This window comes from Mesorhizobium sp. NBSH29, from assembly GCF_015500055.1.
Taxonomy (GTDB): domain Bacteria; phylum Pseudomonadota; class Alphaproteobacteria; order Rhizobiales; family Rhizobiaceae; genus Neomesorhizobium.
This window is the reverse complement of sequence record NZ_CP045492.1, coordinates 1852719-2767905: the sequence shown is the minus strand read 5'-3', so window position 1 is coordinate 2767905 and position 915187 is coordinate 1852719. Positions and strand designations below refer to the sequence as shown.

General features: G+C 58.3%; 923 protein-coding genes, 19 tRNA genes, 3 pseudogenes and 2 riboswitches (1 of these 947 running past the window's edge). Of the genes and pseudogenes, 384 read left to right on the top strand and 561 right to left on the bottom strand.

Annotated features, from left to right (window positions below; genetic code table 11):
• The 23 genes from glpD to GA830_RS13690 all read right to left on the bottom strand — a co-directional run.
• On the bottom strand, positions 1-263 hold the 5' end (the start) of the coding sequence (gene glpD / locus GA830_RS13800) for a glycerol-3-phosphate dehydrogenase (protein ID WP_195162397.1). The gene continues 1264 nt to the left of window position 1, outside the view; 263 of the gene's 1527 nt are visible here — the first part of the coding sequence; the start codon lies at positions 261-263; its stop codon lies off the left edge, out of view.
• A gap of 119 nt (positions 264-382) precedes the next feature.
• Positions 383-1147, bottom strand: coding sequence for a DeoR/GlpR family DNA-binding transcription regulator (locus GA830_RS13795; protein WP_195162396.1), 765 nt, complete (start codon positions 1145-1147; stop codon positions 383-385).
• Positions 1148-1239: 92 nt separating this feature from the next.
• Positions 1240-1974 (bottom strand): proteasome-type protease, encoded by a 735-nt coding sequence (locus GA830_RS13790; RefSeq protein WP_195162395.1) that lies wholly within the window; start codon positions 1972-1974, stop codon positions 1240-1242.
• Positions 1975-2001: 27 nt separating this feature from the next.
• A complete protein-coding gene (locus GA830_RS13785) occupies positions 2002-2796 on the bottom strand; it encodes a transglutaminase family protein (RefSeq protein ID WP_195162394.1) in 795 nt (264 codons plus the stop codon).
• 24 nt (positions 2797-2820) lie between these two features.
• Positions 2821-3762, bottom strand: a complete 942-nt coding sequence (locus GA830_RS13780) for an alpha-E domain-containing protein (protein ID WP_195162393.1) — start codon at positions 3760-3762, stop codon at positions 2821-2823.
• Between the two features lie 62 nt (positions 3763-3824).
• Positions 3825-5237, bottom strand: coding sequence for a circularly permuted type 2 ATP-grasp protein (locus GA830_RS13775; protein ID WP_258045435.1), 1413 nt, complete (start codon positions 5235-5237; stop codon positions 3825-3827).
• A 361-nt stretch (positions 5238-5598) separates the two neighbouring features.
• Entirely contained in the window at positions 5599-7161 is a 1563-nt protein-coding gene (gene guaA, locus GA830_RS13770; RefSeq protein WP_195162392.1) for a glutamine-hydrolyzing GMP synthase, read from the bottom strand.
• Positions 7162-7223: 62 nt separating this feature from the next.
• Entirely contained in the window at positions 7224-8447 is a 1224-nt protein-coding gene (gene lpxB, locus GA830_RS13765; RefSeq protein WP_195162391.1) for a lipid-A-disaccharide synthase, read from the bottom strand.
• Entirely contained in the window at positions 8444-9331 is an 888-nt protein-coding gene (locus GA830_RS13760; RefSeq protein ID WP_195162390.1) for an LpxI family protein, read from the bottom strand. The genes lpxB and GA830_RS13760 overlap by 4 nt, the downstream gene beginning before the upstream one ends.
• Positions 9321-10160: an acyl-ACP--UDP-N-acetylglucosamine O-acyltransferase gene (gene lpxA, locus GA830_RS13755; protein WP_195162389.1), complete on the bottom strand. Its 840-nt coding sequence runs from the start codon at positions 10158-10160 to the stop codon at positions 9321-9323. Before lpxA ends, GA830_RS13760 begins: the two co-directional genes overlap by 11 nt.
• Before the next feature lie 11 nt (positions 10161-10171).
• Positions 10172-10645, bottom strand: a complete 474-nt coding sequence (gene fabZ, locus GA830_RS13750; protein WP_195164953.1) for a 3-hydroxyacyl-ACP dehydratase FabZ — start codon at positions 10643-10645, stop codon at positions 10172-10174.
• Entirely contained in the window at positions 10638-11690 is a 1053-nt protein-coding gene (lpxD, locus tag GA830_RS13745) for a UDP-3-O-(3-hydroxymyristoyl)glucosamine N-acyltransferase (RefSeq protein ID WP_195162388.1), read from the bottom strand. The genes fabZ and lpxD overlap by 8 nt, the downstream gene beginning before the upstream one ends.
• A 50-nt stretch (positions 11691-11740) precedes the next feature.
• On the bottom strand, positions 11741-14104 hold the full coding sequence (gene bamA / locus GA830_RS13740) for an outer membrane protein assembly factor BamA (RefSeq protein ID WP_195162387.1): 2364 nt from the start codon (positions 14102-14104) through the stop codon (positions 11741-11743).
• Positions 14105-14323: 219 nt separating this feature from the next.
• Positions 14324-15463, bottom strand: a complete 1140-nt coding sequence (gene rseP, locus GA830_RS13735; RefSeq protein WP_195162386.1) for an RIP metalloprotease RseP — start codon at positions 15461-15463, stop codon at positions 14324-14326.
• Positions 15464-15559: 96 nt separating this feature from the next.
• Entirely contained in the window at positions 15560-16375 is an 816-nt protein-coding gene (locus tag GA830_RS13730) for a phosphatidate cytidylyltransferase (RefSeq protein WP_195164952.1), read from the bottom strand.
• Between the two features lie 23 nt (positions 16376-16398).
• Positions 16399-17124: an isoprenyl transferase gene (locus GA830_RS13725; protein ID WP_195162385.1), complete on the bottom strand. Its 726-nt coding sequence runs from the start codon at positions 17122-17124 to the stop codon at positions 16399-16401.
• A gap of 38 nt (positions 17125-17162) precedes the next feature.
• The gene (gene frr, locus GA830_RS13720; RefSeq protein WP_195162384.1) at positions 17163-17723 is read right to left on the bottom strand and encodes a ribosome recycling factor; all 561 of its coding nucleotides are present in this window, start codon (positions 17721-17723) and stop codon (positions 17163-17165) included.
• Between the two features lie 46 nt (positions 17724-17769).
• A complete protein-coding gene (pyrH, locus tag GA830_RS13715; RefSeq protein ID WP_195162383.1) occupies positions 17770-18495 on the bottom strand; it encodes a UMP kinase in 726 nt (241 codons plus the stop codon).
• A gap of 144 nt (positions 18496-18639) precedes the next feature.
• Entirely contained in the window at positions 18640-19560 is a 921-nt protein-coding gene (gene tsf / locus GA830_RS13710; RefSeq protein ID WP_195162382.1) for a translation elongation factor Ts, read from the bottom strand.
• Positions 19561-19688: 128 nt separating this feature from the next.
• Positions 19689-20528: a 30S ribosomal protein S2 gene (rpsB, locus tag GA830_RS13705; protein WP_195162381.1), complete on the bottom strand. Its 840-nt coding sequence runs from the start codon at positions 20526-20528 to the stop codon at positions 19689-19691.
• A 179-nt stretch (positions 20529-20707) separates the two neighbouring features.
• Positions 20708-21094, bottom strand: a complete 387-nt coding sequence (locus tag GA830_RS13700) for a type II toxin-antitoxin system VapC family toxin (protein ID WP_195162380.1) — start codon at positions 21092-21094, stop codon at positions 20708-20710.
• On the bottom strand, positions 21091-21330 hold the full coding sequence (locus tag GA830_RS13695) for a type II toxin-antitoxin system Phd/YefM family antitoxin (RefSeq protein ID WP_195162379.1): 240 nt from the start codon (positions 21328-21330) through the stop codon (positions 21091-21093). The genes GA830_RS13700 and GA830_RS13695 overlap by 4 nt, the downstream gene beginning before the upstream one ends.
• Before the next feature lie 63 nt (positions 21331-21393).
• Positions 21394-22797, bottom strand: coding sequence for an aminotransferase-like domain-containing protein (locus tag GA830_RS13690; RefSeq protein WP_195162378.1), 1404 nt, complete (start codon positions 22795-22797; stop codon positions 21394-21396).
• 105 nt (positions 22798-22902) lie between these two features.
• On the opposite strand from GA830_RS13690, the gene GA830_RS13685 reads away from it, so the two are divergent.
• A complete protein-coding gene (locus tag GA830_RS13685) occupies positions 22903-23766 on the top strand; it encodes a DMT family transporter (protein WP_195162377.1) in 864 nt (287 codons plus the stop codon).
• A 10-nt stretch (positions 23767-23776) separates the two neighbouring features.
• Here GA830_RS13685 and GA830_RS13680 read toward each other — a convergent pair whose 3' ends face one another.
• Together GA830_RS13680 and GA830_RS13675 are read right to left on the bottom strand one after the other, a co-directional pair.
• The gene (locus GA830_RS13680) at positions 23777-24103 is read right to left on the bottom strand and encodes a DUF4031 domain-containing protein (RefSeq protein ID WP_195162376.1); all 327 of its coding nucleotides are present in this window, start codon (positions 24101-24103) and stop codon (positions 23777-23779) included.
• A gap of 22 nt (positions 24104-24125) precedes the next feature.
• The gene (locus GA830_RS13675; protein ID WP_195162375.1) at positions 24126-24944 is read right to left on the bottom strand and encodes a cell envelope integrity EipB family protein; all 819 of its coding nucleotides are present in this window, start codon (positions 24942-24944) and stop codon (positions 24126-24128) included.
• 140 nt (positions 24945-25084) lie between these two features.
• On the opposite strand from GA830_RS13675, the gene GA830_RS13670 reads away from it, so the two are divergent.
• The 5 genes from GA830_RS13670 (at position 25085) to GA830_RS13650 (ending at position 29249) form a co-directional block, all read left to right on the top strand.
• Positions 25085-25549, top strand: coding sequence for a RidA family protein (locus tag GA830_RS13670; RefSeq protein ID WP_195162374.1), 465 nt, complete (start codon positions 25085-25087; stop codon positions 25547-25549).
• 19 nt (positions 25550-25568) lie between these two features.
• A complete protein-coding gene (locus GA830_RS13665; RefSeq protein WP_195162373.1) occupies positions 25569-26303 on the top strand; it encodes a glycerophosphodiester phosphodiesterase in 735 nt (244 codons plus the stop codon).
• A 66-nt stretch (positions 26304-26369) separates the two neighbouring features.
• Complete coding sequence (locus tag GA830_RS13660; protein WP_195162372.1) at positions 26370-27581, top strand: GNAT family N-acetyltransferase; 1212 nt, start codon at positions 26370-26372, stop codon at positions 27579-27581.
• A gap of 101 nt (positions 27582-27682) precedes the next feature.
• Complete coding sequence (locus tag GA830_RS13655) at positions 27683-28120, top strand: HIT family protein (RefSeq protein ID WP_195162371.1); 438 nt, start codon at positions 27683-27685, stop codon at positions 28118-28120.
• A gap of 196 nt (positions 28121-28316) precedes the next feature.
• Complete coding sequence (locus tag GA830_RS13650) at positions 28317-29249, top strand: Gfo/Idh/MocA family protein (protein WP_195162370.1); 933 nt, start codon at positions 28317-28319, stop codon at positions 29247-29249.
• Here GA830_RS13650 and GA830_RS13645 read toward each other — a convergent pair.
• From GA830_RS13645 to tuf, 11 genes are all read right to left on the bottom strand, one after another.
• Positions 29246-30109 carry an RHS repeat-associated core domain-containing protein gene (locus GA830_RS13645; protein WP_195162369.1) on the bottom strand — a complete coding sequence of 288 codons (864 nt, stop codon included), beginning with the start codon at positions 30107-30109 and terminating at the stop codon, positions 29246-29248. The genes GA830_RS13650 and GA830_RS13645 overlap by 4 nt on opposite strands.
• 169 nt (positions 30110-30278) lie before the next feature.
• Positions 30279-34475, bottom strand: a complete 4197-nt coding sequence (gene rpoC, locus GA830_RS13640; protein ID WP_195162368.1) for a DNA-directed RNA polymerase subunit beta' — start codon at positions 34473-34475, stop codon at positions 30279-30281.
• A gap of 200 nt (positions 34476-34675) precedes the next feature.
• Positions 34676-38815 (bottom strand): DNA-directed RNA polymerase subunit beta, encoded by a 4140-nt coding sequence (gene rpoB / locus GA830_RS13635; RefSeq protein ID WP_195162367.1) that lies wholly within the window; start codon positions 38813-38815, stop codon positions 34676-34678.
• Positions 38816-39060: 245 nt separating this feature from the next.
• Positions 39061-39435 carry a 50S ribosomal protein L7/L12 gene (gene rplL / locus GA830_RS13630; protein WP_195162366.1) on the bottom strand — a complete coding sequence of 125 codons (375 nt, stop codon included), beginning with the start codon at positions 39433-39435 and terminating at the stop codon, positions 39061-39063.
• Between the two features lie 54 nt (positions 39436-39489).
• Positions 39490-40008: a 50S ribosomal protein L10 gene (gene rplJ, locus GA830_RS13625; RefSeq protein ID WP_195162365.1), complete on the bottom strand. Its 519-nt coding sequence runs from the start codon at positions 40006-40008 to the stop codon at positions 39490-39492.
• A 351-nt stretch (positions 40009-40359) separates the two neighbouring features.
• Positions 40360-41058: a 50S ribosomal protein L1 gene (gene rplA / locus GA830_RS13620; protein WP_195162364.1), complete on the bottom strand. Its 699-nt coding sequence runs from the start codon at positions 41056-41058 to the stop codon at positions 40360-40362.
• A 4-nt stretch (positions 41059-41062) separates the two neighbouring features.
• Positions 41063-41491, bottom strand: coding sequence for a 50S ribosomal protein L11 (rplK, locus tag GA830_RS13615; RefSeq protein ID WP_195162363.1), 429 nt, complete (start codon positions 41489-41491; stop codon positions 41063-41065).
• A 176-nt stretch (positions 41492-41667) separates the two neighbouring features.
• Positions 41668-42207: a transcription termination/antitermination protein NusG gene (gene nusG / locus GA830_RS13610; RefSeq protein WP_195162362.1), complete on the bottom strand. Its 540-nt coding sequence runs from the start codon at positions 42205-42207 to the stop codon at positions 41668-41670.
• Positions 42208-42231: 24 nt separating this feature from the next.
• Positions 42232-42435, bottom strand: a complete 204-nt coding sequence (gene secE / locus GA830_RS13605) for a preprotein translocase subunit SecE (protein ID WP_195162361.1) — start codon at positions 42433-42435, stop codon at positions 42232-42234.
• 508 nt (positions 42436-42943) lie between these two features.
• Positions 42944-43019 (bottom strand) — tRNA-Trp (locus GA830_RS13600).
• Positions 43020-43264: 245 nt separating this feature from the next.
• Positions 43265-44440 carry an elongation factor Tu gene (gene tuf / locus GA830_RS13595; protein ID WP_195162360.1) on the bottom strand — a complete coding sequence of 392 codons (1176 nt, stop codon included), beginning with the start codon at positions 44438-44440 and terminating at the stop codon, positions 43265-43267.
• Between the two features lie 618 nt (positions 44441-45058).
• On the opposite strand from tuf, the gene GA830_RS13590 reads away from it, so the two are divergent.
• Complete coding sequence (locus GA830_RS13590) at positions 45059-45721, top strand: peptidoglycan recognition protein family protein (protein ID WP_210330833.1); 663 nt, start codon at positions 45059-45061, stop codon at positions 45719-45721.
• 4 nt (positions 45722-45725) lie between these two features.
• On the opposite strand, the gene GA830_RS13585 is transcribed toward GA830_RS13590, so the two are convergent.
• The 4 genes from GA830_RS13585 to GA830_RS13570 form a co-directional block, all read right to left on the bottom strand.
• Positions 45726-46772 (bottom strand): PAS domain S-box protein, encoded by a 1047-nt coding sequence (locus GA830_RS13585; protein WP_195162359.1) that lies wholly within the window; start codon positions 46770-46772, stop codon positions 45726-45728.
• A gap of 332 nt (positions 46773-47104) precedes the next feature.
• A complete protein-coding gene (locus GA830_RS13580; RefSeq protein WP_258045434.1) occupies positions 47105-47377 on the bottom strand; it encodes a hypothetical protein in 273 nt (90 codons plus the stop codon).
• Between the two features lie 151 nt (positions 47378-47528).
• Positions 47529-47602: transfer RNA gene (locus GA830_RS13575), tRNA-Gly, on the bottom strand.
• A gap of 75 nt (positions 47603-47677) precedes the next feature.
• A tRNA-Tyr gene (locus tag GA830_RS13570) sits at positions 47678-47762 on the bottom strand.
• A gap of 276 nt (positions 47763-48038) precedes the next feature.
• Here GA830_RS13570 and GA830_RS13565 point away from each other — a divergent pair.
• A complete protein-coding gene (locus GA830_RS13565; protein ID WP_195162358.1) occupies positions 48039-48908 on the top strand; it encodes a TrmH family RNA methyltransferase in 870 nt (289 codons plus the stop codon).
• A 29-nt stretch (positions 48909-48937) separates the two neighbouring features.
• On the opposite strand, the gene GA830_RS13560 is transcribed toward GA830_RS13565, so the two are convergent.
• From GA830_RS13560 to gcl, 4 genes are all read right to left on the bottom strand, one after another.
• Complete coding sequence (locus GA830_RS13560; RefSeq protein ID WP_195162357.1) at positions 48938-49465, bottom strand: NADPH-dependent FMN reductase; 528 nt, start codon at positions 49463-49465, stop codon at positions 48938-48940.
• 313 nt (positions 49466-49778) lie between these two features.
• A complete protein-coding gene (locus tag GA830_RS13555; protein WP_195162356.1) occupies positions 49779-50675 on the bottom strand; it encodes a 2-hydroxy-3-oxopropionate reductase in 897 nt (298 codons plus the stop codon).
• Positions 50676-50684: 9 nt separating this feature from the next.
• A complete protein-coding gene (hyi, locus tag GA830_RS13550; RefSeq protein ID WP_195162355.1) occupies positions 50685-51470 on the bottom strand; it encodes a hydroxypyruvate isomerase in 786 nt (261 codons plus the stop codon).
• Between the two features lie 46 nt (positions 51471-51516).
• The gene (gene gcl / locus GA830_RS13545; protein WP_195162354.1) at positions 51517-53298 is read right to left on the bottom strand and encodes a glyoxylate carboligase; all 1782 of its coding nucleotides are present in this window, start codon (positions 53296-53298) and stop codon (positions 51517-51519) included.
• A gap of 200 nt (positions 53299-53498) precedes the next feature.
• On the opposite strand from gcl, the gene bhcR reads away from it, so the two are divergent.
• Positions 53499-54314, top strand: a complete 816-nt coding sequence (bhcR, locus tag GA830_RS13540; protein ID WP_195162353.1) for an HTH-type transcriptional regulator BhcR — start codon at positions 53499-53501, stop codon at positions 54312-54314.
• A gap of 123 nt (positions 54315-54437) precedes the next feature.
• Here bhcR and GA830_RS13535 read toward each other — a convergent pair whose 3' ends face one another.
• The 3 genes from GA830_RS13535 to GA830_RS13525 all read right to left on the bottom strand — a co-directional run bounded on the left by GA830_RS13535 (position 54438) and on the right by GA830_RS13525 (position 55491).
• Positions 54438-54767 (bottom strand): BA14K family protein, encoded by a 330-nt coding sequence (locus GA830_RS13535; protein WP_195162352.1) that lies wholly within the window; start codon positions 54765-54767, stop codon positions 54438-54440.
• 140 nt (positions 54768-54907) lie between these two features.
• Positions 54908-54983: transfer RNA gene (locus GA830_RS13530), tRNA-Thr, on the bottom strand.
• A 97-nt stretch (positions 54984-55080) separates the two neighbouring features.
• The gene (locus GA830_RS13525) at positions 55081-55491 is read right to left on the bottom strand and encodes a GFA family protein (RefSeq protein ID WP_195162351.1); all 411 of its coding nucleotides are present in this window, start codon (positions 55489-55491) and stop codon (positions 55081-55083) included.
• Positions 55492-55610: 119 nt separating this feature from the next.
• Here GA830_RS13525 and GA830_RS13520 point away from each other — a divergent pair, with 119 nt between their 5' ends.
• Together GA830_RS13520 and GA830_RS13515 are read left to right on the top strand one after the other, a co-directional pair.
• Entirely contained in the window at positions 55611-56369 is a 759-nt protein-coding gene (locus GA830_RS13520) for an NAD kinase (RefSeq protein WP_374939269.1), read from the top strand.
• Positions 56370-56564: 195 nt separating this feature from the next.
• Positions 56565-58178, top strand: coding sequence for a DEAD/DEAH box helicase (locus tag GA830_RS13515; protein ID WP_195162349.1), 1614 nt, complete (start codon positions 56565-56567; stop codon positions 58176-58178).
• Positions 58179-58202: 24 nt separating this feature from the next.
• On the opposite strand, the gene GA830_RS13510 is transcribed toward GA830_RS13515, so the two are convergent.
• From GA830_RS13510 to GA830_RS13475, 8 genes are all read right to left on the bottom strand, one after another.
• Entirely contained in the window at positions 58203-58526 is a 324-nt protein-coding gene (locus GA830_RS13510; protein ID WP_195162348.1) for a TfoX/Sxy family protein, read from the bottom strand.
• 18 nt (positions 58527-58544) lie between these two features.
• Positions 58545-58931: a Fe-S cluster assembly scaffold SufA gene (gene sufA / locus GA830_RS13505; protein ID WP_195162347.1), complete on the bottom strand. Its 387-nt coding sequence runs from the start codon at positions 58929-58931 to the stop codon at positions 58545-58547.
• A gap of 94 nt (positions 58932-59025) precedes the next feature.
• Positions 59026-59448: an SUF system Fe-S cluster assembly protein gene (locus GA830_RS13500; RefSeq protein WP_195162346.1), complete on the bottom strand. Its 423-nt coding sequence runs from the start codon at positions 59446-59448 to the stop codon at positions 59026-59028.
• Entirely contained in the window at positions 59445-60680 is a 1236-nt protein-coding gene (locus GA830_RS13495; RefSeq protein ID WP_195162345.1) for a cysteine desulfurase, read from the bottom strand. The genes GA830_RS13500 and GA830_RS13495 overlap by 4 nt, the downstream gene beginning before the upstream one ends.
• Before the next feature lie 83 nt (positions 60681-60763).
• Complete coding sequence (sufD, locus tag GA830_RS13490; RefSeq protein WP_195162344.1) at positions 60764-62038, bottom strand: Fe-S cluster assembly protein SufD; 1275 nt, start codon at positions 62036-62038, stop codon at positions 60764-60766.
• 9 nt (positions 62039-62047) lie between these two features.
• Entirely contained in the window at positions 62048-62803 is a 756-nt protein-coding gene (sufC, locus tag GA830_RS13485; protein WP_195162343.1) for a Fe-S cluster assembly ATPase SufC, read from the bottom strand.
• A 30-nt stretch (positions 62804-62833) separates the two neighbouring features.
• Complete coding sequence (gene sufB / locus GA830_RS13480; protein ID WP_195162342.1) at positions 62834-64369, bottom strand: Fe-S cluster assembly protein SufB; 1536 nt, start codon at positions 64367-64369, stop codon at positions 62834-62836.
• Positions 64370-64522: 153 nt separating this feature from the next.
• Positions 64523-65686, bottom strand: coding sequence for a cysteine desulfurase family protein (locus tag GA830_RS13475; protein WP_195162341.1), 1164 nt, complete (start codon positions 65684-65686; stop codon positions 64523-64525).
• A 229-nt stretch (positions 65687-65915) separates the two neighbouring features.
• Between GA830_RS13475 and GA830_RS13470 the strand changes: the two genes are divergently transcribed.
• The 3 genes and pseudogenes from GA830_RS13470 (at position 65916) to tyrS (ending at position 68615) form a co-directional block, all read left to right on the top strand.
• A complete protein-coding gene (locus GA830_RS13470) occupies positions 65916-66590 on the top strand; it encodes an alpha/beta hydrolase (protein WP_195162340.1) in 675 nt (224 codons plus the stop codon).
• A gap of 17 nt (positions 66591-66607) precedes the next feature.
• Positions 66608-67259, top strand: a pseudogene (locus tag GA830_RS13465) (FMN-binding negative transcriptional regulator).
• Between the two features lie 102 nt (positions 67260-67361).
• On the top strand, positions 67362-68615 hold the full coding sequence (gene tyrS / locus GA830_RS13460; protein ID WP_195162339.1) for a tyrosine--tRNA ligase: 1254 nt from the start codon (positions 67362-67364) through the stop codon (positions 68613-68615).
• On the opposite strand, the gene GA830_RS13455 is transcribed toward tyrS, so the two are convergent.
• Positions 68612-72052: a YhdP family protein gene (locus tag GA830_RS13455; protein WP_195162338.1), complete on the bottom strand. Its 3441-nt coding sequence runs from the start codon at positions 72050-72052 to the stop codon at positions 68612-68614. The genes tyrS and GA830_RS13455 overlap by 4 nt on opposite strands.
• A 91-nt stretch (positions 72053-72143) precedes the next feature.
• Between GA830_RS13455 and GA830_RS13450 the strand changes: the two genes are divergently transcribed.
• Together GA830_RS13450 and GA830_RS13445 are read left to right on the top strand one after the other, a co-directional pair.
• On the top strand, positions 72144-72608 hold the full coding sequence (locus tag GA830_RS13450; RefSeq protein WP_195162337.1) for a peroxiredoxin: 465 nt from the start codon (positions 72144-72146) through the stop codon (positions 72606-72608).
• 127 nt (positions 72609-72735) lie between these two features.
• The gene (locus tag GA830_RS13445; RefSeq protein ID WP_258045433.1) at positions 72736-74022 is read left to right on the top strand and encodes a M23 family metallopeptidase; all 1287 of its coding nucleotides are present in this window, start codon (positions 72736-72738) and stop codon (positions 74020-74022) included.
• 1 nt (position 74023) lies between these two features.
• Here GA830_RS13445 and GA830_RS13440 read toward each other — a convergent pair whose 3' ends face one another.
• From GA830_RS13440 to clpS, 4 genes are all read right to left on the bottom strand, one after another.
• On the bottom strand, positions 74024-74374 hold the full coding sequence (locus tag GA830_RS13440) for an AzlD domain-containing protein (RefSeq protein ID WP_195162336.1): 351 nt from the start codon (positions 74372-74374) through the stop codon (positions 74024-74026).
• Positions 74371-75123, bottom strand: coding sequence for an AzlC family ABC transporter permease (locus GA830_RS13435; protein ID WP_195162335.1), 753 nt, complete (start codon positions 75121-75123; stop codon positions 74371-74373). The genes GA830_RS13440 and GA830_RS13435 overlap by 4 nt, the downstream gene beginning before the upstream one ends.
• Before the next feature lie 114 nt (positions 75124-75237).
• A complete protein-coding gene (clpA, locus tag GA830_RS13430; RefSeq protein WP_195162334.1) occupies positions 75238-77706 on the bottom strand; it encodes an ATP-dependent Clp protease ATP-binding subunit ClpA in 2469 nt (822 codons plus the stop codon).
• Positions 77707-77712: 6 nt separating this feature from the next.
• Positions 77713-78039 (bottom strand): ATP-dependent Clp protease adapter ClpS, encoded by a 327-nt coding sequence (gene clpS, locus GA830_RS13425; protein WP_195164948.1) that lies wholly within the window; start codon positions 78037-78039, stop codon positions 77713-77715.
• Between the two features lie 623 nt (positions 78040-78662).
• Here clpS and GA830_RS13420 point away from each other — a divergent pair.
• Positions 78663-80072: a D-alanyl-D-alanine carboxypeptidase gene (locus tag GA830_RS13420; RefSeq protein ID WP_374939268.1), complete on the top strand. Its 1410-nt coding sequence runs from the start codon at positions 78663-78665 to the stop codon at positions 80070-80072.
• 40 nt (positions 80073-80112) lie between these two features.
• Here the strand turns inward: GA830_RS13420 and GA830_RS13415 are convergent, their stop codons facing one another.
• The 4 genes from GA830_RS13415 to GA830_RS13400 all read right to left on the bottom strand — a co-directional run bounded on the left by GA830_RS13415 (position 80113) and on the right by GA830_RS13400 (position 83505).
• A complete protein-coding gene (locus GA830_RS13415) occupies positions 80113-80808 on the bottom strand; it encodes a DnaJ domain-containing protein (RefSeq protein WP_195162333.1) in 696 nt (231 codons plus the stop codon).
• On the bottom strand, positions 80805-81542 hold the full coding sequence (locus GA830_RS13410) for a VWA domain-containing protein (RefSeq protein WP_195162332.1): 738 nt from the start codon (positions 81540-81542) through the stop codon (positions 80805-80807). The genes GA830_RS13415 and GA830_RS13410 overlap by 4 nt, the downstream gene beginning before the upstream one ends.
• A gap of 58 nt (positions 81543-81600) precedes the next feature.
• The gene (locus GA830_RS13405; protein WP_195164946.1) at positions 81601-82038 is read right to left on the bottom strand and encodes a DUF1489 family protein; all 438 of its coding nucleotides are present in this window, start codon (positions 82036-82038) and stop codon (positions 81601-81603) included.
• Between the two features lie 63 nt (positions 82039-82101).
• Positions 82102-83505, bottom strand: a complete 1404-nt coding sequence (locus GA830_RS13400; RefSeq protein WP_195162331.1) for an L-serine ammonia-lyase — start codon at positions 83503-83505, stop codon at positions 82102-82104.
• 173 nt (positions 83506-83678) lie between these two features.
• Here GA830_RS13400 and GA830_RS13395 point away from each other — a divergent pair, with 173 nt between their 5' ends.
• Both GA830_RS13395 and GA830_RS13390 read left to right on the top strand, forming a co-directional pair.
• Positions 83679-84374, top strand: coding sequence for a DUF599 domain-containing protein (locus tag GA830_RS13395; RefSeq protein WP_195162330.1), 696 nt, complete (start codon positions 83679-83681; stop codon positions 84372-84374).
• A gap of 320 nt (positions 84375-84694) precedes the next feature.
• On the top strand, positions 84695-86476 hold the full coding sequence (locus GA830_RS13390; RefSeq protein ID WP_195162329.1) for a M66 family metalloprotease: 1782 nt from the start codon (positions 84695-84697) through the stop codon (positions 86474-86476).
• A gap of 49 nt (positions 86477-86525) precedes the next feature.
• On the opposite strand, the gene gatA is transcribed toward GA830_RS13390, so the two are convergent.
• The 3 genes from gatA to GA830_RS13375 form a co-directional block, all read right to left on the bottom strand.
• Complete coding sequence (gatA, locus tag GA830_RS13385; protein WP_195162328.1) at positions 86526-88007, bottom strand: Asp-tRNA(Asn)/Glu-tRNA(Gln) amidotransferase subunit GatA; 1482 nt, start codon at positions 88005-88007, stop codon at positions 86526-86528.
• A 56-nt stretch (positions 88008-88063) separates the two neighbouring features.
• Positions 88064-88351, bottom strand: coding sequence for an Asp-tRNA(Asn)/Glu-tRNA(Gln) amidotransferase subunit GatC (gene gatC / locus GA830_RS13380; protein WP_195162327.1), 288 nt, complete (start codon positions 88349-88351; stop codon positions 88064-88066).
• A gap of 82 nt (positions 88352-88433) precedes the next feature.
• A complete protein-coding gene (locus GA830_RS13375) occupies positions 88434-89135 on the bottom strand; it encodes a metal-dependent hydrolase (RefSeq protein WP_195162326.1) in 702 nt (233 codons plus the stop codon).
• 75 nt (positions 89136-89210) lie between these two features.
• Between GA830_RS13375 and ruvX the strand changes: the two genes are divergently transcribed.
• Complete coding sequence (gene ruvX / locus GA830_RS13370) at positions 89211-89696, top strand: Holliday junction resolvase RuvX (protein WP_195162325.1); 486 nt, start codon at positions 89211-89213, stop codon at positions 89694-89696.
• On the opposite strand, the gene GA830_RS13365 is transcribed toward ruvX, so the two are convergent.
• Both GA830_RS13365 and GA830_RS13360 read right to left on the bottom strand, forming a co-directional pair.
• On the bottom strand, positions 89663-89977 hold the full coding sequence (locus GA830_RS13365; protein WP_195162324.1) for a DUF6105 family protein: 315 nt from the start codon (positions 89975-89977) through the stop codon (positions 89663-89665). The genes ruvX and GA830_RS13365 overlap by 34 nt on opposite strands.
• Positions 89977-90528, bottom strand: coding sequence for a hypothetical protein (locus tag GA830_RS13360; protein WP_195162323.1), 552 nt, complete (start codon positions 90526-90528; stop codon positions 89977-89979). Before GA830_RS13360 ends, GA830_RS13365 begins: the two co-directional genes overlap by 1 nt.
• Positions 90529-90720: 192 nt before the next feature.
• Between GA830_RS13360 and GA830_RS13355 the strand changes: the two genes are divergently transcribed.
• Complete coding sequence (locus GA830_RS13355) at positions 90721-91659, top strand: AEC family transporter (RefSeq protein WP_195162322.1); 939 nt, start codon at positions 90721-90723, stop codon at positions 91657-91659.
• Here GA830_RS13355 and GA830_RS13350 read toward each other — a convergent pair.
• Complete coding sequence (locus GA830_RS13350) at positions 91641-93269, bottom strand: acyl-CoA dehydrogenase family protein (protein WP_195162321.1); 1629 nt, start codon at positions 93267-93269, stop codon at positions 91641-91643. The genes GA830_RS13355 and GA830_RS13350 overlap by 19 nt on opposite strands.
• Before the next feature lie 162 nt (positions 93270-93431).
• Here GA830_RS13350 and GA830_RS13345 point away from each other — a divergent pair, with 162 nt between their 5' ends.
• From GA830_RS13345 to rpmG, 10 genes are all read left to right on the top strand, one after another.
• On the top strand, positions 93432-94394 hold the full coding sequence (locus GA830_RS13345; RefSeq protein ID WP_195162320.1) for an aspartate carbamoyltransferase catalytic subunit: 963 nt from the start codon (positions 93432-93434) through the stop codon (positions 94392-94394).
• Positions 94391-95677 carry a dihydroorotase gene (locus tag GA830_RS13340; protein WP_195162319.1) on the top strand — a complete coding sequence of 429 codons (1287 nt, stop codon included), beginning with the start codon at positions 94391-94393 and terminating at the stop codon, positions 95675-95677. Before GA830_RS13345 ends, GA830_RS13340 begins: the two co-directional genes overlap by 4 nt.
• A gap of 13 nt (positions 95678-95690) precedes the next feature.
• Positions 95691-96272, top strand: a complete 582-nt coding sequence (gene plsY / locus GA830_RS13335) for a glycerol-3-phosphate 1-O-acyltransferase PlsY (protein ID WP_195162318.1) — start codon at positions 95691-95693, stop codon at positions 96270-96272.
• On the top strand, positions 96269-97411 hold the full coding sequence (gene dprA / locus GA830_RS13330; protein WP_195162317.1) for a DNA-processing protein DprA: 1143 nt from the start codon (positions 96269-96271) through the stop codon (positions 97409-97411). The genes plsY and dprA overlap by 4 nt, the downstream gene beginning before the upstream one ends.
• Before the next feature lie 437 nt (positions 97412-97848).
• Positions 97849-100407 (top strand): type I DNA topoisomerase, encoded by a 2559-nt coding sequence (gene topA, locus GA830_RS13325; protein ID WP_195162316.1) that lies wholly within the window; start codon positions 97849-97851, stop codon positions 100405-100407.
• Between the two features lie 6 nt (positions 100408-100413).
• Complete coding sequence (rnr, locus tag GA830_RS13320; RefSeq protein ID WP_195162315.1) at positions 100414-102747, top strand: ribonuclease R; 2334 nt, start codon at positions 100414-100416, stop codon at positions 102745-102747.
• Positions 102747-103172 carry a DUF983 domain-containing protein gene (locus GA830_RS13315; protein WP_195162314.1) on the top strand — a complete coding sequence of 142 codons (426 nt, stop codon included), beginning with the start codon at positions 102747-102749 and terminating at the stop codon, positions 103170-103172. Before rnr ends, GA830_RS13315 begins: the two co-directional genes overlap by 1 nt.
• 7 nt (positions 103173-103179) lie before the next feature.
• Positions 103180-103920 carry an NUDIX hydrolase gene (locus GA830_RS13310; protein ID WP_195164945.1) on the top strand — a complete coding sequence of 247 codons (741 nt, stop codon included), beginning with the start codon at positions 103180-103182 and terminating at the stop codon, positions 103918-103920.
• An 8-nt stretch (positions 103921-103928) separates the two neighbouring features.
• On the top strand, positions 103929-105119 hold the full coding sequence (locus GA830_RS13305; protein ID WP_195162313.1) for an MFS transporter: 1191 nt from the start codon (positions 103929-103931) through the stop codon (positions 105117-105119).
• A 105-nt stretch (positions 105120-105224) separates the two neighbouring features.
• A complete protein-coding gene (rpmG, locus tag GA830_RS13300; protein ID WP_195162312.1) occupies positions 105225-105392 on the top strand; it encodes a 50S ribosomal protein L33 in 168 nt (55 codons plus the stop codon).
• Positions 105393-105733: 341 nt separating this feature from the next.
• Here rpmG and GA830_RS13295 read toward each other — a convergent pair whose 3' ends face one another.
• Positions 105734-107107 carry a PleD family two-component system response regulator gene (locus tag GA830_RS13295; RefSeq protein ID WP_195162311.1) on the bottom strand — a complete coding sequence of 458 codons (1374 nt, stop codon included), beginning with the start codon at positions 107105-107107 and terminating at the stop codon, positions 105734-105736.
• Positions 107108-107135: 28 nt separating this feature from the next.
• Positions 107136-107507: a response regulator gene (locus GA830_RS13290; protein WP_195162310.1), complete on the bottom strand. Its 372-nt coding sequence runs from the start codon at positions 107505-107507 to the stop codon at positions 107136-107138.
• Between the two features lie 211 nt (positions 107508-107718).
• Between GA830_RS13290 and GA830_RS13285 the strand changes: the two genes are divergently transcribed.
• The 4 genes from GA830_RS13285 to GA830_RS13270 all read left to right on the top strand — a co-directional run bounded on the left by GA830_RS13285 (position 107719) and on the right by GA830_RS13270 (position 111074).
• Positions 107719-108018, top strand: coding sequence for a DUF3572 domain-containing protein (locus GA830_RS13285; RefSeq protein WP_195162309.1), 300 nt, complete (start codon positions 107719-107721; stop codon positions 108016-108018).
• 9 nt (positions 108019-108027) lie between these two features.
• Positions 108028-108702 (top strand): hypothetical protein, encoded by a 675-nt coding sequence (locus GA830_RS13280; protein WP_195162308.1) that lies wholly within the window; start codon positions 108028-108030, stop codon positions 108700-108702.
• Between the two features lie 93 nt (positions 108703-108795).
• The gene (locus GA830_RS13275; RefSeq protein ID WP_441338657.1) at positions 108796-110112 is read left to right on the top strand and encodes a DNA polymerase IV; all 1317 of its coding nucleotides are present in this window, start codon (positions 108796-108798) and stop codon (positions 110110-110112) included.
• An 80-nt stretch (positions 110113-110192) separates the two neighbouring features.
• On the top strand, positions 110193-111074 hold the full coding sequence (locus tag GA830_RS13270; protein WP_195162307.1) for a DMT family transporter: 882 nt from the start codon (positions 110193-110195) through the stop codon (positions 111072-111074).
• Between the two features lie 7 nt (positions 111075-111081).
• Here GA830_RS13270 and dnaE read toward each other — a convergent pair whose 3' ends face one another.
• The 3 genes from dnaE to GA830_RS13255 all read right to left on the bottom strand — a co-directional run bounded on the left by dnaE (position 111082) and on the right by GA830_RS13255 (position 117177).
• A complete protein-coding gene (dnaE, locus tag GA830_RS13265; RefSeq protein WP_195162306.1) occupies positions 111082-114609 on the bottom strand; it encodes a DNA polymerase III subunit alpha in 3528 nt (1175 codons plus the stop codon).
• Positions 114610-114705: 96 nt separating this feature from the next.
• The gene (locus tag GA830_RS13260) at positions 114706-116718 is read right to left on the bottom strand and encodes an acetyl-CoA carboxylase biotin carboxylase subunit (RefSeq protein WP_195164943.1); all 2013 of its coding nucleotides are present in this window, start codon (positions 116716-116718) and stop codon (positions 114706-114708) included.
• A gap of 75 nt (positions 116719-116793) precedes the next feature.
• Positions 116794-117177 (bottom strand): potassium channel family protein, encoded by a 384-nt coding sequence (locus GA830_RS13255; RefSeq protein ID WP_258045432.1) that lies wholly within the window; start codon positions 117175-117177, stop codon positions 116794-116796.
• A 158-nt stretch (positions 117178-117335) separates the two neighbouring features.
• Here GA830_RS13255 and GA830_RS13250 point away from each other — a divergent pair, with 158 nt between their 5' ends.
• From GA830_RS13250 to gcvP, 6 genes are all read left to right on the top strand, one after another.
• On the top strand, positions 117336-118463 hold the full coding sequence (locus GA830_RS13250) for an S-(hydroxymethyl)glutathione dehydrogenase/class III alcohol dehydrogenase (protein WP_195162304.1): 1128 nt from the start codon (positions 117336-117338) through the stop codon (positions 118461-118463).
• Positions 118460-118948 (top strand): YaiI/YqxD family protein, encoded by a 489-nt coding sequence (locus GA830_RS13245; RefSeq protein WP_258045431.1) that lies wholly within the window; start codon positions 118460-118462, stop codon positions 118946-118948. Before GA830_RS13250 ends, GA830_RS13245 begins: the two co-directional genes overlap by 4 nt.
• A gap of 181 nt (positions 118949-119129) precedes the next feature.
• The gene (locus GA830_RS13240; RefSeq protein ID WP_195162303.1) at positions 119130-119510 is read left to right on the top strand and encodes a helix-turn-helix domain-containing protein; all 381 of its coding nucleotides are present in this window, start codon (positions 119130-119132) and stop codon (positions 119508-119510) included.
• 109 nt (positions 119511-119619) lie between these two features.
• Positions 119620-119706, top strand: a riboswitch (glycine riboswitch).
• Between the two features lie 152 nt (positions 119707-119858).
• Positions 119859-120959 carry a glycine cleavage system aminomethyltransferase GcvT gene (gene gcvT / locus GA830_RS13235; protein ID WP_195162302.1) on the top strand — a complete coding sequence of 367 codons (1101 nt, stop codon included), beginning with the start codon at positions 119859-119861 and terminating at the stop codon, positions 120957-120959.
• Positions 120960-120965: 6 nt separating this feature from the next.
• A complete protein-coding gene (gene gcvH, locus GA830_RS13230) occupies positions 120966-121334 on the top strand; it encodes a glycine cleavage system protein GcvH (RefSeq protein WP_195162301.1) in 369 nt (122 codons plus the stop codon).
• 13 nt (positions 121335-121347) lie between these two features.
• Complete coding sequence (gene gcvP / locus GA830_RS13225; RefSeq protein WP_195162300.1) at positions 121348-124155, top strand: aminomethyl-transferring glycine dehydrogenase; 2808 nt, start codon at positions 121348-121350, stop codon at positions 124153-124155.
• Between the two features lie 163 nt (positions 124156-124318).
• Here the strand turns inward: gcvP and GA830_RS13220 are convergent, their stop codons facing one another.
• Positions 124319-124753 carry an Lrp/AsnC family transcriptional regulator gene (locus GA830_RS13220; protein WP_195162299.1) on the bottom strand — a complete coding sequence of 145 codons (435 nt, stop codon included), beginning with the start codon at positions 124751-124753 and terminating at the stop codon, positions 124319-124321.
• 114 nt (positions 124754-124867) lie between these two features.
• Between GA830_RS13220 and GA830_RS13215 the strand changes: the two genes are divergently transcribed.
• The 3 genes from GA830_RS13215 (at position 124868) to parE (ending at position 131495) form a co-directional block, all read left to right on the top strand.
• On the top strand, positions 124868-127918 hold the full coding sequence (locus GA830_RS13215) for an aminotransferase class III-fold pyridoxal phosphate-dependent enzyme (RefSeq protein ID WP_195162298.1): 3051 nt from the start codon (positions 124868-124870) through the stop codon (positions 127916-127918).
• A 202-nt stretch (positions 127919-128120) separates the two neighbouring features.
• The gene (locus GA830_RS13210) at positions 128121-129131 is read left to right on the top strand and encodes an amino acid ABC transporter substrate-binding protein (protein WP_195162297.1); all 1011 of its coding nucleotides are present in this window, start codon (positions 128121-128123) and stop codon (positions 129129-129131) included.
• Between the two features lie 300 nt (positions 129132-129431).
• Positions 129432-131495, top strand: coding sequence for a DNA topoisomerase IV subunit B (parE, locus tag GA830_RS13205; RefSeq protein ID WP_195162296.1), 2064 nt, complete (start codon positions 129432-129434; stop codon positions 131493-131495).
• Positions 131496-131504: 9 nt separating this feature from the next.
• Here the strand turns inward: parE and GA830_RS13200 are convergent, their stop codons facing one another.
• Positions 131505-132626 (bottom strand): DUF2336 domain-containing protein, encoded by a 1122-nt coding sequence (locus tag GA830_RS13200; protein WP_195162295.1) that lies wholly within the window; start codon positions 132624-132626, stop codon positions 131505-131507.
• A gap of 171 nt (positions 132627-132797) precedes the next feature.
• On the opposite strand from GA830_RS13200, the gene GA830_RS13195 reads away from it, so the two are divergent.
• Both GA830_RS13195 and GA830_RS13190 read left to right on the top strand, forming a co-directional pair.
• On the top strand, positions 132798-133253 hold the full coding sequence (locus GA830_RS13195) for a MaoC family dehydratase (protein WP_195162294.1): 456 nt from the start codon (positions 132798-132800) through the stop codon (positions 133251-133253).
• The gene (locus tag GA830_RS13190) at positions 133253-134131 is read left to right on the top strand and encodes an HpcH/HpaI aldolase/citrate lyase family protein (protein WP_195164941.1); all 879 of its coding nucleotides are present in this window, start codon (positions 133253-133255) and stop codon (positions 134129-134131) included. Before GA830_RS13195 ends, GA830_RS13190 begins: the two co-directional genes overlap by 1 nt.
• Here GA830_RS13190 and GA830_RS13185 read toward each other — a convergent pair.
• Both GA830_RS13185 and GA830_RS13180 read right to left on the bottom strand, forming a co-directional pair.
• Positions 134128-134739 carry a flavin reductase family protein gene (locus GA830_RS13185; RefSeq protein WP_195162293.1) on the bottom strand — a complete coding sequence of 204 codons (612 nt, stop codon included), beginning with the start codon at positions 134737-134739 and terminating at the stop codon, positions 134128-134130. The two genes, GA830_RS13190 and GA830_RS13185, sit on opposite strands and share 4 nt — an antisense overlap.
• A gap of 7 nt (positions 134740-134746) precedes the next feature.
• Positions 134747-135331, bottom strand: coding sequence for a nitroreductase family protein (locus tag GA830_RS13180; RefSeq protein ID WP_195162292.1), 585 nt, complete (start codon positions 135329-135331; stop codon positions 134747-134749).
• A 129-nt stretch (positions 135332-135460) separates the two neighbouring features.
• Between GA830_RS13180 and GA830_RS13175 the strand changes: the two genes are divergently transcribed.
• On the top strand, positions 135461-136438 hold the full coding sequence (locus GA830_RS13175; RefSeq protein WP_374939323.1) for a hypothetical protein: 978 nt from the start codon (positions 135461-135463) through the stop codon (positions 136436-136438).
• 54 nt (positions 136439-136492) lie between these two features.
• Here the strand turns inward: GA830_RS13175 and thrS are convergent, their stop codons facing one another.
• From thrS to GA830_RS13160, 3 genes are all read right to left on the bottom strand, one after another.
• The gene (gene thrS, locus GA830_RS13170; RefSeq protein WP_195162290.1) at positions 136493-138466 is read right to left on the bottom strand and encodes a threonine--tRNA ligase; all 1974 of its coding nucleotides are present in this window, start codon (positions 138464-138466) and stop codon (positions 136493-136495) included.
• A gap of 113 nt (positions 138467-138579) precedes the next feature.
• Entirely contained in the window at positions 138580-138924 is a 345-nt protein-coding gene (gene yidD, locus GA830_RS13165) for a membrane protein insertion efficiency factor YidD (protein ID WP_195162289.1), read from the bottom strand.
• A gap of 12 nt (positions 138925-138936) precedes the next feature.
• Positions 138937-139386: an iron-sulfur cluster assembly scaffold protein gene (locus GA830_RS13160; protein ID WP_195162288.1), complete on the bottom strand. Its 450-nt coding sequence runs from the start codon at positions 139384-139386 to the stop codon at positions 138937-138939.
• Between the two features lie 209 nt (positions 139387-139595).
• Here GA830_RS13160 and folE point away from each other — a divergent pair, with 209 nt between their 5' ends.
• The 3 genes from folE (at position 139596) to GA830_RS13145 (ending at position 141766) form a co-directional block, all read left to right on the top strand.
• Positions 139596-140231, top strand: a complete 636-nt coding sequence (gene folE / locus GA830_RS13155; protein ID WP_195162287.1) for a GTP cyclohydrolase I FolE — start codon at positions 139596-139598, stop codon at positions 140229-140231.
• A gap of 31 nt (positions 140232-140262) precedes the next feature.
• The gene (hisI, locus tag GA830_RS13150) at positions 140263-140718 is read left to right on the top strand and encodes a phosphoribosyl-AMP cyclohydrolase (protein ID WP_195162286.1); all 456 of its coding nucleotides are present in this window, start codon (positions 140263-140265) and stop codon (positions 140716-140718) included.
• An 85-nt stretch (positions 140719-140803) separates the two neighbouring features.
• Positions 140804-141766, top strand: coding sequence for a patatin family protein (locus GA830_RS13145; RefSeq protein ID WP_195162285.1), 963 nt, complete (start codon positions 140804-140806; stop codon positions 141764-141766).
• A 5-nt stretch (positions 141767-141771) separates the two neighbouring features.
• Here GA830_RS13145 and recJ read toward each other — a convergent pair whose 3' ends face one another.
• The 5 genes from recJ to GA830_RS13120 all read right to left on the bottom strand — a co-directional run bounded on the left by recJ (position 141772) and on the right by GA830_RS13120 (position 147791).
• Positions 141772-143556: a single-stranded-DNA-specific exonuclease RecJ gene (gene recJ / locus GA830_RS13140; RefSeq protein ID WP_195162284.1), complete on the bottom strand. Its 1785-nt coding sequence runs from the start codon at positions 143554-143556 to the stop codon at positions 141772-141774.
• 54 nt (positions 143557-143610) lie between these two features.
• Positions 143611-144588, bottom strand: coding sequence for a class II fructose-bisphosphatase (gene glpX / locus GA830_RS13135; protein ID WP_374939267.1), 978 nt, complete (start codon positions 144586-144588; stop codon positions 143611-143613).
• 172 nt (positions 144589-144760) lie between these two features.
• The gene (locus GA830_RS13130) at positions 144761-146074 is read right to left on the bottom strand and encodes a homoserine dehydrogenase (RefSeq protein WP_195162282.1); all 1314 of its coding nucleotides are present in this window, start codon (positions 146072-146074) and stop codon (positions 144761-144763) included.
• A 41-nt stretch (positions 146075-146115) separates the two neighbouring features.
• The gene (locus tag GA830_RS13125; protein ID WP_195162281.1) at positions 146116-147333 is read right to left on the bottom strand and encodes an LL-diaminopimelate aminotransferase; all 1218 of its coding nucleotides are present in this window, start codon (positions 147331-147333) and stop codon (positions 146116-146118) included.
• Between the two features lie 101 nt (positions 147334-147434).
• The gene (locus GA830_RS13120) at positions 147435-147791 is read right to left on the bottom strand and encodes a hypothetical protein (RefSeq protein WP_195162280.1); all 357 of its coding nucleotides are present in this window, start codon (positions 147789-147791) and stop codon (positions 147435-147437) included.
• A 105-nt stretch (positions 147792-147896) separates the two neighbouring features.
• Between GA830_RS13120 and GA830_RS13115 the strand changes: the two genes are divergently transcribed.
• The 3 genes from GA830_RS13115 (at position 147897) to GA830_RS13105 (ending at position 151522) form a co-directional block, all read left to right on the top strand.
• Positions 147897-149756, top strand: coding sequence for a PHA/PHB synthase family protein (locus tag GA830_RS13115; RefSeq protein WP_195162279.1), 1860 nt, complete (start codon positions 147897-147899; stop codon positions 149754-149756).
• A gap of 218 nt (positions 149757-149974) precedes the next feature.
• Positions 149975-151252, top strand: coding sequence for a D-Ala-D-Ala carboxypeptidase family metallohydrolase (locus GA830_RS13110; protein WP_258045430.1), 1278 nt, complete (start codon positions 149975-149977; stop codon positions 151250-151252).
• Positions 151253-151447: 195 nt separating this feature from the next.
• Positions 151448-151522: transfer RNA gene (locus GA830_RS13105), tRNA-Glu, on the top strand.
• Positions 151523-151989: 467 nt separating this feature from the next.
• Here the strand turns inward: GA830_RS13105 and GA830_RS13100 are convergent.
• Positions 151990-154077 carry a putative bifunctional diguanylate cyclase/phosphodiesterase gene (locus GA830_RS13100; protein WP_195162278.1) on the bottom strand — a complete coding sequence of 696 codons (2088 nt, stop codon included), beginning with the start codon at positions 154075-154077 and terminating at the stop codon, positions 151990-151992.
• A 342-nt stretch (positions 154078-154419) separates the two neighbouring features.
• Here GA830_RS13100 and GA830_RS13095 point away from each other — a divergent pair, with 342 nt between their 5' ends.
• From GA830_RS13095 to radC, 6 genes are all read left to right on the top strand, one after another.
• On the top strand, positions 154420-155193 hold the full coding sequence (locus tag GA830_RS13095; RefSeq protein ID WP_195162277.1) for an amino acid ABC transporter substrate-binding protein: 774 nt from the start codon (positions 154420-154422) through the stop codon (positions 155191-155193).
• Between the two features lie 112 nt (positions 155194-155305).
• Positions 155306-155986: an amino acid ABC transporter permease gene (locus tag GA830_RS13090; RefSeq protein ID WP_195164939.1), complete on the top strand. Its 681-nt coding sequence runs from the start codon at positions 155306-155308 to the stop codon at positions 155984-155986.
• On the top strand, positions 155983-156729 hold the full coding sequence (locus tag GA830_RS13085) for an amino acid ABC transporter ATP-binding protein (protein WP_195162276.1): 747 nt from the start codon (positions 155983-155985) through the stop codon (positions 156727-156729). The genes GA830_RS13090 and GA830_RS13085 overlap by 4 nt, the downstream gene beginning before the upstream one ends.
• A gap of 55 nt (positions 156730-156784) precedes the next feature.
• Positions 156785-157525 carry an SH3 domain-containing protein gene (locus GA830_RS20295; RefSeq protein WP_308460447.1) on the top strand — a complete coding sequence of 247 codons (741 nt, stop codon included), beginning with the start codon at positions 156785-156787 and terminating at the stop codon, positions 157523-157525.
• A 104-nt stretch (positions 157526-157629) separates the two neighbouring features.
• Positions 157630-158457 (top strand): type I methionyl aminopeptidase, encoded by an 828-nt coding sequence (gene map / locus GA830_RS13075; protein ID WP_195162274.1) that lies wholly within the window; start codon positions 157630-157632, stop codon positions 158455-158457.
• A gap of 51 nt (positions 158458-158508) precedes the next feature.
• A complete protein-coding gene (gene radC, locus GA830_RS13070; protein ID WP_195162273.1) occupies positions 158509-159264 on the top strand; it encodes a RadC family protein in 756 nt (251 codons plus the stop codon).
• On the opposite strand, the gene GA830_RS13065 is transcribed toward radC, so the two are convergent.
• Both GA830_RS13065 and tig read right to left on the bottom strand, forming a co-directional pair.
• Positions 159261-159632 carry a hypothetical protein gene (locus tag GA830_RS13065; protein WP_195162272.1) on the bottom strand — a complete coding sequence of 124 codons (372 nt, stop codon included), beginning with the start codon at positions 159630-159632 and terminating at the stop codon, positions 159261-159263. The genes radC and GA830_RS13065 overlap by 4 nt on opposite strands.
• Positions 159633-159839: 207 nt before the next feature.
• On the bottom strand, positions 159840-161318 hold the full coding sequence (tig, locus tag GA830_RS13060; protein WP_195162271.1) for a trigger factor: 1479 nt from the start codon (positions 161316-161318) through the stop codon (positions 159840-159842).
• 344 nt (positions 161319-161662) lie between these two features.
• Here tig and GA830_RS13055 point away from each other — a divergent pair.
• From GA830_RS13055 to trmFO, 4 genes are all read left to right on the top strand, one after another.
• A tRNA-Leu gene (locus GA830_RS13055) sits at positions 161663-161747 on the top strand.
• Positions 161748-162033: 286 nt separating this feature from the next.
• The gene (locus GA830_RS13050; protein ID WP_195162270.1) at positions 162034-162174 is read left to right on the top strand and encodes a DUF1127 domain-containing protein; all 141 of its coding nucleotides are present in this window, start codon (positions 162034-162036) and stop codon (positions 162172-162174) included.
• Between the two features lie 23 nt (positions 162175-162197).
• Positions 162198-162338 carry a DUF1127 domain-containing protein gene (locus GA830_RS13045; RefSeq protein ID WP_195162269.1) on the top strand — a complete coding sequence of 47 codons (141 nt, stop codon included), beginning with the start codon at positions 162198-162200 and terminating at the stop codon, positions 162336-162338.
• A 353-nt stretch (positions 162339-162691) separates the two neighbouring features.
• Positions 162692-164095 carry a methylenetetrahydrofolate--tRNA-(uracil(54)-C(5))-methyltransferase (FADH(2)-oxidizing) TrmFO gene (gene trmFO, locus GA830_RS13040; protein ID WP_195162268.1) on the top strand — a complete coding sequence of 468 codons (1404 nt, stop codon included), beginning with the start codon at positions 162692-162694 and terminating at the stop codon, positions 164093-164095.
• A 15-nt stretch (positions 164096-164110) separates the two neighbouring features.
• Here the strand turns inward: trmFO and GA830_RS13035 are convergent, their stop codons facing one another.
• The 4 genes from GA830_RS13035 to yajC are packed head-to-tail and all read right to left on the bottom strand — an operon-like array spanning position 164111 to position 168278.
• A complete protein-coding gene (locus tag GA830_RS13035; RefSeq protein ID WP_374939322.1) occupies positions 164111-164941 on the bottom strand; it encodes a phytoene/squalene synthase family protein in 831 nt (276 codons plus the stop codon).
• Complete coding sequence (locus GA830_RS13030; protein WP_195162267.1) at positions 164937-165326, bottom strand: Mth938-like domain-containing protein; 390 nt, start codon at positions 165324-165326, stop codon at positions 164937-164939. The genes GA830_RS13035 and GA830_RS13030 overlap by 5 nt, the downstream gene beginning before the upstream one ends.
• A gap of 11 nt (positions 165327-165337) precedes the next feature.
• On the bottom strand, positions 165338-167893 hold the full coding sequence (secDF, locus tag GA830_RS13025) for a protein translocase subunit SecDF (RefSeq protein WP_195162266.1): 2556 nt from the start codon (positions 167891-167893) through the stop codon (positions 165338-165340).
• Positions 167894-167942: 49 nt separating this feature from the next.
• Positions 167943-168278, bottom strand: coding sequence for a preprotein translocase subunit YajC (gene yajC, locus GA830_RS13020; protein ID WP_195162265.1), 336 nt, complete (start codon positions 168276-168278; stop codon positions 167943-167945).
• Between the two features lie 182 nt (positions 168279-168460).
• Here yajC and GA830_RS13015 point away from each other — a divergent pair, with 182 nt between their 5' ends.
• Complete coding sequence (locus tag GA830_RS13015; RefSeq protein WP_195162264.1) at positions 168461-169336, top strand: ATP-binding protein; 876 nt, start codon at positions 168461-168463, stop codon at positions 169334-169336.
• Between the two features lie 12 nt (positions 169337-169348).
• Here the strand turns inward: GA830_RS13015 and GA830_RS13010 are convergent, their stop codons facing one another.
• The 4 genes from GA830_RS13010 to serS all read right to left on the bottom strand — a co-directional run bounded on the left by GA830_RS13010 (position 169349) and on the right by serS (position 173750).
• Entirely contained in the window at positions 169349-170878 is a 1530-nt protein-coding gene (locus GA830_RS13010) for a LysM peptidoglycan-binding domain-containing M23 family metallopeptidase (RefSeq protein WP_195162263.1), read from the bottom strand.
• Positions 170879-170995: 117 nt separating this feature from the next.
• Positions 170996-171649 (bottom strand): protein-L-isoaspartate(D-aspartate) O-methyltransferase, encoded by a 654-nt coding sequence (locus GA830_RS13005; protein ID WP_195162262.1) that lies wholly within the window; start codon positions 171647-171649, stop codon positions 170996-170998.
• Positions 171646-172404, bottom strand: a complete 759-nt coding sequence (gene surE, locus GA830_RS13000) for a 5'/3'-nucleotidase SurE (RefSeq protein ID WP_195162261.1) — start codon at positions 172402-172404, stop codon at positions 171646-171648. The genes GA830_RS13005 and surE overlap by 4 nt, the downstream gene beginning before the upstream one ends.
• Positions 172405-172427: 23 nt before the next feature.
• On the bottom strand, positions 172428-173750 hold the full coding sequence (gene serS / locus GA830_RS12995) for a serine--tRNA ligase (protein WP_195162260.1): 1323 nt from the start codon (positions 173748-173750) through the stop codon (positions 172428-172430).
• A 733-nt stretch (positions 173751-174483) separates the two neighbouring features.
• Between serS and GA830_RS12990 the strand changes: the two genes are divergently transcribed.
• On the top strand, positions 174484-175221 hold the full coding sequence (locus tag GA830_RS12990; RefSeq protein ID WP_195162259.1) for a hypothetical protein: 738 nt from the start codon (positions 174484-174486) through the stop codon (positions 175219-175221).
• A gap of 113 nt (positions 175222-175334) precedes the next feature.
• Here GA830_RS12990 and tatC read toward each other — a convergent pair whose 3' ends face one another.
• From tatC to GA830_RS12940, 10 genes are all read right to left on the bottom strand, one after another.
• Complete coding sequence (tatC, locus tag GA830_RS12985) at positions 175335-176165, bottom strand: twin-arginine translocase subunit TatC (protein ID WP_195162258.1); 831 nt, start codon at positions 176163-176165, stop codon at positions 175335-175337.
• On the bottom strand, positions 176162-176773 hold the full coding sequence (gene tatB, locus GA830_RS12980; RefSeq protein ID WP_195162257.1) for a Sec-independent protein translocase protein TatB: 612 nt from the start codon (positions 176771-176773) through the stop codon (positions 176162-176164). Before tatB ends, tatC begins: the two co-directional genes overlap by 4 nt.
• Positions 176774-176806: 33 nt before the next feature.
• On the bottom strand, positions 176807-177049 hold the full coding sequence (locus GA830_RS12975) for a twin-arginine translocase TatA/TatE family subunit (RefSeq protein ID WP_195162256.1): 243 nt from the start codon (positions 177047-177049) through the stop codon (positions 176807-176809).
• 35 nt (positions 177050-177084) lie between these two features.
• Complete coding sequence (locus tag GA830_RS12970; protein ID WP_195162255.1) at positions 177085-178191, bottom strand: ABC transporter ATP-binding protein; 1107 nt, start codon at positions 178189-178191, stop codon at positions 177085-177087.
• 51 nt (positions 178192-178242) lie between these two features.
• A complete protein-coding gene (scpB, locus tag GA830_RS12965; RefSeq protein ID WP_195162254.1) occupies positions 178243-178968 on the bottom strand; it encodes an SMC-Scp complex subunit ScpB in 726 nt (241 codons plus the stop codon).
• The gene (locus GA830_RS12960; RefSeq protein WP_195164937.1) at positions 178965-179765 is read right to left on the bottom strand and encodes a segregation and condensation protein A; all 801 of its coding nucleotides are present in this window, start codon (positions 179763-179765) and stop codon (positions 178965-178967) included. The genes scpB and GA830_RS12960 overlap by 4 nt, the downstream gene beginning before the upstream one ends.
• A gap of 67 nt (positions 179766-179832) precedes the next feature.
• A complete protein-coding gene (gene nagZ, locus GA830_RS12955) occupies positions 179833-180852 on the bottom strand; it encodes a beta-N-acetylhexosaminidase (RefSeq protein ID WP_195162253.1) in 1020 nt (339 codons plus the stop codon).
• A gap of 106 nt (positions 180853-180958) precedes the next feature.
• Entirely contained in the window at positions 180959-183832 is a 2874-nt protein-coding gene (locus GA830_RS12950) for an SPOR domain-containing protein (RefSeq protein WP_195162252.1), read from the bottom strand.
• Positions 183833-183935: 103 nt separating this feature from the next.
• Positions 183936-185693: an arginine--tRNA ligase gene (argS, locus tag GA830_RS12945; RefSeq protein ID WP_195162251.1), complete on the bottom strand. Its 1758-nt coding sequence runs from the start codon at positions 185691-185693 to the stop codon at positions 183936-183938.
• 61 nt (positions 185694-185754) lie between these two features.
• Positions 185755-186972 carry a deoxyguanosinetriphosphate triphosphohydrolase gene (locus GA830_RS12940; protein ID WP_195162250.1) on the bottom strand — a complete coding sequence of 406 codons (1218 nt, stop codon included), beginning with the start codon at positions 186970-186972 and terminating at the stop codon, positions 185755-185757.
• A gap of 78 nt (positions 186973-187050) precedes the next feature.
• On the opposite strand from GA830_RS12940, the gene erpA reads away from it, so the two are divergent.
• From erpA to GA830_RS12925, 3 genes are all read left to right on the top strand, one after another.
• Positions 187051-187398, top strand: a complete 348-nt coding sequence (gene erpA, locus GA830_RS12935) for an iron-sulfur cluster insertion protein ErpA (RefSeq protein WP_195162249.1) — start codon at positions 187051-187053, stop codon at positions 187396-187398.
• 143 nt (positions 187399-187541) lie between these two features.
• Positions 187542-188333, top strand: a complete 792-nt coding sequence (gene xth, locus GA830_RS12930) for an exodeoxyribonuclease III (RefSeq protein ID WP_195162248.1) — start codon at positions 187542-187544, stop codon at positions 188331-188333.
• Positions 188334-188372: 39 nt separating this feature from the next.
• Positions 188373-188666: a hypothetical protein gene (locus GA830_RS12925; RefSeq protein ID WP_195162247.1), complete on the top strand. Its 294-nt coding sequence runs from the start codon at positions 188373-188375 to the stop codon at positions 188664-188666.
• A gap of 6 nt (positions 188667-188672) precedes the next feature.
• Here GA830_RS12925 and GA830_RS12920 read toward each other — a convergent pair whose 3' ends face one another.
• The 7 genes from GA830_RS12920 to GA830_RS12890 all read right to left on the bottom strand — a co-directional run bounded on the left by GA830_RS12920 (position 188673) and on the right by GA830_RS12890 (position 198133).
• Positions 188673-189512 carry a tetratricopeptide repeat protein gene (locus GA830_RS12920; RefSeq protein ID WP_195162246.1) on the bottom strand — a complete coding sequence of 280 codons (840 nt, stop codon included), beginning with the start codon at positions 189510-189512 and terminating at the stop codon, positions 188673-188675.
• 489 nt (positions 189513-190001) lie between these two features.
• Positions 190002-191270, bottom strand: a complete 1269-nt coding sequence (locus tag GA830_RS12915) for an OmpP1/FadL family transporter (RefSeq protein WP_195162245.1) — start codon at positions 191268-191270, stop codon at positions 190002-190004.
• A gap of 368 nt (positions 191271-191638) precedes the next feature.
• The gene (locus GA830_RS12910; protein WP_195162244.1) at positions 191639-194512 is read right to left on the bottom strand and encodes a valine--tRNA ligase; all 2874 of its coding nucleotides are present in this window, start codon (positions 194510-194512) and stop codon (positions 191639-191641) included.
• Between the two features lie 138 nt (positions 194513-194650).
• A complete protein-coding gene (locus tag GA830_RS12905) occupies positions 194651-195394 on the bottom strand; it encodes a PopZ family protein (RefSeq protein WP_195162243.1) in 744 nt (247 codons plus the stop codon).
• Between the two features lie 157 nt (positions 195395-195551).
• Entirely contained in the window at positions 195552-196958 is a 1407-nt protein-coding gene (locus GA830_RS12900; protein WP_195162242.1) for a TolC family outer membrane protein, read from the bottom strand.
• A 149-nt stretch (positions 196959-197107) separates the two neighbouring features.
• On the bottom strand, positions 197108-197758 hold the full coding sequence (locus GA830_RS12895; RefSeq protein ID WP_195162241.1) for a protein-L-isoaspartate O-methyltransferase family protein: 651 nt from the start codon (positions 197756-197758) through the stop codon (positions 197108-197110).
• A gap of 299 nt (positions 197759-198057) precedes the next feature.
• Positions 198058-198133, bottom strand: a tRNA-Asn gene (locus tag GA830_RS12890).
• A 176-nt stretch (positions 198134-198309) separates the two neighbouring features.
• Here GA830_RS12890 and GA830_RS12885 point away from each other — a divergent pair.
• The 4 genes from GA830_RS12885 to GA830_RS12870 all read left to right on the top strand — a co-directional run bounded on the left by GA830_RS12885 (position 198310) and on the right by GA830_RS12870 (position 200302).
• Positions 198310-198588, top strand: coding sequence for a hypothetical protein (locus GA830_RS12885; protein ID WP_195162240.1), 279 nt, complete (start codon positions 198310-198312; stop codon positions 198586-198588).
• Between the two features lie 72 nt (positions 198589-198660).
• Positions 198661-198734, top strand: a tRNA-Cys gene (locus tag GA830_RS12880).
• 189 nt (positions 198735-198923) lie between these two features.
• Complete coding sequence (locus tag GA830_RS12875; RefSeq protein ID WP_195162239.1) at positions 198924-199739, top strand: YadA-like family protein; 816 nt, start codon at positions 198924-198926, stop codon at positions 199737-199739.
• Complete coding sequence (locus GA830_RS12870; protein WP_195162238.1) at positions 199739-200302, top strand: invasion associated locus B family protein; 564 nt, start codon at positions 199739-199741, stop codon at positions 200300-200302. Before GA830_RS12875 ends, GA830_RS12870 begins: the two co-directional genes overlap by 1 nt.
• Here GA830_RS12870 and GA830_RS12865 read toward each other — a convergent pair.
• The 3 genes from GA830_RS12865 to GA830_RS20005 form a co-directional block, all read right to left on the bottom strand.
• On the bottom strand, positions 200299-200613 hold the full coding sequence (locus GA830_RS12865) for a hypothetical protein (protein ID WP_195162237.1): 315 nt from the start codon (positions 200611-200613) through the stop codon (positions 200299-200301). The genes GA830_RS12870 and GA830_RS12865 overlap by 4 nt on opposite strands.
• Before the next feature lie 214 nt (positions 200614-200827).
• Positions 200828-201115, bottom strand: a complete 288-nt coding sequence (locus GA830_RS12860; protein WP_195162236.1) for a Dabb family protein — start codon at positions 201113-201115, stop codon at positions 200828-200830.
• 10 nt (positions 201116-201125) lie between these two features.
• Positions 201126-201251, bottom strand: coding sequence for a hypothetical protein (locus tag GA830_RS20005; protein ID WP_258045428.1), 126 nt, complete (start codon positions 201249-201251; stop codon positions 201126-201128).
• A 257-nt stretch (positions 201252-201508) separates the two neighbouring features.
• Here GA830_RS20005 and GA830_RS12855 point away from each other — a divergent pair, with 257 nt between their 5' ends.
• Positions 201509-202762 carry an SAM-dependent methyltransferase gene (locus GA830_RS12855; protein ID WP_195162235.1) on the top strand — a complete coding sequence of 418 codons (1254 nt, stop codon included), beginning with the start codon at positions 201509-201511 and terminating at the stop codon, positions 202760-202762.
• 85 nt (positions 202763-202847) lie between these two features.
• Complete coding sequence (locus GA830_RS12850; protein ID WP_195162234.1) at positions 202848-203594, top strand: DUF2066 domain-containing protein; 747 nt, start codon at positions 202848-202850, stop codon at positions 203592-203594.
• A gap of 73 nt (positions 203595-203667) precedes the next feature.
• On the opposite strand, the gene GA830_RS12845 is transcribed toward GA830_RS12850, so the two are convergent.
• Positions 203668-206088 (bottom strand): putative bifunctional diguanylate cyclase/phosphodiesterase, encoded by a 2421-nt coding sequence (locus tag GA830_RS12845; RefSeq protein ID WP_195162233.1) that lies wholly within the window; start codon positions 206086-206088, stop codon positions 203668-203670.
• 91 nt (positions 206089-206179) lie between these two features.
• Positions 206180-206653: an Lrp/AsnC family transcriptional regulator gene (locus tag GA830_RS12840; protein ID WP_195162232.1), complete on the bottom strand. Its 474-nt coding sequence runs from the start codon at positions 206651-206653 to the stop codon at positions 206180-206182.
• A 145-nt stretch (positions 206654-206798) separates the two neighbouring features.
• On the opposite strand from GA830_RS12840, the gene ald reads away from it, so the two are divergent.
• Positions 206799-207914 (top strand): alanine dehydrogenase, encoded by a 1116-nt coding sequence (gene ald / locus GA830_RS12835; protein ID WP_195162231.1) that lies wholly within the window; start codon positions 206799-206801, stop codon positions 207912-207914.
• Positions 207915-207943: 29 nt separating this feature from the next.
• Here ald and GA830_RS12830 read toward each other — a convergent pair whose 3' ends face one another.
• From GA830_RS12830 to GA830_RS12790, 9 genes are all read right to left on the bottom strand, one after another.
• On the bottom strand, positions 207944-208414 hold the full coding sequence (locus GA830_RS12830; protein ID WP_195162230.1) for a DUF1203 domain-containing protein: 471 nt from the start codon (positions 208412-208414) through the stop codon (positions 207944-207946).
• A 91-nt stretch (positions 208415-208505) separates the two neighbouring features.
• Entirely contained in the window at positions 208506-209312 is an 807-nt protein-coding gene (gene dapB, locus GA830_RS12825; protein ID WP_195162229.1) for a 4-hydroxy-tetrahydrodipicolinate reductase, read from the bottom strand.
• Positions 209313-209399: 87 nt separating this feature from the next.
• Positions 209400-209966 (bottom strand): OmpA family protein, encoded by a 567-nt coding sequence (locus GA830_RS12820; protein ID WP_195162228.1) that lies wholly within the window; start codon positions 209964-209966, stop codon positions 209400-209402.
• A 93-nt stretch (positions 209967-210059) separates the two neighbouring features.
• Complete coding sequence (locus tag GA830_RS12815; RefSeq protein WP_195162227.1) at positions 210060-210626, bottom strand: GNAT family N-acetyltransferase; 567 nt, start codon at positions 210624-210626, stop codon at positions 210060-210062.
• 3 nt (positions 210627-210629) lie between these two features.
• Complete coding sequence (sseA, locus tag GA830_RS12810) at positions 210630-211484, bottom strand: 3-mercaptopyruvate sulfurtransferase (protein WP_195162226.1); 855 nt, start codon at positions 211482-211484, stop codon at positions 210630-210632.
• A 100-nt stretch (positions 211485-211584) separates the two neighbouring features.
• Positions 211585-212322 (bottom strand): alanyl-tRNA editing protein, encoded by a 738-nt coding sequence (locus GA830_RS12805; protein WP_195162225.1) that lies wholly within the window; start codon positions 212320-212322, stop codon positions 211585-211587.
• On the bottom strand, positions 212322-213356 hold the full coding sequence (locus GA830_RS12800) for a cysteine synthase A (protein WP_195162224.1): 1035 nt from the start codon (positions 213354-213356) through the stop codon (positions 212322-212324). The genes GA830_RS12805 and GA830_RS12800 overlap by 1 nt, the downstream gene beginning before the upstream one ends.
• A gap of 196 nt (positions 213357-213552) precedes the next feature.
• Complete coding sequence (locus GA830_RS12795; protein WP_195162223.1) at positions 213553-214908, bottom strand: DEAD/DEAH box helicase; 1356 nt, start codon at positions 214906-214908, stop codon at positions 213553-213555.
• A gap of 294 nt (positions 214909-215202) precedes the next feature.
• On the bottom strand, positions 215203-215745 hold the full coding sequence (locus GA830_RS12790; protein ID WP_195162222.1) for a DUF1697 domain-containing protein: 543 nt from the start codon (positions 215743-215745) through the stop codon (positions 215203-215205).
• Positions 215746-215874: 129 nt separating this feature from the next.
• Between GA830_RS12790 and GA830_RS12785 the strand changes: the two genes are divergently transcribed.
• Entirely contained in the window at positions 215875-217044 is a 1170-nt protein-coding gene (locus GA830_RS12785) for an alpha/beta hydrolase (protein ID WP_195162221.1), read from the top strand.
• 15 nt (positions 217045-217059) lie between these two features.
• Here GA830_RS12785 and ade read toward each other — a convergent pair whose 3' ends face one another.
• A complete protein-coding gene (gene ade / locus GA830_RS12780; RefSeq protein ID WP_195162220.1) occupies positions 217060-218877 on the bottom strand; it encodes an adenine deaminase in 1818 nt (605 codons plus the stop codon).
• Positions 218878-219042: 165 nt separating this feature from the next.
• Between ade and GA830_RS12775 the strand changes: the two genes are divergently transcribed.
• The 5 genes from GA830_RS12775 (at position 219043) to GA830_RS12755 (ending at position 225527) form a co-directional block, all read left to right on the top strand.
• The gene (locus GA830_RS12775) at positions 219043-220893 is read left to right on the top strand and encodes a sensor histidine kinase (protein ID WP_195162219.1); all 1851 of its coding nucleotides are present in this window, start codon (positions 219043-219045) and stop codon (positions 220891-220893) included.
• Positions 220890-222236, top strand: coding sequence for a sigma-54-dependent transcriptional regulator (locus tag GA830_RS12770; RefSeq protein WP_195162218.1), 1347 nt, complete (start codon positions 220890-220892; stop codon positions 222234-222236). The genes GA830_RS12775 and GA830_RS12770 overlap by 4 nt, the downstream gene beginning before the upstream one ends.
• Before the next feature lie 224 nt (positions 222237-222460).
• The gene (locus GA830_RS12765) at positions 222461-223438 is read left to right on the top strand and encodes a tripartite tricarboxylate transporter substrate binding protein BugD (protein ID WP_195162217.1); all 978 of its coding nucleotides are present in this window, start codon (positions 222461-222463) and stop codon (positions 223436-223438) included.
• A 104-nt stretch (positions 223439-223542) separates the two neighbouring features.
• A complete protein-coding gene (locus GA830_RS12760) occupies positions 223543-224004 on the top strand; it encodes a tripartite tricarboxylate transporter TctB family protein (protein ID WP_195162216.1) in 462 nt (153 codons plus the stop codon).
• Positions 224005-224018: 14 nt separating this feature from the next.
• A complete protein-coding gene (locus tag GA830_RS12755) occupies positions 224019-225527 on the top strand; it encodes a tripartite tricarboxylate transporter permease (RefSeq protein WP_195162215.1) in 1509 nt (502 codons plus the stop codon).
• 1 nt (position 225528) lies between these two features.
• On the opposite strand, the gene GA830_RS12750 is transcribed toward GA830_RS12755, so the two are convergent.
• Positions 225529-226275: a hypothetical protein gene (locus GA830_RS12750; RefSeq protein WP_258045427.1), complete on the bottom strand. Its 747-nt coding sequence runs from the start codon at positions 226273-226275 to the stop codon at positions 225529-225531.
• Positions 226276-226513: 238 nt separating this feature from the next.
• On the opposite strand from GA830_RS12750, the gene GA830_RS12745 reads away from it, so the two are divergent.
• The 8 genes from GA830_RS12745 to GA830_RS12710 all read left to right on the top strand — a co-directional run bounded on the left by GA830_RS12745 (position 226514) and on the right by GA830_RS12710 (position 236184).
• Complete coding sequence (locus GA830_RS12745; protein ID WP_195162214.1) at positions 226514-227833, top strand: glycosyltransferase family 4 protein; 1320 nt, start codon at positions 226514-226516, stop codon at positions 227831-227833.
• 5 nt (positions 227834-227838) lie between these two features.
• Positions 227839-228546: a Stf0 family sulfotransferase gene (locus GA830_RS12740; RefSeq protein ID WP_195162213.1), complete on the top strand. Its 708-nt coding sequence runs from the start codon at positions 227839-227841 to the stop codon at positions 228544-228546.
• A gap of 115 nt (positions 228547-228661) precedes the next feature.
• On the top strand, positions 228662-230464 hold the full coding sequence (gene recQ / locus GA830_RS12735) for a DNA helicase RecQ (RefSeq protein ID WP_195162212.1): 1803 nt from the start codon (positions 228662-228664) through the stop codon (positions 230462-230464).
• 210 nt (positions 230465-230674) lie between these two features.
• The gene (locus tag GA830_RS12730; RefSeq protein WP_195162211.1) at positions 230675-231817 is read left to right on the top strand and encodes a tyrosine-type recombinase/integrase; all 1143 of its coding nucleotides are present in this window, start codon (positions 230675-230677) and stop codon (positions 231815-231817) included.
• Between the two features lie 99 nt (positions 231818-231916).
• Positions 231917-232165: a helix-turn-helix transcriptional regulator gene (locus GA830_RS12725; RefSeq protein ID WP_195162210.1), complete on the top strand. Its 249-nt coding sequence runs from the start codon at positions 231917-231919 to the stop codon at positions 232163-232165.
• The gene (locus GA830_RS12720; RefSeq protein ID WP_195162209.1) at positions 232162-234480 is read left to right on the top strand and encodes a bifunctional DNA primase/polymerase; all 2319 of its coding nucleotides are present in this window, start codon (positions 232162-232164) and stop codon (positions 234478-234480) included. The genes GA830_RS12725 and GA830_RS12720 overlap by 4 nt, the downstream gene beginning before the upstream one ends.
• A gap of 962 nt (positions 234481-235442) precedes the next feature.
• Positions 235443-235964 carry a hypothetical protein gene (locus GA830_RS12715; protein WP_195162208.1) on the top strand — a complete coding sequence of 174 codons (522 nt, stop codon included), beginning with the start codon at positions 235443-235445 and terminating at the stop codon, positions 235962-235964.
• Positions 235921-236184, top strand: coding sequence for a hypothetical protein (locus tag GA830_RS12710; protein WP_195162207.1), 264 nt, complete (start codon positions 235921-235923; stop codon positions 236182-236184). Before GA830_RS12715 ends, GA830_RS12710 begins: the two co-directional genes overlap by 44 nt.
• Here the strand turns inward: GA830_RS12710 and GA830_RS12705 are convergent.
• Positions 236181-236570, bottom strand: a complete 390-nt coding sequence (locus tag GA830_RS12705; protein ID WP_195162206.1) for a hypothetical protein — start codon at positions 236568-236570, stop codon at positions 236181-236183. The two genes, GA830_RS12710 and GA830_RS12705, sit on opposite strands and share 4 nt — an antisense overlap.
• Before the next feature lie 123 nt (positions 236571-236693).
• Between GA830_RS12705 and GA830_RS12700 the strand changes: the two genes are divergently transcribed.
• From GA830_RS12700 to GA830_RS12675, 6 genes are all read left to right on the top strand, one after another.
• Positions 236694-237134 (top strand): hypothetical protein, encoded by a 441-nt coding sequence (locus GA830_RS12700; RefSeq protein ID WP_195162205.1) that lies wholly within the window; start codon positions 236694-236696, stop codon positions 237132-237134.
• Between the two features lie 47 nt (positions 237135-237181).
• Positions 237182-237415 (top strand): hypothetical protein, encoded by a 234-nt coding sequence (locus tag GA830_RS12695; RefSeq protein ID WP_195162204.1) that lies wholly within the window; start codon positions 237182-237184, stop codon positions 237413-237415.
• Positions 237416-237585: 170 nt separating this feature from the next.
• Positions 237586-238326 carry a hypothetical protein gene (locus GA830_RS12690; protein WP_195162203.1) on the top strand — a complete coding sequence of 247 codons (741 nt, stop codon included), beginning with the start codon at positions 237586-237588 and terminating at the stop codon, positions 238324-238326.
• Positions 238327-238328: 2 nt separating this feature from the next.
• Positions 238329-238595 (top strand): hypothetical protein, encoded by a 267-nt coding sequence (locus GA830_RS12685; protein ID WP_195162202.1) that lies wholly within the window; start codon positions 238329-238331, stop codon positions 238593-238595.
• A 2-nt stretch (positions 238596-238597) separates the two neighbouring features.
• On the top strand, positions 238598-238915 hold the full coding sequence (locus tag GA830_RS12680) for a hypothetical protein (RefSeq protein ID WP_195162201.1): 318 nt from the start codon (positions 238598-238600) through the stop codon (positions 238913-238915).
• Between the two features lie 141 nt (positions 238916-239056).
• On the top strand, positions 239057-239497 hold the full coding sequence (locus GA830_RS12675; RefSeq protein ID WP_195162200.1) for an HK97 gp10 family phage protein: 441 nt from the start codon (positions 239057-239059) through the stop codon (positions 239495-239497).
• Between the two features lie 3 nt (positions 239498-239500).
• Here GA830_RS12675 and GA830_RS12670 read toward each other — a convergent pair whose 3' ends face one another.
• The gene (locus GA830_RS12670) at positions 239501-239698 is read right to left on the bottom strand and encodes a helix-turn-helix domain-containing protein (RefSeq protein WP_308460444.1); all 198 of its coding nucleotides are present in this window, start codon (positions 239696-239698) and stop codon (positions 239501-239503) included.
• A 171-nt stretch (positions 239699-239869) separates the two neighbouring features.
• On the opposite strand from GA830_RS12670, the gene GA830_RS12665 reads away from it, so the two are divergent.
• The gene (locus GA830_RS12665) at positions 239870-240187 is read left to right on the top strand and encodes a hypothetical protein (protein ID WP_258045426.1); all 318 of its coding nucleotides are present in this window, start codon (positions 239870-239872) and stop codon (positions 240185-240187) included.
• On the opposite strand, the gene GA830_RS12660 is transcribed toward GA830_RS12665, so the two are convergent.
• The 3 genes from GA830_RS12660 to GA830_RS12650 form a co-directional block, all read right to left on the bottom strand.
• The gene (locus tag GA830_RS12660; RefSeq protein ID WP_195162198.1) at positions 240152-242746 is read right to left on the bottom strand and encodes a DEAD/DEAH box helicase; all 2595 of its coding nucleotides are present in this window, start codon (positions 242744-242746) and stop codon (positions 240152-240154) included. The genes GA830_RS12665 and GA830_RS12660 overlap by 36 nt on opposite strands.
• Positions 242747-242748: 2 nt before the next feature.
• Positions 242749-244761 carry an ATP-binding protein gene (locus GA830_RS12655; RefSeq protein WP_195162197.1) on the bottom strand — a complete coding sequence of 671 codons (2013 nt, stop codon included), beginning with the start codon at positions 244759-244761 and terminating at the stop codon, positions 242749-242751.
• A 94-nt stretch (positions 244762-244855) separates the two neighbouring features.
• A tRNA-Leu gene (locus GA830_RS12650) sits at positions 244856-244941 on the bottom strand.
• A gap of 392 nt (positions 244942-245333) precedes the next feature.
• Here GA830_RS12650 and GA830_RS12645 point away from each other — a divergent pair.
• Positions 245334-245552, top strand: a complete 219-nt coding sequence (locus GA830_RS12645; protein ID WP_195162196.1) for a hypothetical protein — start codon at positions 245334-245336, stop codon at positions 245550-245552.
• A gap of 9 nt (positions 245553-245561) precedes the next feature.
• Here the strand turns inward: GA830_RS12645 and GA830_RS12640 are convergent, their stop codons facing one another.
• From GA830_RS12640 to GA830_RS12630, 3 genes are all read right to left on the bottom strand, one after another.
• Entirely contained in the window at positions 245562-245801 is a 240-nt protein-coding gene (locus GA830_RS12640) for a hypothetical protein (protein ID WP_195162195.1), read from the bottom strand.
• Positions 245802-246006: 205 nt separating this feature from the next.
• Positions 246007-246999 carry an alpha/beta fold hydrolase gene (locus tag GA830_RS12635; protein ID WP_195162194.1) on the bottom strand — a complete coding sequence of 331 codons (993 nt, stop codon included), beginning with the start codon at positions 246997-246999 and terminating at the stop codon, positions 246007-246009.
• A gap of 35 nt (positions 247000-247034) precedes the next feature.
• Positions 247035-248678 carry an MFS transporter gene (locus GA830_RS12630; RefSeq protein WP_195162193.1) on the bottom strand — a complete coding sequence of 548 codons (1644 nt, stop codon included), beginning with the start codon at positions 248676-248678 and terminating at the stop codon, positions 247035-247037.
• Between the two features lie 173 nt (positions 248679-248851).
• Here GA830_RS12630 and GA830_RS12625 point away from each other — a divergent pair, with 173 nt between their 5' ends.
• Positions 248852-249658: a copper homeostasis protein CutC gene (locus tag GA830_RS12625; protein ID WP_258045425.1), complete on the top strand. Its 807-nt coding sequence runs from the start codon at positions 248852-248854 to the stop codon at positions 249656-249658.
• Here GA830_RS12625 and GA830_RS12620 read toward each other — a convergent pair.
• From GA830_RS12620 to GA830_RS12610, 3 genes are all read right to left on the bottom strand, one after another.
• Entirely contained in the window at positions 249642-250439 is a 798-nt protein-coding gene (locus tag GA830_RS12620; RefSeq protein ID WP_195162192.1) for an FAD binding domain-containing protein, read from the bottom strand. The two genes, GA830_RS12625 and GA830_RS12620, sit on opposite strands and share 17 nt — an antisense overlap.
• Positions 250440-250566: 127 nt before the next feature.
• The gene (locus tag GA830_RS12615) at positions 250567-252921 is read right to left on the bottom strand and encodes a xanthine dehydrogenase family protein molybdopterin-binding subunit (protein WP_195162191.1); all 2355 of its coding nucleotides are present in this window, start codon (positions 252919-252921) and stop codon (positions 250567-250569) included.
• 97 nt (positions 252922-253018) lie between these two features.
• Positions 253019-253507, bottom strand: coding sequence for a (2Fe-2S)-binding protein (locus GA830_RS12610; RefSeq protein WP_195162190.1), 489 nt, complete (start codon positions 253505-253507; stop codon positions 253019-253021).
• Here GA830_RS12610 and GA830_RS20000 point away from each other — a divergent pair.
• Entirely contained in the window at positions 253506-253640 is a 135-nt protein-coding gene (locus GA830_RS20000) for a hypothetical protein (protein WP_258045424.1), read from the top strand. The genes GA830_RS12610 and GA830_RS20000 overlap by 2 nt on opposite strands.
• Positions 253641-253785: 145 nt before the next feature.
• Here the strand turns inward: GA830_RS20000 and GA830_RS12605 are convergent, their stop codons facing one another.
• The 4 genes from GA830_RS12605 to GA830_RS12590 all read right to left on the bottom strand — a co-directional run bounded on the left by GA830_RS12605 (position 253786) and on the right by GA830_RS12590 (position 256066).
• A complete protein-coding gene (locus GA830_RS12605) occupies positions 253786-253971 on the bottom strand; it encodes a hypothetical protein (protein ID WP_258045423.1) in 186 nt (61 codons plus the stop codon).
• 199 nt (positions 253972-254170) lie between these two features.
• Complete coding sequence (locus GA830_RS12600) at positions 254171-255223, bottom strand: aldo/keto reductase (protein WP_195162189.1); 1053 nt, start codon at positions 255221-255223, stop codon at positions 254171-254173.
• Between the two features lie 54 nt (positions 255224-255277).
• Positions 255278-255526 (bottom strand): hypothetical protein, encoded by a 249-nt coding sequence (locus GA830_RS12595; protein ID WP_195164933.1) that lies wholly within the window; start codon positions 255524-255526, stop codon positions 255278-255280.
• 204 nt (positions 255527-255730) lie between these two features.
• The gene (locus tag GA830_RS12590; protein WP_195162188.1) at positions 255731-256066 is read right to left on the bottom strand and encodes a hypothetical protein; all 336 of its coding nucleotides are present in this window, start codon (positions 256064-256066) and stop codon (positions 255731-255733) included.
• A gap of 226 nt (positions 256067-256292) precedes the next feature.
• On the opposite strand from GA830_RS12590, the gene GA830_RS12585 reads away from it, so the two are divergent.
• Positions 256293-256628, top strand: coding sequence for a YARHG domain-containing protein (locus tag GA830_RS12585; RefSeq protein ID WP_195162187.1), 336 nt, complete (start codon positions 256293-256295; stop codon positions 256626-256628).
• Between the two features lie 8 nt (positions 256629-256636).
• Here GA830_RS12585 and GA830_RS12580 read toward each other — a convergent pair whose 3' ends face one another.
• Both GA830_RS12580 and GA830_RS12575 read right to left on the bottom strand, forming a co-directional pair.
• Positions 256637-257839, bottom strand: a complete 1203-nt coding sequence (locus tag GA830_RS12580; RefSeq protein WP_195162186.1) for an MFS transporter — start codon at positions 257837-257839, stop codon at positions 256637-256639.
• Positions 257840-257982: 143 nt separating this feature from the next.
• A complete protein-coding gene (locus GA830_RS12575; RefSeq protein ID WP_195162185.1) occupies positions 257983-258807 on the bottom strand; it encodes an aldo/keto reductase in 825 nt (274 codons plus the stop codon).
• 77 nt (positions 258808-258884) lie between these two features.
• On the opposite strand from GA830_RS12575, the gene GA830_RS12570 reads away from it, so the two are divergent.
• Both GA830_RS12570 and GA830_RS12565 read left to right on the top strand, forming a co-directional pair.
• Entirely contained in the window at positions 258885-259877 is a 993-nt protein-coding gene (locus tag GA830_RS12570; protein WP_195162184.1) for a DUF1624 domain-containing protein, read from the top strand.
• The gene (locus tag GA830_RS12565; protein WP_195162183.1) at positions 259874-260350 is read left to right on the top strand and encodes a methyltransferase family protein; all 477 of its coding nucleotides are present in this window, start codon (positions 259874-259876) and stop codon (positions 260348-260350) included. Before GA830_RS12570 ends, GA830_RS12565 begins: the two co-directional genes overlap by 4 nt.
• A 15-nt stretch (positions 260351-260365) precedes the next feature.
• Here GA830_RS12565 and GA830_RS12560 read toward each other — a convergent pair whose 3' ends face one another.
• The 4 genes from GA830_RS12560 to GA830_RS12545 form a co-directional block, all read right to left on the bottom strand.
• Positions 260366-260752, bottom strand: coding sequence for a MerR family transcriptional regulator (locus GA830_RS12560; RefSeq protein WP_195162182.1), 387 nt, complete (start codon positions 260750-260752; stop codon positions 260366-260368).
• A 98-nt stretch (positions 260753-260850) separates the two neighbouring features.
• Positions 260851-262266: a magnesium transporter gene (gene mgtE / locus GA830_RS12555; RefSeq protein WP_195162181.1), complete on the bottom strand. Its 1416-nt coding sequence runs from the start codon at positions 262264-262266 to the stop codon at positions 260851-260853.
• 256 nt (positions 262267-262522) lie between these two features.
• Positions 262523-262723, bottom strand: a complete 201-nt coding sequence (locus GA830_RS12550) for a hypothetical protein (protein ID WP_195162180.1) — start codon at positions 262721-262723, stop codon at positions 262523-262525.
• Between the two features lie 162 nt (positions 262724-262885).
• Positions 262886-262970, bottom strand: a tRNA-Leu gene (locus tag GA830_RS12545).
• Positions 262971-263159: 189 nt separating this feature from the next.
• Between GA830_RS12545 and lipB the strand changes: the two genes are divergently transcribed.
• On the top strand, positions 263160-263873 hold the full coding sequence (lipB, locus tag GA830_RS12540) for a lipoyl(octanoyl) transferase LipB (RefSeq protein ID WP_195162179.1): 714 nt from the start codon (positions 263160-263162) through the stop codon (positions 263871-263873).
• 224 nt (positions 263874-264097) lie between these two features.
• On the opposite strand, the gene GA830_RS12535 is transcribed toward lipB, so the two are convergent.
• The 22 genes from GA830_RS12535 to GA830_RS12430 form a co-directional block, all read right to left on the bottom strand.
• Entirely contained in the window at positions 264098-264778 is a 681-nt protein-coding gene (locus GA830_RS12535) for an ABC transporter ATP-binding protein (RefSeq protein ID WP_195162178.1), read from the bottom strand.
• Positions 264779-266005, bottom strand: coding sequence for a lipoprotein-releasing ABC transporter permease subunit (locus GA830_RS12530; RefSeq protein ID WP_195164932.1), 1227 nt, complete (start codon positions 266003-266005; stop codon positions 264779-264781).
• A 74-nt stretch (positions 266006-266079) separates the two neighbouring features.
• Positions 266080-267408: a proline--tRNA ligase gene (gene proS, locus GA830_RS12525; protein ID WP_195162177.1), complete on the bottom strand. Its 1329-nt coding sequence runs from the start codon at positions 267406-267408 to the stop codon at positions 266080-266082.
• 448 nt (positions 267409-267856) lie between these two features.
• Complete coding sequence (locus tag GA830_RS12520) at positions 267857-268129, bottom strand: DUF1467 family protein (RefSeq protein WP_195162176.1); 273 nt, start codon at positions 268127-268129, stop codon at positions 267857-267859.
• A gap of 30 nt (positions 268130-268159) precedes the next feature.
• Positions 268160-268564 (bottom strand): methylmalonyl-CoA epimerase, encoded by a 405-nt coding sequence (gene mce / locus GA830_RS12515; protein WP_195162175.1) that lies wholly within the window; start codon positions 268562-268564, stop codon positions 268160-268162.
• Between the two features lie 146 nt (positions 268565-268710).
• A complete protein-coding gene (locus GA830_RS12510; protein WP_195162174.1) occupies positions 268711-270381 on the bottom strand; it encodes a ribonuclease J in 1671 nt (556 codons plus the stop codon).
• A gap of 23 nt (positions 270382-270404) precedes the next feature.
• The gene (locus GA830_RS12505; protein ID WP_195162173.1) at positions 270405-271244 is read right to left on the bottom strand and encodes a biotin--[acetyl-CoA-carboxylase] ligase; all 840 of its coding nucleotides are present in this window, start codon (positions 271242-271244) and stop codon (positions 270405-270407) included.
• On the bottom strand, positions 271245-272675 hold the full coding sequence (gene nuoN / locus GA830_RS12500; protein ID WP_195162172.1) for an NADH-quinone oxidoreductase subunit NuoN: 1431 nt from the start codon (positions 272673-272675) through the stop codon (positions 271245-271247).
• Positions 272676-272690: 15 nt separating this feature from the next.
• Entirely contained in the window at positions 272691-274196 is a 1506-nt protein-coding gene (locus GA830_RS12495) for an NADH-quinone oxidoreductase subunit M (RefSeq protein WP_195162171.1), read from the bottom strand.
• A complete protein-coding gene (gene nuoL / locus GA830_RS12490; protein ID WP_195162170.1) occupies positions 274196-276202 on the bottom strand; it encodes an NADH-quinone oxidoreductase subunit L in 2007 nt (668 codons plus the stop codon). Before nuoL ends, GA830_RS12495 begins: the two co-directional genes overlap by 1 nt.
• Positions 276203-276206: 4 nt before the next feature.
• Complete coding sequence (gene nuoK, locus GA830_RS12485; protein WP_195162169.1) at positions 276207-276515, bottom strand: NADH-quinone oxidoreductase subunit NuoK; 309 nt, start codon at positions 276513-276515, stop codon at positions 276207-276209.
• A gap of 2 nt (positions 276516-276517) precedes the next feature.
• Positions 276518-277138, bottom strand: coding sequence for an NADH-quinone oxidoreductase subunit J (locus tag GA830_RS12480; protein WP_195162168.1), 621 nt, complete (start codon positions 277136-277138; stop codon positions 276518-276520).
• Positions 277139-277274: 136 nt separating this feature from the next.
• Positions 277275-277766 (bottom strand): NADH-quinone oxidoreductase subunit NuoI, encoded by a 492-nt coding sequence (nuoI, locus tag GA830_RS12475; RefSeq protein ID WP_195162167.1) that lies wholly within the window; start codon positions 277764-277766, stop codon positions 277275-277277.
• 46 nt (positions 277767-277812) lie between these two features.
• Positions 277813-278856 (bottom strand): NADH-quinone oxidoreductase subunit NuoH, encoded by a 1044-nt coding sequence (gene nuoH / locus GA830_RS12470; RefSeq protein ID WP_195162166.1) that lies wholly within the window; start codon positions 278854-278856, stop codon positions 277813-277815.
• An 8-nt stretch (positions 278857-278864) separates the two neighbouring features.
• Positions 278865-280946: an NADH-quinone oxidoreductase subunit NuoG gene (gene nuoG / locus GA830_RS12465; RefSeq protein WP_195162165.1), complete on the bottom strand. Its 2082-nt coding sequence runs from the start codon at positions 280944-280946 to the stop codon at positions 278865-278867.
• 6 nt (positions 280947-280952) lie between these two features.
• Positions 280953-282257 (bottom strand): NADH-quinone oxidoreductase subunit NuoF, encoded by a 1305-nt coding sequence (gene nuoF / locus GA830_RS12460; RefSeq protein ID WP_195162164.1) that lies wholly within the window; start codon positions 282255-282257, stop codon positions 280953-280955.
• A gap of 11 nt (positions 282258-282268) precedes the next feature.
• Entirely contained in the window at positions 282269-283552 is a 1284-nt protein-coding gene (locus GA830_RS12455; RefSeq protein WP_195162163.1) for an NADH-quinone oxidoreductase subunit E, read from the bottom strand.
• Positions 283553-284743 (bottom strand): NADH-quinone oxidoreductase subunit D, encoded by a 1191-nt coding sequence (locus GA830_RS12450; protein WP_195162162.1) that lies wholly within the window; start codon positions 284741-284743, stop codon positions 283553-283555.
• A 9-nt stretch (positions 284744-284752) separates the two neighbouring features.
• On the bottom strand, positions 284753-285355 hold the full coding sequence (locus GA830_RS12445; protein WP_195162161.1) for an NADH-quinone oxidoreductase subunit C: 603 nt from the start codon (positions 285353-285355) through the stop codon (positions 284753-284755).
• 3 nt (positions 285356-285358) lie between these two features.
• Positions 285359-285934, bottom strand: coding sequence for a NuoB/complex I 20 kDa subunit family protein (locus GA830_RS12440; protein WP_195162160.1), 576 nt, complete (start codon positions 285932-285934; stop codon positions 285359-285361).
• The gene (locus GA830_RS12435) at positions 285925-286290 is read right to left on the bottom strand and encodes an NADH-quinone oxidoreductase subunit A (protein ID WP_195162159.1); all 366 of its coding nucleotides are present in this window, start codon (positions 286288-286290) and stop codon (positions 285925-285927) included. The genes GA830_RS12440 and GA830_RS12435 overlap by 10 nt, the downstream gene beginning before the upstream one ends.
• Before the next feature lie 260 nt (positions 286291-286550).
• Positions 286551-286627: transfer RNA gene (locus GA830_RS12430), tRNA-Asp, on the bottom strand.
• 204 nt (positions 286628-286831) lie between these two features.
• Between GA830_RS12430 and GA830_RS12425 the strand changes: the two genes are divergently transcribed.
• Positions 286832-286907 (top strand) — tRNA-Val (locus GA830_RS12425).
• Between the two features lie 374 nt (positions 286908-287281).
• Positions 287282-288112, top strand: a complete 831-nt coding sequence (locus GA830_RS12420) for a methyltransferase domain-containing protein (protein WP_195162158.1) — start codon at positions 287282-287284, stop codon at positions 288110-288112.
• A 59-nt stretch (positions 288113-288171) separates the two neighbouring features.
• On the opposite strand, the gene GA830_RS12415 is transcribed toward GA830_RS12420, so the two are convergent.
• The 4 genes from GA830_RS12415 to GA830_RS12400 form a co-directional block, all read right to left on the bottom strand.
• Positions 288172-288444, bottom strand: coding sequence for an HU family DNA-binding protein (locus GA830_RS12415; RefSeq protein WP_195162157.1), 273 nt, complete (start codon positions 288442-288444; stop codon positions 288172-288174).
• Between the two features lie 191 nt (positions 288445-288635).
• The gene (gene lon, locus GA830_RS12410; RefSeq protein ID WP_195164931.1) at positions 288636-291053 is read right to left on the bottom strand and encodes an endopeptidase La; all 2418 of its coding nucleotides are present in this window, start codon (positions 291051-291053) and stop codon (positions 288636-288638) included.
• A gap of 256 nt (positions 291054-291309) precedes the next feature.
• A complete protein-coding gene (gene clpX, locus GA830_RS12405) occupies positions 291310-292578 on the bottom strand; it encodes an ATP-dependent Clp protease ATP-binding subunit ClpX (RefSeq protein WP_195162156.1) in 1269 nt (422 codons plus the stop codon).
• 290 nt (positions 292579-292868) lie between these two features.
• Positions 292869-293501 (bottom strand): ATP-dependent Clp protease proteolytic subunit, encoded by a 633-nt coding sequence (locus GA830_RS12400; protein ID WP_195162155.1) that lies wholly within the window; start codon positions 293499-293501, stop codon positions 292869-292871.
• Positions 293502-293722: 221 nt separating this feature from the next.
• Between GA830_RS12400 and GA830_RS12395 the strand changes: the two genes are divergently transcribed.
• Both GA830_RS12395 and GA830_RS12390 read left to right on the top strand, forming a co-directional pair.
• Positions 293723-294307, top strand: a complete 585-nt coding sequence (locus GA830_RS12395) for a hypothetical protein (protein WP_195162154.1) — start codon at positions 293723-293725, stop codon at positions 294305-294307.
• A gap of 85 nt (positions 294308-294392) precedes the next feature.
• Entirely contained in the window at positions 294393-295637 is a 1245-nt protein-coding gene (locus GA830_RS12390) for a cytochrome P450 (protein WP_195162153.1), read from the top strand.
• A gap of 3 nt (positions 295638-295640) precedes the next feature.
• Here the strand turns inward: GA830_RS12390 and GA830_RS12385 are convergent, their stop codons facing one another.
• The 4 genes from GA830_RS12385 to GA830_RS12370 all read right to left on the bottom strand — a co-directional run bounded on the left by GA830_RS12385 (position 295641) and on the right by GA830_RS12370 (position 298761).
• Entirely contained in the window at positions 295641-295988 is a 348-nt protein-coding gene (locus GA830_RS12385) for a cupin domain-containing protein (protein WP_195162152.1), read from the bottom strand.
• 7 nt (positions 295989-295995) lie between these two features.
• On the bottom strand, positions 295996-297279 hold the full coding sequence (locus GA830_RS12380) for an O-acetylhomoserine aminocarboxypropyltransferase (RefSeq protein WP_195162151.1): 1284 nt from the start codon (positions 297277-297279) through the stop codon (positions 295996-295998).
• 133 nt (positions 297280-297412) lie between these two features.
• A complete protein-coding gene (locus tag GA830_RS12375) occupies positions 297413-297934 on the bottom strand; it encodes a CoA-binding protein (protein WP_195162150.1) in 522 nt (173 codons plus the stop codon).
• Positions 297935-297939: 5 nt separating this feature from the next.
• On the bottom strand, positions 297940-298761 hold the full coding sequence (locus GA830_RS12370) for an enoyl-CoA hydratase (RefSeq protein WP_195162149.1): 822 nt from the start codon (positions 298759-298761) through the stop codon (positions 297940-297942).
• A 143-nt stretch (positions 298762-298904) separates the two neighbouring features.
• On the opposite strand from GA830_RS12370, the gene GA830_RS12365 reads away from it, so the two are divergent.
• The 5 genes from GA830_RS12365 (at position 298905) to argC (ending at position 302720) form a co-directional block, all read left to right on the top strand.
• On the top strand, positions 298905-299342 hold the full coding sequence (locus GA830_RS12365) for a PaaI family thioesterase (protein WP_195162148.1): 438 nt from the start codon (positions 298905-298907) through the stop codon (positions 299340-299342).
• A 301-nt stretch (positions 299343-299643) separates the two neighbouring features.
• Positions 299644-300108: a 50S ribosomal protein L13 gene (gene rplM / locus GA830_RS12360; RefSeq protein WP_195162147.1), complete on the top strand. Its 465-nt coding sequence runs from the start codon at positions 299644-299646 to the stop codon at positions 300106-300108.
• A 2-nt stretch (positions 300109-300110) separates the two neighbouring features.
• Entirely contained in the window at positions 300111-300587 is a 477-nt protein-coding gene (gene rpsI / locus GA830_RS12355) for a 30S ribosomal protein S9 (RefSeq protein ID WP_195162146.1), read from the top strand.
• 166 nt (positions 300588-300753) lie between these two features.
• On the top strand, positions 300754-301719 hold the full coding sequence (gene speB / locus GA830_RS12350) for an agmatinase (RefSeq protein ID WP_195162145.1): 966 nt from the start codon (positions 300754-300756) through the stop codon (positions 301717-301719).
• Positions 301720-301793: 74 nt separating this feature from the next.
• Positions 301794-302720 carry an N-acetyl-gamma-glutamyl-phosphate reductase gene (gene argC, locus GA830_RS12345; protein WP_195162144.1) on the top strand — a complete coding sequence of 309 codons (927 nt, stop codon included), beginning with the start codon at positions 301794-301796 and terminating at the stop codon, positions 302718-302720.
• 128 nt (positions 302721-302848) lie between these two features.
• Here argC and GA830_RS12340 read toward each other — a convergent pair whose 3' ends face one another.
• Positions 302849-303928 carry a COX15/CtaA family protein gene (locus GA830_RS12340; RefSeq protein WP_195162143.1) on the bottom strand — a complete coding sequence of 360 codons (1080 nt, stop codon included), beginning with the start codon at positions 303926-303928 and terminating at the stop codon, positions 302849-302851.
• Positions 303929-304086: 158 nt separating this feature from the next.
• On the opposite strand from GA830_RS12340, the gene GA830_RS12335 reads away from it, so the two are divergent.
• Together GA830_RS12335 and GA830_RS12330 are read left to right on the top strand one after the other, a co-directional pair.
• Positions 304087-304311: a DUF2842 domain-containing protein gene (locus tag GA830_RS12335; protein WP_195162142.1), complete on the top strand. Its 225-nt coding sequence runs from the start codon at positions 304087-304089 to the stop codon at positions 304309-304311.
• A 107-nt stretch (positions 304312-304418) separates the two neighbouring features.
• Positions 304419-305603: a GNAT family N-acetyltransferase gene (locus GA830_RS12330; protein ID WP_258045422.1), complete on the top strand. Its 1185-nt coding sequence runs from the start codon at positions 304419-304421 to the stop codon at positions 305601-305603.
• A 3-nt stretch (positions 305604-305606) separates the two neighbouring features.
• Here GA830_RS12330 and GA830_RS12325 read toward each other — a convergent pair whose 3' ends face one another.
• On the bottom strand, positions 305607-307790 hold the full coding sequence (locus GA830_RS12325; protein ID WP_195162141.1) for a GumC family protein: 2184 nt from the start codon (positions 307788-307790) through the stop codon (positions 305607-305609).
• Positions 307791-307997: 207 nt separating this feature from the next.
• Between GA830_RS12325 and GA830_RS12320 the strand changes: the two genes are divergently transcribed.
• From GA830_RS12320 to GA830_RS12295, 6 genes are all read left to right on the top strand, one after another.
• Entirely contained in the window at positions 307998-308561 is a 564-nt protein-coding gene (locus GA830_RS12320) for a polysaccharide biosynthesis/export family protein (protein WP_195162140.1), read from the top strand.
• Positions 308562-308596: 35 nt separating this feature from the next.
• Positions 308597-309736 (top strand): glycosyltransferase family 4 protein, encoded by a 1140-nt coding sequence (locus GA830_RS12315; RefSeq protein ID WP_195162139.1) that lies wholly within the window; start codon positions 308597-308599, stop codon positions 309734-309736.
• Between the two features lie 93 nt (positions 309737-309829).
• Positions 309830-311371: an undecaprenyl-phosphate glucose phosphotransferase gene (locus GA830_RS12310; protein ID WP_195162138.1), complete on the top strand. Its 1542-nt coding sequence runs from the start codon at positions 309830-309832 to the stop codon at positions 311369-311371.
• On the top strand, positions 311368-312627 hold the full coding sequence (locus tag GA830_RS12305; RefSeq protein ID WP_195162137.1) for an O-antigen ligase family protein: 1260 nt from the start codon (positions 311368-311370) through the stop codon (positions 312625-312627). The genes GA830_RS12310 and GA830_RS12305 overlap by 4 nt, the downstream gene beginning before the upstream one ends.
• 675 nt (positions 312628-313302) lie before the next feature.
• On the top strand, positions 313303-314259 hold the full coding sequence (locus tag GA830_RS12300) for an NAD-dependent epimerase/dehydratase family protein (protein ID WP_195162136.1): 957 nt from the start codon (positions 313303-313305) through the stop codon (positions 314257-314259).
• Positions 314246-317134 (top strand): glycosyltransferase, encoded by a 2889-nt coding sequence (locus GA830_RS12295; protein ID WP_195162135.1) that lies wholly within the window; start codon positions 314246-314248, stop codon positions 317132-317134. Before GA830_RS12300 ends, GA830_RS12295 begins: the two co-directional genes overlap by 14 nt.
• A gap of 394 nt (positions 317135-317528) precedes the next feature.
• Here the strand turns inward: GA830_RS12295 and GA830_RS12290 are convergent, their stop codons facing one another.
• The 8 genes from GA830_RS12290 to GA830_RS12255 form a co-directional block, all read right to left on the bottom strand.
• A complete protein-coding gene (locus tag GA830_RS12290; RefSeq protein WP_195162134.1) occupies positions 317529-317840 on the bottom strand; it encodes a hypothetical protein in 312 nt (103 codons plus the stop codon).
• Complete coding sequence (locus GA830_RS12285; protein ID WP_195162133.1) at positions 317837-318037, bottom strand: hypothetical protein; 201 nt, start codon at positions 318035-318037, stop codon at positions 317837-317839. The genes GA830_RS12290 and GA830_RS12285 overlap by 4 nt, the downstream gene beginning before the upstream one ends.
• Positions 318019-318255, bottom strand: coding sequence for a hypothetical protein (locus GA830_RS12280; protein ID WP_195162132.1), 237 nt, complete (start codon positions 318253-318255; stop codon positions 318019-318021). Before GA830_RS12280 ends, GA830_RS12285 begins: the two co-directional genes overlap by 19 nt.
• Positions 318252-318464 (bottom strand): hypothetical protein, encoded by a 213-nt coding sequence (locus GA830_RS12275; protein ID WP_195162131.1) that lies wholly within the window; start codon positions 318462-318464, stop codon positions 318252-318254. The genes GA830_RS12280 and GA830_RS12275 overlap by 4 nt, the downstream gene beginning before the upstream one ends.
• Positions 318464-319144 carry a hypothetical protein gene (locus GA830_RS12270; protein ID WP_195162130.1) on the bottom strand — a complete coding sequence of 227 codons (681 nt, stop codon included), beginning with the start codon at positions 319142-319144 and terminating at the stop codon, positions 318464-318466. The genes GA830_RS12275 and GA830_RS12270 overlap by 1 nt, the downstream gene beginning before the upstream one ends.
• Positions 319145-319262: 118 nt before the next feature.
• On the bottom strand, positions 319263-319646 hold the full coding sequence (locus GA830_RS12265; RefSeq protein WP_195162129.1) for a GtrA family protein: 384 nt from the start codon (positions 319644-319646) through the stop codon (positions 319263-319265).
• On the bottom strand, positions 319643-320347 hold the full coding sequence (locus tag GA830_RS12260; protein WP_195162128.1) for a class I SAM-dependent methyltransferase: 705 nt from the start codon (positions 320345-320347) through the stop codon (positions 319643-319645). Before GA830_RS12260 ends, GA830_RS12265 begins: the two co-directional genes overlap by 4 nt.
• Positions 320337-321344, bottom strand: coding sequence for a glycosyltransferase (locus GA830_RS12255; RefSeq protein ID WP_195162127.1), 1008 nt, complete (start codon positions 321342-321344; stop codon positions 320337-320339). The genes GA830_RS12260 and GA830_RS12255 overlap by 11 nt, the downstream gene beginning before the upstream one ends.
• A 146-nt stretch (positions 321345-321490) precedes the next feature.
• On the opposite strand from GA830_RS12255, the gene GA830_RS12250 reads away from it, so the two are divergent.
• Entirely contained in the window at positions 321491-322939 is a 1449-nt protein-coding gene (locus GA830_RS12250; protein ID WP_195162126.1) for a hypothetical protein, read from the top strand.
• A gap of 207 nt (positions 322940-323146) precedes the next feature.
• Here GA830_RS12250 and GA830_RS12245 read toward each other — a convergent pair whose 3' ends face one another.
• The 11 genes from GA830_RS12245 to GA830_RS12195 all read right to left on the bottom strand — a co-directional run bounded on the left by GA830_RS12245 (position 323147) and on the right by GA830_RS12195 (position 331703).
• Complete coding sequence (locus tag GA830_RS12245; RefSeq protein WP_195162125.1) at positions 323147-323545, bottom strand: hypothetical protein; 399 nt, start codon at positions 323543-323545, stop codon at positions 323147-323149.
• Position 323546: 1 nt separating this feature from the next.
• Complete coding sequence (locus GA830_RS12240; RefSeq protein ID WP_195162124.1) at positions 323547-325079, bottom strand: hypothetical protein; 1533 nt, start codon at positions 325077-325079, stop codon at positions 323547-323549.
• Complete coding sequence (locus GA830_RS12235) at positions 325072-325293, bottom strand: hypothetical protein (RefSeq protein WP_195162123.1); 222 nt, start codon at positions 325291-325293, stop codon at positions 325072-325074. Before GA830_RS12235 ends, GA830_RS12240 begins: the two co-directional genes overlap by 8 nt.
• Complete coding sequence (locus GA830_RS12230; protein WP_195162122.1) at positions 325286-325660, bottom strand: hypothetical protein; 375 nt, start codon at positions 325658-325660, stop codon at positions 325286-325288. Before GA830_RS12230 ends, GA830_RS12235 begins: the two co-directional genes overlap by 8 nt.
• A complete protein-coding gene (locus GA830_RS12225; RefSeq protein ID WP_195162121.1) occupies positions 325657-326082 on the bottom strand; it encodes a hypothetical protein in 426 nt (141 codons plus the stop codon). Before GA830_RS12225 ends, GA830_RS12230 begins: the two co-directional genes overlap by 4 nt.
• A gap of 1 nt (position 326083) precedes the next feature.
• The gene (locus GA830_RS12220) at positions 326084-326449 is read right to left on the bottom strand and encodes a hypothetical protein (RefSeq protein ID WP_195162120.1); all 366 of its coding nucleotides are present in this window, start codon (positions 326447-326449) and stop codon (positions 326084-326086) included.
• A gap of 366 nt (positions 326450-326815) precedes the next feature.
• The gene (locus tag GA830_RS12215) at positions 326816-327226 is read right to left on the bottom strand and encodes a hypothetical protein (RefSeq protein WP_195162119.1); all 411 of its coding nucleotides are present in this window, start codon (positions 327224-327226) and stop codon (positions 326816-326818) included.
• A 3-nt stretch (positions 327227-327229) separates the two neighbouring features.
• Complete coding sequence (locus tag GA830_RS12210) at positions 327230-330001, bottom strand: phage tail protein (protein ID WP_195162118.1); 2772 nt, start codon at positions 329999-330001, stop codon at positions 327230-327232.
• A gap of 2 nt (positions 330002-330003) precedes the next feature.
• A complete protein-coding gene (locus GA830_RS12205) occupies positions 330004-330414 on the bottom strand; it encodes a DUF6950 family protein (protein WP_195162117.1) in 411 nt (136 codons plus the stop codon).
• Complete coding sequence (locus GA830_RS12200) at positions 330411-331043, bottom strand: hypothetical protein (protein ID WP_195162116.1); 633 nt, start codon at positions 331041-331043, stop codon at positions 330411-330413. The genes GA830_RS12205 and GA830_RS12200 overlap by 4 nt, the downstream gene beginning before the upstream one ends.
• 3 nt (positions 331044-331046) lie before the next feature.
• Positions 331047-331703 (bottom strand): hypothetical protein, encoded by a 657-nt coding sequence (locus GA830_RS12195; protein WP_195162115.1) that lies wholly within the window; start codon positions 331701-331703, stop codon positions 331047-331049.
• Positions 331704-331808: 105 nt separating this feature from the next.
• Here GA830_RS12195 and GA830_RS12190 point away from each other — a divergent pair, with 105 nt between their 5' ends.
• A complete protein-coding gene (locus GA830_RS12190) occupies positions 331809-332204 on the top strand; it encodes a hypothetical protein (RefSeq protein WP_195162114.1) in 396 nt (131 codons plus the stop codon).
• A 3-nt stretch (positions 332205-332207) separates the two neighbouring features.
• Here GA830_RS12190 and GA830_RS12185 read toward each other — a convergent pair whose 3' ends face one another.
• The 31 genes from GA830_RS12185 to GA830_RS20410 form a co-directional block, all read right to left on the bottom strand.
• Positions 332208-334331, bottom strand: coding sequence for a hypothetical protein (locus tag GA830_RS12185; protein WP_195162113.1), 2124 nt, complete (start codon positions 334329-334331; stop codon positions 332208-332210).
• A 2-nt stretch (positions 334332-334333) separates the two neighbouring features.
• The gene (locus GA830_RS12180) at positions 334334-334504 is read right to left on the bottom strand and encodes a hypothetical protein (protein WP_195162112.1); all 171 of its coding nucleotides are present in this window, start codon (positions 334502-334504) and stop codon (positions 334334-334336) included.
• A 140-nt stretch (positions 334505-334644) separates the two neighbouring features.
• Positions 334645-334995: a hypothetical protein gene (locus GA830_RS12175; RefSeq protein WP_195162111.1), complete on the bottom strand. Its 351-nt coding sequence runs from the start codon at positions 334993-334995 to the stop codon at positions 334645-334647.
• Positions 334995-335684 (bottom strand): phage tail tube protein, encoded by a 690-nt coding sequence (locus GA830_RS12170; protein ID WP_195162110.1) that lies wholly within the window; start codon positions 335682-335684, stop codon positions 334995-334997. The genes GA830_RS12175 and GA830_RS12170 overlap by 1 nt, the downstream gene beginning before the upstream one ends.
• A gap of 2 nt (positions 335685-335686) precedes the next feature.
• On the bottom strand, positions 335687-336055 hold the full coding sequence (gene gp17, locus GA830_RS12165; protein ID WP_195162109.1) for a tail completion protein gp17: 369 nt from the start codon (positions 336053-336055) through the stop codon (positions 335687-335689).
• A gap of 1 nt (position 336056) precedes the next feature.
• Positions 336057-336596: an HK97-gp10 family putative phage morphogenesis protein gene (locus GA830_RS12160; RefSeq protein WP_258045421.1), complete on the bottom strand. Its 540-nt coding sequence runs from the start codon at positions 336594-336596 to the stop codon at positions 336057-336059.
• Entirely contained in the window at positions 336583-336921 is a 339-nt protein-coding gene (locus tag GA830_RS12155; protein ID WP_195162107.1) for a phage head closure protein, read from the bottom strand. Before GA830_RS12155 ends, GA830_RS12160 begins: the two co-directional genes overlap by 14 nt.
• The gene (locus tag GA830_RS12150) at positions 336921-337472 is read right to left on the bottom strand and encodes a head-tail connector protein (protein WP_195162106.1); all 552 of its coding nucleotides are present in this window, start codon (positions 337470-337472) and stop codon (positions 336921-336923) included. Before GA830_RS12150 ends, GA830_RS12155 begins: the two co-directional genes overlap by 1 nt.
• A complete protein-coding gene (locus GA830_RS12145) occupies positions 337472-337666 on the bottom strand; it encodes a hypothetical protein (protein ID WP_195162105.1) in 195 nt (64 codons plus the stop codon). The genes GA830_RS12150 and GA830_RS12145 overlap by 1 nt, the downstream gene beginning before the upstream one ends.
• Positions 337667-337730: 64 nt before the next feature.
• On the bottom strand, positions 337731-338942 hold the full coding sequence (locus tag GA830_RS12140) for a phage major capsid protein (RefSeq protein ID WP_195162104.1): 1212 nt from the start codon (positions 338940-338942) through the stop codon (positions 337731-337733).
• 15 nt (positions 338943-338957) lie between these two features.
• Entirely contained in the window at positions 338958-339812 is an 855-nt protein-coding gene (locus GA830_RS12135; RefSeq protein WP_195162103.1) for a head maturation protease, ClpP-related, read from the bottom strand.
• A complete protein-coding gene (locus GA830_RS12130; RefSeq protein WP_195162102.1) occupies positions 339809-341005 on the bottom strand; it encodes a phage portal protein in 1197 nt (398 codons plus the stop codon). Before GA830_RS12130 ends, GA830_RS12135 begins: the two co-directional genes overlap by 4 nt.
• Positions 341005-342636 (bottom strand): terminase TerL endonuclease subunit, encoded by a 1632-nt coding sequence (locus GA830_RS12125; RefSeq protein WP_258045420.1) that lies wholly within the window; start codon positions 342634-342636, stop codon positions 341005-341007. Before GA830_RS12125 ends, GA830_RS12130 begins: the two co-directional genes overlap by 1 nt.
• A gap of 61 nt (positions 342637-342697) precedes the next feature.
• Positions 342698-343192 carry a hypothetical protein gene (locus GA830_RS12120; RefSeq protein ID WP_195162100.1) on the bottom strand — a complete coding sequence of 165 codons (495 nt, stop codon included), beginning with the start codon at positions 343190-343192 and terminating at the stop codon, positions 342698-342700.
• A gap of 87 nt (positions 343193-343279) precedes the next feature.
• A complete protein-coding gene (locus tag GA830_RS12115; protein WP_210330832.1) occupies positions 343280-343594 on the bottom strand; it encodes an HNH endonuclease in 315 nt (104 codons plus the stop codon).
• Between the two features lie 159 nt (positions 343595-343753).
• Positions 343754-344431, bottom strand: coding sequence for a transcription termination/antitermination protein NusG (gene nusG / locus GA830_RS12110; protein WP_195162098.1), 678 nt, complete (start codon positions 344429-344431; stop codon positions 343754-343756).
• Positions 344400-345629 (bottom strand): hypothetical protein, encoded by a 1230-nt coding sequence (locus GA830_RS12105; RefSeq protein WP_195162097.1) that lies wholly within the window; start codon positions 345627-345629, stop codon positions 344400-344402. Before GA830_RS12105 ends, nusG (GA830_RS12110) begins: the two co-directional genes overlap by 32 nt.
• Positions 345626-347491 (bottom strand): DNA cytosine methyltransferase, encoded by a 1866-nt coding sequence (locus GA830_RS12100; RefSeq protein WP_195162096.1) that lies wholly within the window; start codon positions 347489-347491, stop codon positions 345626-345628. Before GA830_RS12100 ends, GA830_RS12105 begins: the two co-directional genes overlap by 4 nt.
• Complete coding sequence (locus GA830_RS12095; protein ID WP_195162095.1) at positions 347488-347625, bottom strand: hypothetical protein; 138 nt, start codon at positions 347623-347625, stop codon at positions 347488-347490. Before GA830_RS12095 ends, GA830_RS12100 begins: the two co-directional genes overlap by 4 nt.
• Before the next feature lie 2 nt (positions 347626-347627).
• A complete protein-coding gene (dnaN, locus tag GA830_RS12090; protein ID WP_195162094.1) occupies positions 347628-348713 on the bottom strand; it encodes a DNA polymerase III subunit beta in 1086 nt (361 codons plus the stop codon).
• Positions 348710-349075 (bottom strand): hypothetical protein, encoded by a 366-nt coding sequence (locus tag GA830_RS12085; protein ID WP_195162093.1) that lies wholly within the window; start codon positions 349073-349075, stop codon positions 348710-348712. Before GA830_RS12085 ends, dnaN (GA830_RS12090) begins: the two co-directional genes overlap by 4 nt.
• Positions 349072-349356, bottom strand: a complete 285-nt coding sequence (locus GA830_RS12080; RefSeq protein WP_195162092.1) for a hypothetical protein — start codon at positions 349354-349356, stop codon at positions 349072-349074. Before GA830_RS12080 ends, GA830_RS12085 begins: the two co-directional genes overlap by 4 nt.
• Complete coding sequence (locus tag GA830_RS12075) at positions 349353-349661, bottom strand: hypothetical protein (RefSeq protein ID WP_195162091.1); 309 nt, start codon at positions 349659-349661, stop codon at positions 349353-349355. The genes GA830_RS12080 and GA830_RS12075 overlap by 4 nt, the downstream gene beginning before the upstream one ends.
• Positions 349654-349956, bottom strand: coding sequence for a hypothetical protein (locus GA830_RS12070; protein ID WP_258045419.1), 303 nt, complete (start codon positions 349954-349956; stop codon positions 349654-349656). The genes GA830_RS12075 and GA830_RS12070 overlap by 8 nt, the downstream gene beginning before the upstream one ends.
• Positions 349953-350297, bottom strand: coding sequence for an HNH endonuclease signature motif containing protein (locus GA830_RS12065; RefSeq protein WP_195162090.1), 345 nt, complete (start codon positions 350295-350297; stop codon positions 349953-349955). The genes GA830_RS12070 and GA830_RS12065 overlap by 4 nt, the downstream gene beginning before the upstream one ends.
• A complete protein-coding gene (locus tag GA830_RS12060; protein WP_195162089.1) occupies positions 350294-351442 on the bottom strand; it encodes an MT-A70 family methyltransferase in 1149 nt (382 codons plus the stop codon). The genes GA830_RS12065 and GA830_RS12060 overlap by 4 nt, the downstream gene beginning before the upstream one ends.
• Complete coding sequence (locus GA830_RS12055; protein WP_195162088.1) at positions 351442-351771, bottom strand: DUF2312 domain-containing protein; 330 nt, start codon at positions 351769-351771, stop codon at positions 351442-351444. The genes GA830_RS12060 and GA830_RS12055 overlap by 1 nt, the downstream gene beginning before the upstream one ends.
• Entirely contained in the window at positions 351768-352190 is a 423-nt protein-coding gene (locus tag GA830_RS12050) for a hypothetical protein (RefSeq protein WP_195162087.1), read from the bottom strand. The genes GA830_RS12055 and GA830_RS12050 overlap by 4 nt, the downstream gene beginning before the upstream one ends.
• 5 nt (positions 352191-352195) lie before the next feature.
• Positions 352196-352687 carry a phage regulatory CII family protein gene (locus GA830_RS12045; RefSeq protein ID WP_195162086.1) on the bottom strand — a complete coding sequence of 164 codons (492 nt, stop codon included), beginning with the start codon at positions 352685-352687 and terminating at the stop codon, positions 352196-352198.
• A gap of 133 nt (positions 352688-352820) precedes the next feature.
• Positions 352821-353207, bottom strand: a complete 387-nt coding sequence (locus GA830_RS12040) for a hypothetical protein (RefSeq protein WP_195162085.1) — start codon at positions 353205-353207, stop codon at positions 352821-352823.
• Positions 353204-353395: a helix-turn-helix domain-containing protein gene (locus GA830_RS20410; RefSeq protein ID WP_195162084.1), complete on the bottom strand. Its 192-nt coding sequence runs from the start codon at positions 353393-353395 to the stop codon at positions 353204-353206. The genes GA830_RS12040 and GA830_RS20410 overlap by 4 nt, the downstream gene beginning before the upstream one ends.
• A gap of 11 nt (positions 353396-353406) precedes the next feature.
• Between GA830_RS20410 and GA830_RS12030 the strand changes: the two genes are divergently transcribed.
• From GA830_RS12030 to GA830_RS12000, 8 genes are all read left to right on the top strand, one after another.
• A complete protein-coding gene (locus tag GA830_RS12030) occupies positions 353407-354144 on the top strand; it encodes an XRE family transcriptional regulator (protein ID WP_195162083.1) in 738 nt (245 codons plus the stop codon).
• 132 nt (positions 354145-354276) lie between these two features.
• Complete coding sequence (locus tag GA830_RS12025; protein WP_195162082.1) at positions 354277-354537, top strand: hypothetical protein; 261 nt, start codon at positions 354277-354279, stop codon at positions 354535-354537.
• A gap of 85 nt (positions 354538-354622) precedes the next feature.
• The gene (locus GA830_RS12020) at positions 354623-354847 is read left to right on the top strand and encodes a hypothetical protein (protein WP_195162081.1); all 225 of its coding nucleotides are present in this window, start codon (positions 354623-354625) and stop codon (positions 354845-354847) included.
• Positions 354840-355487, top strand: coding sequence for a hypothetical protein (locus tag GA830_RS12015; protein ID WP_195162080.1), 648 nt, complete (start codon positions 354840-354842; stop codon positions 355485-355487). The genes GA830_RS12020 and GA830_RS12015 overlap by 8 nt, the downstream gene beginning before the upstream one ends.
• Complete coding sequence (locus GA830_RS12010) at positions 355484-355762, top strand: hypothetical protein (protein WP_195162079.1); 279 nt, start codon at positions 355484-355486, stop codon at positions 355760-355762. The genes GA830_RS12015 and GA830_RS12010 overlap by 4 nt, the downstream gene beginning before the upstream one ends.
• Positions 355717-356082, top strand: a complete 366-nt coding sequence (locus GA830_RS20405) for a helix-turn-helix domain-containing protein (protein ID WP_374939266.1) — start codon at positions 355717-355719, stop codon at positions 356080-356082. Before GA830_RS12010 ends, GA830_RS20405 begins: the two co-directional genes overlap by 46 nt.
• The gene (locus GA830_RS12005; RefSeq protein ID WP_374939321.1) at positions 355968-357116 is read left to right on the top strand and encodes a tyrosine-type recombinase/integrase; all 1149 of its coding nucleotides are present in this window, start codon (positions 355968-355970) and stop codon (positions 357114-357116) included. The genes GA830_RS20405 and GA830_RS12005 overlap by 115 nt, the downstream gene beginning before the upstream one ends.
• Positions 357117-357249: 133 nt before the next feature.
• Positions 357250-357326, top strand: a tRNA-Pro gene (locus GA830_RS12000).
• A gap of 47 nt (positions 357327-357373) precedes the next feature.
• Here the strand turns inward: GA830_RS12000 and GA830_RS11995 are convergent.
• The 6 genes from GA830_RS11995 to GA830_RS11970 form a co-directional block, all read right to left on the bottom strand.
• Positions 357374-357922: a MerR family transcriptional regulator gene (locus GA830_RS11995; RefSeq protein WP_195162077.1), complete on the bottom strand. Its 549-nt coding sequence runs from the start codon at positions 357920-357922 to the stop codon at positions 357374-357376.
• A gap of 107 nt (positions 357923-358029) precedes the next feature.
• Positions 358030-358362: an integration host factor subunit alpha gene (locus GA830_RS11990; RefSeq protein WP_195162076.1), complete on the bottom strand. Its 333-nt coding sequence runs from the start codon at positions 358360-358362 to the stop codon at positions 358030-358032.
• 107 nt (positions 358363-358469) lie between these two features.
• The gene (locus GA830_RS11985) at positions 358470-359441 is read right to left on the bottom strand and encodes a beta-ketoacyl-ACP synthase III (protein ID WP_195162075.1); all 972 of its coding nucleotides are present in this window, start codon (positions 359439-359441) and stop codon (positions 358470-358472) included.
• A gap of 6 nt (positions 359442-359447) precedes the next feature.
• Positions 359448-360509 carry a phosphate acyltransferase PlsX gene (gene plsX, locus GA830_RS11980; RefSeq protein ID WP_195162074.1) on the bottom strand — a complete coding sequence of 354 codons (1062 nt, stop codon included), beginning with the start codon at positions 360507-360509 and terminating at the stop codon, positions 359448-359450.
• Positions 360510-360697: 188 nt separating this feature from the next.
• Entirely contained in the window at positions 360698-361249 is a 552-nt protein-coding gene (locus tag GA830_RS11975) for a YceD family protein (RefSeq protein ID WP_195162073.1), read from the bottom strand.
• A 16-nt stretch (positions 361250-361265) separates the two neighbouring features.
• The gene (locus tag GA830_RS11970; RefSeq protein ID WP_195162072.1) at positions 361266-361811 is read right to left on the bottom strand and encodes a ubiquinol-cytochrome C chaperone family protein; all 546 of its coding nucleotides are present in this window, start codon (positions 361809-361811) and stop codon (positions 361266-361268) included.
• A 105-nt stretch (positions 361812-361916) separates the two neighbouring features.
• Here GA830_RS11970 and GA830_RS11965 point away from each other — a divergent pair, with 105 nt between their 5' ends.
• Positions 361917-362435 carry an outer membrane protein assembly factor BamE gene (locus GA830_RS11965; protein WP_195162071.1) on the top strand — a complete coding sequence of 173 codons (519 nt, stop codon included), beginning with the start codon at positions 361917-361919 and terminating at the stop codon, positions 362433-362435.
• Between the two features lie 69 nt (positions 362436-362504).
• On the opposite strand, the gene GA830_RS11960 is transcribed toward GA830_RS11965, so the two are convergent.
• From GA830_RS11960 to GA830_RS11905, 12 genes are all read right to left on the bottom strand, one after another.
• Positions 362505-364649 carry a sodium-translocating pyrophosphatase gene (locus GA830_RS11960; protein WP_195162070.1) on the bottom strand — a complete coding sequence of 715 codons (2145 nt, stop codon included), beginning with the start codon at positions 364647-364649 and terminating at the stop codon, positions 362505-362507.
• Positions 364650-364824: 175 nt separating this feature from the next.
• Entirely contained in the window at positions 364825-366036 is a 1212-nt protein-coding gene (locus tag GA830_RS11955) for an MFS transporter (RefSeq protein ID WP_374939320.1), read from the bottom strand.
• A gap of 2 nt (positions 366037-366038) precedes the next feature.
• Positions 366039-366545 (bottom strand): transcription antitermination factor NusB, encoded by a 507-nt coding sequence (nusB, locus tag GA830_RS11950; RefSeq protein WP_258045418.1) that lies wholly within the window; start codon positions 366543-366545, stop codon positions 366039-366041.
• A 2-nt stretch (positions 366546-366547) separates the two neighbouring features.
• Entirely contained in the window at positions 366548-367012 is a 465-nt protein-coding gene (gene ribH, locus GA830_RS11945) for a 6,7-dimethyl-8-ribityllumazine synthase (RefSeq protein ID WP_195162068.1), read from the bottom strand.
• A 119-nt stretch (positions 367013-367131) separates the two neighbouring features.
• Complete coding sequence (locus GA830_RS11940) at positions 367132-367749, bottom strand: riboflavin synthase (protein ID WP_195162067.1); 618 nt, start codon at positions 367747-367749, stop codon at positions 367132-367134.
• Positions 367749-368864 (bottom strand): bifunctional diaminohydroxyphosphoribosylaminopyrimidine deaminase/5-amino-6-(5-phosphoribosylamino)uracil reductase RibD, encoded by a 1116-nt coding sequence (ribD, locus tag GA830_RS11935; RefSeq protein ID WP_258045417.1) that lies wholly within the window; start codon positions 368862-368864, stop codon positions 367749-367751. The genes GA830_RS11940 and ribD overlap by 1 nt, the downstream gene beginning before the upstream one ends.
• A complete protein-coding gene (gene nrdR, locus GA830_RS11930) occupies positions 368861-369379 on the bottom strand; it encodes a transcriptional regulator NrdR (RefSeq protein ID WP_195162066.1) in 519 nt (172 codons plus the stop codon). The genes ribD and nrdR overlap by 4 nt, the downstream gene beginning before the upstream one ends.
• An 87-nt stretch (positions 369380-369466) precedes the next feature.
• The gene (glyA, locus tag GA830_RS11925) at positions 369467-370780 is read right to left on the bottom strand and encodes a serine hydroxymethyltransferase (RefSeq protein WP_195162065.1); all 1314 of its coding nucleotides are present in this window, start codon (positions 370778-370780) and stop codon (positions 369467-369469) included.
• 170 nt (positions 370781-370950) lie between these two features.
• Entirely contained in the window at positions 370951-372204 is a 1254-nt protein-coding gene (locus tag GA830_RS11920) for a L,D-transpeptidase family protein (protein WP_195162064.1), read from the bottom strand.
• A 293-nt stretch (positions 372205-372497) separates the two neighbouring features.
• On the bottom strand, positions 372498-373013 hold the full coding sequence (gene ldtR / locus GA830_RS11915) for a transcriptional regulator LdtR (protein WP_195162063.1): 516 nt from the start codon (positions 373011-373013) through the stop codon (positions 372498-372500).
• 179 nt (positions 373014-373192) lie between these two features.
• Positions 373193-373597: a DUF6163 family protein gene (locus tag GA830_RS11910; protein ID WP_195164926.1), complete on the bottom strand. Its 405-nt coding sequence runs from the start codon at positions 373595-373597 to the stop codon at positions 373193-373195.
• Positions 373598-373620: 23 nt separating this feature from the next.
• A complete protein-coding gene (locus GA830_RS11905) occupies positions 373621-374658 on the bottom strand; it encodes an enoyl-CoA hydratase/isomerase family protein (protein ID WP_195164925.1) in 1038 nt (345 codons plus the stop codon).
• Between the two features lie 134 nt (positions 374659-374792).
• Between GA830_RS11905 and hemB the strand changes: the two genes are divergently transcribed.
• Positions 374793-375824 carry a porphobilinogen synthase gene (gene hemB / locus GA830_RS11900; RefSeq protein WP_195162062.1) on the top strand — a complete coding sequence of 344 codons (1032 nt, stop codon included), beginning with the start codon at positions 374793-374795 and terminating at the stop codon, positions 375822-375824.
• Between the two features lie 86 nt (positions 375825-375910).
• Complete coding sequence (locus tag GA830_RS11895; RefSeq protein ID WP_195162061.1) at positions 375911-376066, top strand: hypothetical protein; 156 nt, start codon at positions 375911-375913, stop codon at positions 376064-376066.
• A 20-nt stretch (positions 376067-376086) separates the two neighbouring features.
• Here the strand turns inward: GA830_RS11895 and GA830_RS11890 are convergent, their stop codons facing one another.
• Positions 376087-376347 (bottom strand): DUF982 domain-containing protein, encoded by a 261-nt coding sequence (locus tag GA830_RS11890; protein WP_195162060.1) that lies wholly within the window; start codon positions 376345-376347, stop codon positions 376087-376089.
• Between the two features lie 239 nt (positions 376348-376586).
• Here GA830_RS11890 and GA830_RS11885 point away from each other — a divergent pair, with 239 nt between their 5' ends.
• Positions 376587-377057: an RDD family protein gene (locus GA830_RS11885; protein ID WP_195162059.1), complete on the top strand. Its 471-nt coding sequence runs from the start codon at positions 376587-376589 to the stop codon at positions 377055-377057.
• 118 nt (positions 377058-377175) lie between these two features.
• A complete protein-coding gene (locus GA830_RS11880; protein ID WP_195162058.1) occupies positions 377176-377934 on the top strand; it encodes an arginyltransferase in 759 nt (252 codons plus the stop codon).
• Positions 377935-378014: 80 nt separating this feature from the next.
• On the opposite strand, the gene GA830_RS11875 is transcribed toward GA830_RS11880, so the two are convergent.
• Positions 378015-378287, bottom strand: coding sequence for a hypothetical protein (locus tag GA830_RS11875; protein ID WP_195162057.1), 273 nt, complete (start codon positions 378285-378287; stop codon positions 378015-378017).
• Between the two features lie 281 nt (positions 378288-378568).
• A complete protein-coding gene (gene parC, locus GA830_RS11870; RefSeq protein WP_195162056.1) occupies positions 378569-380842 on the bottom strand; it encodes a DNA topoisomerase IV subunit A in 2274 nt (757 codons plus the stop codon).
• 158 nt (positions 380843-381000) lie between these two features.
• Here parC and GA830_RS11865 point away from each other — a divergent pair, with 158 nt between their 5' ends.
• A complete protein-coding gene (locus GA830_RS11865) occupies positions 381001-382197 on the top strand; it encodes a hypothetical protein (protein ID WP_195162055.1) in 1197 nt (398 codons plus the stop codon).
• A gap of 80 nt (positions 382198-382277) precedes the next feature.
• Here the strand turns inward: GA830_RS11865 and aspS are convergent, their stop codons facing one another.
• The gene (aspS, locus tag GA830_RS11860; RefSeq protein WP_195164924.1) at positions 382278-384065 is read right to left on the bottom strand and encodes an aspartate--tRNA ligase; all 1788 of its coding nucleotides are present in this window, start codon (positions 384063-384065) and stop codon (positions 382278-382280) included.
• Positions 384066-384294: 229 nt separating this feature from the next.
• On the opposite strand from aspS, the gene GA830_RS11855 reads away from it, so the two are divergent.
• Both GA830_RS11855 and rnd read left to right on the top strand, forming a co-directional pair.
• Complete coding sequence (locus tag GA830_RS11855) at positions 384295-385530, top strand: MFS transporter (RefSeq protein ID WP_195162054.1); 1236 nt, start codon at positions 384295-384297, stop codon at positions 385528-385530.
• Positions 385531-385604: 74 nt separating this feature from the next.
• A complete protein-coding gene (rnd, locus tag GA830_RS11850) occupies positions 385605-386756 on the top strand; it encodes a ribonuclease D (RefSeq protein WP_195162053.1) in 1152 nt (383 codons plus the stop codon).
• Between the two features lie 34 nt (positions 386757-386790).
• Here rnd and ppx read toward each other — a convergent pair whose 3' ends face one another.
• Positions 386791-388305: an exopolyphosphatase gene (gene ppx, locus GA830_RS11845; protein ID WP_195162052.1), complete on the bottom strand. Its 1515-nt coding sequence runs from the start codon at positions 388303-388305 to the stop codon at positions 386791-386793.
• The gene (locus GA830_RS11840) at positions 388302-390506 is read right to left on the bottom strand and encodes an RNA degradosome polyphosphate kinase (RefSeq protein ID WP_195162051.1); all 2205 of its coding nucleotides are present in this window, start codon (positions 390504-390506) and stop codon (positions 388302-388304) included. Before GA830_RS11840 ends, ppx begins: the two co-directional genes overlap by 4 nt.
• 173 nt (positions 390507-390679) lie before the next feature.
• On the opposite strand from GA830_RS11840, the gene GA830_RS11835 reads away from it, so the two are divergent.
• Positions 390680-390925 (top strand): zinc-finger domain-containing protein, encoded by a 246-nt coding sequence (locus GA830_RS11835; protein ID WP_195164923.1) that lies wholly within the window; start codon positions 390680-390682, stop codon positions 390923-390925.
• Positions 390926-390947: 22 nt separating this feature from the next.
• A complete protein-coding gene (locus tag GA830_RS11830; protein WP_195162050.1) occupies positions 390948-392156 on the top strand; it encodes an FAD-dependent monooxygenase in 1209 nt (402 codons plus the stop codon).
• On the opposite strand, the gene GA830_RS11825 is transcribed toward GA830_RS11830, so the two are convergent.
• The 5 genes from GA830_RS11825 to GA830_RS11805 form a co-directional block, all read right to left on the bottom strand.
• The gene (locus tag GA830_RS11825; protein ID WP_308460477.1) at positions 392132-392791 is read right to left on the bottom strand and encodes a TIGR02117 family protein; all 660 of its coding nucleotides are present in this window, start codon (positions 392789-392791) and stop codon (positions 392132-392134) included. The two genes, GA830_RS11830 and GA830_RS11825, sit on opposite strands and share 25 nt — an antisense overlap.
• A 74-nt stretch (positions 392792-392865) precedes the next feature.
• A complete protein-coding gene (locus tag GA830_RS11820; RefSeq protein WP_308460443.1) occupies positions 392866-393669 on the bottom strand; it encodes an amino acid ABC transporter ATP-binding protein in 804 nt (267 codons plus the stop codon).
• 27 nt (positions 393670-393696) lie between these two features.
• Positions 393697-394854 carry an amino acid ABC transporter permease gene (locus tag GA830_RS11815; RefSeq protein WP_195162048.1) on the bottom strand — a complete coding sequence of 386 codons (1158 nt, stop codon included), beginning with the start codon at positions 394852-394854 and terminating at the stop codon, positions 393697-393699.
• A gap of 3 nt (positions 394855-394857) precedes the next feature.
• Positions 394858-396048: an amino acid ABC transporter permease gene (locus GA830_RS11810; protein WP_195162047.1), complete on the bottom strand. Its 1191-nt coding sequence runs from the start codon at positions 396046-396048 to the stop codon at positions 394858-394860.
• 67 nt (positions 396049-396115) lie between these two features.
• Complete coding sequence (locus GA830_RS11805; RefSeq protein ID WP_195162046.1) at positions 396116-397144, bottom strand: amino acid ABC transporter substrate-binding protein; 1029 nt, start codon at positions 397142-397144, stop codon at positions 396116-396118.
• Positions 397145-397519: 375 nt separating this feature from the next.
• Between GA830_RS11805 and GA830_RS11800 the strand changes: the two genes are divergently transcribed.
• The 4 genes from GA830_RS11800 to GA830_RS11785 all read left to right on the top strand — a co-directional run bounded on the left by GA830_RS11800 (position 397520) and on the right by GA830_RS11785 (position 399333).
• Positions 397520-398695, top strand: coding sequence for a cystathionine beta-lyase (locus GA830_RS11800; RefSeq protein ID WP_195162045.1), 1176 nt, complete (start codon positions 397520-397522; stop codon positions 398693-398695).
• 85 nt (positions 398696-398780) lie between these two features.
• A tRNA-Pro gene (locus GA830_RS11795) sits at positions 398781-398857 on the top strand.
• Between the two features lie 48 nt (positions 398858-398905).
• Entirely contained in the window at positions 398906-399211 is a 306-nt protein-coding gene (locus GA830_RS11790; protein WP_195162044.1) for an ETC complex I subunit, read from the top strand.
• A 45-nt stretch (positions 399212-399256) separates the two neighbouring features.
• Positions 399257-399333, top strand: a tRNA-Arg gene (locus tag GA830_RS11785).
• Between the two features lie 75 nt (positions 399334-399408).
• Here the strand turns inward: GA830_RS11785 and hdaA are convergent.
• Genes hdaA through GA830_RS11770 form a run of 3 tightly spaced genes read right to left on the bottom strand, consistent with a single transcriptional unit; the run spans position 399409 to position 401791 of the window.
• On the bottom strand, positions 399409-400089 hold the full coding sequence (gene hdaA / locus GA830_RS11780) for a DnaA regulatory inactivator HdaA (RefSeq protein ID WP_195162043.1): 681 nt from the start codon (positions 400087-400089) through the stop codon (positions 399409-399411).
• A gap of 3 nt (positions 400090-400092) precedes the next feature.
• The gene (locus tag GA830_RS11775; protein WP_195162042.1) at positions 400093-401262 is read right to left on the bottom strand and encodes an AI-2E family transporter; all 1170 of its coding nucleotides are present in this window, start codon (positions 401260-401262) and stop codon (positions 400093-400095) included.
• On the bottom strand, positions 401234-401791 hold the full coding sequence (locus tag GA830_RS11770) for a CDP-alcohol phosphatidyltransferase family protein (protein ID WP_195162041.1): 558 nt from the start codon (positions 401789-401791) through the stop codon (positions 401234-401236). The genes GA830_RS11775 and GA830_RS11770 overlap by 29 nt, the downstream gene beginning before the upstream one ends.
• 201 nt (positions 401792-401992) lie before the next feature.
• Here GA830_RS11770 and purM point away from each other — a divergent pair, with 201 nt between their 5' ends.
• A complete protein-coding gene (gene purM, locus GA830_RS11765) occupies positions 401993-403057 on the top strand; it encodes a phosphoribosylformylglycinamidine cyclo-ligase (protein ID WP_195162040.1) in 1065 nt (354 codons plus the stop codon).
• A 53-nt stretch (positions 403058-403110) separates the two neighbouring features.
• Entirely contained in the window at positions 403111-403764 is a 654-nt protein-coding gene (gene purN / locus GA830_RS11760) for a phosphoribosylglycinamide formyltransferase (RefSeq protein WP_374939265.1), read from the top strand.
• A 531-nt stretch (positions 403765-404295) separates the two neighbouring features.
• On the opposite strand, the gene GA830_RS11755 is transcribed toward purN, so the two are convergent.
• The gene (locus tag GA830_RS11755) at positions 404296-406404 is read right to left on the bottom strand and encodes a molybdopterin-containing oxidoreductase family protein (protein ID WP_195162038.1); all 2109 of its coding nucleotides are present in this window, start codon (positions 406402-406404) and stop codon (positions 404296-404298) included.
• Between the two features lie 89 nt (positions 406405-406493).
• Here GA830_RS11755 and GA830_RS11750 point away from each other — a divergent pair, with 89 nt between their 5' ends.
• From GA830_RS11750 to GA830_RS11735, 4 genes are all read left to right on the top strand, one after another.
• Complete coding sequence (locus GA830_RS11750; protein ID WP_195162037.1) at positions 406494-407372, top strand: 23S rRNA (adenine(2030)-N(6))-methyltransferase RlmJ; 879 nt, start codon at positions 406494-406496, stop codon at positions 407370-407372.
• 94 nt (positions 407373-407466) lie between these two features.
• A complete protein-coding gene (locus GA830_RS11745) occupies positions 407467-407907 on the top strand; it encodes a hypothetical protein (RefSeq protein ID WP_195162036.1) in 441 nt (146 codons plus the stop codon).
• 15 nt (positions 407908-407922) lie between these two features.
• Positions 407923-408651: a ribonuclease T2 family protein gene (locus tag GA830_RS11740; RefSeq protein ID WP_195162035.1), complete on the top strand. Its 729-nt coding sequence runs from the start codon at positions 407923-407925 to the stop codon at positions 408649-408651.
• Between the two features lie 91 nt (positions 408652-408742).
• Positions 408743-409339, top strand: coding sequence for a glutathione S-transferase family protein (locus GA830_RS11735; RefSeq protein WP_195162034.1), 597 nt, complete (start codon positions 408743-408745; stop codon positions 409337-409339).
• Positions 409340-409406: 67 nt separating this feature from the next.
• Here GA830_RS11735 and GA830_RS11730 read toward each other — a convergent pair whose 3' ends face one another.
• A complete protein-coding gene (locus GA830_RS11730; protein ID WP_195162033.1) occupies positions 409407-410078 on the bottom strand; it encodes an outer membrane protein in 672 nt (223 codons plus the stop codon).
• 392 nt (positions 410079-410470) lie between these two features.
• Between GA830_RS11730 and GA830_RS11725 the strand changes: the two genes are divergently transcribed.
• The 5 genes from GA830_RS11725 (at position 410471) to GA830_RS11705 (ending at position 414763) form a co-directional block, all read left to right on the top strand.
• Positions 410471-411235 carry an SDR family oxidoreductase gene (locus GA830_RS11725; protein WP_195162032.1) on the top strand — a complete coding sequence of 255 codons (765 nt, stop codon included), beginning with the start codon at positions 410471-410473 and terminating at the stop codon, positions 411233-411235.
• Positions 411236-411318: 83 nt separating this feature from the next.
• Positions 411319-413325, top strand: a complete 2007-nt coding sequence (uvrC, locus tag GA830_RS11720; protein ID WP_195164921.1) for an excinuclease ABC subunit UvrC — start codon at positions 411319-411321, stop codon at positions 413323-413325.
• 118 nt (positions 413326-413443) lie between these two features.
• The gene (pgsA, locus tag GA830_RS11715) at positions 413444-414034 is read left to right on the top strand and encodes a CDP-diacylglycerol--glycerol-3-phosphate 3-phosphatidyltransferase (RefSeq protein ID WP_195162031.1); all 591 of its coding nucleotides are present in this window, start codon (positions 413444-413446) and stop codon (positions 414032-414034) included.
• Positions 414035-414036: 2 nt separating this feature from the next.
• On the top strand, positions 414037-414288 hold the full coding sequence (gene moaD / locus GA830_RS11710) for a molybdopterin converting factor subunit 1 (RefSeq protein ID WP_195162030.1): 252 nt from the start codon (positions 414037-414039) through the stop codon (positions 414286-414288).
• Positions 414289-414292: 4 nt separating this feature from the next.
• Positions 414293-414763: a molybdenum cofactor biosynthesis protein MoaE gene (locus GA830_RS11705; protein ID WP_195162029.1), complete on the top strand. Its 471-nt coding sequence runs from the start codon at positions 414293-414295 to the stop codon at positions 414761-414763.
• 114 nt (positions 414764-414877) lie between these two features.
• On the opposite strand, the gene ndk is transcribed toward GA830_RS11705, so the two are convergent.
• Both ndk and GA830_RS11695 read right to left on the bottom strand, forming a co-directional pair.
• Positions 414878-415300, bottom strand: coding sequence for a nucleoside-diphosphate kinase (gene ndk / locus GA830_RS11700; protein ID WP_195164920.1), 423 nt, complete (start codon positions 415298-415300; stop codon positions 414878-414880).
• A 94-nt stretch (positions 415301-415394) separates the two neighbouring features.
• On the bottom strand, positions 415395-416096 hold the full coding sequence (locus tag GA830_RS11695; protein ID WP_195162028.1) for a glutathione S-transferase family protein: 702 nt from the start codon (positions 416094-416096) through the stop codon (positions 415395-415397).
• A gap of 66 nt (positions 416097-416162) precedes the next feature.
• Between GA830_RS11695 and GA830_RS11690 the strand changes: the two genes are divergently transcribed.
• The 3 genes from GA830_RS11690 to GA830_RS11680 all read left to right on the top strand — a co-directional run bounded on the left by GA830_RS11690 (position 416163) and on the right by GA830_RS11680 (position 420074).
• A complete protein-coding gene (locus GA830_RS11690) occupies positions 416163-416675 on the top strand; it encodes a DinB family protein (RefSeq protein ID WP_195162027.1) in 513 nt (170 codons plus the stop codon).
• A gap of 703 nt (positions 416676-417378) precedes the next feature.
• The gene (locus GA830_RS11685; RefSeq protein WP_195162026.1) at positions 417379-418083 is read left to right on the top strand and encodes a hypothetical protein; all 705 of its coding nucleotides are present in this window, start codon (positions 417379-417381) and stop codon (positions 418081-418083) included.
• Positions 418084-418196: 113 nt separating this feature from the next.
• Positions 418197-420074 carry an ABC-F family ATP-binding cassette domain-containing protein gene (locus GA830_RS11680; protein WP_195164919.1) on the top strand — a complete coding sequence of 626 codons (1878 nt, stop codon included), beginning with the start codon at positions 418197-418199 and terminating at the stop codon, positions 420072-420074.
• A gap of 1 nt (position 420075) precedes the next feature.
• Here GA830_RS11680 and GA830_RS11675 read toward each other — a convergent pair whose 3' ends face one another.
• The 3 genes from GA830_RS11675 to GA830_RS11665 are packed head-to-tail and all read right to left on the bottom strand — an operon-like array spanning position 420076 to position 422668.
• A complete protein-coding gene (locus GA830_RS11675; RefSeq protein ID WP_195162025.1) occupies positions 420076-420678 on the bottom strand; it encodes a hypothetical protein in 603 nt (200 codons plus the stop codon).
• A 39-nt stretch (positions 420679-420717) separates the two neighbouring features.
• Entirely contained in the window at positions 420718-421167 is a 450-nt protein-coding gene (locus tag GA830_RS11670; protein WP_195162024.1) for a DNA polymerase III subunit chi, read from the bottom strand.
• Positions 421168-421177: 10 nt separating this feature from the next.
• Positions 421178-422668 carry a leucyl aminopeptidase gene (locus GA830_RS11665; protein ID WP_195162023.1) on the bottom strand — a complete coding sequence of 497 codons (1491 nt, stop codon included), beginning with the start codon at positions 422666-422668 and terminating at the stop codon, positions 421178-421180.
• Positions 422669-423007: 339 nt separating this feature from the next.
• On the opposite strand from GA830_RS11665, the gene lptF reads away from it, so the two are divergent.
• The 6 genes from lptF to rsmA all read left to right on the top strand — a co-directional run bounded on the left by lptF (position 423008) and on the right by rsmA (position 430556).
• Positions 423008-424213, top strand: a complete 1206-nt coding sequence (gene lptF, locus GA830_RS11660) for an LPS export ABC transporter permease LptF (protein WP_195162022.1) — start codon at positions 423008-423010, stop codon at positions 424211-424213.
• On the top strand, positions 424210-425295 hold the full coding sequence (lptG, locus tag GA830_RS11655) for an LPS export ABC transporter permease LptG (RefSeq protein WP_195164918.1): 1086 nt from the start codon (positions 424210-424212) through the stop codon (positions 425293-425295). The genes lptF and lptG overlap by 4 nt, the downstream gene beginning before the upstream one ends.
• Before the next feature lie 148 nt (positions 425296-425443).
• Positions 425444-427708: an LPS-assembly protein LptD gene (locus tag GA830_RS11650; RefSeq protein ID WP_374939319.1), complete on the top strand. Its 2265-nt coding sequence runs from the start codon at positions 425444-425446 to the stop codon at positions 427706-427708.
• Between the two features lie 83 nt (positions 427709-427791).
• On the top strand, positions 427792-428715 hold the full coding sequence (locus GA830_RS11645) for a SurA N-terminal domain-containing protein (RefSeq protein ID WP_195162021.1): 924 nt from the start codon (positions 427792-427794) through the stop codon (positions 428713-428715).
• Between the two features lie 9 nt (positions 428716-428724).
• Positions 428725-429735, top strand: a complete 1011-nt coding sequence (gene pdxA, locus GA830_RS11640) for a 4-hydroxythreonine-4-phosphate dehydrogenase PdxA (RefSeq protein WP_195162020.1) — start codon at positions 428725-428727, stop codon at positions 429733-429735.
• Positions 429732-430556 carry a 16S rRNA (adenine(1518)-N(6)/adenine(1519)-N(6))-dimethyltransferase RsmA gene (gene rsmA, locus GA830_RS11635; protein WP_195162019.1) on the top strand — a complete coding sequence of 275 codons (825 nt, stop codon included), beginning with the start codon at positions 429732-429734 and terminating at the stop codon, positions 430554-430556. The genes pdxA and rsmA overlap by 4 nt, the downstream gene beginning before the upstream one ends.
• Positions 430557-430576: 20 nt before the next feature.
• Here the strand turns inward: rsmA and GA830_RS11630 are convergent, their stop codons facing one another.
• The 4 genes from GA830_RS11630 to GA830_RS11615 all read right to left on the bottom strand — a co-directional run bounded on the left by GA830_RS11630 (position 430577) and on the right by GA830_RS11615 (position 433108).
• Positions 430577-431002, bottom strand: a complete 426-nt coding sequence (locus GA830_RS11630) for a DoxX family protein (RefSeq protein WP_258045416.1) — start codon at positions 431000-431002, stop codon at positions 430577-430579.
• A 66-nt stretch (positions 431003-431068) separates the two neighbouring features.
• The gene (locus GA830_RS11625) at positions 431069-431848 is read right to left on the bottom strand and encodes an HvfC/BufC N-terminal domain-containing protein (RefSeq protein WP_195162017.1); all 780 of its coding nucleotides are present in this window, start codon (positions 431846-431848) and stop codon (positions 431069-431071) included.
• Complete coding sequence (gene bufB, locus GA830_RS11620; RefSeq protein ID WP_195162016.1) at positions 431835-432755, bottom strand: MNIO family bufferin maturase; 921 nt, start codon at positions 432753-432755, stop codon at positions 431835-431837. The genes GA830_RS11625 and bufB overlap by 14 nt, the downstream gene beginning before the upstream one ends.
• A 29-nt stretch (positions 432756-432784) precedes the next feature.
• Complete coding sequence (locus GA830_RS11615; protein WP_195162015.1) at positions 432785-433108, bottom strand: BufA1 family periplasmic bufferin-type metallophore; 324 nt, start codon at positions 433106-433108, stop codon at positions 432785-432787.
• Positions 433109-433278: 170 nt separating this feature from the next.
• Here GA830_RS11615 and GA830_RS11610 point away from each other — a divergent pair, with 170 nt between their 5' ends.
• The gene (locus GA830_RS11610) at positions 433279-433830 is read left to right on the top strand and encodes a sigma-70 family RNA polymerase sigma factor (protein ID WP_374939264.1); all 552 of its coding nucleotides are present in this window, start codon (positions 433279-433281) and stop codon (positions 433828-433830) included.
• Between the two features lies 1 nt (position 433831).
• Positions 433832-434470: an NrsF family protein gene (locus tag GA830_RS11605; protein ID WP_195162014.1), complete on the top strand. Its 639-nt coding sequence runs from the start codon at positions 433832-433834 to the stop codon at positions 434468-434470.
• A gap of 5 nt (positions 434471-434475) precedes the next feature.
• Here GA830_RS11605 and gmk read toward each other — a convergent pair whose 3' ends face one another.
• The 7 genes from gmk to fabD all read right to left on the bottom strand — a co-directional run bounded on the left by gmk (position 434476) and on the right by fabD (position 440793).
• Positions 434476-435135, bottom strand: a complete 660-nt coding sequence (gene gmk / locus GA830_RS11600) for a guanylate kinase (RefSeq protein ID WP_195162013.1) — start codon at positions 435133-435135, stop codon at positions 434476-434478.
• Between the two features lie 3 nt (positions 435136-435138).
• Positions 435139-436026: a YicC/YloC family endoribonuclease gene (locus tag GA830_RS11595; RefSeq protein ID WP_195162012.1), complete on the bottom strand. Its 888-nt coding sequence runs from the start codon at positions 436024-436026 to the stop codon at positions 435139-435141.
• Positions 436027-436058: 32 nt separating this feature from the next.
• Positions 436059-437246, bottom strand: coding sequence for an endolytic transglycosylase MltG (gene mltG, locus GA830_RS11590; RefSeq protein ID WP_195162011.1), 1188 nt, complete (start codon positions 437244-437246; stop codon positions 436059-436061).
• Between the two features lie 94 nt (positions 437247-437340).
• Positions 437341-438603 (bottom strand): beta-ketoacyl-ACP synthase II, encoded by a 1263-nt coding sequence (gene fabF / locus GA830_RS11585; protein WP_195162010.1) that lies wholly within the window; start codon positions 438601-438603, stop codon positions 437341-437343.
• Positions 438604-438640: 37 nt separating this feature from the next.
• Positions 438641-438880, bottom strand: a complete 240-nt coding sequence (locus GA830_RS11580) for an acyl carrier protein (RefSeq protein WP_195162009.1) — start codon at positions 438878-438880, stop codon at positions 438641-438643.
• Between the two features lie 185 nt (positions 438881-439065).
• Positions 439066-439803 carry a 3-oxoacyl-[acyl-carrier-protein] reductase gene (gene fabG, locus GA830_RS11575; RefSeq protein ID WP_195162008.1) on the bottom strand — a complete coding sequence of 246 codons (738 nt, stop codon included), beginning with the start codon at positions 439801-439803 and terminating at the stop codon, positions 439066-439068.
• 48 nt (positions 439804-439851) lie between these two features.
• Positions 439852-440793 carry an ACP S-malonyltransferase gene (gene fabD, locus GA830_RS11570; RefSeq protein ID WP_195162007.1) on the bottom strand — a complete coding sequence of 314 codons (942 nt, stop codon included), beginning with the start codon at positions 440791-440793 and terminating at the stop codon, positions 439852-439854.
• Positions 440794-441028: 235 nt separating this feature from the next.
• Here fabD and ilvD point away from each other — a divergent pair, with 235 nt between their 5' ends.
• From ilvD to GA830_RS11505, 13 genes are all read left to right on the top strand, one after another.
• Positions 441029-442870, top strand: a complete 1842-nt coding sequence (gene ilvD / locus GA830_RS11565) for a dihydroxy-acid dehydratase (RefSeq protein ID WP_195162006.1) — start codon at positions 441029-441031, stop codon at positions 442868-442870.
• A 282-nt stretch (positions 442871-443152) separates the two neighbouring features.
• The gene (rpsF, locus tag GA830_RS11560; protein ID WP_195162005.1) at positions 443153-443626 is read left to right on the top strand and encodes a 30S ribosomal protein S6; all 474 of its coding nucleotides are present in this window, start codon (positions 443153-443155) and stop codon (positions 443624-443626) included.
• A complete protein-coding gene (gene rpsR, locus GA830_RS11555) occupies positions 443626-443874 on the top strand; it encodes a 30S ribosomal protein S18 (RefSeq protein WP_195162004.1) in 249 nt (82 codons plus the stop codon). Before rpsF ends, rpsR begins: the two co-directional genes overlap by 1 nt.
• Before the next feature lie 233 nt (positions 443875-444107).
• A complete protein-coding gene (gene rplI / locus GA830_RS11550) occupies positions 444108-444695 on the top strand; it encodes a 50S ribosomal protein L9 (protein WP_195162003.1) in 588 nt (195 codons plus the stop codon).
• Between the two features lie 372 nt (positions 444696-445067).
• On the top strand, positions 445068-446558 hold the full coding sequence (locus GA830_RS11545) for a replicative DNA helicase (protein WP_195162002.1): 1491 nt from the start codon (positions 445068-445070) through the stop codon (positions 446556-446558).
• 5 nt (positions 446559-446563) lie between these two features.
• A complete protein-coding gene (gene radA, locus GA830_RS11540; protein ID WP_195162001.1) occupies positions 446564-447964 on the top strand; it encodes a DNA repair protein RadA in 1401 nt (466 codons plus the stop codon).
• A 50-nt stretch (positions 447965-448014) separates the two neighbouring features.
• Positions 448015-448668: a CvpA family protein gene (locus GA830_RS11535; RefSeq protein WP_195162000.1), complete on the top strand. Its 654-nt coding sequence runs from the start codon at positions 448015-448017 to the stop codon at positions 448666-448668.
• 139 nt (positions 448669-448807) lie between these two features.
• Positions 448808-449314, top strand: a complete 507-nt coding sequence (locus GA830_RS11530; RefSeq protein ID WP_195161999.1) for a DUF1993 domain-containing protein — start codon at positions 448808-448810, stop codon at positions 449312-449314.
• 113 nt (positions 449315-449427) lie between these two features.
• Entirely contained in the window at positions 449428-450897 is a 1470-nt protein-coding gene (gene purF / locus GA830_RS11525) for an amidophosphoribosyltransferase (RefSeq protein WP_195161998.1), read from the top strand.
• A 42-nt stretch (positions 450898-450939) separates the two neighbouring features.
• Positions 450940-451722 carry an SDR family NAD(P)-dependent oxidoreductase gene (locus GA830_RS11520; protein ID WP_195161997.1) on the top strand — a complete coding sequence of 261 codons (783 nt, stop codon included), beginning with the start codon at positions 450940-450942 and terminating at the stop codon, positions 451720-451722.
• 77 nt (positions 451723-451799) lie between these two features.
• Positions 451800-453569 (top strand): SLC13 family permease, encoded by a 1770-nt coding sequence (locus GA830_RS11515; protein WP_195161996.1) that lies wholly within the window; start codon positions 451800-451802, stop codon positions 453567-453569.
• Between the two features lie 101 nt (positions 453570-453670).
• A complete protein-coding gene (locus GA830_RS11510; RefSeq protein ID WP_195161995.1) occupies positions 453671-454303 on the top strand; it encodes a hypothetical protein in 633 nt (210 codons plus the stop codon).
• Positions 454304-454466: 163 nt separating this feature from the next.
• Positions 454467-456695, top strand: a complete 2229-nt coding sequence (locus tag GA830_RS11505; protein ID WP_258045415.1) for an AMP-binding protein — start codon at positions 454467-454469, stop codon at positions 456693-456695.
• Here GA830_RS11505 and pssA read toward each other — a convergent pair.
• The gene (gene pssA / locus GA830_RS11500; protein ID WP_195161994.1) at positions 456692-457519 is read right to left on the bottom strand and encodes a CDP-diacylglycerol--serine O-phosphatidyltransferase; all 828 of its coding nucleotides are present in this window, start codon (positions 457517-457519) and stop codon (positions 456692-456694) included. The genes GA830_RS11505 and pssA overlap by 4 nt on opposite strands.
• A 7-nt stretch (positions 457520-457526) precedes the next feature.
• The gene (locus tag GA830_RS11495; RefSeq protein WP_195161993.1) at positions 457527-458225 is read right to left on the bottom strand and encodes a phosphatidylserine decarboxylase; all 699 of its coding nucleotides are present in this window, start codon (positions 458223-458225) and stop codon (positions 457527-457529) included.
• Between the two features lie 168 nt (positions 458226-458393).
• Here GA830_RS11495 and GA830_RS11490 point away from each other — a divergent pair, with 168 nt between their 5' ends.
• Complete coding sequence (locus GA830_RS11490; RefSeq protein WP_195161992.1) at positions 458394-459257, top strand: SMP-30/gluconolactonase/LRE family protein; 864 nt, start codon at positions 458394-458396, stop codon at positions 459255-459257.
• 16 nt (positions 459258-459273) lie between these two features.
• On the opposite strand, the gene GA830_RS11485 is transcribed toward GA830_RS11490, so the two are convergent.
• The 3 genes from GA830_RS11485 to GA830_RS11475 are packed head-to-tail and all read right to left on the bottom strand — an operon-like array spanning position 459274 to position 463012.
• The gene (locus GA830_RS11485) at positions 459274-461157 is read right to left on the bottom strand and encodes an ABCB family ABC transporter ATP-binding protein/permease (protein ID WP_195161991.1); all 1884 of its coding nucleotides are present in this window, start codon (positions 461155-461157) and stop codon (positions 459274-459276) included.
• A gap of 22 nt (positions 461158-461179) precedes the next feature.
• Positions 461180-461509, bottom strand: a complete 330-nt coding sequence (locus tag GA830_RS11480) for an ArsR/SmtB family transcription factor (RefSeq protein WP_258045414.1) — start codon at positions 461507-461509, stop codon at positions 461180-461182.
• Between the two features lie 45 nt (positions 461510-461554).
• On the bottom strand, positions 461555-463012 hold the full coding sequence (locus GA830_RS11475) for an Ig-like domain-containing protein (protein WP_308460442.1): 1458 nt from the start codon (positions 463010-463012) through the stop codon (positions 461555-461557).
• 112 nt (positions 463013-463124) lie between these two features.
• Between GA830_RS11475 and GA830_RS11470 the strand changes: the two genes are divergently transcribed.
• Positions 463125-463733: a TIGR00730 family Rossman fold protein gene (locus GA830_RS11470; protein ID WP_195161988.1), complete on the top strand. Its 609-nt coding sequence runs from the start codon at positions 463125-463127 to the stop codon at positions 463731-463733.
• 3 nt (positions 463734-463736) lie between these two features.
• Here the strand turns inward: GA830_RS11470 and GA830_RS11465 are convergent, their stop codons facing one another.
• The 6 genes from GA830_RS11465 to cysS form a co-directional block, all read right to left on the bottom strand.
• The gene (locus GA830_RS11465) at positions 463737-464429 is read right to left on the bottom strand and encodes a glutathione S-transferase family protein (RefSeq protein WP_195164914.1); all 693 of its coding nucleotides are present in this window, start codon (positions 464427-464429) and stop codon (positions 463737-463739) included.
• Positions 464430-464443: 14 nt separating this feature from the next.
• A complete protein-coding gene (gene rarD / locus GA830_RS11460) occupies positions 464444-465382 on the bottom strand; it encodes an EamA family transporter RarD (RefSeq protein WP_195164913.1) in 939 nt (312 codons plus the stop codon).
• Between the two features lie 84 nt (positions 465383-465466).
• On the bottom strand, positions 465467-467080 hold the full coding sequence (gene cimA, locus GA830_RS11455; protein ID WP_195161987.1) for a citramalate synthase: 1614 nt from the start codon (positions 467078-467080) through the stop codon (positions 465467-465469).
• Positions 467077-468048 (bottom strand): prolyl aminopeptidase, encoded by a 972-nt coding sequence (gene pip / locus GA830_RS11450; RefSeq protein ID WP_195161986.1) that lies wholly within the window; start codon positions 468046-468048, stop codon positions 467077-467079. Before pip ends, cimA begins: the two co-directional genes overlap by 4 nt.
• Entirely contained in the window at positions 468041-468538 is a 498-nt protein-coding gene (locus GA830_RS11445) for a GFA family protein (protein ID WP_195161985.1), read from the bottom strand. The genes pip and GA830_RS11445 overlap by 8 nt, the downstream gene beginning before the upstream one ends.
• A gap of 15 nt (positions 468539-468553) precedes the next feature.
• On the bottom strand, positions 468554-469990 hold the full coding sequence (gene cysS / locus GA830_RS11440) for a cysteine--tRNA ligase (RefSeq protein ID WP_195161984.1): 1437 nt from the start codon (positions 469988-469990) through the stop codon (positions 468554-468556).
• Between the two features lie 302 nt (positions 469991-470292).
• Between cysS and GA830_RS11435 the strand changes: the two genes are divergently transcribed.
• Positions 470293-470433, top strand: a complete 141-nt coding sequence (locus tag GA830_RS11435; protein ID WP_195165038.1) for a hypothetical protein — start codon at positions 470293-470295, stop codon at positions 470431-470433.
• Positions 470434-470435: 2 nt separating this feature from the next.
• Here the strand turns inward: GA830_RS11435 and GA830_RS11430 are convergent, their stop codons facing one another.
• A complete protein-coding gene (locus GA830_RS11430) occupies positions 470436-471044 on the bottom strand; it encodes a LysE/ArgO family amino acid transporter (RefSeq protein WP_195164912.1) in 609 nt (202 codons plus the stop codon).
• 68 nt (positions 471045-471112) lie between these two features.
• Complete coding sequence (locus GA830_RS11425; protein WP_195161983.1) at positions 471113-471862, bottom strand: SOS response-associated peptidase; 750 nt, start codon at positions 471860-471862, stop codon at positions 471113-471115.
• Between the two features lie 103 nt (positions 471863-471965).
• Here GA830_RS11425 and GA830_RS11420 point away from each other — a divergent pair, with 103 nt between their 5' ends.
• From GA830_RS11420 to GA830_RS11405, 4 genes are all read left to right on the top strand, one after another.
• Positions 471966-472379, top strand: a complete 414-nt coding sequence (locus GA830_RS11420) for an NUDIX hydrolase (protein ID WP_258045413.1) — start codon at positions 471966-471968, stop codon at positions 472377-472379.
• Positions 472380-472452: 73 nt separating this feature from the next.
• Entirely contained in the window at positions 472453-472830 is a 378-nt protein-coding gene (locus tag GA830_RS11415; protein WP_195161981.1) for a TIGR02301 family protein, read from the top strand.
• 148 nt (positions 472831-472978) lie between these two features.
• Positions 472979-473236, top strand: a complete 258-nt coding sequence (locus GA830_RS11410) for a hypothetical protein (protein WP_195161980.1) — start codon at positions 472979-472981, stop codon at positions 473234-473236.
• Between the two features lie 199 nt (positions 473237-473435).
• Complete coding sequence (locus GA830_RS11405; protein ID WP_258045672.1) at positions 473436-474158, top strand: alanine and proline-rich secreted protein Apa; 723 nt, start codon at positions 473436-473438, stop codon at positions 474156-474158.
• Positions 474159-474164: 6 nt separating this feature from the next.
• On the opposite strand, the gene GA830_RS11400 is transcribed toward GA830_RS11405, so the two are convergent.
• Positions 474165-475496: a dihydroorotase gene (locus GA830_RS11400; RefSeq protein WP_195161979.1), complete on the bottom strand. Its 1332-nt coding sequence runs from the start codon at positions 475494-475496 to the stop codon at positions 474165-474167.
• Between the two features lie 78 nt (positions 475497-475574).
• Between GA830_RS11400 and ygfZ the strand changes: the two genes are divergently transcribed.
• Together ygfZ and GA830_RS11390 are read left to right on the top strand one after the other, a co-directional pair.
• Positions 475575-476429 (top strand): CAF17-like 4Fe-4S cluster assembly/insertion protein YgfZ, encoded by an 855-nt coding sequence (gene ygfZ, locus GA830_RS11395; protein WP_195164910.1) that lies wholly within the window; start codon positions 475575-475577, stop codon positions 476427-476429.
• Positions 476422-477033, top strand: a complete 612-nt coding sequence (locus GA830_RS11390) for an HD family hydrolase (RefSeq protein WP_195161978.1) — start codon at positions 476422-476424, stop codon at positions 477031-477033. The genes ygfZ and GA830_RS11390 overlap by 8 nt, the downstream gene beginning before the upstream one ends.
• Before the next feature lie 33 nt (positions 477034-477066).
• Here GA830_RS11390 and GA830_RS11385 read toward each other — a convergent pair whose 3' ends face one another.
• Positions 477067-477687, bottom strand: coding sequence for an antifreeze protein (locus GA830_RS11385; protein ID WP_195161977.1), 621 nt, complete (start codon positions 477685-477687; stop codon positions 477067-477069).
• A gap of 569 nt (positions 477688-478256) precedes the next feature.
• Here GA830_RS11385 and GA830_RS11380 point away from each other — a divergent pair.
• Entirely contained in the window at positions 478257-479495 is a 1239-nt protein-coding gene (locus tag GA830_RS11380; protein ID WP_195161976.1) for an MFS transporter, read from the top strand.
• On the opposite strand, the gene GA830_RS11375 is transcribed toward GA830_RS11380, so the two are convergent.
• The 9 genes from GA830_RS11375 to rpoZ form a co-directional block, all read right to left on the bottom strand.
• Positions 479496-482180 carry a DUF2339 domain-containing protein gene (locus GA830_RS11375; RefSeq protein ID WP_195161975.1) on the bottom strand — a complete coding sequence of 895 codons (2685 nt, stop codon included), beginning with the start codon at positions 482178-482180 and terminating at the stop codon, positions 479496-479498.
• A gap of 41 nt (positions 482181-482221) precedes the next feature.
• On the bottom strand, positions 482222-483013 hold the full coding sequence (gene recO / locus GA830_RS11370) for a DNA repair protein RecO (RefSeq protein ID WP_195161974.1): 792 nt from the start codon (positions 483011-483013) through the stop codon (positions 482222-482224).
• Between the two features lie 67 nt (positions 483014-483080).
• Positions 483081-484019, bottom strand: coding sequence for a GTPase Era (gene era, locus GA830_RS11365; protein ID WP_195161973.1), 939 nt, complete (start codon positions 484017-484019; stop codon positions 483081-483083).
• The gene (gene rnc, locus GA830_RS11360; protein WP_195161972.1) at positions 484016-484732 is read right to left on the bottom strand and encodes a ribonuclease III; all 717 of its coding nucleotides are present in this window, start codon (positions 484730-484732) and stop codon (positions 484016-484018) included. Before rnc ends, era begins: the two co-directional genes overlap by 4 nt.
• A 16-nt stretch (positions 484733-484748) precedes the next feature.
• Positions 484749-485510 (bottom strand): signal peptidase I, encoded by a 762-nt coding sequence (gene lepB, locus GA830_RS11355; protein WP_195161971.1) that lies wholly within the window; start codon positions 485508-485510, stop codon positions 484749-484751.
• Positions 485511-485605: 95 nt separating this feature from the next.
• On the bottom strand, positions 485606-486007 hold the full coding sequence (gene acpS / locus GA830_RS11350; protein ID WP_195161970.1) for a holo-ACP synthase: 402 nt from the start codon (positions 486005-486007) through the stop codon (positions 485606-485608).
• A gap of 13 nt (positions 486008-486020) precedes the next feature.
• A complete protein-coding gene (gene pyrE, locus GA830_RS11345; RefSeq protein WP_195164909.1) occupies positions 486021-486599 on the bottom strand; it encodes an orotate phosphoribosyltransferase in 579 nt (192 codons plus the stop codon).
• A 22-nt stretch (positions 486600-486621) separates the two neighbouring features.
• Entirely contained in the window at positions 486622-488871 is a 2250-nt protein-coding gene (locus GA830_RS11340; protein WP_195161969.1) for a RelA/SpoT family protein, read from the bottom strand.
• Positions 488872-488981: 110 nt separating this feature from the next.
• Positions 488982-489377 carry a DNA-directed RNA polymerase subunit omega gene (gene rpoZ, locus GA830_RS11335; RefSeq protein ID WP_195161968.1) on the bottom strand — a complete coding sequence of 132 codons (396 nt, stop codon included), beginning with the start codon at positions 489375-489377 and terminating at the stop codon, positions 488982-488984.
• Positions 489378-489641: 264 nt separating this feature from the next.
• On the opposite strand from rpoZ, the gene GA830_RS11330 reads away from it, so the two are divergent.
• Positions 489642-490223, top strand: a complete 582-nt coding sequence (locus GA830_RS11330) for a LabA-like NYN domain-containing protein (protein WP_195161967.1) — start codon at positions 489642-489644, stop codon at positions 490221-490223.
• Complete coding sequence (locus GA830_RS11325) at positions 490223-490882, top strand: uracil-DNA glycosylase (RefSeq protein WP_195161966.1); 660 nt, start codon at positions 490223-490225, stop codon at positions 490880-490882. Before GA830_RS11330 ends, GA830_RS11325 begins: the two co-directional genes overlap by 1 nt.
• 15 nt (positions 490883-490897) lie before the next feature.
• On the opposite strand, the gene smpB is transcribed toward GA830_RS11325, so the two are convergent.
• On the bottom strand, positions 490898-491377 hold the full coding sequence (smpB, locus tag GA830_RS11320; protein ID WP_195161965.1) for an SsrA-binding protein SmpB: 480 nt from the start codon (positions 491375-491377) through the stop codon (positions 490898-490900).
• 23 nt (positions 491378-491400) lie between these two features.
• Positions 491401-492282 carry a 4-hydroxy-tetrahydrodipicolinate synthase gene (gene dapA, locus GA830_RS11315; protein WP_195161964.1) on the bottom strand — a complete coding sequence of 294 codons (882 nt, stop codon included), beginning with the start codon at positions 492280-492282 and terminating at the stop codon, positions 491401-491403.
• A 240-nt stretch (positions 492283-492522) separates the two neighbouring features.
• Here dapA and GA830_RS11310 point away from each other — a divergent pair, with 240 nt between their 5' ends.
• Entirely contained in the window at positions 492523-494553 is a 2031-nt protein-coding gene (locus GA830_RS11310; RefSeq protein WP_195164908.1) for a lytic transglycosylase domain-containing protein, read from the top strand.
• Positions 494554-494647: 94 nt separating this feature from the next.
• Positions 494648-495529, top strand: coding sequence for an alpha/beta fold hydrolase (locus GA830_RS11305; RefSeq protein WP_195161963.1), 882 nt, complete (start codon positions 494648-494650; stop codon positions 495527-495529).
• A gap of 128 nt (positions 495530-495657) precedes the next feature.
• Here the strand turns inward: GA830_RS11305 and GA830_RS11300 are convergent, their stop codons facing one another.
• Positions 495658-496755, bottom strand: coding sequence for a porin (locus GA830_RS11300; protein ID WP_195161962.1), 1098 nt, complete (start codon positions 496753-496755; stop codon positions 495658-495660).
• Positions 496756-497226: 471 nt separating this feature from the next.
• Here GA830_RS11300 and GA830_RS11295 point away from each other — a divergent pair.
• Positions 497227-497316 (top strand) — tRNA-Ser (locus tag GA830_RS11295).
• A 62-nt stretch (positions 497317-497378) separates the two neighbouring features.
• Here GA830_RS11295 and GA830_RS11290 read toward each other — a convergent pair.
• Both GA830_RS11290 and GA830_RS11285 read right to left on the bottom strand, forming a co-directional pair.
• Positions 497379-498827: a UdgX family uracil-DNA binding protein gene (locus GA830_RS11290; RefSeq protein ID WP_195161961.1), complete on the bottom strand. Its 1449-nt coding sequence runs from the start codon at positions 498825-498827 to the stop codon at positions 497379-497381.
• A gap of 1 nt (position 498828) precedes the next feature.
• Positions 498829-500061 carry a putative DNA modification/repair radical SAM protein gene (locus GA830_RS11285; protein ID WP_195161960.1) on the bottom strand — a complete coding sequence of 411 codons (1233 nt, stop codon included), beginning with the start codon at positions 500059-500061 and terminating at the stop codon, positions 498829-498831.
• 137 nt (positions 500062-500198) lie between these two features.
• On the opposite strand from GA830_RS11285, the gene GA830_RS11280 reads away from it, so the two are divergent.
• The 10 genes from GA830_RS11280 (at position 500199) to GA830_RS11235 (ending at position 511174) form a co-directional block, all read left to right on the top strand.
• Positions 500199-500963, top strand: coding sequence for an SDR family NAD(P)-dependent oxidoreductase (locus GA830_RS11280; RefSeq protein WP_195161959.1), 765 nt, complete (start codon positions 500199-500201; stop codon positions 500961-500963).
• Between the two features lie 98 nt (positions 500964-501061).
• Positions 501062-501367, top strand: a complete 306-nt coding sequence (locus tag GA830_RS11275; RefSeq protein ID WP_195161958.1) for a hypothetical protein — start codon at positions 501062-501064, stop codon at positions 501365-501367.
• A 131-nt stretch (positions 501368-501498) separates the two neighbouring features.
• Positions 501499-502659: a serine hydrolase domain-containing protein gene (locus GA830_RS11270; RefSeq protein WP_195161957.1), complete on the top strand. Its 1161-nt coding sequence runs from the start codon at positions 501499-501501 to the stop codon at positions 502657-502659.
• 75 nt (positions 502660-502734) lie between these two features.
• On the top strand, positions 502735-503844 hold the full coding sequence (locus GA830_RS11265; RefSeq protein WP_195161956.1) for a pyridoxal phosphate-dependent aminotransferase: 1110 nt from the start codon (positions 502735-502737) through the stop codon (positions 503842-503844).
• A 268-nt stretch (positions 503845-504112) separates the two neighbouring features.
• On the top strand, positions 504113-504718 hold the full coding sequence (locus GA830_RS11260) for a TetR/AcrR family transcriptional regulator (RefSeq protein WP_195161955.1): 606 nt from the start codon (positions 504113-504115) through the stop codon (positions 504716-504718).
• A 10-nt stretch (positions 504719-504728) separates the two neighbouring features.
• The gene (locus GA830_RS11255) at positions 504729-505889 is read left to right on the top strand and encodes an isovaleryl-CoA dehydrogenase (protein WP_195161954.1); all 1161 of its coding nucleotides are present in this window, start codon (positions 504729-504731) and stop codon (positions 505887-505889) included.
• Between the two features lie 177 nt (positions 505890-506066).
• Positions 506067-507206: a Fic family protein gene (locus tag GA830_RS11250; protein WP_195161953.1), complete on the top strand. Its 1140-nt coding sequence runs from the start codon at positions 506067-506069 to the stop codon at positions 507204-507206.
• Between the two features lie 14 nt (positions 507207-507220).
• Complete coding sequence (locus tag GA830_RS11245; RefSeq protein WP_195161952.1) at positions 507221-508828, top strand: carboxyl transferase domain-containing protein; 1608 nt, start codon at positions 507221-507223, stop codon at positions 508826-508828.
• A gap of 40 nt (positions 508829-508868) precedes the next feature.
• Positions 508869-509171, top strand: a complete 303-nt coding sequence (locus GA830_RS11240; protein ID WP_195161951.1) for a hypothetical protein — start codon at positions 508869-508871, stop codon at positions 509169-509171.
• Between the two features lie 47 nt (positions 509172-509218).
• A complete protein-coding gene (locus tag GA830_RS11235; protein WP_195161950.1) occupies positions 509219-511174 on the top strand; it encodes an acetyl/propionyl/methylcrotonyl-CoA carboxylase subunit alpha in 1956 nt (651 codons plus the stop codon).
• A 62-nt stretch (positions 511175-511236) separates the two neighbouring features.
• On the opposite strand, the gene GA830_RS11230 is transcribed toward GA830_RS11235, so the two are convergent.
• Positions 511237-512316, bottom strand: coding sequence for an ABC transporter substrate-binding protein (locus GA830_RS11230; RefSeq protein ID WP_374939318.1), 1080 nt, complete (start codon positions 512314-512316; stop codon positions 511237-511239).
• Positions 512317-512645: 329 nt separating this feature from the next.
• Positions 512646-512912 (bottom strand): sel1 repeat family protein, encoded by a 267-nt coding sequence (locus GA830_RS11225; RefSeq protein ID WP_195161948.1) that lies wholly within the window; start codon positions 512910-512912, stop codon positions 512646-512648.
• A 436-nt stretch (positions 512913-513348) separates the two neighbouring features.
• Between GA830_RS11225 and GA830_RS11220 the strand changes: the two genes are divergently transcribed.
• On the top strand, positions 513349-513693 hold the full coding sequence (locus GA830_RS11220; protein WP_195161947.1) for a DUF2147 domain-containing protein: 345 nt from the start codon (positions 513349-513351) through the stop codon (positions 513691-513693).
• Positions 513694-513752: 59 nt separating this feature from the next.
• Here the strand turns inward: GA830_RS11220 and GA830_RS11215 are convergent, their stop codons facing one another.
• Complete coding sequence (locus GA830_RS11215; RefSeq protein WP_195161946.1) at positions 513753-514454, bottom strand: glutathione S-transferase N-terminal domain-containing protein; 702 nt, start codon at positions 514452-514454, stop codon at positions 513753-513755.
• Between the two features lie 59 nt (positions 514455-514513).
• Positions 514514-514735, bottom strand: a complete 222-nt coding sequence (locus GA830_RS11210) for a hypothetical protein (protein WP_195161945.1) — start codon at positions 514733-514735, stop codon at positions 514514-514516.
• Between the two features lie 29 nt (positions 514736-514764).
• Between GA830_RS11210 and GA830_RS11205 the strand changes: the two genes are divergently transcribed.
• Entirely contained in the window at positions 514765-514962 is a 198-nt protein-coding gene (locus GA830_RS11205) for a hypothetical protein (RefSeq protein ID WP_195161944.1), read from the top strand.
• Positions 514963-515039: 77 nt separating this feature from the next.
• The gene (locus GA830_RS11200; protein ID WP_195161943.1) at positions 515040-516542 is read left to right on the top strand and encodes an AMP nucleosidase; all 1503 of its coding nucleotides are present in this window, start codon (positions 515040-515042) and stop codon (positions 516540-516542) included.
• Between the two features lie 21 nt (positions 516543-516563).
• On the opposite strand, the gene GA830_RS11195 is transcribed toward GA830_RS11200, so the two are convergent.
• The gene (locus tag GA830_RS11195) at positions 516564-517187 is read right to left on the bottom strand and encodes a DUF922 domain-containing Zn-dependent protease (protein ID WP_258045411.1); all 624 of its coding nucleotides are present in this window, start codon (positions 517185-517187) and stop codon (positions 516564-516566) included.
• 99 nt (positions 517188-517286) lie between these two features.
• Here GA830_RS11195 and GA830_RS11190 point away from each other — a divergent pair, with 99 nt between their 5' ends.
• Positions 517287-518306, top strand: a complete 1020-nt coding sequence (locus GA830_RS11190) for an endonuclease/exonuclease/phosphatase family protein (RefSeq protein WP_195161942.1) — start codon at positions 517287-517289, stop codon at positions 518304-518306.
• A gap of 3 nt (positions 518307-518309) precedes the next feature.
• On the opposite strand, the gene GA830_RS11185 is transcribed toward GA830_RS11190, so the two are convergent.
• Positions 518310-518903 carry a DUF922 domain-containing protein gene (locus tag GA830_RS11185; RefSeq protein ID WP_258045410.1) on the bottom strand — a complete coding sequence of 198 codons (594 nt, stop codon included), beginning with the start codon at positions 518901-518903 and terminating at the stop codon, positions 518310-518312.
• A gap of 110 nt (positions 518904-519013) precedes the next feature.
• A complete protein-coding gene (locus tag GA830_RS11180; RefSeq protein WP_195161941.1) occupies positions 519014-520696 on the bottom strand; it encodes an electron transfer flavoprotein-ubiquinone oxidoreductase in 1683 nt (560 codons plus the stop codon).
• Positions 520697-520916: 220 nt separating this feature from the next.
• On the opposite strand from GA830_RS11180, the gene GA830_RS11175 reads away from it, so the two are divergent.
• Positions 520917-521498 (top strand): hypothetical protein, encoded by a 582-nt coding sequence (locus GA830_RS11175; protein ID WP_374939263.1) that lies wholly within the window; start codon positions 520917-520919, stop codon positions 521496-521498.
• A 45-nt stretch (positions 521499-521543) separates the two neighbouring features.
• Positions 521544-522398: a uracil-DNA glycosylase gene (locus tag GA830_RS11170; RefSeq protein WP_195161940.1), complete on the top strand. Its 855-nt coding sequence runs from the start codon at positions 521544-521546 to the stop codon at positions 522396-522398.
• Positions 522399-522444: 46 nt separating this feature from the next.
• Here GA830_RS11170 and GA830_RS11165 read toward each other — a convergent pair whose 3' ends face one another.
• Positions 522445-522843, bottom strand: a complete 399-nt coding sequence (locus GA830_RS11165) for a hypothetical protein (protein WP_195161939.1) — start codon at positions 522841-522843, stop codon at positions 522445-522447.
• A gap of 119 nt (positions 522844-522962) precedes the next feature.
• Between GA830_RS11165 and GA830_RS11160 the strand changes: the two genes are divergently transcribed.
• Entirely contained in the window at positions 522963-523790 is an 828-nt protein-coding gene (locus tag GA830_RS11160) for a helix-turn-helix domain-containing protein (protein WP_195161938.1), read from the top strand.
• 36 nt (positions 523791-523826) lie between these two features.
• Here the strand turns inward: GA830_RS11160 and GA830_RS11155 are convergent, their stop codons facing one another.
• From GA830_RS11155 to GA830_RS11145, 3 genes are all read right to left on the bottom strand, one after another.
• On the bottom strand, positions 523827-525710 hold the full coding sequence (locus tag GA830_RS11155; RefSeq protein WP_195161937.1) for an ABC transporter ATP-binding protein/permease: 1884 nt from the start codon (positions 525708-525710) through the stop codon (positions 523827-523829).
• Between the two features lie 191 nt (positions 525711-525901).
• The gene (locus GA830_RS11150) at positions 525902-526876 is read right to left on the bottom strand and encodes a DMT family transporter (protein WP_195161936.1); all 975 of its coding nucleotides are present in this window, start codon (positions 526874-526876) and stop codon (positions 525902-525904) included.
• Between the two features lie 42 nt (positions 526877-526918).
• Positions 526919-529228 carry a xanthine dehydrogenase family protein molybdopterin-binding subunit gene (locus GA830_RS11145; protein ID WP_195161935.1) on the bottom strand — a complete coding sequence of 770 codons (2310 nt, stop codon included), beginning with the start codon at positions 529226-529228 and terminating at the stop codon, positions 526919-526921.
• Positions 529229-529392: 164 nt separating this feature from the next.
• Here GA830_RS11145 and pepN point away from each other — a divergent pair, with 164 nt between their 5' ends.
• Together pepN and GA830_RS11135 are read left to right on the top strand one after the other, a co-directional pair.
• Positions 529393-532038 (top strand): aminopeptidase N, encoded by a 2646-nt coding sequence (gene pepN, locus GA830_RS11140; RefSeq protein ID WP_195161934.1) that lies wholly within the window; start codon positions 529393-529395, stop codon positions 532036-532038.
• Between the two features lie 163 nt (positions 532039-532201).
• The gene (locus tag GA830_RS11135; protein ID WP_195161933.1) at positions 532202-534544 is read left to right on the top strand and encodes a PAS domain-containing sensor histidine kinase; all 2343 of its coding nucleotides are present in this window, start codon (positions 532202-532204) and stop codon (positions 534542-534544) included.
• Between the two features lie 50 nt (positions 534545-534594).
• On the opposite strand, the gene GA830_RS11130 is transcribed toward GA830_RS11135, so the two are convergent.
• The 26 genes from GA830_RS11130 to GA830_RS11005 all read right to left on the bottom strand — a co-directional run bounded on the left by GA830_RS11130 (position 534595) and on the right by GA830_RS11005 (position 558444).
• A complete protein-coding gene (locus GA830_RS11130) occupies positions 534595-535038 on the bottom strand; it encodes an EF-hand domain-containing protein (protein ID WP_195161932.1) in 444 nt (147 codons plus the stop codon).
• Between the two features lie 67 nt (positions 535039-535105).
• A complete protein-coding gene (locus GA830_RS11125) occupies positions 535106-538066 on the bottom strand; it encodes a bifunctional [glutamine synthetase] adenylyltransferase/[glutamine synthetase]-adenylyl-L-tyrosine phosphorylase (protein ID WP_195161931.1) in 2961 nt (986 codons plus the stop codon).
• Positions 538063-539508 carry a sensor histidine kinase gene (locus tag GA830_RS11120; protein WP_258045409.1) on the bottom strand — a complete coding sequence of 482 codons (1446 nt, stop codon included), beginning with the start codon at positions 539506-539508 and terminating at the stop codon, positions 538063-538065. The genes GA830_RS11125 and GA830_RS11120 overlap by 4 nt, the downstream gene beginning before the upstream one ends.
• The gene (locus GA830_RS11115; protein ID WP_195164903.1) at positions 539508-540182 is read right to left on the bottom strand and encodes a response regulator transcription factor; all 675 of its coding nucleotides are present in this window, start codon (positions 540180-540182) and stop codon (positions 539508-539510) included. Before GA830_RS11115 ends, GA830_RS11120 begins: the two co-directional genes overlap by 1 nt.
• 180 nt (positions 540183-540362) lie before the next feature.
• On the bottom strand, positions 540363-541919 hold the full coding sequence (locus GA830_RS11110) for a Do family serine endopeptidase (protein ID WP_195161930.1): 1557 nt from the start codon (positions 541917-541919) through the stop codon (positions 540363-540365).
• Between the two features lie 149 nt (positions 541920-542068).
• A complete protein-coding gene (locus GA830_RS11105) occupies positions 542069-542536 on the bottom strand; it encodes a cytochrome c-type biogenesis protein (protein WP_195161929.1) in 468 nt (155 codons plus the stop codon).
• Complete coding sequence (locus GA830_RS11100) at positions 542533-544515, bottom strand: heme lyase CcmF/NrfE family subunit (RefSeq protein ID WP_195164902.1); 1983 nt, start codon at positions 544513-544515, stop codon at positions 542533-542535. The genes GA830_RS11105 and GA830_RS11100 overlap by 4 nt, the downstream gene beginning before the upstream one ends.
• Positions 544515-544955 (bottom strand): cytochrome c maturation protein CcmE, encoded by a 441-nt coding sequence (gene ccmE, locus GA830_RS11095; protein ID WP_195161928.1) that lies wholly within the window; start codon positions 544953-544955, stop codon positions 544515-544517. The genes GA830_RS11100 and ccmE overlap by 1 nt, the downstream gene beginning before the upstream one ends.
• On the bottom strand, positions 544952-546079 hold the full coding sequence (ccmI, locus tag GA830_RS11090; protein ID WP_195161927.1) for a c-type cytochrome biogenesis protein CcmI: 1128 nt from the start codon (positions 546077-546079) through the stop codon (positions 544952-544954). The genes ccmE and ccmI overlap by 4 nt, the downstream gene beginning before the upstream one ends.
• Before the next feature lie 62 nt (positions 546080-546141).
• Positions 546142-546597 (bottom strand): hypothetical protein, encoded by a 456-nt coding sequence (locus GA830_RS11085; protein ID WP_195161926.1) that lies wholly within the window; start codon positions 546595-546597, stop codon positions 546142-546144.
• Positions 546598-546696: 99 nt separating this feature from the next.
• Positions 546697-548109, bottom strand: a complete 1413-nt coding sequence (locus GA830_RS11080) for an ATP-binding protein (protein ID WP_308460441.1) — start codon at positions 548107-548109, stop codon at positions 546697-546699.
• On the bottom strand, positions 548106-548771 hold the full coding sequence (locus GA830_RS11075) for a response regulator transcription factor (RefSeq protein ID WP_195161925.1): 666 nt from the start codon (positions 548769-548771) through the stop codon (positions 548106-548108). Before GA830_RS11075 ends, GA830_RS11080 begins: the two co-directional genes overlap by 4 nt.
• 73 nt (positions 548772-548844) lie before the next feature.
• Positions 548845-549144, bottom strand: coding sequence for a hypothetical protein (locus GA830_RS11070; RefSeq protein WP_195161924.1), 300 nt, complete (start codon positions 549142-549144; stop codon positions 548845-548847).
• An 84-nt stretch (positions 549145-549228) separates the two neighbouring features.
• Positions 549229-549435 (bottom strand): hypothetical protein, encoded by a 207-nt coding sequence (locus tag GA830_RS11065; RefSeq protein WP_195161923.1) that lies wholly within the window; start codon positions 549433-549435, stop codon positions 549229-549231.
• A 28-nt stretch (positions 549436-549463) separates the two neighbouring features.
• Positions 549464-553360, bottom strand: coding sequence for a baseplate multidomain protein megatron (locus GA830_RS11060; RefSeq protein ID WP_195161922.1), 3897 nt, complete (start codon positions 553358-553360; stop codon positions 549464-549466).
• Positions 553361-553372: 12 nt separating this feature from the next.
• Positions 553373-553819 carry an NlpC/P60 family protein gene (locus GA830_RS11055; protein WP_195161921.1) on the bottom strand — a complete coding sequence of 149 codons (447 nt, stop codon included), beginning with the start codon at positions 553817-553819 and terminating at the stop codon, positions 553373-553375.
• Positions 553816-554700 carry a DUF2163 domain-containing protein gene (locus GA830_RS11050; RefSeq protein ID WP_195161920.1) on the bottom strand — a complete coding sequence of 295 codons (885 nt, stop codon included), beginning with the start codon at positions 554698-554700 and terminating at the stop codon, positions 553816-553818. The genes GA830_RS11055 and GA830_RS11050 overlap by 4 nt, the downstream gene beginning before the upstream one ends.
• A complete protein-coding gene (locus tag GA830_RS11045; RefSeq protein WP_195161919.1) occupies positions 554697-555347 on the bottom strand; it encodes a DUF2460 domain-containing protein in 651 nt (216 codons plus the stop codon). Before GA830_RS11045 ends, GA830_RS11050 begins: the two co-directional genes overlap by 4 nt.
• 27 nt (positions 555348-555374) lie before the next feature.
• Positions 555375-555950, bottom strand: coding sequence for a phage tail tape measure protein (locus GA830_RS11040; protein ID WP_195161918.1), 576 nt, complete (start codon positions 555948-555950; stop codon positions 555375-555377).
• The gene (locus GA830_RS11035) at positions 555935-556171 is read right to left on the bottom strand and encodes a rcc01693 family protein (RefSeq protein ID WP_258045408.1); all 237 of its coding nucleotides are present in this window, start codon (positions 556169-556171) and stop codon (positions 555935-555937) included. The genes GA830_RS11040 and GA830_RS11035 overlap by 16 nt, the downstream gene beginning before the upstream one ends.
• Entirely contained in the window at positions 556168-556512 is a 345-nt protein-coding gene (locus tag GA830_RS11030; RefSeq protein WP_195161917.1) for a gene transfer agent family protein, read from the bottom strand. The genes GA830_RS11035 and GA830_RS11030 overlap by 4 nt, the downstream gene beginning before the upstream one ends.
• Complete coding sequence (locus GA830_RS11025; RefSeq protein WP_195161916.1) at positions 556509-556925, bottom strand: phage major tail protein, TP901-1 family; 417 nt, start codon at positions 556923-556925, stop codon at positions 556509-556511. The genes GA830_RS11030 and GA830_RS11025 overlap by 4 nt, the downstream gene beginning before the upstream one ends.
• A 44-nt stretch (positions 556926-556969) precedes the next feature.
• Positions 556970-557377, bottom strand: coding sequence for a DUF3168 domain-containing protein (locus tag GA830_RS11020; RefSeq protein ID WP_195161915.1), 408 nt, complete (start codon positions 557375-557377; stop codon positions 556970-556972).
• Positions 557358-557543 (bottom strand): hypothetical protein, encoded by a 186-nt coding sequence (locus tag GA830_RS11015; RefSeq protein WP_195161914.1) that lies wholly within the window; start codon positions 557541-557543, stop codon positions 557358-557360. The genes GA830_RS11020 and GA830_RS11015 overlap by 20 nt, the downstream gene beginning before the upstream one ends.
• Positions 557540-557875 carry a phage head closure protein gene (locus GA830_RS11010; protein ID WP_195161913.1) on the bottom strand — a complete coding sequence of 112 codons (336 nt, stop codon included), beginning with the start codon at positions 557873-557875 and terminating at the stop codon, positions 557540-557542. The genes GA830_RS11015 and GA830_RS11010 overlap by 4 nt, the downstream gene beginning before the upstream one ends.
• Positions 557875-558444, bottom strand: a complete 570-nt coding sequence (locus tag GA830_RS11005) for a head-tail connector protein (RefSeq protein WP_195161912.1) — start codon at positions 558442-558444, stop codon at positions 557875-557877. Before GA830_RS11005 ends, GA830_RS11010 begins: the two co-directional genes overlap by 1 nt.
• A 93-nt stretch (positions 558445-558537) precedes the next feature.
• Between GA830_RS11005 and GA830_RS11000 the strand changes: the two genes are divergently transcribed.
• The gene (locus tag GA830_RS11000) at positions 558538-558951 is read left to right on the top strand and encodes a GFA family protein (protein ID WP_195161911.1); all 414 of its coding nucleotides are present in this window, start codon (positions 558538-558540) and stop codon (positions 558949-558951) included.
• A gap of 50 nt (positions 558952-559001) precedes the next feature.
• On the opposite strand, the gene GA830_RS10995 is transcribed toward GA830_RS11000, so the two are convergent.
• The 7 genes from GA830_RS10995 to GA830_RS10965 all read right to left on the bottom strand — a co-directional run bounded on the left by GA830_RS10995 (position 559002) and on the right by GA830_RS10965 (position 565246).
• Positions 559002-560252, bottom strand: coding sequence for a phage major capsid protein (locus GA830_RS10995; RefSeq protein ID WP_195161910.1), 1251 nt, complete (start codon positions 560250-560252; stop codon positions 559002-559004).
• A gap of 16 nt (positions 560253-560268) precedes the next feature.
• A complete protein-coding gene (locus GA830_RS10990; RefSeq protein ID WP_195161909.1) occupies positions 560269-560946 on the bottom strand; it encodes an HK97 family phage prohead protease in 678 nt (225 codons plus the stop codon).
• Positions 560943-561272 (bottom strand): DUF6107 family protein, encoded by a 330-nt coding sequence (locus tag GA830_RS10985; RefSeq protein WP_195161908.1) that lies wholly within the window; start codon positions 561270-561272, stop codon positions 560943-560945. Before GA830_RS10985 ends, GA830_RS10990 begins: the two co-directional genes overlap by 4 nt.
• A gap of 25 nt (positions 561273-561297) precedes the next feature.
• Positions 561298-562470, bottom strand: a complete 1173-nt coding sequence (locus GA830_RS10980) for a phage portal protein (RefSeq protein ID WP_195161907.1) — start codon at positions 562468-562470, stop codon at positions 561298-561300.
• A gap of 210 nt (positions 562471-562680) precedes the next feature.
• A complete protein-coding gene (locus tag GA830_RS10975; protein WP_195161906.1) occupies positions 562681-563169 on the bottom strand; it encodes a helix-turn-helix transcriptional regulator in 489 nt (162 codons plus the stop codon).
• Positions 563170-563532: 363 nt separating this feature from the next.
• The gene (locus GA830_RS10970) at positions 563533-564852 is read right to left on the bottom strand and encodes a DNA-packaging protein (protein WP_195161905.1); all 1320 of its coding nucleotides are present in this window, start codon (positions 564850-564852) and stop codon (positions 563533-563535) included.
• Positions 564773-565246, bottom strand: coding sequence for a hypothetical protein (locus GA830_RS10965; protein ID WP_195161904.1), 474 nt, complete (start codon positions 565244-565246; stop codon positions 564773-564775). The genes GA830_RS10970 and GA830_RS10965 overlap by 80 nt, the downstream gene beginning before the upstream one ends.
• Before the next feature lie 317 nt (positions 565247-565563).
• Here GA830_RS10965 and GA830_RS19855 point away from each other — a divergent pair, with 317 nt between their 5' ends.
• Positions 565564-565890 carry a hypothetical protein gene (locus GA830_RS19855; protein WP_210330831.1) on the top strand — a complete coding sequence of 109 codons (327 nt, stop codon included), beginning with the start codon at positions 565564-565566 and terminating at the stop codon, positions 565888-565890.
• A 208-nt stretch (positions 565891-566098) separates the two neighbouring features.
• Here the strand turns inward: GA830_RS19855 and GA830_RS10960 are convergent, their stop codons facing one another.
• Positions 566099-566371 carry a hypothetical protein gene (locus GA830_RS10960; RefSeq protein WP_195161903.1) on the bottom strand — a complete coding sequence of 91 codons (273 nt, stop codon included), beginning with the start codon at positions 566369-566371 and terminating at the stop codon, positions 566099-566101.
• 119 nt (positions 566372-566490) lie between these two features.
• Here GA830_RS10960 and GA830_RS10955 point away from each other — a divergent pair, with 119 nt between their 5' ends.
• The 3 genes from GA830_RS10955 to GA830_RS10945 are packed head-to-tail and all read left to right on the top strand — an operon-like array spanning position 566491 to position 569861.
• Positions 566491-568668, top strand: coding sequence for a transglycosylase domain-containing protein (locus GA830_RS10955; protein ID WP_195161902.1), 2178 nt, complete (start codon positions 566491-566493; stop codon positions 568666-568668).
• A gap of 40 nt (positions 568669-568708) precedes the next feature.
• Positions 568709-569329 carry a DUF1214 domain-containing protein gene (locus GA830_RS10950; RefSeq protein WP_258045407.1) on the top strand — a complete coding sequence of 207 codons (621 nt, stop codon included), beginning with the start codon at positions 568709-568711 and terminating at the stop codon, positions 569327-569329.
• Complete coding sequence (locus GA830_RS10945) at positions 569322-569861, top strand: DUF1254 domain-containing protein (protein WP_195161901.1); 540 nt, start codon at positions 569322-569324, stop codon at positions 569859-569861. Before GA830_RS10950 ends, GA830_RS10945 begins: the two co-directional genes overlap by 8 nt.
• Before the next feature lie 32 nt (positions 569862-569893).
• Here GA830_RS10945 and GA830_RS10940 read toward each other — a convergent pair whose 3' ends face one another.
• Entirely contained in the window at positions 569894-570364 is a 471-nt protein-coding gene (locus GA830_RS10940; protein ID WP_195161900.1) for an Lrp/AsnC family transcriptional regulator, read from the bottom strand.
• Positions 570365-570458: 94 nt separating this feature from the next.
• Between GA830_RS10940 and GA830_RS10935 the strand changes: the two genes are divergently transcribed.
• The 4 genes from GA830_RS10935 to GA830_RS10920 all read left to right on the top strand — a co-directional run bounded on the left by GA830_RS10935 (position 570459) and on the right by GA830_RS10920 (position 574674).
• Complete coding sequence (locus tag GA830_RS10935) at positions 570459-571478, top strand: pyridoxal-phosphate dependent enzyme (protein ID WP_258045406.1); 1020 nt, start codon at positions 570459-570461, stop codon at positions 571476-571478.
• A gap of 41 nt (positions 571479-571519) precedes the next feature.
• Complete coding sequence (locus tag GA830_RS10930; RefSeq protein WP_195161899.1) at positions 571520-572344, top strand: transporter substrate-binding domain-containing protein; 825 nt, start codon at positions 571520-571522, stop codon at positions 572342-572344.
• A gap of 69 nt (positions 572345-572413) precedes the next feature.
• Positions 572414-573712 (top strand): NAD(P)/FAD-dependent oxidoreductase, encoded by a 1299-nt coding sequence (locus GA830_RS10925; RefSeq protein WP_195164897.1) that lies wholly within the window; start codon positions 572414-572416, stop codon positions 573710-573712.
• Positions 573709-574674, top strand: a complete 966-nt coding sequence (locus GA830_RS10920; protein ID WP_195161898.1) for an amino acid ABC transporter permease — start codon at positions 573709-573711, stop codon at positions 574672-574674. Before GA830_RS10925 ends, GA830_RS10920 begins: the two co-directional genes overlap by 4 nt.
• A 59-nt stretch (positions 574675-574733) precedes the next feature.
• Here GA830_RS10920 and GA830_RS10915 read toward each other — a convergent pair whose 3' ends face one another.
• The 4 genes from GA830_RS10915 to GA830_RS10900 form a co-directional block, all read right to left on the bottom strand.
• Positions 574734-575786 carry a D-alanine:D-lactate ligase-like protein gene (locus tag GA830_RS10915; RefSeq protein ID WP_195161897.1) on the bottom strand — a complete coding sequence of 351 codons (1053 nt, stop codon included), beginning with the start codon at positions 575784-575786 and terminating at the stop codon, positions 574734-574736.
• A gap of 106 nt (positions 575787-575892) precedes the next feature.
• Entirely contained in the window at positions 575893-576531 is a 639-nt protein-coding gene (locus tag GA830_RS10910) for a 2-dehydro-3-deoxy-6-phosphogalactonate aldolase (RefSeq protein WP_195161896.1), read from the bottom strand.
• Complete coding sequence (locus GA830_RS10905) at positions 576528-577469, bottom strand: 2-dehydro-3-deoxygalactonokinase (RefSeq protein ID WP_195161895.1); 942 nt, start codon at positions 577467-577469, stop codon at positions 576528-576530. The genes GA830_RS10910 and GA830_RS10905 overlap by 4 nt, the downstream gene beginning before the upstream one ends.
• Positions 577469-578236, bottom strand: a complete 768-nt coding sequence (locus GA830_RS10900) for an SDR family NAD(P)-dependent oxidoreductase (protein ID WP_195161894.1) — start codon at positions 578234-578236, stop codon at positions 577469-577471. The genes GA830_RS10905 and GA830_RS10900 overlap by 1 nt, the downstream gene beginning before the upstream one ends.
• A 493-nt stretch (positions 578237-578729) precedes the next feature.
• Between GA830_RS10900 and GA830_RS10895 the strand changes: the two genes are divergently transcribed.
• On the top strand, positions 578730-579623 hold the full coding sequence (locus tag GA830_RS10895; protein WP_195161893.1) for a hypothetical protein: 894 nt from the start codon (positions 578730-578732) through the stop codon (positions 579621-579623).
• A 9-nt stretch (positions 579624-579632) separates the two neighbouring features.
• Here GA830_RS10895 and GA830_RS10890 read toward each other — a convergent pair whose 3' ends face one another.
• From GA830_RS10890 to GA830_RS10880, 3 genes are all read right to left on the bottom strand, one after another.
• Complete coding sequence (locus GA830_RS10890; RefSeq protein ID WP_195161892.1) at positions 579633-579980, bottom strand: DUF1491 family protein; 348 nt, start codon at positions 579978-579980, stop codon at positions 579633-579635.
• A 61-nt stretch (positions 579981-580041) separates the two neighbouring features.
• Positions 580042-580809 carry a peptidoglycan-binding domain-containing protein gene (locus GA830_RS10885; protein ID WP_195161891.1) on the bottom strand — a complete coding sequence of 256 codons (768 nt, stop codon included), beginning with the start codon at positions 580807-580809 and terminating at the stop codon, positions 580042-580044.
• Positions 580784-582589, bottom strand: a complete 1806-nt coding sequence (locus GA830_RS10880) for a sensor histidine kinase (protein ID WP_374939262.1) — start codon at positions 582587-582589, stop codon at positions 580784-580786. Before GA830_RS10880 ends, GA830_RS10885 begins: the two co-directional genes overlap by 26 nt.
• Positions 582590-583048: 459 nt before the next feature.
• On the opposite strand from GA830_RS10880, the gene GA830_RS10875 reads away from it, so the two are divergent.
• The gene (locus GA830_RS10875; protein ID WP_195161889.1) at positions 583049-583462 is read left to right on the top strand and encodes a DUF5330 domain-containing protein; all 414 of its coding nucleotides are present in this window, start codon (positions 583049-583051) and stop codon (positions 583460-583462) included.
• Positions 583463-583645: 183 nt separating this feature from the next.
• Positions 583646-584074, top strand: a complete 429-nt coding sequence (locus tag GA830_RS10870) for a SufE family protein (protein WP_195161888.1) — start codon at positions 583646-583648, stop codon at positions 584072-584074.
• Positions 584075-584078: 4 nt separating this feature from the next.
• Here the strand turns inward: GA830_RS10870 and GA830_RS10865 are convergent, their stop codons facing one another.
• Together GA830_RS10865 and GA830_RS10860 are read right to left on the bottom strand one after the other, a co-directional pair.
• Entirely contained in the window at positions 584079-584894 is an 816-nt protein-coding gene (locus GA830_RS10865) for a DUF6456 domain-containing protein (protein WP_195161887.1), read from the bottom strand.
• 1 nt (position 584895) lies between these two features.
• Positions 584896-585207, bottom strand: coding sequence for a helix-turn-helix domain-containing protein (locus GA830_RS10860; RefSeq protein ID WP_258045405.1), 312 nt, complete (start codon positions 585205-585207; stop codon positions 584896-584898).
• 320 nt (positions 585208-585527) lie between these two features.
• Here GA830_RS10860 and GA830_RS10855 point away from each other — a divergent pair, with 320 nt between their 5' ends.
• A complete protein-coding gene (locus GA830_RS10855; protein ID WP_195161885.1) occupies positions 585528-585863 on the top strand; it encodes a cytoplasmic protein in 336 nt (111 codons plus the stop codon).
• A gap of 18 nt (positions 585864-585881) precedes the next feature.
• On the opposite strand, the gene GA830_RS10850 is transcribed toward GA830_RS10855, so the two are convergent.
• From GA830_RS10850 to GA830_RS10815, 8 genes are all read right to left on the bottom strand, one after another.
• Positions 585882-586313: a MucR family transcriptional regulator gene (locus tag GA830_RS10850; protein ID WP_195161884.1), complete on the bottom strand. Its 432-nt coding sequence runs from the start codon at positions 586311-586313 to the stop codon at positions 585882-585884.
• A 283-nt stretch (positions 586314-586596) separates the two neighbouring features.
• Complete coding sequence (mnhG, locus tag GA830_RS10845) at positions 586597-586968, bottom strand: monovalent cation/H(+) antiporter subunit G (RefSeq protein ID WP_195161883.1); 372 nt, start codon at positions 586966-586968, stop codon at positions 586597-586599.
• Positions 586965-587297, bottom strand: coding sequence for a cation:proton antiporter (locus tag GA830_RS10840; protein ID WP_195161882.1), 333 nt, complete (start codon positions 587295-587297; stop codon positions 586965-586967). Before GA830_RS10840 ends, mnhG begins: the two co-directional genes overlap by 4 nt.
• Positions 587294-587767: a Na+/H+ antiporter subunit E gene (locus GA830_RS10835; RefSeq protein ID WP_195161881.1), complete on the bottom strand. Its 474-nt coding sequence runs from the start codon at positions 587765-587767 to the stop codon at positions 587294-587296. The genes GA830_RS10840 and GA830_RS10835 overlap by 4 nt, the downstream gene beginning before the upstream one ends.
• Positions 587764-589317: a Na+/H+ antiporter subunit D gene (locus GA830_RS10830; RefSeq protein WP_195161880.1), complete on the bottom strand. Its 1554-nt coding sequence runs from the start codon at positions 589315-589317 to the stop codon at positions 587764-587766. Before GA830_RS10830 ends, GA830_RS10835 begins: the two co-directional genes overlap by 4 nt.
• 2 nt (positions 589318-589319) lie before the next feature.
• Entirely contained in the window at positions 589320-589697 is a 378-nt protein-coding gene (locus tag GA830_RS10825) for a Na+/H+ antiporter subunit C (protein WP_195161879.1), read from the bottom strand.
• Complete coding sequence (locus tag GA830_RS10820) at positions 589697-590116, bottom strand: Na+/H+ antiporter subunit B (RefSeq protein ID WP_195161878.1); 420 nt, start codon at positions 590114-590116, stop codon at positions 589697-589699. Before GA830_RS10820 ends, GA830_RS10825 begins: the two co-directional genes overlap by 1 nt.
• Positions 590113-592461, bottom strand: a complete 2349-nt coding sequence (locus GA830_RS10815) for a putative monovalent cation/H+ antiporter subunit A (RefSeq protein WP_195161877.1) — start codon at positions 592459-592461, stop codon at positions 590113-590115. The genes GA830_RS10820 and GA830_RS10815 overlap by 4 nt, the downstream gene beginning before the upstream one ends.
• Before the next feature lie 187 nt (positions 592462-592648).
• Here GA830_RS10815 and msrB point away from each other — a divergent pair, with 187 nt between their 5' ends.
• Positions 592649-593056, top strand: a complete 408-nt coding sequence (gene msrB, locus GA830_RS10810; RefSeq protein ID WP_195161876.1) for a peptide-methionine (R)-S-oxide reductase MsrB — start codon at positions 592649-592651, stop codon at positions 593054-593056.
• A 4-nt stretch (positions 593057-593060) separates the two neighbouring features.
• Here msrB and GA830_RS10805 read toward each other — a convergent pair whose 3' ends face one another.
• Positions 593061-593429, bottom strand: a complete 369-nt coding sequence (locus GA830_RS10805; RefSeq protein WP_195161875.1) for an SH3 domain-containing protein — start codon at positions 593427-593429, stop codon at positions 593061-593063.
• A gap of 124 nt (positions 593430-593553) precedes the next feature.
• Here GA830_RS10805 and GA830_RS10800 point away from each other — a divergent pair, with 124 nt between their 5' ends.
• Complete coding sequence (locus GA830_RS10800) at positions 593554-595665, top strand: S9 family peptidase (RefSeq protein WP_195161874.1); 2112 nt, start codon at positions 593554-593556, stop codon at positions 595663-595665.
• Between the two features lie 76 nt (positions 595666-595741).
• Here the strand turns inward: GA830_RS10800 and GA830_RS10795 are convergent, their stop codons facing one another.
• From GA830_RS10795 to GA830_RS10780, 4 genes are all read right to left on the bottom strand, one after another.
• Complete coding sequence (locus GA830_RS10795; protein WP_195161873.1) at positions 595742-596686, bottom strand: c-type cytochrome; 945 nt, start codon at positions 596684-596686, stop codon at positions 595742-595744.
• 10 nt (positions 596687-596696) lie between these two features.
• On the bottom strand, positions 596697-597137 hold the full coding sequence (locus tag GA830_RS10790; protein ID WP_195161872.1) for a c-type cytochrome: 441 nt from the start codon (positions 597135-597137) through the stop codon (positions 596697-596699).
• Between the two features lie 145 nt (positions 597138-597282).
• Positions 597283-597882, bottom strand: a complete 600-nt coding sequence (locus GA830_RS10785; protein WP_195161871.1) for a superoxide dismutase — start codon at positions 597880-597882, stop codon at positions 597283-597285.
• 106 nt (positions 597883-597988) lie between these two features.
• Positions 597989-598867, bottom strand: a complete 879-nt coding sequence (locus GA830_RS10780; protein WP_195161870.1) for a branched-chain amino acid aminotransferase — start codon at positions 598865-598867, stop codon at positions 597989-597991.
• Between the two features lie 155 nt (positions 598868-599022).
• Here GA830_RS10780 and GA830_RS10775 point away from each other — a divergent pair, with 155 nt between their 5' ends.
• Together GA830_RS10775 and GA830_RS10770 are read left to right on the top strand one after the other, a co-directional pair.
• Positions 599023-599685, top strand: a complete 663-nt coding sequence (locus GA830_RS10775; protein ID WP_195161869.1) for a haloacid dehalogenase type II — start codon at positions 599023-599025, stop codon at positions 599683-599685.
• A 174-nt stretch (positions 599686-599859) separates the two neighbouring features.
• Positions 599860-600573, top strand: coding sequence for a L,D-transpeptidase (locus tag GA830_RS10770; protein WP_195161868.1), 714 nt, complete (start codon positions 599860-599862; stop codon positions 600571-600573).
• 47 nt (positions 600574-600620) lie between these two features.
• Here the strand turns inward: GA830_RS10770 and GA830_RS10765 are convergent, their stop codons facing one another.
• The gene (locus GA830_RS10765) at positions 600621-602162 is read right to left on the bottom strand and encodes a helicase HerA-like C-terminal domain-containing protein (protein WP_195161867.1); all 1542 of its coding nucleotides are present in this window, start codon (positions 602160-602162) and stop codon (positions 600621-600623) included.
• Positions 602163-602407: 245 nt separating this feature from the next.
• Here GA830_RS10765 and GA830_RS10760 point away from each other — a divergent pair, with 245 nt between their 5' ends.
• The 4 genes from GA830_RS10760 (at position 602408) to GA830_RS10745 (ending at position 606625) form a co-directional block, all read left to right on the top strand.
• Positions 602408-603832 carry a methylmalonyl-CoA mutase family protein gene (locus GA830_RS10760; protein ID WP_195164896.1) on the top strand — a complete coding sequence of 475 codons (1425 nt, stop codon included), beginning with the start codon at positions 602408-602410 and terminating at the stop codon, positions 603830-603832.
• Positions 603829-605958, top strand: a complete 2130-nt coding sequence (scpA, locus tag GA830_RS10755; RefSeq protein WP_195161866.1) for a methylmalonyl-CoA mutase — start codon at positions 603829-603831, stop codon at positions 605956-605958. Before GA830_RS10760 ends, scpA begins: the two co-directional genes overlap by 4 nt.
• A 62-nt stretch (positions 605959-606020) precedes the next feature.
• Complete coding sequence (locus GA830_RS10750; protein WP_195161865.1) at positions 606021-606248, top strand: AbrB/MazE/SpoVT family DNA-binding domain-containing protein; 228 nt, start codon at positions 606021-606023, stop codon at positions 606246-606248.
• Entirely contained in the window at positions 606245-606625 is a 381-nt protein-coding gene (locus GA830_RS10745; protein ID WP_195161864.1) for a type II toxin-antitoxin system death-on-curing family toxin, read from the top strand. The genes GA830_RS10750 and GA830_RS10745 overlap by 4 nt, the downstream gene beginning before the upstream one ends.
• Before the next feature lie 29 nt (positions 606626-606654).
• Here the strand turns inward: GA830_RS10745 and GA830_RS10740 are convergent, their stop codons facing one another.
• Positions 606655-607134 carry a GreA/GreB family elongation factor gene (locus tag GA830_RS10740; RefSeq protein WP_195161863.1) on the bottom strand — a complete coding sequence of 160 codons (480 nt, stop codon included), beginning with the start codon at positions 607132-607134 and terminating at the stop codon, positions 606655-606657.
• Between the two features lie 188 nt (positions 607135-607322).
• Here GA830_RS10740 and GA830_RS10735 point away from each other — a divergent pair, with 188 nt between their 5' ends.
• On the top strand, positions 607323-608591 hold the full coding sequence (locus GA830_RS10735; RefSeq protein WP_258045404.1) for a TIGR03808 family TAT-translocated repetitive protein: 1269 nt from the start codon (positions 607323-607325) through the stop codon (positions 608589-608591).
• Here the strand turns inward: GA830_RS10735 and GA830_RS10730 are convergent.
• Positions 608579-608920 (bottom strand): hypothetical protein, encoded by a 342-nt coding sequence (locus GA830_RS10730; protein ID WP_195161862.1) that lies wholly within the window; start codon positions 608918-608920, stop codon positions 608579-608581. The genes GA830_RS10735 and GA830_RS10730 overlap by 13 nt on opposite strands.
• 198 nt (positions 608921-609118) lie before the next feature.
• On the opposite strand from GA830_RS10730, the gene GA830_RS10725 reads away from it, so the two are divergent.
• Positions 609119-610567, top strand: a complete 1449-nt coding sequence (locus tag GA830_RS10725) for an MFS transporter (RefSeq protein WP_195161861.1) — start codon at positions 609119-609121, stop codon at positions 610565-610567.
• A 49-nt stretch (positions 610568-610616) separates the two neighbouring features.
• Here GA830_RS10725 and GA830_RS10720 read toward each other — a convergent pair whose 3' ends face one another.
• Both GA830_RS10720 and GA830_RS10715 read right to left on the bottom strand, forming a co-directional pair.
• Positions 610617-611624, bottom strand: a complete 1008-nt coding sequence (locus GA830_RS10720; RefSeq protein WP_195161860.1) for an asparaginase — start codon at positions 611622-611624, stop codon at positions 610617-610619.
• 251 nt (positions 611625-611875) lie between these two features.
• A complete protein-coding gene (locus GA830_RS10715) occupies positions 611876-613042 on the bottom strand; it encodes an acetyl-CoA acetyltransferase (RefSeq protein WP_195164895.1) in 1167 nt (388 codons plus the stop codon).
• Positions 613043-613216: 174 nt separating this feature from the next.
• Between GA830_RS10715 and betI the strand changes: the two genes are divergently transcribed.
• From betI to betB, 4 genes are all read left to right on the top strand, one after another.
• Positions 613217-613810: a transcriptional regulator BetI gene (betI, locus tag GA830_RS10710; RefSeq protein WP_195161859.1), complete on the top strand. Its 594-nt coding sequence runs from the start codon at positions 613217-613219 to the stop codon at positions 613808-613810.
• The gene (gene betC / locus GA830_RS10705) at positions 613807-615330 is read left to right on the top strand and encodes a choline-sulfatase (RefSeq protein ID WP_195161858.1); all 1524 of its coding nucleotides are present in this window, start codon (positions 613807-613809) and stop codon (positions 615328-615330) included. The genes betI and betC overlap by 4 nt, the downstream gene beginning before the upstream one ends.
• Positions 615331-615332: 2 nt before the next feature.
• Complete coding sequence (betA, locus tag GA830_RS10700; protein ID WP_195161857.1) at positions 615333-616988, top strand: choline dehydrogenase; 1656 nt, start codon at positions 615333-615335, stop codon at positions 616986-616988.
• A gap of 92 nt (positions 616989-617080) precedes the next feature.
• Complete coding sequence (gene betB, locus GA830_RS10695; RefSeq protein WP_195161856.1) at positions 617081-618544, top strand: betaine-aldehyde dehydrogenase; 1464 nt, start codon at positions 617081-617083, stop codon at positions 618542-618544.
• Positions 618545-618722: 178 nt separating this feature from the next.
• Here betB and GA830_RS10690 read toward each other — a convergent pair whose 3' ends face one another.
• Together GA830_RS10690 and GA830_RS10685 are read right to left on the bottom strand one after the other, a co-directional pair.
• The gene (locus tag GA830_RS10690) at positions 618723-620957 is read right to left on the bottom strand and encodes a mannose-1-phosphate guanylyltransferase/mannose-6-phosphate isomerase (RefSeq protein ID WP_195161855.1); all 2235 of its coding nucleotides are present in this window, start codon (positions 620955-620957) and stop codon (positions 618723-618725) included.
• Positions 620958-620973: 16 nt separating this feature from the next.
• Positions 620974-622491 carry a phosphomannomutase/phosphoglucomutase gene (locus tag GA830_RS10685; protein ID WP_195164894.1) on the bottom strand — a complete coding sequence of 506 codons (1518 nt, stop codon included), beginning with the start codon at positions 622489-622491 and terminating at the stop codon, positions 620974-620976.
• A gap of 194 nt (positions 622492-622685) precedes the next feature.
• Between GA830_RS10685 and GA830_RS10680 the strand changes: the two genes are divergently transcribed.
• Positions 622686-622762, top strand: a tRNA-Pro gene (locus GA830_RS10680).
• A 172-nt stretch (positions 622763-622934) separates the two neighbouring features.
• On the opposite strand, the gene GA830_RS10675 is transcribed toward GA830_RS10680, so the two are convergent.
• From GA830_RS10675 to GA830_RS10535, 29 genes are all read right to left on the bottom strand, one after another.
• Positions 622935-623423, bottom strand: coding sequence for a hypothetical protein (locus GA830_RS10675; protein ID WP_195161854.1), 489 nt, complete (start codon positions 623421-623423; stop codon positions 622935-622937).
• A 1-nt stretch (position 623424) separates the two neighbouring features.
• Positions 623425-623754, bottom strand: a complete 330-nt coding sequence (locus GA830_RS10670) for a hypothetical protein (protein WP_195161853.1) — start codon at positions 623752-623754, stop codon at positions 623425-623427.
• A gap of 195 nt (positions 623755-623949) precedes the next feature.
• Positions 623950-624348 carry a hypothetical protein gene (locus GA830_RS10665; RefSeq protein WP_195161852.1) on the bottom strand — a complete coding sequence of 133 codons (399 nt, stop codon included), beginning with the start codon at positions 624346-624348 and terminating at the stop codon, positions 623950-623952.
• The gene (locus tag GA830_RS10660; RefSeq protein ID WP_195161851.1) at positions 624348-625163 is read right to left on the bottom strand and encodes a M15 family metallopeptidase; all 816 of its coding nucleotides are present in this window, start codon (positions 625161-625163) and stop codon (positions 624348-624350) included. Before GA830_RS10660 ends, GA830_RS10665 begins: the two co-directional genes overlap by 1 nt.
• A 55-nt stretch (positions 625164-625218) precedes the next feature.
• Positions 625219-625452 carry a tail protein X gene (locus GA830_RS10655; protein ID WP_195161850.1) on the bottom strand — a complete coding sequence of 78 codons (234 nt, stop codon included), beginning with the start codon at positions 625450-625452 and terminating at the stop codon, positions 625219-625221.
• Positions 625449-626438: a phage late control D family protein gene (locus GA830_RS10650; RefSeq protein ID WP_195161849.1), complete on the bottom strand. Its 990-nt coding sequence runs from the start codon at positions 626436-626438 to the stop codon at positions 625449-625451. The genes GA830_RS10655 and GA830_RS10650 overlap by 4 nt, the downstream gene beginning before the upstream one ends.
• Positions 626438-626851: a phage tail protein gene (locus GA830_RS10645; protein ID WP_258045669.1), complete on the bottom strand. Its 414-nt coding sequence runs from the start codon at positions 626849-626851 to the stop codon at positions 626438-626440. Before GA830_RS10645 ends, GA830_RS10650 begins: the two co-directional genes overlap by 1 nt.
• A gap of 23 nt (positions 626852-626874) precedes the next feature.
• The gene (locus GA830_RS10640) at positions 626875-629151 is read right to left on the bottom strand and encodes a phage tail tape measure protein (protein ID WP_195161847.1); all 2277 of its coding nucleotides are present in this window, start codon (positions 629149-629151) and stop codon (positions 626875-626877) included.
• A gap of 279 nt (positions 629152-629430) precedes the next feature.
• Positions 629431-629829 (bottom strand): phage tail assembly protein, encoded by a 399-nt coding sequence (locus tag GA830_RS10635; protein ID WP_195161846.1) that lies wholly within the window; start codon positions 629827-629829, stop codon positions 629431-629433.
• A 37-nt stretch (positions 629830-629866) separates the two neighbouring features.
• Positions 629867-630376 carry a phage major tail tube protein gene (locus tag GA830_RS10630; RefSeq protein WP_195161845.1) on the bottom strand — a complete coding sequence of 170 codons (510 nt, stop codon included), beginning with the start codon at positions 630374-630376 and terminating at the stop codon, positions 629867-629869.
• A gap of 56 nt (positions 630377-630432) precedes the next feature.
• The gene (locus tag GA830_RS10625) at positions 630433-631896 is read right to left on the bottom strand and encodes a phage tail sheath subtilisin-like domain-containing protein (protein ID WP_195161844.1); all 1464 of its coding nucleotides are present in this window, start codon (positions 631894-631896) and stop codon (positions 630433-630435) included.
• A gap of 145 nt (positions 631897-632041) precedes the next feature.
• On the bottom strand, positions 632042-632671 hold the full coding sequence (locus tag GA830_RS10620; protein WP_195161843.1) for a DUF4376 domain-containing protein: 630 nt from the start codon (positions 632669-632671) through the stop codon (positions 632042-632044).
• A 12-nt stretch (positions 632672-632683) separates the two neighbouring features.
• Positions 632684-633970 carry a hypothetical protein gene (locus tag GA830_RS19850; protein ID WP_210330830.1) on the bottom strand — a complete coding sequence of 429 codons (1287 nt, stop codon included), beginning with the start codon at positions 633968-633970 and terminating at the stop codon, positions 632684-632686.
• Positions 633971-633972: 2 nt separating this feature from the next.
• Positions 633973-637302 carry a DUF4815 domain-containing protein gene (locus tag GA830_RS10610; RefSeq protein ID WP_195161842.1) on the bottom strand — a complete coding sequence of 1110 codons (3330 nt, stop codon included), beginning with the start codon at positions 637300-637302 and terminating at the stop codon, positions 633973-633975.
• Positions 637303-637309: 7 nt separating this feature from the next.
• Entirely contained in the window at positions 637310-637795 is a 486-nt protein-coding gene (locus tag GA830_RS10605) for a hypothetical protein (RefSeq protein WP_195161841.1), read from the bottom strand.
• A gap of 3 nt (positions 637796-637798) precedes the next feature.
• Positions 637799-638593: a phage tail protein gene (locus tag GA830_RS10600; protein ID WP_258045403.1), complete on the bottom strand. Its 795-nt coding sequence runs from the start codon at positions 638591-638593 to the stop codon at positions 637799-637801.
• Positions 638593-639447 (bottom strand): baseplate J/gp47 family protein, encoded by an 855-nt coding sequence (locus tag GA830_RS10595; protein ID WP_195161840.1) that lies wholly within the window; start codon positions 639445-639447, stop codon positions 638593-638595. Before GA830_RS10595 ends, GA830_RS10600 begins: the two co-directional genes overlap by 1 nt.
• Positions 639447-639848: a GPW/gp25 family protein gene (locus tag GA830_RS10590; protein WP_210330829.1), complete on the bottom strand. Its 402-nt coding sequence runs from the start codon at positions 639846-639848 to the stop codon at positions 639447-639449. The genes GA830_RS10595 and GA830_RS10590 overlap by 1 nt, the downstream gene beginning before the upstream one ends.
• A 250-nt stretch (positions 639849-640098) precedes the next feature.
• Positions 640099-640620 carry a phage baseplate assembly protein V gene (locus tag GA830_RS10585; RefSeq protein ID WP_195161839.1) on the bottom strand — a complete coding sequence of 174 codons (522 nt, stop codon included), beginning with the start codon at positions 640618-640620 and terminating at the stop codon, positions 640099-640101.
• Positions 640617-641372, bottom strand: coding sequence for a hypothetical protein (locus GA830_RS10580; RefSeq protein WP_195161838.1), 756 nt, complete (start codon positions 641370-641372; stop codon positions 640617-640619). The genes GA830_RS10585 and GA830_RS10580 overlap by 4 nt, the downstream gene beginning before the upstream one ends.
• Complete coding sequence (locus tag GA830_RS10575; protein ID WP_195161837.1) at positions 641369-641791, bottom strand: hypothetical protein; 423 nt, start codon at positions 641789-641791, stop codon at positions 641369-641371. The genes GA830_RS10580 and GA830_RS10575 overlap by 4 nt, the downstream gene beginning before the upstream one ends.
• A 75-nt stretch (positions 641792-641866) precedes the next feature.
• Positions 641867-642196 carry a DUF2190 family protein gene (locus tag GA830_RS10570; RefSeq protein WP_195161836.1) on the bottom strand — a complete coding sequence of 110 codons (330 nt, stop codon included), beginning with the start codon at positions 642194-642196 and terminating at the stop codon, positions 641867-641869.
• A gap of 93 nt (positions 642197-642289) precedes the next feature.
• Positions 642290-644497 (bottom strand): prohead protease/major capsid protein fusion protein, encoded by a 2208-nt coding sequence (locus GA830_RS10565; RefSeq protein WP_195161835.1) that lies wholly within the window; start codon positions 644495-644497, stop codon positions 642290-642292.
• Positions 644481-646058, bottom strand: a complete 1578-nt coding sequence (locus tag GA830_RS10560; protein WP_195161834.1) for a phage portal protein — start codon at positions 646056-646058, stop codon at positions 644481-644483. Before GA830_RS10560 ends, GA830_RS10565 begins: the two co-directional genes overlap by 17 nt.
• A 51-nt stretch (positions 646059-646109) precedes the next feature.
• Entirely contained in the window at positions 646110-646325 is a 216-nt protein-coding gene (locus GA830_RS10555; protein WP_195161833.1) for a phage head-tail joining protein, read from the bottom strand.
• A complete protein-coding gene (locus GA830_RS10550; protein ID WP_258045668.1) occupies positions 646325-648400 on the bottom strand; it encodes a phage terminase large subunit family protein in 2076 nt (691 codons plus the stop codon). Before GA830_RS10550 ends, GA830_RS10555 begins: the two co-directional genes overlap by 1 nt.
• The gene (locus GA830_RS10545) at positions 648285-648815 is read right to left on the bottom strand and encodes a hypothetical protein (protein WP_195161832.1); all 531 of its coding nucleotides are present in this window, start codon (positions 648813-648815) and stop codon (positions 648285-648287) included. Before GA830_RS10545 ends, GA830_RS10550 begins: the two co-directional genes overlap by 116 nt.
• Positions 648815-649498 carry a hypothetical protein gene (locus GA830_RS10540; RefSeq protein ID WP_195161831.1) on the bottom strand — a complete coding sequence of 228 codons (684 nt, stop codon included), beginning with the start codon at positions 649496-649498 and terminating at the stop codon, positions 648815-648817. Before GA830_RS10540 ends, GA830_RS10545 begins: the two co-directional genes overlap by 1 nt.
• A gap of 14 nt (positions 649499-649512) precedes the next feature.
• Positions 649513-649698, bottom strand: coding sequence for a hypothetical protein (locus GA830_RS10535; protein WP_195161830.1), 186 nt, complete (start codon positions 649696-649698; stop codon positions 649513-649515).
• 1994 nt (positions 649699-651692) lie between these two features.
• Between GA830_RS10535 and GA830_RS10530 the strand changes: the two genes are divergently transcribed.
• The 35 genes from GA830_RS10530 (at position 651693) to GA830_RS10365 (ending at position 672532) form a co-directional block, all read left to right on the top strand.
• Positions 651693-652268, top strand: coding sequence for a hypothetical protein (locus tag GA830_RS10530; RefSeq protein WP_195161829.1), 576 nt, complete (start codon positions 651693-651695; stop codon positions 652266-652268).
• Positions 652269-652503: 235 nt separating this feature from the next.
• Positions 652504-652689 (top strand): hypothetical protein, encoded by a 186-nt coding sequence (locus GA830_RS10525; RefSeq protein WP_195161828.1) that lies wholly within the window; start codon positions 652504-652506, stop codon positions 652687-652689.
• Complete coding sequence (locus GA830_RS10520) at positions 652686-652952, top strand: hypothetical protein (protein WP_195161827.1); 267 nt, start codon at positions 652686-652688, stop codon at positions 652950-652952. The genes GA830_RS10525 and GA830_RS10520 overlap by 4 nt, the downstream gene beginning before the upstream one ends.
• A 93-nt stretch (positions 652953-653045) precedes the next feature.
• Positions 653046-653582, top strand: a complete 537-nt coding sequence (locus tag GA830_RS10515; RefSeq protein WP_195161826.1) for a hypothetical protein — start codon at positions 653046-653048, stop codon at positions 653580-653582.
• A 3-nt stretch (positions 653583-653585) separates the two neighbouring features.
• Positions 653586-653738: a hypothetical protein gene (locus GA830_RS10510; protein ID WP_195161825.1), complete on the top strand. Its 153-nt coding sequence runs from the start codon at positions 653586-653588 to the stop codon at positions 653736-653738.
• Between the two features lie 92 nt (positions 653739-653830).
• Positions 653831-654118 carry a hypothetical protein gene (locus GA830_RS10505; protein ID WP_195161824.1) on the top strand — a complete coding sequence of 96 codons (288 nt, stop codon included), beginning with the start codon at positions 653831-653833 and terminating at the stop codon, positions 654116-654118.
• 240 nt (positions 654119-654358) lie between these two features.
• Positions 654359-654682 (top strand): hypothetical protein, encoded by a 324-nt coding sequence (locus GA830_RS10500; RefSeq protein WP_195161823.1) that lies wholly within the window; start codon positions 654359-654361, stop codon positions 654680-654682.
• The gene (locus GA830_RS10495) at positions 654679-655065 is read left to right on the top strand and encodes a hypothetical protein (protein WP_195161822.1); all 387 of its coding nucleotides are present in this window, start codon (positions 654679-654681) and stop codon (positions 655063-655065) included. The genes GA830_RS10500 and GA830_RS10495 overlap by 4 nt, the downstream gene beginning before the upstream one ends.
• 4 nt (positions 655066-655069) lie before the next feature.
• A complete protein-coding gene (locus GA830_RS10490; protein WP_195161821.1) occupies positions 655070-655297 on the top strand; it encodes a hypothetical protein in 228 nt (75 codons plus the stop codon).
• Positions 655254-656015 carry a hypothetical protein gene (locus GA830_RS10485; protein ID WP_195161820.1) on the top strand — a complete coding sequence of 254 codons (762 nt, stop codon included), beginning with the start codon at positions 655254-655256 and terminating at the stop codon, positions 656013-656015. The genes GA830_RS10490 and GA830_RS10485 overlap by 44 nt, the downstream gene beginning before the upstream one ends.
• An 87-nt stretch (positions 656016-656102) precedes the next feature.
• Positions 656103-657017 (top strand): hypothetical protein, encoded by a 915-nt coding sequence (locus GA830_RS10480; protein ID WP_195161819.1) that lies wholly within the window; start codon positions 656103-656105, stop codon positions 657015-657017.
• Positions 657018-657347: 330 nt separating this feature from the next.
• Positions 657348-657524: a hypothetical protein gene (locus GA830_RS10475; RefSeq protein ID WP_195161818.1), complete on the top strand. Its 177-nt coding sequence runs from the start codon at positions 657348-657350 to the stop codon at positions 657522-657524.
• A gap of 10 nt (positions 657525-657534) precedes the next feature.
• Positions 657535-658029, top strand: coding sequence for a hypothetical protein (locus GA830_RS10470; protein ID WP_195161817.1), 495 nt, complete (start codon positions 657535-657537; stop codon positions 658027-658029).
• The gene (locus GA830_RS10465; protein ID WP_195161816.1) at positions 658022-658534 is read left to right on the top strand and encodes a hypothetical protein; all 513 of its coding nucleotides are present in this window, start codon (positions 658022-658024) and stop codon (positions 658532-658534) included. The genes GA830_RS10470 and GA830_RS10465 overlap by 8 nt, the downstream gene beginning before the upstream one ends.
• Positions 658535-658579: 45 nt before the next feature.
• The gene (locus GA830_RS10460) at positions 658580-659572 is read left to right on the top strand and encodes an AAA family ATPase (RefSeq protein ID WP_195161815.1); all 993 of its coding nucleotides are present in this window, start codon (positions 658580-658582) and stop codon (positions 659570-659572) included.
• A complete protein-coding gene (locus GA830_RS10455) occupies positions 659565-659936 on the top strand; it encodes a hypothetical protein (protein ID WP_195161814.1) in 372 nt (123 codons plus the stop codon). The genes GA830_RS10460 and GA830_RS10455 overlap by 8 nt, the downstream gene beginning before the upstream one ends.
• Positions 659933-660244: a hypothetical protein gene (locus GA830_RS10450; RefSeq protein ID WP_195161813.1), complete on the top strand. Its 312-nt coding sequence runs from the start codon at positions 659933-659935 to the stop codon at positions 660242-660244. Before GA830_RS10455 ends, GA830_RS10450 begins: the two co-directional genes overlap by 4 nt.
• Positions 660241-661410 (top strand): vWA domain-containing protein, encoded by a 1170-nt coding sequence (locus GA830_RS10445; protein ID WP_195161812.1) that lies wholly within the window; start codon positions 660241-660243, stop codon positions 661408-661410. The genes GA830_RS10450 and GA830_RS10445 overlap by 4 nt, the downstream gene beginning before the upstream one ends.
• A complete protein-coding gene (locus tag GA830_RS10440; RefSeq protein WP_195161811.1) occupies positions 661407-661886 on the top strand; it encodes a hypothetical protein in 480 nt (159 codons plus the stop codon). Before GA830_RS10445 ends, GA830_RS10440 begins: the two co-directional genes overlap by 4 nt.
• 4 nt (positions 661887-661890) lie before the next feature.
• Positions 661891-662328, top strand: a complete 438-nt coding sequence (locus GA830_RS10435; RefSeq protein ID WP_195161810.1) for a hypothetical protein — start codon at positions 661891-661893, stop codon at positions 662326-662328.
• Positions 662329-662365: 37 nt separating this feature from the next.
• Complete coding sequence (locus GA830_RS10430; RefSeq protein ID WP_195161809.1) at positions 662366-662638, top strand: hypothetical protein; 273 nt, start codon at positions 662366-662368, stop codon at positions 662636-662638.
• A 56-nt stretch (positions 662639-662694) separates the two neighbouring features.
• The gene (locus GA830_RS10425) at positions 662695-663459 is read left to right on the top strand and encodes an HNH endonuclease (protein WP_210330828.1); all 765 of its coding nucleotides are present in this window, start codon (positions 662695-662697) and stop codon (positions 663457-663459) included.
• Between the two features lie 44 nt (positions 663460-663503).
• On the top strand, positions 663504-663986 hold the full coding sequence (locus tag GA830_RS10420) for a hypothetical protein (RefSeq protein ID WP_195161808.1): 483 nt from the start codon (positions 663504-663506) through the stop codon (positions 663984-663986).
• Positions 663979-664335, top strand: coding sequence for a hypothetical protein (locus GA830_RS10415; RefSeq protein ID WP_195161807.1), 357 nt, complete (start codon positions 663979-663981; stop codon positions 664333-664335). Before GA830_RS10420 ends, GA830_RS10415 begins: the two co-directional genes overlap by 8 nt.
• A 1-nt stretch (position 664336) precedes the next feature.
• The gene (locus tag GA830_RS10410) at positions 664337-664690 is read left to right on the top strand and encodes a hypothetical protein (RefSeq protein WP_195161806.1); all 354 of its coding nucleotides are present in this window, start codon (positions 664337-664339) and stop codon (positions 664688-664690) included.
• Between the two features lie 3 nt (positions 664691-664693).
• Positions 664694-664951, top strand: a complete 258-nt coding sequence (locus GA830_RS10405; protein ID WP_195161805.1) for a hypothetical protein — start codon at positions 664694-664696, stop codon at positions 664949-664951.
• Positions 664952-664996: 45 nt separating this feature from the next.
• Positions 664997-665641, top strand: a complete 645-nt coding sequence (locus GA830_RS10400) for a hypothetical protein (RefSeq protein WP_210330827.1) — start codon at positions 664997-664999, stop codon at positions 665639-665641.
• A gap of 1 nt (position 665642) precedes the next feature.
• On the top strand, positions 665643-665900 hold the full coding sequence (locus GA830_RS19845) for a hypothetical protein (RefSeq protein ID WP_210330826.1): 258 nt from the start codon (positions 665643-665645) through the stop codon (positions 665898-665900).
• A complete protein-coding gene (locus GA830_RS10395; protein ID WP_195161803.1) occupies positions 665897-666235 on the top strand; it encodes a hypothetical protein in 339 nt (112 codons plus the stop codon). Before GA830_RS19845 ends, GA830_RS10395 begins: the two co-directional genes overlap by 4 nt.
• A gap of 41 nt (positions 666236-666276) precedes the next feature.
• Positions 666277-666753 carry a hypothetical protein gene (locus GA830_RS10390; protein WP_195161802.1) on the top strand — a complete coding sequence of 159 codons (477 nt, stop codon included), beginning with the start codon at positions 666277-666279 and terminating at the stop codon, positions 666751-666753.
• Positions 666754-666822: 69 nt separating this feature from the next.
• Positions 666823-668610 carry a ParB/RepB/Spo0J family partition protein gene (locus GA830_RS10385; protein WP_195161801.1) on the top strand — a complete coding sequence of 596 codons (1788 nt, stop codon included), beginning with the start codon at positions 666823-666825 and terminating at the stop codon, positions 668608-668610.
• A gap of 99 nt (positions 668611-668709) precedes the next feature.
• Entirely contained in the window at positions 668710-669942 is a 1233-nt protein-coding gene (dnaN, locus tag GA830_RS10380) for a DNA polymerase III subunit beta (RefSeq protein WP_195161800.1), read from the top strand.
• A gap of 107 nt (positions 669943-670049) precedes the next feature.
• A complete protein-coding gene (locus GA830_RS10375) occupies positions 670050-671600 on the top strand; it encodes a DUF4942 domain-containing protein (RefSeq protein ID WP_195161799.1) in 1551 nt (516 codons plus the stop codon).
• On the top strand, positions 671600-672121 hold the full coding sequence (locus tag GA830_RS10370) for a hypothetical protein (RefSeq protein WP_195161798.1): 522 nt from the start codon (positions 671600-671602) through the stop codon (positions 672119-672121). The genes GA830_RS10375 and GA830_RS10370 overlap by 1 nt, the downstream gene beginning before the upstream one ends.
• Positions 672122-672229: 108 nt before the next feature.
• Positions 672230-672532: a hypothetical protein gene (locus GA830_RS10365; RefSeq protein WP_195161797.1), complete on the top strand. Its 303-nt coding sequence runs from the start codon at positions 672230-672232 to the stop codon at positions 672530-672532.
• An 828-nt stretch (positions 672533-673360) separates the two neighbouring features.
• Here GA830_RS10365 and GA830_RS10360 read toward each other — a convergent pair.
• The 10 genes from GA830_RS10360 to GA830_RS10315 form a co-directional block, all read right to left on the bottom strand.
• On the bottom strand, positions 673361-673705 hold the full coding sequence (locus GA830_RS10360) for a hypothetical protein (protein WP_195161796.1): 345 nt from the start codon (positions 673703-673705) through the stop codon (positions 673361-673363).
• Positions 673702-675924, bottom strand: coding sequence for an AAA family ATPase (locus GA830_RS10355; RefSeq protein ID WP_195161795.1), 2223 nt, complete (start codon positions 675922-675924; stop codon positions 673702-673704). The genes GA830_RS10360 and GA830_RS10355 overlap by 4 nt, the downstream gene beginning before the upstream one ends.
• Positions 675917-676210: a hypothetical protein gene (locus tag GA830_RS10350; protein ID WP_195161794.1), complete on the bottom strand. Its 294-nt coding sequence runs from the start codon at positions 676208-676210 to the stop codon at positions 675917-675919. Before GA830_RS10350 ends, GA830_RS10355 begins: the two co-directional genes overlap by 8 nt.
• Entirely contained in the window at positions 676207-676680 is a 474-nt protein-coding gene (locus tag GA830_RS10345; protein WP_195161793.1) for a hypothetical protein, read from the bottom strand. The genes GA830_RS10350 and GA830_RS10345 overlap by 4 nt, the downstream gene beginning before the upstream one ends.
• A complete protein-coding gene (locus GA830_RS10340) occupies positions 676677-677252 on the bottom strand; it encodes a hypothetical protein (RefSeq protein ID WP_195161792.1) in 576 nt (191 codons plus the stop codon). Before GA830_RS10340 ends, GA830_RS10345 begins: the two co-directional genes overlap by 4 nt.
• Entirely contained in the window at positions 677253-677969 is a 717-nt protein-coding gene (locus GA830_RS20290; protein WP_308460440.1) for a winged helix-turn-helix domain-containing protein, read from the bottom strand.
• Positions 677970-678093: 124 nt separating this feature from the next.
• Complete coding sequence (locus GA830_RS10330; protein WP_195161791.1) at positions 678094-678717, bottom strand: hypothetical protein; 624 nt, start codon at positions 678715-678717, stop codon at positions 678094-678096.
• A 170-nt stretch (positions 678718-678887) separates the two neighbouring features.
• Positions 678888-679328 carry a GapR family DNA-binding domain-containing protein gene (locus GA830_RS10325; RefSeq protein WP_195161790.1) on the bottom strand — a complete coding sequence of 147 codons (441 nt, stop codon included), beginning with the start codon at positions 679326-679328 and terminating at the stop codon, positions 678888-678890.
• Positions 679329-679386: 58 nt separating this feature from the next.
• Complete coding sequence (locus GA830_RS10320; protein ID WP_195161789.1) at positions 679387-680019, bottom strand: hypothetical protein; 633 nt, start codon at positions 680017-680019, stop codon at positions 679387-679389.
• The gene (locus GA830_RS10315; RefSeq protein WP_195161788.1) at positions 680016-680324 is read right to left on the bottom strand and encodes a hypothetical protein; all 309 of its coding nucleotides are present in this window, start codon (positions 680322-680324) and stop codon (positions 680016-680018) included. The genes GA830_RS10320 and GA830_RS10315 overlap by 4 nt, the downstream gene beginning before the upstream one ends.
• Before the next feature lie 121 nt (positions 680325-680445).
• On the opposite strand from GA830_RS10315, the gene GA830_RS10310 reads away from it, so the two are divergent.
• From GA830_RS10310 to GA830_RS10210, 22 genes are all read left to right on the top strand, one after another.
• Positions 680446-681135 (top strand): S24 family peptidase, encoded by a 690-nt coding sequence (locus GA830_RS10310; protein WP_195161787.1) that lies wholly within the window; start codon positions 680446-680448, stop codon positions 681133-681135.
• Positions 681132-681443: a hypothetical protein gene (locus GA830_RS10305; RefSeq protein ID WP_195161786.1), complete on the top strand. Its 312-nt coding sequence runs from the start codon at positions 681132-681134 to the stop codon at positions 681441-681443. The genes GA830_RS10310 and GA830_RS10305 overlap by 4 nt, the downstream gene beginning before the upstream one ends.
• Before the next feature lie 434 nt (positions 681444-681877).
• Entirely contained in the window at positions 681878-682063 is a 186-nt protein-coding gene (locus GA830_RS10300; RefSeq protein ID WP_195161785.1) for a hypothetical protein, read from the top strand.
• Positions 682060-683022 (top strand): YqaJ viral recombinase family nuclease, encoded by a 963-nt coding sequence (locus GA830_RS10295; RefSeq protein ID WP_195161784.1) that lies wholly within the window; start codon positions 682060-682062, stop codon positions 683020-683022. Before GA830_RS10300 ends, GA830_RS10295 begins: the two co-directional genes overlap by 4 nt.
• A 163-nt stretch (positions 683023-683185) precedes the next feature.
• Positions 683186-683824 (top strand): hypothetical protein, encoded by a 639-nt coding sequence (locus GA830_RS10290; RefSeq protein ID WP_210330825.1) that lies wholly within the window; start codon positions 683186-683188, stop codon positions 683822-683824.
• A 36-nt stretch (positions 683825-683860) separates the two neighbouring features.
• Complete coding sequence (locus GA830_RS10285) at positions 683861-685015, top strand: RecT family recombinase (protein ID WP_195161782.1); 1155 nt, start codon at positions 683861-683863, stop codon at positions 685013-685015.
• A 142-nt stretch (positions 685016-685157) separates the two neighbouring features.
• Positions 685158-685433: a hypothetical protein gene (locus GA830_RS10280; RefSeq protein ID WP_195161781.1), complete on the top strand. Its 276-nt coding sequence runs from the start codon at positions 685158-685160 to the stop codon at positions 685431-685433.
• On the top strand, positions 685430-686137 hold the full coding sequence (locus GA830_RS10275) for an exodeoxyribonuclease X (RefSeq protein ID WP_195161780.1): 708 nt from the start codon (positions 685430-685432) through the stop codon (positions 686135-686137). Before GA830_RS10280 ends, GA830_RS10275 begins: the two co-directional genes overlap by 4 nt.
• Positions 686134-686412: a hypothetical protein gene (locus tag GA830_RS10270; protein WP_195161779.1), complete on the top strand. Its 279-nt coding sequence runs from the start codon at positions 686134-686136 to the stop codon at positions 686410-686412. The genes GA830_RS10275 and GA830_RS10270 overlap by 4 nt, the downstream gene beginning before the upstream one ends.
• Positions 686409-687533: an ATP-dependent DNA helicase gene (locus tag GA830_RS10265; RefSeq protein WP_195161778.1), complete on the top strand. Its 1125-nt coding sequence runs from the start codon at positions 686409-686411 to the stop codon at positions 687531-687533. Before GA830_RS10270 ends, GA830_RS10265 begins: the two co-directional genes overlap by 4 nt.
• Before the next feature lie 34 nt (positions 687534-687567).
• Complete coding sequence (gene ssb, locus GA830_RS10260; protein WP_195161777.1) at positions 687568-688029, top strand: single-stranded DNA-binding protein; 462 nt, start codon at positions 687568-687570, stop codon at positions 688027-688029.
• Positions 688029-688163: a hypothetical protein gene (locus tag GA830_RS19990; RefSeq protein WP_258045402.1), complete on the top strand. Its 135-nt coding sequence runs from the start codon at positions 688029-688031 to the stop codon at positions 688161-688163. The genes ssb and GA830_RS19990 overlap by 1 nt, the downstream gene beginning before the upstream one ends.
• Positions 688160-688474: a hypothetical protein gene (locus tag GA830_RS10255; protein ID WP_195161776.1), complete on the top strand. Its 315-nt coding sequence runs from the start codon at positions 688160-688162 to the stop codon at positions 688472-688474. The genes GA830_RS19990 and GA830_RS10255 overlap by 4 nt, the downstream gene beginning before the upstream one ends.
• Complete coding sequence (locus tag GA830_RS10250) at positions 688471-688704, top strand: hypothetical protein (protein WP_195161775.1); 234 nt, start codon at positions 688471-688473, stop codon at positions 688702-688704. Before GA830_RS10255 ends, GA830_RS10250 begins: the two co-directional genes overlap by 4 nt.
• Complete coding sequence (locus tag GA830_RS10245) at positions 688701-689087, top strand: DUF1653 domain-containing protein (RefSeq protein ID WP_195161774.1); 387 nt, start codon at positions 688701-688703, stop codon at positions 689085-689087. Before GA830_RS10250 ends, GA830_RS10245 begins: the two co-directional genes overlap by 4 nt.
• Positions 689087-689392 carry a hypothetical protein gene (locus tag GA830_RS10240; RefSeq protein WP_195161773.1) on the top strand — a complete coding sequence of 102 codons (306 nt, stop codon included), beginning with the start codon at positions 689087-689089 and terminating at the stop codon, positions 689390-689392. The genes GA830_RS10245 and GA830_RS10240 overlap by 1 nt, the downstream gene beginning before the upstream one ends.
• On the top strand, positions 689389-689685 hold the full coding sequence (locus GA830_RS10235) for a DUF3850 domain-containing protein (RefSeq protein WP_195161772.1): 297 nt from the start codon (positions 689389-689391) through the stop codon (positions 689683-689685). Before GA830_RS10240 ends, GA830_RS10235 begins: the two co-directional genes overlap by 4 nt.
• 84 nt (positions 689686-689769) lie before the next feature.
• Positions 689770-690057 carry a hypothetical protein gene (locus GA830_RS10230; RefSeq protein ID WP_195161771.1) on the top strand — a complete coding sequence of 96 codons (288 nt, stop codon included), beginning with the start codon at positions 689770-689772 and terminating at the stop codon, positions 690055-690057.
• A complete protein-coding gene (locus tag GA830_RS10225) occupies positions 690054-691751 on the top strand; it encodes a helicase HerA domain-containing protein (RefSeq protein WP_195161770.1) in 1698 nt (565 codons plus the stop codon). The genes GA830_RS10230 and GA830_RS10225 overlap by 4 nt, the downstream gene beginning before the upstream one ends.
• Positions 691744-692025, top strand: a complete 282-nt coding sequence (locus GA830_RS10220) for a hypothetical protein (protein WP_195161769.1) — start codon at positions 691744-691746, stop codon at positions 692023-692025. The genes GA830_RS10225 and GA830_RS10220 overlap by 8 nt, the downstream gene beginning before the upstream one ends.
• A gap of 97 nt (positions 692026-692122) precedes the next feature.
• The gene (locus GA830_RS10215; RefSeq protein ID WP_195161768.1) at positions 692123-692605 is read left to right on the top strand and encodes a hypothetical protein; all 483 of its coding nucleotides are present in this window, start codon (positions 692123-692125) and stop codon (positions 692603-692605) included.
• Positions 692606-692804: 199 nt separating this feature from the next.
• Positions 692805-693923 carry a tyrosine-type recombinase/integrase gene (locus tag GA830_RS10210; RefSeq protein ID WP_195161767.1) on the top strand — a complete coding sequence of 373 codons (1119 nt, stop codon included), beginning with the start codon at positions 692805-692807 and terminating at the stop codon, positions 693921-693923.
• A gap of 223 nt (positions 693924-694146) precedes the next feature.
• Here the strand turns inward: GA830_RS10210 and GA830_RS10205 are convergent, their stop codons facing one another.
• The 5 genes from GA830_RS10205 to GA830_RS10185 form a co-directional block, all read right to left on the bottom strand.
• Entirely contained in the window at positions 694147-695766 is a 1620-nt protein-coding gene (locus GA830_RS10205) for an ABC transporter ATP-binding protein (protein ID WP_195161766.1), read from the bottom strand.
• Between the two features lies 1 nt (position 695767).
• Positions 695768-696898: an ABC transporter permease gene (locus GA830_RS10200; protein WP_195161765.1), complete on the bottom strand. Its 1131-nt coding sequence runs from the start codon at positions 696896-696898 to the stop codon at positions 695768-695770.
• Complete coding sequence (locus GA830_RS10195) at positions 696891-697814, bottom strand: ABC transporter permease subunit (protein WP_195161764.1); 924 nt, start codon at positions 697812-697814, stop codon at positions 696891-696893. Before GA830_RS10195 ends, GA830_RS10200 begins: the two co-directional genes overlap by 8 nt.
• Before the next feature lie 68 nt (positions 697815-697882).
• Positions 697883-699472 carry a peptide ABC transporter substrate-binding protein gene (locus GA830_RS10190; protein ID WP_195161763.1) on the bottom strand — a complete coding sequence of 530 codons (1590 nt, stop codon included), beginning with the start codon at positions 699470-699472 and terminating at the stop codon, positions 697883-697885.
• Between the two features lie 558 nt (positions 699473-700030).
• The gene (locus tag GA830_RS10185) at positions 700031-701659 is read right to left on the bottom strand and encodes an alpha-D-glucose phosphate-specific phosphoglucomutase (protein ID WP_195164888.1); all 1629 of its coding nucleotides are present in this window, start codon (positions 701657-701659) and stop codon (positions 700031-700033) included.
• A 348-nt stretch (positions 701660-702007) separates the two neighbouring features.
• Here GA830_RS10185 and GA830_RS10180 point away from each other — a divergent pair, with 348 nt between their 5' ends.
• The gene (locus GA830_RS10180) at positions 702008-702400 is read left to right on the top strand and encodes a hypothetical protein (RefSeq protein WP_195161762.1); all 393 of its coding nucleotides are present in this window, start codon (positions 702008-702010) and stop codon (positions 702398-702400) included.
• A gap of 366 nt (positions 702401-702766) precedes the next feature.
• Here GA830_RS10180 and GA830_RS10175 read toward each other — a convergent pair whose 3' ends face one another.
• The 3 genes from GA830_RS10175 to GA830_RS10165 all read right to left on the bottom strand — a co-directional run bounded on the left by GA830_RS10175 (position 702767) and on the right by GA830_RS10165 (position 705738).
• Entirely contained in the window at positions 702767-703573 is an 807-nt protein-coding gene (locus GA830_RS10175; protein ID WP_195161761.1) for an ATP-binding cassette domain-containing protein, read from the bottom strand.
• On the bottom strand, positions 703549-704631 hold the full coding sequence (locus GA830_RS10170; protein WP_195161760.1) for an ABC transporter permease: 1083 nt from the start codon (positions 704629-704631) through the stop codon (positions 703549-703551). Before GA830_RS10170 ends, GA830_RS10175 begins: the two co-directional genes overlap by 25 nt.
• 84 nt (positions 704632-704715) lie before the next feature.
• Complete coding sequence (locus GA830_RS10165) at positions 704716-705738, bottom strand: sugar ABC transporter substrate-binding protein (RefSeq protein WP_195164887.1); 1023 nt, start codon at positions 705736-705738, stop codon at positions 704716-704718.
• Between the two features lie 280 nt (positions 705739-706018).
• Between GA830_RS10165 and GA830_RS10160 the strand changes: the two genes are divergently transcribed.
• The 3 genes from GA830_RS10160 to GA830_RS10150 all read left to right on the top strand — a co-directional run bounded on the left by GA830_RS10160 (position 706019) and on the right by GA830_RS10150 (position 709500).
• Complete coding sequence (locus GA830_RS10160) at positions 706019-707164, top strand: ROK family transcriptional regulator (RefSeq protein ID WP_195164886.1); 1146 nt, start codon at positions 706019-706021, stop codon at positions 707162-707164.
• Between the two features lie 38 nt (positions 707165-707202).
• On the top strand, positions 707203-708126 hold the full coding sequence (locus tag GA830_RS10155) for a carbohydrate kinase family protein (protein ID WP_195161759.1): 924 nt from the start codon (positions 707203-707205) through the stop codon (positions 708124-708126).
• Positions 708127-708360: 234 nt separating this feature from the next.
• The gene (locus GA830_RS10150; RefSeq protein WP_195161758.1) at positions 708361-709500 is read left to right on the top strand and encodes a DegT/DnrJ/EryC1/StrS family aminotransferase; all 1140 of its coding nucleotides are present in this window, start codon (positions 708361-708363) and stop codon (positions 709498-709500) included.
• A gap of 178 nt (positions 709501-709678) precedes the next feature.
• Here the strand turns inward: GA830_RS10150 and cysQ are convergent, their stop codons facing one another.
• From cysQ to GA830_RS10130, 4 genes are all read right to left on the bottom strand, one after another.
• Positions 709679-710521, bottom strand: coding sequence for a 3'(2'),5'-bisphosphate nucleotidase CysQ (gene cysQ, locus GA830_RS10145; RefSeq protein ID WP_195161757.1), 843 nt, complete (start codon positions 710519-710521; stop codon positions 709679-709681).
• A complete protein-coding gene (cysN, locus tag GA830_RS10140; RefSeq protein WP_195161756.1) occupies positions 710484-712424 on the bottom strand; it encodes a sulfate adenylyltransferase subunit CysN in 1941 nt (646 codons plus the stop codon). Before cysN ends, cysQ begins: the two co-directional genes overlap by 38 nt.
• Positions 712425-712426: 2 nt before the next feature.
• Positions 712427-713332, bottom strand: coding sequence for a sulfate adenylyltransferase subunit CysD (gene cysD / locus GA830_RS10135; RefSeq protein WP_195161755.1), 906 nt, complete (start codon positions 713330-713332; stop codon positions 712427-712429).
• A 198-nt stretch (positions 713333-713530) separates the two neighbouring features.
• On the bottom strand, positions 713531-714868 hold the full coding sequence (locus GA830_RS10130) for a DUF2793 domain-containing protein (RefSeq protein WP_195161754.1): 1338 nt from the start codon (positions 714866-714868) through the stop codon (positions 713531-713533).
• Positions 714869-715032: 164 nt separating this feature from the next.
• Here GA830_RS10130 and GA830_RS10125 point away from each other — a divergent pair, with 164 nt between their 5' ends.
• A complete protein-coding gene (locus GA830_RS10125) occupies positions 715033-716388 on the top strand; it encodes a nucleotide sugar dehydrogenase (RefSeq protein WP_195161753.1) in 1356 nt (451 codons plus the stop codon).
• Positions 716389-716399: 11 nt separating this feature from the next.
• On the opposite strand, the gene GA830_RS10120 is transcribed toward GA830_RS10125, so the two are convergent.
• The 4 genes from GA830_RS10120 to GA830_RS10105 form a co-directional block, all read right to left on the bottom strand.
• Positions 716400-716954 (bottom strand): sugar transferase, encoded by a 555-nt coding sequence (locus GA830_RS10120; protein WP_195161752.1) that lies wholly within the window; start codon positions 716952-716954, stop codon positions 716400-716402.
• Positions 716951-717913, bottom strand: coding sequence for an NAD-dependent epimerase/dehydratase family protein (locus GA830_RS10115; protein ID WP_195161751.1), 963 nt, complete (start codon positions 717911-717913; stop codon positions 716951-716953). Before GA830_RS10115 ends, GA830_RS10120 begins: the two co-directional genes overlap by 4 nt.
• Positions 717903-719864, bottom strand: a complete 1962-nt coding sequence (locus GA830_RS10110) for a polysaccharide biosynthesis protein (RefSeq protein WP_258045401.1) — start codon at positions 719862-719864, stop codon at positions 717903-717905. The genes GA830_RS10115 and GA830_RS10110 overlap by 11 nt, the downstream gene beginning before the upstream one ends.
• A 186-nt stretch (positions 719865-720050) precedes the next feature.
• Positions 720051-720629, bottom strand: coding sequence for a biotin transporter BioY (locus GA830_RS10105; RefSeq protein WP_195161750.1), 579 nt, complete (start codon positions 720627-720629; stop codon positions 720051-720053).
• Between the two features lie 108 nt (positions 720630-720737).
• Between GA830_RS10105 and GA830_RS10100 the strand changes: the two genes are divergently transcribed.
• Positions 720738-721643: an MBL fold metallo-hydrolase gene (locus GA830_RS10100; RefSeq protein ID WP_195161749.1), complete on the top strand. Its 906-nt coding sequence runs from the start codon at positions 720738-720740 to the stop codon at positions 721641-721643.
• A 63-nt stretch (positions 721644-721706) separates the two neighbouring features.
• Positions 721707-722237, top strand: a complete 531-nt coding sequence (locus GA830_RS10095) for a dihydrofolate reductase family protein (RefSeq protein WP_195161748.1) — start codon at positions 721707-721709, stop codon at positions 722235-722237.
• 13 nt (positions 722238-722250) lie between these two features.
• On the opposite strand, the gene GA830_RS10090 is transcribed toward GA830_RS10095, so the two are convergent.
• Both GA830_RS10090 and GA830_RS10085 read right to left on the bottom strand, forming a co-directional pair.
• The gene (locus GA830_RS10090; protein ID WP_195161747.1) at positions 722251-723030 is read right to left on the bottom strand and encodes a DUF1499 domain-containing protein; all 780 of its coding nucleotides are present in this window, start codon (positions 723028-723030) and stop codon (positions 722251-722253) included.
• 28 nt (positions 723031-723058) lie between these two features.
• Positions 723059-724696, bottom strand: coding sequence for a fatty-acid--CoA ligase (locus tag GA830_RS10085; protein ID WP_195161746.1), 1638 nt, complete (start codon positions 724694-724696; stop codon positions 723059-723061).
• Positions 724697-724858: 162 nt separating this feature from the next.
• Between GA830_RS10085 and GA830_RS10080 the strand changes: the two genes are divergently transcribed.
• Both GA830_RS10080 and GA830_RS10075 read left to right on the top strand, forming a co-directional pair.
• Complete coding sequence (locus GA830_RS10080; RefSeq protein WP_195161745.1) at positions 724859-726256, top strand: aminotransferase; 1398 nt, start codon at positions 724859-724861, stop codon at positions 726254-726256.
• A 55-nt stretch (positions 726257-726311) separates the two neighbouring features.
• Positions 726312-726704 (top strand): DUF427 domain-containing protein, encoded by a 393-nt coding sequence (locus GA830_RS10075; RefSeq protein ID WP_195161744.1) that lies wholly within the window; start codon positions 726312-726314, stop codon positions 726702-726704.
• Between the two features lie 6 nt (positions 726705-726710).
• On the opposite strand, the gene GA830_RS10070 is transcribed toward GA830_RS10075, so the two are convergent.
• The 3 genes from GA830_RS10070 to ppdK form a co-directional block, all read right to left on the bottom strand.
• Positions 726711-727457 (bottom strand): polysaccharide deacetylase family protein, encoded by a 747-nt coding sequence (locus GA830_RS10070; RefSeq protein ID WP_258045399.1) that lies wholly within the window; start codon positions 727455-727457, stop codon positions 726711-726713.
• A gap of 62 nt (positions 727458-727519) precedes the next feature.
• The gene (locus tag GA830_RS10065; protein ID WP_195161742.1) at positions 727520-728668 is read right to left on the bottom strand and encodes a hypothetical protein; all 1149 of its coding nucleotides are present in this window, start codon (positions 728666-728668) and stop codon (positions 727520-727522) included.
• Positions 728669-728976: 308 nt separating this feature from the next.
• Positions 728977-731646, bottom strand: coding sequence for a pyruvate, phosphate dikinase (gene ppdK, locus GA830_RS10060; protein WP_195161741.1), 2670 nt, complete (start codon positions 731644-731646; stop codon positions 728977-728979).
• 186 nt (positions 731647-731832) lie between these two features.
• Between ppdK and GA830_RS10055 the strand changes: the two genes are divergently transcribed.
• Together GA830_RS10055 and GA830_RS10050 are read left to right on the top strand one after the other, a co-directional pair.
• Positions 731833-732177 carry a VOC family protein gene (locus GA830_RS10055; protein ID WP_195161740.1) on the top strand — a complete coding sequence of 115 codons (345 nt, stop codon included), beginning with the start codon at positions 731833-731835 and terminating at the stop codon, positions 732175-732177.
• 90 nt (positions 732178-732267) lie between these two features.
• Positions 732268-732342, top strand: a tRNA-Gln gene (locus tag GA830_RS10050).
• A gap of 14 nt (positions 732343-732356) precedes the next feature.
• Here the strand turns inward: GA830_RS10050 and GA830_RS10045 are convergent.
• The 5 genes from GA830_RS10045 to GA830_RS10025 form a co-directional block, all read right to left on the bottom strand.
• Positions 732357-733343: a glycosyltransferase family 2 protein gene (locus GA830_RS10045; RefSeq protein WP_195161739.1), complete on the bottom strand. Its 987-nt coding sequence runs from the start codon at positions 733341-733343 to the stop codon at positions 732357-732359.
• A 15-nt stretch (positions 733344-733358) separates the two neighbouring features.
• The gene (locus tag GA830_RS10040) at positions 733359-734753 is read right to left on the bottom strand and encodes an O-antigen ligase family protein (protein ID WP_195161738.1); all 1395 of its coding nucleotides are present in this window, start codon (positions 734751-734753) and stop codon (positions 733359-733361) included.
• Positions 734754-734932: 179 nt separating this feature from the next.
• Positions 734933-738394 carry a chromosome segregation protein SMC gene (gene smc, locus GA830_RS10035; protein ID WP_195161737.1) on the bottom strand — a complete coding sequence of 1154 codons (3462 nt, stop codon included), beginning with the start codon at positions 738392-738394 and terminating at the stop codon, positions 734933-734935.
• A 66-nt stretch (positions 738395-738460) separates the two neighbouring features.
• Positions 738461-739195 (bottom strand): DsbA family protein, encoded by a 735-nt coding sequence (locus tag GA830_RS10030; protein WP_195161736.1) that lies wholly within the window; start codon positions 739193-739195, stop codon positions 738461-738463.
• Positions 739196-739380: 185 nt separating this feature from the next.
• Positions 739381-739887: a DUF721 domain-containing protein gene (locus GA830_RS10025; RefSeq protein WP_195161735.1), complete on the bottom strand. Its 507-nt coding sequence runs from the start codon at positions 739885-739887 to the stop codon at positions 739381-739383.
• 71 nt (positions 739888-739958) lie between these two features.
• Here GA830_RS10025 and mutY point away from each other — a divergent pair, with 71 nt between their 5' ends.
• Both mutY and GA830_RS10015 read left to right on the top strand, forming a co-directional pair.
• Positions 739959-741086, top strand: coding sequence for an A/G-specific adenine glycosylase (gene mutY / locus GA830_RS10020; protein WP_195161734.1), 1128 nt, complete (start codon positions 739959-739961; stop codon positions 741084-741086).
• Entirely contained in the window at positions 741083-741694 is a 612-nt protein-coding gene (locus tag GA830_RS10015; RefSeq protein ID WP_195161733.1) for an HAD family hydrolase, read from the top strand. Before mutY ends, GA830_RS10015 begins: the two co-directional genes overlap by 4 nt.
• 36 nt (positions 741695-741730) lie before the next feature.
• On the opposite strand, the gene GA830_RS10010 is transcribed toward GA830_RS10015, so the two are convergent.
• Positions 741731-742855: a site-specific DNA-methyltransferase gene (locus GA830_RS10010; RefSeq protein ID WP_374939316.1), complete on the bottom strand. Its 1125-nt coding sequence runs from the start codon at positions 742853-742855 to the stop codon at positions 741731-741733.
• Positions 742856-743025: 170 nt separating this feature from the next.
• On the opposite strand from GA830_RS10010, the gene GA830_RS10005 reads away from it, so the two are divergent.
• Positions 743026-743715: an HAD family hydrolase gene (locus GA830_RS10005; protein ID WP_195161731.1), complete on the top strand. Its 690-nt coding sequence runs from the start codon at positions 743026-743028 to the stop codon at positions 743713-743715.
• A gap of 15 nt (positions 743716-743730) precedes the next feature.
• On the opposite strand, the gene gcvA is transcribed toward GA830_RS10005, so the two are convergent.
• Positions 743731-744612, bottom strand: coding sequence for a transcriptional regulator GcvA (gcvA, locus tag GA830_RS10000; RefSeq protein ID WP_195161730.1), 882 nt, complete (start codon positions 744610-744612; stop codon positions 743731-743733).
• 117 nt (positions 744613-744729) lie between these two features.
• Here gcvA and GA830_RS09995 point away from each other — a divergent pair, with 117 nt between their 5' ends.
• A complete protein-coding gene (locus tag GA830_RS09995) occupies positions 744730-745419 on the top strand; it encodes an FMN-dependent NADH-azoreductase (RefSeq protein WP_195161729.1) in 690 nt (229 codons plus the stop codon).
• 3 nt (positions 745420-745422) lie between these two features.
• On the opposite strand, the gene GA830_RS09990 is transcribed toward GA830_RS09995, so the two are convergent.
• Positions 745423-745992, bottom strand: a complete 570-nt coding sequence (locus tag GA830_RS09990) for a hypothetical protein (RefSeq protein ID WP_195161728.1) — start codon at positions 745990-745992, stop codon at positions 745423-745425.
• 119 nt (positions 745993-746111) lie between these two features.
• Here GA830_RS09990 and thrC point away from each other — a divergent pair, with 119 nt between their 5' ends.
• The 4 genes from thrC to GA830_RS09970 are packed head-to-tail and all read left to right on the top strand — an operon-like array spanning position 746112 to position 752312.
• Entirely contained in the window at positions 746112-747509 is a 1398-nt protein-coding gene (gene thrC / locus GA830_RS09985) for a threonine synthase (protein ID WP_195161727.1), read from the top strand.
• Between the two features lie 14 nt (positions 747510-747523).
• Positions 747524-748816, top strand: a complete 1293-nt coding sequence (locus GA830_RS09980) for a M16 family metallopeptidase (protein WP_195161726.1) — start codon at positions 747524-747526, stop codon at positions 748814-748816.
• A gap of 10 nt (positions 748817-748826) precedes the next feature.
• Positions 748827-749420, top strand: coding sequence for a GNAT family N-acetyltransferase (locus GA830_RS09975; RefSeq protein ID WP_195161725.1), 594 nt, complete (start codon positions 748827-748829; stop codon positions 749418-749420).
• A gap of 3 nt (positions 749421-749423) precedes the next feature.
• On the top strand, positions 749424-752312 hold the full coding sequence (locus GA830_RS09970) for an EAL domain-containing protein (protein ID WP_195161724.1): 2889 nt from the start codon (positions 749424-749426) through the stop codon (positions 752310-752312).
• On the opposite strand, the gene GA830_RS09965 is transcribed toward GA830_RS09970, so the two are convergent.
• Complete coding sequence (locus GA830_RS09965) at positions 752303-752908, bottom strand: YqgE/AlgH family protein (RefSeq protein WP_195161723.1); 606 nt, start codon at positions 752906-752908, stop codon at positions 752303-752305. The two genes, GA830_RS09970 and GA830_RS09965, sit on opposite strands and share 10 nt — an antisense overlap.
• A 124-nt stretch (positions 752909-753032) precedes the next feature.
• On the opposite strand from GA830_RS09965, the gene GA830_RS09960 reads away from it, so the two are divergent.
• From GA830_RS09960 to GA830_RS09950, 3 genes are all read left to right on the top strand, one after another.
• Positions 753033-753833 (top strand): protein-disulfide reductase DsbD domain-containing protein, encoded by an 801-nt coding sequence (locus GA830_RS09960; RefSeq protein WP_195161722.1) that lies wholly within the window; start codon positions 753033-753035, stop codon positions 753831-753833.
• A gap of 78 nt (positions 753834-753911) precedes the next feature.
• Positions 753912-754412: a peroxiredoxin gene (locus GA830_RS09955; RefSeq protein ID WP_195161721.1), complete on the top strand. Its 501-nt coding sequence runs from the start codon at positions 753912-753914 to the stop codon at positions 754410-754412.
• A gap of 24 nt (positions 754413-754436) precedes the next feature.
• Entirely contained in the window at positions 754437-754916 is a 480-nt protein-coding gene (locus tag GA830_RS09950; RefSeq protein WP_195161720.1) for a DUF2938 domain-containing protein, read from the top strand.
• A 5-nt stretch (positions 754917-754921) separates the two neighbouring features.
• Here GA830_RS09950 and rnhA read toward each other — a convergent pair whose 3' ends face one another.
• The 11 genes from rnhA to coxB form a co-directional block, all read right to left on the bottom strand.
• A complete protein-coding gene (gene rnhA / locus GA830_RS09945) occupies positions 754922-755446 on the bottom strand; it encodes a ribonuclease HI (RefSeq protein ID WP_195161719.1) in 525 nt (174 codons plus the stop codon).
• Complete coding sequence (locus GA830_RS09940) at positions 755443-756423, bottom strand: homoserine kinase (protein ID WP_195161718.1); 981 nt, start codon at positions 756421-756423, stop codon at positions 755443-755445. The genes rnhA and GA830_RS09940 overlap by 4 nt, the downstream gene beginning before the upstream one ends.
• 2 nt (positions 756424-756425) lie before the next feature.
• The gene (gene ispH / locus GA830_RS09935) at positions 756426-757436 is read right to left on the bottom strand and encodes a 4-hydroxy-3-methylbut-2-enyl diphosphate reductase (protein ID WP_195161717.1); all 1011 of its coding nucleotides are present in this window, start codon (positions 757434-757436) and stop codon (positions 756426-756428) included.
• Between the two features lie 68 nt (positions 757437-757504).
• Positions 757505-758251 carry an SURF1 family protein gene (locus GA830_RS09930; protein ID WP_195161716.1) on the bottom strand — a complete coding sequence of 249 codons (747 nt, stop codon included), beginning with the start codon at positions 758249-758251 and terminating at the stop codon, positions 757505-757507.
• Complete coding sequence (locus GA830_RS09925; protein WP_195161715.1) at positions 758251-758634, bottom strand: DUF983 domain-containing protein; 384 nt, start codon at positions 758632-758634, stop codon at positions 758251-758253. Before GA830_RS09925 ends, GA830_RS09930 begins: the two co-directional genes overlap by 1 nt.
• Positions 758635-758710: 76 nt before the next feature.
• The gene (locus tag GA830_RS09920) at positions 758711-759595 is read right to left on the bottom strand and encodes a cytochrome c oxidase subunit 3 (RefSeq protein ID WP_195161714.1); all 885 of its coding nucleotides are present in this window, start codon (positions 759593-759595) and stop codon (positions 758711-758713) included.
• A 1-nt stretch (position 759596) separates the two neighbouring features.
• A complete protein-coding gene (locus tag GA830_RS09915) occupies positions 759597-760223 on the bottom strand; it encodes a cytochrome c oxidase assembly protein (protein WP_195161713.1) in 627 nt (208 codons plus the stop codon).
• Positions 760224-760229: 6 nt separating this feature from the next.
• Positions 760230-760394, bottom strand: a complete 165-nt coding sequence (locus GA830_RS09910; protein ID WP_195165037.1) for a hypothetical protein — start codon at positions 760392-760394, stop codon at positions 760230-760232.
• Entirely contained in the window at positions 760391-761329 is a 939-nt protein-coding gene (locus GA830_RS09905) for a heme o synthase (protein ID WP_195161712.1), read from the bottom strand. The genes GA830_RS09910 and GA830_RS09905 overlap by 4 nt, the downstream gene beginning before the upstream one ends.
• Before the next feature lie 68 nt (positions 761330-761397).
• Complete coding sequence (gene ctaD / locus GA830_RS09900; RefSeq protein WP_195161711.1) at positions 761398-763050, bottom strand: cytochrome c oxidase subunit I; 1653 nt, start codon at positions 763048-763050, stop codon at positions 761398-761400.
• A 39-nt stretch (positions 763051-763089) separates the two neighbouring features.
• Positions 763090-763956, bottom strand: a complete 867-nt coding sequence (coxB, locus tag GA830_RS09895; protein WP_195161710.1) for a cytochrome c oxidase subunit II — start codon at positions 763954-763956, stop codon at positions 763090-763092.
• Positions 763957-764307: 351 nt separating this feature from the next.
• On the opposite strand from coxB, the gene GA830_RS09890 reads away from it, so the two are divergent.
• From GA830_RS09890 to GA830_RS09880, 3 genes are all read left to right on the top strand, one after another.
• Positions 764308-764829, top strand: a complete 522-nt coding sequence (locus tag GA830_RS09890; RefSeq protein ID WP_195161709.1) for an invasion associated locus B family protein — start codon at positions 764308-764310, stop codon at positions 764827-764829.
• A 79-nt stretch (positions 764830-764908) separates the two neighbouring features.
• Positions 764909-766321: a metalloprotease TldD gene (gene tldD, locus GA830_RS09885; protein ID WP_195161708.1), complete on the top strand. Its 1413-nt coding sequence runs from the start codon at positions 764909-764911 to the stop codon at positions 766319-766321.
• Positions 766302-766766 carry a hypothetical protein gene (locus GA830_RS09880; protein ID WP_195161707.1) on the top strand — a complete coding sequence of 155 codons (465 nt, stop codon included), beginning with the start codon at positions 766302-766304 and terminating at the stop codon, positions 766764-766766. The genes tldD and GA830_RS09880 overlap by 20 nt, the downstream gene beginning before the upstream one ends.
• 22 nt (positions 766767-766788) lie before the next feature.
• Here the strand turns inward: GA830_RS09880 and GA830_RS09875 are convergent, their stop codons facing one another.
• From GA830_RS09875 to GA830_RS09845, 7 genes are all read right to left on the bottom strand, one after another.
• Positions 766789-768030: a class I SAM-dependent RNA methyltransferase gene (locus tag GA830_RS09875; protein WP_195161706.1), complete on the bottom strand. Its 1242-nt coding sequence runs from the start codon at positions 768028-768030 to the stop codon at positions 766789-766791.
• Positions 768027-768791 (bottom strand): TlyA family RNA methyltransferase, encoded by a 765-nt coding sequence (locus GA830_RS09870; RefSeq protein WP_195161705.1) that lies wholly within the window; start codon positions 768789-768791, stop codon positions 768027-768029. Before GA830_RS09870 ends, GA830_RS09875 begins: the two co-directional genes overlap by 4 nt.
• Before the next feature lie 46 nt (positions 768792-768837).
• Positions 768838-769149: a hypothetical protein gene (locus GA830_RS09865; protein WP_195161704.1), complete on the bottom strand. Its 312-nt coding sequence runs from the start codon at positions 769147-769149 to the stop codon at positions 768838-768840.
• Between the two features lie 120 nt (positions 769150-769269).
• Positions 769270-771180, bottom strand: coding sequence for a 1-deoxy-D-xylulose-5-phosphate synthase (gene dxs, locus GA830_RS09860; protein WP_195161703.1), 1911 nt, complete (start codon positions 771178-771180; stop codon positions 769270-769272).
• 123 nt (positions 771181-771303) lie between these two features.
• The gene (locus tag GA830_RS09855; RefSeq protein WP_195161702.1) at positions 771304-771570 is read right to left on the bottom strand and encodes a DUF2277 domain-containing protein; all 267 of its coding nucleotides are present in this window, start codon (positions 771568-771570) and stop codon (positions 771304-771306) included.
• Positions 771571-771614: 44 nt separating this feature from the next.
• On the bottom strand, positions 771615-771866 hold the full coding sequence (locus GA830_RS09850) for an exodeoxyribonuclease VII small subunit (RefSeq protein WP_195161701.1): 252 nt from the start codon (positions 771864-771866) through the stop codon (positions 771615-771617).
• 3 nt (positions 771867-771869) lie between these two features.
• On the bottom strand, positions 771870-772796 hold the full coding sequence (locus tag GA830_RS09845) for a histone deacetylase family protein (RefSeq protein ID WP_195161700.1): 927 nt from the start codon (positions 772794-772796) through the stop codon (positions 771870-771872).
• A gap of 148 nt (positions 772797-772944) precedes the next feature.
• A riboswitch (cobalamin riboswitch) is annotated at positions 772945-773128 on the top strand.
• A gap of 51 nt (positions 773129-773179) precedes the next feature.
• Between GA830_RS09845 and bluB the strand changes: the two genes are divergently transcribed.
• Complete coding sequence (bluB, locus tag GA830_RS09840) at positions 773180-773899, top strand: 5,6-dimethylbenzimidazole synthase (RefSeq protein ID WP_195161699.1); 720 nt, start codon at positions 773180-773182, stop codon at positions 773897-773899.
• A 319-nt stretch (positions 773900-774218) separates the two neighbouring features.
• Here the strand turns inward: bluB and ribB are convergent, their stop codons facing one another.
• Both ribB and aroC read right to left on the bottom strand, forming a co-directional pair.
• Positions 774219-775316, bottom strand: coding sequence for a 3,4-dihydroxy-2-butanone-4-phosphate synthase (gene ribB, locus GA830_RS09835; RefSeq protein ID WP_195161698.1), 1098 nt, complete (start codon positions 775314-775316; stop codon positions 774219-774221).
• A 64-nt stretch (positions 775317-775380) separates the two neighbouring features.
• Positions 775381-776493 (bottom strand): chorismate synthase, encoded by a 1113-nt coding sequence (gene aroC / locus GA830_RS09830; RefSeq protein WP_195161697.1) that lies wholly within the window; start codon positions 776491-776493, stop codon positions 775381-775383.
• Between the two features lie 175 nt (positions 776494-776668).
• On the opposite strand from aroC, the gene GA830_RS09825 reads away from it, so the two are divergent.
• Positions 776669-776920 carry a DUF1344 domain-containing protein gene (locus GA830_RS09825; RefSeq protein WP_195161696.1) on the top strand — a complete coding sequence of 84 codons (252 nt, stop codon included), beginning with the start codon at positions 776669-776671 and terminating at the stop codon, positions 776918-776920.
• A gap of 16 nt (positions 776921-776936) precedes the next feature.
• Here the strand turns inward: GA830_RS09825 and GA830_RS09820 are convergent, their stop codons facing one another.
• From GA830_RS09820 to GA830_RS09805, 4 genes are all read right to left on the bottom strand, one after another.
• Positions 776937-777524, bottom strand: coding sequence for a histidine phosphatase family protein (locus GA830_RS09820; protein WP_195161695.1), 588 nt, complete (start codon positions 777522-777524; stop codon positions 776937-776939).
• A 22-nt stretch (positions 777525-777546) separates the two neighbouring features.
• A complete protein-coding gene (fabI, locus tag GA830_RS09815) occupies positions 777547-778365 on the bottom strand; it encodes an enoyl-ACP reductase FabI (protein ID WP_195161694.1) in 819 nt (272 codons plus the stop codon).
• 83 nt (positions 778366-778448) lie between these two features.
• On the bottom strand, positions 778449-779366 hold the full coding sequence (locus tag GA830_RS09810; RefSeq protein ID WP_195161693.1) for a DnaJ C-terminal domain-containing protein: 918 nt from the start codon (positions 779364-779366) through the stop codon (positions 778449-778451).
• A 97-nt stretch (positions 779367-779463) separates the two neighbouring features.
• Positions 779464-779841 carry an RT0821/Lpp0805 family surface protein gene (locus tag GA830_RS09805; protein ID WP_258045398.1) on the bottom strand — a complete coding sequence of 126 codons (378 nt, stop codon included), beginning with the start codon at positions 779839-779841 and terminating at the stop codon, positions 779464-779466.
• A 117-nt stretch (positions 779842-779958) separates the two neighbouring features.
• Here GA830_RS09805 and pdxH point away from each other — a divergent pair, with 117 nt between their 5' ends.
• Positions 779959-780576 (top strand): pyridoxamine 5'-phosphate oxidase, encoded by a 618-nt coding sequence (pdxH, locus tag GA830_RS09800; protein WP_195161691.1) that lies wholly within the window; start codon positions 779959-779961, stop codon positions 780574-780576.
• 138 nt (positions 780577-780714) lie between these two features.
• Positions 780715-781158 carry a BA14K family protein gene (locus GA830_RS20285; RefSeq protein ID WP_195161690.1) on the top strand — a complete coding sequence of 148 codons (444 nt, stop codon included), beginning with the start codon at positions 780715-780717 and terminating at the stop codon, positions 781156-781158.
• A gap of 150 nt (positions 781159-781308) precedes the next feature.
• On the opposite strand, the gene GA830_RS09790 is transcribed toward GA830_RS20285, so the two are convergent.
• Together GA830_RS09790 and GA830_RS09785 are read right to left on the bottom strand one after the other, a co-directional pair.
• Positions 781309-782061: a crotonase/enoyl-CoA hydratase family protein gene (locus tag GA830_RS09790; RefSeq protein WP_195161689.1), complete on the bottom strand. Its 753-nt coding sequence runs from the start codon at positions 782059-782061 to the stop codon at positions 781309-781311.
• A gap of 15 nt (positions 782062-782076) precedes the next feature.
• Positions 782077-783852: an acyl-CoA dehydrogenase gene (locus tag GA830_RS09785; RefSeq protein WP_195161688.1), complete on the bottom strand. Its 1776-nt coding sequence runs from the start codon at positions 783850-783852 to the stop codon at positions 782077-782079.
• Between the two features lie 82 nt (positions 783853-783934).
• Here GA830_RS09785 and GA830_RS09780 point away from each other — a divergent pair, with 82 nt between their 5' ends.
• A complete protein-coding gene (locus GA830_RS09780) occupies positions 783935-785239 on the top strand; it encodes a glycoside hydrolase family 25 protein (protein ID WP_195161687.1) in 1305 nt (434 codons plus the stop codon).
• Position 785240: 1 nt separating this feature from the next.
• On the opposite strand, the gene purD is transcribed toward GA830_RS09780, so the two are convergent.
• On the bottom strand, positions 785241-786521 hold the full coding sequence (purD, locus tag GA830_RS09775) for a phosphoribosylamine--glycine ligase (protein ID WP_195161686.1): 1281 nt from the start codon (positions 786519-786521) through the stop codon (positions 785241-785243).
• 138 nt (positions 786522-786659) lie between these two features.
• Here purD and ubiA point away from each other — a divergent pair, with 138 nt between their 5' ends.
• Positions 786660-787643, top strand: coding sequence for a 4-hydroxybenzoate octaprenyltransferase (gene ubiA, locus GA830_RS09770; protein WP_195161685.1), 984 nt, complete (start codon positions 786660-786662; stop codon positions 787641-787643).
• Between the two features lie 26 nt (positions 787644-787669).
• Here ubiA and GA830_RS09765 read toward each other — a convergent pair whose 3' ends face one another.
• The 4 genes from GA830_RS09765 to GA830_RS09750 form a co-directional block, all read right to left on the bottom strand.
• Positions 787670-788236 (bottom strand): DUF6101 family protein, encoded by a 567-nt coding sequence (locus GA830_RS09765; protein WP_195161684.1) that lies wholly within the window; start codon positions 788234-788236, stop codon positions 787670-787672.
• A 218-nt stretch (positions 788237-788454) separates the two neighbouring features.
• Entirely contained in the window at positions 788455-789879 is a 1425-nt protein-coding gene (locus GA830_RS09760; RefSeq protein WP_195161683.1) for an FAD-binding oxidoreductase, read from the bottom strand.
• 9 nt (positions 789880-789888) lie between these two features.
• Positions 789889-790857 carry an L-threonylcarbamoyladenylate synthase gene (locus tag GA830_RS09755; protein WP_195161682.1) on the bottom strand — a complete coding sequence of 323 codons (969 nt, stop codon included), beginning with the start codon at positions 790855-790857 and terminating at the stop codon, positions 789889-789891.
• 134 nt (positions 790858-790991) lie between these two features.
• Positions 790992-791360, bottom strand: coding sequence for a hypothetical protein (locus GA830_RS09750; RefSeq protein ID WP_210330823.1), 369 nt, complete (start codon positions 791358-791360; stop codon positions 790992-790994).
• Between the two features lie 108 nt (positions 791361-791468).
• Here GA830_RS09750 and GA830_RS09745 point away from each other — a divergent pair, with 108 nt between their 5' ends.
• Complete coding sequence (locus GA830_RS09745; RefSeq protein ID WP_195161680.1) at positions 791469-791882, top strand: hypothetical protein; 414 nt, start codon at positions 791469-791471, stop codon at positions 791880-791882.
• 10 nt (positions 791883-791892) lie between these two features.
• Here GA830_RS09745 and glyS read toward each other — a convergent pair whose 3' ends face one another.
• Positions 791893-794046, bottom strand: coding sequence for a glycine--tRNA ligase subunit beta (glyS, locus tag GA830_RS09740; RefSeq protein ID WP_195161679.1), 2154 nt, complete (start codon positions 794044-794046; stop codon positions 791893-791895).
• A 170-nt stretch (positions 794047-794216) separates the two neighbouring features.
• On the opposite strand from glyS, the gene GA830_RS09735 reads away from it, so the two are divergent.
• Positions 794217-794399: a hypothetical protein gene (locus tag GA830_RS09735; protein WP_195161678.1), complete on the top strand. Its 183-nt coding sequence runs from the start codon at positions 794217-794219 to the stop codon at positions 794397-794399.
• Between the two features lie 3 nt (positions 794400-794402).
• Here the strand turns inward: GA830_RS09735 and GA830_RS09730 are convergent, their stop codons facing one another.
• From GA830_RS09730 to GA830_RS09720, 3 genes are all read right to left on the bottom strand, one after another.
• Entirely contained in the window at positions 794403-795347 is a 945-nt protein-coding gene (locus GA830_RS09730) for a glycine--tRNA ligase subunit alpha (protein ID WP_195164884.1), read from the bottom strand.
• A gap of 86 nt (positions 795348-795433) precedes the next feature.
• Entirely contained in the window at positions 795434-797428 is a 1995-nt protein-coding gene (locus GA830_RS09725; RefSeq protein ID WP_258045397.1) for a tetratricopeptide repeat protein, read from the bottom strand.
• A 155-nt stretch (positions 797429-797583) separates the two neighbouring features.
• A complete protein-coding gene (locus GA830_RS09720; RefSeq protein WP_195161677.1) occupies positions 797584-798600 on the bottom strand; it encodes a polyprenyl synthetase family protein in 1017 nt (338 codons plus the stop codon).
• A 156-nt stretch (positions 798601-798756) separates the two neighbouring features.
• Here GA830_RS09720 and GA830_RS09715 point away from each other — a divergent pair, with 156 nt between their 5' ends.
• From GA830_RS09715 to moaB, 7 genes are all read left to right on the top strand, one after another.
• Positions 798757-799548 carry an inositol monophosphatase family protein gene (locus GA830_RS09715; RefSeq protein ID WP_195161676.1) on the top strand — a complete coding sequence of 264 codons (792 nt, stop codon included), beginning with the start codon at positions 798757-798759 and terminating at the stop codon, positions 799546-799548.
• A gap of 48 nt (positions 799549-799596) precedes the next feature.
• Positions 799597-799821, top strand: a complete 225-nt coding sequence (locus tag GA830_RS09710; RefSeq protein WP_195161675.1) for a putative signal transducing protein — start codon at positions 799597-799599, stop codon at positions 799819-799821.
• Between the two features lie 9 nt (positions 799822-799830).
• Positions 799831-800601 (top strand): tRNA1(Val) (adenine(37)-N6)-methyltransferase, encoded by a 771-nt coding sequence (locus GA830_RS09705; protein WP_195161674.1) that lies wholly within the window; start codon positions 799831-799833, stop codon positions 800599-800601.
• A gap of 41 nt (positions 800602-800642) precedes the next feature.
• Positions 800643-801539, top strand: a complete 897-nt coding sequence (locus GA830_RS09700) for a S49 family peptidase (protein WP_374939315.1) — start codon at positions 800643-800645, stop codon at positions 801537-801539.
• Between the two features lie 80 nt (positions 801540-801619).
• Positions 801620-801805: a hypothetical protein gene (locus GA830_RS09695; protein ID WP_195161673.1), complete on the top strand. Its 186-nt coding sequence runs from the start codon at positions 801620-801622 to the stop codon at positions 801803-801805.
• 16 nt (positions 801806-801821) lie between these two features.
• Entirely contained in the window at positions 801822-802712 is an 891-nt protein-coding gene (locus GA830_RS09690) for a 4-(cytidine 5'-diphospho)-2-C-methyl-D-erythritol kinase (protein WP_195164881.1), read from the top strand.
• Complete coding sequence (moaB, locus tag GA830_RS09685) at positions 802702-803265, top strand: molybdenum cofactor biosynthesis protein B (RefSeq protein ID WP_195161672.1); 564 nt, start codon at positions 802702-802704, stop codon at positions 803263-803265. The genes GA830_RS09690 and moaB overlap by 11 nt, the downstream gene beginning before the upstream one ends.
• On the opposite strand, the gene GA830_RS09680 is transcribed toward moaB, so the two are convergent.
• Both GA830_RS09680 and GA830_RS20400 read right to left on the bottom strand, forming a co-directional pair.
• Complete coding sequence (locus GA830_RS09680) at positions 803259-804509, bottom strand: DUF2865 domain-containing protein (RefSeq protein ID WP_195161671.1); 1251 nt, start codon at positions 804507-804509, stop codon at positions 803259-803261. The genes moaB and GA830_RS09680 overlap by 7 nt on opposite strands.
• A gap of 194 nt (positions 804510-804703) precedes the next feature.
• Positions 804704-805213, bottom strand: coding sequence for a glycosyltransferase (locus tag GA830_RS20400; RefSeq protein ID WP_258045396.1), 510 nt, complete (start codon positions 805211-805213; stop codon positions 804704-804706).
• 148 nt (positions 805214-805361) lie between these two features.
• Here GA830_RS20400 and GA830_RS09675 point away from each other — a divergent pair, with 148 nt between their 5' ends.
• Both GA830_RS09675 and GA830_RS09670 read left to right on the top strand, forming a co-directional pair.
• Entirely contained in the window at positions 805362-806516 is a 1155-nt protein-coding gene (locus GA830_RS09675; protein WP_195164880.1) for a PA0069 family radical SAM protein, read from the top strand.
• Between the two features lie 123 nt (positions 806517-806639).
• A complete protein-coding gene (locus tag GA830_RS09670; RefSeq protein ID WP_195161670.1) occupies positions 806640-807302 on the top strand; it encodes a ribonuclease HII in 663 nt (220 codons plus the stop codon).
• A gap of 70 nt (positions 807303-807372) precedes the next feature.
• Here GA830_RS09670 and GA830_RS09665 read toward each other — a convergent pair whose 3' ends face one another.
• From GA830_RS09665 to GA830_RS09630, 8 genes are all read right to left on the bottom strand, one after another.
• A complete protein-coding gene (locus tag GA830_RS09665) occupies positions 807373-807852 on the bottom strand; it encodes a F0F1 ATP synthase subunit B (protein WP_195164879.1) in 480 nt (159 codons plus the stop codon).
• Between the two features lie 14 nt (positions 807853-807866).
• Positions 807867-808439, bottom strand: a complete 573-nt coding sequence (locus GA830_RS09660; protein ID WP_195161669.1) for a F0F1 ATP synthase subunit B — start codon at positions 808437-808439, stop codon at positions 807867-807869.
• 70 nt (positions 808440-808509) lie between these two features.
• Positions 808510-808734 (bottom strand): F0F1 ATP synthase subunit C, encoded by a 225-nt coding sequence (locus GA830_RS09655; protein ID WP_195161668.1) that lies wholly within the window; start codon positions 808732-808734, stop codon positions 808510-808512.
• A gap of 72 nt (positions 808735-808806) precedes the next feature.
• The gene (locus tag GA830_RS09650) at positions 808807-809556 is read right to left on the bottom strand and encodes a F0F1 ATP synthase subunit A (protein WP_195161667.1); all 750 of its coding nucleotides are present in this window, start codon (positions 809554-809556) and stop codon (positions 808807-808809) included.
• Between the two features lie 57 nt (positions 809557-809613).
• Positions 809614-810009 carry an AtpZ/AtpI family protein gene (locus GA830_RS09645; protein WP_195161666.1) on the bottom strand — a complete coding sequence of 132 codons (396 nt, stop codon included), beginning with the start codon at positions 810007-810009 and terminating at the stop codon, positions 809614-809616.
• 224 nt (positions 810010-810233) lie between these two features.
• Positions 810234-811424: a cell wall hydrolase gene (locus tag GA830_RS09640; RefSeq protein WP_195161665.1), complete on the bottom strand. Its 1191-nt coding sequence runs from the start codon at positions 811422-811424 to the stop codon at positions 810234-810236.
• 135 nt (positions 811425-811559) lie between these two features.
• A complete protein-coding gene (der, locus tag GA830_RS09635) occupies positions 811560-812993 on the bottom strand; it encodes a ribosome biogenesis GTPase Der (RefSeq protein WP_195161664.1) in 1434 nt (477 codons plus the stop codon).
• Positions 812994-812999: 6 nt separating this feature from the next.
• Positions 813000-813665: a tetratricopeptide repeat protein gene (locus tag GA830_RS09630; RefSeq protein WP_195161663.1), complete on the bottom strand. Its 666-nt coding sequence runs from the start codon at positions 813663-813665 to the stop codon at positions 813000-813002.
• A gap of 182 nt (positions 813666-813847) precedes the next feature.
• On the opposite strand from GA830_RS09630, the gene GA830_RS09625 reads away from it, so the two are divergent.
• A complete protein-coding gene (locus GA830_RS09625; RefSeq protein WP_374939261.1) occupies positions 813848-814831 on the top strand; it encodes a polysaccharide deacetylase in 984 nt (327 codons plus the stop codon).
• Here GA830_RS09625 and sbmA read toward each other — a convergent pair whose 3' ends face one another.
• Both sbmA and GA830_RS09615 read right to left on the bottom strand, forming a co-directional pair.
• A complete protein-coding gene (sbmA, locus tag GA830_RS09620; RefSeq protein ID WP_195161662.1) occupies positions 814832-816106 on the bottom strand; it encodes a peptide antibiotic transporter SbmA in 1275 nt (424 codons plus the stop codon).
• Positions 816107-816184: 78 nt separating this feature from the next.
• Positions 816185-817339: a YbfB/YjiJ family MFS transporter gene (locus tag GA830_RS09615; RefSeq protein WP_258045394.1), complete on the bottom strand. Its 1155-nt coding sequence runs from the start codon at positions 817337-817339 to the stop codon at positions 816185-816187.
• Positions 817340-817449: 110 nt separating this feature from the next.
• On the opposite strand from GA830_RS09615, the pseudogene GA830_RS20395 reads away from it, so the two are divergent.
• The 3 genes and pseudogenes from GA830_RS20395 to GA830_RS09605 form a co-directional block, all read left to right on the top strand.
• A pseudogene (locus GA830_RS20395) lies at positions 817450-817698 on the top strand (transposase); the annotation flags it as partial.
• A gap of 38 nt (positions 817699-817736) precedes the next feature.
• Complete coding sequence (locus GA830_RS20390; protein ID WP_195164712.1) at positions 817737-818261, top strand: IS5 family transposase; 525 nt, start codon at positions 817737-817739, stop codon at positions 818259-818261.
• A gap of 137 nt (positions 818262-818398) precedes the next feature.
• Positions 818399-819646 carry an aminopeptidase gene (locus tag GA830_RS09605; protein ID WP_195161661.1) on the top strand — a complete coding sequence of 416 codons (1248 nt, stop codon included), beginning with the start codon at positions 818399-818401 and terminating at the stop codon, positions 819644-819646.
• Positions 819647-819698: 52 nt separating this feature from the next.
• On the opposite strand, the gene GA830_RS09600 is transcribed toward GA830_RS09605, so the two are convergent.
• Entirely contained in the window at positions 819699-820046 is a 348-nt protein-coding gene (locus GA830_RS09600) for an arsenate reductase (RefSeq protein WP_195161660.1), read from the bottom strand.
• A 300-nt stretch (positions 820047-820346) separates the two neighbouring features.
• Between GA830_RS09600 and GA830_RS09595 the strand changes: the two genes are divergently transcribed.
• The 3 genes from GA830_RS09595 (at position 820347) to GA830_RS09585 (ending at position 823512) form a co-directional block, all read left to right on the top strand.
• The gene (locus GA830_RS09595) at positions 820347-821240 is read left to right on the top strand and encodes a sensor histidine kinase (RefSeq protein WP_195161659.1); all 894 of its coding nucleotides are present in this window, start codon (positions 820347-820349) and stop codon (positions 821238-821240) included.
• A 96-nt stretch (positions 821241-821336) separates the two neighbouring features.
• Complete coding sequence (locus tag GA830_RS09590; RefSeq protein ID WP_195161658.1) at positions 821337-823136, top strand: sensor histidine kinase; 1800 nt, start codon at positions 821337-821339, stop codon at positions 823134-823136.
• Positions 823129-823512: a response regulator gene (locus tag GA830_RS09585; protein ID WP_195161657.1), complete on the top strand. Its 384-nt coding sequence runs from the start codon at positions 823129-823131 to the stop codon at positions 823510-823512. Before GA830_RS09590 ends, GA830_RS09585 begins: the two co-directional genes overlap by 8 nt.
• A gap of 35 nt (positions 823513-823547) precedes the next feature.
• On the opposite strand, the gene GA830_RS09580 is transcribed toward GA830_RS09585, so the two are convergent.
• Positions 823548-824042, bottom strand: a complete 495-nt coding sequence (locus GA830_RS09580; protein WP_195161656.1) for a YciE/YciF ferroxidase family protein — start codon at positions 824040-824042, stop codon at positions 823548-823550.
• 239 nt (positions 824043-824281) lie between these two features.
• Here GA830_RS09580 and GA830_RS09575 point away from each other — a divergent pair, with 239 nt between their 5' ends.
• From GA830_RS09575 to GA830_RS20380, 4 genes are all read left to right on the top strand, one after another.
• Positions 824282-825184 (top strand): hypothetical protein, encoded by a 903-nt coding sequence (locus tag GA830_RS09575; protein WP_374939260.1) that lies wholly within the window; start codon positions 824282-824284, stop codon positions 825182-825184.
• A 113-nt stretch (positions 825185-825297) separates the two neighbouring features.
• Positions 825298-826107 (top strand): alpha/beta fold hydrolase, encoded by an 810-nt coding sequence (locus GA830_RS09570; RefSeq protein ID WP_195161655.1) that lies wholly within the window; start codon positions 825298-825300, stop codon positions 826105-826107.
• A 9-nt stretch (positions 826108-826116) separates the two neighbouring features.
• Positions 826117-826902 carry a PAS domain-containing sensor histidine kinase gene (locus GA830_RS20385; protein WP_374939259.1) on the top strand — a complete coding sequence of 262 codons (786 nt, stop codon included), beginning with the start codon at positions 826117-826119 and terminating at the stop codon, positions 826900-826902.
• The gene (locus tag GA830_RS20380; RefSeq protein WP_374939258.1) at positions 826895-827764 is read left to right on the top strand and encodes an ATP-binding protein; all 870 of its coding nucleotides are present in this window, start codon (positions 826895-826897) and stop codon (positions 827762-827764) included. Before GA830_RS20385 ends, GA830_RS20380 begins: the two co-directional genes overlap by 8 nt.
• Positions 827765-827894: 130 nt before the next feature.
• Here the strand turns inward: GA830_RS20380 and GA830_RS09560 are convergent, their stop codons facing one another.
• The 7 genes from GA830_RS09560 to GA830_RS09530 form a co-directional block, all read right to left on the bottom strand.
• On the bottom strand, positions 827895-831899 hold the full coding sequence (locus GA830_RS09560; protein ID WP_195161654.1) for an autotransporter domain-containing protein: 4005 nt from the start codon (positions 831897-831899) through the stop codon (positions 827895-827897).
• A gap of 405 nt (positions 831900-832304) precedes the next feature.
• On the bottom strand, positions 832305-833159 hold the full coding sequence (locus GA830_RS09555) for an AraC family transcriptional regulator (RefSeq protein ID WP_258045392.1): 855 nt from the start codon (positions 833157-833159) through the stop codon (positions 832305-832307).
• Positions 833160-833290: 131 nt separating this feature from the next.
• Positions 833291-834253, bottom strand: a complete 963-nt coding sequence (locus tag GA830_RS09550; protein ID WP_195161652.1) for an AraC family transcriptional regulator — start codon at positions 834251-834253, stop codon at positions 833291-833293.
• A 300-nt stretch (positions 834254-834553) separates the two neighbouring features.
• Positions 834554-835198, bottom strand: coding sequence for a 5'-methylthioadenosine/S-adenosylhomocysteine nucleosidase (locus tag GA830_RS09545; protein ID WP_195161651.1), 645 nt, complete (start codon positions 835196-835198; stop codon positions 834554-834556).
• A gap of 5 nt (positions 835199-835203) precedes the next feature.
• Positions 835204-835590 (bottom strand): PaaI family thioesterase, encoded by a 387-nt coding sequence (locus GA830_RS09540; protein WP_195164875.1) that lies wholly within the window; start codon positions 835588-835590, stop codon positions 835204-835206.
• 163 nt (positions 835591-835753) lie between these two features.
• Entirely contained in the window at positions 835754-837043 is a 1290-nt protein-coding gene (locus GA830_RS09535) for an RsmB/NOP family class I SAM-dependent RNA methyltransferase (protein WP_195161650.1), read from the bottom strand.
• Positions 837044-837189: 146 nt separating this feature from the next.
• A complete protein-coding gene (locus tag GA830_RS09530) occupies positions 837190-838692 on the bottom strand; it encodes a catalase (RefSeq protein ID WP_195161649.1) in 1503 nt (500 codons plus the stop codon).
• A 145-nt stretch (positions 838693-838837) separates the two neighbouring features.
• Between GA830_RS09530 and GA830_RS09525 the strand changes: the two genes are divergently transcribed.
• Positions 838838-839764, top strand: a complete 927-nt coding sequence (locus tag GA830_RS09525) for a hydrogen peroxide-inducible genes activator (protein ID WP_195161648.1) — start codon at positions 838838-838840, stop codon at positions 839762-839764.
• On the opposite strand, the gene guaB is transcribed toward GA830_RS09525, so the two are convergent.
• The 3 genes from guaB to GA830_RS09510 all read right to left on the bottom strand — a co-directional run bounded on the left by guaB (position 839749) and on the right by GA830_RS09510 (position 843404).
• Positions 839749-841248: an IMP dehydrogenase gene (guaB, locus tag GA830_RS09520; protein WP_195161647.1), complete on the bottom strand. Its 1500-nt coding sequence runs from the start codon at positions 841246-841248 to the stop codon at positions 839749-839751. The genes GA830_RS09525 and guaB overlap by 16 nt on opposite strands.
• A 120-nt stretch (positions 841249-841368) precedes the next feature.
• The gene (locus tag GA830_RS09515) at positions 841369-842085 is read right to left on the bottom strand and encodes an RlmE family RNA methyltransferase (RefSeq protein WP_195161646.1); all 717 of its coding nucleotides are present in this window, start codon (positions 842083-842085) and stop codon (positions 841369-841371) included.
• On the bottom strand, positions 842082-843404 hold the full coding sequence (locus tag GA830_RS09510) for a Ppx/GppA phosphatase family protein (protein ID WP_195161645.1): 1323 nt from the start codon (positions 843402-843404) through the stop codon (positions 842082-842084). The genes GA830_RS09515 and GA830_RS09510 overlap by 4 nt, the downstream gene beginning before the upstream one ends.
• A gap of 226 nt (positions 843405-843630) precedes the next feature.
• Between GA830_RS09510 and GA830_RS09505 the strand changes: the two genes are divergently transcribed.
• Positions 843631-844584: a lysylphosphatidylglycerol synthase domain-containing protein gene (locus tag GA830_RS09505; protein WP_195161644.1), complete on the top strand. Its 954-nt coding sequence runs from the start codon at positions 843631-843633 to the stop codon at positions 844582-844584.
• A 152-nt stretch (positions 844585-844736) separates the two neighbouring features.
• A tRNA-Gln gene (locus GA830_RS09500) sits at positions 844737-844810 on the top strand.
• A 31-nt stretch (positions 844811-844841) separates the two neighbouring features.
• On the opposite strand, the gene GA830_RS09495 is transcribed toward GA830_RS09500, so the two are convergent.
• The 6 genes from GA830_RS09495 to GA830_RS09470 are packed head-to-tail and all read right to left on the bottom strand — an operon-like array spanning position 844842 to position 850918.
• Positions 844842-845498: a hypothetical protein gene (locus GA830_RS09495; RefSeq protein WP_195161643.1), complete on the bottom strand. Its 657-nt coding sequence runs from the start codon at positions 845496-845498 to the stop codon at positions 844842-844844.
• 7 nt (positions 845499-845505) lie between these two features.
• Positions 845506-847089 (bottom strand): glycosyltransferase family 39 protein, encoded by a 1584-nt coding sequence (locus GA830_RS09490; RefSeq protein WP_195161642.1) that lies wholly within the window; start codon positions 847087-847089, stop codon positions 845506-845508.
• A gap of 12 nt (positions 847090-847101) precedes the next feature.
• Positions 847102-848010 (bottom strand): lysylphosphatidylglycerol synthase transmembrane domain-containing protein, encoded by a 909-nt coding sequence (locus GA830_RS09485; protein ID WP_195161641.1) that lies wholly within the window; start codon positions 848008-848010, stop codon positions 847102-847104.
• A 43-nt stretch (positions 848011-848053) separates the two neighbouring features.
• Entirely contained in the window at positions 848054-848677 is a 624-nt protein-coding gene (locus tag GA830_RS09480) for a class I SAM-dependent methyltransferase (protein ID WP_195161640.1), read from the bottom strand.
• Positions 848674-849825: a glycosyltransferase family 2 protein gene (locus GA830_RS09475; RefSeq protein WP_308460439.1), complete on the bottom strand. Its 1152-nt coding sequence runs from the start codon at positions 849823-849825 to the stop codon at positions 848674-848676. Before GA830_RS09475 ends, GA830_RS09480 begins: the two co-directional genes overlap by 4 nt.
• The gene (locus GA830_RS09470) at positions 849809-850918 is read right to left on the bottom strand and encodes a flavin-containing monooxygenase (RefSeq protein WP_195161639.1); all 1110 of its coding nucleotides are present in this window, start codon (positions 850916-850918) and stop codon (positions 849809-849811) included. Before GA830_RS09470 ends, GA830_RS09475 begins: the two co-directional genes overlap by 17 nt.
• Positions 850919-851088: 170 nt before the next feature.
• Between GA830_RS09470 and GA830_RS09465 the strand changes: the two genes are divergently transcribed.
• The 6 genes and pseudogenes from GA830_RS09465 (at position 851089) to GA830_RS09435 (ending at position 856808) form a co-directional block, all read left to right on the top strand.
• Positions 851089-852129, top strand: a complete 1041-nt coding sequence (locus GA830_RS09465; protein ID WP_195161638.1) for a phosphatidylglycerol lysyltransferase domain-containing protein — start codon at positions 851089-851091, stop codon at positions 852127-852129.
• Between the two features lie 371 nt (positions 852130-852500).
• A pseudogene (blh, locus tag GA830_RS09455) lies at positions 852501-853846 on the top strand (bifunctional sulfur transferase/dioxygenase Blh).
• Positions 853837-854196: an ArsR/SmtB family transcription factor gene (locus GA830_RS09450; RefSeq protein WP_195161635.1), complete on the top strand. Its 360-nt coding sequence runs from the start codon at positions 853837-853839 to the stop codon at positions 854194-854196. The pseudogene blh and the gene GA830_RS09450 overlap by 10 nt, the downstream one beginning before the upstream one ends.
• Positions 854193-854621: a YeeE/YedE family protein gene (locus tag GA830_RS09445; protein ID WP_195161634.1), complete on the top strand. Its 429-nt coding sequence runs from the start codon at positions 854193-854195 to the stop codon at positions 854619-854621. The genes GA830_RS09450 and GA830_RS09445 overlap by 4 nt, the downstream gene beginning before the upstream one ends.
• Positions 854622-854624: 3 nt before the next feature.
• On the top strand, positions 854625-855056 hold the full coding sequence (locus GA830_RS09440) for a YeeE/YedE family protein (RefSeq protein WP_195161633.1): 432 nt from the start codon (positions 854625-854627) through the stop codon (positions 855054-855056).
• Positions 855057-855080: 24 nt separating this feature from the next.
• Complete coding sequence (locus tag GA830_RS09435; RefSeq protein ID WP_195161632.1) at positions 855081-856808, top strand: SulP family inorganic anion transporter; 1728 nt, start codon at positions 855081-855083, stop codon at positions 856806-856808.
• 11 nt (positions 856809-856819) lie between these two features.
• Here GA830_RS09435 and GA830_RS09430 read toward each other — a convergent pair whose 3' ends face one another.
• Genes GA830_RS09430 through uxaC form a run of 8 tightly spaced genes read right to left on the bottom strand, consistent with a single transcriptional unit; the run spans position 856820 to position 863937 of the window.
• On the bottom strand, positions 856820-857155 hold the full coding sequence (locus GA830_RS09430) for a cupin domain-containing protein (RefSeq protein ID WP_195161631.1): 336 nt from the start codon (positions 857153-857155) through the stop codon (positions 856820-856822).
• Positions 857156-857169: 14 nt separating this feature from the next.
• Positions 857170-857934 (bottom strand): 2-dehydro-3-deoxy-D-gluconate 5-dehydrogenase KduD, encoded by a 765-nt coding sequence (gene kduD, locus GA830_RS09425; protein ID WP_195161630.1) that lies wholly within the window; start codon positions 857932-857934, stop codon positions 857170-857172.
• The gene (gene kduI / locus GA830_RS09420; protein ID WP_195161629.1) at positions 857931-858782 is read right to left on the bottom strand and encodes a 5-dehydro-4-deoxy-D-glucuronate isomerase; all 852 of its coding nucleotides are present in this window, start codon (positions 858780-858782) and stop codon (positions 857931-857933) included. The genes kduD and kduI overlap by 4 nt, the downstream gene beginning before the upstream one ends.
• A 29-nt stretch (positions 858783-858811) precedes the next feature.
• On the bottom strand, positions 858812-859573 hold the full coding sequence (locus GA830_RS09415) for a FadR/GntR family transcriptional regulator (protein ID WP_195161628.1): 762 nt from the start codon (positions 859571-859573) through the stop codon (positions 858812-858814).
• Between the two features lie 9 nt (positions 859574-859582).
• Positions 859583-860863 carry a TRAP transporter large permease gene (locus tag GA830_RS09410; protein ID WP_195161627.1) on the bottom strand — a complete coding sequence of 427 codons (1281 nt, stop codon included), beginning with the start codon at positions 860861-860863 and terminating at the stop codon, positions 859583-859585.
• Between the two features lie 3 nt (positions 860864-860866).
• Positions 860867-861454, bottom strand: coding sequence for a TRAP transporter small permease (locus GA830_RS09405; protein ID WP_195161626.1), 588 nt, complete (start codon positions 861452-861454; stop codon positions 860867-860869).
• A 60-nt stretch (positions 861455-861514) separates the two neighbouring features.
• Entirely contained in the window at positions 861515-862492 is a 978-nt protein-coding gene (locus GA830_RS09400) for a TRAP transporter substrate-binding protein (RefSeq protein ID WP_195161625.1), read from the bottom strand.
• A 35-nt stretch (positions 862493-862527) separates the two neighbouring features.
• Positions 862528-863937, bottom strand: coding sequence for a glucuronate isomerase (gene uxaC, locus GA830_RS09395; RefSeq protein WP_195161624.1), 1410 nt, complete (start codon positions 863935-863937; stop codon positions 862528-862530).
• A gap of 83 nt (positions 863938-864020) precedes the next feature.
• Here uxaC and GA830_RS09390 point away from each other — a divergent pair, with 83 nt between their 5' ends.
• The 3 genes from GA830_RS09390 to GA830_RS09380 are packed head-to-tail and all read left to right on the top strand — an operon-like array spanning position 864021 to position 867810.
• Positions 864021-865601, top strand: a complete 1581-nt coding sequence (locus GA830_RS09390; protein ID WP_258045391.1) for a mannitol dehydrogenase family protein — start codon at positions 864021-864023, stop codon at positions 865599-865601.
• 2 nt (positions 865602-865603) lie between these two features.
• A complete protein-coding gene (gene uxuA / locus GA830_RS09385; protein WP_195161623.1) occupies positions 865604-866788 on the top strand; it encodes a mannonate dehydratase in 1185 nt (394 codons plus the stop codon).
• Positions 866785-867810: a Gfo/Idh/MocA family protein gene (locus GA830_RS09380; protein WP_195161622.1), complete on the top strand. Its 1026-nt coding sequence runs from the start codon at positions 866785-866787 to the stop codon at positions 867808-867810. The genes uxuA and GA830_RS09380 overlap by 4 nt, the downstream gene beginning before the upstream one ends.
• Here the strand turns inward: GA830_RS09380 and GA830_RS09375 are convergent.
• Positions 867807-868268, bottom strand: coding sequence for an RbsD/FucU family protein (locus tag GA830_RS09375; protein ID WP_195161621.1), 462 nt, complete (start codon positions 868266-868268; stop codon positions 867807-867809). The two genes, GA830_RS09380 and GA830_RS09375, sit on opposite strands and share 4 nt — an antisense overlap.
• A 130-nt stretch (positions 868269-868398) precedes the next feature.
• Here GA830_RS09375 and GA830_RS09370 point away from each other — a divergent pair, with 130 nt between their 5' ends.
• Entirely contained in the window at positions 868399-869427 is a 1029-nt protein-coding gene (locus GA830_RS09370; protein ID WP_195161620.1) for an aldo/keto reductase, read from the top strand.
• A 2-nt stretch (positions 869428-869429) separates the two neighbouring features.
• The gene (locus tag GA830_RS09365) at positions 869430-870281 is read left to right on the top strand and encodes an amidohydrolase family protein (protein WP_195161619.1); all 852 of its coding nucleotides are present in this window, start codon (positions 869430-869432) and stop codon (positions 870279-870281) included.
• A gap of 1 nt (position 870282) precedes the next feature.
• Here GA830_RS09365 and GA830_RS09360 read toward each other — a convergent pair whose 3' ends face one another.
• The 6 genes from GA830_RS09360 to GA830_RS09335 form a co-directional block, all read right to left on the bottom strand.
• The gene (locus GA830_RS09360) at positions 870283-871821 is read right to left on the bottom strand and encodes a UxaA family hydrolase (protein WP_258045390.1); all 1539 of its coding nucleotides are present in this window, start codon (positions 871819-871821) and stop codon (positions 870283-870285) included.
• A gap of 108 nt (positions 871822-871929) precedes the next feature.
• Entirely contained in the window at positions 871930-872247 is a 318-nt protein-coding gene (locus tag GA830_RS09355) for a hypothetical protein (protein WP_195161618.1), read from the bottom strand.
• Positions 872248-872324: 77 nt separating this feature from the next.
• Positions 872325-873068: a DUF899 domain-containing protein gene (locus GA830_RS09350; protein WP_195161617.1), complete on the bottom strand. Its 744-nt coding sequence runs from the start codon at positions 873066-873068 to the stop codon at positions 872325-872327.
• A complete protein-coding gene (locus GA830_RS09345) occupies positions 873065-873436 on the bottom strand; it encodes a YciI family protein (RefSeq protein ID WP_195161616.1) in 372 nt (123 codons plus the stop codon). Before GA830_RS09345 ends, GA830_RS09350 begins: the two co-directional genes overlap by 4 nt.
• Positions 873437-873585: 149 nt before the next feature.
• Entirely contained in the window at positions 873586-874845 is a 1260-nt protein-coding gene (locus GA830_RS09340; RefSeq protein ID WP_195161615.1) for an RNA polymerase sigma factor, read from the bottom strand.
• Positions 874842-875216 (bottom strand): YciI family protein, encoded by a 375-nt coding sequence (locus tag GA830_RS09335; RefSeq protein WP_195161614.1) that lies wholly within the window; start codon positions 875214-875216, stop codon positions 874842-874844. Before GA830_RS09335 ends, GA830_RS09340 begins: the two co-directional genes overlap by 4 nt.
• A gap of 259 nt (positions 875217-875475) precedes the next feature.
• Between GA830_RS09335 and GA830_RS09330 the strand changes: the two genes are divergently transcribed.
• The 3 genes from GA830_RS09330 to GA830_RS09320 are packed head-to-tail and all read left to right on the top strand — an operon-like array spanning position 875476 to position 878220.
• Entirely contained in the window at positions 875476-876459 is a 984-nt protein-coding gene (locus tag GA830_RS09330; protein WP_195161613.1) for an ABC transporter substrate-binding protein, read from the top strand.
• Positions 876460-876515: 56 nt separating this feature from the next.
• Positions 876516-877295, top strand: a complete 780-nt coding sequence (locus GA830_RS09325) for an ABC transporter ATP-binding protein (protein WP_195161612.1) — start codon at positions 876516-876518, stop codon at positions 877293-877295.
• Positions 877296-877299: 4 nt separating this feature from the next.
• On the top strand, positions 877300-878220 hold the full coding sequence (locus tag GA830_RS09320; protein WP_195161611.1) for an ABC transporter permease: 921 nt from the start codon (positions 877300-877302) through the stop codon (positions 878218-878220).
• Between the two features lie 90 nt (positions 878221-878310).
• On the opposite strand, the gene GA830_RS09315 is transcribed toward GA830_RS09320, so the two are convergent.
• From GA830_RS09315 to hutI, 6 genes are read right to left on the bottom strand one after another with little or no spacing between them, the layout of a single operon-like run.
• Positions 878311-878889, bottom strand: a complete 579-nt coding sequence (locus tag GA830_RS09315; RefSeq protein ID WP_195161610.1) for a HutD/Ves family protein — start codon at positions 878887-878889, stop codon at positions 878311-878313.
• A complete protein-coding gene (locus tag GA830_RS09310; RefSeq protein ID WP_195161609.1) occupies positions 878889-880214 on the bottom strand; it encodes a YjiH family protein in 1326 nt (441 codons plus the stop codon). Before GA830_RS09310 ends, GA830_RS09315 begins: the two co-directional genes overlap by 1 nt.
• Before the next feature lie 28 nt (positions 880215-880242).
• Positions 880243-881913 (bottom strand): urocanate hydratase, encoded by a 1671-nt coding sequence (hutU, locus tag GA830_RS09305; protein WP_195161608.1) that lies wholly within the window; start codon positions 881911-881913, stop codon positions 880243-880245.
• A gap of 19 nt (positions 881914-881932) precedes the next feature.
• Positions 881933-882757 (bottom strand): N-formylglutamate deformylase, encoded by an 825-nt coding sequence (gene hutG / locus GA830_RS09300; RefSeq protein ID WP_195161607.1) that lies wholly within the window; start codon positions 882755-882757, stop codon positions 881933-881935.
• The gene (gene hutH / locus GA830_RS09295) at positions 882754-884289 is read right to left on the bottom strand and encodes a histidine ammonia-lyase (RefSeq protein WP_195161606.1); all 1536 of its coding nucleotides are present in this window, start codon (positions 884287-884289) and stop codon (positions 882754-882756) included. Before hutH ends, hutG begins: the two co-directional genes overlap by 4 nt.
• A complete protein-coding gene (hutI, locus tag GA830_RS09290) occupies positions 884286-885518 on the bottom strand; it encodes an imidazolonepropionase (protein WP_374939257.1) in 1233 nt (410 codons plus the stop codon). Before hutI ends, hutH begins: the two co-directional genes overlap by 4 nt.
• 85 nt (positions 885519-885603) lie before the next feature.
• Here hutI and GA830_RS09285 point away from each other — a divergent pair, with 85 nt between their 5' ends.
• Together GA830_RS09285 and hutC are read left to right on the top strand one after the other, a co-directional pair.
• Complete coding sequence (locus GA830_RS09285; protein ID WP_195161605.1) at positions 885604-886959, top strand: formimidoylglutamate deiminase; 1356 nt, start codon at positions 885604-885606, stop codon at positions 886957-886959.
• A complete protein-coding gene (gene hutC, locus GA830_RS09280; protein ID WP_195161604.1) occupies positions 886956-887699 on the top strand; it encodes a histidine utilization repressor in 744 nt (247 codons plus the stop codon). Before GA830_RS09285 ends, hutC begins: the two co-directional genes overlap by 4 nt.
• A gap of 191 nt (positions 887700-887890) precedes the next feature.
• Here the strand turns inward: hutC and GA830_RS09275 are convergent, their stop codons facing one another.
• The gene (locus GA830_RS09275) at positions 887891-888235 is read right to left on the bottom strand and encodes a RidA family protein (protein WP_195161603.1); all 345 of its coding nucleotides are present in this window, start codon (positions 888233-888235) and stop codon (positions 887891-887893) included.
• 31 nt (positions 888236-888266) lie between these two features.
• Complete coding sequence (locus GA830_RS09270; protein ID WP_195161602.1) at positions 888267-889379, bottom strand: NAD(P)/FAD-dependent oxidoreductase; 1113 nt, start codon at positions 889377-889379, stop codon at positions 888267-888269.
• A gap of 291 nt (positions 889380-889670) precedes the next feature.
• Between GA830_RS09270 and GA830_RS09265 the strand changes: the two genes are divergently transcribed.
• The gene (locus GA830_RS09265; protein WP_195161601.1) at positions 889671-889880 is read left to right on the top strand and encodes a ParD-like family protein; all 210 of its coding nucleotides are present in this window, start codon (positions 889671-889673) and stop codon (positions 889878-889880) included.
• Positions 889877-890650, top strand: a complete 774-nt coding sequence (gene map, locus GA830_RS09260; RefSeq protein WP_195161600.1) for a type I methionyl aminopeptidase — start codon at positions 889877-889879, stop codon at positions 890648-890650. Before GA830_RS09265 ends, map (GA830_RS09260) begins: the two co-directional genes overlap by 4 nt.
• A 129-nt stretch (positions 890651-890779) precedes the next feature.
• Here map (GA830_RS09260) and GA830_RS09255 read toward each other — a convergent pair whose 3' ends face one another.
• A complete protein-coding gene (locus GA830_RS09255) occupies positions 890780-891169 on the bottom strand; it encodes a Fur family transcriptional regulator (RefSeq protein ID WP_258045389.1) in 390 nt (129 codons plus the stop codon).
• Positions 891170-891317: 148 nt separating this feature from the next.
• Between GA830_RS09255 and aztA the strand changes: the two genes are divergently transcribed.
• From aztA to GA830_RS09225, 6 genes are all read left to right on the top strand, one after another.
• Positions 891318-892148 carry a zinc ABC transporter ATP-binding protein AztA gene (gene aztA / locus GA830_RS09250; protein ID WP_195161599.1) on the top strand — a complete coding sequence of 277 codons (831 nt, stop codon included), beginning with the start codon at positions 891318-891320 and terminating at the stop codon, positions 892146-892148.
• A complete protein-coding gene (gene aztB, locus GA830_RS09245; RefSeq protein ID WP_195164869.1) occupies positions 892141-893007 on the top strand; it encodes a zinc ABC transporter permease AztB in 867 nt (288 codons plus the stop codon). Before aztA ends, aztB begins: the two co-directional genes overlap by 8 nt.
• 27 nt (positions 893008-893034) lie before the next feature.
• Positions 893035-893973, top strand: a complete 939-nt coding sequence (gene aztC, locus GA830_RS09240) for a zinc ABC transporter substrate-binding protein AztC (RefSeq protein ID WP_195161598.1) — start codon at positions 893035-893037, stop codon at positions 893971-893973.
• A gap of 77 nt (positions 893974-894050) precedes the next feature.
• Positions 894051-894842 carry a 3-oxoadipate enol-lactonase gene (gene pcaD / locus GA830_RS09235; RefSeq protein ID WP_195161597.1) on the top strand — a complete coding sequence of 264 codons (792 nt, stop codon included), beginning with the start codon at positions 894051-894053 and terminating at the stop codon, positions 894840-894842.
• Between the two features lie 10 nt (positions 894843-894852).
• Positions 894853-896934, top strand: coding sequence for a 3-hydroxyacyl-CoA dehydrogenase NAD-binding domain-containing protein (locus tag GA830_RS09230; protein WP_195161596.1), 2082 nt, complete (start codon positions 894853-894855; stop codon positions 896932-896934).
• A 113-nt stretch (positions 896935-897047) separates the two neighbouring features.
• Positions 897048-897383 (top strand): TIGR01244 family sulfur transferase, encoded by a 336-nt coding sequence (locus GA830_RS09225; protein ID WP_195161595.1) that lies wholly within the window; start codon positions 897048-897050, stop codon positions 897381-897383.
• A 47-nt stretch (positions 897384-897430) separates the two neighbouring features.
• Here GA830_RS09225 and GA830_RS09220 read toward each other — a convergent pair whose 3' ends face one another.
• From GA830_RS09220 to GA830_RS09200, 5 genes are all read right to left on the bottom strand, one after another.
• Positions 897431-897880, bottom strand: coding sequence for a DUF302 domain-containing protein (locus GA830_RS09220; protein ID WP_195161594.1), 450 nt, complete (start codon positions 897878-897880; stop codon positions 897431-897433).
• 155 nt (positions 897881-898035) lie between these two features.
• Entirely contained in the window at positions 898036-899358 is a 1323-nt protein-coding gene (locus tag GA830_RS09215; protein ID WP_195161593.1) for a TRAP transporter large permease, read from the bottom strand.
• Positions 899355-899879, bottom strand: coding sequence for a TRAP transporter small permease (locus GA830_RS09210; protein WP_195161592.1), 525 nt, complete (start codon positions 899877-899879; stop codon positions 899355-899357). Before GA830_RS09210 ends, GA830_RS09215 begins: the two co-directional genes overlap by 4 nt.
• 162 nt (positions 899880-900041) lie before the next feature.
• Positions 900042-901088, bottom strand: coding sequence for a TRAP transporter substrate-binding protein (locus tag GA830_RS09205; RefSeq protein WP_195161591.1), 1047 nt, complete (start codon positions 901086-901088; stop codon positions 900042-900044).
• 132 nt (positions 901089-901220) lie between these two features.
• The gene (locus GA830_RS09200; protein ID WP_195161590.1) at positions 901221-901688 is read right to left on the bottom strand and encodes an Lrp/AsnC family transcriptional regulator; all 468 of its coding nucleotides are present in this window, start codon (positions 901686-901688) and stop codon (positions 901221-901223) included.
• A gap of 116 nt (positions 901689-901804) precedes the next feature.
• Here GA830_RS09200 and hppD point away from each other — a divergent pair, with 116 nt between their 5' ends.
• Positions 901805-902911 carry a 4-hydroxyphenylpyruvate dioxygenase gene (gene hppD / locus GA830_RS09195; RefSeq protein WP_195161589.1) on the top strand — a complete coding sequence of 369 codons (1107 nt, stop codon included), beginning with the start codon at positions 901805-901807 and terminating at the stop codon, positions 902909-902911.
• A 128-nt stretch (positions 902912-903039) separates the two neighbouring features.
• On the opposite strand, the gene GA830_RS09190 is transcribed toward hppD, so the two are convergent.
• Both GA830_RS09190 and GA830_RS09185 read right to left on the bottom strand, forming a co-directional pair.
• Complete coding sequence (locus GA830_RS09190; protein ID WP_195161588.1) at positions 903040-903348, bottom strand: BrnA antitoxin family protein; 309 nt, start codon at positions 903346-903348, stop codon at positions 903040-903042.
• A complete protein-coding gene (locus GA830_RS09185; protein ID WP_195161587.1) occupies positions 903345-903593 on the bottom strand; it encodes a BrnT family toxin in 249 nt (82 codons plus the stop codon). Before GA830_RS09185 ends, GA830_RS09190 begins: the two co-directional genes overlap by 4 nt.
• A 133-nt stretch (positions 903594-903726) precedes the next feature.
• Between GA830_RS09185 and GA830_RS09180 the strand changes: the two genes are divergently transcribed.
• Positions 903727-904071, top strand: a complete 345-nt coding sequence (locus GA830_RS09180; RefSeq protein WP_258045387.1) for an ASCH domain-containing protein — start codon at positions 903727-903729, stop codon at positions 904069-904071.
• An 11-nt stretch (positions 904072-904082) separates the two neighbouring features.
• Here the strand turns inward: GA830_RS09180 and GA830_RS09175 are convergent, their stop codons facing one another.
• Positions 904083-904277, bottom strand: a complete 195-nt coding sequence (locus GA830_RS09175) for a DUF2783 domain-containing protein (protein ID WP_195161586.1) — start codon at positions 904275-904277, stop codon at positions 904083-904085.
• Positions 904274-905884, bottom strand: a complete 1611-nt coding sequence (locus GA830_RS09170; protein WP_195161585.1) for an FAD-dependent oxidoreductase — start codon at positions 905882-905884, stop codon at positions 904274-904276. The genes GA830_RS09175 and GA830_RS09170 overlap by 4 nt, the downstream gene beginning before the upstream one ends.
• 459 nt (positions 905885-906343) lie before the next feature.
• Between GA830_RS09170 and GA830_RS09165 the strand changes: the two genes are divergently transcribed.
• The 3 genes from GA830_RS09165 to GA830_RS09155 all read left to right on the top strand — a co-directional run bounded on the left by GA830_RS09165 (position 906344) and on the right by GA830_RS09155 (position 908283).
• Positions 906344-907540 carry a glycosyltransferase gene (locus GA830_RS09165; protein ID WP_195161584.1) on the top strand — a complete coding sequence of 399 codons (1197 nt, stop codon included), beginning with the start codon at positions 906344-906346 and terminating at the stop codon, positions 907538-907540.
• A 111-nt stretch (positions 907541-907651) separates the two neighbouring features.
• Positions 907652-907912, top strand: a complete 261-nt coding sequence (locus GA830_RS09160) for a type II toxin-antitoxin system Phd/YefM family antitoxin (RefSeq protein ID WP_195161583.1) — start codon at positions 907652-907654, stop codon at positions 907910-907912.
• Complete coding sequence (locus GA830_RS09155) at positions 907909-908283, top strand: type II toxin-antitoxin system VapC family toxin (RefSeq protein ID WP_195161582.1); 375 nt, start codon at positions 907909-907911, stop codon at positions 908281-908283. Before GA830_RS09160 ends, GA830_RS09155 begins: the two co-directional genes overlap by 4 nt.
• Positions 908284-908293: 10 nt before the next feature.
• Here GA830_RS09155 and GA830_RS09150 read toward each other — a convergent pair whose 3' ends face one another.
• From GA830_RS09150 to hmgA, 4 genes are all read right to left on the bottom strand, one after another.
• A complete protein-coding gene (locus GA830_RS09150; protein WP_195161581.1) occupies positions 908294-908830 on the bottom strand; it encodes a DinB family protein in 537 nt (178 codons plus the stop codon).
• Positions 908831-908855: 25 nt separating this feature from the next.
• Positions 908856-909806, bottom strand: coding sequence for an MBL fold metallo-hydrolase (locus tag GA830_RS09145; RefSeq protein ID WP_195161580.1), 951 nt, complete (start codon positions 909804-909806; stop codon positions 908856-908858).
• On the bottom strand, positions 909806-910831 hold the full coding sequence (locus GA830_RS09140) for a fumarylacetoacetate hydrolase family protein (RefSeq protein WP_195161579.1): 1026 nt from the start codon (positions 910829-910831) through the stop codon (positions 909806-909808). Before GA830_RS09140 ends, GA830_RS09145 begins: the two co-directional genes overlap by 1 nt.
• Positions 910832-910925: 94 nt before the next feature.
• On the bottom strand, positions 910926-912239 hold the full coding sequence (hmgA, locus tag GA830_RS09135) for a homogentisate 1,2-dioxygenase (protein WP_195161578.1): 1314 nt from the start codon (positions 912237-912239) through the stop codon (positions 910926-910928).
• An 87-nt stretch (positions 912240-912326) separates the two neighbouring features.
• Here hmgA and GA830_RS09130 point away from each other — a divergent pair, with 87 nt between their 5' ends.
• Positions 912327-912791, top strand: coding sequence for a MarR family winged helix-turn-helix transcriptional regulator (locus tag GA830_RS09130; protein ID WP_195161577.1), 465 nt, complete (start codon positions 912327-912329; stop codon positions 912789-912791).
• Between the two features lie 8 nt (positions 912792-912799).
• Here the strand turns inward: GA830_RS09130 and GA830_RS09125 are convergent, their stop codons facing one another.
• Positions 912800-913303 (bottom strand): HPP family protein, encoded by a 504-nt coding sequence (locus GA830_RS09125; protein ID WP_195161576.1) that lies wholly within the window; start codon positions 913301-913303, stop codon positions 912800-912802.
• Positions 913304-913687: 384 nt separating this feature from the next.
• Positions 913688-915175, bottom strand: coding sequence for a sodium/proline symporter PutP (gene putP / locus GA830_RS09120; RefSeq protein ID WP_195161575.1), 1488 nt, complete (start codon positions 915173-915175; stop codon positions 913688-913690).
• Positions 915176-915187: the final 12 nt, after the last annotated feature.

Sequence of the window (915187 nt, the reverse complement as noted above, 5' to 3'; positions counted from 1 at the left end):
ATCGGCCAGATGATGTGCGGCGCGTTCTTCCAGAGAACCTCGCGCTCCATCAGGGATTCGCGCACCAGCCGGAACTCATAATGTTCGAGGTAACGCAGGCCGCCATGAATGAGCTTGGTTGATCCCGAAGACGTGCCGCTGGCAAGATCATTCATCTCGCACAGATAGACAGAATACCCTCTGCCAACAGCGTCGCGGGCGATGCCGCATCCGTTGATGCCGCCGCCGATGACAAAGATGTCATGGATCGGATTTTCTTCCACATATCCTCCCACACTTTCGCAGTGCAGCATTATTTGCCGTTGCGAAAGCATAAGAGAATATTTTCGAACTCAGAACGAATGTCAAACGAAATCTCGTGAAGCGAACAAGATGCGCCTGCTCAGCGACGCGTTTCCAGCAGTTCCACCTCATTTTCACGACAGATTGCGCGCACCGATTCAATGTCGCATCGGTCGGTAATGAAGGTATCGACCTGAGACAAATGCCCGATGCGGACAGGTGCGGTTCGCTCCAGTTTCGTCGCATCCGAAACCAGGATGACATGACGGGCGTTGGCGATGATGGCCTGCGCCACCTTTACCTCGCGAAAATCGAAATCCAGAAGAGCCCCGTCATGGTCAATCGCCGAAGCGCCGATCACCGCGTAATCCACCTTGAACTGCTTGATGAAATCAACCGCGGCCTCGCCGACAATGCCCCCGTCGGCGCCGCGAACCACACCACCTGCGATCACCACCTCGATCTCCGGATAAATCCGCATTCTATTGGCAACATTGATGTTATTTGTAATAACCATCAGTCCGCGGTGATCGAGCAATGCCTTGCTTACCGCTTCCGTAGTGGTGCCAATATTGATGAACAACGAAGCCTTGTCCGGGATCAGCCGTGCGGCGGCCTTGCCGATGGCATCCTTTTCGTCGGCGGCAATCTTGCGCCGCTCTTCATACTCCATGTTTTCGATACCGGACGGAAAAAGCGCCCCGCCATGGACACGACTGAGCAGGCGCTGATCGCATAAATCATTGAGATCTTTGCGTATCGTCTGAGGCGTCACTGAAAAATGGGCTGCAAGGTCATCGACCAGCACCCTGCCCTGGTCTTTTGCCATCTGCACAATTTCTGAATGGCGTGGTGTCAAGAACATAGAAAGCCTCCCACTTTCGTTTCTTTCACCATCATAGTGAAAACGAAAGCAGCCGGAAGTCAATGCTATTCAGGCGACTTGCCGTTCTGGCGCTATTCCTCGACGAAATCCGGAAGGCTTTTGAATGCGTTCTTCAATGCATCCGACCAGCCTTCAGAGATCTTGCGGTAGTAGGGGTCGTCGAGCGCAATGCGCTTGGTAAAGCCCACTTCCAGCGCATCCTTCTCGTAAAACATCATGTCGAGTGGCAGGCCGACTGAAAGGTTGGATTTGAGTGTCGAGTCAAACGACACCATCAGTAACTTGGCGGTTTCGGCAAAACTCATATCGCTGTCATAGGCGCGAACAATGATCGGTTTTCCATATTTGGTTTCACCGATCTGAAAGAAGGGCGTGTCCTCGCTGCATTCGATGAAATTGCCTTCCGGATAGATCTGGAACAGCCTTGTATCGGAGCCGGCGATCTGCCCGCCCAGAACAAAAGACGCGTTGAAATAGGAATCGGCGCGCTCACCCTCGTCGGCATGTGTAGCAATCACTTCCTTGACCGTATCCCCGACAAGCCGCGCGGTCTGATACATTGACGGCGCTTCCATGATGGTGGGCGCGCGCTCGGCCATCGCTTTCGACCGCTCCTCCAGCAGGCTGACGACAGCCTGCGTGGTGGCGAGATTGCCGGCCGCCATCAGAACGATCACGCGATCGCCCTTCTTTTCCCACACATGCATTTTTCGGAACGTGGAAATTGCGTCAATTCCGGCGTTGGTTCTGGTGTCCGACATGAACACTAGGCCGCGGTCGATCTTGAGGCCGACGCAATAGGTCATCGAATCCCTCCAGGTTATTTCGGGAAGTTACTGCTCTACGGTGATGTGAACCGCAAGCCGTTCGCTGGCCTGGCCGAGTCTTATTCCCGAAACAGGCATGGCATCCCGATAGTCCCGGCCTGTAGCGATCCGCAGATAGCGCTCGTCGGCCGAGATGCCGTTGGCGACATCAAAGGCGACCCAGCCGAGGTTGGGCACATTCACTTCCGTCCAGGCATGGGTAGCGGTCTGCTCAACCGTGTGATCCATCATAAGATAGCCGCTGATATAGCGGGCCGGGAAGCCGAGCAGGCGGGCAGCGGTGATGAATATATGGCTGTGGTCCTGGCAAACACCGCTACCCTGTTGCAGGGCTTCCTCGGCATTCGTGTCAGAGTCAGTGACACCTGGAATGAACTCGACACGCGTATGGATGGCGCCCATCAGCCGGTGCAGCCGTTCCAGTTCGGTGCCATCCCCCGCCTCGCCGGTCAATGCGCGGATGCCCTCACCCGCTGTCGTCAGCGCCGTTTCTGAACGAAACAGCCAAAGTGGCGCAAAGCCAAGATGCGCGCCCATCACACCGGCGGTGTTGTAGGTTTCGACCTCGCCGGTAGCCTCGACGCTGATCCGGTTCGGCGCGCCTTCAACACTGAGCAGACGCGTATCATTGCCGAACTGGTCGGTGTACCGCACCTCCTCGCGGGCACCCTCGATGTTGAGGGCCCATGATTTTACAGTCTGGGTGGTGCCGCTATAGGGCACCAGCCGCACCCGCTGCAGCGCATATAGCACCGGCGCGTCGTAGTGATACTCGGTGCGGTGGGAAACCTTCAACAACATGTCGGTGTCGTTTCTGCTCTCTGGTCAGTTGAAACGGTAGCTCTGCGCTACCTCGGCGCCGAGGCGGTTATTGTCCTGGATAAACCCGGTCAGAAATTCGTGCAGTCCAGTGTCGAACACGTCCTTGATCGAGACTTCCGTCAGTGTAGCCATCGTCCGGTCCAGGGTATCGTGGCACACATGGCGGGTGCCGTAATCCTTTTCCAGGAACGCCAGACTGTGCGCGATGTTCTGGTAGCAATAGGCGAGCGAGCGCGGCATCCGTCCGTTGAGGATCAAATAGTCGGCAATGTTGGTCGGTCGGTAATCCGCATCATAGACCCAGCGGTATGAACGGTGCGCTGCCACCGAGCGCAGAATCGATTCCCACTGATAATTGTCGAGTGTCGAACCCACCCAGGCAATCGAGGGCAACAACACATAATATTTGACGTCGAGAATACGTGCGGTGTTGTCGGCGCGCTCGATAAAGGTGCCAATCTGGGCAAAATCGAAGTTTTCGTTGCGCAGCGCGGTGCCGTGGAACGAACCACGGATCAGCGCGGTTTCGCGTTTGATTGCGTCGAGAACTGTTGGCAGCTCGGTCTGGTCAACCGGTTGCGCCAACATGCGCTTCAGCGCCATCCAGGCTTCGTTGATGCTTTCCCAGGTCTCCCGGGTCAGAGCCGTGCGCACCATGCGGGCATTGATGCGCGCCGTCTCGATGGCGGACACCACACTTGAGGGATTGGCAGGGTCGCGCAACAGAAAATCAGCGACCGCCTCGCCACTCACCTCGCCATACCGGCTGCGAAATGTTTCTTCAGCACCAGCGCTGAGGAGGACGGAATTCCATTCTTCGGAAGGATTGGCAGAACGGGTCAATGCCATTCGAAGGCCGGCATCCAGCAGCCGTGCCATGTTTTCGGTACGCTCGATGTAGCGGCCCATCCAGTACAGCCCATTGGCGGTGCGACCGAGCAGCATCCTAGTATCCCTTGCCAGTGCGAAGCGGAGCGGTCGGGAGGAACGCGGGGGCGCGGGCGATCTCAGTCATCGAGTACCCACGTATCTTTGGTGCCGCCGCCCTGGGATGAATTCACCACCAGAGAGCCTTGCTTCAGCGCCACACGTGTCAGCCCGCCCGGAACGATCTGGATGCGGTCAGACACCAATACAAAGGGTCTGAGGTCGACATGGCGCGGCGCCAGACCCTTCGCGGTCAAGATAGGGCACGTTGAGAGGGAGAGTGTCGGCTGGGCGATGTAATTTGACGGGCGCGCTGCCAGTTTTTTCGAAAAGTCCTCGCGCTCCTTGCGCGTCGATGTCGGTCCGATGAGCATTCCATAGCCGCCGGAGCCATGCACTTCCTTCACCACCAGATCAGCGAGATTCTCCTGGACATATTTCAGGCTGTCCGATTCCGAGCAACGCCAGGTCGGGATGTTGCCGAGTATCGCCTTGCGTCCGGTATAAAACTCGATGATTTCAGGCATGTAGGAGTAGATCGCCTTGTCATCGGCAATACCGGTTCCTGGCGCATTGGCAATCGTAATATTGCCGGCGCGGTAGACATCCATGATCCCCGGCACACCGAGCGTTGAGTGGGGATTGAAGCTCAGGGGATCGAGGTAGGCGTCGTCGATACGGCGGTAGAGCACGTCGATCTGCTTGTAGCCCTCCGTGGTGCGCATCGCGACATGACCGTCGATGACGCGCAGATCCTGGGCTTCGACCAGTTCCACACCCATCTGGTCGGCAAGGAATGCGTGCTCGAAATAGGCTGAATTGTAGCTGCCAGGCGTCAGGACGGCGACACACGGCGCATCACGCACGGAATCGGGCTTGGTTGCGGCGAGCGACTGGCGCAGAAGCTGCGGGTAGTTTTCGACGGGCCGCACCTTGATGCGTTGGAACAGCTCGGGGAACAGCTGCATCATCGTCTCGCGGTTTTCCAGCATGTAGGAAACGCCCGACGGCGTGCGTGCATTGTCTTCCAGAACGTAGAATTCATCTTCGCTAATGCGCACGATGTCGACGCCGATAATGTGGGTATAAACGCCTTTTGGCGGGCGCATTCCGATCATTTCTGGCAAAAATGCCGCGTTGGATTCGATCAGCGATTTCGGAATCCGGCCCGACTTGATGATTTCCTGGCGGTGGTAGATATCGTCGAGAAAGGCATTGAGAGCCTGCACCCGCTGTTCGATGCCCTGGGTAACGCGCCGCCACTCCGACCCCGAAATGATACGGGGAACGATATCGAATGGAATCAGCCGTTCAGCCGCTTCCTCCTCACCATAGACAGCAAAGGTAATGCCGGTTTTGCGAAAGACGCGCTCGGCATCGATCATCTTTTCGGACAGGCGCTTCGGGTCCTGCACCTGGAACCAGCGATCGTATGCGGTATACGCCCCCCGCAGCCCGCTTCCGTCGGGGTGCATCTCATCGAATGCTGTCACTCACATCTCCCCTATGAAGCCATTTCAATGGCGCGGTGCCCGAAAAGCAAGCGCAATCGCTAAAATGACCCTCCGGAAGGGTGAGATAGAGCGCCAGTGCCCAAAATGAAGGCACGCTGCCCGGGAACTGGCGGCAAAGGTGGGTAAAAAGCGCTCAGTCGAAGCGGCCTCATGTCAAACCTACCGCTGACTCAGTATCGAAGTCTTCTAACCACAGACAAATACGTCGATAATCCTGTCCTGCACGCCGTGAACGTCCAGGAAGCGGCATGGGCAGTGCATTTAAGCGTATGAGGAACACGCCCACTACGGGATGCCATCGTTTTGTTTAGATATCCTGCGTGCGATCCGACGTTCGAAATCATTCCCACTCTATTGTCCCGGGTGGCTTTGATGTCACGTCATAGACCACGCGATTGATCCCCTTCACCTCGTTGATGATGCGGGTGGCGGCGCGGCCGAGGAATTCCATGTCGTAGGGGTAGAAATCTGCGGTCATGCCGTCGATGGAGGTGACGGCGCGCAGTGCGCAGACGAATTCGTAGGTGCGGCCATCGCCCATAACGCCGACGGTTTGGACTGGCAACAGCACGGCAAAGGCTTGCCAGATGGCGTCGTAGAGACCGGCTTTTCGAATTTCGTCGAGGTAGATGGCGTCTGCTTCGCGCAGGATTTCGAGTTTTTCGCGCGACAGGCCACCGGGGCAGCGGATAGCGAGGCCCGGGCCCGGGAATGGATGGCGGCCGATGAAGCTATCGGGCAGGCCCAGCTCCTTGCCAAGCACCCTCACCTCGTCCTTGAACAGCTCGCGCAGCGGTTCCACCAGCTTCATGTTCATGCGTTCGGGCAGGCCACCAACATTGTGGTGCGACTTGATCGTGACGGAGGGGCCACCCGTGAAGGACACGCTTTCGATGACATCAGGATAGAGCGTGCCCTGGGCCAGAAAATCTGCGCCGCCCAGTTTCTCGGCTTCTTCTTCGAACACTTCGATGAAAAGGCGGCCGATGGTCTTGCGTTTCTTTTCCGGATCGACCTCGCCTTCCAGCGCGTCGATGAAGCGGTCTGCGGCGTCGACCCGGATCAGCGGCAGATTGTAGTGCTCGTTGAACATGGCGACGACGTCAGAAGCCTCATTCTTGCGCATCAGGCCGTGGTCGACCAAGATGCACGTCAGCTGGTCTCCCACTGCTTCGTGGATCAACAATGCGGCAACGGACGAGTCCACACCGCCTGAAAGGGCGCAGATAACCTTGCCGGAACCCACCTGGCTGCGGATGGCTTCCACCGCATGTTCGCGATAGGCATGCATCGACCAGTCACCCTTGATGCCGGCAACTTTGTGGACGAAATTCTGCAGAAGCCGCGCGCCGTCCGGCGTGTGCACCACTTCTGGATGGAACATCAAGCCATACATCTTGCGGGCTGCATCGCCGAAGATCGCAAAGGGAGAGCCTTCCGACTTGGCATAGACCTCAAAGCCTTTCGGCAATGAAATGACGCGGTCGCCATGGCTCATCCACACCTGGTGGCGCTGGCCGGTTGTCCACATGCCATCAAATAGCGGGCAGTCTTTTTGCACTTCCACAAAGGCACGGCCGAATTCGCGATGGCTGGATGCTTCGGCAACGCCGCCCATCTGGACGCACAGCGCCATCTGGCCATAGCAGATGCCGAGAACAGGAATGCCTGACTCGAAAATGATCTGCGGCGCACGCGGGCTGCCGATGTCGTTGGTAGAAGCCGGACCGCCCGAAAGGATCACCGCTTTGGGTTTGATCCGCGCGAACGCGTCCTCGGCCAACTGGAAGGGAACGATCTCGCAAAACACACCCGCTTCGCGGATACGCCGGGCAATCAGCTGGGTTACCTGGCTGCCAAAATCGATGATGAGGATGGTGTCGGAATGGGTGGTGGTCTTCATGGCGGGCCTTTAGAGAAAGAAACGAGTCGGTGCAATGGTTTTGGCTGCGTGGGCCTGAATTGTCACTGCTGACCCGGGCTTGGCGGTGGGGTCCAGCGGTCAGTGCTAGGTTTTCCCCTACCCCTTATATAGCGGAGCACGATTTCTGCGGCAGCAGTGCCGGGCCTGCGTTTGGTCGCCATGCGGCGGGCCACATCGGCAAAGCCATTGAGTTGGAGCATGCGCGCGTCACTGTCTGGCGTCATCAGCTGTTCCATCTGGCGGGCGAGCAGGCCGGGGCGGATGGTGGTGTCATAATACTCCGGCACCAGCGCCCGGTCGGCGATGAGGTTTGGCAAGGCACCGGACCAGGTGGTGATGAGGTGCGTCATCAATCGCATCAACCGGTCACTGCGATAGCACGAAACCAGCGGCACGCGGCAGAGCGCCAGTTCCAGCGATACGGTGCCGGATGCTGCCAGAGCTGCGTCTGCCTCCCCAAACGCTTGCCATTTGCGCGCCGGATCAAGGATGATCTCGGGTGCAGCCGGCCATTTGGCGGTGGCCTTCTCGACCATTTCCGCAACATGCGGCACGGTCGGTATCAAGACCCGCAGCGTCCGGCCGCGCTCGTACAGGATGTCGACAGTCTCGCCAAAGGTTTTGATCAGTCCGCTGACCTCGCTGCGGCGCGATCCCGGCAACACCAGCAATGTCTTGTCCTCCACCGGCGAGGGTTTGCGGCGGTTGGCCTGGTGGCGGGCCGCGTGCAGCACGCCAGGCTCATAGACCAGCCGGTGGCCGACATAGGTGCCAGGCGGTCCATCCAGCCGCTTCAGCGCTGCTGCCTCAAAGGGCAGGATGCACAAAACATGATCGACACAAGCGCGCATTGCCGGCGCGCGCTCAGGCCGCCAGGCCCAGACGCTCGGACAGACATAGTGGATGATTGGGATATCGGGATTTCTGGCGCGTACTTTTTTAGCCACGCGCAGCGTGAATTCCGGGCTGTCGATGGTGATCAGACAATCGGGCTTGGCTGCAACAATGGCTTTTGCCGTGGTGCTGATCCTGACCAGAAGCCGCGGCAGGTCCTTTATCACGGCGGTTGCACCCATTAGTGCGATGGCGGAGGGATCGAACATTGTGTCGAGGCCAAGTGTCGCCAGATGCCTGCCTCCGACGCCGAAAAGCTCGATGGGACCGCCGCTCGAAGCCTCCAGTGCGCGGCAGAGATCGGCGCCCAGAAGGTCACCGGACTCCTCGCCGGCGATCACCGCTACACGCAGCGGACGGCTCGCGCTCATGGCCGCTTGTCCTTAAGCCCGACAATGAAAAGCCCAAGACTGTCGGCAAGCTCTATTGTCTTGCCAAATTCAAGCACAAATGCCCGTCCGGCCTCGACCGCAACGCCAGAAAGGCCTGCCTTGTGCGCATCTTCTATGGTTCGTGGTCCGATGGTGGGCAAGTCGGCGCGCAACTCCTGGCCGGGCTTTGTGCATTTGACCAGCACGCCGCGCTTTTTCGCAGCTATGCGGCCATTGTTGCGCAAGCCGATGGTGCGTTCCAGAAGGCCGTCGGTTCCCTCCACCCCTTCCAGCGCCACGGCACGACCGCCAATGGCGATGGCAGCCTGGCCAATATCGAGCCGCCCGATGGCCAGGGCAGCCTCATGGGCGGCTGCGATATCGCGCTGGTCTGAGGTTTTTGGTTTTGTCCGAGTCATGACACCGGGCTGAGCCAAAAGATCGGGCAAAATCGTATGAGCGCCCACTACCTTCAGCCCCCTCTGTTCCAGATGGCGCACCAAAGTGCTTAGCAGCGCATTATCGCCGGTCATCAGGGCAAAAAATAGTTTTGGCAGGAACGCAAGCAGCCCGACGCGCCATTTGATCTTGCGAATTTCAGGGCGGCCGGCAATGCCACCCGCCATGACAACATGGGTGACACCACGGCTCTTTAGAAAGGCGACCAGATCACCGATCTCTTCCAGTGTGCGGGTCTGGTGTTCATAGGCTGCGTAGGCTTCAGGATCGACGCCCTGCCCGCCAACTATCAGCACGAAGGGCGGAGTTCCGGCTTTTGCAAGCCCTTCTGCGACGCTAAGCGGCAATCGTCCGCTTCCCGCGATCAGCGCGAAGCGATCACCCGGTCCTAGCCGGTGCGCACCATCAGATTGTTCAATCGTCATCGTCACTGCCGTCATCGGCAAGGCCGCCAACGGGAGGAACGGTGAACTGCCGCTTTTCCTTGCTGTTCATGAAGGAGATGATCTGCCAGGCAATGGAGTCCGCTTCAAACTGGGTTTTGGCGGCCTCAAGGTTTTCAGCGAGCGGTCGCGTGCGGTCAAAAATCACCCGATAAGCCGCGCGCAGCGCATGGATGTCAGGTCGGCTCATGCCCGAGCGCTTCATGCCGACAATGTTGAGCCCGCGCAATTTAGCGCGGCTGCCCGATACGATGCCATAAGGGATGACGTCGCCGACAATGCCTGAAAATCCGCCGACGAAAGCACGGTCGCCGACGCGCACGAATTGATGGATAGCCGTAAGCCCGCCAATGTTGACGAAATTGCCGATCTCGCAATGGCCGCCCAGCGTCGCGCCATTGGCGAAGGTGACGTTGTCGCCAACGATGCAGTCATGCGCGATGTGGGTGTAGGCAAGGAAATTGCCATTGTCGCCCACGCGGGTTTCTGCCCGGCTGGAATCGGTGCCGGCATGCATCGTCGCGCCTTCGCGGATGGTGCAGTTCGCGCCGATGATCAGCCGTGAAGGTCCGCCTGTATGCTTGGCATTTTGTGGCGGCGCACCAAGCACTGCCTGCGGGAAGACTTTTGTTCCCGCGCCGATGATCGTGGTGCCGAGGATCGCCACATGGCTTGCCAAGTCGACATTGTCGCCCAGTTGCGCGCCGGCGCTGACGTGGCAGAATGGACCGATGTGGACGCCTGCGCCAAGCTCGGCGCCGCGTTCGACCACTGCCATGGGGTGGATAAAGGCTTGCTTGCTGTCAGTCATGGGATGGGCCGTCATTTGGCGAGCTTTGGCGTCATCATCGCCGAAATTTCGGCTTCGGCGACTTTTACACCGTCAACTTTCGCTTCACAGGCAAAGCGCCAGATACCGCTGCGCTGCTTAAGCTTGCGTACATGGATCTCAAGCCGGTCTCCCGGCACCACCGGGCGGCGGAACTTGGCTTTGTCGATGGTCATGAAATAGACCAGCGTCGGGCCGTCTCCACTGGCGTTTTTCTTGATGCAGATCGCGCCGGCGGTCTGCGCCATCGCCTCGACAATCAGGACGCCGGGCATCACCGGATGGCCGGGGAAATGACCTTCGAAATGCGGCTCGTTGATGGTGACGTTCTTGATGCCGACGGCCGATTCGTCGCCATTAATGTCGATCACCCTGTCGATCAGCAGAAACGGATAGCGATGCGGCAGCAGCTGCATCAGCTCATTGATGTCGACCGTCTCCAAAACGGTATCGGCCGGATCAGCCATCATCGTTTGCCTTCCTGGGTTTGGTCAGCCCGCGAAGGGCGGCAACTTCTTTGAAAAATTCACGCATGGGCCGGGCCGGTGATCCGGCCCAACGTTCGCCCTGCGGGATGTCATGCATCAAGCCGGACGAGGCTGCAACCTGTGCGAACGAGCCAATGGAAATATGATCGGCGATGCCAACCCTGCCACCCAGCATGACGAAATCGCCCAGTGTGACAGAACCTGAAAGTCCGCAATGGCCTGCAATGATGCAGCCGCGGCCGATTTTCACGTTGTGGGCGATCTGTACGAGATTGTCGATCTTGGTGCCCTCGCCAATCACCGTATCCGACATGGCGCCCCGGTCGATGGTGGTGTTGGCGCCGATCTCGACATCGTCCTGGATCACAACGCGGCCGATCTGGGGGATGCGCTCAGGGCCGGTTGGACCACCGACGAAGCCAAATCCGTCCTGACCGATCTGGGCGCCGCCGTGAATGATGACGCGGTTGCCCAGAAGGGCGAACTGGACGCTAACCCCGGGGCCGATAAAGCCATCGCGACCGATCTGAACACCTGCACCGATCACCGCGTTTGGCGCAATGACGGTGCCACTGCCGATGGCAGCGCCGGGGCCGATACTGGCTCCCGCTTCCACGATAGCACCGGGCTCGATCTTGGCCTTCGATGAAATATTGGCCTTCTTGGACACTCCGGTCTCGCCGGTCAGCGGCAACGGCGTCGCAGCGCCCGGATGCATCAATCGTCCAATTTTGGCGAAAGCCTGCTGTGGTTTTTGAGACACCAGGATGGCAATGCCTGCTGGTACCAGCTTGACGCAATCAGCGCTACACAGAATGGCAGCGGCTGTACGGCCCTGGAGCAGCGCTGCATTGCGCTTTCCATCGACGTAGATGAGCATGCCTGCACCGCCGACAGAAGCGGGGGCAATGTTGGAAACCATTACATCGGCATGGCTGGCGTCGAGCAATTCGGCATTGGTCAGCGTCGCTATCTCAGCGGCGGAATACCGGCGCGACGGCGCGAAAAAGACCGGGTCTGTCATAAATACCTTTTCTTCCGGGCCAAATAAGCCCGGAAGCACAGTCCGACCGTTTAGAACTTGGTCGAGATGCCGAAATTGAAATTCTGCTCTTCGTCGCCTTCGACCTTTTTCAGCGGAATTGCGTAATCTACACGCAACGGGCCGAATGGCGAGGCCCAGATCAGGCCGGCACCGGCGGAAGCACGCCATTCCATGGCCGTACCGGAAAGCTCCGCGAAGTTCAGGTCGCTGCCATAGAGCGTGGCGGCATCAGCAAATATCGCGCCCTTGACGCCAAAGCTCTCTGGAATGAGCGGCAGCGGGAACTGCGCTTCCGCCGAGGCATGGAAGTAGGTCGTGCCGCCAAGGTGATCCTTGGTTGCGCTGTCGTAAGGTCCGATGCCGTTGAACTCGAAACCGCGAATGATGCGATCATTGCTCTTGAAGTGATCAAAGATGCGCAGTTCGCCATCTCCGGTCGGCGCAATATGGCCAGCACCACCGCTCAACAGACCGACAATGTTCATCTCTTCCGAGATCGTATGATAGTAGGTCGCACGGCCCGTCAGCTTCAGGAATTCGGCATCGCCACCCAGACCAGCAAATTCGGTCGTAAAGGTTGCGTAGAGGCCGGAATGCGGGTCCTTCATGTTGTCGATATTGTTGAAGAGCAGCGTGCCGCTGACCGACGACTTTACCCATGGGCTGTTCTGCACGCCATTAACAATAGCCGATGAAATGCTGCAACCTGCGTCAGGAAACCCGTCCCCGTTCTCGTCGCAACGATCGCGCAGATTGTATTTTTCCTGCGACAGATTGTAGGCGAACTGAGTCGACAGTGTTTCGGTGATCGGCAGACCGATGCGTACCGTGCCACCCGTCGTTTCGCTCTCATAGTTCGTGTAGCGGCGGGTCTGCCGGAACACATCAAAGCCAGCCGCAACACGGCGGCCGAGGAAGTAAGGCTCGGTGAACGACACCGTGAAATCGCGCGAGTTTTCGCCGCCACCGGCCGAAACCTTGATGTACTGACCGCGACCCAAAAAGTTCTTTTCGGTGATCGAGGCTTCCACGGAAGGCCCAGATGATTCGCCACCGGTGGTGTAGCCGGCGCCGATGGAGAACTCACCGGTCGACTGCTCGACAAGATCAACCACCAGAACAACCTGGTCAGGCTCTGAGCCCGGCGTGGTCGAAATTTCGACCGACTGGAAGTAGCCCAGACGCTCAAGGCGCTTCTTGGCGCGCTGGATCAGAACCTGGTTGAAAGCGTCACCTTCGGAGACATCAAACTCGCGGCGCACGACATAGTCACGTGTACGGGCATTGCCCCGGATCTCGATGCGCTCAACATAGGTGCGGGCACCCTGGTCGATCGTGTAGGCGACGGAAATCGTGTTGTTTTCAAAGTTGCGGTCGCCGCGCGGGGTGACCTGCGCAAAGGCATAACCAAGGCCGGCCACATGCTCGGTAATTCCGATCAACGTGTCCTCGACCTTCTTGGCGCTGTAGACGGCGCCTGCATTGGTCTGCAGCTGACCGCGCAGCGATTCGCCGTCAACGCCCTCGATCGTGCTTTCGACGGTGATGTCGCCAAACGTGTAGCGCGCGCCTTCATCGACGGTGATCGAAACGACATATTCGTTGGTCGCCTCATCCAGCACGCCGTTTGCGGAGATAACCTGGAAGTCGGCATAGCCGCGGTTGAAGTAGAAGCGGCGCAGCGCTTCCTCGTCGGCGCGGATGCGGTTTTCGTCATAGACGTCGTCGCGCATCAGGAACGAGAGGACATTGGAGCGCTTTGTCGAAATGACTTCGGCCAGGCGGCGGTTGGAGAACGCGCTGTTTCCCGAAAAATCGATGCGGGCGATCTTGGTGCGGTCGCCCTCGGCGATCTCGAACACCACGTTGACGCGGCCCTCACCCAGATCCATCACCTGCGTGGTGACCGTGGCGTCGTCACGACCGATGCGGCTGTAAGCCTGGCGCACGGCGTCGGCGTCGGCTTCAAGCGCTGCATTGGAGAAAGCAGCGCGCGGCTTCAGCTGGACGGCCTGTGCCAGCTGAACATCTTTAATCTTCTTGTTGCCCTGGAACAGCACCTGATTGACGATCGACAGTTCGTCGACCTGAACAACAAGCGTGGAACCAGACTGGTTGATGCGCACGTCCGAGAACATGCCGGTGGCGAACAGGCGCTTTACCGCTTCATCAATGTCGGCGTTGGAGAAATTCTTGCCTGGCGTGATGCCGAGGTAGCTGCGCACCGTCTCAGAATCGACGCGCTTGTTTCCCTGCACATCAATACTGCGCACCACAGCGGCTTGAGCAACAGACAGCGTCGCCATTTGAACGGCAACTGCGCCTGGTACCACCAGTGCGGCGGACAAAGCTGCCGCTGATACGGCGCTTGTGAATCTGGATGCTGGCTTCATTTACTTCCCAAAACCCTATGCTCTCGTAGTCCCCACGGCGAGAAACCCGGCGTAGCGGTAAATTCAGAATACCGTATTAGCCAGATTCTTCCTACACGCAAGGCTTCTGGTTAATTTGAATTTACTAAAGCGCGTGGCGTTGCATTAGGGTCACGCATATCCGCCGCGATGGTAAACACCGTCTCAATTCGGGTCATAGTCGGACCATTTTTCAACAATTCAGCATCCAAAGAGGTCATTCCAGAAAACGAACCCCATGAAACCGAGCACCAGTGCAAAGCCTATCCGATAGACCATTTCCATGGCCCGTTCGGAAACCGGCCTGCCTATCACTGCCTCAACGGCGTAGAAAACAAGGTGACCGCCGTCAAGCGGTGGAATGGGCAGAAGGTTCAGAAATCCTATACCGAGCGAAAGGGCTGCGATCAGCTGAACGACGACTTCAAAACCTACTTTGGCCGCCTGTCCCGACATCTGGGCGATCTTGACCGGCCCGCCTAGCTGGCATTTGTCTTCGCGTCCGCTGGCAAAGCGGGCGAGGAAACTCCAGGTCCGCTCGAGCTGGTATCCGGTCTGGACAACAGCCTCACCCAGCGCGCCTGGAACGGAGTATTCAATGACCCGCGGCTGGCCAAGCTCGGCGCTGTTGACGACACCGATGACGCCCACCTTGATCTTGTTGCCGAGCGCGTCTTCCTGCTCCATCAACTCAGGCGTGGCGTGCAGTTCAACCTCGCGATCATCGCGCAGCATTTTGAAGGTCAGCGGGTCGCCGGTGCGGCCTGACACCAGGCGCTGCACGTCCGAAAACGTCTCGACGCGGTTGCCGTTGACGCTGACGAATCGGTCGCCCGGCTCGAATCCGGCAGCAGCGGCCGGACTGTCGGCACGAACTTCTGCCACCATGGGCTCGGCAACCATCCGACCGTAAACGGCAAAGAAGACTGCAAAGACTGCAATCGTCAGCATAAAATTGAACATCGGCCCGGCAAGCACGGTGAGCGCACGCTTCCAGACGGGCTGGGTGTGGAAGGCGACGCGTTGTTCCTGAACCGAAAGTTTGTCGATTTCCTCTGCCACCGGCGTCGAGGTGGCATTCATGTCGCCGACAAATTTGACGTAGCCGCCAAGCGGAATGGCGCACAGTTTCCAGCGCGTGCCATGGCGGTCGTTGAAACCGATCAGTTCAGGCCCAAAGCCAATGGAAAACGCATTGACGCCGATGCCGCACCAGCGCCCGACCAGATAATGCCCCATCTCGTGCACAAAGACGACGACGGTCAAAACAATCAGGAAGGGGATGAGCGTACCGACGATCAGGCTATCCGTGCCGAGGATCGGGGTTAAAAAGTCCAACAATCAATATCCTCGCTCAACCATATTCGGCGCGCTGCGCCAGATAGACTGTCAATGCCGGCAAATCCAAGGCAAACCGGCGGATGCGGTGCCCTGCCCTCAAAGCCCAAAAAGCGCTTTGGCCGGAGAGCCAAAGCCACTAAGTGCGCCGCCGATGACGTACAGGGCAAATGCAGCTGCGACAAGCCCGTCGACCCGGTCCATGACGCCGCCATGGCCGGGAATGAGATGGCCGGAATCTTTGACGCCATTGCGCCGCTTGACCCAGGATTCGAACAAATCACCGGCTTGGGATACCGCGGAGAGCAACAGCGCAAGGCCCGCCATACCCACAGTCGGTGCCTGGCCCATGGCCCCGAGCGCAAGCATCGCGACAGCGACAGCGCCGACCGTCCCGCCAAACGCGCCTGACCAGGTTTTTCCAGGCGAGATTTTGGGAGCGAGTTTCGGGCCACCGATCGCGCGCCCCGTGAAGTAAGCAAGAATATCGGTCGCCCAGACGACGGCAAAAAGAAAGAGTATTGCAGTCAGTCCGGCCTGATCATCATTGCGCAAAAACGCCAGTGTGATGCCCGATGCCGCAGCATAAAACAGCCCTGCCGCATGCCATCGCCCATCCAGCCGCGTTGCGCCTGCTGCCAGCAGAATTGCGGCCATCACGCCTGTCAGAACCCATAACAGCCAAAAAGGTGTTGGCAGAACGAGGGCAAGACAGATCGCGGCTATGGTCATGTCCGCCGGCACTGTCTGGAAGGTGCTGCCGGTCGGGCGAACCATGCGTGTCCACTCGTAAAACACCGCACCGGCGATGAAGGCAGCGACGATGCGAAACGGTGTGCCCCCCAGCCAGGTGACTGCGAGGATGACCGACGCCAGGATGACCCCGGAGATTATGCGCAGCTGGAGATTGCTCAGCCGCGTGCGAGGTGTTTGATCAGTCAAGAAGCGACGCCCTGCTTTGTAGCATCGACGCCACCATAGCGCCGTTCACGCGCGGCAAACGCCTGCAGCGCATCTTCCAGTTCCGTCCGGCCAAAATCCGGCCAGAAGCACGGCTGGAAGACGAATTCGCTGTACGCTGCCTGCCACAGCAGAAAATTGGAAAGGCGCTGCTCGCCACTGGTGCGGATGACAAGATCGGGATCGGGAATGCCGGCTGTATCGAGATGAGCGCCCACAGTTTCGGAACTGATCGCATCGGCCGTAATCTCACCTTTTGCGATAGCTTCGGCAAGCTTGCGGGCGGCACGCACTATCTCGTCGCGCGCGCCGTAATTGAAGGCTATGACCAGAGTAAGCGCGCGGTTGTTTCGCGTCAGCGTCTCGGCTTCCGTCAGCAGCGCCCTGATATCGGGCTGCAGGCCGTCGCGGTCGCCGATGATGCGAATTTTCACGCCGCTGTGGTGAAGTTCCGCCAGATCGCGGCGGATAAAAATCTTCAGCAGACCCATGAGATCACTGATCTCGGTCTTTGGCCGCGACCAGTTTTCCGACGAGAAGGCATAGACCGTCAGCCAGGTAATGCCGAGTTCGCCCGCTGCCCGCACAGTTTTGCGCAATGCCTCGACACCGGCACGGTGGCCGGCAAGACGCGGCAAGCCTCGCGCCTTGGCCCAGCGGCCATTGCCATCCATGATGATTGCGACATGCGCAGGCGTGGTCATCAAATTGTCTTCAGCCCCTCTGAAACGTCGTCCGCGTCTCAGACTTGCATGATTTCCGCTTCTTTTTCGCTAAGCAAGCTGTCTATGGCCGAAATCGTGTCATCCGTCATTTTTTGCACTTTGTCGGATTGAACGCGGTGCTCGTCCTCGCCAATGACACTGTCTTTTTCAGCTTTTTTCAGGCCGTCCATGCCATCGCGGCGGACGTGGCGGGCAGCAACGCGGGCATTTTCCGCGTATGTGTGGGCGATCTTGACCAGTTCCTTGCGGCGCTGCTCGTTCAGCTCGGGAAGTGGAATGCGCAGCGTGGTACCATCCATAATGGGATTGAAACCGAGGTTACTTTCGCGAATCGCACGGTCGACGGCGCCGACCATCGATTTGTCCCACACAGAAACCGCGATCATGCGCGATTCAGGAACCGTCACGTTCGCCACCTGGTTCAGCGGCATCATAGTGCCGTAGGCCGAGACCAGAACCGGGTCGAGCAGATTGCTCGAGGCACGACCGGTCCGCAGCGAGGCGAGATCGTTCTTGTATGCCGCAATCGCGCCTTCCATGCGCCGTTGCACGTCCTTGAAGTCTACGCCGTCCGCCATCTTTGGTTCTCCTTGAAAGTGCTTTGTCGATTTGTCGACGCGCGACCTAATTCTCGGTCACGACCGTGCAGCGACCATTGCCCCGCAAAATATCGCCAAAGCCGCCTTTTTCATGAATCGAGTATACGATTATCGGAATGTGGTTTTCGCGCGCAAGGGCGATTGCCGCTGTATCCATAATGGAAAGGCCTTGTTTGAGCACATCCGCATGGGTGATGCGCTCATAGCGGGTCGCATCCTTGTGTTTCTTGGGGTCGGCCGTATAGACGCCATCGACCTGGGTGCCCTTGAACAGCGCATCCGCGCCTATTTCAGCTGCGCGCAAAGCCGCTGCCGAATCGGTTGTGAAAAATGGATTGCCGGTACCGCCGGCGAAGATCACCACTTTACCGGCGCCCATGTAGGCGGTTGCCTTGAGCTGCGAAAAGCTCTCGCATATCTCGGGCATGGCGATGGCTGAAAGCACGACGGCATCGACGCCAAGCTTGACCAGCGACGTGCGTAGCGCAAGCGAGTTGATGACCGTGGCTAACATGCCCATATGGTCGCCGGTTACCCGGTCGCCACCCTTGGAAGCGACTGCGACGCCGCGGAAGATGTTGCCGCCGCCGATCACCACGCCCACTTCGACGCCCATCGCGCGCGCTTCGGCGATATCGCTGGCAATGCGGTCGACGACAGACACGTCGATGCCGAAATGCTGCTCGCCCATCAGCGCTTCGCCGGATGCTTTGAGCAGGACACGGCGATAGAGAGGGTTGCTTGCCGTCATGAGGTCCCCAAGAAATTCTTATAAGCGACAGAAGTGGGCGCCGCGCATCGCGGAATATTGGCCCGCTGCAATTCGTGTTCCGATACACGAAGGGCGCCACGATGTCACGTGGCGCCCCTGTGTTGTATCCGGTGTTTTAAGAACTTAGTTCTTCACGGCCGCAGCGACTTCAGCGGCAAAATCGCTCTCTTCCTTCTCGATCCCCTCGCCGAGCGCAAAGCGGACGAAAGCGGTGATCTTGGCAGGTGCGCCGATAGCCTTTTCGGCCTCGGCCAGCGCCTTTTCGACCGTCAGGTCGGGGTTGATCACGAAAGCCTGCTTCAACAGCACGACTTCCTCGTAGAACTTGCGCATACGGCCTTCGACCATCTTTTCGATGATGGCTTCTGGCTTGCCTGACTGGCGAGCCTGATCGGCGAAGATCTCCTTTTCGCGCTCGACGGCTGCCGGATCAACTTCCTCGGCGTTGAGCGCGAGCGGGTTGGTGGCGGCGACGTGCATGGCAACCTGACGGGCAAACGCGCTGGCGGCTTGCGCATCACCATCGGTTTCGATGGCGACGAGGACGCCCAGCTTGCCGAGGTTTTCGGAAACAGCGTTGTGGACATAGCTGGCGACCGCGCCCTTGGCGACGGTCAGCTTTGCCGCGCGACGGAAGCTCATGTTTTCACCGATGGTGCCGACCGCGTCCTTGATGGTGTCAGTCACCGTCTTGTCTGATCCGGGATATTTCGCAGCCGCAATCGCATCGGTTTCGCCATAAGCGAGCGCGACCTTGGAGACGTTGCGGACGATCTCCTGGAAGGCATCGTTGCGGGCGACAAAATCGGTCTCCGAGTTCACTTCGACGATGGAAGCCTCGCGAACGCCGGCATCAACCCCGACAAGTCCTTCAGCGGCCGTGCGGCCAGCCTTCTTGTCGGCTTTGGAAATACCCTTCTTGCGCAGCCAGTCGACCGCTTCTTCGATATTGCCGCCGGTTTCGCCCAGTGCCACCTTGCAGTCCATCATGCCGGCGCCGGTCAGTTCGCGGAGTTCTTTCACCTGTGCTGCGGTAATTGTCATGGTCGCCTCTTTGTTCGATCTGAAATGCGAGGGCGCACCACCCTCGTGGGTGATGCGCCTGGTCGCCGGCGCGTTGGTCGCGCCATGGTCAAAATATCCAAAGGCCAGAGCGGCCTTCAGGGTAGAAATCAGGCGCCGGTCGAATCGGCTGCCGGAGTTTCTTCGGCTGCAGCCGCTGGCGCTTCTGCGGCTGGTGCTTCGGCAGCAGGTGCTGCTTCGAGTTCCGGCTCAACCGGGGTCTCAATCGAGGCACCAATGTCGACGCCCATGGCGCCGTGCTGACGGGCGATGCCGTCGAGAGCTGCCTTGGCTACCAGATCGCAATAGAACGAGATTGCGCGCTGCGCATCGTCGTTGCCTGGGATCGGGAAGTCGATCTTGTCCGGATCGCAGTTGGAATCGATGACGGCCACGACCGGGATACCCAGACGCTTGGCTTCGAGGATCGCAATCGCTTCCTTGTTGGTGTCGATCACGAACATCAGGTCAGGCGTCGAGCCCATGTCCTTGATGCCGCCGAGCGCCTTGTCGAGCTTTTCGCGCTCACGGTCGAGGTTCAGGCGCTCCTTCTTGGTGAAGCCGTGTGCTTCGCCGCCCGAAAGGATCTCATCCAGCTTGCGCAGACGTGCGATCGAGTTGGAGATCGTCTTCCAGTTGGTGAGCATGCCGCCCAACCAACGCGAGTTGACATAATACTGAGCCGAACGCTGTGCAGCGTCAGCCACGATGTCTGATGCCTGGCGCTTGGTGCCGACGAACAGAACGCGGCCGCCCTTGGCGACAGTGTCGGAAACCTGCTTCAGCGCCTGGTGCAGCAAAGGCACCGTCTGCGAGAGGTCGATGACGTGGATGTTGTTGCGTGCGCCATAGATGTAAGGCGCCATTTTCGGGTTCCAGCGGTGGGTCTGGTGGCCGAAGTGAACGCCAGCTTCAAGAAGCTGGCGCATGCTGAAATCAGGCAATGCCATTCTTTAGGTCCTTTTCCGGTTAGCCTCCACGGACACTTGACGAGACAGGAAACCCTGAAACGCCACCGGAGGTCTCAACCGGATTTCTCCCGGCAGACACCAAAGTCCGTGTGTGGAATGACCGCGCCTATAAAGGGGATGGGTGCGAAAGGCAAGAGTTAGACGTTCGAGCGCCTTGCTCAGACTTTTCGCACGGAGATCGGATAGCTGGCGAGAACTGAGTCCGCTGTCAGAAGGGTGACCCCCTCAGAAAGCACCTGAGCAACGAGCATGCGGTCGAAGGGATCTTTGTGAATGGGTGGCAAAGCCGCGACCGCAACTGCATGGGTGCTGGTCACCGGCACTTCGACATAGCCATTTTCGAGAAGGCCGCGTTTAAGGGTTCTGGGGTCTGCCGTAAAGTCAGGCCGCCCAAGACTGCGCTTTATGGCAACCTCCCAGAGACTTACTGGACTGAACAGAAGGATGTTGCCCGCGTCGGCCAGAAAGCGCCGCGCAATTGGCGACAGATTCCACGGCGCCGCCGCAGCCCACAACAAAAGATGGGTGTCTACGAGCAGCTTCATACGCCAAAGAGCACGTTGATTTCTTCCGAGCCCATCGTGTCGAAATCGTCGGGTACCGAAAATTCGCCCTCCATAAATCCAAGGCGCTGCATCTGGTCAGCCGAGGGCTGGTCAATTGCCACGACCTTGACCATCGGTCTGCCCGCCTTTGCGATGACGAATGGTTCACCATTTGCCGCTTGCTCGACGAGCCGCGACAGATTGGTTTTTGCCTCGTGGATGTTGATCGTTTGCATAATGAGACCTCAGCTAGTTTAGTTCACTGAACTTAGTTCAATTGACGCTAGAATCAAGTGCCTTCACCTCATCGCGCTCGACAGCGCGGGCCAGATACGCGCATCCTCCATCTGCGCCACGTTGAACCGCATGAAGCTTTTGGCCGATTGTGATTGGCTGAATACGTTGCCGGGAGCCAGCACCAAATTGTCCTTGTTCAGCGCATGGCGGGCCATGGCAGCCGCATCAACGCCTTCCGGCAGGCGGCACCACAAAAACATGCCAGCGGACGGTTGCAGCCATGGCTCGATACCGATGCTTTTCAGTTCGGCAGATGTTTCCTGCATGACGCGGGCAAGCCGATCACGCAGCGCCTCCATGTGCTTTCGATAGCTGCCGTCCACCAACAGCGCCAATACAAGTTCGGCGGAAAAATTGGCTCCGGCAAAACTGGTGGCGATTTTCAGGTCGGTCAGACCCTCAATCCAGTCAGGACGCGCGACGATGAAACCGCAGCGCACAGAGGCCGACAGCGTTTTTGAAAAGCTTCCAATCTGGATGACCCGTTGCAGCCCGTCGAATGCGGCCAGTCGCGGCGCGGGCGCGGTTTCAAAATCGGCAAAGATGTCGTCCTCCACAATTGTGAGGTCGAACTGGTCGGCGAGTTTTAGCACGCGGTGTGCCATCACCGGCGAAAGCACCGCTCCGGTGGGATTATGGACGCCGGAATTGGTGATGTAGAGGCGCGGCCTGTGCGCGGACAGAACCTGTTCCAGCTGCGCGATGTCAGGCCCCGACGGGGTGTAGGCGACACTGACAATGTTGGCGCGGTGAGCTCTCAGAAGGGCGTGGAAATTGAAATAGCAAGGGTCGTCGACCAGCACCGTGTCGCCCGGCTCGATCAAGAAGCGGCAGATCAGGTCAATCGCCTGCGTGCCCGATTCGGTGAGGACGATCTGCGCAAGAGCAGCTTCCACGCCATGGCCGGCAAGGCGACGCGCCAGAACCTGGCGCAGCGCCGGGAGACCGAGCGGCGTGCCGTAATCGGAAAGCGTCGAATTATCACGCCGGGCGAGTGAACGCAGGGCGCGTCGCATGGCATCATGCGGCATCCATGATGGCGGAAGCCAGCCACAGCCGGGCTTTAGCAGATCATCGCCCTGCTCCAGCGACTGGCGGGAAATCCACAGTGGATCCACCGCCCGATCAAGCTTTGGACCGATGTCGGCCAGCGAGAGCGGCGCAAGCGGTGCGGCGACAAAATAGCCGGAACCCGGACGCGACCTGATGACCCCTTCGGCGGAAAGCCGCTCATAGGCTTCGACCACCGTTGATTTGGAGATGTGCATCGTGGTGGCCAACCCACGGATCGACGGCAGCTTTGCCCCGGGCGTGAGGCTGCGCCCGGCGATCCGTTGACGGATCGACTGCATCACAAAGGCGATCCTGGTATCGCCCTGTACCATTTTCACGCCTGCATCATCCATCTGTACTGCACCGGAAACCAATACGGTTTATAGATATTGTACCGCACTGTCTCTGGCCGCGCCATCTCCTTTTCGCCACTACGGATGGCCACGAGGGAGAATAACATGGACAAGACGACCGGCGGATGGATCAGCGGGTTTCTGGGTGTGCTGATCTTCAGCGGCTCCTTGCCGGCCACGCGCATCGCCGTGATGGACTTTGACCCGGTGTTTCTGACCGTTGCACGGGCAGCCGTCGCTGGTGCACTCGGTGTCTGCCTGCTGTTGCTGTTTCGAGAGAAACGACCGGCACGCAGCGATCTCTTTCCTCTCATCATTGTGGCGCTCGGCGTGGTTGTCGGATTTCCATTGCTTACGGCGCTTGCGCTGAAACACATCACCGCCGCACACTCCATCGTTTTCATCGGGCTGCTGCCCCTGGCAACCGCAATATTCGGCGTGCTGCGCGGTGGCGAGCGCCCTCGCCCGGTATTTTGGGTGTTCTCTTGCCTTGGCAGTGCGCTGGTCGCGGGCTTCGCCCTGTCGCAGGGCATCACGGCTGCACCGCTTGGCGATCTTCTCATGGTCGCTGCCGTCATTGCCTGCGGGCTGGGCTACGCCGAAGGCGCGAAACTGTCGCGCCGGCTGGGCGGCTGGCAGGTGATTTCCTGGGCGCTGGTCGTGTCGCTGCCGCTGATGCTTGCGCTGGCGCTTTACACGATGCCGTCGACGCTTTCAGGCATCAGCGGCCCGGCATGGGCAAGCTTTGCCTATGTGTCTGTCTTTTCGATGCTGATCGGCTTTGTGTTCTGGTATCGCGGGTTGGCTCTGGGCGGCATTGCCGCTGTCGGGCAATTGCAGTTGCTGCAACCCTTTTTCGGGCTGGCCCTTGCGGGGCTGCTGCTTCGCGAAGAAGTTAGTCCGATGATGTTTCTGGTGACATTGGCAGTGGTCTGCTGCGTGGCCGGGGCGAAGAAATTCGCCAGCTGACAGCTTTGCTTCAGCGCGGATTGCCCGCCAATCCACTGGTAAGCGGGTCTGGCCGCTTCGGCCGCGCCACCTTGCCGTTCTTCACACGCACACGGCGGAAAACCGCAACAATCTCCTCGCGTGTGCACGCTTTGGCGCCAAGCAGAATCGCGCGGCTGCGCTCATAGGCGGTGATGTCGTAATGCGGCGCAGAAGTGCGCGGCGGGCCCTGGTAGACCAGACGGTTGACGCCAAGGCGGGCGGCAAACCGATGCAGTTCCGCCACATCGTCGGCCATCAGATGGCACCAGTTGCGACCGGCCCATTTCCAGATTGCCGCGTCTACATAGACGGCCATCGGCACAGCCGCTTGTCAGGCATCATTTCTTGCAGGGCTTTGGCCTGTCGAACAGCAACAGATTGACCAGCTTGCCCTTCATCGAGAAGTCGCCGTAGTCCATCATCAGGTCGCGGGTCAGGCCATTCTTATACATCTTGAAGCTGATCCGGTATTGCGGCAGTTCCTCGCCACCGGTTTTCGATTCATCGAAATAGGCGATATCGACCGGCCAGAATTTGTCCTTTGCAAGCGGCGTGAGCGCCGGCATTTCAGGATCGTCTTTCCCTGTCTCAACCGGCTTGCCGATCACCACGGTGGTGGTCATGACCTTGTCAGCATCTTCCGACCCGTCGAACAGACTGGTCTCGTAAAAGTTCTCCCCCGCTTCCGCCTTGCCAAGAAGTTCGATCAAATGCTGGGTGGGAAACTGGGTGGCACGCAGGTCGATCGTGTCTTGGTCCGGTTTTTCCATTTCGACAGTCAGCTTTGACGCTTCACGCGTGGCGGTGCCCCGCACTTCGCGATCAAGCGCCTGATCGACGAAGCTTTTCGTCACAAACGAAAAATTCTTGCCCTCGGCATCTTCAAAGGTCGTCGTCTGCTGATCGGTCAGGCGCGTTGATTCGCCGGTATCGATGCGGGTGACAAATCGGAAGTTGACCGTGTAACCCTCACAGGCCGACCCATTGAACTCGTAAACCATCCGACCGGTGAGCCCGGTGATGCCGGAACGGTCCGACGCATTGTCGAGCGCCAGATCATAAACCGCGCGGTGCGGGGCCAGAAGCGGCGCGGACAATGCCGGAGCTGAAACCGAAGCAATCAGAAGGGAAAGGGCAAAAAGGCGCGATGCGCGCATGAAGGAGACTCCAGTCGGCACGGTTCCAAACGAGCGTGCCCACATCAGGTACAATAAAAAAAGTCATGGCGGAAGCGAGGCAAACATTGCACCTTCGACGCCGGTGCCCCGACGGCCAGCATGAAACAGGAATTTTGGACATGACAGACACAATCGAAAGCCGCCTTGCGGAACTCGGCGTGACCCTCCCCGCGGCTGCTGCGCCAGCGGCAAACTACCTGCCCTTCATGCAAAGCGGCAACCTTCTGTTCACGTCCGGCCAGTTGCCGATGAAAGACGGCAAACTTTCCGCAACCGGCCAGCTCGGCCGTGATGTCGATGTCGCCGCCGGGCAGGAAGCAGCGAAATATTGCGCCATCAACATTCTGGCGCAGGCAAAGGCCGCACTCGGCGATTTGGGCAAAATAAAGCGGGTGGTGCGGATCACTGTCTTCGTGGCGTCATCTGCCGACTTTACCGAGCAGCATCTGGTCGCCAATGGCGCATCCGATTTTCTTGCCGCAGTGCTGGGCGATGCCGGACGGCACGCGCGCGCAGCGGTTGGCGTTGCCGCACTGCCGCTCAACGCAGCGGTGGAAATCGACGCCATCATTGAAACTGCCTGAACCGGAAGGCCTGCCGCCAATGCGTAACGAACAGCTGTCCTGGCTTGTGCGCCAGCCGATTGCCCATCGCGGCCTGCATGACATGAACAAGACGCGGTGGGAGAACACGCTGGCCGCGTTCGAGGCGGCAGCCGTGCACGGTTATGCTATCGAATGCGACGTCCACCTGACCTCCGACGGCGTGCCGGTGGTTTTTCACGACCGCAACCTCAAACGGCTGACCGGGACCGAAGGCGAGGTATGGCAGCGCAGCGCCGGCGAGTTGACGTCTCTTGCCATTGGCGGCACGGATGAGCGCGTGCCGACGCTCGACCAGATGCTGGCGCTGGTTGCCGGGCGGGTGCCGATTGTGGTCGAGCTGAAGGGAGTTCCGGGCCATGATGACGGGCTGGTCGAGCGCGTGTGCGAGAAACTCCGCGGCTATGGCGGCGAGGCAGCCATCATGTCATTTGATCATTGGCTGATCCGCCAGTTCCCCGCCCATTCCGGCGACATTCCGGCTGGCCTGACGGCGTGCGGAGCGCTGCCGCACGAAATCGAGCAGCATTTTTCCATGCTGGCGAACGGCATTTCATTCGTGTCCTATGGCGTGTTCGATCTACCTAACCCGTTCATCTCATTCGTGCGCGAGCGCCTTTCCATGCCGGTAATCTCATGGACGGTGCGCGACAAGGCAGCCGTGACCAAAACCTTTGATCACGTCGACCAGATGACGTTTGAGGGTTTTATGCCGGAGGCCGCGCCGGTCGCATAAGGGTGGCGCGCCTTTCGATGGTGAAGAACCCCTTGCGGCGGGCGTGCTGCGGAATATCTAAGACAGATGAAAACAAGCGGGGGCAACGATCTGACGGATCACGATGGGGGCAGTTTCATCATCCGTCCCGTCAGTTCCATCGGCGCATTTCCCCGCAGCGAATGGGGCAGCCTTTCCGGTACCGGGCGCGGTGACGGGGCCTACAATCCCTTTGTCTCTTATGACTTTTTGACCATTGTCGAGGAATCCGGCTGCGCGTCTCCGGCCACCGGCTGGCAGGGCCATCATCTGCGTCTGGAAGCACCGGATGGCAGCCTGCTCGGCGCCCTGCCCTGCTACGCCAAAAACCACAGCCAGGGCGAATATGTGTTTGACCATGGTTGGGCCGACGCGTTTGAACGTGCTGGCGGGCGCTATTATCCAAAACTCCAGGCATCGGTCCCGTTCACACCGGTAACAGGGCCACGGCTTCTGACACGCCGCGACGGGGTGGACCCGTCGGCGGTGCGGGCAGCGCTCGCATCAGGGCTGAGACAGATGACGGACCGGCTGGGTGTGTCCTCTGCCCACGTCACTTTCGGGCAAGACGGCGATATCAGCGCGCTGGAGGGCGCAGGCTTTCTGCATCGCACCGACCAGCAGTTTCATTTTCACAATGCGGGCTATGGCACCTATGACGATTTTCTCGGCTGCCTCGCCTCGCGCAAGCGCAAGGCGCTGAAAAAGGAACGCCGCGCAGCGCTTGAGGGCGGCATCACCATCGAGTGGCTGACCGGCGCGGATTTGACCGAACGCGTGTGGGACGATTTCTACGCCTTCTACATGGATACCGGCGAGCGCAAATGGGGCCGGCCTTATCTCAACCGCCGTTTCTTTTCGCTCCTTGGCGAACGTATGGCTGATGACGTGCTTCTGGTGATGGCCAAACGGGACAATCGCTACATTGCCGGCGCGATCAATTTCATCGGCTCAGACGCGCTCTATGGGCGCAACTGGGGATGCATCGAGGAACACCCGTACCTGCATTTCGAGGTCTGCTATCATCAGGCCATCGATTTCGCGATCGCCAGAGGGCTGAAAGTGGTGGAAGCGGGCGCGCAGGGCGAGCACAAGCTGGCGCGTGGCTACCTGCCCGTCACCGTTCATTCGGCTCACTACATCTCCCACCCCGGCCTGCGCCGTGCCGTCTCCGACTATCTCGAGCATGAACGGCGCGAGGTGACCCAGATTGGTGATTATCTCGGCGCTCATGCGCCATTCAGGAAAACCAGCGGCTGATCACCATCGCCGTTGACAACGAGCGCACACCTGCCACCTTCCATTCACCATTCACCATTCACCATTCACCATTCACCATTCACCATTCACCACGAGCCGCCATGACCGCCCCTCTCTACGATCCGCAAAACATCTTCGCCAAAATCCTGCGCGGCGAAATCCCGTCGCACAAGATCTTCGAGGATGCCGACACTCTGGCGATCATGGATGTGATGCCGCAGGGCGAAGGCCATTGTCTGGTGCTGCCAAAGGCGCCGGCCCGCAATCTGCTCGACGCGTCGCCGGAGAGCCTGTCAGCTGTCATGGCGACTGCGCAGAAGCTTGCCCGCGCTGTGAAGAGCGCGTTTGCGGCTGATGGTGTCACCGTAATGCAGTTCAACGAGGCCGCCGGCGGGCAGAGCATGTTTCACTTGCATGTCCATGTGATCCCACGCTTCGAGGGCATTGCCTTGAAACCGCATACCGGCAGCATGGAAAAGCCTGAAATTCTGGCAACCAACGCCGAGAAGATCAGGGCGGCGCTGGCCAGCCTTGGCTGAAAAAAGTCCACCCGGAAGGGGCTCTTACCGGGTGGCAAAGGCTGCGTGTGACGGTCGAGACCGTCCCGGCTCTAAACCGCTGGCCGCATGAACGGTGTCTTCACATCCACTCCATGGCGTTCTGCAGAGCTTGCTTGCCGTCTTCCCGCACCGGCTGTAGATCGGAAGTAACGCTTCCCCAGTCGAGAGCCAACCCATGCCACAATCCCCTGAGCCGATCCGCATAGCCGTTGTTGGTGTCGGCAAGATTGCACGCGACCAGCATCTGCCGGCGCTGGCTTCCAACGATGATTTCCGTTTGATTGCGGCAGCGAGCCGCCACGGCACAGTCGAGGGCGTCCCCAACTTTGGAACCATTGAGGCTCTGCTGGCGGACATAGGCGAGATTGACGCGGTATCGCTGTGCATGCCGCCCAAATTCCGGTTTGACGCGGCGCGGGCAGCGCTGGAGGCCGGCAAGCATGTGTTCATGGAAAAGCCGCCCGGCGCGACGGTCAGCGAAGTGGAAGAGCTGAAGCGCATTGCCGAACGGCAGGGCGTCACGCTGTTTGCCAGCTGGCATTCGCGCTATGCGCCGGCAGTGGAGGCCGCGCGGGCGTTTCTGCAGGCATCAACTCTTACATCAGCACAAATCATCTGGAAGGAGGATGTCCGTCGATGGCATCCGGACCAGGACTGGATCTGGCAGCCGGGCGGATTTGGCGTGTTCGATCCGGGCATCAATGCCCTGTCGATTATGACGCATATTTTTCCAGCGATGTTCATCACTGACGCTTCGCTTGATTTCCCGGCGAACCGCGATGCCCCGGTGGCTGCAAAAGTGTTATTTCGCACGTCGTCGGGTGCACCCGTCGTGATGGACCTCGACTGGCTGCAGACCGGGCCACAAAGCTGGGACATTCACGCCGAGACCGACCGCGGCACCATGCTGTTGTCAGGCGGCGGTGCAAAGCTCGCCATTGATGGCGTCGTGGTACACGACGAACCGGAGACCGAATACCCGATGCTTTACAAGCGCTTCAGTGACCTTGTTCGCAGCCACACGTCAGACGTTGACCTCGCGCCACTGCAGCATGTCGCCGACGCTTTCATGCTGGGCAAGCGCAATGTGGTGGACGAATTTCGCTAGGAAATAAATCGCTTTCGGAAGTTCCACAGCGCTCTTCTGTCACCTTGTCGAATGAGTAGGGCTTGCTGGCGAAGCCGCAACGGATAGTGCAAATCCTCCGTCAGCCGCTGCACACCCGCGTAGACTGTGCTTGCCGCTCTTGATAATGGAAACATTTTTCCTCGCCGCTGGGCGGTGATTTCGGGAGACTGATAATAGGGGCCCAAAGCCGCCTGAAGATCTGTCTGCAAGGCCTTCTGCGACATTCCAGTATTATGCTGCATACCCAGCTGCGAATTGGGTAATTCAGCCCTGATTTGCCCCGGAAGGACACCTTCCTGAATGCCAAGCTCGATGCGTCTGCGGGCGTTCACCTGCGCAACTCCGGTACCTCTGGCAAGGTACGTCGAGAAGCCAATCTGTGCCCCCGGAAGACGGCCGATATCCATTTTGCCGATCCGATAGGTGGCACTGTTCACCCTGAAATTCATCGTCGTTGACGTCGATGCGAGGTCTACTGCGGCGTGCCCTGGCAAATACCGAACAACCTCCCGCATCGCGACAAACGGCAATCGCTCCAGCCGACTTGCGCCGATTAAGGCGCTGTTCCGCAACCTGATAACATTCAAAACAGTGTGGGCCAGGGCTCGGAACGTAATATGCCCGCTCGGATCGTGATTGTTGACGGGGTCCCCCATGCAGTAGCCATACGCATTGATGCCACCTTGCTTAAACGGCGAAAGATTGTCTGGCGCGGTGAAGCGCATTAACGCTGGGCTGTATGCGCGGTATCCGTTTCCCAGCATCTGAACGCCGGTTTCATCCTCATGGATCTGGCCGGCAAAGCCAATATTGCCCGGTTTTCTCGTCGTGCTGCTCATAGCTACGCTCACTTTACCTGATCGGGCTCACGCTAACCGGCCACGTATTCTAGGAACAGCTCTGATGCGCTCTCTATGGTTGTATTTCGTTTGATTTTCGCCAAATTCTAACAGATAAAAAAAGCCGCCGGGTTGCCCCGACGGCTTTTTTCGTGATGTGGGTTGGCTGCTATTCGGCCGCGTTGGTCATATCGACCAGCATGGCGTCGGCAGTTTCTGCGCCGGAGTTCTTGCGGCGCTCGTCGAGGATCAGTTCGTCGCGTGCGGTTGCAATGCGACGGATCTGGCTCATCGTGCCACCGGTACCAGCTGGGATCAGACGGCCCACAATGACGTTTTCCTTCAGGCCCTGAAGCATGTCGGTCTTGCCGGCCACAGCCGCTTCGGTCAACACGCGGGTCGTTTCCTGGAAGGAAGCGGCCGAGATGAAGCTTGGCGTCTGCAGCGATGCCTTGGTGATACCAAGCAGAACCGGCAGGCCTTCAGCTGGCTTCTTGCCATCTTCGACCAGGCGCTCATTGACCTCATCCAGCTCGATCACATCGACATGATCGCCCGGAATGTAGGTTGAATCGCCCTGAACCGTGATTTCGACCTTTTGCAGCATCTGACGAACAATCACTTCGATGTGCTTGTCGTTGATCAGAACGCCCTGCAGACGATAGACTTCCTGGATCTCGTTCACGAGGTAGGAAGCCAGAGCCTCCACGCCCTTGATCGCCAGAATGTCGTGCGGTGCCGGGTTGCCATCGAGGATGTAATCGCCCTTTTCGATCGCGTCGCCATCCTGAAGATGGAACGGCTTGCCCTTGGGGATCAGATACTCAACAGGCTCCATGGCCGAGTCATGCGGCTCGATGATGATGCGGCGCTTGTTCTTGTAGTCGCGACCGAAGCGGATCGTACCATCGATCTCTGCGATGATGGCATGGTCCTTCGGACGACGTGCTTCGAACAATTCAGCAACACGTGGCAGACCACCGGTGATGTCCTTGGTCTTGGCGCTTTCCATCGGGATACGCGCCAGAACGTCGCCGGGACGCACCTTTGAGCCTGGCTCGACCGAGAGAATGGCTTCAACCGAGAGCTGGAAGCGTGCTTCGCCGCCCTTGGCCAATTTACCGATCTTGCCCTTTTCGTCGAGAATGACGATCGAAGGCTTGAGGTCCGTACCGCGTGGCGTTGAACGCCAGTCGATGACTTCGCGCTTGGTGATACCGGTGGATTCGTCGGCGGTTTCCTGAACGGAAATACCATCGACCAGATCCTCGTAGGACACGGTGCCCTCGATTTCGGTCATCATCGGGCGGGTGTATGGATCCCATTCGGCAACGCGCTGGCCGCGCTTCACGGTGTCCTTGTCGTCCACGAAGATACGCGAACCGTAGGTGACGCGGTGCGATGCACGTTCCTTGCCGGCTTCGTCGAGGATCAGGATGGCCATGTTACGGCCCATCACCACGAGGTTGCCGTCAGAGTTGCGAACCACATTGCGGTTACGGATCTCGACCTTGCCTTTATAAGACGCTTCGAGGAACGAGCTATCAACAACCTGTGCGGTACCGCCCATGTGGAAGGTACGCATGGTGAGCTGAGTGCCCGGCTCGCCGATCGACTGCGCCGCGATGACGCCGACAGCTTCACCCTGGTTGACCGGGGTACCGCGTGCCAGATCGCGTCCGTAGCAGATCGCGCAAACGCCGGTGCGGATTTCGCAAGTCAGCGCCGAACGGATGCGGATGGTCTGAACACTCGCATTTTCGATCAGCTCAACATCACGCTCGTCCATCAACGTGCCTGCCTTGACGATCAGGTCACCCGTTACCGGATGGTTGATGTCATCAAGTGCAGTACGTCCAAGAACGCGCTGGCCGAGAGAAGCCACAACCTGACCAGCATCAACAATTGGCTGCATTGTCAGGCCCTTATCGGTGCCGCAATCCAGTGAATTGACGATGCAATCCTGTGCGACGTCAACAAGACGACGCGTCAGGTAGCCGGAGTTAGCTGTCTTCAACGCGGTATCGGCAAGACCCTTACGGGCACCGTGGGTGGAGTTGAAGTATTCAAGAACGGTCAGACCTTCCTTGAAGTTCGAGATGATCGGCGTTTCGATGATTTCGCCCGAAGGCTTTGCCATCAGACCGCGCATACCAGCAAGCTGACGCATCTGGGTTGGCGAACCACGCGCACCGGAATGCGACATCATGTAGATCGAGTTCATTGGCTTTTGACGGCCATCTTCGTTGAACTCAACCGCCTTAATGCGCTCCATCATCTTGTCGGCAACGATTTCCGAGCACTTTGCCCAGGCATCAACCACCTTGTTGTACTTTTCGCCCTGAGTGATCAGGCCGTCATTGTACTGCTGCTCATATTCCTTGGCCAATGCTTCTGTCTTGGAAACAAGTTCGGCCTTGGCGTCTGGAATGATCATGTCATCCTTGCCGAAGGAAATACCGGCGCGGCATGCGTGACCGAAGCCAAGCGACATGATGCGATCGCAGAAAATGACCGTCTCTTTCTGACCGCAGTGGCGGTAGACCGTGTCGATCATCTTGGAGATGTTCTTCTTGGTCATCTCCTGGTTTGCGGTCTCGTAGGGCACATTGTGGTTCTTCGGCAAAAGTTCGCCGATGATCATGCGTCCTGGTGTCGTGTCATGGACTTTCGAAACCGGCTTGCCTTCGGCATCGACGGTCTTGAAGCGGCCACGGATCTTGGTGTGGAGCGTCACAGCCTTTGTTTCAAGCGCGTGCTGGAGTTCGCCCATATCGGCAAACACCATGCCTTCGCCTGGTTCGTTCTGGTTGACGATCGACAGGTAATAAAGACCCAGAACCATGTCCTGTGACGGCACGATGATTGGTGCGCCGGAGGCAGGGTGCAGGATGTTGTTGGTCGACATCATCAGAACGCGTGCTTCAAGCTGAGCTTCCAGCGAAAGCGGCACGTGAACAGCCATCTGATCGCCGTCAAAGTCGGCGTTGAAAGCGGTACAGACCAGCGGATGAAGCTGGATTGCCTTGCCTTCAATCAGAATGGGCTCAAACGCCTGAATTCCAAGACGGTGAAGCGTTGGCGCGCGGTTGAGCAGAACTGGATGCTCGCGGATAACCTCGTCCAGAATATCCCAGACTTCCGGCTTTTCCTTTTCAACCAGCTTCTTTGCCTGCTTGACGGTCGAGGAATATCCCTTCGCGTCGAGACGGGCATAGATGAACGGCTTGAACAGTTCGAGCGCCATCTTCTTTGGCAGACCGCACTGGTGCAGCTTCAATTCTGGACCGGTCACGATAACCGAACGGCCAGAGTAATCGACGCGCTTGCCGAGCAGGTTCTGACGGAAGCGGCCCTGCTTGCCCTTGAGCATGTCGGACAGCGACTTCAAAGGACGCTTGTTGGCACCGGTGATGACGCGGCCACGGCGACCATTGTCGAACAAAGCGTCGACGGCCTCCTGAAGCATGCGCTTCTCGTTACGGATAATGATGCCGGGCGCACGCAGTTCAATCAGGCGCTTCAGGCGGTTGTTACGGTTGATAACACGGCGGTACAGATCGTTGAGATCCGACGTCGCGAAACGACCACCATCCAGTGGCACCAGCGGACGCAGGTCCGGTGGAATGACGGGGACGATCTTCATGATCATCCACTCAGGACGGTTGCCTGATTCCATGAAGTTCTCGACGACCTTCAGGCGCTTCAGCAGTTTCTTCTGCTTCAGTTCCGAAGTGGTCGTGGCAAGATCGGAACGCAGGTTTCCTGCGATCTTTTCAAGGTCCATGCTGGCCAAAAGATCGTGAATTGCCTCAGCACCGATCATGGCGGTGAAGCTGTCTTCACCGAACTCATCAACAGCGATCTGGAACTCTTCTTCGGAAAGAAGCTGGTTTTCCTTCAACGAGGTCAAGCCAGGTTCGGTCACGATGTAGTTCTCGAAATAGAGAACGCGCTCAATGTCCTTCAAGGTCATGTCGAGCAGCGTGCCGATGCGCGAAGGCAGCGACTTCAAGAACCAGATATGCGCAACAGGAGCTGCAAGTTCAATGTGGCCCATGCGTTCACGGCGAACACGTGACAGCGTCACTTCTACGCCGCACTTTTCGCAGATGACGCCCTTGTACTTCATGCGCTTGTATTTGCCGCACAGGCATTCGTAATCCTTGATAGGACCGAAAATGCGCGCGCAGAACAGACCGTCACGTTCTGGCTTGAACGTACGATAGTTGATGGTCTCGGGCTTTTTGATCTCACCGAACGACCACGACAGGATCTTCTCGGGGCTTGCCAGAGAAATCCGGATGGAATCAAACACCTGGGCCGGAGCCTGAGGGTTGAAGAGATTCATGACCTCTTGGTTCATGCCGTTCTCCTTTGCGGGGCTGGGGTGAGCCCCTTCTCGAACATTTCTTTGGCAGTCATCGACCGCCCTTCTTGACCTGGAGACACGCAGCGCCGAAGCGCGCAACAATTTCCAGGTCCGTGACCGGCCGCAACGCGACCGTTAGAGTATCAACACCGCCGCGCGACCCATTTAATATGGTCGCGCGGCGGTGACGTTGCTTACTCGGCCGCGTCAGACAGGCGTGCCTGCTCGTCAGCCTTGGTATTCTCGAGCTCGACATTGAGACCCAGCGACCGCATTTCCTTGACGAGAACGTTGAAGCTCTCTGGAATGCCGGCCTCGAAGGTATCGTCGCCACGGACGATTGCCTCATAGACCTTGGTACGCCCTGCCACGTCGTCCGACTTCACGGTCAGCATTTCCTGCAGCGTGTAGGCGGCGCCGTAAGCCTCAAGTGCCCAGACCTCCATCTCGCCGAAGCGCTGGCCACCGAACTGCGCCTTACCACCCAGCGGCTGCTGGGTAACAAGCGAGTACGGTCCGATCGAACGCGCGTGGATTTTGTCATCCACGAGGTGGTGAAGCTTGAGCATATAGATATAGCCCATGGTCACCTTGCGATCGAACGGCTCGCCTGTGCGGCCATCATAAAGCTGCGACTGGCCGCTGGTGTGTAGACCAGCCTGCTCCAGCATCTCGTTGATGTCGGCCTCATGCGCACCGTCGAACACCGGCGTTGCGATGGAGACACCGCGACGCATCTGCTCGCCGAGCCTGACAATGCTCTCATCGTCGAACTTGCGAACCGGCTCATTGCGGTCGTTGTCCGGGATCAGATGCTCAAGCGTGGCACGCAGCGGCTTGATGTCGCTGTTACCGGCAGCCCTGTAGGCATCGATCAGCTCGCCGATCTTCTTGCCCATTCCAGCACATGCCCAGCCCAGATGCGTTTCCAGGATCTGGCCGACATTCATACGCGACGGCACGCCCAACGGGTTGAGCACGATATCGGCATGAGTACCGTCCTCGAGGAACGGCATGTCCTCGACTGGAACGATCTTGGAGACGACGCCCTTGTTGCCATGACGGCCGGCCATCTTGTCGCCGGGCTGCATTTTGCGCTTCACGGCCACAAAGACTTTTACCATCTTCATGACGCCCGGAGGCATCTCGTCGCCGCGCTGCACCTTTTCGACCTTGTCCATAAATCGCTGCTCGAGCGCCTTCTTGGAATCGTCGTACTGGCCGCGCAAAGCTTCGAGCTCGCTCTGCATCTTCTCGTCTTCGACGGCAAACTGCCACCACTGCGAACGCGGATAGTCGTCCAGAACTTCCTTGGAGAGCTTAGAGCCCTTCTTGAAGCCTTTTGGACCGGCAATCGCATCTTTGCCGTTCAGCGTATCGCTGAGGCGCGAATACACGTTGCGGTCGAGAATCGACTGCTCATCGTCGCGATCCTTTGCGAGACGTTCAATTTCCTCGCGCTCGATGGCCATTGCGCGTTCGTCTTTTTCCACGCCGTGGCGGTTAAAGACGCGCACTTCGACGATGGTGCCGAACGTTCCGGGCGGCATGCGCATCGAGGTGTCGCGTACATCGGACGCCTTTTCACCAAAGATGGCGCGCAGAAGCTTTTCTTCCGGCGTCATCGGGCTTTCACCCTTTGGTGTGATCTTGCCAACCAGAATGTCGCCCGGCGCCACTTCCGCGCCAATGTAGACGATACCGGCTTCGTCGAGGTTCTTCAGCGCTTCTTCCGAGACGTTTGGAATGTCGCGTGTGATTTCCTCAGGCCCAAGCTTGGTGTCACGCGCCATGACTTCGAATTCCTCGATGTGGATCGAGGTGAAGACGTCATCGGCAACGATGCGCTCGGAGAGGAGGATGGAATCCTCGTAGTTGTAGCCATTCCAGGGCATGAACGCGACGAGCACGTTACGGCCCAGAGCCAGATCACCGAGGTCGGTCGACGGACCGTCAGCAATGATATCGCCCTTGTTGACCAGATCGCCCATACGCACCAGCGGGCGCTGGTTGATGCAGGTGTTCTGGTTTGAACGCTGGAACTTCATCAGGCGGTAGATATCAACGCCGGACTTGCCCGGATCGAGATCTTCCGTGGCACGCACGACGATACGGGTCGCATCGACCTGGTCGACGATACCGCCGCGGCGGGCACCAATGGCTGCGCCCGAGTCACGGGCAACGATCGGCTCCATGCCGGTGCCAACGAACGGCGCTTCCGCACGTACCAGAGGCACGGCCTGACGCTGCATGTTGGAACCCATCAGTGCGCGGTTGGCGTCATCGTTTTCCAGGAACGGGATCAGAGCTGCCGCAACCGACACCATCTGCTTGGGCGAAACGTCCATCAGATCGACGTTTTCACGCGGTGCCATCATGACTTCGCCAGCATGGCGGCAAATCACGAATTCTTCGGTGAAGGACCCTGCCTTGTCGAGCTCGGCGTTGGCCTGTGCCACATAGTGCTTGGCCTCTTCCATAGCCGACAGATAGACGACATCCATCGTCACCTTGCCGTCGATGATCTTACGGTACGGGCTTTCGATGAAGCCGTATTTGTTGACCCGCGCGAAGGTTGCCAGCGAGTTGATCAGGCCGATGTTCGGGCCTTCTGGCGTTTCAATCGGGCAGATACGGCCGTAATGCGTGACGTGAACGTCGCGCACTTCAAAGCCGGCACGCTCGCGGGTCAGACCACCGGGTCCAAGCGCCGAAAGACGACGCTTGTGGGTGATCTCCGAAAGCGGGTTGGTCTGATCCATAAACTGCGACAGCTGCGAGGAACCGAAGAACTCGCGAACGGCAGCAGCAGCTGGTTTGGCGTTGATCAGATCCTGCGGCATGACCGTGTCGATCTCGATCGACGACATGCGTTCCTTGATGGCGCGCTCCATGCGCAGCAGGCCGACACGGTACTGGTTTTCCATCAACTCGCCGACCGAACGCACACGGCGGTTGCCGAGGTTGTCAATGTCGTCGATTTCGCCCTTGCCATCACGCAGATCAACCAGCGTGCGCACAACGGCAAGGATATCGTCCTTGCGCAGAACGCGAACGGTGTCTTCTGCATCAAGCTCAAGACGCATGTTCATCTTGACGCGGCCAACGGCCGACAGATCGTAGCGCTCGCTATCAAAGAACAGCGAGTTGAACATGGCTTCAGCCGTATCAATGGTCGGCGGCTCACCTGGACGCATGACGCGGTAGATATCGAACAGAGCTTCCTGGCGGCTCTCGTTCTTGTCTACTGCCAGCGTGTTGCGGATGTAGGCGCCGACATTGACGTGATCGATGTCAAGAATCAGGATGTCGCCTTCGCCAGCGGCGAGCAGAACCTTGATGGTCTTTTCGTCGATCTCGTCGCCAGCTTCGAGGAAGATTTCGCCGGTTGCGTAGTTGACGATGTCTTCCGCAAGGAAATTGCCGAGCAGGTCTTCTTCCGTTGCCTTGATGGCCTTGAGGCCTTTTTCAGCAAGCAGCTTGGCCTGACGCGCGGTGATCTTCTTGCCGGTTTCGACAACCACTTCGCCGGTGTCAGCGTCGATCAGATCGCCGACAGCCTTGAGGCCGCGGAAACGCTCGACATTGAACGGGATGCGCCAGTGATCACCGGTGCGCTTGTACGTGATCTTGTTGTAGAAGGTCGACAGGATCTCTTCCGGATCCATGCCAAGCGCCATCAGCAACGAGGTCGCAGGAATCTTGCGGCGACGATCGATACGCGCATGGACCACATCCTTGGCATCGAACTCAATATCAAGCCATGAACCGCGATAAGGGATGACGCGGGCTGCGAAAAGCAATTTACCCGACGAGTGCGACTTGCCCTTGTCGTGATCGAAGAACACGCCTGGCGAACGGTGCATCTGGGAAACGATGACGCGTTCCGTGCCGTTGACGATGAAGGTGCCGTTGTTCGTCATGAGCGGCATATCGCCCATGTAAACGTCCTGCTCCTTGATGTCCTTGATCGACTTGGCGCCGGTATCCTCGTCGATATCGAACACGATGAGGCGCAGCGTCACCTTGAGAGGTGCAGCATAGGTCAGGTCGCGCTGACGGCATTCGTCAGTATCGAATTTCGGCGGTTCAAACTCGTATTTGACAAATTCCAGCATCGAAGAGCCGGAAAAATCCTGGATCGGAAATACCGACTTGAAAACAGCCTGCAGGCCTTCGTCGCCGCGGCCGCCTTTCGGCTCCTCAACCATCAGGAACTGATCATACGATGCCTTTTGAACCTCGATGAGGTTTGGCATCGCCGCAACTTCGGGAATGTGCCCGAAATATTTGCGTACGCGTCTGCGGCCATTGAATATCTGGGTCTGGGCCATCGTCGCTCCTTGGCTTGCTCGCTTGGGGCATCGACCTCACCCGGTCGCGCCTTGCAATTCTTGACTGCCTCCGGCGGCAGTCCGTCCTTCAGATTTTCCCGTACGTGCCCGACAGGTGGGCCAGAACGGGAGAAAACCCGTTTCCTGAACGCCGGTCTTGCGGCCCTCAGGAAAGAGGTTTTCGACTACTCCACCGCGATGGTTCGGCGGACGGAAATCCGCCCGCCGAAACCCGCGATAAACGCTTACTTCAGTTCAACCTTGGCGCCGGCTGCTTCCAGCTGGGCCTTGAACTTGTCGGCATCTGCCTTCGAAACGGCTTCCTTGACAGGCTTCGGAGCGGCTTCCACCAGATCCTTGGCTTCTTTCAGGCCGAGACCGGTGATCGCGCGAACTTCCTTGATCACGTTGATCTTCTGTGCGCCGGCGTCGGTGAGGACGACGTCGAATTCGGTCTTCTCTTCAACCGGAGCAGCAACGGCACCGCCGCCAGCAGCAGCTGCTGCAACAGGAGCAGCAGCCGAAACGCCCCACTTCTCTTCCAGCATCTTGGAGAGCTCAGCCGCCTCGAGGACGGTCAGGCTCGACAGGTCGTCTACGATCTTTGCAAGATCAGCCATGATTGTATTCCTTGTTTGGGTTCGAACGTGTGTTGTTGATAGCGAAGAACGGCCTCATGCCGCCTCGTCCTTCCGGGCATAAGCGCCAATGACGCGCGCAACCGAAGCTGCGGGTGCATTGACGACCTGGGCGATCCGGGTTGCTGGGGTGACGATCATGCCAACCAGCTTGGCGCGCAACTCATCGAGCGACGGGAGCATGGCAAGAGCCTTTACCCCATCGGCGTTGAGCGTAGTTGTTCCCATCGAACCACCGATAATGACCAGACGGTCATTGATCTTGGCGAAATCGGCTGCAACTTTCGGCGCCGCAATCGGATCCTCCGAATAAGCAATCAGCGTCTGTCCCTTGAACAGCTCGATGATGTTTTCGGATTCCGTGCCCTGAAGAGCGATTTTGGCGAGACGGTTCTTCGCGACTTTGACGGTTCCACCGGCTGCACGCATTTTCGACCGAAGGTCGTTCATTTGTGCGACGGTGATGCCGGCATAGTGGGCCACGACGACTGAACCTGCGCCCTTGAACGCATCATTCAGGCCCGTGACGAGTTCGCGTTTTTCCGCTCTGTCCACTGCCTATCTCCAGTTAACAGTCTTATAAGAAGAAGACTGTCGGGTTGCCTTTTGCCGGGCGGGCCATCTACGAAGAGATCACCCGAACAGCGCTCGAGGATCCTGCCCCCTTTGGCCAGACCGGAACCCCGGTCGCAGACAAAAGGCATACACGGTTCGAACCATTCATCGGGGCTTGCGCCCTCTTGTCTGGTCTTCACCCGTCTCATGCAGGCCCATATGAATTAAGGCGAGCCGCCTGCAATCTCGGACAGGATTTCCACAAACCGTTTCCGGTCTGCGGCTCCGAACCCCTTTATCCGGGGGTCCGGAATTCTTTGCCGAAGCGGACTGTTGCCCGCTTCGAAATTCTTACGCCTCAGCCAGCGACGAAACGTCGACCTTGAGGCCGGGGCCCATCGTTGTGGTGACGGACACGCGCTTCAGGTAAATGCCCTTGGCGCCAGCTGGCTTTGCCTTGACGACCGCATCGGTGAAGGCGCGAACGTTTTCTTCAATCGCCTTGGCGTCGAAGGATGCCTTGCCAACACCGGCGTGGATGATGCCAGCCTTTTCGACGCGGAACTCGACAGCGCCGCCCTTGGAAGCCTTGACGGCACCAGCAATATCCGTGGTGACCGTACCGACCTTGGGGTTTGGCATCATGCCGCGGGGGCCGAGCACCTTACCCAGACGACCGACGAGCGGCATCATGTCAGGTGTGGCAATGCAGCGATCAAAGTTGATTTCGCCCTTCTGGACGATATCAACCAGCTCTTCTGCACCGACAATGTCAGCACCAGCTGCACGGGCTTCATCAGCCTTTTCGTTGCGGGCAAACACTGCCACGCGAACGGTACGGCCTGTTCCGTTTGGCAGATTGACCACACCGCGGACCATCTGGTCAGCGTGACGTGGGTCAACGCCGAGGTTCATGGCAACTTCGAATGTTTCGTCGAACTTTGCCGTGGCGCGTTCCTTCAGAAGCTTGATGGCTTCCACCAGACCGTAAGCCTTGTCGACATCGATGCCCTCGCGGGTCTTGGCAACGCGTTTTGCAATCTTAGCCATCGGATCAGCCCACCACTTCCAGGCCCATCGAACGAGCCGAGCCTTCAACCATGCGCATGGCGGCTTCGATATCGTTCGCGTTGAGGTCCTTCATCTTCTGTTCGGCGATTTCGCGAACCTTGTCGCGGGTGATTTCGCCAACCTTGATCTTGCCTGGCTCCTTGGAGCCCGACTTCAGGTTCATCGCCTTCTTCAGGAAGAATGCCACTGGTGGCGTCTTCATCGCGAAGGTGAAGGACTTATCCTGATAGTAGGTAATCACGACGGGGATGGGCGAACCCTTCTCCATTTCCTGCGTCTGGGCGTTAAACGCCTTGCAGAATTCCATGATGTTGATGCCACGTTGACCAAGCGCAGGGCCAATAGGGGGCGAAGGTGTCGCCGAACCCGCTGGGACCTGAAGCTTGAGCTGGCCTGCAATTTTTTTAGCCATCTTATCTGCCTCTTTTCAATGCCGACCCATTTTCAGGATCGACGGTTGCAGTGTGGTGGTTCGGTTCCGACAGCCGGCTTGAGCCGCCCTCGCCTTCCACCCGTTTTGACGAAGCGAACTTCGCCGTCTTCACCCGCAAGCGGCGAACCGATGCGGGAATTCAATTCCAAAGGGCCTCAGCCCTTTTCGACCTGACCAAATTCCAGATCGACCGGGACAGCACGGCCAAAGATCGAAACCTCGACCTTGAGACGGGCGCGCTCCTCGTCGACTTCCTGAACAAAGCCGTTGAACGAGGCAAACGGACCGTCCGAAACGCGGACTGCTTCGCCGATCTCGAAAGTGACCGATGGCTTTGGCCGCTCGACGCCTTCCTGAACCTGGTTCAGGATGCGGTCAGCCTCTGCTTCGGTGATGGGCATCGGCTTGGCCGTATGCCGGTCTTCACCCAAAAATCCAGTAACGCGCGGGGTGTTCTTGACCAGACTGACGACCGCATCGTTAAGGTCTGCCTTCAGCAGAACGTAACCCGGGAAGAACTTGCGTTCCGCATCAACCTTCTTGCCACGGCGAATTTCAACGACCTTCTCGGTCGGCACCACGATCTGCTCAATGCGCGCCTGCAGGCCCTTTTGAATGGCCTTCTTCTCAATATCTTCCGCCACCTTTTTTTCGAAATTCGAATAGGCGTGGACGATGTACCACCGCGCGGTCATTCAGATGCTCTCCGTGTTCGCCTGTTATCGCCCGATGCCGAGAATAATCTCGACACCAAACGCCATCAGCTGATCAGCCGCGAAAAAGAAAATTGCTGCCAGAAACGCAAAGGCCAGAACCATGATCGTCGAAATCACCGTTTCACGCCGCGAAGGCCAGGCCACCTTTGCGGTTTCGGCTCTCACCTGCTGTAGAAAGACGAAAGGATTGTTGGTCTTTGACGCCATGTGCCGCTCTTTTTTGAAGCCCCCTGTGAGAGCCTCGTTATGCCCGTTTCCGGGTCTTTTTGTGCGCCGCGGCAAGGTGCTGCGGCATTCTCTGGTTCCAAACCCGCTTGCCCGGGGCTGGCAGTCGCATCTGCGTCACAGGACCCTGTGACATTGCCGGCATCCGAAGCTCCACATCGCACCGATGCCTGCTGAATACCTGCCCGAAACCTGTCGCTAGCCGAATCAGCGCCGGTGTTTCGAACATGCAATTTAGGCGCGTAAAGCTGGGTTTCCAGCTCCACGCACCGCGTGACTGTTTCGTCTACTTAAAGCTGATTCCGTGCAGATGCAAGTGCGATAAGGTTCTCGCACGCAAAACGCAGCGGTGGAACCATCCAATCGTCCCATCAGCTTCGGTTCTTATGGCGCAACAGAGCTATTGTTGCAAGAGCCCTGAAATACGCGATCAGTCACGGGGCTAATTTCGCTGGAATATTCGGGGTGGGCGTTAGGGCCGGGAAATTCCTGGCAGGGGCAGCAGGGCTCGAACCTGCGGCCTGCGGTTTTGGAGACCGCCGCTCTACCAACTGAGCTATACCCCTATCACGGCGCCGTAATTTCACAGGCCTGCGCGCAATTCAAGTCATTTCGCGAATTTAGTTATTTCACCCGGGCTGCCCGAGCGAAAATAGCAACAGCAAGGCTCCGGCGGCCCTTCAGCGCCATCCAGTTGCCGGTCCTGGAACCAACGCCACGCCGTCCAGACGCGCCAAAAGACCAGATGACACGTCGCAACAGAAAAGGGCGACCCGGAGGCCGCCCTTTCAAAACCCGATGCGGGAGTTCTTTACTCGACGATTGCGGCGACGATGCCGGCGCCGACGGTGCGGCCGCCTTCGCGGATAGCGAAGCGCAGGCGCTCTTCCATCGCGATCGGCACGATCAGTTCCACGTCAACCGTGATGTTGTCGCCCGGCATCACCATTTCGGTGCCTTCGGGAAGCGACACAATACCGGTCACGTCCGTCGTGCGGAAATAGAACTGCGGACGGTAGTTGGTGAAGAACGGCGTGTGACGGCCACCTTCGTCCTTGGTCAGAATGTAGGCTTCTGCCTTGAACTTCTTGTGCGGCTTCACCGAACCTGGCTTGGCCAGAACCTGACCACGCTCAACGCCTTCACGGTCAACACCGCGGATCAGCGCGCCGATGTTGTCGCCAGCCTGGCCCTGATCGAGCAGCTTGCGGAACATTTCAACGCCGGTCACCGTCGTCTTCGAGGTGTCCTTGATGCCGATGATCTCGACTTCTTCGCCAACCTTGACGATGCCACGCTCGACGCGACCGGTCACAACCGTGCCACGGCCCGAGATCGAGAACACATCTTCGATCGGCAGCAGGAATGGCAGATTGATCGGACGCTCTGGCGTCGGGATGTAGGCATCAACAGCCGCCATCAGTTCGCGGATCGCGTCTTCGCCGATCTTCTTGTCGCCGTCCTGAAGGGCAGCAACCGCCGAACCCTTGATCATCGGAATGTCGTCGCCCGGATATTCGTACTTCGAAAGAAGTTCGCGCACTTCCAGCTCAACCAGTTCCAGAAGCTCGGCGTCGTCGACCAGGTCGACCTTGTTCAGGAACACCACGAGTGCAGGAACACCAACCTGACGGGCCAGAAGAATGTGCTCGCGGGTCTGGGGCATCGGGCCGTCAGCGGCCGAAACAACCAAAATCGCGCCATCCATCTGGGCAGCACCGGTGATCATGTTCTTCACATAGTCAGCGTGGCCTGGGCAATCGACGTGTGCATAGTGGCGCGCAGGCGTCTCATACTCGACGTGAGCCGTCGAAATCGTGATGCCGCGAGCCTTTTCTTCAGGCGCTGCGTCGATCTGGTCATAAGCCTTGTACTCACCAAAATACTTGGTGATCGCAGCCGTCAGCGACGTCTTGCCATGGTCAACGTGACCAATCGTGCCGATGTTCACATGAGGCTTATTACGCTCGAATTTACCTTTTGCCATAGTCTCTTTCCTTGGGCGCCTGCGCCTTCAGTTCAGTCGAATGCGGGGCGATTAGCGACTGCTGCCCAAAAACACAAGTGCTTTTGGTCGGCAGCGCCCGGCAGAGCACTCAATGAGCGGCGGCAGTGTGGTTGGTTGGAGCGTATATGGGGTGGTATGCTGCGGTTTCAAAGGCAGGATTTTTATCCCTCGCCGTGTCCGCAGATTAAGTTTGGTTGCCGGCCAGCAACAACCACACAAACCTGGAATTCGATGTAAGCCGGAAAGCCAGTTAAAACAGAGGGGAGCCGATGTTTACACGCAGAGCCATGATTTTGTTTTTGGGCACTTTGCTGGTGGCAGGCCCCGTCCAAGCGACGCCAGGCACGGTGAGATCCGATGGATGTCACGGCCGACCCCGCCACTGCCACAAACCCGCCGAACTGCGCCGCGCTGGCAAACGTCGCTATGTCGCCGGGCGCTTCACCAAACTGCGGAAGAAAAAGAGCAAAACCCGCCGGCGCAGGCACTAACCGCCAAGCGCTTGGTGCTTTTGCCCACCGTTAGGGTTCGTGAAGGAAATCATGGTTGAATGGCGCTTGGCCGGGCTTCCTCCGGTTGAAGATGCGGGAATTTGCCGTGGCACTTCCTTCCGACTGGATGCCGGATGTTCCGATGAAGCGCGTCGTCTTCCACTGGACGGCGGGTGCGCATTCGGCGGGCAGCACGGACCGCGATGCCTACCATGTTCTGGTCGAGGGAAATGGCCGCGTGGTGCGCGGCAATCCTTCCATCGCACTCAATTCGGGCCGCGTGAAAAAGGGCTATGCCGCACATACGCTCAACTGCAACGGCGGCGCGATTGGCGTTTCGATGTGCTGCATGGGCGGGGCGCGCGAAAACCCGCTTGATGCGGGCCGCTATCCGCTGACGCAAGCGCAGTGGGACATGCTGGCGCTGGTGATTGCCGAGCTGTGCAAATTCTACCGCATTCCCGTTTCCAGCCGGACAGTGCTCAGCCATGCCGAGGTGGAACCCAATCTGGGCATCAGGCAGGAGGGCAAATGGGATGTATCATGCCTGCCTTTTGATCCGTCGTGCCGTGGCGCACGGGCCTGCGGTGACCGGATGCGGGCGCAGGTTCAGGCGGCCATGGGCAGCATGCCGCAGCTGCCGGTGCGCAAGGGCAAAGACCCCTCGCCGCTGCAGGCGCTGCTCGAGGAGATCGTTCCCATTTTGGTGCGGGGGCTTCAGGCCGGGCTTAACACGCTGATCCGCGAGATCGTCAAGCGCATCACCTGATGTTTTAGATTTCGTGCGAATGGGCGTCTGTGGCCGGCAGCGCGATGGCGTTTTTGAGCGGAGCAGTCAACGACCAGCGCAAATGCCTCTCGCCCTTTTCCAGCTCGGCGGTGCCGCCCAGGGATTGTGGCGCGACCCGCATCAGGACAACGGTGCCAAAGCCCTTTCGGGTGGATGGCTCGCGCCGTTCACCCGCTGGAGGCTCGAAGCTTTCGTTCCAGTCAATTTGCAGTACCGCCCCATGGTCACTATTAACCTTGCGCCATGCGATATGCACCGTTCCGCGGTCATCAGCCAGCGCGCCGTGCTTGGCCGAATTGGTGCCAAGTTCATGGATGGCCATACCGAGATGCTGCACTCCGTTGGGATTGAGCAGCATGTTGGGGCCGGCAAACGTGATCTGGCCATCATGGCCAAACGGTTTCAGGTGCTCGCGGACCAGCTCTTCCATGTGCGCGCCGGCCCATTCGGTGTTGACCAGAAGATCGTGTGAGCGCGACAGCGCCATGATGCGGTCACGGATGCGGTCTTCCAGTTCGCGTGGGTCAGTCGAGCGTTTTCCGGTTTCGCGCACCATCGACAGAATGACGGCGAACTGGTTTTTGACGCGGTGGTTGACCTCGCGCATCAGAAAACGAATGCGACGCTCGTTTTCCTTGGTGGAGGTAATGTCGCGGGCAATTTTTGAAGCACCGACGATCACGCCATCTGCGTCGCGGATCGGCGAAACGGTGAGCGACACGAAGATCAGAGTTCCATCCTTGCGCTTGCGCGTGGTCTCGTAGCTCGGCACCTGAATGCCGCTCCTGACCTTCGAAATGATGTCGTCTTCCTCACCCTGAAGGCCATCTGGAATAAGCATCAGGATCGAACGGCCGACCGCCTCCACCGCCGTATAGCCGAACATGCGCTCCGCGCCCTTGTTCCAGGTGGCGATGATCGAGTTCAGGTCTTTCGAGATAATCGCATCGTAGGACGAATCCACAATCGCAGCCAACCGCGCATCGGCGGAAGTACTGGGGCTGAGCGGAGAGGCGGGCAATTCAGTCATCGCGCGGAGAGTAGCGCGAATGCGCAAACGGGCAAGTGGAGGGAGTGAAAAAGGTGATGACGCTTTCAACGCTCTCCCTCCACGCTCGTATGCTGGCATGAACAGCAGCAGGCTCGAACTCCCGTTCTTGTGTTCAGGATCCAGTGCCCGGCCACACTGGAATGGGCCGCGATCGAGAGCCTGCTTCTGCTGTCGGATGCGAGCGATTGAGGACAATAACTCGCACGTACGCTTTGAAATGGCGGGACGGTTGCCGAGACGCTGGGGGTCGATGTGGATGATGTCGTTTCGTGGCTCTTGAGTATGCCTCTGGCTGCCTGAAGCCTGAGCCATCACGAACTTTCGTCGCGCCAGATCACTTTGCGAAGGTAGCGCACCCCGACCAGCCGGCGCAGCGTCAGTGCCTGGCGCTCTTCCGCGGCGGGAATGTAGAGGCTGATTCGAAGGAACTCTCTCATGCCACACCGCTCGCAGCGCATCCGCACCGCTTCAACCGGCTTGTCCCCGCATAGCGTCAAAAGATCGGCGGGATCATAATAGCGTTTGATATTGCAATACTGGCACGCCACCCGCACCGTCTGCCGCGCGTCGACTGCCCGCGCCAAAGTCTGACCCTGCCGTTTTGCCATAAGAACGAAATAGGAACATCTGCCTATTGGCGTCAAGGCCACTGCGGTTGTTGCGCGAGCCACCATTCCCGCAAACGGAGCATTGCGTTGCTGGCAGGCGAAGCCGAATTTTGGGAAAGATAAAATCTGGAGCGGGTAGCGGGAATCGAACCCGCATATTCAGCTTGGAAGGCTGCTGCTCTACCACTGAGCTATACCCGCGTATCCAAAGCTTGCCATGGCGGCTGGTGGAAAGCCAGCCTGGTTTGCTTTCATGCTGTGGTTCCGGCGCGGCGATGGTGGAGGAGGTTGGATTCGAACCAACGTAAGCTGAGCTAACGGATTTACAGTCCGTCCCCTTTAACCACTCGGGCACTCCTCCATCTGCCGACGGAACCATGCAACACGGCATGTTCTTCGCGAAATCCGGATGGTAGGGCCGTCCGAAATCCGCGAAGCGCCTTATGGCGGCAAGGGGTTTTGGTGTCAACCGCGTGGGCACTGATTTTGTTCAGCCAGAGCAGGACGCAGGGACAGGTTTGGGCTCTGCACTTCGGGCGGCGATGCCCTCCTGCCCGGCCGTGCCGGCTGGCCGTCACAAAAGGCTTTTTGCGGGTGGGCATATCCAACCGGCGTTCACCGCATTATAGGAGGCGGCATGAGCGATGACAGCAAGACCACCAAAACCCCGCGCGACAGCCACTATGCCAATCTGAGGCGCGCCCACCGCGACCAGAAGGCCGGCGGGGCAGCGCCTGCGGCAAACAGTTTCCGGCCCAAGCAGCCGCTGCCGCCGGGACAAGCCGCGCCGGAGGGCCAGGTTCGGCTCTATGGCATCCACACCGTGCGCGCAGCACTCGACAACAAGGCGCGCAGCATCAAGCGCCTGCTGGCCACCCGCAACGCCCTGGAGCGGCTGGGGATTGCCGACATCACCACCCTGCCCTTTGCCGCAGAACTCGTGGAACCCAGGGAAATCGATAAACTGACCGGCACCGATGCCGTGCATCAGGGCGTTTTGATCGAGGCGCTGCCGCTCAAACCAAAGCCGCTTGAGGCGCTGGGTGACGCGCGGCTGGTGCTGGTGCTCGACCAGGTGACCGACCCGCACAATGTCGGCGCCATCATGCGCTCGGCGGTGGCTTTTGGCGCCGGTGCGCTGATTACCACGCAGCGCCATTCGCCGCACGAATCGGGCGTTCTGGCAAAATCTGCTTCCGGCGCGCTGGAGCATATCGATCTCATCGAGGTGAAAAACCTCGCCGATGCGCTGGAAAAATTGCACGAAGCGGGCTTCCAGACCATCGGGCTCGATTCGGATGCGCCACAGGAACTGGAAGGAAGCTTCGCCGGCGACAGGGTCGCCCTGGTGCTTGGCGCCGAGGGCAAGGGGCTTCGGCAAAAGACACGCGAGACGGTGACTACGCTGGCGCGGCTCGAAATGCCGGGCGCCATCCGCTCGCTCAATGTTTCCAATGCCGCCGCCGTCAGCCTCTATGCGGCCCGCAAGGTGCTCAAGGGCGGCTGACCCGCAGCTCAGAAAAGTGGCGTCGTCGTTCAAGCCTGTTGAGCCGCCACCGCATCGCTGATCGCCATCAGGGTGGCACGTATCGCGTCGGCCACTGCCGGGGTGTTCACCATGGCCTGCTCATCCAGCCCACTGCCCAAAAGCGGAATGCTGGCGCTGGCTCGGCCCACCAGATTAGCGTTCATGGTGTTCAGAATCTCGCGAAGTGCATCGTCGGCATGGTGGGCGCGCGGCGATGCGTTGAAGACAGCCACGGTTTTGTACACAAAGGGCGGATGGCCGACGAGCCAATCCAGTGCGTTCTTGATGCTGCCTGTCACACCATGGGCATATTCAGGACTTGCGATCAGCAGCGCATCTGCTGATTCTATCTGGCGGTAAAAAAGCTCGACGGCAGCGGGAGGCCGGGATTCGAGATCGGGGTTGAAAAATGGCAGGTCGCCCACGCAAAACACATCGACCACCATGCCAGACGGAGCCAGCGTGCGCGCTGCGCGCAGCAGCGCCGAGTTGATCGACGCGGCCCTCAGGCTTCCCGACATCGCCAAAACTTTCACTTCGTCTCCTCCAGGTTCGGGAATCAGTCCGGCTCGAACCCTGAACGTTTTTTAGGCATACCCGCGTGGACACGCCACGCGGTGGAGCAGAATTTCAGGTGCTGTTTTGCCCATGCATGGCGGTTTTCAGGATGCGGCTCAGAAAATGCTGCACTATCGCACCGGGCTGAGCGGCTTTGTCGCCGATAATGAGCGGAAGACGCAGCCGAACCGGCGTTGTGGACAGATTGATCGGGCTTGCGGCCCCTTCTCTCAGCTACATCTTTGTTCCAACATGCTTTTTCTGGATGGGAAAGGCTGCCTCAATGCATATTCATGCATCTTCCAGCGCATGTCCTGCCATGCGTTCCAGCGCCTTCACCAGCGCCGAGTGATCCTCTTTCGCGCCGCCATGGGCTGCGCAAGAGTTGAACAGTTGCAAGGTGTTGGCGGTGTTAGGCAGGCTGACACCGAGGCTGCGCGCGCCGTCCAGCGCCAAGGCCAGGTCCTTTTGATGGAGTTCGATGCGGAAGCCGGGATCGAAAGTGCGGCTGATCATGCGTTCACCGTGCACTTCAAGAATGCGCGATGCGGCCAGTCCGCCCATCAACGCCTGGCGCACCTTTGCCGGGTCTGCGCCTGCTTTGCATGCAAAAACAAGGGCTTCGGCCACCGCCTCGATGGTCAGCGCCACCACAATCTGGTTGGCGACCTTGGCAGTTTGGCCGCTGCCAACCGGGCCGACATGGGTGATGTTGTTGCCCAGCTTCTCAAACACCGGCAGCGCTCGCTGGAAGGTTTTCGGGTCGCCACCGACCATGATGGTCAGCGATGCGGCCTTGGCACCGACCTCTCCACCCGACACCGGCGCGTCAAGATATGAGCAAGTCATGCCCTTGATTTTGCTTGCAAAATCCTTTGTAGCCTGCGGAGATATGGAACTCATGTCGATGACCAGCTTGCCCGCCGACAAGCCTTGCGCAACGCCATCCTGGCCAAACAGCACGTCCTCGACCTGTGGCGTATCGGGCACCATGAGGATGATAATGTCGGCCTCGCGCGCCACGGCGGCAGCACCTCTTACGCCCGCTAAACCCTTTTCAATCAATGGCTTGGGCGGCGCTTTCCGGTGGTCGCTGGTAATCACGGCATAGCCCGCATCGAGAAGATGGCCCGCCATCGGCGCCCCCATGATGCCCAGTCCGATGAAGCCGATTTTTTTGTCTTGCATTTTTATTCCTCAGCTCTGCTTCATCTCTTCAAGCCATCCGAGGCCGGCCTCGGTGCCGGCCTGCGGTCTGTATTCAGCGCCGATCCAACCGGTGTATCCGACGCTTGCCAAGTGCTTGAACAGAAACGGGAAATTAATCTCTCCGGTGCCCGGTTCGTGGCGTCCCGGATTGTCGGCAATCTGGATGTGGGCGATGCGGTCGATGTTTTTGGAAAGCGTCGGAGCGAGATCTCCCTCCATGATCTGCATGTGATAAATGTCGTATTGCAGGTACAGATTGCTGCTGCCGATGTGGGCAATCAGCCCCAGTGCCTGCGCCGACGCAGTGAGGTAAAAGCCTGGAATGTCACGCGTATTGATCGGCTCGATCAAGAGCTTAATATTTGATTCTGCAAGCTTTTCAGATGCATATGATAAATTGCTAATGAATGTTTCCGCAAGGACATCATCTGAAACATCTCGCGGAATTATGCCAGCGAGGCAGTTCACCTGAGGGCATGAGAGCGCATTCGCATAGGTGATAGCGGTGTCGACGCCGCGACGGAACTCGTCGACCCGGTCCGGCAGAATAGCAATGCCGCGCTCGCCTGCCGCCCAGTCGCCTACAGGCAGATTGAACAGAACCTGCTTCAGCCCGTTGCGCTGCAGCCGCTCGGCGACCATTTCGGGCGCAAAATCATAGGGGCCGATATATTCCACACCGGTAAAACCCGCGTGGGCTGCGGCGTCGAAACGGTCAAGGAAATCGTGCTCGGTAAACAGCATCGACAGATTGGCGCTAATTTTTCGGGGCATTTCGCGGTCCATAAACTCTTTTGGTTCAGTTGGTTAGCATCTGATCTCAATCAAGCAGCGCAATCGCGGTTGGCGCATCCTCATTGGCGGCGGCCAGATCCTCGAACTCTACAACGGCATCGATTTCGGTGCCCATCGAAATGTTCGTTACCCGTTCCAGGATGAACTCGAGAACGACCGGCACCTGGTGTTCGTCCATCAGTTCCTGGGCCTGCGCAAACGCCCTGGCAAATTCTTCCGGCCTTCTCACCCTTAACGCCTTGCAGCCCATCGCCTCGGCTACTCCCACGTGATCGACACCATAGCCAACCTCTGCATGGCCAATCGTGTTGATGTTGTCGAAGGCGAGGCTAACCTCGAAATCCATATCGAAACCGCGCTGAGCCTGGCGGATCAGGCCGAGATAGGCATTGTTCACAACTATATGAATATATGGCAGTTTATGCTGCGCACCGACTGCCAGTTCCTCGATCATGAACTGGAAATCATAGTCTCCTGACAGCGCGACGATGGGCCGGTCTGGGTCTGCCGCACGCACACCCAGCGCTGCCGGCAGGGTCCAGCCGAGTGGGCCGGCCTGACCACAATTGATCCAGTTACGCGGTTTGTAGACATGCAGAAACTGGGCGCCGGCAATCTGGCTAAGCCCAATCGTCGACACATAGCAGGTGTCGCGGCCAAATGCCTTGTTCATCTCCTCATAGATCCGCTGCGGCTTCAGCGGCACATTGGCAAAGTGGGTCTTGCGTTTCATCGTCCTCTTGCGCTTCTGGCAAGCGCTGGTCCATTCTGACCAGTCTCTGAGGTTGCCGGCAATTTTCCACTCCGTTGCCACATCGAGTAACATTTTCAATGCCTTGCCTGCATCGGATACAATTCCGAAATCCGGAGCGAAGACGCGGCCAATCTGCGTCGGCTCGATGTCGACATGGATAAACTTTTTGCCGGCAGTGTATTTTTCGACGGTGCCGGTGTGCCGATTGGCCCAGCGGTTGCCGATGCCCAGCACAAAATCGGAAGCCAGCATGGTCGCATTGCCATATCGATGTGAAGTCTGCAGACCGCACATGCCGGCCATCAGCGGATGGTCGTCGGGGATCGTGCCCCAGCCCATCAGCGTCGGCACAACCGGCACTCCGGTGATTTCGGCGAATTCGATCAGGAGGTCCGAAGCGTCAGCGTTGATGATGCCGCCGCCGGCGACAATGAGCGGACGTTCAGCGGCGTTCAGCATGGCAAGCGCCTTTTCGGCCTGCGCCCGGGTGATTTCGGGTTTGTAGATCGGTAGCGACGCGTAGGTCTCGATGTCAAACTCGATCTCGGCCAATTGGACATCAACCGGCAGGTCGATCAGCACGGGCCCGGGGCGACCCGAGCGCATCAGGTGAAAAGCCTGCGCAAAGGCCATCGGGACCTGGTAGGGCTCCATCACGGTCACCGCCCATTTGGTGACGGGTTTTGCGATGGAGGCTATATCGACGGCCTGAAAATCCTCCTTGTTCAGCCGCGCGCGCGGCGCCTGCCCGGTGACGCAGAGGATCGGGATGGAATCTGCAGAGGCCGAATAAAGCCCCGTAATCATGTCGGTTCCGGCCGGACCGGACGTGCCGATGCACAGCCCGATATTGCCGGCGCTGGCGCGGGTATAACCCTCAGCCATATGGGACGCCGCCTCGACATGACGGGCAAGGATATGCCGGATGGAGCCTCGGGCCTTCAGCGCTGCATAGAACGGATTGATCGCCGCGCCGGGCACCCCGAAAGCACAGTCGATCCCCTCTTTTTCCAACACGAGAACTGCCGCATCAACGGCGCGCATCCTGGCCATTTTTCGTCCTTTCGGATTTATCTGATCAGACTGTGCCGTGTTCAACCACGGTGTTCAACTTTTTCAGAATATTTTTCCATTTCTGAATGAAATTATCATCTACTTGTTTTTTCGATGTTTTATGTTTTTCACACATCCGATATTGGAATTTTTGAAAAACTTTTTTACGCTGTGGAAGACCATTTTTGAGGACCTTACCGATGCCGTTGACCGAAAAACGCCAGCGCGGAAGACCGCGCGCTTTCAAGGTGCCTGTCGATGCGGGGCCGGTGCAGGCGCTCGACCGTGCGCTCAGAGTGCTTTCTGTCGTGGCCGAAGGCGACGGGCTGTCGCTCAGCGAACTTGCTGCTGCCGCAGAGCTTGCCCCGTCGACCGCCTACCGCATGCTCACCACGCTTGAGGCGCACAAGATGGTGGAGTTCGAGCCCGGCCCGCAACTCTGGTCCATTGGCGTCGGGACCTATCGGATGGGTTCGGCCTTCCTGCGCCGGCGCAAGCTGGCGGACAGGGCACGCAGCATCATGCAGGCGCTGATGGAAGAGACCGGCGAGACCGCAAATCTGGGCGTCGCCGAAGAAGATGGCGTGGTGTTTATCAGCCAAGTAGAAACGCATGAGGCGATCCGCGCCTTCTTCCGCCCGGGTACCGCCGGGTCATTCCATGCATCAGGCATCGGCAAGGCCATTCTGGCGCATCTTGCCGAACCGCGCCGGGCCGCCCTTCTGGCACGCAACCTGCCTGCCTATACGCTCAATACATTGACTGAAGCAGGCGCACTGGCCGAAAACCTTTCAGCCATCCGCCAGCGCGGCTATGCAGTCGACGATGAAGAGCGCAATGCCGGCATGCGCTGCATCGCATCCGCCATTTTCAACGAATTTGGCGAACCGATTGCCGGCATTTCGATCTCCGGGCCAACGGTGCGGGTTACTCCCGAGCAGGTTTTGCGGTTCGGCCCGCTGGTGCGTACGGCTGCGGCGACGGTGACGGCGTTGATTGGCGGCGTGGTGCCCTGAAACGCCTGCTACACTGGTCGGCAGTCGCAGTCCGCGGGGGTCCCTCGCTGTACACCCACGTCAATGCAAGGAAAGCGGCCTGCGCCGCCCCCCTCGCCTTTCCGATTGCATGTCCTCTAGTTCCTAAAGCCGGCAGCGGCGTTCGTAGCCGTGGCGGTCGACAAAGGTGTCGCTGCGGTGGTCATAGCTGCGGTAGCGGGCATAGCAGCGACGTACGTGGCGTTCCCAGCCGTAGGCACGGCCATGATGCGGGCGATAGTAATAGCCGTCATCAACATAGCCCGGACCGCCGCCAATGGTGGCGCCAATGATGAAGCCGCCAACACCGGCAAGAGCCGCCGCTTCGCCGGGCGTCAGGCCTGCCGCCTGTGACGACTGGCTGGAACTGGCGAGGGCGCCAACCGAAAGGCTAAGGGCGAATAGAGCGGTAGCAAAAGTGCGCTTGAACGACATGGTGAAAACCTCCGTGCGAGGAAGCGGTCGATCCGCTTCATACTCGTCAGTCGCAACGGGCGGAGGAAAGGTTCATGATAAAAATTGCGCCGGGCAGAAAACCCGCTGGTCGTGCCGACTATCCGCAAAATGTGAAAGGCTGGTGCCCCCGGCAGGAATCGAACCCGCGACCTTCGGTTTACAAAACCGCTGCTCTACCATCTGAGCTACAAGGGCACTGCGGCGCACCGGTTACCGATAATCGACGCGCCAGTAAAGCGAAAATGTGGTAGCGCCTGGCTGACATCGGGAGATCCAGCCTCCATCTGCCCTGTCAGCTTTGGCGTTCGAAGGTGGTTTCCACGCAGGCAAGCTCCGGCAGCCAAGGCAGCGCTTCCTCGTGCCAAGTCTGCACTTTTGGCACCAGCTGCGTGCGCTGGCGGGCGGTTCCGGTACGTACTCCGTAAACTTTTGAGCCATCGCCCACTGATGTGGCGTAAAACTGTGAACCGCAGTCGCCGCAAAAAGCCTGCGCGCGCTTGTTGCCGCTTTCGGCGGTTTTCACGTAGATTTTCGGTTCTCCAGAGAGAAGGTGAAAATCGTTTTCAGACACAGGAACGGTGACACGAAACGCGGTGCCAGTGAACTTCTGGCAATCGACACAGTGGCAGATCGAGACCTTTGCCGGGTCGACCTCAGCTTCATACGTGATCTTACCACAGTGGCAGCTTCCATCAATTTTCATCTCTTATCTCCTTTTCCTGCTCGGTGGCCGCATCCTTTGCAGCCTGCAATGGCGCGTGCTAACCCAACAGGCGTTGTACGTCCAAAGTGAATTGATCAGGCCCGATGAGCAATCCTAAAATGAAATTTGCGTTCGTCTCGTCCGATGCGGACGATGCGCGCGCCGCCGTTGGCCAACTTGCCGGGCGTTACGGTCAGGTTGACGTCAATGATGCCGATGTTGTGGTGGCACTTGGCGGCGACGGGTTCTTGCTGCAGACGCTGCGCGAGACGATGGGCACGGGGAAGCCGGTCTACGGCATGAACCGGGGCACGGTCGGATTTTTGATGAACAGTTTTCGCGAGAATGGGCTTATTGAGCGGATTGAGGCGGCGTCTTCGGAAACCATCCGCCCACTGGCAATGGAAACCATTGCCGCTGATGGGACTAAAAGCGAGGCGCTCGCCATTAACGAGGTGGCGCTGTGGCGGCAATCCTACCAGACAGCCAAGATCCGGATTTCCATTGACGGAAAAGTGCGGTTGGAGGAACTGTCCTGCGACGGCGTGATGGTGGCGACGCCTGCCGGCTCGACCGCCTATAATCTTTCTGCTCATGGGCCGATCCTGCCGCTGGACGCACCGCTTCTGGCGCTGACGCCGGTCAGCCCCTTTCGGCCTCGTCGCTGGCGTGGCGCACTGATACCGGCAAAATCGACCGTGCGCTTTGACATTCTGGAAGGCGATAAGCGGCCCGTGAACGTCGCGGCGGACCACAGCGAATTCAAATCAGTTGCATCCGTCACTGTTTGCCAGTCGACCGAAAAGACCGCTACTTTGTTGTTTGACGCCAGCCATTCATGGAACGAGCGCATTCTCAACGAGCAGTTCCGCTACTGACCTTGCGGCACCTGTTGCTCCAAATGATCTGCCGGAATTAAGGTTAGCAGCGTTGCGATAGCGCGATAAAGGCGGTTTGTGTTGACAAACTGCAGCCCTGCCCGTATCGCCATATCATCTATTGCAGGCGCGTGGCGTCTGCCGCGGCAGAACATGCCCCGAACAGTCAGCCCCGAACACAAAGCAGCCAAACACTTGTCTTCAGACGAACAGACCGCGCCAGATGCGTTGACCTTTGCAGACCTTGGCCTTTCGCCGAAGGTTCTTTCCGCCGTCACCGACGCCGGCTACACCGTGCCGACGCCGATCCAGGCCGGCGCCATTCCCCACGCCCTGCAGGGCAAGGACGTTTTGGGTATCGCCCAGACCGGGACCGGCAAGACAGCCTCTTTCGTGCTGCCTATGCTGACGCGGCTGGAAAAGGGTCGCGCCCGGGCAAGAATGCCGCGCACGCTGATCCTCGAGCCAACCCGCGAGCTTGCCGCTCAGGTCGAAGAGAATTTTATCAAGTACGGCAAGAATTTTCCGAGGCTGAACATCGCGCTTCTGATCGGCGGCGTGTCGTTCGAGGAGCAGAACAAGAAGCTGGAGCGCGGCGCCGATGTGTTGATCGCGACACCAGGGCGCCTGCTCGACCACAGCGAACGTGGCAAACTGTTGCTCAATGGTGTGGAAATCCTTGTCATCGACGAAGCCGATCGCATGCTCGATATGGGTTTCATCCCCGACATCGAACGCATTTGCGAGATGATCCCTTCGCTAACTCGTCAGACATTGTTCTTCTCGGCCACCATGCCGCCTGAGATTACCAAGCTGACCGAGAAGTTCCTGCACGCCCCTGTGCGCGTTGAAGTATCGAAGGCTGCCAGCACCGGCGAAAACATCACCCAGCGGCTGGTCAAGTCCGGTACCAAGCCGTGGGATAAACGGGCGGTATTGCGTGACCTCATCGTTGCGGAATCCGAAGGGCTAAAGAACGCCATCATCTTCTGCAACCGCAAGGTGGAAGTATCGGAACTGTTCCGCTCGCTGATCAAATATGAGTTTGACGCCGGCGCGCTGCATGGCGACATGGACCAGCGCGCGCGCATGCAGATGCTGAGCAGCTTTCGAGACGGCAAGCTGAAGCTTCTGGTCGCGTCCGACGTCGCGGCGCGCGGGCTTGATATTCCCGATGTCAGCCACGTCTTCAACTATGATGTGCCGATCCATGCCGAAGATTATGTTCACCGCATTGGCCGCACAGGCCGCGCCGGACGATCTGGCAAGGCATTTACCATCGCTACCAAGTCTGATGCGAAATACCTTGCAGCCATCGAAAAGCTGACCGGCCATGAAATTGAATGGCATGACGGCGATCTTTCCACGGTCGTTGCCAGTGAAGGCGAAGACGAGGCGCCACGCCGTGGCCGCGGTGCACCACAGCGTGCTGGCCGCAAGGGTGATGGAGACCGAAAGCCACGTGGTCGCGAGCGTGGGGGCAGATCAACTTCTACACCTGCCACCGATGCATCGACGGCTCCACAGCCGGCAGAAGCAGCGCCGATTGCGCCAGCACCCGTGGAACAACGCACGCGTGCTGACAACAGCGAACGCAAGGCGCAGCGCAGTGCTGAGCAGCCACGCAATACTGACCAGCCGCGCAATGCTGAGCAACCGCGCAATGACCGCCCGCGTCGCGATGATCGTAATGGCGGGCGCCCTGACCGCACCGAACAAAACCGTCGCCAGCGCGAGCAGGATGATGACGGCACGATCGGTTTTGGCGATGAGATGCCAGCCTTCATGAAGGTTTCGGCCAAGATTTAGCTGGAGCCGGCAACGCCGTTCCCACTACTTGGCCGACCGTAGGCCCGCTTCAAACGATTTGCGCGCCCAGTTTGCCATTTCATGGGGGTCGTCGACAGCTTCGTCTGGTACCGACCAGTAGGGCATGGAAACCAGTTTGCCGTGGCGCTTGCCAGTATAAGACCACTGCGTGCAGCCGGCAGCGGCTAATTCCGGGGCAAGTTGCGCGTCGCCTTTGAGCATCAGCTCATCGCGCAGTTCGATGGCTATGATAACACCTTCGAAATAGATGCCCTTGCCACCAAACAATCGTTTGATCTGCACTGGTCCGAGCTGGGCGAAGAGGTCGGTGATCGCCGCGTGGTCCAAGGCACGGCTCCAGTATGATCAGGCGGCGCTTTGGGCGCGGGCTGCGGCCAGCTCTTTGAGATCGGCCGGCTTGAGCTCGACCGATTCACCACAGCCACAGGCCGAGCTTTGGTTAGGATTGTGGAAAGTGAAACCGGTGCGCAGCGTGGTCTGCTCAAAATCCATCTGGGTGCCAAGAAGGAACAACGCCGCCTCCGGTGCGACATAAACATGCGCGTCGTCATGCTCGATGTGGTCGTCGCCGGCCTTGGCTTCCGTTACCAGATCGACGGTATATTCCATGCCCGCACAGCCGCCCTTCTTGATACCAAGGCGAATGCCCTGCGCATTGTCACGGGTGGCCATGATCTCTCGCACACGCGCGGCGGCCCGGTCGGTCATGGTGATGACTGCAAAACGTGCCATTTTTTCCTAGCCTCTCATTCCCTGCGGGTTCAAGCCCCGCCGAATGCTGTGTGTTCCACCAAAGATGGGGAAGATTCGTCGCAAACGCAACCAATCAGTACCAGCCGACGGCGACCTGAGCTTCTTCCGACATGCGGTCGGGTGTCCAGGGCGGGTCGAAGGTCATGTTGACTTCAACATCAGAAACACCTTCCACGGTTCCCACCGCATTCTGGACCCAGCCTGGCATTTCGCCAGCGACAGGGCACCCAGGCGCTGTGAGGGTCATGTCGATTTTGACGGTGCGGTCATCTTCGATGTCGATTTTGTAAATCAGGCCGAGTTCATAAATGTCTGACGGAATTTCAGGATCGTAGACGGTCTTAAGCGCCAGCACGATGTCATCGGTCAAGCGCGCCAGCTCATCGGCGGGAATGATGGACGCAGATAACACCTTGTTGGATTTTTCACCTTCCGCAGCAGCAGTGCTTGCTTCGGAGATTTCGGTTGTCTGAGGCTCGTCCATTGTCTTGCTCATCCAAAAAACTTTCGCGCCTTTTCCAGCGCTTCCGCCAGCAGATCGACTTCTGCGCGCGTGTTGTACATGCCAAACGATGCCCTGCATGTGGAGGTTACGCCGAAGCGTTTCAACAGCGGTTGTGCGCAATGGGTGCCGGCACGCACTGCCACCCCCTGACGGTCAATCACCATCGAGACATCATGCGCGTGAATGCCCTGCAATTCAAAGGAAATGATCGCTCCCTTGCCGGGTGCATTGCCGATTATGCGCAATGAGTTGATGGCGCCCAGCCGTTCATGCGCATAGATTTTCAGGTCAGCCTCATGAACTGCGATACGCTCGCGCCCGACGCTTTCCATATATTCCAGAGCAGCACCCAACCCGATTGCCTGTACGATGGGCGGTGTGCCTGCTTCAAAACGATGCGGGGGATCATTGTAGGTGACCTGATCCTCACTGACCTCAACGATCATTTCGCCGCCACCCTGAAAGGGCCGCATGCGCTCCAGCATGTGTTTTTTGCCGTAAAGCACGCCTATACCGGAAGGTCCGTAGACCTTGTGACCGGTGAAAATGAAAAAGTCGCAGTCAAGATCCTGCACATCAACAGGCATGTGAACCGCACTCTGGCTGCCATCGACCAGAACGGGAATGCCACGCGCATGTGCGATGCGCACCATTTCCTTGATCGGGGTCACCGTGCCGAGCGCATTCGACATGTGGGTGATTGCGACAAGCTTGGTACGGTCTGTCAGCCGCTTTTCGAATTCTTCGATATGGAGTTCGCCCAGATCATCCACCGGCACCCAGACCAGCTTTGCGCCCTGTCGCTCGCGGATGAAATGCCAAGGCACGATGTTAGAGTGATGCTCCATGATGGACAGTACAATTTCATCGCCCTCGCTGATATTGGGCATGCCAAAACCATAGGCGACCGTGTTGATGGCCGCCGTTGCGTTGGATGTGAAAACGATCTCATCAACACTGCCTGCATTGAGGAAACGGCGCACGGTTTCACGCGATTTCTCATAGGCATCGGTTGCGGCATTTGAGAGAAAATGCAGGCCGCGATGCACATTGGCATATTCACTGGAATAAGCGTGCGTTACGGCATCAATGACGGACTGTGGCTTTTGGGCAGATGCGCCATTGTCGAGATAGACCAGCGGCTTGCCATAGACTTCCGTTGACAGGATCGGAAAGTCCCGGCGGATCGCTTCGACATCATAGGGAATGGGTGTGTGGTCCACTGCACTTTGCCTTTGTATTGCGTCCTTGGTGGCTCGCCAACCCTGCTCCACGGATAAGCCCAAAGGGGGTCACCCCCCAAGGCCTACCCGTGCTTAGCGAACCAGTCTTCAAGCCGCTGCTCCAGCGCCTCGATGATAGCTTCACCTTCAAGCTCCTCAATCACTTCGGCCAAAAACGCCTTGATCAGAAGACCGCGCGCCGAGCGCTCGTCAATGCCACGCGCCATCAGGTAGAAAAGATGGTTGTGATCTATTTCCTTGACCGTTGCGCCATGCCCGCACTGAACATCATCTGCGAAGATCTCCAGTTCCGGCTTTGACGAAAACTCGCCATCATCCGAAAGCAGAAGCGTGTTGCAAGCCATTTTGGCGTCTGTCTTCTGCGCAATCTGATGCACATTGATGCGCCCCTGGAACACACCATGCGCTTTGTCGGTGACGACATTGCGGATCAACTGACGCGAGCCTGTGTTGGGCACCGTATGGTCCAAGACCATGGTCACATCAGTATGTGCAGCGCCTGAGAGAAGGTTGACACCGCGCATCTGGAAGTCTGAACCTTCGCCCTTGACCCCAACGCGCACTTCCTGACGAACCAGCTTGCCGCCGGCATTCATGAAGAAGAGATTCAGTTGCGCGTCTTTGCCGATCTCTGCGTTGAACTGGCCGAGATAGGTGGCCGTATCGGCAAGATCCTGGATGATCAACCAAGTGACATTAGCGCCCTCGCCTACAGTCAGGTGGCTGACGGAGGTGGACAGGCTCGCACCTTCGCCTGTCTGGCGCTCGACGATCATGACCGTTGCGCCATCACCGACATTTACTGGAAAACGGCTATGCGTCTGGCCACCCATCTGGATGTTCTGCAATTCGATGGGCGCATCAACCTTGGTACCGGCAGCGACATCAACGCAATATCCGTCTGCCACAAAGGCAACGTTGAGCGCACCTATCGCGTCATCTGAACCAATCGTGACCATGGCGGGCGCGAGGCTGCCATCTTGCAGCTTCTCTTCAAGTCGCTGGAAAGTGACACCCGGTTGACGAGGCAAATCCGTTGACGCCAGACCATTGGCAACCGTCAACACGGTTGAACCTTCGAGCAAGGCGGAGAGCTTCTTGACGGTCGCGCCTGCATTGCGCTCTGGAACACTGGACAAAAGACGTCGCAGATCCGTGTAATGCCAGGCCTCGACACGGCGCGTCGGCAGACCGTTACTCAAAAGCGCAAGCGCGTCGCCACGTGCTGTGGTGACATCAGGATTGCCCGGCAGATCCGAGGCGAGAGCCTCATAAGCAGCAAACAGAGCCGTTTCGGCCTGTGTGCGCTGGGGTTGGGTTGTTGCGTGCATGTTCATGGACACCCCTCAGGCGGCTTCGCCGATGATGCCGGCATAGCCATTGGCTTCCAGCTCATGTGCAAGTGTCTTGTCGCCCGACTTGATCACCTGCCCCTTGTAGAGAACATGAACGGTGTCTGGCACGATGTAATCAAGCAGGCGCTGATAGTGGGTGATGACCACAACCGCACGATCTGGCGAACGCAATGCGTTGACGCCGTCAGCGACGATCTTCAGCGCATCAATGTCGAGCCCGCTGTCGGTCTCGTCCAGCACGCAGAGCTTCGGCTCCAGCAATTTCATCTGAAGGATTTCAGCGCGCTTCTTTTCACCGCCGGAAAACCCGACATTGAGCGGACGCTTGAGCATCGCCATGTCCATTTCCAGAGAAGCGGCAGCTTCCTTAACGCGCCTGATGAATTCCGGGATCTTCAAAGGTTCTTCGCCGCGCGCCTTACGCTGCGCGTTCATTGCCACTTTGAGAAACTCCATGGTGGCCACACCTGGTATTTCCATCGGATATTGGAAAGCCAGAAAGATGCCAGTCGCGGCGCGTTCGGCAGGATCCATCTCAAGGATGTTCTGGCCGTTGAAGATAACTTCGCCCTCGGTCACTTCATAGTCATCACGGCCTGCGAGAACGTAGGAGAGCGTGGATTTTCCCGAGCCATTCGGCCCCATAATGGCCGCGACTTCGCCGGCCTTTACCGTGAGGTTCAGTCCGCGAATGATTTCGGTGCCATCAGAGGCGATGCAGGCGTGCAGGTTCTTGATCTCAAGCATATGTCTGTCCTGAATATTCTTTGGGTCGGCTCAGCCGACCGAGCCTTCGAGCGAAATACCGATGAGTTTCTGCGCTTCTACCGCGAATTCCATAGGTAGTTCCTGGATCACTTCCTTGACGAAGCCATTGACGATGAGCGCAATTGCTTCCTCTTCAGGAATGCCGCGCTGCATGACGTAAAACTTCTGATCGTCGGAAATCTTTGAGGTTGTCGCTTCGTGCTCGAACTGCGCCGATGCGTTTTTCGCCTCGATGTAAGGGACCGTGTGGGCACCGCAATTATTGCCGATCAGCAGCGAATCGCAATTGGTGAAATTACGTGCGTTCGTTGCTTTGCGATGTGCCGAGACCTGCCCGCGATAGGTGTTTTGCGAGAAGCCTGCGGCAATACCCTTGGAGATGATGCGGCTCTTGGTGTTTTTACCGAGATGGATCATCTTGGTGCCGCTGTCGATCTGCTGGTAGCCATTGGAGACGGCGATCGAGTAAAACTCGCCCTGGCTGTCATCGCCACGCAGGATGCAGGACGGGTACTTCCAGGTAATCGCGGAACCAGTTTCGACCTGCGTCCACGAAATTTTCGAGCGGTCACCCCGGCAATCGCCGCGTTTGGTGACGAAATTGTAGATGCCGCCCTTGCCGTTCGCATCGCCCGGATACCAGTTCTGGACGGTCGAGTATTTGATCTCGGCATCATCAAGTGCCACCAGCTCCACCACGGCGGCATGCAACTGGTTCTCATCGCGCTGAGGCGCTGTGCAGCCTTCGAGGTAGGACACGTAGCCGCCCTCTTCCACGATGATCAGCGTGCGCTCGAACTGGCCGGTGTTCTTTTCGTTTATGCGGAAATATGTCGACAATTCCATCGGGCACCGCACGCCTTTAGGCACGAACACGAAGGAACCGTCGGTGAAGACCGCCGAGTTGAGCGTTGCATAGTAATTATCGCTCGTGGGTACGACCGAGCCGATATATTTCTTCACCAGTTCCGGATGTTCGCGAATGGCTTCCGATATCGCGCAGAAAATAACGCCTGCCTGAGCAAGCTCTTTCTTGAAGGTCGTGACGACAGACACGGAATCAAACACCGCATCGACTGCAACACGGCCAGATTTGTAGATGTTGTCGCTTTCCTCGCCATCTTCGATGGTCTCGCCATCAGCGCTGGCGGCAGGCTTTTCGACTCCGGCCAGAATTTCCTGTTCACGAAGCGGGATGCCGAGCTTCTCGTAAACGCGCAATAGCTCGGGATCGACCTCAGCAAGTGAGCTTGGTCCAGGCGTGCTTTTGGGCGCCGCGTAGTAATGGATGTCCTGAAAGTCGATCTTCGGATAATTGACGCGCGCCCAATTGGGCTCTTCAAGCGTCAGCCAACGGCGGAACGCCTCCAGACGCCATTCAAGCATCCATTCGGGCTCTTCCTTCTTGGCCGAGATGAAACGGATCGTGTCTTCAGACAGGCCACGCGGGGCCTTGTCCATTTCGATGATCGTCTCGAAACCGTATTTATACTGGTCCACGTCGATCTGACGGACCTGATCAATGGTCTCCTGCACAGCAGGCATAGGCGCTCTCCATCCACGCCGGGTGCAAGGCCCGGCAGTTTTCGAACTATGACACCGCTTGGCGGCGTAAGTTCTATATAGTGCACTGCAAACCGAATTTCATCGGCTCGCAATGCTCGTTCAAGCCGTGTCCGGCTTATGGGCAGCTGCCGGTCAGGCGGCCTTTTCTTTTCTGGCCACTTGCCTGGCGACAATGCCGGCAAGCGCCTTTTCGAACAATGCGATGTCAGCGTCGGTCGTGCCGCGCCCGATAGACACACGCAAGGCACTTTCCCCCGCCCGGCCCATCGCCTTCAGCACATGGCTCGGGCCAACCTTGCCAGACGAACAGGCCGAACCTGCAGAAACGGCGACACCGGCAAGATCGAAAGCGATTTGCAAGGTCTCGGCCGCCATGTCCGGAATGGCAAAGAACACCGTGTTGGATAGGCGCTCTGCGCCCTCGCCGTAGATTTCAGCGAAATCAACGTTGCTGCGTATCGCTGACTCGATGCGGCTGCGCAATGCACCAACTGCAGCCATGCCGCCCAGCGAAGCAAGAGCTTCTGCAGCGGCGGCGCCAAAGCCTGCAATCGCGGCAACGTTTTCTGTGCCGGCGCGATGACCCTTTTCCTGGCCACCGCCGGTCACAAGCGGTTCCGGCATTAGCAGATCCGAAGCGCCGACAATGGCACCAGCACCCTTTGGACCGCCAATCTTGTGTGACGAAAGAATCAGAAAATCAACAGAACCCTCTGTAATATCTAGAGAAATTCTCCCAGCCGATTGAACGGCGTCCAGCACGAACACGCCACCGGCGCCATGCACAAATGCGGCAATCTCCGCGACGGGCTGAACGACACCTGTTTCATTGTTGGCATGATGGATCGCCACCATTGGCAGACCAGCTTCACTGTCATGCTTTGCCAAGGCATCAGCCAGCTCGGCAAGATCGATCACGCCGTTGCCATCGATCCCGATCGTCTCGATCTGGTCTGGCCGAAAGCGTCCACCACCCAGAATACAGGGATGGTCGGAGGCCGCAACATAGAGCCGTGCCATCCGGATTACGCCGCGACCCATGCGCCAGTTTGGCGTCAGAAGTGTTGCTGCTGCTTCCGTGGCACCTGATGTGAAAACAACATGGTCAGGTATGGCGTTTGCCAGGCTGGCGACTGCGCGGCGCGCGTCTTCGATCAGCCGGCGGGCGGTTCTGCCTTCGCCATGAACCGATGAAGGATTGGCATCGCAATCCAGCGCTAAGCCCATCGCCTCACGCGCAGCGTCCAGCAAAGGCGCGCTGGCGTTGTAGTCAAGATAGGCGCGATGGCCGTCCATAGCGATGTGATTTGTCCTGTCAGTTTGCGCTTGCGGGCGATCTGGCGTTATTTCCTTGAATTTTCAAGGTCAAACGTCCTAAGAACCCGCTTCGACAACGGGGTGGCAGCGGCTACCCAGTTTTGAAGAGTTCTAAAGTAGCTTTTTATGGAGCCGTCCGCGGCGCGTCAAGGCCGGAGATTTTCGATTTCCCCAGCCCGGGCAGCAGCTTCAGCAACCGGAGTATCGCATGCCAGAGGTCATTTTTGCAGGTCCAGCGGGTCGCCTGGAGGGTCGCTACCAGCCTTCGAAGGAAAAGAACGCGCCGATCGCCATCGTGCTGCACCCGCACCCGCAGTTCGGCGGGACGATGAACAACAAGATCGTCTACGACCTCTTCTACATGTTCCAGAAGCGCAACTTTACCACGCTGCGTTTCAATTTCCGTTCGATCGGCCGCAGCCAGGGCGAATTTGACCACGGCACTGGCGAGCTTTCGGATGCGGCAGCCGCGCTTGACTGGATTCAGTCGCTGCATCCCGATTCCAAGTCTTGCTGGGTTGCCGGCTATTCGTTTGGCGCATGGATCGGCATGCAGCTTTTGATGCGGCGCCCAGAGATCGAGGGTTTTATGTCGATCGCCCCGCAGCCCAACACCTATGACTTTTCCTTTTTGGCCCCTTGCCCTTCATCCGGACTCATCATCCATGGTGATGCTGACAAGGTGGCGCCACCGAAAGATGTGCAGGGTCTGGTAGACAAACTGCACACCCAGAAAGGCATCACCATTACCCAGAAGACGATGCCGGGCGCGAACCACTTCTTCCAAAGCCATTCTGACCTGTTGATCGAAGAATGCTCTGATTATCTCGACCGACGCCTCAATGGCGAACTGGCCGAAGCTCGCCCCAAACGCTTGCGCTAGGAAAGGTTTTTTGCAGCATGTACCAGCCTCCACATTTCGTAGAGACCCGGCTGGACATTCTGCATGGGCTGATCCGGGCACATCCCTTGGGGTTGGTGGTTTCGAACGGCAGCGATGGCCCGGTGGCCAACCCGCTACCATTTCTGCTGGATGACGGCATCGGACCGAAGGGAAGGCTGCGTGCCCATTTTGCCCGTGCCAACCCGCAATGGCGCTTGATTGCCGAGACACCCGATCTGCCCGTGCTCGTCGTGTTTCAGGGCAGCGACACCTACGTCACCCCATCCTGGTACGAAACAAAGCGCGAAACCCGGCAAAGTCGTGCCCACGTGGAATTACGCCATTGTGCAGGTGCGCGGCAAGGCAACGATCATCGATGACGCCGCGTGGTTAATAGCGCAAGTTGATGCGTTGACCCAGTCTCAGGAAAAAGACGAGCCTGAGCCGTGGCACGTTGCTGACGCACCGGACAGCTACATCGCCTCGCAGCTCAGGGGCATTATAGGGTTAAAAATCGAAATCACCGAGATTTCCGGCAAATGGAAGGTCAGCCAAAACCGACCGGAGGCGGACCGTGAGGGCGTTGCGAAGGGGCTGACGGTGACCGGCCGCAATGAAGACAACGCCGTTGAAATGGCCCGGCTGGTGCGCAACCACCGCAGCACTTAACTACCGCTAACGCCGCTTTGCCTCTCGTTCTTGTGATATCTGCCGCCCAGATGCTAAAGGCCGGGCGACGACCCTTCACAAGCGACTTTCCGGGAACATAGCATGGCCGCCTTCAAATCCGACTTCTTGCGCGTCTTGTCAGAGCGCGGCTTCATCCACCAGGTTTCAGATGAAACCGGACTGGACGATCTTTTCGCCAAAGAAACCGTAACCGCCTATGTCGGCTATGACGCGACCGCCACCAGTTTGCATATCGGCAATCTGATTTCGGCAACTATGCTCTACTGGCTGCAGGAGACCGGTCACCGCCCCATTGCATTGATGGGCGGCGGGACATCGATGATCGGCGATCCATCCTTCCGCGATGAGCAACGCGGACTTCTGACGCCTGAAAAAATTGGCGAAAACATCGAAGGCATCAAAAAAATCTTTGGCCGCATCCTGCGCTTTGGCGACGGGCCCAACGACGCGCTGATGGTCAACAATGCCGACTGGCTGATGCAGCTGAACTATGTTGAATTCCTGCGCGACGTGGGTCGGCATTTCTCAGTAAACCGAATGCTGTCGTTTGACAGCGTCAAACTGAGGCTCGACCGCGAGCAGTCGCTGTCCTTCCTCGAATTCAACTACATGATCCTGCAGGGCTACGATTTCGTAGAACTGAGCCGCCGCTACGATTGCCGCCTGCAGATGGGTGGCTCGGATCAATGGGGCAACATCATTAACGGTATTGATCTTGGCCATCGCATGGGTACGCAACAGCTATATGCACTGACCACGCCGCTTCTCACCACGTCGTCGGGTGCCAAAATGGGGAAGTCGGCCAATGGTGCTGTCTGGCTGAATGGCGATGTGTTTTCGACCTATGATTTCTGGCAGTACTGGCGCAACACGGAAGACGCCGACGTGGAGCGTTTTCTCAAGATTTTCACCCGCCTTCCTCTGGATGAAATCGCAAGACTTGCCGCTCTTGGCGGTGCTGAACTCAACGAAGCCAAGAAAATCCTAGCAACCGAAGCAACCGCAATCGTGCACGGCCGCGCCGAGGCGGAAGCAGCAGCCGAGACAGCCCGTAAGACGTTTGAAGAAGGTGTAACCGACGCCTCGCTGCCAACCATCGAAATCGGCAACGGTCTTCTTGAAGCCGGCATCGGCGTGCTGGCGTTATTCGTCTCCGCAGGGCTTGCCGGATCCAATGGAGAGGCGCGCCGGCATGTCCAGGGGGGAGCTCTGCGCGTCAACGATACCCCGGTCACCGACGACAAGCGGTTGATCACGATGGCTGATGTTTCTGCCGAAGGAGCCGTGAAGCTTTCGCTCGGCAAGAAGAAGCACGTTCTGGTACGACCCGGCTAATGGAACTCGAAAATCGAGCGAAAAATACCGGGTGCGATAATCGAAAGCGGGTTGATCTCGAGATTGGGAGACTTGGCGCTGCCGGATAATTTGTAGGTGACGCCGATCAGCCCGCGGTCACGACCATTGCCCAAGATCATCCCGACTAGTGGCAGTTCGCCAAACAGGCGGTTGAGGCCATAGGCCGGCATGAAGGTGCCCGTCATGGCCATTCGGCCTGCGGGGTTGTAAAGCGTGCCCTGGAACGTCGTGCCGATCATAGGTCCGCGCAGCACGCCGTTCTCGATGTCGAGGCTGCCGGTGCCCTTGCGAAGTTGTGCATAGCCGCGCTCGAACTGGACGCGGGATGTATCGATGTCGCGTTTCACCGCATCGTTGAGGCTGCGATCGCTGCCCTGGGGTGGGGTAGAAACCATCGACCGCAGCTTGGGTTCATTCACCACCCAGAAATCACGCGCGTCCACCTGCCCGGCAAGGGACCCGTTCACGGGTCCGGCCAGATCGAGGGCAATCGTTCCGCGCTCCATGTGTTCGTAGACGTCTAAAAAGCGAAGAATTGCGCCGGCATCCGCCGAGCGCATTTTCAGTGTCCGGGTACCGTCGACGGTGGAATTGGAAACATTCACATTGCCCCCGGAACGCGTGGCACCTGCCACATCCAGAGCGAGCACAGTACTGCCGACTCCGCTGTAGTTCAGCTTTACGTTGGTCAATTGCTCGCCATGGAAGCCCACAAGCCTCCGCACATTGGCATCCAGTGAAACCGGCACCTTTCCGACCGACGCGGTTGCCTTGTCTGCATCGGCTGTAAACTGCTTCACGACGGCGCGTGCATCGAGTGAATTGCCGGTGACCGTTACCTTGTAGCCCTTGCCCGCCGCCTTGATGTCCAAGGCAATGTCATCGTCGCGGTTTAGCTTGATTGTGCTAAAATTGGCGCTGGACAGCGATCCCCCTGACAGCACGATATCGCCTTCAATGGCAAAGCTTTTGCCCGAAAGTTTGAATTTGGACAGGTTGACCCGTTCGCCTTTCTTGCCCAAGGAAAATTCGACTTTTGCAGCAACGCCCGCGCCCTTGGTCCAGCCGGCCCACGGGATGCTGAGCTTGCTGTCTGTCAGGTCAGCGGTAACCTTTTGCGGGGTAAACGCCCCGTCGGACGCAGGAGGTCCTGCGCTGAATGCTACCTTCACCGGCCCTGAAACGAGATCGCCAAGGCCGGGCACCAGCCCTTCCCGCGTCTTGTCATTCAGTGTCATGGTGATATCGCGCTTGCGCCCAGGCCCGGCCGGTCGAAGCGGCTCAACCAGAGCGATCTCGGACGGCACTCCATTGAGGTTCGCATTGGCGGCCACAACAGCCTTTTGTGGATCGACAGTGATAGTCCCCACGGCACCGGTGACGAGTTGGCCATCAAATGGCTGCGATAGCGCCAGATCGCGGTAATTGAGCGACACAAGCCAGTCGAGCCTGTCAGGATCGATGCCGTTTTGCAAAGGAATGTCAGCGCGTACATGCCCGGTGACCGCGCCGGAGGTCAGATCATCGGGGCCGAAACCAACGTGGCGCATGGCATTTATCGGCTCGTAGGAAGCGAGTTCGGCGATAGCCGCTGCATCGCCTGCGACGTCGATAGTGAGCGCGCCGATCACTGGCGGGCGGTTGGCATCGCGGATTGCAAGCTTGCCATTGGTGGCAGCGACTGTCCTGCCACTGCTCATAAAAACGGTCCCGGACGAAAGGGCAATATCGATGTCATTGCCGCGAAACGCCACGATGCCGTCCGCCTCTCGGACCGGGGGAATACGTCCGGTTACGTCGAAGCGTGTATTTTCGACATGGAAGGTTCCGAATACTTCGTCATGGGTGACTGGGATGCCATTGCCGATCCGACCTACAGGCACCCGATAATGGAGCTTGCTGTCGCGCAGGCGCCCGCCGAAAAGATTTTTGAGCACCCAGTTGCGAGCGCCGGGTGCTGCAAACCAAGGCCAAAGCTGTTTGACGTGACCGGCAGCCATGTCCGGCACTGTAAGCGCCAGTGTGATACCGGGAGCTTTTCCAGGCGCGAACTCGAAAGCGCCCGCCCCCAACAATTCGCCTCCATTGGTGCGAACACCGATTTGGTCCAAGGTGAGGCGCGAGGCGAGGGGATCATAATTGCCGGAAACTTTGGCCAGAATATCCAAAGCCGGTTCCGGCGAATCTGTTGGCGCAAGGATTGAGCCGTCGCTGATCAGTTCGTAGCGGTAACTGCCAGCGTCCGCCTGTCCATCGGTCGCGGGAGCCGGTCCTACTGCACCGTGAAAATTGAATCGCGAACGCCCGGTCGTGAAGACCAGCCCGGGAATTTCCGCCTTCGCCGTACCCTTGTCTATTGCGAGGGACAGATCGACGTCACCGGTGATACGACCATCATCCTTCAGGTCTACCGAGATGCCCCCAATTCGCGCCCGGACCGACAGGCCGGTCGGCACATCGCCCAAGCCTTCGGCGCCCGTAATCGTTGCCTTGATCGTATCGATCCGGTTTCCGGCAGGCGTTGCCAAGGAAGCTGCAGCTTCCAGTTTGTCCGGCACCGGTACAGGCGTTCCGATCCGCAGTTCGACCGAAGAGATGCGCCGCGAAGTGACAGTTCGGGCAGCGGTGCCGGAGATTAACAGCAGACGTCCATCAATCGTTGCTTCGGCCTTGATCGACATCTGACCATTGGTTTTCTGAAGGAGCTCGGCGCTGGAGACAACGACACTTCGCATGCGGCCTCCCTCCGGAAGCTCCAGATCAACACCGGCAAGGTTGATGCGTCGGGTGGATCCGACCTCCATGATATCGAACGCGCGGTGCAGACTGCCGAAAAGCAGGTCGATCACCTTATCGGGATCGATCAGTCCGTCGGGTCGTTGAAGACCCGCTTGCCAGTTTGGACCATCTCGCGCCGGTAGCGAGGACGCCGTGATGCGCGCCTCGCTGATGGCAGCACTGCCGAGCCGGACCTCGCCTGACATCAACGGCCAGAAGCGCACGCCAAAGCGCATTTTCCCCGCATCGAACATCGGCTTGCCGTCGGATGATTGGACAGTGATGTCGCGGACTTCCAGTGCTATGAACTTTGACGCATCAAGCGAAAGTGTCGCCGAGCCGATTTTTGCCGCGACATCACCGCCGACGAGGCGCTCGATCGCGGCCTCGCCTTCGGCGCGCAAACGGTCGCTGCCGATACCGGTCATGCCGATGAAAATGACAGCGCCTGTGGTGATGACAAGGAGACCGCCGACCACAGATGTGACCGCGGCAACAGCACGCAGGATACGCCATGGCAGCTTGCCCCGGCGCTGAAGCAGGTGGCCCTGCCCTTCGGCTGAAGGAAATTCGGTCAGGGAAGTGATTTCCTCCTGCCTGAACCGAATCTTCTCGTGCTTCTGAACCTCTTGGTTCAATGGCTTTCCAATATTTGTGCGAGTGTGGACGAATCCGCTGTCAGGATATATCCCGGATCGATCTCGCGTAACATCATCAGGGGGCGCCGACATGGCGGAAGTTGAAGTAGGGCACAAGGCACCGGACGTCCAGCTTTCGGGAGAGCATGAAACCTTTCAGCTCGCCAATCACTCAGGCAAGATCGTTGTGATATATTTTTATCCGCAGGATGATACCGAAGGTTGCACGCTTGAGGCGATCGAGTTTTCCCGTCTGAAGCCAGATTTCGAGGCGATTGGCGCATCGGTCGTCGGCGTTTCGCCCGATAATCTGAAAAAACACCAAAAGTTCCGTGCCAAGCATCATCTGACGGTGGACCTGCTCGCCGATGAAGAGCGGAATGCGATAGAAGCATTTGGCGTCTGGACCGAAAAGCAGATGTTCGGCCGCAAATATATGGGCGTCGAAAGAGCCACATTCCTGATCAACCGCGTTGGAATGATCGCAAAAATATGGCGCAAGGTGCGCGTTAACGGCCACGCTGAAGCTGTGCTCGAGGCTGCAAAGTCCCTGTAAGCGTCGTCTATTTTAGAAAAATTGCGTGATTGGACCACAACCGGTCACACGTTCAAATCTTTGTTAACCCTAACAATGTGTAATCCTTCCAGTCGATGGTCATCCCTCGCATGGAAGTTTTTGCCTCGTGACTTACCCTGCTCGCCCTCCCGTTTTTGGCAAACGCAAAGAGCCCCATACAATCATCATCGCGCATGGCGATGAGATCAGGCACTTCACCGTGCGGCCTTGGCTGATGGCGTTGCTTGGTTCGGCCCTTGCCGCTGTTGCAATCGGCTATCTTCTGGCCACATCTTATCTTGTCTTCCGAGATGACCTACTGGGAGCCACTGCGGCGCGGCAGGCGCGAATGCAGCAGGCCTATGAGGACCGCATCTCGGCCTTGCGCGCGCAGGTCGACCGCATCACCAGCCGACAATTGCTCGACCAGCAGTTGATGGAAAGCAAGGTCAGCGAACTAATTGCGCGCCAGTCGCAGCTGACGCTGCGTCATGGGCGCATTGGGCCGATGCTAGAGCGTGCCAATACGGCGGCAGGCGCCTTGCCTGCAATAGCGCCGCTTCCTGAGCAAAAGCCAGACACCAGCGCTGCCCTAGCCTCCCCGGCGACGCTGACGACAGCCTACGCGCCGGAGGCAGAACTGCGTGCCACATCGGCCAGTGCATTTGCGTTTTGGTCGCCGCGGGCTGCCATTACCGCCGAGAGCGAGGCCGATCACGCCGACAAGATTTTTGTGACAATCAACCAGTCACTGCGCACCATTGAAAATGAGCAGATCACGCGCATCGATGCGCTGGCCGAAAATGCGTATCAAACTGCAGATACAATCAGAGACGCGCTGCAGACTGCCGGGCTGTCAGTGGATGTAGACTTCGATAAGGATGAAGCCACTGGTGGGCCACTGATTTCGGCTGATAAGGCGAGCATGTTCGAGACCAAGGTCAAGGAGCTCGACCAGGCGCTCGATGCACTTGACCAAGTCAAGGACAAGGCGCGCAAGCTACCAATATCCAACCCGGCTCCGGGGCTGGCGATAACCTCGACTTATGGCGTACGCCGGGACCCACTTCTTGGAATTCCCGCGCTCCACTCGGGTATGGATTTTCGGGCACCGACTGGCACTGCCGTCCGCGTCACCGCGTCGGGTACGGTAACCAAGGCCGGCTCGAATGGCGGCTATGGCAACATGGTTGAAGTGGATCACGGCAATGGGTTTTCGACCCGCTATGCGCATTTAAGTCGCGTCCGCGTGTCCATCGGCGATTCAGTCGAAACCTACGCCGTTATCGGGGACTCGGGGAGCACAGGTCGCTCGACCGGTCCGCATCTTCACTATGAAGTGCGCCACAATGGCGATCCTGTGGACCCGCTGCGTTTTCTGAAGGCAGGCAAGAAGGTCGTGAAATTTCTCTAGCTCACAACCCAAGGGCGAGACCAAGTCCCAACACAATTTCGGCTGCGGCGATGCCGAGAAGCACACGCCGGCCAAGGTGTAGATAGGCCAGAAACCCTGCCGCCGCTGCCCCTACCCTCAACGCTAGAGAGGTGTCGGCAAGCGCGCCGCTTGGGAAAACGATCAGGTTGCCGATCACCGCCGCGACAAGCGCGGTGGCAATGGCGCGAACCAGCACCAGAACATCAGAGTCGTCCGAGACCCGACCGCCAAAATAAACACCCAGAAATCGCCAGGCATCTGTTGCTAGCCAGCCGGCAACGAGGATGAACACAAATGGCCACCACCAGGTGTCTTGGGACGTGAAGGTCATGACCGTGATTGCTTTCCGGTGAACCGCAAACGGTGCCATCCATAGGCCGCGAAGCCCCCGATGAGGCCGGTCACAAGCAGGTCAAACCCCGGGATGGCCATATGCAGCGCTGGCCCGAGCAGCAGACCGATCACCATGGCGATGTGGCTGGCACGTTCGCGCGCCGACCCCCAGAGGGACGTCAGGAAATAAATGGGGGTCAACAGCAGCAGACCCGCAGATGCCGCCGGCGGCAGGGAGGGCGCAACGGCGTAGACCACTGCAACCACCAGCATGTTTGCGACCACAAGCGTCGACCCGAGCCCAAGATAATAACTAGTGCGCATCTCGCGCGGTACCGCGCCGATTTTCTCCATCGCAATCACCCATGAGGTGACAGCGACGAAATGCGACAGGAGATAGAGTACCCATGGGCGGGTGCCCGGCCCGCGCAGTTCGGGCGCCAGCGCCACCACCATCGGCATCAGCCTGACAGAGGAAAGAGCAACAGCAAAGGCTGCTGCGGCAAGCGAGGTGCCCGACATAATCGCGCCGATCAGCACCACCTTGGCCGGGAGCGCCCAGACCATACCGGTCATGAAAACAGCCTCCACCAGTGACAGCCCAGCCTCGCGCGCCAGCCCGGCGAAACCTATAAACGCGCTGGTGAGAATAAGTCCTGGCACAGAGAACGAAGCGCGCACGCCGCGTCGGTACCAGCCGAAGTGGCTTGCATCGATATTTGTCTGGTTTTCTGGTGCGTCGATCATCCTGCGTCGGCGCGTAGCACGAGCGTGATCAGGGAGTGACGAAAAAGCATGCGGTTCTGACTTTGGACCAATGAAAAGGGCGTGCCAGTCGGCACGCCCTTTTATTGTACCCGCTCAGCTCTTGCGCGGAAGTTGCGGCACGAGGCTGCGCTTGCCAGATGCTGGCGGGGCCTTGGGCTTTGCCGGCGCTGCCTTCTTGACCGCAGCCTTTTTGGTTGCTGGTCGGCGGGGCGCCGGATCATCCTTGGGCACTTCCTTCTTTGGCTTCACCCGCGCTTCGTCTGCAATCGTTTCAAGATGCAAGCCCTTTTCGCCAGTCTCTTTCGCCTCGACGGTGACCTTGACGATTCCGCCCTTCTTGAGCTTTCCGAAAAGTACTTCTTCAGCAAGCGGCTTCTTGATGTGCTCCTGGATCACGCGGCCAAGTGGCCTCGCGCCCATGCGCTCGTCGTAGCCCTTCTCCGCCAGCCACGCGATGGCATCCTGCGATAGGTCGAAGGTGACGCCGCGTTCTGAAAGCTGGGCTTCAAGTTGCATGACGAACTTCTGCACCACCTGATGCACGACCGGTACCGGTAGCGTTCCGAACGGGATGATGGCATCGAGACGGTTGCGAAATTCCGGCGTGAATAGCCGGTTGATCGCCTCGACATCATCGCCTTCCCGCTTGGTGGAGCCAAATCCAATGGCCGCGCGCTGTGCATCCGAGGCACCCGCATTAGTGGTCATGATTAGGATCACGTTGCGGAAGTCGATCTGCTTGCCGTTATGATCGGTCAGCTTGCCGTGATCCATGACCTGCAACAGGATGTTGAATAGGTCCGGATGCGCCTTTTCAACCTCATCAAGCAGCAGCACGCAATGCGGATGCTGGTCTACGCCGTCGGTGAGCAGACCGCCCTGGTCGAAACCGACATAGCCCGGAGGTGCGCCGATCAGACGCGAGATAGTGTGACGTTCCATATATTCCGACATGTCGAAGCGCAGAAGTTCGACACCAAGCGAGGCGGCGAGCTGCTTTGCCACTTCCGTCTTACCAACGCCTGTGGGGCCGGAGAACAGATAGGAGCCAATCGGCTTTTCCGGTTCGCGCAACCCTGCCCGCGCCAGCTTGATGGCTGAAGACAGCGCCGTGATGGCGGTATCCTGTCCGTAGACGACACGCTTCAATTCGATCTCAAGGCCGGCAAGAACCATTTCATCGTCGGCAGAAACCGTCTTGGGCGGGATCCGCGCCATAGTGGCGACTGTCTCCTCGATTTCTTTCACGCCAATCGACTTCTTGCGCTGCTTTTCAGGCAGCAGCATTTGCGATGCGCCAGTCTCATCGATAACATCGATGGCCTTGTCTGGCAGTTTGCGATCATTGATATAGCGCGCGGAAAGCTCCACCGCAGCCTTGATTGCTTCGGTCGTATACGTGACCTTGTGGAACTCTTCGAAATAGGGTTTTAGCCCGGTCATGATGGCAATGGTGTCGTCAACTGAAGGCTCGTTGACGTCGATCTTCTGGAACCGACGCACAAGTGCGCGATCCTTTTCGAAGAACTGGCGAAACTCCTTGTAGGTGGTCGATCCGATGCATCGAATCGCACCCGATGATAGCGCAGGCTTCAACAGGTTTGACGCATCCATCGCACCGCCGGATGTTGCGCCGGCGCCGATCACGGTGTGGATCTCGTCGATAAACAGGATTGCATCGGGATGCTCTTCAAGCTCCTTGACGACCTGCTTCAAGCGCTCCTCAAAGTCACCGCGGTAGCGGGTTCCAGCCAACAGTGTGCCCATGTCGAGAGAGAAAATCGTCGAGCCCAAAAGAACCTCAGGCACGTCGCCATCGACAATGCGCTTGGCCAGACCCTCAGCTATGGCGGTCTTACCGACGCCCGGATCACCGACATAGAGGGGGTTGTTCTTCGAACGGCGGCAAAGAACCTGGATGGTCCGGTTGATCTCTGTTGCGCGCCCGATCAGCGGATCGATGCGACCGGCTTTCGCCTTCTTGTTCAAATCGACGCAATAAGCCGTCAGCGCGTCCTGCTGCTGCTTTTTCTTGCCGTTGTTGTCCTCGGGCGTCTCGCCCCCCGACGCGCCCGCCTGATCATCCTCGGCTCCTCGCGGGCTGCGCGCGTCACTTGCACCGGGACGCTTGGCGATGCCATGCGAGATGTAATTGACCGCGTCGTAGCGGGTCATCTGCTGTTCCTGAAGGAAATAGGCGGCATGGCTTTCGCGTTCGGCGAAGATCGCCACCAGAACATTAGCGCCAGACACTTCCTCGCGGCCGGACGACTGCACATGGATGACCGCGCGCTGGATGACGCGCTGGAATCCGGCGGTCGGCTTTGAATCTTCGTCGTAACCGGTCACCAGATTGTCGAGTTCGGTATCGATATAGGTGAGTACGGTCTGTTTCAGTTCATCGAGCTCGACGTTGCACGCTTGCATAACGGCGGCAGCGTCGACGTCCTCGATCAACGCGAGCAAAAGATGTTCGAGCGTCGCGTATTCGTGGTGACGTTCGTTGGCAAGTGTCAGCGCCTGGTGAAGCGCCTTTTCGAGGCCTTGGGAGAAAGCCGGCATGTTACCTCACTTTTTCTCCATCACGCATTGCAGCGGGTGCTGGTGCTGACGGGCGAAATCCATGACCTGAGACACTTTGGTCTCGGCCACTTCGAAAGTATAGACCCCACATTCGCCAACACCGTGGTTGTGCACGTGCAGCATGATGCGGGTCGCCGCGTCGCGATCCTTCTGGAAAAACCGCTCCAGAATGTGAATCACGAATTCCATCGGCGTGTAGTCGTCGTTCAGAATCAGGACACGATAAAGGCTGGGCTTCTTGGTCTTCGGCTTGGTGCGGGTGATGACGGCCGTGCCCCGGCCCGTGCCGTTGCCACCATCTTCGCCCTGCATTTTTTCTACGCCGCTGCGCAAGTAATACCCGTCGGTCGTCAAACTTCCCTGCCTCTCGTCGCCATCCCCTGAGATGCGACATGTAGGTGCTCACCCGTAGATTTTAAGGCCTTCTCTCGCGCTTACAATATGGCCCAGCCCTCAAAGTCAGAGTTTTGGCGCAATCGTGAACGGGATGTTCCTTGGGAACACAAAAAAACCCGGCTGCGCAAGGCAGCCGGGTTGGCGCGCGGGCAATTTGCCCGCTTCCCCCGCCATAAACAACTTGATCTGGGTATTTGCGCAAGCGATTCGTTAGGCTTGTAGGCGCCCCGGGCGAGATCGGCAACCAGTGTGTTGAGTTTACCGAACTCTGAGATGATGCCCTCATAACGCTTGGCGTGTTTAGCCTGCCTAACTGCCTCCTCATATGCACAAAAAGTCTGGTGTTCGGCGGCTCTCATCGTGTGTGGGCGCGTCCAGATCGTGAACCTTTGAATTAACCGCTGAACAAACTTTCGCTAAATTATGAACGACGCGGTTACCATAAACGGATTGGTAACGCTGATCGCCTAGCCTCCTCCAGATGCGGGACAGGACCTTTGACGTCTCGCTACGTGCAGTGCGTTTCAAAGGATAAAAAAGTGCGTAAACAGGCAGGTTCAATTTTCTCAATGCGTTTGTTCAAGGTTGCCCTTCGCGGCATTTTGGTAGCATCAGTCGCGCTCGTCAGTGCGACGGCTGCATCTGCCGCGTCTTCCAAACATGCGGCCATCGTGATCGATGCCAATACTGGCAAGACGCTGTTTTCGGAAAATGCAGATGCGCCGCGTTACCCTGCGTCACTCACCAAGATGATGACTCTCTACCTCGTCTTCGAGGCGATCAACGGCCGAAAAATCACATTGCAAACCCGCGTGCCTTTCTCGGCGCGGGCTGCCGCTGAGTCGCCAACCAAACTAGGCGTGAAGGCCGGCAATTCGATCGACGTCGAAACGGCTATCTATTCGCTGGTCACGCGCTCAGCCAATGATTCTGCGACTGCACTGGCCGAAATGTTGGGCGGTTCGGAGCAGGCTTTTGCCCGTATGATGACTGCCAAGGCGCGCGCGCTCGGTATGAGCGGCACCACGTTCAAAAATGCTCACGGCCTTCCAAATTCCGACCAGAAATCGACCGCCCGCGACCTGGCGCTGCTGGGGATCGCCCTGAAAGAGCACTATCCACGCGAGTTCAAATATTTTTCGACACGATCCTTCACCTACGGTCGCACCCGCATCGGCAACCACAACCGGCTGCTTGGCAAAATCGAGGGTGTTGACGGCATCAAGACCGGCTATACGCGCGCCTCTGGCTTCAACCTGGCATCATCTGTCCAGAGCGGTGATCGTCGTATCGTCGCCGTGGTGCTGGGCGGAGCATCGAGCAGCGCTCGCGATAACCAGATGGCCGAACTCATCAAAAGATATCTGCCACGCGCCTCGACCCGCGGCGGTGGACAGCTGATTGCCCGGACTAGCGAAACACCGACGTTGGCCTCGCCTGTCGCCTCCATGTTGCCCAAGCGCAATGCACCGACGCCTGATTCACGGCCCCGCAAAGGCGTGATCGTGGCGCTGAGCGAACAAGAAGTTCTCGATGCTGAAAGCGCGCAGATGGCGCAGCAGACCGTCATCGAGACAGAGGAAACCACAATGCCGGTGATGCAGGCCTATGCCGCACCGATTCCGGCACCTATCCGCCGGCCCAAAGTTGCTGTGGATCCTATAAACACCGCATCAACTTCGCAGAGAGCATCAAAATCGCAGGGAGGGTGGGCCGTACAGGTTGCGTCATCGCCGAGCGAGGAAGAAGCGCGCGGCATGCTGGCGCGCACGACCGAGAAAGCGCCGACCGTGCTTGCTTCAGCCTCCCCCTTCACCATGCAGTTTGAGAAGAGCGGCACCACCTACTATCGCGCACGCTTCGGCGGCTTTGAAACGAAAACTGCCGCGTGGAACGCCTGTGACGTTCTCAAGAAAAAGAAGATCGCGTGTTACGCGGTCCAGCAATAATCGGCCCCACCTCCAGGAAAGTCACCGTGTCGAAGGAGCGTCAATTGTGATCAGAGAGAAGGATGTCCTTGGCTTCGTTGATACGCGTCGCAAGGAACGAGGTCCCGCCGAGATCGGGGTGAACGCGCTGCATCAGGCGGCGGTGCGCCTTGCGGATCTCCGTCGTGGAGGCACCCGCCTCAAGACCAAGGACCTGGTAGGCCTCCTTCTTAGTCATGGCGCCAGAAGCTGGCGCAACACTCTGCCCGTCGCTGTCATTCGGCTCCGCGTGTTTACGCCAGAGGGGAAAGCGGCCGTCAAGGTAAGTCTCGACTAGTTGCTGGCTCTCGGGATCGGACGCCAGTTCGGCGCCAAGGCCTTTCAACTCTTCCTCGCTCATCGAGTTCAGCGCTCGACCCTCATGCTTGCCGGCCAGTACGATCCCCTCCAGCACGCCGCTGTCGTGGTCGAGTTCCATCTCCAGTGCAGCGGTGCGTACCGTAGAATTTTGACCGGGCGTACGTTTTGCCGAACGCCGCATACGGCTTGAGCTGTACCATGCAAGCGCCATGGAGATCAGTCCGCCCCCGATGGCAGCGCGACCTAGAAGCATCAATCCGATGCCTAGCAGAGCCACAATAACAGGACCGGCAAGGCGCAACCCGCCCGCCAATTGTGCTGGTGTTGCCCGCAGGAAGCCGTTCGCCAGGGCAACCAGGAGCAACAACCCGCCCAGGATTGAGAAGATTACTGTCATGCCGGGTTGCTGCCTCTCAAATGCTCGATCATTAGACGGTCCTCCGGTCGGTCCCGCGCTTCCAATGCTGCCAGCCCGCCGGTGGCGAAAACCGCCACTGCCGACAAAAGCTTCGCCAGCGCCGCAGCGGCATTGCGGTCAAACCGGAACCAGGCACCTTTGGAAAGGCGCGCGAACTCTTTGAACGCGCTTTCGGTCGTCGGGTCGTGGCCCTCCTGAAACAGGAACAGCGGGACGCCCCTGAGGCCAAGGGCACCGGCCTTGGCGGCAAGATCATCAACCGCTTCTTCCATCGCATCACCGATGAAGACGACGGCATTGACCTTGCCTCCCTTGTGTTCGGTGAGTGCATGCGAGAAAACCTTGCCTATCTGGGTGTGGCCTCCCCGGCACTCGATGCGGGCCATCAGATCCTTCAGCACAGCAGTATCATCAGTGAATTTTGACGACCGGCATTCGCCGAGCCCACGAAAATAGACCAGCTGGACATTCAGCGCCCCGGCTTTGCCCGTCGCGTCAAACATCTGGGCCTGCAATTGGCAAGCAAGGTCCCAAGTCGGCTGGCGGCTCATGGTGGCATCAAGAGCCAAAATCAGACGGCCACCATCTTTTTGCACCGTGGCAAGAGCGCGTGCATGGCGTACAAAGGCCTCGATTTCTCCGGCACCCGAACGTACGGGTGCCGGCTTTTCGACCTTCTGTTGTGTCACCTGGGATGTTTTCCTGTCGTTCATCCAGCCAAGATGTGGCGTTTGCACCGCGCTTGCAAGGCGTCCCGCAAAGGCAACCGCATCACAGCAGCCCGAGCTGAGCGAGTTCCTGGCGCAGTTCGGCAGGCAATTCCGCCCAACCGACGCGTCCATGGCCAAGGTCGGAAGGCGCATCAGCCGGCGTCAGGTAGCGCCAACCTTGAAAGGCACGGCGCGGCTGCCACTCGGTGCGCAGCACTTGCGGGTCGAGCATGATGTGGCAGCGGCCAATGCCCTGGCCGTCGACAAAGGGTCGGATTTCAGTCACGCGCTGCCGGCATTGGACTTTGCCTTTGACCACCCAGTAGAGCGAGCCACCCTCGATAATCTCAGCGCCGCGCGTCGGCACCATGCGAGTGGTGTGGAAATATTCAACCGGGTCGCCAACGCGGCGGCGCTCATCGAGCCGGAAAGAGATCCACTCTTCGAGATCTTCGACGCTGTCACAGCCGACACACAGTTTGACAAGGTTCAGGGGCATCGCAAAAGCATGATACCAGCCGGCGCGCCGGTCAACCGGGAAGCGCTTTCTCCACAAGCTGGCTCAGCATTCCACCACGTTGACAGCCAGTCCGCCCTGACTGGTTTCCTTGTATTTTTCGCTCATATCGCGACCGGTCTGGCGCATCGTCTCGATGGCCGCGTCGAGCGGCACGAAGTGGATGCCGTCGCCCTTGATGGCCAGCGAGGCGGCGGTGACGGCTTTGACCGCACCAAGAGCATTGCGCTCGATGCACGGCACCTGGACCAGACCGCCGACAGGATCACAGGTCATGCCAAGATGATGCTCCAGCGCGATTTCTGCTGCGTTTTCAATCTGCTCTGGCGTTCCACCCATGACGGCGCAGAGCCCTGCCGCAGCCATGGCCGATGCCGAACCCACCTCGCCCTGGCAACCCACTTCGGCACCCGAGATGGACGCGTTGGTCTTGATGATGCCGCCAATGGCGGCGGCCGTCAGGAGAAAATCGCGAATGCTGTTCTGGTCGGCCTCGGGATAGAAATGTAGCCAGTAGCGCAGTACAGCCGGCAAGGTGCCGGCCGCGCCATTGGTGGGAGCGGTGACCACGCGACCACCGGCTGCATTCTCTTCATTGACGGCCATCGCATAGATCGACAACCAGTCATTGGCGAGCAGCGGGTTTGGCCGGTTCTGTTGCCATTGCTCCTGCAATGTGTCGTGCAGCTGACGCGCGCGGCGGCGCACTTTTAGCCCGCCCGGCATGATGCCGTCCTGTGACAGACCGCGTTCGATACAACTCAGCATCGCCTGCCAGACGCCGTCGAGGCCAGCGTCAAGGTCCTCGCGCGACATCTGCGTTTCCTCGTTTGCGCGCTTCAATTCCGCTATCGACAAGCCGCTGCGCCCCGCCATGGAAAGCATTTCCGCAGCATTTTTAAAGGGATACGGCACATTCTTGCCAGACACATCAGACGATGCCTTGGTCTTCATGCGCTGCAATTCCTCGTCTGAGACGACAAACCCACCGCCGATCGAATAATAGATGCGTTTCAGCAAAAGCCGGTCATCGCTGTCATAGGCATAAAAAGCCATGCCGTTGGCGTGACCGAGCAATGGCGTTTTCTTGTCGAGCACAAGATCCGTCGCGGGGTCGAACCGGTAGGACGGGTGCCCAGGCGGAGATATGCGTTTGTCCGCAGTAACCGCAGCGACAATCCCCTCAGCGTGATCAGGATCGATTGTCTGGGGTGTCTGCCCGGTCAGGCCCATAATGACCGCGCGGTCAGTGCCATGACCGATGCCGGTATAAGCGAGCGAGCCGTGCAGGCTGACGCCCAGGCGGTCAACGACCGCGCCGGCGGGTTTTGGCCAGTCGTCGCCTGCAAGCTCCTGGAGAAACCGAACGGCAGCCGTCATCGGCCCCATTGTATGGGAGCTCGAGGGACCGATGCCGATTTTGAACAGGTCGAATACAGAAAGAAACAATTTTTCGGGCTCCGGGCGAACAGGCGCTTCAGCGCTGCGCCAACACTGTATCGCGGGCCAAAGGCACCGTGATTATCTGGAAACGACATGGCACGGGTCAGAAGTCAACAAGGGCATGCAGGAACAGACCATGCAGCCATGTCCGGCACTCTGGCTTCGTGTTAAAAACAGCCATGAGCGATTCCCTTATACTCTCTGCCAAGGACTTCGCCGCGCTGGTATTTTTTCTGGCGGTCTGGGTATTTTTTGCCCGTGCCGCTTCCCGAAAATTGTTTGGCCGCGTGTCACTAACCACGGCAATGAATGCGCAGCGCGAGGCCTGGATGAGGGCAATGGCCGAGCGAGAGTTGCGGATGGTCGACACCGCCATCATGAGCGGACTTCAACAAGGCACTGCATTTTTTGCATCAAGTTGCATCTTTGCCATCGGCGGCTGTTTTGCCTTGCTCGGTGCTACGGGTGAGGTTCTCGCCGTGCTGTCGGACCTGCCCTATATCGGCTCGCCATCGCGCGTGCTGTTCGAAACCAAGGTGCTCGGGCTGGTGACGCTGCTTGCCTACGCGTTCTTCAAGTTCGGCTGGTCATACCGGTTGTTCAACTATTGCTCGATCCTGATCGGCGCGGTGCCACAAGCACATATCGGCGAGGCGATCACACCCGAGATCAAGGCCGCCGTCGCGCGCGCGGGCCAGATGAACATTCTGGCTGGCAAGCATTTCAATTCCGGCCTGCGCGGTATCTTTTTTTCGCTGGGCTATCTCGGCTGGTTCGTCAATGCAGGCGTGTTTGCTCTCACCACCCTCATCCTGCTCGCTGTACTCATCCGCCGCCAGTTCTTTTCAGCGGCGCGCGGGGCGGTGTTGGCCTGACGGCCAACTGTTTCGAAACACAGCGAGAGATTTAGAGCTCACTCTCAGATCTCAACTTGGTACCACCTTTGCGTTCATTGAGCGCGGACATATCCTATACCCGCATTCGATAATCTATCCTTCCCTTCATATTTGAGCGGATGATTCATCAAATGTCTCAGTCTCCAATCTATTTCAATACTCTTGTTCTCGAAAACGATCTCCTAGGTGACTTGGAAGGGAGCGTTTTGTTCTGCCAGTCCTCGGTGATGCCTTCTCGGGCCTCATCACACCCCGACGACCGGCAGCCGCGCTTGACGTCTCTAAGACGAACAATGCTAATGTTTAAGCCTAAAACCGAGATACCGTATTCAAGCAACATTACAATATCTATCGTAGACGATGAAGATTCGGTTGTCTTCTCTACTATACTGCTTCCGCCACCCTCTCTGCCGAGGCCAGATGAGGCCTACTCTCAATTTTTATACGGCAGTAATTTCTGGCACTGCATCATTCCATGGTCTTATATCAAGCCCGGCATTTCTTTTGCATTTAATCTAAATGGATTGTCCGGTTGCTATCAGAAAGCTGATGTAGGTGGTGCTGGGGAATTAATTATCAATACAATTGACATTGGCATGCTTACCAAAAATAGAGAAGTGTTCTCTTTTCAATACGATTCCGCATACCATACACAGTACTTTGAAACAATTCCAGTCAGTAAACTCATCGTAAACGAGTATGAGCCTGTCCATTGGAAGGAAATTGTTCTTCCCGATGGTACGCTGTATCGCACCCATTCAATGAGCGAGGGAGGCGTATATAGCGGCGACTTGCGGCAACGAATCGGTAAAGAGCTTATTTCTCTTGGGATTAACAACGCCAATTACGGTATATTTAGCTCACCGGGGGTCGGAGAAAGCCTTTTAAGTAACCCCTACTATGTCGCGCAATGTACCGCCCATAACTCAGTAGGAAATTATACTAACGGTATTGTTGTTCATGGCCTATCGGGTGGCGGGGGAATGGTCACCTTGCACGGGACGTTGTCCAATGAGTTTAGTCACGAACTCGGGCACTGCTACGGTATGGGCCACTATCCGGGCGGCTTCAAAGGATCGATCCATAGATCCGCCGGAAACATAAACTCCGCATGGGGCTGGGACAGCGGCAAAAATAAGTTCATCCCGAATTTTGACGTGAAGGAGAGCGGAAGCCCTGCATGCTACGAGGATGAATGTCAGGCACCGTTCTTCGGTCACAAGTTCGGATCAGATTCTATGGCCGGCGGCGATTCTTTTAATACTTCGCTGAATGTGTATACGCCCTACACTCCATACACGCTAAAATCGATTCAGGAGTTTTTTGAACGAAAGGTAGTGTTTAACAAGCACTCCTCAACGGGATATTCGAAATGGAACGAGCACTCACTCAAGATGGAAGAATGGAGCGACAGCTTTACCGCTCCTCCGGAATGCTTGAGCAGCCTAAAAATGATGAATAATCTTATTGAAAATAATAATTTGATAAATATAGTTCAATATGACGGGAACTATAGCAAATTCATATTCATACCACCTGCCCGACCGGACAATGCTGGAAAAGGATTACGTATAATTCACGACGCAACCCTAGTCTCCTACCTGTTTATAAATTATATCGGTATTACTCTGACAGATCAGGTTTTGTATTTCGAGTCTGATGGGTCTAGATGGGTTTCGGTTAAAGAATTTGCATTCAATGTCGCTCGGAAACCGCAACATCAAGGTATTCGCGTTACCACCTTGGTGGGTTATTATGATCCTGAGGCCAAGATCGACAGTTACGTATATCCAGCGCTTCACTGCGCCTATGGGAATACATTTGAAAACAATCGAGATGCCGAGGTCTTTAAACGTGGTCACTATGCTGAAATTACAAATTCCAAGGGGGAGTTGCTAAGATTTCTCCTGAGATCAGAGCGGCTCGACAAAAATTTTATGAATCGCTTTCATCTCAATGTAGCGACCTCCTTCGCTCCTACTCACATTACCATTTTCGCCAACGGCACAGCAGTCGCCTCAAGGGAACTGCAACCTCCAATCGGGGGAACCCGGCATACTGAAAACGGACGAGCGATGTAAAACGTCGCCTGGCGCGCGGTGGTGGGGCTTGCGAGAGTACCCGCCAGTCCTACCACCACTTCTTCGGTTCAAAGCGTCCGGCTGCCTGTTCGATCACATGGCCGGCACGGAATAGGGTTTCTTCGTCGAAAGGTCGGCCGATCAGCTGAAGTCCTAGCGGCAGACCCCTGGCGTCGAGGCCGGCGGGTACCGCGATGCCCGGCAGGCCGGCCATGTTGACGGTGACGGTGAAAACATCGTTCAAATACATTTTCACCGGGTCGGCAGCCATTTCCTCATCACCAAGGCCGAAGGCCGCCGATGGGGTTGCCGGAGTCAGGATGGCATCCACGCCTTCGCCAAACACGATCTCAAAATCGCGCTTGATCAGCGTGCGCACCTTTTGCGCCTTGAGATAATAGGCATCGTAATAGCCGGCTGACAGCACATAGGTACCGATCATGATGCGGCGCTTGACCTCGCGGCCAAAGCCGGCAGCGCGGGTCTGCTCATACATGTCGGCAATGTCCTTGCCCGGAACGCGCAGGCCGTAACGCACGCCATCGTAGCGAGCGAGGTTTGACGAGGCTTCAGCAGGAGCCACGATGTAATAGGCCGGTAGCGCATACTTGGTGTGCGGCAACGAGATGTCGACAATCTCGGCGCCGGCCTCGCGCAGCCATTGAATCCCCTGTTGCCAGAGCTTTTCGATTTCATCCGGCATACCATCGACGCGGTATTCCTTGGGAATGCCGATTTTCATGCCGCGCACCGACTGACCGAGCGCTGCCTCATAATCGGGGACCGGTCTGTCGACTGACGTCGTGTCCTTCGGGTCGACCGAGGCCATCGATTTCAACATGATGGCTGCGTCGCGCACGTCGCGGGCGATCGAGCCCGCCTGATCGAGCGACGAGGCGAAAGCGGCAATCCCCCAGCGCGAGCAGCGTCCGTAAGTAGGCTTGATGCCCACAGTGCCGGTGAATGCTGCGGGCTGGCGGATCGAACCGCCAGTATCGGTAGCTGTCGCGCCAGCGCACAAAAACGCCGATACAGCAGAAGCCGAGCCACCCGACGAGCCGCCGGGAACCAGATTCTTGTTGTCGCCATTGGCCCGCCACGGATTGACGACCGGGCCGTAATAGGACGTCTCGTTCGATGAGCCCATGGCAAACTCATCCATGTTGAGCTTGCCCAGCATCACCGCACCATCGGCCCAGAGATTGGCAGTCACGGTCGATTCGTAGCGCGGCTTGAAGCCATCCAGAATATGGCTGCCCGCCTGCGTGTGCACGCCTTCGGTGGCAAACAGATCTTTTACGCCAAGTGGAATGCCTTCCAGCGCGCCGCCTTCATTGTTTGCCAACCGCTCGTCGGAAGCGCGCGCCATGTCTCGCGCCTTGTCATGGGTCACCGCCACATAGGCGTTCAACTTGCCGTTGGCAGCGTCGATTGCCGACAAATAGGAATCGGTGAGTTCAAGCGCCTGAATTTCCCGGGCGCGCAGTGCCTTGCGGGCTTCGGCAATGGTCATTTTGGTGAGTTCGGTCATCGTCATCAGCCTAGAAGATCAGGGGAATTGGCAGGCGGGCAGAACAGCGCATGAAGCTATTCGACCACTTTCGGAACCAGGAAGAAATTCTCCTGCGTAGAAGGGGCGTTGGCAACGATGTCGGCCACCTTGTTGCCGTCGGTCACGGCGTCTTCGCGCTTCCTCATTTCCATCGGAATGACCGAGGTCATCGGCTCGACCCCTGAAACATCGACCTCATCCAGTTGCTCGACAAAGCCCAGGATGGCGTTGAGCTCGCCAGTCATGCGCTGGGCATCCTCATCGGACACAGCAATACGGGCAAGATGGGCAACGCGCCGGACGGTGGCGGTATCAACGGACATGGCAAAACGCTCCGGAAACAGAAGACCGGGCTATAACTGCGACGCCGCTAGCGTGCAAGCGTGGCGGTCGGTTGCGCCGAATCTACAACATGACACTGCCACCAACCTCCGGCAGCTTTACTTCTACACCCGCGAGACCTGCAAGGAATGTGTCAGCGCTCTGATCGATGATCGGGAAAGTGCCGTAATGACACGGCAGCACCGTTTCAAATTTGAAGAAGCGTCGACATGCAAGGGCTGCCACCGCGCCACCCATGGTGAAGCGGTCGCCGATGGGAACGAGTCCGATCTTCGGCTGATGCAGTTCGTGGATCAGCGCCATATCGGAAAAGATGTCGGTGTCGCCCATATGGTAGAGCGTCTTGTCGTCGGAGAAGTGCAGCACGAGACCGAGCGGGTTGCCAAGATAGGTATTGGAGCCGTCCGCACCGGGGATCGAGGAGGAATGCGCAGCATGCACGAATGTGGTCGTGAAGGGACCGCAATCGACCGTCCCGCCGGTGTTGCCGGGATTTATATTGTTTTCGCTGACGCCTTTGCCGACCAGATACATGCAGATCTCGAAATTAGCGATCAGCATGGCACCGGTCTGTTTAAGGATAGCAGCCGCATCGCCCACATGATCGCCGTGACCATGCGTCAATAGTACATGGGTGACGCCTTCAGCGGGATTTTCCCAGCCCTGTTTCCACGATGGATTTTCGCTGAGAAAAGGATCAATCAGGATATTTGCCCCCGCAACTTCGATCCTGAAAGCGGAATGGCCGTACCATGTAATTTTCATTGTTTGCCGTGATCCTCGATTTTCATGTGTGGTAAGGATAGAACGCCACTCCCTGAAGTCAAAGAAGGACGGCGCTTGGCCAGTATCGATATCGACGCATTGCAGGCGCAACTGCCAGCGGGGAAAACACTTGCCGGGCTCGACCTTGGCGACAAGACGATCGGGATCGCTGTTTCCGACCGTGGGCTGTCGTTTGCCCATCCTCGACAGGTGATTCTGCGGAAAAAGTTCTCAGTTGATGCAGCCAGCCTGATATCCGTTCTGACCGCAGAAAATAGCGGCGCGATAGTCATCGGCCTGCCTGTAAATATGGACGGCTCGGAAGGACCGCGGGCGCAGGCGTCGCGGGCATTCGTTCGTAATTTTGCCAAGATCAGCCAGCTGCCTTTCCTGTTCTGGGACGAACGGCTGTCGACGGTGGCAGCAGAGCGGACGCTGATCGAGATGGACTTTTCGCGCAAGAAGCGCGCGGGCAAGATCGATTCGGCAGCGGCTGCCTTTATCCTGCAGGGCGTGCTCGACCGGCTTCAGGTACTACGCGCAGGCCCGTCGCCAAGATAGCGTTCGCGTATATTGCGTGCCCAGGCCAGCAGTGGCTTGCGACGGCGATAGGCGATAATTAGGGAGACCAGAAAGCCGTCAAAGACGCAGGCGCGCGCAACAAGGCCCGGAATAATTTCCGGGTCAATACCCAACAGCTGGCCATACAATTCGAACAGCAGGTCATGAAGCCTGCGGCTGAGAATGATGAAGCCGAAATTGATGTCGTTAACGGACAGGAAATACCAGCCCCAGAAAAGGATGATCGGGGCCAACCAGAGGCCGAACAGAGCGCGTAGCATCAACGGTCACCCATGACAGTTCCAGGGCGTCCTGAGATCCGCGCCAGCATGGAATTATGGCCGGCGCTCGCCGCCATCAAGCGGGCCGCATCCTGGAGCTCCTGCATTTCAGGCTCAGGTACGGGCGCGGGCGTGGACCAACGCTCCGCGCAAATAGCGGCATAGGAAGCAGCAAGTGCCGCAGTGAGAACGGCACCCTCGCCCAGCAGCGCGGCATCTCCCATCGCGCGCGCCAGGCACAGCGCCGTCAGCGAGCCGACCGCCGCCCCAAATGCATAGCGCGAGACCTCCTCGGCCTCCTGCGGCTCGTCGCTCCCGACAAGCAGAGCGGTCACAAATACCCAAAGAAACAGCGCTGCGGTGACGCTGAACGCAACCGCAAGTGCCGCAGACGTCCACGGAGTGATGAACCCGCCGCCAGAATGGTCACCCAGCAATCCGGCCAGCACGGCGCCCTTTGCGCCTTCCGCGTCGAGCACACACGCGCCGGCCATGGCAGCGAAAGCTGCCAGCCAGTGAACTGCCAGAAATGGAGTGAGAATCTGTCTCATGTTTTTAATTTGCCCCTGCGTCATTAACAGTGGAGCGGCGACCTGCCGGGGGCAAATGAAACCATTTGTTAAGGTTAATTTCCGTTAATGCCTGGGCATTCATGAGGCTGGCATTCTCGTCGATCTCCCGTGTTCGATTTACAGCGGGGGTTAACGCCCCTATGCGTCGCCTACCACTGGCTTACGGAACCCATGATCGCCATCTTCGAAAGCATATTGCCGATTTTTCTGGTGCTGCTCGCTGGCAACGTCCTACGTCGGCTGCCGAAATTTGATGCCGAGGTGTGGCCAGCGCTCGACCAGCTCGGATACTGGGTGCTCTATCCAGCGCTGTTGTTCGTCACCATCGCCAATGCTGATTTCACAGGCCTTCAGCTGGACGCGATGATGGCTGCTCTGCTTGTCTCTGTCTGCGTCATGTGCGCCTTTACGTATTCTCTCTGGCCGTTGCTGTCGGGAAGCGGGCGGCTCGTCGAAAGTGAATTCTCGACCGTTTTCCAGACGACTGTGCGCTGGAACAGTTTTATCGCGCTGGCGGTGGCGCAAAAACTTTATCCGCCTGCGGGTATGGCGGTGGTGGCACTCGTTATGCTGGTGATCATCATCCCGCTCAACATCGCCTCGACCTTTGTCGTGACGCGCTTTGCCGACCGCAGTGCGAACTGGCAGCGCGTGATGCGCAATCTCGCCACCAACCCTTTTATCCTGGCCATGCTCGCGGCGATGGTGTTGAGGTCCCTTCCCTTCGGCCTCTATCCGCCACTCAGTGACGCACTTGATCTGGTGGGGCGGTCTGCTCTGGGGATTGGTCTTCTAGCGATCGGCGCGAGCCTGCGCACACGCGATCTCGTCCAGCTGCGTTTTGCCATGTGGCTGCCAACCGTCCTCAAGCTGGTGGCTTTTCCCGCCCTTCTGGTGGCCACGGCCATGGCTTTTGGAGTAACCGGAATGCAGCTCAGCTATCTTGCGCTGTGCGGGGCGGTGCCGACCGCGATGAATGGTTATCTGCTCGCCCGTCAGCTCGGCGGTGATGCCGAGCTCTATGCCGCCGTCACGACGCTGCAGACGGCCGTTTCGTTTCTCACGATCCCAGCCGTACTCGCCATCACTGGTCAGTTGAGCGCGGGATAGAGCGTATCGACGATCATGCGCGCATCATGGCGTGCGTCAAGCATGCCATATGTGCCGCGCCATTGCCCGGCGAGCCGTGTCTCGATGAACGCATCGGCGATGCGCCCTGCCCCCAGCCGCCGCAGTTCGGCGGCGGCCGCAGACAGCGCCAGCTGTTCTGTCAGGATGCGCGCCGAGCCTTCGTCCGACGATGCCACCTGCATGGCGGCTCGAAGCACGCTGATCGTGCCATGGCCGGCGGGACCGAGATCACGTTCCAGCCCGGCAAGCACATCATCAAACAGTGCTGGCGCGCGGTCGAGCACCCGCAGAACGTCAAGCGCCATGACATTGCCCGAGCCCTCCCAGATCGCGTTGACCGGCGCCTCGCGGTAGTAGCGCGCGAGCGGCCCTTCCTCGACATAGCCATTGCCTCCGAGGCACTCCATCGCCTCGAACAGCAGCGGCGGTGCAATTTTGCAGACCCAGTATTTTACCACGGGTGTCATAGCGCGTGCGAAGGCCGCCTCACCGCGGTTTGCGGCTGCATCGTCAAAGGAGCGTGCTAGCCGGAACGAAAGGGCCGTTGCCGCTGCGACATCGAGCGCCATGTCAGCCAGCACGCGCTGCATCAACGGTTGGTCAAAAAGCGGCGTGCTGCCCACCAGGCGGTGGCGCGTATGGTGAACCGCTTCGGCGAGGCCTGCGCGCATCAGCGCGGATGACGCAATGGCACAATCGAGGCGGGTCAGCGTGACCATGTCCATGATGGTTTTTACACCGGCACCCGGTTCGCCCACCATATCGCCGATGGTGTTGACAAACTCAACTTCGGACGACGCATTGGAACGGTTGCCGAGCTTTTCCTTCAGACGCTGGAACTGCAATCCATTGCCGGTACCGTCACCCAAAATGCGCGGCACGAGGAAGCAGGACAAGCCCTCGCGGGTCTGTGCGAGCGTCAAGAACGCGTCGGACATCGGCGCCGACACAAACCATTTATGGCCATTGAGGCGATAAAACCCGTTGCTCGCGCGTTCGGCTCGCGTCGTGTTGGCACGCAGATCGGTGCCACCCTGTTTTTCGGTCATCCCCATGCCGAGCGTCAGGCCGGCTTTGGCTACCGGCGGCTTCTGCGACTGATCGTATTTGCGCGTGGTTATTCGGGGCGCCCATTCGCGAAACAGTTTTGGGCCCGCCATCAGGGCTGCGAGTGAGGCGCTGGTCATGGTGAGCGGGCAGAGGTGCCCGCATTCCAGCTCGGCAGTCAGGTAAAAGCGTGCAGCACGCACCTGATGGCGCAAATTAGTTTCGGCGGGGCTATTTTCCCACACTGAGGAATGCAGGCCGTTGGCCACCGAGCGGCGCATCAGCGCGTGATAGGCCGGGTGGAACTCGACCTGGTCAATGCGCCTGCCCTGCCGGTCGTGCGTCTTTAGTTTTGGCACCTCGGAATTGGCCAGCCGCGCCAGATCCTGCGCTTCCGCGCTCAGTACAAACTTTCCGAGCCCGTCCAGCTCTTTGCGCACCGGTTCAGAAAAATTCTCGCCAAGCTGGATCAGCAACGGGTCACCACGCCACGCATTGGCTCCGGCAAACGGCGGTGGCTGGTTGGTAACCTCGTCTGTCACACGTCTTCCTTTAATCGAACGTCACGGGTGGAAACAGGCTGATTCCCAACCTTGCCTTGGCTTTATAGACCAGGCCCGGCAATCAGTGCGATGAAAGAATTGTGGCTTTCCAACAGGATGGCTTGCCCGCACCGCAGGTCGCGCCTATAGCACCCCCTTGAGATGACAGAAACCACATCCCTGCCGCTTTTCCCGCATCGCCATTTGCTTGGCATCGCGGACCTGTTGCCCGCTGACATCGACATGCTTCTCGACCGCGCCAATGCTGCCGTGTTGATCTCGCGCCAGTCGGAAAAGAAGACGACTGCCATGCGCGGTCGCACCCAAATCAACCTTTTCTATGAAGCGTCAACACGCACGCAATCCTCGTTCGAACTCGCCGGCAAGCGACTGGGGGCTGACGTGATGAATATGTCAGTTGCTAGCTCTTCGGTGAAGAAAGGCGAGACATTGGTCGATACGGCGATGACGCTCAACGCCATGCGGCCCGACATCCTGATCATCCGTCACCAGTCAGCCGGTGCAGCGGTGCTTCTAGCGCAAAAGGTGAGTTGCTCGGTGGTGAATGCCGGCGACGGTGCTCATGAACATCCGACTCAGGCGCTGCTCGACGCGCTCACCATCCGCCGCGCCAAGGGACCACTTTCAAAATTGATTATTGCGATCTGCGGAGACATTGTGCATTCCCGGGTGGCACGATCGAATATTCTTCTGCTGAACGCGATGGGCGCGCAAGTTCGCGTCGTTGCGCCATCGACGCTGCTGCCTGCCGGCATCGAAAAGATGGGCGTCACCGTCTCGCGCACCATGGCCGAGGGGCTGAAGGATGCTGACGTCGTGATGATGCTGCGCCTGCAGCGTGAGCGCATGGCCGGTGCATTTGTGCCTTCTGTGCGCGAATATTTCCGCTATTTTGGCCTGGACGCCGAAAAGCTCAAGGCCGCCAAGGAGGATGCTCTGGTGATGCATCCGGGACCTATGAATCGCGGTGTTGAAATCGCCTCTGAGATTGCCGACGGTCCGCAAAGTGTCATTCAGGAACAGGTCGAGATGGGCGTCGCGGTACGCATGGCGGTGATGGAAGCGCTTCTTGATCCTCGTCGCAACGCAGCGGTGAACGCATGAGTTGCACTGTTTTCCAGAATGTCCGCATCGTCGACCCATCACGCGGCATGGATGAGATAGGGACAGTGATTGTCGACGGCAAGACGATTGCCGCATCCGGCGCCGCAGTGCGCAATCAAGGTGTTCCCGCCGATGCTTTGGTGATCGATTGCCTTGGTAAGACTCTCATTCCCGGTCTTGTAGACGGGCGCGTCTTCATCGGGGAGCCAGGGGCCGAGCACCGCGAAACCATCGCGTCCGCCAGCATCGCAGCCGCTGCCGGCGGTGTGACGTCGATGGTGATGATGCCCGACACTGATCCGGTGATCGACGACATCGCATTGGTGGAGTTTGTGCTGCGTACGGCGCGCGACACAGCGATTGTGAACGTTTTTCCCGCAGCCGCCATCACTAAAAGCCTGGCGGGGCGAGAGATGACCGAATTCGGGCTGTTGCGCGACGCTGGTGCGGTTGCCTTCACCGATGGACGGCACACCATTGCCAGTCCGTCGGTCATGAGGCGCGCACTGACCTATGCGCGTGATTTTGGCGCCATGATCGCGCATGAAACCGAGGATGCCGACCTGGCGGCGGGCGGCGTGATGAATGAGGGGCTTTATGCGAGCTGGCTGGGGCTGGCCGGAATTCCGCGCGAAGCCGAAACCATCCCGCTGGAACGCGATCTTGCACTGGCACGGCTCACCGGCGGCAACTATCACGCGGCAAAAATTTCCACCGCTCTGTCGGCTGCAGCTGTCGCGCGCGCCAAAAATGATGGCGCGACCGTCAGCGCCGGTATTTCGATCAACCACTTGTCGCTCAATGAAAACGATGTCGGCGAGTACCGCACGTTTTTCCGGCTATCGCCGCCGCTGCGGGCCGAAGAAGATCGGCTGGCGATGATCGAGGCGCTGCGGGATGGCACAATCGACATCATTGTTTCCGCCCACGATCCGCAGGATGTTGATACCAAGCGCCTGCCATTTGCCGACGCCGCAGTTGGTGCCATCGGACTTGAAACGCTGCTTGGCGCGGCGCTCAGGCTCCATCACAATGGCGATGTGCCTCTCATCCGGTTGGTAGATGCACTTTCGACAGCCCCTGCCCGGTTGTTTGGGTTGCCCGGCGGCAGCCTAAGGCCCGGCGCACCTGCCGATATTGCTCTGATCGATCTCGACGAGCCTTGGCTGGTCCAGGAAAAAGATATTCGTTCGCGGTCGAAAAACACCAGCTTTGAAGGCGCACGGATGCAAGGCCGGGTCTTGCAAACCATGGTTGCAGGCCGCACAGTCTTTTCAGCGTAAACGGGGGCGCATCATGTATCTGTCGCTGGCAGCTTTGTTCGGCTACCTGCTTGGCTCGATTCCGTTCGGCCTGTTGATCACGCGTGCGGCCGGTCTCGGCGACGTGCGCAAGATCGGCTCGGGTAATATCGGCGCAACCAATGTGCTTCGTACCGGCAATAAGGCCCTCGCGGCCCTTACCTTGCTGCTCGATGCCCTGAAGGGTGCCGCACCTGTCCTGATTGCCGCATCTTTCTGGGAACCATTCGGCATGGTGGCAGGTTTCTGCGCACTTCTCGGGCATCTCTTCCCCGTCTGGCTTGGCTTCAAGGGCGGCAAGGGCGTGGCAACCTATATCGGTGTTCTTGCAGCGCTGATGTGGCAGGTGGCATTGATTTTTGCTGCGGTATGGATCGCCGTGGCATTTGTCATGCGCATGTCGTCGCTGGCAGCGCTGGTCGCGGCTGTGGTGGTGCCAATCGCATTTTTCCTGCTTGGGTCCAAGGATTACGCCCTGCTGTTTATGGCAATGAGCTTTATCGTGGTTTTGAAGCATCGCGCCAACATTAGCCGGCTGCTTGCTGGCACCGAACCTCGGATCGGGTCAAAGGCGTGAACAATTCGCCGGCAGCTGGGTCGCCTCGCCTCAGTCACCGGCAACGAATCCAGTGGCTTCGGCTCATCCGCACAGACAATGTCGGACCTGCTACCTTCCGCGACCTGATCAATCGGTTCGGCTCGGCTGAAACCGCGCTTGAAATGCTGCCGGAACTGATGATTTCAGGCGGAGCACGCCGCCTTTCACGCATTCCCAGCGCTGATGATGCTGAGGCCGAGCTTGAAGCTGCGAGCGCCTACGGCGCGCGATTTGTTGCGATTGGTGAACCGGACTATCCGCCCTTTCTCAGACGCATGGACCACGCCCCGCCGCTGCTTGCGGTGAAAGGCAATCCGGCCGTCTTTCAATTGCCGCCAATTGGAATCGTGGGGGCGCGAAACGCATCGCTTGCCGGCATCAAAATGGCGAGAAACCTTGCTGTAGAGCTTGGACGCGACGGCTACTCCATCGTCTCGGGGCTTGCCCGCGGCATCGACAGAGCGGCTCATGAAGGGTCGCTGCCGACCGGGACTGTAGCGGTGCTTGCGGGTGGCCTTGACCATCCATACCCTCCCGAGAATATCGGGCTATACGAAGAAATTTTCGGTGGAGCCGGTGCCGTGGTCTCCGAAATGCCGTTCGGCTGGGAACCGCGGGCGCGCGATTTCCCGCGCCGCAACCGCATTGTTGCCGGAATGGTGCTCGGGCTGGTGGTGGTGGAGGCCGCCAAGCGGTCCGGTTCGCTTATTAGCGCCAGGCTGGCCGGCGAAATGGGCCGGCTTGTCTTCGCCGTGCCCGGCTCGCCGCTCGATCCACGCGCTGCCGGGACGAACGGGCTCTTGAAGGACGGGGCAATCCTCGTGACCGAAGCGCGCGATATCACAGAACAAATCGCGCCGTTGATCGGCCAACCACTGCCGCCACCGGTACAATTCGAAGAACCGCCTGATTTTTCGGCGACGCCGCCGCCAAAGGATGACGACCGCCAACGCCTGATCGAGGCGCTGGGACCGGTGCCCTGCGGGATCGACGAGTTGATTCGTCACACTGGCCTACACCCGGCACAGGTTTTCATGATCTTGCTGGAACTAGACCTTGCTGGCCGTCTTGAGCGGCACGCCGGGGGCTGCGTTTCGCTGATCTCTCCGGATTCGTGAAGGGCGCAGTCCGCGAATGATGTCACTCGCCTCCAAGTAAGCCATTTCGATCAGGTAGACGAGCATATCACAGCGCTCGGCTTCTGCCAGTTCCCGCATCTCCCGAAGCATTTGCTGGAGATAATCGAGCCTTGCGGTCCTGTTCCGGACAATTTCGGGGTGCATGGTCGATGTCTTTTCCATGTCGGGGTACCGCATGCGTGATAATGATCGGGAGACTGTGGGATACACAATCGGTGATTGTCTCGATAGTATGTCTTTTCGTTAAAGTTGCAAGGAATTTTTACCTATTCTTAGGGTTGTGAGAGGTAGTGGAGCGCTCATTTTGAACCTTGCCCTTGACCGCAGGGGAATCCGCAGCCATGTCACGGACGACATTTCGAACGCCGCCGCGCGGTTTTGCCTGCGGTTCGCGCGTCACAGCCAGATGAGTACTCATGGACGTAGTCGTCGTCGAATCGCCGGCCAAAGCGAAAACAATCAATAAATATCTCGGCAAGAACTATACGGTTCTGGCCTCGTTCGGGCATGTGCGTGATCTGCCTGCCAAGGATGGCTCGGTAAAGCCCGACGAGGATTTTGCCATGAGCTGGGCCGTTGATACGGCTTCGGCAAAGCGTCTGACAGACATCGCCAAGGCACTTAAAGATGCCGACGGCCTCATTCTCGCGACCGATCCGGATCGCGAGGGTGAAGCCATTTCGTGGCATGTGCTGGAAGTTCTGCGCCAAAAGAAGGTGCTGAAAGACAAGCCGGTCAGCCGCGTCGTATTCAACGCCATCACCAAGCAGGCAGTCACCGAGGCTATGGCCAATCCGCGCGCCATCGACGTCCCGCTGGTCGACGCCTATCTGGCTCGCCGTGCGCTCGATTATCTGGTCGGCTTTACTCTCTCGCCGGTTCTATGGCGCAAGCTGCCCGGGGCTCGCTCGGCGGGCCGCGTGCAATCTGTAGCCTTGCGCCTCGTCTGCGACCGCGAATCGGAAATTGAACGCTTCATCCGCGAAGACTACTGGCTGATCGGTGCGCTGCTCGGAACGCCGCGGGCGGAAAACTTTGAAGCAAAGCTTACCGGGTTCGAAGGCAAGCGTTTGCAGAAGCTCGATATATCGAGCCAGGCGCAGGCCGATGAAATCAAGGCGATGCTGGACGGCGCCGCCTTCAAGGCGCTGACTGTCGATGCCAAGCCGACCAAGCGCAATCCTGGACCACCGTTCACTACGTCGACACTCCAACAGGCAGCATCGTCCGGTCTCGGATTTTCAGCGGTGCGTACGATGCAGGTTGCCCAGAGGCTTTATGAAGGTATGGAGATGGGCGGCGAGACCGCCGGTCTAATCACCTATATGCGTACCGATGGTGTGCAGATGGCACCTGAAGCAATCTCTGCTGCCCGCGAATCCATCGCGTCGGAATTCGGCGACAAATATGTGCCCGAAAAGCCGCGGTTTTATTCGACCAAGGCGAAGAATGCCCAGGAGGCCCACGAAGCCATCCGCCCCACGGACTTCTCACGCACGCCGGTGAAGATGCGTGCCTATCTGGATGCAGATCAGGCGCGCCTCTATGAAATGATCTGGAAGCGGGCAATCGCCAGCCAGATGCAGCCGGCCGAGATCGAGCGCACGACCGCCGAAATCGAGGCCACAAACGGCGGCAAGGCGGCAACGCTGCGCGCTATTGGTTCCGTAGTTCGCTTCGACGGATTTCTGGCGGCCTATACCGAGCAGAAGGACGAGGACGCCGAGGACGAGGAAGACAAACGCCTTCCGGAAATTCGCGCTGGCGAGACCCTTGCGCGCAACACTGTTACAGTCACGCAACATTCGACCGAACCCCCGCCGCGCTACTCGGAAGCCACGCTGATCAAGAAGATGGAAGAGATCGGCATTGGCCGGCCTTCCACCTACACGGCGACGCTAAAAACGCTGGAAGACCGCGAATATGTCGTCGTTGAAAAGCGCAGGCTGATCCCTGAGGCCAAGGGCCGGCTCCTGTCTGCGTTCCTCGAAAACTTTTTCAGCCGTTATGTGGAATATGATTTCACGGCCTCGCTCGAAGAAAAGCTTGACGAAATTTCCGACGGAAAGCTGTCATGGAAGGACGTTCTTCGCGACTTCTGGAAGGATTTTTCGGGGGCTGTCGAGGACATCAAGGAGTTGCGCGTCACTGACGTGCTCAATGCCCTCAATGAAACGCTCGCACCCTTGGCGTTCCCACCGCGCGAAGACGGATCAAATCCGCGCATCTGCCCAAAATGCGGAACCGGCAGTCTGTCGCTGAAACTCGGCAAATATGGCGCCTTTGTCGGCTGCTCGAACTATCCCGAATGCGGTTTTACACGGCAGTTGACGGATGCGATCAACGGCGATGGCGAAGCGGCTGCCGGCGAAAGCGGCGACAAGGTTTTGGGCAAAGACCCGTATACCAACGAGGAAATCGCGCTGAAGACCGGGCGTTTTGGCCCCTATGTCCAGCGTGGCGATGGCAAAGAGGCCAAGCGCGCCAGCCTGCCGAAGGGTTGGACTGCCGATGCCATGGACCATGAGAAGGCACTGGCGCTTCTCGCGCTGCCACGCAACGTCGGAGCGCATCCGGAATCCGGAAAAATGATTTCCGCTGGCATTGGACGCTACGGCCCATTTGTCCTTCATGACGGAACCTATGCCAATCTTGAAAGTGCCGAAGACGTGTTTTCCATCGGCCTCAACCGTGCTGTATCGCTGATTGCTGAAAAGCAGCTGAAGGGCAACGGCGGCCGGAACGGCGGCACGCCGGCTGCGTTGAAGGATCTTGGCGCGCATCCAGATGGCGGCGCGATCACAGTGCGCGACGGCAAGTATGGGCCCTATGTGAATTGGGGCAAGATCAATGCAACGCTGCCCAAAGGCCGTGACCCGATGACGGTCAGCCTGGAGGATGCGCTCACACTAGTTGCCGAAAAGGCAGCGAAGGGCGGCGGAAAAAAACCCGCACGCGGCAAGAAAAAGGGCTGATCAATCTTGGCAAGGCGCATTTCCGGACGCAACACCAAAGGTGGCAACCCGTCCGGTGAGGCGCATGACGACGCCCAGTTAGTTGGTTCCTACCGACCATCACGCGACGACATTTTGACCTTTATCGCCGAAAACCCGGATCTGGCAGGGAAGCGCGACATCGCACGCGCCTTTTCGCTCAAGGGCGATGATCGCATCTGGCTGAAGGACATGCTGCGCGACCTCGAAGAGGACGGCGCGGTGCAGAAGACCGGCCGGCGTCTCCAGCGCCCGGGCACACTTCCTCCGGTGACGCCGCTTGAAATTTTTTCACGCGACAAGGATGGGGGGCTTTTGGCCAGGCCTGTCGCTGGCGGCGAGGACAACGCCGACCCGACCGTGATCGTGGCAATCAAACTATCAAGGACGTCCAAGGGCCGCGCTCCCGGCATTGGCGACCGCGTGATGGCCAAGTTGTTTCGTAACAAGGAGCCCGGCGGCGGGCCTGCCTATACGGGCCGCGTCATAAAAGTTTTCGACAAGCGCCAGGAAGCTGTGCTCGGCGTTTTGCGGGTTGCCCGCGACGGCACGTTTCGACTTGAACCGGTCGAGCGACGCCAACCGGAACTGGTCATCGACAATGACTTTGTGAATGGTGCCGAACCTGGCGACCTGGTGGAGGTTGCGCCGGCAAAGACGAGTGGGCGTTATGGACTTGCCAAGGGCAAGGTGCTGACTGTCATCGGTTCGCTGACCAGCGAAAAAGCTGTCTCCATGATCGCGATCCACGCGCATGACATTCCACATATCATGCCCGAAGCGGCGATCGAGGAAGCAGAGGCTGCGCGCCCTGCATCGATGTCCGGGCGCGAGGACTGGCGCAAGGTTCTGCTGGTCACCATCGACCCGGCTGATGCCAAGGATCACGATGACGCTGTCTTCGCCGAGCCCGATCAGGACCCGAAAAACCCTGATGGCGTGATCGTCACCGTGGCCATTGCCGACGTCGCCGCTTATGTGCGGGCAGGATCAGCGCTTGACCGGGAAGCGCTGAAGCGCGGCAATTCGGTCTATTTTCCCGACCGCGTGGTGCCGATGCTGCCGGAGCGAATCTCCAATGATCTGTGCTCGCTCAAGGAAAAGGTGGAGCGCCCTGCCCTTGCCGTGCGGATGACGTATGCGTCGGATGGTAGAAAGATCCGCCACACCTTTCACCGCATCATGATGCGGTCGGCGGCGCGGCTGTCCTATCCGCAGGCACAGGCGGCCATTGACGGCAATCCTGACGATGCGACCGGTCCAATTCTGGCGCCGATCCTGAAGCCGCTCTGGGACGCCTATGCCATTCTGAAGCGCGGGCGAGACAAGCGCGAGCCGCTGGAGCTGGACCTGCCTGAGCGCAAGATTTTGCTCAAGTCAGATGGCACTGTCGACCGAGTGGTCGTGCCCGAGCGGCTCGATGCGCATAAGCTGATCGAAGAATTTATGATCCAGGCTAATGTCGCGGCTGCCGAAACGCTGGAGGCCAAACGGCAAAAGCTGATCTACCGCGCGCATGACGGGCCTTCCATGGCCAAGCAGGAATCGTTACGGGAGTTTTTGGCGACCCTCGGGCTTTCGCTGGCGCGGGGGGCGCAACTGCGCCCATCGCAGTTTAATTCGATCCTGGAGCGGGTGCGCGGTGCCGACAATGAGGCGCTGGTCAACGAAGTGGTGCTGCGCTCGCAGAGCCAGGCGCAATATACGCCGGACAACATCGGGCATTTCGGGCTCAATCTGCTGCGTTATGCGCACTTCACCTCGCCCATTCGTCGCTACGCCGATCTGATCGTGCATCGCGCGTTGATATCAGCGCTCGGACTCGGCGCGGACGGGCTATCCGCCGACGAAGAAGGCCGGCTGGAGGATATTTCCGTCCTCATCTCTGCGTCCGAACGCCGCGCCATGGCTGCCGAACGGGACACGGTCGACCGGTTGATTGCCGCCTATCTCGCTGAACGCGTTGATGAAAGCTTCGATGCGCGTGTGTCGGGTGTGACCAAATCGGGACTGTTTGTCCAATTGCCGCAGTATGGCGCAGATGGCTTCATACCAGTGTCATCGCTCGACGGAGATTACTATATATTTGACGAGACGGCGCGCGCGCTTGTGGGCGAGCGGACCGGGGCAGGCTTTCAGCTTGCGGACCGGGTTGAGGTCCGTCTCATCGAAGTCGCGCCGCTGGCAGGTGCGATGCGGTTTGAAATGCTGACGGATCCAAAGCCCCTGCCCGGTTCGAAACGGTCGTTTCACAAGGCAAAAAAGGGCCCACGGACCAGAGCGCGCGCTTCGCAACCGAAGCGGGGAAGCAAGAGACGGTGATGGAACAACAGGTTTTTGGCGACACGAAATCTCCGATGCGCCCAGTGCGCTCACTTCTCAACGCAATGATGCGCGGATTTGCAGGCCGCTGTCCGCATTGCGGCGAAGGCAAACTGTTTTCCTCATTCATCAAACCCGTTGATCGTTGCGCCAGTTGTGGCGAAGATCTGCATCATCACAGGTCCGACGATTTGCCGGCCTACCTCGTGGTGGTCATTGTAGGTCACATCGTGGTCGGCGCTTTCATGGCTGTCGAAGCCACTAGCACCTGGTCGATGTGGCAGCATTTTTTCGTGTGGATCCCCCTGACAATCGGCTCGGCACTGGCGTTGCTGCGGCCCATCAAAGGTGCTGTGATCGGCCTGCAATGGGCCGGATACATGCATGGTTTTGGTGGCGAAGAAGAACTGGTCAAGGACATCTGATGTCATGATGGAGGGGATGACGCGGGCTGAGATCGATCGCGACGAATCGCGCGATTTCGCATTTGTCGGAAAACAACTCCGCCCGCGCGACGCAGCCACCCTCATTCTGCTCGACCGTGTCGGCAGCGGCTTCCACGTCCTGATGGGACGCAGGCATAAACGCCACGCTTTCATGCCTGGAAAGTTTGTGTTCCCGGGTGGCAGAACCGATCCTGATGACGGTCGCATCCCTGTGATGCAGCCGCTCCACCCCGATGAAGCGGCCAAACTTGCCAGCCGCGGAAAGAAAATTTCAGACCGGCGCGTTCGTGCGATAGCACTTTCGGCGCTGCGAGAAACTTATGAGGAAGCCGGGCTGCTGATCGGCCACTCCCAGCCCTTTCAAACAGATATGGCTGACTGGCAAGGGTTTGCTGAACATCGCGTACACCCTTCGCTGGAGACGCTGCGACTGGTGGCACGCGCGATCACGCCGCCGCGCCGGGTGCGCCGCTTCGACACATGGTTCTTTGCAGCCTGGCGCAGCGACGTGGCCGTGGCGCTGCCAGATGGTGGCCCGACCGAGGAACTTGAGGAACTGGTTTGGCTGCCTATCGACAAAGCGCGGAAAATGGATATCCCCCGCGTGACACAGACGGTGCTTGCCGATATCGAAAAGCGGCTTGAGCACGATCCGCTGCTACGGCCTGGCGGAGACGTGCCGTTCTATCACATGGTCCGCAATCGAATCGTCCGCGACATCCTCTAGGTCCCGCCATGAATGGAAGCTTTTCTCCCGACGGCAAAGCACCCGACGAGATGCGTTGGCTGTCGATATCGGCGGCTATCGCGTCGATCAGTGTTGTGGGTATCGCAATCGGGCTCGGCGTTCCGCTTCTCAGCATCATCCTCGAATCACGCGGGTTTTCCGCATCAATGATTGGCCTCAACACGGCAGTCGCGGGCCTTGCCTCGATTGCAGCTGCGCCGATGGCAACGCCGCTCGCCGCGCGCTTTGGCGTGGTGTGGACCATGCTGGCGATGATTGTGCTGGGCGCATTTGCGTTCGTCGGCTTCTATTTCGTTCCGCATTTCTGGATGTGGTTTCCCCTGCGGATCGTGCTGCACATAGCGCTCACCGTGCTTTTCATTCTTTCCGAATTCTGGATCAGCACCTCGGCGCCGCCGCATCGGCGGGGTTTTGTGCTGGGCATCTATGCCACCGTTCTCTCGTTAGGATTCGCATTTGGACCGTGGCTTTTTTCGCAGATTGGCAGCAGCGGGTTTCGGCCGTTCGGCATCACATTTGTTTTTATCCTGCTGGCGGCACTACCGGTTCTTGCAGCCTACAAAGAGAGCCCCGAGATTCATGCTCAAAAGGGCGAAGTAACCAGCTTTCTACGCTACATCTGGCTTGTTCCGACTGCGACTGCGGCGGTGCTGGTGTTTGGAGCGGTAGAAACCGGCGGTTTTGCGCTATTTCCGATCTATGGCAATCGGATCGGCTACACCGAGGCTGAAGCTGCACAGCTGCTCACTATGATCGGGTTGGGCAACGTACTCATGCAGATCCCGCTCGGGTTGATCAGCGACCGCATCCGCGATCGCCGTATTCTTCTCGCCATCTGCGCGGCGGTCGGGCTCGCAGGGATGATGGTGCTGCCCGCGCTGGGCAACAACTGGCATCTCACCGCAGGAATGCTTTTCATCTGGGGCGGCGTGGTGGCTGGCCTTTATACAATCGGCCTGGCCCATCTCGGCTCACGCCTCACAGGGCGTGACCTCGCCTCAGCCAATGCGGCATTCGTCTTCTGCTATGGTTTCGGGATGCTTGTAGGGCCGCAGGCCATTGGCATCGGCATGGATGTTTTCGGTCCGCCGGGATTCGGCTATGCGCTGGCACTGTTCTTCGTCGGATATCTTGTTCTGGTGGGAAGTCGTATGATGGCGCGGCGCACAACGCCTTGACAATTGCGGTGCGACCTTTATGTGTCGCGCCAAGTTTCCGCGCTCCGGGACGTCACGTCCTGTGGACCAGCGGCTCCAGAATAATCGAACATACGGACGAGAACCATGGCCAAAGCCGCAAACATCAAGATCAAGCTTCTGTCGACGGCTGACACCGGCTTCTTCTATGTCACCAGCAAGAACAGCCGCACCAAGACCGACAAGTTCAGCTTCCGCAAATACGACCCGGTCGTGCGCAAGCATGTCGAGTTCAAGGAAACCAAGATCAAGTAAGATCTGGTCGCAGGCATGAATACGAAAAACGCCGCCCTCCGGGGCGGCGTTTTTCGTTGCGGAAAATTGGGGGCCGGTCGGCGGTTGGCAGCGGTACGAGGAGGCCACTATTTGCCAGCGCCGGCCGGCCGACCCCACGGACCCAGGAGATGCGGCGGACCTGAGATCATGGGGTATTCCTGAAACGCTCATAAGCTCCACGCTCACGGTCGCCTCTTTCGAGCCGACAGTCGCGTAACGTCACCTGAAAATCAATGGTTTCTTAACCAACCGGATCGAAACGTCTGAACAAGGTTAAATTTTGTGCGCCGGATCGGCGCCAAGCCCTTGCCAGCCCCCGTTCAGGCCGCCTTGGCAACCACCCGGTTGCGACCACCCGTTTTGGCCTCATAAAGCGCTACATCGGCTCTTTTCATCATCGCCTCGACGGAGTCCAGCCCGCGCAGCAGCGAAGACACGCCGACGCTGACCGTCACTTCAATCGTCTGGCCGTCGCGGCCGATAGCGAAAGGTGTGCTGGCAATCTCAGCGCGGATGCGCTCGGCCACCTTTTCGGCAACGTGGGCCTCCGTGTCTGGCATCACGACGACAAACTCCTCGCCGCCGAACCGGCAGGCAAGATCGATGCCCCGCACATTCTTGCGCAAGCGACGGGCAAATTCACGCAGCACATCGTCGCCGCCATCATGGCCGAACGTATCGTTGACGGATTTGAACCGGTCGATATCGGTGATCATCACCGATAGTGGGCGGCGGCGCGCTACCGCGCGGTCAAACAGCGTCTGCAGATGGCTGTCGAGGTAGCGGCGGTTGTGCAGCCCGGTCAGGCCGTCGGTGACCGCCATTTCGATGGTCTCGGTAACGCTCGCGCGTAGTTGCTCATTGTAGCGCTTGCGCTTGACCTGCGTACGCAGCCTGGCCGTCAGTTCGTGCTGATCAACCGGTCGGACGAGGAAATCATTGACGCCGAGATCAAGCGCCCGAACGATGCGGTCATCTTCGCCGATATCAGCCACCAGCATGATAGGGATGAAACGGGTACGATCAAGCGAGCGCAATTGCGAACACAGGCGCAAGGGATCGAAATCGTCAAATGCCGTCGACACGATGATGCAGTCATAGGGCGTTTCGGCGGCCTGGAAGAAACCGGCATGTGGATCAGTCACCACGTCGAGTTCGGCGACCTGACGCAGCATTTTGCGCATCCGCTCGATGGATGATTCGCGCCCGTCGATAAGCAAGACTTTAGGCGTCGTGCCGTCATCAAAATGCTTGCGGCTCAATAGTTCCTCGATGCCGATATTGCGCGTGGTCGAGGCGCGCAGACGTAGCTCGTCAGTCAGCATCTTCAGCCGCACAAGGCTTTTGACCCTTGTCATCAGTTGCAGATCCTTGACCGGTTTGGTCAGAAAATCATCGGCGCCGGCTTCTAGCCCACGCACACGGTCGGCGACCTGGTCGAGCGCGGTGACCATCACGACCGGAATATGGGCCGTTGCCGGGTCGCTTTTCAGGCGGCGGCAGACCTCGAATCCGTCCATGCCCGGCATCATTACGTCGAGCAAGATAACGTCGACCTTGCCATTTTCGCAGGTCTCGATGGCATCGGGACCATTGCTGGCGGTGAGTACCTCGAAATACTCGGCCAGAAGCCGGGCTTCGAGCAGCTTCACGTTGGCTGGTATGTCGTCAACAACGAGAATACGCGCGGTCATCAGACGAAGAGCTCCCCAAAAGCGGCCATCAGGCGTCGCCTAGATATGATTTAATGGTTTCGATGAAACGTGGGACCGAGATGGGCTTGGAGATATAGGCCTCGCACCCACCCTGGCGAATGCGCTCCTCGTCGCCCTTCATCGCAAAAGCAGTGACGGCAATGACCGGGATGACGTGAAGATCATCGTCCTGTTTCAGCCATTTCGTCACTTCCAATCCCGAAACCTCGGGCAACTGAATGTCCATGAGAATGAGATCGGGGCGATGTTCACGTGCCAGATCAAGCGCCTCGAGCCCGTTGCGGGTGCGCACGGTCTCGTAGCCGCTGGCCTCGATAAGGTCGCGAAAGAGCTTCATATTGAGCTCGTTGTCCTCGACTATCATGACTTTCTTAGGCATCACTTCCCCATTCGGCATCAGTCCGGCCTGTCCAACAACCGCCTACACCAATCCCGACATACGAATCTTGATGCGGACGATAATGATAGATGATTGACGAAACGGAAACCGATCTCGCTTTTTTAGCATATCTACTTAAGTGCGTTGCGTAACCTGTCGACTTTCAATGACAACGCGCTGAAAGTGGAATTTATCGTTGCAGGACACCATTATGCTTAAAGACACCACCACGCCATCCGATGCTGAGGCTGTTGCCATCGCGGCATTGGGTTTTATTGCGGCAGACCCAGAACTGCTGCCGCGCTTCCTTGCGCTGACCGGCATCGAGGTGAGCTCCATACGCGCTGCAGCGCTGGAACCGGGATTTCTCGCCGGAGTTCTCCAATTCATCGCCGCGCATGAGCCGACATTACTGCGCTTTGCCGAAGCGACTGGCACGCCGCCGCGTGCCATCCTTGCCGCGCAACGGGCCCTTCCGCAAGGCGATGATTTCCACGACAGTTCAATTTAGGCAATTCCCATGAGCGATGATCCCGAGACTGCAAGGCAGATTGCCGAACTTGCCCGTGACACCCGACCGCTTCTGGTGGTCGATGTGGACGAGGTGCTGCTCGAATTTGTCGGGCCATTCATTCGCTTTCTCGCAGCGCAGGATCTTGCGCTTCAGACGCAGAGCTTCAAGCTACGCGGCAATATCGTCGACGCGAAATCACGCGCGGCGCTGGACGATGAACGTGTCGCAACGCTGCTGACCGATTTCTTTGCCTTCCAGGTCGAGTGGCAGACGCCAGGCGAGCGCGCTTCCCAGGCTTTGGCCGAACTGGCGAACGATATTGAAATCGTCATGCTGACGGCCATGCCACATCGCCACCGCGCCACCCGCCGCACCTTGCTTGATACGCTGGGATTCCCCTACCCGCTGCTCACCACCGAGCACCCGAAGGGCCCGGCAATCCGTTCGTTGCGTGGGCTCAAGCCACGTCCCGTCGCCTTCGTGGATGACATTGCGCACAACCATGTTTCCGTCCGCGAGGCGGTATCCGATGCGCATCTTTTTCACTTGATGCTGCATGACGGGTTTCGTGCGGTGATGCCGGCGCTGCCCGATGGTGTGACGGCGACATCAGGCTGGGACGACGCCGTGCCGAAAATCGCCACGGCCCTAGGCGTCGCACACGTTCAATCAAACGTTTAACGGTTCAAATCGCAGTCGTCATGGCCTCTCGCCCGTCTTGTACGACTCGCCTACGTCACCTAAACTTTAAATGTTCTTATTCTGTTCGCGCCCATGCCGACACCTGCCAACGATCCGAACCACGGTTTCTGCCGCGACTGCATGACCCCGCAGCACGGTGACGCGAAGCGTTGCCAAGCGTGCGGAAGCCCGCGACTGACACGCCATCCCGAGCTTTACCGTCTGACAATTGCGCACGTCGACTGCGATGCCTTCTACGCGGCGGTGGAAAAACGCGACAACCCCGCGCTGAAGGACAAGCCGGTGATCATCGGTGGCGGCAAGCGTGGCGTTGTCTCGACTGCCTGCTACATCGCGCGCATCAATGGCGTGCGCTCGGCAATGCCTATGTTCAAGGCGCTGGAAGCCTGCCCGCAGGCGGTCGTGGTGAAACCGGATATGGAAAAATATGTGCGCGTCGGGCGCGAGGTGCGCCAGATGATGCAAGCGCTGACGCCGCTGGTGGAGCCTGTTTCCATCGACGAGGCTTTTTTGGACCTCTCCGGCACCGAGCGGCTGCATGGCCGCCCGCCGGCGCAGGTGCTCGGGCAGTTTGCCATTGATGTCGAACGCGAGATTGGTATCTCCGTGTCGGCCGGGCTGTCTTACTGCAAGTTCCTCGCCAAGGTGGCATCGGATTTTCGCAAGCCGCGCGGCTTTTCAGTAATCGGCGAGGCCGAGGCGCTGGGGTTTCTGGCTGAACAACCGGTGACGCTGATCTGGGGCGTTGGAAAGTCGTTTGCAGCGACGCTGGCACGCGACGGCATTACCATGATCGGCCAGTTGCAAAAACTGGAACGGCGCGAGCTGGCGCAGCGCTACGGCAGCATGGGCGACCGGCTGTTTCACCTTGCGCGCGGGATTGATCAGCGCAGCATCCAGCCCGACCATGATGCGAAAAGCGTTTCGGCAGAAACTACCTTTGACACCGATCTGGCGACGGCTGCCGATCTGGTTCCTATCCTGCGGGCGCTTGCCGAAAAAGTTTCGGCACGCCTGAAGAAATCTGGCATCGCCGGGCGTACGGTCGTGCTGAAGCTCAAAACACAGGATTTCAAACTGCGCACCCGCAACCGGCAGCTCAGCGATCCGACCCGTCTGGCTGACCGCATTTTCCTGACCGGGCTGCAAATGCTGGCCAAGGAAACCGACGGCACAAAATACCGGCTGCTTGGTATCGGCGTCAGCGAGTTGTCGGATGACAGTCGGGCTGATCCACCCGATCTGGTCGACACGCAAGCCACAAAGCGCGCCAAAGCTGAAGGCGCAATCGATACGCTGCGGGGGAAATTCGGGCGTAGCGCCGTCGAGACGGGCTATACTTTTGGCAAAGGCCGCAACGCCCATCCGCCCGAGCCGCTTGACGAATGACGTCCACTCCCGGCTGGCCCAGCCGATAGGCAGCGCTAGTGTTTGACCCCTGTGGCAGGGCCTGCCAAGAACAGTCTGCTATGACCGAGACAGCGTCCATTCCCAAAGCAGCCCTATGGATGGCCGGGTGGCTCTTCCTGATGCTCGTGACCGCGCTTGCCGGGCGCGAGACGACGCGCGACCTGAATGTGTTTCAGGTCATGGAGATGCGCTCGGTGATCGGCTTTTTCATGCTTTTGCCGCTGGTTCACCTGGCGGGCGGGTGGGCGGCGATGCGTACGGCACGCCCTGCAGCCCATATCGGGCGCAACGCCGCGCATTATTTCGGACAGCTCTCCTGGCTTTATGCTCTCACGCTCATTCCGCTAGCCGAAGTGGTCTCCATTGAGTTCACCACGCCTTTCTGGACGGCCATTCTGGCTGTGCTTTATCTCGGCGAGCGGCTCAGCCGGGCCAAAATCGCGGCCCTTGTGCTTGGGATTATCGGCGTGGCGGTCATCGTGCGGCCGGGCACCAGCGCGGCCGAGCCCGGCCATTTGGTGATGCTGGCAGGCGCCGTCGGGTTTGCTGTCTCGATCGTGCTGGTCAAGGCGCTGACCCGCACCGAAAGCGTCGTCCGCATCATTTTCTGGATGGTCATCATCCAGTCGGTGATCGGGTTGATCCCGGCTCTATGGGTCTGGCGCACGCCGCCTGCGAGTGTCTGGCCGTGGATCATGCTGATCGCTTTTTCGGGAACTTTTTCTCACTTTTGCATGGCACGGGCGCTGGCTTACGCCGATGCCATGGTTGTCGTGCCAATGGACTTTTTGCGCGTGCCGCTTACCGCTTTACTCGGCTATCTCGTCTATTGCGAGCAGATCGATATGTTCACCGCCATCGGCGCGGCATTGATCCTGCTTGGCAATCTCTTCAACATTTCGCGGCGCAAGGCGACGGTGGCGGACCTGCCGAGTTCGTAGGCTCCGCTTAAACCAGTTCCACTTCCACCACGCCCGGCACGCCCCGCATCGCTGCGGCTATCTGGGGAGAAATGCGTTTTCGCTCCGGCAGTTCGATCTCGATTTCGCCGGCGCCGCCCTCCTTGATGACCACGAAACTCACCTGCCCCTCGCCTTTTGCAGAAAGTTGGGCCGAGATGGTCGGCAGGGAGGACGGATCGCGCACATAGACGCGCAAGGCCCCCTGCATCTGGCTTGCCATCTCATCGAGAATTTGAACCGTCTGGATGCGCAGATTGACGCCTTCCGGGCGGTCTTCAGCAGCGACGGTGATAACGACCGAACGGCCGGCTTCCAGCATGTCGCGGTATTGTGCCAGCCCTTCGGAGAACAGCACAGCCTCGTACTGGCCGGTGGTGTCAGAGAAGGCTATCACGCCCATCTTGTTTCCGGTGCGGGTCTTGCGCTCCTGCTTGGAGGTGACCGTGCCGGCCAGCCTGCCGGCAGTCGCGCCCTGCTTGACGCCGGCGGAAAACTGCGCCCAGTTCTGCACCCTCATCCTGGCCAGAAGTTCCTTGTATTCATCGAGCGGATGGGCCGAGAGATAGAAACCGACCGCCTGGAATTCGCGGTGCAGCTTTTCCGCTGGCGACCATGGTTCGGCGGCGGGCAGAAGAAGCGTCGGCGCCTGGCCGCCATTGGCCATGCCAAAAATATCGGATTGCCCCGACAGGGCATTTTCCTGCGCGCGCTGGGCCATGCCCATCATCCGCTCGACGCCGGCCAGCATCGAAGCACGGTCGTGGCCGAAGCAATCGAAGCCGCCGGCCATGATGAGGCTTTCGAAGACCCGTTTGCCGACAATGCGCGGATCGATGCGCTCGCAGAAATCGGCGAGGCTTTCGAACTGCCGTTCCATGCGTTTGGCGACAATATGCTCGACGGCGGCGTCGCCCACACCCTTGATGGCCGCCATCGAATAGAAGATGCGGTTCTCCGCCACCTCGAAAGCGCGGAAGGATGATGTAACCGAGGGCGGCGACACTTCAATGCCAAGGCGCAGCGCGTCCTGGCGGAAGTCGGCCAGCTTGTCGGTGTTGGACATGTCGAGCGTCATCGACGCGGCCAGGAACTCGACCGGATAATGGGCCTTCAGATAGGCAGTCTGGTAGGAGACGATAGCGTAGGCTGCGGCGTGCGATTTGTTAAATCCGTAATCGGCGAATTTTGCCAGAAGGTCGAAGATGAAGTCGGCTTGCGGCTTCAGAAGACCACGCTCCATGGCACCCGACACAAAGCGCTCGCGCTGCTTGTCCATCTCGGCGCGGATTTTTTTGCCCATGGCGCGGCGCAGCAGATCGGCTTCGCCGAGCGAATAGCCCGACAGTTCCTGCGCGATCTGCATCACCTGTTCCTGGTAGACAATGACGCCCTGCGTTTCCTTGACCAGATGATCGATCTTCGGGTGAATGGATGCCAGTTCCTCCTCGCCATGCTTGCGGGCATTGTAGGTCGGAATGTTTTCCATCGGACCGGGGCGATAGAGCGCCACCAGCGCAATAATGTCCTCGATGCGATCAGGCTTCATGCCGATCAGCGCCTTGCGCATGCCAGCCGATTCCACCTGGAACACGCCGACCACTTCGCCGCGCGACAGCATCTCGTAGGTTTTCGGGTCATCAAGCGGGATGGTCGCCAGGTCGATGTCGATGCCGCGCCGCATGATCAGCTTGACCGCTGTCTCCAGCACGGTCAGCGTTTTCAGGCCAAGAAAATCGAATTTCACCAGCCCGGCCTGTTCAACATATTTCATGTTGAACTGAGTGACCGGCATATCCGAGCGCTGGTCGCGGTACATCGGCACCAGTTCTGACAGCGGTCGGTCGCCAATGACGATGCCCGCGGCATGGGTGGAGGCGTGGCGGTAGAGCCCTTCGAGCTTTTGCGCCATGTCGAGCAGTGTCTGGACGATCGGCTCTTTTTCGGCCTCCTCGCCAAAGCGCGGTTCGCCCTCGATGGCTTTTGCCAGCGACACCGGGTTGGCAGGGTTCGACGGCACCATCTTGCAGAGGCGGTCGACCTGACCATACGGCATCTGTAGCACGCGCCCAACATCGCGCAGCACGGCGCGCGCCTGCAAAGTACCAAAGGTAATGATCTGACCGACCTGGTCGCGGCCATATTTGGCCTGCACGTAACGGATCACCTCCTCGCGGCGATCCTGACAGAAATCGATGTCGAAATCGGGCATCGACACGCGGTCGGGATTGAGGAAGCGTTCGAACAGCAGCGAAAAGCGCAGCGGATCGACATCGGTGATGGTGAGCGCGTAGGCGACCAGCGAGCCGGCACCCGATCCACGGCCAGGGCCGACGGGAATGCCCTGAACCTTCGCCCATTTGATGAAGTCGGCAACAATCAGGAAATAGCCCGGAAACTTCATCCGTGTGATGATGCCAAGCTCATATTCCAGCCGTTCTTCGTATTGCCGAACCTCAAAACCCTCGGTCAGGCCGCGCGTTGCAATGCGCATGGCAAGCCCCTCGCGAGCCTGCCGGGCCAGTTCTTCTGCCTCGGCCACCACTGCTGCCACGGCATCCTCGGCATCGCGGGCGGCAAAGCGCGGCAGGATCGGGTCACGGTTTTGGGGATAGTAGGAACAGCGGCGGGCAATCTCTATTGTGTTGTCGATGGCCTCAGGAAGATCGGCAAAGAGTGCGGCCATTTCTGCTTGGGCGCGCAAGAAATTGTCGGGCGATAGCCGGCGGCGGTCATCCGAAGCCACCACCGACCCCTCGGCAATGGCGATCAGCGCGTCATGCGCCTCATAATCGTCGCGGGACGGGAAAAACGCCTCGTTGGTGGCGACCAAAGGCAGATCGTGGCGGTAGGCCAACTCGACGGTCGCGGCTTCCAGGCCGCGATCATAACCATCCGGGCGGGATAATTCGACATAAAGCTTGTCGCCGAACAGATTGCTCAGTTCGCCTAACCGGGTTTCGGCAAGGTCCTTGTCGCCTGAAAGGAGTGCGGCACCCACCGGCCCGCGTGCGCCGCCGGTGAGGCAGATGAGCCCTGGCGCAAACCGCTCAAGGTCAGCCATCGGGAGGTGGACGCCATCGGAATCTGGAACCGCCAGGTACATATGGCTGACAAGCCGCACCAGATTGGCATAGCCAGTCTCGTTGGCGGCCAGCAGAACCACCGGAAACAAAATCTGACTGCGGCGCTGATGGCTGCGCTGGCCATCGGCTCCCCCTTCGGGGTAGGCCAGATCGACCTGACAGCCGATGATCGGCTGAACACCGTCCTTCGTCGCCTTCTGGGCAAACTCCAGCGCGCCGAACAGATTGTTGGTGTCGGTCACGGCGATGGCCGGGGCCAGATCGTGCACTGCATGGGCCACCACCTTGGTCAGGGGCAGCGCCCCCTCAAGGAGCGAATAGGCCGAATGGACGCGCAAATGGATAAACGGGCGCGCAGGTCTTGGCGGACGGCTATCCCGCTCCTGCTTTTCCCGCATAAGCGGGTCACGCGTGGTGACATCGCCCGCCATCAGGCCCAACCGTATTTCACATCCGATTCCATGCCGGCCAGCGTATAGGACCAGGTGCGCCTGTGCCAGCGTGACGGGCGGGTTACCCCCTGCTTGTCACGCAAACTCCATGATGACAGCATCGACAGCGAGGCTGTCGCCGGCCTTGGCGTTGATCTTTTTCACGGTGACGTCGCGCTCCGCCCGGAGCACGTTTTCCATCTTCATCGCCTCGACGACCGCGAGCGTCTCGCCTGCCTTGACCTCTTGCCCTTCCGTCACCGCCAGCGAGACGACCAGACCCGGCATCGGGCAAAGCAGCAAATTGGACGTATCAGGCGCGATTTTTTCCGGCATCAAGCGGTCGAGTTGCGCCGTGCGCGGCAGCATCGCCTGCGCGGTGACCGCCATGCCTTTCCAGGCGATGCGTACCCCGTTGGGTGCCGGACGCAGCTGTGCGGTGACGTCCGTGCCACCCACCCTGCCGCGCCAGACGAGGTCGCCCGGACGCCAATGAGATGCAACCGAAATGGCAGGCCCGTCGGCGATTTGCAGGGAAAGTTCAAGCGGCCGTGTCGTTGATCCAACTGCGACGATGACCGGCACATAATCTTTACCGATCTTCACGTCCCATTCGCATTTCAGGCGACCTGAATGCGGCGACATCCGGTCGGTCATCCGGTCGAGGCGGTCGCGGCGCACCAGTTCTACCGCTGTTGCGATCGCAGCAAGCACCGCGCTTTCGTCGGCATCGGGTGCAATCGCCGCAAAGCCGTCCGGATATTCCTCGGCGATGAAGGCGGTGGAAATATCGCCCGAGCGCCAGCGCGGATGCTGCATTAGTGCCGACAAAAACGGGATGTTTTGCTCAATGCCATCCACGACAAAGGCATCCAAAGCGTCGGACATCGCATCGATAGCCTCGATACGGCTCGGTGCCCAGGTGCACAATTTTGCGATCATCGGATCGTAAAACATCGAAATTTCCGCGCCCTCGGTGACGCCGGTATCGTTCCGGATGATCGCGCTTCCGGCAGGCCCTTCCGCAGGCGGGCGATACCGCGTCAGCCGACCGACGGACGGCAGGAAGTTGCGGTATGGGTCCTCAGCATAGAGACGGCTTTCGATTGCCCAGCCATTGAGCTTCACATCCTTCTGGCTGAAAGACAGTTTTTCGCCAGCGGCAATGCGGATCATCTGTTCCACCAGATCGACGCCGGTAATGAGTTCTGTCACCGGGTGTTCGACCTGCAAACGTGTATTCATTTCAAGGAAGTAGAAGTTCTTCTCAGAGTCGACGATGAATTCGACGGTGCCCGCGCTTTGGTAGTCAACGGCCTTGGCCAGTGCCACCGACTGTTCGCCCATCGCCTTGCGTGTGGCGTCATCGAGGAAAGAAGACGGCGCTTCTTCCGCAACCTTCTGGTTGCGGCGCTGGATCGAACATTCGCGTTCGCCGAGATAGACCGCATTGCCATGCGCATCGGCCAAAAGCTGGATCTCGATATGGCGCGGATCGACCACGAATTTCTCGATGAAGACGCGGTCGTCGCCAAACGAGCTTTTGGCCTCCGATGTCGCTCGGTCAAAGCCGTCGCGCACTTCCGCCTCATTCCAGGCGATGCGCATACCCTTGCCGCCGCCACCTGCTGATGCCTTGATCATCACCGGATAGCCGATCTCGCCGGCGATCTTTTCGGCATGTTCAGCGTTTTCAATCACGCCGAGCCAGCCTGGAACGGTGGAAACATTGGCCGCGTTGGCAAACTTTTTTGATTCAATCTTGTCGCCCATCGCTTTGATCGCCTTGGGCTTTGGACCGATGAAGATGATCCCTTCAGCTTCCAGCATTTCGCAGAAAGACGCGCGCTCCGACAGAAAGCCGTAGCCAGGATGGACTGCTTGCGTACCTGTCTCCTTGCACGCCGCGATGATCTTTTCGGGCACCAGATAGCTTTGCGCGGCTGAAGCCGGACCTATGTGTACTGCTTCGTCGGCCATCTCGACATGCACCGCTTCGCGGTCTGCATCGGAGTAGACCGCCACTGTGGCGATGCCCATGCGCCGCGCGGTCTTGATGATGCGGCAGGCGATCTCGCCGCGATTGGCGATCAGAATCTTCTTGAACAAATGAATTCCCCCGGTCAGTCTGCGCTTGTTCTTGTATGTGCTCATGCAGGGCTGCTCAAGCGCAGCGTACGCGTCTCAAAAATGCTCGCCCGTGCGGAATGGGCCGACGCGAATGCTGGCGGCGATCAGGTGCGCCGTCGACCAGCCGATCAGCAAAAACCCGTTCACCCCTTCAAGCGCTGCAAAAATCCGCCATTCGCGGGCCGGCAGCACGTCGCCAAAGCCCAGCGTGGAAAAAGATGTGAGCGAAAAATAGAGTGCTGTCTCAAAGTGCTCGATCACGCCCAGATGATAGTGCGCCAGCGCCCACAGCCACACCTCGACAGTGAGCAGCAGGAACAGGCCCAGCACTGTTGTCGCCATCGAGATGATGGGGTGTTGATGCTTTTGCAGAACGCTCTCCATCTTCGTGATGGCAATCAGGCCGAAGGTGTGGATCAGCGCCGTGAGCGTGATCATCAATGTTCCTAGTGTCAGGTTTTCATACATGGTCTTTCTCTCCGCCGCCAAGCGATGCTGCGCGGCGCATGAAAGGTCAAGAGATGTCGCGCCTCCCTTGATCCCTGCCCGATTTCCTGAAACGTTCCGCGGCTTGAATCGATGGAAGGGAATTTAGCATGAAAACGCGCGCCGCCGTGGCCGTTGCCGCCGGAAAGCCCCTCGAAATCATGGAAGTGGATCTTGAAGGGCCGCGCGAGGGTGAGGTGCTGGTCGAGATCAAGGCTACCGGTATCTGTCATACGGACGAGTTCACATTGTCGGGTGCTGACCCGGAAGGCATTTTCCCAGCCATTCTTGGCCATGAGGGAGCGGGCGTGGTGGTCGATGTCGGCAAGGGCGTCACGTCACTCAAAAAGGGTGACCATGTCATTCCACTCTATACACCCGAATGCCGCCAGTGCCCTTCCTGCCTTTCACGCAAGACCAATTTGTGTACTGCCATCCGCGCCACACAGGGCCAGGGCGTCATGCCGGATGGATCCAGCCGCTTCTCGATCGGCAAGGACAAGATCTTTCACTATATGGGTTGCTCAACCTTCGCGAATTTTACCGTGCTGCCCGAGATCGCACTGGCCAAGGTTAATCCTGCCGCCCCGTTCGACAAGATTTGCTACATCGGCTGCGGCGTCACCACCGGCATTGGTGCTGTCATCAACACCGCCAAGGTAGAGATCGGCGCGACTGCAGCGGTGTTCGGGCTGGGCGGCATTGGCCTGAACGTCATTCAGGGACTGAGGCTTGCTGGCGCCGACATGATTATTGGCGTCGATATCAACAACGACAAAAAACCTTGGGGCGAAAAGTTCGGGATGACGCATTTCGTCAATCCGAAGGAGATCGACGGCGATGTCGTTGCCCATATCGTTAACCTCACCAAGCGCGGTGCCGACCAGATTGGCGGCGCCGACTACACGTTCGATTGCACTGGCAGCACCAAGGTGATGCGCCAAGCGCTCGAATGTTCGCATCGAGGCTGGGGCAAGTCGGTGGTTATCGGCGTCGCCGGTGCCGGCCAGGAAATCGCCACCCGACCGTTCCAGCTGGTTACCGGTCGCACCTGGATGGGCACGGCCTTTGGCGGCGCGCGCGGGCGCACCGATGTGCCAAAAATCGTCGACTGGTACATGGATGGAAAAATCGAAATCGACTCGATGATCACCCACACCCTGAAGCTTGAGGACATCAACAAGGGCTTTGACCTGATGCACTCGGGCGAAAGCATCCGCTCGGTCGTGGTCTATTGAGCGAAGCAGAAAAGATCGCGCCCGTCATCTATGTCGATGCGGATGCCTGTCCGGTAAAGGCGGAGGCGATGAAGGTGGCGGAGCGTTATGGGCTTATCGTCACCTTCGTTTCCAATGGCGGCATGCGCCCTTCCCGCGATCCGATGATAAGGCATGTCGTGGTACCCAAAAGCGCGGACGCCGCAGACGACTGGATTGTCGAGAATGCGCAGGCCAACGATATTGTCATCACCGCAGATATTCCGCTTGCGGCGCGCACGGTGGCGCTTGGCGCGCATGTTCTGGGGATGACAGGAAGAGCCTTCACCGAAGAAAGTATCGGCATGGCGGTGGCGATGCGAGACCTCAAGCAGCATCTGCGCGAGACCGGAGAAAGCAAAGGATTTAACGCCAGCTTTTCGCCGGCAGACCGCTCGCGTTTTCTTGGAGCGCTCGACCAGATTGTGCGCCGTGCGCTTAAGGGGCCTAGCCAAGGACAGGTGTGAAGTCGGCAGCAGCTGCAACAGCTGTAAAATCTCCTTAAAGTTGTATATTGCTCGTCTGGACGTCCAAAACACGCAGAAATCCCTCCTAGAGGTTGTGTTTTTGTCCTCCCGACCTATGTTGGACAGGTGCCGGCCATTCGGGCGCACGCGATAAATCAAATCAGCGGCAGGAGAGCGGCACATGTCAGACGCCATGAATATCTATGAAGAAATTCCCGACCTGGACACAATCGGCGGACGTATTTCGCGGGCGCGCGATGCAGCCGGATTGAGCGTCAAGGAGATTGCTTGGCAACTGGGCGTCAAGATAGCCACCATCAACGCATGGGAAAGTGATCGTTCGCTTCCTGGCTCGCACCGGATGAACCGGCTGGCCGGCATGATGGGTGTTTCGATCTCCTGGCTCTTGCACGGCGTCGGCACGGCACCGGCGGAGGCAAACTCCGAGCAGACGGTCGATAATGTGACGTCACAGCTGGAAAAGCTGAAACTGCTCCATGTCGAAACCGGCGAGCTTATTGGCCGCATCCAGAAGGATCTCGACGGGATCTCCCCGAGCTAGTAGCCGCAAACATTCCCCTGTGCAGACACTTCCCGACCTATGTCGTCGGGAGGTGACAATGTGTCGGGCATAGGGTATTGACGATTTCGTCGAGGGCCAGAAATGGCTCTACCTGTTTGCGGGAGAGAGCTGCGAAAGCAGCCGCCGAAGGGGAAATCGCCCGAAATCTCTCAGGCAAAAGAACCGTAGACGGGAAAGACGCTCTGGAAAGTCGGGATATGATTCGTCCCGCGCCGAAGGTGTAAGCGCCGCTGACAGAGTTCCGGTTGCGCGAGTCTCTCAGGCTTCAGACAGAGGGGCACGGATTGGTCGCACTCGCGACCGCTTGCGTGTGTCTCTGGAGAAGTCATGACCGACCAAAATTTGAATTTACTTCCACTTGAAGACCTCCATCAGGAAGCAGGTGCTCGCTTTGGCGGTTTCGCCGGCTGGCGGATGCCGCTCACCTATCCCGCCGGCGTGATGCAGGAGCACCTGCATACCCGCGCCCATGCCGGACTTTTTGATATTTCCCACATGAAGATGATCGAGGTTGCAGGGCCTGGAGCGGCAGCGCTTTTGGCCCGCGCCTGCCCGATTGAGCCTGAAGCGCTCGCACTGTCACAGTCCAAGCTATCGTTTCTTCTCAATGAGGAAGCCGGCATCCTTGATGATCTGATCGTCACGCGCCTGGGCGAAGCGCGTTTTATGGTCGTTGCGAATGCCGGGAATGCAGTCGCCGATATTGCCCATCTCAACGCACTTGCTGGTGAATTCGAGTGTACAGTGACACCGCTTGAACGCGTTTTCCTGGCCATTCAGGGCCCGGAAGCTGCGGATGTTATGGCCAAGGCAGGGTTTGAAACCGATGCCCTAACCTTCATGCATGGCATTGAGCCACAAACCAACTGGTTCATGAGCCGCTCAGGCTATACCGGCGAGGATGGATTCGAGATCGGTCTGCCCGTTGAGGAAGCGCGGGCGTTCGCGCAAAAACTTCTTTCAGATAACCGCGTGATGTGGATCGGTCTTGCGGCGCGCGACAGCCTTCGCCTCGAAGCGGGCCTGTGCCTGCACGGCAATGACATTTCTCCCGACACAAGCCCAGCTGCAGCGGCGCTGATGTGGGCAATACCCAAGGATTTGCGTGAGAACGGGCAGTTCATTGGCGCCGATGCGTTGCGTGCTGTCCTCGCCAAGGGCGCAGATGAAAAGCGCGTTGGGCTGAAGGCGGAAGGCCGCCTGCCCGTTCGCGGCGGTGCCAATCTCGTGGATGCTGACGGCAATCCGGCCGGTCGCGTAACATCTGGCGGTTTTGGCCCATCAGCCGATCATCCTGTGGCCATGGGTTACGTTGCGACCCAACTTGCCAAAGCCGGCACCAAACTGTTTGCCGAAGTGCGGGGCAACCGCATTCCGATCGAAGTCCATCCTCTTCCCTTCACGCCACATCACTACCGCAAAGGATAATTTTCCATGGCAACCACATATTACACCGAAGACCATGAATGGATCCGCGTCGAGAACGGCGTCGCGACCGTTGGCATCACTAATTATGCGCAGGAACAGCTGGGCGATATTGTGTTCGTGGAATTACCCGAAGCTGGCAAAGCCATGAAGAAGGGCGATACCGCAGTTGTAGTGGAATCAGTGAAAGCAGCCTCAGACGTTTACGCGCCTGTTGATGGCGAGATCGTTGAGGCAAACGAGACACTGTCGTCTGATCCGGCGCTGGTCAATTCGGCATCCACCGGTGATGGCTGGCTGTGGAAGATGAAGCTTGCCGATGAAGGCCAGCTTGAAGGCCTGATGGATGAGGCCGGCTACGACAAGATGGTTGGCTGAGGAGCGCGCGCAAATGACAACCAAAACCGCAACTTTCGCCAGCCGGCATATCGGGCCCGGCCCGCAGGATGTGCGCGCCATGCTGGCCACGCTTGGCGTTCCCTCTGTCGAGACGCTGATCTCGCAGGCCGTGCCCAAATCCATTCGTTTTGATCGTGCTCTGGACCTGCCGGCGGCTGCCACAGAAGCAGACGCGCTTGCAGAACTTTCGGTCAAGATGGCGAAAAACACGGTGATGAAGAGCTTCATCGGTGCTGGCTATCATGGCGTGAACGTGCCGCCGGTCATACAGCGCAATCTGTTCGAGAACCCGGCCTGGTATACGGCCTATACCCCCTATCAATCCGAGATCAGCCAGGGCCGGCTAGAGCTTCTGTTCAATTTTCAGACGCTGGCCACCGAACTGACCGGGCTGCCCGTCGCGTCGGCCTCACTGCTGGACGAAGCAACAGCAGTTGCCGAAGCTGTCGGCATTGCCTGCCGTCATCACCGCGACAAGCGCAGCAAGATTGCGTTTGCAGGAACTCCGCATCCCCAGACACTCGATGTCGTGCGCACGCGCAGCGAACCCATCGGTGTTGAGGTCGATGGGAGTGAAATCGACGACAATACCGCAGCTCTTGTGGTTTCGTGGCCGGATACGCACGGTGTTTACGGCGACCACTCCTCCTTGATCGCCAAGGCGAAAGAAGTAGGAGCGCTGGTGATTTTTGCCAGTGATCCACTCGCGCTGACGCTCACCGAAAGCCCTGCAGACCTTGGCGCGGACATTGCTGTTGGCTCTATGCAGCGCTACGGCGTGCCGATGGGGTTTGGCGGTCCACACGCGGCCTATTGCGCTGTGTCGGACAAGCTTACCCGTCTCATGCCCGGCCGTCTTGTTGGCCAGTCGGTCGACAGGCATGGGCGCGCTGCCTACCGCCTCGCGCTTCAAACGCGCGAACAACATATCCGTCGCGACAAGGCCACCTCCAACATCTGCACCGCGCAGGCGCTTCTGGCCAATATGGCCGCCGCCTATGCGATCTGGCATGGACCCGAGGGCCTTCAGGCTATCGCTTCCCATGTGCACGGAATTGCGACGCGTTTTGCCGCCGGGCTTACCGCAGCGGGACGCAAGATTGCCGGCGAGCGCTTCTTCGACACGGTGACCGTCGATGTCGCCGATTCTGCACAACTGGCAGCAGAGGCTGAAAAGGCTTGCCGTCTGGTGCGTGTCGTGGACGCCAAGCGCATTGCAGTTGCCTTCGACGAAACGTCCACCGACGCCGATCTTGAAGCGCTCTGTGGCCTGTTTGGTGCAAAAGCACCCGCAGAGGCAGATGCCTGCCTACCCGGCAAGCCGCGTGGCAAGAATTTTCTGACGCAACCAACGTTCCACGCGCATCGCTCCGAGACGGCAATGATGCGCTTCCTGCGCCGGTTGGCCGACAAGGATCTGGCGCTTGACCGTGCCATGATCCCGCTTGGCTCCTGCACGATGAAGCTCAACGCTGCTGCCGAGATGATGCCTGTTTCCTGGCCCAATGTTGCAAACCTGCATCCATTTGCACCGACTGCCCACAGCGCAGGCTACAAGGCGATGACGGATGATCTGGAAGCATGGCTTTGCGAGATCACCGGCTTTGATGCCGTCTCGCTGCAGCCCAATGCGGGCAGCCAGGGCGAATATGCCGGGCTGCTGGCGATCCGCCGCTATCACCATGAGCGCGGCGACACGCATCGTGACATCTGCCTCATCCCCTCCTCTGCGCATGGCACCAATCCGGCCAGTGCCTCGATGGTTGGCATGAAGGTTGTCGTCGTCGCCTGTCAGGACAGCGGTGACATCGACCTCGATGATATGAAGGCTAAGGTAGAGCAGCACAGCGCCAATCTGGCGGCGCTGATGTTCACCTATCCCTCGACGCATGGCGTGTTCGAAGAAGGCGCGCGCGACATCTGCACGCTGGTCCATGAACATGGCGGGCAGGTTTATTTCGACGGCGCCAACCTCAATGCGTTGGTCGGGCTCGCCCGCCCCGCCGACATCGGCGCCGATGTCTGCCACATGAATTTGCACAAGACGTTCTGCATTCCACATGGTGGCGGCGGGCCGGGCGTCGGACCGATCGGCGTGAAGGCGCATCTTGCGCCCTTCTTGCCGGGCCACGTTGCTGGTGGCAGCGACCATGCGGTTTCAGCAGCACCTTTCGGCAGCGCTTCGATCCTGCCGATCACCTGGATGTATATCCGCATGATGGGTGGAGACGGGCTGAAATATGCCACCGAAATCGCCATCGTCTCGGCCAATTACATCGCCACCAAGCTCGAGCCCTTTTTCCCGGCGCTCTACAAGGGCCGGGGTGGACGCGTGGCGCATGAATGCATTCTCGACACGCGCGTCATCAAGGAAAGTGCGGATATCTCTGTCGAGGACGTTGCAAAACGTCTCATCGACTATGGGTTCCACGCGCCGACCATGTCCTGGCCGGTAGCAGGAACGCTGATGGTGGAGCCGACTGAATCCGAACCAAAGGAGGAGATCGACCGCTTCATCGAAGCGATGATCTCCATTGCGGCCGAGGCAGAGCGTGTCGCCAAGGGCGAGTGGCCGCGCGACGACAATCCGCTGATCAATGCACCCCACACAGCTGGTGAAACGCTGGGCGGAGAATGGGCGCATAGCTACAGCCGCATGGAAGCCGCCTTCCCCAGCGGTGACGCCGATTCCCAAGCCAAATACTGGCCGCCAGTCTCGCGCATCGACAATGTGGGCGGTGATCGCAATCTCGTCTGTTCGTGCCCACCGCTCGAAGAATATCTTGGAGCGGCAGAGTAGTAATAATCGTCTCTCGCGGCGATGCGGTCGCTTCCATCAGGTTGCGCTTCATCGCCGCGCGGAACATGCCGACCCCGTTTCGGCTGTCGAGGCTGTTGTCGAGTGTCGCTTCGATAGCCTCGCCATTGGGGCTTTTGCGCATCTTCGATGGGCGAAAGCTGAACTACCCCCGCTCAATATCGTGACGCAGAACAATCAGCGTGGTGAGATCCTGTACGGAAGCGTGGGTGGCAATAAGGTCGCGCAATGTGTTGAGCCTGTCGATGGATGGCACTTCGACCTCCACCACCAGATCCAGCTGACCCGTAACGGACGAGACCCGTCTGATATCGGGATATCCCGCAAGCTGGTCGAGAACACCCATTGATGGCGTCTGAGCGAGTGTTACCAGAAGGATTGCGACCACCATGCCTCTGTCCATCTGGCCAATGTCGGCGCGGTAGCCACGAATAACCCCTTCCCGCTCCAGCGTGGCAACGCGTTCCGTCGTCGCGCTGCGCGACAGGCCAATGCGTGCTGCCAGAGCCTTGAGAGGAATGCGCGCTTCCTTTGACAGGATTGCCAATATTCTTCTGTCACGGTCATCCAGCTCACGCATCCGCTTCTCCGTTATAATGCCGGTCGAGACCGGCAATTTGCCGGCTCAACCTGCATTATGACGGATGCGGCACCTTGTTGCACGTGCCAATCTGCTTCAACACATGGATGGAAGATGACTGACGTTTCGCACCCCGCCCCGGAATTTTCTCTCGTTGAAGCTCAGACGCTTGCCGAAACCCATTTCGGCCTCACCGGAGAACTCTCGGCCCTGGACAGTGAGCGCGACCAAAACTTCCGGCTTTCGCAAGCCGATGGTCGGCAGATGATCCTCAAAATCGTCAATGCCAGTGAGCCAGGGTCCGAAAGCGCGTTTCAAACTGCGCTGCTTGCCCATCTCGAGAATCACGCCCCTGAAATGGCCGCTCCACGCCTGCGCAAGACGCGCGGCTCGGAGGCGCTCGCCTTCGCGGTATCCAATGGCCAGACGCATGCTGTGCGGTTGGTAGAATGGCTGCCCGGGGTTCCTCTTGCCGAAGTAAAACGTACACCAGCGCAGCTTGCGAATTTAGGCATGGCGCTCGGCCAACTTGGCCGCGCTCTGCAAGGGTTCATCCACCCCGGCGCGTTGCGCAGTTTTGACTGGGATATCCGCAATGCCGGTGCCGCCCGCCAGAGGCTTGGTGCAATCGACAATCTGGATGATCGTACCCTACTGGGCCGTCTGCTCGACCATTTCGAAAACTCAGTCGCACCGCGTTTGTCGCGCCTTCGTGCGCAAATCATCCACAATGATGCCAATGACTGGAATGTACTGGTCAACGCAGGCGATCATGACCAAATCGCCGGCATCATCGATTTTGGAGATGCGCTCCACGCTCCCTTGATTGCGGACGTCGCGGTCGCCTGCGCCTACGCTATTCTTGACCTGGAAGACCCTGTGAGCGCCGCGGCTCAGCTCGTTGCAGGGTATCACGCCGCCTACCCGCTTCAACCGGAAGAAATTGACCTTCTATTCGACCTGATCGCGATGCGGCTTGTCATCAGTGTCACCCTGTCAGCCGAGCGCAAGGCGCTGGTTGGAGACAACCCATATCTGGCCATCAGCGAAGCGCCAGCATGGCGCCTCTTGCGCAGGATGGACGGGATCAATCGCAATTTTGCAACCGCAATCCTGCGTCACGCCTGCGGTCATGAAGCCGTGACGGGTGCGCGTGGTGTTGTTGGATGGATAAACGAAAACCGCACATCATTCGCCTCCATTCTTGACCGACACCCGGCAACCCTGACCAAGGCGCTGGTGCCTTATGCCGACCCCGAACATCCGATGACGCTGCAGTCTGCCGGTCAAGAGCCGGAAAAGGCTACCGCCTGGTGGGATGCATACTGCGCGCAGACGGGCGTTGCCCTGGGGCTCGGTCCTTGGGGCGAAGAACGCACGGTCTATACGAGCGATATATTCCGGTCGCGTTTTGTCGAGGGTGTGCGCCGTATTCACCACCTCGGTCTTGACCTCTTCATGCCCGCAGGCACGCCGCTTTACACTCCGCTCGACGCGGTGGTGAAAAGTGTGGAAGTCGAACATGATCCACTTGGCTATGGCTGCATTGTCACCCTTGAGCATGAGCCGGAGAATTGCCCCGCCTTCGTCACCTTATGGGGGCATATGGCGCATGAAGCCGCAAGCCGCCTCACTCCCGGAGCCACGCTCAAAGCTGGTACCTTGGTAGGCTATATGGGAGAGCCAGCCGAAAACGGGGGATGGGCGCCGCATCTTCATTTTCAGATTTCAACCGATACAAGGCTCGCCGCGCGCGATATTCTAGGCGTCGGCGAGGCACGCTATCTTGACGTTTGGAGTGAGTTGTTCCCCGATGCATCAACGCTCGCGGGCATCCCTCCCGAAGCGTTCGAAAAGACAGGGCGACCACGCACCGAGATTGAAGCGACTCGGCGCGATATCCTGCTGCCCAATCTTTCAATATCCTACTCCGAGCCCATCAAATTCGTGCGCGGCGATGGTCCTTGGTTGATCGACGACCGCGGTCGCGCCTATCTCGATTGCTTCAACAATGTCTGCCACCTCGGCCACGCCCATCCCGATGTGGTTCGTGCCATTGCCACTCAAGCAGCGCGGCTCAACACCAATACGCGCTATCTGCACGACGGCATCGTGAACTACGCAGAAAGGCTGACCGCCACACTTCCCGAGGGCCTAGCCGTCGCCTCCTTCGCCTGTACGGGAAGCGAGGCGAACAGCCTGATGATGCGTATGGCGCGGGCCCATACAGGGCGCAATGAGGCCATTGTGCTGGATTGGGCCTACCATGGAACGACGCAGGAGCTGATCGACATCAGCCCGTACAAATACAAGCGCAAGGGCGGCAAGGGTCGCCCGGACCATGTATTCGAAGCAACCATTCCCGACAGCTATCGCGCGCCATTGGAATGGCCAATTGAAGAATACGCCTCACGTTTTGCGCAAAGTGTTGCCGAGCAAATTGCAACCATGTCGGCTCAGGGGCGCGCGCCCGGACTGTTCATCGCTGAATCCATTCCAAGTGTCGCCGGGCAGGTGTTTTTGCCAAATGGATATCTCGAGGAAGTCTACGCCATGGTGCGTGCCGCAGGCGGCATCTGTGTGGCCGATGAAGTTCAGGTTGGTTTTGGCCGCGTCGGCACACATTGGTGGGCGTTTGAAAGCCAGAACGTGGTTCCAGATATCGTGACCATGGGCAAGCCCATCGGCAACGGTCACCCAATGGCAGCACTCGTGACCACGCGCGAGATTGCACGATCCTTCGACAATGGGATGGAATATTTCAACACATTCGCTGGCAACCCGGTTTCATGCGCTGCGGGCCTGGCTGTTCTCGACGTGATCGAGCGCGACGGTCTGCGCGAGAATGCGCGCATCATCGGAGACTATCTCCTGCGAAGCTTCAACGCACTCAAGCAGCGTTTCGATATCATTGGCGATGTGCGCGGCCAGGGCCTCTTTCTGGGGGTCGAACTCGTTACCGACCGGACGACAAAGGTGCCCGCAACCGAGATTGCCCGCCGTGTTAACGACGGCATGCGCGAACGCGGCGTTCTGATTGGCACCGAAGGACCATATGACAACGTGCTCAAGATGCGTCCGCCCATGATTTTCACCAAGGCCAATGCCGATCATCTGATCGGGACGCTGGAGGAAACGCTGAACGCCGTCATGGCGCGGGGCTGACCTGACGCCTTTCGAAGGGCGACAAAGACAGGACGTTCAACGCTTCATGAAAAGCGCGATGTCCAGAAAATTCAGCGCTGCCGCCCACGCCGCGCGCTGAAAGCAGGAGATGAAAGCAGGGTTGACCGCGCATGCATGCATGCATGCGCGGAAGGAGAAGCTTTGCCTTTGAATAGCGCAATTAACAACTGGGAGGAAAACCATGAAACATGCACTGACTTTAGCTCTTGCCCTGTCCGCGGGACTAGCTGCGCCGGCGACAGCCGGCACACTGGATATCATCAAACAACGTGGTGACGTTGTGTGCGGCGTCAGCCAAGGGGTTGCAGGTTTTTCTGCACCCGATGATCAGGGCAAATGGACCGGTTTCGATGTTGATTTCTGCCGTGCCGTCGCAGCAGCCACCCTGGGCGATCCGGAGAAGGTAAAATATGTCGCTCTGTCCACAAAGGAACGCTTTACGGCTCTCCAGTCGGGAGAAGTCGACCTTCTATCACGCCAGACGACATGGTCATTGTCGCGCGACACGAGCATGGGACTGCGTTTCGTAGGAACGGCCTATTATGATGGCCAGGGCTTTATGGTCCCAACAAAACTCGGTGTGGACAGCGCGTTGAAGCTTTCAGGCTCCACTGTGTGCGCCGAGCAGGGCACGACCACGGAACAAAACCTCGCTGATTATTTTCAGGCAAACAAACTTGAATTTGAAGCGGTTGTGATCGATTCCGCAGACGGCATTATCGATGCTTTCGAAAGCGGACGGTGCGACGTGTATTCCACAGACGCCTCCGCACTTTACGCGCAAAAGCTGAAACTTACCGACCCGTCAGCTTTCGTCATCTTGCCTGAGATCATCTCGAAGGAGCCTCTCGGCCCGGTCGTTCGCCAGGGCGACGATCAGTGGTTCAGCATTGTGCGCTGGACCCTTTTCTCGTTGATCGAAGCTGAAGAAATGGGACTGACAAAGGACACGGTTGAAGCAGGGCGTACGTCGCAAAACCCTGAAGTGCGGCGGTTTCTCGGCGTCGAGGGTGAAACCGGCCAGCAGTTGGGTCTTGGAGCAGGATTTGCCTACGACATAGTCAAGGCAGTCGGCAATTATGGTGAGATATTCGAACGCAATATTGGCCTGTCCAGCCCCCTGAAGATCGACCGCGGGCTGAACGCGCTGTGGAACAAGGGCGGCCTGATCTACGCTCCCCCTTCGCGCTAAGATTTAGACGCTAAAACGCGGCGCCGGTTCTTCGGCGCCGCTAGGGCGTGCCTGACGAGGGCATAAAACGCCCCTTCCCCAACAGCGAGAGGATGTGCGATCGAGGGCGTCGTCTCGACGTTACACAGTGTGCGAGATCCCGGCCCCCGCGCTCATGAGACCAGCCGCGCTTGCAACGGCGCCGCAAAACGTGGAAAAGCACGCTCTTTGGCCATCGAACGGAACGGGAACCGCTGTGCTTTCCAAAGGAAAGCATGCCACAATCGCAGCTTGATTCGCGGCTACAGCAGAAAATAATTCATGGACGACAATAACGACCTTTTCGCTACGCTCGGTGCGCCCGAGCCCAAGCCGACGCCGGCTTCGCGGCCCGCTGACCCGTTGGTGCAGGCGGCGCGCGCCAAGGCACCTGCTTCATCGCGCGATGGCAGCGAGGGCTATAGCGCCGCTGACATCGAAGTGCTGGAGGGGCTCGAGCCCGTCCGCCGGCGTCCTGGGATGTATATTGGCGGCACCGACGAGAAGGCGCTGCATCACCTGTTTGCCGAAGTCATCGACAACTCCATGGATGAGGCGGTGGCCGGCCATGCAACTTTCATCGAGGTGGAGCTTACGGCCGATGGCTATCTGACTGTCACTGACAATGGGCGCGGAATACCGGTCGATCCGCATCCGAAGTTCAAGGACAAGTCAGCGCTCGAAGTCATCATGACAACGCTGCATGCGGGCGGCAAGTTTGATTCCAAGGTCTACGAGACCTCCGGCGGTTTGCACGGCGTGGGCGTGTCGGTGGTCAACGCATTATCTGATGACCTTGAAGTAGAAGTCGCTCGCGGACGCCAGCTCTACCGGCAGCGCTTTTCACGCGGCATTCCGCAGGGCGGGCTGGAAAAACTGGGCGACATCCAGAACCGCCGTGGCACGAAAGTGCGGTTTCACCCCGACCCGGACATTTTTGGCAAGGGCGCTGCATTCGAACCGGCGCGGCTCTACCGCATGGCGCGCTCAAAGGCGTATCTGTTTGGTGGCGTCGAGATCCGTTGGTCTTGCGAAGCCTCCATGCTCGGCGAGAAGGACCAGACGCCGCCAAAGGCCGTGTTCCATTTCCCGGGCGGTCTAAAGGATTATCTGAGCGCCTCGCTCGGCGATGATTTTCAGGTCACCCGCGAGGCCTTTGCAGGCAAGTCGGAAAAGACGAGCGGCCACGGATCGGTCGAATGGGCTGTCACCTGGTATGGCGGCGACGGGTTTTTGAACTCCTACTGCAACACCATCCCGACGCATGAGGGTGGCACGCACGAGCTTGGCCTGCGCAACGTCTTGACGCGCGGCCTCAAGGCCTATGCTGAACTCGCCGGCAATAAGCGCGCCAGCGTGGTGACCAGCGAAGACGTGATGATTTCAGCCGCCGGCATGCTGTCGGTTTTCATCCGCGAGCCGGAATTTGTCGGCCAGACCAAAGACAAGCTGGCGACCGTCGAGGCGGTCCGCATCGTGGAAAGCGCGCTACGCGATCCGTTCGATCACTGGCTTGCCGACAACCCGCAAGAAGCCTCAAAGCTTCTCGACTGGGTGATTGCGCGGGCCGATGAGCGCGTAAAACGCCGGCAGGAAAAAGAAGTCAACCGAAAGAGCGCGGTGCGCAAATTGCGCCTGCCAGGCAAGCTTGCCGACTGCACTCAAAACGCGGCGGCGGGTGCAGAAATCTTCATCGTAGAGGGTGATTCGGCTGGCGGTTCGGCCAAGCAAGCGCGAGACCGCGCGAGCCAGGCAATCTTGCCTCTACGCGGCAAGATTTTGAATGTGGCGAGCGCCGGAGCAGACAAGCTCACTTCCAACCAGCAGATAGCCGATCTTATTCAGGCGTTGGGCTGCGGAACGCGGTCTCGCTACCGGGAGGATGACCTGCGCTATGACCGCGTGATCATCATGACCGATGCTGACGTCGATGGTGCACATATTGCTTCGTTGCTGATCACATTCTTCTATCAGGAGATGCCCGATCTCATTCAGGGCGGCCACCTCTATATGGCCGTGCCGCCGCTGTATTCGATCCGTCAGGGCGGCAAGGTGGCCTATGCGCGAGACGATGCACACAAGGACGAACTCATCCGCACCGAATTTACGGGTCGCGGCAAGATCGAGATCGGCCGCTTCAAGGGCCTTGGCGAGATGATGGCGGCTCAACTTAAAGAGACCACCATGGACAAGCGCAAGCGCACACTCCTGCGCGTCGAGATCGCCCATGATGCGGCCGAGACCAAGGCTTCCGTCGATGCTCTGATGGGCACCAAACCTGAAGCACGCTTCCGGTTTATCCAAGACAATGCCGAGTTCGCAACATCGGATAATCTTGATATCTGAGACCCTACGTTAGGCTGCCGCGATCGACAGAGCGTGCCCGCGCGCGTTTTCGCGCAAGGCTCCGAGATGAATTGATTTGAGCAGGCTTGCGAGTTCAGCTGGCTCATTGCGTGGACCTAATTCCTGCAGCATCATCCAGCTGACTTCCTGTGCGCCTGCAAGACGTTTACCGTTGGCAACTTCGCGCCAGATCTTCAGTGCTTTGAGAATCACGGCGTGTACGGCAGCTGAAAGCCCGGCCTTGCGGAACAGAGATGCAAGGGCAACATCCTGGCCACCAGCCAGAAGTGCCCTCACCCGGTTTTCGCTTTGGCCCGTCAGGGCAACCACGGCGCAGCCAAAGAAGTCGATCTTGCCATGCGCAACGGCGCGCACCAGAAAGCTTGCGGTCAGGTCGCCGCGGATGCGCAGATGCTCTATCAGAGCTGCGAATTCAACTTCGGGTGTGTTTTCGATCAGGGTCAGGGAGCTCCGCACGCAGGCTTCCCGCGTCACCCGTTCGGCACGCGCGGCACCCATCATGGCAACAACCAACGGCGAGGTTTTCAGGGCCTCTCCGAGCTTCACCAGCAGTGTGTGGCGGCAGTCGGAGGGCAGCCTGCCGTCGGACAGCATGGCTTCGCGAACCTCTGCGACATCACCGAGGCGCTCGGCGATGCGGCGAAAGCTCAGGGATGCGATATCAGCGGAGGAGTTGTTCAAAAGTTCGCGGCAGGCTTCTGCCTCGCCCACTTCGGCAATCGCTGCAGACAGCGCCATTGAAATACCGGCACGGGCTGCGATGAGGCGCTGGATGGGCCCACTGCCGGAAGCCACCCGGTCGATCAGATCGGCATCGGTCAGAAGCGGCGAGCGGCCGAGAACGAGCGAAGCCACTTCGGGCTGATCTGACGCCAGCGCTGCAATAATTTGCACCGGCGCGTGACGGCTCATCGACAGCGCATCTGCCAATGACAGTCGTACCTTTGAGGAAGGATCGTCCAGAAGCAATGTAAGAGCCGCTTCAGCCGCGCACCGGTCTTCGAAGGCAAGCTCGCCCTCGATATAAGCGGTGGCCATGGCGGCTGCAGCTGCGGCACGCTCGGCAACACGCGCTGTTTCCATCCACCTCAGAAAATGCCCCACAACCATACTGACGCAAACTCCTACAACTCTGGAGATCACATTAGCCGCAATTGGTTTACGAACGGTTCACCATGTTCTTTAACCAGCGGGCACTTGCTACGCGGGCATTTCCAAAAAAGCAGTTTCCGCTTTTTGCCAAGCTGCTCTATCAACGGGAGCATCGACAGGAGGAGCTGTATGGCCGGGCTATATCTGGAAGAGTTTGTGGTCGGACAGGTGATCCGCCACCCGATCACCCGCACCGTCACCGAGAGTGACAATGTGATGTTTTCGGTGATGACGATGAACCCGCAGCCGCTGCACATCGATTTCGATTTTGCAGCGAAATCGGAGTGGGGCAAGCCACTAGTCAACTCGCTGTTCACGCTCGGCCTGATGATCGGCATTTCCGTGCACGACACCACACTTGGCACCACGCTTGCCAATCTGGGCATGACCGAGACCACCTTTCCGCACCCGGTCTTTCACGGCGATACGATCCGCGTGGAAACCGAGGTGAAATCGGTGCGTGGGTCCAAATCCAAACCGGATCGCGGTATCGTCGAGTTCGAGCATCGAGCCTATAATCAGGCGGGGATGCTCGTGGCTCAATGCACGCGACAGGCGATGCTCGCCAAGAAGAATGCCGGTTGATGCGCTCGCTCCTGTTTGTTCCAGGCGATTCAGAAAAGAAGCTGGAGAAGGGTTTTGGAAGCGGTGCCGACTGTGTGATCGTCGACCTTGAAGATTCGGTGGCCCTCGCAAACAAGGCTACCGCGCGCGCCATCGCCGCCGGTTTTCTCGCCGCCCGGAACCAGGTTGCCGGACCAAGGATCTATATCCGCGTCAACGATCTGGCGTCGGGGCTGATCGATGACGATCTCGGCGCGGCGATGGCAGCTCGACCTGACGGGATCATGCTGCCCAAAGCAAACAGCAGCGCGGATGCGATGCACCTTTCAGCGAAACTGCGCGTACATGAGGTCGAAAACGGAATTCCAGACGGCTCAACGGCGATCCTCGCCATTATGACCGAGACGGCGGCTGGACTTTTGGCGGCCTCGACCTGGGGCGCAACCAACCGCACGCCAAGGCTTGCCGGACTGACCTGGGGTGCGGAGGATCTTTCGGCAGTGATCGGTGCACACGCCACACGGGATGCCGAAGGCCGCTATACTGATGTCTTTCGCCACGCGCGCACCATGACGATTTTGGCCGCCTCTGCCTGCGATGTCGCGGCCATCGATACTGTGTTTGTCAATTTCCGTGATGAGGCCGGCTTGCGCCATGAATGCGCGGACGCCGAGCGCGACGGGTTTACCGGCAAGATGGCGATCCATCCAGTGCAGGTGCCCATCATCAACGAGGCTTTTACACCGAGCGCACAAGCGGTTGAGCATGCGCAGTCGGTCATCGAGGCATTTGAGAACGCGGGAAATCCCGGCGTGGTAGCGATAGATGGAAAAATGTATGACCGGCCCCACCTCACTCGCGCCACACGGTTGCTCGCGCGGGCAGGCGTCTTGCGCTAGTCGATCTCCCAGCGCGGGCGGCGCATGGCAAAAACCTTGTCCACGCTCGCATAATCCATATAGCCAAGGCGGGAGAGGTTTCCCGCCTTCACCGCATCATAAAGACCGTCCGGGCCGATAAACTCATCGTTGATGTGAACCCCCGTAACCTCGCCGATGACCACGACGACCCCTGCTGACTTTCCATCCAGTCCATCCGGCTCGAAAATTTTGGTCACCTTGCATTCCAGCGCTGCCGGCGCTTCTGCAACGCGTGGTGGCGTGATAGTGCGTGAGGGCGCTGCAGTCAGTCCCGCATAGTCGAATTCGCTGATACCGCGTGGCGCATCGACGGCGGTTTTGTTCATCCTTTCGGCGAGATCACGACCGACAATGTTGGCGACAAACTCTTTTGTTTCTTTGGCAAAGGTCGCGCTGTCCTTCATCCCCTCGGACGAAAACAGCACCAGATGCGGGTTGGTCGAAATGGCGTTGAAGAAAGAATAGGGTGCGAGGTTGAGCGCGCCGTTGGACGCCTGCGTCGAGATCCAGCCTATCGGGCGCGGCGACACCAGCGCCTTGAACGGATCGTGCGGCATGCCGTGGCCGTTTCGTGGTTCATAAAACACTGTTGATTTACTCCTCGAACGGTCCGGAGTAGTCGGCGTAAAGACCCTTCACGTCGGGGCGCGGGCGTTCGAAAATCTCGCCCTCATGGCTGCCGATGTGAACGAAGCCGATGACCCGTTCGGCGGGGGCAAGACCAAGGATCTTGCGGCCCTCACCGGTGTCGGAATACCAATTGGAGATCCAGTTGCTCTTGTAGCCCATCGCATTGGCCGCCAGCACCAGGTTCATCGCCGCCGCACCACCCGACAAAAACATTTCCCATTGCGGAATTTTGGTATTCTCACGCGGGACCGAAACAACCCCAATGACCAGCGGCGCGCGCGAAAAGCGCGTCAGCTCCTGCTGACGGCGGCCTTCGGGCAGCGGTCCCTCCCGCTGTTCGGCGAGACCAGCCAGCATCTGGCCAACCTGGTGGCGTGCCTCTCCACGATAAATGATAAAACGCCATGGCTGGAGGCGACCATGGTCCGGGACCCGGGTTGCGGCGCGGATAAGGGTTTCGATCTGTGCATCGTCGGGTGCGGGCTCTCGCAATTCCTGGATCGGTGCGGAATTGCGGCTGAGAAGAAAGTCGAGGATTGGAAGTGCCATAGGATGCTCCTGGTTTTGGCTAAAGCTGACCCAGGACATGGTGTGGGCGGCTCGGCTGGCGGCGATGCCGCGCGGCTTGTGATTTGCAAGGTCTTGAAATTGCCACCGCCTTGGGCTTCATGGCAAGCCATGATCGCAGCGATGACCAGACTGTTTACTCGGCCTTTCCTCGTGCTGGCGTTTTGTGTCTTTTCGGCAGTTTCCTTCGCCCAGGAGGTTTCTGATCCGATCAAGGATATCAAAATCCCCGACTTGAACAATTATGCCCCGGCGACAGCGGAGCGCCCGCTCGCTCAGGGCGCTGGTGGGCAGATCACTTTGTCTGCGCAACTCACTGAAACAACTCCGGAAATAACACGAGGACTGGTCTGGCGGGTGTTCCGGCCGGAAGCCGGAGAAGATGGAAAGCTGCCGCTCGTAGCCTCGGCACAGGGTGGCACCAGCGTGTTCGTGCTCGAACCGGGCAGTTATCTGGTCCACGCAGCCTTTGGCCGGGCTGGGGCGACCAAGCGAATCACGGTTACCAAGGAATCGCGCAAGCAAAATCTTGTTCTTGAAGCAGGCGGATTGGAACTGAACGGCGTTCTGGCCGGAGGCATCAAGATACCGGAGGAGAAGTTGCGCTTTTCCATCTACGAAGTGAATGCCGATGGCACCAGCGACGAAAAGGCACTGGTGGTCCCCGATGTGAAGCCGGGGACGGTGGTGCGCCTCAATGCCGGCACCTATCATGTGGTCTCGACCTATGGGGCAGTCAATGCGGTGATCCGCTCCGATATCCGCGTCGAGGCAGGCAAACTTACCGAGGCGACGGTGGAGCACCGTGCCGCCGAGCTGACCATCAAATTGGTGCGCGAAAATGGTGGCGAGGCGATCGCCGATACGTCCTGGTCCATTCTCACCAATTCCGGCGACCCTATCCGCGAGACCGTTGGTGCCTTCGCCTCAATGGTGCTGGCGGAAGGTGACTACACGATCGTCGCCAAGAATCGCGACCGGATCTACCAGCGCGATTTTACCGTCGAGGGTGGACGCAACAAGGAAGTCGAAGTGTTGGCAAGTGAGGCGACAGCTACAGAAGCCGAAGTGCTCGACGGCGCCGACTGATTTTTTTACGTTGCTATGATGGGGGAAAGCCGGAAGCCGGCTCCCCCCCGTTAATCAACCCACCCGTTTGCGGCGCAGATCCGGCGGCAAAGCCTCATCCACCAGAGCTGCGAGGGCGGCATCCAGCGACATGGATTCCTGATCGCGTGATCCCAGGCGACGCATGTTGACTGTTCCCTCCTCCGCCTCGCGCTTGCCGCAGACGAGAATAACCGGAACTTTCGCCAGCGAATGTTCGCGGACCTTGTAGTTGATCTTCTCGTTGCGCAGGTCAGTCTCCGCCAAAAGACCCGCAGCCTTCAGTTTGGCCGTGACTTCAAGCGCATAGCTATCGGCCTCCGAGGTGATGGTGGTCACGACAACCTGCAGGGGCGCGAACCAGAGCGGGAAGTGACCAGCGAAATTCTCCATCAAAATGCCGAGGAATCGTTCCATGGAACCGCAGATGGCGCGATGGACCATCACCGGCTGCTTCTTTTCCGAATCGCTGCCGATGTAGAAGGCGCCGAACCGCTCCGGCAGGTTGAAGTCCACTTGCGTGGTGCCGCACTGCCATTCGCGGCCAATCGCGTCCTTCAGAACATATTCGAACTTGGGACCGTAGAACGCGCCCTCGCCCGGGTTGATCGACGTTCTGATCGCACCGCCCGACTGCGCCTCGATGGTGGTCAGCACCTTGCCCATGATCTCTTCGGCGTGGTCCCACGCCTCATCGGTGCCGACGCGTTTTTCCGGGCGCGTCGATAGCTTCACTTGGATCTTGGTGAAGCCAAAGTCAGCATAGGTGGAAAGGATGAGATCATTGATGCGCAAACACTCGGCAGCGAGTTGTTCCTCTGTGCAGAAGATGTGCGCATCGTCCTGCGTGAAGCCGCGCACGCGCATCAGCCCGTGCAGCGCACCAGACGGCTCATAGCGGTGAACATTGCCAAATTCCGCAAGCTTGACCGGCAGGTCGCGATACGATTTCAACCCGTGCTTGAAAATCTGAACGTGGCCCGGGCAGTTCATCGGCTTTAACGCGAACACCCGGTCATCATCGGTGTCGTCGCCGGCTACCGTAACTTTGAACATGGCGTCGCGATACCAGCCCCAGTGGCCAGAAGTCTCCCATAGCGATTTGTCGAGCACCTGCGGGGCGTTGACTTCCTGATAGCCCTGCTCGTCCAGCCGCCTGCGCATGTAGGAAACGAGGGTCTGGAACATCTTCCAGCCTTTTGCGTGCCAAAACACGACGCCTGGGCCTTCCTCCTGGAAATGGAAGAGATCCATCTCGCGGCCAAGCTTGCGATGATCGCGCTTTTCGGCTTCCTCCAGCATGTGGAGATAGGTGTCCAGCTGCGACTGATCGGCCCATGCCGTGCCATAAATGCGCGTCAGCATCGGATTGTTGCTGTCACCGCGCCAATAGGCACCGGCCACCTTCATCAGCTTGAAGGCACTGCCGATCTGCCCGGTTGAGGCCATGTGAGGGCCGCGGCAGAGATCGAACCAGTCACCCTGGAAATAGATCTTCAGATCCTGGTCTGCGGGAATGGCATCGATCAGTTCGAGCTTGTAGGCTTCGCCCTTGTCCTCGAAGATTTTGCGCGCGTGATCACGCGCCCAGACTTCCCGCGTAAACGGCTTGTTGCGGCCGATGATCTCGCGCATCTTTTTCTCGATGGCGGGGAAATCCTCCGGGGTAAACGGCTCGTTTCGGGCGAAGTCGTAGTAAAATCCGTTCTCGATGACGGGGCCGATCGTCACCTGCGTGCCGGGCCACAACTCCTGGACGGCTTCTGCCAACACATGGGCGGCGTCGTGGCGAATAAGTTCGAGCGCGCGCGGGTCGTCGCGGGTGACGATTTCGACGTGACCTGACTTTTGTAGCGGCTCCGAAAGGTCGCGCAGCGTGCCGTCAAGCACATAGGCAACCGACTTTTTGGCCAACGATTTTGAAATGGATTCGGCGAGTTCACCGCCCGTCATCGCGGCGGCATAATCGCGCACGGAACCGTCGGGGAATGTGAGGGAAACGTCAGACATTTTTATGCTCCTATCCAGTCCCGCCAACGAGCGCGGGTGGTTTTGAAAGCGGTCGGGCAACATGCCCGGCAGCGAGCGGTGTTTTAGGCACTGTTTTGCACGCCGTAAAGCCGTCAGCCGTCGCTGGCGTGGCGACCAATTGCCCAGTAGCGCCATGGAAGATACCAGACGTAACGCTCACCAAGCTTTTGGGGCACGCGGTCGATGCCATGGGTGCCGCCCGGGCCGCAGCGCATGACCCGGAAAAGGCCAAGCCAGCCCCCCGTCCACAGGCCGTGGCGCGCTATCGCCTCATAAGCGTATTCCGAACAGGTTGGCAGGTGCCGGCAGCTGTTGCCGATAAAACCCGACAGCGTCAGTTGATACAATCTCACCAGTCCCGTTCCAAGGATGCGGCCCGGTGTCTTGGTCCACGGACCGGGCCAGTTGCGGCCTTGATGCTTGTGTTGGCCGCTCATGCAGGCGTCTGGTCAGGCAGCCGCTTCGCCCGAGCGCTGCCGTTCGATCTGGCCGATCGCATCGACTACAGCGTCGAATGTCAACAACGTGGAGGCGTGGCGTGCCTTGTAGTCACGCACCGGCTCCAGATATTTGAGGTCGGCAAAGCGGCCTTCAGGTGGCGCGCCGTTTTCCTTCAGCATCTTGCCCATGATCTCGCGAACTGAGCGCAGCTCTTCGGCGTTTGAGCCGACAATATTGGCAGCCATGATCGAGGATGACGCCTGGCCCAGCGCACAGGCTTTCACGTCATGCGCGAAATCGGTGACGATCCCGTCTTCCATGTTCAGGTCAATCGTAACCGTCGACCCGCACAGTTTGGAGTGTGCCTTGGCGGTGGCATGCGGATTTTCCAGACGACCGATGCGACTGATATTGCCGGCAAAACCAAGAATTTTCGCGTTGTACACGTCGTCGATCATGATTTTCCAAATCCACCGGCCTGGGCCAAAATGCGATTGCTTTGGCAGCCTTTTAATCGTGCTGTTCAAGCAATATATAATGCTGGTGTTTCACCAACCGCAAGGTAGTTGCGTTGCCAGCGGTGAAGCATGTAGGTCGCCTCCGCCATTTGCGGCCGTGATCCGTTCAACTCGTTCCTCCGTAGAGGGGAACTACGGGAGCCGCTTTTATGGATGCCATTGTCAAGAATTTTCCTGGTGTCGACAAAGACAAGTCATCTGACATCAAACGTCCGACTCAATCAGAGGTGGAAGCGGCCGTTCGCACGCTGCTTCTGTGGACCGGGGATGATCCGGATCGCGAGGGTCTTCTGGATACGCCCAAGCGGGTAGCAAAGGCCTATCGCGAAATGTTCAGTGGTTATGCGCAAGACCCTGCTGCCGAGCTTGGCCGCACCTTTGAGGAAGTCGCCGGCTATGACGATCTGGTGCTGGTGAAGGACATCACCTTTCACTCCCATTGCGAGCATCACATGGTGCCTATCATTGGCAAGGCGCATGTCGCTTATCTGCCGGATGGCAAGGTTCTAGGCCTGTCGAAGATCGCGCGCGTCGTCGACATTTTCGCGCACCGCTTGCAGACACAGGAAGCCATGACCGCCCAGATCGCTGGAGTGATCCAGGAGGTGCTGCAGCCGCGCGGTGTTGCGGTGATGATCGAGGCCGAGCATATGTGCATGGCCATGCGTGGCATTCGCAAGCAGGGATCAACCACCCTCACCTCAACTTTTACCGGTAGCTTCAAGAATAGCCCTGAAGAGCAGATCCGGTTTGTAACCATGGTGCGAGACGGCAACCGGGGCTAAGCCCCAACCAGCTCCCAGATAAGGACCGGCCATGCCGTCACTGACATTTCCGCCAGCCGATGCTGACAAGACGATGCTTGAGGAAGGCAGCGTATTTTCGCCGCGCTTTGATGCGCAAGGGCTGTTGACTGCTGTTGTCACCGACGCATCCGATGGCATGCCTTTGATGGTCGGCCACATGAACGCAGAGGCACTGGCGCTGACGATAGAGACCGGCATTGCCCATTATTGGTCGCGGTCGCGCAAGGCGCTTTGGAAAAAAGGCGAAACCTCCGGCAATTTTCAGCACATCGTCGAACTGCGAACGGATTGCGACCAGGATGCGCTGTGGCTCCGCGTAAAAGTTTCGGGGCATGACGCAACCTGTCACACAGGCAGGCGTTCCTGCTTTTACCGGACAGTGGAACTTGCAGATGGCAGCGCACGATTGCGCAGTGATGCAGACCAGCCCTTGTTCGATCCAAAGGCGGTCTATCCTGGCAAATGAACGCAATAGAACGCAGTACACACATCGATTCACCATTTTGATACGTGATGAAGCCTAGGATGACGCTGGGACAAGGGAGTTTGTGATGCTCGAGTGGGCGTCCATGCGTGGAAAGCCAGACATGCGCGAGATGAAAGCTCTCGGCTCTGAAGGTGCGCCCCTTGCAAAGGAACACCAAAAATCTGGCATTTCGCTTGCGCTGGGCGGTGGTGCCGCGCGCGGCTGGGCTCATATCGGCGTGTTGCGCGCACTGGATGAAGCCGGTGTTGAAATTTCTATGATCGCCGGCACCTCGATCGGTGCGCTGGTTGGCGGATGTTATCTCGCCGGCAAGCTGGATGAGCTGGAAGAATTTGCCCGTAGCCTGACCCGGCGCCGCATCTTTGGCTTGCTGGATATCAATCTAGGCGGCAGCGGCCTGTTTGGCGGCATGAAACTCAATGCCCGCATGCAGGAGCATATGAACGGCCTGCGTTTCGAAGATCTGTCAAAGCCCTTTATCTGCGTGGCAACCGAAGTGCGCACCGGGCATGAGGTCTGGTTGACCGAGGGTTCTCTTATCACGGCGATGCGCGCCTCCTATGCGCTGCCCGGCGTTTTCGAGCCGGTGAACTGCAATGGTCGAACGCTGGTCGACGGGGCGCTGGTCAATCCAGTTCCGGTCTCAGTATTACGCGCTTATGAGCAGCCGCTCGTGGTTGCGGTAAACCTCCATTATGATCTGTTCGGGCGCGCTGCCGTCATCAAGCACAGCGCTGGCGAACTGGTGGTGCAGAAAGAGGCGACGCCCGGAAAGCATCACGACACGACGACCCAAGGAACGCGCCTTGGGATTACCGGCGTCATGGTGGAGGCGTTCAACATAATCCAGGATCGTATTTCACGTGCACGACTGGCTGGCGATCCGCCGGACATGTCGCTGCAGCCAAAGCTTGGCCATATCGGCCTGTCGGAATTCCACCGCGCGGAAGAAGCGATCCGGATCGGCTATGAAGCGACCAAAACGCAGATTTCCGAGATCAACCGACTTCAAAGCGTGCTGGCCTGAAGGAGCTATTCGGCGCGCGCTGCGTCGATGATCCTGAACTGAACCTGACGCGCGCCATTCCAGTAATTGCCGGAGATCGAGCCGGCAACATGGATGCTAGCGCCCCTGTTTCTGACCAGAAAATCACCCAGCGGCGTGTCTGCGGCACGGAAGGCGATTGCCTGCACACGCCGCCCGGAAATGCTCTTCAAGTCGGCGCGGATGTGGTTAGCGCCCACCAGTCTGGCATCAATGAGCTGGTGACGGGGCAAGACCAGCACCGGTTGCGGATAACCCTGACCGAACGGACCGGCTTTTTCCATGGCATCAAGCAGATCGAACGTGACGCCTTCAGCTGAAAGGGCGCCGTCGATGCTGAGGCTTTCCTCATTGCGCAGGCGAAATATGTCGGAGGCAGCCTGCTCTTCGAAAAAGGCCCGCAAGGCACCCAGTTTCGCACGTTCCACCGTGATGCCGGCTGCCATCGCGTGGCCGCCGCCTTTGACGATCAGCCCGCGCTCAAAGGCCTCGCGGACCAACCGACCAAGGTCAAAGCCCGGCACCGAGCGGCCTGAACCCGTGCCGGTACCATTAGCGCCGAAAGCGATGGCAAAGGCTGGCCGGCGGGCATGATCCTTCAGCCGCGATGCGAGCAGCCCGACGATGCCCGGATGCCAGCTCTCGCTCGCAGTGACGAGGATTGCCGGTCCAGCACCACCTGCTGTCTCCGCATCGGCCTCGGCACGGGCAGCAGCCAGCATCTCCTGCTCCATGGCCTGGCGTTCCTGATTCAGCCGATCGAGCGTCTGTGCAATCGTGGTGGCATCGACAGGATCTTCGGTGACCAGAAGGCGCGCGCCCAATGCGGCATCGCCAATGCGGCCGCCCGCATTGATGCGGGGCCCGAGCAGGAAGGACAGGTGAAATACGTTCATCGGTTCACCGATACGCGCCACACGCGCCAGCGCTGCCAGCCCCGGATTGAGTTGCTGGCGCATCATCTGGATGCCCTTTACGACAAAGGCACGGTTGACGCCGGTGAGCGGCACGACATCGCAGATAGTGGCAAGCGCTACCAGATCGAGCTGCGTCAACAGATCAAACGGCGCTCCAAAATTCTGCTCTCGCAGCCGTTTTGCGGTGTGCACCAGCGTGACAAAGACCACGCCGGCGGCACACAAATGCCCCTGCCCTGACAGATCGTCTTCCCGGTTGGGGTTGACCACCGGGGTATCGGCAGGCAGCGCTCCACCAACCTGATGGTGGTCAAGCACCACAACATCAGCGCCCGCCTCCCGCGCAGCAGCGATGGAGACGGCGCTGTTGGTTCCGCAATCGACGGTGACGATCAACGATGCACCACGCGCCACGAGATCACGCATGGCTTCCGGGTTGGGGCCATAACCTTCGAATATGCGGTCAGGGATGTAGATTTCAGCCGTGATGCCAAAATGGGCCAGAAAGCGCTTCAGCAGCGCTGATGACGCTGCACCATCAACATCATAATCACCGAAGATGGCTACCTGCTCGCGGCGCGTGATGGCCTCGGCTATGCGCGTCGCGGCCCGGTCCATGTCGGTGAGTGAAGCGGGGTTGGGCAGCAGATCGCGGATGGTCGGGTCGAGAAAACGCTCGGTATCCTCAGCCGAGACACCCCGCCCCGCCAGAACCCGGGCCACCAAATCAGATACGCCGTGGCCCTGCGCAATTGCCAGCGCCGCCACTTCCTGACGCTCGTTAAGCCGGTGTTCCCAGGCGAGCCCGGTAGCCGACTGCTTTACACCCAGAAAATGGCGCCGCTCAGCGCTCATGCTTTGGCCCGTCCATTGTTGATTCGGGCTCGACGCTAACACAAAGAATGGGCGTCAGAATTTGTCGAGATCCTGATGGCGCGCCTTGATTTCGCGAACCGTTCTCGACGAGGAGCGCAGCACCAGCGTGTGCGTCTCGATCGAATCACGGTTGAACTTGACGCCGGCCAGCATGTTGCCGTCGGTCACACCGGTTGCGGCGAACAGAACGTCGCCCCGCGCCATTTCGTCGGCCCGGTAGATCTTGTTCGGGTCGGTGATGCCCATCGTTGCGGCGCGCGCAATCTTTTCGTCCGAATCCAGAAGCAAGCGGCCCTGCATTTGGCCACCAATGCAGCGCAGCGCTGCAGCTGCCAGCACGCCTTCAGGCGCACCGCCGGTGCCGAGATAGATGTCGATGCCGGTCTCATCGGGATCAGTGGTGTGGATGACACCGGCAACATCGCCATCGCCGATGAGGCGGATGGCAGCGCCCGTGGCACGCACGGCCTCGATCAGCTTTGCATGGCGTGGCCGGTCGAGAATGCAGGCGGCAATCTCCCCGACAGGAACACCCTTGGCTTTGGCGAGTGCTGCAATATTTTCTGCCGGTGATGCTTCGAGATTGATCAGGCCGGCTGGATAGCCGGGTCCAATCGCGATTTTGTCCATGTAGACATCGGGCGCGTAAAGAAGGCTGCCTTTTTCGGCAATCGCGATGACGGCCAGAGAGTTGGGCAGGTTCTTGGCACAGATCGTGGTGCCTTCCAGTGGATCGAGCGCAATATCGACTGCAGGGCCATCGCCGCTGCCCACCACTTCGCCGATGTAAAGCATTGGGGCTTCGTCGCGCTCGCCCTCACCGATCACCACCGTGCCGCGAATAGGGAGCCGGTTCAGTTCTGAGCGCATCGCATCGACTGCGACCTGATCCGCTGCCATTTCGTCGCCGCGCCCGCGCAAGCGGGCAGCCGCAACGGCGGCGCGCTCGGTCACGCGTACAAGTTCCATCGTGAGAATGCGGTCGAGACCGGCCATCGCATTGTTTGCCATTGTCATGTTCCTGCCTGGAAAACCCCTAGCCTCCGCCGCCGGCGGGACGGCGCTCCTTGTGTCAAAGTGCGATGACAACAGCAAGACCCCGCCGCGCCATTGTGGAAAGGTTCGACATATCAATCGATTGAAGAGGAGTGGCGCGCGCCGACGCTCCCTCCAAAAAAACGAATTATCCGGCGCGCTCGATGCGGATCACCTGCGGCTTGTCGGTCAGATGCCCATCCTTGGTGATGCCGTCGACCGCCTTGCGAACAGCCGCCTCGGTGGTCTCGTGGGTGACGAGGATCACTGTCTTCTGCTGGTCTTCGTTGGCGCCGACAGCGTGCTGAACAATGGATTCCAGCGATATCGAATTGTCGGCCATCCGCTTTGCCACGGCAGCGAAGACGCCGACACGGTCATGCACCGTCAAACGAATAAAATAGCCGCCGGCATGAGTGCGCATCTGCGCCTTCTTATATGGTCGCAGTTCCTTAGCCGGGCGGCCAAATACCGGGCCGTGCTGGAAGCCTGGGCTACTCTTGGCGATATCAGCGATATCACCCAGCACTGCCGATGCGGTGGCGTTGCCGCCTGCGCCTGGGCCGGACAGGAGAAGCTCGCCGACAATATCAGTCTCGATCGCCACGGCATTGGTGACGCCATGAACCTGCGCGATAACGCTGGCAGTGGGCACCATGGTGGGGTGGACGCGCTGTTCAATGCCACTTTCGGTCTTCTGCGCGACACCCAAAAGCTTGATTCGGTAGCCCAGTTCACCGGCGGCGCGAATATCGGCCTGGCTAATGTTGGAGATGCCTTCCATATAGATGTCGTCGGCTGCGATCTTGGTGCCAAAGGCAAGGCTGGTGAGGATCGACAGCTTGTGGGCGGTGTCGTGACCTTCGATGTCAAATGTCGGGTCCGCTTCCGCATAGCCAAGCCGCTGGGCGTCCTTCAGACAGTCCTGAAAAGAAAGGCCTTCAGCTTCCATACGGGTCAAAATGTAGTTGCAGGTGCCATTGAGAATCCCGAAAACACGGGTGACGCTATTGCCGGCCATCGCCTCGCGCATTGTCTTGATGACCGGAATGCCACCGGCAACGGCTGCCTCGTAGTTCAGAAGAACGCCTTTGGATTCGGCGATTTCCGCCAGCGCCACGCCGTGTTTCGCAAGCAATGCCTTATTCGCGGTCACCACGTGACGGCCAGCCTCCAGCGCCGCCTTTACGCAGTCATGGGCGGGCCCGGAATCGCCGCCGATCAGTTCGACAAAAACATCAATGTCGCCAGATTTCGCCAGTGAGACCGGGTCATCGAACCATTTTGCGCCGCTCAGATCCGCGCCGCGGTCTTTTGTGCGGTCGCGGGCTGAAATTGCGGTCACGACGAGGTCGCGCCCGCATTGGCGGGTGAATTCGCCGGCTTTGGCAGCCATAATGCGGACCACCGCGGCTCCAACTGTGCCAAGTCCAGCAATTCCAACACGCAATGCTTCCGCCATCTGGCCGTCTCCAATCCAATCAAAGAAATTGAGATCGGGACTTAGCGCCTTGCGGCGAGCGGCACAACATTGTCTGGCTGATTGGTTGCGCTGGAGAGGAAACGCTTGATACTGCGCGCAGCCTGGCGGATGCGGTGTTCGTTCTCCACCAGTGCCAGCCGTACATAGTCGTCGCCATGTTCGCCAAAGCCAATGCCAGGAGCTACCGCTACGTCAGCATTTTCGATGAGAAGCTTGGAAAACTCAAGCGAGCCAAGGTGCTTGAATGGTTCGGGGATCGGCGCCCACGCAAACATTGTCGCAGCCGGCGCCGGAATGGCCCAGCCCGCGCGGCCGAAAGCATCGACCATGACGTCGCGGCGGCGATGGTAAATCTCCCGGACCTCCGCGATATCCTCGCCGTCGCCATTCAGCGCGGCAGCTGCGGCAACCTGGATCGGTGTGAACGCGCCATAGTCCAGATAAGATTTGACCCGTGTCAGCGCCGAGATCAGCCGTTCATTGCCGACGGCAAACCCCATACGCCAGCCAGGCATTGAAAACGTTTTCGACATCGACGTGAATTCCACCGCGATATCGATGGCACCAGGAACCTCCAAAACAGACGGCGGCGGATTGCCGTCGAAATAGAGTTCGGCATAGGCAAGATCCGACAAAATGATGATGTCGTTCTTTTTGGCGAAAGCGACGACATCCTTGTAGAAATCGAGGCTCGCGACATGGGCCGTCGGATTGGATGGGTAGTTCAAAATCAGGGCCAGCGGTTTTGGAATGGAATGGCGCATGCCACGCTCAAGTGCCGGAATGAAATCGGTGTTTGGTTCGGCCTGCAGCGAACGGATAACGCCGCCTGACATGATGAAGCCGAAAGCGTGAATAGGATAGGTCGGGTTCGGACACAGGATCACATCGCCCGGCGCGGTGATCGCCTGCGCCATGTTGGCAAAGCCCTCCTTGGAGCCCAACGTCGCGACGATCTGCGAATCTGGATCGAGCTTCACGCCGAAGCGACGCGCGTAATAGCTGGCCTGCGCGCGCCTGAGGCCAGGAATGCCGCGCGATGAGGAATAGCGGTGGGTACGCGGGTCGCGCACCACTTCACAAAGTTTGTCGACAATGGCTGTTGGCGTCGGGAGATCGGGGTTGCCCATGCCCAGATCGATAATGTCAGCTCCTTTGGAGCGCGCGCTGGCCTTAAGCCGGTTGACCTGCTCAAACACGTATGGCGGAAGGCGGCGGACCTTGTAGAATTCTTCCATGTTAATTCCAGACAAAGGCGGGGTTTTGAAAACTGGCGCCGCTCTATAACCAAACAAATTTTTGGTCGATGGCCGGCGCCGATGCGCAATTCCAAACTTAGCTAAGGTGTCTTTTCAATCTGTTTCAGGGCGTTGGTGCCATGGGTTTGACCCAGCCTGCGCAGCAGCGCCGGGTCGGTCTGCCCGGAAGGTGCTGCGCCAAAGGCTGCGTTCTGCTGCTGTTCTGCGTTCAGCGCGGCGAGGTCTGCCGCTTTCTTTTCTGCCGAAATCTGTTCGGCAGCGGATTGTGGGGGGATGTTGAGGTTGGGATACGTTCCCGTATTGGCGGGACCGTTGGCACCTGAGGGAACAGCGTCTTCAATCGTTGCCGACGCACACCCGACCAGAAGCATGGCCAATGCAGCAATACTGGTCAGCCGAGCGCCAAAAAAAACATGTCCGCCGGTGAGATATGTCATAGTCTTGTCCAGACAGGCTTTGTAAAGCGGGCAACGCGCCGTTCAATCCACATGAACGTCGCAACCAATTATGTCAATAAATCGCCTGGGGAGGCACGCTCAACCATGTCGGCCGCATCCAAAACGCCGCGGGAAGACGCAAAGACCGGCGAGCAAACCGATGGAGATATTTCGGGCTCGTCAGTCGAGCAGTATCTTATACGAGACCCCGAACAGTTCGCGCTGAACTTGGCGCGGATGGTGGAGGAAGCCGGGAAGGCAGCGTCTGCATGGGTTCAGCCGCGCGAAAAGGGCGAGATCAACGACAGCGCCAATGACCAACTGACGGATATGGTCAAAACCTTTTCCAAGCTGACGGAATATTGGCTTGGCGATCCCAACCGCGCGCTTGAGGCGCAGACGCGGCTGTTTTCCGGCTACATCGGCGTGTGGCAAAATGCTCTTCTGCGGGCGGGCGGGGACACCCGTTCAGACGGTTCTGTAGAGCCTGAGCGCGGCGACCGCCGGTTCCAGGACCCGGAATGGGGCCGCAATGCATTTTTCGACTTCCTCAAGCAGGCCTATCTGGTCACCTCGCGCTGGGCTGCAGATCTGGTCGAGAATGCCGACGGGCTGGATGCGCACACGAAGCACAAGGCCGGCTTTTATATGAAGCAGGTGTCCAACGCGATTTCGCCTTCGAACTTCATCCTCACCAACCCGGAACTGTTTCGCGAGACAATCGCCTCCAACGGTGAAAACCTCATCCGCGGCATGAAAATGCTGGGCGAGGATATCGCTGCAGGAAAAGGTGAACTGAAAGTCCGGCAGGGTGATTATTCGCGTTTTTCGGTTGGCAAAAACATTGCGGTGACGCCGGGCAAAGTGGTTGCGCGCAGCGATCTGGCCGAGATCATCCAGTACACGCCGACAACTGAAACGGTGTTCAAGCGCCCTCTCCTCATCTGCCCGCCCTGGATCAACAAGTTTTATATCCTCGACCTCAACCCGCAAAAATCCTTCATCCGCTGGGCGGTAGAGCAGGGCCACACGGTGTTCGTGATTTCCTGGGTCAACCCTGACGAACGCCACGGTGCCAAGGACTGGGAAGCCTATACTCGTGACGGCCTGCAATTTGCGCTCGACTCGATCGAGACGGCCACCGGCGAAAGTGAGGTCAACGCGATCGGCTATTGCGTTGGCGGGACGCTGCTGACTGCTGCGTTGGCCCTCATGGCACAAGAGGGCGATGACCGGATTAGCACCGCGACATTCTTCACGACACAGATCGATTTCACTCACGCCGGTGATCTGAAGGTGTTTGTCGACGAGGAACAGGTGGCAGCGGTCGAGCGTTCGATGAGCGGAAAAGGATTTCTGGAAGGCACCCGCATGGCGGCAGCCTTCAACATGCTGCGCTCGGGCGATCTGATCTGGCCCTATGTCGTGAACAATTATATGCGCGGAAAGGATCCGGTACCGTTCGACCTTCTGTACTGGAACGCCGATTCCACCCGGATGGCGGCGGCCAACCATTCATTCTACCTGCGCAATTGCTATCTCGACAACACGCTGTCTCAAGGCCGGATGGAACTTGCCGGTCGAACGCTTTCGCTCAGTGACATCGTGATTCCCGTCTACAGCCTTGCCGCGCGAGAGGACCACATTGCGCCAGCCAAATCGGTTTTCGTGGGGTGCCACCATTTTGGCGGACCTGTCGATTTCGTGATGGCGGGTTCCGGCCACATTGCCGGCGTGGTCAATCCTCCGGAAGCCGGGAAATATCAATACTGGAGTGGTGCAAGGCCTGTGGGTGAGTTCGAGAATTGGGTTGAAAATGCCGTTGAAACCAAGGGATCCTGGTGGCCCCACTGGCAAAGCTGGATGGAATCCCACTCCGACGAACGCGTTGCGGCACGCCAGCCCGGCACACGTTCCCAAGTATTGGGCGACGCGCCCGGAACCTATGTCAAAACACGTGTGTAACAGCTTGTAATCTGCGGTGAATTGACCAGCCGGTTAAAACCGGCGAAATGGTCGCAGGCGTTTTTATGCAGTCCTTCCGCTGAGGCGTAATACTTCGTTAGCCTTAAAGTGGTTTGGGTCTGTTTTCCGAGTTTCATAAACGTCGTTCGTGAAGTTCATTCGGAAGTTGTCGCTCTGGCTGGTACGCCGCGACTTGGGACAAACTAAGGGGAAGCGGCTTGAAAGCAGTGCGACCGCGCTATGCAAGCGGGCAAGGCCACGCCATATTGGGTGCGCTGGCTGCCATGCTTTTGGCGTCGTGCTCGACCTCCGATCCTTCAATGGAAATGACCTCGCCTGCGTTTAACATGGCGGGCGCAGCGGTTGCCCCAAACTATTCCACTGCCGAAAATCCAGCCGGATCCCAAGCGGCAAGCGCTGATGGTGCCTTGCCGACGCAAGTTGCCTACCTGCCGACAACAAACCCCTCCGCTACGAGCTTTGCAATCGCGCAGGAAGCCCCGGTTGCAGCGACTGCCGCAGATATGCCTGCAACAGAAGTGGCCGCTGCGCCGCAAATGCCGGCGCCAGCCGAACAGGAAGCAGCGAACCCTGTCCCGGAGGCTGCGACAGCGGTTGCCACCCTGCCCGCGCAGGCAACGGAGGTTGGCCCGGTCGTTGCAGTTGTTCCCACGCCTGCGCTGCGCAGTACTGAAATCGACGTTGCTGGTGTCGACGTTGCTGATGTCGAGGAGCCGCAGATTGTGGCGACCGCTCCGGCAATTGCACCTACCGCCCCGGTCAATGCCAAGAAGAAAACATTCCTCTCTTCCCTTTTTGGAAAGGCGAATGCTGCGCCCGCGAGGCCCGAACAGCCCCAGGCCTTCAAGCAGATCCTGACAAATCCGACGACTGCCCCGGCAGTAGCTCCCAAGGCGAGACCTGCCGAACCACTGGTGCAACTGGCATCGCTGTCGTCTGCGGACACCAAACCGCTGGTAAACCGCACAGCCAGCGCCGACGCCCTGCCCGGCGTTCGCCAGAACGCTCTGTTTGAGATCAAGCGCAAATCCGGCCTTGACGATGACAGCGACGTGGATGTCCACGAAGACGAAGTTGGCGGGCCGGTTCGGCTGGCTTCGGCTGCGGGCCTGGCGCGCCTTGCGCCAAATGGCCTGCGCACGCAGACCGGCGAGGTTGATGTCGCCTGCCTGAAGCCGTCCTTGGTGCGCGAACTCAAAGTCATCGAGCAGCACTATGGTCGCAAGGTCATGGTGACGTCCGGCTACCGCAATCCGTCGCACAATCGGCGTGCCCGCGGTGCCAAGAATTCTCTCCACATGTATTGCGCTGCCGCCGATATCCAGATCGATGGCATCAGCAAGTGGGAGTTGGCGACCTATATCCGTTCCATGCCCGGTCGTGGTGGCGTTGGCACTTATTGCCACACGGATTCGGTACATATCGACGTGGGACCGGAACGCGACTGGAACTGGCGCTGCCGTCGTCGCCAATAGATTTGATCGCTGCTCGACCGAAGCCGCGCAGCGTGCCTTTCCACCAGCTCCATATTCCCACTTCTTTTCATCAACTTACTGCCGCGAGCGAAAGTCTCGCTCGGGTAAATTGTGCGCGCATTAAAAAGTTTGGAACGGGGTGCCAGACGGGGTTGCCCGATGCGAACAACCTTACTATAAGGCGGACGTCTGAGCGCGCCCATCGTCTAGCGGTTAGGACACCGCCCTTTCACGGCGGTAACAGGGGTTCGATTCCCCTTGGGCGTACCAGACTTTTTTCATTGCAGTTGCGAAGACATTTACGACGCCCTGTGCGGGCACCGGTTTCGACAACACCTGGCGTGCGCAACGATGCTTGAATCACCAGCGCAACTTGAAGCCTCCGGTACCACTCAATGCATGGCTGCAGCCGAAATCTTCAAGGCTGGTCTTGCCCTGTATCGCGCCATAAACCGCATAGTTCTCGTCATCCCAAGTCAGCAAACCGCCGACGCCAAGTCCTCCCCACAGCGCGTGGTTTTCGCTGGCGATGCCCGTTCGGGAATGGTGGCGGTCGAGCCATCGAGAAAATCATTGTTGAGATTGGCAACCCATAGACTGTGCGCGGCTGATCTTTGCATCCGTGCTCGTCCCATTCTCGTCGTCGGTCGAGATCCGAGCCTGCCTGTCAATCGGTCGCCGTTCCCAAATTGAACGGCGGCCCCGAATGGGTCGGCAATCCGTCAGACCGACCTTGATTACCCGGCCAAACGGCGCTTGAGCGGCGCCGGCTGCATACGTCCGGAGAACAGCGGGACGGTCTGAGACGCGCCCTTTAGAACGGTGGGCGCGAACAGCTGGTCTAGCGGTTTGGGGCGTCCAAGTAGAAAACCCTGTGCTTCATCGCAGAGTTCGTCGCGCAGGATCGTCAGCTGATCGTCAGTCTCGACGCCTTCGGCGAGTACTGGGATTTCCAGACTACGGCCCAGTGTGAGAACCGCGCGCACGATGGCCTTTGCCTGCGGGCTGCGCTCCACTTCGTTCATAAACGAGCGGTCTAGTTTGACCTTGTCGAAGGGGAACGAGCGCAAGGTGTCGAGCGATGAATAGCCGGTACCAAAATCATCAAGGGCGATGGTGACACCGAGAGCCTTGATCTGGCGCAGGATGTGGAGCGTGCGCATCTTGTCCGCGATAATCGTGGATTCGGTGATCTCCAGTTCCAGCCTGCTTGGCGCCAGACCGGTTTCAAGCAGGATCTCGTGTACCAGCTTGGCCAGATCGGAATGGGCAAACTGCACCGGCGAGAGATTGACGGCTATCTTGTAGGGCAAGGCCCAGGCTGCCGCATGCCTGCATGCAGTCCTGAGGACCCATTCGCCGATTGAGAGTATCTGGCCATTTTCCTCAGCTATCGGAATGAATTCGGCCGGCGGAACCTGTCCGAACTGAGGATGGTTCCAACGCAACAGCACTTCGAAGCCACGTATGTCGCCGGTCTGAACATCGGTCTGAACCTGATAGTACGGCTCAAGCTGATCCAGCTCGATGGCGGAACGCAGGTCCTGCGCCAGCGCTCGGCGCGAGCGCGAAGCCTCGTCCATGCGAGATTCATAGAAGCAGACGGCGCGCGTGACATCGGCTTTTGCACGGTACATGGCCAGGTCGGCATTGCTCACCAGCCGTTCCTTGCTGTCGCCGTCCTGCGGGTAAACGGCGACGCCAATGCTAGCGCCGGTAACGGTTTCAAAGTCATCAATGCGGATCGGCTGGAACAGGGCTGCTTCAAGGCGTGAGACAAAATCGAGGAGGTCGTTCTGGTCCGTGAAGCGCTTCACCGCGGCAAACTCGTCGCCGCCAACGCGGGCGACCATCTCTCCCAAGCGCGTTTCCTTTGAAAGCCTGAGTGCAATGGTCTTCAATGCCTGATCACCAGCATTGTGGCCACGCAGATCGTTGATGACCTTGAAGCGATCCAGGTCGATGCCTATCACCGCGACCTTTGCGTTGCCATCGGCGGCGCGGGCGATTTCACGGTCGAGTTCTTCGGCAAAGCTGACCCTGTTGGGCAAGCCCGTGAGTGCATCATTGTGCGCAAGGTGCTGAAGACGCAGGAAAGATTCATAGCTGGAGCGGCCGTCTATCAGGTAGCTCGCGACGCCCGTTGCCGCGATAATGAGGCCGACACCGGCAACCGCGATAGCCATGGCGTTGAGCACGTTGGGGTCTGTCGGCACCGCACCGGTGTTGAGCGGGGTTACCGAAAGGGCGGTCATTCCGGTGAAGTGGAGACCAACGACGCCCAGCACCATGAAGGCGAGTGCCAGATAGTGCGAACCCTCATAGGGCCGGCGCACAGCCTGACCGAGTGTCAGGGCGCCGAAAGCAGCCGAGATAATGGCTGAGGCTGCGATGTAGCCGAAATTCCACTCGACGATCCCGTCGATGCGGTATGCGAACATGCCGGTGTAGTGCATGGCTAAAATGGAAAGACCAAGGCCGACACCACCCCATTCAGGCGCGCCGCGAAACCGCTTCAGTGCGATGGTGAAGCTATAGGCGCTGCCGGCGATGACGATCATCAGCGACAGAAGCGTCAGCACCGGGTCGAAGGTGATGGGAGCGCCCGGATTGTAGGCGAGCATGGCAATGAAATGGGTACACCAGACGCAGGAACCTGCAGCCACCGAAGAGAGAAAGAGCCAGCCGCTCTGTTGCAGTCCCGTGCGGTCATTGGCGCGCTTTAAGAGACCGAGGGCAACCCAACACCCGCTCACGCAGGTAATCGCTGCCAGGATCACAAGCCACAGATTGTGCTCTGTGACGATGCAGGAAATGACACCCATGGTAAATAAACCCCAAACCCCAATCGTTGTCTTTTAGCTTCCGCATAAAGACAACGTATACTTGTCCCCGATGCTTGTGATCATATGCTAGAAGTTGCGTATAAATCGTGAATCCGTCTTAAAACCTTTCCGTGGGCTGCTTACGCGTTCAGAGCCGGAGTCCAGCGGGCAAGTGCCGCTGCCGTTTGGGAACGGGTAAATTGGTTGTAAAACGACTTCGCTATTGGAATTCCATTCTCTCTCTCCTAGTGGCGGCAGAATGCTTTCCTTGGCGTTTGGCAACGCTATTTGACAGATTCAGCGCCAAGCCACGAAACGTGGCAAAAACATAGGAATGGCTTAATGAACTGGCTCAAGACGATAATTGCAGCGACGACCCTCCAGATGCTGGCTGCGGGCACAGCTTCCGCGGGCGAAAATCTTGACGCGATCAAGGCTGCTGGCACATTTAAGATCGGTACTGAGGGCACCTATGCGCCCTTCACGTATCATGACACCGACGGCAAGCTTGTCGGCTTCGATGTCGAGATCGGTGAATCTGTGGCCAAGAAGCTTGGCGTCAAGGCCGAGTTTCTGGAAGGCAAATGGGACGGTTTGATCGCCGGACTTGGCGCAACGCGTTACGACGCTGTCATCAACCAGGTTGGCATCACCGAGGAACGGAAGCAGAAGTTCGATTTTTCGGACCCTTATATTGCGTCCAAAGCGGTGTTGATCGTGCGCGGCGACAATGAGGAGATCAAAGGGTTCGCTGATCTCAAAGGCAAGAAGTCGGCACAGTCCCTGTCGAGCAATTTCGGCAAGATTGCTGAAAACGCAGGTGCGTCGCTGGTTGGCACCGAGGGGTTCGACCAGTCGATACAGCTTGTCCTCAATGGCCGGGCCGATTCGACCATCAATGACAGCCTTTCCTTTCTGGACTTCAAGAAGCACAAGCCAGACGCCAATGTGAAAATTGCTGCCGAAGAGGCCAACGCCGATTATTCGGGTATCATCATCCGCAAGGGTGACCCGGAATTGCTGGCCGCCATCAATGCCGCACTGGCCGACATCAAGGCTGATGGTACCTACAAGGCGATTGCAGAAAAATATTTCGGCGCCGACGTCTCCAAGTAGCCTTACCTCAATTTTGTGTGCGGACCGGTTGCAAAACCGGTCCGCTTGCTGTTTGCGGCAGCAAGAGAATAATGTCGCGCTTGCGGCGACGCAGAGCGGAGCTTTGAAAACCTTGCCTGACTGGATGCTCCTGATGCTGAATTCGCTCGGCCCGCTTTTGTGGGCTGCGCTGATATTTACGGCACCGCTTACTCTTTTGTCCTTTGTGTTCGGGCTGAGCCTCGGCTTGCTGGTTGCGCTGGTGCGGTTGTTTGCGGCTGCACCCTTCGTGGTCATTGTGCGCTTTTATGTCTGGATTTTCCGCGGCACGCCGCTGCTTGTGCAGCTCTTCCTGATCTTTTACGGGCTGCCCAGCGTCGGCATCGTACTGGATGCGTTTCCTGCTGCGTTGATCGGGTTTACGCTCAATGTCGGTGCCTATTCGTCCGAAATCATACGGGCTTCGATATCTTCCGTGGCCAAGGGCCAGTGGGAGGCCGCCTATGCTGTTGGCATGAGCGGGCCGCAGGCGATGCGCCGCACCATCCTGCCACAAGCACTCCGGGTCGCGGTGCCGCCGCTTTCCAACACTTTTATCTCCTTGGTCAAGGATACGTCGCTGGCCGCCGCTATCACCGTCCCTGAGATGTTCCAGGCAGCACAGCGCATTGTCGCGACCACTTATGAGCCGTTGATCCTCTATGTCGAGGCTGCGCTCATCTATCTTGGCCTGAGCTCTATCCTGTCGTCGTTGCAGGTACGGCTTGAAGCGCGCCTCAACCGCTATGGCGGATTTCTGGAGGCGCGGTCATGATCGAGCTATCTGCCATCGAGAAACGATTTGGCGACAATCTCGTCTTGAAAGGCGTTAGCGCGCAGATCGGCGAAGGCACGGTTACAGCTTTGGTGGGCCCGTCAGGTGGCGGCAAGAGCACGCTTTTGCGCTGCATCAACCTGCTGGAAATCCCCACATCGGGAACGGTACGGATTGGCGATGAAGCGCTCTCATTTAGCCCCGGCAAGAAGCCGTCTTCCTCCGACATACGGCGATTGCGGCGTCAGACAGGCATGGTGTTCCAGAATTTCCAGCTGTTTCCACATCGCACAGCACTTGAAAATGTCACCGAGGGGCTGACGACTGTCTTGAAATGGTCAGTTGAGAAAGCGCGTGCGCACGCAATGGAATTGCTGGAGAAGGTTGGCATGGCACAGAAGGCGGATGCCTGGCCGGCGACACTTTCCGGCGGGCAACAGCAGCGCGTTGCCATTGCGCGCGCACTGGCGCCCTCGCCGCGCGTTCTGCTGTGTGATGAACCGACATCCGCGCTCGACCCGGAGCTTTCCGGTGAGGTGGTTGAGGTTTTGGGCAAGCTCGCAACTGAGGGCACCACCATGGTGATGGCCACGCATGACCTGAGGCTTGCCGCCAACATTGCCAATTCGGTGATTTTTCTCGAGGCTGGCGAGATTGTTGAAACCGGTTCGGCGAAAGATGTGTTCGAAAACCCGCAGCGCGAACGCACCAAACGATTTATTACAACGCTGACGCAAAAATAGACCAAACGACGTGGCGTCAACACCGCTTTAAGGCTTGGCGGGCACAATCGCCGCCATGGCTGGATTCGTTTTTCCCAAACTCAGATGGCTGCTGGTTGGCGCGGTGGCTGCTGGCGGCTGGGCTGCAACCCAGGAGCCCGTGGCCAAGCGGGCGCCTCCGGCATCGCAGCGTGCTGCCATTTCGTCTCCAGCACCGACCAGCGGGCGGGCTGAAAGACCAGTGCGATCACAGCCAGCCGCGTCCGCGTCGACAAACGCAAAACAGACGCGCACAGATTCACCTTCGCCTTCGCCTTCGCCTCCGTCTGCGCCGCGGCCATCTGCGCTTGTCACAGCTTCGATCAAGAAGCCGGACAGCCCGGCTGCACAAGAATTTTACACCGTGTCACGTGTGCGGATGCGCGAGGATGCCAGCAGGCAATCGCGGATGTTGACCTGGCTGGAACAGGGCGCGATGGCCAAAGTGCTTGAACGGTCGGGAAAATGGCGGCGTGTCGTGGTTGGCGGACAGGCCGGATGGGTTCATGGCGACTATCTGGCCCTGCCCGACCCGAAGGCCCCGCGGCCGAATGCGCCTGTGGAGCACCAGCGCACAATCGCAGCGGCAAAACCCGCCAGCAGTGAGCCGGCAAAACGCCCTTCCCTTCCAAGCCTTTTTCAATCCGGCAAACCGGCCCGCAAGGCCCAGACCGGCGACTGCCAATGCCCCTATGATCTGATGATCAACGGCAAGCAATGCGGCGATAACAGCGCCTACAAGATGCGCGGACGCGCCAAAGAGGCGTGTTACCTCTAGCCAATTCAATCCGAAATGGTCATGCGGGGTTGAAGCGCGCGCGTTCCGGTGCCAAATCAGGGCATTGCGGCTGTATTCCACACGCTGCCTTCTCTGGAACGACAATGGTTACCTATCTCGACGCTACGACAGCGCCCCTGCGCAATACCGGGCAAATCCGCCTCTATGGCGAAGAAGCCTTTGCCGGCATGCGCAAGGCCTGCAATCTTACGGCGCGCTGCCTGGACGAGCTTGCCAGCATGGTCGCACCGGGCGTCGCAACGGAGACGCTTGACCGGTTTGTATTCGAGTTCGGCATGGACCACGGCGCGATGCCGGCAACACTCAACTATCGCGGCTATACGAAATCATCCTGCACGTCGATCAACCATGTGGTGTGCCATGGAATTCCCGACCATAAGCCTTTGAAGGACGGCGATATCGTCAACATCGACGTCACCTATATTCTCGACGGCTGGCATGGCGATTCCAGCCGCATGTACCCGGTCGGAGAGGTCAAGCGGGCAGCCGAGCGCCTGATGGAAGTGACGCATGAATGCCTGATGCGGGGTATTGCGGCTGTACGTCCCGGAGCGCGAACCGGTGCCATCGGTGCCGCGATCCAGAGCTTTGCCGAGGGCGAACGTTGCTCGGTGGTGCGCGATTTCTGCGGCCACGGCGTTGGCCAGCTGTTTCATGATGCACCCAACATTCTGCACTATGGCAGCGCCTCCGAGGGTGTCGAAATGCGAGCCGGTATGATCTTTACCATCGAGCCGATGATCAATCTCGGCCGCGCGCATGTGAAAGTGCTTTCCGATGGGTGGACTGCGGTCACCCGTGATCGCTCGCTGTCAGCGCAGTATGAACACACTATCGGCGTTACCGAGACCGGTTGCGAAATCTTCACGCTTTCCCCCAAGGGGCTCGACCGACCCGGTTTGGCATCTTAGTATTTGCTTAAAGTGCTGCCTATCACAGCATGGGAATGCCGGGGTTGAACTGTGCCTGACGAAAATGACGATGAGCGTGGGTTTTTTGGCGAAGGGCAATCCAAGCCGCTCGCCAAAGCAGCGCGTCTGACTGACAAACCGCATTATATCGGACACCGGCAACGGCTCCGCGACCGCTTTCGTGAGGCGGGCCCGGGCGCGCTTTCTGACTATGAAATTTTGGAAATATTGCTGTTTCGGTCGATACCCCGGGCAGACACTAAGGAACGTGCCAAACTTTTGTTGGCGCGGTTCGGCTCGCTGGCCGAAGTGTTAGGCGCGCCCGAACGTCTGATCCGGGAGATGCCGGGCATTGGCGACGCGGTGGCGCTCGATCTGAAGGTCGTTGCGGCGGCGGCACAGCGCATGGCGCGCGGCGCGATCAAGGGTCGCGAGGTGCTGGCTTCGTGGTCCCAGGTGCTTGATTACTGCCGGGCATCCATGGCCTTTGAGCAGCGCGAGCAATTTCGCATCCTGTTTCTGGACAAGAAGAACGTTCTGATCGCCGATGAGGTGCAGCAGACCGGAACTGTCGACCACACGCCGGTCTATCCGCGGGAAGTGGTGCGGCGCGCGCTCGAGCTGTCGTCGACTGCTATCATCCTCGTTCACAATCACCCGTCCGGCGACCCAACACCGTCCCGGGCAGACATCGAGATGACCAAGACGATTATCGACACCGCAAAACCGCTCGGCATTTCGGTGCATGATCATATCATCATCGGCAAAAACGGGCATGCCAGCATGAAGGGCCTGCTGCTGATCTAGCGTGGCTCAGTGCAGGCTGCCTTTAGAAATGCAAGCACGGCATCGATCCCGTCGAGGCCAAAGATGGCTTCGTTGCCGCCGAAATATCCGGAGCGCCAGCTTACTTTAAACTTTCTGGCGCCCGCGAGACGGTTTCCGCTGCCCTGCCCGATGTAAACCAACGTCGAATTCCGGTCCGTGAGAGACCAAGTCTGTTTATGGATCCGGGCATCGATCTGGACGGAAACCGGAACCGCAGCGCTTCCAGCAATGAATGCGCGCAGCTTGATGGTCTCGCTCCATCCACCGCCAGCCTCGCATCGAACAACCAAAGTCGGGTGGTAATCGATGGCGCGGTTTCCGCCAAGGTAGCGAAGCGGAAACTCCATTTGACTGGCGGCTTAGTTGCCAGCGGCCCGCTTCCGCGCTTGCAGCCTGCATCGGCGGCGTTGCTACTGCCAAGGTCGCCAGGATCGGGAACATGCGGGTCACGATGGAAGATGACATAGGATGCCTCGCCCGGTGTGGCCCATCAAAGCAAAAAGGCCGCTGGGTTTCCAGCGGCCTTTTCAATATTTATCAGCGAACTGACGACGTTATTCGGCGTCTTTAGCTGCTGCTTTCTTCTTCGGTGCGGCCTTCTTGGGCTCGGCATCGTCTGAAGTTTCAGCCTTTGCCTTTGGCTCGGCCTTCTTCTTTGGCGCAGCCTTCTTGGCTTTCGCAGCGCCCTCGGCAGGTTCGTCGTCGGCAAGAAGCTCTTCTTTCGAAACCTTCTTGTCGGTCACCGAAATCTGCGTGAGCAGATGGTCAACCACCTTTTCCTCAAACAGCGGCGCACGAATGCTGCTCAATGCCTGCGGGTTGCCACGGTAAAACTCGAAGATTTCCTGCTGCTGGTTGCCCGGGAACCGGCGAACGGTCTCGAACAGCGCGCGCTGCATTTCCTCGTCGCTGATCTGAACCTTTGCCTTTTCGCCGATCTCGGCAAGCACCAGCCCGAGGCGGACGCGGCGCTCTGCCAGGCGACGATATTCGGCGCGGGCTTCTTCCTCAGTCGTCTCTTCGTCGGCAAAGCTGCGACCAGCCTCCTGGAGATCGCGGTTGACCTGATTCCAGATGTTGTCGAACTCGGCCTCAACAAGGTTCGAGGGCGCGTCGAACTGGTAGGTGCCATCAAGCGCGTCGAGCAGCTCGCGCTTTACCTTCTGGCGGGTCATCTGGCCAAACTGGCTCTCGATCTGGCCGCGGATGATCTCCCGCAGGCGATCTGCCGATTCGACGCCGAGCTTCTTGGCGATCTCATCATTGACTTCGGTGCTGTCTGGCTTGGAAACCTCGTTCACCTTAACATCAAAGGTCGCGTCCTTGCCGGCAAGATGGGCCGCCTGATAGGCGTCAGGGAACTTTACCGAGATGACCTTCTCGTCACCAGCCTTCAGGCCGACAAGCTGCTCCTCGAAGCCAGGAATGAACTGGCCGGAACCGAGAATAAGGTCTGAGCCTTCAGCCGTACCGCCGTCGAAAGGTTCGCCGTCGACCTTACCGAGATAGTTGATGGTGACCTTGTCCCAGAGATCGGCCTTGCCCTGCTTAACTTCGTACTCGCGCGCGTCGGCAGTGACCTTGCGGACCTGCTCTTCGATATCAGCCTCAGGAACATCATAAACCTGGCGGGTGACGCTGACGCCCGAAAAATCCTTGATTTCGATCGCGGGGATCACTTCGTAGTTGAGCTTGAACTCGAAATCGACGCCGCCGGCGAGGATCTTTTCGGCTTCCTTCTCGTCTTCGGTCATCACCACTTCTGGCTGCATGGCGGACTTTTCGCCGCGCTCGGCCAGAATTTCGCGGGTCGAGGATGTCAAAATCTCGTTCACGACCTCAGCCATGAAGGATTTGCCGTACATTTTGCGCATGTGCTGCATCGGCACCTTGCCAGGACGGAAGCCATTGATGCGGGCCTTGCCCTTGGCGTCCGACAGCCGGGCCACCAGTTTTGCTTCAAGATCGCTGGCAGGCACGATGACCTTGATCTCGCGCTTGAGGCCTGAATTGAGTGTCTCGGTTACCTGCATAATCAAACCTTCGTTTCACAATTGCTGCAGTGCTCGCGGCTTCCTGCCGTCAAGCCTGCCGGAATTCTTGCCGGGAATGGCTCTACGCGGGCGGAGGGACTTTGATGCCGGTGGCCACACGCCACCGGTTACCCCGGTCTTTTCCCTTCATCCTGGTCCCGTAGTCAGCAGTTTTACTTCTGCCTGTCGGCACACAAAAATCCGGACGTCTCAACCCGTCATATTCGACACGCCTTTTGTCATACGCCGCCGGTGTTTTCAACCTTCTTCGCGGTCCGCATCAAGCACATGGTTGCGGTTCAACATTGACAGAACAATGGCCATGTGAGATTGCCCGCCCCAATGCGGATGTGGCGGAACTGGTAGACGCCCTGGATTTAGGTTCCAGTGCCGAAAGGCGTGGGGGTTCGAGTCCCTTCATCCGCACCACCTCCTCTGCAAGCTCATCCAGACAGCAGTGCCCCAGGCTTTCCATGCCTGCGGCCGCTTGCCGCATTGCACCATCTGTCAGCTGCCAACGCCAAGTCGTTGCCGTGCTGCACTTTTTCGCAATTCTGCCACATGGCGGCCACAGTCGCTAAAACCGATTAATGTTGCGATGCACAATTGCATTGCTGCCATGCGCAGTTGTCGCTTCTAAAAGGCTACGGCACCACCTATCTACGGATCACACAAAGAGAAAAGCAAACGAACCAAAGACGAAACGAGAAATAAGATGAACCTGATCCGCAACTACCGCAACTGGCGCCGCTTCCGTGACACCGTTTCCGAGCTGAGCCGCCTGTCAAACCGTGAACTCACCGATCTCGGCATTGTCCGCAGCGACATTCCACACGTCGCGCGCAAGTCGATCTGATCGAAAAATAAGAGAGAATAACCATGAACCTCATTCGCAATTTTCGTAACTGGCGCCGCTACCGTGACACGGTCAATGAGCTGGACCGCCTTTCGAACCGTGAACTGTCGGACCTCGGCATCAGCCGCGGCGACATTCCTTACGTAGCCCGCAAGTCGGTCTAACCCAAAGAATTTCGCCGAAGCCTATCCTCCTCCCAGGCATCGGCGAATACGGTCAACGCCCACCTCCTCCCGGGTGTTGTCCACTTACAAACGGCACCCGCTGAACCTCCTCCCTCAGCGGGTGCTGTTTGAAATACCAAAAGGGCTTCGCACCCTTCGTCAAAGCGAAAAGAATTTCGTCAAAGCCTACCTCCTCCCAGGCGATGACGAATATGGTCGGGGCCCACCTCCTCCCGGGCTTCCGACCCCCATAACGACACCCGCCGGATCCTCCTCCCCCGACGGGTGTTGTTTTTTGGAGCAGGGCCTGAGCGCCGATTGCTTTACCCGCGCCTGAGGCTTATCTCCGCGACATGACAACAAAACCTATACACGTGATTGGCGGCGGTCTCGCCGGTTCTGAAGCTGCATGGCAGGCCGCACAGGCTGGCGTGCCGGTTATTTTGCACGAGATGCGGCCGGTGCGTGGCACCGATGCGCACAAGACGGACAGTCTGGCCGAGCTTGTCTGTTCCAATTCCTTCCGTTCTGATGATGCGCAGACCAACGCGGTTGGGCTGCTGCATGCCGAAATGCGGCTGGCCGGATCTTTGATCATGGCCTGCGGCGATGCCAATCAGGTGCCTGCCGGTGGCGCGCTGGCGGTTGATCGCGACGGATTTGCCGCTGCGGTCACGGCCCAACTGGAAGCACACCCGCTGATCACCATCCAGCGCGAAGAAGTGCCGGGTCTGCCGCCTCAGGACTGGGACAAGGCGATTATCGCCACCGGGCCACTGACAGCGCCATCGCTTGCTGATTCTATTGCGGCGGAAACCGGCGCTGATGCACTCGCATTTTTTGATGCGATTGCGCCGATCATCCACTTTGAAACCATCGACATGAACGTGTGCTGGTTCCAATCCCGGTACGATAAGGTCGGCCCCGGTGGCACCGGCAAGGATTACATTAACTGCCCGATGGACAAGGCCCAGTATGAGGCGTTCATTCAGGCGCTGATCGACGGCCAGAAGACCGAGTTCAAAAAATGGGAAGGCACGCCCTATTTCGACGGTTGCCTGCCCATCGAAGTGATGGCCGAGCGTGGGATTGAAACGCTGCGCCATGGCCCGATGAAGCCGATGGGGTTGACCAACGCGCATAACCCCGAGGTGAAAGCCTATGCGGTGGTGCAGTTGCGCCAGGATAATGCGCTTGGCACGCTCTATAATATGGTCGGCTTCCAGACCAAACTGAAGCATGGCGAGCAGGTTCGCATCTTCCGCACCATCCCGGGCCTCGAGAACGCGGATTTTGCCCGGCTTGGCGGCCTGCATCGCAACACTTACATCAACTCGCCGACGCTGCTTGATGGGTCGTTGCAGCTGCGCTCGCGCCCCGGTCTGCGTTTTGCCGGCCAGATCACCGGCTGCGAGGGCTATGTGGAAAGTGCCGCCATAGGCCTTCTCGCCGGGCGCTTTGCGGCTGCTGAACGGCTTGGCCAGGATCTGGCCATGCCGCCGCTCACCACGGCGTTTGGAGCCCTGCTCAACCATATCACCGGCGGGCATATCGTGTCTGACGATGAACAGGGCAAGCGCTCGTTCCAGCCGATGAACGTCAATTTCGGGCTTTTTCCTCCGGTCGAGGCACCCAAATCTGAGGGCAAGCGCTTGCGTGGCCGCGAAAAGCTGGTTGAAAAGCGCCGCGCCATCACGTCGCGCGCGCTTGATGATTGCCGCGAATGGCTCGGTACAGGTCAGATCGCCGCCGAATAAAGGCGGCGACGGCTTCTACCAGCCTCGTGCAGCGCGAACCAAAAGCCTGAACTGGCGGCGCAGCAGGCTGACCGGCACCGGCTGCGTCAGCGCAGACATCGGGCTCCGCACGATGCGGTCGCGATAGATGCCCGTCACCGCGAGCGGCAGATAGGCCGGGCGCAAGGTTTGGGGCAGACGCGACGCGCTTTCCTCAAAGGTTGTGAGATGCTGGCTGGCCAGCGCCGCCATGGCTTCCACCGCGCTCGCGGCAGGTGGTGCGCCTGCAAGCAACTCCTCCACAGTGCAGCCGGCAGCTGAAAGGATATCTGCTGGCACAAAACACTGGCCGCGGGACCGGTGCATGGGCAATAGGCGGATTAGACCAACAATCGCCTGCGCGCAGCCGGCGTGGCCTGCTGTCTCGGCGAAGGCGGGTGCTGCCTGCCTGTCCAAAATCTGTGCAGCCAATTGAATGACCGCTGACGCCGTCTCACCGCAATAGCCCTCAAGATCATTTCGCGATGGCATCGGATCATTGTAGAGGTCAAAAATCCGCGCTTCGAGCATGTTCGAAAACGCATTTGGTGGTAGTTGCTCCTGCGCAATCACCGCCAATAGCGCCTCTGCCAGCGGGTGGCCGGATGCGGGCGTTTGCGCTTCCACAATATCGCGCCACCATTGCAGCCGGATTTCACCCGGCAGCGGTTCGCGGACACGGTCGCGCACAGCGGCTATTTCAGCGTTGAAGGTGTAGAGTACTGCCAGCGCCTCGCGCTTTTCCGGCGGCGCATACAGCGTGCTGAGATAACGGTCCGGATCAAGCGCCTTCAGGCCAGGTAAAAACTGTTCCGATGCCATATCAATCGACGGCAATCAGGGCAGCTGCTACCGCGCGGTCCTCAGCGAGGAGGACATTGTAGGTCCGCACCGCGGCACCTGTAGACATGGGGTCGGCGCCGATTTTTGCGCTGCGCAGAAGCTGGCGCAGATCAGTCGGCAGCGGTGCCAGTTCGTGTCCCATCCCCACCAGAAGAATCTCGATATCGCCAGCCTCGGCCAGGATTTTGTCGAGATCGGCGGCAACGAACGTGTCACAGCGCGCTACCTCCCAGCCGTAAACGCCAGAGGGCAGGCACAGGATCGAACCCCGGTGCGACATATCCGCAAAACGGAAGCCGCCATTGCCATACGCATCAATTGGCGGGCGGCCCGGGAAATGGGCCTGCCGCATGATGATACCTTCTGCCACCTTCAGCTCCGTCAGCTGGTGACGGCGCGGTCCGGTACCACCATGCCACCTTCATTCGATTCGGTCGGCGAAGGTGGACGCAGGCGGAACAGGATCAGCAATGGAGCCGCGATGAAGATCGACGAATAGGTGCCAAAAATCACACCGAACAGCATCGCCGCGGTAAATGACCGGATCACCTCGCCGCCGAACAGGAACAGCGCGAACAGGGCAAGAATCGTCGTCAGCGCGGTCATGGTCGTACGTGACAGCGTGGTGTTGATCGCAATGTTCAGGAGGGACGGCAGATCCATCTTCTTGTAGCGTCGCAAATCCTCTCGTACCCGGTCGTAGACCACCACCGTATCGTTGAGCGAATACCCCACAATGGTAAGAATGGCGGCAATGGAAGACTGGTTGAACTCTATCCCGGTCAGCACGAAGAAGCCGATGGTGATGATGATGTCGTGGATGGTAGCAATGATCGCACCCACCGCGAATTGCCACTCAAACCGGAACCAGACATAGACCAGCACCAGCGCCAGTGCGACGATGACACCGATGGTTCCTTCGCGGGCCAACTCGGCGGATACGGTCGGTCCGACGCTTTCGACGCGGCGAACATCGTAATCAACCTGGAGATCGTCGCGCACCTTGGTGACCGCAGACTGTTCGGCATTGTCGCCACCGTCCTGCGACCCGATGCGGATCAGTGCGTCGTTCGGCGAACCGAATTCCTGCACCTGCACATCGCCAATGTTGAGCTGCTGCAGGCGTGCACGTATATCGCCCGGATCGGCAGCACCGCTTCGCGCCTGGACCTCAATCAGCGAACCGCCCTTGAAGTCGATACCGTAGTTCATGCCCACAGACATGAAGGCGACAACCGCCGCTATCGACAGCACCGATGAGAGCGTGAACGTCCACCTGCGGATACCCATGAAAGGAATCTTGGTGTTGGTCGGGATCAGCGTGATCGGAGCCCGCGGCAATTCAGTCGGACGGAAACGCCTAACCCATGCGGCCACCAGCCAGCGCGTCAGCGTGAAGGCGGTGAACATCGTCGTAACGATGCCGATGGCGAGCGTGATCGCAAAGCCTTTTACAGGACCGCTTCCCAGATAGAAGAGAACGCCGGCGGCGATCAGGGTGGTTACGTTGGCGTCGACAATGGTGGCCAAAGCCTTGGAAAACCCGGCGTCGATAGCTTGAATTACCGAGCGGCCGTTGCGCCGTTCTTCCCGGATGCGCTCATAGATCAGCACGTTACTGTCGACCGCCATACCAACGGTCAAAACGATACCGGCAATACCCGGCAAAGTGAGCGTGGCGCCGAGGACCGACAGGATGGCTATTACCATCGATACGTTGGCGAAAAGTGCGATATTGGCAATCAGCCCCAGCGTTCCGTAGACCGCGACCATGAATATGAGCACAAGAACGGTGCCGATGATGGACGCGAACTTGCCAGCATCAATGGAATCCTGGCCGAGGCCCGGACCAACTGTGCGTTCCTCGACGATGGTCAGGTCGGCAGGCAGGGCGCCGGCGCGAAGCAGAACGGCAAGGTCGTTGGCGCTCTCCGTGGTGAAGCTGCCGGAAATCTGGCCTGTACCGCCCAAGATGGGCTCGCGAATCTGGGGTGCGGAAATCACCTGATTGTCCAGAATGATGGCAAACAGTTTGCCGACATTCTGTTGGGTTGCCTGGCCGAAGCGCTGGGCGCCCTTGGTGTCGAAGCGGAACGACACAACTGCCTCGCTGGTGCGCTGGTCGAACGTCGCCTGCGCATCGGCAAGATTTTCGCCTGACACAATGACCCGGTTTTCGATCAGGTAAGGAACGGGCGGATCATCAGGCGAATACATGATCGTTGAGCCTGCCGGAGCCCTTGCCGTCAGCGCTTCCTGTACCGGAACCGACTGGTCGACCATCTGGAAGGTCAGTTTCGCGGTCTGGCCCAGAATGTCCTTGAGGCGCTGCGGGTCCTGCAGACCCGGCACCTGTACGAGAACACGATCGTCACCCTGACGCTGGATGACGGGTTCAGTCGTGCCGAGCTCGTTGACGCGGCGACCAATGACCTCGATTGACTGCGTGACAGCCGAGCTGACCCGGTAGTTGATGCCGTCTTCGGTCATCGTGTAGCGCAGAAGGCCCGGTTCGGGCTCATCCTGCGTGAGCTCTACAATGTTAGTTGTCCCGAACACGCCAGACGAAATCGGCTGAGTTAGCGCCACCAGCGCCGTCTTGGCCGTTTCCACCTCATTGGCCTCGCGGATGCGAACCTGAACGGTGCGGCCGGTCCCCGAAAGGCCGGTATAGCCGAGCTTGGCATCGCGCAGCGCGGTGCGGATATCATCGCGCGTTGTCTGCAGCCGCTCGTCGATCAGGTCCTGGCGATCGATCTGCAGAAGAATATGCGAACCGCCTTGCAGATCGAGGCCAAGCGTCATGGTCTTGCTGGGCAACCAGCCTGGAAGCGCGTCTCGCATTGATTGCGGCAACGCATTGGGCAATGCAAACAGGATGCCAAAGGCAACTGCGAGCCAGATCAGAACCGTCTTCCAGGGCGAAAAATAGAGCATAGTGCCTCGTCAAAAAGAACGTCGGGTTCCGGTTCCGCTTTGAATGCGGTTATTTCTTGGCGTTCTGATTGGCGACAGGCTCGCCCTTGACCCGTACATCGGCAATCGTGGCGCGCAGCGCAGTCACCTTGACGCCGGTGCCAAGTTCGACTTCCAGCTCATCATCGCTCGCCTTCGTCACCTTGCCGACCAGACCGCCGCCGGTAACCACGGTGTCGCCGCGACGGATCGCCGTCAGCATCTCGCCGCGCTTCTTCAACTGCGTGCGCTGGGGGCGGATGATCAGGAAGTACATGATCACAAAGATCAGCAGGAATGGCATAACGCTGATCAGCATCTCAGGTGCGCCACCTGAAGTCTGGGCGAAGGCCGGGGTCACAAACATGGCAAAACTCCTGAAAATATCGTGATCGGGGCCGCGCGAACGCCCCCCTTGAAAGGTGGCCGGAATATAGTCTCTCAATCTTTCTTTGCAACTGCGCCTGGGCTGCCTCGCACTGCTTTTACAGGCAGTTTTGCCGTGTTAGAGCGATTAGCCGCAGCAATCATGAAAGCCTTCGCCTGCCGATGACCAAAAATCAGACCGAATCTCTTGAATCCAAGCTCGACCGCCTGATCGAAGCGGTGTCCCGTCTGGCACCGCCGCCGGTGCCGCAAACCGACCTTTTGGCCGCCGACTGTTTCGTCTGGGCCGCAGAGCGCGGCTTTCTCGAACCGGTCACACGTGTGAACCGCGTGGATATCGGGTTGATCCGCGGCGTGGACAGAGTGCGCGACATCTTGGCTGACAATACCCAACGCTTTGCAGACGGTTTGCCGGCCAACAACGTGCTGCTCTGGGGCGCGCGCGGCATGGGAAAGTCTTCGCTGGTAAAGGCAGTGCACGCTGCCATCAATGCTAAGCCCAAAGCCGAACCGCTAAAGCTGATCGAGATCCACCGCGAGGATATCGACACGCTGCCAGCGCTAATGACACTGCTCAAGGCCGCGCCATATCGCTTCATCCTGTTTTGCGATGATCTGTCGTTTGACCATGACGACACATCCTACAAGTCGCTGAAGGCGGCACTCGAAGGCGGCGTCGAGGGGCGGCCAGCCAATGTCATCTTTTACGCGACATCGAACCGACGCCATCTGTTGCCGCGCGACATGATCGACAATGAGCGCTCCACCGCCATCAACCCTTCCGAAGCTGTCGAGGAAAAGGTTTCCCTCTCAGACCGGTTCGGGCTGTGGCTGGGTTTTCATAAATGCTCACAGGATGACTATCTCGCGATGGTCGATGGCTATGTGCGATTCCACGCGCTGAACATCGACGCCGACACGATGCGGGCCGAAGCGCTGGAATGGGCCACCACGCGCGGCAGCCGGTCAGGCCGTGTAGCCTGGCAGTTCACGCAGGACCTTGCGGGGAGACTGGGACAGCAGCTGAGGGAGGAGTAGGTTTTTTGCGCCCTACTCCAGGAATTTCGACGGATCGACCGGAGCCGAGTTCTTGCGCACTTCGAAGTGCAGCTTTGGCATGTCGGTCGTGCCGCTCATGCCTGAGGCGGCGATTTCCTGGCCGCGCTTGACCTTCTGGCCGCGGGTAACTTTTAGCTCGCTGGCATGGCCGTAGACGGTGACGAGGCCGTCTTCGTGACGCACCAGGACCGTATTGCCGAATTCCTTCAGGCCGTCGCCGGCATAGATGACGACGCCGTTTTCAGCAGCCTTGACCGGGGTGCCTTCTGGAACCGCGATGTCGATGCCGTCGCCATACTTGCCACCGCCCGCGCCATAGGCGGAGATGACCCGGCCTCGCACCGGCCAGCGCATCCGTCCGATGCCGGTGGCGTCGGGTGCGGCTGCAGTGTCCTGCTCAGCCTGCTCCATAACCTTGTCGGCCTTGCGCGGCGGCGTGTAGGCGTCGGTGCCGGCGTTTTTGGGCGTCGAACCGGTCGTGACCTTGTCTACCTTTTCTGCCTTGGCAGAGGCACCCGTTGCGGCGCTTGCCACCGTTGCGGCACCTGCGGCGGGCACCACGAGCTGCTGGCCGACGCGGATAAGGCCGTCCGACATGCCGTTGGCCTGCTTGAGCGCAGTCGTCGTGACGCCTGTCTTGCGGGCAATGCCGGAGAGTGTATCGCCCGCGACAACTGTATAGCCCCCCGAACCGCCCGCAGATTGGGCCTTGGCGGTCGTCGTGGTCGTAGACTTTTCGGCTTCGCTTTCCTTGACGCGTGGCGTCTGTGGCAGCACCGCGACATTGTTGGTCGGCACCGGCAGGTTTTCGGTCGGAACATCCTTGGTGCCGCGCGACGATTTTGCGTTGGCGACGTTGGGATTGTTGTCAGGCGCCGAAACGCCGGCCTTATCGGAATAGACGTAGGTCGGGATGACGATTTTCTGGCCGGCCTGCAGGCTGGCGCCATCCTTCAGCCCATTGGTCTTGATCAGCACATCCGCTGGCACGCCAAAGCGGCGTGACAGGTTGTAAACGGTTTCGCCTTCCTTGGCGGTGATCTGGCTGCCACCGGTGCGTGACCAGCCTTTTATGTTTTCGGCTGCCTCAGAGACAGGCGCTGCCTGTTTGACAGTGCCGGTGACCGTCGTATCGAGGTGCTGCTGTGCCGATGCCATGACGGGAGCAGCGGCTGGCAGTGATGCCCTCAGCGGCTGAGTGGACGTTTGGATGGCAGGGCGTGCGGCTTCTGCAACCTGCGTCCCCGAGACCGGCGGCAATGTGCTGCGGGCGACGCTGACAGGCTGCACAGCCTGGCGGTTTGCGACCGTCCTGTTGACCTGCGCGACCTGATCGCCCGGATAGGGCTGGTTTGCTGGCGGGATAATCTGGCGCTGATTTGTGGTGGAGGTGAAAACGTCATCGACGCCGCCAAAGCGTGACACGCCGGAGCTGCAACCGGCTACAGTTGCGCCGAGCGCAAGGATGGCGACACTGCGTAACAGCGTATTCTGGATGGTGCTCGACTTACTCAACCGCATTGCCCTGACTCGCGCATACCCACTCAACTGAGTATGATTAAAGCGCGTTAATGTTACCCGGCGGTTAAGACAGGGCGAACTGGCGCAGAAATGTTCATTTATCGGGCAGTTCGCCGGTCAGAGCACGGCAGCTGTTCCTTTCACCAGCGGCTGAAGCCGGACTGTTGCGATGTCCTCGCGCTCAAAGCGGCTGCCGGTCTTGACCAGCTTGGCCAGTTGCTGCTCGTCTTCAGACGGTCCAATCGGCGCGATCATGATGCCGTTGGTGGCAAGCTGGTCGACGAAACCGCGCGGCAGAGCCTCGAAGGCTGCCCACACCACGATCCGGTCAAATGGCCCCTCGCCCGGCAGACCGGTCAATCCATCAGCCTGTCTGGCAAAAGCGTTGGTGATGCCGAGCATGGAGAAGCGCTGGGTGGCGAGTGTCACCAGTGTTTTGTAGCGGTCGACGGTGACCACGCGGGCGGCCAAGCGCGCCATGACGGCTGCCGTAAAACCTGATCCGGTGCCTATCTCAAGCACGCGGTGACCAGGCTCGATCTCCAGCGCGGCGATGACGGCTGCCTGCAGATCAACCCCCTCAATGGCTTCGCCGCATTCGATCGGCAGCGTCCGGTCAGACCAGGCGAGCGCCTGCGCGCTGGCCGGCACGAATAGTTTTCGCGGGGTGGCTTCCATGGCCGAGACGAGGTCTTTGGGCGGTATGCCCAGCGCGCGCAATCTCAGCAGAAATGCAGCAAACCCCTCGCGCTCATCGACCATAGAGTTCATGCGAGGGCCTTTGCCAGCCTGTCCTTGGTCTCATGGTCGGTCAGGTCGAGTTTCAACGGCGTCACCGAAACCGACTTGGAGCGTACCGCGTGCACATCCGTGCCTTTCAGAAGTTCCGGCGGCTCACGCCCGAAGCGCAGCCAGAAATAGGGAAAGCCGCGGCCATCGGCACGTTCGTCGATCCACATCGAGTGGACCAGTTTGCCCTGCGCGGTGACCAGCGTTTCCTCGACCTCTTCGGGCGGGCAGCTCGGAAAATTCACATTCAGGAAGGTGCCGGCCGGCAGATCGACCTCCACCAGCTTTGCCAGCAGCGCCGGCGCCAGCGCCTCGACTGTTCCCCACGGCACTTCACGGTAATCGCCATGGACATTATAGGCCTGGCTGAGCGCAATGGCGCGGATGCCGAGCAGCGTGCCTTCCAGAGCCCCTGCCACGGTGCCCGAATAGGTGACGTCATCGGCGAGATTAGCGCCGGAATTAACCCCGGACAGCACCAGATCCGGTGGCTCGGGCATGACGTTCTTCACCGCCATGATGACGCAATCTGTCGGCGTGCCACGCACGGCAAATTGCCGGTCGCTTATTTTTCGCAAGCGCAGCGGCTCGGAAATTGACAGCGAGTGGGCAAAGCCGGACTGGTCGGTCTCCGGCGCCACCACCCAGACATCATCCGACAGCGTGCGCGCGACGCGCTCCAAAACCTTCAGGCCCTCGGCGTGGATCCCATCATCATTGGTGAGCAAAATGCGCATGTCTTGTTCCCTGCAACCCGCCGCTACTGTTTCGCGATTTTCGTCAGGCCACCCATATAGGGCACCAGAGCGTCAGGAATTGTGATGCTGCCGTCGGCATCCTGATAATTTTCCATGACCGCGATCAAGGCGCGACCGACTGCGACGCCCGAACCGTTCAGCGTGTGGACAAAGCGCGTCGCCTTGCCGTCCCGATCCTTGGTGCGCGCGCCCATGCGGCGTGCCTGGAAGTCGCCGCAGACCGAGCATGACGAGATTTCACGATACGCGTTCTGGCCCGGAAGCCAGACCTCGATGTCATAGGTCTTTTGCGCGCCAAAACCCATGTCACCGGTGCACAGCGTGATGGTGCGGAACGGCAGGCCGAGCTTTTTTAACACGTTTTCAGCGCATTGCGTCATCCGCTCATGTTCGGCCAACGACGCATCGGCTTCCGTGAAGGAGACCAGTTCCACCTTGTAAAACTGGTGCTGCCGCAACATGCCGCGCGTATCGCGCCCCGCCGACCCCGCCTCGGAACGAAAGCTCGGCGTCAGAGCGGTAAAGCGCAGCGGCAAATTTTCAGCCGGCGTGATCTCTTCGCGCACGAGATTGGTGAGCGGCACTTCGGCGGTGGGGATGAGGCCAAGGCGCCCATCGCCGTGCGGCGTAAAGAACAGATCCTCTTCAAATTTAGGCAACTGTCCGGTGCCATGGAGCGCGTCATCTCTCACCAGAAGCGGCGGCTGCACTTCCGTGTAGCCATGACCGCTCGTGTGCAGGTCGAGCATGAACTGGCCAAGCGCGCGTTCGAGCCGCGCCAGCCCGCCAGTCAGCACCGTAAAGCGCGAGCCGGAAATTTTTGCGGCGCGCTCAAAGTCCATCAGTCCAAGCGCTTCGCCGAGCTCAAAATGCTCTTTCGGCTTGTTGCCCATTTTGGGCTGGCGGGCGGCGATCAGGTCGTCTCCAAATCGACGAAGTTCGACATTGTCGGCCTCATCCTTGCCGACCGGCACATCGGGCAAAGGAATATTGGGAAGCACGGCAAGCGCGTTGTTCAATGCTTCGTCAAATTCACGCTCGCTTGCTTCACCGGATTGGATAAAGCCTTTCAGCTCCGCCACTTCCGCCTTCAGCTTCTCGGCAAGGGCAGAATTCTTGGCGCCCATCGCCTTGCCGATTTCCTTCGACAAGGCGTTGCGGCGCTCCTGCGCTTCCTGCAACTTTACCAGATGGCTGCGGCGCGCTTCGTCTTTGGCCAGAAGCTCATCCAGCGTGGACTGCGCGCTGGCCGCGTAAGACGGACGCTTTTTCAACGCCTCGGCAAATGCTTCAGGGTTTTCGCGAATCCATTTGATGTCGAGCATGTTCGAAAGTGTCCTTGGGAAGAGCGCAAACGGGTAAACCGCATCGGGAAACGATGCAAGGCGGTGGCGCTGTGATTTCGTGGGTGCAGTGCGCTGTGAAATAGCGCAGCGACAAGATCCCCGTGGTTCGACAGAGAACAACAAGAACCCCCTCTCCGCCTCGCTGCGTTCGGCACCTCTCCTCCATTGTCATGGGGGAGAGGAAACAGCGCCCGCGATTGGCCATTTCCTCGCCCCACGAAAGTGGGGAGAGGTGCTGAGCGTAGCGAGGCGGAGAGGGGAACAACCGTCCAGCGACAAGATCCCCGTGGTTCGACAGAGACCAACAAGAACCCCCTCTCCGCCTCGCTGCGCTCGGCACCTCTCCCACATTGTCATGGGGGCGAGGAAACAGCGCCCGCGATTGGCCATTTCCTCGCCCCACAAAGTGGGGAGAGGTGCCGAGCGTAGCGAGGCGGAGAGGGGAACAACCGATCAGCGCCAAGCGCCCCGTGGTTTAACAGAGACCAACAAGAACCCCCTCTCCGCCTCGCTGCGCTCGGCACCTCTCCTCCATTGTCATGGGGGCGAGGAAACAGCGCCCGCGATTGGCCATTTCCTCGCCCCACAAAGTGGGGAGAGGTGCTGAGCGTAGCGAGGCGGAGAGGGGAACGGCCGATCAGCGCCAGCAACATACCCAAAATCTATCCACCCCCTCCGGTGCCCGCACCACAATCGCGGCCAGGAGGCGTGGATGGACTGGCAGCTGGCGATCGACAAACACCGCGAAGCGCTAAGTTGCGTTTTGGCCATGCTGATCAGCATGGCCGGGCTGCGGCGCCCGGTGCTGCATTTCGATGAAGGGGAAATGCCAATCCCCACCCTGCCCCGCCATCTGCACCGCGCCGTGTTGCGGCTGTTGCGGCCAGCTGAATGGGCGACGCGCCGATTGATCATCATCATGGCGCGCGGGCTTGTGGTGCGGGCAGTGCGGAACAGAATGTGCCCAACATCGTCAGCGCTGTTCCTGCGTGGGCCGGGCGGCACCGGGGTGCGGCTGGTCGCGGCAGGCGCACCATCGCGGCCCGCACCACTGGCAATAAGCCTGCCGCTCTTCGATCCGCCGCGGCGTTTGCATGTGTTGCGCCGGGCCGCAGCCGGCAGCGTGCCGCGCATCTCGTTGCCCGGCGTCACCGTGCCATTTGTCATCGCGCCGCGCCGCGCACCGGCCTTTGACGATGCGCTTGATGCCAAAAATCTGGTGCTGCGCCTGCGCGGCCTTCATGCAGCGCTGGAGGACCTGCCGCGCCAGGCCATGCGTTTCGCGCGCCGGCAGGCAGCCATCATCCAGCAAGAGAAGCCCCGACGCTGGCCGATACGCAACGGCCCGCCACCCGGCACGCGACGGCGCCAAACCCACGACGTGTTTTCCACCCTGACCGACCTGCACGGCCTCGCCTTCGACGCGCTGGCCCGCCCAGACACGTCATGATCTTTTATTTTTTGGCGATTTTTGTCGGAAAGACTTGTCGCTGCCTCGTGCGGCGCATCGGCGCGTGGCTGGTTGCAAGGTATGCGCTTTATGGCCATCAGGCACGTTCGCCGCTAGGCGCTTTTATCACCCTCAGCATCCGCCTTTTCGCGCGCGATCCGGTCTTCCTCGCGTTTGCGCTCGACCCACCGGGCAGTGAAAATCGAGATTTCGTAGAGCAGGATGGTCGGCAGCGCGAGGCCGATCTGGCTGACCGGATCAGGCGGCGTCAGAACAGCAGCCGCGACAAAGGCGATGACGATGGCCCATTTGCGCTTGTCTTTCAGTCCCTGCGACGTGATCAGCCCAACGCGGGCCATCAGCGTGGTGACGACCGGAAGCTGGAAGACGAGGCCGAAGGAGAAAATCAGCGTCATGATGAGGCTGAGATATTCCGAGACTTTGGGCAGCAGCGAAATCTGAACGTCGTTTTCGGGGCCGGTCTGCTGCATCGCCAGGAAGAACCACATCACCATCGGCGTGAAGAAGAAGTAGACAAGCGATGCGCCGAGCAAGAACAGCAGCGGCGAGGCGATGAGGAACGGCAGGAAAGCTCCGCGCTCATTTTTGTAGAGGCCGGGGGCGACGAATTTGTAGACCTGCGCGGCGATGATCGGGAAGGCCAGCACCATGCCGCCAAACATCGCAAGCTTGACCTGCGTGAAGAAGAATTCCTGCGGCGCGGTGTAGATCAGCGACACGTTATGCGGATCAAGCCCGGCCCAGCCGGTGGCCCATTTGAACGGGATAACCAGAAGGTTGAACAGCTGCTTGGCGAAAAAGAAGCAGACCAGAAAGGCGATGAAGAAGCCGCCCAGCGCCCACATCAGCCGCGAGCGCAGCTCGATCAGGTGCTCGATCAGCGGTGCCGAAGACTTTTCGATGTCGTCCACTTCAGAATTCACGTGGCGCTTCCCGCTGGTTTGGCTTTTTTGGCAACAGCTTTTTTCACTGGTGCAGCCGTGGTCTTTCGTGCGGCAGGTTCTTTCGCCGCTGTCTTGACGGCGGGCTTCGCCTTGGCCGGTTTTGCAGGGGCTTTCGATTTCACCGACGCGGCTGGCACCTTGGTCGCCTTTTCAGCCGCCGGGAATATCGGCTTCTCGGTTGGCATGGAAGTTGGACCGCTGACCCCGGCAAGATTGGTGGCCGCGGTCTTCAAAGGTTCAGCCGTATGCGCCTCCGGATCGGCAGGTTTGTTTGCCACAGAAGGCTTCATCGCCGAATCGACGCCTGCCCGCACGTCGGCGGCAGCTTTCTCGAACGGGTTCAAATGCTTCTTGATCTGGTTGCGCGGGTCGAGCCCGCGCAGGTCGTCAACCGACTGCTTGAGTTCATCAAGCTCGGCTTCCTTCAGCGCATCATTGAACTGTTTTTGGAAATCACCGGCCATGCCACGCAATTTTGCAGTCGTCTTGCCAAAGGTCCGCAACATGCGCGGCAAATCCTTCGGCCCGACAACCACGATCATCACGATCGCGATGACCAGCATTTCGGTCCAGCCGATGTCAAACATTCCAGTCAGTCCAGTTGGGCTTCACGCCGTTCGTCAGGTTTTGGACTTGGTTGTCGCCTTGGCCTTGGCAGCCTTGACGGTCTCATCGTTGCGATGCTCGACCGTGCGGGCCACTTCCTCGGCCTTGTCGTCGGCGTCGTCGTCCGACATGCCCTTCTTGAAGCTCTTGATGCCCTTGGCCATGTCGCCCATCAACTCGGGAATCTTGCCACGACCAAACAGTAGCAGCACCACCACAAGCACGATGACCCAGTGCCAGATTGAAAAGGATCCCATTATTGTCTCTCTTTCGACCGTTTCCTTAGAGTGATCTATGCGCTTTCGGTCTGTCTTTCAAACACAAGCACATCGGCGTTTCGAAGCGACAGGTAAATATCGCGCGCGCTGTCGGACAAAGCGCCGCACCTGACGCGCGCCCGAACCGCCGTTTCAGACCCTTGTACAGCCAGTTCGAGCAATTCCACAACGCCCAGATAGCGACGAGACAAAAGTCGTGCCGGAATATCGCCTTCTGTCTCGCTCACTTCAAAGCCTGCCGTGCGGACAGCGACCGACACGGCAACGCCTTCCCCATGCCCAGGGGCTGCAACCTTACCGAGCGGGGTGTCGGCCATGCCGGATTCGACGTGGGCATCAAAGACGTTAATCTCGGAGAAAAATGCGGCGGTGAAAAGGTCGACCGGCTTCTGATAGAGCGCCTGCGCGGTGCCCAGTTGTACCAACTGGCCATCCTTGAGCAGCGCAATGCGATCGCCCATCCGCATTGCCTCTTCGGCATCATGGGTCACCACAATGGCGGTAGCGCGGCTATGGCGCAGAATATCCAGCGTCTCGGCGCGCACGCTGTCTTTCAGTCGCGAATCGAGACCCGAGAAAGGTTCGTCCATCAGCAGCACCGAAGGACGTGGCGCGAGGGCGCGAGCAAGGGCCACGCGCTGCTGCTCGCCACCGGAGAGAACATGCGGATAGGACGCCGCGTAGTGTTCGAGGTCGACGCGGGAGAGAGCAATCATGGCCTCGCGCTTCGATTCCTCGCGCGACAGTGCAGTCAGCCCGTAGCGCACATTGTCCAAAATGGAGAGATGCGGGAACAGTGCGAAGTCCTGGAACACCAGACCGATGGAGCGCTTTTCGGGCGGCAGGAAGACGGAAGGTCCGGCGATTTCGCGGTCATTCATGACGACACGTCCGGTAGCCTGGCTTTCAATGCCGGCGGCGATACGCAGCAGCGTGGTCTTGCCCGAGCCGGAGGGGCCCAGCAGGCATAACACCTCGCCGGGCTCCGCCGACAGCGAGACGTCGTTCAGGGTCTGCGCGCCGGAACCGTAGGAATGGCTGATGTTTTCGAACGCCAGCCGGGCTGCGAAGGTAACGCCGGCGGTGACGCGCGATGCCGGGTGCGCTGCTTGCCTTGCCACCTTGTACCGAACCCTTCAGGCCATGTTGCCGATGATGCTGGAAGGGCCTCGTCAATCATCCTCGACACGGGGTGTCAACAGGCCGAGCTCTTCCAGATCGATATCGGTCAGCGGATCTTCGTCCTCGGCCATCTCGTCGGGGTCAGACATCGGCGTCGGCATCGAGAAGTTGGAAGGCATCCGCGTTGACAGAAGCCCTGCCCCCTTTAACTCTTCCATGCCTGGAAGGTCGCGGATTTCCTCGAGCTGGAAATGGTCGAGGAATTTTTCCGTGGTGCCATAGGTGACGGGGCGACCCGGAGTGCGACGGCGACCGCGCATGCGCACCCATTCGGTTTCTAGAAGTGTGTCGAGCGTGCCCTTTGAGGTTTCAACGCCGCGGACATCTTCAATCTCTGCACGGGTCGCGGGTTGGTGATAAGCTATGATGGCCAAAACCTCGAGCGCTGCACGCGAGAGCTTTTTCTGCTGGATGGTGTCGCGGCTCATCAAGAAGGCGAGATCGCCGGCGGTGCGGAAGGCCCAGCCTTCGCCGACATGAACGAGGCTGACGCCACGCTTGGCGTAGATGCGTTGCAGGTCGGCCATGACGGCGCCCATGTCGGTGCCCTCGGGCAGGCGCACGGCGAGTTGCTTTTCCGAAATCGGTTCGGCGCTGGCAAAAATAAGTGCTTCGGCCATGCGCACCGCTTCGGCAAGCGCAATCCGGGCGGCCGGATTTTCATCGCTGTTGGGTGGCTCGAAGGGGATGATCGACGCGTTGCGGCTTTCACTCATGATGCTCTCTCGATCATACTTTTCGGCTGCTGGCGCTGGCGCATGTAGATGGGAGAAAACGCCTCGTCCTGGCGCATCTCGATCTGGCCTTCTCGGACCATCTCGAGCGTAGCGGCAAAAGTGCTGGCAAGAGCGGTGGCGCGCTCTGCTGGACTTGCCAGATACTCAAACAGGAAACGGTCTAGCGCGGTCCAGTCCTTTAGTTCGCCCACCATGCGGGTCAGCATATCGCGCGCCTGCTTCAGCGACCAGGTGCCACGTTTAGCGATAGTGACGTTGGTGATCGCCTGACGCTGGCGCTGCGAGGCATAGGAGGTCAACAGATCGTAGAGGCTGGCCGAATATTCGTTACGCTTCTCGACGATCACCAGCTCAGGCATACCTCGGGCAAACACATCCCGGCCAAGTCGGTTGCGGTTGACCAGCCGGGCCGCCGCATCGCGCATGGCTTCGAGGCGTTTCAGCCTGAACTGCAGGACAGCGGCAAGCTCCTCGCCGCTTTCGCCCTCATCGCCCGGCTGCTTGGGGATCAGGAGTTTTGATTTAAGGAACGCCAGCCAGGCGGCCATGACCAGATAGTCGGCGGCGAGTTCCAACCGCAGTGCGCGGGCCTTGTCGACAAAGAGCAGGTACTGTTCAACCAGCCCGAGAATCGAGATGCGCGCCAGGTCGACCTTCTGCGTCCGGGCCAGATGGAGCAACAGGTCGAGCGGGCCTTCGAAGCCAGCAACATCGACCACCAGCGCAGGTTCAGACACACCACGCGCATCATCGTTCTCGGCCCAAAGCCGATCCATCGGTGCCGGCTTTGCGCCGCTTTTACTTTCGACCTTTTGGGCCACGTGCAGCTCCCTGAAGCAGGGACTATGCCACCGCTTCGAAGTGTTGGGCGAATTCCGCCCGAAGTTCTGTTTCAGCGCCACCGTCGCCGTCACCGATGACGGCAAGTGCCGTATTGGCACGCGACAGCGCTTTTCCGGTCAGCGGCGTGGTGCGCGAGGCGATGCCCGCCATTTCCGACATCACGCCGTTGCAGTGAAGGACCAGATCGCAGCCTGCCGCAAGGATCGCAGCAGCTTTCGAGGGGAAATCCCCAGAAAGTGCCTTCATTGAGGTATCATCGCTGATCAGAAGTCCGTCGAAGCCAATATGACCGCGCACAATCTCCTCGATCACCTTCTTCGACGTGGTGGCTGGATTGTCAGGATCAACCGAGTTGTAGACGACATGAGCAGTCATAGCCGCCGGTAAATCCTTTAGCGCCTGGAATGGCACGAAATCATGACGCTCGAGATCAGCAAGCGGGGTATCGAGTATTGGCAATTCGAGATGCGAGTCCGAAAACGCCCGTCCATGGCCGGGAACGTGCTTCATGACGGGTAGCATCCCGCCAGCCATCAGGCCTTCGGCCGCGGCACGGCCAAGGGCGGTGACGATATCGGGATGCTTGCCATAGGCGCGCGTGCCGATGACATCACTGGCGCCCTCGACCGGCACATCAAGCACTGGCAGACAATTGGCTGTGATGCCGAGACGTCTGAGGTCGCAGGCATGCAGCCGCGACAGAAGCCAAGCTGCCCGCAACGCGGCTTCTTGGTCCTCCGCATAAAGCGTACCGAAGGCCGAACCGGATGGATAGTTGGGAACTAGAGGCGGTCGCAACCTTTGAACGCGGCCCCCCTCCTGATCCACGAAGACCGGCGCATCGGGGCGCCCGACGCTGTCACGCATCGCATCTGTCAGGTCGGATATCTGTGCCGCCTCGCCAATATTGCGTGCAAACAAGATGAAGCCCCAGGGGCGCTCATCACGGTAGAAAGCGATTTCATCTGCGGTCAGAGACTGCCCGGAGCAGCCCAGGATCATGGATTTTGATTCGGTCATGGCGCCGATTCTAGCGCGAAGCAAACGTCTTGGCACGCATCTGTTTGCGACAACGAAAAAGGGCGCAGCCAAGGCTGCGCCCTTTCATGAGTACGATCTGCAGTTGCTACTTTGACACGAAGCAGTTGCCGCCTGCCGATTTGTAACGTTCACACAACGAGATAGCCTCATCACGCGAGCCAGCTGGCACACGGACCCGCCAGAAGGTGCCACGGCCCGAGACATCCGCCTTGACGATATTGACCCCTTTGTCACCGATAACGTTGCTGTAGCGACGCGACAGGTTGTTATAGCTCGACTGTGCGGCCTCCTGGCTTGGCTGCGAGGCGATCTGGACCGACCAGCCACCGGCTGCGGCCGTGGCGGCTGCCCCACCTGCAAGCGCGACCTGTTCAGGCTGCTGATTGCCGCCAATGATGTCGATCGGCTGATCCGCAGGCCGTTGCGGCGCAACAGGGCCGGTATCCGGCACAGTTGCAGCGGCCCTCGTTGGCTTTGCTGTTGGCGCCGGCTTGGGTGCAGGTGCAGCAGCAGTCTCGATCGGCTGCAACGATGCGGTTTCCTCGGCTGTCGCCGGCTGCAAGGTTGTTGGTGCCTGTTCGGTGGCCTGCGAAGGGGCCGAGGGCTCTTCGCTCGGCACCAGCGTTCCGTCGGCACGTACGACCATGGTGCGTACCCGCCGCGGCGCCACAGCCAGGGTGCTGTTGTTAACCGTCTGGACTTCAAGCTCCGGCGCGACGCGGTCTTCGCCTTTCTGAGAAACTGCGACGTCCGTACCGTCCGCGGCCTCCTCGCCGTCTGCCATGAAGGCTTCGTTGTCGTCCTCGCCTGTCGCAACCATATCGACCGGCTCTTCAGTTCCGGAGATCAGTGTCTCCTGCGTAGGCGCCGCTGTATTCTCGGTACCATTCATGCTCTGAAAAACTTTGTTGTCCTGATTGGGGACGGTAGTTCCGCCCGGATTTTCCGGACGTACCTTGATCGGATCGGTGTCAGCACGCACGACGACCGGCGCGCCGGCTTCTTTGCCACCCGAAAGCGCGAATGCGCCAACGCCACCAAGTAGCGCCACTCCGCCGACGATGGCAGCAATTAGCAGCCCACGCCTGTTGCCAGTGTCTCGCGGGGGCTCGGGAGGATGGTACGCAGCCATATCTTCGCTCGAGCCAAAAGACAGTTCGTCTTCGCTCAGCGGCGGGTAGGCTTTTGGGGCGGGTGTGAAGCCGGCAAAGGCGTCGTCGTCAAAATTATGTTGCGACGCAGATGCGGAGACGGTTGCTGTTCCAGCAGTGCCCGCGACAGCTGCACCGGCATAGTAATCCTGCGACTGTGATTGTTCGTAAGACGCAAGATCATCCAGTTCCCACTGCGGCGGGGCAGCCGGCTCAGGCTCGACCGGTGCGTTGAAGGCATTGGTCAATTCTGCTTCGAAGTCGTCAAGGTCAGCTGCAACCGGGAGCTCTTCCGGGAATGAGACGTCGGGAAGATCAAGATCGTCCGCAACCGCAATGGCCGATTCAGGGACGTCGATTGTGTCAATATCCGGTCGTTCGTATCTGGCCGCAGGTGCCTCGGCTTCGTAGCTGTCATTGACCATGGCGGAGAGCATCTCGAAGGGATCATCGGCGATGGGTTCTGGAGCAAGCGATGCGAACCGAACGTTGCGTACCGCCTCGCCGGCCAAAGAAGCCTGCCCTGTGTCATATGCCGGAGAATCCCACGCTGGCGAGGTCTCTTGTACAACCGGTTCTTGCCAGCCCGCCTGCACGGTGACACCGTCGTCGAGTGACAGTTCATCCATGTCGAGCTCGATATCCTGTTCGAGGTCGGCCAGCAGTTCCTGCTCGACAACAAAATCGGTCAGCGGATCGGTTTCGATCTCTTCCTCGACTAATGCATCGAATGATGCCGGCTCTTGAGGCTGCCAGTCCGACAGGTCCTGATGGGGTTCGAACTCAGGTTCTTCCATCTTCGTCGAGGAAGTTTCGAACGGGGTCGGATCCCACGCGGGCTCGGCACCGAAATCGTGAGCCGGTCCTGAGGCGGTTGGGCCGCGCCCGAGCAAGGCGTTCAGTTCAGCTTCAAGATCGTCCTGCGGGTCGAACCCGAGCTCGGCAGCAGGCAGAACGGGCTGGCTGGAATCGACTGGATAAGTATCGCCAAAACCGACTTTTTCGGCGCTGGCCGTTTCATACGCCGAACCGAGTGGGATCAGAGGCGCTGCCTCGTCGTCGACCACATCCTCGGCCTGCCACGATGCCACCGGTCCGGTTTCGCTGACCTCGTCCTTTTCAAGTTCAAAGTCTGAACTATCAAACATTTTAGGCTCGGCACTGGCTGCCTCGTCGTACGCCTGAACCTGTGGTGAAGCCGCAACTTCGTTGGTTAGTTCCAAATCCAGATCGTCAAACAGCCCGTCGTCATCGAGCGAAAGGGGGGAGTCGGCCTCTATTTCATTAGCAAAAACGGATTCCATCTCGCCGACCAGCGCATTATCGCTGTTGTCATCGGCATCTGGGATGGAATCAGAGGCAAATGCCTCAAACTCAGGGAAATCGATGTCTTCATCGGCTGCGGCTTCGGGTGCAAACGCCGGCTCGAACTGCTGCGACATTTCCAGGTCGGCAGCGGAATCAAGATGAAACCCGGCCTCCATCTCGCCAGCTATGTCCAGTTCAAACTCTTCTGACGGCAGATCCTCTGACAAAGGCTGTGATGCCTGTGCCTGGTGAGCGAGCGGCGCTGCATCTGCAAGATCGTCGTCCATGTCGCCGAATTCACCCATCAGTTCCTTTTCAAGGTCGATGGAAAAATCATTTTCCTCTGCGGCCAGCGCAGCCAGTTTTTCGACGGCGGGTGGCGTTCCCTGCCCCACTGGAACGCGCGGATCAAAACCCATGATACGGGTTAGTTCGGCGAAGGGATCGTCCTCTCCGGGACGCGAATCGATGGGTTTTTTCATCGGGTTTCTGTCTGCCATGGTCTCTTCCGCACTTATACTCAGCCGGACGCCAGCGACGTCACTTAAGCTCGGCCCTACCAGTCCAATGTGGGCAAAAGGTGACAGAAACCCGTTGGTTAACCTAGCGCATCTCTGTAGGAGCGTCAGCTCCGATGAGCGCCAGACCGGACTTCAATACGTCCGAAACGGCCTGCACCAGTCCCAGCCTGGCATGCGTCAATTGTGGGTCGTTAACCTTAACAAACCGTAAGTCGTCATTATCGCCCCCGCGATTCCAGTGCGCATGGAAGCACGACGCAAGTTCGTAGAGATAGAATGCAAGGCGATGCGGCTCATGTGCGAGGGCCGCACCTTCGATCAGACGCGGATATTCGGCAAGTTTTTTGATCAGCCCGATCTCACTCTCGTCAGTCAACCGCGCGACCTCACCCAACAGCGTCTGGCGGTCAAACGGGATGTCTCCCAGCTGCTCGCGCGCCTGCCGAAAGACCGAATGGGTCCGCGCCGAAGCATACTGCACGTAAAAAACCGGATTGTCCTTGGACTGTTCGGTTACCTTGGCAAAGTCGAAATCCAGCGGCGCGTCGTTCTTGCGGTACAGCATCATGAAGCGGATGGGATCGCGCCCCACCTCTTCCACGACCTCGCGCAGCGTGACGAATTCACCTGAGCGCTTGGACATACGCACCGGCTCGCCGTCGCGGAACAGTTTTACCAGCTGGCACAGCAGGATCGTCAGCGAGGCGGAACCACCCGAGACGGCCTTCGCCAATGCTTCCATGCGTTTTACGTAGCCGCCGTGATCAGCACCCAGCACGAAGATCAGGTCGTTGAAGCCACGATCCAGCTTGTCCTTGATATAGGCAACGTCTGCTGCGAAATAGGTGTAGTCGCCATCGGATTTTACCAGCGGGCGGTCAATGTCATCGCCAACATCGGTTGAACGGAACAGGGTCTGTTCACGGTCTTCCCATTCCTCGTCCTTCTGACCCTTGGGCGGTGGCAGCTTGCCCTTGTAGACATGACCCTTCATCGTCAGGTCGTTGATGGCAGTGCGGATGGCACGGGCATTGTCGGCGTGTAGTTGGCGCTCGGAGAAGAACACATTGTGGTGCACGTTGAGCAGCGCCAGATCCTCACGGATCAGCACCATCATCGCATCTATGGCACGTGCCGAAACTAGCTCTAGTGCCTCGCTTTCGGTCTTGTGCAGCAAATTATTTCCAAACTCGGCGGCCAGCGCCTGACCTAGCGGTACCAGATAGTCGCCGGGGTAGAGCCCGGAGGGTATCTCGCCGATATCCTCGCCCAGCGCCTCGCGGTAGCGCAGCAGAACCGAACGCGCCAGAACGTCGATCTGAACTCCTGCATCGTTGATATAATATTCCTTGGTCACATCGTGGCCGGCAAAGGCCAGGATGTTGGCCAGCGCATCGCCCACGACTGCGCCGCGGCAATGACCGACATGCATCGGGCCTGTGGGATTTGCGGAGACATATTCGACGTTGACGCGGCGGCCCATGCCAATGGTAGAGCGGCCATAATCCTGCCCGGCAGCCAGCATATCGGCAAGCTGTGCCTGCCAGAAACCATCATTCAGCCGTAGATTAACAAAGCCGGGGCCCGCAACTTCCGTGGATGCGATGTCGGGATCATTGAGCAATTCGGCGGCAAACGTATCTGCCAGCTGCCTCGGGTTTTGCCCGACCGATTTCGCCAGAACCATGGCGACGTTGGTTGCCAGGTCCCCATGCGAGGGGTCACGTGGCGGCTCCACAGCGATGCGCGACAGTACGAGGTCACCGCCGGCGATGTCCTTGAGCCCAAGTCTGGCGACAATCGCTTCGATCCGGTTGTTAAAATCGGCAAAAATGTTCATCGGTGAGGTCCAAAAAAGCACAAAGCGCCCGGCAGCCGGAACACTATAAATCCGCGCCGGACTAGCTCAAATCCGGCGTATGGTCAAACAAGCGCCGATGTTCCTTCTGGGCATAGGGGTCAGTCATGCCTGATAGAAAATCGCTGACATGGCGCGCCTTTACCGCATCATCCGCCCGCGTCAGCACTTCCCTCCAACCTTCCGGCATTGCAGCCGGGTCGTCCATATAGGTGTCGAACAGATCGCGCACGATACGGTCGGCGTTAGCGCGGACTCGCATCACATCGGGATGACGGTAAAGGTTCGCGTAGAGAAAAGCCTTCAGCTCTGTTTCAGCCGCTGCCATGTCGGTTGAAAAAGCAACGATAGCGCGGCCTGCATTGTGCACGTCGCTCGCCGACTGTGGGGCGATGGCTAAAAGGTTTGCGCCGGCTGTATGAATGACATCCTCGACCATGACCGTAATCTGGCGCCGCATCAGTTCATGGCCGGTACGAACGTTATCAAGGGCCGGATATTTCTCGCGCACAAGTTTGAGGATACCGCCGGACAGCGGCACATCTTCCAGCATTTCGAGAGTCAAGAGCCCAGCGCGCAGGCCGTCATCAATATCGTGAGTGTCATAGGCGATGTCGTCGGCAATTGCTGCGCATTGGGATTCCAGGCTGGCGAACCGGTCAAGCTCCAGATCATGCAGGGTCGAATAGTCGAGGATCGCACGCGGGACAGCATCTTTAAGCGCCCCGCCTTGTGCATCAACCAGCGGGCCGTTGTGTTTGACCAAACCTTCCAGCGTCTCCCAGGTCAGGTTGAGGCCGTCGAACTCGGCGTAGCGGCGTTCGAGCTTGGTAACGATGCGTAGCGACTGCGCGTTGTGATCAAAGCCACCGAAAGCGGCCATCTTGTCGTTGAGCGCATCCTCGCCAGTGTGACCGAACGGCGTGTGACCGAAATCGTGAACCAGCGCCACGGCTTCGGCGAGATCCTCGTCGCCGCGGAGCGCCCGAGCAAGGGCACGGGCAATTTGGGCCACCTCGATCGTGTGGGTGAGGCGTGTGCGGTAGTGATCGCTTTCATGGGCGATGAATACCTGCGTCTTATGCTTCAGCCGCCGAAACGCGGTGGAATGGATAATGCGGTCGCGGTCGCGCTGGAACGGTGTGCGGGTTGGGCTTTCGACCTCGTCGTAAAAGCGGCCGCGTGTCTCTCCGGGATCGCAGGCATAGGTTGCTCGCGGCCTGTAGCCGAAGCCGATGTCGCCAAGTTTATCCACCTGCATCCGCCCATGCCGCCATTAGTTGACTTACCGCCCGCCCGTTCATACCTATGGAGAGAAGACGAAAGCAAGGTGACGACCATGGGCGCCGATGTCAAAACTACTATGAAAGTCGATATGACTGAGGCTGCGGCCTCGCGCATCGCCAAAATTGTTGCGGGCGAGCCGGGCAAATCGGCGCTGCGCGTCTCGGTCGATGGCGGCGGGTGTTCGGGTTTTTCCTACAAGTTTGACCTGGTAGACGAGCGCAACGACGACGATGTTGTGATCGAAAGGAATGGCGCCACTGTTTTGGTCGACGAGCTGTCGCTGGTCTATATGGGCGGTTCTGTGATCGATTTCGTCGATGACCTGATGGGTCAGTCCTTCCAGATCAAAAACCCGAATGCGGTCGCCTCCTGCGGGTGCGGAACCAGCTTTTCCATCTGATTGTGGTCGACCTGCGTACCGGTCCTTTGAGAAATGGCACCATGGATGGGTGAGAGCCTGTTGCGGGTTCCTTTCATGGAGAAGATGAGGCAAGGTCGAGTCGGCATACGTTGAGCCTTTTCCCTTCCCTAATGAGCCTTCCTATGAAAATCGTTACCTGGAATATCAACGGCGTCAGGGCGCGCATTGAAAACCTGTTGCACTGGCTGGCCGAGAGCGCCCCGGACATTGTCTGCCTGCAAGAAATCAAGTCGGTCGATGAGCAGTTTCCCCGCCTTGAGATCGAAGCGCTGGGCTATCATGTCGAAACGCACGGCCAGAAGGGCTTTAACGGGGTTGCGATCCTTTCGAAGTTGCGCTTCGACGAGGTTAACCGTGGATTGCCCGGCGACGATTTAGACGAACAGGCGCGGTTCATCGAAGGCGTTTTTTCTACCGACGGGGGCGTGTTGCGCGTTGTCTCGCTCTACCTTCCCAATGGCAATCCGACCGGCACTGAAAAGTTTTCATACAAACTTGGCTGGATGAAGCGGCTGGAAATATGGGCTGGTGAGCGACTTGCGCTCGAGGAGCCGCTTGTGCTGGCCGGGGACTACAATGTGATCATTGAGCCTGCCGACGCACGGTTTCCGGAGAATTGGACAGGCGATGCGTTGTTCCAACCAGAGACCCGGCAGGCCTTTCGACGCCTTGCCAATCTCGGCTTCACTGAAGCTCTTCGGTCGGTCAGCGAAGCGCCAGGCGTCTATACGTTCTGGGACTATCAGGCCGGCGCATGGCAGAAGAATAACGGCATCCGTATCGACCATCTGATGCTATCACCGGAAGCTGCTGACCTACTATCCTCTGCCTCGGTGGAAAAGCATGTTCGCGCCTGGGAGAAACCATCCGACCACGTGCCGACGGTGATCAATCTGGGGCTTGCTGCAGCTTAAAAACGTGCTTGGGGACGCAAATTGTGTTAGAGGATCCTTATGAATACCCGCATCTTCTTTGGCTCCGCTGCGCTCGCATCAACCCTGCTTGCCGCACTTCCGGTCGCAGCCGATGATTTTGACTGCCGCGCGAAGGGCGTGATGCTGCCACAAGGCGCACTGACATGCCTGAGATTGCCCATCGGCGACCAACTGGCGCGCTGCGACAGGGTTGTGAACAATCCTTCCTGGAGCAAGGTTCAAGATGGCTGTGAGAGCGGCGATGTCGCGACAGGTAGCGACGCGGCGTCTGCCGAGGCAGCCAAAGACCCGGCAGCTCAGACGCTAAAATAGCCAAGCTTATTGCTGTATCTGGTCAACACCAACTGTCGAGACTTCAGCTGAAACGTTTTCTCCCTTGGAGAGAATATCCTCGGCCAGTGCAATGGCGGTGCGGCGGTCGGATTCGCCAGCCAGCGAAAACGCTTCTTCCTGCATCGAGCGTATCCAGCCCTGATCCATAGGGTTGGCGCGGTCGAGCGCGGCGGTCATCATTGCCAGTCCCCGCACAACCTTGCCGCTCTGGAACAAAAGGTTGCCAAGGGTAGCCTGCGCGCCGGCATGGCCCTTTTCGGCGGCAAGCTGGAACCAGCGACCGGCCTGCCGCAGACTTGATTTTACCCCGCCATCACCGTGCAGGAACATGTTGCCCATTTCGAACTGGGCTTCGGGGTTTCGGTAATTTGCTGCGGCGCGCATGTAGAATTCCTGCGCAGCAGCTGGGTTGGCGCCGACAGGGCTGCCAGGAATTCCAGTTTTTACATAGTCACCTAGCGCCACCAGCGCGTCGGACACGTAGCTTTCCTCGGGGCTGCCGGGTTCAACATCCTGACGGGCAATCTCGGAGAAAAACTTGAACGCTTCATAATCATCGCGCGTCACGCCGTCGCCCTGCGCATACATGCGTGCGAGCTTCCACGTGGCACCAATCTGGCCATTTTCTGCCGCATAGCGATAGGCTTCGACGGCCTGATCCTTGTGTCCGCTTTTATAGGCTGAAAAACCGAATTTGAAGACAGCCCAAGGGCTCGAGCGCTTGGCATCGTTCTCCTGCGCACAGGAGACGCCAGCGGCAGCAAGGGTTATCGCCGCGACCAGGACCGACAAGGCCGCGGTACGCATCGTATCAAAGCTCGGCATAAATATATGTCTCTCCCGCTCCGCATGGATCGTCATAGGCCGACCCTCGTCAAAGCAGATGCATTCATGTTGGGGCCGCTGGCCCGGCTGATATTTTGGCGAGTATCACGAGCCTTTTCGGCCAAACTACGACCGTAGCGTGTCGACATTTGCGACGCATTGCCCATAGCCACGCGGAACTCGTTCAGGGCCGCTGCACGATGCAAAGAAATGACTGGAAGATTGGCTGTTGTCGCGTCCATCAATGTCCCTGCCGCCCGCTGCGGCTTCTTCTGGGCGGCTGTTCAGGATACGCGCATACAGAAGACAAGCTGTCGGTGCGCCCGGTTTATGGCGGGAAATGGGCAAATCAAGGCGGCGGAGGGTTCCGTCCGTCGGCATCCGAAACGACTGTTGCCGAATCGTCACACAATCAAGGCCGGCCCATAGAAACGCGCCCACCCTTTTGCAAGGGCGGGCGCTTTTGCCGAACCAGTTAGTCGCTAAAGCTTACCACTTCACCTTGAACTGGGCTGACAATGCAGTCACCAGATCATTGTCAAAATCGTAGGCGACTTCCTTGCCATACGTGACGCCGTCCTTGACGACAGGCCCGACCGAGCCGCTGGTAAGGATACCGAGCGCACCGGCGAGACGCAGTTCGACATTCTGGGTCGGAGTGTAGGAAACGCCACCACCGAAGGTCCAGCTATCAGTCTGAGCATTCAGGCCAGTTGTTGTTCCACGATCCCAGGAGATGCTGGCTGCACCGCTCCACTGGTCGGTGAACTTGTGACCGACGCCGCCCGAAACAGTCCATCCGTCCCGATAGAGGAGATCAAGCGAGGTGACCAATGTCGGGCTGCCCGCGCGACATGGAATGCCTTCCGTGCCGGTCGGGCACAGATCGACCGATTGCAGGCGGCTCCAGTTGACCCACTTCACCGAAGCAAAAGCCAGCCAGTCAGGCGCAATACCAGACTGAAGCTTCAATTCCACGCTCTCTGGCATGGTTGCTTCTGAGAACACTGGAATGGCTTTTCCCAAAAGCGGATTTTTCGGATTTATGATGCCCGGAATTTCGGTCAGATCGACGACGCCGGAAAGGTTGTCCAGCTTTACCGATGAATTATAGACGAGGCTAGCGCGGAACGCGATTTCGGGAATTTCGTAAGCAGTGCCAACGCGCCAGCCAATGCCGTCGCCTTCCATCTCAAGATGGCCAACACCGGTGCCAAAGGCAGGCGGCACTGGAGCCACAAGGCGATCCTTGAAGCCTGAAATCTCTTGGTGGAAGACACCGCCGATGAAACGGAGTTTGCCCTTGCCTGCGTCGAATTTGTAGGAGCAGGTGCCAGCAAAATTATCGCTCTCGATCTTCGTCTCGATGTTCTCGTTAGCACCCATCCAGTTGCGACCGGGCTTCGTGTGCGCCCCCCAGGGCTGCGAGTAGTCCACCATACAGTCGACATTGTCGCCAAGGCCGGCCTTGAGACCAATGCGAGGCACCCAGTAGCTTTCGGTCTCCCCGACGCCGTTGCGGGCACCGCCGCCCTTGCCATCAGCGCCGACGCCATTGAGTGGATTGATGTCGCGGACATTGTTCAGCTTCCGGTCCGGCATCACATAGGTGCCCGAGACTTCAGCGGCGAACCGCGAGGTATCAAACAACAGATCGATGTTGTAACCGCCACGCTCCAGGCCACCAGCATTAGCCGCACCGGCCACTACCAAAATAGTACCTGCCCCCAGGAGCGTTTTCGAAAATAGTTTTGTCATAATAAGGGTCCTCCCCAGTTCCGTATACGTAAGCTAGAACCAATTCCGGGAGGGTAAGCAACTCCAAATTTGTCCCAGTTTGAAAGGAACGCGGGTTGGATCGGAACCAACCGCTGGCAGGGGAGCCGAATGTTCGGCAAAAAGCGGCAATTTTGCGAATTGAGGCAGAAAATACCGATGCGAATGACCGCCAGAGAGCTGAAATGTCGCGCTTTTCGCCTGATATCGGGCCAATGTTACATTATGGCAACAATGGGGCTTAAATTCGTCCGCACTACCCTAATTGACGTAACGGCATGCAGATTTCGGTTTGAAAGTCTGCCTGCGTTCCGCGTCAGACAGCAGGCAGAGTCGGTGCCCATCCCGCGCTAGTCGGTACTTCCCAGCCGGTCGAAAGCCACCTGCAATTTCTGCTGCTGCTCACGGAACTCTGTGCCCTTCAAGCGCTCAGCCTCGACCACCTCTTCCTTGGCGTTGGCCACGAACTTCTCGTTCGATAGTTTCTTTTCGATACGCGATATTTCTTCGCCCAGTTTGTCGATTTCCTTTTGCAGACGTTTTGCCTCTGCATCGAGATCAATCAGACTGCCCAGAGGCAGGCAGGCTGTCGCCTCTTCAATGACGAGCTGTGCGGCCCCCTTGGGCGCAACATCATCCAGGGAAATGTCGCCAATTCGAGACAGGCGCTTGATGGCGCTGTCATGGCGCAGCAACCGCTCGCGGGTAAGCGGGCTTGCGCCAACCATGACCAAGGGCGCGATGGCGGCAGGCGGTACATTCATCTCGGCGCGCACAGAACGAATGCCCGATACGAGGTCGATCAGCCAATTGATCTCGCCTGCTGCATCCGCATCATCGAAGATAGGCTTTGGCCATGCAGCATGGCAGAGCAAGCTTTGACGCTCATTGCCCTCACCTGCCGTATGCGCCCATAATTCTTCTGTCATGAATGGCATGAATGGGTGAAGCAGCTTGTAGATCTCATCCAGAACAAAAGCGGCGACAGCCTGGCTTTCGACCTTGGCTGCCTCGTCATCGCCCATGAAGACCGGCTTGAGCAGTTCAAGATACCAGTCACAGAAATTATTCCAGACAAAGCGATAGGCTGAGGCTGCCGCATCATTGAACCGGTACCCGGTGATGTAATCGGTGACCTCACGCGTGGCGCGCGCAAGTTCTGTCATGATCCAGCGGTTGATAGTCAGCTTTGCGCTATTTAATTCGAACGCGTCATTGCGGGCAACGCCGTTCATCCCGGCAAAGCGCGTGGCATTCCACAGCTTGGTTCCGAAATTCCGGTAACCGGCGATACGAGCTGGGTCCAGCTTCACGTCCCTGCCCTGCGCGGCCATTATGGCCAGCGTGAAACGCACGGCGTCTGCGCCATATTCGTCGGCCAATTCCAGAGGATCAATGACATTGCCCTTGGACTTCGACATTTTGGCGCCGGTCTTGTCACGCACCAGAGCGTGCACATAGACCGTGTGGAATGGCTCCTCTTCCATGAAGTGAAGACCCATCATCATCATCCGGGCAACCCAGAAGAAGATGATGTCGAAGCCGGTGACCAGAACATCCGTTTGGTAATAGGTGTTCAGTTCAGGTGTCTTGTCTGGCCAGCCCAGCGTCGAGAACGGCCACAACGCCGATGAGAACCACGTATCAAGCACATCCTCATCACGGGTGAGGATTTCGCCGGGCTTGAAATTCTCAAGCTTTTCCTCGACCCAAGCCTTCCACGGACCTTCATGGGCAATGTAGTGCTGGATGGCGGCCTCAAGGGCGGCTTCCTCGCTCTTTTCCACGAAAACCTGGCCGTCCGGGCCATACCAGGCCGGGATCTGGTGACCCCACCAAAGCTGGCGCGAGATGCACCAAGGCTGGATGTTTTCCATCCAGTCAAAATAAGTCTTTTCCCAATTCTTGGGGACAAACTTCGTGCGGCCCTCGCGCACCGATGCGATGGCTGGCTTGGCCAAGGTTTCGGCATCGGCAAACCACTGATCGGTAAGCATCGGCTCGATGACGACATGCGAGCGATCGCCAAAGGGCTGCATGACCTTCTTGTCTTCAACCATGATCATCAGGCCATCGGCCTCAATGTCTTCGACGATGCGCTTGCGCGCTTCGAACCGGTCCAGCCCGCGATATTGTTCGGGAACCAAGTTGATATCATCAACCGTGTTCTTGTCAGGCGTGCCGCCCTTGGCCAGCAGTTCGGCCGCCTTGGCAGCTTCATCGGCGTAGGCGTCGCCATCGGCACGCATGGCACCCTTCATGTCCATCAGGCGGTACATGGGAATGTCGTTGCGCTCGGCAACGCCATAATCGTTGAAATCATGCGCTCCGGTAATCTTGACCGCGCCGGAGCCGAAATCCTTATCCGGATATTCATCCGTGATGATGGGGATCAGGCGGCGGTGCTCTTTTGGACCGACCGGGATTTCGCACAATTTACCAACCAGCGGCGCATAGCGCTCATCAGAAGGATGGACTGCAACTGCGCCATCGCCGAGCATGGTTTCGGGACGTGTGGTGGCGATGGAAATGTAATCGCGCGTCTCGCTTAGCGTGACGTTTCCATCAGCGTCCTTCTCGACATATTCATAGGTGGCACCGCCAGCGAGCGGATATTTGAAGTGCCACATATGGCCGGACACTTCGACATTCTCGACCTCAAGATCGGAGATGGCTGTTTCGAATTTCGGATCCCAATTGACCAGGCGCTTTCCGCGATAGATTAGCCCCTGCTTGTAAAGCGTTACAAACACTTCAAGAACTGCCTTGGATAGGCCCTCATCCATAGTGAAACGTTCGCGCGACCAGTCGCAGGAGGCGCCGAGCCGCTTCATCTGGTTGAAGATGATGCCACCGGATTCTTCTTTCCAGTCCCAGACACGGGAGATGAAATCCTCGCGCGTCATATCGCGGCGAAAGATCTTCTGTTGCGCCAGTTGCCGTTCAACCACCATCTGGGTAGCGATGCCGGCGTGGTCCATGCCCGGTTGCCACAGCACGTTTTTGCCGCGCATGCGCTCAAAGCGGATCATAATGTCCTGAAGCGTACTGTTCAGGGCGTGGCCCATATGCAGCGAGCCGGTGACATTGGGCGGCGGGATGACGATGGTGAAGGGCTCTGCCCCCTCTTCTGCGCCCGCGCCCGCACGGAATGCATTCGCATCTTCCCAGCGCTTGGCGATGGCCGGCTCGACCAGTTTGGAATCATAGGTTTTTTCAAGCATGGGATCAGTTCCGGACCGGCCGCCGAGGCCTCATAAATGGAAGTCCGGTGTAAACCGGATGGGCACAGCCAAGTCAACCACGCTGCTCAAACGCAAAACGCCGCCCGGAGGCGGCGTGTTTGCAGTTTCGCTCAGCGATCAGCGCGAGCCGCGGGCTACGCGTTCGATTTCTTCGCGCACAAGGCGCTCTACCATCAACGGCAAATTGTTATCGAACCAGTCCTGTAGCATCGGCCGAAGCATGGACTCTGCCATCTCGTCGAAGCTCTTCTTGCGCGTTGCGGCGAAGGCTTCAGACAGTTCGCCAAACGAGGCTGCAACCTGACGGCTGGTCTGCTCGGAGATGATTTCGGATTTCGGGGACGCAGCAGGTTGCCACTCTTCCTCACCGTTGTCATCATCAAGAGCAACGGCTTCGTCATCGGTTCGTTGCGGCGCGTCGAGGTGTGTAAAATCTAGGCCTGAACGCAACTCTTCCTCGATGCTCAAATCGCCTTCATTTTCGAAGGAGTGGGATGTTGCACCCTCATCCGATTGTGATGGAATCAGCGCTTCGTCCTGCGGCTCATGGTGCACACCGCCGCTGATGAACGCCTGCACATCAGCCAGCGTCGACGGTTTGTATCCGGGATCAATCTCGGGAATGCTGTCTTGTACGGATTGAGGATGCACGTCTGGCGCCCGGCGCAGTTCAGCACGAAACGCATCAACATCGACCGCTGATGTCGATGGGCGCGGTGGCTCCATGCTTGCATTGGCAGCCACCGGTGGCATGTCTTCCTGCTTGCGTTGGGTTGTATCGCTGTCTTCAATAATGCGCCGTATGGACGCCAGAATCTCCTCCATGGAGGGTTCGCGCTGCGCGTTGCTCGCCTGTGCCATCGCCACTTTTTGCCGCCTTGGTGACCTGTTAGCCGTTCCTGAATTCGACGAAATCAGGTTCCGAATCAACCACAAGCGTAGACGACCTGAAGCAGCAAGAGAATCCCCGCTGGCGGCTCGCCCGCGTTTTCACACAGATTAGATGCCGCCCGATAGCCTAGCGGCCATCCGGTGTGCGCAGGCCGTACCACTTATCCTTGACGGCTTCATAATGTTCTTCAGGCCGGTATTCAGCCACCTGAAGGCCAAGCTGGCGCGATGAAAGCCGGCCGGTTGCAGACAGGATCGCGTAGCTTGCCACGATCACATCCCGCTCGGCGCTGGCGACGTTTATCTGCGCGCTGATCACATCGGCCTGGGCGTTCAGAACGTCGAGCGTAGTGCGCTGGCCGACATTGCGTTCCTCGATGACACCGTTAAGCGCCAGCTGCGCGGCAGAAACCAACTGTCGGTTGGCAGCGACAGCTTCCTTTGAGGCGACGTATTGCGTCCAGGCAGAGGTAACCGCAGCGCGAACCTGGTCGCGGCTGACATCGACCTCGATACGGGCCTGGCCGAGTGATTCTTTCGACTGGCGTACCTGCGCAGAAGCTCGACCGCCCTGATAGATCGGGACGGTCAACTGCAAGCCTACACCGGCAGACGTCGAATCACCATTCTGGCCACTTGGGTCCGGCGAGGCATTTCGGAAGCTTTCAGAGACGCCGGCTGACGCAGATACCTGGGGCAGCAATGCTCCTTCGGCCGACTTGACTGAAAACGCTGCTGCATCGACCAAATGCGCGGTGGCGAGAATTGCTGGATGTTGCTCAGTGGCCATTCCCACGGCTTGGTCGAGAGAGCGGGGCAGAAGCTTGGAAAGTGGCGCGCCCGCTTTCAAATTTGTTGGCTTCTCTCCGATGATCTGGCGGTAAATCGCCTCGCTGGAGCCTGCTGCCGCACGGGCTGCGGAAAGCTGCGCAACGGCTGCCGATCGGCTGGCATCGGCCTGAGCCACGTCCGTGCGGGTGCCTTCGCCAACATCAAAACGCGACCGAGCTGAACGAACCTGTTCGCCGAGGAATTTCAGGTTCCGCTCGCGCAGAACCGCTATCTGGCGATCACGGATGACGTCCATGTACGCGCTGGCGGCATTGAAAAGGATATTTTGCTCGGTGTTGCGCAGACCCTGATTGGAAGCCTGAACGCGGGCCTTAGCAGCGGCGACGTTGTTTCTGGTCTGGAACCCGTCAAAGAGAGTTTGCCGAATTTCGACGCCAAACGAGCCAGTCGCTAGGTCTGTGGTGCGGTTCCCGATATCGGTGCGCGAGCGGGTGGTGGAAAGATCGATCGCTGCTGATCCATTGATCGTAGGACGGTAACCCGACTTGGCAATCGCGACACCTTCATCGGTAACCCGCACACCGGCACGCGCTGAATTGAGCTGCGAATTAAGCTGATACGCCTTGGCCAAGGCCCCGCTGATGGTCTCAGCAAATGCGCCCGACGGCACGAATATGGTGGCCGATGCCAAAAATGCGGCAAACAGACCGGAACGAAGTTGCGACACGATATTCCCTCTCATTCGTTTCCACGGGAGCAACCAATGCCTGATGAACAGCATTTCGGCCTCTCATGCCCCCCTACCCGAAACTCCGGCACGCCGAACTGCTTCAGGAACGATCATTCAATTCCGCGTCGAAAATGGTTGTTCAAACTTCGTTGTACAAGGAACTAAAATTCGAATTCCGCAATTTTTTCGAATCCCGGCAATGCCTTAACTGCCGCATTGAAAGCGGCGCGACCAGTTACAACTGCGTCATCTTTCAAATAAAGCCGCGCCACAGCAGCGTTTCCATGGCCCACAACAACAACCAACCGCCCTCGTTCGGCCAATTGGTCAAACATGGGCTGTGGCACGACATCTACTGCGCCATTGATGACAATAACATCAAAGGGTGCCTGCGCTGACGCGCCTTTGGCGAGTGAGCCGGTGACAATCGTGACGTTGGAGAGCGACGAAAGGTTCTCGCGTGCCTTGTCGGCAAGGGCAGAATCGCTTTCGAGCGCGGTGACGGACGCGGCAAGGCCTGCCAGTACCGCTGCCGAGTAGCCCGTCGCGGACCCAACATCGAGAACATGGTCCCTTGAGCTGATATCAGCCAGCTGAAGGAGCTTGGCGAAGGGCGACGCCTCCATGATGAAACGGCCCGGCGCGACCTGAAGATCCTCATCAATATATGCAAGGTCACGCAGGTTTTGAGGTACAAAGGATTCGCGCGGGACATTACCCATGACGTCCAGAATCGCGGCGTCAGTCACATCGGTCGTGCGCAATTGGCCATCGACCATCTTTACCCGCATCTCGGAAAAACTGGCGTTCATGCCCAAAGGTCCGCTGTTTGCTGCGCCCCTCGGGCGCGCCTGCCACATCTGCCGGTGCGCACCGCCAAAGAGGTACAGCGTTGCACGGGCCCTCGCTGTTGCGGAGTAGCCCAACCGTATGGCGGGTTTGGCAAAAATGACTTTAACAGTCAATCAAGGACTGCCCCGGCTCCTGCCAAACGGACCGTCGCTTGCCCTTCGCGTGACCACAGGGCAACAGTTTGTGACTAAACTTCAGTGTTGCGACGCTATCGCGCCAACCATCGTACCTAATGGCGAAAGAGCCATTTGTAAAAGCTTGGCTCCCCGAGCAGGGCTCGAACCTGCGACAATTCGATTAACAGTCGAATGCTCTACCAACTGAGCTATCGGGGAATAGGTTCCGAAGAACGTGGCTGCCTATAGCAAACCCGATTCCGATTTGCAAAGAACCAAATGACACTTTTTTTCGAGAGGCGAGTGAGGCTGCCTCGCTTTTGGCAGGGTGAGCGTTCATATGTCGGATTCGAACGGGCTTCGCGGCCTTGATGACCCTACGGAACTCCTAGGCAATGACCGTGTCTCAACCTGACAAAACGCCGCAACACCGCTCGATCCGGATCTTCGGGCGTTCTGTGCGGTTGCCGCAATCACGGGCGCTGCGCGTTCTGATCGGGGTGGCGCTGACTGTCTTGGGCCTGTTCGGTTTCCTGCCTGTACTGGGTTTCTGGATGACGCCGCTCGGATTGCTGGTTCTGTCCTATGAATTTCACCTGGTGCGTCGATTGCGGCGACGCACGGTCGTCTGGTGGGAAAAGCGGCAGCGAAAAAAACGGGCTGGGAAATCTTAGCGGCAGAATGGGCCCTGCCCTGCCGGCTGCGCTTGACGCCCAATTCACGGCACCCTATGGAAGCCGCGGTGAGGCCTCGTGGCGGAGTGGTTACGCAGAGGACTGCAAATCCTTGCACCCCGGTTCGATTCCGGGCGAGGCCTCCAGCAACCAGTTGAACGCGCTTTGGCACCCATGCAATCACGATCTGATGCACGCGTTCAGCTTCGAGGTTTCGGGGTGCCACTCCTCCTGCGTTCACAACCTTACAGCCAGATGGACCGGTCTGGATTGACTTCTTTTCACCGCGATCCTACCCCTAGGGAAATAAGCAAGAAAAGACCAAGGGGGCAGTCATGGAGAAATCCATCATAAGTTGTGTCGCCGTTTGCGCAGGGCTCTTCTCTGCTGTGCCGGCCGCTATGTCGGATCAAGTGATATTTGATGATTTGATTGTTGTCGGAAGTGCTTGCGTCGGATTTGACTGCACAGACGGTGAAACTTTCGGCTTCGATACTATTAAGCTAAAAGAAAATAACTTGCGTATATTTTTCGAAGATACCAGCGTGGCATCGAGCTTTCCTACAAATGACTGGGCGATTGAGATCAACGACTCGGCGGACGGCGGGATGAACTTTTTCTCCATCGTGGACCGTACTGCCAACCAGACGCTTTTACGGGTCTGTGCAGTCAGCGACACTACCTGTACAAATATCATTCCCGGCGGGTCCGTAGTGCCGGCACAAGTCGTCGCGAATACGACAGCGATTGCCGGACAGGAAGTCCGCATCAGTTCCAACACTTCGCTACTTGGCGTTCATGAGACACGGTTAAGCACTCTGGACAACCAGGTTGGAACGCTTGGCACCCGCGTCGACGGGCTGGATGCCCGGATGGGCGATCTGGACAATCGGGTCGGGCAGATCGATGAACGCGTGACCATCAACAAAGACGGCGTAGCGATTGCTCTTGCCCTCGGTGGTGGGGCGCCGTTGCTCGCCGAGCAGAACGGGTCTGTCGCAATCAATTACGGCAACTTCAACGGTGCCAGCGCTTTTGGTGTTAATGCCGGTTTCCGCCTGAATGATATGGCCGTGTTGAACGGTGCCATCGGCGTTGGCACGGGTACCGGAACCGTCGGCGGTCGCATTGGAGCGCAATTCAGCTGGTAATGAAATTCATTCGTGTTGCCCTGGCCTCCTCGGTGTCGCTATGGGCGGCCGGCCTGTCCGTCGCGCAGGATGCAAACCCTTCGGCGGCTACTGAGCCAGCACCCCTGAAACCGCCGTTAGTGTGGGCGGTGAGTTGCCGCCCGGTAGACGTTGGTGCGCGCATTGCCTGCGTCATGGCGCAGTCACTTTCACTGCCAGATTCCTCGGAGGAGATCCTTAAGGTTGAGGTTGTTCCGCGTGCGGCGCTGGGCAATGACAATGCTCTGGTTAGGCTCAGCTTTGCACATGGCGTTGTTCCCTCCTCGCAGATCGGACTGCAGGTAGATGGCGGCAAGCTGTTTAAGGTCCCGCTGCAGCGGAGCGACGCGAACGGCCTTTATACCACTGCTCCCATTGGAGCTGACTTCGTTACCCAAATGCGTATGGGCAGGGCTCTGAATGTTTCGTTCATTCTGTCCAACGGAAAAGTGGCCACATTGCCTGTGTCACTTTTTGGTTTCACTGCAGCCTATGATGCTATCCAGGCGCTGTTGAAATCAGCAGAGGCTGTGGCACCACACTAGCGTCGACTGAACAGCGCGACAGCCAGACCGACAACAACGACTCCGACAACGGCGGCCGTAACACCCGGATTGTCGCGCGCCGAGGCCTCGACTGAGCGGGCTTTCTTGCGCAATTGCGGGAGCGCTTCGGAAAACCGGTCAAGCAATTCTCCGTACAGATTTGCTCCAACATCCCAGCCTTCCTCGCCTAGTGCAGACCCGCGGTTAGACGCCGATTTCTGCAGGGCGTAGATTTGCTTGGTGAGGGACGCGATCTGGCGGCCGACATCGCGGTCGCTGGTGCCGAAAAGGCTCGAGAGGGACGACGCCATTGCTGATTCCTTCCGTTGAGAGGTGCTGGAAGCGGAACGGTGGAAGGCAGGATTGGTTCCGTTCGATCCGACGACCGAACAGTCTCTCCGCGCTGGATTTCGCTTTGATCCTTGGCGTCGCCAATGTTCATGCCCTTGAGCAGGGCCGCAATCGTTTTTCGCATCAGCTTAAAACGCCAGCGAAGCGTTTTTCGTCGCGTCAGTGCGACAGCAGTCAGGCAGCGATGAAGTCGGCCGAATAGCGAAGGTCGCGCAGCGGCTTCACCTCTCGCGTGGCCTCAGCGTAAAGCGGATCGGCCTTGTAAGCGAGCAGCGCTTCCTGATCTTCGAATTCCGCGTAGACCACGACATCAATAGCATCGCAAAGCGGATCGATATTCTGGTTGAAGGAAACCTCAAAATGGCTGGAATGTGGAATTTTAGCCAGAATTTGCAGGCCAGACTTGATCGCTTCGCGATCACTTGCGTCGCGGGCACTGAAGAAAACGATGTGGCGTATCATGGAGTCAGCGTCAGTTCAGCAAACGGGTCACATGGACCAACTGCTTCACGCCAGCATTGAGATAGCGCCCATTGTTGTAGACTCCGTCCCACAGCAGGAAACCGACACAAAGGCAGATCAGGATCACGTAGCGCAATTGGATACTCCGTTGGCGATTCGGCTCGGGCATTCTGCCACTCGCTATCCACCCTGTTCGTTCTCGGCTGGCGTCCTATATCAAACGCTGAACGCCAATGAAATGTCTGTGGCAGCAGGTTGAACCGGCAGTCTTGAACTTTTCCTTTACGTTACAGAAAATTCGTGTTGCGATTCCGGTTGGAATCCAGATGCGTAGGGACCTGCGATATGTCGCCGAGACTGCCGCCGTGCCCGAAATATCCGAGGTTGCTGGCAATGAACGATGACGTGATATCCGGTAAAGTGTTGCCTGAAGCTGTACGGCTGACCGCCGATAATCTCGTTGAAATTACCCGTGGCCTACCGGGAAAGGCGCGTCTGGTCCTGAAGGCGGGATTGAAGCTCGCGCGAGGCTCGCTCACCGTGCGCCTTCCTGACGGGCGCGCTGTAATCCTTGGCGGGAATGCACCCGGACCGGCCGCAGAAGTTGTTTTGAAAAATTGGAACCTGCCGGGACGCGCCTTTTCTGGTGGCACAATCGGGGTCGCGGAATCCTATATGGATGGCGATTGGGAAAGCCCGGACGTGACGACGTTTCTGGAGCTGTTCGTGATCAACAACGAAACCGGCGAAAAGGCGGCGGGCGGAAACTGGCTGATGATGACTGTACAGCGGATCCGCCACTGGCTTAACCAGAACACGAAAAGCGGATCAAAGCGCAATATCTCGGCCCATTACGACCTTGGCAACCAGTTCTACAAGCATTGGCTGGATCAGACGATGACCTATTCGTCTGCGCTTTTTTCAACCGGGGCCAACGATCTTGAGAGTGCGCAGACAGCCAAATATGCGGCGCTGGCCAAGGCATTGAAACTAAAACGCTCCGACCATGTGCTGGAGATTGGCTGTGGCTGGGGCGGGTTTGCTGAATATGCGGCGGGTACTATCGGTTGTCGCGTTACGGGCCTCACGATCAGCCGGGAGCAATATGATTTTGCGCGCGAGCGCCTTGAAAAGGCAGGGCTGTCGAACAAGGTCGAGATCAAGTTGCAGGATTATCGTGACGAGACCGGGCGCTACGACAAGATCGCCTCGATCGAGATGTTTGAGGCGGTGGGCGAAAAATATTGGCCGGTGTTTTTTGGCAAGGTCAAACAATGCCTGAAAGAAGGCGGCATGGCCGGGCTGCAGATTATCACTATCAATGAAAAGGCCTATGAGACCTACCGCAAGCGGCCGGACTTCATCCAGCGCTATGTGTTTCCTGGCGGCATGCTGCCGACGCCCGCTATTCTGAAAGCCCTGGGTGCGGCGCAAGGACTTTCATTCCTGCGCGAGCATGCTTTTCCGCAGGACTACGCGCGCACCTTGGCCGAATGGCGCATCCGTTTCTGGGCCTCATGGGACAAGATCGTCCCACTTGGGTTCGATGACCGGTTCAAGAAGCTCTGGGAGTTTTATCTCCACTATTGCGAGGCAGGCTTTCGAGCCGAATATATTGATGTGCGGCAGGTGGTCTACAAGGCGTAGGGGGTGTTGCTGAGCCATGAAATCAAACCGGATGTTGTACCTACTCACACTGGCTTGCGTATGCATCAGTGCGCCGGGAGCTGCGGTGGCAGATGGGCAGGAAGAGCTTTATCGCGCGACGGTCATTGTAACCGGAGAGCGGGAGGAAACTCGGATCCCTGGCTTGCGAAGCGCGTTCGAAACCATGATGTCCAAGGTAAGCGGGCAACCGGATATCGCGAGTAACGCCAAGTTTGCGCACTGGTCATCCATGGTTCCCAGTTTCGTCTGGTCCTATACCTATCATGACCGATTTTTCGGCCGTCCGATCCACGACGAGCAGGGCACGCGCGATCGGCCATTTGATTTGACAGTGCAATTCGAGCCTTCCGCAATAAATGATATTTTGGCCGACATGAACGAGAAGGCATGGCCAGAGCCCCGTCCGATCCTAGCAACCGTGATCGAGGTGAAATGGCCGACCCGCAGGTATATGCTATCGGTAAACGGCCGACAGGGCATTGATCAGCGGGAATCGCTTCTGAACGCATCACGGCGCTTTGGCGTTCCAATTGCGTTGGTATCCCCTGACGCTTCGGCTGTCGGAGCCGAAGCCGATTCATTTGTGCCAATGGACGAAGCCACTCTCGAGAAGATAGCGAAGGCTTCCGGGACACAGCATGTCCTGGTCGGGCAGATTGCATGGAGCGAAAACGATCTGGGTTGGGTTGGAACATGGCAGCTGTGGTCGGAAACGTATTCGGAGCGCTGGTCCGTGAGAGGCGTAAGTTTTGATGCCGCTTTCCGCGATGCCATCGGTGGCGCGGCACAGGTTCTCTCGCATCGATCCTGACGGGCTGCGAGGGCCCGCTGTGCTGGATGCCAAGCGGAAAGCATATCCTTTACTTCAACGCCGTTTGGCGCCTTCAAGCGGCGACGATGCCATTGCCTTGCTGCAATGCGCTCTGGCTCTTTCGGTTGCCGCGTGATGTCTCAGCGATCAGAAAGCCGGCAATGTCGGCTCCGTGCATCGGCCGGCTGAACACATAGCCCTGCAAGCTGTTGCAGCCGAGGCGGCGCAGGAAGATCGCCTGCTCTTCGGTCTCCACGCCTTCGGCCGTGACCTGGAGGTCGAGTGCCTTGCCAATCGCCACGATCGACCTCAGAATACTCAGGGTGCGTTTTTGAGCTGGACCCCGGCGTATGAGTGACTGGTCAATCTTGAGCTTGTTAAATGGAATGTGCTGGAGCGACGAGAGGCTGGAATAGCCGGTGCCAAAATCGTCGATGGCTATCGTGACGCCCAGCGCCTGCAATTCAGCGACAATCTTCTGCACCTGCTCAATCCCACCAAGATAGGCGCTTTCGGTAATCTCGAGCTCTAGGCGGCTTGCCTCAAGCCCGTTGCGGCGCAGCGTTGAGGCGACCAGACGCGGCAGTTCGTCAAGATTGAACTGGAGGGGCGAGATATTGACCGCCACACGCACGTGCTCCGGCCACGCAGAGGCCTGTCGGCAAGCATCGTTCAGCGCCCATGCGCCGATTTCCTGGATGCTTCCAGTCTGCTCTGCAATACCTATGAATTCATCAGGGGGAATAAGCCCGAATTCCGGATGTTTCCAGCGGGCGAGCGCTTCAAACAGCAAGGTTTTGCCGGTTGAAGCATCAACAACCGGTTGGAAGAAAAGGGTCAGCGCATCCTCGTCGACTGCTTTGCGCAGATCGACCTCAAGCTGCTTGCGATAGGCGTAAGCTGCCGCATCCGCGGCGCTCGCCACGCTCACCCGCTCCTTTCCCTCGACTTTGGCGTTGTAAAGCGCGATGTCTGCCAGTTGCATGACGGCACGGATGTCGTTGCCATCGTCTGGCAGAACCGCGATGCCGGCACTGGCGCTCACCTTGAACCGGCCTTCGGGCAGCCGCAGCGGACGGCTGACAGCTGCCACCACCCGGGATGCAATGTCGCGAACATCAGTGGCATCCTCGCCCAACGTCAATTCGATGACGGCAGCAAACTCATCACCTCCAATGCGCGAAAGGAAGGCACTGGGCGGCAGCGCTTTTTCGACACGCTTGCACAATGCCCGCAACACAGCATCGCCGGCAGCATGGCCGGAGGTGTCGTTGACGGCCTTGAAGTCATCAAGATCAAACATCACCAGCGCAAAGCGGCAGCCGTTCAGCGTGGCGGCGCGGCGGATGCGGTCTATCTCGGAATTGAAACTCGCGCGGTTGGCAAGCCCTGTCAGCGTGTCGTGATGGGCCAGATATGTCATCGTCATCTGCTGGCGCATCTGCTTGGTAATTTCGCGACCGATGCCGCGATAGCCCTTGAACTGTCCGTCGCGATCATAGGTCGGGGTACCGGTGACCGACCACCACTGGTCTTTGCCAGCGAATTTGAGCTGGATGGGAAGGTCACGAAATGGTTCACGCGCTTTGACAAGCTGGCGCGAACGCACGGTTTCGCTGGCGGCGTCTGGATCGTCCGGGAGATGAGCGCCGATAAATTGGTCCAACGTAATGCCGGTAATGTTTTCAGCCGGCACGCCTGACTGCTTGTAGAAGGCATCAGATACACGCTGGATACGCATGTCGTTATCGGTCTGCCACAGCCAGTCGCCGGAATGCGCTTCAAAATCGTTGAGCAGTAACGTCAGGAGCTGGTTCTGTTCGTCGACCTTGACCAAGGCAAGGGCCCGCTCAGCGAAGGAGCGCGTGTAGCGGTGCAGGGTGAATGGGAAAGCCACGAAAAAGATGCCCATCAGGAGCAATTCGAAATAGTGGTCACGCGTTCCTGCCAAAACCAGTGTCGCGGCTGACAGGGCCAAAATGGGAACTGCAAAGGCGTAGACGGCAGTCGGCAGATAGGCCAGCACGAATACGGACGAGCACAGGAAGACCGAGAGCAGGACGGTCAGCACCAGTTTTCCCTGTGGCCCGGCTTCGGCATAAAACAGAACTATGGCCAGGCCCCAGCCGATGCCGTAAACAAAGCGCACGAAGGCGCTTCGCCAGTAGTGGTGCTCTGCCTCTTCGGCGGTCGGTCGATAGCCGAATAGGCGCGGAGCGGTCCCAAGATCGACCACCACAAGGACGATCATCCCGGCGTACCAGACGGCCAGCGGCACGCCGCCATCGACGTTGCCGAGGTTTCCCCAAGCAACGAAAATCCCAAGCAAATTGGATGCCATCAATGGCAGGCGAACGGCGTTGAATGCCTCCACCTGGCTGATCCGCAAGGTGTTCTTGTCATCCTCGGTAGTAACAATATCCGACACGGTTCCCAGCACTGCGTCCGACAGCGCTCGGGCAAACCTGAAAAACGACCGCTCCAGTCGGAACATGTATCACTCCAAGCTTCTGGAATAACATGATACGACTCAAAACTTAAAAGGAAGTGCTTCGCGTTTCTCTCAAATTGGATCAAACACAAGATCAGGCTATTTCTGGTTTCATCCCAATAGCGGTCCTGTCAATGACTTCGCGCAGTGCAAAGGAGGAGTTGATCTTGGTAACATGCGGCATAGCCGACAGCCATTCTTTATGGATCCGCTCATAGTCTGCCAAGTCACGGGCGGCGATCCGCAGAATATAATCGTATTCACCGGACATCAGGTGGCAGGACAGTATATTCGGACAACGCTTAACCGCTGCCTCGAAGTCGGACAGCGTTTTCTCGAATTGACCGGACAGTGAAATGTGCACAATTGCCGTCATCTGATGGCCAAGTGCCGCATTGGATAGACGGGCGTGGTAGCCGCGCACAACACCGGTCTTTTCCAGACTGTCGAGCCGTCGCGAACAGGCCGACTGAGACAAGCCAACCTTTTCGGCAAGCGCCGCATTGGAAATGCGCCCATCCTTCTGCAGCGTGCCTAGAATGGCGATATCGATCCTGTCGAGTGACATTTTCGGGGTTTCCTTCGATGTTTGTCGCCGTTCGTGCAAAAAAGTATCGCAATTGGCTAATTTTACAAGGTTGTTCGCAAACACCTACCGCGACATCCATGTTTCAATGCTCCCAAGGGAACCGCGAAGGTCGGAGGAGAATGCCATGCGCGTGGGATGTCCAAAGGAAATCAAAAACCATGAATATCGTGTTGGCCTGACTCCAGGCGCAGTACGGGAATACTCGGCCCACGGCCATGAAGTATTGGTGGAAACAGGTGCCGGCGCTGGCATTGGCGCCGATGACAATGCCTACCGCGCCGCCGGCGCCACCATTGTGAAGACTGCAGAGGAAGTATTTGCCAGGTCGGACATGGTGGTGAAAGTCAAGGAACCACAGCCGGCCGAATGGGCACAGTTGCGGGCCGATCAGATTCTCTACACATATCTTCATCTTGCGCCCGATCCCGAACAGACGAAGGGACTTGTGGCCTCGGGCGTGACAGCCATTGCCTATGAGACAGTGACCGATGAGCGTGGCGGACTACCTCTCCTTGCGCCCATGTCGGAGGTTGCCGGCCGACTGTCGATCCAGGCTGGCGCTACTGCGCTTCAAAAAGCCAATGGCGGACGCGGCGTTCTTTTGGGCGGTGTTCCCGGCGTTCTACCTGGCAAAGTTGCCATCCTGGGTGGCGGCGTGGTTGGCCTGCATGCTGCTAAAATGGCGGTCGGGCTTGGTGCCGATGTCACCATACTGGATCGCTCAATTCCGCGTCTGCGGCAGCTCGACGACATTTTTAATGGCCGCGTCCATACGCGTTATTCGACAGTAGAGGCACTGGAAGAAGAGTGCTTTTCGGCCGATATCATCGTCGGCGCGGTTCTAATCCCCGGTGCTGCTGCGCCCAAGCTGGTAACGCGCGAAATGCTTTCTGGAATGAAGAAGGGTGCGGTCCTGGTCGACGTCGCCATCGACCAGGGTGGTTGTTTTGAAACCTCCCATGCCACCACGCATGCCGACCCTATCTATGTGGTCGACGGTGTGATTCATTATTGCGTGGCGAACATGCCAGGCGCAGTGCCAGTCACTTCGGCCCATGCGCTGAACAATGCGACGCTGCATTATGGACTGCAACTGGCCGATAAAGGCCTGAAGGCGCTGATCGACGATCCGCATCTGCGCAACGGTCTCAATGTTCACAAAGGCAAGATCACTAACCGCGCCGTCGCCGAAGCCTTAGGCTACGAGATGGCAGAACCCAAGGCTGTTCTGGCGGCGTGAGCGTCAGGGGGATACGCGATGCGTATCCCTCACCCGCGTTCGATGCGGCAGGAATAGCAATTGTTACGCGATGAGCGGATGTGGACGTAAGCGATATCGGGGCGTTCCAACAGGCTGTACGCATGGGTGCAGATCTCAAGAGGAGCGACGACTGCGCCGGTGCCGTAGACAATGCGGTCGTTGTGGCCATATCCGCGAACGATTTGCTCGAAGCCACCGCGATACATGTCTGGCAGCACGTCGCTTTCCGGTGCCCGCGTGCATTCCTCGGCATGGAGAAAGATCGGCCCTGATTCCGCGTAAGGCTGCAGTCTTGGGAACGGCCGATAGGCAAGCGTCAGATAGGGCTCGCCCTGCCTGACATGCTGCAGGCAATGGCGGCACGGGATGCCGTCGCCATCAGAGATGCCCCGCTCGGGCGGCATTCCATTGGCATCGTCAGCGCCTGCACGATAGGCGGCGGCCTGATCGGACGGCATGGCAACAAAGCGGATCAGCATGTTGGTGGTCTCCGTAGCTGGTTCTTTTGTCCAGCTACGAAATCCGGACGCGAGCTGCCACCCGATTCCTGCCTACTGCCTACGTATTCCCTCAGTCGATGAGAGTATCCAGACCGCGCACCAGGCCTTTGACCGTAGCGACCTTGCGCACAGCCAACAGCGTGCCAGCCACATAAGGCGCGGGGGATGATCCAGCATCATGGCGGATGGTCAGCCGTTCATCGGGCAGACCGAACAACGCTTCGCAAGACAGGATGAATGATGGCAGCCGCACCGCGTGCACCTGGACCCCGCCGCCAGATCCGACACCCGCGCCGCGTGTTTCCTTGATGCCAAGCACATCGGCTTGCGGCGTAGCGGTGGATGGCAGGCGCATTTCGGCGATGGCTTCTGCCAGTTCACGCGCTGTGCCCGAAGGCGCGTCGGGCTTGGTGGCCTTGGCATAGTCGATGATCTCGACATCGGGCACGTATTTTGCCGCCATTAAAGCAAAGCGCTTCAACAATGTTGCGGTAATGGAAAAATTGCCAGCAGCGATGACACCGACGCCTCCGGCGCGGGCTGCTGCGTCGATCTCGGCGTAGTCATCTGCACCAAGACCTGAAGTTCCTATGACAACATGACGGCCGGCGGCAATGGCTGCCAAAGTGTTCGCCTTGACGATGTTCGGCTTTGTATAGTCGATCACCACGTCAGATGGCGTGGCCAGTGCTTCCTCGAGCGTTGCCGCGACCGCTATACCGACGGGTTCGCCACCACTGGCTGTTCCGGCGTCCTGCCCGGCAGCGCTGCGTGAGACAGCGCCGGCGAGCGCGAGATCCGCCTCGCGCGCAATGGCTGCCACCAGCGCTTTGCCGACCCACCCGGTCGCGCCGGCCATCACTACCCTGATCGTCATTGTTATCTCCCCGACACATGTCTGTGTGCCAAGCGCTAGACCGGCCCAGCCGACAACGCAATGCGCCAGGGAGAAGGGTCTTTCGGTTTACTGGCCGCGCAGGACGTCGGTAATGCGGCGCAGGGTGACGCGGCGGTTGCGCCAGTTTTCGTTCTGGGTCGGCACCAGAAGAAACTCCTCGCCATACCCTACGGTTTCCAGCGCGCGACGTGGGATATCGAATTCACGCACAAGAACACGGCGGAGCGACTGGGCGCGGCGCTCCGACAGGGCCTGATTGGCCGCAAAGGAGCCGACAGCATCGGTATGACCTTCAATCAGGAAAACCTCACGCGGACGCCGACGCAGGATGCGCTCCATCGCTGTCGCGATGTTGTCCACCTTGTCGTATTGCGATTCTGGAATTTCGTCTGATGCGAAAGCAAAGTTGATCGACTGAATGTCGATAGATGGCGCCATGCGGCGCATTTCTGGCCGGCGCTTGAGTTCCTGCACGGTTACACGCTGCTCGCGCCGTAGTTTGGTGCGGGGGGCAGCGTCCAGGCTGCGTTCAATCTGTGCGGCTGACGGTGTCGCACCTTCCTGTGCGTAAACAGCTGTGGGCAACACAAACATGGCAGCAAGGCCAGTGGCAAATATTCTGCGGTTCAGCATCGTCTCTTCTCCATTCGAACCCACAATGCAGCGGGGATGGCACTTCATCGCAAATCAATGATGAAGCCTTCATGAACGTGAGCCGTTGGTTGATCAGCCGCGCATCACAGCTGTCGTCCGCTCTTCGACTCTCATCGGTAGCACCACCTCTTTCTTCTGGCCTACGGGAGAAAACCCGAGTCTCTGGTAAAGCGGCAAGGCTGCCGGATGGTCTAGCGTGCATGTCTGGACGCTCACCACATCCGGCTTGTGCGACCAGGCCGCTTCGATGGCAGCGCCCAAGAACCATTTGCCGAGCCCTTGGCCAAGCGCATGGTCCATCATGCCGAAATAGGAAAGCTCGGCCTCGCGCGCCGAAATCACCTTGATGTCGAAAAAGCCTGCAGGCGAACCGTCGAGATAGAGCACGCGGGTATCACGGTCTGGTGCGTGGATGGCTCTCGCAAGCTCATCATCATCCATGCGCAAGACATTGACCCAGTGCCATTTGCGGCCCACGCGGTCGATGAGATAGCGATAAAAGTGCAGCGGCATGTTTTTGGTGCGTAGAAGCGCAATGTGCCGATTATAGGGAAGTTGCGGATAGTGCGATGGCGGAGCTGTCATCTCCAGAAAGGTGACGGTGACGGGAATCGCCTCCGGCTTCTTCTCGGTCGCCATTCCCTACGCCTTACCGGTTTCTACGAGCGTGTCATCCCGACCACCCCACTCCGTCCACGACCCGTCATACAGCCGGTTCTGGTCATGCCCGACCGATTGGAGTGCCAGCGAGATAATAGCTGCTGTAACGCCGGAACCGCAGGAAGTGACGACCGGCTTCGACAGGTCGAGACCGGCTTGCTCCAACGTTCTGCGCAGCTCCTCGGGGGCAAGCAGGCTGCCATCCTCCGACAGCATGGATGCGGGCATGCTTACGGCGCCAGGCATATGACCGGACCGTACGCCCTCGCGGGGCTCCGGGTCGGTTCCGGCAAAGCGGCCAGCGGGTCGCGCATCGGCGATCTGGGCGCTCTGATCTGCGACTACATTTTTGACATCATCAAACAATGCCACCTTTTCGGCGTCAAAATCGACGTTGAACACATTGGGAGCGACCTTAGTGACCTCGGAGGTCATTGGACGGCCTTCCCGGTTCCAGCGATCAAGGCCGCCATCGAGAAGCACGACATTGTGTGCGCCCATGACTCGGAACATCCACCAGACGCGTGGCGCCGAAAAGACGCCCGGGCCGTCATAGACGACAATCGTGTCGTCGGTCGCTATGCCCATCGCGCCCACCATGCGTGCAAACTCTTCAGGGAAAGGCAGCGTATGCGGGAGGTCGGATTGCCTGTCGACGATCATGTCCTGATCGAAGAATACCGCGCCTGGAATATGGCCAGCCTCGTACTCCGCCTTGGCGTCGCGTTTCTGGGCCGGCAAATACCATGAGGCGTCGACAATCGACATGCCGGGCGTACCGAGCTTGTCTTGCAACCACTCCGCATCGACGATGAAAGGGCTTTTGGTAGCGGCCATGAACGCACTCCGTGAGGTTGTCTGACGATGTCGCATATTGACCGGACAACGCAAGAGGTGAGCGTCCGGTTGCGCGAGAGCGGTCATCCGTCCGGAGTTTTTATTGCCGCGGCATAGCCCCGAAGCGCAGACGGAAGCGGCGGTTTTCCCTACCCTTCTTTTCGATCTTCCCGATGTGGATTTCGCCGATTTCGCCAGTCCGGGCGACGTGGGTGCCGCCACATGGCTGGCTGTCGATACCACCCTCCTCACCGATCATGACGAGGCGTATTTTTCCAGTGCCGAGCGGTGGGCGCACGTTCTTGGATTTTACCAGCGCCGGATTGGCGGAAAGCTCCGCGTCGCTGATCCAGCGGGTGAAAATCGGATGATCCGCATCAACAAGCTCCATCATGGCTTCTGTCAAATCTTCCTTGGTGACGCGGGCATCGGGCATGTCGAAATCGACGCGGCTGTCGTCTTCGGCAACGGATGCACCGGTTATTGGATGCGGGCAGACCACCGTCAACAGATGGCAGGCCGAGTGCATGCGCATCAACCGGTAGCGCCGGTCCCAGTCAATGGCGAGCTTTACGCTGTCACCGATGGCCAGCAGCGGCTGGCCAGGTGCTGGAACATGGATGATGTCGCTTTTGGTTTCGCCAGTTAGCGTCGCAGCGATTTCCAGCATCTCACCGCTGGGGACCACAAAACGCCCCGTGTCGCCCGGCTGGCCTCCGGAGGTGGCGTAGAAGATTGTTCGGTCGAGAATAATACCGCCCCGCTCATTCACGCCGATGACTGTCGCATCTGCCTCGCGCAGATAGGCGTCGTCGCGAACCAGCGATTCGGTTGCCATCAGGCACTCTCCTCGAATGGGACGACAATCTTGCTAGCGGTTTCCATCCAGCCCGGCACCGGAAGGTTCTTCGAGCGCAGGAAGGTGGGGTTGAACAGCTTTGACTGGTAGCGTGTGCCGGAATCGCACAGGATCGTTACGATGGTATGGCCGGGACCAAGATCTCGCGCGAGGCGTACCGCACCTGCAATGTTGATGCCTGACGAGCCGCCGAGGCAAAGACCTTCGTGCTGGATCAGGTCAAACACATAGGGCAGCGCCTCATCATCGGGGACCTGATAAGAGAAGTCGGGGGTAAAACCATCCAGATTGGCGGTGATGCGTCCCTGTCCGATGCCCTCTGTGATGGAAGAGCCTTCCGATTTCAATTCACCGTTGGTGTAAAAGCTATGGAGTGCGGCCCCCAAGGGATCGGCAAGCGCAATCTTCACATCGGCGCGTTTCGCCCGCAGGCCTTCGGCCACACCGGCAAGAGTGCCGCCCGAGCCCACGGCGGAGACAAAGCCGTCGACCTTTCCGCCAGTCTGGCTCCAGATTTCTTCGGCGGTTGAGAGCCTGTGGCCTTCGCGATTGGCGGTGTTGTCAAACTGGTTGGCCCAGACCGCACCGTTCTGCTCGGATTTGGCAAGCTGCTGCGCAAGACGCCCTGAAAGCTTCACATAATTGTTCGGGTTCTTGTAGGGCAAAGCTGGCACTTCAATGAGCTCTGCGCCCATGACACGCAGCGCATCCTTCTTTTCTTGGCTTTGGGTATCGGGGATGACAATGACTGTACGATAGCCCAGTGCCTTCGCTACCAGAGTGAGGCCGATACCGGTATTGCCTGCCGTGCCTTCTACAATTACGCCGCCCGGCTGCAAGAGACCCCTCTTCTCCGCATCGCGAATAATGAAGAGGCCGGCGCGGTCCTTGACCGATTGGCCGGGGTTCATAAATTCCGCTTTGCCGAGAATTTCGCAGCCGGTTTCATCGGAGGCGCGCTTGAGCCGGATCAGCGGCGTGTTGCCGATGGCGTCAATCACCGAACGGAGCATGAGATTTCCTTCCCTGGACAGGCCGCGACCCTAAAAACCACAGACCGCGCTTTCAAGGCACGAAATTGCGCTGGCATAGCAGGTTTTGGCAAATCTGCATCGCTGATGCGAATCCACGCCCCGCCCAAATGGTCCGCTTGATATGAAAAAGCCGGGACATTGCTGTCCCGGCTTGACTAACTATTCGTCCGTTCAGCTAGGCTGCGCGGGCTGCGGGCTTGCGGCTGCCGAACGTACGGCGCTTGGCACCCCGGAATGGCTTGCCTGACTCTGCCTTCTTGGCGCCGCCTGGCTTTCCTTGACCGGGCTTGCGTGCGTTCTGACGGCGAGGGTCTCGATCAGCGGCTGCCTCACGCGCCATTGCGGCACGTTCGGCTGGGTCACGAACCGGGTCAGGCTCATTCAAATGATCTGCCAGAACCGGGAGCTTCATCCGAATAATGCGTTCAACCTGACGCAGTTTCGAATATTCGGTTGGATCACACAGCGTGATGGCAATGCCGGTTGCGCCGTTACGACCGGTACGACCGACACGGTGAACATAGCTCTCCGCCTCATCGGGCAGATCGAAGTTCACGACGTGGCTGATGCCCGGAACGTCGATGCCGCGGGCGGCAATATCAGTTGCCACCAGAATGCGCACCGAGCTTTCGCGGAAGTCGTTGAGCGCCTTCTGGCGAGCGTTCTGCGACTTGTTGCCGTGAATGACGGCAGCCTTGAAGCCATCTCGCTCGAGATCGCGCACAACGCGGTCTGCACCATGCTTCGTACGAGCAAAAACCAGCACCTGCTTCATAGCCTCATCGGCCAGCATTTTCGACAGGATCTGCCGCTTCTGCTTGGTGCGGGCAATGACGATGCTCTGAGTGATTTCCGCAGCCGTAGTGCCGGCCTTGGCGACTTCCACACGTGCCGGGTTCTTCAGAAGGCTTTGAGCCAACTGTTCGATTTCCGGCGGCATGGTGGCCGAGAACAGGGCCGTTTGGCGGTCGCGGTGTGTTGCCTTGGAGATGCGGCGCACGTCATTGATGAAGCCCATGTCGAGCATCCGGTCAGCCTCATCGAGGACCAGCCATCGTGTTTCGGCAAGGCTTACATCACCTTCGCGCACCAGATCCGTCAGGCGGCCAGGCGTTGCAACCAGAATGTCAACACCCTGCTGCAGGCGCTTGACCTGGCTGAAGCGCGAGACACCGCCGAGGACGAGCGCGGTCGAGACATGCAGGCCTTTGGCCAGAACGCGGATCGTATCCTCGATCTGGACCGCGAGCTCGCGGGTTGGTGCGAGGATGAGCGCCCGTGCCGATTTCGGCAGACGCTTGGTGCCGAGGCCAATAATCTTTGACAGAATCGGCAGGCTGAAGGCCGCCGTCTTGCCGGAACCTGTCTGTGCGACGCCCAGAATGTCACGGCCTTCCAACTGCGCGGGAATAGCCTGTTCCTGGATGGGTTTCGGTTCAGCAAAGCCTGCAGCAATCGTTGCTTTCAGCAGCGGACCGGTAATGCCGAGTTTGGCGAAGCCCGAGAGCTCCGTGGTGTTTTCAATTTCCAACTTCTTCTTCTTTCAAACGGCAGCCCTCATTATGGGACCGCACGCATTTTCGCGGCAGGGCGCAACCTGCCAACGTTCGAATTACATGAAACGACAAGGCGGCAGACCATTCTTGGCCCGCGCGGCTGCGCTGTCGTATCCACCAGCTTCATGCCGGTGAACCAGACGCAACCAGTCCCAACTTGTGAGAAGGCCGGTCAATACCCGGCCCAAGCGCCTATGCCGCCGCATATGGGGCAGTTTTGCCTAAAACGCAAATCTTTTGTTTGTGCACTGCAGCAGAACTGGTACACCCTACCCCTCCGCCGCCTCCGCGAGTTCCAGAAGACGCAGCACGGTGTTCCAGTTGCGCGTGGTATTTTCAACCCCAATGGCCTTGTCGAACTTTATCGCCATTTTGGATGTGCCAAAACCATAGGGAGTATGCAGGTAGGCGACCCTGCCGACGATCTCAAATCGTTCGCCTTGCACTGCCGCAGCGGTAATCTTTTCGACGTTCGCAGCTTGCGGCGTTTCAGCCAGGAGCGCTGCGCTCAAATTCTTTGGAACGTCCACGGCATCGGAGAAGGGATTGTCGCGGATCAGATTACGCCACTCGACAAGCGTCACAGCATGGATTGCCTTGGTGAAGGCGAAGTCGCGCGCACAGATTTTAGTGACTTCTTTCAGCATGGCGTCGCGCGACTTGCCGGTCCTGAGAATTGCGTTGCCGCTGTTGATGTAGGTGCGCACCGCATCAAAGCCGGCAGCTTCCAGGGATGCACTCAGCGGTTTGACGGGTAACTGTGTCGCTCCACCGACGCCGCGGAAAAGCAGGATGTAGATGGAGGATGTCATAGAGCTTGCATAACTCGCCACCGCCCTCATGAAAAGGCTATTGCGCGCGCGCTTGCCAAGGCGGGTGGACCACCCTCCCCGTTGCCTGTATCAAGCGGATAGCGGACGGGCGGGTCTGAAAAGTGAAGCATGACTGATTTGGCATCGCGCGGGATATTCCGCATCCTCGTTCTGGCTGTTGTTGCTGCCCTGGCCGGCTGCGCAGGCGGGCAGACACACGACCTGATCGCGACGCGCCAGGTGCCGGTTCAAGCTTCCGCAATCGCTGGCACACACAGTATTTTTATTGCGACGACGCGGCAAGCGACCAAAGATGGGCGGGTGTTTTCGGGCGAGCGTGCCAGCGAAATTTCCCATGCCAACGTGGCGATCACCGTGCCGGCCATCCATCAGACCGGGCAGGTGGAGCGCCCGAAGCGGGGTGTGGCCGATCCGGCCAAATCTTTCACCGCGACCTCGATCTCCGGCTACGCCGACGATGCAGCCTTCTCGCGGGCCCTGCGCACGGACATTGCGGCCAATGGCGGGCGGGCTCTCGTTTTCATCCACGGCTACAACACCAATTTTGATGATGCCGTCTACCGGCTGACGCAAATCGTGCAGGATTCCGGTTACAAGGGTACGCCGGTGCTGTTCACCTGGGCGTCGGGCGGGCGCACCGTCGATTATGTATATGATAATAACAGCGCCAGCGCGGCGCGCGACGCGTTGGAAAAGACATTGCGGCTGGTCAGCCAATCCGGCGCCAAACGCGTCGATATCGTTGCCCATTCCATGGGAAGCTGGGTGACCATGGAAGCGCTGCGCCAGCTAGCCATGACCGACAACCGCAGTCTCGACGGCAAGATGGGTGACGTCGTGCTGGCTTCACCCGATATCGATCTCGACGTTTTCAAATCGCAAATGAAACGCTACGGCAGGCCGGAAAAGCCGTTCTATGTGCTGGTCTCAGCGAATGATAGGGCGCTCAACATTTCGGGCCTGATTGCCGGGCGCCAGCCGCGGCTTGGCGACTATACCGATGGCGCTGACATCGCCAGCCTTGGCATTGTGGTGGCCGACCTTTCCGGTGTGGAGGTGAAGGACAGCCTCAACCATTCGAAATTTGCGGAAAACCCGGCACTGATCGAGATGTTGGGACAGAGGCTCAATGCCGACGACCGCGCCCTTACCGGCGCCGGCGATATCACCTCGCGGGTGGGCAGCCTGGCGCAGGGAATTGGCCAGACTGTGACGTCCGCCGCCGAAATCATCATCACTACGCCGGTCAACGTTCTGAAGGTGGCGGTGGGGCAATAGCTCCTGCCCCATCAGTCAGACGAAAAGATCGACCTTCTGGAAGGTGGTCACATCGATGATGCCGACGTCGGAAATCCGCAGCTCGGGGATGACCACCAGCGCCAGAAGCGAGTGCTGCATGTACGCATTGTTAAGCGAGCAGCCCATAGCGCGCATCGCCTCCACCAGTCTTTCAGCCTTGGCGGCAACAGCTTCGGCGCGTTCGTCCGACATCAGACCGGCGATTGGCATTTCGACCAGCGCTACTTCCTTGCCCTTTGAAAACAGTACCACGCCGCCACCGACCTCGCCCAGTCGGTTGGCGGCGAGCGCCATGTCGTCCTTGTTGGTGCCGACGACGATGATATGGTGACTGTCATGGGCGACCGTCGAGGCCAGCGCGCAATCCTCCATGTAGCCGAAGCCAGAGACAAAGCCGTTGACCACGCCGCCCGTGCCGCGATGGCGCTCTACTAGAGCGATCTGGCAGACATCCTCGCGGCGGTCCATGCAGACGATGCCATCGGTGACATCGAGATCAGCCTCGAGTGCGCGCGTCGGCGCCTGGTTCTCGATAACACCAATGACGCGCACTCGCACCTCGTTGGCGCCGTGTGGTGCGGCAATATCAAAATCCCCTGCGGTAATCACCTTACCCAGCTTCACGGTTTTTTTGGCAGCAGGCGGATAGTCGTAAGCCGGAATATCTATATCGAGCTTTCCGCCCTTTGCCACACGCACGCCGCGCGCGAAAACCTCGTCGATGGCAAGCGATGCCAGATCCGAGACAATCAGGAAGTCTGCACGCCTACCGGGCGTAATCGACCCCAGTTCGCGCTCGAGCCGGAAATGCTGCGCGGTGTTCAGCGTTGCCATCTGGATCGCTGTGACAGGGCTCAACCCCTGCTGGATGGCGTGGCGCACGACGCGGTCCATGTGGCCTTGCTTGACCAGCGTACCCGAATGGCTGTCATCAGTGCAGAGGATAAAGTTGCGCGGGTCGAGGCCCTCTTCCGTCACCGCTTTGATCTGGGTCGCCACATCGTACCAAGCAGAGCCCAGCCGCATCATGGCCTTCATTCCCTGGCGCACGCGCGCAATCGCATCAGACGCGCGGGTGCCTTCATGATCGTCCTCAGGCCCGCCCGCGACATAGCCGTGGAAAGGCAGACCGAGATCGGGCGAGGCATAGTGACCACCGATGGTCTTGCCGGCGCGCATGGTGGCAGCAATTTCGCCGGCCATCACCGGGTCATTGGAAGCAACCCCTGGAAAATTCATCACCTCGCCAAGGCCAATGATGTTTTCCCAACCCATGGCCTCCTCGACATCGGCGACAGACAATTGAGCGCCAGCATTTTCCAACCCGGGTGCCGAAGGCACGCAGGATGGCATCTGCACGTAGACATTGACCGGCATCACGCATGCCTCATCGTGCATCAAACGCACACCTTCCAGGCCGAGTACATTGGCGATCTCGTGTGGGTCGATGAACATCGACGTCGTGCCATGGGGGATCACGGCTCGGCAGAATTCAGTCACTGTCACCATGCCGCTTTCGACATGCATGTGCGCATCGCAGAGGCCCGGCACCAGATAGCGCCCAGCCGCATCGACAACTCTTGTACCCTCGCCGATAGCGTGGCTGGCATCTGACCCGCAGTAGGCGAAGCGCCCGGCCGTGATGGCAACATCCGTTGCTGGAATGATTTCGCCCGAATGCACATTCACCCAGCGGCCATTGCGCACCACAAGATCGGCAGCCCGGCGACCCATGGCGACATCGACCAGTTGCGTTGCACATTCGGCCCATGGCGCGGGTTTTCTGAACGGATCGTGGGGGCGGTTGGGCATCTACAAAAAGCTCCGATTTTGGCAACTGTGCCAAGGTCTGCGTGATTTGACCAGTTCCAGTCCAGCCCTACCCTCACAATCTAACCGACACTAGCCGGTTTCGGCGCACGTTGCCCCTACGACCCTCATCATTGTATTGAGACCGAAAGGGGCCGTGCACCGGATATGGATTTCGCAAAGCTGTTTATCGGGCGTCGGGTGGTCTGGGCAGCGCTTGCCGTCATAATGGCCGTGGGGGTGATTGCAATCTTCGGCACGTCGCTGGCCACGCGCATCTACCTCGACCAAACGTTTTCGCGCGGGCAGACCACATTGCGGCTGGCGGTGGCGGTGCTGCGCGGGCAGATGAGCCGCTATGAATCACTGCCGGCGCTGATTGCCGACCACGAGGACATCGAGGCATTGCTGGCCGATCCGGGCAATCCCGCATTGCGCCAACGTGCAAACCTCTACCTCAAACAGATCAACGGCCAGCTCTCTGCCTCGGATGTCTATGTGATGATACCGGGCGGCGAGACTATCGCGGCAAGCAACTTCGATGGGCCATCAACCTTCGTTGGCGAGAACTTCAACTACCGCCCCTATTATCAGGACGCCATGCGAGGGCGGCAGGGGCGGTTCTTCGCCCTGGGCACCACCTCGCTGAAACGCGGCTACTATTTTTCTTCACCGGTCTTGATCGGCGCCCAGATTGCGGGGGTCGTCGTTTTCAAGATCGATATCGAACCGATCGAGGAATCCTGGAAAGGTGGTGATTACGAGATTCTCGTTTCAGATCCTGAAGGTATCATCTTCATGAGCGGGCGGCCGGAATGGCTGTATTCCGGAATGCTACCGCTGACAGAAGACCGACTGGCATTGACCACCGCTTCGCGGCGCTACGCCAATGCGAAGCTGCGCGAACTACCAGTGGACCGCAGGCGAGACCAGCACGGGCATGACTTGATGACTATCACCACGCCCGGCGCTGCTAACGAATATCTTGTCCTTGGCGAGCCTATGCCGGAAGCTGGATGGACCGTGAGCGTGCTCCTCGACACAAGCTCGGCACGGTCACAGGCGCTCACCAGCGTGATTGCAGCCCTTTTGCTGCTTGGTTTGGCGACGCTTACTGCAGCAATTCTGCTGCAACGGCGTGCACGCCTTGCTGAGCGGATGACGATGCAATCGACGGCACGTGCCGAGCTGGAGCACCGCGTCGCGGAGCGCACCGCCGATCTGGCACTGGTCAACCGGCAGCTGGAAAGCGAAGTGGGTGAGCGGCGGGTAACCGAAAAACAGTTGCGGCAGACACAAGCGGACCTCATCCAGGCGGGCAAGCTGGCGGCACTTGGCCAGATGTCAGCGGCGCTCTCACATGAGTTCAACCAACCCCTCACCGCGGTAAAATCTTATGCAGATAATGCCGCCATTCTGATTGAACGCAACCGTATGGACGAAGCACGCGAGAATGTGCTGCGCATTTCCAGCCTGACTGACCGCATGGCTTCAATAAGCCGTCATTTGCGCAATTTCGCGCGCAAGCCAAATGAAAAACTCAGCCCCGTACCGCTGACAGATGCTGTGCGCGACACGCTGGAAATCATTGCGTGGAGGCTGAAAGCAGCCGATGCCACGGTCCGCATTGATCTTGGCGAGACGCCACTTATCGTACGTGCTGGATCAATTCGCCTGCAGCAGGTTCTGGTCAACCTCATTTCCAACGCGGCTGATGCGGTTGAAGGACAAGAGAACAGGGAGATAGAATTGCTGGCCAAACGCAAAGGGTCCAAGGTTATAATCAGTGTTAGCGATCATGGACCGGGCATCGGGCCTGCTATTGCCGAGCGTATATTCGACCCCTTCTTTACCACCAAGGGCGTGGGCAAGGGGCTCGGGCTGGGTCTTTCCATTTCCTATAATATAATCAAGGATTTCGGTGGAAATCTTTCCGTTTTGAATCCGGCAGAAGGTGGCGCACTTTTCACCATCGAACTCAGCTCTGCGCAGCTTCCGGTTCGCGAGGCGGCGGAATGAAAAGCCCGGTCATTCTGCTTATTGACGATGAGGACGAGTTACGGCGTTCGACGGCGCAATCCTTGGATCTTGCGGGCTTTAGCGTTCAGGACTTTGCCGGCGGCGAAGGCGCGCTCGATTATATCACCCAGGGATTCAATGGGATCGTCATAACCGACATCCGAATGCCGGGCATGGATGGGATGACGCTGATGAGCCATATTCGCGCCATTGATAGTGACATTCCAGTGATCCTCGCAACCGGCCATGGTGAAGTGCAGCTTGCTGTAAAAGCCATGCGCGAGGGCGCTTATGATTTTATCGAGAAGCCGTTCAACCGACAAACATTTGTCGATGTGGCCGCGCGCGCGCTCGACCGGCGGCGACTGGTTCTGGAAAACCGCCAATTGCGTGCTGTCGCCGGCAAGCGAGACGACATCGAAGCACGATTGCCGGGACGCACGCAGCCGATGATAGATCTGCGCTACCAATTGCGCGCCGTCGCGCCCACCGATGCAGATGTGCTGGTAATTGGCGAGACCGGTACAGGCAAGGAAGTTGCGGCACGTGCACTGCATGACATTAGCGGACGTGCCACCAAGCCCTTTGTCGCCATCAATTGTGCCGCCCTGCCCGCTAATCTGATTGAAAGCGAGCTTTTCGGGCATGAGGCAGGCGCATTTCCCGGCGCGATGCGCGCGCGTTTCGGCAAATTCGAACATGCGCGCGGGGGAACCGTGCTTTTGGACGAAATCGAATCCATGCCGATTGATCTTCAAGCACGGTTGCTGCGCGTTATTCAAGAACGCACGATCACACGTCTTGGCTCAAATGAAGCGGTCGCGCTGGATGTACGTTTCATCGCTACAAGCAAGGCTGATCTTGAAGCAGAGATAGCCGCTGGACGGTTTCGCGCAGACCTTTTTTACCGGCTCAATGTTGTGACCCTGCGCATGCCCTCACTTTCCGCGCGGCGTGAGGACGTGCCGCTGCTATTCCTGCAACTGGTCAATGAGGCTGCTGCGCGCTATCGGCGCGATGAGGTCGCTATTGCTCCCGGCGTTGTCGCCGAAATTACCAGACGCGAATGGCCTGGCAATGTGCGTGAACTGCGCAATGCCGCCGATCGCTATGTGCTCGGCCTTGGCCTTGCAGGACCCTTGGAAGGAGTGAAACCCGACACAGGCGCCGGCCGGCTCGGTGGGCGCGTGGCTGACTATGAGCGAGGTGTGATTGCGGAAGCGCTGGCGGCTAGCGGGGGTGTCTTGAAGCCGGTCTATGAGGGACTGGGGATCTCGCGCAAGACGCTTTATGAGAAGATGCAGAAATACGGACTTGAGCGGAGAGAGCCCCTGAAACGATGAGGTTTTTGCTCGGCACGCGCTTTCCTTGGGTGAATTTGCACCCGCACACGGGCTCGAATGTTACCTTTTCCACCCATCGCGTGCGCAAATATTCCAACAACCTCATTTTGACGGCCACATAGCGTTGCCGCCATGCCGATTAGCGCCGCTAGATGACGCGAATGCTGATGCAGGGAGGAGCCGTGCATCGGGCAGTCAGTATTTTTGTTTTTGGGAGGATGTCCATGAAACGTTTTTTCACTTCGCTCGCCGCGGGCGCAGCACTGCTCGGCCTGGCTGCACAGGCGGGCGCGCAAGGTTATCCTGAGCGCCCAATTACTGTTGTCGTGCCATTTTCGGCTGGAGGACCAACCGACACCGTTACACGCCTCATTGCTGAAGCCATGTCCAAGGATCTCGGCCAGCAGATCGTCGTGGAAAATGTCGGCGGCGCTGGTGGAACGCTGGGTGCGGGTCGCGTCGCGGATGCCGAACCGGATGGCTACACGCTGCTTCTTCACCATATCGGAATGGCCACCAGCGCCACGCTTTACCGCAAGCTTGCTTATGACACGCTGAACGCCTTCGAATATGTCGGCCTCGTGACCGAAGTGCCTATGACGATTTTGGCGCGCAAGGATTTTGAGCCTACCGACATGAAGGGCTTGATCGACTATGTGAAGGCCAACAAGGACAAGGTGACTGTAGCCAACGCAGGAATCGGCGCTGCTTCGCATCTATGTGGTATGTTGTTCATGAGCGCGCTCGAAACGCCGCTAGTGACTGTTCCCTACAAGGGCACCGGTCCGGCCATGACTGACCTTCTAGGCGGTCAGGTCGATATCATGTGCGATCAAACCACCAACACCACCAAGCAGATTCAGGCTGGCACCGTGAAGGCATATGCTGTCACCTCACCTGCGCGCCTGGACGTTCTGCCCGACCTGCCAACAGCAGAGGAAGCCGGTCTTGCAGGGTTCCAGGTTGGCATTTGGCACGGCGTGTACGCGCCAAAAGGCACGCCATCGGAAATCACTGAACGCTTGTCGAAGTCGCTTCAGCTGGCGCTCAAAGATGAAAATGTGATGGCGCGCTTTGCTGAACTTGGCACCGAGCCTTCTTCCCAGGAAGATGCGACGCCTGCCGCATTGAAGGCGAAGCTTGAGAACGAAATTGATCGCTGGAAGCCAGTCATCGATGCCGCAGGCCAATACGCCGACTAGGTTTCAGGGTGGCCGCACGAAGCCCTTGTGCGGCCACTTCTCTCTGGAACCAACACCTATCCAAAAAGACAAATGCTTTTGAAAGCATGACGGGGGAGCGGGCTTTGAAACCTATTACCATCGACACCACCAACGGCCTTTGTGCTGCGCTTTTTATCGGGCTTGGTGCGTCCTTTGCCATCCAGTCATACGCATTGGAGATAGGCTCGGCGTTTCGGATGGGGCCGGGCTATTTCCCGCTTGTTCTGGCGGTAATTCTTATCCTGCTTGGCTTTGTAGTTCTTGTAGATGCCTTGCGCGTGGCGGGTGAGCCCATCGGGCCGATTGCCTGGCGCGGTATTTTCCTGATCTTGCCAGCGCCGATCTTTTTTGGCCTGACTGTGCGTGGGCTTGGCTTCATGCCAGCCATCTTTATCACCTCTTTCATTGCCTGTTTTGCATCGGCACGCATGAAGCTTTTGCCGGCATTGGCGCTCTCTTTAGCGGTCGCGGTGTTCTCCTATGGGGTGTTCAGCAAGGCGCTAGGTTTGCCCTTCCAGAATTTCGGCCCGTGGCTGCCGTTTTAAGGAAATTTTGAGCGATGGAACTCTTTTCAAATCTCGCGCTTGGCTTTGCTACGGCCTCAACACCGCTGAACTTGATGTTCTGCCTGATTGGCGTTTTACTTGGCACCTTGATCGGCGTTCTGCCGGGCATTGGCGCGACAGCTACAATCGCCATGCTCTTGCCGATTACCTTCCAGATTGGTGATCCTGTTTCCTCGCTGATCATGCTTTCGGGCATTTATTACGGCGCGCAATATGGTGGATCGACCACGGCCATCTTGATCAATATGCCGGGCGAATCTTCCTCGGCGGTCACTGCGATTGACGGTTACCAGATGGCCCGTCAGGGGCGTGCTGGGGCAGCCCTTGCAATCGCTGCCATCGGCTCCTTCTTTGCCGGCACCGTATCGACCTTTCTGGTTGCGCTGTTTGCCCCACCCCTCACCATCATCGCGCTCAAATTCGGTGCGGCTGAATATTTTTCCTTGATGGTTGTCGGCCTCGTTTCCTCCATCGCGCTGGCGCATGGGTCGATCATCAAGGCGCTGGGCATGGTGGTTCTCGGCCTGCTACTCGGCATTGTGGGCACTGATATTTACACCGGCACTCCACGCTTCACGCTTGGCATTCGCGAATATTCAGATGGTCTGAATTTTGTCGCCGTCGCTGTCGGCGTGTTCGGCATTGCTGAAATTCTGCGCAATCTTGAAAACGAGAATGAACGTTCCGTGCTGATCAAGAAAGTGTCGGGGCTTATGCCAACACGCGATGATTTTCGCCAGATGGCGGCGCCCATTTTGCGCGGCACCGCCATTGGTTCAGCCCTTGGTATTTTGCCAGGCGGCGGCGCAATCCTTGCCTCCTTCGCTTCTTACACGGTTGAAAAACGGGTCTCCAAACATCCAGAACAGTTTGGCAAGGGTGCGATTGCCGGCGTGGCGGGTCCTGAATCAGCCAATAATGCTGGTGCGCAGACTTCCTTCATTCCGATGCTGACGCTTGGCATTCCGGCCAATCCGGTGATGGCGCTGATGATTGGCGCCATGATCATTCAGGGCATTGTGCCTGGTCCCAATGTGGCCACTGAACAGCCTGCGTTGTTCTGGGGCATTATCGCGTCGATGTGGATTGGCAATCTGATGCTGATCGTGCTCAACCTGCCGTTGATCGGGCTTTGGGTGAAGCTTCTGACCATCCCCTATTATGTACTCTTCCCGATCATCATGGCGTTCTGCTCTATCGGCGTTTACAGCGTCAACTCCAATGTGTTCGACCTTTACGCGGTCGCCTTTTTCGGCCTGCTTGGCTACGGGCTTTTGAAGCTGCGCTGCGAGCCTGCCCCTTTGCTTCTTGGCTTTGTGCTCGGGCCGTTGCTGGAAGAAAATCTGCGCCGCGCCATGATCCTGTCGCGCGGCGACCCGACCACTTTCTTCACACGGCCCATTAGCGCGGTCCTGCTTGGATTGGCGCTGGCTGTACTGGTGGTCGTGTTCTTGCCCTCCATCCGCAAGAAACGTGACGCGGTGTTTGTCGAGGAGACTTAACTCACGCGACGCCAGTGCTCTTTCGGCCCTCACGGATCAGCGCTTGCGCGACGGGCTGCACGTTTTCGGCGTAAGTGATGCAGGTCTCGTAGAGGCCCTTGGCAACACGATCGCGGCCAATCCGTTCCCATGCGGGCGTCCAGGAAGCGTTCCAGTCAAAATTCTGGGAAATCAAATATTCGTTCTCGAGCGATTTGGGGTCTTGCTCGAGGATGCGACGCGCTTCTTCGGCGAGAGGCAGATAGTTTTCAACTGCGGCTTGCTTCCGCGCCTTTGCCGCCGCGTCCAGATGAAGATCCAGCTCCACTTTGCCGGCAACATGCGGAATGGCGGCGGAGCATAGAAGGGGATGCTCGTCGCCATGCATTGCGTTTAACGCAGTGCCAAAAGCATGGGCTAAGTCGTGCATGGGATTATACCCATCGACAGCGTCTGCAATGATCTGAACATCATCGAACGGCTCAAGATCGCGATGGAACCTGCCCAGGACTTCGATGAAAAAGCCAGTGTCTCTGGCCAGCAATGAATCATACCAAATGCCATCGGGAATATCGCCAAATACCGCGCCCTGCGTTGCGCCTGCGGCGTCAACGACAGTTTTCGAATAATGGGTGCGAGAGGGTTGCCGCCCGCCCGAACCATCTGTCAACAAATAGACCCGTGGCTTGGTCTGTTCGAGCCAGTGGTGGACGCGGAGCTCATGGCCCGGATGCGCCAAAATGAGAGCGATGCCAACCTTGTCTGTCACAGCAGTCTCGATCCTTTTTTTGTTCTTGGTCGAGCAGCGCTTCCTTCTAAGACTCGCTGGCCTCTATCCTTCAATTGACGAAATGAAGACTGACGTCAAACAACCAGCGGAAGCTGGCCGAATTCCTTGCAACCATTTGTAAATGAACAGCTTTTTGAAAGAATAGCTTGCAAGTCCTGTCAGCGCCGTACAAGTGTGATCCGCATCCAGACTCTCTCTCAAACCAAAAAGCGTTCAGTTGCGAATTCTCATCACCAATCTTTTCGTCTCCAATAAAAGTGGTTCCGAGACTGTCGTGCAATTATTGGCCGACGGACTGCGCGCCGCGGGCCACCAGACCATGCTGCTAGCGCCTACAATTGGCGAAATGGCTGACCAATTGCGGCGCCGCGGCCACCATGTAGTCGATCGCATTGCCGAGATCGTCGACAAGCCCGACGTCATTCACGCCCAGCATCTTTCTCCCGCCCTCACGGCAATGGCGCGCTTTCCCGACGTTCCGGCTGTTTATTCCTGCCACAGTGCGTTCTTCGAAGTGGAGGTGCCCATGCCTCACCCTCAGATCAGGGAGTGGATCGCAGTGGATGAGGCGTGCGCCGAACGCAGCCTCTCGCGTGGCGTTCCTGCCAATAGATTGTCGCTCATCTACAATGCTGTCGATCTCAAGCGTTACCAGCAACGCATGCCGCTTCCCGCCGAACCGCGCCGGGGGCTTTTGCTAACGAAGAACGTTGAGCATCTGGCGGCTGTCCGCGACGTCTGCGAACGAGCCGGTATCGCTCTTGATGAACTTGGACCGGGTACAGCTCGGTTTTCTAATGAGTTGGAAAACGAACTCCCTGCCTATGACGTGGTTTTTGCTACCGCACGCATGGCGATCGAGGCGGCTGCGGTCGGCTGCGCTGTCGTTGTTTGCGATGCACGCGGAACAGCTGGAATGCTTTCGACCGAAAACATGGAGCGCTGGCGTAGCTACAACCTTGGTGTAGGGATCCTGACACGCCCCACAACCCCAGAAACACTGATCGAAGCGCTCAAGAATTATGACGCAGACGATGCTGGAAAGGTGTGCACTTATTTCCGCGTTCATGCCGGTACGGAAAATTTTGTCACCGAGCATCTGCGAGTCTATGAGCGCGCAATGCAGGCACCGCCCATTTCACCCGAAGCCGGCGCGCTGGCCACCGCAGAGTGGATTGAAGAACTTGTCGTTTCTTCTGCGCAACGGCGTTGGATGGCGCTGGTGCGTGAATTGCACGGCTGGCCCTATCCGCGGGATCAAGAGGAAATGCTAAGGCTCATGCGTGAGAGCGGTGACGAGGCTGACTTGCGAATCAGCACGGTGGATCGACATTTTACCGCGCTTTCCGATGCAGTGACGCAAATATCCACGCAGATCTCCTCCCAATCCGACCTGATTTCTTCGCAAGCCAACCAGCTATCCTTGCAGTCGAACCAGATTTCCACGCTAGCCGGGCACATCGCGTCCGCGCGCAAAATATATCAGGGGCTTCTGCCCGCCTTCATTCGCAAACGCTTTCATCTGCGCGGACGATAGCACTGATGGCTCCTCTCCCCGCAAGTCGCGGCTATGCCATTTGCACGTCGCCCCGATCTGGAAGCAATTTTCTATGCCAGCATCTTTCGGCCAGCGGCGTGCTGGGGCAGCCGCTCGAATATTTCAACTGGCGCGGCCGGCGGGTTTTTGAAAACCCAGCATACCCAGACGACATTCCGGGCCAAGTCGAGCAAATCCTGTCAGTCGGCGCCACGTCGAACGGAATTTATGCCTTCAAAATATTTGCGCATCAGCATGACTGGATCTCCGGTGAGATTTCCTGGTTTGACGCATTGCCTGAACTTCGTCTGGTTCTCCTCACCCGGCGAAACGTGCTTGCACAGGCGATCTCATGGGCCCGGGCATTGCAGACGGGGCAGTATCGCGCCAGTCAGATTGCCATATGCGAGCCGGTTTTTGATCCGGATCTGATCGCGACGCAATTGCGGGCTATTGTCGTCGAGACGGCACGCTGGGAGCTGTTTTTTGCCCGCACGGGTATCCAGCCCCTGCGGCTCATCTATGAGGATTTCGTCGATGCACCACGCAGCGCTGTGCAAGCGGTCGCATCATTCATGGGCGTTTCCCTGCCACGCGCCGAGAGCGAAGAAGTAGGCGTCACCATCCGCCAGCAGCGCGATTATCTTAACAGGGAGTGGGCAGAGCGATTTCGAACAGAGCGGGGGAACTGCAACACGATGGATCAATTGTAGTCCGTTCGGACACGTGCAAACCGCAAGCCTTGGCGTAAATGTGGTTATAGCGTCGCTCAGTGTGGCACCAACCTGCTATCCCATGCCTATCCTTTGATTCTTCCCCAGGCCTGCCATGCATTCCGACCCTCTCGATATTCTCAAGACCGTTTACGGGTTTGGTGCCTTTCGCGGCATGCAGGAGCATATTATTCGCCATATAGTGGCGGGCAACAGCGCCTTTGTGCTGATGCCGACGGGTGGCGGAAAATCGCTTTGCTACCAGATACCCGCATTAGCGCGCTCAGGTATGGGTCTGGTGATTTCGCCACTTATTGCACTGATGATGGACCAGGTAACTGCGCTGAAGGAAGCGGGAGTACGGGCGGCAGCGCTCAATTCCGATCTTGATGGGGAGGAACGCCAGACCTTGTGGCGGCAGATGCGCGATGGCAACCTTGACCTTCTCTATGTAGCGCCGGAAACCCTGATGCGCGATGCAACTCTGGCCGGGTTGCAGCAGATACAGCTCTCGCTCATCGCCATTGATGAGGCACATTGCCTTTCACAATGGGGGCATGACTTTCGTCCCCATTACCGGGCGCTCCGCGACCTGGCCGAGCTCTTTCCCAACGTTCCGCGCGTAGCACTTACCGCCACCGCCGATACGCCAACGCGCGGTGAGATCCGTGATCTTCTCCAGATCAGCGAAAGCGACTGCTTCGTCGACGGGTTCGACCGTCCAAACATTCGCTACACGATTGCCGAAAAGGACGACCCACGCCGGCAATTGATGGCCTTCCTGCAGGAACACAAAGACGAAAGTGGTATTGTCTACTGCCTGTCCAAGCGCAAGACGGAGGAAACCGCCGAATGGCTGGTTGGCCAAGGCTATACAGCCCTTGCCTATCATGGCGGCATGGAGCGTAAGGCGCGTGAGCGCGCGCAGCAGCGTTTTCAGCGCGACGAGGCCATTATCATGGTGGCGACTATCGCCTTTGGAATGGGTATCGACAAACCGGATGTGCGCTTTGTAGCGCATCTAGACCTGCCCGGTTCCATTGAGGCCTATTATCAAGAAACGGGTCGGGCGGGACGCGACGGGCTGCCGGCACAGACATTTATGCTCTATGGCACCGGCGATGTGGTGCAGCGCAACCGCTTTATCGACGAATCGGATGCGCCCGATATACGCAAGCATGTGGAACGGCAAAAGCTCGACGCGCTGTTGGGGCTGGCGGAAACCGCGCACTGCCGGCGGCGCGCACTGCTCAACTATTTCGACGATGACTGCGCGCCCTGCGACAATTGCGATACCTGCATCAATCCGCCCGAAATGTTTGATGGCTCGGTGCCGGCCCAAATGGCGCTGTCTTGCATTTACCGCAGCGGCGAGCGCTTTGGGCAGGCGCATATCATAGACATTCTGCTTGGCTCAGAACGCGAGAAGATTACCAGCAATGGCCACGACACACTATCCACCTACGGCATTGGAAAGGAATATCCCCGCCCGCTCTGGCGCGACATTTTACGCCAGATCCTGGCGCTAAGGCTGGCAGCAACCGATACTGCCGGCCATGGCGGCCTGCATCTGACGGACGCTGGCGTGACCTTCCTGAAGGAGCGCCCTGCCCTGATGCTGCGCAAGCCGCGACCAAAGCCCCTGCGCTCCGATAGACCTGCGGCAAGTGCTGCCACCCGCATGTTGCCGGACGAGCATGAGAACTTATTCCAGGCGCTGCGCGAAAAACGACGCGAGATCGCCCGCACCCAAAACTTGCCGCCCTATGTGATCTTTCATGACAAGACCCTGGTGGAGATGGCGCAAACGCGCCCCGCAAACCGCAGCGAGTTGAGCCGCCTCGCGGGCATTGGCGAGACCAAACTTGACCGCTATGGACCGGCGTTTTTGAGCGTAATCGCGGAGTTTGGGGCTTAGACTGGTGCGGACACCGGGAATCGAACCCGGACGATCGAAGATCGAGGGATTTTAAGTCTTAAAATCAATGACATATGGGGATATGTCGAGCCGTTTCATGGCTTACGCCCCCTGAGTTTCGCGACATCATCATCGTGTAGGGCCGTGTCGGACCTGGTCTCGTACCGGGCCTGACTTCGGGTCCGGGCTCGAAGATGAGGATCACGAAACATGGGTACCAAACTAACACAGGGAACGGTCAACAAGATAGCCGAGGAGCACGAGGCGGGACAGCAGGTCTACGACGCCGACGTGTCCGGCCTGCGCATTGTCGTAGGCAGCAAGTCGTCCAGCTACAAGCTGGTGGGCAGGATCAACGACGGGAGCAACCGTTACGTCTCAATCATCATCGGTCGCACCGACGAGGTGAGCCTCAAGACAGCTCGCGAGAAAGCAGCGGAACTGAAGCTGGCGCTCCGGCGTGGCGAGGACCCACGGACAGCGAAGCGGACGGTGCCGAGCCTGCGGTCGGCTTGGGAACGGTACAAGGAAACCAGAGGTGCCGAACTTCAGCCTAGCACGGTGGCTTGGTACGAGGAGAAGGTCGTCGGCGTTTTGAGGTCCATCCTCGATATTCCGTTGGACAAGCTCGACCGCGAGACAGTCCGCGCCCTCCACGAGAAGATCACCAAGAAGAATGGACCCTACGGAGCGAACGGTGCCATGCGCGCCCTCAAGGCTGTCTACAACGACGCAGCCCGTACCCAGGACCTGCCGCCGAACCCGGTCAGCCGCGCGGTGAGGATGAACAAGGAGGCTCCGCGCAAGTGGGCACTGGACGCCGCAGGCCTTACCGAAGCATGGCGCTGCCTCGACACGATGGAAGATCAGGTCAGGGCGGCGTGTTGGACGGTCATGCTGCTGACTGGCCTGCGGTCGCACGATGCACGGTCGATGCGGTGGGAACATCTGGACGCTGATGGCGTGCTCACGGTCCCGTCACCCAAGGGTGGAGCTGACAGAGCCTTCCGGCTGCCGCTGCCCCGCCACCTGCTTCAAGTCCTTGAAAGGGTCAGGCAGGAGACCGCTCCGCTAGAAAGCCCATTCGTCTTCCCCTCGATTACCAGCAAGTCCGGCCACATCGAGGAAATGCGCCGCACCGACGAATTTCCCCACGCACCACACCAGATGCGGCACACCTACCGGACGTGGTCGCTTGAGGCAGGCGTGGATATGCAGACGGTCACGCTCCTGATGAACCATCGGCCTGCCGGTGTGACATGGGGATACGTAACCCGCGCTCATCTTCTCGGCCATATGCGTGAAGCGCAGGAGAAGGTTTGCGCCGCCTTGGTCAAGCACCGGGGCGGCTGAAAACGCCCTCCACACGGTCCGGCATGAAGTGTTGGTATGTCATGACCTGCCGCCTCGGTAGCCTTTCCCGATCGGACATAGATCGGAAAGGAGCCGAACATGGAACACCTTGTCAGAGAGGCACTGGTGCGCCTCGATCGCATCGAAGCGGGTCTTAGGACGCCGCACAGGGAATACCTCGATACAGAAGACGCAGCCGTCTTCACCAGCATCTCGGCGGTTCAGCTTGCCGAGTGGCGCTCGCGCGGCGGTGGCCCGCGATACATCAAGATGGGCCGGAAGGTCCTGTATGCCGTGCGCGACCTGCGGGAGTTCGTAGAGTCGTTCGGCAGGGAGGCGCTGTCATGAGCCCGCTTGAAACGAAGAGCGGGCGCGCCGCTGTCATCGACGCGCCCGAGAGCAGGCTTCTGGAGAAAGACGGAGCGGAGTTCAAGCGCGACGTCGGTTTCAAGGATGCCGCGCCCTCGGTGGCGGCGACGCCATTGCTCCTCGACCTCATCCCGCTCCACCGCCGCGACGCCGTCGATGCCAAGGGCCGCCCCATCGGCAAGGCCCCGCTGCATAGCGGCTGGCGCCGTCAAACGCCGCTGACCGAAACAGAGGCGGCGGCGCATCTTGCGTGCGGGAAGAACCTTGGCGCTCGGCTTAGGGACGACCAGCTTGTGATTGACGCTGACCCGAGGAACTACCCGGCTGGTGACAATCCGCTCGCGCGGCTGATCGCAGATATGGGATTGCCTCATGGGCCAACGGTAGAGACAGGAGGCGGTGGATTTCACCTGTACATGCGCAAGCCTGCGGATATGCGGGTGCGCGACGCATTGCCTGAACTTTATCCAGGCATTGAGTTCAAGACTGTCGGCCGCCAGGTGGTCGTTCCTCCTTCGGTGCATCCAAACGGCCGTCGTTACGATTGGGATCCTTTGTTCGGTTCCGATATGACCGTGCCGAACGTACCGGATGCGCTTCTGACCTTGCTACGGAGGCCGGCAGCATCTTCGGCGACCGTAGACGGCGCGATGACTTCCGAACAGCTTTCGAAGCTCCTGGAAGGCCTGGATGCGCGCGATTTCGGCAGCAACGACCTCTGGCTTCCAATCGCCATGGCCTGCCACCATGCGACTGGCGGGGATGGTATCGACGCCTTCCTCGACTGGTGCGCGACAGACCCGGACTATTCCGACAGGCTCAACACGGCGCGTGCAAGGTGGGAGTCTTTCGGCAGGGATCGCCCTGAGTCGGTGACGCGCCTTACCCTTTACAAGGCGCTGCACGAAGCAGGTCGTGGCGATCTGGTCGAGGCCGCAGAACGGTCGGACCCAGTGGACGATTTCCCTGTAGAAGAAACGGACGCACCTGAACCTCGGGAGCGTGACCTCATCGAACAGATGAACGAGCGCTTCTGCGTCGTCCTCAATGGCGGCAAGTTCGCGGTGTTCATGGAAGACGAGGATGGCATCTTCGATCCGCCGCGTCGCCTGTGGACCAAGATGTCTCGCGCCGATTTTCTCCACTTTCATGAGGATGAGCGTGTGAAGGCAATGGGCAGTCGGCGTGAAGTCAGTGTTGCCGAACTCTGGCTGGCAAGCCCTCGTCGGCGCAAGTATCCCGGCATCGTGCTTGATCCTGAGGGACGTGATCGCGGCAAGCTCAACCTCTGGCGTGGCTGGGCGGTCGAGCCGAAGCCAGGCAATTGGTCTACAATGCGCGAACTGATTGAGCAGGTGCTGTGCTCGGGAGACCGCGCATCCTCGGACTATGTCCTGCGCTGGATGGCCTTCATGTTCCAGCACCCAGGCACATCGCCTGAAGCGGCGATCACCTTTCGCGGTCGGGAAGGAACCGGCAAGGGTACGCTCGGCCGCGCACTCATGCAGATCACGGGGACACACGGCCTCACGGTTTCGTCGCCTGCTCAGTTTGCTGGTCGGTTCAACGCCCACCTGCGCACCGTTGCCTTCCTGTTCGCCGACGAGGCGTTCTGGCCGGGGCACAAGGAGGCGGAAGGAGTGTTGAAACAGCTCGTGACGGAGCCGGTCATAGCGTTCGAGGGCAAGGGCGCTGACATCGTCCCCGGCCGCAATCTCATCCACCTGATGATGGCGAGCAACAACGAGTGGGTCATTCCCGCAGGGCTCGATGCTCGGAGGTTTGCGGTCTTCGACGTGTCTGATGCACGCCGCAACGATAAGGCTTTCTTTGGAGCGCTCAACGCCCAGATGGCGGCTGGCGGTCTTGCCGCGATGCTCCACGACCTGCTGGCGATGGACATCGAAGGTTGGCACCCTTCTCGTGGCATCCCGAAGACGCAGGCACTTGCTGAACAAAAGGCTTTGAGCCTTGATCCTGCGTCGAAGTGGTGGATGGCGCTGCTGGATCGAGGATCACTGCCTGTCACGGAGCTTGTCGCTTGGGACCAGGGACCTGCGGAACTCGATCCGGTTTCGAAGGGGGAACTTCTGGAAGACTACGACCGCTTCCTGAAGACGAACAGGGTCTTCAGCGCCAAGGCCAGCCATCGTGCTCTGGCGACGGCTGGAAGGTCGCTCGGCCTTCAGACCGGCAAGACGAAGACCGGCGAGAGGGCCTGGACCGTTCCACCGCTGGCCGAGGCTCGACGGCTCTTTGAGGAGCGCCTTGGCGCCTCCGGCATGTTCGACTGACTGGCGATGCCCTCCCTTCACCACCGAGGGAGGGCCCCGGTTTCATCCGATGCACGGGATGCACGGGACCGGACACTTAGAGACGCTTCCGATCCTCAAAGTGTCAGACGAAAAAGCTATATATATCTTATACTTAGACACTAAGGACACTTTAGACAGTATATAAATCGGTTCTATGAAAATTCAGCTTCGGATCATGGGCCGGACTTAGGGGCATATGAGCCGGAGCGACGAGAAATTCCGGTACGCAGAAGTCGAAAACGAAGCGTCAGGCGTCTAAAGCGTCATTTTTCTTACGGATCATGCACTTAGACCGGACGCATAGCTTTCCCAAAACGACCGAAGCGTCCTCAAAGCATTCAGGCCTGTAGCCCATATGGGGCCTCTCCCTGGTCGATAGGGAATGCCGCCGCCTTGGCTTCGACCTTCAGGCATGGCGTGTACTTCGGCGCTGCTCTCCAAGCCTTGGCGACGTCTCGATGGCCGCCTGCATTCCGTATGTCCTCGCGCGCGAGGATAATGGAGGCCTCCCAGCCATACCTTCCTCGCGAGTGCCGCAGGCGACGCCCACGCTAGCACCAGCGTAGCCAGCCCGACCGAGAGGGCAAGGCCGGAGTCGGCACGTTGGTGTGGGTGCCAGCGGCAGAGCAGCGAAGCGGCGGCCTGGGGCGCAGACACAAGGGATCGTCTGTCTTACGTCCCTCCGGGAGGCCGAAAAGGCCAAGCATTGCAAGCACTTGGAGGGAGCCTTTTCCCCGGCCCGGCCCCAAGCCCGACGAGAAGGGCGAAACAACCCACTTCCCCGGAGCAGCAGGCCGGCGTCCTGGGGTCTCCATATGCCCCGTGGGCTCCCCTGGAACGGGGTGTCCCAGCGTAGCGGATTCAAAATTTTGAGAAGTGCTGGCGTGCGGGCGAGCCCACGGGGCGCACGGTGCACGGGATATAAGGCACGGAGGCATCATATGGCTAAGGATCGAACCGAGGAGGCTGCCCTCCGGTTTGCCGAGGGGCGCAGACGGCCCGAGTTGGATCGTCGGTGGTCGCCAGAGGTGGAGGACGCGGTCCTGGAAATCATCGGCCGCACGGGGAGCCCCAAGCGCGCCGCCGAGGAGCTCGGGGTCAGCACATCCACCATTCATGATCACCGCCGCCGTGACCACGAATTTCGGGCGCGGTACGCCGTGGCCATGGACGACGCATTCACCGCCGTCCTCGGGCATGCCTTCACGCGCTCCTTCGACGAGGTGCGCCCCTCGGACCGGTTGACTGAGGTGTTGCTGCGGTTGCGGTGGCCCGAACGGCTCGGTTCGTTCCTACAGGTTGCAGGGGAAGCATCTGGCTCCGGCGCACTCGACCCGATGGTGATCGCCCGCATGCCATCCGAGGACAGGACTTCGCTCATCGCCCTCCTGGAGAAGTACCAGCAAGTGCAGGGTGACCTTGCCCTCGCGGAGGGGCTCGATGGCGTCGCGCTCCTGGTCTGACACGTTGCGCGACCTGCGCGAGGCCGAGCGCCTAGCCCGCTCGCTGGAGGGAACGGCTCCCGGCATCGTCGCGCTTGAGGGCGGCGGCGACGAGCTCGTGAGCCAGTATGGCCGCCCGACCGGCGCTCAGTTTTGGCGCCTTGACCCGTTCCCCGAGGCGCTGTGGGAGGCCATGGCATCCGAGCACGCCAAGGGGACGCGGGCGTCGTCTGCCGATTAGTCAATGAACGACCAGCCGGGCTCGCCTTTAGCGATGCGCTCGGCAACTGCCGACTGTCGGCAGTGCTCACCCTTCGCCGCCGCCCTTATGCTCCGATACAACCTATCGCCCACCCGCACCCGCCTCCCGTTCGGATATTGATCCAGCAACCCGTGCATATAGAGCCGCCGCAAGGCCTCGAATATCTGGCAGGGCTGGCCGGTGTAGCCGCGTCCAAGACTGTCCAGCATCTCCCGGATACGTGCATACGTCGGTCTCACGCCCTGGTCGTTCAGGTGCAGCGCGTACGCGCGGATCATTACCCATTCGTTGGAATAGTTCCTGTCACCCGGTCGTAGCTGGCGCTGCTTCTCAATAATGTCTGAGGTCCAACGTATCTCTCTCATGGGATGCAGTTTGTACTATTGATGCCCTTTAAAATCAAATGTTTAGTTCCAACAGCATCATCCATCTGTCATCCTTTTTCCTGTGCCCCAGCAGGAGGGCGATAAGCTACGAAAGGAAAAGGCATGAACATGATCGTTGAGGACCGGCGCCCTGTGTCGGTCGAGAGGACGCGGGTATTTGCAAGTGACCTTGTCGCAATCGCGAAGGTCCAACAAATCGTCGGATCGCTCGTCGGGGCCTCGTTTGACCTTGAACCGAGGCGGATGGCTTTACTTGCAAAGCTGGCTCTAGACGCCGGGGATCTGATTGATTGCGCGCTGCCACCCGAACTGGTGCTGGCCATTGTGGCAGTGGGCGCCAGGGCCAACAAGATGCCCGAAAACACGGCTTCGGCTGGACTCTGGGCATTTGAGCTTGAAGCTCGGGCCTTAGAAGAGGCTCGGCAGGTCTGGCACGACCACATGGAGCGGGGTCCCGATCGTCGGACTCCCTCGATCATCCGGGCTCATCGGGAGCAAGAAGGCGATTCGGTGCCATCTTACGAGCCTAATTCTATCCATTAGGCCGAGGGCGACGTCCATAGATAACCAACCAATAGGAGAGAGTGACAATGAGCAATGCGAAGAAGAAGACAATCACTATCAGGCCAAAGCGCGTGGACATCGAGCGATTCTCGCACCTCGACACCGAGAGGAAGCGGGTCGCTGCGGCGACCGCATGGGCGGGTATGCGTGCGTTTCAGCTTGAGATGGGGCCTGGGCATGCAGCGCTTGACTTAATCGCGAGCGAATTGCCGGCAGCGTATCAGCGCAATTGGGCGAAGAAGCTGCTTGCAGCGGCGTAAGTGCTGGTCCGATCCGGCATGGCAGCGAGCCATGCTGAGAACGTCTACGGATCGGCCGATGGGCCGATCCGGTCACCTCAATGGAGGTGGACGCTCCTGCGGGCTGTGACCCGCGCCAAGGTCCTCCGGCCTGGTTGAGCGTGACGCTCAACGACGAAGGAGAAGACCAGATGGCAACTAAGAAGGCTCCACCCACCCTGACGAAGCCGTGGGTCGACGTGACGTCGATCAAGGCCTCGCTCACGCGGGCACGCGAGCTCCACTCGGAGAACGCCAAGCGCATATCCGAGATGAACGTACGGGTGGCAAAGCGCCGGGAAGAGCTCGAAGCCACCCTGTACGACCTCACACCCTCCCAGCGATCACAGGTCGTCGGTCGTGCCCTCGGCGGGTTGCGGGCGGACCTGAAGCGTTCCAGCCTCGACGCCCGAACGACCCGGTTGCGTGAAATCGACGCCCTTCGGCGCTCGGTCGAGGACGCAGGGACGCACTACAATTCCAGCATCCAGATGCTGATGCGCGACAGCCTCGGCAGCGAGCGTCGGAGCCGGCTAATCCAGCAGCTCGAGCATGCGGGCAAGGTCGAGCTCGCGAGCCTTGCGGCTCTCGCGGTATCCACGAAGGACCGCGAGCTTGGCGCGGTGCTCGCCTCGCAGGTCGGCCGGATGCCGCATAGCGAACGTCCGTTCTCGCCGCACGAACTCGCCGATCGCTTGGTCGGAGACGATCACCGGGCCGTGCAGGCTGCCATCATGGAAGTGAGCGAACTCGCCCAACGGGCGGTCCTAGACGACCGCGCCTTTGAGGCTGGCCGTGCATCTGCCGAGGGCAGCATCGGCATCGCCCTCCGCGCCCGAGACCGGGCCGCACTCAACGCCCCAGAAATTCGAGATGACAACGAGGAGAACTAACCATGGCCACCTTTGCATTCTTTCCTGTCCGCGAGGAACACCGCCGCGCTGACGGGCTCAATTTCGCGCTAGCGGTCGGCGCATCGGCATCGGCTGCGCGCGTCGCAGCCGAAATTCTGCTTGGCGAGCCGAACGCGCTCGTCGGTTGGACGAGTGTAGACCTGACCTCCGCGCCCGCAGCCTTCGTGGGAGGCATGCCGGTTGGCGCAAGGGGGCAGTCCGTGTGGCCAAGCCTCGACCGGGGCGGCTCCTACATGAAGGGAGCCTGACCATGGCCCGATCCCGCGACCCGGCGATGATCGAGCTAGCCCGCCGCAGCAAGGCGCACCGTGCCCGGATGATGGGCTGCCTCGCCGGATGCCCCGTGGTGCAGGTCAAGGACCTCTGGGTAGAGGCCGGGCTCGACCTCGACCGCTATGCCGACGACGTCTACATGCAGGTCCACCACGCCGAGAGGCTTCTCAACCTTGGCTACCGGCCGGTGGTCATCCCGGCGATGTCGGGGGCGGCAAACGTCCTGATATTCGTCCGGGAACCCTGGGCACTGGACGCGCATGCAGGCGCGGTTCACCCGCGCCTGCGGCCTTAGCTCGAAGATGGGGACCCCCTCATGGCGCTCCTCGTCTACCGGGCGCAGCGCGACAGCATGCCTAAAGACATTCACTGACGGAATACGACACCGAACTACCGCCGGCCCCCGGCTCCGTATGCGATTGAAAGGAACTCGGCCATGGCCGGACTTGATGACTTGGCAAATAGGCTCGACCGCATCGCCGTGCGGGCCGAGGGAAACGTTGAGCGGGCAATGAAGGACTGCGCCAAAGTCGTGCTCCGCTCCGTAGTCGAGGGGACGCCGGTCGATACGGGCACGGCCCGCTCGAACTGGACGCCGGAGTTGGATCGCGCCTTTGAGGGGCTGTTTCCGGCCCGCGTTCCCGGCACTATGGGCTCGACTGGCGACGCGAACTCCGTCGCGACAATCGAGGCCGGCGCGCCAGTCATCGAGGCGTTCGACATTGGCACGAACCGAGAAATCCACATCACGAACAACGCCGGACATATCCAGGCGCTCAACGACGGCCACTCGAAGCAGGCGCCTGCCGACTTCGTGCGGATCGCGGTGCTTGAAGGGCTCGCCACCGTGCGCGGCGCGAAGATTTTGGACGGCTGAGCTTCAGGACTCTGGCGGCGTCAGGAGTGCTGCCGGCGTCGTCTTCAGCCGCTCGGCCAGCTTGGCGATCATGGTCAGCGACGGGTTCCGCCTGCCTCGCTCAATTCCGCTGACGTAGGTGCGATCGATATCCGCCTCCAGGGCGAGTGACTCCTGCGACAGGTCGAGGGCTTTCCTCGCTGTTTTCACGTTCTCGGCCAAGACTCTGCGATAGTCCAACATCGGCGCAATGCGCCAGCATGTAGACGGATCGTCCACGGACTAATCGTCACAATTATCGCTGACAAATCTAAATGTTGAATATAGTCTGCATCTATGGAGACATTCAGCACGATAGTCACATGGTTTTATAAGGGGCTTGCCACATGGTACGTGGCGGCGATTGTCGGCGGTCTTCTGATGTATGCTGCCGAACGGCGCGACCGGCGGCGCGAACCGACCGATGACGACGTTCTGCACGCCGCGGCTTTATACCGTGAATACTACGGCGCCGAGGCGCACAGGGTTATCGGTGACCACATGCTCGCGGCGTCGTTTGCGCCAGATGGTCGGCACAAGCGCTTCCTCAAGCGGGTATCGACCGAACTGTTAAGTAAAATATCTGTGATCGAGATTGAGCTGGAAAAAAAACAAATAGACGGCGCCCAGAAAGACCTACTTGGACCCAAGAATATCCGCTGCGACCTTTGATTTTAGATTTAGCAATAGGCCTGGCGCATCTAAGCCATGCCGCTCAAAAAGCTCGGCTGCTTGTGCTCTCCAAACAAGATCTCCAGGTTCGGAAAATGTTCTTCGCAACTCACGCAAGGTTGACAATGCTGTCTTTGCCCATTCGCGAAAATCAGACAAATTCCAAAAAAGAACCGTATTGAGATGAGGAAGAGCTCCTACTTCTGCTCTCGATACCGGCGACACCAGTACGGGTACAATATTGGTACCCAAGCATTCCGGCACATTGGCACGCATCCAATCGGGATGAGTTGCGGCCTGACGAGCTTTAGTCGCATCCAATGTTGATGTTCCGAGGGCACCAGCGTGATCCTCAAATACAAAACACAGTTTCCCAACAATCCACCACGGGTCAGGCGAAGCGTCAACTTCTCTTTTGCCTGCACTAAAACCAAGCAACTGACCAAGAAGGACATGGGCACCCTCGAAGGGGCCTTTTTCCTTCGAGTTCAAGCCATCAATAACTTCCTTTTCTTTTGCGTCGAATTTTCGATCATGTAGTTTGCCTAATCGATCAAAAATACCCTCAACTCGTTCGATCTGAGCAAAGACCAAGCTCTTGTCATCATCTGCAACCTGATCGCCTGACTGAAATCGGGAAAGCTCTACAAGCCAAGGTATACCGGCCGCAGCCTTCTTCGCTGTGGCAAAATGGTCACGCGCTTTAGCGGCGAGCCCAGAAGTGCCGGACTGCGCGCCGAGCCATGCGGCGCTTCCAGCCAAATAATGCCAAAGAGCTCGATAACCTTTTAATTCTGGGGCAGAAAGAATTCCTAGAACTCCTTCAGCAGCACCGAGCGCCGCCTCTGCATCACCCTGCCAGAGCTTCTTTTGAAACTCAATTTCGCGATCAACAATTGCCTGCAACTCGCCCATTGCAGGCATCACTTGCTGAACAGCCGCCGCCCTCTTTGCAATTATCTGATTGTTTGCCTCTTCCCATTTTGGACCGTTGTCGAGGAACGTTTCTAAGTTTTCCGTGAAGTCCTTTAAGCTTGCGCCTTGCGATTGTTCGATGCCAAACTCAAGCTCCGCCTGTAGTTCGGGATGGAAATGTCGCCGGCGCTGTGGGTCTGCTAAATAGTTGGGAAAATCTTCTCCTGTTACAACAACAGCAGAGTAATCTTCCAAAGACCTGGTGCAGCGACCGATGGCCTGAAGTACTCTGGTTTGAATTCTGTCATTAAAGAGTGCATTCGCGCCCATTCGACTCATCAAAAAGCGCTCTTGAGCATTAGTTGCTCTTGGAAGCCCCTCAACAAACAAAAGTCGGCAGGAATCCCCTGGAAAATCTATTCCATCGTAGCGATTCGCGACAACAGCAACGGCCTGTTCGCTTTCCACGAAATCTTTTTTGGACTTCTCAATATCTCCCGCACCAAATATTTTATAGCCAAGTTTAGTAGCTACTTCGTCGCGGACCTCAGTTGCCGCTTGATCGCTTGGCACGAGAACTAAACTCCTTCCCGCGTCTTTAATCAGCGAACATCTAAAGTCGCTCATTTCCGAATCGGGAAGTGTAAGACCTGGAAACATAAAATATCGTCTGCCTATTCCTTGACGATCCCAACCGCTTGGAACAGGAAGTCGAGTAATAGATGTGCATCCGGTAAGCCGTTCCAGATCGCCGCCGCCACCAAGAGTTGCCGACATGAAAATTCGTTGCTTGGCGCTAGAAAACGGAGCATGTGTCCAAGTTGGCGGAATGAGCGGCCGAAGCAGAATGTCTTGGGAAGTAATATAAAGTTGGCATGCATTCAGATGGTTGCGGACCATACTCCACGAAAATCTGAGATCGCTCCCAGCCGTTTGGGTATCCATAAGATCCCTAAACTCATCCCTAATTTCTTGGAAGGTTGGCGTTGGCAGTTTATCGGCCCATGCGACATCCGCTGAGCTCTCCCACTTTCCCGTCAAGCGTGAATAATTTGCCGGATCGATGAGCGGGCGTATTAAGCCACAGATGGCGGTGTGAACGTTGGAATGTTCGGAGCGAGAAATCCTAACTGCCCAAAGGGCCGAGATGTAGTTTTCTGCTGCATGAGCATCATCTACAATAATTATGTCTGGTGTTTGCTGGCCGCTAAAGAATGGATTGGTATTGAAAAGCGCGCTATAGGTAGTGACACCAACACGCTGACCTAGTTGGTATTCTGCCTTGGCACTCGGGTCATAACTGTTGACCGCTCCGACAAATCCCCTGACCGTAAGGCCGTATTGCTCTTCTGCCTGTTCCACAACTTGGTGAACAAGCTGCTTTGTTGGGCAAAGATAAAGGACCCGTTCCTGAAATTTTCTTCGGCGCCATTCGCCGACCATGAGACCAACGAGCGTTTTTCCGCTGCCAGTTGGCAGCTGCAAGGCGACGTTGGCCGCGTTGAGCGCTTGACTGCAATATGACTTCATCATCTCACCTTGATGAAGAAGCACACCTTTGATTTTTCGACGCGGTAAATCGAGTATTAGTTTTTCAGGGCTATCAGGAACTGCGGCCGGAGGTTGTGTGCTCTTAAATGCCATTGTTAACTATCAACCTCTTCATTCGCCGCATTTTCGGCTTTGCCGATTTCGGTATTTTCTATCCCAGTCAAATACTTCTCATAGGTCTTTTGAAGATAGTTCAATGAGCTCTCTTTATCGACGTTCGCTTGAAGATGTTCCTGAACGAATTTCATTCTAGATTTGCATTCGGCCAGAACTTCAGCCCACGTTTTAACCCACACCTCAATGCTGCCGTCTTCCGACTGGAAGACCTGTCCCCGTGCTTTGCCTTTTTGCTTCGTCTCGACCCGAGCGAATGCGTCCAGATCGTTTGAGAGCACCCAGAAGCTCCAACGGGTTTTCAGGTGACGGAACCTCTCGTCGTCCGCCACCGTAAAGGCATACTTCTTGACCTGCGTGATCTCGTCAGCGCCAACCTTCACCGACGGCCTCTTGAGCTCAACCACTAGATGCTCGCGCTCGTCGGCGTGATTTTGCGGCACTGATCTAGATAGCATAAGGTCCACTATTCCGACTTTGCCATCGATCCTCTTCACCGGTTGGTCGATCATGGTGTCAGCGCCGATGAGTTTGCGGTGCTTACGCAGAACTTCCGACAGTGATTGATCATCTACCGTAAGGTTGAACTCTTCGCCAAAAATCCAGGTATTGTTCTCTGCAATCATGCGGTGGAGTTGGCTTCGCTCCTTCAACAGTTTCTTGGTGTCGGGGTCAAAGAGCACTGTTTCGAGGCCGTGGACGAATTTGAGACGGTCAGCCACCAACTTTGAGGCGCTGATGACGTTTGCCAGATCGGCCTCTTCCAAAAGTTTGGATAGCTCCTTCTGAGTCTTCTCAGGCAGGTCAAGGACCTCGGTCAAGATGTGTTGGAGCTCGTCAGGTCCCCGTTCGATCGCCTGCCTCAGCATCCGCATCTGGAACGCTTTGGTACGCTTGCTCTGCTCCCCAAAGTCCTGCAGGTGTTTGTTCACGTTCAGAGCGACAATGTCGAATACCTGCCGTTCCGCCTTCTCGACGGTGGTCAAAGGTTCGGAACGATAGGGATAGATTTCCTCGGCCTTCCACTGATCGATCTCGGACTGTGCGGCCTCAACCTCCTTGGCTCGAAAGAACGCCTTGATGAGTTCCGAGGCCTCGTCGTAAGCGGCCTGTAAAGGCGCGTTCATCTCAGAAAGGTCAAGAAGGCCCTGTTCCTGGAGTGCACCGATGAATGTTGATTTGAGATAGGCCGAAAATTGGAAGCCCGGTGTGTGAAACTTCGGCGTAACGCGATGGAATGGAAAGCCTTCTGGGCCGCACAGGAAAAACCACCGCTCGGACGCGGACATCCACTGTATGACTTCAACTTCTGCGGGATAGTCCTTGCCATCCTCCGTTATGGGCGACAGGGAGAACTTTTCACGGCTGGCGATCGCCTTTGAAGGGTCGAGGCGTTCTCCTTCGATGAATATTCCAACGTCTGCATAGTCGGTCAGGTATAGGGCGAATATCTCGGATAACGACTGGACCGCGTACTGCGGATCAAGGGACCGATAGGCCCTGTCGAGTTCGGTAATCCGCACCTCGACACCGGTCTTGAGCGCTGGCTCGACTTCCGTAGGATCAGTCACCCGAACGTCAACGAGATCATCCCTGATAACCGTGATTTTGTAGCCATATAGCTTTTCGCCATCAAGGTAACGGACGGTCCAGTCAGCGACGCGACCGAGGGCGAGCGCCTTGAAGCGCCCCTTTCCTTCTTTGCCATGCAGAATACGGCCCTTTGACTTGGACCGTGAGCCGTGAGCCTTCCAGGAGCCGCCTAGCTTCCCGAAAATAGCCTCTACGTCGGAGTGAGGCATGCCATGTCCGTTGTCCCGGATCGTCACTGAACGCATTGAGATATCGTCGGATTCAATCTCTAAATCTACCCGAGTGGCGTCGGCGTCCACGGCATTCCAGATGAGCTCGGCGACAGCCTGTATCGGCTTTGCGCTCGCGAGCTTCTTTATATGGTCGCCTTCGACCCTAACCCTGTAATGCGCTTCCGTCATCTCACTCCCCCCAATTACCCCGACGCCTCAAATTAGAACAAAATAAGAACAGAGCCAAACACAATTCCTGTGAGGCTTATTGGCCAGAAAGGTATGGTGGCCGCTGTGGGACTCGAACCCACACGGGCGATGCCCGAGGCATTTTAAGTGCCTTCCGTCTACCAGTTTCGGCAAGCGGCCTTCAGTATTTGTACCCTCCTAACCCATGCCCGCGACTCATGCGAGCCACGTCCATCGGGCCTATGTCAGGCCTTATTCGGTGCGTTCGGACCTAAGCGCATGATCCGGTTGCGCTTTTCTGCGGACACGCCGGGATTTTAAGTCCCTTGCGTCTACCAATTCCGCCATGTCCGCGCGACGACACTGGTACTGCAGCTGAGACAGAATGCAAAGCCCGAACCGATCCGGTGCAGGCTCACGCGAGAGCAAATTTTGAACCAGCAGCTTTACGGGATCAAAATCGTGGGAAAAGCATTTATCGATAGCCCCTTGATTGTGCGGCGCGCTTGACCAAAGCCGACTTATATGGCGAGGTCATGAAAACCACCGGAGGGGCGACCGGGAGGATTAGGATGGCAAAACCAAGAATAAACAGCCCTGACTACCCCAGCACCCACGTTTCCTATCAGCGCGAGTGTCAGATGGCGCTGGAGCCTTCGCTGACCAAACTTCTGGCTATGGCATGTGATGCTGGCTGGGATGAACGGCAGGCAACGTATGCAGTCATGATCTTAGCTGCAGATCAAATGCAGCGAACAGACGCCGCAGGCCTGGAAGACACGGCGCTGTAGATCGATGCACTATTGATCTTGCGCGTCCGATTTACGCGTCTTGTCGATGGACTCCTCAACTTTTTCTGTGAGGCCCATGCCTCTTGACGGCGGGCGGTCGGAGGGATCGCCAGTTTCGGTTCCGCCACGGAAAATGCCGTCCTGGACAAGAATGTGGCCCGGCCTTGCCGGAAACTTTCTGGCACCCGTCTCGCGGTGGTTTTCGCCTTCGGGGGCCGCTTCCTGTTCACTCTTGGGTTCGTTCGACATTGGTTTTATCCCTTCGGTCAAAAGGAGAACCCGTTTAAGCTGGACTCGTTCCAGATTCAGTCGGGAAGAAGTTCGGTTATTCGAGAAAGCTGTCCGTGGTTGCGCTTAAAATCGTTGCTGCCTTGTTCACCCATGCACATTTGCCATAAGGACAGGCCATGGTGTTTTGAGTGCGCAGGATCCGTTCTCGTCGTCCTATTCGATATTAAAGGGAACCCGAACCTATCTGGAAAGCCCGCGCGGCGACACGTCGAATAAAGGCTGCCACCCGTGATGCATCGCTGAAATGCGGCATGTGCCCGACACCATCCAGAAGTTTGATCTCAAGACCCGGCAGATGGTTCATCAGATCAAGCCCGTGGCGTTCATAGTCGAGCACGCGGTCGGCTGTCCCGAACAACAGGCCAGATGGCAGACCAGACCTCGCGATCTCGCCATAGCGTTTTTCCAGCGCCGGCAAATCGTGTTCGAGGGCAGTGAAATCGTCCACCGTTGCCAGGAAGTGGCTCGGCCGCAGGCCGACCCAGCCGCCACCTTCTGTCATGTAGTCGGCAGGGGGAGTTTGCGGAGCAAAAATATAGGCCAGCGTCTGCGGGGCATATTTGAGCGCGGTTGGTATAGCGACCGTTGAAGCCAGAAGCCGGCGTTTTGCGCGCGAGGGAATATAGAGCGGCTTGAATTCAGGCGGCACGGTTTCCTGAAACCACGTCAGCGGTGAGATCAGGGCAAGACCGGAAATCGAGCTCGGATGTTCAAGAGCTATCGCCAGCGCAACCAGCCCGCCCAGCGAATGGCCGACAATTACAGGTTTGCGGTCGAGCTTCAGCTGATCGATGAAATGCGCAATTATTCGTGCCTGAGCCACCGGGCCACTCTCCTCCATCGCGGCGGAATAGCCGGATCCTGGGCGGTCGAGCGCGATGACGCGAAAATTGTCCTTGAGATGACTGAACAGCGGCTGGAACTGCAGAAGCTGAGCGCCAAGCCCATGCAGAAACAGGATCGGCAGTCCCTCGCCCGCATCGAGATAGTGAAGCCGCACGCCATCTACGGTGACGAAGCTGCCCGCAGCCGGCACCATCTGCTCGGCGCGTGACGCTATGCGACGGGTGGCATGGACGAAGTAGCCGGCCACGAGAAGTATAGCGCAGATCAGCGCCACCAGAGTCCAGATTAGAATTGTCGCTGCCAGTGCCATAAGTCCCTGTCGCGCCCGAAACTTGGCGCCATCCTTCAATGCATCTCGAACACGCCTTTGGTGGCGAAGATGGCGTCTGACCAATTGGTGGGCCGCTCGATCATGCGATGTACTTTCGGACCTTCGGGGCCGCTATGGAGCGCGCGCAGTTTGGCACCGACCACAGCATCGGCATGGGTGGTGCGCAAATTGTGACGGCGATACTCCACCCAAGTCGGCAGGTGGTAGCTTTCCATCCAGGACTCAGCGTTTTCCATATCGCGGCAAAGCGTCCAATTGCGCGCGCCATTGCGGCTCCGCACACGGCGGCGCTCGGACATAGCCTCAAGAAAAGCCTCAGTGTCTTCTTCCTTGATGATGAACTCGACCATCACCAGGATCGGGCCGCTTCGCGGTTTAAGCTCCAGTGCCAGCGCCGGCTCGCGCCAGGCATTGAGCGGGTCGAGATTGAGCGTTGTTTCCCTAGGCAGCGCAAATTTCAGCCCGACTATTGCACCGATGACCAGCAGCGCAGCAGATATCAAAAGCGCCCTGTCCGGACCAAAGTTTTCGGCCAGTTGGCCCCACAGCCAAGCGCCGACTGCCATGCCGCCGAAGGTTGCGGTCTGGTAGATCGCGAGCGCCCGGCCGACCACCCAACGCGGCGTCGACATTTGCACTGTGACATTGAAGAGGCTGAGCGCCATGACCCAGGCTGCACCACCCACCATAAGGGAAGGCCCGGCCTGCCAGAGACTTGCGCTGAACGACAAGCTGAGCGCACAGAGCGCGAACGCCAGGAAAGCCATCCTAACAATCCATTCCGCCGACAGACGCTGGCGCAGCCGCGCGCTTAAAAACGCGCCGCCTATCGCACCTATGCCGAAACAGCCGAGCAGAACACCATAGGTCAACGGTCCACCGCCGAGAAGATCTCGCGCTACCAGCGGCAGCAAAGCGAGGATAGAAATCGCCGAAAAGCCGAAGATAAAGGAGCGTAGCAGCACCTTTTCTATGTTGGGCGACATGGCGACATAACGCAGGCCGGCACTCATAGCGCTGCCCAGCGTTTCACGCGGCAGCGTACTTGGCTGGTCGGGTTGACGCCAGCGCAACAGCACAAAGATCAGCGCCAGATAGCTGCAGGTGTTGACGGCAAAGGCGGCAGCGGCCCCGCCCGCTGCAACAATCGCGCCGCCTATCGCAGGTCCGACGCTGCGCGTCAGGTTGAAGCCGACGCTGTTCAACAGCACTGCGGCGGAAATGTCGTTGCGTGGAACAATGTCGCCCACAGATGCCTGCCAGGACGGGTTGTTGAGCGCGATGCCGCAGCCGATCAGGAATGTGAAGGAGAGAAGCAGCCATGGGGTCAGCAGGCCGAAATAGGCGCAGACTGTCAGTCCGACGGACACCGTCAACATGAAGCATTGGGCCACCAGCATGACGCGGCGCCGGTTGAAATTGTCAGCAATCGCACCTGAGGTTAGCGAGAACAGCATGATCGGCAGCGAGGTTGATGCCTGCACCATGGCCACCATCGCAGCCGAACTTGTGATCGAGGTCATTAGCCAGGCCGCGCCGACTGCCTGGATCAGTCCGCCGAAGTTCGACGCGATGCTGGCGATCCAGATTTCGCGAAAGGTCGTGTTCCTGAGCGGCGCAAGCGCTGATGCTGTCGGGGTACCGGGTGTATCTGACATGGTCTCAACGTTTGGCGGCGAATTGGACAATCCCGACTCGCCATCTCCACAGTAGACCAGGAATTTGCAAATTGGAGACGTTTTGGCAGGACGTGCAAACCAAATGTATGGTCCAAGTGTGGGGATCTTCACGACCTTCATCAGTAGATGCTAAGGCACGCTTGGTATCGCACATGAAAGTTTCAGACATGGCTCCTGTCCGCCCGATCATCGAAATCTGTGTTGAAGGCATTGACGGGCTCATCGCTGCGCAAGAGGCGGGGGCTGACCGGGTCGAGCTGTGCGCCGCGCTGGTAGAGGGCGGGCTTACCCCCAGCATCGGCACCATCAAGCTAGCGCTGGAACTGGCGACGGTTCCATTTCATGCGATCGTGCGACCACGCGGCGGTGATTTCCTTTACAGTGAGGCCGAGCACCGATCTATGCTGGCTGATGTGGCGGCCCTGTGCGATCTGGGGGTCGCCGGCGTCGTGGTTGGCTGCCTGACGGCAGATGGCGCCATCGACGAGAGGCGGATGACCGCTTTGGTCAAGGCTGCCGGCCCGATGAGCGTGACTTGCCACCGAGCCTTCGACATGACCAGGGATCCCACTGAGGCGCTGGAAACGCTGATCCGCTGCGGCATCGCGCGCGTACTGACCAGCGGCCAGCGCGACCGCGCGGTTGATGGTGTGGAACTGTTGGCCCAGCTCGTCGTGCAGGCGGGCGAACGTATAGTAATCCTCGGCTGCGGCGAACTCGATGCCAGCACCATCGCGTCAGTGCGCGAGCACGCCGGGCTAAGGGAAATGCATTTCGCTGCGTTGAAAGACGTTCCCAGCGCGATGCTTTACCGCAATCCCCACGTCGGCATGGGCGGCAGCGATCTTGACCGCGAATACCGCAATACCATCACTGACCCTGACTCTGTCCGCGCCACGATCAGTGCCGTGGGCAGATTGGATTCAGCCCTAGCCCCGGCGTCTAACGCAGCGCCTTAGCCACCGCGCGCTTGGCCATCACCACGACCAGGTTGGCGCGGTATTCCGGCGAGGCGTGGATATCGCCCATCATGCCATCTGCGGAGAGCGAGACGTTGGCAACGGCTGACGGGTCGAAGTTTCCGCCAAGCGCTGCCTCAATTTCGGTCGAACGAAAAACGCCGTTCTCGCCGGCACCTGTCACGGCCACGCGCACGCCGGCGTCGTCTCTGGCGACGAACACTCCGGTCATGGCGTAGCGTGAGGCGGGGTTGCGGAATTTTTCGTAGCCGGCCTGATCGCAGAGCTGGAATTTTACAGCGGTGACGATCTCATCCTCTTCCAGTGCGGTCTCAAAGAGGCCGGTGAAGAAATCCGCGGCTGCGTGTTCGCGCTTGTTGGTGACCACGGTGGCGTTGAGCGCCAGCAGCGCCGCTGGATAATCGGCCGCCGGGTCATTGTTGGCGACCGAGCCACCAATCGTGCCCATGTATCGCACGTGTGGATCGCCAATATGGGCGGCAAGGTCGGCCAGTGCCGGACATGCGTTTGCTACCACGTCGCTCGTAGCCACATCATGGTGCGTGGTTGCCGCGCCGATGGTGAGAGTGCGCCCTTCGACCCTGATTCCGGCCAGTTCGCCTATGCGGCTGATGTCGACGAGGTCGCTGGGCGCGGCAAGCCGCGTCTTCATCGCCGGTATCAGTGTCATGCCACCTGATAGAAGTTTTGCGTCGCCCATCCCCAGAGCGGAGACTGCTTCGGCGAGCGAGGTGACGCGATGATAGTTCACAGAATACATGGAATATCTCCCAAAGGCTGATTGCGCCTGGAGCCGTTCAAGGTTCGACGGGAACGTCGAACGGCTCCAATTGTTAGTTTTTACACAAGTCCGAACGCAAACCGCTGCGCTCTTTGCTGGAATTGCTCTAGTGTTTCGTTGCTGCACGCAGCGCCAACCAAACGGTCTGCGGAGTGGCGGGCATGGTAAGATCGTTATTGCCAATGGCATCGGTGATGGCGTTGATGACTGCTGGCGGCGAGCCAATCGCACCGGCTTCGCCGCACCCCTTGATCCCAAGGGGATTGGACGGACATGGGGTGTTCGAGGTGGACACCTGGAACGACGGCAGATCATCGGCGCGCGGCATCGTGTAATCCATATAACTTGCCGTAATCAGCTGACCGCTCTCTGCATCGTAGCGGGTGCCTTCGAGCAGCGCCTGGCCGACACCCTGCGCAATACCGCCATGCACCTGCCCCTCGACGATCATCGGGTTGATGATGTTGCCGAAATCGTCGGCTGCAACGAATTGCACGATCTTGGTGCGCCCCGTATCGGGTTCGATTTCCACTTCGCAGATATAGCAGCCTGCAGGGAAGGTGAAATTGGACGGGTCGTAAAAGGCGGTTTCCTTTAGCCCAGGCTCCATGCCGCCCGGAAGATTGTGCGCGGTATAGGAGGCAAGTGCCACTTGGAACCACGGAACCTCCTTGTCGGTACCGGCAACCTTTGCAATGCCGTTTTCGATGACAATGTCAGCCTCGTCGGCTTCAAGCAGGTGGGCTGCGATCTTCTTGGCCTTGGCTTCGACCTTGTCGAGAGCCTTGACGATGGCGGACATGCCGACTGCGCCGGAGCGGGAGCCATAGGTTCCCATGCCCATCTGAACTTTGTCCGTGTCGCCATGGACGATGGAGACGGAATCAAGCGGCACGCCGAAGCGTTCCGAGACCAGCTGCGCGAATGTCGTCTCGTGACCTTGCCCATGACTGTGCGAGCCGGTCAGCACCTCGATGGTACCGACTGCATTGACGCGTACCTCTGCGGATTCCCAAAGACCGACGCCTGCACCGAGCGAGCCGACCGCTGCCGAGGGCGCGATGCCACAGGCCTCAATGTAGCAGCTCATGCCGATGCCGCGTAGTTTACCGCGCTTCTGGGCCTCTTCTTTTCTGGCCGGGAAGCCTTCATAGTCGGCGGCATTCATCGCTGCATCTAGAGAGGCAGCATAGTCGCCGGCGTCGTAGCACATGATGACGGGGGTTTGATGCGGGAACTGTGTCACGAAATTCTGGCGACGCAGATCCGCTGGAGAAACCCCCAGCTCGCGGGCGGCAGTCTCCATGGTGCGCTCGACCAGATAGGTGGCTTCCGGCCGCCCTGCCCCGCGATAGGCATCTACCGGTGCAGTGTTGGTGTAGACGGCTCGCACATTGGCGTGGATGGCCGGGATATTGTACTGGCCAGACAACAGCGTAGCGTAAAGATAGGTCGGCACCGATGACGAAAATAGCGACATGTAGGCGCCGAAATTAGCTACTGTATCGACCTTTAACGCGGTGACGCGGTTGTTGGCGTCAAAGGCCATTTCGACCGTCGAATAATGGTCGCGGCCATGGGCATCCGTCAAAAAGCTTTCGGTGCGGTCGGCCACCCATTTGACCGGCACCCCGGTCTTTTTAGAGGCCCAGAGACAGACGATTTCTTCAGGATAGATGAAGATTTTCGAGCCAAACCCGCCGCCTACATCCGGTGCGATGACGCGCAACTTGTTTTCGGGCGCAACATTGTAGAACGCGCTCATGACGAGGCGCGCCACATGCGGGTTCTGCGAGGTCGTCCAGCAGGTAAAATGGTCTTCTGCCTTGTTGTAGAGGCCGAGGGCGGCGCGCGGTTCCATCGCGTTCGGGACCAGCCGGTTGTTGACGATGTTCATGCGGGTGATGTGGGCGGCTGTTGCAAGTGCAGCATCGGTTGCCTTGGCGTCGCCGATCTCCCAATCGTAGATCAGATTGTTATCGGCCTCGGGATGGAGCTGCGGCGCGCCATCTTTCAAAGACTCGACCGCACTGGTGATCGCCTTCAGTTCCTTGTACTCGATGGCAACCGCTTCGGCGGCGTCGCGGGCCAGACCCTTGGTCTCTGCCACCACGATGACCACGGCATCGCCGACATAGCGAACACGGTCGACAGCGAGCGGGGACCAGGCGCCCATCTTCATCGGCGTCCCATCCTTGGAGTGGATCATCCAGCCGCAGATGATGTTGCCGATACCGTCTGTCTTCAGTTCCCGACCAGTCAGCACGCCAATAACACCCGGCATGGCCTGCGCCGCTTTAACGTCGATGCTGACGATTTCTGCATGGGCATGGGGGCTGCGCACGAATGCGGCATGCTTCATGCCTGGAAACACCATGTCATCCACAAAGCGCCCCGCGCCGGTGATGAAACGCTTGTCTTCCTTACGGGCTACGCGTGCTCCGATGCCATCTATACCCATCAGCGTGCTCCTCCCAGAAACGGTGAATGGGGGAATGGTGAATGGAGCAATGGCTTGCGGGTTTTCCCATTCGCCACTCACCATCCATTATCCACCACTATGCTGCATGCTTCGATCCTGCGCCCATGACTTCCGACGCTGCCAGGATCGCCTTGACGATGTTGTGGTAGCCGGTGCAACGGCAGATATTACCTTCAAGTTCGTCGCGCACCGTCTTTTCGTCGAGACCTTCAGGATGGCGATTGATCATGTCTGTTGCGGCCATGATCATGCCCGGCGTGCAGAAGCCGCATTGAAGGCCGTGATGCTCCTTGAAAGCGGCCTGCACAGGATGCAGTTCCGCCCCGTTGGCCAGCCCCTCGATGGTCATCACGGTGGATCCGGATGCCTGCGCGGCAAGCAGGGTGCATGATTTTACTGCCTTGCCGTCGACATGGACAACGCAAGCGCCGCATTGCGACGTGTCGCAGCCGACATGCGTTCCCGTCAGCCCCTGATGCTCGCGCAAGAAGTGCACAAGCAGCGTCCGGTCCTCCACCGAAGCCGTCACCAGCTTGCCATTCACGGTCATCGAAATTGCGGACATGAATCCTCCTCAAGCCAGGGCCGGACGTCGCCGGCTGGTATTTCCGCCCTGCCTGACCGGCGTTGCCTGTCAGGTCCTGCCGATGCGTTCGCGCGAAGCCGCGCGCGTCTCAGCCAAGCCTACTGTCGGCTGAACACAGCCAGACATCAAGAGCGTCACGTGTGATTTTGAAAAAGGTCGTTTTGGGAGCTAGATCCGGCGACTGGATCAGAAACTAGCGGGTGGTCGCGCGTTCGCCAACGCCGTGGCCAGCTGCCACGCATCGGCTTCAGAACGTGTCAGGCTCCAGCCGTGCAGCAGGCATCAATCACATGTGCCGGGGGCGTAAAATTCACGCTTCGGTCGCGTGCACGTTTGAACAGCAGACGCACGTCTTCAGGCCGCACGCTATCGCGCGTCATCACCAGCTGAACCATTGGATCGCTAAGCAGATCATCCAGTGTCCTGATACGTTCGGTCATCATCGCCTCCTCAAAGCACGCCGGCTGACACCCTAGATAAGCATGAATCATGGCAGACCAATGATGTTTCGGCGGCAAAGCGGCCCTTTTTGCTGATTTCTTGCTTTGAACGTTCGCTTCACGCCAAAATGCGAAACATTTTTTCGCCAAACGCGAAAAGGCGGACCACTGTTCGGTCACAACCGGCGATGAACGGCCGCCGTCAGGTACAGGGATTTCCTGTGCTTTGGTGAATGGCGTCGACGGCTTCTTGCATCTCGTCGGTCCATGTCACGTCAGCGGAATCCAGCGCCATCTCCAATTGTTCTAACGTCGTGGCCCCAACGATATTGGAGGCCATGAACGGGCGGCTTGTCACAAAGGCGTTTGCAAACAAAGCTGGCTCCATGCCAAAGCCGCACGCCAGTTCGTTGTAGGCGAGCTGCGTCTCGGCAGCGTTTGGCGTCTCATAGCGTGAACCCCGGTTGAACAGAGCCGTCCGCGAGCCTGCGGGCCGGGCGCCGTTGTCGTATTTTCCGGTAAGGTAGCCTTGGGCCAACGGCGAATAGGCAAGCAGGCCGACATCCTCGCGCTCACAGACCTCGGCCAGGTTCACCTCAAAAGTGCGGTTGACGAGGTTGTAGGCGTTTTGCAGCGTGGCAACGCGCGGGCCATTGCCTTTTTCGCTCTCGAACAGGTAGCGCATGACGCCCCAGGAACTCTCGTTGGAGAGGCCCAGGTGGCGAATTTTTCCTGCCTTCACCAGTTCGTCGAAGACGGCGAGCGTTTCGGCAATTGGTGTTTCATCGTCGTCACGCGGGGTCGGCCAGGTGGTACGGCGGGCAGGATTTGATCCCCAAGGAATTTTGCGCTCGGGGAAATGGATCTGGTAGAGATCGATGTAATCGGTCTGCAGGCGGGCCAGCGATTTTTCAACTGCATCGAAAATATCTGCCCGTACCAGCCGGTTGGGCCGGTCACCGCGAAACCACTCATCAGAAGTGCGGCCGACCACTTTGGACGCCACAACGACACGGCTGCGGTTTTTGCGTGCCGCCATCCAGTTGCCGATATAGGTTTCAGTGCGCCCCTGCGTTTCGGCCTTGGGCGGAATGGGATAGAGCTCGGCAGTATCGAGAAAATTCACGCCACGATCAAAGGCGCGGTCCATTTGCGCGTGGCCTTCTTGTTCCGTGTTTTGCTGGCCATAGGTCATGGTCCCCAGGCAAATGGCGGAAACGGACAGGTCCGTGCGGCCAAGACGGCGCATTTTCATGATGTGGCTTCCCTGCGGTCGCGTGTCGGGGATGGGCGCGTGCGGAGCGCGCGGTCAGGTGACCAGAGCGATGATCGAGGCGATCACGAAAGCAGCTGAGATCGCAACCAATGCACCATAAATCCGCGGGCGGTCGAATAAAACAGCATGGCCGGAGACCCAGGCGAACGCCGCGCTGCCGAGTGCCAGCAGGAAGGCCGAGCGATCACCAAAAGCCAAGCCCGCACCCATCATGCCGCCGATGATCAGCGCACCGAACACGATGATGACCGCGACGGCATATTTCTCGTAATTGTCTTCCATCATTTCCTTCTCGCCGTGCTCGCCGCCGTTTCAGGCGCGGTACAGTGGTGAAGCGACTAGAAAGAGGTTTGCTGGAAGAGTCAATTTTGCTGAGGCGCCCACACCTGCGCAGCGATATAATCGCCGACATCGTTGCGCAGAACCCACAGTTTTGACACCACCCTTTCGCAGGCGACGATAAAACATAACCGGGTCAAACGCCGCTCAGTAGGAGCGCGGCGGTACGAACAGGCAGATGGTGCGGCTGTCACTGGCGCCAGCCACCGAACACCAGTGATAGTCCCCATCGGGCGATTCCCGCAGACGCGCGTCGTGATAGCCAACAATCTCACCCGTGCCGGCAATAATGTAGCCTTCCGGTCGCTCGGCAATGGTTTTGGCAGTGACTTCGCGGCAATCGTAGCCAGAACAGCAAGAATACGGGTATTTCCATCCCTTTGGTGCCTCATGGGCGCGGGCGACAGGGGTGAGAGAAAGGACAAGAGCGAGCGAAGCTAGTACTGCCTCTTGGCCATGGGGCGTGCTTCCTGCACAGAACATGAGTTGTTCTCCAAGGTTGGCCTCCCTGACGTCAGAGCCTGCTCCCGCATGGTTAACAGATGGTTAATTTAAGCTTCTCTCCCGGCGTCGACACATCTGCATTATTGACAGCGCTTGGTATCGGGTATGCATTAGCCACTTAAAAAAATGGCGAGGCAGTGAACCATCGCGAGCCTCAGACCGACATACCTGCAGTATCAATCGATTTGTCTCCGGAGGAAGTTTTATGCGCTTTGTCTTTGTCGCCGTTTTTGCCCTCGCTGCCCTACCCGGAATCGCACAGGCCTCATGTTACGAGGACCTTGGCGCTACAGGCTGTACCGACAGCGAAACATTTCCCCGTTCTGATCTGCGGGCGCTTTCGTGCGAAAACCTTTGGCAGGTTCGCAACTCGATCTACAACGAGGCAGGTTTCTGTTTCAAAACAAGCCGCGCCAAAGCTCAATTTGATAATTCGGATTGCTCGGTCAACAAAGCTTCCTCGCTTCGGATGAACAGCCATGAGCGGGCTAATGTTTCGCGCATCAGCCAAGTGGAGAAGGAAAAGGGCTGCCGCATGTGATCCCCGAATCACATTGATTTTGGCAGATAGCGCCATGTGATGGCGCCACAGATGGCCGAGAAGACGGCGAGAGTCGCGAAGACCGAGCCAAGGCCGAAGAATGCCAGCATCAGAGAATAAATCAGCGGCGGCAACAGTTCGGAAAGGTCGAGATATGTGCGGTAAACCGCAGTCATCTGTGGTCTTTCGAAGGAATGCACGGCACGCATGAAAGCTGTGGAGCCAAGTGCGTCCAGCGATATGCAGAAAAAGGCGCCGACCAGCAGAAAGCCTGCCGTAGCCAAAGGCCAGGCTTCGCCTGTCGCACCCGCTGCCAGCAAAGAAACCGTCATGGCGAAGAAACTTCCCGCCATGACCTTGCGAGCACCGAAGCGCTTCCCGGCACGCCCCCAGATCAAAGCGGTAAACAGAAGCGCATTGCCGCCCGACACCAGCAGGCCGCCAGCGAGCTTGCCCTGCCCGGTGGCGACCATCAAGATCGGCCCGTAAACGAAAAACGTCGTCCAGAAGCAGGATCGTCCAAAGGCGATAACCCATGCAAGCCGGAGACGAGGCTGGCTGATATAGCGCCCGATATTGGCAATGGGATGGGCGGGGCGAATCTTGCCCGGCCGGATCATCTGATTATCGCTGAGGCGAAAGAACCAGAACAGGCAAAGCAGAATCACGGCAAACAGTGCAACGACACCATGCGCGACAGCGATTCCGAAATTCGTATAGAGAAATACGCCGAGCGTCGGTCCGCCTGTCCAAGCGATTGTCGACCATGCCATACGCACCGATTCGGCCTGCATGAAATCGGTGCGGCGAATGTGGTCCATGATGTAGAGATTGAGCGTGATCGACAGCGCGCTTGCGCCCATCACACGCGCCAGCATTCCCGCAGTCTGACCGGCAAGCGACTGGGTGAGAAAGCAGGCCGAGCCTACCACCAACAAAAGAGCGCCTGTCGTGTAAACCCAGCGGCGGGCGAACCGCGTGATAAGCAGTGGCATGAACAGCGTTGCAGAAAGTCCCAGCAGCGCCACCACGGTATAGAGCAGTGATACACCCTGCTTGGAGTGCAGGATTTCATAGGCCTGGATCGGGATGACGCTGGCCACCGAAGCCCGCGCAAACGATTCCAGCGCATAGAGGGCGGCAAATGTTTTGGCACCTGCCGGGCGCACTGCGGGAAGCCAGATAGGATGCCGGACCTGTGTAGCTGTCATTTCTGCCTAAGATGATATTTTTAGGCGCAGCGTGGGCTGGATTGCCGCCAGATGGTAGCAGGAAACCGACGCAGAGCAGCCGGAAAACGCAGCGCTACACGTTCGTTCGCCCGGCCTGTGTGCCATTCAGGCACGGCCCGGGTCTAATCCCACTTTGGCGAAAAACCATAATCGCAGATGCGGCTGTTTCGTTCAGCGAGCGCCGTGATCGACGCCATTTCCGCTTGGCTTAGCTCAAAATCGAAGAGAGCGGCATTTTCGGCCAGTCGTTCTATCCGGCTGGTGCGCGGTATAGCCACGACACCCTGATGCTGGACATGCCAGCGCAATATCACCTGGCCTGGAGTCCTGCGATGACGTGATGCCGCATCCATAACGGCGGGTTCGCGTAGCAGACCGCCATCGCGGTAAAGCGGGCAGTAGGAAACGAATGCGATGCCAGCCTTGCGACAGGCAGCCATCAGTTTGGTCTGGTCGAGATAGGGGTGATATTCTACCTGGTTGGCAACCAGCGGTGCATCCGAGAGCTTAATTGCCTCAGCCAATGTTGCGGTAGGAAAGTTTGCAACGCCGATGTAGCGCGTCAAGCCGCGTTCGCGCAGCCGGTTCAGCGCCTCCATGGTGCCGGCGAGAGGAATTTTGGCATTCGGCCAATGGATCAGCAGCAGGTCGACATAGTCGAGACCAAGCCGTTTCAGGCTGCCCTCCGCGGATTGGACCGCGTCAGCGGGCGCAAGATCGGTGTACCAGATTTTGGTGGTTACAAATATTTTCTCGCGCGGCGTGCCTGATGCGCGAAGGCCGGCACCGACCGCCTCTTCATTGTCATAGGCACGGGCCGTGTCGATGTGTCGGTAGCCAACCGAGAGAGCTTCTCTGACGAGGTCGGTGCATCCCTTGCCGGTAAGTGTCCAGGTGCCGAGCCCGAGTGCCGGAATTTCTGCGCCATTTGCCGCAACACTATGCATGCCGTCCGCCCTCGCCTATCAATGACAGTTCACTGTGGTGCGCCTGTGCCCACGGCAATCCTCTGCGTCAGGAAGTCATGGTTTTTCCCGCCACGTCAATGCCAGCCCGACCCCGTATTGCACTGCTCGACATTGCGCGTGGCAGCGCGCTGGTTGCGATGGCCATCTACCATTTCACCTGGGATCTCGAATTTTTCGGTTATGTCGAACAGGGCACCACCGCCGTTGGCGGTTGGCGTCTGTTTGCGCGCGGAATTGCCTCCAGTTTTCTGTTCCTCGTCGGGGTCAGCCTTTACCTGGCACATGCAAAAACCATTCGATGGGCTGGGTTCTTAAAGCGCCTGACGATGGTGGCCGGGGCGGCTGCGGCCATTTCAATCGTCACGTATGTCGCGATGCCGAACGGATTTATCTTCTTTGGCATCCTACACCAGATCGCGCTCGCAAGCGTGTTGGGGCTTTTGTTTCTGCGTTTACCAGCGCCATTAACGTTGTTGCTTGCAGCAGTGGTTATCGCATTGCCATATTTCTGGCGCGCGCCGCTGTTTGATCTGCCCGCACTCTGGTGGGTGGGACTTTCTGCTACCATCCCACGTTCCAACGACTATGTGCCGCTGTTTCCATGGTTTGGAGCTGTGCTTGCGGGCATGGGTACTGCGCGTATCGGCGAACAGAGCGGGCTGTTTGCAAGACTGGCACATAACATGCCGGCGAAATGGACCAAACCGTTGGATGTCGCCGGTCGTCACAGCCTTGCATTCTACCTGATACACCAGCCAGTGCTGATCGGATGCGTCTGGCTGTTTTCGCAGATCTCTCCAGCGCCGGTTTCCAGCCAACCCGTTCAATTCGTCCGGGCCTGCGAGAGCACGTGCCGGCAAGATGCGGGCGAAGAATTCTGCACGGTTTACTGCGGCTGCATGCTCGATAGCCTGCAACGCGAAAACAGGCTCGACAGCGTGTTCTCTGACCCGCAGAATGATCAGGTTACAACACAGGTGCGCGGGCTGGCGGATATATGCACCGCCTCGACCGAGCAGCAGGTTTCGCGGGAGGATGCAAACCCATGACCGATACAGCCGGACTTCCGAACCGCATCCCGTGGCCGCCGATGATCTATCTGGCAGCGATCGTGCTGGGCATCATATTGCATATCGTCTATCCGCTGCCATTTATCGGACCGCCATTTTCAGATCTGCTGTTTGCCATCGGCTGGCTTTTGATCGTTGCCGTTGTCGCAATCGATGTCAGCGCCATCCGCACATTGCACCGAGCCAAAACTACTATCATGCCGCACCGCGCCAGCGAGCATCTGGTGACCAGCGGCGCCTTCTCGTTTAGTCGTAACCCGCTCTATCTGGCCAACACGCTGTTGATGTTCGCCATCGGACTGGTGGGAGAGGTCACCTGGTTTCTGCCGCTCGGATTGCTGGCCGCCTATCTTACCGGCATTCTGGCGATTAAAGGCGAGGAGCGGCACCTGACCACGCGCTTCGGCAAGAAATATCTCGACTATTCGAAGCGAGTGCGCCGTTGGATCTGAAGCGGCGCCGTACAATCAGGTGTTGACGCCAAGCTCTACCAATCGTTCGACGCAGGATTCTTCGGCATGGTCGAGCTCGGCGAGGGTTTCTTCCAAGTCGCGACGTTTCTGGCGCAACTCCTCGCGCTTTTCTTCGATGCGCGCGATCATCAGTTTGAGCTGACCCACCTCACCCGGTGGTGATCGGTACATCTGGATAATTTCGCGAATCTCGCTGATCGAAAACCCCAGCCGCTTGCCGCGCATGATCTGCTTGACCAAATGGCGGTCTGAGGGTCGAAACAGCCGTGTGCGGCCGCGCCGCACCGGGTGAATAAGTCCCTCATCCTCGTAGAAGCGCAAGGTGCGGGTCGAAATCGCGAACTCCCGGGTCAGTTCAGTAATCGAATAATATTCCCGCATATTTTTAGCCCCCAAGGCGAATTCACGTTGGGATTCATCGCACGGCATTTACGTAAAAGTCAATTAAGAGAGGCTTCTGGCTAATTTAGCTGATCCCGCTAACCCAGCCCCAGCCACCACGTTGCCAGCCCAAGAAATGAGAGGAAGCCGATTACGTCGGTGACCATGGTAGTGAAAATTGACGACGAAATGGCCGGATCTGCACCATAACGATCCAGCAAAAGCGGGATCAGAATGCCGCCCAGGGCCGCAGCCAGCATGGTAATCACCATGGCCGATGCGATTACAATGCCAAGATCCGGATTGTGAAACCACGCGCCTGCGATGAGGCCAAGCATCACGGCAATAATTACGCCGTTCAAGAGACCGACCATTACCTCGCGCCGAATGACGCGCCCAGCGTTGTAGATGTCCAGATCTTTTGTGGCGAGGGCGCGCACGGTGACGGTCATGGTCTGTGTGCCGGCATTGCCGCCGAGTGACGCCACAATTGGCATCAGGGCGGCGAGCGCAACCATCTGCTCAATCGTTGCGCCAAACTGGCTGATAACGGAAGCCGAAAGAAAAGCCGTCGCCAGATTGATCAACAGCCAAGGGACACGCGAGCGCGATGTGTCGAGAACCGTATCGGACAATTCCTCATCGCCGACACCGCCCATGCGCAGCAGATCCTCCTCAGCCTCCTGCTGGATGACGTCGACCACATCGTCGATGGTCAGCACACCAACCAAGCGTTCGTTCTCATCGACCACGGCTGCAGACAGAAGGTCGTATTGTTCAAATTCGCGCGCGGCTTCTTCCTGATCCATCGTGGCGGGAATGGCATGGCGTGTCTCATGCATCATGTCCTCGATTTTTGTCGTGCGACGGGTGCGCAGTATCTGGTCGAGGTCGACGGCACCGAGCAACTTGAAAGTCGGATCTATGACAAAAATCTGGCTGAACCTGTCCGGCAGGTTCTGGTCTTCGCGCATATAGTCAATCGTCTGCCCGACGGTCCAGAATGGCGGCACAGCGACAAACTCTGTCTGCATGCGCCGGCCGGCGGTTTCTTCAGGATAATCCAGGGCCCGGCGCAGGCGAATGCGCTCGGTGAACGGAAGTTGGGCAAGGATCTCGTCCTGGTCCTCGATCTCGAGATCTTCCAGAATGTATACCGCATCGTCGGAATCGAGCGCCTGGACCGCCTGCGCGATCTGCGCGTTGGGCAAATTGTCGACGATATCCATGCGGATTTTCTCGTCGACCTCGGTCAGTGCGGAAAAATCAAAATCCTCGCCCATGAGATGAACTAGGGCGCGGCGCTGTTCAGGCAACAAAGCTTCAAGCAAGTCACCCAGCTCAGACTGGTGAAGTTCAGAAACATCCGATTTCAATGCCAGCGTGTCGCGATCGGCGATCGCCGCGCCTATATGGGCGAGGTAGCCCGCGCGAATGACGCCATCATCATCATAGATGCCTGCCCCTGATGCTGCATCGATGGGTTCGGCGCTTTGGTGTTCCTGGCCTTCCATGTGATTCTCCTGGACAAGATGCAGGAATCTCCCGCGCCGCGCACCACTGCAAGAACATGGCTGCAACCCTGCCCCGTAGCAAAGCAACCTCTAGCCTGCGAGTTGACGGACTGCAAAGCCAAACGCAGTAGTGCGCTGCACTGTTATCGAGTTGGCGGTGATATTAGCTATGGCGCGAAACCGGTCGTACGGTAGGAGTAGGCGTTCACCTGCGATCAATTCAACGCGCCGGAGTCGGACCCGATGCTCTATTTGGTCAGCGCTTGCGACTGAGCCCCACAACAAACGCAACGATTGCAGCGAGTGGACCCGCGACAAAGATCGCTGTCATGGCAGATTCAACGGGCAGATCATGGGTGTTGCCCGAGAGCAATGTTATCAGGGCGTAGCCGAGCAACGCTCCGGCTGGAAACGCGAACAGCGCGTAAACGATGCCTTTTGCGAACTTGTTTTTCACAGCTTCCGTACCGGAGTTCCAGCCGCGTTCGCGCTCATCAGGAGACGCAGTTTTCACACGCGGCCACAGTGTTAAGGCTTATTCCAGAAGGTCACGCTCTTCAACCCACAGCGGGAGCTCCGCGCAGACGCACTGGGAAATTCCACTCTGGTGGAGTGTATTTGGTGCGGTCGAGAGGACTCGAACCTCCACGGGTTGCCCCACAGCGACCTCAACGCTGCGCGTCTACCAATTCCGCCACGACCGCACGCAACGAAGGCCGGCTCGCACCGGCACGCGGCATGTAGCAAATCGAAACCGGTGAAACAAGTGGCGAAGGCCTCATTAATTGCCGGAGAACAAAGGAGTTTTCAGTCGCCGTAAAACGCGTGAACTGGACCTTTGGGACGGTTATCGCCATATGTGGTGAAACACGCCCTGCGGGACGCAGAAAGCCATGCTTGAACGCAACCAGATCACTCATTCATTTCTCCCACGGGCCGGCTCGGAACCGGTGGAATGGCGCGTGGAAAGCGGCCTCTTATCCTATGACGATGCGGTTATCGCTATGGAAGAACGTGCCGCAGCAATACGCGACGGAACGGCGCGCGAACTGGTCTGGCTTGTCGAACATCCGCCGCTTTACACCGCAGGTACCAGCGCGAAGTCTCAAGATTTGATTGATGCGAACCGCTTTCCGGTTTTCGCGTCGGGCCGCGGCGGTGAATATACCTATCATGGACCCGGCCAGCGGGTTGCCTATGTGATGCTTGACCTGAAACGCCGGCGAGAGGACGTGCGTGCCTTCGTTGCCGCACTGGAAGCCTGGCTGATCGAAACGCTTGCCGCGTTCAACGTTACGGGAGAGCGGCGCGAGGACCGAGTCGGCGTCTGGGTTGTGCGGCCAGACCGCCCACCCCTGCCTGACGGCGCTCCCGCCGAAGACAAGATCGCGGCAATCGGCATCCGGCTGCGGCGCTGGGTCAGCTTTCACGGCGTCGCACTCAATGTCGAGCCCGAACTGTCGCATTTTACCGGCATAGTACCCTGCGGCGTAACGGGATACGGCGTCACCAGTCTGGTGGATCTTGGTCTGCCGGTGACAATGCCGGATGCCGACGAAGCACTGAAAACGGCATTTGAAAGGGTTTTCGGCCCAGCTTCCCGGTAGTTCCACACACGCCTAAAGAACATATTCAGAGCGCACCAATCCACATGGCAGCCGAGACCAGAAACGCACTCATGCAAACCATCGAAACAACATCTTGAACAAGATCGGGCATTGGGTCTCTCCTGTCTCTTATTGTTCGTAGTTTGTTCTATTTATGTTCCTTCGTCAAGCCAGAATTTTGTCCATATGGGCCAGTGCCGGTGCCGCGCGGACTTCGTGAAAGTCTAGAGGGTCACGACCTTCCCGTCCGTCAAGGTCACACGACGATCCATGCGTGCGGCAAGCTGGTGGTTGTGAGTGGCAATCAGAGCTGCGAGACCCGACTGGCGCACGAGCGCTTCCAGCGCCTCGAACACGTAAGTCGCTGTGACCGGGTCGAGATTGCCTGTCGGCTCGTCGGCCAACAGCACCAGCGGGGCGTTGGCAACCGCGCGCGCGATGGCGACACGCTGCTGTTCGCCGCCAGACAGCTCTGACGGGCGGTGGTGGCCGCGGTTGCCAATCTTCATATAGTCAAGGAGCTGGGTGGCGCGCCCCTGCGCTTCGGCAACGCTGAGCCCCCTCACCAGTTGCGGCATCATGATGTTTTCAAGCGCCGAGAATTCAGGCAACAAATGATGGAACTGGTAGACGAAGCCGATGTCGTTGCGGCGAATGGCGGTGCGCTCGTCGTCAGACAGCCGACCACAGGCGCGACCGGCGAGGATGACGTCACCGGCATCGGGGCGTTCTAGAAGACCCGCAGTGTGCAGCAGCGTCGACTTGCCAGCACCCGATGGTGCAACAAGCGCCACCATCTCACCGCGCTTCAATGAAAAGTCGGCGCGGTTCAAAATGGTCAGCTGGCGTTCACCCTGTATATAATGGCGTTCGACGCTTTTCAGCTCGATGATCGGCTCACTCAATTATTCATACCTCAGCGCTTCGACCGGATCGAGCTTTGCCGCGCGCCATGCGGGAAAGAGTGTCGCCAGGAAAGACAAAACCAGCGCCATCATGACGACTGAAAACGTTTCGCCGAAATCCATTGTCGCCGGCAATTGGCTCAGGAAATAGAGTTCGGGGTTGAAAATTGTTGTCCCCGAAAGCCAGGAGAAAAACTGCCGGATTGATTCTACATTGAGGCATACAACGACGCCGAGAAGCACACCGGCCAGCGTACCCGTTACGCCGATTGCCGCTCCCGTCATCATGAAGATGCGCATAACCGCGCCGCTTGAAGCACCCATGGTGCGCAAAATCGCAATGTCGCCGCCTTTGTCCTTCACCAGCATGATGAGGCCCGAGATAATGTTGAGCGCAGCCACCAAAACGATCAGTGTCAGGATCATGAACATCACATTGCGCTCAACCTGCAGGGCAGAAAAGAACGTCTGGTTGCGCTGGCGCCAGTCTGAAAGGTAGAGCGGGCGCTGGGCTGCTATCTCAATCAGCGGCTTCAACGTGTCGATAGCGTCCGGTTTTTCAGCATATATCTCGATCGTCTGCGCCCGGCCTTCCTGGTTGAAATAGAGCTGCGCCTCAGAGAACGGCATGAAGATGATGGAGGCATCATATTCGGACATGCCAATCTCGAAAATGGCAGTGACCGGGTAGCCTTTTACGCGCGGGGTGGTGCCAAGCGGCGTGACGTCGCCTTCGGGCGAGATAAGCGAAATGATGTCACCCAGCGACAGACCAAGATTTTCGGCCATGCGGATGCCGATCGCAACGCCTTCGCTCGTATCGAAACCCGCGATGGTGCCTTGCCGGACGTTTTTCGCGACAAGGTCGATCTTTTCGAGATCGAGGCCACGAATGCCTTTCACCAGGGCGCCGGTGCCCGGGCCGGCGTTGCCGCTAGCAAAAATCTGGCCCTCGATCAGCGGCATCGCCTGTCTAACGCCGGCGAGATCGGCGATACGACCGGCAACGGCCTCATAATCTTCCAGCGGCGTGTCGATGGGCTGGACAATAACATGGCCGTTGATGCCCAGGATGCGGGTCATCAGTTCGGCACGAAAGCCGTTCATGACAGCCATGACAATAATAAGCGTCGCGACGCCCAGCATGATGCCGGTGAACGAGATCGCGGCGATGATGGAAATCACTGTCTCCTTGCGGCGCGAGCGCAGATAACGCCAGGCCACCATGCGCTCGAAATAGGAGAACGGACCGGCACCCTGTGTGCGCGGCGGCGGCGTCGGTGCGGCTGGTGCCGTCTGGTTCACGCGGTGGCCTCCAGCGATGCCAGCAGGTCTTCTACCTTCTGCACGTCGCGCTCGCCCGTGGCGCGGCGTTTGACCTCAACAGTGCCTTCACCAGCACCGCGTGGACCGACAATGACCTGGCGGGGAATGCCGATCAGGTCGGCAGTGGCAAATTTCGCGCCGGCGCGCTGGTCGGTGTCATCATAAAGCACATCGTGACCCGATTTCTCATAAGCGGCCTGTAGCTTTTCGCACAGGCTGTCGCAGGCGGTGTCGCCGGGCTTCATGTTGATCAGGACAACATCGAACGGCGCCACCGCTTCCGGCCAGATGATGCCGGCCTCGTCATGGCTGGCTTCGATGATCGCCGCAATCAACCGCGACGGGCCGATGCCGTAGGAGCCCATCGAGACCGCATGTTCCTTGCCGTCCGGACCGGTCACCTTTGCGCCCATCGGCTTGGAATATTTGTCGCCGAAATGGAAAATATGGCCAACCTCGATGCCGCGCGCTGAAAGTTTTTTATCCTCGGTGACAGAGCCCCACGCGACTTCGTCATGCATTTCCTCGGTCGCTGCATAGGGCGTCGTCCACTGAGTGACGATATCTGCCATTTCGCCATCATTGGCGAAATCGGTGGCCTCGCCCGGCACCGGCAGTTCGAGGTAGTCGCGGTCGCAAAATACCTGGCTTTCGCCGGTGTCGGCCAAAATAATGAATTCATGGCTCAGGTCACCGCCGATCGGGCCAGTGTCAGCGCGCATGGGAATAGCCTTCAGCCCCATGCGGGTGAAGGTTCGCAGGTAGGAGACAAACATGCGGTTGTAGGCGGCCTTGGCGCCTCCGAAATCGAGGTCGAAGGAGTAGGCGTCCTTCATCAGGAATTCACGCGAGCGCATCACGCCGAAGCGCGGGCGCACCTCGTCGCGGAACTTCCACTGGATATGGTAGAGATTAAGCGGCAGATCCTTGTAGGACTTCACATAGGAGCGGAAAATCTCCGTCACCATTTCTTCATTGGTCGGACCAAACAACATGTCGCGTTCATGTCGGTCCTGGAGCCGCAGCATCTCTTTGCCGTAGTCGTCATAACGACCGCTTTCGCGCCACAGGTCGGCCGACTGAATGGTCGGCATCAGGATTTCCAGCGCGCCGGCGCGGTTCTGCTCCTCGCGCACGATCTTGCAGACCTTTTCGAGAACGCGCTTCCCAAGCGGCAGCCAGGAGAAGCTGCCTGCCGCCTGCTGCCGCACCATGCCCGCGCGCAGCATCAGCCGGTGCGAGACAATTTCTGCCTCGCGCGGGTTCTCTTTGAGGATAGGCAGAAAATAGCGCGAAAGCCGCATGAGGAATTCCGTCGAATGTGTGAGAAAACCGCCGGAATCGGCAGCCTCGGGTCAAATCACGAATGCACGCGCTTCATAGCCATTTCGTGACCGAATGGAAACCCGACGCTTGCCAGCTTTGAATTCGCCCAAACAAGGTGCAAACTCTGCCACTTCATTGTGCAATGCAGCACAGGATTGCCTGTTTCAAAGCAAAATTCTTCGTGACATTGTCCATCCGCCTAGTCTAATGTGCCTTGATAACTGAGAGGGCGGAAACAAATCCACCTTCCTACGCGGTCAAAGTCTTGGGAGGATGCGATCCTGGCGCGGTCACTCGCTGCCGCCGGAAACGGAAATTGGATCGGACGCGTTTAATTGCAAGGCCTCGCGCCTTGCATTTTTTTTGTCTTTTCAACGGGTTACAAGAACATCTTGGTTTAGAATCGTTTAGCGCCTGTTGTAGAGCTTATTGTACGAGCGGCGGAATGAAGCTTGGAAAATCATCAACACCGAAGCCGTAGACTTTTGTAATCAGGTAAAAGATCCCAAAAACGACGATCGATATTATCGTTGTGCGCAAGAATGCCCTGCGAACATGGGCTCCGCGCGGGGCGCTGGAATGGGTGCCGAGTGTCACATTGCCATCATCGTCTTGGGTGCGTAGGCCAAAAGGCAGCGCTGCAAACAGGGCTGTCCACCAGATGATGAAAAAGATAGCTGCAAACGAAACCCAGCTCATCGACGTGTCCTTGTTCTTTGCAGCGCCCGCTCAGGTCTGTTCGAGTTCGACCAGCGTGCCGCAGAAATCTTTCGGATGCAAAAACAGCACTGGCTTGCCATGCGCCCCGATCTTGGGCTGACCATCGCCCAGCACGCGCGCGCCTGCTTTGATTAAACGGTCGCGCGCAGCCAGAATATCCGCCACCTCATAGCACAGATGGTGCATCCCACCCGAGGGGTTTTTGTCCAGAAATGACGCGATGGTCGATTTGTCGCCGAGCGGCTCCAAAAGTTCGATCTTGGTGTTGCCAAGCTCGATGAACACTACCGTCACGCCATGCTCCGGCAGCGCCTGCGGCTCCGTTACACTCGCCCCCAGCATGTCCCGATAAACAGCGCTCGCCGCAACGAGGTCGGGTACGGCGATGGCGACGTGGTTGAGGCGGGTCAGCATGGGGGGCTCCGTAGTATGGCGAATGGTGAATGGCGAATGGCGAATGGCGAATGGCGAATGGTAGACTTCAACTCGCAGTTGGCTACTGGCTATTCGCTACTCGCTCTTTCCATTCACCACTCTCATCATTCAACATTTCACCACTCTCACCTCGTGACGAATACCGTCACCACAGGCTTCTTGCCCCAGACTTCGTTGGCAGATCCGCGAACCGCGCGGCGAACGGCTTCGGAGACGAGATCCAGATCCTTGCGGCGCTGGCGCGGGATGCTTTCGACGGCTCCGACGGCCGCGTCGAGCATAATGTCTTCAAGGTCGTTGCCTTGGGCGTCTGCCTCGGCAACGCCTATCGCCACCAGGTCGGGATCTCCGGCGAGCTCGTATTTCTCGTCGAGGACGACATTCACCGCGACATGACCGGCAAAGGAAAGTTTGCGGCGGTCGCGGATACCGACGGATTCTTCCGAGCCGATCAGCTTGCCATCCTTATAGATGCGGCCAAAGGGCACCTGGTCGATAATTTCGGACGCACCGGGAAATAGCCGCAGCATGTCGCCATTGCGTGCCTGCGCCACATCCTTGATCCCAGACATCGCCATCAAGGAGCCTTGCGCCACAAGGTGGGCTGCCTCGCCATGAACTGGCACGCCGATTTGCGGACGCACCCATTCATACATGCGCTTCAATTCGTTGCGGCGCGGATGCCCGGAAACATGCACCAGCGCGTCGGTGTCTTCGATGATCTTGACGCCTTGGTCGATCAGCCCGTTCTTGATCTCGAGGATCGCCTTTTCGTTGCCAGGGATGGTGCGCGAGGAAAAGACAACCGTATCGCCAGGTGCCAATGCCACACTGCGCATCTCGTTGCGCGCCAGCTTGGCAAGGGCAGCCCTGCTTTCGCCCTGGCTGCCGGTGCAAATGATGACAAGGTTTTCGCGTGGGATGAAGCCATATTCATCCTCGGAAAGAAATTCCGGCAGGCCGTCCATATAGCCGAGTTCATCGGAAACCTGGATCACGCGTTTTAGCGAACGACCGAGTACAAGGACCTGACGGCCGGCGTCGCGCGCAGCTTCGGCAATCGAGCGGATGCGGCCGACATTAGAGGAAAAGGTGGTCACCGCAACGCGGCCCTTAGCTTCCTCAATAACTTTACGCAGACCTTTCCCGACCTCGGTCTCAGCGGGCGATTCGCCATCACGCATAGCATTGGTGGAATCGCATACCAGCGCCAGCACGCCCTTGTCCCCATAGGCACGGAACCGGGCCTCATCGGTCATCGGACCGATTTCGGGCGCAGGATCAATCTTCCAGTCACCGGTATGGATAACGGTTCCAGCGGGAGACATGATCGCCAACGATACGGGCTCGGGAATGGAATGGCTGACCGCAATAGCTTCGATCGAGAACGGGCCGACCTGAAACGTCTCGCCAGCCTTGTAGATCGTCACCGGAATTTGCGGTGCCCCATGTTCTGACTGGCGCTTGGCTTCAAGAAGAGCGGCAGCAAAAGGCGTCATGAACAGTTGCGTCTTAAGGCGCGGCCACAGATCGAGTACCGCACCGTAGTGATCCTCATGCGCATGAGTGATGACCATGCCCTTGAGGTTTTCAAGCTGCGCTTCGATGAAGCGCGTGTCCGGCAACACCAGATCGACGCCCGGCAGGTCGGGACCGGGAAAGGTCACGCCACAGTCGACGATGATCCATTCGCGTTTGGACGCAGGCCCATAACCGTAGAGCGCGAAGTTCATGCCGATCTCGCCGACACCGCCGAGCGGTACGAAGACCAATTCGGCATTTTGAGATTTTGCCATTTTTACGTACCCTTTGTGGTCGCTCAGGTCGCCGTTGCCGAAGCAACCGCGCCGAAATGGACGTCGCCAGCGGCGATCGTCTGAATTAATCCATTTTTCTGACGGATCACGAAACGGCAATCCGCATCTATCGTCTCAAACGTTCCGCGTACGATGGCTCCGTCCAGATTGACGGCAACTTCGCCGCCAAGTCCTGCGGCGCGGGCAAGCCAGCGCTCACGTATTACTGCCAGCCCTCGCCCGGCATTCCACCGGCCTACATTTTCGCTCCATGCATCAGACAGAACGAGAAACAATGTCTCCGCATCGCACCCCGCTCCAAGCGCGGTCAGCGATGTGGCGGGATACGGCAGATCGGGCGGAAACGCCACGACATTAACGCCGATGCCCACCACGATGGCGCTGCTGCCGTCAGCAAGAATAACCGATTCCAGCAAGATACCGGCCAGTTTTGCGCCCGAAGCCAATACGTCGTTTGGCCATTTCAGCTCGAACCGGTTTTTTTGGGACCGCTGGCCGAAAACGTCGGCGCCATCAATGCCAATTGAAATTCCCGTCTGCGGCGCCACTGCATCCAGTGCGTCGGAAAGCGACAGGCCGGCGACGAAGCCGAGCGTTGCCGCGCTTTTCAGGTCGACATCAGGCTTCACCAGCAGCGAGGCGGCAAGGTTGCCCTCTGGAGTTGCCCAAGGGCGGCCACGCCTGCCCCTGCCCGCTTCCTGTTTTTTTGACACGATCCAGATATTGCCAGCGTCGCCCGCGCGCGCGCGGTCCAGCGCCAGCGCGTTCGTCGATCCGACCGCGTCATGGGCTTCCAGCCGGAAGCCGGCAGACAGTGCTGTTGGCGCGAGGACGAACGGCAACTAGAAGAATGACTTGGCGGCAGAACCCGCCATCCCGATGACCGGTCCGCCGATCAATACGTAGAACAGCACGAACAGGCCCGACAGACCAAGAACCACGCGTAATTCAGCTGCCATTGCCTGGAATGGAGCCTTTGCGTCGTCGAACCACATGATCTTGATGATGCGCAAATAGTAGTAGGCGCCAACCACCGAGGCCAGAACACCCAGCACCGCCAGAGGATAAAGGCCGGAATTGATGGCAGCAAGGAAGACATACCATTTGGCCCAGAACCCGGCGAGCGGCGGGATGCCGGCCAGCGAGAACATTAGGATGGTGAGGATGGTTGCCATCATCGGGTTGGTCGACGATAGCCCGGCCAGTTCGCCGATCTCCTCGACGTTCTGGTCGTTGCGGCGCATGGCGAGGATGAAGGCAAAGGTGCCTAACGTCATCACCAGATAGATCGCCATATAGATCGCAACGCCGCGTACGCCAGCTTCGGAGTTGGCGGCAAGGCCAACCAGCGCGAAACCGATATGGCCGATTGATGAATACGCCATCAGCCGCTTGATATTGGTCTGACCGATCGCGGCGAAGGAACCGAGCGCCATGGACGCGATGGCGACAAACACGATGATCTGCTGCCAGTCGGCTGAAATGGGTTCGAAAGCGCCCATGACAACGCGCACTGTCAGTGCCATCGCAGCCATTTTCGGGGCTGCCGCCATGAACGCAGTCACCGGTGTCGGGGCGCCTTCATAGACGTCAGGCGTCCACATATGGAACGGCACGGCGGAGATCTTGAAGGCGAGGCCGGCCAGTACGAAGACCAGGCCGAACACTAGGCCTAGCTGGCGATCCGCGCCGGTCAGCGCGGCGGCGATTGCGTCGAAACCGGTATTGCCGGTGTAGCCGTAGACCAGCGAAATGCCATAAAGCAGCATGCCCGAGGAGAGCGCGCCGAGGACAAAATATTTGAGGCCGGCTTCGGTCGAGCGCAGGTTATCCCGGTTAAAGGCGGCGAGCACATAGATCGCCAATGACTGCAGTTCGAGCCCAAGGTAGAGCGTCAGCATGTCGCTGGCCGAGATCATCAACAGCATGCCGAGCGTGGCCAGCATCACCAGAACCGGAAACTCAAACTTGTCAAGGTTGTCCTGACGGACAAAACTGCGAGACATGAACAGCGTCACCGCCGACCCCACCAGCGCCAGCACTTTCATGAAGCGACCGAAGGCATCATTGATGAAGGTGTTGCTGAAGCCGGAACCGTCGGTCGGATAGGCGATGATATAGAGCGCAACGCCCAGCAGAACGGCTATGGCAGCAGCGCTGACGGCCGGTCCGGCACGCTCGCCTGAAAACACACCCACCATCAACAGAATAATCGCGCTTGCGGCGATGATCAGTTCCGGGGTTGCCAGCGATAGGCTCGTTGAAAGATCCATGTTTCTTCGGCCTTGTCAGTGCGCCGCCGCGGTGGTCGCGGCGTCGAGCGATAGAGAGATGTTGTTGACCAGCGCCTTGACCGATTCCGATGTCGCATCGAACACCGGTGCGGGATAGACGCCGTAGAAGATGACGAGGATTGCCAGCGGATAAATAATCAGCTTTTCGCGACCCGACAGATCGAGCATGCCCTTCAGGCTATCCTTGGTGAGAGCGCCGAACACCACGCGGCGGTAAAGCCATAACGCATAGGCGGCCGACAGCACCACGCCGGTGGTGGCGAAAAATGCCACCCAGGTGTTGGCCTTGAAGGCACCCACCAGCGTCAGGAATTCACCAACGAAGCCGGAGGTCCCCGGGAGGCCGACATTGGCCATGGTGAAGATCAAGAACACCACCGCGAATTTCGGCATGATGTTGACCAGCCCGCCATAAGCGGCAATCTCGCGGGTGTGGAGGCGGTCATAGACGACGCCGACGCACAGGAACAGCGCGCCTGATACAAGTCCATGCGAGAGCATCTGGAACAGCGCGCCCTGAATGCCCTGCTGGTTCATCGCGAAGATGCCCATGGTCACGAAGCCCATATGGGCGACCGACGAATAGGCAATTAGCTTCTTCATGTCCTCCTGCATCAGCGCCACCAGCGAGGTGTAGATGATGGCAATGACCGAAAGCGTGAACACAAAGGGCGCAAAGTAGTCGGACGCCAGCGGGAACATCGGCAGCGAAAAGCGCAGGAAGCCGTAGCCGCCCATCTTAAGCAGGATCGCCGCCAGAACGACGGAGCCTGCCGTCGGCGCCTCGACGTGTGCGTCGGGCAGCCAAGTGTGAACCGGCCACATCGGCATTTTTACCGCGAAGGAAGCGAAGAAGGCGAGCCATAGCCATGTCTGCATATTGGCCGGGAAATCATATGCCAGAAGCGTCGGGATATCCGTGGTGCCGGCCTGGAAGAACATCGCCATGATGGCCAGCAGCATCAGCACCGAGCCGAGCAGCGTGTAGAGGAAGAATTTGAAGCTGGCATAGACGCGGCGCTTGCCGCCCCAGACACCGATGATGATAAACATCGGGATCAGCCCAGCCTCGAAGAAAACGTAGAACAGCACGATGTCGAGCGCGCAGAAGACGCCGATCATCAGCGTCTCCAGGATCAGGAACGCGATCATGTATTCCTTCAGCCGCGACTGGACCGATTCCCAACTGGCGAGAATGCAGAACGGCATCAGGAAGGTGGTCAGGATGACGAAGAGCATGGAAATGCCGTCGACGCCCATATGGTAGGAAATGCCTGAATCCAGCCAGTCATGCTTTTCCACCATCTGGAAGGCAGCGGTAGAATTGTCGAAGCCGAGCCAGATGAAAATCGAGATCAGGAAGGTCGCGATGGTGGTCCAGAGTGCAATCATGCGGATGTTGCGGCCCGCACCCTCGCTGTCGCTGCGGATCAGAAGGATCAGCAGCACACCGACGAGCGGCAGGAAGGTGACCGTGGAAAGGATCGGCCAGTCGGTCATCAGAAGGCGCTCCCGAGCATCATCCAGGTGACGAGGGCCGCGACCCCGATCAGCATTGCGAAGGCGTAGTGGTAAAGATAGCCGCTCTGCAGGCGCACCACCGAGCGGGTGACGTCGATGACGCGCGCCGAGATGCCATCCGGGCCGAGGCCATCGATGACGCGGCCATCGCCCTGCTTCCACAGGAAGTGTCCGAGCCGCTTGGCAGGATTGACGAACAGGAAGTCATAGAGCTCGTCAAAATACCATTTGTTGAGCAGGAAGGCGTAGAGCCCGCGATGCGTCTCGGCGAGCTTCTTCGGCGTCTCCGGCGAGCGAATGTAGAACTGGTAGGCGACGCCGAAGCCGATCAACATAGCAATGAACGGTGCCAGCTTCACCCAGACAGGAGCATCGTGGATGTCGTGCAGGATATGGTTGTCCGGCAGCGTGAACAGCGCGCTCTTCCAGAACTCGCCATAGCCTTCGCCGATGAAGACGCCGTGGAAAATCAACCCTGCAAACAAGGCACCGACAGCGAGGACGAACAGCGGCACCAGCATCACCGGCGGCGACTCATGCACGTGATGCATGACATCTTCACTGGCGCGTGGCTTGCCGTGGAAGGTCATGAAGATCAGGCGCCATGAATAGAACGACGTCAGGCACGCGGCGATCGTCAGCAAGACGAAAGCAAAACCGGCCACCGGGCTATGCGCCATGAACGCACCTTCGATGATAGCATCCTTGGAAAAGAAGCCGGCTGTGCCAATGACCGTCAGCGGTATGCCGACGCCGGTCAGCGCCAGCGTGCCTATGATCATCATCCAGTAGGTGGTGGGGATCAGCTTGCGCAGGCCGCCCATCTTGCGCATGTCCTGTTCGTCGGAAACAGCATGGATGACCGAGCCGGAGCCGAGGAACAAAAGCGCCTTGAAGAAGGCGTGCGTGAACAGGTGGAAAATAGCCGCCGAGTAGAAACCGAGGCCGAGCGCGACGAACATGTAGCCTAGCTGCGAGCAGGTCGAATAGGCGATGACGCGTTTGATGTCGTTCTGAACCAGTCCAACGGTCGCTGCAAAAATAGCGGTGATGGCACCCACCAGCGTGACTGCTATCAGTGCGGTATGCGATAGTTCGAAAATAGGCGACAAGCGCGCCAGCATGAATACGCCGGCAGTGACCATGGTTGCCGCGTGGATCAGCGCCGATACCGGTGTCGGGCCCTCCATGGCATCCGGCAGCCATGTGTGCAGCGGCACCTGCGCCGACTTGCCCATCGCGCCCATCAGGAGCAGCAGGCAGACGGCGGTGAGTGCGGATTGCTTGTCCAGAGCGTAGCCGAGGAAATTCAGCACCGTGTCGCCATGTTCCGATACCGCAGCTTCGGCGCCATGGCCGGCAGCCGGGATGAACGACGCCGCATTGGCAAAAATGGTATCGAAGCTGACCGAGCCGAACAGCACGAAGACACCGAAAATGCCGAGTGCAAAGCCGAAATCGCCGACGCGGTTGACGACGAACGCCTTGATTGCCGCGGCATTGGCCGATGGCTTTTTGTACCAGAAACCGATCAGCAAGTAGGAGGCGAGACCGACGCCTTCCCAGCCAAAGAACATCTGGATGAGATTGTCCGACGTCACCAGCATCAGCATGGCGAAGGTGAACAGCGACAGATAGGCGAAGAAGCGTGGCCGGTGCGGATCGTGGTGCATGTAGCCAATGGAATAGATGTGCACCAGCGCCGATACGCTGTTGACGACCACCAGCATGACCACCGTCAGCGTGTCGATCCTCAGTGCCCAGGCCGCTTCCAGCGAGCCGGACTCAATGAATCGCAACACCGGGACCGTGAACACCGCCTGATCGGAGAAGCCAACGGAGAAGAAGGCGACCCATGACAGGACTGCGGCAATGACCAGCAAGCCAGAGGTAATATATTCGGATGCTTTCGCGCCGATCGCGCCGCCAAACAGGCCAGCGATCAGGAAGCCTACCAATGGTAGAAAGACGATAGCCTGATACATGCCGTCAGCCCTTCATCATGTTCACGTCTTCCACCGCGATGGAGCCGCGGTTGCGGAAGAAGACGACGAGAATTGCAAGTCCGATGGCCGCTTCTGCGGCCGCGACGGTGAGCACGAACAGGGCAAACACCTGTCCGACGAGATCGCCCAGAACGGCAGAAAACGCCACGAAATTGATGTTGACCGCAAGAAGGATCAGTTCGATCGACATCAGGATGATGATGATGTTCTTGCGGTTCAAAAAGATGCCGAAAACGCCGATCGTGAACAGGATCGCCGAAAGGGTCAGGTAATGTCCGATGCCGACTTCCATCGTCAGAGCCCCCTGCCCGTTGGTACTTTTTTGATTTCGATGGACGTTTCAGGCGTCCGCGCCACCTGAGCGGCGACCGACTGGCGCTTGACGTTTGGCTTGTGGCGCAGCGTCAGCACAATGGCACCGATCATGGCGACCAGCAGCACCAGACCGGCAATCTGGAACTGGAACAGATAGTCCGTGTAAAGAATGTCGCCGAGTGCTGCCGTGTTGTGGCGCGTGGTAATGTCGGGAGTCGGATGCGCTACGGTTCCGGCAAGGCTTGGCGCGAAGGTGTAGGCACCGAGCACGAAGGCCAGTTCCACCGCCAGCACCAGACCGACCAGCGCGCCGACAGGAGCATACTGCAGTGCGCCGCTTTTCAATTCGGCAAAGTCGACGTCGAGCATCATGACGACAAACAGGAACAGCACCGCCACCGCGCCGACATAGACAACGAGCAAGATCATTGCCAGGAATTCGGCACCGGTCAGCAGGAACAAGCCGGCTGCGTTGAAGAACGTGAGGATAAGATACAGCACCGAGTGCACGGGATTGCGTGCTGCAATCACCATGAAGGCCGCGCCTATCGCGATGAAGGCGAAGAGGTAGAAGAACGCCGCCTCTAATCCATTCAACATCTTTGGGTGTCCCCGGTTCCTGTTCGATTCCGTGCCGCCTCCGGCGCCGAAATCGCGTGTTCCTTAGACGAGGCGTTTTGCCCCGTCCATCTATGTTCTTGCCCCTCCCCGGTTTCCCGGCGAAGGGCCTCAATGCTCAGCGATACGGCGCATCCATAGAAATGTTGCGCGCAAGTTCGCGCTCCCAGCGATCGCCGTTCGCCAGCAGCTTGTCCTTGTCGTAATAAAGTTCTTCGCGGGTTTCGGTCGAGAATTCGAAGTTCGGGCCCTCGACGATGGCGTCGACCGGGCAGGCTTCCTGACAGAATCCGCAATAGATGCACTTCACCATGTCGATGTCGTAGCGCACCGTGCGGCGCGTGCCATCATTGCGGCGCGGGCCAGCTTCGATGGTGATTGCCTGTGCCGGACAAATGGCTTCGCAAAGCTTGCAGGCAATGCAGCGTTCCTCGCCATTGGGATAGCGGCGCAGAGCGTGCTCACCCCGGAAGCGTGGCGAAATAGGACCCTTTTCGTGCGGATAGTTCAACGTCGCCTTGGGCGCGAAGAACTGACGCATCGACAGGAAGAACGCGCCGACAAACTCGATCAGCAAAAGCGATTTGGCGGCTTGTGCAAGTGCGGACATCAGCAGCCTCCAACCGGCAGCAGGGGTGTGTGGGTGACACTTGCCATCATGCCAATTCCATCAGCTTGAGGACCGCAGCGGTTGCCACAACCATGAACAGCGAGATCGGCAGGAAAACCTTCCAACCCAGGCGCATCAGCTGGTCGTAGCGGTAGCGGGGCACAAAGGCCTTCACCATGGCGAACATGAAGAACACCATGCACACTTTCAGCACAAACCAGATGACACCAGGCACCCAAGTGAAGGGCGCGAAGTCAAAAGGCGGCAACCATCCCCCGAGGAAAAGAATGGTGGTGAGCGCGCACATCAAAACGATGGCGACATACTCGCCGAGGAAAAACAGCAGGAACGGCGTCGAGGAATATTCGATCATGTGGCCAGCGACGAGTTCGGACTCGGCCTCGACCAGATCGAAAGGCGGGCGGTTCGTCTCGGCCAGCGCCGAAATGAAGAAGATGATGAACATTGGGAACAGGGCCAGCCAGTTCCAGTCGAGGAACGTGCCCGGCAGACCGACCATTGTGCCAACGCCGGTCGTCTGCGACAGCACGATGTCGGTCAGATTCAAAGAGCCCACCGTCAATAGCACCGTGACGATGACGAAGCCGATCGAGACTTCGTAGGACACCATCTGAGCTGCCGAGCGCAAGGCGCCGAGGAACGGATATTTGGAGTTGGAAGCCCAGCCGCCCATGATCACGCCATAGACCTCAAGCGAGGAAATGGCGAAGACATAAAGAATGCCAACATTGACGTTGGCGATGGCCCAGCCTTCGCTGACTGGTATGACGGCCCAGGCTGCAATCGCCAACACTGCTGAGACAAGCGGCGCCAGGAGGAAGACGCCCTTGTTGGCGCCTGATGGAATGATCGGCTCCTTGACGACGAACTTCAAAAGATCGGCGAAGGCCTGCAAAAGCCCCCACGGACCCACGACGTTAGGACCCCGACGCAACTGGACTGCTGCCCAGATCTTGCGATCCGCATAGAGGATGTAGGCGACAAAGATCAGCAGAACGACGATCAAAACGACCGACTTCAGCATGATCAGCAGTGCCGGCAGCACGTAGAATGAAAAGAAGCTGTCCATAACCGCCCTTACTCGGCTGCTTGGGCGAAGCCGCCAGCAGCCAAAGCCGAACATTCGGCCATGACAGCGGAGGCCCGCGCGATCGGGTTCGTCAGATAGAAGTCTTTGACCGGGGATGCAAATACACCCTTGCCAAGACGTCCGCCAAGGCGCGCTGCCGCAGCAATAGCACCACTGTCTGTCGCGACAATCTCGTCAATACCGGCCATGTGTGGGTAATCGGCATAGAGCTTTGCCCGCAATTGCGGCAGCGAATCAAACGGCAGCTTGTGGCCAAGCACGTCGGACAGGGCACGCAGAACGGCCCAGTCTTCCTTGGCTTCGCCTGGCGCGAAGCCTGCACGGTTGGTCTGCTGAACGCGACCTTCCGTGTTGACATAGGTTCCGGACTTTTCGGTGTAGGCTGCACCCGGCAAAATGACATTGGCCCGATGTGCGCCGGCGTCGCCATGCGTGCCGATGTAGACAACGAATGCACCCGGCGTATCAATCATTTCCAGTTCGTCTGCTCCGAGCAGGAAGAGAACCTCTGAACTGCCCATCATGGCGGCGACATCCTTGCCGCCCTTGCCCGGCACAAAACCGATATCCAGACCACCCACGCGCGCTGCCGCATTGTGCAGCACTGCAAAGCCGTTCCATTCATCTGAAACCGCACCGACAGCGCCTGCAAGCTGTGCAGCAAGGCCGAGCACTGCCTTGCCATCGGCGCGCGCAAGAGCCCCCTGCCCGATGATGATCATTGGACGGGTCGCCTTTTTCAGCGTCTGGAAGAACTTTCCGTTGCCATCCGCCAGCTCCTTCAGTGATTCAGGTCCAGCGCCTAACTGCTCGTAATCATAGCGCAAATCACCCACGTCGCCGATAACGCCTACTGGTAAATTGCCAGCACGCCAGCGCTTGCGGATGCGTGCATTGAGGATTGAGGCTTCCCAGCGCGGGTTCGCGCCGATGATGAGCACGGCGTCTGCCTGCTCAATACCTTCAATGGTCGGATTAAAGACGTAGCTTGCACGACCCAACGATGGATCAAGCGCTGCACCGTCCTGACGGCAGTCCATGTTGGTCGAGCCGAGTGACTGCATCAGGAGTTTCAGAGCATACATCTCCTCGACGGTCGCCAGATCACCGGCGATTGCGCCTATCTTGTCAGAACCAGCCTTGGCGACAGCCTGACCGATGGCAGCAAAGGCTTCCGGCCAGCTTGCTGGTTTCAGCTTTCCGTTCTTGCGCACATAGGGGCGATCAAGGCGCTGCGTGCGCAATCCGTCCCAGATGAAGCGGGTCTTGTCGGAGATCCACTCTTCGTTCACCTGCTCATTGATGCGCGGCATGATGCGCATCACCTCACGGCCGCGCGAATCGACGCGAATGGCGGAACCGACAGCATCCATCACATCAATGGATTCAGTTTTGGTCAGCTCCCATGGCCGCGCCTGGAAGGCGTAGGGCTTTGAGGTCAGCGCACCAACGGGGCAAAGATCAATGACATTGCCCTGCAATTCGGAGGTCATGGCGCTTTCGAGATAGGTGGTGATCTCGGCGTCCTCGCCGCGGCCAATCAGGCCAAGCTCGGAAATGCCGGCAACTTCGGTGGTGAAGCGAACACAGCGCGTACAGTGAATGCAGCGGTTCATGATCGTCTTGACCAGCGGGCCGATATATTTGTCTTCGACCGCGCGCTTGTTTTCCTGATAGCGCGAGGAATCCACGCCAAAGGCCATGGCCTGGTCCTGCAGATCGCATTCGCCGCCCTGATCGCAGATCGGGCAATCAAGCGGATGGTTGATCAGCAAAAATTCCATGACGCCCTCGCGGGCCTTTTTTACCATAGGCGTATTGGTGAATATTTCCGGCGTTTCGCCATTGGGGCCGGGGCGTAGATCGCGCACACCCATGGCGCAGGAAGCCGCTGGCTTGGGCGGTCCGCCCTTCACCTCGACCAGACACATGCGGCAATTGCCGGCAATCGACAGGCGCTCGTGGAAACAGAAACGCGGAACTTCCGCGCCCGCTTCTTCCGCCGCCTGTAACAGCGTGTAGTGGTCGGGTACTTCTATTTCCCTGCCGTCTACTTTCAGCTTTGCCATTATGCCCTACTCCGCTGCAACAAGAACGGGCTGTGCCCGGTGCGCATTGCGCGTAAATTCGTCGATCCGACGCTCGATTTCCGGGCGGAAATGCCGGATCAGGCCCTGGATCGGCCATGCGGCCGCGTCGCCCAGCGCACAGATCGTGTGGCCTTCCACCTGCTTGGTCACGTCCAGCAGCATGTCGATTTCACGCTTCTGCGCTTCACCGCGCACCAAGCGCTCCATAACGCGCCACATCCAGCCCGTGCCTTCGCGGCACGGCGTGCACTGGCCGCAGCTCTCATGTTTGTAGAAGTATGAGAGGCGCGCAATTGCCGCGACAACATCTGTGGATTTGTCCATGACGATGACGGCAGCGGTGCCGAGACCCGACTTCAGATCGCGCAGTGCATCAAAATCCATCGGCGCGTCAATGATCTGCTCTGCAGGAACCATCGGCACCGAAGCGCCGCCGGGAATGACGGCCATCAAATTATCCCAACCACCGCGAACGCCACCACAATGGGTTTCGATCAGGTCGCGGAAGGAAATCGACATTTCTTCTTCCACTGTGCACGGCGTGTTGACGTGACCAGAGATGCAGAAAAGCTTGGTGCCGACATTGTTGGGCCGACCAAAGGACGAGAACCATGATGCGCCACGGCGCAGGATGGTTGGCGCGACGGCGATTGATTCGACATTGTTGACGGTGGTCGGGCAGCCATAAAGGCCGACATTGGCCGGGAATGGCGGCTTCAGGCGCGGCTGGCCCTTCTTGCCTTCCAGGCTTTCCAGAAGTGCGGTTTCTTCACCGCAAATGTAGGCACCAGCGCCGTGATGCACATAGACTTCGAAATCGTAGCCAGACGTATTGCCCTTGCCGATCAACTTGGCCGCATATGCTTCATCGATGGCGCGTTGCAAGGCTTCACGCTCGCGGATGAATTCGCCGCGCACATAAATATAGGCAGCGATAGCGCCCATGGCGAAACCGGCGATCAGGCAGCCTTCAACCAGCGTGTGCGGGTCATGGCGCAAAATATCGCGGTCCTTGCAGGTTCCAGGCTCCGACTCATCTGCATTGACGACAAGGTAGCTTGGGCGGCCATCGCTCTGCTTTGGCATGAACGACCATTTCAGGCCGGTCGGGAAGCCGGCGCCACCGCGACCGCGCAGGCCTGAGGCCTTCATCTCATTGACGATCCAGTCGCGCCCCTTGGCAATAAGGCCAGGCGTTCCATCCCAATGGCCACGCGCCTGCGCGCCAGCCAATGAACGGTCAAAGCGTCCGTAGATATTATTGAATATGCGGTCTTTATCCTGCAGCATTTTTGAGACCCTTAGACCGGTTTCTTGCCGAAGACGCGGAAGTATTCGTCAACGCCGCCCTTGGCGAGTGCGGCTGCCTGCTTCACCCAATTGTCGCGCTCGATGCGGCCATGGAACCGCAGATAACCATCCACCCATTCGCGCTCTGGCTGCTTCCATGAAGCCACCTGCGCAAAGGTGTAGATGCCAAGGCCATGGAGGGTCGCTTCGAGCTTCGGACCGACGCCTGAAATCAGTTTCAGATCATCGACAACCGCAGGCTTTTCAATCGCAACCGGACGGTTGGCATCGTTGAGCAGAGGCACTGCTTCTTCGGCCTTGCCACGTTCAGAGGGCAATTTCTTGCGCCCTGCACCAATTGGCTCACCCTTGATCAATTCAGGTGAAGTGTAGGGGGCAGGCTCGTTTGGCGTGCGGTCAGCCAACGGACCCTTGCGCTGTTTGCCGACCACCTTTTCGACAGCAGGTGCGGCAAGGTTCGCGCGCTTGCCGCTAAAACCCGGAGCGACAGAATCGATGTCCGATGGCTTCTCTTTCCTAGCGGGTGCCGGTGATTTGACCGAATTGCTGGTTTCTTCGGCACTGGTCCGCGGTTTGGCACCATTGGCCGGCGCTACATTCATGACGGTGGCGTCAGCGGAAGCGCGCTTCTTGCGCCAATCCGCAACTGAGGCGAGAACGGCCTGCTCATCCTTCAGCGATGTCAGGCCGGTAATTGGCGCGGAAACTTCACGACCATTTTGCGGGCCGACCGGCACCGTTGCGCCCTTTCCAGCTTCGAAAGCGTCGATGATCTCGGACAGGCGCTCAGGTGTCAAATCTTCATATGTGTCCTTGAAGACCATAATCATCGGTGCGTTGACGCAGGCACCCAGGCACTCAACCTCTTCCCAGGACATCGTTCCATCCGCATTGGGGTGGAACTGCTCAGGATGGATCTTTGAGCGACAGACTTCCATCAGCGCGCCCGCGCCACGCAGGGCGCATGGCGTGGTGCCGCAGACCTGAACATGCGCACGCGTGCCGACCGGCTTTAGCTGAAACTGCGTGTAGAAGGTGGCAACCTCAAGCACGCGAATGAGCGGCATTTCCAGCATCTGGCTAACATGCTCGATGGCGGCCTTGGTGACCCAGCCTTCCTGCTCTTGGGCAATCATCAAAAGCGGGATAACGGCCGATTGTTCACGGCCCTTGGGGTATTTCTTGATCCAGTTCTTCGCCGACGCCGTATTGGCCCGGTTGAAGGCGAAACTGGCTGGCTGGACGGCTGGCTCTGCAAGTCTGCGAACGGACATTTAGCGGTCAACCTCTCCGAACACGATATCGAGGGAGCCAAGCACGGCGGAGACGTCGGCCAGCATGTGGCCACGGCACAGAAAGTCCATGGCTTGAAGATGGGCAAAACCCGGCGCGCGCAGCTTGCAGCGGTAAGGCTTATTGGTTCCGTCTGAGACCAGATACACGCCGAACTCGCCCTTTGGCGCTTCAACAGCGGCATAGACCTCGCCAGCCGGCACGCGGTAGCCTTCGGTATAGAGCTTGAAGTGGTGGATCAGCGCTTCCATCGACCGCTTCATCGCGGCGCGATTGGGTGGAACGACCTTACCATCCATATTGGAGACAGGACCAACACGCTCCTTGCCCAAGAGCAAATCAACGCATTGGCGCATGATCTTAGCCGACTGGCGCATTTCTTCCATGCGGATCAGATAGCGGTCGTAGCAATCGCCATTCTTGCCGATTGGAATATCGAATTCCATTTCGGGATAGCACTCATAGGGCTGCGATTTGCGCAGATCCCATGCGGCGCCAGAGCCGCGGACCATGACGCCCGAAAAACCCCATGCCCAGGCATCTTCAAGCGAAACCACGCCGATATCGACATTGCGCTGCTTGAAAATACGGTTTGGCGTGAGCAGATCGTCGAGGTTCTTCACCGTCTGGAGAAACGGATCAATCCACTTGCCGATGTCTTCGACCAGTTGATCTGGCAGATCCTGATGCACACCACCCGGTCGGAAATAGGCTGCATGCATGCGCGCGCCACAGGCACGCTCATAAAACACCATCAGCTTTTCGCGCTCTTCAAAGCCCCAGAGCGGCGGGGTGAGCGCGCCGACATCCATCGCCTGCGTGGTCACGTTCAAGAGGTGAGACAGGATGCGGCCAATCTCGGAATAGAGCACCCGAATGATCTGACCGCGCTTGGGGACGTCAATGCCCAGCAAGCGCTCGATCGCCAGCGAGAACGCGTGTTCCTGATTCATCGGGGCGACGTAATCGAGTCGGTCAAAATAAGGGATCGCCTGAAGATAGGTCTTTTGCTCGATCAGCTTTTCGGTGCCGCGATGCAACAGCCCGATATGCGGATCGACGCGATCGACCACTTCACCATCCAGTTCCAGAACAAGGCGCAAAACGCCGTGGGCTGCCGGATGCTGCGGGCCAAAGTTGATGTTGAAATTGCGGACAGAAGTTTCAGCCATGTTGGGCGCCTACTGCTTCGCTTTTTCATCGCCGGGCAGGACATAATCCGTCCCTTCCCATGGCGAGAGAAAATCGAAATTGCGGAATTCCTGCTTCAGCTCAACGGGCTCGTAGACCACGCGCTTGACCTCGTCGTCGTAGCGGACTTCAACGAAACCGGTGAGCGGGAAGTCCTTGCGCAGCGGATGGCCGTCAAAGCCGTAATCGGTGAGGAGACGGCGCAGATCCGGATGGCCGGTGAACAGAATGCCGTAGAGATCGTATGCTTCGCGCTCGAACCAGTCGGCGCCCGGATAGACGCTTGTGACAGACGGTACGGGCGTCTGTTCATCTGTCGTTACCTTGATGCGAATGCGCGTATTATTGTGCGGGGACATGAGGTGATAAACGACATCAAAACGCTCAATGCGGGCCGGATAGTCAACACCACATATATCAATGAAAGAGATGAAAGCGCATTTCTTGTCGTCGCGCAGGAATGTCAGCACCGAGATAATATCGGATGCAGCAACATTCAGCGTCAACTCACCGTAAGCGATGGTTGCCGCAGCAAGCCTTTCGCCAAGCTTGACACTGATGTGTGCAGAGAGTGTTTGCAGGATTTCTGACATGGCCTAGCGCTCAATCGTGCCAGTGCGGCGGATCTTCTTCTGCAGCATCAAAATGCCATACAGAAGCGCCTCTGCCGTGGGAGGGCAACCCGGAACATAAATATCAACTGGAACCACGCGATCACAGCCGCGCACTACCGAATAGGAATAATGGTAATAGCCGCCGCCATTGGCGCAGGACCCCATAGAGATCACATAGCGAGGCTCAGGCATCTGATCATAGACCTTGCGCAAAGCCGGCGCCATCTTGTTGGTCAGCGTGCCGGCGACGATCATCACGTCAGACTGACGCGGTGAGGCACGCGGCGCGATGCCGAAGCGCTCAGCGTCATAGCGCGGCATTGAAATGTGCATCATTTCGACCGCGCAACATGCCAGACCAAATGTCATCCACATCAGCGAGCCGGTGCGAGCCCATGTCACCAGCGCATCGGACGAGGTGACGAGAAAACCCTTATCGGAAAGTTCGTCGTTCAGGCCTGTGAAAAAACGATCATCGGCACCAACAGGCTTGCCGGTGGCCGGATCAAGAATGCCTTTGGGGCGCGGCGCGACGAGTGTACCCTCGTTCAATCCCATTCCAGCGCTCCCTTTTTCCATTCATAGATAAAGCCGACGGTCAAAACACCGAGGAAGACCATCATCGACCAGAATCCGAGCATTCCTATTTCGCCGAACGAGACGGCCCACGGAAACAGGAACGCTACTTCCAGATCGAAGATGATGAAGAGAATCGAGACCAGATAGAACCGCACATCAAACTTCATGCGCGCATCATCAAAGGAGTTGAAGCCGCATTCGTAGGCCGACAGCTTTTCAGGATCGGGATTGCGATAGGCGACAAGGAAAGGCGCAACAAGAAGCGCCAAGCCGACTGCCAGCGCCACGCCGATGAAAATCACGATGGGCAAATATGAACTGAGAAGATCGCTCATGGGTCCAGTTTCCGTTACGGCGGGCGGTCCACCTTACCTATAGCATTGAACCGGATTGTGAAACCGCGACAGAATGGCTGAACGAGCCCTCGCGCGACGGTTATGCTGCAGCGCGGCGAGGGTTAGCGCAGCCCATTTGGCGACGCAAGTCAAAGTTTGTCGAGAGTGCGGCTGAGCCGTTATATAAGCTGTATGATACAGCTTATATGGCTGAACACGAAGCAACTGGAGAAGGAAAGCCGACAGCGGCTTGGTCTTAATGGCGCGAGTGACGGGGCTCGAACCCGCGACCTCCGGCGTGACAGGCCGGCACTCTAACCAACTGAGCTACACCCGCGCATTGCGCCGGGCGACAAGTCGCTGCGGCGTTGGCGGTGAATTACGGGGTTCGGCACGGAGTGTCAAGCGGGCGAATGTCGCTTTGCAACATCTTTGGCAGAGCTTTTTCGAACAGCCGACGAACTGCTCTGCGACACTGTCGCAACGGGACACATTTAGCCTTGCGGTTGCCGGCATAACCGCCTAAACGTCCGCTCGCGTCGGGCGATTAGCTCAGTTGGTAGAGCGCTTCGTTTACACCGAAGATGTCGGCGGTTCGAGCCCGTCATCGCCCACCATATTTCCCACAGTGCACCGCAGCCCTGCAAAGTCGACGCGCGACAGCCCCGCAGGGTTGCTGTCGCGCATTGATGCGTTCAGTCCAGGCGCGCTCTTGCCCATCCAGTGTCGCGATGGCAGGCGGCAGCGTGACGACAATGCGGACTGCATTCGGCAGACAGTTCACCCAGAAGGTAGGACTCTTGAAGCGTTCGTAGGATCTCGACTACCTTAATGGGCCAATTCGGTTCTGAAGGCGACTGTCCGGGATTCGACCGCAAGGCTGATCAGGCGTGGCATCCTCGCAGCCGATTCTTTTGCGTAACTGTCACTCGCCATAGAGTTGCCTAGTCGAGTTCATGGGATATAAGAGTTGGGCAGGGGAACAATTGTGATGAACATCTCGAGCTTGAAGTCTATTTTCTTTCCACCCTCCAAGGCGCTCACATCGCCGGAGCTACCAGCGCCACCTCCCCATATTTTCGAGACATTCTTTGCCAACAAGGCCAATTTTGCCTCACTTGGTGAAACTGAGAGCTCTGTTCTTGAGATCGGGCCTTTCAACAATCCGATGGTTCGTGGCGGCAATGTTTCTTACTTCGATGTGATGACGACCGACCAGCTCCGGAAGCGGGCTGTAGGAATAGGCTATGACACCGCGACTATACCCGAGATCAATTTTGTCTCACCCATTGGCGATCTGTCGGTGGTAGAGGGTCGGTTTTCGGCGGTGGTGAGTTCGCACTGCATCGAGCATCAACCGGACCTGATCCACCATCTGGCGCAGGTTCATGCACTGTTGGAACCCGGCGGTAAATATTATCTGGTGGTCCCGGACAAGCGCTACTGTTTTGACCATTTCCTTCCTGAAGTGACACTTGGGGAAGTGCTCGCCGCCAAGGGTGAGACCGTGCATCCACTCCACAAGGTCATCGAGCACCGCGCTCTCACCACTCACAATGATCCTCATCAGCATTGGAATGGAGTTCATCAGCATGATGGCTGGGCGATGAGTACCGCTGCCCGAGTTCAGTCGGCTATTGACGAATACAATGCAGCAGAGGGCGGTTACGTCGATGTCCATCGCTGGCAATTCACGCCGGAGACGTTCCGGGCTGTCATCGAAGGTTTGACCGCAACCGGACAGGCCCGTTTCGAGGTGGTCGAAATCAACCAGACGCCACGCAACACATTTGATTTCACCGCCATCTTGCGGGCGGTTTGAAACACAAAAAAAGCCGGGCTATGGGCCCGGCTTTTTCATGAAAGAAATTGAGGTTCGTCTTAGTTGACGGCTTCCTTGAGGCCCTTGCCGGCCGAGAATTTTGGCACGGTGCGGGCGGGGATCTTTACTTCAGCACCCGTCTGCGGGTTGCGGCCGGTGGTGGCGGCGCGCTGGGAAACCGAGAAATTACCAAAGCCAACGAGGCGAACGTCGCCACCATTCTTCAACTCGGCGGTGATCGCAGAAAATACCGCGTCAACTGCAGCCTGCGCATCGGCCTTGGAAATTTTGGCCTGTTCCGCGACGGCGGTTGCAAGTTCGTTCTTGTTCATAAAAAATTCCTTCCATGTGAAGTACCGGTCCAACGACTCGTCCGGCAGGAAACGAACTCTAGAAAGAGTTGTTCCGCGAACCAAGCCGACTTGCATGCAAAACCACTAAAAAAAGGCGGAATCCCGGGCTTTTTCACAGAAAAACCGGGCGCGATGGCCCGGTTTCCCCGATGTATCGCCGCTCTGGCACGCTAGTGAGCGAATGTGCCCAGCGTGGGATCATCAGCAACGTCAGTCTTCGATGTTGCTGATGGCGCCGGCTCAACCCATTCGATAGCCTCGGGCATGCGCACCAATGCGTGCCGCAGCACCTCCCCGACGCGGCTGACCGGAATGATTTCCATCCCGCTTTTCACGTTGTCAGGAATTTCCGCCAGGTCCTTGGCGTTCTCCTCGGGTATCAACACCTTCTTGATGCCACCACGGAGCGCTGCCAGAAGCTTTTCCTTTAGGCCGCCAATTGGCAGCACCCTACCCCGCAGCGTGATCTCACCGGTCATCGCAACATCGGCTTTCACCGGGATGCCGGTCATCACCGAGACGATGGCCGTAACCATGCCGACGCCTGCTGACGGGCCGTCCTTCGGCGTTGCGCCTTCAGGTACATGCACGTGGATGTCACGGCGGTCGAAGATGGGCGGCTCGATGCCGAAATCAATGGCTCGAGAGCGTACATAGGATGCTGCAGCCGAGATCGATTCCTTCATCACGTCTTTCAGGTTGCCGGTCACCGTCATGCGGCCCTTGCCGGGCATCATGACGCCTTCGATGGTCAGCAACTCGCCGCCCACTTCCGTCCAAGCAAGTCCCGTCACGACGCCAACCTGGTCGTCTGCCTCGATCTGGCCATAGCGGAAGCGCCATACACCGAGATAGTCGGCCAGATTGTCTTGCGTGATGTGCACAGCCTTGACCTTGGTGCGCAGGATTTCGGTGACAGCCTTGCGCCCAAGCTTCATCAGCTCGCGCTCGAGGCTGCGCACACCGGCTTCGCGGGTATAGTTCTGGATCACACCGCGCAGCGCCTCGTCGGATACCGAAAACTCCTTCGGCTGGAGCGCATGGTCGCGGATCGCCTTGGGCAGAAGATGTCGCTTGGCAATCTCCACCTTCTCATCTTCGGTGTAGCCGGCAATACGGATGATCTCCATCCGGTCCATCAGCGCCGGCGGGATGTTCAGGGTATTGGCGGTGGTAACGAACATGACACTGGATAGATCGTATTCGACTTCCAGATAGTGGTCCATGAAGCTGGAGTTCTGCTCGGGATCGAGCACTTCAAGCAGGGCCGAGGATGGGTCGCCACGGAAATCCTGGCCCATCTTGTCGATCTCATCGAGCAAGAAGAGCGGGTTGGATTTCTTGGCCTTCTTCATCGATTGGATGACCTTGCCAGGCATCGAACCGATATAGGTGCGGCGGTGGCCACGGATCTCGGCTTCGTCTCGCACGCCGCCCAGCGCCATGCGCACGAATTCGCGGCCCGTCGCCTTGGCAATCGACTTGCCAAGCGAGGTCTTGCCTACGCCGGGAGGGCCAACGAGGCACAGGATCGGGCCTTTCAGCTTTTTCTGGCGACTTTGTACGGCGAGATATTCGACAATGCGGTCTTTCACCTTGTCGAGGCCGTAATGGTCGGTGTCGAGCACGTTCTGGGCAAAATCCAGATCCTGCTTCACCTTGGTGTTTTTGCCCCATGGGATCGACAGCAACCAGTCGAGATAATTGCGCACGACAGTTGATTCCGCCGACATCGGCGACATGGTGCGTAGTTTTTTCAGTTCCGCGTCCGCTTTTTCGCGGGCTTCCTTGGAGAGTTTTGTCTTCTTGATGCGCGCTTCCAGTTCGGCGGCCTCGTCGCGGCCGTCCTCGCCCTCGCCAAGCTCCTTCTGGATCGCCTTCATCTGCTCGTTCAGGTAATATTCGCGCTGGGTCTTCTCCATCTGGCGTTTTACACGCGAGCGGATGCGCTTTTCGACCTGAAGGACGGAGATTTCGGCTTCCATGAAGCCCATGGCCTTTTCCAGCCGCTCCTTGACCGAAAGCGTGGCGAGCATTTCCTGCTTTTCAGGGATCTTGATCGCGAGATGGGAAGCCACCGTATCGGCCAGTTTCGAATAGTCCTCAATCTGGCTCGCGGCGCCGACGACTTCAGGCGAAATCTTCTTGTTCAGCTTCACATAATTTTCAAAATCGGCCACCACCGAGCGGGCCAGCGCCTCAACCTCGACCTCTTCGTCAGTAGGCTCCGGCAGAAGCGCAGCCTTCGCTTCGTGGAAGTCTTCCCGGTCGGTGAACTCAGTAATCTTTGCGCGCGCCGTGCCTTCGACAAGCACCTTTACGGTGCCGTCTGGCAGCTTTAGCAACTGCAGAACATTGGCCAGCGTGCCGACATCAAAGATGGCGTCGGAGGCCGGATCATCGTCGGCAGCATTCATCTGGGTGGCGAGCAGGATCTGCTTTTCCGCGCCCATGACGTCTTCCAGCGCTCGAATCGACTTTTCGCGGCCAACAAATAGCGGCACGATCATGTGAGGAAACACAACAATGTCACGCAGCGGGAGGACTGCGAACACGCCGTCTTTGGAGGACCGGGTACTTTTGGCCATTGCCTTACCTTTCATGCCGGTCTGCTCAACGAGCCAGCCAGCGAATCTCATCATACCGGCTGCGAGCCATTCCGCCTACTTACCGTTCAAATCAACGGCAGTATCAAGCACGGATATCGCCCCAACCTTATGATCTTAGTTGGCGTCGGTCGGGGAAAAGATCAAGGGCAACGTTGGTGGAGCACACAGGCACATAGTGCGCGGAACCGGAAGGCAGCAGGCTTTTGGCAAGCTGCTGCCCTCACGCAATACCCTATTAGGCGCTCACAGAGCCCTTTTCCTTCTCGGCGTAGATATAAAGCGGACGGGCGGAGCCAGAAACCACTTCTTCCGAGATCACAACTTCCTGAACGCCTTCCAGCGCCGGCAGCTCGAACATGGTGTCGAGCAAAATGGCTTCCATGATGGAACGCAGGCCGCGGGCACCGGTCTTACGCTCGATGGCGCGCTTGGCGATGGCCGACATGGCGTTTTCGTGGAAGGTCAGCTCGACATTTTCCATCTCGAACAGGCGCTGGTACTGCTTGACGAGCGCGTTCTTCGGTTCGGTCAGAATCTGGATCAGCGCAGGCTCGTCCAGATCTTCCAGCGTCGCCAGAACCGGCAGACGGCCAACGAACTCGGGGATCAGACCAAACTTCAACAGATCTTCCGGCTCGACGAGGCGGAACACCTCGCCGCTGCGACGGTCTTCCGGCGAGGAAACCGTGGCGCCAAAGCCGATCGAGGTCTTGCGGCCGCGATCCGAGATGATCTTGTCCAGACCGGCAAAGGCACCGCCGCAGATGAACAGGATGTTGGCCGTATCCACCTGCAGGAATTCCTGCTGAGGGTGTTTTCTGCCGCCCTGCGGAGGCACAGAAGCGACCGTTCCTTCCATGATCTTAAGCAGCGCTTGCTGGACGCCCTCTCCCGACACGTCCCGGGTGATCGACGGGTTGTCCGACTTGCGCGAAATCTTGTCGATCTCATCGATGTACACGATGCCGCGCTGGGCGCGCTCAACATTGTAATCAGCTGACTGCAAAAGCTTGAGAATGATGTTCTCGACATCTTCACCAACGTAGCCGGCCTCGGTGAGCGTCGTGGCATCGGCCATGGTGAAAGGCACGTCGATGATGCGCGCCAGTGTCTGGGCCAAAAGCGTCTTGCCGCAGCCGGTCGGGCCGATCAATAGAATGTTCGACTTCGCCAGCTCAACATCGTTGTTCTTGCTGGCATGCGCCAGGCGCTTGTAGTGGTTGTGGACGGCGACCGACAAAACGCGCTTGGCGTAGGGCTGGCCGATCACATAATCATCCAGAACTTTCAGAATTTCCTGCGGCGTCGGCACACCCTCGCGCGACTTCACCATCGAAGTCTTGTTCTCTTCGCGGATGATGTCCATGCACAGTTCGACGCATTCGTCGCAGATGAAAACCGTTGGACCGGCGATCAGCTTGCGCACTTCATGCTGGCTCTTGCCGCAAAACGAGCAGTAAAGCGTATTCTTGGAATCGCCACCGCTGCCGCTGACCTTGCTCATCTTTCAGTCCTTTTCTCGTGCTGCTCGCGGGGTGACGCGAAGCAGCTAGAGTTTCAATCTATGGCGGGAAGGTGCACACGCCAACCCCAGTTCGGCTTCAGAAGAGCGTATTCCCACGTCGCCCTGCCAGAAATGCGCGGATTCGCACCTGCCACAGCAAAAGCTAAGCCGTCGAAGCTCAACAGAGGCTTAACGTAAGATACCCGTCTAGCGGTGGGAACACCTAAATGTGACGGAATTGCCGCTGAATTGGCCGAAATGCGACCTCCGGTCTGCTGCTGCGCGTCCCGTCAGCTCGCCGGAACGGTCTCCATGGCCTCGCGCGAAGTGATGACCTTGTCGATAAGGCCGAAATCCTTGGCTTCGTCGGAAGTCATGAAGTGATCGCGGTCAAGCGTCTTTTCGATCTCTTCATAGGGCTTGCCAGTGTGCTTAACGTAGACCTCGTTGAGGCGACGCTTAAGCTTGATGATATCCTGTGCATGACGCTCGATGTCGGAGGCCTGACCCTGGAAGCCGCCTGATGGCTGGTGCACCATGATGCGGGCATTCGGTGTTGCAAAGCGCATGTCCTTGTGACCGGCGCAAAGCAGAAGCGAGCCCATCGAGGCCGCCTGGCCAACGCACAATGTTGCCACTGGCGGCTTGATGAACTGCATGGTGTCATAGATGGCCATGCCGCTGGTCACCACGCCGCCTGGCGAATTGATGTAGAGCGAGATTTCCTTCTTGGGGTTTTCCGCCTCAAGGAAAAGCAGCTGCGCGCAGACCAGCGTCGCCATGCCATCCTCCACCGGACCGGTGATGAAGATGATGCGCTCTTTCAACAGCCGCGAAAAGATATCGTAGGCGCGCTCGCCGCGATTGGTCTGTTCGACCACCATCGGCACAAGATTCATGGTTCTTTCGATGGGGTTGGTCATTGAGCGGCCTTTGTCAGGATTGGATTCCAACGCCGGAAGGGCAGAATCGGGTTTTTACAGGTTTTCTCTAAATAGGATGCGCACTTGCCCTTGTGCAAGGCCATGCGCGCAATCGTCGGTTAACGCTTCCGTTAACGAACCCGCCAGAAAGCGTTTCCCTGAGGCAAAGCTTTCGCTAGGTTATCGACGGGACGGAGTGTGCACGCGTTGAGGATGTCGTCATGTTCAAGAAATCCAGTGTGTCTCTCATAAGCCTGATCGCATTGTTGACCGCCGCACCTGTTGCTGCTGGCGGTCGAGCGGTGGAATGCTACGAGCCGACCTATCGCCCCGCCGTCTACGACACGGTCCATGAGAATGTCATGGTGAGCCCGGGCGGAAGTCGCATCGACTATTCACCGCCGATCTACGGCACTCGCCAGCGCCAGATCGTGATTTCACCGGCGCGCGAAAGCTATGAGATCATCCCTGCCATTACAGAGACACGCATGCGCACCGTCCAGGTCAGCGCAGGTGGCTATGGCTGGGAGTGGCGCGTCATCAAGGGCAAGCGCGTGCTATGCAAGGTCTGGCACAAGCCGCGCTATGGGCAGGTGGCGGAGCGGGTGATCGTTCAGCCCGCGCGTCAGCGGCGCGTCGTCATTCCTGCTCAGATTGGCTACGAGGCTCAGCGGGTGCTGATCCAGCCCGAAGTCCGCCATGTCATCAACACACCACCCAGCTACCGCACCGTATCGCGCCGTGTCATGGTCGAAGGTGAAAGCCGCGGCTGGAAGCGCGTGCAGATCCAGCGTCATTGCGGATAGGATCGCAGGCGGACACTCCGCGCCGCCTAAATTTATTTGATCGGGGCTGCTGGATCAGTGTGTAAAATTTGGGCAGGTTGGGCGCATGGATTCCCACCTGCCATTTCTCCAGTTCGCCCCCGAGACACGCCAGCTGCGGCTCGACCCGCACGCGCCTGCTTTCTACAACGATACCTACCCCGCCTACGCCTTCCTGCATGGGCAGGTGACCCCATTCTTCTGGGAAGAGTTTGGCCTCTGGTGCTTTGGCGGGTTTGACGATGTGAACCGGCTGTTGCGAGACCGCCGTTTTGGCCGGCAGAACTCGGAAGGCATACCAGACAGCCGTGGCGCGGGAGATGATCGCGCTCACCTTGCCGCATTTGACGCTGTAGAGGCGCATTCGCTGCTGGAGCTCGAACCGCCGCTGCACACGCGGCTCAGAACGCTGGTGACGCGAGCGTTTGTCTCGCGCCAGGTAGAGCGGCTGCGTCCACGTGTTGAAGCACTGGCGCATGAATTGATCGATTGTTTCGAGCCGGGTGGCAGCACAGAACTTCTGGCGTCCTTTGCCACGCCGCTGCCGATCACCATCATTTCAGAAATGCTCGGCGTGCCGGCGGAGATGGGGCCCAGGCTGCTCGACTGGTCGCATGCGATGGTGTCCATGTACACGCATGGCCGCACCCGCGCTGACGAGGACCGCGCCAATCTGGCCGCCGCCGAGTTTTGTGCCTTTCTGCGAGACTACGCGCAAAGGCGTCGGGACCAACCAGGCGATGATCTTCTCAGCCTTTTGATCGCCGCGCGCGACCGCGACAGCAAGCTCAGTGAAGACGAGATGGTGTCCTCGGCCATTCTGCTTCTCAATGCCGGCCACGAGGCGACCGTACACCAGATCGGCAATGGCGTTCGGGCCATTCTGGCCGCCGGCGGCGACCCACGCCGCTTCTTCGCCACGCCGGAACACACGGCGGCGACGGTGGAGGAATGCCTGCGCTTTGCAGCACCGCTCCACATGTTCACGCGCTATGCCTATGAGCCCGTAGAGATGGGCGGGATTACCATCGAACCGGGCCAGAGTGTTGGGCTGCTTCTCGGCATGGCCAACCGCGATCCGCGCGCGTTCGCAAACCCAGACACATTCGACCCCGCCCGAACCGACCAGAAAAACGTCTCGTTTGGCGCCGGCATCCATTTCTGCATCGGCGCACCGCTGGCACGGCTGGAATTGCAGGTGGCGCTAAAGGTGCTGTTTGAACGCTGCCCGCAGATTGCGGTCAGCCAGCCACCGAAGTTCCGCGACAGCTTTCACTTTCATGGGCTGGAGCGGCTGGTGGTGACGGTCTAGTCTTCACACCCGCAAAACATATTCCTTGCGCGTAGTCTCCACCACTTCCCAGCTTCCCTTGAAGCCGGGTTTCAGCACAAAGCTATCGCCGGCTTCCACGGTTATCGCCTCGCCGCTGTCTTCGCTGATGATAGAGACGCCGGTGAGAATGTGGCAGAATTCCCATTCGTCATATTCGATGCGCCATTTGCCGGGCGTCGATTCCCAGATGCCGGCATAGAGGCCGCCTTCGGCCTCCTCGATATTCCAGGTGAGGAATTTTGGGTCACCTGAAATCAGGCGTCCCTCAGCAGGGCTGCCCGGCTCACCTTCGCGTCCGGTGGTATCGATGGCGAGATACAGACTGGCCATTTTCTGGTCAGCCCTTCGCCAGTGCCTGGTCGAGGTCGGCAATAATGTCTTCCACACTTTCAATGCCGACCGAAATGCGGATGACGTCTACGCCCGCACCTGCCGCCGTCTTCTGCTCGTCGCTGAGTTGGCGGTGGGTGGTGGAGGCCGGGTGGATGACCAGCGATTTGGTGTCGCCCAGATTTGCCAGATGCGAGAACAGTTCGACGCCCTCGACCAACGTGATGCCGGCCTCATAGCCGCCTTTGAGGCCGAAGGTGAACACAGAGCCAGCGCCTAGCGGGGAATATCTCTGTTGCAAGGCGTGGTGCTTGTCCGATTTCAAGCCCGGATACGACACCCACGCGACCTTGTCATGGGTGGACAACCATTCGGCCACTTTCAGCGCATTGTCGCAGTGGCGCTGCATGCGCAACGGCAGGGTTTCGAGGCCTGTCAGGATCAGGAAAGCGTTAAAGGGCGAGATTGAAGGGCCGAAATCGCGCAGGCCGAGAACGCGGCAGGCAATGGCGAAAGCGAAGTTGCCGAAAGTTTCATGCAGCACCATGCCGCCATATTCGGGGCGCGGCTCCGACAGCATGGGGTATTTGCCCGATTTCGACCAGTCGAATGTGCCGCCATCCACGACGATGCCGCCCATGGAATTGCCATGACCGCCGATGAATTTGGTCAGCGAATGGACGATGACATCGGCACCATGTTCGAAGGGGCGCAGCAGATAGGGGCTGGCCAGCGTGTTGTCGACGATCAGCGGCAGGCCGTGCTTTTGAGCGACAGCGGATATCGCCTCGATATCAACGAACTCACCGCCCGGATTGGCCAGGCTCTCGATGAAGATTGCCTTCGTCCGGTCGTCGATCTGCGCCTCGAAGCTGGCCGGATCGTTGACATCGCCCCAACGCACTTCCCAGCCAAAGTTCTTGAAGGCGTGGCCGAACTGGTTGATCGAGCCGCCATAGAGTTTTCTGGCTGACACGAAATTGTCGCCCGACTGCATCAGCGTATGGAACACCAGAAACTGCGCGCCGTGACCCGATGAGGTGGCAACAGCCGCCGTGCCACCTTCAAGGGCTGCAACGCGCTCTTCCAGCACCGCCTGGGTGGGGTTCATGATGCGGGTGTAGATGTTGCCGAAGGCTTTCAGCCCGAACAGGGAAGCAGCATGGTCGGCATCATCAAACACATAGGCGGTGGTCTGGTAGATCGGGGTGGTGCGTGCACCCGTGGCCGGATCAGGGCGCGCGCCCGCATGAATTGCCAGTGTGTTAAAACCCGGTTCGCGTTCGCCCATTTTTTTCTCCTCCCGATCAAATGTTTCGGGCGCATTCTTGGACAAAGCAGAACGGGAATGCAAAGAAGATTTTACTCAATGAGCGATCTTTGCCCGGCCCATTTCCGCGAAAATTCTGCCTTGAGAGAAAAATCTACTTCTGGCGGATGCCAAAGCTCTGAAATCCCGCCCGCATGGTCGGTTTTTTTGACGACAGCACGCGCGAGTTTATGCCGTTCCAGCCAATCTCACCAGCCAGCCTTGCATATTCGATCTTTGGACAGCGGTTCATCACTACTTTGATCCCGGTCGCCTCTGCCTTCGCTGCGGCTTCGTCGTGGCGGACGGTGAGTTGCGTCCAGATCACTTTGGGTAGCGGATCGAGCGCCAGCACCTCATCCACGATTGCTGGCACGGCGGCCGAGGCGCGGAAGACGTCGACCATATCAATGGGGACAGGAATGTCGGCCAGGCTGGCATACGTCATGCGGCCAAGAATCTCCTTGCCGGCGTGGCCCGGATTGACAGGATAGACCTCAAACCCCTTGTCGATCATATATTTCGTGACAAAGAAGCTCGGTCGCACATCGTTGGCCGAGGCGCCGACGATAGCGATGGTTTTCACTGAATTGAGAATGCTGGCGATGTAGGAATTGTCATAGGTCTCGTGGTTCATGCCAATCACTCTGCCGTCCAGTCGGGTTCGCGCTTTTCAAGGAAGGCGCCGATGCCTTCTTCGGCGTCGCGCGCCAGCATGTTTTGTACCATCACCCGTGACGCGTAGTCATAGGCTTCTGCCAGTCCCTTTTCGGCCTGTTTGTAAAACGCCTCCTTGCCGATCTTCAGCGTCAAAGGCGATTTGGATGCAATGGTTTGCGCGTATTTCATGACAATCTGATTCAGATATTCGCGAGGCACCACGCGGTTGATCAACCCGAATTCGCGCGCTGATGACGCATCGATGGTTTCCCCGGTCAGAAGCATTTCCATCGCATGCTTGCGCGACATGTTGCGCGACAGCGCTACCATCGGCGTCGAGCAGAACAGCCCGATGTTGACGCCCGGTGTGCAGAACGTCGCCTCTTGCGAGGCAATCGCCAGATCACAGCTTGCGACCAGCTGGCATCCGGCGGCGGTCGCCAGTCCGTCGACCTCGGCGATGACGGGCTTGGGGTGGTTGACGATGGCCTGCATTAGATCTGCGCAGGCGCCCATCGTCTGTTCAAAGAAGGCGCGGCCGTGGTCCGGGTCTTTTCGGTGCGGCGTCATCTCTTTCAGATCATGGCCGGCAGAAAACAGTTTTCCCGCAGCCGCAATGACGATGACATGCACCGATTTGTCGCCGTGGGCGCGGGCCAGATCGGCTTGCAGCGCGGCCATCACTGCCAGAGACAGCGCATTGGCGGGCGGATTGGCGAGCGTCAAACGCAGGACCGTGCCATGCTGCTCCACGCGCACCGGCCCCTCCCCCTCGACTTGCTTCAAAGCCACCACTTCAGTCATCTGCTCCACCTCAAATTCCGACAACTTAATCGCACTTGCGGTGCGTTACCCATCCATAGGTAACACGTGGCCGCTTGAAGAAAAGTGGTGAAATGTGGCTCTGTATGCTGGCACTACACATGCTACGAGGATCACGGGGAACGATGCAGGGACAAAAAGCACTGACACCACAGATGACTGCGGAGGCGGTGAACCGCTTGCTCGCGGACGCCTATCCGCAACTCAATGATGGCAAGCCCGCCTATCGCGCCATCGACATTTCGCCCGGCGCCTGCCTAGTGCGGCTGGACGCCGACCAGCGCCATCTGCGCCCAGGCGGCACGGTTTCCGGCCCTTGTCTGTTTACGCTAGCCGATATTGGCGGCTATGTGCTGGCGCTTTCCCATGCTGGGCCGGACCCGCTCTCGGTAACCACCAATCTCGACATCAATTTCATGCGCAAGGCCCCCGCTGGCCCGATCGAAGGCCATTGCCGCATCCTCAAGCTTGGCAAAAGCCTGATGGTGTTCGCAGTGGATATTGTCGCCGACGGCGCGACGGCGGCCTATGCGACTGGGACATATTCGCTGGCGCGGCGATAAGGTGGCGCGCGACGATGTTTTCTGAAACGCATCGGCGAAGAGTGCACCCCGACCGCCAAAAAGCACCCCCATCTCGGCGGTAAAATAATACCCCATCACTAACTATTTGTTTTTGTTTATTTTCTTTCAGTATCCGGCCTTTCCAGCCGCTTGACGCTTCCCCCTCCCCTCGCCTATAAGCCTCGACAGAACAGCGGCCCCGCAAAGGCTGCCGTTTCACTTTTGTCAAACTTTTGGCAATTCAAGCAACAAGAAACGCCTCGCGCGGGCTCGCCCGGCAAGGTCCAACTGGAAGATGAACATGAAAACCTTTTCGCAGAAGCCTGCGGACGTGGTGAAGAAGTGGGTGATTATCGACGCCGAGAACCTCGTCGTTGGTCGTCTTGCCACTATCGTCGCCAACCGTCTTCGCGGCAAACACAAAGCCACTTTCACGCCGCATGTCGACGATGGCGACAATGTTATTGTCATCAACGCCGACAAGATTGCGCTGACCGGCAAGAAATTCACCGACAAAGTCTACTACTGGCACACCGGCCACCCCGGCGGCATCAAGCAGCGCACTGCGCGCCAGCTTCTCGAGGGTCGTTTCCCTGAGCGTGTCGTTGAAAAGGCCGTTGAACGCATGGTTCCACGCGGCCCGCTTGGCCGTCGCCAGATGAAAAACCTGCGCGTCTACGCTGGAACCGAACACCCACACGTTGCCCAGCAGCCGGAAGTTCTGGACGTTGCTGCAATGAACTCCAAAAACACGAAGAGAGGCTAGACATGGCTGAGCTGAATTCGCTCGCAGAGCTGGGCACTGCCGCTGTCTCCACGCAGGCTGCCCCTCCTGTCCACGTCCAGAAGCTGGACAAGCAGGGCCGCGCTTATGCCACCGGCAAGCGCAAGAACGCCATTGCCCGCGTCTGGGTTAAGCCCGGTTCGGGCAAGATCATCGTCAACGACAAGGAATTCGCGGCCTATTTCGCGCGTCCCGTCCTGCAGATGATCCTGAACCAACCGATCATTGCAACCAACCGCAGCGGCCAGTTCGATATCGTCGCCACCGTTGTCGGTGGTGGTCTTTCGGGCCAGGCAGGTGCTGTGCGTCACGGCATCTCCAAGGCGCTCACCTATTACGAGCCGGGCCTGCGCCCTGTGCTCAAAAAGGGCGGCTTCCTGACCCGCGATAGCCGTGTTGTTGAACGTAAGAAGTACGGCAAGGCAAAAGCCCGTCGTTCGTTCCAGTTCTCGAAGCGCTAATATCCTTTGCGAGGTTCAGCCTCGCAGATGCAGAGTTGGAAAAGCGGGCCTTCGGGTCCGCTTTTTTGTTGTGCGGGCACGCCACCCTTCAAAGCGGATGAAAAGGGTCGCATTTCGTCACGGAATATCGAATAAGGGCCGTTCTGAAATTCGGAGAGGGACGCCCATGCCATCGAGTTCGATCGACAACGCCTTTATGGCGAGCACGGCCGAAGGTGCTGCCGAGGACCCCACCTATGCCGGCGCGCTGTCCTTCATGCGTCGCCGCTATTCAAAGGATGTGACCGGGGCAGATGCGGTTGTCTGGGGCATTCCCTTCGACGCCGCGGTCTCAAACCGGCCGGGCGCGCGGTTTGGACCGCAGGCGATCCGCCGCGCTTCGGCGATCTTTGACAATGATCCGCAATATCCATTTGACCGCGATCTCTTTGAGACAATGCGCGTTGTCGATTATGGCGATTGCCTGCTCGACTACGGCAACCATCAGGACACGCCGGCCAAGATCGAGGCCGAGGCGGCCAAAATTCTTGAATCGGGCGCGTTCCTGCTGTCGATGGGGGGCGATCACTATGTCACCTGGCCACTCTTGAAGGCACATGCGGCGGTGCACGGGCCGCTGGCGCTGATTCATTTTGATGCGCATCAGGACACTTGGTTTGATGATGGCAAGCGGATCGATCACGGCTCCTTCGTGGCGCGTGCGGTGCGCGACGGGATAGTTGATCCTGACCGCTCGATCCAGATCGGCATCCGCACTCATGCACCGGAAAGCTTTGGCATAAAAATCCTCTATGGCCATGACATCGAGGATATGCGCCCGGCCGATATCGCCTATGCAATTGCCGAGCGTACGGGTGGCAAGAAAGCCTATCTGACTTTTGACATCGACTGTTTCGATCCGGCCTTTGCGCCTGGCACCGGCACGCCTGTTTCCGGCGGTCCGTCGACGGCAAAGATCCTGTCGGTACTGCGCCAGCTTGGCAATAACGAGATCGTCGGAGCCGATATTGTCGAGGTTGCGCCAGCCTATGACCATGCCGATATAACGGCCATTGCCGGCGCCACGGTGGCGATGCATTTTCTCGGCCTCGTGGCTGAACGACGTGCACGACAGGCAGCGCTCACAGATTGATTCAACCAGCTTTCAACCTGATTCAGAAAGCTGATCCAACATCCTGTTTGAAAACAGAAAAAATGAGAACGACAATGGCACCGAAAATCTTCATCGACGGCGAACACGGCACCACCGGCCTGCAGATCCGGACGCTGTTGGCCGACCGACGCAATGTGGAGGTCATCTCGGTGCCAGCCGATAAGCGCAAGGATCGCGATGCCCGGGCCGAATTTTTGAACGCTGCCGACATCGCGATCCTGTGCCTGCCCGACGACGCGGCCAAGGAAAGCGTTTCGCTGATCGAAAACGACACCACACGCGTCATCGACGCGTCGACCGCACACCGTGTCGCCGAGGGCTGGACTTATGGTTTTCCCGAGCTTGATGCTGCGCAGATGGATGCCGTGCGCGCGGCCAAACGGGTGGCCAATCCCGGTTGCTGGCCGCAGGGACCCATCGCCATGCTGCGTCCGCTGGTGACGGCTGGGCTTTTGCCGGCGGATTATCCAGTCACTGTGAATGGCATTTCCGGCTATTCGGGCGGCGGGCGGCCCATGATGGAAGACTATGTTGAAAAGGGTTCTGCCGCACCGGGCTTTTTGCCTTACGGCCTATCCCTCAAGCACAAGCATGTGCCCGAAATTCGCGCCTACGCAAAACTCGGGCATGACCCGATCATGCAGCCGGCCGTGGGTAATTTCGCGCAAGGCATGATTACGGTCGTACCACTCCAGCTTGGCCATCTGTCGCGCGTGCCGACCGGCGCTGAGATGCATGAAGCCATTGCCGATCACTATGCCGGTCTTGGCGGCGGCGTCGTCGAAGTGGCGCCGCTTGCCGAGATAGAACGCTCCGATGAAATCAATCCGGAGATCTACAACGGCACCAACCGCATGCGCCTGCATGTGTTTGCCAACGATCAGCGCGCCCAGGCGCTGCTGGTCGCCGTCTATGACAATCTCGGCAAGGGCGCGTCCGGTGCAGCTGTTCAGAATATGGATCTGATGCTCGGGCTTTGAGGCGGAAGTGCTTTCCCTCGCCACTGCGAATGAGGGCAAACGCCACGGCGGCTGAACTCTCTGCCGCGCCTCTTCGCATCGCTGCGCGCAGCTCCTGTGCCCAACCTTCAAGGTAACGAGAAAAGCGCTTATGCCCTGCCCTCGCCCGGCAGCGGATAGGCGCCTTTGGTGCCGCGCCAGTGGGCGGTGGCGAGGATCAGCACGATCACAGCGACGAACTGATGAAGCAGGGCTGCATGAATGTGCGCCTGCGCCAGAAGCGTGGCAATGCCAATGCCAGCCTGTGCGAGGATGGCCGTGAACAGCAGCCAGGCGCGGCGCTGATGCGTGGTGCCGGGTTCTGACCGGGTAGCCGCGATCGCGTGCCAAAGTGCAGCCGCCAGCAGCGCATAGGCGAACATGCGGTGGATAAACTGGACGGTTTTGGGGTTTTCGAACAGATTGCGCCATGCAGGCTCGATGGCGAACAGATCGCCCGGGATGATCGCACCGTCCATCAGCGGCCAGGTGTTGTAGGACAGGCCCGCATGGAGGCCGGCAACAAGCCCGCCGAGATAGATCTGCACCAGCACCATCGCCACCAGAATCCCGGCAATGCGCTGGGTTGAACGGTCGGCGCGATATTGCGTGTGCGGGGCCAGCGCGCGCGCCAGATAGACGGTTACCATGATGATCACGCAGGCAAGCGTCAGATGCGTGGCAAGCCGGTACTGGCTGACGGATACCCGATCGACCAGCCCTGACGCCACCATCCACCAGCCGATGGCACCTTGCAGCCCGCCCAGCGCCAGCAGGCCGATCAGGCGCGGTTTCATGTGCCGTTCAAGCCGGCCACTCACCCAGAAGAAAATCAGCGGGATGGCGACCAAAAACCCGACGCCGCGCGCCAGATTGCGGTGCGCCCATTCCCACCAGAAGATGCGCTTGAATTCGTCCAGCGCCATGCCCTTGTTGATCTGCTGATATTGCGGAATCTGCCGGTATTTATCAAACTCTTCCTGCCATTCGCTCGCGTTAAGCGGCGGGACGACACCATGGATCGGCTTCCATTCGGTGATCGACAGGCCAGAACCTGTCATCCGGGTGGCGCCGCCGACCATCACAATGGTAACCAGCACCAGAAGCACGGCGTAGAGCCAAAGCCTGACAGCGCGACGGTCGCGTTCATGCAGGCCTGAGGGCGAAGAGGTGAAACGGGTTGCCGACATGGGTTGGTCACGGCTCCTTTTGGCGGGATCAGTGAAGCATAGGGCTGCTGGATGCAAGGCAAAGGCTCGCGCGACACGCCGTCGCGGCGACGACCCTGGGTTACGCACATGTTGCGCCCGCCGCCCGCAGGCAGTAGGACGCGGCAAAAGGAAAGCCGATGCCCATTCGCCTGAAAAAACTGATCGGAGCCGTACTTCTGGTTCTGCTGGTGATCCTCTACGCGCTGGTCGCCACGATCATCGCCGTTGGGCAGCTGGCCGAGTCGGGCCCGCTTGTGCATCTGGCATTCTTCCTGTTCAGCGGCATTCTCTGGATCTTGCCCGCCATGGGCATCATCAAGTGGCTGATCCTGGAGCCGCGCCCGCGCAAGATAAAACCCTAGCCAGCGCGCTGCCCGGCTGCTCCGCGTTCGAAACATTCATTCACATTTTTGCGCTATCCTTCCGGCACGTCGGGACGCGCGCAGGGCATACGCTCAATGGAATTTTTATGATGGTGGACGCGGCAGCAGCAGGCCGGCAGAGCCGGTCCGTGGCCAGCGGAGCGCGGTCAGCGCATGTGCGAACGGACCCAGATGCGGCGCTCGTCGCTTACCGCAATGCCTGCACGGCATCCTCCGCTTCGCCCTCGCAAGATTTTGGCTGGATCGACGCCTGGGCCCGGCATGTTGTGCCGGACTTCATCGTCGCCACCCTTGGACCGGTCGAGGCACCCGTTTTCGCGCTGGCGCTTGAGGTGGTGAAGTCTGGACCGCTGAAGGTGGCGCGGTTCATGGGCGAGCGCCATGCCAATGGCAATTTTGCACCGCTATCGGGCATTGTCGCGCCTTCAGAACTCGATGCGCTGTTTGCTGCCATCCACGCTGCACGTCCTGATATCGACATGCTGGCGCTCGAGCGGCTGGCCGAAACGTGCGGCACAGCCACCAATCCGTTGCTGGCCTTCCAAAACGCACCAAGCGCGAACCTGGCGCTTGCGGTCAGTCTGGAAGGCGGATTTGAAGCGTTGCTCAGCCGCACCAGCGGCAAGAGAAAGCGGAAGAAACACCGGTCGCAACAGCGCAAGTTCGAGGCGGCTGGCGGATTTCGCCGCGTCGAGGCAAAAACACCGGCTGACGTCGATGCCCTGCTTGATGCGTTCTTCGTCATGAAAGATGAACGGTTTCGCAAGCTTGGTATTGCCAATGTTTTTGGCAGGCAGGACGTCCAGTCCTTTTTCCGCGCCCTGTTTGCGCAGGCACTGGCAGAAAACCCACCTGCCTATGTCCTGCACGGGCTGGAGGTGGATGGCCAGATCCGTGCCATCACCGGCTCAAGCCGCACGTGTGACAGGCTGGTCTGCGAGTTCGGTTCTATTTCTGACGACGAGCTTGCCTCAACCAGCCCAGGCGATTTCCTGTTCTTTGAAAACATCCGCGAGGCCTGCGAAGGAGGGCTTTCGGTCTATGATTTTTCCGTCGGCGATGAGCCCTACAAGCGGCTCTGGTGCGATCTGGAAATCATCCAGTATGATGTGCTGGTACCGCTGACCCGCCGTGGCGCGCTTTTGGCGCACGTGATGCGGGCACGCAACCGGATCACGTCGTTTGTCAAGAACAGCCCTTTGGCCTGGCGCCTGGCAAAGGCACTGCGTCGACGGCGCGGCCAGGGCAGTGCCCCGGTCGCCGAAGAATGAGCCTTAGGCGACCGAGCGGTCGGGGACCGGCGGGAATGGCGGCTCGTAGCCTAGCGGTGACACCATCGTCAGGCGATCATAGCCACCGGCGGCGAGATCGGCTGCCGCTTCTGCAACCGCATCATCCTTCGGCTCGATCACACTAACGAGAATCTCTGTTCCATCCGAAACCAGGCGGCGGATGCCCTTGGCATCAGCCGGGCCACATTCCACCACCACGACGTCGTAGGCCGTGGTAAGCGAGTTCATGATGATGGGCAGGCGATCAATCGCCCGCATGGCGCGCTCCGGATCGGCGGTGCCAACGGGAATAACGTGGCAATCCGAATAAGCGTCGGTATGGATCACGTCTGAAAACTGCGCTTCCGAGGCGAGCAGGTTGGTTATGCCGGGAAACACGCCGCTTTCGAGCATCGGGCGCGATGCAGCACCCGTTGAGGTCAGGTCCAGCAACAGCACGCGCAAGCCGGCATCGGCCACTTCGCGGGCCACAAGAACGGCAGTCGCCGCAGCCTCGTCGCCTTCGGGGGATATGAAGATTGCCCGCGAGACGCCGCCCGCTATCAGCCGTTCTGCTGCGGTTTCCACGGTCACCTCACCCAGATGCGACGCACGGATTTCACGTTTCTCGCGCTGCTGAGGTGGCGTGGGCTCGGGCACATAGGCACTGGGTCCACTAACAGTAGCTTGGACGGGCTGCGCAATATAGGGCTCGGGGTAACCGGCATCCGCGGCGATGGCGGGCATGGCCACCTCGTCGATAGGCTCGGGCCGCGCTCCGGCTGCCGGCTGCATGGCGCGGCCGCTGAACAGCTCCTGCAAAAGTGTGATGATGACCATCATCAGCAAAGATGCAACGAATGCAGCGCCGGCGATTGGCAACGTCTTGGGAAAATAAGGTTCTGAGGGAACAATGGCGCGTGAAAAAATGCGGGCATCGACTGGCAGGTAGTTACGATCCCGCCGCGAGGATGCCTCGCGGTAGCGGGTGAGATAGGATTCCAGCAGGTCGCGCTGCGAGGCAGCCTCGCGCTCAAGCGCCCGTAGTTCAACCTCCTCTTCGCCGGCGCGCGACGCTTCGGCTTTCAGCGTGTTGAGGCTGGCAACGAGTTGGTTTTCGCGCAGCTGGGCCGTTTTTGCTTCCGTCTCAAGGCCCCGCATGACCTTTTCAGCCTCGTTACGGATCTGTTTGTCGAGGTCCGCAAGCTGCGAGTTCAGCGCGCGAATGCGCGGATGGCCATTGAGCAGCGATGTCGACAGATCAGCGATGTCGGCTTTCAGCTGTACCTGGCGTTCACGCAGCCGTTGGATAAGGCCTGAGGACAGCACCTCCGGCAGGGCATCAAGCGAACCGCCGCCCTGCAGGGTTGCGCGCACCCCTTGCGCGTTGGCCTGCGCATTGGCACGGCCCGCCCGCACCCGTGAGAGCTCGGTCGACAGTTCCGACATCTGCTGGGTCGCAAGAACTGAATTGTTCTGGCCCATCAGGAGATCGGAGCTTGAACGATAAGCCGCAACCTTTTGCTCGGCTTCTTTCACGCGGCTGCGCAAATCCACGATTTCCGGCTCAAGCCATTCGGTGGCGTCGGTGTTGGATTGCGACTTCACATCGCGCTGAACTGCCAGATAGGCATCGGCGAGCGCATTTGGAATTTCAGCCGCGAGTTTGGGGTCTTCTGACGAAACCTCGATGACTATGACGCGGGACTTTTCCACGCGGTAGACCGAGAGCTTTTCGCGGAATGCCTTCAGCACGCGCTCTTCCGGCGGTATTTCGTTCGGGTCTGCCTTGAGGCCTGTCATCACCAGCAACCTGCCGAGCGCAGACATGTCAGCCGCCGGATCAAATTCACGCAGCTTGGCGAGGTCGAGTTTCTGGGCGACCTGCTTCAGAATATCTGTCGAGGCGATTACCTCGACCTGGCTCGTGACACCTTCTTCATCCAGCACAGGGCTGTTGCTCTCGGAATTGGCGGAATCAGGACGGGTGAAGACGGATTCGCGAGTTTCGATCAACAACCGCGTCTCGCCCATGTAGCGGGGCGTGGACAGAGAGGCGAAAGCCAGCGCCAAACCCGTCAGGATGAGAGAAACCAAAAGAATGCTCAGCCAATTCCGGGCAAGGCTGGAAAACAGCCTGCCAAGATCAACGTCAACATCATTGGTCGTGTTGTAACCACCAGACATACTATGCGACTCCAAACAGAGCCTGCAGAGTAAACATGTATGGTAACTCAGGAGTTAACTTCACTCTGGGCACCTGCGTGTAGCTGGTTGTACCCAGCAGAAAAGCAGCAACGCTTCAGTCGCTTTTACCGACCATTAACCCTAACAGGTTGATAACGGGACCTAGATGTGCGGCGACAACCGCTAGCCAAAGGTAAATGCCCGGTCATGAAGTGCCCTCGTTTCTTCGTTCACGCAATGCTGGCCATGCTGGTGCTGGGCGGCTGCTCGAGCTACCGGCCCGCGCCTGCTGCCTTTCACGAAGTCCTCGACCAACCCTATCGGCTGGGTGCAGGCGACCGCATTCGCGTCACCGTTTTCGAGCAGGAAGCGCTCACCAATACCTACAGCATCGACCAATCCGGCTATCTCGCCTTCCCTCTGGTGGGCGCTATTTCAGCGCGCGGGCACACCGCGCAGGAGATTGAAAGCCAGATCGCCGCCAAGCTTAAGCAAGGATATCTCCGTGACCCTGATGTTTCGGTGGAAATCGATCGCTATCGGCCAATCTTCGTGATGGGCGAAGTCGGTGCAGCCGGGCAATACTCTTATGTACCCGGCATGACGGTACAAAAGGCAATCGCAGCCGCTGGCGGTTATTCCGCCCGCGCCAACCAGGCTAATGTCGACATCACCCGCGACATTAACGGGAAGGTCATGACTGGACGAGTATTGACCTCCGATCCGCTTTTGCCTGGCGATACGGTCTACGTGCGCGAACGCCTGTTCTGATCGACCGCCAGTCAAGCACCAACCGGGGCAACTCCGTGACCGACAAGCTGCGCATCGTGCACTGCTTCCGATCGCCCGTCGGCGGAATTTTCCGCCATGTGCGCGATCTTGCTGAAGCGCAGATCGCCGAGGGCCATGAAGTCGGCATCGTGTGTGATTCCACCACCGGCGGCGACTTCGAAGAGCGCCTTTTCAAAACGATGGAAGGCAAGCTTGCGCTTGGCCTCCATCGGACGCCCATGCAGCGCCATATCGGGCCGGGCGATCTCGCCTCTGCTTGGCGCACATACAGACTTATCAAAGAATTGAAGCCGGATATTATCCACGGGCACGGCGCCAAGGGTGGCGTTTATGCACGGGTTTTCGGCTCACTGTTGCGGGTGTCAAGGTCTCGCGTGGCCCGCCTTTATTCGCCGCATGGCGGCAGCCTGCATTATGATGAAACCACGCGCACTGGAAAGGTCTTCTTTGCGCTCGAGCGGCTGATGGAGCGGTTTACCGACCATCTGCTGTTTGTATCAAACTATGAGCGCAAGACATTCGAGCACAAGATCGGCGTGCCGACCGTGCCTAACGATGTCGTGTATAATGGGCTGCAGCCTTCCGAGTTCATTCCGGTGACGCCTGCACCCGGTGCCGCGGACCTCCTCTATATCGGGATGATGCGCGACCTGAAGGGCCCTGACCTGTTTATCGACGCAATGGCAGCTGCCGAGAAAAGCCTCGGTCGGGCGATTCACGCCGTGATGGTAGGCGACGGGGACGATCTACCGCGCTACAAAGCGCAGGCTACCGCGCTGGGACTAGAGCCGCGGATCACCTTCCGACCGCCGATGCCAGCCCGTGAGGCCTTTGCTCTCGCCAGCCTGGTCGTAGTACCGTCGCGTGCCGAAGCCATGCCCTACATCGTGCTGGAAGCATTGGGTGCTGGCAAGCCGATGATTGCCAGTGCTGTCGGTGGCATTCCCGAAATTTTCGGGGCAAAATCCCCTGCCATGGTGGCGCCGGAAGTTGCCGCCCTGTCGGGCAAGATAAATCAGGCGCTTGCAGAGCCGGGCATCTACGCCGCGCATATGCCTCCGCTCTCCGAGCTGAAAGCCCGGTTCGGTGCCGACGTCATGGCGAAGCACGTTCAAAAGGCATATTTTGCTGCCCTGGATACGCAGGCGCGCTGAGAACCGGTCCCGAGACCGTAAAAATTGATCTAACCGGCAAGGGTTTCTTAGCCCCTTCTTGCTATTCATATTAGCCAAGATGCGGAACCTGAAATGAACGAAATCGATCCCACCAAGCGCTTTTCGTTGGACGCAGTACGCAAGTTCGACGATGGCATCGACCACAAGACCCTCGGCAATGCCGAGCTCAATGCCGTGGCGCGGCAGGTGGCAACGCAATATCGTCGCGATACAATGTCGCCAGTAATGGTGAGCGGTGTGTTGCGCATCGTCGAGTTTTTCCTGCTGATGTTCGCCGGAACGGTGCTGTTTTCGATCTATGTCGGGTTTTCTACCCACCTGGTCTGGCACTACCCGGTCATCATCCTGAGCGTGTCTCTTTTGACCGTCATCCTGCTTGATGTTGCCGACTGTTATTCGGTGCAGGCGCTGTTTCGTCCAATCTCCTATCTCGGGCGTATCGCGTTGGTATGGTCTGCGGTATTTGCGCTTCTGGCTGTTGCCGGCTTCTTCCTTAAAATATCGGCGGATTTCTCGCGCTTTTTCGTCGGAAGCTGGTTCGTCGCCGGACTGATTGGCCTTGCTGGGCTGCGCATCGTCCTGTCGAGTATCATCAAGCGCTGGGCGCGCAATGGCACCATGGAGCGTCGCGCCGTCATAGTAGGCGGCGGCAAGGCTGCCGAGGCACTCATCCGGTCGGTCGAGCAGCAGCCCTACAATGATATCCGCATCTGCGGCATTTTCGACGACCGTGATGACAGCCGCTCGCCACCGATTGTTGCCGGCTATCCTAAGCTTGGAAATATCGGCGAGCTGATCGAATTCGCGCGGATTGCGCGCATCGACATGCTGATCGTATCGCTGCCGCTAACGGCTGAATCGCGTGTTCTGGCGCTGCTCAAGAAGCTTTGGGTGTTGCCGGTTGATATAAGGCTTTCGGCGCATTCCAACCAGTTGCGCTTCCGGCCCCGCTCTTATTCCTTCATCGGCTCGGTGCCGATGCTTGATATTTTTGACCGGCCGATCAACGACTGGGATTCGGTGGCCAAGCGCGCCTTTGATATCTTTTTCAGCCTGCTTGGCATTATCGTCTTCTCGCCAATCATGCTTGTCACTGCGATTGCCATCAAGCTGGATAGCAAGGGGCCGGTGATCTTCAAGCAGAAGCGCCATGGCTTCAACAATGAGATCGTTGAGGTCTATAAATTCCGCTCGATGTATGTGGAACAGCAGGACCTGACCGCGCGCAATGCCGTGACAAAAGGCGATCCGCGGGTGACGCGAGTGGGCCGGTTCATCCGCAAATCTTCGATCGACGAACTGCCACAATTTTTCAATGCGCTGTTTGGCAGCTTGTCACTTGTTGGCCCGCGCCCGCACGCCATCAGCGCGCAGTCGCATAACAAGCTTTATCATGAGGTTGTTGATGGCTATTTCGCGCGCCACCGGGTCAAGCCTGGCGTCACCGGCTGGGCTCAAATCAATGGTTGGCGCGGCGAGATCGACAATGATGAAAAGATCAAGATGCGGACTGAGTATGACCTTTACTACATCGAAAACTGGTCACTTTGGTTCGACCTGAAAATCCTGTTCATGACGCCGCTCAAGCTTCTCAATACGGAAAACGCGTATTGAGTGCGGTCGCCCATGAGCTGCCGCGCGCGGCGATCAACGCCAAGCTGATCGAACTGATCTCGACAGCGGCTGTTTCGCTCGGCGTGTTGCTCTCTGGCTTTGTTTTGCGCGAGCCTGCGCCTTACGAACTTTATATGGCTGGGCTGATCGCCATCTGGGCGCTGTTCGGGTTGCGCCTGTCGCGGCCCATCGCGCCGTTGATCGTGCTTCTGGTGTTGTTCAACATTGGCGGTATGCTGGCAATGACGCAGATGGCCGAGATCAAGGACACGCCGCTCTATCTGGCCGTGTCATTGTTTCTCGCCATTACCTCAATCTTTTTTGCTGCCGTCACCGAGGCCAAGCCTGGGCTCTACAGGGTGATTTTTAATGCCTGGCTGGCGACAGCGCTGGTCACCGCTGCGCTCGGCATTCTCGGCTATTTCCACGCCTTTCCGGGTGCGGAGATTTTCACCCGCTACGAACGGGCCGCCGGTGCCTTTGAAGACCCTAACGTTTTCGGCCCGTTCCTGGCGCTGCCCGGCATCTACCTCTTGCACCGCATGCTGACCGACAATCCGCTGAAAATGCCGCTCTACGCCATCCCGCTTTTGATTCTTGTCGGCGGAATATTGCTGTCATTTTCACGTGGCGCATGGGGATTGTTCGGGGTGTCGTCCATCCTTTTGGTGAGCGCGCTTTTCCTGCAAAGCTCCAGCGGGGCGTTCCGGCTGCGCATTGCCGTCATGGCGGTGGTGGCTGTCCTGCTGCTTGCCGTTGCCATCATGGTCGCGCTTCAGTTCCCGGCGGTGGCAGACCTGTTTTACGCGCGCGCTACCCTCGAGCAAGACTATGATTCCGCCCGTCTGGGCCGCTTTGCCCGTTATGGCATCGGCTTCATGATGGCGCTGGAACACCCACTCGGCATCGGCGCACTGGTGTTTGGCGATATCTTCCATGAGGACACCCACAATATCTGGCTGAAGGCACTGATGGATTATGGCTGGCTGGGATTTGTATCCTATCTCAGCCTGACGCTGTGGACCCTTGCAGCCGGCTTCCGCATCCTGTTTCGTGACCGCCCCTGGCAGCCATTCCTGCTGTGCACATACGTGGTCTATATCGGCCATATCGGCCTTGGCACCGTGATCGACATCGACCACTGGCGCCACCTTTACCTCCTCATCGGGATGATCTGGGGTGCCATCGCGCTCGAATATCGTCACCAGCGCCGCCACCGCGAAGGCTTCCCCCAGACCACCACCGATTTCGGTTGACCGCCCGAGCGATATGACGATAGACAGCACCCGGCTCGGAGCGTAGCGCAGCCCGGTAGCGCACTTGACTGGGGGAAATAAACCCCGCGCTGAACATGCCCTTTTAGATCAAAATCTTACCAGTCCCATCCCAGACTTTGTGTGATTTACTGTGATAATCGTCGTTGTTTGTCGTGCAGCGCACACTGAATGCCGCCCACATTTTTACATCTCAACAGTGCGAGCATCTTCCCGGGTGTCTATTGGCACTCCCTAAAGGAGGGTGAGGATTCAAGGTTTGCTTTTACAATCTCAAACCCTTCCTTCTCCAGCCAAGACAACGCCACCTCTGCATATAACGGTGCGTCGCGTAGCTTGATAGCTTGCCCCTGCCGCGTTGCGTGGTAGCCGACCACTATGGCAATCTCCAGCACTCTTATTGCGGCATTTCGTTCATCTTGCGTCATAATGGGACCCGTTGAACTAGAGGTAGAGGTTCAACGTGCGATAGCAGAAAATGTTCAGAAAGTTTCCAGAGATGACAAACATGTTTTGATCAAAGGGGCGCTGGGAAGCTGGCCGCCCGAAGAGAGGCCAGCCACTTGGTATCTGGCCACTGGATCAGCCCAGAGGTATCGACTTCTCTTAGCAACTAGAGCAATTGACAACGTTGAAGCTTGCGCTAGGTAAGCGGCCATGGCGGAGGGCACTGTTTTGGGCGGCAATATACTAGTCTTGGGCGGCACGGGCTTTATCGGCGCTACGCTGTCCAACAGACTTGCTGATCTCTCGTACAGGGTCAGGGCATTTGGTAGAGCGCCTTCCGAGCATCTGAACCACAAGGTAGAGTTCTATCGAGGCGATTTTTCTAACCCCGCAGATGTGGAAGGCGCACTTCATGGCCAGGATATCGTATTTCATCTTGTCCAAGGAACGCCTCCATCATTGGTCGACGCTGATATCGCCGGCGACCTTCAGCGAACAGTGTTCCCCACTCTATCGCTTTTGCAGCAATGTCTAAAAAGCCACGCTAAACGAGTCATTTTCGTAAGCTCCGGTGGCACCGTCTACGGCGAGCCGGTTGGACACGTGCTTCATGAGGAAAGCACAACTTCACCGATATCAGGATACGGTGCCCACAAGCTCCTGATCGAAAACTATCTACACATTTTTCACCAAAACCATGCAATGGACTGCCGTGTTGCTCGCCTTTCAAACCCATACGGTCCTCACCAAGATCCCCAAAAAGGCGTTGGGCTCATCGCTGCAGTTGCAACTGCGATCGCTGCTGGACAACCCATAAGCATTTTTGGAACGGGTCAGAACGAACGGGACTATCTTTACATCTCAGACGCAATCGATGCTCTTTTGAAACTCATGTCATACGAAGGTGATCACCGGCTGTTCAATGTGGGAAGTGGGATCGGTCGTAGCATCCTCGACATCATCGCGGCCGTAGAGGCGGTGTCGGGTCTTACAGCAAAACGAAATTTCTTACCGACGAGGCCGTTCGATGTTTCTCGTAACGTACTGGATGTCGGATTGGCCAAGCGGGAATTGGCATGGCGACCCACGACGCCGTTGCTTGAGGGCATCGCGCTTACATTACGGCAAAATCAACATGCTACCGAAGGTGCCCATGCTAAAGTTTAAAATGCCCAAGCGGGCAACTGTCGAAGAGGTCAGTCTCCAAAAGTTTGACCTCAACAAGCAATACGCCTGCACAGTGCAGCGAAATTTTGGCGTGGAACATGGGGCCAAGCTCTACAATGAGATTTTTGACGACGGTGAGCCGATTGAGGTTGTATGGCAACCCGACACCTATCATGAGGCCAAAGAATATTTACAAAAAGCTGGTTGTGTCAGGGTTATAGATGTTGGATGCGGCAGCGCACTGAAACTTCGTGACCTTTTTTCGGGATCCGAAGCGACGACGGTTATAGCAATTGACTTCGCTGCGTCGCTAAGGGCAGCGCGGGAGAACTTTCCCGCTGCACAGCATATTGAATGCGATCTTTCTTCTTGGGAAGAAGTGCTCATGACTGCCGCCGCGCTGCAGTCAGATGCTCCAACTGTCATCTTGTGTGCGGACGTTATAGAGCACCTGCCTGACCCAAGACCTGCGCTCATGCTCATCCGCATGTTGTTGGAGACTTCACCGTTGAACCGGGCGTTTATATCCACCCCGGATCGATCCGACCTGCGCTATGGCTCCAAAGATACTGTACCAGCTAATCCCACCCATATTCGCGAGTGGACGCTGAAAGAACTCTCGGAGACGATGGCGGCTGCTGGTTTTTTCCTCAATCGCGCCGGTAAAATTCGCGCCAATCCCTTCGACAACCGAAAGACAACGATCCTCGTCGAGTGCTCGTTCGCGCCGAAGGTATATTCGACGGTTCTAGCCCGGCTCGGCCTATCGGGCGAAGAGGGCCCGACAACGGTTATGCTTACCACTGAATACCCAGGTCTGGTTGTGAGTGGCGGCATCGGTACCTTCGTTGCCAATTGGCAAAAAAGCCACCCGGGCTCAGCCGTGATGACATCGTTTCCTGTCGCCGGCGCGGTACGACCGCGGAATATCACCACACCATGGTTGCTCGAAGATATGTCGCTTATTGACGAGTTGGACACACCGGAAGTGCTTCTTTCAGCCATCTTTCAGCTGCTGTTTTACTGCCCTCACCTGCGCGAAATCCACTATCAGGATTATCTCGGCATTGGATTTCGAATCGCCCAGGCAAAAACTTCCGGGTTGCTGCCATCATCACTTACACTGGTCGCACATTGCCACGGCAATCAGCACTACCTTGAGAACGCATGCGAAGGTTGGGGGGGACCGGGCGTTGATATGCATTCGGTGCGAGAAAAGATTTCAGTCGAACTTGCCGACGGCGTGATCTTTCCTTCCGCGTTTTTAAAAGCGCTCTATGAGACATCCGGTATCGCGGTTAGCGAGAAGCAATCGCGCATCGTTCCCTACCGCTACGATTCCATCAATCACGCGAAGGTGGACTATAGTGGTGCTAAGAGACTTGTTTTCATCGGCAAATTCAATGCGATGAAGGGATTTGACCTGTTCTGCGATGCCTTCGACGATAAGTTCTGCCGACAGGCAAAGGCGACTGGCATCGAAGAGGTGGTGTTGATCGGCCGGGGCGCATTCGAAGAATCCGTCGTAGGCAGCGCGATCCGCAATCACTTTCACCTTGATGTCCATACAAATTTCGACCACGAAAAGCTGGTGTCCTTTATCCGCGACAATGCGGCCGATAGTATCTTTGTGGAGCCCTATCGTGGGGATAACTTTCCTCTCGCAGTATACGATGTCGTCGCTACCGGCGGGATCCTGATTGCCGGCCGGGCTGGGGGCATCCCGGAAATGTTCGACGATCCAAAATGGAATTCCTGCACATTTGAACTAACCCCCAAGGCACTTCAGGCCAAAATCCTTGAAGTCATAGGTTGGCAGCCAAGCTTTAAGCAAACCCTATGCTCATCTCTCATCCAGTGCATCATCATAAACAACAGGTCTAGCGCCAAGATTTCCTACCGGGGCGTGACGGATCAACTCAAACTAACCATGCCAAGCTGCACGGTGATGATCCCCTTCTATAACACGAAGCCCAGTGAAATAGCCGATCTGTTCCACGCTCTAAACCACCAAGCGCTTTCCCCAGACGAAGTGCTGATCATCAATGATGCATCGGATGAAGAGAGTGCTGCAACTCTTAAGCGTCTTGCAGATCTGCATCTTGCCTTGCCATTCCGGATCATCGATCATCAGGCAAACCAAGGGCTGGCTGCGGCCCGCAACACGGCAGTTTCCCATTGCAATACCGATATCATTCTGAATGCAGATTCCGACGACGTGCCCCTTAACGATTGGGTCAAGAGCATAGCGCTCGCGTTTGCCCGCAATCCAGACGCCGGGGCAGCTGTCCCCTATCTCCAGGGATTTGAGGATGGGAGCGAATTCAACCTCTATAGGCCTCGCGGACGCCACATCTATCGACCCCACGGTGACGGCTACGTGTTCTCGCAGACCCGCAATGAACTCGGACACGCCAACGCAGGCTACAGGGTTGCTACAGTTCGTGCCATGGGAGGTTGGGGGTATGAAAGCAAAGCGAAATACGAGGACTGGGCATTCTACCTGAACCTGATTGCGCGCGGGGGAAAAATAGTCGTTATCCCCTCAGTCACTTGTTTGTACCGCGTTCGCAAAAACTCGATGACTAGAACCTACTCAGAATGGCCGGGGCAGATGCGTCTTTATCAGACAACCGGGGGCCTTTCCCGGTTCGAAGCTCTCCAACTCCAGCGGCTTGCCCGGAATGGGAACGCAACACTGCACGTTCTCCAACTGGAGCAGGAGATTGCCAAGTTGCGCAATAGGAAGGTCGTCAAAATGGCGGACCGGGCGGCCGCCATTCTAAGGCGAAATCCGGCGCTCTTTAAAATTGTTAAGACAGCGGTAGCGACCGTTTTCAATGCGGCAACTTTCTTTAAACAGAGGTCTTCGTAAATCGCTGTTGATGCCCCTCGTTTCAATCCGATATCTGGTGCGGAAAACGTGTTGGCGGCGAGATCGTCAGCCCAGGCGCTTGCCGAAAACATGCCGAGCATTTCGGCTTGGGCACTAGATCGGCGTGCTAGGTCGAGGATCGCATACTATCACGGTATGACAACTGCATGGTTAGTCGCGATCAGCTTCGCGATGCTGTCCAAAAAATGGCGGACAAGTGATCGGCTGGATTTCCATCGACATGATATATGGCATCCTGCGCAACACGGAAATGAAAGGGTTTGCATGGTTGGAAATGATAAATCGCCTGAGTATGGCGGACCACCGACCAGCAAACGAAACGCGATCATCGGCATTTTGGTAATGCTTGTTTTGCCAATCTTTGAGTCGATCTCTACGGTGGGCTGAGACGTTGGGGTGAGGGATCGCCCCTACTCTCAGCAAGCCGAACAAGCCTGTCTACCTGGACTGCGATGTTCTGCATAATGACCTCCATTCTGGTGAGACGGTCTTTCATTTCGCCGCCCTGCGTTTCAAGGCGCTCGATGCGGACGATGTTTCTGGCGATTTCCAGCTTTGCGTTCGCCAGATCGGAGCGGAAGGTGGCCCAGCCCGTAACGATGGTCACCACCAGAAGCCCAATGGTGATGAGATTGCCGAGGCTCATCTTCATTTCTATGTCCATTCCGAAGTGCTTGTCGGTCATGGCTTCCACCCGCACCATTCTACGCCCTTGGCGTTTTGAGCGTTAATTTCGTCCAGCACCCACCGCGGCGTTTCAGCAACCGCATCGCGTCGCGGCTGATTATGATCGCACCAGACGGCACGTGGATTATCGACAGGAGCCAGTGCCGTGGCGCATCCTGCCAGCAGCAGGGCGAGTATCAGCGCTTCCTTGACCATTTTATCGCCTCCGCAATTGCTTCGTCATCCGTTCTACCGGTGGCCTTTTGTTCCGCTGCCGTGGCTTCCCGGTCCATCTCGAGGCGGTCGCGTACTGCAGCGCTGTCCTTGGTGGCCTGCTTGGCCCGCTCTTTCTGCGCACCGAACAGACTGCCCTTGAAGAACGCTACCAGCACCGCAACGATGAGCGCGCCGGCTGTGACCAGAAGCGAGGTCAAAGCTTTTCATCCCGGCGACGACGCAGCCATTCGGTCAAAACGCCATTGGCCACCACTAGAAGCGGAGACCACTCAGCCGGCATAAGCGGGGCCAGCACTGATGGTTCCACATAGGTGACGATGGTTGCGACCACGCCGATTGCGGTTTGAAGCCGCGCCCAGAAAATCGTTTCCGAGTGAGAGAAGAAATCTTTGATACGCTTCCACATTACCTTTTCCTTCCAAGGATGAAATCGATGATGATCTGAATGAAGCCCCGCCCTGCCACAGATGCTGACGCTGGAGCGGTTGGCGCGGGTATTGGGACCACACCAGCCGGGACCGGCTTTGCGGGCGCTGGCGTGGCTGGCTGGAACGATGCGAGGCCATAGCCGGCAGCGGTCAATGCCGTCGCAAATGCCTTGGCATAGCCGGCGATGTCATCCGCCCTATCCATCCCGTTCACGATGCGTCGGGCGCCGACATAATCGACCTTAATGCCGACGATATAATCCGACAGCTTCTTGGTGGTGAACATGCCCTTTTCCATCCCGTCGAAGATGGCGCGAAGGGCAATCGGCCAGGTCAACATCTGGCCCGGCTTGGTGGCACCGAATTTCCGGTGATTCACTTCCCATGTGACCTGCACAAGCCCCTCGCCAACCCATGGGTAATAGCGCTTGGACCGCAGGTACTTTCCGCCGCCGCGCTCACGGATCGGCTGCATGGTATGGGCTGTCTCGTGGTAGGCGGTGGCTAGAATGTAGGCCAACCACCGCAGCGGTGTTCGCCGGCGGATCGCCTCGTCAAGAATCATCTCGATCCCGTTCACCTGCCCCTGAGACAGGGACGTGCCAAATACTCCGGAACCGCGCGAACGCAGCCCCGCGAAAAGCTTCGCGCGGTTCATGACGATGTCCTTTGATGGGAATGGTTAAGCGCCAGCTCGGCAGGTTGCCAAAAAAGGCTTTCACAGCCGGGCGCGCAGAGAGTTTGGAGCCATTCGAGGCAGATCGAAAATGTACCCGTCAGTCGTTGAGGAAGACCCAATACCTCATGATCACGAAGCTAAGCAAAGGAACAAAAATTGCAGTCGCGATGGTCGCGGCGAACGGAGGAGCGCCCACCTTCAGCGCTAAAACGACGCTACCATAGCTGAATGCCAATCCCAGAACTGACAAAATTCCGAACCTCACAAAATGATTAAGCCGCACTTGGGCCACTCGAAACGTGAACCAGCTTTGTCCAATAAATGAGACCACCATGCCCGCCAGATAGGCGGCAACAGAAGCCTTAGCCGGGGCGAGAAACCCGGAGTACAGGAGCAGGTTTGCGACAGTAAGGTATGTAATCGTGGAGCCAATACCGACCAAGCCGAATCTGGAGAGCAATCCGATAAGTGGTCGCGTCAAGCTTTGATACCACTCACAAAATATTGAGCACCGGTGGGCAGAGAACTAAGCCGATCATCTATCCACCGGAGGGGGCCCTCAACAGAGGGCACAGTCAGAATGTAATGGCCACTTATATCGCTCAAGCCCGCCTCATCGAAATAAGCGGTGACCCGCTTTTTGCGCAGGAGAGTTGCGTCCTCATCAAAGGGGCACCTTGAGACGATGCGCTGGGTTAAAGGGTTGAGGGGATTGTGTTCAAACACCAGAACAGCCCCGCCTTTGCGCACGACACGAGCCATTTCAGCTACAAACAGCGCCCATTGTTCCGGTGGTACATGGTGCATCACGCAAATCGCGAACGCCGCGTCAAACACATTGTCCTCGAACGGAAGCGTCAGACCATCCGAAGCCTTGTAGGCTACCAACGAGTTCCTCGCCTTAGCCTCATCCAAACACTCGACGGATGGATCCACGCCGGTTAACTGTGCCAGCCGTCCGCTGACAAGAGGATGATAATTTCCGACCCCGCAACCGACATCAAGCACGGAAAGCTCTTCTGCAGGACCAACATTGGCGCTCAGCCAATCCAACAAGCGCGACGCTTTTGCTCGGGTAAAGAAATCCACATCAAGACCAGGCACAGAAATGGCCTTGTCAACGGCGTCCGAATAGGAAGCGCGATAGGCATCGAACTCCTGACCTGCGCGTTTATCGGCCATCTTCGCTCTCTAATCGGTCTGTGAAAAATGCCAGGACCGCTTTATCGCTGCTGCGGTCGACGTAGTTGTAGAGCGGCTTCCCGTGCGTCTCCATGACCAAGATCGAGATGTACTCGATAACAAGCCCTACCATGAAGATCGTTACCCCCCCAAAAAACATGATTGTGATCATCAAAGAGGGCCAGCCGGTGACTGGTATCGTGCTTGGGTGCACTATCTTTACTGCTATAAATGTTAGCGAAGAGATCAGCGCCAAGAACACCGCCAAACCGCCTATCACACTACCGATCCGCAGCGCCTTGACCTGCGTGGAAAACAGCAGGCGGCGCGCATGACTGAGTAGCGAGTTGAAGCTATACCCGCTTTTCCCGGTTCGAATGAACCGCTCGTCCTTGAGGTTCATGGACACGCTGGTCACACGCTGCGTGAACCATGAAAGAGCTATATCAAAGTAAGTACTGTGACCGCAGGCTAGCGACGCTTCCCGAGCAATTGACCCGCGAATGAGCCGGAAACTGTTGAAGACAGTAATGTGTGTGTTGCCCGTCAAGCGGGCCATGATCGACTTAAAAGTACGCGAGGTCCAGTCCCGGCCCACCTTCTGGTGAACTGCCCCGTTCGGATTGGAATAGACGACATCACTTCCCGATTTGACAGCCTTACGCAGGAGTGTCTCGATTTCTTCAGGAGGGTGTTGGAGGTCTTCGTCCATTACCACCACCCAATCGCCTGTGGTTTGAACGATGCCGGCCACAGTCGCAGCGTGCTGCCCATAATTGCGCGACAAGTGCAGCGGCTTTATCCAACCATATTCGACGCTGAGACGGTCAACAATTTGACCCGATCCGTCTTTGGCCCCGTCCTCGACGAAAATTAGTTCGCTCAGGTGAAAAGGCGCGCCGGACCAACTGTTCCGCACTGATTCGACGCGGACGGCAAGCCGCTCCAGATATTCCTCGCCAGCATAAACTGGCACTACAATCGATATGGAAATCATGAAACTCCTCTTGATAGGGGCATTAACAAATGCAAGGTGCAGCTGCAAACGCTTTCAAATTCCGGATCAACTTGAGGCTTGACGGCGTTCAAGCCATCTCTGCGACCGAGACATGATTGTACGAAATCGATAAAGGGAGATCCCTGTTGCACACGAAAGAAAGCTTAGCGGCCGCTCTCATTTTCGTCGTAATATTTTCCGTAAATCTCACTTTGATAAATATTGATGATGTGTATCTCATGTACGGGTCCCAAGATCCATCTTACTGGGCGCGTTCTCATTCTACAAATTACCGCTACCTGATTTCAATAATAGCGAACGCTACAAACTATTTTGGTCTAGATTTTTCAAAGGTATCTGGTTTCTGGATTGTAACATGCGCTTTCTCAATATGGTTTTCATCATTTAGTTTTGTAAAATTTCTTGGGCTTCCAATCAAAATTACGCCGCTGTTCATGTTGTTGGTTGGGCTTCATGGATACTGGGCTGACCTTCATCAGTTCGCAATCAATCTACCCAACTTGTCTGTCTCTTTGATTGGTGTCAGCATCTCGTTGATCAGTTTCCGGCAATATGCAATCCGGCCAGCAGCGTCCGTAGCCTGTGGTTTCTTGGGATGTCTCATAACGTTTTTTAGCTATCAGCCGTTTGTCTGCGTGCTGTTATACGCTTTTGCCTTGGGATATATCGCTGACACGGTTCAGCTAAAGGAGCCGAAAAATCAACGACAGTTTAGGAGCTTTCTGCCACCGTTAGTTAGTATTGGAGCAGCATGTGCTACGTTTACACTAGCAGCTATAATGGTTCCAGACTGGCTAGGTCATATAGGTCGCCCTATTTCAGGGGATGTAATCAAGATAAACGCACTCCGGTATTTTCAACAAACCCTTTGGGACCCCTTTTTTTATCTAGATCAACCATATCATTTGATATTCCCGATCCACGAGCGTATTCTCGTCGGGCTCAGCTTATTGGTGCTACCTATTCTCATCGCAACCACTGGAGCACAGAGAGCTAGGAAATTTACTGCTGTCGCTGTTTTAGTGGCGGCATTTAGCCTAACAGCCAACCCACTAAACATTGCCACTATTAATTACTGGCCCTCTCCTCGAGGTATGGCCCATGCAGCATTTCTTTTCGCAGGTGCGTTAGCCATAATAGGCTACACAGCTATTCACCGCATGATCGCGACGACCACCACTGTAGGCGCGGTAGCGCTCAGCATTATAGTCCTTTCGCTGGGCAATCAAATAACCCTCTTGTGGGAGAGATATCGGCAGGCGCAGCAAGATGAGATTGTCGCTATCGCCATTGTAGAAGACCTGAAAAAATTGGGGGCGACCAAACCTGGGACCATGATCGCATTCGCATCACCCAGAACCAATGTGGCCCAGCTCCACCGTGTCTTTTTTCTAGATTTTGCGGCATCTTCCTTCACGGCAGATTGGAGCGCTGTTCCCAGGCTGCGCATGGTGAGCGGGGCCGATCTCCGCACGAGGGATCTCCCCGATGGGGCCTGCGCAAACACCACAGAACCTTGGGAGATTCGCAGACTGTCAGAAGGTTACGCGTTATGCATGGGACCAATAAATTAGAAGATCGATTTGTGCCCAGACTGAGATCTCTCGTTAAAGTGAGATTTGTGATATAGACTCCGCTCCATGCTAAGTTGGTCAGGAGGGTTACGTTTGCATTCAGCTGCGGTAAGCGGACACGAGGGCTGGGCAACCCAGAAATTTATGTCAGGCCAGTGACCGTATGATAGGCCACCAGCTGCATGTTTGTGCGACAATCTGAGAGGTTTAAACGCTTGATGCCCAGTTCCAGATGTCGTCTAGCTGTTCTGGCGTAATTCCGAGCAAAGGTGCCAGCAGCACAATGCTGTCGTAGGTGCGGCCGAACTCGGTGCTTTCCTCGACCTCGATCTGCAATTCAACGTCATTGCCTACAGCGGCAAGTACGTCTGATTTGGATAGCCCGATTGAATTGGCGGCAAGCCAGAACTGGCGACGAGTCAGGGGCTGCATACGTTCACGGGCTTCCTCAGGGGTGCGGGGAGGCTCGACGGTTTCGTCAGATGGAACGCCGCTTTCAGACACCACCACCAACTTCATTGGCGGCTCAGCACCATGCGCTTGATAGTGTCGCGGGAAACCCTTTTTCCCGACGCGCGCATTGTCAACAACCTCTATCGTTTTCATGTTACGCATCCTCCTTTTCGCGCTCTGGAATAAACCTACCTTCTGCGTCGCAATTGTCATCCATATGCTTGACGAACGCGTCATTCCGCTCGGCTATTACCACCCAAGAGATGAGGTCTGTGGAGCTTGCATCTTCGCATGTGATTTCAAACGCACCGTCCACAATCGGTGATGGTTTTAGTCTGGCAAATCCGTCCTGATTTTGCAGGGCTGTAACTATTGCGTTGGTTGTTAACGCCGCAAAGGTGCCAGTCGTCATATCGCTGGTGTCGTCGATATCCACGATAGCGTGGCCGCCAACGAGGCGGGCGGTCCCACGATAGATCAGTTCATATCGCGGGGACTCCACGAACCCGTGCGCGAGATCGCGATTTTCTGGGTCCAGCGGATGGTCGATTAAGAACGTACCGGAACCCTTGGAGATTGACCCATAGATGATGACATTGTTGTTAAAATTCCAATGCCCGCCAACGTTATTGTAGAACCCAATGCTGTTTCCAAAGCCGCTGACTACGCCGACTCCAATTTCCCCAACATAAACGTTGGACGAATTGTACCAGTAATGCTTCCCGTTAGCTGAACCCCCTATTAAGATAGAGGCTTTCGCCGACAATAAACCGGTAGTCGAAACGTCACCCGTAAAAGCTGCTCCAGCAAGCGCCGCCGCCCCGATAGCAGTGCGCGCAGCTCCCACATTTGCAGCCGTCACAACACTGTCGCCCGTGGCGGTAATGCCCAACGCGCTGCGCGATGCTGCCGTGGTTGTCAGCGCCAATATGCTGAGCCAAAGCGCGCTGACATCTGATGGAATTTCCCTCCACGCCCCCCAAGGAGGGGATGCTGGTCTTACCCTAATATGAGTTTTTAGGTTCGTTTTAGACCAAGCGATCTGAATAGTCTGGTTACCTTCCTGACTCATAGCCAGCAACATTCCACCCGGAAAACCAGTAGGAATGTTCAACGTAGTGTTGTTAATGTAACGCCAACCGTTTTCCCTAAAACTGTCACAATCTACAAGCGGGTATTCCGCTCCCCGACTACCCAGATATTTCAACCGATCCGGCAGGCTTCCATCGGGAATCACCCCCAGCCCTGCGTATGCCTGCGCTGCCGTAGTATCAGCCAGGCGCGCCCGCGCAAATGCCGTGAGGCTCGTTAACGCCATCGTGCCAGCGCCGGTGAAATACCCTATTTTGTCAGCCGCTCCCGCCAGGCCAGAGAATGCGGACAACACTCCGTTTTTTAACTGCTCCAACATTTCACGCGTGGTGCCCTGCATCCGGGCAGTATCGGCTGTAATGCCGATCTCATAGGCCGCTGCAGTCTGCGCCGGGCCGGTCCATGGATAGGCCAGCGTGATCGAAGTATTGCTGTTCACCGAAAGGATGCGAACGCCGACACCTTTATGAGTGCCCCAAAGATCGCCGGGATAGACGTTGCCGGCCCATAGCGTGCCGATCCCTGTCACAGCGGTCCCGCCGGCAGCAACGGTCGCGTTGCCGGCATTGTAGAATGAAGGGAGAATATCAGGCATCGCTTACCTCGCCACGTTCGCTGTCGGCAATGTGTTCTTCCATCACCTCGATCAGCTTTCTGCTCTCCTCGAGACTGCGCTGGAGCATCTGGATCTCGGTTTGCAAGATCATGCAGCGGCCACGGTAGAAATCGACCGCAGCACCATGCTCAATTGCCGCCGCCATGGGATCGATGCTGACCGTCCGGCTTGAAACGTCCGCGTTCTCAGGCATCGGAGGCCCCCACTTCGCGCCTGGCCTTTTTCAGGACGGTCTCGATCATGAAGACGTGTTGAGACCGCGAGATTTCAAGCTGATACGCCTGCCGAAGCATCTCCAACTTTGAAGCAGCGTCCTGCCATTCGACCGACTTTTCCACGATACGTTCAGCTTCTGTCGTGCCCCCGGGGATGAACGGAGACTCCCTTGGCTTTGATACCTTCGCGCCTGATAGAACCCAAAGCGCTGCCGCGAGCTTGAGCGTGTAGAGCCCCGCCTTCGGCCCAAATGCCTCGTTGATGCGCGGCAGAAAGATCGCATCAAGTTCGGCGCGTGCTGCCTGCTGTTCAGCGACGATGTCTTTGCCAATTTTCATTTTCATTGTGCTGTGATCTCCGTTTCCCATGGCAGGTATGGCCATTGGTCAATTGCGAGGCGGAAGACGCCGGGCGTCGATGCAGTGATTGTAATTTCGCCGCCTTCAATGACGTGCTCGACGCCGTCCATCGTCAGCGTCACGGGATCGGGAAGCCCCGCGATGATGCATTCAGCGACACCATCTGCCGCGATAACGGAGCTGCTGATCGTCGCTGCGATCTCCGGCCTGCGTGCAAGTTCACCGGACTCCAAATCGCAGTACCAGTGGCTGTGAATGTCGGGCGGGCACTCGCCTTCAACCACGACGAAATTCTGATTGTTGTCGACCAGAAAGCTGAAATCCGAGACGGGCGTAATAAGCGCCCAGCGCGGGAATCCGTTCGGCTCGAAAACCACGATGAATGTGGAGGGAGGTGGTCCGCTCATGTCAAAGAACCCATACTGAATAACGGCAGGCATATCCCGCACTCAGCGCCTTGACCTCCATGCGGTCATTGTAGACGCGGTACTGGACGAGCCCCTGTTTGTCGGAAGAACCGACGGCGCGGCTGGAATGCTGCCAGACCCCTGCCGCCACCTCGACAAGCATGCTGACGAGCGGGAGGATCGGGAGCGTCAGACCAAACCAATACGAGGTGAAGCCAGTGGTGGTGGACAGCGTTCCTGCCTGGAACAGGCCAATGCTCATGTAGTTGGAATTGAACAGAAGGTTGATGTCCGAAGCCGAAAGAACGTCGATGCCGGGCCTCGATAACTTCACGCCCGAGCTGTTCATGATGATCCGGTTGGTCATGCGGCCACCCAGACAAACCAATAGACATAGACTGTCCCGGGGCTCGCGTTCCCGAACCGGACGCTGCTTGCCGTGAGATCGCGATAGCTCACCTTATAGGTGGGATAATAGTAGTATCCGGATGTTCCTGAGACGCGGAAATGTATCCTTGGCGTCCCTCCGAAATTCGGAAAATAAACATCGGCGTGGTCGCTACCGCCTCCGACCGGGCCTACTGCAACTACCCCCGCCGCCGTGTTCTGGACCACTCCAGCGCCCGCCTGATCGGCAAGGAGCAGATCCCCCAGACCCGCTGTGAGAACGTCTGCCCCTGTCCGGGAAACCCGGAACTTGTAAGTGCCTCCGTGCAATCCTAGAATGATCCGATTAGCCAAGGACGCCTCCCTCAGGAGAAGCAAAAACGGTGTAGAAGCAGTCGAAATCCCGGTTGTCGCCAGGAGCCATTCGATCCCCGGCAGTGAAGTCGAGGCCGGTCCGCTTCACGCGGAAAAACTGATAATAATCCGGGATGTAAAAGTACCCCTTCGCGGAAACGAAAAGGAAAACCGGAATAAAACCGAGATCAGGCCACGTCACGACATCCGTGCGCGTTCCACCTTCGGAAAGTCCAGACGCGACATAGAACGAGCCTTGCTGATGGATCATCAGCGTCTGGCCCCATGTGCTATCGAAATGCAGCAGCGAGCGAGCCAGGCCCATGTCCAATGGATTGTAGCCTGGCTTGGTCACCCGCAGCCGGGTATCGCCAAGCGGCGTCCGTCCCAGAAGTGTGCCCATCAATCAATCCTGAAACAGCAGATAGCCGCCGTTGCAGTCCATCTTCATTTTGGCGTTAAAACCCTGGATCACGCCGGCGTTAATCAATCCGGCATTCAGGACGTTGAGAGAGGCTTCGCCACCCGTGAACACGAACGGCTGGCGCAGAGTGGTTGGCGAACTTGGATCTGCGATGATGAATTGCGACGCAGCGACCGTCATGCGGCTCAAGCCGCTGGTGTTAGCGTCAAGAAACACAGCAGCAGTGGTAAAGGTGCCACCGACCCCCGCACTCGCCTCCAGCCCGACGCGCGACCAGCCTGCGCCGGGTGACGCATAAGCTTGCACTCGAAACGTGCCGGAAGCTGAAATTTCCCCAATGCTCGTATTGGCCTGAACAATGGCGTTAGCATTTGCCGTGACCAAGCCGTCTATGGTGGTGATCTGTGCTTGCTGTAGCGAGATGGTATTGGCCAGCGCCACGTTCCCCGTCGTGGGATCGAGTACCGCGACCTCCAGAACTTCAAGCCGCTGCCCCAAGGCCGATCCCGGCCCAGTTGCGACTTCTATGTCCAGCGTCCATTGTGCTCTGGCGCCATTGACGGAAACACCCAAAGTTTCCACGCGCTGTGCCAGAGCGGAGTCCGGTCCGGTTGCGAGCAGGATGTCCAGCGTCCATTCAGCATTGGCTGTTCCGAATGTCGATGTCAGTTCTTGTCGGACCTGTGACTTGTCGCGGTAGTTGGCAAAATCCTGATCGGCGTTGTGAAGTGCCTTGCGCTGCGCATCGAGGATAAGCTGACGTGTCCCGTCGCCCATCCATGCGATTGTCTTCTTGATGTCGTCACCAAGCTGCTCGACGCTGATCGGGTAGATATCTTCGGGGCCAAAGCGGAGATCTGGCGTCGTGACAGTAAGCCAGCCCGACCAGAGCGTTTGACGGTTCGTAAACGGAATGTAGCGCCCGCGCGCCTGATAGGTTTCTGCCGGCAAAAGGCTTTGCGAAATTATCGAGGAACCCGTTTGCGGCTGGTCGGTTCGCCCTCGATAGACATGCGCCGATGTCGAGGCGAGACGGATTTCGTATTCCACGCCTTGTAGATCAGCCTGAACACCATCCCACGAAAGCTTGATGGCGGGCCTGCGCGCTTTGCCGTTCGTGTCATAGACTACCGCCGGCTCCGCATACCAGTCGATGATAGGCTGAGGTGCGGGCGTAATCGGAGAGATCGGACCGACCGTGAAGGGAAGCTTGTCGGTTCCCGGCGTCCATGAATAATCGGACGGATCGACTTCTAGGAGCGACACAGCCTGGTTGACGTTCTCAAGATCATCCATTGCGGAGATCTCGAAAATCTTGCTGCTGTACCCATTGCGGGTGCTCGACCATGAAGCCGTGTCCAGCGGCTCGAGCAACCATGCTTCAGGCGGAAGGGTGATGCGTTGCCGTGCAAAGCGGCGGTTGGCTTCAAGCAGTGATTTTTGCAGCCGCTGGACTTGGAGCGGGTACGGGACGGCGTTGAACTGGACACTTGCAATATTTGCCCTGCCGTCATCACTCGCCACATAGAGCGCATTTGTGCGCAGCGGCGCGTCTTTCATCGCCCATGCAGCATCTTGGTCGGGGTAGGACGCAGAGACGCCGTTGAACGTGTTTTCCAAACCGGGGAACGGGTCTGACGACTGGCTCTCCGAAATCACCACGTTTTCATCGGTGAAGAAATATGCGGGCAGTGCCGGCGCGCCGACATGGATCTTATAGATACCGCCATTCTCAGCCATGCGGGCATTGCAGGCTTTCAGAAGTTCTTCGATAACCTCAAGCGGCTCCTGCTCCACTCTGATCTCATAGCCACTCCGAAACTGGCGCTCTCCCTCGACGATCACATCGCATTCGTTCATGGCGGCAAACCACGATGACAAAGGCAACCGGAGGGCTGGGATATCCCCGCCGTAAACCTTGGTCGCGCCGAAATAGATGCCGCGCAAAATATTGTAGATGATGACGGCCGGATTATCCGAAAAGGCGAATGTTTCCGGGCTGCCCCAACGCTGGGCTCCACTGCCCCCGACCGAACTGTCCTTGCGCGGATCGTAGAGAGCTATCCCTTCGACAATCCATAGAGCTTGCGGGCGGTCTTTGAACAGATCGCGTTCGACTTCCGATGTCAGGATGACGTAGGCGACACCGCGCCCGACCATGTCGTTTGTCCAAGGGCGAACTGGATCGGCGCCGAACTTCTCAGACAGTTTCGCATCTGGGGTGGTCGACCCCTGCGGAAAATATTTGGCGAATAGGAAGTAGAACCCGTTCTTGGTGTATGTCGGGAACGGATAGCTGCCGGTGCCGAACCAGGAGTGAGATAGCGTCTGATCGCCCAAGGCTGGGTTGCGCGTGAGTTTCGCGCCGTTCATCCAGACATCATTGGAAATGCTGGTTACAGGCAGGTCGGAAAGGCTGATGACCTGACACAGGCCCGCGTTCGGAGTCTTGTTTACCGTGCCCCAGCTATTTGCATAAGGGAGGTGGCCCGCAGTCGCAAAGGTTCCGACGATGAATGATTGCGGAGAGATACCCCCGATCTCAATCGTGGTCTTGATGCCCGGAACCTGCTCCTTGCCCTTGTTGCGCATCTTCTGGAGCAGCGAAGCGCCGTATTGAAGCGCGACACCAATGACGAGCTTGCCGATGGCGGTGGACGCAAGCATGCCGACGAGGCCGAACACCGGCGCTGCATGGGCGTGCGAAAGCCCCGCCAGGATGAACCAGGCGGCAAGCAGGATGCGTGAAATCATGGCTAGACCTTAAAGGCGCGTTCTGCCGTCAAGAGATCGACGGACCCAAGCCCGCCCTCCTGCCGCACGAAAAGAATGCGCGGACCCTGAACCACACCAAGCGCATACAAGCCGGCGTCCGTGGCTTTGATGGCCGCGATGTCGCCAACCTGCGCATGGGATGGGTGAATTTCTTCAAACAGCGAGGCGGCATAATCCGCATGGTTGGCAAAGCCCGCCGCTTTCAGCCTCTTGAGGCCACCAGCGAGCGTCTTGTACTTCCCGCGATGATCCGCCCCAATATCCGCGCCGGTCATCACGTTGACCGCCCCTGCAGCGAACAAGGCACAATCGAATGTGCCCCACGCGAACGGTTGCGCCTTCACGTCATCGACGTAATCAGCGAGAGCGGACCGCCAAAACGAATACCTCATCCGATCGGCCCCTTGTTTTCACCCCAAGAGATTTCCCATTGCCCGGCAACGTCAGTGTATTTGTAGAACCGATCTCCACTGCGCAGCCGCTGGCTTTCGTCGGATTTCTTGGCGGTTCCTTTTTTCGTGAGCGAACGAGTGTGGGAAACGAGGTTCAAGGTAATGCTCCCCGTCTCGCCTGCTTTCGGCGTCTCAATCGGTGCGCTGTTCACAAAGCCGAGGAAGCGTGACAGTGCCGGCGCAATCGGGTTGCGCGTGTCGCGGTTGAGGTAAATCCGGTGGATTTCGACCGGAGCATTGCGAACGTCATAGCCGCGAACCGCAAGCACAATGGACGGATGCAATTGCCCGAAGATCACAGATATTGTTCGAACAGAGAGGTCCGTTACCAGCGGGATTGACGGGATTTTCATGTTCCCCGCCGCGCCGTAATAAGTGCGTGTTGCGGGAGCGCCGGTGGCGCCTGAGATCACATTGATGTCGCTGGTGTCGTCGCCAGTCCACAGCCCTATGGATTGAGGCGCGCCGGTAGTCCGGTTTTTGGCAGTGATCCAGATCAGATCACGATAGATGAGACCCGCCCTTGCCTGCATCTCGGCAGATGTTGAGGCGTCCGCGTATTTTACCATGACTTACCCCAGCGTCTGGATGACTCGGAACGACATGCCGCTCGTGATTACGGGCGCACCCTGTCCTTCCTCGAATGAGCCCGGAAACAATCGGACCTTTGCCGCTGGCTTGATGAGCGAAACCGCGATCCCGGCTGTAGCGCCTGGTCGAATGTGCGGGCGAACCTCGAATGAGGGCGAAACGCCGGCACCGCTTGCCGTGACGGTTTCGACAATCCGATGCAGCGCACGGCGAACCGGGCTTGTACCGTAGTTGAACGACAGCATGTCGCCTTTGGAGAGATTATAGAGTGCAGGCAGCCCACTTACGATCAGCGCCTTGTTGTTCGGGTTGATCGAGGAAATCACGGGATTTGCCGCTCCCAGCTTCGAGCCGGTCGGGTCATCAATCGGATAAATCGCGCGCGGATCGTACAGAAAGAATGTCTGCATCGAGCCTTCAAGAGTTTCGATATCCGCCTGAACGGCGCGGGCATCTGCGTGATCGGCTGGAACGAGAGACACTTCACCCGTCCAGAGAGACGGCCCCATGTCACCGGCAATAATCTCGCCAGAGCCCAGCATGGAAATTTCTTGCTGCTCCTGGAGCTTCCATGTGACCGATGCAATTTTAAGTGTATCGGCAAATGAGTTGAGCGCGCGCGGATATGTGATTGCCATTATTGGTTACCCGATATTCTCTGCGGCCCACGTTATCGCCAAGTGATGCTGACTCGACATGGGAACATTTCCTTGATTGGGTGCTGCTTCATTAGGGAGGGGATAATGAAAATCAAAATGCCGATGGAAGGCGATTACGACCCAGAAACTAAGATGCTCACAGTGTCAGGCGAGGACACTGAAGGGAATCCATCGAAAGTGGAAATCCAAGTACCGTCGCCAGGCGAGTTTATTGCTTGGGTCGCTGCAGTCCTTTTCGAGAAGGATTACAAAGACAAATCAAAGCTCAGCACGCTGCGCGTAGATCGAGTTGCATTTTCCACTCATAAGCATGAAAATGGCAGACACTCAGTGGGTATGATATTTGGGAAGGGTGACTTCCAAATAGCGTTTTCCCTACCTCTTCCGACCAAATCGGATCAGAGAGTTGCGTCCATCGAATTGCATTTGCAGCAGGCACTTCAAGAGATGGGGTTTGTTGGCCCCCCGGATATGCAATAGCCATCAGCCAACCGCCCTTGGATCTTCACTGATCTGATTGACACGAACGGGAAGCTCTTGGCGGCTGAACTGGTCAATGCCCTCACGGACACCCGCAGAAACCATTTGGCGAATTTCCGAATTGCCGTTGGCACCTGATACGCGAACATTGATGTTCACCGCAGTTGGCGAAGCTTTCCCCCCGCTTCGTTGGCCTGGCTTGGTGATATCGACCTGTTCGTTGGGCGATTTGCGGAATGCGACAAGCTGGCTGTCAATACCGCCTGTTCCACCAGGCAAGATTGTTCCGCCGCTGGCAAAGCCAACCAGCCCACCGAACAGGCTTTTGAGCAATCCACCGCCACCACCGCTGCCGGTGAATCCCGAAAACAATCCGTTGATCAAGCTGTCGGTTCCAAGCTCTGTGAGCTTCTCACCGATCCGGCTTAGAACACCCAGAGCAGCCTCACCGAAGGACGCCCATCCACCGAGCCCCGACTTGATGTTGCTCATGAAATCCGAGAAGAAACCGCTAGCGGCGTCCTTGACTAAGCTAAACCCTTCGCTTGCGGAATCGACAGACTTACGGAGCCCCTTCCAAGGATCGGTTGCCGATAACGCGGCATCCTTCATCGCTTTCCCGGCCTTGGACGCCCCACCGCCGCCAATGTCATCAAGTAGATCCGAGGTCGTAGTTAGGCCCGTGTTGAGCCCGGAAAAGGATTTAGCGATCCCGCCTATATAATCGTTCGCATAGGCGTCGTTGAAAGCAGACTTAACTTTGCTGCCTACGTCGTTAGCGACACCTGCGTAAGGGTTTTTGATCCCCGCGCTTTTATAGCTTTGCGGGCTTCCGAGGTCGCCTAGCTGGACTGCATTTGCAACATCGCCACCAAGCGCCGAGACCGCGCTGCGCAGCCCTCCATTGATCTTCGCAATAAGGCCGTTGAAGATCGCGACGACCTCCCCGACCATCCAGTTCATGGCGTCTATAAATTTGTTCGCGCCTTTGTAGCCGAGATCTCCCAACGCTGCGGGCAGAGTACTCCATGTGGATTTGATAGCCTTGAAGGCGCCGACAAAGGTGCCGACGATGACGTTTCCGACTCCCTTCACAATGGCGACGACGTCAACCCCGATTGCCTGTTTGATCGCATCGCGGAAATGGTAAACCGCGACGATCACCGCAGCTATTGCAACCGCGATTGCAGTCAGAGGGTTTGCGAGGATTGCGGCTTTCAAAGCCACGAAGGCGCCCACGAGATTGACCTTGATCGCAACGGCAAGATTGAGAACCGCAGCAAGGATCATTGGTGAAAACATTACCGCCAGCGCGCCGCCCGCAACAGCAAGGTACTCAGCAAAAACAGGCAGATAATCAACCGCCGACAAGATCCACTGGACAAAAACCACCATCGCATCGGAGATCACCGCCAGAGCTGGTGCAAGCGCCGCTGTCAGGCCTAATGTCAACCCGGTCACCGCGTATCCCATTCGCGACAGGTTGTCGTTGAACTGTTCAGCTGCGGTCGCGGTTTTCTGGCTGACTTCAAGCCCCAAGGCCTTCGCCTCAAGCAACATGCCGTTTAGCGCAGCAGATCCGCCATTCAAAAGCGGTATCATGTCCGCGCCGGCACGGCCCATCAATTTCATCGCCAGCGCGGTTTTCTGTGCCCCGTTCGGCATAGACGCAAACTTGTCGCTGATTTCCGCCATGACCTGGCTGGAAGATTTCAGCTTGCCGTCGGCGCCAACAACTGAAATTCCAAGGCGATCAAATGCCTTCTTGCCTTCGCCAGTGCCATCGGCGGCATCCGCCATATTTTTCGACAGTTTGCCGACGCTGGTTTGTAACCCTTGAAGCGATACTCCCGATAGATCGGCAACATATTTCAGCTTCGATAATTCCTCGATTGGAATACCGATCTTCGCCGCCATCTTCGACATCTCGTCTGCGGAGTTCAACGCGCTTTTGACGCCAACCGCCAGCGCGCCTGCAATCGCAGCACCCGCAGCGGCAGCCGCCAGAGCGACAGTTTTGCCGAACTTGGCGAGGCTCGATTGAGCCGTGCCAAGCCCTTGCGAAAACTGCGCCGTGTCGATCCCCAGATTGACGCGAAGCGCGCCGATTACTGCATTACCAGCCATTGTCACTTACCTTTGAATGATCCAGCCCAAGCGGAAAACGATGCAAAGTCGCGCTGCCAGTCGGGCTTTGCGATTTTCGCGGATTTGTCGCTTTGGAGCAGGTTCTTGAGCTTGGTAAAATTCTTCGGCTTCTCGGGCGCATAGGCGGAAAGATATGCGATATGCCAAGCCATCCATGCGCGCTCGTTGTGTTCTCGGCTGAACCTCGAAGCCACTCCGGACAAAATGTTGTCGATTTCCCTCAGGGTCAGACGCCAAAAGAGTTCATATGGCTGACCAGCTTCAACCCAGGATCTTACCAGCGACGACCAGTCTATTCGGTCGCCGCCTTCTTGGGGCGGGGTTCACCGCCCTTCGCGTCAGGTGAAGCAGCCATGAATGCGTCACCAATCAACTTGCCGGCTGCCAACATGCCGATATCGTCAATGATGCCGCCAACCTCTGTAATCGTCACGCCATCGTGATGCTCTTGCAGCCCGCCCCACATGACCGCGCGAACAAGCTTCATGGTCGCGGTTTTCGGGTCGCCAAGCAGCACGCCGATTTCGGAGATGGACTTGTCCACCTCCGTTTCGATTTCGCACATGGCATTGACGCCGAGTTTCAGGGTCCAGTCTTTGCCGCCGGACTTGAAGCCGATTTCGCCCCGTTCGCGGTTTGCCATTATGCGGCCACCGCCGAGGTTGCGGCAGACGTAACGACAGTGGTGAAGCCGTCATTCGTGCCTGTCACTGCCACGGTGACAGTCTTGGTCGCATCGCCAACGACAGGAACGTAGGATGACCCTGTAGCGCCCGCTACGACAGCTGCCGCTACTTTCCACTGATAGGTCAGTTCCATCGCCCCAGCCCATGCGCCGCCGTCTACAGTAAGCGGCAGGCCGACCTTTGGAGTTCCAGAGATCGACGGGACCAACAGATTGATAGGCGCCGCAATTTCCGTAATTACAGGTTCGCCCGACACTTTCAGCGTCAAGGTTGCGGTCATCTTGTCATCGATTGGCACGTCTTTTTCGTAAGATCCGCGCGAGGCCGAGAAGATGATCTGGACGCCATTTGGGAACGTGAGACGACAGACGATGCGCTTGCCCTTGATTGAGTTCAGGAAGCGATCCGTTGCCGAGCCCGGCACATAGTTCATTTCAAATGATGCCTCGCCCGCATCGGTCAAGCCGGGAATAAATTCCCGGTAGCGGTTCGGGCTCTGGAAATGCGTGGCATCGACCTGATCGTCCGTATCAGACGGAGGTGTGGCGCTGAAAGTTTCTCGAATGAAAGTGAAGGCTGTCGGCGCGGTTGCGAGTGCGATTTCGAGAACCGTCCCGTAACCAATCCTTGCGGCTGTGTCGGCCATGATTATGCTTCCTTGTGTTGAATGATGATGTCGATTGACTTGCGGAAAAGGCTGGTCACGTCGCCGGCGTCCGCTGCCGGAAGATCACGCTCGCTGTCGATGAAAATGCCTTGGATGATGCCGGCGCGGTGCCCGGACAGGATCGAGACGACGCTGCGGGCCATTGAGGCCACGCTTGAATAGGCCTTGTCGTAGCAGTCGATCTGCACCCGGCTTTCGACCAGTCCCGACGCGCCTTGGAGATGGTAATCGCGAATACCGGTGATCCGCTGCATGATGACATAGGGCGGCTTCTGCCCCTGCGGTGCGCGAACCCAATAGCGGTTGCCGCCTGCGACCGGCGCAAGCAGGGTGGTCAGCAGAATTTCCATGCTATTTGCCTTTTGCGGCTCGTTTGGCCAAACGCTGCGCGGCTTTCATGATCTCGCCGCCAAGTTCGTTCACGATGATGCTGAGCGCCTTGTCTTTGTTGCCGTCCCATGCCGGACGCATGTAGGGATGCCCCGGTTGGTTTTCTGACCCGAATTCCTGCACGATCGTTTTGATTGCCGCCTGCTTGTTGCGAGATTGGAGCGGTCCAACAAATATCTCGGCGAAATCATTCGGGTTCGCCTTTCTGGCGCCACGTAAGGCTTGGCCGGCTTCTGCTCGCGTTGCCCCGCTCCGCATCGCTTCCGCAAATACATTGTTGCCAGCATCGTGACCTTTTGGCTTCTTTGCACTCATGACGATACGCCGCTTAAGTTCGCCGGTTTGGGACGGTGCGTGCGATTGCGCGCTGTCTCGGATTGGTGTGGCAGCTTTTTTCAACGTTCGATTGAGAACACCTTTTGCTGTCGCTTTCGTCAGTTTTCCAAGCGCCTCGTCCAAATCGCGCAGGCCCTCGATTTTTACGGTTTTAGATGTCCGCATCGCGAACCGCCGTAATCTCGATAAACTGGTTGCGACCCTCGGCCGTCTCTTTAACGCCCTGGATATTCCAGATCGCGCCGTCGTAATTCAGGCGATCCACTGGCGTGATGGTCTTTGCCAACAAGCTGGACCGGATCACAAACCTGCTGCGGAGAATGGACCCGACTTGGCCGGCAGCAAAATTCTCGCCATCCGAAACGTCTTTGCGCTGCGCCCAAACAGTGGTGAGAGCGGCCCATGTTTCGACATCTTCATTGTATTCGTCTTTGATCGAGGTGAACCGCTCGATTGTTATGCGGCGGTCAAGTTTCCCAGCACCGGGCATCAGACCCCAACCCTTCGAAAAGGCGCAATCAGCGCATCCACAGCCATCGGAAGAACAATCGCGCTATCGCCCGTCACGGCCTCGCGGTGGGCGTACCAGTGTCCCACCAGCAGGAGGATCGCGGTTTTGAGAGCAGGTGGTACGGATTCATAGCCGGCGATGTAGGTGACTGAGACTGGGCCGGACACAGACACGCCTTTGAACTCAATCCGGGACTGTCCGCCAGCATCGGTCTTGACCGAATATGCTCCCGGATCAACCGTGGCTGGAGCGCCGTTGGTATCGGTGTACTCGACACTAGTGACAGACATAACCGGGCCAAGCGGCAGTGGCAGGCAGGAGGAGAACCCATCGAAGTCCTGTTTCCATGTCTGCTCCACCAGGCAACGACCGAGGATTCCCGTCCAGCCGTCCAGATGATCGGTAGCAGCTTGGATCATGCCTTCGATCAGCGTGCTGTCATCCGCAGAATCGACGCGTAACTGCGCTTTGGCCTCGTCCAGTGTGACAGGCATTGACGCTGGCGCGGTGACAAGGACGGGGCGGTGCATCAGTCTGCGCTCTGCTCTGCGTCATCCGATTTTTTAGCGCGCGGTTTAGGTCCGGTCTTGGCCTCGAGCTTGGTCTCGGCAACGAGCTTCCGGCCGATAAATCCCTTCGCCTGAGCGTCGGACATCGTGACAGACGCGCCGCGCCGGTAAACGTTGGCCCCGTGTCGAAAGGTTTTCAATGCTGTGAGTTTCATGGTGATGCTCCTTCGGTTCATAGAGAGGGCGAGCAGAACACGCCCCCCTTGATGAGCCGAAATGTTACGGCGCTGGCACCGTAAACGGGCCAGTGACGAAGGCTTCCGGACGCTTGACCGCAAGTGCCAGGCGTTCTTCGCAACGGATCGAGATGAGGTTTTTCTCAAAATCGTCGACGTTTTCAGTCGAAACCACGACGTTCGCATCTTCACGGTCGAAGATTTGAGCGGCGATTCGGAAAGCACCCGTCAGGAATTCGCCCTCAAACTCCGGAGCTTCCGTCGCGACGACAGGCAGGCCCCAAAGTGTCGGGCCGGCCAGGCTAAGCGGGTTGCCGATGATATATCGGCCAAGGGTGTCCTTGGTCAGTTCGATCTTCGCCCAATCGATGAAGTGCAGGACAAAGCCATCGGCCGGCAGGCGCGCGAGCTGCGCCTGCAACATTGCAAGACGCAGATCGTCAATCGGCGTCTGGTTCTCCACAGCGAACGCAGGCGCGAATGCCTCCGCCTGCGGGACGATGCCTTCGAGATTGCCGCCAAGACCAGAGCCGAACAGAATCTGCTGCTCTTCTACGAACTTCAGGCCATAACGCATTTCGGCGTCAATCATGGACTGCAACTGCGTGAAGTCATCAAGGATCTGTTTCGACGCCTTGAACATGTGCGCGATCGTTGCGACCGGCGTGATCTTGGTGGCGAACTCGATGTCGGAATACGGCTTTGCGGTGCCTTCTGTCGCAATGATTGCGGCGGCGTTGGTAAAGCCGGTTTGCTGCACCCAGAAGATGGCCGGCGACGTAGTACGCCCAGGTGCGATCAGGTCGCGGATGAACAGCCGCTGCTTCGGCATCACGTCGATGCCGGGCAACCGCTGCGGCTCCACGACGCCCTCGGCGATGTCAGGCGATGTAGTGACGTTCGTCACGGGAACGCTGATGCTCTTTCCGCGTCCAATGCTCGAAGTGACGCCCTTTAGAGCTCCCCCCTCAATCACCTGTTGGCCGAATGACTTGGGACGCTCGGACGCATCGCCGCTGCGGCGAGCGCCTTTCTGTTCGACTTCACCAAGGCGAGCCTTGAGGTCATCGACAGCGCCGGTCAGCGCGGTCTGGGTCGTGGCTAGCTCATCGACCACGCCCTTGGTGTCTTCCGAAAGCTTGCCATAGTTCTTGACCTCGGCCATCGCGGCTTCGGCTTTGCGGGAAAACTCGTCGCTCACGCGCACGAGTTCGTTGGAGACCTCCGTCAGGAGCTCCTGTGTGGTCTTTGACATGTGGATGGTTCCTTATTAAGCCCGCGCGAGCTTCAGTCGCGCTAGAGCAAGGGTCAGGGATGTGCTGTCGTCGACAGCGGCTTCGCCAGCGCCCGGCTTGGCGGGATCGAAGGCAGCGCTCGGCATGCCCTCGACAATCTCTTTCATAAGCTTGCGGCGCTCAGAGCGCGGCACAGGCTTGCCGGAGGCCAGCGCGGCTTCCAGTCGGTACAGTGCGGAGGTGGAATTGCTGACCTCGGCTGGCTCGACATCGAAATCAGCAGTGGTGTCAGCGAATCCTTTGTCGACCGCGCCTTGGCCGGCAAGCCAAGTTTCAGCGTCGAGCATTTCTTTGATCTCATCGACCTTGTTTCCGGTGCGCTCAGCATACATTTCAGCGGCAGCCTGATCGAAAACAGCCATGATCTCACCGGTTTCGTTCATGACGTGCCGGTCACCGGCTGCCACCCACTGTGTGTTGTGGATCATCATGAAGCCGAGTTTTGCTATCTGGATTTCGTCTGCTGCCATAGCAATGACAGATGCCGCCGAGGCAGCTATGCCAAGGATTTGCACCGTCACCCTGGAGGGATGCGCGCGGAGCATGTTGAAGATCGTGACGCCTTCGAAAAAGTCGCCGCCAGGAGAATTAATCTGGACGGTAACGGGCTTGTCGCCAATCTGACGAAGGGCTGCAGAAACCCGTTTGGCCGTTACTCCTTCTCCGGTCCACCAATCGTAGCCGATCACGTCAAGAATGGTGATGACATCAGACCCATCCGAAGCCGCTGCCTCGACGGGTCGATACATTCGCGCGGCTTTTTCCGTGAGGTGGATGGAGCCGGTCAGGCCATCCGGGCACCGAAGCTCCGGCAATTTGCGAAGGCTCATTGGCCTGTCTCCTTTCCAGCGTCAGCAATCGGGACGTTCTGCATTTGGGTGCGGTTCTCATCGCCGCCGACGACACGCGGCAGACCTTCGAGCCTGCGGACCTCGTTGATCGTCATGACGCCAGCCTGAAGAAGCGCGGTGTAGAATGCAGCGCGCGCCTGGCTGTCACCGCGCAGCAGGTCTTCATAGTTAAAGCGGACCTTGAACCGTCGGCGCTCTTCCGGCGTCATGATCCGTTTGGCTATGGCCTTTTCGATGCGCTTCAGTTGCGAGCGGAGGCCAAGATTGAGCCAGCTCTGCATGATCGCAGAGACGCCGGTTCCCCACATCGTCTGGCCTTCGCCGGCATGCCCGATTATGATCGGTGGAACGCCAAGCCAACGGCAGATTTCCTCTACGTTGAAACGGCGATTCATAATCAGCTCGGCATCGCGCGGCGTGATATTCACAGCCTTGAAATCGACCCCGGCTTCCAGAATGCCCACCCCAGGTGCGTTAGGGCCGGAGTACCTATCTGCAAAGTTCTTCTTCGCCTGTTCGCGTTGTTCCTGCGACAACTGGTTCGGGAATGTGAAGAATCCCTTCGCCCGCATTCCTTTGCCGAACATCTGTCCGGCTGCGCGTTCCGACGCTATCGAAGTCCCGATTGTCTGCCGCGCATAGGAGACCGGTGACATACCGACATCACCGTCGCCAAACGCCTTGAGGTGAAAGACCTTCTTTTCCGGCAGCACAATGGTCTTGCCGCGATCATTGAAACTGTATCGCAGGTCGCCGGATTTGAGCCGCTCGACACTCGTGTCAAACGGCATCGGATTGAGTGCAATCAGTCGGTCGCCCTGAAACACCTTCTCTGCGAAACCATTGCCAGAGGTGCAGAGACCTAGAACGCGACCTTCCCAAAACTCGATAGATGTCTGATCCGCGTTCGGAGCCTCATCGAGAAGCTCCTGCAACGGGTGGTCTGCCACACGGACACGAGCGCCATCAGCCCGACGCTCCATAACCTCCAGCGACAGGCTGGCGATTGTCTGTGCCGTCACGCGTGTGCAGGCCCAGAATGCCGACAGGTTAAGCGCGCCATGTGTCGAGACGGTTTCTCCTGACCATGTGTCGCCACCGTCGAAATATTCATAGAGATCGCTGTCACGCGCGGTCAGTTTTCGGCCAAATATGCGGTTCCAGAGGCCCATCAGACGAAGACCGCGTTGGAGATAACATCGCTCATGTCAGTGGCCCTCACGGCTTCCGGGTTCCAACTCATCAAAATTGCGGCGCAAAGCATCGCAATGACCGGGTCGATCTTGGTCCGGCCTGCTGCTTGTTTGGTGGCCATATTGCCGTTGCCCTTGACCTCAATTTTGACGTTGCCGACCGACCACGACATCATTGAGGATCCGTCATGGCTTGCCGTGCGGTCGCTGAGTTTGTGTTCCAGACCCCACAGCGCCGGCGACAGGGCCGGCCCCTGGCGCAGGCGGTGAAGCATCAAGTCGGAAATCTTTTGTAATGCGAGCGCGTCGACGAATGTCGCGATGTTATTGGGGTCGAATCCGACCCCGTTCTTTTCAGGCATTAGCCCGGCCTCACGGACCTTTGCAGCTATTGCAGCGATGCGCGTAACGTATTCGGTCGCGCTGCAAAAACTCAATGAGCCTTCGGCCTCGAAGTCTCGCAGTCTCGGGGCGATTTCCTTCCGGACGTCCAGGACTTTGGGATGCGCAAAAGCGTGGCACCAAATGAGCCAATGACGCGTCACCTTCTCGCGTCCTATGACACAGACGCCAAAAAGATCGTCCATGCCGCCGCCATCGGCGCCCACCACAGCGACCTCCGAACGCTCGATCAGGGATTCCAGCGTCAGCGTTTTGTCGGCGCAATCGTTCCAATATTCAGCGCCGCGCCAGCCGTCGCCTGCCAGGCCGACGCCGATCTCAATGTTGAGATGCTGGCTTGCCCATATCTGCTCGGCTTCGGCGTTGACCATGCCATTGTTCTCATAGTCCGCCACGAGACGCTGCGGATCGATTGAACGGTTGATGTTTGGAAGCAGAAGCTCCCAGTGGTTCTGATCGCGCCAATAGCTCTGATCGCGCTGCAGCTCCGGTGGAAACTCGTATAGAACCGGCAGCAGGATTGGGTTCGCTCCGGCCTTGCCATCTCGAATGGCACGAGCCTTTTGCAGTTCCGTTCTCCAGATCCCAGCCGGCTGTTCATCCGACTGCGTCGTGATCATCAGCAACTGGCCACCTTGCATGGTAATGCCGCCGCCCCGGATCTGCTGCATTACGGCTGCGGCTTTGGATTTCTTCCCCAGCTCATGCACCTCGTCGATAATGGTCAGGATGGGGATTTCGCCGGTGACAATCGTCGTGTCGAAGCTCTTCACGTCGAGCTTCGTGCCCGTCTTGCGCCGCGTAATACACTTGAGATGATCCTGAATGTTGAAGATCGCCTTGAGACGCTCGTCGAGGCGGATCATGCCCTGCGCCTGGTCGAAGCACCGTTCCGAAATGTTCTGGCTTGGCGCCACGATCAGCATCTGACCGTTCGGAGCTTCCTCCATGTACAGAGCGGTAAGGCCGAGACCAGCGACGTAGGTGGTCTTAGAGTTCTTCTTTGGAACCATGCAAAGCAGTTCCACAACAAGTCGCTGCTTCGTGTCAGGATCCTCGCTGGCGAGGAATGCGCAAAGAATTTCGCGAAACCAGTCGCCGCATGCCTCTGCCATCGTCGGCGTGCCAGGCACATCAGGAAGCCGCAGACGGTTGAAGAATGCCAATGCCTTCGCAGCACGCGCGGCATTGAGCGGAACGTCCGCCATCGGCATCTGCCCTGCCTGGATGCGTGCCCACCAATCTGGGCACGCGAACCGCGGCAGTGGATCAGTGAGTTGCATTCTGTGCAGCCGCTTCGCGTTCAAGGTCCGCCATCAGGTCAGCATCGGCATCCACTGCGCGCTGCGCATCGACTGCTTTCTTGCCAAGACGGTCCCGTGCTTGCGTTCCGTCCGCCTCGACCGGCTTCGCCCCCATCGTCCGCTCAATCTCCATCAGGTCGTTGCGGTCGAGCAGACGCCCGAATTCGCGCAGCGCACCCACGTTGCCAGCCTCCGCCATTTCCCAAGCCATCTCGATGCGCCTGGCCTCCAGCTGATCGCGCGCAGTTTCTCGCTGGCGGAGTTCATAAAAATAATACTTGTGAAGCGTCGGCAGAGTGATGCACAGCGCACCTGAAATGCGTGGGTTTGTCCAGCCGAGCGCGACTAACATACTGACCCGCCTACGAGTTTTGGGCGACACCTCATGCGGTGGCCGGCCTCGGCGGGTCGGAACATCCACCCAAGGATTGCCGAAGAGGTCAAAAACAACATCGGCCATGAAAAAAATCCCTGAATGAGGGGGACACGGGTCTGGGAGGTGGAGGGGTTGTGAACATTTGACCGCCCCCCTATCCATGTGGAAGGCTCAGTACCAGACGCCACGCGTTTGAAGGGTCGACTGTTCCGCCTGTTGCTTGCCCTTGTCATGGCAGCGCTTGCACAGGCATTGGAGGTTGGTTTCATCCCAGAAGAGATCGACGTCGCCGCGATGCGCCTTGATGTGATCGGCGACCAGCTGCGACGAGTCGTGCTCAATGCGACCGCAACCTGTCATCTGGCACGTGAACAGATCGCGCACCAGCACGCGCCACCGAAGCTTCTGCCAACGCGCTGTCTTGTACCATGCGCGCCACGGGCCGCCCGTATCATGGTGACGGGAGCGATCCCGGTCCAAACCCATCAGTGATTTCCAGACATAGCTTGCGCACTGGGCCTGAGTCGCAAGCCGCTCGGCTTGCATCAGGCCAGGGCCGGGAGGAGCTCTGTCGCACGTTGCGATGGCTACTCTGTTCGGAAGCTTTCGCTTCACGGTCCCCAGTCATCCTATGGGTTAGATTCGCTAATCCGATTCTTCCAGATGCGCAAGCTTCACGTCGACGGTGAACTCCCTTCCGAAAAGCCATGTCCGCACGCGCGCTGCCCTGCCCTTGGCATATCCTTCGATCACTCCTTTGAACTCGGCATAGGCCCCGACATTGATCTGCACCTGCGATCCGACCTTCAGCCCCGTTGGCGTGTTGCGTTCATCGAAGGCGCCAGCCTGTGCCAAGTCCATGAAACCATTCATTTCCCGGTCCCCGATCGGGTGCGGCTGGTCGCCCCCGCCGATCAGGGCATAGACATCGCGCACGCGTAGCAGTCCGGCAAAGGCGCGGATGCTCGGCACCAGATTGACGAACACCAGCCCCGACAACACTGGCTTGTGGACAACCTTGCGTGCGCTGGTTCGCCTGGACACAGAAACTTCCTTCACCGGCACCACCGCATCGACACGCGCATCCACCAGCCCATCACGAATCGCTATCTCGCCGCGTGCCCCGACCCGCAGGGCAAACCAGCGGCGCGCGCCTTCTATGTCTTTCGTCGCAGCGTCCAGCAATCCGGCTTCCATCGTCCGTTCCGCCACCGCCTTCGCGCTTGCCGCATAGGCACGGTCCAGCTTGATCGGCTCTCCCGCCCGGTCCAGCCAGACGCGTTCGACACCATCATTCAGCCGCTTCACGTTCATCGCCATCATTGCCTTTTGCCTCGTTTAGCGCCTGCACCGCTGCCTCAATTCCGCTCACTGGCCCGCCAGCCGGGAAGTACACAACCCGCAAGGCACCGGGGTCAGGCAGCCACGGCCAGCCCTGCTCTTCATGCGCGCTGCGCCAGTCCTCGAAGATCGTCGAGCCGACAGGCACCGGCTCCATCAGCCCGGCCAGATGCTGCAGCGCTGCCGCCACGGTAGTCCCCTGCCGGTGTGCAGCCCGTTCGTGCATCGCGTTGATGGCGGGGTAGCCGCTCTTGACCTGCTTTTCGCGCGCCAGATCGGCCTCGCTCATCCGCCCCGTCTCAACCATCGAGCGCTCAAACGATGTCAGATGCGCCCGCACTGTCGGCCCTGCCAACAGACCGGCAATGCGCCCCGCCATCCACATCGGCCCGAAGGGCGGCGCCAGCACGACAGTTGGTGCTGCAGCCTCGGCAGGCTCGGGCACCTCAGCCCACAGCCGCAGGCGAAAATAGGTCGAGGGTGCCGGCGTGTGCGTCTTGCTTTGCGCTTTCAGCAACGCCAGCCAGTGCGGGAACATGCGTGCCGCGTCCGCCCTGTCCTGCACCGAGAGGTGGTGCCACATTTTCAGCGCCGGCTCTTTCGGCATGCCGGCAAAGCCCGGCCAGTCCTTCAGCAAGGCCCAGCCCTCGGCATCGATCCGTTTTGTGTCTTCCCGGCCCTCGCGCCCGCGCTCTCTCTCAATGGAGGGATCAAGGGAGGGGTCTGTAGGGGTTGGTGGACTCCCATTGTCACCCTTAGCCGTCTCCGGTGTCACCCTATCTGGGCCTGTTCTGTCACCCTTGGCGTCGCCATTTAAGGGTGACTGGGTGTCACCCTTAAATTCATCGGTGTTGTTGTGCTCACTGGACTCCGCATAGGCATCCCAACCGGCCTTGCTGATGGCCGAGAGCACGTCGAGGTCGAGCGCATACTCATTGGTCGAGCGTCTGCCCTGCCCGCCGGCGCGCACCAGCGAAAGCAGCCCGATGGAGAGGAATGCCTTGAGCTCGCGTTGCACCTGCCGGTCGGAACATTGCGCCGCCTTGGCCACGGTGGCGATGGCGGGGAAGATCCGGCTTCCGTCATCCTCGCAGGCGTCGATCAGCTTCAGGAGCACTAGCTTGCGGATACAGGTACCCATATCGGCGCGGAAGCCTGCACCGAGAAGAAACGCGCTCATTCCGCCGCCTCACGCGCTGCAGTCAGATGGCCGCAATTGGCAGCGACAAGTGCCTCGGCCAAAGGCGGACAGACACTGTTGCCACAGCATGAACCCTGCACGGTTGCCGTGATCGGGCTGCCGTCCGGCCTTCTGTCGATGATGTAGCTTTCGGGAAAGCCCTGCGCCCGGAACCGTTCGCGCGGGGTCAGCATGCGCATTCCAATATCGGCGATGGCATAGCTCTGCCCGTCGATCTCGACGGTCACGGGTGGCGCGGAGGCCAAGTCGCCCGACAGACAAGCGGAAACGAGCCCGAAGCGATCCTTCGTCGTGTCGGTGCGCAGCGGGCCATCGGCTTCCTGCCCGATCCCGTTGCCGTAATAGGTCGCGAGAAACGGCGCGATCAGTGCTGACTTGTTCACCTTGGCGGTGTCGGTGTGTGTCGGCTCGTCGAGTGGGTGCCCGACCGAGGTTCCAAACTGGCGCATCATATGCGCCGCAACGACTGCCTGTTGCGCACCGGCCTGGGTGATCGTGGCAACAGGCCGGTCGGCAGGCTGGCCGGGATTGACGCCGCCAATGCGTCGACTGTCATTGTTGTGCTGCGCCATGAAAGCCGCGACGACACCGAATTTCGGCGCACCAGCAATCACCGTATCGACCGGCTCGTCGGCCCCGCTGCCAACCCCGTGTTGTGTGAAGCGCGACAGATGGACTGCACCGAGCGCGTGATTGCCGCTGATCGTCCCGGTTCCGACAGGCTCGTCGGCGTGCCTGATGCCAGGGCCCCAGCGTTTCACACCTTTTGGCGAGATTTCGCCATGAGCCGTTTCAACAAGGACAGGCGCCACCACACAGCCGTCAGGCTTTGCCGTCATCGTGCCGGTGGGCTCGTCACCACCGCGCGGCGCGCTTTGCCCAGCCCTGCCACCGCAGCCGACGAAGGACGGCACCACGACGCCCAACGGGGCCGAGCCACCCGGGCGCTTGATGTAACTGTTGGCAGTCACCGTCGCCAAGGGCTGGTCTATGCCATGCCCGGTCGAGTTCGACTGGAATTTCACGATAAACGGCTTTTTCGCATCCAGCACGTAGCGCACCACGCCGCGCGCGATACGGCGCATGGTGGCTTCGGCCAGAGGGCGCACAGCCCGAAGACCGTAGAGCCGCATGATTTCCTCGGACGTGTCGAAGATTGACGGGCACGGAAGCGACCAGTCGATAATTTCCGCCGCGGTGCGATAGGGTAGCAGTTTGCCAGCGCGAATGTGCTTCGCATCGTCCGGCTTCTTCGGGTCGCCATGCGAACGTTTCGGCCACACAATCGGCAACCCGTCGCGCCGCGCGATCATGAAGAACCGTTTGCGGATTGTCGGCGCACCATAATCGCAGGCGCGCAATTCTCGCCATTGCACCTTGTAGCCAGCCTTCTTCAGCCGCCGCGTCCAGTCCTCGAATGTTTGCCCACGCAGTTCAATGATCGGCTTGCCGTCGTTGCCCAGCGGCCCCCAGGTGACGAACTCCTCGACATTTTCGAGGATGATGACATCAGGTCTCACCTCCTCGGCCCAGCGCACCACCACCCATGCGAGATCGCGAATGTTGCGATCCATGGGCTTGCCGCCCTTGGCCTTGGAAAAGTGCTTGCAGTCAGGCGATGCCCAGAACAACCCAACCGGGCGGCCTCCGGTCACTTCGCGGGGCGACACATCCCAGATGTTTGAATCGAGGTGCATTGTCGCCGGGTGGTTCACCGCATGCATGGCAAGTGCATCGGCGGAATGATTGATGGCGATGTCCGGCGAGCGGCCGAGTGCCATCTCGATACCGGTTGAAGCACCGCCTCCGCCTGCAAATGAATCAATGATCAGCGCCATCATTCCGCCCTTTCCGCTACCGGCGCAAAAGGATCCGCCTCAGGCACTTCGCCGAAGAATGCCCATGCCAGCACGGCAATGCCGATGGCGGCGATGAACAGTTCAATCCGGAAGATTGTGCGTTCCTCATGGTCCATGGCTAGACCCTCATTGGCATCTGGACGATGCGCAGCGTGTCAGCTTCGCAAGTCATGAGCGCAGGGGTGGCGGCGATCTCGGAGGTAGTGGAAAACGTCACCGTCTCGCCGGTGAACATCGATAGGCTGTCGATCAGATAGTTGAAGTTGTATCCAACACCGCTGAAGTTTTGATCGAGAATGGTGCCGGGGAGCTTTTCAGTGCATGAGAATTCACCGCGTGATCTAGCCGACAGTTCGAGGTCTCCGTCATCCCCCTTCGATATCTTAACAGCGCGCCCGGAATTGATGGCGAACGCCGCAACGCGCCGCAAGATTTTCAGGGCTGCCACCCGGTCCAGACTGAAAACAGGTCTTGCCTCTTTTGGAACAACGCGCTCGATATCGGGATAGGTTCCGCCAATCAGTTTGCTGATGAATTCCAGCCCGTCGAACTCAAAGCGCGCCAGCCGGTCGCCGAACGTAACCGCCTTGGGCTCCTGCTTCCGGGCAACCAGCAGATGCGCCATCTTGCGATGAACGATCTTGCCCTCGGCACCGTCTATGATGAATGGGAGCGCCTCCACGGCAAGCCTATGGCCGTTAGTCGCCACGACATGCTGGACGCCATCAAATGTGCGGAACGAAAACCCATTAAGGGAGTAGCGAGTTGCTTCCGTAGATGCTGCAAACATCACACGCCCGACTGCCGCCGCCAGTCCAGCATTGCCAGTCTCTGTGTGGGGTGACCCGTCCGGCATTTCCGGCGCGTCGGGAAAGTCGGTGGCGGGCAGCGATACTAGCGAATAGGCGCTGCCATTAAATTTGACTGACGCAAGGCCCTCGGCTTCACCAATGGTAACCGTTTCATCGGCATCGATATGCTTGGCAAGGTTCGAAAGCTGCCGCACATCAACTGCGGTCGAACCCTTCATTTTTCCAGCGGTCGGAAGTTTCACCGAGGCATGGATATCAAGGTTCGTGACTGCAATCTTTCCGCCGCCAATTCGCGCGCAGCCCAGAACGGGGATAGTGTTTCGCGGTTCGGCCACTCCGGCGATTGCGCGAAATGCGGATTGCAAATTGCCTGCTGTCGTTTCGAGATTCATAGGGTGTCGCCTTTTGCTGGAGGGTGGTCAGGGTCGCGCCTCTCCCGTTTGCCGCGATCAAGCGCGCTTTGACCCGGCAGCGGATCGCCGAACACGCGTCCCGTCAGGTCGCGCTTATCGCGCGCCGGGCGTTCGCCGAGCCGCGCGTCAACATCGGCGCGGATGCGCCAGTCGGTCGCTTCGCGCAAAATGTCGTGGGCATGGGGAAAGGCCATTTTCTCGGCGCGCAGATTGCGCACTTCGGCTGCCTGCCGTTTGGCGCGCACCCGTGCGAGAAATTCCTTCGTATAAATGCTGTCCGGCACAAACGGGTCATCCGCTTCACGCTTGCGTGCCTTGTCGGGAGGAAACACATGCTTCATGCGCCCGCCCCCATTGCAAAAGCAGCAAAGGCAGACCGTGCCTGGTCAAACATCGGGTCGCGCAATAGCCCGTCCGGCGCGCGCACCGCGTGCCAGCAGGCACGCCTTATGTCGATGTAGAACTGGCCCTGTGCAAAGCCCGAGCGTTGGCAGGCTTCCTCAAACACCGTGCGGTATTTCATCAACACCGCATCAGGCACCTGCAACAGCACCTGTGCCCGGTCACGGTCGCTGTCCGCGTCCATCATCTGGCGGATGATCGGAAGCCTGGTGTCCATCATGATCGCACCTGCGTTTCACGTGCGCCAGACACTGTAACAGGCTGTTCTGTTAGGGTTTTCGCAATGACGCGCCGAGTCACGCGCCGCCGCTTGTCACGCTTGAAATACCTGTGAGGGTCAAGCCGCAGCAGATGGCAGATCAGCAGGTAGTTTGCTGCCGAAAGCGGCTTGGCATTGCAGGCGCGCGACAGCATCGCCTTGTTCAGTTCCGGCCATTCAACAACGGCGCGCGTGAACGAATAGCAGAGCACCGCAAGCCGCTTGTCGACCGCATCTGCAAACAGGTTCCAGCGTATCTCAGCCAAGCGCCTGTCCCCCGTGGGTAAGTACGACGCCGTGGTCGCCGGGATGGTGGCCAAGCACGGCCCACAGCCGCACCCGTGGTTCAGCGCTCTCCAGCCGGCCCATCCAGGCAAGGTCCATCTGTACCGCAGTCACACCGGCAAGCCGCCGCAGCCGGTCGCGCTCGCGGCGGCTGTCGGCCTGAAAGCTCCGCCGCCCCGGTTGCGCGGCCATCCGGCACCGCGCGCGCAGGAAAAGCCGCAGCATTGCCGTCGAAAAATTAGGGCGCATATCGGCCGGGCCGCAGTCGCGCGTCATGGCAAAGCCCCCTCGACCTTGCGCTCACGCGCAGCCCTGTCGCGGCGCTTCTGGTTTTCACCGTGGCTCACCATTTCAAGATGGTCAGGATTGACGCACAGCCGGTTGCGGCACTTGTGATCGATCTGCTTGTTGCCGGGCACGAATCCGTACTCGTTCACAAAACTCACCTTGTGCGCTGCAACCGTCCGGCTATTGAGTTTCATGCGTGGATATCCGCCGCCGCGTCCCGTGCCGCTGTCGGCCAGCGTCCACAGCCAGCACGGCGTGGCAAAGCCGGCATCGACAATCGCGGTGCTTGCCATGATGCGTTGGCGGATTTCGTCGCGGCGGGAAGTCATGCCTTAACCTCGCCAGCCTCAAAGCCCCACGCATCCCAGCCGGGACGCGGTGCACGGCAAAACATTTCCAGCTTGGCAATCCCGGGATAAAGCCGCTCAATCTGCTCAGCGTAGAAGTCAGGCTTGGTGGAATGACCCGAGACCGGGTGGTCGGTGCATTTCTGCGGCTGGGTTCCGGGCAAAGGCGCGACGGCCTTGCCCCGCGTACCGATCAGCAGCAACTCGAGATTGTCGAATGACCAGTATCCGGTACCGAGCTGTGCGCCGGGATAGACCTTTTTCCAGCCCCAGAACGACTTGAAGTCGAAACCCCAGGCTTTCAGGCAGCCGATGCCATTGGCCAGATCCGTGACCCAGAGGAAAAGCACTGCGTCGCGTGAGGCCGGGCAGCCCAGCGCAAAAATGTCGTCGAGATCCATCGTGGGATAATGGTTCTCGGCACTTTTATTTCTCCCCGTGGTTTCCGAATAGACCGGAAACTTCCATGGCGGGTCGGCATAGATGACTGAAAAGCTAGGCCCGCTTTCCTCGCCACGCCACCAGATCGGCGCGCTCGCGCTGCCCTTCTCAGCCACCATGTCCATGTGCGCCAGCCGCACCAGGTGCCGTGCCTTCTGGTCATCGGCGCGAAGATTCTTGGCAACCTTGATCAGCTCGCGGCGGTTTTCCGATTCAGGCATGAAGGCGGTCTTGATCGTCTTGCGCACCGGCTGCTTCACGCCGTCGCGGCCTTCAACATCTTCATGGTGGCTAATTTCGCCACCATCTACGAGCGTTTTGCGCACCGATTGGACAGTTGAATGATGCACCCCCAGCATCGCGGCAATGGCGCGCGACGATATCGACGGAGTGTCGCGCAGCTGGTCGGCAATCACCGCCTGTTTCTGCGCCGTGGTCAGGTGCCGGCGTGCAAAATTCAGTTCGCGCGAGAGTGTCCGCTTGTCGGTTTCCGAAAGCCCCTTGCGCACGAAGCGCGGCCAGTCGACCAGCCCAAGGCTTTCGCAGATCTCCACACGGTGATGCCCGTCGATAATCGCGCCGGTCTCGTCATACTCAACAGGCACCAGCACGCCATGCGCGATGATCGAGGCTTCAAGCGATCCAAACTCTTCGGCTGAGAGACGCGGCAGCAGCTGGTACTTCATCACGCCATCCCCAGCGCGGCTTTGTAGAGATCGAGGATTGCTTCCGCTTCCTGCCGCTCTGCCTCGTCCATTTTGCGCAGCTTGATGACCGCCCGCACGGCCTTGGTGTCGAAGCCCATGGCCTTCATTTCGGCAAAGATTTCCTTGCGGTCATCGCTCAAGGCGTCGATGTCTTCCTGCACCCGCTCGACCCGCTCGATGAACGCACGCAACTGGCCGACGGCCACAGCCTGCGGCCCGCTCGCAGCTTCATCCTCTTCCCGCAGCTTTGCGCCGGGGCGTTCCCGCGCCGGCCCACGCGAGCTATAGGGATCGTACTCGTCGCTCATGCGCCGGCTGCCTTCGGTTTGAGCTGCCTGCCCTGTTGCCGCCAGCCGTCAAGAATCTTCACCACCAGCGGTTCTGAAAGGCGAAGGCGTCGCGCGATGGTGTCGGTGGAAAAATCGCCGGCCAGGCACAGCGTCGCGCGCACCATCTCGTCCAGATCGCGGTCACCGGAGCCCTCATTCATGCTGATGCGCGCAGCAAATGCAGCGTCGAACAGCATCTGCGCAAAAACCGTGGGCTTGTAGCCGCGCTGCAGCGCTTCGGCGGCGAGCCGTTTATGCGCCTGCGGCGGCAAGGTGAGCGTCATTGGCACTTTGTTCATGCCGCCTCGCAGCGGGCAAAGGCGCGCCTGCAATGGCCCCTGCGTGTTCCACGCGTCGCGCAAAAGGGTGATTTCATCAGTGTTCCAGGTGGCATTCATCGGCGTCACCCCACCTGGCCGACGACGGAGAGCCCGCCGGCGCCACGCGCGGAAGCCGCCGCCTTGCGCAGTCCACTGGCGGTCTCGATCAGCGCCGCGCAATGCCGGTCGATTGCCACCGCCTCGACTGGCGTCACCCTGCCATCGGCAAAGGCAAGAGCGCTCGCCTGCACCAGCTCGGCAAAGCTGCGTGTCACCTCGGCATGATGCGAAAGGATGGAGGCGGCATCGCCGGTTTCGCCGTCCCGGTCAGTCAGCCGTCGCCCGCGATTATGCGCCAGCGCCTCGGTCACGAAATCCCGGCCGCATTCGGTTTCCAGCCGGTCCAGCGCATCGAGCGGCATCAGCTCGGGGCTGTCGCCATTATACCAGCGCCCCACCGCGCTCTTGGAATAAGAGGCAATCTCTGCCGCGCGTTCCACCCCGCCACAGGCGGCGATCAGATCGCGCTGCGCGGCTTTCAGGCGAAAATGGCGACTGTTGGCATTGGGCACCATGGCGTGTTCCTTCGAGACAAAAGCTTTCCCGCGCCGGGAAAACCCGGCGTCGTTTCCCGTGGCGGGAATGGTTTTTTCGATTCAGTATCGGGCGGTGAAATGCTTCACGGAGGCCCGCATGGATAAGCACACATCAACTGCCCTCCTCGCCATGGCGGTTGCGCGCCAGCCGCGCCGAAAGCGGCACTTCGGTCAGTTCACCCCGATCAGCGATGGCGCGTGCCAGGACGCCGAGCCCGATTGCTTCTGCCCGCGCGCTGGCCAGTTGGCCGACAATCCCGGCAATGCTCATGCGCTCATGCGCAGCGACTGCCGAAAGCAGGATCATCACCGCATCGGAAACAACAACCGCGCCGGTTGCGCGAGGGCTCGCATCCGGCGCGGTACGCACCTCCCCCGCTTGCACGGGGCAGGATTCGAAAAGGGTGCCTCCCGGGCGCTGAGCCCGGAAGGCTGCGCGGTCGGGCTCTTGGGAAGCCAGCGCAACGGGTCTCATGGTTTGCACATCGGCAGCGCTCATTGGGCTGCCTCGGAATCCGGCAATGCGCGACCCCGCTCTTCAAGCTGGCGCAGAAGGATGAGCGCTGGGCCCTTTGTTGGGGGTTCGGCCTCCCATTTGGAAACAGTTGAACGATCGACTCCGCAATAGGCACCGAGCTGATGCTGGGTCCATTTTAACTCCTCGCGAAGATTTCTAACGTCGATCATGGAGTGAGAACGTGCATAACGCACATCAAGATGTCAAGTCGAAACGCACACCGGTAACGTGCTTTTTGCACACCATGACCTATGATGACCGCCCAGATCCCGCAATCCGACTTCAGGAAGCTCGCGAAAAGCGTGGGTTTGGAACCGCGAAAGATGCCGCCAAATTCTTCGGGTGGAACTACGAAACTTATGCCCAACATGAAAACGGTACGCGAGGCATTGGCCGAGCCGCAGGCAAGTACGCGATAGCGTTTCGTGTCAGCGAAGCCTGGCTGCTGACTGGCGAAGGAACGAGCCAATCAACTGAAATCCCAATCATGGGATATCTAGGTGCTGGCGCCGAAGTCGAACCTGACTATGAACAAGTCCCTCCTGAAGGACTGGATCAAATCGACATTCCCTTTCCCCTCCCCGCCGAGATGATTGCGTTCAAGGTTCGCGGCGAATCGATGCTGCCCGTTTTCAAGGATGGCCACGTCATCGTTGTATATCGGGAACAGAAAAAGCCCATCGAATCCTTCTACGGCGAGGAAGCAGCTGTGCGCACTGTCGATGGAAAGCGTTTCATCAAGACGATCATGCGCGGCCAGGATGGATCCGTAAGCCTTTTCTCCTGGAACGCGGCGCCGATAGAGAACGTCCACCTCGACTGGGTTGGTGAGATTTTCGGCACATTTCCGCAAACATCACTCCGCAAGGTTGCACGTCAGGGCGGAGTTCAAGGTCAACTGCGACTGAAAACCGCCTGACGCACGACAGTACCCCAAAGAGAAGGCTCTCAATAGTCTTCAAAGTGTGCGTTTCGCACGTTTTTTATTGACAGGGATGTGTGCGTTATGCACATTCTCTTCCAATCGCAATCTCGCGATGGAGCAAGACCCATGTTTCATTCTCAAGCCGACCCCGAAACGATTGCTGCCGCCTATGCGGCTGTTGCGCGTGAACGCGCGGCAAAAAAGAAGCCGCTTCCGCCGCTGACCGAACGCCTGGCCGAGGCCATGTTGGAAATCACCGGTGCCGGCCAGATCGTCGACTTCCAGTCGCTCGCCTTACGCGGCTTCCTGCGCGCCGAACTGACCGACGACAACATCGCCAAAGCCCGCGACAAGGCCAATGCCCGCGCAGTGCGGCAGGTATCTTGACGATGGGCACCCTCCAGGATGTGCTTTCCGGCGTGGCGATGGTCACCTTCCTGACCGTCGTCACCGCATGGCTCTCGGTGCTGGCATGAGCGACCGGTGTGAAAACTTCCCAGGCTGCGCCTGCGGCGATGCCTGTGAAATCCAGCGCCTTCTGGCACGCCAGCGCTACGGTGTGGTCGACCTCATTTTGGTCGCATCGCTTCTGGCGCTGGCGCTGTTTTCCGCCGTCGTTCTGCTCGACGCCACCCGCCCAGCCACCACGCCGGCGCCTGCTGCGTTCTCATGCACGGAGGCCAGTGGCCATGGCTGATCATCCCATTCTATTCACCGGCCCGATGGTCCGCGCCATTCTCCGCGAGATCGAGCAGCCAGGCACAGGCAAGACGCAGACCCGGCGCGTGCTAAAACCACGGCCACCAGAGGGCGCGCGCTACGCCGGCATTCATTACGCCCGCAACGAGCCCGATAGCCACTTCTTCGACGCGCCGGGCGGCCCTGCCAAGGTACCGGCGCGGGTTCAGGAGGGCGACCGCCTTTGGGTGCGCGAATGCTTCAAGCCGGTTCACTCGGGGAATCGTTCCAGCGGTGCGAAGTATCGCGGCGATGTCGCATGCGATGAAACATCGTGGAAACCAAGCATTCACATGCCGCGTTGGGCTTCGCGCATCACCCTGTCGGTCACCGCTGTCCGCGTGCAGCAGCTGCACGAGATTAGCGAGGAAGACGCGACAGCTGAAGGCTGCTTCCGAGGTGTAGCCACCGGGCGCGTATTCCACGACGCGACTGCGATGCGGTTGGGCGGCGACGAGTGGTCCAGCGCTCGATACTGGTTCGCAGATCTCTGGGACAGCATCAACGCGCGCCGGGGTTTCAGCTGGGATGAAAACCCATGGGTGGTTGCCTACACCTTCAGCCCGATCCTCGCCAACATCGACGCGAGCGCGTCATGACCATTGCGCACCACGAAAACCGCAACCAGGTCACCTGCGATACCTGCCCGGCCAGCTACCCCAACACCTATGCCGCCGATGACTGGAGCGCCATGATCGCCGACGCCAAGGTGGCGGGCTGGTCCATTCGCAAAACAATGCCGGCAGCACTTGATCGCGATACCAGCGATCTGTTCGGCGCCGCTCCGCGCATGGCCGGCAGCGACAAGCCGCAGACCCACATTCACACATGCCCAGACTGCGCCAAGGCGCAGCAGAAAGGCCCGCTCCTATGACGATTGAGGGTCCACCACCGCCTTTGCTGACACCTGAAGAGGCCGCGCGCACGCTTGGCATTGGAGAAGACACCTTGCGCGAAATGCGCCGATCTGGCGAATTGCCATACATCAACATCGGGCGGGGCAAGAAGCGCGAGACACCGCGCTACGATCTTGAAGACCTGCTTGCCTGGAAATCCAGGAGAAAGAAGGTCGCATGCCCATCTTCATCAGAAAGGAAACACGCGACAGCGTCTATTCCTACGACTTCCAGTTCCGTGGTCGCAGATTTTCGGGCAGCACTGGAAAAACGTCGAAGCGCGAAGCACAGCTTGTAGAAAAGCTTCGACGTGAGGAAGCCAAAGCGGCGTTTGACGAGGAGCGGGCGGCATTCTCGCCGGAGATAACAATCGAGGCCGCTGCCGCGCGCTATTGGGAAGAAGTAGGGCAGCATCATCGAAATGCCGCGACCACGCTGTGGTCGCTGGAATGGCTGATCGCACATTTTGGTCGCACGACAATGATGCATGACATCAGCGAATCTAAAATAGCATCGATGGTCGCCAAGCGCCGGGGCGAGCTTGTGCCCTCTCGTCGCAAGCCAGGCCGCATTTATTCGACGCCGGAGATCCGCAAGCGCATTTCACCCGCCACGGTAAACCGGACAGTCACCCAGCCCCTGCGCGAAATCATGATACGTGCGGGCAAGACATGGGGCTCCAAGGTGCAGGCTGTTCGCTGGGCCGACCATCTTTTAAAAGAGCCCCAGGAGCGTGTACGCGAGGCCCGACCTGACGAGGAAGGCGCGATCATGCACCGGCTCGAGCGCGGCTATGATGTTGCGGTCGAGTTTGCGTTCATCACCGGGTGCCGGCGCATGGAAATCGTCGGCCTGGAGTGGTCGAGGGTGGACTTTTTTGGACGACAGATCACGGTTTTGGGCAAGGGCGGGCGTTCGCGCGTCATCCCTATGACAAAAGCCCTGTTCGAACTTCTGTGGGCGCAGCAGGGCCACCACGCGACACGTGTTTTTACCTATGTGGCGAAGCGAACCGTAAAGCACAGCGGCCGTGAACTACATCGAGGCAAGCGCTATGCCGTCACCGATTCGGGACTCAAGAGCGCAATGCGTCGCGCCATCGACAACGCCAACGTTCAGAACTTCCGCTTTCATGACACGCGCCACACAGCTGCCACACGGGTGCTGCGAAAGAGCAACCTCCGCGTCGTCCAGGAGCTGCTTGGCCATCAGGACATTGCGACGACAACCAAGTACGCGCATGCCATGAAGGAAGACGTGCGCGATGCGATGGAATCCGCAGCAATGCCGGTCGCACACCCGGCCTTGGCAAAAGGCCGGAACGTATCCTGAACATCCGTGGGACTTCTTGTGGGACTTTTTACCGGCAGAGGCCCACAGACCCCCAAAATGATCGGCTTCTGTTCTTTAGCGCCATATTAGCCCTTGCACGAAAACCCCTTGTTCTCTAAGGCTTCCCCCGGCTCGGAGCGTAGCGCAGCCCGGTAGCGCACTTGACTGGGGGTCAAGGGGTCGTGGGTTCGAATCCCGCCGCTCCGACCAAAATTCCCCACCGGATATTCGTGTAACGGACGGCTTTTCAGCCCTGCTCACCGCACCTGATCGAGCAGCCGTTTGCATTCCAGCAGATCAAACAGCGCTTCTTGCAGGAGCGCGCGGTTGTCGCGGGTCAGTTTGCTGGCGCCGGGTTGCACCGGGCCTTCGTCGTCGGCTTTTCCAAGTCCGAAGAAGCGGCGGTTTGGCTTGGCGCGGGCCTCGCCGACCAGCATTTCGTCCTCAGGGCCGCGTGGCTGGGCGGCCGGCGTCAGCGGCTGGGCTGCTTCGGCCTGCTTGCGCTGGGTGATGGCTTCCATGGCATGGACATCGCCGCTGCCCACCGCGATGAGGAAATGATTGCCGTTTTCGCGCAGCAGTTTTTGCACGCCCTTGATCGTATAGCCCTGATCGTACAGCATATGGCGGATGCCCTTGATCAGTTCGACATCCTGGGGCCGATAATAGCGGCGGCCGCCGCCGCGCTTCATAGGCTTGATCTGGGTGAACCGGGTTTCCCAGAAACGCAGCACGTGCTGCGGAAGATCGAGATCTTCGGCGACCTCACTAATAGTGCGGAATGCGTCGGGAGATTTGTTGTCCATGGAACCTCTCCGCTGGGCCGTTCACCGATGCGCGATGGGCTGTTGGCGAATCGTCAGCATTTCAACGCTAAATGGGGTGCTTTTCAAGCCCGGCAGCCAAGGTGGGTTCAGCCTACCTGTTTTTTAGCAACCTTTTTGCTCGCCTGATGCGAACGCAGGATACGGCTTTTCAGTACATTTGATGCCTTGAAGGTCATCACGCGGCGCGGCAGGATCGGCACTTCCTCGCCGGTTTTTGGATTGCGCCCTATGCGTTCGTTCTTGTCGCGGACATGAAAGGTCGCGAAAGACGACAGCTTTACCGTCTCTCCACGCACAATGGCGGAGCAAATTTCATCAAGAACGGTTTCAACCAGTTCGGCGGATTCTGTGCGGGATAGCCCAACCTTGCGGTATACCGCCTCGGCGAGGTCGGCGCGCGTCAGTGTCTTTGCCCCCATGCGACCGTCCACATCCTTAAAAAACACAATCGAAACAAGCCGCGACGTTAGAAAATTGGTTCGCCAAGGTCAAGGACCGCAGGACGAATCAACCGCTGATAAGCGTATTACCAGCGCAGCAGCACCGCGCCCCATGTAAATCCGCCGCCCATGGCCTCCAGAAGAACCAGATCGCCACGCTTGATGCGACCATCTTCTACTGCAACGGCAAGTGCGAGTGGTACCGAGGCGGCGGACGTATTGCCGTGCCTGTCCACCGTAATGACGACCTTCTCCTCAGCAATGCCAAGCTTTTTGGCCGACGCGTCGATGATGCGCTTGTTGGCCTGGTGTGGCACGAACCAGTCGAGATCCTCGGCGGTTATAGCGGCATCCCAAAACGTCTTCTCGATCACGTCGGTGATCATGCCGACCGCGTGTTTGAAGACCTCGCGACCTTCCATGCGCAAGAAGCCGACTGTCTTGGTGGTCGAAGGCCCACCATCAACATACAGCTTTTCCTTGTGTGATCCGTCAGAACGCAGACTGGTGGCCAGAACGCCCCTGTCTGCAACTGTCCCCTCGCCCTCCGCCGCCTCCAGCACAAGCGCACCGGCGCCGTCGCCAAAAAGCACGCAGGTCGAGCGGTCACTCCAGTCCAGAATGCGCGAAAAGGTTTCCGAGCCGATGACCAGCACGCGTTTGGCCAGCCCGCCGCGCACGTAGAGATCGGCAGTCGTCACCGCGTAGACAAAGCCCGAGCAGACAGCCTGCATGTCAAATGCAAAGCCATGCTTCATGCCCAGCCGGTGCTGGATTTCCACGGCAGTGGCAGGAAACGTGTTGTTGGGGGTCGATGTTGCCAGAATGATGAGATCGATATCAGCAGGCGTCAGCCCGGCATTGTCGAGGGCCGCGCGCGCTGCTGCCTCGCCAAGCGATGCCGTCGTCTCGCTGTCATCGGCGATGTGACGCTGGCGAATGCCTGTGCGCTGGGCAATCCATTCATCAGACGTCTCGACCATGTCCTCGAAATCGGCGTTTTTCATAATGCGCTTTGGCAGGGCCGAGCCAACTCCGCGCACAATAGATCTGATCATGTGATGCTATTCCTGTTCGTCACCGGGCACGGCAGGGGTCGTAGCCACTGGCCGGCGCGCATGGAAGGTGTCGAGATCGCTTTTGATGCGCTCGATGATCTTGTAACGCGCCATGTCGTAACCGAGTTCAACGGCGGCGGCGAAACCTTCTTCATCTGCACCGCCGTGGCTTTTGACTACAATGCCGTTGAGGCCAAGAAATACACCGCCATTGGCTTTGCGCACATCCATTTTCTCCCGCAGCCTTTGGAAGGCGTCGCGCGCGAAAAAATAACCGATCTTTGCCATCAACGTGCGGCTCATGGCGGCGCGCAGATATTCACCGATCTGGCGCGCCGTGCCTTCCGCGGTCTTGAGCGCAATGTTGCCGGCAAAGCCTTCTGTCACCACCACATCGGTGGTTCCCCTGCCAAGGTCGTCGCCTTCAACAAACCCGTGATACTCCATCGATGGAAGTTCGGCGTCGCGCAACAGCTGCCCAGCCTGCTTCACCTCCTCTTGGCCCTTGATTTCTTCCACGCCGACGTTGAGGAGGCCGACGGTCGGGCGGTCAACGGCCAGTACGGCACGCGCCATGGCTGCGCCAAGAATGGCAAAATCCACCAATTGATGAGCGTCGGCACCAATGGTCGCGCCCACATCAAGCACGACGCTTTCGCCGCGTACCGTGGGCCAGAGCGCGGCGATGGCCGGGCGATCAATGGCAGCCATAGTGCGCAGGCAAAACTTTGACATCGCCATCAACGCGCCGGTGTTGCCGGCCGAAATGCAAACATCGGCCTGGCCGTTCTTCACCGCTTCGATGGCCTTCCACATCGACGATTTCCAGCGTCCATGGCGCAAGGCCTGGCTCGGCTTGTCGTCCATGCGCACAGAAATCTCGCAATGAGTGAAGACGCTGACAGCAGTAAGCTTCGGCAATTGGTCGAGCACCGGGCGAACAACCGCCTCCTGGCCGAAAATCTGGAACCGCACATCCGGACGCCGCTCCACGACCTTGAGTAGAGCCGGAAGCAAGACACTCGGGCCAATGTCACCGCCCATGGCGTCGATGGAAATTCTAATCACGCGGCAATCATCTCACTGGGTTCGGCTCGTCTGGTCAAAGCCTGGCGGAAAATAGCGGTTTTGGCGTTCGGCACAACATGGATTCGTCCCAAAATGCGTCAAAGGCCCGATATGGCACCGCCCGGGAAATGCCTAGCATGCCCGTTGCGTTTTGCCCAATAACAGAGGTTAGCCACCTCTGCCCAAGCTCACGATGGCTTTTTGAGCGCAGAAAGGCGGGAAAAGGGCGATTCGGCTGGCTCATCATCTTCGATATATGCAGCTGTCTCCATCCCCGGCTTGCGCGGATAGGGGTCGATCGCCAGTACAAAAAACTCTTCTGCCAACGCGCCAACATCGATGGAGTCGCCTGAAAACAGTTCTGGTGCGTCCGGCCCTTCAGCTGCTACCAGAATTTCGCCGCCCTCGCCAAAGCCTTCCCGCCCGAGTTTCGACGTTGCAGGGAGAAACACCCCGGAAACCTCTTCTTCAATGTGGGTGGTGAGAGGCTCCAGCGTCACTCCGCATGCCTGCGTCAGATCAGCGGACACCTTGCCAGTGACGCTGACACCGTTGCGCTTCCACGCTGCAACGACCAATTCGGCCTTATAGCGCTCGACTGATAGCAGACCATGCTCGGCGGCAAGGTTTTTCAATTGCTCGGGACTGGCATCGAGCTTAACCCGCATCCCGCGTTGCGGAAGCTTGGCAACGTTTACCTCTAAAGATACCGGGCTTAAGGCGTGATCCTGTTTTACCATTTTGTCCTCCATCCGCTCAGCTTTTAGTGGCATCGGGAAATTCCAGCGTACCAGCCAAAATAGCATCGGCGGGCTGGGAAGCGAGCATTGGCTCGGCACCTGCCATATAGGCAGCAAGGTCTGCCGCCTGCGGCCATGCCTGTTCATCAGGACGCACGTTGCGCATCAGTGCAGCAGCAAGCTGCGACTGGTCGCCGGCATCCAGCGCATCCGCATAGGCGCCGGTGCGGCCGTAAAACATGCGCGCCAGCTTCTTCATCCGCTTGGGCACGCCCATGTCGCCAATGCCAAGTTCGCGCAGAGACTGCTCGACATCGCTGAAAAATTCGTCCGTCAACACCTGCGCCAGTTCGCGCGAGGCAGCGTCGTTCTCGCCACGCATGCGGCGCATGAAGAGGAACATATGGAGCGAAAGCATCTCAAACCGGCCGAGCGGCGTGTCGGGAACATTCCAAGCCGAATAAAACAGGGGCTGCCGCGCCGCTGCCACGATTGCACCATAGACCGCGTCGGTAATTGCCCGGTTGGCGTGGCGCTTGCGGCCGAAAAGTCGTTGGAACATGGGACTCGTTTCATCTGGGGTCGTGTTGCATCGGCGCGCAAGCTGGTTTACCGGTTTTGCGGCCCGGCGCAAGCCGGCTAGAACACGGATCGATGGGAGTTGTTGTTGGGCGCGCTGAAATTCAAGACGAGGTCGATATCGGCTCCTGCGATTGCCATATCCCTCCTCGCAACCGCCACGGTGCTTGCCGGATGCAATGCGCCGAGCACAAAATCGCTCGGGCTTAACGCATCCGAGACCCTGACACAGGGGTATGTGATCGACGAAAAGCAGATTGAACAGGTCCCGGTCGGATCGAGCCGCGAACAGGTCATTTTGGCGCTCGGCAGCCCGTCCACCACCGCAACCTTTGACAATGAAGTTTTTTACTACATCTCACAGACCCGCAAACGGTCCGTGGCGTTCATGAACCCGCATATTGTCGACCAACGCATTCTCGCCGTCTATTTCGGCGACGATGGGCGTGTTTCCAACATTGCCAATTACGGCAAGAAGGATGGCAAGGTGTTTGACTTCATTTCCCGAACCACACCGACGGGTGGCAAGGACCAGAACTTCATCGGCCAGTTGATGGCTGGTGCCGGCGGCATGCCGCAGAGCCTTCCGGGTCTGCCCAGCCAATAGCTTTGGGGCTAAACTGCAAGAAAAACCCGCGGGATCGCTCCCGCGGGTTTTTTTACGCCTTTATTTGGATCAGCTACCGTGAGCCAACACCGCGAGCAGCAGCAAGGCCACGATGTTGGTGATCTTGATGGCGGGGTTCACCGCTGGACCAGCGGTGTCCTTATAAGGGTCGCCCACCGTATCACCGGTGACCGAAGCCTTGTGTGCCTCTGAGCCCTTGAGGTGTTTGACGCCGTCCTTATCGACGAAGCCATCCTCAAAGGATTTCTTGGCGTTGTCCCATGCACCGCCACCGGAGGTCATGGAGATGGCAACGAACAAGCCGTTGACGATGACGCCCAGAAGAGACGCGCCAAGTGCTGCGAAGGCGGATGCTTTGGAACCCGAAATCAGCAAGACGCCGAAATAGACGACCAGCGGCGCCAGAACCGGGAGCAGCGACGGAATGATCATTTCCTTGATTGCTGCTTTGGTGAGGATATCCACCGCACGCGCATAATTGGGCTTGGACGTGCCCTTCATGATGCCCGGATCTTCGCGGAACTGTTTTCGTACTTCTTCCACGATGGAGCCTGCCGCGCGGCCAACAGCCGTCATTGCAATGCCGCCGAACAGATATGGAATAAGGCCACCAAAGATCAGGCCAGCCACCACATAGGGGTTGGACAGATCGAAGGAAACTTCGCCCATGCCTTGGAAGTAGGGATATTTGTCGCCATTGGCGGCAAAGAATTTCAGATCATTGGCGTAGGCTGCGAAGAGAACAAGAGCACCAAGACCTGCCGAACCTATTGCGTAGCCCTTGGTGACGGCCTTGGTCGTGTTGCCCACCGCATCAAGCGCATCGGTGGACTGACGCACTTCCTTGGGCAGACCCGCCATTTCGGCAATGCCACCGGCATTATCCGTTACCGGGCCAAAAGCATCGAGCGCGACAATCATTCCGGCAAGACCAATCATTGTGGTGACCGCGATAGCGGTGCCAAACAGGCCGGCAAGCTGATAGGTCGAGATGATGCCACCAATGATGACGATGGCTGGTAGTGCGGTTGATTCCAGCGAGACCGCAAGGCCCTGAATAACATTGGTGCCGTGACCGGTAACCGACGCCTGAGCGATAGAGTTGACCGGACGCTTGCCAGTGCCGGTATAATATTCGGTGATCACGACGATCAGTCCGGTCACCAGCAGCCCAACTAGGCCGCACAGAAACAGGCCCATGCCAGATATGGCGACGCCGCCACCCGAGCCGATTTCGCCCCAACCGATGGTCAGGTGGGTTGCTGCGGCAAGACCGACTACCGAAAGAAGACCGGTGACGATGAGGCCCTTGTAGAGCGCGCCCATGATCGAGCCGTTGGAGCCGAGCTTGACGAAGAAGGTGCCGATGATCGATGTCAGGATGCAGGCGCCGCAGATCGTCAGCGGATACAGCATCACCGAACTCAGAATGTCGGAACCGGCAAAGAAGATCGCGCCGAGCACCATGGTGGCGACGACGGTTACAGCATAGGTTTCGAACAGATCGGCCGCCATGCCTGCGCAATCGCCGACATTGTCACCGACATTGTCTGCAATCGTAGCTGGGTTGCGTGGATCATCTTCGGGGATTCCCGCCTCGACCTTGCCGACGAGATCGCCGCCGACATCCGCACCCTTGGTGAAAATGCCACCGCCAAGACGCGCGAAGATCGAAATAAGCGATGCGCCAAAGCCGAGCGAAACCAGCGCGTCGATGACCGTGCGGTTATCCGGTGCCAGACCCATCGGGCCCGTCAGAACCCAGTAATAGACGGACACGCCCAGCAGGGCCAAACCAGCGACCAGCATTCCGGTGATGGCGCCCGACTTGAAGGCGATGTCGAGACCGGCTGCCAGGCTGTTAGAGGCGGCCTGCGCGGTGCGCACATTGGCGCGGACCGAGACATGCATGCCGATAAAGCCGGCAGCACCTGACAGCACAGCGCCGATCAAGAAGCCAAGCGCGGCCGACCAGGACAACAGCCACCAGGCCAGTGCGAAGACGACGACGCCGACGATGGCGATGGTTGTGTATTGCCGAGCGAGATAGGCTTGTGCGCCCTCACGGATGGCACCGGCGATTTCTTGCATGCGTGCATTGCCCTGATCTGACGCGAGAACAGATTGCGTCGCCCAGATGGCATAGATGATGGAAAGCACGCCGCACAGAATGACGACGAATAGCATGGTCATTTGTGGATAGTTCCCCCGAGTGATGGCCCGAACACTCCTCCCGGGCCTGCTGCATGGCGAACAAGCGCGGTTTTGCCGCACCAGTCCTTTGCAAGGTATGCGAAACGACTTCCATAAGGTCAAGACGGGTGTGGGGAAAGGCGCCGGTTTCAGCTCAGACTTTGGTGTCTTCGGCTCAGGCTTGCGCCCTCGCCGGACGCTGCGACAGCATCAAGGTGGCTAGACCGATAGCGCACAGCGCGAGCAGCGGGATCGCAATCCAGCTCAGCATTGCCCAGCCAAAAGAGTTGTAGACGACACCTGACATCAGCGATGCAATGGCGACGCTGGTGAACAGGATAAAGTCGTGAAACCCTTGGACCTTGCCCTTTTCCGACGGGCGGTAGGTATCGGCCACCATCGCGGTAGCGCCGATAAAGCCGAAATTCCAGCCCAGCCCGAGCAGGATAAGCGCCGTCCAGAACTGCCACAGCGCGATGCCCGAAAGGGCGATCGCGGCACAGGCCAGAAGGATGACGAGCCCCGATGCTACGATCTGCTCTGCGCCAAACCGGTGGATCAGTTTTCCGGTAATGAAGCTCGGCGCAAACATCGCCATCACATGCCACGAAATGCCAAGCGTCGCCTGATCGCTGGTGAAGCCACAGCCGACCATCGCCAGCGGCGCGCCTGTCATCAGGAAAGTCATCAACGCGTAGGAGCAGACGGCGCATAAAAGCCCAACCGCAAAACGCGGCTGGCGGGCGATGTCACCCAGCGAGCGCGGTACGGATGTGTCAGCGTTGTCGGTCGCGTTGCCCAGTGGCCGCAGCGGCAAGAACGAGAGGATCGCAGCGCCGACTAGCGCCAGTCCAACAATCGACAGGAACGAACCAGCAAACATTACCGGTGCCAGCATTTCTTTGGTGTGGATAACGATCTGAGGCCCGATGATGGCGGTGACAACGCCGCCGGCGAGCACGAACGAGATCGCACGTGCCTTGAACTCGGGAGGCGCATTGTCGGCGGCGGCAAAACGGAACTGTTGGACAAACGCCCCGCCAAAGCCGGTGATTGCCACTGCAAACACAAGAAACCAGAAATTGCCCTGAAGCAGCGCCCAGGTTGAGGCAGCCCCACCCAGGCCGGTGATCGCCGTGCCCGTCATGAAGCCGTGTCTCTGACCGAGGAAGCGTATGATTGCGGCTGCCGGAATGGCGCCAAGCGCAAGCCCAACCGTGAAACCCGTGACCGGCGCAGTCGCCAGCGCCTTGTCGGCGCCGAGCATGTAGTAGCCGGCAAGCCCACCGACAGCGAAGCAGATCGGAGCTGCAGAACCAACAATGGATTGTGATGCGGCAAGCAAGATTGCCGTGCGACGCGCCTCGCGCTCCGCAGGCGATTTAATGCTCACTGGGGATCCTTGCCGCGGCCCTCGCCCCGGACGCGTCGCGATACGCGGTCAAGCACCGCATTGACCAGTTTTGGCTCGTCGTCTTCATAAAACGCTTTGGCAATGTCGACATACTCCGAAACGATCACCGCGACCGGCACGTCCGCGCGTTCCATCAATTCGTAGACGCCAGCCCGCAGAATTGCACGCAACGTAGAGTCCAGCCGCGACAGTGGCCAGTCCTCGGACAATGCTTGTCGGATAACTGGATCAATCGTCTTCTGGCTTTCGACGACGCCCGCCAGAATAGCCCGGAACCATTGCGCATCGGCCTCACGGTAGACGGCGCCATCAACTTCCTTGCCGAGGCGGAACGTCTCATATTCGGCTGCGATTTCCAGAAGCCCGCTGCCGGCCACATCCATCTGGTAAAGCGCCTGCACGGCTGCAAGGCGCGCCGCCCCACGCTTGTTGGCCTGGCGGACCGGTGCGGGTGTCACTTTGGCTATCGGCTCCTGCGCCACGATCAGGCTCCGAGCCGCGAACGCATGGCGATCATGGTCAGCGCCGCGCGCGCCGCAAATCCGCCCTTGCCGCCCTCACCGATCTCCCCGCGTTTCGCCCGCGCCCAAGCCTGGGCCTCGTTCTCGACAGTCAGAATCCCGTTGCCGATTGCCAGCGATTCGTCGATCGACAGGTCCATCAAACCGCGCGCAGATTCATTGGCAACAATATCAAAGTGATAGGTTTCGCCACGCATAACACAGCCGAGCGCAACGTAGCCGTCATATTCGGTGCCGGTTTCCTCAGCGCCGTCGAGGGCAAACGAAATCACCGCCGGAATTTCGAGCGCGCCGGGCACCGTCACTACGTCATAGGTGGCGCCCGCTTCGTCTAGCGTTGCTTTGGCATCGTCAAGCAATGCGTCAGCCAAAGCGTCGTAGAAACGCGCCTCGATTATCAACAGATGAGGTTTGCGGGTTTTCGGCATGTCAGTCTCCGGATCGCCGGTGACTTAGGCCGAACCGGCAGTGACCGCAAGCGGAAGATCGGGTTTGGGGCGGGTATCTCGTGTGCGTGGGGCGGGTGGCTGGTGGAGCCAAGCGCTGCTTAAAGGCCCTCGCCTGCCGCCTCAGCCAACCGGGCGGCGTAGCGAGCCATGGTATCGATCTCGATGTTGACGGTGTCGCCGACCAGTCGTTCGCCCCAACTGGTGACGAACAGCGAGTGTTTGATCAGCAAAACATCAAACACCCGGCCCGCGACCTGATTGACGGTAAGCGACGTCCCATCGAGTGCCACCGAGCCTTTGGGTGCGATGAAGCGGGCGAGGTTGCGTGGTGCTTCCAGCCGGAAGCGCACCGCATCTCCCTCTTCCTTGCGCTCGATGATCTGGGCCATGCCATCGACATGGCCGGAGACGATGTGTCCACCCAGTTCGTCGCCAATTTTCAGCGCCCGCTCCAGATTGATTTTTGTGCCTGCCTGCCATTTTGATGCCGTGGTCAGCCGCAGCGCTTCCTCCCAGGCTTCTACCGCGAACCAGCGATAATTGGAGCCAGCCTCCGGCAACTGCGTCACGGTCAGGCAGACGCCGGCGCAGGCGATCGAGGCACCGATGGCGATCGTTGCAGGGTCATACTGCGATTCAATGCGGAGTTTGACTCCGGCATCCAGCGGCACGACTTCCGCGACCGTGCCAATATCGGTGACAATGCCGGTAAACATCAAATCTTCCTGACCCATTCTTCAAAACGGTCTTTGCAATAGCCCGCGACCCGCAAACGGCGAAAATCTTTCGGCATATCGGTATTGCGGAGCGGCGACACAATGCCGCCTGCGCCAATCTCACCGACCCCGTGGAACAACACGATCCGGTCGACCAGACTTTCGTCCAGAAAGGCACGCGCTGTTTCAGGCCCGCCCTCGACCATGAGGTTAGCGATGCCCATCGCTGCCAGATCTTCCAGGAACTCCGGCAAGGCGATCCGACCCTCATGGCTATCGGTTGCCAGGATTTTCACGCTGGCTGCTTCCAGAGCCATCCGGCGGGCAGGATCAGCGTCGATTCCTGCAGCGACCATCACGGGAACTCTGCTTGCCGTCTGAACGAGTTTTGACGTTGGCGACAACCTCAACTGGCGATCCAGAACTATTCGGACAGGCGAACGCCCTTCCAAGCCATCGAGGCGCACTGTCAGTTCCGGATCATCGGCCAGTGCTGTGCCAATGCCGACCAGGATCGCGTCGCTTTGCGCGCGCATCAGATGGACCATGCGGCGCGACAGCGGTCCGGAGATCGCCACCTGCCCCTCACCGCTACGGCCAACCATGCCATCGCTGGAAAGGGCAATCTTGAGAATCACTTGCGGACGTTTTTTGAGAGATCGAATCAGGTAGCCGGCCATCTGGTCGGCGGCTTCCTCGGCCAACACGCCTTCTACGACCTCTATGCCGGCCTGCCGCAGAATGGCGTATCCTTTGCCGGACACGCGCGTGTCCGGGTCGGTCGCCGCGCCCACTACGCGGACAACGCCCGCAGTCGCCAATGCATTGGCACAGGGGGGCGTGCGGCCGTGGTGCGCACACGGTTCGAGCGTTACATAGGCGGTTGCTCCGCGTGCCAGTGCGCCTGCCTCGGCCAGCGCTTCGGCCTCGGCATGAGGCCGGCCGCCAATGGCGGTGACGCCGCTGCCGACAATCATCGGCCCCGTGCCATCGTCGCGCACGATCAGGGTGCCGACGGAGGGGTTGGTAGCGGTGCGCCCGGAATGCTTGTGGGACAGGCGGATGGCAGCCGCCATAAAGCGGCGGTCGGTTTCGAGCCGGTTTACCGCTGTCACTCCGGGTCCTCGTCGCCCGTCAATGCGTCGCGAAGCTCATCACCCTTCAACTCGCCCAAAAGCTCATCCCCCTCCAGTTCGCCGAGAAGCTCGTGGAAATCCCTCGCCTCGCGGAAATTCCGGTAGACCGAGGCGAAGCGAACATAAGCGACATCGTCTAGTGCCTTCAGTGCTTCCATGACCAGGCGGCCGACCTCGCCAGATGGCACTTCGGTCTCGCCGGAGCTTTCCAGCTGGCGCACGATGCCCGTCACGGCACGGTCGATGCGGTCGGGATCAACATTGCGCTTGCGCACCGCGATTTCCATCGAGCGCAAAAGCTTGTCGCGGCTGAACGGCACTTTCCGACCGGACTTCTTCACCACTACCAGATCGCGCAATTGCACGCGCTCAAAGGTGGTGAAGCGGCCGCCGCAGGCTGGGCAGATGCGCCGGCGGCGAATCGCGGTGCCGTCTTCGGCAGGACGCGAATCCTTGACCTGCGTATCTTCCGACTGGCAGTAGGGACAGCGCATGGCATTCCTTCAAGGATTTAGGGGTTGCGCGGAAAGGCTTAAAACCTTTCCGCGCATTATAAAAGGACCGGCCTGAAAAGCGTACCTTCAGCCGAGGTAAGAATACAACGGGAAGCGGTCGGTCAGCGCCAACACCTTCTGTTTCACGGCAGCCTCGACAGCGGCGTTGCCATCGTCGGAATTAGCTGCCTTCAGACCTTCCAAAACTTCGTTGATAAGATTGCCGATTTCCTTGAATTCTGCAGTTCCGAAGCCGCGTGTGGTTCCCGCCGGTGTGCCGAGACGCACGCCAGATGTGACGAAAGGCTTTTCGGGATCGAACGGAATCCCGTTCTTGTTGCAGGTAATGTTGGCGCGCCCAAGAGCTGCCTCGGCACGCTTGCCGGTGGCGTTTTTGGGACGTAGATCGACCAGCATCAGGTGATTATCTGTTCCGCCCGATACGATGTCGAGGCCGGCTTCCTTCAGTGTGGCCGCGAGCGTCTTGGCATTATCGACCACGGCCTGTGCATAGGTTTTGAATTCAGGCCGCAGCGCCTCGCCGAAAGCAACCGCCTTAGCGGCGATGACATGCATCAGAGGGCCGCCCTGGAGGCCCGGAAACACCGCCGAGTTCATCTTCTTGGCGATGGCCTCATCATTGGTAAGAATCATGCCGCCGCGCGGGCCACGCAGCGATTTATGGGTTGTGGTGGTGACCACGTGGGCGTGTGGGATGGGCGACGGATGAACGCCACCGGCAACCAGGCCAGCGATGTGGGCCATATCGACCATCAGATAGGCGCCGACCGCATCGGCGATCTCACGAAACCGCTTCCAGTCCCAGACGCGCGAATAGGCGGTGCCGCCGGCAAGAATCAGCTTAGGCTTGACCTCATGCGCCTTCTTTTCGATGGCATCCATGTCGAGCAGATGGTCATCTTCGCGCACGCCATAGGACACCACGTTAAACCATTTGCCGCTCATGTTGACGGGCGAGCCATGGGTCAGGTGCCCGCCTGAATTGAGGTCAAGTCCCATAAAAGTGTCGCCCGGCTGCAGCAGCGCCAAAAACACCGCCTGGTTCATCTGGCTGCCGGAGTTGGGCTGCACATTGGCGAAATTGCAGGAAAACAGCTTTTTGGCTCGCTCGATCGCCAGTTCCTCGGCGATATCGACAAACTGACAGCCGCCATAATAGCGCTTGCCCGGATATCCCTCGGCATATTTGTTGGTGAGCACAGAGCCCTGCGCCTCCAGCACAGCGCGCGACACGATGTTTTCGGAAGCGATCAGCTCGATTTCATGACGCTGGCGACCGAGTTCCTTGCCGATAGTGTCGAAGATGTCGGGATCGACCTCAGATAGCGGCGCGTTAAAGAAGGATTCGAACGAGTTCGAGGCGGCCGGTGCAAGTGCCATGGCTTCGGGTCCTGACTTTGTGGAAAACGACGATATGGCGCCATTAACACAAGTGCCCCCTGCCCGCCACGTTTTGCCCGCGAAATTTCTGGGTCCGATTGCGCCAGCGGATAGCATGCAAAAAGGCCGCCCCAGAGGACGGCCTTCTGAAAGAACGTTCCAGCGGTGGCTTAGAGGGAGGCGGTCGAAATGCGAAGTTCGTCCACGCCATCGCGGCCATAGATGTCGTCGCGGAAGTGAACGACGCGGTCGCCGGTCGACCAGGAGGAGATATAGGTGAAGTAGACCGGAACTGGATTGGTGACAGGTACGGGCTTGCTCTCGCCGCTTTTGATAGCCTGTTCAAAACTCTGGCGATCCCAGCCCGGCGTATCCCGCAAAATCCAGGTGACCAGATCGCGCACGTTCTGAACACGCACGCAGCCTGACGAATCGAAGCGCATAAGCTTGGAGAACAGGCTCTGCTGCGGCGTGTCGTGCATGTAGACGCCATCCGGGCTTGGGAAGTTAATCTTGACCGACGCCATGGCATTGCCGGCACCAGGATCCTGACGCAGGCGGAACTTTGCCGCGTCTTCGGTCTGCCAGTCGATGGTCGATGGGTCGATCTCGCCGTTGGGCCCGAGAATGCGGATACTGTTGCGCTCGAGATAAGTTGGATCCTTACGCATCAGCGGAATGATGTCCTTACGGACAATTGATTCTGGCGCATTCCAGTAAGGATTGACAATGATCTCGTTGATTTTGGAATTGAGAATAGGCGTCTGGCGGTCGATCTTGCCGACAATTGCAGTGTGACGCAGAACCACGCGGTCGTTCTCGACCGCCTCAATCTGGGCAGCCGGAATATTGACCATGACATAACGCTGGCCAAGATCACCGGACATGGAGCGCAGGCGCACCAGATTGGTCTCTAACTGTCCGAGGCGGACCTGCGCCGAGACGTTCATCGCCGCATAGGTATACTTTCCAAGAACGCCATCGGACGGAAGGCCGTGGCGGCTCTGGAAGCGTTTGACAGCCGCGTCCACGTAGGTGTCGAAAGAAGGTGAAACTCCCGCATTCTGAGGCATATCGCCCGAAACAATCAACCGCTGGCGCAGTGGCACCACATCTTGATCAACAACGCCGAGCCTTAGCTTTTTGGTATCCGGGACCTTGGGCCAGCCACCCCTCGATACAATGTCGCTATATTGCGCCATCGCCTGCTGAACGTGACCAACGGTCTGCTGGCTGAAGATAGGAAGATTGGATGCTACCTTGTCGCCCTCGCTAACACGGGCGTCAAACTGGTCGTCCCAATTGCCGCGGCGCGACGATTTCAAAATGTCGCCGATCACGTCCTGCGCGCTTGCGGCGCCTGTCAAGGCGGTGGCAGCGACGGCACCAGCACCGGTGAGCAAAAAGCGGCGTGTTGTTTTCATGATAATCCCAGACAATCTGAAGTGTGGCCAGCAGGCAGAGTTTACGCACCGGAAAGCTAACGGGTCAGCCTTAACAATTCGCGAACCATAACCGGGTTCCGGTCAGACTGGTTCTTGTCCGTTAAGGCATCCTAATATGGCGGCACCGTGACGCCGCGTCACTCAAAGAAAACGTGATCGTCTGTCGCGCAGTTTCGCTATATGGCGGTCTGTCGCCTGAATCAGCAAAACCGGCGCATGATTTGCGCCGGTTTTGGATAGTTCCCCCCCGTTTAGGGGGCTGTCGCGCCAAACTACATGCGATAGGCGATGGTATCGTTCCAAAAACGGTCCAGCCGCTGCAGGGCGCGGTTCATCTGCAGGAACTCTTCCGGGTTGATTCCGCCAACCTGTTCGATCGAACCAATGTGACGTTCGTAAAGACCCGCGACAACTTCAGCTACCTCAACACCCTTTGGCGTCAGGCTGACACGGACCGAGCGGCGGTCGATGCGCGAGCGCTGGTGATTGATGAAGCCGAGATCGACTAACTTCTTGAGATTATAAGACACATTCGATCCCAGATAGTAGCCGCGCGACCGCAGTTCACCCGCAGTCAGCTCGGCATTGCCGATGTTGAACAGCAGCAGCGCCTGGATCGCATTGATGTCGCTACGGCCATTGCGGTCGAATTCATCCTTGATGACATCAAGCAGACGGCGGTGCAGACGCTCCACCAGCTGAAGGGATTCCATATAGAGCGAACGGATCGCCTGACGGCGGTCATCGGACACTGTTGCGGGCGTTGCCGCCTGACGCGAATTGATCATTTCATTGCCTCTCGTTTGTCGCCCGGTGATTGTTTTGTTTTTTCTCACCTTAACGCGACCCTATCGAATGCTTCTAAAATTCGACTTAAAAGCCAAGGCTAACAAGAGCTTACCAGAGAGAGGTTTCGGAACAGGCTTAACAAATTGTACCCCGAGGGGTGTTTGTTAACCAAACGTCTTCAGACGGCCTGACGTTCTTCGGCGCGGCGTTCAAAGTAGATCGCCAGACGGATGGCCGCGTAGACCAGCGCGACGCAGAGATGCGAGACGACGATCAAAAGTTTTTCCCCGAACAGTTCGGGAAAGCCGACATACATCACAGCTTCCGTGGCAGCACAGATGAACCAGACGACCGGGCCCCACGAGGCAAGCATCCATAAACCTATGGCGGCAAAGGGAAAAAGTGCTGCCAGCGTCACTGCTGCGACCTGCCAGTAAGCCGGCATGAGGTCAAAGCGCCATGATGGCCCTTCGTAGAACCCGATCAGGCGTATCCAGTAAAGCACGCCAAACATCAGACAATAAGCGGCGATAGCCCTGTGGAACCAGTAGAAAGTGAGCTCGGCGGTTGAGGGCCCGGGCATTCCCCGACTGACGAGTTCGCCTTTCAAAGCGTCAGTTCCCTATCAAGAGGAGCGAAATACGCCTCCACCTCGGAATTTCCAATGTCTTCAAGGGTTTTGGGATTCCAGTCAGGCTTGCCATCCTTGGCTATAATCGCTGCGCGGATGCCTTCGTAGAAATCGTGGCCGGCCAGCATACGGTTCAGGATGCGGAATTCCATCGTCACGCACTCTTCCAACGAACGCGTTGAACCCCGCACCATCGCCTTGAAGGCAACATGGAGGCTGGTAGGAGAGCGCATACGCAGCGTTTTCAATGTGGTAGCGGCGAATTCGTCGGAATCCGCATCAGCAATCAGGCTCTCGATGATCGCCAACAGTGTGGTTTTGGAGAAATGGCGCGCAATCTTATGGACTGTTTCGGCATCCGTTTCTCGCCTGGCCGGGCGGAACGCCTGACGCAGCGCGAGATCTGGTTCGCCGGTTTCAACGATCCGCTCGACAATTCCGGGCAGATATTGAGCCTCGACCGTATAGGTCGCCAGACCGCTCCAAAGCGCATCGCCATAACGAATGCGATTGCCTGTCAGACCCAGATAAATGCCGAAACTCTCGCCCAGGTCGGGCAACAGATACGTGGCGCCGACGTCGGGAAAAAAGCCGATACCCACTTCAGGCATCGCAAATACGGCATTTTCTGTCATCACAGGATGTGAGCCGTGCAGCGAAACGCCGACACCTCCGCCCATGACTACGCCGTTAATCAGCGCAACATATGGTTTTTTGAAGCGATCGATCTGAGCATTTAGCCGATATTCATCTGCAAAGAACGCAACTGATGCTGGTGAATTGCGGCTCTCATAGACGGCACGAATGTCACCGCCTGCAGAAAATGCTTTTCCCTCCGCCTGGATGACAACGGCCTTGACCGCATCGTCCCTCTCCCAGGCCGAAAGGGCCTTCGACAGCGCCTTGATCATATCGTGGGTCAGCGCATTCAAGGCTAACGGTCGCGTAAGTGTTACAAGACCTGCCGCGCCACGCTTGTCGAAACTGATGTCAGCGCCGCCGCCAAATTCCACGCGCATATTCCTCTGTCTGCCGAAAGTTCGTGCAGTGCTAATGGACGGAATGTGCCTGCGTCAATGCCAACGTACGCGCAGGGGTTGGTCTCCAATCCGCCAGCATGATAGAATGCCTCACCCGGAGAAGCGCGATGAACAAGATCAGCCAGCCCAAGTTTGCTGCAAGCCGAAGTGTCGATGAAATAACCGGCGGTCGACGGCTGAGGCGTATGCGCAAAGCCGACTGGTCACGTCGGCTGGTGCAGGAAAATCACCTCACGGTCGACGATTTGATCTGGCCCATTTTTGTGATCGAAGGGGAGAACAGACGAGAATCTATTGACGCCATGCCAGGCGTCTTCCGGATGACGGCGGACCTTGCCGTGAAGGAGGCCGAACGCGCCGCGAAGCTCGGAATCCCGGCAATCGCGACCTTCCCGAATGTGCCCGTGGATTTTCGCGACCAGACTGGTTCGCACATTCTTGCGGCCGACAATATCATCAATCGCGTGACGCGCGCCATCAAAGATGCTGTTCCCGAAATCGGCATAATCACCGATGCGGCACTGGATCCATTCACTAGCCATGGGCATGACGGCATATTGCGCGACGGGATCATCGTCAACGACGAGACGGTGGAACAGGTTGCAGCGGCTGCGGTTTTGCAGGCAGCAGCCGGCGCCGACATTATCGCCCCTTCGGACATGATGGACGGGCGCATAGGCGCGATCCGTGATGCACTCGACGCGAACGGCTTTCACGATGTGGCGATCATGTCTTATGCGACAAAGTTTGCCTCAGCGTTCTACGGCCCGTACCGGGAAGCGATTGGCACAAGCGGTCTTTTGAAGGGCGACAAAAAAACCTACTATATCGACCACGCCAACTCGGATGAAGCGGTGCGCGAAGCTGAACAGGATCTCGCCGAGGGGGCCGACATGCTGATGGTGAAACCAGGCATGCCGTATCTCGATATCATTCGTCGGCTGAAGGACGAATTCAGCATGCCAACCTTTGCCTATCAGGTGTCGGGTGAGTACGCGATGATCAAGGCCGCTGCCGCCAATGGGTGGATCGACGGCGACCGTGCGATGCTAGAAAGCCTGTTGGCCTTCAAGCGCGCAGGCTGTGATGGCATTCTCACCTATTTTGCACCGCAGGTGGCGGAAATGCTGCGTTCCTGATCAATTCGCGTTAGCATTCCTGCCTTCAGTTGTTGTCTTTGCTGGCCAATAAACGTAGGCAGTCCCTTCAGCAAAAAGGAAACGGAATGGCGCGACCACCAAATTACAACCATGAACGTAAAGAGCGCGACCGGGCAAAGGCCAACAAGAAGGCTGATAAGCTTGCGGCCAAAGCGGCTGCAAAGGAACGGCTAAAGCCTGAGGACGAGACGACCGAGGCTGAAACGTCGACCGAAGAGTAGTTTTGACAGCGCGGCGATAGTCAGTCCGGCGCCTTGTCGCTGATGAAGACGTTGACTTCGCGCGCGGCGGCAATGAAGGCGCGCCTTGCGTTCATTGCCGGCTTGTCACCCGCCATTGCATCATGGCAGGCTTGCAGCGCTGCACGGTGCTTGGGGCTGCGTTTGCCCGGCCAGGAATTCATAAGATAGTCCGTAGCCTCACGCGCAGTGCGCAGCAGCTGGTTTGCGCCGGTATCAGGCGCCTTGACTGTGACAGGTGTTTCGAAGCGGTTGTTTTCCATGGCCGCTCTTACGACAACGACGGTTCCGAAGCGAGACGTAAAGTCACCGACGGCAAAATCGAACGCGGGCGGTCAAGATTTCTGTCCGTTCTATCGGTTTCGTGCTGCAATTGTTAGATTGCGTGTCCTCTCCTTGCGTGCGCATGCCCACGCTCAGGGTCGGTGAACAGTTGAAATTGCCATGCGTTTACCCACTTGAAGGAAGGCCGCGCATTGCGCGCTTCTGAACAGGAGACCAGATGAACACCACAACAGCCCCTGAGAATACACACAGCAACCACTGGGATGAGCCCCGGCTTTATTCCGGTGTGCTCACCAATCGCGTTTTCGCGTTCATGATCGACTATTTGATCATTGGTCTGCTGTTGATCCCGGTTGCCATTCTGGTGTTCTTCCTCGGCATTCTGACATTGGGGCTGGGCTGGCTTCTTTTCGGCATCCTAGGGCCACTGGTGGCGCTAACTTATGTCTGGAAAACGCTTGGCGGCGTGAATCAGGCTACTCTTGGCATGAAGATGATGGGTATTCAGCTTGAAAGGCTGGACGGGAGACCTGTTGATGGAATGCTTGCAGTGGTTCACACGGTCCTGTTTTGGGCCGGCAATACGGTGCTTACGCCTTTGATCCTGCTCGCGGCATTGTTCACTGACCGCAAGCGTACGGTCCATGACCTGCTCCTGGGCACCGTGGTGATCCGTTCCAGTCCCTGACGCAATCCATTTCGCAATCTAATATTATTGAATGGGGGCGGCTCGCGCACCCATTTCCTATTGAATTTTTCGTAACCAGCGCCAAGGTAGAGTGGCTTGGAGGACCGTTCGACATTCGATGACGCAGCATCCGACCCAGTCGCCGCAGTTCTTTCTCACAGCTCCTTCGCCGTGCCCGTATATTGATGGCCAATTTGAACGCAAGGTTTTCACCCATCTTGTGGGAGACCGAGCGCCTGAGCTCAACGACCTTTTGACGCAAGGGGGGTTTCGGCGCTCTCAAAACATTGCCTACCGCCCGGCATGCGAACATTGCCGAGCCTGTGTGTCGGTACGCATTCTGGCAGACGAGTTTCATCCCACGCGCAACATGCGCCGCGTGATCAAACGAAATAGTGACCTGATCGGCGCCTTGCACCAAGCTGAGCCTAGCACCGAACAATTTTCGCTATTTCGTACCTATCTCGATTCACGTCACCGCAGGGGCGGCATGTCCGAGATGACAGTGCTCGACTATGCGATGATGGTTGAAGACACCCATGTGAACTCGAAGGTCATTGAATACCGTAAGCGGGGTCCCGACAGTTTCATAACCGGAAAAGGGGTTGGGGAACTGCTCGCGGTGGCCCTGACCGACCAGATGGCAGACGGGCTCTCGATGGTCTATTCCTATTTCAATCCTGAACTTGAGGACCGCTCGCTTGGCACCTTTATGATCCTCGACCACATCTTTCGGGCCCGCGCTGCTGGCCTTCCACACGTGTATCTTGGCTATTGGGTCAACGGTTCCCGAAAAATGAACTACAAGGTGCGCTTTGCGCCCCAAGAACATCTCGGCCCCAAGGGCTGGGAGCGTTTTCAGGCAGATCCTGAATAATACCCACTCGTCAGCTGCGTCTCGGATATTAAAAAAGCGCGTCTGGCTTACCAGACGCGCTTTTGGTTGGTTCGCCTATTCTACTGGCGACGATCGTATTCGAAGCTGTCTACCGGGCCTGTCTTGACCTGCTCACTATCGGGATTTCTGATCGAAGCAGTCGAGCTGTAATCGACGCCGGCGCGCGGCTCATTCACTACGTTCGAACGAGGAGCGGCATCCCCGTAGCGGTTGTTAAAGAACGGCGCGGCCTGGGACGGGGCATCGTACTTCAAATCGCCTGAGAAATCATTGGCGAGTGCGACGCCCGATGTCAAAGCAACGGTTGCAAGCGCAATAAGGATCTTTTTCATTTTTTAAACTCCATTCAAGAGGCACGCGGTGTTGGGAGCGCCACGGTCTCTCGTGCTATTTTTTGCTGTCGCATTGGTTAGTTCGATGTCCGGTGTCAGCACGAGGCAAAACCGAAGAAGACCTAGCAAGCAGCGCGGAAGGCGGTTCCTTCCGATGCACTTCAGGTAAGAACGGCCACGCCCGCTCGCCAATCAAGAGGACGCGAGTGAGCCTTGCGTGCGAGACACAAAACTGTGTGCGGGGGTTGACGTTAGAGACGGGTACCAACTTCCGCTATGCGTTAGCCGCCAAATTTCCCAGTGCGCGGAAAACCTTTTGGGACCATACGGCCGGCGGAAGCGCGGGCGCCGATCCATTCGGATAGCTCATCGCGACTGCGGATAAAGATGCGGTCTGCGGAATCCTGCCAGGAGAGACCGCCTTCCATGGCGAAGGTTTTGAGGTCGAGGATGCCGCCGTCCTTGTATTTCTGCAGACGCACGCCCTTGCCGCGACCCATTTCAGGGATTTCTAAGAGCGGGAAGACGAGCATCTTTCGGTTTTCGCCGACGATCGCCACATGATCACCGGAGACTGGAATACAGCGCATCGCTTCGTCCGGTGTCTTCACGTTCATCACCTGCTTGCCCTTGCGGGTGTTGGCGACGACTTCCTCCTCCGATACCACGAAGCCATTTCCAGTATGGCTGGCGAGCAGCAGCTTTCGCTTGGGGTCGTGAATGAAGGCGGCGACAATATCCTGATCATTGTCCATATCGACGATGATGCGGATGGGCTCGCCATGACCTCGGCCGCCCGGCAGCCGGTCGGCGCCGATGGTGTAGAACTTGCCACCGGTGGTGAAGACCAGGATCTTGTCGGTGGTCTGTGCGGGGAACGCCAGCTTCAGTGAATCGCCTTCCTTAAAGGTTAATGTCGAATAGTCTGACATGTGGCCCTTCATGGCGCGAAGCCAGCCTTTTTCCGAGACAACGACAGTGACAGGCTCTTTCTCAATCATTGCCTGATGAATGTCGGCAAGATCGACAACTGGCGCGTTGGCAAAGGTAGTGCGTCGCTTGCCAAGCGGTGTGTGCGCACCGAATTTCGTGCGGACCTGCTCAACCTCCCAGCGAATCGTTTTCCATTGCAAGGCCGTCGAGCCGAGCAAAGTTTCGATCTGGCCCTTTTCGGCGGAGAGCCCATCGAACTCCTTGCGGATCTCGAACTCTTCGAGTTTCCGCAGGGCACGCAGCCGCATGTTGAGGATGGCTTCAGCCTGGGTGTCGGTCAGGTCCCAGCGCGCTATCATCACCTGTTTGGGCTCGTCCTCCTCGCGGATGATGCGGATCACCTCATCCAAGTTGAGGTAAGCGATGAGGTAACCGCCCAGGATTTCCAGCCGACGCTCAATCTCGGCGAGACGGTGTTTAGACCGTCGCACCAGCACTTCCTTACGATGCTCAAGCCATTCTTTGAGCACGTCACGCAACGAGAGCACGTTGGGCACTTTTCCGCGTGAGAGGACATTCATATTGAGCGGGAAGCGCAGTTCGAGCTCGGTGAGCTTAAACATCGACTCCATCAAAACAGCAGGGTCTACCGCGCGGCTTTTAGGTACCAGCACCAAACGGATGTCTTCAGCGCTTTCATCACGCACATCATCGAGCAGCGGCAATTTACGGGCGATCAGAAGCTCAGCGATCTTTTCGATCAGCCGCGCTTTCTGGACTTGGTAAGGAATTTCGGTGACGACAATCGTCCAGGTGCCCCTGCCCTGATCTTCCTGTTGCCAGCGGGCGCGCACCCGAAAACCACCCCGGCCCGTCTCATAGGCCTCAATGACAGATGCTCGGTCATCGACGATGATGCCGCCTGTCGGAAAATCCGGCCCCTGGATCAACCCATCGTCAGACGTTGTGCTCATCAACTGGTCGATCGGCGTTGCCGGGTTGTTGATCAGCAGAAGGGCTGCGGTGCACAGCTCTGCCGCATTGTGAGGCGGGATCGACGTTGCCATGCCCACCGCAATGCCTGAAGAACCATTCGCGAGGATGTTCGGGAAGGCGCCCGGCAAAACAACCGGTTCTTCGTCTTCCTCGTTATAGGTGGCACGGAAGTCTACGGCATCTTCCGTGATACCGAAGAGGAGCTCGGTTGCGACCTCGGTCATCCGCGCTTCGGTATAACGCATGGCTGCAGCGTTATCGCCATCGATGTTGCCGAAATTGCCCTGTCCGTCGACCAGCGGATAGCGCACCGCAAAATCCTGAGCCAGTCGGACCAGCGCATCATAGATCGACTGGTCGCCATGGGGATGGAACTTGCCCATGACCTCGCCGACGATGCGGGCGCATTTGGCAAAGCCCTGATCGGGGTTGAGGCGCAACAGGCGCATGGAATGCATGATGCGGCGGTGGACAGGTTTCAGGCCGTCGCGGACGTCCGGCAGAGCGCGATGCATGATGGTCGAAAGCGCATAAGCAAGGTAGCGCTCTTCGAGCGCCTTCTTCAGATCGACAGGTTCAATATGATCGCCGCTGTCGGAACCGGGTGGAATAAGGCTTTTTCCCATGAGAACCACCTAGCGGAGGCACCGATTCGCGGCAAGGGCTCGACCTTTCAATTGCCTTTTGTCGCAATTTGCGGCCAATGTCGCCGATCCGCCATTTTGCGACCGTTGGTCGCCGATTGCGAAATCATACTCAGGTTTAATCGATCAGGGGAACGCGTATGTCACTCCACCTTCCAATATTGAAAAAGCTTGCCTACTCGGCCGCCACTCTCATTCTTCCGCTCACTTCCGCTCAGGCATTCGAGGCGAACCTGGTGGTCGAGCGCCTGAAAGCCGTGCTTGCCGAACAGGGGATAAATGTCGACTGGTCTGGAATGTCATCGAGCGGATCTCAGATCATCCTGCAAGGTACTAACCTCAAAGTAGCAAAAGAGCCGCAGCCATTGGGAATTGGAACGGTAACACTGGACGACGTCAGCGACGCCAATGGCGGCTACCGGATCGGCAAGATTACGTTACCGCCCTACTCGCTTTCTGAGGGCGGGGTGAGCTTTGACGTTTCGGCCGCTGAACTGAAGGGGCTGACGATCCCACCAGTGGGTTCGACCGATACCTTTGCCTCCCTGATGATGTACGAAGGTATCGATCTCGCCGCCATCTCGGTGAAGAAAGCCAATGTTCCCGTGTTTGGTTTGACTAAACTTCATGTCGAAATGACCCCGCCCAAGGATGGCGACGCATTGGAGTTCACGGGTTCTGCTGAGAAATTCACAGTCGATCTTGCGAGTGCTATCGAAGACCCCAAAGGCAAGGCAACGATCGATGCGCTTGGGTACAACACCATCTTTGGCGACTTCGAAATGTCCGGGAGCTGGCAGCCAAGCGACGGTCGGCTTGAACTTTCGCAATTTGACATGACGGTAGACGATGCAGGCACGCTAGGCACGACGTATGAGGTCGGCGGCTATACGGTCGAATTCGTCAAGTCCCTGCAGGAGTTGCAAAAGAAAATGGCCGATCAGCCCGCCGGTGCCGATGATTCGGCTCAGGGCATGGCCATACTTGGCCTGATGCAGCAGCTCACTTTTCAGGCGGCCAGTATTAGATTTGACGACGATACGCTGACCGAAAAATTGCTCGAGCACTATGCCAAGCAGAACGGCGTCAAGCCGGCTGACCTCGCCAATCAGGCGAAGGCCATATTGCCATTTTTGCTTGGCCAGCTCGACAATCCAGAACTCGCGACTGAAGTTTCAGAAGCTGTCTCTGATTATCTTGATAATCCCTCATCCTTCGAAATCACGGCTGCACCCGAAAAACCGGTACCTTTCGCCTTGATCATGGCGGGCGCAATGCAGTCGCCGAAGGATCTGACTAAAACGCTGGCCGTATCGGTAACTGCAAACGAAGATTGATCTGGCCCCGTTGCCGAGATCCTGAGCTCAACAAAAACGGCGCCTCGAAGCGCCGTTTTTTTACTCAGAGGCGCAGGGGATCAATCTTTCTTCTGCTCGATCACCCGCAGCGATAATTCACGCAATTGGGTTAGCTCTGCAGGCGATGGGGCATTCATCAACAGATCCTGCGCCTGCTGGTTCATTGGGAACATGGTGATTTCACGCAGGTTCTTGGCACCAACCAACAGCATCACGACGCGGTCAACGCCGGCCGCCATGCCGCCATGTGGTGGCGCGCCATATTGGAATGCGCGGTAAAGGCCGCCAAAATTGGCTTCCACCGTTTCACGGTCCAGTCCAACAATCTCGAAGGCTTTGACCATGGTTTCGGTGAGATGGTTGCGGATGCCGCCTGAGGCGATTTCGAAACCATTGCAAACCATGTCGTACTGGAACGCCTTGATGGTGAGCGGGTCCTGTTCGTTCAACGCGTCGATACCGCCTTGCGGCATGGAGAACGGGTTGTGGCCGAAATCGACTTTCTTTGCGTCTTCGTCCCATTCGTAGAAGGGGAAATCAATGATCCAGCACAGTTCGAAGCGTTCACGATCGACAAGGTTCAGTTCCTCACCGGCGCGGGTGCGGGCGGCACCTGCAAAGCTTGCGAACTTTTTCGGGTCGCCGGCAACAAAGAAGCAGGCATCGCCATCTTCAAGGCCAAGCTGCTGGCGCACTGCTTCAGTGCGTTCTTCGCCAATATTCTTGGCCAAAGGTCCGGCACCGTCGATCTTGTCGCCTTCCTTGCGCCAGAAGATATAGCCCAGCCCCGGCTGTCCCTCGCCCTGCGCCCATGAATTCATGCGGTCACAAAAGGCTCTTGAGCCACCGGTTTTTGCCGGAATAGCCCATATCTCGGCTTTCGGGTCGCCAGCAAGAATGTTGGAGAACACTTTAAAGCCAGAATCGCGGAAATGGTCGGAGACCTCCTGCATCTCGATCGGGTTGCGCAGATCGGGCTTGTCGGAGCCATATTTGCGCATCGCCACATCGTAGGGAATGCGGCGGAACTCCTGCGTGACCGGCTTGCCGTTGGCGAATGCCTCGAACACCCCACGCATGATCGGCTCCATAGTCGTCAGGATGTCTTCCTGTTCGACGAAGCTCATTTCAAGGTCGAGCTGATAGAATTCGCCTGGCAGACGGTCTGCGCGAGGATCTTCATCGCGGAAGCAAGGCGCGATCTGGAAATATCGGTCAAAGCCCGACATCATGATCAGCTGTTTATATTGCTGCGGTGCCTGCGGAAGCGCGTAGAACTTGCCGGGATGAATGCGCGAGGGCACCAGAAAGTCACGCGCGCCTTCAGGCGACGATGCCGTGAGGATGGGCGTTGAGAATTCGGTAAAGCCGACATCGCTCATGCGCTTGCGCATTTCGGCAATGATCTTGGTACGCGCGATGATATTCTTGTGCAGCGTCTCACGACGCAGATCGAGGAAGCGGTATTTCAGGCGGATATCTTCGGGATAATCCGGCTCGCCGAACACCGGCAAAGGCAGCTCCTTGGATGCCGAAAGAACTTCAATCTCTCCAGCAAAAATCTCGATCTCGCCGGTTGGCAGGTTCGCGTTGACAGTGTCGCCGCGGCGCGCTTTCACTTCGCCATCAACGCGGATGACCCACTCGCCGCGTACCGTTTCGGCAGTCTTGAATGCCGGCGAATCCGGATCGGCGACGATCTGGGTAAGGCCGTAGTGATCGCGCAGGTCGATGAACAAAAGTCCGCCATGGTCGCGCACTCGGTGAACCCAGCCTGAGAGGCGGACGGTTGAACCTACGGCGCTTTTCGTCAGTTCGGCGCAGGTATGGCTGCGGTAGCGATGCATGGTCTGGCATTCCAGTTTCAAGGATTTTTCGACAGGGCGGTAGGCATGTACCGGCGCCCTGAAATTGGCGCGAAAAGCGCATGTGGACCGGTCTTTGTCAAGGTTGGCGTGCCTGCATCGGGCCAGCCATTGGCGCACAGAGCTAAAAGCATGACGCCAGCGGCTGTAAGGTCGCATTTGGTGGGCGCTCAGACTATAGAAAATAATGCTCTTGCCGCAGCCGCATTGAATGTCTTCCATTCGTCCGCTCATTCCGCTTCTTATTGCTGCCGGGATTTTGCTGGGCGGCAACGGTATGCAGGGTACTCTGATTGCGCTGCGTGGGGCTCAAGAAGGGTTTTCTCCGTCTACTATCGGCTTCATTGGCACCGCCTATTTTGGCGGATTTTTACTCGGTTGTCTGGCAATCACGCGCATCCTCAAGGCTGTCGGTCATGTGCGCTCATTTGCGGCACTGGCGGCTATCGCATCAGCAGGGACGTTGCTTCTGGTGCTCATGATTGACCCAATTTCGTGGTCTCTCATCCGGTTTGCCAGTGGTTTTTGTTTTGCTGGGCTGTTCACGGTGATGGAGAGCTGGCTGAATTCAGGTGTTGCCAACCATGACCGGGCACGCGTGCTGGCGCTTTACCGTATCGTCGACATCGGATCCGTTACCGGAGCCCAGTTCGTCATCCCGGTATTCGGCTCCGAAGGTTTCGCCATCTTCGCCATCATGTCGATCATGATTACGCTGTCCCTCGTGCCGGTATCGCTGGGCGACCGCTCGAACCCTTCGCCGCCTGAAGATGTGAAGCTGGATCTTGGACGGGTATTTCGCATCTCGCCGCTCGGCTGCATCGGGTGCATCACCGTTGGTGTGACCAACAGCGCGTTCCGTACCCTGTCGCCCGTGTACGCCGAGCAGATCGGCATGTCGGTGGCGGATGTCGTGACGTTCGTCAGTGTCGGCATCGTTGGCGGCGCGCTGATCCAATATCCGCTGGGCTATCTCTCGGATCGATGGGACCGGCGTATGGTACTGCTTTTGTCCACCTGTGGCGCGTTGGTCTCCGCAGTGGCGCTGATGATGCTGGCAGGAACGGCACCGCTCGCGAATTTCGCTCTGGTATTCGTGTTCGGTTCGTTTGCGATGCCTTTGTTTTCGCTGTCTGCGGCGCACGCTAACGACCGCGCCGGCAAAGGTGAGTTCGTGCTGGTGAACGCCGCTTTAATGCTCTTCTACTCATTCGGCGCGATAGGCGGGCCGGTTGCCGCATCATGGTTCATGCAGCAATTCGGACCGCAATCCTTGTTCAGTTTCATCGCCGCAATCTACACTGTGTTTCTTATCATCATCCTTTATCGGATGATGGCTCGCGGCAGCGTCCCGTCCGGTCAGCGGGGACGGTTCATCGGACTCCTCCGCACATCGACAATATTTTCTCGGCTAGCTAAGCGGAGTGGTGGCAATAAAAAGAGCTGAATGGTTCGTGGATGGTCGGCGGAAATTCGCCTTCATGGGAGACAAACGCGGTTTGCTTGCCTAAAGAGAAATTTATGCAGTTGATAAAAACACAAAAAGAGCTGAATTCAGTCCTGGGCGAATTGGCGAAATCCGAGTTCGTGACAGTCGATACCGAGTTCATTCGCGAAACCACGTTCTGGCCAGAACTGTGCCTGATCCAGATGGCGGCACCGGGTGTCAGCGCCCTGATTGATCCGCTATCCCCTGATATAGACCTGCAACCGTTCTTCGCCCTGATGGCTGATGAGACGATCACCAAGGTGTTCCACGCCGCGCGGCAGGACATTGAAATTGTCTTTCACCTCGGGAATCTCATACCGAGCCCGGTGTTCGATACGCAGGTCGCGGCAATGGTCTGCGGGTTTGGTGACAGTGTCTCCTATGACCAACTCGTGCAGAAGGTGACAGGTGTCAGGCTCGACAAATCTTCGCGGTTTACGGACTGGCGGCATCGACCGCTTTCCGAGAAGCAGCTCGAATATGCGCTGGCCGATGTCACCCACCTCATTGATGTCTACACGCATTTGAAGTCTGAGCTTGAACGCGAGAACCGGGCGCACTGGCTGGACGAAGAAATGCGGGTTCTTACCGCAAAAGAGACATATGATCCGCAGCCGGAAGATGCATGGAAGCGGCTGAAAATGCGGCTACGTAAGCCGCAGGAACTGGCTGTCATGCAGGCCGTCGCTGCTTGGCGGGAGCGTGAGGCACGCGAGCGCAATGTACCGCGCGGCCGAGTGGTCAAGGACGACGCTATCTACGAGATCGCTCAGCAGCAGCCAATTGACGCGGTAGCGCTCGGAAGGCTGCGCACTACCCCCAGGGGGTGGGAGAGGTCCACAACGGCAAGTGCACTGGTGGCAACTGTTGTTGAAGCTCTCGCTATGCCCAAGGATGAAATGCCACGCGCGCCAAAAATGCCGCAAGCACAGGAAGGAGCAAGTGCTGCAGGCGAGCTCCTGAAGGTGTTGCTGCGCATGGTCGCTGAGGCCGAGGGCGTCGCTGCCAAAGTTCTCGCCTCTGGCGATGATATTGACAGGTTGGCGGCCGATGGCGAAGACGCGGACGTGGCAGCGCTGCGTGGCTGGAGGCGCGAAGTGTTTGGCGACAAGGCTCTTCAATTGGTGCGCGGCGAAATTGCCATCAAGTTTGAAAACCGCAAGATCGCGGTTTTCGACACGTGAGGTGATCGTCCGATGGCTGCGACGACTGTGTCACTTACTCCCCCATGACCAGTGCAACATCGCGACCGGTAACTTTCGCGAGTTGGGCAATCCGCCCGGCCGGACGTTCTCCATCCAGAGCAGCATATTTCGCGGGAACGACAAGGTTGAGCCCGCCGTCCTGTCGCCGCACCCATTTTAGCTGCGGAATGATACCTGGCATAGAGGCCGAAAGAAGATAGACAACCCGCAGCAATGCGCCCAGCAACCGCGCCCGCTCAACATAGCGCGGGGTCGCCAGTTCACGCATGGATGGCGCGATGGTCTCGTTAGATACGCCCTCATGGCGAAACATGTTGGTGAGTGCAATGAAGGCACGGCCAGGATGGTCGACGCCGATGAACGAAGCATGCGCGATAATGTTGAGCGACTGGAGGCCACGATACTCGGGATGGGCACGCCAGCCGATGTCGGCAAGCAAACAGGCCGCTTCCCGGTAGCGGGCTTCGTCTTCTGTTTCCTCAATGGCAAAAGCGGCAAGCGAATCCCCGGTCCAGCGGGCGAGTTCGCGGGCATGGGTCACCGAGCGCGCGCGGAGCAAAGCGAGTTCATCTGCGGCAGAAATCAGTGGATCTGCGCTGCGCTCTTCGGTCGGCAAGAGCGAATACAAAAAACCTTCGCGCACGCCAAGCGCCGACACAACGATCTTGGACGGCTTCATGACAGCGATGATTTCAAGCAGGACCGCAGCACCGTAAGGCAGCAGCGCGCGGCGGTTTTTAGACACGCGGTCAATGCCGGCGATCTTTTCCAGGTCGCCCTTCGCCACTTGACGCAGAAAAGGTGCTGAACTTTCGATCCCAAGCTCGTAATGATGCATCACGCTCAACGGATAGCCGGTGGCGCTCATGTGCAGGCGGGCAAGGTTTCGCCAAGTGCCGCCGACGCAATAGAACACCCTTCCCTGGCCGGCTTTCAGAAGTTCGGCGCGCGCAAGCTCTCTGCGCGCGATCCTTGCAGCTTCTGCCGGCGATCCCTTGGCCATATCGTGCAAGCGCAGACCACCCAGCGGAAGCGTGATGCCGTCGCCGATATCATCGCCCTTCACGTCGACCAGTTCGAGACTGCCACCGCCCAGATCACCGGCAATCCCATCGGCGAGGTGGAACCCCGAGATGACGCCAAGCGCCGAATAATAGGCTTCCTCGCGTCCGCTCAGCACTTTGATCTCGGTGCCGAGTATCTGTTCCGCCTGGTCGATGAAATCGGCGCCGTTTTCGGCTTCGCGGGCTGCAGCAGTTGCCAGCACGTGCAGTTCATCTGCGCCCGCCTGCTCCGAGAGGGCTCGAAACCGCCTAAATTCGCTAACCGCGCGTTTGACCGCGTCCGGGTCAAGCTTGCCGGTCGACACAATGCCGCGTCCAAGGCCGGCCAGCATCTTTTCATTGAACAGTACTGTAGGCGAGCGCGCGATGCCCTCATAGACGACAAGACGGATCGAGTTGGATCCAATGTCGATTACCGACACTGGCCGGCGGTCCTGGAGCCGGCCCTGGGAGTTTGAAATCATTCGCCGGGTGCTGCGCTAACTTTTCGCTGGCGCTTGAATTGCGCAATACGTTTGGGCGCATGCGATTTCAGCGCATCGCCCCGACCGGACAGGCTCGGATTGGTCATGAAGTATTCCTGGGCGTTGAACGGTTCTTCTCCCTCGTCCGGCACCATTCGCCGCGAGGTACCGTCTGCCAATACTTCGAAACTTTGCTGGTTGTCCATAATGTTTCCGAGCATGATCTGGCCCAACACCTGTTCATGAACCGTTGGGTTGGTGATTGGGACCAGCGTTTCGACCCGCCGATCAAGGTTGCGCGGCATCATGTCGGCGGAGGCAATATAGATTAGTGCTTCATCGGAGGGCAGGCCGTGGCCGTTCCCGAAGCAGAAGATGCGGCTGTGTTCAAGGAAGCGGCCGATAATCGATTTGACACGGATGTTCTCCGAAAGGCCCGGCACTTGCGGACGCAGACAGCAGATGCCGCGAATTACCAGATCGATCTCTACACCGGCCCGGCTGGCATCATACAGCGCATCAATGATGGTGGGGTCTACCAATGAATTCATCTTCATCCAGATGCGCGCCGGGCGACCAGCCTTGAAGTGTACAACCTCTTCCTCAATGTGCTGGATGATGCGGTTGCGAAGCGAAAAAGGCGAGATGGCAAGCTTCATTTCGAGGGCCGGCTCAGCGTAGCCGGTAATAAAGTTGAACACCTGGGCCACGTCGCGCGCGATACCTGGATCGGTGGTAAAGTAGGACAGGTCGGTATAGATGCGCGCGGTGATCGGGTGATAGTTGCCGGTGCCAAGGTGCACGTAGTTGCGTAGTTTGCCATCCTCGCGTCGCACGACCATCGACATCTTGGCGTGGGTTTTCAACTCGATGAAGCCAAATACCACCTGCACACCAGCGCGTTCCAGATCGCGCGCCCAACGGATGTTTGCTTCTTCGTCGAAGCGGGCTTTGAGCTCCACCAACGCGGTTACAGACTTGCCCGACTCGGCAGCATCAATCAGCGCACGCACGATCGGGCTGTCATTGGATGTGCGATAGAGCGTCTGCTTGATGGCGACTACTTCGGGGTCGGCCGCCGCCTGGCGCAAAAACTGAACCACTGCGTCAAAAGATTCATAGGGGTGGTGGACAATGATGTCCTTTTCTCGCACCGCCGCAAAACAGTCGCCACCGTGATCCCGGATACGTTCGGGAAATCGCGGATTATAGGGAGGAAACTTCAGATCGTCGCGGGCAATGGCTACAATTTCAGAGATCTGATTGACGGCCAATGGACCACGAAGCACGCTGATGCGCGAGGCGGATACGCCAAGTTCACCGGAGACAAAATCGCGCAGTTCGGCCGGCATCTCGCTGTCGAACTCGATACGAATGACTGAACCGCGACGCCGCCTTTTCAATGCCGTTTCAAACAGCCGGACCAAATCTTCGGCTTCTTCCTCGACTTCGATATCGCTGTCGCGGATGATCCGGAAGGTTCCCGAGCCCTTGACATCGTAGCCGGGAAACAACTTGCCAATGAAGAGGCCTACCGTGTCTTCGAGCGTGATGAAGCGGATGGATTCCTTTTGATCCGGCAACCGGACGAAGCGGCGCAGTGCCATCGGCAGGCGCAAGAGCGCAGTCATCTCGCCACCGTGTTTCAAATGACGCAGCTGCAGCGCGATCGAGAAGCCCAGATTTGGGATGAAGGGAAAGGGGTGGGCCGGATCAATTGAAAGCGGCGTCAGCACAGGAAACATTGCTTCCTGGAAATGCTCGCCCAACCAGATCTTTTCTTCAGCAGTCAGCGCTTCGGCGCGCACCGATTCGATGCCTTCTTTTTTCAATAGCGCTTCCAACGAGGACAGGCTCTGCTGCTGGTCTTCCTGCAGACGCTCAACCTCGACGAGCAACTGCTCAAGCTGCTGCTCAGGCGTGCGACCGTCGGGGCTTTTGATGGCAATGCCTTCGCGGACCTGTCCGGCCAAGCCGGCAACCCGAACCATGAAGAATTCGTCGAGGTTGGCAGCAGAGATCGACAGGAAGCGCACGCGCTCCAACAAGGGGTGGCGGGGGTTTTGTGACTCTTCGAGGACACGCCTGTTAAATTGCAGCCAGGAGAACTCGCGATTGACGAAACGGTCCGGGTTTCCGGCCGCCGCCACGGTTGCGGTCCTACTTACAAAGTCTGTCTTCACCGGCTTCAACTGATTCATCTCTGGCTCTTTCGTGACGGCGATATGACATTGTAGCAAGGTTTTCCGCCAGATTATCTCCTGACAGGCTTTTACGACAGTTTGATATCACACTGCTTGCAAAGAGGCCCTTTATGATACACAGACCTGCGCAGGTTTCGATCCGGCGGGTTGTCCAACGACGGGAGAAGATGATGGCGGGCGGCAGTATTCCACATTTCCAAAACGATGCAGGCCATGCTGCGATCACTATTGGCGTCAAGGAATTCAAGTGCGTAGGCGCCAATGCTCCGTTTGACCATCCACATGTCTTTTTGGATATGGGTAGCGATAGTGAAAAAGTCTGCCCCTACTGCTCGACGCTATTCCGATACGACCATACGCTGATGGCAGCCGAAACGGTCCCTGCTGGTGCCATCTACACTGAACGTGCGGCCTAATCCTGCGGCGCCCTGACAGACCGTGGGCGAAACTGGAAAAATCATCATCTCTGGAGCCGGCATTGCCGGGCTAGCGGCAGCGCTGGCGTTTGCTGCTAGAGGATTCAGTGTCGAAGTTTTAGAACGCGCGGAGGCTTTTGCCGAGGTTGGCGCAGGGTTGCAGCTTTCACCCAATGCGACACATCTGCTTGATCAACTCGGGTTGCTGCCCCAGTTGAGAACGGTCGCTGTGGCACCCGAAGCCGTGATCCTGCGCACGGCAACAACGCTTGCAAAACTCGCGCATGTGCCGCTCGGGGAGTTTGCGCAGCAGCGATGGGGTGCCCCCTACCTCGTGGCCCACCGGGCGGACTTGCAAAATATTCTTGTGAAGGCTGCGCACGCGGTCGACGCTATCTCAATCACAACTGGCGTGGAGGTTGTCTGCGCAAAACCTTCCACTACCGGCGTCAGTGTATCTTCGCGCGGAGCCGCCAAGCCGCATGATCAGAATTGTCACCTTGTCATAGGCGCAGATGGCGTCTGGTCGACGCTGCGTTCACAGGTTGCGCCCAATGCCGAGGCCCGTTTCGGTGGCAAGCTGGCATGGCGCACGCTTGTGCCGGCAGAGAGCCCCGGTGGACGAACGCTGGCGACTTTGAATGCAGACAACAATGTGACGGCGTTTTTGCACCCCCACGCGCATCTCATCGTGTACCCCGTTCGAGGCGGCGCTGCATTCAATCTGGTGGCTTTGTCGTCGGGCAATTCGCAAGCCAGAGAGTGGGGTGGTGAAAGCGATATTGCGAACCTTCTCAAAGCATTGGAGAAAGCCGATCCCAAACTGATTCAGCTGGTTCGAGAGGCGCCAAGGTGGACCGTATGGCCGGTTCATTCGGTCAATCCCCGTGCTACCTGGACAAGGGACGGGCGGATAGCGCTGATTGGCGATGCCGCCCACGCCATGACGCCTTATGCGGCGCAAGGAGCCGCAATGGCGATAGAGGACGCGGTAACACTTTCCTACGCAGCCAGCACACCTGGTGGGTCCATGGCAGAGGCGCTACAGCGATGGGAGCTAGATCGCCGGCATCGTATCATGCGGGTTGCGCGGCGCGGTGCTTTGAATCGCACCGCGTGGCATGCTTCGGGTCCCGTTGGGGTTGTCCGGGATATATTTCTTAAAATCCAGTCACCGGAACGTCTCGCTGGCAATCTGGATTGGCTCTACGGTTGGGTTCCAGCGGCTTGATTATGCAGCACTAGCGACCATCCCAGGGTCAAGGGAAGCGGATTCCACCAACCGGTTGTTAGCCCGGCAGCACGCAATGCCGCAGCAGTCCAAGTATTGCAGCCGACTAGGACATTGAATTTTCCGTTAGCTTCAAAAAACCCGTCGTCGAGTCCGTATCCGGCGCCCGGAATAGGAATAGGCCGGTTTTCAGAGTCTTTGGTGAAACTGGTGTCGATAAAATCCAAAATGGCTTGATATTGGGTTTCGGAAAGCTGGAGGCGTCTAACCGACGGATCCGTTTCATCGAGCGCGCCTCGAACGAGGACGTGCATCACCGACCGGTCGACAGTGAGCGCTGCCGCCAATGGCCTGAGCTTCAGCTCAGACCATGTTGGCGTTGAAATATAGAATGCACGACTGCCCCAGCCAAATATCAGCCAGCGCGCATTCGGGTGGCTGGCGGGCAGACCGGCTGCTTCCAAAAATCCGAAGCGTGTGAGAACAGACGCGTCAATCGGGATCGCGATATCTGTATGGATCGGATTGTTAAACAGTAGAATTGGGATCGGTCGGACTACACTCGGTGTTTCCGGCCCGAGAAACGGACGCGGCACGACTGTGCCGATGGCCAATGCGGCCACCGCTACCAACATGGTCGTTGCAAACCAAAGCACGACCCGCATCGCAAACCTGGCCAAACCTGAAAAACCAGACCCTGCCGAGCCTTCTAGTGCAGAATCTGGCTTAGGAACAGTTGCGTGCGCTCATGCTGAGGGTTGTCGAAAAACTCCGCTGGAGTGTTCTGTTCAACGATCTGACCCTGATCCATGAAGATGACCCGGTTCGCAACCTGGCGTGCAAATCCCATTTCGTGGGTAACGCAAATCATGGTCATGCCCTCCTCCGCTAGGCCAACCATGGTCTCAAGCACTTCCTTGATCATTTCCGGATCAAGAGCCGAGGTCGGCTCGTCGAACAACATGATGCGCGGGTTCATGCACAGCGAGCGCGCAATCGCGACGCGCTGCTGCTGGCCGCCCGAGAGCTGGCCGGGATATTTGTTGGCCTGCTCGGGAATCTTCACTCGCTCGAGAAAATGCATGGCAACTTCGTCAGCCTGCTTCTTGGGCATCTTGCGGACCCAGATCGGCGCAAGTGTGCAATTCTCTAGGATCGTCAAATGTGGGAACAGGTTGAAATGCTGAAACACCATGCCGACTTCGCGGCGGATTTCGTCGATCTTTTTCAGATCGCTGGTGAGCTCCTTCCCATCAACAATTATCTTGCCTTTCTGGTGTTCTTCTAGCCGGTTGATGCAACGGATCATCGTCGATTTACCCGAGCCTGACGGCCCGCAGACGACGATGCGTTCGCCCTGCATGACACGCAGATTGATGTCCTTCAAAACGTGAAAATCGCCATACCATTTATGCATGTTGACGATATCGATTGCGACATCGGTATCCGAAACCTGCATTCTCTTGGCCTCTGCTGCGGTGCTTTCCGCCTTCTGTGCATTCTGACTTGCCATCAGTTTTCCCCTGCGGTGCTCATTCTATTAGCGATGTCCGGTATCTAGCCGACGTTCCATATACATGGAATAGCGCGACATACCGAAGCAAAATATCCAGAAGACTGCGGCTGCGAATATGTAACCGGTCTTGGCGGTCTGCGGCGAACCCCATGTCGGATCGCCTGAGATGTTCTGTTTCACGACACCCAGGAGGTCGAACATCGAGATGATGAGAACCAGGGTGGTGTCCTTGAACAGGCCGATAAAGGTGTTGACGATACCCGGCACGACCAGTTTGAGAGCCTGTGGCATGACGATGAAGCCCATCTTGTGCCAATAGCCGAGACCAAGTGAATCCGCCCCTTCATACTGGCCCTTGGGAACCGCCTGTAAACCACCGCGGACGACTTCCGCCATATAGGCGGAGGCAAACAGCGCAACACCGATCAACGCTCGCAACAGCTTGTCGAACGAGACGCCGGGCGGCACGAACAAGGGCAGCATGAAGCTTGCCATGAACAGCACCGTGACTAGCGGCACCCCACGGATTGTTTCAATAAAAAGAACCGAAAGCAGTTTCACTGCGGGCATGGTGGAACGTCGGCCAAGTGCCAGAACTATCCCCATAGGGAGCGAAACGACGATGCCGACGTAGGAAATCACCAGCGTGACCATCAGGCCACCCCAACGCGGCGTCTCCACATAGGTAAGGCCGAAATAACCGCCGAGCAGGAGAACGAAAGCAATCACGGGGAAAACGACGAAGAACAGGATCGCGTTCAGCATCTTGTAGGGGACGCGCGGGGTGAGCAGCGGAGCCAGCAACGCCACAAATATTGCGCCTGTTAGGAGTACGCGCCAACGCTCTTCCAATGGGTAGCGGCCGAACATGAACTGCCCGAATTTGTTGATCACAAACGGCCAGCAGGCGCCCGACCACCCTACAGCATGCTCACCACCCTGCCCAACTGTCAGGCAAGCCGTACGGTCAGTGCCAGTCCATTGCGCGTTGAAAAATAGCCATCCCAATATCTGCGGCAGCGCCCAAGCAAGCGTCAGCGCCGCAATAATGGTCAGCGTGCTGTCTAGGGGGGACGCGAACATATTCTTACGCATCCACGCAATCGGCCCCACCTGCCGATTGGGTGCGGCCTGCGCGAGTATCAGTTCCGTGCGAACCCAGGAGACGTCGTGTTCCTGCATGGATCAGCGCTCCTTCAGGGCCATTTTGGCGTTGAACCAGTTCATGAACAGCGATGTGAGCAGGCTGAGGCTAAGATAGACGATCATGAAGATCGCGACGATCTCGATCGCCTGGCCAGTCTGGTTCAGGATGGTGCCGCCAATAGCATAAAGATCTGGATAGCCAATCGCCACCGCCAGCGATGAGTTCTTGGTGAGATTCAGATACTGGCTCGTCAGCGGCGGAATGATGATGCGAAGCGCCTGCGGAATGATAACGAGCCTGAGCCCCTGCTTGGAGCGGAGGCCAAGTGCAGAATAGGCTTCTGTCTGTCCCCTGCTTACGCCGACGATGCCAGCACGCACGATCTCGGCGATGAAGGATGCGGTATAGAAAGACAGCGCCAGAAGAAGAGAAAGAAATTCGGGCTTCACGTTGAAGCCGCCATTCAGGTTAAAGGTGCCTAACACTGGGTATTCGAAGGTGAGAGGTGAGCCGGCCGCAAAAAAGCCGAGGATTGGGAAGCCAAAAATCAGCCCTAAACTGATTAGCAATGTTGGAAATTGCTGCCCAGTAGCCATCTGTCGCTGATAGGCCTTGCGCGCGACAAACCAGCTCATCACAATGCCGACTACAAGTCCGGCTAAAATGAGCCAAGACCCCTCGCCCCATACGAATTTGGGGAAATAGAAGCCGCGATTGTTCAAATACGAGGTGAATGGAAGCTGGTAGCTTTCGCGCACCGCCGGCAGCAATGCCAAGACCCCCTGATACCAAAACAGAATGACCAGCAAGGGCGGAATGTTGCGAAACAATTCCACGTAGAATGTGGCGACCTTGCGGATCAACCAGTTGTTGGAAAGGCGACCGACACCGACGAGGAAGCCCAGGATCGTTGCGAAAAAGATTCCAACAACAGCAACAATTAGCGTGTTGAGGAAACCGACCACCAACGCGCTCCCGTAAGACGAATCTGACGAATAGTCGAACATCGTATCGGAAATGTCGAAGCCAGCACGGCCCTTGAGAAAATCAAAGCCGGTGCTGATGTTGGAGCGGCGCAAATTTTCAATGGTGTTATCAACAATCCACCAGACACCAAATGCGATCAGCCCAACCAGAACTATCTGAAACACGATACCTCTGACTTTTGGATCGTATATCAGCGATGCCCTGGAAGGCTTGTCATCAAGTACGACTTCCGGTGTCGCCATAGGTTAGTGCCCCTTCTCCGATGAGGAATCGGCCAGGAGGGTTGGAAACCCTCCTGGCGCGTATCGATCAGCGAATTGGCATGCCGTACTGCAGGCCACCCTTGGTCCACAGGGCATTGATGCCGCGGGCGATCTTGAGTTCGCTCCCAGTGCCAACATTGCGCTCGAAGATTTCACCGTAATTTCCGGTGGCCTTGACGATGTTGACAACCCAGTCGTTAGTCAAACCAAGATCGGTGCCGATCTTGGTCTCAGCTTCAACACCGAGCATGCGCTTCATGTCGGGGTTTTCGGACTTCATCATTTCTTCGACATTTGCTTGAGTAATGCCTGCTTCCTCTGCGTTCAAAAGCGCATAGTAGGTCCATTTAGCGACGTCGAGCCATTTGTCGTCGCCTTGGCGCACGGCAGGACCTAGTGGCTCCTTGGATATGATTTCCGGGAGAACGACGTGGTCCTTCTCCACAGTCATCTGGAGGCGAACCGCGTAGAGACCGGATTGATCCGTCGTATATGCATCGCAACGGCCGGCATTGTAGGCCGCGTTGGCTTCCTCGAATTTCTCGAAGACAACCGGGTTGTATTCCATTTTGTTGGCCTTGAAGTAATCAGCCAGATTGAGTTCAGTTGTGGTGCCGGCCTGGACGCAGATGGCGGCTCCGGAAAGCTGCAAGGCAGATTTAACGTCCGGAAGTTTCTTCGAATTGATCATGAAACCCTGGCCATCATAATAGGTGACGCCGGCAAAATTCAGACCCAAAGCGGTATCGCGGTTAATCGTCCAGGTGGTGTTACGCGACAGGATGTCGATCTCACCGGACTGCAAGGCGGTGAAACGATCCTTAGCGCTCAAGCCTGTAAACTTTACCTTGGTGCCGTCGCCAAACACCGCAGCGGCCACCGCGCGGCAGAAATCAACATCGAGGCCGGTCCATTCACCCTTGTCGTTCGGCGCCGAGAATCCTGCCAAGCCGGTGTTGACCCCACACTGGACAAAGCCTTTTGCTTTCACATCGCTCAATGTGTCAGCCGAAGCGGCCGACCCCATGATCGCGAGCGCGGCAATACCCAACACTCCCGTCAAAACGTTTTTCATACCCACAAACCCTTTTCTGTTATTCAGGCGCTTAACCTGAGTGATCCCGTGCGGAAGCCGGTTTCCCGATCCGGTCCCGTGCCGGAACGCCGCATCTTATGTGACGCGTGTGCTCCGTCTCCCATTCACGTGACCCATCGAAGGCGATTATTGGTTCGCGGTCAAGGGCGAATGACCCGAACAGCACTGTTTGAAGAAGACGTACCGTCAATCTGCTGCCACAACATGCTGGTGCACGTAAAACAGGCAGCAGTTTGCCGATTGAACCGGCGACAGCACAGATATCTGGCCCAAATAGTACAGCCTGTGTCTTGTTGCGCGGCATGGGCGAGCGTCCTAAGGGTAGCGCCTCACAGCAATTTTCCGAAGGATGCCATGGCCAGCCGAGACTTTTCCAAGACGGGTATCAACACGCGACTTGCCCACACAGGCAACGATCCGCACGCCTATCATGGCTTCGTCAATCCGCCCGTCGTGCATGCCTCGACTGTGCTGTTTCCCGACGCCCATACTATGGCGACGCGCGGTCAGAAATACACCTATGGCACGCATGGTACGCCCACCACTGACGCCTTGGCGTTGGCAATTGATACACTTGAGGGTTCTGCCGGGACTATCATGGTTCCCTCCGGACTGGCAGCTGTCACGGTGCCGCTGCTTGCCTTCCTCTCGGCTGGCGACCACGTGCTGATCGTCGATTCGGTGTATGGGCCGACACGGAGGTTTGCTGACTCGATGCTGTCACGTCTGGGCGTCGAGGTGGAGTACTACGACCCTGAAATCGGTGGCGGCATTTCTGCCCTGATGAGGAAGAATACAAAGGTCGTATTCACCGAATCGCCGGGCTCCAACACATTTGAAATTCAGGACATTCCGGCAATCGCGGATGCAGCGCATGCAGGTGGTGCCATCGTGATGATGGACAACACATGGGCCACGCCGCTTTATTTCCGCGCGCTGGATTTTGGCGTCGACATTACCATCCATGCCGCCACCAAATATCCGGCCGGCCATTCCGACGTTCTTTTGGGCACTGTTTCGGCCAATGAGGCCTGCTGGAGCCAACTTCTGGACGCCTACACAAACCTTGGCATGTGTGTTGGGCCCGATGACGTCTATCAGGTGCTTCGCGGCCTCAGAACGATGGGAGTGCGGCTTGAGCGCCACCAGCAAAGTGCATTCGACATCGCGCGCTGGCTGGAATCACAGGCTGGTGTAGCGCAGGTTCTCCATCCCGGCCTGGCAAGCCACCCAGGACATGCGCTCTGGAAGCGTGATTTTTCCGGTGCCAGTGGAATTTTTTCGATCGTACTTTCGGGTGGTGGACAGGCTGAGGCGCATGCCTTCCTCGATGCGCTGAAAATTTTTGGTCTCGGTTATTCATGGGGTGGCTATGAGAGCCTTGCCGTGAACGTCTATCTGGGCGACCGCACTATTGCGCGCGGACCTTATGAAGGTCCCGTTTTGCGACTGCAGATCGGGCTTGAAGACGTCGCGGACCTCAAGATGGATATCGCACGCGGTCTCACGGCGGCTCGGAATGCGACCTAACTTATGCATTCCTGTGACGTCTATGTTTTTAACGCTTGCCAAGGGCTGCCGAAGACTCTAGGCACAGCGGCGCCGGAAACGGTCACGGAGCGTAGCGCAGTCTGGTAGCGCATCTGGTTTGGGACCAGAGGGTCGCAGGTTCGAATCCTGCCGCTCCGACCAAGTTCCGAACCCGAGCTCCGCGCGGAACAGTGCAAAAGGGATCAAACAATGTCCGCCCGCATTTACAGCCCCGCGAAGACTGCGATGCAGTCTGGCAAAGCCAAGACGGGTTTCTGGGTGCTGGAGTTCGACCCGGAAATGCCGCGCAGGATCGACCCGCTGATGGGCTATACCAGTTCGGGCGACATGAAGAGCCAGATCCGGCTTACCTTTGCAACCCGTGAAGAGGCCGTGGCCTACGCAGAAAAGCACGACATCGCATTTCGCCTGCAGGAGCCCAAAGAGGCAAAACGCCGGCAAATTTCCTATGCGGAAAATTTCCGCTATGACCGCAAAATACCCTGGACACACTGAATTCGATTGCTCAGGGCTACGGGTCTTCGGGCTCGACAACTAAATGGTCCCGTAGCTCAGCTGGATAGAGCACCGGCCTTCTAAGCCGATGGTCACAGGTTCGAATCCTGTCGGGATCGCCATTTTGTGCCAGGATCAGCCGAACCGCAGCTACTGTTGACGCAGTTCGAGGCGACTGTAGCAACGCGTTCAATGGGTTAAAACAATTCTTCCTGTCCCTCATCCAGCGCCGCTACTACTTCGTTCGCCAGCATTCGCGTGATGCGCGATTTCTGTTCCATCGCGGTGCGGTCAAGAAGATCCACTACGCGTATGGCGGCTGAGAGGGAGCGTTCGATACGACGGACAAGATACTGCACCACATGCGGCTCGACCTCTACCTGGCGGTCGGCGAAGAGTTTCGTGATCACACCTGCCAGCAGAATGTCGTCGGGCTCTCCGATTTCAACTGTGGTTGCCGCCTTCAGGCGTGAGGCGAGATCGGGAAGTTCAACGCCCCAGGCGTTGGGGAAGCGCCGGGCTGAGAGGAGGACCTGCGTACCCGCGCTGCGGGCCGCATTTAGCAAGTGAAAAAGGCCAGCTTCATCAAGATTCGGACGATCAGCGTCGTCGACGAATACCGGACCCACCTCGGCAGCCCTTGCGGCTTCGGAACCGATGCAGTCAGCGGCAACGGTGCTTGCGGACGCCAGCTCCTGCCAGATGGCGCCGAGATGAGATTTTCCGGAGCCGGCGGGACCGGCCAAAACGACCACCGGAGCCGGCCAGTCCGGCCAACGATCAATCAACGCAGCTGCGTCGGCATTTGCCGTGGAGACGACCAGATGGTCGCGGGACGTTCCTGCGGGATGCACGAGGTCTAAGGGAATCTGGCGCATGGATCAGGCGCCAGCGCGCCGGCTCCTCGTAGCGACCGGAGCCTTTTCGGCTTGTTCCGGATGACCCTTGTAGAGAGGCGATTCCATGTAGCGACCGATTGCAAAGCGCACCAGCACAGCGACCGCAGCAGCTGCCGGAACCGCTATCAGCAGGCCCACGAAACCAAATAATGCGCCAAAGGCAAACAGCGAAAACATAAGCCATACCGGATGCAGCCCGACGCTCTTTCCGACCAGTCGAGGCTGCAGAATATTGCCCTCGATGAATTGACCTACGAAAAAGACTGCCGCAACCACCGCGACCGAAGGCCAATCCGGCCAGAACTGGACGAAAGCAACGCCGAGCGAAAGTATAAGGCCAGTCAGTGACCCCACGTATGGAATGAAGGATATCAACCCAGCAAACATGCCGATCAGGATACCAAAATTCAGGCCAGCAACAGTCAGGCCGGCAGCGTACATAATGCCCAAAATGAGACAAAGGGTCCCCTGTCCCCGTACAAAACCAGCGGTTGCCTTGTTAATGTCGGTAGCAATTTGGCGAACCGTTGCGACGTGATCACGAGGCACCCATTTGTCGATAGCAGCGATCATTCGGTCCCAATCGAGAAGCATATAAAACGCGACAACTGGGGTAACAAGAAACAGACCAGCGATATTGAACAGCGCAACGCCAGATTTCCAAAGGGATTCGAATACTGTCGTCAAAAATCCAACACCCGACGTCAACAGCGAATTTAGCCCTTCTCGCAGGCTCGCCGCATCGACGCCGAAGCGCTGCTTGAGCCAATCCGGGTCGATGCTCGTTACGAGGCCTTGAAGCCGTGAGAGGTAGTCTGGCATGCGGCCGATGAAATCGGTCATCTGCTGGGCGAGAACGGGGATCAGGATGATCAGTCCCAGAGCAAGCACAATCACGAAGCCAATGAGAATCAGCACAGTAGCCATGACCCGCGAAAGGCCGGCGTTCTGCAACCGGTCCGCAACAGGGTCGAGGAAATAAGCCAGTACCATTCCCGCGACGAAAGGCAAAAGAATGCCGCTAAAGATATAAACGAACAGCGCAAAGAGCGCGGCCGCGATCAGCCAGAATCCGATCTGGCGCCGGAAAGCGGCAGCAATGAGCGCCTCCGCGGCGGTATCCTCAATCTTTTGGGCTTTCGTTCTCGCCATACGTATTCATATGCCTCAACCAGCTCACGAGATAGGCCGCACCAGAAGCCACGGTCAAGAGGCCGGACAGGACAATGAGCGCAGGGCGCGACGGGCCATACTGGGTGGTGAAAGCAAGTTCGGCTAGAACTACCGCTGCGAGAACGATCTGTACCGCGGTATTGGCCTTGGAGACCAGCAGAGGCTTCATGGCGACCGGGTTTTCCATCACAGTCGAGAGCATCACAGCGGCCACAATCAGCGCGTCGCGCGAAACGACTGTGATGACAAGCCAAATTGGCAACTGGTCCATGAAACCCAGCACCAGAAAGACGCTTACAAGCAAGAGCTTGTCAGCCATTGGGTCCATATAGGCACCCAGTTCCGAACGCTGGTTGAACTGGCGGGCGATGAAACCGTCGATCCCGTCGGAAATGCCGGCAACAAGAAAGCCGGCAAAAGCCCATCCCATCTTGTCTGTAAGCAGCGCCAGAACAACACCAGGCACCAGCAGGAAACGCAAAATGGTGATCATATTCGGTATGGTCACGGAAGCTCCTCCTTGGCGCCATGTGGCCAGCATGATCCGATTACATGGTCGATAGTCCTAGGACGCGCAAGATGCCAAAATAGCAGCACATGGTTTCCACCGGTTTTGGTGGGTGCAGGTCGGCATTCATTCGCATTTTGTTGCGATAACTCGCACTTCATGCGAAGAGCCCGGCAGGAACGCGCCAGTTAAAGGAAGAACATGAGCGAGCGCCTGAACGGGCTTACCTATGCGCAGGCTGGCGTCGATATCGACGCTGGAAATGCCATGGTGCAAAAGATCAAGCCGCTGGTGCGTTCGACGCGCAGGCCGGGTGCAGATGGCGAAATTGGGGGGTTCGGTGGCCTTTTCGACCTCAAGGCGGCAGGCTTTACCGACCCGGTTCTGGTTGCGGCCAATGATGGTGTCGGCACGAAGCTGAAGGTGGCTATCGAAGCCGGCATCCATGACACAGTTGGCATAGACCTTGTCGCCATGTGCGTGAACGATCTTATCGTTCAGGGCGCTGAGCCGCTTTTCTTTCTCGATTATTTCGCAACCGGCAAGCTTGACCCTGAACAGGGTGTGGCCATTGTCTCTGGCATCGCAGAGGGCTGCCGGCAGGCAGGCTGTGCGTTGATCGGCGGCGAGACGGCTGAAATGCCCGGCATGTACCGGGAGGGAGATTATGATCTTGCCGGGTTTGCTGTGGGTGCAGCAGAGCGCGGACAGCTTCTCCCCACCAATGATATTGTTGAGGGCGATGTTATTCTTGGGCTTGCCTCATCGGGCGTTCATTCAAATGGCTATTCGCTTGTGCGCCGTATCGTCGAGCGCTCAGGCCTAGCATGGAGTGATGCTGCACCATTTGACCCCGACAAGACATTGGGTGCAGCGTTGCTGGAACCAACACGCATTTATGTAAAGTCCGTCCTGCAGGCAATCCGCAACACGCATGGGATCAAGGCACTCGCGCATATTACTGGCGGCGGTTTCCCTGAAAACATTCCCCGCGTTTTGCCACAAGATTTTGCAGCCGAGCTTGATCTTGAAGCGATTGACGTTCCACCTGTGTTTTCGTGGCTGGCCAAGGCTGGCGGCGTTGACGATCATGAAATGATGCGTACCTTCAATTGCGGCATCGGCATGATAATGGTCGTGGCGTCTGGACAAGCTGCACAGGTTGCGGCGGTTCTTCAGGAAGCTGGCGAAAAGGTCGAAACCATCGGTCACATCGTCCCCCGCCGCGAAAGCGGTGTCATTTATCGCGGTTCCATACAGCTATGAACAGACAACCTAAAAAACGCACCGTCATTATGATTTCCGGGCGAGGCTCAAATATGGCCGCGCTTGTGGACGCCGCACGGGAGGCGGATTATCCGGCGGAGATCGTCGGCGTGATTTCAGACAAGGCTGGCGTTCAGGGTTTGCGGGCTGCGGAGAGCTTCGGCATTGCCACGAACACGATTGCGCGCAGTGACTATGACAGCAAAGAAGCCCATGAGGCAGCGATCCATGAGGCATTGGCGCAATTCGATGCCAAGATTATCTGTCTGGCTGGGTATATGCGTCTTTTGTCGCCCGCCTTTGTCGATGGCTGGATGGGCAAGATGATCAACATCCACCCATCACTCCTGCCCTCTTTGCGCGGCCTACACACCCACAGACGTGCGCTTGAAGCCGGCATGAGGGTCCATGGCTGCACAGTCCATTTCGTCAATCACGAAATGGATAGCGGTCCCATCATCGCGCAATCTGCCATTCCTGTGCAGACCAATGATACGGAAGAAGCATTGACTGCCAGAATGCTCAAGGCCGAGCACAGGCTTTATCCGCTTGCACTCGCACTCGTGGCAGGTGGGAAAGCGCGCATGGATGGCGCGCAGACCAAGTTTGAAGGCGTTGACCATATGGGCGGCAATGACTTCTTGCTGGTTCCCGGTTCGTGGCACGGCCCTAGCGATATTGAAGGGCTTGCCCGCTTCACACCTTGACCCCGAATGGTGGAGCAACAGGTTTGAAAACCCTTCTCTTGCTTCGTTTTGCTAAATCGAGCTGGGATGACCCGGAGCAAGCCGACCTCCATCGTCCGCTTTCGTATCGGAGAAGGCGCGATGCGCCGCGCATGGGTGCGCAAATTGCCGAGCGCGGGTGGATTCCTGACCAAGCACTGAACTCGCTCGCGACTCGAGCCCGTCAAACATGGACGCTAGCTCATCCGATTGGGTGCCCACTCCAGTCGCAACTTATCCCGACAGCTCTATATGGCTTCATCGACGCAGCTTCTGCAGGCCCTCAAGACCGTCCTGTCGAATGCGCACTGTGTCCTTGTACTTGGCCATAACCCGGGACTTGAAGACCTCGCCTTGAAACTCGCTGGGGCTGGTACCGGTGCCGGCGTCTTTTCACGCATGCAAAGCAAGTTTCCTACAGCCGCCCTTGCCCGCTTCCGGTTTTCCGGCTCGTGGGAAGATCGACTATGAAGGGGGCTCGCTTGTCGATTACATTTGCCCAAAAGACTTGGACTAGGCTCGTCGTACCCACACCTTGTTGTCGTGGAACGCGGCGCCGCCGTAAGGTGCCGGAGCATCGGCGCCGGTCAGTACGTTGATGCCCTCGCCGCGCTCATGAGCGTCGTTAGGCCAGATACCTTCAGCAATCACCACACCGCGCTTCATTCCGTCGAAAAATTTTGCGTGAAGCACGACTTCGCCGCGCTGATTGCCGATCTCAACGCGGTCATCCTCGGCTAGGCCAAGCTCCTGCGCATCGTCGGAACGGATCAGCAAGAGCGGCCTACCGCCCTCCTTGGCCTTCGATACTGGTGTTTCTGTGAAGCTCGAATTGAGGAAGTTTCGCGCTGGTGATGTCGCGAGGCGGAACGGGTGTTCAGCGTCTGCAACCTCGATCAGATCTACATGGTCTGGATACTCTGGCAACGAACTGATCGGGCCAAAAATGCCCATGCTTTTCGGCGGCCTGTTTGGCGCTGCCTGGCCGCTCCAATCTGGTTTGAATCGGAACTTTTTGTCCGCATGGCCGAACCCATTGAGGAAGTGCGCGGTCTCGAAGTCGGGCTGCAGGTCAGCCCATCGCTCAGCGCGAAAGCTATCAAAGCTGCCTAGGCCCTTTTTCTCAAGCATCAGTTCGATATGCTCACGCTCCGTCATGCCGAAACCGGGCTGATCGGCGACACCCAGTCGTTTTGCAAGTTCTTCGATGACGAAATGGTTGGTGCGTGGACCTTCCGGAGCATCAATAAGTTTGGGCCCGAGCGTAATATGCTGGTTGCCACCGCCCTTATAGATGTCATCGTGCTCCAGAAACATGGTTGCGGGCAGCACGACATCGGCCAGTTTTGCTGTGTCAGTCATAAACTGTTCGTGCACGCAGGTGAACAGATCGTCACGTAAAAAGCCCTGCTTTACCAGGCGCTGTTCGGGCGCAACATTGGCCGGATTTGTGTTCTGGATCAGCATCGCCGTGACAGGAGGCCCGCCGTAAAGCGCGTCCGCTGCACCCGTCAATACCGGGCCGATACGCGAATGGTCGAGATGGCGGATTTTCGGATCACGCAGCCGCGTTCCTTCAAGAAGCTCCGTGTTGAGCTTCAGCATACCCGAATTGGAGTGAAAGGCCCCGCCGCCTTCATACTGCCAGCAGCCCGTCACCGCTGCCACCGAAAGCGCGGCGTGCATGTTGACCGGACCGTTGCGTTGGCGTGCAAAACCATAGCCAAGACGGAAGAACGATTTCTTGGTCGTGCCAACCAAGCGAGCGAAAGTTTGTATTTCGTCGACCGAAAGCCCCGTGATAGCTGCTGCCCATTCTGGCGTTTTGTCCACCAGATGCGCTTCCAGACCATGGGGATCGTCGGTGTATTTCTCGAGATAGGCGCGATCCGCGAGATTCTCGCGAAACAGAACGTGCATGACTGCGCAAGCCAGCGCCCCATCGGTGCCGGGCTTGAGCACCAGCCCGAGATCGGCCTGTTTCATAGTCGCATTGTCGTAAATATCGATGACTATGATCTTGGCCCCACGTTCTTTCCGGGCCTTGATTGCGTGGGTCATCACATTGACCTGGGTGACGACGGCGTTCGTGCCCCATATTACCACGCAGTCAGACTTTGCCATTTCGCGCGGGTCAGAGCCGCGCAGAGCGCCCGCACCCATCATCCAGCCGGTCCAGGCCAGATTGGTGCAGATCGACCCGAAGAAACCCGAGTACTTCTTGGCATGGCGCAAGCGTTCGATGCCATCGCGCTGCACCAGGCCCATGGTGCCGGCGTAGAAGTAGGGCCAGACCGTTTCGCTCCCGTGTTTCTCTTCCGCCGAAATGAATTTTTCGGCGACAATATCAAGGGCTGCTTCCCAGCTTGCCTCTTTCCACAGGCCATCGCCTTTTGCTCCCGCACGCACCAACGGCTTCAGGAGTCGATCGGGATGATGTATCCGGTCCGCATAGCGCGCCACTTTGGCGCAGACCACACCGGCTGTGTAGCTGTTGTTGCGGGCACCGTGGACACGCCCGATGCGGCCCGGTCCCAGCAACTCTACATCGAGAGCGCAGGTTGAGGGACAATCGTGCGGGCAGGCAGAATGCCCGATGGGGATGTTGGCGCGTTCGTTCATGCGGCGAACCTAGCGGCTTTCGTGTCCGGCGTGTAGACGCTGTGCAGGAAAACAATTGTTGCAGCGACGCAACGAAAGAAGCAGCCATCATGAATTACCGTCATGCCTACCACGCCGGAAATTTCGCTGATGTCGTCAAGCACATCGTGCTGGTGCGTGTTGTCGAATATCTGAAGCAAAAGCAGAAGGCATTTCGCGTGGTCGACACGCATGCAGGGATCGGCGTCTACGATCTTTTCGCCAATCCAGCGCTGAAGACCGGCGAATGGCGAACCGGTATCGGGAGAATGAAGGACGCAAAGCTGGATCCCAAAAGCATGAATCTTCTCAAGCCGTTCCTCGATACGGTTGATGCGATGAATCCGGACAAAGCCTTACATTTCTACCCCGGTTCGCCGGCGATCGTGCGGCATCTCATGCGCACACAGGATCGGCTCACTGCGATCGAGCTTCATCCGGATGACGCAAAATCTTTGAAAGCCCGCTTTGCCGGTGACTTTCAGGTTCGTGTTCTCGAGCTTGATGGCTGGCTAGCCTTGGGCGGGCATTTGCCCCCAAAAGAAAAGCGCGGCCTGGTGGTCATCGATCCCCCCTTCGAATTGGAGGGCGAGTTCGAGCGGATGGTCGAGGGGCTCGCCAAAGCCCACAAGCGCTGGCCGGGCGGCATCTATGCGCTCTGGTATCCGGTAAAAGATCGCGTGGCTGCGGAGCGTTTTCGGAGCGCGCTACGCCAAAGCGGCATACCCAAAATTCTGGATATCCGGTTTGACATTCGCATCCCCTCGTCCGAGCCAAGGTTCGACGGCACTGGCATGATCGTGGTCAATCCACCCTATTCACTCGCGGCCGAACTCGACATCTTGCTGCCCGCACTGAAAAAGGTACTTGCCGAGACGCCGCACGCCCAATGGGCAACCGAGTGGCTGGCAGGCGAAGTGCTGGTTGGTGACACACAAGACGAATACTAATTCATCGGGCGTTGTTCGCCTTGACCGTGAAACTCTTCACTTGCACATTGACCCTGCGTTCAACGGATGAATCGGGGACGACGGAGACCGTGCCATGAAAATTTTCTCTGTACTGTTTGTAGCCGCCATCGGCCTCACACATGCACTTTCTCCGGTGGCTACGGCTCAGGCGGCAGATTTAGCTGTCGGCACGTACCAAGAAGATCAGGGTATTTGCGGCGAGCCGAAGGTGTTGAGGCTGATCAGCAAGCGCTTCGACTATCAAGTCAGGCATGTTCCGCATCTCCCCAACGTGGGGATTACCGAATTCTACCGCATTTACCAGCATCAGTATCTGCCTGCGAGAGATGAATGGCCGATAGGACGACGCTATTGTGGCGCCACTGTATCACTGTCAGATGGCCAACACCGCGAGATCTGGTACCTGATTGAGGAAGGTCAGGGATTTGCCTCGATCGGCGACAATGTGGAGTTCTGTGTCTCGGGCTTCGATCAGTGGCTCGTCTACAACGGTCGCTGTCGTATCCTCCGCTAACCATCGATTATCGGTATGCACCTAAAATTTGTAATTCCGCTGTTCTTCTGCGCTCTGTTGTCTGTGATTGTCGGTTGCGAACCTGAAAATCAGGCACCAACTCCGATAGCCGGCAATGCTTCACAAGCGGAAAATCAGGGTTCAACCGAATTACCGAGAGGTACGGGATTTGATTTCTACGTTCTATCGCTTTCATGGTCGCCCAGCTACTGCGAGGCAGAGGGTGAGGACGCCAACCGCCAGCAATGCTCCGCTGGGCGGCCGTATGCCTTCGTGGTCCATGGGCTTTGGCCGCAATATGAACGCGGCTATCCGGCGGATTGCACGACGGAAGAGAGGGAAGTTTCAAGCGAAACCCTGCGTACTCTTTATGACATCATGCCTTCAGGCGGCTTGATACGCCATCAATGGCGTAAGCACGGAACCTGCACTGGTCTTTCTCAGAAATCCTATTTCAAGGTTTTGCGCGCGGCTCGAGAGCGCATTTCAATACCGCCGGAGTTCGTTCAGTTGCAAACTTACCAGACGATTGCGCCAAGCGTGGCGGAGCAGGCTTTTCTGGACTCCAATCCGGGGCTCTCCAAAGAAGGCATCAGCGTTGACTGCGATCGCCGCTTCCTGAGAGATGTTCGAATTTGCATGACGCAGGATCTTCAGTTCCGACCTTGTCGTGAGGTTGACCGCCGTTCCTGCAGGCTGCCTAAGGTCGTCATGCCGCCGGTGAGGGTTGGGCGGTCAGGTTGAATTTTTGCCGCAAGGCATGTTTTCGCGATGGTGTTGCTGCAACCTGTGCCATCGGCGTAGCTTGCGGTTTCGAAATTTCAGGGGACCATTCATGTCAAAAGTCTATGTCAGTTCAGCCTCGCCTTACAGCTGCAAGGTATTGATGGCGGCGCTCCACGCCGGCATCGTCGTTGAGGCCATTGCAACAGAAGCCAGCAAAGAACCTGCTGAGCTCCTAGCAAGCAACCCGCTTGGCAAAATTCCATCCATGGTAACCGATGAGGGTGAAGCAATTCACGACAGCCGGGTGATCATTCAATATCTCAACCGCCAATCGAAGGGTGTGCTTTTTCCGCGCAATCCGCAAAAGCGCACCGAGGCTGAAAAGCTAGAGGCTCTGGCCGACGGGATCTGCGATTGCCTGCTTGCGCAGGTCTATGAAAGGCGCTTTCGCCCCGAAGACAAAGTTCACCAGCCGTGGATCGATCGCCAGATGGTCAAAGTGCAAAGGGCGCTGGACGAACTCAATGCCGCACCGCCGAAGCTCACCGGCAAGGTACATGCTGGACACATGGCCTTGCGCGCCACGCTCGCTTATATGGAACTGCGTTTTCCTGGCCAGTGGGCCAAAAGCCGAACCAAGCTGAAGCGCTGGGCCAAAAAATTTGATGAGAAGAACGCCGCGCTGGTTGCGCTTCTTCCCGCCTGACATGGCAAACAAAAGAGACCGGACGTTGCCGTCCGGCCCCTTTGCAGTACATAACTTTACGCTTGGATTAGAACTTCATACCAAGGCCGAACATCACGCGGTGGTTGCGCGAATCTGATTCTACAGTTGCGCCGTTGATCGCGTAATCCTTCGAACCAAGGTCGGTGTAGCGGTATTCAAGGCGGCCAAACACCTGCTGGGTGATCTTCACATCAGTACCAACACCAGCTGTCCAGCCCAGATGGGTGTTGCTGTCATTGCTGCCCGTGATCTGATCCCGCAGCTCAATGTTCTGCAATGCGCCACCAGCGGTACCATAGATCAGGACGTCCGGTGTCACAGCGACGCCGAGGCGGGCACGCAGCGAGCCGTCGAGCCCTGCCTTTGATTCAATACCGGCGTTTTCACCTTTGTAGCCACCGTAACCCAGATCGCCTTCGAGACCGTAGACGATGCCGTTGTTCTCAATCTGATATCCGGCGAAGCCGTGTGCCAGGAAGCCATCGGTGTCGATCCTCAATGATGGATCACCGACCTCGGTTCGGCTAGAAAAGCCGTAGCCAAGGGTCACACCGGCGTATGGGCCGGACCAGGTGTTGATCGGAGCCACTTCCATAGGGGCAGCAGGCACCGGTGCATCTTCCATGACAGCATCAGCTGCGAAGGCCGGGGCCATACCGAGTGCGATGAGCCCGAAGGCGGCCGCGGTAGAACGCGCGAACTTCATATTGGCTTTCATTTCATAACTCCTTAGCCACAACGAACGCGTGGCATTTTCCAATTTTGATCCTCTGACAAACCGCGGGGGTAACGGCTGTCACATCAGACAGTTCCAATTTCGTCGCGAAATAAGGCTGCAGCGCACCTGAAAATGGGTGATTTTCCGGCTCGATAAAGGCGGAAGGGTGACGTTGCGGAATAGCCACACCCCTGTCAGCAACCTTGGCGGAACCATCTAAAGCCGGCTTGGTACAAGGGGTTGGAGCACCTATATCTACGTATCGCCCTCCCCTTAAAACGGAGCCAAGGGGCGACTAGGCAGCACAATGCCATATTGCTGCCGCAAGTGCAGAAGCAACCGACAGTGTGATTGGGGCAAACCTCCAAAAATTCGTCGACAGGAAAGAGTAGATGGCCGCACCTATCAGAACGGCGCTGGTGACTGGCGGGGCGCGGCGCATCGGCAGGGCAATAGTCGAGGATCTTGCCCAGAATGGATTTGCGGTCGCGATCCATTACCATCGTGGCGCCGAAGCAGCAGAATCACTAGCGAATTCCGTGAGGGCGGCAGGAGGCACGGCCATGACAGCCGGTGCAGACCTGACCGACCGCGATCAGATGAAGGCGCTTTTGCCCCGGGTCGTTGCGGAGCTTGGCCCTGTCGGGCTCCTGGTCAACTCCGCATCGCTGTTTGGTGACGATGGGCCGACGGAGATTGACTGGATCCAATGGGATCGGCACTTCGGGATCCATCTGGAAGCACCGGTCGCGCTGGCCAATGCCTTTGTCCAGCACTTGCCTCCCTCAGACGAAGGATTGATCGTCAACATCATTGACCAGCGTGTATGGCGGCTGACCCCCCGCCATTTTTCCTATACGCTCTCTAAGTCGGCCTTGTGGACGGCAACCCAGACGCTCGCACAGGCCTTGGCGCCGCGCATTCGCGTCAATGCCCTCGGCCCTGGACCGACGCTTGCCAATGAGCGGCAAGATCAAAGAGATTTTCAAGCCCAGCTTGATGGCCTGCTTCTGGGTTATGGCCCTGATCTCACCGAGTTCGGTGCCACCATCAGGTACCTGTGGGAGGCACGGTCGGTTACAGGTCAAATGATCGCCATCGACGGAGGGCAGCATCTTGCGTGGGAAACGCCGGATGTGACAGGCATGGTGGAATGACGAACGACACAAAGACGCCCCCTGTTGGCACGCATGATGCGAAAGCCAGCAATGACATTGCAGGCTTTTTGCCGGGTGCCGAGATGGAAGACGAGGACCTCACTCCCGACGGTTTAGGCATCACGCCCTCAACTGACGGACCGGCATTGCCGTTTGTGGCAATCGACTGGGAAGCCCATGCGGGTGACGCTGAGGGTATGCTGGGTGCCGAAGTCATCCAGACACTAGTCAAGCAGCTTCCCAATTCACCGGGCGTGTACCGCATGATCAATACGGCTGGCGACGTTCTCTACGTGGGGAAGGCCCGTAATCTCAAGAAGCGTGTCACCAATTATGCGCAAGGGCGATTTCACACCAACCGTATCGGACGGATGGTGCGTGAGACCTCGACGATGGAATTCGTGGTTACGCGTACCGAAACCGAGGCGCTGCTGCTTGAAGCAAACCTGATCAAGCGGTTGCGACCGCGCTTCAATGTTTTGATGCGCGACGACAAATCGTTTCCTTACATCATGATGACGGACGATCACCCCTCTCCCGGTATTTTCAAGCACCGTGGCGCGCGTTCACGAAAAGGCGAGTACTTCGGCCCATTTGCTTCAGCTGGCGCCGTTGGCCGCACTATCAACTCGCTGCAGCGGGCTTTTCTCCTCAGGACTTGTACGGATTCGGTATTTGAGAGCCGCACCAGGCCCTGTCTGCTCTACCAGATAAAACGTTGTTCAGGTCCATGCACTGGCGAAATCGATGCCGAAAGCTATGCAGAACTGGTGCACGAGACCAAGGATTTTCTGTCGGGCCGCAGCCAAAACGTGAAGTCCGCGATTTCGCTGGCCATGCAGGAAGCTTCGGAAGAAATGGATTTCGAGCGTGCCGCGATCTATCGCGACCGACTGGCTGCCCTTTCGCATGTCCAGAGCCACCAGGGAATCAACCCGCAAGGGATTGAAGAAGCCGATGTTTTTGCCATTCATCAGGAAGGCGGTCAGGTTTGTATCCAAGTGTTTTTCTTCCGCACCGGGCAGAACTGGGGCAACAGGGCCTATTTCCCCAAAGCCGACCCGGCTTTGGAAGCTGGAGAAATACTCGGCTCGTTTCTCGCGCAATTTTACGATGACAAGCCATGCCCCCGACTTCTGCTGCTTTCGACCGATGTTGAGGATCAACCAATACTGGCCGAAGCGCTGACAACCCGGGCCGGTCACAGAGTCAATGTTTCAAGGCCCCAGCGCGGCGAAAAGAAAGACCTTGTCGATCACGCGCTACAAAATGCGCGGGAGGCCCTAGGGCGTCGACTTGCCGAAACGTCGACACAGGCGCGGCTTCTAAAAGGATTTTGCGAAACATTTGGCCTCGAAAAGCAACCGCAGCGCATCGAAGTCTATGACAATTCACACATTATGGGCACCGCAGCGGTCGGAGCTATGGTGGTCGCCGGCCCCGAAGGCTTTGTCAAAAACCAGTACCGAAAATTCAACATCCGCTCGACCGATATCACACCAGGCGATGATTTTGGCATGATGCGGGAGGTCATGGAGCGGCGGTTTTCAAGGCTGTTAAAGGAACAGGGCCTACCGGGAATTGTCGAGAACAACATCATGGAGGACGAGGATCTTGGTGCCACAGGCTTCCCCGCGTGGCCGGATGTGATTCTGATCGACGGCGGCCAGGGTCAAATGTCGGCTGTACGGAAAATCCTTAATGAGCTTGGCGTTTCAAAATTCGTTACTGCCATCGGCGTGGCGAAAGGTCAGGACCGCGAAGCCGGGCGTGAGCGCTTTTTTATGCTTGGACGGGAATCCTTTTCGCTTCCCGTACGAGATCCTGTCCTTTATTTCGTGCAGCGTCTGCGCGATGAAGCGCATCGCTTTGCCATCGGCACCCACCGCGCGCGGCGCAAGAAAGAGCTGGTGCGTAACCCTCTCGATGAGATCGGCGGCATCGGTCCCGGTCGCAAGCGAGCTCTCCTGCTGCACTTCGGAACGGCCAAGGCGGTGAGTCGCGCAGCGATGGGTGATTTGATGGCTGTGGAGGGAATTTCGGAGTCAATTGCGCGCCAAGTTTACAACCATTTCCACGAAAACGGCTGAAATGGGTACATTTTGAACTCAAACTATCGAATTTTGACCGCGCAATGGCGCTGTTGCGATTGACCCACACCATCGCGGGCTGCTTTGACTAGCCCAATCACAAATAGCAGCAGGCATCATGGCTCAACGCGCCTTCAATCTTCCCAACATCCTCACTTACGCAAGAATTCTTGCAGTGCCATTGGTGGTGCTCTGCTTCTTTCTCGAAGGCAGGTTGCAGTCGACGGATTTCGCCCGCTGGTCGGCGCTGGGCATCTTCCTGGCGGCAAGCATCACGGATTATTTTGACGGATATTTTGCACGCGCCTGGAAGCAGACATCGAATATCGGTCGTATGCTCGACCCGATCGCTGATAAATTGCTGGTTGCTACCTGTCTGCTGCTGCTGGCCGCCGATACCGACCGTACCATTGCAGGCTGGTCTCTGTGGGCTGCCATTATCATTTTATGCCGCGAGATTCTTGTTTCTGGCCTGCGGGAATATCTGGCGGCTCTGAAGGTCAGCGTGCCGGTAACGCAACTTGCGAAATGGAAGACTGCCATTCAGATGCTGGCCATTGCCGTACTGCTCGCTGGACCGGCTTTGGACAAGATGATTTCCTACGCTACCGAGACGGGAATTGTGCTACTTTGGATCTCGGCGATCGTCACGCTCTACACTGGCTATGATTATTTCCGCGCTGGGGTAAAGCACATCATGGAAGAGTAGCCGTGAAACTCATCTATTTTGCATGGGTTCGAGAACGCATTGGCCTCTCAGAGGAATATCTTTCGCCCCCCGGTGACGTGAAGACCGTGGCCGACTTATTGCACTGGCTAAAGGGCCGCGGCGATGAGTATGAGGCGGCGCTGCAGTTTCCAGAGGTGATCCGGGTTGCTATCAATCAGGAACATGTCGACCACAAGCAGAGCATCGCCGGCGCGCATGAAATTGCACTGTTTCCGCCGATGACCGGGGGCTGAAGCCTTGACGATCTCCGCTCAGCCTAATGTGCGCGTCCAGAGTGAGGATTTCGACATTGCCGCCGAAATTTCCGCCGTGACGGCGGGTCGCGGCGATATCGGGGCCGTGGTTACGTTTTCCGGCCTGTGCCGCGACGAAAAGGGAGCGTTGGCAGCGCTCGAACTGGAGCATTACCCCGGCATGGCCGAAACGGAAATGTCACGGATCGCAACCGAAGCGATGCAGCGCTGGTCGCTCTGCGGCATGACGGCTATTCATCGCTATGGAAAAATACTGCCCGGCGAAAACATCGTATTGGTCATCGCTGCTTCGGCGCATCGCAACGCCGCATTCGATGCAGCAAATTTCATGATGGATCACCTGAAATCAAAGGCACCGTTCTGGAAAAAAGAACACAGACCTGATGGATCATCAGGTGACTGGGTCGATGCCAAGGACATTGATGCTGTTGCCATCGAGCGCTGGAAGAACTGAGGTCTTGCGACCCACTCCGGCGGATAGGTGCATATGCATTAAAAAAACCGGCACTTTCAGTGCCGGTTTTTTATATTATTTCAAAAGCTTCGCTGTCTCAGGCGAGAAACTGATTCACCCTACGATTTCGGTACCGGAGAACCAGTAGGCAATTTCTTCGCGTGCGGTTTCGGGAGCGTCTGAGCCGTGCACGGAGTTCTCGCCAATCGACAGGGCATGCACCTTGCGGACGGTGCCAGCATCGGCGTTTGCCGGGTTGGTCGCGCCCATCACTTCCCGGTTCCGGGCGATGGCATTTTCGCCTTCCAGAACCTGCACAATGGTTGGGCCCGACGACATCGAGTCAACCAGTTCCCCGAAGAATGGACGCTCCTTGTGTACCGCGTAGAAACCTTCGGCTTCGCGGCGGCTCATCCAAACGCGGCGCGATGCGACGACGCGCAAGCCAGCGTCTTCCAGCATCTGTGTAATAGCGCCCGTCAGGTTGCGACGCGTAGCGTCGGGCTTAATCATCGAAAAAGTGCGTTCAATAGCCATCATGTGTCCTTGCAGGTAAAAGCGGAAAGTGGCGGGTCTTTAGATCAATTTTCTGTCGAACGAAACCCGTCCCGTGCTTTGGCATGCCCAGTCCTCAGAAGCGGCTGTCGACGGCAGACACAGCCTTTCCGGCTGCCCCATGTAGATCGAGGCAACGTTCGAACCAGGCCGAGATAACATCGTCTTCCGCCAATGGCTGGAAGGGCGATATGACGCGCATCCACTGCAATGCACCAAAAATGATGTAATCTGCAAACAGAGGGGTTTGCCCGCCGATCCAAGGGTGGAACCCAAGCGTCTGGCGCAGAGGTTCGAGCGCATGGCGGAAAGCGACCAGCCCGGCCTCGCGCCCGGCAACGACCTCCTCGAGTGTCCTTTTGTAGCGTGCCTCGCGCGTTGAACGGAAATACTCCTTATCCTGCGCGCCCAGCCGCTCGTGAATATCGACTAATGCGGCCGAGCCCAGATAAGGGTGCAGCGTTGATTGCGACCAACGTTCTATGAAGCGAGCCATCGCCTCTCCTCCCGCCCCGCCAAAAAGCGTGGGGCGGTCCGCGTAATTCTCCTCAAGGTACAGAGCAATCGCAAAAGAATCGGCGACGACGGTGTCCCCATCTCGGATAACAGGCACAATTTTTGGCGCACCGCCCTCGATTTTGGGAATTTCGGTAAAACGGACCGGTATGCTTGTAAAATCCAATCCCTTGTGTGCAAGCGCCATCCTGGTCTTCCAGCAATGCGGGCTGAACGGTCTGGCGGGATCACTGCCGACGAGATCATAGAGTGAAATGGTCATTGACTTCTCCTGCGCGACGCGTCTGGCTGGTAAGCTCCGTTCTCCGCAAACCACAAGACAGGGTCAATGAAAAAGCATTATGCCATGTTCGCCGCTTACAATCAGTGGGCCAACCAGCGGATCTACGCAGCCGCCGGAAGGCTGAGCGATGAAGAGTTCGAGCGCGATACCGGCGCATTCTTCCACTCTATGATGGGAACGCTGAACCATATTCTCGTTGCCGACCGTGTGTGGATGAAGCGATTCACCGGTGAAGGTGAAGCCCCTGCAACGCTCAATACAATCTTACATGCAGATTTCACCTCCCTCAATGTCGCCAGGAATTATGAGGATGTACGGATATGCGACTGGATCGAAAGCCTTGACCAAAACGGTCTGACTGGACGGTTCACCTATATGACAGTGACCGATATGCGCACTATCTCGCAGCGCCTTGCGCCTGCGCTTGCCCATTTTTTCAATCACCAGACCCACCACCGTGGTCAGGCCCACACGATACTGACCGCACTCGGGAAGCCGTCTGAACAACTTGACCTAATTGCCTTCCAGCGGTCAGAGGACGGAAGAGCATTCGCCTAAATTTATGAAGTTTCGAATTTTTGCAGGTCCAGTCAACTGGCTACGGATAACCGCCTAGCTCCAGTACTAGGCGATATCAATTCCGGGATCGGCGCGCCGGAATGGGAACCACCCTCCCAGCGAAGGGGGTGCCGTCTGCAAGGTATCAGCGCCGCCAAATTTGAGTGCAAGCGCTGTCGTTCGCGCTTCCTGGACAGGAAGACTCCTTTGCGCGGTCGGGATTTTTACAACCAACTGCAACATTAAATGGATAGAGTTTTAGCTATTCTATTTGCCACTACAGAACAATGTTCAATTTTAAATATCTCCTGCGACAATTTTTATTGTAACCTATACTTGTGCTCGCCCGAATTTGCTCGGGTACAATTCGAAACACACAGGAGAGAATGATGGCAACGAACAAATTTCGGCTGGCCACAGTCCTTGCAACTAGTGTCTTTGTGTTCTGCCTGAGCGGCCCTTCAGGGGCGCAAGGAATCGGCGGCGGCAACAAAGGTGGATTTGGCGGCTTCGGTGGTCTCGGGGGTGCAGCTGGCGGTCTTGGCAGTCCGGACAATCAACTGGCGCCGGCGGCGCCCTCGGCGGCCTTGGTGGTGCACTAGGAGGCATAACCGGCGGCGATACTGGCGCAGCAGGAAGTTCTCTCGGGGGGTTGACCAGCGGCGATGGCCTTGGTGGCGCCCTCGGAAGCGCGCTTGGCGGAATGAGCATTGGTGACGCCGGCGGGCTTAACGTCGGCGGTGCAAACGGCATCAGCATGGGACCTAGTGAAAATGGACCGCTCGGCGCGAGTGCCAATGTGGGTGGTGCGAAGGGCATTAGCGCCGATGTGGGCGCAGGCATCGGCACCAGCAAGGGCGTCGCCAATGCGGGTATCGATGCCTCAATCGGTGGGACCGCTGGGGCGACTATCAAAAGCGATACATCGGTACTCGATGGTAAAAGTGCCGTTGATTCCCGGACGACAGCATCAGTCGGCGGCACAAACGGAATCAATGCAACCAGCAACACATCGGTCCTCGACGGCAAAAGCGTTGTCGATTCCAAAACGACCGCAAGCGTCGGAGGTACAAGTGGCGTGAAGGCCGGTGTCGGAACCACGGTCGGCGGCAAGTCGCTCGCAACCATTGATGTTGATATCGGTACAGGTGGCGGTAAGTCGACCGTAACCAAAGGCACTAGCGGTACCAACGGAACCAACGGTAAAAATGGCAAGAACGGCACAAACACGGTGACCACGTCTCGGCAAACGTCTTCCACCACTAATAATGCGCTTGGATATTCCGCACTTGGTGGCATGCAGAGCGGAAAGATCAGTATGATGAAAAAGCGCTGCATTGATGTCGTGGCCAATGCGGGCAGCTATGATCGCGCTTTGGTTGAGCTCTGTCTGGCCCTTGCCAAATAAATTAGGAACCTGATCAAATGGGCACGCAACGCTGCGTGCCCATTTTCGCATAGCAATGAACGTGGCCACAACCCCTTGCGATAAACCGCAGGAGCGTGCAAAAGCGCCCCGCCATGCTTATCCTCAATGACATCTCGCTGCGCATCGCCGGGCGCCTTCTCCTTGACCATGCGTCTCTGACCCTGCCTGCAGGGTCAAAGGCCGGCCTTGTTGGCCGAAATGGAACCGGGAAGACTACTCTCTTCAGAGCCATCACCGGCGATCTTGCGACCGAGACCGGCACGATATCGATGCCGAAAAGCACGCGCATCGGCCAAGTGGCGCAGGAAGCACCGGGCACTGAAGATGCCCTCATTGAAATCGTATTGCAGGCGGACGTAGAGCGCGCTGCCCTTCTCGAGGAAGAAAAAACGGCGACGGATGCTAATCGCATCGCTGATATCCACATGCGGCTCGCCGATATTGATGCGCATTCTGCGGAGGCGCGCGCTGCTACAATTTTAGCTGGACTTGGTTTTGATGCCGAAGCGCAAAAACGCCCTGCGTCCTCGTTCTCGGGAGGCTGGCGCATGCGGGTGGCCTTGGCGTCCGTACTGTTTGCTGAACCGGACCTTCTTCTTCTCGACGAGCCTACCAACTATCTCGATCTTGAAGGCACGCTGTGGTTGGAGAATTATGTCGGGAAATATCCCCACACAGTTCTCCTGATTTCGCATGATCGCCATCTGTTAAACCGAGCGGTCGATTCAATCGTACACCTCGACCAGCAGAAGCTGACCTTCTGGCGCGGTGGATATGACCAGTTCGATCGCCAGCGCGAAGAGCAGCAGATCCTGCAGGAAAAGAGCCGGATTAAGCAGGATGCAGCCCGAAAACATATGGAATCGTTCGTCGAGCGCTTCCGGGCCAAAGCTTCAAAAGCGCGGCAAGCCCAATCGCGGCTGAAAGCGCTTGAGAAGATGAAGCCGATTTCGGCGATTCTCAACGACTCGGTAAAGCCTTTCGATTTTCCAGAGCCGGTGAAGACCGTTGCGTCGCCCATCATCGCCATGAGCGGTGTTTCGACCGGTTACAGCCCGGACAAGCCGGTACTGAAGCATCTTGATCTGCGCATCGACGAGGACGACCGTATCGCGCTTTTGGGTTCAAACGGAAACGGGAAGTCGACGTTCGCCAAACTTCTTGCCGGACGCCTCAAGGCGCAGACGGGCACTATGACAATCGCACCTGGTTTGAAGGTCGCGATTTTCGCGCAGCATCAGATGGACGATTTACGGCCGGAGGAGAACGCGGTCGACCATGTGCGGCTTCTGATGCAGGGTGCACCGGAAGCCAAGGTGCGCGCGCGCGTTGCGCAGATGGGATTGGCAACAGAGAAGATGCATACTGCCGCCAAGGACCTTTCTGGCGGCGAGAAGGCCCGTCTTTTGATGGGGCTTGCTGCGTTTGACGGCCCGAACCTTCTTATCCTCGACGAACCGACCAACCACCTGGATATCGATTCGCGCGAAGCGCTGGTCTATGCGCTGAACGATTATTCCGGCGCGGTGCTGTTGATCTCTCACGATCCGCATCTGATCGAAGCCACCGTCGATCGGCTATGGCTGGTCAAGGACGGGTCGGTAAAACCCTATGAAAACGACCTTGCGGAATATCGCCGCGAAGTGACAGGTGACGCTGGCGACCGACGCCAGCGGCGTGAACAGGACAAGGCGTCGAAAGCCGACCGCCGCCGTGAGGCTGCGCAGCGTCGCGCTGCGATGGAGCCGATCGCCAAGGAAATTCGAGCAACCGAAGCGCTGATGGACCGCATTCGCAAACGCATCGATGCTATCGAAGATGAACTTGCCAACCCGGCGATCTACGAAAAAGATCCCTCGACCCCCACGCGACTTGCCAAAGAGCGCTCGCAACTTGCGGGCACTCTTGCTGGTCATGAAGAAAAGTGGCTGTCGCTTTCTGCGGAATATGAGACTGGCACGACCGAGTAGGTCAGCCAGCACCCCTGCCCCACCGGCCAGTCGGTGGCTGAGAGTTTGGATTTGACGGTGTTTTCCTGCCTCGCGCCATCGCGAGCACAAAGCCGATAAATCCGATCGCCGCGAGGATAAACCCGCCCGGGCGAATCCGCGGATCCACCATCGACACACTGCGCAAGATCAGGTGAACGGAGCGAATGGTAGTTGCAACGCCTTCCGCGTCACCTGGTGTGATTGTGAACCGATAAGATGTGTCCTTGGTCGCGGAGATCGTGCCGGCGTTGTCTGAATAGATTTTTTCCTGCGTCTGCGGATTGATTTCGCGTGGCTTCGTGGTGGAAAATGTTAAAGGCTTGGCGAGCAACGTGCGGCCATTGCTATCTGCAACAACGGTCAATGCAGCGCCTTGGCCAGGCTGCCATCCAACAGCTGTCATCTCAATTTCCACCACAAAGGGTGCATCCTCGGCTTTCACTGACAGGTCGAGAGGTAAATATGCATCAGCCTGTTCCGCTATGGCCCACTTCCCGATCGCGCGCTCCGCATCTGGCGACAGTGATGGGTAAAAAATCGCCGCAATCCCGAGGAGAAAAACCAGAAGGTACAGTACGCGCATTGAAGTGTTGTCCCTGAATCTTGCTGGGGCCCGGAGGCCTCAGGCTTTGCGTTCCCAGCGCTTTTCCGGCGTCTGTTGCCAGTACGTAACGTCGTGGCCAGCGGTCTTCATAACTTTCCAGTGACGGCGTGCGGCCTCCAACTGCGTGGCATCGTGACCATCGAACATAAACACCGCGCGCTCATACGATTTTAGGTCTGGCGGTTCGGCGCCATCGACCAAGAATCGTATCTCTGCACCATTTGGACTACCGTCCGCGATGGTAAGCAACACGGGTTGTTCTTCCGGATACGGATCCTGGTCGGTCGCATGAGCGAGAAAGCCATCATCACGAAACGTCCAGAAATGGGTATCAAGCGCGTCGCGACGTTCCTCGGTTCCGGTCTGGACAACCGCCTTCCAGCCGCGCTGCAAACTGCGTTCGACCAGCCCCGGGAGCGCATCATAGAGGGTCGATTCAGTCAGGTGATAAAAGAGAACTTCGGCCATGATCTCCAGCTCAGGTCTCGTAGTTGTCACGCACCAAGCGGTCGAGGAGCCTGACTCCGAAGCCTGATCCCCAAGACTGGTTGAATTCGCTTGAAGGACTGCCCATCGCGGTGCCGGCGATATCAAGGTGCGCCCAGGGAGTGTCTTTCACAAAGCGCTGAAGGAATTGCGCAGCAGTGATAGAGCCACCGTAGCGGCCACCAATATTCTTCATGTCGGCATTCTTCGAATCAATCAGTTTGTCGTATTCGGCACCGAGCGGCATGCGCCAAAGCTTCTCTTGCGTCGCAAGGCCCGCGGTCAGTAGGCGAGTGGCGAGTTCGTCGTCGTTGGAAAACAGGCCGGCGTGGTGCTGCCCGAGCGCCACCATCACGGCGCCTGTGAGGGTGGCGAGGTCAATCATCAATTTAGGCTCGAAGCGCTGATTGCAATACCAGAGGGCATCCGCAAGGATCAAACGGCCTTCTGCGTCCGTATTCAAGACTTCGATGGTCTGCCCCGACATTGAGGTGACGATGTCACCAGGGCGCTGGGCATGGCCGTCAACGCTGTTTTCGACGCAGGCAATGATGCCGACGACATTTGCTTTGGCCTTGCGGGCAGCCAAAGCGTGCATCAGACCGGTTACGGCTGCCGCGCCGCCCATGTCGCCCTTCATGTCCTCCATGCCCGAAGCCGACTTTATTGAGTTGCCGCCGGTATCAAACACAACGCCCTTGCCGATGAACGCGATCGGCTTTTCCTCGGCCTTGCCGCCATTCCAGGACATCACCGCCATGCGTGCGGGGCGCGGCGAACCTTGGGCTACGCCAAGCAGAGCCCCCATTCCGAGCTTCTTCATATCCTTGTCAGTAAGAATTTCGACCTTCACGCCGAGCGATTCCAGCGCGCTGGCATGATCGGCAAATTCGACAGGGCCCAAAATATTGGCTGGCTCGTTGACGAGGTCGCGGGCGAGCAAAACTCCGTCGACAACCCCTTGCACTTCGGCAAACGCCTTCCTGGTTTTGGTCGGATCTGCGCACAGGATGGTGAAGTGGGGCGGTTTGCGATCTTCAGCCGTGTCTTCCTCGTCCTTTTTCGTTTTGTATTTCGTAAAAGCGTAAGCGCGCAGAAGAATTCCAGATGCGACACTGGCCGCCTCGCTGGCTCCGGCGTCCACGCCCGCAGCGTCGAGGATAATCGATATTTCCACCGACTTGCGCGCATGCGAGAAGGCAACGCCGCCAAGTTTGAGCCATGAATGTTCGGTGAGTGCCGTCGATTTGCCGAGCCCAAGCACCACGATACGGTCGCAATCGGCGCCCTGCGGTGTGAGAATTTCAGCGGAAGTACCGCTCTTGCCCTCAAAGCCGGCGACTCTGAAGGCGTTGTCCAGAACACCCGCGGGATCGCACCGGCGCGCGGTCGCGCTCAGCCCATCTTCGGACGAAAGAAGAATGACGGTGCCCTTTTTCGGTACGTCGATTTTGGCGAAGCTGATTTCGGGCTGCGTGGTCATGAAGATTTCCTTCGGCGGTCAAGATGGGTGATGTTGGTTGTTTTGAGGGCTATGGCAAGGCTTTGGCGAGGCAGCAAGCGTCAAAACGTCGACAGGTAGATGCCATAGCTGGCCGCTGCGCGCCTGGGTGACGCCACATCACCATTGCCTGCACACTCATTTACAGAGTATTAACTCTGTTTCTTGGGTGTTTTTTATCCAATTTTGCCCACAGTTTTACGCATGGTAAGCGTGGCATACCGACGTTCGGTAGCACCGCGAGCCCAGATGCATAGCGGAAGCTATTCTTTGGCGGCGCTTCGGCGCATAACCTGATGTGAATACGGATCCGCAGTGTTTATGAAAGTCGTCGAACGCTATATCCTGCGACGCGCATTTGTCGTCTTTGCCGCGGCACTGTTCTGGACGCTGGCAATTGTCTGGACGACGCAGGTGCTGACACGCATAGACTTTGTGACGTCCAGCGGACAGTCGGCTCTGGCATTCTTTGAACTGGCAACGCTTGTCCTTCCCTCGGTGATTCCCGTTGTCATTCCGTTTGCCGTGGCGATTGCCGTCGCACAGACATTGTCGATGATGAACGGCGATTCCGAGCTTGTGGTGATCAGCGCAGCCGGCAGCTCTCGATTGGCCACGATCCGGCCGATCCTGCTTCTGGCGGCTGGCGCCAGCATGTTGTCGTTCGTCGTGGACAATGGCATCGACCCGTTCGCGAGACAACGCGCCCGTGAATTGGTTTCAACTGCGCGCGCCGATTTGCTGTCCACGGTTGTTCAAGAGGGAAGCTTTCGCAAGATTGACGAAGGGCTGTTCGTGCAGATTGCAGAGCGTCTGCCCGACGGCAAACTTGGTGGAATTTTCGTGGCCGATTCACGCGAGAAGAATGTTGACCTCGTCTACTACGCGCGCGATGGCGCGGTGATAGACATGGATGCGAAAAACGTCCTGCTGATGAGCGACGGGGTCGTCCATCGCAAGACTGTTGGCGCTAGTGTGTCGGTTATCAAATTCAACTCTTATGCGTTTGATCTATCGGCCTTTTCATCGGCAGCTTCGCAGATCGTGCTCTTCGCCAAAGATCGGACACTGGGGTCTCTGTTCAATCCGGACCCGAACGACCCCGTTTACATGAAAGCGCCGCAACAATTCCGTGCGGAACTGCACCGGCGACTGACAGAGTGGGTCTATCCGCTGGTTTTTGCGCTGATTGCGCTGGCCGTTGCGGGCGATGCCCGCTCGCATCGGCAGGCGCGCATCCACCCGATCGTTACTGCCCTCAGCTTCGCACTTATTGTGCGATGGCTCGGCTTTTTTGTGGCAAATGAGGCCCAAACTGCACCTGCATTCGCGGTTGCGGTCTATTTGGTACCAATTATGGCATCCGCTATTTCGATCTGGTTCATCCTAACGCTCCGAAGCATGGAATTGCCGGTAACGTGGGCCGATAACGCTGCCGCCTTTGTCCGCCGTATCGGTGACAGGATTATCCTTGTCCGCCATCGGCTGCTGGGCCACCCGGTCCCTGACGTTAAGGGGCACAGCTGATGGGCTGGACACTCGGACGCTATTTCTTCTTCCGTTACGTATCAATCACACTGTGGTTCTTCTTCGGTATTTTTGCGCTGGTGTTCATCATCGATTTCACCGAATTTTCCAGCCGCGCTGCTGGACTGCCTGGGTACACGGTGCAGCTTGGGCTCGCACTGTCGGCGTTGCGCGTGCCCATGGTCATGCAGCAGGTGGTGCCATTTGTCGGACTTTTTGCAGCAATGGCGACACTCGTATCGCTCAATCGCAAGTACGAGCTGGTGATCGCCCGGTCTGCCGGCATTTCCGCATGGCAGTTCCTGCTGCCGGCATGTCTTGGTGCGCTGCTGTTTGGCATCCTCACCATCACGCTTCTTAATCCTCTTGCTGCTTATGGGTTCTCACGGGCTGAAAATATCGAGACTGCTCTTCGATCGGGCAAATCAAACGAGGTTTCGGCCTTCAGCGCTCCATGGATTCGCCAGAAAACTGACGAGGGAGAAACCATCATCGGCGCTCGCGCTATCCTCAGCCAAGGGTTGGAGCTAGCCGATGCTGTTTTCTTCCGTTTTGACAGCAGCGGCGACATCTCTAAACGGCTTGATGCTAAGCGGGCCTTCCTGCGAGATGGATACTGGGAACTGATTGATGTGACCGAACTCAACGGAGCGAGCGAAGCAGCTATTCCGTCGACACGGATCAAGACCAATCTGCGACCCGAAATCGTACAGGAGCGGCTGGCGAGGCCTGAAACGATCCCGTTTTTCGAGCTGCCCGCGAAAATTGAAGTCGCACGTTCCTTCGGTTTGAGAGCAAACGCTTTTGCCATGCAATTTCACTCGCTCGTTGCCTTGCCGCCGCTGCTCGTTGCCATGACTCTCATTGCCGCAACGGTTTCGATGCGTTTTGAGCGCATGGGGCAATCTGCAACGATGATTCTGGGTGGCGTCGTGGCCGGCTTTCTGCTTTATGTGATATCGGTTCTGGTGAAAGCATTCGGAACAGCGGGATTCGTGCCACCCGTCATCGCGGCTTGGTTCCCGGTGATTGTGGCATTGTTCTTTGGGGTGACATTCCTACTCCATAAGGAGGACGGCTAAAGTGTTGTTGGCGCGGGCCAATATCTGCTCGTCGGCTTTGCTGGCGCGCCTGCTTGGCGCGACGGCGATAGCGTGCGTGCTAGCTTCCAGCCCGTCCAAGGCACAGGACGTTGAGCTGGTTGCGCCCACCCTTCCTGCCAACGCACAAATGCTGCTCGAGGCAGACACTCTTGTCTACGACAACGACGCTGATACAGTTACAGCCGTCGGTGGCGTGCAGATCGATTACGGTGGCAACAAGCTGGTGGCGCAGCGCGTCACATATGACCGCAAGTCCGGACGCTTGATCGCCAGCGGAAATGTCGCGCTTGAGGACGGCACTGGCACCAAGGTATTTTCTGAAAAGATCGACATCACAGATGACTTTGCCAACGGCTTCGTCAATGCATTGCGTATTGAGACTGCCGACAAGACTTACTTTGCTGCTGAAAGCGCCGAACGTAAGGACGGCTTCCTGACGACCTTTAACAATGGCGTCTATACCGCATGCGCGCCCTGCGAGGAAAATCCAGCCAAGCCACCAATCTGGCGGATCAAGGCCCAGAAGATCGTTTGGAACGGCAAAGCCAAGACAGTCCGCTTTGAAAACTCAAGGTTTGAATTTTTTGGTCAGCCGCTGGCGTTCCTGCCCGCGTTTGAAGTCGCCGATCCTACCGTTAAGCGTAAGACAGGCTTCCTGATCCCTGGCGTCGCTTACAAGAGCGACCTGGGCGTCGGCTTCAACATTCCGTTCTATATTGCGCTTGCACCGACCTATGATCTTACGTTGCACGGGCGTTACTACACGAAGCAGGGCTTTCTGGGCATGGCCGAGTGGCGCCAGCGCTTTGATAACGGCCAGTATAATCTTAAAATCGCGGGCATCAGCCAGAAAGATCCCGACCAGTTCGGGTTCAACACAGTCGATGGCGGCACCGTTGGTGATCCGAAAAAATTGCGCGGCATGGTCGGAACCAAGGGTGATTTCGCCATCAATCCACGCTGGAGTTTTGGCTGGGATATTCTGGCCCAGTCTGACAAGAATTTTGCCTACACCTACGGCATTCCCGGTCACAGCAGTTTTGTTCAGCAAAGCCAAGTTTATCTGACAGGTCTCAACGATCGTAATTATTTCGACATGCGAGGGATGCGTTTCCAGGTCCAGGAAAAGTTTCTCGACGGGAATTCCAGTGCCCGCAGCGAAAAACAGCCTTGGGTACTGCCTTCAGTTGATTATGCCTACACGCCCGACGCGCCGGTTTTTGGCGGTGAGCTGAATTTCGATGTCAATGCGCGTGTCATCAACCGCGATCGCTTTGACGGGAGTTCGGCAGTGCCTGCAGTGCGCGGCGTTGAAGCCACCAATAGCCGTCTCACCGCTAGCGCCGAATGGAAGCGGTCGATGATCACCGATGCGGGTCTAGTGATCACGCCGATGTTTGATGTCCGTGGCGATGTTGGTCAGGGCAGCACAACCTCGGGTTCGGTGGGGGCCATCAATACTATGGCACATAATCTTAGCGGTCTCGAATACAGCCAGGACGGGTCGCGTTATGGCACTGTCGCCTCCGAAGTTCGATCCGCATACAACCGTTTCATGGCATCTGCGGGTCTAGAACTGAGATGGCCGGTATTGTTCTCGTCCACAAGTTCGAGCCATATTCTGGAGCCTATGGCGCAGCTTTTCGCGCGGCCTGACGAGCCCTATGGCGGCACACTCGGAATCGCCAATGAAGATGCGCAGAGCTTCGTCTTCGATGCGAGTTCACTATTTGAGCGCGACAAATTTTCAGGCTATGACCGTATAGAGGGGGGTACCCGCGCGAATATCGGCTTCCGTTATGCGGGCAGCTATGAGAATGGCTGGACCACCAACGCATTGTTCGGCCAGTCCTACCATCTGGCTGGCACCAATTCATTCTCCGAGCCAGACCTGGTCAATGCCGGTGCTTATTCAGGTCTCGAGACTGAAACTTCTGATTTCGTCGCGCTTGCAGGCTTTGCCAGCCCGGCCGGCTTATCGGCATCGGTTTCAGGACGCTTCGATGAGCAGACTGCGGAATTGCGACGCGCCGAGCTGAAGGCCGGTTATGCAGCGTCGCTGTTCTCAATCAACGCTAAATACACGTTCATTCAGGCACAGCCGCTTTATGGGTTTGCCGATGATCGCCGTGAAGTCTCACTCGGGGCATCGACGCGGTTTAACGAGAATTGGAAGGTTTTTGGCTCGGGGACCTATGATTTCGAGTCCAGCGTTCTGGTCCGAAACTCGGTTGGTTTTTCCTATGACGACGAATGCTTTTCGTACGCTATGACCTATGCTGAGACCCGCGACCGCGATACCCGCGAAGCGACGCAGAAAGTTGGCTTCAACATATCGTTCCGCACCATTGGCGACTTTGGTAGCGATACAAGTTCGTTCGGCTCGAACTAGGCAATCGGCGACGTCATCGTTTCGCCGCATGAGCAGGACATTGAGCGTGTTCTAATGGACGCTCAAAACCGGGATAGAATGGAATGAATGTGATCAGGACCCGTCTGATTTCGATCGGACTTGGATTGCTGGTAGGCATCGCCGCCTTGCCCTTGGCCGCCAGCGTGCCGGCGCAGGCGACCGAAATAAAATATGTCATCAACAATGAACCGATTACCAGCTATGATATCCAGCGGCGGGCTGCTTTTATCAAGCTGCAGCGCTCCAAGGGCAGTGCATCCGAACAGATGATCGAGCAGACGCTTCATAATCAGGAAGTGAAGCGCCTTGGAATACGCATTCCCGACAAACAGGTCGACGAGGCCTACAACCGGTTCGCCACCGGCAACAAGCTGCAGCCCAAGCAATTGGACGGAATTCTCGATCAGGCCGGAGTTACCAAACGACACTTCAAAGAATTCATTCGCGCCCAGATGAGCTGGAGCCAGGCGTTGAATCAGCGGGCCCGCGGCGGCGGCAAGCGGATGACCGAACAGGAAGCCGTACGCAAGATGTTGCAGCAGGGCGGCTCCAAGCCTTCCGCTACTGAATACATGCTTCAGCAGGTCATCTTTGTGGTGCCCGCTAACGAAAAGGGCTCGGCGGGTCGGCGCAAACAGGAAGCTGATGCGATGCGTCAGCGCTTCAAGGGCTGCGATACCACCCGGCAATTTGCCAAGGGGCTCGTGGATGTGACGGTGCGTGACCTTGGACGTGTGCTTGCACCCGAACTTCCGTCGGAATGGGCTGACGCGATCAAGGCTACATCTGCTGGTTCTGCTACACCTGCAAAGCAAACCGAACGGGGATTTGAGTTTATCGGTGTGTGCAGCTCGCGCGAGGTTTCCGACGACCGTGTCGCGCAACTGGTGCTGAATGGCGAAGCCCTAGGTGATCAGAAAGCCGACGAAGTGAGCAAAACCTACACCGAAGAGCTGCGGAAAAAAGCCCGCATCGTCGAACGCTGAGAGCCTGTCGTGCCGCCTCTTGCGCTGACGGCGGGCGATCCTTCCGGCATTGGTCCCGAGATTTCGATTGCTGCATGGTTATTGCGTGACAGCCATGGCGTTCCACCTTTTTTCCTGATCGGCGACCCGGACCTTCTGAAATCGCGGGCGCGTCTTCTTGGCCTGACGATACCAATCCGTGAAGCGGGACCAGGCGATGCAGAGCAGGCATTTGAGCATGCACTACCCGTATTGCCGCTGGCGGAGGCTTTTGTGGATTCCCCAGGCCAGCCGAGTTCGGTCAATGCCGCCGGTATTATCGCGTCGATAGAGAAGGCGGTGCAATTCTCGCTCGCCGGGGAGGCAAGCGCTGTCGTTACCGCCCCTATTGCCAAAAAGCCGCTGTATGATGCCGGTTTCCTATTTCCCGGTCACACCGAATTTCTGGCGCATCTGGCGCAGCAATTGACCGGCATACCTGCCACGCCGGTGATGATGCTTGCCGGACCGGACCTGCGCACCGTGCCGGTGACCATTCATATCGCCCTGGCCGATGTTCCTTCCACACTGACGGTTGAGATGATTGTCACTGCGGCGCGTACCACAGCCCGCGATCTTTCCCACCGCTTCGGCATTGCTCGTCCGCGGCTTGCCATATCGGGCCTTAACCCGCATGCCGGCGAAGAGGGCTCAATGGGGCGTGAAGACGACGCGATCGTTCGCCCTGCTGTGACAGCTCTGCGCGCCGAGGGCATCGACGCAATCGGTCCGCTGCCCGCCGACACCATGTTTCATGCGCGGGCGCGCCAGAACTACGATGTCGCGATTTGCATGTATCATGACCAGGCGCTCATTCCAGCTAAAGCACTGGCCTTTGACGAAGCGGTGAATGTGACACTTGGACTTCCCTTTATTCGGACCTCGCCCGATCACGGTACGGCCTTCGATATTGCTGGCAAGGGTATCGCGCGACCCGACAGCCTGATTGCGGCACTCAAGCTTGCCCGCCATCTCGCAGACAACCGCGTTGACCCCACATGAGCGTCGATGGACTGCCGCCGCTGCGCGATGTGATTCAGCGCCACCAGATCGCGGCTAAAAAATCGCTTGGCCAGAATTTTTTGCTTGATCTCAACCTCACCAGCAAAGTCGCACGCGTCGCCGGTGATCTTTCGCATCACACCATCATTGAGGTTGGTCCCGGACCGGGGGGGCTGACCCGTGCGCTGCTGATGCACGGCGCGAAAAAAGTCATTGCCATCGAACGCGATGAGCGCTGCCTGGCGGCTCTAGCAGAAGTATCGGAACACTATCCCGGACGGCTGGAGATTGTTTCCGGTGATGCAATGAAGACCGATTTTGCATCACTTGCGCCTGATGGACCAGTCCGGATCGTCGCAAACCTGCCGTATAACATCGGCACGGAGCTATTGATCCGCTGGCTGACGGATACCCGTTGGCCGCCCTTCTATGAGTCGCTCACGCTGATGTTCCAACGTGAAGTTGCACAGCGCATCGTGGCTGAGGCCGGGGACAGCGCGTATGGGCGGCTGGGGATTTTGGCTGGATGGCGCACACGCGCGCATATCGCTTTCGATATCCCTCCTCAGGCTTTTTCGCCGCCACCCAAGGTAACTTCTTCGGTCGTTCATTTGGTGCCGCGGGAGGCACCGCTTGTTGCCGATGTCAAAATCCTTGGCCGGGTGACCGAGGCGGCATTCGGCCAGCGTCGCAAAATGCTGCGCCAAAGCATCAAAATTCTGGGTGGAGAAGCGCTCCTGGACCGCGTCGGTATCGACCCGACTCGTCGGGCCGAAACACTTAGCGTCGCGGAATTCGTCCAACTGGCCAACGCTCTTTAGCGAGCTGCGTCCGACCACCATCAAGCGCGCTCGATGCCTGCCACTCGATCGAGCGAGAAGCGGCCCGGGCCCCATGCGATAAGCGCCAGGGCCATCGCTGCCCATGTGATATGGATCGGCCACCCATCAGGCACGGTAAGCTGCACCACCAGTGTCATTCCAAAAAGCGCCAACGCGGCAGCGCGGGAAAAGAGCCCCACGACGAGAAGGATCGGTAGCAGGATCTCGGCGCTGCCTGAAACAAACGCCATCAAACCGGGTGCGGGATAGCTATAAGGCCCCCCCGGCAAGTGAAGTTTGAACTCATCGCTGAACAGGTAGATGGCGGTGGGGTTCAGCTGCAGGAACCCATCCCATTTGTTGACACCCGAGCGCCAAAACGGAACGGCAAGAGCCAATCGCAGCACGGTTGGCGCGATCCACCCGGATGCGATGTGTGTGGCCATTGCATTGGTCCGCTGCACGTTGGCCGAAAGGCTATTTTTTCTGCCTGTGTTGACCATCGTCATAGATCAATCTCCTGAATGGATGGTGGCGAAAGCGCCAGCTTCAATCATGCCCGCGATGTTGGCAGCTATGTCAAAAGTCGCGTTCTCAGCTGTGGCCGCTTCCACCGCATCGCCCAACGTCATGCCAGCCATCAAGCAGGTGAAAAAGACAGCGCCGCCTAGGGGCAAGTGGCGCACAACAACCTCCAGGCCGGGCCGGGTGATCAGCCCATCTTCCGGTCCTTGCACGTCAATGGGTCCAACTGGCCCGCTGCTCCGGTTGGCTGCAAAGATGCTTATGGCTGGAAAGCCGGCACGCACCACGCGCGTTGCCGGATGGGGCTTCAATCGAACATCAGCAAGATTTTCGGGTGCGACCCCCGCCAGCGCTTCGGGCGCCAAAGGTTTTTGATCTGCGGCGTGATAGGCATCAAGCCAGGCGCGTTCAACCGAAGCGACGTCTGAGAGCCATGGTATGGATTGGGCATGTTCATAGCGCCTTATGAAGCCTGGGAAGTCGCTGCCATATTCAAATAGCAGCGGTGATACAGGCGGTGTCTCCCGAATATGAAACCGCGCCATCGCCCGGAAAAAATGATCACCCGTGATCCGTTGAACTGCCGGGAAGCTCGCCGTCAGTGCTTCGATAAGACTGACTGTGACATTGTTGCGATAAACCGCATATCGCTTAACCGCGCCTTTGCCATTCGGCCCCATCACCTCGACAGGCGGAGCGCGCTTCGGGTCAAGTAAGGGCGTAGCGAAGCTCGTACTGAACTCATGCGCAGCGTCAGGCAATTGCATGGTACTGAGCCCGTTTCTCGGCGTGTGGAATCCATCTATCCATAATGGCCTGCGCAGCGGCAGCTTCCGCCTTTAAAACCGGCCATTGAGGAATGGTGCTATCCCACTCGACCAGCGTTGGCAGCGGCCCGCTTCTGCTGACAACGATCTCAAAGAGCTTCCAGACGGCATCCGCGACCGGTCCGTCATGGCTATCGATCAAGAGCAGATCGCCCTCATCGTCTTCCTGCTCCGCATGGCCGGCAAGATGGATCTCACCGACGGAATCAAGAGGGAATTCGGCGAGATAGTCGAGGGCGGCATAGCCGTGATTGGTCGCGGAGACGAAAACATTGTTGATATCGAGCAGCAGTCCACAGCCAGTGCGGCGCACAAGCTCGGTAAGAAAATCGGTCTCCGTAAACGTGGATTGTCGAAAAAGTACGTAAGTAGACGGATTTTCGAGTAAGATCGTGCGGCCGATGGCGGACTGCATCTGATCGATATGTTCAGCTACGCTTGCCAGCGAAGCGCTTGTGTATGGAAGCGGGAGCAAGTCGTTGTAGAAAGTGGTTTCATGTGTCGACCAGGCGAGATGCTCGGACACCATTGCTGGTTGGTAGCGATCGACGAGCGATTTAAACCGAGCAAGGTGCTCGCGATCAAGCTGACTTGGTCCGCCGATGGACATGCAGACTCCATGCAGCGAGACCGGGTAATCGCGGCGTAATCTGGTCAGTGCATCATGCGGCGGACCGCCGGCACCCATATAGTTTTCGGCATGCACTTCGAAGAACCCACGCTGTGGCACTCCGTCAAAGATCGCTGACATGTGTTCATGTTTAAAGCTGGTGCCGGCAAGGCCAGCGGCAGAATAGGCCGGAAAGTGTTTTGCCTGCAGATAGGGGGTGTTGGAAAAGCCATTCATGGCAGCCTCACACTTTCCGGCGCTTTTCATCAGGTGGGAATGTCGCGGGTCAACGCGTCCGGTGCGCCATGGCGCTCGCCCGGCAGCATCATGCTGGCGCAAGTGCCTGCATCAACGAACTTCCAAGCATTTCCCTGATAATCCATCGTTGAGGTGCCCTGACAGGTCGTGCCAGCACCAGCAGCACAGTCATTCTGGCCCTTCATGGCAACGCCGAAACACTTTTCCATCTTCTTTTCCATGGCCATCTTCACCTGCGCTTCTGACAGTGGGGCAGCGAAAGAGGCCGAAGCCAGGGCAGTGGCTACGGCACTGGCAAGAGCGGCTGTGCCGACGATTGAACGTGCAGACATGATCTCATCTCCGGTTTGATTTTCAGCGCACCTTTGTGCGGTGCGTACAAGCCAGTTCGGTGATGATGAGCTATTGTTACGCTCACGCGGTGACACGAATTCGTGATCGTTGAGCTTGGCGCTTGTGCAAAATTTTGCATCACATGTAACAAAGGCGCGTGAATGGCGAAATGAGGGAATTACGAGTGGACGGCAACGGCGATGCGCATATTGCCGGACTCTTGCGCAAGGGGATCGCGGGTGACGAACGCGCTTACGTTGACTTCCTCGAGCGCGCCGCAGCGCTTGTACGTGGCTTTGCCCGACACAGGATTACCTCAGGAAGCCTCGATGCGGAAGACATCGTTCAGGAGACGCTCCTTGCCATCCACATCAAACGACATACCTGGGACAACAATGCGCCGGTGACACCCTGGCTCTATGCTATTGCCCGGCACAAACTCATCGACGCATTTCGCCGGAATGGCAGGCGCATGGAGACGACCATAGAGGACTTTGTGGAAACGATTGCGGACCAACAACCTGATACCGTGCGCGACTGGGAGGTTAATCGGGCGCTGCAATCTCTGGCGCCCGGTCAGCGCTCTGTTGTCTCGGCGATCTCGGTCGAAGGCCGGTCGATCAGCGAAACAGCTACCACGCTTGGCATGAGTGAGACCGCCGTGCGAGTAAGCCTGCACCGTGGCCTCGCAGCAATCGCAAGGCGGTTCGGGCGCACCTGACATGAAGACAGACGATCTCATCAAGGCGCTGGCTGCAGACACCATGCAAGGCAAGCCGCAATTGCGAACCGTCTGGTGGGTTGCCCTCGTCGGCGCTTCCCTTGTGGCCGGAGCAGTGTTTTTTGGAACATTGGGGTTCCGGCCCGATATCGCACACGCGTCGCAAACATCGCGCTTTCTGTTCAAATTTGTGGTGACTCTTGCCCTGGCAACAGGCGCGTTTGGTGCGACACGCGCTTTGTCGCGTCCGGGCTCAAGCTGGCGAGACGTGTCGGTCAGCCTGCTAGTTGCTCCAGGGATCTTGGCTATTGCCGTAATTTTTGAACTTTTCCTGCTGCCATCGGACGGTTGGAGGGCAGCAGCTTTCGGCTCGAACAGCACAATATGTCTTACCTACATCCCGTTGATAGGACTTGGGCCGCTGGTCATCTTTCTTTCTGTTCTGCGATATGGTGCTCCAACTCGCCCGGGGCTGGCGGGCGGCACTGCCGGATTGCTGGCGGGTGCCATCGCCGCAACCTTTTACGCCGCGCAGTGCAATGATGATTCGCCGCTGTTTGTTGCGATCTGGTATCCGCTGGCAATCGCCATTTTGACAGGCACTGGCGCATTAATCGGAAAGTGGACTGGGCGCTGGTAAGGCGATCAGGCTACAGTTTCGTCGAGCAGGCCAGAGGCGAATTCGAACAGACCTGGACGTCGATCGCGACGCAACCGCTCAGCTGTCACGATGGCTCGGACCTCCTGGTAGGCGCGGTCGAGGTCATCATTGATGATAATGAAATCATAATCGCGCCAGTGCTCGATCTCGACGCGGGCGTTGGTCAGGCGCATTTCGATAACTGACTCCTGATCCTCCGCCCGACGCTTCAACCGCGCTTTCAACTCCCGCATGGACGGTGGCAGAATGAAAATGGAGACGATGTCGGCCCGCATCTTATCCTTCATCTGCGACGTCCCCTGCCAGTCAATGTCGAACAACATATCTTGTCCGGTGGCCATGGCTGCTTCTACGGGTTCGCGCGGCGTCGCGTAGAAATTGCCGTGAACCTCGGCCCATTCCAGCAAAGCATCGGAATCCCGCAGCCGTTCGAACTCGCGGGTCGAAACGAAATGATAGTGCACGCCCTCAATCTCGCTCGGCCGCCGTTGGCGCGTAGTGACACTCACGGAAAGCACAAGGTCCATCTCCTTGTCTTCCAGAAGGTTGCGGGCAATCGTCGATTTGCCCGCGCCAGACGGAGAAGACAACACTAGCATCAGGCCGCGGCGGCGGATGGCAGAGGATGCGTTTTGACGGGGCATGCTCTACTCCAGATTTTGGACTTGTTCACGAAACTGGTCTACCACGGCCTTTAACTCCAAACCTATCGCGGTCACAGCGCCGGAATTGGACTTGGAGCATAGAGTATTTGATTCCCGATTAAATTCCTGCGCCAAGAAATCGAGCTTTCTGCCAATCGGCCCTCCAGTGGCCAGCAGCGCGCGCCCTGAAGCGACATGTGTCGTAAGCCTGTCAATTTCCTCGCGGATATCAGCCTTGGTTGCGAGGAACGCCGCCTCCATGTGCAGGCGCTGTTCGTCTAAGTTGGTGCTGGCATCCATGAGGAGCGCTACTTGCTCGGCGAGACGTTGGCGAATGATGGCCGGTTGGCGTGACGGATCGGTTTCGGCGCGCGCAGTGAGTTGTTCAATGATCGTGACATGCCCGGCCAGCAAATCTCCGAGCGCGCGGCCCTCCGCGAGACGCGCAGCTTCGAGGCCACCCAGCGCTTCATCGAGAGCGGCAAGGATGGTGCCCTCCGAGGACAAGCGCGCAGTGTCATCTTCGGCTGTTTCGGGAAGATCGAGTACACCGCGCAGCGCAAGCAGCCCGTCAGCGCTTGCAGGAGATGCGCCGAACTGCTGCTCGAGCCGCTGCGCCAGCGCCGCGACATCCTTGAGAAACGCCTCGTTGATCACAGGCTGCACCTGTGCGCCGTGCTTTGCTACGCTCAAGGTCGCTTGAATGTTGCCGCGTGAAAATCGCTTCTGGATCGCCTGGCGAGCCAATCCTTCGATACGCTCGAACCCCAGCGGCAGACGCAATCGTGCGTCGACGGTCTTGCCGTTGACGGATTTGAGCTCCCAACTGATCGCGACGCCCGCAACATCGGCGGACGACCGCGCAAAGCCGGTCATGCTTTGCAAAGCCATTTTTAGTCCCTGTAACGAGCCATATCTGGCCCCTATTCTGCAGGCTTTTCGGCGTCGCCGTCCTTAGTCTCGGCGGCTTCCTCGGCCTGTTTCTTCATAGCTGCCCGATAGCGCGCAACGTTCGCGTTGTGCTCATCAAGCGTTTCAGCGAAAACGTGGGCCCCGGTACCATCTGCAACGAAGTATATATCCTTGGTTTGCGATGGGTTTGCCACCGCTTCCAGCGCAGCCCTCCCCGGATTGGCAATCGGTGTGGGCGGAAGCCTGTCGATGACATAGGTATTGTAGGGCGTCGGTTTGGTTATTTCCGATTTGTAAATTGGTCGATCAGCAGGCTTTCCGGCACCTCCGAAGATGCCGTAGATGATCGTAGGGTCTGACTGCAGCCGCATTCCCTTGTTCAGCCGGTTGATGAATACCGATGCCACGCGCGAGCGCTCATCGCCTCTGCCTGTTTCCTTCTCGACGATCGAGGCGAGAGTGACGAATTCTTCAATCGTTTCGATGGGAAGCCCGCTAGCACGGCGCTCCCAGATTTCTTCCACCAACTTCTTCTGATCAGCCTTCAGTTTGTCAATCACCTGCTCACGCGGCGTGCCGCGCGTCACCCGCACCGTATCGGCTGCAAGTGTTCCCTCCGGAGGCATCTCGGCTGGCATGTCTCCAGTCAGAGCTTCGTTTTCGGCAATGCGTTGCCATATCTGCTGGACCGTCAGTCCTTCTGGTATCGTAACCGAATAGAGGATCGACTTACCACTTGTCAGCGCGTCCATCACCTCGTGCATAGAAGCACCAGGCTTGATTTCATATTCGCCAGCCTTCAGGGCGGATGAATTTCCATAGGCGCGCACGCCCATCTGGAAAATGCGCGCATCGCTGATAAGACCACGCCGTTCGAGTTGGTCTGCCGTCTCTGACCAACCAGATCGCGGCTTCACCAGATATGTGGCTGGCGTTGCGGACGGTCCCTTACCCTCGAAGCTGAGCTTGCCAACGTAAACCACCGCACCGGCAGCAAGAACAGTGAGGACCACGGTCGACATCAAGAGATTTAGAAAGACGATGAACTGGCTGCGCGCACGCCGCGAACGCTGGCGTTTGGCCGGAGGTGGCGTGCCGTTTTCGGGCCGCAAAGCCTCACTGGCAGATTTTGGAACAATCGGAGTCGCTGCAGTGGCCCGCTTTCCGAACTCGGTCTGGTTGTCCGGGGTCGTATTCATCTTCCCAAAGCACTTTCTCTTTCGATGAGTTTCACCGAGAACTCACTAAATTCGAATTAGGCGCAATTCACGGCAAACGCTTGATGCGTCGATTTCAGCCGTTGTAACGCTGGAAGATCAGCGACGCATTGGTGCCGCCGAAACCGAACGAATTTGACAAGGCGACATCAACTTTGCGCTTGCGCGGCTGGTGCGCCACAAGATCGAGAGCGGTTTCGACCTCTGGATTGTCCAGGTTGATAGTCGGCGGCACAATATTGTCACGGATTGCAAGGATCGAGAAAATCGCCTCGGCAGCCCCTGCCGCACCAAGCAGATGGCCGATAGCCGATTTGGTCGACGACATCGAGATTTTCGAGGCAGCATCACCTACCAGTCGCTCGACTGCGCCGAGCTCAATAGTATCCGCCATCGTCGAAGTACCGTGTGCATTGATGTAGTCAATATCAGCAGGTGTCAGCCCAGCGCGTTTTAGCGCGGCCTTCATGCAGCGATATGCGCCGTCTCCATCTTCCGCCGGTGCGGTGATGTGATGTGCGTCACCGGTCAATCCGTATCCGGTCACTTCGGCATAAATTTTAGCGCCACGCGCCTTGGCATGTTCGAGCTCCTCTAGAACAACCACGCCGGCGCCCTCGCCCATGACAAAACCATCGCGGTCGCGATCATAGGGACGCGAAGCTGTCTCTGGTGTGTCGTTGCGGTCGGTCGAGAGGGCACGGCAGGCAGCAAAACCAGCGAGAGAAAGGCGGGTCACAGGAGCTTCGGCACCACCGGCCAACATGACGTCAGCGTCGCCGAAGATGATCAGACGCGCAGCATCGCCAATGGCGTGGGCACCAGTTGAACAGGCCGTAACAACCGCATGGTTCGGACCCTTGAGGCCATGCCTTATGGAAACCTGACCGGATACCAGATTGATGATATTTCCGGGGATAAAGAACGGGCTGATGCGTCGCGGGCCGCGTTCCTTGAGAATTATGGCGTTGTCGGCGATTCCATCAATGCCGCCAATGCCCGAGCCGATCATAACGCCGGTAGCATTGCGGTCATCGTCGGACTGTGGTTGCCAGCCAGAATCCCTCAAAGCCTCATCAGCAGCGGCAATTCCATAGAGGATAAAATCCCCAATTTTGCGCAGTTCCTTGGTCTCAAGGTAGGATTCGGGATTGAAGCTGCCATCGCTGCCATCTCCCCTAGGGATAATATGCGCGATCTTGCAGGGAAGGTCGTCGACCTCAAATTCAGTAACCCGTCGGGCAGCACTTTTGCCCGACAGGATGTTTGCCCATCCGTGCTCAACCCCTACACCAAACGGTGAGAGAAGCCCCATACCAGTAACGACGACGCGTCTCATTGCAGGTACCCGGATGCCGGTTTATGTCGCGAAACGATCAGGCCGCCGAGGCCTTATCGATAAACTTCACCGCGTCGCCGACGGTGAGGATGGTCTCGGCAGCGTCGTCAGGAATCTCTACGCCGAACTCTTCCTCAAACGCCATCACGAGCTCAACCGTATCTAGGCTGTCTGCGCCGAGATCGTCGATGAAGCTGGCGCCTTCGATTACCTTATCGGCATCCACGCCAAGATGTTCGACAACGATTTTCTTGACGCGTTCTGCGGTATCGCTCATTGGGGAAACCCTCGTATCTGTTTAATTTGTCTTCGTTAGCTGCCCGATTGCCGCTAATCAAGCTGAAAGATTTTCCGCCAATTGCGGATGTGCCGCGAGGAACATTTTCCCGCGACACCGGCTTGCGGCGGCATTACACGAAAAATGGGCCGCGTCCAAGGCGAAACGCAGCCATTTTGGTGAAATCAGATCATTGCCATGCCGCCATTCACATGAATGGTCTGGCCGGTGACATATGAAGCTGCGCCAGAGGCAAGGTAGGCGACGGCAGAGGCTACCTCTTGACCCGTACCCATGCGTTTCATGGGAATAGCACCGAGAATGCCCTCTTTCTGCTTGTCGTTAAGTTTTCCGGTCATGGCCGATTCGATGAACCCCGGCGCCACGCAGTTGACTGTGACATTCCGCGACGCGATCTCCTGCGCCAGTGACTTCGAAAACCCAATCATCCCGGCCTTGGAAGCACAATAATTGGCCTGACCGGGATTTCCCGTCACCCCTACCACGGAGGTAATGTTGATTATGCGGCCATAGCGGCGACGCATCATCGGATGGGTCAACTCACGGGTAAGCCTGAATACAGAAGTAAGATTGACCTCCAGGACGGCATCCCAGTCATCGTCTGACATTCGTACAAAAAGGCCATCCTTGGTGATGCCGGCATTGTTGACCAAGATATCAACGCCTTCCAGGTCGGCTTCAGCCTTTTGGGCCAGCGCCTTGACAGCATCGCGATCAGACAGGTCTCCCGGGAACAGCTTTGTCCGGTCGCCTAACTCCTCTGCGAGCGCCTCTAGCTTTTCTACACGCGTGCCGTGCAAGCCAACCGTGGCGCCCTGAGCGTGGAGGAGCCTCGCTATCGCCTCGCCGATACCGCCTGAAGCACCAGTTACCAAGGCTTTGCGTCCGTTCAGATCGAACATTTCTTTCTCCTCGAAGAGTGCCCGCAAACGGGCGCGGAATTGGTCAGACTAGGCGAACGATGCAAGAGCTGCGGCGACATCGTCGGGCGTCCCTACTACTGTACAGGTAATGTCCTTGTCGATACGGCGCGCCAAGCCTGATAGGACCTTGCCGGCACCGATCTCATAAAGTGTTGTAACGCCGTTTCTACCGAACCATTCAACTGTTTCCCGCCACCGGACACGTCCGGTAACCTGGTCAACTAGGCGTGCGGCAATCTCCTGCGGGTCTGTGAGTGGCTTGGCCAAGACGTTGGCTATGACCGGCACGAATGGAACTTTCATCTCGACGGCTGCCAAGGCTTCCCGCATCGCCTCTGCAGCAGGCGCCATCAAGGCTGAGTGGAAGGGTGCGGAGACGGTCAACATGATGGCACGTTTGGCTCCTTTTTCGGTGCACAGACGCGCTGCATGTTCTACGCTCTCCTTCGCGCCTGAAATCACAAGCTGCCCACCGCCATTGTCGTTCGCGATCTGGCACGGAGCTGAAGCTGAAGCCTCGCGGCAGGCAGACTCTACGTCATCCATTTCCAACCCGATGATGGCAGCCATCGCACCTTCGCCGACTGGAACGGCGGCCTGCATCGCATTTCCGCGGATTCGCAACAACCTTGCCGCATCCGCGACGGAAAATGTTCCTGCCGCGGCAAGCGCGGAGTATTCGCCGAGCGAATGGCCGGCTACATAGCTGGCCTTTTCTTTCAGCGAAAACCCTTCAGCTTCCATTGCCCGAAGTGCAGCAAGCGAAACTGCCATCAACGCCGGCTGGGCGTTGGACGTGAGGGTCAGTGTCTCTTCGGGACCCTCCCACATAACCGATGAGAGCTTTTGGCCAAGCGCGGCATCGACTTCTTCGAAAACCCGGCGGGCGTCCGGAAATGCGTCAGCCAGCGCCTTGCCCATGCCGACTAACTGACTGCCCTGCCCCGGGAATGTGATCGCCACCGACATCTACCGTCTCCAACCAATTAAGGCGTCTGGCTGTGCGACAACGTCGGCTTGTCTGTCAAGACCGGAGAATTCTTGACCATAGCCCAATTGCACCGGATTGGATGTAACTATCGGCGTGTTCGTTGGGGCGTGACGCAGAAGCACTTTTTCTATAACAGGAGTACTGCACCCTTAGATATTTCGTTCGACGCGCTAATATTGAGGCGCCGGACAGCGCACGACAGGATATGATGCCATGCCACCCTATCGCTCCAGAACCACTACCCACGGTCGCAACATGGCCGGTGCACGCGGCCTTTGGCGCGCCACGGGAATGAAGGATAGCGATTTCGGCAAGCCGATCATTGCGGTCGTGAATTCATTCACACAATTTGTTCCTGGTCACGTCCATCTTAAAGATCTTGGTCAGCTGGTGGCACGCGAGATCGAAAAGGCGGGTGGTGTCGCCAAGGAGTTCAATACAATCGCCGTCGATGACGGGATCGCGATGGGGCATGACGGGATGCTCTACTCACTGCCGTCGCGCGAGCTGATCGCTGACAGCGTGGAATATATGGTCAATGCGCATTGCGCCGATGCAATGGTCTGTATCTCCAACTGCGACAAGATTACTCCTGGCATGTTGATGGCTTCACTTCGGCTCAACATCCCGACTGTTTTCGTCTCAGGCGGTCCGATGGAAGCGGGCAAAGTGGTTCTAAATGGCAAGACAATGGCACTCGATCTGGTCGATGCGATGGTTGCGGCGGCCGACGAGCGTGTCAGTGACGAAGACGTTCAGACAATAGAACGGTCGGCGTGCCCGACCTGCGGCTCATGCTCGGGCATGTTCACGGCCAATTCGATGAACTGTTTGACCGAGGCTCTTGGACTATCGTTGCCGGGCAACGGCTCGACGCTCGCTACCCATGCCGACAGGCGTCGTCTGTTTGTCGAGGCAGGGCATGTGATCGTTGATCTGGCTCAGCGCTATTACGAGCAGGACGACGAAACCGCGCTACCGCGCGTCATCGCATCCAAAGGCGCCTTCGAAAACGCGATGACGCTCGATGTCGCCATGGGTGGATCAACTAACACGGTGCTGCACATTCTTGCTGCCGCCCATGAAGGTGAGATCGACTTTACCATGGATGATATCGACGCCTTGTCACGCCGGGTGCCTGTGCTGTGCAAGGTGGCACCGGCAAAATCAGACGTACACATGGAGGATGTGCACCGCGCAGGCGGCATCTTCGCCATATTGGGCCAACTCGACAATGCGGGGCTGCTTAACCGCGACCTGCCGACAGTCCACGCAGCAACGCTGGGCGACGCCATTGATCGGTGGGACATTTCGCGCACCAACAGCGAGTCCGTTCGAAACTTCTACAAAGCCGCTCCGGGTGGTGTGCCGACGCAAGTGGCATTCAGCCAGGATCAGCGCTGGAAAGAACTGGACCTCGACCGAACTGCGGGCGTTATCCGATCGTCGGACCACGCCTTCTCCAAGGACGGCGGATTGGCTGTTCTCAAGGGCAACATTGCCGTTGACGGCTGCGTGGTAAAAACTGCCGGGGTTGATGATTCCATTCTAAAATTCAGCGGGCCGGCGCGTGTGTTCGAGAGCCAGGACGCCAGTGTGAAGGCAATCCTGTCCAACCAGATTAAAGCCGGGGATGTCGTTGTTATCCGCTATGAGGGCCCCCGTGGTGGTCCTGGCATGCAGGAAATGCTCTATCCGACCAGCTATCTGAAATCGAAGGGGCTCGGCAAGGATTGCGCACTTTTGACCGATGGCCGGTTTTCAGGCGGCACGTCCGGTCTTTCCATCGGCCATGTCTCGCCTGAAGCGGCAGAAGGCGGGCTAATCGGACTGGTGCAGGAAGGCGATACCATCGAGATTGATATTCCGGGCCGAACCATAAAACTGGTTGTTGACGAAGCTGAAATTGCTAGCCGCCGCGTTGAGCAGGAAAAGATCGGCTGGAAACCCATTGAAAAGCGCAAGCGTAAGGTCACCACCGCATTGAAGGCCTATGCTGCGTTTGCTACCAGCGCGGCGCGTGGCGCGGTCCGGGATCTGGGCGAGATCGAATAGGACGAATGGCAGGGCGGACTCACCCGACGCCCTTGCCATCCCCACCTTTCCCCTGTAAGAGCCGCCTCAATCTGCCGGTCCTAGCTGGGGGCTGAACGGAGGGCCGTAGGTTTTGCCGAAAGGGAAAGCCGCTGTCGTGAAGCCGGATGTGCTTCTGCCTCCCGTGTCTCCGCTCTCGACCGTCTCGTCATGCTCTTTCTTCCCCGTCTCTTACGGGTCTAGAGAAGTTGCAGAGGCTTTTGCCGCCGGGACCGGGAGAGAAACGAAGAAAGGCAAAGAACAATGGCTCTATATGAACATGTGTTTCTTGCTCGTCAGGACCTTTCGCAGCAGCAGGTCGATACGCTTGTCGAACAGTACAAGGGTGTCATCGAAGCCGCAGGCGGTTCCGTTGGACGGGTTGAGAACTGGGGACTGAAGTCCCTTACCTACCGGGTCAAGAAGAACCGGAAGGCCTACTACACACTGATGGATCTCGACACGCCGCCAGCCGGCCTGAACGAGATGGAACGCCAAATGGGTCTTTCAGAAGACATTCTGCGCTTCATCACCATCAAGGTTGATCAGCACGAAGAAGGCCCGTCTGCCATGATGCAGAAGCGTGAAGAGCGTTCAGATCGGGGTGGCTTCGGTGATCGCGATCGTGGTCCTCGCTCGTTTGGCGACCGTGACCGTGGCCCCCGCGAAGACCGCGGTCCACGTGAAGATCGTGGCCCGCGCCGTCCGCGCGATGGCGCTGAAGGGGGTGCAGAATAATGGTCGACATCAACCAGATCCCTACCCGCCGTCCTTTCCACCGTCGTCGCAAGACCTGCCCGTTCTCGGGCGCGAGTGCACCACGGATCGACTACAAGGACGTGCGCCTGCTGCAGCGCTACATTTCGGAGCGCGGCAAGATCGTTCCATCGCGTATTACCGCGGTTAGCCAGAAGAAGCAGCGTGAACTCGCCAAGGCGATCAAGCGCGCTCGTTTCCTCGGCCTGCTGCCATATGTGGTAAAGTAAATTGATCTCTCTCCGGTCCGCCCCAAAAGTGCGGGCCGGAGTTTCTAATTGTTCGACCGTGACGGGCACGGAAGAAGCTCTCCATAAAATCCCGGGTTGAGGCTCCATAATGCGCGCCTCTAACTGCCCACAAGGCAGGACAGCGATTCAAGGCTCTCAGAGCCGCAAAAGCTTCCTGTCTGTTCCATACTAATGTGCCGCGAACCGTGCGGACAATTTAAGGAATCTACGACATGGACGTCATTCTTCTCGAACGCATTTCACGCCTCGGCCAGATGGGCGACACCGTCAAGGTCAAGGACGGCTATGGACGCAACTTCCTGTTGCCCCAGGGCAAGGCATTGCGCGCCAACGCAGCCAACAGCCAGAAGTTCGAAGGCCAGCGCGTTCAGCTTGAAGCACGCAACCTAGAGCGCAAGTCCGAGGCTCAGGAAGTTGCCGACCGCCTTGATGGAAAGAGCTTCGTCGCAGTGCGCTCGGCTGGCGAAACCGGCCAGCTTTACGGTTCAGTTTCGACGCGCGACATCGCTGACCTGCTGATCGCCGAGGGCTTTACTGTCAACCGTAACCAGATCGAACTCAACCAGCCGATCAAGGCTATTGGGCTAACAAACGTTGCCGTGGCACTGCACCCGGAAGTTGAAGTGACTATTACCCTCAACGTGGCACGCACCGCAGACGAAGCCGAGCGCCAGTCGAAGGGCGAGACGCTGACCACTGCGGAAGCCATCTACGGTGACGACATCAACGAGAATGCACGTCCTGACAGCTTCTTCGATCCAAACGAAGATGGCGCCGAGGCGGAAGAAGACGAGGCCTGATACTTCAGAAATTAGCCAAAAAGCCCGGACCGTAACGTCCGGGATTTTTTTATGTCAGGCAGCTTTTTCCGCACGCGAAAATTCAACCGGGCAAGGCTGTGACCCATTCCATGGACACCGCCCCAGCGAGACGGTCTGGCTACCGTCCATTTTTTCGGTAGCGCGCGAAACGAACTTTCCTGTTTTGTTCTCTATTCAGGCGCGTGGTAGGCTTACCAAAACGATTCGCGCAACAGTGTTTATGCCATTTGCTTCTGTTGGCTGTGGACGGCGGCGCTGTGGCTGTGAATTTCGGGCGGCGCGGCACAAAACTTCACTACGGGCCGATACTGTCTGATAGCAAAGAACAAGACTGGGGATTTTAAGAGACAGATGGCCGAGGCAATCCGCAAAATCGCGGTGGCGGAAACGCCGCTTTATCGCGAGGCACCAAACAACATTGAGGCTGAGCAGGCATTGCTCGGCGCGATCATGGTAAACAATGATGCGTTTTACCGCGTCTCGGATTTCTTGAAGCCGTCGCATTTTTACGAGCCGCTGCACCGAAAGGTATTTGAGGTCGGCTCCGAACTGATCCGCATGGGCAAGATGGCCAATCCGGTGACGCTGAAAACCTTTTTGCCGTCTGACGAGAAGGTCGGCGATATGACGGTCGCGCAATATTTGGCGCGTCTGGCGGCTGAAGCCGTCACCATTATCAATGCGGCCGATTATGGCCGTGCTATCTATGACCTGGCCACACGCAGGGCGCTGATCACAGTTGGCGAAGACATGGTCAACATCGCCTATGATGCGCCTGTCGATATGTCGCCGCATGATCAGATCGAGGATGCGGAACGGCGGCTTTTCGAGCTTGCAGAAACCGGGCGCTACGATGGTGGGTTCGAGAGTTTCACCGATGCGGTCAAGACGGCGGTCGACATGGCTAACGCCGCCTTCATGCGTGACGGACATCTTTCGGGCGTTGCTACAGGATTACGCGACCTTGATCGCCGCATGGGTGGCTTGCAACCGTCTGATTTGATCGTACTGGCTGGTCGCCCAGGCATGGGTAAGACCTCACTAGCCACCAATATCGCCTTCAATATTGCCCACGCCTATGAGCCGGTGCAGCAGGCTGACGGATCGTTCAAAGCTGGCAATGGCGGGGTAATCGGATTTTTCTCGCTTGAAATGTCGTCCGAGCAATTGGCGACGCGTATTATCTCCGAGCAGACGGAAATTCCGTCGTCTAAAATCCGCCGCGGCGAGATTACTGAAACTGACTTCGAAAAGCTCGTCGCCTGTTCTCAGACTATGCAGAAGATCCCGCTGTTCATTGATCAGACCGGTGGCATTTCGATCGCACAGCTGGCGGCGCGTGCAAGGCGGCTTAAGCGCCAACGCGGGCTCGATGTCATCGTGATCGACTATATACAGCTGATGCAGGGTTCGTCGGCAAAATCATCGCAAAACCGCGTACAGGAAATTACCGAGATCACCACCGGACTCAAGGCACTCGGCAAAGAACTCAGCGTTCCCATCATCGCGCTGTCGCAGCTTTCGCGGCAGGTCGAAAGCAGGGATGATAAACGCCCGCAACTTTCTGACCTTCGTGAATCGGGATCCATTGAGCAGGACGCAGACGTTGTCATGTTCGTCTACCGCGAGGAATATTATCTCAAGAACAAAGAGCCGAAGCCCGGCACCGAGGAATATTTCAAGTGGGAAACGGAAATGAACGAGGTGCGGGGCAAGGCTGAAGTAATCATCGCCAAACAGCGCCACGGACCAACGGGCTCAGTTTCGCTGGCCTTTACCGGCGAATTCACACGGTTCTCGGACCTAGCGGAAGATTCGCATCTGCCGGAGCGGTATGAATAGGTTGCATGGCTAAGTCGCGCCTTCAATTCATCTGCCAGAGTTGCGGTGCCGTCCATACGCGCTGGGCGGGCAAATGCGATTCGTGCGGGGAGTGGAACACCCTGGTCGAGGAAGGCACGTCCGGCGGCATTGGCAGCGGGCCGCAGTCCGGTCGCAATGCGCGTAAGGGCCGCGCTGTAGCGCTGACAACACTGTCAGGCGACATTGAGGATGCTCCGCGCATCGCTTCCGGCATCGGCGAGCTCGACCGCGCCACCGGCGGCGGTTTTGTTCGCGGCTCGGCGATACTGATCGGCGGTGATCCGGGGATCGGCAAGTCCACGCTTCTGACGCAGGCAGCAGCAGCACTTGCTGAACGTGGACATCGCATCGTCTATGTGTCGGGCGAGGAAGCGGTAGCGCAAATTCGCTTGCGGGCGCAGCGGTTGGGCGTCGCCAATTCTCCTGTGGAGCTTGCCGCCGAAACCAATGTCGAAGACATTCTGGCCACCGTTTCCGATGGCAAGAGACCCGATCTTATCATCCTTGATTCGATCCAAACCCTATGGACCGATATGGCTGATTCGGCTCCTGGTACTGTCACACAGGTTCGCGCCTCAGCGCAGGCGGTGATCCGCTACGCGAAATCCACAGGTGCTGCCGTCGTACTGGTCGGCCATGTCACCAAGGAGGGCCAGATCGCGGGCCCACGTGTTGTGGAACATATGGTCGACGCGGTGCTCTATTTCGAAGGTGAAGGCGGGCACCATTACCGCATCCTGCGCACGGTCAAGAACCGATTTGGACCGACCGACGAGATCGGCGTGTTTGAAATGTCCGACAAAGGGTTGCGCGAAGTCTCTAACCCTTCGGAGCTTTTCCTGGGCGAACGACATGCAAAAGCGCCGGGCGCCGCCGTTTTTGCAGGCATGGAGGGCACACGGCCTGTGTTGGTTGAAATCCAGGCGCTGGTTGCGCCATCGCCGCTGGGCACACCAAGGCGCGCAGTTGTTGGCTGGGATAGTCCCCGGCTTGCTATGATCCTTGCAGTTTTGGAAGCTCATTGCGGCGTCCGCTTCGCCACCCATGACGTTTATCTTAACGTCGCTGGCGGATATCGAATTTCCGAACCTGCAGCCGACCTTGCTGTGGCAGCGGCGTTGGTCTCGTCCCTCACCGGCCTTGCCCTTCCAGCCGATTGCGTCTATTTCGGCGAAATCAGCCTTTCGGGGGCGGTGCGGCCCGTTGCACATGCGCAGCAGCGTCTCAAGGAAGCCGAAAAGCTGGGATTTGGACAGGCGGTACTTCCGCTTGGGGGCGATGAGCCGGCGGGCGGATTTGGTGCCGGTTCTTTCCAGCCTGCGACGCTCACCGATCTGGTGGTACGCATAGCTGGGTCGCTTAGGAAAGAACGCGAGGACGGCTAACCGGATACGGTTGGCGGGTAGATCTGATCTGCCATAATGGAGTGGACGACATGCCGGTTACGCTGCTTGACGGAATTCTTATCGGCTTCACCCTTGTTTCAGCGATGCTGGCAATGGTGCGCGGATTCTCCCGTGAAATTCTTTCCATCGCCTCTTGGGTTGCGGCTGCTGCCGCGGCATTTTTCTTCTATCCCGCCGTACTGCCCTATGTGCGACCGCATATCGACAATGAACAGATCGCCATGGCTGCGGCAGCTGGTGTCGTCTTTGTCATCGCGCTGATCGTAGTAACTGTGATCACGATGAAAATCGCCGATTTCATTATCGACTCTCGCGTTGGCGCGCTCGACCGAACCCTTGGCTTTCTCTACGGTGCCGCACGTGGCGTTCTGGTGGTTGCGGTTGGGCTGTTGTTCTTCAGCTGGTTGGTTGGAGAGAAGCCACCGGCATGGATTTCTGACGCAAAGTCGCGCCCACTTTTGACGGATATTGGCCAGCGTCTGCAGGCGCTGCTGCCAGACGATCCGGAAAAGTCGATCTTAAAGAGGCTACAGCCTGAAACAGGAACCGCATCCGATCCCGCGCCAGAGGGCAGCACCGCAACCCCACCTGCCGAAAGTGCGACGCCCCCAGCAGCCGAAGGCGAAACTGATGAGGTTCCCGTAGAGGAAGCGCCGGCTGAAGAGGTGCCGCCCGCCAACTAAGCTGTGGAGCGCTGTTAATCGTATGCGCGATGTTGCCGTGTACATATTCGTCAGCAACAATCTCGCAATTGAGGTCATTATTGCCTACCTGAATGCAACAGCGGTCGTTGGCCGCGCAGCATTGAGGTAGAGGCCCCCTATGACCCTGGCGCTCCATGACATCAGCATCCCGGTATTCATCCGCACACTGGACGCAATGTCCGATTTTTTGCGCAAGGGTCGCGCCTTCGCTGATAAAACCGGACTTGACCATTCGAAGCTCCTTCAAGGCCGTCTTTATGAGGATATGGCGCCCCTTACGGCACAGATCCAACGCGCCAGCGACACAGCTAAAAATGCAGCGGTACGCGTTGGTGCGCTTCCACCTCTTCCCATGGACGACAATGAGGTGAGTTTTGACGATTTAGAGGCACGGATCGCAGCAACCGTGGCGTTTCTCCAAACGGTTCCCGCCAGCGCGATGAACGGACGCGAAGAGGCTGAGGTCATTTTCAAGACGCGGACGGCAGAAATCACATTTACGGGGCAGAGCTATTTGCTCACTTATGCGCTGCCTAATTTTTTCTTCCACGTGACCACAGCCTACGCGATATTGCGCCATAACGGTGTTCCGTTGGGAAAAATGGACTTTCTTGGCGCTCGCTGAAAGCGCGCCAGGGCATACCAAAAGCCAGTGACAGTAGATCGTGATTTCTAGGTGGCGTTGTAGCTACGATTGGCTTATATGACGGATCTCCCAATCAAGAGACCGTGGCCCCAATGGTTGACGCAGAAAACACTCTCTCCGCAGAGGCCGACGATCATTTTCATGACGAATGCGGGGTGTTTGGCATCTTCGGGCGCCAAGATGCCGCGGCGATCGTTACGCTCGGACTACATGCCCTGCAGCACCGCGGCCAGGAAGCCGCGGGCATCGTTTGCTACGATGGCACACAGTTTCACGTCGAGCGCCATGTCGGGCTGATTGGTGATACCTTCACCCGCCAGTCGGTGATTGACCGGCTTACAGGCACGAGGGCCATTGGTCATACGCGCTATGCCACGACCGGTGGCGCAGGCCTGCGCAACGTGCAGCCGTTTTTCGCGGAGCTTTCAACTGGCGGGCTGGCGATTGCGCACAATGGCAACATCACCAATGCCATGACTGTGCAGCGGACGTTGCAGCAGAAGGGCTCGATTTTCTCCTCGACCTCCGACACAGAAACCATTCTGCACCTCGTGGCGACCAGCAAGGAACGCGATCTTAATGCGCGATTCATTGATGCGATCCGCCAATTGGAAGGTGCATTCTCTCTTGTGGCTCTCTCATCGAAAAAGATGATCGGCGTTCGCGACCCGCTCGGCATTCGCCCGCTGGTGCTGGGAGATCTGGACGGCGCATGGATTCTGGCATCTGAAACCTGTGCGCTGGACATTATCGGCGCGCGCTTTGTGCGAGATATCAAGCCGGGCGAAATGGTGGTGATTACCACCAAGGGCATCGAGAGCCATTTTCCGTTCGAACCGCAAAAGACACGCTTTTGCGTGTTTGAATATGTTTACTTCGCCCGTCCCGACTCGTCGGTTGAGGGCCGCAACGTCTACGATGTTCGCAAGCGCATCGGCTCTGAGCTCGCGATAGAAAGCCCGGTCGACGCCGATATTGTCGTGCCGGTGCCAGATTCCGGCACACCGGCCGCAATCGGGTTTTCACAGGAAGCTGGAATCCCGTTCGAGCTTGGGATCATCCGCAACCACTATGTCGGTCGCACCTTCATTTCACCGGGCGATTCGATCCGGCACATGGGCGTGAAGCTGAAGCACAACGCCAATCGCAAGATGATCGAAGGCAAGCGCGTCGTGCTTGTGGATGATTCCATCGTGCGTGGCACCACCTCGCAGAAAATCGTGCAGATGGTGCGCGAAGCCGGAGCGCGTGAAGTGCATATGCGCATTGCCTCGCCGCCCACGCGCGCCTCGTGTTTTTATGGGGTCGATACGCCAGAAAAAGCGAAGCTGCTTGCCTCTCGCATGACGATTGAGGAAATGGCCGAGTTCATCCGCGTTGATTCGCTCGGTTTTCTGTCCATCAACGGTCTCTACCGCGCCGTCGGAGAAGCCAATCGCGACAGCGAGCAGCCGCAATTTTGCGATGCCTGCTTCACCAACGAGTACCCTACCCGGCTGCTCGACCATGAGGGTGCCGACAATGTCCGCACGCTGTCGCTGCTAGCGACTGGCGGGCAATAGACTGCCTGTTATTTCTTTTCATCACTAGACGGACCCTTGCTCATGACCCCTGCCCCCGACCTCAGCAACCGCGTTGCCCTGGTCACCGGCGCCTCGCGCGGCATCGGCTACCAGATTGCAAAGCAGATGGCAGCTGCAGGCGCGCATGTCATTGCCGTCGCCCGCACAGTTGGTGGGCTGGAAGAGCTTGACGACGAGATCAAGGCTGAACACGCACGCACTGGCAAGGGCGAGGCAACGCTCGTACCGCTCGACCTGACCGATATGGCAGGCATCGACCGGTTGGGCGGCGCGATCCATGAACGTTGGAAAAAACTCGACATTCTTGTAGCCAACGCCGGTGTGCTTGGCGTGATTTCACCCATCGGTCATGTCGAGGCAAAGGTGTTCGACAAGGTGATGGCAGTCAACGTTACAGGAACCTGGCGGTTGATCCGATCAGTAGATCCATTGCTGCGGCAGTCCGATGCCGGCCGGGCTATCATACTGTCCTCCAGTGCCGCTCACTCGGGGCGTGCATTCTGGGCCCCTTATGCTGCCTCTAAGGCTGCTGTAGAGGCTCTCGCTCGCTCATGGGCCGACGAAACCAAAAGCATGGCACTCCGGGTCAACATCGCTGATCCTGGCGGTACCCGCACCGCTATGCGTGCACTTGCGTTTCCTGGTGAAGACCCAGCGACCCTGCCCGCCCCGGCTGTGACGGCGGCGAGGATCATGCAGATGGCCAGCCCGAAACTTGAACGAACGGGCCTGATCTATCAGGCGAAACCTGACTGTTGGGCTGAAGCTCAGCTGCCAATACAACTCGATGAAAGTGCGGCATAGCGGGTTCATATCCGATAGGCTGCAACCTTGCTCCTCAACCGGCGTTGTGTGCAGCATTTCAAGTGAAGGGCTGTTGAATGACGCTTAGCCAGGTTCTGTCCTTCACCATCATTGCTCTGATGATGGGCGCATTCGTCTGGGGACGGTTTCGCTACGACCTGGTGGCATGCGGGGCGCTTATTGCAGCGGCTGCCGTTGGTATCGTGCCCTATGATCAGGCATTTACCGGCTTCAGCGACGATATCGTCATCATCGTGGGCAGTGCGCTTCTGGTGAGCGCCGGCGTGGCACGCACCGGGATCATGGAACTGGCAATCCAGCGGGTGTTCCCGAATGTGAGTTCAATCCGAGCGCAGATGATTTTGCTGGTGGCGACCGTCACCATTCTGGCAGCCTTCGTGAAGAATATCGGCGCGCTCGCAATCATGATCCCCATTGCGTTTCAGTTCGCCCGCAAATCCAACACTTCGCCTTCTGTATTCCTGATGCCAATGGCGTTCGGATCATTGCTCGGCGGGTTAATGACGCAGATTGGCACTTCGCCCAATATTGTTGTGTCCCGCATTCGTGCCGAAATAGGCGGCGAGCCCTTCACCATGTTCGACTTCACCCCCGTCGGCGCGGCACTTGCGGTGGTGGGAGTTATTTTTCTGACGTTGTTCTACTGGTTGCTGCCCGTGCGCAGCAAGGCGATGGGCTCGCTCAACGAGGCGCTTGATATTCAAAATTATCTGACCGAAGCGCTGGTGACGTCTGAGTCGGCGGTGAATGGTAAGACCGTAGGGGACCTGTTGAAGCTTGGGGGTGGGGAAGTCGTGGTTACTTCAATCCTGCGCTCTCGCGTACTGCGCATAACGCCGTTTCCCGACGCGAAGCTACGCGAGGGGGACACTGTGCTGATCGAGGGTCCGCCAGAGGCGCTGGACCGTGTCGTAGCGCAGGCCAAACTCAGTGTGACGGGAGACCGCGATGACGCAGGCGACGGCGAGGCGTCCACCGCCATCGAAGCCGTCGTTGCCGAGCATTCGCAGCTTGTCGGCTGGTCAGCCCAGCAGTTGGCTCTATACGACAGATACAATGTCAATTTGCTGGCAGTGAGCCGCAAGGGCGAACGTATTCAAGAACGTCTGGGTGCCGTAACGCTTCGGCTCGGTGATATCGTGGTTTTGCAGGGAAACCCGGCGCGGTTGCCCGAGATTTTGCGCGACCTGGGCGTCTTGCCTTTGGCCGAACGCCCTATTCTGCTCGGCAGCGTACGCCGCGGGATCATTCCCGTGATCATCCTGTTTGCCGCTATGGCGGCAACAGCCGGCGGCTTGCTTCCCGTTGCCATCGCCTTCTTCACCGCTGCCGTTGCCATGGTTCTGTTCAAAGTGGTGCCTTTGCGCGAAGTCTACGGCGCCATTGACGGACCGATCCTAGTGATGCTGGCGGCGCTCATTCCCGTCAGCGACTCGCTTAGAACCAGTGGCGCCACCGACCTTATTGCGGGATGGTTGGCAGAGGTAGGAACTACATTGCCGCCAGCCGGTGCGCTGACACTGATTATGGTCGTCGCCATGGCCGTCACACCATTTCTCAACAATGCGGCGACGGTTTTGGTAGTAGCGCCAATTGCCGCTGGGTTTGCCACCGGCCTCGGCTATCGGCCGGAAGCTTTTCTGATGGCGGTTGCCATTGGAGCAGGCTGCGATTTCCTCACCCCTATCGGTCATCAGTGCAACACCTTGGTGATGGGCCCGGGTGGCTACAAGTTCAGCGACTACCCCCGGCTTGGGCTGCCCTTGTCATTTCTCGTGGTCATCGTTGCAGTGCCCATGCTGATGATGGTGTGGCCGGTGAAGTAGATGCACACGTGATCGTGATGATCAGTATCTGCCAAATTGTTTGACGTATCATTCCTGACGCCAACGTTGTCTACGATGACGTAACTCAAGGGGACCAATAGATGCGAAACCAGTTGATTGCCTCAGCACTCGCAGTGTTCACGTTGAGCGATGTTGCCGCCGCCCAAGACAAGACGATGAGCTTTTTCATCACCAGTTCCGGCCCGGGAAAAGGCGGCGATCTGGGTGGGCTGGCGGGTGCCGACGCGCATTGCCAGACGCTCGCGGAAGCGGCAGGCGTGACTACTCCCAAAATATGGCGCGCATATCTATCCACCAGTGAGATAGACGCGAAAGATCGCATCGGCACCGGCCCGTGGTTCAACGCCAAGGGGAAGAAAATTGCGGATGATGTTATCAGCCTTCACAGCGAAAAGAATGGCATTTCCAAGGAAACCGGGCTGGATGAAAAAGGCGAAGTCGTGAACGGACGTGGCGATGAGCCAAACCGCCATGACATTTTGACCGGGACCAATGCGGACGGCGCGAAATCCGCTGATCAAACCTGTGGCGACTGGACGCTCGGCAGCGAAGAGGGTGCCGCGATGGTTGGACATCACGACCGAAAGGGCCCCGACACCCTATCGACGGCAACATCTTGGAACGCTGCGCACGCCTCGCGCGGCGGGTGCAGCCCGGCAGCGTTGAAGAGTACAGGGGGCGACGGGTTGTTCTATTGCTTCGCAGCCGAGTAGACCTCAGATTCTGCTATCGCGGAATCAGTGTCGTGGCGGCAATCAACGCAGCCACGAATACGCCTTGTATGCCATATGGCGATTGACGTTCACGTGTCATCCGCTACTTTGCCGCCTGCGAACAACCAGAGATTTGGCATTTTTTTTGACTGGGAGGCGCGGCTTGATCCTTATTTTCGGGATGCTATTCGCAGCGGCAGCTGCGTTTCTGGCTGTGTCTCTAGCTTTGAAGTTCACGCTCGGACTTCCTTTTCGCCAGGCTGCGCTTTACGCACCTTTTAAGCTCGCTTGGCGGATCGACGACCGCAAGGCGAGTATTCTTCGAAACACCGACACACCTGTTATTTACGCGGTGTCGCACCGCTCGAAGATAGACCCAGCACTGATGCTTGCATTGCTGCCAGAGCAGACGCTCCACATACTTGATGATTATTCGGCCAAGGCGAGTTGGCTAGAGCCGTGGCGGGAACTGGGACGCACAATCGCATTTAACACTGAACATGTATTTGTCAGCCGGCGTCTGGTGCGGCACCTGCGCGGCAAAGGCCGGCTTGCCGTGTACCTGCCAGACGCTGCGGAACCGGGCACGAAAGAATTTCGGCTGTTTCGTGCGGTTGCACGCATAGCACTCAAGGCCGACGCACGCATCGTACCCGTGGTGGTCGGTGGGGCAAGGCATCTGCCGATGTCGCTAACACCGGCAGCGCATGCGCCGCGCCGATGGTTCCCCGAACTTCGGCTGGCGGTGCTCGATCCGATGACTGTAACCGAGATGATGGAGCGGGCCGGGCTGCAGCAGTCGACGCCGTCGAGCGCACTGTTTGACAGGGTGGCAGAAGCACGCGTGGCAGCAGCAAATCCGTCGCGCACCATATTTGAAGCTATTCGCGACGCTGCCCTGAGGTTTGGACCTGAGCGCGACATTATCGAAGATGTCGTTTACGGTAAAATGAGCTACCGTCGAATGTTGATTGCGGCGCGCATACTAGCTAGCCGTTTTTCGACAGTCGACCAGCCGGGAGAGGCCATCGGACTGCTTCTGCCCAACACCAATGCCATGGCAGCAGCGTTCCTAGGCCTGCAATCTGCCGGTCGGCTCACTGCGATGATCAACTACACATCCGGGTGTGCCAGTGTCGCTTCCTCGATCCGGTCGGCGACTATTCGGACGGTTATTTCCTCGCGTGCATTTGTCGAGAAGGCAGAAATCCAGACGTTAGTCGGCGCTGTTGAGAATGCCGGAGCCAAAATCTTATGGCTTGAGGATCTGAGAGATGAAACGTCCCTCCTGAGCAAGGCACTGGGTTTCCTGATGTGGCGCCGACCTCTCGTCGCGCGCGAGCCGACACAGGCTGCGGTGTTGCTCTTCACTTCCGGGTCTGAAGGCACGCCGAAAGGCGTGGTGCTGTCGCATCGCAATGTGCTGAGCAATGCCATGCAGGCTGAAGCGCGACTAACGCTTACGCCTGATGATTCATTGCTTAATGTTCTTCCGACGTTCCATTCTTTCGGCCTGACTGCAGGAATGGTGCTGCCGTTGTTGATCGGTGTGAGACTATTTCTCTACCCGTCGCCATTGCACTACAAACTTATCCCGGAAGTCTCAGGCAAACTGAAACCGACGATTCTTGTGGGCACGGACACGTTTCTCAACGGGTATGCGCGCACAGCCGAAGACAGCGACTTTTCCAGCTTGCGTCTTGTTGTTGCCGGGGCGGAGGCAGTGAGAGAAGAAACGCGAGGGGTCTGGCGCGAGCGGTTTGGAGCCGAGATCGTGGAAGGGTTCGGGCTCACCGAAGCCTCGCCTGTTGTAGCGGTCAACACTGCGAGCCATGGACGCGACGGCACAGTGGGAAGACTATTCCCCGGCATGCGAATGCGTCTGGAGCCTGTCGAGGGGATGGATGATTGCGGTCGGATGTTCGTTGCCGGACCGAATATCATGATGGGGTACATGACTGCCGAACAGCCGGGCGTCCTCCAGCCGCTCGTCGACGGTTGGCACGACACCGGCGATATCGTCTCGGTTGACAGAGATGGCTTCATTACCATCCGTGGGCGCGCCAAGCGCTTTGCCAAAGTAGGCGGCGAGATGGTTTCGCTTGGAGCAGTGGAAGTTTTGGTACAGGCACTCTGGCCGGAAGAGCACCACGCAGTTGTGTCAGTGCCCGACAAGCGCAAGGGAGAGCGTATCGTGTTGATTACAACCGAAATCGCTGCAGATGCCAAGGCACTCAGGGCCTATGGCAAGAAGGCGGGTATTGCCGGCCTCGCAATCCCCGACGATATCGTCACGATTGAAACAATGCCGCTGTTAGGTTCTGGCAAGACAGACTATCCGGAAGCCCAACGCATTGCGATCAACAAGCTTGGCGCCGATAGCGGACCTTAATCGGAAACGCTTGGGTCAGTCGCTACGGCTGCTTGTTGCTCTACTGAGCGCGCCCTACGGGCGTAGGCCCTGAAACTGAGCGGGAGCAGTAAAAGATAGAGGATAGCGGAAGCCGTGAGCGTTTGCCACGTGTAGGCTGACAACAAAAGTACATAGAGCACGACCCCCAAAATAAGTGGAAGCACCTGATCACGTGGGATGCGTTTGCCCGCGGTCTTACCGGAGTAGACCGGCAAGCGGCTTACCAGGAGAAGCCCTATCACCACCGTGAAAAGCGATCCGGCGAAGGCCGTTGAGACTGTTAGCGGCAGCCCTATAAACCCAAGATAGATGGGCAGCAGCACCAGTACAGCTCCTGCCGGAGCCGGCACGCCAACGAAATAATCCGCCTGCCAGGCGGGTCGGTCCGTGTCTTCGTCAAGCACGTTGAAGCGGGCGAGGCGCAGCGCTGCAGCGATCACAAAAAGAAGGGCTGCTATCCAGCCGAAGGAACCCGCGCGATCGAGTAGATAAGCGTAGAGTACCAACGCTGGCGCAACCCCGAAATTAACGATGTCGGCGAGCGAATCCATCTGCGCTCCGAATTTGGACTGGGCCTTGAGGCGGCGCGCGATGCGTCCGTCAATACCGTCGAGAAAGGCTGCAACAAGCACCATAGCAACCGCTACCTCGAACCGGTGCTCGAACGCCAATCTGATACCCGAGAGGCCGGCGCAGATGGCCAAAACTGTGATCAAATTGGGGATCAGCATGCGCAGCGGCACGTCCTGAATGCGTGGGCCTCCCCTGCCGTGCGGTTCGAATTTGTGAAAGAAACCAGCCATTATCGCGCTACGAAATTCGAACGAGAGGTGTTGCCGCTTCTCCGCCGAAATCAGCGATCACCGTTTCCCCGGCCACTGCCGTCTGGCCAACAGCCACGCGGGGTGTTGCGGCGGCAGGCAGGTACACATCGACGCGCGAACCGAATCGGATCAGGCCGATACGCTCGCCTGTGCCGATATTCGTGTTGTTTTCAACGAAGCAGAGAATGCGGCGCGCCACCAGGCCGGCGACCTGAACGACACCGACTGTACCGTTGGGACTTTCAACGACAAGGCCGTTACGCTCATTTTCCGTGCTCGCCTTGTCGAGTTCGGCGTTGAGGAATTTGCCAGGACGATGTTCGATGCGAGTGATCTTGCCACGCACAGGCGAACGGTTCACGTGACATGAAAAAACGTTCATGAACACAGAGATACGGGTCATCTCATCAGACCCGAGACCCAGTTCACGCGGCGGCAGCGCCGGGCCTACGGCCGAGACAATTCCATCGGCGGGGCTTATGACGAGGCGATCATCCACAGGCGTCACGCGTTCAGGATCGCGGAAAAAATAGGTGCACCAGGCTGTCAGTATCAGGCAGATCCAGAACAGGAATGTCGAGAATAGCCCTACAACCAGCGTCACCACTGCAAAGCCCGCAATGAAGGGCCATCCCTCCCGGTGGATCGGGACGAATGTTTTGCGGATGGTGTCAATCAAATTCATGAGCCGGAAAATACCTAATTTCAGGGTTGCGCCTATCTATCGGAAAGCCTCCTCGCCCGCAACGCAACAATACCCACGGCTAAATGCGACCCCGTTGCCGCACCTTTTTGCACGACGAATGTCGGTAGAACGCATGTGAAATCGTCCTTGGCAATTGCTGAAGGAATCATGATGGAAAAACGAGTCACCAAACCCAAGGTTTTCGCTACCGGACTTGCATTTGGAGAGTCTCCGCGATGGCACGATAATCGATTGTGGGTGGCAAATTGGGGAACGGGCGAAATTGTCACCATAAACGACGAGGGAAACACGGAGATCGTTTTTTCGATCAACGCTACACTACCTTATTCTTTCGACTGGCTTCCCGATGGTCGAATGCTGGTCGTATCAGGACGCGATGGGCTTTTGTTGCGGCAGGATCGAGACGGCAGCCTGGTCACCCATGCTAACCTCAAACACCTTTCACAGAGCCCGTGGAACGAAATCGTCGTTGACGGGCGCGGCAACATCTATGTCAATGGTGGCGGTCCCCAGCCTTCGCCAGGCGAGAATTTTGGGCCCGGCACCATTGTCCTTATCCGGCCAGACGGATCTATCACCGAAGTCGCCGACGACATTGCGTTCGCCAATGGGATGGCGGTGGCGGCCGACAAACGCACTTTGATCCTGGCCGAGTCGCATGGACAGCGATTGACTGCATTTGATATTGCCGACGACGGGACGCTGGCAAATCGCCGCGTCTGGGCATACCTGGACGGCTTCCCAGATGGAATTTGCATCGATTCCGAGGGGGCGGTTTGGTATGCGGACGTCCCTAATCAACGCTGCGTTCGCGTATGCGAAGGTGGCAAGGTGCTCGACACAATCACCGTAGACCGCGCCTGTTTCGCCTGTATGCTAGGCGGCGACGAGCGGAAGACCCTGTATATTATGGCCGCTGAATGGCGCGGCTTCGACCAGATGGTGAGCCCGGCCAGAACCGGACAGGTCCTTACATATCACGCGCCCGCAGCGGGAGTAGGATGGCCCTAAACCATGATGCATCCGCCTACTGAAACTCGGTGGGACGACGGCGAACCACCACGCCCATCTCATCCTTTTCACGTGCGATGCGCAGGCGTTCCTCGGCTTCCGTAGCCTCGCGCTGACGATCCCACATGGAGGCATAAAGCCCCTTCTTGCCGAGTAGCAGTGTATGTGTTCCGCGCTCGGCAATTTTCCCGTCTTTAAGAACGATAATTTCGTCGGCGCTAATCACTGTCGACAGCCGATGGGCGATTACGAGGGTGGTGCGGCCCTGGCTCACCAGATCCAACGCGGCCTGGATCTCTTGTTCGGTGTGGGTATCGAGCGCCGATGTTGCTTCATCTAGCACGAGGATCGGCGGCGCCTTAAGGATGGTACGGGCAATCGCCACGCGTTGCTTTTCTCCGCCAGATAGTTTCAGCCCGCGTTCGCCGACCATCGACTGGTAACCACCGGGAAGGCGTTCGATGAAGCCCGAAATTTGCGCAAGCTCGGCTGCCTTGTAAACGTCGGTATCGCTCGCATCGGGGCGACCGTAGCGGATGTTGTAGGCGATCGTGTCGTTGAACAGAACAGTGTCCTGCGGAACCATACCAATGGTCGCGCGCAGGCTGTTCATGGTGACATCACGGATATCCTGACCATCAATAAGGATCGCGCCTTTCTGGACATCGTAGAAACGAAACAGCAACCGGGAGATCGTGGATTTTCCCGCACCTGATGGACCGACGATCGCAACAGTTTTGCCAGCCGGCACCACAAAACTGATCCCCTTCAGGATTTCCCTTTCCGGATCATAAGCAAATTGGACGTCGCGAAACTCGACGGCACCGGAGGCCACTTTGAGTGGCTGGGCATCGGGACTTTCGGTGACTTCCTGCGGCATATCGAGCAAATCGAACATGTTTTCGATATCAGTGAGTCCTTGGCGGATTTCGCGGTACACGGAGCCAATGAAGTTCAGAGGAATGGCAAGCTGAATCAACATTGCATTGATAAAAACGAAATCGCCTATCGTCTGCGTGCCAGCCATCACTTCGCGCGCCGACATCACCATGGCGACCCCCATGCCGAGGCCGAAGATGGCTGCCTGGCCAAAGTTCAACCATCCTAGCGATGTCCAGGTCCGGGTCGCCGCTTGCTCATAACGACCCATGGACCGATCAAACCGCGTAGCTTCCATCGTTTCGTTGTTAAAATATTTGACCGTCTCGTAATTGAGCAGCGAGTCTACGGCTTTGGTGTTCGCGTCAGTGTCGGAATCATTCATGTCGCGGCGAATGGCAATGCGCCAATCGCTCGCTCGTACTGTGAACCAGGTATAAAGCCCCACCGTCAGCACCATGACCAGCAGATAACGCCAGCCGTAAGCAAGGGCGAAAACCGTCGCGGAAAGTATGAACTCGAGAACGGTTGGCAGCGAATTCAGGATGGTGAAGCGCACAATCGTTTCAATACCTTTGGTTCCACGCTCTATGATGCGCGACAGGCCGCCGGTCCTGCGCTCGAGATGAAAGCGCAAGGACAGATTGTGCATATGGACGAACGTTTTGTAGGCAAGCTGGCGCACCGCATGCTGGCCAACGCTTGCAAACAGCGCATCTCGCAACTGGTTCAACCCGGCCTGGACGATTCGCACACCAGTATAGGCCAACACCAACATAACCGGACCAAGCAACAAAACCGGCAGCTCGGACTGGCCCTCACCGCTTAACGCGTCGGTTGCCCACTTGAAAAAAAACGGAACGCCGACCAGGATGAGTTTCGCGATCACCAGGAAAAAACTTGCCCAGACTACGCGCAATTTGAGGTCGCGCCGTCCGGAAGGCCACATATACGGCCAGAGATTTGCAAGTGTCCGGAACGTTGCTCCAGATTCGGCAGATACGGATTTTTTGTAGGCCACTAGGTCAATGCTTTCAATTTTTTCAGCAGCTTTCGGAGGCGCAGCACGTATTTAAAAGGCCTGTGAACGCGCTCGACATGCCGGCTAGCGCATCGCGATCAACCTCATAACGCGAGCGCTGCTTTTCTGGAGAAAAGCGAATGAGTCCCGCCTCAACCAGGATCTTCAAGTGCTGTGAGACTGTCGATTGGGCAAGGTCAAGTTGTCCGACAACATCTTTGCAGCAGCAACACCCTGAACGGGAGACATAGCGAAGGATTTCGATACGGGCAGGGTGTGCCAGCGCCGCAAGTTTTGCCGAAAGCGCCAGGGTGTCCATGGCGAGCATCGGGCGTTCAACGTTTTCCAACATGCTCATCGTTCATCGTCGATAGACGATGAACCTATTGAATGCAAGTCAAAGCGGTGACTTGGTCTCGTCCGCTGGCGGGCTTTCAATTTCCGACATGTCTGCTGCCTCGCCTTCGGGCGTGTTCGTCGGCAGATTGAATATCTGGCCTGGCCAAATGCGGTCAGGATCAGATATCTGGCTTTGATTGGCTAGATATATCGTCGAAAAACGCACGCCGCGACCATAAACGCGTCGCGAAATCTGCCACAACGTGTCGCCACGGCGGATGATTACAGACCCGTCGACGCTTTCCAGCTTAGGCGAGACTGGTGCGGCTGCGGCAAGCTGTTCAGGTGTGGCTGCTGCAAGCTGTTCAGGCGCGCTATCGCTGAGCGCCTCAGCAGCTGGCGGCGTAACCACTTGCACGGAGGGCGCGGGCTGATCCACCGCTACTGGAACTGGCGCGACGGCTGCAATTGCTTCGCCGGCTTCACGCGAGAAAGGAACCGCCGCTCGCGCCGCAACCTTCACCCCGTCACGCTCCAGAGCATCAGCGCGAACGATGTAGTCACCGACAGGCAAGTCACGCTCGGCCTCAATCAGGAAGCGGCCATTGGGCGAACTGATTGCGTCACCTAACAAGATATCGTTCGCGTAGACCCGCACGCGTCGGCCCGGATCTGCAGCACCCGCAACGAATATCTTTCTGCCTTCAATCTCGACAGCATCGACCGAAACTGCCGCAATCGCGGATGCCGGAGCCGAGCCTACCGGGGGCGCCACAGGTTCTACCGGCCTGGCCGTTGCCAGTGGAGCGGTAGGCTGCGCAGTGGCGATTACTTCAGGCGCAGGTTCAGCGGCAACAGATGGCTCTTGTGCTTTGGCTACCAGCGCTTTTTCGGGTTTTGGCTCTATAGCCGCAGGAGGCGGAGCGATATCGGACGGGGCAACGGGTTCGGGCACGGTGATCAGCTTGCTCGCTTCACCCGGGCTCTCAACAAGCGCCAGAACCTGTCCATCTTTGGTGTCGGGAATGGAAACGACCGCGGTTTCAGACGAAGTCGCCACCAGACCCTCGGCGCCTGTTGCGCGCAACACCAACTGGTGACTGCCCGGTTTCAACGGCTCTTCTACAACGATAGCAAAATCGCCGTCGGGGCCAGCCGTGGTTTTTCCTAGCGTCTGGGCGCCCCCGACGATTTCGATGGTCGCGCCGGCTGCTGCCTTGCCGGCGACCACAATTGAGCCATCTGGTTCAGCGCGGACAATATCGAATGCGGGAGCAACAACAGCGCTTTTCTCAGCTTGATCTTCGACAGCGGGAACAGCCGCCTCCTGCTGGGGTATTCGGCCGGCGGTGCCTTCGGTCGCCGCCGCCGGCGCGCTTTCGGACTGGACGCTTGCAATTGGACTGATCGGCTGAGGCGTCAGATATCGGTCAAGAGCGCCAGAATAATACGCAATGGCGGCAGCACCTATTGCTCCACCAGCGGTCAACAAAAATGCCTTGAACGGGTTTATCACCACTTTATTCCTGCCCCTGAGCCGCTCGTTCATGTAACTTGTTTTAGCATGCCCTACAATAAAAAGCCGGCTTAAGCTTGACGTTCTTCCAAAGTGACGGTCAATCAGAACGATGAAAGCGATTCAATCCATCTGCGTGTATTGCGGCTCCTCTCCAGGCAACGGCGATAGCTACATGCAAGCAGGTCGCGATCTCGGGCGTGCAATTTCCAGTTCGGGCATCAATCTGATCTATGGCGGAGGCATCAGGGGCGTCATGGGTGCTGTGGCCAGTGGCGCGCGCGAGGCCGGCGGAAAAGTGACTGGCATCATTCCACGCTTTTTGATGGACAAGGAAGCCACCCAAAGTGCGCTGCGAGACCTCGATGAGCTGATCATCACAGACAACATGCACCAGCGCAAGCATCTTATGTTTGAAAAATCAGACGCCTTTGTGGCGTTGCCGGGTGGCTTGGGCACGGTCGAAGAAATTGTCGAGATCATGACCTGGGCACAGCTCGGCCATCATCTCAAGCCGATGGTATTTTGCAACATTGGGGGCTTTTGGAACCCCATGCTAACGCTGCTGGATCATATGGCCCGGGAAGGTTTTATCCATACTGCGCACCGGGTAAAGCCGATCGTGGCAGATAGCGGTGAAGAAGCCGTGCGGTCGATTTTGGACGCGGCGGCCGGCTTGCGTGCGAACGACGGCAAGGCAGCGATCATAGAACAAATGTGATCTTCAACCGGCGACGCCACCGCGATAATCTGCGGTAATCTTTCCCGCCGCCGTTGCTTCAGCTTCATGACCGGCCTCGCGCCAAGGCTCCGCCAGAGCCGCGTCGTACCAGGCGCGCATCGCGGGGAGAGATCTTATGCGTTCGCAATAGGCGTTGGCCGAGTTTCCAAGATCAAGCGCGAACGATAGCGCGCGAAAGGTTACCGGCGCATAGAAAGCGTCTACCGCTGTAAAGTTTTCCCCGCCCAGAAATGGTCCACCAAAACGCCTAAGGCCCTCGTCCCATAGATCTGAAACGCGCGCGAGATCGCGTTGCAGATCTGCGGGAATGGCAGACAATGTCACCCTGACACCACAGGACATCGGGCAAGCATTGCGGAGCGTTGTGAAGCTCGAATGCATCTCCGCCGACGCAGAACGGGCGAAGGCCCGTGCAATCGGATCGGACGGCCAGACGCCTTCGTGCCTCTCGGCGAGATATTCCACGATTGCCAACGAGTCCCAAACACGGTTCGACCCGTCAGTCAGGCACGGGACCCGACCGGATGGGGAGAAGGGTTTGTAAGTCTCATAAGAGTACCCTCCGGGAAAGGGTATTAGCCTTTCCTCGAATGGAATGCCCAATTCCCGCATCAGCACCCAAGGGCGCAGCGACCACGACGAATAGTTCTTGTTAGCAATCAAAAGCTCATACATCGGAGAGGCCTTCATCAGGGCAGTGTTTGCGTAACTTGAGCGACCGTCTTCGGATGGCGTTCGCGAGATGCGAAAATCGACCAGGTATAGATCGCCAGCGCGACCCAGATCATGCCAAACGCAATGGCGTGTACTGTGTCAAACGGCTCTCCAAAGACAAACACCGCAATCAGAAACACCATCGTCGGCGCCATATATTGCATGAGGCCTATTGTGGAGAGTTTCAGCAGCTTGGCGCCAAAACCGTAGAGCAGCAACGGCAAGGCAGTTGCCGGGCCGCAGCCGAGAAGCAACCAGATGTTTTCCGGACTCGATGCCACAAAATGCGCGCCGCCGGTGATTTGCAGCCAAATGAGATACAAAAGCGCTGGCAAACAAAGGATCAGAACCTCGAGGAAGAACCCTTGGCTCGGGCCAATCGGCAAGGTTTTTCGGAAGAAGCCGTAAAGCGTGAAGGATACCGCCAGAACGAGAGAGACCCAAGGCAACCCGCCACCGGCCACAGTCAGAAGCAAAACGGCGCAGGCTGCTAACGCGACCGCGACCATCTGCATGCGGGTAAAACGCTCGCCGAGAAAGACAGCACCCATGACTACGCTCATGAGCGGATTGATGTAGTAGCCGAGTGAGGTTTCGACCGCGCGGTCTGCAGCGATCGCCCAGACATAGACGCCCCAGTTCACGGTGATCAGGCAGGCGGTGACTGCTGCCATAGCGAGCGTTCGCGGCGAACATAGTGCAGCACGCACATCAGCAGTACGGCCAAGAAGATACAATACAATCCCTGCCAACGGCACAGACCAGATGATGCGGTGGGCGACCACCTCCACTGCGGGAATGTGTCCGACAAGCTTCAGATAAAGAGGCAGTATGCCCCAGAAAAAATAGGCAGAAAAGGCGAAAATAAAGCCCCTCATGCCAGCAGAGTCAGGAGCAGAGGCATTTGATGTCATGGTCACCGCTATGCTCCCAGTCAGAACCGGGGACTATTTCCATTTATTGATCGAATCTTTCACACCGTTGATGAATGGCTGCCGCTATTCCGCTGCCACGAGCCCTGCCATGTCACGGTTCTTCATCAGCTTGTAGACGATCGAATCCATCAGCGCCTGGAACGAGGCGTCGATGATATTGTCGGAAACACCGACCGTCCACCAGCGCGCGCCTGTCGCATCATGAGATTCTATCAGAACGCGGGTGATCGCCCCGGTGCCACCATTGAGGATGCGTACCTTATAATCCGCCAGTTCCAAATCTTCGATCTCGGCCTGGTACTTACCGAGATCCTTGCGCAGCGCGATATCGAGCGCGTTGACCGGGCCATGGCCCTCGGCCACCGACATCTTCTCCTCACCCTCGACCAGCACTTTGACGATCGCCTCCGACACCGTTTTCAGCTTGCCAACGGCATCGATGCGCCGCTCGATTATGCAGCGGAACGAGGTGACTTCGAAGAATTCTGGGACTGTATGCAGCATTTTTCGCGCCAGAAGCTCGAAACTGGCATCGGCGCCCTCATAAGCATAGCCTTCGGCCTCGCGTTCCTTAACAACAGATATCAGTGCATCGAGTTTACCATCTACCTTCGGAACGTCGATGCCGCGGCGCTTCAGCTCGGCTACGAAATTGGCTTTCCCGCCCTGGTCCGACACCATGACGCGGCGACGGTTTCCTACGGTTTCGGGTGGAACATGCTCATAGGTTTCCGGTTCCTTGGCGATCGCTGACGCATGGATGCCCGCTTTCGTGGCGAAGGCTGACGAGCCGACATAAGGCGCCTGAAGCTCCGGCGCCCGGTTCAGGAGTTCGTCGAAGCCGCGCGAGAGCCGGGATATTCCCGCCAAAGCCTCGGCAGAGACTCCGGTTTCAAATTTTTCGGTGAAGGCTGGCTTTAAAGCCAGTGTCGGGATGATCGAAATCAGATTGGCGTTGCCGCAGCGCTCGCCAATGCCGTTCAATGTGCCCTGAATCTGGCGTACTCCAGCCTGCACGGCGGCCAGCGAGTTGGCGACCGCCTGACCTGTGTCGTCATGGGCGTGGATGCCGAGGTATTCACCCGGAATACCGGCGGAGATCACGGCATCTACGATGGTTCGGATTTCGGATGGCTGGGTGCCACCATTGGTGTCGCAGAGCACCACCCAGCGCGCTCCGGCGTCGAAAGCAGTTTTGGCGCATGCCAGCGCGTAATCCGGATTTGCCTTATAGCCATCGAAGAAATGCTCGCAGTCAACCAGAGCTTCCTTGCCGGCTGCAATCGCGGTCTCGACAGAAGTCCGGATTGATTCCAGATTTTCCTCATTGGTGCAGCCCAGCGCTACCCGGACATGATAATCCCAGCTTTTGGCGACAAAGCAGATGGTGGTTCCCGCTGCTTGCACCAACGCGGCCAAGCCGGGATCGTTGGAGGCAGAGACGCCTGCCCGTTTGGTCATGCCAAAGGCGGTGAATTTCGCCCGCTCCGTGCGGCACTTGTCGAAAAACGCCGTATCAGTCGGGTTGGCACCGGGATAGCCGCCTTCGACATAGTCGAGGCCAAACGCATCCAGCATTTTGGCGATGGCGATCTTGTCCTCGAGCGAAAAGTCGACGCCTGGCGTCTGCTGGCCGTCGCGCAACGTGGTGTCGAAAAGGTAGATGCGCTGTTTCATTGGCCTGCCACCGGATCTCGTGTCGCGAACTTGTCTGTGGCCCGGATCAACTGGTCGAGAATGCCGGGCTCGGTCATGGAATGGCCTGCCCCCTCGATCAGATGGAATTCGGCCTGTGGCCATGCCTTGTGCAAGGCCCATGCATACTTGGCGGGGCACGGCATGTCGTAGCGGCCATGAACGATGACACCGGGTATATCAGCGAGCTTATGCGCGTCGCGGATAAGCTGATTTTCCTCCAGCCAGCCGGCATGAACGAAATAATGGTTTTCGATGCGGGCGAAGGCCAGCGCAAAATTGTCCTCATGGAATTTATCGCTGGTTTCAGGCTCAGGAAGAAGCGTGATGGTCTCGCCTTCCCAGATGCTCCATGCGCGCGCGGCTTCGATCTGCGCGGCACGGTCTTCGCCAACCAACCGCTTGCGGTAGGCCGCCATCATGTCGCCGCGCTCGGCTTCGGGTATTGGGGCCAGAAAGCGCTCCCACTTGTCGGGGAACATTTCGGAGACGCCGAACTGGTAATACCATTCAAGCTCAGGTCGTGTGAGCGTATAGATGCCGCGCACCACCAGTTCGCTGACCCTCTCGGGATGCGTCTCGGCATAGGCGAGTGACAGCGTGGAACCCCAGGAGCCGCCAAAGACCAACCATTTGTCGACGCCCATCAGGTTGCGCAGGCGTTCCATGTCATCGACCAGGTGCCAGGTGGTGTTGGCATCCAAGCTGGCATGCGGCGTAGATCTGCCGCAGCCACGCTGGTCGAACAGAAGCACGTCGTAGAGGGATGGATCAAACACGCGCCGCATCTTCGCGCTGACACCGCCGCCCGGCCCGCCATGCACGAACACCGCCGGCTTGGCGCCGCGCGTGCCGACGCGCTCCCAGTAGATCGTATGGCCATCGCCGACATCCAGCATGCCAGTCTCGAACGGCTCGATTTCGGGGTAAAGGGTGCGCAGGTCAGTCATGGGTGAGGTCTTTCACAGGCCAGTTTTCGGTATCGTGGTCGGGATGCTGATAGGAGGCAAGTCCAGCCAGAAACAGCGCGTCTGAAATGTCGTCCATCGTTTCATGGGCGGGCAAGGCTGACAAATGGTCCACAAAGGGCAGCTTGTGTTCGGCGCCCCATTGGACCGTAGGTACCAATGTCGATGGGTCATCAAAGGCAGCAATAGTCAGCGCAATGCCATCAGGCGCCTCATAGGTGAGTGGCGTGCCGCAATCGCCGCAGAAGCCTCGGCTGGCGGCATTGGACGAGCGGAATTTTTTCGGGCTGCCGCGCGTCCAATCAATCTTTGCACCCCGCGCCGAAACCAGCGGCAGGAAAAAATTCCCCGACGCCTTCTGGCACATGCGGCAATGGCAGATCGACGCATCGCCGAGCGCCCCTTCGACACGAAAACGCACAGCGCCGCACTGGCATCCACCGGAATAAACAGGACGATTATCAAGACTCATGGCACGCTATCCCCTTCACCGTTTCACTTCCCAAGTGGTAATGCGTTCGCCGGTTTGAGGGTCCTTGCCGTCTTTCAGTTGGATATTCTGCGCAAGGAGCTGATCGCGGATCCTGTCGGCTTCAGGCCAGTTTTTACCGGCGATCACCTGGAGACGTCGATTTATCAGATCTCGCACAGCATCCTCGTCCACCTTGGCGGACGAGGTATCAAAGCCCAACAGCACGAGCGCAGCCTTCAAGCGGGCTCCCGCTTCGCCATCCCGAGCCGCATCTGAAGCAAGTTGTGACAGCGCGTGGAAGGCGGTGGACGTGGCGAGATCATCGCGAAGCGCCTGCATGACGACGTGCGGAATTTCGACGATTCCTTCTGGCGCGAGGTCCACGGCCCGCTTCCACTTTCTTAGCGTGTTTTCCGCTTCCTCCAGCCGCGCCACCGAAAAGTCTATTGGTTCGCGATAATGGGTCATCAGCATGGCCAGCCGGAGCACTTCACCGGGCCATTTGCGGCCACCGAATTTCTCCGTCTCCATCAATTCGTGGATTGTGAAGAAGTTGCCGTCGCTCTTCGACATCTTCTTGCCTTCCACCTGCAAGAACCCGTTGTGCATCCACACATGGGCCATCGTTTCGGTGCCATGGGCGCAGCGGGACTGGGCGATCTCGTTTTCATGGTGGGGAAAGATCAGGTCCAAGCCGCCGCCATGAATGTCGAATGTCTCACCCAAATAGGCGGCGGACATGGCTGAGCACTCAATGTGCCAGCCCGGACGGCCCCTGCCCCATGGGCTTTCCCACCCGGGCTCCTCGGCCGAAGATTTTTTCCAGAGGACGAAATCTCCCGGGTTCTTTTTATGAGCGTCGACGGCAATGCGCGCGCCGGCCTGTTGTTCATCCAGAGGACGCTTCGATAATTGACCATAGTCCGCCATCGAGGCTGTATCGAACAGAACTTCGCCTGCAGCCTCATAGGCATGGCCGCGCTTGATGAGAGATTGAATCAGGCTCACCATGTCAGCCTTGCCGTCGGCACGGGGGGACACAAAATCGGTCGCGCGCGGCTCGTAGGTCGGCGCCAGGCAGCCCAAGGCAGCGACATCCTTGTGGAACTGGCTGGCCGTTTTCTCGGTCACGCGGCGGATCGCTTCGTTGAGCGAAACCGTTCCCGCAGCGATGTCAGCCCCAAAATCGCGCAGAGCGCGAGCGTTGATCTTGTCATCCACGTCGGTGATGTTGCGCACATAGGTGACATGATCTTCGCCATAGACATGACGCAGCAAGCGAAACAGCACGTCGAAAACGATGACTGGCCGTGCATTGCCGATATGGGCAAAGTCATAGACCGTAGGCCCACACACATACATGCGAACATTGCTCGCATTGATCGGCACGAAGGCATCGGTGGTGCGCGTCAGCGTGTTGTAGAGCTTCAGCCCTGTTGAACCGTCAGACATAGTTTTCCCCTGGCCTGCTGGCCTGGGCGTTTTTTGCTGTCTTTTGAGAAGGCGAAAACGTCCGGACCAGCGCTGGCGCTAGCCAATAATGCAAATTCCGCAGATCGCGAAGAGCGTTTTCATGAGCGCTTTATCGCCTTGCGGCTTTCGAACGTCAAGCCCGCAAGGCGACGGCGCTAGCGGCGATTCAGATTTTATTAAATATGTTGGAAAGCTTTGGGAAAGGCCACTCAATTACCAGAGTGAAGTCAAGATTTGGGCGGAATTGGCGACCAGTCTGAGATCACACCAAACTGGGGCAAATGATGACCACCACCAAGACCGCACAGCCGAAAGCACCTGTGAAAACCGATCTGGCGCAGCAATACCGGGCGATTGGACCGGCGGTACTCGTCGCCGCATTGATCTGCGCGCGCACGCAGCAGGCCAAGAAGGCGGCCTGACCTCAGACCAGCCGGACAACCAGGCTGATGGCTAGCGCAGCCATGACCATGCCGATCAAAATATCGAGCACGCGCCAAGCGCTGGGCCTGGCGAACACTGGCTGGAGAAGCCGTGCGCCATAGCCCAGACTGAAAAACCAGACGAATGACGCAGTCATGGCGCCGACGGCATATGCCAAACGCCCCGTTCCTTCAAACGATGCGGATAACCCGCCCAGGAGGACCACCGTGTCGAGATAGACATGGGGGTTCAGGAATGTGAACGCCAAGCACGCGCCAATCGCTGCCGTGAGGCTTGTGTCACCGTGTCTCGCCGCGACCAAAGCATCTGGGTTCATGGCCCGCCGAAAGGCGATTGCGGCGTAGGCGAAGAGGAACAGCGCGCCGCCGAGCGTGACTGCAAAGATCAGATTGGGTGCGGCCGCAAACAACGTGCCCAGGCCTGCGACGCCGACCGCAATCAGGAGCGCATCGGAGAGCGCGCAAATCAGGGACAGCACAAAGACATGCTCGCGAAGCAAGCCCTGGCGCAGAATGAACGCATTTTGAGCGCCTATCGCCAGAATCAGCGATCCGCCGAGAAGAAATCCGGATAGGGCTGCGGAGAAAATGTCGGGTGTCATCTCATTCTTGTTGTCCGCCGACCTTCACTTCGCAATAGGCCAAGCCATAACAATAGCTAAAAGAGTTGCAACTGATCGGGCGCCGCGGGCGGTCCGTCTTTATCATGCGTTACCTTTTCCTGAATTTCAGGCCCCGCATTGGCTACTTTGTTGACCAGAGATGAGACGGGAATTGCCTCGAAGAAGCCAGACTCAGCCGGCTGCACAAGATCAGCAACATCGCGCGGTTCCTGCGTGCGGCAGTCGAGCCAGCGAGAAAAATGTTCTGGCGCGATGATTACCGGCATCCGGTGGTGGATTGCAGCGAATTCCGGGTTTGCGGCCGTCGTGAGGATTGCACCAGTATCGATCTCCGAGCCGCCCGGCTCGCTGTAGGTCTCCATTAATCCGGCGAAGGCAATCAGTCCTCCGTTTTTCGGGCGCACCCAATAAGCTTGCGATTTCTTCGGGTCGCCGGCCTGACGTTTCCATTCGTAGAATCCTGATGCCGGTATCAGTCCGCGACGGTGTCGCATCGCAGCCCTGAAGGAGGCCTTTTCGGCTGCTGTTTCTGAACGCGCGTTAAAAAGCGGCGGCAGGACGCGCACGTCTCTGGTCCAAGACGGGATTAAACCCCAGCGTACCAACAGCCCCTGACGATCCGGCAAATTGGAGCCCGGCGCCCGTGGCGGACCAGCAAGCGCCATCAATACGGGCTGGGTCGGCGCAATGTTATAGCGCGGCGGAAAGGCTCCGGTCTCAGCAATGCCGAGAAAGGTTGCCACTATTTCCGAAGGCGTCATAGTGAGTGCAAAGCGCCCGCACATCTCTTGTCCCATTCGCTGATTGGCCAGCCGCTTGCGTGACGGCCTAACATTTTGTCCAATGTGGTCTCTCCACCTCGCCGGCTCAACCGCTTTCAGGCAAGACATGTTGAAAAACCCCTCGCCTGCCGTCTCTATCGCAATGATTCGCGGCACCCGCATCCTGTTGGTGCGGCGGGCGCGCGCGCCTTCCCTTGGCCTCTATGCGTTTCCGGGCGGAAGGGTTGAGGCCGGAGAAACATCGGAACATGCGGCACGGCGGGAACTGATGGAAGAAACAGGTCTGGTTGCCGGTGAACTCGAGCTTCATCGCGAGTTTCACGTCGAGCATGAAGCGGGTGGCGCACCGATAGATTTCACCCTGCGTGTTTTCTCGACAACTTGGCAGGGCGATGAGCCAGTGGCCGACGACGATGCATCGGAAGCTGGTTGGTTTACACTGGACCAAATGGAGACCATGCCGGTCATCGCCTCAGTGATGGAGGTGGCATACGATCTGTTGAGCAGTCAGACGTCTTAACCCTGACAGAAGGTGCCTGTAGTTGCCACGACAGATGCCTTGCGGCAGACAAAATCTTTCGCCACAAGGACTTATGATCCTTGGAAACCTCATCAGAATAGCATGTCTCGCCAGTCTGCTCGTTGCCGGCGGCCCTGTCGCGCGTGCCAGCGAGGCGCCGTTCGAGGGCCAGCTTATGCGGCTGGCGGAAATTCTGGGATCTCTGCATTATCTGCGCAATCTGTGCGGCGAGACCGGGAAACAATGGCGCACGGAAATGGAACGGCTGCTTGAAGTGGAAAAGCCGGAAAGCGAGCGGCGGGCAAAGTTTGTCGCAAACTTCAACCATGGGTACCGCTCGTTTGAGCAATTCTATGCCTCCTGCACCGCATCGGCTAGCGAGGCGATCAGCCGCTACATGAAGGAAGGCGAGGAACTCAGCCGTGAAATAGTCGGGCGCTACGGCAACTAACTGCGTTAAGGGGCTGTTAACTTTCCAATCAAAGGCTAAAATACAGTTTGGGGCAGTCGTGCTAGAAGCCTTAATGGCGCGTTAAACGGCACGACTCAAGTTGATCCAAATTTGAATGGATCGGTGCTTGAAAGGGTGAAGATTGAGTATGGAACATACCGCAGGCGACATCGACGCTCTCGTACGGGAAGAAAAGCGGCTGACCGCTATTGAGAGCCACAATGAGGCGTGGGCCGAGGGGCTATCTGCCGGCATTGAGCCCGAGATCATCGCTGAGGCGGCACTGGCCACTGCGTTTGCGGAACTTCTGCGCAACACCGGCGAAACTACCACTCTTGCGCTGCTCGACCGCATTCGCGATCAGGTTATTGCCGGAGATTTCGACGAAGATCGCAGCTTTCACTAGGTCATCACCACATTTTTTTGCGAATCGTGCCGCCTCCCCAGCGGCAAGTGATCGTCTGACGCATCCCCTTCGCACCAATTGCGTGTATGATCCCACTTGGTGAATCGCGGACTCCGTTCCGCGTTGAGAGAAGTGGGACATGATTCTTAGACTGATTAGAAAATCGTTCAGCGGGCGGAACACGAGTTCCGGTCGTTTCATGCTTGCCAGTGCCGCACTTGGTGCTTGTTTGGTTGCGATGCCTGCGTATGCGCTGAGTGAGATCAAGCCCAATGAGGCGCCGGCTCCAAAGGCCGATGAAGAGATTGAAAAACAGCCTTTGCCACCAATCAACGCTGTTCCCTTGCCGGACCCTATCCAATCGGCGCCACCTGCTGACCAGGCTGAGCCGGATGATGAAGCCGAGCCTCAAAAGGGCCATTCGGCGCGGCCCGCCGTTGACCCCGATTCGCCACTGCCGGAGATTATCTACGACATTGAGAAACTGCCGGAGCCGGTCAGGCGGATGCGCCAGCTTATGGTCGATGCGGCGCAAGCTGGCAATATTGAAAAAATCCGGCCCTTGATCAGCCTTGGAGACGATGCCACTCAGTTGTCACTCGGCGAGATCGAAGGGGATCCCATCGATTTTCTGCGTGAATTGTCTGGCGACAAGGAAGGCCAGGAAATCCTGGCAATCCTCGAAGAAGTGTTGAGCGCCGGATATGTGCATCTCGATGAAGGCAAGCCGACCGAGCTCTACGTTTGGCCCTATTTCTTCGCGATCCCGCTCGAAAAGCTCGACGCGCGCCAGAAGGTCGAACTGTTCAAGATCGTTACAGCAGGAGATTACGAGGATATGAAGACATACGGCGCCTACATTTTCTACCGCGTCGGCATCAACGTGGAAGGAAAATGGTCGTTTTTTGTCGCTGGAGATTGAGCCCGATCAGCTGGCAAGCGCCTCGGAAAATGCCACTGGCCTACCCTGAGAGGGCGTAACTATGTCGCCATCCCACATCACACGGGTGCCTCGGACTATGGTGCCGATCGGCCATCCGGTAACCTGTTTCCCGTCATAGGGCGTCCAGCCTGCCTTGGAGCCGGCTTGTGCGTTGGTGATCGTTTCGCGCCGCTGCATATCGACGACGGTGAAGTCTGCATCATAGCCCACTGCAATCCGCCCTTTTCCTGCGATGCCGAATAGGCGCTGCGGGCCGTGGCTCGTGAGATCCACGAAACGCTCAAGGGTCAGGCGGCCGGCGTTCACGTGGTCCAGCATGATAGGAACCAGCGTCTGAACACCGGTCATTCCGGACGGCGAGGCCGGATAGGCTTTCGCCTTTTCTTCCAGCGTGTGGGGCGCGTGATCTGAGCCAAGAACATCCACGATTCCCTGCGATACGCCCCGCCAGACTCCGTCGCGGTGACGGCTTTCGCGCACCGGCGGGTTCATCTGGATCATAGTGCCCAGCCGCGCATAATCATCGGCGGTAAGGGTCAAGTGGTGCGGCGTGGCCTCGCAGGAGGCGACATCCTTGTGCATTTCCAAAAATGCGATCTCTTCAGCGGTGGAAATATGCAGAACGTGGATACGCGCCCGCGTCTGCCGTGCGATGCGAACCAGACGCTCGGTGCATTGCAGCGCCGTCTGCACGTCGCGCCAAACCGGGTGCGAGGACGGATCGCCAGCGACCTGATGGGATGTTCGTTCGCGCAAGCGGAATTCGTCTTCTGAGTGGAAGGCTGCGCGCCGACGGGTGTTTCTCAGGATGGATGCCACGCCTTCATCATCCTCTACCAGCAGGTCACCGGTGGAGGACCCCATGAACACCTTGATTCCTGCAGCTCCCGGCAGGCGTTCCATTTCAGCGACTTCGTTCGCATTTTCACGTGTACCGCCAACCCAGAAAGCGAAATCGCAATGCATGCGCCCTGTTCCCCGGCGAACCTTGTCAGCAAGCGCCGCCTCACTGATGGTCAGAGGCTTTGTGTTGGGCATTTCGAACACCGCTGTCACCCCGCCAAGAACGGCAGCGCAGGAGCCACTTTCCAGATCTTCCTTGTATTCCAATCCCGGCTCGCGGAAGTGAACCTGCGTGTCAATGACGCCGGGCAGGATGTGCAGCCCTCCGCAATCAATCCTCTCGCCCGCTGAAGAACGCGACAGGTCGCCGATTTCGGCAATCCGGCCATCTCGCACACCTACGTCCCGTCGTCCCTGCCCGTCATGATTGACCAGCGTGCCACCAGCTAAGATGAGGTCAAAGGTCGCGGTCATGAGAATGTTACCCTTGCTGTTGGAGTTCGTGCGGCTTACGTAATGACCATCAGATTTGCAAGTTCAGGCCGTTTCCCTATGCCTTCCGCAGCCCTCACCGATCGTGCTTTGATTTTGGTTTCCGGGCCAGATGCCTGGCACTTTTTGCAAAACATCGTGACGACCGATCTGGACGCGCTCGCCCATGGCGTCGCACGGCCTGGGGCGTTGCTGTCACCTCAAGGGAAAATCCTGTTCGATTTTTTGATTTCGCGCGATGGTGATTCATTGCGGTTGGATTGTCGAGCGGATGTTGCCGATGATTTTCGCAGAAGACTGATGATCTACAAGCTGCGCGCGAAGGTGGACATTTCTGAGTCGGAACAATGCTTTGTGGGCGTTGTGTGGGATAGCGAATCAACCAGTTCTGAAACCGATTCAGGCACGGTTCGCGATATGCGCTTTGAGTTGCCTGTCTATCGCAGTTATGGCTTTGCAATCGAAGGTGATCGAGCTGGCTTTGACGCTTTGCGCGTCGCCCGTGGAGTCGCCGAAAGCGGTAGCGATTACGTGTTGGGTGACGCATTTCCGCATGACGTGCTGCTCGACCAAATGGACGGCGTCGGTTTCAAAAAGGGCTGTTATGTCGGTCAGGAAGTAGTGTCGCGAATGCAGCACCGGGGCACTGCGAGGCGGCGCGTTCTGATTGCAGTAAGCGACGAAGAATTGCCTCCGTCAGGTGCCGAGATCACTGCCAGCGGACGCGCGCTCGGGACGCTCGGGACGGTCGCCGGTAACACTGCCTTGGCGGTTGCGCGGATCGACCGGGTGAAAGACGCGATGGATGCAGGCGTGCCATTGGTTGCAGGCAACATCAGTCTTAGCCTTTCGATCCCGCGGTTCGCGCGGTTTACTTTTCCAGCCGGGACTGTGAGCGGGTTGCCCGATGCCTGACCGCACCGGCGCGCCGAACCGCGCCTGGCAGCGCATGCTTTCGGGCCGGCGACTCGACTTGCTCGATCCCTCACCGCTGGACATTGAAGTCTCCGATATCGCGCACGGCCTAGCGCGAGTGGCACGCTGGAACGGCCAGACCTTCGGCGACCACGCGTTTTCCGTCGCCCAACATTCGTTGCTGGTGGAGAAAATTTTTGCGCTTCGCAACCCGGCGGCCGGATTGTCGGAGCAGCTAGCGGCGCTGCTGCACGATGCCCCTGAATACGTCATCGGGGATATGATCTCGCCCTTCAAAGCGGTGGTTGGCGGCGGTTACAAAGATTGTGAAAGCCGGTTGCAGCAAGCAATCCATCTTCGTTTCAATTTACCATCGATTCTGCCAGAGACATTGCTCCGCGATATCAAAAAGGCAGATCAGATCGCCGCATATTTTGAGGCAACTGGGATTGCAGGATTTTCCATCAGCGAAGCGACGCAATATTTCGGCCGGCCGCGCGATATCTCATCCGATAGCTTCGATCTCACCCCGCAACCTGCAACGACAATGCAGGTAGCGTTCTTGAAGCGCTTCGAGGTTATCGTAGAAAAAATGGGCGGGTAGCGATCGCCATCCGCCCATGTTGATGTAACAGAATCAGCTCTTCAGCTTGGCGTTGCACAGGCTGTAGTAGCCGCCGCCCTTCTGGATCCAGCGCAGGCCGCCCAGCGAATTGTTCTGTTTGTTGGCGTAATACTGCTCAAGGCAGGTGTGCATGCGCGCCTTGGATGGCGTCTCGCCATTGAACTTCGAGGAAATTCCACGCGGAAAGGAAACGCCCCGGGGTGCCGCGATTGACGGAGCGGACGGCTCCTGCGCTCCATCGGTCGTGAACGCTACAGGATCAGCGCCCGGACCGCATTCGGACTTGCGAAAATCGTTCCATTTCAACGTCATCCCGCTTTCCTGAGCGGACTTATACTTGGTGCTGCAATCGGCCATGGAGAGGCCCTTGGCGTCATCTGCTTCGACCGCCTTGGCTGGTGCAGCCTTTGCCGCTGCCTTGGATTTTTTTTCAGGAGCAGTTGCAGCGTCGGCGTCAGTGCCACACTCACTCTTGCGGAAATCGTTCCACGTCGCGCCACCCAACTGGTTGGAATCCTTAGCGGCAGCATATTTTGCGCTGCATTCCTTCATGGTAAGGGCATGGGCGGGAGCGGCCATAAAGCCCGCAGCAAGTACAATGCCCGATAGGGCGGCGAGACGGTAGTGGATCATGACGTAGCTCCGTTGTTTGCCTGTCATGTATAATAGCAGGATGACTACTTCATGTCGACTTGGGAAAGAATACCATTACTTTAGCAACACTGCATAAACGAGTTTTTGAGATAATTCTGTGGAATATCCCCCTTTATTCTGAACGAGGCCACCGCTCCTGACGCTCCAAACCATCCAGGAAGCATTTTATCCGGTAGATTCAAAATCGTATTTTTCAGCGGAAATCAACTTCTTGGCATACCGAAGATCGGATTCTTCCAGACATTGCGATACCAGCAACTTGCATTTGGCAAGAGTTGCGATCTTCTTGAAGCCACGTGGACCGGCGCTATCGTGAAATTGAGCACCCACGATTGGTATTACGGCAGGCTTGTCGTCTGCTTTTCCCCATCGGATTTTTCGGCACCATCTCGTGACAGAAGCCTGAACGTGATTGATTTACCGATGGATCGATTGGTCGCAAATTTGTTCCATTCCCATCAATGGAATTCACACGTCCATCGCGCCAATTGATTTCCTTTGCGCAAAATCTGCTGCTATCTATTGTGTAGATACACGGAGTTTTCAGCATGGCTACCGTCGAAGCATCTGGCAGACCGGCCACCACCCTGCCATGGCTCATCATTGTGTGCGGCTGCATTGTCACGGCGATGACCTTCGGGCCGCGGTCGGCAATGGGTTTTTTCCAATTGCCGATGCTTGCCGACACTGGCTGGGACCGGACTACATTCAGCCTCGCTATGGCAATCCAAAATCTTTTCTGGGGTGCTGGCCTGCCGTTTTTTGGGGCGTTCGCAGATCGCTACGGCACCTGGCGGGTTCTTGCTCTCTCAGGCATCATCTATGCGGCAGGGCTTCTCCTGATGGCCACCGCGACAACTCCGTCGATGCTGTATCTCGGCGGGGGTGTTCTGGTTGGACTTGGGGTTGCATCAGGCGGTTTTGGCATCGTCCTCGCATCCTTCGCACGGCATGTGCCAGCGGATCGGCGTAGCTTCGTGTTCGGAATCGGCACTGCTGCAGGTTCGGCCGGAATGTTTATCTTTGCGCCTATCAGCCAAGGCTTCATCACAGCCTATGGCTGGTCGCAGACGTTGATCTATCTGGCGATCGCGATGCTTGCCATTCCGCTGATTGCCATTCCGCTTGCCGGCAATTCCAAGACCAGCACAATAGTCCAACCGGATGCGGAGCAATCGGTCAGTGATGCGCTACGGGAAGCCTTCGGGCATCGCAGCTTTGTGCTGTTGACCTCCGGCTTCTTTGTCTGCGGCTTCCAACTGGCATTCGTCACCGCACATTTTCCGGCCTATATCGGCGATCTGGGGATCGACGCGAAATATGCCGTCATTGCGCTCGCACTGATCGGCTTCTTCAACATTATCGGTGCTCTTGCGTCCGGGGTCATCGGCCAACGCTATTCCAAGCCATTATTCCTGACATGGATCTATCTGGCACGCTCGGTCGCAATTGTCGGGCTGGTGATGTTTCCAGCGACGCCTGCGACGATCATCGCCTTTTCAGTCGTGATGGGTCTGTTGTGGCTGTCTACGGTGCCGCCGACCAATGCGCTGGTCGCGATCATGTTCGGGACGCGCCACCTCGGCATGCTGGGCGGTGTGGTTTTCTTCTCCCACCAAGTTGGATCATTTCTTGGTGTCTGGCTCGGCGGTTATCTCTATGACCAGTTTGGCTCCTATGACCCTGTCTGGTGGATCGGCGCGATCCTTGGCCTGTTCGCGGCAATGGTACATTGGCCGATCGTCGAAAAAAAGATCGATCGCCCTGTCCTCGCCGCGGCGGAATGACTACTTCTTCGCAGCGGTTGAAATCAGCATCCGCTGGTAGAACAGGCCGATGCCGATCAGCACTCCACCAAGCCCGATGAACGACAGGGCCCGCAAAAAACCTTCCAGCTGCGACATGTCGAACAGGAAGGCCTTTGCCACGGCAACGACAACCAGCGCCGCCGACGCGATGCGCAGCGGGACCGAGCGCAGCCGCGCCCCAAGCGCTAGCAAGGCGACGCCCATCACCAGCCACAACGCCGAATAGCTGTACGTTTCAAGCTGCGTCATGCCCTTCCAAGCACCGATGAACTCGCCCTGGAACAATCTGCGAACTGAAAGAGTGGCATAGGCAAATGCAAGTATCGCCGAGACCACTGCCAGCGTCGCAACATACCAACGCGGGCGCTTTCCCCGTGCATAAATGGCCAGAGCTGCCATGGCCACCGCCGGCATGAGATAGGCGAGGAGCAACAGGTTGAAGACTGGAATTGTGCCTGTGGAGGCATTGGTGGTCAGGGGGTTCAAACCGATGAAATGCGCTATAGCGATAAGCACCACCGAAATCACCCCAATCACTAGCGCGCCATAGCGAAACACAGGACTTGGCGCGCGTGCGTCCAGCGCGATCAAAATGCCACTGCCGCCGATGGCAATCAATGTATAGATTGCCTGCTCTCCAAGGCTTGGCGCCCCGGAGTTGATAATCCCGCCATTCATTGCGTGGCGCACAAGCATGGCAACCGTCAACAACCCGAAGAGCGCTGCGAAAGCTTCCATGATCTGACGCGGACGTGTGTCCGGTCGAGTTTTCGCCAATTGCCATGCAGCAAAACCAAAGCCAAGCGCCGGAAGTCCGTATCCGGCAAGCAGCCAATTGAAGACCGGTGTTTTACCGAGAATGTTTGTCCCGACAATCGTCGGGTCGAAGGCAATATGTGCGAGCGTGACACCTGCAAGGCCTGCGCTCAGCCAGCCCAATATCGGATAAACGCGGTAGCGCGTGGCAAAAGCGGGAACCGCCGCAGCAATGCCGATCAGGATGGTCGTTGGACCTGCGCCGAATGCCATCAAGATAGTTAGGATGGTGCCTGCTGATGCCCCGATCAGCAGGAGCGAAACCGGAACTTTGCCCCCCATCGGAGGCATTTCGGCGCGCGCCACCCATTCTGCCGAGGCTATCAAAGCTCCGGTCAGCACCAAAGCGACAATTGCATAGCTAATATCGCGGTCGATATTGCCGAAAGCAAACCAGGTAATGGCCAGCATTCCGAGTGGCGCAAGCGAAGCCCAACCTGCCCAGGAAGCGCCGCGAACGCTGCGGGCTACGGCATATTTTCGTGCATTCCAGACGCCTGCCACCAGAAACGTAGCGCCTATTAGAAAGCCTAGCGAGACGAAGTGAACCGATACGTCCGAGACCGGCACCCCATCGATGGCGACAACCCTGCCCGGAGCGGTGATGTCGAAGTCGTTGCCGAAGGCCGACCCAAGATAGACCGACAGCGTGGCAACACCCGAGGCATAGAGTAATGTGATGGCCTTGAAGCGGTAGCAGGCACCGATGACCATCGCTACCAGGAGCGCCGCCGAGAAGTAGGTTCCTCCCAGGACCGCAAGATCGGGCACAGAGCCAATCAAAATCGCTGTAGTGGCGGTCAGGAACGCTGGGACAACCGATGTTCTGTCAACACCCGAACCAATCGGGGCTAGATCAGAGTCAGCCGGATCACCGCGCAACCAGATAATGACGAGCACACCAAGCATAATGAGATTGATGAAGGCGACAGGGGAAATGGCCGGGACAACAGTACTGGCGAGGTAGATCAGACCCCAGATCCCACAACCAGCGAACGCCATCCCCATAATCCAGGCCCAACTGCGCAAGCGGGCAATGAAAGCTGTCGCAGTGAGGATAATTGCCAAGTAAATGAACAGAACCCAAGGATTTTGCGAATCCGACGCCACCAGAACGGGAGTTACTAACGAGCCGAGCAGCCCTAGAGCTGCCAGCGCCTTGCCATGGAGCACAGCTGCCACGACCGCTGCAACGCCGATCAGGCCGAGCAGCGTAAACGCGATACCGGGCCCGATGAAACCGTAAACACCATGTGCCGCGTATACGGCGCCAAATAGTGTGAACGCCGCTGCCGCCGTCAGGATACCCGGCACATGGGCACCGCGAAACCCTTCAAGCGGAACCTTGAACCCTTTGCGGCGCGCGACTTCGCCCGCTCCGGCCAACAGGAGACCAAACAGCACTGCCATGACCAACCTGGCACGGGGTCCAAATATCCCTGCCTCAATGGAATATCGCACCATGAATATCCCGCCGAGCGCCAACGCCAGTCCGCCAACCCAAACTGCCCAGCGGGTGCCAAGCGCGGTTTCAATGTCGGGTTTTTTATTCGTTTCCATGGAAGGTTCGGACGTCCCCCAGGGGCCTAGCTCTGCGGCAGGAGGCTCCGGTAGTTCGGTAACAACATCCTCAGAGGCAATTTCTAAAGGGGCTGGCAGTGAAGACACGCTTGAGACTGATGCTATTTCAGCGGGATCGATCGTAGATTCTGTCGTTTCCGACGCTACGACAGCGGTTTGTGCTGCGATAAATGTGGCGAGTTCCTGCTCCACCCGGCCAACCCGTGAGTGGAGGCGCGCGACGGTTAGCGCCAGCACTGCCAGCACAATGATAGCCAGAAATTCCACGCGCCGTCCCCCTCAACAGAAACGTGTAAGTATCAGATACTTCACCCTACAGGAATTTCGTCTGCATAACCAGCCGCTTCGGTGGGAGCAGTCGCCGGAGGTGCATTCGGCAAAGCCTTTTTAAGTGCAGCGATGAACCCGGTACGGGCATCCGGCTCGCCCAGGCCTCGCGGTTCGTAGACATGACGCGTAAAGAAGAAACCGGTAAGGCGAAATGCTTTCTCGATGTCCCCAGGGGCCGGCTGAAAGCTTGACCCATGCTGCAGAAAGGCCGGCAGCGCCAGCATCTTGTCATGCCATTGCGCGCCCGCGCGGCGCGACACTGCACGGCCTGATTTTGGCGAAACATAGGCCAGATCCTGCGTTGCGCCCGTGGCGGCGCATTGAGTCAGATCGAGACCGAAGCCGAGTTCGTCGAGAATAAGCATTTCAAAGCGTACCACCAACTCAGCTGCGGCCTCTGCCTCGTTCAGGTTCTCGATGATGAGCGTTAGCGTTTCAAACAACGCCGCGTGCGGGTCGCGTTCGGGTAGCAGGCGCAGATGCGCTGCCAGCGTCTGGAGCCCATAGACTGCGACCGCACTTTCAAAGAGTTTTGCAGCGTTGAGTTCGAGCGCCTCGGCTTGAAAGGTGCCAAGGTGTTCATCAAGTCTGGCGCGCCACCACAATTCCACGCGGTTTCCAGGCTGCAACACCGGTTGTTGCTTGCGTGATCGCCCTCCCCGCACCAGGCCGAGGTGACGGCCATGGTTGCGCGTCATTACCTCAAGAATGGCGCTGGTTTCGCCATGCTTTCGGGTGCCCAGAATTATGCCCTCGTCACGCCACTCCATAGGTCAGCGTTCCACCGTTTTAAGCGCGAAATCAAGGCAGGCTGCGCGGTTGACACCGCCAAACAGTCTATTTTGGGAAATCCAGGCCCATTTCACGGAAACGTTCAGGGTCATTGCCCCAATTCTCACGCACCTTCACAAACAGAAACAGATGGACAGGTTGTTCCAGAATGCCGGCGATCTCCGTGCGCGACGACTGGCCGATGGCGCGAATGGTTTCGCCCTTGTGGCCAAGCACGATCTTCTTCTGGCTGTCGCGTTCGACATAGATGACCTGTTGTATGCGAACGGAACCGTCCTTTTTTTCCTCCCATCCTTCCGTCTCGACATGGGAAGAGTAGGGCAATTCCTGGTGAAGCCGCAGATAAAGTTTTTCGCGCGTGATTTCGGCAGCCAGTTGGCGCATTGGCAGGTCAGATATCTGGTCTTCAGGATAATACCACGGCCCTGCAGGAAGCTTTTCGGCAAAATAATCCAGCAGATCCTTGCAACCAGATCCGGTGAGAGCGGACACCATGAAGGTGCGCTCAAACGGCACGCGTTCATTGGCTGTCGCTGCCAACGCCAGCAGCGCCTCCGGCTTTACACGGTCGACCTTGTTGAGGATGAGCACGATGCGTTGGCGCACATCCTTCAAGCGCTCCAGAATGGTGTCAGCATCACCGCGAATGCCGCGTTCGGCATCAATCAACAGCGCAACGACATCTGCGTCCCTAGCCCCACCCCAGGCACTGGTCACCATGGCGTCGTCGAGCTTGCGCTTGGGCTTGAAAATGCCGGGCGTGTCGACGAAAACGATCTGGGCATCGTTATGGGTGGCAATGCCGCGCACCAGTGCGCGCGTGGTTTGCACCTTGTGAGTGACAATCGAAACTTTCGCCCCCACCAGTCGATTGAGCAAGGTTGATTTTCCGGCGTTGGGCGCCCCAATCAGCGCGACGAAACCGGACCGGGTGGCCGGCCCCTCCTTAGGCTGAGTTTCAGGTTCTTCGGTTTTCTCGGTCATTGGACGTCCTTTTTCTCCCAGACGCCTTCACGCAACAGAAGTGCGGTGGCAGCAGCCTGTTCGGCTTCCCGCTTGGAACGGCCAACGCCCCTGCCGGGTTCAAATTCGCCGATTGTCACGCTAATCGTGAAAACCGGATCGTGGTCTGGGCCTTCGCGGCTCTCCATCGCGTAAATCGGCGTCGCGGCAGCAGCCTGATGGCCCCATTCCTGCAAGGCAGTCTTGGCGTCGCGGCGAGCCTCGCGCAAGGCTTTCGACCGCGGTTCCCAGTACCGCAGGATAAAGTTTTGCGCCGCCTCGATGCCGCCTTCTAGATAAAGGGCGGCAATCAGCGATTCCAGTGCATCGGCACGCAGGTTTACCCGCTTGCGGCCTTCCATCGAGCGAATTTCGCCGCCAGCATGGATCAGATTTGGTAGGCCGATCTCCTCGGCAATCTCCGCCAGTGTCTCGGCGTTGACCAGCGCGTTTAGACGCAGCGAAAGCTCGCCCTCGGCAGCGTCGGGATAGGCATTGAACAACAGATCCGCAATAACCAGCCCAAGAACTCGGTCCCCAAGGAACTCTAGACGCTCATAGTCCGAACCGGTGCTGCCGCGGGCGCTCGCATGGGTGAGCGCCCGGCGAAGCCGCGCGTGGTCGCGAAACAGATGACCGGTCACCGACTTCAGCTCTACCGCGAGCGCCTCTCCGGTCAATTTTCGCGTGGCCATCGGCGGTCCACGATCCTCAATGGACCGGATTGAAGAAACGCATCAGGCGCACGGAGGAAGGCCAGCGCCAGAATTCGAGCGGACTCGCGCCATCAGAGATAGAGAAGAAGATGATGTTGGCACGGCCGACAAGGTTTTCTTCAGGCACAAAACCAACACCGCTCGGTGGCGCAAAACGGCTGTCAGTTGAATTGTCGCGGTTGTCACCCATCATGAAGTAATTGCCGGCAGGCACCACGAACTCCTGCGTATTGTCGGCAAAGCCGTTCTGCGTCAGATCAAGTGTCTGGTAGGACACGCCATTGGGCAGGGTTTCGCGATAGACGTCGACCGGGCGGTTCACTTCGGTCACATCCGGATTGTCGATCTCGCCGACTTTTTCGCGCTGGATGGGTTCGCCGTTGATATACAGGAGCCCTTCCCGCATCTGGATACGATCGCCGGGAAGACCGATCACGCGCTTAATGTAATCAAGCGATGGGTTCGGCGGGAATTTGAAAACCGCGACATCGCCACGCTCGGGCGGGCTGCCCCAGATGCGGCCTGCAAACAGTGGCGGGGACAGCGGCATCGAATAGCGCGAATAACCGTAGGCCCATTTGGTGACAAACAGATAGTCGCCCTCCAGCAGCGTAGGTCGCATCGAGCCGGACGGGATCGAAAATGGCTGGAACAGGAGCGTGCGGATCACCAGCGCCAAAAGAAGCGCCTGGACAATCACACTGACGGTCTCGCCGAGCCCGCCGGATTTCTTTTCAGTCTTGTCGGCCACGCTCATGTCGTCCTCGATTATGCTTCGGCGCCCGTCTTAGCCAGTTGCAGCGTATTGGGCAACGAAATTGGTCCGGCCTCAAAGCGCAATGACTGTGGCTGTTATTCGACCGGCAGAGCCTCAATGATTACAAATGCCTGCGCCAGTGGGAAATCGTCTGTGATTGTCAGATGGATGACGGCGCGGTAACCCTCGGGAAGCATACGCTCCAGCCTGCTGGCGGCACCACCGGTCAGGTGCATAGTTGGGCGACCGTTGGGCAAGTTCACGACGCCCATTTCGGTCCAGTAGACGCCTTCCGCGATGCCGCTTCCCAGCGCCTTGGCGCAAGCCTCCTTGGCGGCAAAGCGCTTGGCGTATGAGGCCGTGCGCTGGCGGCGGCGTTCGGAATGCGCCTTCTCGATATCGGTGAAAATGCGCGCGATGAAGCGTTCGCCATGTCGGGCAAGAGATTTTTCGATGCGCCTGATGTCGATGAGGTCGCTGCCGATGCCGAGTATCATGACGCACGTAACATCATATGTTACGGCTGCCCGGCTTCAACGCCGGAAGTGCAGCAAGCTCGGGCGGCAAATTGTCAGCCGGATAGGCCGGCACTTCATATTCGGCGAGCGCAACCAGCGGCACGCCGACATCGGATTTCCCCGCTGAGCGGTCAACTATGCAGGCTGCCGCAATAACGTCAGCACCGAGTGCATTCATGCATTCTACCGTCTCGCGAATTGACAGGCCGGTGGTGACAATGTCTTCGACAATGACAACGCGGGCGCCTTTTTCGATTTCGAAACGGCGCAGGCGAAACACACCATTTTCGCGTTCGACCCAGATCGCTGGCACTTTGAGATGCCGTGATGTCTCGTAGGCCGGGATAAGCCCACCGATTGCCGGCCCTACCACATAGTCGATGCGGCCAGGAACGTGGGAGGTAATCTTTTTCGCCAGCGCGCGGCACAGCATTTCAGTTTTGTCGGCATACATGAATACCCGGGCTTTTTGCAGGAATACCGGGCTGCGCAAGCCGGAGGTCAGAATGAAATGCCCTTCGAGAATGGCACCGGCCTCGCGAAAAACCGCCAGAACATCTTCGGTCTTCATCATGTCTCCCGCTATTGTGCGTCTATCCATTAACCCGCTTGGCCTCGCTGACGCTGGAATTATCCTTCAGCTGTGACAGAAGCCTATTCAGGTGCTTGAGGTCCCAAACTTCGAGATCGATCAGCATTTCGGTGAAATCAGGCGCTGTGCGGATCATCGACAGCGTATGAATGTTTGCATCGTTGGAGGCAACCACCTGCGTAATATCGGCCAGCGATCCAGGCGCGTTGATGGCAGTCACAGAGACACGCGCTGGGAAGCGCTCCTTGGTGTCCTCATCGATATCCCAGCGCACATCTATCCAGCGTTCCGGCTGGTCATCAAACGCCGTCAGTGATGGCGACTGGATTGGATAGATGGTGATTCCGGAACCCGGCTGGATGATACCGACAATGCGGTCGCCTGGTACCGCGCCTTCGGGTGCAAAACGCACGGGAAGATCGCCGCGCACGCCTTTGATCGGCACCGCACCCTGTTCCTTGCTCGCCTGTTCTTCTGCTTCCTTGCGCGATTTGCGCGACGAGGCGCGGCCGGGAATTTGAAATAGCATGCCTGCGGCGTTGCGCAGGTTGAACCAGCCCTCCTCGCGCGCTTTGGGAGGAGTTTGAGTGATGCGCTCTTCCTTGAAGTCCGGGAACACAGCCTTCATCACATCGCTCGAGGAAAGCTCCCCACGCCCGACCGAGGATAGCACATCATCAATGTCTTTGCGTGCCAGCCTGTGAAGTACGGGTTTCAGGCTGTCGCGTGTAAAAGCTTTACCTCCGCGCTCGAATGTACGCTCCAGAATACGCATGCCAAGCCCGGAGTACTGCTTGCGGATGGCATTTTTGGTAGCGCGGCGGATGGCTGAACGGGCCTTACCGGTAACCACCACCGATTCCCAGGCAGCAGGCGGAACCTGCGCTTTTGAGCGGATGATCTCAACTTCGTCGCCATTCTTCAGCTCGGTCATCAGCGGCATGATACGGCCATTGACCTTCGCACCGACGCAGGTGTCGCCGACGTCGGTGTGGACAGCATAGGCAAAGTCGATGGGTGTCGCGCCGCGCGGCAGCGCGATCAATCGACCTTTGGGCGTGAAGCAGAAGACCTGGTCCTGAAACAGCTCCAACCTGGTATTTTCAAGGAAATCTTCCGGATTGTCGCCTTCCGCCAACGCCTCTATGGTTCGCCGAAGCCAGGCGTAGGCGTTAGTTTCCTTGGAGATGGTATGGGCTGGACCGTTCGGCTTGCCGCCTGTGTCCTTGTAGATCGAATGCGCCGCTACGCCATATTCGGCAATTTTGTTCATCTCGCGGGTGCGCACCTGCAGTTCGATGCGCTGGCGCGACGGGCCGACTATCGTCGTGTGAATCGATCGATAATCGTTCTGCTTCGGCGTGGAAATGTAGTCCTTGAACCGGCCAGGAACCATGGACCACGTCGTGTGGATGGCACCAAGCGCGCTGTAACAATCTTCAACGCTGTCAACGATAACGCGAAAACCGAAAATATCGGACAATTGCTCGAAGGAGAGCGCCTTGGCCTCCATCTTGCGAAACACTGACCATGGCTTCTTCTGGCGGCTCTTTACCTCAGCGTTGAGCTTGTACTTGGTGAACAGACCCGAAAGCGATTCCTCGATCTCGACGATGACATTGCGATGGCGCTCGAAGGTATCGGCAAGCCTTGCCGTAACCGTGCGATATGCTTCAGGGTTGATGTAGCGGAAAGCCAGTTCCTCCAGCTCCTCGCGCATGCCCTGCATGCCCATGCGACCAGCAAGCGGCGCGTAGATTTCCATGGTCTCTTCGGCAATGCGCAGGCGCTTGGCTTCAGGCACATGGTCTAGCGTGCGCATGTTATGCAGGCGGTCAGCGAGCTTGACCAAAAGCACGCGGACATCTTCTGAGATGGCAAGCAGCAGTTTGCGCAGGTTTTCGGCCTGTTCGGCTTTCTTGGAAACGAGATCAAGCTTCTTGAGCTTAGTCAGGCCTTCGACCAGCTTACCCATTTCGGGGCCGAAAAGCTCGTCGATCTCATCGCGCGTAGCGGTCGTATCCTCAATCGTGTCATGCAAGAGCGCGACAGCAATTGTCGCCTCGTCCATATGCATGTCGGTGAGGATGGCTGCTACTTCCAGCGGATGTGAGAAATAAGGATCGCCAGACGCACGGCGCTGATGGCCATGCTTTTGCATGGCATAGACATAAGCCTTGTTGAGAAGTGCCTCGTTGACGTCAGGCTTGTAGCGCTGGACGCGCTCGACAAGCTCATATTGACGCATCATGGGCGGTTTCCGGGCAGTCTGAAATAAGTCATGCGCCGAACGGTTGCCCGGCGCATGTCATCAATAGCCACGAAAACGCTGCCACGGAAGTGGCACTTGTCCGATAAGGTTTAGTAGTCGTCGCTTTTCTCTGGCGGAACAAGGCCTTCGATGCCGGCGAGCAGGTCTTCCTCGGTCATACGGTCGAATGTTACCGCATCGTCGTCCGCAGCGGCAGAAACGGCCGCAGTTGTGGGTTGGTCTGCAGAGTCGTCGATATCGGCTTCAGGTTCGTCGACTTCCACATGCTTTTGCAGCGAATGAATGAGGTCTTCTTTCAGATCGCCAGGCGAAAGCGTCTCGTCGGCGATTTCGCGCAGGGCAACGACGGGATTCTTGTCATTGTCGCGGTCGATCGTGATGGCTGCGCCCTGCGAGATCTGGCGGGCACGATGTCCAGCAAGCAAGACCAGCTCAAAGCGATTGTCGACCTTGTCGATGCAATCTTCAACGGTTACGCGGGCCATGGAACGCCCCTTTCAAGTTCTTGATGTCTCGGGAATCTGCCCGGTCCATATCCTGAACGGCGCGGAAGTTCAAGCACATTGGAACGCCTCGCTCCAGCGCCGGCCTGCCATAGACGCTCATTAGCCACAACTCATTCTTTATTTTCTACACCTCTTGGAATAGATGCGGTTGCACGTTATTTCCATTAGGAAGTTATGAATTGCGTTGCATGTGCAAAAATCCATTTTTTTAACGCTGACGCATTGCTCGAGGGAATTTCTTTGATGTTTGATCCGCGCGAGAAGATCGCTCTTTTTATCGATGGCGCCAATCTTTACGCGACCTCGCGGGCGCTGGGATTTGACATTGACTACCGCAAGTTGTTGTCCAGCTTCCAGAAGCGCGGCTACTTGCTGCGCGCCTATTACTACACGGCGCTGATTGAGGATCAGGAATACTCCTCTATCCGGCCGCTGATCGACTGGCTCGACTACAATGGCTTCAAGGTGGTCACCAAGCCGGCCAAGGAGTTCACCGATTCAAGTGGGCGACGCAAAATCAAAGGCAATATGGATATCGAGCTGACCGTCGACGCGCTCGAACTGGCCGATGTCGTGGATCATTACGTCATCTTTTCCGGCGACGGCGATTTCCGCACCCTTGTGGAAGCGCTGCAGCGGCGCGGCCGGAGGGTGAGCGTCGTTTCAACGATGTCATCACAGCCGCCGATGATATCGGACGACCTGCGCCGGCAGGCCGACAACTTCATTGAACTGATGACTTTGAAAAACGAGATCGGGCGGGACCCATCCGAGCGGCCTGTACGCAGAGCTGAACCTGCGGAAGCCGATGACGACCCGTATTGATGGAGGATGTTCTCCCATCTGCGGCGGAACCGTCACCTGATTGCCCGCTATGCCCTCGTCTGCATGGCTTTATCAGTTCCTGGCGGTCACGTGAGCCTGAATGGTTTAACGCCCCGGTGCCGACCTTTGCTGCAGCAGGCGACGAAACGGTGCGCCTTCTCGTGATCGGGCTAGCGCCTGGACTGCGCGGGGCCAACCGAACCGGACGCCCCTTCACCGGAGACTACGCGGGAGACCTGCTCTATTCGACGCTAACCCATTTCGGTTTCGCGCGCGGTGTGTTCAAGGCGAGACCGGATGACGGCCTTGAACTTGTCGGTACTGCCATCACCAATGCGGTCCGCTGCGTGCCGCCGGAAAACAAGCCGGTGGGCGGCGAGATCGCCACGTGCCGCAGGTTTCTCACACCAACCATCACCCGCTTTCCGAATCTTGCCGCCATTGTCACGCTTGGGACGATAGCGCATCAGTCAACTGTGCGAGCGTTTGGCGAGCGTGTTGCTGCCTATCCCTTTCGCCATGGCGGCCGGCAACAAATAGGAGCACATATGTTATTTTCCAGCTATCATTGCTCGCGCTACAATACGAACACCGGGCGGCTGACAACCGACATGTTCACCAGCGTTTTCAAAGATGTATCAGAGTTTTTGAACAAATAGATTCCTGATGCCGCGCTAGCCGCGCTCCTTGAGCAACCTGCCCTTTTCACGCGCCCAGTCTCGTTTCTTTTCCGTCTCGCGCTTGTCGTGCAACTTCTTGCCGCGGGCAATCGCCAGCAACAGTTTGGCCCTGCCCCGGTCGTTGAAGTAAATCTTCAAGGGCACCATCGTCATGCCTTCGCGATCGACAGCCTGGCCGAGCTTTGCCATTTCGCGCTTGTTTAGCAGCAGCTTTCGACGGCGCCGCGGCTCATGATTGTGGCGGTTGCCCTGAAGATATTCCGGCAGGTAGGAATTGATCAGCCAGATCTCGCCTCCTTCTAGAGAAGCGTAGGATTCCTGAATGTTTGCCTGACCGGCGCGCAGAGATTTCACCTCGGTACCGGTGAGGACCAGACCCGTCTCATAGGTATCAAGCACTTCATAGGAAAACCGCGCCTTGCGGTTTTCAGCGACGGTCTTGTTGTTGGGATCGGCTTTTCTAACCTGGTTCATGGCCGTCAGGTGGCATGGGTTGCCTAGTTTATCAAGCCGGCGTGCTTCATCGCCGCATCCAGCCTGTCAGCCGTCGCCTGCTCAACCGCTACAAGCGGCGAACGCAGATTGTTTTCGACCTTGCCAAGTCGGGAAAGCGCATATTTCGCGCCAGAGACACCGGGCTCCAGGAAGATCGCCTTGTGTAACGGCATCAGCCGGTCCTGCAGGTCCAGCGCCCTGTCCTTGTCGTTGGCGAGCGTTGCCTCCTGAAATTCAGCACAAAGGCGCGGCGCCACATTGGCGGTCACAGAGATGCACCCAACGCCACCGTGAGCGTTGAAACCCAGTGCCGACGCATCCTCACCCGAAAGCTGGATAAACTCCTTTCCGCAGGTCATGCGTTGCTCGGAGACACGCTCGACCTTGCCGGTGGCATCCTTGACGCCAACTATGTTTTTAAAGTCACGGGCCAGATTGCCCATCGTCTCCGGCATCATGTCGATGACCGAGCGCGGTGGAATGTTGTAGATGATGATCGGCAGACTGGTGGCCTGTGCGACGGCTGCAAAATGGGCATAGAGGCCGCGCTGGGTCGGCTTGTTGTAGTATGGCGTCACGACCAGGACAGCGTCTGCGCCAACTTCTTCGGCATGGCGGGCAAGCCCCACTGCCTCGACTGTATTGTTGGAGCCAGCGCCGGCAACTACCGGGACGCGACCCCTGGCGACTTCAACGCATGCCTTCACGACCGCGCGGTGCTCCTCATGCGACAGCGTAGGCGATTCTCCTGTCGTGCCAACCGGGACGAGCCCGGTCGTGCCTTCGCTTATCTGCCATTCAACAAATGCACGAAAGGCTTTGTCGTCAACGCGACCGTGGCTGTCGAACGGTGTCACGAGCGCGGTAAGCGAGCCTCTCAGCATTTCATCAAACTCCTGGGATTTTTAGATCGAAGCGTGGCGATGTCACCGGTTTTCTAAACGAAAGCAAGGCACAGCACCATAGTTTTGACATCTGGCTTAGGCATTTGCCTCCTGACGTTGCTCTCGCGCAAGCCAGTTGCATTTTTAACGCTTTGGTTACGTGCCCTTCATCGGCCGGCCTTATCCTCACTCATACCGGCTCTAACTCGCAATGTGTACGGACAGGGAATGAAACGTATCATGCCACCCGGTCGCACTTTTTGCCTCGCGCTTGCAGGGACGGCGACGGCTTGCATCATATTCTTTGTAGCGCTTAGCCGATCAGAGCCCCTTTCCTATGCGCCGATTGGTGATTCACCGCTCGATGCGATCGACCGGGCAACAACGAACCCGGCTAACATTGAGGCCCTTAAGAGTGGGCTCGACGCGTTGGCATCCAACAGGGTTGAACAGGCGCGCTCGATCCGCGACAGCTTGCCCGCGGGAATGCTGGATCGCCATATACTCCAGTGGGCAATTGCTCTGCGCGGCGGACCCAGCGTCCCAAGTTCCGAGATTGCGGCGGCAGCCCGCGTTCTGGCAGGTTGGCCCGGGGCGAGCGTCTTTCGCCGCAATAGCGAGCGCGCCATGGCACGGGAAAAGCCGATGCCCGAGGCTGTCGTTCAACTGTTCGGAGCGACGCGCCCCGAAACCGTCGAAGGGACACTTCTGCTTGCCCGGGCACTGGTTGCTCTCGACAAGGCCGACCAGGCCCGTACGTTGCTTGCACCCTTCTGGCGGATGGAGAAACTCGATGCGGAAATTGAAGGCGTAATTCTTGCCGAATTTGGGACGCTGATATCAGCTGCGGACCACCGGTTCCGTATGGAGGCAATGCTCTATCTCGGACGCTACGGTTCGGCAAAGCGCGTGGCAGAGCTGGCCGGCGCCATGGCGCTTGCAGACGCGTGGGTTGCGGTCGCCAAAGGCGCTAAGAACGCTAACAAGCTGCTGGATGCGGTTCCTGCTGCACAGCGCGGGCCAGGATATCTTTTTGCCCTCGCACGGTATCAGCGCCGCACGGGCAATATCTCGGGTGCCGCCAAGACAATGTTAAAGGCCCCGGTGGAAGCGACGGAATTGATCGATCCGGATGCATGGTGGATTGAAAGGCGCGTGCTCTCGCGCGAACTGCTCGATGTGGATGATATCCAGACAGCTTATACGGTCGCAGCCGCACATTCGGCCGAGAGCCCAGCAAACGCTGTCGACGCGGAATTTCACGCCGGATGGTACGCCTTGCGCGGATTGAAAAATCCACAGGTCGCGGCAAAGCATTTCCTCCAGATGACAGAGATTGCCGAGGGTCCTATTTCGCTTTCGCGCGCTTTCTATTGGCTCGGGCGCTCCGCTGAAGCAGGGGGACCTGGAAAAGCGGTTGATTTTTACGCTCAAGGCGCGGATTTCGGCACTTCGTTTTATGGGCAGCTTGCTGCGGCAAAAATCGGCCGAGCGGCCCTTTCGATTGATGAACCGTTGCCCTCCGAGGCGGATCGCAAGAGCTTTGAAACGCGCGAGGCCGTGCGGGCGATCAGTCGCCTCGAAGCTGCAGGTTATCCGCAAAGAGCCGAGAGCCTCTATCGCTCGCTTGCGGCAGAACTTGCCAGTCCGGGCGAACTTGCGCTGCTGGCCGCGATGGCCGAAGGGCGAGGAAATCATTACCTGGCGCTGAGGGTCGGAAAGATCGCGGCATCGCGGGGCATGAACATCGGCGCGCTTTCGCATCCGGTGGGTGCTATTCCTGAAACTGCCATGATCGATGGAAGCGGGAAAGCGCTAGCCTATGCCATCGCCCGGCAGGAGAGCGAATTCAATACTGGTGCCGTCTCTCACGCAGGCGCGCGGGGGCTGTTGCAACTGATGCCCGCAACAGCCAAAGCCGTGGCGAAGCAAACCGGCATGCCCTACTCTCGGGAGCGGCTGACGTCTGATGCAGGATATAACGCGACGCTGGGCGCCGCCTTCCTGGGCGAACAGCTTGGACGTTTTGAGGGCTCTTACGTACTTACATTTGCGGGCTACAATGCCGGGCCTGGGCGTGCGCGCGAATGGATGAAACGGTATGGGGACCCTCGCGGCAAGGATATCGATGCCGTCGTAGACTGGATCGAGCGTATCCCCTACACCGAAACGCGCAGCTATGTTCAGCGTGTGATGGAAAATTATCAGGTCTACAAGATGCGGCTTTCGGGTCATTACGACATTGTTGCCGATCTTGTTGCCGGCCGCTGAGGGCTTCTTCCCCATCGGCTCGCGCAGAAATCAATCGCCATGATGGCGGGAATCCGGCACGTTGCATTCAAATCGCAGTGCTGCCGGAGAACCCATGAAAACCGACGACTATTCTAGTTTCTTCTACTCTGCGGCCGATGGCCTGAAGCTGCATGCCCGAATCTATGGTCAGGCCAATGAAACGGTGCCCGTGGTGTGCCTGCCTGGATTAACGCGCAATGCGCGTGATTTTCATGAGCTTGCGGTTTTCCTTTCGAATGAGCCCAAAACTCCACGTCAGGTGATCACATTCGACTATCGGGGCCGGGGGCAATCTGAGTTCGCCCAGGATTGGACAAGCTACAATATCATGACCGAGGCGGAGGACGTATTGGCTGGGCTCACCGCGATGGGGGTCGAACACGGTGGATTTATTGGCACGTCGCGCGGCGGACTGATCATTCATCTCCTCGCGGGAATGCGACCCGGATTACTGAGAGCGGTGGTTCTCAACGATATCGGACCCGTGGTAGAAGGCGAAGGGCTGGCTCATATCCGCGCCTACCTTGAGCGTGCGCCTATCCCGGCCAGCATGGCAGACGCTGTGGCGATCCAGAAAGCTACTCATGGACAGGCGTTTTCAGCGCTTTCGGAAGATGATTGGCACCGTTTTGTCGGCGCTCTTTACCGGAAAGGCAAAAATGACGTTCCGGTCGCAGATTTCGATCCCGCGCTTCTTAACACTTTGAAAGCTGTCGACCTGACCAGGCCACTACCCGATCTCTGGGCGCAATTTGCCGGCCTTGCCAACATTCCCCTGCTGGCCATTCGCGGCGAGAACTCCAAGCTTCTGTCTGCGGCAACGCTGGATGAGATGCGGCGCCGTCACCCCGATTGCCAGGCGTTAATCGTTGAGGGTCAGGGCCATGCACCACTGCTTGAAACGGGAAACCTGCCCGCGAAAATATCGTCTTTCCTACGTCATTGCGAGCGATAGATAGAGGCAATGAGCGCCAGCAGTTCCGCTGCCTACCGCGCCGCAGGAGCTAGCAAATTTCCCACGCACCAGACACAAAAAACCCGGCGGTTGCCCGCCGGGTTTTTCTCAATCAACCGAAAGGCTGATTAGAAGTTACGCTGGAAGCGGATGAAGCCGCCGAAAGCGTCTGAATTGTCGACGTCGAAGTTGTCGTAGTAGGCAACTTCTGGCGTGATGGTGAAGCCAGGAACCAGTTCGTAGTTCACGTTAGCAACGGCTGCGAAGTTCTCGTAGTCGTCGTACGAAAGCTGAACGTTGAACTTGGCTTTCGGCGAAACGGCGAATGAAGCGCCACCCCAGATTGCCCAGTCGCCACCCCAGTTGCCATAATAATTTGGCTCACCGGCGTCGTCATCCTTGAAGCCGCCCATAACGAACAGGCTGATCGTCTCGGAAGCCTTGACGTCCAAACGTGCCTTGATCGCGTATTCTTCCCAGACCGAGTCGTAACCGCCAACAACGCGGACCGAACCCCAGCCACCGGTGTAACCAACGCCGCCAACTACGTGAGGAACGTAGCTGTCGAGCGTGTAGGCCACGTCAGCGCCTTCTTCGAGAGCGACAGCAGCCGAGAAGCCGTTGCCTGCATCGAATTTGTACTGGATGGTGTGCGTGTCGTAAGGGCCAAAGCCGATCATGTCGTCATGGATGACCGAACCGGCATAGTCGGTGAAGGTGGTGAACAGCGAATCGGTCTTACCGATGAGGAAGCCGCCCAGCTCGATGTAAGCGTGGTTCAGCTTGGCAAGGCCTGACTTGGTGGTGCTGACGTCATAATCGCCAATTTCAACCGTGGTGGTGTCCCAATCGAAGTTGACCTGGAAGAATGCACGCAGGGTGCCAAGCTCGGTTTCGGTGCGGGCGTCGAGACGCAGAGCCGCACGAGCGCGCTTGTAGTAGGTGTCGTTCGTATTGAAGATACCATCTTCAAGAGCGTCCTTCTTATCAAGAACGTCGTTCATGCCGAACAGATCGCCCATGCCGATGTCGTAACGGACATAGCCGCTGACCTTCAGGCAGGTTTCGGTGCCGGGCATGTAATAGAAACCGGTGCCGTATACGTCGCAAACGCGAACGTATTCGACCGGCTCTGGCTCGGCCATGACGACCGCATCAGCGGCACGTGCGCCGGATACTGCGACGAGGGCCGCAGCGGAGCCGAGAAGCAGGCTCTTAATGTTCATTTTCTGACCTCCAGTCAAAGTTAAAATACGGGTCTGGGTATTTTTGCTGAAGGACAGCGTTCCCTGCCCCATCCCCAATTCCGAAAAAGACACGCACCGCGCTCCTTCTTCGACGCTGACTTTTACCAGCGGATTCGCCGGGTTCAACAACGATCAGTGCTTTCCCAGGGTCACGGCTCCTCTATGAGTTATCGCTGTTGCACAAATGACACGATTTGACCCTCGGCCTTCATACCTTGGTAACCATCTGACCCCGCAGTGCATCATTTTCATCGGATATGCTGGGTGAATCACATGAATAACCGAATCTCTTGATCCGCAAGCGAGCGGAATCGCTGACGGCGGCGGCATGAGGGCACGGTGCGCAGGGGCAACAAATCGGACCTGCATATTAAAGAGTGGAGATTTCTCGGGGAAATCGCCTTGGCTTATTGATTGTCTGTCCGCTTTTCTCTATCCAGCCGTTGCGTTGGAGAGGTGGCCGAGTGGTCGAAGGCGCTCCCCTGCTAAGGGAGTAGCCCAGTGATGGGCTCGAGGGTTCGAATCCCTTCCTCTCCTCCAGCCGTCTAGATCACATCGCAAACATGTTGCTGCAAACTGCTTATCTTCAGTTTCGACTTCGGTCATTCCATCCGCAGGCGTGATGCCGTTTGTTCGAGATCAAGACGAAAATTGCCAATCGCATGAATTCGGGCAGTGCCTTCCGGCAGGCGCAACAGGTAACTTGGATGCACGGTTAGCAGCACGGGCGTGCCGTCACCTGTGGTTTCGATAGTACCCCGCCGTTTCAAAATCCCCTCCCCGCTTCCAGTCAGCGCTTCGGCGGCACTTGCTCCCATTGCCAGAATGAGCTTCGGCTTAAGCAGTGCGCGTTCCGCATCGAGCCACCAGCGGCAATGGCTGATTTCATTACTGTTCGGACGCTGGTGCAGCCGTCGTTTGCCCCGCACAACATATTTGAAATGCTTTACGGCATTGGTGATGTAGGCGCGGTGGCGGTCAAGACCGGCCTCGGCAGCGACTTGGTCAAACAGACGGCCGGCGGGGCCCACAAAGGGCCGGCCCGAAAGATCCTCCTCGTCGCCCGGCTGTTCTCCCACGATCATCAACGGAGCATCCAGCGGCCCTTCACCGGGCACTGCCTGCGTGGCGTCGCGGTAGAGAGCACAGCGTGTACAGCCTCGAAGTTCCGTTCTAAATTCGGGTAATCCGCCCTCCATGGGCCGCGCATGTACAGTCGCCAGCGCATGCGCGTGCACGCGGGCGGCGCGTAAGGGCGGAAGCGTGGGTGCATTCTCGCGCATGGCTTTGGCTCGGGCGCCTGCTGTGGCGATCAGTTCCGGTATCGCCGACGCTTCGGGCAGGTTCTTCCAGTACTTCTTGGGCATTTCCGCGCGCATCGCGTTAACTTTGAGACGTGCCGGATTGAAGATGTTGCGGAAGTAGGTGACCCACAAAGCTTCGGCGGCGTCATCCGGCAGGGCGGGCTTTGGCTCGCCGTCAGCAAAGGTCAGTGACGCGTTGCTGAAATGGGCCGACAGATCAGGCGTCAAGATTGACCAGTCCATGTCACCAAAGCGACGCGTGAAAAATCCCGCCGTCGGCTCCAGCGTGAAATGGCTCGGCTCGAACCAGGCCGCGAATCTGCGCCGTGTCGCGCCAGTCACGCCGACATCGCGGAAGCGCACAAAGGCTTTCATCTTATGCATGTCGCGGCGCACCGCTTTGGCCATAGCCTGTAACTTCGCGACGGCAGGGTCACCTCTGTCGCTCACAATCCTGGGCTCGGTGCGCAGCCGCCAGAGGAGCGCATAGAGCAGGGCGAATCGTTCGGGGTCAGCATGCCAGATCACCAGATCGGCAAGCTCAACGAAAGATTTTGGAACGCTTGGCGCCGGCCCCTCCGTCGCTGAAACATCGGAGACGCGTCTCGCGCGGTTGAAAAGGTCGTCGGAGCCTGCGCCGCGTGACCAGACAAGCTGATCGGGCGGGGTCATAGCCACGAGCGCAGTGCGGGCTGCATCACGCCAGGCTGTCGCGGTGCCTAACCGGGGCAGAGCAATGAAGCGCATTTCAAAATAGCACCAATTGTTCGGCGGGAGGAGCAAAGCGAACGCGCAGTTCAGCACTGTCGGTCAACGTACCTGGTGACCAGCCGCTGGCGGTGACAAAGGCGCGGGCCTTTTTCATGCCGGCTCCCAGGCGGGCAAGATCCTCATAGCGCAGGCTGCGGTGGCGGCGGGTGGAAAGGATACGCGATACGGTTTTGGTTCCGAAACCGGGCACGCGCAGCAGGAGCTCCCGCCCGGCACGGTTCACATCGACCGGGAAGAGCCCACGGTTCGCCAGTGCCCACGCAAGTTTGGGGTCAAGATCGAGATCGAGATTGCCGTCCTGGGTCGCACCGGTAATTTCATCTAGATCGAACCCGTAAAACCTGATCAGCCAGTCAGCCTGATAGAGCCGGTGCTCACGCTGAAGCGGCGGGCGGATCAACGGCAGGGCAACCGAGCTGTCGGGAATAGGCGAGAATGCCGAATAGTAGACGCGTTTCAAATGATAGCTGGAATACAGCCGATTTGCTGTTCCCAAAATTGTGGCATCGTTGGAAGCATCGGCGCCGACAATCATCTGGGTAGACTGACCGGCAGGTGCGAAGCGCCGTGGAAGACGGCCCGTATGACTGGGCTCTGACGCCACCTCACGGCGGAGGCGTACACCGGCCATCGCGCGTCGGATCTGCGCCGGGTCCTTTTCTGGCGCATAGGCGGCGACGCCCGCGTCGGTCGGAAGTTCCACATTCATGGAGATCCGGTCGGCATAAAGGCCAGCCTGTTCAATCAATTCCGGCGCTGCGTCGGGAATGGTTTTGAGATGAATGTAGCCGCGAAATTGATGGTCCACCCGCAGTATTTTGGCGATCCGCACCATGTCGGCCATGGTAGCGTCAGGCGAGCGGATGATGCCAGAGGAGAGGAACAGGCCTTCGATATAGTTCCGCCTGTAAAATTCCAGCGTCAGCGTCACAACTTCTTCCACACTAAAACGGGCGCGCTGAACATTGGAGCTGACACGATTGACGCAATAGGAACAGTCATAAATACAAAAATTCGTCATCAGTATCTTGAGGAGGCTGATACAGCGGCCATCCGGTGCATAGGCATGGCAAATGCCGGAACCTTCCGTCGAACCAAGCCCCTTGCCGTCGCGGCTGTCGCGGCGCGCGGTGCCGCTGGAGGCACAAGAAGCATCGTACTTTGCAGCATCTGAGAGAATTGCGAGTTTTTGGTCGAGGGAAAGCGGCATACGTTCACTATATGTTCTCCTGCACCTTACCGCAAGAGGTTCAACATGGGCGTGACAACCTGTCCAGCCGGTCTCCGACGCGGTGAACCATTCAGGCCGTTGGCGCGTATCATTTCTTGAAGTAGCAAGGAGCATGTATGAGCAAGTCAATGGAACAACCGGGCACGGCTTGGGTTACCGGTGCCGGCACCGGAATTGGCCGGGCGGTAGCACTGAAACTTGCCCGGACGGGTTGGCGCGTTGCCGCCAGTGCCCGCACGAAGGCAGACCTTGATGCCCTGTCGGCCGAGGCCGGCGGCAATATTGTGCCGGTTCCACTCGATGTGCGCGATGCTGAAGCAGTCGACACAGGGTTCGCGGAGATGGAAAAGACGCTGGGTTCGGTTGATCTGGTCGTTCTTTGCGCTGGCATCTATCGCCGTGACACAGCACGCACCCTGGACCCCAAGGAATTTGAAGCGACGGTGACAACCAATCTTGTCGGCACCGCAAACTGCCTTGCCGCCGTGATGCCCGCGATGATGGCGCGCAAAGCCGGGCGCATTGGTGTGGTGGGCTCGGTAGTGGGCTATGTTGGCCTGCCAGGCGCGTCCGCTTACGGTGCTACCAAGGCAGCCCTTATCAACCTATGCCAGTCACTTTATCCCGAATTGATGGCGAATGGCGTGCAACTCAGCCTGATCAGCCCGGGATTTGTAGAGACCCCGCTGACTGACAAAAACGATTTTCCGATGCCTTTTATGATCTCGGCTGAGGAGGCGGCAAATCATATCGTGAAGGGACTAGGTAGTGCGCGCTTCGATATCGCGTTTCCGTGGAAGATGGTTGTGGCCATGCGGCTTCTTGCGGCACTGCCGAGCAGGCTACTGTTTGCCGTCACGAACCGGGTGCTGTGGAAATAGATTCTTTGACGATGCAAAATACCGGAACATTCCTTCTGTCGTCACGTTGGGTCTGGGATCGCCTGTTAACGATCGACACCAAACGGAAGGAATTTGACATGAAACTCAAGATGTTCACGATCGCCGCTGTTGCCATGACGCTCGGCGGCGCTGCCTTCGCCCAGACCGCCACGACCGGCGCTGGTACAGATCCGGCGCCGCAAATGAAGGTGCTGAGCGACAAGACCATGATGACGCCGTTCTATACCGACGACACCATGACTACCATGCGGACGGATGATGAAATGTCCACCATTTTCAAGGGCCTGAAGGATGACCAGCAGGTTACTATGAAGGAAGAATGCAAACTGGCCGCCACCATGGACCAGTACAAGGATTTCTGCGCCAAGGTTGACGCCATGTAATCCTGTCGCTCATAGCGACTAAAGAAGCGGGCCATCTGGCCCGCTTTTTTGTTTCGTAGGTGCTTGTGAAGCCGCTCGCGCTCCTGTTGTCTGGGAGACAGCATTGAGCATCAGCAGAGGCGTAGCGTTTCGTGACAAACACTTTTTCCCGATCTGACATCACACTATCCAACTGGCGGCTTCACCCCCACACCCGCTGGAGCTTTCAGAGGGTACATGAATTCGTTCCGGTATCGGTTGTCACGCGAGGGCAGGATGAACCGGTAGCATCGTCGGCCGCCCTGAAAGAGATGCGACTTGCGACAGCTGACGGCAGCCTGGTCAGCGCGACCGAGCATCTGACCGATACCTATACCGACAGTTTTGTTGCCATGCGCGAGGGCGCGGTCGTTGCTGAATGGCACAGGGAGGGGATCCGACAAGAATTGCCGCATATTGTCTTTTCTGTCTCCAAATCGATCACCGGCATGCTGGCTGGCATTGCGGCAGGCGACGGTATGCTTGACCCGCAAGCGTTCGTTTCGAGCTATGTGCCAGAAGTCGACAAATCAGCTTACGCCACAGCAAGGGTGCGCGATCTACTAGATATGACGGTCAGTCTTGATTTTGACGAATCCTATCTCGACGCCGATGGTGCGTTTGACCGCTACCGGCGCGCTACCCTGTGGAATCCGCAGAGCCCGAGCGCTGAGCCGAGCGATCTTCTCTCATTTCTCTGCACACTCCAGAAGGGCGATGGGGAGCATGGCAAGCGCTTCTTCTATGCCTCGCCTAACACCGATATGCTGGGTATCGTGCTCGAACGAGCGACCGGGACACGCTTTGCCGATTATCTTCGCAGTCGCCTGTGGTTACCGATGGGCGCCAAGGGAGCTGCATCGGTCACGGTAGACCGGCTTGGTGCGGCACGCGCGGCTGGTGGCATATCGGTGACTGCACGTGATCTCGCCCGCTTGGGCCAGCTGATGCTCGACCGGGGACAGGCCCGCACCGGGCTTCCTGTCGTGCCTGCCGACTGGATCGTTGACATGCGCCAGAATGGCAATCGCGACGCCTGGGTCCAAGGTAATTTCGCCGCGACCTTTCCGCAAGGACGTTACCGCTCCTGCTGGTACGACACTGGAGACGGACGCGGTACTTTTGCGGCGATTGGAATCCACGAACAATGGTTGTGGTGCGATCCGGTCAGCCGAATCGTGATCGCCAAATTTTCCTCGCGGCCCGAACCAAGCGACGAGGCCGCTTCGCAGCGTGAGATTGACCTGCTTGGCCAAATTGCACGTGTGCTTTGAGCCAGCATCGGCATGCAGTTGCCTGCAATCGGCATGCCGGCTATCCAGATGTTTTCCCATTGAAGATTGACCGCAATGCCCGCCTCACGACCTCCCCTCACCCAGACGGTTTCATCGCTCCCCGAATCGGTTCCGTTTGTTGGCCCCGAGCAGCAGCAGAGGGCCAGCGGCAAGGCATTTCGCGCACGTATCGGCGCCAATGAAAGCAGCTTTGGACCGGCGCCGGGTGTCATTGCAGCGATGCGCGATGCGGCACCCGACATGTGGATGTATTGCGACCCCGATAATTTTGCTCTCAGGGAAGCGCTTGCCACCCATCTTGGCACAGGAAGCGATCATGTGGTCGTGGGCGAAGGGATAGACGGGCTGCTGTCGGTGCTTGTGCACATGTATATTGGGCAGGACGATGCAGTTGTGACTTCGCTAGGCGCCTATCCGACCTTTAATTTTCACGTCGCCGCATTTGGCGGGCGGCTGGTGCCCGTGCCGTTCGAGAACGATCATGAAAATCTCGACGGTATGCTGGCAGCGGTCAAACGAGAGAATGCGCGGATCGTCTATCTTTCCAATCCGGACAATCCGATGGGAACCTGGTGGGAGCCGGGAGAAGTCCAGCGCTTCATCGAGGCACTACCGGAGACGACCCTGCTGATTCTCGACGAAGCCTATGGCGAGACGGCGCCCGCCGGAACGCTGCTGCCGCTCGACATTTCGCGGCCCAATGTGGTGCGCATGCGGACTTTTTCGAAAGCCTATGGGCTGGCCGGCATTCGCTGTGGCTATGCCATTGGCGAGGCCGGGCTAATCCGAGACGTCGAAAAGGTTCGTAACCATTATGGCGTGAACCGGATGGCGCAGGTGGCCGGCGAAGCCGCACTGGCCGACCAAACCTATCTCGCTGAAGTGGTCCGGAAGGTTGCCGCCGGCCGCGGGCGAATTGCGGCAATAGCTTCCGCAAACGGACTGATTGCTATTCCATCAGCGACCAATTTCGTGGCTATTGACTGCGGTCGCGGAGGTGGCTTTGCACTCAATGTGATGCAAAACCTGCTGGCACGCGGGGTTTTCATCCGCAAGCCAATGGTACCGGTGCTTGATCGCTGCATCCGGGTGAGTGTTGGACTTGACCATGAACTCGATATTTTCGAACAGGAACTGCCTGCCGCATTGATGGCTGCTGGCTAAGGGTCCAATGCCCCGTTTGGACCGACCAGCGGCCCGAGGTTAGCAGGCTTTCCTTCCGCTACTAACGGAAGCCGTCGCTCCCATAGGTTTTCGCGCGGCAGCCGGATACCGTTATCCAAGACGCCCAATTTACCGTCCGCCTCAGCGAAACGGGGTTCAACCAGACCCTTGGCGAAGCGATGGAAGAGGAAATGCGCAATTCGCCCACCTTGAATTAATTGAACGTTCGTTTTATTATTTGTCTTCGCGGTGAGGAGCGCGGGGCTGGATGGCACGAACGACCGGTTCAGATGGCGAGAAGACAGAGGCTGCGCTGCGCGAGGCGGCGGTCAATCTGATTGCACGCTTTGGCTATGAGGCGGTGACCATGCGCCAGCTGGCGCACGAAGTGGGCGTGCAGGCTGCCGCTCTCTACCGCTATTTTCCCACCAAGGAAGATCTGCTCTTTACGCTGCTCAAAGAGCATATGGATGCGTTGCAAAGCGCGTGGGCGAATGCGGAACCTGCAAATAGTACCCAAGACCCTAAATTGCGGCTGGGCCTGTTCGTGGAAAACCATATTCGTTTCCATGTCGCGCGCCGGGCGGCCACTCATGTGTCCAATATGGAGCTGCGCAGCCTTTCGCGCGATAGATTGAGCACGATCCTGCGGCTGCGTGGCGCTTACGAAAAAGAGCTGCGCGCCATTTTGCGCGATGGGGCTGAGCAAGGGCTTTTCGCGATCGAGGATGTGGCGCTGACAGCCATTGCGATCATCCAGATGATTACCGGCGTGATTGTCTGGTTCAGGCCCGATGAGCGCCTGTCCGTCGATCAGGTCACCAGAACATATCACACCATGACGATGCGCCTTGTGGGCGCACCGGAAAGCTAGGGAGAGCCTCATGTACACTCAATCCATGCATTTTGCGCTGGGTGAAGATATTGAAGCGCTGCGCGATATGGTGCGACGCTTTGCATCCGACAAGATTGCGCCGCTTGCGGCAGAGATCGACCAATCCAACGAGTTTCCCGCGCATCTCTGGCAGGAAATGGGGGCGCTTGGCCTGCTTGGCATGACGGCTGACCCTGAATTTGGTGGAACGGGCATGGGCTATGTCGCCCATGCTGTCGCGATGGAGGAGATTTCGCGCGCATCCGCATCTGTCGGCCTGTCCTATGGCGCGCATTCCAACCTTTGCGTGAACCAGATCAGCCGCTGGGGCACTGAAGCGCAAAAGCGCAAATATCTGCCCGGCCTTTGCAGCGGCGAACAGGTGGGCGCACTGGCCATGTCTGAGACGGGTGCCGGTTCCGATGTTGTTTCGATGCGGCTTCGAGCAGAAAAACAGGAGGGCCATTATGTTTTGAATGGCACCAAAATGTGGATCACAAACGGGCCGGATGCCGACACGCTGGTGGTCTATGCCAAGACAGACCCGGATGCGGGCTCGCGCGGCATAACCGCATTTCTGATTGAAAAGACGATGGCCGGATTTTCTGTTGCGCAAAAGCTCGACAAGCTGGGGATGCGCGGTTCCAACACCGGCGAGCTGGTGTTCGACAATGTGAAAGTGCCGTTTGACAATGTGCTGCACCAAGAAGGGCGCGGCGTGGAAGTGCTGATGTCAGGCCTTGATTATGAGCGCGTCGTGCTATCGGCTGGGCCGCTTGGCATTATGGCGGCATGTCTTGATATTGCAGTGCCTTATTGCCGCGAGCGCAAGCAGTTCGGGCAGGCTATTGGCGAATTTCAGCTGGTGCAGGGCAAACTTGCCGATATGTACACAGTGATGAATGCCGCGCGCGCCTATGTCTATGCGGTGGCGGCAGCTTGCGACCGCGGGCAGACCACCCGCAAGGATGCGGCTGCCTGCATTCTGTATGCCGCAGAAAAGGCAACACTGATGGCGCTTGATGCAATCCAGCTTCTGGGCGGCAATGGCTATATCAACGAATTTCCAGCCGGGCGTCTCCTTCGTGACGCAAAGCTCTACGAGATTGGCGCTGGCACCAGCGAGATAAGACGCTGGCTGATCGGCCGTGAAATCATGACGGAGGGGTGAGCGGCTTTTATCTCACAATGTTCTGAATCTGATCGACAACGACGCTTGTCTAAAAGGAATTACAATCAAAACCATTTGGTTATCGCAATCGCAAGAAAATGATACACAACTACGCTTGTGGCACATTGAGGGATGCCAAAATCCTTTAAGTTGCACCGATGGAAGAATTTGAAAACAATGAAACTTGGAACTCAAAATCTCGATCTGTCAGAAGCGGTTAACTACCATTATGGACAGTTTCCCCCGGCTTCATTTGATTATGCGGTTCTCATTGAACCGACCGCTAGCGCAGCAGCAGCACTGGCCCGCTATGATCAAATGCTCAAAGCGATGCACAACAGCGAAATTCTCCTCGCCCCACTCAGAAACCAAGAAGCTGTTGTTTCTTCGCGGATGGAGGGAACTGTGAGCACGCTTGATGAGGTGTTGCGCTATGAGGCTGATCAGGAAGAAGCTCAAAGCAACGAATTAGCTAATTATCGCTCAGAAGCTAAAGAAGTTGCCCTTTATGGCACGGCACTGAGACGCGCGCAGAAAAGCGTCAAGGAAGGCCATCCAATTTCGAGCGTGTTACTTCGCGGTGCTCACAGCGTATTGCTGGGATTTGGGCACGGCGCACACAACGCGCCAGGCGAGTTCAAGACGGAACAGAACTATCTGGTGGACCGAGCCAAGAGGAAGGTTCGATTTATACCGATAAGCCCGGAACAATTAGCGCCTAGTATGGACGCTCTCTTCGACTACATTCACCAAGATACGTCGCAAGTTTTGATCCGGACCGCCGTCGCACATCTCGAATTCGAAGCACTTCATCCGTTCAAGGATGGAAACGGCCGAGTAGGCCGAATGCTCATCACCTTGTGTCTATGGCGATACGGCATTGTTGCGGAGCCACACTTCTACATAAGTAGTTTTTTTGAGGACAACAGGGATGAATATATCGACCGAATGCGTGACGTTTCGCGCTCCGGCGATTGGACGCCCTGGGTTTTGTTTTTCCTGAAGGCCTTGGAAACTCAAGCCAAGGAAAATTTAGAGAAAGCTGAGCAGATCAGACAGCTTTACGAAAAGATGAAAGATGATTTTCGTAAGATCCTGTCATCGCAGTGGAGCACCTCAGCACTGGATTTCCTGTTCGAGCGCCCCGTTTTCCGGAACAATGTTTTCACCACAAAATCCGGAATACCTAGCCCCACCGCCCACAGGTTTTCGCGAATACTCATAGAGCAAGGTATTTTACGCACCCTTGTAGAGCCGGCTGGCCGGCGCGCCGGCTTGTATTCCTTTGAACCACTTCTCGAACTTGTTCGCTCCTAAGGATTGAGTTTCCCATGCCTTTGATTCAATCACTAATTTCGCCCCATTCCGAAGCGTTTCGCGCCAATGCCGATGCGATGCACGAGCAGGTTGCGGAGATTGCCGAAAAGGCAGCAGAGGTGGAGCTTGGCGGTTCGGAAGAGGCGCGTCAGCGCCATGTGTCTCGTGGCAAGCTTTTGCCGCGCGAGCGGCTTTCGCAATTGCTGGATGTGGGTTCGCCCTTTCTGGAGATCGGCCAGTTTGCAGCGCATGGCATGTATGGCGAGGACATTGCGTCCGCCGGCATGATTGCCGGAATTGGCCGGATCGAGGGGCGCGAGGTGATGGTGGTCGTCAATGATGCCACGGTGAAGGGCGGCACCTATTATCCATTGACGGTGAAGAAGCATTTGCGGGCGCAAGAGATTGCCGCGCAGAACAATCTGCCTTGCATTTATCTGGTCGATTCCGGTGGGGCGAACCTGCCCAATCAGGATGAGGTTTTTCCTGACCGCGACCATTTTGGCCGTATCTTTTTCAATCAGGCCAATATGTCGGCAGCGGGTATTCCGCAAATTGCCTGCGTGATGGGTTCATGCACGGCGGGCGGCGCCTATGTGCCGGCGATGGCGGATGAATCCATCATGGTACGCAATCAGGCGACGATCTTTCTGGGTGGCCCGCCATTGGTGAAAGCTGCCACTGGCGAGGAAGTGACTGCCGAGGAACTGGGTGGCGCAGAGGTGCATACCCGCCAGTCCGGCGTGGCTGACCATTATGCGATGGATGATGCCCACGCGCTGGCAATCACAAGGCGCATCGTCAGAAACCTGAATCGCAAGAAGGTGTTGGAGCTGGAGGTTCGCAAACCTGTTCCACCACGGTTTGCGCCAGAGGAGATCTATGGTGTGATCCCGGCTGATGCGCGCCAGCCTTATGATGTGCGCGAGATCATCGCGCGTATTGTCGATGGTTCCGAGTTCGACGAGTTCAAGCAGAATTACGGCACAACGCTGGTAGCGGGCTTTGCGCATCTGCATGGAATGCCGGTTGGCATTATCGCCAATAATGGCGTTCTGTTTTCAGAAAGCGCGCTTAAGGGGGCGCATTTCATTGAGCTTTGCTGCCAGCGCAAAATTCCACTGATCTTCTTGCAGAATATTACCGGCTTCATGGTGGGCAAAAAGTATGAGGCCGGCGGCATTGCGCGCGATGGCGCAAAGCTGGTGACGGCGGTTGCCACGGCCCGCGTTCCCAAGGTGACAATGATTATTGGCGGTTCGTTCGGCGCTGGAAATTACGGCATGTGCGGACGCGCTTATTCGCCCCGCTTTTTGTGGATGTGGCCCAATGCGCGCATTTCCGTGATGGGCGGCGAACAGGCAGCGACCGTTCTGGCTATGGTCAAGCGCGAAGGCATTGAGCGCAAGGGCGGCGAATGGTCGGCGGAAGAGGAGCAGAAATTCCGCAAGCCTATTCTGATGAAGTATGAGCATGAGGGACACCCACTCTATTCATCGGCGCGACTTTGGGATGATGGCATTATCGACCCCGCACGCTCACGCGAGGTTCTTGCGCTTTCCTTGAGTGCGGCGCTCAATGCCGAGATCGAAGATACCAAGTTTGGTGTGTTCCGCATGTGATGCTCCTGACTTCCCGATCAATCCGATGAAGGAAATGACGATGTTCCGTACCGCGCTTCTTGCCTTCGCATTTACCCTGCCCGCCGCTGCCATGGCCGAGGAATTGCCTTTCCTGGGCACTTGGGATTGCGAGGTGGCAACCTTCACCTTCACACCGAGCATCTACAATAATGGCTCCGAAGACATGCCTATCGAGGAAATCCAGGAAGGCAGTGACGGGTCTTACACGCTGCTGTTTGCGGATGATTATTTCATCACGCTTTCGGGTTTCACCGAGACGGAGATGGGTTGGTACTCGGAAGCAAGCGGCGACAATTTCGCCTGCACCCGCATATCAGACTGACGCAATGACGACCGCGCCCCGGCACGGTTGATGAGGACGGCTCAAAGATGTTCACGAAGATCCTGATTGCCAATCGCGGTGAAATTGCTGTCCGTGTCATGCGGACGGCGCGCCGCATGGGGATTTCCACGGTTGCCGTCTATTCAGACGCGGATGCTGGCGCGCTGCATGTGCGCGAGGCCGATGAGGCGGTGCATATTGGTGCAGCACCGGTGGGCGAGAGCTATCTGGTTGCCGACAGGATCATTGAAGCGGCGCTGGAGACCGGCGCGGAGGCGGTTCATCCGGGCTATGGGTTCCTTTCGGAAAACCCAGGCTTTGTTGACCAGGTGGAGGCAGCCGGGCTTGTGTTCATCGGCCCGTCTTCGGCATCCATTCGCGCCATGGGCTTGAAGGATGCAGCCAAGCGGCTGATGGAAAAGGCCGGCGTGCCCGTTGTCCCCGGCTATCATGGCGAAGACCAGGGGCTGGTTCTTCTGGCTGGAAAAGCCAAGGAAATTGGCTATCCCGTGCTTATCAAGGCGCGCGCCGGCGGCGGTGGCAAGGGCATGCGCCGTGTTGAAGACCCGGAGAAGTTTGCCGAAGAACTGGCCAGCGCCAAGCGCGAGGCGAAGGCCGCCTTTGGCGATGATGCAGTGCTGATCGAAAAATATGTAGACAAGCCGCGCCATATCGAAGTGCAGGTGTTTGGCGACAATCATGGCAATGCCGTGCATTTGTATGAGCGCGATTGTTCGGCTCAACGGCGCCATCAAAAGGTGATCGAGGAGGCGCCCGCGCCGGGCATGACACCCAAAATGCGCGCAGCGATGACACTGGCTGCGGTGAAGGCTGCCAAAGCCATCAATTATTCGGGTGCTGGAACGATCGAGTTCATCGTCGATGCCTCTGCCGGGCTTGTGGCAGACCGCTTCTGGTTCATGGAGATGAACACGCGCCTTCAGGTTGAGCACCCGGTGACCGAGATGGTGACAGGGGTGGATCTTGTTGAATGGCAATTGCGGGTGGCGGCAGGTGAGCCCCTGCCCCTGACACAGGAAGAGATTTCACTTACCGGCCACGCTTTTGAGGCACGCATTTATGCGGAGGATGCGGCGCGCGGCTTCCTGCCAGCGACAGGCACATTGCATCATCTGGAATTCCCTGCGCAAAGCCCTGCACTGCGGGTTGAAACCGGCGTGGCGACTGGGGACGCCATTTCGCCCTTCTACGACCCGATGATTGCCAAGCTTGTGGTGCATGGGGTGGACCGGACTTCAGCACTTGATGCGTTTGATGAAGCGTTGGATGCAACGCGGATTGCCGGATCGGTTACCAATATTGCCTTTCTGGCCGCACTGGCGCGCGACCCTGCATTCAGGACCGGCGATGTCGACACCGGCATGATTGCGCGGCGGCAGGAAGCATTGGTGGAGACACCGGAACCAGATCCGCGAACAATTGCGCTTGCCGCATTGGTGGCATCTGGCGCAAAAGCCCGAGCGCGTGACGGTAATGACCCCTGGGACAGCGTTGCGGCATATGCGCATTACAACGCATTGATCCGGCAGGTGGTTGTCTCGTTTGGCGATGTTCAATCTGGTGCGCGCGTGAAGGGCCGTGCGGATGGCCGCTTTGATGTGACGCTAGAGGCGACCAACCGCTCCTTTACGCTGCACGCGGATGATGGCGCGGTCGTTCGGTGGCCGGGCCATGTTACGGTTTTCGGCCACGGCCACGCGTTCACTTTTGAAGCAAATGATCCGCTTGATGCGGCAAGAGAGGCTGATGTGTCTGCGCATGGCATGCGCGCGCCCATGCCGGGCCTTGTAAAAATCGTGCGGGTTGCTGCGGGCGATGCCGTGGTGAAGGGACAGCCCCTTCTCGTTCTGGAAGCCATGAAGATGGAGCACACGATCGCTGCGGCGCAGGATGGCGTGGTGGAAGAAATTGTGAGCGAGGGCGCGCAAGTGAGCGATGGCATGGTTCTGGTGCGCTTTGCCGAGGCTGATTTGCCCGCTTGATGCTAAAAGGCCGGAGCTGTTTCCAGCCCCGGCCCCTATAGGTTCAGCAGTGATGAAGGATTTTACTGCGCAATTGGCGCGTATTTGCCGTCATGCCACTGGTTGATGTCGTAGGAGGCGTTTTTCAGATCGCCCTTTTCGTCGAAGATGACATCGCCGACAACGGTGCTGATAGCTGTGCCATTTTTCAGCGCTTCGGCAACCTTCATCGGATCATCGGTACCGGCGCGCTTCACGCCTTCGGCGATTGCCTGGATCGTCGCATACGAGAACAAGGTGAAGCCTTCCGGTATGAAACCGCCACCACTGATTGCTTCGACGGCAGCCTTGGCTTCTGGTTTTGCCTGCGGGTCAGAAGGGAACACGAACATAGTGCCCTCGCCGCCCGGGCCGGAAACCTGCCAGTATTCCGGTGACGCGATGGAATCCGGCATGATGAGCTGGAACTTGTAGTTCATGTCGGCAGCCTGACGCATCATCAGGCCCGCTTCAGGGTGATAGCCGCCGAAATAGACGACCTCAGCATTGAGGCTCTTCAGCTTGGTCAGAAGCGCACCAAAATCTTTGTCGCCGGCATTGAGGCCTTCGTAGAGAAGCTCATTCAGGCCGCCTTCGTTCATCGTGGCCTTTACGGCATCGGCAACGCCCTGTCCGTAGGCGCTCTTGTCGTGAAGGATGACAATGTTCTTTCCTGCGTATTTCTTGGCAATCCATGGGCCGATAAAAGCGCCCTGCGCATCGTCACGCGTGTAAAGACGCATGATCGTCGACCAGCCTTTCTTGGCGGCATCGTCTGTCAGCTGCGGGTTCGAAGAAGCCGGTGTCATCATCAGAACACCAGCTTCGGCATAAGTCGCCGAGGCTGGAATGCTCGAACCGGAGCAGGCGTGACCATCAACGAACTTGATGCCCGCAGCCACTATGCGGTTGGCAACCGAAACGGCCTGCTTGGGATCGCAAGCGTCATCCTCAATGACAATCTTGATCTGGCGGCCATCGACACCGCCGGCTGCGTTGATCGCAGCTGCGGCGGCTTCGGCACCATGTTTGAACTGGTCACCGATATTGGCCAGCTGACCGGTCATCGGTCCCGCAACCGCAATAGTAATGTCCTCGGCCGCATGGGCCGGTATCGCAAACATAAGGCCGGCTAGTGCCGTGCCTAGCAAAAGTTTCCTGTTCATTGTCGTCTCCTCACCGCGTCGACCTTCGACGCCGAAAGGCATTCTGATATCGTGGTCCTGCCCGAAACACCACCTTCCAGATTGCTGAACCGGGAGGTCCAGCACGGCAAAAGCCGCGCCGGTTGTTTCCACCGGTCACGGCCCTTGCGTCACGTGCGCGCTTTTGCCCGCCCTTGAATGGTAGCCCCTGTCGTTGTGCGTGACTTGCCCGCCTCCGGTGCTGTCACGTCTCTTCTTGAGACCCGCCATCTGCGTGGCTTGGGCCTAAAAGTATTTGTACGCGCTGGCTAGTGCGTGGTCATCCATTCGCGGGCGTCGCGCAGTGCCTTGGCGATGTCGGTCTTGGACATCGACTGCGATAGCTCCGAGCGCAGCTCTGCGGCGCGGTTGGAACCTTTGATCGCTGCGATGTTGAACCATTTGTGTGCGGCAATCGAGTCGACACCGCAGTCGCGGCCTGTCGCATACATCATGCCGAGTTCGAAAAGAATGTCGGCCTGAGCCGTGCTGCCCATGTCGCCGAAGCCGGCTTCAAGCATTTCAAAACGTGCCATTTTCCAGTCCCCTGTCTTGTGCCCCGAGAGCCCGCATTTAGGTGCCGCGGTTCTCTTGTTTCGATGCTTTTGACAATGCCGGACAGCCTTGAATCCGTCGTTAAATTGCTTGCTTAACTGGAAGCAAACAAAGTTCAAACAAGAGGTAAATCTCGGATTTTGTTAAGGATAGAGAAGCCGGCACAGCACGGTTTTGAATAAAGTTCGTCGAAAATTTGCGGCTTCCCGCGCAACTGTTTGATAACCACAACTCAAGCTACCAACCATCAAGCATCTGTTAAGACTGCTGTTTTCGCACCGAACACGCATGAAAAAAATGTTCGCGACGTGACGCAGCGGCATGCTTTTGTTTTGCCGCACGCTGGACTAGCTTACGTTTGCGTAAAGGACAAAGCTGTCGGCTGGTTCGGCGGCATATCAATGGGGAGGAGACCCGATGTTGCGAATTGCAAGCCTAGCCGCTGTGGCCACAATGATGATGGCCGGCGCGGCCTATGCCGATCCTATCGAGGGAAACTGGAAGACACAGACCGGTGCCACCGCCGCGATTGTAGGGTGCGGCGGTAGCTATTGCATTACCCTCAGAAGCGGCCCGCATAACGGCAAGAAGATCGGAACGATGAAACCGGCAGGCGGCGGAAAATACGCCGGCAAAATCACCGATCCGGCCAATGACAAGACCTATTCCGGCAAGGCGACACTTTCAGGCAGTTCGCTTTCCATGAGCGGATGTGTTCTGGGCGGTCTGATCTGCAAGAGCCAGAACTGGTCGAAGCTGTAAGGGTTTGCCGGGCGCCACGTGGTCACAAAGTTGAGCCACGAGGCGCCCGGCGCATGCGCTCAGCGCGCTTTTTGACCAAACAGAACCTTTTGCGCTTCCTGGTCGTCGGCAATGTTGCGGCGGTGCTCTTGGCCGAGCTCCACACCGCGCTGGACGGCGGGGCGCGCCATCAGGGTGTCGAACCAGCGCTTGAGATGCGGAAAACTCTCAATCTCCTGACCCTGATTCTTATAGGGCTTGATCCAGCCAACCGAGGCCATGTCGGCGATCGAATATTCGCCTGCAATGAATTCGCGATCGGCCAACCGCTTGTTCAGCACGCCATAAAGGCGGTTGCATTCATTAGTGTAGCGGTCGATGCCATACTTGATTTTCTCTGGCGCATATTGGCGGAAGTGATGCGCCTGGCCGGCCATCGGGCCCAACCCACCGATCTGCCAAAACAACCATTGCTCCACTTCGACACGGGCGCGCTCGTCCGTCGGGTAGAACTTGCCGAACTTGCGACCGAGATATTGCAGAATCGCGCCAGACTCAAAGACTGAGATCGGTTCGCCGCCCGGGCCCTCTGGGTCCATGATCGCCGGCATCCGGTTGTTGGGGGCAATGTTCAGGAAATCCGGTTCGAACTGCTCGCCCTTGCCGATGTTAACGTATTTCACCTCATAGGGCGCGCCCAGCTCCTCCAGCATAATGGAGATTTTCCAGCCATTGGGTGTCGGCCAGTAATAGAGTTCGATTGGCGCGGTCTGGTTGGCCATGAGGCATTTCTCCATCAGTTTTTGGGAATTGACGACCTTGCATGGATGCCGGCGCGCCGTCACGTCAATCTTTTTGAATGCAGGATGAACGGCGATCTCAGAACCTGTTCAGCGCCGGGCAGGCATTGTCCCCCCATCGCATCGAGGGGACTGAACCAATGCTCGCACGCCGCTTCACCATCGTCTGCCTTTTGACCACGTTGTTTGGGATGGGTTTGGCCATGGTGGTTGGCGACAGTGATCGGGCCAGTCGCTCCAGCGGCTTCGACGCCGTTTTCCATTCCAATCTTCGTTAGGACCCATAACCGCCATGAACCGCTTTATCGCCCCGCTTCTCAACATTCTGCGCCATCTGCCGCGCGCGATGGCGATCCTGCTGGTTTTGTGGAGCCCGCTCTATGCCATGCAGAGCGTTCGCTCGGCCGACAATGTGTCAACAATCGAAGCGCCTACACCCAAGAAGAGCGGCATGGGGTTTGTGCTTCTGGTGAGCCTGCAGCGCGGATAGATTGTTTATCGACCTGGCTGCCCGCAAAATGGGCAAGGCCCCCTCCCGTCTGGCGATGCATGTCTCTATAACGGGTCATGGAAAAGCGAATCTATCCCAATGCCATCGAATCCGTTGCCCGACCGGAGCCATTTCCCCGTCAGGATTTTAATGACGCCACGAAAGCAGTGGCTGCGCTAAGAGAGCTGTACGAGCGCAACACCAGTTTTCTTCGCCAGTCCTTTGAAAAACTTTCTGAGGGCGGCCCCAACAACCAGCGTTTTCGCGCGTTTTACCCAGAAGTCAGCGCCACAACAAACTCCTACGGCCAGATCGATACGCGATTGGCCTATGGCCACATGCCAGCGCCTGGCCACTATGCCACCACGATCACCCGACCCGACCTGTTCGATAGCTACCTGACCGAGCAATTGCGTCTGATCATCCGCAATCACGGCGTGCCGATCACGATTGGCGAATCCGAGACGCCGATCCCGCTGCATTTTGCTTTCCTGGAGGGAACCCATGTCGATGCCTCAGCGGCTGACCGCATCAAACGGCCGTTGCGTGATATTTTCGACGTGCCCGACCTAAACGCCACCGATGATCACATCGCCAATGGCACGTTTGAGCCTATTCCCGGCGTACCGCTTCCGCTGGCACCGTTTACCGCGCAGCGGATCGACTATTCGCTGCACCGGCTGTCGCATTACACTGCCACCAGTCCACAGCATTTCCAGAACTTTGTGCTGTTTACCAACTACCAGTTCTATATCGACGAATTTTGCGTCTACGCGCGTGACCTGATGGCAGAGGGCGGTCGCGGCTATTCAGCCTTCGTGGAACCCGGCAATGTTGTCACGATGGCCGGTGAAAACGCGCCCCATGACGGCGCCTCGCCGATCCGTATGCCGCAGATGCCAGCCTACCATCTGGTAAAACCCGGCCATGGCGGCATCACCATGATCAATATCGGCGTCGGCCCCTCCAACGCCAAGACGATCACCGATCATGTGGCCGTCCTGCGCCCGCATGCCTGGCTTATGCTTGGCCACTGCGCCGGACTGCGTAACACGCAGGCGCTGGGCGATTATGTACTAGCGCATGCTTATGTGCGCGAAGACCATGTGCTGGACGATGATCTGCCGGTGTGGGTACCGGTGCCGCCGCTCGCCGAGGTACAGGTAGCGCTGCAGGAGGCAGTGGCTGAAGTGACCGGCCTTTCGGGCTATGACCTGAAGCGCATCATGCGCACGGGTACGGTGGCCACCATCGACAATCGAAACTGGGAACTGCGCGAACAACGCGGTCCGGTCCAGCGACTTTCCCAGAGTCGGGCGATTGCGCTTGATATGGAATCGGCGACGATTGCTGCGAACGGATTTCGCTTCCGCGTGCCTTACGGCACTTTGCTATGCGTTTCCGACAAGCCGCTGCATGGAGAATTGAAGCTGCCCGGCATGGCGACCGACTTCTACAAGCGGCAGGTGGCACAGCATCTTTCCATCGGCATCCGCGCGGTGGAGAAGCTTGCCGAAATGCCGCCTGAAAGGCTGCATTCGCGCAAACTGCGCAGTTTTTCGGAGACCGCGTTCCAGTAGAAGACGGTCACCCGGTTCGGGTCAGGGTTCCTTGACCAGGCCGATGATCAACTGATGGATGTTTCCGCCATCAGCCATCTCAACCGCGTCGAAGTCGCGTCCCTGCTGGCGCTGGCGGTCGGAGGCAGCCTTGAGCGGCACTTGGAGCTGCTGGCGGATCTTCTTGCAGTCGCGATCGTTCTCGACGGTCACCCCGACGGTCGTCGCCTCGATGGTGCGCACCAGCTCCTTGATATGCTCGCCATGCACCTTTTCATGAGCGCGGATACCCTCGATGAAGGTAGACCAGCGTTGTGCGGTTTCGCCGGTCAGTTTCGCAGACGGCTTGGGCAACGTGTAGGTGATGGTGAGGAAAGGCTTTGCGGCGACTAGCGTGCAGGCGTTGCCCTGTGGCTGATAGTTGCGCGACCATTTCAGCACGAAAGTGGTATGGGCTACGGTGCGGGTGCCTATCGCGAGTTGGGGTCCGTTCTCGCCGATCGACTGGTAAAGCGACAAGCCATCCGATCCCGAAATGGCGTACGGCTTTTCAACCTCACTGGCCTTCCACTCCGCCGCAAATAGCGGAACCGGAGAGAGCGTCAGGACTGCAGATAGAAAAATTCCGTTGCTGCCGCGCATATGTCTGCCTTCTCGTTCGCTCATCTCGCATGCCCTATCATGGATAGTGCCTCTGAGAACGGACTGAAAACGGACAAAATCGCTGTATTATGTCCGGCCTCCAATCTGTGACACAAAGGCTTCATGATCTTGCGCACCCTGCTTCCACTGGCAACATTTGTGCTCGCCGCACTGCTCTCGCTCTCCTTTCTGGGACGCGTTCATCCGGCCTTCGATTCCATCGCTCATTTTCGCGGGCACCTAGCTGTGCTGCTTGCGGTTGGTGCGGCACTGCTTCTGGCCTCCGGCTTGTGGAAAGAAGGCGCTCTGGGCGTGGTATTTGCACTGGCAGCGCTGTGGAGCGTTTCGGCATCATATTCCTTCTCCGGGATAGCGTCTGTCCATGCCGCAGTTCCCCAAGCGGATGCGCCGGTCTACCGGTTGCTGCAGATGAACCTTCGGTTTGACAATCAATCCCCGGAAAATGTCCTCTCGCTGATTGCACGGACGCGGCCGGACGTCATCACGCTGAACGAGGTATCGGCGCAATGGAAGCCGGCACTCGACAGGATCGAGGCCGCTTACCCGCACCGCATATTTTGCGCCGGACGCAGTCATGTCGGAGGTGTTGCTTTGCTGTCGCGGCGGCCTTTTTCGGACACGTCGCCGGCGCGTTGTTTTGCGCGCGGATCACTGGCAATTGCCGCAGTCGATTTCGGCGGGGAGACTGTCGATGTCGCAGCACTCCACCTCGGCTGGCCGTGGCCGCGACGCCAGGCTGCCCAAATCGATGCGATTTCTGGAATTCTCGCCACGCTTGGTGATGCAGCGATCCTGGCAGGCGATTTCAACGCCACCGGCTGGAGTACTGCAACACGGCGGGTAGCTGAGGCAGGAGGCCTGACACCAACGGACGGCATTGGCGCAACATGGTTGCACCGAAAGCTCCCTAAAAGTCTGCGGCGGTGGGTTGGCCTGCCCATCGACCAAGTCATGGGTAAAGGACGCCTTACGGTTCAATCAGCGAAAGTAGAGACCGATGCGGGATCGGACCATCTGCCTATTCTGGTGACATTCACAATTTCGCCTCGGCCTACAGAACCGGATGAGGCAGCACCCGCTATCACGGTCGACCTCGGCCCGACCGATGGACAGGCGAGCTGAAAACTATTTCTTCAGCGCCAGAACCAGGCTTTCAACATTGCCGTGGGAGGAATGCTCCTTCTTGTCGAACAGGACCTGACGTTTTTCATATTCAGCGTAGATGGTAGCAACCTTCTTCTTCACCAGGGCCTGGGATTGCCGACATCCCGGGTCATGCGCCATCCGGGTTGCGGAGACGACCCGGTCGGCAGCAGTCACCATCTGGCGGGCAATACGGCCATGGGTTTCTTCATGGCGGGTAACACCCTTGATGAAGCCCGTCCAGCGGCGTTGCATGTCGGGCGCCAGGCGGTCCTTCAGCTGCGGAAATGTATAGGTGATCGAAAGCAGTGCGTCGGCCTTTTTGACGCGGCACTGCTTGCCGTTTTGTGCCCATACAATGTTCCAACCGACCGTGTAGCGGGTCTGAGCAATCGCACGCGTCAAAAACCCGTGCTTGGGCCCACTTCGGTCCATTGCGTCAAGCAGGGTTGCGCCGCTTTTTCCGCTGATCTCGTAGCTCGCCTGCTTGATCGTCACCTTCACACCCGCATTGGCCGGCGCCTGGAACGCACACAGCGCGGCTGTCGTCATCGCGGTCAGGGTGATGAAGCGCATACTTTGGACCTCCGCTAATCCCTGCACAGCGTGAAGCCTGTGCGCGGCGTTATTATGGCAAGCGACGCAGGGGCGGTCCAGATGCATTTTCCGGTTGTACTCCGAAAAGTTTACATGTTTGGGTAGACGGGACCCTCTCCACCCTGCGGCGGTACCCAATTGATATTCTGGTTCGGGTCCTTGATGTCACAGGTTTTGCAGTGGACACAGTTCTGCGCGTTGATGACGTAACGCGCATCGTCGTGCCCCGGCTCGGAGGCGATGGAGTTGCCATCGGCATCGACCCATTCATAGACTGCAGCCGGGCAGTATCGGGCTGAGGGACCGGCGAAGACGCTGTATTCGGAGCGCTTCTGCAAGTCCATGTCCTTGACCTGTAGGTGGACCGGCTGGTCCTCCTCGTGGTTGGTATTCGACAGAAATACAGATGACAGGCGGTCGAAGGTAAGGACGCCGTCGGGCCTGGGATAAACGATCTTCTGGTGTTTTTCGGCAGGCTCGGTGGACGCATAGTCGGGTTTGCCGTGGCCCATCGTACCGAACAGTGAAAAGCCAAAAAGCGTGTTGGTCCACATGTCGAACCCGCCCAGGCTGACGCCCAGCACTGTGCCGAATCGCGACCAGAGCGGTTTGGCGTTGCGTACCTTTTTCAGGTCTTTTCCGATGTCGCTGTCGCGCCAGCCGGCCTCGTAGCCGCTCAGTTCGTCATGCGAGCGGCCTTCCGCGATGGCGGCGGCGGCGTGTTCGGCGGCTTGCATGCCCGACAGCACCGCATTGTGCGAGCCCTTGATGCGGGGAACGTTGACCATGCCGGCCGCACAACCCAGCAGCGCGCCGCCCGGGAAAACGAGCTTCGGCATTGACTGGTAGCCACCCTCGGTGATCGCACGCGCACCGTAGGACAGCCGTTTTGCACCCTCAAATGTACCGCGAATGGAGGGGTGCGTTTTGAAGCGCTGGAACTCCTCAAAGGGCGCGAGATAAGGGTTCTTGTAGTTCAGATGCACGACAAAGCCGACAGCGACCTGATTGTCTTCCAGATGATAGAGGAACGAGCCACCGCCCGTCTGCATGTCCAGCGGCCAGCCGAAGGAGTGCTGGACGAGGCCGGGCTTGTGATGCTCCGGCTTGACCTGCCAGAGTTCCTTCAGGCCGAGGCCGAACTTGGGCGGCTCGCGGCCTTCGGCGAGGCCGAAATTGGCGATGAGCTGCTTGGCGAGCGAGCCGCGCGCGCCCTCGCCGATCAGCACATATTTACCGAGCAGCGCCATGCCAGGTGCAAAGCCGGGACCATGAGAGCCATCACGCTCGACACCCATGTCGCCGGTGATGACGCCGGTGACTGCGCCCTTTTCATCGTGGGTCAGGCTGACGGCGGCAAAGCCCGGATAGATCTCGACGCCAAGCGCCTCGGCTTTTGTGGCAAGCCAGCGGCAGACGTTGCCCAGCGAGACAATATAATTGCCATGATTGTTCATCAGCGGCGGCATCATGAAATTGGGCAGGCGAAAGCCCTTTTTCTCGGTCAGGAACAGGAAGTGGTCGTCTGTCACCTCGGTCTTGAAAGGATGGTCGGCGTCATCTCTCCAGTCGGGCAGAAGCCTGTTGATACCGGATGGGTCGACAACAGCGCCGGAGAGGATGTGGGCGCCGACTTCGGCAGCCTTTTCGAGCACTACGACCGAAAGTTCGGAATTGATCTGCTTCAATCGGATCGCGGCGGCCAGACCTGCGGGTCCCGCGCCGACGATCACCACGTCGAATTCCATGCTTTCGCGTTCGATCTCGCTCATATATGTCACTCCCGTTGTCGCGGCCGGATCGCTCCACCCTCATCGCTCATACCCCATCCTGTGGTCGTGTGGAACAACTCAGGGTGCGGCGAAACGTTCGATGTCAGCACGAACGGCAGTGGCTGGCAGGAGATATCGCATTCATGTTGGCGAGGATGAGATTTAACGTCATAATCTCGTCATGCAGCACTTCCGGTGGGGTCGACTGTGGCATGCATGCGTGCTCGGCTCACTTTTTGTAGGAGCCTCCGCCGCAGAGCAATCTTTTGCTCAGACCGCCGACCAAGCACCGAATATTGCCGGCGCTTATTCGTTCTCGGACGAACTCGGAGGTTTTGTCATTACCGATGCGCGGGGCGTCGGGAGCAGGCGCGATCCGGTTGTCATCACCCAGGAATTGCAGACTGCCAGCCCGGTCACGCTGACCATTCGCGCCGTGACCCCTGCGCTCCCATCCCGCGATTTTGATCCTGCTGATGGCATTCTCTATCTTCGGCTCGAAGTCCTCAACAATAGCGGGCAGGCCTGGATTGAGGTCGAATTTGAACTTCAAGAGCGATACAAAATCGCCAGCGAGTTCGGTGACGGCCTATCGTTTGATCAACGCACAACGGAAAGCCACGCCGTCTCGTCCGACAGCTTTGCCCGCTACGACCGCAATTTCGAGCCGTATGACAGGCTCTTGTTCAAGGAAGGCAAGGTTGACCCCCTCAACACGGCCTCGTTTTCGTTCCTGATCACCGACTTTACGCCAAGGCCAACATTTTATCTGGTCCTTGATCCCCGCATCCCGTCATCGTGAACCTTGCGTTCGCGTGGTCAATCTGCGAACCCGTTGGGCATCAAAATGACCGTGACACGAGACCCACCTCCCAGCCTTAGAGACCTGCTCGGCTTTTATGCCGATGCCGGGGTCGACGAGCCATTGGAAGATCTGCCTGTCGACCGGTTTGCGCAAAGTGCCGCAGCCAAGGCCAAACTGGCGTTGCCGGCACAGGCCCGCGCACCGGAAGCCCGTGCGAGCAGCCGACAAATGGCTGGTGAAAACAACGCTGGATCGGTCCTCCAGTCGCAAGCCGCTGCTATCCCGGACGGTGCGCAGGTCGCGCTGGCGAGAGAGGCGGCGCAGAGTGCCAATTCTCTCGACGCGCTGAAAAACGTCATGGCCGCGTTTGAGGGCTGTAATCTGAAACTGACAGCCAAGAATTTGGTGTTTGCCGATGGCAATCCGGACGCCGACCTGATGCTGGTGGGCGAGGCGCCTGGGCGCGACGAGGATCTCGAAGGCCTGCCGTTTGTGGGGCGCTCCGGGCTATTGCTTGACCGCATCCTGGCCGCCATTGGCCGCGACCGCACCAGCGCCTATATCGCCAATGTCATCCCGTGGCGACCGCCTGGCAACCGCGACCCGTCGCCAATGGAGACCGAGATTTGCCGGCCGTTTATCGAACGCCAAATCGAGCTGGCAGCGCCGAAAATTCTGGTCGCGCTTGGCAATCCTTCGACCAGGCTTTTGCTGCAGACCCAGGCGGGGATCATGCGCATGCGTGGAAACTGGGGTGTGCATCGCACGCCATCGGGGCTCGAAATTCCCACGATGCCAACGTTACATCCGGCATATCTGCTTCGCAATCCGGCGCACAAGAAGCTTTCCTGGAGGGATTTTCTGGACGTGAAAATGAAGCTCAAAGACCTCGGATGATACCCGACGCCGTTCCTGAGGAACGTGCGCGTCGGGACCGTCACGCCTAGACAGCGACGCTGGGTGCCTGGCGCAATGCAAAGGTTTGGAGGATCGCGAAGGCGGCGACTGCGAGCGCCTGTGCAGCCACGAACAGATTACCCCACAGGTTTGGAATGACCGCGCCGCTGGCAAGCAGGCCGAAGCTCGTCGCGACCCACAGTCCGTTGACGGCGATGATGTCGATGAGCAACAGCCGCGAGACGGCATGGAGGCGCGCCAGCGCGACGAGCAAGGCGACGAAGGGCGCCAACACCAAGCCAGCCCAGAACAACAGAGCTGCCGGCAGATTGAGGAACAGGCTCAGATAGCTGGAGCCGGCTATCATCAGGAGAGCAGCCGCTCCACTGACTATAGCGTCGAGAGCAAGGGTTTTGCGCATGAAAGGGGTGACGATGAGAGACATTTTTAGCTCCTTATGCTTGCCGTTTCGGCACTGGAATGCGCAGAAGATGACAAGGCAAACGCTTGCTGGCGATTACGCGGCAGGTAATAGGATCATCCTGATTAATGGCGTAGCGTGAGATGATGCATAGCAGAGCCTCCCGAAGCCCGATTGGTACCTTGCTCCGCGACTGGCGCGCCAAGCGCCGGCTGAGCCAACTCGACCTTGCCAGTGAAGCGGAGATTTCCCAGCGCCATCTGAGCTTCGTTGAAAGCGGGCGGGCCCGGCCTTCGCGCGATATGGTGCTGCGGCTGGCCGAGATGCTAAACGTGCCACTGCGCGAGCGCAACCGGATGCTCCATGCTGCCGGCTTCGCGCCGGTCTTCGGTGAACGGCCGCTGGATGATCCCGCGCTCCTCCCTGCCATGGAGGCGGTCCGGGCAGTGCTCAAGGGCCATGAGCCGTTCCCCTCGCTTGCCGTCGACCGCCACTGGAACGTGATTGCGACCAATGGTGCTTTGGCGCCGTTCTTTGCGCTGGTAGCGGAGCCAGCGCTGCTGCAACCATCGGCCAATGTCTATCGTCTGGCCCTTCACCCGGGCGGGCTGGCGCCGCACATCGTCAACTTTGCCGAATGGCGTAGCCATCTGCTGCACCGGCTGCGGGCGCAAAATGATTCAGTGGCAGACCCTGTATTGATCGCGCTCGAACAGGAGATCACCGCCTATCCGGCGCCTGCGACCAGTCGGTCTGGACCAACCTCAGCAAGTCACTCGACAATCGCAGTGCCGCTGAAGCTGAAGCTCGGCGGTGAAGTGCTTTCATTCCTCTCCACCGTCACTGTCTTCGGCACACCGCTAGACGTAACTCTGGCCGAGCTTGCCGTGGAAAGCCTGTTTCCGGCAGACGACCGCACGGGCGAATTGTTGAGGATCATAGCCGCCCAGCGGGGCGAACCGGATAGCTGACAGACGCCGGGTGCTGCAGTCTGGAGCGCCAAACCTTTATCTCAGCAGCCTGCCCCTAATACCGACGAGGCCGGTTGGTGCGGAGGGACGCAGCGCTGCCGCATCGGGCGCAGGGTTGGCAGCGATAGGCCGCTTGGTGGCGATGGCGTCTTCGACAAGCACGATGCTGTCGTAAAAGCTTTTCCCGGTGATGCTGCGCGGTGGCTCGGCTTCGTGCATCACGCTGATGACCGTCATCTCGGGGCAATGGTCGCGTAAAGCCTGATGGAATGCGATCTTTGCGTCAGGGTCCAGCGCCGCGGTCGCCTCGTCGAGAAAGAGGATGCCGGGCTGCTGCAACAGGATGCGGGCAAGCACCAGTTTCTGCTTCTGGCCTCCGGAAAGCACGAGGTCCCAGGGCGTCCCCGCGCGCGTCTCCTCTCCCAGCCCGCCTACAAATTCGCCGAGGCCGGCGTGCTCGAGCGCGGCGCTAACGGCGGCATCGGTGTAGTCCTCGCCCGAATGCGGCAGGCATACGAGCCGTTTGAGCGCAATGTGCTGCAATTTCACATCCTGCGCTGCGTAGTAGCTGCGGATACCTTCGGGAAACGCGATATCGCCTTCGCCATAGGGCCAAAGCCCGTTGAGAGCCTTGATCATCGAGGTTTTTCCCGAACCGGATTCACCCTTGATCAGTGTCCACTCACCGCGCCGGAAGCGCAGATTGGACGCCGTGACGAACGGCTTCGCATCGTCACCGTGATGCATCAGTGACATTTGGCGCACCGTCAGGCCGAAGACTGGATGCTGAGTGCCATGGCGAAACGCGTTGCGGCCTGTAAGACGGTAGAAATGCTGCGGTGTCTGGACGTTTTCAATGGCATTGGCGAGATCGGTAATGCGACGCGCATTGGCCTTCAGCGTGGCAATCGAGGGCATCACGTGAATGAACCAGGAGCATTGGCCGATCAGCGAATTGACGAGTTCGGCGCCGGTGACATAGCCCTTGAGGTCGATCTTCTGGTTGACATAGGGTAGCAGACCCGGCCCGTAGGCTACGATGCGAGCCGCAATAAAATTGTAGATCAGCTCAAACGACATATAGCCGGCATGGACCCAATTGAGCTTTGTCCAGGTGCGGTCGATATCGACATACAGCCGTTTGTGTATCTCCTGTTGCACGCCCTCTCCTCCGGCGGCGGCAACGTGGAAGCTGCGGCGCAGGAACGTGGTTAGCTCGGCGCGGTAGCTGCCTTCGGCTTTTTGCATGGTGATGGAGAGACGTTCCATCAGGCCGCCAAGCTTTACTGCAATGTAGGTATTGACCGGCACATAGATGGCGACAACGGTCAGCGCCAGGATGACGCTGCCATAGACGCCAAGGAATTCCAGCCCCTGGACCGCAGTTGAGGTTTCAAGCAGCTTCTGGCCGACGAAGAACAGCGATGTGGTGACGCCAATCACACCCATCGCAAGGCCGATGGCGCCGCCGGTCATGCCCTTGATGGATTCCTGCACGCGCTGATCGACATTGTCCGGCGGCGCCTCGACGTTTTCACCGGCAACGCCATGCTGAAGGTGAAGATGAGTGTGATTGCCGTCCAGCAGCGCCCGGTTGAAGCGCAGGTCGAGCCAGCCGCGCCATTTGCGGTGGAGCGTGGTGGAGAAGAGATGGCGGATGCCGATGAAGGCGATATCCTTGAACACAACCAGCGCCACCAGCACTCCAGCCGCATAGAGTAAAGCAGCGAGCGGATCTTCAAAGCTGCCTGAATGGAGCGTGGCAATTGCGCTGACCAGTTCGCCAGAAGCTTCTGCGATCCAGACGCCTGCTTTGGAGGAAAGTGCTGTGAGAAAAGCGATCATCGCGGTGAGCGCCCAAGCTTCCTTCCAGCTTTCTGAAACCCAATAGGCTCGCATCAAAGGCCAGAAGCTGCGCATGGACGAAACCGGTGTCGCCTGCGGATCAGGAGACCTGCCCCGCCACCATCGGTATCTCAGGAATGGTAGAGGCCGGGGGGCCTTTACCCGAATCACCAAATTTCCCACCCCGCGTTTTTTATTATTACGGAGCGTAACACGACTTGATCGGTTTCAAATCGTTTTGTTTGCCGGATATTGTCGGTGGCGGATCAGCCTTGCGGTGGCACCAGCTTGCGGGCAGCACCCCGCGCCAGGCCCAGTTGGCGCTCGCGCCAGATTATAAAAATGCCGGCCATGACAACGATAGTGCCACCAATCAGCATATGGACGGTCGGCTGATCACCGAAGATCAGGTAGCCGACCCCTATGCCCAGCAGCATTGAGGTGTACTCGAAAGGTGCCACTGTCGATGCTTCTGCGTGGCGATACGCCTCGGTCATGAAAATCTGCGCGATGCCGCCGCAGATACCTGCGGCTATGAGAAACGCGGCCTGCTCTATGCTCAGTGCCTGCCAACCGAACGGCAACGTCAAAAGCCCGGCGGCACTTGCGGTCAGCGAAAACCAGAACACGATAGTGGCGCTCTTTTCGGTGCGCACAAGATTGCGCACCAGCAGCATGGCGATGGCCGAAACCCCCGCCCCGGCCAATGCAGCCATCACACCGGCCACCTCCGCGTTGCTCAAGCCCGTGGCACTGCCGGCAAGCGTCATTTTCGGCCACGATATGATCGCCACGCCGATCAGGCCGACGATGACCGCACCCCAGCGAAAAAAGCGGATTTTCTCGCCCAGGAAAAGGGCACTGAATACCACTACAAGCAACGGCTGCGCATAATTGAGTGTGATCGCCTCGGGCAGCGGCAGGCGCGTTAGCGCGAAAAAGCTGAGCATCATCGCGGTGACGCCGACCACGCCGCGCAGGATGTGATTGATCGGTTTCTTGGTCGAAAGCGCAGTAGAAAGTTCGCCGCGAAAACCCAGAAAGACGAGGATTGGCAGAACAGCAAAGAGAGAGCGGAAAAAAACAATCTGCCCAGCTGGAAGCTGGCCGCTTGCCTTGATGAAAGACGACATAGCGACAAAGATCGCCACCGAAAATATTTTGAGCAGGATGCCTTTCAGCGGCGATGTTGGAGCGCCGGCATAGTGCTGACCGGCCAGCTTTTCGGGTTGTTTTTGCATGACTGCCTGCTACCGACCGGCACTGCCAGCGGGCTTGCGACCTTATGTTTTGCTGCCGGCTGCCCGGATTGCGTTCCAGATACGGTCGGGTGTTGCCGGCATTTCGATGTGACTGATCCCGTAGGCGCGGTGGAGAGCGTCGGTGACAGCGTTGATCGCTGCCGGCGCGGCACCAATGGTACCTGCTTCGCCCGCGCCCTTGATGCCCAACGCATTAGTGGTCGAGGGCACGTTGCGGGTTTCAAAATGGAAGAACGGCGCAAGGTCGGCCCGCGGCATGCCGTAATCCATAAAGCTTGCGGTGATCAGTTGGCCATCGTCGGAGTAGACGGTGTCTTCAGTCAACGCCTGCCCCAGACCCTGCACCACTCCGCCGTGGATTTGACCGGCCAGCAGCACCGGGTTCACCGTGGCACCGAAATCATCGACGATCGTGTAGGCGACGATCTCGGTATGGCCGGTATCCGGGTCGATTTCGACTTCGCAGATGTGAGTACCGTTTGGATAGGTGGCCTCCTCCTGAACGAACTCGCCAAAGCCGCTGATGTCTTCCGGCTTTTTTGCCGCGCGTGCAATGTCGGCAAATCCCAGCGACCTGTCGGTGCCGACGATACGGGCATTGCCGTCCACCAGTTCTATATCAGCGGTTGCGGCTTCCAACTCGTCGGCGGCGATTTTTTTGATCTTTTCGGCCAGATCATCGCCGGCTCGGGCAGCAGATACACCACCTAGCGGAATGGAACGCGAACCACCGGTGCCGCCGCCCTTGGCGAGGCGATCCGTGTCGCCCTGGTGCATGATGACTTTTGCTACGTCCATCTGCAGCTTTTCGGCGACTAACTGCGCATAGGCTGTTGCATGACCCTGACCGTTGGACTGGGTGCCGATCAGAAGGGTCACAGTTCCATCTGCGTTCAGCTCGACATGAGCAGGCTCTGAGCCGGCGAACGCGCAGGCCTCGATGTAGGTTGCCATACCGATGCCACGGATTTTTCCAGCAGCCTTTGATTTCTCCAGCCGCGCTTCGAACGAGGTCCAGCTGGCGCGCTCCATCGCCGTTGTCATGTGGCCGTCGAACTCGCCGACATCATAAAGGCGCCCGGTCTGGGTGCGGTAGGGAAAGTTTTCCGGCTTGATAAAGTTACGACGACGAATTTCATCGACCGGCAAGTTCATGTCGCGGGCGCAGGCATCTACCAGCTTTTCCAGCAGGAATGCGGCTTCCGGTCGACCGGCACCGCGATACGCATCAACGGGGCATGTGTTGGTGTAGACGCCCGCGATTTCGACATCGAGCGCCTGGATGTCATAGACGCCGGTCGACATTGTGGCGCCGACAAACGGGATGAAGGGGCCATATTGCGAGATATAGGCGCCGAGATTTGCGACCAGATGGACACGCAGGCCGAGGAAACGTCCGTCATTGTCCATCGCCATTTCGGCTGTGACAACATTATCGCGCCCCTGCGCGTCGGTGAGAAAGTGCTCGGTGCGGTCGCCTGTCCACTTGACCGGCACGCCAAGCCGCTTGGAGGCCTCCAGAACCAGCGCATATTCGCGGTAGACGAAAGATTTAGGACCAAAACCGCCGCCAACATCGGGAGTAAAGACGCGCAGCTGCTTTGGCTCTATTGAGAACACTTTGCTCAGGATTGTTTGCATCGAATGCACGCCCTGCGAGCCGGTGGTGAGCACAAAGCGATCTTCGTCGGCGCGCCATTCGCCCAATGCGGCGCGCGCTTCCATGTAATTGCAGACGAGGCGATTGTTGGTGAATTCGATCTTAGTGACATGGCTGGCTTGGGCGAAGGCTTTTTCGGCCCCGGCGCGCTCGCCAAGCTGGTAGGTGAAAGCACGGTTGGTGCCGAGGTCGGCCCAAACGAGCGGCGCATCAGCGTCGAGCGCCTGCGCGGTGGCGGCAACCGCGTCCTCACTATCGTAATCAACTTCGATCAAATCAGCGGCGTCCTGCGCCAGTGCCCGGCTGTCAGCCACAACGAAGGCGACGGCATCGCCGACATGGTTCACGCGATCCTTGCACAGGATCGGAATGTCGCGGGTCGGGGCGCGGGTGCCGTCCGGCTGTTTTTGCATGGCTCCGGATCGCAGGTCGCCCAGATGCGCGAGATCTGCGCCAGTCAGCACCAGATGAACGCCGGGCGCCGCGCGTGCTGCATCGACGGAAATGCTGGTAATCTTCGCCTTGGCAACGGGTGCGCGCAGCACATATCCATGCAGCGTACCAGCAGGGGAGAAGTCATCCGTGTACCGGCCCTTGCCAGTAATGAAGTTCGCGTCTTCCAGACGCAGGACGGAAGCGCCCATCCCGAATTTCGGCGTTGCGACGTTCATGACTGCTCCGGGGCTGCTTTGGGGATCAGGCTTAGAGATAGGCCGGTTTTCAGTTTTGTCGAGGACTGCTGCATCTGTAAAGGCCGGATTGCCGTTTTTGTTGTGCCAACCGGCAATGGGAGATAAACCCCACAGCCTTGGCGACACAGGAAAGCGTTTTCTCCATGCGTTCAGACACCGGCCAGATATTTCGTCTCGAAGATTACCGCCCGAGCGACTACCTTATTAAGTATACCGATCTCGTCTTCTGGCTCTCGCCAAATCATACACGCGTTCGCGCAGAGCTGACGATAGAACGCCGCGAAGGTGGATCTAAGGAATCGCCGCTGGTTCTGGACGGCGATGAGCTGGTGCTTACCTCGATCAGCATCGACGGCCAGACTCTCGATGCAAGTGCTTATTCGGCGAGCCCTGAACAGCTGATCATACCGAAGCCGCCGGCTGCCGGGCGTTTTGTACTTGCTATGGAAACCGCCATCAATCCTTCAGCCAACTCCAAGCTGATGGGGCTCTACCGCTCCAATGGTGTCTATTGCACGCAGTGCGAAGCGGAGGGGTTTCGCCGCATCACCTACTTCCTTGATCGCCCGGATGTCCTGTCGATCTACAAGGTTCGCATCGAGGCCTCGGTCGGAGAGGCACCTGTACTCCTTTCCAACGGCAATGCCGGAGACAGCGGCACGCTACCTGATGGACGTCATTTTGCGGAGTGGGACGATCCCTTCCCCAAGCCCTCTTATCTGTTCGCGCTGGTTGCCGGCGATCTTGGCCGCCTTGGCGATACCTTCACCACGGCCTCCGGGAAAAAGGTAGATCTCGGCATCTACGTCGAACACGGCAAGGAAAAGCGGGCCACCTATGCGATGGACGCGCTGAAGCGTTCGATGCGGTGGGACGAGGAAACCTTCGGGCTCGAATATGACCTCGACGTTTTCAACATCGTCGCCGTCTCGGATTTCAACATGGGTGCGATGGAGAACAAGGGCCTCAATCTGTTCAATGACAAATATGTGCTAGCCGACGAAGAGACGGCAACAGACGCTGATTTCGCCAATATCGAGGCGATCATCGCACATGAATATTTCCACAATTGGACAGGCAACAGAATCACTTGCCGTGACTGGTTCCAGCTTTGCTTGAAGGAGGGGCTGACCGTTTTTCGGGATCATGAGTTCTCCGCCGACCAGCGTTCGCGCGTGGTGCGGCGCATCTCAGAGGTGCGCACTTTGAGGGCACATCAATTTCCCGAGGATCAGGGGCCGCTTGCTCACCCGGTACGGCCGCGACGCTACCGCGAAATCAACAATTTCTACACGGCGACGGTCTATGAAAAAGGTTCGGAAGTCGTGCGGATGATCCGCACAATTCTAGGGCATGATGTTTTCCGCGCTGGTATGGACCTCTATATCCAGCGCCACGACGGCGAAGCCGCGACAGTGGAGGATTTCCTGCGCGCCTTCGAGGATGCCTCGGGTCGCGACCTGTCGCAGTTTGCGCTGTGGTATCATCAGGCTGGCACGCCCAATGTCAGCGTGACTTCCACACATGATGCCGCGCGAGGCGAACTGACACTTGAGATCGAACAATCGGTGCCGCCAACACCGCTCGAAAGCCGCAAGCGGCTGATGCATATTCCGATTGCCTTCGGGCTCGTGGGGACGGATGGCAACGACATCGCCTATAAAAGCGTCGAGGGCGCGACGGTTGAAGACGGCGTGATCCATCTTCACAAGCGCCGCCATGCGGTTCGGTTCTCTGGGGTTGCGGAGCGCCCGGCGATTTCGCTCAACCGAGGCTTTTCGGCACCCATCACCCTGGTTATGGAGCAGCAGCCGGAGGCCTATTATTTCCTTGCCCGACATGACAGCGACCTGTTCTCGCGCTGGCAATCGCTGAATACGCTGGTAACCAACGCGTTGATTGCGGGTTCACGCACGCGGCGCGGAGGCAAGATCCCCACCTATGCATCCGAGCTTGCCGACCTGATCGGCGCCATCGCCGCTGATGATACGCTTGAGCCGGCCTTCCGTGCGTTGGCACTAACGCTGCCCGGTGAAGCCGACATCGCGCGCGAGATCGGCACAAATATTGATCCGGACTGCGTGTTTGAGGCGCGTGAGGCGCTCCTTCTGGAGATCGCTCGTACCAACCGCGGGACATTCGCCCTGCTCTATGAGACATTGGCTGATGACAGAGCGTTCAGCCCTGATGCTGAAAGTGCTGGGAAGCGCGCGCTGCGCAATGTCATGCTCGACTATCTTTCGGCAGCATCAGGCACGCCGGATCTTGCAGCGACCGCGTTCAAGAACGCCACCAACATGACGGACCGGGCCGCGGCACTGGCCATTGTCGCGCATCGCTTCGGCGATACGCAGGATGCCAAGGATGCGCTGGCCGAATTTGAGGCGCGCTTCCGCGACGACCCACTGGTGCTCGACAAATGGTTGCAGATCCAGGCAGCGGCGCCGGGTGGCAACGCGGTGGAAACGGTTAGCGCGCTGATGCAGCATCCATCCTTTTCCCTCGGCAACCCCAACCGCGTGCGATCGCTTATTGGAACTTTTGCCACCGCCAACCAAACCGGCTTCCACCGCGCCGATGGCAGCGGCTACCGGCTGTTTGTTGACGCTGTTCTGGCGGTCGAGAAGCGCAATCCACAGGTTTCGGCACGACTGGCAACCGCACTTCGTTCGTGGCGGGCGCTTGAGCCGGTTAGGCAGGCAAAGGCCCGTGAAGCACTCATCAGGATTGCGGCAACTGAAAACCTGTCCGCCGATCTTCGCGACATCATCGACCGGACGCTAGCCTGAAAGTCACCCTGCTTCCGCAGCGTGGATCAGGAAAAAACGCTGCTACAAAACTTTTTTTAGCTGCAGCTATGGACATTGCGAATCAGCTTTGATTCTTTACTGAAGATTCGGACGTGTAGTGTTCCCCGGATCATCCTGTAAATCTTGAGCTGGGGAGCCACCAATGGCAAAGGCGGACGCGTTCTACGCGCCCTGGGGACGCGGTTTTTTCAAGCGCAATGCCTCCCGAAACGGTAATGTCGCGGGCACCGCGCATATTATCGCCGAGCCTGCCTATCGCCGTCTGTTGTCTTACGAGCCGGTACTGCGCCGCTCAATCCCCACACTAATCGTCATCTTCCTGATTATCGTTGCAGCCGCGCGCACCATGTCTCTGATGGCCATGCGTGATGATGTCGAGCGCACAGCCAAAGCGGTGCTGGGCCTGGCTTCTGGCGAACTGGTAAATGCGCTGATGCTGGCAAAGATCGAAGGCGACCCCCTGCCCCGGATCCATCAGGAATTGCTTCAGCGCACCAATGCGCATGGCTCAATGGGCAATCGCCACATTCTGGCGGTCACCGACAGCCAGTTCGTCGTCCTTTCGGCGACGCCGGAATCTGCGCGCCTTGAAGGCCAACCGCTGCAAGAAATGATCGGTGGCGGGCAGCCGCTTTTCATGTTCGGCGAACGGGCTGGCGTCATGACTGTCAAAATCGATGGCGCGGAATGGTATGCTGCCGTTGGACTTACCGGGAACCGCGATGGTGCGGCGGTGGCGCTGATCTCGCATGACGCGGTGTTCGCTGAATGGAGCAAGGCGGTCTCACTCAACGCTTCGCTGTTCGTTTTGACTTCGGGGATTTTGTTCCTCGTCCTCTACGCCTATTTCACCCAGGCTGCGCGCGCCCAGCGTGCTGACCGCATCTATCTTGAGGCACAGCAGCGCATAGACCTGGCGCTCGTGCGCGGTCGCTGCGGACTTTGGGACTGGGATATGGTTCGCGGCAAGATGTACTGGTCGGGCTCGATGTACGAAATGCTCGGCTATGAGCAGTGCGACACGATGCTGTCGTTCGGCGAAGTGGCACAGATCATCCATGCCGAGGACGGCGATCTGTTTGCATTGGCCAACCAGATCGTGTCTCGCGAGGTCGACCATATCGATCAGGTGTTCCGGATGAAGCACGCCGAGGGTCACTGGGTTTGGGTGCGGGCACGCGCGCATGTTGTCGATCCTGATGCACCGGAGATCCAGCTCATCGGCATCGCTGTCGACGTGACTGAGCAGCGCAACCTCGCCCAGCGCTCCGAAGTTGCCGATCTGCGGCTGCGCACGGCGATCGAGAACATTACCGAATCTTTCGTACTGTGGGACAGCGCCAACCGCCTGGTGATGTGCAACACCAAATATCAGCAGGATAGTGGCTTGTCGGAGCGTGATGTCATGTCCGGTGCGGAACGCGAGATACTGGAAGGCAAGATGGTGCCGCCTGCAGCCGAGCGCCGGCTTGCCAACGGATCCCGCGACACCACCACCTATGAACGCCAGCTTGCCGATGGCCGCTGGTTGCAGGTCAATGAGCTGCGGACCCGTGATGGCGGCATGGTGTCTGTCGGTTCCGACATTACTCAGATGAAGCTGCACCAGGAAAAGCTGGTCGACAGCGAACGCCGCCTGATGGCGACGATCCACGATCTCAGTCTTGCGCGCCGCGCCGAACAGGAGCGCGCCCGCGAACTGGTCGAGCTCAACCGCAAGTATATGAAGGAGACCGAGCGCGCTGAGGGAGCCAATCGTGCGAAGTCGGAATTCCTCGCCAACATGTCGCATGAGCTGCGCACGCCCCTCAACGCCATTATCGGGTTTTCCGAACTGATGCAGCAGGGTCTGTTCGGGCCGATCGGCTGCGAGCGCTACCAGGAATATGTCGGCGACATTCATGGCAGCGGCAATTATCTGCTCAATGTCATCAATGACATTCTCGACATGTCGAAGATCGAGGCCGGTCAGTTCTCTCTCGACCGTGAGGAAATCGACCTGTGTCCGTTAATCCGGGAGACGGTGCGCGTGGTGTCGTTGCAAGCGGCGCAAAAGTCCATCACCGTGGAAACAAAGATCGCCGACGAAATGGCCCTGGTGGCGGACCGCCGCGCGGTCAAGCAGATCACTCTCAACCTGTTGTCCAATGCCGTAAAATTCACCGGTCAGGGCGGGCGCATTCAGGTCAGGGCACGCAATGTGGCGGGCGCGATGATCCTGTCAATCGAGGACAATGGCTGCGGTATCCCCAAGGATGCGCTGAGCAAACTGGGCCGACCGTTCGAGCAGGTGCAGAACCAGTTCTCGAAGAACCACACCGGATCTGGGCTTGGGCTTGCGATATCGCGTTCGCTGGCCGAACTGCACGGCGGGGCGCTGAAAATCCGCTCTACCGAGGGTGTCGGCACCATCGTTTCGGTGCGTATCCCGGTACGCAAGGCGCATATCTCGCGCAGCCGCAAGGTTCTCAAAAAGGCAGCTTAAAATGGCAGCGTAAAAGCCCCCCGCCATCGGCGGAGGGCTTCTCCGTCAGGTTAATTGCGACGGAACTTGTGCTTCCCGCCCCTCGGCATCTCGTTTTTGGTAACCTTGCCGTCATCATTGCGGTCGAGCATGGCAAACATCTTCTTTTGACGCGATACAATCTCGGTCATCGTCAACGCGCCGTCGCCATCGGTGTCGAAGCGCTTGATGATGCGCTCGGCCATGCGCTTGTCGCGCATGCGCTGGATCTCACCGGCAATCTCGTCGACTGTGAGCTTGCCGTCGCCGTCGGCGTCGGCAATGCCCGAACGCGCGTTGATCGCCGCCGCAAACTCCTCGAAGGTAACGTCGCCGCTGTTGTCGGCGTCGGCCTTTTCGAAGTTCAGCGCCGGACGATGGCGCTGGCCGCTCTTTTCGGCTGCATAAACAGTAGTGGCACCCGCTGCAGCGAGGGCCAGAAAGGCGAGAGCAAGCTTGGTTGTGTTGCTGGTCATTGGTCGTCTCCATTTTGCATCGTTACCCCCGATGCTGGAAAGCGCGGGCGGCGTCCCATCGCTGACATCACGCTTTCCTCCGAAGCAGAAGATCGAAGGTCTTTCGAACCTTCTGCGCCGTTTCGTCGACATGCGCTTCAAGCACATGCAAATCCGGTAGATCAGTGGCGGCCAACAGCATGTCGGCCAGTCCAGGCGGGATGTCCTCGGGTTGCAGGCCACCGGCAAGGCACAGCCTGATCGTCTGGGAGAGCGCTGAATAGAGCGTATGAGCGCGCGCCAGATCATCAGCCGTCGAGGCATCGGCAAATTCGCCTTTGAGGTTTAAAAGCACTTCAAGGGTGGACGTGGAACGCTCCGTGAGAGCCGTCCTTCCAGTAAGCACGGCAACCTGTGCGATGAATTCGAGATCTATCAAACCGCCGGGGATCTGCTTCAGGTCCCAGACCGTGCGTGGTGGCTTTTCTGTCTCGATCAGGGCGCGCATGTCGCCGGCCTCGCGGGCTATCGTGGCAAAATCGCGCGGCCGTGCCAGGATTGCATCAATCTCCCGCTCGACGGTTTTCGCAAATGCAGCATCGCCGGCAATTACACGGGCCCGCGTCAACGTCATGTGCTCCCATGTCCAGGCCTCGCTTTGCTGGTATTTCCGGAAAGCCTCGAAATAGGTGGCGACCGGTCCCTTGTTCCCTGATGGGCGCAACCGCAGGTCCAGCTCATACAGCACACCTTCGGCAGTCGGAGCCGAAACTGCCGCAATCAGGCGCTGGGTCAGGCGGATGTAATACTGCGAAGGCGCGAGTGGCTTTGCGCCGTCGGATTCTTCTGCATCCGCATCATGGTCATAAAGCAGGATCAGATCGACATCCGAGCCAGCAGACAATTCGCGGCTGCCAAGCTTACCCATGCCAAGCACCACCGCTTTGCCACCGGCAATGTGCCCATGGCGACTGGCGAATTCCTCTGTAACCGCCTCAAACGCAGCGCCAATGGTGAGATCCGCGAGATGCGAGAAAGCGCGTGCGGCGCGTGCGGCATCAATTGCCCCGGTCAACAGTCGGACACCGATCAGGAATTTTTGCTCGGCATTGAAGATGCGTAGACGGTCGAGCACTTCCTCATACTGGACGGTGTGTTGGGTGAAGGCCTGTAGCCGCTCGGCGAGATACGCGCGCGACGGCAGTTCAGACATCAGCAACGGATCAAGCAGGCCGTCAAAAACGTGGGCGCGCCGCGTGATGATAGCGGCCAGGCGGGGGGCGGCACCCATGATCATTGCGAGCAGCTTCAACAGAGCCGGATTGTTCTGCAGCAGCGAAAACAGCTGGATGCCGGATGGCAGGCCCGATAGAAATTCGTCAAACCGCAACAGCGCTTCATCGGCACGTCTTGTCTTGCCAAAGGCGGCCAGAAGTGCCGGCGTCAGTTCGGTCAGGCGCTCGCGCGCTTCAGCTGACTGGGTGGCACGGTATCGGCCGAAATGCCAGCCGCGAATGACCCGGCAAATATCGCTTGCCCGTTCAAAGCCAAGACTTTGCAGTGTGTGCAGAGTGTCTGGGTCGTCTACGTCTCCGGTGAAGACCAGATTGCCGACACCGTCTGACAATTCAGGTGCTGTCTCGAACAGCGCCGCGTAGTGACTTTCGACCAGTTTCAGCGAGGTACGAAATTCCTCGGCAAAAGCCTCTCCGGTGGAGAAGCCAAGCATCTTGCCGATCCGCTCGATGCCCTCGTCGTCTTCGGGCAATGTGTGTGACTGCTCGTCGGCAACCATCTGAATGGCGTGCTCAACGCCGCGCAAAAACCAGTATTGCGTAGCCAGCGCTTCACTGGCTTCGACGCTGATCCAGCCGTGGGCGCATAGACCAGCCAGCATCGCCACGGTGCCACGGCCGCGCAGTTCCGGAAAGCGTCCGCCGGCGATCAGTTGCTGCGTTTGCACGAAAAATTCGATCTCTCGAATGCCGCCGCGCCCCAGCTTGACGTTGTGACCCTTGACCGCCACTGCGCCATGGCCCTTGTGGGCGTGGATCTGGCGCTTGATCGAATGGACATCGGCAATGGCCGCGTAATCCATGTATTTGCGCCAGACATAAGGTTGGAGTTCCTTGAGGAAGGCCTGACCGGCTGCAATATCACCGGCCACAGGCCGAGCCTTGATCATGGCAGCGCGTTCCCAGTTCTGGCCACGGCTTTCATAATAGTTGAGCGCCGCCTCGACCGGGATCGCCAATGGCGTCGAACCCGGGTCTGGACGCAGACGCAAATCTGTACGGAACACATAGCCGTGCTCGGTGCGATCCTGAAGAATGCGGACCAGACGGCGTGTCAGTCGGGCGAAAAGCTCGATGGACTCAAACCTGTCGGTAATAGCAACTGCCTGACTGTCGACGAACACGATCAGATCGATGTCTGAGGAGAAGTTCAGCTCGTGAGCGCCAAGCTTGCCCATGCCTAACACAATCCAGCCAGAGCCGTGGGCCGGATTATTTTCCGGGTCAGGCAGTGTCAACTTGCCCTGTCGGTGCGCATCGCCAAGCAAGAATACGATGGCTGAGCGAACGCAGGCGTCTGCCAAGTCGGATAAGCGGGTGACGGTGGTTTCAGTCGTTGCGGCGCCCCAAAGCTCGTCCAGCGCGATCAGAAAGTGCGCTTCCGATTTCAGCAGCCGCAACTCCTTCATCAACCCGGTCTCGGTGATGCCCGGTTCGGCCGCGGATGCAGTGATTGCAACAAGCACCGCCTCCAACCGATCCTGGATGCCGGCATCGAAAAGCCGATCGAGCATTTCGGGGTGGCGGCGGGCGCTGTCCCGCATGAAGGGCGACAGGTCGAAGATGGCGGCAAGAGTTTGCGCAGACACACTCTCCTGCCTTGCCCAGTCGCTCAACCGCGAAAGATCCGCTTCGGCTGCGGTATCAGAGAAATCTGCAAGTTCGGCAGCCGCGTTATCGGCGTCGAGCGGCGACAGGGCGCGCAAGGGCGTTGCAAACCAGCCGGTTGCGTTCTTGCCCGCCGCTGCCGTCATGTTGCACCCGCTTTGGTTTCTGGAAAGGTCATCACAACCTTGAGGCCCGGCTCATTGTCGGCCAATTCAAGTTGGCCACCATGAAATTGCAAGATCGCCTTGGCAAGGCTGAGGCCAAGGCCCGAGCCAGGCTGAGAGCGGCTTTCTTCCAACCGCACGAAACGTTCTGTGGCGCGCTGGCGGTCAGTGGCTTGTGGGATGCCGGGGCCGTTGTCGGCGACTTCCAGCCGGATTTTCCCATCCTGCGCGCCAAGGCGTACGGAGACCTGTGCGGATTCGGTCTGGCCGGCAGAATATTTGATGGCATTGTCGACAACATTGGCGAGCGCCTGACCGATCAATTCTCGGTTGCCGTTGATGACGAAGCTGCCCTCCACCTCGGCTACCAGAACAACGCCGACATCTTCGGCAGCCGGCTCATAGAGTTCTGCCACGTCGTGGACCGCATCGGCCAAATCAACATCGGTGACACTTTCTGCCGAATAGCCCGCTTCCAGCCGCGAGATCATGAGGATGGCGTTGAAGGTACGGATGAGCTGGTCGGATTCGGCAATGTTGGCTTCCAGCGCGTCGCGGTATTCAGCAGGCTTTCGCTTGCCTGAGAGCGCTGCCTCGGCGCGATTGCGCAGACGCGTCAACGGCGTCTTGAGATCATGGGCAATGTTGTCCGAGACCTGCTTCAGGCCTTCATTCAGCATGCCGATGCGGCCCAGCATAGCGTTCAGGTTTTCCGACAGCCGATCGAACTCGTCGCCGGCGCCTGTTACTGGCAGGCGCCGTGTCAGGTCGCCGTCCATAATGCGCTGGCTGGCCTCTGACACGCTGTCGATGCGTTTAAGCGCGCGGCGGCCAACAAAGAACCAGATGACGAAACCGCCAAGCCCCATCATGCCCAGCGCGAACATCAACGCGCGCCGCACAACGGTGCGAAATCGCTCAGGCTCGCCCAGATCCCGGCCAACCAGCATCACCATCTGGTTTGGAAGCCGAAGCACCACCGCGATGGCATGATGGGTGGCGTCGGCGGCAGGCTTGGCAGCGGTTTCAGATGCGGAACGTCGTTCGCCTTCGCCAAACCGCTGGTAGGTGAATGGACGCGAGGTCCAGCCCTCGCCCTGCAGGACGCCGGTTTCCAGACTTTCGACATTGCCGGAAAGGATGCGTCCGTTCGGATCGGAGATCAGGTAGAGGTTGGCACCAGGCTGAATGGAGCGCCGCTCAATGGTACGCGCCAAGAGCGGCAGGCCGCCACGATTATAGGCGTTGGCCAGGCCCTGCACTTCCTCGTTGATGGTTTCCTGAGTCTGCCCGGTCAGCATGCGCGCCGAAAGCGACGTCATGTAGAAAACGAGAACCACCGCGCAGACGGCGAACAGAAGCAGGTAAAGCGCCGAAAGGCGCGCTGCCGTTGTCCGCATCATCGCCGAAAGTCCGGCGAGCATCAGCCGGCCTTCAGCATGTAGCCGGCGCCGCGTACGGTGTGGAGCACAGGGCTATCAAAGTCGCGCTCGATTTTCCCGCGCAGACGCGAGACATGCACGTCGATGACATTGGTCTGCGGATCAAAATGATAGTCCCAGACATTTTCCAGCAGCATGGTGCGGGTGACTACCTGGCCGGCATGGCGCATGAGATACTCAAGAAGGCGGAATTCGCGCGGCTGCAGGGTGATTTCCTTGCCCGCCCGTCGCACGGTGTGAGACAGGCGGTCCAGTTCAAGATCCCCACAGCGATAGACCGTTTCGACTTCCTTGGAGCCGACACGTCGGTTCAAAACCTCAACGCGGGCGAGCAGTTCCGAGAATGCATAGGGCTTGGTGAGATAGTCGTCGCCGCCCGAGCGCAGGCCCGTCACCCGGTCATCCACTTCTCCAAGCGCCGAGAGGATAAGAACCGGCGTCTCGTTGCCGCGCGCGCGCAGTTCGGCCACCACGGAGAGCCCGTCGCGGCGCGGAAGCATACGGTCAACGACCAGAATATCGTAGTCATTGCCATCGGCCATCGCAAAGCCGGCTTCGCCATCGGCGGCCAGATGCGCGGTGTGGCCTGCTTCCGACAATGCCTTTTGCAAATAGTCGGCCGCCTCGCGGTCGTCTTCGATGATCAGAATCTTCATGATGGCGTTATACGCGAATTTCTGAGCTGAAGCAGAGGTCATACAGCACTCCCTTCTACAAACGACGGCAGCAGGGGATGGGACCTGCTGCCGCTGGAACCTTAAGGCCTGGGATGGCCGGTTCCTTCCTCTCCCGACCGGCGGTCCCGGGGGTTTGAGACCGCCTGAAGGGTGAAGTTTTCAGCTCTTGTTGACTGGCAGCGCGACAAAGCGGCTGGCGTCTTCACGGGTTACCTGCATCAGCACAGCCTTTCGGCCAGCCTTGGAAGCCTCAGCCATAGCAGCGGAAACTTCGGCGGTGCTCGAAACCTCCTTGGAATTCACCGCGACGATAACATCGCCGGCCTGAATGCCACGCTCGGCAGCGTCGCTGTCGCGATCAACATCGGTCACAATCAAACCCTTGCCGTCTTCATTCGGCGAGAGGGTAAGGCCGAGTTCAGCCAGCGTTTCGGTCTCTGTACCGCTGTCGTCGGTGGTGTCGGCCTTGGCCTGTTTGTCCGCCGTTGGCAGTTTGCCAAGGTTGACGCTCACGACTTCAGATTTGCCTTTGCGCCAAATTGTGATCTGGGCCGGCTTGCCGGGGTCCATGCTGGAAATGACACGCGACAATTCCTTGGGTGACGCCACGTCCTTGCCATCCACGGCCGTGATTACGTCGCCGGCAACTATACCTGCCTTGCCGGCTGGGCTGTCCGGCTCGGACTGGGCGACGAGTGCGCCCTTCTCACCCGAAAGACCGAGTGATTCAGCAATATCCTTGTTAACCGGCTGGATCTGGACACCAAGGAAACCACGCTGGACCGAACCGTTCTGCTTGAGATCAGCGACAACCTGCTTGGCGGTTGAGGCTGGAATGGCAAAGGCGATGCCGACATTGCCACCCGACGGTGAGAAGATGGCGGTGTTGATGCCCACAACCTCGCCGTTGAGGTTGAAGGCAGGACCGCCCGAATTGCCGCGATTCACCGCCGCGTCGATCTGGATGAAATCATCATAGGGACCAGCGCCGATATCACGGCCACGGGCCGAAATGATGCCAGCTGTCACCGTGCCACCGAGGCCGAACGGATTGCCAACTGCGACGACCCAGTCGCCAACACGCACTTTGCTATCATCAGCAAAGTCGACGTAAACGAACTTGCGCGATTCTTCGACCTTCAGCACGGCCAGATCGGTCCGCGGGTCACTTCCAACCAGCGACGCATCAAGCTCCTGGCCGTCATCCATCACCACAGTGAATTCCGAGCCGCCATCGACAACGTGGTTGTTGGTAACCAGGAACCCATCTTCGGAGATAAAGAAGCCTGAACCCTGCGATACCGGACGCGGACCACGGTCGCGACGGTTGAAGCGCTTTTTGCGGTCGTTGCGATCGTTAAAGCGAGGGCCGCTGTCCAACTCACCGCCATCACCGCGGAATTCTCGGAAGAAGCGCTTGAGGGGATGGTTGTCGGGGAGCCGGTCAAAGCCTGGGCCGGAGAACATCTGGCCGCCGTCATCTGCTGTGTTCTGAACCTTGGCCTTGACGCGTACGCTGACAACAGCTGGCGAGACAAGCTGGACGACATCGGCAAATCCGGGAGCCTGCGGGCCATCGATGCGGACAGCCTCGGCCATTACCGGCCAGGTGTTGGTTACGATTGCGCCAAAGCCGAGTGTGCCCGCAAGAGCAATCGACGCGGCAGCAGCCATCAACCGGCTGCGGGTTTTGGAAGTGGAAGTGTTAGTCAACATGATACTCTTTCCTCGTTCTGAGACAATTCCGGTCGATGCCGATCCGCATCTGTCGGAATAGAGATAGAGGTCGCCACCTTACGGCACCCTTTCCACTGCATGAAACTTTGGTAATCTTGGCGTGGGCATCGCGTGACTGGAACCTGGCGCTAATCCTGCCGACCCTTCAGGATTTCAGCGATACGCGCATCTTCTTCCTTGCTAAGCGGCACGCCTGCCGGTTGGTTCGGCGCACTGCCTCTCCGCAAAAGGAAAAACCCGCCGCCCACAAGCAACAGCAAAGGCGCTGCCCACAAAAGCGCGTTGCGAGCGTTAAAGCGGGGTCTGAGGAGCACGAACTCGCCGTAGCGCCCGACGACGAAATCCAGCACCGCCGCATCGCTGTCACCCGCAACCAGGCGCTCGCGCACCAGAACGCGCAGATCGCGCGCGAGGTCCGCGTCGGAATCGTCGATCGACTGGTTCTGGCAGACCATGCAGCGCAGTTCAACCGACAGCGCGCGTGCGCGCTGTTCCAATGCCGTATTGGAGAGAACCTCATCGGGCTGTACGGCCAAGGCCGGCCCCGCAAGCAGCAGGGTGAGCAATGCAGCGATCATGGTTTGAATAATGCTCATACCGAGGCCGGCGATGCTGCCGTCTGTTTGCGACGGGCCGGCGCACCGATGCGCAGGCGCCGGTCAAGGAGGGAGACGGTGCCGCCTGCCATCATGACCAATGCGCCAAGCCAGATCAGTGTCACCAGCGGCTTCCACCAGATGCGTACCACAATGCCACCATCGGCAGTTGCATCGCCCAATGCCACATACAACTGGCTGACCCCATAGGTGCGGATACCGGCTTCGGTTGTGGGTGTTTGGCGGGCGGGATAAAAGCGCTTGGCCGAAACGATGGTGCCAAGCGCCTCACCGCCTTCACCGGTCACCGCGAAACTGCCGCGCTCCTCGCTGTAATTCGGTCCCTGGACCTTCTGCATGCCGCTATAGCGCAGGTTGTAGCCTGAAAGTGTTACAGTCTCACCGGGCTGCATGGTGACAAATTTTTCTGATTCCAGCGCCACGACACCGACAATGCCCAGCACTGTCACGCCCAGCCCAAGATGCGCGAGGGCTGTTCCGAACATGGCGCGTGGTAGGCCGGCAAGTCGGCGCAGCGCAACCGAAGGGCGTACGCCGGGCAGGCCGGATTTCTGCGCCAGATCAGTCAGCGCACCGAGGATCAGCCAGCTTGCAAGGCCAAAGCCAAGCGCTGCGAAGACTGAGGCGCCGTCGATAAAAAGCATGGTGCCAAGCACCACCACCAAGGCAGCTGCAAACGCAGTCATCAGCCGCTCGGCAGCCCCCAGAAGGTCGCCGCGCTTCCAAGCGAGAAGCGGCCCGAATGGCACAGCCACCAAAAGAGGGATCATCAACAGGCCAAAAGTCAGGTTAAAGAACGGCTCGCCAACGGAAATCTTGTCGCCAAACAGGGTTTCGATGAAAAGCGGATAGAGCGTACCGATCAGCACCGTTGCGGTAGCGGTCGTCAGAAAAAGGTTGTTGAGCACAAGCGCACCTTCGCGCGAGACCGGCTGAAAAATCCCCCCTGCTTTCAGGGTCGGTGCGCGCAGCGCAAACAGCGCCAGCGAGCCGCCGATAAAAATCATCAGGATGGCGAGAATGAATACGCCTCGGTCAGGGTCAGTGGCAAAGGCGTGGACCGAGGTCAACACGCCCGAACGCACTAGGAAGGTCCCTAGCAGCGATAGCGAGAAGGTGAAAATGGCGAGAAGCACCGTCCAGATCTTCAGCGCTGCGCGCTTTTCCATCACCAGCGCCGAGTGCAGCAGCGCGGTGCCCGCCAGCCAAGGCATGAAGGAGGCATTTTCGACCGGATCCCAGAACCAGAAGCCACCCCAGCCCAGCTCATAATAGGCCCAGTAGGAGCCCATCGCGATGCCGCCTGTCAGGCACACCCAGGCAGCCAGCGTCCAGGGCCTCACCCAGCGCGCCCAAGCTGCATCAATGCGGCCTTCGATCAGCGCCGCCACTGCAAAAGAGAAGGACACCGAAAAGCCGACATAGCCGAGATAGAGCAGCGGCGGATGGATGGCGAGGCCGATATCCTGCAAGACCGGGTTCAGGTCGCGGCCCTCGAAAGGGGCGAGCGCCTGACGGGCGAACGGGTTCGATGTCACGAGGATGAAAAGCAGGAAGGCAGCACCGATAAGGCCCTGCACCGCCAGAACATTGGCCCGCAAGGTTGCCGGAAGATTGGTGCCGAAGGTGGCCACAAGCGCGCCGAAAAAGGTGAGGATCAAGACCCACAGCAGCATCGAGCCTTCGTGGTTTCCCCAGACGCCGGTGACCTTGTAAAGCATGGGTTTCAGCGAATGCGAATTTTCCCAGACATTGACCACGGAGAAATCAGACTGGACATAGGCTGCCGTCAAAACGGCGAAGGATAGCGCAATCAGCGCAAAGCCTGTCACCGCGACCGGCCCGCCTACAGCCATCATGCGGTTATCACCAATACGCGCGCCGACGAGCGGTAGAATTGCCTGCACCAGTGCCAGAGCAAAAGCCAACACAAGCGCGAAATGGCCGATCTCGACGATCACTTGGTGTCCTCCTGCCAGACACCGCGCGCTTTCAGACCGTCGGCGACTTCCTTGGGCATGTAAGTCTCGTCATGTTTTGCAAGCACGCTGTTGGCGACAAAGACGCCGTCGTCACGAAATGCGCCTTCGGTGATCACGCCCTGATCCTCGCGAAACAGGTCTGGCAGGATGCCGGTGTAGACGACCTTGACCGACTTTTCCTTGTCAGTCACCGAGAAACCCACCTCGGTGCCCTGCCCGCGCTGGATGGATCCAGCTTCCACCAGTCCACCGAGGCGAAAGCGTTGGCCGGGCTCAACATGTGTTTCAGTGAGATCGGTCGGCATGTAAAAATAGGACGCCTTCTGGCCCAACGCGTAGAAGGTGAAAGCCATGGCAAGTGCCAGAAAGCCCATCGCGCCGCCGATCACGGCAAGGCGCTTCTGTTTGCGGGTCATGGCTGTGGCTCCGTTGCGGTGATGCCAAGACCGGCAGCATAGGCTTTTAGTTCGGTTGCCTCGACGCTATCTGGACCGAATGCCCGCACCGCACGGGCCAGCGCATCGCGCGCCGCATCGGGCTTTTGCAAAACGAGATAGGATTGGAGCAGACGCCGCCAGCCTTCGGGGTCGCGCGGTTGATCGCGCAGCTTGCGGTCGAGGTTTTCAACCATTCCCGCCACCATGGCAGCCTGATCCTGTTCCGAGAGATTCTTCGCAGCTTCAATGTCCGCGGCACCTGGGCCCGGTACCGACGCAGCTTTCCTGCGCTCTATGGAGAGCAATGCCTGTCGGCCTGCCTGACGCCAGGGCGACCCTTCAGGAACACTTTCCACCAGCGCAACAAGCGCTGCGGCAGCCGCCTTGGGATCGCCAGCCTGCATCATCGCGTTGGCAAGGAAGAACCGTGCAGAAGGGTCTGCCGGGTCAAGTTTCAGGGCGCGCTCGAAGGCAGCTTTGGATTCGCCCGAGATGATGCCACCACCGGCGCGTGCCAGCGCTTCGCCGAGCCCGCTTTCGCGGCCAGAGCTTGAACCATTGAGTGCAATTGCCTGGCGGTAAGCGGCGACCGCTTCTTCAGCGCGACCAAGGCGGGCATAGATCGGCGCGAGGACGTCCCAGCCTTTGCCGTCGTTGGGGCTTGCGGCCATATGGGCTTCGGCGCGAGCGAGAAGCATTTCCGCGCTCATCTTGGAGGGGTCTTCAGCCATCCGTGCCGCAAGAGGCGCGCCGGGCAATCCCGGTGATCCTATCCATGCATACACGCCCCAAGCCACAAACGGCACCGCCAGCACTGCGAGCGCGGCACGTTTTGACGGCTGGTTAGACTGTCGGGGTTCTGCACCGCCGGAAATGTCCAGCCGAAGAATACGGCGTCCGATTTCTGCGCGGGCTTCTGTGGCTTCGGCAAGGCCGATCACGCTGCGGGCTGCATCGCGCTCCACTTCGGCAAGCTGGTCGCGATAGACTTCAAGGTCATGGCTGCTGGCATCGGCAGCGTCGCCGCGCCCCCGCACCAGCGGCAGAAACACCGCCATCGAGGCCGCAAAGGTGAGAAGGGCTGCTGTGAACCAGAAAAGCATGGGACCTCATTAGTGGTCCACACAGGCCATGCCAATGCGGCCAAATGACGGAACGTTCACGATCAGGTCAGCGGCGACCAGCTTCCGTCAGGGTTGCGGCAGGCAGTGCCGCGCGCTTTTTTCTGCTGGCCATCGATGGTGACGGAATGTCCATACTGCCGGCAATCCTGCGACCCGACCCGGTATGGTGTTGCCGCGACAACCTCACCGTAGCGGCCCGCAGACTTGTCGCCCCAAGCTACCGTCTGGCCAGCCGGGGTATACTCCAGAGCCTTATATTCAGCCTCAAGCGCGGTTGCTCGCTCGCGCCTGTTGAGGTCGGAGCCAATCGCACCTGCGACGAGCCCGCTTCCCATTGCGATGGTGGCGCCAGCGGGTGCAGCGGCGGCCAACTGGCGATCGGGAGCCGAGACCGCGGCGGCCACTCCGGCGGATGCGCTCATCAGCGGCGCGACGCCCTTGGTGGCGCAGCCGGAGATAGAAGCGAGAAGGAGAAGCGAAATGATCGAAGATTTCATTGGTCTACCGGTATGAACATTTGCGGCCGAGAAATTCCTTGGCATCCGTATAGGTTCCCTGATGGGCTGAAATTGGGCTGATTTAAGGTCTCGTGCAAATCACGGTGCCGTGGGCAATTGGACACTCGCTTTCAATCCGCCCAATGTCGAGCGTTCGAGCGATAATTTTCCGCCATATTCGCCAATCAGGTCGGACACAATCGCCAAACCAAGGCCGGTTCCAGGCTTGGTTTCGTCCAGCCGGCGTCCGCGTTTGAGAGCCTCCCGGGCTTTGTCTTCGGGGATGCCGGGACCATCATCTTCTATCGACAGCTCAAAACTGCCGGCGCCTTGGATGGGGTGCAACGACACGTCAACCTGCCGGCGTCCCCATTTCATCGCGTTTTCCAGCAGATTGCCGACGATCTCTTCAAAATCCTCGCGCTCGCCGGCAAACAGGATATCGTCCAGTGGTAGGGCGAGCGTGATGCGGGCTTCCGGGTTGAGCTTTTCCATAACCCGGACCATTCGGGCAAGCGATTGCGCCAGTGGCGTGCGGTAGACAACGCTGTCGCGCTGGGCAGCGATGCGGGCGCGCTGGAGATAATAATCGAGCTGTTGCTGCATGGCCGAAGCCTGCGCTTCGATCAGCCTGCCCTTTTCACCCCCCATTATGCGGCTCTCGTTGAGCAGGACAGCCAGCGGTGTCTTCAGCGAATGGGCAAGGTTGCCCACCTGTGTGCGGGCGCGCTCTACAATGCGCTTGTTGTTTTCAATCAATGCGTTGGTTTCATCCGCCAATGGCTGAATTTCGGCGGGAAAGGTTCCGGCGAGCCGGGCGGCGGTGCCCTCACGCACATTTGCCAGCGCCTCGCGAACGCGCGCCAGTGGCCGCAGGCCCAGCATAATGGCAATCGCATTGATGGCGATCATGCCGACGCCAAAAAGAGCAAGATAGCCGAACAACCGACTGACGAAGGTGCGGATTTCACTTTCCATCTCGGTGCGGTTGCCCATGACGCGGAAGCGCGCGACGCGGTTGCTCGCATCAAGCACAAATTCGCTTTCCAAGACCTGCAGCTCCTCGCCATCGAGACCGTCGGCCTTGTAGGTTCTACGAAACTCATAATCGAAGGGGACAATGGAAGGTTCCGGCGAGGGGATGACGTCGGTCATTGACAGCGATCGCAGGCGCCCCGTCAGGCCGCCGGACACGGGCTCGACCGACCAGTACCATCCAGATTCTGGTTCCGAAAAGCGCAGATCGCCGAGATCCACGCTGCCGGCAAGTGCGCCGCTCTGCGAGACGCTGACGGTGCTTATGAGGTTGAACAGGTGAGCCGATAACAGGCTGTTGAAGCCGCGTTCGTTGGCCTGCCGGTAAAGCGTTGAAATGATGGTCGAGATGATGATCAGCGCGACAATCGCCCAGATCGTCGACAGCGCGATGATGCGCAGCGACAGCGACCGGGGAACCAGCGTGATGCCTCGCCTTACCCGCTCGAGCGGGACCGGCGCCAGGTTGCCTGTCACGCCTCGGGCTCGCGCATGCGATACCCCATGCCGCGCACGGTCTCGATCATGTCGATGCCCATCTTCTTGCGCAGGCGTCCGACAAAGACCTCGATGGTGTTGGAGTCGCGGTCAAAATCCTGGTCGTAGAGATGCTCAACCAGCTCGGTGCGCGAGACCACCTCGCCCATGTGATGCATCAGATAGGCCAGCAGGCGGAATTCATGCGATGTCAGTTTCAGCGGTACGCCGTCGACATCGGCCTTTGATGCTTTGGTATCAAGCCGGAGTGGGCCGCAGGTGAGTTCGGACGAGGCGTGACCGGCAGCGCGCCGGATTAGCGCGCGCAGGCGCGCCAACACTTCCTCAATATGGAAAGGTTTTGTCACATAATCATCGGCACCGGCGTCGATGCCAGACACCTTGTCGCTCCAGCGATCACGGGCGGTGAGGATGAGTACCGGCATCTTGCGGTCGTTGCGACGCCAGCGCTCGACGACGCTGATGCCATCCATCTGCGGCAGGCCAATATCAAGCACCACCGCATCATAGGGCTCGGTATCGCCCAAAAAATGCCCCTCCTCACCGTCATAGGCGCGGTCGACGACATAGCCTGCCCCGACAAGAGCGTCGGAAATCTGGCGGTTCAGGTCCTTGTCATCTTCGACAACGAGTATGCGCATGGAATCACGTCACCGTGCTGGAGCGATCAGACGGTCAGGTATAGGCGAAAAGGCGCTTGGGTAAAACAGCGCTTTATCCCTGTGGTACCACCATCTCAACACGGCGGGGGCGTTCGCCTTCCTTGCCAGGTATGAGCACGACCACGACGCAGACCGGCTGCCCGCCATCAGTGGAGGGCGCGGCCTTGGCGAGTGTACCGCCGTTTTGCGCGGCGATCTGTTCGCCGACTGCAAAACAATCGCTTTGAACAAGCAGTATCGGCGCCCTATCTTCGATCGGCATAAATGGCGCTGCACCAGCCTGCGATGCAAGCAATGTCAGGGCAAACAGGGAGGCGCTCAGGGTCTGGAACACGGGGCAAATTCCTTTCATGACCCGCTTGTACCCGAACGGTGCTGAACGTGAAATGAACGTGTCTCGGCATGACACGAGTGCACACCCTCGCGGCCTCGTCCCTCACCCGATCCTGCTCACCGCAGACAGGCGGCCGAAGACAGCGATGAGGCCGGAGATTGCGGCAGCGGCCTGCAAAAGCGTGTCGGTAAGGCTGGCGCCGTCGAGATGTGTCACCGGCAGCCCAAGCAAGCTAGCACTGGCGATGGAAACTGTCACAAGCGAGGCCCAGATGGTCCGCGACAGGTACCAGGGTTTGGTGTCTACCATTTCATTCTCCTTGAGTGATGGGTTCGACTTACGAGATCGTCACGCGCCGTGTGGCCGGCAGGCCCCAGCCGGTCGCGGCGCTGAGCTGGGTAACGGTGATGTCGAAAATTGCCGGAAGCGCGCCGAAATCGGCGGCGATGCTTGCCGCGGTATAGGTCCAGCTCGGGGTCGTCACAGTCACCGTGCGCCTTTTGGCACCGGCTGTGGTCGTCAGTTGGATGCGGTAGCTCTCGGCCTCTTCGCCCAGCGGAATGTCCAGTCCGTCCCAGCTGTCGGCGTCGATGCGGCCGCGGCGTTTCCAAGCAATGGCAAGATCGCCATTTGCCTGCTGTGATGCGTTCAGATGCGCAGGCGGCAGCGGCAGGCTGGCGCGGCGACCACCAACCACCGCCTGCTGGGCAAAATTCGTATCGGAAAAATCATAGCCCGAAGGCCCCACTCGCCAGTTGATGGTGAGCCCGCACTCGGACGGCGTCAGACCTGCCGCGCGCACTGCACCGTCGAGCAGCACGAAGTCGGCGTTCGTTGCAGCGCCCGCCGCCATGGCATCAATCGTGCCGAGCTGGCCGCGCAGCAGGCCGGTCAGTCGCCACTGGTCGCTCGCCACCTCGACGGCACTTTCGAATTGCAGCACTTCCCATTGCCCGTTCAGGGCGCGAAGGGCGGCGACATTGGCGCCGTTGAGCAGCTGCAGCCGGCTGATACTGGCCAGTTCGCCATTGAGAAGGTGTACTTCCACTGCACTCCTGCGGTCGATGCGGCCTGCAAAGGTGCCGGCCAGCGGCGCTGTCAGTGTGCCGAGCGTGGCCGGCGCCGAGATCGTTGCGCGCGGGGCGAAGCCTGTTTGTTCTGGCGAGGCAAAGGCAATCTGCGTGCGCCAGATGCGGTTCCATGCTGCCACCCGGAGTTGCCAGTGGGGCCCGCCGGCGCCGGGGGTCATAGGCAGGTCGAGGAACAACGCCAGCGGCTTTCCGGGCACGGTCGGGCGCGGCGGCGGCGGTGGCGGCAGCGCCGAGCGGTTTGCAGCCGGCGAGGCCTCAGCCAGTTTTCGCGCCGACACCTTGCGCAACATACCGTCTTCGATCTGGGTTACCAGATAGGCTGCGTTGCCGGCATCCGGCAGCCGGATCACTGTGCCTGGTTCCACTGCCGCATCGGGCGCCGGCAAGGCAAAGCTCACGGTTTCGCGACCAGACCAGGCGCGCGCCAACCAGTCGTCGAGCAAGGCCGACGCGCCACCCGGCGCCAGCACGCCGGAAAAGCCGATGGTCTCCTGACGGGTTCCGCTGGTGGCCTGCACTCTGCGTCGTGCCGAGCCAGCCTGATAATCGGCGAACGGATCGCGGTAGCCGAGGATCACCTCGGTCGGCAGCTGATGGTCGGGTACCCGCACCGCCTCAAGCACCGCCCCGTTCTTCTCCACTATTAGTTCGCTCATCGTGACCGGCACGCTGCTGCGGGCTGCCTCGCTGCGAAAGACAAGTCCGCTGCCGGTTTCCAGCGCAGCAATACCAAACAGATCCAGCAACGGCTCCAGCGTGGCGCGGGCCGAGGCCGGATCGGTTACCACATAGCCCTGCACCAGCCCGTCGGCATTGTTGACGTTGGCCGGTGGCAGACCGTGGTCAGCCAGAATGGCGTTGATCAGGCTGTCGACGCCGACGCTTCCCAGCCGCCCGTTCAACCAGTGGCCGAGCCGCCAGTTGTCACCGTCGCGCCACAGGGTTCCGTTCAACGGAAAGGCCGGGAATGGTCGAGCATCCCAGGCCCAGAGATAGACCCGAGAGGCATCCACCATGCGGCCCCCATAGTTGGGTGAGATCGGGTTGCGCGCGGGGTCGAAGTATGTGCTTGCCGGGTCCCAGTGGCGCTGATGCGTGACGATAAAGCGCTGCATCGCCAGTTCCGACTGGCCGCCGCTCGAAAAATAGGGAGCGGCACTTTCCGCCGATTTCGGATCGGGGAAAACGTTAGGCTGGTTTGGGCCCTTGTCGACCGCCGGACAGCCCAGTTCAGTCAACCAAATCGGCTTGGAGCGCGGCACCCAGCCAGTCGGTGCGCCAACCTGCACACCGCCAACGCGGTGGTAGTGATTATTGCCCCACCAATTGTGCAGATCCTTGTAGCGATAGACCCATGGCTTTGCGTAGGCGCCATCGGTGATCGCTGAGCGCTGCCTCAGCGTACGCGCGCTATCGGAAGCGTAGTACCAGTCGAAGCCCTCGCCGCGGTCGATCTGCGAGCGCAGGCCGGCGGGATCATAGGGGCCTGAGAACCCATCCGGGCTTGTGCCGGCATAATCGGCGTCACGCCAGTCAGACAGCGGCATGTAATTGTCGATGCCGATGGCATCAATGGCCGGGTGTGCCCACAGGGCGTCGAGATGGAAATAGACATCGCCGCTTCCGTCGGGGGGATGGTAGCCGAAATATTCGGTCCAGTCGGCGCCGTAGGTAATCTTGGCCGCCGGCAAGATTGTGCGCACCTGGCCGGCCAGGAAGGCCAATTGCTCGACAAATGGGAAGCCATTATTCTGGTCGCGCAGGCGTGTCAGTCCGCGCAATTCCGAACCGACGAGGAAAGCGTCCACACCGCCGGCAAGCGCTGCCAGGCGCGCATAATGCAGGACCATGCGACGATAACCCCAGTCACTTGGAGAGCCACCGAAGACGACTGCTCCGCCGGAAACGGAAAAATGCGCGGCAATGGCATTGCCTGAAAACGCTTCGACCTGGCCGCGTCCAGCAGCAGTTTTGTCGGCCGTGCCGCCTTGTTGGGGTCCGGGAAAACAGGTGATGCGCCCACGCCACGGATAGGGCGCCTGGGCCCCGCCGCTATAGGGATCAGGCAAACCATTGCCTGCCGGAATGTCCATCATAACAAAGGGATAGAGTGTTACCTTGAGACCCCGATTCCGGATATGGGTGATCGCGTCGATGACGGTCTGGTCGGAGGGCGAGCCGCCATAGGCGGGACCGCCATTGTGGCTGGTAACCAGCGGCGCGTCGGCCTTTGTAAGGCCGCCCGCCTTCCATGTTTGCGACAGCCCGGTTGCCACGCGGTCGGTGACGCCGGGTTTAACTGTGCAATTTCCGGCGCGCAGATCATTGCCGAACCAGGCGACTACCAGCGCGATATGTTCAAGGTTGGGGCATAGTGCCTGCAACTCGTCCAGCGAGGCAACGAGGTCGCTTGAGGCGGTGAAGACGTTGCGGTTCATCGCGGTCGTGTCGCCTCGCCCGGTGCCGCGCGTCACCAGATTGGGGGCAAGGCCGAACTCGGTGGAACCGGGGATCAGGCAAACCGCCTTCACCCCGCGCTCCAGTTCGCCGACCGGACGCAGCACCTCGAACTGCAGCTGCGGGATGCGGTTGCCGTAATCGTTGATTGGCAGCCGCTCGAAGACAACATAGGCAGTGCCGCGATAGGCAGGTGCGTTTCCGCCACCCTGCCGCGCCTCGATCAGCGGGTCTGGGGCTTGCGTCTGCGAGCCGCGATAGACCCGCATCTCGACAGTCTCACGGTCGAGCTCCTTGCCATCGGCCCAGACGCGGCGCACACCGGCGATCTCACCTTCACACAGGGCAAAGGCAACATTGGCGAAGTAGGTGTATTCGGTCACCTTCGGCCCGCCCTTGGAACCCTGACGCTTGCTCGTCGACTGCTCTTCAAAGCGGGTGGCCCAGATTAGCGTACCGCCAAGCCGCGCGGTGCCATAAAGCCGCGGCAGGGCGGTGCCTTCTTCTGCCGTGTACGGTCTCGGGCCGGTCAGGCGCGGACCCTGGATGCGCTGCGTCGAGCTGATCAGCGCGCGGTCGAGCGTATAGCCGGCCATCGCGCCGGCGGCGCTGCCGATCGCAGTGCCGACGGGGCCCAGAAAGCTGCCCAGAAATGCACCCGCTACCTGCAGGACGATGGTTGCCATTGTCTGGTGTCCTTACTCGGGCTTTAGAGAGATGTCGGGAAATGCAAAGGCTGCTGTGATGCGCCGGCGCCATTGCGGTACTAGTGCAGAGGCCAGCACGGCGTGGCCTTCATAGGCGTGAATGAAGCATTGGTCGGGTGCCAGAATACCGGCATGCTTGGCTGGCAGATGTGGGCGCCAGCGAAACAGTATCAGGTCACCGGGTCGGGCCTCTGCCACCGGCACTTCGGCACAATGGCGGCGCGCGGCTGCAAGCAGGACATCCTTGCCGCCGGCTTCGGCCCAATCGCCCGAATAGGGCGGCGGACGGTCAGGCTCGGTGCCGTAGACAGACGTCCAGATGCCCCGGATCAGGCCGAGGCAATCGCAGCCGACGCCGCGCCGGTAGCCCTGATTGCGGTAGGGCGTGCCGAGCCAGCGCTCAGCCTCGGCCAGAATTTTTGCTCGAATGTCTTTCATGGAACCAGCGGACCGCCATCGAACTGGCCGCCTTCGGTGACATAGGCATAGCCGGCATCATTGCCCGGCAGGTGAGGAAAGCCCTGAAAATTATGTGGGTTGCCGAACTTTGCCTTGCAGGTGGCAAAGCTCTTGTCACAACCAGCGACCAGCGAGAACTGGTTGCCGGCCACGGGATCGGAGCCGTCCTGCCAAAGGCTCAGCGTGATTTCGCCGCCGCCGGAATGACCGAGGATGCGCACAGAGCGGCCCGTATTGGCGCCGCTGGTCCAGGTCAGCACGCCGTGGGCGAACCAGCCGGGCGCAAAAGTGCCAAGCCCGGAGACGGCAACGGCACCGCCGCCTCTGTATGCCACCACTGCGCCCGTCCCGGAAAGCCCCGGTGCGCCGGTCCAGATTTTACAGCGGGCATCACCCAGTTCCGCATCGCAGTCGCGGCGCACGTATTGGCCCTGAACATGATCGAGCTTGTGCGACAGGCTTTCCAGTTCGGCCACGAAGCGCCCGTCGCTGCGGGTGATGCGGCCGATGGTGGCCTTGCGCAGTCGGGCAAACTGGGAAACATCCTTCCAGTTGACCAGTAGCGTTTCCACGGTAGCGCCGTCATAGCGGCCGGCGCTGATGTCTTCTTCCCGGATGCGGACGGAGGACAGCGCGCCCTCCACATCGACAGTATCGGTCGCCAGACCCAGCGTGTCGCGCGCTTCGCTGGCGCTGAAGCCTGATTCCGGCTCGAAGGTCACACCGTCCAATGCCAATGGCCGGTCATGGTCGGTGAAACCAGTCACCGCGCCATCCTTACGGATCAGCTTCCAGCAGTGGCACAGGGTCGTCGCATTGCCCCGGAGGTGTGCTGCAAGGGCCGCCGGATAGGTCGTCATGGCGTCACCTCAACGAGCGGAATGGAGGGGATCTGCCCGGCCTTGAAGGCGCTGAGGCTGATCTCGATGCGCTCGGTGTCAAAACGCACCGGAACGTCGAACTGGAAACCTGCGGTGATTGCAGTGCCCGATGCCGGGATTTGCCCGCCGGGAAAGACAATCTCGCCTGTCGTCGCATCCAGCGTAAAACCTGAGGGCGTGCTGCGTTCAACTCCGTTAACCGCCACCCGCACGCTTCCTGCCACCGGCTTTACGATGGCGCGTGCATAAGCGTCGGCGCCACTGCCATAGGTTTTTGCAAGCGCAAAGCGCTGCGTGGTCCCGTTGCCGGTACCGATGGATTGATCGGTGAACGAAATCGCATCGGCCGGCCGGCACGATTTGCTGTCAAACGGATCACGAAAGCGAAAGCCGTGCAGCGAGCCACGCCGTGCCTCGAAGAAGGCCAGCACATCATAGAGGTCCTCCAGCGAGCGCACGCCGGTTCCGGCATCGTAATGCCTGCGCGAATGGGCAAAGCGGGAATTGCGGCGCTCTCGCCCGGATGTCATCTGGACGATTTCGTTGCGCCGCTCCGGGCCACCGGTCGCGCCAAAAGAAATCGGGGACGGAAACAGCACATCATGAAAGCTTGCAAGGTCGGGCATCTTTTGTCCCTGGGTTGTCGCGTCGGCTTAAAGCGTGCGTGAGCCACGCGAAACGGCGCGGGCCAGCATGCCGGTGATCTGGGCTTCGGATTTGCGGAAGGAAGCGGCGTCCTGCGCGGTCACGTTGAACACGACATTGACACCGCCCCCACCGCCGGACGAGGCGACACCGAGACGTCCGTCAGCAGAGCGTTGAAGCGGCAAGATCGCCTCGGCGCCGGCCTCGCCCATCAGTCCGACATTTTTTCCCATCGGAAAGTAGCTTGGCGCCGAGACCACGCCGCCAGAGGCAAAAGGCACCACGGAACCCGGAACGCCGCCCTTGGCAAAGGGCAAAATGCCCGAGAGGCCGCCCATGATTTTCGACAGCACCGAACCCGTCAGCGATTGCAGCGGCTGCATGCCTTGGCTCAGCGCCATGCCGGCGAGGTTCATGGCAACGCGGCGCAGCACATCGTCGAGGTCGCGGCCACTCACCACCGCGCCCTTCAGCGCGCTTGTCAGCTGCGCGCCAAACCCCTGCGAGAGCTTTTCAAGATTTTTGAGCGCGACTTCGAAGGGAGCTGTGTCAGCGTTGATAGAAACTGTTACGTCTTCGGCCAAGCGAGGTCTCCTTCATCGGGAAAGCGGCGCATCAGCTCAGAGAGTTCCAAGCCGCACATTGGGTCTGTCCGCGTCGGGCGGAGCGCGCTTACCGCACGTTCGAATTCGCGCGGTGTCATCGACCAGAAATCTTTTGGTGAAAGCCGCAGCAGGCCGAGCCCCGTTGCCATGACGTCGGCCCATGGAAAGGCTTTTCCTTCATAGCCCGCAGCGGCCTTCAAAGGTTTTTTCCGGCCAAGCCCGCCTCCCCGGCAGCACCGAAGGTTGCGGACAGCAGGTCCGACACCAGCGTGGCAAAGCCGGCGGCGCCGCCTGGTGCATGCATGGCGGCGACCTCAGCGTCGCTGATTGCCGCGCCTGCTCCACGCAGGCCGGCGCCGATCACGCGGATGATGTCGGTTGCCGACAGCCTCCCTGTCGAAAACCGCTCCACGAGCGCGGCCAGATCATCAGCGGCATAAACTGCTTCCAGTTCGGCCAGCGCGCCGAGTGTCAGGCACAGGCGATAGGGTTTTCCGTCGAGTTCAGCGGCGATCTCGCCGCGATGGCGGTTGGCGATCATGGCGTCACCGTGAAGGTAAGCGCGCCGGCCGATTCCAGCGCGATCTCAAAACTCACCTCGCCATCATGCGCGCCGGTATACTCCAGCGCGGTGATCTGGAACGGGCCTTCGACCGTGCCGAAGTCGGGCACTATCATCTGCCAGGCGACAATCTGTCCGGCGAAGAAGCGACTGCGGATGGTGGCATCGGAGGCCGCATCCTTGAAAATGCCCGAGCCCGAAAGGCTGGCGCGCTGGACGCCTGCGCCAGCCAGCAATTCGCGCCAGCGCCCGGCTGAATCGGCATCGGTCACGTCGACTGTTTCGCTGTTGAAGGCGATGCGCTTGGAGCGCAGCCCGGCCACCGTGACGAAGGTGCCGAGCCCGTTTGAATCGATCTTCAGGAGCAGATCCTTGCCCTTTTGCGCGACCATTGGCCGTCTCCTCGTTGATGTGTGGATAGGAAAGCCGCCCGGGGTCAGGCAGCGGGTTCAGTCACCGCGCGAAAGCGCAAAAGACCCTGGTGCAGAGACAGGTCATCGACATGGCGAGCCTCGGAATATTCGTTGCGCAGGTTGACCAGATGGTGCCCGGCAAGCACCAGCGCCGCATTGTCGAGTTTTGTCCGGATACGGTCCATGATCGAGAGCACCTCCAGCTTGCCTTTGGCGCGGGACCAGACGTGGAGCGTGAAGACCTGTTCGCTGCCGCCCTCGCTGGCGGTACTCCAATCGTAGACGCTGGTCCGGCCAAACGTGATGTAGGGAAAGGCCACGCTTGCGGGTGCATGGTCGAAGATGCGACCGCCGACGAGGGCAGCCAGGGCACCGTCGCCCGACAGTGTGGCAAAGATCGCCTTTTGCAGTTCAACGGCTGGCGAAGTCATCAAACATGTCTCCCTTTTCCGGCTGCGCCAGCAATTCCGGCTCAGACTTCAACCCGGCCTCCTTGCCGATGCGGTGCTGTTGCTCGACGCTGTCGGCCAGATCGTGGGCCATGGAGCGCAGTGATCGCGTCAGGTCTTCGATGGTCAGTGTCACGGCAAAATTCATAACCCCTCCTCCCGCGTGCGGCAGACCAGATAGCGCCCGGTCTCATCGGGGTCGTGGGCTGTCAGGATCACGAAAGCGCGCGTGCCACGGGTGAAGCGCATGCCGCTGCGCAGGCCGGGCCGTGCGCGTATCGTGATGCGGTGCGTCACGCTTTCCAGAGACTGGTCGGCACCGGCGATGCTGTCTGCCGCAACCGGTTCGACCATGCCAAAAAGTGCTGCCACTTCGACCCAGCTTTCGGTATGGCCTCCATGCGCGTCGGCCAACGGGGTCATCACTTCCAGCGACAGCTGATGGCGCAGCATGCCCGGATCAAGCAGGGCCAGCCGCATCAGAGCCGCCTCGCCACGTAGCCGCCGATCAGCCGCTCATAGCCGGGGGGATAGGAGGCGGGTTGGCTCTCGGCGCTGACTGCGCCGCGCAGTTCGTACCAGTGGGCGATGAGCAAAAGCATGGCTCGCTTCAAAAGGTCGGGCACATCCGTGCCGGCCTCGCCAAAGCCGGCGATGAAATCGATTTCGATGCCGTTCATCACACGCAATGCATCGGGCTTGTCGGTAAAGTGGATTCGGGCTGGTCGCGACAGGCTGTCGACCTGATAGCTGCCGGCAGTGACCAGCGCGGCCTCGCCATCGGCGCCATAGGCGGTGACCGAAATCACCTCCATCACTGGATGGCGCACGAGCAGAACCGTGCCGGATTCCGGCCAGCAATCCAGCACCAGCCGCCAGGCCTGGTTGATCATTGCCAGCCCTGTCGCACGCTCCACCTCCTGGCGCGCGGCGCGGACGAGGCCGGTCAAAAGCGCGTCCTCGCCTGTCTGGTCAAGCCGCAGATGCGCCTTGGCCTCAACAAGCGTCACGGGCTCTGCACCCGGTTCGACAGTGCGAAACAGAGTCATGAAATATCCTGCTTTTTCAATGTGAAAGATGGTTGTCTTCGTGCGACAGAGTCGGCATATTGCGCACTCTGTGGCTTTTCCCGCGAGGCAGAGATGACTGAAAAATCGACACTTCTTCGCGGCGCCTGTCTTTGCCGCGCCGTTGGCTTTTCGGTGAACGACGCTTTCGACTATGCGATGAACTGCCACTGCTCGAACTGCCGGCGCACCACCGGATCAGCGTTCAAGCCGATTGCTGGAATCAGGACCGCGCATCTGTCAGTCACCAAGGGTGCCGAAGCAATCATGCGTTTTGGCGAGAGCCAAAATCATGACGCCCATTGCGCGCGATGCGGCTCGCTTCTCTATTCGTCGGTACGCGATGGGGCCTATGTCCACGTGCCGCTCGGGACGCTTGATGACACGCCGTCGATCCGGCCTACGGCCCACATTTTCGTCGGATCAAAAGCCGACTGGTTCGACATCACGGACGACCTGCCGCAATTCGATGAATTTCCGGTCGGGTGAGCCGAAAGCACCCTCGCCCGACGAGCGGGCGGGGATGCTTTTTTGGGCCGCTAGCTGACGCCGTATTTCAACAGTTTTATGGCATCAAAATCCTGCACGCCGCCGCCAACGCGCTTGGTGGTGTAGAACAGCACATAGGGTTTTGCGGAGTACGGATCGCGCAGCACGCGCACGCCGGTTCGGTCCACCACCAGATAGCCGCGACCAAAATCGCCGAATGCAATTGGTGTCGCATCCGTGCCGGCATTGGGCATGTCTTCTGCTTCGACCAGACCAAAGCCCATCAGCATGGCACGGCTGCCGGGTGCTGCCGGTGGCTGCCACAGATAATTGCCATCAGCATCTTTAAGCTTGCGAATGGCGGCCTGCGTCTTGCGGTTCATGACCCAGTTGGCGTTCTGGCGATAGCCGGCCTTCAGCGCATAGACCGTGTCAATCAACACGTCCGAGGCGTTGCTGGCAGGCAACGCACCGGCAACGCCGGTGGCGATATAGCCAAGACTTCCCCAGGCCCAGGCGGTTTCCGCCACCTTCGTGTAATTCAGGAAGCCGCGCGGCTTGGCCGTGCCATCGCCATTCACGAAGGCAGCACCTTCCTGTTCAGCAAAGGCTGCCTCCACTTCGGTGGAAATCCACTGGTCGAGATCAACCACGCTGTCTTCCAGAAGCGAGGCAGTGGCAGCCGGCATCGCGTAAAGTTCCATGGTTGCGAATTGCAGTTCGGCCAGGGTAGCGCTTGCCGTTTGCGGGCGTGCTGCCGTTTCGCCCACCCAGCCAACGGCCGGGCCTGTGATGGAGAAGGGCTTTTTGAGCACGGCAGCCGAAACCTGCCTGACCGAAGCAATGGAGCGTATGGGAGAGAGCGCTGCAAGGCGCTTGCCAATTTCTGCTTCTGTCTCTGGCGGCACCAGATAGCCGCCATCCTGCCCGGAGCCGGACGACATGGCCTTGGTGTCGAGCGCGCGCAGCAGGCGATCATCGCCATTGCGCACATAGGCTTCGAATGCCTGCTTATGCTCCAGATATTCCGCACCATTGCGCGCATCGCGGCCGAGCTGAGGGCGGGCCTTCTTGAGCGAGAGTGCGTCCATCGTACGCTTTTGTTCGTCGAGCGCCTTGTTGATGCGCTCCACCTTATCGACTGTCAGCACATCGGCGCTCATGCGCTTTTCAACACTTGCCAGCCTTTCGTCATTGGCCTGTTTGAAGGCCTCGAAGCTGGTCATGAATTCATCGAATGCATCCGGCAAGTCGAGATGACTGGCTGCCTTGATTTCAGGTGCCTTGGTTAGGGTGTTCATTCAGCAGTTTCCTTGTCTATGGATTGAGGAGACGGGTTGCGGCACGCAGCCTTTCGGCTAGAAGCGCGCCATCGGGGTGATGAGCGGCATCCCGCGCGCGCCGGAGTGCGGCAAAGCCCTTGGCGATGACCGCCCGTGCCTCGCCGCGCGTCAGCCCAGCATCCCGCGTGAGCCAATGTTCGAACTGTCGTGTGGTGGGCAATTGCCGCTCAGCCTTCACGCTTTCCACGCGCGCGCCGGGCAGCATCGGAAAGGTCACCACCGAGATTTCCCACAGATCCGCTTCCAGAATGCGGCGGAGGCCGCCCGCGACATCCTTGCGGGCACGCACCGTTTTGAAGCCTATCGACAGGCCGTCCAGCGCGCCGGCACGCATGAGTTTCAGCACTTCGGCAGCGCGCGCCACGCCCGGCGTCAATTGCCCGCGCACGAACAGGCCACGCCTGTCCTCGCGGATTTCGTGCCAGGCACCGATGGGCTGGCCGGGGTCGTGCTGGAACAGCATGCGGACGCCGGCGGCACCGCGGCGGGCGAGCGACGTGGCAAAGGCGCCGCGCTCCATCACGTCGCGGCCGAGATCGGCCTCGCCAAACAGGCTTGCATAGCCTGAAAACGCGCCATCGGCCTCGACATCCTCAACCACGAGATCGAGAAGTTTGCGCTCGCAGGTCAGCGCATTAGCAAGTTTGGTCATGGCTTGTCGGTTCCCTTTGGCAATGCACCGCGTTCAAACAGGTGGCGAAAAAAGCCAAGCGCCCACCAGGCCAGAAGACTGGCGACAGCCGATCCCATCAGCATGGTCTCGCCGCTGCCCATCTGGTCGGCGATATCGAGCCGGGCGGCCAGCTTGGCGCCGACAGCGCCGCCGAACACCAGGCCGCAGACCAACCCGGCAAAGAAGCGCAGCGCCGCCTCGCGCCGGCCATGGGGCAACACGTAAGCCAGCGACACCGCCGAACCCGCGACCGCGCCAACGCCTTTGGCCGCCCATATCCAGGCGGCTTCCGTCATGTAGGTCATTGCTTTTCCTATTTTGTTGTTTGCGTCAGGCCTGCCGCGAATAGCCGACCGCCTCGCGCTTCTCGTCATCGCTGAGGAAGTCTGCCGCGCTCACCCGCGCCCAAAGCGCGTCGCGCTCGGCGGCGAGACCCTCGATCTGGTCGGCATCGAACCACAACCGAAATTCGCCCCCGCCAAAGACCGGCCCAAGCCAGGCCGAAAACTCGCGGGCGGTGCGCGCAATCAGCGGCAGCACGGTGAGGCGGTAAAAGGCGCGGTTGGCCTCCTGATAGTTGGCATAGGTGTTGTCGCCTGGAATGCCGAGCAGCATCGGCGGCACGCCAAAGGCCAGCGCGATGTCGCGGCTGGCAGAATTTTTGGCCTCGATGAAATCCATGTCCTTGGGCGTCAGGCTCATCGCTTTCCAGTCCAGCCCGCCTTCCAGCAGAAGCGGCCGCCCGGCGCGGCTGGTGCCCGAATAGCCGTCTTCCAGCTCGCTCTTCAGCCGGTCGAACTGCTCGTCCGTCAGGTTGCCGCCTTCCTTGGGTGCATAGACCAGCGCGCCGGATGGCCGCGCCGAATTGTCGAGCAGCGCCTTGTTCCAGCGGCCGGCAGCATTGTGCGTATCCAGCGCGATCAGGGCTGCTTCAAGCGGGGCAAAACCGTAGTGGTCATCGACCGGATGATAGAGCGCCAGGTGCGCCGCACCGCCCGGCTCCAGCGCGACCTTGCGCTTGATTGTCCCGGCCCGGTATTCGAGCGCTGACGGCCAGCCCGCGCTATCTGCCACGACGCTCACGCGGTCAGGCCGCAACAGATGCAGTTCGCGTTGCGCCAGATTGGCCTCGTCGGCTGCTATCATCTCGACATAGGCATTGCCGGAGAGCAGCAGATTGCCGTACAGCGCCTCAAGGAAGGTGTTGCCGGCCTGGCGCCCGTTGGGCCGCGCCAGCAGATCGAGTGCGGGATGCCGGTCGAGCTCGCGCGCGCCTTCATAGAGCAGCCACGGCACGGCACCGGCGGCCTCGGCAATCATCCGCACCGCCCGGTGCACGACCGGATTGCGCATATAACCTTCCCGCGACAACGTCACGAAATCCCGCTTCGACCACCGCGCCTCGGCCTGCGCATGGATCGACACATAGCCATATCCACCCGCCTGCTTGCGCTCAGAAGGCACAACCGTGCGATGCCGTTTGAAGGGCCAGTTCCATTCCATGGTTTTGATCCTGTGTTGGTGAAATGCGACGAGGCATTTCCTCGCCCCGCACTGCGGGGAAAGGTGGCGCCGCGCCAGCGGCGACGGAGAGGGGCACGCGCGTGGCAGCGCGGAGCCATGACCTTAAGGCATCAAGCCCCTCTCCGCCTCGCTACGCTCAGCGGCTCTCCCCGCTTATGGGGGCGAGGAAATGCGCCGACATTCTCGGCGCTAAGCTCGCTGTCTGTGTTCTCTTCCCAGTCCGGCGTTTGTATCGCGGATTGCGTTCGCTTCATTCACCGCCTCTTGCGAGGCTTGCTTGCGGGCATGGAGCCATTGGACAACATCTGTCCAATCCCAAAGCGGGCTTTCAGTCGTTACCCGCGCGACCGGGTGGGGAAAGTCTTTCCCTCGTTCGCCTTTCGCATAGAGGCTGATGGCGGCCCGTGTCAGGTTTGCGCGCTCGGCAATTTCGGAAAGGCTGACCAGATAATCCGGCTCCACCCGCTCAACCGAAGCGCCGGTCTTCTTGACATCGGTAATTGCAGACCGAAGTGCCTGCAGAAGATTTTCAGCCTCGCGTGCGAACTGAATGATGATGGCGCCCCGCGCGACCGCAATGGTGGCATCATCGCAACCCGCCTCGAAGAAGCGATCCTCGAAATCATCCGCCTCGTGATCAAGACCGGAGGCTATGACGGTGAATTCAAACGCTTTCATGGTCGCCTCTGGTGTCAGAATGTGCGCATTTGCGACCCAGCCGCCGCAACTGATCCGCATGGTTCCTCGGCACTCTTGGTGTTGACCATATCGATACCTGACACCCTGTCGGATCGTGCTGCGAACAGACCATCCGGCCCCAGGCATGGGAGCTTCTGCCAGTCGGTCGATACGACCATCCAAGAGATTCCAATTCTGAAATCGCCGCCTCAATGTCCTTGTTCGGATGTCTGGGCCGCGCGCTCATATAAGCGTGCCCAAAATGATGCTAGTGTTAACGAATGTCAACATCGTTGGTTCCGGATGATAAAATCTAGGTGAATTTCACTTCCGCACAGCCAAAAGCTGTAGCGCAAGTAAGGCTCATCCGAAATCCCGCACCCTTGGTGCCTCCGCGTGCCGCGGCAGCAGCTCCGATATGGCCCATACCAGCGCGTCCACCCGGTCAGGCGAACGCCCGGCGGAGAGGCCGTTGGGGCCGAAATCGCACATTTCGTCTTCGAGTTCGGGAAAGCGTGCCGCGTGGCGCACTCTGTCCTGTTCGTAGAGTGCTGCCACCGGTTCGGCGCGCAGCCATTTGCCTCGGTTAGCGCGCACCTGTTTCACCCGCACCGCCTTGTCGACGGTAGCAATGACGGCGGCCACCATGTCGCCGCCCTGGTTGACTTCTGCCACCAGGCAATCGGCATCCAGCCGGTGATAGAGCGCGACCGCCACGCTTGCCCAATGTTGGGGTTTTGCGCCGCGCAACGTAGCGTCGGCCAGCACCACGGCGCGGCCTTCGCGGTCCAGTCCGGCAGCGATGATACCGCAGGCGTCGGAGTTTTTGGTCGATGTTGCCGGCGGGTCGATCGCTACCACGATGCGCCTTATTTCTCCCTTTTGTCCCGTCATCGCCGCTTCCAGCATAGCGCGCGACCACAGAGCATCGTCACGATCATCAATCAGTTCGCCATCCAGTTCCTGCCGCCCGAGCCGCGAGCCGGCATAGCGCTGGCGCACCAGCGACACAAAACCTGGGGCCAGGTTCTTGGCGTTGTCATCCGTTGGCATGCTGGTGCGCACGGTGTGTGGGTCGGCATAGAGCCGCTTCATCAGCCGCGTCGGTTTTGGCGTCGTGGTGATGATCTGGCGCGGGTTCTTGCCCAGCCGCAGGCCAAATTGCAGCATGTCGAAACAGGCCTCGTCATGTTTCCATTTGGCCAGTTCATCACACCAGGCGGCATCAAATTGCGGCCCGCGCAGGCTCTCTGGATCTTCCGACGAAAACATCTGCGCCACAGCACCATTGGCCCAGATCAACCTGCGGCGGCTGGGCTCGAAACGCACCCTGTGGCCGCGCGCGGTGGCCAATATGCCGGACGGCCCCTCCACCATCACGTCGCGCACATCGGCCAGTGTCTCGCCAATCAGCGCGATGTGGCGGTGGCGCTGGTTGGGCCGCGTGAAGGGCGGCTGCCCGCGCACCATGGCGTGCACCCATTCGGCACCGAGCCGCGTTTTGCCCGAGCCGCGCCCGCCGGTCACCAGCCAGATGGGCGGGTGGCCGAGAAGCAGCGGATACTGCTTCAGGCGTGCGCTGTGCAGCCAGGCGCTGCGCAGTTCAATGGCTCCGTGCAGCCCCAGATTTTTCCGTGACCATCTGTGCTGCGAGATCGTGAGCGAGCTCAATGATCCGTTCATTGACGCGTTCGAGTAGGCCCGCCATTTGCTCATCCTCTTGAACCTGATCCTCCCGGGCGACCTCTGCAGGCCGCATGATTTCTTCAACCTTCTCCAGATTGCGCACCATGGCGGTTATGCCATCAATCTGCGCCTTATCTATCTTGCCGCCGGCAAGCAATTCGTGGCCGAGCTTTTCCAGATGGCCGAGCAGCAGCGCGCACAGGCTGCGCAGCCGCAAACCATCATCGCCGCGCGTCATCGTGCGCAAAGCCCAGTTTTCCGTGACAGCCTGCCTCTGCAAAAGCCGCAGGGAGCGTCCGCTCACCTCCGCCAATATAGCCAATGTCGGCCGCGCCCCCTCTGCCAGCGCACGCAAAGCAGTACTGCGCGCCAGCGGTTTGCTGTGCAGCATTTTTCTGTTCCTGAATTTTTGGAGGATCGTTGAAGGATGCGTCCGAAAACGCACCGATAAGCCCGCCCCTCAGGAGCCGGCTGCGCAGTCATTCACACTTTTCGGACGATGACTGAAAGATGCCAGACAACCGTCACGGTGTCAAGGACTTTTTTCCTATTGCACTGACAAGGCTATTAGGTTTGGCGCAAAAGGGGCAGACGCTATCAAACTCGACAGCTCAAACTCAGGACGTGGACAACGCCCGCGGTGAAACCCGTTACGCCTAAGCAAAAGGCAGCTAGTCTCACGGCGATTCGAAATATAGAGGAATCTCTGTGACCATTGATCCAAAATCTGTCGGCGTAATGGTGAACCGAAGGCTTTGCTTAACCGATGCCATAACGCATGAAGGCGAAGTGTTTTTTGTTCTGCTCTGGTTCTCAAATAAGAGCGAAGGGCAAAAACGGCCAGAATACGTAATTCATCAGTCGAAAGTTCGCCATCAAGACATTGGGGTTGGCGGACGCCCATGCCGCTATATGATAAGCGACCCACTTCCAGCATCGCTGTTTGACGGTACTGCTTCACGGCAAGAACGCAGACAGTTTGGAGTTCGAAGAGGACCGGATGTAACGTATCCGCTGGAGACCAAGCCGCATTAGCTTTCTCCTTTGCTCATCGTGTTCTTTTTTCGGCTGGTTCTCATGTGGCTTAGGCAGCGTTTTCCGCATCCGCTTTGGCGTGTCGTTGAACGCCTTCTCATCGTCGGATTCGGCTTTTAGGTCTTCTACACGGACGTTATCCCCAGCAAGCCCGTGTCTGAGATTCCGTGCAGTTACTTTCCACCGACCATGATCCGTAGTAGCGCGTTCAGCCCCGATCCACACCCAAAATCGCCTCGATCCTTCCCACCCCTTCCCACATCAACGCACTGTTCGCCTTGCCTTGAGAGGCAGCATTTCGCGCGAGCCAGTCCAGCGTCCGGAACTGGTAGGATTGGATGACGCCGGTCAGGTATACGCCGCGCGGGATGGCTACTTCGAACTTGCCGCCGGTGGCGGTGTTGGTAATCGGGCAGACGGCGGCCAGCCTGTTCGGTGCCTGATTGCGGCGTAAAATCCATCCAGATGAAGCACTCCACAACTCCCCACCTCTTGTTAGCTACAGCTAAATCGCTAAATAGAACCCATACCGAAGGGACTTGCGGTGTCTGCCCTCAATTTGCCATCGACCATGGCGCATGATGGCGGTGGGGAATTGGGATGGAAGCGGCGAACGAGCCTGGAACAAGACGAAAGAGCCCCCGTGCTGGCCGCCTTCTGGCGATCGATGCGTGGATCGATTCTGCGCTTTATGAGGCAAGCTTCAAAGCTTCCGAAATCTGGGAAAACCTCACCATCTTCTTCCGGCGCTTTCGCGTCTCCGGCTGGCGGCGCGGTGTCTTCGAAATTTTGAGCGAGGGTTTTACGCTTGGCACCGTTGGTGCCATCCTGCTTCTGGCGCTCGCCATTCCCGCCTTTGACGAAACCACCGGCGACTGGAAAAGCCAGGGCGATTTTGCAGTTACCTTCACCGACCGCTATGGCAATGAGATCGGCCAACGCGGCATCATCCAGCGCGATTCCGTGCCGATTGACGACATGCCTGATCATGTCATCCAGGCTGTGCTCGCCACCGAGGACCGGCGCTTCTTCAGCCATTTCGGCATTGATTTTCTCGGCCTGTTCCGCGCCATGCAGGAAAACATGCGCGCCAATTCCGTGGTGCAGGGCGGCTCCACCATCACCCAGCAGCTGGCCAAAAACCTGTTTTTGACGAACGAGCGCACGGTTGAGCGCAAGGTCAAGGAAGCCTTCCTGTCGCTGTGGCTGGAGATGAACCTTTCCAAAAAAGAGATTTTGCAGCTCTATCTGGACCGCGCCTATATGGGCGGCGGCACTTTTGGCATCACGGCTGCGGCGGATTTCTATTTCGGCAAGGGCGTCAAGGATCTGTCCCTGCCCGAAGCTGCCATGCTTGCCGGCCTGTTCAAGGCGCCGGCCAAATATGCGCCGCATATCAACCTGCCGGCAGCACGCGCGCGCGCCAACGAGGTTTTGACCAATATGGTGCAGGGCGGCTACGCCACCGAGGGCCAGGTGCTGTCGGCCAGGCTGCATCCGGCCAGCGTAGTCGACCGCGGCGATGTGAAAAGTCCGGATTATTTCCTCGATTTTGCGTTCGAGGAAGCCAAGCGCATGGCCCAGAAATCGGGCATCCATTCGATGGTGGCACGCACCACCATCGACATGAATATCCAGCAGGCCGCTGAAGAAGCGATGGAATTTCACCTGCGCCAGTTTGGCAAGCAATACCGCGTCACCGAGGGTGCCATGGTGGTACTCGACAACAATGGCGCGGTGCGCGCGGTTGTCGGCGGGCGCGATTATGGCACCAGCCAGTTCAACCGAGCCACCCGCGCGCTGCGCCAGGCCGGTTCGTCGTTCAAGCCCTATGTCTACGCCGCCGCCATGGAGCACGGGCTGACGCCCGAGACGGCGATCTCCGACGGACCCATCTCATGGGGTTCGTGGTCGCCAAAAAACTATGGCCGTTCATTTTCGGGCCGCACCACGCTGACAACGGCGCTGGTCAAATCCATCAACACGGTGCCCGTGCGGCTGGCCAAGGATTATCTTACCACCGCGCCGATCAAGGCCTTGACCGAGGCGATGGGTGTGGAATCGCCGATCAGCCCGCACAAGACCATGGTGCTTGGCACATCGGGCATGACCGTGATGGATCAGGCGACCGGCTATAGCGTGTTTGCCAATGGCGGACTTGCCGGTACGCGCCACGCCATCAACCAGCTGGTCTCGCATCAGGGTGAGGTGGTGTTTGATTATGAGCGCGACGCCGAGAAGCCGCACCGGGTGCTCACCGAAAAGTCCGCAGCCGAGATGAACTCCATGCTGGTACAGGTGCCCGAATGGGGCACGGCGCGCAGGGCCGCCCTGCCCTACATCCGGTCCGCGGGCAAGACCGGCACCACGCAGAGCTACCGCGATGCCTGGTATGTCGGCTTCACCGGCAATTACACGGCGGCTGTTTGGATGGGCAATGATGATTTCAGCCCCACCAACAACATGACCGGCGGGTCGCTTCCGGCCATGACCTGGCAACGGCTGATGACCTATGCGCACCAGAATGTGGAGCTGAAACCCATCCCCGGGCTTGAACAGCCGTTTGTCGACCCTGCTTTGATCGCCAAGGCACAGGCCGAGGCGGCCAAAAACCCGGTCGAGGCGAGCGCGCCCGTGTTCGAGCGACCGGCACTTCTGTCGGCAGCGACATCGCGGGTGCTGAAGGAGATCAGCGAGACATTCCGTAACGCACAGCCGATCACCTTCCCGCCGCGGCCTGAAGCGCTATCGGCGCTCGAGCAGCCACCCCTTCGCTAGAGAGCCAAGCCTTGCCTGCCTCTGCCCCGCAGGCTATGGCATGGCCAGACCCTCCCCCGCCCGGCTAAACATGTTTTTTCGAACCATCTTCCTTATTGCCCTTGTGCTGGCCATCGCCGTTGGCGGCGGGGCGGCTAGCGTCTGGTATGCGCTGAAAGCGCCAGAAGGGTTTGGCGCGTTGCGGGCCGGGCCGTGGACAGCCTTTCCAGATCTCGGCACGCCGCAAGCCGAACCCTATTCCAAAGCGCGCACGGCCCGCGATGGCATTTTGACGCTTGGCCGGGCGGAAGGGCTCTCCTTCACCGCACAGACCGACAGCGCCGGCGCGCCGCTTGATCTGAGGTGCATCTACCAGATCACCGGCGATACCCCGGCTGCACGCTTCTGGACGCTCTATGCCGCCAACGCTGCGCTCACCCCGCTGGCCAGCGGGCATCAGCGCCCGGCAGCGCTGCACTCGATGCAATTGTTGCGGCAGCCAGACAATTCGATGGTCATCACGGCTGGCCGCCCGGCCGCACCCGGCAACTGGTTGCCGGTCACCGGCACGGGCCCCTTCGCCCTCGTGCTGACGCTCTACGACACGCCGGCCGCTAGCAGCGCGGAGACGCGCGAGACGGATTTGCCGCGCATTGAGCGGGGGTTTTGCGCCGATGCTTAAACGCCTCGCCTATGCCATCGCCGTCGGCCTGGTTGGCGCCGGCATTGTTCACATCACCATCTTGATGATGCTGCCGACCTTTTCAGCGCGCGATGCGTGGTCGCGCCTGGCAACGCTTGGTGACTTGTATGAGGCAGAGCGGGTCGTCGCGGGCGGGCCGGTCATGGTTCAGCCAGCCGATCCCTTCTTCCTCACTGTCGCCTGCCGGTTTGATCTGCACGATGGCATCGCTCACCTGACCGCCGATGGCAGCCTGCCGTTCTGGTCCGCGTCCATCTACGACCGGCATGGCCAAAACATCTATTCCTTCAACGACCGCACGACGAGCGACAACGCGCTCGATTTCGTTATCGCCGCCCCACTGCAGATGATCGAGCTGCGCAAGAACCTGCCGGCTGATCTCGAAACAGCCGTGTTTGTCGAGGCTGATATCGACGAAGGCATCGTGATGGTGCGCGCTTTCGCCCCCGACCCAAGTATTCGACCGGGCGTGGAAGCCACACTCGACGGGTTAACCTGCGTCGCGGAATAAGCGGCGACAGAATTGCCAACCGCTGTGCGCGATCAGATCGCCGTGGGCTGGCGGGCCACGATTTCGCGGATCGACACAATGGTTCGAAAACCCTTCACGTTCACGTCCGAGTGAAAGATGTCATCTGCGAAAGCGGAATAGGCTTCCATGTTGCGCAGCCCGAGATGCAGGATGAAATCAACCTCGCCGGTCACATACCACGCCTGCCTGACTTCCGGGCGGCGGCGAATTTTGGCCACGAACGCCTCCAGGTCGAAGGCGCGTTCCCGTTCCAGCGAAACCAGAACATGGATGGACAGGGTTTCGCCGGCCAGCGCCGGGTCGATGACCGCCTGATCTGCAATGATGATACCGTCCTTGCGCAAGCGCCTGAGGCGTCGCAGGACCGCGCTTTCCGAGAGACCGACACGTTCGGCCAGGACACGCGCAGGTGTCAGATTGTCCCGTTGGACAAGCGCCAGTAGAGCGCGATCAAAGGCATCTGTTTTGGAGATATCCACCATCTTTTCCCATCCTATGACTGAAACAGGCGCTCCAGAAACATATTTAGCCGGATTTGTCGTTTTGTCGCGCGCTAATATGAACGGGGGAGATTTGATGAACATCGCATTCGACCACGCTTCTATCCGCTCGGAACTGAATGCCCTCTCGCAAGGATACACCCCCTCACCGTTGCTCGATCTGCCGCAGCTTGCCGCGCGTCTGGGCATTGCCAGGCTTCATGCCAAGGATGAGAGCCAGCGGCCGCTGGGCAGCTTCAAATCTCTTGGCGGCACCCTTGCCAGCCTGCGTGCAGCACAGCGCGCCACCCTTTCAAATGCCACGCCACCCTCCATGCTTGTCTGCGCGAGCGACGGCAATCACGGGCTGGCTGTTGCATCGGCGGGACGGCATCTTGGGCTGCGGGCAATCGTCTATCTACACGCCGATGTGTCTGCCGAGCGCGAGGCGCGCATTCGCAACGCTGGTGGAGAAACCATCCGCATCCATGGCACCTATGATGATTGCGTCGATCACGCACGGCAGGCTGCGCAGGAAACTCCAGGCGCGCTTTTGATTGCTGATACGAGCGAGGCGGTTGATGACGCTGTCATCCACGACATCATGACCGGGTACAGCATTATCGCCGGCGAGGTCCGCGACCAGTTCGCCGCGATGAAATGTGCCAAACCCACGCACCTCTTCATCCAGGCTGGCGTTGGCGGGCTGGCGGCTGCCATGGCGGCTGGCCTTGAGGAATGGCTGGAGGCGCCTGCCCGTGTAATCGTGGTCGAGCCGGCACTTGCAGCCTGCGTGGAGGCCGGACTGGCACACGGCAAACCCATCCGCGTTCCCGGCACATTGGAAACATGCGCGACCATGCTGTCTTGCGGCGAGGCTAGTGCGCCGGCGCTTGCTTTGCTGCTCAAACATGCGGCAACTGCAATGGCAGTCTCCGAGGATGCGCTGGAACAGGCGCCCGATATCCTGCGTACAACCGGAGGGCCGCCCAGCACGCCTTCCGGCTGCGCAGGGCTTGCGGGGCTGTCAGAAGCCGTCAACACTCCTTCGCTTCGGCAGCGGTTTGGGCTTGGCCCAAACAGCCGTGCACTTCTGGTCGTTAGCGAAGGGCTCTGAAATCACGCCTACTCAATAAACAACGTCAGGGAGGACGATTTATGAAGAAAACAACACTAGCACTCGCCGGGCTTGCCAGCCTGCTATTTCTGTCGACGGCGAATGCCGGAGAGACGCTCGACCGCGTGACCAAGAACGGCGCAATGGTGGTGGCAACCAATGCCAGCTGGCCTCCGCAAAGCTCGATTGACGATTCCGGAAAACTTGTCGGCTACGACATCGACGTGTCCACCGAAGTTGCCAAGCGGCTCGGCGTCACGATTAAGCACGAGACACCGGAATGGGCGATCATGACCGGTGGCCACTGGCAGGGTCGCTACGATCTTGGCGTTGCCTCTGTCACCCCCACCAAGGCGCGCGCCAATGTTATCGATTTTGTCGGCGTCTATTATTACAGCGCCTATGTGTATGTGGTGCACAAGGATTCCGACGCCAAAACCGTTGCGGATCTGGACGGCAAGGTGATCGGCGTCGAAACGGCAACCACGTCGGAAGATTTCATCAATCGCAAGCTTGAGATTGATGCGCCCGGCCTGCCGCCCATCGAATATAAGGTCACACCCGGCGAAGTGCGCACCTATGCCAACTCCATGCTGCCTTTCGACGATCTGCGTCTTGGTGCGGGCGTCCGTATCGACGCCGTGATCGCACCGGTGCAGACCGCTGAAAACGCCATCAAGAACGGCTATCCGCTGCGCATCATCGAAGGCGAGTTCGCCTTCAAGGAGCCGCTGGTCATCATCGCTGACAAGGGCGATGCCGAGTGGACTGCAAAGGTCTCCGGCATCCTCGACGAGATGAAGGCCGATGGCACGCTCAGCACTCTGACCGAAAAGTGGTACGGCAAGGATTACAGCGCCAAGTAGGACTGTTTCCAAAAACCCGCCATGTCGCGCATCAGCGCGGCATGGTCCACCCACCAGGAAGCCGTCTGCATGCCCTATATCGACACCTATTATTCCCGCACCCTTTCCGAGCGGAGCGAGCGCCCGGCGCTCACCGGCACTACCGAATGCGACACATGCATCATTGGTGGCGGTCTGGCAGGGTTGACTGCCGCTCTTCATCTGGCCCGCGCCGGGCAGAAAGTGGTCATCCTCGAATCACAAGCCGTTGGCTGGGGTGCGTCAGGGCGCAATGGCGGATTTGTCAGCCCCGGTTATGCGCTGGGGCGCGATCCAATCGCAGCCACAGTGGGGCCTGATGCTGCCGACACCCTGCACGCATTGTCGATCGAAGGCATGCGGCTGGTGCGCCAGACCATTGATGATCTGAAGATTGCAGCCTCGCCGCGCCACGGCATTCTCAGCACCCTGCGGTATAATGCGCCGGATCAATTGCATCAGTACGCCGACATCATGGCGCGAAAGTTCGATTACCCTCTGGAATTCCTGGACCGCGATGCATTGCGCGCCGTTCTGCGTTCGCGCAAATATTATCAGGGATTGCGCGACGCACAGGCCTTCCATTTCCACCCACTGCATTATGTACGCGGCGTCGCAAAAGAGATCGAGCGGCTGGGCGGCAGCATTTACGAGCAGAGCCCGGCAACGCAGATCGACACCGACAAGGCGGCCAAACGTGTCACCACGGCGAACGGTCGTGTAGTGGCCAAATCGATCGTTTTGGCCACCGGCGGCTATACCGGCACCCTGTCGCCGCAACTTGCGCGCAGTTTCCTGCCCATTGCCACCTATGTGCTTTTGACTGAAAGCGCGCCAGACCTGATCGCCACCGCAGTCGCCACGCGCGATGCCGTCGGCGACAATCGGCGCGCTGGCGATTATTACCGGCTTGTGGATGACGGAGCGCGGCTTTTATGGGGTGGGCGTATCACCACACGCGCCGCATCCACAGCCGCACTGGCATCCGAACTGCGCAACGAAATGGTGCGGACCTATCCGCAACTGGCATCGCTCAAGGTCGATCTCGCCTGGTCAGGCCAGATGTCCTACGCGCGCCATCGCATGCCCCAGATTGGTCGGCTGAAGCCCGGTGTCTGGTACTGCACCGCCTTTGGCGGTCATGGCATGAACACCACTGCCATCGGCGGCAGGCTGGTGGCCGAAGACATTACCGGGCAAAGCAACCGCATCAGGGCGTTCGAGCCGTTCGGCCTCACCTGGACCGCGGGTCCCATCGGGCTTGCTGTGGCGCAATCCACTTTCTGGAAGCTGCAGGCACAAGACTGGTGGCAGGAGCGCCGTGCAGCCCAAAGCGAGTTGACGCCATGATGGCTCTAGGCAAACTGTTTCTAAACCACCCAACCCTGGTCGGCAGGCTTGGCGTGGCGTTGATCATTGGCATCCTGGCTGCCATTCTCTACGGGGCGGGTGCCGGAGGCAGCATCGTTTCCGGGGTTTTTGGCGAACAGAGCGCCGCAAGCCCGATCGCACATACTGTCGTGGCACTTGTTATCGCACTGATGATTGCCGTTGCATGGCATCTGGTCAGCAAGTTGCCGCGCCGACAGCAGATTATTATCAGCTGGCTTACACTGTTCGTGCTGCTGCTGCTGTTTTTCTATTCCTTCGATCTGAGCTTCGCCTTCATCGCCAAGAAGATCGGTTTTCTGGTGTCGCGCGGCGTTGTCACGACGCTCTACATTTCAGTGATGGCAATTGTCATTGCAACAGCGATAGCCCTTGTCGGGGCCATCGCAAAACTCTCCAGCAGCGGGCTGATCTACGGGTTTGCATCGTTCTACACATCGCTGTTTCGCGGTCTTCCCCTGCTGATGCAGATCTACATCATCTATCTCGGCCTGCCGCAGTTCGGCTTCGTCATCGGGGCTATTCCGGCCGGTGTGATCGCGCTGTCGCTCTGCTACGGCGCTTACATGACGGAAATCTTCCGGGCTGGCATTGAGAGCATTTCGAAAGGCCAATGGGAGGGCGCCACTGCGCTTGGGCTTGGCCGTGGCCAGACCATGTGGCTGGTAATCCTGCCTCAGGCCATGCGGGTGATCATTCCGCCAACGGGAAACCAGTTCATCTCGATGCTGAAAGACTCGTCGCTGGTCTCTGTCGTCGGGGTCTGGGAGATCATGTATCTCGCCCGCACGCTCGGTCAGACGGAATTCCGTCACATCGAGATGCTGATCACGGCGGCGATGATTTACTGGATTCTGTCGATCGGACTGGAAATCGTGCAGTCGCGCATCGAAGCCCATTACGGGCGCTCGCTGCGCCGCTGATCGGGAGCTTTTGCCTGTGCGATAGCGCCAACCGGGCGCTATCGTCTGCAAGAGGTTGTTTAACCCAACAACCGGTTCGCTGCGGTATCGGTCATTGCTTCGGCCAGGGTGAGGCCCCACTGGCTTTTGCAATAGGCGCGGAAATCGAAGCACGGCAGACCCGGACAGACCTCGAATTCGATGAGGTGGACTGTATCGTCGGCTTCGAGGCGAAGATCGTAGGAAAACACGTCGCGTAGGCCAAGTTTTTCCATCAGCGCCACGCCGATGGCTTCGATATGTTTTGCAGCTTGCGGCCTTGTGGCGGCGATCTGCGCCAGCGCCGGTTCAAAATAGGCGCCTGCCGACCGCGCCTGCGCGCGTGTCTCGCCATAGAGGGCGAGGCTGTCTTCCATAGTCTGGAAATCACCGCCGGCATCGACAAAGACCGAGCCGATATCGCGCGCGTCGGCGGCAGGCGAGACGGCCAGAAAGCTCGCCCTGGCATTTTGGCCGGCGACATAGGGCTGGACGATGGCATCATCGCCATAAGCGGCAAAGATGCGGCGGCTCAGCGCCAGCGCCTGCTCCTCGGTCGTACAGCGCGAATCCTTCCAGATGCCGATCTTTGCGCCGAGCCGGTTCGGCTTGACGAAATAGCCAGATGGCGATGCCGGCGCCGGCGCCAGCCAGACGCCATCGCGGGCAAGTCCGCCGGCGGGCACTGGCAGGCCGAGTGCTGCAAGCACCGCGCCGGCGCGAAACTTGTCCTGGCAGAGTGCAAACAGGCTGTCGTCTGAACCGATTGCCGCAACGCCGCCGAGCCGTGCCAGAGCGGGTGCTGCGCTGCCGCGAAAATAGGCGATACCATCGGTCAGCGTCCACACAATGGCGTGGGCGGGGTCGGTCGCGCCCAGCACCGATGCGGCCCTGTCCAATTCTACCGGGCGAAAGACGATCCCCCGCGCCGCGCAAGCATCGCTTATGGCGTCAAATTCGAGCGCCAGATCGGTCGACTGGGCCAGATAGGAAGCAATTTCACCCGCCCGCGCCCTGGCCATGCCGGCTGCGACCAGCCGCGCGAGGCAGGCTGCCTCAGGCTCATAGACCAGAATGAGTTCGTGCGTCGGCATTCGTCCGTTCCCGTTACGCAATGGGTGCGGACACAGTCGCATGCGCAGAGGCTGCGACTTTAGAGAAATCGACCTTTTTCGACAACCCGGCGCTATAGCCCTGCTTTCAGGAACAGGCTGCGTCCCAGGCGGCGGCGGCGGCGATTGCCTTGTTACCGACTTCCGCCGCGGTCATGCCCGGCTTGTAGAGGCTGGAACCCAACCCGAAGGTTTTGACGCCGATCCTGGCGAAGTCGGCAAAGTCGGCATCCGAGACGCCGCCCACTGCACCCACGATAGTGCCTGCCGGCAGCACCGCGCAGATGGCGGAAATACCCTTTGGCCCAAGCGCACTCGCCGGGAAAAATTTCAGCGCTGAGGCGCCGAGTGCCAGTGCACGGAACGCTTCGGTCGGGGTGAAGACGCCTGGCATCGTCACCATGGCGTGGTTTTTGGCGCGCGCCATCACATCGGCATCGATGTTGGGGCTGACCAGAAGCTTTCCGCCCGCGCGTGCCAGATCGTCCACCTGCTGGGCACTCAGCACCGTGCCAGCGCCCACCAGCGCAGTTTCAGGCAAGGCATTCACGATTGCCTCGATGGACCGGAACGGATCGGGCGAATTCAGCGGCACTTCAATCGCCTCGATGCCGGCCTCGAAGATGGCTTTGGCGATATCCACTGCCTCATGCGGCGCAACGCCACGCAGGATTGCCACCAGGTTGCGCTGCAGATGCGGAAATGGCTTCGTGGGCTCAACGCTCATGGGTTCATTCCTTCGACGGCAAAAAAGTTTCGGCGCGCTGCTTCCAGTAGCCCGGCGCGAACCGCCAGATCAGCATCCGTGATCGCGCATTCATATCCGGCACCAGCGACTGCTTCGGCATAGAGATCGGCAAGGCGCCCGGAGGCGACCAGTACAATCTTCTGGCCGCGCGCGAGACCGAAGGAGGCGCTCGCAGCGCCGATTTCGGTGCCAATCAACAGGCCGGAAAGTGCGGCCGCTGCCTCCTCCGGCTTCATTCCAGCCAGCAACGTCGAAGCGCGGATGCGGAACAAGCGAGCCGTCATCGCCGCCGGGTCAGCCAGTGCCTCGCCCAGCCATTTTTTGAACGTCGGATTGTCGGCTGTGACGGGTACAGCGTCCGGCCCGACTGCATGGCGCAGGATCGACTGCTTGGTCAGCACCGAAAACAGTTCTCCGGTCATGAAGGTGGCAAAGCGGGTCACCGCACCATTGTCCACCGCCACCCATTTGGAGTGGGTGCCCGGCATGCAGACGGTGTGGCTGCCGGAAGCATGAAGTGCGGCGACACCGGCAAGCTGGGTCTCCTCACCGCGCATGACATCGGGTGCGCCGTCGATGGTCTGCGCGATACCCGGCACAATGCGCACATCGCGGGCAAGGCCGGGCACTGGCAGCGCCTGACCCAGAACATCGCGCAGCGGCGTTGGCACAAAGGCATAGGGCGCTTCCACCCAGCCTTGCCGCGCGCCGGCCATGCCGCAGACAATCACCGGCGTTGCGGCATCGGCGCCCATATCGGCCAGATGTTTTTCCAACACTGCCGAAAAGCCGCCTGCCCCGACATTCAACAGCCCCTCGGCGCTGCGTCGCTCGGCCAGCACCGTGCCTTTAGCGTCCATCAGCCAGATTCTGAGATGCGATGTGCCCCAGTCGGCAGCAGCGAAGTTGCGGTCCATCACAGATATCCGGCGTCAATGATCAGGGTTTGTGCGGTCAGCATGCGCGAACAGTCTGAAGCGAGGTAAAGACAGGTGCCCACCATGTCATCAGGCTGCATCGGCTGCCTGATGCACTGTTTGGCGATATGCGCCGAGAGTGCTTCTTCGGTTGCCCATAATTTCTGCTGGCGCTCCGTCATCACCCATCCCGGCGCCACCGCATTGACGCGGATTCCATAGGGTCCAAGGTTGCCGGCCAGCCCCTTTGTCAGACCGATAATGCCGGCTTTGGCGGTGGTGTAAGACGGCATGTCTGGATGGTTGATCAGGAAGGATGTCGAGGTGAAGTTGATGATCGATCCCTTGCCCACCGCTTTCATTCCGGGCGCCACAGCCTGCGCCGCAAAGAATTGAGGGCGCAGGTTGATCGCCTGGTTGTTGTCCCAGAATTCGACGGTGACATCTTCCACCGCATGGCGGGTGTCGAGGGCGGCGTTGTTGATCAGCACCGTGACGGACCCGTGCGCTGCTTCTGCTTGCGCAGCGGCCTCACGCAGCGCCTCGATGTCGCGCAGGTCGGTCTCCAGGTAGACCGGGCGGTGGCCTGTTGTTTTCGCGACGTGGTCGCACAGAGCCATGCCCGGGTCGGTCGCGATGTCGATGAAGGCCACTTTCGCGCCCTGCAGGGCAAAGCCTTCGGTGAGTGCTGCGCCGATGCCAGAACCGCCGCCGGTAATCAGCACCGACGCGCCGTCGAGATCCGGAAATTTCGCCGATGGCATCATGTCGTGTCCCCCTGCCGCAACTGTCGCGCGACAGCGACTTGACTATTCCGAGCGGAGGCCGGCTGCAAGCCGTGGCAGGTGATTTACGATGGAGGCCACTCGCCTCAATGGCGCGATGAGCCAGGTTTTGGGGCCGCGCCCCTGCGCGGTGCTGCGCCCGGATTGGCCTCGCATGGAGCTGGTGCTGCGTCGGCACGCTCATAGCGGACGCCTGGAAATATGATGACGGAGGCTGCCAGACCTGACTGCCTTGGACCGGATTTTGCCGCTGGCCGCGGCACGAACGAGACTATGCTGCCCATGACTTCGCGCTTTCCCTGTCTGTTAGACTGGAGCAGTACGCAACGCCTCCGACATGATTACGCGCAGCAGAGAGTTAACAGCTTGCTAACGCATCGGCGCTAAGTTTAGCCAATGTACCGGCAGCCAGCATGGGTGAAATGCGTGCCAGACCGGTCAGTGTGCAACCTTGTTTCAGGCGTATCTGGTACCCGTGTCCGATTTCAGGAACATCGTCATCAACGGCGACACCGAAAAAGCCGACCGGCTGTTTCGGGCAGCCGTCTCGGCATTCTGCTCGCTGGTGCGCCCATCGCGGCGTGAAATAGCCCAACTGGAAGATCTGGCGCTGCCGCTGTTCGGCACCGTGTCAGTGGAATCCAAACGCTATGTCGCTGCCGCGCTCTCCGAATGCGCCAACCCGCCCCCTGCACTGGTGTTGCGACTGGCCAATGAGAGCGTCGATATTGCAGCGCCATTGCTCATCCGCTCCACCGCGTTAAACAATATCGACCTTATTTCCCTGATCGGTCGGCATGGACTTGCGCATGCGCGTGCCATCGCGCGACGACCCGGGCTCGACCGCACCATCGCCGATCTGGCGCGCGCACTGGCGGCAGCTTCCAGTTCGACGCTTTCTTATGAAACGCCGCAAGCCGCCGAAAAAACGGCTAACGATGACCGGGGACCTTCGGAAGTCGAGCGCACCCGTGCCAGACTGCGCGCGCTGATGCGCACGACCGAGCCCCTGCCTACCGGTCAGGATGCGACGCTTTATGGTCGCTTGCTTGACGCTGCGCTTGAGGGAAATCGCGACGCGGCGCAGAGTTTGCTCAGCGGTGAGCTAAATATTTCGCAGACGCTTGCGCGCGCCGTAATCGACGGCGACATGGCCGATCTCGTTGCCGGACTTGCCGCGCTCCAGCTCGCCGTTTCCCAGGCTTTCCTCATCGCCACGCTGCTGTGCCCCGAACTGGTGCGCGGCATCGCTGCGACACGCGCGTTCCTCGACCAGTATCAGCGCTCCGGGCCCGAAGCGGCCCGCCTCTGGCTTTCAGAGCGCGACAGCGAAATTCCCAGGGTGGTGCCGCTACGCACCACGCGCTAGGGCGGAGCCCTAACCGCTCACCAACGGAAACAGCTCTTCCACCGCTGTACGTCCGGCTTCTATCTCGACAACCCAGATATCGCTGTCGAAGCGCTTTTCCTTATCCAGCCGCGCTTCGGCCTCGGTGTCGTCGATGGTGGAGAGAAGTTCGGAGAAGCGGCGCTCGTCGATGATGTCGATGCCATATTCCGTTTGAGCCGCCGGGCCGAACAGGCGCACCGTCCCCATCCGGTCTCTGGCGATAATGAACACCGCGCCCGCCTCGGTCGCGCCGCGCTTGACGATTGCTGCAAAGCCGCCATCGCCGAACACACGGCGGATGAGGGCTGAAACCCAGAAGTCGGTGGTCAGGCGCATGGAAATCCGGCTTTTGTCATGATGCCGGCTTTATCACCCGGACGTGAGGAGCGGAAGCCGCTCAGCCGGTCAGGCCAATCTCGCGCATCTTGAAATAGAGCTGCTCGTCGGGCTCACCGGTCACTGGCAGATCGAACAGCGACTGGAATTCGCGGATTGCGTTGCGTGTTCTCGAACCGACGACCCCGTCAATCTCGATCCCGTCATTGCCGAAAGCCTTGAGTCCGGCCTGAACCTTGGTCACCAGCACGTCCGGGTTAGTCGGAGCTGATGCTTGCACCACCGCTGCGGGGGTCGGTGCGATGCCGGATGTCGTCGGACGGGTGCCGAGCTGCGTCAGCAACTCATCGTCGATTGTCTCAACCGCGGGAAGCCCGACCTTCTTGCGGTAATTCAGGATCGCTTCGCGCGTTGCAGGACCATTCAGGCCGTCGACGGTGCCGGTATAAAATCCGAGATCACGCAAGATACCCTGCACCTGTTCCAGAACAGGATCTGGTCGTACCTGCGGCACAAGTTCGGCGGGACGCTCGAAGCGGATGGTGGTCTGGGCACGCGTATCGGTGGCGGCGTTGGTGCGCAGCGCTGGCGCGACATAATTTGTGTCCAGGTTACGCGTGGCGAAAAACGCGTTGGCGTGGAAATGCGGCTGGTACCACAGCGCGTTGGCCGAGACGAAAGATAGTGCCACCAGAAAGGCGGTGGTGCCGGCCACCGGTGTCGGATTGCGGGCTATCACGCCGCCGACGCTGCTACCCAGGGCCAGCGCCGTCGACAGCACCCGCTCGCTGATGGCGGGCTTTCTAGCCCGTTTTGCGGAGCGCGCCATCGGCATCCTCGCTATTTACTGTGATCACTTCTTTGGCACTTGCTGTGCCTGCGACATCCTCTTTCGCAGCTGGTCCCGCTATCGGCAGGCTGATCGTCACCGTCGTGCCCTCACCGGGTGCGCTTTCGATCATCATCGTGCCATCGTGCAGGGCCACCAGTCCCTTGACCAGAGAAAGCCCAAGGCCGGTGCCTTCAAACTGACGCGTATATTCGTTCTGAACCTGCATGAAGGGTGTGCCAAGGCGTTCCAGATCGTCGCTGCCGATACCAATGCCTGTATCACTAACCCAGAAGTGCAATCGCGAACCTACCGGTTTTGCGCCGATGGCGACGGCGCCACCCTTGGGCGTGAACTTGATGGCGTTGGACACAAGATTGATCAGGATCTGCTGCACGGCACGGCGGTCGCCGTTGATCTCGGCAGAGTTCGAGCCGATATCCATGTCGATGACGATATCCTTGGCTGTGGCCTGAAACTCCATCATCGAGTGGCACATCTCGGCCGCATCGGAAAAGCGGAACGGCTCGATGTCCACGGCATAGGTGCCCGATTCGATCTTGGATACGTCGAGGATGGAATTGACCACCGCAAGAAGATGCTCGCCCGAATCCTTGACCAGGCCGATATATTCCTTCTGCCGCGGATCGCCGAACGGTCCGCACATCTCGTGCACCAGCATATCGGAAAAGCCGATGATGGCGTTGAGGGGCGTGCGCAGTTCGTGGCTGACGGCTGCCAGGAATTTTCCTTTGGTCACTTCGCTGCTGGCTGCTGCCTCGTTGGCGACCGTAACCTTGTGGCGCAGTTCCACCAGTTCGCCGTTGGAGCGCAGCAACCCGATCAGGCTGCCATCTGTAGCGCCTGAGCTGGCCAGATCGATGGTAAAGGGCTGGTAGTTGCCGCCGCGCTGGTCGGGATGTTCGTTTGGCAGGCGCAGCCTCAGGTCGACAGTACGGGTCGGGCCGCCGCTGCGCAGTTCCGAGACAGCGCACAGGTAAGCCACCCGATCGCCGACATGGATGCGCTCGAACAGTCCGTTGCCGAGCAGCAGTTCTGGCGCAAGACGCAACAGTGTCCGCGCCTTTTCGGTGGCGTCAACGATGTCGCCATTGGCGGCGAGCCGAAACACCACCGCTTCGATGATATCGTCAAGCCGACGTTCGACAGGCTTCAATTCATTGACCGCACCCGCCTTGATCAGGGCGGTGATCCGCAAGCCGAGTGTCAGCGCATAGGCCGCAGGAACCAGCCAGTGCCAGGTCGAGATCATTTGGGGCGTGTGGGCGCCGGGTAGCAAGGCAAGTGCCACAGCCGCGCCGGCCATCGCGGCCAATCCGGCAAGCAGCGCAGCGCGTGTACGCCAGATCCAGGCGGCCTCTAGCACAAAACAGACAAGCAATGCGGCAAGCGGGGATGTCATGCCGCCTGCGCCGACGATGATGATGGCGGCCGGCACCGGTGCAACGGCAAGGATGGAGATCCCCGGTATTACATCACGGCCGGTCGACGCAACGGTGAGCGCCGCGCACCAGAACAATGCAAAGCTGGCGAAAATGGCGGCAAGTGTTATTGCCGGTCCAAACGGGTCAAACATCCCCTGGCCGATAGCAGCTGCCGCCAGAAACGGCGCGCCGAGAAGCACACCCACAAGCCTGCGTTGGCGCTGGCGCAGGCCTTCGCCCGTCACACGCGGATGCACAAGCCTGTCGCAACCGGACTTGAACCCGGCAGACAGCCATTCATCAGATCGGATTACGGAGGGACTCAACAAACACACTCACAAAATTTTGCCCGACCATGGAAGGCCGCATTGGCTGATACCGAAACTCGCATTGAGCTTTTAAGGAATGAATAAAGCGAGGCGCCAGAAGTGCTCTCAGCACCTCATATCGGGTCGAACATGGTGGAAAACCCACTGGACTTTCTGCCATGGTAAACAGAGGCTTAGCTTCACGGTCTGGCGGAGGACGAGGCATCCAACTGCGTGCAGCCCGCAGACGAAAACGTTTTTCCATTAAATATCAATTGATTAGTAAAGCGGCGGATTCGATCCAGTTGAATTTAAAGTCGATGAAAATGCAAAACAGCTGTCGGATTGCATAAAAGTTGAATTGAATTTGCCGAAAAGTCGAACGCTGCCAACAATTGCTCCTTGGTGCGGACGTGGCATTGTCACCCCAACAAATGAGGCCAGACCGCGAAACGAAGCCTGGCCCGATTAACAGAGAGACGTGTCATGTGGTTTTTGATCCGCGCCGCCTTCTGGTTCAGCCTGGTGCTGCTGTTCCTGCCATTCGGCCTCGGCGGCGACATTAAAGGTGAGACGGTCAGCCCGCTGCAGGCGGTGTTTGCAGCCCGGGAGGCGGTGAGCGATGTTACCGGTATCTGCGAACGCAAGCCGGATGTTTGCGTGATCGGCAAATCGGCGGCGCATACGGTCGGCGTTCGGGCCCGTGAGACAGCGCGCATCGCCTATGAGCTGCTGGACCAGCAATTGAGCGAAGGCGAGCCCGACCTACAGACAGGCAGCGTGCCTGTCGAAGCAGCGGCACCGGCAAAGTCCGGCACAGACGCCGTTCGCGACCTGATCACGCAAGCCGGCACCCGCGCCGTCGAGGCAGCACTCAGCCAGACCGCGCGGCCCAACTGATTTCAACCGCCGCAGAGGGCGGCGTTCCAGAGTTTTGCTGTCGGCTGGGGCCGACGCCCACCGCACGCGCTGACCTCTCGGCGCCTGCGGTGTTTTTTTATCCAGACTGTGAAGCGCGAAGAATAGCGCTATTGCCGCTTTTTCCGTGACGTTGCGCTTTTCCCCGCCTATATCAGCCGCATCATGGGACAGACTATCAAAGAAATTTACGACGACTTCGAGTTCCTCGATGATTGGGAAGATCGCTACCGCTATGTCATTGACCTCGGTCAGGCGTTGCCGGTCTTTCCTGATGTCGACAAGAACGACGCCACCAAGGTGCCAGGCTGCGTCAGTCAGGTCTGGCTGACGACACAACGGGGCGAAGGGTCTGACCCGGTCGTCACCTTCGCCGGTGATTCCGACGCCCATATCGTCAAGGGGCTGGTCGCTATCGTGCTCGCACTGTTCTCCGGTCGCAAGGCCAGCGAGATCATGGAGACCGACGCCGATTTGGCCTTGCGTACGCTCGGCCTCGACGAACACCTCACGCCCCAGCGCTCAAACGGGCTGCGCTCCATGGTCAAGCGGATCAAGCGCGACGCCACGCTGGCGCTGGAGAATGTCGACTAGGCGGCTACAGACGTTCGCTGCCGAGCTTTGGGCGGTAGTCGGTTGTGCCCCAATGAACAAAGCCTGAGCTTCGACGCGATTTCGGCGGCGGGGCATAGTGACGGGCGAGAGCGCCAAGGGCCGTTTTCAACACCACCTTCGCCGAGCGAACGGGCCAGCCGCGTTCCATCTCCACCTGCTCCAGGCCTTTCAGGAAGCAGCAGATATCGATCAGCACGCCTGCCAGTTCCGGGCCGATGGCATCTATCGCCAGATCAACGCGCTGGCGGGAGGCCAATGCCGCATCGGTGATGTCTGCCATGCCATTGCCACCGCGGCGACCCGAAGAGACAGAGGCTTCCCAATGCGCGCCGAGCCGCGGCATGATCTGGCCACGCGTATAGTCAGACCGCAACCGTTCGCCAGCCTGGAATTCTTCCGCACTCAGAAAAGCGGAACCGTTGCGCATTTTGTGGCGCAGCAGTTTTGCCAGTGGTGATTCTGCGAGATTGGCGGTGACGGTCGCGATGGCGCCGTCGGACATTTCAATCCTGACGCCTGCAAGATCGCGATGCTGCCCGGCAAAAGGGTCGCACGACGTTGCCTGACGCTTCAGCCATGCGACGCCGGCGTCCGCAAGCTTGATACTGCCGGTCTTGTCGCGCAGCACCAGCCCAGACGAGATGAGCGCGTCAAACGCGATACGAGGCACCGCAATAGTTCCGCGAGCTCCGCCATCAAGCAGTATCTGACTGTCTACAGCTGCACTGTGCGAAATAGCTGATCCGGTTGATAGAAAGCGGAGCAGGCGCAGCACGACCTTATGGGTGGAGGGCTCCATGTCATGCCGCCTTTCGGTTCTTGAACGCGGCTTGAGCTATGCGCTCGGCTTTGGCCACAAGGCAATCAAACTCGTCGTCATCACGCAGATCCTCGATCAGATGGCAGGCATGGAGAACCGTGGTGCGTTCGCGCTGGAACCCCTTGCCAACCTCGGACATCGAGAGACCGAGCACCACATGCGATACATACATGGCGATCTGCCTGACGCGGGCGATCTCTGATCGCGACCTGCCTGGCTTGCGCATTTCCTTGCTCGAGACTGTAAAAAGAGCGGCGGTCAGGTCGATCATCGCCTCGCACAGTTCGATCACCTCCTCACTGCGTTTTCCGCTGGGTCGCCAAATCTGCGGCTGACTTGCCGTGGCCTCGTCGCGTTGCGTTGCGTGGAATATTGTGGTTCTGCCTGGAGCGCTTGCACGGCGAATCATCCCCCATGATGAAAATAGGAATATCTTCTTATACCGGTTGCATGTCAGGTTGTGAACAAAACAGCAACGAAGCAGCTCGCACTTCGTTCATAAGCCATTGTTCTTTATCGGTTATTATCGACTAAATTTTCGCGAATCGGAAAAATCTATCCCCACCCCCTGCTCGGCGATGACAATCATGGCGAGCATCAAGGGGCATAGATATGGACGGGTTAATCCAGGAAATCCGCGGTTTCCAAGCGCGCAAGACGCACGCCGAAGAGGCATCACGGCTACGTGTCGCGCTGCAACTGGTGGCTGGCATCGACATCGAGGAGAAAATGTATCGGGATGGTGATCCAGCGCTTGTAGCCCGCATCGCGCGGCTGATTGAACGCGAGCGCCTCAGAGGGCTGCGCAGGCACTCGAGCTATGACCTCAATCGACACATTGCTCTGAAGCAGGCGCTTGAGGGGATTTGGGAGGCACATGGCCCAGCGCGGCGCGCAGTCAAGCCAAGCGTGGCGCGCAACGCAAAACGGCGCCCGAAGGCGCCGTGATACAACCGTCTTAAACGATCACCGGGAAGCGGTTTTGCGCTTGCGGCCGAGGCCCATCTTCTTGGCCAGCTGCGAACGTGCGGCAGCATAGTTTGGCGCGACCATCGGGTAGGTCGCGTCCAAGCCCCACTTCTCGCGGTACTGATCAGGTGTCAGGCCGTAGTGAGTCATCAGGTGACGCTTCAACGATTTGAACTTTTTGCCGTCCTCAATGCAGATGATGTAATCATCATGAACGGACTTTTTCGGATTGACCGCAGGCTTCTGCTTCTCAGCAACCGGCTGCTCCGGAGCACCACCTACGCGACCGAGCGCTGCGTGCACGTCGGCAATCAGATGCGGCAATTCAGCGGCAGGAACAGGATTGTTGCTTACATAGGCTGCCACAACATCGGCGGTCAGTTCGATCAGCATTTCGCTGTTTCTTACGGCTGTTTCGTTATTGTCCATAGCTCTTCACACCCCAACATAAGTTTTGAATCTGTGCCCAATATTTCATTTTTCGGGCTATCAGGCGGACGCTGCGCAGGAATACATATTTGGCTAGTCCGGCCGCTACCTCTAAATGAGCTTATTAGTATTACAAGTCAATTGATATTCGTTACTTAGGGCAAGAATGCGTGAATCCTTATTACTCAAGGTCTACGATCGGTCTTTTATCGCAGAATTACAACCTCTTGTACGGGATAATAACGGAGATTTACCCTGCGTTATGTCGACCCTCAGATACAACTTAAGCTTTACCATTCCTTGGCTTGCGGCGTTGACGTGTAGCCTTTGGCTTCATTTCATCCCTCACCGAGCCATCCCACATAGGATAGCCGGCTGCATAAGCTGCCTTGGCCAGCAGATGCGATGAAACAGGTGCTGTCAGCAAGAAAAAGATCACTCCCGCCAGTGCACGCGTCAGCACCGCCTGATCGTCCGTGTAGATCGCCAGTGCAATCAGCATGATGCCTGATCCCATGGTGCCGGCCTTGGAGGCCGCGTGCATGCGCGTGTAAAGGTCCGGCAGCCGTAGCAGGCCAATAGATGCAATCAGCGCGAAGGCTGCGCCAATGACAATCAGGATGCCGGCGAGATAACTCTGGATCATGTCCATCATCGGCCAATACCCTGATCTGGCGACGGCTTTCCAGAGCGCGGCGTCGGCTCTTCTGCCGGGCGGTTGGCGATAAAACGTGCAAAGGCCACGGTTGCCAGGAAGCCGACGAGGCCCAGTGCAATGGCGATATCAAGGTAGAGCGTGAAGCCGGTCTTGATGCCCAGCACCGCGATGAAACCAATGGCGATAGAGACCAGCATGTCGAGCGCCAGCACCCGGTCCGGCAATGTTGGTCCAAGCAACACGCGCGCAACCGTCAGCAGAAACGACAGCATCAGCAACGCCAGAGCAAAAAGCAGCGCCCAATCCAGAAATGCTTCGCCGCTCATTTGAACACCTCAATGATCTTGCGCTCAAAGCCGGATGCAATATCACGGCGCACTGCTTCGGGGTTCGAGCAGTCGATCGCATGGACGAACAGCGTCTTTCGATCCTCGGAAACATCGACCGACAGGGTTCCGGGCGTCAGCGTGATGAGATTGGCCAGAAGTGTGATTTCAACATCATGCTCTGCCTTGAGCGGATAGGCGAAGATGCCGGGCTTCAGATCCATTTTCGGCGACAGGACCAGAATGGATACGCGCCAAGCCGAAAGGACCAACTCATAGAGAAACAAGGCTGTGAGCGATAAAATGCGCCAGCTGCGGCGGAAGTAGCCGAGCGAGCCGGTCTGCTCCCGGATCAGATAGAGCGCCATTGCGCCCAGCACGAAACCGAAGACGATGTTGGCCAGCGAGAACGAGCCGGTGACAGCGGCCCAGGCAAGCGCCAGGATGACGTTGCTCAGATAGAGGTTCATGGCGTCCCTCCTGGAAATACGGTGTTTATGTAGGTGGACGAGTCAATCAGTCCGGCGGCGGCGATGTCAGCCATGCGGATGAACGGCTCTGGATAGACGCCAAGCACAAGAAGCGGCAGCGTAAGCGCGATGAGTGACACACCGCCCAGCGTCGTCAGCGGGCCCGTCTCGCCCTCCGGCTTCAGCGCGGCCTTTTCGCGCCAGAAGGCGAGCGCAAAAACACGGCCCATGGTGATTGTTGTCAACAGCCCGGTGGCCAATATTGCCAGCGCCAGCCACCATTGATTGCCATCCAGTGCTGCCTTGACGAGGACGACCTTGGGCCACAACCCGGAGCCGGGTGGCAGGCCGGAAATCGAGAACACCAGGAGCAGCGCAATGCCTGCCAGCAGCGGCGAGGCCTTGTAGAGACCGGACAGTTCGTGCAGCGAAAAACTGCCGCCTACTTCCCGCATCAGCCCGGCCAAGAGATAGAGCGCTGTCATCACCAGCATGGAATGAACCGCGTAGAGGATGGCACCAGAGGTGCCGGCGGCACCGCCCAGCGCCACGCCGGCAAGCATGACACCGACGCCCGAGATCACCACGAAACCGAAGATGCGGCGCGTATCGGACTGCGCCAGGGCACCCAGGATGCCGATGATCATCGTCGCTGCCGCCACCAGGCCGATCACGGTGGACAGTTCGGCGCGCTCTACCGGGAAAAGCATCACGAACACCCTGAGCAGGGCATAGATGCCGATCTTGGTCAAAAGCCCGCCGAACAGGGCTGCAATGACAATACGCGGCGTATGGTATGAGGCGGGCAGCCAGAAATTGACCGGAAAGGCCGCTGCCTTCATGGCAAATGCGAGGAAATAAAGCGCTGCGAGTGTCATCAGCGGTCCGGTGCCGCGCAGGCCATCCACCTTGCGGGCGATGTCGGCCATGTTGAGGGTGCCGAAAGTGCCGTAAAGATAGCCGGTGCCGATCAGGAACAGCGTTGTGCCGACCAGATTGAGGATCGCGTATTTGGTGGCACCATCGATCTGGTCGCGCTCGGAGCCGAGGATCAAAAGTCCGAAGGAAGAGATCAAAAAGACCTCGAACCAGACATAGAGGTTGAACACGTCGCCGGTCAGGAAGGCGCCGTTGACGCCAGCCATCATCAGCATGAGAAACGGGTAGAAGCCGTAGCGCCGGCCCGTCGCGCTGATGTCGCGCGCTGCAAACAGAGCACAGATGAGGGCAATTGCCGATGCCACCAGCGCAAAGGCAGCACCCAGCGCGTCGGCGGTGAACGAGATACCGAAGGGTGGCAGCCAACGGCCCATGGTCATGGCAAGCGGGCCCTCACCCAGAACGCGCGAGAGAAGCGCGACCGTGGAGCCGACGGTAATCGCCAGGCCGGCGAGCGCAATCAGCGCATGGCTTCGAGTCTCATGGCGAAACATGAGCAACAACGCGCCAAACAGGATCGGTACCGCAACGGGTGCGACAATGACCCAGTCGGCGAGCGCGGTCACGCCGGTCATGGCGGCGGAGAGATCAGCGGGCAAAGTTACGGCCATGGTCAATATCCCATCGGCGGAAGGCCATCGCCCTCCGGTTCGGCCACGCGCATGCCCCCAGTCTCATCAGTGCCTATCTCCTGATAGGCGCGGTATGCCAGCACCAGCAGGAAGGCGAAGAAGGAAAACGAGATGACAATCGCGGTCAAAATGAGCGCCTGCGGCAGCGGATTGGCAACGATACCCACCGGCACATCGTGCCCTTCAGGAATGATCGGCGGCACTTCGCGCACGATACGGCCGGCGGTGAAGATCAAAAGGTTCACCGCATTGCCGAAAATCGCCACGCCGAGCACGATGCGCACCACATGGGTCGACAGCATCATGTAGATGGCGACCGCAAAGAACACTGCGACAACGTAGGAGAGGATCGCTTCCATCAGTCGTCCACCCTGTCTTCAAGCGCCAGCGCGATCGAGGTAATGGAGCCGACGACGACCAGATAGACGCCAATGTCAAAAAACAGCACCGTCGAGAGATCGACATCGACCCAGAAAATGTTCACCGTTGTCCAGATGCCGGTCAGAAACGGCACGCCGTAAAACATCGACACGAAGCCTGACAGAGACGCGATAAACAGGCCGAAGCCGGAGATCGCCATCGGGTGATAATAGAAGGCGCGGCGCACCTGGGGCACACCGCAGGCGATGCCGTAAATGGCAAAGGCGGAGGCGGCGATCAGCCCGCCGATGAAGCCACCGCCCGGCTCATTGTGACCCCGCAGCAGGACGAAAATCGAAAACAGCACCATCAGGCTGGTGAGGTACGGTGCCATGGTGCGAAAGATCAGGCTGTTCATGGCTTGTCCTTTGCAGTCACGGTCGGCTCACGCTGAACCCTGATGCGGATCAGCGCGAGGATGGCGAGGCCTGTGATCATCACGACGCCGATTTCACCCAGCGTATCGATGCCGCGGAAATCGACGATGATGACGTTCACGACATTACGGCCATGGGCGATCACCTTTGACTGCGCGTTGAAGAAGTCGCTCAGCGTGGTGTCGAACGGAAGCTGCGTGACGTTGAGGAGCAGCAGGCCGAACCCCGTACCGCAGGCGACAGCGATGGAGATATCGAGCGCCTTTTGACCGGTTGGACGCCGGTCGGACGGCGTCAGTTTCAGCCGCGTCATCACCAAAGCGAGGATGACCACCGAGAGCGTTTCGACCATGAACTGCGTGAATGACAGGTCAGGCGCGCCCATCAGCATGAAGAGAAGCGCCACCGCGAACCCCTGGATTCCGAGCGACACAATGGCCGTCAGTCGGTCATTGGCATAGACGACCGCGCCAAGGCCGATCATGGCAATTGCCAGAACGCCCCATTCGTAGAAGGCCAGGTTGGGGAATGCCGGCATGACAGGCAATTCGTCATAGATGACCATCGGCACCAAAAGCGCGACCGCGACTGCAATGAAGGTGACGGTGAGGTAGATATCCAGGCGGCCATTGTGGACGATGCTGGTGATCACCCGCGCCACCCGGATCAGGCCACGCATTGCCTGGTCAAAGCCAAGGTCCGGTCCCCAGCCAATGGTTTTCAAGACTGCGTCGACGCGGGCGCGAATGGCATCTGCGCGCAGATAGAAAACAATCCCGAGCGCCACGGTAACGAGCGACAGCAACAACGGCATGCCGATATGGGGAATGGTCGAGATTTCAACGGAAACCGACTTGCCGGCCACCGCGCTCGACATCGGACTCGAAAACAGCGTGTGCGCCAGTGGCGAGAGCAGTGCCGCCCCAAGGCCGGAAAGTGCCAGAATGATCGGACCGAGCCACAGAAGTGGTGGGCCTTCATGGGCCTTGGCCAGATGTTTTTCTTCCGCCCCCCGGAAGGGTTTTAGCCCAACCAGAAAACCGATCGCCAGCATCAGAGCGTTTCCGACAATGGCCACCAGCGTCAAAAATGCTGCCCAGCCGCTGGTGAAACCGAGTGCGGCATAGATTTCTTCCTTGGCCAAAAAGCCGAAGAAGAGCGGCAGTCCACCCATCGAGAGTGCTGCCAGGATGCCGGCGGTGAAGGTAATCGGCATGGCGCGGCGTAGCCCGCCAAGCTTGGTAATGTCACGCGTGCCCGCCTCATGGTCGATAAGGCCGGCGACCATGAACAGCGCTCCTTTGAACATCGAATGCGCGATCAGATAGAGCACCGCCGCTTTGACTGCCTTGTCGGAACCGAAGCCGGTCAGCATGACCAGAAGACCAAGCGATGCCACGGTGGTGTAGGCCAGCATCAGCTTGAGGTCCGTCTGACGCATGGCGAGAACTGTTCCGGTGAGCAGCGTCGCGCCACCAAACAGGGGCAAAATGGTTTCCCAAGCGACAGTGTCACCCATGGCCGGGTTAAGGCGCATCAGCAGATAGACGCCAGCTTTCACCATGGTTGCCGAGTGCAGATAGGCCGAAACTGGCGTCGGCGCCTCCATTGCGTTGGGCAGCCAGAAATGAAACGGAACCTGTGCCGATTTGGTGAAGGCGCCGCCCAGCACCAGGATGAGCGCTGCCATGTAAAGCGGGGCATCGCGCAGCGCTGAACCGGACTGCAAAAGGGTCGACATGTCGTTGATGCCTGTCGCCTGCCAGATCACCAGAAGACCTGCCAGCAGCGCCAGCCCGCCAGCACCGGTGACCACCAGCGCCTGCAGCGCCGCGCGGCGCGAGGCTTCGCGCGCATTGTCAAAGCCAATCAGCAGGAAGGAGGTGATCGAGGTCAGTTCCCAGAAGACAAAAAGCATCAGGAACGAATCCGACAGCACCAATCCCTGCATGGCGCCCATGAACATCAGCATGAAAGAGAAGAACCGCCCCTGCTGGGCGTGGCCTTTCAGGTAGCCGCCCGAATAGAGCATGATCAGCGTTCCGATGCCGGTGATCAGAAGCGCAAAGGTTAGTGACAGGCCGTCGAGATACCAGGACAGATTGACGTTGAGGCTGGGAATCCAGCTATAGCCGCCCTTGATCGTCTGGCCGGATGACACCGTGCCCAGAAGAGAGGCAAAATAGAAAAAATTCCAGAGTGGCAGCAACGCCAGCAGCCAGGCGGCGTTATGTTTCAGCGCACGGGTGAGAAACGGGGCAGCGAGAGCACCCAGAAATGGCAAAGCCAATGCGAGAAGTGTGAGCGATTGCGCTCCGCCTGCCATACGCGGTCCGATCCTGGTTCTGCCCTACCCTCCGCGGCTGACTTAACTGCTCCATCCGGACGGAGCAACCCGACTCGGATGGCGCAGATCGCCGCGCCGGTCGTGATAACACGATAAGCACCGAGTTGTTATTTAACCTCTTGAGGTTTCGCACTACATTTAAGGCAAATGCAAAAGGAGAAGCTGAATGACCAGCGACGTCAAAGTTGAAAAAAGCGATGCCGAGTGGAAAGCGGAGCTGACGCCTGAACAATATTACGTGCTGCGCAAACATGGCACTGAACGCGCCTTTACCGGACCCAACTGGGAATCCAAGGACGCTGGAACTTATGTTTGCGCCGGCTGTGGCAATGCGCTGTTCAGTTCAGAGACCAAGTTTGATTCGGGCACTGGCTGGCCGAGCTTTTATCAGCCGCTCGACGCCAACGCGGTGAGCGAGCACAAGGACCGCGCGTTCTTCATGACGCGCACCGAAATCCGCTGCGCCCAGTGCGATGGTCATCTCGGACACGTCTTCAATGACGGTCCCCAGCCCACCGGCCTGCGTTACTGCATGAACGGCACGGCGATGGAGCTGGAGCTGGACAAGGAATAACGGTTCAGTACGGCGCGATAAACTTGCCGTAGACCCAGCCGGTCGTGTAAGCGCCGTTCTTCGCCGGGCTGTGCCAAACCTCGCACCAGCGTGTGCGAACCTGTTTGCGCTGCCACTTTGCCGGCGCAGTGGAAATGTCGGCAAGGTCGATGCCGCCCGTGCAGCGACCTGTCATCTGCAACACAGTGCCATTGGGATAGGCCGACTGTTTTTGCGAAACGTTCGAGGGGTATTTACGCGCATTCAGCGTATCGCCCCAAGGTACACCCCGGACCTGCCAGGCTACAAATGTCGAAGCATCTGCCGGAACGCTCAGCATGGTTGACGGCGCCAGAAGCGCAGCGGCAACCAACAGGCTGGTAAATTTGTTCATAACCTTGTCTCCTCCGTTGGTGGCAGGATAACGATAACCCTACCGACACTACAGTGCCCCTCCCCTTTTGAACCGGTGCTGACTTGTCCGTTCATCTGCCATTCAACCCGTATCTCGGAACCTCATGACCCAGACCTCCAAGCGATTTCCTGCCATCACACCGCCTGATACAGAAAAGCGGCCCGTTGCCGATACATGGCATGGCATTACCCGCGTGGACGACTACGCCTGGCTGAGAGCTGACAACTGGCAGGAAGTGTTCAAGGACCCGTCGACGCTTGATCCGGCCATTCGGTCTCATCTTGAGGCGGAAAACGCGTATCAGGCCGCCATGATGGAAGAGACCGGCGCCCTGCGCAAAGCGCTGTTTGCCGAGATGAAGGGGCGCATCAAGGAAGATGATTCGTCCATTCCGATGCGCGACGGCGCTTTTGCCTATGGCTCCTCATTCAAGCTTGGCGGCGAGCAGCCGCGGCTGTTTCGCGTGCCTGCCGAGGGCGGATCTGAAGAGATCATCCTTGATGGCGACCATGAGGCGACCGGAAAAGCTTATTTCCGTCTCGGCGATGCCGACCATTCCTCCGATCACAAGCGTCTCGTCTGGGCGTATGACGACAAGGGATCTGAGTTTTACGGACTGAAGGTGCGCGATATCGAAAGCGGCGCTGACCTCGAGGACCGTGTGGAAAACACCGGCGGCTCTGGCGTCTGGAACGCTGCGAATGACGGTTTCTTCTACACGCAGCTGGATGAGAATCATCGGCCGGCGAAAATCCTTTTCCATCAACTGGGCGCGGACGCCAGCACCGACCATGTTGTGTTTGAAGAGACCGATCCCGGCTTCTTCATGAGTGTCGGCGGCAGCCGCAGCAATGAATGGATCTTTGTCTCGATCAGCGATCACGAGACTTCGGAATACCGCATCATGCCGGCCAATGATTCACAGGCAGCGCTGCGTGTTGTCGCGCCACGCGAAACCGGGCTGCAATATGAGCTGGAGGAAGGCGGCGACATCTTCTTCATTCTCACCAACGCCGATGGCGCAAAAGACTTCAAGATCATGACAGTGCCGGTCGCCGACCCGTCACGGGGGAACTGGAGTGAGCTTGTCGCGCATGAACCCGGGCGGCTTATCCTGTCTATTCTGTCGTTCCGCGACTTTCTGGTGCGGCTGGAGCGCAAGGACGGGCTGCCGCGCATTGTCGTGCGCGACCGTGCCACCGGCGACGAACACTTGATCGCCTTTGACGAGGAAGCGTTCTCGCTCGGCCTTTCGGGCACCTATGAATACGATACCGACATGATGCGATTCAGTTATTCGTCGATGACGACACCTTCGCAACTGTTCGACTACAACATGCGCACGCGCGAACGCACGCTCCTGAAGACGCAGGAAGTACCGAGCGGGCACGAGCCGGACAACTACGTCACCCGCCGCCTGATGGCCAAGGCCGAGGACGGCGAACTGGTTCCCGTATCGCTGATCCACCGCCGGGATACGAAGCTGGATGGTTCCGCACCGTGCTTGCTCTACGGCTATGGCTCCTATGGCATCACCGTACCTGCATCGTTCAACACCAATTGCCTGTCGCTGGTCGACCGCGGTTTTGTCTACGCCATCGCTCATATCCGCGGCGGCAAGGACAAGGGCTATGCCTGGTATGATGACGGCAAACGCAAGGCCAAGCCGAACACATTTGGCGATTTCATTGCTGTGGCGCGGCATCTGGTGGCCGAGAATTATACATCGCATGAAAACATCGTTGCGCAGGGTGGTTCGGCCGGCGGCATGCTGATGGGAGCGGTCGCCAATATGGCGCCTGAGGCGTTTGGCGGTATCATTGCCGAGGTGCCGTTTGTCGACGTCCTGACCACGATGCTTGACGATACGCTGCCGCTGACACCGCCCGAATGGCCCGAATGGGGCAACCCGATTGCCTCGGACGAGGATTACCAGACCATTGCCGCCTATTCGCCCTATGACAATGTTGCGGCCCTGCCCTACCCGCCGCTTCTGGCTGTCGCTGGCCTCACCGATCCGCGCGTCACCTACTGGGAGCCAGCAAAATGGGTCGCCAGGCTGCGCGCCCGCTCCACCTCAGGAAACCCGGCGCTGTTCAAGATCAACATGGATGCCGGCCATGCCGGCGCTTCAGGCCGGTTCTCGCGACTGGAAGAGATAGCCTACAGCTACGCCTTCGCGCTGAAGGTAACGGGGCGCGACGACACGGCTTAGGAAGGCTAGCGCTGCTGATGCCGGGTTTTCGAAAGAGGCTCAAATTCTGGGCAAGCGGTAGGTTAGCCGCGCCCTATCAGCCCGCAGGCTTGCGCGCCGGGTAGCCGTTTTCATGCGGCGGTACGGCCTTCAGATACGCTGCAATGGCGGCGCGGTCTTCGGCGGTCAGCTTGGCCATGTTCTTTTGAACATCGACCATAGCGCCGCCGACCGAATCGAATTCGGGGGTGAAGCCGGTTTCGAGATAGCTTGCGATATCAGCCGCGCTCCAGTCGGCAAAGTCGCCCTGGCCGCCTGAAATGTTGGGCACGATGCCGTCGCCTTCGGCAGCTACCGCGCCGGCCAGCCATTGATTCTTCTTGAGACCGCCGGTGACAGAGCGCGGCGTGTGGCACTCGCCGCAATGGCCGGGGCCCTCGACCAGATATTGTCCCAGCATCACCTGATGCGACGCGTCCATCGCCACGACTGGCGAACTGTCGAGATATAGCCGCTTCCAAAGTCCTAGCCCGCGGCGGATGTTGAACGGGAAACCAAGCCGGTGCGAAGGTGCTTTGCCGGTTACGGCGGGCAGCGTCCGCATGAAGGCATAGAGATCGGCGATATCCCCCGGTTCCATGCGCGCATAGGATGTATAGGGAAACGCGGGATAGTAGTGCCGGCCATCAGGTGAGACGCCGCGCTGCATGGCGTTGGCGAAATCACTCAGTAACCAGCCACCGATGCCGTCGGTTTTGTCGGATGAAATGTTCGGTGCCACGAACGTGCCGAATGGTGTTTTCAGTTCCACCCCGCCGGGAAGTTTCAGGCGCTCGGTGCCTTCGGATTTGGGCTGCGCGTGACACGATGCGCAGCCGCCGGCCCAGAACATGCGCTCGCCACGCGCGGCATCGCCCTCAGGCAGCGTGGCCAGCGTGGCAGCATCGAGACGCACAGGCGCGGATAAAAACCATCCGCCGATAGCTGCGAGAACGCCGGCGGCAGCGATGCCGACGGCGAGTTTTTTCAGAGGCAGCGCCATGCGGGCAGGATCAGCCCTTCTTCACCCGGAAGCCCTGATGGCAGGACGCGCAGTTGCTGCCGACCGTGTCCATTACAGCCTTTAAGCCGTCGACGTCCTGCGGTGCGGCAGCGACGGCTGCCGCCGTGTCGGCCTTGAACTTGTCAACTGCTGCCTGGAAACCAGCCATGTCTTCCCAGATTTTTGGCGAGGCGGTGGTGTCGCCGCCGGTCTCGGAGCCCACAGGGAACAGGACCGCAGGGTCGAATTTTTCTGCGTCGTCATTCAGCACCTTCAGGGTGTCGAGCACCAAAGCGGCGTCAAATGGCTTTTCGCCCTTGATGATGGCCGACAGCGTGCCCATCGCCTTGCCGTTGGCCTTCATGATTGCCTGGCGATCCTCAATCGGGCCAGCAAGGGCGGCAGTGGCGCCAAGCGCGAGAAGCGAGATGGCGATGACGAGCTTTCTCATGAAATTTCTCCGGTTTGGAAGAGGGACAGTTGACTGAGGCACATCGCTCAACGTGGAGCATTTATCCCAGCTACGCATAGTCACGCTTTCGTGAAGGGACAAAAGAAAACCCGGCCAGGCCGGGTTTTCTCGTGGTGACTGTTGGTCAGCTGGCTTTCTCGTAGCACTCCAGCACGTAATCCCAGTTGATGAGATTATCGACGAAGGCTTCGAGATATTTTGGCCGGGCGTTGCGGTAGTCGATGTAATAGGAATGTTCCCACACATCGCAACCGAGAATAGGCGTTGCGCCATGGACCAGCGGATTCTCGCCGTTCGGTGTCTTGGATATGGCGAGCTTGCCATCCTTGACCGATAGCCAGGCCCAGCCCGAGCCGAACTGGGTCGTGCCGGCGGCGATGAAGTCAGCCTTGAACTTGTCGTAGCCGCCCAGGTCGCTTTCGATGGCCTTTTCCAGCGCGCCGGGCAGCTTCGTGCCGCCGCCGCCCTTTTTCATCCAATTCCAGAAGTGGAGATGGTTGTAATGCTGGCCGGCATTGTTGAAGAGGCCCGGATTGGTGCCGAACGAGGCCTTGACGACTTCCTCGACCGACTTGCCTTCCATGCCGGCTTCTGCTGCCAGCTTGTTGCCGTTGTCGACATAGGCCTTGTGGTGCTTGTCGTGGTGATATTCCAAGGTTTCCTTGGACATGTAAGGCTGGAGTGCCTCGTAATCGTAGGGCAGTGCGGGCAGTTCAAAAGCCATAGTCTTAACTCCTCATGTGCAGATCCGGCGAACCCTCGCCAGACAAAGACACCACGTTCAGCCGAAAGACGAACGCGGCAAAGCTCCCAGTGATCTATCTAGGCAATCACCCGGCAGAAGTCGAATGCGCCCAGTCCCAATAAAGCTCCCGTGCGCGCTTTCCCACAGGTCCGGGCTGCAGGCTGCGTTCCTCAATGCGCGTAACCGGCACCACCTTGGAATGGTTACCAGTCGAAAAGATCTCGTCAGCCTCCAGAAAGTCGCGCACCGAAAGCGCGCGCTCTGTCGTCTTCATGCCAGCTTCGCCTAACAGGCCCAAGACACGCGAGCGGGTGATGCCCGACAGGAACGTCCCATTGGCTGCCGGTGTCATCACCTCGCCGCCCTTGACCAGGAAAATGTTGGAGCTGCCAGTTTCGGCGACATTGCCCAGCATGTCGAGCACCAACGCATTGTCAAAGCCGCGCGACTTGGCCTCCATGATGGCACGGCCATTGTTGGGGTAGAGGCAGCCGGCCTTGGCGTTTGTGGGCGCGGTTTCCAGCGATGGGCGGCGAAATGGCGAGACGGTGATCGAAAAGCCCGTCGGCGCGATCATCGGCGATTCATAGAGGCAGAGGCAAAAGCGCGTCGAGGCAGGATCTGCCGGCACGCCCATATAGCCGCCATGCTCGGCCCAATACATCGGGCGGATATAGACCGCCGTGTTGCCATCAAATTTTTTCAGGCCTTCATGGGTGAGAGCGACGATCTCTTCAGGCTTCATGGTTGGCTCAAGGCCGAGAGCGCGGGCCGAGGCATTGACGCGGGCTGCGTGTAGATCAAGGTCGGGCGTCACGTTCTCAAACCAGCGGGCGCCGTCGAAGACGGTGGAGCCCAGCCACATCGCATGCGAGCGAGGGCCGATGAGGGCGACATTGCCTTCGTGCCAATTGCCATCCACAAAAGTCCAGGTTGTCGATTGCGCAGCTGCTGCGAGTGTCATGGATCGATCCGTTCCGGTGATTTTCAAAGCAGGCATGTGAACGGCCTTGCCGGACAAGGTCAACGGGTGCTCAAGCAGAAACCTTGAGGCCAGATTAAGACGCTGTTGTTTCCTACAGGCTTTAATGCCTGAACAGGAGCCCGGAAGGAATTGCGATGCGCCACTCCGCTTATGTGTTCGACGCCTATGGAACTCTGTTTGATGTTCACGCAGCCGTGCGGCGGCATGCAGAAAAGATCGGTCCGGAGGGCACCCTGTTCTCCGAAATCTGGCGGGCCAAACAGCTTGAATATTCCTGGGTACGTTCGCTGATGGGCGCTTATGTCGATTTCTGGCAGCTGACCCAACAGGCGCTCGACTTCGCATTTCACAAGGTGCCGAGCGCGGACCCTTCACTTCGTGCGGCGTTGCTTGATGCCTATTGGAATCTCGATTGTTATCCGGAGGTGCCCACAGTGCTCAAGGCGCTAAAAGCCGACGGGGCGCGGCTGGCGATTCTGTCAAATGGCTCGCCGGGGATGCTGGAGGCTGCGGTAAAGTCTGCTGCTCTCGAAAATGTGTTCGATGCAGTTTTTTCCGTCGACCCTGTCCAGCGCTTCAAAACAGACCCTGCCGTTTACGAGTTGGTAACCACAAACTGGCGCCTCTATCCGGAGTCCGTCTCTTTCCAGTCGTCAAACCGCTGGGACGTTGCTGGCGCTGGAAAATTTGGTTTCCGCACGGTCTGGATTAACCGCTCCGGGCAGCCCGATGAATATGCTGACTTTCCCCCAGGGTTAATTCTTCCTTCACTGGAAAGCCTGAAAACATTGCCTTGAACGTGCCAAATCGGAGCGTGGCGCAAATGTCACAGCTCATCCCGGTCTCACGGTGAACACTGTTTGTCCACTTTGAAGCCCGAATTGGTCAGCCTATCTCTCCTCATTCACCGGGGGGGTGCGCGCACGGATTACGAGCGTTGAGTTTTTCGCAAATCGCCTAGCAAGGGTATCATGTCAGAAGTAGCAAATATCGAATTCAGCCGCCGTAAGTTCTTCCAGGTCTCGGGTGCCGTGGCAGCTTCGGCGGCCCTGGCCGCCTGCACGTCGGTGTCTGAGCGCCTGCCATCCATCACGCCGATCGAACCCGCGCCTCCGCCTGCGCCTGAACCGGCATTGGGCGGCTACGCGCAGATGTATGCCTCGGTGACTGATGAAGGCTTCCAGCTTCCAGCGATCCCTGTCGATAAGGTCGACAACCGCTTTCTGCGCCAGATGGTCCAGGACCCGACAGGTGAAATGCCCGGTACGATTGTCGTCGATACCAAGCAGCATTTTCTCTATCTCGTGCGCCCGGGTGGTCAGGCCATGCGGTATGGTGTTGGCCTCGGCCGTGCAGGGTTTGCCTGGTCGGGCCGCGCCGTTGTTCAGTGGAAGAGGAAGTGGCCAACCTGGAAGGTGCCGGACGAGATGATCGCCCGCCAGCCAGAGCTGGAAAAATACAGTGTTGCCAACGGCGGCATGGAGCCTGGCCTCAAAAACCCGCTTGGTTCACGTGCGCTCTATATCTTCCAGGACGGCGAAGACACGCTGTACCGTATCCATGGTTCGCCTGAATGGTGGACGATCGGCAAGTCGGTCTCATCGGGTTGCGTGCGGATGATCAATCAGGACGTGATGGATCTCTACGACCGCGTGCCAAACCGCACGCCAATCGTCGTCTACTGATCGAATTGGCGAGGTTCTGGATACATGAACCTCGCCCGATCCAGCCTTTAAAGACCGCGTTTCAGGCTGCCCAGGATGCCGCGCACCAGCGCGCGGCCAACAGACGTTCCAACCGAACGCACGACAGATTTCATCGCTGCTTCCGTCACCGACTGGCGATTGGATGCCCGGGCGCGCGGGCGACCTGTCGTTCGGGCCGGCTTTTCTCCGCCAAAGCCTGGGATGGTCCAGCCTGAACGGTTGTTGTCATCTTCGGCGGCCTGCGCCTCGGCTTCTGCCTTGGCCACTTCCTCACCGCGCTTTTGCAGCATCTCAAAGGCCGATTCGCGGTCAATGGTTTTGTCGTACTGTCCAGCAACCGGGCTCGATGCCATCACCTTGGCACGCTCGCTATCGCTGATCGGACCAAGCCGCGATGCGGGCGGTCGCACCAGCGTGCGCTGGACCATGGACGGAATGCCCTTGGCGCCGAGCGTCGAGACCAATGCCTCGCCGGTGCCAAGCTGTGTGATCACCTGGGCGCAATCGAAGTCGGGGTTCGGGCGGAAAGTGTCTGCCGCAACCTTCACAGCCTTTTGCTCGCGCGGTGTGTAGGCACGCAGCGCGTGCTGCACGCGGTTGCCGAGTTGGGCCAGCACCGTTTCGGGCACATCAAGCGGGTTTTGCGTGACGAAATATACGCCAACGCCCTTTGAGCGAATGAGCCGAACCACCTGCTCGACGCGGTCGACCAGCGCGCGCGGCGCTTCGTCGAACAAGAGGTGCGCCTCGTCGAAGAAGAAGACGAGTCGCGGCTTGTCGGGATCGCCCACCTCTGGCAGTTCTTCAAACAGCTCCGACATCAGCCACAGAAGGAAGGTGGCGTAGAGGCGCGGGTTCATCATCAGCTTGTCGGCGGCGAGGATGCTGATCGCGCCGCGACCGTCGCGGGTGGTGCGCATCAGGTCGGCGATGTTCAGCGCCGGTTCGCCAAAGAAGAACGAACCGCCCTGCTGGTCGAGAATCAGAAGGGTGCGCTGGATCGCGCCGACAGATGGTTTGGTCACGTTGCCGTAGCGGCTGGAAATCTCCGAGGCGCGATCGGCGATGTCGGACAGCAATGCCTGCAAATCCTTCATGTCGAGGAGCAGAAGGCCTTCCTCATCGGCGATCTTGAAGGCAATGTTCATGATGCCTTCCTGAGCGTCGGTCAGGTTCATCAGGCGGGACAGCAGGACCGGACCCATTTCCGAGACGGTGGCGCGGATCGGATGACCCTTTTCACCGAATAGATCCCAGAAAATCACGGGAAATTCCTGGAACTCGTAAGGATCGAGCTTGATCTGTTCGGCACGCGCAGTCAGGAAATCCTTTGCCTCGCCGATGGCGGCAATGCCTGACAGATCGCCTTTGACGTCTGCCGCAAAGACCGGAACACCGGCATTGGAAAAGCTTTCCGCCAGAATCTGCAGCGTCACCGTCTTGCCGGTGCCGGTTGCGCCCGTCACCAAGCCGTGCCGATTGCCGTATTTCAGCAACAGCTCTTCAGGCTTCTGGTAGCTGTCATCGGGGTTGCGGCTGGCGCCGATGAAAATGCTTTCGTCAGCCATGAACTACAATCTCCGGGAATTTCATTCGATAAAGTGCGGCAAATGCCGCTGCCACTGGTATAGTCAGGCTGAAGCAGGCCGACAATGGCGCAACTGTATTTTAGGGCGCTTCCATATTTTAGCTCTACGACAGGACCACGGCAGAAGAAAATGGCCGTCAAGCCTTGCAGTGCGGCGGCAGCTTTGGCAATCGGTAGGGGTGGGTTCGTGCTCTGGGCGAACCCATCGAGTGACGAGGAGGCATGATGGACGCCGGCGCGGTATTCAAGGACACAGTTTTTCCGGCTTTTGACCGTGGTCGCTGGGAGGCGCTTGCGGGTTCCGGGTTCGCGGCGGCGGTGGCTGCTACCGATGACGGGATCGCAATCGACCCACTGGCCGAGCGCCGGCTGGACGGTCAACCGATCCTGCGTAGCAACCCCACCCTGCAAAGCGCCATCACCCAGCGCATCGACGATCCCGACCCTGTGCGCGCCAACGCCCAGGCGCGCGAAGACGTCGCCAATGGTGCCAACGGTCTTGCGCTGGTGTTCGAGGGAGCGCCTGGCGCCTTTGGCTACGGCCTGCCGGCCACGAGCGAGGCGCTTGCTACGGCGCTTGACGGCATCGCGCTCGACACAATTTACCTGCGCATCGACGCGCATCCGCAAAGCCGCGTCTCGATTGACTGGCTGGTCGCCCTTCTGACCCAGCGCAAGGTCGATCCAACCAAGCTTAATGTTGCGTTCGGCGTTGATCCGGCCTCTGCTCTAGCTGGCAGCGGCCGGCTGCGCATGTCGATTGAGGCACTGCAGGCGTCGATGCCGCAGTCTTTGGCGCATTTCTTCGGGCTCGATGTTCCAGGCGTCCTGCTCGAGGCCGATGGCCGCGTTTTCCACAATGCCGGTGCCACCGAAGCGCAGGAACTTGGCATTATGCTGGCTTCCTCGGTGTCGCATCTGCGCATGTTCGAGGAGGCGCGCCAGCCGCTGATCTTTGCCACCCCGCATATCGGTTTTGCGCTTTCGGTCGACCAGGATCAGTTTCTTGCCATGGCCAAAATCCGTGCCATGCGCAAATTGTGGGTGCGGGCGCAGGAGGCGTGTTCCATTCCTCCGTCACCGGCCATCATCCACGCCGAAACCTCCTATCGGATGATGACGAGGCTTGATGCGGAAACCAACATTTTGCGCGGCACGATTGCGGCATTTGCGGCGGCAACAGCTGGAGCGGATTCCATTTCGGTACTGCCTTACACCATTGCCCATGGCCTGCCGGACGGCTTTGCGCGGCGGGTGGCGCGCAACACCCAACTGGTGATGCGCTATGAGAGCCGTGTCGACTTTGTCTCCGATCCGGTAGCCGGTGCGGGGAGTGTCGAGGCGCTGACTGATGCGCTGTGCGAAGGCGCATGGGCCGAATTTCAACGCATCGAACAAGAGGGCGGCGTATTGAAGGCGCTCGCCGGCGGTATGCTGCAGGCACGTATTGTCGAGGCCCGTGACAAACGCGCGGAAGACTATCGTAGTGGCAAACGCGCGCTCGTCGGCACAACGCTTTATCCGCAAAAGACGGAGCGCCCGCTAGCGACGCTGGAGGCAGGGCGGGCCACCCCATCGATGGACGGCACCGCCGTGTGCGAACCCCTCGTTGCGATGCGTATCGACCAGTCAATCGAAGGCCGTTCATGATCCCCGATTTTTCGAAGCTAGCCTGGGCCGACGCGAAACAGGCTCCGGGCAAGGCTGCCGGCGCAGCATGGGAGACACCGGAAGGCATCGCGATCAAGCCTGTCTACGGGGCGAACGATCTGGATTCACTACCCTTCCTCGATTCCATGCCGGGTATGGCACCCTTCATCCGTGGGCCCTACCCCACCATGTATGTTCAGCAACCGTGGACGATCCGCCAGTATGCTGGGTTTTCGACGGCCGAGGAGTCCAACGCATTTTACCGCCGCAACCTCGCTGCTGGCCAGAAGGGCCTTTCGGTCGCCTTCGACCTTGCTACCCATCGCGGTTATGACAGCGATCATCCGCGCGTTGCGGGCGACGTCGGGATGGCCGGCGTGGCCATCGATTCCATTCTCGACATGCGCCAGCTTTTTGATGGCATCCCGCTCGACGAGATGTCTGTTTCAATGACCATGAATGGCGCCGTGCTGCCGATCCTGGCGCTCTATGTCGTCGCCGGTGAAGAACAGGGCGTGGCGCAAAAGGATCTTTCCGGCACGATCCAGAACGATATCCTCAAAGAATTCATGGTGCGCAACACCTACATTTATCCGCCAAAACCCTCGATGCGGATCATCTCCGATATCATCGGCTACACCGCGCAGCATATGCCGAAATTCAACTCCATCTCGATTTCCGGCTACCATATCCAGGAAGCCGGTGCGACGGTGGATCTGGAGCTTGCTTATACGATTGCCGACGGCATCGAATATGCCCGTGCCGGGGTGGCAGCGGGGCTCGATATCGACAGTTTTGCGCCGCGCCTGTCGTTCTTCTGGAATTCCGGCATGAATTTCTTTATGGAAGTGGCCAAGCAGCGCGCCGGGCGGCTGATCTGGGCGACACTGATGCAGCGGCATTTTGCGCCCAAAAGTCCGAAATCACTGGCTCTGCGGGCGCATACGCAGACATCCGGTTGGTCGCTGACGGCGCAGGACCCCTACAACAACATCATCCGCACCATGGTAGAGGCGATGGCCGCCACACAAGGCGGCACGCAATCTCTGCACACCAATGCGTTTGACGAGGCTCTGGCACTGCCAACCGACCATTCGGCACGCATTGCCCGCAACACGCAGTTGATCCTGCAAAAGGAATCCGGCACCACGCGATTGATTGACCCCTGGGGTGGTTCTTCTTTCGTCGAAAAACTGACCTTCGATCTCGCCGTCCGTGCCATGCAGCATATTGACGAGGTGGAAAGCCTGGGCGGCATGGCGGCGGCTATCGAGAAGGGCATTCCCAAGCTGCGTATCGAGGAAGCTGCAGCGCGCACGCAGGCCCGCATCGATTCAGGCGAGCAGCCGATGATCGGCATCAACGCCTTCCAGCCGCGAGACGATATGAAGGTCGATGTCCTGAAGATCGACAATGCCGAGGTTCGGGCGCGCCAGCTTTCCAAGCTGCAGCAGCTGAAGGGCACACGCGATGTTGCCGCGGTCGAAAGCGCGCTTGACGCGCTGACCAAGGCTGCCTCCAACACCGACCAGAATCTGCTCGAATTTGCTATCCGCGCGGCCCGCGCCAAGGCGACCGTTGGCGAGATTTCTCTCGCACTGGAAAAGACCTTTGGCCGTCACGTTGCGACCGTGCAGACTATTTCAGGCGTCTATCGCAAGGCGCTGGGCGACAGCCCGGTGGTTGATCGCGTGCAGGACAAGATCGATGCGTTTGAGCGTCGCAGTGGTAGCAAGCCGCGTATTCTTGTCGCCAAAATGGGCCAGGACGGCCATGACCGTGGCCAGAAGGTGATTGCCACCGCCTTTGCAGACCTTGGCTTCGATGTGACCGTCGGCGCGATGTTCCAGACCCCTGACGAGATCGCCAAAATCGCCGTCGACCATGATGTCCACATCGTCGGCGCGTCGTCTTTGGCAGCAGGGCATCTGACGCTGGTGCCTGAGCTCAAACAAGCGCTCGAAAGGCACGGGCGTGGCGACATTTTGATCGTCGCCGGTGGCGTCATTCCCCCGCAGGATTTCGACGCCGTGCGGGCAGCAGGTGCCGCCGAGATTTTCCCGCCCGGCACGGTGATCCCGGAAGCAGCGGAGCGGCTGCTCGACGGGTTGTTGCAACGCAAGTAATAACTTTGTTGATCAACGACGCTGCCTATGTTATATCTCGTGTTATAACATAGGAGCCTGCCATGAACGTCACGGTTCGCAAGATCGGAAACTCAGAAGGTGTCATCCTGCCCAAGGAAGTGCTCGACCGGCACAATTTACGTGCGGGAGACAAGCTTGTCTTGATCGAAGATGGAGAAAATTTGACTCTTCGTCGTTCGGAAGATCCTGAAGAGTTCGAGCGCAAGATGAATATTGCCCGCGAGCGGATGAAAAAATACGAAAAGACTTACCGCGCGCTGGCAAAATGACCGAGTACCACTCACGCGCATTTGTTGAGGGATTGCACGCCGAGCAGCTCCGCCTCCATGGCGGGGCCGCCGGTGTGCGTGACATGGGTATGCTGGAGTCAGCGCTTGCACGGCCGCTTCAGAAGGAAGCCTATGGCGCTCCCGATCTAGCCGAACTTGCCGCCGCCTATCTCTTCGGCATCGCCAAGAACCATCCCTTTGTTGATGGTAACAAACGCACGGCACTTGCCGCAGCCGATCTTTTTCTCGTCTTCAACGGGTTGAGCCTCGAGGCCGATGAGGACGACCTGATTCAATTTGTTTTGATGGTCGCCGCCGGCGAAATCGATGAAGACGGCGCGGCAGCGTTTTTTCGGGATCACACGGTGGAAGTCTAGGGACGTTCGATCCCTGACTGTCACTTCCGTCAGTCCTGACCGGCTTCCATCGCCACTATTTCCCATTCCTTGCCGTTGACTGTCGCAAGATCACCGACGGACTTGCCAAACAGGGCAAGGGCCATGGGCGAAACGTGGGAGATGGTGCCGTGTGCGGCGTCGGCTTCATCCTCGCCGACGATCCGCCAGGTATTGCGGTTGTCCGCGTCGTCCTCGATCGTCACCGTCATGCCGAAGCGCAACACGGGGCTGTCCGGTTCCGGCACCGAAACTTCGGCAGTCTCCCGGCGCGAATTCCAGTAGCGCAGATCGCGTGAGACAGTGGCGATGCGCTCGCGGCTTGCCGCGCCCTCCGCCATGCCGAGTTCGGCGCGCAGGCGGTGAAGTTCGGCATCAATCGCTGCAAGCCCTTCCGGCGTGACAATATTCCGATGCTGGCTGACCGGGCGTTCACCGATGTCGGCGAGCGCGCTCTCGCTGTCGTCTTCGCGCGTAAATGCTCTGCTCATCGCGCAACGTTAGGCCTCTGTTGCGTGAACCACAAGGTGGGCAAAAGGTGGCACGCTTCGTGCTACGCTGGGGGCCAACCTAGGGAAACTGTCCCGATGCTGAACAGACGCCGGTTTTTGGCACAGAGCACGGGCTTTGCCGTGCTTGGGCTTGTGCGCTGGCGCTTGCTGGTGTCGAGACGGCAGCGATGCGCGGCTCGATCAATGCCACCGAGCTTGGCGCGCGGCCGGGCGCACTCGACGACCAGAGCAAGACTTTTCAACGCATGCTCGACAAGGCCGGCACGGAAAACATTCCGCTGTTCCTGCCGCCGGGCACTTATGTCGTGTCCAATCTGACATTGCCGCGCAGCATCCGACTGGCTGGCGTGCCCGGCGCCACGCGCATCGTCTATGGCGGCGACGGCTATCTGCTGGCTGCCGAAAACGCCGAACACATCGCGCTTGACGGACTGGTGCTCGATGGGGCCAACCGCTGGATCGGCGAACAATCCAATGGTCTCGTCGACCTCAGGGGCGTGCGCCAGTTTACCGTCGATCAATGCACGGTGCTGGGCAGCGGCAAGCATGGACTGGCGCTGGAGCGGGTTTCGGGGCGCATAGAGCGCAGCGAGATCACCGGCGCAGCAGACGCTGGAGTTTACTCCATCGAGGCCGGAAGGCTAGCCATCACCGGCAACAGCGTCACCGACTGCGCCAATGGTGGCATTCTGGTCCATCGCTGGCAGATCGGCGAGGACAATACGGTCATCAGCGGTAACCGCATTGAGCGGATTGCGGCGCGCAACGGGGGCACCGGTCAGAACGGCAATGGCATCAATGCGTTTCGCGCCAATGGTGTCATGATTTCTGGGAATTCAGTGGCCGACTGCGCGTTTTCAGCCATTCGCGCCAACTCGGCCAGCAATCTGCAGGTCAACGCCAACACGTGCCTGCGCTCGGGCGAGACGGCGATCTACGCCGAATTTGCTTTCGATGGCGCAGTCATTAATTCCAACATTGTCGATGGCGGCGCGAATGGCATTTCGATCGTCAACTTCAACAATGGTGGACGCATGGGCGTCTGCAACGGCAATATCGTGCGCAACCTGTCGGCCAAAGGCCCCTACCCGGCTGATGCGCCTGGTTTTGGCACCGGCATTGCGGTGGAAGCGGATTGCGTTGTCACCGGCAATGTGGTGGAGAACGCACCGCTTTTTGGCATCAGCATCGGCTGGGGCCCCTACATGCGCAACGTGGTTGCGACGGGTAACCTGATCCGCAAGGCGGGCACTGGCATCGCGGTTTCGGTGGTCGAGGGTACTGGGCTTGCCACTGTCACCGACAACATCATCGACACTGCCACCAAGGGCGGCGTGGTCGGCTATCGCTGGGCTGAAGCGGCCACCGGAGATCTGGCTCTGGATGCGAGTGAAGCACCGGCCAATCTCACGGTCAGCGGCAATCAGGTCAGCTGATCAGCCAAGCGCGCCAGCGAGGCGAATTTCTCCAACCGCGTCGGCGGGCCGGTTTCATCACAACCGTGGCAAGAGTGGCAATCCTCGACCTCTTGTAGCAGACGCGCACCGGGGCCGCCTTCCGCCAGATGATCGTCCTCATTGACCAGAGGGCAACGTTTCACGCTTAAGTATCCACAGCCAATGCCCAGCGCCGTCTTGCCGTGAAGCGTTGTTAAAAGCGCGATCCGCCGCGTCAGCAATATCGCGTTGCGTGACAACTGCGCGAGCGCATCGGAGATTTCGGCAAGCGGGATGCCCGCGCTCTGCGCAACCTTAATGACCGTCACACGCCTATAGACCCGATGATTGGTGGAAGTCTTTTCGGATGTTATTAGCCCGCTTGCGTTCCTACAAATGGAGCGTCTACGGGCAACCCGCTGCGGTCCGAGAATTCGCCGCAGACAATTCTTTCTTCGCCATTCGCAATCTTCTTGACCTCAACTAAGGTTGAGGTTTTAGGCACTTGTCCGACAAGAGGAGACGGGATGACGGACACTGGTACCTGCGCAGAGAAGGACACGGAGAAATTCGTCCCATGGGGGGAGTTTCTTGGAAGCCCTTACGCGAAATCTCTGGCCCTAGTTTGCCTGGCCGTTTGGCTGCATGCAGCCGACAGCCTGATCGTCGCCACCATGCTCCCCTCCATCGTTGTCGAGATCGGCGGGACCGCGTTAGTGGGCTGGTCTGTATCGCTCTACGAGATTGGGTCAATCGTCGCGGGAGCAGCCAGCGCCTTGCTGACCATGCGATTCGGTCTGCGCGCGCCGATGAGTATGGCAGCCGCCCTGTTCGGGTTCGGCTGTATCATCAGCGCCGTCAGCCCGACCATGCCGGTGCTGCTGACGGGACGTGCCTTGCAAGGTCTCGGCGGCGGCGGCCTGATGGCGATGGGGTTCGTCGCAGTCGGCCTGATCTTCCCGCGCCGCTACATCGCGCGCGCTATAGCAGCCGTTTCGACCCTTTGGGGCGTCTCAGCATTCGCCGGGCCGATGGTCGGCGGTTTCTTCGTGGAATATGCGACGTGGCGCTGGGGCTTCGCCTTCTTCGCCGGCCAGGCATTCGCACTGGCCCTCTGGATCGTTTTGCGAGGGCACACGAGCGCGCCACGATCCACGGGCGACGCTGCTGAGTTCCCGCTCAGACGTCTGTCCCTGTTGTGTCTTGCCATCGTGCTGGTCGCCTTTGGCGGCGTCGAGGTCTCGATCCTGCGAACGGTCCCTTCCGTTGCTGCCGGTCTGGTCTGCATGATCGGATTTCTCTGGCTGGACGAGCGCGCGGGCGACACCCGGCTTCTTCCACGTCGCCCGTTCGAGCTCCGGCGTCCTGTCGGTGCCGCCCTGCTCATGATTCTGTCCATGTCGATGGCGACTATTGCCATCACGGCGTTCGGTCCGCTCCTGGTCACGGCCATCCACGGCGTATCCGCGCTGACGGCCGGGTACATCGTTGCCTGTTCGTCCATTGGCTGGACGGTCATGGCCATTCTGGTCAGCGGATTGCCGCAGCGGTTTGATCGGCTGATGATCGCACTCGGCATGACAGTCGTGACCCTGAGTATCCTTGGCTTTCTCTATTCCGTTCCCAATGGGCCTGTCTGGCTGATCGCCGTTTTCGCGGCTATTGAGGGCGGCGGCTTCGGGATGGCATGGACGTTCATTCTCGGGCGAACGATTGCACTCGCTGATGCAGACGAGGTCCAGCGAGTGTCCGCCGCGATCCCCACGATACAGAGACTCGGCTACGCACTCGGCGCAGCCTACGTCGGAATCGTTGCAAATGCTTCCGGCCTGCTAACAGTGGAGACGGCGGCAGACGCTGCAAAGGTTTCCCGATGGGTCTTCGTGTCATGCGTACCGTTCGCGGTAATAGGGCTGATCGCAATGGGCCCCTTGGTTCTCGATTGGAGGACAAAATCGCGTCCGATATCGGAATAGCCGGAGCTACATTCAGACAGTTCGGCAAGATCGTCGCCACGAGCTAGCTTCAGGCAATCGCACCAGCGGCCCGTATTTCGCCAACCGTGTCGCCGGGCCGGTTTTTCACCGCAACCGTGGCAAGCGCGCTCAGCCGGCTTGAGACCTTTGCGTCGTCCTTGAAAAGGCTGGCGAGCAGTGCGGCGATGGCAACGTCGGCCGCGCGTGAGGCGCCGTCGTCGCACTTCAGCGCGATGGCATAGCCGAGTTCAGGCACGGCGGCGCAGAACACGCCTTCAGCGCCGGTTTTGACGAAGATGCGGCCGGGAGCCACCTCCATCAGTCTGGTGCAAGCGCGGTCGCTGCCCGCGACATTGAACGGGTGGGCCATGCAGGCTGCCATCAGGCGTTTGGCAGCGGCTGCGCGTTGGGGCGCAAGGCCGTTGCCGGTGACCATTCGGGCGAAGCCGGTACCCAGATTTTTAAGCGGCACGGCGTAGGTCGGGATCACGCAGCCATCAATTGCTGCGTTGGATTCGTCATGGCGTGCCTCTGTGACTTCCTGCATCGTGCCGCGGATCATCTCCTGCAGGGGGTGGCCGTAGCCGACATAGCCGTGATGATCGATGCCAGCATGGCAGCAGACACACAGGAAACCTGAATGCTTGCCCGAGCAATTGTTGTGCAGCGCGTTCGGGTTTTGCCCGCTGCGCGCCAACGCTACCGTCGCGTCATGGTTGCTTGGCCAATGCGTACCGCATTCGAGTGCGGTGTGGTCGAGCCCGGCGCGCGCCAGCATTTTGGCGGCAAGCTCCGTATGCTGCACTTCGCCGGTATGCGAGGCACAGGCTAGCGCCAGTTCCGCGTCAGTCAGGCCATAGGCGTCGGCTGCACCTGTCTCGATCAGCGGCAGTGCCTGGATGGCCTTGACCGCCGAGCGCGGGAATACCGGTTGCGCGCTATCGCCGGCCTCACGCACTGTCTTGCCCTCGCCATCGACAATGATGAACGCGCCGCGATGGACGCTTTCAACGTGATCGCCGCGGGTAACTTCGACAAGGACGGGATTTTTGAACATTGTTTGCTCTGCTTCGTTGAATGGAGAACTAGCTAGGCGCTGGAGAACGCCGAGGCAAGGGCGCGCCAACCTCTCCGAATTTCCTCGCCCCCGTAAAGCGGGGGAGAGGTGGCTTGGGCGCAGCACAAGGCGGAGAGGGGGCGGTGCCACGGCGCAGACATGCCGCCTGAACCACGCCACACTCCCTCTCCGCCTCGCTGCGCTCGGCACCTCTCCCCCAATTCATGGGGGCGAGCAAATGGAGGCCAGCGCTACTTGATGCGCTCGAGGATCGATACATAGTTGGCGACCGCCGCGCCGCCCATGTTGAAGATGCCAGCCAGTTTCGCGCCGGGCACCTGGATGCCACCGGCCTCGCCGGTGAGTTGCATGGCGCTCAGCGCATGCATGGAAACGCCAGTGGCGCCGATCGGGTGGCCCTTCGACTTCAGGCCGCCGGACGGGTTGACCGGCAGACGGCCATTCTTGTCGGTCTGGCCCTCCAGGACCAGCTTTGCGCCTTCGCCCTTTTTGGCCAGCCCCATCGCCTCATATTCAATCAGTTCGGCGATGGTGAAGCAGTCATGGGTTTCCACGAAGGACAGGTCGTCGAGCGACACGCCGGCGCTTTTCAATGCCTGAGCCCAGGCCAGTTCGCAGCCTTCAAATGACAGGATATCGCGCTTGGACATCGGCAAAAAGTCCTGCACGTGCTCATTGGCGCGGAAGGCGACAGCGCGCTTCATAGACAGCGCGGTCGACGCGTCGGTCAGGATGATGGCGGCTGCGCCGTCGGAGACCAGCGAGCAATCGGTGCGCTTCAGCGGGCCGGCGACAAACGGGTTCTTCTCGCTCTCCTGCCGGCAGAACTCGAAGCCGAGGTCCTTCTGCATCTGCGCATAGGAATTTGTTGCACCGTTCTTGTGGTTTTTTGCCGCGATGGCGGCAAGCGCATCTGACTGGTCGCCATAGCGCTGGAAATAAGCACCGGCGATTTTTCCGAACACGCCGGCAAAGCCAGCCGGAATGTCGCCTTCTTCGGGCAGGTAGGAGGCGCGCGCCAGATTGTTTTGGACGTCGGGGCCCTTCGTCGTGGTCATCTGTTCAGCACCGACTACCAAAACGATCCGGGAAGCCTTGGCCTCAATGGCGCGGATGCCCTGGCGAATAGCTGCGGAGCCTGTGGCGCAGGCATTTTCGACACGCGTTGCGGGCTTGAAGCGCAGCCGGTCGTCAGCCTGGAGCACAAGGCTTGCGGTGAAATCCTGGGCTGAAAAGCCAGCGTTGAAATGGCCGAGAACGATCTCGTCGACATCGTCGGGGCCGATGCCCGCATGGTCCATCGCATCGCGCGCGACGCCGACAATCAGCGATTCAAGCGTTTCGCCTTCCAGCTTGCCGAAGCGCGAATGCGCCCAGCCAACGATACATGCGGTCATGACCAGCTCCTGACGGGCAGCCCGCGTCGGGCGCCATTGCGTGATGCCTTCTATATTGTTCAATCATGAACTTATTCCAAGAAGAAAATGGGGATTCGGAAGTACCAATCGCAAGAATTTTTTGTTGATTGACCAGTCAATAAAAAATAAGTTCCCTCGCGAGAGGATCGAAATTTGCCAAAACTCGGTATGGAACCTTTGCGCCGCAGAGCGCTGATTGACGCCGCCGTCTCGGTGATCGGCGAGCGCGGCTCGCTTGATGTCACCATGTCGGAGATTGCTGGTCGCGCTGGCGTGTCGGCAGCGCTGGCGCATCATTATTTCGGCGCCAAGGACGAGCTGTTACAGGCCACCATGCGCCATCTTCTGGTCGAGCTTGGCAATGATGCGCGCAGCGCGCTTTCTGCTACGGAGAGCCCGCGCGAACGCCTCTCGGCGATCATCGCGGTCAACTTTTCCGAAAAGCAGTTTCGGCCAGAGACCATCGCCGCCTGGCTGGCGTTTTATGTCGAGGCGCAGAAGGTGCCTGCGCTGCGTCGGCTGTTGCGCATCTATGCGCGCCGGCTCCACTCCAACCTGATGAGCGGGCTTGCGGCCCTGATGGAACATGTTCCCGCCGAGCGCGCGGCGGAGGCCATCGCGGCGCTGATTGACGGGCTCTATATCCGCCGCGCGCTGAAGGAAGGTACGCCCAACGCGGAAAGCGCCATCGCGCTGATCGAAGATTATGTCGAGACGAAACTCCAGTCCCAAAGGGCCCTGACATGACCAAGCCCAACATCCTGATCATCATGGTAGACCAATTGAACGGAACTCTGTTTCCCGACGGGCCGGCCGACTTTCTTCACGCCCCGCACATGAAGGCGCTGGCGCAGCGTTCGGCGCGGTTTGCCAACAATTACACCGCCTCGCCGCTCTGCGCGCCAGGCCGCGCCTCGTTCATGAGCGGGCAATTGCCCTCGCGCACACGGGTCTATGACAATGCGGCGGAATTCGGCTCTGATATTCCGACCTATGCGCATCATCTGCGCGCGGCGGGCTATCATACCTGCCTGTCAGGCAAGATGCATTTTGTCGGGCCGGACCAGATGCATGGTTTTGAAGAGCGGCTGACGACCGACATCTATCCGGCCGACTTTGGCTGGACACCAGACTATCGCAAGCCGGGTGAGCGGATCGACTGGTGGTATCATAATCTGGGCTCGGTCACGGGTGCAGGGACAGCGGAGACCACCAATCAGCTGGAATATGATGATGATGTCGCGTTTCAGGCCACGCAGAAGCTTTATGAGTGGTCGCGGACTTCAACCGATGCGGACCGGCGGCCATGGGCACTCACCGTCTCGTTCTCGCATCCGCACGACCCTTATGTGGCACGCAAGAAGCATTGGGATCTCTACGAGAACTGCGCGCATCTTGACCCGGAATTCGGTTTCATCCCGCTGGAAAAACAGGACCCGCATTCGCAGCGGCTTTATGCGGCCAGCGACTATGCATCGTTCGACATCACAGCTGAGCAGATCCGCCGTTCACGGCGCGGCTACTTTGCCAGCATCTCTTATCTCGATGACAAGATCGGCGAGCTGATGGATGTGCTCACGCGCACCCGCATGCTCGACGACACCATTATCGTTCTGGCGTCAGACCATGGTGACATGCTGGGCGAGCGCGGATTGTGGTTCAAGATGTGCTTCTTTGAAGGGTCCGCGCGCGTGCCGCTGATGTTTGCGGGGCAAGGGATTTCGGCAGGGTTGCACATTGTGCCCGTGTCGAACCTCGACATTTGCCCGACCCTTTGTGATCTCGCTGGCATTGATATGGGCGCCATCATGCCATGGACGGATGGGCAATCGCTTGTGCCGACGATGGAAGGCAAGCCGCGAACCGAGCCTGTGTTGATGGAATATGCGGCTGAAGGATCGTCCGCGCCACTGGTTGCCATTCGCGAAGGGCGTTACAAATTCACGCATTGCGAGCTTGATCCGCCGCTGCTTTTCGATCTCGACGATGATCCGCATGAGCGGGTGAACCTGGCTGAATATCCAGAACACGCAGATCTTGTTGCCGCCTTCATGCGCAAGGTACGTGAGCGGTGGGACATGGCCGGATTTGATGCTTCGGTGCGCGAAAGCCAGGCGCGGCGCTGGGTTGTCTATCCGGCACTGCGCAACGGCGCCTATTTTCCGTGGGATTTCCAGCCGCTGCAAAAGGCGTCGGAGCGCTATATGCGCAATCACATGAACCTCGACACTTTGGAGGGAAGCAAGCGCTTCCCGCGCGGAGACTGACCATGGCACAAGAAGCAGATTTCGTCATTGTTGGCTCCGGTTCGGCTGGTGCAGCACTGGCCTCGCGGCTTTCGGAGGATGGACGCAACAGCGTCATCGTGATCGAGTTTGGCGGCACTGATATTGGTCCCTTCATCCAGATGCCGGCAGCGCTTTCCTTTCCCATGAGCATGAAGCGCTATGATTGGGGTTTTGAAAGCGAGCCCGAGCCGCATCTGAACAATCGTGTTCTGGCAACGCCGCGCGGCAAGGTTCTGGGCGGGTCGTCCTCGATCAATGGCATGGTGTATGTGCGCGGCCATGCGCGCGATTTCGACCATTGGGCGACGAGTGGCGCCACCGGCTGGAGCTTTGCCGACGTGCTTCCTTATTTCAAGCGGATGGAAACATCGCATGGCGGCGAAGATGGCTGGCGGGGCACCGATGGGCCCCTGCATGTGCGCCCCGGCAAGCAGCGCAACCCGCTCTACAAAGCTTTCGTCGAAGCAGGAAAGCAGACAGGCTTCGAGGTGACGCCGGACTATAATGGTTCGAAGCAGGAAGGCTTTGGCGTGATGGAGCAGACCATTCACAATGGCCGCCGCTGGTCCGTTGCCAATGCCTATATGAGGCCTGCAATGAAGCGTCCGAACGTCACCCTCGTGCGCGCCTTTGCGCGGCGCGTGGTGATAGAGAACAAGCGCGCTGTCGGCGTCGAAATCGAGACCGGGCGTGGCATTGAGGTGATCAAGGCCAAACGTGAGGTGGTGCTTGCCGCATCCTCTATCAATTCGCCCAAGCTGTTGATGCTTTCAGGCATCGGGCCAGCCGCGCATCTGAAGGAACATGGCATTGAAATTGTGGCGGATCGACCGGGCGTCGGCCAGAATTTGCAGGACCATATGGAGCTCTACATCCAGCAGGAATCCATCTTGCCGATCACGCTCTATTCCAAGCTCAACCTGTTTTCCAAAGCGCTGATTGGTGCCGAATGGCTGTTCTTCAAGAGCGGGCTCGGGGCCACGAACCATTTTGAATCTGCTGCCTTCCTGCGCTCCAAGGCAGGTGTGGAATATCCCGACATTCAGTATCACTTCCTGCCGGCTGCCATTCGGTATGACGGTAAGGCTGCGGCCAAGTCGCATGGTTTTCAGGCGCATGTCGGCCCGATGCGATCAAAATCGCGCGGGGCGGTGACACTCCGGTCGGGCGATCCTGCTGACCGCCCCTCCATCCGGTTCAACTACATGTCGCAGCCGGAAGACTGGGTGGATTTCCGCCACTGCATCCGGCTTACCCGCCAGATCTTTGGGCAGAAAGCCTTTGATCCTTATCGCGGCAAGGAGATTTCGCCCGGCAGCAGCGTGCAGAGCGACGATGAGCTGGATGCTTTCATCCGCGACCATTCGGAAAGCGCCTATCATCCGTGCGGCACGGCAAGGATGGGCAGCAAGAGCGACCCCATGGCGGTGGTGGATCCCGAATGCCGGGTGATCGGCGTCGAGGGTCTGCGGGTGGCGGATTCCTCGATCTTTCCGCGTATCACCAATGGCAACCTGAACGGCCCCTCGATCATGACCGGCGAAAAGGCCGCTGACCATATTCTGGGGCGCACGCCGCTTGCCCCTTCCAACCAGGAACCCTGGATCAATCCACGCTGGCAGGTTTCAGACCGGTAAAGCGGCTTTGCAAACTGCGGGCAGGAAAAGCTCGCAGCCTATGATAGAACTTCACCAAACTACTGCGCGTGAAAAAATTTCGGAGATGAGCCATGAAGGCCCAGCCAGACGCATCGCACTACATCAATGGCCGTTTTGTCGAGGACGAACAGGGCGCGGAACTTGCCGTGCTCTATCCGGCGACGGGTGAGCGTATCGCCACGCTGCACGCAGCCACGCCCAATATTGTGGAACTGGCCGTGGAAGCCGCGCGCGAGGCCCAGCCTGCCTGGGCGCGGCTGAAGCCGGTCGAGCGCGGTCGCATCCTGCGGCGCGCTTCCGACTTGCTGCGCGAGCGCAATGAGGGCCTGGCGCGGCTGGAAACGTTCGACACCGGCAAGGCCATTCAGGAAACACTGGTGGCGGATGCACCGTCTGGTGCCGATGCGCTGGAATTCTTCGCTGGCGCAGTTGCTGGTTTCTACGGCGATTTCATCGATCTTGGCGGGCCGTTTGCCTATACGCGTCGCGAGGCGCTTGGTGTGTGCGTCGGCATCGGCGCTTGGAACTATCCCATCCAGATCGCTTGCTGGAAGTCCGCGCCGGCGCTCGCCATGGGCAATGCGATGGTGTTCAAGCCCTCGGAAATGACGCCGCTTTCGGCGCTTGCTCTGGCCGAGATTTATACCGAAGCCGGGCTGCCCGACGGCTTGTTCAATGTCGTGCAGGGCTTTGGCGATGTCGGTGGCGCGCTGGTTGCTCATGCGCATGTCGACAAGGTGTCGCTGACCGGTTCGGTCGAGACCGGCAAGCGCGTCATGGCGGCAGCCGGAGGCGCGATGAAACACGCGACAATGGAGCTTGGCGGCAAGTCGCCACTCATTATTTTCGATGATGCCGACCTCGAAAACGCCATTGGCGGGGCGATGCTTGCTAATTTCTATTCGACGGGACAGGTCTGCACCAATGGCACGCGCGTCTTCGTGCAGGAAAGCTTGCATGACCGCTTCGTTGACCGGCTGATCGAGCGCACGAAGAAAATCCGCATCGGCGATCCGCTCGATCCTGATACGCAAATGGGTCCGCTGGTCAGCCAGGCACAGCATGACCGGGTGATGTCCTATATCGAGATCGGTCAGGACGAAGGGGCGACGCTTGCCTATGGCGGCAATGTGCCTTCGCTTCAGGGCTTTGAAGAAGGCTGTTTTATAGAGCCGACCATTTTCACCGGCGTCACCGATGATATGCGGATTGCCCGTGAAGAAATCTTCGGGCCTGTAATGAGTGTGCTTTCATTCAGCGATGAAGACGAGGTTATCGCGCGCGCCAACGGCACAGATTTCGGGCTTGCTGCCGGTGTCTTCACGCGCGAGCTTGCCCGCGCCCACCGGGTGATCGACCAGCTCAAGGCTGGCACATGCTGGATCAACACCTATAATCTGACGCCTGTCGAAATGCCTTTTGGCGGCATGCGCCAATCCGGCATAGGCCGAGAGAACGCACTCGCGGCACTCGGCCATTATTCGCAGGTCAAAGCGGTCTATGTAGAGACCGGCAACGTCGACAGCCCTTATTGAGGCGGGTGCCATTTCCTCGCCCCCATGAAATGGGGGAGAGGTGCCGAGCGCGGCGAGGCGGAGAGGGGGTCGCGCAAATTGCACCACGCGTCCTGCTCCCACCCAGTTGCCCCCTCTCCGACCCGCTTCGCGGGCCACCTCTCCCCCGCCTTGCGGGGGCGAGGATGCGGTTGCGCCCCTACCCCTCTTCCGTGCCGTCCAGATATTGCGTCAGTGCCGAGACCAGATGATAGAAAATACTGGCCGGCACTTCGCTGGCCTGTGAGCGGCCGCGTTCATCAATCTGGTCGATCCACAGGCCACGTGGCGCGGGATCAATATGCCAGCGGAACAGCCGTCCGACGCGCGCTTCAATCTCGGGCTTGAGGTCGGGACCGCCGGTGCCATCGAGCGCGATGGCTGCCTTGATGGCTTCCGATTGCGGCCAGCTGCGCGAGGAGCGTGACAAGGGCAGGCCTTCGCGGGAGACTGCTGCATAGGCAAGACCCGTCGCGCGGTTGAGGCCGTTTGCAATTGCCGAGGCATAGAGTTTGCGGGCAAAGACCACCAGATCGCGCTGGCCGGAAATATCAGCGAAGTTGACCAGCAGTGAGGCCCATTCGAAATGGTGGCCGGGCTCGGTCCAGTCACCTTGATCCACTGATGGTTTCCAGTGCGCGTCGAAATATTCGCCTAGCGTCCAGCTTTCGGCATCAAAGAAGTGGCTGCGGAACAGGTCGATGACGCGGGCGGCGCGGCGCAGATAAACCCGCTCGCCGGTGACCTCGAACCAGGCCAGAAACGCCTCTAACAGATGCATATGCGGGTTGGAGCGGCGGATACCTTCTCCACCCGGTGTTTCGAGAAACCCGGTCAGGCGAATGTCTTCGAGATGCGTATCGAGAAACTGGAATGTTTCGTTCGCCAGCGTCAGTGCCTCGGGGTGTCCCGCGCGGTGCGCATGGGCGAGCGCCAGAAGCACACAGGAATGATCATAGGCGTCTTCGACCGGGTCCAGCACCGAGCCATCGACATTGAGCGTGCGCACCCAGCCACCTTTGTCAGTGCGACCGTGTTTCGAGATAAAGTCTATACCATGGGTGATCAGCTCGTCTGCCGGCCCGTCCCAGCCGCGCTCGCTGGCGACTGCAAAAGCATAGATCTGGCGGGCCATGGTGCGCATGCGCTTTGGCTTGCTGATCGGCCTGCCATCAAGCCCCAGCGCTTCATGGAAGCCGCCGTGGACATGATCAACGCCGGCGGTCGACCAGAGCGGCAACGTCTCGTCAAACAGCCAGTGGCCGACGCGCTTGCGCCAGCCACCGCTGACAATCACCCGGTCATGTGCCGGCGTGAATTTCGTTTCAAGGCGACCGCTCTTTTCAAGCTGCTCGACGATTTTCTTGACGTGCTGGCTGTGACTTACGGGCGCGACAAAGGTCGCATCCGGCGTCGAGACAATCGCCACACCCTTGAGACCAATCGCCGAGAGCAAGCGGCCTTCGCTGCGCAGATAGGAATTCTCGCAATCAATGGCGACGACATCGCCGACCACCACATTGCCATGCTCGTCTGAAGTGGAGACATCAAGCAGCGACTGCCACGAGCCGAGATCGTTCCAGCGGAAGCCGGCAGCCACCATGGCGATGTCGTCGGCGCGCTCCATCACCGCGTAATCAATAGAGGTGGAGGGAATGGTGCTGTATTCTTCAAGCGGCAGGAACACGCCCGACACATCGCGCACGGCACCTGCATAGGCGTCAACCGTGGCATCCCAGATGGCCGGTTCAAACGCCAGAAACGCCTTGCGCATGGCGCTGGCCCGGAACAGGAAAATACCGGTGTTCCAGAAAAAAGTGCCAGCTTCCAGATAGGATTGCGCCGTGGCGAGATCGGGCTTTTCGACGAAGCGCGAGACTTTGGCGACATCGTTTGCGCCCTCGCCTACTTCGATATAGCCATAGCCGGTTTCGGGCTGGGTCGGCCGTACGCCGAACACCACGAGACTACCTGCCTTGGCTGAGGGAACGCCCTTTTCAACCGTCTGCCAGAATTGCTGCTCGGTTGATATTTCATGATCTGAGGGAACCACCAGCACCAGCGCATCGTCGCCATGTGCTTCGATTGCAGTCAAGGTTGCGACTGCAACGGCTGCTGCCGTGTTGCGCCCCACCGGTTCAAAAATGGCCCCGCCTCCTTTGAGATCGAGCGCGGCAATATCAGATCGGACGCGGTCTGCGTGGCGCTCCGATGCGATGAGATAGACCGGGGTTTCACCTTGCGCGCGCGCAATCAACCGGCGCAGGGTTTTGACCAGCATGGAGCCATCGCCTGCCAGATCATGAAACTGTTTTGGGTTGTCCTCACGCGATAGCGGCCAGAGGCGTGAACCCACGCCGCCGCTCATGACGAAACTGACAATGCGATCTGCCATTGAATTCAAAACCCTGTCAGAATGTTTGATTGTAGGCGCCGACTTCGCGGTTGCGCCGCATGACGGCATCCACCGCGTCGAACATGGCGCGCCGACGCTCGGATGATACCGGACTTTCGACCACCACCACCAGTTCCGGCTTGTTGGACGAGGCGCGCACAAGGCCCCATGTGCCATCTTCCGACACAACGCGCACGCCATTGACCGTGATCAGATCTACGATTTTCTGGCCGGCAAAAAGTTCACCCGCGTCCTTCATGCGCGTAAATTCTGCCACCACCTTTTCGACCACGCCATATTTTACGTCATCGCCGCAATGCGGCGACATGGTGGGCGTGCCATAGGTGACCGGCAGGTCGCGATAAAGATCGGCCATGGATTTTGAAGGGCTGCGATCCAGCATTTCGCAAATGGCGACAGCCGTCACCAGACCATCATCATAGCCGCGGCCAATCGGCGGGTTGAAGAAGAAGTGGCCAGACTTTTCAAAGCCGGCTATCGCACCCAGTTCGGCGACGCGGCGCTTGATATAGGAGTGGCCGGTTTTCCAGTAATCGGTCACCGCGCCATTGGCCAGAAGTGTCGGATCAGTGTTGAAGAGGCCAGTCGATTTTACGTCGACGACGAATTTTGATCCCGGATGCACGGATGAAATATCGCGCGCGAGCATGACGCCCACCTTGTCGGCAAAGATCTCGTTGCCCTCATTATCAACGACGCCGCAGCGGTCACCATCACCGTCAAAACCCAGGCCCACATCAGCGCCGGTTTCCAGCACCTTGTCGCGGATGGCGTGGAGCATTGCCATGTCTTCGGGGTTAGGGTTGTAGCGCGGGAATGAGTGATCCAGCTCGATATCCAGCGGAATGACTTCGCAGCCAATCGCTTCCAGCGCCTGCGGGGCAAAGGCACCGGCGGTGCCATTGCCACATGCAGCAACCACTTTCAGCCGGCGCCTGATTTGCTTGCCCACCGTGACATCGGCCAGATAGGTTTCCCGAAAATCAGCGACAAATTCATAGGTACCGCTACCCTTCAGGTCGAAGTCACCCGACAGAACAATTTCCTTCAGCGCGCTCATCTCGTCAGGGCCAAAAGTGAGCGGTCGTTGCGCGCCCATTTTTACCCCGGTCCAGCCATTTTCATTGTGCGAGGCGGTGACCATGGCAACCGACTGCGTGTCGAGTGCGAACTGGGCGAAATACGCCATGGGCGACAAAGCAAGCCCGATATCCTTGACCCGCGCACCTGCCGCCAGAAGACCAGCAACCAGCGCCAGCTTGATGGACATGGAATAGCTGCGGAAATCATGCCCGACCACGATGTCCGGGCCCGCTCCGAGACGCTGGATGAGCGTGCCAAGCCCCATGCCAAGGGCCTGAACGCCGATCAAATTAAGCTCTGGTTGAACATCTGATGCAGGATGCCCAAACCACCAGCGCGCATCATATTCGCGAAAACCACTGGGTTTAACCAGCGCGGATGTCTCGAATTCAAAAGTGTTGGGCAAAGCGTGGGAAACGGGTTTGAGCATCAAGGGCGAACTTTCTGGTGAACCTGCGCTACTATAGGGTCAACGTTTTACCGCCGCATTAAACCATCGCAGTGCACTTGGCGACCTTGGGCCGAGGCCGCAGACTATAGGCAGCGCAAGCGAAATTGGCGCACCACACCGCCCGAAATGCTTGCGGGGAAAACCCGCCGAAGTTATAACCCAGCGTCTGGTCGCGGAGTGTAGCGCAGTCTGGTAGCGCACGTCGTTCGGGACGACGGGGTCGCAGGTTCAAATCCTGCCACTCCGACCAACGATTTCAAAAGGTTATGACTGACTAACAAAGGCACCCAAGGTACGTGCGCACCGATTGCGCACCAAAACGAAAAAAAAGCCGCCAACCCCGAAGGGCTGGCGGCAAAGGTCAGGGAGGCAATCAGCCGGCAGCCGGCCGGCGCGGAAACCCGGCAAGCCGGGGATGGGGATCAAAAGATGGTGAAAGGGTTTGAAAGCACCCGTACGGATTTTTCCGGGTAATCGACCGGAAGCACCGACCAAAAAGTTCTCAATTTGTATTCGCCAGCCGGTAGCTGGCATTGGCGAGGCCAAGTCCACCAGTCCAAGTCAAGGTCAACGGGTAGCATCGCATCGGTCACGTAATCTTGCGTTCCCGACGACGTACAGAACGTGGTGTAGGTTTCATCGCTCTGCTTGCGCATTACAGTGGTAATCCAATGCCCTCTGAAAGGTCTATGAATTGTCCTTTTCACTTTCATCGCGGGGGTCTGGCCAACTCTGGCATCCATCACCTGAATATCTTTGACTTCGAACCAGTGCGATGCCGGGACAAAAACTGGCCAAACTGACAGCCACATAGCCCAGGCAAAAACGATTACCCCTGCGACCACAACTGTTCCCTTTTGAGATCGAGCAGCTTGGCTCATGTCGTCAGCGCTTGGGAGAGCGGTCATCATGTCATTGACCTCCAATTTTCTGGTTTAGGTCGTCCCTCTTTATTCTAAACGCTTTCAGGATGATTTCGATCACGACAATTCCTGTTACTCCCATCAGGAAGCCGCTCATCCCGGCTGCGCTTTCCCTGGGGACGCTTATCCCGTTGAGCACCCACTCGAGAAAGGGCAGGCCAAGAGGCGACAGGTAGACGGCGCTGATCGTCCCGACGAGGATCTTGCGAACCGCTGGGAACACTCCCGTCCATTCCATCGCAGCGGCCACGACCGACCCAAGAAACCCCGCGGTCAAGAGTTCCCCCTTGCCCTGCGCTAACCATTCCAGCATCGTCATTCCTCGGCCCCTCTCGTTTGTTCCTCGAGTGCCTCGATCCCCCTGACCAGAACACGATGCTTTGCACTGCAGTCGCCAAGCTCCCTACGGTCCCGGCCCCACCATGCGGCTGCCTCTGACCCTTCAAGATCCCGATCAGGCAGTTCGACGGCTTCCGCGCACGGTAGACGCACCGATTGAGGAATGGCGGCGAGCTCAGGGCGTTCCACGACCGATCGGGTTAAGGGCCCGGGACACCCCGCGAGAAAAGGCAGGAGGCTTAGGCCTATCAGGTGTTTGTGCATTTTCAGCCTCCTTGATTGCTTCCTCGAGCGTGATGATCTTCATGGCATCGCCCGTACGATCTATAAAATATTGACGCTCGACCTCATCAATCTTTGCTTGAGCGGCCTTCTGTCTGACCTGGCTCTCCCTGATCATACGAACGCGCAGTTCCTCCCAAGCGATCCGTTCTTCGCCCTGGCCTTTTAGTCGCCCGCTTTCAAAAACGGCTGGATCGTCAATCAGCCGGTCGTAAAGCCGCATGGGCGCAGCGACGGCCAGAGCGCCGGCCACAGCGCCGGCGGCCAGTGGCATCCAGCTGAACCCGAACATCAGATGCGAGCCGCCTGCACATGCATCCAATCTCGGCCAATCGCCCTTCCGAGCGAGACCCACCCATGCGCTTCCCAAATGTCGAAGAACTTCTTGTATTCGGGGCCGCAAAAGAGTGCGTCGGGGCAGCGAGCCGTAAGGCCGTTCGGCTTGGCATTGAAATCCCATGCACAGCCGTAAGCATGCATGGACCAAGCCGTTCCACCTCGCATCCTGCGATGGTTATAAGTGCCGGCGTTGAGGTCGAGTCCGAGGCGGCGCAATTCGCCAATCCCATATGCCCGGTGAATCTCAACCAATGCCGCCATAGCCGAACCAGCGCATTTCATATGAAGCTGCGCGCGGGTCGACTTTTGTGAACGGTCGTAATCGATCCGCATTTCGTAGGGGAATTCGACCATGACGAGCTGGCTGGCCACGTCCGGCCCTGGATTTCCATAGAATTCCACGCATCCGGCCTGAGTGGGGAATTTGTCAGCCGCTCGCGGCAATGGCCCTGTTTGCCTGCGATCCAGCACCAGAGCAGTGCCCGTCGTTTTCAGGGTTCCCCACTCAAGAAGAGCACCCGTAGTCAAATTGCCATCGTAACCATCGATCCTACCAACCTCGAATCCAGCGTGCTTGAGAACGATTTGCGCTGCGCCAACCGCTCGCCTCTCAGGTGACCAATCGCCTGCACTCGATACGCATTCCGACGCATGTCCCGACAGCACCTTTTCGATCGCTGCCTTGCTAATGGTGCCGAGATCACCGTCAACCTTGCCTTGATAGTATCCGGCAGCCGCGAGCAATCGCTGAATGTCAGTGTTCTTCATCTGTGGAGTCCTCGCTGATAAAATGAAAAAGGCCGCTCGAAAGCGGCCTTGGTTCTCAGTCCCAAAGTTGGATTTGCCCCGGCGGTTCGGGCGGCGTGTATTTGGGCAGGATGATCAAAATCCCGGCCGGCAGCACCATGGGCTGCAGGCTTAGGTTCTGGTTTCGCTCATAGATGAGTTCGGCGGTCCCCAGGTGTGATCCGTAGAAGGCGTTGGCGATCTGATCCACCATATCGCCGTCGACGGTTGCATAAACAGACGTTCCATCCGGACGCTCGGTAATGTTCATTTTGGCAACTCGCATTCGATGGAGGTCGTGTAGGGCCCGCCCGAGGTCCAGTTGTGGGTTACCGTTACAGATCTCCACACGCCGTCGACCATAGAGCGAATATTAGACGCTATGACGTGGGCTTCTGCGCGAGCGTGCGGGTTGCCCTCGACAGAGAATGACGCCTTGGCCTCCGCACGTTTCAGTTCATTGGCCTTGGAGTTCGCTTGTTTTTGTGCTTCGGCTTTCGACTGTGCAGGCGCGCGGATCAGAAAGTCGGGGCCGTCCGCGCTGGCGTTGGCCGTCACCTCTTCCCGCTTGGCTTTCTTGCGGTTGTACCAAGTGGCTTTGACCTTTTTGTGCTTCGGTTTATCTTTGCGGCTCACGCTGTATGTAAGAAGATTATGCCCGCGGCGAACAACGATAAACGGTAAGGGTTGGCCGCTGACCGAAGTCCCCGTTCCCTTTTTCGCTGCGATCAAGCGATCTTCCTTGATTGAGATCGAGGCGTCCAACTTCTTGCCGATGCGGGTGAGGAAACTGATGTCGTCCTCCTCAGCTTGAGCTTCATATTCAAGCTCCTGAGAACCGATCTCGGGAGAAATCGACAGTGTCAGGCCGTGTCGACCCGCAATCTCTGCGAAAACGTCCTTGAAGGTTGGATAGTCCTCCTTGTCGTAGGACTTTGGCCGCCCCTCCTTCAATGCCGATTTGGCCTTTGCCGATTGTGCGCTGATCGATATTTTTTGCGGCCATCCTGACAGGGTCACCTCATCGACGGTGAAGGTGCCGAAGTTGACGCGGTCATCGACATAACCCGCAATGATCTTTAGCTCGACGCCGGTCTTGGGTGGTGCGATCACACCGTGCATGTCGTCGATCTCAATTTGCGCGGTGTCGGCGTCAAGGCCGACGCCATCCTTTATGGTGAGCGATATTTGCCCACCGGCTAGCTTGCTGGTGATGTCTTTCCCGCCTGCGGATATCTGGAAGAAAGGTGAAGGCATCAGAACAATCCAATCGAGAAACCGCTACCGCCGCCGCGCGGAACGTAGCGCTTCAGGTTCATGTCGACGGTGACCATCTGCGGGTATCCGGAGCGAGATATCTGAGTTCGCTCGTCACTGACGTCCAAGATTATCCATCGCCCGTAGACCAGGCCGGCGACTGAGATGAGCATGAGTGGCACCTGATCGAGGCACGAGCCCCTAATTCCTTCCAGCTGTTGAAGCCCTCCCCCGTTTAAATGGAACGGGTAGAACGTGCTCGAGAATTTCACGGTTTCCTCACCGGGCCCCAGAAGGTGAGTTGTAGGACGCGCACCTATGATTTCTTGGCTGGCGACGCGGGACGATACCTTCCGGGAAATTTGCTCGACCGAGTATGTAGGGATTCGAAACCGAAATGGGCCGAGGGCCATAAGCATGCTGACGTTCCTCCTTCTCAGACGACCGAGCGGCCGTCGATTGACGTCTGACGGGAGCGATCGAGCTGGCGGTCCATGATCGCCAGCACTTCTCTGGCGACGGCCTGCGGATCCCCGCCACTGATGTTGAACGTGATGTTCTGGTTGGCAGCCGTACTGTTGCTGTTTCCAGCCATCTGCCGGTTGGGAGTAATGCCGCCCGATCGTCCCGGAGAAAACAGTTCCGGACCTTCCTCTCCTACGAGGTAGGTCAGACCTGATTGAACCGGCCCGCCTTTGGCGCGAGGGCCACCGAACTTGAGGTCATTCTTCGGCACGTAGGAAGACCTGCTTCCAAGTGCGTCCATTCCCGACAGCATCTGGCGAAGCGCGCTTGCCCTGCCGATCGCCGCATTGATCGAGGACGTGTCAACAATCGGCGTGGCAGTAACGCTGAGAGTGTTCTTCGCCTCGGCCGCCAATGTCCGGACTTCGGATTCATAACCCGAGGTATCGACCTGATATCCAACTTCCCCCGGCTGAGGGGTGGGCTTCTCTGGTTTCCAAACATCGGGCATGAAGTGGTCGTACATCACATCACCCAGAGGGCGGTTCATCTCCTTATTGAAGTTGCCCCACCATTCCCTCATCGACTGAAGCTCACCTTTGAGCCTTTGAATCGAGCTCACAAGGTTGTTGATCGAGCTGGCCATCGACGCGCCGAACCATTCCCCGGTTGCGCCCATGCCTTCGCTGTCAGCCAAAGCAGTTTTGATGTTGCCCATCCAGGCCTGAATATTCGTGGCAAAGGTGCCCAAGGCTTCCAGCGCAGCGGGATCGAGGTTGTCCAGGAAACCGAGCTTGAAGCCATCACCGAAAGCGATCAGCGAGTCCCAGTTCTGATAAGCCAGATACCCAAGACCAGCGACTACCAAGGTCAGTGGATTGGCAAGCAGGGCCATCGATGCAGCCAGACCGGAGATCACCAATCCGAGTGGTGCCATGGCAGCAAGCGCCATGACACCGTAAGTGCCCATTTCGAGCATTTTAGGGTTGGCCTTCGACAGTTCGGTAACGAAGGACGTGAATTTGTCGATGAGGCTCGTAACGGTATTCAAGACCCCGGAATCAGCAAGTGTGATTGCAAAATTTTCGACGGCCGCCGACATCTCGAGAACGACGCCCACGATGCCTTTCGTCATGCGCCTTGCCATTTCGTCGGCGGTGCCCTCGGAGTGCGTGATCACGTCATCCACAACACCGTCGAGGTCGCTGTAAAGGATTGCCGCCAGGCGCGAGCCCATCCGCACATCGAAGATCTGAGCGATGTCGGTGATCGTGGCGCCCTTATCCTTCAGCACGCCAAGCAACTTGCGAAGATCAACGTCCTGAGCGCCAGCAGAGACTGCGTCGGTCAGCGCCTGGGAAACGTTATCCCGGACTGACTCGTCGCCGATCTGGCCAACGATCAGATCCGACAACTCCGCAACCATCCGCTCAGGGGCGCTGGCGAGGGCTTTGTCATTGAGTATGCCCTGAATCGACTTGGTGAGGTTGCTGACGTCGTAACCCTCGGCCAGCAGAGATCCCGTAATGGTCGAGGCGTCGATTTTATCCTTGTACCTGACAAAATCCTTCATGCTGATGCCGAGCCGAGTGAAGGCGGCAAGCATAGGCTTGGTGGGCTTGGCCATCCGGACGAGTGCCGAACGCAAAGCCACGCCCGCTTCAGATCCCTTGATACCGGCCTTGGCCAGTTCCATGGTCAGTGCAGTGACCTCCTCGATCGACATGCCGGCAACCGCGGCGAGCGGCGCTACATATCGGAACGTGTCGCCCATCAGTTGAATGTCAGTATTTGACTTGGTGGCGCCGTAGGCGAGAAGGTCATTGATCCTTTGCAAAGAAGCCTGGACCTGCTCGTAGGTCTTCATTGGCATCTTCATGGCGTACATGATGTTGGTCGAAATATCGGCAGCACGCTGTGTGTCGATATCGCCCGCCAATGCGAGCTGCAGCGAACCTTTAAGCGCGCCCATGGACTGCTCGTAGGTCAGGCCGGCGCGGAACAGTTCGCCTGCTGCCTCAATGATCCCCTTGTTGGTCTGCGGAAAGAACTTGTTGAGGGCCTGGGCCTCTTCCTCAAGTTTTTTCCTCTGGTCATCAGACAGAAGCCCGAAGGCCTCCATCCGATTTCCAGCCTTTTCATAGTCGTAAACGGCCTTGGCGGCGGCTCCTAAGCCGACAGCCAACGGAGCGGACACCGCTGCCATTTGCGAGGCGTGACGACGAAAGTTTCGGCCCATGTCTGCCATTGCGCGCGCCGGTGCGGTGAGCGCATTCACAGCCCGGTTAACGACACCAAGCGATCCAGCCACAGCCCTAGCAGGGCGCGAGACGTGATCGATCAAGCTCAGGATAAGGCTTGCTTGTCTAGTTGCTGCCGCCACGGGAGAACCCTTTCAACATATTTATGACTGACTGAGTGCCGTTTGTTTTCATGATGTCGGAGGCCACCGGAAACCAGGTTCCGACGAGCTCCTCAAAATCCATCTCGACAAGGTCAGTCAGGGCAAAGTGGAGGACGTGAGCGACTACTCCTGCGTAGCCAGGCCAGTCTCGGAAGTCTGCCCGCTCATTGCCTCCTGAAAGCGGGCGGGCATGAAATCCCGCGTCTCGAGCAAGACGTTGATAAAGTCCTCTCCATCCAGCTCCTGCGCAATCTCGACAGGGATTCCGGCGACGAGCGAGATAAGAGACGCGCCCTCATCGGCGCCCATCTGCATGAGCATCGAGAACTTTTTGAAGTCCTTACCTTTCAGCCGCTTGAACGCGAGCTGGCGATATTCAACGCCCTCCCATTCGAGGGGGTACTTCAGGTCATAGGTTTTTTCGGTTGTTGGAACGAGAAAGCGAGGGGCGGCTTTTTGAGCCGCCCCTTCTGGGATTTGGGTCTGAGGCTGCTTGATAGCCCGCGCAATTCGGTCGGTCATTTGATTGCCTTTCCTTTTTTTATGTTTGTGTAGAGGGCTAGTAACCGAGCGCCGCGTTGATGGCGGTCAGCTGGTTTATGCCATCAATGACTCGAACAGGCGGCCATGCTCCGACTTCGTGGATCAACTCGTCACCGACGTCGTAGCGGAAGTAGATAATGCCATTCATCAGGAACTCGATGCCGCTTTTCTCGCCGCGCTGCCAAGTGTCACGAGACCCCGCATTTGGTGCCCCTTCGATGACGCAGACGTGAGCCTGGATAAGGCCGGTGGCCTCACTGAGGACGGCGCCCCGGAAAGTAATCCGGGTCGTTTGGCCGGGCCCCTTGGCCATCGACTTCAGAATTGCGGGATTGTGGCCCGCCATCTTGACGGTTGCTTCCATGGCCTCGAGCGCGGCCATTGGCTGGTTAACGCCGAGGTCCATGCCGCCTCCCCGATATTCTTGGGTGACGGGCGTTGGGATTGGCAGTGTGACCTCTTCGGCATCGTAGCCGAAATCAGCACCCCCGATATACATAGTGAAACCCTGCAAAATGTGTCGCATGTCAGACGCTCCTTGGCTCCTGGATTGTGGGTTGGTTTATTGCCGCCTTGCCGAGGTCAGATGACCCGGCCGGACAGGCGCGCAATTTCACGGAGAGCGTCTTCAGCAAGCTCCTCGTAGTACCCCGTGTTTCGGTTGAAAACGAAGGTGATGTGCTCCATCGGCGCGGGCCCTTCCGCGTCGTAGGATATGTAGATGTGACCAGCCGCCCAGGTGAGCGGAGTGTTCAGGCCACGGTCCAACCACACCTTGCCGCCAAGGGTCGCCCCGAGGGCTTTCCAGCGACGAAGAGCTGCGTTGACGGTTTCGGCGATGTCGAGAAGAATCTGAACGCCAAACGGCTTGTCGATGAACGGTTCGTGGGCACGCTCGATCGACTCGATGATCGTGTCGTGTGCACGGCGCACTGACCAGAACAGCTTGAGGCTGTCGCCGGAAGGAACACGAGACCCCCACAGTTTGAACCCGCCCGATGGAGAGCGGACGATCGTGGCGACTGCGTTCTTGTTGAGGTATTGAGACTCTGCGGAAGGATCGTTGAGCGAATGCTCGACAACCCTGGAAGTGCCAACGATGCCCTCTACCACGTGGTTCGACGGCGAGTACCAGAAGCCTTCGTCATAATCGACGCGAGCCTGCAGTCCAGCGACGCGAGCGCTTGCTGGCTCGCTGACGATAGTGCCGTCGCGGGATACCTTCACAAAGGGATCCACAATCAGCATCCGGTCAGATGCAAAATCGTTGCGGTAGGCAACTGCAGCAGCGCTGGTCGTGTTAGGACCGTCGACGATGAAGCATGCCCGCAGTCGGTTGGCGAGGATTTTCAAAGCCACTGCCACCGGGTTTGCCACGGTGCCAAGTGTGACCGTAGCCGTAGCACCAGTACCGCCGCCGCCGGTCAGAACGACGGTCGGCGCCGCCCCATAATTGAGTCCTGGGTTGGTCACCACAATAGATGACACCACTCCTGTCTGGGAGTTGATGATCGCAACCGCTTCCGCACCGGAGCCTTCGTCGTCGACGGCGTTGGTGAAAGTGACGATAGGTGCTGTGGTGTAGCCGGTACCGCCCGCTCCAACCGCGATCGACAGAACGCCATCGGTTGGCTTGATCGAGGTGAAGCCCGGCGCGATGAGGAGCTTGGGCTTGAGGCCAAGCTCTGACTGCGCATCACGTAGGGCATTCATGCCCGTCTTGGTCAGGCTGTTGCCCATGACGTTGGCCATCGTCTCAGAGATAGTCGCTCCTTCGGCGACACGGACTCCGACAATGGTTTGCGATGCGCGCGTTGCCTGGTCAAAAATTCCCTTGATGTGGTCGGGACCAGTGCCATTGTCTCCTAGACCACCGGGGAAACCCATGTAGCCGTGGATGGCGACGCATTTGTTCAGAGGCCAGAGGCTGGCGTCGGCGTCTGGCGCAGTGAAGACCATGCCGATGATACCAGTGTCGATGGCCTCTACCGGACGAGGGCCTGAGTTGCTCTCGATCGTTTCGATACCGTGCAGGTAAATATCCATTTGCTGATTTCCCTTTTGTGTCTTTCTCAACCTTGCCCAAGGGTCAGCGAAGGGCACAAAAAAACCCGCTACAAGCGGGGTTTTTCTTGTTCATCGGCGTTAGCGGGATAGACCTTGGGGGCCTCGCGGGAGGATCCCCCAATATCTATTCCGTAGGTGGCGCAAGCGCGATATCGAACGCAGTATCAATCTGCTCGACAGTGGTAATGTCGTTTGTGGCTATCTGGCCCATAATCTCAGCCTCCGCCGAAAAACAGGTGCTAATGTGATTTAACACAGCATTGCTGATCGCGATGATGGCAGAGGCGTTCAGTTGAATAAACTCTCCGCCTGCCGCTTTCCATTGTGTGGTGAAGTTTGGATCAGCATCGGCGGCCACACGTGCACCAAGAACTTTGGTCTGGCTTTGCGCGTCGGTTGCGATCGTTGCCCCCGCGAATGATAGACCGCCGGTTTCGATTTCCCACCTCCGCTTCGCCGTATAATCGTGGAGATCGATAACCACTGGCACCGCAGGAAGCACATCGTTTGGATCGATCGCATCCCATACCCTTTTCCCGAAATCCGTTTCATCCGCAGCAGACGCGGAATAAGGCAGCCACCCATACTCGGGGTGGTTGACTTCGCAGTCTACCATGCCGTCCCTGGAGTGCGTGGCGTTTCGGTACTCTACAGGGAGCAGCTCCTCGGGGATTATCGGAGTGAACGGCGGCTCCACATAAGCGGGCGGGAATGTCAGCTCCTCGGGAGGGGTCTCTATTGGTTCTTCTGGCATGACGATGATCCTTTAAACGTAGCGAACGTAGAGCGTAGGTGTCGAGACGTTTCCGGTCACGCCAATGTTAACCCACGCGCCTGCTTGCGCAGGGTTCAGGCTAGTGCCTATGACAGTGATGCTACGTCCCACACTAACACCCGATTGCGTAACGCAGTAAATAATACCCCCGACACCTCCGTCCCGAAGTTGTACGCCAAGATCATTGGGAAATAGACTGGTAGTCATGGCCCCACCCTGCGGGTAGCCATCGACGTTTATGAGTATCCTTGACCCACTCCACCCAAGATAAACGGTGTTCGAGCCCATACCTGATTGCCCACCCTGCCGGACGGGTGTGAAGCCTAGCGAGCGTTGCAGGTAATAAACTATGTTATCATCTGCCTTGCGGAAATAGGGATTAGCGGCGTTGTTGCTGGCAAAGCCCGCGTGGGTGATACTGTCCCTGATAATCCTACCCCCAAGGCCACTGTCCACCTCCGCCTTGGTGTAAGTCTCGGCCTTGGCGTAGACCTCGGCCTTCGTGTACACGTCCTTAGCCAAGGACACGGCGTTACCGTTGAACGTGAAGGTCGTCGTCGTTATGTTGACGATGTCTGCGTCACCTATCCGAAACTTATGAGAACCGTTCGAATTGTAGTTGAGCGTGCCGCCCGTTACGCTGAAACCATAGGTGCTTCCGAAGAGCGCTATGTGCTTCGTCATGTCGCTCTGCAGCGTAGCAGCGGTGTTGCCAAAGCTGATGCCCGCACTGAATGTCTTCGCTGCGGCTATGGTCTGGATTGCATCGGTTGAAACGAACTCAGCGCTTGTCTTGCCGTCCAGCAGGTCAGCGTCTAGGCCGGATCCAACACCGTCGACTGTCTTGAGCTTCGCAAGAATATCAGCGGCGGTGTAGGTCGACGCATTGAGTTTCTGGCCAAGCGCGTTGGTCATCGTAGTAGCGAAGTTCGGGTCGTTGCCAAGAGCTGTGGCCAACTCATTCAGCGTGTCTAGCGCTGCGGGCGACGATGCGACGAGGGCTGCGATAGCATTGGCAATAGCCGTATCGGCTGCCGCCTTCGTGTAGGAATCCGTAATGCCGTATCCGGCCAGCGTGCTCGGCTTTCCGGTGATGTTATTGAAGGAGTGGGTATGCCCGTTGAAGGAGGTGATCAACGCAGCCAACAACACATCAATCGTTTTCGTCTGGGCATCAGCCGCAACGATCGCCTGGTCGATCTTGTCGATTTCAGCTCGCTGCAAACCGGTTTTGTCGGGCCGCGGCCAGCTGTAGTTTGATGTGTTGGGGAGAGCCATGATCAGATTTCCGTTGTTATCATGCGCAGTTTGGACAGCTCAGGACGTGCCGCCGGCGTCCCGGTGAGCGTGATCTTGGTTCTGGCATCAAGAGGCGCGTAAGGCGTGCGCTGGTAGGTCTGTTCGACCAAGCCGTCGCCGAGCGGCGTCGCTGCAAGAACCGAGGCAGCAACGTAGCTGCCTGGAACACCAATCGAGACCGCTACAGTGGACCCCGACGGCAGGAAGGCATCGAACGTTACCGTCACCCGCTCCGCATCGTCAGCCGTCACAGAGCGCGTGACATAGTCGGCAGTCGCCGCAATTTCGCCCTCGATGATCTGGACGCCCGGGAACAGGAACGGCGTGAGTTTGGCCGTCCCCCTAAGCTTTGCAGCAACCTGAATGGTTTCGTTCTGGATATAGGTGTCCAGCCTGATGCGCTGCTCGGGTGATGCAGTAATGATCTCCCCATTCGGCCGAGTCATCGTGATTTCTATGCTGGCCTGACTCTCCGGATATTCGACGCCGGCGGACACAATGATGTCCGACATTTTGGTTGCGGTGAAGGCACCGATCGCCACGGTGCGCTCGGCAGGAGAGAAGAGGCAGCCGATCAGCTGGAAGACAAGATCGATGTCATTGTGCACCGTCCATGTTTGGGCATTGGACGATGACAAAAGCACGCCGACCACGAAGGGCTGCTCGGAGACGATCGCGTTGTTCTGATCGATCTTGCCGAGGCCCGCCACAGCAAGCGAATGGTTGGCGTCATCTGTCAGAACGACAAAGGCATAGGCCCTACCGGGTTCCAGGTAGAGCGGCGTGGTGAAGCGCGCCGTGAAAAAACCGCCCGCCACCAATGCGGTGCCGGGCACAAAAGCTTCGGCCAGCACTTCACTTGTCGGCAGTCCCACTTCGACAGTGCGGATCTGCACCGCGACAGAATTCGACGACAGCCCCTTGGTCTTGCACTTGAGGCGGATCGCAGTCACGCACCGGCCTTCGGTTAGCATGAACGTCTGCGCGAGCGGGTCTTTGTCGCTCGAACTGCCGCCGCCGCCAGTATCCTCCGACCAACCCCGGGCGATGTTCTGGACCTGGTTAATGTTGTTGATCGTATTGTTGACCACGGTCGTTTGGTTGATGACCTGTGTGACCTGTGTCACCGGCCGCGGCAACTCCTCGATGGTGCCGTTAAGCGCCGTCGCGATGCGGTATTCTTCGACAGTAATGGTCCCGCTGGCGACGTAGGTCGACCTCGCTCTCGTGCCGACGCTTCCCACAAAGGCAACCACCTTCGTTCCCTGGCGAATATTGGCGGGAATGGTGAAAACACCGGTGATGACGCCGTCGGCATTTGCCGACGTCAGGCCGGAAGTTACGGCGACCACGCCGTCGAACAAGACCGACGTGATCGTTTCAGCTTCGATGAAGCCTTCAAGCCGGAAGTTGACGTTGCGTGTCCGCACGAATTCGGCCGCCACATTGGTCGATCGGATCAGCTCGATCCGGCTTTCCAGCGAGACCGACGTGATTGTGTTGTTGTTGCCGTTGGCACCCCGGTCAGGTGGATCAAACGTCGCAGTTTCCGCCGAAGGCCAAACTGTCTGCTTGTCCGTCCATATGTCGATCGAAGGCTCGAGCGACGCGCGACCGGGCATTGGCGTGAATGTCTGATAGGGGTTGATTTTCATTTCGCCAGTTTCACGCAACTGAGAAATGACCACTTCGTCGGTGAACGCGAGCGTCTGGACCGATGTCAGCGCAGGAAATTCATGAACCCGGCCAGCGACAGGAAGGCGGAGGAACCCACCGAATGACGCTGCGGTCTGTGCAATACCCTGGTCGCGAAGATCATCGTCTAAAAACGGGTCGACAAACACTCCGCGCTTGGCTGCAACTTCCCGGCTGGAGACGTCCGACTTCAGGCGCTCCTGCGCGATCAGGTCGTAAATGTCCAGTAGAGCCTCACGCATGTTGGTGATCTCTGAATAAGGTACATTGCGGACGGCAGACTGAACCACGTCAGGGGCGATGCCCCATTTGTTGTTGATGCGCGCAAGCTCAAGCTGTGTCGAAGGCACGACGGGTGGCTGCGGGCGCGAGATAGCGGCGACCCCCTTCAAATAAAGAACAGCCCCCGACATATCCATCGCCACGACATCGATGCGCGGCAGCTTGTAGGTATAGTCGACCAGGATGTTGGATGGATTGACAGCGCCTACCACAGTGATGCTTTCGCGGGTGACCGCGGTTGGCATGACGTTTTCGTAATAGCGATAGTCGACCTGATACGTCGAGCCTGGGGATGGCTCAGCGCCAGCTGGTGACCAGTCGATTTGCCCCTGAGAAAGAAGCCAGCTTCCAGGAGAAGTGTAGGTCGTGCCGCCCTGCTTGACCGAGACTATGCTTTCAACCGACGAATGCAGAAGCGCATCCGTCACGCCTGAAAAAGCGCCATGGGTGACTGTCTCGGTCACCCGCTTGACGATTGTCACTTCGGAGACGACGGCGATCGGCGATTTGGAGAGTGTGAAGGTTTGAGTTCCACCGGTTGCTGCGGTCCAGGCATGTGGCTCTGCTGAAACAGAACGCAGATTGGGCTCCTCGGGCACATTGAAGCGCATGTTTTGCGCGCGCGGAATCCGGCGACCGTTCACATAGGCTACGCCTTCTGAAATGGTGAATTGCTGATCGCCGTCACCATTCAAACCAACGCCGGCTACCATGCAGCCGGAGTTAACGAACGAGCCATTACTTTCCCGGCTGTAGTTGGAAATCGCGTTGTAGATCTCGGAGTAGTCGATGTTGCTTTCGTTGGTGAGGATCGCACCATTACGCATCGAATAGACAGGGATGACCGGCGCTTCCACGAGATCTGCCGAATGGCCCCATGACACCACCATGCGCACGCGAGCGGCTCCGGGTTCCATGAAGGCTTCGGTTCCTGAAATCTGCCCGCGAAGGGTGACATCGGAAATATGGTTTTCCAGCGTTTCGCTAACACGCACACCGATCGACACGTCGCCGGCAACGTCCAGAACGAATATCGACTCCTGAACGTCATGGACGTGCCCAGCAATATAGATCGCAGAAGCCGGCAGCCGTACTGAAACTTTGGTTTCGTCGCCTTCAATTTCGGCGACGACAGGATCGGCACCGCTAACTCGGCGGCCGTCCTGTAAAATGTACTCTGAAACGCGGCGCTGCTGATCCTGCAGCATGGACTGAACTTCGTTCATCTCGTCCGACTGAAGGAATTGTACAGCATCCGGGAACGCGAGCGCGAACCGCTTCTGGTCCCGCTCAAAGCGGTCGGAATAGCCAGGGCGCTTGATAATGCTGCTCATTGCAAACTCACAAAGTCAGGATGAAGGAAAAGCCTTGTTCGATGGTGCCGTCACGCACAATCGAGTTGTAGCGGTCGAGATGGACGAGCTTGCCGTAGGCGACGACGTCCGCACCGGGCACGTAGAATTGGCCGGCGGGGACGGCACCGCCCAAAACAGTGCCGTGGTACAGCCCACATTCCCGCAGGGTTGAAGGGACTGCATCTGGAAGGTCGAGTTTGAACCAAAGGTAGAGGTATCGAGTTGGAGTCGGGCTGACAGTAAACTGCGACCCGTCTGCCATTGTTATTTCGCCTGTCTCGCTCGGCGACGCATAATCTATCTGGCGGAGGCGGGTTACACCCACCTTGTCCACAAGGTCGGTTGCACCTGGCGAAGGTGGAATAAGATTGGTGTCCCAAGCGGGGTCACCCTTTCCGAGGGCCAAGAAGAAGGTTTGATTGATAAGAAGCGAGGCGATAACTTCTCGTCCGCCAACGGTAAAGACAGCCATCGATCAGTTTCCTGTTTGCACATATGGGTTGGGAACGCCGAAAGGTTCGTCGTTGAACGGCGCATTGTTGAATGGAACGGAGACCGGGTCGGACCAATCGAAAGGTCTCGTCCCGAGAGAGCTGGGGAATCCGGATTTCTGTTCGGTCGCGGCCGCTGCGTCGGTGAGGTAGACGTGCCGTACCGATTTCTTGGCAGCAAGAGAAAGCTCGTAGATTTCGTTTTCCGGTGCCGGTGCCATGTGATGATAACGGAATGAAAGGACCGGCTCGTCCTCGGCACGGCGCATCCCCGACCAGGAGTTTAAAAGATTGGCGTTCAAGCGGCCTGCGTTCAGACGAAGTGCACGAATGTCGTACCCGGCAGTGATGCGTGCAAACTCGGAACGAAGCGGCTTCGACGCTTTACCAAGAGTTATCATCGGAGTGACAAACGACGACGAGCGACGAGCGTCTGGCATGTGGACCTGAAACCACCACCATTTGAAACGGGTGACTGGATTTTCCTCGATTACCCCGTCGCTGTTGATCCAGCGAAGTGCCATGTGAATGGAGGCCGGAGTTCCCCGGATACGCTGCCACGCAACACCGGCTCGAAGAATCTCTTCCGTTACAAAGTCTTCGATTTCAGCCAACCCGTATTCGACTATCAGGTGCGGAATGACGGCAGGCGATGGATTGAACTTAAAACCTCGGACGTGATCGGCACCCATCGCAAGTTCCGGCGACCGGTCTATTGCCTCGGAAACTGCCCTATCAATTGGTGTCGCGTTGAGGGGGAGTAAATGTGTCCGAGTCATCAGAACGCCCTGCCCATATAGGTGAGCGTGATTGTTCCGATGGCGATTGCCTTCTCGTTGCTGGCCACGACCGCCGTTGACGGTGATGTGATCACCACCCGTTTCACCCCGGGCACGTGAATCCTCGATTGAGCCCACGAGAGGTCAAGGTCAAAGCCGATGCCGGTTTCCGCATTCCAGGCGTTGCGAAGAAGCGCTTCAAGCCCCTCAAAGACCGAATAGGGCGCATCAGGAAGCAGCCATACGTTGGCTTCGATGTTTACGGTCTGGCCAACTGCAGCCTCAACCACAATCGCATCATTCACAAGGCGAACGGAGTCCGACTTCACTTCCGTCTCCACGGCGGCCAGCATAGCCTGGTCGGGGATACCCCCATCCAAGGAAGATAGAACCGCCACATGGATGATAGGGAGAAACGCCTCCCGATAGACTGCGACATCGCGAATGCGCGTGTCTGCGCGCCGCGCAGCGGCTTCGTACCAAAACTCTGACCCTCCCGGCGACCGGGCCCGTATGGCGAGGATGGTTCTGTTGCGCAAAGCAGTGTCGATCTCGTTCGGCAACCGTTCGACGTCGTAGAAGCCAGCAAGATGATCAAGGTCAGAGCCCGCAGCAAATATTACCAAGTTAGCCTTGGCCGCATCGTTAATGCGAGCTCGAAGGACAGTCTCTCGAGCCGCAGCAACCTCAAGGACGATCTTCACTGGGTCTACCTCGAGGCCGCCGACATCGTAGGAAACGCCGGCCGTCAGAAACCGCTCGGTCACGTCTGCGGTGAGAGCTGAAATGATAGCCTCGGTGTCGATCGTCTCTATGATTTCAGGGCTTGGGAGCAGAGCTAGGTCCAATGACATCAGAATGCAGCTCCAACCGGAATGTTGATGGCACGGTCCCTGAGAGGCAGGGTAAAGTCGCCCAGGTGGCCATTGGGGTAATAATCGCCCCGAACGTTGATAAGGATCGTCCCGTCTGCCGAGGGCGCTAAGGCAACGCTCGTGAGGAGAAAGCGCGGCTCTCCGAGCTGCGCACCGTCGCGGACCCGCGGTTCCAATGACTCAGCGACCGCCATGTAGAGGTCAACTATAGTGTCGATCGTTTGCGGCTTGTCGATCAGGTCAGTCACCGTGGACCCAAAGTTGCGGCGGTGCAGACGTTCTCCAATCTCAGTCGTTAAAATGACCTCGATCGATTGGAGAACGTGGTCCCATCCAACGAGCGGCATCCAGGTGGAGCGATCAATCCCCACACTGCTCATGGTCTAATCTCTCGATTTCGACTTGCCTACGGCGACCTCTTCCGAGGAAGCCGTTCGTGTTGAAGCTTTGGCGCGGTCGCTCCGAGGGGAAGTCTTTACACCCTCCACGATCTGTCCGCTCAGCAGCAAGTACGTTGCCGCCTTTGGCGTCATTGATATCGGATCGCCCTCTTTCCTGTATGTGCCTCCAACCCACCCGGCGGCCGCAGCAATGTAGCTTTTCTCGGTCATATTAAAGTTCCCTTCCGTTTCAGCCGCTTGGTATTCCGGTCAATGCGACACCCGGCATCACGCCGAGATGCTTGTGTGTTGAGCCAATATTTTTCCCGTCGTGGACAACGTTGCCACCTGTTACCGTCAAGCCCGCACTCGTTATCTCAACGACCACGCCGCCTGCGGTAATGGTCACCCCGCTTCCGGTTTGTTTGATCGAGACGCCATCTATCTGGACAAGCTTTTCGGCCCCTTTGTCGTGCGGCTGTGGGAACTGGTCTGTGTACCCTCCCGGCAAAATGAGCCCTCTCCCAGGCTCGCCAGTTGGTGAGATCAGCAAAACCCTTTCGTCCTTCGTCACTGGAGTCCATTCCCGAATGGCTCCCGACCGCTGCAGCCATGGGATTTTCTTTGAGATAACACCTTGGGCGTCGACCTTGGCCATGCCTTCGTTTTCATAGACTTCAGTAACAACAGCCTCTCTGAGGAAGTTGTTCTGGCGACGGTCCAGCTGATTGACGATCGCCTCGAGCTGGTTGATCCGATCAATGAAACTCATAGCGGTGAGCCGTTTTGATTTAGAAATACAACCGGTGTTCCAAGCGTCACCACTGGACCAGCTTGATAGCCGAGGAGGCCTGCGGCCGCTGACGGCCAGCCCATCGACCGCATCATTTGTTCGCTCGCGGTAAGCGAACTCGCGTCAGTGTAGAGGGAGCGGATCGCTGGAACGCGATCGCCAAAATCATTGTGCATTTCGAGTTCGTCGAGAAATGCAGCAACCGCAGGCACCATGGTTCCGTTCGTGGGGCCGCGAGTGACTTTTGATTCAACGGTGATCTGGCGCGCCGCCAGCTTCGTGCCACCCTCAATGGTGGCGCCGCGCCGGCTTATGACCCCGACATAGGAATTCATCAAATGGCGAAAGCAATCTGCGGCCGGGTTCAGGGCTTTAAATGCGTTGGCAATCTGGAGCTCAAAGATGTCCAGCGACGTCTCGAGCTCACTGTCTGTGTTTGGGTGGTTCACAGTGAACCCACCGTCAGTCTCAGTCACCTGGGCGATAAGGAGCTCGAAGGTCACCGTCAAAAGGCGGTCCTTTTTCATCGACGTGTGATGGTCCCAATGGTCTCGGTCATAGTCGGTGTAGACTACGCAAACCGGGAACATCACGTCCTCTTTGAAGTCCTCGACTGGCTCAATGCGGGAGTCGAATATTTTGTCGCCTGCCAGCGTCGGGTACGGCGCCTGCATAAAATTGTTGAGCGCTGATACAGCCGCGAGGCGCACCACCAACCGATCAGGATTCATGCCTGGCTTCCTATGTGAACGAGTCGGATAGACATGCGAGCCATGCCGTCACGAAGGACGGACACTACTTCGAACCTTGGAAGGTCAGGCTTCTCCGTAAATTCGATGATATCGCCCTGTTTCGGCTCCCCGGCGCTGAGCGGAAAGTATTTTCTGGCTACCGACAGAAGCGGCTCCCGTCCCGTTTGCAAGGCCCGCAGGTCGTTTGCTTCGCGGTAGCTTTTTCTGACGCCGAGCTCGATGCCGTAGGCTGCGTCGACGTAATCAAAAACGCCTTTAGCTTCAATGACCTCTCGAGAGGTGTCGGGAACACCCCGGCCATTTGGGGTGTGCAGCATGGGGGTCAAGATGAACGGGGTCTGGTTGATCGTGTCGATCGTGTTGCTTGCCATTTGGTCAAGCCTGTCGAAAACGCTCATAGAACCCTGATCCTTCCATGACAAAGGGGTCGCGACGTCGCGCGACCCCTTGGTTTATCTTCCTAGTGACTGCTCTCAGTAGGATTCGTTGAACCGGACAATCCCCTTCGTTGAAGGATTGGAGGCTGCTTCGGCAGCGACGCCGCAAGCCGTAGCAGAGGTTGCCACGCTGCTGATTAAGCCGGAGGCGGTGACGCGGTAGAGCTTCTGCCCGACGGTCCACGCCTGAGCTTCGACTTTATCCACCTCGTATACGCCGCCAATATTGAGTTGCACGGTTTCGCCAATCGCTGTCGTATTCGCTGAGATGCCGACAATATCCCCGAAGGCGAGGCACTGGCCTGCTACAACGTTTGCAGTGGCAACGAACGGCATGACCTTGCCGGGCTGAATGAAGTTTTTCATTGGTTCGATTCCTGGTTAAAAATTGGGGAAAAGACAGGAAACGCCGGGCTTGATAGCCCGGCGTCGTTGGTCTCGGATCAGTGCCCGAGCCTATCAGGTCGGAGCGAGGCCGGGGTTCTTGTAAGCGAAGCGGTAGTCGGTCAGACCCGCACCGAAGTCGTGGCGGATCTTGTACTCAATGCCGTCGACTTCGAAGCCGACCCGCTCGTCAAAGAACGGAGCTTCCTGTCCCGACAGGAACGCATGTTGCAAACCGCGACCGTTGGTCTGCTGCGGGGATGCAAAGAGCAGCCAGGCATATTGGCTGATTTCATCGATCCGTGGCTCGTAGACCACGGTCAATGACTTGATGAACTCCGGCGTCGCGCTGGTGAGCTGGTTCGCGATGAACTGGCTCTTGATCAGCTCAACAGCGCTGATTTCAAGCTCCGAACCTACAAACAAATAGGTTGGGGTGAGATTGATCAGCTCTCCGTCGATGTCCGTCTGCTTGCGGAAGGCCAAACGCGCCGCTTTGAGCGATGCGACGCCGAGGGCGGCTGCCGTCCCAAGGTTTCCGTGGTCCGCATGGAACAGGCCCTTGTTGTCCTTCAGCTTGGCGTTGCTGATGATCACGCCCCAAGTAATGTCGCCTTCAAGCTTCGCAGCCTTCGATCCCCACGCTGCGATCGCTTTTGTGAAGGCGTTGAGCTGATCATTGATCAGCATCTGACGTGAGAAGCCGATCGTGCGTCCGTAGGTGTCAATCTTGAACGCTTCCTGACTTTCTTTCATCGTTCCGGCTTTGAACTCACCGTTTTCCCCCACAGGGAGCAGGTCAGGGGCAGAGCCAAGTTCAAGGGTTTTGAGCTCACGGAAGTCAGGCACCACGTTGCGGCTGGAAATCAAGCCGAACGTATTCGCATAACCCTCGTAGCCCGAAAGCATGGTGGCCCGAGTGACTTCGCCCATGATGATCGGGAAGTCCGAGGTCGAATGGAACGCACGCTGCGCGATCTCATTTACACTACCGCGAGCACTCTCGCCCTGCGCGCGAAGGAGGTCCTTGGCAATGTCCATCGACGTCATGCCGCGCCACTCGCGGGCCGCGTCTGTCAGCTTGTCGGCAGGGATGATGCCGCAGCGGTGCAGCATAGCGTTGACCACTGCCGCCCGACGGGTGCTGCGTTCATCCTGGCCGCCTCGCGGGACAGCGACACCAGAGATCTGGCCGTCATCCGACCGCTCTGCGAGAATGTCGAGAACCTTTCGGCCGAAATCGACGGCATCAGTACCGTCGGAGACAGCCTTCGAAACGATCGCAGCATCGATGCCATGGCGGGCGCCTAGAGCTTGCACATCGGCGATGCGCGTGCGCTCGATCGATACCGCATTACGAGCGGCTGTATCATCTGCGGTTGCGGCACCTGCCGCAGCAGCAGCGGCGGACGCTGCAGCGGACGAAGCAGCAGCCGCGCGAGCAGCTTCGGTTTCACCGGCCAGACGGCGGGTTTCTGTTTCCTGAGCCGAGCGCTGTGCGCTCTCTGCAGCCTCCTGGGCCTCGATGGCGGCAAGAAGCCGGACGCGCAGTGCATCGTCCGTCTCGTCTGAGGCACGTACGATGCTGTAGCCCATTGCAAAGGCATTAAGCTGGTCGCCGACGTATTTCTTCGCGGCTTCGCGCTTGGTCATAGGTAACTCCTTTATTGATGCCACGCGAAGCGCGTCGGCGGTTTCATTTGCAGTAGTTGGGTGTTCGCCGTTCCGGATAACGACGTCATAAGTTTCGCCATTCTCAGACCGAGAATGAGCGCCGGAATCTGCGGGAACAGGCACCGCAGATAGTTCCATGGGCTCCCAATCGATGGCACGAAGGATAGGCAACGAGTTCGAATCGCCTTCCCTCTTTTCATAAGCGTGGGTTTTGTAACCGACGCTAACCGGGAACGAGTGACCGTCACGAAGATCTTGAAACAACTCCTCAGCCCGAGGCTTCCTGGAGAGTTTAATCTTTGCGTAAGCCTTGCCGGCTTCGATTCTGACAGAGCCTGGAACGACGGTGCCGAGGCGGCTTTCCATCGAGTAGTGGCTATGGGAATCGAGGAGTGACATTCCGGCAGCGAAACGATCCAAGCGGATCGCCTTCGGATCCATGGAAAGCTCTTCCATGTAGTAGCCTTCGTCCCACGAGTAGCGCTTCACCTGCGCGCCTGCGGCCCAAACGATCTCAACCGTCCTGTCACCTTCGTTGAAGGTGTCGGCACGGACCTCGACGGTGCTGAACCCGTTTTGGATCCGGACCGTATTAGCTCTTTTTGCCATCGGGTTTTCCTTGTTTCTTTAACTTCCCGCTTTTTGCAGCGGGGGTGTCCGGAGACGTTTCACCACCGCCGTCCTTATCGTCAGTGCCGGAAGCTTCGAACTGGATCTGACCATTCATGGAGACGTTCCGGGGGTCGGTATCGAGTATGAGACCAGCCGCATCGATGGCCGTGTTCCACTCGATGTTCTCCTTGATAACGTCGCTGGCAACTCGACCGCGAGACCCGATAACCTCTGGCATTGACCGGAAGCCGGCGCGTACCTCGAGGATATCCGCCTTGGCATCCTCTACCGGATTGATCGCCGCGTGAGCGGGAGGTGACCAGTTAACCGGGACAGGAGTGTCCTTGGGGATGGCGTTCATCAGCCAGAGAGATTCAATGAACCACTCCCAGATTGGCTGACAGAAGAGCGGGATAATCATGTGGTATTGCACATGCTCGACGAAGCGCCGGTACTGCATCATACCCATGCGGTTCGACGAGTAGTTTGCCTGGCTGAGATCGCCGGTCACCAATTCGTAGGGGATGCGCGCTCCCGATGCCAACCGGCGTAGCTGCACCCGAATGTAGGACTCGATGCCCGCCGAAATCGCTGGATTGTTGAACTTGATATCTCGGCCGCCGTGCATGTAAGCGAACATACCGGGTTCAAACCGTTCGATGGGAAAACCATCTGCATCGGTTATGCCCGTCGCTGCCCCCGATTCATCGATACCGATAGGCGCATCTTCGTCCTCGCCGGGGATCACGACACCGACCATGCAGGCTTCGAGTTTCTTGCGGATAAGTTCCGCCTGATTGTAGTCGTCGAGATCCTTCATCGACACCATGATTGGTGCCAACCAAGGAGCGCCCCGCGCCTGCTGGCGCTGCATTTCGTACAGATGGGCGATATCCTCTGCGGGAAATCGCTTACTCTCACGTCCGAGTTTTGCGTTTTGCACGGAAGCACCAGGATGCTGCTGGAACAACCAGTAGCCCTTGCGCGACCCATCCTTATTCATTTCGACGCCGTTGACGATGATGCCGGAACCAGAAGCCACGTTTTTTGCAGAGTCGAGGTATTCAGCTTCCAGGATGCGGATGCGCAGAGGGGATATCTGGTCCTCTGGTTTGCTGGATGCGACAGGCTGGTCTGACTTTATGTAAAGGCGGCGGGCAAGAACGTCGCCACCCTCGACCATTTCCCGGCACGCCAGATACTGCATGCCATAGAAGTCACCGACACCTTCGATGCTGGCCCTCCGCGACCAATTGTCGAACATCTTATTGATCTTCGCGTCGAGATCCGGGCTTCCCGTATTCGCGCGAGGGACGATCCCAGTACCAATGATGTTATCGGCGTGCGCAGCTACGATTTTGGTCGCATAAGGATTGTTTCGCACCAGGTCGCGGGAGCGCTCGAGCAGGATTGCCCCAGCCTTCGAAAGCTCAGCGTCGGCAGCTGTTTTGCTTGTGCCCCAACCTGCGGTGCGGCGCGAGCGTGATGCGCCATCGTAAGCGCGAGCGCTTTCGATGAGGTCAATTTGCTTTCGGTACGAAGCCCGTTTTGCCCCCATCTGGGGCGAAACGGCAGCGATCAGGCGTTCGAATATGTTCGCCATCTTCGCTTAGAGCCCCGAACTGAACGACGCTACGGAGGTGCGACGACGCTTTGCGGGCGATATCTCTGCCTCTAACGACTCGATGGCGATCTTCATTTCTTCGTCAGTCCGGTACGTTACGTCACGCTCACGGAACTTGATCCGCTTTGCGCCGCTGTAACGAGCGATCCTGAGATCACGGAGCATCGTTTTCTTTTCATCAACTGTCAGTTCGTCGGCCATCACCAGATGCTTTCGCGCTTGAGATAGCCCTCCCTTCGCTTTTTGCGGCGCTGGACTGGCTGATCGGTTTCAGGTTCTCGGTCGAGGGGTCGATACCTCTCGGCAGGATCGGGCCGTGAGGCGCGCGTTGGCGCTTGCGGGATGGCGCTCCGGATAGCCCTCAGATTGAGGATCATGGCCGCAGCCAGCTGCATCGCCTCTGTGTCGAGGAAGTGGTTTTCCTTGGCACGCTGCACCCATCGGACAGCACCGGAAGGTGTTTTAACGCGAGCTTCCGAGACGATCTGCATGCAGTAATCGTCGGAGAGGTCTGTTGGCAGATACCAACCTCCGGCTGCCCCTTCGGGCCACTTGACCTTTTGATGAACAAGCGATTTGAAATAATCGACGTCGAGCCGGAGAAGATCGAGACCTTTTTTGAATTCCTTGCCGTCGATCTTAACATCGATTTTCGAGACGATCACCGGCTTGCGCATGGCCGTCGACGTGCCCTTGGTAGCGCGAGTGGTATGTGGGAAACGCCGGCAGAATTCATAGACGCGGTGTTGAGGGACAACCTCTTTCTTGCCAGGGCGAAAACCAGAGTCGATCAACGTCAATTTTATAGGGACGCCGTCGTAGGTCGACGACATCAGATTTGCCAGATCATCCCAAATCGCTTTGCCGTCGGTCTCCCCATGAAGCTCGCCAGCGTCGACCAGCCAAGACGTTGCTTCGGCACCCCAACCGCGGATGGTGTAAATCAGACGAGACTTTTGAACGTCGACCGTCATTACCAAGACTTTTACGCCGTCTGGCACCTCGCCGAGCCGGTAGGGTTCGTCGAGGACATCACGTAGCCGGGCGACTTCCTGCCACTCAGGAACATCGCCATCACCCGGTGCGTAAAGCTCGCCGAAGTCACCGTTCATCACGGTTTGGATCGTTGCGTGATCCCTTGTCCTTACGGCTTCAACATATTTTGCCGCCCGATCGCCCCATGTTTTGAATGGGCTGGCCAATCCCGATGCCCAATATGAAAGGGTCCAGGATTCAGGAGGGGATCCCTGAACTATACCGGCATTGTTGACCGTCTGACCGGGGGAGACGTAAACACCCTTCGCATTCATGTCGGCCTTGTCGTCATCCTCTATCACGCAGCCGTTGCGCGGGCACACCAGATGCGCAGTTCTCCGCGCCATTGATGCTGTCGACGGCAACTCCTTGCCGGTGTGAGGATCAATTTCTTTATCCCACGCGAGGCACTTGAAGCGCGGAATGAAATATTCGTTGCAATGGGGACAGGGCCAGGCCCAATGGTAGCGAGTGCCAGAGAGCCAGAGCCGCCATATTGCGGACTCGACCTCCTCTTGATCTACGTCGGCCCAGAACTCGAGACCGCTTTCCTCATCGACTGCCACTTCGCTTGGCCCCTTACCCGGTGTCGATACGATCGCGTGTACGAAGTCAGCGTAGGTGTCGCCGCGAAGGTCTATCAGTTCAATCGGGTTTCCGGCCTTCTTAACGTCCTTCACCAGTTCGTCTGCTTCGTCGGTGATGGCCAAGCCAAACGGGTCCGACTTTAGTGCGGCAGATGAACCCGCATGGGCCAATCGGAGCGGGACACCGGAAATAAATTTCCGTGTTTTTGACATTTTCTTGCCGCGAGAAACCTTGCGCATGAGGGACGGTGCCTCGTCGAGCAGCGCCATGACGCGCGGCTCGAATTGCTCCCGAACCATCTGCTGCGTAGGCCCAACGTACAACAGCGGGACCGGTGCCTGGTCCAACCTAGAACCGATAATATCAAGCAGCGCCTCAGATTTCCCTGACTGAGCAGAAAGAACTTGGACAACCCTTTTGTGCGTGCGGCCGTGCACCGCTCTGGAAAATGCGATCGTATATGGCGTTAACTCGGGCTTGCGAGGGCCAGGTATGCCCGACGTGGCCGGATAGACGCGGTTCTTACGAGCCCAATCGTCAGGCGTTGTCCTCGGAGAGGGTCTCTGAAGAGTCGATGCCCGTACGAACAGTTTTCGCCAATTCTCCGAAGCGGTCTGAAAGACGGAGCCTTTCTTCGTCGCAGATGGCTTCAAAGCGCTGTCGTTCACGTGGAACCCTTGTCATTCGCGCCGGCAAACCGGAGATCGATTCGAGAAATATCCCAACCAGCTTTTCAGTGACGGCCATTGCATCGTCGAGTGGGATCAGGTCGCGCTCTTGCCTTGCGATTTTGATCGAAATCTCGTGGGCGCGCTGGTCGCGCAGCGCATCGGCAGAAGTCGATTGGCTTTGGCGCTCGATGCTCGCCGTCTTGTGCCGAATAAACGACTGGACAGACTCGCTGAATTGGAACTTGCCCCGGCCATCGGCGCGAATAAGCACGCCTTCTTCCGCAAGCTTTCCGATCCACTGAATGGTGACCCCCAGGTGGATCGCCATCTCTGTGCGGTTGACAACGGGCGCAATATTGCCGGTGCGCGCTGTCTCGGCTTTTGTTTTTTTGGCCATCAGAACTTTATCAGCTTTTCCATCCGCTTCATGACCTTATCTTCGAGCAGCTTCGGCCCTACGCGGTAGAAAGTGGACAGCGCTTGGTCCTTGACCAACTCTTTCCGGAGAGCGGGGCCAAACAGGCGCCGGATCTTGCCGTATCGCTGTGAGGATTTCCCGAACCGACCGCCCGCCCCGCGAGGCTGGCTCTTCTTGGCGCCAAACGTCCAGAGCATCTTGGGTGCCTTGGTGCTCGTCCCACCTGGCAGCATCGCGAAGTAGCCGCCATTGGTGGCGAACGACCTCTTGAAGGTTCTGGGTGAGTTCCAGACGCTCGATTTAACGAACCCTGCGTCGCTGTTCGAACGGCCAGTGTTCATCTTGCCAGCGGCTGATCCGCCAGGGGAGAGGGCTCTCAGACCCTTGTACTCTTCAACTCGCTGACCGCCTTTGAGCGCGTAGATTTCGAACGCCAGCTCTGCGCGGCGGGGTGTGCCCCGCGTGTTCTGTGCGGTGAAGCCATATTTCTTCATGGCCATCTGGTTGTGGACGGATCGCTGGACTTGGGTCTTGGTTTTTCTGCCAGCGTCAACCACGCCTCGGAAAGCCTCGGTTTGCCAATGCTTGTTTCCAAGCAGCTTCGCTCTTTCCTGGAACGACAGAATTAATTTGATGTTCTGCTTCCGGATAACGACGCGCATGTGCTTGGCATCCTTTAGCCGGCGATGTCCTCGATGATATCGCTGAAGTCGTCGGCGATCCGCTTTGTCTTGGAGACCGTATAGGCCTCCTCCCTGTCGGTCAGCTCACCGCCGAAGGTGACAGCGTCGACAGCCAGGGAGACTGGCAGCGTGGCAATGTTAGCGGTGAGCCTCAGCCCTTTGCTGATAACATCGAACATCAAAGTCACTCCTGCGATCTGGTTCCGCACAAGCTGGCCTACAATCCGTTTGGGGGTCAACCGGGGGTGCCTCTTGGGCGCAGTCATCCGGTATGGGTTCTGCATTGACCGCAAAACTCGATTTTTGTCAACTGCGCGCAAGTTCAATCTACCAACTTGTAACAAGGGAAAGAGGGGGGGATTCTCCCCCCCTCTCCTCTTTCAGCCTAGATAACTCCGCGCGCGAGGGGTTTGTCCGAGCCTCGTCCGAGTTTCGTCCGAGATTTTGCTGCAGGCTTGGCGGCGCTTTCAGTTCGAATAGGTGCATGCCCCCGCAGGCCCGGAAACACTCGGTTTTATGCGCCCAAGGGGCCATCTGGCAGTGCATCCGATGATCGCTCTGTCCGAGTTTTGAGGCTGTTTGTCCGAGCCTCGTCCGAGCCTCGTCCGAAAAATCGATAAAAACGGCGATCGGGCAGGCCTCCTGGACGGGGTGGCTTTTGCGTGCCGGCGAAGTTTATTTTTGGAAATCCCATTTTCCACAGCAAAATTTCTTTTTCAGAGTGAGGATCGCCCCTCAGATTTGACGTGGGGAGGGGGAAATGGGTGCGAAGTCACGCGGTGATTCGCCCGCTCCCACATCGATCTCGCCCCGTTTCATGTGTGTTTTGGTCAATTCGAGAGCGATCTGGTCGAATAAAACTGAAACTGCGAACTATTTTGGCCCAGAAACGCTTAAATCCTGCGCTGCGCCCTGCCCGCGGTGGGGGGTGCCGGGGGGGAAGGACCCACACCGGGGGGGGGAGGGCGGCGGCGGGCGCGCTTGGTGGCGGCACAATGGGCGGCACAACCAAGCGACAGGCGCACGCCAGCATTTCGAGCACTAAGGCGAGGCGGCGAGCGGGGTTGCTTGGTTTGTTTCTCTCGCAGGCAATGGCGAAGCGGCTGCCATGCATGGGTACGCTATCAGGCGGCGAGGGGTTATCGCCGCTGCCAGTGGCAAGCCGCTGGCGAGAGGGCGAGAGGCGAGAGGGCGAGGCGAGAGGGCGAGGCGAGAGGGCGAGAGGGCGAGAGGCGAGAGGGCGAGGCGAGATGCCTTCAAACCTGCAGCAAGGCGGCAAGGCTTTGCTTTGGTCCTTTCATTTCCGCGAATCCGCATTGCCGCAACGCCGGGCTTCAAAAATCAGTGGCTAATCAAAATCGGGGTATGACACGGCTTTTTTTGACAAGGGGTGAACCTGGTCTGCCCCTTGTAGGGCGGGGTAAAGCCTGCAAAACCGCTGATTTCCGGCATTCTTCACTTTATAACGGTTATTTTGCGTTATAGGGGTTTACATAACGGAAATTGGCCGATATAGCTTTAATCACGGTTTGAAACCGGGCGGCAAGGTTTGCCGGGTTCTTTGAAATTCAGAAACGGAATTTACCGCCAACCCTTTGGCCGGTGTATCGAACAACGTTGCGCAAGCGGCAAGTTTCGACGATTGGTCAAACTGGATGGAAACGGATTTCCGCTTTCGTAATAGGTGCTAGATCAGCGGAAGGATTGACAACCTTTCCAGTCTAGCGGGCGCTGCGATAGCGCCGACTTTTTGAAAATATCGCTTATCCAAGGTAAGCCGCACGAAGCGATTTTTGGGCACTGTCTGAAAACAACCGCACAAGCTGAAAGGCGAGGAAATCCAGAACGGATTTAAGACTGCAGGAATGCAATCTTTCCCTAAGAGTAAAAGCAAACGGGAATTAGTGGACTGGCTCGACGGATAAAGGAACGGAAAAAATGCGCTGTAAATTCAGCCCCGCTCAGCCTAGCCCCTCGCAAGTGCGAGATGTTTCAAGAAAGCACAATCAAAGAAATTCAAATCGCCAATTATGGCAAAAAGGAAATGAAGCCGGCGGCAATCGTCGTCGCCGGCTTTTTCGTTGTGAGCGGAAAACGGTTTCAATGGAAAAACCGCTTTCCGCTCACAACCGAGCACAACCCCGCCAATCATGGCAAATAAAGGAAACTGAAAATGACCAATTTTGCAATCTTGACCGGCAAAACCCTCGCAGCCCGTATCGCCGGCTTTGGCAAAGTATCTGCAACCTATGCCAAGGCAACGCATCAGCTTGCATATTCGGCGTTGAATCACGTTGAGCTACACCATGACGCCAAATATATGAACGCGCTTTTCAACGCCACGCCTGCAAACTATCGCAACGCCTTGGTGAAATGGGCGGTTGCATTCGGCAAGGTCGCCTTTGACCCAAAAGCCGGCGCGGGCTTCACCTATGCCAAAGCCAAGGTTTCCGATATGCCGGGCGCCATGAAAATATCGCCCGCTGATTTTGTGAAGGACTCCACCAAGTCGACCGCCGAATTCGACGAAATGAAGCGCTTGGAATCCATGATTAAGCTATTCCGCGAAAAAGGCGCTTCTAAAAAGATGGTGAAGGCGCTCGAAGGCGTGCAGCGCATGTTTACCGGCGAGACAGCCGCACCGGTCAACGTTGTTGCAGCGACAACCGTGATAAAGGCGCGCAAGGCAAAGGCGGCTGCTACAGCCCCAAAGGCTGCAAAGGTCGAAAAGGTCGCCGCTGCCGCCTAACCTGTTATTCCCAAATCCATCAAGCCACCCCGTATACTCGGGGTGGCTTTTTCACGTGAACCTCTGAAGCCGCTACCGCCCTCGCCGCGCGTAGCGCCTTCACGGCTTCACGCCGAATGCAGACGCCTAGCAACCCATTATGCCGCCCGCCAATCGCCGGAAGGCCAGCGAAATGACCTAGCCCGCTAGGCGTCTGCAACCCTCGCCAATCATGGCAAAAATGGAGATCTGACAAATGCCCCGCATGGAATCCGTCTATCAGCAACCCGCACCGCCACTGCATCATCCCGGTTATATGACCGCGCGGCAAGCGCAGCGGGAGGCCTTCGTCGATGAAATCGCCCGCGATTGCGCCGAATTCGACGCGCTACGCGCACGCCTCGCGACAGCTCGCGTGCTCGAATCCGGTTGGTGCACATGAACCGCCGCCACGCGCTCGCCGCGCTGGCCCTCGCAATGCTGGCCACGTCGACTTTCACGCGACCAGTCCGCGCGGAACCTGCCCCGACGTTCACCTTGGCGCAAATCGCTGAGGATACGTATTTCGACATCCTCCACTTCACGATGCAGGACATCAAGACAGTCATTGCCCGCCAAATGACGGAAGCGGCCTGCATCCATGCTACCCGCTACCTCAACGCGTGGGGCAGCTTCACCGCCTGCATTCCGGAGTCCGCCCTGTAACCCGCTGACGGGACCAACGGCGAAGCGCATCCCGTCCCCGAAACGGCGCTTTGCCCCTTCCTTCCCCGCCTCCAGCCAAGTGAGACCCTTCCCATGAAACGCGCTCTCCCCGCCATAGCTCTCGCGCTTTCCGCCGCGACAGCCGGGTTCATCGCCCGCGTTCCCGTCGAAAACCACGTCGCTGAATTCGCGCATTTTTGCGAGCGGTCAGACACCCAAAATCCGGTCTCCGGCCTCTATGAGATCGTGACCCCGATTTGCCGTGCCGCCGATTGGCTTGTTTATGGCCACGTGCGCTTCGATATGCTCGCCTCGGAAGCGTACCAGTGCGGCTTTGCCTCCCTCGCCCCGGCGCACTTCGCGGTTGAGCCCTGCAAGGGCGAGCCGTGGCGCGACATGCCGCTCGGATCCGATGCAACCCCTTTCACCCTCGTCCAGGTTGTCCGCGCGATCCCTGTCGTCGAAGTCATCAAATCCTATGATGTCCCCGCCCAGTGCTACGGCGAAGCCTATAACCGCACCCTGCCAGACAACGGATTCTTTGCCTGCGTTGGCAACGACGACGCCGCAAAGCGCGCGTTTGCGGAATACGTTGCCCTAGAAAATGGCCTCATCGAAGGAGAATTCTAAGCAATGACCCTCTTCCTAATTCTTGCCGGCTTTATCGCCCTCTGGTCCGCACAAGCAGCAGCTGGCGCGCACCGCACCGCCATGCGGGATATCCGCCGCACTTGCCCGACACTATGCGCCGGCGACAACCGCTTGCGTGTATGGCTTGGCATGTGAGTGGCTGCGCATACTGCAAGCCCGAGCGCCCTTCCCGACAGCGCAAAACCCGACCGACCCCCGGCAACCATGCCACAAAAGGAGATTCCGCCATGGGCATCATTAGCCCCGCAGCCGCTTACGCCATCGCCTCCCAATGGGGCAGCTATATGCACGCTACCGACCCCGGCTTCGTGTTTTACACTTTCCCGCCCAACGACGCCCGCCCCATCGGCGCGGATCATCGGCGCCAATGCCTTCAGCACACCGCAGATTGCCTGTCTATCGCTTCGCAACAAGCGACCCAGGCCGGCATCAACGCCGATAATGACGAGGACGTGACCGAGCTCCGCTTACTGCGCCGCTTCTTCACCGAAACCGATCTGAGGAGCGCGCCATGAGGGACTTCCTGCGCGATCTCCTCGCACTCGCCGCCATGTCCGGCTTTCTGGCAGCGGCCGCAATCTGGCTTTCCCAAGTCCCCGCGTGAAAAGGATATTTGAAAATGATGACCCGACGCGCGTTTCTATTCACCCTCGCCGCAAGCGCGGTCGTGGCCACCCTTCCCGACGAGGAAGCCCAACCGCCTCCTTAGTGCAGCGCCAACCCCTGCAATCCCATATCCCACAGGAGAAACGTCCATGACCCGCCAGCACTGGCACGCCCTCTGGCGCGCTGTCCGAGAAGGCCGCACAAACGCCTTGCTGCCGACCATTAACGGCACCTATTGGAGCGTCGCCAAAATCCATGGTGTCGTCAGGGTTCTGCCCTCTATCATCCGTGACCGCTCGCCCCGCCAACGCGGTGCGGTCGACCTCGCCTGGGCTGTCACCTACCGAGAGATTGCCCTCCGGTGGAGCCGCAACTCGGCGGAACGCTCAATGAGCATCGCCTCGGCTCGAGCCTGCATCGCCGATGCCCGCGCCGCACGTCTCACCGCTTCAGCTTTTTGGAGGTTGCCTTGAGCAAATATAATCTCGTCGGGCCCTATGCCCGACAGGTAACGGCTTCAAAACTGAAGTTCTGGTTTGCCCTTGTGCACGAGGATGGCAGCGCCCTTCATGGCCGTTACGAGGTGCACATCGATGCCAATGACCGCGCGCTAAAAGCTCGAGCCAGGCCTGTGACTTCGCCCAAAGGACCAACGTCGCATTCGTCGCTTTTCGCAAAGTATGCCGTCCCTGAAGATCTCTCGCCTTACCCCTGCGTCGGTTATCCACGTTTTAAGGGCGACAAACTCGCCGACGCCGCCGCCACGCTGCTGGCCGGCGTTGACGTCTCAGACGCCGCCCGGGTCCGCATAGTCGGGCAGCTCCCTTCAACCAAAATCCCCATGAAAGAAGGATGACCGCATGTGGATCACAGCATGGGCGCTGACGCGCGGCCGGGATGATGTCGAGGACTTTTGGGTCGTTGGGACCGAAGCCGAGGCGCGCGTCTCCTACGAAACGGCACTCGCCAACCCAGACCTTTATGCCGCCTGCCTCGCCCCGATCGGCGAAGCGACCGAATTTCACTGGAACGAAAGGACCGAGAATGCTTCAGGCTCAGCCGACGCAACTGCTTCTCCTCCCGCCTGACATCGAGGAGGAAGAAAAGACCGAGTTCACCTTCGCGGAACTGTCCGATGAAGCGAAGGAAAGAGCACGCGACAACTGGCGGGTGGATGAACCCTGCCATGAATGGTGGGACAGCACTTACGATGATGTCGGGACAATCGCTCCGATTTTAGGCATCGACTTGGACGACAAGGTCGTGGGCAAGACAAGGGATGGCCGCGACGTCACCGAGCATGCAATTCATTTCTCCGGGTTCTGGTCGCAGGGTGACGGTGCGTGCTTCGAAGGGCGGTGGCAGCCCGTCAATGAGCCGTCGGCGCTGCTCGATGAGATCCTCTACTACGCCCCGGTGGATGGGGCGCTCCACGATATAGCGCTTGTCTTTGCCGAGCTTTCCGAACGCCACGGACCAAACAGCGATCACAATGGCCGCAGTCGCTTCACCATCAAGCACACTGGCCGCTACTGTCACGAGAATTCCGTCAGCATCGAGATGGACACGGAAGGTCCCGATGGATGCGAAGAATGGAACGAGCTTCAAGAACTGACCTGGGCCGCCGTCCAGCGCGGTCGGGGCATGGAAGGATGGGAAGATGAAGTGTCCCAAGCTCTGAGATCCTTCATGTGCTGGATCTATGGGCAGCTAGAAGCCGAACACGATCATCTAACGTCCGACGACGTTGCGGACGAGAGCCTGTCGGATGGACATCTGTTCGACGAAGATGGAGACATGATTTAAGGCGGAAAAAGGCCTCGCCAGCCACGTACAGATGCGCTACCACATGTTCACCCGCCAATTATGGCACCAATACGGAGACCTGATCTCATGAACGCTCACACCAGAATTATGCCTGTCGCCGCGCCGAACTTGCTTTCGACGCGAGCCGCCATCGTGTCCCTGAAGATATCTCAGTGGGACGGTCGCTGCCTCGATCGCAAGATCACGAATGAAATAAATGCCGCGAAGAATGCCGACGCCGACGCAATCCGCGCGAACAAGAAGCTCCTTCCAAAAGAGGCCCTTGAGGGCATTTCATCGCTGGCCGGCAAAACCCGCGATGAATTCAACACCCGCACGCTGCCGTGGATCGACAAGGGTGCCGGACGCATCATCGCAATCGAAGCGCATATGAGCCTGTGCCGGTGGCTCGGTGTGCAGAAAGTCCTTTTCGAGGGCGAAGTGAGCAAATTCCTCGCTCAGTATGGGAGCTACATCACCGATGCCCCTAAGCGGCTGGGCGATGCCTTCGACATAGCCGATTACCCGACGCCCGACGAAATCTCCAAGAAATTTTCCATGGAGATCATCACCCTGCCAGTACCCACGGCAGCTGACTTTCGAGCCAATATCAGTGAGGCCCAGGCCGATCAGATCAGAACACAGATCGAGGATCGTGTCGCAGCCGCGACACACGGCGCCGTGACCGATGTGTTCGAGCGCATCGAAAAGGTTGTCGGTCGCATGGTCGAAAGGCTCAATTCCTATAAGCCGTCAGCCGGCCGCGGCGATAAGGCGACGGGTATTTTCCGCGCCAGCCTCGTCGACAATATCCGCGACCTCGTCGACATTATGCCGGCGTTGAACATCACGGCAGATCCGAGGCTGGACGAGATGGTGCGCAAGCTTCGGCCGTTGACTCAACACGACGCTGCCGCCCTTCGCGACAGCCCTGCCCTTCGCCGCGATGTCGCAAGGGAAGCACAGCAGATCCTCGATAGCGTTTCGGGAATTCTCGCATAGGAACCCTAGCGGGTCGCCATCGCGCCCTTTTGGTTTGCCAAACAAGCATTGGGAACTAGCCAAACAGGGCACTTGGCCTTGGCCGGTTGGCCATCTCGCCAGCAAGGTAGGACCAGGAGCACCATAGGTCCGTACCCCAACCTTAGATCCCGCAAAGTGGTGCCACGTTGTAGATTTTATCAGGGATCGAACGGCAACGCAGGAGACTTAAAAATGTAACCCATTTCCGTACCCTCCACTCTTGATAGGGGCTTGTTTCGGGCCGCGAATGGCTCGGAGCAAACCTCTAGGAATTGCAACCCCTTTGACCTTTCGGAGACCCATACCGTCATGAAAATTTACGAAGGGAAGCACGGCAAATACGTCACTTTCGAAAAGACAGGCGCATACTGGACGGTTCGCCTACGTACCGGGGCTGGTGACACCGCCGACCGGATTGTGTGCGACGACTACCGCATGGCTGTTGGCTACAGAAAGGCCTTTCTCAAAATCGCCCGCGCAGCCTAAGCAACCCCCAATGAGAGGCACCCATACCATGTCTTATGTCACTGACAATTCAATCACCTATAATGGCGCTCGCTATTGGTTCAAATGGAAATGCGGGTTTGCCGGCGGCACGGATTATGAAATCCGTGAGCCAAGCGGCGAGACCTATACGGCAAGCTTGCAAACTATAATTTCCGAATATTGGCGTGAGGGTTGGTCGCAGGATGCTCTCGCCGAGATAGAGTCGCGTTTAGGCCTATTGGTTCGAAGTGTCTGCGACAATGCCGGGCAAGTCCGTCCTGAAACCATCGACGCTTTCAACGCATGGCTGGATCGAGAGCATGCAGCAATGATGGCTTACATGATAAATCAACCAGAGCGCTATGGTGACGCCGACGAATTGCGCGCGGAATTTCCAGCTCCCGAGAATGTCGCGGCGGGCCATTGGGCGAGCGGGGGATGGACACCTGTCAACGCAATGGCCCGAGCCATCCTCCCTGCGGAGATGAGTAAAGCCAATGGGTGACCGCACGCATGCTCTAATCATGATCGGTGGCCATCTGGAAACGGTAGCCGACACTGAACTGTTTCTGCGAATGATGTCTGAAAGTACGTTCGACAACCAGGACATAAATTCTTGGACCTCAGCTCTGCGAGAGGCCATCGAGGAAAACCGGTATCTTGAGGACGAAGATAGCGAAGTGAATTATGGCACCTTCGACGATTATGAAGCTGCCGTCAAAGCCGCCCCTGGGATGGGTTGTTCGACCTATTTCGATGCCGGCGGTGGATACGGCGCCGGCGTGAGAACCATCATGCCAGACAAGACTGAGCATCAATGCAGCACAGATGATGGCGTCATGGTTGGGCTCCTGGCCCTCATCGAGGCGCGAAAGAACGCCAACCCGCTCACGGCTATCGACGACTTGATCGAGAGAACACACATCGCAGCCGGCGACAGCCTTCCCAAAATGACTGCCTCTCCTTCTGTTCACTCCTACCTCAAGATTTTCGGCAGAAAAACAGCCTGACCTTTCCCCCTCGCCAAACATGGCAACAACACACGGAGACCCAAAATGGAAATGAACCTCACCGACGCACGAGCCCTCTTTAGCATCTACTTCGACGGCGACACCCCCACAATGATGTGGAGCCCGCCCGGAGTCGGCAAATCATCGCTGGTCAAACAATTCTGCATCGAACGAAAGATCGGCATGATCGACTTCCGAGCATCCACCCGCGATGCGGTTGCCCTCATGGGCATCCCGAACGTGGAAGGCGACACCACCAAATGGAAGGTTCCTGACGAGTTCCCGCAGGTTGAGAGAGACGGTGAGTCCGGGGTTCTTCACCTTGACGAGATCAATGTCGCCTCCCCCTCTATGCAGGCTGCCTGTTATGGCCTCGTTCTTGATCGGAGGGTAGGCGAGTACGTTCTCCCGAAAGGATGGCGTGTTGCTGGATCTGGCAACCGGCAAAGCGACAGGGCGGCAGCGCAGCGCATGCCATCAGCGCTCGCCAATCGTTTCGCACATATCGACATCGTTCCGCACCTCGAAACGTCGGTCAACCATTTCAATGACATCGGTCTAGACCCGATGCTCACAGCGTTCTTGCGCTTCCGGCCAGGGTTGCTGCACAACATGGAGAATCCAGAGCTGCGTTCGTTCCCAACCCCGCGCTCCTGGGAACAGGCCGCCAAATATATTGCCTTGCCCTCTGCCGATCGTCGGGGCGCAATTGCAGGCATCGTAGGGGAGGGTGCAGGCGCGGAGCTCGAGGGTTTCATCAACGTCTACAAAAACCTTCCATCGCTCGACCTAGTGCTTGCCAATCCCAACAGCGCCCCCGTTCCTTCGGAGCCTTCTGCGCGGTTTGCAATCTCGGTCGGGCTGGGTCGAAAAGTGAACGCCAAAACCTTCGATGCAGGCATGGCATATATCTCCCGATTGCCAAGGGAGTTTGAAATCATGTTCGCCGTGGACGCGGTGCGCCGAGACCCCGGCCTTTCCCATACAAAAACTTTCACAGATTGGGCTGTTCGCAACCAGGACGTGACCCTTGGCTAATAAGGCCCCTCATTGGATAACTGGGCCGGTCGGCTATGCCGGCAATGTTCTCAATCCTGCCCTGCAATGGGACTTCATCGGAGCAACAGCCCACGGCGAAGTACGCCGATGGGTGCTGGTCTATGACGCCGAGCACCGGAAGTTTCGGCATTATGGCCAGACCCTCAACGAATGGGAGCGCGGCCACATGGCCGAGCTGTCGGCGCTGTTCAGACCGGCGGCCGTCCTGCGCAGCGACCTGCCCAAAGGAACGCTCTCCGAGGCGTTTAGGGCAATGCTGCCTGCCCTAGAGATCGCGGCAGCCTCGGCACTGTCGATCACTCAGGGTTGGTTCAGACGACCCGCGATGGGGGTCGACCCATGACCCCTACCCGCAAAGCTGTGCTTGATCGCATGGTAGGCGGTCCTGTTCCCTCAAACGAGCTTTCAAACCTATGGGAGTTCGAACAGAGGCGCGAAGGCAAGGTGATCCGCAAGTTCATCCTGGGCTTCGGACTGGTGGATCGAAAATTCAGAGTTATCAGCGCCGTTCGCCGTACTTCAAAGCGCAGAAAACGGGTCGCTGTGAACACCTGCCAAGGGATGGATTCCTACCTCGTATCCCGCCTTTCGCCCGAAACTATCGCTGGCTGCATAGCGCAGTCGATCCTCATGAGAAAGGAACACGCATGAACACGCCAGTAGAAAACAAGATCCTGGCCGCGCGCACGTCGTTGATGTGGGACCACCCATTTTTTGGCTCCCTGGCCGTCCAGCTGCAGGTGGTGGACGCGACCGAAGACCCCGCCATCAACACGATGGCGACCGACGGAAAGCACCTGTTCTATGACGAGAACTTTGTGATGGGTTTGACCAAGGACGAGCTGTTGTTCGTCAGCGCTCACGAGGTAATCCACAACGCCAGCGAACATCACCTTCGGCGCCAGCACCGCAAGCCCGGCCGCTGGAACAAGGCTGCCGATTACGTCATCAATGGAGACCTGATCGAGTGCAAAGTCGGCACCATGCCGAAGGGCGGACTGTTTGAGCCGCGCTTCGTCGGCCTGTCGGCCGAAGAGGTCTATCGCATCCTCGACGATGAAAATGATGGCGATGACAGCGACGAGGGTCAAGGTGGTGATCCGGGCGGCTGCGGGGAAGTCATCGACGGCGCGCCAATGGGAGACAAGGCCGCGATCGCCGACGCTCAGGCCGACATGCAGTCCAAAGTGCGCCAGGCGGCAGCGATCGCCAAGGGGATGAACGCCGGCAGTCTGCCCGCCGGTATCAAGCGCATCGTCGATAAACTACTTCGCCCAAAAGTTGACTGGCGCGAGGTGCTTCGGCGCTTCGTCGATGAGAGCCTGACCAAGGATTCATCCTGGGCCAAGCCCAATCGCCGGTTCCTGGCTTCCGGCCTCGTCCTGCCCGGCATGGTGTCGATCGGCCTGTCGCATTTCGTGATCGCCGTCGACACGTCGGGGTCGATCGACCAGAAGGCGCTTGCCCAATTCGCCTCCGAGATCCGCGCCGCGTTTGAGGAAAGCATGATCGACAAGATGACGGTGATCTATGCCGACACCGATGTTCACCACGTCCAGGAGTTCACGGCCGGCGATATCGTGACGCTCGAGGCGAAGGGCGGCGGCGGCACGGCTTTTTCCAATACGTTCGAATGGATAGCCAAGAACGCCTCCGACGCCACCGTCATCGCATATTTCACTGACCTCTATGTCGGTGATTTTGGCAAAGAACCGGCCGCCCCGGTGATTTGGGCCGTGCAGGGCGACAGCGCCACGTTCGACCAGCTTACCGAGAATACCCCGTTCGGCGAGGCGATCTTGTTGGAGGTGGCATGATGTTGGTCCCAATGCAAGTCGGTGATTTTCTTCTCTTTTATGAGATCCAACAGTGGGAATACCTCCCAGGCACGACCCTCGGGGAAGTTATGGGAGGGGCCGTGCTCATGCTGGTCGACAACCCAGACAGTGACGCATACCGCAACTATCGCGCCACCAGCGATGCGCTCGTAGTGCTCGGCCCGGTAGAGGCGGTCGGGCCTAAGACATTCAAGGTTCCAGGGAGGAAGAGGTTGTCCAGAGCAGGGGCCGTTGCTTCGGTGTCCTCCCGCAGCCAGGTCGAGGCTCTAAAAGACCGCGTCATTCGTGTCGAGGAAGCCGCGAGAATGCGGGTCAAGGCGATCGGAGGAGAGCTACAAAACGAGCGCGATGAGCTTGAGGCCAGACTCGCCCCAAGAGGGGAAAAAGCTATTCATGAATACTTGGGAACAATCTTCTCTGTGCTGCCGCAGTTTCCCTACAGAAAACGGGGTTAGAACGATGGATGATATTGTGAAACGTTGCTTCAGCAGCCGTCAGGTTGAAGCCATCTTAGACATTGAACGAGCCACTCTGATTTGGTGGGCGGATCGCTTGCCCATAACGCCACACGGCCGCCCGGGGGCCGCCCGACGATGGTCGGTCAAAGACATTTGCGTTCTCTACCTCGCGCAGCAAATTTACAGACAGGGCGTCTCGCAACCCTTAGCCTTCCAAATCGTCGCAGTGATCGAAACTCGATTTGCGGCACTCGCATCGGAAGATGCGCCCCATTATGTAGCCGCGCTGCTGAACCGAAAAGAAGCCGATCCGCATCATGTGATGATCACTGAAGATCGGTCGGCAGTGTGGCTTTTCGTTGAGCAAGGCGGCGCGTTAATTTTCAATGCCACAGCAGTAGTAGGAGAGGCACTGGCCCGTTTCCGCAACCTCGACTAACCCCCCGCCAATCATGGCAACAATGGGAGAAATGCACATGAAAAATCGGATCACCGATCTCAACGATCACCTTTTCGCTCAGATGGAGCGCCTGGCCGAAGAAGGCCTCACAGGCGATAAGCTCGAGGATGAAATCAAGAGATCTGACAGCATGGTAAAAGTTGCCGATCAGATTGTAGAAAATGCACGTCTGGGCATTCAGGCCGCCACGCTTGTGGCGAACCATGGTGACAGGTTCCGAAAAGACCTGCCCATGCTCTCAGCGCAGCCGTCATCGGCTGTGAAGCAGATTGAGGGTGAGAAGTCGTGAAGCGAGGCAAGATCATCTATTCCAGCATCGAACTGGCATGGCTCGATGCCAACCGGATGATGGTGATCAGCGATTATCATCGCGCGTTTGTGGAAGCCTTCGGCCGCGACGATGTGAAAGCGCCCCACCTTCACGCACTGCGTAAGAGATATGGCTGGAAGGTTGGGCGCGAGCCTGGGCGCTTTGTCGGGCGACAACGAAACCGCCGCTATAGCGCGGAGGAATTGTCCTTCATAGAATCTCGGCAGTCTATGAGCCGGCGCGCATTGCACGAAGCGTTCGTGAAGGAGTTCGTGCGTTCTGACATCAAAGTCGATGACATCAAAGCGCTGTGCACTCGCAACGGCTGGAAAACCGGACGCGACGGGCATTTTGAGAAAGGCGCGACGCCGGCGAACAAAGGTAAGAAAATGCCCTTCAATGCCAACTCTGCGCAGACACAGTTCAAGAAAGGGAACCTGACCGGCCGAGCCAACGTAAACTACAAGCCGGTTGGCGCTGAGCGCCGTTCAAAGGAAGGGTACGTCGAACGCAAGGTGCACGATGGCCTTCCACTTCAATCGCGGTGGCGCGGCGTCCATATGTTGCTTTGGGAGGAAATTAACGGGCCAGTGCCAGAAGGCCACTGCCTGAAATGTCTCGACGGTAACAAGGGGAACACTCACCCTTCAAATTGGGCCTTGGTGCCCCGCGCACTGCTGCCACGCCTAAACGGAAAGTGGGGGCGCGGCTACGACGCCGCGCCGGCTGAGTTGAAGCCGGTAATCATGACCGTCGTTAAAATGGAGCACATGGCACGAAAGCTCCGACGAACAAAATAGTCGACCAACCCGCCGAGTATGGCAAAACATGGAGAAACCCCAAAATGTCCCACGTTCAATTGAATTACTACAACGACTATTCACCCTGCCGGTGTGCCGATTGTGGCAGGGTCACGCACTTTTCGGATCTCGCTGCGATCAAGGACATGGAGCAGCGTATTGATCCTGGAGAGATCGTTCCGGCAGGCGAATGCCCGGAGTGTGGCGCCCTCGCCTATGTCGACGATACCGGCCCGAATTACATGATGTTGTCTGCCTTGCATCTGGCCGAGCAATTCATGGCCGGTTTCGAGGGCGACCCGATGCAGGAAGGCATCGATGACCAACTCGCCGCGATCCGCGCCGTGCTCGCCGGTAGAAAGCCGCAGCTCGACCCCTACACCCTTAATCTCGCCAAAAAAGCCTACGAGGCGCACGACAGAGCTGGGTGGGCTTGGGTGAACGGCAGCCTCTGGGACAATCTCAACCGAGAGGCCGCTGCCCGCGTCGCGAAGCTGGCCACAAATGGGGGGCACGCAAATGGGTAAGCGCAAGCTGGACCGCCCCTCGTCATGGAAAGACTGCACCATGGCAAGTTTCGACGTGCTCAAGTCGATCGCAGACGGCCTCTCCACTGCATTCGTATGGCCCGATGAAGGCGAGTTCCGTGGAGAGACATGGCACTTCAACGATGCGCATGCCGGCGCGTTCGATCCGCTTCTTCTCGATCGGTCAACTGCCCGAATGATGCTGACACTGCACGACGCGCTGAACGATCAAAACCAGACAAAATTCCGCGAGTGGGTTGGAAAGGGTCGGGGCGAATTTGGCGCTCTCTGGGAAATGACAATGGAACGCGTGAAGATCAAAGGCTTCGCCGCAATCAGGAGTGCATGAAATGGGCGAAGCAAAGCGAAAGAAGGACAAGCTGACACCGGCGGAGAAAGCCGGCATCGCTTTCACCCACAATTTGATCAACGATGGCAGGCTTATCGTTGGTGGCTTCGCAGCCTGGTGCATGCGTCACAAGGTTGACCCTGCCACTGCGCCTGACCTAGCCCGGCTGCGGGATGCATATATGAGCGGCGCCGAGCATATTTGGACCAGCATCATGGCCACGCTCGATCCGGACGCCGACCCTACGGAGAACGACATGAGACGCATGGGCTTGATCCAGGCCGAAATTGACGAGTGGCGAGCGACCAAAATGGCCGATTTTGCCAAAGCCTATCCGACCAAGGGAACGGCGTGATTGATGGGTGCCAAGTCGATCAGCGAAGCTCTATGGGAGGAGGCCGACCGCCTCCTCCATGCTCAGTACGAGGTCGATGCTAAGGATGTCTTTCGACGCTTCAGCAACAACCAGCCGCCCATTGATAATGGGGAATGGACAATTTACTGCCAAGCGCAAATCGATGCGCTTCGCGACTATCACGCCGAAGAGCTCGGCGTGCCGCTGCGTCGCATCGAAATCGACATCGTTAAAGGTGAATACGTCCTGCTAAAACCCTGAACGACCACCCGCCAATTATGGCAAACAAGGAGACTGACTATGCCGATGTTCACCATCGAAGCGACCTACCGCGTTCCATTCTACCGGCAGACGACCTACATCGCCGACAACTTCAAGCAGGCCCTCGCCTTCGCCCTGGAGGATGACCGTTGGGACAGTCCTAAACAGGCCGTAACCGACCGAACGACCTACCTGACCCGCGCGTGGGAAGGCGTCGCAGCCTTTGAGGGCCGTGCTCTTCCTATCCCGGACGATCTTTCCAACGAGCGCCGCGGTAAGGGTTCTTACACTCACCTCGAGATGGAAGCTGCGCTTTGCGTATGGGAGTGCATCAACGATTGGACAGTTAACGCGCCGGACGGGAAAGGCGACCAGCGATGGCATGAACTTCGCGAAGGCGTCGGATCAGTTCAGATGCGTCATGCATCAATCCCGCTCGGCCAGTGGTGCCTGGAGGTCTACGACATCTGCACATCGGCCGATAAAAATTTCTTCGATACCATTGCTTATGATTGGGAGGTGATCCCGCTCATTTTGTCCCACTGCGTCGATAGCGACGGCTGCCCTTTTATCGAGCCGGCTAGTTTCCCAGACCCCGACAAAGCAGCAGGAGCGGTCATGGCCGCGCACCGGAGCAACTATGAGTTGGGCGAAAAGTTGGGCCTTACTCCGGTTTGCGAGGGGTGTTGACATGGCAAAAGGATGTCTTGTTGACGAGTTTGACAGCCAAAGTAGCCTGATAATTCCTTGGATGATTTTCCCAACTCTTGAGGAAGCGATTGAGGCTCGCAAAGGCGCTCACCCTTCATGGCCCAATCAGGTCGCCGAGATAGGCGATACACCCGCAGAAAAAATTTGCAACCGCTACGGTCGGAAGGTGTCAGCCTATGCCCTGATCGGCATGGTTCGATACTATCATGATGAGGCCCCTACGGAAGCCATCCGGTGATGGACCATTTCCCAACAATGATCACAATCATTCCGGTGATCGGCGCCAAAAAGGAGGTGTGGCTGGAAATGAAGTCCAGCCCAACTCTGAGCGAGCTGCGCGTCGTCGTCGAACCCTACCTCGACGGCCAGGGACTCGAGAGAGTGCGAGTCCTCGACTGCGAGACCTACAAAGATATGTTCGTCGGCGATGACAGCGGCGGCGGAATTCGGAATGTAAGAGCCACCGAGATTTACCGGAACAACTGGCTCACACACAATCCCGGCACGGACCCCGAGTCCCTGCCGGCGATAGCGGGCCCGGCTGTCCTTTTTCACAGACGGGTCTGGACTTAGAACTTCCACTACCCCCGCAACAATGCAGCAACGGAGAGATCATGAAACTGGAACTGAAAAACATCGAGGTCAACGAGGGTATGTCCCACGAGACCTACTGCTACTCGGCCACCCTTTGGGTCGACGGGAGCAACGTGGGAACCGTGGGAAACGCTGGACACGGTGGGTGCGACGAACAGCGCATCGAGCAGGGAATGCTGAACGGCGTGAACGCCTGGATTGCCAACAACTTGCCCCCGGCGTTCATCTCGGATGACATTGAAACGTCGTGCGACCTCGAAATCTGGTGTGCCGATCAAATTTCTGACCACATGGTCGAGCGCGACATGAACAAGGCGCTTAAGCGCAAGGTTCTCTACCGAGCCCAAGGCCGCATCTATGAAGTGCCAAAGGGAAAATTGGAGATGGATTCGCTCGTTGCGTTGCTCAAGGCGAAGCACGGCGACGACGTGCCCATTCTCAATCTCATGGCACGCGACGAAGCCATAACTCTCTTCAAGCAAACCGACGCTGCCTGATGTCCACAGGCGGGGCCCGTTGGCCCCGCCTGTTTACCCCCGCAACCATGCACAACAAGGAGATTCAGCATGGAAATCAATCACCAACAATTCAACGTCACCTTTGACCGCCTCGTTCTTGACGGCGTCAACGCACGGAAAAAATATGACCAGGACAGCATCCGGTCGATGAAAGCCTCGATCCTCTCCTATGGGATCATTCAGCCTCTTGCCGTCAGACCACCCCAGGCCGGCGACGCAGATCTCGGTGGGCAGCGCTATCGTGTCCTTGCTGGCGGCCGCAGAATGCGTGCGCTGGCCGAGCTGATAGCTGAAAAGGAGCTCCCCAACGATTTTGCCATCCCCGTTATCGACCGCGACGTCGACGACAGAAGGGCTTTGGGAATGTCCCTTGCCGAAAACATCATTCGGCGCGAGATGTCCCCCACCGACGAATTTCGAGCATTCAAGGACTTGGCAGATCTCGGCGCAACAACCGAAGATATAGCCCTGCGTTTTGGTCAAACGGAACGCTTCGTCAAAGGGCGCCTGGCGCTTGGAAAACTGCACCCAGTTATTCTCACGGCGTTCGAGAATGGTGTGCTCGGCTTTGCGGCCGCTGCCGCTTACACAGCCAGTTCGGACCCCGAGGCCCAGCTTGCCTGCTTTTCGCGCTTGGATGGTTCATATCAGCGAAATAATCCGCAATCCATCACCAGCGCATTGCGCCGCGAAAGTGTGAGGGCGTCGAGCAGCCTTGCCGAGTTCATCACCGAGGAACGCTACCTCGCTGCAGGCGGCATCGTCGAGCAGGATCTGTTCGGTGAAGAGGTTTACTGGTCGAGCGCAGAACTCATCGCCGACCTAAAGGATGCCCGCCTTGCCGAGATGCGCGAGGAGGCACTGCTAGAGGGGTGGTCGTTCTTCGAAACTACCGAAGAATTCGGCGAAGATATATGGTCGGTGAAGCGGTTGCATCCAACGCAAGTTGCGTTGACCCCGGAGCAGCTGAATCGGCTAGACGCTATTTCCGAACTGACCAGCGATGTCGATCCAGAATGCTTATCGAGCGATGAACTCGCCAGCTACAATGCGCTCGATGCCGAGTTCGACGAACTCAACTCGCGACAATCGCTTTTCACTCCCGACCAAATGGCGATATCAGGCGTCCTTATCGACACAGAGACTATGAGAGTTCAAAAGGGGGTGCTTCGACCAAGCACCGCGGAGAAAGGCGGCAAAGGCGGCGCCGATGAATCGACCAGTGCCAAGGCAAAGGATCCCCTCGCCTTGTCACAGCCCCTCAAGGACATCATCGGCCACACCGCAACGAAAGCTCTCCAACATGAAATTGTGGCCCAGCCGGGAAAGGCCCTGGCTTTGCTCGCCGCCATCCTCGAGCAATCGGTGAATTCGACGCATGGTGGTGGTCGACCCTCTCGTATCAAAATCGAGACAATCGATTACGGCATGAAATCGGATGCCAAAACGCGAGAAATTGGCACCTCCTTCGCCGCCTATTCCAAAATGGAACCGGAGAAGCTCAACAAGGCGATCGCAGCGCTATTTGCGGGTACTATCGATCTCACCGAAAAGTGGTTCACCAAAGATTTCACTGCTGACAACATTCGAGACAAGACGCGCACTGCGTTCCTGACCTCGTTTGAAGCCGACGTTAAGCCCCACTTCGACGCGACTGCTTATTTCACCAGCTGCAGCAAGCCTCTTATCAACGACGCGCTAGTGGAGATGACTGGCAATATCGGGAAGGGGCCGAAAAAATCGGACATGGTTGTCGAGGCGGCCAATGCGTGTGCGGCAACCGGTTGGATACCCAAACCCCTCAGAACCAAGGGTTGGAAAATCTTAAAGGCCTGACCCTTTCTTTCGAAGCCAATCAAAATGGGCGGGGATGCACTTTCCCCGCCCATTAACATTCCCCCCCCCGCACCCCATGCAACCAATGGAGAACACACGATGAAAAACGAACCCAAAATTGCTGCAACAGCGACCCCGATCGCGGTGATCGATCGAGCAGCATTCAGCGCTGCTGTCGAGAAAATCAAGCTGGTGACAGTGACCCGCGACATAATCCCGATTCTGGCCAATGTGAAACTTGCCGCCGAAGCAGGCGACCTGGTGCTGACTGGTACAGATATCTCCATGGATATCCGTATTCGTGTTCCTGGCGAGGTCGACAGCAGATTCAGCACCACCGTCCCGGTCTCTCTGCTCGCATCAATGTGCAGTAAATCGCCAAAATCGGACCGCATCGTGATGAGCTTACCCGCTGCACAGGAGGACAACACCGGAGACAATGCCAGCGAGGCAGCGTCTGCTCGCTTCGAATTTGGCAAGGCTGTTTTCTGGTTGCAAACCATATCCCCAACCGACTTTCCGGAGGCCAAGACGTTCAAGGCCAAACCTCACCGTTTCGCGCTGCCGGGGTCAACGCTCTGGAACGCGTTTGATGCAGTCAAAGCCGCGATCTCGACAGAGGAAACCCGCTACTATTTAAACGGCGTATATTTTCACTTGGCGAGTGACGCAACCTATCGATACGACGACGATGCCGAGGGTGGAAAGTCGTTGTTTTTGCGAGCCACTGCAACCGACGGACATCGCCTGTACAGCCAAACCATGAGCGCTGCAAAGGGCAGCCTCAAAATGCCTGGCGTCATCATCCCATCCAAAGCAGTCAATGTCTTGCACAAGCTGCTCAAGGGGAAATTCGCTCCTCGACAGGTCGACATAAAGATGGACGAGGAGCTTTTCGTCATCGGTTGGGACAACGTGCAGATTGCGACAAAACTCGTTGACGGCGAGTTTCCCGACTATGGTCGCGTCATGCCTACCGGGAATGACAAGGTCGCCACTTTGGACGCCAAGGATCTCAATGACACCCTGCAGGCCGTCACGGTAATTGCCTCAGAGCGAGGGCGTGCGGTGAAGGCGGTGTTTGAAGGTGGCAAATGCACTTTGTCGGTCAATAATCCGGACACCGGCGCCGCGTCCAGTGACCTTGGATGCGATTACGAAGGAGAGCGGATTGAGATCGGGTTCAACGCTGACTACCTCACCTCGATGATCGCGAACGCCTGTCCCGCTGGTGGCGACATTGTCTTTCAAATGGCCAGTGCCAGCGATCCGATATTGATTAGAGGTGAGGAAAACGGCTGGCTGGGCGTGCTCATGCCAATGCGGGTGTAATCGGTGATCCACATTCGATAAGTAATTTTTTTCCAACTCGTTTGAGGGGGCGCCGGTTCGCCGGCGCCCTGCCCCCCGGCAATCATGCCAACTCAGGAGAACGATCTATGAACGCAATCATGCCACGCAACACTGTCGAGGACATCGTCAGTTTCCGCAACCAAGCCCTCGAGCTATACGCAGACGCCTACGCCAAAATTGCAGAAGCGGATGACGCAATCCGGGCTGCGAAGAAAATGGCCAGCCGAGCATCGCCTGGGATCAATTCCTACAACGATAGCCAAATCGACGAGATCAAGCAGTTCAATCAGGCGGTCAGCCTTCCGGAGCGAGATCTCTACCTGCGGACAGCACGCCGGCTGATCGACGTCAACGTGTGGTCGTGGATCGTCGAGCGCACCGACCTTGAGCGCCTGATGGACAAGGAGGCCAAGGATCAGCTGCGCAACCAGATGAGGTATATACCCGACAGACTGGATCGTCACGGCCAACTGATCAACCAGGAGGAAATAGACAAGGGCATGCCCGATGTCACAGTCGAGAATATTTTCGCCACTCTTGAAACGTTCATGCTCGACTCCGATCACATTTTCAGGCGCGGCGTGGCCAATGCCTTCTCCAGGCTTGATCGGAGATTCCGCAGCCATGACGGGTTCAAGATCGGGGCGCGATTGATCCTGGACTACGCTTTCAACCAGTTCGGCAGCTATAGCTTCAGCACAAACCATCGAGACACGCTGTTGGACATCGAGAGAACATTCTTGATCGTCGACGGCCAGTCCGTGAAGGCTGCCTATGCCGGCATCGTTGGCCAGGTCGAGCAAGAACGTCGACAGAGCGGCAAATGGGGCGACCCGCAACAGTCGGAGCATGAAGGCGCCTATTTCAAGGTGAGGTGTTTTAAGAATGGGAATGCCCATCTGTGGTTCACCCGAGATGACCTGGTGACCAAGGTCAATCAGATCCTCGCTGAGTGGTACGGTGAGACAATCGGCGACGGCCAGACGAAGGAAGAGGACCCGCTCAACAATCCGAAAATGACCCCTGCGAAGCGATACGGGTTTTTTCCAACTCCAAGTGCCGCTGCGGGCACCCTGGTCGGTGGAGTGCATCTTACCATTGATGCAGACAAGGCTCAGCCGCTGCGAATACTCGAACCGAGTTCCGGAACTGGCAACCTTGCTCGGCTTCTGGTCCACAAAGAGCTGCCTACCGAGTCGTATGGTCGTCGCTATTCCATAGTGAAGCAGACCATTGTGGATTGCGTGGAGATCCAACCCACTTATGCAGCCGCCTTGTCGGATGAGAGGATCTACAATCGCGTGTTCTGTCAGGACTTCATCCGTCTCGACCCCAAAGTTACCGGGCTCTATGACCGCGTCGTGATGAATCCACCGTTTGATCGAGAACGCGACATCGATCATGTGGTCCATGCAATGAAGTTCCTCAAGCCAACCGGCGAGCTGCATGCCATCATGTCTGCAGGCACTGAGTTCCGGGAGACAAAAAAATCTTTGGCCTTCCGAGCGATGATGACAAAATTCGGCGCTCTCTGGGAAGACCTCCCCATTGGATCATTTTCGGAAGTCGGAACCAATGTCTCCACGGTGATTGTCCGTGTGAACATGGACGGCCACCCCTTCCGCCGGTGGCGCTGATGGTCGGCTTAGATTATGTTCCCGTCGATCGCGAAGCATCGCACATCGACGAGGTACGTTCCGTGGCCGACAAGCCTGCATCCAGACCTATTGCAAAAGCCCTGCCTATCCGGGATGACAGCGGCGAGTTTTACGCACAGTTCGCTCTACCCGGAATGGTGCCTATGCTCGTCAACGAGGACAGCAGTGGCGCCGGGCGATACCAAAGCGTGAAGGACGCCGAGAATGCGGCACGCAAAGCCTTGTTCGGCATTCTCACATCCAGGACGGTCGATACCCGAAAGGCGGGCGCGTACAAGAGGATCACGGCGGCGGATTTTGCCGTCTCCCTCGACGAAGCGAACATAACCCCTACCTACTTCGCTGAGATTTATGGCGTCCCTTATGCTCGGGTTATGATGTGGCTGGACGGAGCGGCGGACGTGCCGCATTCGGCCCACGTCCTCGTCAAGCTCATTGCTACAGAAGAGAACTTTGTGAAGGCACGTTCGATTACTGAGCGTGCCCAGGACAAGGAATGAACTCCGTCGGGGCGAGAGTCACCCTATGACGGATCTTATGGTCTTTCGCGAATGTACCAATCTACCGGCAAACTTGCCGGTATTCATCGAAACAGTTGGAGGTGAAAAATGAACAATTTTCAGGAATGGATGGAGAAGATGGGTTTCAACCGCAAGCAGGTCAGCGAAGCGGGCGCGCTGATCGGCTTCAGAAAAGATCTGGCAAGCTTGGTAAGCCGTGGGGCGCGTGAGCTGAGCGAGACAGAACGGCTGGCCTTGGCGGCGGTGCGAGCCGGGTTGCCGGCGTGGACGCCGGAAACAGATGCGGCAATAGCTGACGTTGGGGCTGTTCAGCGGATCATTGAGCGGGCTGTTGCTCGTCAAGAGCCTTCTTCTTCCGCTTCCGCTTCGGAGGAATCCAAAGCGGCGTAAACTTGCCCCACCGCTTTCGAAAATCTGCGGCCGTCATGTAGCGCAATGTGACGGCCGTTTTGTCTATCGCCTGGTGAAGATGCAATATGATCGCGAGACGGTCGCTTGGCGTGCTCGTTTTTTCCCAAATCCATTCATCGTCGCAGACGGTTCGGACCATGGTTCGAAATAGGCCAGGGTGCATCGACGCCCTGATTTTAATGAGCAGGTTTACACAGTCGATCATGTGGTCCGTCACCGGGCGCCCAGCACCGCCGCCGCCGCCTCCACTTCCGTCGTAGGCCTGGCCTTTCAACCCTGCGAACTCGGCTCCCTGCTGGATATCCCGAAAGCTTGTGGCAACAGCGAAGCGAAGCATTCGCTGGCCGGCTGGATCGGCATGAGTTTCCAAGCGACCTGTTGAAGCCAGCCATTCGAGCGGCGCGGAAGCCGCGTTCATGTCCAGCGCAATGCTGCCTCGGCCGACAGCTTGGACGTCTCGAGCACGGCCACCGTGCCCAACGTCACCCGCTTTGCTCCGTATCCCTGAGTTCGAGAAATGCCAACCGGGGGATCCAAATACGAGGGCGATGTTGCGATAGAACGTTGCCCGCCTCATTTCATGTTCTCCATCCCGAGTGTAGTACGCTGACATAGGGAGAACGATGGGACCGCGCCGTTGGGCAGACAGCATGAAGATCGTTACCCCCAGTTTCTCCGCCTCCTGGACGTCCCGAGCTATCTGGGCATCGCGTTCCATCTTGCGGGTCTTGCTTGCGATACCCTTCGCAGCGTTGTCAGATCTCATCTGCTCGAGGGATTTTAAACGTCGTTTGACAACCGAACCGCTCACAATCCGACCTTTCGTTTCAGTGGTCCCCGACCCTGACGTGCTTTGAGAGGCCGTACCTTGAACGGTATTCTGTCGAGCGCCCCGTTATCGATAGTCTGGCCGTCATCACCTGCTCTAATTACCCTGAGGTCCTCAAGGTGCTGCCGGCGTTCATCGTCTGTCATTGCTGCTCGGCCGCGATAGACTTTCGAATTGTGGATGATGCCAGCGACCTGCTTTGACCTCATCCCTAGTGCTGCCGCAATCGTCCGATGCGAGTGACCGATCATCCATAGCACATAGACGATGTAAATCGTGCGGTCCGCATGCACTTGGCGTCGAAATCCGCTGAAAGCACTCATAGCAAGATCTCGTAGTCTGAGCCGCTTGTCATAATTTCTTGCAGACCTGGGCTAATGGAGTTTTGCCCAACATCCAATTCGTCGTCACGTTTTTTGAACGTCCGTGGGAAACCGCGGATGGGCTTGCCTGTCCACCAGACGAAGGGTTTATGCATTTCAAGGATTCCATAGCGGGCCAAACCATCCTTTGCCCGAGAGAATTCCTTTCTGATCTGGTCGACTGCTTTTGCTTTGTCTTCGACCTCGATAAGTTTCTCGAGCGCGACGGCCTGATAGTCGAGGTAGTTGACGACCACTTTCCCAAGTGCAGCCCGAGGCCCCTCTTTTTCGCTTGTGACCAGCCGGCCATGCCGATCGACCGTATCGAAATAGTTCAAGAGAATGCGCCGTTCGGTCTGACTCGGACCATATCCAATGCGGGCTTGCTCCGCTTTCAGACGTTCTTTTTCACTCACCGACAATACGACGCACGATGTTACGTCTGAGCCAGTAACCTCGTTGACACGGACAGCCACAGCGCCGAGAGAAAACTTCAACCGCAGCCCGTCCTCGGCGTCCTTCTGCTTGTCAAGAATAGCGTCTCGAATGCCGGTTTCTTTGTCGTTAGTGATCAGGATCACCGTGTCAGCGTTATCGCGGAGCGACGTATGCCCTCTAAGTTTCTTTCCGTCAGCATTCATGTGGTGAACCACAATGACATTGACGTTGCACTCGTCGCGGATTCTCTCGACATTTGCGAGGATTGCCGCTGTATCCTTGCCGTTGATCTCGTCGGCGCCCACTGTCGCCTTTGACAGCGTGTCAATTACGACCAGGCCGACCGGGACGGCCATCCCGAGTGCAAGAGCTTTGATTTCTTGGATCAGGTTCTCGGTGTCTCTACTGTCCTTAGAAAAAATGTCGATCTTCGCCGGCAACAGTTCAAAAGGAATTTCCTCTTCATCAGAAACCTGGAAGTGCTTGGCGAAGGCGTCCATGCGGTCGAGAAGGCCTACGCCGCCTTCTCCGGCCTGATAGATGACACCGCGGTGCTTCACTGGTCTATCGAAGAAGTCGACTCCACGACTGACGCACATGGCGATGTGCAGGGCGAGGAACGACTTGCCAGACCCTGAAGGTCCACCGAGGAAGGTCACGCCAGTTTCCGTCAGCCAGCCGTCGACAAGGAATTCCAATCGCTTCTGCTTGCGTTGACGGTCAGACCAAGGAATCGCACCGAACCGAGATTTAGGACGTTCTGGTTTCCATGCCGGGGCGGTGGCAACAAATTCCTCAAACACTTTCCCTGTGCCGCCAGCCTGTTCCTTCCAGTCGGTGACGTCCGCTTTATCGGGAGCGTCCTTCCAGTGGTTCGCCATATCGAGAACACGCACCGATTTGGCCACAGAGCGCAATGCTGCGCCGCGCATCAGTGTGCGGGCATTCCCGGCTTTGTCTAAGTCGGAGCAGATGACAACGTCAGCACCTTTGAGGTCGCCGTCGAGCTCAGGTTTCCAGTTCTTCGCGCCACCTTGGTTCGTGGTGGCCGTTAGGCCCCACGTCCGCAGCGTCTCGACGTCCTTCTCCCCCTCGACGAGGATAATAGGCCTCCCCTCGGAAACGGCCTTTACGACTTCGGCGCGGTGATAAAGGAACCAGCGCGCATCCTCGAACTCCTCGGTTGCCTCGTACTTTTTGTCGTCCTTGAATTTAAACCAGTCACCGGATCGGGTTTGGCCATATTTCCCCTCTTGGAGACCCCATATCCACCCCTTGCCGGCAGGATGAGGCCGGCGCTGCATGTATCGGCGTGGTGCTGTCTTTGCAAATTTCAGGACCTCGTAGGCAAGCCCACCCTTATCGTCGTAGTATTTGAAAATCGCGACAGGGTGATCGTCCATGAACCCGGCGAACTTGTCGATCTGCTGCCCATCATTGGATCCCGACGAGGAACGGTTGTCAGTGTTCCTTTTGAGATGACCGCGCTCAGCCAGCCATGCCAGGGCGGCCGGCTTGGAAAGGCCAGCGTAGACGGCTAGGAGGTCCAGAACCCCACCGCCTGTATTGTCCGAATGATCGCGCCACACGCCCTTTTGCAGGTCGACAGAGAATGCACCTTTCTCACCCCATCGACGCTCTTTTGAGTTCGACATGGATTTATTGAAAGGACCGGCAATTGGAGTCATGACCTCGTTGGCCACGTCTGCCATGATGGCGGTGAATTCAGAAACGTCAGGCACCTTTTTTGCGCTCCACCTGGATACGCTTCCCGCGCTTGAAAATAGAGCCGAACAGTTCCTCGGCTTTACTCTTGCCTGATGAGGCTTTGGCCCCGGAACCGACTATGTCGTTACAAAGATGGGATCGCAGTGCGCGCCATGCTGCTACTTCCGCCTCCTGGGCGGTTTCAAAAACACATGGCGTACCTCCGAGGCATACGACTTCCCAAGCGGCTTTGTGGACCTTTCGGAACTCGCCGTGATAGCCACCCAAAATTTCTCGACTTCGAGCATCCACCCCGTTCATTCGGTCATCCCGTCTGCATTGAGTCTGTAGATTTCGATCATGGCCGCGAGCAGTCGGCCGACGCCGGCTCGCTGAGCTGGCTCAGGGCTGCCAGCCAGGATCATGCCCGCAACCGTAATTGCTTCGGCGATCGTAAATGACTGCTCGATCGTCGTTTCGCCGGTTTTTTTGTCTGCGGTCACAATAGACCATTTGTCGCCATCAAACCGGACTCTGCGATCTGTACCAGGCTCGTGTGCCAACTGGTTGCTGACGATGACGGTGGAGCCTTTGTAGACAGGTTTTCGTTTGGGATCGCCAACCTGCACCAGCATGTAACCGTGGGCTTTCAGAAGCCGCTCAACGTGATCGGCTCGGCGGCACCATTCTTCCTGAGCGCCTTTGGCGAGCGTTTCCCACTCAAATCTGGAGAGGATCAATCTCTCGTCGCGAAGCGACATCGCTAGTGCGATCCGTGCGTCGTACGTCATGCCGTGGCCTTGCCTTCGTACCGGAGAATTGGAGGGGACGGGAAAGGGGATTGAGGACCCCACACGAACCATGCGTGGTCCTCCGTCCCGCCGTATGAGCCGGGGAACCACTGGATGCGATCGACCAAAACTATTTTTGCTCTGAATCTCGGATTGTCGCGCAACAGGTGAGATCGAGTGCTCCCACTGTCGAACTTTGCGGTCATCAACATCGCAACAATACCGTGGGTCCGCTGCAGCGCCAGTTCGCAAAAGCGAACGGCGTCCCGGTTCTGAGGTCCATACGGTGGGTTGGTGATTATGCCGTCTGGGCGCAGCATCATTTCGTGGTCGTCTTGCTGTAGAAAATCAAAAATGTGGTCGTGCCTGACCTCGTAGTGGACAATGTCACTGGTGATGACATGGAGGGCGCGCCGAGCAAGAACCCTCGCCATCTTGTGGCGCCCGGCAGCAGGCTCCCAAATGGTTTTGTCTGAGATATCAACGTGGCGTAGAAGGGCTTCCGTCGCCCACGGTTCTGTCTCGTAGAGATTGTTGGGTCTTGGTGGGAAGGACGAAGGACGCAGAGTCATTCAATCGCCCTTTCTAATGTGGGAAAACTTTGGTTCGAATCCGGTTGGGACAAACCGGTAGCCCCTACCCCAAACCGTCTCGACCACGTCACGTCCGCCGGTTACGTCGAATAGTTTTTTGCGGAGCTTGCAGACGAAAACGTCGATGATTTTTATGTCGGGTTCGTCGCGACCCTGGTAGACCCCGTCGAGGATTGCCCGCTTTGCCACTAAGTTACCGCGATGGCCAATCAGCAAGGACAACACGCTCGATTCATACTTTGTCAGGCGGGTGAAAGCCGATGGGGACATAACTGTCCCCGCCACCGCGTCAAATGAGCAACCGCAAAAACTAAACTTGCTGGACACATAATCACGACGCCGGGCTGCTAATGCCGCCAGTCGGGCCGCAAGCTCACGAGGGTCTGTGTCGTCGGTTTGAACATCGTCAGATCCCGCAGTCAGCAAATCGACGACTGCCTTGTGGCCGGCAGAAATCGGCAGAAGCATGAACAACAGATTGTCCAGACGGGCGCGAGTGATGTGGCACTGCTCAAGGGCAGAAAGGCGATTGCTTGACCAGCAGACCCCGATCGACAAGGGGTCACGTTCAAGCAGAGGGAGAAATTGTTTGAGCGTCGACACGTAGGTCAGCGCCATATTGGCAAGGCCCGCTGCAATCTCGATTTTCCTGCGGCTATGCTTCAGAGGAGCGAACGCGATAACCTGGGTGCTCAAGGCTGCCTCCATTTCACAGTTACAGCGAAGTCGCTTCCGGGACCGCGCACTGCAAACCCCACGATGACGTCGGTGATTGCGAAAGTGCGTTTTGGACGTGAGACAATTTTGCGGAACCGGAGCATCAAAACCGCTCCATCAGCTGCGGGGTAGTGCTTTCAACTTTCGCGGCAGCGACACGCGCGCGCTGAGCCGCCTTGACGAAAAGATCGTCGACAGGCTGCGCTAGCTTGGGTGCAAACTCTGCTTCAGCATAGGACCACACGGCGATCGCATCCGAGCGATCGTGGGAGAGATCGGTATCATCGGGCTGGATCCAGCCGAGAGCGAGACATTTCCTCCAAACGAGAGGCTTAGCGACGTCACCCTGAAGTCCTCCCTTGCCGATAAAGTGCTTGCGAACGGAGGACAAAAGAACACGGTGCTGTTCGTATACCTTGAGTTGGTAGGCCATGAACTCGATCACTGCCGGCAGACCCATGAGGATGGTCGCGGTCTGGATCGTGGTCTTTCCCTGGACATGACTCCCCGGCAGCGGGGCCTCGATTACGAGAATATCCACCGGATTGGCGGTGATAAATGCGGTAGCCCACCTGCCCGCGCCGGAGAAAATTGACCCTCTCGATGAATCTGGCTTGGCGCATCGGAAGCTGCCGGAGGTAGGGGGCAGGCCAGCTGGCCCGTAACACCATCCGACGTGAGTGGCGACGTCGAGCGCGAGTATGCGTGGCGCTGTTGAATTGCGCATGTAGCCCCCATAGAATTTAGGTTTTGTTGAAGGTGGTGGGGGCGACCGGACCCGTTAAGGTCCGGTCAGGGGGCTGCACATTGACGTTTATCGGCTTTGCCAGCAGCCACCCCGGCGTCGTTCAAACCGCCGCCCTTCTCGTCCCCTCTTCAAGAAGAGGGAAAAACTTGTCAGTGGATCGGAGGCGCCTGGCGTGCGGATTCTCGTTCCTGGTCAGACAGGGAATCGTTCACCGCTTTGACCACAGCCGACGTTGTATCGTCGCGCTCTATTGCAGCCGCACCGAGGGGCAGGTCGGCAAAGTCGCCAAGCGCCTTGCGGATGGCTACAGCATCTGCTGCATCATCATCCTCGAGCTCCTCCATTGCGGCCTTAGACTTCGCCTCGTAGGAGCGTGCCTTGACGACTGTGCGGATAACCTTTTTCGGGACACCCTGCCCTTTCGCATCATCCAGCAGCTCGCTCTGCTGGTCGACGATCTTCTTGATCCTCGCCATTGAGGTCATCTTCTCGATGAGCTTCTCGGCTTCAAGCTGCTCGAACTTCTCCACGAAGGACGCAGCTTCGTCAGGCTTGGCTCTATTGCGACCTTGCTCCAATACTTTTGTCATTTTGGAAATCCTTCGATTGGGTTGAATTATTTTCGACAAGGTGGCTTGGGACGCGCGCCTATCCAGCCCGGAGACCAAGATCACCTTGACGGTTCGAGTTTGCAGACTTCGAGATATAGGCAGGGCGGCTGGCCACCTTTGCGAGGGTGGAAACTTCCTGGCGTGTCAACGTGGTTGCACCTACAGCGTGGAGCGCGACCAGTTTGTTGGTGTACGCTACAAACTGTAGACGTTCGCGCTCGGCCATCTCGATCTCCAATAAGTTCGTCATCGCGTCGATTTCTTCGAGGTCGACGCGATGTGCTTCCCCGTTATGAAGCGACCGCACACGGCGATGCGTGAGGGCTGGCAAATGTTGTACGAGTTTCAGGAAGGCCTTTTGGTAACGAACCTTCGCTGGCATTTCCGGAGCAAGTAGATCTCCGATTTCATGCATTAAACGTCGTGCCTGCTCAGTTTTTGACATGGTGACGGCTCCCATATTTTGACTGGCCGATTCTTGGAAAACACAGCCAAGAAATTGGCTTTGGCTTCTCGTAACCTTTGATCCATGAGAGATCGAAGGCGTTTCAAAATGTTCCAAGCAATGCAATTGGTGGGTCATTCCGCCGCCAGAACGACCCACCAAGCCACGGACAGCAACGGGCAGCTGCCGGGCACCGAACCGCGCTGGTTTGCGGTCAGGATTCATTCTTGCGCCATTTCTACAACTGCGCCGACGGCGGCGCCGGCGTCATGTACTGCAGGAGCTTCCACAATCGGGTTTACCGGTGGACGCGATATATTCGCCGGCCATACCTGCCCTGCCGGCCAGTTGCTGGAAAACCACACCATTGCGCGCTCGAACGATTTGACGCTCGGGCTGAGTGACCCGTCTGAATACCGGTCAAGCCTTTGGCCTTGGTTCAAGACCATCGACGAGACGCGTGCCCGACTCCGATTGGTAAGCTCACCAAAGCGGTCGGCGACGTGCAGGAGTTGTGTTTTCAGGTCCATGGTCAGACCTTATGCGGCACTTGTGCCGGTTAGTCAACGGCATTATTGCCGCTTACAGTGCCTGATCAATCCGGCCATAATGCCGGGCTCTGAAACCCGTAGAAAATAAGGGGCCTGGGCGATGACTGCATATGAGCGCATCAGAGCACGAGTGCACGAACTGTACCCGAATATGAAAGATCACGAAGCCTCGCTGATCATAACCAACGGACGCAACAAGGACTTGATTCGAGGTATCAAGCGCGGACGCTCGAAATTTCCCCGCGGCGAAAATTTGGAAGCCTTGGCCACGTTTTTGAAGTGGCCAGTCTCATGGCTCACGTCCCCCAATGACCCTGGCAACGTTCACCATATCGACATTCAGGCATTTGATCGTAACGCTCCCAACGGTCATGTTACTGGCGGTAATCCGTTAGAGGGGGTGACTGTTCCGCTTTACAGCAGCGCAGTCGGCGGAGTTGAGGGGGAATTTATGCTAGACGACAATCGCTGTGGCGACATCGAGGCGCCGGCAAGTCTCGAAGAGGTCCTGGGCGCTTACGCGGTAACCGTGAGCGGTGAGACAATGGACCCTCGGTATGAGGACGGTGAGGTGGTCTTCGTTAACCCCCAAAAGAGGGTGAAGCGGGGAGACTATGTGATCGCGCAAATCCGGCCAGAGGCTGGTGGCCCAACGCTGGCCTACGTGAAACGTTTTGTCAGCCGGAACGCGAAGGAACTTGTGTTGGAGCAGCTCAAACCGGCAAGAAGCCTATCGTTCGATGAATCCAAAGTCGTTTCGGTACACTACATTTTGAGAGGTGGAGAATGAAAACGCTCATCGCGTCTATCCTGCTGTCATTGGTGGCTGCCGCTGCGAGCGCGGCTGCTGTGCAAGACGAGATGATCGCCTGCAGTGACCGAGAGGATTTATACCACTTGGTTCGCATCGCGCAGGACCAGGGGTCGCAAATGTTCATGGCGAATGCATTGCGCCTCGCAAAGGGAGGTCAGTGCAGATTCCTTCACAAAGGCCAGAAAGTTGAAATCAACCAGACCCATTGGATGGGAACAGTCTGCGTGGAGGGCGATGATTTCGAAGGATGTCTCTGGGTTGTCCGGGACGTGATCACCGAATAACTACGCTCTGGACCAATTATTTTTTTCTTCTCAGCCAGAAGCTCTTCCCGGATTGACCAGATCGTTTTGATCTGTTTTCGCGAGCGTGTAGCGCGCGACCGCGAACGCGCGAATTTTAGTAACAACTACCATCCTTCTTACTACATTTGATCGCTTGCGCCGGCGTTGCGCTTAGATCTCGACTGTAAGTAAACACCTCTCGGCGGGGGGGCCTTTGGTCCCCCCCAGGCGCTTTAGCGCTACGTTCCCCACACGCGGGCGCTCCCGCGGTTCCCCCGAAAATCGCGTCAAATATTCAAAAATAAATTAGCGGCACAATTGCCGTCTTTCGCATTGACGCGGCACAAGTGCCCCTATAAGTATTTCGGCACAGGAGATTCTTTGTGCCGCATCCGACCTCATTTTTCGAACCCTTCCCCCTCCCACGTGAGGACGTGACCCCTATTCTCCGCAAGTGGATGATCGGGGCCGAGCCGTTGACTAAGGCCGAGGAGGAAGTTGTCGACTACGCCAATCGTGCGAACAGAGTGGCTTTGAGGGAGCGTCTGGTTGCCTGCCAGGGAGTGATGCTTGACGCAACGGATGCGCAGGTGCGCCTGTTCGAGGGAGCGAACCTGTGAGCGTCACGGTGATCCGACCAGCAGATCGGGCCGCTTGGCTCGACGCGCGCCGACAGGACGTCACGGCATCTGTCGCAGCGGCTGTTTTGAACGTGCATCCATACACTTCTCAGTATCAGCTGTGGGCCGAAAAGACCGGTCGGCTCTCACCCGATGGTGAAGCTACCGACGCGATGATGCGGGGCGTCTACATCGAACCCGTCGGCGTCGCGATGTTGCGCGATCAGAAGCCGGAATGGGCTGTCGAATACCACGCCGACAATGCCTACTATCGAGACGAGAAAATTCGCATTGGTGCTACGCCGGATGCGTTTGCTGTTGACCCGGGCAGGGAGGGGCGCGGCAACGTCCAGATTAAAAGCGCGTCGGAAAGCGCATTCAAAGATTACTGGATCGACCCTGACACGAAGCAGGTTATCCCCCCCACTTGGATTGCCCTTCAGGCGATCACTGAGGCGAGGCTTACTGGTTGCGATTGGGCTTGTGTAGCGTTGGTTGTCATTACCTGGCGCGGCACGTTGAGACTTTATGTGATCGATATCCCTTTGATCGAACGACATTGGGTCGCAATCAAAACGGGCGTCGCCGAGTTCTGGCGCGTGGTGGACGCGGGAGAGCACCCACCTATCGATTGGGAGAAGGACGGCTCGACGGTGCTCGACGTCTATCGAGATTCCTATACCGACGTTCGCGATCTTTCTGACGACGCAGCCCTCGACGTGATTATCCGTCGATACAAGGAAGCGAAAGAGTTGGAATCAAGCGGCAAGAAACTTGCCGACACGCTCAAGCCGCAAATCATCTTTGCCCTTGGCAATTCGGCGGCCGGCAAAACCGCCTCCTATGACATCAGAGCCAGCACCCAAATCCGAGCGTCGTATGTCGCCTCGGAGTCACAGTCGCGCGTGCTGCGAATTAAACCGAGAAGGGATCACGACGTTGACGCAAGCCGCTTCTGAAACCGCCGAGAACGAACGGGCCGTGTTGGGCCACAACGCCCCGCCAATTGAAACTCCGTTGACCATTTCGGAAAAGCTTCGGTTTTCCCAAGTCGCGCTCATTTCAGACGTCGATGCGCTTGCATCCAAGGCCAACGATCAAAGGGACCAACTCTCGGTGGGCTTGGTTGAAGGCGAGAAACCAGCAATCAAGACTGACGAGCAGCGTGAAGCTCTTGTCACCCTTAGTCTGCAAGCTGCCAAGCTCATTAAAAAAGTCGATGAAACCCGCCTTCTCACTACCAAGCCGCTGCGCGAGGAAGTCGAGGAAACAAATAAATTTTTCACCGCGATCGTGGACCGCCCGACCAGGGTCAAAAGCAGCTTCGATAGCATGATCGGGGACTACGACAGCGCAAGGCGTGATGCCCAACGTCGAGAGGCTGCAGCGGCAGCACGCAAGGCCGAAGAGATTGCTAAGGCCAAGCTCGATGAAGCCACCCAGGTTGAACATAGCGTTCAGAGCGACGTGGTGATGAACGAGGCGGCAGCGGCAGAAAACTTCGCGCAAAAAATGGCAGCTTTAGCGGTGACAGCCGGGAGCGGACCTGTCCGAACCGAGGCGGGAACCGTGTTTAGCACCAAGACGTGGGAGTTCAGGGTCACCGATTGGGCAAAGCTCGACCTTCGGGAATTGCGCGACAGTTTCACCTCGGATGAAATCGAAAAAGCAATTCGCAAGCATGTCAGGACGCACAAGAACACAAAGCCGCTGGCCGGCGTGACTATTTTTCAGGACGAAAAGACCCGCCTGCGAGGCTGATACTCCGACCGCCCTTCACCAAAGAAAGACAGTACGATGAATGCAGTGACCAACAAGGTTGAGAAGAAAGAAGCGGCTCCTATCGTCGTGTTCCGCAATCAGCTCGAGGCCCGGCTCGACTCTTTTGCGGAAGCCCTGCCCCCGCATATTTCGCCGGCGCTGTTCAAGAGCACTCTACTCTCGTCGGTGATGGCCGATCCGAACCTACTCGGCGCCGATCGGATATCCCTATTCGAGGCTGCCAAGAACGCTGCCAATGACGGCCTGTTGCCTGACAAGAAAGAGGGCGCAATGGTCATCTACTTCACAAAAATCAAAGATGGAAGCAAGGACATCTGGATCAAGAAAGTCCAGTGGATGCCTATGATCCGAGGGATTCTCACCAAGCTTTACAACACCGGGAAAGTGAAAAGCGCCACGGTTGGGATTGTATATGCTGGCGACGATTTCCGAGCCTGGACAGACGACGCGGGCGAGCACCTGTTCCATGAAGAAGGGGACCAGCAGGACCGCAGCGTCGTGCGGCGCGTCTATGCGCAGGTTGTCATGGCTGCCGGCGGCGTGTTCGTTGAAACCATGCGGATAGATGATCTGGATAAGATCCGCAACGCATCGAAGTCAAAGGATTCCGGCCCATGGAGAGACTGGCCTGAGGAAATGTGGAAAAAGTCGGTTTTTCGCCGGCTGGCGAAGCGGCTCCCAATGTCGCGCGAAATCATGCCGCTACTCGAGCGCGATGACTTCCTTTACCAGATGGATGACCGGCCAGCCATTTCCGATACGCGCAGGCCTGCCGGCTCGTTGACGGCCCGCCTCGATGAGGCGACTGGTGCTGTGGGACGGATCGACCACACGCCGCAACACGATGATGATGGCGTCATCCTCGACAACGACTCTCTCTCAACCAACAAACCCGCGTCCACCCGCAATCATGCAAAAGACACCCAAGACGCGGATTCGCCTTCCTCTCCTAAGGAAGGCGACCAGGCGGCTGGCTCCACCCCCCCCTCTCAGGAGTCAGCCGCCGACGAATCCAGTGACGACGCAAAAGCCTATCGCGCTGGTCGGGAGGCTAAAGCCAAAGGCATCGCCCGCAAGGCGATCCCCGCCGTGATCAGCAACGACCCGGCCCTGAAACAGGCTTGGCTTGAGGGTTACGACGACGGCGCTGAAAAGCAGTCGGAGGGGTGAACCCATGGAGGCTTGGGCATCCGACCTGGCGGCCCTGCTGCAGACCAAGACCCGCTCCAAATCCAAAGCATAGCAGACTCTTCCGACTGGCCTTCGGGCCAGCCGCCTACCCCCGCCATCATGGCAACGAAAGGACACAACTATGACACCTACCACCTTCGGACTCTCACTTCCTGAAACGACAACTGAAGCTGCTCATACGTTTGACCGGGCGCTCACTGCGCAGATCGACGAGCTGAACAACCAGCTTCAACTGATGCAGGCGCTTCGCCGTGCCAACGCGGCGGCCTTCGGCATCGATCGTCGGGAAGGCGTCGGCAAGTTCGGGGAAATGGCCGACGCTGCCAAGCGGGCCGAGTACGAAGGCGACAGCGGCGAGCGCCAGAAGGCTGACGGCAGGCTCAAGGTCGCATCGTGATCCCACCGCTTACTCTTATCCGGGTGATCGACACCGAAACCACCGATCTCGACGACCCCTCTGAATTGGTCGAGATCGGCTGGACGGACGTGCGCTGGTTTGGATCGTCATGGGAGATCGAGTCCGGGCCTCATGCCCGGCTCGTCAACCCCGGCATGCAGATCAAGTTCGGCGCGATGGCCACGCACCATATCAGTCAGGCCGAAGCCGAGACGGGCATTTCACCTGCCGAGGCTCGTCGTCTGGTCACCGGTGGCGCGGACTATCTCTGCGCCCACAACGCCGAATTCGACCGCAAATACATTCCGCACCCCCTGCCGTGGATCTGTACCCACAAATGCGCTCGGCGCGTCTGGCCCACGCTGCAGAGCCACAAGAACGGGGCGATCCGCTACGAACTGGAACTCTGTCTGGACGACCCGAGGGCGGAACCCTCGCACCACGCTGGCCCCGATACATGGGTCACCGCCCACATTCTTCTGCGGCTGCTGCCGCTGCTGACCCTGCAGGAAATGGTCACGATATCGAGACAGCCCGTCGTGCTGTTGAAGATCGGCTTTGGTGAACACAAAGGCGTTCGCTTCTCCGATCTCCCCGACGGTTACCTCGATTGGATCGTCAACAAATCTGAAATGCCGAACGACCCGAAACGAGAGGACGTGGTGCACACCGCCCGGCTTGAACTCAAGAGGAGAGCGCAGTGACGGAGAAACCACCCATCGCCGACCAGGAGAGGCACTATGCCACCTTCGACGCCAGCCATGAGTATTCCGGATGCTACGTCGAGATCATCAGCGAGAGCCACCACACCGCCAGACTGTTCATGATGAAGGCGCACGGCTCCCGCTGGTCGCAGCAGGTCTATTCAGCTGAGTGGCTCGCAGGGCATGCCGGTTTTTACCGGTTGGCCACAGTTATGCAGCGGGCGACGATCGGTGGCGGGACTGTCTTATTCGATGTGGTGGGGGGAGCGTTGTGACCAATTGGTCGAAACAGCAAAGCGATGCCATGTCAGTCGTAGGCGCATGGCTGCGCACCAAATGGGAGACTTCATTCTATCTCGCCGGTTACGCCGGGACGGGGAAAACCACTCTCGCCAAGCACATCGCATCCATGCAGAACGGCGAGGTCAGGTTTGCCGCGTTCACTGGCAAGGCCGCCAAGGTCATGCGCGATGCTGGCTGCACCAATGCTTCGACCATCCACTTTCTGATCTACACGCACTCCACTGACGAATCGACCGGGGCGGTGAAGCGGCACTTGAACAAGAGAGCGCTTGATGACGTTGCTCTGGTCATCATCGACGAGTGCTCCATGGTCGACCAAGAACTTGGCCAGGACCTCATGTCCTTCAATGTTCCTATCTTGGCGCTTGGTGATCCTGGCCAGCTACCACCAGTCAGCGGCGGCGGATATTTCACGTCGGGCCCGCCCCACTACATGCTCACCGATATCCATCGGCAGGCAAAGGACAGTCCGATCATACGGCTTGCCACTGACGTTCGCGAGGGTCGGTGGAACCGAAACGACCTGGTGGTCACCGATGGTCTGACAATGTGCCGCAAGGCCGACCTTAACCCGGCCGCAGTGACAGGGGCCGACGCAGTGATCGTCGGCAGGAACGCCACCAGAAATGCCTTCAACAGACGGATGCGCCAGGTCCGAGGATTTAATCCCACCCTTCCTCCACAGAAGGGCGAGATAGTCATGTGCCTTCGTAACGACCGTCTATTGCAAATCTACAATGGCGAATCTTTCAAAATATCGCGCCGCAACAAGACTGAGCAGCGCATTGAGGGGCGAGTGCACTATTTCTCGATCGAAGATCCGGATGCGCCTGAGCGGGGCAAAATTTCCGTAAGGGTCTTCGATCAATTCTTTTCCACCCCAAACACAGCCAAGGACATTCACTGGAAGGCCCAGCGAGGGATGCAGCAGTTTGACTACGGCTACACGATGACGGTCCACAAATCCCAAGGATCGCAATGGCAGAACGTCTGCGTATTCGACGAGAGCTCCGCATTCGGCACCGACTGGCAGCGCCATCTCTACACTGCAGTCACCAGGGCGGCCAATCACCTTACATTGGTGGTCTCGTGATCTCGAAACACACAAACCCAAATGGAGTAACGAAATGGCAGGCATAAACAAAGTCATTCTGGTGGGCCGCGTAGGCATGGACCCGGAAATTAAATCTTTCAGTAGTGGCGACAAAATTGCGGAGTTTTCGCTGGCGACGTCGCAGAGCTGGCGGGACAAAACGAGCGGTGAGCGCAAGGAAAAAACTCAGTGGCACCGGGTGAAGATCCAAAATCAAAACATCATCAAAATCGTCGATTCATACGTGACCAAGGGCGCTCAAGTTGGCGTTGAGGGAGAGATCCAATACCGCCAATGGGAGAAGGACGGGCAGAAGCACACAACAACCGAGATCGTAATCGGGAGCTTTGACGGGAGGCTATATCTTCTCGAAAGCAAGAGTGACGGCGACGGTGGAAAAGCCAAGAGCGATAATGGGGGCGGCAGTCAGCGGAGCCAGGGAGCGCAAGATTCCGGCCGTGCCAGCCGCGACCTCGATGACGAAATCCCATTCTGATGATGAAGGGTGCTGTCATAGTCGCTGCGCGGGTGTTCGTATTCACTCTGGCCTTACTGCTTGCGTGGATGGGGGCGTTCGATGCCGCCACCTTCGTCATGACCGCTCTCATTTACGAGAGATTGCAGCCATGAAGCCCGACCGCATCCCCTGTATCAATCCGCGTTGCGGTCGCACAGCGCCCGCGGCGAAGTACCCGGCTGGTTGGGAGATTGTCTGCCACAAGTGCTGGAAGATGGCTCCCCCATCTCTGGTCAAGCGGCACCGGCAGCTTTCCAAACGGCGGCGCAAGATCGACCGGCTTATTCGGATGCCGGGGCTTGGCTTTCGGACCAACGCGATCGACCGGCTGCAGCATGCGAACTGGTGCGCGATCCGAGTGTGTTTTAATCCCGTCGACCGGCCCGAAGGCCTCGACGCCTTTATCGAGGAGGTTTTCTCTTGAGTGCCATTCTATTTCGCCAGCGAGCAGCAAATATCCTTCGAAACTTCCATCGAACTAGCGAGCACCCTGAAGCTTCAGAGTCGGACATTGAGGCCGCGCTCGATGCTTTGGACCGCGCGAGGATCAGTGACCAGTCCGATCGGCAGATCACCAAGGTGCCGAGCAACAATATGCTCAGCGATTTTGCTTCGCCAGAACACGCACCACAAACGAGGGGAAAAGGGAAATGAATCCTGTGGTCGGCACACCAGCGCAGCCAGGTTCAATGATTGCGGCTTTGCAGGAGATCCGCGACAAGGCGGACCTTGGCGTCAGCTATGGCTTATCCGCCGATCTCATCTGCGAACAAATAGCCGCGATCGCACGATCCGCCCTCGCCACCCCTCCCGCACCTAGCATCGATGACTGCTGGCAGCCCACACACCAGCACGTCAAGCGCGGTTCGACATACCGCATTGAAGGCTATGCCAGCCTGCAAACAACCAGCCCATGCGAGGAAACCGCTGTCCTTGTGATTTACCGCGCTAAGGACGGCAAACTGTGGGCGAGGCCGCATGATGAGTTTAACGATGGCAGGTTCATTCCCCTCGCCACCAATGGGAGTGCAGCGTGATGACCCAATACCGCATAGGCGACCGCGTGACGGTTGAGGGGACGATTGTGAACATAGGGGCAATAAGCCGTTACCTCGATGTTAGCATCGGTGACGACCAGGTTAGTATCCAGCCAACCGAACCTTCACTCAAACTCGTTGAGCGCCCTTTCGCTGTTGGCGACAAGGTTATGTGGGGCAATGCTCTTATCAAAATACTCGCTATCCACAAAGACGTAGCGTGGGTGTTGTACCCCAACAGAACAAGGGGCGTCGCTGATCTTTCCGACCTCACCCGCATTCCCGATGAAGGGAGCGCGTCATGACCCAAATCCATTACTTAAGGACCATCGACCGATATTTCGATGCAGTCCGTCGAGGCGAAAAGACATTCGAGGTTCGCTTGAATGATAGAGCCTTTCAGACAGGCGACATTATCATACTCCGTAAGATAAGCGAGAGCGGGTACGCCATCGCTCCTGATGGAGTATCGGTCGGATACGACGAAATCTGCAAACGCGTGACCTATCTACTGCAAGGCGGTCAATTTGGGATCGAGCCCCGCTATTGTATTCTTGGATTGGGCGACGCAGGTGATAGTGGAGAAAATCATGACTGACATAGCAGAAATGATTGAGCGGCCCGAAACGATTGCTGAGACGCTACGAGGGCTTTTCCTCACTCGTACAGGGGAGGAAGGGTGATGCGCACAGGTGATCACGTCTACCACAAGCCATCCGAAGAAACCTGGGTTGTCGCATGGGCGGACCCGATCAGCGGCTTTATGGCGCCGTGCGGTTGGCCGGAATGCCAAGCCAAGATTTCAGACTGTGAGGTTGTGAAGGTTGCGACCGACGACGAGGCTGCAAACCTTGTCGACCGACTGTCCTTATCCGGCAGACGAGATTCGAAGAAGGCTGCTGAGATCGCAGCCCGCGCCACTTATATGAGCGAGGTTGCGAGCGCCGCCCTCAGCGGAGCCCGGCCGTGATCGACAATCAAGCCATGACTGTTTTACAGGACGCTGCGCGCCTGGCGATGTTTCTGGACCGGCCCGCTGCGATTGTCGGGACAACCGGTGCCGGCAAGTCTTTCGCTGCAAAGGGGGCCGTTGAGCATCTGCTCTCTCTCGGGCGGCGAGTTATAATCATCGATCCGACTGGCGCTTGGTACGGGCTGCGGGCTGGCGCTGATGGATCGCCGAGCGGGGGCTTTCCGGTTCTGATTTTTGGTGGGTATCATGCCGACGTTCGGCTAGAACCTACGGCCGAAGCCGGTAAGGCGCTGGCGCTGGCGCTGGCCGAGCGTGATGTTCAAGCGATTATAGACACGTCGGAAATGACAGGTGGCGAGAAAAACCGCTTCCTGACGCCATTTCTGGAAAATCTCTATGCCAAGAACAAGGCAGCGCTGCACTTGATCGTCGACGAAGCCGACGAGGTTGCAGCTCAGAACCTTGCTGATGGAGAACAAAGGCTTTTCGGGGCGTTTGACAAAATTGTTCGCCGAGGCCGCATCAAAGGGTTTCGGCCCCTGATGATCTCCCAACGCCCGGCCGTCATCCACAAAAACGTCCTTTCGCAGATCGGAACTCTTATCGCGTTGAAGCTGACCAGCCCCCAAGACCGGAAAGCGGTCAACGAATGGGTGAAGGGCAACGCGGACGCAGACCAGGCCCGCGCTGTGATGACAAGCCTGCCCACGCTGCAGCGTGGTGAGGGATGGGTTTGGTCACCTGCTGACGACGTCCTGGAGCGCGTGATGTTCCCCCCAATCCGCACGTTTGACAGCAGCCGGACCCCGCAGATCGGTGAGGTACTAACAGCACCAGCATTGGCGGCCGTCGACGTCAAAGCCTTGCGAGAGGCCATGATAATTTCTTCGTCCAAAAATGAGGGAGCAAAGAGCGCGCGTGCGACAGCGAATGTCGACATCGATGCGGCCGAGAAGCGGGCCTATGACAATGGATACAAAGATGGGTATTTTGCCGCCCGGAACGCGCTCACCAAGATGTTTGCCGATCGCGTCAGCGCCGTAGCCGAGGATATCCGTTCCAATGGCGGGGGGAAGCCATCCGATATCGCTGTTCCTATAACTATCCGTGCACCGAATACTCCCGCTCCATTTTCAGCAGAAAAGAAACCAGTGGTCGTGGCAGGGCTCGAACCTGTTGCAAATTTTCCTCGCACCGTTCCTGCAGCCGACTTGCCTCCGTCCCTACAAAAGGCGCTGGACTCTGTCGCATGGTGGCGTTCGATTGGATTTGATGAGGTTGCGCGGAACCGAGCGGCCATCACGGCTGGCCTAAGCCCAACAGCATCGACATTTGGCGTCTACGTTTCCAAATTAGTCGAGCGCGGCTTACTCGAAGTGTCCACACCCGGCCACATTCGCCTCACTGACGCCGGCGTTGCCCAGTCCGTTATCCCCGCCTCATTGGACGTGCACACCAGCGCGCGGGCGCTGCTTGAGCCTCAGCCAGCCCGTGTGTTCGACTTGGTGATCGGTGTTCACCCGGAGCCGATCAGCCGTGGTGATCTGGCCGATCTTATGGGTCTTTCGCGAAGCGCAAGCACGCTCGGCGTCTACCTCGCAAAAGTTTCCCGGCTCGGGTTTATCCAAACGCTGCCGGGCAGCCTTGTGAAGGCAGCTGATTTTTTGTTTTCAGGAGGCAAGATTGGTTGACGATATCAGGCACGCCGAGTCCATTTCGGGTATCCCGCGTGGCGACTGCGGTGATGAAGGTATCCACTATCACGTAGGGTCGCCCTACGTTCGCAGGATACTCGGTGAATATGCAATAGGAGGCAAAGTCACCTCCATTACCGTGACCGCAGATCTTCCAGGCCTGCACTGCAACATGGAACGCGTGCGCGTATTCGATGGCGAGACTATGATCTTTGAGGCACCGCTGCACTCGTTGGAAGGTGTCACCTATGCAGGTCCGGCCCGCCAATGAGTGTCAAGCGCGCCCACCAATGGAAGCATATCGGCGGCACAAATTGCGGCTGGCCTGTCGTTCTGCCGGCTGACGTAATCGAGGCAGGAGCAGGGAAATGATTGCCACAGTGATTCATCGCCATGTCTATTCGACCGACGAGGTTGTTAAGGCATTCGGCCATGTCGAGGACTGCATGCATCGCGAAATCCGGTTCGAGTACGGACAGCTCGTCATCGACATAATCGGCCCGGGCGCGGAACTGGTCGACTCCTCACCCTTGGGAGTTAACTGCCAAGGTGAGGACGTGAACTCCTCAGACTCCGATAAAGTGCGCGAGGACCCCCAGGAGGAACCAGGGACGCCAGCAGAGCCGGAGAAGCCCAAGGGCGGGCCTATAGCCCGCCGTGCTGCCATCCTATGCGGGGAAGGCGCGTTTCAGAAGTACCTCGATGTGGGGAGCAAGGAAGAAGCCGCTGCCGAGCTATGCCGTCGCTGCAGCATCACAAGCCGAGCCGACCTGGATCACGACGGGGACGCGGCCGAGGCTTGGGAGACAATGTACGCAAAATACCGCCTTTGGATGGAAGGTTACGACTGATGAAGAGTTTCCCAATCACAGCGGATGATATCGGCGAGGATGAACCAATCCGTCTTGAGGTCGCCTGCCGATTGTTTTTCCATGGGGCCATCAAACCTACAGCCCTACGAACGGAATGCGCGAAGGGGAACCTTGAGATCATTCAGATCGCGCGAAAAGACTTCGTGACAAAGCGGGGGATTTCGGCGATGAAGCAAAAATGCCGCGTTCAAAAAAGCCCCCCCGCCTCTGGCTTCGAACCGAAACCGACAGTCGGGGCAACGTCCGCCCGCGGTGGGTCATCAAGGACGGAACAAAGCATGTCCGCACAGGATGCTTTGCGGATCAAGCTGCAGAGGCCGGACAAAAACTCGCTGAATATATCGCCGAAAAGCACGAGCCCCAACGGGGCGGTCTTGCAGCTGAGGTCTTCGTCGCTGACGTCTTGAGCGTCTATCTCGAGGAAAAGGCTGATCAATCAGCAGACCCGAAGAGGGTTAAACAAACAGTCATCCGGTTGAATGAATTCTTTGGCGATCGGTCGGTCAAAGACATCAAAGGCCCGCTATGCCGAAAGTTTGCCCGGCAGCGCGGCACCGATGCCGGCGCCAGGCGAGACCTCGTTTACCTGAGCGCTGCCCTGCACTACTACCATGAGAACTACGAGCTCGACTCCGTTCCGCGAGTCACTCTTCCGCCGAAGGGACTGCCGAGGGATAGGTTCCTCACGCGGACGGAAGCTGCAGCGCTTTTGCGCGCAGCGCGTGGTTCGGTCAAGGTAATGACCGATGGGCGGCCATCGTGGCACAAACAGAAAGACCCGAAGCGGGCGCACTTGGTCCGGCTGATCTTGATCGGTCTCTACACCGGCACCCGCCCAGGAGCTATTTTGGACCTTCAGTGGATACGCACCACCACAGGTGGGTGGGCAGACCTCGACAGCGGGGTGATCTTTCGGCGCGCCGATGGCGAACGTGTGGCTCACAACAAGCGGAAGCCGCCGGTCAAGATTGCCCGGAAGCTGCTCGGCCATTTACGACGTTGGCGCCGGATTGATGGATGGGATCGCTACACCAACGGCATCCGCCATATTGTGCACTACCACGGCCAGCCGATCACAAAATTGAACAAAGCGTTCCGCAGCGCCGTCGCTGCGGCCGGGCTGTCGGGTGATGTCACGCCCCACATATTGCGTCACACTCGTGGGACATGGTTGGCGCAAGCGGGAGTGCCTGCAGGCGAGGCAGCTGCGTCTCTTGGGTTGACGGTCGATGAGTATGAGCGAACCTACCTGCACAACGATCCAAACTTTCAACAGGCAGCTGCTGACGCCTATTGAAGAGAACAAAACGTTCGTGCGCACCGATTGCGCACCGATAAGCGGAACATGAGTTGAACAAACAGCGGTCAATCGAGATCAGACCTGTTGATTTCATTGAATTTCCTGCGGGCCGTTGTCGTTCGGGACGACGGGGTCGCAGGTTCAAATCCTGCCACTCCGACCAGTCGGCACGCACTCCACTCGACGCTCACCATGCTCGATTTTAAATGGAGCACCCCGCTCAAGCGCTCAGCCTGAACCGTGTCGGGTCCAGAGCCGCTGCCATCAGCGTCTGTGTGTATTCCATTTGCGGGTTGTCGAAGACGTCTTCGGTCAGGCCCTCTTCGACGATCTTGCCCTGCTTCATGACGATCAGATAGTCGGCCATGGCGCGCACCACGGCGAGGTCGTGGCTGATGAACAGGTAGGAGAGGTCGTGATCTTTTTGCAGCTGGCGCAGCAATTCCACGATCTGCTTTTGTACCGAGCGGTCGAGCGCCGAGGTCGGCTCGTCCAGCACCACCACTTTGGGCTTCAAGATCATGGCGCGGGCGATAGCGATGCGCTGCCGCTGGCCGCCTGAGAATTCATGCGGATAGCGGTTGCGGGTGGCGGGGTCGAGACCCACCTCCTCCAGCGCCGCGCAGGCACGGCGGTCGCGCTCCTGGCGGGAGAGTTGTGTTTCGTGAACCAGAAGACCCTCGGTAACAATCTGTCCCACAGTCATGCGTGGCGACAGCGAGCCGAACGGGTCCTGGAACACCAGCTGCAGTTCGCGCCGCAGCTTGTGCATGTCTCCCCTGTCGGTTTCCGAAATGGTCTGTTCTCCGAAGCGGATATTTCCCTTGCTCGACAAAAGCCTGAGCAGCGCGCGGCCAAGGGTCGACTTGCCGGAGCCGGATTCGCCGACGATGCCGATCGTCTGGCCCTTCCTCAGCGTGATGCTTATCTTGTCGACAGCCTTCAGCAGCATGGGCGGGCCGGCCAGGAAACCACCGCCGATCCGGAAGGTCACCTCGACATCTTTTCCCTGCAGCAGAATGGGCGCACTCGCTGGCACCGGCGCCTTGGTGCCGGTTGGCTCGGCCAGAAGCAGCATTTTCGTATACTCATGCGCCGGGTGCTCAAACACCTTTTCGGTGGTGCCTTCTTCCACCACCTCGCCCTTGCGCATCACATAGACGCGGTCGGCGAAGCGGCGCACGATGCCCAGATCATGGGTGATGAAGACAATCGCCATGCCGAGCTTGGCCTGCAACTCCGCCAGCAGCGCCAGAATCTGTGCTTGTATGGTGACGTCGAGCGCCGTTGTTGGCTCGTCGGCAATCAGAATGTCGGGATCATTGGCAAGCGCCATGGCAATCATCACGCGTTGGCGCTGGCCGCCTGACATCTCGTAGGGATAGGATTTCATCCGCCGCTCGGGCTCGGGTATCTGCACCAGTTCAAGCAGCCTCAGCGCCTCCTTGTGGGCGGCTGCCGCGCCGAGTTTCTGGTGACGCTGGATCGGCTCAATCAGCTGGTTGCCGATGGTGTAGAGCGGGTCGAGCGAGGTCATCGGCTCCTGGAAGATCATGGTGATCTTTTTGCCGCGCACCTGGTTGATCTCGGATTTGCGCATCGCCAGAAGATTTTTGCCGCGATAATCGACGCTGCCGGTGGCCTCGCCATTGCCGGCCAGAAGCCGCATCGCCGCCATCATGGTCTGGCTTTTGCCCGAGCCGGATTCGCCGACAATCGCCACTGTCTCGCCGGCGTTGACGTGAAGGTTGATACCCTTCACCGCCTCGACAGCGCCATCCAGCGTGCGAAAGCGCACATAGAGATCCTTGACCGAAAGGATGGGGTTTTCTTTCGTCATGCTAGCGGTCCTTGGGGTCGAGCGCGTCACGCAGCCCATCGCCGATAAAGTTCAGTGCAAACAGCGTCGAGACGAGGAAGAAAGCAGGGAAAAGCAGCAGCCAGTTGGCCGTGCCGATGTTCTTGGCGCCGTCCGAAATCAACACGCCCCAACTCGTCATCGGCTCCTGCACGCCCAGTCCCAGGAAGGACAGGAAGCTTTCCAGAAGGATCACCTGCGGCACCAGAAGTGTCATGTAGATCACCACCGGTCCGAGCAGATTGGGGATGACGTGTCGGCGCACAATGCCGCGGGTTGAAACCCCCATGGCTTCGGCGGCCTGGACATATTCCTGCCGGCGGATCGACAGGGCCTGGCCGCGCACGATGCGGGCCATATCGAGCCACAGCACCGCGCCGACGGCAATGAACATGAGGACAAAATTCCTGCCAAAAAACACCACCAGCATGATGACGAAGAAGATGAACGGCAGCGAATAGAGAACGTCGACGATGCGCATCATGATCTCGTCGGTCTTGCCGCCGATAAAGCCCGCGGTGGCACCGTAAACAACGCCGATGGAAACTGCCACGAAACCGGCCAGAAGTCCGATCGCTAGCGAGATGCGTCCGGCCATCAGCGTGCGTGACAAGAGATCGCGACCGACATTGTCGGTGCCGAACAGGAAGTATTTCGGCTTGATCCGCGTGCTCAGCGTCATCTCCAGACCATCGGCGGAAGTGCTGTCGACCTTGGCGCCGTCAAAGGCGTTGGAGCGGTCGAGATAGCGGATATTGCGCTCGTCGATTTTCTTTTCCGAGGACAGCGTCACGAAAATGTCGTCGCCCTCCTGATGCCATTCCTTGATGTCGACGCGCATCCGCTTGACCGCGTCGTTGAGCGCGGTCTCGATCATGTCGGCCTGGGGATAGGGCGCGGTGCTCGGTGCCTGGCGTACATAGTCGGCATAGATGGTGGTGTAGAGATGCGGCACGAAATAAGGCCCCACCACGCACAGGATGGTGATGAAACATAGATAGAACAGGCTGAACATGGCCGCCTTGTTGGCCTTCAGCCGTGCCCAGGCATCGCCCCAGAGCGAGCGCCCAACCGTGGTGGCGGGCTTGAAGTCGTCGATGGCCAGATCAGTCATAGCGAACCCTCGGATCGACCACCGCATACAAGATGTCGACAATCAGGTTGAAGATGATGGTGAAGATGGCGATTACCACCACGGTGCCCATCACCAGGGTATAGTCGCGGTTGAGGGCGGCCTCGACGAAATAGCGGCCGATACCGGGGATGGAAAAGATCGTTTCGACGATCACCGACCCGGTCAGCAGTGCTGCCGCGGCGGGGCCGGCATAGGAGATGATCGGCAGCACCGCGCCACGCAGCGCGTGCTTTATCACCACCGACCAATCGGAAAGACCCATGGCACGGGCGGTGCGGATATGGTGCGAATGCAGCGATTCAATCATCGAGCCGCGCATCAGACGCGCCACGATGGCCATCTGCGGCAGCGCCAGTGTCAGGATCGGACCGATCTTGTTGAGCAGCGCTCCATTGCCCCAGCCGCCTATGGGCAACAGGCTCCAGGTCAGGCCGAACAGCAGCTGGATCACGGGCGCAATGACGAAAGTCGGGATGGTGCTGCCGGCTGTCGCGGTGGCGATCACCGCATAGTCGGCGCCCTTGTTCTGGTTCAGTGCGGCGATAATGCCGAGTGTGCCGCCGATCACAAGCGCCAAAACCAGCGCCGAGGCGCCCAACTGCACCGAGATTGGCAGGCCTTTGGCAAACAGTTCGCCGACGGTGAAGTCCGGCAACACATAGCTCGGGCCGAAGTTGCCGTGCAAAAGGTTGGTCAGATAGTTCCAGTATTGCAGCCAGAGCGGATCGCCAAGTCCGAACTGGGCTTCGAGATTGGCCTTGATTTCCGGGCTCAGCCCACGCTCCTGATTGAACGGCCCGCCGGGTGCGATACGCATCAGGAAAAACGCCAGTGTGACGATCACAAACAGCGTTGGAATGGCGGTCAGCAACCGCCGCAGCACATACACAAACATGAAATTGCCTTCCGGGAACTGGATGGAAGCCGCCGCTCCGCTGTCACGGAGCGGCGGTCAGCCGAGGGCTATTCCTTGCTCATGAAGCGCGAAGGATGCACATCCATGACGTTTTCCTCAAAGCCTTTCAGCTTGGGGGAAACGAGGTTCTTATAGCTGTAGTGCAGCAGCGGGATCTGGCCGACTTCGTCGATCAGAATGCGCTCGGCCTGTGAAAGAAGCTTCATACGCTCTTCCGGATTGCCGCCGGCAGCGGCAGCCTTGGTCATGGCTTCCTCATAGGCAGGGTTGTTGAAGTTGGAGTAGTTGTTGCCGCTTGCCTTGACGGAGATGCCGAGGAAGGTCTCGGGGTCCTTGTAGTCGGCGATCCAGCCAACGCGGGCGACGTCGAAATCACCCTTCTGCTCCAGATGGCTGTAATGGGTCTTGGTGTCGGTGTTGAGAAGCGACACTTCGATGCCCAGCGGCTTCAGCTGTTCCTGGATGGCAACGGCGGTGTTCTTATGGTTTTCCGAGGTGTTGTAGCGGATTTCCATCTTCAACGGCTTGTCGGGACCATAGCCAAGCTTGGCCAGCACTTCCTTGGCCTTGTCCTCACGATCGATCTGCGACATGTCAGCGAAAGTCGCTGCTTCTGACGTGTAGCCATCGATGCCAGGAGGCACCATCGAATAGCCTGGGATCATCGAGTTCTGCCAGACTTTTTCGGCCAGGAAGTCACGGTCAATCGCCATGGAAACGGCATTGCGCAGCTCCACATTGGTCCATGGTTCCTTGTCGGTCCTGATGGCGTAGTAATAGGTGCCGAGATAGGCACCGATGCGCAGCTGGTCGCCAAATTTGGACTTTAGATCGGCCATCTGCTCGGTGGGAATATCGTCGTTGGAATCAAGCTCACCGGCTTCAAAGCGCTTGATGGCGGTCGAGCGGTCCTCGGTCGGGACGAAGTTGACGACATCGATCTTGACGCTGTCTGCGTCAAAGAACTTCGGGTTCTTGACCACCTTGATGTGGTCGTTGGGAATGAATTCAGCGAGCGTATAAGCGCCGTTCGAAATCAGATTTCCAGCCTTGATCCAGTCAGCGCCCATTTTATCAATGGCAGCCTTGTTGACCGGGTAGGCAGACTGGTGGGTGAGCAATTCGAGAAAATAAGGAGTCGGCGCCTTCAGCGTAATCTCAAGCGTGGTCGCGTCGATGGCCTTGACGCCCATGTCGTCCAGCTTGCCGCCCTTGGTGTTCGCCTCTTCGGCATTCTTGATGACGTAGAGCATTGAGGCATATTCAGCAGCCGTGGTCGGGTCCTGGAGGCGGCGGAAGGAGTAGACGAAGTCTTCTGCCGTTACCGGTGAGCCGTCTGACCAGACGCCATCGGCCCGCAGCTTGAACGTGTAGACGAGCCCGTCATCGGAAACCGTCCAGCTTTCGGCGGCACCGGGAATCAGCTCGGCGTTCTGGTCCTGCATCACCAGGCCCTGGAACAGATCGCGTAGAATATGCGCCTCGTAAACCGTCGAGGTCTTGTGCGGATCAAGCGATTCCGGATCGGCAGAATTACCGCGGTTGTAGACGACCTCCGCAAAAGCTGGCGTCATATAAGCCCCGCCGGCCACGATCAGGCTCGTGGCGAGCATGGTCGTCCTGAGAAATTTATGCATGTGACACACTCCCATTTTTTTGGCCGGCCCCTGACCGGCGCAGGCGCGATTATCATCACAGTTTTTGCCAAAGCAACACAGATTCCGTCGCAATAGCGACATTTGGCTGCTCATCTTCGCATATGACGCAACGGCACGCCGGCGTCGAATTGGTTCGATTGTGGCGCTGCTGGATGCCACTCATGGGTGCGCGCATCGATGACAGCCGGGCGATCCGATGCCGATGGAAACGCGAAGGGCTGCACAACCGGCAATAGTATCGCCCTTTGCTTGCCAAGGCAGAACGAAAGAAAGTTGTGTCAGCAGGCGTCAGTACGGTCGATGATGCACGAATTGTGTAGGCAAACCTTCGCAAGCATCCTGAAGGATGCAATCTCTGCTTGCATTAGCAAAATTGCGGCCTCGCCCTTCCTCTTGCGCGGAAGGGTGATCGGAGGCGCGGTCACCGCCAAACGTAAGCGCTGTCTGTCGCCCCGTGTTTCGGCAGCGCACTGCCCTTGCCAAGCGATCCGTTCGGCTGGGGAAAAGTATTCGGCGGCGTGCGCTACCGTCGATTTGTCAGGTCACGACACTCGGTTTGTCGCGCCCGGTATGCTTCCTGATCCCCGCGACGGCCTCGGCAGCGGCAATCAGCCCTGATAGAGCGGCCTGGGTTTCCATGGTGTGATCGCCGTCGGCCGCTTCGTAGCGTTCAATATAGACGCGCAGCGTCGCCCCCGACGTGCCGGTACCGGACAGCCGAAACACCACGCGCGAACCGCCTTCAAACAGGATGCGCACGCCCTGATGCTCGCTGACCGAGCCATCAACCGGATCGTGATAGGCAAAGTCATCCGCTGAAACCACCGTCAGGCCGTTGATGCCGTGCCCCACCAGCGTTGGCAGTTTATCGCGCAGCTCTTTGATGAGCGTATTGGCACGGTCGGTTTCCACCGCCTCATAATCATGGCGCGCATAGTAGTTGCGGCCGTACTCTGACCAATGTCCGGTGACGATCTCGGCCACGCTCTGTTTGCGCACAGCCAGGATGTTCAGCCACAAAAGCACGGCCCAGAGACCGTCCTTCTCGCGAATATGGTCAGATCCGGTGCCGGCGCTTTCTTCCCCGCATATGGTGACCAGACCCGCATCGAGCAGGTTGCCGAAAAATTTCCAGCCGGTCGGCGTTTCATATAGTCCGACGCCAAGTTTTTCGGCAACCCTGTCGGCGGCGCAGCTGGTTGGCATGGAGCGGGCGATGCCTTTCAGTCCGTCTTTGTAGGCGGGGGCCAGATGCGCGTTGGCGGCGAGAAGGGCCAGCGAATCCGAAGGCGTGACAAAGATGCCGCGCCCGATGATCAGGTTTCGGTCGCCATCGCCATCCGATGCCGCGCCAAAATCAGGGGCATTCTCGCCCATCAAATCGTCATAGAGCTGTTTGGCGTACACCAGATTGGGATCTGGATGATGGCCGCCGAAATCTGGCAGCGGCACGAAATTGCGCGCGGTGCCTTCCGGTGCGCCAAGGCGGTTTTCCAAAATCTCCTTCGCGTAGGGACCGGTGACCGCATGCATGGCATCGAAGGCCATTCGAAATCCGCCCTTGAACAGGGTGCGGATCGCGTCGAAATCGAAAAGCGTTTCCATCATCTGCGCATAGTCAGCAACTGAATCGATCACCCGGACTTTCATCGCGCCAATGTCATGGGTGCCAATGGTGTCGATATCGATCTCCGGCGCGTCGGCGATCCTGTAGCTGTCGATGGTTTTGGTGCGGGCATAGATGGCGTCTGTGACGTTTTCAGGTGCCGGGCCGCCATTGCCAATATTGTATTTGATGCCGAAATCTTCCTTCGGGCCGCCGGGATTATGGCTGGCCGAGAGAATGATCCCTCCAAACGCCTTGTATTTGCGGATGATGTGCGAGGCAGCCGGCGTCGACAGAATGCCGCCCTGCCCGATGATAACGCTGCCAAACCCGTTGGCTGCCGCCATGCGGACCGCAATCTGGATGACCTCACGGTTGAAATAGCGGCCGTCGCCGCCGATCACCAGATCCTTGCCTTCAAAGCCTTCCAGACTGTCAAAGATCGACTGGATAAAGTTTTCCGCATAGTTCGGCTGCTGGAACACCGGCACTTTCTTGCGCAGGCCCGAGGTTCCCGGCTTCTGGTCGTCAAAAGGCTTGGTCGCGACGATGTTGATCATGAGGTGCTGGATTCCGATGATGAGCTGGCGATAAAGGGCAGCATAGCGCGCGGCGGGCTTTTCCCAAATGACATCCGCACGCATTGCCTCACCCTGCAACGGTTTTCCGCTCATCAGGGTTGCCAAAAATCGCAGCAGCGCGGCTTTGAAAGCATATTGGAAGCGCTCTGACGTGCCGAATTCTATATGCAACAGCGGTTTGTTACTAATAATTGAGTTAAATTTTAACTTTAGTTCTTACCGTTTGGATATTATATTACCGAGCATTGAGTGACTGCGACAATATGTCCCCTACATTGTGTTCTGCATCGAAAATTCCTTCGACGTTCTATTACCGAGGAGAAAATCATGGAGAACTTTGCAAAGAGAATTACTTCCCTTTTAGCCAGCGGCGCTCTCATCCTTGCGCTGGGCGTCCCTGCCTACTCCGAGGATCTCGGCGGCTTGGGTGGCGCTCTTGGCGGCATCAGCGTGGACAAAAGCAGCAATGGTCCCATCGGCGCGAGCGTTGGCATCGGGAGCGTCAAGGCCGATGTCGGCGCTGGCATCGGCACGTCCAAGGGCGCAGCCAGTCTCGGCGTTGACGCCTCAGTGGGCGGTTCCAAGGGCATCAATGCGACCAGCCGCACGTCGGTGCTTGACGGGAACAGCATCGCCGACACACAAACCACAGCCTCTGTTGGCGGAACGGGCGGCCCCTCAAAGCCAGTGCAGGCGCCACAGTCGGCGGCAACAGCCTAGCGAACATTGACGTTGATGTCGGTATTGGTGGCGGGACCAAGGGAGGCACTCCGGGCACAGGCATCAATGGAAAGCCCGGCACCAGCGCTCAGACCGGAACAGCCGGCAGCAAGAGCCAGACGGGTTATGCAAATCTGAGTGCGACCCAGAGCGGCAAGGTCTCCCTGATGAAGAAGCGGTGTTTGGATGTAATGGCAAACCCGACCGGCTATGATCGCGGCCTCGTGGAGCTATGCCTTGCTCTCAACCGTTAGGCGATATGGAAAATCGTGGGGCACATCGCTCCCCACTTAAAGGGCCAGCGCTTCTGCTGGCCCTTATTTCGCCGGGCGCTGCGGCGAACGGTCCGACCCGCTCCGGCGACCGTTACGCTGCAACCGCCTCCACCGGTGGCTCTTTGGCGCCGGTCATGTAAGCCACGGCATCCGACATCGAGTGCTGCTTCGGATCGATCACCGCCAGCCGCCGGCCAAGCCGGTGGATATGAATGCGGTCAGCAACCTCGAACACGTGCGGCATGTTGTGGGAGATCAGCACAATCGGCAGGCCGCGCTTTTTCACGTCGAGGATCAATTCCAGCACGCGGCGGGATTCCTTGACGCCAAGGGCCGCCGTCGGCTCATCCATGATAATGACTTTGGAGCCGAACGCGGCTGCGCGCGCCACCGCCACGCCCTGGCGCTGGCCACCGGATAGGGTTTCAACGGCCTGGCCAATGTTTTGAATTGTCATGAGGCCGAGTTCGGTCAGTTTTGCGCGTGCCTGCCGTTCCATCTCCGGCCTGTCGAGCATACGCAGCCACTGCCCCATGACGCCGGGACGGCGCAATTCGCGGCCGAGAAACATGTTGTCGGCAATCGACAGAGCCGGCGACAGAGCAAGGTTCTGGTAGACGGTTTCGATGCCGGCATCGCGGGCTTCCATCGGCGACCTGAAATTCACCGCTTTGCCCTCCAGGCGGATTTCGCCTTCGTCGGGATGGACTGCGCCGGAGATCGCCTTGATGAGGGTCGATTTGCCGGCGCCATTATCGCCGATGACCGCAAGTATCTCGCCCGGATAGAGGTCGAAGTCGGCGTGGTCGAGCGCCGTCACGCGGCCATAGCGTTTTACCAGCCCGCGGGCGGTGAGGATGGGTTCCAGCGGCTTCATCCTGCAACCTTTCTGATCCATTGGTCGACGGCCACGGCGATGATGATCAAAAGGCCTATCAGCAGATATGTCCATTGCGGGTCGGTGCCGGCAAGGCGCAGGCCCAACTGGAAGACACCGACGATCAACGCGCCAAACAGCATTCCGAGGATCGATCCCCGGCCGCCGAACAGCGAGATGCCGCCGATCACCACTGCGGTGATGGATTCAATGTTGGCAAACTGGCCAGCGGTGGGCGACACAGATCCGATGCGGCCGATCAGCGCCCAGCCCGCCAGCGCGCAGATGACACCTGCCAGAACGTAGACCGAGACCAGCGTGCGTTCGACGCGCACACCGGAAAGCTTTGCCGCCTCGGGGTCGTCACCGATGGCATAGACGTGGCGGCCCCAGGCCGTGTGATTGAGCACGTACCAGAGGAGCAGCACCAGCAGGATCAGGGCGATCACGCCATAGGTGAACACCGCATTGCCGACGCGGAAATTGTTGCCGAAAAACTGCAGGATGGGCGCGCTTTGCTCGATATCCTGCGCGCGGATGGTTTCATTGGACGAATAGAGAAAATTGGTTGCCAGCACGATCTGCCACATGCCGAGCGTGACGATGAAGGGCGGCAGCTTCATATAAGCGACCAGCGCACCGTTGACCCAGCCGCACAGCGCACCAACGCCAAATCCAAAGAGGATCGCGACCGAAGGCGGCAGCCCGTAGCGGAAGGTAAACTGTCCCATCACCACCGAGGAAAGCACCATGATGGCACCGACAGAAAGGTCGATGCCGGCCGTCATGATCACCAGGGTCTGGGCAGCACCGACGATGCCGACGATCGCGACCTGCTGAAGGATCAGTGTCAGCGAAAATGCCGAAAAGAACTTTCCACCGACCAGAAAGGCGAAGAAAAGGAGCGACGCGAGAAGCACAATCAGGGGCACGGCCGCAGGGTTGGAGTGCAGAAAGTGCTGCACCCGTTCAAGCGTCGAAATCTTGTGGCTGTCAAAAGTTGCGACTTCGGTGGCGCTGGCCGAGAGCGCCTTTTCAAACTCCTGCGGTCGCCGGTCTTGCGCCGTCGGTTCCATCATCTCAATCCTCCCCATGCCGGTCGCAGAGAGGGCGGTCCGGAGACCGCCCTCCACTGCCAAGTGTCACGCCGTCAGAGCGTCAAATCAACCCCAGCACTTATCCATGCCGGCCTTGATGTCGATCGAGTCCACGCCGGCGACAGGCTTGCCCGTCACCAGTGCCACGCCGGTGTCGTAAAACGCCTTGCCTTCGGTCGGCTTTGGCTTTTCACCGGTTTCGGCGAATGTCTTGATCGCCTCGATGCCGAGCGATGCCATCAACAGCGGGTATTGCTGCGAGGTAGCGCCGATCACGCCGGCCTCGACGTTCTTGACGCCCGGGCAACCGCCATCGACCGAGACAATCAGCACGTTCTTTTCCATGCCGACCGCCTTCAACGCCTCATACGCACCAGCGGCTGCCGGTTCGTTGATGGTGTGAACGACATTGATGCCGGGGTCTTTCTGCAGAAGGTTTTCCATGGCCTTGCGGCCGCCTTCCTCGTTGCCGTTGGTGACATCGTGGCCCACGATGCGCGCATCGTCTTCATCGCCGATCTTGGTGATGTCCTTGGTGTCGATGCCAAAGCCCTTCATGAAGCCCTGATCGCGCAGCACGTCGACGGTGGGCTGTGATGGCGTCAGGTCGAGGAAGGCAATCTTGGCATCCTTGGCAGCGTCGCCCAGGGTTGCTGCGGCCCATTTGCCGATCAGTTCGCCAGCCAGCAGGTTGTCGGTGGCAAAGGTCGCGTCGGCAGCGTCAGCCGGCTCAAGCGGTGTGTCGAGCGCGATGACCAGGATACCAGCGTCGCGCGCTTTTTGAACGGCGGGAACGATGCCCTTGGTATCCGAGGCGGTGATCAGGATGCCCTTGGCGCCATCGGCGATGCAGGTTTCGATTGCCGCGACCTGGCTTTCGCTGTCGCCATCGATCTTTCCGGCGAAGGTCTTGAGGGCGACGCCAATTTCAGCCGCCTTGGCGGTGGCGCCTTCTTTCATCTTGACGAAAAACGGATTCGTATCCGTCTTGGTGATCAGGCATGCGCCGACCTCGGCTGCCGAAGCGGGTGCAGCCAATGCCAGCAAAGCGGCGGTGGCCGCTCCGAAGACAGACGACTTCAAAAACATGTTCATTCTATATTCCTCCCAACAGAAACGCGTGGTGCCAGGCACCGGAAAAGCTGGCAGAACGCTGCCTTTCGGCTGCGGCCTCCAAGCGCACGAAACATCAAACAGAGGAGGCTGTCAATTAATAACTCACTCTTATTTATTATTGACACTGCCCCACCCTCACCGCATTGTCCGGCGGGCAAACAGCGAACGGAGGCGCCCGGTGGAAACCGGTTATCCAGCACGCGCCGCCGAACCGGGCGAAAGCCGGTTTCATCGCGGTACCAACCAGAGCGGCATGCGCGATGCCAATGAGCGCGTGGTGCTGTCACTGGTGCGCGATCATGGCAGCCTGGCCAAAACCGATATTGCGCGGCTGACCGGGCTGTCGGCCCAGACCGTCTCGGTCATCATGCGCGAGCTTGAAACCGAAGGGCTGTTTGTCCGGCAGGAGCCGGTGCGCGGCAAGATCGGCCAACCCTCCATCCCGATGGCGCTCAATCCTGATGGCGCATATTTTCTCGGCCTGAAGATCGGGCGGCGCAGCGCCGATCTGGTGCTGATCGATTTTCTGGGCACCGTGCGCCACTCGGAGCAGATGTCTTACCGCTATCCCACCCCTTACGACACGGTCGATTTCGTTTCCAAAGGGCTCAAACGTATCCGCGCGCAGCTGACGCCTGAGCAGGACAGGAGAATTGCCGGGCTTGGCATCGCCATTCCGTTCGAGCTGTGGAACTGGTCCGACACCGCCGGCGCGCCGCGCCCGGTGATGGACGAATGGCGCCACCGCGATATCCGCTTCGAGATACAGGCGCAGTGCAGCTTTCCGGTCTATCTGCAAAACGATGCCACCTCGGCCTGCGGTGCGGAGCTGGTGTTCGGGCAAACGCGGGGGCTTCGAAATTTCATTTATTTCTACATCGGCGCTTTTGCCGGCGGCGGCATTGTTTTGAATGGCGGCCTCTACGCCGGCTCGTCGGGAAATGCCGGCGCGCTGGGCTCGATGCCAGTTCCCGGACCCGACGGGCGTCCCACGCAACTCATCGATATTGCGTCCATCGCCATACTCGAACAGGCGCTGATCGCAGAAGGCAGGGATGCCTCGCATCTGTGGACGTCTCCCGAGGACTGGGGGGTGCTTGGCGCGGCGCTCGACCGCTGGATCGATGCAGCATCCAGCGCACTGGCTTATGGGATCATCGCCGCCTCTTCCGTCATCGACTTCGAAGCCGCCATCATTGATGGCTGGATGCCGGCGACCGTGCGCAATCGTCTGGTCGCGGCTACCGCGCTTGCCATCAGCGCGATCGATGTCGAGGGGCTTGGCGTGCCGGAAGTGCGCGAAGGCACCGTTGGCATTCACGCGCGCGCGCTCGGTGCGGCCAGCCTGCCGCTTTCCGAGCGCTTCCTGATTGGCGCCAATACCGTGTCTGGCGGATGACGCGACCCGTCAGTTCATCCTCTTTCGAAAGATAGAAAATGATCCTGTGTTGTGGTGAAGCGCTGATTGATATGTTGCCGCGGGAGAGCACCGGCGGTGAGCCGGCATTCGCGCCCTATCCCGGCGGCGCCCTGTTCAACACGGCCATTGCGCTCGGACGGCTTGGTGTTCCAACCGGCTTTTTCTCCGGTATCTCGTCCGACCTGTTTGGCCAGCAGCTGATCGAGGCCATGGCGGCTAGCAATGTCAGCGGGGAATATGCCGCGATTTCAGACCGGCCAACGACGCTCGCCTTCGTGCGGCTGACCAATGGCCATGCCAGCTACGCATTCTATGACGAGAACACAGCCGGGCGCATGCTTGATCTTGGCGACCTGCCCAGCCTTGCGCCTGACGTGCAAGCGCTTCTTTTCGGCGCGATCAGCCTCATTCCAGAACCCTGTGGCTCAGCCTTCGAGACGCTGATGAAACGCGAGCACCAAACCCGCGTGACCATGCTCGACCCCAACATTCGCCCCGGCTTTATCCGTGACAAGCAGAAGCATCTCGACCGGATGCGGCGCATGGTGGCGATGTCGGATATCGTCAAGATTTCAGACGAGGACCTGTCGTGGTTCGCCGAGCCCGGAAGCCATGCCGATGTGATTGCGCGCTGGCTGGAAAACGGTCCAAAGCTCATCTTCATGACCAATGGCAACCGGGGTGCGACGGCTTATACACAGCACCATTGCGTGACCGTCGATGCCGTTCCGGTGACCGTGGTAGACACGGTTGGGGCGGGCGACACGTTCAATGCCGGCGTGCTTGCCTCGCTCCAGCAAAACGGCGTGCTGGACAAGCCGTCCCTCGCCAGCGTTTCGGAAACGGTTCTTCGCGATGCGCTTGCGCTCGGCGTCAGGGCCGCCGCCGTGACCGTGTCGCGGGCCGGCGCCAACCCACCATGGCGCGACGATTTGCGGTAGCTGGCCGGCAACGCCCTTGAGCCGGATCACTTTATGTTTCGCTACGACCTCAGGCTCTCCGCGCTCAAGCCATATAAATGCCTGTGAGCGGCGCATTTGCGCTGTTTTTCCAAGATAGCCCTCAGCGCGTCGGTAACAGGCGAGAAACGGTGCGAATGGTCGTCGTTTGCGTCAATGCTTTCGACACCGCATTCGGTCTGGTATGCGAGGCAAACGAGTTTTCAGGATTTTTGCATGCAGTTTATCGATCTTGCCTCCCAGCGCGCCCGCCTTGGCGACCGGCTGACCACGGCCATCAACCGCGTTGTTGAAGGCGGCAAATATATTTTGGGGCCCGAAGTGACTGAGTTCGAGCAGAAGCTCGCCGCCTATGCCGGTGTCAAGCATGTGGTCGCCTGCGCCAATGGCACCGATGCGCTGCTGCTGCCGCTCTATGCCGCTGGCATCGGTCCGGGCGATGCGGTGTTCGTGCCAAGCTTCACCTTTGCCGCGACAGCCGAAGTGGTGGCGCTGGCCAAGGCCGAGCCGGTGTTCGTCGACGTGGATGCCGACACCTACAATATCGACATCGCCAGCCTCGAGGCGGCGATTGAGATGGTGAAGAGGGAAGGCCGGCTCAATCCGCGCGCCATCATTCCGGTCGATCTGTTCGGGCTTGCCGCCGATTACGGCGCCATCGACGCGATAGCGAAGCGCGAAGGAATGATGGTCATCTCGGATGCGGCCCAGTCGATGGGGGGCTCAGCCGGCACAAAAATGTGCGGTGCGTTCGGCGATGTCGCCGGCACATCGTTCTACCCGGCCAAGCCGCTCGGTTGCTATGGCGATGGCGGCGCGATGTTCACCAATGATGGCGACCTTGCCGAACGCCTTCGTTCGTTTGCCTTTCACGGCAAGGGCGAGACGCAATACGACAATGTCCATGTCGGCCTCAACTCACGCCTCGACACCATTCAGGCGGCGATCCTGATCGAAAAGCTGTCTATCCTCGAAGACGAGATGGTGGCCCGCCAGGCTGTTGCGCAACGCTACAATGAAGGCCTTGGCGATATTGCCAAGGTGCCGGTCGTTGCCGAGGGCAGCCGTTCGGCCTGGGCTCAGTACGCCATCGAAACCACTCACCGCGATGCGCTGATGGCGCATCTGCGGTCAAAGGAAATCCCGTCCGTCATCTATTACGTAAAACCGCTCCACGCGCAGGTCGCCTACCGCGATTTCCCGCGCACGCCGACCGGTCTGGCTGTGTCGGAAACCCTGCCCAAGCACATTCTGTGCCTGCCTATGCACCCCTATCTCAGCACCAGCGATCAGGACCGGATCATCGACACGATACGCGGCTTTCTACAAAGCCAGGCCGCCCAGGCGGCTGAATAACCGCGCGCTGGTTCCTCGCCCCCGCAACGCGGGGGAGAGGTGCGGAGCGCTGCGAGGCGGAGAGGGGGTTGCTTCTCTCCGGTCAATGCACCGTAATTTTTAGGTCTTTCCCATCTCCGACCCGCTTCGCGGGCCACCTCTCCCCACTTTCGTGGGGCGAGGAACACCGCCGTGCGATTCAGCCCGTCACCGCTTCCACGACAAGCCCGCGTGAAATGAACGCCGGGTTGGCGAAATCCTTTTCCCCGGCGTGACCGCGCTTGCCGTAGGTCAGCGGCTTTCCATCGACCGTTTGCGTGGAGCCGCCGGCAGCGCGCAGCACGGCGTCGCCGGCTGCCGTGTCCCACTCCATGGTCGGGCCAAACCGCGGATAGAGATCAGCTTCGGCCGCCGCGATCAGGCAGAATTTCAGCGAGGAGCCGACAGAGACAATCTCGGCGTTCTTGTGGCCCAGGATAAAGTCGTCCGTCTCTGGTGTGCGGTGTGAGCGGCTGGCCACAATGGTGAGCGGCTCAAAGCCCTTGCGCGCCGCAATGCGCCGACGCGAGACCACCGCAAACCCGTCATCCAGCATCACCAGTTCGGCCAGACCGGGCCGGCCAAGATAGAGCTTCCCGCTTATCGGCGCGAACACCGCGCCCACCACCGGCACGCCATTGCGCACCAGCGCGATGTTGACGGTGAAATCAGAATTGCGGTTGACGAATTCCTTCGTCCCGTCGAGCGGGTCAATGAGAATAAAGGTATCGCCAATGTCGGTCGGGCAAATGCCCGCAGCACTTTCCTCTTCGGCCACGCAGGGAATATGTGGCAAATGCTGGCGCAGACCAGCGAGGATGATCACTTCACTGTCGCGGTCCGCAGCGGTGACCGGCGACAGGTCCTGTTTGTGGTCGACGGCGCAGCCGGTATGGAAAACATCCAGCACCACCTTGCCTGCCGCGATTGCCAGTTCCTCAAACAGCGCAAGGATGGCGCTGTCGTCAGATGCCGCCGCCGCTATCGTAGTGCTGGTTTTCATAATCGCGCTCACGCAGCCATTCTTCCAGAACCTCTACCATTTCCTCAGGCGTCTTGCCGAGGGTTTTGAGGCGAATTTCCGGAGTGTCCGGCGCTTCATACGGAGAGTCCAGCCCGGTAAAGTTTCTGATCGCGCCGGACAGCGCTTTTGCATAGAGGCCCTTGGGGTCGCGGCGGGCACATTCGTCGAACGGCGTATCGACAAACACCTCCACAAACGACCCCTCGCCCATCAGGTCGCGGGCCATCTGGCGCTCGGTGCGGAAGGGCGAGATAAAGGACACCAGCACCACCAGCCCGGCATCGGCCATCAGCTTTGCCACTTCCGCAACGCGGCGAATATTTTCCACCCGGTCGGCATCCGAAAAACCCAGATCGCGATTCAGCCCGTGGCGTACATTGTCGCCATCAAGCAGATAGGTGTGCTGGCCACTGGCATGGAGCTTGCGCTCCAAAAGATTGGCGATGGTCGATTTGCCAGAGCCGGAAAGCCCGGTGAACCACAGGACTTTCGGCGTCTGCTGCTTGGCCAGCGCGCGCGCCTTGGCGTCTACGTCGAGCGACTGCCAGTGAATGTTGTCGCCGCGCTTGAGCGGATTGACGATCATCCCGGCACCCACCGTCGCGTTGGTCATGCGGTCGATCAGCACGAAGGCACCGGTGGTGCGGTTATCGGCAAAAACGTCGAAGGCAATCGGCGCCAGCAGTGCCAGCTCAACCACGCCGACCTCGTTCATGGCCAGCGTTTTTGCCGTTTCCTGTGAAAAATCGTTTACATTCAGCCGGTGCTGCAGCGCCGTTACCGTGGCGCTGGTCTGGTCGGTCTCGGTGCGCAGAATATAGGAACGGCCCGGCATCAGTTCCGCCTCGTCGAACCAGACGAGTTTGGCCGCGAAACGGTCGGTCACATGCGGGCGAGCCTCGGGTGCCACCAGCATGTTGCCGCGCGACACTTCCACTTCGTCGTCCAGCACCAGCGTCACCGCCTGACCTTCGACCGCGCTCTCAAGATCGCCACCGGAGGCGACGATGCGGGAGACCGTGGAGGATTTACCGGATTTCGCAACCACCACGGTATCGCCTCTGGTCACGACGCCAGAAGCTACGGTGCCGGCAAAGCCGCGGAAATCGAGGTTCGGCCGGTTCACGTACTGTACCGGAAAGCGGAACGGCTTTTTGGCCGAAGCGGGCTCAACCGAGACGGTCTCCAGATGCTCCAGCAGCGTCGGGCCCTGATACCAGGGCGTATGCACTGAGCGGGTGGTGACATTGTCGCCAAAGCGGGCCGACATGGGTATCGGCTCGATGGTCTCAAAACCCAGATCGGCAGCAAAGGCGCGATATTCTGCCGTGATCGTCTCAAACACTGCGCGGTCATGGCCGACAAGGTCGAACTTGTTCACCGCCAGCGCGATGTGGCGGATGCCCAGAAGCGAGGCGATGATCGAATGCCGGCGCGTCTGGCGCAAAATGCCCTGGCGTGCATCGACCAGCACGATGGCCAGATCCGCTGTCGAAGCGCCGGTTGCCATGTTGCGCGTGTATTGCTCGTGGCCGGGCGTGTCGGCGACGATGAATTTGCGCTGCGGCGTGGCAAAGAACCGATAGGCGACATCGATGGTGATGCCCTGCTCACGCTCGGCCTCCAGCCCATCGACCAGCAGCGCGAAATCGATGTTTTCGCCATCGGTGCCGTGCTTGAGCGAATCCTTCTCCAATGCCGCCAGTTGGTCGTCGAAGATCAGCTTGGTGTCATAGAGAAGCCGGCCGATCAGCGTCGACTTGCCGTCATCAACCGAGCCGCAGGTGAGAAAGCGCAGCAGCGATTTTTTCTCCTGGGCAGCGAGGTAGTCGCTGATTCCGGTGGCCTCGGTACTGTCTTTCAAAGCAAGCGCCTGGTGCATGGTCAAAAATACCCTTCGCGCTTCTTTTTTTCCATCGATCCGGCCTCGTCGCGGTCGATCAGGCGGCCCTGGCGCTCGGAGGTGCGCGCCGTCAGCATCTCACTGACGACACCCGGCAGGTCTTGCGCATCAGACTCAATTGCGCCGGTCAGCGGATAACAGCCCAGCGTGCGAAAACGCACCAGCCGGTTTTCGACCGCTTCGCCGGGATTGAGCTTCATGCGGTCGTCATCGACCATGATCAGCATGCCGTCGCGCTCGACCACCGGGCGCTCCTTGGCGAAGTAGAGCGGTACGATAGGGATATCTTCCTGCATGATGTATTGCCAGATATCCAGTTCGGTCCAGTTCGACAGCGGGAAGACCCGGATAGATTCACCCTTGGCGACGCGGGTGTTGTAGATCTTCCACATTTCCGGGCGCTGGTTCTTCGGGTCCCAGCCATGGCTGGTGTTACGGAAGGAAAAGATGCGCTCCTTGGCGCGGGATTTTTCCTCATCGCGGCGCGCTCCGCCAAAAGCTGCGTCAAAACCGTACTGGTCGAGCGCCTGGCGCAGCCCCACCGTCTTCATCACATGGGTATGCGTGTTGGAGCCGTGGGTGAACGGGTTGATGCCGTCGCGCACGCCGTCCTGGTTGATATGGACGAGAAGATCAAAACCGTAACGTTTTGCCATCTGATCGCGAAAGGCGATCATCTCGCGGAACTTCCAGGTGGTGTCGACATGGAGAAAGGGAAAAGGCGGTTTTGCCGGATAAAAAGCCTTCATCGCCAGATGGAGAAGCACCGAGGAATCTTTTCCTACTGAATAGAGCATCACCGGCTTGGCGAAGGTGGCGGCCACCTCGCGCATGATGTGGATGGCTTCCGCCTCCAGCCGGTCGAGATGGGTCAGTTTCGCAAGCATATTTTGAGCGCCTTTGCCGACAGCCACGCCTGCGCACTAGTGGTGCACCGCCACGGCCAGGGTAGAGGGCGACAATCTCACGCCCTGCCCCTCCTCCTCAAGGTGCTGTTGCCCAATAAGCTTTGCCCCGACAGAAGCGGGATTGCGCGAACTCAGCGATTGACGCAAATCGATTTCGCGCAGCGCTTCGGCATCCGCCTAGCCAAACAACCGCGTGTTGATCAGCACACCCAGATTGGGATCGAGATTGACGTGGCCGAACACCAGCTTGGGCATGGTAATCCATACCTCGCCGGACACGGTCGTCAGAAGCTGCGCCATCCGGTGATTATAGCCGATATCAGCACGAGCCGCCTCGAGGTTGATGTGTTTCCAGCCATCGCCATTGGTCAGCACGACCGGCGTTGCGCCTGAACCGGAAGTGACGGGTGCGCCATCGATGGAGGCGCGGAGCACCTGATCGACGGCAAGCAAAGCCGAACCTGTCTTCACCTTCACATAATACGAATAGGTGAACCGCGCCGGCATGGCGGCCAGTGCGTTGGTGAAGGGCAGGCCGTAATTGGTGGCCAGATGCGTGCGCTGTTCGGTCAGCGCGCCGGCGGTATTTTGGGCTCGCATCACGAACCATTCGGGGCCGTAACGGCGGCCGGTGGTGGTGGCGCGGATCTTCTGGACCAGCGCCTTCACCTCGGCGTCCAGCGCGCCGGCAGCGCCGCCGAAATCGGTATTGTCGTTGATGAATTTTGCGTGGCTGGCGATGGAAGAGCCGGCGGTCACGGTGAAATAGGTCGGCGCGGTGTAGGCGATGCCGGAATAGACTGCGTTGTTGGCATTGCCGTTGAAGCGGCCGCTATCCGGCAGCGTGTTGGCGATGGTATCGCGTGAGGGGCGCAGCTCGCCGATGATGCCATCGCCCGTCGCCGCATCGGCGCGGAACGCCTCATTCCAGCTTGAGCCATCCGCACTCACCTTGATGCGGAAATGGTCGTCGCCTGCAAGCCCCATCTCGGCACGACCCGACCAGTTGGACTGGTAGAGCAGGCTCGCCGTCTGGCCGGCGGAGGCCTTGTTGAGTTTTAGCTGCATGCCAGCGCCGGCATGATTGAAGAGGACCGCCTGGCTCGACACGGTCAGACGGTTGGTGGTGTCGGCACCGGAATTAACGCCAAGCCTCGTGATGGTGGCAAGTGCTGTTTCGGCCAGCGTGTTGGTCCAGGCCGTGCCGTCCCAGACCAGCAGCACATTCTCATCCGCCACAAAAGCCAGCCAGCCGCGCAGGGGCGGATAGAAAGTCCACACACCATCCTGGAACCCTGCGATCCTGTTTGATTGCCCGGTCCATGCGCCGCTCGCGCCTGTCGCCACGATATAGCGATCGCCGTCAGCTGCTGCCGGCGGCGCGGCCAGATCGCGATCTTTGACGGAAAGCTGCACCAGCGCATCGAGCGCCAAAAGTGCCTCATTGTGGGTCACATGCTTTTGCGCCTGGCTGGGCAGGATGAAGGGCAGCTTGAGATTGGGTGAAATATCCATTTCGGTGCTTCCGTCGTTGCATTTACGACAAGGATAAGCGTGGTCCTGATGCGTGTGGATAGATTTGGGGCCCCACGCCGCGCTTGAGCGGCGTGCCCAAGTCGCGTATCCGAGTTAAGGTGATGTGCAGGCAGGAACCTGTGGTCTCGCCCCACACAGCAAAAATGAGAAAGTTTTCCCGCGTGGCAGAATTTCTATCGACCTACGACCGATTGCTGGAGAGCATTTCATCGCGACAGGCGCGCGCGGGCATTATCGGGCTTGGGTATGTCGGGCTGCCGTTGGCGATCACTATTGCGCGGGCCGGATTTCCGGTCACCGGCTTTGACATCGATCCGGCAAAAATCACCCGCCTCAACGCCGGCGATTCCTATATCGAAGCTGTCTCCGACGCTGCGCTAGGAGCCGAAGTCGATGGCAAAAAATTCCACGCCACCGCGGATTTTGCCGAGCTTGCCGCCTGCGATGTGATCATTATCTGCGTGCCGACGCCGCTGACGCGCCACCGTGAGCCAGACCTTTCGTTTATCCGAGATACTACTGAAATCATAGCCAAATATCTGCGTGCCGGGCAATTGGTTGCGTTGGAATCAACCACCTATCCCGGCACGACAAAGGACGTGGTGAAAGTGATTCTGGCCCAAAGCGGGCTTGCCGCCGGTCGCGATTTCTTCGTCGGTTTCTCGCCCGAACGCGAAGATCCGGGCAATCGCAATTTCCAGGTTTCCACCATCCCGAAAATTGTCGCCGGCGACGGCCCGCAAGCCGCCGCGCTGATGCAGGCCTTCTATGGCAGCGTGGTCGAAACGGTGGTGCCGGTCTCCACCACTGACACCGCCGAGGCGGTAAAGCTCACAGAGAACATCTTTCGCTCGGTCAACATCGCTTTGGTGAACGAGCTTAAAGTTCTGTTCGACGCGATGGGCATTGATGTGTGGGAAGTTATCGAGGCGGCCAAGAGCAAGCCGTTCGGCTACATGCCGTTTTATCCCGGCCCCGGGCTTGGCGGGCATTGCGTGCCCATCGACCCGTTTTATCTCACCTGGAAAGCACGCGAATTCGAGCTCTCCACCCGATTTATCGAGCTTGCCGGCGAGATCAATTCGGCGATGCCGCGCTATGTGGTATCAAAACTTGCCGAGGCGCTCGACGTCAAGGCGGGCAAGGCGCTCAGCCGCTCACGCGTGCTGATCATCGGCCTCGCCTACAAGAAGAACGTGCCCGACATCCGCGAAAGCCCCTCGCTCAAGCTGATTGAACTGATCGAGGAACGCGGCGGCACGGTCGATTTCCACGATCCGTTCGTGTCAGAAATCCCGCCAACCCGCGAGTATGGCGCACTCAAAGGGCGCAAATCCGTGTCGCTTGACAAGGCCCGTACCTACGACGCCGTCCTCATCGCCACCGACCATGACGCGGTCGATTACGGCGCGCTGTTTGATCAGGCTGCACTTGTGGTTGATACGCGCAATGTCATGGGCCGGCTGGGTTTTTCGGGCGAGACCGTCGTCAAGGCTTGAGGGGATACGCCTCAATACCGTGCCGCATCGCCGGCCCCGCCGCCAAGTGCGGTTGCCACAATCAGCCGCAAATCCCCCCAGAACGTGCGGGTATCGATATAGCCACGGTCAGCCTTGGCGAGCGCGTCGGGGGTCGACATATCGATGCCGAAGAGTTGTGCCGGGCCGGTGATGCCTGGGCGCACGGAAAAGACATCCAGCTTTCGCCGCGCGGCTATCACCTCGGCCTGGCCGGGCAAGCAGGGGCGCGGGCCGACAAGGCTCATTTCGCCCAGCAGCACATTGTAGAGCTGAGGGATCTCATCGAGTTTCCAGGCACGCAGCTTTTTGCCGAGCGGCGTCACCCAACTGCCCGGCACCTCATGTGAACCGGCCACCGGCGCGCCTGTCGCCATGGTGCGGAACTTATAGCAAATGAAGGGCTTTTCGCCCTGCCCGACGCGCTGTTGCGCAAACAGCGCCGGGCCGGGCGAGGAGCGGCGCACCATGATCGCCACCACCAGCATCACCGGCGACAGCAGGATCAGCCCGGCGAAGGCTGCCAGCCCATCAAACGCCCGCTTCATGGCCGAAACCCGACGCCTGCGGCCACTATGCCGTCGCGGGTATTGATCTTCGGCGTCCAACCAAATGTCTCGCAAAAGCGACTGGCATCCAGTTCGAGATCGCCGAGCAGGCTCTGCGCAATCTTGTGGCGACCAAGGGTTCGCAGTGCTGCGACCATTGCAGAAGGCGGTACCGCAAACAGCCCCGGCCGTTTGCCCATGCCGGCGCGCAGGCCGGACAGGATCTGAGCGAGGCTCACAGTCTCCACATCGGCGAGCAGAAATGTCCCCGCCACCAGCCGCTCAGACGGGAGGGCGACCAGATGTGCAATCGCGTCGACAAGGTTGTCTCGCGCAATCAGCGTGCGGCGGTTTTTCACCGAGGCGAAGGGCAGTGGTAGCGAGGATGCCGCCAGCTTCTGCAACATGCGCCAATTGCCTTTCGCGCCAGCGCCATAGACCAGCGGCGGGCGCAGCACGATGGCGGTGCGGCCCTCGCCTGAAAATTCCTCCACGTGGATTTCGCCTGCCCGTTTCGAACGGCCATAATCAGTTGTGGGAGCAACAGGCAGGATGTCATTGAGCGGTGTGCCGATTGAGCGGTCGGCCAACGCAAAGACACTCGACATATGGATGAAGCGCGTTGCCCCGCTATCCCGTGCCTGCGCCACAATTCGGGCTGTGCCTTGGTCGTTGACCTCGGCGAATGCGCCGGCGCTGACTCCCGGTCCCGGCACCTGCGCTGCCAGATGGATCACTGTCCCGCAGCTCTTCAGCGCCTCATGCCAGTCTGTCGTGCTGCCGATCTGTCCAACGATCACCGCATTTGCGCCATCCGGCACCGATGCGCCGATGCGCAGAGCCGCCGTAACCGCAACGCCACGCGCAGCAAGCCGCGTACACAAAAGCGTGCCAACATAGCCGCTCGCACCGGTGACAAGGACGCGCTTCATCGCAGAAAAGAAGGGGTCAGCGGTCAATCTCCAGAACGCCGGCGCTCAAATCTTCTTCGTCAAGCGCGTTCACGGGTGCCGGTTTGTATTCCGGGACGATATGCGACAGAAGCTCGATGGCGCGCGCGGCATCTTCGCGCTGAGTTGCCCCATCAAGTTCGCTCATGGTGCGCAGCAGAAGCGCTTTGTCGATGACACGCGGTGCTGCCATCACAAAGCCGTCCTCGGTCTTGCTGTCCTGCACCTCGGAGGGATCAAACAACTCTTCATAAAGCTTCTCGCCAGGCCGCAGACCGGTGAACACAATGTCAATTTCCGAGCGTTTGAAGCCGGCCAATTGGATCATGCGTTCGGCGAGATCGACGATGCGAATCGGTTTGCCCATATCGAGCACCATGATCTTGCCGCGCTCGGCATGGCGGGCAATCGCCTGCGCCGATGCGTGCAGCACCAAACGCACCGCCTCTGGAATGGTCATGAAATAGCGCACGATATGGGGATGGGTGACGGTGATCGGTCCGCCGGCTGCAATCTGTTCCTGGAAACGCGGCACGACTGAGCCATTGGAGCCCAACACATTGCCGAAGCGTACGGTTTTGAAGCGCGTTTTGGAGCCACTGACATCCAGCGATTGGCAATAGGCTTCGGCAGCGCGCTTGGTGGCGCCCATGATGTTGGTAGGATTGACCGCCTTGTCGGTGGAGATCATCACGAAGATTGCCGCCTTGTTGGCAAGTGCAGCGTCGGCGACATTTCGCGTGCCAAGAACATTGGTCTTGATGCCCTCGACAGGGTTATCCTCTACCAAAGGCACATGCTTCAGCGCGGCAGCGTGGAACACCACTTCTGGATGAATTTCCGCAAACAGCCGCGTCACGCGGCCAGCGTCGCGCACATTGACGATCTGGCTGGTGATCGGCACCTGCGGAAACGCCTGCCGCAGTTCCTTGTCCAGCATGTAGATATTGTATTCAGAGGCGTCGGTGATGATGAGGCGGCGCGGACCGAAGGCGGCGATCTGGCGGCACAGTTCAGAGCCTATTGAACCGCCGGCGCCGGTCGCCAGCACCACCTTGTCGTTGATCAGGCGGGCCACACCTTCTACATCCGAATGCGTTTCCGGCCGCCCCAGAAGGTCGCCCAGTTCGATCGGTTTCGGTTCGAACAGCGAGGTAGAGGTGACCGAAGCCGTTTCGGTGAAGTCCGGCAACCGACTAACTTTTAGGCGCACGGTTGCGGCCATTTCGAGAATTTCGCTCAGCCGCTGCCGTGTCGGGCGGCGCTCAGCGATGACCAGTTCGTTGACGGTGATGTCACTGTCGCGCAGCCGTTTGACGAAAAGCTCGAGGTTGTTGAGATTGCCCAGCACCGGCACGCCCTGGACGCTGCGTGAAAGGGCAACGCCAGCATCATCGATGATGCCGACCACGCATATCTGGCCGATGCGGCTGCGCTGGGTGGTGCGGATAAAACCCTCGGCCTCATCATTGATGCCACAGATCAGAACGTTGCGACCGGTGCGCGGATTTGGCCCCACGCCACCGAAGGCGCGCACTCGCAAGCCATCCATCACCATGCGATAGGCAAGCCGGCTGGTCGTCAGCCCGGCGATCAGAAACAAAGCGGTGAGAATCGGCACCGAACGCGGCACGTTATCACCGCGCGACACCAAAAACGCGCCGACGGTGTAAATCGCCACGGCAAAGATGACCGCCTTGATGACCGCCAGAACCTCGGGGATCGAGACATATCGCCACGAGCCGCGGGTGACAGAAAAGGAGACAAAACACAGCGCGCAAATGGCTGTAAAGGCGGCAGCCTTGGCTGGAATCCCGGGAATGAAATAGACCAGCGGTACGCCATAAGCGACGACATAGGCGGCCAGAAAAGACAGAGCTGCGAGCGCCAGATCGTAAAGCGTCACAAGGGCCCGCAACACATGCGGTCGGCTTTTCGCCAGGTCTCTCAGACTGGACACTATCGGCTCCAAACCCTTGCCGGAACGCTCCGAGCCATAGCGTGGCCGACGTGTTCTGGCTTAAACCGTCGCCCGAGTAATACGGACGCGGTCACTATACTCAAATTCTAGTCGCAATTCGATGCACCGCAACAAAAGTTCCAGACGAACGACACCGCGGGTATGCGCCTGCGGTGCCGGTTTAGATCAGGCCCGCTTGAGAAGCGAACGCGTTGCGCCGACGGCAGCGGCGGCAAGCGCAATCTTGACCACATCGGTGACGATGAATGGGCCGACGCCGAACGTCATCGCCTTTTCAGCGCCCATCAGCACGGCCAGCCAGGCAGCGCCGAGCACCAGAATGACCACCTCGCCCAGCATCATCGCGCCAAACAGCACGAATGCCTTGCGGTCGAGGCCACGGTCTGCGGCATGGCCAACGATGGCAGCGGCGACGACGAAGCCGGCGAGATAGCCGCCAGTCGGACCAGCGAGATAGGCAAGGCCACCACCGGAGGCAAATACCGGCAGGCCGACAGCGCCTTCAACCAGATAGGCAAGCAGCGTGGCAACCGCCAGGTTGCGGCCATAGGCAGCGGCGATCAGGAAAATCGCCAGGGTCTGCAAGGTCATCGGCACTGGCCAGAAAGGCACCGTAATCTTAGCCGCGAGTGTCAAAAGGCCCGTACCGGCGAGCACGAGCGCCATTTGAGCTATCAGGCGCGCATTGCGGCCTTCGGGCAGTGCGAGCGAAACCAGTGGACCGGTGAGTGTGGCTGCGGACATATGTGAGACCCCTTGGAAAGAACAGTCGGTGACACGGTCACCCGGTTTCGACATAGCGGCTTGCGTGCTATCAGGCAACGAAATCTATCGCATGGCAGGTTTTGCACAATGGCACTCGATTTCGATACGGCTTTTGAACCGCGGTACGGGGAGGCCGTCGATGTTGCCACAGGCGTCGTGCGCCTGACGGTCAACAACCCGGGTCCTTTCACTTTTCACGGCACCAACAGCTATATTGTCGGCACCCAAAGCTTGGCCGTCATCGATCCGGGACCGGAGGACGAGGCCCATCTGAAGGCGTTGCTTTCGGCCATCGACGGACGTCCGGTCAGCCACATCTTCGTCAGCCATACGCATCGCGATCACTCGCCGCTGGCCAAAGCGCTGCAGCAGCACACCGGCGCGGTGATTCTGGCCGAGGGTCCGCACCGGCCATCCCGACCGCTGCATATTGGCGAGATCAATCCGCTCGATGCCGCTGGCGACACCGAGTTCCGGCCCGATATGATGCTTGGCGAGAATCATCTGGTCGAAGGCGATGGCTGGGCTTTGCGGACTATCCTGACGCCAGGCCACACCGCCAACCATGCCTGCTTTGCACTTGAAGGCACACATATCCTGTTTTCGGCCGATCATGTCATGGCCTGGGCCACATCAATCGTGGCGCCGCCTGATGGTGCCATGGCTGACTACATGGCCTCGCTCGACCGGCTGCTGGAACGCGACGATACGCTGTACCTGCCCGGACATGGTGGGCCGGTGCGCAATCCCGCTGCCTTTGTGCGCGGGCTGAAAGCGCACCGGAAAATGCGCGAGCGCGCCATCCGCGAACGGCTAACAGAAGGCGACCGTACCGTTGCCGCCATCGTCAGTGCCATCTACCGCGATACGGATCCGCGCATGCATGGTGCTGCCGGCTTGTCGGTTCTCGCGCAGCTCGAGGATCTGGTGGAACGTGGTGTGGTCACTACCGATGGAAATGTCGCCATCGACGGTATATTCGTGCCAGCATAGCGGCGAGCTGGATCGCAGTCGCACTTGCGGAGCAAATGCGCGTCGACACCAATCAGGGGATATATGGCAAGCCTCGTATTCGGTATGAACCAGTCGCTCGACGGCTATGTAGACCACACGGGATTTGCACCGGGCCCAAAGCTCTTTCGTCATTTTATCGATCAGGTACGAGCGCTATCAGGCAGTATCTATGGCCGCCGGCTCTATGAGATCATGGCGTATTGGGACAATGACCATGCCGAATGGGGCACAGCCGAGCGCGACTTCGCGGTTGCTTGGCGCAGCCATCCGAAATGGGTTGTCTCGCGCTCGCTAAAATCGGTCGGCCCAAACGCCACCCTGATTGGCGCCGACGTCCAGGCGGCGATCCGCGCTATCAAGGCCGCGCATGACGGCGAGATAGACATTGACGGACCTGTCCTTGCGCATAGCCTGGTCGGCCTCGGCCTCATCGATGCGTACCGAATTTATCTGCATCCCGTAGCGCTCGGGCACGGCACCCCGTTTTTCAGTGGTGCCCTGCCGCCGATGCGCCTTGTCGCCAGCGAGCCGATGGCAGAGCACGTGATCCGGTTGACGTACGAGCCTGCGTGAAAGGAGTGGATTTTCACTGTGCCGGCAGCGCGCCGCTGCGGATGGCGATAGCAGTATCGAGAGCATCGAGAAATCCTGCGATGCGGCGCGCATTGTCGCCGAGGTCGTTGCGGCCGAAGCGCGATGCGGAGCGCATGTCGACATAGCTTGCTACACCCTCGTCGGTGACGCGGATCGTGACATCGGATGGGAAGGCAAGAATCGGTGTTTTGGCCACCCAGTGCATTGTCGTGACAGTGTCCGTAACCGTGTCGTCTCCCTGCTTCTGCCAGCCGCTCTCTTCAGCAAGTTTGCGTGCTGCGGCCGCGACCTGTTCCATATCCAGGACATAGCTGCGGCCGGTTATCTCGGGATATGCCCTTGTTTGCAGGGCTGCCGCGCCGGACGGCCTTTGCAGGGAAGCGGATTCCAGGGGCGGCGGATCGGCAAGGTCGGTTGTGATGTCGTTTAAGGGTGGAAGGCGCACTGACAAGACCAGCGCGACCAGAACCGGCGCCAGCACCAGCAGCGCAACCGCTACGCCGGTGACAAGGTCGCGGCCACCGGCGTCGCCGTGGTTCCAGACCCGCCGGAAGCTTGCCGCCGCGCACAGCAGCGCTAGACCAGCCAGCGCTGCAGCCACGGACAGAACGGTGAGAAAATCAGGTGTCGCAAGAAGGTCCAGCCGATGACCGAGTGCTGCCATCAGGAAAAGCAGACCGGCAAAAATGCCGAACCGTCGCGACCAAGCTGCACCGCGCGCCCGCCTCGGCTCAAAATAAACCGCCATACGCGCCTTCTCTGTCACGTTCATGCTCCCGTAGCCGCCGACGGTCGAGAGGTCAAAGCCCGGCGTCGCTGGGCAGGCGGTGGCCTTTAAATTGTTCGCGCAATTTGGTCTTGAGTATCTTGCCGGTGGCCGTATGGGGGATCTCGTCGACGAAGGCAACATCGTCAGGCATCCACCATTTGGCGACCTTGCCATGCAGGTAGGCCAGAATTTCGGCTTTGCTCGGGTCTTGGCCCGGCTTTTTCACTACCACCAGAAGCGGGCGCTCGCCCCATTTCTGGTGGTAGATGCCGATTACCGCTGCTTCGGCGATTTCTGAGTGGCCGACGGCGAGGTTTTCAAGCTCAATGGTTGAAATCCACTCACCGCCGGATTTGATCACGTCCTTGGCGCGGTCAGTGATCTGCATGTAGCCGTCGGCATCGATATGGGCGACATCGCCGGTGTCGAACCAGCCGCCCGGGCTGAACTGCTCCGCACCCGCTCCGCCATAATAGCTTGACGCGACAGCGGGGCCACGCACCTTCAACCGGCCAAACGTTTTGCCATCCCAGGGCAAGTCGCGGTCGTTGTCATCGGTCACTTTCATCTCGACACCGAAAGGCGGGAAACCCTGCTTTTGCTTCACAGCCATGCGGACATCGTCTTCAAGTTCGGCATGTTGCGGCTTCATCACGCACAGCGTGCCGAGCGGCGACATTTCGGTCATGCCCCAGGCATGGATCACCTCGACGCCGTAATTGTCCTGGAATTTGCGCATCAGCATGGGCGGGCAAGCAGCGCCGCCGATCACCACCTTGTTCAGGTGCGGAAGTTTTTTGCCGGTGTCTTCCAGATATTGCAGCAGCATCATCCAGACGGTCGGCACGGCGGCGCTGAACGTCACCTTTTCGGTTTCCAGCAATTCGTAGATCGAGGCGCCGTCCATCTTGCCGCCCGGCATCACCAGCTTGGCGCCGACCATCGGTGCTGCCTGGGCAAGCCCCCACGCATTGGCGTGGAACATCGGCACCACCGGCAGCACAGTGTCGCGGGCCGAGATGCCCATGGCGTCAGGCATAGCCGCGATCATGCCGTGCAGCACGTTCGAGCGGTGGCTATATACGACGCCTTTGGGGTCGCCAGTTGTACCGGAGGTGTAGCACATGCCGGCGGCGGTGCTTTCGGGGAAATCCTTCCAAACAAAATCGCCGGGGGCCTCGGCCAGCCATTCCTCGTACGCAACCGCGTTGGATAATGACGTCGCCGGCACATGCGCATTGTCCGTCAGCACCACCACCTTTTCCAGCGACTTCACACCGGGCGCAATCTTTTCCAGCAGCGGCAGGAAGGTCAGGTCGGTGAACACCAGCCGATCCTCTGCATGGTTCATGATCCAGGCGATCTGCTCGGGAAACAGCCGCGGGTTCAGTGTATGATAGACGGCCCCGATGCCCATGGTGCCATACCAACATTCAAGATGCCGGCCGGTGTTCCAAGCCAGCGTTGCAACGCGGTCGCCAAGGCCCAAGCCCTCCTGTTCCAGCCGCGCCGACAATTTTAAAGCGCGGGCTCTGGTTTGTGCATAAGTGGTGCGGACGATCGGTCCCTCGATGGAGCGGGAAACGATCTCGCGCACGCCATGCTGGGTTGCCGCGTGGTCCAATATTTTATGGCACAGAAGCGGCCATTCCTGCATCAGACCCAGCATTTTGTTTCCTCCCGAATGCTTTTCACGCAAGTATGTGGAAGGAAGACCCGGTCTGTCCAGTCATGATGATGCCAGTGCGGGGACGCTGCTGCGCCAGCAGGCGAAGCCTTTGCGCCACGGGCTGCGACCGGCTAGGCTAGTGCTCTGTCCGGAGACCTGAAAATGCTTGAAACCGCACCCTTGTCCAACTTGCAGACCCGCGATATCGAATCGGTGCTGCACCCTTACACCCCGCTGCACAAGCTGAAGCAGACTGGCACGCTGGTCATCGAGCGCGGCAAAGGCGTCTATGTCTATGACACGCGCGGCAAGGAATATATTGAGGGTATGTCGGGGCTGTGGTGCGCCGGGCTCGGTTTTGGCGATGAGGAACTGGCCGATGCGGCAGCCGAGCAGCTGCGGTCGCTGCCCTATTATCATCTGTTTGGTGGTAAGGGCACCGAGTCCTCGATCGAGCTGGCTGAAAAGCTGAAAGAGCTGGCACCGGTGCCGATCTCAAAGGTGTTTTATACCTCGTCGGGCTCCGAGGCCAACGACACCCAGGTGAAGCTCGCATGGTACATGAACAACGCGCTTGGCCGCCCGAAGAAGAAAAAAATCATCTCGCGCATCAAGGCCTATCACGGCGTCACCATAATGTCTGCTTCGCTCACCGGGTTGCCCTACAACCACAAGGGCTGGGACTTGCCGGTGGACCGTGTACTGCATACGGACTGCCCGCATTTTTACCGCTACGGGCAGGAGGGCGAAAGCGAAGCCGAATTTGTCCAGCGCATGGTGCAGTCATTGCGCGACCTTATCGAACGCGAGGGCCCCGACACGATTGCGGCGATGATCGCCGAGCCGGTAATGGGTGCTGGCGGCGTCATCGTGCCGCCGCAGGGCTATTACCCGGCCATCCAGGCGGTGCTCGACGAGCACGACATCATGATGATTTCCGACGAGGTCATCAACGGCTTTGGCCGTACCGGCAACTGGTGGGGATCGCAGACTATGGGCATGACTCCCAAAACCATTTCAGTCGCCAAGCAGCTGACTGCGGCTTACGTACCGCTTGGCGCAGTCATGGTGCCCGAAGATATCTATCAGGCCTATGTCGACCATTCAGCCGAGATCGGGACCTTTGGCCACGGATTTACCTATGGCGGTCATCCGCTTGGCTGCGCTATCGGCGTGAAGGCCATCGAGATCTACCAGCGGCGCGACATTGTCGGCCAGGTTCGGGCTCTGGCACCGGTGTTCGAGGCGCGGATGAGGCGGCTGAACGACCATCCAATGGTCGGCGAGACGCGCTACAGCGGTCTGGTTGGCGGCGTTGAGCTGGTGGCCGACAAGAAAACCCGGCGCCCGTTCGATGCGTCCAAGGCCGTCGGTGCGCAGCTCTCCAAATTCGCCGAGGGGCACGGCGCCATCCTGCGCGCGCTTGGCGATACGATTGCCTTCTGCCCACCGATGATCATCACCGAGGACGAACTGAACGAGCTGTTCAACCGCTTCGAAAAAGCGCTGGCCGACACCGAGGTGTTTGTCGACCAGGGCAAGTTGCGTCAGCCGGGATAATCGGGGGAACAGCTGCGACGCTGTCGCGTTCACCTTCAACACAGGAGATGAACCAATGACGCCACTTGCAGCCAATCCCTCGCCCGGATTTCAGCGGAATCCGACGCGGCGCATCAACGTCACGGCTTTTGATGGTGTGGTCACGGTCAGTTTCGCCGGCGCAATTATTGCATCGTCGGCATCAGCGCTGGTGTTGCAGGAAGAGGATTATCTGCCGGTCTTCTACATTCCGTTTTCGGACATCTATTTCGAGTTTCTCACCCCGACAGAAACCTCCACGCACTGCCCCTACAAAGGCGATGCCTCCTATTGGAACGCAACAGCATCCGGCGAAGCGGCACGCAATGTGATGTGGTCCTACGAGGACCCCTATGACGAGATGTCAGGCATCAGCGGCCATGGCGCGTTTTATCCAGAACTGGTGCAGATCGAGGCGACGAAGAACTGAAAACGGTCATGTCCCGCTCGGCAGTCCCTGTGGTTTGACGTCCGACAACCTCACAAAGGTGAAGCCGCGCGCTTTAAGGGCCAGCACGCCTGCCACCACGCCACTGCCTGCGGCGTGTCGGGGCTGATTGATGTGAGCCAGGATGACATCGCCATCCTTGGCTCCGGCGATACGCGCCGTGGTGGTTTTTTGGCCAAGTAGTGAACCGCCATCCCCGTTGAGCGAGTATCCAGCGACCTCGTAGCCGAGATCATGGATGATGCGGATGGCGCCAGTGCTGTATTTCGCGGTCGCGCCCCTGAACCAGCGGGGTTTGGACCCGCCGTTTTTGATGATCGCAACCGAGCCCAACTCGACCTCGGCCTTCACCGCAGCCGGTGAACCTGCAGCCTTCAGGCCATAGACATGGACCGGTCTATCGACAGCCGGCACGTGCCGGGCGCCATGATCGCCGATCTCAAACAGGTCCGGATGCGCGCGCATCGTGGCGAATGCTTCAGGGTTGCGTTTCAGCCATACCCCGGTGACGAAAATCGTCGCGGCAACACGATTTTCCACCAGCGCGTCGAGAATGCGGAGGTCGGTGGACCCGCCACAGGCATCAAGGGTGAGCGCCACTCGTGGTGCGGCGCTGTCTGTAGATGCTTGTAGATGCAGTGATGGTTCGAGCAGACGGTCAGGCGGGTCGGCAAGAGCCGGCGGGGCAACGACAGTGGTCAGAGCCAAAATGGCGATCAACGTCCAACGCATCACAACACCTCTACACATGTATACAAACGCATTCCATGCCAAACCGAGCCTCAGCGCGGAATCAACTAGGGACTGTGGCCCTCTTCCTTGTCAACCGAAACACCGGAGCTGTCCTCGCCTGCGGTCGGCGGCGCGCCAATGCCGCCTTTCGCGCGCGGTCCGTGGGGGTGTTCGGGGTTGTAGGAGTGGGTGCTCCTGTCCTTGGGCCCGGATTCCAAGGTTTCGTAAGGGCCGTAGAACGTTGCGTGAAGCCCCCAATAGGCGGTGGCGAATACCAGGAACGCAGCAACAAGGCCGGCCGGAATATTCGCTAGCGACGCCTTGAACTGCGGCAGGAGATCCACCCGCCTCGTGTCAGCTGCGATCACCACGATGACAGCCATAATCAGAGCGTGGCCGATGAAATCTATCCGACCGAACGGGAAGACTGCGGCATTGAAAATGATGAAAAGGGCAATGGCTGACAGCCTTTTGACCAGCGGCGTCCAGAGCAGGCCGAACCCCATCGTGAATTCAGCAACGCCTGCCATCGGAATAAAAATTTCCTTGGGTATGCCGAAGGTCAGAAACGGTCTTTCTTCAACGACCGGTGCAAACCAGTCCGCATAAGCGAGCTTTTCCAGGCTCGACCACATCAAGGCGATTGCCACCCCCCAGCGGAGAACTTCAAAGCGATATTTGCGCCACTTCGGATTGTTGGACGACGCCAACAGAAGGTAGCCGGCAGCTGCGAGGCCGAGCGCCACGTAATCAAGCAAGTGGAAGAAATCGTAGTCACGTAGCGCCATTACCCACAGCAGAATGATACCGGCAGCCGAAAACGGCATTGTCCGTTTCGACAGCACCCCGAAGGCGATCAACAGCTGGAGCCAGGAAACCCATTCGGCTGGCGTTGCCAGATCGGGGGTCAGGTAAATCCCGCCAATGGCGAAGATGGCCACGAAAAATCCACCAATGATCGCCCGCACTACGTCATCGATGCGCCGCCAGAGCGGATCGGACACCGCATCCATCGCATCAAGGATCGCGTCACCGACGCTGGTTTTCTCGGTCGCACGCGTCGCCACAAAAAACACGAGTACCATCAGGATCGCCAGCCAGAACCAGACATTGGCAAGCGTGTTGACGATGGAGGACGGCTCGGCTTCGACGATATAGGGTGCAAACCATTTTACGTGGGCATGGGCCGGCACCATTGCAGAAAAGATGAGCAAGGCTGCGAAGGCTGGAGCATTGAAAATTGTGCGGAAAAAACATGATTTTGGGAAGCTGTTAAAAAATCTTGCGCCGGATAATGCAGTCATTTCGCCCCTTGATCGAAAGAGAGGAGAAGAAGATGCATGGGGCAACAGCTGTACCTTCTAATATAACACTTTATAGTTGCAATTGATGTCGACGTCAAGATTTGATGCGACCGTACTGGCTGTCCAGACGGTATTGCGACTTAAAATCCCAAGGACGGATATCTGGCTCATCGCGTTGACCGGCCAGAATGACCGGTCGCAACGCACCTAGCGGCAGATCATTTGCCGGCAGTCTTCACCGCTGCCTGCGCTGCCGCCAGCCTGGCGATCGGCACGCGGAAGGGGGAGCAGGAGACATAGTCCAGCCCGACTTCTTCACAGAAATGAATTGAGGCAGTGTCGCCTCCATGTTCGCCGCAAATGCCGAGTTTGATGTCGGGGCGGGCTGCCCTGCCCCGCTCGGCTGCCATGCGCACCAGTTCGCCGACGCCGTCGATGTCGAGTGATACGAAGGGGTCTTTTTCGATGATGCCCTTCTGGCGATAGGTTTCCAGAAAGGAAGCCGCATCATCGCGCGAGATGCCGAATGTGGTCTGGGTCAGGTCATTGGTGCCGAAAGAAAAGAATTCCGCCGTGCCAGCGATCGAATGGGCCCGGATAGCAGCGCGCGGCAGTTCGATCATGGTGCCTACGAGATATTCAATCTCAAGGCCGCTTTCTGCGATGACGCTTTTCGCTACCGCATCAATGCGCGCCTTCACAAAATTCAGTTCTTCCACCAACCCGACGAGCGGCACCATGATTTCGGGTACCACTGGCGCGCCGGTCTTCTTGCCGGCTTCCACGGCCGCTTCAAAAATGGCGCGGGCCTGCATTTCCGCGATTTCAGGATAAGACACCGCCAGACGGCAGCCGCGATGACCCAGCATCGGGTTGAACTCGTGCAGCGCCTCAGTGCGCTGACGCAGCTTTTCGGCAGGCACATTCATGGCGGCGGCAACATTTGCCACCTCCTCGTCGGTTTTTGGTAAAAACTCATGCAGCGGCGGGTCGAGCAGACGGATAGTGACCGGCAGCCCGGCCATGATCTCGAACAGTTCGACAAAATCAGAACGCTGCATCGGCAAAAGCTTTGCCAGCGCGGTGCGGCGGTCGGTTTCTGAATCCGCCAAAATCATCTCGCGCATGGCGACGATGCGTTCATCGTCGAAGAACATGTGCTCGGTGCGGCAGAGCCCAATGCCTTCCGCGCCAAAGGTGCGGGCCATACGCGCATCCGCTGGTGTCTCGGCATTGGTGCGCACTTTCATGCGGCGCGCACCGTCGGCCCATTCCATGATGGCGGCAAAATCACCCGACAGTTCGGGCTGCAGCATGGGTACCGCCCCCTTCAACACCTGGCCGTTGCTGCCATCGATGGTGATGATGTCGCCCTTTTCGAAGGTTGCGCCCATGGCCATCAGCGTGCCGGCCTTGTAGTCGACACGTAACGTACCGGCGCCGGAGACGCAGGGTTTTCCCATGCCCCTCGCCACGACGGCCGCATGGCTGGTCATGCCGCCGCGAGTGGTCAAAATTCCCTCGGCGGCATGCATCCCGTGAATGTCCTCAGGGCTTGTCTCGACGCGCACCAGAATGGTTTTTCGCCCCTGCCCCTTCAATTCCTCGGCGTCGGCCGAAGTGAAGACAATCTCACCGGTGGCAGCGCCGGGTGAAGCCGGCAGGCCCATGCCTATCACCTGGCGCTCTGCCTTTGGGTCGATGGTTGGGTGCAGCAGCTGGTCGAGCGAGGCCGGGTCGATGCGGGTGATCGCCTCGTCGCGGGTGATCAGTCCTTCGGCAGCCATCTCGGCTGCGATCTTCAGTGCTGCCTTGGCGGTGCGCTTGCCCGATCGGGTCTGCAGCATCCACAATTTACCGCGCTCAATGGTGAATTCGAGATCCTGCATGTCGCGGTAATGGGTTTCAAGCCGGTTCGAAATGTCGACAAAGGTGGCGAATGCTTCCGGCATCACCTTCTCCAGTGACGGCTTGTCAGACCCAGCGGCGATGCGGGCTTCCTCGGTTATATTCTGCGGCGTGCGGATGCCGGCCACCACATCTTCACCCTGCGCATTGACCAGAAACTCGCCATAAAGTTTCTTCTCGCCGGTCGAGGGGTTGCGGGTGAAAGCTACGCCGGTGGCCGACGTCTCGCCCATATTGCCGAACACCATGGCCTGCACATTTACAGCCGTGCCCCAGCTCTCGGGGATGGACTGCAGACGCCGATAGGTGATGGCGCGTGCGTTCATCCAGCTGGAGAAAACAGCGCCGATGGCACCCCACAGCTGTTCTTGAGGATCAAGCGGGAACGGCGTTCCCAGTTCTTCCTCCACTTTGGCCTTGTAGAGCACTATGACGTCGCGCCATTCATTGGCCGAGAATTCAGTATCGAGTTCATAGCCCAGGCGGGCCTTTTCCTCTTCGAGGATTTCCTCGAAAACCTCGTGTTCGACCCCCAGAACGACATCGGCATACATATGGATGAAGCGGCGGTAGCTGTCATAGGCAAAGCGTGCATCGCCCGATTCGCGCGCCAGTGCCTCGACCGTCACGTCGTTGAGGCCAAGGTTCAGCACCGTGTCCATCATGCCTGGCATCGACGCGCGCGAACCCGAGCGCACCGAAACCAAGAGCAAATTGTCAGGATCGCCGAATATGCGTCCGGCAATCGTACCGATTTCAACCAGGGCTTTCTCCACCTCGGCCTTCAGCGCCGCCGGATAGGAGCGCTCATTGGCGTAAAACCAGTTGCAAACCTCTGTGGTAATGGTGAAGCCAGGGGGTACCGGCAGGCCGAGGCTACACATTTCGGCCAAGTTGGCACCCTTGCCGCCCAGCAGGTCGCGGTCGCCCGCCCGGCCTTCAGCTTTTCCGTCGCCGAAATTGTAGACCCACTTTGTCATGCCTGCTCCCCACGACAATCTGTCGGCAGTTTATGCTAGTTGCGGAGCGATAGGGTGCGCTGCAGCGAAAGGCAACCCGGACGGGCCGCCAATCCCGGGTCGAATCGATTAGCAGGCTTTTACACCTGTCCCCCTTGCCCCAGCTTGCATGAAACGATAAGAACATATGAGGAACATAGGTGCGCCATGAAACAGACCGGAAAACTGGACTATCTCGAATTGCCTGCCTCCCACGGCACGCTGGATGTGGTGAAGTCGTTCTATAGTGCAGCCTTCGCGTGGTCGTTTACCGATTACGGGCCAACCTATTCGGTCTTCGATGAGGGGCTGGAAGGCGGGTTCGATGGCGAGCCGGGCAGCGGTCCGGCCAAGCCATTGCCCGTGCTTTATTCAGAAAACCTCGAACAGACGCTGGATGCCGTTGAAGCTGCGGGCGGCACCATCGCGCGGCCTATCTTTGCTTTTCCGGGCGGTCGACGCTTTCATTTTACCGATCCGGCCGGCAATGAGCTTGCGGTGTGGGGTATTTAGAGCCGTTAGCCTATCGTCACGCCGACGGGTGATTGTGCTTTGCGCTTAGTCTCAATATAAGACGGGCCGTTCCGACTCGACAGTCGGCATTGGGGCGTCGCCAAGTGGTAAGGCAACGGTTTTTGATACCGTCATTCCCTGGTTCGAATCCAGGCGCCCCAGCCAATGACTTTTTCGTGTCATCCCCTGTAATGCTGCGACCGCGCGCCAAATGCGGCTTTGACGCGACCGGCGGCAAATCCCACCGCCTGGACGGCCGCCACCAGCGAGGCACCGCTATCGATGAGTGATCGCGCGGCATAGACCAGCGCGCCGGCGAGCTTGGCCACCGAGGAGGCCACCGCCCGCAGCGCCGTGGAAGCCGAGCGCTTCGGGTATTTGCCGTGAAATGCAGACATCGCGCGGTCGCGGTTTCGGGCGTACTGATAGGCAAACGACAAGCGTTCTGGCGGCATCCATTCATGGACGACAGCATTCGGCGCCCAGCCGGTGCGCGCGCCGGCGGCAACGGCCTTGCGATAGAGCGCGGTGTCCTCGCCGCCGGCAAAGCCCAGCGTCTCGTCAAAACGCAACTGATGGGTTTGAAGGAATTGAACACTGGCCAGCCAGTTGTTCGTAGCCAACGGCAAACGCGCGTCGCCACCATTCTGATGCGCTCGCGCGGATTCCTGCTCGTCGCGCCGGCTGATGGCCTGCAGCCCATTCCATACCAGCCGCTGGTTCACCGAGGCCCCCTCCGGCACCGGATGCAGCCGAACCGGGCCGCCTGCCATATCGAGGCTGCGACGGCTCATCTCTGCCCAAAGATGGTGGAGCCAGTCCGGGCCAGCTGTCTCGTCATCGTCGATGAAGGCCAGCGCATCCGCCCCCGTGCGCAACGCGATGTCGAGCACATGGTTGCGGGCTGACGCGATGCCGAGCCGCGGCTCGTTTTCCACGATCACGTCACAGTCCGGGGTGCGGGACTGGAATGCGGCGACCAGAGCGCCCACCGTCAGCTCATCGTTGTTTTCGACAATTGCAAAACAGCACCTGAGACCGGCACGGTCCATAACAGCCAACGACTGAAGCAACAGTTCCAACAACTTCGGACGCCCGCGGGTGATGACTCCGACGCAGACCAGCGGCGCGGCGGCATTACCCGTGTTCGTTGCAGCGTCCCTCATCCTAAGTGCGTCCGGTCACGCCGGCACGGCTCTCTCGCCAGCGCTCTCGCCTGCATTTTCGTGAAGGGCAAGCGCCGCTCCTGCGATGGCGCAGAAGGCGATCACAATTGAGGTAATCGCCTTTTGGTGAAGATTGACGTCGAACACGTTTTCAGCGCCCAGATAGGTGAAATAGGCAAGGGAGGCATAGAGCAAGCCGTTTAGGGCGCTGGTACTGCGCCCACGCATGGACAGTACGGCACATCCCAAAGTTACTACAAACAGCGCGAAGACAATGAGATAGTAAACCATCACAACAAGCCCAAAGCGCACGCCCACATCAAGAAAAAGATTGTGGAAATGACTGTATGAAAATGTCACCTGCGGCGTCTGGGTATAGGGAGTCATCGCCTCCACATTGCGGCCGGAAAACCCCTGCAAGGGGTGAACTTTCAGCAGCCTGAGGCCATCGCGCCAGATGAGAAGGCGGATTTCTGTGCTCGACAGTTCGCCATTGTTCTGAGCCGCGAAAAGCTCCTCGTCGTTAGGCGCCGCCGAGGCGTAGCCAACCGGAGACGAGAACAATTGACTAAGGGCACTGGTGATCGAGATCGGTTCCTCGCCGGCGCGAAAAAGGATCACGTCCGATTTTGCGATGATCACGACCGCCATCAGCGCCAGAGCGGCCTTTGAATAAGGGACTGGCCGGCCCGAAACCAACCTCAGTGCGACAACGATCAGCACAGCCGAAACGATGGCCACCCAGGCGCCCCGGCTCTGGCCCTGGATCAAGAACCAGAACGAATAGGTAAATACCGCGAGCAGCGGGACCGCTAGAACGGCTGCGAACACCTTTTGGGCACGACTGCCCCTCGAAAGGCACGAAACCCCCAGAAGCGCCACCAGCGCGCTGAAGGCATAGACGTCGTCAGCCAAGTTGGTGTTGTAGTTGAGCACGCCGGCGCTCCGTGTCTCGTCATAAAACAGGCTGAGGTCGAAATTCACACCGCGCAGAACCAGCAGCACGGGGACGCCAACAAGCAGGCCGGCCGCCAATGCCATGGCGATGTCGCGACTGTCCACCCGCCACCAGCGTATCGCACGATAGGCAGCAGCTGTGACGATCAGCATGAACACTGGCATCAGCAACAGACGCAGATCGAAGGAATCCATTTCCAGAATGCCTCCCGAGGTCAGCAATCCGAGATTGAGCAGGATAAATGCCGCTATGAAAGGATAGCTCAGATAGTTCTGGATTTTCGTGAAAACGTCCGCGCTTCTGTAAAAATACAGGTAAAGCAGGCCATATATCAGGACAAAGATGAAAAACACGTCGGTGCCCATCAGTGCAGAAACAACCTGCAATGCGACGACCACCAGAATTGCGAACTTAGCACCCGTCAAAGGATGCGTTTCAAAGATCTTACCCACGCCTTTGGAATCCCATACTGAAATAGCCCGGCTCATCCCCGACGCGCTTTACTGGGTATGGTGCACCATGTCCATAAACACTGAACCATGGCAAACTTTCGACGATTAAAAGTCAGACCGTAGCCTGAGCATCTGAATGCAGCCCCGGGCTGACCAACGGCGTAGCGGGAATACCCGCTTCAGCTCGCCTCGCGCAGCTGCTCGGCTTCCTGCAGGTCGACCGAGACGAGTTGGCTCATGCCCTGCTCGGCCATGGTGACGCCGAACAGGCGGTTCATGCGGGCCATGGTGATGGGATTGTGCGTGATGATGACAAAGCGCGTCTCGGTCGTTCTGGCCATCTCATCCATCAGGTTGCAGAAGCGCTCGACATTGTGGTCGTCGAGCGGCGCGTCAACCTCGTCGAGCACGCAAATCGGCGCAGGATTGGTCAAGAACACCGCAAAGATCAAAGCCATCGCGGTCAGCGCCTGCTCGCCGCCGGAAAGCAGCGTCATGGTCTGCGGCTTCTTACCGGGCGGGCGGGCGAGAATTTCGAGGCCGGCTTCCAGCGGATCATCGGATTCGATCAGCTGCAGCTCGGCAGTGCCGCCGCCGAACAGGTGGGTGAACAGCCGCTGGAACTGGGCGTTGACCACCTCAAACGCGGCCAACAGCCGCTCGCGGCCTTCGCGGTTCAGGCTTTGGATTGCCTGGCGCAGCTTTCGGATCGCCTCGATAATGTCCTCGCGCTCGGAGATGATCAGCTCCAGCCGATCGGAAAGCTCTCTTTGCTCTTCCTCAGCGCGCAGGTTCACCGCGCCCAGCCGCTCGCGTTCGATCTTCAGGCGCTCCAGCTGGCGCTCAATCTCGGCGACATTTGGCATCGGGCTGTCTGCTTCCAGTCCGGTGTGGCGGATCACCAGATGCGGCGGGGTGTTCAGCGTCTCCTGAATGCGCGCTTCCACTTCCTTGCGACGATCGTCGGCGGCAGTCAGACGTTCTTCCGCCCTCACCCGGCTTTCGCGCGTTTCCGACAAATGCTGAATCGCGGCCGTGGCTGCCTTGTCGAGCGCTGCCTGTGCATTCTCGGCCTCCTGCAACCGGTCGGCGGCGGCCTTGCGCAGCGCCTCGGCCTCGGTCAGCTGGGACAGCAGCGCACGGCGGCGCGCGTCAATTGCATCCGGTGCATCCACCAGGGCTGTCTGTTCACGCGCGCTCTCCTCGCGGCGCTCGGTCAGCGCGGCGATCTGGCGGTCGGCATTATTGGCACGGGTCACCCAGCTCTTGCGTTCGGCGGCAATGGTTTCCAACCGGCGCGTCCGCATTTCTGCTTCGCGTTTCAGCCCTTCATACGCAGCGCGTGCATCGGCCAAACTGGCACGGTCCTGCAGCACATCGGCATGGCGCTTGTCGAGCCTGACCTGGAGGTCGCCGAGATCGGGCGCCTCTGCCATCTGCTTTTCGGCGCCGGCATGGGCTTCAAGCGCCTCGACATGGCTTTCGGCGACGCGGGTGCGGGCTTCTTGCAACGCGGCGCGGCGGCTCGACAGGTCGCCAGCAGCCTTTTCGGCAGCTGACAGCGCATCGCGCGCCTGGCTGACCGCATGCTGAGCATCACGCCATGCCTGCCGCGCGTTGCGCTCTGCCTCGGCTGCCAGCCGCACGCCGGTTTCGGCTTCGGCCAGGATCTGTTCTGCCGTGCGCACCTGCTTGGTCGCGGCCAATGCATCGGCATCGAGTTCGGCCAACCGGTTCTTTTGCGCCAGACGAAGGGCAGCAGGTGTTGGCGCATCGGCGCTCACCGTCATGCCATCCCAGCGCCACAGCGCGCCCTTTTTGCTAACCAGGCGTTGACCGGGCTGCAGCGTTGGCTGAAGCCGGGCTCCGTCTGCATCTTCTTCCACCACACCGATCTGGCGCAAGCGCCGGGCAAGCTGGCCCGGTGCCGTCATCTTGTCGGCCAGCACCATCACGCCGGCTGGCAAAGACGGGTCGTCATCGGCGAAAGTCGTCGCGCCCCAATGGGCGGGCGCATTGCGGTCCAGCGGAACGTCGAGATCTTCGCCAAGTGCTGCACCCAGCGCGGTTTCAAAGCCGCGCTCCACCTTGATCTGCTCCACGACGGCTGGAAACAGATCCCCGCTGGCAGCATTGAGCATTTTAGACAACGTGCGCGCTTCGGTTTCGATGCGCGCCAGTTGGGCTCGCGCCTCTTGCAGCGGCGCACGCGCTGTTACCTCGCGCTGACGCGCCTCTCCCACCGCTTTTTCTGCACCAATGGCGGTAGCTTCGGCAGCGTCTGCCAGCACCGATGCCTGATCCACCAGAACGCGCTTTTCGGCAGGGTCAGCGAGCCCGGAAATCTTTGCGGTAATCTCGCCGGCCTCGCGGTCGATATCGGCCAGTTGCCGGGTCAGCCGGTCTCGTCGGTCGGCAGCATCGCGAATGGCGCGCTCAGCCTGGCTACGGGCGGCGGAGGCCTCGGCGCGCTCGGCGGTCAATGTGGTCAGGGCTGCTTCGCTCAGCCCCAGCTGAGCCGTCGCCTTTTCAAATTCGGCGCGGGCTGAAACCTCCCGGTCGGCAGCGCCGGCATTGTCGGAGTTCAGACTTTTTTCTTCAGCGGCCAGCCGTTCCAGCGCGCCTGAATTGTCGACCACTAATTGCTGTTCGCGGCTGATGTCGGCATCCAGCTGGGCCAACCGCTTTTCGATCTCGGCCTGGCGTGCGCGCACGCGGCCAGCCTCTTCCTCGATCTGCGAACGGGCGATCGACAGCCTCTGGAAGGCGGCGGCAGCCTTTGCTTCGGCGTCACGCAGGTCCGGCATACGGTGCGCGCCGACGGCCTGATCCTTGGCGGCGTTCATCTGGCTCGCAGCACGCTCGGCCACCAGTGACGTTGCCATTGCGAGAGCCGACTTGGCCTCAGCTTCCTGCGTGTTGGCCTGCGTCCAGCGCAGATGCAGCAATGTCGCTTCGGCCTTGCGGATGTCTGCAGACAGGTTTTTGAAGCGCGAAGCTTGGCGCGCCTGGCGCTTCAGGCTTTCAATTTGGCCTTCCAGCTCACCGACCACATCGTCCAGCCGTTCAAGGTTCTGCTCAGCGGCGCGCAGACGCAACTCCGCCTCGTGGCGGCGTGTATGGAGACCGGAAATTCCGGCTGCCTCTTCCAGCAGGGCGCGGCGCGCCTGCGGCTTGGCCTGAATCAGTTCGCCGATGCGGCCCTGCCCCACCATGGATGGCGAGCGGGCGCCGGTCGACTGGTCGGCGAACAGAAGCTGCACATCCTTGGCGCGCGCCTCCTTGCCATTGATCCGGTAGACCGAGCCGGCCTCACGCTCAATGCGCCGTGAGACCTGCAATTCATCCGCGTCGTTGAAGGCTGCCGGCGCTGTTCGATCGCTATTGTCGAGGAAAAGCGTCACCTCTGCCGTGTTTCGGGCCGGGCGTGTGGCCGAGCCCGAAAAGATCACGTCGTCCATGCCCGAGGCGCGCATGTTCTTGTAGGAGCTTTCGCCCATCACCCAGCGCAGCGCCTCGACAAGGTTTGACTTGCCGCAGCCATTGGGTCCGACAACACCGGTCAGGCCACGCTCAATGATGAATTCACCGGGTTCAACGAAGGATTTGAAACCAAGCAGGCGCAGCCGTGAAAATTTCATCGGCGCGCCCTTTTTGGCGCGCGCTCTGCCGAGCCCACGCCATCTGTCTGCTGGCCCGACCGGACCTCAGAGCAGCGGGTCGATAATCGCCGATATCTCGTCAATCGACAGGGCCCCCGGATATCTGTTTCCGTTGATGAAGAAGGTCGGGGTCGAATCCACACCCAGTTCCTCACCACGCGCACGTACCGCTCTCACATCTTCCAGAAGCTTCTGGTCCGTCAAGCAGGCTTCGAAGGACTCCTGTGAAAAACCCGCCAGCTTGGAAATGTTAAGCAGGGCTGCCTGTGCGTCCTGTGCCGTGGCCCATGTACGCTGCTGCTTGAACAACACCTCGATCATCGGGAAATAATTGTCGTTGGAGCAGCGCGCCAGCATGAAGCCGGCCTCGGCGCGAGGATCAAACGGAAATTCACGGAACACCAGCTTCACCTTGCCGCTGTCGATATATTTTGTCTTCAGCGCCGGCAGCGTTGTCTCATGGAAGGTCGCGCAATGCGGGCAGGTCATCGAAGAATATTCCACAATGGTAACCGGTGCATCTTCCTTGCCAAGAACCTTGTCAGGCAGCGAACCGGCTTCCAGCAGCTTTGCCGTATCGACCTTGCCGGCTGGTTGCGGCGCAGCGACCGCTGGCGTAGCAGGCTTGGCCGCGTCGACCGGCTTGCTAGCATCGACGGGCTGTGCGGCAGGCGTTTCAGCCTCGGCCTTGCCGCTGTCGCTGCACGCAGCAAGCAATGCAGCAGCCGGAACGGCAAGCAAACCGGAGAGAACAGACCTACGGGGAAGTGAACGAATCATTTGTACCACCTGAAATATGTTTGATCCTGCAATGCAGGCGCACCAGAAAGCCAGACTTGGCGGGAATTAAGGCAATCCTGTCCCCAAACCAATCCGCAATATTGCCTCAGCCTATCACAAAAGAGCGACGGGCCGCGCTTCCACCCATTCAAAGCCAACTCTGCTGTCGCCAGTAGCAACCGATTTCACTGCTTCGCGGCTCGCGACGCGAGAATGGTGGCTCCTAGCTTTTCCAATGAGGCACGCAGGCCGTCGTCTTCAATCAGCCCGACGGTGGAAGATATTTTTTGCTGCTCCGGTTCTGAAAGCGGCCGCATCACCGGTTTTTTGCGCGGGGCCGCAAAAGTCACAGGCTTTTGGACGATCTTGACGCGGCCAACCGCATTGAAGCCGAGGAAGGCGTTCACCCGGCTTATTATTTCGCCGGTTTCGTGCTGAAGGCGCAAGGCTGCCGCCCCCTCGCAGGCGATGACCAGAGTGGCCGGCTCAAACGGGTCGTCCTCATGCATCCGGCGGGGCCAGACAATTTTTTCAGGTCGCGTTGTAGTGGCCAGTCGCACACCGGCGATTTCTTCCCAGGACTGGACGAGGCCGATGGAAATGCCGGCGCGCTTGCGCAGCACCGGATCGAGGATTTCGGTTGCCAGGTCGCTCACTGCAACAGCATTGCCGTATCTACGTTTCCCTGCCATGAACCACCCTTCCCGCGTCGCGCATTCCTGCCCGCTTCCTGTCCAGCAGAGCTTAGACCAGTTTACCGGCGATGGCACTTCCTGAAACGCCCATAGCAGAACCCGATCCGATGCGCAGCGCCATCGCACCGCTGCTGCTTGGCTGGTACGACCGCCACCATCGCCACCTGCCCTGGCGCACCGCACCGGCGCAACTTGCTTCAGGCGTCCGCCCTGATCCCTATCATGTCTGGCTGTCGGAAATTATGCTGCAGCAGACCACAGTCGCGACAGTCAAGCCGTACTTCGCAAAATTTCTCGACCGCTGGCCAACCGTCCTTGCGCTCGCTGCTGCTGACCCGGATGATATCATGAAGGGCTGGGCCGGGCTCGGCTATTACTCGCGCGCGCGCAATCTAAAAGCCTGTGCCGATGTGATCGCCGCTGATTATGGCGGGCAGTTCCCCGACACCGAGGTTGGCCTGCGCTCGCTGCCCGGCATCGGCGCCTATACGGCGGCGGCGATCTCGGCGATTGCCTTCGACCGGACAGCAGTGGTGGTCGACGGCAATGTCGAGCGGGTGGTCACCAGACTTGCTGCCATCGCCACGCCGCTCCCCGCCGCAAAGGGCGCCATCCGCGATTATCTCGGATCCATTTTTCCGGCTAACAGACCGGGCGATTTTGCTCAGGCGATGATGGATCTCGGCGCAACCATCTGCACACCACGCAAGCCGGCCTGCCTGACCTGCCCGCTCAATGACAATTGCGCCGCGCTTGCCGCCGGCGACCCTGAACACTATCCGCAGAAATTGGCGCGGCCCGACAAGCCGCAGCGCTATGGCGCCGCCTTCGTCGCGATGCGGGATGATGGGGCGCTGCTGTTGCGCAAACGTGCAGGCAGCGGGCTGCTCGCCGGCATGAGCGAGGTGCCGACGACCGGCTGGACCGCCCGGGTCGATGGCGAGCGAACCGTCGAAGGGGCACCTTTCGCCGCAAACTGGGAAAAATGCGGCCAAATAGCCCATATTTTCACCCACTTTCGCCTGGAACTACATGTGTTTCGCGCCAAAGTGGGGGCCTATCGCGCCGTTTCAGGCGAATGGTGGGTGATGCCCGACACGCTTTCCGACGAGGCCTTGCCGACTGTCATGAAAAAAGTCATCGAGGCGGCTATACCCGGCGCCACCCAAGCGCCGCGCCTGAAAGGACGCCCATGACTGTCATCCGCCACATCGTTTTCGACATCGGCAAGGTGTTGATTCATTATGATCCGGAACTTCCCTTCAACCGGCTGATACCGGACGCAGAAGAGCGGCGATATTTCTTCGAAAATGTTTGCACATCGGAATGGAATATCGCGCAGGATCGCGGCAGAAGCTGGGAGGAAGCCGAGGGGCTGCTCGTGGCGAAATTTCCTCAACATCAGGAAAACATTCGTAATTTTCGCAAACACTGGCATGAAATGGTGCCACACGCCTATGATGCTAGCGTTGCCCTCATGGAGCGTGTGATCGATGGTGGACATGATGTGACGCTGCTGACCAATTTTGCTGCCGACACATTTTCCGAGGCTCGCAAGCTCTTTCCGTTCCTCGAAAAACCGCGCGGTGTCACCGTCTCGGGTGAGATCAGCATGATCAAGCCTGAGCGCGGTATCTACGAGCACCACGTAAAAAGTTTCTCCATCGAACCCAAGGCAGCTCTATTCATCGACGATTCCCAGAAAAACGTTGACGGAGCAAAAGCTTGCGGCTGGCAGGCAGTGCTGTTCACAGATGCCAAAACGCTCGAGGTGGACCTCGAGCGCTTCGGGATCTTGCCGTGACTGGAAAAACGGCAGACCGGTGAACTGTGTTGGTTTTTACGCTCCGGCGCGTTCCATGCCGAGGCGGACGATGCGGCGCAATTCGTCGATCTGGGTAAGGCCGCCATTGCGTTCGTAATGCCAGAAAGTCCAGCCGTTACAAGCGTCTAAGCCTTGCGCCTGAGCGCCCATGCGGTGGATTGAGCCTGCATTCTCGCCTGCAGCCAGCGTTCCATCGGCACGAACTTTGGCGAACCAGCGGCGCTTGGCATCGCAAAGCACGGTGCCAGGCTTGATCATGCCCGAATCGATGAGGCTGACAAAGGCTACCCGCGGTTCTGAACGCTTTCCCGTCAGCATCGATAAATCGTTGTCTGCCAATGGCTTAACCGATGCGATCCGGTCGGTTGCGGCATCAATGTAGTCTTGTTCGCGCTCGACGCCCACAAAGTTACGGCCAAGCCTTTTGGCCACCGCACCGGTGGTGCCCGAACCAAAGAACGGGTCCAGAACAACATCGCCCGGCCGGGTCGAGGCCATCATGATGCGGGCAATCAGCGCTTCTGGTTTTTGGGTCGGGTGAAGCTTGTTGCCGTTCTCATCCTTCAGCCGCTCATTGCCCGTGCAAATCGGAAACAGCCAGTCGGAACGCATCTGAATGTCGTCATTCGAGGCTTTGAGCGCATCATAGTTGAAGGTGTACGACTTGGCCTTGGCGTCGCGAGAGGCCCAGATCATGGTTTCGTGCGCGTTCTGGAAACGACGACCGCGAAAATTGGGCATCGGGTTGGTTTTGCGCCAGACGACATCATTGAGTATCCAAAACCCCAAATCCTGCATAGCCGAACCGACCCGGAAAATGTTGTGGTAGGACCCGATCACCCAGATGGTGCCGTTCGGTTTAAGCACGCGGCGCACAGCCAGAAGCCAGGCGCGGGTGAAGGCGTCGTAGGCGGCAAAGCTCTCGAATTGGTCCCAATGGTCGTCCACCGCATCAACTTTGGATTGATCCGGCCGATGCAAATCGCCATCAAGTTGAAGGTTGTAAGGTGGATCGGCGAAGACGACATCGACGGAATTGTCGGGCAACTTTTCCAGCGCTGCGACGCAATCGCCCTTGATAATGGTGTTCAGCCAAGGGGCTGCGACTGGAGCGCCTAAGAGTTCGGCAGACTGAAGCATGGCTGACATGGGGAACCCGACTGTACGCGTTACATTGTTACTGGCCGTTATGGTTACTGAATTGCGTAAATAATTGGTGAAACAGAACAAAGTTTGCCGATGCTGCGGTGTTCGTGTATGCCCCGCGCTTTCTGGAAAGCCCTTGTAAACTCCTGACGTGCGGATACCTGATGAACCAGCCTGAGCTGATTATTTTTGATTGTGATGGCGTGCTCGTTGATTCAGAAATCATCGCAGCCCGTATCGAGGCTGAGCTCTTAACGGCTGCCGGATTTGAGATTTCCGCGGAAGAAATCTCCGAGACCTACGCCGGTCTGACATTCAAAGACATCATGCTTCGGCTGGAGGAACGGTCCAACATCCCGTTCCAGGCGTCGCTCATTGATCAGGCAGAAGCGCTGGTAGATCGCAGGCTGGCCAACGAAGTACGCGCTGTTGACGGTGTCCATGAAGCAGTTGCCGCGGTGGCCACCCAGTACTGCATCTGCTCCAACTCGGCATCCAGCCGGCTCGACGCCATGCTGACCAAAACTCGGCTAAAGCCTCATTTTGAAGGCCGAATTTTCTCGGCACTGGATACGCCAAGTGGCAAGCCGAAGCCCGCACCCGACGTTTTTCTTTTCGCTGCCGAGACAATGAAGGCTGAGCCGGCGCAGACTTTCGTGATCGAGGATTCCGTACATGGCATCGCCGGCGCGCGCGCAGCCGGCATGCGCGTCATCGGCTTCACCGGCGGTTCGCACAGCTATCCTGGCCATGCCGACGCGCTGACAGATGCCGGCGCGGAAACTGTCATCCGGCGCTGGGGTGAACTGAAGGCGACGCTTGAGGCGATGGCTGTGTGGTCGGACGGCGCCTAAGCCACCGCCGCCGTGTCATTGCTTCCGTTCTAGTTCGCGAAGCAACCAGGACCGCAGAATAGTCACTTCTGGCGCTTCATTTTCTGGGTGCACGAGATAGAAGTCGTGACCCTCAATAACCGGGCCAAACGGCTGGACGAGTACCCCAGAGGCCAGATCGTCAGCGACGAGTACAAGACTTAGAAGTGCAACGCCGTGGCCCGCAATGGCGGCTTGCACAGCATGTCCGTCATCATTGAACGTGATACCGGCATCGGGGTCGATCCCGTCCAAACGCGCATCCGCGAACCAGCGCCGCCAATTTGGGGTCTGCGCGTCCGGGTGCCGCCAGCGGGAATGAAGCAATGTTGCATTTGCAAGGTCTACAGGCTCTTTCAAATCCAATTGCGCACTGCAAACCGGGGCAAAATGATTTGCCATCAGCCTCACCGACTTCAAGCCGGGATAAGACCCTGGACCGTAGCGCACGGCCGCATCGGCGACACCGGTGGACAGATCGACTGGATCATCCGATGCGTGCAGGTTCAAGTCCACCGTGGGAAACTGCTCCCGAAACTTGGAAACGCGCGGCACCAGCCAGCGAGCGGTAAACGAGGCCGTGGCCGATAGTGTCACGACTTTGCGCCGATTGCCGGAAACACGCGTAAGGGCATGCGCAAATGCATCAAAACCCTGGCGTAATACGGGGTATAGTTCCTTCCCCGCAGGTGTCAGCTCCACCTTGCGTGTCAGACGCTGGAACAGGCGAATGCCAAGAGTCTGCTCCAGAAGCCTGATCTGATGGCTGATCGCGGTCGGCGTTACCCCCAACTCTCCAGCAGCCTGCTTAAAGCTCAAGCGACGGGCGGCAGCCTCGAAGGCGCGCAATGTTGCCAAGGGCGGAAGGCGACTACGCATGAATTCAACTCATCCAACGATTGATCAATTCGCATTCGTCAAACGAATCTATCCATGAATTTATGTTCGTTCTCAAGGCCTTCTGCCCGATGGCCTCAACTTTCCATGGAGACACAGTTGACAAGTATTCTTCATATCGATGCCAGCGCACGACCCTTGACCTCGGTAGAAAGCCCGTACGGTTCCCATAGCCGGCGGCTGAGCGCCCGCTTTCTCTCGCGGTGGCGGGAAGCGGATAGTGCCAAGGTAATTTACCGCGACGTCGGACAGAAACCGCCGAGCCCAGTTTCAGCTGACTGGATACGCGCAGCCTTTACGCCGCCGGAATTGCGGATGGCGTGGATGGCCGACACACTGGCCGAAAGCGAACGACTTGTGGATGAATTGCTTGGTGCAGACGTGATCGTTGTCGGGGTACCCATGTACAATTTCGGACCACCTGCACAGTTCAAAGCCTGGATCGACAACATTGTGCGGGTGGGAAGGACATTCGGCTTTGACCGCTCCCGATCCGGCGAGCCTTATTGGCCTTTGCTGTCGACTGCAGGAAAATCACTCATAATCCTGTCGTCACGGGGCGACTATGGTTATAGTCCCGGCGGGCGAAACGCATCAATTAACAGTGTCGAGCAAAGCATTGCCTCAGCCTTTTCCTATATCGGAATTACCGACATCCATTCGATCGCTGTGGAATATGACGAATTTGCCGACGAACGCCTTCAGCTATCCATCGGCGAAGCGGAAACAGAAGTCGACGCTCTGGTTGAGAAACTTGCAGCCGCCCGGCGCGCAAAGGCGACTGCCTGAACGCTACTCTTCCGCCTTCTTTTTTGGCGGACCCTCGTCATAGCCGGCAAAAATCTGGATGTCGCGCTCGGACGAATCGGGGATCACGACATTGGGATCACTGAATACCCATTGGGTGGATTGTGCTCCGGCTGCCACCTGATGCTGGTGCAATTGAGAATACAGCACTTCATCACCGCGTACGACAGCGATTCGAATCGGCATCGTCACATTGCCTGCAACGCCTGCCGGACCGGGCACAACTTTGCCTGCGACAGCGACATTCATGGTCAGCATACCATCGGCGCGGGCACAACTGCGTGTCACATCGGTGATCGCGGCCTGGTAGACGATCTTCGAAGCATCACCGTCGCCACCCTTGGCATATGTGTTGAAGAAGGCTGTTCCCTCGCGCAAGGTCACGGAAGGGCAATATGCACGCAACTCGCTGGCCAGGATTTTGCCCTCTGGCGCCTTTGTTGCGTCATCGCCGACGCCGGCGATCGTGTTGTCGCCAGATTGGCAGCCAGCGACGGCAATCATAAAGCCGGCCAGCGCAATCCCGGTAAAAAAGCGACTGTCTTTAAGCACCATCTGCACTTCCTTCCAGCAAACGCGCCGTCTATATCAAGCCGGCAATGAAATTGCGACAGCGCAACTGAGATTTTCAAGGTTGCGGATATCGGGCCCGATGCCGTAACGGACAGGTGAGCATGCACTATATCAGCACCAGAGGGGAAGCACCGTTCCTCGGCTTTTCAGATGTTCTTCTCGCGGGGCTTGCCCGCGATGGCGGCCTTTACGTTCCACAGCAATGGCCACAATTCTCGCCGGCTGAAATCCGTGCCATGCGCGGGCTCTCCTATTCTGACCTCGCCATTCAAGTGCTGACGCCGTTTCTAGGGGACGAGATTTCTGCCGATGATTTCGAGCGCATGGTGCGCGAATCTTATGCGACGTTCCGTCACGACGCGGTCTGCCCGCTGGTTCAGTCGGACGCTAACACGTTCATTCTGGAACTCTTCCACGGGCCGACACTTGCCTTCAAGGATGTCGCCATGCAGTTGCTGGCGCGGCTCATGGATCATGTTTTGGCGGAGCGCGGACAGCACGCGACGATTGTGGGCGCGACATCCGGCGACACCGGAGGCGCTGCCATCGATGCCTTTGCGGGACGAGATCGCACCGATATCTTCATTCTGTTTCCGCACGGACTGGTTTCACCGGTACAGCAGCGGCAGATGACCACGTCAGCCGCCAGCAATGTCCATGCCCTTGCCGTCGAAGGCAATTTCGATGATTGCCAGGGACTGGTGAAGGACATGTTCAATGATCATGGTTTTCGCGACAGGGTGGCATTGTCAGGCGTCAACTCGATCAACTGGGCGCGCATCATGGCGCAGATCGTCTACTATTTTTCGTCGGCCCTTTCGCTTGGCAGTCCTGACCGGCCGGTTTCGTTCACGGTTCCGACGGGCAATTTCGGCGATATTTTCGCCGGCTATGCGGCCAAGCGCATGGGCCTTCCTATCGAACAGCTGGTTATTGCCACTAATGACAACGATATTTTGGTGCGCACGATCGAGACTGGCGAATACAGGATGCAAGGCGTGGTCGCGACCACGTCGCCGTCCATGGACATCCAGATTTCATCCAATTTTGAGCGCCTGTTGTTCGAGACGGCAGGTCGCGATGATGCCACTGTGCGCCGATATATGGCCGGGCTGAAGCAATCAGGCGCTTTTTCGCTTGATGCAGCACAGCTTGATACAATCAGGCAGGAGTTTGCTGCGGGGCGCTCAACCATGGCGCAGACTGCAGAACAGATCCGGGCAACACTGGCCTCGACCGGTTATCTGCTCGACCCCCATACGGCGACAGCGATGCATGTCGCTAGGGCCGACAGCGACAACACAACCCCTATGATCGCGCTCGCCACCGCCCACCCTGCAAAGTTCCCTGCTGCCGTTGAGGAAGCTTCGGGGCTTGCGCCGCAACTCCCGGCGTGGCTTGATGGTCTGATGCAGCGTAAAGAAAAGTTTGCAATTCTTTCATCTGATCTGAGAATGATGGAAGATCATATCAGTAGCCGCGCCCGGGCGGCGCGTTAGGGAGTAAGCCGTACATGGGTGTTGAGGTAAGCCGTCTGTCGAACGGCCTGACAGTCGCCACCGAAACCCTTCCTCAAGTTGAGTCCGTGGCCCTTGGCGTTTGGGTCAAATCGGGAGCGAGGAATGAGCGCGAGGACGAGCATGGCATGGCCCATTTGCTCGAACATATGGCGTTTAAGGGAACACATCGTCGCAGCGCCTGGACCATTGCGTCCGAGATCGAGGATGTGGGCGGTGAAATCAACGCTGCGACGAGCGTGGAAACCACTTCGTTCTTCGCACGCGTGCTGCGCGACGACGTTCCGCTGGCGGTTGATATTCTGGCCGACATTTTGACCAACTCCAAGTTTGACGAGCATGAACTCGAGCGCGAGCAGCATGTGATCCTGCAAGAGATCGGCGCGGCGCATGACACGCCCGACGACATCATCTTCGACCGATTCACCGAGACAGCATTTCGTCACCAGACGCTTGGCCGCTCCATTCTCGGCACACCAGAGACGGTGAAATCATTCACCTCGGCACAGCTTCATAACTTCATCGAACGCCAATATGGCGCTGAGCGTATGATCGTGGTTGCCGCCGGCGCGGTAAAGCATGATGATTTTGTGCGGGAAGTTGAAAAACACCTGGGGAGTTTCCGGGCCAAGTCGGAAAGTGCGCTGCCGCAATATGCGCATTATGTCGGCGGAGATTACCGCGAACATCGCGACCTGATGGATGCGCAGATCGTGCTCGGCTTCGAAGGTCGCGCTTATCACGTTCGTGACTTTTATGCATCGCAGGTGTTGTCGATGATCTTGGGCGGCGGCATGTCGTCCCGGCTGTTCCAAGAAATTCGGGAAAAGCGCGGCCTATGCTATTCGATCTATGCGTTCCACTGGGGCTTTTCAGATACAGGTGTTTTCGGCATTCATGCCGCGACGGGTCAAAGTGACATCGCCGAGCTCGTTCCGCTGATCATCACCGAGCTTCAGAAGTCAGGGGAGATGGTGGAGCAAAGCGAGCTCAACCGGGCCCGGGCTCAATATCGCGCAGGCTTGATGATGTCAGCGGAAAGTGCGGCTAGCCGAGCCTCGCAGATTGCACGGCAATTGCTGTTGTTTGGTCGCCCTATCGGTATGGAAGAGTTGGTCGATCGACTCGCCAATCTGACCACAGAGCGGCTGTCTGATCTTTCGGGACGGCTGTTTTCAACCAAGCCGACTGTTGCAGCAATCGGCCCGGTCGGATCGCTGGCCCCTTATGAAACGATTCGTGACACCCTGCCCCAGGCCAATATGACGGCCCGCAGACTAGCCGTTTGATCCGGCCCATATGTTTGCGCTGCCATTCTTCCGGCGCGACCTGCCGTCGTTGCGGGGAGACCGGATCACGCTCCGTTTGCCGGAACCTAGCGATTATCGTGCGTGGAGTACGCTACGCTTGGCAAGCCGCGCTTTTCTGGAGCCATGGGAGCCGCGCTGGTTACCGGATGAGCTTGACAGCCCAGCATGGCGGCAGCGACTCCGGCGCACGCGCGAGGATTTCGAGCAGGGTTTATCTGCCGCGTTTCTCATTTTTGAAACGCGGAGCGGGAAACTGCTTGGTGGCATTACAGTAGGCAATATCCGCCACGGCGTGGCACAGTCATGCCAAATCGGATACTGGATTGGCGAGCGCTATTCGGGCCAGGGGTACATGCAGGAGGCGGTTCGCCTTGCCACCCGCTTCTGCTTTGGACAACTGATGTTGCACCGGATTGAAGCTGCCTGTATTCCCGACAATGCGCGATCGATCCATGTGCTTGAAAAAGCCGGATTTCAGCGCGAAGGCCTTTTGCGATCCTATCTGCGGATAAATGGCAGCTGGCAGGACCACTATCTTTACGCGCTCATCGCAGATGAGCCGGGCAGCAAGGCGCGAGGCTGATTTTTGCAACGATTTTTCGCGAGCGGGAACTGGCTGGCACTTGCCCTTTCGGCATTTGTGGTGCTGTGCGCAGTTGTCCCTGCATTGGCTATCGAGCCCATCAAGATCACGCGCGATGACGTAGCGCTCGACCTTTCAGGTGCGGTCGAACTCTACCGCGATCAAGGCGAGAATTTTCAGGTTTCCACCGCGCCCGGACCAGACGGTATTGTGCGGCGTATCGAAGTGGAAGCCAATGATGCGCGCTCTACCGGCGACTGGGCGGTGTTTGCGCTGGCCAATACAACTGACGAACAGATCGACAGGCTGATCGTCGCGCCGCACTTTCGCCTGGTCAATTCCGGGCTGGTATGGCCTGACCTTGGCTCAAGCCGCATTGCCGCGATCACCCCCAGCGAGGGTTTTGCGCTCGACCGCCAGGTAAGCATCGACGCCGACGTGTTTCGCGTGACGCTCAACCCGGGTTCGGTGGTGACGTTCATTGCAGAGCTGGCTTCACCTAAGCTACCGCAAGTCTATCTTTGGGATCCCGAGCCATACAAGGATTCCGTCAATTCCTACACGCTCTATCGCGGTATCGTGATCGGTATCTCTGGGCTTCTAGCGCTGTTTTTGACGATCCTGTTCGTGGTCAAGGGTACCTCGATGTTCCCGGCGACAGCTGCCCTTTCCTGGTCTGTTCTGGCCTATATCTGCGTCGATTTCGGCTTTCTGAGCCGCGTTATCGAGATTTCGCCGGGAAATGAACAGATATGGCGGGCTGGAACTGAAGTTGCGCTTGCGGCCACGTTCGTTGTGTTCCTGTTCACCTATCTCAACCTCAACCGATGGCACGGGCATTTCAGCTATGGCGCGCTGGCCTGGGTGCTCGGACTGGTTCTGATTGCTGGCGTTGCCATAATCGATCCGGCAATTGCGGCAGGAATTGCGCGGTTTTCGTTTGCGGCAACCGCTTTGGCCGGAATCGGGCTGATCATCTATCTCGGCGTTCAAGGCTATGACCGCGCAATCATGCTTGTACCAAGCTGGATGATGGTACTGGTCTGGCTCGCAGGTTCGTGGTTGGCGGTGACTGGCGGGCTTGATAACGACATCGTGCAGCCGGCGCTTGGTGGCGCGTTGGTGCTGATAATACTGCTGATTGGTTTTACCGTTATGCAGCATGCTTTCGCCGGTGGGGGCCTGCACCAAGGGCTGTTCAGCGATATGGAACGCCAGGCGCTGGCAGTTACCGGTGCGGGCGACACAGTGTGGGACTGGGATGTGCTGCGTGACCGCGTGGTGACGCGCCCCGATATCTCTCATCAGCTCGGCCTCTCTCCCAACAGCCTTACCGGCCCGGCGCGAACCTGGTTGCCGGTGCTGCACTCTGATGATCGGGATACATTCCGAACGACGCTGGACGTTGTGCTCGAACACCGGCGCGGACGTGTGTCGCAGAGCTTCCGGCTACGCGGAGCGGATGGCCACTACCACTGGTTTGCGTTGCGCGCACGCCCTGTTATCGGCTCCGATGGCGAGGTTATCCGCTGCGTTGGAACCTTGGTCGATGTGACCGAACAGAAAAAAGCCGAAGAGCGGCTGCTGCACGACGCGGTGCATGACAATTTGACCGGCCTACCCAGCCGCGAACTTTTCCTCAACCGGTTGGAAGGCATCATTTCCATTGCCAAGACAGAGGAATCGATCAGACCGACCGTATTCGTCGTCGATCTGGACCGGTTCAAGCAGGTCAACGACGGGTTGGGGATTTCTGCAGGCGACACCATTTTGCTTACCATCGGGCGGCGGTTGCATCGGTTGTTAAAACCGGGCGATTCGTTGTCGCGTTTTGCAGGTGACCAGTTTGCGTTGATGCTGCTCTCCGAGCAGGATCCGGCACGCATTGCCGCCGTGGCCGATGCAATCAAGCAGGCGATTTCAACGCCGATCACCTTCGCCAAGCGCGAGATCGTGCTGACCGCTTCGGTCGGACTGATTACGTGGACGCAGGCCCAAGCCTCTGCAGAGGACATGGTCAAGGATGCGGAGCTTGCCATGCATCAAGCCAAGCGTTTCGGCGGTGATCGCATCGAGCCGTTCCGGCCAGCTTTCCGTTCCGTCGGCACCGACCGGTTGCAGCTCGAATCGGATCTCCGACGCGCTATAGAGCGCAAAGAGTTCACGCTTGCCTACCAGCCCATCGTGCGTCTGGTTGACCGGTCAGTTGCCGGCTTTGAGGCGCTGTTGCGTTGGGACCATCCGCGCCGTGGCTCCATCCCGCCCTCCGATTTCATTCCAGTCGCGGAAAGCTGCGGGCTTATCGTGCAGCTTGGCCTGTTTGCCATGCAGAAGGCGGCGGACGACCTTGCCGCCTGGCAGAAACAGATTGGCGATGTGCCACTGTCGGTCTCGGTCAATCTTTCGAGCCGGCAATTGATAAGGCGTGATCTCGTCACCGATGTACGTTCAGTCATCGCGCGGGCCAACCTCAAGCCACGCTGCTTCCGCCTGGAGCTGACGGAATCACTGGTGATGGACAACCCCGAGCAGACCAATCATGTGCTATCGAAGCTCAAGAAACTCGGGATCGGGCTTTCACTGGATGATTTCGGCACAGGTTATTCGTCGCTGGCTTATCTCACCCGCTTTCCGTTCGACACGATCAAAATCGACAAGAGCTTTGTCGACGACACAACAGCCAAGCGCGAAGTGCTTCTGAAATCCATGGTGAACATGGCACATGACCTTGGCATGTCGGTCGTAGCGGAAGGCGTTTCAGATGAAAGCGATGCGTTGAGACTGCGCCAGATGGGTTGCGAATATGTGCAGAGCTTTCTGTTCGGCGCGCCGATGCCGGGCGAAGCGGTTCTGAAAATCCTGAAAGAGCAGTACCCGCTTGCTCAGGCGTGACCGGCGCGCGGGCTGAGCCGAATCGGATCAATGCCGATCGACGTGAAGATCCGATCATATTTGCGCTCTATGTCTGAATCAAAGAGCAAATCGCTGTTGGCGGGACAGGTAAGCCAACCATTTTCGGAGATTTCATGTTCCAACTGGCCCGCGCCCCAGCCGGCATAGCCCAAGGCCATAAGCGCCTTTTTGGGGCCCCGACCAGCCGATATGGCACGCAGAATATCGACGGTCGCTGTTAGGCAGACTTCGGTGGAAACCGGCATCGAGGATTCCACCACGTAATCGTCCGAGTGCAGCACGAAACCGCGGCTGCGGTCGACTGGGCCTCCTTCCCGGACCACGAATTCCTGCGCAGAAGGCGGTAGCCGGATCGCTTCCCGCTCATTCATGACGCCAAGCTGCACCAGCAGATCAGCAAAACGCAGGGGCTGTGCCCGATTGATAATCAAGCCCATCGCACCCTCGTCGCTATGGGCGCAGACATAGATAACGGAGCGGGCGAAACGGTCGTCGAGCATTCCAGGCATCGCGATCAGGAACTGATCGTCGAAAAACCCGCTCGTCATCGACTTTTTCTGCCGCAGAAGATCCATGGAATGAGAGTAACGCGTTTCTCGCACGCGCGAAAGGTGATGGCGTGCAAATGGTCACGCGAATATGAACTGAGAGAGCCGATCGATGGTTGCTTCATGGCGACGCAACGCCCACATGTGCAGCATGGAAAGATCGTTTCTTCTGCTATTTTGCCTTGCTATAATGGTGCCCGCGCCTGCGTCTGCCGGCAGTAGCGACTGGGTGGAGGTCCAAGGTGGCCGCGTGCGGCTGGTGACTGCCGGCGGAGCCGACGCCAAAGGGGTGTTGCGGGGAGCCCTGGACATCGACCTTGAGCCCGGTTGGAAAACCTATTGGCGCGACCCGGGCGATGCCGGAGTACCGCCGCAACTCGATGTGTCAAAGAGCGATAACATCGACAACGCCGACATGCAGTTCCCGGCGCCGGTTCGCGTTAACGATGGGTACTCTGTATGGGCCGGTTATACGCGGTCGGTGGCATTTCCCATCAGTTTCACGCTTGCCTCACCTGAGCAGCCGACATTGATCGAGGCTGATATTTTTCTGGGCATATGCGAAACGATCTGCATTCCCGTTCAGGCCACGCTTAAGCTTGATCCGGCAGGTGGCGCGGGCAACGAAGGTGAGCTGAGGCTGGTCGGTGCGGCATTCAGTGCTCTGCCCGCAGCAGCCACAGTCGCCTTTGGCGCCGAGATGCTTTCTTCCGATGACAAGGAGATGCTGGTGAGTGTGAACCTGCCCGGCGAAACCACCGCGATCGAACTGTTTGTCGCGGGCGACAGCGGTTATATGTTTGGCGTACCGCAGCGCGTCGACAGGGAAAACGCAACGGTGTTTGCGGTTCCAATCTTGGGCCGTCCCGCAATGCGCCCTGAGGGTGGTGGCTTGCCCTACACGCTCACTGCGGGTTCCGCATCTGTCGAAGGCACCCTCACCTATCCTTAAATCCGGTTGGTCCAGCCTGTTGAAGCTGCCACCGAAATCCCCACCTGCGATCCGAAAACTTTTAACAGGAATACACATATGCATATTGCTGAAGGACAGAAACTTCCCGACACCAATTTGAAACTGACGGGGTCGGACGGTGCCAAACCGGTGACGACGAGGGACTATTTTGCAGATAGGCGGATCGTGCTTTTTGGCGTGCCTGGTGCATTCACACCAACTTGCAGCAACAACCATTTGCCCGGGTATCTGGAAAACCACGATGCCATTCTGGCGCGCGGCGTCGACCAGATTGCAGTGGTTTCCGTCAATGATGCCCATGTCATGACCGCTTGGGCGCGCTTTACCGGCGGAGAAGGCAGGATCGACTTCCTCGCCGATGGAAACGGTGAATTCGCCAAGGCGATTGGTCTGGATGCCGATATGTCGGCAGGGGGCCTGGGCGTGCGCGTTAAGCGCTTTTCGATGATCGTCGAAAACGGCCGGGTAGAAAAGCTGAACGTTGAGGGCAAGCCGGGCCAGGCGATCGATTCGGGAGCCGCTCAAATTCTAGAGCAACTCGCCGCCGTTCCGGCATAGCGTAACGCAACCGGGGGGCTGTTCATGTTTGATGACGTCTGGCGTTCTATCGCCATCGGGATCGGTGCCACAATCCTGATGGACCTTTGGGCTGTGGTTCTCAATCTCGCGTTCGGACTACCGCGCCCGAACTGGGGGATGGTCGGCCGATGGGTCTGGCACCTGAAGGATGGTGTACTGACCCATGACGATATTTCCCGGGCAGGCCCCTATAAGAATGAAAAGGCGCTTGGTTGGGCCTTTCACTACCTTATCGGCATTCTATACGGCGTAGCGCTGGTGCTGATTGCCGGCGCTGGCTGGCTCGACAGCCCTAGCTTCCTGCCAGCTTTCATTTTGAGCATTGTCACAGTCGGTGCAGGCTGGTTCATCCTGTCGCCCGGTCTTGGCAATGGCATTGCCGCTTCGCGCCACCCAACACCAAACGTCGCGCGTGGGCTCAACCTCGTGTCGCATACCGTCTTTGCCATTGGGCTGTTTGGAACAGCGCTGATGCTGAGCTGACTTGATCAATAGCTCTGGGTGGAACGACGGGCAATTTTGGTTGGGCGGGAACGTTTTCCGGCTGGTGATGATACCGCTGCCTTGCTTGAGCGTTCCGGCTTGAACGGCGCCATGCCCTGGCGGGCCAGTTCGTCAGCGCGTTCGTTTTCGACGTGGCCGGCATGGCCCTTGATCCAGTGCCAGGTGACACTGTGGCGTTTGCGCGCTTCGTCAAGAGCCTGCCAAAGCTCTGCGTTCTTGACCGGCTTCTTGGCTGCCGTCTTCCAACCGTTGCGTTTCCAACCTTCAATCCAGCCGCCGATACCGTCTTTGACGTAGCTGCTGTCGGTATAAAGATCGACTTTACAAGCTTCCTTCAGCGCGGACAGCGCTGAAATCGCTGCCATCAACTCCATACGGTTGTTGGTCGTGTCTGCCTCGCCCCCCGATAGCTCCTTTACAGTGCCGTTGAAGCGCAGGATCGCACCCCAACCGCCGGGACCGGGATTACCGGAACAGGCTCCGTCAGTAAAAATTTCCAACTCTTTCAAACCGATACTCCTTCGGCCCCAAGGCCGTATTCTGCTGCCGAGACAATCCGCCTGTGAAAGCGCATGCGGCGCAGATATTCGAGCGGATCCTTCTTCACCACAAGGCTGCCTTCGGGGACTGTCTGCCAGTCATAGAGACGAGTCAGGAAAAACCGGAGCGCAGCGCCGTGGGCAAGTAGCGGCAACGCGTCTGCTTCAGCCTGCGAAAGGAGCTTCACTGAGGTGTAGCCACTCAACAGCGCCTTGCCCTTGGTCAGGTTAAAGGAATGGTCCTTTTCAAAGCACCAGGCATTGAGGCATACAGCAACGTCATAGGCCAGTTGATCGGTGCAAGCGAAATAGAAATCGATCACGCCCGATAGTTCACCGCCAAGAAAAAAAACATTGTCCGGGAAAAGATCGGCGTGGATGACACCGCTGGGCAGGTCTTTGGGCCAGTTGTTCTCGAGCACAGTCAAATCCGTTTCGACTTCGGCTCCCAATCCGGGTTCCACCTCGCCGGCGCGTCGCGATGCACGGTTCCACAAAGGTCGCCAACCCGCAACGCTGAGCGCATTTTGCCTCTGCATTCCAAAACTGGTGCCGGCCAGATGCAGCGCTGCAAGCGCGGCACCGACAGAGCGACAGTGATCAACAGTTGGCCGGCGCATCCACATACCTTCGAGAAAGGTGACGATAGCAGCCGGGCGATCCGCCAGCGTGTCGATAGTCTTGCCGTGGCGCTGCGCAACCGGCTGCGGGCAACTGATGCCGCTGGCATGCAGATGCTGCATCAGATTGATGAAAAATGGCAGGTCACCGCGGTCCACACGCTTTTCATAAAGCGTCAGGATGTAAGGACCGCTGGTGGTGTGGAGGAGGAAGTTGGAGTTTTCAACGCCCTCGGCAATGCCCTTGTAGGAAAGCAGGTCGCCAACATCGTAATGCTGCAGAAACGCGCTGAGCTCGCCTTCAGCGATATCGGTATAGACAGCCACGCTCAGCCTGCTCCGTTGACAAATGCCATGTCAGCGGCAGTCAGTTCGACATCGCGCAGGATACGCATGACCGGAAATTCTTCAGTTTCAGTCGCGGTGACAGCGAGTTCCACATTCACATCGAAGCGATCGCGAAAAGCGTTTACAATCTCGTCCACAATGATTTCAGGCGCCGAAGCGCCCGCTGACAGGCCGAGAGTGGAGATGTTGCCAATGGCATGCCACGGAATTTCGGACGCGCGCTGTACAAGTAGAGCCATTTTGGCGCCCGCCCTCTCAGCGACTTCAACCAACCGCATGGAATTGGAGGAATTTGGCGCTCCGACAATCAGAAATAGGTCCGCGCCGGGCGCGGTTTCTTTCACCGCTTCCTGGCGATTGGTTGTCGCGTAGCAAATCGATTCAGCCGCTGCGGCTTGAATGTCAGGGAATTTTGCGCGCAACGCCTTGATGAGGCCGGCCGTATCCTCGACGGACAGCGTTGTCTGCGTCACGAATCCTAGAGCGCTTGCATCACCCGGCTGGAAGCGGGCAATGTCGGCCTCAGTCTCGACCAGAGTGACCGCGCCTTCGGGGAGTTGGCCCATGGTCCCGATGACTTCCGGATGGCCGGCGTGGCCGATCAGGAGCACGTGACGACCAAGGCGTTGATGACGCATGGCCTGCTTGTGAACTTTTGAAACCAGCGGACAAGTAGCATCCAAATAGAAGAGATTGCGCGCGCGCGCGTCTTCTGGCACCGATTGCGGCACGCCATGGGCGGAAAAAACCACGGGGCATTCCCGATGTTCCGGGGGGATTTCCGACAACTCCTCGATGAAAACAGCGCCGAGGTTTTGCAAACCTTCTACCACATAACGGTTGTGGACAATCTCGTGGCGGACATAGACCGGTGCGCCATACTTCTTCAATGCCAGCACTACGATCTGGATGGCTCGGTCAACGCCGGCACAAAAGCCGCGCGGCTGGCAGAGCCTGATCGTCAGCGGTCGTCTGGTGGATATGGCGTCCATCTTGCAGCAGGTCTCCAAGTTCTCCGGAAATGATGCGGGAGGGGTATGCGTGTCAAGGGTGAAGGTCATCAAGGCATGTTGCGCCGTGTGAGCATGACCCCCAGAATTGCGGCCAGCGCCGCAGCCAGGCCATACCATGTCAGCGCATACTGAAGATGGTTGTTGGGCATGGTGATCATAGTGACCCCGCCGATGGGCAAGCCGCCCGGGTTGGGACGAGAATCTGCATCAATGAAGAAGGGGAGCACCCCGCCGTCGACATCGAGATCCGAGAGGATCGCCATGGCTCGCAAATCCTTCCAATAAAAGATATTTTTGTCGGGATCGTTGTCGGGCACCATCATGGATGGTTTTCCCGCGAGCGGATTACGCGCCAGACCTAGCACCGTCTGGATGCCTTCGATTTGACCCTGAAACCGCGTCTTTTGGTCCTTTTGGTCAAACGGCACAAAGCCGCGATTGACGAACACAACGCGGCCGCCCTCGGCCAGCAGTAGCGGGGTATAGACATAATAGCCCGACTGGCCCTGCCAGGTTGCGAAGAAATGCCGTTCGGCCTCATGCATGAAGGTGCCGCTGGCGACCACAGGAGTGTAATCAATATCGCCTGTCTCACCATATTTGAGCTCGACTTCAGCTGCCGGAAGGGGCGCCGCATCTAGGCGTGCGGATATGGTGGCAAGCAGGTTTTCTTTCCAATGAAGACGCTGCATCTGCCAGGTGCCAAGAGCTATGAGTGCTGCGAAGACAACAAGCCCCGACAGAACTAAGAGCCAGGGCTTTCTTCGGCGGGTGTAAATTGCTGTTTCTGCCATCAGGATTTATCCCACTGCCCCTGCCCTGCCTTATTGGCGTATTGAAGGGTTACGAGAACGCCCTTGATCAGGCGCAATGAGGGCAGACACAAAATCAGGGCTAGTGGAATCCACAACAGGAAATGGATCCACAGCGGCGGGTTGAGCGATACTTCCATCCAGAGTGCCAGACCAACAACAACGAAGCCGATGATCAGGGTGACGAATACAGCGGGTCCGTCAGCTGCATCGGCAAAGGCGAGATCCAGATCGCAATGCTCGCATTCGGGGCGTAGTGCAAGAAATCCGCCAAACAGGTGGCCGACGCCACAGCGCGGGCAATGGCCTCTCAGGCCAGCCACAATCGGCTCAACCGGCGGAAATGTTTGATCCTGCGTTCTCATCGCGTCGTCATCGCGATCGCAGGCAAGCAAAGGGCCGCCGCGTTGCCGCGGCAGCCCTTTAATGTGTCACGGGTGATCAATGACCCTGGGCGATGGTGGCGCCCGCAGATGCCCAGACATAGATTGAGGCAAACAGGAACAGCCACACCACGTCGACGAAATGCCAGTACCAGGCTGCTGCCTCGAAGCCGAAATGCTGCTTTGGCGTGAAATCACCGCGCATTGCCCGGATCAGGCAGACCAGCAGAAAGATGGTTCCAATGAAGACGTGGAAGCCATGGAAACCGGTGGCCATGAAGAATGTCGCACCATAGATGGAATCCTTAAAGCCGAACGGCGCGTGGATGTATTCATACGCCTGGACCATCGAAAACAGCACGCCGAGCGCTACCGTCAAAACCAGCCCCCAAACCAAGCCTTTGCGGTCATTGTGAAGGAGTGCGTGGTGGGCCCAGGTAACGGTTGTGCCTGACAGCAAAAGGATAATGGTGTTGTAGAGCGGCAAATGGAAGGGATCTAGAACCTCGATGCCCTGTGGCGGCCAGATACCACCGGTATAGGCAGCGCGCGCAACCTGATGAACTTCATCGGGAAACAAGCTTGCATCGAAAAAAGCCCAGAACCAGGCAACGAAGAACATCACCTCAGAGGCGATGAACATGATCATACCATAGCGCAGATGCAGCGAAACAACGCGTGTATGGTGACCCTCATGCGCTTCCTTGATCGTGTCTGCCCACCAGGAATACATGGTGTAGATCACGATCAGCAGGCCGATAAAGAATATCCAGGGATTGGCGAAATTGACGCCGAAGAACGGAAAATCTCCGCCCTTGAGGTATTGCATATAGGCGACCCCGCCCAGCGCGGTAACTAACGCACCTACTGAGCCTATGAAGGGCCACGGGCTTGGGTCGATGATGTGGTAGTCGTGCTGTGGTTTTGCGTGTGCGTCAGCCATGTCAGCCCCCGATGGAGTTTGTTGCCGTTGCCTTCCCGTCCCTTACCACTGGCGCAGCCGCAACCGGCTGTTCTCCTGCAAGCGGGAAGAAGGTGTAGGAAAGCGTGATTGTCTTCAGGTTTTTCAATTCAGGCACGTCGACAATTTCGGGATCGATATAAAAGATCACCGGCATGTCCAGCGATTCGCCGGATTTGAGTTCCGTATCCGTGAAGCAGAAGCACTCCACCTTGTTGAAATATGCACCAGCCAGTGGCGGTGATACGTTGTAAAGCGCTCGCCCCCTTGTTGGCGTGGGAAAAACATTCTTTGCGGTGTAGCCGACCTGCGTGGTCTCGCCGATGCGCATGGTCACGTCGCGTTGGTCTGGTGTGAAATCCCATGGCAGGCCGCCAGATACGTTGGCGTCAAAGCGCACAGTGATCTGGCGGTCGAGTACGGTGTCTGAATATTGCTCGACCCGCTGCGTCGTGCCGCCATAACCGGTGATCTGGCAAAACATGGCATAGAGCGGAACGGATGCGTAGGCCATTCCGATCATGCTGGCGAAGAATGCAACGCATGCGATCGCCACAGTACGGTTGCGACGGTCCATTTTGGCGTCGGGTGTCTGATTCAACTCTGACATGCCGCCTCACATCGCCCTGTTGAGCAGTGCAGGGCCAAACTTGGCAAGGCTGCCGAAATAGACAATGACCACGAAGGCGGCAAGCGCGAGCCCAATGGCAATCGATCGACTGCGCCGCGCTTTCTTCTGGCTATCGGTCAGCGTCACCTTATCATCATCATTCATGGTCATGCCACGGTCATCCATCGAGAAGCCAGGCTGTCGGCGAGATAAAAAGCAAAGATGGCGAAGAGATAGAGCAGCGAATAAGCAAACAGCGATTTTGCGGGCCGCATGGTCTTGTCACTATCTTCCATCGATAACACCTGCCACGCATACCAGATGAAACCGGCTCCAAGTGCGCCTGCGGCAACGCCGTAAACCGCCCCAGTGTAGCCCAGGACCCAAGGCAGAACACCGACTGGCGCAACCAGAAGTGCGTAGGCGAATATCTGCCGGCGCGTCGAGCGGTGACCCGCAACATTGGGCATCATGGGAATGCCGGCGCGACCGTAATCATCAGACTTAAACAAGGCCAACGCCCAGAAATGGGGCGGCGTCCATAAGAAGATGATCATGAACAGGACGATGCTTTCCAGGCTGACCGCGCCCGTGGCGGCGGCCCAGCCGACAACGGGAGGAAAAGCGCCGGCTGCGCCACCGATAACGATGTTTTGCGGCGTCGAGCGCTTCAGCCACATTGTGTAGACGACGGCATAAAAGAAGATGGTGAATGCAAGCAGGGCAGCAGCCATCCAATTGACTAGGAAGCCGAGCGTCATCACCGAGAGCGCAGAGAGCACCAGGCCGAAAGTCAGCGCCTCACTCGGCTGTACACGGCCCGCGGGAATGGGGCGGTTTACGGTGCGGGCCATGACCGCATCAATATCGGCGTCATACCACATGTTCAGAGCGCCAGAGGCACCTGCGCCAACGGCAATACAGATGACAGCGATCATTGCTTCAAGCGGGTTGATCGCCACGGGTGCGGCAGCAAGCCCAACGAAAGCGGTAAACACAACCAACGCCATAACGCGCGGCTTCAGCAGGGCGAAATAGTCGCCAGCTGTCGCTTCCGACATTCCGAAGTCGGCGGCGTTCAAACGGTTGTTTTCAACCACGGCCATTGCTGCTTCCAGTCTCCGTTTTGCGAAAGCCGCCCGAAGCGGGCGGCTTTGCTTCAATTCGTCTGCCGCTACTTGATACGCGGCAGTTGCTCCCACTGGTGGAACGGCGGCGGCGAGGGAAGTTGCCATTCCAGGGTCGTCGCACCCTCGCCCCAGGGATTGGCACCGGCAACACGCTTCTTGGCGAATGCCTCGTAGACGCCATAGAGGAATACCACAACGCCGACAGCAGAGATGTAAGAACCGTAGGAGGACACCATGTTCCAACCCGCGAAAGCATCGGGATAATCGATATAGCGGCGCGGCATACCGGCGAGGCCGAGGAAATGCTGTGGGAAAAACACGAGGTTCACGCCGACAAAAGTGATCCAGAAGTGAGTGTTAGCGATCGCCGACGAATACATATAACCGGTCATTTTCGGGAACCAGTAGTACCAGGCAGCAAAGATGGCGAACACGGCGCCAAGAGACAGCACGTAGTGGAAATGCGCCACGACATAGTAGGTGTCATGCATGGAGCGATCGAGGCCGGCGTTGGCCAGCTGAACGCCGGTGACACCCCCAACCGTAAACAGGAAGATGAAGCCGATAGCCCACAGCATCGGTGGCTTCATGGAGATGGACCCGCCCCACATGGTGGCAATCCACGAGAAGATTTTCACGCCGGTCGGCACCGCAATAACCATCGTCGCGAATACGAAATAACGCTGGGTGTCGAGCGAAAGGCCGGTCGTATACATGTGGTGAGCCCAGACCACGAAGCCTACGGCACCGATGGCAACCATCGCATAGGCCATACCGAGGTAGCCGAACACAGGCTTCTTCGAGAAGGTCGAGATGATGTGACTGACAATGCCAAAGCCTGGCAGGATCAGGATGTACACTTCCGGATGACCGAAGAACCAGAACAGATGCTGGAACAGGATCGGATCACCGCCACCTTCAGGCGCGAAGAAAGTAGTGCCGAAATTTCGGTCGGTGAGCAGCATGGTGATACCACCCGCCAAAACCGGCAGCGACAGCAACAACAGGAAAGCAGTGATGAGCACCGACCAGGCAAACAGCGGCATCTTATGCAGCGTCATACCTGGAGCTCGCATGTTGAAAATGGTGGTGATGAAGTTGATTGCACCCAGTATCGACGAGGCACCCGCAATGTGCAGCGACAAGATCGCGAGATCCATCGCCGGGCCCGGCTGTCCGGAGGTCGACAGCGGCGGATAAATCGTCCAACCACCGCCAACGCCGTAGGCGCCGGGTGCGCTTGGCATGAACGCCGACAGGATAAGCAGAATGAATGCAGGGGGCAGCAGCCAGAACGAAATGTTGTTCATGCGCGGAAACGCCATATCCGGAGCACCGATCATGATTGGCACCATCCAGTTGGCGAAGCCGCCGATCAGAGCCGGCATGACCATGAAGAAGATCATAATCAGTGCGTGAGCGGTAGTGAAGGCATTGTACATGCTCTTGCCACCATCGATGGCAGCATCACCGTCGAGCCCATAGACCATCTGCGCCAGGCCAGTGAAGATCTGGATGCCCGGCTCCTGCAGCTCCATGCGCATGACGACCGACAGGGCACCGCCAACGATGCCTGCCATGATCGCGAAGATCAGGTAGAGCGTACCAATGTCCTTGTGATTGGTGGAATAGACCCACCTAACCCAGCCCTGATACGGCTTGTGGTCGGGGTCATCGTGAGCTGCCGCGCCTGCCATGTTCCGCTCCGTTCCTTAAATTTTACCCGGTCTACAACCTTAGTTGCCGGCGACCGCCACGTTCCGATTTGCGTCCACGGCCGCCATCAGCGCCCGGTTGGCGCCTGAAAGGTCGGCCTTTGCGGCTGCAAACCAGGTGTTATATTGATCTTCCGATACGACACGAATTGCGATCGGCATGAAGGCGTGATCTTTTCCGCAAAGCTCCGAGCACTGACCATAATAGAGGCCTTCCTTCTTTGCCTTGAACCAGATCTCGTTGATCCGCCCGGGAACCGCATCCGTCTTGACGCCAAATGCCGGCATGGCGAATGCGTGAAGCACATCACTGGCCGTTACCAGAACACGCACCGTCGTCTCGATAGGCACAACAACTTCATTGTCGACAGCGAGAAGCCGAGGGTAGACAGCCTTGTCTTCCTTACCAGCAGTCACCCTATCACCCTCCGCCAGCATGGCAGAATTGAATGAAAGCGGCTCTTCCAGCTGGTATTCGTAATCCCAGTTCCACTGGTTGCCCGTAGCCTTGATGGTGATGGCCGGATCCTCAGGTGGAGAATATTGCGCAGTGAGAAGCTGGAATGATGGGATCGCGATAAACAGAAGAATCACGACCGGCGCGACCGTCCAAACCACCTCAATCAGAGTATTGTGGCTGGTGCGCGACGGAACCGGGTTCACGCTCTCGCGGAAGCGAAAGATGCACCAGGCTAGCAAAAACAGAACCAACAGCGTGATCGGCACGATAAACCAGAGCGTATAGACCTCGAACCACTCGATCTGCTCCATGATGCCGGTCGCAGCTTCCTGGAAACGATACTGCCAAGGAGTCGGCTGATCAGCAAATGCTGCGGTAGTCGAGAAGAACGTGGCCAGAGCAGTGGCGCCAGCAAAGATTATTCTCATCGCCCTCTCATCTCCCAAAACGACGCGGTACCAAACATCCGCGAATGTGGAATGACGCCGAAACGGAATCCGGCACCTGCTGCGGCGTTCAAACCATACTCTCTTTACGACCGCAAGAAAGGACCCGATTAATCCGTGCGGCATTTTTGCGCGTGATGCCTGGAGAAGGCGTGTAAATGGCTGACTTGTCCATTTTGCAATGCGGAATGACGCGGCTCCGTCGCAATTCAGGCGAATTTTCGTGTCGAATGTCGGGGAAACCGGTGGCGCTGGGATGCTTTGCCCTGCGTCACGTTCTTTTACTTGCGAATTGCGCGGTCTAGAGTGCGGCGTGATTCGTACGGAGCCAATATGACGATAAGGCTTTTTAACAACAGGCGGGCCATTGGCCTCCTGTCCGCAGTTCTGGCTCTTGCAGCGCCCGCATTTGCCCAGCAACCGCAGACGGGCACAGTGAAATCGACGCATGGTGCGTGGTCGATTATCTGCGACACGCCCGCCGGCGCTACCGCTGAACAGTGCGCTATGATGCAGAATGTAGTGGCCGAGGATCGCCCGGAAATCGGCCTGTCCGTGGTGGTTTTGCGTACAGCAGACAATAAGGCAGAGATTTTGCGCGTGCTTGCACCGCTCGGCGTGCTGCTGCCGAATGGCCTGGGCCTTAATGTGGATGGTAAGGACATTGGCCGTGCCTATTTCGTGCGTTGCTTCCAGGATGGCTGCTATGCCGAAGTGATTCTTGAAAAGCAGTTGCTTGACACTCTGAAGACCGGCAAGGCCGCGACTTTCATCGTTTTCCAGACACCTGAAGAGGGTGTCGGCATTCCTGTTGATCTTAACGGGTTCGGCGATGGTTTTTCTGCCCTGCCATAGCGGCTGACACTTCAGAAGGCATTGCCGAACCGCAATGCCACGCCTACATCGGGCATCACCGAAACCGGAAAGTGTTGCGATGACCAGCCTGCTTGAAAAGTTTGATATTTCCAGCGAGCGGATAAAAGCGCTGGTCGCCGAGACGATCAATGGCGCTGATGATGGCGAGCTCTATCTGGAATCCAGTCAGAGCGAATCTCTGATGTTCGACAACGGACGTCTGAAGGTTGCGAACTACAACACCGATCAAGGTTTTGGTCTGCGTGCTGTGGCTGGCGAAGCGACCGGCTACGCCCATTCATCCGATCTTACGGAGGCATCGCTGCGACGGGCATCAGATGCGGTGTCCGCGGTGAAAAGCGGGTATTCGGGAACCATTGCGGCCGCGCCAACTGGCACCAACCGACATCTTTATGGCGAAGACAATCCAATTGCGTCGCCGGCCTTCGAGGACAAGGCAAAGTTGTTGCAGGAAATTGACGCATTCTTGCGCAACAAGGATCCGCGCGTGCGCCAGGTCACTGCCTCGCTCGCTGCTTCTTGGCAACATATCGAAATCCTGAGAGCAGACGGACACACCGTGCGCGATGTGCGCCCACTGGTGCGGCTCAATGTTTCCGTCGTTGTCGGTGATGGCGATCGCCAGGAAAGTGGCTCTTATGGCATGGGCGGACGCAAAGGCTTTGGCGAGTTCATTGCCGAAGACAGCTGGACCTTTGCCGCTGATGAGGCGTTGCGTCAGGCATTGGTGAACCTTCAAGCCATTCCTGCGCCGGCTGGAACGTTTGATATCGTCCTTTCGTCCGGATGGCCAGGAGTGATGCTGCACGAAGCCGTGGGCCACGGGCTTGAAGGTGATTTCAACCGCAAGAAGACCTCTGCCTTTGCAGGGCTGCTGGGACAACAGGTGGCTGCCAAGGGCGTGACGGTGGTGGATGACGGCACCATGCATGAACGTCGCGGCTCGCTCAGCATCGACGATGAGGGGACGCCTACCAACAGAACTGTTCTGATCGACGACGGTCGGTTGGTCGGATACATGCAGGATCGCCAGAATGCGCGGCTAATGGGGATGGCTGCGACCGGAAATGGACGGCGTGAATCCTACGCGCATCAGCCAATGCCTCGCATGACCAACACTTATATGACGGCCGGGGAAATGCGGCCTGAAGAAATCATCACCTCAGTGAAAAAGGGCATTTATGCTGTCTCGTTCGGCGGCGGTCAGGTCGATATCACAAGCGGAAAATTCGTGTTTGGCTGCACCGAGGCCTACATGATCGAAAACGGCAAGGTGACGCAGCCTATCAAGGGTGCGATGCTGATCGGCAACGGCCCTGATGCCATGCATCGGGTCTCCATGATTGGCAATGACATGAAGCTCGATACCGGCATAGGCATGTGCGGCAAAGCCGGTCAGGGTGTACCCGTCGGCGTCGGCCAACCACATCTTCGTATGGACCAGATGACGGTTGGAGGAACGCAAGCTTGACGTATTCGCGCACGACCGTTCTGAAACAATCAACACTGCCAGTCCCGAGACCTTGATGACCCCTGCTCCCCTGATCGACCAACGTCTCGTCGCCGGATTTTTACTTGGGCCGATTGCGGGGGCGATCTTATATGCGGCGATTTCGGCCGCCTTTACCGGCGGAGGGCTGGAGCGGTTTTGGTTTTTTGCGGCAACATCTCTCGCTTATGGCTACGCCACGAGCCTGATCGTTCTGTTGCCGGCATTTCTTCTATTGAGAAGCTACCATAGGGATAGTTGGCTGAGCTGTGTTGCTGCTGGGGTTCTTGCGGGGCTGCTGTTTTATCTCACCGTCCATCATCTTCCGGCTCCGGCTGACAATACAAGGGCACTGCTGCTTTTCGGTATAGTTCCGTTTGTGTTCATCGCCTGCGCGATCCGAGTTGTCGCCGGCAGACGGGGCTGAATTTCGGGCTGTAGAGCAGCCCTTACCGACGCTTGCGCGGCTTCTCGAGCAGCGCCACCGCCTCGACATGCGCCGACCAAAGGAACTGGTCAATAGGCGTGACGCTCTTCAGCCGATAGCCGCCGCCGACCAAAATCTTAAGGTCGCGCGCCAGGGTTACCGGATTGCAGGAAATGGCGGCAACCAGCGGGACGGTCGAACGCGCGATCTGCTCGCATTGCTCCTCGGCACCGGCACGCGGCGGGTCGAAACTTAACGCATCGAAAAGGTTGAGTTCCTTGAACGTGACCGGCCGACGGGAAAGGTCACGCTTTTCAGTCGTTACGCGCCTGAGAGCTGTTCCAAACCGAAAACCACGATCCAGAGCGGAGAGTGCTGCGGCCTCCCCCTCGACGGCATGCACTTCCCCTTTTTTCGCTAGCCGGAGAGCAAAGGCGCCGGAACCTGCAAATAGGTCAAGCACCTTCTTTGACTTGCCAAAATGGCCGGAGACAAGCGCGACCATCGCGGCCTCGGCTGAGGCGACGGCCTGCAGAAAGGCACCGGGCGGTGGGAATACGGCTACATCTCCGAAATAAATCACGGGCTTTTCCGGTTCGACGATGATCTCACCGTCGATGGAAAGCCGCGCAATTCTTTCGCGCAACACAAAGTCGGACACCAGTTTGCGCGCCGCGCCAACCAGTTCGCCTGAACCGGAAGCTGCAATGTCGAGGCCCGTCGCCGTATGGGTAACTGCAAGTTGAAACGATTGGCTCGTTTTGCAAATCAGTCCAGCCAGCGCCTTGATTGTGCTGAGCGCGGCGACAATTTCTGGAACTGCTATTGGGCATTCATGGATATCGATAATTGTGTGCGACTGCGCGCGATTGTAGCCGAGCCGCATGCCCGTTTCGATGCGCTTTGCTGTGAGAACAACACGGCGGCGCGTACCCGGCGCACAGGCAATGATATCGCCTACGGGCGCCTCGACGCCTTCGCGCAGAAGCGCCTGGACGACCTTGTCGCGTTTCCAGGTGTGATAGGCGTCAAGGTCATAATGCTGGAGGGAACAGCCGCCGCATTCGCCAAAATGGCGACAAGGGGGCTCGACTCGCAGTGGCGACGGTTCAATCACCGCCATCAAGGTTGCGCGGTCTTTTTCGCGCGCGGCAGTGACTATTTCACCGGGCAAAGTGAACGGCACAAAGGCTGTTCCGGTTTCGGTATGCGCGACACCGTCGCCCTGGCCACCCAGGCTTTCTATGGTGAGGCGCGTGGTCATCGATCCTTGATCCCGGCGAGCAGGAACTCAACGTTACCGTCGCCGCCCGAAATAGGCGACGGGATGATATCAAGACTGCGCCAGCCAGAGATGCCATCAAGCCAGCGACTGCGCCCTTCGGCGACCCGCAAAGCGTCATCGGGGTTTTTGAGCAACCCACCCTTGCCAATGGCTTCGCGGCCGGCCTCGAACTGCGGCTTTACCAGCAGGATTGCCCTTGTGCCCGCCGCAGCGAGCTGCAGTGCCGGAGGCAGTGCCAAGGTCATGGAAATGAAACTCACGTCGGAGACCAGAAAATTCGGGCAAACCCCGCCCAGATTCTCAAGTACCAGATCTCGGGCATTCAAACCTTCAACGCATGTGACGCGGCTATCTGCTCTCAATCGGGCGTCCATCTGTCCGTGCCCGACATCTATCGCGGTGACATGGGAAGCGCCCCGCTCAAGCAGTACCTGAGTAAACCCTCCGGTGGAGGCACCAATATCAAGTGCGTCGCACCCGGATGGGTCGAGCTTGAAATGATCGAGCCCGCAGAGGAGCTTGAGGGCTGCACGCGACACATAAGCCTGCGCCGGGTCGTCGACGGACAGGTTCGCCTCGGTGGGCACCGCCTGCCCCGGCTTGGTAGCCGCGCGCCCTTCAACGGTAACCGTACCGCGCTCAATAGCGTCGCGCGCACGTGAGCGGCTGGCAAAGAGCCCGCGCGCTACCAAAAGTTCGTCAAGCCGCAGCCGTTGACCGTGAGTATCCGTTGAAATCATCCGCCTTCTTTGGCGAAACTTCTGCAGATTGCAAGGCGGACCGCGCCTAATGCGTGATTGAAGCGTAAATGATCGGGTCGGCGGGGAAGGATGCCTTATCATTCAGATTACGTGCGATGAGGCTGAGGGGCCAGACCGGATTTTCTGCTTCGACCAAAACCGGGCCAACATCCTTGTCCAGACGGCCACGGATTGTACCAATCTTGCGCGCCACGATCTCTTTTACCGCAAGTTCGAGATTGCGGTCGTAGGAAGGTCGGTCCAAGACATCAATTCTATGGCGAGAAATCTCTTCGGCCTGCGCCGAAGTTGCGCCGCACACTACCGCGACAATCGCCCCCATAAAGAATCTTATCATCCGTCGCCGCCCCTTTTTCCCCGGGGCCTGTGATACACACCTCGGGCTAAGAAACGGCCAAGAGACAGGGTAACCGAACCCGCAACAACCAGCGTAAACAGGAGGTTACAGTTTGCGTCATCATGCGCGGGCGGCTTGGGCGGAGCTGCCCAGCGCGGAAAATACGGCAGTAACTATGCCAGCGCGATCAAGGCCGGCATCAGCATACATTTTCTCCGGCTTGGCGTGGTCGGTAAAGCTATCGGGGAGAACCAGCGGGCGAACCTTCAATCCGTTGTCCAACAAGCCTTCTGTAGCCAAGTATTGCAGAACCTGACTGGAAAATCCGCCAATTGCACCCTCCTCCACCGTGACCAGCACCTCGTGATTGCGGGCAAGGCGGCGGACTAGATCGGTATCAAGCGGCTTGGCAAAGCGCGCGTCTGCGACCGTGGTCGACAACCCTGCAGCGTCCAACTCTTCTGCCGCCAGCAAGCAATCCTGCAAACGGGTTCCGAACGACAGAAGGGCTATTTTGGTCCCTTCCCTAAGGACGCGCCCTTTCCCAATCTCGAGCGCGATGCCACGCGCTGGCATATCGACGCCGACACCATTGCCGCGCGGATAGCGGAATGAAATCGGTCCCTCGTCATAGACGGCGGCGGTGCGGACCATGTGGCGGAGTTCGGCCTCGTCGGCCGCAGCCATCACGACAAAGCCAGGCAGCGACGCGAGGAAAGTCGTGTCGAAGGCGCCGCAATGGGTCGCACCATCCGCACCGACATAGCCGGCCCGGTCGATGGGAAAGCGCACCGGCAGCTTCTGGATCGCGACGTCATGGACGACTTGATCGTAAGCGCGCTGGAGAAAGGTCGAATAGATTGCCGCAAAGGGCCGGTAACCTTCGGTCGCAAGGCCCGCAGCGAAGGTGACTGCGTGTTGTTCGGCAATGCCAACATCAAAGGTGCGGGATGGGAACGCTTCGCCGAACAAATCAAGGCCGGTACCAGATGGCATTGCCGCCGAAATCGCGACAATCTTTTCATCTTCTGCCGCCTCCTGGATCAGACTTTCAGCGAAAACCCTGGTGTAAGCTGGAGCATTAGCCGGTGCTTTGGCCTGCGCGCCGGTGATCACATCGAACTTGCTGACACCGTGATATTTGTCGGCTGCGGCTTCAGCGGGCGCATAGCCCTTCCCCTTTTGCGTCACCACGTGGATGAGCACCGGACCGGAAATTGTGTCGCGGACATTCTTGAGCACTGGCAGCAGATGTTCCAGCTGATGGCCATCAATGGGACCGACATAGTAGAAACCCAGTTCCTCAAAAAGCGTTCCTCCGGTCCAGAAACCGCGTGCGAATTCTTCGGATCTGCGTGCTTTTTCCTGCCAGAATTTCGGCAGTTTTTTTGCCAGTTGCTTTGCTGTTTCGCGGATCGAGCGGTAGGTCTTGCCCGATACCAGCCTCGCAAGATAGGCGCTCATGGCGCCCGCTGGGGGTGCGATAGACATGTCGTTGTCGTTCAGAATGACGATCAAGCGTGCGTCCAGCGCGCCGGCATTGTTCATCGCCTCATAGGCCATGCCCGCCGACATAGCGCCGTCGCCGATTACCGCTATGACGTTGTTCTTGCCACCGGAAAGGTCGCGAGCAACCGCCATGCCCAAACCAGCGGAGATGGACGTTGACGAATGCGCGGCGCCGAAAGGGTCATATTCACTCTCGGCGCGCCTTGTGAACCCGGATAGACCGTTTTCAAGGCGCAGTGTGCGCATTCGATCCCGCCGCCCGGTCAATATTTTGTGCGGATACGCCTGATGACCCACATCCCAGATTACCCGGTCATCGGGCGTATCGAAGACGTAGTGGAGTGCAACGGTAAGTTCGATCACCCCAAGGCCTGCGCCGAGATGACCGCCGGTCTGCGAAACGATATCAATCAGATCGTGGCGCAGCTCTGCCGCTACTGCCGGAAGATCGCTCTCGGGAAGTTTTCTGAGATCTGCCGGGAGGCTGATCGTGTCGAGAAGCGGTGTCTTGGACTGGGTCACGGGCTGCCTTGTCTCGCGAAATAGCTGAGGGATTAAAACCTCAGATAGCGAAAGTAAATGTGTGCGTAGGTATGGACACTACGGTCACCCGGCTCAGGATCGCGCGCGGAAAAAGCTCATTGATCAGGCAAAGCGCAAAGCCGAGCGCGTCTTGGCCTTGGAAGCCTCATCCTCGCGGTTGCGCGGATGCTGCTGGGTCTCCATCGAATGGAGAAGGTCGTGAACTACTGCCGCTATGTCGAGTACTGCCGCATGAAACGCGGCCTCGTTCTTCTTCGACGGTTTCGTTGTTCCGCTCAGCTTGCGGACAAACTGGAGCGCCGCGTCGCTAATTTCGTCATGGGTGGCGGGCGGTTCGAAGTTAAACAACGGTTTGATGTTGCGGCACATGCGTTGGCTCCTGTGCTTGCCTCACGCCGATCAAAACGGTTGGGCTAAGCGCCGTCAAGCGGCTCGGTGCCGGTCGGCTTGCCGTCGCGCGAGAGGCGGATCTTTTCAACCTTGTCCTCAGCTGCCTTGAGCAGACGGTCGCAATGGGCCTTTAAAGCCTCACCCCGCTCATAGATGCGGATGGACTGGTCAAGTGGCACCTCGCCACGCTCGAGGTCGTCCACGATCGATTCCAACGCCTTAAGCGCCTGTTCGAAACTCATGGCCTGGATATCAGCGTTCAGTTCGGTGTCCATGGCCTATCCCTTCATCAATCTTTTTACGTGCGCACCGACCGAAAAGGAAAGGCCCTGCAGGTCGTAACCACCTTCAAGCAGGCTGACCAGCCGATTGCTGGAAAACCGCTCTGCACGGTCCATAAGTTTGCCTGTTGCCCAGTCGAAGTCTTCTTCTGTGAGATTTATCTCAGCTAGGGGGTCGCGGTGGTGGGCATCGAATCCCGCCGAAATGATAATCAGATCGGGGCGGAAATTGTCCAGCGCCGGGAGAATGCGCGAGAGAAATGCCTCTCGAAAAATATCGCTGCCAGTGCCGGCTGTCAGTGGCGCGTTGATAATGTTGCCAACGCCGGTTTCATGCTTTGCCCCAGTTCCCGGGAACAGTGGCATCTGATGCGTTGAGCAATAGAGAACGCTTGGGTCTTCGTAAAAAATGTCCTGCGTTCCATTACCATGGTGAACATCCCAATCAACGATCGCCACCTTTTCAGCGCCATGGCGGTTTTGTGCGTGGCGGGCGGCTATCGCGGCATGGTTGAAAAGACAAAATCCCATTGCCGTTTCTTTCTCGGCATGATGGCCTGGGGGTCGGGAAGCGACGAATACATTGTCTGCGACGCCCGCAAAGACATCATCCACAGCGGCGTTGGCTGCACCAATAGCGGTGAGCGTGGCGTCCCAGCTTTTGGGACTGACCGATGTGTCGCCGTCGATTGTTACGATGCCGTCGTCAGGGATCGCCTTGCGGATCTTTTCGGCGAACCTCTCCGGGTGGGCATAGAGGATTGTCGCCTCGTCGCCGAATGGCGCTACGATGCGATCCAGCGGAGAATAGATCTCGTCATCCAGCACGCGTTCTATGGCGCGCAACCTGTCGGGACGCTCCGGATGACCGATGGGCGTGAGATGTTCAAGAAAGATTGGATGGGAGTACAGCCTTGTAACCATGTCCCGATATAGGCGCCCGATGCCGATTTGGCCATGCGACAAGCCGCTGTTCAACAGGGTTTAGGCGCAGCCCCATACTTGGCAGGTCAAGCAGGAGCATTTGGATTGCGCCAACCGCAGCGGGAGGATGGCTATTGCGGCAAAAAACGATATGAACGGCGTGCTAGGTGCCCGCAGCCATGCGGGAGAATCGGGAACGCGGTTGAAATCCGTGGCGTGCCCAACGCTGTAAGGGGGATCGCGCCGGCATATGTCACTGTTCTACGGAACGGGAAGACGCCGGATGCGGGATGAACCCAAGCCAGAAGACCGGCCAGGCAAAAATGTGTCCGCTGCATGGTCAGGCAGGGACCCGTTTCGTTTGATCGCAAGGGGACAACGCGATGCCGGCAGATTTTATTCAACACTCGAAAGCTGCACCCTTCGGAACGACCGAGCGCGCGGCAGTCTATGAGGCTATTTTTACGCGTCGAGATGTTCGCAGCAATTTTCTTCCCGACCCGATTAGCGATGAAGTTCTGGCGAGGTTGCTGTCGGCCGCTCACCATGCGCCCTCGGTGGGATACATGCAGCCCTGGAATTTCATTGTAATCCGCGATGACGAGCGGCGGCGAGAAGTGCGCGATCTGTTTGTCGCCGCAAGGCAGAGCGAGAGCGAAGCAATCGAGCCCGATCGGCGCGATCTATATCGGCGCCTGAAACTGGAAGGCATTTGCGAGACACCCCTCAATTTGTGCATCACATGCGACCGCAGCCGCTCTGCCGACTCGCCGCTCGGGCGGTTTCACAACCCGCAGATGGATCTTTTCAGCACGGTCTGCGCGGTGCAGAATTTCTGGCTGGCGGCACGTGCCGAAGGCATTGGCGTCGGCTGGGTCAGCATTCTGGAGACTGAGGCGCTGAAACAGTTGCTTCACATCCCCGACCACGTGGTCCCCATCGCCTATCTCTGCGTGGGCCACGTTTCACAGTTTGCGCCAAAGCCTGATCTCGAGAACGCTCAGTGGGGTTCCCGTTTGCCACTGGCCGACCTCATTATGAGTGAAGTGTTTTCTGGATCTGGCGAAAAGGCTCTGAAAGCAGCTGCAGCAAGTAGCCGCTAAAATCGGAGTGAGCCAGTCTCACCCTCATCCACCGTTTGGAGCCGCAGGCCCTCAAGCAGAAATTTGAAGGTGATTGGCGTTCGGACTGATTGAACACCGTGTGTCGATGCTGTGATCCGGTTGATTACCAGTATAGGCATGGCGCTCGGCGCATTTATTTCCGGCTGGGTGGTCGATACTTTCGGCGCCCAGCACGGCTTCTGCGTCTCTGTCGCTTCCGGCGCACTGTCTCTTGTAACGGTGCTCCTGGCCCAGAGATTGCTATCGGTAGACCGCACTACATCTGGTGCAGCTCCTCAGCCCGCAGAGTAGAGCGTTCTTACAGGATTTCGGTCTTCGCGATGCGGATGCCGAACCCTTCCAGCCCAACATAATGGCGTTCGCGCGAAGCGATTAGGTTGATTGAGGAGATGCCAAGATCTTTCAGTATCTGGGCACCGAGACCTATCTCGCGCCACTCGCTCTCACGGCTTCTTGCTTCTTCATGGTCTTCACGATCACTGGGAGCTGGACGAGAGCGGCCTTGATGCGCCACGCCTACCGATCCTTCGCGCATGTAAACGATAACGCCCCGTTTGCCACCCATCGATTTCATGACCGATTGCAGTTGATCGGTGGTTCCAAACACATCCGATACGACATCTTCCGAATGGAGACGCACCGGCACGTCTTCACCATCCCGGATGTCGCCGAAGACGATGGCCAGATGATGCATCGTTTCCCACGGCAATGTGTAGGTGTAGGCCTTCGCCGGACCTCCCGGAGTTTCCATATCAAAGCATTCGATGCGCTGGATCAGCGTCTCCTGACGCTGGCGGTAAGCGATCAGATCGGCGACTGATACTTGTTTCAACCCGTGCTTTTCGGCGAATGACGTGACCTGAGGGCCACGCATGACCGAACCTTCATCATTGACGAGTTCGCAGATGACGCCAATCGGCGGCAGGCCGGCGAGTTTGCAAAGGTCGACGGCTGCCTCGGTATGCCCTGATCGCATCAACACGCCGCCTTCGCGCGCAACCAATGGGAATATATGCCCCGGACGAACGAAATCCGAAGCACCAACATTGCCATTGGCAAGATTGCGGACTGTCAGGGTTCGGTCATCAGCCGAAATACCGGTTGTCGTGCCATGCTTGAAATCGACGCTGACGGTGAAGGCAGTCTGGTGCGGAGCGTCGTTGTCGGCAACCATCGGTGCCAGATTAAGGCGCTTTGCCTCCTCACGGGGCATCGGTGCGCAGACGATGCCTGAGGTATGGCGCACGATGAAGGCCATTTTTTCCGGCGTACAATGAACTGCTGCTACAATCAGATCCCCTTCATTCTCGCGCCCGTCATCATCCATGACGACAACGATTTCCCCAGCTTCAAAGGCGCGCAGGGCTTCGACGATTTTTTTCTGGTCGTAGGGCATGGGGCGTATCCGTGGAGATAGAGCAAGGGAGTAGGGCAAGGAGGGATTAAAGCAGTCGAAAGTGCTATTCGCTATTCGCTATTCGCATATCTCCAACCTGCCCTCGGTGCCGCAAATAGTGGTCAGCGATGGCACATGCCACCATGGCCTCACCGATAGGTACGGCACGAATGCCGACGCAGGGATCATGGCGACCCTTGGTCATCACATCGACTTCCTGGCCATCGAGGTCCACCGATTTGCGCGGGGTGAGGATGGACGAGGTTGGCTTGACTGCGAAGCGAGCGATAACGGGTTGACCGGTTGCAATACCACCCAGAATGCCGCCCGCATTGTTGGAGAGGAACTCGGGCTTGCCATCTTTGCCCATGCGCATCTCATCGGCGTTTTCTTCGCCAGTGATGCGCGCAGCTTCAAAGCCATTGCCGATCTCGACGCCCTTGACGGCGTTGATCGACATCAGGCCAGCCGCAATATCCTGATCGAGTTTGGCGTAGATCGGCGCACCTATCCCTGCTGGTACGCCGTCTGCAACAACTTCAATGACCGCGCCGACCGAGGAACCGGATTTGCGGATTTCGTCGAGATAATCCGCAAATACCTGAACCGAGGCCCGGTCTGGCGTAAAGAACGGATTTTCCGGATCGGCGATGAAGTTCCAGTCCCAATTGGTCCGGTCAATCGATTTTTCGCCCATAGAGACAAGGGCGCCGCGAACGCTCAATCCTGGGACGACCTTTCGTGCCAGTGCGCCTGCGGCGACGCGGGCTGCAGTTTCGCGGGCCGAGGATCGGCCGCCGCCACGATGGTCGCGAATCCCATATTTGGTGAAATAGGTATAGTCCGCATGGCCTGGACGAAACTGCCGAACAATTTCGCCATAATCTTTGGAGCGATGGTCCACGTTCTCAATAATCATCGATACGGGCGTGCCGGTCGTAACCATATCGTCGCCGTCTACTACGAAACCCGAAAGCACGCGCACGGCATCGGGTTCGCGACGCTGGGTCACGAAGCGCGACTGGCCGGGTCTACGCTTGTCTAACTCGGACTGGATATCGGCGAGAGTAAAGCGAATGCCCGGTGGACAGCCGTCAACAACGCAGCCCAAAGCGGAGCCATGGCTCTCGCCCCAGGTGGTAACCCTGAACAGATGTCCGAAAGTGTTGTGCGACATTGGCGATCTGGTCCTTCCCCGGATGGGAGCCGGGCGTACCGCCGCTTCTATTGACGTTTTTTGAGAGGGTCAAATAAAGCGTGACGGATTTAGTTTTGACAAAATAGTCATGTTATTGCTCACTCATATAAGGGACATTCCGCCTATGCGCGCGCGCGCTCAGAAAGGAACTACGATGAAGCGAGCCCTGATTTGTGCAGCAGCAGTTTTGTATATCTCTGCAGGAGCGGCTTTGGCTGCAGAAGCAGAGGGGAAGATCAAATCGATCGACATGGATAAGCTGATGATCACATTGAGTGACGGAAAATCCTACAAGCTGCCCGGCGAATTCGATGTTGAAGCTCTTGAAGAGGGAGGTGAAGTCTACTTGGCATATGATGAGGTCAACGGCGAAAACCTTATCACCGACATGGAGATTACCCAGTAGCAGCTGAATCCGTTCGCTAAAGCCAGTCCAGAAACTGGCCTTCCAGTTTCAGAACGCGGTCCTGGGGAACGCTGAGAATTGCAGCTTCGCGTTCTGGCATTTCGGCTACCGTACGAAATAAAGTGCGGATGATGCCGCCATGGGTGACGCATACAGTTTTTTGCGTCACTTCCATAAGCCAGGGCAAGATGCGTTGGCGCAGCATCTCATAGCTTTCGGCTGATGTCCCCGGTGGCTGGAAATTCCATTTGTCCCGCCGCCGAGCCTTGGGAGATCCGGGTGATTCCGCCTCAATCTCGGCGAAGGTAGAACCCTGCCAGTCGCCGAAGCTTACCTCAACCAGGCGCGCGTCGGTGCGATAGGCACTCGGTTCCACACCCATTGCGGTTCGAACCCGCTCCATGGTTTCGCGGGTTCGGCGCATCGGGCTTGCGACAAAGTCGAAGCCATCCCCGCGGCCAATCAGTTCCGCAAGACGTCTCCCATTGCGGTCCGCCTGGTCACGCCCGTGCGCGTTGATATCGGTGTCTGCCTGGCCCTGCAGCCTGCCCTCGGCATTCCAGTCAGTCTCGCCGTGACGCACGAAATAGATGAGTGGGTACATGACTGCCTCGCCGGCGCTGCAGTTAGTCCTTGACCGTTGAAATGTCAGGCGCGTCGACAGCCTTCATGCCAACAACGTGGTAGCCGGAATCGACGTGATGAATCTCACCGGTGACCCCACGCGACATGTGCGACAGGAAATACAGCGCCGAATCACCCACCTCTTCCGCTGTCACGGTGCGCTTAAGGGGCGAATTGTATTCGTTCCACTTTAAAATGTAGCGGAAATCGCCGATTCCGGAGGCCGCAAGAGTCTTCATAGGCCCCGCCGAGATGGCATTTACGCGGATATTGTTGCCGCCCAGATCGACGGCGAGATAGCGCACCGAGGCCTCCAAGGCCGCCTTGGCGACACCCATCACATTGTAATGCGGCATTACTTTTTCGGCGCCATAATAGGTTAGAGTTAGCAATGATCCGCCGTTGGGCATCAGGCGTTCAGCGCGCTTGGCGACTGTGGTGAACGAATACACAGAAATATCCATGGTGCGCAGGAAATTGTCGCGCGTTGTCTCGACATAGCGGCCGTCGAGTTCATCCTTGTCGGAGAAGGCAATGGCATGAACCAGGAAGTCGATCGTGCCGAACTTCTCTTCCACATTTTTGAATACCGCGTCGAGTGTTTCAGGCTCGGTGACGTCGCAATGGCCGACGACATGGGCGCCAAGCTCAGCGGCCAGCGGTTCGACGCGCTTCTTGAACGCTTCGCCCTGATAGGTCAGGGCGAGTTGCGCACCCTGGTCGGCGCATGCCTTGGCAATACCCCAGGCGATTGACCGGTTGTTGGCAACGCCCAGGATGAGGCCTTTTTTGCCGGCCATGAGGCCATTTGAACCTGTCATGTAAGGCTTCTCCGCGCTGATCATACTTTGCGCTGCCTATCGCACAGGCAAAGGCACGCTTCAAGCGCCGTTGGCAGCTCCAGTTAGCCTTGGTCTTTCAACAAGGTTTCGAGCGCGCTATCATTACCCTCCGGCAGCATGACCCGCACATGGGCATAAAGATCGCCGTGCCCGCCTGCCTTCTGGGGAAGTCCCCTGCCCTTTATACGCAGTACCTTGTCCGAGCTCGACCAGGCCGGCACGTTGACAGCCAATCTTCCAGCAGGGGTCTCGACCGCAAGCTTTGCGCCCAATACTGCATCGCGCAGTCGCACGTGAAAGTCGGCGTGAAGGTCTCGACCCTCAATTCTGTAGCGTGGATGACGGCGGAACTTGATGGTGACCAAAGCGTCACCCGCTTCGCCACCCAAAATCTGTTCGCCCTGAGCTTTTAATCGAATGGTCTGGCCGTCCTCAACATAGGCCGGCAGCTTTACCACCAACCGCCGACCGTCGGGGAAAATCGCATTAACCTTGGCGGCGGTGGCTGCGTCCTCGATACTGACATCGAGCGTCGCATTGAGATCGCGACCACGCGGCACTTGCTGGCGCGGACCCGCCTGTGCGCCAGGGCGTTGGTTGAAAGCGTCGCCGAAAATGTGGCTGAAGATATCATCCTCAACACCCGCGCCGCCGGAACGGAACTCGAAACGCGAGCCACCCGGCGTCTGCTGCCCACGACGGAAACCGGCGAACGGGTCGCCGCCCGGCTGTCCGCCCTCAAATCCCTGATAGCGCTGCTTGCCTTCGGCATCGATCTCGCCACGGTCGAACGCAACTCGCTTTTTCTCGTCGCCGACAATTTCGTAAGCCTGGTTGGCCGCCGCGAAGCGCTCCTTGGCTTTGGGGTCCTCTGGGTTTTGGTCAGGATGGTATTTTTTGGCGAGCTTGCGGTATGCCGACTTAATATCTTTTGCCGACGCACCTTTGGCCACGCCAAGAACCTCGTAGGGATCGCGCATTGTATCTCACTAAAACGATGGAACCGGTTAGCTCTTATATGCGTCGCGCTAGGAACAAATTCCAGCCCACAAACCGCTTTGACCGGTAAAGATTGGTCTATTTTGATTCGAAGGAGCGCATTTGCCATGCCCCTGGCGCTGCTTGGCACGCGTCGCCCCTATAGAGCTTCACCCCATCGAAACTTTCACGCATGGCCTGGAACCTACGGCATACCGACCCGCCATCGCGATATTCGGTCAAGCCGGTGATGGACCCACGTGACCCGGTGTCTGCGTTGGCCCAGGCAAGTGCTTGACCGCCTGCCAGTTCGACGTCCGCGGATGAAACAGCATTACGGATCGTAGCCGCGTCAGAAAGTTGACCCTGATCGAGGGCGTTCTGTGAATCTGTTGACACTGCACTCGTATAAAGCGTGCGATCAACTTCAGCATTACGGAGGTCGAGGCCCGAGGCACAGCCCGACAGAAATGCCATGCAGGCTGTCGCTGCCAGCGAGACGTGCCAACTGGAGCAACTATTGGCCGTCTCAAACGCTTGCGCTCGGCGCGACAATCGGCAAACTCCCGAAGTTCCATCCATAGAGCGAGAATTATGCGTGCATCCGGGTTAACAAGCAGTGACTTCACCGAGGCTGAAGAGCCCTTCTTATTATTCTCACGCTGGCTCGCTGACGCGAACGAGAGTGAACCAAACGATCCAAACGCGGTGGCGCTGGCGACAGTCGACACCGAGGGCCTGCCCGATGTCCGCATGGTACTTCTCAAAGAGTTCGATGAGCACGGATTTGTATTCTACACCAACTTTGAAAGTGCCAAAGGCAGCGAGATATTGGCGACGATGAAGGCGGCGATGTGCTTTCACTGGAAGTCGCTACGTCGCCAGGTGCGGGTGCGGGGTCCGGTCGAGATTGTCACCGACGCCGAAGCTGACGCGTATTTCGAAACGCGTCCGCGCGGGAGTCGCATTGGGGCTTGGGCATCGAAGCAGTCACGTGCGCTTGAAAGCCGGTTTGCGCTCGAAAAGGCGGTGGCTGAATATACCGCGCGCTATGCGGTCAAGAGCATTCCAAGGCCCGCGTACTGGTCAGGGTTTCGCATCGTTCCGCAGGCCATAGAGTTCTGGCACGACCGGCCGTTTCGCTTACATGACCGGCTCGTTTTTTCGCGGGATGAAAAAGGCACCTGGGAAAAACACAGACTGTACCCATAGATAGGAACGCCATAGGGTTACGCTGGTCTCGAAGGCCTCTTTTTCCAAACATTACAAATGTTTAATGCCCCGTTCAGTTTCAATTCATCGATTGGCCTTCATAACCGGCGCATCGCACTTGACTGAAAGGAAAATCCGATGAGAAAATTTGTAACCGCGCTGTGTGCTGCAGCAGTAACACTTACCGGTGTTGCGACGGCAACGGCTCCGGCATTTGCAATGCCAATGGCAAAACCGGCCCTTGAAACCGCCACGACAGACGTTCAGCAGGTCCAGCATCGTCGTGGCTACTATCGCCATGGCGGGCGAGGCTACTACAACGGTCACCGCGGATATCGTAACCATCGCCGCGGTTGGCGCCAGCACAATGGCTGGTGGTTCCCACCCGCAGCGTTTGTAGCCGGTGCCATCATCGGCGGTGCGATTGCGCAGCCGACATATCGTCAGGCACCTGCTTACCGGCCAGCCGGCAATGCTCATGTGCAGTGGTGCTATAACAAGTATCGTTCATACCGGGCTTCGGACAACACCTACCAGCCTTACAATGGTCCGCGCCAACAATGCTATTCGCCTTACCGCTAAGCGCGGCAATTCGATCGGCATGAAAGCGGCCCTGCACATTGCGGGGCCGCTTTTGTAAGGTTGATCCAGCCAGCGAGAGCCTCGCGTACAGATGTTGCAAGCGCTATCAAAACCCTTCCTGCTGAACAGATCAGGTCGGCGCGGCTGACATCATCCAGCTTTCTTCCGGCTCATGAAGGCGACGAATGCGTTTCTCGCCTCATCCGATTTCAAGCGCTCCAGAAACCGTTCAGCTTCCTCTTCAATGCGCGTGACCAGCAGCTCACGTGAACCGAGCATGAGATCCCGCGCAATCTTCAGCGCTTCAGGAGGTTTCTGGGCGATGGCCTCGGCTGCCGCAAAGACGGCATCCTCTAATACATCTTCAGCGACAACTGCATAGATCAAACCTGCTGCTTGAGCGCGTTCAGCGGAGAATCCTTCGCCAAGTGCAAGCAGTGCAAACGCGCGCTGGCGACCGAGTACAGCGGGCGCGAGCAGGCTTGAACCGGCTTCGGGCACCAGACCAAGATCGACAAACGGCGTGCGAAACTCGGTCCGAGGTGTCGCAAAGGTAAGATCGCAATGCAGGTGGATGGTGGTTCCGACCCCCACTGCAATGCCATCGACACCTGAAACGATTGGTTTTTGTGCACGTGCAAGCGACTTCAGGAAGTCAAACACCTCCCCACCGCCGCTTCCGCCTGTCGCAATGACCATGAAATCGGCAAGGTCATTTCCGGAAGAAAAGGCCCCCGGAACGCCCAGAAGGACGTGAACCCGAACATCCGGGTCTGTATCACCCTGCTGCAATGCGGCAGCCATCGACGCATACATTGCGCGCGTGACGGCATTCTTTTTCTCAGGGCGATTGAGACGGATGAGGCTGATTGCACCGCGCCGTTCGAGGATAATTTCACTCATTTTGACGGTTCCTGTTCAGGCGATTACAAGGTCGCGAGCAGCAGCCGAGAGGCTCTCGGCGCCGTTGATGACGCGATCTTTTAGTGCAGCGGTTTCTGCCACCAGATTTTCGGAGAAAAAGCGCGCCAGTGCTACGCGCTTGGTCGACTTTTCGCTCAGCGCGCCCTTGGCCAGATAGACACCACCGCTGGCCAATGCGAACAGGCGGAGATACGGCGTTGCACCCGCCAGAGCCTGCTCAGACTTGCCATCCGCGACCTGCTCTTGCATGAAGTTTGTAGCTTCGGTTAGGTCGGACAGTGCAGCTTCCAATGCCGCGCCTGTGCGACCCCAGCCTTCGAGGTTGGAATTGCGAACTTGGACTGCAATTGCGGAAAGTTCAGCGATGTAACCATGGACGTGCTCACCCTTCGATTGCGGAAGTTTCCGCATCACGAGATCAATCGCCTGGATACCGTTGGTGCCTTCGTAGATCGGCGCGATGCGCGCGTCCCGATAGAGGCTTGCTGCGCCAGTTTCCTCAATGAAGCCCATACCGCCGTGAACCTGCACGCCGAGCGAAGCGACATCTACCCCGACATCGGTTGAAAATGCCTTGGCTACAGGGGTCAGCAGATTGGCGCGCCCCTGCCAATGCGACGCATCTTCCTCGCCTAGACGTGCTCGGTCCGTGGCGTGAGCGCAGCTATAGGAGATTGCGCGAGAGGCTGATGTCAGCGCCTTCATCGTCAAAAGATTGCGTTGAACGTCCGGGTGATACACGATCGGAGCCATGCCCGTGCCGCTATAGCTCGCGGCCTTGCCCTGGCGGCGTTCATTGGCAAAAGCCAGCGCCATTTGGTAGGCAGTCTCGGCGATTGCAACGCCCTGCATGCCGACCGCAAGACGGGCATTGTTCATCATCGTGAACATGCAAGCCAGACCGCGGTTTTCCTCGCCTATGAGCCAGCCTATGGCACCCGGTTTCCCGGTTTTGGTGAAATCATCGCCATAGATCATGGTGCAAGTCGGAGAAGCGTGGATGCCGAGCTTATGCTCCAGCGATGCGCAGAAGACATCATTGCGCGCGCCGAGCGACCCATCCTCTCCGACCATGAATTTTGGGACCAGAAATAAGGAGATTCCGCGCGTTCCCTCCGGCGCATCAGGAAGCCGTGCCAGGACGAGATGAACGATGTTGTCGGTAAAATCGTGTTCTCCATAAGTGATGAAAATCTTCTGGCCGAAGATGCGGTAGGTGCCATCGTCTGCCCGTTCGGCCCGGCTACGAAGTGCAGCAAGGTCAGAACCAGCCTGCGGTTCGGTGAGGTTCATGGTTCCCATCCACTCACCCGAAACCAGCTTTGCCAGATACTTTTTCTTCAGGTCATCAGATGCATGTTTTTCGAGCGCGTCTACCGCACCCATGGTCAGGGTGGGCCCGAGGCCAAAGGCCATGGAGGCCGAGTTCCACATCTCTATGGCAGCAACCCCAAGCATGCTGGGTAGACCCTGCCCGCCAAATTCTTCCGGAGCCGTCAGCGCGTTCCACCCGCCGTCGATCCAGCGCTTGTAAAGTTCGCGCCACCCGTCTGGTGTAGTAACTTCCGCGCCTTTCAGCCTCGCGCCCTGCTGATCGCCGATCTTGTGAAGCGGCGTTACTTCCTCAGAGGCAAAGCGGCCGGCCTCAGTGAGTATGGCATCAACCAGATCGTCAGACAGATCGCCGAGCCGCGCTGCCTGGATCTCGGCATCAAGGCCGGCAATATGGTTGAGCGTAAAGGTGATATCCTCGACCGGCGCGCGATACATGGTGATCCTCTCTGCCCGCAAAGCGATTGGCACCGCGGGGTACATTTTACGTAAACGTCAACGGGTTCGACTGTGACGTTACATGGCCCATATTTCAAGCCCTGATCAATTAAGATGGTCCAATCGTCCACGTCGTGCACACAAGAAACAGTTCGTTAACCATGTTTCCCACAGGGTAAATTTTGGTTCGCTTGACGGAGTGAGGCTGCTGCTGAGACGTTTAAAATGGCGAGTGATTTCAAGACTGGTTGTGGGAATTTGCGCATCGATTTTGGCGACAGCTCCCGGCTGGGGTTCAGAATTTATTGCCCCGTGGTTTAAGCCAAACCACGCTCTTGTGATTGACGCCTATGAATATAACGAGATCGACTGGGAAAAACTCTCTACGAACAAACGGATAGCGGGTTATATCAACAAGGCCTCTGACGGTTTATCCCCGCCCTACGCATGCAGCGGCGCTGAATTAGAAGTAAAATTGTGCAAGGCCCTATGGAAGCGCCACGCGGTCGCTCGCGAGCTGTTTCAGACCCGTCGAATGCTGGCGAAATCGCTCGGGTTGAAGTGGGGCGCCTATCATCTGGCTCGCCCCGGCAACCCGATTGATCAGGCCAATAATTTTATTGACTTCGCAAACCCTGGGCCAGACGATCTGATGGCGATCGATATCGAGGACAATGACCCGAAAAAATGGATGTCTCTTGAAGACGCTGAAGAATTTGTCCGCCATATCCAGCGCCGAACCGGGCGTTTCCCAGTCCTCTACACCAACGGATCAACTGCAAAACACATCGCCGATAACCGCGAGCGCTATAGGCTGCTGTCGCGCCTGCCACTTTGGTATGCCCGCTATACCGATGCAATCGGCGTGCATTTTCCGCTCGGCTATTGGCGGGGGTACGCACTCTGGCAATTTTCATCGCAGGCCAACTGCAATCAACATCGATGCCCGTACCGCATTCACGGTGCGCCTGACGATATCGATGTGAATGTTGCTGCAGTGAGTGTGGAAGCATTGCGTACAGCTTGGCCGTATGGGAATCTCATCGATGTTCAGCCGGATCGTATGGCAAGCGTGCCCGTGCCGCTGACGCGAGCCGAGGCTGATGCTGGCCATCTGCCACTGGCATATGCGCCGGTGGAGAAGGCGCGTGCTGCTGTAGCGCTGGCTAACGCTTTCGAAGTCGGTGGAAACCAGTACCCTTTGCGGGCAGCAACCTCAGTGGGTCAAGGACGCACGCTAATTCAAGCGGTCGAGTTTTACCGAACCATCGCGTATTACGCAGACTTCGTAGCCGAAAAGATGGGAAACCTGACCCGACTAGCCCGTGCTCAGACGGTCGACGACACCATCACGAGCTCTGTCCACACTGAGCGAGAAAAACGTTAGTTTAACTACCGGCCTGCTCCCTGGCGACCGCCTGCCAGCCGATATCGCTACGGCAGAAACCTTCTGGCCAGTCGATCAAGTCAACCGCCGCATAAGCTTTCGCTCGGGCCTCCGTGACTGTCTTCGCCATCGCGGTTACGTTAAGGACCCTGCCCCCATTGGCGACCAACTGCCCGTCTTTCAGAGCTGTTCCAGCGTGAAACACCTCGGCACCGGACTGCTGTGCCGCATCAACACCACCAATCACAGAACCTTTTTGCGGGGTGCCCGGATAGCCAGTAGCCGCCATTACCACGGTAAGTGCGGCGTCCTCGCGCCAGCGCGCCGACATGTGGGACAGCTGACCGTCCGCCGCAGCTTTCAACAGAACCAGTATATCGTCTCTCAGACGCATCATCAAAACCTGGCATTCAGGATCGCCGAAGCGGACGTTGTATTCAATGAGCTGCGGTCCTTCGTCGGTGATCATCAGTCCAGCGAAAAGAATGCCGCTGAAAGGCGCTCCCATTTCTGCCATGCCGCGCATTGTTGGCTCGATGATCTCGCGCATGGTGCGCTCGACCATCTCGGGTGTCATGACAAGGGCCGGCGAATAGGCGCCCATCCCGCCGGTATTCGGGCCGGTATCGCCATCGCCGACGCGCTTGTGATCCTGTGCCGTACCAAAGGGCAGCGCCGATATTCCGTCGCAGAGGCAAAAGAAACTTGCCTCCTCGCCATCGAGGAAAGCTTCGACAACCACTTCCGCACCGGCCTCCCCCAGCGCACCATTGAAGCAGGCGTCGACGGCCGCCAGCGCCTCCTCAACGGTGGCGGCGACCGTCACGCCCTTGCCAGCGGCCAGACCGTCGGCCTTGACCACGATGGGCGCGCCTTGGGCTTCGATGTAGGCGTGGGCCGGAGCGGCGGCGGTGAAGCGCTGGTATGCGCCGGTCGGGATATTGTTGCGAGCGCAAAGATCCTTCGTAAAGCCTTTTGACCCTTCGAGCTGTGCGGCTTTTCTCGACGCGCCAAAAGCCGCTATCCCGGCTACGGCGAGATCGTCCACAATGCCCGCCACCAACGGTGCTTCGGGACCGACGATGACCAGGTCAATGTGGTTATCTCGGCAAAACGCGATTACTGCGGGGTGATCCGAGATATCAAGCTGGATACATGAAGCCAGAGTTGCGATGCCCGGATTGCCGGGAGCGGCGTAGAGCTTGGTGAGCAGCGGTGAAGCGGCTATTTTCCAAGCCAAGGCATGTTCGCGGCCGCCCGACCCCAGCAAAAGAACATTCATGAATCAGCGGTCCTCGGGATAATTGGTCATGCCATTCGGTATTGTGCCTGCGGGATGGGGTCAAGAACTTGGCCACAATGAGCGGGCTGAATTGCCCGGCAGCTTGACCTCGGCGTTGCTCGCTGGCAGTGCACGACGATGGAACCTATTCAGTCGAAAACAAGCCAGGGGCGGGTTGCCGACGCGCCGAGCGGCCATTGGGTCTATCGCGCATTGCCGCAAGGCATCTGGCCCTACGCACAACTGGCGCGCTGGGACAGGCCAATCGGCTGGGAACTTCTGTTGTGGCCCTGCCTGTGGTCAGCCGCGCTGGCCGCCAGTGCTCATGCGCGGGTTGGCGAGTCGCTTTTGTCGCTGCTACCTCTGCCAGAACATGTGGTTCTTTTTTTGGTCGGCGCTATTGCCATGCGCGGGGCAGGCTGCACCTTCAACGACATTGTCGATCAGCGGATTGATGCGCAGGTGGAACGCACGCGGTCACGTCCTTTGCCCGCCGGGCAGGTCAGCAAGAAACAGGCTTGGGCATTCTTGATCATTCAGGCATTGGTGGGGCTTGTCGTGCTTCTGCAGTTCAACAGCTTTACCGTTTTGCTCGGCCTCGCTTCGCTTAGCATCGTCGCCGTGTATCCATTTCTGAAACGTTTCACCAACTGGCCGCAACTCGGGCTCGGTCTGGCTTTTTCATGGGGTGCATTGATGGGATGGGCTGCACTGTTCGAAACCATCGACGGACCAGCCGTGTTGCTCTATTTGGGCTCGATCCTGTGGGTCATCGGCTACGACACGATTTATGCACATCAGGACAAGGAAGACGATGCCCTTGTCGGCGTGCGCTCAACGGCGCGCCTGTTCGGCGACAATACGCAAGTATGGCTTATCGGCCTCTATAGCGGCGCATTGATGCTGTTTGCCAGTGCATTTGCTGTGGCTCAGGCACCTTTGCCGGCGCTGGCAGGTCTTGTTGCCGCCGGTGCCCACATGGCCTCGCAGATATGGAGGCTCGATATCGACAATCCGAGCCAGTGTCTGAAACTGTTCCACTCGAACTCGACGGTGGGCTGGACGATCTTTATAGGACTTCTCGGCGGCGGACTTTGGATCGCCGTCAAACCGCTTCTCTAATATTGCGACGGTCCTTCAGCGCGAACCTACTCGCGGGCGATCATTTCTTGGCCGTCAATGACAAGACGCAACCCAAGTGTGCCCGCTTTGCGGCGAGCCAGAAAACGCGGGCGCCGTCGCGCCGAAACGCTGCCCTTGCGGCGCTCCTGCGAGCGAGCCGCCTTAATCGCCAGGCCGAGCGATTCTTCTAGTGTGCGCGCCACGCCATCGGCCTCGATTAATAACATCGGCAGACGGTAAGCGTCAGCCCAAGCCCGCCAATCTGCGGCGACATCGTCAAGGTCTTCCGCAACCAGCAAGGGAACGGAGAGCATCGGGTCGTTGTGGAGCAGCTCCAGTGTTACTGTGACATGGCCCATGTCATCTTCAAGTGCCCGCGCCGCAACTCCCTTGAAGGCGTTGGCAGGCAGCGCGACTGTCGCCGGCAGGCCGCTCTTTTCGAGCATACGTTTGATCACCGCACCACGCTGATCGATGGTGAATGTCACATCGCCGTATTCATCGCGCGTGGCATAAGTGACCATTTGCGGCAGACGAAAAGGGTCAAGCCGCATGTTGCGGCCTGCCCAGACTGGTTTCAGCCCGGTGTTCATTGGTGCGCCTTCCTGTTACTCCTGAGAGCCGGTTTTCCGGTCTTCTCGCGGACCGTTTCCCGGTCTCGTTGAAAAGGAAGATACGCGCCGGTCCTTACTGGGGCGCTTAAGAAGTTCGGTTAAATTTTGCTGATTTTTGCCATGGTTACGAGAATGCGACCAGCTGCAATGCCTGAGAAACCTGTCTGAACAACACGTTACCGCACATATGCATGTGCTTAAATTAGTTTTCCGGGGTTCATGATTCCGGCCGGGTCAAAAGCCTTCTTCACACGGCGCATCAAGTCTATCGCAACGGGCGGCGCGGTCGCGATAAGCTCGTCTCGTTTCAGCTGTCCTATCCCGTGCTCTGCAGAGATCGAACCATTCAGAGCGCGGACGATGTCGTGGACGGCTTGGTTCATTGCCCGGTAGAGCGCGAGGAACGCATCGGCGGTTTCTCCAACTGGCTGAGAGATATTATAGTGGAGGTTACCGTCGCCCATGTGGCCGAAGCAAACAATGCGGGCTTGTGGCGAGACGCCAGCCACCGCTTCTGCCCCGCGTTGGATGAATTCTGGAATAGACGCTAGCGGAACAGAAATATCGTGCTTGATCGACGCGCCTTCAAAGCGCTGTGCATCGGAAATTGCTTCCCGCAGTGCCCAGAATGCAGTGCCCTGCGCCATGTTTTGTGCAATCGCAGCATCCGCGACAATCGCAGATTCCAGCGCTGCGGCCAGAATCTCCTCGCAGAGGCTGCGCGCATCCGCAGCAGAGCGTCCCGATGAGATTTCCATCAATATATACCAGAGGTAAGGCTGTGCCAGCGGGCGTTGCGTAGCGGGCACATGTTTGGCCACGAACGAGAGCGGCATCTCACCGATCAGCTCGAATGCCGTCAGGCTGCTGCCTGCTCGATCCAATGACAGCGTGAAGAGCGACAGGGCGGCTTCCGGCGACTCAAGCCCGATCCAAGCCACCTCGACGCCTTTCGGTTTTGGGAAAAGCTTCATCACAGCCGCGGTGATGACGCCTAGGGTGCCCTCGGCGCCGACAAAAAGATTCTTGAGATCGTATCCGGTATTGTCTTTCTTGAGCTTGCGTAAGTCGTCCAGCACTTCGCCGGTGGGCAGCACGACCTCCACGCCGAGACACAGTTCGCGGGCATTACCGTAAGCGAGCACTGCGGTGCCACCGGCATTGCTGGAAAGGTTTCCGCCTATCTGCGCCGTGCCTTGCGATGCAAGCGACAGCGGAAACAGACGATCGGCTTGCTCGGCAGCCCGCTGCACGTCTTCAAGGATAACGCCGGCCTCAACCGTGATGGTGTTTGATAGCGCATCTAGTTCGCGAATGCGGTTGAGCCGGGAAAGAGACAGCACTATCTCCAGCCCGGAATTGTCCGGAACTTGGCCACCTACCAACCCGGTATTGCCACCTTGAGGAACAATTCTTGTACCTGTTTCGGTCGCGAGCGCCATGATGCGACTGACTTCCTCGACCGTGCCTGGCTTGAGCACAAGTGCACTACGGCCCGGAAACAGGCCGCGTCGCTCGGTGACATAAGCTTCGATATCTTCCGCCTGACACAATGCGTGCGGAGCGCCGACGATGGCGATGAAGCGTTCGAGCACAGTCAAATCTGGTGCAGGTGTGTCCATCGCTCCAGACTACGATTGTGGTAGCTGCGTGTCACGCGGTGCGGCCGCGCGTGCCAACCGGTCGTTGATAGCCTCGCCGAGACCAGTTTGAGGCACTGGTGCCACCGCAATGGTGCTGGCGCCGGTTTGGTCAAGTTTTGCCATATATGAAAAGAGGTTGGCTGCTGCCTCGCGCAAATCACCCGTTCGCGAGAGGTTGAGTGCAGCGATGGCTCTGTCAGCGCCTTGTATCGAAATCGGGCCAAATTCTAAAAGTGCCTCGCCTTCCCCCACCTGCAGCGCGTTCAGCCGCATCCTTGCATGGGGTGCGTAGTGCGAGGCAAGCATGCCGGGCGCCTGTATTTTCGCGCCATCGTCGCTCCGGCGCAAATTTTCGCCGGCAACCTCCTCAATGTCGGCGGCCGCAACGCCGCCTGGCCTGAGCATGGTGATGGTTCCGCCCTCAACCTTTATGATGGTGGATTCTACGCCCACAGGGGCCGCGCCACCATCGACAATCAGTCTTATACGCGAACCGAGATCAGATGCGACCGCCTGCGCTGTCGTGGCACTGATGCGGCCAGATGAATTTGCGCTCGGGGCCGCCAATGGCCGACCAAGCGCGTGGATAAGTTGGCCCCCAAAGCCTTGCGGCATTCGCAGAGCAATCGTGTCCAGTCCCGCGGTCACCAAGGGATGGATGTTTGATCCGTCGCGTAGTGGCAGCACCAAAGTGATAGGTCCCGGCCAGAAACTTTCTGCAAGTTTGCGCGAAAGCGGGTCGAAAAGCGCTATCGCTTCGGCCATCTCCAGGCTGGCGACATGTGCGATGAGCGGATTGAATCTTGGCCGCCCCTTGGCCTCGAAAATCTTCGCGACCGCAATGCCATGTGTCGCATCGCCGGCCAGCCCGTAGACAGTCTCAGTCGGTATCGCAACGACATCGCCGGCGCGCAGGAGAGCCAGCGCATCATCCATCGCTGTTTCGTGCCCGATCATCTTTGCAGACTGGTTTGTTTCCACGCGACGTGACTAACGCGGCATTCCCGCTGCCGCAAGGGCTTCGAGGAGATCGTTAAAATGCGAACGAACCGATGAAGCGGGCATCAACATCAGGCTGCTATAGCGAACACTCAAGACAGGGATGGGTTTGATATGCGTTTGTATGCAGCTGTTGTTTTCGCCAGTGTTCTGGTCTCGGGTGCCGCTTCGGCGTCGTCCATCACCACACTGCCTTCCAGCAGAAATGCCCCTTCCGTTGTTCGACTAGGGACGCCTGCCAAGATGGCACCGGCAATCGATTCCGCGACCACCGCTTCGACCGTTGCCAAGCCTGCAGAAACACCACGCCGTCGCAACGAACCCTTGTTAGTCATCCGCGGCGGAATTGTCGGCGACGCTTTCGCTAGCTCCAGCGCGGCGCCGGATGTTATGCTGCCCTCCCAGAAGGCGGCTGCACCTGGGGCCTCAAACGAGGTCGCACCTGCTGCTGCGGGGGCCAAACAAGCGGCAACTCCGGCGGCGCCAATGATGCCCCCCGTCAAATTGGAATAAGACACTGGACGGGTCTCGCCCAGGCTGACACAGTCAGCAAGCCACGGAGACCACCCATGCACGCTTTCATAAAATTTCTGCATATTTTTGCTTTGATGCTGGGTGCCGGCGCGGGCTTTGGCCAGTTGATTATTGCGCGCCGATTGCGTGCAGCCGACGGACAACTCAAGCCGGAACTCATGGCGTTGCGGCCTATCTTTGCGCGCCTCGGGCTGGCGGGCATTGTGTTGATCTGGCTGACCGGGCTCTGGCTCTATCTCGGCTTTTATGCCGGCTCAAATCTTGGTGCGGCATTCCACATCAAGCTTTTACTGGCCACCGCATTGCTGGCCATCAGCATCACCGGTGCTGTTGTGATGGCGCGTGCAAAAGCTGGCAGCAGGCCGCCGGCGTGGTTGCCCACGCTAGGTATGGCGTCAGGTCCGTTGTTGCTGCTCGCTGTCGCACTGGCGGTTTACATCTTCAATTGATGCGCGTTGTTCAGCCAGCTATTTTCGAGAAATCTGCAACCTGATCGGTGGCGTTGCGGATGCGCAAAAGAAGCGCCAGACGGTTCGCGCGCACAGCCTCGTCGGGGTCGTTTACCATCACCTTCTCAAAGAATGAATCAACTGGTTCACGCAGCGCACTAAGTGCGCGCATGGCAGCGGAAAAGTCTTCATTCTGAATCGCTTGCGCAGCTTGGCTCTCAGCCTGATTCAATGCCGATAACAGGTTTTTCTCTGTCTCATCGACAAACAGCGATGACGCAACGGAAGATGCAACTTGCGTGCCCTTCTTTTCCTCGGCGGCAAGAATGTTGGCTGCACGCTTGGTGCCAACAACAAGGTTTTTGCCTTCGTCCGTTTCGAGGAATTCTGCCAAGGCTTTGACCCGGTTGACGATGGCCATCAGGTCGTCTGCATCCGGAGAAATGACGGCGTCGATAAGATCATGACGGACGCCCTGTTCGCGCAGATAAACTTTTAGGCGGTCATGGAAGAAGGCGAGGAGATCGGAATCTGTTGCGAATTTTGATAGCGAAAGGGCGAAATTGTTTTCCACGATAATGCGGATCACTCCGAGTGCCGCGCGCCGAAGTGCGTAAGGGTCTTTGCTCCCCGTTGGCTTCTCGTCAATGTCCCAAAATGCAGTCAACGTATCGAGCTTGTCAGCGAGTGCCACAGCGACCGAAACCGGATCGAAGGGCACCGTATCTGACGGGCCTTGCGGCTTGTAGTGCTGTTCGATGGCTGCTGCGACGCCGACATGCTCACCCTGCAAGAGTGCATATTTGCGACCCATCACGCCTTGAAGTTCAGGGAACTCTCCGACGGCTTCAGTCTGCAGATCAGCCTTGGCCAGCACTGCCGCGCGGCGGGCAAGTGTGGAATCGGCGCGGACCATTGGAGCAAGCTCTTCGGCCAGTTTTGCGATACGAGAAACACGCTCTCCCTGCGTGCCGATCCTGGCGTGGAACGTAACATTGAGGTGGTCAAGCCGCGCCATGCGCTGGTCGAGCGGCTTTGTCATATCCAGGCCGAATTTTTCGGCCGATGCCGCGAACGCTGCGCGATCCGGCAAATCGGCCTGATCGGTCTTCCAGAAATACAGGGCGTCAGACAGTCTGGCGCGTACCACCTTGCCATTGCCATGGGCGATCTCGGCACCACCATCTTTGGCTTCGATGTTGGAAATTACAACGAAGCGGTTCGACAGTTTTTCGCTCTCGCCAGAGATGCGTGTGACGAAGCATTTCTGATTGGCGCGGATGGTGAGACGAATAACTTCGGGGGGGATTTCGAGAAATTCTTCTTCGAACTCGCCCAAGAGAACAACCGGCCATTCCACCAGCCCGGCAACTTCGTCGAGGAGTCCCTCATCCTCCACCAGTTCCAGCCCGTTTGCAAAGGCAAGGTTGCGCGCGTCGGAGAGGATGATTTCCTTGCGCCGGTCGGCGTCGAGCACCACCTTGGCAGCTTCCAGTTTCGACACATAGTCATCGAAGCGGCGCACAGTGATTGTACCCGGCGCATGGAAGCGATGCCCTTGTGTGACATTACCCGAGCGAATGCCATTCACTTCAAAGTCCACAATGACCGGCTCTTCTGTTTCAGGACCGAAAGTGCAGATGATTGATTGAAGCGGGCGGACCCAGCGCATGGCTTCGCCGCCCTGCCCCACGCCACCCGCATAATGCCGGCCCTTTGGCCCAGAGGCCGGGCCCCAGCGCATGGACTTCGGCCACGGGAAGGTCTTTACGACTGCGGGGATCAGTTCCGCGATGATTTCTTCAGCCGCCCGACCGGGCTTTGAGATGTGGGCTACATAAAAATCGCCCTTCTTCGGATCTGTATGGATGTGCGCCTGAGATATGTCGCTGAGGCCTGCGCCACGCAGGAAACCGGCAATCGCCTGTTCCGGTGCTTTGGTGCTCGGACCCTTGCGCTCCTCGTGTACATCGCGCGAGCGCGCGTTAAGGCCCCGGATATCGAGTGTCAGCCGGCGCGGAGTAAAATATTCGCGCGCTGCCTCATACGTCAGCCCGGCTTCCACCAAACCATCGGTGACCAACTTCTTCAGGTCACCGGCTGCCTTGCGCTGCATGCGGGCGGGAATTTCCTCGGAGCGAAGTTCTAACAGCAGGTCTGGCATTTGTCGGTCTCTGGTCTTTCGCGGACGAACGCCCGCTTCGACGCAGGCGCGATTGCACTAGCAACTCCGCTCCGCGCTGTCACCCATGGCATACCTGAATGAATAACTGAGTGAACCATTCAGGGCCTGGCCGCGACACATGAATATCACGGCAAACGCGGACCAATGCCATGCATTTCATTTCCACATTCATCCAGGCTGCCGCCCTCGCCGCCTGCTTTACCTTGCAGGCCTTGCCAGGAGCGCATCACTCACCGATCACTGGGGTGCGCCGGGCGCTTCAGACAATGGCCGGTGCAACGATCACTTCAACGCTGGTGGTTCAGTTGTCGGAGACCGCCTGCGTGGCTTGATGCTTATGCTGCCAAGCCGCCAGCCTGCGTTTGCAGGTAGGCCTCGCCGCACGCCTTGGCCAGATCGCGCACGCGCAGAATGTAGCGGGCACGCTCTGTCGGCGAGATGACCCCGCGCGCATCCAGAAGGTTGAATGCGTGGCTCGCCTTGATGCATTGATCGTAGGCTGGAAACACCATTTTGTGGTTCGGCGGGCTAGAATCCTGCGTCGGTGCGCCGGCTGCCAACAACGCCTTGCATTCCGCTTCCGCATCCTCGAAATGGCGCAGCAGTACTGCGGTGTCGGCGTGCTCGAAATTGTGCCTGGAATATTCCTGCTCGGCTTGCAGGAATATGTCGCCATAGGTGACCTTCTCGTCCCCTTCGCCACCGTTGAAATTGAGGTCGTACACGCTGTCAACGCCCTGCACGTACATCGCCAGCCGTTCCAGCCCGTAGGTCAATTCACCTGCGACAGGTGAACATTCGATGCCACAGACCTGCTGGAAATAGGTGAACTGCGAGACTTCCATGCCATCGCACCAGCACTCCCAGCCAAGACCCCACGCGCCAAGGGTCGGGCTTTCCCAATCATCCTCGACAAACCTGATATCGTGCAGAAGTGGGTCAATGCCAATGGCGGCCAGCGAACCGAGATAGAGCTCCTGCAAGTTGGATGGGTTGGGCTTCAGAATGACCTGATATTGATAATAGTGCTGTAGCCGATTGGGGTTTTCGCCGTAACGACCATCCTTTGGTCGGCGGGAGGGCTGCACATAGGCCGCTTTCCACGGCTTCGGTCCGAGTGCGCGCAATGTGGTTGCTGGATGAAAGGTGCCGGCGCCCACTTCCATGTCGTACGGCTGCAAGATCACGCAGCCCTGCGCTGCCCAATAGTTATGGAGCGTGAGAATAAGACCTTGAAACGATTGTTTCGGGTCGTGCTCAAGAGTGGCGGCAGGTTCGATAACGGCGGGCCTTTCGATCTAAACCGGAGTGGCCCGTCCTAGTGCTGACTGCAAGGACCGTCAAGCGAGCGTGACGCTTTGAATGCCTAGTTACCCGCTGGCAGTTTCAGTTCCTGCCCCGGAACCAGTCGACCAGGGTTTCCCTCCAGTTGCGGGTTGAGGTCGAGAATTTCGGTGTAGCGGTTCCCGTCGCCTAGCTGCGCAGCAGCGATCGACCACAAGGACTGGCCGCGCTGGACAGTGTAAGAAGCGGTCACAGCAGTGACGACTTGCGGCGCTTCGGGAACGACAAGTTCGGACTTCTTTTCCGGAAGCGCTTCTTTTGTATCGGCCGGCGTATCGGGCAACACTTTTCCTGCCGCCTTCGGGTCGAGCGCGGGCAAGCCTTCCTTGAGTTTTTTCTGGACGCTGGCCAGGACATCGGCGTCAGGTTTCATGTCGCGCGCGTGCGCCCATTGGAACGTGGCTTCGAGTTGCCTGCCAGCCCGCCAATAGGCGTCTCCCAAATGGTCGTTAAGCACCGCATCGTCGGGCTTTAGCGAGACTGCACGCTCCAGTTCGCCTACAGCTTCCTCGTAGTTGCCGAGACGATAATGGGCCCAGCCCAGAGAATCGACGATGTAGCCATCGCTGGGGCGCGCTTCGACCGCCTTCTTGATAAGCTCCAGGCCCTCTTCGAGCTTGGTGTTCATGTCTACCCAGGAATAACCCAGATAGTTCATCACTTGCGGCTGATCTGGAAAAAGCTCCAGCGCCTTAAGAAAATTGGGCTCTGCCCTGGACCACTGCTTCAGACGCTCATACGCAATGCCGCGCTGGTAAAAAACGCTCCAGTCCTCCGCAGTCGGTGCGGGAATGCGCGTGACGGCGCGGTCATAGAGCTCGGCGGCGGATTCGAAATCCTCCTTCGAAGCGTATACCCCTCCCAGCGCGAGATAACCGCGCATGTCGTCAGGTGCCGCTTCAATCAATGTTGTTAACTGCGCAATGGCCTCATCGTGACGTTTCAGGTCAGCCAGATTGAGACCACGCTGCAACTCGGCGATGCGCTTGAGCGACGATTCAGGCTTGATCCGGCCATAAAGGTCGATTGCCTGTTCAGCGTCCTGCTGCTGCTCCGAAATCGCTGCCAACTGCATCAGCACAACATCGCTATCAGGCATGAGCGCCAGCGCAAACTGCAGATAGAGCCGCACAAAAGCCTCACCGCCTCCACGGTTTAGAGCGGTGCCAAGGTTGAGAAATATCTCGGAAGCGCCCTGCGTTGGCCCCTCCACCAAAGCCGCGATGGGCTGGCCGTTTTCGATTTCGCCACGAAGTTCCGCTACCGCCGGTCGCCCGACCGAAAATTCCTCCGACCGGTCGAGTACTTTCAGCGCCTCTTGCTTCTTGCCGTCACGAGCGAGAAAGCGGGCGTAGGATTCGGCTGCCCGCAACCAGGTCTCCGGTGCTGCGCTGCCAGCGGACAGATCGCGAATGGAAATTTCGTACGATTTTGCGGCTTCCTCTGTCATGCCTGCACCCTCCGCGATCAGCGCACGGTGATAGGCTACAAAGACCGTATACCACTCAGGGCCCTGCAAGGTGTCCAGATGCTCCAGCGCCTCCTTGGTATGCCCCTGCCCCGCTTCTGCCCATCCGGTCATCAAGCCGGTTATGAGTTTGTCGAGGTCGGATGAAACCGCCAGCTTCAGCCAGTATTTGGCCTTTTCGTAGTCCTTCTTGCGGAAAGTATCGACGGCGAGGGCAACACGAGAAAACCGCTCAACATCAGGGGTGGTTTTCAACTTTTCTGCGTAGACAAGCGCCTCGTCAAAACGGCCCTGCGAGACCAGCCCCAGCATCAGGCTTTGCTGCAACTGCTGGTTTTCCGGATCAAATGACAAAGCGCGCGCGTAATAGGTGACCGCGCCCGAAAGATCATTGTCTATTTCAGCAGAGCGTCCGGCGAGATAAGCGCCTGAGAAAGAAGATATTTCGACGGGTGCGGGAGGCGTCTCTTTGGCTACCGCTAATTGAAGCGACAAGGCCATGCCAATAACAGCAAGCGTTGATAGCCGAATTCTGTTGGTGAGCGGCATTCGTTTCCTTCCGCCGTGAAAATTTTGCCAGTCCGCCGGACGGACTGAGGGCCAAACCGCATGATGTCTTAAAGCATGGCCTTTTTGGGGTGCCGCTTCAATCCACCAGGTGGACAATCTGGTATCAACCAGTGCTTGTCGTGAAACGGCAGCAACTAGTTAACACGGTTGATGCAGAAATCGATAACTTCCAGAAGCGCCGCCTTCTGCGGAGTCTCCTTCAGCGGGGCCAGCGCATCGCGCGCAATCCCACCGAAATGGCGAGCCCGACCGATTGTATCGGCTATCGCATTGTGGCGGTTGAGAAGCACAAGTGCACGCTCCAGCTCAACATCGTCGGTTTCGTTTTTTTCGATGGCCTGGCTCCAGAACGCCCGTTCAGCAGTGGTGCCACGCCGATACGCCAGGATCACCGGCAAGGTGACCTTGCCCTCACGAAAATCGTCGCCGACATTTTTGCCAAGATCTTTCGAAGTACCCCCATAGTCGAGCGCATCGTCGATGAGTTGGAACGCAAGGCCGAGATTCATGCCGTAAGAGCGAAGAGCTGCACGGTCGGCTTTTGTGGCGCCTGCGATAACCGGTCCGACTTCAGCGGCGGCTGAAAACAACGCTGCGGTTTTAGCCTTGATGACGGCGAAATGCTCGTCTTCGGTAGTTTCGAGGTTCTTGGCTGCGGCGAGTTGCATCACCTCGCCCTCGGCAATCACTGATGCAGCCGTCGAAAGAATGTCGAGTGCCTCAAGCGATCCGACGTCGACCATCATGCGAAACGCTTGGCCGAGCAGGAAGTCGCCGACGAGCACGCTTGCTTGGTTTCCCCAGATCATGCGGGCGGTCTTTTTGCCGCGTCGCATGCCGCTTTCGTCAACGACATCATCGTGCAGAAGCGTTGCAGTGTGCATGAACTCAACGCTGGTTGACAGCTTCACATGGCCGTCACCAACATACCCGAACATCTGCGCGGCCGCCAAAGTCACCATGGGTCTCAACCGCTTGCCACCGGATGAAATCAGATGATTGGCAATTTCCGGGATCATTTCGACGTCGGAACCGGCCCTTGCGAGGATCAGTTGGTTGACACGGCCCATATCAGCGCGTGTCAGATCAACCAGAGGCTGGATCGAGGCCGCATTCCGCTTGCTGTCATCGAGATTGAGTACAACGCCCACTGGTTACTCCCCGTTGTTGGCGTTTCGAGCGCTTACTTGCCTGTCCTACCGGGAATTCTAATGCGGTGGCAAGGTGCGGCAAGCGGCGAATTGGCGCGGCCACTTTACCTGCCCGAACGTCGCCTGATACGGGTTCGTGAAACTGGGGACAGATTTATGCATGAGTTCGACCGCCGACTTGAATTTACCGTCGACCTAGCAAAACGTGCTGGCGACCTAGCGATGACCTTCTTTCGCGAGTTGGACAAACTGACCATTGAAAGCAAAGGGCATCAGGACCTCGTTTCGAATGGCGACCGCGAGGTCGAACTTTTCATCCGCGCTGCACTGGCCAAAGAGTTTCCTCGCGATGGGATTGTCGGGGAGGAGCATGCACCGGTTCCAGGTTCATCAGGTTTTATCTGGGTGATAGATCCCATCGATGGCACCGCTAACTTCGTGCGCGGCATTCCCGCTTGGTGCGTGGTCATCGCCTGTGTGAAAAACAATGAAGCGGTAGTGGGCGTTGTTCATGAGCCTTGCACCGGTGAGACATTTGGTGCGCGGCGCGGCGGAGGTGCTTTCCTCAATGGTCATCCCATCAAGGTATCAAACGCGCAAAATCTCTCTGACGGTTCGGTTGGCGTCGGCTTCAACAGCCGCACACAAAACAGCGCCATTGTTCCTTTGATTGCTTCGATCATTGAACAAGGCGGCGTATTTTTTCGCAACGCCTCTGGCGCGTTGATGCTGATCTACGTCGCAGCCGGACGGCTGATCGGGTACACGGAAGACCACATGAATGCTTGGGACTGTGTCGCAGCCATGCTGGTTATCGAAGAGGCGGGCGGCGTCGTTGAACCGTTCAACACGGATGATGTGATCGCCAACGGCACGATTGCGATTGCGGGTGGCAAGGGTGTGTTTTCGAAGATTCGCGAACTGTCCGTTGCTGCCTACGGGGTGTGAGAGCGAACCTACATTTACATCCGCTGCACAAACTGCGAATCTTTTCCGATGATTGAACTTGTCCGTACAAATGATCCCGTCATTATCTCATTCATCGAGGCGTTGCTGCGTGATGCCGAAATTAAATTCATGGTGGCAGACCAGAATATGAGCGTGTTGGACGGTTCGATCGGGGTTCTTCCACGACGGATACTGGTTGCAGACGAGTCAGCTGATCAAGCGCGCAGGATTTTGACCGATGCCGGGATTGCCAACGAAATCAAGGATGGTTGAGACCGCTCTATGGCCCACCCATCGGAGACGATAGACGGCTTTCAGAAAGGCCGTTTTTTTGTCGTGCAGCCGCTCGGCAAAGGTCATCGCACCGGCATGGATGCCTTGGTTCTTGCCGCAACGGTGCCGGCAGAATTTGGCGGAAATCTGGCCGATTTTGGCTCCGGTGCTGGGGCTGCCGGTCTGGCGGTTGCATCACGATGCCCGCGGGCGACCATCGTTCTGGTCGAACGGGAGCTTGAAATGGCGCACTTTGCGGCGGCGACGCTGGCATTGGCGCAAAACAGCCATCTGCGTGAACGATCTCGGTTTCTGCGCGCCGATGTTGCGCTGACCGGGATGGCGAGGATTGCTGCTGGGCTTGTCGATAACAGCTTTGACTTTGTCATCATGAACCCCCCCTTCAACCAGCGTGACGACCGATTGACGCCAGACAGGCTACGACAAGCAGCGCACGTTATGAATGATACGACGTTTGAACATTGGCTGCGAAGCGCTGCTGCCGTTGTGAAGCCGAGCGGCTCGGTAGCCCTTATCGCCCGGCCCCAGTCACTCGCTAAAATTTTGACTGCTCTTGAAGGGCGCTTCGGCGGGGCAGAAATTGTCCCGGTTCAACCGCATGCCCAAGCGCCGGCAATCCGCATCATTGTGCGAGCAAAACGCGGGTCGCGGGCCAAGCTTGCCCTTATGCCGCCTCTGGTAATTCATGAGGAAAACGGGACCTATTCCAATCGCGCCGACGCTGTCGTCAATGGAGAGGTTTCACTGTTCGGCGATTGATCAGAGGTAAAGTCATTGCCGATGCAACGGTGACCTCCTACATGCGGTCTGCCAACTGGAGATCTGTTTTGCTGAGACGTTCGTTTAGTCGCTTTCTGCCAAAGTCGATGCGGTCCAACGCCGTTGTGGTACCCGTCGTTCGGTTGCAGGGTACCATAATGAGCGGCGGCGGGCAGTTTCGCTCCAATCTTTCGCTGGCTTCGACTGCCGGCATTCTTGAAAAAGCCTTTGCATACCCGGAGGCGCCGGCTGTTGCGATTTCAATCAACTCGCCGGGCGGGTCGCCAGTTCAGTCGCGACTGATCTACAAACGCATCCGCGATTTGGCGACTGAGAAGAACATGAAAGTTCTGGTATTTGTCGAGGATGTAGCTGCGTCTGGAGGCTATATGATCGCAATCGCCGGCGATGAGATTATCGCTGACCCTTCCTCAATCGTTGGTTCTATCGGCGTGGTTTCGGCCTCGTTCGGCTTTCCTGAACTTCTGAAAAAAATAGGCGTCGAGCGCCGGGTTCATACCGCTGGCAGTAACAAAGCTGTACTTGATCCGTTCAAGCCTGAAAAGAAGGATGACATCGAGCACCTGAAAGCGCTGCAACTTGAAGTTCATGAGACCTTTATCGATCTCGTCAAGGAACGGCGTGGCGACCGACTGGCGAACGATCCTGATCTTTTCACGGGGCTTTTCTGGACAGGCAAGAAAGGTGTTTCCCTCGGGTTGGTTGATTCGCTCGACGACATGCGCAGTGTGGTAAAGGCGCGGTATGGTGACAAGGCGCAGCTTAAGGTCATTTCAGCGTCTCGGGGTCTGTTTGGACGAGGCCTCGGTATGTTCGGTATCCATAGCGTCGTTCCTGCGGGGCTTGGCCAATCGCTCGCCACCGGTCTTTTCGATGCGGCGGAAGAACGCGCATTATGGAGCCGCTTCGGCCTTTGATTGGCCATCGATGACGGCTATAATTGAAATTAGAGGTTTGCCGGCCGCAACCCCAGATATCGAGAAGGGATGAGCATACCATGCCGCAGCTTATTTTCTTCGGCCTGATCGCCGCAGCTGGATGGTATGGGTACCGCCATTTCATCAAGGAAGCGAACAGGGTGACCGCGAAGATCCGACGCGAAGAGCAGCAGGCCGCTAGTGGCTCGCAGGGAACGCTGGTTCAGGATCCCGAGACAGGCGAATACCGGATTGCCAAGGACTGACACTCTGGAACCTTTTATCGAACACATCGGGGCAACATGGCGTGCGCCAGCTAAGATCAACCTAGCGCTGCATGTCACGGGTCGACGACCCGACGGCTACCACATGATAGAGAGCTTGGCGGTGTTCACCCGTTTTGGCGACCTCATCACAGTCAGAAGCGCGAACGAAGACAGTTTCTCAGTGAGTGGTCCGTTTGCGGACAAAGTGCCTGTCGACGCCAATCTTATTCTCAGTGCACGCGATGCGCTTCGGTCTGCATTTCCTGCGCAATGCTGCTCGCCTGTCGAGATTGTTCTGGAAAAAAATCTTCCCGTGGCCTCAGGCCTCGGCGGTGGTTCCAGTGACGCGGCAGTTGTACTGCGCGAACTGACAAAGCTCTGGAGCATTCCTTGCACGCACAGTGACTTGGCCCAGCTTGGTGGGCAGCTTGGTGCTGACGTGCCGATGTGTCTTTCGGGCAAACCCTTGTTGGCCAGTGGCATCGGCGAAACCGTGCTGCTTGTGTCTGATTTTCCGGCACTTGGGCTCGTTCTAGTGAATCCCGGCATTCCGGTTGCAACATCGAATGTTTTTGCAGCGCTTCTCGATCACAACAATGAGGCGTTGCCCCCGTTGCCCAGTCAGCTCAACTTTCACACGATCCGCAACTGGCTTGAGATCACCCGTAATGATCTTGAAATTCCGGCGCGGATAATGCAGCCGGTCATTGGCTCTGTCGTCAAATCGCTTGACCGCGCCGGGTCTGCGTTCACCCGAATGTCAGGTTCAGGGGCAACCTGTTTTGGGCTGTTTGAATCGGGTAACATGGCCAAGCGCGCGGCGATTTCCATCCGAGCCCGAAATCCGGGGTGGTTTGTCGCCGCGACCCGAAGTCTGGCGTCAGAGGACGTTCTCCGTGCAGCCTGATGCCTTACGCACCTTCATCCCTATCCGCATCGCAGTGTTGACCGTTTCCGACACTCGTACCGTTGCCGACGACAAGTCTGGTCAGACACTCGCAGACCGGATCATCGATGCCGGGCATATTTTAGCGGCAAGGGATATTGTCGCTGATGATCGCGATAAGATCCGTGATCAGGTTCTGGCATGGTCTCAGGATAAGGCAATAGATGTCGTTATCACCACGGGCGGGACCGGGTTTACTGGGCGTGACGTGACGCCCGACGCTCTAGAGCCGCTCTTCGAGAAGCGCATGGACGGCTTTTCTGAAGTGTTTCACCGGATTTCATACGACAAGATCGGCACCTCTACGATCCAGAGCCGGGCGACGGGGGGCTTGGTCAACGCAACGTTTGTTTTCGTCTTACCGGGCTCACCCGGGGCCTGCCGCGATGCATGGGACGGCATCATCAAGCCGCAACTCGACTATCGCCACATGCCCTGTAACTTTGTGGAAATTATGCCGCGGCTCGACGAGCATCTGAAGCGCGGGGCCGAACCTACTCACAAGGTTTATTGAGGCACCGCAGCCATTGACCCATTGCCAGTGGCGGAAACAGAGCTGTCAATTGTCGGATCGGTCGTTTTTGACGGTCGACCGCCGTTGCTCATCGCCTTGGCAGGCATAATGTAAGTCGGCAGAATTACCCTAATGTTGCGTTTGGGAACATTGGCGTCGGCTGTAGTTGTCGGGTCTATACCAGGGAATGCAGGACTTTCGTCGACACCATTACCTGCGATATTAGGGCGTCTGGTGGGCAGAGGTATAATGGCTGCAGACATGTTGCTTGGCGTCACCGTACGCGCCTTCATCTCGGCGATACGGTCTTGATAGCCATCAAAATCGCAAGATTTGAAGTTCACGGCATCACGATAGGCGAAAGCGTTCGGCAAGTCCGCATATCTGATTCCACCGTCCACGGCCTGCATGTCTTCCGTTTCTAGGGCCATGTCTTCAAGCTTGTAGACGGCGACGTCTTCGCTTTCACAGATATATCGGCATCGATCTAGCGTGTCAGTCGCATTCTTCAAGCCCACAAACTGAGAGTTTGGGGCGGGGAAATAGTAACCGTCTTTAAGTCGCACACAAAACAACATGGTACCCTTGACGCGAAATTTCGCGACCGGTGCCTGCACCGCTTCCCGCTTTTGCCGAACCTTGGGAGGAGGAGCATTTTCTGCAGGCTTCAGATGAGGTGAACTCGCCCGTGCGTTGTCTTTCTTTTCTGGCATCTTTTGCCTCTCGACCTGCCGCTGGGCTACCGGTTCCTGCTTCCTGGGAATGGAAGCTTTGCGCGATACAGAAGCTCTTACGACCTCCGGACGTTTGTCTTTTAGTGGCGAAAGCGAATTCTTTTTCTCGGTTGAGGCTGTTCTTAATTTGTTGTCTTCACAGCCGAGTGCAGCATATCGGGAGCGAACCTGGGAGACATTGGCGCCACCTCCCAAAGTTTGATCGATCTGGCGCTGAACGGAGGCCCGTCGCTGAGAAAGCTCGCGACACGGGTCGAATAAGCCGCCCGACGATTTTTTTGACGAACACTGCCGCGCGCGTTCCAAACCACGAAGGGCAGATAGCTGACGAAGCAATGAAGGATCTACGTTGCGCGCGCTGGACTTCCCAGCTGTCAGCAACTGCGCCTTCAAATCCGAGCATGACTGAGCGAGAACAGGAGACGGAAATAGAGAAATCATGAACACCAGAGAGATCGTAACTCCAGCCCGTAAAATATTTTTAATACTTTTTATTTTTGTCGAGATCATTTTATTCTTCCCAATTCTTAATTAGAATTAGTTAAATAAGCAAACTCTAAGCTTTATTATGCAATCTCTGCATTAGATCACACGACTCACGCAAAAAAATACTTTCTGGTTTTTAGTGCAACCGGTCAACCGCGCACAACCAATAATTGTTGAGTGCGGTAAACAGAACGTATCCAAATGGTTGAGTACTTGCGCTAATTCCGCAGCCTTGCCGGAATAATCTCGGCGGCAAGGAGGCGAGTAGCCAACCCCCGCCCTATCGCATCCATCCTGGAAGCACTGCTGGCGAGCGTTGACGCACTTTTCTTGGATATGAGCAGACCCTGAGCCAGAGGCCGGACTGGCGATAGAACTCTTGTCAGGAATCCGGCACGTTCGCGACGGGACCGGGAAAAACGGGCCGGCATTTCGGATTTGGCAACGTGCTGAACGACTTCGTCAACCCACCCCTCAATCAGCCTTGCGCCAGGCTCCAAGATCAAGAGCCAATCGCCCTTTGATCTTGCCACGCAGGAGAAAATTGAGATCCCCACTTCGACGTGACAGCCTGCCTGTTCTGCAACCCTGCGCGTCTGATCTTTTGACCCGGTGTCACACACGATAACTTCGCGAATCATACCCTCAACGGCGCCAGAAACCAGCGACGCCAGCGTTCTCGCCAAACCCTCCTCGTCATTAATGGTCTCGATTAGAACAGTGAGCATCTTGCCCGCCTAAACGCTCGAAGCGCAAAACACCAGATATCCATAAGTTCCGTTATATCTCAAAATATTGTTCTTGCTTTGTTCTCTTTCCGTGGATAGGAATAGTTTCATGAAAATGGCACTCAATGAGATCACGGATCGCGCCAAAGTGGAACATATAGGCAACGCCGACATTGCTGCCTTCGGCAAAGGCAGAGCAGAGATGGCCAATTCCATGATTGAGCAGAGTGAAATCCGCGTCCGTCCCGATCGCAATCGGGGGCGCGCTGCCGGCATCAACCCCTCAGGACGGTTCGAGCCGGTAAGCCGACATGTGTTCGATGACGGCTGGAGTTCGCTGGAAGATCTGCCACCATTTAAAACTCAGGTGCAGGTCGAAAAGCCACGCACAATCATCACGCGCAACGAATCCCCCGACATCTCATTCGATCGCTCTATTAACCCCTATCGCGGCTGCGAGCATGGCTGCGTTTACTGCTTCGCGCGACCTAGTCACGCTTATATGGGGCTCTCACCAGGCCTCGACTTCGAATCAAAATTATTTGCCAAGCCGGACGCGGCAAGGCTGCTGGAGCGCGAACTGGCGAAGGATGGATATCAACCTCGAACCATCGCAATAGGTACGAACACTGACCCGTATCAGCCGATAGAGCGGGAGTATCGGATTATGCGCGAGGTTCTGGAGGTTCTTGACGGTCATAACCATCCGGTGGGGATTGTCACCAAATCGGCGTTGGTGACCCGCGATATCGACATTTTAGCGCGCATGGCGGAGCGTGGTCTGGCCAAGGTTGCGCTCTCGGTGACCACCATGGACCGCATGCTGGCTCGGATGATGGAGCCGCGCGCCGCAACGCCCACGAAAAGGCTAGAAACAATTAGGACCTTAACCGATGCCGGCATTCCGACATCTGTTATGGTGGCACCCATTATTCCTGGACTGACTGACCAGGAGATCGAGCGCATTCTGGATGCAGCACGCGCTGCGGGCGCCAGAGATGCAGGCTATGTCGTTCTTCGTTTACCTCTTGAGGTTTCGCCCATCTTCAAGGACTGGCTTTTGCGGCATTACCCTGACCGCTACCGACATGTGATTTCGCTGATACGGTCGATGCGCGACGGCAAAGACTATGACGCCGAATGGGGCAAGAGGATGCGCGGCGCTGGGCCTTATGCTTGGCAGATTGGGAGACGATTCGAGATTGCGGCACGTAAGTTGGGGCTGAATGCGGAGCGTACAAAACTGCGATCCGATCTGTTTCAGGCGCCAGCCGAAAAAGGAGAACAGCTCTGCCTTTTGTAGATCGCGCTTAAACTTATTCCGTCCGGCTTTTCCCCTGACCGCCGACGGCGCCTTCCCGGTTCGCCGCCCCTGAACTTGGAAGGACTTGCGGAGAGTTGGAGCTGGTGCGAGCATTGTTACGCAATGCCACGTCCAAGCTCTGATTCTCCGCAACTTTTCGAAATTAGTGAACGGCCGGATTTCGGATTCGAAAGGCGTGCCATGGCTGACGGCCTATGGCCGGTGGCAGGGCTTGATGAAGCGGGGCGTGGGCCTCTTGCGGGCCCAGTCGTTGCAGGGGCAGTCATTCTTGATCCCGAAAACATTCCAGTCGGGCTAGATGATTCCAAGCGACTGACTGCTGGACAGCGCGAGGTGTTGTTTGATGAAATCCTGCGATCAGCTCTTGCTGTCTCAACTTCCTCAATCTGCGCCGAGGGCATCGACGAAATCAACATATTGCGCGCCAGCCTCGAAGCAATGCGTCGGGCGGTCCACGGCCTCAACATTCAACCCTTGCTCGCCCTTGCTGACGGCAGAGATATCCCGCCAGGATTGCTCTGCGCAGCCAAAGCGCTTGTTAAAGGCGATCAGCGGTCCCAGTCCATTGCTGCGGCGTCTATTGTGGCCAAGGTGATGCGCGACCGAATGATGACAGGTTGCTCAGACAGACATAGTCACTACGGGTTCGACGCCCATATGGGGTACGCCACCGCACGACATAGAACAGCAATCACCCACCACGGACCGATTGCGCGGTTGCATCGGATGTCCTTTGCTCCTTTCCGAAGCACACCGACAGAATAGCCTTTCTCGCGCTGAACAGACAAAGGCCACCTCTCGGCGGCCTTCGCAAATACGTTAAGTCAGATAATGTTCAGTTCAGCTTGGCTTTCATGTCCAGAAGTGAAGCCTTGAAAAGTTCAGCGCTGGCCTTGGCGTCGATATTATCGCCAAGCAATTTCCGCGCTGCTTCCACGGCAATATCGACCGCGCTCGAGCGCACTTCGTTCACTGCATCGCGCTCGGCCTGGCCGATCTTGATCTCAGCAAGCGCCTGACGGCGAACAACATATTCATCAGTTTTCTTCTGTGCTTCAGTGAGTAGCATTTCGGCCTCGCGCTTGGCGGAAGCGACAATGTCGCCTGCTTCCTTCTCGGCTTCCTTACGCTTTTGTTGATATTCGGATAGCAACTGCTGCGCCTCCTCGCGCAGGCGCTGCGCGTCGGAAAGTTCCGTACGAATATTGTCAGCACGCTCGTCCAAAGACCGGGAAATCATTTTCGGCACCTTCATGTAAAGAATGACGCCAAGAAAAATGACCAGTGCGACAAAAGCCCAAAATGTTGCGTCCATCATGCTGTTCCGATTTACCTTGCAGCCTTGACGGCGGCGGCGATGGTCGCTTTGTCCATCTTGCCGTTTACCAGTTGCTGTACGATGGCAGCAGCCGTGTTTTCAGCGATTGTGCCGACTTCCTTCATGGCCGCCGACTTAATCAAGGATATCCGCGCTTCTGCTTCTGCAAGCTTCTTGTCGAGATTCGTCTCGACCCTCTTACGTTCGGCTTCTGCATCGAGCTTGGCGCTGTCGCGTGCGTCTTGTCCGATGGCGTTGGCGTTGGCGCGCGCCTCGGCCAGAGCCTGCTCATATGCTGCAACTGCAGCATCAGCTTCTTCTTTCAACCGGCCAGCCTGATCGAGATCCTGCCTAATGCGCTCACTCCTCACCTCGAGAATTCCGCCTATTCGAGGCAAAACGGCCCTCTGCAAGATCAGGTAGAAAAGTCCGAAGGTGATCGCGAGCCAGAGAAGCTGCGATGGAAACGTAGACGGATCAAACGGCGGAAAAGATCCGCCACCATTACCGGCTTCCACTCCTGCATGCGTTTCCCCCCCCACCGAAGCGGGGGCTTCCTCTGCATATCCCGGTGTCACGAACATGTTACTTTCCCTGTCGGCTCATCCGGCCGCAGGTCTGCGGCCGGCCTTTCGTCATTCTACCCGGCTGCTCTCAGGTGAAGAGAAGCAGAAGAGCGACCAGTAGTGAGAAGATGCCGAGAGCTTCTGTAACGGCGAAGCCGAAGATTAGTCGACCGAACTGGCCGTCAGCTGCCGAAGGGTTGCGCAGCGCGCCGGCGAGATAGTTGCCGAAAATGTGACCGAGGCCAATGGCGGCGCCGCCCATGCCGAGGCAGGCGATGCCTGCGCCGATTGCCTTTGCTGCTTCTGCTTCCATGTCCAACTCCTTGTGGATTTCAATATTCTGCGGTTTCAAGATGGCGGCAGAACCGCCGGTGATTAAGGTGTTCTAGTGCCCCGGATGGATCGCATCGTTGAGGTACATGCAGGTCAGAACCGCAAATACGTATGCTTGAAGGAAAGCCACCAGGAACTCCAGAGCAGTGATGGCAACAGTCATGGCCAGCGGCAGCACCGCGCCTAGTGACCCAACAACGCCAAAAGCGCTGAGCGACGTTACGAAGCCGGCAAATACCTTCAACGTAATGTGACCGGCAAGCATGTTGGCAAACAAACGAACCGAAAGGCTGATGGGCCGCGAAAGGAAAGAAATTACTTCAATCAGGACAACCAGCGGGATCAAAATGCCGGGAACTCCGGACGGCACAAAGAGCTTCAAAAAGCCCAGACCGTTCTTCCAGAAGCCGTAGACTATAACTGTGCCTATGACCAAAAGCGCCAGTCCGAAGGTGACTATAATGTGGCTGGTAACCGTAAAGAAGTAGGGGAAGAGGCCGATCAGATTTGCGACCAGAACGAACATGAACAGAGAGAACACGAGCGGGAAGAATTTCATACCCTGCGATCCAGCCGCATCGCGCAGCATCGACGCCACGAACTCGTAGGACATTTCCGAAATCGACTGTAATCGACCCGGGATCATTCCGCGGTTTGCAGTAGTCAGAAACAAGAATGCGCTGGCGGCGGCAACGGTCGCGACCATAAACGCCGAGGCGTTGGTGAATGAGAAGTCCATTCCCCCGAGCTCAATCGGAATCCATTTTTGGATCTGAAACTGATGGATTGGATCGCTAGCCACCTGGCAAAACCCTCATCTCATTGTTGCCCTGCGGCAATTTCGCTGCCCGAGGGAAATTTATTTTTCGTCCGCCCGACCCGACTTTGAGCCTGGTTCGGTCACCATTCCGGCCGACCGCAACACATTCAGAACCCCAGCGCCAAACCCCAGAAGCAGGAACACGATAAGTCCCCAAGGGGTTGTGCCCGCATAATAGTCGATCAGCCAGCCAAGCCCGGCGCCAACCGCAATCCCGGCAATGAACTCACTGGAGAGTTTCAGCGCCTGGCCATAGCCGGCTGCCCCTCCCGAATTCGCGCCACCATCTCTGTCGCCCTTCAGAGGCATTCTCGAAGCAAGTTTTGCCTCAAGATCTCGTCGCCGGCGTTCCAGGTCGCTGTCGCGCAGATCCGAATTCTCTTGCCAGCCGGGCCCGGATTTTCCGGTTTCGTCTGGCCTGTTGGATTTGGCCACCTCAACCTCCCGCCCAGTCGGCCAGAACCAGCCGTCCGCCTTTCAAGTCGGGCGCAACATAGTTAGCAGACCGCCCCTCGTCAAGCCACGGAGAGGTGTTCACGGGCATGGTTTTTGTTTAGTAATTTCAGCGACTTACTCGCATGCGACATCCTGCCCATGCGTGTGGTTGCAAGCAGGTGGGCGAATCCGGACCGTTTTGGGACGCGGATTCTGTTTAAATCCTAGCTCCAGCCGCCGCCATAGGTGCGGTAAAAGATGTGGAGGCCGATTTTCTTCATCTTCTGCATCGTGCGAGCCCAACCCGGATTGACGTAATCAGCATAGTAATGGGTTGAGGACCCGATTTCAGGAATGAAAATCTTACCTGCGGTCACAGCCATGGCGATGTCTTGTGCGGTCTTGTAGTGGGACGCGCTCAAGATCCGATCCTTGATGCCGTCGCAGGCAAATGAAAACTGGCAGCGATTGTGCAAATGCTGGTTCTGGTAGACTACTCCGCAAATTGAATTCGGGTAGGTTGGGTTGCGAACCCGATTCAGGACAACCTGCGCCACCGCGGCTTGACCTCTTAGCGTCTCGCCTCGCGCTTCAAAGTAGACGCCAGTCGCAAGGCATTGCTGTTCTTTGGCGGTGAAAACCTCAGGCGGCAACGGTTCGCCCATCCAAGCGTGGTCTCCTTTTGCCAAAGGCGGCACGAACCGGCCATTATTGGGGTCTTCGTCCCTCAGCAGGGAGGCAAAGGGCGAGGCTTTCGCGTAGTCAGGTTCGGCGGGTGCATAGGCTGTCGCCAGTATATCCGGTGTTGTATTGGTCACCAGTGAAGCCAGCATTACGGGAACGCCGGCATATTCCTTTTGTGACTGCTTGCGGTGGAACGCAGCCGCGATCTCGATTTCCTTGCCTTTGATTGCCGGCTTGGCAAAGGCCATTTTGAGGTCGCCCTCAATGGTGGGCCTCGTCATCGACGACGTCCGCTCCAGCACGCTGCCGGCACTAAAAGACTTGGGCGGCGCAACGGGCGCTATATTTATCACACGCCCCTGCTTTTCAATGCGGTTAATGCGCAGTTCGTCAGGAATTTCGTTGGACCCGCCTTTGCCGCGAAACGCAACCGTGCCCAAGCCTGGCGTCGCAATGCCGCCACCGGTGATTGATCCGGTTGTAATGGTGTCACCATTGGCAAATGGCATTTCAGCAGCGTGTACCGAGCCTGCGGCGGCTCTTTCCACGAAGGAACTCCAGCGCGCGCCGGAAGTCTCCGTTCCGGAAACCATGCTTGGAGCGTCCTGCAATGCGACAACTGTCGGGAACCCGATCCAGATGCCCAAGCCGACGGCAATCGGTGACAACAGGGAGGGCCGGCACAAACTGGCGACAAACGCCAGCAGCCGAGCTAGATTTCGTGGATACACTGATACCCTCTCCGGTATGCAACTCAACTCACAGGAGATGGATAATGCGGCATTAACCTTGATGCGGCGTTAACGCTGACTGCCTTACCCAACGGCAGCAATCAGAAAAAAGCGGCAACAATTGGGACGCTCAGATCAGCGCTTCTTCTTGGCTCTGCCGGCGAATGGATTTTCCGAGGTGCGCAGCGCGACGCGAATAGGCACGCCCGGCATGTCGAGTGCCTCGCGCATATTGTTGACGAGATAACGTACATAGGATTGCGGTAACGCATCAGGGCGCGAGCAAGAGACGACGAAACCCGGCGGTCGAGTTTTGGCCTGCGTAATGTATTTAATCTTCAGCCTACGCCCAGCTACGGCCGGCGGCGGATGATGCGCAAGAATACCTTCAAGCCAACGGTTGAGGCGACCGGTCGAAATGCGGCTGTTCCAAACTTGGTGAGTTTTAAGGATCGCGGCCATCAATTTTTCGAGGCCACGACCTGTCTCAGCTGAAATTGTTACTGCCTGCACGCCGCGAACCTGCGGCAGCAAACGGGCGGTCATCTCGCGCAATTCCGCCAATTTTTCCTGCGGGTTATCAATCAGGTCCCATTTGTTGAAAGCAATTACCAACGCCCGACCTTCTCGGATGATCAGGTCGGCTATCTGAAGGTCCTGCTTCTCGAACGGGATGGTTGCGTCAAAAACGACAACCACCACCTCAGCAAATCGAATTGCACGCAGGCCGTCGGCTACAGAGAGCTTTTCGAGCTTTTCATGGATGCGCGCCTTGCGGCGCATACCGGCGGTGTCGAACAGGCGAATCTTGCGGTTGCCCCATTGCCAATCGACGGAGATGGAATCGCGCGTAATACCGGCCTCAGGCCCTGTAAGTAGCCGCTCCTGGCCAATCAACTCATTGATCAGCGTCGACTTTCCAGCGTTTGGTCGCCCGACGATGGCGATCTGCATGGGCTTGGATTCGTCGTAGGGAATGGCCTCGGCAGCATCAGGGTCCGTAATATCTTCGCCAATGAGGGGCTCGCTTTCAGCGATCGCATCGGCCTCGTCTTCGTCTTCGAAGGCCATTTCTCGGCCAATGGCAGCAATGACCGCGTCGCGAAGGTCAGGCATTCCCCCGCCATGTTCGGCTGAAACTGGCACAGGCTCACCCAACCCCAGTTCCCAGCTTTCAAGCATTCCACCTTGCGCCCCGCGCGCCTCTGCCTTGTTGGCAACCAGAACGACGGGTTTTCCAGAACGGCGCACAATATCTGCAAAGGTTCGATCATCGGGAAGGATGCCAGCCTTTGAATCAATGACGAAGAAGATCAGATCAGCTTCTTCGATGGCGGTTTCCGTCTGGATCCGCATCCGACCCTGAAGAGTGGCGGGCGCTTTGTCCTCAAAGCCAGCTGTGTCGATGACGTCGAAATGTAGGTCGTAGAGCTTTGCGGTATGGACGCGCCTGTCGCGCGTTACGCCGGGGGTGTCATCGACGAGCGCAAGTTTCCTTCCGACGAGCCGGTTGAAAAGCGTCGATTTGCCGACATTGGGACGGCCGATGATCGCAACCTTGAAGCTCATACTCGCTCACGAAGCGCTGCCCGAACCACGGATCAGTTCGGTCAGGAGGTTGGCGCGTTCACGCAGGTTGCGGGGCGCGGTCTGGTCTGCAGAGATCAGCTCGAATAATTTCGTTGCTTCTTCCATCCGGTTTTCCTTCCAGGCAGCGAGCCCGAGCGCTTCTCGCGCAGAATGACGAAGCGGATTGGCTTCCGTATTCAGGGCACCCACCCGGGCGGAAACTGCGTCATAGGTGCCATGATCGACCTCGATCAACCCAGCGCGAAGTTGCGCCATATCGCGGATCGAAACGGGCACCGAATTATCTTTCGCAACAGCTTCGAAGCTTGCGATCGCGCCGGCGGCATCGCCCATATCAGCCTTTACCGTTGCGGCTCGCAAACGCGCCAAAACCGGATAGGCACCCTTGCTGCCGGTTTCAAGCTCGACCAAAGCAGCCAAGGCACCATTCTTATCATCGCCGTTAGCAAGCTTCAGAGCTTCGGAATAGGAATCACCCGAGCGGTTGGCTTGCGTTGTGGCCCAATGGTTGTAACCGACGAAACCACCAGTTCCCAAAACCACTAATACCGCAATGACAATGGCTGCTGGACCATAACGGTCCCAGAGCGCCCGCGCCTGGTCCTGGCGCAGCTCCTCATTTACCTCGCGGAAAAATCCATCGTCCGACATCAATACTTCCGAATTTGAAATGGTGCCCGTTCTCCGGGCCATGGCGAGCGTTTAGGCGGAATTTAGCTGGCATGGAAGGGGGCTGGCCGAAAATGCCCTTGATGAGCGGCCATATACGACCCAAGAGGGCCATATTTTCAGGTTAGAGAACCCTATTCGTGCCATGTGTACCGGTTAACATCATGTTATTTCGTCAAGCGTTTGCTGCTGTTGTCTCTGCTGCTTGCCTGTGTGGCCCCCAAAATGCCGTGGCTGACTCGCGCACCCAATACGTGTTGATTTCATTTGACGGGGCACATGACCTTCGCCAATGGAGGCGTAGCCGGGAACTTTCCCAGAAAACCGGCGCAAAGTTCACTTATTTCCTGTCTTGCGTGTTTCTGCTTTCGCCAGAAACTCGTGGCAATTATCGTCCACCGGCCAAGGCGCCGGCGAAGTCCAATGTTGGTTTTGCACTGGAGAACGACGAGGTTGAACAAAGACTGTCGGAAATTTGGGGGGCACGCGGCGAAGGCCATGAAATCGCCAGCCATGGCTGCGGCCATTTCGATGGCAGTGGGTGGAGCGAGGTCGATTGGGGTAGCGAATTTTCCTCGTTCCGGTCGATCCTACGCGATGCCTACTCACAAAACGCCATCGCCGGCGAACCGGAAGGGTGGCGCAGATTTGCTGAGACGGAAATCAAGGGATTTCGTGCGCCCTACCTGGCAACAAACAAGGCTCTCTATGCCGCCTTGGCGGAACATGGTTTGGACTATGACGCCAGCACCGTGTCTCTTGGGCCTGTAGAGCCGGCGCGGGTGGCCAGCGTGATGCGCTTTTCCCTGCCGCAAATTGCAGAAGGCCCCGCACGGCGACCGGTGATCGCTATGGACTACAATCTTTTTGTACGCCACTCAGCCGGCATCGAACGCACAGACGAAGACAGCGCATTCCAGACCCGCGCCTATGATGCCTTCATTGCAGCATTCAATCAGGAATATGAGGGCGCGCGGGTGCCGCTACAGATGGGTTTCCATTTCACCCTGATGAATGGCGGCGCCTATTGGCGCGCGCTTGAGAGGTTCGCTGAAACAGTCTGTTCCCTGCCGGAAGTCGCCTGCGTGAGCTATCGCGATTATCTTGACCGAACCCGAAAGCCGGGCCCGGATACGATCGGCGGCTAATCAGGGTTCAGCAGCCCCGCGATCGCCAACCGCGTCGCGGCGCTCCAGGTAACGCTGGTCGATATCAGGAAGAGGTTCGTCATAGATCACCGACTCGAACGCGCGCAGCCGTTTGTGAACCGACAACAACTCGACGATCGTCGACCAAGAATTGACCAGAAATTGGAATGAGCTCGAGACCTGGGAAAAGGCATAGCTGATCTGGTTGAGGAGGCCGAGCGTGATGGTTCCGGCAACGATTGAGGGGCCAAGGATCAAAAGTGAAAAAATGCCGTTTGCCTGAAGGTAGGTGTAGCGCACAACATTGAAGTATACATAGTGGAAATATAGACGGAAGTAGTTTTGGCGCACATTTGAGAAGAGCTCCATCACGGTGACCGGTTGCGCGCGTTGGGGATCGTCCTCGCCATAGACGAGTTCCTTACGGTAGGCTGCCTCGACGCGCTGGTTGCGGAATTGCAAGCCGGGCAATTTATAACCTGCAATCACCAAGCTTATCGTGCCCAGCACCGACCATGCCAGCGCCGCGACCACAAGCGGATGGGATATAGGGCCAATAATCGGCAACTCGGTGATGTTGGCTGAGAGGCGGATCAGCACCGGGAGGAACGCGATCAACGTCATAATCGAATCCACAAAACTGACACCCAGCGATTCCATGATCTGCGAGAATCTCATCGTGTCTTCTTGGACGCGCTGGGAAGCACCTTCGATGTGGCGCAATGTCCCCCAATGACCCATGTAGTAGTCATTCATCGCCTGACGCCAGCGGAAGACCCAATGGCTGACGAGGAATGCGTTAAGCACTGAAACATTCATCCCGACCAGCGCCAAGCCTGCGAAACTGGCGACCTGAGCGTAAAACTCCGACTCGGTACTTGTGGTGGTTTTGGCGACGACTGCCTGGATGTAATCCCAGAAGGGGCCATACCAGTTGTTAACCGCGACCGACACCTGGACCTGAAAATAGACAATAAAGAGGATCAGCGCCGACCCAAGGATCGACCAACGCTGCCAGGGATGCGGCGCGTACCAACTCCAGAATGCATAAAAAAGAAGCACGCCCACTGCAAAATAGATGTAAAACCAGATGAACGGCAGCGACCAGAATACAGAAACACCGATGACCGGCGAAGCATCGGTTGCAGCGGGCGGCATCCCGAAATAAGCGCCAAGCGCCTCCCCTCCGGCATACCAGAATATTAGCAGCGTCAGGCTCCACAGAGCGGCTGAGGTGAAAAAGAGTTTCGGCTGCGGGAAAAACGAAAGAAACATGGTGCGCTGGACTCCCCGGACACGCACTACTGACACATGAATATCGAACTCACAATTCTGACGTTCAGCCTACACTCTCTAGCGACCGGAATCGTATGCAATGGTAGCGCTCAAGAGCAGAGTGGCCGCGGCAATGATAGACGGCGCGACGAAGCTTCCCGTATGGTCGGCCATATAGCCTGCAGCAATCGGCCCCAGAATTTGTCCCGTGCCGAAGGCGGCGGTCATCAAGGCAACGGCGCGTCTTGGCGCAGTTGGCGCAAGACTGCGGGCTAACTGCAAGCCAATTGCTGTAATCGAAACAAATGTTGCACCAAGCAGCGCGCCCCCGAGCAACGGCCCCAAAAAGCTGCCTAGACCGACACTTGCAAGAACTCCGACCGCTTCCAGGAGGCAGGTCAGAGCAAAGGTTCGGGTCAGGCCGAGGCGCACGACGACGTGGTTCCAGAGATAAACCGAGGGAATTGCGGCCAGACCTGTGACCAGCCAGACCTGAGATTCAAACAAGCGTCCTCCATCACCTTGGCGTACAATTGCTACGATGAACGTGGCGGTGATGACATAGCCGAAGCCAAACAACCCATATGCCAAGATGATTTTGGCCAGCGCCGGACTGCGCGGCAGAGTGGATTCGCGGCCTACGCTGGCGCCGGAAAGCGGTCCGCGGTCAATTAAAATCCAGGCTGCAACAAGACCCGCAGCCGACAACAAACCTGCCCCAAGCCATCCGTCGTGCCATGAGCCGCCTGCCCATTCCAGCGATGCTGTCATGACTGCGGCCAGCGCTATGCCCAATCCAACCCCCGCAAAATGCAAGGACTGAAGGCTGTTGCGGCCGGCGACAGCGAGATGACCGAACACTATGGTGATCACGAAAATCAGAACGAAGGCACTGGCAATACCTGCCAGAAAGCGGATCAAAAGAAAGACAGCAAGATGTTCCGTAGTTCCCATAGCAGCGGCCAACGCGGCATTCGCTGCCAGAGCCCACAGCATGGTGGCGCGTTCACGTCCCTGTGCCCAGCCACCAGATGCAACAACTGCTCCAATCAGGTAGCCTAAAAAATTGGCTGCGGCGATGAGCCCTGCCTGTGAAGCCGACAGCCTTAGTTGATCCATCATGGCCGGCAAGAGCGGTGTGTAGACGAAGCGTCCAATTCCCATAGCTACAGCCATGGCAATCATCCCCGCCACAGCGAAACGTAGTGGATTTGCTACACTGCCAATCTTCATCACTTCTCTCTAGACTTGCACGGCAGCCGTGCAATCGGATTGTTAGGCCGTGTGGACGAATTGACTCAGGTATAGCTTTTGGGGTTCCGCTGACCAATCCAGTCTGATTCATGGATTGTCGACTGATTTGGAGGTCGGCGATGTCCACGAGGATGACGGAAACGGATTGGGCGAACACGCTGGAGGTTTTCCGCGCTTGCCTGCCACGGCGAGGCCGCAAGGCTGCGGACGACCGGCTTTTTCTGGAAGCCATGCACTTCTTCACGGTGGAGAATGTGCGCTGGCGTGCGCTGCCGGAACGCTTTGGCCACTGGAACTCAGTGTGGAAGCGCTTTGACCGGCTGAGCAAAGCCGGCGTGTTCGAAGCCTTCTTCGACACGTTGGCCGAGATGAGCGCATCGGCCCATCTGATCCAGATGTTCGATTCCACCATTGTGCGCGCCCATGTCTCGGCAGCGGGCGCAAAGGGGGGCAGCAAGGCCAGGCGCTCGGCCGCTCGCGCGGCGGGTTCACAACGAAAATCCACGCCAAGGCGGACAATTCGGGCGACATCATTGCGTTCGATCTGACCGGTGGCCAAGTTGCCGACACAACCCGCTTTGAGACCCTGCTCGACATAGGGCCGGACATCACCCCACGTGCCGCGCTGGGCGACAAAGGCTATTCCAGCAAGGCCAATCGTGCAGCCGCGCGGACACGCGGCATCGCCCCGGTGATCCCTCACAAGGCCAACGAGAAAAACAGGCCAGCCTTCTTCGCCCAGACGCTCTACAAGGCGCGCGCCCGTATCGAACAAGGCTTCGGGCGGCTCAAGCGCTTCAAACGCGTCGCCCTGCGATGCGAAAAGACAGCACGAAATTTCCGCTCAATCGTAAGCTTCGCAGCAGGCCTATGCTTGATCAAATTCGTCCACACGGCCTAGAAATCCTTGTTGGGCCAAGGCGATACGCGCCTTGCTCAAGGCAATCGGGCGATGTTTTATCTTGATGTGGCCAGATGGATCGGCTGCCATTAAAAGATCAATCATCTGTTTTGTGACGCAAAGCCCGAAGGTGCCCTATGGACATAAGCTCTTCCGCCCCTATCGACCCCGTGAAGTTAGAGAGATTGGCGGATGTTGCGGTCAAAATCGGAGTGCGGCTGCAACCGGGGCAGGATCTGATCGTCACTGCGCCTGTCGCGGCACTTAGCTTTACCCGGCGCATTGTCGAGAATGCCTACAAGGCAGGCGCTGGGCTGGTCAGTGTTTTTTATAGCGATGATGAAGCCACGCTTGCCCGCTACAGGCATGGTTCTGATTCGGGGTTCGATCGCGCCGAAGACTGGCTCTATGAAGGAATGGCGAAAGCGTTTGGCAATGGTGCTGCACGCCTTGCGGTACGCGGCGACGATCCTATGCTTCTTTCCAGTCAGGAGCAGTCCAAGGTTGCTCGGGCAAACCGGGCGAACTCAATAGCGTACAGGCCGGCGCTGGAAAAAATTACAGGTTTCGACATCAATTGGAACATTGTCGCCTATCCCAACAGCGCATGGGCCAAACTGATGTTTCCACAGGATGATGAAACCAGCGCAGTCCGAAAGCTTGCCGATGCAATTTTTGCAGCTTCGCGCGTCGACACTGATGATGCGGTGATTGCTTGGGATGCCCACAATGGCGCGCTTCGTAAGCGCACTGAATGGCTGAACGGTCACGCTTTTTCGGCGCTGCATTTCAAGGGCCCCGGGACCGACCTGACGGTCGGGCTTGCAGATACGCATAAATGGAATGGCGGGGCCGAGACCGCCAAAAACGGTGTCATCTGCAATCCAAACATTCCGACCGAGGAAGTTTTCACCACACCGCATGCGCGGCGTGTGGATGGACATGTCAGTAGTACCAAGCCTCTCTCCTACCAAGGGTCGCTTATAGAAGATATCTCCGTTCGCTTCGAAGGAGGGCAAATTGTCGAGGCCAAAGCGTCGCGCGGCGAAGAGGTGTTGAACAAAGTGCTCGACACGGATGCTGGCGCACGTCGTTTAGGTGAAGTAGCACTGGTTCCGCATTCATCTCCGATCTCGCAAAGCGGGTTGCTGTTTTACAACACATTATTTGATGAAAATGCCGCCAGTCACATCGCACTTGGACAGTGCTATTCGACCTGCTTCGTCGATGGCGGAAGGCTGAGCCAGGATGATATTGCTGCGAAAGGTGGCAACAAAAGCCTGATCCATATCGACTGGATGATCGGTTCTGGCAAAATCGATGTGGATGGCCTAACTGCGAATGGAACGCGTATCCCTGTGATGCGGAAGGGTGAGTGGGCATAAAAGGCGGCTCTGACACGTCACGATTTGGCTAGTCCGCTTCCGCGGACCGGCTTTATGCAAACAATGTTGCATACCGCGTGGATGAAAAGCCTACCTCGAGCGCTAAGCCAGTCTCCAGTATTGGGCGCTTGATTAAGGTCGGATAGTCGATCATCAGCGTCAGCGCCGTTGCCTGATCCACCTCGGCTTTTTGTTCAGCAGGAAGTCTTCGAAATGTCGCAGACGCTTTGTTCAGGAGAGTTTCCCACGCGATCCTGTTTGACCACTCTTCGAGCTGCCTCCGGTCGACACCATCTACCCTGAAGTCGTGGAACGTATGGGCAACTCCATGATCGCGCAGCCAGAGCCTGGCTTTGCGCACTGTATCGCAAGTCGTTATTCCAAAAATTTTTGTCTGCACGCATCGTCTCCTGGTAGCCTCTCTGCACCTTGCGAAAAGCTTGAACTGCCCTAATTTCATCGACATCATGCTCCTAGCCGGTTCAGGCAGTCAGGGAAATGACTCGAAAACGTGCGGAAGCAGGAAGCTCAATTTGTGGATGTTTGACGGATTTGATGCAGGCGTAGTCCAATGGATTCCATAGGCGTGGATGCCGCGGAGATGATCCAAGTGGATGCCAGACGGTCCGACGTCTTTGTTCGCTGCGCACAGTACGTGCCCCATCGGAAGCTCCCTGTTCTTCAGTCAGCAGCGGTCTCCGTGGCATGCATCGCTATAGCACTGGTTCTTAGGCTTGCGCTGGGCGAGTTTGTGATCGGCGGCATTCCGTTCATCACGTTGTTTCCAGCGGTACTTTTGGCCAGTGTGGTCGGCGGGCTGAGAGCTGGCCTGCCAACCCTCTTTCTGGGTTCTGTTATGGCGGCTTATTTGTGGCTGCCACCTACCCTGACCTTCCAGCTCACCTCATCATCCCTCGCGTCGCTCGTTGCGTTCTGGTTGTTTGGGGGAGTTCTGGTGCTTGTCGCCGAAGCTTTACGGCGGCTTGTCAGAGCGACGCTTGCGGCGCGTGATCGAGCCAACGTTCTGGCGCACGAGATGCAGCATCGCGTTCGCAACGTGATCGGCGTCGTGATGGGAATTTCCAGGCAGACAGCACGTACAGCCACCGATGTCGAAGACTATCGCGACAAGCTTGAAGCGCGCATCCTTGCTTTGGGTCGCGCTCAGGAACTGGTTTCCGCCACCCGGGAGGGTGTCATCGGACTTGCTCCTCTTCTGTCCAAGGTCCTCGAGCCCTTTGGACTCACGCGGTTCAGGATTTCAGGGCCGGAAGTATTGGTGGAGCGGGAGTTTGGCAGCTCCATGGCTCTGCTGATCCATGAACTGGCAACAAACGCTTTGAAATATGGTGCACTCTCGGTTTCTGCAGGTAGTGTCGGCATTAATTGGACGCGGCTCGACGGAACGGTTACAATTTGCTGGAAAGAGCTCAATGGACCTGACGTGACTGAGCCGGAGCGCGCAGGCTTCGGCTCGCGACTTCTGAGCTCCGCATTTCCTCCCGAACTCGGGCGGGCAACGGTGGAATTTGCGGCAGACGGCGTTCAATGTATCATCGAATTGAGTGCTCCCGAGAAAGGTTCAAGATTTTGAAGCCGTATCGAGAAAAAACTTTAAAACCCGGAACCTAAATCGCCTAGATGCATTCCTTAGCGGGTAGCTACACTTCCCCGACAGGTTTTGAACCGTATGAACATCATAGCCAGCCTTGATCCGCATCGTTCCAGCTTTGATGCGCTGAATTCCATTCCGCAGGTTGCGCTTGATGCTATCCCGGCAGCGGTCTACGTCGTTGATGCTGACGGGGTTATCGTGCGCTATAACGAGCGGGCCGCCAAAATCTGGGGCAGATATCCCGATCCGAGCACACCAGAACGTTATTGTGGCGCTCATCGCCTTTTCCATGTCGACGGACGCGATTTGCCCCATGACGAAACACCGATGGTGGATGCGCTGCTGACATTGACATCACAGCGCGACATGGAAGTTGTAATTGAGAGGGAGGATGGCGGTCGCTCGATCGTACTCGTGAATATCGAACCACTTATCGATGCCGAAGGCACCTTGCGCGGGGCCATCAACTGCTTTCAGGACATAACTGAAAAGAAGGAGCTTGAGAGACAACTGCGAGAAAGCCAGGCTTTTCTCCAGGCGGTGATCGATACCACCCCTGAGTGTATCAAGATCGTGAATAAAGATGGTCAGTTGGTTCGTATGAACCAAGCTGGTGCCGCAATGTTGGGTGCAACCGATTCGTCGGTCGTTGAAGGTCTGCCCACGGCAGATTTAATCGCACCGGAAGATCGGGAGCGCTGGAAAGAACATCACGACAGCGTGGTTGCAGGCTCGCGGCTACGCTGGGAGTTTGACGTCGTTGGTCTCGACGGTCGCCGACGCAACATGGAGTCACATGCAGCGCCCTTTGTCCTTCCCGATGGAGAGCCTGCACAACTCGCCGTAACCCGTGATATCACCTCCCGCAAGGCCGAGGAGAGTGCACGTGAGGAAAGCGAGCGCAGGCACCGCGAAATTCTAGAGGCAATGCCTGCGGCCATCTACACCACCGACAAGGAGGGTCGGATCACATTCTACAATCAGGCCGCAGTTGCTTTTTCTGGAAATAAGCCTGTGGTTGGCAGTGATTCATGGTGCGTTTCCTACAAGCTGTTCAGGCCGGACGGAACCTTTCTTCCGCATGACCAATGCCCGATGGCGATTGCCCTAAAGGAACAGCGCGCGACGCTTGGGGAATATGAAGCCATAGCCGAGCGCCCCGATGGCTCACGCGTGCCATTCATGCCGTTTGCCACGCCTCTTTTCGACAGTGATGGCGTACTCACTGGTGCTGTAAACATGCTCGTCGACATCACGGAAAGAAAGAAGGCTGAGGAACAGCAAAAACTGCTGATCGATGAACTCAATCATCGAGTTAAAAATACTCTCGCGATTGTCCAGTCTCTCGCCTCCCAGACCGCGAAAAATTCCAATTCCATCCAGAGCTTTACACATAGTTTCAGCGATCGGCTCCAAGCTCTCAGTCAAGCCCACGATTTGCTCGCAAAAACCGGGTGGGCACATGCTTCACTGGTTGATGTTGTCTCGCTGACTTTGAAGCCCTTTAAAGGCGAAGTTCTGGCAGATGGACCCACCATGGCCATTGCTCCAGCGGCTGCACTATCGCTTACCATGGTTCTGCACGAGCTTGCCACCAACGCTGCAAAGTATGGTGCGCTGTCGCAGGATACTGGCAAGGTGACTGTGGCATGGGAGATTGTTCCAGCGGATCAAACGACTTTCCGGCTGCACTGGAGTGAAACGGGCGGGCCTGTGGTGACACCCCCAGACCAGCATGGATTCGGCACCAAATTGATTGAACGGTCAGTTGGGAGAGATCTGGCTGGACGTGTCGAGCTCAATTTCAAACCCGAAGGATTTCAGTGCGCTCTCGAAATGCCATTAAACGAGATTTCGGGCCCTACCCTTGGCTGAGCAGCGGAGTTTAAAAGGAGTTCGTGTTTTCGTTGTTGAAGACGAGACCCTGCTCGCGCTTCTGCTCGAGGACATGCTGGTGGACATGGGCTGCGAAGTCCTCGACATGGCCTGGCGCCTTGCTCAGGCTATAAAGGTAGCTGAAACGTCAGAGGCCGACGTGGCCATTCTGGATGTGAATATCGCCGGAGAGCGTGTCGATCCTGTCGCCGATATTCTGGAAAAGCGCAAAATTCCCTTTGTGTTTGCCACTGGATATGGAGTAGCGGGTTTGCCAGATCGGCTGCGTGGACATCCAGTTTTGCCCAAACCAGTCAGTGCAACCCAATTGGCAACCGCATTGGGTAAAGTATTGAACGGGGCAAGTGGCCCGTAGCCGCAGAAGTATCGGCTACGGGCAATTCTAATTATTTAGGCTGCCTTGGCCTTCTGATTGGCAGCCCCAACCGCCAACTTCGTTAGCGCCTCGTCAGTCTTTGATTCCTCGGCTAACGTCTCACCCAATAGCGTGGCGGCGTCCTTCAAACCCAACTCTTCCGCCCAACGCTTCAATGTCCCGTAACGGGTGATTTCATAGTGCTCAACGGCCTGTGCAGATGATACCAAGCCGGCATCCAGCGCTCGGCTGCCCTTATACTCGTCGAGGATTTCCTCGCCTTCCTCGATGATTCCATCGATTGCTGGACAGGTTTTACCCTGTGCGCGCTTGCCGAGAATTTCGAAGACCTGTTGCAAGCGCTCAATCTGACCTTCAGTTTCGTCACGATGCTTTTCAAATGCTGCCTTAAGGTCAGGCGATTGTGCTCCTTTTGCCATCTTGGGCAGTGCCTTTAAGATTTTGCGTTCTGCATAATAGATGTCTTTGAGAGTATCGTGAAAAAGGGTCTCTAGTGTCTTCTCTGCCATGTCGTGCTCCTTGTGTTGAGGTGCACAATCAATGCGGTGCTTCGTCGTCGGTTCCGCATCGTCGAAAATCTAATTTTCATCTTCGCTGATAGGAACAAAATTTCTCTCCGCGCATTGTTCGACCATCGACAAATACTGTTTTAAGGAGGTTTCTATGGGACGCGGAATCTTACTCTGGCTGCTGGGCGTGCCGATCCCGATTATTTTGCTTCTTTGGCTTTTTGTAAGCTAGGAGCTCAATGATGCAATCAAGCTATGCGCGCGGCGACGTCGCCACTCCATCAGAATCATCAAAGCCCGCCATTAACTGGGGGCCAATCATCGCCGGCGCACTAGCTGCGTCCACGGTGACAATCGTGTTGATCATGCTAGGCGCGGGTCTCGGATTGACAGCCGTTTCTCCGTGGTCTGGTCAGAGCTCAACTCTTGCTACTCTGGCCACAGCAACTGCCGTGTGGCTGGTTGTTGTGCAGTGGCTGTCATCGGCAATCGGTGGTTATCTGGCCGGACGTCTCCGGACGCGGTGGGTCAATGTTCATACCGATGAGGTCTATTTCCGCGATACCGCACACGGCTTTCTGGTTTGGGCTTTGGCTACCGTTCTTGTTGTTGGGCTGTTCAGCTCTGCAATTTCTTCTGCACTTGGAACAGGGGTGAAAGCTGCATCGACTGTGGCAGCTGCGCCTGTTTTGGGTGCTGCCGCAAATTTGACAGATGCTGCGCAGGATGAAGGATTGGGCTATCTGGTCGACGGGATGTTCCGCCCTGCTGATCCTTCCCGGCTGGGAACAGCTGGCGACAATGCGAGCGCGACAGCCGAAGCGTCACGCATCGTCGTTGCAAGTATTGCAGCTGGCGAGATGACAACGGAAGACCGGACATATGTTGCCCAGTTGGTTGCATCACGGAGCGGCATATCACAACCAGATGCGGAAGCGCGCGTTGATGCTGCTCTTGCGAAGGCCCAACAGATGAAGGTCGAGGCTCAGGAAGCAGCGGACACCGCGCGAAAAGCCTCCATGACTTTCGCTTTACTCACAGCATTGTCGATGGCTATTGGCGCATTTATCGCCAGTGCGGCAGCTCTGCTTGGGGGAATGCAGCGGGATGAGGACGACGACCGCTTGCATGCGGTCGGATAACACCGCAGCCTTTTTACACATGCATAAGCCGGGGCCCCTATTCGGGGCCTCGGCTTCCTCGTATCAGATTTATGCACCCATTGCCCTTTCCACGCGCTGCGTTTTAAAGTCCGATGTCCATAGGGGAGCTCACCGTGACTGTTGTCAAAAAGCACAATGTCCATATTTCCGGCTCAGGAAGCCAGCACATGGTCTTTGCCCATGGGTTCGGGTGTGACCAGAATATGTGGCGCCTCGTAGCGCCGGCATTTGAGAATCGCTTCAAGGTCGTACTATTTGATCATGTGGGCGCCGGCGCATCAGACCTGGCTGCATATGATTTCGAGCGGTATTCCTCATTGGAAGGCTATGCAGATGATGTGATCGCCCTTTGTCGCGATATGGGCATCAATGACTGCGTGTTTGTCGGCCATTCCGTCAGCGCCATGGTGGGTGTTCTAGCCGCAAAGAGAGCGCCGGAACTGTTTGCCAAGCTGGTACTGATCGGTCCCTCGCCGCGTTATACCAATGATGGTGACTACGTCGGAGGCTTCAGCGAAGCCCAGATCGAAGAACTGCTTGAATTTTTGGACAGCAACCATATGGGCTGGTCGGAGGCCATGGCGCCCACAATCATGGGCAACCCCGACAGGCCGGAGTTAGGTCACGAGTTGACCAACAGCTTTTGCCGCACCGATCCCGAAATCGCTAAGCATTTCGCCCGTACCACTTTTCTCTCGGACAATCGCGCGGATCTTGACGGTCTCACGGTGCCTGTACTTATCCTGCAATGTGCACAGGATGTGATCGCGCCGGATGTCGTGGGCACCTACGTGCATCGCAACCTGCCGGGAAGCGTTCTGGTCAATATGCAGGCGACGGGACATTGCCCCAACCTTAGTGCACCAGAGGAAACTATCGCTGCAATCCGAGCGTTTGTCTGAGCTGTGGAAATGGGGCAAAGCAACGCGGGGGATCTTGAGGACCTAGCCGATCTGTTCGAGACAGCCCCCTGCGGATATATTTCTGCCGAGCCTAACGGAAAGATCCTGCGAGCAAACGACACATTATGTGCCTGGCTCGGTCGAAAGCCGGACGACATTGTTGGTCGCCCGTTTCACGACCTGTTGACAATCGCCGGCAAGATCTACTTTGAAACCCATTTTGCGCCCTTGCTGCGGATGCAGGGATTTTTCAACGAAGTGGCGCTGGACATGGTGCGCGCAGACGGCACGCGCCTGGCCTCTCTAGTGAATGCTGTAGAGCGGCGCGACGGGTCGGGCAATTTGCGCTTTCTGCGTATAACCGTCTTTAACGCTACCGATCGACGCCGCTATGAGCAGGAACTATTGGCTGCGCGCGCTGAGATGAAACGCATCAACGGTGAACTGCGCCAGTTGAATACCACGCTGGAACAACGTGTGGCCGAGGAAGTGGCAGAGCGCATGAGAGCGGAAGCCACCTTGAGGCAGGCGCATAAGATGGAGGCCGTCGGACAGCTCACCGGAGGGATCGCGCATGATTTCAACAATATGCTGGCCGTTGTCATCTCAGGGCTAAACTTGATCCAGCGCCGACTGGCCAAGGGCGAGACCAATGTAGGAGCACTGATAGATGCGGCCATGGAAGGCGCAAACAAGGCGGCGACGCTGACCCACAGGCTGCTTGCATTCTCACGCCAGCAGCCGCTGTCGCCTGAACCAATTAAATGCCAACCAGATGGTGTCGGGGATGTCTGAATTGCTGCGCAGCACCCTTGGCGAGCAAATCCGGATGGAGACGGTATTGGCCTCCGGTCTATGGAAAGCGGTGGCTGATGCAAACCAGCTAGAAAACGCGGTGTTGAACCTTGCTGTCAACGCCCGAGATGCAATGCCCTCCGGCGGGAGGCTGACGGTTGAAACTGCCAATACGCATATCGATGATGTCTATGCGGCCGAACATGGCGTGAACTCCGGCCAGTACGTCCTGATCGCGGTAAGCGATACAGGGGCAGGCATGCCTCCCGAAGTCATCGAAAAGGCGTTTGAACCTTTCTTCACAACAAAGGGCGTAGGCAAGGGAACAGGATTGGGACTGAGCCAGGTTTTCGGGTTCGTTAAACAGTCTGGTGGACACATAAAAATCTATTCCGAAATTGGACAGGGCACGGCGATAAAAATTTACCTGCCACGCAGCTATAGCGCCGGCCAAGCTGTTCGACGAGAAGCGGCAAACGGCACTCCTACGGGAAATGAGATCGTGCTCGTCGTTGAAGACGATGCCAGCGTGCGCTCGTTGACCGTGCAGATGCTGACCGAACTTGGCTACACGGTGCGGGCGGCCGAGGGGGGAGCCGAAGGCTTGCATCTTCTCGCCGAAAATCCCGACATCCACCTGCTGCTGACCGATGTTGTGATGCCGGATATGAATGGACGACAGCTGGCTGATGCAGCACGCAAGGCAAAGCCCGACCTCAAGGTCCTGTTCACCACCGGATATACGTCAAATGCTGTCGTGCACAACGGCGTGCTCGATCAAGACGCGCCGATGTTACAAAAGCCGGCCACACTGCAGCAACTCGCTCAGAAAGTCCGTTCAGTGCTAGACGCGAGCAAATAGCCTGCCGCTCTTTAGATTTTCTAGCATTGGTTGGGTTTGCGTATGCAACCGCACAGCACTATCTGCCTAGCTGGGCACCGTGCTCAATTACCAATCATTAGGGTGACGAGGCTATCCTGCCCCTTCTCCATCAGAACTTTACGTTGAAGCTGCCCTGAATGCTTTGGTCGGTGACGCCGGAACCGAACTGGCCGCCGTAGGTCAGGTCCAACGTTGCGCTCGACGTGAGCGCCAGCCCGATGCCGATGTCGATGAGCGCGGTGTCTCCGGCAATCGGTACGCCAGCAATGCCGAAGCTTGGGGTTCCGGTAAAGGACATCGTGGTGCCGGCCGTGACATCGCCGAATGCGTGACGCCAGCCGACCATACCGTGAAGGTTGAGTGATTTGGCATTTTCCATCGCAATCCTGGTGGAGGCGCGCAGGCCCAGCGTGGTGAAGGTGGTGTCCAGCCCATCTGATGCAACAGACAAGGCGCCAGCGCCTCCTTTCTCGGTAAAGCCATCGGTCGAAAGATGGACATAGGCAAGGTTGGCAAACGGTTCGAACGCGATCTGCCCTGCGTCGACCTTGAACGCTACTTCACCGAATGCCTGCGTGGTAGCAGCGCTGTAATCTGCCTCGAAGCGGTCGGCATAGCCCGGCAGCGCGACGTCGCGGCTCGTGGAAATTTCGTGCCAGCTATAGGCTAAACCAGAGCGCAGTGCGAGGTGGCCAAGCTCTTTGCCGGCATAAGTGCCAACGTGGTAGTCATCGCTGCCGGCCGAGGAACCGCGCGCTTCCACGTCAAAGCTTGCATGGCTGTAGCCGGCAGTCAGACCCACATTCCAGCCCTCACCCAGCGTACCGTCGGCGCCTGCGAAGAAGCCGCCAATGTTGCGGCTCAGTTCGGCGGCGTTGCCATTGCCATCCCAGTCGCCGAAGGCACCGAAGCCACGTCCCCAGGTACCCGTACCGGCAAAGGCCGAGCGCAGGCGATCATTTACAGCATCGCGCAGGAAGCGGCTGTCGTCGATCATCGCTGCCTGCATCGAGGCGTGCACTTCTCCGGAGAGTTGATCGAATGCATATTGGGCTGCTGCCTCATCCGGCGATGCAAGCACCGCGTCAAACACCGGGTTGCCGGCTCCCAATGCTTCCACCGCAGTCGCGGTTGCGATCTGGTTTGGCGTTACTCCAACAGAGCCAAAACTCTTTGTGACGACGTCAAGGTACGCATGGTTGGCATCATAGCTGTCAACTAGGTGCAGGAAGGCTGTTCCCGTCAGCGTATAGGTTCCCGACACGCCGCCGTCGGCCTGCAGGATCGTGTAGCGCGTTCCATCCACATAGGGAGCGCTGTCCAGCTTGGTGACTTCAAGCAGAGCACCCGGATCAAGTGTTGCCGTTCCCGTCGCGTGAATGAGATCTGAGGTGCCTGTCGAGGTAACTTCAACCTGATAGACCGAACCTGCTGCCTGCGTGACATTGCCAGCGACATTCAACGTTCCAATGGAATTTCCGGGCGCAATGATGCCGCCCGACTTTGCCGCGATGCCGCCTACTGTACCATTTCCACCAAGCGTGCCGCCTGCGATCGAGACGATGCCGTTGGCGAGCGATCCGTTGACGGCAAGACGACCACCGCTGACATTGACCATGCCTGTGAACGCATCCGACGCACTGGTGAAGTCGGTATTGCCGGAAACCTGGTTGAGCGTGCCGGAGCCTGTGAGGACCGTGCCAAAGGCATAGTTGGAGTCGGTGTGGTTGAAGTTTATCGAACCATCGCCAGCACCGAAAACCAGGCCTGCAGACGAGAATTTGCCGGCGCCAGTGGCAGCCGCGCCCACCGCGCCACCGATGCTGAGGTTGGCACGAGAACCTGCGCTTCCCGCTAATTGGGTGGTGCCCCCCGTTGTTACGCTACCGCCATTGGCAGCGGTGATCGCGCCATCGCCAGAAAGCGCCAGTGTCAGGTCGCCCGTTGTTGCGAACACAGATCCGACACCGTCAACAGTGACGGTTCCGAGGGACGCTGCCCCCAATGCGACATAGCTGGCACCATTGGTCACGACACCTCCATTGGTGATATCAAGCGTGCCTTTGCCAAGTCCGCCGACCAGTATGCCGCTCGTATTGGAGAAGGCGCTTCCTGCACCATCGACGCGCACCTGACCTGTTCCGGTGATGCTTGAACCGAGATACGTGACCTTTGAGGTGGCCTGTGCACCGGCAAGAATTTCTGCCGTTCCGCGGCCAGTCTCTCCGATGGTAAGCCAGTTGGCCGTGGCCCAGAGCGAACCAGTCCCTCTGATGGTCACTGTGCCGTCACCTGTGTCAAAAACGCCCAGGGACGTATTCTGGCTGGACAGAGTTCCACCATTCAAGACAGTCGCAACGGCGTTGCCCTTGAAGCCAATGCTGAGATCGGTGGCATTTGTCCAACCGGATCCCGCACCGTCTATGGTGAGCTGACCTTCCGACTTTTCATCCAGTCCTATGAACCCTGTCTTGGAAGTAATCTCCCCGCCATTGGTGATAGTAACCGCACCTGCGCCACTGGAACCAATGCTGAGGTTACCACTGTTTGCCCAAAGCGAGTTTGGACCATCCACATTGGCGACGCCGGTGCTGCCGACGCCTTCGCCAACGAAACTTTCAAGCGCGGAAACAAGACCACCATTTGAGATGGTGAGTGATCCCGCGCCGTTGCCGCCAACAGTAAAACCACTGCTGTTCATCCATGCAGAGCCCGTGCCGGCGACAATCGCGGTGCCATCCCCGTCGACATTTCGACCGAGGCTGCCTGTCACGCTCTGTACCACACCGCCATTCAGGACATTGAGAACGCCCTTTCCGTTGTTGCCTACATGGACGTGGCCGGTAACGGTCCAGAGGGAGCCGACGTCGCGCACTGTGGCGTAGCCTTCACCACCGTTGAAAGCCACATAGACGTCGGCCGCATTCGCACTGCCCTTATTTGAAATAGTCAAATAGCCGGTGCCACTTCCTCCCACGAGCATGGAGAATGTTTTCCAGTTCGATCCGGACCCGTCGATGACTGCTTCACCGTGGGAACCCGTTTGATTACCGATTACGGCGCTGTTGCTGATCGCCTTGCCGCCGTTCGTGATCCCCACGACGCCCGTGCCTGACATGCCGACAATCGTTTGCGTGCTGGTCCATTGGGAGTCCACGCCATCAATCTTGACGCTCCCATTCGAGTCTGAGTTCAAGCCCAGCGTTGCAATCTTGTTTGTGACAACCCCTCCCTGGTTGATATTCAGCAAAGCGTTGGAATCCACGCCCAAAGTTAGATCACCGCTAAAGTCCAGCTTCGAGTTGAGGCCGCTCACTTCAGCCGTTCCATAACTTCCCGAGTCCACCCCAAAGAGGCCTTTGACAGCTGTCATGGTGCCACCGTTGACATAGACGTAGCCAACGCCTGCCTTGCCAGCGGTCAGATCCCCCGTAAGTGTCCATTTAGAGCCAGAACCGTCCACGTGGACCTCGCCGCTGCTGCCCGCATGGGTACCGAGGATAGCAGAGGCGGCTTTTGCGGTCGCGGCGTTCAATATGGATACAATGCCGCTTCCGTCCTCACCAACCGTCACGCTTCCTGAACTGGTCCAGTCAGATCCCACTCCCTGGACAATTACTTCGCCGTGAGAGCCTGCTGACTGCCCGACATAAGCAGCTGTATTTGTGACCTTGCCACCGGTGTTCACATCCAACAGGGCATTGCCGCCGTTGCCCACTGTCAGAATCCCGGTGTTTGTCCAGACACCACCCGAACTGACTTCAACCAAGCCCGACGCTGTTGAAATATCGGAAATCGATGCGTTGATGTTGCTGACCGACGCGTTGTTGGCGATGTTCATGGTGCCAACTCCGCCGTTGGCAATATAAAGATCAAAAAGATGATTCCAGGCAGAGCCCAGCCCTGTTACGTTTACTGTGCCCTTGGATCCAATCTGGTTGCCGATCACACCCTGGCTATCGCTCACCGTCCCTCCGCCAGAAATGGTAAGCGTGCCATTGCTACCCGCGGTTCTGCCTACGAAAAGGATCAGAGCATTGGCGTTCGCGCCGTTGACCACGGTGGGATTAAATGTCGAGTTGTCGATGTTGGTGAAATCTGCGGCTGTAGGCACGGACCCTGGCGTCCAATTCGCTGGGTCGAACCAATTGCTGGATGCCCCACCATTCCAAGTCTGGTCTGCCGAAGCAGGAAGCACCGCCAGCCCCAGCGTCAATGCTAGTGCGCTGACGCTCGCTAATTGCAGATTCCTGTTTTGACGTGCTCTCTGGCTGCGCGTCGATACGGACATCAATATCATACAAAATCCCATGCGGTGCTATGCGGTTGGGAGTTGGTATGACACCGTTCACAATTGACGTCTTGGACTGGGAGGAGCCAGATTTGACCTGGACTGCACTCGTTCATTTCTGTCGCACCTGTGGCAAAAACACCACAAGACTTGAAAAATGCGCCGCGCCCGAAGGCTTTTTGTAAGCGCTTTAGGATGCAGAACGCGATGCACTTCGCCGGGCTACTCTTAACGTGCTGCCGTGGGCGTGCAGCCAAAACGACGACGGAAACAGCGGTTGAAATACGACACGTCGTTGAAGCCGGACAGAAGAGCGATGTCACTGATGCGCAGAGCATCGCTCGCATGGTCGGCAAGTAGGCGTCGGGCTTTTTGTAGCCGCAATTCGAGCACGCGCTCTGAGAAACCTTGTCCTGTTTCGTGCAGCAAATCATGAATGTAGCGTACCGAAAGAGAAAGTGCCGCCGCGATTGTTTGTACCGACAGATTGGGATCAGAATAGTGATCGGCAATTGTTTTCAGCACTGCGCCGACGCGGGCTGCCCGCAACCTGTGCGACGAGCCAACTTCAATATCACGACCCTTCAGGCCAACCGCCAGTCCGACAAGATCGACTATGGTTTCAGCCGTGTGTGCGGCAACTGCTGCTGTCACTGGGGGTTGGGACGCGACAAACTGCCAGTACCGTTTTAAGAAGCGAAGCCCTTCGCTTTGCAAGTTGACCTGTATGGCCGTGCGATCGTCAATGCCCGAGAACTCATGTGTCAGTGTGGCATCGGGCATGATGACGCTGGTCCAGACGTTCTCGTCTCCCCCTGCCATCTTGATCGGTTCGGCGCCCGACAGCAGAACAGCTTCACCGGCAGCCACCGTGAACTCTCGATTTCTCTGCGTGCCTACGAGATCCGTCGCGCCTTCGTTGATGAACAAACAATAGCCGCCGCCGGTGTCCTCCGAGATGTTGGTCCGTGTGCGCTCAGCCTTTGTAACTGTCCCGAACATGGTGCCTACAACGATGTTGCCCACAGCCACACTGTCGATACGCGCAGAAAAAGGCAGAGACTCCGCAGTGGCGTAGTCCATCGAAACGATCTGCACATTGTGGATATCGCGCCAAAGCTTAAACCGCGCATGGTCATCCAGCCCGGAGGGCAGCATGTCGGACGAGAATGTGAGTTTCTCGAGTATGGGTCCGAGCGGCTTTTTCATCGTGCCTATCGAACAGACGTTGGCGTCGCCCCGAAACGGCGGCGGAAACTTCGGTTGAAGTAGGAGATATCGCCGAAGCCTACCGCAAGTGCGATGTCACTTATTCGCAGGTGGGTATGGCGCCCTCCAGCTAGCATCCGCTTTGCCTTTTGCAGGCGCAACTCCAGTACGCGCTCGGAAAATCCGAGGCCGGTCTCCATCAGGATGTCGTGAACGTAACGCACCGAAACACCCAGCGCCTCAGCTACCGAGGGTGCCGATATCCGGGGATTTGCGAAGTCAGCATCTATCCTGCCGAGGATCGCGGCTAGCCGCGCCGCGCGCATGCCTCGCACTCCCGCGAGTTCAACGGCAGATCCCCGAGCGCCTGCGGCAAGGCCAATAAGATCAAGGATCGTATTGGTGGCATGGGCGATGATGTCTTGGGAGGCGAGCACCGGTCCTTCCTCCAAAAATTGGCAATAGCGAATAAGTAGTTTCAGGGCCTCATTGTCCGCAGCAATCGGCCGGGCCAGCATATCTTCTACTGAAGCGAAACTGTCCGTCATCACTTTGGCCGGGATGACGATGTTCATCCAAGAATTGGTATCATTGCCCGCCATCACGAGTGGCTCGGACGCAGACACAAGCGCACCGGAGTCCAAGCCGATACCGTAGTCTCGGCCGACCTGTGAACCCCTCAGTTCAAAACCGGATTTATTGATCAAGAGGAGATAGCCATCGCGTCCGTCCGCTGAAACGTTGGTGGCCTGCCTGCTGGCGCGCTTTATCGAGCCCGACATTTTGCCAACTACCAGTTGTCCAACTCCGAACGCTTCTATTTCCGCTTGAAACGGCACACTTTCGCCTACGCTGTAGTCGACGGACCAGATCTGATCATTGTGAATCTCCTGCCAGAGCGCATACCTTGATTTTTCATCGAGAGCTGCCCCAAGGGCAGATGAAGAGAATTTGGTCTTTTCCTGCATGGCTCCCCCGAGCTGCCAATCGGGTACCAATATATCGTCTGGCGTCAATTTTGACAATGATCTCAATAATTTGAGCGGTGTGCTCAGGGAGACAAGAAGCCTGCTTTCTGAGACAATACCACTTTCGTGTTTCTGTATGCTCGCGACAGGCCGGAGTTTAAACCGTCAGCAATTTTTGGAAGTCAGCGAGATCGAGGTCGAATCCCGGTACAGGGTAGACGATGGCACACGTGCGATGGTCCTGATTTTCGTCGGCCGGTTTCCGACAGAAAATCGATTTCTGTGCGGCAAAGGGGATTTCTAATCACCGGTCAGGTAGAGCGCGCCTGAGGCTATATCTGCTTCCAGCGCGTCAACCGCTGATCCAAGCTTTTCGTCAATCACGTGGAGGTATTCGGTCCAACTGCCGATGTGAGTGAGGTCGGTTGTACCGTCGGATATGCCGCGCAACGCGATGAGTGGCACGCCAAAGCGGTGGCAGGCGCGGAGGACGGCAAAGCTCTCCATATCCACCATATCGGCATCGATGCCGCCATAGCCCGCGCCTGAAACGATGCCCGCGCCGGTAGATAGGTGCGCCTCGGAAATACCGCGCACCTTATAGGCAAGCGGCAGCGCAATGGGCAAGTCGAGAAACGGCGTTGCGCCTTTAGGAAATCCGAGGGGCGATGCGTCCATGTCGCGGTACGAAACCGATACCGCTTGGTAGATCTTGGTTTGCTCCAGCGTCGAGCTGCCAGCTGAACCGAGAGATACGACCAGATCGGGCAGAGAAGCGTATGCCTTCAAGATAGCCAGTTCAGCGGCCACCGCAACCGCCGCCTCGACCGGGCCGACACCAGTGATAAGCGGCGTGAACCGTGCCTTGAGGTGCGGCCCGTATTCGGCATCTGCGGCCATGACGTAGAGAATTTTATTGCCAGCGACATGCTTCAGCTCAAACATATCGATCAGCCCTCAATACCGTCCCTACCCATCACGGTCATCATTGTTCCGGTCATGGTTGCAATAAGCTTTGCGTCGCCATCAACCGATATTGCATAGGCCTGACCGTCGGCCACAATAATCGTTCGGCCAGGCTTGGTGACGGAGCCGCGAAAAAGAAACCGCGCGCCCCGCCCGGGCGCCAGAAGGTTAACTTTGAACTCGATAGTGAGAACCGCTGCGCCTTCAGGCATCAGCGAATAGGCGGCGTAACCGCAGGCCGAATCGAGAGCTGCCGAGATAATCCCGGCATGCAAAAAGCCGTGTTGCTGAGTTAGTGACTCTGCGTAAGGCATCTCAATTTCAATCGTACCAGGAGTGACGACGGTAAGTTCTGCTCCAATGGTTACCATTGCCGCCTGACGGGCAAATGAAACGCGTACACGCTCTTCGAAATCGATATCGGGAACGCTGTTTCTCACGGCTTTAATTCCCCGCCAATCCGAATTTATTCGGGTTAAGGAAATGCAAAATGTCCACTACGTTGCCATTCAAAAAGCTTCGCATTGCAATGACTTATGTCTTGCGGGTGAGTGCGGCAAAAAAGAAGCCGTCAGTACCCGTCCTTGCCGGAGTAAGGGATATCCCACCATCGGCACCGAATCGCACTGCTTCCGGATGGCCGGGGAAGTGTTTTTGCCAAATTGCTTGTGCATCCACCGCGGCAAAACCTGAGTTTGCAGCAAGGAAGGCTTTCACCTGCGCGTCGTTCTCGGCAGCGAAAACCGAGCAGGTAATATAGACCAGCGTTCCGCCCGGTTTTACGTAGCTTCTCGCTGCACCGAGAATGGCGGATTGCTCGGCAAGACGCACGTCCAGCTGGCGGGCAGTGAGCCGCCATTTCGCATCCGGTCGCCGGCGCCAAGTGCCGCTGCCTGTGCAAGGGGCGTCGACCAGAACCAGATCCATCTGATCAACCAGGGGCGCAAGTTCTGCAGGTTTGGCGATGGCCTGCACATTGCGCGTGCCGGCGCGGTTCAGCCGGTCGAAGATGGGCGCAAGGCGCTGCTTTTCGGAATCATATGCAAAAATCTGGCCACGATTCTCCATGGCAGCAGAGAGCGCGAGGGTCTTGCCGCCGGCACCTGCGCAATAATCCAGAACCTGAGACGAAGTCCCTAGTGCAGCCAAAGCCGCGACCAACTGCGAGCCCTCGTCCTGTACTTCGAACCAACCTTTCTGGAAGGCTGGCTCGGCTTGCACGTTGGGGTGACGACCATGTCCTGAAATCGGCGGAATGCGAATACCGTTCTGGGCAATGGGTGCATTGAAGGCGCCGGTGCCCTCCAGTTCCGCGAGCACCCTCTTCTGGTCAGCCTTTAGTGTGTTAGCTCGCAGATCAAGCGGTGGCCGACCTGACAGCCCCCTCGCCTCAGCGACCCAGTCTTCGCCATAGGATTCTTGTAGCAGGGGTGCGCACCAATCAGGGCAATCGGCTCTGACGGCATCCGGTGCATTGTCTAAATGGCGACCCAGAAGCGCTTGCTGTTCGCTTTCGCTCAGCGGTTCGGGCGCAAACCGGTCTCCTGCGAGCGCGGCATTCAGGCTTTCCGGTGTCTCGCTCCACTCGAGCAGTAACGCGCCATATCCCAGCGCGCGTGGCGTGTCGCTATCGAACAGCCAGGCGGCAGAACGGCGGCGGCGCAGTGCGTCATAGACGATATTGCCAATCGCGGACCGATCGCCTGAGCCGGCGAAGCGGTGAGACAAGCCCCAATCCTTTAGCGCTTCGGAAGCGGGGCGGTGCCGCCGTTCGATATCTTCAAGAACTTCTATGGCTCCTGCCAGTCGTCCGCCTAGCCGCATTTTTGATACTTTCCTTTTCGGTTGCCCGTGTGCGGACTGACTACAAGGCTGCGACCGGTGAGGCAAGTGATTGAGGTCCGGCAGAACAAAGAGAAACAGGCGCGGATTGCTCCGCGCCTGCACGCAAACCTTGGGAGGTGGTGAGATTATTCGGCTGCTTCCTGAGGTGTGTTCTCGGTGACCGAGATTGCCGGGCGCTCCGTACCATCCGCGGCTGCGAGCGCACGACGCACGCCATTGCCATAGTCAGGATGGACCTTGTCGAAATGTGCCAACTGCCGATTTTCGATTTCCTGCGGAATGCCGCCCATCGCTGCCGCAATGTTGGAGAACAGGCGTTGCTTCTGGCTATCGTCGAACAGACTGAACAAAGCGCGCGGCTGCGCATAGTCATCATTGCCGATGCGGTGGTTGTAGCGGTCAGCATCGCCTGAAATGCGCAGCGGTGGCTCTTTCGCTTCCGGCTTTTCAACCGGGCCACCAAATGAGTTTGGCTCATAATATGCATCCGGGTTGCCGGTCTTGATGCCCCCATATGTGTTCATCTGGCCATCCCGGTGGTAGTGATGGACTTCATTGTGCGGGCGGTTGACGGGAATTGCTTCGTAATGCGTGCCAAGCCGGTGACGGTGTGCATCCGCGTAGGAGAACACACGCGCCTGCAGCATCTTGTCGGGCGAAAAGCTGATACCCGGCACGATATTGGAAGGCGAAAATGCGGCGTTTTCGATCTCGGTGAAATAATTTTCTGGATTGCGGTTAAGTTCCATCACGCCAATGTCGATTGGCGGATATTCGCCGTGAGGCCATACCTTGGTAAGATCGAACGGGTTGTAGGAGGTTTTGTCCGCATCCAGTTCGGGCATGATCTGCACCTGGACTTTCCACTTCGGAAACTCGCCATTTTCAAGCGCGTTATAAAGATCTTCCTGGGTGGATTCGCGCGTCTTGCCGATCACTTGTTCGGCTTCCTCGTTGGTCCAGTGTCGATGGCCCTGCATCGTCTTGAAGTGGAACTTTACCCAGTATCGTTCACCGGCGTCGTTCCAGAACGAGTAGGTGTGCGACCCGTAGCCATTGATATGCCGGACGTCGGTTGGGAGGCCGCGATCCGACATCAGAATCGTTACTTGATGGAGGCTCTCAGGCGACAACGACCAGAAATCCCACATTGCGGTGGGTGAACGCATATTGGTCTTGGGGTGACGCTTCTGGGTGTGGATGAAGTCGGGGAATTTTACCGGATCGCGGACGAAGAATACGGGCGTGTTGTTGCCGACCAGATCCCAGTTGCCTTCCTCGGTGTAAAACTTAATGGCAAAGCCGCGCACATCACGTTCGGCGTCGGCCGCACCCTGCTCGCCGGCGACCGTCGAAAAGCGCAGGATAAGCGGCGTCTCAGAGCCCGGTTGCAATGCCTTGGCCTTGGTGTATCTCGATATATCGCCGGTGATCTTAAGTGTGCCATGGGCACCCCAGCCCTTTGCGTGAACGGCTCGCTCAGGAATCCGCTCGCGGTTCTGGTGCGCCAGTTTCTCAATCAACTGATAGTCTTGAAGAAGCAGCGGACCGCGCTCACCGGCGCTCAGCGAATTCTGGTTGTCGGGGACAGGCGACCCTGCCGATGTGGTCATAGTGGGTTTCGTCATGGCTTTCGCCTCCCTCGTCAATCGTGCTGCTTTTACCGAATTTTCCAGGGCAAACTTTAGCCCGCCACACTGGAGCAACGCAGGATAGGCCGGCTGTGCGATAAACACAAATTGCCTTTGCTATTTCTTTCGATAAGATCAGGTTATGATACGAGTTACCCTGCGGCAGCTGCAATATTTCGACGCACTCGCTCAGACGCTGCATTTTGGCCGCGCCGCTCAGATGGCGGGCGTGAGCCAACCGGCACTCTCGGCCCAGATCGCAGAGATGGAGGAGCGGCTTTCATCGCGGCTTTTTGAACGTGGTGGCAAGACGATTCGGCTGACCGACACCGCAGAGGCGCTTCGCCCGCGCATTGAGAGTATTCTGGCTGAAGTCCGCGACCTGGAAACGAACGCGAGCAAGGGGCGCAAGTCGATGCAGGGTCGCTTCCGTCTCGGCATTATACCAACGGTTGCGCCGTACCTTTTGCCATACGCGTTGCCTGCTTTGAAAGAACGATTTCCAAATCTGAGTCTGGAACTGCGAGAGGCGGTTACCGCAACGCTGGTCGACGATACCGCTAGCGGACTGATCGACGGATTTGTCGCAGCCCTTCCGCTCGACTATCCCGGTCTTGCGCTGGAGACCCTGTTTCGCGACCGCTTTTTTCTGGCGGTGCCTGCGAACGACCCTGGCTTCGACAAGCCTCCCGTGCCACCCGAAAGCCCGGCGCTGGAACGTCTGATGTTGCTGGAGGAGGGCCACTGCATGCGGGACCAGGCCATGGCCATCTGCGGGAGCGTCAAGCCTACCGCAATGGCGAGTTATGGCGCCACCAGCCTCACAACGTTGCTGCACATGGTTTCACACGGTATGGGCGTGACTATTGTCCCCGAAATGGCAGCGCGGTCAGCCAAAGCAATACCCGGCCTTAATGTCGTGCCTTTTGCCGAGCCTATTCCGTCACGCGACATCTGCTTGGCCTGGCGGCGCAACGGGATGCGCCACCATCAATGCATGGAACTCGCTGAAGTGCTGGGCGGCATCAGCGGCCTGCATACAGAAACGCTGGATCACGCACCGGGGTAGTTGGGGCTTTCACGGGTAATCGTCACGTCATGCGTGTGGCTTTCGCGCAGGCCGGCATTGGAAATCCGCACGAATGTAGCCCGCTCGCGAAAATCGTTCAGGGTGGCCGCTCCGACATAGCCCATCGCAGCTTTCAGGCCGCCGGCCAGCTGGTGCAAAACCCCGGCCACCGGCCCTTTGTAGGGCACCTGCCCCTCAATGCCTTCGGGAACGAGCTTCAGCGTATCGCGCACCTCTGCTTGGAAATATCGGTCGGCCGAACCGCGCGCCATGGCACCTACCGAACCCATGCCGCGATAGGCTTTGAACGAACGACCTTGATGAAGATAAACTTCCCCGGGACTTTCGTCCGTTCCAGCCAAAAGCGACCCGATCATCGCAGCACCAGCACCTGCTGCCAAAGCTTTGGCAAGGTCGCCTGAATATTTGATGCCACCGTCAGCAATAATCGAAACGCCCGACTTTTCGGCGGTTTCCACCGCCGACATGATCGCTGACAGCTGCGGTACGCCTACGCCGGCGACGATGCGCGTGGTGCAGATGGAGCCAGGTCCAATGCCGATTTTGACGGCGTCGGCACCGGCATCAATGAGGGCCTGTGTGCCTGCGGCAGTGGCCACGTTGCCAGCCATGATGCGCACCGAATTGGAAAGCTTTTTCGCACGCGTGACAGCGTCGAGAACGCGCTGTGAATGACCGTGGGCGGTGTCGATAACCAGAAGATCGACACCGGCATCGATCAATCGTTCAGCGCGCTCGAACCCGTCATCACCGACGCTGGTGGCAGCAGCCACTCTCAGCCGTCCCTGCGCATCTTTCGAAGCGTGCGGATTCAACTGCGACTTTTCTATATCCTTGACGGTTACCAGGCCAACGCAGTTGAAGTCCTTGTCTACGACCAGCAGCTTTTCAATTCGATGCTGGTGGAGAAGGCGCTTGGCCTCGTCCTGCTGAACGCTTTCCTTCACCGTTATCAGATTATCGCGTGTCATCAATTCGTAGACGGCCTGGTTCGGGTCAGAAGCAAAGCGCACATCGCGATTGGTGACGATGCCCACCAATCGTCCGGTTTTCTGCCCGCCGGAGCCTCCATTTTCAACGACCGGAATGCCGGAGATGCTATAGGTGCGCATCAACATCAGAGCATCGGAAAGCGTGGCTTCCGGCCCTATGGTAACCGGGTTGATGACCATGCCAGACTCAAACTTCTTCACCTGACGTACCTGCTCAGCCTGCTCAGGTGGAGTGAAGTTGCGATGGATGACGCCGATACCCCCGGCCTGAGCCATCGCAATAGCCAGCCGCGATTCCGTCACGGTGTCCATTGCGGCTGAAATAATGGGGATGTGAAGATAGATGTCGCCAGCGATGGTGGTGGACACGTCGGTCTGGCCCGGCATGACTTCCGAATGACCTGGCTGCAGGAGCACGTCGTCGAAGGTGAGTGCCAAAGTGCCGGTAGCGGTTTCGATGATCTTGGCCATGCCTATCCCTTAAATGCGAAACGGGCGCTCGCCCGTGGGGCTGCGCCGACTCGTAAATTCCCTTTCAGGATTGGCACGGGCTGGTACCATGCTTGCACCCGATTGAAAAGGCCGGAGATGCTAGCGTTCGGTTTCAGGTTTCCCTTTAAAGTCTTTGGCGAGCAGATAAAGCTCGACGGATTCATCGCGTGATGCCGGCGGCTTGACGTGATGGACCGTGCGGAAATTGCGCTTCAAGAGATCAAGCAGGCCAGCTTCGGTCCCGCCCTGAAAAGTCTTGGCGAGGAAGTGCCCGCCCGGTTTAAGCACCGCAATCGCAAAATCGGCCGCCACCTCGCAAAGGTGCATGGTGCGGATATGGTCTGTACGCCGATGTCCTGTCGTCGGCGACGCCATATCGGACAAGACAATATCCGGCGCGCCACCTAGCGTCTCCAGCAGTTTTGCGGGCGCCTCATCATCCAGAAAATCCATTTGCAGAAAGGCGGTACCCGGGACCGGGTCCATTTCCAGATAGTCAATTGCGGCGATACGTGGAGCTTCCTCGGGGGAACCTATGCGGTCCGCCGCCACCTGGCACCACCCCCCCGGGGCAGCTCCAAGGTCGATGACACGCAGTCCGGGTTTCAAAATCTTGTGCTTGTCGTCAATCTCGATCAGCTTGTAGGCCGCGCGCGACCGGAAGCCCTCGGCTTTGGAGCGTTGAACATAAGGATCGTTCAGATGGCGCTCCAGCCAGCGCCGCGACGATTCCTTCAGGCCGCGCTTCTTCTTGACCTTAGTGCGCAGCACGCGAGCGCCGCCCGGGCCGTTGGACGATACCGGTCTCTTGGTCATTTCTGCGCCTCCGGACGCCAGTTGCGTCGCCAAACGCCCTCTTCTGCCATCAAATCACTCAAAATACCCTCACGCAGGCCACGGTCGGCCACACGCAGCCGCTCAGATGGCCATATAGCGCGGATGGCCTGCAAAATGGCGCAGCCCGCCAGCACCAGGTCTGCGCGGTCTGCACCGATACATGGGTTGGCTACACGCTCATCAAAATCCCAGCCCAAAATCTTCTCGACCATTGAATCGACATGTGCCTGGTTCAACCACAGCCCGTCTACACGGCGGCGGTCATAGCGCTCCAGCCCCAGATGTACGCCAGCAAGTGTCGTGACTGTTCCCGACGTCCCCAGAAGATGAAAGCGCCCGCCCTCAACGAGGTGTGCGAGCCGGTCTCGACCCTCAAACGCATGCAGCATTTTAGTCACGTCGTCCACCATGGCGTCGAAGACGGCAGGCGTCACATTGCGTCCGCCAAAGCGCTCGGCCAGAGACACCACTCCTACGGGAAGTGACGTCCACGAGACAATGTGGTTGGCGAGGCGGGGCGTACGCTGGCGTGACACGTCCACCAGCGCTATTTCCGACGAGCCTCCGCCGATATCGAACAGCACCACGCCATCCGTATCCCGCTCGATCAGCGATCCGCAGCCAGATACGGCTAGCCTAGCTTCTGTGCGGCGATCAATGATTTCCAGTGCGAGACCGGTTTCGGCCTTAACCCGCGCGATGAATTGGGCGCCATTATCGGCGGACCGGCAGGCTTCGGTGGCAATCAGGCGGGCACGCCGTAGCGGCCTGTGTCCAAGCTTGTCGGCACAAACTTTCAGCGCCTGCACTGCGCGGTCCATTGCGGCTTCGCCCAGTCTGCCATTGGCGGTCAGCCCTTCGCCCAGGCGCACAATGCGCGAAAACGCATCCACCACCCTAAACTGCCCCGGACGCGTCGGTATGGCGACCAGAAGCCGGCAATTGTTGGTTCCAAGGTCAAGTGCGGCAAAAGCCGGCAGGTCCGTCGCGCCAAAGCGTGACTGCCGTACGCCTGGAGAGGCAGGCTTTTCGGCGATGACGGCTACAGGCTGAATCAGGACGGCCTTTTCCGCAACGACCGTGTCGCGCGCAAACACCTTGCGCCCGCGCCGCCGCTTGCGCCGCTTTTTGGAACGCGGTTTGTCATGGGGAGCAGCACCTGACTCTGGTCCGTTGCCAGACCGGCCCTCCGCCTTGGGGCCTTTCGCGCCCTCGGCAGACGGACTCCGCGCCTGTTGCGTGAAGCCCGGCGATGCCCCTGAACCTGACGTGGAAACGCCGGTATCGGGGTCTTTCACCTTGGTATTCCTTCTAGCGCCGCGCAATTTCTTGATTGCCGCACGCGCCGATCTCTTGCGTTGCTATCAGGGTATCAGTGGCTGACGGAATCACCAAGCCCTTCCGACCACTCTCCCGCGCCATTAAATTTGCTTGCCGGCGCAGAAAACGGTTCAATGCTTGAGGGGGCCGGTTAAGAAGTAAAAACACGATTCGGTCACGGACATCGGGAGCGATCCGCCAGGCATGAAGTGGAAAGATTTTATCTGGCCGGTGATAGGCCTTGCTGCGGTGGCACTGTCTGTGTGGCTGCTCTACAAGGAGTTGCGCGGCATCTCGATCGAGGATGTTGGCGACGGGCTAGCTGCGATCCGGTTCCATCAATGGGTTTTGGCGGCGCTCGGATCGATCGTCGCCTATGCCGCCCTTGCAGGCTATGACCACATTGCGCTGATGCATTTGCGCAAAAAGGTCCCTTGGCTGTTCATCACTGCGTGCTCATTCACCACCTACGCCTTATCGCACAATATAGGCGGCTCGGTGATTTCAGGCGCCGTGATCCGATACCGGGCCTACGGATCGAAGGGCTTAAGCGCTGCCGAGATCGGCATCCTCGTTGCCGTCTGCTGGTTCACCTTCATCCTTGCTACTGGCGTCTTGGCGGGCGCCGTTCTGGTGTTGCAGCCGGATCTCATCCACCGCTACTTTGAAGATATCCCGCCATGGGTTTCGCTTACGGCAGGATTTGGCATTTTGGCGCTTGTCGGGCTCTACATTTTCTGCAGCTGGCTGCATCTTAAGCCGCTTCGAATCCGGGGGCGGTTCATCTATTATCCTCGGCTGCCGATTGTCGTGCGGCAGTTGACGATCGGCCCGCTGGAATTGCTAGCGGCCGCATCCATCGTCTATTTCGCTTTGCCCGAAGCCGGCAACCCCGGCTATCTGATCGTGCTCGGCATTTTTCTGGTGTCGTTTTCGGCTGCGCTGATTTCGCATGCGCCGGGCGGCCTGGGCGTTCTGGAGATCGTCTTTCTCATAGGCCTGCCTGAAATGGACCCGGCTGCGGTGATTGCAGCACTTCTCGTGTTTCGCCTGTTCTACCTGATTGTGCCGCTGGTTCTGGCACTTGGCGTGGTATTAACGTTCGAGCGCGGGCAACTGACGCGGCTTTTGTCACGAAAGGACAAAAGCCAAGCTTAACGCCCTGCCCGCGACCCAACCGAAGGCGATCGCAAAATCGCCAGCCAGCACCTCGAGCACGCGAAGGCGGACTTGACTATTGCGCGTCCATGGCTACAACGCAGCCGCAATGGCACCATAGCGCCATTGGCGACAGTTTGCTGTCAGCCTGCTGGGGAATAGGTTAACGGTAGACCCACGGACTCTGACTCCGTTAGTCCTGGTTCGAATCCAGGTTCCCCAGCCAAGTTTTTCTAGCTCTTTAAGGGTTGGCCGGTTTACGGTGCATCGATTGTTGACGGGCGAAGGGCTTTCCAGGACAGTACCCCTATCGTCAAAAGAAAGATCGCAAGCAGTACGTGTTGGCGCATGACCCGTGAGGGCGTGCGCTCATCGGGCTTGGCAATGGCGAATACCAAACCCATATCCTGGTCGACGCCGTTTAGCTTTACGCGTCCTTTTCCAAGATCGGCAGTCATCCATGCAGAGACCGAACCGCGTGGTGTTCCCTGAAGGCCCTTGATCGTAAGAACCATCGGATCGCTGTCATTGCCGGATCGCGGCGAGGTCGATCCACAAAACGTTGCGAGTGTATTGTCACGAAGTTTTTGGACATCCAGATCTTTGGCAACTGTCCACCAGGGTGTGTCCATCACCACGTGCAACATACCTGCATTCTGGCGCCCATATGTGCCAAACATGGTCCGGACGCAGACCTCTTTCAAGCTTTCGAGAGATGTGCGGACCTGTGCGGACAGCTTCAATTCCTGCTTCAGAGTTTGACCATCCATCAACAGCCCGGATGGACGATGGCTCCGTAAAGGCAGAGGATCGACAATCGAGACGTAACTTTGCTCGAAATAGGTAGGAGTACGGAAAAAAAGAACCGCCGCCGCAGCGGCACAGATAGCAACAGTCAGCGTCAATCGGAGCATTACGCGATCAACCATAGAATGGCACCACCTGGGAGAGATACGTTTCCATCTCCAGATAGGCCATCAGGATGACAGCTGGAGTTGCACATATTCTGATAGCTCTCCACTGCGCTGCCGCGATGCCGAAGGCTATAAGCGCAAACGGTACAACCGGATACAAGTAGCGACCGTTGGTCGCTCGCATGGTGCCCAACGTCTGGGAGACTTCGAAAATTTCTATGAGCAGAACCGTCGAAAAAAAACCAACGATAACCAAGCAGTACGCAAAGAGCCTGGTTACTGTGGGCGGGGTTCCGAATATGGGTATAGCAAAAGCTATAATCGCGCTGAACATGAGCAAAATACCCGCAAACGACCTTACGTAGTTCGTTCCTGCATCACCTCGCGCACTCACGACAACGACGAATGCGATCGTGGCGATGAGAACTGCGGAAACTATAATGTCACGCCTCGACCCGACAACCGAACCAAAGAAGCGGGACACCGTTACGATGATCGATTCCTCATGAATATCTTCATTGTCTGGCTGTTTGAATAGTAACCGACAGGCCTCCACGGACAGGACAGCAAAAAAACCCAAAACCACCAGCGATAGAATTTCGAGCGGCCATCCATAGAGCTGGAATGCACGAATTGTCTTGCCGCCGCCGAACCAACCCAGAAAATTGACAAAGAAGTTCTCGACAACAGGATAAGTTCGCAAAAACTCCAGAAATCCAATTCCTTCAAGCGCGTCTGACGGCTTGGCCCGGTCCAGTTCGTCAAAGAACGGGCTACCGAAAAGATAAACGTTCCTCGCAAACCATAGTCCCGGAAGCAGAAGGCTCAGCGCGCAGATCTTCGCGCCAAATTCGATTTTTCTTCTCGCTGAACCAGCGTATTCGATAATCAAAAAACTCACGACAGGCGCGAGCATGACCAAGGCGGTAAATTTGGTGGCCGCCGCCATCGAGAGCAGGAAGGCGCACCAATAGGCATCGACGCGAGCGCCTAATAATACAAAACGCACAAAGAAATAAGCTGATAGCGCTGAGATAAACATGAGAGGCACATCGTGATTCGTTCCGCTCGCAAGAGTGCTGAATTGTGGGACAAGCGATATGGAGGCAGCGACTGCAGTCGACGCATCTCTGTTTAGCCCGATGAGGAGAAGCGTTTTGTATAGAATCAACAATATAGCTCCTCCAGCGACAACGGCGATCAACCGCGGAGAAATGAATTTCAGGTTTTTATCGTTTGATATTGAAACCGCGATCCGGATAGGAACGGCAGCGATAACATAATAAATTGGGGGGTGTTGAGCTATCCAGTTGTGTGACGCTCCGGCAGTTTTGTTTTGTGCACTAGTATTAACCTCCGCACTAATTGTCGCCTTACCTAACTCAGGAAACCCACGACCCAGCGCGATGTCTTCGGCATAGGCATAGTGCCCCACTTCGTCGGGTATTCCCCATAGCGGCGTCACCCATATAGCAATACAAAACGTTTTGAGGACAAACAGAATAGCCAACGCGGCGATTGGCCAATCATCCTTCCTCAGGTGCAACAGTCTTTTTGTCTTCACTGTGTTAAACACTTCGCCCGTTTCCAAAAAAATAGCTCTTCATTGTCCTTTAGCCTCGCGTTTCGTTCCCCCTATTATTCCTGCAACCAACGCCAAAATCGCATCTCCTGAAACTGTCACAACTCGATTTCCCAGCGCAATGGCAGTGGCGGTGGCAGCGGGAACGCCGACGGATGACAGGCCAGCTATCATCACCGCTTCGCGTACTCCCAGTCCTCCCGGTGCTCCGGGAATGATAAATCCGATAAGCCATGCCACACTTGCGATACCGATGATCGGGGCTGCGTGCCCTGCGCCGCCCAAACCTTGAGCCAGTGCTACAGTCAGAAGGCCGTTTACCGTGAAAAACAAGAGATAGAGGAGGCACGCTTCACTCCCGCCTTTGAGCGCAGCACGTCCCAGATGGCGCAAGCGACCTCGAGCGATTATTGCCACTGCGAAAATCGCCAGACCGAGCGACAGTAGAGCAACAACCATTCCGGCCGTCCGGAAAGGTAGGTCGTAGAGATTGTAAGCCTCCCGCAGTGACGGTGACGCGAAGAGTGCGCCTACTGCGAGAGCCGACGTTGAAAAAAGCACGAGTTCCGCCGCCTGTGCAAACACCAAAGCTTTTTTTGAGGCGCCAGCACGGCTTCCCAGTGCGAAGCGTCCGACCATGTGCATCACATTGGTGGGGAAATATTTGTAGATCTGGGTGCGCGCGAAAATTGCCAATGCATGGCCAAGCTTGATGCTTTTTTGGCCATCCACTGCCGCCACAAGCCGGTGCCAGCCCACGCCTATCAGCAGCAATGCGATGGCGTAGGCAATTGCACAGGCGAAGATGGCGGCAAGGAAAAGAGGTGATACCAGTTGCTGCTGTAGAGCGGCAAATGACCGGTGGATGGACCGGGCGACAAAAGCAAGGGCAACAAGGCTTATCGCGATTCCGCCAATTCGCGCAGCCAACTTCAGTGCGCCTGAAGCCATTCGTTCTGGAGGCCGCGGCGTCTCAATCACAGCGGCAGAGCACCATGGTCCATGGCAGAGGCTTGAGCACCTTCTCAATTTTCATGGAACGCTCCAAAAGCTCGATAAAAGCCGAGGACGACCAGTGATTTATGTGACCGGGCGTGTTTCCGAGTTTCTCGAGGTATTTGCCCCTCGCCATGTTCAGCGCCCGCCAGATGGGTTCACGCGGGACACTGACCAACAGATACGGCTTTGCCAACGTGCGCAGAACGGCCAGCGCCTGCTCGGTATCAGGGACATGTTCGAGAACCTCGCAACAGATCACCAACTCAGCCGATGCCTCTGCCGGTTTCAAATCGAAAAGTGAGCGTGTTTCAAATTTCGGTGGAAGGCCACGTTCGGTGCATTGCTGGTTGGCTTGCTCCACGCTGACAGACTCCAGGTCGCTACCTCTGACATTCCATCCTTGCTCATGGAGACGCATCGACAGGTTGCCTTCGCCACAGCCCACTTCATAAGCGTTGCGCATGCCTGTTTTGGCAGTAAGATTATCAAAGCTGGCGAGAAATCCGTCCATGAGATATCGTGCTACGGGATTTTTCGTGTTGTATTTGTCGTAGAAGTTGCCTGCAACGTTCTCATAAGCCGTTCGCGTTTCAGTCATTGTTTCGTAGCCCGGATTGGTTTTTTTGCCTTCGATGCCTGCTGAGTGGGCATTCTCAAAAGCAGGGTATCCTCTTGGCCTAGTTCCTGCCGCAACTGGCGAATCCTGATCTCTTCCAGCAACTGCCGGTTTACCGATGTCAATTCCGCAAGGACGCCGCCTATAGCCATAATGCCGGCGAGAGCCAGCAGAGCGCTTGAGAGGACTAGCGACTGGATATAGCCGTCGCCCTGGCCAGCCATATAATGGTAGATAAACCTGCTGATCATGATCACTCCCGGAAGGGCGACCAGAACAGCGCTGGTGGTGAAAAACCGTAACGGGCTATAGACGATGAATATACGCACCACGGTTATCAGCGAGCGTCGCACATAGCTTGGTATGCTCTTGACCAGCCGCGAGGGACGAAGGTCACCATTTACGCGAATCGGAACCGATGTGATGGCGATGTTTCTGCGCCCGGCCTGAATGATCGTTTCCAAGGTATAGGTATATTTGCTGAAAACATTGAGCTGGATCGCCGCGTCCCGGTGGAACGCGCGAAAGCCGCTCGGCGCGTCAGGCACCTTGGTACCGCTTGCCAGCTTGACGACCCAGCTGCCAAATTTCTGCAGGAATTTCTTGATTGGCGAGAAGTGTTCGATATCACTGATCGGCCTTGCCCCGACGACGATCTGAGCCTTCTTTTCAAGGATCGGGCGCACTAGGTCGGGGATGCAGGACGCGTCGTACTGGTTATCTGCATCTGTGTTGACTATGACATCGGCACCAAGACGCAGCGCCGTCGAAATCCCGGTCATAAAAGCGCGGGCAAGGCCCTGATTGTGGGGTAGCGACACGATATGGTCGACACCGTTTTCACGTGCCACCTCAACTGTGTTGTCTGTCGACCCATCGTCAATGACGAGCCACTCAACGGTATCAAAGCCCTCCACGTGCCTCGGCAGTTCAGCCAGTGCAATAGCTAGTGTGCCTGCCTCGTTTAGACACGGAATCTGGATAATAAGCTTGGTCATCCCCACCTCCAACGCCGGCCGAAGCCGCCCCTGCCCGGGGCAATAGAGGATTTTGTCGCTATCTGCTACCCTTAGGCAATTGGGTAGTTGCTGCTGCGACGTTCTTGCGGACCCATCAATGCCCGTGCTCAACACTGAAAGCAATCTTCTCTGCATCCAATGTTGCGGCGCGGAAGGCGCTGATGAGGCTGGGGCGCATGCCGATAAACCACAGGCCGGGCTGGCCCGTAGACGCGACGCCATTCACGCGCGGCACGCCGGTTTCGTCGAGCACGTCGAGGTCTCCCACCATTTCCTCGAGGCCGGTGCGGTAGCCCGTGGCGGCAATCACTATGTCCGGTATGACGCGGGTGCCGTCGCCCAGCACTACGCCTTCGGCATCAAAGGTTTCCACATGGGGAACGACCTTGATCCTGCCTTTTTTTATGGCAGCTGCAGCACCCTCGTCGACTGCCAGTGCAATCTGATCAATCGCAAGGCGGCTGGCACCACCCTTGTGCGGGGCGGGCAATCCATGTTTCTGCAGATCGCCCAGCGACAGGCGCTGGGTCACCGCGATTAACCGGTCGGCGAGAGGCAGCGGCAGCATGTCCATCAGAGCTGCAAAGCGCGGTACTGCTACTGTGCCGATGCGTTTTGGAAGCAGCGAAGGGCCCCGCCGTGCCGACAGCCAGAGCGCGCCGGTCTGGACCTTGACCAGATGGTTGAGCACGTCGAACCCGGAATTGCCCGCACCTATTACAAGAACGTTGCGGCCTACGTAGTGCGAGGCATGGCCGAAATCGGTTGAATGTAGCAGTTGGCCCCGAAAGGAGGCTTTGCCGGGCCAATCCGGGATGAACGGTATGCGGTCGCGGCCCGTGGCGATAACGACATGGGATGCACGCTCCACGCCGCCTGCGTGATGAACCAGCCAGACGTCACCGGCGCGGTTGATCCTTTCCACTGTCGTATTAAATTCAATGTTGATCTGGCGTTGCTCAGCAAATCGCGTGAGATAGTCTGCCAGCACATTTTTGTGTGGGAACGCGCGTGTGCCGGCTGGAAAACGCTGGCCTGCCAGTGTGGAAAGGGCTCGATGCGTGTTCAAATGGAGCTGTTCATGGCGCCGTCGCCACGGTTCGGCTACGCGGTTCTCCCCTTCCAGCACGCGTACAGCGATGCCGCGTTTGGAAAGCGCATCGGCCATCGCAAGACCTGCGGCCCCCGCACCTATTACGATCACGGACGTTTCCGAGGCCTGTCGCATTGTCCCTGCCGTCTCTATTCGGTTCAACGATAGTAACTGACCGGACAGCTGATTTATTTGCTACCGGTCATAAGTCTGCGCCTTATGTGGGAGAAGAGCAGCGTCGGGCAATAGCCAGAGCACCTTAGCTGACAATAGAAATGGCCATGGCCTCACTACGAAAACATCTCGACCGCTTTCTGGACAAACGGGCTGCCGCCATTCCGCGGGCGGAGCTGAGCGAAGAAGAACGCCTTGTATTGGCTGGCCAATGGGGTGATTTCTCGCTCGCTTATTCAACCGCAGTTCAGGACAATCTGTCGTATTTTGGCGATAAGCGAGGCTACATCGCCTTCCGTACCAAGATGGGCCAGCATTATGCGTTGGGCGACCCTGTTGCAGATCCGGCCAATCACCCCCGCTTGATCCGCAGTTTGGCAGATATCGGCGGCGACCCCTGGTTTGTGCAAATCAGCAGGAATACCGCAGAAATTCTTTCCAGCCTCGGTTACAAGATCAACCGGATGGGCGTTGATACACATCTTGCGCTGCCCGGCCATGATTTTTCGGGCAAGCAGAACCAGACAGTGCGCCATTCAGAGCGCTGGCTAGCCAAGCAGGGATTTACCCTTTCAGAACAACCGCTTAACTCAGAGCATTTGGTAGAGATCGAACGCCTTTCGGAAAAATGGCGTGCCACCCGCATTATACGGCGTCGGGAAATGACCTTCCTCAACCGTCCCTTCTCACCTGTTCTGGGTACAGGAATGCGGCGCTTTGTGCTGCACGACCCGGACGGCAATCTGGTCGCCATGCTCGATTTTGATCCGCTATCGCGCAACGGCAAGGCCTTTGGCTACACGACTGCGTTCAAGCGCAAGGTGCCAGGCGCAACCCCACATGCCGAAATAGGACTGACCAAATTCGCCGTTGATTGCTTTCGCCTTGAAGGAGCTTCAACGGTCACGCTCGGTCTGTCGCCGCTGGCAGACATTCAACCAAGCGGTTTTGACGAAAGCAGGTTTTGGCGCTCCATGTTTCAACGCGGCTATCATTCTTCGCTCGTCAATCGCTATCGTTTCAATGTGCAAGGCCAAGCGGCGTTCAAGCGGCGCTTTCATGGCACGGAAGAACCAACCTATATCGCATTCCGAAAAGGCACGGTTCTGCAGATGACTGCGCTTCTCAGACTGCTCAAAATTGTATGAACGACCATTGAGAATGCGTGGATAGATTTTAGCATCTGCAACAAAATTTGATAGAAATAAACAAACGTTTCCAGTGAGTTGAACTCAAGAGGAGTCTCTGAGGAGCGCAAACCTGTCCAAACACAGTAAACCACACTTCAGAAAACCGTATAACGTGCTCAAACCATCTTCGAACAAGCCGAAATGGTCTGCTTGCGCAACAACCCCGCGCTGCTGTGCCTTCTCATAAGATTCAGCGTCTGAACTTCCCCCAGGGTTGCGCGTTAAGACCTCACCAAAACGAGGTCACTCATGATTGCGAATTCAATGTTGCATTTTATCGCAATCATTAATATGCATGTATCATCACCCCACTTGCTGGAGAGAGACGCATGAAAAAGATCAATGAGAAACTCTTCATCGCACCGCAACTGACGGCAGAGACCATTCGTCAGGCCAAGGCTGAAGGCATCACAGCCATCATCAACAATCGTCCCGATGGAGAAGAAGCTGGACAGCCATCAGCCGCTGAAAATTCGAAGGTCGCAGCGGCGGAGGGTCTTGGCTACACTCATATTCCCATCGTTCCTGGACAGATTACGCAAGACAAGGTGCGCGCGTTTCAGGATGCGGTTGCGCAGGCACCCGGACCTGTCCTGGCGCATTGCAAGACGGGCACCCGTGCAGCCATGCTTCACGTCATAGGCGAAGTCTTGGACGGGCGGATGGACATGCGTGAGATCGCGCCGCTGGGCCAAACACTTGGCACAGACCTTTCCGGCGCAGAAAAGTGGCTTTCAGCCAACGGTCACTAGCCTCGCTTCGTCCACACGGCAATAAACGGAAAAAATCAATGAGCGCCAACAGGCCCGACGTAAAAGCCATTTTCGACAAGCGCACATTCTCGGTGCAATATGTCGTGTCAGACCCTGCCAGCAAGAAGTGCGCGATCATAGATCCTGTGCTCGACTTCGATGAAAAGTCAGGTGCTACCGCGACCACCAATGCCGACGCACTTTTGGACTATGTTAACAGCGAAGGTCTGACCGTCGAGTGGATTCTCGACACGCATCCCCATGCCGATCATTTTTCTGCCGCCCGGTATTTGAAGGAGAAGACCGGAGCACCGACAGCCATCGGTGATAAAGTGGTTGAGGTCCAAAAACTATGGAAAGACATTTACAATTGGAGCGACCTCTCCGCCGACGGCTCCCAGTGGGACAGGCTCTTTTGTGAAAATGAAACCTTTAAGATCGGCGCGCTCGACGCAAGGGTGATGTTCTCGCCGGGCCACACGCTTGCCTCGATAACCTATGTGATTGGCGACGCGGCCTTTGTGCACGACACGATGTTCATGCCCGATTCCGGCACCGCCCGCGCTGATTTTCCGGGCGGTGATGCCGGGCAGCTGTGGGATTCCATCCAGCGGATTATGAGCCTCCCTGAAACGACCCGAATCTTTGTCGGCCATGATTATCAACCGGCTGATCGGGAGCCCAGATGGGAAACCACCATTGCGGATCAAAGATCGCGCAACACCCACATCTCCAAATGCAAAACGCGCGAAGACTTTGTTGCCTTGCGAGAAAAGCGCGATGCGACACTGCCCATGCCGAAGCTCATACTTCATGCACTCCAGATCAATATCAATGGCGGCCGCCTGCCCGAGCCTGAGGCAAATGGCAAACGCTATCTCAAATTCCCGCTCGACCAGCTTTCAGGCGCGGCATGGAGCTGACCCCACTGAAACTCGGTCTGGCACCTGAAATGGCCGAGATGATCAACAATGCCGGTGAGGCAGCGGACTTCCTGAAGAAGCTTGCCCACCCGTCGCGCCTGATGATTGTCTGCGCGCTCGTAAAAGGCGAGCTGTCTGTGCGCGAGCTTGAAAACGCGCTGGGCATCCGCCAACCGGGCCTTTCCCAGCAGATCGCCGAACTGCGCGAGGCAGGCTTCATCACCGGCCGCAAAGTGTCGAAGAACATGTTCTACCGGCTGCAGGATGGAAGGGTGAATGCGTTCGTCTCCATGCTGCATTCAATGTTTTGCGAAGTACCGCAACCCACACAAACGGGAATTGATCCATGACCGAGTTCACACCCATCATCTCGCTGATCGGCGGCATGATGATCGGCCTGTCGGCTGTTCTTCTCATGCTGCTTGAGGGCCGCATCGCCGGGATCTCCGGCATTACGTCTAAGCTTCTGCCGCCCTATCGGGACCAGACGTTTCTATCGCGCTTCGGCTTCGTTCTGGGTCTCATTGCCGCTCCCCTCGCAATGATCGCGTTCACCGGTTTTGATGTGGTCCAGACCGTGTCATCGAATATTCCGCTGATGCTGGGTGCCGGCCTGTTGGTCGGCTTCGGCTCTGTGTTTGGCAATGGCTGCACTTCGGGCCACGGCGTGTGTGGCCTGTCGCGTCTGTCTTTTCGATCGCTCATCGCCACCGCAATATTCATGACAACGGCTGCCATAACAGTCTTCGTTGTGCGTCACCTGCTGGGAGCCTGATCCATGTTGTTCCTCTATAATCTGGCCATCGGCCTTCTGTTTGGCGCAGGATTGGTTGTGTCCGGCATGTCGGACCCGGCCAAGGTTCTCAACTTTCTCGATGTCTTCGGCACATGGGACCCATCGCTTGCCTTTGTAATGGGCGGAGCGGTGCTGGTGACTTTTTTGGGCTACCGGCTCGTGCTGGCCAGAGGCGAGCCACTATTCGGCAACCGATTTCACATGCCAACCAGCAAGGATGTTGATGCGCGTATTCTTGTTGGTCCCGCCATCTTTGGCATTGGCTGGGGCCTCGGCGGCTTCTGCCCCGGCCCGGCATTGACAGCATTTGGGCTGGGCGCGACCGGTACACTCGCCTTCGTTCCAGCCATGATCCTTGGAATGTGGACGGCACGCCTGATTTCTGAGAGCAGCGCTCAATCCCGCCCCACCTGAGCCCGGCAACCAGAGAACAGACCGATGAACCGCCTGGCAGACACTGTGCCTATCCTTGACTGGGGGCGGCGATATTCGCGTGCGACGATGACCAACGACATGGTTGCGGCGATCATCGTCACCATTATGTTGATCCCGCAATCGCTTGCCTATGCAATGCTGGCCGGCTTGCCGGCTGAAGTCGGACTTTACGCCTCCATCCTGCCCCTGGTCGCCTATGCGGTGTTTGGCACAAGCCGCACACTCGCCGTCGGCCCGGTGGCTGTCGTCTCACTGATGACCGCATCGGCCATTGGCGAGGTCGCCACCCAGGGCACACCGGCCTATCTGGCTGCAGCCATGCTGCTCGCATTCCTCTCCGGCGCAATGCTGATGCTGATGGGCCTGTTCCGGCTCGGCTTTATCGCCAACTTTCTCAGCCACCCCGTCATTTCCGGGTTCATCACGGCATCGGGGCTTTTGATTGCCGCCGGCCAGTTGAAATATCTGTTCGGCGTTTCCGGCGGTGGCCATACATTGCCGCAGATCATCGGCGGGCTCGTGGAAAATATTGGCTCGACCAACAGCGCAACCCTTGCCATTGGAACGTCTGTCCTGGCCTTTCTCTATTTCGCGCGGCTGCGTCTGAAACCGATGTTGCTCGCAATCGGTCTCAAGCCACGCACGGCCGACATCGCAACCAAGGCCGGGCCTGTCGTTGCGGTGGCCGCGACGATCCTTGCGGTGAGCGCGTTCGATCTCGGCGCGCAAGGCGTGGTACTCGTGGGGGTTATTCCACAGGGCCTGCCGATCCCTGCCCTGCCGGTTTTTGATCTCGAACTCATCCGGGCGCTGGCCGTTCCCGCCTTGCTAATCTCGCTGATCGGCTTTGTGGAGTCTGTGTCGATTGCGCAGACGCTTGCCGCCAAGCGGCGCCAGCGTATCGTGCTTGATCAGGAACTGATCGGCATCGGCGCTGCCAACCTGGCCTCGGCCATTTCTTCGGGTTACCCGGTGACCGGCGGCTTTGCCCGCTCGGTGGTCAATTTCGACGCCGGGGCCGAAACACCCGCCGCCGGCATTTACACCGCCATCGGCATTGCACTTGCCGCCCTGTTTTTGACGCCGCTTCTGGCAAACCTGCCACAGGCCACGCTTGCTGCAACGATCATTGTCGCCGTGCTGTCACTGGTGAACTTCGCGGTCATCCGGAGCGTCTGGACTTATTCGAAAGTCGATTTTTCGACCATGGCCGCTACCATCCTGGGTACGCTGTTTCTCGGCGTGGAGATCGGTGTCGTCATGGGCGTCGTGCTGTCCCTGCTGCTTCATCTTTACCGCACGTCGCGCCCGCATATGGCCGTTGTTGGCCAAGTGCCGGGCACAGAGCATTTCCGGAATATTGATCGTCACCAGGTCGAGACCTCACCCAATATTCTCTCGATCCGGGTCGATGAAAGCCTTTATTTTGCAAACAGCCGCTATCTGGAAGACAGAATCGGGACGCTGGTGGCCGAGAGACCCCAGATCCAGCACGTTGTACTGATGTGCTCGGCAGTGAATATGATCGATGCGTCCGCACTCGACAGTCTGGAAGAGATCAACAAGCGGCTGAAGGACGCCAGCATTGCGCTGCACCTGTCGGAGGTCAAAGGACCAGTTTTGGACCGTGTGAAGCGCAGCCGCTTTCTGGACAACCTTACCGGGCAGGTATTTCTCAGCCAATATGAAGCCATATGCCATCTGACCCGGTCAAATACGGAGCTGGGATAAGCGGCTGATTTTCAGATCAAGAAATCTGCCCGGTGCGGGGTGAACGTATCCACTAACCGACCAGCCGCCAGCGCTCTGACGCCATGCACGAGGTTGGACGGCACAATGAAGGCGTCACCGGCGGCCAGAATTTGTGTGTGGCCGTCAACGGTCACTTCGAAGCGGCCCTCGGCGACGTAGCTTGACTGGACATGCGGGTGCGCATGCAGGTCGCCCACACCGCCCTTTTCAAAGGCGAATTCAACCATCATCAACGCATCGGTATGCAACACCACGCGGTGGCGGTTGCCGTCAGGAGTGGATGTCCATGCGCCCTCGCTGCTGGTGGCAAAGATTTTCTGGTTCATGTCTGGTCCCCCCTTCAGCGCGCCAACCAGCCGCCATCGACTGGAATGGTTGCGCCGTGCATATAATCGGACGCGGGAGCCAGCAGAAACGCCACTGCGTTGCCTATATCGTCCGGTTCGCCCCAACGCCCAGCGGGGATGCGCGCCAGGATGGCCGCACTGCGGTCGGGGTCGGCGCGCAATGCCTCGGTGTTGTTGGTGTTGATGTAGCCCGGGGCGACGGCATTGACGTTGATGCCTTTTTCGGCCCATTCGCAGGCCAGCAACCGCGTCAGCCCCAAAACGCCATGCTTCGACGCGGTATATGACGCGACCCGGATGCCGCCCTGAAAGCTCAGCATGGATGCAATGTTGACGATCTTGCCGTGCCGGCCCGGAGTGCCGAAGACATTGTTGCCGAACGCCTGAGACAGAAAGAAGAGCGACTTCAGGTTGACGTCCATGACGTCGTCCCAGTCTGCTTCGCTGAGATCGATGGAATCGGCGCGTCGGATGATGCCCGCATTGTTGACCAGACCATCCACCGGGGCCTCAGCCCACACGTCATCCAGCATGGATTTCGCCGCCTTGTGGTCGGCGAGATCGCACGGGACGGCCGAGAATTTTCCGCCTGCCGCAGAAATCATCGCAGCGGTGTCTTCCATTGATGATCGCCCGACACCGATGACATGACCGCCAGCGGATGCGACCGATACCGAAATGCCCTGGCCAATACCCGTATTGGCGCCGGTTACCAGAATGCGCTTGCCCGCGAGGCTAAAGGCGGAAAGATCGCTCATCGCAGATCCTCGATCGCGACCGCATCAACATCGGTGTAATCGACATTATCGCCCGCCATCGCCCAGATGAACGCATAGTTGGAGGTTCCAGCCCCGGAGTGGATCGACCAGCCCGGCGAGAGCACCGCTTCCTCACTCTTCATCACGACGTGGCGGGTTTCATCTGGTTCTCCCATGAAGTGGAAAACGCGCGCCTGCTCGGCCAAATCAAAGTAGAGATAGGCCTCCATGCGGCGGTCGTGGACGTGGCAGGGCATGGTGTTCCAGACCGATCCCGCCGCGAGCTGCGTCATGCCGACGACGAGCTGGCAGGTCTTTACGCCTTCAGAATGGATGAACTGGAAAATGGAACGCTCGTTTGACGTCTGCTGGCTACCGAGATCGATGCGCTTGGCATCCGCGATAGCGATGCGCTTGGTTGGATAAGCGTGGTGTGCAGGCGCGCTCAGGAGATAGAACTTTGCAGGTGTCGAATGCGAGGTTGAAGCGAAGCTGACAGCTTCGGCTCCCATGCCGATATAGATCATGTCGCGGTTGCCGATCTGATGGGTCTGGCCATCGACCGTGACAGCCCCCGCACCGCCGATATTGACCGCGATAAGTTCGCGTCTATCGAGAAAGTTTTTGGTGCCGGTGGGCTTTATCGCCTCAAGGACAAGCGGGGCATCCACAGGCATCGCTCCGCCGACGATCATGCGGTCATAATGCGTATAGGTCAAAGTGATGCGCCCCGGCTCGAACAAGCCAGCGATGTGAAAATTGTGGCGGAGTTCATCTGTCCCCATCGTCGCGGCGGTGGCCGGGTCGATGGCATAGCGACAGGTGTAATCGATGTGGCTTGTTTTCATTTCGGTCTTTCCACTGAGGCGTAGAGAATTCAGCTCAAAGCTTTAGCGCTGTATTCGGCCTGCTGGCCGTTCATACGGACGCGGTAGCGTTGCTGGCTTTCGGAGAGGTGCGCGCGCATCGCATCGCGGGAGCGTTCCGGATCGCCTGCCGAGATGGCGAGCAGGATGGCGTGGTGTTCACGCTGCAGACCGCTCTGGTAATCGCGCGTCAATACGCTTTCGGTGCCCCAGGGCGTCGTGACATCACAGGGGATAGTGCGCGCGCCGAGGGCGTCGAGAACTTCCACATAGAATGGATTGTTGGTGGCAACGGCGATCGCCCGGTGGAAGGCGAAGTCAGTTCTACCGGTCGCCTGCCCCAATGCCAGCAGCCGTTCAAATTCGAAAAAGGCCTCCTGGATCGCTGCTTCCTGCGCGTTGTTGCGACGCTGAGCTGCCAGCCCCGCGCTCTCAATCTCTATGCCCATGCGGACTTCAAGAACATTAAGGGCCTGAGAGATCTTCTTACCGATGTCGAGACTGATTGTTCCGAAAGCAAGCGACGCATGCTCCATGACGAAAACGCCGGCACCCTGCCGGGCCTCGACCAGGCCGTCGGCCGCGAGGGACGCCATTGCTTCGCGGATGACCGTGCGGCTGACTGCGAAGGTTGCGGTGAGTTGGCTTTCAGTCGGAAGCTTCTGGCCGGCGAGGATTTCGCCGCTCAAGATCTGTTCCCTTAGCGCCTGAACGACGCGCTCGGACAGTTTTGGACGGCGTTCCAGCCTGAGATCGGTGACAATGTCGTCCATACCCCACTCCTATTTAAAGACGCTCGGCAGCCATAAGGAGATGGCCGGGATATACGTGACCAGCCCGAGCACGATGATGCCGGCGCTGTAGAACGGCCAGATCGAGCGCATGGCCTCCCACACAGTAATTTTGCCCACTGCGCAAGCGACAAATTGCACAGCGCCCACCGGCGGTGTGTTCAGGCCTATACCGAGATTCAGGATCAGGATCACGCCAAAATGAACAGGGTCGATGCCATAAGCCTGGGCCACTGGCAGGAAAATCGGCGTGGTGATGATGATGGTCGGGCCCATGTCCATGAACGTGCCGAGCAGAAGCAACAGCAGATTGAGCAGCAACAGGATGGTGAGAGGATCGCGTGAGACGGAGTTCATCCAGTCGATCATCGCGGCGGGCACTTTGAGATAGGCCATGAGCCAACTGAAGGAGGCTGCCGTGCCGATGATCAGGAGAACCATGGATGTGGTTCTGACCGCGCCCATCGTCGCTTCAACGAAACCCTGCCAGGACAGCGAGCGGTAGATGAAAATGGTGACGAGGATGGCATAGAGAACGGCAATGCATGAACTTTCGGTTGCCGTGAAGATGCCTGAGCGGACACCGCCGAAGATAATGCCAATCAGCAGCAGCCCTGGAATGGCGACAGCGCCCAGCCGCCCGACCACGGCCATGCCTGGAAACTTTTCGGTCGGATAGCCACGGCTGCGCGCCACGAAATAAGCGGTCAGCATCAAGGCTGCAGCAAGCAAAAGCCCGGGCATGATACCGGCGGTGAAGAGGTCGGCGATGGAGATTTTGCCACCGGCTGAAATCGAATAGATGATCATGTTGTGCGACGGCGGAAGGAGTAGCGCAATCAGCGCTGCCATCGACGTGACGTTGACGGCATAGTCGACGCCATAGCCGCGGGCTTTCATCTGCGGGATCATGAGCCCACCGACGGCGGCTGCCTCGGCCACCGCCGAACCTGAAATGCCGCCGAACAGCGTCGAGGCGGCAATGTTGACCTGCCCCAGCCCGCCGCGCAGATGGCCGACGATTGACCCGGCAAAATTGACGATGCGCTGAGCGATACCGCCGCGCACCATCAAGTCACCGGCGTAGATGAAGAAGGGTATGGCCAGCAGGGTGAAGACGCTCATGCCCGAATTCATCTGCTGGAAGATGACGAGCGGCGGCAGGCCCATGTACAGGATGGTCGCAAAACTGGCGATACCCAGACAAAATGCGATAGGGGTACCAGTCAGCATCAAGACCGCAAATGTACCGAAGAGAATCCAGAGAGCCATTGATCAAAGTTCCTTGACCGGGTCGAGGCTGGTCACCTCGGCGTCATGCAAATCCTTGTCGACATTCAGACCAGCAAAGCGTGAAACAACGCGCTCGATGCTGAACAACAGGATCAAAAGCCCGCCTGCGACCAGCGGCAGGTACTTGACCCCTTCGGGGATGCCCAGCGCCGGCATTCGGGCGCGCCAGCCGAGCTCGACGAGCTGCAGGCCGTAAATGATCATGCCGAGTGAGAAGGCGCTGACGAGCACATCGGAAAGGGTGCGCAACCATTTCTTGCTGCCGTCGGGCAGCACATAGAGAAGCACGTCAAAGCCGAGGTGATAATTCTCGCGAACACCGACTGCAGCGCCCAGAAAAATGAACCAGCTCATCAAAAGCACAGCCGAGATTTCCGTCCAGCTGTTGGACCAGTTCAAAACGTAGCGACAAAAGACCTGCCAGGCGACAATTGCGGTCATCGCGACAAGTGCGAACGCAGCGAGGTAGAGCGCCATCGTGCTGGCGCGCGACAGGATCGCTGCCAGCCGTGCCAGCAGTGGACGTTCCGCAGAGCTTGGCGCGATCGGTGCGCGTTCGTGCGTTGACATGTTTGTTCTCCCAGCTGTGACCGAAGCCGGGGAGAGGCGAACGCCCCTCCCCGAACTGGACTATTCGGTCGCCTGGATACGGGCGACGAGGTCTTTCAGCTTGGGATCGGTGACCCACTTCTCATAGACCGGCTTCATGGCATCGATGAAGGGCTGCTTGTCCGGTGAGGTGATCTTGCTGCCACTGGCTTCCACGGCAGCCCGAGACTTTTGCACCTGCGCATCCCACAGTTCCCACTGCTTGGCGACGCTTTCCTTCGCAGCAGCCTTTACGGCCGTCTGGTCTTCCGGTGTGAGCTTTTCCCAACTTGCCTTGGACATGACCAGCACTTCAGGCACGATCAGATGTTCGTCGAGGGAGTAGAACTTTGCCACCTCTGCGTGCTTGGCAGTGTCGTAGCTTGGGAAATTGTTTTCAGCGCCGTCGATAACGCCGGTTTCCAGACCCGAGTAGACCTCGCCATAAGGCATTGGCGTTGCTGCCGCGCCCAACGCGCCGACCATGTCGACGAAAATGTCTGACTGCATGACGCGAAACTTCATGCCTTTCAGGTCGTCGGCGGATTCGATCGGCTTCTTTGTGTTGTAGAAGGAGCGTGAACCACCGTCATAAAAGGCGAGACCCACAACGCCGAAGGGCTCGAAGGAGGCCAAAATTTCATCACCGATTGGGCCGTTCATGACCTTGCGGGCATGGTCGGACGAGCGGAAAATGTAGGGCAGAGAAGGGATCGTCGTTTCCGGGATCAGGCCGTTCCAGGGTCCCAGCGACGTGCGGTTGATATCGATAACACCCGACCGCACCTGCTCAACCGTATCGGCCTCCTGGCCGAGCTGGGCGGAGTGGAACACTTCGACCGAATAGCGGTTGTCGGTTTTCTGTTTTACCAGTTCACCGAAATATTTCACCGCCTCGACAGTCGGATATCCATCCGGATGTGTGTCGGATGAACGAAGCACCGTCTGGGCGCTTGCGGCTGTCATCATGAGCGTGGCCGCCGTCAAGGCAGCTCCCGCCAGTCTCGAAAAATGCATCATGGTTTTCCTCCCGTTGTGCATCAGGCTTTCGCCCCTCAGAGCCGGTACGCCTTTTTTGCAAGCGTATAGGCCAGTTCCTGCGCAAGCTCGTGCGCCTCGTCTTCCCGCAGCCTGTGCTCCGAGACGAGACGCGCGAGAAATGCGCAATCGACCCGGCGCGCCACATCGTGACGGGCCGGAATTGATGGAAAAGCGCGGGTGTCGTCGTTGAACCCGACCGTGTTGTAAAAGCCGGCGGTTTCCGTCGTCATCTCGCGGAAGCGTCGCATTCCCTCCGGGCTGTCGTGGAACCACCAGGCCGGCCCGAGCCGCAATGCCGGGTAGACGCCTGCAAGCGGCGCCAGTTCGCGCGCATAGCTGGATTCATCGAGCGTGAAAACAATGACGGTGAGGTCGCTGCGCGTGCCGACACAGTCCAGAAGCGGCTTCAATGCCGTGACGTAGTCAGTGCGGGTTGGAATATCGAAACCCTTGTCGCGCCCGAACCTGGCCATCACTACCGGCGAATGGTTGCGCCAGGAACCAGGATGGATCTGCATCACCAGCCCGTCATCCAGGCTCATCTTGGCCATTTCGGTCAGCATCTGGGCACGGAAGAGGCGACGCGCGCGCTCGTCGTCTGATCCGGCGCGAACGCGGTTGAAAAGCTCGGTTGCAGCTGCATCCGAGAGGTTCGCGGTTTCGGCCGTTGCATGGCCGTGGTCGGTAGAAGTGGCGCCGAATGTCTTGAAGAACGCGCGACGCGCGCGGTGTGCATCGAGGTATCCCTGCCAACTGCCGGTGTCGCAGCCGGTTCTCTCGCCCAGCGCATCCAGATTTGCGGAAAACCCCTCAAAATCGGGATCGATCACAGCGTCTGGACGATAAGCGGTGACCACCCTGCCCTTCCAGCCGCTGTCACGTATCATCTTATGCCAGCGCAGGTCGTCGAGCGCGCCATCTGTGGTGGAAATTGCTTCAATATTGAAGCGCTCAAACAACGCCCGCGGGCGGTAATCCTCGCGCTGCAGGCAATCCGCGATGGCATCGTAATGGCTGTCGGCATTGTCGCCATTGAGGGGCGCATCAAGGCCGAAAAGGTTTTGCAGGACGTAGTCGAACCAGAGCCGTGTGGGCGTACCGCGAAATAGGAAATAGTTGCTGGCAAAAATCCGCCATATCTTGCGACCGTCCGTTTCAACGGGCGCACCGTCGAGGGTGGCAATGCCGAGATCTTCCAGACTAATGCCCTGGCTGTAGAGCATGCGGAAAATATAGTGGTCCGGGACAATCAGCAGCCGGGCAGGATCTGGAAACGGATCGTTTTCAGCAAACCAGCGCGGATCGGTGTGTCCATGAGGGCTGATGATCGGGAGATCTTTCACGCCGGCATAAAGATTGCGAGCGATGTCGCGGCTGCGCGGCTCGGCGGAAAACAGCAAATCCTGGTTGATAGGCCCTGTCATGTGTAACGATGCCGCTCCTCCTTCGGTAGTTATGGCTAGGACTGTCGCCACCTAATGTCAACGTACAAAAATTAGAATGTTGTATGATGACTTCCTTGTGCAGATTTGGCATGTGTTGTAGATGGATTTGTCGCCGTCGGCACAAGGGAGGAATTTCTGATGCGTTCAAGCAGCGCGAGGACAGTGTGAATCAAGCCCCAACTCGCCGGCTTTCAAACTTGGTACTGGGGTCTGTTGCCAAGCCGATAGAAACACCGCTCTACGACCGGTCATCTGTTACGGCCGGGATCGTGCATCTTGGCCTTGGTGCCTTTCATCGCGCGCATCAGGCCGCTTATGTGGACGCGTGTATCAACGCAGGGGAAGCCGGCTGGGGGATTGTCGGCATATCGCTGCGCAGCGCCGATACGCGCGATGCGCTGCATCCGCAGGATGGACTGTATACGCTCGCGGTAGGCGACGGCGATGGCGAGAGCCTTCAGGTAATTGGCTCGATCGTGCGGACGCTGGTAGCGCCGGATGATCCGGGCGCCGTGATCGCAGAATTGAGCAATCCCTCTATCCGCATCGTCACGTTGACGGTGACGGAAAAGGCCTATTTGCGCAACGCTGCCGGGGGGCTCGACACCAGCCATGGAGGTATCCAGTGGGATTTGGCAAACCCAGACCGACCTCAAACACTTTACGGATTTCTCGCCGAGGCACTGGTGCGGCGCAGGCTGGCCGGCACACCTCCATTTACGGTTCTGTGCTGCGACAACCTGCCGGCGAATGGGGCGACGTTGCGGCGGCTGATGATCGGGTTTTTTGCCCTGCGGGGGCAAGAACAGCTCGGCCAATCCGGTTTGGACGTCGCCTTTCCGTCTTGCATGGTCGACCGGATCGTACCGGCCACCACCGATGGCGACCGAGCCCGAATTTCGGCCAAACTGGGAGCTGATGACGCTTGGCCGGTTATCACCGAACCCTTTTCCCAGTGGGTTATCGAAGATCATTTTCCGACTGGCCGACCTGACTGGGAACGGTTTGGGGTGACCATGGTGGACGATGTCGGTGCCTCCGAGCTGATGAAACTGCGGCTGCTGAATGGCGCGCATTCGGGCATCGCATTTCTGGGCCTGCTCAGCGGGCATGAAACCGTGGCGGAAGCCTTTGCCGATGTGGCGATCAGGGGTTTCATCGATGCACTCTGGAGTGAGGCTGTGCTGACCCTGCCCAACGATGCAGGACTTGATACCACGCGCTATACGCAGGAGCTGGCGAAGCGGTTTTCCAACACGGCGCTGCAGCATCGGATCGCACAGATTGCCAATGACAGCAGCCAGAAACTGCCACAACGCATCATCAGCTCAGCGCTCGAGCGGGCTGAAAAAGGGCTGGGGATCGACCATTTAATGCTAGTTGTGGCGGCATGGGTCGCCTGCTGCGCAGCACGCGGCGGCACCTTTGCCAAGGACCATTTTACCGATCCGCTGGATGACCGCCTAGCCGAAATCGCGGCAAATCGCTTACCAGCGGAAGCCATCGGGCAGGCATTTGAAGCCGCGGGATTTGCCAAGGACAGCGCACATCGCGCGACGTTGATAGGCGTGGCTGCAGCCCATCTGAAAGCCATCCAGGCGAACGGCATTGCGGCCACGCTCGCCCACATCAAGGAAAACTGAAATTGAAACAGACCTGGCGCTGGTTCGGTCCCGACGACCCGGTGAAGCTTTCGCATATACGACAGGCTGGCGCGACGGGGATCGTCACCGCCCTGCACCACCTCAATGACGGCAGAGCGTGGCCGCTCGACGACATTCGAGGGCGTCGGGAAGAACTGGCGGCTGCCGGCTTTGAGTGGACCGTGGTCGAGAGCATTATCGTGCATGACGACATCAAGACCCGCAGCGGGCGATTTCGTCAGTATATCGAGAACTACAAAACCTCTATCCGAGCGGTGGGTGCAGCTGGGATCAGAACCATCTGCTACAATTTCATGGCGATCACCGACTGGAGCCGTACCGATCTGGAGTTTCAGATGGGCCATGGCGGCACGGCGCTGCGCTTCGATATGGTGGATTTCTGCGCCTATGACGTGCTGATGCTGAACCGTCGCGGGGCAGAAGCGGACCACCCGCCCGAGCGGATCGCAAAGGCGCGCAAACGGCTTGCAGCGATGAGTGAAAGCGACCGGGGGCGGCTGGAAAACAACCTGATCGGTTGGGTTCCGGCGCGTGAGTTCATCTATGACCGGCAAAGCTTTTTGCGAGCGCTTGATGGGTATCGTGATATTTCGACGGAGGGCTTGCGGGAGAACCTTTTGGCCTTCCTGCGCGAGATCGTGCCGGTGGCGGAGGAAGCAGGCGTGCGGCTGGCGATCCATCCCGATGACCCGCCTTTTCCTATTTTCGGCCTGCCGCGCGTCGTTTCCAGCGCCGAAGACGCTCGCAAGGTGCTGGCGGGTTGCCGCTCGCCTGCCAATGGATTGACGCTATGCACCGGCTCCTACGGTGCGGGCGTAAACAACAATCTCGTCGACATGGCCCAGGAGTTTGCCCCCGACATCCATTTCGTTCATCTGCGCAATGTCACCGGGGAAGGCGACTTCTCGTTTCATGAAGCCGACCATCTGGATGGCGATGTCGATATGGTGCGCGTCGTTGCGGCCTTGCTGCAGGAAGAGGCGCGCCGCAGCACCGATGGACGCAGCGATTTTCTGATACCGATGCGGCCCGATCATGGCCACGCTCTTGTCGACGACATCGGAAAGGCAGTGAACCCGGGCTATTCCTGTATTGGCCGGCTGAAGGGACTGGCGGAGTTGCGCGGTATCATGCGCGCACTGGAAACGCTGGAGCTCAAGCCATGACCCAAAAGCGCATTGCCTTAATCGGTCTCGGAATGGCCGCCGCGCCGCACGCCAGAAGCCTGCTTGATCTTGCAGACCGTGTTGCGGTGGCAGCAGTGTTCAGCCCCAGCGCCGCACGCCGAGACGCGTTCAGCACGAGTTGGGGATTTGCGCCGGTCGATTGCATGGAGGTCATCTGGAACGATCCATCCATCGATGCCGTGGTGATTCTGACGCCGCCCAACACGCATCTTGACCTGGTTCGACAGGCCGCAGATGCCGGCAAGCACATCCTGCTCGAAAAGCCGCTCGAGACCAGTTTTGAGCGCTCTGTGGAACTGGTCGAGACAGCTGAAAATGCCGGTGTGAAGCTTGGTGTCGTCCTCCAACATCGCTTTCGTCCGGCAAGCGCCGCGCTGAAGGAGATTGTCGATTCCGGTCGGCTCGGATCGCTGGTCAGCGCTTCAGCCAGGCTCTACAACTGGCGCCCGCAAAGCTATTACGATGAGCCGGGACGCGGCACGCGCAACCGCGATGGCGGCGGTGTTCTCTTGACCCAAGCGATCCACACGCTTGACCTGATGATCGGGCTTGTCGGCGTTCCCTTAGAGGTGACCGCGTATGCGACGACGAGCCCCGTCCACAGCATGGAGACCGAAGACCTTGCTGTTGCCGCGGTGCGATTTGACAACGGCGCGCTTGGTACCATCACTGCCACCACGGCAGCCTTTCCCGGCTACCCCGACGCCATCGATGTAATCGGAGCGAAGGGAACAGCGCGGCTTGATGGCGCGCATCTCACCGTCAATTTTCATGATGGAAGTCACGTCACTGCCACCGACATTTCTGAAGGCGGTGGGGCCGGCGCTGACCCCATGGCCTTTTCCCACCATCATCACCGCGCGGTTCTCGCCGATTTCCTCGACGCTATCGATAATAACCGCGCGCCATTGGTAAGCGGACGCGAGGCCCTGAAAGTTCACCGGATGATCGAAGCCATGCTGCGCTCGGCGCAATCGGGCAAACGCGAAGCTGTGCGCTAAGTCTGGTATTCATCGGGCGGCACCACGCCCTTGCGCAGTGCAAAGCACCCATAGAAGCGCCGTTCGCCGGTGCGGATGACGCAATAGGCCTGCTTGGCGCGGTCATAGAATGCGTAACGCTCAATCGGCACCATCGGCCAGGACTTGCCCTCGGCGGCATCGATCACGCTCTGAACCTCACGCTGCACGACCGGGATTTCACCCGGCGACCCGACGACCTCCATGCGTCCGGCCGCATCGTCGACAAATCCGTCGAGGGGGTAGACCGAGAGAATGGCCTGGATGGCTGTTGCGGCCGATACATTGTCGATGCTGAGCACGTGCCCGAGCGAGGTCAGGCGCGCTGTTGAAACAGAAGGGAAATTGGCATCGACGATGATCAGGTCGTCGCCATGGCCCATGGCACGCAACGCGTGGAGAACATCGGCGTTTAACAGCGGGCTTATGCCTTTGAGCATGTGTTCCTCCCAGAACCATAGCGAAGACGATTAGCCGACGGGAACACGGGTGTCCACCGGCGGCCCGAGCAGGAGATGCCACTTGCCGCCGAATGTAAAAACCTCCACACAGAACAACCGGAGGAAGCTCATGAAAATCCGCCAATGGCAGCGTGCTGGACGGGACGTGCTGAACTTTACCGAGCTTGGATTCGGCTCGGCACCCATCGCCAATCTGTACCGTGCCGTTTCGGACACCGAGGCCGACGCCGTGCTGGCGGAAGCCTGGAACACGGGTTGCCGCTATTTTGATACCGCACCGCTCTACGGGCTCGGCCTTTCGGAGACGCGGTTGAACCGGTTCTTGCGCGATAAGCCGAGTGACGACTATCTGCTTTCCACCAAGGTCGGACGCCTGCTCAAGGTGTGCAAGCCCGAAGAGCGAACCGGCATCGGCAAGTTTTTCGACACTCCGTCGCGACGCGAAGATTATGACTACAGCTATGATGGCGTGATGCGCTCCTTCGAAACTTCGCTGGAACGGCTGGGGGTGGACCGCGTCGATATTCTGTATGCGCATGATCTCGACATCTTCACTTTTGGCAGTGCCGAAGCGCTTGAACCGCACCGGCAACAACTCATCAGTTCGGGGTTGAAGGCGCTTGTTGAACTGCGCGAGCAGAAGGTGATCCGCGCTTTCGGCGCTGGCCTCAATGAATGGGAGGCCTGCCAAAGGCTTGCCGAAAGAGGCGATTTCGACCTGTTTCTTTTGGCCGGGCGCTATACGCTGCTGGAGCAGGAGGCGCTGCAAAGCTTCCTGCCTTTCTGCCAGCAGCGCGGCATAGGTATCACGTTGGGTGGTCCTTACAATTCGGGCATTCTGGCGTCGGGGCCCTCAGACAACGCGTTCTTCAACTATTCCCGCGCTCCTGCCGACGTGGTGGAGAAGGTGCGCCGGATCGACGCCGTTTGTCAGCGCCACGGGGTACGGCTGATCGAGGCGGCGTTGCAATTTCCGCTGATGCACCCCTCTGTCGTTTCCGTTATTCCCGGCGGGCAGAGCGTGGCGGAAGTGGCGGGCAACCGTCAAATTCTTGATGTCACCATACCGCCTGAACTGTGGACCGACCTGAAGGCCGAAGGGTTGATGCGGGAAGACGCGCCGACGCAAGCAGGCTGAGGGTGAAAGGCCGGGTCGACGCGCACCAGCATTACTGGAATGTGGCGCGCGCAGACTATGACTGGATGCCCAGGGACCACCCGGTGCTTTCGCGGAATTACCTGCCAGCCGACCTTGCCCCTGTGCTTGCCGAGGCCGGCATTTCACGCACCGTTCTGGTGCAGGCCGCAGCGACAGTAGAAGAAACGGAGTACTTGCTCGGGCTGAGCGATGCGACGACCAGCATCGCCGGCGTGGTTGGCTGGATCGACTTTGAAGACCGGCGTCATCTGCAGCATCTCCAGCGGCTAAAGCACCATCCAAATTTTCTGGGCGTACGTCCAATGATCCAGGATATCGTTGATGACGACTGGATGTTGCGGGACGATGTGCAATGGGCCTATGCGGCACTTGTCGAGCTCGATCTCACTTTTGATGCGCTGGGGTTTTCGCGGCATCTGCCCAATTTCCTGACGCTGCTGCGCCGCTATCCAAAGCTGCGCGTTGTGGTCGACCACTGCATGAAACCGCCAGTCAGGGACCATGGAACGGCGCAAGACGCATTTTCCACATGGGCGGAAGGTATGTCGCGCATTGCGGCGGAAACATCTGCCTGCTGCAAGCTGTCGGGGCTGGTGACCGAGGCAGGTGATGGATGGTCTGCCGAAGACCTGCGCCCCTACGTTTCGCATGTGCTTGCCGCATTTGGCGCCACGCGCGTGATGTGGGGCTCTGACTGGCCAGTATGCCTGCTGAACGCCAGCTATGAGGGCTGGCTTGGCACGGCTGAAAAACTGACCGCGCATCTCCCAGAAGGAGACCGCATGGAGATTTTCGGCGGCACGGCGCAGCGCTTCTACAGGCTTGCCCGATAGGCTACATCACCGCTCCCAGTTGCCACGGAACAAATTCGTTGTCGCCAAGGCCCAGCGCCTCGCTCTTGCTCTTCTGTCCCGACGCGACCGCTATGATGTGCTCGACGATCTGACGGCCCTTTTCGTCGATTGAAATGCCATCATCAATGATGTCGCCGCAGTTGAGATCCATATCTTCTTCGAGCTGCCGATACATGGAAGAGTTGGTGGCAAGCTTGATCGTTGGCGCCGGCTTTGAGCCAAACGCCGAGCCACGCCCGGTGGTGAAAACGATGATCTGCGAGCCCGATGCAATCTGGCCGGTGGCCGAAACCGGATCGTAGCCCGGTGAATCCATGAACACGAAGCCCGGCACCTTGACCCGCTCGGCGTAGAGCAACACGTCTGACAAGGCCAGCGTGCCGCCCTTGGCTGCCGCGCCGAGGGACTTTTCCAGGATGGTCGTAAGCCCGCCAGCCTTGTTGCCAGGCGACGGATTGTTGTCCATCGAGCCGCCGTTCATTTCGGTGTAGCGCTCCCACCAGCGAATGCGCTCAATCATTTTTTCGCCGACCTCGGTGCTGGCAGCGCGGCGCACCAGCAATTGCTCGGCGCCATAAATCTCGGGGGTTTCGGATAACAGCGCGGTGCCGCCATGGCGGACCAGCAGGTCAGTTGCTGCACCGAGCGCTGGGTTCGCAGTGACGCCGGAAAAGCCGTCGGACCCGCCGCATTGAAGGCCCACGACCAATTCGGAAACCGGGATGGGTTCGCGTTTGACTGCGTTGACGGTTGGCAAAAGCGCATTGATCGACGCGATGCCTGCGGCAATTGTCTTGCGGGTGCCACCTGTCTCCTGGATGGTAAGGCCGTGGAAACGTTCTTCGCCGCGCGAGCCGAACATGGCGCGCATGCGGCCGATCTGCATGACTTCGCAGCCGAGCCCGACAAAGATGGCGGCGCCGACATTGGGGTGCGTGGCATGCCCCCACAAAACGCGCTGCAGGATATCGTAGCCTTCGCCGGACGACGCCATGCCGCAGCCGGTGCCATGCGCCAGCGCAATGACGCCATCGACATTGGGATAGGCGTCAAGCACACCAGAGCGATTGAAATGGTCTGCGATGTGCCGGATGACCGTTGCTGAGCAGTTCACCGTGGCGCAAAGCGCGATGTAGTTGCGTGTCGCAGCACTTCCATCGGCACGGCGGTAGCCTTGAAAGCTGAGGCGTTCGGCTGCTGGCACGTAATCTACGGGGCGGAAATCTTCGCCAATCTTGTAGGTCTGGTCGTGGGCACCCATGACGCAGTTGTGGGTGTGGACGTGGTCGCCCAGTGCGATTGGCTGGCTGGCATAGCCGATGATCTGACCGAACTTCAGGATGGGTTCTCCAAGCGGAATATTTTGGGTGGCGATCTTGTGGCCGGATGGCACCAACCGTTCCAGCGCAGTGCCGCTGCCAATGGGCTGCTGGCCGGCCGGAAAGGCCTTTGTCAGCACCACTACATTGTCGCGCGCGTTCAAGCGGATCACGCCATTCATGCCAATGCCGCCAGCCATCGCGTTTCCTCCCTGCATTTGTCCGACAAATGTGTGAGCTCTCTTTGTCGGCGACGCAAGCATTCGCACGCTCTTGCCGATAACTTTCCAAACTTTTCAGCACCCATGTCAGGTGCAGGGCACGGTGATGATTCTGTTACCGCGTATCTGCTTTTGGCAGGTCGGCTTCATTTTTGGAACGTTCAGTCGCTGAGGCTGGATTTGTTGACGATCGAGTTCGCGCAACTGCTGCTGGTCACGAAGGCCTTCGAGGCCGCGCTGCATCCGTTCGTGCGCCTGCAAATCCGGCATGCTGCCGTTGAGGATGATATTCGGGCGGGAACCGGGATTTAGCGGGTCAGTGGAAAAGGCCGAGGCCGATCCCGCGAGGGACGCGCTGAGGGCAAGCGCCAGCAGCGAACCGGTGAGGACTTTGTTTGCGGGCATCCGGCCTATCCAGTGGAAGACGTTTCCCGGATATAGGGCGCATGCCCGCATTTCGCCAATTCAAGATGCGTCGGCGTCTAGGCGCAACAGGCGGCAGCGATTTTTTTTGATGACTTTTCATATTGGTCGTTGCGCCGTACCCAATCCATCAGATTGCCGCTCGGCCCGGTTTCATCACGGCCTTTGGGCGCGAGGTCCAGATAGTTGTACGCGCCAATCAGCAGTTCGTCGCCGCGCCCGAAGTTCGACGAAACGTGAAATATTTCGCCAGTTTCATTGCGGTAGAAAGTACTGACGCCGGGCAGATCCGGCGACGTGTTTTCGGTCATCCGGTAGTTATAATAGACCTCGCCTGTGGCCAGTTCTTCTGGGCGAAACGAGACATGAAAGTCGAAGTTGAAATCGCTGCCCTCGGAGGAAACCCACGTGAACCTCCATCCCAGGCGTCGGCGATAGTTCTCGATCTTTGCCAGGGGAGCACGGGACACGGCAGCGAAGGACAGATCCTTGTGCTCGAAATGTCGGCGCGCTGCATCCACATGATCGGCCAGGAACGAACAACCTACGCAGCCCTCCTGCCATTCCGGGGCAAACATGAAATGCTGGACAATGAGCTGGCTGCGCCCATCGAAGAGATCGGCCAGGCTCGTTTTGCCTTGTGGTCCCAAAAATTCATACGTCTTTTCCAGCCTGCGCCAGGGAAGCTTCTGGCGCTCCGCATTCACACTGTCGCGCATGCGGGTAAGCTGCTTTTCGCGCTGCAAATGCGCCTTTTGGGCGGCGGCCCATCTGTCCTTTGACACGATCTCTGCGCGGTTCATGGAACACTCCTTTGGAAATGCTTCAAAGTTCGGACCGGCCGCACCTCTATCGTCCCCATTGCTGCCATCGGGCTTTGGGCCGCGATATCCAAGGCGTGCTGACGGTCTGCCGCCTCGATCATGAAGAAGCCCAGCAACTGCTCCTTGGTTTCGGCAAACGGGCCGTCGAGGATGTCGACATTGCCGCCCCGAACGCGCACGGAGGTGGCACTGCTGGATGAGTCCAGCGCCTGGGCGATGACCAACTGACCTTGCTGATCAAGTTTCGAGTCAAAAGTCACGCAGCCGGCGACGAGACTGTCCTTGGCGCTATTCGGCAGCGCGTCGAGCGTGGCTTCTACGCCGTAAACCAGGCAGACATATTTCATCGGGCTCCCCATCTCTTCCTCGTGATCCACCATTACTGAGCGCGAGGCCTCGATGCTGGATAACTGCCGCTCCTGCCTGCAACTTTGATGCAAGGACGGACCACGGCGGAGGTTTCCGACATGGGTCCGTATAAAATTTTTTCTGACGGTCAGGAGTGGGCGGGCTTTTGTGACGTTGAGAGACCGGCAATCTGCATCCGGATGTGCTCGGCTTCCGCGGCTGTGTTGGCCAGTGCCAACGCGCGGTTAAACGCTTCCCGTGCTTCTTCGGTGCGGCCGAGGTCTTTCAGCAATACGGCCTTAACACCGTAGAAATGGAAGTAGTTGAGGAGGTGTTCTCCTAACGGCTCCACCAGAGCCAAGGCGGCTGCGGGGCCGTGCAGTTTCGCGACGGCGACGGCGCGGTTCAGCTCGATAACCGGTGAAGGCTGCACGCGCTGCAGCACGCCGTAAAGCTGGTCGATCTGCGCCCAGTCGGTGTCCTCGGCCGTAGGCGCCTCGGCATGGACAGCCGCAATTGCCGACTGGATCTGGTACGGTCCGGGGCGGCGCATCGCGCGTGCTTTCCTGACCAAATCACCCCCCTCGGCAATCATCGCGTGATTCCACAACCTGCGGTCCTGGTCCTGCAAAAGGACGATCCTGTTGTCCGCATCGAGCCGCGCCAGGGTGCGGGAATGCTGCATGAGCAACAGCGCGGTCAGGCCCATGATCTCCGGCTCACCCGGGAAAATGCTGAGCAGAATGCGCGCCAGCCGGAGTGCCTCGTCACACAAAGCAACGCGGACATGGACGCTGCCGCCGCTGGCCGAATAGCCTTCGTTGAAGACGAGATAGATCATCGAAGCGACAGTTCCGAGGCGGGCCGCGCGCTCTCTGGCATCGGGGACGCTGAAGGAAATGCCGGCTTCGCCGACGCGGCGCTTGGCGCGGGTGATGCGCTGTTCCATCGCCTTCTCGGTGATCAGAAAGGCACGGGCGATCTCGCGAACGGAGAGGCCGGAGACGATGCGCAGCGCCATAGCGATCTGCTGATTAGCCGGCAGGTCCGGGTGGCAGCAGACGAACAAAAGCCTAAGGATATCATCGCGATAGTGCGCATTGTCCAGATCTTCGACAACCGAGTTTTCGACATCTTCGAGGTCGGAAATGAGGTCTTCGGGCGGCAGTGACTGCTGTTTAGAGCGGCGGCGTATCACGTCCAGGGCGGCGTTGCGTCCGACAAAGATCAGCCAGGCGGCCGGATCCCGCGGCAGGCCCTTTTCCGGCCAGGATTTCAAGGCACGGACACAGGCTTCCTGATAGGCGTCTTCGGCTGTATCGAGGTCGCGGAAATAGCGCAATAACGCACCGACCGCCTGCGGGCGGGCAGCGGCCAGCGCTTCATCGATCCAGCCGAGCGACTTCACGCAGCAGGCGGGGCGGGCAGGAACAGTTCGATCGGCCTGACCTCATAGGAGCCGGTCCCGTGTGTCTTGGCGGCAGAAAGTTCACGAACGAATTCAAAGGCTTCATCTTCATCTTCGCAATCGACGAGGTAGAAGCCCAGAAGCTGTTCCTTGGTCTCGGCAAAGGGTCCGTCGACCACCATGGCGCCGGCGCCCTTGGGTAGCGTCCTGGCGGTGTTGGTTGGCTTCAGCTTGGCGACGGGGCCGAGCTTGCCCTTGTCGGCCATCTTCTTCTGGACCGCAAAAAGCCTGCTCATCATGGCCGCATCATCTTCCGGGGACAGCGCCTGGGTGACAGCCTGCTCGTCATAGCAAAGGATGACGTATTTCATTGGAAAGTTTCCACTTCGTCTCGAACGCGAACCGGCGTGGAGGTTAGTGGCGTACCACGAAATCCGCAATCCACCAGCCCACACTATGCGACTTAGCATCTCCAGTGCAGCACGCATCCCCAACTACCGCATGGTAAGGTTTGGACTGCTTGATTATCTGGCCAACTGGCCCGTGAGCAATTGACTCATTACCGGCCCATAAGCATGATCCCGCCCAATGCTGCTCCAGGAGAATGCAGCGCACGAACGGGAGGAAATAATGGGTCTTTTAGGAACCGGGCTAAAGCTCGGCGTCGTTCTGGCGGCCACCTTGATTGGGGCAGCCAGCGCATATGCAGAACCTGTGAAGGTTGGCATTGCCAATTTTGGCGAACATCCACAACTCAATGCAGCCATTGCCGGGTTTAAAAAAGCTTTGGCTGAAAATGGCTTCGAGGAAGGCAAGGATATTGTCTATTCCGAGAGCCACACAAATTTTGATGCTTCGCTGGTGCCGCAGATGATTGCCAAGCTTCAGGCCGAAAATTCGAAGCTGATTTTCACCGTTACCACGCCTGTTTCGCAAATTGCCAAAAAGGCGCTTGCCGGCTCTGGCATTCCTGTTGTGTTTTCAGCCGTGACCGACCCGGTCGCTGCCAATCTTGTTCCTTCATGGGACACTGGTGATGAGGGTATGACCGGCGCGACCGATCTTCAGGATATGAAAGCAGTGATGGAGTTTACCAAGAAGCTGTTCCCGAACGCCAAGCGCTTTGGCGTTGCCTATAATCCAGGCGAGGCCAACGATGTTGCACTGGTAGCAAAGATCAACGAAGCAGGCCCCGATGCCGGTTTCGAGATCGTGGAAGTCGGCATCGACAATATCAACGACATCCAGCAGCGCGTTTCGCTTCTGGCTGGCAAGGTCGATGTGATCTACGGCCCTGCATCAAACCTCATTCAGCCAGCGATTGCGGCAGTGGCTGCGGCAGCGCGCCAGACCAAAATTCCGGTGGTGAATGCTGATGACAGCGCGGTGCGCAGCGGTGTTGTGCCAGCGAGCTTTGCGGTCAATTACACTCAAGTAGGCCTGAAGGCTGGCGCTATTGCTGCGGAAATTCTAAAAGGCAAAGACCCAAAGACAATCCCGCCCTACCGCCCTCTCTATGAGGACCATGCGCCTTTGATTTCCAAAAAGGCCATGGCGGCATTTGGCTTTGAAATTCCAGAATCCTTTGCCGATTGCGATTGCATCGTCGAGTAACATAGTCCCAAAAAAGCGTCGGCGTGACCTGTTGCGCCGCCGCTTGAGGTAGAGTTATGCTTGAAATCAAACAGGCCCGGAAGGTATTTTATGCCGGGCAGGCCGACGAGAAGACGGCGCTTAACGGGCTTAACCTGACGCTTGAGACGGGCGAATTCGCGATCGTCATCGGCTCCAATGGCGCTGGCAAGAGCAGTATGCTGAATGCCGTATCTGGCGCATTGGCGCTTGATACGGGCAGTATTTTGATCAATGGCGATGATGTGACTTCCCTGCCCGTGCACAAGCGGGCAGCACGTATTGCGCGTGTGTTTCAAGACCCGATGAAGGGCACCGCCGCCAGTATGACGGTCGCCGAAAACATGCTTTTGGCAGACCTTCGCGGCAAGCGCAGAACTTTGCGCCGCGGCCTGAATGCGACGCGAATTGCCACATACCGCGAACGCCTGGCAATTCTGGGCCTTGGTCTGGAAAACCGGCTGGACACCCGTGTTGAGCTGCTATCGGGCGGACAGCGACAATCGCTCTCGCTCATCATGGCGGTGAGCAATGAGCCTGACCTTTTGCTTCTGGATGAGCATACCGCCGCGCTTGATCCGCGCACCGCCGATATTGTGATGGGCGCGACAGTGCGCGCGGTTGAGGCCTTCAAGCTCACCACGCTGATGGTCACGCATAATATGCAACATGCGATCGATTTCGGGAGTTCGGTGATTATGCTGGATGCCGGGGCTCTGCGCTTGCGCATTGCCGGGCCAGAGAAAGAAAACCTCAGCGTGGTTGATCTTATCGGACATTTCTCGGTCAAAACCGACCGTCTGCTACTGGCAAGCTAGATTTATGGATTTCATTCAGACCACTTTGTCGAGCTTCATCTCGCTCGTGCCTGTCACGCTGGCGCAAAGCTTTATTTTGGCTTTCGTCGTGCTTGGCATCATGATCCCGTTTCGGGTTCTCAATTTTCCGGATTTGACCAGTGAAGGCGCGTTTCCACTTGGTGGCAGCGTGTGCGGTGTGCTTCTGGCCGCCGGTGCTTCGCCGGTTCTGGCCATTGCGGTGGCGCTGGTGGCAGGGTTTCTGGCAGGCTGTTGCACCGCCTTTATCCATTTGCGGTTTCGCATCCACACGCTGTTAGCAGGCATTTTGATGATGACGATGCTGTACAGCATCAATTTGCGCATCATGGGAAAATCCAACCTTTCGGTATTTGGCGAGGCCACCGTATTTGAGTGGATCAGCTTTGTTCAGGCTGGTTCGCCCTATGGCAAGATCATCATTGCAGGGCTGTTTGGGCTTGGCGTGTTTTTGCTTTTGCGCTTGTTCCTGAACACCGAGCAAGGCACTGCCGTGCGCGCTGTTGGCGCAAACCCTGACATGGCGGAAGCACAGGGCATCGGCGTTTGGGCTGCCACGATTGGCGGCGTCGGGCTTGCCAGCGCATTTTCTGCCACAGGCGGAGCCTTGATGGTGCAATCGCAAGGTTTTGCCGATGTGAATATGGGCATTGGCATTCTTATTAACGGGCTTGCGGCGCTGATGATCGGCGAGGCCATTATTGGCAAGCAGACCGTAACGCGGCAGCTGGCAGCACCCTTTGTGGGCGCTGTGGTGTATTACCAGCTTGTCTCATTTTGCTTGGCAGCCGGTATGCCACCGCCCGATCTTAAACTTGCAACCGGGCTTTTCGTGCTTGCCATGCTGGCTTTGCCAAACCTGCGGCGCGGTGGCGCGCCGATGGCACGCGAGACGATGCGCGAATAAAACCCTGCCATACATCAGGCGGTTTGTTAAAAGCCGTTCAATGCACCCCTTGCCATGATTTCACGCAGGCATTGCCTTTATGAGATTGCTTCAGCCTTGAGCGATAATCTCTATGAGATAGACTTCTGTGTTCTCCGCATGCACCTTTTCCCATGCGGCGGAGGTGGTGGCCAAGGCGCAATCCAGAGGAGAAAGCTCTTCCATCTGGCCGTCGATCTGCACTGACACAGTGCCGCGACTGCATAGAAGAAGCGCTCTTTGGATCTCGCTGCCCAGCGTTAGCTGCCCGGCATTTTCCAAGCGTGTGAGGCGGTGCGAAAAACTTCCGCGCCGCGTCATCACATTGAGATCCGTCACCGGACCACGCAGCAGAGCAGAGCCGGTTTCGGCATCTGCGGGAAAGCTGTGCGGCGTGGACGTGCGGCCAAGCTCAATTGGAGGCTGGCCCGAAATCTCAAGCCGCAGGCCCTCGCCTTCCAGTATGGCGAGGGTGCGGTCTATGCCGGGGAAGGCCGAGAACGGGCCGTCTTGCGTGACCCGTGCCATGGAGACGCGCCAGCCGAAATTATCCAGTCCGGCCCCTTGGGGCCAGACCATGATTTCGGTTGTCTCGCCGCCGCCGTTCTTCCACGGCATGCGGCGATGATCTGCGGCGCGCAGGATTTGCATCAGGCCAGCCAGCCCATGGTGATCGCCAGATAGGCGATAGGTGCCGCGACAAGGATGCTGAGACCGGTGCGGATGTACCAGATTACCAACAGGTCGCGGAAGCTGAGCGGGATGGACGTTGCCAGCACACAAGGGATGGAGGCCGATAGAAACAGAACCTGACTGACCGAGACAATGGCTGCGATGAATTTCAGGCTCAGGTCTGCTTCCTTGAGCAGGATTGCCGGCAGGAACATTTCTGCCAGACCAGAGGCAAGCGCCTTGGCGGCCAGCATGGGTTCTGCCAGTTGGGCCACCCATGTGAACGGGTAGAGCGCCAGTCCAAGCACATCAAAGATAGGCGTGTATTTCGCAGCCAAAAGGCCGAGTAGGCCCACAGCCATGATGCTTGGCAGGATCATCGCCGCCATGCGCAAACCATCAAGGAAGTTTTCGCGTAGCGTGACGAAAAGGCTCTTGGATGCAGCCGCCTGTGCAAGCCCTGCATCGAATGCTGCCTGAAGACGGTTGCGGCCTGTTGGCAATGGTACATCCTTGTCTGCCGGATGGTCGAGCTTGGTCAACGGCCACAGGCGCGCGGTAATGGCAGAGACGATGAAGGTGACGAGCAGCGTGCTCCAGAAATAAAGGTTCCACGAGCCCATCAGGCCAAGCGTCTTGGCAACGATGACCATGAAGGTTGCCGATACGGTGGAGAAACCGGTGGCAACAATGGCCGCCTCGCGCACCGTGTATTTGCCTTCACGGAAGACGCGGTCTGTGATCAGCAGCGCCAGCGAATAGCTGCCGACGAAGGATGCCACCGCATCAATTGCCGAGGAGCCGGGCGTGCGCCAAATCGGACGCATTATTGGCTGCACCAGAACGCCGGTCAGTTCCAGCAATCCATAGCCGACCAAAAAGCCCAGAGCCAATGCGCCGATTGGCACGATGAGGCCGACCGAAAGCACCAGCTTGTTGAACAAGAAGGGCAGCATATCAGGCGCGAAAAGTACTTCCGGGCCGACATTGGCCAGAAACATGCCGGCAAGTATGGCACCCAGCACGCGCAGGAACGAGAACACCGTATCAGTGATGCTCCTGCGCCATGTGCCATTCACGAAGGGAGCAGCCGCCCCATAGAGAATGAGCGCGCAGACAAAGGCGATGGCGAAAGGCCGCGCATAGGTGACGATGGCAGATGCCGCATGGTCGAGCGGAATGGTGGATTTGCCCGCAATGGTAATCGGCACAAAGAACACGAAAATGCCGATGAGGCTGTAGACGATGAGCTTGAAGGCATTTGCGCCTTTTGCAGCCGGTTGCGTGTAAGGTATATCGGTCATTGGATCCCCTCCCTTGTGTTGTTGTTTATCAGCCCAGAATTCCGGGCAAATTGAGCTTGTGCTCTCGCGCGCAGTCTTGCGCGATTTCGTAGCCGGCATCGGCATGGCGCATGACGCCGGTGGCCGGATCATTCCACAACACACGCTCCAGACGGCGTGCTGCGTCATCTGTCCCATCCGCCACGATCACCATGCCTGAATGCTGGGAAAAGCCCATGCCAACGCCGCCGCCATGATGCAGCGACACCCATGTTGCGCCCGATGCCGTGTTGAGCAGCGCGTTGAGCAGCGGCCAGTCGGACACCGCGTCCGAACCATCCTGCATGGCTTCTGTCTCACGGTTTGGCGAGGCGACGGAGCCTGAATCCAGATGGTCGCGGCCGATGACGACCGGTGCTTTGAGTTCGCCGCTTTTGACCATTTCGTTGAAGGCGAGGCCAAGCCGGTGACGGTCGCCCAAGCCCACCCAGCAGATACGCGCCGGCAGGCCCTGGAAGTGGATGCGCTCGCGCGCCATGTCGAGCCAATTGTGCAGATGGTGGTTGCCCGGTGTCAGTTCCTTCACCTTGGCGTCTGTCTTGTAGATATCTTCCGGATCACCCGATAGTGCGGCCCAGCGGAACGGGCCAATGCCACGGCAAAAGAGCGGGCGGATATAGGCTGGCACGAAGCCTGGAAAATCAAAGGCATTCTCAACGCCCTCTTCCAGCGCCATCTGGCGGATATTGTTGCCATAATCGACCGTTGGAACGCCCATTTTGTGGAAATCGAGCATGGCGCGCACCTGCACGGCCATTGATTTGCGGGCTGCCTTGTCGACGGATTTAGGGTCACGCTCGCGCTTTGTCTCCCAATCGGAAACGCTCCAGCCCTGCGGCAGGTAGCCATTGACCGGATCATGCGCAGAGGTCTGGTCGGTGACCGCATCCGGCTTCACGCCGCGCTTGACCAGCTCGGGGAAAATGTCGGCGGCATTGCCCAGAAGGGCGACAGAAACAGCCTTTTTGTCGGCACAGGCCTTGTTGATGATGGCAAGCGCATCATCAAGATCCTTCGCCTGCACATCGACATAGCCGGTCTTCAAGCGCATCTCGATGCGGCTTGGCTGGCATTCGATGGCAAGGCAGGAGGCGCCGGCCATTGTGGCTGCAAGCGGCTGTGCGCCGCCCATGCCGCCAAGGCCAGCCGTGAGGATCCAGCGGCCTGCCAGATCGCCGCCATAATGCTGGCGGCCCATCTCCACGAAGGTCTCGTAGGTGCCCTGAACGATGCCCTGACTGCCGATATAGATCCACGAGCCAGCTGTCATCTGGCCGTACATCATCAGGCCCTTTTTATCCAACTCGTTGAAGTGGTCCCAATTGGCCCAATGCGGCACGAGGTTGGAGTTTGCAATGAGAACGCGCGGCGCATCCGCATGGGTTTTGAAAACGCCAACGGGCTTCCCGGACTGGACCAGAAGCGTCTCGTCCTCCTCCAGATTGGTCAGTGCGCCGACGATTTTGTCATAGCTTTGCCAATCGCGCGCGGCGCGACCGATGCCGCCATAAACGACCAGTTCGCCCGGCTTTTCCGCCACCATCGGATCAAGATTGTTCATCAGCATGCGCAGCGGCGCTTCGGTCAGCCAGCTTTTGGCGGTCAACTCGGTGCCGGTGGCAGCGCGGATGACCCGTTCATTATCAATGCGGTTGTTCATTTGTATTCCTCCGGGTCGGTCAGGCTTGCGCCCAGTCGCGTGCGGTTGTGAGAATTTCGGTGAGCGTTTTGCGCATGGGGGCAGCAAAGGCCGCGTCATACTGCGTCGGCCAGATTTCGGGCGTCACAGCGCCAAGCGGCTCGCGCATATAGCCACGGTTGGAAAGCTCCATCTGGAGCGCGTGAATGCCGCCTGCCGGATCGCCATGATGGCGGGTGATGAAGCCGCCCTTGAAACGGCCATTGCTGATGTGGCTTTCGCCGCTTGCCGCCATGATTTTTTCAACCCGCGCCTGAAGCTCGGGGGCAGCACTTTTGCCGCTGTCGGTGCCGAGATTGAACACCGGCAATGTGCCTTCAAACAGGCGCGGAATGACCGAGCGGATGGAGTGGCAATCATAGAGAACCACTTTGGAATGCGCCGCGCGCAGCCGGTGCAGCTCGGCGGTCAGTGCTGCATGGTATGGATCGAAATAGGTTTCGCGGCGCGCCGCAATTTCATCCCCATCGGGTTCTTCGCCGGCGCGATAAAGCGCCTCCCCGTCAAAGGTTTCGAGCGGGCACAGAGTGGTTGTGGTCTGGCCCGGATAGAGCGACACGCCCGATGGATCGCGGTTGACGTCGATCACCGTGCGCGAGATCGCGGTGTGGATGATTGTTGCGCCCAGATCTTGAGCAAAATCATACAATTGGTCGATCCACCAATCACAATCGCGCTGACCCAGCCATTGCGATGTGAGGCGCGGTTCAAGCCCTGCCAGATCAATCCCGGTATGCGGAAGGCTGACCAGAAGCGGGGCTTGGCCGCGGTGGATTTTCAGCCAGGGCGTTGTGTTTGCGTTCATTGTGCCACCTCTGGAAGGGCAATATTGGCGGCTGCCTTCGCAACCGCGCCGCTGCGCACCAGCGCAATGGCTTTTTCCATATCGGGGTGGAAATGCCGGTCTTCATCCAGATGCGGGACTTCTGCCCGCAGGAGCGCGCGGACGGCCTGCAGCGCTGTGCTTGACGCGAGCGGCTGGTGGAAATCACAGCCTTGTGCGGCGGCCAGCAATTCGATGCCGACAACGGCAGTGGCGTTATCAACCATCGCCATCAGGCGGCGCGCGCCGTGGGCTGCCATCGACACATGGTCCTCCTGATTGGCGGAGGTGGGAATGGAATCCACGCTGGCCGGATAGGCCTTCTGCTTGTTTTCAGACACCAGAGCAGCGGCTGTGACCTGCGGGATCATGAAGCCTGAATTGAGACCCGGTTTGGGCGTGAGAAAAGCTGGCATTCCCGACAAGGCCGGATCAACCAGCATGGCGATGCGGCGCTCAGTGAGCGAGCCGATTTCGCAGACGGCAAGCGCAATCATATCTGCGGCGAAAGCCACAGGTTCTGCGTGGAAATTACCGCCCGAAAGGGCAGTGTCATCGTCGGTAAAGATCAGCGGATTGTCGGAAACGCCATTGGCTTCCGTGCCAAGGGTCATTGCCGCCTGCCGCAATAGATCGAGCACGGCGCCCATGACCTGTGGCTGGCAGCGCAGGCAGTAAGGGTCTTGCACGCGCTCATCTCCCACACGGTGGGACTCGCGGATGGCGCTGCCTGCCATCAGGGCGCGCAATGTATTTGCGGTTTCGATCTGGCCACGGTGTTTGCGCAGCGCGTGGATGCGTGGATCAAACGGCGCGTCGGAGCCTTTTGCGGCATCCGTGGAAAGCGCGCCGGTGACCAATGCTGCCTGGAAAAGAACCTCCGCCTCGAACAAAGCGGCAAGCGCATAGGCGTTGGAAAACTGCGTGCCATTGAGCAGCGCCAGCCCTTCTTTTGCGCCAAGCTCCAGCGGGGCAAGGCCTGCCGCTTCGAGGGCTTGCGTGGCAGGCAGGCGGCCCTTAGGCGTGAAGCAATCGCCGACGCCAATCATGGCGGCGGTCATGTGGGCGAGCGGTGCGAGATCGCCCGATGCGCCGACGGAACCTTGTGCCGGCACCACCGGAATAATATCGGCGCTCAGCATTTTCTCCAGCAATTCCAGCGTCTTGACTTGAACGCCGGAGGCACCCTGCGCCAGACTGGCCATCTTCAGCGCCATCATCAAACGCGCAATATTTTGCGGCATGGGTTCGCCAACACCGGCTGCGTGGCTGAGCACAATGTTTTTTTGCAGCGTAGCCAGATCTGCATCTTCAATGCGCACGCTGGCCAGTTTGCCAAAGCCTGTATTGATGCCATAGACCGGCGCGCCCTTGGCGATGATGCGGGCCACGGTTTGCGCGCTTCTTTCCACCAACGCCCAGCATGAGGGGTCCAGAACCGGCACCGCGCCGCGATAGATTGCGCGCCAGTCTGCCAGCGAAATAGCGCCGGGCATTGCTGTCATTGTGATCATGATTGGCCTCTCCAGATGCGGGCGTGCAGTGGGTTGAAGCCCATGCGGTAGACAAGTTCTGCCGGGCTTTCGATGTCCCAGATGGCAAGGTCTGCCCATTTGCCGGCTTCCAGCGTGCCAGTCTCGCTGAGCAGGCCAAGCGCGCGGGCGGCTTCGCGCGTGGTGCCGGCGAGGCACTCTTCGACAGTCATTTCAAACAGGGTTGCAGCCATGTTCATGGCCAGCAAGACAGAGGTGAGCGGCGAGGTGCCGGGGTTGCTGTCTGTGGCAACCGCAAGCTTAACCCCATGTTTTCTAAAGGCTTCCAGAGGTGGCTTTTGCTTTTCGCGGATGAAGTAATAAGCGCCGGGCAGCATGACGGCGACGGAACCGGCGCGTGCCATTGCGGCGGCACCTGCCTCATCTGTGTATTCCAGATGATCGACCGATAGCGCACCAAACGAGGCGGCAAGGGCTGCGCCATGCAGGTTTGACAATTGGTCAGCATGGAGCTTCACCGGCAGGCCGTGGGCCTTTGCGGCTTCAAAGACCTGTGCGATTTCACCCGGTGAAAAGGCGATGCCTTCGCAAAAACCGTCCACCGCATCGGCCAGATTTTCAGCCGCGATGGCGGGCAGCATTTCGCTGATTACCTTGGCGATATAGCTGGCCTTGTCGCCCTTGGCTTCGGGGGGAAGCGCGTGTGCGCCAAGGAATGTGGTGCGGATGGTGACGGCGCGCTCTGCGCCAAGACGGCGGGCCGCGCGCAGGGATTTCGCTTCATTTTCAAGGTCTAAGCCGTAGCCTGACTTTATTTCCACCGTCGTCACACCCTCATTTATAAGCGCGTCGAGGCGGGGTAGCGTTTGGGCGACCAGCTCATCTTCGGAGGCGGCGCGGAGGGATTTGACGGAGGAAACAATGCCGCCGCCAGCGCGCGCGACTTCCTCATAGGTGGCACCTGCAAGGCGCATTTCAAATTCATTGGCGCGGGTGCCGGCGTGGACCAGATGGGTATGGCAATCAATCAGGCCGGGGGTGATCCAGCGGCCTTCGCAATCGGTGATTATTGCGCCCGCCTCGGCTTCTGCGGGAAGCTCTGCCTGCGGACCGGCAAAGACAATGCGCCCATTGCGGGCAGCAACAGCGCCGCGCTCGACAATGCCAAGTCCTTGATCTGCCTCGCGAAAACTTGCCAGTCTGGCATTTTTCCAGATCTGGACTGACGGTTTTTGATCCATCCCTGCCATAGCTCTCCCCTTGCTTCAGGCAGCTAATATGTATAGACATAATTGCGTCACACGCAAGCCGGATTCTTCGATATTGGAGTTGGTCATGTCTGCCATTTTCGCCCAACAAGCATTGCTGCCTGAAGGCTGGCGCAACAATGTGCGGATCTGTTTTGAAGACGGGCGGGTGAGCCAAATCACCCCTGACACGGATGCGCAGAAGGGTGACGAGACGCACGCTATCTTATTGGAATCCATGCCAAATCTGCACAGTCATGCCTTTCAACGCGGCATGGCGGGATTGGCGGAAACGCGCGGGCCGGGTTCTGACAGTTTCTGGTCGTGGCGCGAGGTGATGTACCGTTTCGCGCTGACCATGAGCCCTGACCAGATGGAGGCTGTTGCCGCGCAGCTTTATGTGGAAATGCTGGAAGCCGGCTTTTCGCGCGTTGGCGAATTTCACTATCTCCACCACGACTGCAATGGCCAAGCCTATGATAATATTGCAGAAATGGCGCAGCGTATTGCGAGCGCCGCGCAAGATACGGGCATTGCGCTGACGCTGCTGCCGGTTTTTTATGCCCATTCAGGCTTTGGCGGAACGGCACCCGGCGCGGGACAGCGGCGCTTTATCAATGATCTCGACCAGTTTGCGCGGCTTTATGAGGGGTGCCAGGCGGCGATTTCGGACACGGCCAATTCTGTTCTTGGCGTCGCGCCGCATAGTTTGCGGGCGGTCACGCCGGCAGAACTGGAGCAAATCGTGGCGCTGGCCGATGGCGGGCCGATCCACATCCATATTGCCGAACAAAAGAAGGAAGTCGCGGACTGTATCGCATGGTCCGGCGCGCGGCCCGTGGAGTGGCTGCTTGACCATGCCGAGGTGAATTCTGATTGGTGCCTTATCCACGCGACACATATGAACCCCTTGGAAACAAAGGGCTTTGCGCTGAGCGGTGCGGTTGCCGGCCTCTGCCCCATCACCGAGGCAAACCTGGGCGATGGTACATTTTCTGCGCCTGAATTTTTGAGCCACGGCGGCGCGTTTGGGATCGGCTCCGATTCCAATGTGCAGATCGGGGTGGTGGATGAATTGCGCCAACTGGAATATTCGCAGCGATTATTGCTCAATCAACGCAATGTGTTGGCCCATTTTGGCGAAACCACGGGCAGAAATCTGTTCACAAACGCTTTAGCCGGTGGAAAACAGGCACTGGGTGCGGGCAAAAGCGGGCTGAATGCGGGCGGGTCTGCCGACTTCGTGACACTCGATGGCGACCACCCGACCTTCGCCGCGAAATCGGGTGACCAGATCCTCGATGCATGGATTTTTTCTGGTGCACGCGCTGTCGATTGTGTCTGGGTGGGAGGCAAAAAACTGGTCGAGGGGGGACGCCATTTTTCGCGTGACAGGATCGCTGCAAAATTTCGCGCGACCATGCGCGACCTTGCCGCGACATGACCATGCATAGCGCGGTTGATGGGGGCGAGACGTTGTCGCTGCATCAGCGCATCCTGTGCGAGATTCGCGACCGTATTCTTTCCGGCGAATGGGAGCCGGGTTACCGCATTCCATTCGAGCATGAACTGACCGACCAATATGGCTGTTCGCGCATGACCGTGAACAAGGCGCTGTCGCAGCTTGCCGCGACGGGGCTGATCGAGCGGCGGCGACGCTCTGGTAGTTTTGTGCGGCGGCCGCAATTGCAATCAGCCATTCTGGAAATTCACGACATCAAGGCAGAGGTGGCAGCACTTGCCCTGCCCTATCGCTATGAGCTGAGCGCCAGCATCAGGCGCAAAGCAACACAGGCCGACCGGCTGTTGCTGGATGTGGCATCCGGGCACACTGTACTGGCGCTTTCCTGCCGACATTTTGCGGGTGCAAAACCCTTTTGCCTTGAGGAGCGCCTCATCAGCCTGGATGCGGTGCCGGAAGCGGCAGAGCAGAGTTTTACCGATATGGCACCCGGCCCCTGGCTGGTGGCAAAGGTGCCGTGGAGCGCTGCCGAACATACAATCCGCGCCACCTCAGCCGACACCGCCTGCGCAGAACAACTTGGCGTTGCCCGTGGCACCGCCTGTCTGGTGGTCGAGCGCAAGACATGGAGCGCCGAGCAGCAGGCAATCACCCATGTGCGGCTGACCTATGCGGGTGATGACCACGCGCTGGTTGCAAGGTTCACACCGGCTGAGGGGTGAGGGTTTTTGCCTAGCGCCTCTTCAGTTCCTCGCCCCGGTTGCGGGGGCGAGGTGGCGCGCGAAGCGTGACGGAGAGGGGCGCTGACAATTGCGTTGCGGCGTGCCTGTAGAAAAGCCCCCTCTCCGACTTGGGCTTTGCCCAAGCCACCTCTCCCCCGCAATTGCGGGGGCGAGGAAATGTTGCGCTACAATCAAATCGCAGCGGTGATGATGATCTCGACCTTGTAGTCAGGGGTTGCGAGTTTGGCTTCGCCGGTGGCGCGGGCTGGGGCATTGGGGCCGTCTACCCATTTGTCCCAAGCGGCATTCATTTCGGCGAAATCGGTCATATCAGCCATCCAGATGATAGCCTGAAGGATTTTCGACTTGTCGGTGCCGGCTTCAGCGAGCAGGCGGTCGATGGAGGCCAACACGTCTTCGGTCTGCTTGGTGACGCTGGCACCTGCCGTGCCGACCTGACCGGCGAGATAAACGATGTTGCCGTGGATAACAGCCTGGCTCATGCGGGGGCCGGCTTCGATGCGACGGATGGTCATTGTTTTTGTCCTTGGTTGCTAGAGTGGAAAATTAGGCGCGCAGCCGGTCCGGCGAGAGGGCCGGAAGAAGCGCGTCGAGATCTGCCGGCAGCAAGGCACGGCGGATGGAGAGGGCCGCGAGACGCGACAGCGCAGGCGAGGTCTGGATGCCATAGCCGCCCTGCCCGGCCAGCCAGAAAAACTCTTCGCTGGTGCTGTCGAAGCCGGCGACCGGGGTGCGGTCGGGTGCAAAGGTGCGCAAACCGGCCCAGCTGCGCTCCACGCGGGTGACAGGGATATTGACGGCCTGCTCGAAGCGGTCGAGCCCTTCTGCCAGCACCATGTCGTCGACGAAGGCATCATGCGGATCGACCGGGATTTCCTCGGCTGGCGACACGTAAAGCTTTGTTCCTTCGGGCTTGAAGTACCAGCTTTCGGCGGCGTCATCGACCAGCGGCCAGCGTGAGAGATCGATGCCTTCGGGCGCCGGAATGACGGCCATAGAACGGCGCATCGGCTGGAGACCGAGCGGTGCGACGCCGCAGGCCGTGGCGACGTGATCGGCCCAGGCGCCGGCGGCATTGACGATGATGCCGGCACGGATGCGGGTGTCTGCCGTTTCGAGATCCCAGCCGCCATCGTTGCGGGAGCCGCGCAGCAGCGGCGCGCCGGTGATTAGCTCAGCGCCAGCCTTTTTGGCCTTGCGCAGCCAGCCATCGTGAAGGGCTGCGACATCGATATCCTGCGCGTCCTGTTCGAAGGCTGCAGCCACGATCTTTTCGCGGCGTAGCACCGGCACCATGGCGCAGGCCTCATCGACGGTTATTTCGACCATCCCGTCTGCCTCTGACATCAGGGCGCGAAAATCATCGATGCTGGCTTCACTGGCAATCGTGAGAAGGCCGCGCTGGGTGAGCAGCGGGCCGGAAAAATCGGGCGCGCCGGCAGCCTCGAACATCGGCACACTGGCGCGGCTCAGCGCGCGGATGGTGGCATTGCCATAATTGCGGATGAAGATGGCGGCCGACCGCCCGGTGGAGTGGTAGCCCGGGCGATCTTCCTGCTCGATAAGCGTGACCCTGAATTCGCCCGCCAGTTCGGCAGCAACGCCAGCACCGGCGATGCCGGCGCCGATGATGGCGATGTCGGTCTCGATATGTCGCATGAGGAAGCAGCGCCTTGTGATCTTGTCCCGCCGGTGGTCTAGCGGGTCAGGTTCGAGATTTCCAGAGGGGGATGGTGGGCCAGCGGATTTTGGAGGTGGCGCGAAGCGGGTTGACGCCCGGTGTCGCCTGTAGGCTGAATTGGCAACGGTCAGATGACGCCGACGCAGAAGATGGCTTAAGTGCCAGTGGCGCGCTGAACGACATTCTGCCTACCGGCATCCACGCATTGGCACTTGGCAGAGCCACACTCCGACTATATGAAACATATACATTTCATATAGGAGGCTCACATGGGTATTGTGACGCTTGACGATGACCTGCACGAACAATTGCGCAAGGCGAGCAAGGTGACCTGTCGCTCGATCAATGCGCAGGCGGCCTATTGGATCAAAATCGGCATGTTGTGCGAGGCCAACCCCACGCTTGGATTCACCGAAATCATCCAGCGCGAAATGCATGCCGCCGGCGTTACGGTACCGTCCCTGTCGGGTGCTGCGTGACCAAGACACCGCATGAACTGGCCTTGATGGCAGAATCGGGACGTCTTTTGGCAGCAGTGTTTTGCATGCTGGACCGCATCGATCTTGTTGGGGTGACGACGCTTGAGATCAATGCGGTGGTGGAAGATTTTATTGTCAACGAGCTCGGTGCGCGACCGGCGAGCAAAGGGCAGTATGGCTATGGCTTCGTGCTCAATTCCTCAATCAATCATGTGGTGTGCCATGGCGTGCCTTCACACGCCGACGTGCTGCGTGATGGCGACATTGTCAATCTGGACATCACGCTTGAGAAGAATGGCTTTATTGCCGATTCCAGCAAGACGTACATGGTGGGTACGGTGAACCCGGCCGCCAGCAAGCTTGTGAAAACCACCTATGATGCGCTGTGGAAGGGCATCGAGGCGGTGCGCGCCGGGGCCCGTCTTGGCGATATCGGCTATGCCATCGAGCGCCACGCCAAGCGCAATGGCTATTCGGTCGTGCGCGAATTCTGCGGCCATGGCATTGGCCGGGAGATGCACGAGGAACCGCAGATCCTGCATTACGGCAAACCCGCAACCGGACTGGAGATGCGCGAAGGCATGGTGTTCACCATCGAGCCGATGCTGAACCGTGGCCGCCAGAGCGTGCGCACCGAAGCGGATGGCTGGACCGTGGTGACCAAAGACGGCTCGCTATCGGCGCAGTTCGAGCACACGGTGGCCGTGACCGCGACCGGAGCAAGCGTGCTGACGCTGCGCCCTGACGAGAGGGTTTTGGGCGCCCGTTGAGTGGGGGCGGCATCGTGATATCTGCCAGCTCGGCTAGCATTTCGCCTTCCCCGCGCCGGGGTGGCTAGAGCCGTTTTTTTTTGGGCAATTCCGGACGGAAAACCGCTGCGCACTTTTCCTCGAATTGCTCTAAGCGCAGGCGCCGCAGGCGCCGCGGATTTCGATGGTGGTTTTGGTGGCGTGGAAGCCGGATTTCTGGGCCCAGTCGCGCAGGCGGTGTTCGACGGTGGTGTCGCAGAATTCGCTGACCTGGCCGCATTTTTCGCAGATGGCGAAGGCTGTCAGCCCATGCGTGTGGTCATGATCATGGGCGCAGGCGACGAATGCATTGAGGCTTTCAAGGCGGTGGACCAGCCCGCGCTCGAGCAGCTTTTCCAGCGCCCGATAGACCTGAAGCGGAGCGCGAAAGCCGTCATCGCGCAACTGGTCGAGGATGGTGTAGGCGCTGAGGGGCCCGCCGGCGCCGGTGAGCGCCTTGAGAACCAGCGATTGGTTTTTGGTGAGGTCGGCAATCGTCAATTTGTTCTCGCTCCCTGGCTGCCACAGGATAGCGGCACGACGGATGATACACAATAACATAACATAGGCGATTGACATATGTAATAACGTTACATTATCAATTCTGCCATGAAGCGCGGCCACTGGTGGCGCTGCCATGGGAACGCGCATGACACTTGCCAGCCTGACTTTTCGCGATCTGACGCTGGGCTATACCAGCCACCCGGCCGTGCATCATCTTGATGGTGCGGTGAAGCGCGGTTCGCTGACGGCGGTGGTGGGACCCAACGGGTCAGGCAAATCGACCTTGATGAAGGGCATTGTGGGCGTGCTCGAACCGATGTCGGGCAGTGTTGTTCGCGCGGCGGGATCGCGCATTGCCTATCTTCCGCAGCAATCTGAAATCGATCGCAGCTTTCCGGCTCGCGTGGTCGATCTGGTGTCGCTTGGCCTGTGGCCAAAGCGCGGGCTTCTGGGCCGCATCCGCACTGAGGATCGCAGGGGGATTTCCGAGGCGTTGAGTGCGGTTGGGCTGGAAGGGTTTGAAAACCGGCCGATAGACACCCTGTCTGGCGGGCAACTGCAGCGCACGCTGTTTGCGCGCGTGCTGGTTCAGGATGCGGATCTGATCCTGCTCGACGAGCCCTTCAACGCTGTCGATGCCAAAACGGTAGGGGATCTGATAGCCCTGATCAAGCGCTGGCATGGCGAAGAGCGCACGGTAATGGTGGTGGTGCACGACCTTGAACTGGTACGTGCACATTTTCCCGAGACGCTGCTTCTGGCGCGCCAGCCGGTGGCCTGGGGCGACACGAAAACGACGCTGACGGCAAAGAACCTTTTGACCGCGCGCCGCTTCAACGAAGCGTGGAGCGATGATGCGCCCTGGTGTGACGCGGGTGAGGATGGGCATGGCCACGATGGCCACGGGCATGACCACATCCATGGGCACGACCACGGCCACGACCATGCCGGCAACGGGAAACGCGGCCATGTATGATTTCCTGATCGCGCCCTTTGTCGATTTCGCTTTCATGCAGCGCGCGCTGGCGGGCGCGCTTTTGCTGGCACTAAGCTCGTGCCCGGTTGGCGTGTTCCTGATGCTGCGGCGGATGAGCCTGACCGGCGATGCGATGGCGCATGCCATTTTGCCGGGGGCGGCGGCCGGCTTTCTGCTGTTCGGATTGCAGATCATTCCGATGACAATTGGCGGGCTTGTTGCCGGGATCGTGGTGGCGCTGGGCGCGGGCGCGGTGTCGCGCTTCACGATCCAGAAGGAGGATGCCTCGATGGCCGCCTTCTACCTGATCTCACTGGCGCTTGGCGTGATGATGGTTTCGTTACGCGGATCGAGCGTGGACCTGATGCATGTTCTGTTTGGCACCGTTTTGGCCCTGAACAACGATGCGCTGACGCTGATCGCGCTGATAGCGGCGGTGACGCTTCTGGGGCTTGCGGTGTTCTGGCGGGCGCTGGTGGCCGAATGTCTCGACCCGCTGTTTTTACGCTCGGTCAGCCGCCTCGGCACGCCGGTGCATTTCATCTTTCTGGGGCTGGTGGTGCTCAATCTGGTAGGCGGTTTCCAGGCTCTGGGCACGCTGCTCTCGGTGGGGTTGATGATGCTGCCCGCAGCGGCGGCGCGATTCTGGACCGTGCAGCTGGTGCCGATGGTGGTGTTGTCGGTGGTGATCGGCATGGCGGCCTGCGTGGCCGGGCTGTTGCTCTCCTATCACTTTTCGCTGCCATCAGGACCGTCGATTATCCTGTCGGCGGGCGCTGTCTATCTTGCTTCCATCGTGATCGGGACGCGCGGCGTGGTGCGTTCGCGGGTGCGCCATCAGCGCCACCGGATTGCCTGACATTTTCAACCCACAGGAGTTTTCGATATGTCCCTGCTGAAACGCCGCGCTCGATTGTTGATTGCCGCCGCTTCCGTGATGGCCGCAACGGCACTGCCAGCGATGGCTGCCGAACTGAAGGTCGTGGCAAGCTTTTCGATTATTGCCGACCTTGCCAGACATGTCGGCGGCGAACGCGTCGACCTGACCACCATGGTGGGTCCGGACGGGGATGCGCATGTCTACGAGCCCAAGCCGACCGACGCAGTGGCGATGGCGGGTGCCGATGTGGTGCTGGTGAACGGCCTGCATTTTGAAGGCTTTTTGCAGCGGCTGGTGGAAGCGAGCGCCACCAAGGCGGCAATCGTGGAACTGACCAAGGGCGTGACGCCGCTTGCCATGCAAGAAGAAGCGCATGGTGCCGGCGAAGGAGCGCATACAGGCCATGACCATGGCGACATCGATCCGCATGCGTTTCAGTCGGTGCCCAATGTCACAATCTATGTGAAGAACATTGCCGACGCTTTTTGCGCCGCCGATGCGGAAGGCTGCGCCACCTATACGCAAAATGCTGAGCGCTACACGACCGAGCTGAAGGCGCTCGACGCGGAGCTGCGGGCGGCGGTGGAAAAAATTCCGGCAGAGCGGCGCACGGTCATTACCTCGCATGATGCGTTCGGCTATTTCGCGCATGAATATGGGCTTACATTTTTGGCACCCGAGGGAATCTCCACTGAAGCAGAAGCGTCTGCCGCCGATGTTGCGGCGCTGATTACCCAGGTGCGCGAGGACAAGGCCTCGGCGATTTTCGTCGAGACTATTTCCAATCCGCGGCTGATTGAGCAGATCGCGTCTGAAACCAACCTCAAGGTCGGCGGATCGCTCTATTCCGACGCGCTGTCGGGCGTCGACGGCCCTGCCAGCACCTATGTCGACATGATGCGCCACAACATGGCGACGCTGAGCGGGGCAATCGCAACCAACTGATTTTGGTTCGGGGCTCTCCCGTTGACCTTGGATGCCGGTTTCCCGCATAGAAGATGCAAGGTGGGAACGAGGCGATCATGGAATTTGCGCGGGTCAACGGGGTGGCGTTGCACTATCAGACCAGCGGCGCGCACGCGTTGCCGGCGCTGGTCTTTGTCAATTCTCTGGGTACGGATTTTCGCATCTGGGACGCGGTGGCCGACCATTTTCGCGACCGCTACCGTATCCTGACCTATGACAAGCGCGGCCACGGGCTTTCGCAGGAGACGCCAGCACCGGGCGCGATGACCGACCATGTGGACGACCTCGTGGCACTGTTGGACCATTGCGGAATCGACCGCGCGGTGGTGGTGGGGCTTTCGATCGGTGGCATGATCGCGCAGGGACTCGCAGCGCTGCATCCTGAACGCGTTTCGGCGCTGGTGCTGTGCGATACAGCGCCAAAGATCGGCACCGACGAAAGCTGGAACACGCGCATCGAGGCGGTTCGCCGCGATGGCATCGGATCGCTGGCGGAGATGATCCTCAATGGTTGGTTCACGGCGGCGTTCCGTCGGCCTGACAACGCCCTGTTCGATGGCTGCCGGGCCATGCTGACGCGCCAGCCTGTCGAAGGCTATGTTGCCAGCTGCGCCGCAGTTCGCGATTGCGATTTGACGGAAGCGACGCGCGCGCTGAAACTGCCGGTGCTGTGCCTGGTCGGTGCGGACGACGCCTCGACGCCGCCTGATCTCGTTCGCGCCATGGCTGAGATGATCACCGGCGCGCAATTTCACATCATCGAAAATGCAGGACATATCCCCTGCGTCGAGCAACCTGAACAAGCAGCCAGGCTGATTGCGCGGTTTCTCGACGCAGTAGCTGCTTAAGGAGAGTTTTTTGTCAGTATCCACCACCACAATTGAAAACAGGATCGCGCTTGTCGTTCTTGATAATCCGCCCGTCAATGCTCTCAGCCATGCGCTGCGGGATGGTGCCTACAAGGCGTTGGAAGCGGCGCGCGACAATGATGATGTTGACGCCATCGTGATTGCCTGTGCGGGGCGCACATTTGTGGCGGGGGCCGATATCACCGAGTTTGGCAAGCCCATGCAGGCACCGGACCTGCGGGCGCTTATCGCGATGATCGAGGCGATCAAGAAACCGACGGTTGCTGCCATCCACGGAACAGCACTGGGTGGCGGGCTGGAACTGGCGCTTGGCTGCCATTTTCGCGTCGCTGACAGGGCGGCGAAACTTGGCCTGCCGGAAGTGAAGCTTGGGTTGTTGCCGGGTGCGGGCGGGACGGTGCGTCTGCCCTATCTGGTCGGCGCGCAAGCAGCGCTTGGACTGATCGTTTCCGGCACGCCGATCAGCGCGCAGAAGGCGCACGAGTTCGGGCTTGTGGACCTGATTGCCGGGGATGATCTGGTGCAGGAGGCGATGGCCTTTGCGACTGCCAAGGCACAGCAAGGGCTGGCGCCACAGCCTGTGCGGGACCGACGCGACACCATAGAGGCAACCGACCTTGCGGCGCTGGAAGCGGCCGCGGCCGAATTTGCCCGGAAGGCGCGCGGGCTGCACGCTCCGCTGGCTTGTATCGAAGCGGTGCGCAATGCGGCCACCCTGCCCTTTGATGCGGCGCTGGCAGCAGAGCGGGATCTGTTTGTGACGCTTATGGAGGGGGAGCAATCGCGGGCGCAACGGCATCTGTTCTTTGCTGAGCGCGAGGCGACCAAGGTTCCGGGTATCGGTCGCGATATCACTCCACGAGACATCAAACGCGCCGGCGTGATCGGGGCGGGAACCATGGGTGGCGGCATTGCCATGGCGCTGGCCAATGGCGGCATTCCGGTTCGACTGGTGGAGATGAATGCGGACGCGCTGGCGCGTGGACTGGCGACGATCGAAAAGAACTACGGCATTTCAGTATCGCGCGGGTCACTCACGCAGGACGCCGCCAGCCAGCGCATGGCGCTGTTTTCCGGCAGCACGGATTATGCCGATCTCGGCGATTGTGATTTCATCGTCGAGGCGGTGTTCGAGGACATGGCGGTCAAGCACGAGGTGTTTGCCAGGATTGAGGCGGTCGCCAAGCCGGGCGCCATTTTGGCAACCAACACTTCGTATCTGGACGTCAACGCGATTGCAGCTGCAACGGGCCGGGCCCGCGACCTGGTGGGAGCGCACTTCTTTTCGCCAGCCAATGTGATGCGGCTTCTGGAGATCGTGCGGGCGGAAAAGACCGACCCGGAGGTGATTGCCTCGATGCTGGCGCTGGCCAAGCGCATCGGCAAGGTGGCCGTGGTGGTTGGCGTGTGCCACGGGTTCGTGGGCAATCGCATGCTGGCGGCACGCGGTGCAGAGCTTGAGGCGCTGCTTCTGGAGGGCGCCTCGCCACAACAGATCGACCAGGTGTTTGCCGACTTCGGCTGGCCGATGGGCCCGTTCCAGATGCTTGACCTTGCGGGGCTCGATATCAGCTGGCGCAACCGAAAGGCACAGGGAAAGACCGCAGCTATTGCCGATGCGCTGTGCGAGGCGGGGCGCTTAGGGCAGAAGACCGCGAAGGGATTTTATCGGTATGAGAGCGGCGCGCGCACGCCTCATGTCGATCCTGAAGTGGACACGCTTATCCGCGAGACCGCACGACGCGAGGGTGTGGACCGGCGTGACATCACTGCCGAGGAGATTATCGAGCGCACGCTCTACCCGATGATCAATGAGGGCGCGAAGATTCTTGAGGAAGGCATAGCCACTCGTGCATCCGACATCGATATCGTCTGGGTGCATGGCTATGGCTTCCCGGTCGCCAAGGGTGGGCCGATGTTTTATGCGCAGAGCCTGGGGATCGACCAGATTGTTGCGACGCTGGCTCGGTGGCACGAGACCACCGGCAGGGCCATCTTCGCGCCGTCCTCTCTTCTGGTGGACGCGGCCCGGCGCAAGCTCTCGCTGGCAGATGCCCTGACCAGAAGCTGATTGCGCCAATATGCGCGCCGCCAGTTGCCGGCGACCGGGGGTGATGGCACAACATTGACGAAAGTGCCGGTCAGGACGCGTGACCGCATGACCCAGACAGCAGGACCGCACCCATGGATATTCGTAGAATCAATGACACTTACGCCGTTTCGGGCCAGATCCAGGCATCGGATGCTGCCACACTGAAGGCTGAAGGTTACAGCACGGTGATCTGCAACCGACCCGACGATGAAGATCCGGGCCAGCCCTCTGTCGCCGCTATCCGGGAGGCTGTTGAGGCCGAGGGAATGGCGTTTCACCATATTCCCTTCGGCAGCACCCAGCCGATGACCGAGGCCGATGTTGAAGCGATGCGCAGGGTGCTGGATGGAGCGAGCCGTCCGGTGTTTGCCTATTGCCGCTCAGGAACGCGCTCGACCAATATTTATGGGGCGGCGGTCAACGCCTGACATGCGGGGAAGCGGCAGGAGCGTTCCCGCCGCGCCTTAAGCAGTTGCTATTGCGCAGCCGCAGTGGTGAGTTTTTCCAGTGCGCCGCTCAAGGCTGAGAGCGAGCCTTCCGCTCCGTCAAGTCCATACATGGTCTTCATGCTCTGCGGGTCTTCGTAGCCGATATGCGTCTTGCCGTCCTCGTCCCAGACCAGCACGCGGACCGGCAGGTCGATGCCAACATGACGATCCGCCTCCAGCATGGGTGTGCCAACCTTCGGATTGCCGAAAATCACCAGCACCATGGGCTCCAGATCTGAACCAACGGTTTTCGCCCCGGCGGCGTGATCGATGGTCGCGAACACCTTGCTGCCTGCCATTTCGATGGCGGCGACCAGTTTCTGCACGGTTTCAGCGACCGGGGATTTGGTATCCTTGATGATCCAGTTTTCGCCGGATGCATGTCCGAGGACCGTCGAAACTGCTAAAATGGACAAAGCGGTGAGAAAACGTTTCATAAAAATACTCCTTGCGGACAATGGGACCGGGGAAAAGGTCTCGAGGCTGCCCATGATTACGCAGTTGGAGCGCCAACACCAAGTTTCAAGATAAACGACCCTATCACGATTGAGCGAGCTGGCGCACTGGAGCCTGCGCACCAAGCCTTGAGGGACTAGTAGAGCCAGCGCACCATGAACAGTGAGATGGCGGGGAACAGGGTCAGCAGCGCGACGCGGATGATGTCGCTGGCGATGAAGGGCATAACACCCCGATAGGTGGCGGAGATGGGCGTTTGCCGGTCCATCTGGTTGATGACGAAGAGGTTCATGCCGACCGGCGGCGTGATGAGGCCGACCTCGACGACGATCAGCACCAGGATGCCGAACCAGATGGCAAATTCCTCCGGTGCCAGCCCAAAATCCAACGCGGTGACAATGGGGAAGAAGATCGGGATGGTGAGCAGGATCATCGACAGTGAGTCCATGACGCAGCCGAACAGAAGATAGAGAAGCAGGATCAGCGTCATCACCAGCCAGGGATTAAAACCCTGCTCGGTGACAAAGCCGGCCATCATCTGGGGCACCTGCGCCATGGCAAGAAAGGAATTGTAAAAGCCTGCGCCCAGCACGATGAAGAAGATCATCGCAGTGGCGGTGGCGGTGGCCATGATGGACTGAACGAACGTCTGACGGGTCAGGCCGCCATTGATGAGGGCGATGATGCCGGTGCCGGCGGCGCCGACCGCCGCCCCCTCTGTTGGCGTGAAGACGCCGAGATAGATGCCGCCGACGACCGAAAAGAATACCACCATGACCGGCCAGACATCGATCAACGCACGCCAGCGCTCACGGTAAGGCGCGCGCTCTGCCATGCCCGCTGATTTGGGCCAGATGCGCACGTAGATGGAAATGGCGATCATATAGCCCAAGGCCGCCAGAACGCCCGGCACGAAAGCGGCGACGAACAGTTTTGCGATGTTCTGCTCGGCCAGAATTGCATAGATGACGAGGATGACCGAAGGCGGGATGAGGATGCCGAGCGTGCCGCCAGCAGCCAGCGTGCCGGTGGCGAGAGCGCCTGAATAGCCGTAGCGGCGCAGCTCGGGCAGCGCCACCTGGCTCATGGTGGCGGCTGTTGCCAGCGACGAACCGCAGATGGCACCAAAGCCGGCGCAGGCACCCACCGCCGCCATGGCAACGCCGCCGCGGCGATGGCCCAGCCAGGTGTTAGCGGCCTTGAAAAGGGCCTGGGACATGCCGCCCAAGGTGGCAAATTGGCCCATCAGCAGAAACAGCGGCACGATGGTGAGCGAATAGCCCGAAAAGGTGGAATAGGTTTCGTTCTTCAGTTTAGCCAGGACCGGCGACACATTACCAAACAGAATCCAGCTGCCGCCCAGCCCGCAGACCAGCATGGCGAGGCCGATAGGAATGCGCATGAAGATCAGCGCAAGAAGGAGCGGAAATGACCAGAGGCCGATTTCAAAACTGGTCAATGAGAGGCCCCTTGTCCGGACGCGGTATGAAGGACGCCTGAGCTCAACTCGGCAGCGCGCAAAAACACCATGTAAACCGACACGATGACAGCGCCGACGCTTGCCACCAGACAGGCGGCATAGGCCCACCAGATCGGGAATTGCAGAATGAAGCTGGTTTCGGTGTAAGCGAGCTTGTCCATCATGCCGTAATAAAGCTGCCAGGCGATGAGGGCGAGGACGATTGTCATCAGCAGTTCGGCTATGAGGTCGATCAGGCGGTTCACCCGGCCCGACATCAGCGGCGCCAGAATATCCACCGTGGCGTGGCCGCGGTTGAGCTGGCACCAGGGCAGGAACGCAAAGACGGCAAAGCCGACGCCAACCTGCACCAGCTCGAAATCACCCGGCACCGGACCAAGGCCCATGAAGATAAGTGCGCGCCCGGTGATGGAGGCAACGGTCATCGCCGTTACCGCCACGAGCACGATACCGCCAAGGACGGCAAGGGTTTTGGCCAGCCCATGCATGAATGCAGACATGTGTTCCCCTGGCCGCTTGTGCGGCCCTTGTTTGCCCGGAAGCCAGGGCGCGGACACTTTGCTGCTGATGAGCATTGTCTGCGCGGCTAGCCCCCTCTCCGTCACCGGTTGCGCGGTGCGACCTCTCCCCAGCTTGCGCGGGGAGAGGAAATGTTTTGACGCCTACTTGGAATATTTCTCGATCAGCGCGTGGGCTTCGTCGATGAGTTTCTGGCCATCGATGTTCTTGGCCTTCATCTCCTCGATCCACTGGGCGTAGACCGGCTCGGCGGCCTTTTTCCAGGTTTCGGTATCCTCGGCGCTGATCTCGATGATGTTGTTGCCGCGATCAACCGCGATCTTGCGGCTTGGAGCATCGGCGCCGGCCTGGGTCTTGCCAGCGAAGGCTGCGAACTCCTGCCCGGAATTGTCATCCAGGACCTTTTTCAGATCATCAGGAAGCGCGTCATACTTGGCCTTGTTCATGGCCAGCACGAAGGTGGTGGTGTAGAATGCGCGGTCGCCGCCAAACTCGGTGTGGTTGGAGACAAGCTCCGGCACCTTCAGCGCCGGGGTGACCTCCCAGGGGATGACGCAACCATCGATGACGCCCTTGGAAAGGGCCTCGGTGATCTGTGGCACCGGCATGCCGACGGGCGTGGCGCCGAGCTGGCCCAAAAGCGCATTAATGATGCGGGTTGGCGCGCGCACCTTCATGCCCTTGAGGTCTTCCAGCTTGGTGATCGGTGACTTGGTGTGAAGCACGCCGGGACCATGGACCCAGACGCCGAGGACATGCGTATCCTTGAACTCGGTGTCTTTCATTTCCTTCTCGAACAGATCCCAATAGGCGCGCGAGGTGGCCTCGGCATTGGTCATCATGAAGGGCAGTTCAAACACTTCGGTCGAGGGGAACCGACCGGGCGTGGAGCCGGGCAAAGTCCAGACGATGTCGACGATGCCATCCTTGGCCTGATCGTAAAGCTGCGGCGGCGTGCCGCCAAGCTGCATGGCTGGATAGCGCTCGATCTTGATGCGGCCGCCCGATTCCTTCTCAATCTTGTCGGCCCATGGGTCGAGCACCAGCTTTGGCACATTGGCCTGCGGTGGCAGGAACTGGTGCAGCCGGAGCGTGACATCCTGCGCAAAGGCCGAGCCAGCAGCAGTGATGGCGCCGAGCGCGGTGAGCGCACCGGCAAGAACCAGATTGCGAATTGAGTGATATTTCATGAAACTTTCCTCCCAGTTGTTTCAGATACGGACTGCCACAGTACGGTGCGGGCAGCATGCGCGTCCAGACGCGACTTTAGGCGAAATTATGTAACAATAAAGGAGGAATGTTTTTTAATTTTGTAACGCGTGTCACAGCGGCAGCGAACCGGTCTCCTTGAGCGTCTGGAGCACGATCGCGGTTTTGACGTGCTGGACGGAATCGTGCGGGAGCAGTACGTCGTTGACAAATTCTGACAGCGATTTGAGATCCTGTGTGACAACCTTGAGGATATAATCCATCTCGCCGGTGAGCGCATGTGCCTCCTGCACCTGAGGCAGCCGTGCCAGAAGCTCGGCGAAGCGGCGGGCATTGTCGCGGTTGTGGGTAGCCAGCGTAACCGTGATGACATTGACCAGAGAAAAGCCCAACATGTCGCGGTCGAGTACGGCACGGTAGCACTTTATATAGCCCTCCTCCTCCAGCCGCTGGCGGCGCCGCGAGCATTGCGAGGGCGACAGGTTCACCCGCTCCGAGATGTCGTTGTTGGTTAAACGCGCATCTTCCTGCAAAAGCATCAATATTTTGCGATCAAACGCATCCAGATGCGTGCTTGCCATGCAATCCCCTCATTTTGCGCAAAAACTGTGCATACAATCTATGGAAATGCTCGCGATTGCAAGCACTTTGCAGAGGCCAGGGACTATCATCGCCCAAGCGATAGAGGAGATCGACCATGGGCCCATTCCCGCACGACGCGCCGCCGGCAAAAATTACCGAGGACAATCCGGCAGGCACAGACGGGTTCGAATTTGTCGAGTTCGCGCATTCGGAGCCGGAAAAGCTGGCTGAGCTGTTCACCCGCATGGGCTATGTCGCGGTGGCCAAGCATCGCAGCAAGAATGTAACCGTGTGGCGCCAGGGCGACATTACCTATCTCGTCAATGCAGAACCCGGCTCGCACGCCATGCGGTTTGTGGATGATCACGGCCCCTGCGCCGCCTCGATGGCGTGGCGCGTGGTAGATGCGCAACATGCATTTGAGCACGCCGTTTCAAAAGGCGCCGAGCCTTATGAAGGCAATGACAAGGCGCTGGATGTGCCGGCGATTGTGGGCATTGGCGGCTCGCTTTTGTATTTCGTCGAGACTTACGGTGCCAAGGGTTCAGCCTATGATGCCGAATTCGAATGGTTGGGCGAGCGCGACCCCAAGCCAGCCGGCGTGGGCTTCTATTATCTCGATCATTTGACGCATAATGTCTATCGCGGCAATATGGACAAATGGTGGGCTTTTTACCGCGAATTGTTCGGCTTCAAGCAGATCCATTATTTCGACATTGACGGCAAGATCACCGGTCTTGTCAGCCGCGCAATCACCTCTCCTTGCAGCAAGATCCGCATTCCGCTGAACGAGAGCAAGGATGAGACAAGCCAGATTGTCGAATATCTGAAGAAGTATAATGGCGAAGGCATTCAGCATATCGCTGTCGGCACGGACGGCATTTATGATGCCACCGACAGGCTGGCCGACAATGGGCTGAAATTCATGCCCGGCCCGCCTGAGACCTATTATGAGAAAAGCCATGCCCGCGTTAACGGCCATGATGAGCCTATCGCGCGCATGATGCAGCATGGCATTTTGATCGACGGCGAAGGCGTGATTGATGGCGGCATGACCAAGATCCTGCTGCAGATTTTCTCCAAGACAGTGATCGGCCCGATCTTCTTCGAGTTCATCCAGCGCAAGGGCGATGAGGGCTTTGGCGAGGGCAATTTCCGCGCTTTGTTTGAAAGCATCGAGGAAGACCAGATCCGCCGCGGCGTGATCCAGGCCGCGGAGTAGGTTTGTTACGAGGCAGCCGGTGCGTTAGAGCCGTTCAATGTTTGGAGCAAACATTGAACGGCTCTAACGCTTGGTTTTTACGCAATTCCGGACGCAAAACCGCCAAAAACACTTTTGCTGGAATTGCTTTAGTCTAAACCGGCTGCCTTGCGCAGCACATCATTGATACGGCTTTGCCAGCCCGGACCATCCGCGCGAAAACGGGCAACGACATCACTGTCGAGCCGCAATGTCACCTGCTTCTTGGGATTGTCCGTGACGGGACGACCGCGCGTGCGGCGGATTTCATCAGCAAATTCGGGGAATAATTCAGCGAACGGTTTCGCACTGCGAAGTTCTTCAGCAGTCCATTCTGGATTATCTGAAACCGCGTCCCAATCCTGTTTAATGTAGCCGCGACCTGGTTCAAACTCAGTTTTCAATTTAGTCTTCGTCATTGCAAACGCCTTTCAGAAAGCCTTGCTGGGCGCATGGAGATAATTGACAGCCCTTCGCTTCCCATTGGATGGAAGATGACTGCCAGCACCATACCCGGCTCCAGTTCGCCAATCGCTTTGAACCTGCCTACTCTTGCTGGCTGCACAATCGCATCGAGGAAGAATAAATCATCCAGCACTGCAAAATCGAGGCCATGCTTTGCCAGATTGGCCAGCCGTTTGGGCTCATCCCACACAATCTTCATTTAATGTAGCTACATTAATTTGAACGTCAAGCAAGTTATCTTGCTCACATGGTTGATTGCATTTTTTTAATACACCCGCAATGCATGTAGACATGCTGGTTGCGCACCGTTTTGAGATCGTTAGAACTGGGGCATGAGTTCTTCAATTCAAACACTCGGTGTTGTCGGCAGACTGTTTCCGCTCATTATATCCGGCGAGAAAACCTCCACCATTCGCTTTTGTGAGGTCCGCATTGTTCCCGGCCCAATGCGTTATGTATGCGATGACGACGCGACCAAGGTGGCGGAGGTCGATGTCATACGCTGCACGGAGATGTCGCTCTCCTCAGTCGCTGCCTATCTGGGAATGCTGGATAGATGGCCTGATGATACTATGCTGCAAGGAATGCGTGAGCATTATCCTGAGATTGAACTCACGGATATCGTTCAAGTCATCGAGCACACGCCTTTTGTGAGTGCGCGAGAGTCACACCGATAGTTCCCTCGACGCTATCGAGTGCTTGCCGCCTCCAGCGCATCCTTCAACACCTCCCCATCGCCCACCAGATTGGCCAGAATGAGCACCAGTCTGGCGTTGAGCTTTGTGCTTTGTTCCAGTGACAGGCCTTCATGGGCTTGCATCAATTCCGCATAGAAATCATCTCCATGCGTTTTGAGCCTGTCATCGCCGATCTGCGCGGTCATGCGCGTTTTCCCATCGCGGTTTGTAGTGCTGCGTTGATTTTTGCAGCCGCAGCACCGGCGGCAAAGCGGGCGGCGATGTGCTGGTCGGGGCGGATGAGGTAGAGCGTTTCAGCGCCGTAGCGGGCTTCGATCAGGCGTTGCGTGTCATGCAGGCAATCGGCTTCAGGCTGCGCGGTAACTGACAGGCAGCGCAGGCTTTTATCGAGGCCCGAGGGAAGATCTACGTGCACGGCCAACAGCACAAAATCGCCTGCTGCGACATGGTCGAGCAACCATCCTGCGCCGGCCTCAGCTTCGATTGGTGCATCCAGCATTGCGGCGCCCACCTGAACGCCGCCGGGCGTGTTGTCTGGTGACTGAAGCGAAAGGCCCGCCAGCGAACAGGGCGTGGACAGACGGCCGGAATTGACGAGGCGTCGCGCGAATTCATGGTTGGCTGCGAGATGCAGAACGCTGTCGCGGAAAATCTTTTCCATCTCGGTCTTGGGTGTCATGAAATTGGTGGCGCGGGAGGAATGGCGGATGTTTTCGTCGGCGGCGAAGATGCGCTCTTCGTCATAGGTGTCGATCAGGCGCGGGCCGGCCTTCCCGCGCAGCACGAGCGCGAGTTTCCAAACCAGATTGTCGATGTCCTGAATGCCGCTATTGCCGCCGCGCGCGCCGAAGGGAGAGACGATGTGCGCACTGTCGCCCGCAAAGACCACGCGATTGTGCACGAAGCGCTCCAGCCGGCGGCACTGGAAGGTGTAGACCGATACCCAATCCAGCGTGAAATCGCGGTGACCGATAATGCGCTCAATGCGCGGGACGACGTTTTCGGGGCGCTTTTCGACCTCAGGATCGGTGTCCCAGCCAAGTTGCAGATCAATGCGGTAGATGTTGTCGGGCTGCTTGTGCAAAAGCGCCGACTGGCCGGCATGGAAAGGCGGTTCGAACCAGAACAGGCGTTCGGAGGGATATTCCGCCTGCATTTCCACATCGGCAATGAGGAAGCGTTCCTCAAACATCTTGCCTTCGAAATCGAGGCCAAGATGCGCGCGCACGGAAGAGCGCGCGCCATCGCAGGCGATCAGCCAATCGGCTTCCAGCGTGTAAGTTCCATCCGGCGTATCGACCGAGACGCGCACGCCGTCATCCAATTGCTCCACGCCGGCGACGCGGTTTTTCCAGCGCAGGTCGATCAGGTCCGGAAAATCTGCGGCGCGTTCGACCAGATAGTGCTCGACATAATATTGCTGGAGGTTGACGAAGGCCGGCATGGCCTGGCCGGGCTCTGGCTGGAGGTCGAAATTCCAGACTTCACGGTCGCGGTGGAACAGGCGGCCGACTTTCCAGGTGACGCCTTTTGCAACCATGCGCTGGCCAATGCCCAGCCGGTCAAAAATTTCCAGCGTGCGCTTGGACCAGCAGATGGCGCGGCTGCCGACCGAGACGACATCATTGTCATCCAGCACCACGCAGGCAATGCCGTGGAGCGCGCAATCAATGGCAGCGGCAAGCCCGACAGGACCAGCACCGACAATGATGACGCGATGGCGTGTGGACGGCTGGCCCGAAAGTTCCGGCGGCGTGGTGTAGGGAAAGGGGGGGTAGAGAGTTCGGGGCATGGTCAGGTCCGAGACGGTGAGAGCGCGGCGAGCATTTTGAACCCCAAACCGGTTGCGCAGTTTGCGTGTACCGCTGCAATTGCACCCAAGAAAAGTCTATGTGACGTTGGACTATTCCACTGTGGTGCAGCTTGCTTTTGCGCAAGCTCTACGCCAGTGGGTTGCATGAAACAGGGCTCATGGCACCATTGGGGCCGGTCCGCTTCGACGAACAGCGGACGCGGGGGTGCAAGCTGGAAATCGTTCTGAAAAAATGCCACTTCAGGCTTGTGGCCGGCGCGATGCGCCGCCCTAGCGGCAGATGGTGACACATCATCATGGGCCATAGATTGCGACGGTATCTTTTGAGAGGCGTTCGGCGCACCCTGTCTATCATCGTGCCAGGCTCGGTGAAGATGCGCCTGCGGGCTCTGGTCAGGGACAGCAGGGCACCGGTGCCCTGTCGCCGTAGAGGTTCCAATGCCGGTCGCGCCGCCTGAGCCGGTTGCGCCCATTGTCATCCGCAAAATCGTGCGCCCGCGCCCCATATCGCGCCAGCGCCGGCTGCTGATCGTGGATGATGCGGTGCCGCTTGTCGCACTGGGTGCCGGTTTTCCGCGTGCACAACAGATCATGCTCGGCGCTATCGCGATGGGGTGGCACGTAACCTTGTACGTCACCAGCCACGCCGGGACGGACTGGGTGGCTGCGCGCCATGAAATCCCAGGGACTGTCGATGTCATTGTCGGAGAGGGACATGCCGGGCTGGTGCCTTTTCTCAGCGACCATGCGGGGGACTTCGAGACAATCCTTATCAGCCGTCCTCACAACATGCAGGCCTTTGGCGAGGATGGCGGGTTTGAGATCCTGAAGGCGAGCGGTACACGGCTGATCTACGATGCCGAGGCGTTGTTTGCGGTGCGCGACCTGGAGCGGCTGCGGCTGGACGGGGTTACGATTTCTTCTCAAACAGCGGATGCCTTGATCGGGCGGGAAGTGGCCCTGTCCATAGGTGCCGATGCAATTGCCTGTGTGTCGCCGACAGAGGCTTTGATGTTTCGGGAGCATCTGGCCGAAGCCGCCCCTCGGGTCCACGTGCTCAGCCATCCGGTCGCGGCTGTGAAGCTTAACAAGCGCGCGTTCAGCAAGAGGGGCGGTTTCCTGTTCGTCGGACGCCTTTTGGAAAAGGAAGCGCCCAACTGGGATGGGCTTGTTTGGTTCCTGCAGGAATGTTGGCCCCTGATCAGGCAGGCGCTGCCGGACGCCACTTTGACAATTGTCGGCAACATCCATGCCGAGCATCAGGAGTTTGAACTTCCGGGCGTGCGGATCAACGGGCCGGCTGAGGATTTGACAGAGTATTATGACAGCAACCGCGTGTTCATCGCGCCTGTCCGCTACGCCGCCGGGATCCCGACCAAGATCATCGAAGCCGCGGCGGCGGGGCTGCCTTGCGTGGGCAGCCATCTGATGGCGCGCCAATTGGGTTTTACCCCCGGTGCGGAGATGCTGGCTGACGACGCGCCTGAGGCATTCGCCCAATCGGCGATTTCGCTTCATCAGGATAAGGCTCTCTGGAGCACCGTACGCGACGCGGCACACCGACGCCTGAGCGACGAGCACGGCGCTGACCGCTTCCGCGAGACGCTGCGGCTGATCCTTGAAGGCAATGCTTGAGGGAAGGTTGAACGTTGTTGTGATGCAACGGTGCGCGGACATTTGGAGGGGCATCAGAGCTTGCTCTGATCGCAATTATGACCTACTTTATGGTCATAAGGACCATATCTGATGACCGCGCCAGCTTCGTTCGAGAAAGACCCGGAAACGATATCGATTGCGGACGCCAAGGCGCGCTTCGCTGATCTTGTGCGGCGTGCGGAAGCGGGGGAGCGCATTGTGCTGACCCGCCATGGCAGGCCGGTGGCCGAGCTTACGCCCAGCGCCGATAGCAAGCCGCGCAAGAAGCTGCATGGCGCGCTCAAGGGAGAAATCAAAATCGCACCTGATTTCGATGCGCTGGGGACGGAATGGGATGAATATACACGGTGAGCACGCGCTACCTGATCGACACGCATATTCTGCTCTGGGATCTTTCGGCTGACAGCAGATTGTCGGCCAGCCATGCCGCTTTGATGAGCGGCGACGCGCCGAAATTTGTGAGCGTTGCCAGCCTTTGGGAGATCTCGATAAAGGTCTCGCTTGGCAAGCTGACCGTGCCACCCCGGCTGCTTTCCATTATCGAGGACAGCGACGTGGAAATTTTGCCCATCCTGCCGCAGCATGCCATGCACACCAGCGCGCTGCCGCTGCATCACCGCGACCCGTTTGACCGCCTGCTCATCGCACAGGCGCAGATCGAGGGGCTGACAATCGTGACCGCTGACCCGGCGTTTGCGCGCTATGATGTGGTCTGTGTGTGAGGCTTCCATTTCACAGGCCCAGACGCTCGACTTCGTCGCGGCGGAACGCGAGATCGTAGTCGAGAAAGAATTCGTCGAGCTGCGGCGGTTTGACGGACGTGCCCGACAGCATGGCGTGGGCCTGGCCGCGATGGTGGGTCTGGTGGATGAACAGATGCGCCAGAAGATCACCGATGCGTTCGGGGATGCTGCCATCTTCGCGGCGGTCGGTAGCGACGCGGCGGGGCAGATCGGTAGCTGTAAGTGCGTCGCAAAAGGCGAGCAGGCGCTGGTCGGCAGCGGCTTGAGCGGCGGCCAGTGCCGCGACATCCCTGAAGGGCTGAAACCGATCATAGGCGCTGGCACCCAGCGGTCCCTCTTCCAGAAAATCCAAATTGAGATGGTCGACCGCCAGAAGATGGTTCAGCGTTTGCGCAATGGAGGGGAAGAACGACACACGCGGGGCCTCGAACTCGCCGGGCTGAAGCTTGGTCAGCGCCGCAAAAAGCCGGTCGTTTGACCAGCGGTTGTTGCGGGCCATGGCACGATTATGGGCAAGCAGATCCAATGGTCATTTCCCCCTTCGTCAATCTCTAACCCTGCAAGGCATCCCACATCTGGCGGTCGCGTTCGGCGGTCCAGATGCGTGGGGTGTCTATGCCGAGCGCTTCATCATAGGCGCGGGCGACATTGAAGGGCAGGCAATGTTCATAGATGGCGTAGTCTGAGAATTTGGGATCGCACTCTGCGCGGCAGGCATCCCATGCCTGTTTGAGCGTGCCGCCGCCCTGCGCGACACGTGCGACCGGGCGGTAGGTGGAACGGACGAAATCTGCCGTATTGGCGAGTGCTGCATTGACCATTTTCGAGCCGACCAGCGCATCGCCGCGACCGGGCGCGATGGCCGCCAGATCATAGGCTTTGACGGCGGCGAGCGTTCCAGCCCAATCGTTGAAATGCCCGTCGCCGCAATAGCAGGCGGAGTGATATTCGACGATGTCGCCGGTGAACATGACGTTCTCATCTGGCACATGGGCAACGATATCGCCCGCCGTGTGGGCGCGGCCAAGGAAGGACAGGTCAACCCGGCGCTTGCCAAGATAAAGCGTCATGCGATCATCGAAGGTGAGCGTTGGCCATGTCAGGCCGGGGATGGATTCATGGCCTTGAAAGAGGCGCGGAAAACGCTGGAATTCTGAATCCCAATCCTCCTGCCCGCGTTCGACCACCATGGAGCGGGCCTTTTGCGACATGATGATTTCAGACGCGCCATAGGCCGATGCGCCCAGCACACGCACGGCGTGATAATGGGTGAGCACCACATATTTGACCGGCTTGTCGGTGACGGTGCGGATCTTTTCCATCACCTGACCGGCAAGGCGCGGCGTGGCCTGTGCATCCACCACCATGACACTGTCATCACCGATGATGACCCCTGTATTGGGGTCACCTTCGGCGGTGAATGCCCAGAGATCGCGGCCAACTTCGGTGAAGGATATCTTCTTTTCCGAAAGGTCGCCGGCGGAGGCGAATGCTTTAGCCATTATGCTGCTTTTCCGTTTTCGTATTTTTCGACCGTCTGCTCGACTGCGCCGAAAATGGAATGGCCCGACTTGTCTTTCATTTCGATGCGGACGGTGTCACCGAATTTCATGAAGGGGGTTTTGGGTGCGCCGTCGGCGATGGTTTCGATCATGCGGATTTCGGCGATGCAGGAATAGCCGACGCCGCCCTCAGATACCGGCTTGCCGGGGCCGCCATCCAGCTTGTTGGACACGGTGCCCGAGCCGATGACGGTGCCGGCGCCAAGCGCGCGGGTTTTGGCGGCATGGGCAATCAGGGTCGGAAAATCGAAGGTCATGTCCACGCCGGCTTCAGCGCGGCCAAAGGGTTTTCCATTGAGATCAACCGAGAGCGGCAGCGAAAGCTTGCCACCATCCCATGCCGCGCCAAGCTCTTCAGGCGTGACGGCGACGGGTGAAAAGGCCGAGGATGGCTTTGACTGGAAGAAGCCAAAACCCTTGCCGAGTTCAGCCGGGATAAGCCCGCGCAGCGACACATCATTGACCAGCATGACAAGGCGAATGGCTGCTTGCGCCTGTTCGCGCGTGGCACCCATTGGCACATCATCCACAATCACGGCAACCTCGCCTTCCATGTCGATGCCATAGGCTTCATCGGCCATGCGGATAGGATCACGCGGCCCAAGAAACGTGTCGGAGCCGCCCTGATACATCAGCGGATCTTCCCAGAAGCTGGCCGGCATTTCGGCACCGCGCGCCTTGCGCACCAGTTCGACGTGATTGACGTAGGCTGAACCATCGGCCCACTGATAGGCGCGTGGCAACGGCGACATGGCGTCATGCTCATGGAAGCGCTCGGCGGGCACCGAACCATGATTGAGGCTTTCAGCAAGGGCTGCCAGATGCGGCGCAACGCGCGCCCAGTCATCAAGAGCGGCCTGTAGTGTCGATGCCAGAAAGGATGCGTCGGTGCAGCGTGTCAGGTCATTGGAGACGACGACCAGTTTGCCATCGCGCGTGCCGTTCTTGAGTGTGGCTAGTTTCATATTTTCATTCCTCCCCGTGCCGTATTTCGACATGGACACAACAAGCTTATCAGGCGCGCCCGTCAAGACGCGGCGCCAGTTTAGGTGTGGGCGATCAGCTCCAGTCGCCCTCCGGCGTGCCGTTGAAGCGCTTTTTCAGGTCGGTCCAGCAGTCGATGTAATCATCCTGACGGAAGGGCGCCTGCGCGGCAAAGCTGGTCAGCATCTGCGGGAAGCGGGTCTCGAACATGAAGGCCATGGTGTTTTCAAGCCTTTGCGGCTTCAGCTCGACCGTGCTGGCTTTCTGATAACCCTCTGCATCCGGCCCATGTGCCAGCATCATATTGTGCAAGCTGACGCCGCCGGGCACGAAACCCTTTTCCTTGGCATCATATTGACCGCGGATAAGCCCCATGAATTCCGACATGATGTTGCGGTGATACCAGGGGGGGCGGAACGTGTTTTCAGCAACATTCCAGCGCGGCGGGAAGATGACGAAATCAATATTGGCTGTCCCCTCCTCGCCACTGGGAGCCGTGAGAACGGTGAAGATGGATGGGTCTGGGTGATCAAACAATATCGCGCCAACGGGCGAGAAGGTTGAAAGATCATATTTATAAGGCGCGTAATTGCCGTGCCACGCCACAACATCCAGTGGGGACGCTTCAAGCCGGGTGTCATAAAAGCGGCCACACCATTTGACGATGAGGCGGCAGGGGCGGTCGCTGTCTTCGAACCATGCGACGGGTGTTTTGAAATCACGCGGGTTGGCCAGACAGTTGGCGCCGATGGGACCACGATCGGGCAGCGTGAGCTTTGCGCCATAATTTTCGCAGACATAGCCGCGTGCAGGGCCATCCATCAGCTCGACACGGAAGGTGAGGCCGCGCGGCAGGACGCAGATTTCGCCCGGCTGGACTTCGATAATGCCCATTTCTGTCAGGAAGCGCAGGCCACCCTGTTGCGGCACAACCAGCAATTCGCCATCGGCATTGAAAAAATGATCGTCCACCATGTCCGTATTGGCGACATAGAGATGCGCGGCCATACCCGACTGGCCAGCGCAATCACCAGCCGTTGTCATGGTGGCCATGCCGGTGATGAAATCTGTTGGCGTAACTGGCAAAGGCATTGGGTCCCAGCGCATCTGGCCGAGTGGCAAATCATGATTTTCCTGCACGGGCGCGGTTTTCCACTGCGAAAGGTTCAGCGGTGAAAAGCGCCCATGATGCTTGACGCTGGGGCGGATGCGGTAGAGCCATGAGCGCTCATTGGTGCCACGCGGGGCGGTGAAGGGCGAACCGGAAAGCTGCTCGGCATAAAGACCGTAGGCAGGTCGCTGCGGCGAGTTCTGCCCCTGTGGCAGCGCGCCGGGCAAGCTTTCGGTTTCAAAATCATTGCCGAAACCGGGCATGTATGTGTGGCTCATGGCGTTGCTCCCATGGCAGCGTTGTTGACCTCAATTGGTTGCAACTGTAACAATTGAGAATGTAACTATCAACGCCAGAGAGACAGCTTGAGTACGCACAAACCAGTCGAGGACGAAGCTGTTCTGGCGCTGGAGGGGTTTCTTCCCTACCAGCTGAACCGGCTGGCCGATGCTGTCAGCCGCGAATTCTCAAAGATCTACCGCGACCGGCATGGGCTCAGCCGGCCCGAATGGCGCGCACTGGCGGGGCTTGGCCAGCATGGCACGATGACGGCGACAGCAATCGGCGAACAATCGGCCATGCACAAGACCAAGGTGAGCCGGGCGGTGGCCGAACTGGAACGGCGGCGCTGGCTGACCCGCACGCCTGACCCGGCAGACCGCCGCGCCGAAAAGCTGACGCTGACCCGCGCCGGCATGGCCGTTTACCGTGAACTGGTGCCGCTGGCCAAAGCCTATGAGTGTGCCTTGCTGGAGCGCCTCTCGCAGCGCGAAAGGACGCAACTGGAGAGTGGGTTGAAGGGACTGGAGACGGTGCTGACGAAAAGCTAGGTGTAACGTTATTCGACGCGCCTGGGATATTCCATCCGTGGCGGGATGCGATGATGCAGTATCGCCAGCGAGACAAGGCTGATGCACCCGATCAGGACGACCTCAAACAGCATCGAGCCCTGATACGGCGAGGCCATCGCCACTAATGGAAGAGCGCCAGCAGGCGGGTGCGTGACCCTGAGCATGGGCATCAGCGCGATGGAGACGCCCACGGCCAGTGCGGCTGCCCACCACACTGATGGAAACAGCGCCATGATGCCTGCTCCCACAAGGGCAGCTACCAGATAGCCACCAAAAATGTTCATCGGCTGCGACAGCGGGCTGGTGGGCTGGCCAAAGAGCAGCACGGCAGTGGCGCCAAGCGGTGCAATGAGAAGCGGCAGACCGGTCAGCGATGCCAGACCGCCCACCAGCAACACGCCGATCATCGCGCCTGAACCGGACTTCAGATGCGAAGAAAGCGCGCCTACGGGTTCGTGGCGGGCAGTGAAAGTTTTGATATGGCGGCGCATGCTCTGTTCCCGAATATGCAGGAACCGCCTCGATAGCCTCACAAAGGGCTTTCCGACAATGGGGCGATCTTCGAAATTGCGGATGGAAAAGGAAAAATTTTTCTCTGAGCGAAAACGGATGTTTCCACATCGACAAATGAAAAGCGCAAGGAACAGAGATACGTTTAACCGGTCATTTTAACCGGTCAAAATAAAGCAGGCGCTCACGCTGGCAGCCCGCTTCGATAGAGAGCCAGCAGGCGTTCACAATGAAATTACGACCCTGCGGCTCGCGCGCGCCCACCAGCTTGTGTCTATGACGCCAGCTATCTGGAGCTGGCGCTTCGTCACGACTGAGACGTAGCCTGCGGCAACCGTTGTGAAACAGCTGCCGCAGGGTGGAAATCAGACGGACTGATATTCTTTTTCCGCCTTGTTGAAGCGCTTCAGCATGTCGGCTGAAGGTCCCTCGCCTATCCTGCTGAAGACGAGGATGGCGATGGTGGCAAAGACGAAGCCCGGGACGATTTCATAGAGGCCAAGGTGGCCGAGGAAATTCTTCCACAGGACAACAGTGATGGCGCCGACCAGCATACCGGCGAGTGCGCCGTTGCGGGTCATCCGGCTCCAGACCAGCGAGAGAATCACCACCGGCCCGAAGGCAGCGCCAAAGCCGGCCCACGCGTAGGAGACGAGGCCCAGCACGCGGTTGTTGGGGTCTGACGCCAGCATGATGGCGAGGAGCGCGACCAACAGCACCGTGGCGCGACCGACCCACACCAACTCGCTGTCGGATGCATTCTTGCGCAGGAATGCCTTGTAGAAATCCTCGGTCAGTGCGCTGGAGCAGACCAGCAGCTGCGAGCTGAGCGTGCTCATCACCGCCGCCAGAATGGCGGAGAGCAAGATGCCTGCAATCCAGGGATTGAACAGCAGTTTAGCAAGCTCGATGAAAACGCGCTCTGGATTTTCCGTTACCGGCCCAGCAACTTCGGGGTGGGCAGCGAAATAGGCGATGCCGAAGAAACCGACAGCCACCGCGCCGACCAGCGTGAGGATCATCCATGTCATGGAAATGCGGCGCGCGGCCGGGATGGCCTTGGCAGATTCCGCCGCCATGAAGCGGGCGAGGATATGGGGCTGGCCGAAATACCCCAGGCCCCAGGCCAACAGCGAGATGACGCCAATAAAGGACGCGCCCTTGAAGACGTCGAAATAAGCCGGATCGACCGTTTCGATGGCCAGGAAGGTGGCGTCGGCGCCACCTGTGGCGAGGATCACCGCAATGGGCGTGAGGATCAGCGTAAACAGCATCATCGTGCCCTGAACGGTATCGGTCCAGCTGGCCGCCAGGAACCCACCAATCAGCGTGTAGCAGATGGTCGCTGCGGCGCCCGCCCACATGGCGCTGGTGTAGGACAGGCCAAAGGTGCTTTCGAACAAGCGTGCGCCGGCGACCACGCCTGAAGCGCAATAAATGGTGAAAAACACAAGAATGACCAAAGCGGAAAAGATGCGCAGCAGGCGGCTTTCGTCGTCGAACCGGCTGGTGAAATAATCAGGCAGCGTCAGCGAATTGCCATTGTGCTCCGTCTGCACGCGCAGGCGGCCGGCAACATAGAGCCAGTTGAGATAGGCGCCGACAACGAGGCCAAGCGCGATCCAGCCTTCCGACAGGCCGGACAGGTACACGGCGCCTGGAAGCCCCATCAGGAGCCAGCCGCTCATGTCGGACGCACCGGCAGACAACGCGGTGACGAAACTGCCAAGGCTGCGGCCGCCCAGAATATAATCGGACAGGTTTTTGGTACGCGCGTACGCGACAAAGCCTATCGCCAGCATGGCGATGAGGTAAATTATGAATGTGACCAGCATGGGTGTGCTAGCGGTCATCGAGTTTCCTCC

Excerpts from the sequence above, each read along its gene's own strand:
- GA830_RS13795 (WP_195162396.1), bottom strand. The coding sequence starts at position 1,147 with ATGTTCTTGACACCACGCCATTCAGAAATTGTGCAGATGGCAAAAGAC.
- GA830_RS13790 (WP_195162395.1), bottom strand. The coding sequence starts at position 1,974 with ATGACCTATTGCGTCGGCCTCAAGATCGACCGCGGCCTAGTGTTCATG.
- GA830_RS13785 (WP_195162394.1), bottom strand. The coding sequence starts at position 2,796 with ATGTTGTTGAAGGTTTCCCACCGCACCGAGTATCACTACGACGCGCCG.
- GA830_RS13780 (WP_195162393.1), bottom strand. The coding sequence starts at position 3,762 with ATGCTGCTCGGTCGCACCGCCAATGGGCTGTACTGGATGGGCCGCTAC.
- guaA (WP_195162392.1), bottom strand. The coding sequence starts at position 7,161 with ATGAAGACCACCACCCATTCCGACACCATCCTCATCATCGATTTTGGC.
- lpxB (WP_195162391.1), bottom strand. The coding sequence starts at position 8,447 with ATGAGCGCGAGCCGTCCGCTGCGTGTAGCGGTGATCGCCGGCGAGGAG.
- GA830_RS13760 (WP_195162390.1), bottom strand. The coding sequence starts at position 9,331 with ATGACGATTGAACAATCTGATGGTGCGCACCGGCTAGGACCGGGTGAT.
- lpxA (WP_195162389.1), bottom strand. The coding sequence starts at position 10,160 with ATGACTGACAGCAAGCAAGCCTTTATCCACCCCATGGCAGTGGTCGAA.
- fabZ (WP_195164953.1), bottom strand. The coding sequence starts at position 10,645 with ATGGCTGATCCGGCCGATACCGTTTTGGAGACGGTCGACATCAATGAG.
- lpxD (WP_195162388.1), bottom strand. The coding sequence starts at position 11,690 with ATGACAGACCCGGTCTTTTTCGCGCCGTCGCGCCGGTATTCCGCCGCT.
- bamA (WP_195162387.1), bottom strand. The coding sequence starts at position 14,104 with ATGAAGCCAGCATCCAGATTCACAAGCGCCGTATCAGCGGCAGCTTTG.
- GA830_RS13725 (WP_195162385.1), bottom strand. The coding sequence starts at position 17,124 with ATGACCACGCCTGCGCATGTCGCAATCATCATGGATGGCAATGGCCGC.
- frr (WP_195162384.1), bottom strand. The coding sequence starts at position 17,723 with ATGGCGGACGGCGTAGACTTCAAGGACGTGCAACGGCGCATGGAAGGC.
- pyrH (WP_195162383.1), bottom strand. The coding sequence starts at position 18,495 with ATGACGGCAAGCAACCCTCTCTATCGCCGTGTCCTGCTCAAAGCATCC.
- tsf (WP_195162382.1), bottom strand. The coding sequence starts at position 19,560 with ATGACAATTACCGCAGCACAGGTGAAAGAACTCCGCGAACTGACCGGC.
- rpsB (WP_195162381.1), bottom strand. The coding sequence starts at position 20,528 with ATGGCATTGCCTGATTTCAGCATGCGCCAGCTTCTTGAAGCTGGCGTT.
- GA830_RS13700 (WP_195162380.1), bottom strand. The coding sequence starts at position 21,094 with ATGAAGCTGCTCGTAGACACCCATCTTTTGTTGTGGGCTGCGGCGGCG.
- GA830_RS13695 (WP_195162379.1), bottom strand. The coding sequence starts at position 21,330 with ATGCAAACGATCAACATCCACGAGGCAAAAACCAATCTGTCGCGGCTC.
- GA830_RS13690 (WP_195162378.1), bottom strand. The coding sequence starts at position 22,797 with ATGGATGATGCAGGCGTGAAAATGGTACAGGGCGATACCAGGATCGCC.
- GA830_RS13685 (WP_195162377.1), top strand. The coding sequence starts at position 22,903 with ATGGACAAGACGACCGGCGGATGGATCAGCGGGTTTCTGGGTGTGCTG.
- GA830_RS13680 (WP_195162376.1), bottom strand. The coding sequence starts at position 24,103 with ATGGCCGTCTATGTAGACGCGGCAATCTGGAAATGGGCCGGTCGCAAC.
- GA830_RS13675 (WP_195162375.1), bottom strand. The coding sequence starts at position 24,944 with ATGCGCGCATCGCGCCTTTTTGCCCTTTCCCTTCTGATTGCTTCGGTT.
- GA830_RS13670 (WP_195162374.1), top strand. The coding sequence starts at position 25,085 with ATGACAGACACAATCGAAAGCCGCCTTGCGGAACTCGGCGTGACCCTC.
- GA830_RS13665 (WP_195162373.1), top strand. The coding sequence starts at position 25,569 with ATGCGTAACGAACAGCTGTCCTGGCTTGTGCGCCAGCCGATTGCCCAT.
- GA830_RS13660 (WP_195162372.1), top strand. The coding sequence starts at position 26,370 with ATGAAAACAAGCGGGGGCAACGATCTGACGGATCACGATGGGGGCAGT.
- GA830_RS13655 (WP_195162371.1), top strand. The coding sequence starts at position 27,683 with ATGACCGCCCCTCTCTACGATCCGCAAAACATCTTCGCCAAAATCCTG.
- GA830_RS13650 (WP_195162370.1), top strand. The coding sequence starts at position 28,317 with ATGCCACAATCCCCTGAGCCGATCCGCATAGCCGTTGTTGGTGTCGGC.
- GA830_RS13645 (WP_195162369.1), bottom strand. The coding sequence starts at position 30,109 with ATGAGCAGCACGACGAGAAAACCGGGCAATATTGGCTTTGCCGGCCAG.
- rpoC (WP_195162368.1), bottom strand. The coding sequence starts at position 34,475 with ATGAACCAAGAGGTCATGAATCTCTTCAACCCTCAGGCTCCGGCCCAG.
- rpoB (WP_195162367.1), bottom strand. The coding sequence starts at position 38,815 with ATGGCCCAGACCCAGATATTCAATGGCCGCAGACGCGTACGCAAATAT.
- rplL (WP_195162366.1), bottom strand. The coding sequence starts at position 39,435 with ATGGCTGATCTTGCAAAGATCGTAGACGACCTGTCGAGCCTGACCGTC.
- rplA (WP_195162364.1), bottom strand. The coding sequence starts at position 41,058 with ATGGCTAAGATTGCAAAACGCGTTGCCAAGACCCGCGAGGGCATCGAT.
- rplK (WP_195162363.1), bottom strand. The coding sequence starts at position 41,491 with ATGGCTAAAAAAATTGCAGGCCAGCTCAAGCTTCAGGTCCCAGCGGGT.
- nusG (WP_195162362.1), bottom strand. The coding sequence starts at position 42,207 with ATGACCGCGCGGTGGTACATCGTCCACGCCTATTCGAATTTCGAAAAA.
- secE (WP_195162361.1), bottom strand. The coding sequence starts at position 42,435 with ATGGCGTCAAAGACCAACAATCCTTTCGTCTTTCTACAGCAGGTGAGA.
- tuf (WP_195162360.1), bottom strand. The coding sequence starts at position 44,440 with ATGGCAAAAGGTAAATTCGAGCGTAATAAGCCTCATGTGAACATCGGC.
- GA830_RS13585 (WP_195162359.1), bottom strand. The coding sequence starts at position 46,772 with ATGACTGAATTGCCCGCCTCTCCGCTCAGCCCCAGTACTTCCGCCGAT.
- GA830_RS13565 (WP_195162358.1), top strand. The coding sequence starts at position 48,039 with ATGAGCGATGACAGCAAGACCACCAAAACCCCGCGCGACAGCCACTAT.
- GA830_RS13555 (WP_195162356.1), bottom strand. The coding sequence starts at position 50,675 with ATGCAAGACAAAAAAATCGGCTTCATCGGACTGGGCATCATGGGGGCG.
- hyi (WP_195162355.1), bottom strand. The coding sequence starts at position 51,470 with ATGCCCCGAAAAATTAGCGCCAATCTGTCGATGCTGTTTACCGAGCAC.
- gcl (WP_195162354.1), bottom strand. The coding sequence starts at position 53,298 with ATGGCCAGGATGCGCGCCGTTGATGCGGCAGTTCTCGTGTTGGAAAAA.
- bhcR (WP_195162353.1), top strand. The coding sequence starts at position 53,499 with ATGCCGTTGACCGAAAAACGCCAGCGCGGAAGACCGCGCGCTTTCAAG.
- GA830_RS13535 (WP_195162352.1), bottom strand. The coding sequence starts at position 54,767 with ATGTCGTTCAAGCGCACTTTTGCTACCGCTCTATTCGCCCTTAGCCTT.
- GA830_RS13525 (WP_195162351.1), bottom strand. The coding sequence starts at position 55,491 with ATGAAAATTGATGGAAGCTGCCACTGTGGTAAGATCACGTATGAAGCT.
- GA830_RS13520 (WP_374939269.1), top strand. The coding sequence starts at position 55,611 with ATGAAATTTGCGTTCGTCTCGTCCGATGCGGACGATGCGCGCGCCGCC.
- sufA (WP_195162347.1), bottom strand. The coding sequence starts at position 58,931 with ATGGCACGTTTTGCAGTCATCACCATGACCGACCGGGCCGCCGCGCGT.
- GA830_RS13500 (WP_195162346.1), bottom strand. The coding sequence starts at position 59,448 with ATGAGCAAGACAATGGACGAGCCTCAGACAACCGAAATCTCCGAAGCA.
- sufD (WP_195162344.1), bottom strand. The coding sequence starts at position 62,038 with ATGAACATGCACGCAACAACCCAACCCCAGCGCACACAGGCCGAAACG.
- sufC (WP_195162343.1), bottom strand. The coding sequence starts at position 62,803 with ATGCTTGAGATCAAGAACCTGCACGCCTGCATCGCCTCTGATGGCACC.
- sufB (WP_195162342.1), bottom strand. The coding sequence starts at position 64,369 with ATGCCTGCTGTGCAGGAGACCATTGATCAGGTCCGTCAGATCGACGTG.
- GA830_RS13475 (WP_195162341.1), bottom strand. The coding sequence starts at position 65,686 with ATGGACGGCCATCGCGCCTATCTTGACTACAACGCCAGCGCGCCTTTG.
- GA830_RS13470 (WP_195162340.1), top strand. The coding sequence starts at position 65,916 with ATGCCAGAGGTCATTTTTGCAGGTCCAGCGGGTCGCCTGGAGGGTCGC.
- tyrS (WP_195162339.1), top strand. The coding sequence starts at position 67,362 with ATGGCCGCCTTCAAATCCGACTTCTTGCGCGTCTTGTCAGAGCGCGGC.
- GA830_RS13450 (WP_195162337.1), top strand. The coding sequence starts at position 72,144 with ATGGCGGAAGTTGAAGTAGGGCACAAGGCACCGGACGTCCAGCTTTCG.
- GA830_RS13440 (WP_195162336.1), bottom strand. The coding sequence starts at position 74,374 with ATGACCTTCACGTCCCAAGACACCTGGTGGTGGCCATTTGTGTTCATC.
- GA830_RS13435 (WP_195162335.1), bottom strand. The coding sequence starts at position 75,123 with ATGATCGACGCACCAGAAAACCAGACAAATATCGATGCAAGCCACTTC.
- clpA (WP_195162334.1), bottom strand. The coding sequence starts at position 77,706 with ATGCCGGCTTTCTCCCAAGGCCTCGAAAAGGCGCTTCACCAGGCGCTG.
- clpS (WP_195164948.1), bottom strand. The coding sequence starts at position 78,039 with ATGCAGGGCGAAGATGGTGGCAACGGCACGGGCCGGGGCACGGCCGTC.
- GA830_RS13415 (WP_195162333.1), bottom strand. The coding sequence starts at position 80,808 with ATGACAGTAATCTTCTCAATCCTGGGCGGGTTGTTGCTCCTGGTTGCC.
- GA830_RS13410 (WP_195162332.1), bottom strand. The coding sequence starts at position 81,542 with ATGAACGACAGGAAAACATCCCAGGTGACACAACAGAAGGTCGAAAAG.
- GA830_RS13405 (WP_195164946.1), bottom strand. The coding sequence starts at position 82,038 with ATGCCCCTGAACCTTGTCAAACTGTGTGTCGGCTGTGACAGCGTCGAA.
- GA830_RS13395 (WP_195162330.1), top strand. The coding sequence starts at position 83,679 with ATGAGCGATTCCCTTATACTCTCTGCCAAGGACTTCGCCGCGCTGGTA.
- GA830_RS13390 (WP_195162329.1), top strand. The coding sequence starts at position 84,695 with ATGTTTAAGCCTAAAACCGAGATACCGTATTCAAGCAACATTACAATA.
- gatA (WP_195162328.1), bottom strand. The coding sequence starts at position 88,007 with ATGACCGAACTCACCAAAATGACCATTGCCGAAGCCCGCAAGGCACTG.
- gatC (WP_195162327.1), bottom strand. The coding sequence starts at position 88,351 with ATGTCCGTTGATACCGCCACCGTCCGGCGCGTTGCCCATCTTGCCCGT.
- GA830_RS13375 (WP_195162326.1), bottom strand. The coding sequence starts at position 89,135 with ATGAAAATTACATGGTACGGCCATTCCGCTTTCAGGATCGAAGTTGCG.
- GA830_RS13365 (WP_195162324.1), bottom strand. The coding sequence starts at position 89,977 with ATGCTACGCGCTCTGTTCGGCCTCTGGTTGGCCCCGATCATCCTTTTC.
- GA830_RS13360 (WP_195162323.1), bottom strand. The coding sequence starts at position 90,528 with ATGAGACAGATTCTCACTCCATTTCTGGCAGTTCACTGGCTGGCAGCT.
- GA830_RS13355 (WP_195162322.1), top strand. The coding sequence starts at position 90,721 with ATGATCGCCATCTTCGAAAGCATATTGCCGATTTTTCTGGTGCTGCTC.
- GA830_RS13345 (WP_195162320.1), top strand. The coding sequence starts at position 93,432 with ATGACAGAAACCACATCCCTGCCGCTTTTCCCGCATCGCCATTTGCTT.
- GA830_RS13340 (WP_195162319.1), top strand. The coding sequence starts at position 94,391 with ATGAGTTGCACTGTTTTCCAGAATGTCCGCATCGTCGACCCATCACGC.
- plsY (WP_195162318.1), top strand. The coding sequence starts at position 95,691 with ATGTATCTGTCGCTGGCAGCTTTGTTCGGCTACCTGCTTGGCTCGATT.
- topA (WP_195162316.1), top strand. The coding sequence starts at position 97,849 with ATGGACGTAGTCGTCGTCGAATCGCCGGCCAAAGCGAAAACAATCAAT.
- GA830_RS13315 (WP_195162314.1), top strand. The coding sequence starts at position 102,747 with ATGGAACAACAGGTTTTTGGCGACACGAAATCTCCGATGCGCCCAGTG.
- GA830_RS13310 (WP_195164945.1), top strand. The coding sequence starts at position 103,180 with ATGGAGGGGATGACGCGGGCTGAGATCGATCGCGACGAATCGCGCGAT.
- GA830_RS13305 (WP_195162313.1), top strand. The coding sequence starts at position 103,929 with ATGAATGGAAGCTTTTCTCCCGACGGCAAAGCACCCGACGAGATGCGT.
- rpmG (WP_195162312.1), top strand. The coding sequence starts at position 105,225 with ATGGCCAAAGCCGCAAACATCAAGATCAAGCTTCTGTCGACGGCTGAC.
- GA830_RS13295 (WP_195162311.1), bottom strand. The coding sequence starts at position 107,107 with ATGACCGCGCGTATTCTCGTTGTTGACGACATACCAGCCAACGTGAAG.
- GA830_RS13290 (WP_195162310.1), bottom strand. The coding sequence starts at position 107,507 with ATGCCTAAGAAAGTCATGATAGTCGAGGACAACGAGCTCAATATGAAG.
- GA830_RS13285 (WP_195162309.1), top strand. The coding sequence starts at position 107,719 with ATGCTTAAAGACACCACCACGCCATCCGATGCTGAGGCTGTTGCCATC.
- GA830_RS13280 (WP_195162308.1), top strand. The coding sequence starts at position 108,028 with ATGAGCGATGATCCCGAGACTGCAAGGCAGATTGCCGAACTTGCCCGT.
- GA830_RS13275 (WP_441338657.1), top strand. The coding sequence starts at position 108,796 with ATGCCGACACCTGCCAACGATCCGAACCACGGTTTCTGCCGCGACTGC.
- GA830_RS13270 (WP_195162307.1), top strand. The coding sequence starts at position 110,193 with ATGACCGAGACAGCGTCCATTCCCAAAGCAGCCCTATGGATGGCCGGG.
- dnaE (WP_195162306.1), bottom strand. The coding sequence starts at position 114,609 with ATGGCGGGCGATGTCACCACGCGTGACCCGCTTATGCGGGAAAAGCAG.
- GA830_RS13255 (WP_258045432.1), bottom strand. The coding sequence starts at position 117,177 with ATGATCACGCTCACGGCGCTGATCCACACCTTCGGCCTGATTGCCATC.
- GA830_RS13250 (WP_195162304.1), top strand. The coding sequence starts at position 117,336 with ATGAAAACGCGCGCCGCCGTGGCCGTTGCCGCCGGAAAGCCCCTCGAA.
- GA830_RS13240 (WP_195162303.1), top strand. The coding sequence starts at position 119,130 with ATGTCAGACGCCATGAATATCTATGAAGAAATTCCCGACCTGGACACA.
- gcvT (WP_195162302.1), top strand. The coding sequence starts at position 119,859 with ATGACCGACCAAAATTTGAATTTACTTCCACTTGAAGACCTCCATCAG.
- gcvH (WP_195162301.1), top strand. The coding sequence starts at position 120,966 with ATGGCAACCACATATTACACCGAAGACCATGAATGGATCCGCGTCGAG.
- gcvP (WP_195162300.1), top strand. The coding sequence starts at position 121,348 with ATGACAACCAAAACCGCAACTTTCGCCAGCCGGCATATCGGGCCCGGC.
- GA830_RS13220 (WP_195162299.1), bottom strand. The coding sequence starts at position 124,753 with ATGCGTGAGCTGGATGACCGTGACAGAAGAATATTGGCAATCCTGTCA.
- GA830_RS13215 (WP_195162298.1), top strand. The coding sequence starts at position 124,868 with ATGACTGACGTTTCGCACCCCGCCCCGGAATTTTCTCTCGTTGAAGCT.
- GA830_RS13210 (WP_195162297.1), top strand. The coding sequence starts at position 128,121 with ATGAAACATGCACTGACTTTAGCTCTTGCCCTGTCCGCGGGACTAGCT.
- parE (WP_195162296.1), top strand. The coding sequence starts at position 129,432 with ATGGACGACAATAACGACCTTTTCGCTACGCTCGGTGCGCCCGAGCCC.
- GA830_RS13200 (WP_195162295.1), bottom strand. The coding sequence starts at position 132,626 with ATGGTTGTGGGGCATTTTCTGAGGTGGATGGAAACAGCGCGTGTTGCC.
- GA830_RS13195 (WP_195162294.1), top strand. The coding sequence starts at position 132,798 with ATGGCCGGGCTATATCTGGAAGAGTTTGTGGTCGGACAGGTGATCCGC.
- GA830_RS13190 (WP_195164941.1), top strand. The coding sequence starts at position 133,253 with ATGCGCTCGCTCCTGTTTGTTCCAGGCGATTCAGAAAAGAAGCTGGAG.
- GA830_RS13180 (WP_195162292.1), bottom strand. The coding sequence starts at position 135,331 with ATGGCACTTCCAATCCTCGACTTTCTTCTCAGCCGCAATTCCGCACCG.
- GA830_RS13175 (WP_374939323.1), top strand. The coding sequence starts at position 135,461 with ATGATCGCAGCGATGACCAGACTGTTTACTCGGCCTTTCCTCGTGCTG.
- thrS (WP_195162290.1), bottom strand. The coding sequence starts at position 138,466 with ATGTCTGACGTTTCCCTCACATTCCCCGACGGTTCCGTGCGCGATTAT.
- yidD (WP_195162289.1), bottom strand. The coding sequence starts at position 138,924 with ATGAGCGGCCAACACAAGCATCAAGGCCGCAACTGGCCCGGTCCGTGG.
- GA830_RS13160 (WP_195162288.1), bottom strand. The coding sequence starts at position 139,386 with ATGATCGACGACGTGTACAACGCGAAAATTCTTGGTTTTGCCGGCAAT.
- folE (WP_195162287.1), top strand. The coding sequence starts at position 139,596 with ATGGATGCCATTGTCAAGAATTTTCCTGGTGTCGACAAAGACAAGTCA.
- hisI (WP_195162286.1), top strand. The coding sequence starts at position 140,263 with ATGCCGTCACTGACATTTCCGCCAGCCGATGCTGACAAGACGATGCTT.
- GA830_RS13145 (WP_195162285.1), top strand. The coding sequence starts at position 140,804 with ATGCTCGAGTGGGCGTCCATGCGTGGAAAGCCAGACATGCGCGAGATG.
- recJ (WP_195162284.1), bottom strand. The coding sequence starts at position 143,556 with ATGAGCGCTGAGCGGCGCCATTTTCTGGGTGTAAAGCAGTCGGCTACC.
- glpX (WP_374939267.1), bottom strand. The coding sequence starts at position 144,588 with ATGGCAAACAATGCGATGGCCGGTCTCGACCGCATTCTCACGATGGAA.
- GA830_RS13130 (WP_195162282.1), bottom strand. The coding sequence starts at position 146,074 with ATGGCGGAAGCATTGCGTGTTGGAATTGCTGGACTTGGCACAGTTGGA.
- GA830_RS13125 (WP_195162281.1), bottom strand. The coding sequence starts at position 147,333 with ATGGAAGAATTCTACAAGGTCCGCCGCCTTCCGCCATACGTGTTTGAG.
- GA830_RS13120 (WP_195162280.1), bottom strand. The coding sequence starts at position 147,791 with ATGACATATCTCACCGGCGGACATGTTTTTTTTGGCGCTCGGCTGACC.
- GA830_RS13115 (WP_195162279.1), top strand. The coding sequence starts at position 147,897 with ATGTCGGCCGCATCCAAAACGCCGCGGGAAGACGCAAAGACCGGCGAG.
- GA830_RS13100 (WP_195162278.1), bottom strand. The coding sequence starts at position 154,077 with ATGGGTGTCATTTCCTGCATCGTCACAGAGCACAATCTGTGGCTTGTG.
- GA830_RS13095 (WP_195162277.1), top strand. The coding sequence starts at position 154,420 with ATGAACTGGCTCAAGACGATAATTGCAGCGACGACCCTCCAGATGCTG.
- GA830_RS13085 (WP_195162276.1), top strand. The coding sequence starts at position 155,983 with ATGATCGAGCTATCTGCCATCGAGAAACGATTTGGCGACAATCTCGTC.
- GA830_RS20295 (WP_308460447.1), top strand. The coding sequence starts at position 156,785 with ATGGCTGGATTCGTTTTTCCCAAACTCAGATGGCTGCTGGTTGGCGCG.
- map (WP_195162274.1), top strand. The coding sequence starts at position 157,630 with ATGGTTACCTATCTCGACGCTACGACAGCGCCCCTGCGCAATACCGGG.
- GA830_RS13065 (WP_195162272.1), bottom strand. The coding sequence starts at position 159,632 with ATGGAGTTTCCGCTTCGCTACCTTGGCGGAAACCGCGCCATCGATTAC.
- tig (WP_195162271.1), bottom strand. The coding sequence starts at position 161,318 with ATGCAGGTAACCGAGACACTCAATTCAGGCCTCAAGCGCGAGATCAAG.
- GA830_RS13050 (WP_195162270.1), top strand. The coding sequence starts at position 162,034 with ATGAACCTGATCCGCAACTACCGCAACTGGCGCCGCTTCCGTGACACC.
- GA830_RS13045 (WP_195162269.1), top strand. The coding sequence starts at position 162,198 with ATGAACCTCATTCGCAATTTTCGTAACTGGCGCCGCTACCGTGACACG.
- trmFO (WP_195162268.1), top strand. The coding sequence starts at position 162,692 with ATGACAACAAAACCTATACACGTGATTGGCGGCGGTCTCGCCGGTTCT.
- secDF (WP_195162266.1), bottom strand. The coding sequence starts at position 167,893 with ATGCTCTATTTTTCGCCCTGGAAGACGGTTCTGATCTGGCTCGCAGTT.
- yajC (WP_195162265.1), bottom strand. The coding sequence starts at position 168,278 with ATGTTTGTGACCCCGGCCTTCGCCCAGACTTCAGGTGGCGCACCTGAG.
- GA830_RS13015 (WP_195162264.1), top strand. The coding sequence starts at position 168,461 with ATGACCAAAAATCAGACCGAATCTCTTGAATCCAAGCTCGACCGCCTG.
- GA830_RS13010 (WP_195162263.1), bottom strand. The coding sequence starts at position 170,878 with ATGCGGTTGAGTAAGTCGAGCACCATCCAGAATACGCTGTTACGCAGT.
- GA830_RS13005 (WP_195162262.1), bottom strand. The coding sequence starts at position 171,649 with ATGAACTCTATGGTCGATGAGCGCGAGGGGTTTGCTGCATTTCTGCTG.
- surE (WP_195162261.1), bottom strand. The coding sequence starts at position 172,404 with ATGCGCATTTTGCTCACCAATGATGATGGGATCCACGCCGAGGGCCTG.
- serS (WP_195162260.1), bottom strand. The coding sequence starts at position 173,750 with ATGCTCGACATCAAATGGATTCGCGAAAACCCTGAAGCATTTGCCGAG.
- GA830_RS12990 (WP_195162259.1), top strand. The coding sequence starts at position 174,484 with ATGGACTGGCAGCTGGCGATCGACAAACACCGCGAAGCGCTAAGTTGC.
- tatB (WP_195162257.1), bottom strand. The coding sequence starts at position 176,773 with ATGTTTGACATCGGCTGGACCGAAATGCTGGTCATCGCGATCGTGATG.
- GA830_RS12975 (WP_195162256.1), bottom strand. The coding sequence starts at position 177,049 with ATGGGATCCTTTTCAATCTGGCACTGGGTCATCGTGCTTGTGGTGGTG.
- scpB (WP_195162254.1), bottom strand. The coding sequence starts at position 178,968 with ATGAGTGAAAGCCGCAACGCGTCGATCATCCCCTTCGAGCCACCCAAC.
- GA830_RS12960 (WP_195164937.1), bottom strand. The coding sequence starts at position 179,765 with ATGGATCGGCTTTGGGCCGAGAACGATGATGCGCGTGGTGTGTCTGAA.
- nagZ (WP_195162253.1), bottom strand. The coding sequence starts at position 180,852 with ATGACCGAATCAAAATCCATGATCCTGGGCTGCTCCGGGCAGTCTCTG.
- GA830_RS12950 (WP_195162252.1), bottom strand. The coding sequence starts at position 183,832 with ATGGCAGACAGAAACCCGATGAAAAAACCCATCGATTCGCGTCCCGGA.
- argS (WP_195162251.1), bottom strand. The coding sequence starts at position 185,693 with ATGAACATTTTTGCCGATTTTAACAACCGGATCGAAGCGATTGTCGCC.
- GA830_RS12940 (WP_195162250.1), bottom strand. The coding sequence starts at position 186,972 with ATGCAGGTGGATAAACTTGGCGACATCGGCTTCGGCTACAGGCCGCGA.
- erpA (WP_195162249.1), top strand. The coding sequence starts at position 187,051 with ATGGGCGCCGATGTCAAAACTACTATGAAAGTCGATATGACTGAGGCT.
- xth (WP_195162248.1), top strand. The coding sequence starts at position 187,542 with ATGAAAATCGTTACCTGGAATATCAACGGCGTCAGGGCGCGCATTGAA.
- GA830_RS12925 (WP_195162247.1), top strand. The coding sequence starts at position 188,373 with ATGAATACCCGCATCTTCTTTGGCTCCGCTGCGCTCGCATCAACCCTG.
- GA830_RS12920 (WP_195162246.1), bottom strand. The coding sequence starts at position 189,512 with ATGCCGAGCTTTGATACGATGCGTACCGCGGCCTTGTCGGTCCTGGTC.
- GA830_RS12915 (WP_195162245.1), bottom strand. The coding sequence starts at position 191,270 with ATGACAAAACTATTTTCGAAAACGCTCCTGGGGGCAGGTACTATTTTG.
- GA830_RS12910 (WP_195162244.1), bottom strand. The coding sequence starts at position 194,512 with ATGCTTGAAAAAACCTATGATTCCAAACTGGTCGAGCCGGCCATCGCC.
- GA830_RS12905 (WP_195162243.1), bottom strand. The coding sequence starts at position 195,394 with ATGGCACAGGCGAGCAACGCGCAGCGCGAACCCTCCATGGAGGAGATT.
- GA830_RS12900 (WP_195162242.1), bottom strand. The coding sequence starts at position 196,958 with ATGAGAGGGAATATCGTGTCGCAACTTCGTTCCGGTCTGTTTGCCGCA.
- GA830_RS12895 (WP_195162241.1), bottom strand. The coding sequence starts at position 197,758 with ATGAACGCCAGTTTTTCCGAGATGCGGGTAAAGATGGTCGATGGCCAA.
- GA830_RS12885 (WP_195162240.1), top strand. The coding sequence starts at position 198,310 with ATGACCGTGTCTCAACCTGACAAAACGCCGCAACACCGCTCGATCCGG.
- GA830_RS12875 (WP_195162239.1), top strand. The coding sequence starts at position 198,924 with ATGGAGAAATCCATCATAAGTTGTGTCGCCGTTTGCGCAGGGCTCTTC.
- GA830_RS12870 (WP_195162238.1), top strand. The coding sequence starts at position 199,739 with ATGAAATTCATTCGTGTTGCCCTGGCCTCCTCGGTGTCGCTATGGGCG.
- GA830_RS12865 (WP_195162237.1), bottom strand. The coding sequence starts at position 200,613 with ATGGCGTCGTCCCTCTCGAGCCTTTTCGGCACCAGCGACCGCGATGTC.
- GA830_RS12860 (WP_195162236.1), bottom strand. The coding sequence starts at position 201,115 with ATGATACGCCACATCGTTTTCTTCAGTGCCCGCGACGCAAGTGATCGC.
- GA830_RS12855 (WP_195162235.1), top strand. The coding sequence starts at position 201,509 with ATGAACGATGACGTGATATCCGGTAAAGTGTTGCCTGAAGCTGTACGG.
- GA830_RS12845 (WP_195162233.1), bottom strand. The coding sequence starts at position 206,088 with ATGTTCCGACTGGAGCGGTCGTTTTTCAGGTTTGCCCGAGCGCTGTCG.
- GA830_RS12840 (WP_195162232.1), bottom strand. The coding sequence starts at position 206,653 with ATGTCACTCGACAGGATCGATATCGCCATTCTAGGCACGCTGCAGAAG.
- ald (WP_195162231.1), top strand. The coding sequence starts at position 206,799 with ATGCGCGTGGGATGTCCAAAGGAAATCAAAAACCATGAATATCGTGTT.
- GA830_RS12830 (WP_195162230.1), bottom strand. The coding sequence starts at position 208,414 with ATGCTGATCCGCTTTGTTGCCATGCCGTCCGATCAGGCCGCCGCCTAT.
- dapB (WP_195162229.1), bottom strand. The coding sequence starts at position 209,312 with ATGACGATCAGGGTAGTGATGGCCGGCGCGACCGGGTGGGTCGGCAAA.
- GA830_RS12820 (WP_195162228.1), bottom strand. The coding sequence starts at position 209,966 with ATGCTGAACCGCAGAATATTTGCCACTGGCCTTGCTGCCATGTTTGTG.
- GA830_RS12815 (WP_195162227.1), bottom strand. The coding sequence starts at position 210,626 with ATGGCGACCGAGAAGAAGCCGGAGGCGATTCCCGTCACCGTCACCTTT.
- sseA (WP_195162226.1), bottom strand. The coding sequence starts at position 211,484 with ATGGCCGCTACCAAAAGCCCTTTCATCGTCGATGCGGAGTGGTTGCAA.
- GA830_RS12805 (WP_195162225.1), bottom strand. The coding sequence starts at position 212,322 with ATGGCAACCGAATCGCTGGTTCGCGACGACGCCTATCTGCGCGAGGCA.
- GA830_RS12800 (WP_195162224.1), bottom strand. The coding sequence starts at position 213,356 with ATGCTCCGTTCGGTGATTGACGCCATCGGCAACACGCCGCTGATCCGG.
- GA830_RS12790 (WP_195162222.1), bottom strand. The coding sequence starts at position 215,745 with ATGACATCCTCCATCTACATCCTGCTTTTCCGCGGCGTCGGTGGAGCG.
- GA830_RS12785 (WP_195162221.1), top strand. The coding sequence starts at position 215,875 with ATGACTGATTTGGCATCGCGCGGGATATTCCGCATCCTCGTTCTGGCT.
- ade (WP_195162220.1), bottom strand. The coding sequence starts at position 218,877 with ATGCCCAACCGCCCCCACGATCCGTTCAGAAAACCCGCGCCATGGGCC.
- GA830_RS12775 (WP_195162219.1), top strand. The coding sequence starts at position 219,043 with ATGGATTTCGCAAAGCTGTTTATCGGGCGTCGGGTGGTCTGGGCAGCG.
- GA830_RS12770 (WP_195162218.1), top strand. The coding sequence starts at position 220,890 with ATGAAAAGCCCGGTCATTCTGCTTATTGACGATGAGGACGAGTTACGG.
- GA830_RS12765 (WP_195162217.1), top strand. The coding sequence starts at position 222,461 with ATGAAACGTTTTTTCACTTCGCTCGCCGCGGGCGCAGCACTGCTCGGC.
- GA830_RS12755 (WP_195162215.1), top strand. The coding sequence starts at position 224,019 with ATGGAACTCTTTTCAAATCTCGCGCTTGGCTTTGCTACGGCCTCAACA.
- GA830_RS12740 (WP_195162213.1), top strand. The coding sequence starts at position 227,839 with ATGGCTCCTCTCCCCGCAAGTCGCGGCTATGCCATTTGCACGTCGCCC.
- recQ (WP_195162212.1), top strand. The coding sequence starts at position 228,662 with ATGCATTCCGACCCTCTCGATATTCTCAAGACCGTTTACGGGTTTGGT.
- GA830_RS12730 (WP_195162211.1), top strand. The coding sequence starts at position 230,675 with ATGGGTACCAAACTAACACAGGGAACGGTCAACAAGATAGCCGAGGAG.
- GA830_RS12725 (WP_195162210.1), top strand. The coding sequence starts at position 231,917 with ATGGAACACCTTGTCAGAGAGGCACTGGTGCGCCTCGATCGCATCGAA.
- GA830_RS12720 (WP_195162209.1), top strand. The coding sequence starts at position 232,162 with ATGAGCCCGCTTGAAACGAAGAGCGGGCGCGCCGCTGTCATCGACGCG.
- GA830_RS12715 (WP_195162208.1), top strand. The coding sequence starts at position 235,443 with ATGGCTAAGGATCGAACCGAGGAGGCTGCCCTCCGGTTTGCCGAGGGG.
- GA830_RS12705 (WP_195162206.1), bottom strand. The coding sequence starts at position 236,570 with ATGAGAGAGATACGTTGGACCTCAGACATTATTGAGAAGCAGCGCCAG.
- GA830_RS12700 (WP_195162205.1), top strand. The coding sequence starts at position 236,694 with ATGAACATGATCGTTGAGGACCGGCGCCCTGTGTCGGTCGAGAGGACG.
- GA830_RS12695 (WP_195162204.1), top strand. The coding sequence starts at position 237,182 with ATGAGCAATGCGAAGAAGAAGACAATCACTATCAGGCCAAAGCGCGTG.
- GA830_RS12690 (WP_195162203.1), top strand. The coding sequence starts at position 237,586 with ATGGCAACTAAGAAGGCTCCACCCACCCTGACGAAGCCGTGGGTCGAC.
- GA830_RS12685 (WP_195162202.1), top strand. The coding sequence starts at position 238,329 with ATGGCCACCTTTGCATTCTTTCCTGTCCGCGAGGAACACCGCCGCGCT.
- GA830_RS12680 (WP_195162201.1), top strand. The coding sequence starts at position 238,598 with ATGGCCCGATCCCGCGACCCGGCGATGATCGAGCTAGCCCGCCGCAGC.
- GA830_RS12675 (WP_195162200.1), top strand. The coding sequence starts at position 239,057 with ATGGCCGGACTTGATGACTTGGCAAATAGGCTCGACCGCATCGCCGTG.
- GA830_RS12660 (WP_195162198.1), bottom strand. The coding sequence starts at position 242,746 with ATGGCATTTAAGAGCACACAACCTCCGGCCGCAGTTCCTGATAGCCCT.
- GA830_RS12655 (WP_195162197.1), bottom strand. The coding sequence starts at position 244,761 with ATGACGGAAGCGCATTACAGGGTTAGGGTCGAAGGCGACCATATAAAG.
- GA830_RS12645 (WP_195162196.1), top strand. The coding sequence starts at position 245,334 with ATGGCAAAACCAAGAATAAACAGCCCTGACTACCCCAGCACCCACGTT.
- GA830_RS12640 (WP_195162195.1), bottom strand. The coding sequence starts at position 245,801 with ATGTCGAACGAACCCAAGAGTGAACAGGAAGCGGCCCCCGAAGGCGAA.
- GA830_RS12635 (WP_195162194.1), bottom strand. The coding sequence starts at position 246,999 with ATGGCACTGGCAGCGACAATTCTAATCTGGACTCTGGTGGCGCTGATC.
- GA830_RS12630 (WP_195162193.1), bottom strand. The coding sequence starts at position 248,678 with ATGTCAGATACACCCGGTACCCCGACAGCATCAGCGCTTGCGCCGCTC.
- GA830_RS12625 (WP_258045425.1), top strand. The coding sequence starts at position 248,852 with ATGAAAGTTTCAGACATGGCTCCTGTCCGCCCGATCATCGAAATCTGT.
- GA830_RS12620 (WP_195162192.1), bottom strand. The coding sequence starts at position 250,439 with ATGTATTCTGTGAACTATCATCGCGTCACCTCGCTCGCCGAAGCAGTC.
- GA830_RS12615 (WP_195162191.1), bottom strand. The coding sequence starts at position 252,921 with ATGGGTATAGATGGCATCGGAGCACGCGTAGCCCGTAAGGAAGACAAG.
- GA830_RS20000 (WP_258045424.1), top strand. The coding sequence starts at position 253,506 with ATGAATCCTCCTCAAGCCAGGGCCGGACGTCGCCGGCTGGTATTTCCG.
- GA830_RS12610 (WP_195162190.1), bottom strand. The coding sequence starts at position 253,507 with ATGTCCGCAATTTCGATGACCGTGAATGGCAAGCTGGTGACGGCTTCG.
- GA830_RS12605 (WP_258045423.1), bottom strand. The coding sequence starts at position 253,971 with ATGATGACCGAACGTATCAGGACACTGGATGATCTGCTTAGCGATCCA.
- GA830_RS12600 (WP_195162189.1), bottom strand. The coding sequence starts at position 255,223 with ATGAAAATGCGCCGTCTTGGCCGCACGGACCTGTCCGTTTCCGCCATT.
- GA830_RS12595 (WP_195164933.1), bottom strand. The coding sequence starts at position 255,526 with ATGGAAGACAATTACGAGAAATATGCCGTCGCGGTCATCATCGTGTTC.
- GA830_RS12590 (WP_195162188.1), bottom strand. The coding sequence starts at position 256,066 with ATGTTCTGTGCAGGAAGCACGCCCCATGGCCAAGAGGCAGTACTAGCT.
- GA830_RS12585 (WP_195162187.1), top strand. The coding sequence starts at position 256,293 with ATGCGCTTTGTCTTTGTCGCCGTTTTTGCCCTCGCTGCCCTACCCGGA.
- GA830_RS12580 (WP_195162186.1), bottom strand. The coding sequence starts at position 257,839 with ATGACAGCTACACAGGTCCGGCATCCTATCTGGCTTCCCGCAGTGCGC.
- GA830_RS12575 (WP_195162185.1), bottom strand. The coding sequence starts at position 258,807 with ATGCATAGTGTTGCGGCAAATGGCGCAGAAATTCCGGCACTCGGGCTC.
- GA830_RS12570 (WP_195162184.1), top strand. The coding sequence starts at position 258,885 with ATGGTTTTTCCCGCCACGTCAATGCCAGCCCGACCCCGTATTGCACTG.
- GA830_RS12565 (WP_195162183.1), top strand. The coding sequence starts at position 259,874 with ATGACCGATACAGCCGGACTTCCGAACCGCATCCCGTGGCCGCCGATG.
- GA830_RS12560 (WP_195162182.1), bottom strand. The coding sequence starts at position 260,752 with ATGCGGGAATATTATTCGATTACTGAACTGACCCGGGAGTTCGCGATT.
- mgtE (WP_195162181.1), bottom strand. The coding sequence starts at position 262,266 with ATGGAAGGCCAGGAACACCAAAGCGCCGAACCCATCGATGCAGCATCA.
- lipB (WP_195162179.1), top strand. The coding sequence starts at position 263,160 with ATGCTTGAACGCAACCAGATCACTCATTCATTTCTCCCACGGGCCGGC.
- GA830_RS12530 (WP_195164932.1), bottom strand. The coding sequence starts at position 266,005 with ATGGTGGCCTGGCGTTATCTGCGCTCGCGCCGCAAGGAGACAGTGATT.
- proS (WP_195162177.1), bottom strand. The coding sequence starts at position 267,408 with ATGCGGCTTTCGCGCTATTTTCTGCCTATCCTCAAAGAGAACCCGCGC.
- GA830_RS12520 (WP_195162176.1), bottom strand. The coding sequence starts at position 268,129 with ATGAGCTGGGTTTCGTTTGCAGCTATCTTTTTCATCATCTGGTGGACA.
- mce (WP_195162175.1), bottom strand. The coding sequence starts at position 268,564 with ATGCTGACCCGCCTCAACCACGTCGCCATCGCCGTACCCGACCTCGTT.
- GA830_RS12510 (WP_195162174.1), bottom strand. The coding sequence starts at position 270,381 with ATGGCAAAATCTCAAAATGCCGAATTGGTCTTCGTACCGCTCGGCGGT.
- nuoN (WP_195162172.1), bottom strand. The coding sequence starts at position 272,675 with ATGGATCTTTCAACGAGCCTATCGCTGGCAACCCCGGAACTGATCATC.
- GA830_RS12495 (WP_195162171.1), bottom strand. The coding sequence starts at position 274,196 with ATGACCGACTGGCCGATCCTTTCCACGGTCACCTTCCTGCCGCTCGTC.
- nuoL (WP_195162170.1), bottom strand. The coding sequence starts at position 276,202 with ATGTATCAGGCTATCGTCTTTCTACCATTGGTAGGCTTCCTGATCGCT.
- nuoK (WP_195162169.1), bottom strand. The coding sequence starts at position 276,515 with ATGGAAGTCGGCATCGGACATTACCTGACCCTTTCGGCGATCCTGTTC.
- GA830_RS12480 (WP_195162168.1), bottom strand. The coding sequence starts at position 277,138 with ATGTTGAATGGATTAGAGGCGGCGTTCTTCTACCTCTTCGCCTTCATC.
- nuoI (WP_195162167.1), bottom strand. The coding sequence starts at position 277,766 with ATGTCCGCACTTGCACAAGCCGCCAAATCGCTTTTGCTGATCGAGTTT.
- nuoH (WP_195162166.1), bottom strand. The coding sequence starts at position 278,856 with ATGGACAGCTTCTTTTCATTCTACGTGCTGCCGGCACTGCTGATCATG.
- nuoG (WP_195162165.1), bottom strand. The coding sequence starts at position 280,946 with ATGGCAAAGCTGAAAGTAGACGGCAGGGAAATAGAAGTACCCGACCAC.
- nuoF (WP_195162164.1), bottom strand. The coding sequence starts at position 282,257 with ATGCTGCAGGATAAAGACCGCATATTCAATAATATCTACGGACGCTTT.
- GA830_RS12455 (WP_195162163.1), bottom strand. The coding sequence starts at position 283,552 with ATGTCCGTTCGCAGACTTGCAGAGCCAGCCGTCCAGCCAGCCAGTTTC.
- GA830_RS12450 (WP_195162162.1), bottom strand. The coding sequence starts at position 284,743 with ATGGCTGAAACTTCTGTCCGCAATTTCAACATCAACTTTGGCCCGCAG.
- GA830_RS12445 (WP_195162161.1), bottom strand. The coding sequence starts at position 285,355 with ATGTCAGAAATCCTGCAAACACTCTCTGCACACATCAGTGTCAAGCTT.
- GA830_RS12440 (WP_195162160.1), bottom strand. The coding sequence starts at position 285,934 with ATGGGATTGAACGAGGGTACACTCGTCGCGCCGCGCCCCAAAGGCATT.
- GA830_RS12435 (WP_195162159.1), bottom strand. The coding sequence starts at position 286,290 with ATGAGCGATCTTCTCAGTTCATATTTGCCCATCGTGATTTTCATCGGC.
- GA830_RS12420 (WP_195162158.1), top strand. The coding sequence starts at position 287,282 with ATGAACATCTCGAGCTTGAAGTCTATTTTCTTTCCACCCTCCAAGGCG.
- GA830_RS12415 (WP_195162157.1), bottom strand. The coding sequence starts at position 288,444 with ATGAACAAGAACGAACTTGCAACCGCCGTCGCGGAACAGGCCAAAATT.
- lon (WP_195164931.1), bottom strand. The coding sequence starts at position 291,053 with ATGGCCAAAAGTACCCGGTCCTCCAAAGACGGCGTGTTCGCAGTCCTC.
- clpX (WP_195162156.1), bottom strand. The coding sequence starts at position 292,578 with ATGAGCAAGGTCAGCGGCAGCGGTGGCGATTCCAAGAATACGCTTTAC.
- GA830_RS12400 (WP_195162155.1), bottom strand. The coding sequence starts at position 293,501 with ATGACCAACCCCATCGAAAGAACCATGAATCTTGTGCCGATGGTGGTC.
- GA830_RS12395 (WP_195162154.1), top strand. The coding sequence starts at position 293,723 with ATGTTCAAGAAATCCAGTGTGTCTCTCATAAGCCTGATCGCATTGTTG.
- GA830_RS12390 (WP_195162153.1), top strand. The coding sequence starts at position 294,393 with ATGGATTCCCACCTGCCATTTCTCCAGTTCGCCCCCGAGACACGCCAG.
- GA830_RS12385 (WP_195162152.1), bottom strand. The coding sequence starts at position 295,988 with ATGGCCAGTCTGTATCTCGCCATCGATACCACCGGACGCGAAGGTGAG.
- GA830_RS12380 (WP_195162151.1), bottom strand. The coding sequence starts at position 297,279 with ATGGGCGAACGCGAACCGGGTTTTAACACACTGGCAATTCATGCGGGC.
- GA830_RS12375 (WP_195162150.1), bottom strand. The coding sequence starts at position 297,934 with ATGAACCACGAGACCTATGACAATTCCTACATCGCCAGCATTCTCAAT.
- GA830_RS12370 (WP_195162149.1), bottom strand. The coding sequence starts at position 298,761 with ATGACTGAAGTGGTGGCTTTGAAGCAAGTCGAGGGGGAGGGGCCGGTG.
- GA830_RS12365 (WP_195162148.1), top strand. The coding sequence starts at position 298,905 with ATGCAGGGACAAAAAGCACTGACACCACAGATGACTGCGGAGGCGGTG.
- rplM (WP_195162147.1), top strand. The coding sequence starts at position 299,644 with ATGAAAACCTTTTCGCAGAAGCCTGCGGACGTGGTGAAGAAGTGGGTG.
- rpsI (WP_195162146.1), top strand. The coding sequence starts at position 300,111 with ATGGCTGAGCTGAATTCGCTCGCAGAGCTGGGCACTGCCGCTGTCTCC.
- speB (WP_195162145.1), top strand. The coding sequence starts at position 300,754 with ATGCCATCGAGTTCGATCGACAACGCCTTTATGGCGAGCACGGCCGAA.
- argC (WP_195162144.1), top strand. The coding sequence starts at position 301,794 with ATGGCACCGAAAATCTTCATCGACGGCGAACACGGCACCACCGGCCTG.
- GA830_RS12340 (WP_195162143.1), bottom strand. The coding sequence starts at position 303,928 with ATGTCGGCAACCCGTTTCACCTCTTCGCCCTCAGGCCTGCATGAACGC.
- GA830_RS12335 (WP_195162142.1), top strand. The coding sequence starts at position 304,087 with ATGCCCATTCGCCTGAAAAAACTGATCGGAGCCGTACTTCTGGTTCTG.
- GA830_RS12330 (WP_258045422.1), top strand. The coding sequence starts at position 304,419 with ATGATGGTGGACGCGGCAGCAGCAGGCCGGCAGAGCCGGTCCGTGGCC.
- GA830_RS12325 (WP_195162141.1), bottom strand. The coding sequence starts at position 307,790 with ATGTCTGGTGGTTACAACACGACCAATGATGTTGACGTTGATCTTGGC.
- GA830_RS12320 (WP_195162140.1), top strand. The coding sequence starts at position 307,998 with ATGAAGTGCCCTCGTTTCTTCGTTCACGCAATGCTGGCCATGCTGGTG.
- GA830_RS12310 (WP_195162138.1), top strand. The coding sequence starts at position 309,830 with ATGAACGAAATCGATCCCACCAAGCGCTTTTCGTTGGACGCAGTACGC.
- GA830_RS12300 (WP_195162136.1), top strand. The coding sequence starts at position 313,303 with ATGGCGGAGGGCACTGTTTTGGGCGGCAATATACTAGTCTTGGGCGGC.
- GA830_RS12295 (WP_195162135.1), top strand. The coding sequence starts at position 314,246 with ATGCTAAAGTTTAAAATGCCCAAGCGGGCAACTGTCGAAGAGGTCAGT.
- GA830_RS12290 (WP_195162134.1), bottom strand. The coding sequence starts at position 317,840 with ATGACCGACAAGCACTTCGGAATGGACATAGAAATGAAGATGAGCCTC.
- GA830_RS12285 (WP_195162133.1), bottom strand. The coding sequence starts at position 318,037 with ATGGTCAAGGAAGCGCTGATACTCGCCCTGCTGCTGGCAGGATGCGCC.
- GA830_RS12275 (WP_195162131.1), bottom strand. The coding sequence starts at position 318,464 with ATGTGGAAGCGTATCAAAGATTTCTTCTCTCACTCGGAAACGATTTTC.
- GA830_RS12270 (WP_195162130.1), bottom strand. The coding sequence starts at position 319,144 with ATGAACCGCGCGAAGCTTTTCGCGGGGCTGCGTTCGCGCGGTTCCGGA.
- GA830_RS12260 (WP_195162128.1), bottom strand. The coding sequence starts at position 320,347 with ATGGCCGATAAACGCGCAGGTCAGGAGTTCGATGCCTATCGCGCTTCC.
- GA830_RS12255 (WP_195162127.1), bottom strand. The coding sequence starts at position 321,344 with ATGATTTCCATATCGATTGTAGTGCCAGTTTATGCTGGCGAGGAATAT.
- GA830_RS12245 (WP_195162125.1), bottom strand. The coding sequence starts at position 323,545 with ATGAAAACGATAGAGGTTGTTGACAATGCGCGCGTCGGGAAAAAGGGT.
- GA830_RS12240 (WP_195162124.1), bottom strand. The coding sequence starts at position 325,079 with ATGCCTGATATTCTCCCTTCATTCTACAATGCCGGCAACGCGACCGTT.
- GA830_RS12235 (WP_195162123.1), bottom strand. The coding sequence starts at position 325,293 with ATGCCTGAGAACGCGGACGTTTCAAGCCGGACGGTCAGCATCGATCCC.
- GA830_RS12230 (WP_195162122.1), bottom strand. The coding sequence starts at position 325,660 with ATGAAAATGAAAATTGGCAAAGACATCGTCGCTGAACAGCAGGCAGCA.
- GA830_RS12225 (WP_195162121.1), bottom strand. The coding sequence starts at position 326,082 with ATGAGCGGACCACCTCCCTCCACATTCATCGTGGTTTTCGAGCCGAAC.
- GA830_RS12220 (WP_195162120.1), bottom strand. The coding sequence starts at position 326,449 with ATGACCAACCGGATCATCATGAACAGCTCGGGCGTGAAGTTATCGAGG.
- GA830_RS12215 (WP_195162119.1), bottom strand. The coding sequence starts at position 327,226 with ATGGGCACACTTCTGGGACGGACGCCGCTTGGCGATACCCGGCTGCGG.
- GA830_RS12210 (WP_195162118.1), bottom strand. The coding sequence starts at position 330,001 with ATGATTTCACGCATCCTGCTTGCCGCCTGGTTCATCCTGGCGGGGCTT.
- GA830_RS12205 (WP_195162117.1), bottom strand. The coding sequence starts at position 330,414 with ATGAGGTATTCGTTTTGGCGGTCCGCTCTCGCTGATTACGTCGATGAC.
- GA830_RS12200 (WP_195162116.1), bottom strand. The coding sequence starts at position 331,043 with ATGGTAAAATACGCGGACGCCTCAACATCTGCCGAGATGCAGGCAAGG.
- GA830_RS12195 (WP_195162115.1), bottom strand. The coding sequence starts at position 331,703 with ATGGCAATCACATATCCGCGCGCGCTCAACTCATTTGCCGATACACTT.
- GA830_RS12190 (WP_195162114.1), top strand. The coding sequence starts at position 331,809 with ATGAAAATCAAAATGCCGATGGAAGGCGATTACGACCCAGAAACTAAG.
- GA830_RS12185 (WP_195162113.1), bottom strand. The coding sequence starts at position 334,331 with ATGGCTGGTAATGCAGTAATCGGCGCGCTTCGCGTCAATCTGGGGATC.
- GA830_RS12180 (WP_195162112.1), bottom strand. The coding sequence starts at position 334,504 with ATGGCTTGGCATATCGCATATCTTTCCGCCTATGCGCCCGAGAAGCCG.
- GA830_RS12175 (WP_195162111.1), bottom strand. The coding sequence starts at position 334,995 with ATGGCAAACCGCGAACGGGGCGAAATCGGCTTCAAGTCCGGCGGCAAA.
- GA830_RS12170 (WP_195162110.1), bottom strand. The coding sequence starts at position 335,684 with ATGGCCGACACAGCCGCAAGGATTGGTTACGGGACGGTTCTCGAAATC.
- gp17 (WP_195162109.1), bottom strand. The coding sequence starts at position 336,055 with ATGGAAATTCTGCTGACCACCCTGCTTGCGCCGGTCGCAGGCGGCAAC.
- GA830_RS12160 (WP_258045421.1), bottom strand. The coding sequence starts at position 336,596 with ATGCGGACATCTAAAACCGTAAAAATCGAGGGCCTGCGCGATTTGGAC.
- GA830_RS12155 (WP_195162107.1), bottom strand. The coding sequence starts at position 336,921 with ATGCCCGGTGCTGGGAAACTTGACCGCCGCATAACAATCGAGCGGTTC.
- GA830_RS12150 (WP_195162106.1), bottom strand. The coding sequence starts at position 337,472 with ATGCACCGCCCCGTCCTTGTCACCGCGCCAGCGTCAATGCCTGTCACA.
- GA830_RS12145 (WP_195162105.1), bottom strand. The coding sequence starts at position 337,666 with ATGAAACTCACAGCATTGAAAACCTTTCGACACGGGGCCAACGTTTAC.
- GA830_RS12140 (WP_195162104.1), bottom strand. The coding sequence starts at position 338,942 with ATGTCAAAGACCACACAGGAGCTCCTGACGGAGGTCTCCAACGAACTC.
- GA830_RS12135 (WP_195162103.1), bottom strand. The coding sequence starts at position 339,812 with ATGAGCCTTCGCAAATTGCCGGAGCTTCGGTGCCCGGATGGCCTGACC.
- GA830_RS12130 (WP_195162102.1), bottom strand. The coding sequence starts at position 341,005 with ATGGGCCTCTGGAACCGCATATTTGGCCGAAAACTGACCGCGCGTGAC.
- GA830_RS12125 (WP_258045420.1), bottom strand. The coding sequence starts at position 342,636 with ATGGCGGACGTTCCGCTCAATGCCGCGCGTGCTGCGAAGGCATTGGCA.
- GA830_RS12120 (WP_195162100.1), bottom strand. The coding sequence starts at position 343,192 with ATGGCCGATGTTGTTTTTGACCTCTTCGGCAATCCTTGGGTGGATGTT.
- GA830_RS12115 (WP_210330832.1), bottom strand. The coding sequence starts at position 343,594 with ATGGGTTTGGACCGGGATCGCTCCCGTCACCATGATACGGGCGGCCCG.
- nusG (WP_195162098.1), bottom strand. The coding sequence starts at position 344,431 with ATGATGGCGATGAACGTGAAGCGGCTGAATGATGGTGTCGAACGCGTC.
- GA830_RS12105 (WP_195162097.1), bottom strand. The coding sequence starts at position 345,629 with ATGAGCGCGTTTCTTCTCGGTGCAGGCTTCCGCGCCGATATGGGTACC.
- GA830_RS12100 (WP_195162096.1), bottom strand. The coding sequence starts at position 347,491 with ATGATGGCGCTGATCATTGATTCATTTGCAGGCGGAGGCGGTGCTTCA.
- GA830_RS12095 (WP_195162095.1), bottom strand. The coding sequence starts at position 347,625 with ATGGACCATGAGGAACGCACAATCTTCCGGATTGAACTGTTCATCGCC.
- dnaN (WP_195162094.1), bottom strand. The coding sequence starts at position 348,713 with ATGAATCTCGAAACGACAGCAGGCAATTTGCAATCCGCATTTCGCGCA.
- GA830_RS12085 (WP_195162093.1), bottom strand. The coding sequence starts at position 349,075 with ATGAAGCATGTGTTTCCTCCCGACAAGGCACGCAAGCGTGAAGCGGAT.
- GA830_RS12080 (WP_195162092.1), bottom strand. The coding sequence starts at position 349,356 with ATGATGGACACCAGGCTTCCGATCATCCGCCAGATGATGGACGCGGAC.
- GA830_RS12070 (WP_258045419.1), bottom strand. The coding sequence starts at position 349,956 with ATGACGCGCGACTGCGGCCCGGCCGATATGCGCCCTAATTTTTCGACG.
- GA830_RS12065 (WP_195162090.1), bottom strand. The coding sequence starts at position 350,297 with ATGACTTCCCGCCGCGACGAAATCCGCCAACGCATCATGGCAAGCACC.
- GA830_RS12060 (WP_195162089.1), bottom strand. The coding sequence starts at position 351,442 with ATGAAGTACCAGCTGCTGCCGCGTCTCTCAGCCGAAGAGTTTGGATCG.
- GA830_RS12055 (WP_195162088.1), bottom strand. The coding sequence starts at position 351,771 with ATGAGCGACGAGTACGATCCCTATAGCTCGCGTGGGCCGGCGCGGGAA.
- GA830_RS12050 (WP_195162087.1), bottom strand. The coding sequence starts at position 352,190 with ATGAATGCCACCTGGAACACTGATGAAATCACCCTTTTGCGCGACGCG.
- GA830_RS12045 (WP_195162086.1), bottom strand. The coding sequence starts at position 352,687 with ATGGTGCCCAATGCCAACAGTCGCCATTTTCGCCTGAAAGCCGCGCAG.
- GA830_RS12040 (WP_195162085.1), bottom strand. The coding sequence starts at position 353,207 with ATGAGCGCTGCCGATGTGCAAACCATGAGACCCGTTGCGCTGGCTTCC.
- GA830_RS20410 (WP_195162084.1), bottom strand. The coding sequence starts at position 353,395 with ATGATCGACGTTAGAAATCTTCGCGAGGAGTTAAAATGGACCCAGCAT.
- GA830_RS12025 (WP_195162082.1), top strand. The coding sequence starts at position 354,277 with ATGTTTCATTCTCAAGCCGACCCCGAAACGATTGCTGCCGCCTATGCG.
- GA830_RS12020 (WP_195162081.1), top strand. The coding sequence starts at position 354,623 with ATGAGCGACCGGTGTGAAAACTTCCCAGGCTGCGCCTGCGGCGATGCC.
- GA830_RS12015 (WP_195162080.1), top strand. The coding sequence starts at position 354,840 with ATGGCTGATCATCCCATTCTATTCACCGGCCCGATGGTCCGCGCCATT.
- GA830_RS12010 (WP_195162079.1), top strand. The coding sequence starts at position 355,484 with ATGACCATTGCGCACCACGAAAACCGCAACCAGGTCACCTGCGATACC.
- GA830_RS20405 (WP_374939266.1), top strand. The coding sequence starts at position 355,717 with ATGCCCAGACTGCGCCAAGGCGCAGCAGAAAGGCCCGCTCCTATGACG.
- GA830_RS11995 (WP_195162077.1), bottom strand. The coding sequence starts at position 357,922 with ATGGACAACAAATCTCCCGACGCATTCCGCACTATTAGTGAGGTCGCC.
- GA830_RS11990 (WP_195162076.1), bottom strand. The coding sequence starts at position 358,362 with ATGGGGGCAAAGACACTGACGCGCGCCGACCTCGCCGAGGCGGTATAC.
- GA830_RS11985 (WP_195162075.1), bottom strand. The coding sequence starts at position 359,441 with ATGATCAGATCTATTGTGCGCGGAGTTGGCTCGGCCCTGCCAAAGCGC.
- GA830_RS11975 (WP_195162073.1), bottom strand. The coding sequence starts at position 361,249 with ATGGTAAAACAGGATCACGCCTTAAGCCCGGTATCTTTAGAGGTAAAC.
- GA830_RS11970 (WP_195162072.1), bottom strand. The coding sequence starts at position 361,811 with ATGTTCCAACGACTTTTCGGCCGCAAGCGCCACGCCAACCGGGCAATT.
- GA830_RS11960 (WP_195162070.1), bottom strand. The coding sequence starts at position 364,649 with ATGACCATGCTATTCGTCGTCATTCTGTGCGGCGTGCTTTCCATCATC.
- ribH (WP_195162068.1), bottom strand. The coding sequence starts at position 367,012 with ATGCCGAAAACCCGCAAACCTCATCTGTTGATAATCGAGGCGCGTTTC.
- GA830_RS11940 (WP_195162067.1), bottom strand. The coding sequence starts at position 367,749 with ATGTTTACCGGCATTGTCACCGATATTGGCACGGTCGCGGAAGTCGTG.
- nrdR (WP_195162066.1), bottom strand. The coding sequence starts at position 369,379 with ATGCGCTGTCCCTACTGCCAGTCGGAAGATACGCAGGTCAAGGATTCG.
- glyA (WP_195162065.1), bottom strand. The coding sequence starts at position 370,780 with ATGGCACTTGCACCGGCCGCCTCGAACTCGTTCGAATCCTTCTTTAAC.
- GA830_RS11920 (WP_195162064.1), bottom strand. The coding sequence starts at position 372,204 with ATGAAAACAACACGCCGCTTTTTGCTCACCGGTGCTGGTGCCGTCGCT.
- ldtR (WP_195162063.1), bottom strand. The coding sequence starts at position 373,013 with ATGATCAATTCGCGTCAGGCGGCAACGCCCGCAACAGTGTCCGATGAC.
- GA830_RS11910 (WP_195164926.1), bottom strand. The coding sequence starts at position 373,597 with ATGCCCGGGCCCTCAACCGCCGAGCTCACTTTCTACTGGTTCCACAGG.
- hemB (WP_195162062.1), top strand. The coding sequence starts at position 374,793 with ATGAACAAGATCAGCCAGCCCAAGTTTGCTGCAAGCCGAAGTGTCGAT.
- GA830_RS11895 (WP_195162061.1), top strand. The coding sequence starts at position 375,911 with ATGGCGCGACCACCAAATTACAACCATGAACGTAAAGAGCGCGACCGG.
- GA830_RS11890 (WP_195162060.1), bottom strand. The coding sequence starts at position 376,347 with ATGGAAAACAACCGCTTCGAAACACCTGTCACAGTCAAGGCGCCTGAT.
- GA830_RS11885 (WP_195162059.1), top strand. The coding sequence starts at position 376,587 with ATGAACACCACAACAGCCCCTGAGAATACACACAGCAACCACTGGGAT.
- GA830_RS11880 (WP_195162058.1), top strand. The coding sequence starts at position 377,176 with ATGACGCAGCATCCGACCCAGTCGCCGCAGTTCTTTCTCACAGCTCCT.
- GA830_RS11875 (WP_195162057.1), bottom strand. The coding sequence starts at position 378,287 with ATGAAAAAGATCCTTATTGCGCTTGCAACCGTTGCTTTGACATCGGGC.
- parC (WP_195162056.1), bottom strand. The coding sequence starts at position 380,842 with ATGGGAAAAAGCCTTATTCCACCCGGTTCCGACAGCGGCGATCATATT.
- GA830_RS11865 (WP_195162055.1), top strand. The coding sequence starts at position 381,001 with ATGTCACTCCACCTTCCAATATTGAAAAAGCTTGCCTACTCGGCCGCC.
- aspS (WP_195164924.1), bottom strand. The coding sequence starts at position 384,065 with ATGCATCGCTACCGCAGCCATACCTGCGCCGAACTGACGAAAAGCGCC.
- GA830_RS11855 (WP_195162054.1), top strand. The coding sequence starts at position 384,295 with ATGTCTTCCATTCGTCCGCTCATTCCGCTTCTTATTGCTGCCGGGATT.
- rnd (WP_195162053.1), top strand. The coding sequence starts at position 385,605 with ATGCAGTTGATAAAAACACAAAAAGAGCTGAATTCAGTCCTGGGCGAA.
- ppx (WP_195162052.1), bottom strand. The coding sequence starts at position 388,305 with ATGATTTCAAACTCCCAGGGCCGGCTCCAGGACCGCCGGCCAGTGTCG.
- GA830_RS11840 (WP_195162051.1), bottom strand. The coding sequence starts at position 390,506 with ATGAATCAGTTGAAGCCGGTGAAGACAGACTTTGTAAGTAGGACCGCA.
- GA830_RS11835 (WP_195164923.1), top strand. The coding sequence starts at position 390,680 with ATGGCGGGCGGCAGTATTCCACATTTCCAAAACGATGCAGGCCATGCT.
- GA830_RS11825 (WP_308460477.1), bottom strand. The coding sequence starts at position 392,791 with ATGTTGGTAGCGGTGGCCGCATTGGCCATCGGCACAGTCGTGCCGCGT.
- GA830_RS11820 (WP_308460443.1), bottom strand. The coding sequence starts at position 393,669 with ATGGCAAGTCAGAATGCACAGAAGGCGGAAAGCACCGCAGCAGAGGCC.
- GA830_RS11815 (WP_195162048.1), bottom strand. The coding sequence starts at position 394,854 with ATGCAGGAACACGACGTCTCCTGGGTTCGCACGGAACTGATACTCGCG.
- GA830_RS11810 (WP_195162047.1), bottom strand. The coding sequence starts at position 396,048 with ATGGCGACACCGGAAGTCGTACTTGATGACAAGCCTTCCAGGGCATCG.
- GA830_RS11805 (WP_195162046.1), bottom strand. The coding sequence starts at position 397,144 with ATGAAAAACGTTTTGACGGGAGTGTTGGGTATTGCCGCGCTCGCGATC.
- GA830_RS11800 (WP_195162045.1), top strand. The coding sequence starts at position 397,520 with ATGGCCAGCCGAGACTTTTCCAAGACGGGTATCAACACGCGACTTGCC.
- GA830_RS11790 (WP_195162044.1), top strand. The coding sequence starts at position 398,906 with ATGTCCGCCCGCATTTACAGCCCCGCGAAGACTGCGATGCAGTCTGGC.
- hdaA (WP_195162043.1), bottom strand. The coding sequence starts at position 400,089 with ATGCGCCAGATTCCCTTAGACCTCGTGCATCCCGCAGGAACGTCCCGC.
- GA830_RS11775 (WP_195162042.1), bottom strand. The coding sequence starts at position 401,262 with ATGGCGAGAACGAAAGCCCAAAAGATTGAGGATACCGCCGCGGAGGCG.
- purM (WP_195162040.1), top strand. The coding sequence starts at position 401,993 with ATGAGCGAGCGCCTGAACGGGCTTACCTATGCGCAGGCTGGCGTCGAT.
- purN (WP_374939265.1), top strand. The coding sequence starts at position 403,111 with ATGGCCGCGCTTGTGGACGCCGCACGGGAGGCGGATTATCCGGCGGAG.
- GA830_RS11755 (WP_195162038.1), bottom strand. The coding sequence starts at position 406,404 with ATGAACGAACGCGCCAACATCCCCATCGGGCATTCTGCCTGCCCGCAC.
- GA830_RS11750 (WP_195162037.1), top strand. The coding sequence starts at position 406,494 with ATGAATTACCGTCATGCCTACCACGCCGGAAATTTCGCTGATGTCGTC.
- GA830_RS11745 (WP_195162036.1), top strand. The coding sequence starts at position 407,467 with ATGAAAATTTTCTCTGTACTGTTTGTAGCCGCCATCGGCCTCACACAT.
- GA830_RS11740 (WP_195162035.1), top strand. The coding sequence starts at position 407,923 with ATGCACCTAAAATTTGTAATTCCGCTGTTCTTCTGCGCTCTGTTGTCT.
- GA830_RS11735 (WP_195162034.1), top strand. The coding sequence starts at position 408,743 with ATGTCAAAAGTCTATGTCAGTTCAGCCTCGCCTTACAGCTGCAAGGTA.
- GA830_RS11730 (WP_195162033.1), bottom strand. The coding sequence starts at position 410,078 with ATGAAAGCCAATATGAAGTTCGCGCGTTCTACCGCGGCCGCCTTCGGG.
- GA830_RS11725 (WP_195162032.1), top strand. The coding sequence starts at position 410,471 with ATGGCCGCACCTATCAGAACGGCGCTGGTGACTGGCGGGGCGCGGCGC.
- uvrC (WP_195164921.1), top strand. The coding sequence starts at position 411,319 with ATGGAAGACGAGGACCTCACTCCCGACGGTTTAGGCATCACGCCCTCA.
- pgsA (WP_195162031.1), top strand. The coding sequence starts at position 413,444 with ATGGCTCAACGCGCCTTCAATCTTCCCAACATCCTCACTTACGCAAGA.
- ndk (WP_195164920.1), bottom strand. The coding sequence starts at position 415,300 with ATGGCTATTGAACGCACTTTTTCGATGATTAAGCCCGACGCTACGCGT.
- GA830_RS11695 (WP_195162028.1), bottom strand. The coding sequence starts at position 416,096 with ATGACCATTTCACTCTATGATCTCGTCGGCAGTGATCCCGCCAGACCG.
- GA830_RS11690 (WP_195162027.1), top strand. The coding sequence starts at position 416,163 with ATGAAAAAGCATTATGCCATGTTCGCCGCTTACAATCAGTGGGCCAAC.
- GA830_RS11685 (WP_195162026.1), top strand. The coding sequence starts at position 417,379 with ATGAGCATTGGTGACGCCGGCGGGCTTAACGTCGGCGGTGCAAACGGC.
- GA830_RS11680 (WP_195164919.1), top strand. The coding sequence starts at position 418,197 with ATGCTTATCCTCAATGACATCTCGCTGCGCATCGCCGGGCGCCTTCTC.
- GA830_RS11675 (WP_195162025.1), bottom strand. The coding sequence starts at position 420,678 with ATGCGCGTACTGTACCTTCTGGTTTTTCTCCTCGGGATTGCGGCGATT.
- GA830_RS11670 (WP_195162024.1), bottom strand. The coding sequence starts at position 421,167 with ATGGCCGAAGTTCTCTTTTATCACCTGACTGAATCGACCCTCTATGAT.
- GA830_RS11665 (WP_195162023.1), bottom strand. The coding sequence starts at position 422,668 with ATGACCACGCAGCCCGAAATCAGCTTCGCCAAAATCGACGTACCGAAA.
- lptF (WP_195162022.1), top strand. The coding sequence starts at position 423,008 with ATGAAAGTCGTCGAACGCTATATCCTGCGACGCGCATTTGTCGTCTTT.
- GA830_RS11650 (WP_374939319.1), top strand. The coding sequence starts at position 425,444 with ATGCTGCTCGAGGCAGACACTCTTGTCTACGACAACGACGCTGATACA.
- GA830_RS11645 (WP_195162021.1), top strand. The coding sequence starts at position 427,792 with ATGAATGTGATCAGGACCCGTCTGATTTCGATCGGACTTGGATTGCTG.
- rsmA (WP_195162019.1), top strand. The coding sequence starts at position 429,732 with ATGAGCGTCGATGGACTGCCGCCGCTGCGCGATGTGATTCAGCGCCAC.
- GA830_RS11630 (WP_258045416.1), bottom strand. The coding sequence starts at position 431,002 with ATGGCCACACACATCGCATCCGGGTGGATCGCGCCAACCGTGCTGCGA.
- GA830_RS11625 (WP_195162017.1), bottom strand. The coding sequence starts at position 431,848 with ATGCAATTGCCTGACGCTGCGCATGAGTTCAGTACGAGCTTCGCTACG.
- bufB (WP_195162016.1), bottom strand. The coding sequence starts at position 432,755 with ATGAATGGCTTTTCCAACACCCCCTATCTGCAGGCAAAACACTTTCCG.
- GA830_RS11615 (WP_195162015.1), bottom strand. The coding sequence starts at position 433,108 with ATGTCTGCACGTTCAATCGTCGGCACAGCCGCTCTTGCCAGTGCCGTA.
- GA830_RS11610 (WP_374939264.1), top strand. The coding sequence starts at position 433,279 with ATGAGGGAATTACGAGTGGACGGCAACGGCGATGCGCATATTGCCGGA.
- GA830_RS11605 (WP_195162014.1), top strand. The coding sequence starts at position 433,832 with ATGAAGACAGACGATCTCATCAAGGCGCTGGCTGCAGACACCATGCAA.
- gmk (WP_195162013.1), bottom strand. The coding sequence starts at position 435,135 with ATGCCCCGTCAAAACGCATCCTCTGCCATCCGCCGCCGCGGCCTGATG.
- GA830_RS11595 (WP_195162012.1), bottom strand. The coding sequence starts at position 436,026 with ATGGCTTTGCAAAGCATGACCGGCTTTGCGCGGTCGTCCGCCGATGTT.
- mltG (WP_195162011.1), bottom strand. The coding sequence starts at position 437,246 with ATGAATACGACCCCGGACAACCAGACCGAGTTCGGAAAGCGGGCCACT.
- fabF (WP_195162010.1), bottom strand. The coding sequence starts at position 438,603 with ATGAGACGCGTCGTCGTTACTGGTATGGGGCTTCTCTCACCGTTTGGT.
- GA830_RS11580 (WP_195162009.1), bottom strand. The coding sequence starts at position 438,880 with ATGAGCGATACCGCAGAACGCGTCAAGAAAATCGTTGTCGAACATCTT.
- fabG (WP_195162008.1), bottom strand. The coding sequence starts at position 439,803 with ATGTTCGATCTGAACGGACGCAAAGCCTTGGTAACTGGTGCTTCAGGC.
- fabD (WP_195162007.1), bottom strand. The coding sequence starts at position 440,793 with ATGTCGGTGGCGATCACATTCCCGGGGCAGGGCAGTCAGTTAGTCGGC.
- ilvD (WP_195162006.1), top strand. The coding sequence starts at position 441,029 with ATGCCACCCTATCGCTCCAGAACCACTACCCACGGTCGCAACATGGCC.
- rpsF (WP_195162005.1), top strand. The coding sequence starts at position 443,153 with ATGGCTCTATATGAACATGTGTTTCTTGCTCGTCAGGACCTTTCGCAG.
- rpsR (WP_195162004.1), top strand. The coding sequence starts at position 443,626 with ATGGTCGACATCAACCAGATCCCTACCCGCCGTCCTTTCCACCGTCGT.
- rplI (WP_195162003.1), top strand. The coding sequence starts at position 444,108 with ATGGACGTCATTCTTCTCGAACGCATTTCACGCCTCGGCCAGATGGGC.
- GA830_RS11545 (WP_195162002.1), top strand. The coding sequence starts at position 445,068 with ATGGCCGAGGCAATCCGCAAAATCGCGGTGGCGGAAACGCCGCTTTAT.
- radA (WP_195162001.1), top strand. The coding sequence starts at position 446,564 with ATGGCTAAGTCGCGCCTTCAATTCATCTGCCAGAGTTGCGGTGCCGTC.
- GA830_RS11535 (WP_195162000.1), top strand. The coding sequence starts at position 448,015 with ATGCCGGTTACGCTGCTTGACGGAATTCTTATCGGCTTCACCCTTGTT.
- GA830_RS11530 (WP_195161999.1), top strand. The coding sequence starts at position 448,808 with ATGACCCTGGCGCTCCATGACATCAGCATCCCGGTATTCATCCGCACA.
- purF (WP_195161998.1), top strand. The coding sequence starts at position 449,428 with ATGGTTGACGCAGAAAACACTCTCTCCGCAGAGGCCGACGATCATTTT.
- GA830_RS11520 (WP_195161997.1), top strand. The coding sequence starts at position 450,940 with ATGACCCCTGCCCCCGACCTCAGCAACCGCGTTGCCCTGGTCACCGGC.
- GA830_RS11515 (WP_195161996.1), top strand. The coding sequence starts at position 451,800 with ATGACGCTTAGCCAGGTTCTGTCCTTCACCATCATTGCTCTGATGATG.
- GA830_RS11510 (WP_195161995.1), top strand. The coding sequence starts at position 453,671 with ATGCGAAACCAGTTGATTGCCTCAGCACTCGCAGTGTTCACGTTGAGC.
- pssA (WP_195161994.1), bottom strand. The coding sequence starts at position 457,519 with ATGGCTGGTTTCTTTCACAAATTCGAACCGCACGGCAGGGGAGGCCCA.
- GA830_RS11495 (WP_195161993.1), bottom strand. The coding sequence starts at position 458,225 with ATGAATTTGATTGACACCATCCGCAAAACATTCGTCCCGATCCACCGG.
- GA830_RS11490 (WP_195161992.1), top strand. The coding sequence starts at position 458,394 with ATGATGGAAAAACGAGTCACCAAACCCAAGGTTTTCGCTACCGGACTT.
- GA830_RS11480 (WP_258045414.1), bottom strand. The coding sequence starts at position 461,509 with ATGTTGGAAAACGTTGAACGCCCGATGCTCGCCATGGACACCCTGGCG.
- GA830_RS11470 (WP_195161988.1), top strand. The coding sequence starts at position 463,125 with ATGAAAGCGATTCAATCCATCTGCGTGTATTGCGGCTCCTCTCCAGGC.
- GA830_RS11465 (WP_195164914.1), bottom strand. The coding sequence starts at position 464,429 with ATGTATGAGCTTTTGATTGCTAACAAGAACTATTCGTCGTGGTCGCTG.
- rarD (WP_195164913.1), bottom strand. The coding sequence starts at position 465,382 with ATGACATCAAATGCCTCTGCTCCTGACTCTGCTGGCATGAGGGGCTTT.
- cimA (WP_195161987.1), bottom strand. The coding sequence starts at position 467,080 with ATGAAACAGCGCATCTACCTTTTCGACACCACGTTGCGCGACGGCCAG.
- pip (WP_195161986.1), bottom strand. The coding sequence starts at position 468,048 with ATGACTGACCTGCGCACCCTTTACCCCGAAATCGAGCCGTTCGAGACT.
- GA830_RS11445 (WP_195161985.1), bottom strand. The coding sequence starts at position 468,538 with ATGAGTCTTGATAATCGTCCTGTTTATTCCGGTGGATGCCAGTGCGGC.
- cysS (WP_195161984.1), bottom strand. The coding sequence starts at position 469,990 with ATGTCTGACGGTTCAACAGGGCTGAAGCTCTACAACACGCTGACGCGC.
- GA830_RS11435 (WP_195165038.1), top strand. The coding sequence starts at position 470,293 with ATGATGACCACCACCAAGACCGCACAGCCGAAAGCACCTGTGAAAACC.
- GA830_RS11425 (WP_195161983.1), bottom strand. The coding sequence starts at position 471,862 with ATGTGCGGGCGCTTTGCACTCACTATGACGCCTTCGGAAATAGTGGCA.
- GA830_RS11420 (WP_258045413.1), top strand. The coding sequence starts at position 471,966 with ATGTTGAAAAACCCCTCGCCTGCCGTCTCTATCGCAATGATTCGCGGC.
- GA830_RS11415 (WP_195161981.1), top strand. The coding sequence starts at position 472,453 with ATGATCCTTGGAAACCTCATCAGAATAGCATGTCTCGCCAGTCTGCTC.
- GA830_RS11410 (WP_195161980.1), top strand. The coding sequence starts at position 472,979 with ATGGAACATACCGCAGGCGACATCGACGCTCTCGTACGGGAAGAAAAG.
- GA830_RS11405 (WP_258045672.1), top strand. The coding sequence starts at position 473,436 with ATGCTTGCCAGTGCCGCACTTGGTGCTTGTTTGGTTGCGATGCCTGCG.
- GA830_RS11400 (WP_195161979.1), bottom strand. The coding sequence starts at position 475,496 with ATGACCGCGACCTTTGACCTCATCTTAGCTGGTGGCACGCTGGTCAAT.
- ygfZ (WP_195164910.1), top strand. The coding sequence starts at position 475,575 with ATGCCTTCCGCAGCCCTCACCGATCGTGCTTTGATTTTGGTTTCCGGG.
- GA830_RS11390 (WP_195161978.1), top strand. The coding sequence starts at position 476,422 with ATGCCTGACCGCACCGGCGCGCCGAACCGCGCCTGGCAGCGCATGCTT.
- GA830_RS11385 (WP_195161977.1), bottom strand. The coding sequence starts at position 477,687 with ATGATCCACTACCGTCTCGCCGCCCTATCGGGCATTGTACTTGCTGCG.
- GA830_RS11380 (WP_195161976.1), top strand. The coding sequence starts at position 478,257 with ATGGCTACCGTCGAAGCATCTGGCAGACCGGCCACCACCCTGCCATGG.
- recO (WP_195161974.1), bottom strand. The coding sequence starts at position 483,013 with ATGGAGTGGCGTGACGAGGGCATAATTCTGGGCACCCGAAAGCATGGC.
- era (WP_195161973.1), bottom strand. The coding sequence starts at position 484,019 with ATGACCGAGAAAACCGAAGAACCTGAAACTCAGCCTAAGGAGGGGCCG.
- rnc (WP_195161972.1), bottom strand. The coding sequence starts at position 484,732 with ATGGCCACGCGAAAATTGACCGGAGAGGCGCTCGCGGTAGAGCTGAAG.
- lepB (WP_195161971.1), bottom strand. The coding sequence starts at position 485,510 with ATGAGCGTGGCCGACAAGACTGAAAAGAAATCCGGCGGGCTCGGCGAG.
- acpS (WP_195161970.1), bottom strand. The coding sequence starts at position 486,007 with ATGATACTCGGCATCGGCAGCGACCTCATCGACATCAGGCGCATCGAA.
- pyrE (WP_195164909.1), bottom strand. The coding sequence starts at position 486,599 with ATGAAGACCGAAGATGTTCTGGCGGTTTTTCGCGAGGCCGGTGCCATT.
- GA830_RS11340 (WP_195161969.1), bottom strand. The coding sequence starts at position 488,871 with ATGATGCGTCAATATGAGCTTGTCGAGCGCGTCCAGCGCTACAAGCCT.
- rpoZ (WP_195161968.1), bottom strand. The coding sequence starts at position 489,377 with ATGGCCCGCGTAACCGTTGAAGATTGCATCGACAAGGTCGACAATCGC.
- GA830_RS11330 (WP_195161967.1), top strand. The coding sequence starts at position 489,642 with ATGTTTGATCCGCGCGAGAAGATCGCTCTTTTTATCGATGGCGCCAAT.
- GA830_RS11325 (WP_195161966.1), top strand. The coding sequence starts at position 490,223 with ATGGAGGATGTTCTCCCATCTGCGGCGGAACCGTCACCTGATTGCCCG.
- smpB (WP_195161965.1), bottom strand. The coding sequence starts at position 491,377 with ATGAACCAGGTTAGAAAAGCCGATCCCAACAACAAGACCGTCGCTGAA.
- dapA (WP_195161964.1), bottom strand. The coding sequence starts at position 492,282 with ATGCTGAGAGGCTCGCTTACCGCGCTCGTGACACCGTTCGACAGCCAC.
- GA830_RS11310 (WP_195164908.1), top strand. The coding sequence starts at position 492,523 with ATGCCACCCGGTCGCACTTTTTGCCTCGCGCTTGCAGGGACGGCGACG.
- GA830_RS11305 (WP_195161963.1), top strand. The coding sequence starts at position 494,648 with ATGAAAACCGACGACTATTCTAGTTTCTTCTACTCTGCGGCCGATGGC.
- GA830_RS11300 (WP_195161962.1), bottom strand. The coding sequence starts at position 496,755 with ATGAACATTAAGAGCCTGCTTCTCGGCTCCGCTGCGGCCCTCGTCGCA.
- GA830_RS11290 (WP_195161961.1), bottom strand. The coding sequence starts at position 498,827 with ATGCGCTTCATTGCTCTGCCCCGGTTAGGCACCGCGACAGCCTGGCGT.
- GA830_RS11285 (WP_195161960.1), bottom strand. The coding sequence starts at position 500,061 with ATGCCGCTTTCCCTCGACCAAAAACTCGCAATTCTCTCAGATGCTGCA.
- GA830_RS11280 (WP_195161959.1), top strand. The coding sequence starts at position 500,199 with ATGAGCAAGTCAATGGAACAACCGGGCACGGCTTGGGTTACCGGTGCC.
- GA830_RS11275 (WP_195161958.1), top strand. The coding sequence starts at position 501,062 with ATGAAACTCAAGATGTTCACGATCGCCGCTGTTGCCATGACGCTCGGC.
- GA830_RS11265 (WP_195161956.1), top strand. The coding sequence starts at position 502,735 with ATGCCCGCCTCACGACCTCCCCTCACCCAGACGGTTTCATCGCTCCCC.
- GA830_RS11260 (WP_195161955.1), top strand. The coding sequence starts at position 504,113 with ATGGCACGAACGACCGGTTCAGATGGCGAGAAGACAGAGGCTGCGCTG.
- GA830_RS11255 (WP_195161954.1), top strand. The coding sequence starts at position 504,729 with ATGTACACTCAATCCATGCATTTTGCGCTGGGTGAAGATATTGAAGCG.
- GA830_RS11250 (WP_195161953.1), top strand. The coding sequence starts at position 506,067 with ATGAAACTTGGAACTCAAAATCTCGATCTGTCAGAAGCGGTTAACTAC.
- GA830_RS11245 (WP_195161952.1), top strand. The coding sequence starts at position 507,221 with ATGCCTTTGATTCAATCACTAATTTCGCCCCATTCCGAAGCGTTTCGC.
- GA830_RS11240 (WP_195161951.1), top strand. The coding sequence starts at position 508,869 with ATGTTCCGTACCGCGCTTCTTGCCTTCGCATTTACCCTGCCCGCCGCT.
- GA830_RS11235 (WP_195161950.1), top strand. The coding sequence starts at position 509,219 with ATGTTCACGAAGATCCTGATTGCCAATCGCGGTGAAATTGCTGTCCGT.
- GA830_RS11230 (WP_374939318.1), bottom strand. The coding sequence starts at position 512,316 with ATGTTTGCGATACCGGCCCATGCGGCCGAGGACATTACTATTGCGGTT.
- GA830_RS11225 (WP_195161948.1), bottom strand. The coding sequence starts at position 512,912 with ATGGCACGTTTTGAAATGCTTGAAGCCGGCTTCGGCGACATGGGCAGC.
- GA830_RS11220 (WP_195161947.1), top strand. The coding sequence starts at position 513,349 with ATGTTGCGAATTGCAAGCCTAGCCGCTGTGGCCACAATGATGATGGCC.
- GA830_RS11215 (WP_195161946.1), bottom strand. The coding sequence starts at position 514,454 with ATGGCCAACCAGACCGCGCCAATCGAACTCTATTACTGGCCGACACCC.
- GA830_RS11210 (WP_195161945.1), bottom strand. The coding sequence starts at position 514,735 with ATGGAAAACGGCGTCGAAGCCGCTGGAGCGACTGGCCCGATCACTGTC.
- GA830_RS11205 (WP_195161944.1), top strand. The coding sequence starts at position 514,765 with ATGAACCGCTTTATCGCCCCGCTTCTCAACATTCTGCGCCATCTGCCG.
- GA830_RS11200 (WP_195161943.1), top strand. The coding sequence starts at position 515,040 with ATGGAAAAGCGAATCTATCCCAATGCCATCGAATCCGTTGCCCGACCG.
- GA830_RS11195 (WP_258045411.1), bottom strand. The coding sequence starts at position 517,187 with ATGAGCGAACGAGAAGGCAGACATATGCGCGGCAGCAACGGAATTTTT.
- GA830_RS11190 (WP_195161942.1), top strand. The coding sequence starts at position 517,287 with ATGATCTTGCGCACCCTGCTTCCACTGGCAACATTTGTGCTCGCCGCA.
- GA830_RS11185 (WP_258045410.1), bottom strand. The coding sequence starts at position 518,903 with ATGCGCTTCATCACCCTGACCGCGATGACGACAGCCGCGCTGTGTGCG.
- GA830_RS11180 (WP_195161941.1), bottom strand. The coding sequence starts at position 520,696 with ATGAGCGAGATCGAACGCGAAAGCATGGAATTCGACGTGGTGATCGTC.
- GA830_RS11170 (WP_195161940.1), top strand. The coding sequence starts at position 521,544 with ATGACCGTGACACGAGACCCACCTCCCAGCCTTAGAGACCTGCTCGGC.
- GA830_RS11165 (WP_195161939.1), bottom strand. The coding sequence starts at position 522,843 with ATGTCTCTCATCGTCACCCCTTTCATGCGCAAAACCCTTGCTCTCGAC.
- GA830_RS11160 (WP_195161938.1), top strand. The coding sequence starts at position 522,963 with ATGATGCATAGCAGAGCCTCCCGAAGCCCGATTGGTACCTTGCTCCGC.
- GA830_RS11155 (WP_195161937.1), bottom strand. The coding sequence starts at position 525,710 with ATGCGCAGCTTCTGGCCTTTGATGCGAGCCTATTGGGTTTCAGAAAGC.
- GA830_RS11150 (WP_195161936.1), bottom strand. The coding sequence starts at position 526,876 with ATGCAAAAACAACCCGAAAAGCTGGCCGGTCAGCACTATGCCGGCGCT.
- GA830_RS11145 (WP_195161935.1), bottom strand. The coding sequence starts at position 529,228 with ATGAACGTCGCAACGCCGAAATTCGGGATGGGCGCTTCCGTCCTGCGT.
- pepN (WP_195161934.1), top strand. The coding sequence starts at position 529,393 with ATGCGTTCAGACACCGGCCAGATATTTCGTCTCGAAGATTACCGCCCG.
- GA830_RS11135 (WP_195161933.1), top strand. The coding sequence starts at position 532,202 with ATGGCAAAGGCGGACGCGTTCTACGCGCCCTGGGGACGCGGTTTTTTC.
- GA830_RS11130 (WP_195161932.1), bottom strand. The coding sequence starts at position 535,038 with ATGACCAGCAACACAACCAAGCTTGCTCTCGCCTTTCTGGCCCTCGCT.
- GA830_RS11125 (WP_195161931.1), bottom strand. The coding sequence starts at position 538,066 with ATGACGGCAGCGGCGGGCAAGAACGCAACCGGCTGGTTTGCAACGCCC.
- GA830_RS11120 (WP_258045409.1), bottom strand. The coding sequence starts at position 539,508 with ATGCTCGCCGGACTTTCGGCGATGATGCGGACAACGGCAGCGCGCCTT.
- GA830_RS11115 (WP_195164903.1), bottom strand. The coding sequence starts at position 540,182 with ATGAAGATTCTGATCATCGAAGACGACCGCGAGGCGGCCGACTATTTG.
- GA830_RS11110 (WP_195161930.1), bottom strand. The coding sequence starts at position 541,919 with ATGTTGACTAACACTTCCACTTCCAAAACCCGCAGCCGGTTGATGGCT.
- GA830_RS11105 (WP_195161929.1), bottom strand. The coding sequence starts at position 542,536 with ATGAGCATTATTCAAACCATGATCGCTGCATTGCTCACCCTGCTGCTT.
- ccmE (WP_195161928.1), bottom strand. The coding sequence starts at position 544,955 with ATGACCCGCAAACAGAAGCGCCTTGCCGTGATCGGCGGCGCGATGGGC.
- ccmI (WP_195161927.1), bottom strand. The coding sequence starts at position 546,079 with ATGCTTTTCTGGTTCACAGCAGCCCTTCTCACCTTTGCGGCCTCGATG.
- GA830_RS11085 (WP_195161926.1), bottom strand. The coding sequence starts at position 546,597 with ATGAAATCTTCGATCATTTCGCTTCTCCTTCTCGCTTCTATCTCCGGC.
- GA830_RS11075 (WP_195161925.1), bottom strand. The coding sequence starts at position 548,771 with ATGCGCATACTCGTTGTCGAAGATGACAAGGACCTGAACCGCCAGATT.
- GA830_RS11070 (WP_195161924.1), bottom strand. The coding sequence starts at position 549,144 with ATGAAAGGAATTTGCCCCGTGTTCCAGACCCTGAGCGCCTCCCTGTTT.
- GA830_RS11065 (WP_195161923.1), bottom strand. The coding sequence starts at position 549,435 with ATGGTAGACACCAAACCCTGGTACCTGTCGCGGACCATCTGGGCCTCG.
- GA830_RS11060 (WP_195161922.1), bottom strand. The coding sequence starts at position 553,360 with ATGGCAACCATCGTCCTGCAGGTAGCGGGTGCATTTCTGGGCAGCTTT.
- GA830_RS11055 (WP_195161921.1), bottom strand. The coding sequence starts at position 553,819 with ATGAAAGACATTCGAGCAAAAATTCTGGCCGAGGCTGAGCGCTGGCTC.
- GA830_RS11050 (WP_195161920.1), bottom strand. The coding sequence starts at position 554,700 with ATGACGACCTATCCGGCGGCCCTTGCAGCACACCTCCGGGGCAATGCG.
- GA830_RS11045 (WP_195161919.1), bottom strand. The coding sequence starts at position 555,347 with ATGCCCGACCTTGCAAGCTTTCATGATGTGCTGTTTCCGTCCCCGATT.
- GA830_RS11030 (WP_195161917.1), bottom strand. The coding sequence starts at position 556,512 with ATGATCGCCAACCGCCATCGCGGCGAGATCGCCGCTGAACTCGACGGA.
- GA830_RS11025 (WP_195161916.1), bottom strand. The coding sequence starts at position 556,925 with ATGGTCGCGCAAAAGGGCAAGGATCTGCTCCTGAAGATCGATTCAAAC.
- GA830_RS11020 (WP_195161915.1), bottom strand. The coding sequence starts at position 557,377 with ATGACTTCGCCAGCCGTTGAACTGCAAAAGGCGATCTTTGCCACACTG.
- GA830_RS11015 (WP_195161914.1), bottom strand. The coding sequence starts at position 557,543 with ATGAATTTTGCCGTGACACTGACCATCGAAGACCTGACGCGATCACTG.
- GA830_RS11010 (WP_195161913.1), bottom strand. The coding sequence starts at position 557,875 with ATGCGGCTGGCCCTGCTTGATCCGGGCATGCTGCGCCATCAGCTGTCG.
- GA830_RS11005 (WP_195161912.1), bottom strand. The coding sequence starts at position 558,444 with ATGACTCTGTTTCGCACTGTCGAACCGGGTGCAGAGCCCGTGACGCTT.
- GA830_RS11000 (WP_195161911.1), top strand. The coding sequence starts at position 558,538 with ATGACTGAAAAATCGACACTTCTTCGCGGCGCCTGTCTTTGCCGCGCC.
- GA830_RS10995 (WP_195161910.1), bottom strand. The coding sequence starts at position 560,252 with ATGAACACCCTAACCAAGGCACCTGAAATCAAGGCAGCCAGTCATCTC.
- GA830_RS10990 (WP_195161909.1), bottom strand. The coding sequence starts at position 560,946 with ATGACCAAACTTGCTAATGCGCTGACCTGCGAGCGCAAACTTCTCGAT.
- GA830_RS10985 (WP_195161908.1), bottom strand. The coding sequence starts at position 561,272 with ATGACCTACATGACGGAAGCCGCCTGGATATGGGCGGCCAAAGGCGTT.
- GA830_RS10980 (WP_195161907.1), bottom strand. The coding sequence starts at position 562,470 with ATGGAATGGAACTGGCCCTTCAAACGGCATCGCACGGTTGTGCCTTCT.
- GA830_RS10975 (WP_195161906.1), bottom strand. The coding sequence starts at position 563,169 with ATGAAAGCGTTTGAATTCACCGTCATAGCCTCCGGTCTTGATCACGAG.
- GA830_RS10970 (WP_195161905.1), bottom strand. The coding sequence starts at position 564,852 with ATGAACGGATCATTGAGCTCGCTCACGATCTCGCAGCACAGATGGTCA.
- GA830_RS10965 (WP_195161904.1), bottom strand. The coding sequence starts at position 565,246 with ATGCTGCACAGCAAACCGCTGGCGCGCAGTACTGCTTTGCGTGCGCTG.
- GA830_RS10955 (WP_195161902.1), top strand. The coding sequence starts at position 566,491 with ATGGAAGCGGCGAACGAGCCTGGAACAAGACGAAAGAGCCCCCGTGCT.
- GA830_RS10950 (WP_258045407.1), top strand. The coding sequence starts at position 568,709 with ATGGCCAGACCCTCCCCCGCCCGGCTAAACATGTTTTTTCGAACCATC.
- GA830_RS10945 (WP_195161901.1), top strand. The coding sequence starts at position 569,322 with ATGCTTAAACGCCTCGCCTATGCCATCGCCGTCGGCCTGGTTGGCGCC.
- GA830_RS10940 (WP_195161900.1), bottom strand. The coding sequence starts at position 570,364 with ATGGTGGATATCTCCAAAACAGATGCCTTTGATCGCGCTCTACTGGCG.
- GA830_RS10935 (WP_258045406.1), top strand. The coding sequence starts at position 570,459 with ATGAACATCGCATTCGACCACGCTTCTATCCGCTCGGAACTGAATGCC.
- GA830_RS10930 (WP_195161899.1), top strand. The coding sequence starts at position 571,520 with ATGAAGAAAACAACACTAGCACTCGCCGGGCTTGCCAGCCTGCTATTT.
- GA830_RS10925 (WP_195164897.1), top strand. The coding sequence starts at position 572,414 with ATGCCCTATATCGACACCTATTATTCCCGCACCCTTTCCGAGCGGAGC.
- GA830_RS10920 (WP_195161898.1), top strand. The coding sequence starts at position 573,709 with ATGATGGCTCTAGGCAAACTGTTTCTAAACCACCCAACCCTGGTCGGC.
- GA830_RS10915 (WP_195161897.1), bottom strand. The coding sequence starts at position 575,786 with ATGCCGACGCACGAACTCATTCTGGTCTATGAGCCTGAGGCAGCCTGC.
- GA830_RS10910 (WP_195161896.1), bottom strand. The coding sequence starts at position 576,531 with ATGAGCGTTGAGCCCACGAAGCCATTTCCGCATCTGCAGCGCAACCTG.
- GA830_RS10905 (WP_195161895.1), bottom strand. The coding sequence starts at position 577,469 with ATGGACCGCAACTTCGCTGCTGCCGACTGGGGCACATCGCATCTCAGA.
- GA830_RS10900 (WP_195161894.1), bottom strand. The coding sequence starts at position 578,236 with ATGATGCCATCGGCGAAATTTCCGGATCTCGACGGCGCGTCGGTGCTG.
- GA830_RS10890 (WP_195161892.1), bottom strand. The coding sequence starts at position 579,980 with ATGCGCCTGACCACCGACTTCTGGGTTTCAGCCCTCATCCGCCGTGTG.
- GA830_RS10885 (WP_195161891.1), bottom strand. The coding sequence starts at position 580,809 with ATGGCGCGCTCCGCAAAACGGGCTAGAAAGCCCGCCATCAGCGAGCGG.
- GA830_RS10875 (WP_195161889.1), top strand. The coding sequence starts at position 583,049 with ATGTGGTTTTTGATCCGCGCCGCCTTCTGGTTCAGCCTGGTGCTGCTG.
- GA830_RS10870 (WP_195161888.1), top strand. The coding sequence starts at position 583,646 with ATGGGACAGACTATCAAAGAAATTTACGACGACTTCGAGTTCCTCGAT.
- GA830_RS10865 (WP_195161887.1), bottom strand. The coding sequence starts at position 584,894 with ATGGAGCCCTCCACCCATAAGGTCGTGCTGCGCCTGCTCCGCTTTCTA.
- GA830_RS10855 (WP_195161885.1), top strand. The coding sequence starts at position 585,528 with ATGGACGGGTTAATCCAGGAAATCCGCGGTTTCCAAGCGCGCAAGACG.
- GA830_RS10850 (WP_195161884.1), bottom strand. The coding sequence starts at position 586,313 with ATGGACAATAACGAAACAGCCGTAAGAAACAGCGAAATGCTGATCGAA.
- mnhG (WP_195161883.1), bottom strand. The coding sequence starts at position 586,968 with ATGATGGACATGATCCAGAGTTATCTCGCCGGCATCCTGATTGTCATT.
- GA830_RS10840 (WP_195161882.1), bottom strand. The coding sequence starts at position 587,297 with ATGAGCGGCGAAGCATTTCTGGATTGGGCGCTGCTTTTTGCTCTGGCG.
- GA830_RS10835 (WP_195161881.1), bottom strand. The coding sequence starts at position 587,767 with ATGAACCTCTATCTGAGCAACGTCATCCTGGCGCTTGCCTGGGCCGCT.
- GA830_RS10830 (WP_195161880.1), bottom strand. The coding sequence starts at position 589,317 with ATGGCCGTAACTTTGCCCGCTGATCTCTCCGCCGCCATGACCGGCGTG.
- GA830_RS10825 (WP_195161879.1), bottom strand. The coding sequence starts at position 589,697 with ATGGAAGCGATCCTCTCCTACGTTGTCGCAGTGTTCTTTGCGGTCGCC.
- GA830_RS10820 (WP_195161878.1), bottom strand. The coding sequence starts at position 590,116 with ATGAACAGCCTGATCTTTCGCACCATGGCACCGTACCTCACCAGCCTG.
- GA830_RS10815 (WP_195161877.1), bottom strand. The coding sequence starts at position 592,461 with ATGGCAGGCGGAGCGCAATCGCTCACACTTCTCGCATTGGCTTTGCCA.
- msrB (WP_195161876.1), top strand. The coding sequence starts at position 592,649 with ATGACCAGCGACGTCAAAGTTGAAAAAAGCGATGCCGAGTGGAAAGCG.
- GA830_RS10805 (WP_195161875.1), bottom strand. The coding sequence starts at position 593,429 with ATGAACAAATTTACCAGCCTGTTGGTTGCCGCTGCGCTTCTGGCGCCG.
- GA830_RS10800 (WP_195161874.1), top strand. The coding sequence starts at position 593,554 with ATGACCCAGACCTCCAAGCGATTTCCTGCCATCACACCGCCTGATACA.
- GA830_RS10795 (WP_195161873.1), bottom strand. The coding sequence starts at position 596,686 with ATGGCGCTGCCTCTGAAAAAACTCGCCGTCGGCATCGCTGCCGCCGGC.
- GA830_RS10790 (WP_195161872.1), bottom strand. The coding sequence starts at position 597,137 with ATGAGAAAGCTCGTCATCGCCATCTCGCTTCTCGCGCTTGGCGCCACT.
- GA830_RS10785 (WP_195161871.1), bottom strand. The coding sequence starts at position 597,882 with ATGGCTTTTGAACTGCCCGCACTGCCCTACGATTACGAGGCACTCCAG.
- GA830_RS10780 (WP_195161870.1), bottom strand. The coding sequence starts at position 598,867 with ATGACACTCGCAGCAGCTGCGCAATCGACAACCTGGACTTTTGTGGAT.
- GA830_RS10775 (WP_195161869.1), top strand. The coding sequence starts at position 599,023 with ATGCGCCACTCCGCTTATGTGTTCGACGCCTATGGAACTCTGTTTGAT.
- GA830_RS10770 (WP_195161868.1), top strand. The coding sequence starts at position 599,860 with ATGTCAGAAGTAGCAAATATCGAATTCAGCCGCCGTAAGTTCTTCCAG.
- GA830_RS10765 (WP_195161867.1), bottom strand. The coding sequence starts at position 602,162 with ATGGCTGACGAAAGCATTTTCATCGGCGCCAGCCGCAACCCCGATGAC.
- GA830_RS10760 (WP_195164896.1), top strand. The coding sequence starts at position 602,408 with ATGGACGCCGGCGCGGTATTCAAGGACACAGTTTTTCCGGCTTTTGAC.
- scpA (WP_195161866.1), top strand. The coding sequence starts at position 603,829 with ATGATCCCCGATTTTTCGAAGCTAGCCTGGGCCGACGCGAAACAGGCT.
- GA830_RS10750 (WP_195161865.1), top strand. The coding sequence starts at position 606,021 with ATGAACGTCACGGTTCGCAAGATCGGAAACTCAGAAGGTGTCATCCTG.
- GA830_RS10745 (WP_195161864.1), top strand. The coding sequence starts at position 606,245 with ATGACCGAGTACCACTCACGCGCATTTGTTGAGGGATTGCACGCCGAG.
- GA830_RS10740 (WP_195161863.1), bottom strand. The coding sequence starts at position 607,134 with ATGAGCAGAGCATTTACGCGCGAAGACGACAGCGAGAGCGCGCTCGCC.
- GA830_RS10735 (WP_258045404.1), top strand. The coding sequence starts at position 607,323 with ATGCGCGGCTCGATCAATGCCACCGAGCTTGGCGCGCGGCCGGGCGCA.
- GA830_RS10725 (WP_195161861.1), top strand. The coding sequence starts at position 609,119 with ATGACGGACACTGGTACCTGCGCAGAGAAGGACACGGAGAAATTCGTC.
- GA830_RS10720 (WP_195161860.1), bottom strand. The coding sequence starts at position 611,624 with ATGTTCAAAAATCCCGTCCTTGTCGAAGTTACCCGCGGCGATCACGTT.
- GA830_RS10715 (WP_195164895.1), bottom strand. The coding sequence starts at position 613,042 with ATGACCGCATGTATCGTTGGCTGGGCGCATTCGCGCTTCGGCAAGCTG.
- betC (WP_195161858.1), top strand. The coding sequence starts at position 613,807 with ATGACCAAGCCCAACATCCTGATCATCATGGTAGACCAATTGAACGGA.
- betA (WP_195161857.1), top strand. The coding sequence starts at position 615,333 with ATGGCACAAGAAGCAGATTTCGTCATTGTTGGCTCCGGTTCGGCTGGT.
- betB (WP_195161856.1), top strand. The coding sequence starts at position 617,081 with ATGAAGGCCCAGCCAGACGCATCGCACTACATCAATGGCCGTTTTGTC.
- GA830_RS10690 (WP_195161855.1), bottom strand. The coding sequence starts at position 620,957 with ATGGCAGATCGCATTGTCAGTTTCGTCATGAGCGGCGGCGTGGGTTCA.
- GA830_RS10685 (WP_195164894.1), bottom strand. The coding sequence starts at position 622,491 with ATGCTCAAACCCGTTTCCCACGCTTTGCCCAACACTTTTGAATTCGAG.
- GA830_RS10675 (WP_195161854.1), bottom strand. The coding sequence starts at position 623,423 with ATGATGACCGCTCTCCCAAGCGCTGACGACATGAGCCAAGCTGCTCGA.
- GA830_RS10670 (WP_195161853.1), bottom strand. The coding sequence starts at position 623,754 with ATGACGATGCTGGAATGGTTAGCGCAGGGCAAGGGGGAACTCTTGACC.
- GA830_RS10665 (WP_195161852.1), bottom strand. The coding sequence starts at position 624,348 with ATGTTCGGGTTCAGCTGGATGCCACTGGCCGCCGGCGCTGTGGCCGGC.
- GA830_RS10660 (WP_195161851.1), bottom strand. The coding sequence starts at position 625,163 with ATGAAGAACACTGACATTCAGCGATTGCTCGCGGCTGCCGGATACTAT.
- GA830_RS10655 (WP_195161850.1), bottom strand. The coding sequence starts at position 625,452 with ATGAACATTACCGAGCGTCCGGATGGAACGTCTGTTTATGCAACCGTC.
- GA830_RS10650 (WP_195161849.1), bottom strand. The coding sequence starts at position 626,438 with ATGCCTTCACCTTTCTTCCAGATATCCGCAGGCGGGAAAGACATCACC.
- GA830_RS10645 (WP_258045669.1), bottom strand. The coding sequence starts at position 626,851 with ATGGCCCTCGGCCCATTTCGGTTTCGAATCCCTACATACTCGGTCGAG.
- GA830_RS10640 (WP_195161847.1), bottom strand. The coding sequence starts at position 629,151 with ATGGCAGACATGGGCCGAAACTTTCGTCGTCACGCCTCGCAAATGGCA.
- GA830_RS10635 (WP_195161846.1), bottom strand. The coding sequence starts at position 629,829 with ATGACCGACCGAATTGCGCGGGCTATCAAGCAGCCTCAGACCCAAATC.
- GA830_RS10630 (WP_195161845.1), bottom strand. The coding sequence starts at position 630,376 with ATGCGACACATTTTGCAGGGTTTCACTATGTATATCGGGGGTGCTGAT.
- GA830_RS10625 (WP_195161844.1), bottom strand. The coding sequence starts at position 631,896 with ATGGATATTTACCTGCACGGTATCGAAACGATCGAGAGCAACTCAGGC.
- GA830_RS10620 (WP_195161843.1), bottom strand. The coding sequence starts at position 632,671 with ATGCCAGAAGAACCAATAGAGACCCCTCCCGAGGAGCTGACATTCCCG.
- GA830_RS19850 (WP_210330830.1), bottom strand. The coding sequence starts at position 633,970 with ATGGCTCTCCCCAACACATCAAACTACAGCTGGCCGCGGCCCGACAAA.
- GA830_RS10610 (WP_195161842.1), bottom strand. The coding sequence starts at position 637,302 with ATGAGCAGCATTATCAAGCGCCCTGGCTATTCCGACCGCTTTGAGCGG.
- GA830_RS10605 (WP_195161841.1), bottom strand. The coding sequence starts at position 637,795 with ATGGCTGTCTTTACCGTTGGCGGACGAGAAGTTATCGCCTCGCTTCTT.
- GA830_RS10600 (WP_258045403.1), bottom strand. The coding sequence starts at position 638,593 with ATGACTCGGACACATTTACTCCCCCTCAACGCGACACCAATTGATAGG.
- GA830_RS10595 (WP_195161840.1), bottom strand. The coding sequence starts at position 639,447 with ATGTCATTGGACCTAGCTCTGCTCCCAAGCCCTGAAATCATAGAGACG.
- GA830_RS10590 (WP_210330829.1), bottom strand. The coding sequence starts at position 639,848 with ATGAGCAGTGTGGGGATTGATCGCTCCACCTGGATGCCGCTCGTTGGA.
- GA830_RS10585 (WP_195161839.1), bottom strand. The coding sequence starts at position 640,620 with ATGAGTTTCATTGATCGGATCAACCAGCTCGAGGCGATCGTCAATCAG.
- GA830_RS10580 (WP_195161838.1), bottom strand. The coding sequence starts at position 641,372 with ATGAATCCTGATCGGTTGGTGGTGCGCCTCGCGGCTGTATCAGCGCTC.
- GA830_RS10575 (WP_195161837.1), bottom strand. The coding sequence starts at position 641,791 with ATGAGCGTTTTCGACAGGCTTGACCAAATGGCAAGCAACACGATCGAC.
- GA830_RS10570 (WP_195161836.1), bottom strand. The coding sequence starts at position 642,196 with ATGAAAAACTTCATTCAGCCCGGCAAGGTCATGCCGTTCGTTGCCACT.
- GA830_RS10565 (WP_195161835.1), bottom strand. The coding sequence starts at position 644,497 with ATGGCAAAAAGAGCTAATACGGTCCGGATCCAAAACGGGTTCAGCACC.
- GA830_RS10560 (WP_195161834.1), bottom strand. The coding sequence starts at position 646,058 with ATGGGGGCAAAACGGGCTTCGTACCGAAAGCAAATTGACCTCATCGAA.
- GA830_RS10555 (WP_195161833.1), bottom strand. The coding sequence starts at position 646,325 with ATGGCCGACGAACTGACAGTTGATGAAAAGAAAACGATGCTCCGTGAT.
- GA830_RS10545 (WP_195161832.1), bottom strand. The coding sequence starts at position 648,815 with ATGGCCAAAAAAACAAAAGCCGAGACAGCGCGCACCGGCAATATTGCG.
- GA830_RS10540 (WP_195161831.1), bottom strand. The coding sequence starts at position 649,498 with ATGCGCGTCGTTATCCGGAAGCAGAACATCAAATTAATTCTGTCGTTC.
- GA830_RS10535 (WP_195161830.1), bottom strand. The coding sequence starts at position 649,698 with ATGTTCGATGTTATCAGCAAAGGGCTGAGGCTCACCGCTAACATTGCC.
- GA830_RS10530 (WP_195161829.1), top strand. The coding sequence starts at position 651,693 with ATGACCAATTTTGCAATCTTGACCGGCAAAACCCTCGCAGCCCGTATC.
- GA830_RS10525 (WP_195161828.1), top strand. The coding sequence starts at position 652,504 with ATGCCCCGCATGGAATCCGTCTATCAGCAACCCGCACCGCCACTGCAT.
- GA830_RS10520 (WP_195161827.1), top strand. The coding sequence starts at position 652,686 with ATGAACCGCCGCCACGCGCTCGCCGCGCTGGCCCTCGCAATGCTGGCC.
- GA830_RS10515 (WP_195161826.1), top strand. The coding sequence starts at position 653,046 with ATGAAACGCGCTCTCCCCGCCATAGCTCTCGCGCTTTCCGCCGCGACA.
- GA830_RS10510 (WP_195161825.1), top strand. The coding sequence starts at position 653,586 with ATGACCCTCTTCCTAATTCTTGCCGGCTTTATCGCCCTCTGGTCCGCA.
- GA830_RS10505 (WP_195161824.1), top strand. The coding sequence starts at position 653,831 with ATGGGCATCATTAGCCCCGCAGCCGCTTACGCCATCGCCTCCCAATGG.
- GA830_RS10500 (WP_195161823.1), top strand. The coding sequence starts at position 654,359 with ATGACCCGCCAGCACTGGCACGCCCTCTGGCGCGCTGTCCGAGAAGGC.
- GA830_RS10490 (WP_195161821.1), top strand. The coding sequence starts at position 655,070 with ATGTGGATCACAGCATGGGCGCTGACGCGCGGCCGGGATGATGTCGAG.
- GA830_RS10485 (WP_195161820.1), top strand. The coding sequence starts at position 655,254 with ATGCTTCAGGCTCAGCCGACGCAACTGCTTCTCCTCCCGCCTGACATC.
- GA830_RS10480 (WP_195161819.1), top strand. The coding sequence starts at position 656,103 with ATGAACGCTCACACCAGAATTATGCCTGTCGCCGCGCCGAACTTGCTT.
- GA830_RS10475 (WP_195161818.1), top strand. The coding sequence starts at position 657,348 with ATGAAAATTTACGAAGGGAAGCACGGCAAATACGTCACTTTCGAAAAG.
- GA830_RS10470 (WP_195161817.1), top strand. The coding sequence starts at position 657,535 with ATGAGAGGCACCCATACCATGTCTTATGTCACTGACAATTCAATCACC.
- GA830_RS10465 (WP_195161816.1), top strand. The coding sequence starts at position 658,022 with ATGGGTGACCGCACGCATGCTCTAATCATGATCGGTGGCCATCTGGAA.
- GA830_RS10460 (WP_195161815.1), top strand. The coding sequence starts at position 658,580 with ATGGAAATGAACCTCACCGACGCACGAGCCCTCTTTAGCATCTACTTC.
- GA830_RS10450 (WP_195161813.1), top strand. The coding sequence starts at position 659,933 with ATGACCCCTACCCGCAAAGCTGTGCTTGATCGCATGGTAGGCGGTCCT.
- GA830_RS10445 (WP_195161812.1), top strand. The coding sequence starts at position 660,241 with ATGAACACGCCAGTAGAAAACAAGATCCTGGCCGCGCGCACGTCGTTG.
- GA830_RS10440 (WP_195161811.1), top strand. The coding sequence starts at position 661,407 with ATGATGTTGGTCCCAATGCAAGTCGGTGATTTTCTTCTCTTTTATGAG.
- GA830_RS10435 (WP_195161810.1), top strand. The coding sequence starts at position 661,891 with ATGGATGATATTGTGAAACGTTGCTTCAGCAGCCGTCAGGTTGAAGCC.
- GA830_RS10430 (WP_195161809.1), top strand. The coding sequence starts at position 662,366 with ATGAAAAATCGGATCACCGATCTCAACGATCACCTTTTCGCTCAGATG.
- GA830_RS10425 (WP_210330828.1), top strand. The coding sequence starts at position 662,695 with ATGATGGTGATCAGCGATTATCATCGCGCGTTTGTGGAAGCCTTCGGC.
- GA830_RS10420 (WP_195161808.1), top strand. The coding sequence starts at position 663,504 with ATGTCCCACGTTCAATTGAATTACTACAACGACTATTCACCCTGCCGG.
- GA830_RS10415 (WP_195161807.1), top strand. The coding sequence starts at position 663,979 with ATGGGTAAGCGCAAGCTGGACCGCCCCTCGTCATGGAAAGACTGCACC.
- GA830_RS10410 (WP_195161806.1), top strand. The coding sequence starts at position 664,337 with ATGGGCGAAGCAAAGCGAAAGAAGGACAAGCTGACACCGGCGGAGAAA.
- GA830_RS10405 (WP_195161805.1), top strand. The coding sequence starts at position 664,694 with ATGGGTGCCAAGTCGATCAGCGAAGCTCTATGGGAGGAGGCCGACCGC.
- GA830_RS10400 (WP_210330827.1), top strand. The coding sequence starts at position 664,997 with ATGTTCACCATCGAAGCGACCTACCGCGTTCCATTCTACCGGCAGACG.
- GA830_RS19845 (WP_210330826.1), top strand. The coding sequence starts at position 665,643 with ATGGCAAAAGGATGTCTTGTTGACGAGTTTGACAGCCAAAGTAGCCTG.
- GA830_RS10390 (WP_195161802.1), top strand. The coding sequence starts at position 666,277 with ATGAAACTGGAACTGAAAAACATCGAGGTCAACGAGGGTATGTCCCAC.
- GA830_RS10385 (WP_195161801.1), top strand. The coding sequence starts at position 666,823 with ATGGAAATCAATCACCAACAATTCAACGTCACCTTTGACCGCCTCGTT.
- dnaN (WP_195161800.1), top strand. The coding sequence starts at position 668,710 with ATGAAAAACGAACCCAAAATTGCTGCAACAGCGACCCCGATCGCGGTG.
- GA830_RS10375 (WP_195161799.1), top strand. The coding sequence starts at position 670,050 with ATGAACGCAATCATGCCACGCAACACTGTCGAGGACATCGTCAGTTTC.
- GA830_RS10370 (WP_195161798.1), top strand. The coding sequence starts at position 671,600 with ATGGTCGGCTTAGATTATGTTCCCGTCGATCGCGAAGCATCGCACATC.
- GA830_RS10365 (WP_195161797.1), top strand. The coding sequence starts at position 672,230 with ATGAACAATTTTCAGGAATGGATGGAGAAGATGGGTTTCAACCGCAAG.
- GA830_RS10360 (WP_195161796.1), bottom strand. The coding sequence starts at position 673,705 with ATGAGTGCTTTCAGCGGATTTCGACGCCAAGTGCATGCGGACCGCACG.
- GA830_RS10350 (WP_195161794.1), bottom strand. The coding sequence starts at position 676,210 with ATGAACGGGGTGGATGCTCGAAGTCGAGAAATTTTGGGTGGCTATCAC.
- GA830_RS10345 (WP_195161793.1), bottom strand. The coding sequence starts at position 676,680 with ATGACGTACGACGCACGGATCGCACTAGCGATGTCGCTTCGCGACGAG.
- GA830_RS10340 (WP_195161792.1), bottom strand. The coding sequence starts at position 677,252 with ATGACTCTGCGTCCTTCGTCCTTCCCACCAAGACCCAACAATCTCTAC.
- GA830_RS10330 (WP_195161791.1), bottom strand. The coding sequence starts at position 678,717 with ATGCGCAATTCAACAGCGCCACGCATACTCGCGCTCGACGTCGCCACT.
- GA830_RS10325 (WP_195161790.1), bottom strand. The coding sequence starts at position 679,328 with ATGACAAAAGTATTGGAGCAAGGTCGCAATAGAGCCAAGCCTGACGAA.
- GA830_RS10320 (WP_195161789.1), bottom strand. The coding sequence starts at position 680,019 with ATGAATCCTGACCGCAAACCAGCGCGGTTCGGTGCCCGGCAGCTGCCC.
- GA830_RS10315 (WP_195161788.1), bottom strand. The coding sequence starts at position 680,324 with ATGGACCTGAAAACACAACTCCTGCACGTCGCCGACCGCTTTGGTGAG.
- GA830_RS10310 (WP_195161787.1), top strand. The coding sequence starts at position 680,446 with ATGACTGCATATGAGCGCATCAGAGCACGAGTGCACGAACTGTACCCG.
- GA830_RS10305 (WP_195161786.1), top strand. The coding sequence starts at position 681,132 with ATGAAAACGCTCATCGCGTCTATCCTGCTGTCATTGGTGGCTGCCGCT.
- GA830_RS10285 (WP_195161782.1), top strand. The coding sequence starts at position 683,861 with ATGAATGCAGTGACCAACAAGGTTGAGAAGAAAGAAGCGGCTCCTATC.
- GA830_RS10280 (WP_195161781.1), top strand. The coding sequence starts at position 685,158 with ATGACACCTACCACCTTCGGACTCTCACTTCCTGAAACGACAACTGAA.
- ssb (WP_195161777.1), top strand. The coding sequence starts at position 687,568 with ATGGCAGGCATAAACAAAGTCATTCTGGTGGGCCGCGTAGGCATGGAC.
- GA830_RS19990 (WP_258045402.1), top strand. The coding sequence starts at position 688,029 with ATGATGAAGGGTGCTGTCATAGTCGCTGCGCGGGTGTTCGTATTCACT.
- GA830_RS10255 (WP_195161776.1), top strand. The coding sequence starts at position 688,160 with ATGAAGCCCGACCGCATCCCCTGTATCAATCCGCGTTGCGGTCGCACA.
- GA830_RS10245 (WP_195161774.1), top strand. The coding sequence starts at position 688,701 with ATGAATCCTGTGGTCGGCACACCAGCGCAGCCAGGTTCAATGATTGCG.
- GA830_RS10240 (WP_195161773.1), top strand. The coding sequence starts at position 689,087 with ATGACCCAATACCGCATAGGCGACCGCGTGACGGTTGAGGGGACGATT.
- GA830_RS10235 (WP_195161772.1), top strand. The coding sequence starts at position 689,389 with ATGACCCAAATCCATTACTTAAGGACCATCGACCGATATTTCGATGCA.
- GA830_RS10230 (WP_195161771.1), top strand. The coding sequence starts at position 689,770 with ATGCGCACAGGTGATCACGTCTACCACAAGCCATCCGAAGAAACCTGG.
- GA830_RS10215 (WP_195161768.1), top strand. The coding sequence starts at position 692,123 with ATGATTGCCACAGTGATTCATCGCCATGTCTATTCGACCGACGAGGTT.
- GA830_RS10210 (WP_195161767.1), top strand. The coding sequence starts at position 692,805 with ATGCCGCGTTCAAAAAAGCCCCCCCGCCTCTGGCTTCGAACCGAAACC.
- GA830_RS10205 (WP_195161766.1), bottom strand. The coding sequence starts at position 695,766 with ATGACGAAAGAAAACCCCATCCTTTCGGTCAAGGATCTCTATGTGCGC.
- GA830_RS10200 (WP_195161765.1), bottom strand. The coding sequence starts at position 696,898 with ATGACTGATCTGGCCATCGACGACTTCAAGCCCGCCACCACGGTTGGG.
- GA830_RS10195 (WP_195161764.1), bottom strand. The coding sequence starts at position 697,814 with ATGTTTGTGTATGTGCTGCGGCGGTTGCTGACCGCCATTCCAACGCTG.
- GA830_RS10190 (WP_195161763.1), bottom strand. The coding sequence starts at position 699,472 with ATGCATAAATTTCTCAGGACGACCATGCTCGCCACGAGCCTGATCGTG.
- GA830_RS10185 (WP_195164888.1), bottom strand. The coding sequence starts at position 701,659 with ATGATCAACATCGTCGCGACCAAGCCTTTTGACGACCAGAAGCCGGGA.
- GA830_RS10180 (WP_195161762.1), top strand. The coding sequence starts at position 702,008 with ATGGAGAACTTTGCAAAGAGAATTACTTCCCTTTTAGCCAGCGGCGCT.
- GA830_RS10175 (WP_195161761.1), bottom strand. The coding sequence starts at position 703,573 with ATGGATCAGAAAGGTTGCAGGATGAAGCCGCTGGAACCCATCCTCACC.
- GA830_RS10170 (WP_195161760.1), bottom strand. The coding sequence starts at position 704,631 with ATGATGGAACCGACGGCGCAAGACCGGCGACCGCAGGAGTTTGAAAAG.
- GA830_RS10165 (WP_195164887.1), bottom strand. The coding sequence starts at position 705,738 with ATGTTTTTGAAGTCGTCTGTCTTCGGAGCGGCCACCGCCGCTTTGCTG.
- GA830_RS10160 (WP_195164886.1), top strand. The coding sequence starts at position 706,019 with ATGCGCGATGCCAATGAGCGCGTGGTGCTGTCACTGGTGCGCGATCAT.
- GA830_RS10155 (WP_195161759.1), top strand. The coding sequence starts at position 707,203 with ATGATCCTGTGTTGTGGTGAAGCGCTGATTGATATGTTGCCGCGGGAG.
- GA830_RS10150 (WP_195161758.1), top strand. The coding sequence starts at position 708,361 with ATGCAGTTTATCGATCTTGCCTCCCAGCGCGCCCGCCTTGGCGACCGG.
- cysQ (WP_195161757.1), bottom strand. The coding sequence starts at position 710,521 with ATGAAAACCAGCACTACGATAGCGGCGGCGGCATCTGACGACAGCGCC.
- cysN (WP_195161756.1), bottom strand. The coding sequence starts at position 712,424 with ATGCACCAGGCGCTTGCTTTGAAAGACAGTACCGAGGCCACCGGAATC.
- cysD (WP_195161755.1), bottom strand. The coding sequence starts at position 713,332 with ATGCTTGCGAAACTGACCCATCTCGACCGGCTGGAGGCGGAAGCCATC.
- GA830_RS10130 (WP_195161754.1), bottom strand. The coding sequence starts at position 714,868 with ATGGATATTTCACCCAATCTCAAGCTGCCCTTCATCCTGCCCAGCCAG.
- GA830_RS10125 (WP_195161753.1), top strand. The coding sequence starts at position 715,033 with ATGAGAAAGTTTTCCCGCGTGGCAGAATTTCTATCGACCTACGACCGA.
- GA830_RS10120 (WP_195161752.1), bottom strand. The coding sequence starts at position 716,954 with ATGAAGCGGGCGTTTGATGGGCTGGCAGCCTTCGCCGGGCTGATCCTG.
- GA830_RS10105 (WP_195161750.1), bottom strand. The coding sequence starts at position 720,629 with ATGTCCGCAGCCACACTCACCGGTCCACTGGTTTCGCTCGCACTGCCC.
- GA830_RS10100 (WP_195161749.1), top strand. The coding sequence starts at position 720,738 with ATGGCACTCGATTTCGATACGGCTTTTGAACCGCGGTACGGGGAGGCC.
- GA830_RS10095 (WP_195161748.1), top strand. The coding sequence starts at position 721,707 with ATGGCAAGCCTCGTATTCGGTATGAACCAGTCGCTCGACGGCTATGTA.
- GA830_RS10090 (WP_195161747.1), bottom strand. The coding sequence starts at position 723,030 with ATGAACGTGACAGAGAAGGCGCGTATGGCGGTTTATTTTGAGCCGAGG.
- GA830_RS10085 (WP_195161746.1), bottom strand. The coding sequence starts at position 724,696 with ATGCTGGGTCTGATGCAGGAATGGCCGCTTCTGTGCCATAAAATATTG.
- GA830_RS10080 (WP_195161745.1), top strand. The coding sequence starts at position 724,859 with ATGCTTGAAACCGCACCCTTGTCCAACTTGCAGACCCGCGATATCGAA.
- GA830_RS10075 (WP_195161744.1), top strand. The coding sequence starts at position 726,312 with ATGACGCCACTTGCAGCCAATCCCTCGCCCGGATTTCAGCGGAATCCG.
- ppdK (WP_195161741.1), bottom strand. The coding sequence starts at position 731,646 with ATGACAAAGTGGGTCTACAATTTCGGCGACGGAAAAGCTGAAGGCCGG.
- GA830_RS10055 (WP_195161740.1), top strand. The coding sequence starts at position 731,833 with ATGAAACAGACCGGAAAACTGGACTATCTCGAATTGCCTGCCTCCCAC.
- GA830_RS10045 (WP_195161739.1), bottom strand. The coding sequence starts at position 733,343 with ATGAGGGACGCTGCAACGAACACGGGTAATGCCGCCGCGCCGCTGGTC.
- smc (WP_195161737.1), bottom strand. The coding sequence starts at position 738,394 with ATGAAATTTTCACGGCTGCGCCTGCTTGGTTTCAAATCCTTCGTTGAA.
- GA830_RS10030 (WP_195161736.1), bottom strand. The coding sequence starts at position 739,195 with ATGATTCGTTCACTTCCCCGTAGGTCTGTTCTCTCCGGTTTGCTTGCC.
- GA830_RS10025 (WP_195161735.1), bottom strand. The coding sequence starts at position 739,887 with ATGGCAGGGAAACGTAGATACGGCAATGCTGTTGCAGTGAGCGACCTG.
- mutY (WP_195161734.1), top strand. The coding sequence starts at position 739,959 with ATGGCACTTCCTGAAACGCCCATAGCAGAACCCGATCCGATGCGCAGC.
- GA830_RS10015 (WP_195161733.1), top strand. The coding sequence starts at position 741,083 with ATGACTGTCATCCGCCACATCGTTTTCGACATCGGCAAGGTGTTGATT.
- GA830_RS10010 (WP_374939316.1), bottom strand. The coding sequence starts at position 742,855 with ATGCTTCAGTCTGCCGAACTCTTAGGCGCTCCAGTCGCAGCCCCTTGG.
- GA830_RS10005 (WP_195161731.1), top strand. The coding sequence starts at position 743,026 with ATGAACCAGCCTGAGCTGATTATTTTTGATTGTGATGGCGTGCTCGTT.
- gcvA (WP_195161730.1), bottom strand. The coding sequence starts at position 744,612 with ATGCGTAGTCGCCTTCCGCCCTTGGCAACATTGCGCGCCTTCGAGGCT.
- GA830_RS09990 (WP_195161728.1), bottom strand. The coding sequence starts at position 745,992 with ATGGTGCTTAAAGACAGTCGCTTTTTTACCGGGATTGCGCTGGCCGGC.
- thrC (WP_195161727.1), top strand. The coding sequence starts at position 746,112 with ATGCACTATATCAGCACCAGAGGGGAAGCACCGTTCCTCGGCTTTTCA.
- GA830_RS09980 (WP_195161726.1), top strand. The coding sequence starts at position 747,524 with ATGGGTGTTGAGGTAAGCCGTCTGTCGAACGGCCTGACAGTCGCCACC.
- GA830_RS09975 (WP_195161725.1), top strand. The coding sequence starts at position 748,827 with ATGTTTGCGCTGCCATTCTTCCGGCGCGACCTGCCGTCGTTGCGGGGA.
- GA830_RS09965 (WP_195161723.1), bottom strand. The coding sequence starts at position 752,908 with ATGGATCTTCTGCGGCAGAAAAAGTCGATGACGAGCGGGTTTTTCGAC.
- GA830_RS09960 (WP_195161722.1), top strand. The coding sequence starts at position 753,033 with ATGGAAAGATCGTTTCTTCTGCTATTTTGCCTTGCTATAATGGTGCCC.
- GA830_RS09955 (WP_195161721.1), top strand. The coding sequence starts at position 753,912 with ATGCATATTGCTGAAGGACAGAAACTTCCCGACACCAATTTGAAACTG.
- GA830_RS09950 (WP_195161720.1), top strand. The coding sequence starts at position 754,437 with ATGTTTGATGACGTCTGGCGTTCTATCGCCATCGGGATCGGTGCCACA.
- ispH (WP_195161717.1), bottom strand. The coding sequence starts at position 757,436 with ATGGACGCCATATCCACCAGACGACCGCTGACGATCAGGCTCTGCCAG.
- GA830_RS09930 (WP_195161716.1), bottom strand. The coding sequence starts at position 758,251 with ATGGCAGAAACAGCAATTTACACCCGCCGAAGAAAGCCCTGGCTCTTA.
- GA830_RS09925 (WP_195161715.1), bottom strand. The coding sequence starts at position 758,634 with ATGAGAACGCAGGATCAAACATTTCCGCCGGTTGAGCCGATTGTGGCT.
- GA830_RS09920 (WP_195161714.1), bottom strand. The coding sequence starts at position 759,595 with ATGGCTGACGCACACGCAAAACCACAGCACGACTACCACATCATCGAC.
- GA830_RS09915 (WP_195161713.1), bottom strand. The coding sequence starts at position 760,223 with ATGTCAGAGTTGAATCAGACACCCGACGCCAAAATGGACCGTCGCAAC.
- GA830_RS09910 (WP_195165037.1), bottom strand. The coding sequence starts at position 760,394 with ATGACCATGAATGATGATGATAAGGTGACGCTGACCGATAGCCAGAAG.
- GA830_RS09905 (WP_195161712.1), bottom strand. The coding sequence starts at position 761,329 with ATGGCCGTGGTTGAAAACAACCGTTTGAACGCCGCCGACTTCGGAATG.
- ctaD (WP_195161711.1), bottom strand. The coding sequence starts at position 763,050 with ATGGCAGGCGCGGCAGCTCACGATGACCCCGACCACAAGCCGTATCAG.
- coxB (WP_195161710.1), bottom strand. The coding sequence starts at position 763,956 with ATGAGAATAATCTTTGCTGGCGCCACTGCTCTGGCCACGTTCTTCTCG.
- GA830_RS09890 (WP_195161709.1), top strand. The coding sequence starts at position 764,308 with ATGACGATAAGGCTTTTTAACAACAGGCGGGCCATTGGCCTCCTGTCC.
- tldD (WP_195161708.1), top strand. The coding sequence starts at position 764,909 with ATGACCAGCCTGCTTGAAAAGTTTGATATTTCCAGCGAGCGGATAAAA.
- GA830_RS09875 (WP_195161706.1), bottom strand. The coding sequence starts at position 768,030 with ATGACCACGCGCCTCACCATAGAAAGCCTGGGTGGCCAGGGCGACGGT.
- GA830_RS09870 (WP_195161705.1), bottom strand. The coding sequence starts at position 768,791 with ATGATTTCAACGGATACTCACGGTCAACGGCTGCGGCTTGACGAACTT.
- GA830_RS09865 (WP_195161704.1), bottom strand. The coding sequence starts at position 769,149 with ATGATAAGATTCTTTATGGGGGCGATTGTCGCGGTAGTGTGCGGCGCA.
- GA830_RS09855 (WP_195161702.1), bottom strand. The coding sequence starts at position 771,570 with ATGTGCCGCAACATCAAACCGTTGTTTAACTTCGAACCGCCCGCCACC.
- GA830_RS09850 (WP_195161701.1), bottom strand. The coding sequence starts at position 771,866 with ATGGACACCGAACTGAACGCTGATATCCAGGCCATGAGTTTCGAACAG.
- GA830_RS09845 (WP_195161700.1), bottom strand. The coding sequence starts at position 772,796 with ATGGTTACAAGGCTGTACTCCCATCCAATCTTTCTTGAACATCTCACG.
- bluB (WP_195161699.1), top strand. The coding sequence starts at position 773,180 with ATGCCGGCAGATTTTATTCAACACTCGAAAGCTGCACCCTTCGGAACG.
- ribB (WP_195161698.1), bottom strand. The coding sequence starts at position 775,316 with ATGCCCTACGACCAGAAAAAAATCGTCGAAGCCCTGCGCGCCTTTGAA.
- aroC (WP_195161697.1), bottom strand. The coding sequence starts at position 776,493 with ATGTCGCACAACACTTTCGGACATCTGTTCAGGGTTACCACCTGGGGC.
- GA830_RS09825 (WP_195161696.1), top strand. The coding sequence starts at position 776,669 with ATGAAGCGAGCCCTGATTTGTGCAGCAGCAGTTTTGTATATCTCTGCA.
- GA830_RS09820 (WP_195161695.1), bottom strand. The coding sequence starts at position 777,524 with ATGTACCCACTCATCTATTTCGTGCGTCACGGCGAGACTGACTGGAAT.
- fabI (WP_195161694.1), bottom strand. The coding sequence starts at position 778,365 with ATGACAGGTTCAAATGGCCTCATGGCCGGCAAAAAAGGCCTCATCCTG.
- GA830_RS09810 (WP_195161693.1), bottom strand. The coding sequence starts at position 779,366 with ATGCGCGATCCCTACGAGGTTCTTGGCGTGGCCAAAGGTGCGTCGGCA.
- GA830_RS09805 (WP_258045398.1), bottom strand. The coding sequence starts at position 779,841 with ATGGCATTTCTGTCGGGCTGTGCCTCGGGCCTCGACCTCCGTAATGCT.
- pdxH (WP_195161691.1), top strand. The coding sequence starts at position 779,959 with ATGCGTGCATCCGGGTTAACAAGCAGTGACTTCACCGAGGCTGAAGAG.
- GA830_RS20285 (WP_195161690.1), top strand. The coding sequence starts at position 780,715 with ATGAGAAAATTTGTAACCGCGCTGTGTGCTGCAGCAGTAACACTTACC.
- GA830_RS09790 (WP_195161689.1), bottom strand. The coding sequence starts at position 782,061 with ATGAGTGAAATTATCCTCGAACGGCGCGGTGCAATCAGCCTCATCCGT.
- GA830_RS09785 (WP_195161688.1), bottom strand. The coding sequence starts at position 783,852 with ATGTATCGCGCGCCGGTCGAGGATATCACCTTTACGCTCAACCATATT.
- GA830_RS09780 (WP_195161687.1), top strand. The coding sequence starts at position 783,935 with ATGGCCCATATTTCAAGCCCTGATCAATTAAGATGGTCCAATCGTCCA.
- purD (WP_195161686.1), bottom strand. The coding sequence starts at position 786,521 with ATGAATGTTCTTTTGCTGGGGTCGGGCGGCCGCGAACATGCCTTGGCT.
- ubiA (WP_195161685.1), top strand. The coding sequence starts at position 786,660 with ATGGAACCTATTCAGTCGAAAACAAGCCAGGGGCGGGTTGCCGACGCG.
- GA830_RS09765 (WP_195161684.1), bottom strand. The coding sequence starts at position 788,236 with ATGAACACCGGGCTGAAACCAGTCTGGGCAGGCCGCAACATGCGGCTT.
- GA830_RS09760 (WP_195161683.1), bottom strand. The coding sequence starts at position 789,879 with ATGGACACACCTGCACCAGATTTGACTGTGCTCGAACGCTTCATCGCC.
- GA830_RS09755 (WP_195161682.1), bottom strand. The coding sequence starts at position 790,857 with ATGATCGGGCACGAAACAGCGATGGATGATGCGCTGGCTCTCCTGCGC.
- GA830_RS09745 (WP_195161680.1), top strand. The coding sequence starts at position 791,469 with ATGCACGCTTTCATAAAATTTCTGCATATTTTTGCTTTGATGCTGGGT.
- glyS (WP_195161679.1), bottom strand. The coding sequence starts at position 794,046 with ATGCCAGACCTGCTGTTAGAACTTCGCTCCGAGGAAATTCCCGCCCGC.
- GA830_RS09735 (WP_195161678.1), top strand. The coding sequence starts at position 794,217 with ATGCATTTCATTTCCACATTCATCCAGGCTGCCGCCCTCGCCGCCTGC.
- GA830_RS09725 (WP_258045397.1), bottom strand. The coding sequence starts at position 797,428 with ATGCCGCTCACCAACAGAATTCGGCTATCAACGCTTGCTGTTATTGGC.
- GA830_RS09715 (WP_195161676.1), top strand. The coding sequence starts at position 798,757 with ATGCATGAGTTCGACCGCCGACTTGAATTTACCGTCGACCTAGCAAAA.
- GA830_RS09710 (WP_195161675.1), top strand. The coding sequence starts at position 799,597 with ATGATTGAACTTGTCCGTACAAATGATCCCGTCATTATCTCATTCATC.
- GA830_RS09705 (WP_195161674.1), top strand. The coding sequence starts at position 799,831 with ATGGCCCACCCATCGGAGACGATAGACGGCTTTCAGAAAGGCCGTTTT.
- GA830_RS09700 (WP_374939315.1), top strand. The coding sequence starts at position 800,643 with ATGCGGTCTGCCAACTGGAGATCTGTTTTGCTGAGACGTTCGTTTAGT.
- GA830_RS09695 (WP_195161673.1), top strand. The coding sequence starts at position 801,620 with ATGCCGCAGCTTATTTTCTTCGGCCTGATCGCCGCAGCTGGATGGTAT.
- GA830_RS09680 (WP_195161671.1), bottom strand. The coding sequence starts at position 804,509 with ATGATCTCGACAAAAATAAAAAGTATTAAAAATATTTTACGGGCTGGA.
- GA830_RS20400 (WP_258045396.1), bottom strand. The coding sequence starts at position 805,213 with ATGCTCACTGTTCTAATCGAGACCATTAATGACGAGGAGGGTTTGGCG.
- GA830_RS09670 (WP_195161670.1), top strand. The coding sequence starts at position 806,640 with ATGCCACGTCCAAGCTCTGATTCTCCGCAACTTTTCGAAATTAGTGAA.
- GA830_RS09665 (WP_195164879.1), bottom strand. The coding sequence starts at position 807,852 with ATGGACGCAACATTTTGGGCTTTTGTCGCACTGGTCATTTTTCTTGGC.
- GA830_RS09660 (WP_195161669.1), bottom strand. The coding sequence starts at position 808,439 with ATGTTCGTGACACCGGGATATGCAGAGGAAGCCCCCGCTTCGGTGGGG.
- GA830_RS09655 (WP_195161668.1), bottom strand. The coding sequence starts at position 808,734 with ATGGAAGCAGAAGCAGCAAAGGCAATCGGCGCAGGCATCGCCTGCCTC.
- der (WP_195161664.1), bottom strand. The coding sequence starts at position 812,993 with ATGAGCTTCAAGGTTGCGATCATCGGCCGTCCCAATGTCGGCAAATCG.
- GA830_RS09630 (WP_195161663.1), bottom strand. The coding sequence starts at position 813,665 with ATGTCGGACGATGGATTTTTCCGCGAGGTAAATGAGGAGCTGCGCCAG.
- GA830_RS09625 (WP_374939261.1), top strand. The coding sequence starts at position 813,848 with ATGTTATTTCGTCAAGCGTTTGCTGCTGTTGTCTCTGCTGCTTGCCTG.
- sbmA (WP_195161662.1), bottom strand. The coding sequence starts at position 816,106 with ATGTTTCTTTCGTTTTTCCCGCAGCCGAAACTCTTTTTCACCTCAGCC.
- GA830_RS09615 (WP_258045394.1), bottom strand. The coding sequence starts at position 817,339 with ATGAAGATTGGCAGTGTAGCAAATCCACTACGTTTCGCTGTGGCGGGG.
- GA830_RS09605 (WP_195161661.1), top strand. The coding sequence starts at position 818,399 with ATGGACATAAGCTCTTCCGCCCCTATCGACCCCGTGAAGTTAGAGAGA.
- GA830_RS09590 (WP_195161658.1), top strand. The coding sequence starts at position 821,337 with ATGAACATCATAGCCAGCCTTGATCCGCATCGTTCCAGCTTTGATGCG.
- GA830_RS09580 (WP_195161656.1), bottom strand. The coding sequence starts at position 824,042 with ATGGCAGAGAAGACACTAGAGACCCTTTTTCACGATACTCTCAAAGAC.
- GA830_RS09575 (WP_374939260.1), top strand. The coding sequence starts at position 824,282 with ATGATGCAATCAAGCTATGCGCGCGGCGACGTCGCCACTCCATCAGAA.
- GA830_RS09570 (WP_195161655.1), top strand. The coding sequence starts at position 825,298 with ATGTCCATAGGGGAGCTCACCGTGACTGTTGTCAAAAAGCACAATGTC.
- GA830_RS20385 (WP_374939259.1), top strand. The coding sequence starts at position 826,117 with ATGGGGCAAAGCAACGCGGGGGATCTTGAGGACCTAGCCGATCTGTTC.
- GA830_RS20380 (WP_374939258.1), top strand. The coding sequence starts at position 826,895 with ATGTCTGAATTGCTGCGCAGCACCCTTGGCGAGCAAATCCGGATGGAG.
- GA830_RS09555 (WP_258045392.1), bottom strand. The coding sequence starts at position 833,159 with ATGGACTACGCCACTGCGGAGTCTCTGCCTTTTTCTGCGCGTATCGAC.
- GA830_RS09550 (WP_195161652.1), bottom strand. The coding sequence starts at position 834,253 with ATGCAGGAAAAGACCAAATTCTCTTCATCTGCCCTTGGGGCAGCTCTC.
- GA830_RS09545 (WP_195161651.1), bottom strand. The coding sequence starts at position 835,198 with ATGTTTGAGCTGAAGCATGTCGCTGGCAATAAAATTCTCTACGTCATG.
- GA830_RS09540 (WP_195164875.1), bottom strand. The coding sequence starts at position 835,590 with ATGGTAACCATTGGAGCAGAACTTACCGTCGTCACTCCTGGTACGATT.
- GA830_RS09535 (WP_195161650.1), bottom strand. The coding sequence starts at position 837,043 with ATGCGGCTAGGCGGACGACTGGCAGGAGCCATAGAAGTTCTTGAAGAT.
- GA830_RS09530 (WP_195161649.1), bottom strand. The coding sequence starts at position 838,692 with ATGACGAAACCCACTATGACCACATCGGCAGGGTCGCCTGTCCCCGAC.
- GA830_RS09525 (WP_195161648.1), top strand. The coding sequence starts at position 838,838 with ATGATACGAGTTACCCTGCGGCAGCTGCAATATTTCGACGCACTCGCT.
- guaB (WP_195161647.1), bottom strand. The coding sequence starts at position 841,248 with ATGGCCAAGATCATCGAAACCGCTACCGGCACTTTGGCACTCACCTTC.
- GA830_RS09515 (WP_195161646.1), bottom strand. The coding sequence starts at position 842,085 with ATGACCAAGAGACCGGTATCGTCCAACGGCCCGGGCGGCGCTCGCGTG.
- GA830_RS09505 (WP_195161644.1), top strand. The coding sequence starts at position 843,631 with ATGAAGTGGAAAGATTTTATCTGGCCGGTGATAGGCCTTGCTGCGGTG.
- GA830_RS09495 (WP_195161643.1), bottom strand. The coding sequence starts at position 845,498 with ATGCTCCGATTGACGCTGACTGTTGCTATCTGTGCCGCTGCGGCGGCG.
- GA830_RS09480 (WP_195161640.1), bottom strand. The coding sequence starts at position 848,677 with ATGACTGAAACGCGAACGGCTTATGAGAACGTTGCAGGCAACTTCTAC.
- GA830_RS09465 (WP_195161638.1), top strand. The coding sequence starts at position 851,089 with ATGGCCTCACTACGAAAACATCTCGACCGCTTTCTGGACAAACGGGCT.
- GA830_RS09450 (WP_195161635.1), top strand. The coding sequence starts at position 853,837 with ATGGAGCTGACCCCACTGAAACTCGGTCTGGCACCTGAAATGGCCGAG.
- GA830_RS09445 (WP_195161634.1), top strand. The coding sequence starts at position 854,193 with ATGACCGAGTTCACACCCATCATCTCGCTGATCGGCGGCATGATGATC.
- GA830_RS09440 (WP_195161633.1), top strand. The coding sequence starts at position 854,625 with ATGTTGTTCCTCTATAATCTGGCCATCGGCCTTCTGTTTGGCGCAGGA.
- GA830_RS09435 (WP_195161632.1), top strand. The coding sequence starts at position 855,081 with ATGAACCGCCTGGCAGACACTGTGCCTATCCTTGACTGGGGGCGGCGA.
- GA830_RS09430 (WP_195161631.1), bottom strand. The coding sequence starts at position 857,155 with ATGAACCAGAAAATCTTTGCCACCAGCAGCGAGGGCGCATGGACATCC.
- kduD (WP_195161630.1), bottom strand. The coding sequence starts at position 857,934 with ATGAGCGATCTTTCCGCCTTTAGCCTCGCGGGCAAGCGCATTCTGGTA.
- kduI (WP_195161629.1), bottom strand. The coding sequence starts at position 858,782 with ATGAAAACAAGCCACATCGATTACACCTGTCGCTATGCCATCGACCCG.
- GA830_RS09415 (WP_195161628.1), bottom strand. The coding sequence starts at position 859,573 with ATGGACGACATTGTCACCGATCTCAGGCTGGAACGCCGTCCAAAACTG.
- GA830_RS09410 (WP_195161627.1), bottom strand. The coding sequence starts at position 860,863 with ATGGCTCTCTGGATTCTCTTCGGTACATTTGCGGTCTTGATGCTGACT.
- GA830_RS09405 (WP_195161626.1), bottom strand. The coding sequence starts at position 861,454 with ATGTCAACGCACGAACGCGCACCGATCGCGCCAAGCTCTGCGGAACGT.
- GA830_RS09400 (WP_195161625.1), bottom strand. The coding sequence starts at position 862,492 with ATGATGCATTTTTCGAGACTGGCGGGAGCTGCCTTGACGGCGGCCACG.
- uxaC (WP_195161624.1), bottom strand. The coding sequence starts at position 863,937 with ATGACAGGGCCTATCAACCAGGATTTGCTGTTTTCCGCCGAGCCGCGC.
- GA830_RS09390 (WP_258045391.1), top strand. The coding sequence starts at position 864,021 with ATGATGACTTCCTTGTGCAGATTTGGCATGTGTTGTAGATGGATTTGT.
- GA830_RS09380 (WP_195161622.1), top strand. The coding sequence starts at position 866,785 with ATGACCCAAAAGCGCATTGCCTTAATCGGTCTCGGAATGGCCGCCGCG.
- GA830_RS09375 (WP_195161621.1), bottom strand. The coding sequence starts at position 868,268 with ATGCTCAAAGGCATAAGCCCGCTGTTAAACGCCGATGTTCTCCACGCG.
- GA830_RS09370 (WP_195161620.1), top strand. The coding sequence starts at position 868,399 with ATGAAAATCCGCCAATGGCAGCGTGCTGGACGGGACGTGCTGAACTTT.
- GA830_RS09360 (WP_258045390.1), bottom strand. The coding sequence starts at position 871,821 with ATGGCTGGCGGCATTGGCATGAATGGCGTGATCCGCTTGAACGCGCGC.
- GA830_RS09355 (WP_195161618.1), bottom strand. The coding sequence starts at position 872,247 with ATGCCCGCAAACAAAGTCCTCACCGGTTCGCTGCTGGCGCTTGCCCTC.
- GA830_RS09350 (WP_195161617.1), bottom strand. The coding sequence starts at position 873,068 with ATGAACCGCGCAGAGATCGTGTCAAAGGACAGATGGGCCGCCGCCCAA.
- GA830_RS09345 (WP_195161616.1), bottom strand. The coding sequence starts at position 873,436 with ATGAAATATGTCTGCCTGGTTTACGGCGTAGAAGCCACGCTCGACGCG.
- GA830_RS09335 (WP_195161614.1), bottom strand. The coding sequence starts at position 875,216 with ATGAAATACGTCATCCTTTGCTATGACGAGCAGGCTGTCACCCAGGCG.
- GA830_RS09330 (WP_195161613.1), top strand. The coding sequence starts at position 875,476 with ATGGGTCTTTTAGGAACCGGGCTAAAGCTCGGCGTCGTTCTGGCGGCC.
- GA830_RS09325 (WP_195161612.1), top strand. The coding sequence starts at position 876,516 with ATGCTTGAAATCAAACAGGCCCGGAAGGTATTTTATGCCGGGCAGGCC.
- GA830_RS09320 (WP_195161611.1), top strand. The coding sequence starts at position 877,300 with ATGGATTTCATTCAGACCACTTTGTCGAGCTTCATCTCGCTCGTGCCT.
- GA830_RS09315 (WP_195161610.1), bottom strand. The coding sequence starts at position 878,889 with ATGCAAATCCTGCGCGCCGCAGATCATCGCCGCATGCCGTGGAAGAAC.
- GA830_RS09310 (WP_195161609.1), bottom strand. The coding sequence starts at position 880,214 with ATGACCGATATACCTTACACGCAACCGGCTGCAAAAGGCGCAAATGCC.
- hutU (WP_195161608.1), bottom strand. The coding sequence starts at position 881,913 with ATGAACAACCGCATTGATAATGAACGGGTCATCCGCGCTGCCACCGGC.
- hutG (WP_195161607.1), bottom strand. The coding sequence starts at position 882,757 with ATGAACGCAAACACAACGCCCTGGCTGAAAATCCACCGCGGCCAAGCC.
- hutH (WP_195161606.1), bottom strand. The coding sequence starts at position 884,289 with ATGATCACAATGACAGCAATGCCCGGCGCTATTTCGCTGGCAGACTGG.
- hutI (WP_374939257.1), bottom strand. The coding sequence starts at position 885,518 with ATGGCAGGGATGGATCAAAAACCGTCAGTCCAGATCTGGAAAAATGCC.
- GA830_RS09285 (WP_195161605.1), top strand. The coding sequence starts at position 885,604 with ATGTCTGCCATTTTCGCCCAACAAGCATTGCTGCCTGAAGGCTGGCGC.
- hutC (WP_195161604.1), top strand. The coding sequence starts at position 886,956 with ATGACCATGCATAGCGCGGTTGATGGGGGCGAGACGTTGTCGCTGCAT.
- GA830_RS09275 (WP_195161603.1), bottom strand. The coding sequence starts at position 888,235 with ATGACCATCCGTCGCATCGAAGCCGGCCCCCGCATGAGCCAGGCTGTT.
- GA830_RS09270 (WP_195161602.1), bottom strand. The coding sequence starts at position 889,379 with ATGCGACATATCGAGACCGACATCGCCATCATCGGCGCCGGCATCGCC.
- GA830_RS09265 (WP_195161601.1), top strand. The coding sequence starts at position 889,671 with ATGGGTATTGTGACGCTTGACGATGACCTGCACGAACAATTGCGCAAG.
- aztA (WP_195161599.1), top strand. The coding sequence starts at position 891,318 with ATGACACTTGCCAGCCTGACTTTTCGCGATCTGACGCTGGGCTATACC.
- aztB (WP_195164869.1), top strand. The coding sequence starts at position 892,141 with ATGTATGATTTCCTGATCGCGCCCTTTGTCGATTTCGCTTTCATGCAG.
- aztC (WP_195161598.1), top strand. The coding sequence starts at position 893,035 with ATGTCCCTGCTGAAACGCCGCGCTCGATTGTTGATTGCCGCCGCTTCC.
- pcaD (WP_195161597.1), top strand. The coding sequence starts at position 894,051 with ATGGAATTTGCGCGGGTCAACGGGGTGGCGTTGCACTATCAGACCAGC.
- GA830_RS09225 (WP_195161595.1), top strand. The coding sequence starts at position 897,048 with ATGGATATTCGTAGAATCAATGACACTTACGCCGTTTCGGGCCAGATC.
- GA830_RS09220 (WP_195161594.1), bottom strand. The coding sequence starts at position 897,880 with ATGAAACGTTTTCTCACCGCTTTGTCCATTTTAGCAGTTTCGACGGTC.
- GA830_RS09210 (WP_195161592.1), bottom strand. The coding sequence starts at position 899,879 with ATGTCTGCATTCATGCATGGGCTGGCCAAAACCCTTGCCGTCCTTGGC.
- GA830_RS09205 (WP_195161591.1), bottom strand. The coding sequence starts at position 901,088 with ATGAAATATCACTCAATTCGCAATCTGGTTCTTGCCGGTGCGCTCACC.
- GA830_RS09200 (WP_195161590.1), bottom strand. The coding sequence starts at position 901,688 with ATGGCAAGCACGCATCTGGATGCGTTTGATCGCAAAATATTGATGCTT.
- hppD (WP_195161589.1), top strand. The coding sequence starts at position 901,805 with ATGGGCCCATTCCCGCACGACGCGCCGCCGGCAAAAATTACCGAGGAC.
- GA830_RS09190 (WP_195161588.1), bottom strand. The coding sequence starts at position 903,348 with ATGACGAAGACTAAATTGAAAACTGAGTTTGAACCAGGTCGCGGCTAC.
- GA830_RS09185 (WP_195161587.1), bottom strand. The coding sequence starts at position 903,593 with ATGAAGATTGTGTGGGATGAGCCCAAACGGCTGGCCAATCTGGCAAAG.
- GA830_RS09180 (WP_258045387.1), top strand. The coding sequence starts at position 903,727 with ATGAGTTCTTCAATTCAAACACTCGGTGTTGTCGGCAGACTGTTTCCG.
- GA830_RS09175 (WP_195161586.1), bottom strand. The coding sequence starts at position 904,277 with ATGACCGCGCAGATCGGCGATGACAGGCTCAAAACGCATGGAGATGAT.
- GA830_RS09170 (WP_195161585.1), bottom strand. The coding sequence starts at position 905,884 with ATGCCCCGAACTCTCTACCCCCCCTTTCCCTACACCACGCCGCCGGAA.
- GA830_RS09165 (WP_195161584.1), top strand. The coding sequence starts at position 906,344 with ATGCCGGTCGCGCCGCCTGAGCCGGTTGCGCCCATTGTCATCCGCAAA.
- GA830_RS09160 (WP_195161583.1), top strand. The coding sequence starts at position 907,652 with ATGACCGCGCCAGCTTCGTTCGAGAAAGACCCGGAAACGATATCGATT.
- GA830_RS09145 (WP_195161580.1), bottom strand. The coding sequence starts at position 909,806 with ATGGCTAAAGCATTCGCCTCCGCCGGCGACCTTTCGGAAAAGAAGATA.
- GA830_RS09140 (WP_195161579.1), bottom strand. The coding sequence starts at position 910,831 with ATGAAACTAGCCACACTCAAGAACGGCACGCGCGATGGCAAACTGGTC.
- hmgA (WP_195161578.1), bottom strand. The coding sequence starts at position 912,239 with ATGAGCCACACATACATGCCCGGTTTCGGCAATGATTTTGAAACCGAA.
- GA830_RS09125 (WP_195161576.1), bottom strand. The coding sequence starts at position 913,303 with ATGCGCCGCCATATCAAAACTTTCACTGCCCGCCACGAACCCGTAGGC.
- putP (WP_195161575.1), bottom strand. The coding sequence starts at position 915,175 with ATGACCGCTAGCACACCCATGCTGGTCACATTCATAATTTACCTCATC.